794 protein-coding genes, 3 tRNA genes, 30 pseudogenes, 2 riboswitches and 1 other annotated feature (2 of these 830 cut by a window edge) are annotated in these 912514 nt (G+C 69.9%); of the genes and pseudogenes, 398 read left to right on the top strand and 429 right to left on the bottom strand.

What is annotated here, in order from left to right:
* The 6 genes from ACFQVD_RS10775 to ACFQVD_RS10750 all read left to right on the top strand — a co-directional run.
* Window positions 1-1690, top strand: partial view of a thiamine pyrophosphate-binding protein gene (locus tag ACFQVD_RS10775; RefSeq protein WP_343969152.1) — the 3' portion only. The gene continues 71 nt to the left of window position 1, outside the view; only the last 1690 of its 1761 coding nucleotides appear in the window; the start codon falls outside the window, past its left edge; its stop codon occupies window positions 1688-1690.
* 157 nt (window positions 1691-1847) lie between these two features.
* Window positions 1848-2042 carry a ferredoxin gene (locus tag ACFQVD_RS10770; RefSeq protein WP_343969150.1) on the top strand — a complete coding sequence of 65 codons (195 nt, stop codon included), beginning with the start codon at window positions 1848-1850 and terminating at the stop codon, window positions 2040-2042.
* Window positions 2039-3247 carry an NAD(P)/FAD-dependent oxidoreductase gene (locus ACFQVD_RS10765; RefSeq protein ID WP_343969148.1) on the top strand — a complete coding sequence of 403 codons (1209 nt, stop codon included), beginning with the start codon at window positions 2039-2041 and terminating at the stop codon, window positions 3245-3247. The genes ACFQVD_RS10770 and ACFQVD_RS10765 overlap by 4 nt, the downstream gene beginning before the upstream one ends.
* Window positions 3248-3586: 339 nt before the next feature.
* On the top strand, window positions 3587-4903 hold the full coding sequence (locus tag ACFQVD_RS10760) for an aromatic ring-hydroxylating oxygenase subunit alpha (RefSeq protein WP_343969146.1): 1317 nt from the start codon (window positions 3587-3589) through the stop codon (window positions 4901-4903).
* A 5-nt stretch (window positions 4904-4908) separates the two neighbouring features.
* A complete protein-coding gene (locus tag ACFQVD_RS10755) occupies window positions 4909-5385 on the top strand; it encodes an aromatic-ring-hydroxylating dioxygenase subunit beta (RefSeq protein WP_343969225.1) in 477 nt (158 codons plus the stop codon).
* Between the two features lie 35 nt (window positions 5386-5420).
* The gene (locus ACFQVD_RS10750) at window positions 5421-5684 is read left to right on the top strand and encodes a hypothetical protein (protein ID WP_343969144.1); all 264 of its coding nucleotides are present in this window, start codon (window positions 5421-5423) and stop codon (window positions 5682-5684) included.
* 1708 nt (window positions 5685-7392) lie between these two features.
* On the opposite strand, the gene ACFQVD_RS10745 is transcribed toward ACFQVD_RS10750, so the two are convergent.
* Both ACFQVD_RS10745 and ACFQVD_RS10740 read right to left on the bottom strand, forming a co-directional pair.
* Window positions 7393-10665 (bottom strand): non-ribosomal peptide synthetase, encoded by a 3273-nt coding sequence (locus ACFQVD_RS10745; RefSeq protein WP_386270973.1) that lies wholly within the window; start codon window positions 10663-10665, stop codon window positions 7393-7395.
* A complete protein-coding gene (locus tag ACFQVD_RS10740; protein ID WP_343982955.1) occupies window positions 10662-13196 on the bottom strand; it encodes a S9 family peptidase in 2535 nt (844 codons plus the stop codon). The genes ACFQVD_RS10745 and ACFQVD_RS10740 overlap by 4 nt, the downstream gene beginning before the upstream one ends.
* Window positions 13197-13372: 176 nt before the next feature.
* On the opposite strand from ACFQVD_RS10740, the gene ACFQVD_RS10735 reads away from it, so the two are divergent.
* Both ACFQVD_RS10735 and ACFQVD_RS10730 read left to right on the top strand, forming a co-directional pair.
* Complete coding sequence (locus tag ACFQVD_RS10735; protein ID WP_343982957.1) at window positions 13373-14584, top strand: cytochrome P450; 1212 nt, start codon at window positions 13373-13375, stop codon at window positions 14582-14584.
* Window positions 14585-14595: 11 nt separating this feature from the next.
* Entirely contained in the window at window positions 14596-15753 is a 1158-nt protein-coding gene (locus tag ACFQVD_RS10730; protein WP_343982960.1) for a winged helix DNA-binding domain-containing protein, read from the top strand.
* Window positions 15754-15810: 57 nt separating this feature from the next.
* On the opposite strand, the gene ACFQVD_RS10725 is transcribed toward ACFQVD_RS10730, so the two are convergent.
* The 4 genes from ACFQVD_RS10725 to ACFQVD_RS10710 all read right to left on the bottom strand — a co-directional run bounded on the left by ACFQVD_RS10725 (window position 15811) and on the right by ACFQVD_RS10710 (window position 19022).
* A complete protein-coding gene (locus tag ACFQVD_RS10725; RefSeq protein ID WP_343982963.1) occupies window positions 15811-16572 on the bottom strand; it encodes a thioesterase II family protein in 762 nt (253 codons plus the stop codon).
* A complete protein-coding gene (locus tag ACFQVD_RS10720; RefSeq protein ID WP_343982965.1) occupies window positions 16566-17609 on the bottom strand; it encodes a hypothetical protein in 1044 nt (347 codons plus the stop codon). Before ACFQVD_RS10720 ends, ACFQVD_RS10725 begins: the two co-directional genes overlap by 7 nt.
* Complete coding sequence (gene pyrF / locus ACFQVD_RS10715; RefSeq protein ID WP_364213296.1) at window positions 17603-18430, bottom strand: orotidine-5'-phosphate decarboxylase; 828 nt, start codon at window positions 18428-18430, stop codon at window positions 17603-17605. Before pyrF ends, ACFQVD_RS10720 begins: the two co-directional genes overlap by 7 nt.
* A 235-nt stretch (window positions 18431-18665) precedes the next feature.
* A complete protein-coding gene (locus ACFQVD_RS10710; protein WP_343982854.1) occupies window positions 18666-19022 on the bottom strand; it encodes a hypothetical protein in 357 nt (118 codons plus the stop codon).
* Window positions 19023-19388: 366 nt separating this feature from the next.
* On the opposite strand from ACFQVD_RS10710, the gene ACFQVD_RS10705 reads away from it, so the two are divergent.
* Complete coding sequence (locus ACFQVD_RS10705) at window positions 19389-20369, top strand: DUF6183 family protein (protein ID WP_343982857.1); 981 nt, start codon at window positions 19389-19391, stop codon at window positions 20367-20369.
* On the opposite strand, the gene ACFQVD_RS10700 is transcribed toward ACFQVD_RS10705, so the two are convergent.
* Window positions 20366-20881, bottom strand: a complete 516-nt coding sequence (locus tag ACFQVD_RS10700; protein WP_343982860.1) for an Lrp/AsnC family transcriptional regulator — start codon at window positions 20879-20881, stop codon at window positions 20366-20368. The two genes, ACFQVD_RS10705 and ACFQVD_RS10700, sit on opposite strands and share 4 nt — an antisense overlap.
* A gap of 93 nt (window positions 20882-20974) precedes the next feature.
* On the opposite strand from ACFQVD_RS10700, the gene ACFQVD_RS10695 reads away from it, so the two are divergent.
* The 3 genes from ACFQVD_RS10695 (at window position 20975) to ACFQVD_RS10685 (ending at window position 23345) form a co-directional block, all read left to right on the top strand.
* Window positions 20975-21844, top strand: a complete 870-nt coding sequence (locus ACFQVD_RS10695; protein WP_343982862.1) for an LLM class flavin-dependent oxidoreductase — start codon at window positions 20975-20977, stop codon at window positions 21842-21844.
* Window positions 21841-22266, top strand: coding sequence for a nucleoside deaminase (locus tag ACFQVD_RS10690; RefSeq protein ID WP_343982865.1), 426 nt, complete (start codon window positions 21841-21843; stop codon window positions 22264-22266). Before ACFQVD_RS10695 ends, ACFQVD_RS10690 begins: the two co-directional genes overlap by 4 nt.
* Window positions 22267-22406: 140 nt before the next feature.
* Window positions 22407-23345, top strand: a complete 939-nt coding sequence (locus ACFQVD_RS10685; RefSeq protein ID WP_343982868.1) for an NADP-dependent oxidoreductase — start codon at window positions 22407-22409, stop codon at window positions 23343-23345.
* A gap of 300 nt (window positions 23346-23645) precedes the next feature.
* Here the strand turns inward: ACFQVD_RS10685 and ACFQVD_RS10680 are convergent, their stop codons facing one another.
* Both ACFQVD_RS10680 and ACFQVD_RS10675 read right to left on the bottom strand, forming a co-directional pair.
* Window positions 23646-23975, bottom strand: coding sequence for an IS200/IS605 family accessory protein TnpB-related protein (locus tag ACFQVD_RS10680; protein WP_386274304.1), 330 nt, complete (start codon window positions 23973-23975; stop codon window positions 23646-23648).
* 25 nt (window positions 23976-24000) lie between these two features.
* Window positions 24001-24696, bottom strand: a complete 696-nt coding sequence (locus tag ACFQVD_RS10675; protein ID WP_386270964.1) for a hypothetical protein — start codon at window positions 24694-24696, stop codon at window positions 24001-24003.
* A gap of 604 nt (window positions 24697-25300) precedes the next feature.
* Here ACFQVD_RS10675 and ACFQVD_RS10670 point away from each other — a divergent pair.
* Window positions 25301-26305: an SDR family oxidoreductase gene (locus ACFQVD_RS10670; RefSeq protein ID WP_343966122.1), complete on the top strand. Its 1005-nt coding sequence runs from the start codon at window positions 25301-25303 to the stop codon at window positions 26303-26305.
* A 3-nt stretch (window positions 26306-26308) separates the two neighbouring features.
* On the opposite strand, the gene ACFQVD_RS10665 is transcribed toward ACFQVD_RS10670, so the two are convergent.
* Window positions 26309-28045, bottom strand: a complete 1737-nt coding sequence (locus tag ACFQVD_RS10665) for a glycoside hydrolase family 15 protein (protein ID WP_343966125.1) — start codon at window positions 28043-28045, stop codon at window positions 26309-26311.
* A 119-nt stretch (window positions 28046-28164) separates the two neighbouring features.
* On the opposite strand from ACFQVD_RS10665, the gene ACFQVD_RS10660 reads away from it, so the two are divergent.
* The 3 genes from ACFQVD_RS10660 to ACFQVD_RS10650 all read left to right on the top strand — a co-directional run bounded on the left by ACFQVD_RS10660 (window position 28165) and on the right by ACFQVD_RS10650 (window position 34055).
* Window positions 28165-29967, top strand: coding sequence for a thiamine pyrophosphate-requiring protein (locus ACFQVD_RS10660; RefSeq protein ID WP_343966127.1), 1803 nt, complete (start codon window positions 28165-28167; stop codon window positions 29965-29967).
* Window positions 29964-31067, top strand: a complete 1104-nt coding sequence (locus tag ACFQVD_RS10655; protein ID WP_343966129.1) for an enolase C-terminal domain-like protein — start codon at window positions 29964-29966, stop codon at window positions 31065-31067. Before ACFQVD_RS10660 ends, ACFQVD_RS10655 begins: the two co-directional genes overlap by 4 nt.
* Window positions 31068-31178: 111 nt before the next feature.
* Window positions 31179-34055, top strand: coding sequence for an FAD-binding and (Fe-S)-binding domain-containing protein (locus ACFQVD_RS10650; RefSeq protein WP_343966131.1), 2877 nt, complete (start codon window positions 31179-31181; stop codon window positions 34053-34055).
* A 215-nt stretch (window positions 34056-34270) separates the two neighbouring features.
* On the opposite strand, the gene ACFQVD_RS10645 is transcribed toward ACFQVD_RS10650, so the two are convergent.
* A complete protein-coding gene (locus tag ACFQVD_RS10645; RefSeq protein WP_364155859.1) occupies window positions 34271-35095 on the bottom strand; it encodes a putative protein N(5)-glutamine methyltransferase in 825 nt (274 codons plus the stop codon).
* A gap of 369 nt (window positions 35096-35464) precedes the next feature.
* Between ACFQVD_RS10645 and ACFQVD_RS10640 the strand changes: the two genes are divergently transcribed.
* Window positions 35465-36352, top strand: coding sequence for a hypothetical protein (locus tag ACFQVD_RS10640; RefSeq protein WP_343966135.1), 888 nt, complete (start codon window positions 35465-35467; stop codon window positions 36350-36352).
* 83 nt (window positions 36353-36435) lie between these two features.
* Here ACFQVD_RS10640 and ACFQVD_RS10635 read toward each other — a convergent pair whose 3' ends face one another.
* Complete coding sequence (locus ACFQVD_RS10635) at window positions 36436-37869, bottom strand: N-acetylmuramoyl-L-alanine amidase (protein WP_343966137.1); 1434 nt, start codon at window positions 37867-37869, stop codon at window positions 36436-36438.
* A 78-nt stretch (window positions 37870-37947) separates the two neighbouring features.
* Window positions 37948-38904 (bottom strand): M23 family metallopeptidase, encoded by a 957-nt coding sequence (locus ACFQVD_RS10630; protein WP_343966140.1) that lies wholly within the window; start codon window positions 38902-38904, stop codon window positions 37948-37950.
* 208 nt (window positions 38905-39112) lie between these two features.
* Between ACFQVD_RS10630 and ACFQVD_RS10625 the strand changes: the two genes are divergently transcribed.
* Both ACFQVD_RS10625 and ACFQVD_RS10620 read left to right on the top strand, forming a co-directional pair.
* Entirely contained in the window at window positions 39113-42010 is a 2898-nt protein-coding gene (locus ACFQVD_RS10625) for an AfsR/SARP family transcriptional regulator (RefSeq protein WP_386270960.1), read from the top strand.
* A 424-nt stretch (window positions 42011-42434) separates the two neighbouring features.
* On the top strand, window positions 42435-42734 hold the full coding sequence (locus ACFQVD_RS10620) for a transposase (RefSeq protein WP_343966146.1): 300 nt from the start codon (window positions 42435-42437) through the stop codon (window positions 42732-42734).
* 336 nt (window positions 42735-43070) lie between these two features.
* Here ACFQVD_RS10620 and ACFQVD_RS10615 read toward each other — a convergent pair whose 3' ends face one another.
* From ACFQVD_RS10615 to ACFQVD_RS10600, 4 genes and pseudogenes are all read right to left on the bottom strand, one after another.
* Complete coding sequence (locus ACFQVD_RS10615) at window positions 43071-43670, bottom strand: hypothetical protein (RefSeq protein WP_343966148.1); 600 nt, start codon at window positions 43668-43670, stop codon at window positions 43071-43073.
* 92 nt (window positions 43671-43762) lie between these two features.
* Complete coding sequence (locus tag ACFQVD_RS10610; RefSeq protein ID WP_343966150.1) at window positions 43763-50614, bottom strand: DNRLRE domain-containing protein; 6852 nt, start codon at window positions 50612-50614, stop codon at window positions 43763-43765.
* A gap of 488 nt (window positions 50615-51102) precedes the next feature.
* A pseudogene (locus tag ACFQVD_RS10605) lies at window positions 51103-52675 on the bottom strand (IS1182 family transposase).
* A gap of 64 nt (window positions 52676-52739) precedes the next feature.
* Window positions 52740-53654 carry a DMT family transporter gene (locus tag ACFQVD_RS10600; RefSeq protein ID WP_343966152.1) on the bottom strand — a complete coding sequence of 305 codons (915 nt, stop codon included), beginning with the start codon at window positions 53652-53654 and terminating at the stop codon, window positions 52740-52742.
* A 247-nt stretch (window positions 53655-53901) separates the two neighbouring features.
* On the opposite strand from ACFQVD_RS10600, the gene ACFQVD_RS10595 reads away from it, so the two are divergent.
* From ACFQVD_RS10595 to crcB, 3 genes are read left to right on the top strand one after another with little or no spacing between them, the layout of a single operon-like run.
* Window positions 53902-54372, top strand: coding sequence for a FluC/FEX family fluoride channel (locus ACFQVD_RS10595; protein WP_343966154.1), 471 nt, complete (start codon window positions 53902-53904; stop codon window positions 54370-54372).
* Complete coding sequence (locus ACFQVD_RS10590) at window positions 54369-54710, top strand: DUF190 domain-containing protein (protein ID WP_343966156.1); 342 nt, start codon at window positions 54369-54371, stop codon at window positions 54708-54710. The genes ACFQVD_RS10595 and ACFQVD_RS10590 overlap by 4 nt, the downstream gene beginning before the upstream one ends.
* Window positions 54707-55081, top strand: coding sequence for a fluoride efflux transporter CrcB (crcB, locus tag ACFQVD_RS10585; protein ID WP_343966159.1), 375 nt, complete (start codon window positions 54707-54709; stop codon window positions 55079-55081). The genes ACFQVD_RS10590 and crcB overlap by 4 nt, the downstream gene beginning before the upstream one ends.
* 75 nt (window positions 55082-55156) lie before the next feature.
* On the opposite strand, the gene ACFQVD_RS10580 is transcribed toward crcB, so the two are convergent.
* The gene (locus tag ACFQVD_RS10580; protein ID WP_343966161.1) at window positions 55157-55753 is read right to left on the bottom strand and encodes a TetR/AcrR family transcriptional regulator; all 597 of its coding nucleotides are present in this window, start codon (window positions 55751-55753) and stop codon (window positions 55157-55159) included.
* A 147-nt stretch (window positions 55754-55900) separates the two neighbouring features.
* Here ACFQVD_RS10580 and ACFQVD_RS10575 point away from each other — a divergent pair, with 147 nt between their 5' ends.
* Window positions 55901-57400, top strand: a complete 1500-nt coding sequence (locus ACFQVD_RS10575; RefSeq protein WP_364155965.1) for an MDR family MFS transporter — start codon at window positions 55901-55903, stop codon at window positions 57398-57400.
* A gap of 89 nt (window positions 57401-57489) precedes the next feature.
* Here ACFQVD_RS10575 and ACFQVD_RS10570 read toward each other — a convergent pair whose 3' ends face one another.
* Together ACFQVD_RS10570 and ACFQVD_RS10565 are read right to left on the bottom strand one after the other, a co-directional pair.
* Entirely contained in the window at window positions 57490-58467 is a 978-nt protein-coding gene (locus ACFQVD_RS10570; RefSeq protein WP_343966163.1) for a sporulation protein, read from the bottom strand.
* A gap of 150 nt (window positions 58468-58617) precedes the next feature.
* A complete protein-coding gene (locus tag ACFQVD_RS10565) occupies window positions 58618-59289 on the bottom strand; it encodes a pyridoxamine 5'-phosphate oxidase family protein (protein ID WP_343966165.1) in 672 nt (223 codons plus the stop codon).
* A 405-nt stretch (window positions 59290-59694) separates the two neighbouring features.
* Between ACFQVD_RS10565 and ACFQVD_RS10560 the strand changes: the two genes are divergently transcribed.
* Together ACFQVD_RS10560 and ACFQVD_RS10555 are read left to right on the top strand one after the other, a co-directional pair.
* The gene (locus ACFQVD_RS10560) at window positions 59695-60201 is read left to right on the top strand and encodes a CBS domain-containing protein (protein ID WP_343966167.1); all 507 of its coding nucleotides are present in this window, start codon (window positions 59695-59697) and stop codon (window positions 60199-60201) included.
* 3 nt (window positions 60202-60204) lie between these two features.
* Window positions 60205-61206, top strand: coding sequence for an Acg family FMN-binding oxidoreductase (locus ACFQVD_RS10555; protein ID WP_343966170.1), 1002 nt, complete (start codon window positions 60205-60207; stop codon window positions 61204-61206).
* A gap of 49 nt (window positions 61207-61255) precedes the next feature.
* On the opposite strand, the gene ACFQVD_RS10550 is transcribed toward ACFQVD_RS10555, so the two are convergent.
* Together ACFQVD_RS10550 and ACFQVD_RS10545 are read right to left on the bottom strand one after the other, a co-directional pair.
* Entirely contained in the window at window positions 61256-61906 is a 651-nt protein-coding gene (locus ACFQVD_RS10550; RefSeq protein WP_030914300.1) for a response regulator, read from the bottom strand.
* The gene (locus ACFQVD_RS10545) at window positions 61903-62904 is read right to left on the bottom strand and encodes a HAMP domain-containing sensor histidine kinase (protein WP_343966175.1); all 1002 of its coding nucleotides are present in this window, start codon (window positions 62902-62904) and stop codon (window positions 61903-61905) included. The genes ACFQVD_RS10550 and ACFQVD_RS10545 overlap by 4 nt, the downstream gene beginning before the upstream one ends.
* A 171-nt stretch (window positions 62905-63075) precedes the next feature.
* Here ACFQVD_RS10545 and ACFQVD_RS10540 point away from each other — a divergent pair, with 171 nt between their 5' ends.
* The 4 genes from ACFQVD_RS10540 to ACFQVD_RS10525 are packed head-to-tail and all read left to right on the top strand — an operon-like array spanning window position 63076 to window position 65510.
* Window positions 63076-63420 carry a hypothetical protein gene (locus tag ACFQVD_RS10540; RefSeq protein ID WP_343966177.1) on the top strand — a complete coding sequence of 115 codons (345 nt, stop codon included), beginning with the start codon at window positions 63076-63078 and terminating at the stop codon, window positions 63418-63420.
* A gap of 34 nt (window positions 63421-63454) precedes the next feature.
* Window positions 63455-63721 carry a hypothetical protein gene (locus tag ACFQVD_RS10535; RefSeq protein WP_343966179.1) on the top strand — a complete coding sequence of 89 codons (267 nt, stop codon included), beginning with the start codon at window positions 63455-63457 and terminating at the stop codon, window positions 63719-63721.
* Window positions 63722-63765: 44 nt separating this feature from the next.
* Window positions 63766-64227: a CBS domain-containing protein gene (locus tag ACFQVD_RS10530; protein ID WP_030914291.1), complete on the top strand. Its 462-nt coding sequence runs from the start codon at window positions 63766-63768 to the stop codon at window positions 64225-64227.
* A complete protein-coding gene (locus ACFQVD_RS10525; RefSeq protein ID WP_343966182.1) occupies window positions 64224-65510 on the top strand; it encodes an ArsB/NhaD family transporter in 1287 nt (428 codons plus the stop codon). Before ACFQVD_RS10530 ends, ACFQVD_RS10525 begins: the two co-directional genes overlap by 4 nt.
* A 152-nt stretch (window positions 65511-65662) precedes the next feature.
* Here ACFQVD_RS10525 and ACFQVD_RS10520 read toward each other — a convergent pair whose 3' ends face one another.
* Window positions 65663-68923 (bottom strand): BTAD domain-containing putative transcriptional regulator, encoded by a 3261-nt coding sequence (locus tag ACFQVD_RS10520; protein ID WP_386270950.1) that lies wholly within the window; start codon window positions 68921-68923, stop codon window positions 65663-65665.
* 149 nt (window positions 68924-69072) lie between these two features.
* Here ACFQVD_RS10520 and ACFQVD_RS10515 point away from each other — a divergent pair, with 149 nt between their 5' ends.
* Together ACFQVD_RS10515 and ACFQVD_RS10510 are read left to right on the top strand one after the other, a co-directional pair.
* Window positions 69073-69669, top strand: a complete 597-nt coding sequence (locus tag ACFQVD_RS10515) for an NADPH-dependent FMN reductase (protein ID WP_343966188.1) — start codon at window positions 69073-69075, stop codon at window positions 69667-69669.
* 104 nt (window positions 69670-69773) lie between these two features.
* Complete coding sequence (locus ACFQVD_RS10510; RefSeq protein ID WP_343966190.1) at window positions 69774-70322, top strand: dihydrofolate reductase family protein; 549 nt, start codon at window positions 69774-69776, stop codon at window positions 70320-70322.
* Window positions 70323-70512: 190 nt separating this feature from the next.
* On the opposite strand, the gene ACFQVD_RS10505 is transcribed toward ACFQVD_RS10510, so the two are convergent.
* A complete protein-coding gene (locus ACFQVD_RS10505; RefSeq protein WP_343966192.1) occupies window positions 70513-71388 on the bottom strand; it encodes a universal stress protein in 876 nt (291 codons plus the stop codon).
* A 139-nt stretch (window positions 71389-71527) separates the two neighbouring features.
* Here ACFQVD_RS10505 and ACFQVD_RS10500 point away from each other — a divergent pair, with 139 nt between their 5' ends.
* On the top strand, window positions 71528-73228 hold the full coding sequence (locus tag ACFQVD_RS10500) for a sensor histidine kinase (protein WP_343966194.1): 1701 nt from the start codon (window positions 71528-71530) through the stop codon (window positions 73226-73228).
* A gap of 12 nt (window positions 73229-73240) precedes the next feature.
* On the opposite strand, the gene ACFQVD_RS10495 is transcribed toward ACFQVD_RS10500, so the two are convergent.
* Both ACFQVD_RS10495 and ACFQVD_RS10490 read right to left on the bottom strand, forming a co-directional pair.
* Window positions 73241-73882, bottom strand: a complete 642-nt coding sequence (locus ACFQVD_RS10495) for a response regulator transcription factor (RefSeq protein ID WP_343966196.1) — start codon at window positions 73880-73882, stop codon at window positions 73241-73243.
* A gap of 108 nt (window positions 73883-73990) precedes the next feature.
* Window positions 73991-76093, bottom strand: coding sequence for a glycoside hydrolase family 65 protein (locus ACFQVD_RS10490; protein WP_343966198.1), 2103 nt, complete (start codon window positions 76091-76093; stop codon window positions 73991-73993).
* A gap of 295 nt (window positions 76094-76388) precedes the next feature.
* On the opposite strand from ACFQVD_RS10490, the gene ACFQVD_RS10485 reads away from it, so the two are divergent.
* The 6 genes from ACFQVD_RS10485 to ACFQVD_RS10460 all read left to right on the top strand — a co-directional run bounded on the left by ACFQVD_RS10485 (window position 76389) and on the right by ACFQVD_RS10460 (window position 82848).
* A complete protein-coding gene (locus ACFQVD_RS10485) occupies window positions 76389-77276 on the top strand; it encodes a universal stress protein (protein WP_343966200.1) in 888 nt (295 codons plus the stop codon).
* 76 nt (window positions 77277-77352) lie between these two features.
* Window positions 77353-78219: a universal stress protein gene (locus tag ACFQVD_RS10480; RefSeq protein ID WP_343966202.1), complete on the top strand. Its 867-nt coding sequence runs from the start codon at window positions 77353-77355 to the stop codon at window positions 78217-78219.
* Between the two features lie 59 nt (window positions 78220-78278).
* The gene (locus ACFQVD_RS10475) at window positions 78279-79316 is read left to right on the top strand and encodes a zinc-dependent alcohol dehydrogenase family protein (protein WP_343966204.1); all 1038 of its coding nucleotides are present in this window, start codon (window positions 78279-78281) and stop codon (window positions 79314-79316) included.
* A 183-nt stretch (window positions 79317-79499) separates the two neighbouring features.
* Window positions 79500-80351 carry a universal stress protein gene (locus ACFQVD_RS10470; RefSeq protein ID WP_343966206.1) on the top strand — a complete coding sequence of 284 codons (852 nt, stop codon included), beginning with the start codon at window positions 79500-79502 and terminating at the stop codon, window positions 80349-80351.
* A 172-nt stretch (window positions 80352-80523) separates the two neighbouring features.
* Window positions 80524-81078, top strand: a complete 555-nt coding sequence (locus tag ACFQVD_RS10465; RefSeq protein WP_343966208.1) for a hypothetical protein — start codon at window positions 80524-80526, stop codon at window positions 81076-81078.
* A gap of 69 nt (window positions 81079-81147) precedes the next feature.
* Window positions 81148-82848: a sensor histidine kinase gene (locus ACFQVD_RS10460; RefSeq protein ID WP_343966210.1), complete on the top strand. Its 1701-nt coding sequence runs from the start codon at window positions 81148-81150 to the stop codon at window positions 82846-82848.
* Here ACFQVD_RS10460 and ACFQVD_RS10455 read toward each other — a convergent pair.
* A complete protein-coding gene (locus tag ACFQVD_RS10455; RefSeq protein ID WP_343966213.1) occupies window positions 82845-83285 on the bottom strand; it encodes a pyridoxamine 5'-phosphate oxidase family protein in 441 nt (146 codons plus the stop codon). The two genes, ACFQVD_RS10460 and ACFQVD_RS10455, sit on opposite strands and share 4 nt — an antisense overlap.
* 187 nt (window positions 83286-83472) lie before the next feature.
* On the opposite strand from ACFQVD_RS10455, the gene ACFQVD_RS10450 reads away from it, so the two are divergent.
* From ACFQVD_RS10450 to ACFQVD_RS10425, 6 genes are all read left to right on the top strand, one after another.
* The gene (locus ACFQVD_RS10450) at window positions 83473-83862 is read left to right on the top strand and encodes a hypothetical protein (RefSeq protein ID WP_343966216.1); all 390 of its coding nucleotides are present in this window, start codon (window positions 83473-83475) and stop codon (window positions 83860-83862) included.
* Between the two features lie 320 nt (window positions 83863-84182).
* Window positions 84183-85502 carry a phosphoribosyltransferase gene (locus tag ACFQVD_RS10445; protein WP_343966218.1) on the top strand — a complete coding sequence of 440 codons (1320 nt, stop codon included), beginning with the start codon at window positions 84183-84185 and terminating at the stop codon, window positions 85500-85502.
* A gap of 60 nt (window positions 85503-85562) precedes the next feature.
* Window positions 85563-85832 carry a metal-sensitive transcriptional regulator gene (locus ACFQVD_RS10440; RefSeq protein WP_030914234.1) on the top strand — a complete coding sequence of 90 codons (270 nt, stop codon included), beginning with the start codon at window positions 85563-85565 and terminating at the stop codon, window positions 85830-85832.
* A gap of 332 nt (window positions 85833-86164) precedes the next feature.
* A complete protein-coding gene (locus ACFQVD_RS10435; RefSeq protein ID WP_364155888.1) occupies window positions 86165-87559 on the top strand; it encodes an MBL fold metallo-hydrolase in 1395 nt (464 codons plus the stop codon).
* Window positions 87556-88164: a rhodanese-like domain-containing protein gene (locus tag ACFQVD_RS10430; protein ID WP_343970208.1), complete on the top strand. Its 609-nt coding sequence runs from the start codon at window positions 87556-87558 to the stop codon at window positions 88162-88164. Before ACFQVD_RS10435 ends, ACFQVD_RS10430 begins: the two co-directional genes overlap by 4 nt.
* Window positions 88161-88949 carry a sulfite exporter TauE/SafE family protein gene (locus ACFQVD_RS10425; protein WP_364155890.1) on the top strand — a complete coding sequence of 263 codons (789 nt, stop codon included), beginning with the start codon at window positions 88161-88163 and terminating at the stop codon, window positions 88947-88949. Before ACFQVD_RS10430 ends, ACFQVD_RS10425 begins: the two co-directional genes overlap by 4 nt.
* 47 nt (window positions 88950-88996) lie before the next feature.
* Here ACFQVD_RS10425 and ACFQVD_RS10420 read toward each other — a convergent pair whose 3' ends face one another.
* The 5 genes from ACFQVD_RS10420 to ACFQVD_RS10400 are packed head-to-tail and all read right to left on the bottom strand — an operon-like array spanning window position 88997 to window position 93462.
* Window positions 88997-89485, bottom strand: coding sequence for a hydrogenase maturation protease (locus tag ACFQVD_RS10420; protein ID WP_343980855.1), 489 nt, complete (start codon window positions 89483-89485; stop codon window positions 88997-88999).
* Window positions 89486-89509: 24 nt separating this feature from the next.
* Complete coding sequence (locus ACFQVD_RS10415) at window positions 89510-90796, bottom strand: Ni/Fe hydrogenase subunit alpha (RefSeq protein WP_343980851.1); 1287 nt, start codon at window positions 90794-90796, stop codon at window positions 89510-89512.
* Entirely contained in the window at window positions 90786-91583 is a 798-nt protein-coding gene (locus tag ACFQVD_RS10410) for an NADH-quinone oxidoreductase subunit B family protein (RefSeq protein WP_343980849.1), read from the bottom strand. The genes ACFQVD_RS10415 and ACFQVD_RS10410 overlap by 11 nt, the downstream gene beginning before the upstream one ends.
* Window positions 91583-92401 carry an FAD/NAD(P)-binding protein gene (locus ACFQVD_RS10405; protein WP_343980846.1) on the bottom strand — a complete coding sequence of 273 codons (819 nt, stop codon included), beginning with the start codon at window positions 92399-92401 and terminating at the stop codon, window positions 91583-91585. The genes ACFQVD_RS10410 and ACFQVD_RS10405 overlap by 1 nt, the downstream gene beginning before the upstream one ends.
* On the bottom strand, window positions 92389-93462 hold the full coding sequence (locus tag ACFQVD_RS10400; protein WP_343980843.1) for a 4Fe-4S dicluster domain-containing protein: 1074 nt from the start codon (window positions 93460-93462) through the stop codon (window positions 92389-92391). Before ACFQVD_RS10400 ends, ACFQVD_RS10405 begins: the two co-directional genes overlap by 13 nt.
* 281 nt (window positions 93463-93743) lie before the next feature.
* Between ACFQVD_RS10400 and ACFQVD_RS10395 the strand changes: the two genes are divergently transcribed.
* The 4 genes from ACFQVD_RS10395 to ACFQVD_RS10380 all read left to right on the top strand — a co-directional run bounded on the left by ACFQVD_RS10395 (window position 93744) and on the right by ACFQVD_RS10380 (window position 99490).
* The gene (locus ACFQVD_RS10395; protein ID WP_343980840.1) at window positions 93744-94598 is read left to right on the top strand and encodes a universal stress protein; all 855 of its coding nucleotides are present in this window, start codon (window positions 93744-93746) and stop codon (window positions 94596-94598) included.
* 63 nt (window positions 94599-94661) lie between these two features.
* Window positions 94662-96947, top strand: coding sequence for a heavy metal translocating P-type ATPase (locus ACFQVD_RS10390; RefSeq protein WP_343980838.1), 2286 nt, complete (start codon window positions 94662-94664; stop codon window positions 96945-96947).
* 173 nt (window positions 96948-97120) lie between these two features.
* A complete protein-coding gene (locus tag ACFQVD_RS10385; protein ID WP_343980835.1) occupies window positions 97121-97453 on the top strand; it encodes a YciI family protein in 333 nt (110 codons plus the stop codon).
* A gap of 33 nt (window positions 97454-97486) precedes the next feature.
* Window positions 97487-99490, top strand: a complete 2004-nt coding sequence (locus ACFQVD_RS10380) for an RNA polymerase sigma factor (RefSeq protein WP_343980832.1) — start codon at window positions 97487-97489, stop codon at window positions 99488-99490.
* A 34-nt stretch (window positions 99491-99524) separates the two neighbouring features.
* Here ACFQVD_RS10380 and ACFQVD_RS10375 read toward each other — a convergent pair whose 3' ends face one another.
* From ACFQVD_RS10375 to ACFQVD_RS10365, 3 genes and pseudogenes are all read right to left on the bottom strand, one after another.
* Entirely contained in the window at window positions 99525-100106 is a 582-nt protein-coding gene (locus ACFQVD_RS10375; RefSeq protein WP_343980829.1) for an MFS transporter, read from the bottom strand.
* Between the two features lie 142 nt (window positions 100107-100248).
* Window positions 100249-100347, bottom strand: a pseudogene (locus ACFQVD_RS10370) (hemerythrin domain-containing protein); the annotation flags it as partial.
* Window positions 100348-100422: 75 nt separating this feature from the next.
* On the bottom strand, window positions 100423-101574 hold the full coding sequence (locus ACFQVD_RS10365; protein ID WP_343980826.1) for an RNA-guided endonuclease InsQ/TnpB family protein: 1152 nt from the start codon (window positions 101572-101574) through the stop codon (window positions 100423-100425).
* Window positions 101575-101608: 34 nt separating this feature from the next.
* Between ACFQVD_RS10365 and tnpA (ACFQVD_RS10360) the strand changes: the two genes are divergently transcribed.
* Complete coding sequence (gene tnpA, locus ACFQVD_RS10360; protein ID WP_343980823.1) at window positions 101609-102025, top strand: IS200/IS605 family transposase; 417 nt, start codon at window positions 101609-101611, stop codon at window positions 102023-102025.
* A gap of 304 nt (window positions 102026-102329) precedes the next feature.
* Here tnpA (ACFQVD_RS10360) and ACFQVD_RS10355 read toward each other — a convergent pair whose 3' ends face one another.
* Entirely contained in the window at window positions 102330-102710 is a 381-nt protein-coding gene (locus tag ACFQVD_RS10355; protein WP_343980820.1) for a winged helix-turn-helix transcriptional regulator, read from the bottom strand.
* 239 nt (window positions 102711-102949) lie between these two features.
* Between ACFQVD_RS10355 and ACFQVD_RS10350 the strand changes: the two genes are divergently transcribed.
* The 6 genes from ACFQVD_RS10350 (at window position 102950) to ACFQVD_RS10325 (ending at window position 111025) form a co-directional block, all read left to right on the top strand.
* Window positions 102950-103456: a hypothetical protein gene (locus ACFQVD_RS10350; protein WP_343980817.1), complete on the top strand. Its 507-nt coding sequence runs from the start codon at window positions 102950-102952 to the stop codon at window positions 103454-103456.
* Entirely contained in the window at window positions 103456-104856 is a 1401-nt protein-coding gene (locus tag ACFQVD_RS10345; protein ID WP_343980814.1) for a hypothetical protein, read from the top strand. Before ACFQVD_RS10350 ends, ACFQVD_RS10345 begins: the two co-directional genes overlap by 1 nt.
* Window positions 104853-106208: a vWA domain-containing protein gene (locus ACFQVD_RS10340; RefSeq protein WP_343980812.1), complete on the top strand. Its 1356-nt coding sequence runs from the start codon at window positions 104853-104855 to the stop codon at window positions 106206-106208. Before ACFQVD_RS10345 ends, ACFQVD_RS10340 begins: the two co-directional genes overlap by 4 nt.
* Before the next feature lie 12 nt (window positions 106209-106220).
* Window positions 106221-107336 (top strand): ATP-binding protein, encoded by a 1116-nt coding sequence (locus ACFQVD_RS10335; protein ID WP_343980809.1) that lies wholly within the window; start codon window positions 106221-106223, stop codon window positions 107334-107336.
* A gap of 82 nt (window positions 107337-107418) precedes the next feature.
* Window positions 107419-110181, top strand: a complete 2763-nt coding sequence (locus ACFQVD_RS10330; RefSeq protein ID WP_364155904.1) for a DUF5682 family protein — start codon at window positions 107419-107421, stop codon at window positions 110179-110181.
* Between the two features lie 310 nt (window positions 110182-110491).
* Window positions 110492-111025: a hypothetical protein gene (locus ACFQVD_RS10325; RefSeq protein WP_364155968.1), complete on the top strand. Its 534-nt coding sequence runs from the start codon at window positions 110492-110494 to the stop codon at window positions 111023-111025.
* A 92-nt stretch (window positions 111026-111117) separates the two neighbouring features.
* On the opposite strand, the gene ACFQVD_RS10320 is transcribed toward ACFQVD_RS10325, so the two are convergent.
* On the bottom strand, window positions 111118-113175 hold the full coding sequence (locus ACFQVD_RS10320) for a glycosyl hydrolase family 28-related protein (RefSeq protein WP_364155906.1): 2058 nt from the start codon (window positions 113173-113175) through the stop codon (window positions 111118-111120).
* 318 nt (window positions 113176-113493) lie between these two features.
* Complete coding sequence (gene icmF, locus ACFQVD_RS10315) at window positions 113494-116745, bottom strand: fused isobutyryl-CoA mutase/GTPase IcmF (protein WP_364155908.1); 3252 nt, start codon at window positions 116743-116745, stop codon at window positions 113494-113496.
* Between the two features lie 94 nt (window positions 116746-116839).
* Between icmF and ACFQVD_RS10310 the strand changes: the two genes are divergently transcribed.
* Window positions 116840-117385: a MarR family transcriptional regulator gene (locus ACFQVD_RS10310; RefSeq protein ID WP_364155910.1), complete on the top strand. Its 546-nt coding sequence runs from the start codon at window positions 116840-116842 to the stop codon at window positions 117383-117385.
* 70 nt (window positions 117386-117455) lie between these two features.
* Here the strand turns inward: ACFQVD_RS10310 and ACFQVD_RS10305 are convergent, their stop codons facing one another.
* The gene (locus ACFQVD_RS10305) at window positions 117456-117821 is read right to left on the bottom strand and encodes a YybH family protein (protein ID WP_364155912.1); all 366 of its coding nucleotides are present in this window, start codon (window positions 117819-117821) and stop codon (window positions 117456-117458) included.
* 194 nt (window positions 117822-118015) lie between these two features.
* On the opposite strand from ACFQVD_RS10305, the gene ACFQVD_RS10300 reads away from it, so the two are divergent.
* Together ACFQVD_RS10300 and ACFQVD_RS10295 are read left to right on the top strand one after the other, a co-directional pair.
* Window positions 118016-118906: an NAD(P)-dependent oxidoreductase gene (locus ACFQVD_RS10300; RefSeq protein ID WP_364155914.1), complete on the top strand. Its 891-nt coding sequence runs from the start codon at window positions 118016-118018 to the stop codon at window positions 118904-118906.
* Complete coding sequence (locus tag ACFQVD_RS10295) at window positions 118903-119646, top strand: SDR family NAD(P)-dependent oxidoreductase (protein ID WP_364155916.1); 744 nt, start codon at window positions 118903-118905, stop codon at window positions 119644-119646. The genes ACFQVD_RS10300 and ACFQVD_RS10295 overlap by 4 nt, the downstream gene beginning before the upstream one ends.
* Here the strand turns inward: ACFQVD_RS10295 and ACFQVD_RS10290 are convergent.
* From ACFQVD_RS10290 to tnpA (ACFQVD_RS10280), 3 genes and pseudogenes are all read right to left on the bottom strand, one after another.
* Window positions 119630-120499, bottom strand: a complete 870-nt coding sequence (locus ACFQVD_RS10290; RefSeq protein ID WP_364155918.1) for an AraC family transcriptional regulator — start codon at window positions 120497-120499, stop codon at window positions 119630-119632. The genes ACFQVD_RS10295 and ACFQVD_RS10290 overlap by 17 nt on opposite strands.
* Window positions 120500-120641: 142 nt before the next feature.
* Window positions 120642-121268 carry a nuclease-related domain-containing protein gene (locus tag ACFQVD_RS10285; protein ID WP_386270930.1) on the bottom strand — a complete coding sequence of 209 codons (627 nt, stop codon included), beginning with the start codon at window positions 121266-121268 and terminating at the stop codon, window positions 120642-120644.
* Window positions 121269-121684: 416 nt separating this feature from the next.
* Window positions 121685-122088 (bottom strand): annotated as a pseudogene (tnpA, locus tag ACFQVD_RS10280) (IS200/IS605 family transposase); the annotation flags it as partial.
* 39 nt (window positions 122089-122127) lie between these two features.
* Between tnpA (ACFQVD_RS10280) and ACFQVD_RS10275 the strand changes: the two are divergent.
* The 5 genes from ACFQVD_RS10275 (at window position 122128) to ACFQVD_RS10255 (ending at window position 127376) form a co-directional block, all read left to right on the top strand.
* Window positions 122128-123291: an RNA-guided endonuclease InsQ/TnpB family protein gene (locus tag ACFQVD_RS10275; RefSeq protein WP_386270928.1), complete on the top strand. Its 1164-nt coding sequence runs from the start codon at window positions 122128-122130 to the stop codon at window positions 123289-123291.
* A gap of 723 nt (window positions 123292-124014) precedes the next feature.
* A complete protein-coding gene (locus ACFQVD_RS10270; protein ID WP_343969548.1) occupies window positions 124015-124866 on the top strand; it encodes a WD40 repeat domain-containing protein in 852 nt (283 codons plus the stop codon).
* Window positions 124853-126211 carry a WD40 repeat domain-containing protein gene (locus ACFQVD_RS10265; protein WP_343969551.1) on the top strand — a complete coding sequence of 453 codons (1359 nt, stop codon included), beginning with the start codon at window positions 124853-124855 and terminating at the stop codon, window positions 126209-126211. The genes ACFQVD_RS10270 and ACFQVD_RS10265 overlap by 14 nt, the downstream gene beginning before the upstream one ends.
* Window positions 126212-126267: 56 nt before the next feature.
* Window positions 126268-126630, top strand: coding sequence for an antibiotic biosynthesis monooxygenase family protein (locus ACFQVD_RS10260; RefSeq protein ID WP_386270926.1), 363 nt, complete (start codon window positions 126268-126270; stop codon window positions 126628-126630).
* A gap of 86 nt (window positions 126631-126716) precedes the next feature.
* Window positions 126717-127376, top strand: a complete 660-nt coding sequence (locus tag ACFQVD_RS10255) for a DsbA family oxidoreductase (RefSeq protein WP_343969558.1) — start codon at window positions 126717-126719, stop codon at window positions 127374-127376.
* Between the two features lie 131 nt (window positions 127377-127507).
* Here the strand turns inward: ACFQVD_RS10255 and ACFQVD_RS10250 are convergent.
* The 4 genes and pseudogenes from ACFQVD_RS10250 to ACFQVD_RS10235 form a co-directional block, all read right to left on the bottom strand.
* Window positions 127508-128005: pseudogene (locus ACFQVD_RS10250) on the bottom strand (IS5 family transposase); the annotation flags it as partial.
* A gap of 217 nt (window positions 128006-128222) precedes the next feature.
* A complete protein-coding gene (locus ACFQVD_RS10245; RefSeq protein ID WP_343969561.1) occupies window positions 128223-129836 on the bottom strand; it encodes a long-chain-fatty-acid--CoA ligase in 1614 nt (537 codons plus the stop codon).
* 451 nt (window positions 129837-130287) lie between these two features.
* Complete coding sequence (locus ACFQVD_RS10240) at window positions 130288-132105, bottom strand: hydroxysqualene dehydroxylase (RefSeq protein WP_343969564.1); 1818 nt, start codon at window positions 132103-132105, stop codon at window positions 130288-130290.
* Window positions 132106-132212: 107 nt separating this feature from the next.
* On the bottom strand, window positions 132213-132812 hold the full coding sequence (locus ACFQVD_RS10235; RefSeq protein WP_343969567.1) for a TetR/AcrR family transcriptional regulator: 600 nt from the start codon (window positions 132810-132812) through the stop codon (window positions 132213-132215).
* 136 nt (window positions 132813-132948) lie between these two features.
* Here ACFQVD_RS10235 and ACFQVD_RS10230 point away from each other — a divergent pair, with 136 nt between their 5' ends.
* Entirely contained in the window at window positions 132949-134265 is a 1317-nt protein-coding gene (locus ACFQVD_RS10230; RefSeq protein WP_343969570.1) for an NAD(P)/FAD-dependent oxidoreductase, read from the top strand.
* Window positions 134266-134560: 295 nt separating this feature from the next.
* On the opposite strand, the gene ACFQVD_RS10225 is transcribed toward ACFQVD_RS10230, so the two are convergent.
* A complete protein-coding gene (locus ACFQVD_RS10225) occupies window positions 134561-137941 on the bottom strand; it encodes a BTAD domain-containing putative transcriptional regulator (RefSeq protein WP_386270922.1) in 3381 nt (1126 codons plus the stop codon).
* 157 nt (window positions 137942-138098) lie between these two features.
* Between ACFQVD_RS10225 and ACFQVD_RS10220 the strand changes: the two genes are divergently transcribed.
* A complete protein-coding gene (locus tag ACFQVD_RS10220; RefSeq protein WP_343969576.1) occupies window positions 138099-138977 on the top strand; it encodes an alpha/beta fold hydrolase in 879 nt (292 codons plus the stop codon).
* A gap of 138 nt (window positions 138978-139115) precedes the next feature.
* On the opposite strand, the gene ACFQVD_RS10215 is transcribed toward ACFQVD_RS10220, so the two are convergent.
* Window positions 139116-139580: a (R)-mandelonitrile lyase gene (locus ACFQVD_RS10215; RefSeq protein WP_343969579.1), complete on the bottom strand. Its 465-nt coding sequence runs from the start codon at window positions 139578-139580 to the stop codon at window positions 139116-139118.
* A 441-nt stretch (window positions 139581-140021) separates the two neighbouring features.
* Here ACFQVD_RS10215 and ACFQVD_RS10210 point away from each other — a divergent pair, with 441 nt between their 5' ends.
* Both ACFQVD_RS10210 and ACFQVD_RS10205 read left to right on the top strand, forming a co-directional pair.
* Window positions 140022-140891, top strand: coding sequence for a bile acid:sodium symporter family protein (locus tag ACFQVD_RS10210; RefSeq protein ID WP_343969582.1), 870 nt, complete (start codon window positions 140022-140024; stop codon window positions 140889-140891).
* Complete coding sequence (locus tag ACFQVD_RS10205; protein ID WP_343969585.1) at window positions 140888-141010, top strand: hypothetical protein; 123 nt, start codon at window positions 140888-140890, stop codon at window positions 141008-141010. Before ACFQVD_RS10210 ends, ACFQVD_RS10205 begins: the two co-directional genes overlap by 4 nt.
* 4 nt (window positions 141011-141014) lie before the next feature.
* On the opposite strand, the gene ACFQVD_RS10200 is transcribed toward ACFQVD_RS10205, so the two are convergent.
* On the bottom strand, window positions 141015-141827 hold the full coding sequence (locus ACFQVD_RS10200) for an aminoglycoside 3'-phosphotransferase (RefSeq protein WP_343969588.1): 813 nt from the start codon (window positions 141825-141827) through the stop codon (window positions 141015-141017).
* Between the two features lie 208 nt (window positions 141828-142035).
* Here ACFQVD_RS10200 and ACFQVD_RS10195 point away from each other — a divergent pair, with 208 nt between their 5' ends.
* Window positions 142036-142239: a hypothetical protein gene (locus ACFQVD_RS10195; protein WP_343969591.1), complete on the top strand. Its 204-nt coding sequence runs from the start codon at window positions 142036-142038 to the stop codon at window positions 142237-142239.
* A gap of 11 nt (window positions 142240-142250) precedes the next feature.
* On the opposite strand, the gene ACFQVD_RS10190 is transcribed toward ACFQVD_RS10195, so the two are convergent.
* The 3 genes from ACFQVD_RS10190 to ACFQVD_RS10180 form a co-directional block, all read right to left on the bottom strand.
* Window positions 142251-142454 carry a DUF2795 domain-containing protein gene (locus ACFQVD_RS10190; protein WP_343969594.1) on the bottom strand — a complete coding sequence of 68 codons (204 nt, stop codon included), beginning with the start codon at window positions 142452-142454 and terminating at the stop codon, window positions 142251-142253.
* A gap of 297 nt (window positions 142455-142751) precedes the next feature.
* Window positions 142752-143528 (bottom strand): TIGR03943 family putative permease subunit, encoded by a 777-nt coding sequence (locus tag ACFQVD_RS10185; protein WP_343969597.1) that lies wholly within the window; start codon window positions 143526-143528, stop codon window positions 142752-142754.
* Window positions 143529-143595: 67 nt separating this feature from the next.
* Window positions 143596-144627 (bottom strand): permease, encoded by a 1032-nt coding sequence (locus ACFQVD_RS10180; RefSeq protein ID WP_343969600.1) that lies wholly within the window; start codon window positions 144625-144627, stop codon window positions 143596-143598.
* A 169-nt stretch (window positions 144628-144796) separates the two neighbouring features.
* Here ACFQVD_RS10180 and ACFQVD_RS10175 point away from each other — a divergent pair, with 169 nt between their 5' ends.
* The gene (locus ACFQVD_RS10175; RefSeq protein ID WP_343969603.1) at window positions 144797-145228 is read left to right on the top strand and encodes a nuclear transport factor 2 family protein; all 432 of its coding nucleotides are present in this window, start codon (window positions 144797-144799) and stop codon (window positions 145226-145228) included.
* Here the strand turns inward: ACFQVD_RS10175 and ACFQVD_RS10170 are convergent.
* A complete protein-coding gene (locus ACFQVD_RS10170; RefSeq protein WP_343969607.1) occupies window positions 145225-145422 on the bottom strand; it encodes a hypothetical protein in 198 nt (65 codons plus the stop codon). The two genes, ACFQVD_RS10175 and ACFQVD_RS10170, sit on opposite strands and share 4 nt — an antisense overlap.
* A 274-nt stretch (window positions 145423-145696) precedes the next feature.
* Between ACFQVD_RS10170 and ACFQVD_RS10165 the strand changes: the two genes are divergently transcribed.
* Window positions 145697-146257, top strand: a complete 561-nt coding sequence (locus ACFQVD_RS10165; protein WP_343969610.1) for an isochorismatase family protein — start codon at window positions 145697-145699, stop codon at window positions 146255-146257.
* 212 nt (window positions 146258-146469) lie between these two features.
* On the opposite strand, the gene ACFQVD_RS10160 is transcribed toward ACFQVD_RS10165, so the two are convergent.
* The 4 genes from ACFQVD_RS10160 to ACFQVD_RS10145 all read right to left on the bottom strand — a co-directional run bounded on the left by ACFQVD_RS10160 (window position 146470) and on the right by ACFQVD_RS10145 (window position 149163).
* Window positions 146470-146874 carry a DUF3147 family protein gene (locus tag ACFQVD_RS10160; protein WP_343969613.1) on the bottom strand — a complete coding sequence of 135 codons (405 nt, stop codon included), beginning with the start codon at window positions 146872-146874 and terminating at the stop codon, window positions 146470-146472.
* Window positions 146871-147212 (bottom strand): DUF3147 family protein, encoded by a 342-nt coding sequence (locus ACFQVD_RS10155; protein WP_343969616.1) that lies wholly within the window; start codon window positions 147210-147212, stop codon window positions 146871-146873. The genes ACFQVD_RS10160 and ACFQVD_RS10155 overlap by 4 nt, the downstream gene beginning before the upstream one ends.
* Window positions 147213-147339: 127 nt before the next feature.
* Window positions 147340-148128: an inositol monophosphatase family protein gene (locus ACFQVD_RS10150; RefSeq protein ID WP_343969619.1), complete on the bottom strand. Its 789-nt coding sequence runs from the start codon at window positions 148126-148128 to the stop codon at window positions 147340-147342.
* Window positions 148129-148242: 114 nt separating this feature from the next.
* A complete protein-coding gene (locus tag ACFQVD_RS10145) occupies window positions 148243-149163 on the bottom strand; it encodes a LysR family transcriptional regulator (RefSeq protein WP_343969622.1) in 921 nt (306 codons plus the stop codon).
* 91 nt (window positions 149164-149254) lie between these two features.
* Between ACFQVD_RS10145 and ACFQVD_RS10140 the strand changes: the two genes are divergently transcribed.
* Entirely contained in the window at window positions 149255-150370 is a 1116-nt protein-coding gene (locus ACFQVD_RS10140) for a diaminopropionate ammonia-lyase (protein WP_343969625.1), read from the top strand.
* Window positions 150371-150743: 373 nt separating this feature from the next.
* On the opposite strand, the gene ACFQVD_RS10135 is transcribed toward ACFQVD_RS10140, so the two are convergent.
* Window positions 150744-151394 carry a TetR/AcrR family transcriptional regulator gene (locus tag ACFQVD_RS10135; protein WP_343969628.1) on the bottom strand — a complete coding sequence of 217 codons (651 nt, stop codon included), beginning with the start codon at window positions 151392-151394 and terminating at the stop codon, window positions 150744-150746.
* A gap of 170 nt (window positions 151395-151564) precedes the next feature.
* Here ACFQVD_RS10135 and ACFQVD_RS10130 point away from each other — a divergent pair, with 170 nt between their 5' ends.
* The 6 genes from ACFQVD_RS10130 to ACFQVD_RS10105 all read left to right on the top strand — a co-directional run bounded on the left by ACFQVD_RS10130 (window position 151565) and on the right by ACFQVD_RS10105 (window position 156734).
* Window positions 151565-152305 carry an acetoacetate decarboxylase family protein gene (locus tag ACFQVD_RS10130; RefSeq protein WP_343969631.1) on the top strand — a complete coding sequence of 247 codons (741 nt, stop codon included), beginning with the start codon at window positions 151565-151567 and terminating at the stop codon, window positions 152303-152305.
* Between the two features lie 31 nt (window positions 152306-152336).
* Window positions 152337-153221 (top strand): ABC transporter substrate-binding protein, encoded by an 885-nt coding sequence (locus tag ACFQVD_RS10125; RefSeq protein WP_343969634.1) that lies wholly within the window; start codon window positions 152337-152339, stop codon window positions 153219-153221.
* Window positions 153218-154291 (top strand): amino acid ABC transporter permease, encoded by a 1074-nt coding sequence (locus tag ACFQVD_RS10120; RefSeq protein ID WP_343969637.1) that lies wholly within the window; start codon window positions 153218-153220, stop codon window positions 154289-154291. Before ACFQVD_RS10125 ends, ACFQVD_RS10120 begins: the two co-directional genes overlap by 4 nt.
* Entirely contained in the window at window positions 154288-155034 is a 747-nt protein-coding gene (locus ACFQVD_RS10115; protein WP_343969640.1) for an amino acid ABC transporter ATP-binding protein, read from the top strand. Before ACFQVD_RS10120 ends, ACFQVD_RS10115 begins: the two co-directional genes overlap by 4 nt.
* 270 nt (window positions 155035-155304) lie before the next feature.
* Window positions 155305-155898, top strand: coding sequence for a TetR/AcrR family transcriptional regulator (locus tag ACFQVD_RS10110; protein WP_343969644.1), 594 nt, complete (start codon window positions 155305-155307; stop codon window positions 155896-155898).
* Window positions 155895-156734 carry an alpha/beta fold hydrolase gene (locus ACFQVD_RS10105; protein WP_364155957.1) on the top strand — a complete coding sequence of 280 codons (840 nt, stop codon included), beginning with the start codon at window positions 155895-155897 and terminating at the stop codon, window positions 156732-156734. The genes ACFQVD_RS10110 and ACFQVD_RS10105 overlap by 4 nt, the downstream gene beginning before the upstream one ends.
* Before the next feature lie 252 nt (window positions 156735-156986).
* On the opposite strand, the gene ACFQVD_RS10100 is transcribed toward ACFQVD_RS10105, so the two are convergent.
* From ACFQVD_RS10100 to ACFQVD_RS10085, 4 genes are all read right to left on the bottom strand, one after another.
* Complete coding sequence (locus tag ACFQVD_RS10100; RefSeq protein WP_343969650.1) at window positions 156987-158426, bottom strand: aldehyde dehydrogenase; 1440 nt, start codon at window positions 158424-158426, stop codon at window positions 156987-156989.
* On the bottom strand, window positions 158419-158625 hold the full coding sequence (locus ACFQVD_RS10095) for a tautomerase family protein (protein ID WP_343969653.1): 207 nt from the start codon (window positions 158623-158625) through the stop codon (window positions 158419-158421). The genes ACFQVD_RS10100 and ACFQVD_RS10095 overlap by 8 nt, the downstream gene beginning before the upstream one ends.
* 177 nt (window positions 158626-158802) lie before the next feature.
* Window positions 158803-159693, bottom strand: coding sequence for a VOC family protein (locus ACFQVD_RS10090; RefSeq protein ID WP_343969656.1), 891 nt, complete (start codon window positions 159691-159693; stop codon window positions 158803-158805).
* Window positions 159690-160334: a class II aldolase/adducin family protein gene (locus tag ACFQVD_RS10085; protein ID WP_343969659.1), complete on the bottom strand. Its 645-nt coding sequence runs from the start codon at window positions 160332-160334 to the stop codon at window positions 159690-159692. The genes ACFQVD_RS10090 and ACFQVD_RS10085 overlap by 4 nt, the downstream gene beginning before the upstream one ends.
* A 102-nt stretch (window positions 160335-160436) precedes the next feature.
* On the opposite strand from ACFQVD_RS10085, the gene ACFQVD_RS10080 reads away from it, so the two are divergent.
* Window positions 160437-161015, top strand: a complete 579-nt coding sequence (locus ACFQVD_RS10080) for a PadR family transcriptional regulator (RefSeq protein WP_343969661.1) — start codon at window positions 160437-160439, stop codon at window positions 161013-161015.
* A 91-nt stretch (window positions 161016-161106) separates the two neighbouring features.
* Here the strand turns inward: ACFQVD_RS10080 and ACFQVD_RS10075 are convergent, their stop codons facing one another.
* A complete protein-coding gene (locus ACFQVD_RS10075) occupies window positions 161107-161910 on the bottom strand; it encodes an HAD family hydrolase (RefSeq protein WP_343969664.1) in 804 nt (267 codons plus the stop codon).
* A gap of 659 nt (window positions 161911-162569) precedes the next feature.
* A complete protein-coding gene (locus ACFQVD_RS10070) occupies window positions 162570-163205 on the bottom strand; it encodes an RNA-guided endonuclease InsQ/TnpB family protein (protein ID WP_386270913.1) in 636 nt (211 codons plus the stop codon).
* A 9-nt stretch (window positions 163206-163214) separates the two neighbouring features.
* On the opposite strand from ACFQVD_RS10070, the gene ACFQVD_RS10065 reads away from it, so the two are divergent.
* Complete coding sequence (locus ACFQVD_RS10065; protein ID WP_343979348.1) at window positions 163215-164135, top strand: FAD-dependent monooxygenase; 921 nt, start codon at window positions 163215-163217, stop codon at window positions 164133-164135.
* 101 nt (window positions 164136-164236) lie between these two features.
* Here the strand turns inward: ACFQVD_RS10065 and ACFQVD_RS10060 are convergent, their stop codons facing one another.
* From ACFQVD_RS10060 to ACFQVD_RS10050, 3 genes are all read right to left on the bottom strand, one after another.
* Window positions 164237-164389, bottom strand: a complete 153-nt coding sequence (locus tag ACFQVD_RS10060; protein ID WP_343979351.1) for a hypothetical protein — start codon at window positions 164387-164389, stop codon at window positions 164237-164239.
* Window positions 164390-164427: 38 nt separating this feature from the next.
* Complete coding sequence (locus tag ACFQVD_RS10055; protein ID WP_343979354.1) at window positions 164428-165000, bottom strand: TetR/AcrR family transcriptional regulator; 573 nt, start codon at window positions 164998-165000, stop codon at window positions 164428-164430.
* Window positions 165001-165142: 142 nt separating this feature from the next.
* Window positions 165143-165721, bottom strand: coding sequence for a helix-turn-helix domain-containing protein (locus tag ACFQVD_RS10050; protein ID WP_343979357.1), 579 nt, complete (start codon window positions 165719-165721; stop codon window positions 165143-165145).
* Between the two features lie 274 nt (window positions 165722-165995).
* Here ACFQVD_RS10050 and ACFQVD_RS10045 point away from each other — a divergent pair, with 274 nt between their 5' ends.
* The 4 genes from ACFQVD_RS10045 (at window position 165996) to ACFQVD_RS10030 (ending at window position 169002) form a co-directional block, all read left to right on the top strand.
* The gene (locus ACFQVD_RS10045) at window positions 165996-166643 is read left to right on the top strand and encodes an FMN-binding negative transcriptional regulator (protein ID WP_343979360.1); all 648 of its coding nucleotides are present in this window, start codon (window positions 165996-165998) and stop codon (window positions 166641-166643) included.
* A 97-nt stretch (window positions 166644-166740) separates the two neighbouring features.
* Window positions 166741-167091 carry a DUF1731 domain-containing protein gene (locus ACFQVD_RS10040; RefSeq protein WP_343979363.1) on the top strand — a complete coding sequence of 117 codons (351 nt, stop codon included), beginning with the start codon at window positions 166741-166743 and terminating at the stop codon, window positions 167089-167091.
* Window positions 167092-167280: 189 nt separating this feature from the next.
* Window positions 167281-167700: a YciI family protein gene (locus ACFQVD_RS10035; RefSeq protein WP_343979366.1), complete on the top strand. Its 420-nt coding sequence runs from the start codon at window positions 167281-167283 to the stop codon at window positions 167698-167700.
* A 15-nt stretch (window positions 167701-167715) separates the two neighbouring features.
* Complete coding sequence (locus ACFQVD_RS10030) at window positions 167716-169002, top strand: RNA polymerase sigma factor (RefSeq protein ID WP_343979370.1); 1287 nt, start codon at window positions 167716-167718, stop codon at window positions 169000-169002.
* 135 nt (window positions 169003-169137) lie between these two features.
* Here the strand turns inward: ACFQVD_RS10030 and ACFQVD_RS10025 are convergent, their stop codons facing one another.
* Complete coding sequence (locus tag ACFQVD_RS10025; protein ID WP_343979374.1) at window positions 169138-169509, bottom strand: VOC family protein; 372 nt, start codon at window positions 169507-169509, stop codon at window positions 169138-169140.
* Window positions 169510-169593: 84 nt separating this feature from the next.
* Between ACFQVD_RS10025 and ACFQVD_RS10020 the strand changes: the two genes are divergently transcribed.
* Window positions 169594-170055, top strand: a complete 462-nt coding sequence (locus ACFQVD_RS10020) for a MarR family winged helix-turn-helix transcriptional regulator (protein WP_343979377.1) — start codon at window positions 169594-169596, stop codon at window positions 170053-170055.
* Between the two features lie 122 nt (window positions 170056-170177).
* On the opposite strand, the gene ACFQVD_RS10015 is transcribed toward ACFQVD_RS10020, so the two are convergent.
* A complete protein-coding gene (locus tag ACFQVD_RS10015; protein WP_343979380.1) occupies window positions 170178-170606 on the bottom strand; it encodes a DUF6010 family protein in 429 nt (142 codons plus the stop codon).
* A gap of 459 nt (window positions 170607-171065) precedes the next feature.
* Here ACFQVD_RS10015 and ACFQVD_RS10010 point away from each other — a divergent pair, with 459 nt between their 5' ends.
* The gene (locus tag ACFQVD_RS10010; protein ID WP_343979383.1) at window positions 171066-172016 is read left to right on the top strand and encodes a GlxA family transcriptional regulator; all 951 of its coding nucleotides are present in this window, start codon (window positions 171066-171068) and stop codon (window positions 172014-172016) included.
* Window positions 172017-172562: 546 nt separating this feature from the next.
* Window positions 172563-173768, top strand: a complete 1206-nt coding sequence (locus tag ACFQVD_RS10005; protein ID WP_343979386.1) for a Cmx/CmrA family chloramphenicol efflux MFS transporter — start codon at window positions 172563-172565, stop codon at window positions 173766-173768.
* A gap of 226 nt (window positions 173769-173994) precedes the next feature.
* Here the strand turns inward: ACFQVD_RS10005 and ACFQVD_RS10000 are convergent, their stop codons facing one another.
* Entirely contained in the window at window positions 173995-179460 is a 5466-nt protein-coding gene (locus ACFQVD_RS10000; RefSeq protein WP_386270906.1) for an ATP-binding protein, read from the bottom strand.
* 569 nt (window positions 179461-180029) lie between these two features.
* Here ACFQVD_RS10000 and ACFQVD_RS09995 point away from each other — a divergent pair.
* The gene (locus tag ACFQVD_RS09995; protein ID WP_343974493.1) at window positions 180030-181217 is read left to right on the top strand and encodes a PucR family transcriptional regulator; all 1188 of its coding nucleotides are present in this window, start codon (window positions 180030-180032) and stop codon (window positions 181215-181217) included.
* Here the strand turns inward: ACFQVD_RS09995 and ACFQVD_RS09990 are convergent.
* Window positions 181204-182049, bottom strand: a complete 846-nt coding sequence (locus tag ACFQVD_RS09990; protein WP_343974490.1) for an SGNH/GDSL hydrolase family protein — start codon at window positions 182047-182049, stop codon at window positions 181204-181206. The genes ACFQVD_RS09995 and ACFQVD_RS09990 overlap by 14 nt on opposite strands.
* A gap of 91 nt (window positions 182050-182140) precedes the next feature.
* Window positions 182141-183259 (bottom strand): alkaline phosphatase PhoX, encoded by a 1119-nt coding sequence (locus tag ACFQVD_RS09985; RefSeq protein WP_343974487.1) that lies wholly within the window; start codon window positions 183257-183259, stop codon window positions 182141-182143.
* Window positions 183260-183540: 281 nt separating this feature from the next.
* Between ACFQVD_RS09985 and ACFQVD_RS09980 the strand changes: the two genes are divergently transcribed.
* Window positions 183541-184830 carry an MFS transporter gene (locus tag ACFQVD_RS09980; RefSeq protein WP_343974484.1) on the top strand — a complete coding sequence of 430 codons (1290 nt, stop codon included), beginning with the start codon at window positions 183541-183543 and terminating at the stop codon, window positions 184828-184830.
* Window positions 184827-186575, top strand: coding sequence for a glycoside hydrolase family 2 protein (locus ACFQVD_RS09975; RefSeq protein ID WP_343974481.1), 1749 nt, complete (start codon window positions 184827-184829; stop codon window positions 186573-186575). Before ACFQVD_RS09980 ends, ACFQVD_RS09975 begins: the two co-directional genes overlap by 4 nt.
* A 102-nt stretch (window positions 186576-186677) precedes the next feature.
* Here ACFQVD_RS09975 and ACFQVD_RS09970 read toward each other — a convergent pair whose 3' ends face one another.
* The 3 genes from ACFQVD_RS09970 to ACFQVD_RS09960 form a co-directional block, all read right to left on the bottom strand.
* On the bottom strand, window positions 186678-187661 hold the full coding sequence (locus tag ACFQVD_RS09970; RefSeq protein ID WP_343974478.1) for a DUF2804 domain-containing protein: 984 nt from the start codon (window positions 187659-187661) through the stop codon (window positions 186678-186680).
* 260 nt (window positions 187662-187921) lie between these two features.
* Complete coding sequence (locus ACFQVD_RS09965) at window positions 187922-189097, bottom strand: GDSL-type esterase/lipase family protein (protein ID WP_343974475.1); 1176 nt, start codon at window positions 189095-189097, stop codon at window positions 187922-187924.
* Between the two features lie 70 nt (window positions 189098-189167).
* The gene (locus tag ACFQVD_RS09960; protein ID WP_364158803.1) at window positions 189168-189602 is read right to left on the bottom strand and encodes a TetR-like C-terminal domain-containing protein; all 435 of its coding nucleotides are present in this window, start codon (window positions 189600-189602) and stop codon (window positions 189168-189170) included.
* A gap of 141 nt (window positions 189603-189743) precedes the next feature.
* On the opposite strand from ACFQVD_RS09960, the pseudogene ACFQVD_RS09955 reads away from it, so the two are divergent.
* Window positions 189744-190427 (top strand): annotated as a pseudogene (locus tag ACFQVD_RS09955) (RNA-guided endonuclease InsQ/TnpB family protein); the annotation flags it as partial.
* 59 nt (window positions 190428-190486) lie between these two features.
* On the opposite strand, the pseudogene ACFQVD_RS09950 reads toward ACFQVD_RS09955, so the two are convergent.
* Window positions 190487-190627 (bottom strand): annotated as a pseudogene (locus ACFQVD_RS09950) (TetR family transcriptional regulator); the annotation flags it as partial.
* A gap of 139 nt (window positions 190628-190766) precedes the next feature.
* Between ACFQVD_RS09950 and ACFQVD_RS09945 the strand changes: the two are divergent.
* A complete protein-coding gene (locus tag ACFQVD_RS09945) occupies window positions 190767-190928 on the top strand; it encodes a hypothetical protein (protein ID WP_343981486.1) in 162 nt (53 codons plus the stop codon).
* A 282-nt stretch (window positions 190929-191210) separates the two neighbouring features.
* Here ACFQVD_RS09945 and ACFQVD_RS09940 read toward each other — a convergent pair whose 3' ends face one another.
* Window positions 191211-192320, bottom strand: a complete 1110-nt coding sequence (locus tag ACFQVD_RS09940) for a tetratricopeptide repeat protein (RefSeq protein ID WP_343981489.1) — start codon at window positions 192318-192320, stop codon at window positions 191211-191213.
* Between the two features lie 685 nt (window positions 192321-193005).
* Here ACFQVD_RS09940 and ACFQVD_RS09935 point away from each other — a divergent pair.
* Window positions 193006-193188, top strand: coding sequence for a hypothetical protein (locus ACFQVD_RS09935; protein WP_343981492.1), 183 nt, complete (start codon window positions 193006-193008; stop codon window positions 193186-193188).
* A gap of 66 nt (window positions 193189-193254) precedes the next feature.
* Here the strand turns inward: ACFQVD_RS09935 and ACFQVD_RS09930 are convergent, their stop codons facing one another.
* Window positions 193255-193851, bottom strand: coding sequence for a TetR/AcrR family transcriptional regulator (locus ACFQVD_RS09930; RefSeq protein ID WP_343981495.1), 597 nt, complete (start codon window positions 193849-193851; stop codon window positions 193255-193257).
* Between the two features lie 103 nt (window positions 193852-193954).
* On the opposite strand from ACFQVD_RS09930, the gene ACFQVD_RS09925 reads away from it, so the two are divergent.
* The 3 genes from ACFQVD_RS09925 (at window position 193955) to ACFQVD_RS09915 (ending at window position 195999) form a co-directional block, all read left to right on the top strand.
* On the top strand, window positions 193955-194881 hold the full coding sequence (locus tag ACFQVD_RS09925; RefSeq protein WP_386270898.1) for an NmrA/HSCARG family protein: 927 nt from the start codon (window positions 193955-193957) through the stop codon (window positions 194879-194881).
* Between the two features lie 361 nt (window positions 194882-195242).
* A complete protein-coding gene (locus ACFQVD_RS09920) occupies window positions 195243-195584 on the top strand; it encodes a VOC family protein (protein WP_343981500.1) in 342 nt (113 codons plus the stop codon).
* 142 nt (window positions 195585-195726) lie between these two features.
* Window positions 195727-195999 (top strand): hypothetical protein, encoded by a 273-nt coding sequence (locus tag ACFQVD_RS09915; RefSeq protein WP_343981503.1) that lies wholly within the window; start codon window positions 195727-195729, stop codon window positions 195997-195999.
* A gap of 35 nt (window positions 196000-196034) precedes the next feature.
* On the opposite strand, the gene ACFQVD_RS09910 is transcribed toward ACFQVD_RS09915, so the two are convergent.
* The 3 genes from ACFQVD_RS09910 to ACFQVD_RS09900 form a co-directional block, all read right to left on the bottom strand.
* Window positions 196035-198425 carry an excinuclease ABC subunit UvrA gene (locus tag ACFQVD_RS09910; RefSeq protein WP_343981506.1) on the bottom strand — a complete coding sequence of 797 codons (2391 nt, stop codon included), beginning with the start codon at window positions 198423-198425 and terminating at the stop codon, window positions 196035-196037.
* Window positions 198426-198784: 359 nt separating this feature from the next.
* A complete protein-coding gene (locus ACFQVD_RS09905) occupies window positions 198785-199195 on the bottom strand; it encodes a VOC family protein (RefSeq protein ID WP_343981509.1) in 411 nt (136 codons plus the stop codon).
* A gap of 5 nt (window positions 199196-199200) precedes the next feature.
* The gene (locus tag ACFQVD_RS09900; RefSeq protein WP_343981511.1) at window positions 199201-199650 is read right to left on the bottom strand and encodes a helix-turn-helix transcriptional regulator; all 450 of its coding nucleotides are present in this window, start codon (window positions 199648-199650) and stop codon (window positions 199201-199203) included.
* 282 nt (window positions 199651-199932) lie between these two features.
* Between ACFQVD_RS09900 and ACFQVD_RS09895 the strand changes: the two genes are divergently transcribed.
* Both ACFQVD_RS09895 and ACFQVD_RS09890 read left to right on the top strand, forming a co-directional pair.
* A complete protein-coding gene (locus ACFQVD_RS09895) occupies window positions 199933-200613 on the top strand; it encodes a TioE family transcriptional regulator (RefSeq protein ID WP_343981514.1) in 681 nt (226 codons plus the stop codon).
* A gap of 48 nt (window positions 200614-200661) precedes the next feature.
* Window positions 200662-200880, top strand: a complete 219-nt coding sequence (locus tag ACFQVD_RS09890; protein WP_343981517.1) for a hypothetical protein — start codon at window positions 200662-200664, stop codon at window positions 200878-200880.
* A gap of 333 nt (window positions 200881-201213) precedes the next feature.
* On the opposite strand, the gene ACFQVD_RS09885 is transcribed toward ACFQVD_RS09890, so the two are convergent.
* Window positions 201214-201816, bottom strand: a complete 603-nt coding sequence (locus ACFQVD_RS09885) for a CGNR zinc finger domain-containing protein (RefSeq protein ID WP_343981519.1) — start codon at window positions 201814-201816, stop codon at window positions 201214-201216.
* A gap of 68 nt (window positions 201817-201884) precedes the next feature.
* Between ACFQVD_RS09885 and ACFQVD_RS09880 the strand changes: the two genes are divergently transcribed.
* Window positions 201885-202274, top strand: coding sequence for a RidA family protein (locus ACFQVD_RS09880; RefSeq protein ID WP_343981521.1), 390 nt, complete (start codon window positions 201885-201887; stop codon window positions 202272-202274).
* Between the two features lie 215 nt (window positions 202275-202489).
* On the opposite strand, the gene ACFQVD_RS09875 is transcribed toward ACFQVD_RS09880, so the two are convergent.
* Window positions 202490-203383, bottom strand: a complete 894-nt coding sequence (locus ACFQVD_RS09875) for an MBL fold metallo-hydrolase (RefSeq protein ID WP_343981524.1) — start codon at window positions 203381-203383, stop codon at window positions 202490-202492.
* Between the two features lie 22 nt (window positions 203384-203405).
* On the opposite strand from ACFQVD_RS09875, the gene ACFQVD_RS09870 reads away from it, so the two are divergent.
* The 3 genes from ACFQVD_RS09870 (at window position 203406) to ACFQVD_RS09860 (ending at window position 205685) form a co-directional block, all read left to right on the top strand.
* Window positions 203406-203951, top strand: coding sequence for a LysR family substrate-binding domain-containing protein (locus ACFQVD_RS09870; RefSeq protein ID WP_343981528.1), 546 nt, complete (start codon window positions 203406-203408; stop codon window positions 203949-203951).
* A gap of 252 nt (window positions 203952-204203) precedes the next feature.
* A complete protein-coding gene (locus ACFQVD_RS09865) occupies window positions 204204-205142 on the top strand; it encodes an EamA family transporter (protein WP_343981531.1) in 939 nt (312 codons plus the stop codon).
* Window positions 205143-205202: 60 nt separating this feature from the next.
* Window positions 205203-205685: an ArsI/CadI family heavy metal resistance metalloenzyme gene (locus ACFQVD_RS09860; protein WP_343981534.1), complete on the top strand. Its 483-nt coding sequence runs from the start codon at window positions 205203-205205 to the stop codon at window positions 205683-205685.
* A 244-nt stretch (window positions 205686-205929) separates the two neighbouring features.
* Here the strand turns inward: ACFQVD_RS09860 and ACFQVD_RS09855 are convergent, their stop codons facing one another.
* Window positions 205930-206115 carry a hypothetical protein gene (locus ACFQVD_RS09855; RefSeq protein WP_343981537.1) on the bottom strand — a complete coding sequence of 62 codons (186 nt, stop codon included), beginning with the start codon at window positions 206113-206115 and terminating at the stop codon, window positions 205930-205932.
* 23 nt (window positions 206116-206138) lie between these two features.
* On the opposite strand from ACFQVD_RS09855, the gene ACFQVD_RS09850 reads away from it, so the two are divergent.
* Together ACFQVD_RS09850 and ACFQVD_RS09845 are read left to right on the top strand one after the other, a co-directional pair.
* Window positions 206139-206390 (top strand): hypothetical protein, encoded by a 252-nt coding sequence (locus ACFQVD_RS09850; RefSeq protein ID WP_343981540.1) that lies wholly within the window; start codon window positions 206139-206141, stop codon window positions 206388-206390.
* A 163-nt stretch (window positions 206391-206553) separates the two neighbouring features.
* A pseudogene (locus ACFQVD_RS09845) lies at window positions 206554-207501 on the top strand (helix-turn-helix transcriptional regulator); the annotation flags it as partial.
* Between the two features lie 159 nt (window positions 207502-207660).
* On the opposite strand, the gene ACFQVD_RS09840 reads toward ACFQVD_RS09845, so the two are convergent.
* Window positions 207661-208137: a DUF6194 family protein gene (locus ACFQVD_RS09840; protein WP_343981543.1), complete on the bottom strand. Its 477-nt coding sequence runs from the start codon at window positions 208135-208137 to the stop codon at window positions 207661-207663.
* 87 nt (window positions 208138-208224) lie between these two features.
* On the opposite strand from ACFQVD_RS09840, the gene ACFQVD_RS09835 reads away from it, so the two are divergent.
* Both ACFQVD_RS09835 and ACFQVD_RS09830 read left to right on the top strand, forming a co-directional pair.
* Complete coding sequence (locus tag ACFQVD_RS09835) at window positions 208225-208932, top strand: MerR family transcriptional regulator (protein ID WP_343981545.1); 708 nt, start codon at window positions 208225-208227, stop codon at window positions 208930-208932.
* 79 nt (window positions 208933-209011) lie between these two features.
* The gene (locus ACFQVD_RS09830; RefSeq protein WP_386270890.1) at window positions 209012-209932 is read left to right on the top strand and encodes an aminoglycoside phosphotransferase family protein; all 921 of its coding nucleotides are present in this window, start codon (window positions 209012-209014) and stop codon (window positions 209930-209932) included.
* A 66-nt stretch (window positions 209933-209998) separates the two neighbouring features.
* Here the strand turns inward: ACFQVD_RS09830 and ACFQVD_RS09825 are convergent, their stop codons facing one another.
* Window positions 209999-210793, bottom strand: coding sequence for an MOSC domain-containing protein (locus tag ACFQVD_RS09825; RefSeq protein WP_343974022.1), 795 nt, complete (start codon window positions 210791-210793; stop codon window positions 209999-210001).
* 574 nt (window positions 210794-211367) lie between these two features.
* On the opposite strand from ACFQVD_RS09825, the gene ACFQVD_RS09820 reads away from it, so the two are divergent.
* Window positions 211368-212138, top strand: coding sequence for a hypothetical protein (locus ACFQVD_RS09820; RefSeq protein WP_343974019.1), 771 nt, complete (start codon window positions 211368-211370; stop codon window positions 212136-212138).
* Here ACFQVD_RS09820 and ACFQVD_RS09815 read toward each other — a convergent pair.
* Window positions 212127-212885, bottom strand: coding sequence for a hypothetical protein (locus ACFQVD_RS09815; RefSeq protein WP_343974016.1), 759 nt, complete (start codon window positions 212883-212885; stop codon window positions 212127-212129). The genes ACFQVD_RS09820 and ACFQVD_RS09815 overlap by 12 nt on opposite strands.
* 489 nt (window positions 212886-213374) lie before the next feature.
* On the opposite strand from ACFQVD_RS09815, the gene rox (ACFQVD_RS09810) reads away from it, so the two are divergent.
* Window positions 213375-214802 carry a rifampin monooxygenase gene (gene rox / locus ACFQVD_RS09810; RefSeq protein ID WP_343974013.1) on the top strand — a complete coding sequence of 476 codons (1428 nt, stop codon included), beginning with the start codon at window positions 213375-213377 and terminating at the stop codon, window positions 214800-214802.
* 232 nt (window positions 214803-215034) lie between these two features.
* On the opposite strand, the gene ACFQVD_RS09805 is transcribed toward rox (ACFQVD_RS09810), so the two are convergent.
* The 8 genes from ACFQVD_RS09805 to ACFQVD_RS09770 form a co-directional block, all read right to left on the bottom strand.
* Window positions 215035-215187 (bottom strand): hypothetical protein, encoded by a 153-nt coding sequence (locus ACFQVD_RS09805; protein WP_343974028.1) that lies wholly within the window; start codon window positions 215185-215187, stop codon window positions 215035-215037.
* A gap of 883 nt (window positions 215188-216070) precedes the next feature.
* Window positions 216071-216466, bottom strand: coding sequence for a hypothetical protein (locus tag ACFQVD_RS09800; RefSeq protein ID WP_343974010.1), 396 nt, complete (start codon window positions 216464-216466; stop codon window positions 216071-216073).
* 212 nt (window positions 216467-216678) lie between these two features.
* On the bottom strand, window positions 216679-217113 hold the full coding sequence (locus ACFQVD_RS09795; RefSeq protein ID WP_343974007.1) for a nuclear transport factor 2 family protein: 435 nt from the start codon (window positions 217111-217113) through the stop codon (window positions 216679-216681).
* Window positions 217114-217356: 243 nt separating this feature from the next.
* Entirely contained in the window at window positions 217357-217875 is a 519-nt protein-coding gene (locus ACFQVD_RS09790) for a hypothetical protein (RefSeq protein ID WP_343974004.1), read from the bottom strand.
* A gap of 127 nt (window positions 217876-218002) precedes the next feature.
* Window positions 218003-218194 carry a DUF6069 family protein gene (locus ACFQVD_RS09785; RefSeq protein ID WP_343974001.1) on the bottom strand — a complete coding sequence of 64 codons (192 nt, stop codon included), beginning with the start codon at window positions 218192-218194 and terminating at the stop codon, window positions 218003-218005.
* 42 nt (window positions 218195-218236) lie between these two features.
* On the bottom strand, window positions 218237-218701 hold the full coding sequence (locus ACFQVD_RS09780) for a nitroreductase/quinone reductase family protein (protein ID WP_343973998.1): 465 nt from the start codon (window positions 218699-218701) through the stop codon (window positions 218237-218239).
* Window positions 218702-218772: 71 nt separating this feature from the next.
* Window positions 218773-219408, bottom strand: a complete 636-nt coding sequence (locus tag ACFQVD_RS09775; RefSeq protein ID WP_343973995.1) for an NADPH-dependent FMN reductase — start codon at window positions 219406-219408, stop codon at window positions 218773-218775.
* Window positions 219409-219509: 101 nt separating this feature from the next.
* Window positions 219510-219947 carry a PPOX class F420-dependent oxidoreductase gene (locus ACFQVD_RS09770; protein ID WP_343973992.1) on the bottom strand — a complete coding sequence of 146 codons (438 nt, stop codon included), beginning with the start codon at window positions 219945-219947 and terminating at the stop codon, window positions 219510-219512.
* Window positions 219948-220038: 91 nt separating this feature from the next.
* Between ACFQVD_RS09770 and ACFQVD_RS09765 the strand changes: the two genes are divergently transcribed.
* Both ACFQVD_RS09765 and ACFQVD_RS09760 read left to right on the top strand, forming a co-directional pair.
* Window positions 220039-220560, top strand: coding sequence for a MarR family winged helix-turn-helix transcriptional regulator (locus ACFQVD_RS09765; RefSeq protein ID WP_343973989.1), 522 nt, complete (start codon window positions 220039-220041; stop codon window positions 220558-220560).
* Window positions 220561-220852: 292 nt separating this feature from the next.
* Window positions 220853-222493 carry a family 43 glycosylhydrolase gene (locus ACFQVD_RS09760; RefSeq protein WP_343973986.1) on the top strand — a complete coding sequence of 547 codons (1641 nt, stop codon included), beginning with the start codon at window positions 220853-220855 and terminating at the stop codon, window positions 222491-222493.
* A 134-nt stretch (window positions 222494-222627) separates the two neighbouring features.
* Here ACFQVD_RS09760 and ACFQVD_RS09755 read toward each other — a convergent pair whose 3' ends face one another.
* Both ACFQVD_RS09755 and ACFQVD_RS09750 read right to left on the bottom strand, forming a co-directional pair.
* A complete protein-coding gene (locus ACFQVD_RS09755) occupies window positions 222628-222801 on the bottom strand; it encodes a hypothetical protein (RefSeq protein ID WP_343973983.1) in 174 nt (57 codons plus the stop codon).
* Between the two features lie 409 nt (window positions 222802-223210).
* Window positions 223211-223576, bottom strand: coding sequence for a MerR family transcriptional regulator (locus tag ACFQVD_RS09750; RefSeq protein ID WP_343973980.1), 366 nt, complete (start codon window positions 223574-223576; stop codon window positions 223211-223213).
* Between the two features lie 92 nt (window positions 223577-223668).
* Between ACFQVD_RS09750 and ACFQVD_RS09745 the strand changes: the two genes are divergently transcribed.
* A complete protein-coding gene (locus ACFQVD_RS09745) occupies window positions 223669-224112 on the top strand; it encodes a hypothetical protein (protein ID WP_343973977.1) in 444 nt (147 codons plus the stop codon).
* Window positions 224113-224244: 132 nt separating this feature from the next.
* Here the strand turns inward: ACFQVD_RS09745 and ACFQVD_RS09740 are convergent, their stop codons facing one another.
* Entirely contained in the window at window positions 224245-225249 is a 1005-nt protein-coding gene (locus ACFQVD_RS09740) for a HEAT repeat domain-containing protein (RefSeq protein ID WP_343973974.1), read from the bottom strand.
* A gap of 6 nt (window positions 225250-225255) precedes the next feature.
* Window positions 225256-225924 (bottom strand): HEAT repeat domain-containing protein, encoded by a 669-nt coding sequence (locus ACFQVD_RS09735; protein ID WP_343973971.1) that lies wholly within the window; start codon window positions 225922-225924, stop codon window positions 225256-225258.
* Window positions 225925-226548: 624 nt separating this feature from the next.
* Here ACFQVD_RS09735 and ACFQVD_RS09730 point away from each other — a divergent pair.
* The gene (locus ACFQVD_RS09730) at window positions 226549-227049 is read left to right on the top strand and encodes a GNAT family N-acetyltransferase (RefSeq protein WP_343973968.1); all 501 of its coding nucleotides are present in this window, start codon (window positions 226549-226551) and stop codon (window positions 227047-227049) included.
* Here ACFQVD_RS09730 and ACFQVD_RS09725 read toward each other — a convergent pair.
* Both ACFQVD_RS09725 and ACFQVD_RS09720 read right to left on the bottom strand, forming a co-directional pair.
* A complete protein-coding gene (locus ACFQVD_RS09725; RefSeq protein WP_343973965.1) occupies window positions 227036-227227 on the bottom strand; it encodes a hypothetical protein in 192 nt (63 codons plus the stop codon). The genes ACFQVD_RS09730 and ACFQVD_RS09725 overlap by 14 nt on opposite strands.
* 46 nt (window positions 227228-227273) lie before the next feature.
* Window positions 227274-228431: an erythromycin esterase family protein gene (locus ACFQVD_RS09720; protein WP_343973962.1), complete on the bottom strand. Its 1158-nt coding sequence runs from the start codon at window positions 228429-228431 to the stop codon at window positions 227274-227276.
* Window positions 228432-228521: 90 nt separating this feature from the next.
* Here ACFQVD_RS09720 and ACFQVD_RS09715 point away from each other — a divergent pair, with 90 nt between their 5' ends.
* Window positions 228522-228647: a hypothetical protein gene (locus tag ACFQVD_RS09715; RefSeq protein WP_343973960.1), complete on the top strand. Its 126-nt coding sequence runs from the start codon at window positions 228522-228524 to the stop codon at window positions 228645-228647.
* A 163-nt stretch (window positions 228648-228810) separates the two neighbouring features.
* Here the strand turns inward: ACFQVD_RS09715 and ACFQVD_RS09710 are convergent, their stop codons facing one another.
* The 4 genes from ACFQVD_RS09710 to ACFQVD_RS09695 all read right to left on the bottom strand — a co-directional run bounded on the left by ACFQVD_RS09710 (window position 228811) and on the right by ACFQVD_RS09695 (window position 232465).
* Complete coding sequence (locus ACFQVD_RS09710) at window positions 228811-229590, bottom strand: ABC transporter permease (protein WP_343973958.1); 780 nt, start codon at window positions 229588-229590, stop codon at window positions 228811-228813.
* Window positions 229583-230503, bottom strand: a complete 921-nt coding sequence (locus tag ACFQVD_RS09705; protein WP_343973955.1) for an ABC transporter ATP-binding protein — start codon at window positions 230501-230503, stop codon at window positions 229583-229585. Before ACFQVD_RS09705 ends, ACFQVD_RS09710 begins: the two co-directional genes overlap by 8 nt.
* A 354-nt stretch (window positions 230504-230857) precedes the next feature.
* The gene (locus ACFQVD_RS09700) at window positions 230858-232003 is read right to left on the bottom strand and encodes an FAD-dependent oxidoreductase (protein WP_343973952.1); all 1146 of its coding nucleotides are present in this window, start codon (window positions 232001-232003) and stop codon (window positions 230858-230860) included.
* A gap of 18 nt (window positions 232004-232021) precedes the next feature.
* Window positions 232022-232465, bottom strand: coding sequence for a hypothetical protein (locus tag ACFQVD_RS09695; RefSeq protein WP_343973949.1), 444 nt, complete (start codon window positions 232463-232465; stop codon window positions 232022-232024).
* 297 nt (window positions 232466-232762) lie between these two features.
* Between ACFQVD_RS09695 and ACFQVD_RS09690 the strand changes: the two genes are divergently transcribed.
* Window positions 232763-233221, top strand: coding sequence for a GbsR/MarR family transcriptional regulator (locus ACFQVD_RS09690; protein WP_343973946.1), 459 nt, complete (start codon window positions 232763-232765; stop codon window positions 233219-233221).
* 86 nt (window positions 233222-233307) lie between these two features.
* Here ACFQVD_RS09690 and ACFQVD_RS09685 read toward each other — a convergent pair whose 3' ends face one another.
* The gene (locus ACFQVD_RS09685) at window positions 233308-233691 is read right to left on the bottom strand and encodes a VOC family protein (protein WP_343973941.1); all 384 of its coding nucleotides are present in this window, start codon (window positions 233689-233691) and stop codon (window positions 233308-233310) included.
* Between the two features lie 484 nt (window positions 233692-234175).
* Here ACFQVD_RS09685 and ACFQVD_RS09680 point away from each other — a divergent pair, with 484 nt between their 5' ends.
* From ACFQVD_RS09680 to ACFQVD_RS09665, 4 genes and pseudogenes are all read left to right on the top strand, one after another.
* On the top strand, window positions 234176-235519 hold the full coding sequence (locus ACFQVD_RS09680; protein ID WP_343974025.1) for a sensor histidine kinase: 1344 nt from the start codon (window positions 234176-234178) through the stop codon (window positions 235517-235519).
* 65 nt (window positions 235520-235584) lie between these two features.
* Window positions 235585-235887, top strand: a pseudogene (locus ACFQVD_RS09675) (hypothetical protein); the annotation flags it as partial.
* Window positions 235888-236210: 323 nt separating this feature from the next.
* Complete coding sequence (locus tag ACFQVD_RS09670; protein WP_343974031.1) at window positions 236211-236537, top strand: hypothetical protein; 327 nt, start codon at window positions 236211-236213, stop codon at window positions 236535-236537.
* Window positions 236534-236683, top strand: coding sequence for a hypothetical protein (locus ACFQVD_RS09665; protein WP_343973938.1), 150 nt, complete (start codon window positions 236534-236536; stop codon window positions 236681-236683). The genes ACFQVD_RS09670 and ACFQVD_RS09665 overlap by 4 nt, the downstream gene beginning before the upstream one ends.
* Before the next feature lie 197 nt (window positions 236684-236880).
* Here the strand turns inward: ACFQVD_RS09665 and ACFQVD_RS09660 are convergent, their stop codons facing one another.
* Window positions 236881-237651, bottom strand: a complete 771-nt coding sequence (locus ACFQVD_RS09660) for a hypothetical protein (RefSeq protein ID WP_343973935.1) — start codon at window positions 237649-237651, stop codon at window positions 236881-236883.
* A gap of 153 nt (window positions 237652-237804) precedes the next feature.
* Here ACFQVD_RS09660 and ACFQVD_RS09655 point away from each other — a divergent pair, with 153 nt between their 5' ends.
* The gene (locus ACFQVD_RS09655) at window positions 237805-237945 is read left to right on the top strand and encodes a hypothetical protein (protein WP_343973932.1); all 141 of its coding nucleotides are present in this window, start codon (window positions 237805-237807) and stop codon (window positions 237943-237945) included.
* A gap of 16 nt (window positions 237946-237961) precedes the next feature.
* Here ACFQVD_RS09655 and ACFQVD_RS09650 read toward each other — a convergent pair whose 3' ends face one another.
* The gene (locus tag ACFQVD_RS09650; protein WP_343973929.1) at window positions 237962-238564 is read right to left on the bottom strand and encodes a TetR/AcrR family transcriptional regulator; all 603 of its coding nucleotides are present in this window, start codon (window positions 238562-238564) and stop codon (window positions 237962-237964) included.
* A gap of 249 nt (window positions 238565-238813) precedes the next feature.
* Window positions 238814-240568 carry an NmrA family NAD(P)-binding protein gene (locus ACFQVD_RS09645; protein ID WP_343973926.1) on the bottom strand — a complete coding sequence of 585 codons (1755 nt, stop codon included), beginning with the start codon at window positions 240566-240568 and terminating at the stop codon, window positions 238814-238816.
* A gap of 130 nt (window positions 240569-240698) precedes the next feature.
* On the opposite strand from ACFQVD_RS09645, the gene ACFQVD_RS09640 reads away from it, so the two are divergent.
* A complete protein-coding gene (locus ACFQVD_RS09640) occupies window positions 240699-241685 on the top strand; it encodes an AraC family transcriptional regulator (RefSeq protein ID WP_343973923.1) in 987 nt (328 codons plus the stop codon).
* 276 nt (window positions 241686-241961) lie between these two features.
* Here ACFQVD_RS09640 and ACFQVD_RS09635 read toward each other — a convergent pair whose 3' ends face one another.
* The 9 genes from ACFQVD_RS09635 to ACFQVD_RS09595 all read right to left on the bottom strand — a co-directional run bounded on the left by ACFQVD_RS09635 (window position 241962) and on the right by ACFQVD_RS09595 (window position 247982).
* Window positions 241962-243170: a cytochrome P450 gene (locus ACFQVD_RS09635; RefSeq protein ID WP_386270870.1), complete on the bottom strand. Its 1209-nt coding sequence runs from the start codon at window positions 243168-243170 to the stop codon at window positions 241962-241964.
* Window positions 243171-243205: 35 nt separating this feature from the next.
* The gene (locus ACFQVD_RS09630) at window positions 243206-243967 is read right to left on the bottom strand and encodes an ABC transporter permease (RefSeq protein ID WP_343982560.1); all 762 of its coding nucleotides are present in this window, start codon (window positions 243965-243967) and stop codon (window positions 243206-243208) included.
* A gap of 9 nt (window positions 243968-243976) precedes the next feature.
* Window positions 243977-244741, bottom strand: coding sequence for an ABC transporter ATP-binding protein (locus ACFQVD_RS09625; protein WP_343982563.1), 765 nt, complete (start codon window positions 244739-244741; stop codon window positions 243977-243979).
* The gene (locus ACFQVD_RS09620) at window positions 244741-245154 is read right to left on the bottom strand and encodes a DUF1048 domain-containing protein (RefSeq protein WP_343982567.1); all 414 of its coding nucleotides are present in this window, start codon (window positions 245152-245154) and stop codon (window positions 244741-244743) included. The genes ACFQVD_RS09625 and ACFQVD_RS09620 overlap by 1 nt, the downstream gene beginning before the upstream one ends.
* The gene (locus ACFQVD_RS09615; protein ID WP_343982571.1) at window positions 245151-245486 is read right to left on the bottom strand and encodes a PadR family transcriptional regulator; all 336 of its coding nucleotides are present in this window, start codon (window positions 245484-245486) and stop codon (window positions 245151-245153) included. Before ACFQVD_RS09615 ends, ACFQVD_RS09620 begins: the two co-directional genes overlap by 4 nt.
* A 436-nt stretch (window positions 245487-245922) precedes the next feature.
* A complete protein-coding gene (locus ACFQVD_RS09610; protein ID WP_343982574.1) occupies window positions 245923-246249 on the bottom strand; it encodes a DUF1048 domain-containing protein in 327 nt (108 codons plus the stop codon).
* Window position 246250: 1 nt separating this feature from the next.
* Window positions 246251-246607 (bottom strand): DUF1048 domain-containing protein, encoded by a 357-nt coding sequence (locus ACFQVD_RS09605; protein ID WP_343982577.1) that lies wholly within the window; start codon window positions 246605-246607, stop codon window positions 246251-246253.
* Complete coding sequence (locus ACFQVD_RS09600) at window positions 246604-246930, bottom strand: PadR family transcriptional regulator (RefSeq protein ID WP_155350237.1); 327 nt, start codon at window positions 246928-246930, stop codon at window positions 246604-246606. Before ACFQVD_RS09600 ends, ACFQVD_RS09605 begins: the two co-directional genes overlap by 4 nt.
* A 446-nt stretch (window positions 246931-247376) precedes the next feature.
* The gene (locus tag ACFQVD_RS09595) at window positions 247377-247982 is read right to left on the bottom strand and encodes a TetR/AcrR family transcriptional regulator (protein ID WP_343982588.1); all 606 of its coding nucleotides are present in this window, start codon (window positions 247980-247982) and stop codon (window positions 247377-247379) included.
* Between the two features lie 218 nt (window positions 247983-248200).
* Here ACFQVD_RS09595 and groL point away from each other — a divergent pair, with 218 nt between their 5' ends.
* Together groL and ACFQVD_RS09585 are read left to right on the top strand one after the other, a co-directional pair.
* Window positions 248201-249826 carry a chaperonin GroEL gene (gene groL, locus ACFQVD_RS09590; protein WP_343982591.1) on the top strand — a complete coding sequence of 542 codons (1626 nt, stop codon included), beginning with the start codon at window positions 248201-248203 and terminating at the stop codon, window positions 249824-249826.
* 53 nt (window positions 249827-249879) lie between these two features.
* Window positions 249880-250929, top strand: coding sequence for a hypothetical protein (locus tag ACFQVD_RS09585; protein ID WP_343982593.1), 1050 nt, complete (start codon window positions 249880-249882; stop codon window positions 250927-250929).
* A 371-nt stretch (window positions 250930-251300) separates the two neighbouring features.
* On the opposite strand, the pseudogene ACFQVD_RS09580 reads toward ACFQVD_RS09585, so the two are convergent.
* Window positions 251301-251912, bottom strand: a pseudogene (locus tag ACFQVD_RS09580) (GbsR/MarR family transcriptional regulator); the annotation flags it as partial.
* Here ACFQVD_RS09580 and ACFQVD_RS09575 point away from each other — a divergent pair.
* Window positions 251908-252150: pseudogene (locus ACFQVD_RS09575) on the top strand (hypothetical protein); the annotation flags it as partial. The pseudogenes ACFQVD_RS09580 and ACFQVD_RS09575 overlap by 5 nt on opposite strands.
* 412 nt (window positions 252151-252562) lie before the next feature.
* Here the strand turns inward: ACFQVD_RS09575 and ACFQVD_RS09570 are convergent.
* From ACFQVD_RS09570 to ACFQVD_RS09555, 4 genes are all read right to left on the bottom strand, one after another.
* Window positions 252563-253516 (bottom strand): NAD(P)-dependent alcohol dehydrogenase, encoded by a 954-nt coding sequence (locus ACFQVD_RS09570; RefSeq protein ID WP_386270864.1) that lies wholly within the window; start codon window positions 253514-253516, stop codon window positions 252563-252565.
* Window positions 253513-253746 (bottom strand): helix-turn-helix transcriptional regulator, encoded by a 234-nt coding sequence (locus ACFQVD_RS09565; protein ID WP_012890616.1) that lies wholly within the window; start codon window positions 253744-253746, stop codon window positions 253513-253515. Before ACFQVD_RS09565 ends, ACFQVD_RS09570 begins: the two co-directional genes overlap by 4 nt.
* Window positions 253740-254171 carry a hypothetical protein gene (locus tag ACFQVD_RS09560; RefSeq protein ID WP_343982602.1) on the bottom strand — a complete coding sequence of 144 codons (432 nt, stop codon included), beginning with the start codon at window positions 254169-254171 and terminating at the stop codon, window positions 253740-253742. Before ACFQVD_RS09560 ends, ACFQVD_RS09565 begins: the two co-directional genes overlap by 7 nt.
* A 222-nt stretch (window positions 254172-254393) precedes the next feature.
* Window positions 254394-255416 (bottom strand): GbsR/MarR family transcriptional regulator, encoded by a 1023-nt coding sequence (locus ACFQVD_RS09555; protein WP_343982605.1) that lies wholly within the window; start codon window positions 255414-255416, stop codon window positions 254394-254396.
* 152 nt (window positions 255417-255568) lie between these two features.
* Here ACFQVD_RS09555 and ACFQVD_RS09550 point away from each other — a divergent pair, with 152 nt between their 5' ends.
* Window positions 255569-257215 (top strand): serine hydrolase domain-containing protein, encoded by a 1647-nt coding sequence (locus ACFQVD_RS09550; RefSeq protein WP_343982608.1) that lies wholly within the window; start codon window positions 255569-255571, stop codon window positions 257213-257215.
* Window positions 257216-257350: 135 nt separating this feature from the next.
* Here the strand turns inward: ACFQVD_RS09550 and ACFQVD_RS09545 are convergent, their stop codons facing one another.
* Window positions 257351-258022, bottom strand: coding sequence for a shikimate kinase (locus ACFQVD_RS09545; protein WP_343982612.1), 672 nt, complete (start codon window positions 258020-258022; stop codon window positions 257351-257353).
* A gap of 137 nt (window positions 258023-258159) precedes the next feature.
* Window positions 258160-259155 carry a zinc-binding dehydrogenase gene (locus ACFQVD_RS09540; protein ID WP_343982617.1) on the bottom strand — a complete coding sequence of 332 codons (996 nt, stop codon included), beginning with the start codon at window positions 259153-259155 and terminating at the stop codon, window positions 258160-258162.
* Between the two features lie 127 nt (window positions 259156-259282).
* On the opposite strand from ACFQVD_RS09540, the gene ACFQVD_RS09535 reads away from it, so the two are divergent.
* From ACFQVD_RS09535 to ACFQVD_RS09515, 5 genes are all read left to right on the top strand, one after another.
* On the top strand, window positions 259283-262021 hold the full coding sequence (locus ACFQVD_RS09535) for a helix-turn-helix transcriptional regulator (RefSeq protein WP_386270862.1): 2739 nt from the start codon (window positions 259283-259285) through the stop codon (window positions 262019-262021).
* Window positions 262022-262024: 3 nt separating this feature from the next.
* On the top strand, window positions 262025-262903 hold the full coding sequence (locus ACFQVD_RS09530) for an alpha/beta fold hydrolase (protein WP_343964152.1): 879 nt from the start codon (window positions 262025-262027) through the stop codon (window positions 262901-262903).
* Window positions 262904-262949: 46 nt separating this feature from the next.
* Complete coding sequence (locus tag ACFQVD_RS09525) at window positions 262950-263705, top strand: ABC transporter ATP-binding protein (RefSeq protein ID WP_343964153.1); 756 nt, start codon at window positions 262950-262952, stop codon at window positions 263703-263705.
* A complete protein-coding gene (locus ACFQVD_RS09520; RefSeq protein WP_343964155.1) occupies window positions 263702-265330 on the top strand; it encodes a hypothetical protein in 1629 nt (542 codons plus the stop codon). The genes ACFQVD_RS09525 and ACFQVD_RS09520 overlap by 4 nt, the downstream gene beginning before the upstream one ends.
* Window positions 265331-265649: 319 nt before the next feature.
* Entirely contained in the window at window positions 265650-266198 is a 549-nt protein-coding gene (locus ACFQVD_RS09515; protein ID WP_343964157.1) for a GNAT family N-acetyltransferase, read from the top strand.
* A gap of 118 nt (window positions 266199-266316) precedes the next feature.
* Here ACFQVD_RS09515 and ACFQVD_RS09510 read toward each other — a convergent pair whose 3' ends face one another.
* From ACFQVD_RS09510 to ACFQVD_RS09485, 6 genes are all read right to left on the bottom strand, one after another.
* Window positions 266317-267072: a GntR family transcriptional regulator gene (locus tag ACFQVD_RS09510; RefSeq protein ID WP_343964159.1), complete on the bottom strand. Its 756-nt coding sequence runs from the start codon at window positions 267070-267072 to the stop codon at window positions 266317-266319.
* Window positions 267069-267884 (bottom strand): tryptophan synthase subunit alpha, encoded by an 816-nt coding sequence (gene trpA / locus ACFQVD_RS09505; RefSeq protein WP_386270858.1) that lies wholly within the window; start codon window positions 267882-267884, stop codon window positions 267069-267071. The genes ACFQVD_RS09510 and trpA overlap by 4 nt, the downstream gene beginning before the upstream one ends.
* Window positions 267881-269038 (bottom strand): tryptophan synthase subunit beta, encoded by a 1158-nt coding sequence (gene trpB / locus ACFQVD_RS09500; RefSeq protein WP_343964259.1) that lies wholly within the window; start codon window positions 269036-269038, stop codon window positions 267881-267883. Before trpB ends, trpA begins: the two co-directional genes overlap by 4 nt.
* A 65-nt stretch (window positions 269039-269103) precedes the next feature.
* On the bottom strand, window positions 269104-269385 hold the full coding sequence (locus tag ACFQVD_RS09495) for a hypothetical protein (protein ID WP_343964164.1): 282 nt from the start codon (window positions 269383-269385) through the stop codon (window positions 269104-269106).
* Between the two features lie 253 nt (window positions 269386-269638).
* Window positions 269639-270346 (bottom strand): phytanoyl-CoA dioxygenase family protein, encoded by a 708-nt coding sequence (locus ACFQVD_RS09490; RefSeq protein ID WP_343964166.1) that lies wholly within the window; start codon window positions 270344-270346, stop codon window positions 269639-269641.
* 43 nt (window positions 270347-270389) lie between these two features.
* Entirely contained in the window at window positions 270390-270554 is a 165-nt protein-coding gene (locus ACFQVD_RS09485) for a hypothetical protein (RefSeq protein ID WP_343964168.1), read from the bottom strand.
* A gap of 477 nt (window positions 270555-271031) precedes the next feature.
* On the opposite strand from ACFQVD_RS09485, the gene rph reads away from it, so the two are divergent.
* Entirely contained in the window at window positions 271032-273779 is a 2748-nt protein-coding gene (gene rph, locus ACFQVD_RS09480) for a rifamycin-inactivating phosphotransferase (RefSeq protein ID WP_343964170.1), read from the top strand.
* Between the two features lie 217 nt (window positions 273780-273996).
* Here rph and ACFQVD_RS09475 read toward each other — a convergent pair whose 3' ends face one another.
* Entirely contained in the window at window positions 273997-274410 is a 414-nt protein-coding gene (locus ACFQVD_RS09475; protein ID WP_343964173.1) for a MarR family winged helix-turn-helix transcriptional regulator, read from the bottom strand.
* A 277-nt stretch (window positions 274411-274687) separates the two neighbouring features.
* Here ACFQVD_RS09475 and ACFQVD_RS09470 point away from each other — a divergent pair, with 277 nt between their 5' ends.
* The 3 genes from ACFQVD_RS09470 (at window position 274688) to ACFQVD_RS09460 (ending at window position 277640) form a co-directional block, all read left to right on the top strand.
* Window positions 274688-275614: a quinone oxidoreductase family protein gene (locus tag ACFQVD_RS09470; protein ID WP_343964175.1), complete on the top strand. Its 927-nt coding sequence runs from the start codon at window positions 274688-274690 to the stop codon at window positions 275612-275614.
* Between the two features lie 23 nt (window positions 275615-275637).
* Window positions 275638-276858 (top strand): FAD-dependent monooxygenase, encoded by a 1221-nt coding sequence (locus ACFQVD_RS09465; RefSeq protein WP_343964177.1) that lies wholly within the window; start codon window positions 275638-275640, stop codon window positions 276856-276858.
* A 428-nt stretch (window positions 276859-277286) separates the two neighbouring features.
* Complete coding sequence (locus ACFQVD_RS09460) at window positions 277287-277640, top strand: beta/gamma crystallin domain-containing protein (RefSeq protein ID WP_343964179.1); 354 nt, start codon at window positions 277287-277289, stop codon at window positions 277638-277640.
* Between the two features lie 153 nt (window positions 277641-277793).
* On the opposite strand, the gene ACFQVD_RS09455 is transcribed toward ACFQVD_RS09460, so the two are convergent.
* Window positions 277794-278276, bottom strand: coding sequence for a GbsR/MarR family transcriptional regulator (locus ACFQVD_RS09455; protein WP_343964181.1), 483 nt, complete (start codon window positions 278274-278276; stop codon window positions 277794-277796).
* A gap of 86 nt (window positions 278277-278362) precedes the next feature.
* Here ACFQVD_RS09455 and ACFQVD_RS09450 point away from each other — a divergent pair, with 86 nt between their 5' ends.
* Both ACFQVD_RS09450 and ACFQVD_RS09445 read left to right on the top strand, forming a co-directional pair.
* On the top strand, window positions 278363-279175 hold the full coding sequence (locus ACFQVD_RS09450) for a class I SAM-dependent methyltransferase (RefSeq protein WP_343964183.1): 813 nt from the start codon (window positions 278363-278365) through the stop codon (window positions 279173-279175).
* A gap of 115 nt (window positions 279176-279290) precedes the next feature.
* Complete coding sequence (locus tag ACFQVD_RS09445; RefSeq protein ID WP_343964185.1) at window positions 279291-279659, top strand: hypothetical protein; 369 nt, start codon at window positions 279291-279293, stop codon at window positions 279657-279659.
* Between the two features lie 22 nt (window positions 279660-279681).
* Here the strand turns inward: ACFQVD_RS09445 and ACFQVD_RS09440 are convergent, their stop codons facing one another.
* The gene (locus ACFQVD_RS09440; protein ID WP_343964187.1) at window positions 279682-280221 is read right to left on the bottom strand and encodes a DUF4396 domain-containing protein; all 540 of its coding nucleotides are present in this window, start codon (window positions 280219-280221) and stop codon (window positions 279682-279684) included.
* A 219-nt stretch (window positions 280222-280440) separates the two neighbouring features.
* On the opposite strand from ACFQVD_RS09440, the gene ACFQVD_RS09435 reads away from it, so the two are divergent.
* The 4 genes from ACFQVD_RS09435 to ACFQVD_RS09420 all read left to right on the top strand — a co-directional run bounded on the left by ACFQVD_RS09435 (window position 280441) and on the right by ACFQVD_RS09420 (window position 282981).
* A complete protein-coding gene (locus tag ACFQVD_RS09435) occupies window positions 280441-280809 on the top strand; it encodes a BlaI/MecI/CopY family transcriptional regulator (protein ID WP_343964189.1) in 369 nt (122 codons plus the stop codon).
* Window positions 280806-281756 (top strand): M56 family metallopeptidase, encoded by a 951-nt coding sequence (locus ACFQVD_RS09430; protein WP_343964191.1) that lies wholly within the window; start codon window positions 280806-280808, stop codon window positions 281754-281756. The genes ACFQVD_RS09435 and ACFQVD_RS09430 overlap by 4 nt, the downstream gene beginning before the upstream one ends.
* A 132-nt stretch (window positions 281757-281888) precedes the next feature.
* Window positions 281889-282212: a WD40/YVTN/BNR-like repeat-containing protein gene (locus ACFQVD_RS09425; protein WP_386270850.1), complete on the top strand. Its 324-nt coding sequence runs from the start codon at window positions 281889-281891 to the stop codon at window positions 282210-282212.
* A gap of 115 nt (window positions 282213-282327) precedes the next feature.
* Complete coding sequence (locus ACFQVD_RS09420; protein ID WP_343964195.1) at window positions 282328-282981, top strand: class I SAM-dependent methyltransferase; 654 nt, start codon at window positions 282328-282330, stop codon at window positions 282979-282981.
* A gap of 168 nt (window positions 282982-283149) precedes the next feature.
* On the opposite strand, the gene ACFQVD_RS09415 is transcribed toward ACFQVD_RS09420, so the two are convergent.
* Window positions 283150-283779 carry a DUF305 domain-containing protein gene (locus tag ACFQVD_RS09415; RefSeq protein ID WP_343964197.1) on the bottom strand — a complete coding sequence of 210 codons (630 nt, stop codon included), beginning with the start codon at window positions 283777-283779 and terminating at the stop codon, window positions 283150-283152.
* An 885-nt stretch (window positions 283780-284664) separates the two neighbouring features.
* Window positions 284665-284865 carry a hypothetical protein gene (locus tag ACFQVD_RS09410; RefSeq protein ID WP_343964199.1) on the bottom strand — a complete coding sequence of 67 codons (201 nt, stop codon included), beginning with the start codon at window positions 284863-284865 and terminating at the stop codon, window positions 284665-284667.
* On the opposite strand from ACFQVD_RS09410, the gene ACFQVD_RS09405 reads away from it, so the two are divergent.
* From ACFQVD_RS09405 to ACFQVD_RS09390, 4 genes are all read left to right on the top strand, one after another.
* Window positions 284779-284970: a hypothetical protein gene (locus tag ACFQVD_RS09405; RefSeq protein WP_386274299.1), complete on the top strand. Its 192-nt coding sequence runs from the start codon at window positions 284779-284781 to the stop codon at window positions 284968-284970. The two genes, ACFQVD_RS09410 and ACFQVD_RS09405, sit on opposite strands and share 87 nt — an antisense overlap.
* A gap of 342 nt (window positions 284971-285312) precedes the next feature.
* Complete coding sequence (locus ACFQVD_RS09400) at window positions 285313-285744, top strand: heavy-metal-associated domain-containing protein (RefSeq protein WP_343964201.1); 432 nt, start codon at window positions 285313-285315, stop codon at window positions 285742-285744.
* Window positions 285741-285908, top strand: coding sequence for a P-type ATPase (locus ACFQVD_RS09395; protein ID WP_343964203.1), 168 nt, complete (start codon window positions 285741-285743; stop codon window positions 285906-285908). Before ACFQVD_RS09400 ends, ACFQVD_RS09395 begins: the two co-directional genes overlap by 4 nt.
* A gap of 3 nt (window positions 285909-285911) precedes the next feature.
* Window positions 285912-286274 (top strand): hypothetical protein, encoded by a 363-nt coding sequence (locus tag ACFQVD_RS09390; protein ID WP_343964205.1) that lies wholly within the window; start codon window positions 285912-285914, stop codon window positions 286272-286274.
* Window positions 286275-286305: 31 nt separating this feature from the next.
* On the opposite strand, the gene ACFQVD_RS09385 is transcribed toward ACFQVD_RS09390, so the two are convergent.
* Both ACFQVD_RS09385 and ACFQVD_RS09380 read right to left on the bottom strand, forming a co-directional pair.
* On the bottom strand, window positions 286306-286542 hold the full coding sequence (locus ACFQVD_RS09385) for a hypothetical protein (protein WP_343964207.1): 237 nt from the start codon (window positions 286540-286542) through the stop codon (window positions 286306-286308).
* 15 nt (window positions 286543-286557) lie between these two features.
* Entirely contained in the window at window positions 286558-286857 is a 300-nt protein-coding gene (locus ACFQVD_RS09380; protein ID WP_343964209.1) for an SHOCT domain-containing protein, read from the bottom strand.
* A gap of 366 nt (window positions 286858-287223) precedes the next feature.
* On the opposite strand from ACFQVD_RS09380, the gene ACFQVD_RS09375 reads away from it, so the two are divergent.
* On the top strand, window positions 287224-288135 hold the full coding sequence (locus tag ACFQVD_RS09375; protein WP_343964211.1) for a hypothetical protein: 912 nt from the start codon (window positions 287224-287226) through the stop codon (window positions 288133-288135).
* Window positions 288136-288235: 100 nt separating this feature from the next.
* On the opposite strand, the gene ACFQVD_RS09370 is transcribed toward ACFQVD_RS09375, so the two are convergent.
* Together ACFQVD_RS09370 and ACFQVD_RS09365 are read right to left on the bottom strand one after the other, a co-directional pair.
* Window positions 288236-288466: a hypothetical protein gene (locus tag ACFQVD_RS09370; RefSeq protein ID WP_343964213.1), complete on the bottom strand. Its 231-nt coding sequence runs from the start codon at window positions 288464-288466 to the stop codon at window positions 288236-288238.
* 270 nt (window positions 288467-288736) lie between these two features.
* A complete protein-coding gene (locus ACFQVD_RS09365) occupies window positions 288737-289852 on the bottom strand; it encodes a cation diffusion facilitator family transporter (protein ID WP_343964214.1) in 1116 nt (371 codons plus the stop codon).
* An 81-nt stretch (window positions 289853-289933) separates the two neighbouring features.
* On the opposite strand from ACFQVD_RS09365, the gene ACFQVD_RS09360 reads away from it, so the two are divergent.
* Entirely contained in the window at window positions 289934-290290 is a 357-nt protein-coding gene (locus tag ACFQVD_RS09360) for an ArsR/SmtB family transcription factor (protein ID WP_343964216.1), read from the top strand.
* On the opposite strand, the gene ACFQVD_RS09355 is transcribed toward ACFQVD_RS09360, so the two are convergent.
* From ACFQVD_RS09355 to ACFQVD_RS09330, 6 genes are all read right to left on the bottom strand, one after another.
* Window positions 290244-290672 carry a hypothetical protein gene (locus ACFQVD_RS09355; RefSeq protein WP_343964218.1) on the bottom strand — a complete coding sequence of 143 codons (429 nt, stop codon included), beginning with the start codon at window positions 290670-290672 and terminating at the stop codon, window positions 290244-290246. The two genes, ACFQVD_RS09360 and ACFQVD_RS09355, sit on opposite strands and share 47 nt — an antisense overlap.
* Window positions 290673-290759: 87 nt before the next feature.
* Window positions 290760-290972, bottom strand: coding sequence for a heavy-metal-associated domain-containing protein (locus ACFQVD_RS09350; protein ID WP_343964220.1), 213 nt, complete (start codon window positions 290970-290972; stop codon window positions 290760-290762).
* A gap of 34 nt (window positions 290973-291006) precedes the next feature.
* Window positions 291007-291288, bottom strand: a complete 282-nt coding sequence (locus tag ACFQVD_RS09345; protein WP_343964222.1) for a metal-sensitive transcriptional regulator — start codon at window positions 291286-291288, stop codon at window positions 291007-291009.
* A gap of 129 nt (window positions 291289-291417) precedes the next feature.
* Window positions 291418-292848 carry an MFS transporter gene (locus ACFQVD_RS09340; RefSeq protein WP_343964224.1) on the bottom strand — a complete coding sequence of 477 codons (1431 nt, stop codon included), beginning with the start codon at window positions 292846-292848 and terminating at the stop codon, window positions 291418-291420.
* Window positions 292849-292992: 144 nt separating this feature from the next.
* A complete protein-coding gene (locus ACFQVD_RS09335; protein WP_343964226.1) occupies window positions 292993-293274 on the bottom strand; it encodes a heavy-metal-associated domain-containing protein in 282 nt (93 codons plus the stop codon).
* Between the two features lie 515 nt (window positions 293275-293789).
* The gene (locus ACFQVD_RS09330) at window positions 293790-294398 is read right to left on the bottom strand and encodes a TetR/AcrR family transcriptional regulator (RefSeq protein ID WP_343964228.1); all 609 of its coding nucleotides are present in this window, start codon (window positions 294396-294398) and stop codon (window positions 293790-293792) included.
* An 88-nt stretch (window positions 294399-294486) separates the two neighbouring features.
* Between ACFQVD_RS09330 and ACFQVD_RS09325 the strand changes: the two genes are divergently transcribed.
* Complete coding sequence (locus ACFQVD_RS09325) at window positions 294487-295884, top strand: MFS transporter (protein WP_386270845.1); 1398 nt, start codon at window positions 294487-294489, stop codon at window positions 295882-295884.
* 197 nt (window positions 295885-296081) lie between these two features.
* On the opposite strand, the gene ACFQVD_RS09320 is transcribed toward ACFQVD_RS09325, so the two are convergent.
* The gene (locus ACFQVD_RS09320) at window positions 296082-297365 is read right to left on the bottom strand and encodes an alpha/beta hydrolase family protein (RefSeq protein ID WP_343964230.1); all 1284 of its coding nucleotides are present in this window, start codon (window positions 297363-297365) and stop codon (window positions 296082-296084) included.
* A 160-nt stretch (window positions 297366-297525) separates the two neighbouring features.
* Here ACFQVD_RS09320 and ACFQVD_RS09315 point away from each other — a divergent pair, with 160 nt between their 5' ends.
* The 3 genes from ACFQVD_RS09315 to ACFQVD_RS09305 all read left to right on the top strand — a co-directional run bounded on the left by ACFQVD_RS09315 (window position 297526) and on the right by ACFQVD_RS09305 (window position 299835).
* Window positions 297526-298731: a sensor histidine kinase gene (locus ACFQVD_RS09315; protein WP_364157317.1), complete on the top strand. Its 1206-nt coding sequence runs from the start codon at window positions 297526-297528 to the stop codon at window positions 298729-298731.
* Window positions 298728-299396, top strand: coding sequence for a response regulator transcription factor (locus ACFQVD_RS09310; protein ID WP_343964234.1), 669 nt, complete (start codon window positions 298728-298730; stop codon window positions 299394-299396). The genes ACFQVD_RS09315 and ACFQVD_RS09310 overlap by 4 nt, the downstream gene beginning before the upstream one ends.
* 181 nt (window positions 299397-299577) lie before the next feature.
* Window positions 299578-299835, top strand: a complete 258-nt coding sequence (locus ACFQVD_RS09305; RefSeq protein WP_343964236.1) for a M55 family metallopeptidase — start codon at window positions 299578-299580, stop codon at window positions 299833-299835.
* 172 nt (window positions 299836-300007) lie between these two features.
* Here the strand turns inward: ACFQVD_RS09305 and rox (ACFQVD_RS09300) are convergent, their stop codons facing one another.
* The 4 genes from rox (ACFQVD_RS09300) to ACFQVD_RS09285 all read right to left on the bottom strand — a co-directional run bounded on the left by rox (ACFQVD_RS09300) (window position 300008) and on the right by ACFQVD_RS09285 (window position 304444).
* Window positions 300008-301432 carry a rifampin monooxygenase gene (gene rox, locus ACFQVD_RS09300; protein ID WP_343964263.1) on the bottom strand — a complete coding sequence of 475 codons (1425 nt, stop codon included), beginning with the start codon at window positions 301430-301432 and terminating at the stop codon, window positions 300008-300010.
* A 617-nt stretch (window positions 301433-302049) separates the two neighbouring features.
* On the bottom strand, window positions 302050-303114 hold the full coding sequence (locus ACFQVD_RS09295) for a hypothetical protein (RefSeq protein ID WP_343964238.1): 1065 nt from the start codon (window positions 303112-303114) through the stop codon (window positions 302050-302052).
* Window positions 303115-303259: 145 nt separating this feature from the next.
* Window positions 303260-303382, bottom strand: coding sequence for a hypothetical protein (locus ACFQVD_RS09290; protein ID WP_343964240.1), 123 nt, complete (start codon window positions 303380-303382; stop codon window positions 303260-303262).
* 111 nt (window positions 303383-303493) lie between these two features.
* On the bottom strand, window positions 303494-304444 hold the full coding sequence (locus tag ACFQVD_RS09285) for an NADP-dependent oxidoreductase (RefSeq protein ID WP_343964241.1): 951 nt from the start codon (window positions 304442-304444) through the stop codon (window positions 303494-303496).
* A gap of 49 nt (window positions 304445-304493) precedes the next feature.
* On the opposite strand from ACFQVD_RS09285, the gene ACFQVD_RS09280 reads away from it, so the two are divergent.
* Window positions 304494-305108, top strand: coding sequence for a TetR/AcrR family transcriptional regulator (locus ACFQVD_RS09280; RefSeq protein WP_343964242.1), 615 nt, complete (start codon window positions 304494-304496; stop codon window positions 305106-305108).
* Window positions 305109-305166: 58 nt separating this feature from the next.
* On the opposite strand, the gene ACFQVD_RS09275 is transcribed toward ACFQVD_RS09280, so the two are convergent.
* Window positions 305167-305670, bottom strand: a complete 504-nt coding sequence (locus tag ACFQVD_RS09275; protein ID WP_343964243.1) for a winged helix-turn-helix transcriptional regulator — start codon at window positions 305668-305670, stop codon at window positions 305167-305169.
* Window positions 305671-305766: 96 nt separating this feature from the next.
* On the opposite strand from ACFQVD_RS09275, the gene ACFQVD_RS09270 reads away from it, so the two are divergent.
* Window positions 305767-306342 carry a dihydrofolate reductase family protein gene (locus ACFQVD_RS09270; protein ID WP_343964245.1) on the top strand — a complete coding sequence of 192 codons (576 nt, stop codon included), beginning with the start codon at window positions 305767-305769 and terminating at the stop codon, window positions 306340-306342.
* Window positions 306336-306722, top strand: coding sequence for an MBL fold metallo-hydrolase (locus ACFQVD_RS09265; protein ID WP_386270841.1), 387 nt, complete (start codon window positions 306336-306338; stop codon window positions 306720-306722). Before ACFQVD_RS09270 ends, ACFQVD_RS09265 begins: the two co-directional genes overlap by 7 nt.
* Before the next feature lie 32 nt (window positions 306723-306754).
* On the opposite strand, the gene ACFQVD_RS09260 is transcribed toward ACFQVD_RS09265, so the two are convergent.
* A complete protein-coding gene (locus tag ACFQVD_RS09260) occupies window positions 306755-307117 on the bottom strand; it encodes a hypothetical protein (protein ID WP_343964247.1) in 363 nt (120 codons plus the stop codon).
* Between the two features lie 266 nt (window positions 307118-307383).
* Between ACFQVD_RS09260 and ACFQVD_RS09255 the strand changes: the two genes are divergently transcribed.
* Window positions 307384-308460 carry a WD40 repeat domain-containing protein gene (locus tag ACFQVD_RS09255; RefSeq protein WP_343964249.1) on the top strand — a complete coding sequence of 359 codons (1077 nt, stop codon included), beginning with the start codon at window positions 307384-307386 and terminating at the stop codon, window positions 308458-308460.
* A 139-nt stretch (window positions 308461-308599) separates the two neighbouring features.
* Here ACFQVD_RS09255 and ACFQVD_RS09250 read toward each other — a convergent pair whose 3' ends face one another.
* Complete coding sequence (locus ACFQVD_RS09250) at window positions 308600-308746, bottom strand: hypothetical protein (protein ID WP_343964251.1); 147 nt, start codon at window positions 308744-308746, stop codon at window positions 308600-308602.
* A gap of 261 nt (window positions 308747-309007) precedes the next feature.
* Between ACFQVD_RS09250 and ACFQVD_RS09245 the strand changes: the two genes are divergently transcribed.
* The 4 genes from ACFQVD_RS09245 to ACFQVD_RS09230 all read left to right on the top strand — a co-directional run bounded on the left by ACFQVD_RS09245 (window position 309008) and on the right by ACFQVD_RS09230 (window position 319479).
* Complete coding sequence (locus ACFQVD_RS09245) at window positions 309008-310213, top strand: DUF3103 family protein (RefSeq protein WP_343964253.1); 1206 nt, start codon at window positions 309008-309010, stop codon at window positions 310211-310213.
* Window positions 310214-311125: 912 nt separating this feature from the next.
* Window positions 311126-314275 carry a hypothetical protein gene (locus ACFQVD_RS09240; RefSeq protein WP_386270838.1) on the top strand — a complete coding sequence of 1050 codons (3150 nt, stop codon included), beginning with the start codon at window positions 311126-311128 and terminating at the stop codon, window positions 314273-314275.
* A gap of 220 nt (window positions 314276-314495) precedes the next feature.
* The gene (locus tag ACFQVD_RS09235) at window positions 314496-317543 is read left to right on the top strand and encodes a hypothetical protein (RefSeq protein ID WP_386368458.1); all 3048 of its coding nucleotides are present in this window, start codon (window positions 314496-314498) and stop codon (window positions 317541-317543) included.
* 130 nt (window positions 317544-317673) lie between these two features.
* On the top strand, window positions 317674-319479 hold the full coding sequence (locus tag ACFQVD_RS09230; RefSeq protein WP_343970975.1) for a hypothetical protein: 1806 nt from the start codon (window positions 317674-317676) through the stop codon (window positions 319477-319479).
* A 1019-nt stretch (window positions 319480-320498) separates the two neighbouring features.
* Here the strand turns inward: ACFQVD_RS09230 and ACFQVD_RS09225 are convergent.
* Entirely contained in the window at window positions 320499-321233 is a 735-nt protein-coding gene (locus ACFQVD_RS09225; protein ID WP_343970978.1) for a TetR/AcrR family transcriptional regulator, read from the bottom strand.
* 97 nt (window positions 321234-321330) lie between these two features.
* Between ACFQVD_RS09225 and ACFQVD_RS09220 the strand changes: the two genes are divergently transcribed.
* From ACFQVD_RS09220 to ACFQVD_RS09210, 3 genes are all read left to right on the top strand, one after another.
* Window positions 321331-322023, top strand: coding sequence for a GNAT family N-acetyltransferase (locus ACFQVD_RS09220; protein WP_343970981.1), 693 nt, complete (start codon window positions 321331-321333; stop codon window positions 322021-322023).
* Between the two features lie 295 nt (window positions 322024-322318).
* Window positions 322319-323194, top strand: coding sequence for a DUF4158 domain-containing protein (locus tag ACFQVD_RS09215; RefSeq protein WP_343970984.1), 876 nt, complete (start codon window positions 322319-322321; stop codon window positions 323192-323194).
* A 148-nt stretch (window positions 323195-323342) separates the two neighbouring features.
* Window positions 323343-324098 carry a recombinase family protein gene (locus tag ACFQVD_RS09210; protein WP_343970987.1) on the top strand — a complete coding sequence of 252 codons (756 nt, stop codon included), beginning with the start codon at window positions 323343-323345 and terminating at the stop codon, window positions 324096-324098.
* Here ACFQVD_RS09210 and ACFQVD_RS09205 read toward each other — a convergent pair.
* Window positions 324095-324733: a TetR/AcrR family transcriptional regulator gene (locus ACFQVD_RS09205; RefSeq protein ID WP_343970990.1), complete on the bottom strand. Its 639-nt coding sequence runs from the start codon at window positions 324731-324733 to the stop codon at window positions 324095-324097. The two genes, ACFQVD_RS09210 and ACFQVD_RS09205, sit on opposite strands and share 4 nt — an antisense overlap.
* Before the next feature lie 61 nt (window positions 324734-324794).
* Here ACFQVD_RS09205 and ACFQVD_RS09200 point away from each other — a divergent pair, with 61 nt between their 5' ends.
* From ACFQVD_RS09200 to ACFQVD_RS09190, 3 genes are all read left to right on the top strand, one after another.
* Window positions 324795-325463, top strand: coding sequence for a class I SAM-dependent methyltransferase (locus ACFQVD_RS09200; RefSeq protein WP_343970993.1), 669 nt, complete (start codon window positions 324795-324797; stop codon window positions 325461-325463).
* Between the two features lie 316 nt (window positions 325464-325779).
* Window positions 325780-325962, top strand: a complete 183-nt coding sequence (locus tag ACFQVD_RS09195; protein WP_343970995.1) for a hypothetical protein — start codon at window positions 325780-325782, stop codon at window positions 325960-325962.
* Entirely contained in the window at window positions 325959-326330 is a 372-nt protein-coding gene (locus ACFQVD_RS09190) for a DoxX family protein (RefSeq protein WP_343970997.1), read from the top strand. Before ACFQVD_RS09195 ends, ACFQVD_RS09190 begins: the two co-directional genes overlap by 4 nt.
* A gap of 51 nt (window positions 326331-326381) precedes the next feature.
* Here ACFQVD_RS09190 and ACFQVD_RS09185 read toward each other — a convergent pair whose 3' ends face one another.
* Entirely contained in the window at window positions 326382-326972 is a 591-nt protein-coding gene (locus ACFQVD_RS09185) for a TetR/AcrR family transcriptional regulator (protein ID WP_343970999.1), read from the bottom strand.
* Window positions 326973-327050: 78 nt separating this feature from the next.
* On the opposite strand from ACFQVD_RS09185, the gene ACFQVD_RS09180 reads away from it, so the two are divergent.
* From ACFQVD_RS09180 to ACFQVD_RS09170, 3 genes are all read left to right on the top strand, one after another.
* On the top strand, window positions 327051-328058 hold the full coding sequence (locus ACFQVD_RS09180) for a hypothetical protein (RefSeq protein WP_343971001.1): 1008 nt from the start codon (window positions 327051-327053) through the stop codon (window positions 328056-328058).
* Window positions 328059-328412: 354 nt separating this feature from the next.
* A complete protein-coding gene (locus tag ACFQVD_RS09175; protein ID WP_343971004.1) occupies window positions 328413-329939 on the top strand; it encodes an MFS transporter in 1527 nt (508 codons plus the stop codon).
* Between the two features lie 41 nt (window positions 329940-329980).
* Window positions 329981-330550, top strand: a complete 570-nt coding sequence (locus ACFQVD_RS09170; protein ID WP_343971007.1) for a TetR/AcrR family transcriptional regulator — start codon at window positions 329981-329983, stop codon at window positions 330548-330550.
* A gap of 255 nt (window positions 330551-330805) precedes the next feature.
* Here the strand turns inward: ACFQVD_RS09170 and ACFQVD_RS09165 are convergent, their stop codons facing one another.
* Genes ACFQVD_RS09165 through ACFQVD_RS09155 form a run of 3 tightly spaced genes read right to left on the bottom strand, consistent with a single transcriptional unit; the run spans window position 330806 to window position 331965 of the window.
* Window positions 330806-331189 carry a VOC family protein gene (locus ACFQVD_RS09165; RefSeq protein WP_343971010.1) on the bottom strand — a complete coding sequence of 128 codons (384 nt, stop codon included), beginning with the start codon at window positions 331187-331189 and terminating at the stop codon, window positions 330806-330808.
* Complete coding sequence (locus ACFQVD_RS09160) at window positions 331176-331544, bottom strand: ArsR/SmtB family transcription factor (RefSeq protein WP_343971013.1); 369 nt, start codon at window positions 331542-331544, stop codon at window positions 331176-331178. Before ACFQVD_RS09160 ends, ACFQVD_RS09165 begins: the two co-directional genes overlap by 14 nt.
* The gene (locus ACFQVD_RS09155; protein ID WP_343971015.1) at window positions 331531-331965 is read right to left on the bottom strand and encodes an SRPBCC domain-containing protein; all 435 of its coding nucleotides are present in this window, start codon (window positions 331963-331965) and stop codon (window positions 331531-331533) included. The genes ACFQVD_RS09160 and ACFQVD_RS09155 overlap by 14 nt, the downstream gene beginning before the upstream one ends.
* A gap of 442 nt (window positions 331966-332407) precedes the next feature.
* Here ACFQVD_RS09155 and ACFQVD_RS09150 point away from each other — a divergent pair, with 442 nt between their 5' ends.
* From ACFQVD_RS09150 to ACFQVD_RS09120, 7 genes and pseudogenes are all read left to right on the top strand, one after another.
* A complete protein-coding gene (locus ACFQVD_RS09150) occupies window positions 332408-332953 on the top strand; it encodes a YciI family protein (RefSeq protein ID WP_343971019.1) in 546 nt (181 codons plus the stop codon).
* 1008 nt (window positions 332954-333961) lie between these two features.
* Window positions 333962-335314, top strand: a complete 1353-nt coding sequence (locus tag ACFQVD_RS09145) for a hypothetical protein (RefSeq protein ID WP_343971026.1) — start codon at window positions 333962-333964, stop codon at window positions 335312-335314.
* Between the two features lie 283 nt (window positions 335315-335597).
* Window positions 335598-335720, top strand: a pseudogene (locus ACFQVD_RS09140) (SDR family oxidoreductase); the annotation flags it as partial.
* 226 nt (window positions 335721-335946) lie between these two features.
* A complete protein-coding gene (locus ACFQVD_RS09135) occupies window positions 335947-336831 on the top strand; it encodes a DUF2268 domain-containing protein (protein ID WP_343971029.1) in 885 nt (294 codons plus the stop codon).
* Window positions 336832-336841: 10 nt separating this feature from the next.
* Window positions 336842-337600: a MerR family transcriptional regulator gene (locus tag ACFQVD_RS09130; RefSeq protein WP_343971032.1), complete on the top strand. Its 759-nt coding sequence runs from the start codon at window positions 336842-336844 to the stop codon at window positions 337598-337600.
* 173 nt (window positions 337601-337773) lie between these two features.
* A complete protein-coding gene (locus ACFQVD_RS09125; RefSeq protein WP_343971035.1) occupies window positions 337774-338508 on the top strand; it encodes a hypothetical protein in 735 nt (244 codons plus the stop codon).
* A gap of 96 nt (window positions 338509-338604) precedes the next feature.
* Window positions 338605-339612, top strand: coding sequence for an RNA polymerase subunit sigma-70 (locus ACFQVD_RS09120; protein WP_343971038.1), 1008 nt, complete (start codon window positions 338605-338607; stop codon window positions 339610-339612).
* A gap of 307 nt (window positions 339613-339919) precedes the next feature.
* Here ACFQVD_RS09120 and ACFQVD_RS09115 read toward each other — a convergent pair whose 3' ends face one another.
* The 4 genes from ACFQVD_RS09115 to ACFQVD_RS09100 form a co-directional block, all read right to left on the bottom strand.
* Entirely contained in the window at window positions 339920-340483 is a 564-nt protein-coding gene (locus tag ACFQVD_RS09115) for a dihydrofolate reductase family protein (RefSeq protein ID WP_343971370.1), read from the bottom strand.
* A 567-nt stretch (window positions 340484-341050) separates the two neighbouring features.
* Window positions 341051-341875, bottom strand: a complete 825-nt coding sequence (locus ACFQVD_RS09110) for an alpha/beta fold hydrolase (protein WP_343971041.1) — start codon at window positions 341873-341875, stop codon at window positions 341051-341053.
* Between the two features lie 54 nt (window positions 341876-341929).
* Complete coding sequence (locus ACFQVD_RS09105; protein ID WP_343971044.1) at window positions 341930-342265, bottom strand: winged helix-turn-helix transcriptional regulator; 336 nt, start codon at window positions 342263-342265, stop codon at window positions 341930-341932.
* 338 nt (window positions 342266-342603) lie between these two features.
* The gene (locus ACFQVD_RS09100; protein WP_343971047.1) at window positions 342604-343029 is read right to left on the bottom strand and encodes an SbtR family transcriptional regulator; all 426 of its coding nucleotides are present in this window, start codon (window positions 343027-343029) and stop codon (window positions 342604-342606) included.
* A 153-nt stretch (window positions 343030-343182) separates the two neighbouring features.
* Here ACFQVD_RS09100 and ACFQVD_RS09095 point away from each other — a divergent pair, with 153 nt between their 5' ends.
* Window positions 343183-344202, top strand: a complete 1020-nt coding sequence (locus ACFQVD_RS09095; RefSeq protein WP_386270829.1) for an NmrA family NAD(P)-binding protein — start codon at window positions 343183-343185, stop codon at window positions 344200-344202.
* A gap of 229 nt (window positions 344203-344431) precedes the next feature.
* On the opposite strand, the gene ACFQVD_RS09090 is transcribed toward ACFQVD_RS09095, so the two are convergent.
* From ACFQVD_RS09090 to ACFQVD_RS09075, 4 genes are all read right to left on the bottom strand, one after another.
* Entirely contained in the window at window positions 344432-345013 is a 582-nt protein-coding gene (locus tag ACFQVD_RS09090) for a dihydrofolate reductase family protein (RefSeq protein WP_343971053.1), read from the bottom strand.
* 65 nt (window positions 345014-345078) lie between these two features.
* Window positions 345079-345918, bottom strand: a complete 840-nt coding sequence (locus ACFQVD_RS09085; RefSeq protein WP_343971056.1) for a helix-turn-helix domain-containing protein — start codon at window positions 345916-345918, stop codon at window positions 345079-345081.
* Window positions 345919-346233: 315 nt separating this feature from the next.
* On the bottom strand, window positions 346234-346374 hold the full coding sequence (locus tag ACFQVD_RS09080) for a hypothetical protein (RefSeq protein ID WP_343971059.1): 141 nt from the start codon (window positions 346372-346374) through the stop codon (window positions 346234-346236).
* A gap of 113 nt (window positions 346375-346487) precedes the next feature.
* Window positions 346488-347066 carry an aldo/keto reductase gene (locus ACFQVD_RS09075; RefSeq protein WP_386270828.1) on the bottom strand — a complete coding sequence of 193 codons (579 nt, stop codon included), beginning with the start codon at window positions 347064-347066 and terminating at the stop codon, window positions 346488-346490.
* Between the two features lie 28 nt (window positions 347067-347094).
* Between ACFQVD_RS09075 and ACFQVD_RS09070 the strand changes: the two genes are divergently transcribed.
* The 8 genes and pseudogenes from ACFQVD_RS09070 (at window position 347095) to ACFQVD_RS09035 (ending at window position 354234) form a co-directional block, all read left to right on the top strand.
* Window positions 347095-347289 carry a hypothetical protein gene (locus ACFQVD_RS09070; protein ID WP_343971387.1) on the top strand — a complete coding sequence of 65 codons (195 nt, stop codon included), beginning with the start codon at window positions 347095-347097 and terminating at the stop codon, window positions 347287-347289.
* Between the two features lie 266 nt (window positions 347290-347555).
* Window positions 347556-348464, top strand: a complete 909-nt coding sequence (locus ACFQVD_RS09065) for a helix-turn-helix domain-containing protein (protein ID WP_343971062.1) — start codon at window positions 347556-347558, stop codon at window positions 348462-348464.
* A gap of 55 nt (window positions 348465-348519) precedes the next feature.
* Window positions 348520-349161 (top strand): FMN-dependent NADH-azoreductase, encoded by a 642-nt coding sequence (locus ACFQVD_RS09060; protein WP_343971065.1) that lies wholly within the window; start codon window positions 348520-348522, stop codon window positions 349159-349161.
* A 264-nt stretch (window positions 349162-349425) separates the two neighbouring features.
* Window positions 349426-350259, top strand: a complete 834-nt coding sequence (locus tag ACFQVD_RS09055; RefSeq protein ID WP_343971068.1) for a recombinase family protein — start codon at window positions 349426-349428, stop codon at window positions 350257-350259.
* 313 nt (window positions 350260-350572) lie between these two features.
* Window positions 350573-351034: a hypothetical protein gene (locus tag ACFQVD_RS09050; protein ID WP_343971071.1), complete on the top strand. Its 462-nt coding sequence runs from the start codon at window positions 350573-350575 to the stop codon at window positions 351032-351034.
* 101 nt (window positions 351035-351135) lie between these two features.
* Window positions 351136-351309, top strand: a pseudogene (locus ACFQVD_RS09045) (type I-E CRISPR-associated endoribonuclease Cas2); the annotation flags it as partial.
* A gap of 720 nt (window positions 351310-352029) precedes the next feature.
* Window positions 352030-353763 carry a S8 family peptidase gene (locus tag ACFQVD_RS09040; protein WP_343971074.1) on the top strand — a complete coding sequence of 578 codons (1734 nt, stop codon included), beginning with the start codon at window positions 352030-352032 and terminating at the stop codon, window positions 353761-353763.
* 123 nt (window positions 353764-353886) lie between these two features.
* Complete coding sequence (locus ACFQVD_RS09035; protein WP_343971077.1) at window positions 353887-354234, top strand: hypothetical protein; 348 nt, start codon at window positions 353887-353889, stop codon at window positions 354232-354234.
* Here ACFQVD_RS09035 and ACFQVD_RS09030 read toward each other — a convergent pair.
* A pseudogene (locus tag ACFQVD_RS09030) lies at window positions 354157-354504 on the bottom strand (ATP-binding cassette domain-containing protein); the annotation flags it as partial. The gene ACFQVD_RS09035 and the pseudogene ACFQVD_RS09030 sit on opposite strands and share 78 nt — an antisense overlap.
* A gap of 88 nt (window positions 354505-354592) precedes the next feature.
* Window positions 354593-354793, bottom strand: coding sequence for a hypothetical protein (locus ACFQVD_RS09025; RefSeq protein ID WP_343971080.1), 201 nt, complete (start codon window positions 354791-354793; stop codon window positions 354593-354595).
* On the opposite strand from ACFQVD_RS09025, the gene ACFQVD_RS09020 reads away from it, so the two are divergent.
* Together ACFQVD_RS09020 and ACFQVD_RS09015 are read left to right on the top strand one after the other, a co-directional pair.
* Window positions 354765-355163: an AHH domain-containing protein gene (locus tag ACFQVD_RS09020; protein WP_386274297.1), complete on the top strand. Its 399-nt coding sequence runs from the start codon at window positions 354765-354767 to the stop codon at window positions 355161-355163. The genes ACFQVD_RS09025 and ACFQVD_RS09020 overlap by 29 nt on opposite strands.
* Window positions 355164-355336: 173 nt before the next feature.
* Window positions 355337-355798, top strand: coding sequence for a hypothetical protein (locus tag ACFQVD_RS09015; protein ID WP_343971083.1), 462 nt, complete (start codon window positions 355337-355339; stop codon window positions 355796-355798).
* 588 nt (window positions 355799-356386) lie between these two features.
* Here the strand turns inward: ACFQVD_RS09015 and ACFQVD_RS09010 are convergent.
* A complete protein-coding gene (locus ACFQVD_RS09010; RefSeq protein WP_386274295.1) occupies window positions 356387-356596 on the bottom strand; it encodes a tyrosine-type recombinase/integrase in 210 nt (69 codons plus the stop codon).
* Window positions 356597-356782: 186 nt separating this feature from the next.
* The gene (locus ACFQVD_RS09005; protein ID WP_343971086.1) at window positions 356783-357709 is read right to left on the bottom strand and encodes a tyrosine-type recombinase/integrase; all 927 of its coding nucleotides are present in this window, start codon (window positions 357707-357709) and stop codon (window positions 356783-356785) included.
* A gap of 231 nt (window positions 357710-357940) precedes the next feature.
* Here ACFQVD_RS09005 and ACFQVD_RS09000 point away from each other — a divergent pair, with 231 nt between their 5' ends.
* Window positions 357941-358993 (top strand): STAS domain-containing protein, encoded by a 1053-nt coding sequence (locus tag ACFQVD_RS09000; protein ID WP_386270825.1) that lies wholly within the window; start codon window positions 357941-357943, stop codon window positions 358991-358993.
* 5 nt (window positions 358994-358998) lie between these two features.
* On the top strand, window positions 358999-360027 hold the full coding sequence (locus tag ACFQVD_RS08995) for an acyl-CoA desaturase (protein ID WP_343971092.1): 1029 nt from the start codon (window positions 358999-359001) through the stop codon (window positions 360025-360027).
* A 143-nt stretch (window positions 360028-360170) separates the two neighbouring features.
* On the opposite strand, the pseudogene ACFQVD_RS08990 reads toward ACFQVD_RS08995, so the two are convergent.
* The 4 genes and pseudogenes from ACFQVD_RS08990 to ACFQVD_RS08975 form a co-directional block, all read right to left on the bottom strand.
* A pseudogene (locus ACFQVD_RS08990) lies at window positions 360171-360530 on the bottom strand (Tn3 family transposase); the annotation flags it as partial.
* A 388-nt stretch (window positions 360531-360918) separates the two neighbouring features.
* A complete protein-coding gene (locus ACFQVD_RS08985) occupies window positions 360919-362268 on the bottom strand; it encodes a hypothetical protein (RefSeq protein ID WP_343971095.1) in 1350 nt (449 codons plus the stop codon).
* A gap of 39 nt (window positions 362269-362307) precedes the next feature.
* Window positions 362308-363207, bottom strand: coding sequence for a hypothetical protein (locus ACFQVD_RS08980; RefSeq protein ID WP_343971098.1), 900 nt, complete (start codon window positions 363205-363207; stop codon window positions 362308-362310).
* A 32-nt stretch (window positions 363208-363239) separates the two neighbouring features.
* Entirely contained in the window at window positions 363240-363743 is a 504-nt protein-coding gene (locus ACFQVD_RS08975) for a hypothetical protein (RefSeq protein ID WP_343971100.1), read from the bottom strand.
* A gap of 306 nt (window positions 363744-364049) precedes the next feature.
* A riboswitch (cobalamin riboswitch) is annotated at window positions 364050-364248 on the top strand.
* A 30-nt stretch (window positions 364249-364278) separates the two neighbouring features.
* Between ACFQVD_RS08975 and bluB the strand changes: the two genes are divergently transcribed.
* Entirely contained in the window at window positions 364279-364923 is a 645-nt protein-coding gene (bluB, locus tag ACFQVD_RS08970; protein WP_343971103.1) for a 5,6-dimethylbenzimidazole synthase, read from the top strand.
* A gap of 373 nt (window positions 364924-365296) precedes the next feature.
* Here bluB and ACFQVD_RS08965 read toward each other — a convergent pair whose 3' ends face one another.
* Window positions 365297-365443, bottom strand: a complete 147-nt coding sequence (locus ACFQVD_RS08965; protein WP_343971106.1) for a hypothetical protein — start codon at window positions 365441-365443, stop codon at window positions 365297-365299.
* Between the two features lie 384 nt (window positions 365444-365827).
* On the opposite strand from ACFQVD_RS08965, the gene ACFQVD_RS08960 reads away from it, so the two are divergent.
* A complete protein-coding gene (locus ACFQVD_RS08960) occupies window positions 365828-367138 on the top strand; it encodes a hypothetical protein (RefSeq protein WP_343971109.1) in 1311 nt (436 codons plus the stop codon).
* 94 nt (window positions 367139-367232) lie between these two features.
* Here the strand turns inward: ACFQVD_RS08960 and ACFQVD_RS08955 are convergent, their stop codons facing one another.
* Entirely contained in the window at window positions 367233-368498 is a 1266-nt protein-coding gene (locus ACFQVD_RS08955) for a hypothetical protein (RefSeq protein WP_343971112.1), read from the bottom strand.
* A 91-nt stretch (window positions 368499-368589) separates the two neighbouring features.
* On the opposite strand from ACFQVD_RS08955, the gene ACFQVD_RS08950 reads away from it, so the two are divergent.
* Complete coding sequence (locus ACFQVD_RS08950; RefSeq protein WP_343971115.1) at window positions 368590-368994, top strand: DUF4158 domain-containing protein; 405 nt, start codon at window positions 368590-368592, stop codon at window positions 368992-368994.
* A 1237-nt stretch (window positions 368995-370231) separates the two neighbouring features.
* Here the strand turns inward: ACFQVD_RS08950 and ACFQVD_RS08945 are convergent.
* The 3 genes from ACFQVD_RS08945 to ACFQVD_RS08935 all read right to left on the bottom strand — a co-directional run bounded on the left by ACFQVD_RS08945 (window position 370232) and on the right by ACFQVD_RS08935 (window position 371813).
* A complete protein-coding gene (locus ACFQVD_RS08945) occupies window positions 370232-370465 on the bottom strand; it encodes a transposase (RefSeq protein ID WP_386270821.1) in 234 nt (77 codons plus the stop codon).
* 103 nt (window positions 370466-370568) lie between these two features.
* A complete protein-coding gene (locus ACFQVD_RS08940; RefSeq protein ID WP_343971118.1) occupies window positions 370569-370994 on the bottom strand; it encodes a hypothetical protein in 426 nt (141 codons plus the stop codon).
* Between the two features lie 216 nt (window positions 370995-371210).
* Entirely contained in the window at window positions 371211-371813 is a 603-nt protein-coding gene (locus tag ACFQVD_RS08935) for a TetR/AcrR family transcriptional regulator (RefSeq protein ID WP_343971121.1), read from the bottom strand.
* An 82-nt stretch (window positions 371814-371895) separates the two neighbouring features.
* On the opposite strand from ACFQVD_RS08935, the gene ACFQVD_RS08930 reads away from it, so the two are divergent.
* Complete coding sequence (locus tag ACFQVD_RS08930; RefSeq protein ID WP_343971124.1) at window positions 371896-372894, top strand: SDR family NAD(P)-dependent oxidoreductase; 999 nt, start codon at window positions 371896-371898, stop codon at window positions 372892-372894.
* A 156-nt stretch (window positions 372895-373050) separates the two neighbouring features.
* Here the strand turns inward: ACFQVD_RS08930 and ACFQVD_RS08925 are convergent, their stop codons facing one another.
* Both ACFQVD_RS08925 and ACFQVD_RS08920 read right to left on the bottom strand, forming a co-directional pair.
* Window positions 373051-373452 carry a hypothetical protein gene (locus tag ACFQVD_RS08925; RefSeq protein WP_343971127.1) on the bottom strand — a complete coding sequence of 134 codons (402 nt, stop codon included), beginning with the start codon at window positions 373450-373452 and terminating at the stop codon, window positions 373051-373053.
* Window positions 373400-375213: pseudogene (locus ACFQVD_RS08920) on the bottom strand (Tn3 family transposase). The gene ACFQVD_RS08925 and the pseudogene ACFQVD_RS08920 overlap by 53 nt, the downstream one beginning before the upstream one ends.
* A gap of 240 nt (window positions 375214-375453) precedes the next feature.
* Between ACFQVD_RS08920 and ACFQVD_RS08915 the strand changes: the two are divergent.
* Both ACFQVD_RS08915 and ACFQVD_RS08910 read left to right on the top strand, forming a co-directional pair.
* Complete coding sequence (locus tag ACFQVD_RS08915) at window positions 375454-375993, top strand: DUF4158 domain-containing protein (protein WP_343971130.1); 540 nt, start codon at window positions 375454-375456, stop codon at window positions 375991-375993.
* Window positions 375918-378443 (top strand): Tn3 family transposase, encoded by a 2526-nt coding sequence (locus ACFQVD_RS08910; protein WP_343971134.1) that lies wholly within the window; start codon window positions 375918-375920, stop codon window positions 378441-378443. Before ACFQVD_RS08915 ends, ACFQVD_RS08910 begins: the two co-directional genes overlap by 76 nt.
* 60 nt (window positions 378444-378503) lie before the next feature.
* Here the strand turns inward: ACFQVD_RS08910 and ACFQVD_RS08905 are convergent, their stop codons facing one another.
* From ACFQVD_RS08905 to ACFQVD_RS08890, 4 genes are all read right to left on the bottom strand, one after another.
* Window positions 378504-379286, bottom strand: a complete 783-nt coding sequence (locus ACFQVD_RS08905; protein ID WP_343971137.1) for a class I SAM-dependent methyltransferase — start codon at window positions 379284-379286, stop codon at window positions 378504-378506.
* A gap of 154 nt (window positions 379287-379440) precedes the next feature.
* Window positions 379441-379572: a hypothetical protein gene (locus ACFQVD_RS08900; protein ID WP_343971140.1), complete on the bottom strand. Its 132-nt coding sequence runs from the start codon at window positions 379570-379572 to the stop codon at window positions 379441-379443.
* A gap of 59 nt (window positions 379573-379631) precedes the next feature.
* Window positions 379632-380276 carry a TetR/AcrR family transcriptional regulator gene (locus ACFQVD_RS08895; protein WP_343971143.1) on the bottom strand — a complete coding sequence of 215 codons (645 nt, stop codon included), beginning with the start codon at window positions 380274-380276 and terminating at the stop codon, window positions 379632-379634.
* Between the two features lie 85 nt (window positions 380277-380361).
* The gene (locus tag ACFQVD_RS08890) at window positions 380362-380940 is read right to left on the bottom strand and encodes a TetR/AcrR family transcriptional regulator (RefSeq protein WP_343971146.1); all 579 of its coding nucleotides are present in this window, start codon (window positions 380938-380940) and stop codon (window positions 380362-380364) included.
* A 172-nt stretch (window positions 380941-381112) separates the two neighbouring features.
* On the opposite strand from ACFQVD_RS08890, the gene ACFQVD_RS08885 reads away from it, so the two are divergent.
* The 7 genes from ACFQVD_RS08885 (at window position 381113) to ACFQVD_RS08855 (ending at window position 387392) form a co-directional block, all read left to right on the top strand.
* Window positions 381113-381757, top strand: a complete 645-nt coding sequence (locus tag ACFQVD_RS08885; protein WP_343971379.1) for a CatB-related O-acetyltransferase — start codon at window positions 381113-381115, stop codon at window positions 381755-381757.
* 43 nt (window positions 381758-381800) lie between these two features.
* Window positions 381801-383093: an erythromycin esterase family protein gene (locus ACFQVD_RS08880; protein ID WP_343971149.1), complete on the top strand. Its 1293-nt coding sequence runs from the start codon at window positions 381801-381803 to the stop codon at window positions 383091-383093.
* Entirely contained in the window at window positions 383090-384646 is a 1557-nt protein-coding gene (locus ACFQVD_RS08875) for an FAD-dependent monooxygenase (RefSeq protein ID WP_343971152.1), read from the top strand. The genes ACFQVD_RS08880 and ACFQVD_RS08875 overlap by 4 nt, the downstream gene beginning before the upstream one ends.
* Window positions 384636-385037, top strand: coding sequence for a VOC family protein (locus tag ACFQVD_RS08870; RefSeq protein ID WP_343971156.1), 402 nt, complete (start codon window positions 384636-384638; stop codon window positions 385035-385037). Before ACFQVD_RS08875 ends, ACFQVD_RS08870 begins: the two co-directional genes overlap by 11 nt.
* 396 nt (window positions 385038-385433) lie before the next feature.
* A complete protein-coding gene (locus ACFQVD_RS08865) occupies window positions 385434-386375 on the top strand; it encodes a tyrosine-type recombinase/integrase (RefSeq protein ID WP_343971159.1) in 942 nt (313 codons plus the stop codon).
* A gap of 93 nt (window positions 386376-386468) precedes the next feature.
* Window positions 386469-386765, top strand: coding sequence for a hypothetical protein (locus tag ACFQVD_RS08860; protein WP_343971162.1), 297 nt, complete (start codon window positions 386469-386471; stop codon window positions 386763-386765).
* Window positions 386766-387170: 405 nt separating this feature from the next.
* The gene (locus ACFQVD_RS08855; RefSeq protein WP_343971165.1) at window positions 387171-387392 is read left to right on the top strand and encodes a hypothetical protein; all 222 of its coding nucleotides are present in this window, start codon (window positions 387171-387173) and stop codon (window positions 387390-387392) included.
* Between the two features lie 28 nt (window positions 387393-387420).
* Here the strand turns inward: ACFQVD_RS08855 and ACFQVD_RS08850 are convergent, their stop codons facing one another.
* From ACFQVD_RS08850 to ACFQVD_RS08840, 3 genes are all read right to left on the bottom strand, one after another.
* The gene (locus tag ACFQVD_RS08850) at window positions 387421-387609 is read right to left on the bottom strand and encodes a hypothetical protein (RefSeq protein ID WP_343971168.1); all 189 of its coding nucleotides are present in this window, start codon (window positions 387607-387609) and stop codon (window positions 387421-387423) included.
* 101 nt (window positions 387610-387710) lie between these two features.
* A complete protein-coding gene (locus ACFQVD_RS08845; RefSeq protein ID WP_343971171.1) occupies window positions 387711-388556 on the bottom strand; it encodes a hypothetical protein in 846 nt (281 codons plus the stop codon).
* Window positions 388557-389165: 609 nt separating this feature from the next.
* A complete protein-coding gene (locus ACFQVD_RS08840; protein WP_343971174.1) occupies window positions 389166-390113 on the bottom strand; it encodes a helix-turn-helix transcriptional regulator in 948 nt (315 codons plus the stop codon).
* Between the two features lie 62 nt (window positions 390114-390175).
* Here ACFQVD_RS08840 and ACFQVD_RS08835 point away from each other — a divergent pair, with 62 nt between their 5' ends.
* Window positions 390176-391117: an alpha/beta fold hydrolase gene (locus tag ACFQVD_RS08835; protein ID WP_343971177.1), complete on the top strand. Its 942-nt coding sequence runs from the start codon at window positions 390176-390178 to the stop codon at window positions 391115-391117.
* A gap of 119 nt (window positions 391118-391236) precedes the next feature.
* Here the strand turns inward: ACFQVD_RS08835 and ACFQVD_RS08830 are convergent.
* The 4 genes and pseudogenes from ACFQVD_RS08830 to ACFQVD_RS08815 form a co-directional block, all read right to left on the bottom strand.
* A pseudogene (locus ACFQVD_RS08830) lies at window positions 391237-391668 on the bottom strand (recombinase family protein); the annotation flags it as partial.
* Between the two features lie 87 nt (window positions 391669-391755).
* Window positions 391756-392390: pseudogene (locus ACFQVD_RS08825) on the bottom strand (DUF4158 domain-containing protein).
* 166 nt (window positions 392391-392556) lie between these two features.
* Window positions 392557-392826, bottom strand: coding sequence for a hypothetical protein (locus ACFQVD_RS08820; RefSeq protein ID WP_343971186.1), 270 nt, complete (start codon window positions 392824-392826; stop codon window positions 392557-392559).
* Window positions 392827-392969: 143 nt separating this feature from the next.
* Entirely contained in the window at window positions 392970-393458 is a 489-nt protein-coding gene (locus ACFQVD_RS08815; RefSeq protein WP_343971189.1) for a hypothetical protein, read from the bottom strand.
* A 224-nt stretch (window positions 393459-393682) separates the two neighbouring features.
* Between ACFQVD_RS08815 and ACFQVD_RS08810 the strand changes: the two genes are divergently transcribed.
* Entirely contained in the window at window positions 393683-394582 is a 900-nt protein-coding gene (locus tag ACFQVD_RS08810; RefSeq protein WP_343971192.1) for a hypothetical protein, read from the top strand.
* A gap of 92 nt (window positions 394583-394674) precedes the next feature.
* Here the strand turns inward: ACFQVD_RS08810 and ACFQVD_RS08805 are convergent, their stop codons facing one another.
* The 4 genes and pseudogenes from ACFQVD_RS08805 to ACFQVD_RS08790 all read right to left on the bottom strand — a co-directional run.
* Complete coding sequence (locus ACFQVD_RS08805; protein WP_189143089.1) at window positions 394675-395037, bottom strand: nuclear transport factor 2 family protein; 363 nt, start codon at window positions 395035-395037, stop codon at window positions 394675-394677.
* A gap of 1228 nt (window positions 395038-396265) precedes the next feature.
* Entirely contained in the window at window positions 396266-396850 is a 585-nt protein-coding gene (locus ACFQVD_RS08800) for a DUF6461 domain-containing protein (protein ID WP_343971201.1), read from the bottom strand.
* Window positions 396851-396896: 46 nt separating this feature from the next.
* Window positions 396897-397654: pseudogene (locus ACFQVD_RS08795) on the bottom strand (transposase family protein).
* A 169-nt stretch (window positions 397655-397823) separates the two neighbouring features.
* Window positions 397824-398704: pseudogene (locus tag ACFQVD_RS08790) on the bottom strand (IS3 family transposase); the annotation flags it as partial.
* Window positions 398705-398764: 60 nt separating this feature from the next.
* On the opposite strand from ACFQVD_RS08790, the gene ACFQVD_RS08785 reads away from it, so the two are divergent.
* Window positions 398765-400468 (top strand): ISAzo13 family transposase, encoded by a 1704-nt coding sequence (locus tag ACFQVD_RS08785; protein WP_386270813.1) that lies wholly within the window; start codon window positions 398765-398767, stop codon window positions 400466-400468.
* Here the strand turns inward: ACFQVD_RS08785 and ACFQVD_RS08780 are convergent.
* A pseudogene (locus ACFQVD_RS08780) lies at window positions 400448-400809 on the bottom strand (transposase); the annotation flags it as partial. The gene ACFQVD_RS08785 and the pseudogene ACFQVD_RS08780 overlap by 21 nt on opposite strands.
* Before the next feature lie 270 nt (window positions 400810-401079).
* Here ACFQVD_RS08780 and ACFQVD_RS08775 point away from each other — a divergent pair.
* From ACFQVD_RS08775 to ACFQVD_RS08740, 8 genes are all read left to right on the top strand, one after another.
* Entirely contained in the window at window positions 401080-401610 is a 531-nt protein-coding gene (locus ACFQVD_RS08775; RefSeq protein WP_343971204.1) for a hypothetical protein, read from the top strand.
* Window positions 401611-401739: 129 nt separating this feature from the next.
* On the top strand, window positions 401740-404820 hold the full coding sequence (locus ACFQVD_RS08770; protein ID WP_343971207.1) for a Tn3 family transposase: 3081 nt from the start codon (window positions 401740-401742) through the stop codon (window positions 404818-404820).
* A 527-nt stretch (window positions 404821-405347) separates the two neighbouring features.
* Window positions 405348-406424, top strand: coding sequence for a TerC family protein (locus ACFQVD_RS08765; protein WP_343971210.1), 1077 nt, complete (start codon window positions 405348-405350; stop codon window positions 406422-406424).
* Between the two features lie 61 nt (window positions 406425-406485).
* Window positions 406486-407112 carry a hypothetical protein gene (locus tag ACFQVD_RS08760; RefSeq protein WP_343971213.1) on the top strand — a complete coding sequence of 209 codons (627 nt, stop codon included), beginning with the start codon at window positions 406486-406488 and terminating at the stop codon, window positions 407110-407112.
* Window positions 407109-408218 carry a baeRF3 domain-containing protein gene (locus tag ACFQVD_RS08755; RefSeq protein ID WP_343971216.1) on the top strand — a complete coding sequence of 370 codons (1110 nt, stop codon included), beginning with the start codon at window positions 407109-407111 and terminating at the stop codon, window positions 408216-408218. Before ACFQVD_RS08760 ends, ACFQVD_RS08755 begins: the two co-directional genes overlap by 4 nt.
* Window positions 408219-408320: 102 nt before the next feature.
* Window positions 408321-408671, top strand: a complete 351-nt coding sequence (locus tag ACFQVD_RS08750; RefSeq protein ID WP_343971219.1) for a helix-turn-helix transcriptional regulator — start codon at window positions 408321-408323, stop codon at window positions 408669-408671.
* Window positions 408672-409048: 377 nt separating this feature from the next.
* Window positions 409049-410002, top strand: a complete 954-nt coding sequence (locus ACFQVD_RS08745) for a tyrosine-type recombinase/integrase (RefSeq protein WP_343971222.1) — start codon at window positions 409049-409051, stop codon at window positions 410000-410002.
* Between the two features lie 369 nt (window positions 410003-410371).
* Window positions 410372-411139, top strand: coding sequence for a class I SAM-dependent methyltransferase (locus tag ACFQVD_RS08740; RefSeq protein WP_343971225.1), 768 nt, complete (start codon window positions 410372-410374; stop codon window positions 411137-411139).
* A 166-nt stretch (window positions 411140-411305) separates the two neighbouring features.
* Here the strand turns inward: ACFQVD_RS08740 and ACFQVD_RS08735 are convergent, their stop codons facing one another.
* The gene (locus tag ACFQVD_RS08735) at window positions 411306-412487 is read right to left on the bottom strand and encodes a site-specific integrase (RefSeq protein ID WP_343971228.1); all 1182 of its coding nucleotides are present in this window, start codon (window positions 412485-412487) and stop codon (window positions 411306-411308) included.
* A gap of 170 nt (window positions 412488-412657) precedes the next feature.
* Between ACFQVD_RS08735 and ACFQVD_RS08730 the strand changes: the two genes are divergently transcribed.
* Together ACFQVD_RS08730 and ACFQVD_RS08725 are read left to right on the top strand one after the other, a co-directional pair.
* Window positions 412658-413824 (top strand): hypothetical protein, encoded by a 1167-nt coding sequence (locus ACFQVD_RS08730; protein WP_343971231.1) that lies wholly within the window; start codon window positions 412658-412660, stop codon window positions 413822-413824.
* Window positions 413825-414601: 777 nt separating this feature from the next.
* Complete coding sequence (locus ACFQVD_RS08725) at window positions 414602-415768, top strand: hypothetical protein (RefSeq protein ID WP_343971234.1); 1167 nt, start codon at window positions 414602-414604, stop codon at window positions 415766-415768.
* A gap of 403 nt (window positions 415769-416171) precedes the next feature.
* Here the strand turns inward: ACFQVD_RS08725 and ACFQVD_RS08720 are convergent, their stop codons facing one another.
* The 3 genes from ACFQVD_RS08720 to ACFQVD_RS08710 are packed head-to-tail and all read right to left on the bottom strand — an operon-like array spanning window position 416172 to window position 418035.
* A complete protein-coding gene (locus ACFQVD_RS08720; RefSeq protein ID WP_386270806.1) occupies window positions 416172-416342 on the bottom strand; it encodes a response regulator transcription factor in 171 nt (56 codons plus the stop codon).
* 29 nt (window positions 416343-416371) lie between these two features.
* Entirely contained in the window at window positions 416372-416812 is a 441-nt protein-coding gene (locus ACFQVD_RS08715) for a response regulator (protein WP_386270804.1), read from the bottom strand.
* Window positions 416809-418035 carry a sensor histidine kinase gene (locus ACFQVD_RS08710; RefSeq protein ID WP_343971239.1) on the bottom strand — a complete coding sequence of 409 codons (1227 nt, stop codon included), beginning with the start codon at window positions 418033-418035 and terminating at the stop codon, window positions 416809-416811. Before ACFQVD_RS08710 ends, ACFQVD_RS08715 begins: the two co-directional genes overlap by 4 nt.
* Window positions 418036-418337: 302 nt before the next feature.
* On the opposite strand from ACFQVD_RS08710, the gene ACFQVD_RS08705 reads away from it, so the two are divergent.
* The 6 genes from ACFQVD_RS08705 (at window position 418338) to ACFQVD_RS08680 (ending at window position 428418) form a co-directional block, all read left to right on the top strand.
* The gene (locus tag ACFQVD_RS08705) at window positions 418338-421841 is read left to right on the top strand and encodes a LamG-like jellyroll fold domain-containing protein (RefSeq protein WP_343971242.1); all 3504 of its coding nucleotides are present in this window, start codon (window positions 418338-418340) and stop codon (window positions 421839-421841) included.
* A gap of 43 nt (window positions 421842-421884) precedes the next feature.
* Window positions 421885-424998, top strand: coding sequence for a hypothetical protein (locus ACFQVD_RS08700; protein ID WP_343971245.1), 3114 nt, complete (start codon window positions 421885-421887; stop codon window positions 424996-424998).
* Window positions 424953-426974: an RHS repeat domain-containing protein gene (locus tag ACFQVD_RS08695; protein WP_343971248.1), complete on the top strand. Its 2022-nt coding sequence runs from the start codon at window positions 424953-424955 to the stop codon at window positions 426972-426974. Before ACFQVD_RS08700 ends, ACFQVD_RS08695 begins: the two co-directional genes overlap by 46 nt.
* Window positions 426971-427414 (top strand): hypothetical protein, encoded by a 444-nt coding sequence (locus ACFQVD_RS08690; protein WP_343971251.1) that lies wholly within the window; start codon window positions 426971-426973, stop codon window positions 427412-427414. The genes ACFQVD_RS08695 and ACFQVD_RS08690 overlap by 4 nt, the downstream gene beginning before the upstream one ends.
* Window positions 427415-427460: 46 nt before the next feature.
* On the top strand, window positions 427461-427961 hold the full coding sequence (locus ACFQVD_RS08685) for a hypothetical protein (protein WP_343971254.1): 501 nt from the start codon (window positions 427461-427463) through the stop codon (window positions 427959-427961).
* Between the two features lie 112 nt (window positions 427962-428073).
* The gene (locus ACFQVD_RS08680) at window positions 428074-428418 is read left to right on the top strand and encodes a transposase (protein ID WP_343971259.1); all 345 of its coding nucleotides are present in this window, start codon (window positions 428074-428076) and stop codon (window positions 428416-428418) included.
* Window positions 428376-428489, top strand: a sequence feature (AL1L pseudoknot). (Overlaps the previous gene by 43 nt.)
* Window positions 428490-428752: 263 nt before the next feature.
* On the opposite strand, the gene ACFQVD_RS08675 is transcribed toward ACFQVD_RS08680, so the two are convergent.
* Together ACFQVD_RS08675 and ACFQVD_RS08670 are read right to left on the bottom strand one after the other, a co-directional pair.
* Window positions 428753-429379: a LysE family translocator gene (locus tag ACFQVD_RS08675; protein WP_343971262.1), complete on the bottom strand. Its 627-nt coding sequence runs from the start codon at window positions 429377-429379 to the stop codon at window positions 428753-428755.
* Window positions 429380-429735: 356 nt separating this feature from the next.
* Window positions 429736-429882 carry a hypothetical protein gene (locus tag ACFQVD_RS08670; RefSeq protein WP_343971265.1) on the bottom strand — a complete coding sequence of 49 codons (147 nt, stop codon included), beginning with the start codon at window positions 429880-429882 and terminating at the stop codon, window positions 429736-429738.
* A 290-nt stretch (window positions 429883-430172) separates the two neighbouring features.
* Here ACFQVD_RS08670 and ACFQVD_RS08665 point away from each other — a divergent pair.
* The 3 genes and pseudogenes from ACFQVD_RS08665 to ACFQVD_RS08655 all read left to right on the top strand — a co-directional run.
* Window positions 430173-430721, top strand: a pseudogene (locus ACFQVD_RS08665) (class I SAM-dependent methyltransferase); the annotation flags it as partial.
* A 274-nt stretch (window positions 430722-430995) separates the two neighbouring features.
* The gene (locus ACFQVD_RS08660; RefSeq protein WP_343971268.1) at window positions 430996-431571 is read left to right on the top strand and encodes a PadR family transcriptional regulator; all 576 of its coding nucleotides are present in this window, start codon (window positions 430996-430998) and stop codon (window positions 431569-431571) included.
* On the top strand, window positions 431568-432413 hold the full coding sequence (locus tag ACFQVD_RS08655) for an SGNH/GDSL hydrolase family protein (RefSeq protein ID WP_343971271.1): 846 nt from the start codon (window positions 431568-431570) through the stop codon (window positions 432411-432413). The genes ACFQVD_RS08660 and ACFQVD_RS08655 overlap by 4 nt, the downstream gene beginning before the upstream one ends.
* Before the next feature lie 12 nt (window positions 432414-432425).
* Here ACFQVD_RS08655 and ACFQVD_RS08650 read toward each other — a convergent pair.
* Window positions 432426-432572 (bottom strand): annotated as a pseudogene (locus ACFQVD_RS08650) (beta-ketoacyl-ACP synthase); the annotation flags it as partial.
* 69 nt (window positions 432573-432641) lie between these two features.
* On the bottom strand, window positions 432642-432848 hold the full coding sequence (locus ACFQVD_RS08645; RefSeq protein ID WP_343971273.1) for a hypothetical protein: 207 nt from the start codon (window positions 432846-432848) through the stop codon (window positions 432642-432644).
* Window positions 432849-433135: 287 nt separating this feature from the next.
* Here ACFQVD_RS08645 and ACFQVD_RS08640 point away from each other — a divergent pair, with 287 nt between their 5' ends.
* The 3 genes from ACFQVD_RS08640 to ACFQVD_RS08630 are packed head-to-tail and all read left to right on the top strand — an operon-like array spanning window position 433136 to window position 436723.
* Window positions 433136-435451 (top strand): xanthine dehydrogenase family protein molybdopterin-binding subunit, encoded by a 2316-nt coding sequence (locus ACFQVD_RS08640; RefSeq protein ID WP_343971385.1) that lies wholly within the window; start codon window positions 433136-433138, stop codon window positions 435449-435451.
* Window positions 435441-435908 (top strand): (2Fe-2S)-binding protein, encoded by a 468-nt coding sequence (locus tag ACFQVD_RS08635; RefSeq protein WP_343971277.1) that lies wholly within the window; start codon window positions 435441-435443, stop codon window positions 435906-435908. Before ACFQVD_RS08640 ends, ACFQVD_RS08635 begins: the two co-directional genes overlap by 11 nt.
* Complete coding sequence (locus ACFQVD_RS08630; protein ID WP_364152210.1) at window positions 435905-436723, top strand: FAD binding domain-containing protein; 819 nt, start codon at window positions 435905-435907, stop codon at window positions 436721-436723. Before ACFQVD_RS08635 ends, ACFQVD_RS08630 begins: the two co-directional genes overlap by 4 nt.
* 463 nt (window positions 436724-437186) lie before the next feature.
* On the opposite strand, the gene ACFQVD_RS08625 is transcribed toward ACFQVD_RS08630, so the two are convergent.
* Entirely contained in the window at window positions 437187-438086 is a 900-nt protein-coding gene (locus tag ACFQVD_RS08625; protein ID WP_343971282.1) for a LysR family transcriptional regulator, read from the bottom strand.
* Between the two features lie 71 nt (window positions 438087-438157).
* Between ACFQVD_RS08625 and ACFQVD_RS08620 the strand changes: the two genes are divergently transcribed.
* Entirely contained in the window at window positions 438158-439030 is an 873-nt protein-coding gene (locus tag ACFQVD_RS08620) for a dihydrodipicolinate synthase family protein (protein WP_343971285.1), read from the top strand.
* A 109-nt stretch (window positions 439031-439139) separates the two neighbouring features.
* Here ACFQVD_RS08620 and ACFQVD_RS08615 read toward each other — a convergent pair whose 3' ends face one another.
* The 5 genes from ACFQVD_RS08615 to ACFQVD_RS08595 all read right to left on the bottom strand — a co-directional run bounded on the left by ACFQVD_RS08615 (window position 439140) and on the right by ACFQVD_RS08595 (window position 442455).
* Window positions 439140-439367, bottom strand: coding sequence for a hypothetical protein (locus ACFQVD_RS08615; RefSeq protein WP_343971288.1), 228 nt, complete (start codon window positions 439365-439367; stop codon window positions 439140-439142).
* A gap of 151 nt (window positions 439368-439518) precedes the next feature.
* Window positions 439519-440310: an isocitrate lyase/PEP mutase family protein gene (locus ACFQVD_RS08610; RefSeq protein ID WP_343971291.1), complete on the bottom strand. Its 792-nt coding sequence runs from the start codon at window positions 440308-440310 to the stop codon at window positions 439519-439521.
* The gene (locus ACFQVD_RS08605; protein WP_343971294.1) at window positions 440307-441110 is read right to left on the bottom strand and encodes a cytochrome P450; all 804 of its coding nucleotides are present in this window, start codon (window positions 441108-441110) and stop codon (window positions 440307-440309) included. The genes ACFQVD_RS08610 and ACFQVD_RS08605 overlap by 4 nt, the downstream gene beginning before the upstream one ends.
* A 149-nt stretch (window positions 441111-441259) precedes the next feature.
* Entirely contained in the window at window positions 441260-441460 is a 201-nt protein-coding gene (locus ACFQVD_RS08600) for a hypothetical protein (RefSeq protein WP_343971297.1), read from the bottom strand.
* A gap of 206 nt (window positions 441461-441666) precedes the next feature.
* Window positions 441667-442455, bottom strand: a complete 789-nt coding sequence (locus ACFQVD_RS08595) for a helix-turn-helix domain-containing protein (protein ID WP_343971300.1) — start codon at window positions 442453-442455, stop codon at window positions 441667-441669.
* A 70-nt stretch (window positions 442456-442525) separates the two neighbouring features.
* On the opposite strand from ACFQVD_RS08595, the gene ACFQVD_RS08590 reads away from it, so the two are divergent.
* Window positions 442526-442942: a nuclear transport factor 2 family protein gene (locus ACFQVD_RS08590; RefSeq protein ID WP_343971303.1), complete on the top strand. Its 417-nt coding sequence runs from the start codon at window positions 442526-442528 to the stop codon at window positions 442940-442942.
* 95 nt (window positions 442943-443037) lie between these two features.
* On the opposite strand, the gene ACFQVD_RS08585 is transcribed toward ACFQVD_RS08590, so the two are convergent.
* From ACFQVD_RS08585 to ACFQVD_RS08565, 5 genes and pseudogenes are all read right to left on the bottom strand, one after another.
* Entirely contained in the window at window positions 443038-443298 is a 261-nt protein-coding gene (locus ACFQVD_RS08585; protein WP_386274292.1) for a tyrosine-type recombinase/integrase, read from the bottom strand.
* A gap of 57 nt (window positions 443299-443355) precedes the next feature.
* Window positions 443356-444318 (bottom strand): ABC transporter permease, encoded by a 963-nt coding sequence (locus ACFQVD_RS08580; RefSeq protein ID WP_343971306.1) that lies wholly within the window; start codon window positions 444316-444318, stop codon window positions 443356-443358.
* Window positions 444315-445160, bottom strand: a complete 846-nt coding sequence (locus ACFQVD_RS08575) for an ABC transporter ATP-binding protein (RefSeq protein WP_343971309.1) — start codon at window positions 445158-445160, stop codon at window positions 444315-444317. Before ACFQVD_RS08575 ends, ACFQVD_RS08580 begins: the two co-directional genes overlap by 4 nt.
* Window positions 445157-445549, bottom strand: a complete 393-nt coding sequence (locus ACFQVD_RS08570) for a GntR family transcriptional regulator (RefSeq protein WP_343971312.1) — start codon at window positions 445547-445549, stop codon at window positions 445157-445159. The genes ACFQVD_RS08575 and ACFQVD_RS08570 overlap by 4 nt, the downstream gene beginning before the upstream one ends.
* A 6-nt stretch (window positions 445550-445555) precedes the next feature.
* Window positions 445556-445849 (bottom strand): annotated as a pseudogene (locus ACFQVD_RS08565) (Tn3 family transposase); the annotation flags it as partial.
* A 48-nt stretch (window positions 445850-445897) separates the two neighbouring features.
* Between ACFQVD_RS08565 and ACFQVD_RS08560 the strand changes: the two are divergent.
* Window positions 445898-446791: a LysR family transcriptional regulator gene (locus ACFQVD_RS08560; protein ID WP_343971315.1), complete on the top strand. Its 894-nt coding sequence runs from the start codon at window positions 445898-445900 to the stop codon at window positions 446789-446791.
* 167 nt (window positions 446792-446958) lie between these two features.
* Here the strand turns inward: ACFQVD_RS08560 and ACFQVD_RS08555 are convergent, their stop codons facing one another.
* Entirely contained in the window at window positions 446959-447681 is a 723-nt protein-coding gene (locus ACFQVD_RS08555) for a CTP synthase C-terminal region-related (seleno)protein (protein ID WP_343971317.1), read from the bottom strand.
* Window positions 447682-447758: 77 nt separating this feature from the next.
* On the opposite strand from ACFQVD_RS08555, the gene ACFQVD_RS08550 reads away from it, so the two are divergent.
* A complete protein-coding gene (locus ACFQVD_RS08550; protein ID WP_364152240.1) occupies window positions 447759-448664 on the top strand; it encodes a LysR family transcriptional regulator in 906 nt (301 codons plus the stop codon).
* On the opposite strand, the gene ACFQVD_RS08545 is transcribed toward ACFQVD_RS08550, so the two are convergent.
* From ACFQVD_RS08545 to ACFQVD_RS08535, 3 genes are all read right to left on the bottom strand, one after another.
* Window positions 448607-449968 carry a serine hydrolase domain-containing protein gene (locus ACFQVD_RS08545; protein WP_386270793.1) on the bottom strand — a complete coding sequence of 454 codons (1362 nt, stop codon included), beginning with the start codon at window positions 449966-449968 and terminating at the stop codon, window positions 448607-448609. The two genes, ACFQVD_RS08550 and ACFQVD_RS08545, sit on opposite strands and share 58 nt — an antisense overlap.
* Before the next feature lie 151 nt (window positions 449969-450119).
* Entirely contained in the window at window positions 450120-450974 is an 855-nt protein-coding gene (locus ACFQVD_RS08540) for an alpha/beta fold hydrolase (protein ID WP_364152246.1), read from the bottom strand.
* Between the two features lie 193 nt (window positions 450975-451167).
* Window positions 451168-451770: a hypothetical protein gene (locus tag ACFQVD_RS08535; RefSeq protein WP_343971326.1), complete on the bottom strand. Its 603-nt coding sequence runs from the start codon at window positions 451768-451770 to the stop codon at window positions 451168-451170.
* Between the two features lie 413 nt (window positions 451771-452183).
* On the opposite strand from ACFQVD_RS08535, the gene ACFQVD_RS08530 reads away from it, so the two are divergent.
* The 3 genes from ACFQVD_RS08530 (at window position 452184) to acsA (ending at window position 457156) form a co-directional block, all read left to right on the top strand.
* A complete protein-coding gene (locus tag ACFQVD_RS08530; protein ID WP_364152250.1) occupies window positions 452184-452771 on the top strand; it encodes an Rv1733c family protein in 588 nt (195 codons plus the stop codon).
* 371 nt (window positions 452772-453142) lie between these two features.
* The gene (gene ftsH / locus ACFQVD_RS08525; RefSeq protein WP_343971335.1) at window positions 453143-455065 is read left to right on the top strand and encodes an ATP-dependent zinc metalloprotease FtsH; all 1923 of its coding nucleotides are present in this window, start codon (window positions 453143-453145) and stop codon (window positions 455063-455065) included.
* A 270-nt stretch (window positions 455066-455335) separates the two neighbouring features.
* Complete coding sequence (gene acsA, locus ACFQVD_RS08520) at window positions 455336-457156, top strand: acetate--CoA ligase (RefSeq protein WP_343971339.1); 1821 nt, start codon at window positions 455336-455338, stop codon at window positions 457154-457156.
* A 23-nt stretch (window positions 457157-457179) separates the two neighbouring features.
* On the opposite strand, the gene ACFQVD_RS08515 is transcribed toward acsA, so the two are convergent.
* From ACFQVD_RS08515 to ACFQVD_RS08495, 5 genes are all read right to left on the bottom strand, one after another.
* On the bottom strand, window positions 457180-457431 hold the full coding sequence (locus ACFQVD_RS08515; protein ID WP_343971342.1) for a hypothetical protein: 252 nt from the start codon (window positions 457429-457431) through the stop codon (window positions 457180-457182).
* Window positions 457428-458825: a dihydrolipoamide acetyltransferase family protein gene (locus ACFQVD_RS08510; RefSeq protein WP_386270789.1), complete on the bottom strand. Its 1398-nt coding sequence runs from the start codon at window positions 458823-458825 to the stop codon at window positions 457428-457430. The genes ACFQVD_RS08515 and ACFQVD_RS08510 overlap by 4 nt, the downstream gene beginning before the upstream one ends.
* Window positions 458822-459796, bottom strand: a complete 975-nt coding sequence (locus tag ACFQVD_RS08505; protein WP_343971352.1) for an alpha-ketoacid dehydrogenase subunit beta — start codon at window positions 459794-459796, stop codon at window positions 458822-458824. The genes ACFQVD_RS08510 and ACFQVD_RS08505 overlap by 4 nt, the downstream gene beginning before the upstream one ends.
* Entirely contained in the window at window positions 459793-460815 is a 1023-nt protein-coding gene (gene pdhA / locus ACFQVD_RS08500; protein WP_343971355.1) for a pyruvate dehydrogenase (acetyl-transferring) E1 component subunit alpha, read from the bottom strand. Before pdhA ends, ACFQVD_RS08505 begins: the two co-directional genes overlap by 4 nt.
* A gap of 429 nt (window positions 460816-461244) precedes the next feature.
* The gene (locus tag ACFQVD_RS08495; RefSeq protein WP_343971358.1) at window positions 461245-461982 is read right to left on the bottom strand and encodes a sulfite exporter TauE/SafE family protein; all 738 of its coding nucleotides are present in this window, start codon (window positions 461980-461982) and stop codon (window positions 461245-461247) included.
* Between the two features lie 472 nt (window positions 461983-462454).
* Here ACFQVD_RS08495 and ACFQVD_RS08490 point away from each other — a divergent pair, with 472 nt between their 5' ends.
* Entirely contained in the window at window positions 462455-464692 is a 2238-nt protein-coding gene (locus ACFQVD_RS08490) for a rhamnogalacturonan lyase family protein (protein ID WP_343971361.1), read from the top strand.
* 464 nt (window positions 464693-465156) lie between these two features.
* Here the strand turns inward: ACFQVD_RS08490 and ACFQVD_RS08485 are convergent, their stop codons facing one another.
* Complete coding sequence (locus tag ACFQVD_RS08485) at window positions 465157-466035, bottom strand: DUF4394 domain-containing protein (RefSeq protein ID WP_386270786.1); 879 nt, start codon at window positions 466033-466035, stop codon at window positions 465157-465159.
* Between the two features lie 302 nt (window positions 466036-466337).
* Here ACFQVD_RS08485 and recD2 point away from each other — a divergent pair, with 302 nt between their 5' ends.
* Complete coding sequence (gene recD2, locus ACFQVD_RS08480; protein ID WP_343971367.1) at window positions 466338-468554, top strand: SF1B family DNA helicase RecD2; 2217 nt, start codon at window positions 466338-466340, stop codon at window positions 468552-468554.
* Here recD2 and ACFQVD_RS08475 read toward each other — a convergent pair.
* Window positions 468551-469264: an ArsR/SmtB family transcription factor gene (locus tag ACFQVD_RS08475; RefSeq protein WP_364152703.1), complete on the bottom strand. Its 714-nt coding sequence runs from the start codon at window positions 469262-469264 to the stop codon at window positions 468551-468553. The genes recD2 and ACFQVD_RS08475 overlap by 4 nt on opposite strands.
* Window positions 469265-469481: 217 nt before the next feature.
* Between ACFQVD_RS08475 and ACFQVD_RS08470 the strand changes: the two genes are divergently transcribed.
* Window positions 469482-470669: a L,D-transpeptidase gene (locus ACFQVD_RS08470; protein WP_343981474.1), complete on the top strand. Its 1188-nt coding sequence runs from the start codon at window positions 469482-469484 to the stop codon at window positions 470667-470669.
* A 142-nt stretch (window positions 470670-470811) separates the two neighbouring features.
* On the opposite strand, the gene ACFQVD_RS08465 is transcribed toward ACFQVD_RS08470, so the two are convergent.
* Window positions 470812-471774, bottom strand: a complete 963-nt coding sequence (locus ACFQVD_RS08465) for a radical SAM protein (protein ID WP_343981471.1) — start codon at window positions 471772-471774, stop codon at window positions 470812-470814.
* A 373-nt stretch (window positions 471775-472147) separates the two neighbouring features.
* On the opposite strand from ACFQVD_RS08465, the gene ACFQVD_RS08460 reads away from it, so the two are divergent.
* The 8 genes from ACFQVD_RS08460 (at window position 472148) to ACFQVD_RS08425 (ending at window position 478413) form a co-directional block, all read left to right on the top strand.
* Entirely contained in the window at window positions 472148-472474 is a 327-nt protein-coding gene (locus tag ACFQVD_RS08460; RefSeq protein WP_343981468.1) for a DMT family transporter, read from the top strand.
* Window positions 472475-472531: 57 nt separating this feature from the next.
* Window positions 472532-473092, top strand: coding sequence for a GNAT family N-acetyltransferase (locus ACFQVD_RS08455; RefSeq protein ID WP_343981465.1), 561 nt, complete (start codon window positions 472532-472534; stop codon window positions 473090-473092).
* 53 nt (window positions 473093-473145) lie between these two features.
* The gene (locus ACFQVD_RS08450) at window positions 473146-473523 is read left to right on the top strand and encodes a DUF952 domain-containing protein (protein WP_343981463.1); all 378 of its coding nucleotides are present in this window, start codon (window positions 473146-473148) and stop codon (window positions 473521-473523) included.
* A 19-nt stretch (window positions 473524-473542) separates the two neighbouring features.
* A complete protein-coding gene (locus ACFQVD_RS08445) occupies window positions 473543-474091 on the top strand; it encodes an NUDIX hydrolase (protein WP_343981460.1) in 549 nt (182 codons plus the stop codon).
* A gap of 141 nt (window positions 474092-474232) precedes the next feature.
* Complete coding sequence (locus ACFQVD_RS08440) at window positions 474233-474502, top strand: hypothetical protein (RefSeq protein ID WP_343981457.1); 270 nt, start codon at window positions 474233-474235, stop codon at window positions 474500-474502.
* A 180-nt stretch (window positions 474503-474682) separates the two neighbouring features.
* Window positions 474683-475669 carry a LacI family DNA-binding transcriptional regulator gene (locus ACFQVD_RS08435; RefSeq protein ID WP_343981454.1) on the top strand — a complete coding sequence of 329 codons (987 nt, stop codon included), beginning with the start codon at window positions 474683-474685 and terminating at the stop codon, window positions 475667-475669.
* Window positions 475670-476022: 353 nt separating this feature from the next.
* Window positions 476023-476487 carry a phosphatase domain-containing protein gene (locus ACFQVD_RS08430; RefSeq protein WP_343981451.1) on the top strand — a complete coding sequence of 155 codons (465 nt, stop codon included), beginning with the start codon at window positions 476023-476025 and terminating at the stop codon, window positions 476485-476487.
* 321 nt (window positions 476488-476808) lie between these two features.
* On the top strand, window positions 476809-478413 hold the full coding sequence (locus ACFQVD_RS08425; RefSeq protein WP_343981448.1) for an ISL3 family transposase: 1605 nt from the start codon (window positions 476809-476811) through the stop codon (window positions 478411-478413).
* A 198-nt stretch (window positions 478414-478611) separates the two neighbouring features.
* On the opposite strand, the gene ACFQVD_RS08420 is transcribed toward ACFQVD_RS08425, so the two are convergent.
* Window positions 478612-479469 carry an NAD(P)H-binding protein gene (locus tag ACFQVD_RS08420; RefSeq protein ID WP_343981445.1) on the bottom strand — a complete coding sequence of 286 codons (858 nt, stop codon included), beginning with the start codon at window positions 479467-479469 and terminating at the stop codon, window positions 478612-478614.
* Window positions 479470-480026: 557 nt separating this feature from the next.
* The gene (locus ACFQVD_RS08415) at window positions 480027-480764 is read right to left on the bottom strand and encodes a hypothetical protein (protein ID WP_343981441.1); all 738 of its coding nucleotides are present in this window, start codon (window positions 480762-480764) and stop codon (window positions 480027-480029) included.
* On the opposite strand from ACFQVD_RS08415, the gene ACFQVD_RS08410 reads away from it, so the two are divergent.
* On the top strand, window positions 480677-481189 hold the full coding sequence (locus ACFQVD_RS08410) for a transposase (protein WP_364152716.1): 513 nt from the start codon (window positions 480677-480679) through the stop codon (window positions 481187-481189). The two genes, ACFQVD_RS08415 and ACFQVD_RS08410, sit on opposite strands and share 88 nt — an antisense overlap.
* Here ACFQVD_RS08410 and tnpA (ACFQVD_RS08405) read toward each other — a convergent pair.
* Window positions 481158-481537 (bottom strand): annotated as a pseudogene (gene tnpA / locus ACFQVD_RS08405) (IS200/IS605 family transposase); the annotation flags it as partial. The gene ACFQVD_RS08410 and the pseudogene tnpA (ACFQVD_RS08405) sit on opposite strands and share 32 nt — an antisense overlap.
* Window positions 481538-481576: 39 nt before the next feature.
* Between tnpA (ACFQVD_RS08405) and ACFQVD_RS08400 the strand changes: the two are divergent.
* The 4 genes from ACFQVD_RS08400 (at window position 481577) to ACFQVD_RS08385 (ending at window position 483985) form a co-directional block, all read left to right on the top strand.
* Window positions 481577-482740, top strand: coding sequence for an RNA-guided endonuclease InsQ/TnpB family protein (locus ACFQVD_RS08400; RefSeq protein WP_386270775.1), 1164 nt, complete (start codon window positions 481577-481579; stop codon window positions 482738-482740).
* Window positions 482704-483195 carry a transposase gene (locus ACFQVD_RS08395; RefSeq protein WP_386274291.1) on the top strand — a complete coding sequence of 164 codons (492 nt, stop codon included), beginning with the start codon at window positions 482704-482706 and terminating at the stop codon, window positions 483193-483195. The genes ACFQVD_RS08400 and ACFQVD_RS08395 overlap by 37 nt, the downstream gene beginning before the upstream one ends.
* Window positions 483196-483291: 96 nt before the next feature.
* Window positions 483292-483762, top strand: coding sequence for a hypothetical protein (locus ACFQVD_RS08390; RefSeq protein WP_343976892.1), 471 nt, complete (start codon window positions 483292-483294; stop codon window positions 483760-483762).
* Window positions 483763-483772: 10 nt separating this feature from the next.
* Complete coding sequence (locus ACFQVD_RS08385) at window positions 483773-483985, top strand: hypothetical protein (protein ID WP_343976889.1); 213 nt, start codon at window positions 483773-483775, stop codon at window positions 483983-483985.
* A 241-nt stretch (window positions 483986-484226) separates the two neighbouring features.
* Here ACFQVD_RS08385 and ACFQVD_RS08380 read toward each other — a convergent pair whose 3' ends face one another.
* Both ACFQVD_RS08380 and ACFQVD_RS08375 read right to left on the bottom strand, forming a co-directional pair.
* On the bottom strand, window positions 484227-484796 hold the full coding sequence (locus tag ACFQVD_RS08380) for a dihydrofolate reductase family protein (protein WP_343976886.1): 570 nt from the start codon (window positions 484794-484796) through the stop codon (window positions 484227-484229).
* A gap of 269 nt (window positions 484797-485065) precedes the next feature.
* The gene (locus ACFQVD_RS08375) at window positions 485066-485299 is read right to left on the bottom strand and encodes a hypothetical protein (protein WP_386270772.1); all 234 of its coding nucleotides are present in this window, start codon (window positions 485297-485299) and stop codon (window positions 485066-485068) included.
* 375 nt (window positions 485300-485674) lie between these two features.
* Here ACFQVD_RS08375 and ACFQVD_RS08370 point away from each other — a divergent pair, with 375 nt between their 5' ends.
* Window positions 485675-485872, top strand: coding sequence for a hypothetical protein (locus ACFQVD_RS08370; protein WP_343976881.1), 198 nt, complete (start codon window positions 485675-485677; stop codon window positions 485870-485872).
* Between the two features lie 195 nt (window positions 485873-486067).
* Here ACFQVD_RS08370 and ACFQVD_RS08365 read toward each other — a convergent pair whose 3' ends face one another.
* The 3 genes from ACFQVD_RS08365 to ACFQVD_RS08355 form a co-directional block, all read right to left on the bottom strand.
* On the bottom strand, window positions 486068-487255 hold the full coding sequence (locus ACFQVD_RS08365; protein WP_449343694.1) for an IS30 family transposase: 1188 nt from the start codon (window positions 487253-487255) through the stop codon (window positions 486068-486070).
* Window positions 487256-487488: 233 nt separating this feature from the next.
* Window positions 487489-488517 (bottom strand): hypothetical protein, encoded by a 1029-nt coding sequence (locus tag ACFQVD_RS08360; RefSeq protein ID WP_343966326.1) that lies wholly within the window; start codon window positions 488515-488517, stop codon window positions 487489-487491.
* A gap of 37 nt (window positions 488518-488554) precedes the next feature.
* Window positions 488555-489493: a phosphotransferase gene (locus tag ACFQVD_RS08355; RefSeq protein WP_343966324.1), complete on the bottom strand. Its 939-nt coding sequence runs from the start codon at window positions 489491-489493 to the stop codon at window positions 488555-488557.
* Window positions 489494-489551: 58 nt separating this feature from the next.
* On the opposite strand from ACFQVD_RS08355, the gene ACFQVD_RS08350 reads away from it, so the two are divergent.
* Window positions 489552-490244 (top strand): histidine phosphatase family protein, encoded by a 693-nt coding sequence (locus tag ACFQVD_RS08350; RefSeq protein ID WP_343966322.1) that lies wholly within the window; start codon window positions 489552-489554, stop codon window positions 490242-490244.
* Between the two features lie 19 nt (window positions 490245-490263).
* Complete coding sequence (locus ACFQVD_RS08345) at window positions 490264-491433, top strand: hypothetical protein (RefSeq protein WP_343966320.1); 1170 nt, start codon at window positions 490264-490266, stop codon at window positions 491431-491433.
* A 356-nt stretch (window positions 491434-491789) separates the two neighbouring features.
* Here ACFQVD_RS08345 and ACFQVD_RS08340 read toward each other — a convergent pair whose 3' ends face one another.
* Entirely contained in the window at window positions 491790-492872 is a 1083-nt protein-coding gene (locus ACFQVD_RS08340; protein ID WP_386270769.1) for a hypothetical protein, read from the bottom strand.
* Window positions 492873-493304: 432 nt separating this feature from the next.
* On the opposite strand from ACFQVD_RS08340, the gene ACFQVD_RS08335 reads away from it, so the two are divergent.
* From ACFQVD_RS08335 to ACFQVD_RS08325, 3 genes are all read left to right on the top strand, one after another.
* Window positions 493305-493559, top strand: coding sequence for a hypothetical protein (locus ACFQVD_RS08335; RefSeq protein ID WP_343966316.1), 255 nt, complete (start codon window positions 493305-493307; stop codon window positions 493557-493559).
* Window positions 493560-493564: 5 nt separating this feature from the next.
* Complete coding sequence (locus ACFQVD_RS08330) at window positions 493565-493747, top strand: hypothetical protein (RefSeq protein ID WP_343966314.1); 183 nt, start codon at window positions 493565-493567, stop codon at window positions 493745-493747.
* 233 nt (window positions 493748-493980) lie between these two features.
* The gene (locus ACFQVD_RS08325) at window positions 493981-494337 is read left to right on the top strand and encodes a hypothetical protein (RefSeq protein WP_343966312.1); all 357 of its coding nucleotides are present in this window, start codon (window positions 493981-493983) and stop codon (window positions 494335-494337) included.
* A gap of 121 nt (window positions 494338-494458) precedes the next feature.
* Here ACFQVD_RS08325 and ACFQVD_RS08320 read toward each other — a convergent pair whose 3' ends face one another.
* On the bottom strand, window positions 494459-494860 hold the full coding sequence (locus tag ACFQVD_RS08320; protein ID WP_343966310.1) for a hypothetical protein: 402 nt from the start codon (window positions 494858-494860) through the stop codon (window positions 494459-494461).
* A 46-nt stretch (window positions 494861-494906) separates the two neighbouring features.
* On the opposite strand from ACFQVD_RS08320, the gene ACFQVD_RS08315 reads away from it, so the two are divergent.
* Window positions 494907-495926, top strand: a complete 1020-nt coding sequence (locus tag ACFQVD_RS08315; protein ID WP_343966308.1) for a nucleotide kinase domain-containing protein — start codon at window positions 494907-494909, stop codon at window positions 495924-495926.
* Between the two features lie 39 nt (window positions 495927-495965).
* On the opposite strand, the gene ACFQVD_RS08310 is transcribed toward ACFQVD_RS08315, so the two are convergent.
* From ACFQVD_RS08310 to ACFQVD_RS08295, 4 genes are read right to left on the bottom strand one after another with little or no spacing between them, the layout of a single operon-like run.
* Window positions 495966-496763: a hypothetical protein gene (locus ACFQVD_RS08310; RefSeq protein ID WP_343966306.1), complete on the bottom strand. Its 798-nt coding sequence runs from the start codon at window positions 496761-496763 to the stop codon at window positions 495966-495968.
* Between the two features lie 58 nt (window positions 496764-496821).
* Entirely contained in the window at window positions 496822-497697 is an 876-nt protein-coding gene (locus tag ACFQVD_RS08305) for an ImmA/IrrE family metallo-endopeptidase (RefSeq protein WP_343966304.1), read from the bottom strand.
* A 29-nt stretch (window positions 497698-497726) separates the two neighbouring features.
* Window positions 497727-498152 (bottom strand): helix-turn-helix domain-containing protein, encoded by a 426-nt coding sequence (locus ACFQVD_RS08300; protein ID WP_343966302.1) that lies wholly within the window; start codon window positions 498150-498152, stop codon window positions 497727-497729.
* Entirely contained in the window at window positions 498149-498337 is a 189-nt protein-coding gene (locus ACFQVD_RS08295) for a hypothetical protein (protein ID WP_343966300.1), read from the bottom strand. The genes ACFQVD_RS08300 and ACFQVD_RS08295 overlap by 4 nt, the downstream gene beginning before the upstream one ends.
* A 154-nt stretch (window positions 498338-498491) precedes the next feature.
* Here ACFQVD_RS08295 and ACFQVD_RS08290 point away from each other — a divergent pair, with 154 nt between their 5' ends.
* On the top strand, window positions 498492-499403 hold the full coding sequence (locus ACFQVD_RS08290) for a nucleoside triphosphate pyrophosphohydrolase family protein (protein ID WP_343966298.1): 912 nt from the start codon (window positions 498492-498494) through the stop codon (window positions 499401-499403).
* Window positions 499404-499559: 156 nt separating this feature from the next.
* Here the strand turns inward: ACFQVD_RS08290 and ACFQVD_RS08285 are convergent, their stop codons facing one another.
* Window positions 499560-500642, bottom strand: a complete 1083-nt coding sequence (locus ACFQVD_RS08285) for a tyrosine-type recombinase/integrase (protein ID WP_386270764.1) — start codon at window positions 500640-500642, stop codon at window positions 499560-499562.
* Window positions 500643-501134: 492 nt separating this feature from the next.
* Here ACFQVD_RS08285 and ACFQVD_RS08280 point away from each other — a divergent pair, with 492 nt between their 5' ends.
* Complete coding sequence (locus ACFQVD_RS08280; RefSeq protein WP_343966291.1) at window positions 501135-509039, top strand: LamG-like jellyroll fold domain-containing protein; 7905 nt, start codon at window positions 501135-501137, stop codon at window positions 509037-509039.
* Window positions 509040-509734: 695 nt separating this feature from the next.
* Window positions 509735-510070 (top strand): hypothetical protein, encoded by a 336-nt coding sequence (locus ACFQVD_RS08275; protein WP_343966289.1) that lies wholly within the window; start codon window positions 509735-509737, stop codon window positions 510068-510070.
* A gap of 1014 nt (window positions 510071-511084) precedes the next feature.
* Here the strand turns inward: ACFQVD_RS08275 and ACFQVD_RS08270 are convergent.
* The 3 genes from ACFQVD_RS08270 to ACFQVD_RS08260 form a co-directional block, all read right to left on the bottom strand.
* Window positions 511085-511237: a hypothetical protein gene (locus ACFQVD_RS08270; RefSeq protein WP_343966287.1), complete on the bottom strand. Its 153-nt coding sequence runs from the start codon at window positions 511235-511237 to the stop codon at window positions 511085-511087.
* 590 nt (window positions 511238-511827) lie between these two features.
* Window positions 511828-515265, bottom strand: a complete 3438-nt coding sequence (gene mobF / locus ACFQVD_RS08265; protein WP_343966285.1) for a MobF family relaxase — start codon at window positions 515263-515265, stop codon at window positions 511828-511830.
* A gap of 21 nt (window positions 515266-515286) precedes the next feature.
* The gene (locus ACFQVD_RS08260) at window positions 515287-515799 is read right to left on the bottom strand and encodes a hypothetical protein (protein ID WP_343966283.1); all 513 of its coding nucleotides are present in this window, start codon (window positions 515797-515799) and stop codon (window positions 515287-515289) included.
* Between the two features lie 353 nt (window positions 515800-516152).
* Here ACFQVD_RS08260 and ACFQVD_RS08255 point away from each other — a divergent pair, with 353 nt between their 5' ends.
* Window positions 516153-516920, top strand: coding sequence for a putative dsRNA-binding protein (locus ACFQVD_RS08255; RefSeq protein WP_343966281.1), 768 nt, complete (start codon window positions 516153-516155; stop codon window positions 516918-516920).
* A 189-nt stretch (window positions 516921-517109) separates the two neighbouring features.
* Window positions 517110-517256: a hypothetical protein gene (locus ACFQVD_RS08250; protein ID WP_343966279.1), complete on the top strand. Its 147-nt coding sequence runs from the start codon at window positions 517110-517112 to the stop codon at window positions 517254-517256.
* Here ACFQVD_RS08250 and ACFQVD_RS08245 read toward each other — a convergent pair.
* Window positions 517234-518412 (bottom strand): hypothetical protein, encoded by a 1179-nt coding sequence (locus ACFQVD_RS08245; protein WP_343966277.1) that lies wholly within the window; start codon window positions 518410-518412, stop codon window positions 517234-517236. The genes ACFQVD_RS08250 and ACFQVD_RS08245 overlap by 23 nt on opposite strands.
* 308 nt (window positions 518413-518720) lie before the next feature.
* Here ACFQVD_RS08245 and ACFQVD_RS08240 point away from each other — a divergent pair, with 308 nt between their 5' ends.
* Entirely contained in the window at window positions 518721-519371 is a 651-nt protein-coding gene (locus ACFQVD_RS08240) for a hypothetical protein (protein ID WP_343966275.1), read from the top strand.
* Between the two features lie 1323 nt (window positions 519372-520694).
* Here the strand turns inward: ACFQVD_RS08240 and ACFQVD_RS08235 are convergent.
* Window positions 520695-521063, bottom strand: coding sequence for a recombinase family protein (locus ACFQVD_RS08235; RefSeq protein ID WP_343966273.1), 369 nt, complete (start codon window positions 521061-521063; stop codon window positions 520695-520697).
* A gap of 21 nt (window positions 521064-521084) precedes the next feature.
* Here ACFQVD_RS08235 and ACFQVD_RS08230 point away from each other — a divergent pair, with 21 nt between their 5' ends.
* The 3 genes and pseudogenes from ACFQVD_RS08230 to ACFQVD_RS08220 form a co-directional block, all read left to right on the top strand.
* On the top strand, window positions 521085-521381 hold the full coding sequence (locus ACFQVD_RS08230) for a transposase (protein ID WP_343966271.1): 297 nt from the start codon (window positions 521085-521087) through the stop codon (window positions 521379-521381).
* Window positions 521378-521623: a transposase gene (locus ACFQVD_RS08225; protein ID WP_386270758.1), complete on the top strand. Its 246-nt coding sequence runs from the start codon at window positions 521378-521380 to the stop codon at window positions 521621-521623. The genes ACFQVD_RS08230 and ACFQVD_RS08225 overlap by 4 nt, the downstream gene beginning before the upstream one ends.
* A pseudogene (locus ACFQVD_RS08220) lies at window positions 521505-522272 on the top strand (IS3 family transposase); the annotation flags it as partial. The gene ACFQVD_RS08225 and the pseudogene ACFQVD_RS08220, both read left to right, overlap by 119 nt.
* Window positions 522273-522815: 543 nt before the next feature.
* Here ACFQVD_RS08220 and ACFQVD_RS08215 read toward each other — a convergent pair.
* Window positions 522816-524165, bottom strand: coding sequence for an ATP-binding protein (locus ACFQVD_RS08215; protein WP_343966267.1), 1350 nt, complete (start codon window positions 524163-524165; stop codon window positions 522816-522818).
* The gene (locus ACFQVD_RS08210; protein ID WP_343966265.1) at window positions 524069-525547 is read right to left on the bottom strand and encodes a hypothetical protein; all 1479 of its coding nucleotides are present in this window, start codon (window positions 525545-525547) and stop codon (window positions 524069-524071) included. Before ACFQVD_RS08210 ends, ACFQVD_RS08215 begins: the two co-directional genes overlap by 97 nt.
* Here ACFQVD_RS08210 and ACFQVD_RS08205 point away from each other — a divergent pair.
* A complete protein-coding gene (locus ACFQVD_RS08205) occupies window positions 525534-527021 on the top strand; it encodes a BREX system ATP-binding domain-containing protein (RefSeq protein WP_343966263.1) in 1488 nt (495 codons plus the stop codon). The two genes, ACFQVD_RS08210 and ACFQVD_RS08205, sit on opposite strands and share 14 nt — an antisense overlap.
* Window positions 527022-527948: 927 nt before the next feature.
* Here ACFQVD_RS08205 and ACFQVD_RS08200 read toward each other — a convergent pair.
* Both ACFQVD_RS08200 and ACFQVD_RS08195 read right to left on the bottom strand, forming a co-directional pair.
* The gene (locus tag ACFQVD_RS08200) at window positions 527949-528611 is read right to left on the bottom strand and encodes a CBS domain-containing protein (RefSeq protein WP_343966261.1); all 663 of its coding nucleotides are present in this window, start codon (window positions 528609-528611) and stop codon (window positions 527949-527951) included.
* A gap of 36 nt (window positions 528612-528647) precedes the next feature.
* Entirely contained in the window at window positions 528648-529499 is an 852-nt protein-coding gene (locus ACFQVD_RS08195; protein ID WP_343966259.1) for a universal stress protein, read from the bottom strand.
* Between the two features lie 204 nt (window positions 529500-529703).
* On the opposite strand from ACFQVD_RS08195, the gene ACFQVD_RS08190 reads away from it, so the two are divergent.
* The 4 genes from ACFQVD_RS08190 to ACFQVD_RS08175 all read left to right on the top strand — a co-directional run bounded on the left by ACFQVD_RS08190 (window position 529704) and on the right by ACFQVD_RS08175 (window position 532610).
* Entirely contained in the window at window positions 529704-530261 is a 558-nt protein-coding gene (locus ACFQVD_RS08190; protein ID WP_343966257.1) for an HIT family protein, read from the top strand.
* Window positions 530262-530527: 266 nt separating this feature from the next.
* Entirely contained in the window at window positions 530528-530782 is a 255-nt protein-coding gene (locus ACFQVD_RS08185) for a hypothetical protein (protein WP_343966255.1), read from the top strand.
* Entirely contained in the window at window positions 530779-531201 is a 423-nt protein-coding gene (locus ACFQVD_RS08180) for a hypothetical protein (RefSeq protein WP_343966252.1), read from the top strand. The genes ACFQVD_RS08185 and ACFQVD_RS08180 overlap by 4 nt, the downstream gene beginning before the upstream one ends.
* 443 nt (window positions 531202-531644) lie before the next feature.
* A complete protein-coding gene (locus ACFQVD_RS08175) occupies window positions 531645-532610 on the top strand; it encodes a tyrosine-type recombinase/integrase (protein ID WP_343966328.1) in 966 nt (321 codons plus the stop codon).
* A gap of 14 nt (window positions 532611-532624) precedes the next feature.
* Here ACFQVD_RS08175 and ACFQVD_RS08170 read toward each other — a convergent pair whose 3' ends face one another.
* Window positions 532625-532879 (bottom strand): helix-turn-helix domain-containing protein, encoded by a 255-nt coding sequence (locus ACFQVD_RS08170; RefSeq protein WP_343966250.1) that lies wholly within the window; start codon window positions 532877-532879, stop codon window positions 532625-532627.
* Between the two features lie 67 nt (window positions 532880-532946).
* On the opposite strand from ACFQVD_RS08170, the gene map reads away from it, so the two are divergent.
* Window positions 532947-533714 carry a type I methionyl aminopeptidase gene (map, locus tag ACFQVD_RS08165; RefSeq protein WP_343966247.1) on the top strand — a complete coding sequence of 256 codons (768 nt, stop codon included), beginning with the start codon at window positions 532947-532949 and terminating at the stop codon, window positions 533712-533714.
* Window positions 533715-533814: 100 nt separating this feature from the next.
* Here the strand turns inward: map and ACFQVD_RS08160 are convergent, their stop codons facing one another.
* On the bottom strand, window positions 533815-535725 hold the full coding sequence (locus tag ACFQVD_RS08160) for an ABC transporter ATP-binding protein (protein WP_343966245.1): 1911 nt from the start codon (window positions 535723-535725) through the stop codon (window positions 533815-533817).
* 263 nt (window positions 535726-535988) lie between these two features.
* On the opposite strand from ACFQVD_RS08160, the gene ACFQVD_RS08155 reads away from it, so the two are divergent.
* The gene (locus tag ACFQVD_RS08155) at window positions 535989-536300 is read left to right on the top strand and encodes a DUF3817 domain-containing protein (RefSeq protein ID WP_343966243.1); all 312 of its coding nucleotides are present in this window, start codon (window positions 535989-535991) and stop codon (window positions 536298-536300) included.
* A gap of 43 nt (window positions 536301-536343) precedes the next feature.
* On the opposite strand, the gene ACFQVD_RS08150 is transcribed toward ACFQVD_RS08155, so the two are convergent.
* The 4 genes from ACFQVD_RS08150 to ACFQVD_RS08135 form a co-directional block, all read right to left on the bottom strand.
* Window positions 536344-537321 (bottom strand): DUF4037 domain-containing protein, encoded by a 978-nt coding sequence (locus ACFQVD_RS08150; RefSeq protein ID WP_343966241.1) that lies wholly within the window; start codon window positions 537319-537321, stop codon window positions 536344-536346.
* A gap of 125 nt (window positions 537322-537446) precedes the next feature.
* Window positions 537447-538193: a GNAT family N-acetyltransferase gene (locus ACFQVD_RS08145; protein ID WP_343966239.1), complete on the bottom strand. Its 747-nt coding sequence runs from the start codon at window positions 538191-538193 to the stop codon at window positions 537447-537449.
* A gap of 14 nt (window positions 538194-538207) precedes the next feature.
* A complete protein-coding gene (gene purB, locus ACFQVD_RS08140; RefSeq protein ID WP_343966237.1) occupies window positions 538208-539638 on the bottom strand; it encodes an adenylosuccinate lyase in 1431 nt (476 codons plus the stop codon).
* 161 nt (window positions 539639-539799) lie between these two features.
* The gene (locus ACFQVD_RS08135; protein WP_343966235.1) at window positions 539800-543042 is read right to left on the bottom strand and encodes an efflux RND transporter permease subunit; all 3243 of its coding nucleotides are present in this window, start codon (window positions 543040-543042) and stop codon (window positions 539800-539802) included.
* 116 nt (window positions 543043-543158) lie between these two features.
* Here ACFQVD_RS08135 and ACFQVD_RS08130 point away from each other — a divergent pair, with 116 nt between their 5' ends.
* Both ACFQVD_RS08130 and ACFQVD_RS08125 read left to right on the top strand, forming a co-directional pair.
* A complete protein-coding gene (locus ACFQVD_RS08130) occupies window positions 543159-543641 on the top strand; it encodes a MarR family winged helix-turn-helix transcriptional regulator (RefSeq protein ID WP_343966233.1) in 483 nt (160 codons plus the stop codon).
* 11 nt (window positions 543642-543652) lie between these two features.
* Window positions 543653-544426 (top strand): SDR family NAD(P)-dependent oxidoreductase, encoded by a 774-nt coding sequence (locus ACFQVD_RS08125; RefSeq protein WP_343966230.1) that lies wholly within the window; start codon window positions 543653-543655, stop codon window positions 544424-544426.
* Between the two features lie 58 nt (window positions 544427-544484).
* Here the strand turns inward: ACFQVD_RS08125 and ACFQVD_RS08120 are convergent, their stop codons facing one another.
* Window positions 544485-544637: a hypothetical protein gene (locus tag ACFQVD_RS08120; protein WP_343966228.1), complete on the bottom strand. Its 153-nt coding sequence runs from the start codon at window positions 544635-544637 to the stop codon at window positions 544485-544487.
* 148 nt (window positions 544638-544785) lie between these two features.
* Here ACFQVD_RS08120 and ACFQVD_RS08115 point away from each other — a divergent pair, with 148 nt between their 5' ends.
* Both ACFQVD_RS08115 and ACFQVD_RS08110 read left to right on the top strand, forming a co-directional pair.
* Complete coding sequence (locus ACFQVD_RS08115) at window positions 544786-545946, top strand: MFS transporter (protein WP_343966226.1); 1161 nt, start codon at window positions 544786-544788, stop codon at window positions 545944-545946.
* A 354-nt stretch (window positions 545947-546300) separates the two neighbouring features.
* A complete protein-coding gene (locus tag ACFQVD_RS08110) occupies window positions 546301-547170 on the top strand; it encodes an SDR family oxidoreductase (protein ID WP_364152779.1) in 870 nt (289 codons plus the stop codon).
* 1468 nt (window positions 547171-548638) lie between these two features.
* Here ACFQVD_RS08110 and ACFQVD_RS08105 read toward each other — a convergent pair.
* The 4 genes from ACFQVD_RS08105 to ACFQVD_RS08090 form a co-directional block, all read right to left on the bottom strand.
* Window positions 548639-548974 (bottom strand): DUF3703 domain-containing protein, encoded by a 336-nt coding sequence (locus tag ACFQVD_RS08105; RefSeq protein WP_343973436.1) that lies wholly within the window; start codon window positions 548972-548974, stop codon window positions 548639-548641.
* Window positions 548967-549719 (bottom strand): cation transporter, encoded by a 753-nt coding sequence (locus ACFQVD_RS08100; RefSeq protein WP_343973433.1) that lies wholly within the window; start codon window positions 549717-549719, stop codon window positions 548967-548969. The genes ACFQVD_RS08105 and ACFQVD_RS08100 overlap by 8 nt, the downstream gene beginning before the upstream one ends.
* Complete coding sequence (locus tag ACFQVD_RS08095) at window positions 549716-550192, bottom strand: ArsR/SmtB family transcription factor (RefSeq protein WP_343973430.1); 477 nt, start codon at window positions 550190-550192, stop codon at window positions 549716-549718. Before ACFQVD_RS08095 ends, ACFQVD_RS08100 begins: the two co-directional genes overlap by 4 nt.
* Window positions 550193-550288: 96 nt before the next feature.
* Window positions 550289-551224 carry a LysR family transcriptional regulator gene (locus tag ACFQVD_RS08090; RefSeq protein ID WP_343973427.1) on the bottom strand — a complete coding sequence of 312 codons (936 nt, stop codon included), beginning with the start codon at window positions 551222-551224 and terminating at the stop codon, window positions 550289-550291.
* A 117-nt stretch (window positions 551225-551341) separates the two neighbouring features.
* Here ACFQVD_RS08090 and ACFQVD_RS08085 point away from each other — a divergent pair, with 117 nt between their 5' ends.
* Window positions 551342-552610, top strand: a complete 1269-nt coding sequence (locus ACFQVD_RS08085) for an MFS transporter (RefSeq protein WP_343973424.1) — start codon at window positions 551342-551344, stop codon at window positions 552608-552610.
* 172 nt (window positions 552611-552782) lie between these two features.
* On the opposite strand, the gene ACFQVD_RS08080 is transcribed toward ACFQVD_RS08085, so the two are convergent.
* Window positions 552783-553826: a saccharopine dehydrogenase family protein gene (locus tag ACFQVD_RS08080; protein ID WP_343973421.1), complete on the bottom strand. Its 1044-nt coding sequence runs from the start codon at window positions 553824-553826 to the stop codon at window positions 552783-552785.
* 101 nt (window positions 553827-553927) lie between these two features.
* Between ACFQVD_RS08080 and ACFQVD_RS08075 the strand changes: the two genes are divergently transcribed.
* A complete protein-coding gene (locus ACFQVD_RS08075; RefSeq protein ID WP_343973418.1) occupies window positions 553928-554875 on the top strand; it encodes a helix-turn-helix domain-containing protein in 948 nt (315 codons plus the stop codon).
* A 19-nt stretch (window positions 554876-554894) separates the two neighbouring features.
* Here the strand turns inward: ACFQVD_RS08075 and ACFQVD_RS08070 are convergent, their stop codons facing one another.
* Together ACFQVD_RS08070 and ACFQVD_RS08065 are read right to left on the bottom strand one after the other, a co-directional pair.
* Entirely contained in the window at window positions 554895-555056 is a 162-nt protein-coding gene (locus ACFQVD_RS08070; RefSeq protein ID WP_343973415.1) for a hypothetical protein, read from the bottom strand.
* 219 nt (window positions 555057-555275) lie between these two features.
* Window positions 555276-556259 carry a helix-turn-helix transcriptional regulator gene (locus tag ACFQVD_RS08065; RefSeq protein ID WP_343973412.1) on the bottom strand — a complete coding sequence of 328 codons (984 nt, stop codon included), beginning with the start codon at window positions 556257-556259 and terminating at the stop codon, window positions 555276-555278.
* Window positions 556260-556316: 57 nt separating this feature from the next.
* Between ACFQVD_RS08065 and ACFQVD_RS08060 the strand changes: the two genes are divergently transcribed.
* Complete coding sequence (locus ACFQVD_RS08060) at window positions 556317-557075, top strand: DeoR/GlpR family DNA-binding transcription regulator (protein WP_343973409.1); 759 nt, start codon at window positions 556317-556319, stop codon at window positions 557073-557075.
* A 77-nt stretch (window positions 557076-557152) separates the two neighbouring features.
* Entirely contained in the window at window positions 557153-558322 is a 1170-nt protein-coding gene (locus ACFQVD_RS08055) for an MFS transporter (RefSeq protein WP_343973406.1), read from the top strand.
* A gap of 110 nt (window positions 558323-558432) precedes the next feature.
* Here ACFQVD_RS08055 and ACFQVD_RS08050 read toward each other — a convergent pair whose 3' ends face one another.
* From ACFQVD_RS08050 to ACFQVD_RS08035, 4 genes are all read right to left on the bottom strand, one after another.
* The gene (locus ACFQVD_RS08050; protein ID WP_343973402.1) at window positions 558433-560031 is read right to left on the bottom strand and encodes a glycoside hydrolase family 13 protein; all 1599 of its coding nucleotides are present in this window, start codon (window positions 560029-560031) and stop codon (window positions 558433-558435) included.
* A 39-nt stretch (window positions 560032-560070) separates the two neighbouring features.
* A complete protein-coding gene (locus ACFQVD_RS08045) occupies window positions 560071-561051 on the bottom strand; it encodes a carbohydrate ABC transporter permease (RefSeq protein WP_343973399.1) in 981 nt (326 codons plus the stop codon).
* Window positions 561052-561066: 15 nt separating this feature from the next.
* On the bottom strand, window positions 561067-561984 hold the full coding sequence (locus ACFQVD_RS08040; protein ID WP_343973396.1) for a carbohydrate ABC transporter permease: 918 nt from the start codon (window positions 561982-561984) through the stop codon (window positions 561067-561069).
* Between the two features lie 72 nt (window positions 561985-562056).
* Complete coding sequence (locus ACFQVD_RS08035) at window positions 562057-563430, bottom strand: ABC transporter substrate-binding protein (RefSeq protein WP_343973393.1); 1374 nt, start codon at window positions 563428-563430, stop codon at window positions 562057-562059.
* A 429-nt stretch (window positions 563431-563859) separates the two neighbouring features.
* Between ACFQVD_RS08035 and ACFQVD_RS08030 the strand changes: the two genes are divergently transcribed.
* A complete protein-coding gene (locus ACFQVD_RS08030) occupies window positions 563860-565233 on the top strand; it encodes an FAD-dependent oxidoreductase (protein ID WP_343973389.1) in 1374 nt (457 codons plus the stop codon).
* Window positions 565234-565347: 114 nt separating this feature from the next.
* Window positions 565348-565635 (top strand): Fe-S cluster assembly protein HesB, encoded by a 288-nt coding sequence (locus ACFQVD_RS08025; protein ID WP_343973386.1) that lies wholly within the window; start codon window positions 565348-565350, stop codon window positions 565633-565635.
* Between the two features lie 85 nt (window positions 565636-565720).
* Here ACFQVD_RS08025 and ACFQVD_RS08020 read toward each other — a convergent pair whose 3' ends face one another.
* Window positions 565721-568036, bottom strand: a complete 2316-nt coding sequence (locus ACFQVD_RS08020) for a phosphoketolase family protein (RefSeq protein ID WP_343973383.1) — start codon at window positions 568034-568036, stop codon at window positions 565721-565723.
* Between the two features lie 249 nt (window positions 568037-568285).
* On the opposite strand from ACFQVD_RS08020, the gene ACFQVD_RS08015 reads away from it, so the two are divergent.
* Both ACFQVD_RS08015 and ACFQVD_RS08010 read left to right on the top strand, forming a co-directional pair.
* Window positions 568286-569131, top strand: a complete 846-nt coding sequence (locus tag ACFQVD_RS08015; RefSeq protein ID WP_343973379.1) for a fumarylacetoacetate hydrolase family protein — start codon at window positions 568286-568288, stop codon at window positions 569129-569131.
* 85 nt (window positions 569132-569216) lie between these two features.
* Complete coding sequence (locus ACFQVD_RS08010; RefSeq protein WP_343973376.1) at window positions 569217-570404, top strand: FAD-dependent monooxygenase; 1188 nt, start codon at window positions 569217-569219, stop codon at window positions 570402-570404.
* A gap of 90 nt (window positions 570405-570494) precedes the next feature.
* Here ACFQVD_RS08010 and ACFQVD_RS08005 read toward each other — a convergent pair whose 3' ends face one another.
* Genes ACFQVD_RS08005 through ACFQVD_RS07995 form a run of 3 tightly spaced genes read right to left on the bottom strand, consistent with a single transcriptional unit; the run spans window position 570495 to window position 572781 of the window.
* On the bottom strand, window positions 570495-572246 hold the full coding sequence (locus ACFQVD_RS08005) for a SulP family inorganic anion transporter (protein ID WP_343973373.1): 1752 nt from the start codon (window positions 572244-572246) through the stop codon (window positions 570495-570497).
* Window positions 572243-572578 (bottom strand): ArsR/SmtB family transcription factor, encoded by a 336-nt coding sequence (locus ACFQVD_RS08000; RefSeq protein ID WP_343973370.1) that lies wholly within the window; start codon window positions 572576-572578, stop codon window positions 572243-572245. Before ACFQVD_RS08000 ends, ACFQVD_RS08005 begins: the two co-directional genes overlap by 4 nt.
* A gap of 2 nt (window positions 572579-572580) precedes the next feature.
* Window positions 572581-572781, bottom strand: coding sequence for a hypothetical protein (locus ACFQVD_RS07995; protein ID WP_343973367.1), 201 nt, complete (start codon window positions 572779-572781; stop codon window positions 572581-572583).
* A 292-nt stretch (window positions 572782-573073) separates the two neighbouring features.
* Between ACFQVD_RS07995 and ACFQVD_RS07990 the strand changes: the two genes are divergently transcribed.
* Entirely contained in the window at window positions 573074-573241 is a 168-nt protein-coding gene (locus ACFQVD_RS07990; protein ID WP_084195352.1) for a DUF3073 domain-containing protein, read from the top strand.
* 363 nt (window positions 573242-573604) lie between these two features.
* Window positions 573605-574630 carry an agmatinase gene (gene speB, locus ACFQVD_RS07985; protein WP_343973359.1) on the top strand — a complete coding sequence of 342 codons (1026 nt, stop codon included), beginning with the start codon at window positions 573605-573607 and terminating at the stop codon, window positions 574628-574630.
* Window positions 574631-574635: 5 nt separating this feature from the next.
* On the opposite strand, the gene ACFQVD_RS07980 is transcribed toward speB, so the two are convergent.
* On the bottom strand, window positions 574636-575085 hold the full coding sequence (locus ACFQVD_RS07980) for a hypothetical protein (RefSeq protein WP_030911451.1): 450 nt from the start codon (window positions 575083-575085) through the stop codon (window positions 574636-574638).
* 385 nt (window positions 575086-575470) lie between these two features.
* Here ACFQVD_RS07980 and ACFQVD_RS07975 point away from each other — a divergent pair, with 385 nt between their 5' ends.
* From ACFQVD_RS07975 to ACFQVD_RS07965, 3 genes are all read left to right on the top strand, one after another.
* The gene (locus tag ACFQVD_RS07975) at window positions 575471-576406 is read left to right on the top strand and encodes a CHAP domain-containing protein (protein WP_343973351.1); all 936 of its coding nucleotides are present in this window, start codon (window positions 575471-575473) and stop codon (window positions 576404-576406) included.
* A 90-nt stretch (window positions 576407-576496) separates the two neighbouring features.
* Window positions 576497-577438 carry a siderophore-interacting protein gene (locus ACFQVD_RS07970; RefSeq protein WP_364152833.1) on the top strand — a complete coding sequence of 314 codons (942 nt, stop codon included), beginning with the start codon at window positions 576497-576499 and terminating at the stop codon, window positions 577436-577438.
* A 146-nt stretch (window positions 577439-577584) separates the two neighbouring features.
* Window positions 577585-579423 carry a glycoside hydrolase family 15 protein gene (locus tag ACFQVD_RS07965; protein WP_343973345.1) on the top strand — a complete coding sequence of 613 codons (1839 nt, stop codon included), beginning with the start codon at window positions 577585-577587 and terminating at the stop codon, window positions 579421-579423.
* Between the two features lie 66 nt (window positions 579424-579489).
* Here ACFQVD_RS07965 and cbiE read toward each other — a convergent pair whose 3' ends face one another.
* Both cbiE and ACFQVD_RS07955 read right to left on the bottom strand, forming a co-directional pair.
* Window positions 579490-580719: a precorrin-6y C5,15-methyltransferase (decarboxylating) subunit CbiE gene (cbiE, locus tag ACFQVD_RS07960; protein ID WP_343973342.1), complete on the bottom strand. Its 1230-nt coding sequence runs from the start codon at window positions 580717-580719 to the stop codon at window positions 579490-579492.
* Window positions 580720-580864: 145 nt separating this feature from the next.
* Window positions 580865-581263, bottom strand: coding sequence for a TIGR03618 family F420-dependent PPOX class oxidoreductase (locus ACFQVD_RS07955; RefSeq protein ID WP_343973339.1), 399 nt, complete (start codon window positions 581261-581263; stop codon window positions 580865-580867).
* 385 nt (window positions 581264-581648) lie between these two features.
* Here ACFQVD_RS07955 and ACFQVD_RS07950 point away from each other — a divergent pair, with 385 nt between their 5' ends.
* Entirely contained in the window at window positions 581649-582914 is a 1266-nt protein-coding gene (locus tag ACFQVD_RS07950) for an RNA-guided endonuclease InsQ/TnpB family protein (protein ID WP_343973337.1), read from the top strand.
* Window positions 582915-583183: 269 nt separating this feature from the next.
* Complete coding sequence (locus ACFQVD_RS07945) at window positions 583184-583657, top strand: low molecular weight protein-tyrosine-phosphatase (protein WP_343973334.1); 474 nt, start codon at window positions 583184-583186, stop codon at window positions 583655-583657.
* A gap of 91 nt (window positions 583658-583748) precedes the next feature.
* Here ACFQVD_RS07945 and ACFQVD_RS07940 read toward each other — a convergent pair whose 3' ends face one another.
* Window positions 583749-584585, bottom strand: a complete 837-nt coding sequence (locus tag ACFQVD_RS07940; protein ID WP_343973331.1) for an ABC transporter permease — start codon at window positions 584583-584585, stop codon at window positions 583749-583751.
* Window positions 584582-585487, bottom strand: a complete 906-nt coding sequence (locus ACFQVD_RS07935) for an ATP-binding cassette domain-containing protein (protein WP_343973328.1) — start codon at window positions 585485-585487, stop codon at window positions 584582-584584. The genes ACFQVD_RS07940 and ACFQVD_RS07935 overlap by 4 nt, the downstream gene beginning before the upstream one ends.
* A gap of 168 nt (window positions 585488-585655) precedes the next feature.
* Here ACFQVD_RS07935 and ACFQVD_RS07930 point away from each other — a divergent pair, with 168 nt between their 5' ends.
* Both ACFQVD_RS07930 and ACFQVD_RS07925 read left to right on the top strand, forming a co-directional pair.
* Entirely contained in the window at window positions 585656-586801 is a 1146-nt protein-coding gene (locus ACFQVD_RS07930) for a sensor histidine kinase (protein ID WP_386270734.1), read from the top strand.
* Window positions 586798-587469, top strand: a complete 672-nt coding sequence (locus ACFQVD_RS07925) for a response regulator transcription factor (RefSeq protein ID WP_343973319.1) — start codon at window positions 586798-586800, stop codon at window positions 587467-587469. Before ACFQVD_RS07930 ends, ACFQVD_RS07925 begins: the two co-directional genes overlap by 4 nt.
* A gap of 170 nt (window positions 587470-587639) precedes the next feature.
* Here the strand turns inward: ACFQVD_RS07925 and ACFQVD_RS07920 are convergent, their stop codons facing one another.
* Together ACFQVD_RS07920 and ACFQVD_RS07915 are read right to left on the bottom strand one after the other, a co-directional pair.
* Window positions 587640-588596 (bottom strand): FAD binding domain-containing protein, encoded by a 957-nt coding sequence (locus tag ACFQVD_RS07920; protein ID WP_386368443.1) that lies wholly within the window; start codon window positions 588594-588596, stop codon window positions 587640-587642.
* A 223-nt stretch (window positions 588597-588819) separates the two neighbouring features.
* A complete protein-coding gene (locus tag ACFQVD_RS07915; protein ID WP_364152850.1) occupies window positions 588820-591333 on the bottom strand; it encodes a molybdopterin-dependent oxidoreductase in 2514 nt (837 codons plus the stop codon).
* 93 nt (window positions 591334-591426) lie between these two features.
* Between ACFQVD_RS07915 and ACFQVD_RS07910 the strand changes: the two genes are divergently transcribed.
* Window positions 591427-591969 (top strand): TetR/AcrR family transcriptional regulator, encoded by a 543-nt coding sequence (locus ACFQVD_RS07910; protein ID WP_343977206.1) that lies wholly within the window; start codon window positions 591427-591429, stop codon window positions 591967-591969.
* Window positions 591970-591979: 10 nt separating this feature from the next.
* Here ACFQVD_RS07910 and ACFQVD_RS07905 read toward each other — a convergent pair whose 3' ends face one another.
* Together ACFQVD_RS07905 and ACFQVD_RS07900 are read right to left on the bottom strand one after the other, a co-directional pair.
* Window positions 591980-592897, bottom strand: a complete 918-nt coding sequence (locus tag ACFQVD_RS07905; RefSeq protein WP_343977209.1) for a helix-turn-helix domain-containing protein — start codon at window positions 592895-592897, stop codon at window positions 591980-591982.
* A gap of 130 nt (window positions 592898-593027) precedes the next feature.
* Window positions 593028-593264, bottom strand: a complete 237-nt coding sequence (locus ACFQVD_RS07900; RefSeq protein ID WP_343977212.1) for a DUF397 domain-containing protein — start codon at window positions 593262-593264, stop codon at window positions 593028-593030.
* Between the two features lie 229 nt (window positions 593265-593493).
* Here ACFQVD_RS07900 and ACFQVD_RS07895 point away from each other — a divergent pair, with 229 nt between their 5' ends.
* The 3 genes from ACFQVD_RS07895 (at window position 593494) to ACFQVD_RS07885 (ending at window position 595907) form a co-directional block, all read left to right on the top strand.
* Window positions 593494-593997 carry an ATP-binding protein gene (locus ACFQVD_RS07895; RefSeq protein ID WP_343977215.1) on the top strand — a complete coding sequence of 168 codons (504 nt, stop codon included), beginning with the start codon at window positions 593494-593496 and terminating at the stop codon, window positions 593995-593997.
* Window positions 593998-594163: 166 nt separating this feature from the next.
* Window positions 594164-594979 (top strand): SAM-dependent methyltransferase, encoded by an 816-nt coding sequence (locus ACFQVD_RS07890; RefSeq protein WP_343977218.1) that lies wholly within the window; start codon window positions 594164-594166, stop codon window positions 594977-594979.
* A gap of 109 nt (window positions 594980-595088) precedes the next feature.
* On the top strand, window positions 595089-595907 hold the full coding sequence (locus ACFQVD_RS07885; RefSeq protein ID WP_343977220.1) for an SAM-dependent methyltransferase: 819 nt from the start codon (window positions 595089-595091) through the stop codon (window positions 595905-595907).
* Window positions 595908-596020: 113 nt separating this feature from the next.
* On the opposite strand, the gene ACFQVD_RS07880 is transcribed toward ACFQVD_RS07885, so the two are convergent.
* Together ACFQVD_RS07880 and ACFQVD_RS07875 are read right to left on the bottom strand one after the other, a co-directional pair.
* Window positions 596021-597661: a RecQ family ATP-dependent DNA helicase gene (locus tag ACFQVD_RS07880; RefSeq protein ID WP_343977223.1), complete on the bottom strand. Its 1641-nt coding sequence runs from the start codon at window positions 597659-597661 to the stop codon at window positions 596021-596023.
* A gap of 285 nt (window positions 597662-597946) precedes the next feature.
* The gene (locus ACFQVD_RS07875) at window positions 597947-598603 is read right to left on the bottom strand and encodes a fasciclin domain-containing protein (RefSeq protein ID WP_343977226.1); all 657 of its coding nucleotides are present in this window, start codon (window positions 598601-598603) and stop codon (window positions 597947-597949) included.
* A gap of 210 nt (window positions 598604-598813) precedes the next feature.
* On the opposite strand from ACFQVD_RS07875, the gene ACFQVD_RS07870 reads away from it, so the two are divergent.
* On the top strand, window positions 598814-599275 hold the full coding sequence (locus ACFQVD_RS07870) for a PPOX class F420-dependent oxidoreductase (RefSeq protein ID WP_343977229.1): 462 nt from the start codon (window positions 598814-598816) through the stop codon (window positions 599273-599275).
* 77 nt (window positions 599276-599352) lie between these two features.
* Here the strand turns inward: ACFQVD_RS07870 and ACFQVD_RS07865 are convergent, their stop codons facing one another.
* The gene (locus ACFQVD_RS07865) at window positions 599353-599988 is read right to left on the bottom strand and encodes a hypothetical protein (protein WP_343977232.1); all 636 of its coding nucleotides are present in this window, start codon (window positions 599986-599988) and stop codon (window positions 599353-599355) included.
* 17 nt (window positions 599989-600005) lie between these two features.
* On the opposite strand from ACFQVD_RS07865, the gene ACFQVD_RS07860 reads away from it, so the two are divergent.
* Window positions 600006-600197: a hypothetical protein gene (locus ACFQVD_RS07860; RefSeq protein WP_343977234.1), complete on the top strand. Its 192-nt coding sequence runs from the start codon at window positions 600006-600008 to the stop codon at window positions 600195-600197.
* Between the two features lie 25 nt (window positions 600198-600222).
* On the opposite strand, the gene ACFQVD_RS07855 is transcribed toward ACFQVD_RS07860, so the two are convergent.
* Genes ACFQVD_RS07855 through ACFQVD_RS07845 form a run of 3 tightly spaced genes read right to left on the bottom strand, consistent with a single transcriptional unit; the run spans window position 600223 to window position 602989 of the window.
* Window positions 600223-601326, bottom strand: a complete 1104-nt coding sequence (locus ACFQVD_RS07855) for a Gfo/Idh/MocA family protein (RefSeq protein ID WP_343977237.1) — start codon at window positions 601324-601326, stop codon at window positions 600223-600225.
* Complete coding sequence (locus ACFQVD_RS07850; RefSeq protein ID WP_343977240.1) at window positions 601323-602072, bottom strand: sugar phosphate isomerase/epimerase family protein; 750 nt, start codon at window positions 602070-602072, stop codon at window positions 601323-601325. The genes ACFQVD_RS07855 and ACFQVD_RS07850 overlap by 4 nt, the downstream gene beginning before the upstream one ends.
* Window positions 602069-602989, bottom strand: coding sequence for an ROK family protein (locus ACFQVD_RS07845; RefSeq protein WP_343977243.1), 921 nt, complete (start codon window positions 602987-602989; stop codon window positions 602069-602071). The genes ACFQVD_RS07850 and ACFQVD_RS07845 overlap by 4 nt, the downstream gene beginning before the upstream one ends.
* Before the next feature lie 282 nt (window positions 602990-603271).
* On the opposite strand from ACFQVD_RS07845, the gene pgm reads away from it, so the two are divergent.
* Window positions 603272-604912: a phosphoglucomutase (alpha-D-glucose-1,6-bisphosphate-dependent) gene (gene pgm, locus ACFQVD_RS07840; RefSeq protein WP_343977247.1), complete on the top strand. Its 1641-nt coding sequence runs from the start codon at window positions 603272-603274 to the stop codon at window positions 604910-604912.
* A 116-nt stretch (window positions 604913-605028) separates the two neighbouring features.
* Here the strand turns inward: pgm and ACFQVD_RS07835 are convergent, their stop codons facing one another.
* Together ACFQVD_RS07835 and ACFQVD_RS07830 are read right to left on the bottom strand one after the other, a co-directional pair.
* Window positions 605029-605574 carry a hypothetical protein gene (locus tag ACFQVD_RS07835; RefSeq protein ID WP_343977250.1) on the bottom strand — a complete coding sequence of 182 codons (546 nt, stop codon included), beginning with the start codon at window positions 605572-605574 and terminating at the stop codon, window positions 605029-605031.
* Between the two features lie 325 nt (window positions 605575-605899).
* The gene (locus ACFQVD_RS07830; protein WP_343977253.1) at window positions 605900-606580 is read right to left on the bottom strand and encodes a DsbA family protein; all 681 of its coding nucleotides are present in this window, start codon (window positions 606578-606580) and stop codon (window positions 605900-605902) included.
* Window positions 606581-606947: 367 nt separating this feature from the next.
* Between ACFQVD_RS07830 and ACFQVD_RS07825 the strand changes: the two genes are divergently transcribed.
* Both ACFQVD_RS07825 and ACFQVD_RS07820 read left to right on the top strand, forming a co-directional pair.
* Entirely contained in the window at window positions 606948-608450 is a 1503-nt protein-coding gene (locus ACFQVD_RS07825) for a glycoside hydrolase family 3 protein (RefSeq protein ID WP_343977256.1), read from the top strand.
* A 253-nt stretch (window positions 608451-608703) separates the two neighbouring features.
* Window positions 608704-609597, top strand: a complete 894-nt coding sequence (locus tag ACFQVD_RS07820; protein ID WP_343977259.1) for a MurR/RpiR family transcriptional regulator — start codon at window positions 608704-608706, stop codon at window positions 609595-609597.
* 77 nt (window positions 609598-609674) lie between these two features.
* Here the strand turns inward: ACFQVD_RS07820 and ACFQVD_RS07815 are convergent, their stop codons facing one another.
* From ACFQVD_RS07815 to ACFQVD_RS07780, 8 genes are all read right to left on the bottom strand, one after another.
* A complete protein-coding gene (locus tag ACFQVD_RS07815) occupies window positions 609675-610772 on the bottom strand; it encodes a serine hydrolase domain-containing protein (RefSeq protein WP_343977262.1) in 1098 nt (365 codons plus the stop codon).
* The gene (gene murQ / locus ACFQVD_RS07810; protein ID WP_364152875.1) at window positions 610765-611685 is read right to left on the bottom strand and encodes an N-acetylmuramic acid 6-phosphate etherase; all 921 of its coding nucleotides are present in this window, start codon (window positions 611683-611685) and stop codon (window positions 610765-610767) included. The genes ACFQVD_RS07815 and murQ overlap by 8 nt, the downstream gene beginning before the upstream one ends.
* A gap of 95 nt (window positions 611686-611780) precedes the next feature.
* Window positions 611781-612686, bottom strand: coding sequence for a GNAT family N-acetyltransferase (locus ACFQVD_RS07805; RefSeq protein ID WP_386270725.1), 906 nt, complete (start codon window positions 612684-612686; stop codon window positions 611781-611783).
* Window positions 612683-613693, bottom strand: a complete 1011-nt coding sequence (locus ACFQVD_RS07800; RefSeq protein ID WP_343967070.1) for an ABC transporter ATP-binding protein — start codon at window positions 613691-613693, stop codon at window positions 612683-612685. Before ACFQVD_RS07800 ends, ACFQVD_RS07805 begins: the two co-directional genes overlap by 4 nt.
* Window positions 613690-614823, bottom strand: a complete 1134-nt coding sequence (locus ACFQVD_RS07795; RefSeq protein WP_343967068.1) for an ABC transporter ATP-binding protein — start codon at window positions 614821-614823, stop codon at window positions 613690-613692. The genes ACFQVD_RS07800 and ACFQVD_RS07795 overlap by 4 nt, the downstream gene beginning before the upstream one ends.
* A gap of 3 nt (window positions 614824-614826) precedes the next feature.
* Entirely contained in the window at window positions 614827-615729 is a 903-nt protein-coding gene (locus ACFQVD_RS07790; RefSeq protein ID WP_343967065.1) for an ABC transporter permease, read from the bottom strand.
* Window positions 615730-615793: 64 nt separating this feature from the next.
* Window positions 615794-616801, bottom strand: a complete 1008-nt coding sequence (locus ACFQVD_RS07785; RefSeq protein WP_343967063.1) for an ABC transporter permease — start codon at window positions 616799-616801, stop codon at window positions 615794-615796.
* Window positions 616802-616807: 6 nt separating this feature from the next.
* Window positions 616808-618625 (bottom strand): ABC transporter substrate-binding protein, encoded by a 1818-nt coding sequence (locus tag ACFQVD_RS07780; protein WP_343967061.1) that lies wholly within the window; start codon window positions 618623-618625, stop codon window positions 616808-616810.
* Window positions 618626-619019: 394 nt separating this feature from the next.
* On the opposite strand from ACFQVD_RS07780, the gene ACFQVD_RS07775 reads away from it, so the two are divergent.
* Window positions 619020-620099 carry a cellulose binding domain-containing protein gene (locus ACFQVD_RS07775; protein WP_343967059.1) on the top strand — a complete coding sequence of 360 codons (1080 nt, stop codon included), beginning with the start codon at window positions 619020-619022 and terminating at the stop codon, window positions 620097-620099.
* Window positions 620100-620319: 220 nt separating this feature from the next.
* On the opposite strand, the gene ACFQVD_RS07770 is transcribed toward ACFQVD_RS07775, so the two are convergent.
* On the bottom strand, window positions 620320-620871 hold the full coding sequence (locus ACFQVD_RS07770; RefSeq protein WP_343965401.1) for a ferritin-like domain-containing protein: 552 nt from the start codon (window positions 620869-620871) through the stop codon (window positions 620320-620322).
* Between the two features lie 324 nt (window positions 620872-621195).
* Between ACFQVD_RS07770 and ACFQVD_RS07765 the strand changes: the two genes are divergently transcribed.
* Window positions 621196-622209 (top strand): LacI family DNA-binding transcriptional regulator, encoded by a 1014-nt coding sequence (locus ACFQVD_RS07765; protein ID WP_343965403.1) that lies wholly within the window; start codon window positions 621196-621198, stop codon window positions 622207-622209.
* 278 nt (window positions 622210-622487) lie between these two features.
* Complete coding sequence (locus ACFQVD_RS07760; protein WP_343965406.1) at window positions 622488-623186, top strand: neutral zinc metallopeptidase; 699 nt, start codon at window positions 622488-622490, stop codon at window positions 623184-623186.
* A gap of 190 nt (window positions 623187-623376) precedes the next feature.
* Here ACFQVD_RS07760 and ACFQVD_RS07755 read toward each other — a convergent pair whose 3' ends face one another.
* The 4 genes from ACFQVD_RS07755 to ACFQVD_RS07740 all read right to left on the bottom strand — a co-directional run bounded on the left by ACFQVD_RS07755 (window position 623377) and on the right by ACFQVD_RS07740 (window position 629040).
* Complete coding sequence (locus ACFQVD_RS07755; protein WP_343965408.1) at window positions 623377-624780, bottom strand: hypothetical protein; 1404 nt, start codon at window positions 624778-624780, stop codon at window positions 623377-623379.
* 207 nt (window positions 624781-624987) lie between these two features.
* Window positions 624988-625128, bottom strand: a complete 141-nt coding sequence (locus ACFQVD_RS07750; protein ID WP_343965410.1) for a hypothetical protein — start codon at window positions 625126-625128, stop codon at window positions 624988-624990.
* 167 nt (window positions 625129-625295) lie between these two features.
* Window positions 625296-628055: a helix-turn-helix transcriptional regulator gene (locus ACFQVD_RS07745; protein ID WP_386270720.1), complete on the bottom strand. Its 2760-nt coding sequence runs from the start codon at window positions 628053-628055 to the stop codon at window positions 625296-625298.
* Window positions 628056-628722: 667 nt separating this feature from the next.
* Entirely contained in the window at window positions 628723-629040 is a 318-nt protein-coding gene (locus ACFQVD_RS07740) for an L-rhamnose mutarotase (RefSeq protein WP_343965421.1), read from the bottom strand.
* Between the two features lie 565 nt (window positions 629041-629605).
* Between ACFQVD_RS07740 and ACFQVD_RS07735 the strand changes: the two genes are divergently transcribed.
* The 3 genes from ACFQVD_RS07735 to ACFQVD_RS07725 all read left to right on the top strand — a co-directional run bounded on the left by ACFQVD_RS07735 (window position 629606) and on the right by ACFQVD_RS07725 (window position 633990).
* Window positions 629606-631096, top strand: a complete 1491-nt coding sequence (locus tag ACFQVD_RS07735) for a rhamnulokinase (RefSeq protein WP_343965419.1) — start codon at window positions 629606-629608, stop codon at window positions 631094-631096.
* 222 nt (window positions 631097-631318) lie between these two features.
* Window positions 631319-632554, top strand: coding sequence for a CoA transferase (locus ACFQVD_RS07730; protein WP_386274286.1), 1236 nt, complete (start codon window positions 631319-631321; stop codon window positions 632552-632554).
* Window positions 632551-633990 carry an amidohydrolase family protein gene (locus ACFQVD_RS07725; protein ID WP_386270718.1) on the top strand — a complete coding sequence of 480 codons (1440 nt, stop codon included), beginning with the start codon at window positions 632551-632553 and terminating at the stop codon, window positions 633988-633990. Before ACFQVD_RS07730 ends, ACFQVD_RS07725 begins: the two co-directional genes overlap by 4 nt.
* A 100-nt stretch (window positions 633991-634090) precedes the next feature.
* Here the strand turns inward: ACFQVD_RS07725 and ACFQVD_RS07720 are convergent, their stop codons facing one another.
* The 5 genes from ACFQVD_RS07720 to ACFQVD_RS07700 are packed head-to-tail and all read right to left on the bottom strand — an operon-like array spanning window position 634091 to window position 639906.
* Window positions 634091-634933 (bottom strand): carbohydrate ABC transporter permease, encoded by an 843-nt coding sequence (locus ACFQVD_RS07720; RefSeq protein ID WP_343967246.1) that lies wholly within the window; start codon window positions 634931-634933, stop codon window positions 634091-634093.
* On the bottom strand, window positions 634923-635876 hold the full coding sequence (locus ACFQVD_RS07715; RefSeq protein WP_343967244.1) for a carbohydrate ABC transporter permease: 954 nt from the start codon (window positions 635874-635876) through the stop codon (window positions 634923-634925). Before ACFQVD_RS07715 ends, ACFQVD_RS07720 begins: the two co-directional genes overlap by 11 nt.
* A 28-nt stretch (window positions 635877-635904) precedes the next feature.
* Window positions 635905-637188: an ABC transporter substrate-binding protein gene (locus ACFQVD_RS07710; RefSeq protein WP_343967242.1), complete on the bottom strand. Its 1284-nt coding sequence runs from the start codon at window positions 637186-637188 to the stop codon at window positions 635905-635907.
* Between the two features lie 50 nt (window positions 637189-637238).
* Window positions 637239-638846, bottom strand: coding sequence for an FAD-dependent oxidoreductase (locus ACFQVD_RS07705; protein ID WP_343967240.1), 1608 nt, complete (start codon window positions 638844-638846; stop codon window positions 637239-637241).
* Window positions 638839-639906 carry a LacI family DNA-binding transcriptional regulator gene (locus ACFQVD_RS07700; protein WP_343967238.1) on the bottom strand — a complete coding sequence of 356 codons (1068 nt, stop codon included), beginning with the start codon at window positions 639904-639906 and terminating at the stop codon, window positions 638839-638841. Before ACFQVD_RS07700 ends, ACFQVD_RS07705 begins: the two co-directional genes overlap by 8 nt.
* A gap of 232 nt (window positions 639907-640138) precedes the next feature.
* On the opposite strand from ACFQVD_RS07700, the gene ACFQVD_RS07695 reads away from it, so the two are divergent.
* Window positions 640139-641158 carry a hypothetical protein gene (locus ACFQVD_RS07695; RefSeq protein ID WP_343967236.1) on the top strand — a complete coding sequence of 340 codons (1020 nt, stop codon included), beginning with the start codon at window positions 640139-640141 and terminating at the stop codon, window positions 641156-641158.
* 115 nt (window positions 641159-641273) lie between these two features.
* The gene (locus ACFQVD_RS07690; RefSeq protein WP_343967234.1) at window positions 641274-641768 is read left to right on the top strand and encodes an NUDIX domain-containing protein; all 495 of its coding nucleotides are present in this window, start codon (window positions 641274-641276) and stop codon (window positions 641766-641768) included.
* Between the two features lie 41 nt (window positions 641769-641809).
* On the opposite strand, the gene ACFQVD_RS07685 is transcribed toward ACFQVD_RS07690, so the two are convergent.
* The 6 genes and pseudogenes from ACFQVD_RS07685 to ACFQVD_RS07660 form a co-directional block, all read right to left on the bottom strand.
* Window positions 641810-642877, bottom strand: a complete 1068-nt coding sequence (locus ACFQVD_RS07685; protein ID WP_343967232.1) for an ABC transporter ATP-binding protein — start codon at window positions 642875-642877, stop codon at window positions 641810-641812.
* Entirely contained in the window at window positions 642874-644385 is a 1512-nt protein-coding gene (locus tag ACFQVD_RS07680; RefSeq protein WP_343967230.1) for an ABC transporter permease, read from the bottom strand. Before ACFQVD_RS07680 ends, ACFQVD_RS07685 begins: the two co-directional genes overlap by 4 nt.
* A gap of 128 nt (window positions 644386-644513) precedes the next feature.
* Complete coding sequence (locus tag ACFQVD_RS07675) at window positions 644514-645563, bottom strand: iron ABC transporter substrate-binding protein (protein ID WP_343967227.1); 1050 nt, start codon at window positions 645561-645563, stop codon at window positions 644514-644516.
* Between the two features lie 342 nt (window positions 645564-645905).
* Window positions 645906-646805 carry a M56 family metallopeptidase gene (locus tag ACFQVD_RS07670; protein ID WP_343967225.1) on the bottom strand — a complete coding sequence of 300 codons (900 nt, stop codon included), beginning with the start codon at window positions 646803-646805 and terminating at the stop codon, window positions 645906-645908.
* Complete coding sequence (locus tag ACFQVD_RS07665; protein ID WP_343967222.1) at window positions 646805-647185, bottom strand: BlaI/MecI/CopY family transcriptional regulator; 381 nt, start codon at window positions 647183-647185, stop codon at window positions 646805-646807. The genes ACFQVD_RS07670 and ACFQVD_RS07665 overlap by 1 nt, the downstream gene beginning before the upstream one ends.
* Before the next feature lie 243 nt (window positions 647186-647428).
* Window positions 647429-648259 (bottom strand): annotated as a pseudogene (locus ACFQVD_RS07660) (PhzF family phenazine biosynthesis protein).
* A 449-nt stretch (window positions 648260-648708) separates the two neighbouring features.
* On the opposite strand from ACFQVD_RS07660, the gene ACFQVD_RS07655 reads away from it, so the two are divergent.
* The gene (locus ACFQVD_RS07655; RefSeq protein ID WP_386368439.1) at window positions 648709-649779 is read left to right on the top strand and encodes an alpha/beta hydrolase; all 1071 of its coding nucleotides are present in this window, start codon (window positions 648709-648711) and stop codon (window positions 649777-649779) included.
* Window positions 649780-649797: 18 nt separating this feature from the next.
* Here ACFQVD_RS07655 and ligA read toward each other — a convergent pair whose 3' ends face one another.
* The 6 genes from ligA to ACFQVD_RS07625 all read right to left on the bottom strand — a co-directional run bounded on the left by ligA (window position 649798) and on the right by ACFQVD_RS07625 (window position 659142).
* On the bottom strand, window positions 649798-651870 hold the full coding sequence (gene ligA, locus ACFQVD_RS07650) for an NAD-dependent DNA ligase LigA (RefSeq protein WP_343967218.1): 2073 nt from the start codon (window positions 651868-651870) through the stop codon (window positions 649798-649800).
* Window positions 651871-652274: 404 nt separating this feature from the next.
* Complete coding sequence (locus ACFQVD_RS07645) at window positions 652275-652679, bottom strand: RidA family protein (RefSeq protein WP_343967216.1); 405 nt, start codon at window positions 652677-652679, stop codon at window positions 652275-652277.
* Window positions 652680-652779: 100 nt separating this feature from the next.
* Complete coding sequence (locus tag ACFQVD_RS07640; RefSeq protein WP_343967213.1) at window positions 652780-654669, bottom strand: FG-GAP repeat domain-containing protein; 1890 nt, start codon at window positions 654667-654669, stop codon at window positions 652780-652782.
* The gene (locus ACFQVD_RS07635; RefSeq protein ID WP_343967211.1) at window positions 654669-657155 is read right to left on the bottom strand and encodes a hypothetical protein; all 2487 of its coding nucleotides are present in this window, start codon (window positions 657153-657155) and stop codon (window positions 654669-654671) included. The genes ACFQVD_RS07640 and ACFQVD_RS07635 overlap by 1 nt, the downstream gene beginning before the upstream one ends.
* Window positions 657156-657548: 393 nt before the next feature.
* A complete protein-coding gene (locus tag ACFQVD_RS07630; protein WP_343967209.1) occupies window positions 657549-658496 on the bottom strand; it encodes a sugar kinase in 948 nt (315 codons plus the stop codon).
* The gene (locus tag ACFQVD_RS07625) at window positions 658489-659142 is read right to left on the bottom strand and encodes a bifunctional 4-hydroxy-2-oxoglutarate aldolase/2-dehydro-3-deoxy-phosphogluconate aldolase (RefSeq protein ID WP_343967207.1); all 654 of its coding nucleotides are present in this window, start codon (window positions 659140-659142) and stop codon (window positions 658489-658491) included. Before ACFQVD_RS07625 ends, ACFQVD_RS07630 begins: the two co-directional genes overlap by 8 nt.
* Window positions 659143-659272: 130 nt before the next feature.
* Here ACFQVD_RS07625 and ACFQVD_RS07620 point away from each other — a divergent pair, with 130 nt between their 5' ends.
* The 12 genes from ACFQVD_RS07620 to ACFQVD_RS44850 all read left to right on the top strand — a co-directional run bounded on the left by ACFQVD_RS07620 (window position 659273) and on the right by ACFQVD_RS44850 (window position 669806).
* Window positions 659273-660094, top strand: a complete 822-nt coding sequence (locus ACFQVD_RS07620; protein WP_343967205.1) for an IclR family transcriptional regulator — start codon at window positions 659273-659275, stop codon at window positions 660092-660094.
* Between the two features lie 47 nt (window positions 660095-660141).
* Window positions 660142-660876 (top strand): creatininase family protein, encoded by a 735-nt coding sequence (locus ACFQVD_RS07615; RefSeq protein WP_343967202.1) that lies wholly within the window; start codon window positions 660142-660144, stop codon window positions 660874-660876.
* On the top strand, window positions 660873-661631 hold the full coding sequence (locus ACFQVD_RS07610; protein WP_343967199.1) for an amidohydrolase family protein: 759 nt from the start codon (window positions 660873-660875) through the stop codon (window positions 661629-661631). The genes ACFQVD_RS07615 and ACFQVD_RS07610 overlap by 4 nt, the downstream gene beginning before the upstream one ends.
* On the top strand, window positions 661628-662734 hold the full coding sequence (locus ACFQVD_RS07605; protein ID WP_386270712.1) for a mandelate racemase/muconate lactonizing enzyme family protein: 1107 nt from the start codon (window positions 661628-661630) through the stop codon (window positions 662732-662734). The genes ACFQVD_RS07610 and ACFQVD_RS07605 overlap by 4 nt, the downstream gene beginning before the upstream one ends.
* On the top strand, window positions 662731-663618 hold the full coding sequence (locus ACFQVD_RS07600; protein ID WP_343967195.1) for an amidohydrolase family protein: 888 nt from the start codon (window positions 662731-662733) through the stop codon (window positions 663616-663618). The genes ACFQVD_RS07605 and ACFQVD_RS07600 overlap by 4 nt, the downstream gene beginning before the upstream one ends.
* A complete protein-coding gene (locus ACFQVD_RS07595; RefSeq protein ID WP_343967193.1) occupies window positions 663608-664351 on the top strand; it encodes an amidohydrolase family protein in 744 nt (247 codons plus the stop codon). Before ACFQVD_RS07600 ends, ACFQVD_RS07595 begins: the two co-directional genes overlap by 11 nt.
* 118 nt (window positions 664352-664469) lie before the next feature.
* Window positions 664470-665459: a dihydrodipicolinate synthase family protein gene (locus tag ACFQVD_RS07590; RefSeq protein WP_343967191.1), complete on the top strand. Its 990-nt coding sequence runs from the start codon at window positions 664470-664472 to the stop codon at window positions 665457-665459.
* A gap of 66 nt (window positions 665460-665525) precedes the next feature.
* Entirely contained in the window at window positions 665526-666884 is a 1359-nt protein-coding gene (locus tag ACFQVD_RS07585; RefSeq protein ID WP_343967189.1) for an ABC transporter substrate-binding protein, read from the top strand.
* A gap of 77 nt (window positions 666885-666961) precedes the next feature.
* Window positions 666962-667840, top strand: coding sequence for a carbohydrate ABC transporter permease (locus ACFQVD_RS07580; protein ID WP_343967187.1), 879 nt, complete (start codon window positions 666962-666964; stop codon window positions 667838-667840).
* Window positions 667824-668768 (top strand): carbohydrate ABC transporter permease, encoded by a 945-nt coding sequence (locus ACFQVD_RS07575; protein ID WP_343967185.1) that lies wholly within the window; start codon window positions 667824-667826, stop codon window positions 668766-668768. The genes ACFQVD_RS07580 and ACFQVD_RS07575 overlap by 17 nt, the downstream gene beginning before the upstream one ends.
* 24 nt (window positions 668769-668792) lie before the next feature.
* A complete protein-coding gene (locus ACFQVD_RS07570) occupies window positions 668793-669596 on the top strand; it encodes an SDR family NAD(P)-dependent oxidoreductase (RefSeq protein ID WP_343967183.1) in 804 nt (267 codons plus the stop codon).
* Between the two features lie 15 nt (window positions 669597-669611).
* Entirely contained in the window at window positions 669612-669806 is a 195-nt protein-coding gene (locus tag ACFQVD_RS44850; RefSeq protein ID WP_425580386.1) for a BP74-related protein, read from the top strand.
* Between the two features lie 94 nt (window positions 669807-669900).
* Here the strand turns inward: ACFQVD_RS44850 and ACFQVD_RS07565 are convergent, their stop codons facing one another.
* The 5 genes from ACFQVD_RS07565 to betA form a co-directional block, all read right to left on the bottom strand.
* Window positions 669901-672327 (bottom strand): GcvT family protein, encoded by a 2427-nt coding sequence (locus ACFQVD_RS07565; protein WP_343967181.1) that lies wholly within the window; start codon window positions 672325-672327, stop codon window positions 669901-669903.
* Window positions 672328-672519: 192 nt separating this feature from the next.
* Window positions 672520-673518 carry an ABC transporter substrate-binding protein gene (locus ACFQVD_RS07560; protein ID WP_343967179.1) on the bottom strand — a complete coding sequence of 333 codons (999 nt, stop codon included), beginning with the start codon at window positions 673516-673518 and terminating at the stop codon, window positions 672520-672522.
* A 61-nt stretch (window positions 673519-673579) separates the two neighbouring features.
* Window positions 673580-675577, bottom strand: a complete 1998-nt coding sequence (locus ACFQVD_RS07555; RefSeq protein ID WP_343967177.1) for an ABC transporter permease — start codon at window positions 675575-675577, stop codon at window positions 673580-673582.
* Window positions 675574-676818 (bottom strand): quaternary amine ABC transporter ATP-binding protein, encoded by a 1245-nt coding sequence (locus ACFQVD_RS07550; protein WP_386270708.1) that lies wholly within the window; start codon window positions 676816-676818, stop codon window positions 675574-675576. Before ACFQVD_RS07550 ends, ACFQVD_RS07555 begins: the two co-directional genes overlap by 4 nt.
* A gap of 255 nt (window positions 676819-677073) precedes the next feature.
* A complete protein-coding gene (betA, locus tag ACFQVD_RS07545; protein WP_343967175.1) occupies window positions 677074-678714 on the bottom strand; it encodes a choline dehydrogenase in 1641 nt (546 codons plus the stop codon).
* 132 nt (window positions 678715-678846) lie between these two features.
* On the opposite strand from betA, the gene ACFQVD_RS07540 reads away from it, so the two are divergent.
* The gene (locus ACFQVD_RS07540) at window positions 678847-679632 is read left to right on the top strand and encodes an IclR family transcriptional regulator (RefSeq protein WP_343967173.1); all 786 of its coding nucleotides are present in this window, start codon (window positions 678847-678849) and stop codon (window positions 679630-679632) included.
* Between the two features lie 10 nt (window positions 679633-679642).
* On the opposite strand, the gene ACFQVD_RS07535 is transcribed toward ACFQVD_RS07540, so the two are convergent.
* The 3 genes from ACFQVD_RS07535 to ACFQVD_RS07525 form a co-directional block, all read right to left on the bottom strand.
* Window positions 679643-681931, bottom strand: coding sequence for an FdhF/YdeP family oxidoreductase (locus tag ACFQVD_RS07535; RefSeq protein ID WP_343967170.1), 2289 nt, complete (start codon window positions 681929-681931; stop codon window positions 679643-679645).
* A 71-nt stretch (window positions 681932-682002) separates the two neighbouring features.
* Window positions 682003-683154, bottom strand: a complete 1152-nt coding sequence (locus ACFQVD_RS07530) for an aromatic ring-hydroxylating oxygenase subunit alpha (protein WP_386270705.1) — start codon at window positions 683152-683154, stop codon at window positions 682003-682005.
* Window positions 683155-683200: 46 nt separating this feature from the next.
* A complete protein-coding gene (locus ACFQVD_RS07525; RefSeq protein ID WP_343967167.1) occupies window positions 683201-683548 on the bottom strand; it encodes a bifunctional 3-phenylpropionate/cinnamic acid dioxygenase ferredoxin subunit in 348 nt (115 codons plus the stop codon).
* Between the two features lie 226 nt (window positions 683549-683774).
* On the opposite strand from ACFQVD_RS07525, the gene ACFQVD_RS07520 reads away from it, so the two are divergent.
* From ACFQVD_RS07520 to ACFQVD_RS07510, 3 genes are all read left to right on the top strand, one after another.
* Entirely contained in the window at window positions 683775-684995 is a 1221-nt protein-coding gene (locus ACFQVD_RS07520; RefSeq protein WP_343967165.1) for a helix-turn-helix domain-containing protein, read from the top strand.
* A gap of 208 nt (window positions 684996-685203) precedes the next feature.
* Complete coding sequence (locus ACFQVD_RS07515; RefSeq protein WP_343967162.1) at window positions 685204-685431, top strand: hypothetical protein; 228 nt, start codon at window positions 685204-685206, stop codon at window positions 685429-685431.
* A 44-nt stretch (window positions 685432-685475) separates the two neighbouring features.
* Window positions 685476-685718, top strand: coding sequence for a hypothetical protein (locus ACFQVD_RS07510; protein ID WP_364152956.1), 243 nt, complete (start codon window positions 685476-685478; stop codon window positions 685716-685718).
* Window positions 685719-685900: 182 nt separating this feature from the next.
* On the opposite strand, the gene ACFQVD_RS07505 is transcribed toward ACFQVD_RS07510, so the two are convergent.
* From ACFQVD_RS07505 to ACFQVD_RS44845, 6 genes and pseudogenes are all read right to left on the bottom strand, one after another.
* On the bottom strand, window positions 685901-686356 hold the full coding sequence (locus tag ACFQVD_RS07505; RefSeq protein WP_343967158.1) for a hypothetical protein: 456 nt from the start codon (window positions 686354-686356) through the stop codon (window positions 685901-685903).
* A gap of 8 nt (window positions 686357-686364) precedes the next feature.
* On the bottom strand, window positions 686365-687417 hold the full coding sequence (locus ACFQVD_RS07500; RefSeq protein ID WP_343967156.1) for a hypothetical protein: 1053 nt from the start codon (window positions 687415-687417) through the stop codon (window positions 686365-686367).
* Between the two features lie 61 nt (window positions 687418-687478).
* Window positions 687479-689440: a hypothetical protein gene (locus ACFQVD_RS07495; RefSeq protein WP_343967154.1), complete on the bottom strand. Its 1962-nt coding sequence runs from the start codon at window positions 689438-689440 to the stop codon at window positions 687479-687481.
* Window positions 689437-690171, bottom strand: a complete 735-nt coding sequence (locus tag ACFQVD_RS07490; RefSeq protein WP_343967152.1) for a toll/interleukin-1 receptor domain-containing protein — start codon at window positions 690169-690171, stop codon at window positions 689437-689439. The genes ACFQVD_RS07495 and ACFQVD_RS07490 overlap by 4 nt, the downstream gene beginning before the upstream one ends.
* A gap of 21 nt (window positions 690172-690192) precedes the next feature.
* On the bottom strand, window positions 690193-691482 hold the full coding sequence (locus tag ACFQVD_RS07485; RefSeq protein ID WP_343967150.1) for a helix-turn-helix domain-containing protein: 1290 nt from the start codon (window positions 691480-691482) through the stop codon (window positions 690193-690195).
* 424 nt (window positions 691483-691906) lie between these two features.
* Window positions 691907-692002: pseudogene (locus ACFQVD_RS44845) on the bottom strand (transposase); the annotation flags it as partial.
* On the opposite strand from ACFQVD_RS44845, the gene ACFQVD_RS07475 reads away from it, so the two are divergent.
* Genes ACFQVD_RS07475 through ACFQVD_RS07465 form a run of 3 tightly spaced genes read left to right on the top strand, consistent with a single transcriptional unit; the run spans window position 691993 to window position 696870 of the window.
* Entirely contained in the window at window positions 691993-692304 is a 312-nt protein-coding gene (locus tag ACFQVD_RS07475; RefSeq protein ID WP_343967148.1) for a hypothetical protein, read from the top strand. The pseudogene ACFQVD_RS44845 and the gene ACFQVD_RS07475 sit on opposite strands and share 10 nt — an antisense overlap.
* 11 nt (window positions 692305-692315) lie before the next feature.
* Window positions 692316-692717, top strand: a complete 402-nt coding sequence (locus tag ACFQVD_RS07470) for an effector-associated constant component EACC1 (RefSeq protein ID WP_343967146.1) — start codon at window positions 692316-692318, stop codon at window positions 692715-692717.
* Window positions 692698-696870: a WD40 repeat domain-containing protein gene (locus tag ACFQVD_RS07465; protein ID WP_343967144.1), complete on the top strand. Its 4173-nt coding sequence runs from the start codon at window positions 692698-692700 to the stop codon at window positions 696868-696870. The genes ACFQVD_RS07470 and ACFQVD_RS07465 overlap by 20 nt, the downstream gene beginning before the upstream one ends.
* A gap of 92 nt (window positions 696871-696962) precedes the next feature.
* Here the strand turns inward: ACFQVD_RS07465 and ACFQVD_RS07460 are convergent, their stop codons facing one another.
* From ACFQVD_RS07460 to ACFQVD_RS07445, 4 genes are all read right to left on the bottom strand, one after another.
* On the bottom strand, window positions 696963-697394 hold the full coding sequence (locus ACFQVD_RS07460) for a hypothetical protein (protein ID WP_343967142.1): 432 nt from the start codon (window positions 697392-697394) through the stop codon (window positions 696963-696965).
* 15 nt (window positions 697395-697409) lie between these two features.
* The gene (locus tag ACFQVD_RS07455; protein WP_343967140.1) at window positions 697410-697541 is read right to left on the bottom strand and encodes a hypothetical protein; all 132 of its coding nucleotides are present in this window, start codon (window positions 697539-697541) and stop codon (window positions 697410-697412) included.
* 310 nt (window positions 697542-697851) lie between these two features.
* The gene (locus ACFQVD_RS07450) at window positions 697852-698595 is read right to left on the bottom strand and encodes a sulfite exporter TauE/SafE family protein (protein WP_343967138.1); all 744 of its coding nucleotides are present in this window, start codon (window positions 698593-698595) and stop codon (window positions 697852-697854) included.
* Between the two features lie 170 nt (window positions 698596-698765).
* On the bottom strand, window positions 698766-699563 hold the full coding sequence (locus tag ACFQVD_RS07445; RefSeq protein ID WP_343967136.1) for a MerR family transcriptional regulator: 798 nt from the start codon (window positions 699561-699563) through the stop codon (window positions 698766-698768).
* Window positions 699564-699698: 135 nt separating this feature from the next.
* Between ACFQVD_RS07445 and ACFQVD_RS07440 the strand changes: the two genes are divergently transcribed.
* Genes ACFQVD_RS07440 through ACFQVD_RS07430 form a run of 3 tightly spaced genes read left to right on the top strand, consistent with a single transcriptional unit; the run spans window position 699699 to window position 703250 of the window.
* Window positions 699699-700508 (top strand): carotenoid biosynthesis protein, encoded by an 810-nt coding sequence (locus ACFQVD_RS07440; protein WP_343967134.1) that lies wholly within the window; start codon window positions 699699-699701, stop codon window positions 700506-700508.
* Entirely contained in the window at window positions 700496-701977 is a 1482-nt protein-coding gene (locus ACFQVD_RS07435; protein WP_343967132.1) for a phytoene desaturase family protein, read from the top strand. The genes ACFQVD_RS07440 and ACFQVD_RS07435 overlap by 13 nt, the downstream gene beginning before the upstream one ends.
* A 31-nt stretch (window positions 701978-702008) precedes the next feature.
* The gene (locus ACFQVD_RS07430; protein WP_386270699.1) at window positions 702009-703250 is read left to right on the top strand and encodes a glycosyltransferase; all 1242 of its coding nucleotides are present in this window, start codon (window positions 702009-702011) and stop codon (window positions 703248-703250) included.
* On the opposite strand, the gene ACFQVD_RS07425 is transcribed toward ACFQVD_RS07430, so the two are convergent.
* Complete coding sequence (locus ACFQVD_RS07425) at window positions 703192-703788, bottom strand: glycerol-3-phosphate acyltransferase (RefSeq protein ID WP_343967127.1); 597 nt, start codon at window positions 703786-703788, stop codon at window positions 703192-703194. The genes ACFQVD_RS07430 and ACFQVD_RS07425 overlap by 59 nt on opposite strands.
* On the opposite strand from ACFQVD_RS07425, the gene ACFQVD_RS07420 reads away from it, so the two are divergent.
* Window positions 703763-704473 (top strand): spheroidene monooxygenase, encoded by a 711-nt coding sequence (locus tag ACFQVD_RS07420; protein ID WP_343967125.1) that lies wholly within the window; start codon window positions 703763-703765, stop codon window positions 704471-704473. The two genes, ACFQVD_RS07425 and ACFQVD_RS07420, sit on opposite strands and share 26 nt — an antisense overlap.
* Window positions 704474-704539: 66 nt before the next feature.
* Here ACFQVD_RS07420 and plsX read toward each other — a convergent pair whose 3' ends face one another.
* The 10 genes from plsX to ACFQVD_RS07370 all read right to left on the bottom strand — a co-directional run bounded on the left by plsX (window position 704540) and on the right by ACFQVD_RS07370 (window position 715384).
* Window positions 704540-705511: a phosphate acyltransferase PlsX gene (gene plsX / locus ACFQVD_RS07415; RefSeq protein ID WP_386270697.1), complete on the bottom strand. Its 972-nt coding sequence runs from the start codon at window positions 705509-705511 to the stop codon at window positions 704540-704542.
* A 55-nt stretch (window positions 705512-705566) separates the two neighbouring features.
* A complete protein-coding gene (locus ACFQVD_RS07410) occupies window positions 705567-706466 on the bottom strand; it encodes a phytoene/squalene synthase family protein (protein WP_343967121.1) in 900 nt (299 codons plus the stop codon).
* The gene (crtI, locus tag ACFQVD_RS07405) at window positions 706463-707923 is read right to left on the bottom strand and encodes a phytoene desaturase family protein (protein WP_343967119.1); all 1461 of its coding nucleotides are present in this window, start codon (window positions 707921-707923) and stop codon (window positions 706463-706465) included. Before crtI ends, ACFQVD_RS07410 begins: the two co-directional genes overlap by 4 nt.
* Window positions 707924-708168: 245 nt before the next feature.
* Window positions 708169-709767 (bottom strand): AMP-binding protein, encoded by a 1599-nt coding sequence (locus ACFQVD_RS07400; protein WP_343967117.1) that lies wholly within the window; start codon window positions 709765-709767, stop codon window positions 708169-708171.
* A gap of 41 nt (window positions 709768-709808) precedes the next feature.
* A complete protein-coding gene (locus ACFQVD_RS07395; RefSeq protein ID WP_343967115.1) occupies window positions 709809-709997 on the bottom strand; it encodes a hypothetical protein in 189 nt (62 codons plus the stop codon).
* Window positions 709994-711304 carry a M28 family metallopeptidase gene (locus tag ACFQVD_RS07390; RefSeq protein WP_364152993.1) on the bottom strand — a complete coding sequence of 437 codons (1311 nt, stop codon included), beginning with the start codon at window positions 711302-711304 and terminating at the stop codon, window positions 709994-709996. Before ACFQVD_RS07390 ends, ACFQVD_RS07395 begins: the two co-directional genes overlap by 4 nt.
* On the bottom strand, window positions 711301-712098 hold the full coding sequence (locus ACFQVD_RS07385; RefSeq protein ID WP_343967111.1) for a carbohydrate ABC transporter permease: 798 nt from the start codon (window positions 712096-712098) through the stop codon (window positions 711301-711303). The genes ACFQVD_RS07390 and ACFQVD_RS07385 overlap by 4 nt, the downstream gene beginning before the upstream one ends.
* On the bottom strand, window positions 712095-713030 hold the full coding sequence (locus ACFQVD_RS07380) for a carbohydrate ABC transporter permease (RefSeq protein WP_343967109.1): 936 nt from the start codon (window positions 713028-713030) through the stop codon (window positions 712095-712097). The genes ACFQVD_RS07385 and ACFQVD_RS07380 overlap by 4 nt, the downstream gene beginning before the upstream one ends.
* Before the next feature lie 82 nt (window positions 713031-713112).
* A complete protein-coding gene (locus ACFQVD_RS07375) occupies window positions 713113-714402 on the bottom strand; it encodes an ABC transporter substrate-binding protein (protein WP_343967107.1) in 1290 nt (429 codons plus the stop codon).
* 106 nt (window positions 714403-714508) lie between these two features.
* The gene (locus ACFQVD_RS07370) at window positions 714509-715384 is read right to left on the bottom strand and encodes an alpha/beta hydrolase family protein (RefSeq protein WP_343967250.1); all 876 of its coding nucleotides are present in this window, start codon (window positions 715382-715384) and stop codon (window positions 714509-714511) included.
* A gap of 66 nt (window positions 715385-715450) precedes the next feature.
* Here ACFQVD_RS07370 and ACFQVD_RS07365 point away from each other — a divergent pair, with 66 nt between their 5' ends.
* Complete coding sequence (locus ACFQVD_RS07365) at window positions 715451-716131, top strand: TetR/AcrR family transcriptional regulator (RefSeq protein ID WP_343967105.1); 681 nt, start codon at window positions 715451-715453, stop codon at window positions 716129-716131.
* Window positions 716132-716174: 43 nt separating this feature from the next.
* On the opposite strand, the gene ACFQVD_RS07360 is transcribed toward ACFQVD_RS07365, so the two are convergent.
* The 3 genes from ACFQVD_RS07360 to ACFQVD_RS07350 all read right to left on the bottom strand — a co-directional run bounded on the left by ACFQVD_RS07360 (window position 716175) and on the right by ACFQVD_RS07350 (window position 720930).
* Window positions 716175-718178, bottom strand: a complete 2004-nt coding sequence (locus ACFQVD_RS07360; RefSeq protein ID WP_343967103.1) for a hypothetical protein — start codon at window positions 718176-718178, stop codon at window positions 716175-716177.
* Window positions 718175-719764 carry a hypothetical protein gene (locus tag ACFQVD_RS07355; protein ID WP_343967101.1) on the bottom strand — a complete coding sequence of 530 codons (1590 nt, stop codon included), beginning with the start codon at window positions 719762-719764 and terminating at the stop codon, window positions 718175-718177. The genes ACFQVD_RS07360 and ACFQVD_RS07355 overlap by 4 nt, the downstream gene beginning before the upstream one ends.
* Before the next feature lie 125 nt (window positions 719765-719889).
* On the bottom strand, window positions 719890-720930 hold the full coding sequence (locus ACFQVD_RS07350) for a LacI family DNA-binding transcriptional regulator (RefSeq protein ID WP_343967099.1): 1041 nt from the start codon (window positions 720928-720930) through the stop codon (window positions 719890-719892).
* Between the two features lie 352 nt (window positions 720931-721282).
* On the opposite strand from ACFQVD_RS07350, the gene ACFQVD_RS07345 reads away from it, so the two are divergent.
* Genes ACFQVD_RS07345 through ACFQVD_RS07325 form a run of 5 tightly spaced genes read left to right on the top strand, consistent with a single transcriptional unit; the run spans window position 721283 to window position 727974 of the window.
* Window positions 721283-722581 (top strand): ABC transporter substrate-binding protein, encoded by a 1299-nt coding sequence (locus ACFQVD_RS07345; protein WP_343967097.1) that lies wholly within the window; start codon window positions 721283-721285, stop codon window positions 722579-722581.
* Window positions 722575-723528 (top strand): carbohydrate ABC transporter permease, encoded by a 954-nt coding sequence (locus tag ACFQVD_RS07340; protein WP_343967095.1) that lies wholly within the window; start codon window positions 722575-722577, stop codon window positions 723526-723528. Before ACFQVD_RS07345 ends, ACFQVD_RS07340 begins: the two co-directional genes overlap by 7 nt.
* Entirely contained in the window at window positions 723525-724340 is an 816-nt protein-coding gene (locus tag ACFQVD_RS07335) for a carbohydrate ABC transporter permease (RefSeq protein WP_343967093.1), read from the top strand. Before ACFQVD_RS07340 ends, ACFQVD_RS07335 begins: the two co-directional genes overlap by 4 nt.
* Window positions 724337-725335, top strand: a complete 999-nt coding sequence (locus tag ACFQVD_RS07330) for a serine hydrolase domain-containing protein (RefSeq protein ID WP_343967091.1) — start codon at window positions 724337-724339, stop codon at window positions 725333-725335. Before ACFQVD_RS07335 ends, ACFQVD_RS07330 begins: the two co-directional genes overlap by 4 nt.
* Before the next feature lie 23 nt (window positions 725336-725358).
* A complete protein-coding gene (locus ACFQVD_RS07325) occupies window positions 725359-727974 on the top strand; it encodes a family 78 glycoside hydrolase catalytic domain (RefSeq protein WP_386368434.1) in 2616 nt (871 codons plus the stop codon).
* 70 nt (window positions 727975-728044) lie between these two features.
* Here the strand turns inward: ACFQVD_RS07325 and ACFQVD_RS07320 are convergent, their stop codons facing one another.
* From ACFQVD_RS07320 to ACFQVD_RS07310, 3 genes are all read right to left on the bottom strand, one after another.
* The gene (locus ACFQVD_RS07320) at window positions 728045-729769 is read right to left on the bottom strand and encodes a S8 family serine peptidase (protein WP_343976900.1); all 1725 of its coding nucleotides are present in this window, start codon (window positions 729767-729769) and stop codon (window positions 728045-728047) included.
* Between the two features lie 343 nt (window positions 729770-730112).
* Window positions 730113-730433, bottom strand: a complete 321-nt coding sequence (locus ACFQVD_RS07315; RefSeq protein ID WP_343976907.1) for a protealysin inhibitor emfourin — start codon at window positions 730431-730433, stop codon at window positions 730113-730115.
* Between the two features lie 10 nt (window positions 730434-730443).
* A complete protein-coding gene (locus tag ACFQVD_RS07310) occupies window positions 730444-731550 on the bottom strand; it encodes a M4 family metallopeptidase (RefSeq protein WP_343976910.1) in 1107 nt (368 codons plus the stop codon).
* A 434-nt stretch (window positions 731551-731984) separates the two neighbouring features.
* On the opposite strand from ACFQVD_RS07310, the gene ACFQVD_RS07305 reads away from it, so the two are divergent.
* The 6 genes from ACFQVD_RS07305 to ACFQVD_RS07280 all read left to right on the top strand — a co-directional run bounded on the left by ACFQVD_RS07305 (window position 731985) and on the right by ACFQVD_RS07280 (window position 738555).
* Window positions 731985-734279 (top strand): catalase, encoded by a 2295-nt coding sequence (locus ACFQVD_RS07305; protein ID WP_343976913.1) that lies wholly within the window; start codon window positions 731985-731987, stop codon window positions 734277-734279.
* A 191-nt stretch (window positions 734280-734470) separates the two neighbouring features.
* Entirely contained in the window at window positions 734471-735055 is a 585-nt protein-coding gene (locus tag ACFQVD_RS07300; RefSeq protein WP_343976916.1) for a hemerythrin domain-containing protein, read from the top strand.
* A gap of 316 nt (window positions 735056-735371) precedes the next feature.
* Window positions 735372-735761, top strand: coding sequence for a hypothetical protein (locus tag ACFQVD_RS07295; protein ID WP_343976919.1), 390 nt, complete (start codon window positions 735372-735374; stop codon window positions 735759-735761).
* A gap of 96 nt (window positions 735762-735857) precedes the next feature.
* Entirely contained in the window at window positions 735858-736532 is a 675-nt protein-coding gene (locus ACFQVD_RS07290; RefSeq protein WP_343976922.1) for a DUF6766 family protein, read from the top strand.
* 524 nt (window positions 736533-737056) lie between these two features.
* Window positions 737057-737896: a metallophosphoesterase family protein gene (locus ACFQVD_RS07285; protein ID WP_343976925.1), complete on the top strand. Its 840-nt coding sequence runs from the start codon at window positions 737057-737059 to the stop codon at window positions 737894-737896.
* Complete coding sequence (locus ACFQVD_RS07280; RefSeq protein WP_364153033.1) at window positions 737893-738555, top strand: 4'-phosphopantetheinyl transferase family protein; 663 nt, start codon at window positions 737893-737895, stop codon at window positions 738553-738555. The genes ACFQVD_RS07285 and ACFQVD_RS07280 overlap by 4 nt, the downstream gene beginning before the upstream one ends.
* A gap of 215 nt (window positions 738556-738770) precedes the next feature.
* Here the strand turns inward: ACFQVD_RS07280 and ACFQVD_RS07275 are convergent, their stop codons facing one another.
* Entirely contained in the window at window positions 738771-739442 is a 672-nt protein-coding gene (locus ACFQVD_RS07275; RefSeq protein ID WP_343976930.1) for a TetR/AcrR family transcriptional regulator, read from the bottom strand.
* A gap of 174 nt (window positions 739443-739616) precedes the next feature.
* On the opposite strand from ACFQVD_RS07275, the gene ACFQVD_RS07270 reads away from it, so the two are divergent.
* Entirely contained in the window at window positions 739617-742097 is a 2481-nt protein-coding gene (locus ACFQVD_RS07270) for an MMPL family transporter (RefSeq protein WP_343976933.1), read from the top strand.
* A 73-nt stretch (window positions 742098-742170) separates the two neighbouring features.
* Here the strand turns inward: ACFQVD_RS07270 and ACFQVD_RS07265 are convergent, their stop codons facing one another.
* Window positions 742171-742830 carry a response regulator transcription factor gene (locus tag ACFQVD_RS07265; RefSeq protein ID WP_343976936.1) on the bottom strand — a complete coding sequence of 220 codons (660 nt, stop codon included), beginning with the start codon at window positions 742828-742830 and terminating at the stop codon, window positions 742171-742173.
* Between the two features lie 4 nt (window positions 742831-742834).
* Window positions 742835-743569, bottom strand: coding sequence for a helix-turn-helix domain-containing protein (locus ACFQVD_RS07260; RefSeq protein WP_343976939.1), 735 nt, complete (start codon window positions 743567-743569; stop codon window positions 742835-742837).
* Window positions 743570-743695: 126 nt separating this feature from the next.
* On the opposite strand from ACFQVD_RS07260, the gene ACFQVD_RS07255 reads away from it, so the two are divergent.
* The 6 genes from ACFQVD_RS07255 (at window position 743696) to ACFQVD_RS07230 (ending at window position 751076) form a co-directional block, all read left to right on the top strand.
* Window positions 743696-745195, top strand: coding sequence for an argininosuccinate lyase (locus ACFQVD_RS07255; RefSeq protein ID WP_343976942.1), 1500 nt, complete (start codon window positions 743696-743698; stop codon window positions 745193-745195).
* A complete protein-coding gene (locus ACFQVD_RS07250) occupies window positions 745192-746097 on the top strand; it encodes a GHMP family kinase ATP-binding protein (RefSeq protein ID WP_343976945.1) in 906 nt (301 codons plus the stop codon). Before ACFQVD_RS07255 ends, ACFQVD_RS07250 begins: the two co-directional genes overlap by 4 nt.
* Entirely contained in the window at window positions 746094-747125 is a 1032-nt protein-coding gene (locus ACFQVD_RS07245) for a PLP-dependent cysteine synthase family protein (RefSeq protein ID WP_343976948.1), read from the top strand. Before ACFQVD_RS07250 ends, ACFQVD_RS07245 begins: the two co-directional genes overlap by 4 nt.
* Entirely contained in the window at window positions 747122-748429 is a 1308-nt protein-coding gene (locus ACFQVD_RS07240) for an ATP-grasp domain-containing protein (protein ID WP_343976951.1), read from the top strand. Before ACFQVD_RS07245 ends, ACFQVD_RS07240 begins: the two co-directional genes overlap by 4 nt.
* A gap of 116 nt (window positions 748430-748545) precedes the next feature.
* Window positions 748546-749646, top strand: a complete 1101-nt coding sequence (locus ACFQVD_RS07235; protein WP_343976954.1) for a GntG family PLP-dependent aldolase — start codon at window positions 748546-748548, stop codon at window positions 749644-749646.
* Window positions 749647-749669: 23 nt separating this feature from the next.
* Complete coding sequence (locus tag ACFQVD_RS07230; protein ID WP_386270686.1) at window positions 749670-751076, top strand: MFS transporter; 1407 nt, start codon at window positions 749670-749672, stop codon at window positions 751074-751076.
* 112 nt (window positions 751077-751188) lie between these two features.
* Here the strand turns inward: ACFQVD_RS07230 and ACFQVD_RS07225 are convergent, their stop codons facing one another.
* Entirely contained in the window at window positions 751189-752319 is a 1131-nt protein-coding gene (locus ACFQVD_RS07225) for a ricin-type beta-trefoil lectin domain protein (protein WP_343976960.1), read from the bottom strand.
* Between the two features lie 879 nt (window positions 752320-753198).
* On the opposite strand from ACFQVD_RS07225, the gene ACFQVD_RS07220 reads away from it, so the two are divergent.
* Window positions 753199-754542 (top strand): extracellular catalytic domain type 1 short-chain-length polyhydroxyalkanoate depolymerase, encoded by a 1344-nt coding sequence (locus ACFQVD_RS07220; protein ID WP_343976963.1) that lies wholly within the window; start codon window positions 753199-753201, stop codon window positions 754540-754542.
* Window positions 754543-754566: 24 nt separating this feature from the next.
* Here the strand turns inward: ACFQVD_RS07220 and ACFQVD_RS07215 are convergent, their stop codons facing one another.
* Window positions 754567-754719 carry a hypothetical protein gene (locus ACFQVD_RS07215; RefSeq protein ID WP_343976966.1) on the bottom strand — a complete coding sequence of 51 codons (153 nt, stop codon included), beginning with the start codon at window positions 754717-754719 and terminating at the stop codon, window positions 754567-754569.
* A gap of 171 nt (window positions 754720-754890) precedes the next feature.
* Between ACFQVD_RS07215 and ACFQVD_RS07210 the strand changes: the two genes are divergently transcribed.
* Entirely contained in the window at window positions 754891-757671 is a 2781-nt protein-coding gene (locus tag ACFQVD_RS07210) for a glycosyl hydrolase family 95 catalytic domain-containing protein (RefSeq protein WP_343976969.1), read from the top strand.
* A 354-nt stretch (window positions 757672-758025) separates the two neighbouring features.
* Here the strand turns inward: ACFQVD_RS07210 and ACFQVD_RS07205 are convergent, their stop codons facing one another.
* Window positions 758026-758424, bottom strand: a complete 399-nt coding sequence (locus ACFQVD_RS07205) for a DUF6223 family protein (protein WP_364153057.1) — start codon at window positions 758422-758424, stop codon at window positions 758026-758028.
* Window positions 758425-758620: 196 nt separating this feature from the next.
* On the opposite strand from ACFQVD_RS07205, the gene ACFQVD_RS07200 reads away from it, so the two are divergent.
* Both ACFQVD_RS07200 and ACFQVD_RS07195 read left to right on the top strand, forming a co-directional pair.
* Window positions 758621-759748 carry a sensor histidine kinase gene (locus tag ACFQVD_RS07200; protein WP_386270684.1) on the top strand — a complete coding sequence of 376 codons (1128 nt, stop codon included), beginning with the start codon at window positions 758621-758623 and terminating at the stop codon, window positions 759746-759748.
* Window positions 759745-760407 (top strand): response regulator transcription factor, encoded by a 663-nt coding sequence (locus ACFQVD_RS07195; RefSeq protein WP_343976976.1) that lies wholly within the window; start codon window positions 759745-759747, stop codon window positions 760405-760407. Before ACFQVD_RS07200 ends, ACFQVD_RS07195 begins: the two co-directional genes overlap by 4 nt.
* 162 nt (window positions 760408-760569) lie before the next feature.
* Here ACFQVD_RS07195 and ACFQVD_RS07190 read toward each other — a convergent pair whose 3' ends face one another.
* Together ACFQVD_RS07190 and ACFQVD_RS07185 are read right to left on the bottom strand one after the other, a co-directional pair.
* On the bottom strand, window positions 760570-762603 hold the full coding sequence (locus ACFQVD_RS07190) for an NACHT domain-containing protein (RefSeq protein WP_343976979.1): 2034 nt from the start codon (window positions 762601-762603) through the stop codon (window positions 760570-760572).
* Window positions 762604-762861: 258 nt separating this feature from the next.
* Window positions 762862-763017, bottom strand: a pseudogene (locus ACFQVD_RS07185) (transposase family protein); the annotation flags it as partial.
* 611 nt (window positions 763018-763628) lie between these two features.
* Between ACFQVD_RS07185 and ACFQVD_RS07180 the strand changes: the two are divergent.
* From ACFQVD_RS07180 to ACFQVD_RS07170, 3 genes are all read left to right on the top strand, one after another.
* Window positions 763629-763745 (top strand): ALQxL family class IV lanthipeptide, encoded by a 117-nt coding sequence (locus ACFQVD_RS07180; protein WP_343976982.1) that lies wholly within the window; start codon window positions 763629-763631, stop codon window positions 763743-763745.
* Between the two features lie 344 nt (window positions 763746-764089).
* Window positions 764090-764782, top strand: a complete 693-nt coding sequence (locus tag ACFQVD_RS07175) for a nucleotidyltransferase domain-containing protein (protein ID WP_343976985.1) — start codon at window positions 764090-764092, stop codon at window positions 764780-764782.
* A gap of 257 nt (window positions 764783-765039) precedes the next feature.
* Complete coding sequence (locus ACFQVD_RS07170) at window positions 765040-765402, top strand: hypothetical protein (RefSeq protein WP_343976988.1); 363 nt, start codon at window positions 765040-765042, stop codon at window positions 765400-765402.
* On the opposite strand, the pseudogene ACFQVD_RS07165 reads toward ACFQVD_RS07170, so the two are convergent.
* The 4 genes and pseudogenes from ACFQVD_RS07165 to ACFQVD_RS07150 form a co-directional block, all read right to left on the bottom strand.
* A pseudogene (locus ACFQVD_RS07165) lies at window positions 765402-765599 on the bottom strand (IS5/IS1182 family transposase); the annotation flags it as partial. The gene ACFQVD_RS07170 and the pseudogene ACFQVD_RS07165 sit on opposite strands and share 1 nt — an antisense overlap.
* Before the next feature lie 50 nt (window positions 765600-765649).
* Complete coding sequence (locus ACFQVD_RS07160) at window positions 765650-767302, bottom strand: ABC-F family ATP-binding cassette domain-containing protein (RefSeq protein ID WP_343977064.1); 1653 nt, start codon at window positions 767300-767302, stop codon at window positions 765650-765652.
* A gap of 323 nt (window positions 767303-767625) precedes the next feature.
* The gene (locus ACFQVD_RS07155; protein ID WP_386274283.1) at window positions 767626-768090 is read right to left on the bottom strand and encodes an alpha/beta fold hydrolase; all 465 of its coding nucleotides are present in this window, start codon (window positions 768088-768090) and stop codon (window positions 767626-767628) included.
* A 485-nt stretch (window positions 768091-768575) separates the two neighbouring features.
* Window positions 768576-769337 carry an alpha/beta fold hydrolase gene (locus ACFQVD_RS07150; protein WP_343976994.1) on the bottom strand — a complete coding sequence of 254 codons (762 nt, stop codon included), beginning with the start codon at window positions 769335-769337 and terminating at the stop codon, window positions 768576-768578.
* Between the two features lie 1044 nt (window positions 769338-770381).
* On the opposite strand from ACFQVD_RS07150, the gene ACFQVD_RS07145 reads away from it, so the two are divergent.
* The 3 genes from ACFQVD_RS07145 to ACFQVD_RS07135 all read left to right on the top strand — a co-directional run bounded on the left by ACFQVD_RS07145 (window position 770382) and on the right by ACFQVD_RS07135 (window position 771753).
* Window positions 770382-770894, top strand: a complete 513-nt coding sequence (locus ACFQVD_RS07145; protein ID WP_343977067.1) for a GNAT family N-acetyltransferase — start codon at window positions 770382-770384, stop codon at window positions 770892-770894.
* 233 nt (window positions 770895-771127) lie between these two features.
* The gene (locus ACFQVD_RS07140) at window positions 771128-771316 is read left to right on the top strand and encodes a hypothetical protein (protein WP_343976997.1); all 189 of its coding nucleotides are present in this window, start codon (window positions 771128-771130) and stop codon (window positions 771314-771316) included.
* 50 nt (window positions 771317-771366) lie between these two features.
* Window positions 771367-771753 carry a tellurite resistance TerB family protein gene (locus ACFQVD_RS07135; RefSeq protein ID WP_343977000.1) on the top strand — a complete coding sequence of 129 codons (387 nt, stop codon included), beginning with the start codon at window positions 771367-771369 and terminating at the stop codon, window positions 771751-771753.
* Here ACFQVD_RS07135 and ACFQVD_RS07130 read toward each other — a convergent pair.
* The gene (locus ACFQVD_RS07130) at window positions 771743-777661 is read right to left on the bottom strand and encodes a PKD domain-containing protein (RefSeq protein WP_343977003.1); all 5919 of its coding nucleotides are present in this window, start codon (window positions 777659-777661) and stop codon (window positions 771743-771745) included. The two genes, ACFQVD_RS07135 and ACFQVD_RS07130, sit on opposite strands and share 11 nt — an antisense overlap.
* 1018 nt (window positions 777662-778679) lie before the next feature.
* On the opposite strand from ACFQVD_RS07130, the gene ACFQVD_RS07125 reads away from it, so the two are divergent.
* Entirely contained in the window at window positions 778680-778862 is a 183-nt protein-coding gene (locus ACFQVD_RS07125) for a hypothetical protein (RefSeq protein WP_343977006.1), read from the top strand.
* Window positions 778863-778923: 61 nt separating this feature from the next.
* Here the strand turns inward: ACFQVD_RS07125 and ACFQVD_RS07120 are convergent, their stop codons facing one another.
* Entirely contained in the window at window positions 778924-785412 is a 6489-nt protein-coding gene (locus tag ACFQVD_RS07120) for an alpha/beta fold hydrolase (protein WP_386274281.1), read from the bottom strand.
* A gap of 540 nt (window positions 785413-785952) precedes the next feature.
* Between ACFQVD_RS07120 and ACFQVD_RS07115 the strand changes: the two genes are divergently transcribed.
* Together ACFQVD_RS07115 and ACFQVD_RS07110 are read left to right on the top strand one after the other, a co-directional pair.
* The gene (locus tag ACFQVD_RS07115; RefSeq protein ID WP_343977012.1) at window positions 785953-786225 is read left to right on the top strand and encodes a hypothetical protein; all 273 of its coding nucleotides are present in this window, start codon (window positions 785953-785955) and stop codon (window positions 786223-786225) included.
* A 13-nt stretch (window positions 786226-786238) separates the two neighbouring features.
* Window positions 786239-786460, top strand: coding sequence for a hypothetical protein (locus ACFQVD_RS07110; protein ID WP_343977015.1), 222 nt, complete (start codon window positions 786239-786241; stop codon window positions 786458-786460).
* Between the two features lie 19 nt (window positions 786461-786479).
* On the opposite strand, the gene ACFQVD_RS07105 is transcribed toward ACFQVD_RS07110, so the two are convergent.
* From ACFQVD_RS07105 to ACFQVD_RS07065, 9 genes are all read right to left on the bottom strand, one after another.
* Entirely contained in the window at window positions 786480-787751 is a 1272-nt protein-coding gene (locus ACFQVD_RS07105; protein ID WP_343977018.1) for a sensor histidine kinase, read from the bottom strand.
* Entirely contained in the window at window positions 787748-788437 is a 690-nt protein-coding gene (locus ACFQVD_RS07100; protein ID WP_343977021.1) for a response regulator transcription factor, read from the bottom strand. Before ACFQVD_RS07100 ends, ACFQVD_RS07105 begins: the two co-directional genes overlap by 4 nt.
* Window positions 788438-788585: 148 nt before the next feature.
* Window positions 788586-789914 carry a cation:proton antiporter gene (locus tag ACFQVD_RS07095; protein WP_343977024.1) on the bottom strand — a complete coding sequence of 443 codons (1329 nt, stop codon included), beginning with the start codon at window positions 789912-789914 and terminating at the stop codon, window positions 788586-788588.
* Window positions 789915-789942: 28 nt separating this feature from the next.
* The gene (locus ACFQVD_RS07090; protein WP_343977027.1) at window positions 789943-791397 is read right to left on the bottom strand and encodes a cytochrome P450; all 1455 of its coding nucleotides are present in this window, start codon (window positions 791395-791397) and stop codon (window positions 789943-789945) included.
* Window positions 791388-792515, bottom strand: a complete 1128-nt coding sequence (locus ACFQVD_RS07085) for an alpha-hydroxy acid oxidase (protein WP_343977030.1) — start codon at window positions 792513-792515, stop codon at window positions 791388-791390. Before ACFQVD_RS07085 ends, ACFQVD_RS07090 begins: the two co-directional genes overlap by 10 nt.
* Complete coding sequence (locus ACFQVD_RS07080; protein ID WP_343977033.1) at window positions 792512-794080, bottom strand: NAD(P)-binding domain-containing protein; 1569 nt, start codon at window positions 794078-794080, stop codon at window positions 792512-792514. The genes ACFQVD_RS07085 and ACFQVD_RS07080 overlap by 4 nt, the downstream gene beginning before the upstream one ends.
* A gap of 71 nt (window positions 794081-794151) precedes the next feature.
* Window positions 794152-795720 (bottom strand): class I adenylate-forming enzyme family protein, encoded by a 1569-nt coding sequence (locus ACFQVD_RS07075; RefSeq protein ID WP_343977036.1) that lies wholly within the window; start codon window positions 795718-795720, stop codon window positions 794152-794154.
* Between the two features lie 318 nt (window positions 795721-796038).
* Window positions 796039-797259: an MFS transporter gene (locus ACFQVD_RS07070; RefSeq protein ID WP_343977039.1), complete on the bottom strand. Its 1221-nt coding sequence runs from the start codon at window positions 797257-797259 to the stop codon at window positions 796039-796041.
* A 95-nt stretch (window positions 797260-797354) separates the two neighbouring features.
* Window positions 797355-797780 (bottom strand): carboxymuconolactone decarboxylase family protein, encoded by a 426-nt coding sequence (locus tag ACFQVD_RS07065; RefSeq protein ID WP_364156706.1) that lies wholly within the window; start codon window positions 797778-797780, stop codon window positions 797355-797357.
* A gap of 133 nt (window positions 797781-797913) precedes the next feature.
* On the opposite strand from ACFQVD_RS07065, the gene pdxR reads away from it, so the two are divergent.
* The 3 genes from pdxR (at window position 797914) to ACFQVD_RS07050 (ending at window position 801097) form a co-directional block, all read left to right on the top strand.
* Window positions 797914-799314, top strand: a complete 1401-nt coding sequence (gene pdxR, locus ACFQVD_RS07060; protein WP_343977045.1) for a MocR-like pyridoxine biosynthesis transcription factor PdxR — start codon at window positions 797914-797916, stop codon at window positions 799312-799314.
* A 152-nt stretch (window positions 799315-799466) separates the two neighbouring features.
* A complete protein-coding gene (locus tag ACFQVD_RS07055) occupies window positions 799467-799895 on the top strand; it encodes a hypothetical protein (protein ID WP_343977048.1) in 429 nt (142 codons plus the stop codon).
* Window positions 799896-800230: 335 nt separating this feature from the next.
* Window positions 800231-801097 (top strand): serine hydrolase, encoded by an 867-nt coding sequence (locus tag ACFQVD_RS07050; RefSeq protein ID WP_343977070.1) that lies wholly within the window; start codon window positions 800231-800233, stop codon window positions 801095-801097.
* A 467-nt stretch (window positions 801098-801564) separates the two neighbouring features.
* On the opposite strand, the gene ACFQVD_RS07045 is transcribed toward ACFQVD_RS07050, so the two are convergent.
* Window positions 801565-801978 carry a type II toxin-antitoxin system VapC family toxin gene (locus ACFQVD_RS07045; protein ID WP_343977054.1) on the bottom strand — a complete coding sequence of 138 codons (414 nt, stop codon included), beginning with the start codon at window positions 801976-801978 and terminating at the stop codon, window positions 801565-801567.
* Window positions 801975-802199: a FitA-like ribbon-helix-helix domain-containing protein gene (locus ACFQVD_RS07040; protein WP_343977057.1), complete on the bottom strand. Its 225-nt coding sequence runs from the start codon at window positions 802197-802199 to the stop codon at window positions 801975-801977. Before ACFQVD_RS07040 ends, ACFQVD_RS07045 begins: the two co-directional genes overlap by 4 nt.
* Before the next feature lie 607 nt (window positions 802200-802806).
* Here ACFQVD_RS07040 and istA point away from each other — a divergent pair.
* The 4 genes from istA (at window position 802807) to ACFQVD_RS07020 (ending at window position 813243) form a co-directional block, all read left to right on the top strand.
* Entirely contained in the window at window positions 802807-804336 is a 1530-nt protein-coding gene (gene istA, locus ACFQVD_RS07035; protein ID WP_386274280.1) for an IS21 family transposase, read from the top strand.
* Window positions 804333-805112 (top strand): IS21-like element helper ATPase IstB, encoded by a 780-nt coding sequence (istB, locus tag ACFQVD_RS07030; protein WP_364159275.1) that lies wholly within the window; start codon window positions 804333-804335, stop codon window positions 805110-805112. The genes istA and istB overlap by 4 nt, the downstream gene beginning before the upstream one ends.
* Window positions 805113-805540: 428 nt before the next feature.
* Window positions 805541-812437, top strand: a complete 6897-nt coding sequence (locus ACFQVD_RS07025) for a DNRLRE domain-containing protein (protein WP_386270673.1) — start codon at window positions 805541-805543, stop codon at window positions 812435-812437.
* A 260-nt stretch (window positions 812438-812697) separates the two neighbouring features.
* Window positions 812698-813243 carry a hypothetical protein gene (locus ACFQVD_RS07020; RefSeq protein WP_343973480.1) on the top strand — a complete coding sequence of 182 codons (546 nt, stop codon included), beginning with the start codon at window positions 812698-812700 and terminating at the stop codon, window positions 813241-813243.
* Between the two features lie 296 nt (window positions 813244-813539).
* On the opposite strand, the gene ACFQVD_RS07015 is transcribed toward ACFQVD_RS07020, so the two are convergent.
* Window positions 813540-813680 (bottom strand): hypothetical protein, encoded by a 141-nt coding sequence (locus ACFQVD_RS07015; protein ID WP_343973483.1) that lies wholly within the window; start codon window positions 813678-813680, stop codon window positions 813540-813542.
* Between the two features lie 216 nt (window positions 813681-813896).
* Window positions 813897-815273: a helix-turn-helix transcriptional regulator gene (locus ACFQVD_RS07010; protein ID WP_343973486.1), complete on the bottom strand. Its 1377-nt coding sequence runs from the start codon at window positions 815271-815273 to the stop codon at window positions 813897-813899.
* A gap of 516 nt (window positions 815274-815789) precedes the next feature.
* Between ACFQVD_RS07010 and ACFQVD_RS07005 the strand changes: the two genes are divergently transcribed.
* The gene (locus ACFQVD_RS07005; protein WP_343973489.1) at window positions 815790-816338 is read left to right on the top strand and encodes an ATP-binding protein; all 549 of its coding nucleotides are present in this window, start codon (window positions 815790-815792) and stop codon (window positions 816336-816338) included.
* A gap of 57 nt (window positions 816339-816395) precedes the next feature.
* Here the strand turns inward: ACFQVD_RS07005 and metH are convergent, their stop codons facing one another.
* From metH to ACFQVD_RS06960, 9 genes are all read right to left on the bottom strand, one after another.
* Window positions 816396-820109 carry a methionine synthase gene (gene metH / locus ACFQVD_RS07000; protein ID WP_343973492.1) on the bottom strand — a complete coding sequence of 1238 codons (3714 nt, stop codon included), beginning with the start codon at window positions 820107-820109 and terminating at the stop codon, window positions 816396-816398.
* Between the two features lie 14 nt (window positions 820110-820123).
* A riboswitch (S-adenosyl-L-homocysteine riboswitch) is annotated at window positions 820124-820199 on the bottom strand.
* A 59-nt stretch (window positions 820200-820258) separates the two neighbouring features.
* Window positions 820259-824491, bottom strand: a complete 4233-nt coding sequence (locus ACFQVD_RS06995; protein ID WP_386270669.1) for a non-ribosomal peptide synthetase — start codon at window positions 824489-824491, stop codon at window positions 820259-820261.
* Entirely contained in the window at window positions 824472-824771 is a 300-nt protein-coding gene (locus ACFQVD_RS06990; RefSeq protein ID WP_343973501.1) for a phosphopantetheine-binding protein, read from the bottom strand. The genes ACFQVD_RS06995 and ACFQVD_RS06990 overlap by 20 nt, the downstream gene beginning before the upstream one ends.
* Entirely contained in the window at window positions 824768-825196 is a 429-nt protein-coding gene (gene panD, locus ACFQVD_RS06985) for an aspartate 1-decarboxylase (protein WP_343973513.1), read from the bottom strand. The genes ACFQVD_RS06990 and panD overlap by 4 nt, the downstream gene beginning before the upstream one ends.
* A gap of 13 nt (window positions 825197-825209) precedes the next feature.
* Window positions 825210-828335: an amino acid adenylation domain-containing protein gene (locus ACFQVD_RS06980; RefSeq protein ID WP_343973504.1), complete on the bottom strand. Its 3126-nt coding sequence runs from the start codon at window positions 828333-828335 to the stop codon at window positions 825210-825212.
* Between the two features lie 8 nt (window positions 828336-828343).
* Complete coding sequence (locus tag ACFQVD_RS06975; RefSeq protein WP_386270667.1) at window positions 828344-829783, bottom strand: amino acid adenylation domain-containing protein; 1440 nt, start codon at window positions 829781-829783, stop codon at window positions 828344-828346.
* Window positions 829780-832578: a beta-ketoacyl synthase N-terminal-like domain-containing protein gene (locus tag ACFQVD_RS06970; protein ID WP_386270665.1), complete on the bottom strand. Its 2799-nt coding sequence runs from the start codon at window positions 832576-832578 to the stop codon at window positions 829780-829782. The genes ACFQVD_RS06975 and ACFQVD_RS06970 overlap by 4 nt, the downstream gene beginning before the upstream one ends.
* Entirely contained in the window at window positions 832575-834272 is a 1698-nt protein-coding gene (locus ACFQVD_RS06965) for a fatty acyl-AMP ligase (protein WP_343982781.1), read from the bottom strand. Before ACFQVD_RS06965 ends, ACFQVD_RS06970 begins: the two co-directional genes overlap by 4 nt.
* Window positions 834269-838579: an SDR family NAD(P)-dependent oxidoreductase gene (locus tag ACFQVD_RS06960; protein WP_386270663.1), complete on the bottom strand. Its 4311-nt coding sequence runs from the start codon at window positions 838577-838579 to the stop codon at window positions 834269-834271. Before ACFQVD_RS06960 ends, ACFQVD_RS06965 begins: the two co-directional genes overlap by 4 nt.
* 143 nt (window positions 838580-838722) lie before the next feature.
* On the opposite strand from ACFQVD_RS06960, the gene ACFQVD_RS06955 reads away from it, so the two are divergent.
* The 6 genes from ACFQVD_RS06955 (at window position 838723) to ACFQVD_RS06930 (ending at window position 846786) form a co-directional block, all read left to right on the top strand.
* Complete coding sequence (locus ACFQVD_RS06955; protein WP_343981561.1) at window positions 838723-840219, top strand: amino acid adenylation domain-containing protein; 1497 nt, start codon at window positions 838723-838725, stop codon at window positions 840217-840219.
* Entirely contained in the window at window positions 840216-841556 is a 1341-nt protein-coding gene (gene ccrA, locus ACFQVD_RS06950; protein ID WP_343981564.1) for a crotonyl-CoA carboxylase/reductase, read from the top strand. The genes ACFQVD_RS06955 and ccrA overlap by 4 nt, the downstream gene beginning before the upstream one ends.
* A gap of 9 nt (window positions 841557-841565) precedes the next feature.
* Window positions 841566-842174, top strand: coding sequence for an LOG family protein (locus ACFQVD_RS06945; RefSeq protein WP_343981567.1), 609 nt, complete (start codon window positions 841566-841568; stop codon window positions 842172-842174).
* Window positions 842175-842193: 19 nt separating this feature from the next.
* Window positions 842194-845253 carry a condensation domain-containing protein gene (locus ACFQVD_RS06940; protein WP_386270660.1) on the top strand — a complete coding sequence of 1020 codons (3060 nt, stop codon included), beginning with the start codon at window positions 842194-842196 and terminating at the stop codon, window positions 845251-845253.
* Window positions 845254-845341: 88 nt separating this feature from the next.
* Window positions 845342-845518: an MbtH family protein gene (locus ACFQVD_RS06935; RefSeq protein ID WP_343974500.1), complete on the top strand. Its 177-nt coding sequence runs from the start codon at window positions 845342-845344 to the stop codon at window positions 845516-845518.
* Entirely contained in the window at window positions 845515-846786 is a 1272-nt protein-coding gene (locus tag ACFQVD_RS06930; protein WP_343974503.1) for a Zn-dependent hydrolase, read from the top strand. The genes ACFQVD_RS06935 and ACFQVD_RS06930 overlap by 4 nt, the downstream gene beginning before the upstream one ends.
* A gap of 190 nt (window positions 846787-846976) precedes the next feature.
* Here the strand turns inward: ACFQVD_RS06930 and ACFQVD_RS06925 are convergent, their stop codons facing one another.
* From ACFQVD_RS06925 to ACFQVD_RS06915, 3 genes are all read right to left on the bottom strand, one after another.
* Window positions 846977-850150: an AfsR/SARP family transcriptional regulator gene (locus ACFQVD_RS06925; protein ID WP_343974506.1), complete on the bottom strand. Its 3174-nt coding sequence runs from the start codon at window positions 850148-850150 to the stop codon at window positions 846977-846979.
* A gap of 512 nt (window positions 850151-850662) precedes the next feature.
* Entirely contained in the window at window positions 850663-851106 is a 444-nt protein-coding gene (locus ACFQVD_RS06920) for a hypothetical protein (protein ID WP_343974509.1), read from the bottom strand.
* A 212-nt stretch (window positions 851107-851318) separates the two neighbouring features.
* Window positions 851319-851954 (bottom strand): hypothetical protein, encoded by a 636-nt coding sequence (locus ACFQVD_RS06915; RefSeq protein ID WP_343974512.1) that lies wholly within the window; start codon window positions 851952-851954, stop codon window positions 851319-851321.
* A gap of 7 nt (window positions 851955-851961) precedes the next feature.
* Here ACFQVD_RS06915 and ACFQVD_RS06910 point away from each other — a divergent pair, with 7 nt between their 5' ends.
* Window positions 851962-852342, top strand: a complete 381-nt coding sequence (locus tag ACFQVD_RS06910; protein WP_343974516.1) for a hypothetical protein — start codon at window positions 851962-851964, stop codon at window positions 852340-852342.
* A 254-nt stretch (window positions 852343-852596) separates the two neighbouring features.
* On the opposite strand, the gene ACFQVD_RS06905 is transcribed toward ACFQVD_RS06910, so the two are convergent.
* A complete protein-coding gene (locus tag ACFQVD_RS06905; protein WP_343974519.1) occupies window positions 852597-853190 on the bottom strand; it encodes a TetR/AcrR family transcriptional regulator in 594 nt (197 codons plus the stop codon).
* 137 nt (window positions 853191-853327) lie between these two features.
* On the opposite strand from ACFQVD_RS06905, the gene ACFQVD_RS06900 reads away from it, so the two are divergent.
* Window positions 853328-854590: a metal-dependent hydrolase family protein gene (locus ACFQVD_RS06900; protein ID WP_343974522.1), complete on the top strand. Its 1263-nt coding sequence runs from the start codon at window positions 853328-853330 to the stop codon at window positions 854588-854590.
* A gap of 242 nt (window positions 854591-854832) precedes the next feature.
* On the opposite strand, the gene ACFQVD_RS06895 is transcribed toward ACFQVD_RS06900, so the two are convergent.
* The 5 genes from ACFQVD_RS06895 to ACFQVD_RS06875 form a co-directional block, all read right to left on the bottom strand.
* Window positions 854833-855441 (bottom strand): nucleotidyltransferase domain-containing protein, encoded by a 609-nt coding sequence (locus ACFQVD_RS06895; RefSeq protein ID WP_343974525.1) that lies wholly within the window; start codon window positions 855439-855441, stop codon window positions 854833-854835.
* Between the two features lie 38 nt (window positions 855442-855479).
* Complete coding sequence (locus ACFQVD_RS06890; RefSeq protein ID WP_343974528.1) at window positions 855480-857690, bottom strand: S9 family peptidase; 2211 nt, start codon at window positions 857688-857690, stop codon at window positions 855480-855482.
* The gene (locus ACFQVD_RS06885) at window positions 857690-859477 is read right to left on the bottom strand and encodes an N-acetylglutaminylglutamine amidotransferase (RefSeq protein ID WP_343974531.1); all 1788 of its coding nucleotides are present in this window, start codon (window positions 859475-859477) and stop codon (window positions 857690-857692) included. Before ACFQVD_RS06885 ends, ACFQVD_RS06890 begins: the two co-directional genes overlap by 1 nt.
* A gap of 54 nt (window positions 859478-859531) precedes the next feature.
* Window positions 859532-862069 (bottom strand): carboxylate--amine ligase/circularly permuted type 2 ATP-grasp protein, encoded by a 2538-nt coding sequence (locus tag ACFQVD_RS06880; RefSeq protein ID WP_343974533.1) that lies wholly within the window; start codon window positions 862067-862069, stop codon window positions 859532-859534.
* A 211-nt stretch (window positions 862070-862280) separates the two neighbouring features.
* The gene (locus tag ACFQVD_RS06875) at window positions 862281-862673 is read right to left on the bottom strand and encodes a hypothetical protein (RefSeq protein WP_343974536.1); all 393 of its coding nucleotides are present in this window, start codon (window positions 862671-862673) and stop codon (window positions 862281-862283) included.
* Between the two features lie 191 nt (window positions 862674-862864).
* Here ACFQVD_RS06875 and ACFQVD_RS06870 point away from each other — a divergent pair, with 191 nt between their 5' ends.
* Window positions 862865-863515 (top strand): class I SAM-dependent methyltransferase, encoded by a 651-nt coding sequence (locus ACFQVD_RS06870; protein WP_343974539.1) that lies wholly within the window; start codon window positions 862865-862867, stop codon window positions 863513-863515.
* Between the two features lie 57 nt (window positions 863516-863572).
* On the opposite strand, the gene ACFQVD_RS06865 is transcribed toward ACFQVD_RS06870, so the two are convergent.
* The 10 genes from ACFQVD_RS06865 to ACFQVD_RS06820 are packed head-to-tail and all read right to left on the bottom strand — an operon-like array spanning window position 863573 to window position 874698.
* Window positions 863573-865213: an ABC transporter ATP-binding protein gene (locus tag ACFQVD_RS06865; protein ID WP_343974542.1), complete on the bottom strand. Its 1641-nt coding sequence runs from the start codon at window positions 865211-865213 to the stop codon at window positions 863573-863575.
* Window positions 865210-865998 carry an ABC transporter permease gene (locus ACFQVD_RS06860; protein WP_343974545.1) on the bottom strand — a complete coding sequence of 263 codons (789 nt, stop codon included), beginning with the start codon at window positions 865996-865998 and terminating at the stop codon, window positions 865210-865212. Before ACFQVD_RS06860 ends, ACFQVD_RS06865 begins: the two co-directional genes overlap by 4 nt.
* Complete coding sequence (locus ACFQVD_RS06855) at window positions 865995-867002, bottom strand: ABC transporter permease (RefSeq protein ID WP_343974548.1); 1008 nt, start codon at window positions 867000-867002, stop codon at window positions 865995-865997. Before ACFQVD_RS06855 ends, ACFQVD_RS06860 begins: the two co-directional genes overlap by 4 nt.
* Window positions 866999-868540 (bottom strand): ABC transporter substrate-binding protein, encoded by a 1542-nt coding sequence (locus tag ACFQVD_RS06850; protein ID WP_343974551.1) that lies wholly within the window; start codon window positions 868538-868540, stop codon window positions 866999-867001. The genes ACFQVD_RS06855 and ACFQVD_RS06850 overlap by 4 nt, the downstream gene beginning before the upstream one ends.
* Complete coding sequence (locus tag ACFQVD_RS06845) at window positions 868528-869391, bottom strand: class I SAM-dependent methyltransferase (RefSeq protein ID WP_343974554.1); 864 nt, start codon at window positions 869389-869391, stop codon at window positions 868528-868530. The genes ACFQVD_RS06850 and ACFQVD_RS06845 overlap by 13 nt, the downstream gene beginning before the upstream one ends.
* Before the next feature lie 25 nt (window positions 869392-869416).
* Window positions 869417-870583 (bottom strand): MFS transporter, encoded by a 1167-nt coding sequence (locus tag ACFQVD_RS06840; protein ID WP_343974557.1) that lies wholly within the window; start codon window positions 870581-870583, stop codon window positions 869417-869419.
* The gene (locus ACFQVD_RS06835) at window positions 870580-871587 is read right to left on the bottom strand and encodes an enolase C-terminal domain-like protein (protein WP_364156578.1); all 1008 of its coding nucleotides are present in this window, start codon (window positions 871585-871587) and stop codon (window positions 870580-870582) included. The genes ACFQVD_RS06840 and ACFQVD_RS06835 overlap by 4 nt, the downstream gene beginning before the upstream one ends.
* Window positions 871584-872639 carry a PLP-dependent cysteine synthase family protein gene (locus tag ACFQVD_RS06830; RefSeq protein WP_364156575.1) on the bottom strand — a complete coding sequence of 352 codons (1056 nt, stop codon included), beginning with the start codon at window positions 872637-872639 and terminating at the stop codon, window positions 871584-871586. The genes ACFQVD_RS06835 and ACFQVD_RS06830 overlap by 4 nt, the downstream gene beginning before the upstream one ends.
* Window positions 872636-873451: a Rossmann-like domain-containing protein gene (locus tag ACFQVD_RS06825; RefSeq protein WP_343974566.1), complete on the bottom strand. Its 816-nt coding sequence runs from the start codon at window positions 873449-873451 to the stop codon at window positions 872636-872638. Before ACFQVD_RS06825 ends, ACFQVD_RS06830 begins: the two co-directional genes overlap by 4 nt.
* A complete protein-coding gene (locus ACFQVD_RS06820) occupies window positions 873448-874698 on the bottom strand; it encodes an ATP-grasp domain-containing protein (RefSeq protein WP_343974570.1) in 1251 nt (416 codons plus the stop codon). Before ACFQVD_RS06820 ends, ACFQVD_RS06825 begins: the two co-directional genes overlap by 4 nt.
* Window positions 874699-874855: 157 nt before the next feature.
* Here ACFQVD_RS06820 and ACFQVD_RS06815 point away from each other — a divergent pair, with 157 nt between their 5' ends.
* A complete protein-coding gene (locus tag ACFQVD_RS06815) occupies window positions 874856-875815 on the top strand; it encodes an endonuclease/exonuclease/phosphatase family protein (RefSeq protein WP_343974573.1) in 960 nt (319 codons plus the stop codon).
* 32 nt (window positions 875816-875847) lie between these two features.
* Here the strand turns inward: ACFQVD_RS06815 and ACFQVD_RS06810 are convergent, their stop codons facing one another.
* Complete coding sequence (locus tag ACFQVD_RS06810; RefSeq protein ID WP_343974576.1) at window positions 875848-877062, bottom strand: MFS transporter; 1215 nt, start codon at window positions 877060-877062, stop codon at window positions 875848-875850.
* Between the two features lie 239 nt (window positions 877063-877301).
* Here ACFQVD_RS06810 and ACFQVD_RS06805 point away from each other — a divergent pair.
* The 3 genes and pseudogenes from ACFQVD_RS06805 to ACFQVD_RS06795 all read left to right on the top strand — a co-directional run.
* A pseudogene (locus ACFQVD_RS06805) lies at window positions 877302-877562 on the top strand (class I SAM-dependent methyltransferase); the annotation flags it as partial.
* A gap of 332 nt (window positions 877563-877894) precedes the next feature.
* The gene (locus ACFQVD_RS06800; RefSeq protein ID WP_343974579.1) at window positions 877895-879607 is read left to right on the top strand and encodes an ABC transporter ATP-binding protein; all 1713 of its coding nucleotides are present in this window, start codon (window positions 877895-877897) and stop codon (window positions 879605-879607) included.
* Entirely contained in the window at window positions 879604-881499 is a 1896-nt protein-coding gene (locus ACFQVD_RS06795) for an ABC transporter ATP-binding protein (RefSeq protein ID WP_364156565.1), read from the top strand. The genes ACFQVD_RS06800 and ACFQVD_RS06795 overlap by 4 nt, the downstream gene beginning before the upstream one ends.
* Before the next feature lie 49 nt (window positions 881500-881548).
* Here ACFQVD_RS06795 and ACFQVD_RS06790 read toward each other — a convergent pair whose 3' ends face one another.
* Window positions 881549-882445 (bottom strand): helix-turn-helix domain-containing protein, encoded by an 897-nt coding sequence (locus ACFQVD_RS06790; RefSeq protein WP_343962559.1) that lies wholly within the window; start codon window positions 882443-882445, stop codon window positions 881549-881551.
* A gap of 346 nt (window positions 882446-882791) precedes the next feature.
* On the opposite strand from ACFQVD_RS06790, the gene ACFQVD_RS06785 reads away from it, so the two are divergent.
* The 3 genes from ACFQVD_RS06785 (at window position 882792) to ACFQVD_RS06775 (ending at window position 887253) form a co-directional block, all read left to right on the top strand.
* The gene (locus ACFQVD_RS06785) at window positions 882792-884090 is read left to right on the top strand and encodes a M23 family metallopeptidase (protein WP_386368423.1); all 1299 of its coding nucleotides are present in this window, start codon (window positions 882792-882794) and stop codon (window positions 884088-884090) included.
* A gap of 247 nt (window positions 884091-884337) precedes the next feature.
* Window positions 884338-885750 (top strand): hypothetical protein, encoded by a 1413-nt coding sequence (locus tag ACFQVD_RS06780; protein ID WP_386368420.1) that lies wholly within the window; start codon window positions 884338-884340, stop codon window positions 885748-885750.
* A gap of 459 nt (window positions 885751-886209) precedes the next feature.
* On the top strand, window positions 886210-887253 hold the full coding sequence (locus tag ACFQVD_RS06775) for a hypothetical protein (protein WP_343973758.1): 1044 nt from the start codon (window positions 886210-886212) through the stop codon (window positions 887251-887253).
* A 355-nt stretch (window positions 887254-887608) separates the two neighbouring features.
* Here ACFQVD_RS06775 and ACFQVD_RS06770 read toward each other — a convergent pair whose 3' ends face one another.
* The 5 genes from ACFQVD_RS06770 to ACFQVD_RS06750 all read right to left on the bottom strand — a co-directional run bounded on the left by ACFQVD_RS06770 (window position 887609) and on the right by ACFQVD_RS06750 (window position 891915).
* On the bottom strand, window positions 887609-888721 hold the full coding sequence (locus tag ACFQVD_RS06770) for an RNA-guided endonuclease InsQ/TnpB family protein (protein ID WP_386270628.1): 1113 nt from the start codon (window positions 888719-888721) through the stop codon (window positions 887609-887611).
* A gap of 87 nt (window positions 888722-888808) precedes the next feature.
* Complete coding sequence (locus tag ACFQVD_RS06765) at window positions 888809-889108, bottom strand: hypothetical protein (protein WP_386270626.1); 300 nt, start codon at window positions 889106-889108, stop codon at window positions 888809-888811.
* Window positions 889109-889217: 109 nt separating this feature from the next.
* Window positions 889218-890180 (bottom strand): NADPH:quinone oxidoreductase family protein, encoded by a 963-nt coding sequence (locus ACFQVD_RS06760; protein WP_343973456.1) that lies wholly within the window; start codon window positions 890178-890180, stop codon window positions 889218-889220.
* A gap of 225 nt (window positions 890181-890405) precedes the next feature.
* Entirely contained in the window at window positions 890406-891338 is a 933-nt protein-coding gene (locus ACFQVD_RS06755) for a sulfite exporter TauE/SafE family protein (protein WP_343973453.1), read from the bottom strand.
* Window positions 891339-891486: 148 nt separating this feature from the next.
* Window positions 891487-891915, bottom strand: coding sequence for an RrF2 family transcriptional regulator (locus tag ACFQVD_RS06750; RefSeq protein ID WP_343973450.1), 429 nt, complete (start codon window positions 891913-891915; stop codon window positions 891487-891489).
* A gap of 178 nt (window positions 891916-892093) precedes the next feature.
* Here ACFQVD_RS06750 and ACFQVD_RS06745 point away from each other — a divergent pair, with 178 nt between their 5' ends.
* Both ACFQVD_RS06745 and ACFQVD_RS06740 read left to right on the top strand, forming a co-directional pair.
* Window positions 892094-892540 carry a YkvA family protein gene (locus tag ACFQVD_RS06745; protein WP_343973447.1) on the top strand — a complete coding sequence of 149 codons (447 nt, stop codon included), beginning with the start codon at window positions 892094-892096 and terminating at the stop codon, window positions 892538-892540.
* Window positions 892541-892791: 251 nt separating this feature from the next.
* Window positions 892792-894138, top strand: a complete 1347-nt coding sequence (locus ACFQVD_RS06740; RefSeq protein WP_343973445.1) for a cation:proton antiporter — start codon at window positions 892792-892794, stop codon at window positions 894136-894138.
* 76 nt (window positions 894139-894214) lie between these two features.
* Here the strand turns inward: ACFQVD_RS06740 and ACFQVD_RS06735 are convergent, their stop codons facing one another.
* From ACFQVD_RS06735 to kdpF, 5 genes are read right to left on the bottom strand one after another with little or no spacing between them, the layout of a single operon-like run.
* Window positions 894215-896779 (bottom strand): DUF4118 domain-containing protein, encoded by a 2565-nt coding sequence (locus ACFQVD_RS06735; protein WP_386270623.1) that lies wholly within the window; start codon window positions 896777-896779, stop codon window positions 894215-894217.
* A 49-nt stretch (window positions 896780-896828) separates the two neighbouring features.
* The gene (locus ACFQVD_RS06730) at window positions 896829-897677 is read right to left on the bottom strand and encodes a potassium-transporting ATPase subunit C (RefSeq protein WP_386270621.1); all 849 of its coding nucleotides are present in this window, start codon (window positions 897675-897677) and stop codon (window positions 896829-896831) included.
* Between the two features lie 9 nt (window positions 897678-897686).
* Window positions 897687-899819: a potassium-transporting ATPase subunit KdpB gene (gene kdpB, locus ACFQVD_RS06725; protein ID WP_364154575.1), complete on the bottom strand. Its 2133-nt coding sequence runs from the start codon at window positions 899817-899819 to the stop codon at window positions 897687-897689.
* Window positions 899819-901480, bottom strand: a complete 1662-nt coding sequence (gene kdpA, locus ACFQVD_RS06720) for a potassium-transporting ATPase subunit KdpA (RefSeq protein ID WP_343974045.1) — start codon at window positions 901478-901480, stop codon at window positions 899819-899821. The genes kdpB and kdpA overlap by 1 nt, the downstream gene beginning before the upstream one ends.
* Complete coding sequence (gene kdpF / locus ACFQVD_RS06715; protein WP_037972605.1) at window positions 901480-901569, bottom strand: K(+)-transporting ATPase subunit F; 90 nt, start codon at window positions 901567-901569, stop codon at window positions 901480-901482. The genes kdpA and kdpF overlap by 1 nt, the downstream gene beginning before the upstream one ends.
* A 330-nt stretch (window positions 901570-901899) precedes the next feature.
* Between kdpF and ACFQVD_RS06710 the strand changes: the two genes are divergently transcribed.
* The gene (locus tag ACFQVD_RS06710; RefSeq protein ID WP_343974038.1) at window positions 901900-902403 is read left to right on the top strand and encodes an NUDIX hydrolase; all 504 of its coding nucleotides are present in this window, start codon (window positions 901900-901902) and stop codon (window positions 902401-902403) included.
* 31 nt (window positions 902404-902434) lie between these two features.
* Here ACFQVD_RS06710 and ACFQVD_RS06705 read toward each other — a convergent pair.
* The 3 genes from ACFQVD_RS06705 to ACFQVD_RS06695 all read right to left on the bottom strand — a co-directional run bounded on the left by ACFQVD_RS06705 (window position 902435) and on the right by ACFQVD_RS06695 (window position 902853).
* A tRNA-Leu gene (locus ACFQVD_RS06705) sits at window positions 902435-902507 on the bottom strand.
* Between the two features lie 81 nt (window positions 902508-902588).
* A tRNA-Pro gene (locus ACFQVD_RS06700) sits at window positions 902589-902661 on the bottom strand.
* A 120-nt stretch (window positions 902662-902781) separates the two neighbouring features.
* Window positions 902782-902853: transfer RNA gene (locus ACFQVD_RS06695), tRNA-Gly, on the bottom strand.
* A gap of 561 nt (window positions 902854-903414) precedes the next feature.
* On the opposite strand from ACFQVD_RS06695, the gene ACFQVD_RS06690 reads away from it, so the two are divergent.
* A complete protein-coding gene (locus ACFQVD_RS06690; protein ID WP_386270618.1) occupies window positions 903415-904386 on the top strand; it encodes an alpha/beta hydrolase in 972 nt (323 codons plus the stop codon).
* A gap of 105 nt (window positions 904387-904491) precedes the next feature.
* Here ACFQVD_RS06690 and ACFQVD_RS06685 read toward each other — a convergent pair whose 3' ends face one another.
* Entirely contained in the window at window positions 904492-905481 is a 990-nt protein-coding gene (locus ACFQVD_RS06685; RefSeq protein WP_364154564.1) for a radical SAM protein, read from the bottom strand.
* Window positions 905482-905749: 268 nt separating this feature from the next.
* Here ACFQVD_RS06685 and ACFQVD_RS06680 point away from each other — a divergent pair, with 268 nt between their 5' ends.
* The 7 genes in view from ACFQVD_RS06680 to ACFQVD_RS06650 are tightly spaced (at most 17 nt apart) and all read left to right on the top strand, a layout consistent with a single transcriptional unit that may run on beyond the window.
* Window positions 905750-905977 (top strand): hypothetical protein, encoded by a 228-nt coding sequence (locus ACFQVD_RS06680; protein ID WP_343982362.1) that lies wholly within the window; start codon window positions 905750-905752, stop codon window positions 905975-905977.
* A 17-nt stretch (window positions 905978-905994) separates the two neighbouring features.
* Window positions 905995-907074 carry a radical SAM protein gene (locus tag ACFQVD_RS06675; protein WP_343982365.1) on the top strand — a complete coding sequence of 360 codons (1080 nt, stop codon included), beginning with the start codon at window positions 905995-905997 and terminating at the stop codon, window positions 907072-907074.
* Window positions 907071-907856 (top strand): sugar phosphate nucleotidyltransferase, encoded by a 786-nt coding sequence (locus ACFQVD_RS06670; RefSeq protein ID WP_343982369.1) that lies wholly within the window; start codon window positions 907071-907073, stop codon window positions 907854-907856. Before ACFQVD_RS06675 ends, ACFQVD_RS06670 begins: the two co-directional genes overlap by 4 nt.
* Window positions 907853-909103: a DUF6365 family protein gene (locus ACFQVD_RS06665; protein WP_343982372.1), complete on the top strand. Its 1251-nt coding sequence runs from the start codon at window positions 907853-907855 to the stop codon at window positions 909101-909103. Before ACFQVD_RS06670 ends, ACFQVD_RS06665 begins: the two co-directional genes overlap by 4 nt.
* 7 nt (window positions 909104-909110) lie before the next feature.
* Complete coding sequence (locus ACFQVD_RS06660) at window positions 909111-910022, top strand: radical SAM protein (RefSeq protein ID WP_343982375.1); 912 nt, start codon at window positions 909111-909113, stop codon at window positions 910020-910022.
* Between the two features lie 5 nt (window positions 910023-910027).
* Entirely contained in the window at window positions 910028-911281 is a 1254-nt protein-coding gene (locus tag ACFQVD_RS06655) for a polysaccharide pyruvyl transferase family protein (protein WP_343982377.1), read from the top strand.
* Window positions 911278-912514, top strand: the 5' portion of a protein-coding gene (locus ACFQVD_RS06650; RefSeq protein WP_386270614.1) for a B12-binding domain-containing radical SAM protein. 593 nt of this gene lie beyond the right edge of the window; 1237 of the gene's 1830 nt are visible here — the first part of the coding sequence; the start codon lies at window positions 911278-911280; its stop codon lies beyond the right edge, outside the window. The genes ACFQVD_RS06655 and ACFQVD_RS06650 overlap by 4 nt, the downstream gene beginning before the upstream one ends.

Here is a 912514-nt window from a genome sequence, read left to right as displayed (position 1 = left end):
GGAACTGCTCAGCCGTCTCGATCTGCCCTACATCGCCATGGTCCCCGGATCCAGCTACCGGGGACTGCACGACAGCCTGGTGAACTACCTCGGCAACACCGGGCCGCAGATGATCGTGTGCCTGCACGAGGAGCACTCCGTCGCCATCGCGCAGGGGTACGCCAAGGTGACCGGCCGGCCGATGCTCGTCGGGCTCCACAGCAACGTGGGCCTGATGCACGCCGCGATGGCGATCTACAACGCCTACTGCGACCGCGCCCCCATGGTCCTGATCGGCGCGACCGGCCCGCTGGACGCCGCGAAGCGCCGGCCGTGGATCGACTGGGTTCACACGTCCGCCGACCAGGCGGCGATCGTCCGCCACTACGTGAAGTGGGACGATCAGCCAGGCTCTGTGCAGGCGGCGCTGGAGTCGGTGATGCGCGGGTACCGCCTCACCCGGGCCGAGCCGTCCGCCCCGGTCTACATCTGCCTCGACTCCGAGATCCAGGAGTGCGAGGTCGACGACTCTGTCGGGATCCCGGAGCCCGAGCGGTATCCGGCACCCACGGACCCCGCGCCGGACGCGGGCACGGTCGGTGAGATCCTCGCGATGCTCGCCTCGGCCGAGCGGCCGCTGATCCTCCTGGGACGAGCCGGCCGCACCGAGGAGGAATGGGACCGGCGGGTGGCTCTGGTCGAGGCGCTGGGCGCCTGCTGCCTGACCGACATGCGCATGCCGGCCGCCTTCCCCACCGAGCATCCACGCCACCCCGCCAAACCCGGCGCGGGCCGGCTGAGCAGGTCCGGTGCCGAGCTGGTGCGCCAGAGCGACCTGATCATCAGCCTGAACTGGACGGAGCTCTCGGGCACTCTCACCGCGGCGTTCGGGGACGGCCCGCGGCCTACGGTGGTCCACTGCAAGAACCTGGGAGCCCTGCTCAACGGGTGGACCAAGGACCACTTCGCGCTGGTCTCCTCGGACCTGGAGGTCACGGCCGGCGCGGACCAGATGGTCTCGGCCCTGCTCGCCCGGGTGGACGGGAACCCGCCGGTCGAGCGGCCCGGCTGGCCCCCGGCGCTTCCGGCGACGCGGCCGGTCGGCCGCCCGGAGGTCGAGGGCGACCCCATTCTGATGTCCGACCTCGCCGCGGCGATCCGCGAGGCCGCCGGTGACAGGAGGATCAGCTACACCACGCTCCCGCTGGGATGGTCCGGGGAGGACGCGCTGTTCTCCGAACCGCTGGACTATCTCGGCCGTGACGGCGGTGGCGGTGTCGGCTCCGGGCCCGGTATCGCCGTCGGGGCCGCGCTGGCCCTGGACGGGACGGGCCGCGTGCCGGTCGCCGTGCTGGGAGACGGCGACTACCTGATGGGCGGCTCGGCACTCTGGACCGCCGCCCACTACCGGCTGCCGCTGCTGGTGATCGTCGCGAACAACCGGTCGTACTTCAACGACGAGGGACACCAGCAGCAGGTCGCGGAGCGACGCTCGCGTCCGGCCGAGAACCGGACCGTGGGCCAGCACCTGCGCGATCCCGACCCGGACCCGGCGACGATCGCCCGTGGTCACGGGCTGTCGGCGTACGGTCCGGTCCTGGACCCGAGTGAGCTGCAACAGGTGCTCGCCAAGGCGTTCGACGAGGTCGGCGCGGGCGGCACGGTCGTCGTGGACGTCCGGGTCAATCCGTACGGCTACGGGCGGGCTTGATGGTGTCCCGGCGGCACGGCGAGTGGCGACCGGCTGCCTCGCCGTGCCGCCGGCGGTGTCGTTCCGGAGGGACGTGGACGTCATGGAGGGGCAAGTGCTCCGGGTGGCCCTGGTCAGGGCCGTCACGGTCACGACCACCTAATATCAGGGAGTTCTCGTGAAGCTGTACATCGAGTTCGAGAAGTGCTGCGGGTTCGGCGAGTGCGTCGCTCTCGCACCCGATCTGTTCCGCATGGGTGATGACAACCGTGCCCATCTGATCGGTGACGGGACGGTGAACCAGGCCGACGAGGAGCGTGCGCGCACCGCGGCCTTCGCCTGCCCGGCGGAGGCCATCGGGGTCGACGGATGACCGACCGCAGTGACGTTCTGATCATCGGCGGCTCGATCGCCGGTGTGAGAACCGCGGAAGGGCTGCGCCGGCTCTCGTTCGAGGGCGGCATCACCATCCTCGAAGCGGGCCCGGATCTCCCGTACGACCGTCCCGCGCTGTCGAAGCAGATCCTCACGGGCGGTGGGAGCGCCGAGTCGGTCATGTTGCGCTCGCAGGCGGACCTGGACAAGGCCCGGATCGAACTGCGGCGGGGCTGCCGCGGTGTCGGTCTCGACGTCGGGGCACGTACGGTGCGGCTGGCGGACGGCACGGCGATCGAGTACTCCGATCTGGTCATCGCCACGGGCTCCGTGCCCCGGAGACTGCCCGCGGCGCCGGCGCGTCCCGGTGTCCACTACCTGCGTACGCTGCAAGATGCCCTGGACCTTCGCGACGTCGTCGACGCGCCGGCCCGGGTCGTGGTGGTGGGAGCCGGGTTCATCGGTTCGGAGGTGGCCGCGGCGGCGGCCGTGAGGTCGGCGAGCGTCACCGTCGTCGAACCGTACGCGTTCCCGCTCAGCCGGGTTCTCGGCGACCTCGTCGGCAAGCGGCTCGCGCGGCTGCACGAGAGCAGGGGAGTCCAGCTCGTCCTGGGCCGCTCGGTGAGCGACGTCGGTGACGACGGCGCGGGTGGCCGGCGCGTCGTCCTCGACGACGGCACGACGTTGGACTGTGACGTGGTGGTCGTCGGCATCGGTGCGACTCCCGACACGGACTGGCTGGCCGAATCGGGACTCGACGTGGCCGACGGCGTCGTCTGCGACGAGTTCTGCCGCGCGAGCGCACCGCACGTCTTCGCGGCCGGCGACGTCGCACGCTGGCCGAACCCGCTGTACGACGAGCCGATGCGCATCGAGCACTGGACGAACGCCGTCGAGCAGGCGGGGGTCGTGGCGTGGAACATCGCGCGTCCGGACAGTCCACGCGCTTATTCGCCGGTCCCGTACGTGTGGTCGGATCAGTACGGCAGCCGGCTGCAGATCGTCGGCCGGCCGAGGGCTGAAGACGAGGTTCGGATCGTCCTCGACGGCCCGGCCGGTGACAGCCTGGTCGCGTTGTACGTCCGCGACGGGGGACTCGCCGGCGCCTTCGCGCTGAACGCGCCGTCGCAGCTGCTCGCGCTGCGTCGCGCACTGGCCGCGCGGACTCCGCTGGACGAGATCATGGCGACCTTCGAGGATTGAGCATTGTATGTACACTGAAGAGTGGATACACTTACTTCTCGTACAGGATGAGCGTGCGGGCCGCCATGCGGGACCGCAAGCCCGCTCGTTTCGTACGAGAACGCTGATGAGTCCGTCGCGTCCATGACCGGACACGCTACTGCCCCGTCCACTCCCGCGTCGCCGCAGGTCCCCTCGCCGGTCGGCGGTCCGGGCCCCTGGCGACGGAAGAGCGGGGCGCGGTAGCGGCCGAGGCGCCGCCGCAACCAACGAGGTCCGGAACCGGAAGGTGTCCCGACGTGAGGTACGCGGCATTCCCGAGGACAGGGTCTGGATGTGGGAGAGAAAGGTTGTGGGGCTGTGGCTCATTTCGCTGAACTGATCCAGCCGGACCGCGTGCACTCCGCGGTCTTCACGAGCGAAGACATATACAAGGCCGAACTCGAGAACATCTTCTATCGCTACTGGGTGTTCGTGGCGCACGAGTCGGAGATTCCGCAGCCGGGCGACTACTGCACGAAGTGGATCGGCGAGAAGCAGCTCATCGTCTCACGTGGCGCCGACGGTGAGATCGGCGTCTTCTTCAACCGCTGCCGGCACCGCGGTGCCGCCGTGTGCATGGAGGAGTACGGCAACGCCTCCTTCTTCCGCTGCCCCTATCACGGCTGGACGTACAACTCCTCAGGAGACCTGGTCGGCGTTCCGTACCCGTCCCGGTACGGCGACGACTTCGACAAGAGCACGCTCGGTCTCGGCCGGGTCCCCCGCGTCGGGTCCGCCTCGGGGTTCATCTTCGCCTCGATGGCGGAGGAAGGCCCCACGCTGGCCGAGCACCTGGGCAAAGCCGCCGGTTACCTGGAGGACTTCGTCAGGGCGTCGCCTCAGGGCACCGTGAGCCTGTCGGCGGGAACGTCCAAGTCGATGTTCTGGGGCAACTGGAAGTTCGTGGGCATGGACGGCTACCACACCAACTTCACCCACAAGACGGTCCTCGATCTGCGTCAGCGCAAGCAGGGCGCCTCCTACAAACGGGGCGCCGGCAACTCCGACAAGTCGTCGAACGAGAGCTGGGACCTGGGCAACGGTCACTGTCGGCTGGACCTGACCGGGAAGGACAAGGTCGTCGTCGGGGCCGCGTCGAACACGTCGATCGCCGCCGGTATCCCCGACACCGCCGACGGCCGTGAGTACATGAGCCTGATGACCGAGGCGTACGGAGACGACGCGCCCGAGGTGATCCGCCGCTCCCGCGACGTGCACATCCACGTCTGGCCGAACCTGCAGCTGATCGGCTCCCAGGTGCGCGTCGTCCGCCCGCTCGCCGCGGGACGCACCGAGGTGATGAGCTATCCGGCGATGTTGGACGGTGTTCCGGATTCCGTCAACACGGAGAGGATCCGCTCCTTCGAGTGGTTCAGCGGCGTTGCCAGCTTCGGCACGCCCGATGACACCGAGATCTTCGAGCGCAACCAGATCGGGCTTCAGGCCGACCACATCCCGTGGCTGGTCCTCGCGCGCGGGCTGACGGTCGAACCTCAGGAGGACGGCTCACTGGTCGGCAACGTCACCGACGAGGTGCCGCAGCGCGCCCAGATGGGGGCGTGGCTGCGCGCCATGAGCGACGGTCCCGCGGAAGCGGCCGACGTGGTCGCGCACACCGAAGGAGAGGCACGGTGACCGACATGACCCTGCTCGGTGAGGTGACCGAGTTCCTGTTCCTCGAGGCCGAGCTGGCGGACGCGAACGCGTATGACGAGTGGCTCGCGCTCTGGGACGACCAGTGCACCTACTGGGTGCCGTGCAACCTTGACGACTACGACCCGGCGAAGCACGTCTCGATCATCTACGACGATCGTGCCCGTCTGGAGGAACGCTGCTTTCGGCTGACGACCGGAGGGGCTCACTCGCAGGAGCCCCGCTCGAAGGTGTCCCGGGTGGTCGGGAACATCCGCGTCGTGAACCCGAACGGCGAGGACGGGACCGTCGAGGTCACGGCCCGGACGATCATGGTCGAGCTGCGGCTGGGCCGCAAGTCGCTCTACGCCGCTCGCTGCCACTACACGCTGTGGCGCTCGTCGTCGGGTTTCAAGCTGCGCCGGAAGAAAGTGATGTTGCTGGACGCCGACGAACGGCTGGGCAACATGACGTTCCTGATCTGATCGACGGTGAACGAGACACCGGACGGAGGTATGCCGTGACCGACCTCAATGGCTCGAAGCGGGGCGGCGGCCGGGCCGAGCCGCTCGCCGGTTTCGTCGACGGAGTAGTGGTCGGCAACGAGTTCGCCTCCATCGAGATATCGGTCGACACCTCAGGACGGGTACCCAGAGCAGTCCTGAAAGACATCACGTCAGGCCAGGCCCGCTACATCGATCCGCTCGTGCTCCAGGCGCTGGTCTACATGCCCGACGACGTGATGCAGTCCCTGGCGGATCCGAACCTGATCGTGTCCGACTAGCTTTCGCGCCGGCGGCCAAGGGCGGCTCCGGGCGACCGGCATGACCTCGCCGGTCGCCCGGAGCATCATGGCCCGCCGGTTCCGCGGTGAAGAGCAGCAGGTCATCGGTCCCGCGCAGCTGTCTCGAACCGGCGATTCCGGTCATCTCCCGGAACCTGGAGGTGGTGGTCGCCGGGTGGCGTGGTCGAACTCCAGCCGGTCACGCGGCGGGCCGGTTGTACCAAATGCTCACCGAGCGTCGACGTCCCGTATCAGAATGACATGACGCCAGGTGGTGGCCGACTTCTGCGAGGCTGGCATGGACAACGTAATGCGGCTGGTCGATGCCGCGGCACTCGATCCGCGGATCACCCCCGAGCAGTTGACCGCCCGCTATGGCCAGAACGACCACGTCTTCAGTCTGCTGGCCGTCGCGGAGGCGATCCTCAACCGGGTTCCCGCCGGCGTCACCCGGTGGCTGTCGGCCCCCGGCGCGCGGACGATGTGGGAGGAGGTCCTCACCGTCCAGGAGGGCAACCACCAGCTTTCGTGGTGGAGCAAGATGATCACTTTGGGTATCGAGCACCCCGACACCCTGCGTGCGGACCGGCGGCTGGCCAGGATCCGCCAGCGTCGCCGAGAGGCACAGTTCGTCGTGACCGCATCGATGGACCGGTCGGTGGACGGCCGGGTGCGGGACACCGCGCTGCGGCGGCTCAGGGACGCCCATCCCCAGGAGACCGATTCGATACTCGGCGAGCTGCGTCGCCTGAGTGGCGTCGCCGGTGACGAATGCCCCACCCCCGAGGCCGAACGGCTTCTGCGTCTGAGCGATGAGCCGTTTCGCAACCTGGTCGCCCAGGATGTCCGAGGACGCGCGGACGTCGACGAGCTGAGGCATCCCGCTGTGCTGGCCCGCTGGTATGACGCCCTGGTCGAGCTGGGCTCTCAGACCTTCGAGCAGATCGGCCTCGAAACCGGGGAGCGCCACGTCCGGGCCTGGTTCGCCGTTCCCGACCGGTACCTGATCGATACCCGGCACGACGCGTCCGTCGAGGACTGGGCCCCCAAGCTCACCTTCCTCACCCACCTGCGCACTCGCCTGATGGAACGCGGCAGGCTTCGCCGCGCACACGACCTACGGCTGTTCCGGCAGGTGCACGGCCCCCTGGAGCAGAGGCTCAGGACGGTCTACCCCGATGAGTACGCCCGCTACCGGCAAGAAGAGCCCCCACATGCCGCCGCGCCGCAGACGGGCGAACCTCGTCCGCCTCATCCCGCCGCGTTCTCCGGGTACGCGGAGGTGTTGCACGAGCACACGTGGGATGTGAAATGGATCTACGACGGGCACCGGGTGTGGTTGGACGCCTGGCACGGTGACGACTGGCGCAGGGGCGGCCGCATCGTCGTCACCGCCGCACGGAGCAGAAACGCCGGTAAGTCGTCATGGAGCAAGCCCAACTTCGTGTTCCACAACCGCCGCTCCCGCCGCTACACCCTCCTGTCGAGCGCCGAGGCCCTGGTAACGCTCGCCGCGGAAAACCCGGCGGTCACCCCGGCCCGATACCTCAAGGCCGTGGTACCGCAGGTACGCGAGCATCTTGAGGCGCTCATACCCCCGGACGGCTTCCGATGGCGGCACCCGTACCCGCCCCCGTGCGGCTCGGCTCCGGACAGGCCGCGGGAGCTTCACGAGCCGCCTCGGCCGCGCGGGCTTCCGGGAGGGGAGCTAACCGGGTTCGCGCAGCGCCGAGGCCAAGCCCGCGGCCGTGGGGTGCTCCCACAGCAGGCGGGCCGCCACCGGCCTGCGCAGGCCGCCACGGAGGCGGTCCAGCAGCGTCACCGCGAGCCGTGAGTCGCCGCCCGTCTCGAAGAAGGTGTCGTGCGGGCCGACCCGGCGGTCGTCCAGCACCCGCCGGAAGGCCTCCAGCACCTCCAGTTCCAGCCGGTCACGCGGCTCGTCCGGGTGTTTCCCGGCGCGGGCGGCCGAGGAGGCCAGCCGGCGACGGTCGATCTTGCCAGCGCTCGTCAGCGGCAGTTCGTCCAGCACGTGCACGGTCCCCGGCACCATGTAGCCGGGCAGCCGCCCGGCCGCCCATGCCCTGGCGTCCTTCGCCGTCACCGGCCCGGAGGCGGCGGTGCGGGCGGACGCGGGCACGGGGACGGACACGGGGACGGACAGGTAGGCCACCAGCTGGTCGTCCTCCAGTGTCACCGCCGCGTCGTCCACACCGGGGCAGGCGCGCAGCGTCTGCTCGATCTCGCCGAGCTCGATCCGGTAGCCGCGGTGCTTGACCTGGTGGTCCACCCGGCCGATGAAGTCGAGGCGGCCGTCGGGGCGCTGCCGCACCAGGTCGCCGGTCCGGTAGAGCCGTCCTCCAGGCGCCGGAGGCCGGCCCGGTGCGGGGGGAAACGGCCCGGCGAGAGGCATGAAGCGTTCGGCGGTCAGCGCGGGTCGCCGGTGGTAGCCGCGGGCCACGCCCACGCCGCCGACGTGCAGCTCGCCGGGCACGCCCCGTGGCGCCGTCCGGCCCGCGGCGTCCAGCACCAGCGCGTACGCCCCCGCCATGGGCAGCCCGATCGGGGGTACGCCCTCGCCGGGCGAGCAGTCGGCCAGGGTCGCGATGACGGTCGCCTCGGTCGGCCCGTAGGCGTTGACCATGCGCCGGCCGGTGCCCCAGCGCTCGACCAGTTCGGGGGGGCACGCCTCGCCACCGGTCACCAGCACCCGAAGGTCCGGCAGCGGGTCGTCGCCGGGCAGCGTCGCGATCACCGAGGGGGGCAGCAGCACGGCGTTCACCTCGCGCCCGGACAGGCACCTGCTCAGTGCCCGGCCCACGAGGATGTTCCCGGCCTCCGGTACGCACAGGGTGCCGCCGGAGGTCAGCGTGGTGAACACCTCCCAGACCCAGGCGTCGAAGGTCGGCGGCGCGAACTGCAGCAGCCGCGTGCCGGGACCGATGCCCAGCTCGGAGGCGAGGGCCGTGACCAGGTTGCACGCGCCGGCGTGCTCAAGCAGCACCCCCTTGGGCAGGCCGGTCGAGCCCGAGGTGTAGATCATGTAGGCGAGGTCGCGCGGCCCGGCGGGACCGACCGGGGCGGTCGGCCCCGCTCGGCCGGCCGGGTCGCTCCGGTCGAGGTCGAGGCGGCGCCCCCCGCTCGGCGGCAGTTCGCGGAGGATCTCCCCGGTGCTCACCAGGACGGCCGCGGCCGCGTCGGACAGCAGGTACTCCAGCCTGGCGGCAGGCTGGGCCGGGTCGAGTGCCAGGAACGCGCCGCCCGCGTACAGCACCCCGGCCACGACCGTGACCAGGCGGGCCGAGCGGGGCAGGCAGATCGCGGTCACCGTGCCCGGGCCCACCCCCTCGGCGGCCAGCCGGCCGGCCAGTTCCCGGGCGCGCTCGTCCAGCTCGCGGTAGGTGAGCCGCCCGTCGTCGCCGTCCACCGCCGTCGCGCCGGGGGTGCGCCCGGCCTGCGCGGCGATCAGTACGGCCAGGGTGGAGTCCGGGGCCACGGCCACCGGTGGGCCGGTAAGAGGGCCGGAGCACTCGTCCAGCGGCAGGTCGAGCACCGGCCGGGCGGGGAAGCGGGACATCTCACCGAGCAACCGGACCAGGCGGGCGGCCATCAACTGGATCGTGGCGTGGTCGAAGACGTCGACGGCGTAGGTGAGGGTCGCCCGCAGCCGCTCGTCGCCGCCTTCGGGAAGGGCCACCCCGCCGTTCCCGGCGAGGGGAGCGCGCGGCCGGTCGCCGCTCTCCCCGCCCTCGCGGCCCCTGGCCGGCGCCTCCGTGGTGAGGCGCAGGTCCAGGTCGCGGGCCGTCCACGGGGTGACGGCGTCCGGGGCGCCGAGCGGTTCCAGGCGCAGGCCCGCCGCCTGGCGCGTGACGGGAGGGGGCACGACGCCGTACGTCACGTCGAACAGCGCCCCCCGGCTGGGGGTGCGGGGCGGGGCGACGGCGGCGGCCACGTCCTGCAGCGGCAGCCGATGCCGCCAGGCGTCGCCGACGGCTCGCTCCAGGCGGGCGGAGAGGGCGGCGGGGCCGGGGTCGCCGGACAGGTCCACGCGCACCGGGAGGAGGTCATCCAGCGGCCCCACTGTCCCGGAGAATTCGTTCGGCTCCCCGCCGAGCGGCCCCGAGACGCGGCCGGGGGAGTGCACGCCGATCGTGAAGCGCTCCTGGCCCGAGCAGCGCGACAGCAGCGCGGTGAACGCGGTGAGCACAGCGAGCGGAGGGTCGCCCAGCCCGGCCGGTACGGCCACCTCGAAGTGGTGTGCCCCGCCCGCGCCGGAACGGTGCCCGGGGCGGGGGCGGTCGGTGGCCACCTCCAGCGGTGGCACCTCCCGCAGTGCCGCACGCCAGAACTCGGGCCTGGCGTGCGGCGCCGCGGGAACACCGCCGGCTGACCCTGCCGGTTGATCGGCCCCGGAAGCCAGGGGCCGCGTGGGCGCGGCGCGCGAAGAGAGGTCAGAGGATGTCGCGGGCGGGCGGGGGAAGTCGCCCGCGACCGGTGCGCGGGGCGGATCGGGCAAGTGCGGGGAGTCCCCTTCGGCTCGCGCCCGGTACAGCTCGGCCAGGTCGGCGGCCAGTACGGCGGCCGAGCCCTCGTCGGTGACGCACGGGTGCGCGCGCAGCACCAGCACGTGCTCCGCCGGGCCGAGCGCCAGCAGTGAGACGCGGGCCAGTGGCCCGGTCACCAGGTCGAACGGCCGGGACTCCAGCTCGGCCAGCGTCGCGCCGAGCTTCTCGGGCTCGACCGGCACCGCCCGCGGGACGGGCAGGACCCCGGCCGAGACCACCGGGCGCGGCCCGTCGCCCCGGGCGGGCAGGGACCAGCGCAGCACCTCGTGCCGCGCGGCCAGGTCGCCGAGCGCCGCGCCCAGTGCCGCCTCGTCGAGGGGGCCGGTCAGCCGTAGCCGCAGGGAGATCCCGCCGGGCGCGGCATCGCCGAGCAGGTGTTCCAGCCAGGCCCGCTCCTGGACGGGCGAGAAGAGCCTCACCGCTCGCTCCCGGGCAGGTTCAGCCGGAGCCAGTCCAGCTCCTGTTCGATCATGCTCTGGAAGTTCGCGGGCGAGACCATCGAGTACGGCATGTGCGCCTCGCCCCAGTAGCTGACCAGCCGCACCTTCTTGGCCTGCCTGGCCAGCGCCGTGTACATCTCCTCGGAGCCGGTGTGGGTCAGATAGTCACGTTCGCCGTGCAGCATGAGCACCGGAGTCTTGATCTTGCCCGCGTGCAGCAGCGGGCTGTTGCGCACGTACCGCCGTGGGTCCTCCCACGGGGGCTTGCCCAGCCCGAACTCGAAGGCCGGGTCCTCGATGTAGGCCGGCGCGAACCATTCCTGCGCGCGCGGCGTGTAGCGGAAGCGGGCGTCGAACACGCCGTAGCTGCTGATCACGTCGGAGAAGCCGGAGATCGCGATCGCCGCCTCGAACCGGTCGGTCTGGGTGACGAGGCTGTGCACGTTGTAGGAGCCGAAGGAGTGCCCCATCACCGCCAGCCGCTTGGCGTCGGCCACCCCCGCGTCGATCGCGGCGTCCACCGCGTTCATGATCGGTTTGGTCGGCCAGGTCATCGGCTCGGCCGCCGCCTTGCCCTCGGGGCGGGGGATCGACGGGACGAGCACGGCGTAACCATTGGCGGCCAGGAACTGCAGGGTCAGGTAGCTCGGGTTGTTGACCTGGAACTCCGGCACGTCCTCCAGGGTCGAGACGATCCGGGTGCCGTACACGTTGACCACGAGCGGGTGACGTTGCCCGTCGCGGTGGCCCGGTGGCAGCAGCAGCGCGCCGGTCAGCTTCTCCCCGTTCGCGCCCTTGTAGGTGACGAGCCTGCGCTGCGGGGGGAGCACCTGGGCGAGGTGGCCGTTCAGCGAGATGCGCTGGGTGTGGCGGCCGGCGTGCGTGGTCCACAGCGCGGTGCCCTGGTCGCCACCCGCGCCGAAGACCGCGGTGCGGTCGGCGGGGGAGTACCCGGCGACGCCCGCTTCGGGGTGCGGCGCCGGGAGCGGGGTCAGCACCGGCGTGGCGCCGGGCGCCAGCTCGTACAGGCCGCCCTTGGTGTCACGCACCAGCACCAGGGGGAAGTCGCGGTCGAGCCGGGGGTTGGCCGGTTCGGCACCGCCCCGGTCGGTGGGGCGTACGCCGTTGCGCCTGACCCCGTCGTCCAGCGGCCAGGCCAGCTCCGCCAGCGGGGCGGCGCCGGTGGCCTTAAGGTCGCGGGCCTGCCCGGTACGCGGGTCGATCAGCCAGGCGCGCCCGTCGGCCACGCCCAGCACGCCACCGCTCACCGGCACCAGCTCCAGCGGGGGGACCTTGAACCGCGAGGTCAGGTCGCGCGGCTTGGCGGCGGGATCGGCCGGGTCGAACGCCCACCAGTCCTGGCGGGCCGCCGGATCGGCGGCCTCGGCGACCTGCGTGCCGCGCACCAGCGGGGTACCCGCGCCCCAGAGCAGGCCGGTGGCCACCAGCCGGTCGGCGGCCAGCGGTGCGGCCTTCCCGCCGGCGGCGGGCACCAGGTAGGCGGTGAACGGGTCGGGCGTCTTCGGCGTGGCCTTGCCGACGACCAGCAGGTTGGCGCCGTCGGCGGCCCAGCGGGGCTGCACGGTGATCGAGGGACTCGGCACCTCGGTCACCACGCGTGGCTGCCCGCCGGAGGCGAAGGCGATCGCCAGCCGGGTACGCCGTTCCAGGACGCGCTTGAGCTGCCCGGCGCGTGCGGGGGTGGGGCCGAGGTCGTCCACCCGGGCGATGTGCCGCCCGGTCGGGTCGGCGACCAGGTTGCCCGCCGTGTAGGTGCGGGCCGGTCCGGCTGAGGTGATCTTGCCGGTGACGGCGTCGATGACGGCGATCTCCTCGTCCAGCGCGTCCGCACCGTCGGCGGTGGAGCTGTCGAGCACGGAGGCGGTGTTCTCCTTGCCGCGCTCGACCTTGGCCCACTCCTTCGGGGCGGCACGCTGAGCCTCCAGCCACTGCCCGTACTCCAGCGACCAGCGGCCGGGGTTCACCATCGGCGCGATCACCCGCCGGGAGTCCAGCCACTGGATCAGGTAGCCGGAGGCGTTCGTCATCGTCTGCACCCCGCGCGGGGTCAGCTTGCGGATCTCGCCGCTCTCCCGGTCCCACACGTGCAGGAAGACGTCGTCGCCGCCCCGGGTGGAGGCGAAGGCCAGCATGCGCCCGTCGGGCGACCAGACCGGGTTGTAGTGACCGGTGCCGTCCTTCGCCCCGTGCGTCACGTCACGGGCCGGTCCCGCGCCGTCCGCTATCCAGATGTCGGCGCGCTCGTTTCCATCGACAAATGATGCGCCATATCTGCTCGACTCGCTCGGGCCGCGTTTCACGACCGCCGCCACTGATTTACCGTCGGGGGACGGGACGACCTGACCGAGTTTCTTCGTGGTCAGGAAGTCCCGCATCGTGAACGGCCCGGGGGCCCGCACCGCGACAGGCCGCTCCACCGGTGGGGAAGCGCCTCCGACCAGGGCGGTGGCCGTGAGCAATGACAGGACGAGCTTGACACGTAGCACCATGGGAGGACGATAACCACGTCATCGGAAACGCGGAAAAACGCCCGGGTGGCCCTCCGGCGGGCGGTTTATAATCCCGCCTTCGCCTTAATCGGAACAACCCGAAGCTTAAATCAGTGCCATCCCGCCGGCGAGATGACGGCTGCCGGGAGTTTCTCCGAGGAATGGGAGGTTCGTAAATGACCGATGTCGATCTGGCCGACGCCGATCTGCACGTCGGAGACAGACCCCACGAGGTCTTCCGCCACCTGCGCGACCATGACCCGCTGTACTGGAACTCCGAGGGCAGGGAGCCTGGCTTCTGGTCGGTCACCCGCTACGAGGACTGCGTGAAGGTGCAGAAGGACCCCCGGACCTTCAGTTCCAACCAGACCAACACCCTTGGCCCGCACCGCAACACCGGTGACCAGGGATCCGGAAAGATGATCAACACGACCGATCCGCCCCGCCACACCGAGCTGCGCAAACTGGTCAACAAGTGCTTCACACCCCGGGCCATCGCCGCCCTGGAGCCGTACCTGCGCTCGGTCGTCAGGGACGTGTTCGCCGACGCGCTGGAGCGGGGCGAGTGCGACTTCGCCGAGGTCGTGGCGGCCCTGCCGGTCGCGGGCATCTCCGCACTGCTGGACGTGCCGCGCCAGGACTGGGACCTGATGCTCAACCTCACCTCCACCGCGTTCGGCTCGCACGACAGCGAGTACCAGCTGACCTCCGACGTGCGCGCCAACGCCGCCCAGGCGCACGGCCGGCTCCTGCTCTACTGCCAGGGCCTGGTGGAGCGGCGGCGCGCCTCGCCCGGCGACGACATCGTCAGCCTGCTGGCCCACTCCCAGGACGCGGGGGTGCTCAGCGAGGAGGAGTGCCTGCTCTTCTTCGACGTGCTGATGCTCGGCGGCAACGAGACCACCCGGCACGCCGCCGTCGGAGGGCTGCTGGCCCTCATGGAGCACCCCGACCAGTGGGAGCGGCTGCGCAAGGAACCCGAGCTGGTGCCGGGCGCGGTCGGCGAGCTGCTGCGCTGGACCTCGCCCAGCCGCCACGTGCTGCGCCGCGCCGCCCGCGAGACCGAGCTGTACGGCAAGACCATCCATCCGGGCCAGGACGTCGTCATCTGGCACACCTCCGCCAACCGTGACGAGCGGGTGTTCGACGCGCCGGAGGTGTTCGACGTCGGACGACCCCGCAGCTCACGCAACGGGCACGTCGCGTTCGGCTCCGGGCCGCACTTCTGCCTGGGCGCCGCCCTCGCGGAGCTGGAGCTCACCGTCTTCCTGGACGAGCTCGCGACCTCGGTGTCGGCGGCCGAACTGCTCGGACCGCCCGACTACCTGCGCTCCCCGGTCATCAACGGCGTCAAGCACGTCCAGGTTCGGCTCCATCCGATGGGGTAGAGGCATCCACCATGAATTCGCTCACCTGGGATCAGGTCCACGCGCGGCGGCTGGCCCGCCACCATCTCGTGAAACCCGTCTCCGGCGACCTGCGGAAACCCGTGCGTGACGTGTGCGGGGTGCAGGCACAGGTCGCCGCCGCGGCCGAGCTGGCCATCGGGTCACGGGTGAGGGACGCCACCCGCGAGCAGGTCCGCGCGGAGCTCTACGACGACAAACGCCTCGTCAAGACGTACAGCCTGCGCGGCACCCTGCACGTGCACGCCGCCGACGAGCTGGCCTTGTGGCTGGCGGCGATGCGCTGGAAGCCCTACTGGCGCGCCAAGGGCAGCTGGCACGCCCACCACGGGCTGACCGCGAAACAGGGCGAGTCGTTCGTCGACGCGGTCCGCGAGGCACTGGACGGCGAGTGCCTGACCCGCGAGGAGCTGGCCGGGGAGGTGTCGGGCCGGGTCGGCGCCTGGGCCAAGGACAAGCTCGCCTCCAACTGGGGCGAGCTGCTGCGTCCGGTGGCCTACCTCGGCGTGCTCTGCTTCGGGCCGGTACGGGGCGCCAAGGTCACCTACGTCAGGCCCGACCGGTGGGCGGGGCTGAAGGTCGAGCTCGGCGAACAGCCCGACCCCGAGGAGTCGGCGATGGAGATCATCCGCCGCTACCTGCGTGCGTACGGTCCCGCCACCCACCAGGACCTGGCCCGCTGGTTCGCGCTCAGGCCGCCCGAGGCACGCGAGGCGCTGGAGTCGCTCGGCGACGAGATCGTCGGAGTCGAGGTCGAGGGCCGCAGGGCGTACGTCCTCGCCGCCGACGAGAGCCGCTGGCCGTCACAGGCGAGCTGCCTGCGGCTGCTGCCGCAGTACGAGGCGTACATCCTGGGCAGCGGCCCCAAGGAGGTCGTCGTACCCAAGGACACCGCCGGACGGGTCTTCGAGCACGGCCGGGGCAGGTACGAGGGCGCGGTCGCCCACCAGGTCATGCTCGTCGACGGGGTCGTGTCCGGCATGTGGGAGCGCAGGGAGAAGGGCGGCAAGGTCGAGATCAAGGTCGAGTCGTTCGTCGAACTCGATTCCGGCCGGAGCGAGGAACTGGAGCGGGAGGCCGAGCGCGTCGGCCGCTTCTACGGTGCCGAGGCCACCCTGTCCATGGGCAGGCTCACCGCCAGGAAACGCTGAGTCCTCCGCGAGTTCCGCCGCCCAGGCCCCGGGCGGCGGCTCGGTCGTGGCCTTCGCTCATCGGCAGGTGCCGAGGTCCTCCCGGATCGCACGCAGCACCGCCCGGCGCTGAGTGTGGACGAAGAAGTGCCCGCCAGGCAGCAGCCGGAGCCGGAACGCCGACTCCGTCTGCGCGCTCCACGCGCCCAGACCGGCGGCCGTCGTCGTCGGGTCCCCGATCCCGCCGAACACCGAGATCGGGCAGGCCAGCGGCGGCTCGTCCTGGTGGACGTAGGACTCGGCCACGTTCAGGTCGGCGCGGAGCACCGGCATGACGAGGCTCATCAGCTCCGCGTTGCCGATCACCTCCGGCGGGATGCCGTCCAGCCGGTGCAGCACTCGCATCAGGTCCTCGTCGCAGAGTCGCCCGAGCCGCGGCATGCCGTCGCGGATCTGGGGGGCGTTCCAGCCGGAGACGAACAGCCGCCCCGGGCCCGGCAGCCCGCGCGAGCGCAGCCGCCGCGCCGTGGTGAACGACACCAGCGCGCCCATACTGTGCCCGAACAGCGCGAACGGCAGCGGGGCCAGGCGCGACAGTTCGTCGATCACCGGATCGACGATCATCGACAGCCGGTGCGGCGGCTTCTCCCCGATGCGGGTCTCCCGGCCGGGGGAACGCACCGCCCACAGTTCCACGTCGTCGGCCGGCAGGCCGGCCCAGCCGCGGAACGTCGTGGCGCCGCCTCCCGCGTTGGGCACGCAGACCAGCCGCGCGCGAGGCCGTTCCGGCCGCCGCAGCGGTACCAGCCAGCTCGCGGTGCTCAGGCGAGCGGTCAACACGAGACCTCCAGGGATCGTGCGGAGTCCCGGACCCGCTCGCAGGTGGCGACCAGGTCCGCCAGGGATTCGGGGGGGAACATGTGAGCCGCGTCGCCGGGGCGATACAGCCGCTCGGGCTTCGTACACGACTCGATGAGCAGCCCGTCCGCACCGTACGCCGAGGCCGCCAGCGCGGCCGGGGCCACCAGCGAGGCGGAGCGGGTGCTGTGGCTGGGGTCGAAGATCACGGGCAGCTCGGTACGGGCGCGCAGCGCGGTGATCGCCCCGAAGCCGGGCTGCTGCGGCGTTCCGGTGGCACCCGCGCAGAGCACCACGGCACTGTTACCCCGGGTGAAGACGAACTCAGCGGCCCGCAGCCAGTCGTCCAGGCTCGCCCGTGGCCCCCGCATCAGCAGCACAGGGCGTCGCTGAGCACCCAGCTCGGCCAGGAGCGGCCGGTTGTCCAGTTGCCGGCCGTCCACCTGCAGGCAGTCGGCCACCTCGGCGACGGCCGCCACCTCGCGCGGGTCACAGACCTCGGTGATCACCGGGATGGCCGCCGCACGCCGGATCTCCGCCAGCGCCTCCAGGCCCCGCAGGCCCCTGCCGGGAAAGTGATAGGGACTGCTGCGCGTCTTGGACAGCCCGGCCCGCAGCGCGTGCGCCCCCTGTGCTCTGACCGTCAGGGCCGTCTCGACCGCGTCCTCGGTCGATTCCAGCGCGCACGGTCCCGCCGCCCACCACAGCCTCGGCCCTCCGACCACCCCGACCTGCCGAGGCGCCTCCGGCGGGCCGGACAGCGGTGGGCCGATCGTCACCTCGCGCGGGGCCACGCCGCTGTCGCGCCGTACCAGCCAGTGGCCGTCGGGGGTGGGGCGGCGGGCCAGCACGGCGGGTGAGGCGGGTACGTGGGCGAGGGATTCGTCGCCGCTCACCACGACGAACACCCTTCCGGCCAGGCGCACCGGCCAGGCGGTGACGTCCTCGTGCGCCCCGGCCCGCGCCGCCACCTCCTCGGCGGCCTCGGCGGAGGTGCCGGGCCGCAGTTCGATCAGCATGCCGGGACCCCCGCGCCGATCTCCTTCCGCCAGGTCGCGATGCTCGCCTCCAGCGCGGCGACGTCAGGACCGTGCCGCAGCACCCCGGTGGTGACCGGCAGCACGGCCCGCCCCGGCGCGCCGGCGGCGACGGCGACGAGGTCGCGGGTGTCGCGGCCGGCCCGGCCCAGGCCGGGCAGTTCCACGACCGCGGACGGCATCCGGGCCACCAGGTCGCGGGCCTCCCCGGGGGCGGCTCCGACCACGGCCGCCGCCGCCACGCCGTGCTCGTCGTTCCACTCCCGCACCTCGTCGGCGGTGCGCTGGGCGACGGTGCGCGAGCCGGTCATGGCGCACTGCACCCCGCCGGCCGCGTGGTTGGAGGTGCGTACGAGCACCATGACCAGCGTTCCGCTGTCCCAGGCCCGGCGCAGCAGCGGGCCGAGGGAGCCGAAGCCCATGAACGGGGTCGCCGTCACCGCGTCCCCGCGCAGCACGCTGCCGGGCCCCAGGTAGAGGTCGGCGTAGGAGTCCATCGTGTCGTCGGCGTCGCACACCTTCGCGTCCAGCACCGCCAGCGAGCCCCGCTCGTGCACGCCGTCGACGACGTCACGCAGCAGGGCGGTGCCCGCGGTGCCGAACCGGGTGAAGAACGGCGCCTGGATCCGGTAGACGGCCACCTGCTCGCCCGCGGCCTCCAGCACCGTCGCGCACATTCGCCGGGCGCCCCCCACGTCGTCGGGCATTCGCCATGCCTCCAGCCACTTGGGGGAGGGGGCGAGTCCCAGGCAGAGGGCGGATCGGGTCTGCAGCAGGTCGGTCCATATCGGTACAGCAGCCATGGGGCCATTGCACACAACCGAGCCCGCTTCCGCACGGCGTCCACTCGCCGTTGAGGTTCCGGCGAGTAGAATCCCCGTTCCTCACCGCGGGCGCGGTGAGGAACGGGGATTCGCCGTTTCTTGATCTACATCGTAAAGGGGTCGGCTCGGTGAAAATCCGCCGCCGACCGGGCTTCCGGACTGAAGACCCTCCCCGAAGAGCGAAGACGGATTCGGACGCGCCGCTGTCCGTCGCTCAGCGGTTGGTCCACAGGTGCCAGAACCAGTCGCCCTCGGAGCAGGTGTAGTGCTCCCAGTGGCCTCGGTCGATTCCCCCCTGGCCGGCTGCCACGCAGTTGGAGTGGCTTGAGAACCAGTCGCGGTACACGTCGTCGCCGGCGGGTAGCCGGCCGGCCGTGCCGGCCTGCGCGGCGCCCGTGCGCGCCCCGGCCCCGTGGGCGGTGGCCGAAGCCGCGAAGGCGGGGGTGCCCGTCGCCAGCAGGGCCATGCCGATGATCGCGCCGACCGCCGGCAGCGCGCGGACGCGGAATGCCCTTGTGGAGCGGCTCTGCTCGCCCAGGGGGCCGGAGACGCCGCGACGACCTGTGTTCATCTTCACTCCTCGTGTTCGGTGTGAGATGCCGATCACCTCACGCCTGCTGTCCGCGAAGACCGTGACGCGGAGACCGTGACGTGGGGCCCGTGACGTGGGGCCCGCGCTCCGGGGCGAGCTCGGATCGCCGCTCTTCCGGAGGATTCCGCCGAGGTCGCCTTGCTCAACTCCGCCGTCACCGGCATGATCGTCGATCGTCCGGATCCCCTTGTCGGCCGTCTCCTGTTTCCGTGACGGCGGGCATACGGAACGCCGCCGTTTCGGTCACCGCTTGATTACGTAGTGTAATGGCAGCCGATTGGCAAAGGACGGGTTTTCGACACGAGGAGGAACGAGCATGCGGGCGAGGCCGCCGGAGGAGCCTTCGTGATCTCGCACGGGCTCGTTGACGGGCCACATGGGCCGATCCTGGCGCGCGTTCCCGGAGATGCCGGGTCGCTGGCCGAGCTGGTACGCGGTCACTACGTCGGTGAGCGGCGGCTTCGGGAGGTCCGCGACCTGGCCGCGCTGCTGGCCGAGTCCCGGCGGGTCCACCACCTGTTGCCGCTGTTCGGGTGTGTGCCCGCCGAGCCGGACACCTGGGCGGAACTGATCGCCTGCCTGGCGCAGGAGCTGGTGGTGCGCGGGGTCAACCTGACCCGGGTGCCGGCGGCGGTGCGGTGCGCCGCCGCCCTGCGCGAGCTGGGGCATCCTCTCGCGGGACTGCCCCTGAGGCTCGGCAGGGGGGAGCGCCGGATGCGCGCGCCCTGGTTCGAGTCGGGCTGGGTTCCCCGGCGCGAGCACTACATTCCCGAGCACCCGGAGGTCGCGCGGATCTTCCTGGACGGTCGCGCGCCCGCAGGGGTTCCCGGTGGGGAGCCCGCGACGGTGAGCACCCGGCAGGAGGAGCGGCTCATCACCACGGCGGTGGAGCACTGGAATTCATCAGGATGGGCGAAGATCTTCGAACTTCCCGGGGCCGTCGGCCCTGAGGAGCTGGTGCCGCTGGGGGTGAACGCCTTCCTGCCGGGGGCCTTCGGAGCGGAGACCGCGTTGCACGGGGGGCGGGGCAGCCTGGGCGCGGTGCTGGGCGAGCTGTTCACCTCCGCCTACTGCGACGCCTCTTACTCCTCCGGGCTCCGCGGCGGGTACGGCAGGCTGGCGGCGTGGCGGTCGGTCGCCGGTCTGGTGCGCGCCCCCGCCGACGCGTCCGTCCACCGGGTCAACGAGCTCGCAGCCCGGTGGCGGTGGCTGCTGTTCAGGATCACCAGGCGCACGCCGTACTGGACGGACCAGGAGCTCGCGGTCGGCGCGCTCAGCCCGCGCGGGAAGGTGCTGAGCCTGCTGGTCTCCTACGACACCGACTAGCCGGTCTGCTGAGACGTTCCCGGGTCGGGACCGGCGGGACCCCGTGTGGGGCAGGGGTCCCGGGGGCCCTGGGGGCCGCGGTAGGGCAGGGTCTGGCTGTAGACGAGGTTGGTGGTGGTGCTGCCGAACCGGGCCAGTTCGTCAACGAGCTGTTCGAGGTGGGCCATGGAGGTCGCGGCCATCTTCAGCACGTAGCAGTCGTCGCCGGTGGTCCGCAGGCACTCCAGGATCTCGGGGCGCTCGTCGAGCAGCCGGTGCAGGGGCCGGTGCTGGTGCCGGCTGCCCGGATACTTCAGGCGTACCACGGCGAGCACGGCGAAGCCGACCTTCGCCAGGTCGACATGGGCGTGGTAGCCGGTGATGACGCCCGCCGCCTCCAGGCGCCTGATCCGCTCGGTGGTGGCGGAGGCGCTGAGGTTCACCCGCCGTCCCAGCTCGGTCAGCGGGATGCGGCCGTCTCGCTGGACCTCGACCAGGATCGACCAGTCGGTGGCGTCGAGACTCTCGGTCATCCGGCAAAGGTACCGGCATATTCACGGCATATCTAATATTACGCCGGGAAAACTCTCTTCCATTGGAAAACAGCAGCTGGATAGCCTGAACCAGTGCAAATAGGCGTTAATGTCCCGAATTTTGGGCCGGGCACCGACCCCGGCGTGCTGCGCGACTGGGCGCAGACGGTGGAGGGCCTGGGTTTCGACCTGCTCATGGTCTCCGACCACATCGCGATAACACCCGACGTCGCCGAACAGTACCCGGCGCCGTTCTACGAACCCTTCACCACCCTCGCCTGGCTGGCCGGCATCACCGGCAGGGTCAGGCTCGGGACCACGGTGCTCATCGTGCCCTACCGGCACCCGCTGCTCGTCGCCCGGATGGCCGCCAACCTCAACCGGCTCAGCGGGGGACGGCTCGTCCTCGGCGTGGGCGTCGGCTGGGCGCGGCAGGAGTTCGACGCGCTCGGAGTCCCGTTCCAGCGGCGTGGGGCGCTGACCGACGAGCACCTCCGGGTGATCCGCGCCGCCTGGAACGATGACAAGGACTACCGCGCCGGGCGGATACCGATCTGGGTCGGCGGCAACAGCGACGCCGGCCTGCGCCGGGCGGTACACCTCGGCGAGGCGTGGCATCCACTGCGGGTCACCCTGCCCTGGCTGCGCGAGGCGCTGGGGCGGTTGAGGACCATCGCCGAGGAGTCCCGGCGGCCGGTGCCCGCCCTGGCCCCCCGGATCGCCCTGCGGCTCACCGAGGCACCGATCACCGACCCCGGGCGGCTCGCCGGGGAGGGCACGATCGACCAGGTGCTCGACGACCTCGAACAGCTGCGCCTCCTGGGCTCCGACACCGTCGTGCTCGATCCGTTCAACGGCGACCCGGACGAGACGCTCCGTCCGCGGGCGGCGTGGCAGGCGCTCGCCACCGTGGCCGCCCACTGGTATCCGGGTACGCGTCACTCAGAGAGAAGGCAACCATGACGCGCGACGACGAACACCTGCTGCGCAGGGCCATCGAGCTTGCCGCCGCGGCGCGGGCGGCCGGTGACCCGCCGTTCGGGTCACTGCTGGCGGGCCCGGACGGCACCGTGCTCGCCGAGGACCGCAACACGGTTCTCAGCGACGCCGACATCACCGCCCACCCCGAGCTCAAGCTGGCCAGGTGGGCGGCCCGCGAGCTCGACCCCGCCGCCGCGGCCACCACGACCATGTACACGAGCTGCCAGCCCTGCCCCATGTGCACGGGCGCGATCGAACGATCCGGCCTCGGCCGAGTGGTGTTCGCGCTCTCCACCGAACAGCTCGCGAGTCTCAAGCCGGAGGCGTCCGGCACCGGCGCCCGCCAGGAGGGCCCCGCCCTGTTCGACGAGGCGCGCGTCCCGGTCGAGGGCTACTACCGCTGATCCGGTCCGATGGTTTCCACGGCCGTCCCAGTCCCGAGGGCGGTATCGGCTCATCACCGGAAGGCTCCCCTCTGCGGGGGAGGAGACTCCCCGTCTCCATCCCCCGCCCGAAGGCGGGGGTTTCCACGTTGGAGGATTTGATGAAGGCGGTCGTTTACCGGCGCTACGGAGGGCCGGAGGTCCTGGAGATGGGGGAGGTCCCCGAGCCGAAACTCGGCCCGGAGTCCGTTCTCATCGACGTCAGGACGGTGTCGGTCAACCCGGTCGACTGGCAGATAGCCGCCGGGCGTCTGGACAGCCGTTTCGACGTGCATTTTCCCGTCGTCCCCGGCTGGGACGTCGCAGGAGTGATCGCGAAGGTCGGCCCGACGGTCACCGGCTTCGCGGTGGGGGACGAGGTGGTCGGGTACGTGCGCGAGGATTCCATCGGAAGGGGGACCTACGCCGAGCGGGTGGCCGCGCCGGTGCGCACCATCGCCCGCAAGCCGGCCAATCTGAGCTGGGAGCAGGCGGCGGCCGTCCCCATCGCCGGCCTCACCGCCTACCAGTCGCTCGTCCACGCGCTGCGGGTGGGGGCCGGTGACACCGTGCTGGTGCAGGCCGCGGCGGGCGGTGTCGGGTCGTTCGCCGTACAGATCGCCGCCGCCCTGGGAGCACGTGTCATCGGCACCGCCTCGGCCCGTAACCACGACTACCTGCGGGGCCTCGGCGCCGAGCCGGTCACCTACGGCCCCGGGCTCGGCGAGCGGGTCCGGATGCTCGCGCCGGCCGGTGTCAGCGCGATCGTGGACATGTACGGCGGCGAGACGCTGGTCTCCTCCCTCGGCCTGCTGCGCGAGGACGCGCGGGGGCGGGTCGTCTCGCTGACCAACGACGGCGTGCTGGAGCACGGCGGCGTCTTCGTGTTCGCCAGGCCGAGCACGGCGGACCTCGACGAGCTGCGACAGATGATCGAGAACGGTCTGGTCGTCCCGGAGATCGCGACGGTGCTGGATCTGTCGGAGGCCGCCGAGGCCTTCCGGTTGAGCCAGAGCGGGCACGTGCGAGGCAAGATCGTTCTTCGGGTGTCGGTGGGCTGAGACAGGCCCGGCCGGGTGGCGTCCGCATGGGGCCGCCCGGCCTTCACCGACGGCGAGCGCTCCAGCAGCCGCGGCGAGGCCGGTGACGACCTGCGCTCGAATCTCGTCCGCGTCCAGGCGGACAACGGGGCCAGGCCCGCCCGGCCGTTGAGGAGACATCCAGGTGACAGGCGTCGGTGACCGTGGCGATCCGCTGCGGTACGCGTTCTGTGTCAGCTTCTCGGTCCTGAAGGGACCGAGCTTGCAGCTCCTCGCCGTGCATGGGGTGCACGGTTCAGGCCGCGTCGTCGGCAGCGTGACTCACTGCCCTGCGACCGATGTTGATCGCAGCGTTGTGGTCGGCGGGGCCGGCGAACCCGCAGCCGAGGCTTTGAAGTCGTCCCGGCTGGGACGGTTGCGCTTGTCGCAGTGCCCGCACCGATGACAGGTGCGGGAGGTGTTACGGGGATCGACCAGACGCACGGGCACCCCGGCGATGGCCGCCTTGTAGGTCACGAACGTGCGCAGCTGGTGGAACGCCCACGAGTGCAGGTCGGCACGCCGAGCCTTGTGAACCGTTACCCGCTCGCGGATGCCTTCGAGGTCTTCGAGGGCGATCCCGGTCCGGGTGTCTTTGGCTTTGCCGACCAGATGCTTGGAGATGACGTGGTTGGTGTTACGGGCGAACCGGGACTCCTTGCGGCGACGCGCCTTGAGAAGCCGCTTGGCGGACTTGGTGCCCTTGGCCTGCAGGCGTTGCCCGCAGGCGGGCGTTGCGCCGCCGTACGGCGCGTACGCCCTTGCCGGTGTGGGTTTCGCCGGTGGAGTCGGTGGCCAGGTTCACGATGCCGAGATCCACGCCCAGCCACTCGTCCGGCTCGTCACCCCGCGGTGCTTCGGGCACGTCGATGACGACGGCGAGGAAGAACATGCCGTCGCGGTAGAGGAGATCGGCCTGTCCCCGTATGGTGGCTCCGCTGGTCGTCGACCAGCGGCCCCGGTAGACGACGGGGACGATGATGCGGCCGGTGAGGGTGAGGACGCTGACCGCCTCGCGGCCTTTCCAGGACAGGATGCGCTGGTCGTAGGCGACCGCGCCCAGTTCGCGGAACACCGGCTTGATGTTCTTGTCCCGCCTGTAGGCCTCGCATGCCTTGGCGATCGACCGGATGGCCATCTGCGCCGACAGAGCGAACCCGGCCCGCAGGTCGGCGTACACCAGCTTCTGCACGGCGATCTTGCCGGCGGTGTGGTGCTCGAACGCCACCTCGGCGGCCCGGTTGGCGGCGGCGTTGCATGCCCGCATCGTCGCCGCCAGCGCCTCGCGCTGCTCAGCGCTCGGGGCGAGTTTCAGCATCTCCGTCACCAGCACGCAATGAGCATGCCATTCACTGGTTCTTCCGTTCCGTGTTTCCGCTACACGACTCAGAAAGAAGCCGATCGACATGACCGACCGGTCAGGGCGCACTCGGGCCTTGACGGCCCTCCCGCTCCCGATTCCTCCCCGGCCCGAAGGCCAGGGCATCCTCGGGAGATTCAGGTGAAGAGTCGGAATCGGGTCAAGGCACCGGCTGTGTTCGGCATGCCCACCTGGTGGGGCGGTTGGAATCTTCCCCAGGGGTAGGGGACGGGTATGGGGCGACCGCTGAACATCCAGTTGATCGTTTCCTGTTTCGGGTTCATCGTTTTCCTGGTTTTCGCACTCGGGGCCGGAATCGCGCAGTCGTGGCTCTTGTTTCTCGTGGGCCTCGTGTTGACCGCCGTCGCCGCGGGCTTCGTACTGATCACGGGAGAACGGTGGAAGCCCAGCCGGGGGAACGACTCGGCCCGTTCTCGGTACCGGTCCCGGCGTCGCTGAGCTCACCCCCGACACGCCCGGTGAGGCCGGGGCGCGCGTTCGGGTCCGTCGCGGCAGCGCGCGGGCGGGATGTGTGGCCGTGGGTCCTGTGTTCAAACGTCGGTGGGAGGTTCTGGCGATGGCCGGACGGGTGGTGGTGGTCACGGGAGCCAGCGGGGGGATCGGCCGTGCGACCGCGCGGGCCTTCGGTGCCCAGGGGGCGAAAGTGGCCCTGCTGGCACGGGGGGAGGTCGGGCTGCGAGGGGCGGCCGAGGATGTGACGGCGGCCGGCGGCCAGGCGCTCGCGCTCCCGACGGACATGGCCGACTACGACGCGGTCCGGGAGGCGGGGCGGCGTGCCGAAAGGGAGCTCGGCCCGATCGACGTATGGGTGAACGTGGCGTTCAGCTCGGTGTTCGCCGAGTTCGTCGACATCGAGCCGGAGGAGTTCAAACGGGTCACGGAGGTGACCTACCTGGGATTCGTCCACGGCACGAGGGTGGCGCTGGATCTGATGCTGCCGCGTGACCGCGGCGTGATCGTGCAGACCGGATCGGCGCTGGCCAAACGTGGCATTCCTCTGCAGTCAGCCTATTGCGGGGCGAAACATGCCATCCAGGGGTTCCATGAATCGCTGCGCACTGAGCTGTTGCACCACGGCAGCGGGGTGCGGGTCACGATCGTGCACATGCCCGCGGTGAACACGCCGCAGTTCGGCTGGGTTCTGTCCCGCCTGCCGAAACAGGCGCAGCCGGTCCCGCCCATCTACCAGCCGGAGGTCGCGGCCCGGGCGCTGCTGTACGCCGCCGATCATCCGAAGCGCCGGGAGTACTGGGTCGGTGGCAGCACCGTCGCCACCCTGCTGGCCAACAAGGTCGTTCCCGGGCTGTTGGACCACTACCTGGCGAGGACGGGTTTCGAGTCCCAGCAGACGGATCAGCGTCGTGACCCCGACCAGCCCGCCAACCTGTGGCGGCCCGCCGACGGTGAGGACGGCCGGGACTACGGCGCGCACGGGGTCTTCGACGAGCGCTCCCATCCGCGCAGCTACCAGCTGTGGGCGGCGGAGCATCGCGCGGTGCTGGCGGCGGGAGCCCTGCTGGGGCTGGCCGGTCTGCGCCTGCTGTGCCGGATGCGCCGCTGAGCGTCAGTGGGCCAGCCGGGTCGCGCTTTCCAGCAGCATGGCGTGGACGAAAGCCTGCGGCAGGTTGGCGCGGAGCTGGCGCTGGGTCACGTCGTACTCCTCGGTGAACAGGCCGGTGGTGCCGCAGCCGGACCGGATCCGTTCGAAGCAGCCGAGTGCCCGGGCGGCGTTTCCCTGCTGGTGCTCGGCCAGGGCGAGCAGGAAACCGCAGAGGGTGAACGCCCCCTCGGCCTCACCGAGGGGGCCTTCGTCGATCCGGTAGCGGTAGACGAACCCCTCCTGGACGAGCGTGTCGCGGACCGCCGCCAGCGTCGCGACGGTGCGCGGATCGTCGCCGGGCAGCGCGCCGCGCAACGGCGGAAGGAGGAGGGACGCGTCGACGCGGTCGTCGCCGGGGGAGCGCCGCCAGCGGCCCTCGGCGTTCAGGCTGGACCTGGTCGTGGCGGCCAGGATCGTCTCGGCGAGGGAGAGCCATCCGGCCGTCTCGGCGGTGTTCGCGACGAGGGCGGAAAAGGCCCGCAGGCCGGCCACGCAGATCAGCCGGGAGTGCGTCCACCGCCGGTCGTCGATCTCCCAGATGCCGGCCTCCGGTTCCTGCCAGTGCTTGGCGATCGCCGCCACGGCGACGCGCGCCGCGCGGACGGCCTCGGGAGGCAGCCGATCCGCCCGCTGGGCGGCGGCGAACAGCAGCAACGCCTCGCCGAAGACGTCGAGCTGGAACTGGCCGGTGACGCGGTTGCCGATGATCATGTTCCCCCCGGGATAACCGGGCAGCGGCGCCGGTGCCTCCGACGGCACCGGGTGACCGGTCACCGTGTAGGCGGGCCTCAGATGCTCGCGGGCGGCGAGGATCCGCTCGGCGACGAAGGCCACCGAGGCGTCGAGCAGTTCGAGCCGGCCGCCGTGGGCCGCCACCGCCTGGCCGGCATAGCATTGATCACGAATCCAGGCATACCGGTAGTCATAGTTGCGGTGCCCGCCGCTCCGCTCCGGCAGCGACGTCGTCACCGCCGCGACCATCCCGCCGGTACGGCTGGTCAGGCCGGTCAGCACCGCGTACGCGAGCTGGGCGTCCCGTGGCGCGATCGTGTCGTCGCAGGCCGGTACGCTCGCCCGCCAGCCGTTCTCGGTCGCGGCCCACAGGGCGTCCGCGGCCAGCGGGTCGGTACGATCTTCGGCCGACAGTTCGAGAACGAGATCGTGTACCTGGCCGGCTCCGAGGTCCAGGCACATGGTCAGGCCCCCGTCCACCGGTTCCGCGCGGGCGGCACCCGCCCAGCGGATGCGGACCTCGCCGCTGCGTCCGGTCCACAGCTGTCCCGAACGGCGCAGCGCGGTCATCGTATGGCGGCCGAAACCGGCTCTGATGTCCAGAGCGACACGGATCCGTGCGAGACCGCTGATCACCTCGATTCTGCGGAGCAGAATCGCCCGGTCGCCGTCGGCCGGACGGCTCAGCGCCTCCCGGCACTCCACCACCCCGTCGCCGGTCACCCAGCGGCTCCGCCAGATCAGGCTGCGCCTCTCGTAGTACCCTCCCCACACCCGCCACTCGTCCTCGGGCCGGACCCAGTAGCCTCCCGCGCCGCCGACCAGCGCGCTGAAGACGGCCGGTGAGTCCCACGAGGGGAAGCACATCCACGCGTAGCCCCCGTCCGGATCGACGAGCGCGGCGCGCTCGCCGTCGGCGATCAGTGCGTATTCGCGCAGCGAGTGGATGCCGCCTTTGAACACTGTCATCACTTCTATTTGCCCCCGGTTCGTCAAACGCAACGGTAGAACGGCTGGTCGGCGGGTAAGCGAGGTCAAGGGGGACGTCCTGGGGGAGGGCTGTCGCCTGATCTTTGGGGGGACGACCGATGGCGTCGATGACCGTTGCCGACTATCTGCTGGAACGTCTGCGTGAGTGGGGGGTCGAGAGGGTCTTCGGCTATCCGGGCGACGGCATCAACGGCCTGCTCGCCGCCTGGGGGCGGGCCGGTGACCGGCCGAGGTTCGTCCAGGCGCGGCACGAGGAGATGAGCGCGTTCGAGGCGGTCGGTTACGCCAAGTTCGCCGGACGCCTCGGCGTCTGCGCGGCGACCTCGGGACCGGGCGCCGTCCACCTGCTCAACGGGCTCTACGACGCCAAGCTCGACCACGTCCCGGTGGTGGCGATCGTCGGCCAGACCAACCGCAGCGCGATGGGCGGCTCCTACCAGCAGGAGGTCGACCTGCTGTCGCTGTACAAGGACGTGGCGGGCGACTACGTGCAGATGGTCACCGTGCCCGAGCAACTGCCGAATGTGCTGGACCGGGCGATCCGGGTGGCGCTGGCCGAGCGGGCGCCGACCGCGGTCATCCTGCCCGCCGACGTGCAGGAGCTGGAGTACTCCGCGCCGGGCCACGCGTTCAAGATGGTGCCCTCCAGCCTGGGCGTCGACTGGCCGGCGATCTCTCCCGACGGCACCGCGCTCCGCTACGCCGCGGACCTGCTGAACGCCGGTGAGAGGGTCGCGATCCTGGCCGGTTCGGGCGCCAGAAGGGCACGTGAGGAACTGCAGCGGGTCGCCGAACTGCTGGGGGCGGGCGTGGCCAAGGCGCTGCTGGGCAAGGACGTGCTGTCGGACGAACTGCCGTACGTGACCGGCTCGATCGGGTTGCTGGGCACCCGGCCGAGCTACGAGATGATGAACCGCTGCGACACGTTGCTCACCGTCGGCTCCAGCTTTCCCTACACCCAGTTCATGCCGGGCCTCGACCAGGCGCGGGCCGTGCAGATCGACATCGATCCCAAGCAGATCGGCATGCGCTACCCCTACGAGGTGAACCTGGTCGGAGACGCCGCGATCACCCTGCGGGCCCTCATCCCGCTGCTGGTGCCCAAGGAGGACCGCTCCTGGCGCGAGCGCATCGAGTCCGATGTGGAGCGGTGGTGGGAGACCGTGCGGATGGAGGCGATGGTCGAGGCCAAGCCGATCAACCCGATGCGCCTGTTCCACGAGCTGTCCGCGCGGTTGCCCGACGACGCGATCGTCACCGCCGACTCCGGTTCGGCCGCCAACTGGTACGCCCGTAACCTGCGCTTCCGCGGCGAGATACGCGGCTCGCTGTCGGGCACGCTGGCCACCATGGGGCCGGGCGTGCCGTACGGGATCGGCGCCAAGTTCGGCTGTCCGGACCGTCCGGTGATCGTGTTCGCCGGTGACGGCGCGATGCAGATGAACGGCCTGGCCGAGCTCATCACCGTCAAGCGCTACTGGCGGGAGTGGTCCGATCCGCGGCTGATCGTCGCGGTGCTGCACAACAACGATCTCAACCAGGTGACCTGGGAGATGCGTGCCATGCAGGGCGCGCCCAAGTTCCCGCAGTCGCAGACCCTGCCCGACGTGGACTACGCCGGCTTCGCCGCCTCTCTCGGCCTGGGCGCCGTCACCGTCGAGCGGCCCGAGGAGATCGGGCCGGCCTGGGAGCAGGCGTTGGGTGCCGACCGGCCCGTGCTGCTGGACGTGCACGTCGATCCGGACGTGCCGCCGATCCCGCCGCACGCGAGTTTCGAGCAGATGAAGGACGCCGCCGAGGCGCTGCTGCGGGGCGACGAGAACCGCTGGGGGGTCATCAAGGAGGGGATCAAGACCAAGGCCCAGGAGTTCCTCCCGCACCGTGACGGCGGCGGCAGGTGATCGACCCGCCGATCGAGTCGGCCGAGGCGAGCGTCTACACCGTCCCGACCGACTCACCCGAGGCCGACGGGACGCTGGCGTGGGATTCGACCACGATGGTGCTGGCGCGGGTGCGGGCGGATGGAGTCACCGGCCTCGGCTGGACGTACGGGCCCGCCGCCTGCGCCGCCGTCATCGGCGACCGGCTCGCCCCGGTGCTGCTCGGCCGTGCCGCTCTGGACGTCGCCGGAGCGTGGCGGGCGATGGTCCGCGCCGTCCGTAACGACGGCAGGCCGGGAGTGGCCGGATACGCGATCTCCGCCGTGGACGTGGCGCTGTGGGATCTGAAGGCCCGTCTGCTCAAGTTGCCGTTGTACCGGCTGATCGGCGCGGTGCACGAGGAGGTTCCGGTCTACGGCAGCGGCGGTTTCACCACCTATGACGACCGGCGGCTGACCAGGCAGCTCGTCCACTGGACGCAGGAGCGGCGGATTCCCAGGGTGAAGATCAAGATCGGTGAGTCGTGGGGCGCCGACCCCGGCCGGGATCTGGACCGGATGCGCCTGGCCAGAAAGGTCGTCGGCGACGAGGTCGGGCTGTTCGTCGACGCCAACGGTGCCTACAGCGTCAAGCAGGCGGTCCGGGTGATGGGAGAGGCGGCCGACCTGGACGTGCGCTGGTTGGAGGAGCCGGTCTCCTCAGACGATCTCCACGGGTTGCGTGCGGTCCGTGACGCGGTCCTGCCCGAGGTCGCGGCCGGAGAATACGGGTGCGACCTTACTTATTTCCGGCGGATGTGCCAGGCGGGGGCGGTCGACTGCCTGCAGGCCGACGTGTCCCGCTGCGGGGGCGTCAGCGAATGGCTCCGCGTCGCCGCCGTCGCGGCCTCGCACGGCCTGCAGATCTCCGGTCACTGCGCGCCGCACCTGCACGCGCACGCCGCCGCGGCCACCCTCAACCTGCGCCACCTGGAATGGTTCCACGACCATGTGCGCATCGAGTCGATGTTCTTCGACGGCGTGCTGGATCCGAGTGGCGGCAGCGTCCGGCCCAGCCCCGAGGCGCCCGGCCTCGGCCTCACCCTGCGCCGCGCCGACGCCGAGCCGTACCGGGTCGGCTGATAGTGCCCGGCCTTCGGCAAGGTCTGATTCATGCCGGAACGTTGCCACTCCTTTGGCGATATGTCGGGTATGTGAGTAAACGTGCCACTTTATCGTGATCTTAGTGCGCGGGTGGACGGAGAGGTGCGGTGCGACGAGGGGACGTTGGCCGCCTACGCCCACGACTCCTCGAACTACCGGCAGACGCCGTCCGTGGTCGTGCTGCCCCGCACCGTCGACGCCGCGGTCTGGGCGGTACGCGTCTGCCACGAGTACGGGGTGCCGGTGCACTCCCGCGGCGGCGGTACCAGCCTGGCCGGGCAGTGCTGCAACGAGGGTGTGGTGATCGACTGGTCGAAGTACTGCACGCGGTTGCTGTCGGTGGACGGCGAGCGAGCGCTGGTCGAACCGGGCGCCTGCCTGGACGACCTCAACGCCCGGCTCGCGGACCGTCGGCTGATGGTCGGCCCGAAGCCTGCCACGCACGACACCTGCACGATCGGCGGGATGATCGGCAACAACTCGTGCGGGGCCTCGGCGCAGGCGTACGGGAAGATGGTCGACTCGGTGATCCGCCTGGAGGTGCTCACCTACGACGGCCTGCGCATGTGGGTCGGTGAGACCTCCGACGAGGAGTACGCGCGGATCCTCGGGCAGGGCGGCCGGAGGGCGGAGATCTACCGCGCGATGCGGGAACTGCGCGATGAGCACCTCGCGCTGATCCGCACCCGTTACCCGGACATCCCGCGTCGCGTCTCGGGCTACAACCTGGACTCGCTGCTGCCCGAGAAGGGTTTCAACGTGGCCCAGGCGCTGGTGGGCAGCGAGTCGACGCTGGTCACGGTGCTGCGGGCGGAGATCAGGCTGTTCGAGGTGCCGCCGTTCCAGTCGCTGGTGGTGCTGGGCTACCCGGACCTCGCCACGGCCGGCGACATGGTGCCGGAGATCGTGACGCACCGGCCACTGGCCCTGGAGGGGCTCGACCACGAGTTGATGGACCTGGCCAGGGTGGAGCGGGTCGCCGGCGAGAACGTGCTGAACAGGCTCCCCGAGGGGTCGGGCTGGCTGATGGTGCGGTTCGGCGGTGCCACCCGGCAGGAGGCCGACGACCGGGCCCGGAGACTGGCCGAGAGCGCCGGGCGCGCGCACACCGCCTACTTCGACGATCCGGCCGACGAGGAGCGGATGTGGCGGATCCGTGAGGCGGGGCTGGGGGTGACCGCCTACCCGCCGGACAACCCGGACACCCACGAAGGGTGGGAGGACGCGGCGGTCCCGCCGGACCGGCTCGGCGACTACCTGCGCGACTTCCAGGAACTTCTGCGCAGGTTCGACTACCACAACTGTTCTCTTTACGGGCATTTCGGGCAGGGATGTGTGCACACCCGCACGCCGTTCGATCTGGACGATCCCGAGGGGGTGGCGAAGTACCGCCGGTTCGTGGAGGAGGCCGCGCACCTCGTCGCCTCCTACGGGGGGTCGCTGTCCGGCGAACACGGCGACGGGCAGTCCCGCGGAGAGCTGCTGCCGATCATGTTCGGCCACGAGATCGTCCAGCTGTTCGCCGACTTCAAGCGGATCTGGGATCCCACCTGGCGAATGAACCCCGGCAAGATCGTCAAACCGTACCGGCTGGACGAGAACCTCGACCACCTCGACTATCACCCGAAGGAGCCGAGGACGCACTTCGACTACCCGGCGGATCACCACCGGTTCACCCACGCCGCCGCCCGCTGCGTCGGCATCGGCAAATGCCGTTCCAGCTCCGGCGGGGTGATGTGCCCCAGCTACCGGGTCACCCGGGAGGAGAAGCACAGCACCCGCGGCCGGGCCCGCATCCTGATGGAGATGATGCGCGGCGAGACCATCACCGGCGGCTGGCGTTCCGAGGAGGTGCACGAGGCGCTCGACCTGTGCCTGGCCTGCAAGGGATGCCGGGGGGAATGCCCGGTCCACGTGGACATGGCCACCTACAAGGCCGAGTTCCTCTCCCATCACTACCGTCGGCGGCCGCGGCCGGCCGCGCACTACTCGATGGGCTGGCTGCCGCTGTGGGCGAGGCTCGCCTCGGTGGCGCCCGGGGCGGTCAACGCGCTCACCCACGCGCCCGGCCTGGGCCGGATCGTCAAGCTGGCCGGTGGCGTGGATCGGCGCCGCGAGCTGCCGAGGTTCGCCGCCCAGCGCTTCACCGACTGGTTCAGGGACCGGCCCATGGCCGAGGGGGACCAGGTCGTGCTGTGGCCGGACACCTTCACCGACAACTTCAACCCCGGCGCGGCCAAGGCGGCGGTGCACCTGCTGGAGGCGTACGGATACCGGGTCGAGGTGCCGCCGGTGCCGTTGTGCTGCGGGCTCACCTGGATCTCCACCGGCCAGCTCGCCATGGCCGAGCGCGTCCTGCGCCGGACGGTGGCGGCGCTGGCCCCCCGGCTGCGGCGGGGGGTGCCGGTCGTCACGCTGGAGCCCAGCTGCGCCGCCGTCCTGCGCTCCGACGCGCCCGAACTGCTCTCCGGCGACCCCGACGTGAAACTGCTGGGCGAACAGACCAGGTCGCTGGCGGAGATGCTGGTGGACCGGGTGCCGACCGCTCCGCCACCGGGCACGGGGATCCACGCGATCGCCCAGCCGCACTGTCACCAACATGCCATCTGGGGCTTCGACGCCGACACCAGGCTGCTGGAACGCGTCGGGGTCGAGGTCGAGGTACTGGATGTCGGCTGTTGCGGCCTCGCCGGCAACTTCGGCTTCGAACGCGGGCACCACGAGATATCGACCCGGATAGCCGAACTGGGCCTGTGGCCCGCCGTACGCGACGCCGGCCGGGACACCAGGATCCTCGCCGACGGCTTCTCCTGCCGCACCCAGATCGAGTCCGGCACCCGCGCACAGCCGGTCCACCTCGCCGAACTCCTCGCCGAGGTACTGCTGCGACCCCGCGGGCCCGGCACCCGGGAAAAGCCCGGCCGACCGCAGCCGGGGAAGGTCCGCTCGCCCACGGCGCACCGATGAGTTGCTGGAGCGCCTCGGCCTGACCCAGGTGTCCGGAGCGACGAGCCTTCGGCTACGCGTCCTCGGCTGACCCTTCTGGCCAGGTCTGGCCGGGTCTGGCCGGGCCGTGGAGGTCCGGCGGGCCCACGCTCAGGCAGAGCGCGGGTCAGGGCCGTCCGGGCCCCCGGGTGAGGGGGGCCGGTACCCGAACGGCACGGGTACCGGCCCCGTCCGGCTCAGCGGCGCGGGGACCGGCAGGTGGGCCTGGTTCCGATGACGACTGTGGCGTCCAGCTCCGCGGAACCGGCGATCCTCGGGATCAGCCCGTTGCGGGCGAAGGCCTCGGCGGTTCGCGGCGCCTGGCGCTCGCTCGTCTCGACCAGCAGGTGGCCGTCCGGCGCCAGCCACAGCGGCGCCGCGGCGGCCAGGCGCCGTACGACGTCCAGGCCGTCCTCGCCGCCGTCGAGTGCCACCCGGGGCTCGTGGATACGGGCCTCCGGGGGCAGCAGCCCGATCGCCTCGGTGGGTACGTAGGGCGCGCTGGCGACCAGGAGGTCGACGCGCCCCCGCAGTGTGCCGGGCAGCGGCGCGTAGAGGTCGCCTCCGTACACCTGACCGCCGGTGGCGGCGACGTTGCGGCGGGCGCACCGCACCGCGGCGGGGTCGATGTCGACGGCGTGCAACTCGACCCGCTCCAGCGCGGCGGTCAGCGCGGCGCCCACCGCGCCCGAGCCGCAGCACAGGTCGACGACGACCTGCGTCCGGGCGGGGGCCTGCCGGTCTTGGACGGCGACGGCCTGGTGGATGAGGAACTCGGTGCGCCGCCGGGGTACGAAGACTCCGGGGTCCACGGCTATCCGCAGGCCACAGAACTCCGCCCAGCCGAGAACGTGTTCGAGAGGCAGACCGGCGACCCGGCGGTCCACCATGGCGGTGAGGTCGGACGGGGTCCGTGCCGTGGAGACGAGCAGGTGCGCCTCGTCCTCGGCGAACACGCAGCCGGCGGCCCGGAGCCTGGTGACGATGACGGACTGGGGGTAGGGGGACAGCGGAGAGGACACGAGAGCCTTTCGGGATGCCGAAGGGTGCTCTCCCGGTCACCTATGCCCGGTGAACCGCACGGTCGTGAGATGAGAGCACCCGACCTGACACAGCGGTAATGGGTCTCACCTCCTCGATGGGTCCATTGCTGGAGACGGCAACATTATCCGAGCCGGAGAGCGGCGCAAACACATTATGTTGAGCCGGAACAGCGGGTGAGCGGATCCCGCCGCCCGCGTGTCGCCCCGATGACCGATTCCTGCAAGACGCCGGCCCGGCGGCCGGAGCAGGATGAACGCCTGATCGGCCGCCCATGGCTGGAACCGGGGGCGGGCCCGCACAGGCCCGGTCTCCCGCTTCACCGCCATTCACATACCGGGAGAAACTGGATGAACGTCGATCTTGCCGCGGCGGACGCCTTCATGGCCACGCACGCGCGTGTCCTGGACCGCCGCCGTTTCGAGGTGCTGAGGGACCGGCAGGGCCCCGCCGCCGTGCTGGCCGCCCTGGACGGCTATCGCAACCCCGACGGCGGCTACGGCTGGGGTCTGGAGCCTGACCTGCGCTCCGGCGAGAGCCAGCCCGGGGCCGCGGCGCACGCCTTCGAGGTGTTCGAGGACATCGCCCCCGCCACCACGCCGCGGGCCGTGGCGCTGTGCGACTGGCTGGAGTCGGTGTCCCTGCCCGACGGAGGCCTGCCGTTCGTGTTGCCGCTGACCGGCACCGCCGGTTGCGCCCCCTGGTGGCGGGACGCCGACCCCTCGGTGTCGTCGTTGCAGATCACCGCGGTGTCCGCCGCCGTCGCGCATCGCGTCGCCGTCCATGATCCCGCCGTGGCCGCCCATTCCTGGCTGGCACGGGCCACCAGATACTGCCTGACCGAGATCGAGACGATCGAGACGGCGCCCTCCGCGTACGTGCTGGCCTTCGCGGTGCGGTTCCTGGACGTCGTGCACGGCCGCCTGCCCGAGGCGGCCGATCTCCTGCGTCGCCTCGGCGAGCACCTTCCCGCCGACGGCCGGCTGCACGTCGAGGGCGGTACCGAGGAGGAGACGCTGTATCCGCTCGACTTCGCCCCCTACCCCGGGGGGCCGGCGCGGGAGTTGTTCGCCCCCGAGGTGATCTCCGCCGACCTCGACCGCCTGGCCGGTCTGCAACAGGACGACGGCGGCTGGGCCGTCGACTACGCCAGGATCTCGCCCGCGGGTTCCCTCGACTGGCGAGGCCACATCACGGTCCGTGCCATCGACATCCTGCGTCGGAACGCCAGGATCTGACCTGGCGATCGCGAGCCGCGAAACCGGGACCGGAAGCGGAACCGGCTCAGGCCGGCACGGTCCCGCTTCTCCCGTCACGTCCGCTAGCCGCAGTGTTCGAAGGGGCTGTCGTAGCCGGTGGAGCCGGCCTTGCCGCCCCACTTGACGCACTTTCCGGCCCCGGAGGCGCGTATCGGGCCGGCGTAGTAGGCGAAGTCGCTCGAGTCGGTGACGCGGGTGGCGCCCTGCACCTCCAGGTAGGCGCTGGTGGCGCTCGCGGTGCCGATGGAAGTGCTCTTGATCGTGGTCACGCAGTTGTAGCCGGTGGAGTTGTTGTAGAGCAGGTAGACGGTGCCCGCCGAACCCAGCGCCGCGGAGTCGATCACGTTGTAGCCGGAACCGCATACCGACTGCGGGGTGTGCGGGTTGCCGCCGCCGGTGTCGCCGGTGACGAACTGCATGTACCTGGTCCAGTTCCAGTTGGGTCCCGGGTCGGTGTGGTCGGCTCCCGGCACCTCGACGTGCCCGACGATGTGGGTGCGGTCCTTGGGGATGCCGTACCGGTCGGCGATGGAGCGGGTCAGCGCGGCCGAGGCACGGTACATCGCGTCGGTGAACCAGGAGGCGTTGTCGACGTAACCCTCGTGCTCGATGCCCACGGAGCGGCTGTTGTGGTTTCCGGCGTGCCAGGCCCTGTCCTTCTCGCGGACCATCTGGGTGATGTCGCCGTCGGAGGAACGCACGACATAGTGCGCGGAGACCTGGGCGGCGGGGTTCTGGAACCAGGAGATGGTGCCGGCGTAGGAGCCCTGGGTCACGTGGACGACGATGCGGTCGATCGCGTTGCTGGCGGGCCGGTTGGAGACGGCGTAGTTGGACGAGCTGGCGGCCGCCCAGTGGGCACCCGGATAGTCCACGGCCGCGGCGGCGAAGGTCCTGTCCAGGTCCGGTGCCTTGGCGTACGCGCCCCGCTCGGGTCGCACCACCTGCGGCCGGACGGTCACGGTACCGTTCGGCGTGGCGGCCCTGACACCCGAGGCGAGCAACTCGTAGACGGTGTCGGCGTACAGCCGGGCCACCTCGGAGGAGGAGGCGTTGCCGTACCTGGCCACCGCCGGGTACCACTTCCCGGCGTCCTTGCGGGCGGCGGCGTCCAGTCCGAGCTCGTTGGCGTAGGCGCGCAGCACCGCGGCGCCGCCCGCGATGTTGGCCGCGTCGTCGCTCTTCAGTGCCGAGACCGGCTGTCCGGTCAGCTTGGCGGCCTGCTCCAGGGAGTGGACCGTCGGGTTGCTGACGAGGTGCATCATCCCGTAGCCGCCACTGGCGCTCGGCTCACCTCCGTGCCCGTCGAGACGGGTCTCGGCGTAGCCGAGCGTGACCAGCAGGTCGCGGGGCACCTCGTAGGTCGCGGCCGCGCGGGTGAAGGCGTCGGCCAGGGGGTCGGGGGGAGCCGCGCTCGCGGGCGGGCCGGCCAGGAGCACCAGGGGGACGAGCGAGCCGGCCAGCAGCGCGGCCGAACGGCGGAGTCGGGCCTTCACGGATTCTCCTCAAGCAGGTGGGGGACGTCGAAGGGGCCGTCTCCGCCCGGTGGGGACGGAGACGGCCCCTTCGGTGGATCAGCTACCGCAGTGTTCGAAGGGGCTGTCGTAGCCGGTGGAGCCGGCCTTGCCGCCCCACTTGACGCACTTTCCGGCCCCGGAGGCGCGTATCGGGCCGGCGTAGTAGGCGAAGTCGCCCGAGTCGGTGACGCGGGTGGCGCCCTGCACCTCCAGGTAGGCGCTGGTGGCGCTCGCGGTGCCGATGGAAGTGCTCTTGAGCGTGGTCACGCAGTTGTAGCCGGTGGAGTTGTTGTAGAGCAGGTAGACGGTGCCCGCCGAACCCAGCGCCGCGGAGTCGATCACGTCGTAGCCGGAACCGCACACCTCCTGCGGGGTGTACGGGTTGGTGGAGCCGCCGCAGTTCCTGGAGGTCACGGTCTGGGCGGGGTAGCCGAATGTGGACCCGTTGAAGACGGCCTTCTGGATGTTGGACGGGTAGCCGGTGCCCAGGCGGACCTCGTAGTGCAGGTGGGCGGAGATGTTGTTGCCGGGCTTGCTGGTCTTGCCGACCGTGCCGATCTTCTGGCCCTGGGAGACCGAGGCGCCCGCGCTCACCGAGCGCGAGTTCAGGTGCGCGTAGTAGGTGGACCAGCCGCCGCCGTGGTCGATCTTGACCAGGTTCCCGAAGCCGTTGGTCGATCCCTGGTGGGCGGAGATGGAGACCGTGCCCGCCGCCGCGGCGACCACGGTGTCGCCCAGGTCGGCGTCGGCGGAGCTGCCCCGGTTGAAGTCGATCTCCCAGGACTGGTGCGCGCTGCTGGCGCTGGAGTTGCCCGTCCAGGCCTGTCCGCAGGGGAAGGGCAGCTGGAAGTTGGTCGCCAGGATGCTCATCTCGTCGCTCGGCGCGGGGTCCGCCGCGCTGTCGGCCGGGCCCGGGTCCCCCGGTGCCGTCGCACCGGCGGCCGGTGTCGTGACGCCGCCGGCGAGACCGAGTAGCAGGGCGAACCCCACCGTGAGTACCCCGTTGAGTCTCATGCGGATCCTTTCCCGCAGGCCCGGCGGGCAGCGCCCTGACCGATGCCGTGCACTGTCTGTTAGTTCTCTCCGAAAGGCTCTTGCCGGGGTCCAGAGTCCGGATTGGTGATACAAAAATCATCCAAAATCGATATAAAGACCTATCCGACTCGTACGACACAGTCCGATGAATGGTTGCAGCGCCTCCACAAGAGGAGTAAATGCGGTCATGGTGGTCGATAAACCCACGTTCAACGTGCTCGGTAACCTCGACGTCCGGAGTTCGGGACGGTCTCTGCGCATCGCCGGTACGAAACCCAGAGTCCTGCTGGCGTCGCTGCTGCTCAACGCGGACCGCGTGGTCGGTGCGGACCTCCTCGTCGAGGTGTTGTGGCCCCGGCAGCGGCCACGGTCCGCCCAGGCGAACCTCCGCACCTACGTGAGCTCGCTCCGGGGCGTACTGGCGGCGGCGGGCGCGCGGATCCAGGCCCGCCCGTCCGGATACGTGATCGAGCTGGCACCCGAGCAGCTCGACATGCTGCTTTTTGATGACCTGCTCGCCAAGGCGCGCGCGGCGGGCCGTACCGACGAGGCCTTCGACCGGCTCCGCCGGGCGCTCGCGCTGTGGCGCGGGACACCGCTCGCCGACCTGCCGGGCAGCCCGCTCTGGGACGGGCGCCTGCAGTCACTGGCGGAGGCACGGCTCGGAGCCGCCGAGGAACTGGTCGCTCTGAAACTGGAGCGAGGCGACCACGCGGGCGCGATCGGCGAGCTGCGCGGGCTGCTGAAGGAGCACCCCTTCCGCGAGGATCTCTGGCGGCAGCTGATGATCGCCCTGCAGCGGAGCGGCAGGCAGGCCGAGGCCCTGCACACCTACACCATGGTCAGGCGGCAACTGGTCACCGAGCTCGGCGTCGAACCCGGCGCGGATCTGCGCCGGGCGCACTCGGCCATCCTGGCGGGGGAGTCCCTGCCCGCCGTGGCCGTGCCGGACCATCCCGCGGCTCGCACCGCTCCCCGGCAGCTCCCCCCTGACGTGCCGGACTTCACCGGCAGGGCCGAGAGCGCCGCCGTCCTCACGCGGGCGCTGACCTTCACCGAGCGCCCGCCGGCCGGACCGCCCTCGATCGTCGTGGTCACGGGGGCGCCGGGCGTGGGCAAGTCGGCGCTGGCCGTGCACTGTGCGCATGCCGTACGGGCCGGATATCCGGCAGGGCAGCTCTACCTCGATCTCCGTGGGACCGCCCCGGTGCCCGCGGACCCCGGTGAGCTGCTGGCCGAGGCGCTGCGGGCGCTGGGGGCCGACACGGCGGACCTGCCGGACACCGAACGCGAACGTGCCGCGCTCTACCGGTCCCTGCTGGCCGAACGTCCGATGCTCGTCCTCCTCGACGACGCCGCGGACGCCGCCCAGGTACGGCCGCTGCTGCCGGGCAGCGGCTGCGCGGTGCTGGTGACAAGCCGGCGGCGGATCACCGAACTGCCCGGGGCGCTCCGGCTTGAACTGGACGTGCTGTCGCCGCGGGAGGCAGAGGACCTGCTGGCCGCGATCGTCGGTCCCGAGCGGCTGGAACAGGAGAGGGAGGCCGCCTCGGCGATCCTGGCGGCCTGCTGCCACCTGCCGCTGGCCGTCAGGATCGCCGGGGCACGGCTGGCGGGCCGGCTCGGCTGGTCGCTCGGCGTGCTGCGGCAGCGGCTGGAGGTCGAGTCGAACCGGCTCAGCGAGCTGCGCGCCGGGGATCTGGGGGTGCGGGTCAGCCTGGACCGTAGCTACCGGCTGCTGCCCGAGGACGCGGCACGTGCCTTCCGGGTGCTCGGCCTCCTGGGCCCGCAGTCCGTGCCCGGCTGGGTGGTCGACGCCGCACTGGGCCGGCACCGGGCCGACGAGGTGACGGACGTCCTGGTCGACGCCAACCTGCTCCAGCTGGTCGGGACCGACCCGATCGGCCAGCCGCGCTACCGGCTGCACGACCTGGTCCGCTGCAACGCGAAGGAGAAGGCCGGTGGCGCCTCGGACCGGCACGCGCTCATCAGGGTGCTCGGCGGGTGGACGGCCACCACCGAGAGCGCGACCGCCCGGCTGCCGACCACGCTGTTCAGCCTGACCTCGGCCTCGGCCCCCCGCTGGCAGCTGGCCGAGGACACCCTCGGCCGCCTGACCGCCGACCCGCTGTCCTGGTTCGACGCCGAGCACGACGCACTGGTGGGAGCGGTACGCCTCGCCGCCGACGCCGGGCCGGCCGGATCGGCGTGGGGACTCGCCGCGGCACTCGTGCCCTACTTCGACCTGCGCTGCCACTTCGACGAGTGGCGCTCCACCCACCGGATCGCCCTGGAGGCCGCGCGTCTGGCCAAGGACCGCCTCGGCGAGGCGGCCATGCTCCGGGGCCTGGCCCAGGTGAGTCTCTACCAGGACCGCTACGCCGAGGCGACGGAGATGTTCCGGCGATCCCTCAGGATCTTCCACGAGCTGGGGGACAGACGGGGGGAGGCGACCTCGATCTGCGGGCTGGGGGCGGTCAACCAGTTCTGCGGCGAGAATCTCCGGGCGTTCGGATACTTCCGGCAGGCTCTGGCCCTGTTCCTCGCCATGGGAGACCAGAGCGGCGAGGCCTACGCGCGGCAGGCCATCGGACGGGCCTGCCTGGCCTTGGGCGACCTGCGGCAGGCCTCGAACTGGCTGGACGCGGCGCTGCGGCTGGCCAGGGAGATCGGCGACTCCCATCGCGAGGGCTGCGTGTCCATGCAGTTCGGGCGGCTGCACGATCTGGGGGCGGACCCCGGCCAGGCGATGCGCTTCCAGGGGCGCGCGCTGGACATCTTCGAAGGCCTGGGCGACCTGCACTGCGGGGCCTACGCCATGCAGGGGCTGGGCGGCCTGCAGGTGGTCCGCGGTGACCGGTCGCACGCCTCCGACCAGCTGGAGCGCTCTTTGCTGATCTTCCAGCGGCTCGGAGACCGGAGCGGGGAGGCCGCCACGGTCCAGACACTCGGCGAGCTGCACCGCTCGGCGGGCCGCACCCGCCTGGCGCGTAACTACCTGCACCACGCCCTCGTGCTCCGTCGCGAACTGCGAGGAGGTGCCGACCTCGCCGTGGGCGCCGGTGCTCGGGACGTACCGAACTAGTGCTCCGTTCCTCATTGGAGGTAGCGAACGCCCTGTGGGGAAGCCGGGATCGTCGGCCCTGCCCCTGATGCCAGGACCGGGGTGGATCTGTACTTCCGGTGAGGAACGTCGCACTAGCTGGCTCGCCTGTATGACCCGTTCTTCGCGGAAACCGGATGCGAAAATCCGCCCCACGGCGGAATTCATCACGTTTCAGTAGGTCAGGTCACGCCCTCAGGGCAAACTCGGCATCATCGAGAGGTTAGACACCTGGAACGAGCTCCTCGATGATGCCGGGTTCATCACGTCTTCGCAGGTCAAATGCTTCTTTCGCGGCGAACTCGACACCATGGCCGGGTTTACCGCAGAGGCGGCTACCTGCGCCCACGCATGTAAGACCTTCCGAAACTCGACATTGTGGGGGATCAAATCCCGGCTCGAGCGAATGCGAGCCGACCCCGTCCTGGCCAACCTGCCCCTGCACCACTTCGCCCGCAACCAGATCTGGTGCGAGCTCGTCGCCCTGGCCTGCGAACCGCTCACCTGGATGCAGATGCCCGCCCTGCCCGGTACTGCCGCCCGCAGCTACGAGCCCAAATGCCTGCGCCTGCGGCTGTTCGCCGTGGCCGGACGACTGGTCCGCGGTGGCCGACGCGTGCGCCTGCGCTTGGCCGCCCGATGGCCCTGGGCCCGCGACACCCTCACCGCCCTGACCCGCCTGCAAGCCCTGCCCGCCCCACCCTGACCAGCAATCAACCGACCCTACGACCAGGAAAGGACACCCACGGGCCCGTGGAACCCGCCCACCCGACGCGACAGCCGGGCCGGCGCGCTGACCACCACCCGTAATCAACCCTCAGCCGACCCGCTCAGCCGACCAATCCTTGATCACGAAAGATCGAGGCTGAGTGCACGGATGGAGACTTCGGCAAGGCGCAGAGCTCACCGCCTGATCAGCTCGGTCGCTCAGAAGGAGCGCACCCGAAGGACTTGCTTGTACCGGCGGGGCCTGCCGGTACCGCCTCCAGGGGAGCGAAGTGTCGTTTGACGTTCTGGAAAAACTCATACGCGTTCATTGACGTCATGCTCCATGTGGAACGTGGTACAGGGTTCGTGTTGATGCGAACCAAGCCCGGTCGACGAACCGGCCGGTGATCCGTCCTACCATGCACATATAGCGGTCAAAGGCTTCAGCGTCGCTGATTTCATCGCTGAGTTCCAGTCCGCTCGCGTGCGCCTCGAACTCAGGGACCTCCATCCATCCCCCAGGGGAGGAAGGAGGGAATACCTCTCCGATGTATTCGCTGTCATATGTGTACAGCACTTTGCCGGGATCGGCCTCTTCCACATAATAGGCTTCGAGTACGCGTTGTCCGTCTGCGCTCAGCGCCTCTACCAGCTGTGGCGGCACCGTTCCGCCGCTGATGGTGAGGATGGCGGACCAGCCGGCTGAGTGCTCTCCCACCCAGACGATCAGTTTTTCCGGGCTGGTTTCGTATGATTGCATGGCTGTTTGAAAGTCGCACAATGTGCCGTTCTGGGGATCGACACCCAGCCGTCGGGTGATCTCGTTGCTGTCTTCTGTGTTCACCCATTGGCAGCTGAACCACGATTCTAGACCATGTTCGGTCAGTAGGTCCCACTGGCTTTCCTCGGGAAGGGCGCGATAGGAATTCTGCATTGTTCACCTCTTGTTGGTTGGCTTGCGAAAAGTGGGGGTGTGGGTCATGTACGATCCACACCCCCACTTTGATACGCCGAGGGGGATGACGGCTACGGCACGATGCTCACCCAGAAGGCGTGATGGGTGGCGACATGATATTTGTCATAGAACGCCTTCAGTGCGTTGCCATGCCGTTCATTATGTCCGCCGTTAACGGCCCTGATGGAGTAGTGGCCAGTCCCTCTTCCGTTGCCAGCTGCCCCCTGGTAGGTCGAGGCGAAGGGGTACTCGTCGCATTCCAATCTGGTGTCCCGCGTCCTGCCGCCGGACCAGGGCATCCCTTCGTTGTTCTCCGCCTTTGGATATTGGTCTCTGAAGTAGTATTTGCAGTAATTGGTTATGGGTGTTTTACTCCAGTGCATTGGGGTGCCTGTTCCGACATCCATGTACATTTCAAGGTTGGAGAAGAAATTCCTGTTGAAGCTGGTGGTGCCTGCCGGGCGCTTGTGCAGCGGCGGACTGGAGGCGACGTTCCAGTTTCCGGGGATTGTCTTGGGTTGCTCGCTTCCGGTCCAGTACTTCGAGGGCGGGTACTCCGGCTTTGACCAGTCGTGTCCTGGGCGAAGCGGGGGGGATGTGAGCCCGTTTATGCTCGGGTCCAGGGCAGCTTTGATGTGCCTGGTGACTTCGGCGAATTCAGGGTTCTTGCTTTCTGACATTTCGAAGACCCGGTGTGCCCTGTCGTTGACACATCCGCCGGTGTGATTGATCACCTTATCCCGATCGCACCGGTAGTAGGGGGCCGCCAGGGTGCTGAGGTCCCCCGGCAGCCGTGCATAGCCATGTCGGGCTACGCCGAGCCGCTTCCCCGCCGTTCCTACTATTTCGTAGCTCCACAGAGGAAGATCTGAACGATTGTTATGAAAACGAGTGAGCGTGGGCTTGATCGTACATATCGCGTTACTTCCTCCTGCGATGGGATTGCTTTCCAGCAGGAACATGGCACTACTGGTTTCTTCCCATTGTTTGATTGTCTTCGTGGTACTTCCGGTGACGGACCGGCAAGGCGTCAAATTAGCCGATTCGGTCTGCGCTTCGAATGTCAGCTGGAGCCCTTGGATTTCTGTCGAGGTCCTCTCGTCCAGAGGGTATCTTTTTCCGTTCCAATACAGAGCGAAGTCGGTCAGCCGCACGAAGAGCTTCATGTTCTGCGGCTTCAGGCCGCTGCCTTCTGCGTTGGCCACCTCCGTGCCCGCCTTGTTCCCCACGTAGCTGTTGAGCACCCAGGTGGCACGGAACTGGAAGAATATTTCACTGGGGTGGTCCAGAGTATCTTCCTCGGCCATCTCCAGAATGGAGGCCAGTATGCCGGCCCTGCCGCCGCTCTTGCTCGTGCCGACTTTATTGCTGGCCTTGACCCACCGCTTTCCGTCCGGGCCGTCGCCATCCTCGGTCGCTTCGTACGTTCCCATGCTGACCCAGGTTGTCCAGCAGGAAGAGAACGGGCGTTCTTGGATGCGGGCATAGTCAATGGTCGGATGCTTGGGGGTCTGGAGACAGTCCTCCAAATTCAGGTGGTCGTAATCGAATTGTGCAGCGCTGTTCGCGGTGGGAGCGGCGGCCTGCACGGGCCGGCTCGGAGAGTTCACGTTCTGGGCGGTCTGCCCGTTCGTCCTCGCGATGAGAGCGGCTACGTCATTGGCAGCCAGGGGCCGCTGGTAGACCTGGACATCGTCAAGGCCGCCCTTCACCTTGCTGCCCAGGCTCATGGCGGTGTCCGCGTTCCACGTCGCGAAGCCGACGGGGTCGGTCTTGATGAGGGTTCCGTTGAGGTACAGCGAGGCGGTCTTGGCCGCGGCGTCGTATGCGCCGGCCAGGTGGAACCACTCGTCGACCGGCGGCTCAACCTCGGACAGGACGCCCTCGACCGTCGCGTCGGCGGCGTCGGCGCTGGTGAAGGTGAACACCAACCCGTGGTCGGGGGTGTTGCCGAGGCGGAAGGGCGCCTGGTGGGTGCCCTTCTGCTCAAGGACGGTGTAGTCGCCGTCCTTGTCGCTCCAGCGCAGCCAGGCGGCGGCGGTGAAGCTCTGGTCGGTGCGGATCACCGGCCCGGAGGTCTGCGCCAGGGGCTCCTCGCCCGGCTGGGTGACGTCGACGGTGACCTGCCGCCAGTCCGACCAGGCCGAGGCCGCGTCGCCAGCGACCGCGCGCAGTCGCCAGCGGATCTTCCATCCGTCGGTCAGCTTGTCCGCCGGTACGGCGATGCTCGCCTGGGTGCCGGAGGCGACACCGTCCACGGTGCCGGTCCAGATCTGGCCGGTGCCCTGCCCCTGCGGTGCGGCCGGGTCGTGCTCGATTTCGGCTTCTGCGCGCAGCGCTTGGCCGGTCGGGTGGGTGAGGGTGGCCTGCAGTGTGGGGGTGAGCGTGGTGGTCACCGTCACGCCGTCCACCACCTTGGACGGGGTGATGGTCAGGTCGGTGGCGGTGGGCTTGGGCAGGCTGACGGTGAAGGACTGCCAGTCCGACCAGGCGGAGGTGGCGGTGGCCGAGACCGTGCGGGCCCGCCAGCGCACCTTCCACCCGTCGGCCAGCTTGTCCGCCGGGACCGTGATGGTCGCCTGGGTGCCCGCCGGGACGTTGTCGGCGCTACCGGCCCAGATCTGGCCGCTGCCCTGACCGCTGGGCGCGGCCGGGTCGTGCTCGATCTCGGCCTCCGCGCGCAGCGGTTTGCCGGCCGGGTCGCTCACCTGGGCCAGCAGCGCCGGAGTGCGAGTGGGGGTGACGGTGACGCCGTCCACCTGCTCGGACGGGCTGACCTGCAGCGCCCCGACGGCCGGTTCGGAGACCGCATCCGGCACGTCGATCGTCAGATTCTGCCAGTCCGACCACGGCGAGCTCACCGTGTTGAGGGCCCGGACGCGCCAGCGCACCTTCCACCCGTCGGTCAGCTTCCCGTCGGAGACGGTGGCCGACGCTTGCGTGCCGGAGGCGACGTTGTCCACGGCGCCGGCCCAGATCTGGCCGGTGCCCTGCCCGGTGGCGGCGGGATCGTGTTCGAGTTCGAACTCCGCCCGCACCGGTTGCGCGGCTGGGTCGGTGACCGTGGCACGCAGGGCGGGGGTCAGGCTGGTGGCCGTGGTGATGCCGTCGACCATCTGGGAGGGGGTGACCTGGAAGGCGCCGACCGTCGGGTTGGGCACGTCGACCGTGGCCGTCTGCCAGGCCGACCACGGCGAGGTGGTTGAGGCGGCGGCGTTGGCCGCGCGGGCCCGCCAGCGGATCTTCCAGCCGTCGGTCAGCGTGCCCACGGGGATGTTGATTGTGGCCTGGCCGCCGGAGGTGACCGTCTGCGAGGCTCCGGTCCAGATCTGGCCGCTGCCCTGCCCGGTGGCGGCCGGGTCGTGTTCGACCTCGAACTGGCCGGTGAGGTTGCCGCTCGCGGTGTCGGCGACGGTGGCGGCGAGCTGCGGGGTGAGCGAGGTCGTCACCGTGGTGCCGTTCACGGTCTGCGCCGGTGTGATGGCCGGGGCGGAGACGGTCGGTTGCGATGCCGGTCCGCTGGTGGTGATGGTCAGCTTAGGCGGCAGGTTGAAGTCGGTGTCTTCGGAGGAGGTGAACACCCGGTAGTTGTTGATGTTCGTCTCGCCGGGCGACTTGAGCACCAGGCCGTAGTCGGCGGCGCCGGCGGCCCAGTCCTGGGCGATGCCGGTGACGTTCCAGTCCATGCTGTCCGGGTAGGTGGCGCAGTCGGAGGTGACGCCCTTGAAGTTGGTGGAGGCGTCCTCGGTGGAGTGGGCGGGCTTGTTGGCCCAGTACAGGTTGTCCGGGTCCCAGGCGCCGGTCAGGCGGGCGACCTGGATGCCGTTGGCGAGCGCGGCGCCGCAGTTGTGGGCGTCGATGGTGTTCATCGACAGCGTGGCGGCGGTCACCGTGCTGCCCTGCAGACCCGTGGTGTCGAACCGCAGATGCACCCGGGCCTTGAACCCGTCCGTCATGGTGCCGGCGGTGAGGTACTGATTGTCAGGGAACGCAGGTGAATCGACCGTGTCGTACGTGCTGACCTCGATGTCGGCGCCGAGCGGCAGCGTGACCGCCGCGGCCACACGCACCGGGTAAGTTGTGCCGGCATCCGCCAGGAACGTCTGGTCCGGCTTGACCACCAGCTCGGTGCGGCCGTTCTTGGTGACCAGGTCCGTCCCGGCCTGGCCGCGCTTGGCCGACGCAGGCCGGCCCTTGCCGCTGCCGTCCGACACGATCGGCCGGGTCCCCGCGGCGACCAGCTTCTTGTCCTTGCCCTTCAGCAGCAGCCGGCCGCCCTTGCCCTCGGTCAGGGTCAGACCGTCGTCCTCGACGCCGATCCGCAGTTCCAGCGGTTTGGACGGCCGCTGGCGCAGCACCACCTCATGCCGGAACCCGGCCGGCAACGCCGTCACCACCAGGTCGGCGCCCACGCCCGCGGCGTCGGTGTAGGTGGCCACACTGCCCTTGACGGTCGGCTTGGGCAGCGGTGTCGGCCAGCGCAGCGCGTACGACTTCCCGTCGGCGGACATCTTCACGAACGGATCCGTGCCACCGGCGGAGAGCTCCACCAGCGCTCCCTCGGCGAGGGTCTTGGGCCGCAGCTTGCCGCCCTGCTCGACCAAAGTGGTGTCGATCGGCACCCAGCCGCCGCCCTGCCTGGTCCGCACCGGACCGGCCGTGACCTCGGTCTTGTAAGTCCTCCCGTCGGGCTGGGCGTAGGTGATGCTGGTCGCGGTCGTCTCGTCGGCGACCTCGACGGTCTTACCCTGCGTGGCCGCCGCCTGGGAGGCGGCGATCCGCGCCTGCGACGGCACGTTGGAGACCGCGTTCCCGCTCTTGCCGGCGATCCACGTCGCTGTGTCGTTCAGCGTCGCATCGTGGCGCTTTCCCGAAGAGTCCGCAGCCGTGCGGCCGTCTCCTTCATCGAAGGTCCAGTGGCCCGCCGACTGGATAAGTGTGGTAAAAGACCACGAATACGGGCTGATGGGGATTTCCCACGAGTTGCTGGCTTCTGATACCTCAGCGGTGTACGTTGTGCCCGGCTTCAATGCCTGTGCAGGGGTGAAGGTCAGCACCGTGCGGGTGTCGTCATAGACCGACGTCCCCACGACCTGTGTGCCGCTGGCGTCCTTGACTGTCACGCTGTCATCGGCGACTGCCTCAGAGAACGTCACCTTGATTGACGCGTCCAGCGGTACATCCTTGGCGCCGTCAGCAGGTTCAACACCTGTCACTACTGGGATGATGCCTTCGGTGTCGTCCCCGGGGTCAACCTCTATGGGGGGGAGGTCGTCCGTCCCCACCACGTTGGCTTGGCCGTCACGTTGCCCAGCGATTTTGTCGGCCAGTTGCTCAGTGACGTTGACCGGCTCAGGCTCCTCAGGCACATAGCCCGACATGGCGAGAGCTTCCTCATACTCAGGCATAGTCGTCAACTGTGTGTCGGTGAACATGAAGACGTCGTCCAACAGTGGCGGCGATGGAAGTTCGACGTCCACAGTCAGGATGGGCGGGTGGAGTTCGAACTTGCAGTCTTCCAGTGGCGTGGTCCTGCAGCCACCGGCGTCCTCGGAGGCGTAGCGCCGCCAGTTTCGCAACTCGGATTCGTTACCTGTGGTGAGCTGGATGCCGTAGTTGGTGGCACCGTCGATCCATGCCTGGGCAATACCGTTGAGTGAGTGGGTCAGGTTCCAGGCGTAGTTGCAGTCTTCGCTGTAGGCGCCGTACTCGGTGTCCGCGCCCGCACTGGTAACAGACGGCTGGCTGTTCCAGTACAGCAGCATGTCATCCCAGGCGGAGGTGATCCGCCGCGCTGTGATGCCGGAACCGACCGACGTACCGCAGGTGTTGGACAGGTGGTTCCACAGGTGCAGGTCGGCGTTTTGCACCGTGCTGCCCGCGAACTCGGCGGGGATGTTGGGGAACTTGAGGTAACCGCGCCAGCGCTTGGCGATGTTGCTGGCGTAGGACTTGCCGACCACGATCTCGGAATCGGCGAAGGTGTCCCAGCTGTCTGTGAGGTCGACATCATTGATGTAGGCGTCCATGCCACCGCCGGTGTGGCCTTCGTACCAGTCAGAGGCCGCGGCGGTCATCGTCACCGGGTAGGTCGTCGCCGCATCGGCCAGGAACGCGGCGTCCGGCGTGAAGACCAGGGTCTTGCCGTCTTCGGCGAGGGTGACGGCGGCCTTGCCGGTTTTGCCCGCATCGAGCGGGGCGCCTGTGTCGGCGGCCTTGGCGTCCCGCAGCAGTGTCGGTCGCACCTCGGTCAGTGTCTTGCCGTCCTTGCCCATGATGGTGGGCCGGCCTGCGGCGTTCTTTCCGAAGGACATGCCCTTGGGCAGGTCGAACGGGACACGGAAGGAGACCGGGCCGGTGGGCCGTTCGGCGATGGTGATCTGCTGCTGGAACCCAGTCGCGTTCGCGGTCACCACCAGGTCGCGGCCCTTGCCGTAGGCGGACCGGTAGGTGGCGGTGTTGCCCTTCAGCGTGGGCTTGGGCAGTTTGCCGCCAGGGGCTTCGATCTCGGTGGTGTCCTGAGCGGTCTTGCTCTTCAGCAGGACGGTGTCCGCGCCCGCCGACAGGGTCAGGTCGCCCTTGATGGCCTTGGGTTTGATGACGCCGTCTTGCTGCACCAGTGTGGTGTCGATCGGGGTGAAGCCCTCACCGTTGGCCTTCTTGACGCGCACGGGCTCGGTGGACAGCTCCACGCGCACGGTCTTGCCGTCGGGGTTGGCGTACACCGTGGTGGTCTCGGTGTTGCGTTCCGGGATCTCCACCCGCTTGCCGGACCTGGCCGCCTTGCTCTTGGCGGCATCGAGGACCTTGTCCCCTGAGCTGGTGCCGGAGGGCTGCGGGCTTCTGGTTTCCGCTGGTGACTGTGTGGGTGGCGGGGTGGGCTCCTGCGCCCAGGAGGGTACGGCGGCGAGGCTGATCACCATAGTTGTGGCGATGCCGATGGCTGCGGCGCGGCCGAGGAAGCCTCGGCGTCGCGTGTGTGCGGCTGTGAGGGATAAGCCTCGCTGCCCCGCGTCTGGTGTCACTGACTGTTGCTCTTTCTGTAGGCATGCCAAGGAGCCCGCACCAAGGTGTACAGGCTGCCAAAGCTGGCATTTTGGGCAGGAAGTTATCAGTAAAGATCACTTAAAGAAAGAGTAAAGTAGCGGCATGACAGGCCGCTCGGTCGCAACGTCGACCTCGTCCTGAGCTGGGTTCTTGCACCTAGTGCTCCGTTCCTCATTGGAGGTAGCGAACGCCCTGTGGGGAAGCCGGGATCGTCGGCCCTGCCCCTGATGCCAGGACCGGGGTGGATCTGTACTTCCGGTGAGGAACGTCGCCTAGAAGCCCACTGAAGATCTTGCTGTGATGCCCCCCAGGGGGTCTGTGATGTCCCCGGTGGGGGCGACAGCATGACCGTGGCGTGGCGTTCCTATACCGGTGTGATGGCCAGTGTCCACCTATCGCCGGTCCGGGCAAGTCCGAGGTTGATGAGCGTGCGGAGATTGACGGCGGCGACCCGGGTATGGAGCCAGGCGTTGTTCTTGATGGTGCCGATATAGCGCAATCGTCGGCTGCCGCGGGCCACGATCCAGGCGACCGCGCGCTCGACCGGGGGCCGCCACCGGCGGTAGTCGGCTTGCCAGGCCGGGTCGGTGGCGGCCTGACGGCGGGCGGCAACGAGGAGGTCGTGGTGAGGGGTGATCTGCACGACTCGCCCCTTCTTGGCGGTGGTGCAGCGCTCACGCAGTGGGCAGCCCGCGCATGCCTCACCGAAGACAGCCCGCTTCTTGATGGTGTCACCGCCCAAAGTGGCGCGTTGACCGGCGGGGCAGACGACCACGCCGGAGGCGGTGTCGATGACGAAGTCATCGAGGGTGAATCCGCCGGGGACGGCCGGCCGTGGCGGCGCCGGTTTGATCACCAGCCGGTGCCCGGCCTGCTGGAGTTCCCGCCGGCAAGGACCGGTGGAGTAGGCCGCATCGGCAAGGACGTCGACGGGCCGGTCTTCTCCGGCGAGCAGGTCCACAGCCACCACCGCCTTGTGATGGGCGGCACCGGCGCCGGGCCACAGGGCGACCGCGGTCAGCAGGCCGGTCTCCGGTTCAACGACCAGGTGGGCCTTGTAGCCGTCCTGGTGGTGGGTGCGGGTCTTGTGCACGTGCCAGGACTCGGGGTCGACCGTGGAGATCATCCGGTCGGGCACGGTGCGCCGGGCGATACGCCATCGTCCGTCCCGGCCGTCGGAGTCGTCGGCGGGTTCGACGTCTTGGCCCGCGACCAGGGCCAAGATGCCGACCGCGTTCGCGCCCTGCTCGCCCAAGGGCTGCTCGGGCAGGCCTGCCAGTAATCGGATCGCGTCCCCCACCAGCGCGTCCACCAGCACCACGCGTGCCTGCTCATCGTTCCAGGCGATCGCCGGCTTGCCCGGATCGGTGTAGTCATGGGCGGTGCAGCACGAAGCGGCGACCTCGCCCGCGCCGGGGACGTCACGGATCACCCCGCGGATCGCGGCGATCAGCTGCGTGACGGTGTCCTGGGTGGCCACCGCGTCATCCAGCACGGTCGAATCCAGCGCCCTGCGGTGTCGTCCTTTCAGCGCCCCGGTCGCCGTCACGACCGCACGCACCGCATCAAAGATCCGGTTGGGGGCGGTTGCGGGCCAGCCGCCGCCGGAAGTAGGTCAGCAGCGACGGATCGAAGGCGGTGTCATACAGTCCCAGGCCACAGGCGGCTTTCCACCGCAGGTCACAGCGCAGTTCCTGGACGGTGTCGAAGTCCGACAGCCCGTGCAGGGTCTGCAACACCATCGCGGCGGCCAGCACCTGCGGCGGCATGCTCGGGCGTCCGTTTCGGGACGGATACATGTCCGCGAACATCGCTCCGGGAAACAACGCCTCGCGATGCGAGGCCAGGAATGCGAACACGCTTCCTGCCGGGATCAGCTCCCGGCAGGTCGCCCAAACATCCGGTCCGATCGGTTCTCCGGCCCACTCACCCTGCATGACCAAGAAGTCTGGCGTGACCTCTCCCAGGACGGAGCAAGAACGCGAGATCTTCAGTGGGCTTCTAGGAGGACGCCTGCACGGCGGTCTTCTCCGCAGCCGGGGAGGTGCCGCGGGCCGAACTCGCCAGGATGCCCCAGAGGGCGCCGGCCAGCACCACCGTGCCCCCCGCGAGCTGCTGCCAGGTCAGGGTCCCGCCCAGCAGCAGCCAGGTGGCGAGCACCGTCACGACGGGCTCCAGCATGCTGAGAATCGACGCGCGTACCGGGCCGAGCGTCGTGGCCCCGACGAAGAACAGGGCGATCGCGAGCACCGTCGACACCAGCGCCACCGCCGTCACCCAGACCCACCCCGCCGGCGCGAAGCCGAGGTCCAGCCCGCCCGATGCCAGCCCGAGCAGCGCGAACGAGCCGGTGGCGAACATCGACAGGTAGGCCGTGGTGACCGAGGGGGACAGCGAGGCGGAGACCCGGCTGCCCACGATGATGTACAGGGCGTAGGCCACGGCGGCCCCGGTCGCCGCGAGCAGGCCGGGAACGTCGAGGCCGGTGTCCAGGCGGCCCACCACCAGGGTCAGCCCGGCCAGTGACACCAGGATCGGCCCGGCGACGGTCCAGCTCATGCGAGTGCGCTCCACCACCGCCGACAGCACGGACACGAGCGCCGGATACAGGTACAGCAGCAGTACGGCGAGAGCCGGCGAGATGCGCTGGACCGCGGTGAAGTACAGCAGCGACTGGGCCGCGTACATGCCGCCGCCCAGCAGCGCGAGGGTCGCCCACTGCCGTCCGGTCAGCCGCCCGAGCCTGCCGCGCACTCCCAGCCATCCCAGGAACAGCGCCGACGCGATCGCGAACCGCAGCATGAGTAGCGTCGTCACCGACATCCCCGTGCGGTACGCGAAGGAGGCGAAGACGGGCATGAGCCCGAACGCCGCCGCCGAGATCAGGATCGCCGCGACCCCGCGCCGCATCACCATCACCACCTCCGGCGATCATTGTGACCTATGGGACCTCATCCCTGTCATCGGGTACCTTCGGCGGCCGAAGGTCCTGCCGCGCGGTGTCCTGAGCGGCGGTGACGGTGATCGGGACGTGATCGCGCTAGGCTGAGCAGGGCCGAGGATCCATGCCGGCCGCGGCACGGCATCCCGCCGCCAACGGTCCTTGTTCGTGACAGGTCGTGTCCGCGGTCATGCCGGGCGTACACCACGCGCAGGGAGAGGCATGCGCTCGAAACAGACGAGGTTCGAGACAGTGACCGAGCCCGTCGATCCCCCCGAGCGGCGTCGCTCGCACCACGGTGTCCTGGCGGTGATCGCCGTCGGTGGCGCGATCGGCGCGGGCGCCCGCTACGGCGCCGCCCTGCTGTGGCCGACCGCGGCCGGCTCCTTCCCGTGGACCACGTTCTGCGTCAATGTGGCGGGCTGCCTGCTGATCGGGGTCCTGCTGGTGGCGCTGACCGAGGTGTGGACGGCGCCGGTCTGGGTGCGGCCGTTCCTCGCCACCGGAGTGCTGGGCGGGTTCACCACCTTCTCCACCTACTGCCTGGACATCGAGCGCCTGGTCACCGGCGGCAGAACCGGCCTGGCACTCGGTTACCTGGCGGCGACGCTCCTGGCGGCCCTGGCCGCGGTGGTCGCCGGCGCGTGGGCCACCCGGCGGCTTCTGGTACCGGCGGCGAGGAGGGCGCGATGATCCCGCCTGGACGGGCGCTGCGGTTGACGATCTTCGTTGACGACACCGACACCTGGCACCACCGCCCCCTGTACAGCGAGATCGTGCACCGCGCCCATGCCGCCGGGCTGGCCGGGGCATCGGTCTTCCACGGAGTGGAGGGTTTCGGAGCCGGCTCGGTCGTGCACACCACCCGGTTGCTGTCGATGACCGACGACCTGCCGGTGACCATCGTGATCATCGATACCGAGGAGCGGATCCGCGGCTTCCTGCCCCGGCTGGACGACCTGCTCACCGAGAGCCTGGCCGTTCTGGACGAGGTCGAGGTCGTTCGCCCCCGCGGCGGGCGGGCGAGGTGAACTGGCTGCTGGTGCTGCTCGGCGGCGCGGTCGGCGCGCCGATGCGCTACCTGACCGACCGGGCCGTGCAGGCACGCCACGACACGGTCTTCCCCTGGGGCACCTTCGCGGTCAACGTGGCCGGCTCGCTGATCCTGGGCGTCCTGGCCGGGGCCGCGCTGTCCGGGGCGGTGGGCCCCGGCATATGGTCGCTGCTGGGCACCGGCTTCTGCGGGGCGCTGACCACGTACTCGACGTTCTCCTACGAGACGCTGAGGCTGGCCGAGACCGGCGCGGTGCTCTTCGCCGTGGCCAACATCGCTGCCTCGATCGTCGCCGGCCTGGCAGCGGTGTTCGCCGGTCTCACCCTCGCCCAGACGATCTTCGGGTGAGCCGCCCGCGCGAAGGGCCGGGGAACCTCGTACGGCCGGCCCCGCCCACGGCCGGGTCTTCGGGAGCGGTGCGTCTCACTCCCGGTCGAAAGGCCGGGCCATCTCGTCCAGGACGTCGTCCATGATCTCGCACAGCAGCCGGGTCTCCTGCTCTTCGGTCCACATGTGCGTGGCGATGCGCAGCGCGACCAGGAAGGCGGCCGCCGTCACCCGGGCTCGGGTACCGGTCGCAGAGTCGCCGCCGCGCTCCGCGATGACCTGGGCGAGCTCGCGTTCGAGGTTGGCGTGGTTGGCCAACTGCCTGGCCAGGAGCGAGGGGTGCCTCTTGGCGAGTCTGGCGCGGACCACCCACTCCCTTTCCGGGCCGTCCCCTTCGCAGTAGCGATCGTGTACCGCTCCGCGCAGTGCCCGCCAGGCCGATTCCTCGGCGGGGCGGGTGCGGACCCGCTCGAGCAGCAGGCGGATGCGCTGCTCGTCGCCGTAGAGGAGGGCGTCCTCCTTGCCGGCGAAGTAGTTGGAGAAGGTTCGCCGTGAGATGTTGGCGGCGTCGGCGATGGCCTCGACGGTGACGTGGTCCAGGCCGTGCTCCACAGTCAGCCGTAGCGCGGCCTCGTGAACCGCCTGCCGCGTCTCGGCCTTCTTGCGCTCGCGCAACCCCATTGTGATCTGCATGACACGGACAGCCTAACGCCTGACACCGTACGTGCCCAGTGGGCAAAGTTTCTCAGTGGGCATGTATGGTGTCATGGCCCGTTCCAGTTACCCGTACATGGAGGTTGTGTGAGCACCCAAGCGGTCACGCCGCAAAGCACGGAGCCGATGACCCATCGGCAGATTCTCGAAGCGCTCAGCGGCCTGCTTCTGGTGCTGTTCGTGGCGATGATCAGCGGCACGATCGTGTCGGTGGCGCTGCCGCAGATCATCGGCGCGCTCGACGGGACCCAGTCCCAGTACACCTGGGTGATCACCGCGTCACTGCTCGCCGCGACCGCCTCCACCCCGATCTGGGGCCGGCTGGCAGACCTGTTCAGCAAGAAGCTGCTCCTTCAGATCTCCATCGTCATCTTCATGCTCAGCTCGCTGGCCTGCGGGTTCGCGCAGAACGCCGGCCAGCTCATCGCCTTCCGCGCCATCCAGGGCCTGGGCATGGGCGCCCTGCAGGTCCTGGTCCAGGTCATCATCGCCGCGATGATCAGCCCCAAGGAGCGAGGGCGCTACAACGGCTACCTGGGCGGGGTGATGGCCGTGGCCACCGTGGGCGGCCCGCTCCTCGGCGGCCTGATCGCCGACACCTCGTGGCTGGGCTGGCGCTGGTGCTTCTTCATCGCCGTGCCGTTCACGGCGATCGCCTTCGTCCTGCTGCACAAGACGCTCAAGGTGGTCTCGGTCCGCCGCCCGAATGTCAAGATCGACTACGCGGGCGCCACACTGATCGCCGCGGGCGTCAGCGTCCTGCTCATCTGGATCACCTTCGTCGGCAACTCCTTCGACTGGATCTCCTGGCAGACCGCGGTCATGGCCGGCGGCGGGATTCTGATCCTGGCCGTCGCCACCTGGGTGGAGTCACGGGTCGGCGAGCCGGTCGTGCCGATACACATCGTCCGCAGGCGCACCCCCGCCCTGGCCATCGTGGCCAGCCTCGCGGTGGGCATGGCGATGTTCGGCGGAGCGGTCTTCCTGGGGCAGTACTTCCAGATCGGTCGTGGCTACAGCCCCACCCAGGCCGGGCTGCTGACCATCCCGATGATGTTCGGCGTACTGCTCTCCTCCACGGTCTCCGGGCGGCTCGTGTCCCAGAGCGGCAAGGTCAAGCCGTACATCGTGACGGGTTCCGTGGTGCTCACCCTCGGATTCCTCGGCCTGTCCCTCATCGACCACGAGACCCCGCTGGCGCTCATCTCGGCCGCGATGCTGCTGGTCGGCATCGGCGTCGGCATGTCCATGCAGAACCTGGTGCTGGTCATCCAGAACGTCGTCCCGCTGAGGGAACTGGGTGCCGCCAGCGGCGCCATCACCTTCTTCCGCTCGCTGGGCGGCACCATCGGAGTCTCGGTACTGGGCGCGGTGCTGGCCAGCCGGGTGGCCACCGGTATCGCCGAGGGTTTCGCGAAGGCGGGCATCCGGCCGTCCGGCTCCGGAGGCAGCACCCTCAACCTTGAGGCGCTGCCCGAAGCCGCGAGGACCGTCGTGCGCGCGGCGTACGGCGACGCCACCGGGCACATCTTCCTGATCTCCGCCGCGATCGCCGCGGTGGGCGTCGTCGCGGTGCTCTTCCTCAAGCCGGTCAAGCTGCGCGACACCGTGGACCTGGCGAACTGAGCGGGTGACGACGGCCCGCCCCGCGAGGTCGCGGGGCGGGCCGTCACCGTCCTGTCCCGCCGGGGCTCACCGGGCGGGACCCGGCACGGTCACTCCTCCTCTTCCTCGTCCTCGAAGATCTCCTCGACCAACTCGGCGGCCACGTAGCCGCCGACCAGGCCGGCCGCGCCGGCGGCCACCACCGCCCCCATACCCGGACCACCGTGCCCCCCGTGGTGCCCCCCGTAGTGACCCCCGGGGTGACCGCCCTGGTGGGCGTACGGGTCGTGACCGCCGTAGTGGCCGCCGCCGTGGGAGTACTGGGACAGCGCGGCCAGCCAGCCGTTGATCTCCGAGGCCCAGTCGCGGTGCGGCGCCTCCTGGTGGCTGGTCTGCCAGCGGCCGAAGGCGTCACCGCCGGAACCGTGGCCGCCGGCCCGCTTGTCGGCCTCCAGGACGATGTCCAGCCCGCCGGGGTTGGCGATGAAGGTCAGCTCGACCTCGTTGATCTGCCCGGAGTAGGCGGGCGGCGGGTAGAACTCGATCTCCTGGTAGAACGGCAGCTGCTGGCTCACCCCGTAGATGTGGCCATGCTCCAGGTCGGCGCTCTTGAAGTGGAAGCCAAGCTGGGAGAATGCCCGCAGGAAGGCCTCCTGGGAGGCCAGCGGCTCGATCTCGACCGGATCCATGTCGCCCTTGTCGACCGCCGCGGCGATCGCCAGCTCGGTGCGCACCCCCATGCCCATGCCGTGCAGGTGCTGCCCGGCGATCTCGGTGATCGGTGCCTCCCAGGGGACGGGAAACTGGAAGGGAACGGTCTTGTCCTCTCCGCTGCGCAGCCGGAACGGTCCAGAGACCTGCGTACGGTGAAGTTCCATCAGGCCGATCTGCTCACCCTCGCCGTGCTCAGATTCCACCCGGGTGACCAGGCCAAGCGCGATGTACTCGATGTCGGCGTCGAAGTCCCCGCCCTTGATCCTTACCTCGCCGCGCAGCAGCCCGCCGGGTTGCACGCGCGGAGTGGACAGGACGGTGTCCACCGACGGGGCCCCGACACCGAAGGCTCCCAGCATCCGTTTGAAGATCACGGTTTCCTCTCCTGTTTGTTCGTCGAACATGACCGAAGAGCAAACGATCACCAGGCGGCCTGGGTTCCCGGGCCGCCTGTCAGCCGGCGCCGGTGGAACGGAGGTACCGCCCGCCGCCGACCCGGCGGCGGGCGAACGTCCCGCCGGCTGTCACGGAGCGTGCCGGATGCGCCGTCCGGTGATCTCACTGGGGACGATCCTGAGGTAGAGCTCGCGGTCGCCGCCCGCCCAGGGCTCGACTCCCGAGGCGGCGGCCTCGGCCTGCTCGTCGGCGGAGACATGGTGGGCGCCACCTCGGATGAGCACGCTCCATCCTTCGCGGGCGGTCTCGTCGATCCGGTCGATCTCGAATGAGATCTTGAACTCGACCCCCCGAACGCCGGTGCGCAGGTTGCTGTCGAGGGGACCGCCGACCGCGGTGCGGACGATCACCGAGTTGTCGTGCAGTACGTAGTTGACCGGCAGGATCGTCAGTCCCGCGGGCTCCTCGAAGGCGACCCTGCCGACACCGCCGGGGGCGATCAGCCGCAGGCACTCGTCGGGCTGCAGTTTCTCCAGGTGGGCATGGGGGGCGGGGCGGCCGTGCCCGGAGGGCAGGTTCATCGTCGCGCCGAGAAGGTCCTCGATGCCGGTGTCCAGGGCGTTGGCCAGTTTGCGCACGGTGTCGGTGGTGGGGGAGGCGGCGGTCTCCTCCAGGTAGCCGAGATATCCGGGGTCGATGCCGGCCCGGTCGGCCAGTTGCTCGCGGCTCAGGCGCAGCTCCTCACGTCGCCTGGCCAGCCGGCGGCCCAGGTCGCCCGGGGTTGCCATATGTTCGGTCATCAAAATCTCCCACTAGAACAGAACGAGCAAAGATCTGGCGTCGTCAAGCCGACCGTGCAGGGGCTTCGCGGGTTTTCCGGCCACCGCCCCTCCCCTCTTCCGAGAGGAAAACAGTACCCGGCAGGGCGGCGGGCCGCCTCAGGGCGAATCGCCCCCGCGGAGGATGTTCCCCTCAGCCGGTATTCCACCACGGGCAGGGTACGAAGATGGGGCCGGAAGTCCCCGGCGAGCGGGCCTTTCGGCCACTGCGGAGAATATGGGGAACCGGTCTGATGGAGGGGAGAGGGTGGAGGAGGAGCAGATGACAGTGCGGATGGTGGCGGGCACGGAAGGCTCACCTTCCTCGTGGGCCGCCGGCGACGCCGTGCCGGGTTCGACGACACGTCATGCCCGGGGTGAGGCGTGATGGACGTGCAGAGCCTCAGGGTGGCGCGGGTGATGAGCCGGACGCTGGTCGTCGTCGAACCCGACGAGTCCCCGCTCATGGCCTGGGAGATCATGCGTCGCGCGGGTGTCCATCACCTGCCGGTCGTCGACCGTAACGGCTGCCTGCGCGGTGTCCTCACCCAGGAGGATCTCGCCGCCCGCTGGTCAGGCGGCCCGGTCGAGCAGTCGCACGCTCAGGTCCACTCGTTGCTGGCCGAGCACCGCTGCCCGCACACCACCCTCGACGCGCGCCTGGCCGACGCGGCGGCGGCCATGATCGGCGCCGGTGTCGACGCGATTCCTGTTCTGGGAGAGTCCAGCAGGCTGGTGGGCATGGTGACCGTCACCGACGTGTTGCGGGCCGTGGCAGGCCTGATCACCGAGGAGGAGGAGCCGCCGGAGCTGATGACGGGGATGTTCCGGCTGGTCCCCGTCCTGCCCAGGTCTCGCGGGGCTGACGATCCCTTTACCCGTGACGGAGGCTGAGTCATGGTCGCTCGTACCAACGAGGAGATCACCTCGGCGATCCACACGGCGGTACAGGCCGCCGTGTGGGCACCATCGGTGCACAACACCCAACCGTGGTCCTTCACCGTCGACGGTGAGGAGATCGCCCTGCGGGCCGACAGCGAGCGGAAACTACGGCTCGGCGATCCCGAGGGCCGGGAAATGCTGATCAGCTGCGGTGCCGCCCTGATGAACGTACGGCTCGCGCTGCGGGTGCTCGGCTGTGAACCGCAGGTGCGCGTGCTGCCCGACCCCGACCGTCCCGCCCTGCTGGCGACGGTACGGATGGGGGCGACCGTCGCCCCGGACGAGCACACCCGGCTGCTGCACGCCGAGATCGAACGCCGCCGCACCCACCGCGCCGGATTCGCCGAGGTGCCCGTGGCGGACCGTCTCATCGAGGCGTTCGCCTGCCAGGCGAACGCCGAGAGGGCGCGGTTGACGCCGGTCAGGTCCGAGGCCGCCGTCCGAGTGCTCGCCGCGCTCACCTGCGCCGCCGAGGACGTGCAGTCCCAGGACCGGCTGTTCACCCTGGAGATGATCCGCTGGGCCCAGCCGCCGGGAAGCCCCCGCAAGGACGGGGTTCCGGCGCGGGCCTACCCGCGCGAGCCCAGACGGACCCACCCGCACTTCGCCCAGCGCGACTACGCCCACGGCCACCCCTGGGGCGACGACGCCGACCAGTTCCACTCCACCTTCACCGGAACCGTGGCGGTGCTGACCACGCCGGGGGACTCCCGTGAGGACTGGATCGCGGCGGGCCAGGCGTTGCAGCGGGTCCTGCTTCACGCCTCCGCCTACGACGTCAGCGCGGCCTTCCACACCCAGGCGCTGGAGATGTTCCACCTGCGGGAGTTCCTGCGGCAGGAACTGCTGTCGGGCGAGCACCCTCAGATGATCATGCGCCTGGGCTTCACCTCCGACGAGAGCGAGGGCGTCCGGCGGCCGGTCACCGACGTACTGGAAGAAGACGGGCCGGGCTGATCCGAGGGCCGCGAGGGAGCCGCGGGGACGGCCAGGTCCACCGATGCCCTCACGGCTCGATCAGGCCCGCGCGGATGGCGTACCTGGTGAGGTCGAGCCGGTCGCGCATGCCGAGTTTCTGCAGGATGTTGGCTCGATGCCGATCGACCGTCTTCGCGCTGATGAACAGGGTCTCGGCGATCTGCTTGGCCGAGTTGCCCTCGGCGATCAGCTTGACGATCTCCTCTTCGCGTGGGGTCAGGATGCTCTCCGGAATCGCCTCCCCCAGCCTGTCGCGCTGCAGGTAGTGCCGGATCAGGGCGGTGACGGCGCCCGGATACAGGAACGGCTCGCCTCGCATCGCCGCCCTGCACGCCTCCAGCAGGTCGCGGTCGGCCACCGACTTCAGCACGTACCCCGAGGCCCCCGCCTTGAGCGCCTCGAAGAAGTACTGCTCGTTGTCGTACATCGACAGGATCAGCAGCCGGATGCCGGGCGCGCGCCGTGAGATCTCGCGGGCCGCCTGCAGGCCGGTCATTCGCGGCATCGCGATGTCGAGGATCGCCAGGTCGATCGCCTCAGGTACGGCCGCCTCCACCGCCTCGGCGCCGTTGGCCGCCTCGGCCACCACGGTGAGGTCGGGTTCGGCGTCCAGAATCAGCCGCAGCCCGCGGCGGACCAGGGCATGGTCGTCGGCCAGCAGGATCCTGGTGGGGTTCATCGGCTTCCTTGTTCGTTCTCGGCCGGCACGGTGAGCCGGACGTCGGTGCCGCCGCCCTGAGGAGAGGTCACGGTCAGGCGGGCGCCGATGAGCATGGCGCGCTCGCGCATCCCGCGGATCCCCGCCCCGTCCTGGCGCACGCCACCGCGGCCGTTGTCGGCGATGCGCAACTCCAGGCCGCCGGGCCCCGCGGTCAGGGACAGCTCGACCCGGGAGGCGCAGGCGTGCCTGGCCGCGTTGGTCAGGCCCTCCTGGGCGATGCGGTAGATGACCAGTTCGACGTCCTCGCTCAGCGAGGGCAGCTCCGGATCGACCCTGCGGGTCACCGGAACGCCGCTGCTCTGGGAGAAGTCGCTGCTCAGCGCGTTGAGGGCGCTCTGCAGGCCGAGATCCTCCAGTACGCCGGGGCGCAGGCGGCGGGCGACCTGCCCCACCTCGTCCAGGCTCGCGCGGACGCTCTCCTGCACCCCGCGCAGTTCCTCGCGTAGCTCGTCGGGTGCACGGTCGGCGGCGTGCTTGAGGCTCAGCAGGACCACGGTGAGGCTCTGGCCGATCTCGTCGTGCAGCTCGCGGGCGATGCGCCGTCGCTCGCCCTCCTGTGCGGCCAGGGCGTGGGCGCTGCTGGCGCTGTGCTCGGCCTCCAGCCGGTCCAGCATCGCGTTGAACGTGTCGATCAGGTGGGTCAGGTCGCCGTTGCCGTCGCTGGGCAGCCGGTCCAGCGGGTGCAGCAGGTTCACCCGCTGCATCAGGGTCGTGAGCGCCTCGAGCGGGGCCAGGCTGGTGCGCAGAAGCAGCGCGTTGGCGGCCAGTATCAGCGCCAGGCCGACCGTCAGCACCGGGATCTCGGTCAGCAGCACCGGTGAGGACACGGTGGCGGGGGAGAGGGCGAGCACCAGCGTGCCGACCGTGAAGACCAGTCCGTTGATCACGAACAGGCGTTTGAACAGGATGCGCGCCGGGCTGCGTGCTCCTGCCACCTTTTGGGTGCGCTCGTTCATCTCATCAGCCTCCCGGCCGCCGGACGGCTTGTCCATGGGGGGCGTCTCCCATCTTCTCGTGCCGTTTCTGCACGTTCCACCCCTGATCAGATGGGTGCTGGCCCTGATGGTGACAGAGCCGTGGCGGCGATGGGATGGAGGGGCGGCGGACACCAACAGGCAGGAGAGGCGATGAGTACCAACGATGTCGGCATCCTCTGGTTGGAAGCCGTCACCCGTGACGGTGTCACGATAACCGTCAACGCGGTCGCCCGGGCGCTGGTCACCGATCCCGCGGCGTGCGCCTCCTATCCGGGTTCGCCGGGCGCCGCCATGCTGGCCGCGGCCGAGGCCGAGATCCGCCGGTACGTCGGGGAGCGCGATCTGTCGCGGCTGTCCCGGCGTGTCGATCTCGCCGGCGACGCCTATGGCGGGACCTGCCACTGGGGCGTCGAGGTGACGCTCGTGGCACTCACCCGTGTCGAGATGCGACTCCAGGAGGACCTGATCCGCTGGGCGGAACGACTCGCCTCGTGACCGCGGCTTCGAGTGGAAGGGAGTGACCACCGATATGAACATCACACGTACGACCGTGCCCGGTGAAGGGGTCCTGTTCCACTTCGCCACCCGAGACGGCCAGAACCTGGCGGTCATGGTGGACAGGAACGGATCCCGGCGGATCTTGGTATACGGCGGGGGCGATGAGCCCTCGCAGGCCATCCAACTGGCGCAGGACGAGGCCGATCAGATCGCCCAGGTTCTGCACAGCCGGTCAGTGGACGACAGGCTGGCCATTCTCGAACAGCGGATGGCCGAGATAGCAGGAGGGACACCGTGAGCACGCCGCCCGCGGTGCGCCATCTCACCCGACAGGAAGGTGCCATGCAAGCGCGCGACATCGCGGTGAGCCTTCCGACGGTCACCACGAGTGACTCCGTCGCGAAGGCCGTACGGGTCATGGTGATCGGCCGCCTGCCCGGGCTCATCATCGTGGACGACCGCTCGCGGCCCAAGCTGGTGCTTCCGGGCACCCAGGTGCTGAGGCTGGCCGTGCCCGGCTCCTACCAGGAGGATCCCGCGCTGGCCAGGACCATCGACGAGGCCTACGCGGACCAGTTCTGGCAGGACCTGGGCAATCGCACGGTCGGTGACTGCCTGCCGCGCGAGCACGCCAGGCCGGTGACCGTCCCGGTGGACGCGAACCTGCTCGAGGTGGCCGCGCTGATGGCCAGGATACGCAGCCCGATCGTGGCAGTGGTGGAACGTGACGGCTCGCTGGCCGGGGCGATCACCCTGGAGCGGCTGCTCACCAGCCTGGCCGTCTTCGGCCTCGGTGAGTCTTGAGCGCGCTGCTCGCCCTTGGGATCTTCCTCGTCGCGTTCTTCTTCATCGCCACCGAAAAGGCGAACAAGGTCAAAGTGGTCCTTGTCGCCGCGGGCGCGATGGCGGTTCTGGGGCTGATACCGGGCTCCGAGGTGTTCTTCTCCGAGCACGAGGGCATCGACTGGAACGTCATCTTCCTGCTACTCGGAATGATGATCATCGTAGGGATCATCAAACAGACAGGGATCTTCGACTACCTGGCCATCTGGGCGGCGAAACGTTCCAAAGGCGATCCCTACCGGCTCATGGTCATGCTGATGGTGATCACCGCCATCGCCTCGCCCTTCCTCGACAACGTCACCACGATCATGCTGGTGGCGCCGGTCACGGTGGTCGTGTGCGACCGGCTGCGGATTCCGGCCCAGCCGTACCTGATCGCGGAGGTGCTGGCCTCCAACATCGGCGGTGCGGCGACCCTCATCGGAGATCCGCCCAACATCATCATCGGCAGCAGGGCGGGGCTGACGTTCAACGACTTCCTGGTGCACATGGCGCCCATCGTGGTCGTCATCTTCGTCGCCTTCGTGCTGCTGACCAAGGTGCTGTTCAGAGGGTCCTTCCAGTACAACCCCGAGCACGTCGCCGCGGTGATGGCACTGCAGGAGCGGCGGGCGATCACCGATCCCAAGCTGCTCGTGCGCTGCCTGGCGGTGCTCGCCGCGGTGGTGGTGGGGTTCGGGCTGCACGCGGTGCTGCACATCGAGCCGTCCATCGTGGCGCTCGTGGGAGCGGGCGTGATGCTCCTGCTGTCGCGGGTCTCGGTCTCCGAGGTGCTGGCGGAAGTCGAGTGGCCGACGCTGGTGTTCTTCATGGGACTGTTCGTGATGGTCGCGGGTCTGGTCGAGACCGGCGTGATCGCGACGGTGGGCACATGGGCGATCGAGGCGGTCGGCGACGACTACTTCCTCGCGGCGACGTCGTTGCTGTTCGGTTCCAGCGTGCTGGGAGCGTTCTTCGACAACATCCCGTATGTCGCGACGATGGCACCGATCGTCGAGGGGATCGTGGCGCAGGCTCCCGACGCGGCGACCGGACAGGCGCTGTGGTGGGCGTTCGCACTGGGGGCCGACTTCGGTGGCAACGGCACGGCGGTGGCGGCCAGCGCGAACGTGGTGGCGATCGGCATCGCGGCGCGGACGGGCCACCCGATCAGTTTCTGGCAGTTCACCAAGTATGGAATCGTGGTGACGGTGCTGAGCACGCTCATGGCCTGGGCGTACGTCTGGCTCCGCTACTTCATGTGATCGCGACGGCCCGCCGCGGGTTCCACCACCCGCGGCGGGCCGGGGATTTCGCGGATGAGACTCCGGCGACTCGGGGGCGTCGTCCACGTCTCCGAGTCGTCGCTTCGCATGGTGAATCTGTGAAAATCGTTCACATCCGAGGCCGGGCCCCGTTACGGGTTCGGTCGCGCCACGGCCGGCGGGGGCAGCAGGGAGCGTATCTCCTGAGCGGTGAGAGTGCCGCCGCGTTCGAAGCCGGCGGTGAAGCGGTCCGCGCCCAGCGCCTCACGCACCCGCGTGGTGATCCGGTCGATGTCGCCGCGTTCGGTGGGAGGCGGCGGGGAGTTCGAGGCACGGGCCGCAGCCCCCGCACCCAGGAGCAGGGCGGCGGCGTCGTGGTCTCCGGCGAGGGTCAGTGCCCCGGCCAGGCCCTCCAGGGTGCCGGGCATCTCCCGGGAGCTCTCGAACCTGGCCGCGAGGTCGATGGACCTCAGATGCGAGGCGAGGGCCGCGGCGGCGTCGCCACGCTGCTCGGCGACGAATCCCAGCTCGCTCATGATCATGGGTAGGTACGGGGGCGGAGTCTCCTCCGCGCTCTGCTCGGGGGCGCCGTTCAGCAGGTCGCGCAGGTGGGTCTCGGCGAGATCGAGAAGGTCCTCCCTGCGGGCCGCGAAGGCGAGTCCCATCGTGGCGAAGATCTGCGCGGTCCGGTGCCCCTGCTCGGCCGCCAGCCGTAGCGCCCGTTCGCAGGTCTCCCTGGCCTGGGTGTAGTCGCCGCGTTGCAGGGCGGTCCAGCCGAGCCAGGCCAGCCGCCCGGCGACCTCGGGCCAGAGGCCGAGTTCCTCCGCCATGTGCAGGCCGTCCCGGTGCAGCCGGTCGGCCCGCTGGAGATCACCGGTCATCTCGGCCAGAGCGCCGAGCCAGCCGGTGGCCTCCAGCCTGCCCCAGCGGTCGCCGAGCTCGCCGAACAGCTCCGCGCTCCGTTCGCCGTCGCGTCCGAGCGCGGCCGGGTCACCTCGTACGTGCGCGAGCTTGGCCCGGGTGGCGAGGGCCGCGGCCGTCCCCCACCGGTCGCCGGTCGCCCGGAAGGCCGGCAGCGCTCGGTCCAGCAGGTCCTCCGCGGCCGACAGGTCGCCCAGGTCGATGCCGGTGTGGGCCAGAAACCACTCGGCCCTGGCGCGCCCGGCGGGATCGTTCGCGTCCTCGTACATCGACAGGACCGCGCGGCGGCGATCCTCCCGGTCCGCGACGTCGCCGTGGAGGAAACCGATCCCGGTCTCCCAGGCCAGCGCGCCGGCGCGGAGCGCGGAGGCCCGGGGGGCGGGCGTCTCCTCGGTGAGGGCCAGTGCGGCGGCCAGGGACCGCCGGGCCTCGGTCAGCCGTCCACGCAGCAACCAGTACCAGGCCATCGCGTTGACCAGGCGTAGCGCGCCGGCCGCGTCCTTCTCGCCGAGGGCGGTGTCGAGCGCGGTGCGGATGTTGGCGGTCTCCGCGTCCAGGCGGTGCAGCCAGTGTTGCTGCCGGTGTCCGTACAGGTACGGCGCGGCCTGTTCGGCGAGGTCGGTGTAGTGGTGCCGGTGGCGTTGCCGCAGGCGTTCGAGCTTGCCTGTCCGGCGGAGATGTTCCGCGCAGTAGGCGGCGACCGATTCCAGGAGACGGTAGCGGGGGCCGTCGGCGGCGTGGACGACGGTGACCAGGGAGCGGTCGACCAGGCGTGCCAGGAGGTTGGGGACGTCGGCGGAGGCGAGGTCCTCGGCGGCGCAGACGTTCTCCGCGGCGTGCAGGGTGCAGCCGCCGGTGTGAACGGCCAGGCGCTGGAGGGTGAGACGTTCCGGAGGGGTGAGGAGCTGCCAGCTCCAGTCGATCATGGCGTGCAGGGTCTGCTGGCGGGGTGGGGCGCCGCGGTGCCCGCCCGCCAGGAGGCGGAAGCGGTCGTCGAGGCGGTCGACGAGGTTGTGGACTCCCAGGGCACGGACCCTGGTGGCGGCCAGTTCCAGAGCCAGCGGGATGCCGTCCAGACGGTGGCAGAGCGTCGCGACCGCCGGGGCGGTGTCGGCGTCAAGGACGAAGTCTCTGCCGGCGGCGGATGCCCGGGCGACGAACAGCTGCACGGAACCGGTCTTTCGCAGTGCCTGCAGGTCGGTGTCGGCGAGGCGGGGGGTGTCCAGGGGTGGGACGTTCCAGATCATCTCGCCGGTCAGCGCGAGCGGTTCCTGGCTGGTGGCGAGGACGCACAGCGTGGGGATGGCGCCAAGCAGGTGCCGGACGAGTTCGGCGACCGGTTCGACGAGGTGCTCGCAGTTGTCGAGTACGAGGAGCAGCCGCCGGGAGCGCAGGGCGCCGGTGAGCCGGTCCCGAGGGGATGTCGGCTCCGACGGGGTGAGGGGAGATCGGACGTCCAGCACCGTCATGATCGTTTCAGCGAGCCGGGACACCGCGTCCGACATCCCGGACGGGTCCAACGAGGCGAGCTCGACCAGCCACACGCCGTCGGGAAAGGGGACGGTCAGGTTTCCGGCGACTTTGACGGCGAGGCGGGTCTTGCCCACTCCGCCGGGCCCCGTGAGGGTCACCAGCCGGTTGGTACCCAGCAGGGCACGGATCTCGGTGGCCGCGCGGTCCCTGCCGATCAGGGGGGTGAGAGGGGTGGGCAGGTTGGTGGCCGGGCCGGCCGCGACAGGGGGCGCCGGCGGGTCGAGGGCGGGGTCCTGGGTGAGGATGGCCCGATGCAGGGCGCCGAGGTCGGCGCCGGGGGTGAGACCGAGTTCGTCGGCGAGCCGGTCGCGGAGTTCCTCGTAGCTGCGGAGCGCCTCTGTCTGCCGTCCGGAGCGGTAGAGGGCGCGCATGTGGGCGGCGCGCAGCCGTTCTCGCAGGGGATGCCGGGTGAGCAGGTCGCCCAGTTCGTCGGCGAGCCGGGCGTGCTCGCCGAGGGTGAGGCGGGTCTCCGCGTGGTCTTCGTGGGCGGTGAGCAACTCCTCGTGCAGGCGCGCGACGGTGGGGCCGGTGAAGGGTTCGTCGGCGAAGTCGGCCAGGGCGGGGCCGCGCCACAGGGCGAGCGCGTCGGTGAGCAGCGCCGCCCTGGTCCGCGGGTCGCCGGTCCTTCCCGCCTCGGTGACCAGCGACCGGAAGCCTTCGGCGTCGGTGTCGGCCTTCAGCAGATATCCGGCCGGGTGGTGTGCGACCAGCTCCCGGCCACCGGGTTCGGCGTCCTCCAGCGCGCGCCGTAGCTGCGAGACCCTGACCTGCAGGGCGCCTGCGGGATTGGCCGGCGGCTCCTCGCCCCACAGGTCGTCGATCAGCCGGTCGGCGGGCACCGGGCGTCCCTCGTGCAGGAGCAGGTCGGCCAGCAGGGCGCGGACCTTCACTCCGGGGACCGTGACGGGCCGGCCGTCCGTCGTCCACACGGCCAGCGGCCCCAGTATCCCAAAACGCATGATCGACACGATAGTCCGGCATAGAGGGACGGCTGCCGGGTTTATGTCGATCACAACGGCCGACGGTAAGCCCGCGAGAAGGAGACCGTAAGTCCCTCCCGGCAGGGTGGAGCACATCGAGCCGGACACGGGAGCGAAGGAGGCCGGAGATGGCGGAGACGCACGAGGGTGACCGGTTGAGGGTGGCGGTCATCGTCGGCAGCACCCGTCGCGGCCGGTTCGGCCCCACGGTGGCGGCCTGGTTCGTGGCACGGGCGCGCAGGCGGGCCGATCTGGAGATCGACCTGATCGATCTGGCCGAGGTCGCCCTGCCCGGCACGCTCACGGACGAGGACGAGGCGCCGCCCGCCCCGGTGGCGGCGCTGGCGCCGCGCCTGGCCGACGCCGACGCTTTCGTGGTGGTGACTCCCGAGTACAACCGGAGCTTTCCCGCTCCGCTCAAGAGCGCCATCGACTGGTTCTACCCGGAGTGGCGGGCCAAGCCCGTCGCGTTCGTCTCCTACGGCAACGACTCCGGCGGTCTGCTGGCCGCCGCGCAGCTGCGTGAGGTGTTCACCGAGCTGCACGCGGTGGCCATCCGCGACGGTGTCGCGCTGCCCCGCTACTGGGAGCAGTTCGCCGCCGACGGCAACTGGCCCAGGGCCGGCGCGCCGTGCGACACCGCGGTCAAGACCACTCTGGACCAGCTGATCTGGTGGGCCCACGCACTACGCGAGGCCCGCGCCAAACGCCCCTACACCATTTGAACCAGGCGGCACACAGCCGTCGGAGATCCCTCGCGCCGCGGAAGGCCGCGGGGCGTTTCGAATCAACAGCGCGTTCGCCGAACGCCGGAACCACGGAGAGACCAATGGGTAAGATCATCGCTTCGACCTACGCGACGCTCGACGGCTTCATCGACAACCCCCACCTGTGGTCCATGCAGTACGCGAACGCGGGGAGCGGCGAGTACGCCCTCGGCCTGGTCTTCGCCGCCGAGGCCCTCCTGCTCGGACGGGCCACCTACGACGGCATGGCGCAGGCCTGGCCGTCGATGAGCGGCAACCCCTACGCCGACCGGGTGAACAGCATTCCCAAGTACGTGGTCTCCTCGACCCTGGAGAAGGCCGGGTGGAACAACTCGACGATCATCCACGGAGACGACCTCGTCACCGAGGTGGCCAAGCTGAAGGAGCAGTTCGGCGGGAACATCCTGATCTGGGGCTGTGGCCGGCTCACCGACACGCTCATGGAGCACGGTCTCCTCGACGAGTACCGGATCTGGCTCTGCCCGGTCGTCCGTGGCCAGGGGGAGCGCCTGTTCCGTGAGGGCACCGAGGCCACCCTGGAGCTCACGGACACCGCGACGTTCGACTCGGGAGTCGTCATCCTCACCTACCGGCCGGTTAACGACGGCTGAGCGACACCCGGCCAGGGGAGACGGCCCTGCTCTCCTGGCCGGGTGGCCTGAGGTTCCAGGTGGCCGTTCCACCCGACTCCGTCGGGTGGAACGGCCATATTTATTAATCTACAATGTAAAGCCGCTGGCTGGGATTTAATGACTAAAAGCAGGAAAAAGCTTCATAAAACCAGCAGGCTGAAGCGAGAGCTCAAGCCCGGCGCGTGGGCGGGGGCGCCTGCTGGACGACGGCCACGGGCGCGTGGGCATGGGGGAGCAGGGCGTGCACCGTCGATCCGAGAATCCTCGCCGGCCCGGGGGCGCCCACGACGACCAGTTCGGCGGAGGCCGAGGCGTCGATGAGCGCCCTGGCCGGATGTTCGTGTACCACCTGTTCGACGACGGGCACGTCGGGGAACCTCTCCCGCCAGCCGCCGATGGACTCGGCCAGCAGGCGTGCCTCCTCCTGGCCGACGCCTTCGAGGTCGAAGACGAGCGGCTGCATGTCGCCGGGGGCCCGGACGGCCGGATGGGTCCAGGCGTGCACCATCCGCAGGGGGAGGCCGTGCAGCGTGGCCTCGTGGAAGGCGAACTCCAGGGTGCCTTCCTGGCCGGGGCGTCCGGTGACGCCGACGGCGATCTCGGTGCCGTGCTCGGTGCGGGGTTCGCCCACGACCACCACCGGGCGGGGGGAACGATCGGCGAGAGCGCGGCTGACCGAGCCCAGCAGCAGCCCGGCGAATCCGCCGCGGCCCCGGCTGCCGACGACGATCATCTGTGCGGTCCCGGCCGCGGCGATGATCGCCTCCGCGGTGGCACCGTCGGCGATCTCGGTGTCGACCGTCACGGTGGGGGCGGCGGCGCGGGCCTGTTCGGAGGCGTGGCGCAGCAGCCTCCGGGCGGTGGACTCCGCCGCCGGTCCCCAGTGGGCGGGCTGCGGGACGAGGGGGACGTCGTAGGCCCAGCGGAGGGTGACGTGTACGAGGCGCAGGGGCGCGTTCCTCAGGGCGGCCTCTCGTGCCGCCCAGGTCACGGCCTGGAGTGAGGAGTCCGAGCCGTCGACGCCGACGATGATGGGTTCTGCCATGAGCACCACCTTGGGACGGAAGCCGGATCGCGCGCGTATGAGGCTATGTACCCACGGTGTAACCACGTCTCCGCTGGTCCGGCGCTTTTTGATCTTGAAGTGAGCGCATCTTCCGTGCCGGGGTGCGAGACTTCGCAGTATGGGGGAGTTCGAACCCGGCGCCTTGGTACCGCACATGCGGCTGGACGAGCTGCTGTCGGAGCTGAGGGTGCGTCTGGAGGCGGTGCTCGCCACCCGCGACCGGGTGCACGCACTGCTGGACGCGGTCGTCTCGGTGGGCGGTGAGCTTGATCTGGAGACCGTGCTGCGCCGGATCGTGGAGACCGCGATCTCCCTTGTCGACGCCACCTACGGCGCCCTGGGGCTGATCGGTGAGGAGAACACACTCGTTCGGTTCGTCCCGGTGGGGCTGAGCGAGGAGGAGATCGCGGGCATCGAGCACTGGCCGCACGGCCTTGGCCTGATCGGCCTGCTGATCAGGCAACCGCAGTCGCTGCGGCTGGCCCGCATCTGTGATCATCCGGAGTCGCACGGCTTTCCGCACGGACATCCGCCGATGGGGTCGTTTCTGGGGGTGCCGATCCGGGTGCGTGAGGAGGTTTTCGGAAATCTTTACCTCACGGAGAAGCGTGGGGGAGGAGAGTTCGACGACGAGGACGAGGCGATCGTGACCGCGCTGGCCACCGCCGCCGGTGTCGCGATCGAGAACGCCCGGCTGTATGAGGAGAGCCGGCGGCGGGAGATGTGGCTGCAGGCCTCGGCGGAGGTCACCACCAGCCTGCTGTCGGGGGCGGAGCCGGGAGAGGTGCTCACGTTGATCGCCCGGCGAGCGCGGCGGATGGCCGGTGCCGATCTCGTCACGGTCCTGTTGCCCGAGGAGGGCGGGCAGGTTCTGCGCGCGGTTGTCGCCGATGGGCCGGGTGGGGAGCAGGCGGCCCATGCGGAGACCCCTGTCGCCGACTCTCTCGCCGGTCTGGCCTTCACCAGTGGTGAGCCGCTCATGGTCACCGATTCGGCCGAGGCGGGGATTCTGACCGTGATCGCCGGCCGTGTCTCGCCGGGTACGGTGGCCGCGGTGCCGATCGGCGCGGCCGGAGGGGTGCGGGGTGTGCTGCTGCTGGGCAAGCATCCGGGATGTGTCCCGTTCAGCCAGGCGGAGTTGCGCACCCTGCACTCCTTCGCCGGGCAGGCCGCGGTCGCCCTGGAGCTGGCGGAGAGGCGGGTGGACGCCGAGCGGCTGAGCCTGCTGGAGGATCGGGACCGGATCGCCAAGGATCTGCACGACGTGGTGATTCAACGGCTGTTCGCCGTCGCCATGACGCTGATGGGCACCGCGCGGTTCGTGGAGCGCTCCGAGGCCTCCGAGCGGTTGCGCAACGCGATCGACGAGTTGGACGGGACCATCCGGCAGATCCGCTCGACGATCTTCGCCCTGCAGGCCCCCCTTCAGGAAGGCGGTCGCGGCCTGCGCGCGCAGATCGTGGAACTGGTCGAGGACGCGCGGGCCCATCTGGGGTTCATGCCGGGCCTGATGATGGAGGGTCCGCTGGACAGTGGCGTGCCGGAGCGGGTCGCGGAGCACCTGCTGGCCGCTCTGCGGGAGGCTCTGTCCAACATCGTGCGGCATGCCAGGGCCTCCAGGGCCGAGGTGACCGTTGAGATCGAAGGCGATCGGCTCGTTCTCACCGTGGTGGACGACGGGGCCGGGGTGCCAGGGGGGTGCAGGCGCAGTGGGCTGCGTAATCTCAAGGAGCGGGCCGAACGGCTTGGCGGCTCCTTCTCGGTCGAGTCCTCTCCGGAGGCGGGGACCCGCCTGATCTGGAGCGCGTCCCTCACCTAGCCGGAGGTCCGCTTATTCGGGGTGGTTGGTCTTCAGCCGTGTCACCAGGGCGGCGGCCTGGGTGCGGCGTTGCATGTTCAGTTTGGACAGCAGGTTGGAGACGTAGTTCTTGACCGTTTTCTCGGCGAGGTACATTCGCTCGCCGATCTGCCGGTTGGTCAGGCCTTCGCCGATCAGTTCAAGGATGTGGCGTTCCTGGTCGGAAAGAGCGGCCAGCGGGTCTTTCTTGACGGCCTGTTCGCGTAGCCGCGCCAGCATGGCGGAGGTCGTCTGCGGATCCAGCATCGATTCGCCGCCCGCCACCGTGCGTACGGCGCCGACCAGGTCCGAGCCGTGGATCTGTTTGAGCACGTAGCCGGAGGCGCCCGCCATCACGGCGTTGAACAGGGCTTCGTCGTCGGCGAAGGAGGTCAGCATCAGGCAGGCCAGTCCCGGCATCTTGGAGCGGACCTCACGGCACACGTCCACCCCGTTGCCGTCGGGCAGGCGCACGTCCAGAACCGCGACGTCCGGTTGCAGCGCTGGAATGCGGGCTATCGCCGACTCGGCGGTCCCCGCTTCGCCGATCACCTCGATGTCGCCTTCGGACTCCAGCAGTGCGGCCACGCCGCGCCGTACCACTTCGTGATCGTCGACCAGGAACACGCGAATCATGTCCTGAGATTATCCTTCCCGGAGTGCCGGTGGTAAGGACGAGGATCCCCGCCATCGTGCGGTGAGCGCGGATGTCTTCGGTGCTGAGCCGGCGGCGAGGGCGGATGATCAGGTTTTCGCCTCGAACAGGCCGGCCACCCCGGCCATCGCTCCCAGGTGGATTCCCTCGGAGGTGGTTCCCGCCTGGAGATCTCGCACGTCGTTGTTCAGCGCCTCGACCAGGAAGGGGTGCGAGGCGCCGGGGCGCAGGCGGGCCAGCACTCCGGCGTGGACGACGGCGCTCAGCGTCGAGCCGTGGCAGGTGCGGGCCAGGTAGTAGTCCACGGTGTCCTTGGCCATCGTGGCGTTCCACTCGTAGCCAAGGCCGGTCAGGATCTCGTCGAGCCCTTCCTCGCCGAGCAGGTGGAAGAGCATGAGCACGTCGGCCTGTTTGGAGGCCTTGTACCGGTTCGGCGTGTCGCCTTCGGCTTCGAGGATGCGGTCCAGCCGCCGGATGTCTCCGTACTTCTTCCGGTAGGCGGCCCAGTCCAGCTCCTCCAGGCCCGCGTATCCCTCGAACTGGCTGATCACCCCTTCGTGGAAGTCCACCCGCATCCGCCGGGTCATGGCGGTGAACAGTTCGATCTCCTGTTCGCCGACCCCCTCGGCGCCGACCAGGCCGATCATGTCCAGGACCCGGCGCATCAACCAGGCGGTCATGACGTTGGTGTAGGCGTTGTTGTCCAGTCCGGGCTCGGCGTGGTCGGGGTAGCCGTCGTGATACTCGTCCGGGCCCATCACGCCGCGGATCGCGTAGCGCCCCTTCTCGCAGGTCGCGAGTGAGGCGAAGAAGCGGGCCACCTCCAGCAGCAGTTCGCCGCCGAAACCGGCCAGGAAGGCGGTGTCCTTCGTCGCCTGGTAGTGCTGCCACACGTTGAAGGCGACGGCCAGGCCGACGTGGCGCTGCAGGTGTGAGCGGTCGGGGAGCCAGCGGCCGGAACGGGGGTTGAAGTGCAGGCGCGGTGTCTCCTCCCGGCCGTCGCTGCCGCTCTGCCAGGGAAACATCGCTCCGGCGTATCCGGCCGCGCGGGCGGCCCAGCGTGCCTCGGGCAGGCGGCGCCACCGGTACCTGAGCAGTGCCCGGGTGATTTCGGGCAGGCGCGGGGCGAGAAAGGGGATGACGAACAGGTCGTCCCAGAACACGTGGCCCCGGTAGGCCTCGCCGTGCAGGCCCCGGGCGGGTAGGCCGGTGTCGAGTTCCGCGATGTGCGGGGAGGCCGTCTGCAGCAGGTGGAAGACGTACAGGTTGAGGATCTGCTGCACCTCGGTGTCCTGGGCGGTGACGTGCGCCCGCCGCCACAGCCGGTCCCAGGCCCGGATGTGCCGCTTGAGGAGGGTGGCGAAGCCGCCCGCGCGCACGACGGCGCTTCTCGCGGCGGCCTCGCTCTCGGAGATCGCCCTGTCGCGGGAGGTGTAGAGGGCCACGATCTTCTCCACGGTGACCTCGTCACCGGCTTTCACCTCGACGGTGCGGTCATCGCCGACCCAGCCCTCCTCGACGTCGGCGCGGCAGCGCCCGCCGGCCAGTGTGGTGCGGGCGGCGAGTGCGATCTCCACGCGGGAGGTGGCGGTGCGGGTCAGCAGTTCGATCACGCCGTGGGCGGCGTGCCCGCAGATCGGAACGAGATGCCGGCCCTCCAGCTCGCGGTAGCGGGCGACTCCGGCGTTGGTGACGCGCCCGTCCAGTGCCGAGCGGATCTCCAGCGCTCCGTCCCAGTTCTCCGGAACGATCGTCATCGTGAGGGCGGCCAGGTGTGGGTCGTCCATCGAGACCAGGCGGTGCTGTTCCACTCGGGTGACCCGGCCCTGAGGGTCGCGTATCCGCAGGAACCGGGTGAGAGTTCCCTGGCGCATGTCGAGCGTGTGGCGGTAGGTCAGGATCTCGGCGGTGCCGGGAGCGAACCAGTCGCCGCCTTCGGCGCGAAAGGTGAGGAACAGCCAGTTCGGCACGTTGACCAGGTCCTCGTTCTCCACCGGGTGTCCCGCCACCTGGGAGACGAGCCGGTCGTAGCAGCCGGCGACGTAGGTGCCGGGATAGTGCACCCCGTCGGCCTGTGACTCCGGCGCGGCGCCCCGGGTGGCGAAGTAGCCGTTGCCGAGCGTCGTCAGCGCCTCTCGCACCCCCTCCCGGGCGGGGTCGAAGCCGTCATAGGTGAGGAGCCAGGGGTTCACGTCTTCTCCCGTGAAGTTGTGGTTGTGCCAGATCGGTGACGAGGCCGACGCCGGTGATGGGAGCGGAGTCGAAGCGGCCTGCCCTGACTGCCGGGAGAGTCATGAGTATCCCCTTCCGTCTGCACGGTACGGCACTGTTCACGGCGGTTTTAGGGCTGATCGGCCCTATGGCGCAGGGACCTTCGTCGGAAGGTCTGGCATTGCATGCGAAAGGGGACAAAGGTCCCCACGTCCGGGGACGATCGTCCCTGGGAGAACCGCAGGTGCCGCGATCCGATGGGCAGCGGGGGAAGTGATGACCGAATCGATCGCTGTCGGAACGGATGGCTCGGCCGCCGCCACCGCGGCCCTGGAGTGGGCGGTCGACGACGCCGTCCGCCGGGGGGTGTCCCTGCGGATCGTGCACGCCATGGACCGCTGGCCGCACGATCTTGTCGAGTTTCCCGCGCCGGCCCGGCCCGGCCGGCTGGCGTGCTTCGGCGAGCAGGTGCTCACCGAAGCGGCCAAGGCGGCGACGGAGCGGAGGCCGGATGTCCGGGTGACCACCGAGCTGATCGAGGGGACGCCGTCCGACGTTCTGTGCGGGCAGGCGGAAACGGCGATCGAACTGGTGGTCGGCAACCGTGGCCTGGGCGGTTTCGCCGGATCGTTGCTCGGCTCGGTTCCCGTCCGGCTGGCGGGCCACGTACGTGGTGCGGTGGTGGTCGTCAGGCAGGGACGTGCCGAGGCGTACGGCGAGGTGGTCGTGGGTGTCGACGGTTCCGCCGAGTGCGAACCCGCCCTCGGGTTCGCCTTCGAGCAGGCCGCCTTGCGCGGATGCGGGCTGCGCGCGGTCTACGCCTGGCAGATGCCCCACGCGTTCTCGCCGGAGGCGGCCGAAGACACCGAAGAGATCCGGTACGCACAGCGCCGGATGGCCGAGGAGCGGCTCGCCGGCTGGCAGGAGCGGTTTCCCGCGGTCGAGGTCGTCTCGGAGGTGACGCGTGCGCGCCCGGTGCCGACACTGCTGGCCGCCTCGGCACGGGCGGACCTGCTCGTGGTGGGTTCTCGCGGCCTCGGTGCCGTCGGCTCGGTCCTTCTGGGATCGGTCAGCCGCGAGGTTCTCCACCATGCTCGCGGCCCCGTCGCGGTCGTCAGATCGACCAGGTCCACTGGCCGGGGGCCGCGCGCCTCATCCGGGTGACCGGAGGCCACGGGGGTAGGAGACCTGCACCGGCTTTCTGCCGCGGGGGCGGCCGGAGGTTCGAAGGGGGAACAACATGATCCTGGTGGGAGTCGACGGCTCACAGGCCGCGCTTGAGGCGGTGAGCTGGGCCGTGCGGGAGGCCGGGCTACGCGACACCGAGCTGCGCGTCGTGCACGTCATGGTGGCCTGGCCGTTGGAGATGACCGAGGACGCTCCGTACGCCGATGTCGGCCGGTGGATGCGCGACGGGGCCACGTCCATGCTGACGGACGCGCTGAACCGGGCCCGCGAGGAGGACAGCCGGGTCGGGGTGGAGTCGTCGCTGCTGCCGGGCGACCCCAGGGGCGTCCTGATCAAGGCCGCGCAGGACGCCGACCTCCTGGTGGTCGGCAGCCACGGCCGGGACGGTTTCTCCGGCATGCTGCTGGGGTCGGTCGCGCTGGGCGTGGCCGGGCATACCGCCTGCCCGGTCGCCGTCATACGGAGGACGCCCGCGCGGCCAGGCGGTGAGGTGGTCGTCGGAGTCGACGGCTCCGTGGCGGGCGCGTCCGCCATCGAGTTCGCCTTCGCCGAGGCGTCCCTGCGCGGTGCCGGCCTGCGGGCGGTGCACGCCTGGAACCAGCCCGTCGTCGGCGGAAGGCCGTTCGCCCCGACGTCCGCCGAGGAGGCGGCCGAGGGGGAACGGCGGCTGCTGGCCGAGGCGCTGGCCGGCTGGGGAGAGCGCTATCCGGATGTCAAGGTCACCGAGCAGATGGAGCAAGGGCATCCGGTGGATGTGCTGAAGAACGCCTCGGCACAGGCCGATCTGCTGGTCGTGGGATCACGTGGTCGCGGGGACCTCGCGGGACTGCTGCTGGGCTCGGTCAGCCACTCGCTGCTGCAGCACGCCGTCTGCCCGCTGGTCGTGACACCCGCCGTCATGACACCCCGGCACACCTGACCGGACGGCCGGAGAGGGCCACATCCGCCTGACGGCGGCGAGAGGCGAAGGGGTGGATCATGAAAGCGCTGGTCTATCAGGGCCCCGGCAGGAGATCGTGGCAGGAGGTCCCCGAGCCGGGCGTCCAGACGCCCACGGACGCGGTGGTCCGCGTCGACGCGGTGACGATCTGCGGCACCGACCTGCACATCCTCAAAGGGGACGTGCCGGCCGTCGAGCCGGGCCGGATCCTGGGCCACGAGGCGGTCGGCACGGTCACCGAGGTCGGCGCCGGGGCCGCGCTGAAGCCAGGCGACCGCGTCCTGGTCTCGTGCGTCTCAGCGTGCGGGCGGTGCCGCTACTGCCGTACGGGCTCCTACGGGCAGTGCCTGGGCGGCGGCGGCTGGATCCTCGGCCACCACATCGACGGGACGCAGGCCGAGTTCGTACGCGTTCCCTTCGCCGACACCTCGACCCATTTCGTGCCCGAGGGGATCGGCGACGAGGCCGTGCTCATGCTGGCCGACATCCTGCCCACCTCCTACGAGGTCGGTGTGCTGAACGGCAGGGTCGCCCCCGGCGACACCGTGGTCGTCGTGGGCGCGGGCCCGATCGGCCTGGCCGCGATCACCACCGCCCGCCTCTACAGCCCCAGCCGCGTCATCGCCGTCGACCTGGCCGAGGCCAGGCTGGAGGCGGCCACCCGCTTCGGGGCGGATGTGGTGATCGGCGCGGACGGTGATCCCGCCGGGAAGGTCGCCGAGCTGACCGGCGGCCTGGGCGCCGACGTCGCCATCGAGGCCGTCGGCGTGCCGGAGACCTTCGAGCTCTGCGCCCGCCTGGTCAGGCCGGGCGGCCACGTCGCCAACGTCGGCGTGCACGGCAGGCCCGTCACCCTGCACCTTGAGGAGTTGTGGGCACGCGACCTCACCTTCACCACCGGCCTGGTCGACACCTACTCCACGCCGACGCTGCTGAGCATGCTCGGGGCGGGCCTGCTGGACGGCGGCAGGTTCGTCACCCACCACTTCGCGCTGCACGACATGGAGAAGGCCTACGAGGTGTTCTCCCACCCCCAGGAGACCGGGGCGCTCAAGGTGGTGCTCACCCGCGGCTGACCCGGTCGGCGGACGTCGCCGGCGCCGGGAGACGGGGTTTCCCGCAGCCTCTCCTCGACGCCGCGGCGCTGTCCGGTTTCGCCGCGGGGTGACGAAAGGCCCTGCCGCCACGCGGGCCGAAAGGGACTTCCGGCCCTGGGATCGGCAGGTTTGGCAAAGGTCTTATGGGAATAAGGAGGATCGATGTCTAACCTGATCATTGTTGGAGCCGACGGCTCCGGTAACGCGACCGCCGCCGTCGAGTGGGCGGCTGACGACGCCGCCCGGACGGGCCTGCCACTGCGCATCGTCACCGCCGTGCAGCGCTGGCCGAACGACATCCCCAAGTTCCCCGCCCCCGAGTGGGAGGACGCGGTGACCGAGTCCTCCCGGAAGGTGCTGGCCGCCGCGGAGGAGACGGCCCGCTCCCGGCAACCCGGCATCGAGGTGACCACCAAGCTGATCGATGGATCGCCGGCGCTGGTCCTGCGCGAGCAGGGAAAGGACGCCACGGAGCTCGTCGTGGGGACCAGGGGACTCGGCGGGTTCGCCGGAGCCGTGATCGGCTCGGTCAGCGTCCACGTCGCCGGCCACGTGCACTGCCCGGTCGTCGTCGTCCGTCCGGGCCGGACCGGGACACACGGCGAGATCACGGTCGGCCTCGACGACTCCGAGGCCTGCGAGCCCGCCCTCGCCTACGCCTTCGAGCAGGCCAGGCTGCGCGGCAGCACCCTGCGCGCCCTCTACGCCTGGCAGGTGCCGGTGCACATCTACGCCCCGGAGATCGTCTATGACATGGACGAGTTCCGCGCCGCCCACGACAAGCTCGTGACGGACCGGCTCACCGGGTGGCGGGAGAGGTACCCCGAGGTGAAGGTGATCGAGGACGTGCGCCGCGCCCACGCGGTCGAGGCCCTCAGTGACGCCTCCGATACCTGCGACCTGCTCGTCGTCGGCTCCCACGGCCGCGGTGCCCTCGGCTCGCTGTTCCTGGGTTCGGTCAGCCGCGGTGTCCTGCACCACGCCCGCTGCTCCGTCGCCGTCGTCAGGTCCTAGCAGGGGGTCGGCGGGGTCCTGGCAGGGTTCGCGGGGTGAGAGGCCGAAGGTCCCATGAACACGATGACCTTCGCAGTCCGGGAGCGAGCCGTACGGCACTGCGTGGCGACCCTGAAAAACGATGTGATGAAGACACAACAGAGACCGCGAAAAACTACCGAAAGGGGCCGTCATGGCCACCAGGCACGGTCGGGACGTTCCCTCCAAGCAGTCCGCCACGAACGTCACCCCTTCGGCGGCGACGCGTCCGGTCGACTACGTCTGGGCGATCGCGCGCATCTCGATCGGATGGATCTTCCTGTGGGCGTTCCTCGACAAGACCTTCGGCTGGGGATTCGCCACCCCCGCCGACCGCGCCTGGATCGCCGGGGGCAGTCCAACGACCGGGTTCCTCAAGGGCACCGGTGAGAACGCCCTCGGCGGCCTCTTCTCCAGCCTGGCCGGGCAGGTCTGGGTCGACTGGCTGTTCATGCTCGGCCTGCTCGGGGTCGGCGTCGCCCTCATCCTGGGGGCCGGCATGCGGATCGCCGCCGTCGCCGGGAGCCTGATGCTGATCCTGATGTGGGCCGCCGAGCTGCCCCTGGCCACCAACCCGTTCATGGACGACCACATCGTCTACATCGTCGTGCTCGCCGGACTGGCGATGGCGGGCGCCGGTGACACCCTCGGCATCGGCAGGTGGTGGAGCAGCACCTCCCTGGTGCGGAACTACCCCTTCCTGCGCTGACCGGGCCCCAAGACGCCCACCCCATGATCGGGGTGGGCGTTTTGCCGTCTTGGTGCGAGACTCCCGAACATGGCAGACACCGACTCCCATCCCCTGCTTCCGAACATGCGGCTGGACGAACTGCTGTCGGAGCTACAGCTCCGGCTCGAAGCGGTACTCGCCACCCGCGACCGCGTACACGCCCTGCTCGAGGCGGTCGTGGCGGTCGGCAGCGACCTCGACCTGGAGACGGTGCTGCGCCGCATCGTCGAGACCGCGACCAGGCTGGTGGACGCCAGTTTCGGCGCGATGGGCGTGGTCGGCCAGGAGAACACGCTGGTGCAGTTCATCCCGGTCGGGCTCAGCGAGGAGGAGATCGCCAGGATCGAGCACTGGCCGCACGGCCTCGGCCTGCTCGGTTTGCTGATCAAGGAGCCGCGACCGCTGCGCCTGACGCGCATCTCCGACCATCCCGAGTCCTACGGCTTTCCTCCGGGCCATCCCCCCATGGGCTCCTTCCTCGGGGTGCCGGTCCGGGTGCGCGACGAGGTGTTCGGCAACCTCTACCTCACCGAGAAGCGCGGTGGCGGCGAGTTCGACGAGGAGGACCAGGCGATCGTCGTCGCGCTGGCCACCGCGGCCGGCGTGGCGATCGAGAACGCCCGCCTGTTCGAGGAGACCCGCCGCAGGGAGACGTGGCTGGCCGCGTCCTCGGAGATCACCACCAGTCTGCTGTCCGGCGCGGACCCCCAGGAGGTCCTCACCCTGATGGCCAGGCGCGCCCGTCAGATGACCGGCGCGGACGTCGTGGCGATCCTGCTGCCGGAGGCGGGCGGGCAGCTGCTGCGGGTGGCGATCGCCGACGGCGAGAACGCCGGGCAACTGGAGCAGGTGGAGATCCAGGTCGCCGGCTCCCTGGCGGGACGGTCCTTCGCCGACGGCGAGCCCCTCATGGTCAACGATCCGGACGAGGCCGGCGAACTGCGGAACGTGTTCTCCGATCATCTGCCGATGGGCCCGGTGGGGGCCGTCCCGCTGGGTGCGGCAGGTGTCGCGCGCGGTGTGCTGTCACTCGGCAAGCGCTCGGGCCGCACCCCGTTCGTCCAGTCGGAGCTGCGTACCCTGCACGCCTTCGCCGCCCAGGCGGCGGTGGCCCTGGAACTGGCCGAGAGCCGCAAGGACGCCGAACGGCTGGGCCTGCTCGAAGACCGCGACCGCATCGCCAAGGACCTGCACGACGTGGTCATCCAGCGGCTGTTCGCCGTCGCCATGACACTGATGAGCACGGTCCGGCTGGTCGAGAGACCGGAGGCCTCCGGCCGCCTGAAGGGCGCCATCGACGAGCTCGACGAGACCATCCGCCAGATCCGCTCCACCATCTTCGCCCTTCAGACACCCGGCGGGGACGGTGCCCCCAGCCTGCGCGCCGGCATCGTCGAGATGCTGGAAGGCGCCCGTGGTCACCTGGGCTTCATGCCCGGCCTGCGGATGGACGGGCAGCTCGACAACCGCGTGTCGCCCGAGGTCGCCGACCACCTGCTGGCGGTGCTGCGCGAGGCCCTGTCCAACGCGGTACGGCACGCCAGGGCCGGGAGGATCGACGTCTCCGTCGAGGCGCTGGACGACCGGCTCACCCTCGTCGTGCGGGACGACGGCGTCGGGCTGGCCGGCGACGGCAGGCGCAGCGGCCTGCGCAATCTGCAGGAGCGGGCGACCCGGCTCGGCGGTTTCTTCGAGATCGTCTCGCCGGAGACGGGGGGCACCAGCCTGACCTGGAGCGTGCCGCTCTAGTCGCGCGCCGCGGCGCCCTGGTCCACGGGTCTAGGGGAAATCCGGCGGCCGGTGAGGTGGCCCGTCTGCACCAGGATGTAGTGGTCCCGGCTTGCCGGTGCCCAGGTGGTCAGGGGCAGCCGGGCCAGGCGCTCGATCTCCCGCGACTCGTACACGGCTCGCGCGGGCCCCACCGCGGTGACCGACCAGCCGGTTCGCGCCGACGGATCGAAGTCGTCGGCCTCGAAGGCGACGATCGCGTCACGGGCCGCCGCGGCGAGCTTGGAACCGATGGTGGTGCGGATCACCACCGTCTCGTCGTCGAGGACGAAGTTGACCGGCTGCACGGCCGGAAGGGCACGGTCGGTGAACACGATCCGTCCGATCGAGACCGAGCCCAGGAGTTCGAGGCACTCCGGCCGGGAAAGCACTTCAAGGCCTGCCGAGTCGAGCTTCATGCCTCTCAGGCTGCCTGTCGGCGTACCGGGGACGTTAGGGGCTAAAGTCCCGTCATTGGCGGTGTTCGGCCTTCGGAGGGCCCGTGGTACGTGTTCAACGCCGTTACCGCCTCGGTGCCCCCGTCTCCGGGTTCCCGCTGACGCCCCGCTTTGTGGGCGGGCCGCTCCCCATGTGATGATCGTGGCCATGGCGGACATCGAGTACGTCGAGTACGCCGGGGTTCTTGACGGTGACGACCACATGACCATGGCGCGTGTCCTGGAGGTCTGGGCGGGTGGCCCGGTCCGCGTCGCGCTCCACTTCTTCGGCTGGGAAATCGACTACGACAGCGAGAGCATCTCGCTCTACGCCCAGCCCGGGGTCCACCTCCCCTCCGGAAACGACCGTGATCAGGAGCCCTACTATCTGCTGTCCGGTTCCCTCACCACAGCGACGGTCGCCGAGGCGGAGGGCCGTCTGAGGGCTCTGATCGCCGCCTTTGGCAAGGTGGGCATCGGCTGCCGCCAGCTCGAGTACCAGATCGTGGATGAGAACGGCCGGGTGCTCGAAGAGCGCGAGGGCGCCGTCTTGTCCTGAGCCTCCCCGGTGAGTCGCCGGGGAAGCGGTGTTCCGACAGCCGTCGGGAAGCGGGCCGGTGCTCGTGAAATGGGTCCGCCCGGCCGGTTGTTCTCCTATATGAGGCTGCGAGCCGGGATCTTCGGCCCTGCCCGCCGGGACATGCCGGCGGCTGACGGTGGGGCCGAGGGGCGAGATTCCCGCCGCCGGCCGCGAGGGGGCCGCGGTGGCCGATGAGCGGCCGGTCGCCCGGCGGAGCCGGGCGCCGTTTCCGGTCGCGGCGTGATCTCGAGGTCCCGCCGGCAAGCGGAGGTGTGCGGGGCGTCGGAAGGGGGGACGCGGTGTTCGCCGATCGTCAGGATGCGGGCCTGCGGCTGGCCGAGCGGTTACGCGGGTCTGTCGGTGCCGATGAGGAAGTGGTCGTTCTGGGGCTGCCCAGGGGCGGCGTGCCGGTGGCGTTCGAGGTGGCCCAGGCCCTTGACGCGCCATTGGACGTGATCGTGGTCCGCAAGCTCGGGGTGCCGTTCCAGCCGGAACTCGGGTTCGGCGCCGTGGGGGAGGGCGGGGTCCGCGTCATCAACCACGACATCGTGCTGCTCACGGAGCTCACCTATGCGGAGACGGCCGAGGTGGAGGAGTATGAGCGGGCCGAGGTCCTGCGCCGTGCGCGCCAACTGCGCGGCGACCGCGCTCCGGTGGACCTGACGGGCCGTACGGCGATCGTGGTGGACGACGGGGTCGCCACCGGGGGGACGGCGCGTGTCGCCTGCCAGGTCGCCCGGGCGCGGGGTGCCTCACGGGTGGTGCTGGCGGTGCCGGTGGGGTCACCGGAGACGATCGCGAGCCTGCGCGAGGTCGCCGACGAGGTGGTCTGCCTGCGGACACCGGAACGCCTGCTGGCGGTCGGCGTCTGGTACGTCAATTTTTCCCAGACCACCGATGAGCAGGTGGCCGAGCTGCTCCGAAGGGCCGCGCCAGCGGCAGGGGAACGCGGCGGGAACGCGGCCTCCGATCCGCCGGGCCGCGACGAGGAGGTCCTGGTGGACGCCGGGCAGGTCGAGTTGCCGGGCCAGCTCGTCGTCCCGCCCGGCGCCGGGGGAGTGGTGGTGTTCGTGCACGGCAGCGGCAGCAGCCGGCACAGCCCGCGTAACCGGTACGTGGCCGGCGTGCTCAACGGCGCCGGTCTGGGGACGCTCCTGTTCGACCTGCTCACCCTGGATGAGGGGGCCGACAGAGGCAACGTGTTCGACATCGGGCTGCTGGCAGAAAGGCTCGTCCGGGTGACCGGCTGGCTGGGCGATCAACCCTGGGCGGCGGGCCTCCCCGTCGGCTACTTCGGGGCGAGCACCGGAGCGGCGGCCGCGCTGTGGGCGGCGGCGGAGCCGGGCTCCGAGGTCACCGCCGTCGTCTCCAGGGGCGGGCGGCCCGATCTGGCCGGGCCGCGGCTGCCCGAGGTGCGGGCGGCGACCCTGCTGATCGTGGGAGGTGCCGACGGGGTGGTGCTCGACCTCAACCGGGCCGCGCAGGAACGGCTGCGCTGCGAGAGCCTGCTCCAGGTCGTCCCCGGCGCCACCCACCTGTTCGAAGAGCCGGGGGCACTCGAAAACGTCGCCGCCCTCGCCCGCGACTGGTTCACCGGTCACCTCGGACCGCCGGCGTGAGGTCTCTCACACCGCACCCATGTACCCCCCGGGGTATATTGGGAGCGGAGGTGGGGCGGGATGGAGATGGACGCGACGGTCCTGTCGGACGCGCTGACACGACTCAAGCGGGCCCAGGGGCAGTTGGGCGGAGTGATCGCGATGATCGAGAACGGGGACGACTGCGAGCGGGTGCTGACCCAGCTGGCGGCGGTCTCCAAGGCGCTGGACCGAGCCGGATTCAAGATCATATCGACGGGCATGCAGCAGTGCCAGATGGCGCGTGAGCGCGGCGAGCAGCCGCCGATCAGCCAGGAGCGGCTGGAGAAACTGTTCCTGGCCCTGTCGTGACACCGGCGTCGTGACACCGGCGTCGTGACACCGGCATCGTGACACCGGCGTCGTGACACCGGCGTCGTGACACCGGCGTCGTGACACCATCGCCCCGCCCGTCGCGCGGCGGGCGGGGCGATGGGAGGCGTGGCGCCTTTCTGTCCCAAAGATACCCCCCGGGGTATATTCGCACCGAAGTGGCCTGAACGCCTCCGTGACGGAGCCTCGGGCGGGGCGCCGCGGCGACGCCGGACACCCATCCGGCGAGAGTTCGCCGACCGGCGTGAAAACCGGGCCTGGCCGGTCCTCACCTGCCGGCTAAGACAACAACGACGAAGTGAGAGGCGACGATGACGACGATCGAGACAGTGGTGGTGGAGACCTCCTCGCTGGGGGACCGCAGCTACCTGGCCCACGACGGGCGGGTGGCGCTGGTGGTCGACCCGCAACGGGACATCGACCGGATCCTGGCCCTGGCCGGTCGGCTGGGCGTGCGCGTCACCCACGTGGCCGAGACCCACCTGCACAACGACTACGTCTCCGGCGGGCTGGCCCTGGCCAGACTGACGGGCGCGGCCTACCTGGTGGCGGCGGCCGACGAGGTCGCCTTCGACCGGGTGCCTGTGAGCGACGGCGACGAGATGGCGCTGTCACCGTCGATGCGCCTTTCCGCGGTGGCCACCCCCGGGCACACCTTCCACCACCTGTCCTACGTGCTCGGCGGTCCCGGCGGGCCGATGGGAGTGTTCACCGGCGGGTCGCTGCTGTTCGGCACCACCGGCCGCACCGACCTGCTCGGCGCCCGGCACGCCCACGCCCTGGCCCGGCACCAGCACGCCTCGGTGCGACGGCTGGCCGACCTGCTGCCCGACGGTACGCAGGTCTGGCCCACCCACGGATTCGGCAGCTTCTGCTCGGCCACCCAGACCGACGCCGCATCCTCGACGATGGGACACGAGCGCGGCGCCAACCCGGCGCTGCGGCTGGAGGCCGACGACTTCGTCACCCAGACCCTCGCCGGGCTGGACGCCTACCCCGCCTACTACGCCCACATGGGCGCCAGGAACACCGCCGGCGCGGACCTGGTCGATCTGACCCCGGCGAGGCGGGCCGACGCCGCCGGGCTGCGCGCGCGTATCGACGCCGGTGAGTGGGTGGTGGACCTGCGCTCGCGCAAGGCGTTCACCCGGCGGCACCTGGCCGGAACGCTGAGCTTCGGCCTGGACGGCCCGATGTCGACCTGGCTGGGCTGGATGGCCCCCTGGGGGGCGCCCATCACGCTGCTGGGCGAATCAGCGGAGCAGGTGGCCGCCGCCCAGCGCGAGCTGGCGCGCATCGGCATCGACCGTCCGGCCGCCGCCGCGACCGGTACCCCCGAGCAGTGGGCCGACGGCGACGGCGCCAGGCTGGGTGAGCTGACCGTCGCCACGTTCGCCGAACTGGCCGCCGTGCGCGACGGCCGTGACGTGCGCGATCTGCCCGCCCCCGACGTCGTGCTGGATGTGCGGCTGCGCAACGAATGGCGCGCCGGGCACATCGACGGCGCGACGCACCTCCCGCTGCCCGAACTACCGCACCGCCTGGCCGAGATCCCGGACGGGACGGTGTGGGTGCACTGCGGCTCCGGCTACCGGGCCGCCGCCGCGAGCAGCCTGCTGACCCGCGCCGGCCGCCGGGTCGTACACATCGATGACGACTACGCCCAAGCGGCCGAAAGCGGCCTGACCATCGAGGAGACCTCATGACCATTCACCCCGACAGGCCCGCCACGCTGGATGTGGCCGCCCTGCGCAACCTGATGGACTCCGGACCCGCGCCCCGGCTGATCGACGTGCGCACCCCCGGTGAGTTCGAGACCGCCCACATCCCCGGCTCGGTCAACGTGCCACTGGATCTGCTGCGCGAGCACCGTGCACGGCTGCGCGCCCACCTGGAGGGCCCCCGGTGGGAGCAGGTGGTGCTCGTCTGCCGCTCCGGGCAACGCGCCGCGCAGGCCGCGGCGGCCCTGTCCGGAGCTGGACAGGCGGCCCCGCGCCTCCTGGAAGGGGGCATCCTCGCCTGGCAGGGGACCGGCGCGCCGCTCCGTACCGGCCGGGCCCGCTGGGAGCTGGAACGCCAGGTGCGTCTGGTGGCCGGATCCCTGGTGCTGACCTCGATCCTGGCCAGCACGCTGTTCCCCCCGGCCAAATGGCTCGCCGCCGCGATCGGCGGCGGGCTGACCTTCGCCGCGCTCTCCAACACCTGCGCGATGGGCATGCTGCTGGCCAAACTCCCCTACAACCGAGGTCCCCGCCGGCCCAGCCTGGAGGCGGTGCTGGGCCGGTTGGCGCAACGGGAGGCGACCTCTTGACGGCGGCGCTCGGCCTGGGCGCGATGATCGGCGTCCTGCTCGGGTTGCTGGGGGGCGGCGGGTCGATCCTGGCGCTGCCCGCCCTGGTGTACGGGGCGGGCCTGCCGCCGGCCTCGGCGGTGCCGGCCTCGCTGCTGGTGGTGGGCGTCTCCTCGGCCACCGCCGTGCTGCCTCGCATCCGGGCCGGACAGGTGCGCTGGCGCATCGCCGCGGTGTTCGGCGGCGCCGGGGCCCTGGCCGCGTTCGGAGGCGCCGCGATCAACCGGATGCTGCCCCCGCAGGCGATCCTGATCGGGTTCGCCGCGCTCATGGCGGTGGCCGGCCGGCGGATGCTGGCCGGCGACGCCCCGGCCGGCGGGGCCTGCGCACTGCCCGGCGGCGGGGTGAACTGGCGCAGCTGCCTGCCCAGGTCCGTCGCCGCCGGCGCGGCCGTGGGCGCGCTGACCGGCCTGTTCGGCGTCGGCGGCGGGTTCCTCATCATCCCGGCCCTGGTGCTGGCGCTGGGGTTGCCGATGACGGCCGCGGTCGGCACCTCGCTGCTCATCGTGGTGGTCAACTCGGCGGCCGGGTTCGTCGCCCACGCCGATGGCGCCGGCCTGGACTACACGGTCATCGGGGCCTTCACGACGGCCGCGGTGGCCGGATCGCTGGCCGCCGCCCGCCTGGGCCGCCACCTGGACGCCGAGCGCCTGCGCCGCTGGTTCGCCTACCTCGTCCTCGTCGTGGCCGCCCTCGTCCTGGCCCGGGGAGTGCTCGACCTCGTGGCGCCGGTCGGCTGGGCGTGACTCCTCTCGGCCGTCGCGTCGCCGGGGAATTCCCCGGTTCTCCGGCGCTACCGCGCCCGCTCCGGGCCGACAAGGCCGGCCACGGTCTCGGCGAGCTTCCCGATGGCCTGTCTCACCGCCGGGGTGACCGGGGCCCCGAGCCCGAAATCGGCGCCCTCGACGGTGTAGAGCGCGAGCTCGCGGGGCAGGCGGCGGAGAGTCCGGCCGAGCGCGACGGCGTCGGCGACGCCCAGGGCATGGGAACTGCCGTGCCCGAGGGCGGGAGGCGTCCGGTGGGCATCCCGAGAGGAGGCGGCCGGGCCGAGGACGGTGCTCCGGCGCACCGTACCCGGGGGCGCGCCGGAGAGCACCGTGTCGATCACGATCGCCAGGCCCGCACCCGTCCACGCCTCGATCAGCTCGGCCGGATCACCTCCGTTCTCGACCACGGGAATCTCGGGCGGAAGCACGCCGCGCAACAGCCGGGCCACCTCCAGCCCGGCGGCGTCGTCGCCCCGCAACTCGTTGCCGATTCCGATGACGATCTGCTCGTGCATGAATCCCCCTGTCGGAAACCGGCCTCAGCGGTCCAGCCGCAGGTCCAGGAAATGGGCCGAGCAGGAGATGCACGGGTCGTGGTTGCGTACCGTCCGCTCGCACAGCGCCGCCAGCTCCACCTGCGGCAGGTCGAGGCGGGGCTCGACGAGGTGGCGCAGGTCCATCTCGATGCGGGCCTGGTTCTGCGAGGTCGGTGGCACGATGTCGGCCTCGGCGATCAGCCCCGCGTCGTCGATCCGGTAGCGGTGGTAGAGCGTGCCGCGCGGGGCCTCGGAGACGCCGTGGCCGACTCCGGGACGGGGGTCGACCGGAACCGAGGGCGCGTCCGGCTCGGTGTAGTTCTCGATGATCCGCAACGCCTCGTCGCAGGCGTGCAGGATCTCCACGGCCCGGACCACGATGCTGCGGAACGGGTTGCGGCAGACGGGGCCGAGTCCGGCGTCCGAGGCCGCCGACCGGGCCAGCGGTGACAGCAGGTGCGCGTTCAGGGCGTAGCGCGCCAGAGCCCCCACCAGATAGCCGGTGGATCCGTCGAGCCGGGCGTGCAGGGCGGTGGAGCACGGCACCTGCTCCTCCACGACGTGGGCGGGCCAGTCGGACGCGGCGAAGGCGGTGCCGTCGCTGACCGAGATCGAGCCGGACAGGATGGCGTACTCGGCGGGATGGCTCAGCGCGAGAAACCGGTAGTCGTGCTCCACGTCGGGGAAGTCGAACCCGGCCACCCACTCCACCGTCGCCAGCGCCTGGTCGCGGGCGTGGCGCAGCCGTTCGGCGACCGGTGCGAGCTCGGTGCGGGCGGGCACCCGGTAGAAGCCGCCCACCCGCACGTTGACCGGGTGGATCGCCCGCCCGCCGAGGGCCGCCACCAGCTCGTTGCCCGCCTTCTTCAGCGCCAGTCCCCGTTCCAGGACGGGACGGTGGTCGGCCGCCATGGCCACGCCGCTGTCGTAGCCCAGGAAGTCGGGGGCGTGCAGCAGGTGGATGTGCAGGGCGTGCGACTCGATCCACTCGCCGTAGTACAGCAGCAGCCGCAGGTCCCGGAGCGGCCCGGTCACCTCCGCCCCGCAGGCGGACTCGATCGCCTGGCAGGCGCTCATCTGGTAGGCCACCGGGCAGATCCCGCAGATACGGGCGGTGATGTCGGGCGGCTCGGTGTGGGCCCTGCCACGCAGCAGCGCCTCGAAGAAGCGCGGCGGCTCGTAGATGTTCAGTTCCACGTCGGTGACGCGGCCGTCGCGGGCGCGCACCAGCAGGGATCCCTCGCCCTCCACGCGGGTCAGGGCACCGATCCTGATCGACCTATGCGTCATCTCCGGCCTCCTCGGACGCCTGGCGGAAGGGTTCCTCGGTGGCGTTGAACGTCCGGTAGACGCGCACCAGTTCGGGGGTGCTCATGCCGAGCTCGCGTAGTTGCGCGTTGAGCGCCCGGGTGTTGGGGCTCTCCATCGGGCCGAAGCAGCCGTAGCAGCCCCGGTTGAACGCCGGGCAGAGCGCTCCGCAGCCGGCCTGGGTGACCGGGCCCAGGCAGGGGGTGCCGTGGGCCACCATGACGCAGACGTTGCCCCGGGCCTTGCATTCCACGCAGACGCTGTGGGCCGGTACACAGGGGCGCCGTCCGGCCAGGAAGGCCGAGACGACCTCCAGCAGCTGCCGGCCGTCGATGGGGCACCCGCGCAGCTCGAAGTCCACCGGTACGTGGGCGGAGATCGGAGTGGAACGCTCCAGTGTGGCGATGTAGTCGGGACGGGCGTAGACGATCGAGGCGAACTCGCGTACGTCGGCGAAGTCGCGTAGCGCCTGGATGCCGCCCGCGGTCGCGCAGGCGCCGATCGTCACCAGGCGCTTCGACACGCGGCGCACGTGCCGGATCCGCCGCAGGTCGGCCGGAGTGGTGATCGACCCCTCGACCAGTGACAGGTCGTAGGGGCCGCGCCCGGTCGCGCTGGAGGCCTCCAGGAAGTAGGCGATGTCCACCTCGGCGGCGATCGACAGCAGCTCGTCCTCGCAGTCCAGCACGGTGAGCTGGCAACCGTCGCAGGAGGCGAACTTCCACACCGCCAGCCGTGGACGCCGGCGCGTGGCCGCGGGGCCGGCCATCACAGTTCCTCCACGGCCAGCAGCCCGGCCGCCCGCTCGTAGCTCAGCACCGGGCCGTCGAGGCAGGTCAGCAGCGGGCCGAGCTGGCAGTGGCCGCAGCGGCCGACGCCGCACTTCATGTTGCGCTCCACCGACAGGGCCACCCGCCGCGCCGGGACGCCCCGCCGTACCAGCCTGGCCGCGGTCGCCCGCATCATGGCCTCCGGGCCGCAGACGAAGGCGAAGGTGCGGCGGGGATCGAAGACGATCTGGTCGATCAGCCGGGTGACCAGCCCCACCGGCCCCTTCCAGGCGCGGTCGGGGTGATCCACGGTCACCTGGACGTCGATGCCGCAGGCCTCGCGCCAGCGGGCCAGCTCGGCGGGGTAGATCAGGGTCGCCGGCGTGTGGGTGCCGACGATCACGCTGATCCGGCCGTACCGGGAGCCGTGGGCGACCAGCTCGCGGACGACCGGCCGCAGCGCGGCCAGCCCGAGGCCGCCCGCGGCGACGACCACGTCCAGTCCCGCCGCGGCCGGCACGTCCCAGGCCGTGCCGTACGGCCCGCGAACGCCCACGACATCGCCGGGTCTGGTCCGGCACAGTGCCCCGCTGACCGCGCCCACCGCGCGGATCGTCTGCAGGTACCCGCCCGCGCGGGCCCGGCCGCTGATCGAGACCGGGATCTCCCCGACACCGGGGGCGTAGATCATCGTGAACTGGCCCGGCAGGAACGGCGGGCAGGGGCCCTCCAGCGGCCCGAGGGTCAAGGTCACCGTGTCGGCCCGGTCCGGGCGGCGCGAGCGCACCCGGTAGGGCGCCGGCGTCATAGGATGCATCCGAGCTCCTCGGTGACGTCGATGCCGGTCGGGCACCAGGTGATGCACCTGCCGCAGCCCACGCAGCCGGACATGCCGAACTGGTCGAACCAGGTGGAGAACTTGTGCGTCAGCCACTGCCGGTAGCGGGCGGATCCCGAACCGCGTACGGGAGAGCCGGCGACCTCGGAGAAGTCCAGCGTGAAGCAGGAGTCCCACACCTCCGTCCGCTCCGCCTCCCCGCCGCTGAAGTCGGTGGCGTCCTCAACCGTGGTGCAGAAGCAGGTGGGGCAGACCATCGTGCAGTTGGTGCAGGCCAGGCAGCGGGAGGCGACCTCGGTCCAGCGCGGCGAGTCGTGCGCCGCGGCCAGGCGCTCCTGGATGTTGTCGGTGTCCACCTGGCGGCCCATCCGGGTGGCGGCGACGCGGGAGACCTCCTCGGCGGCCGTGACGTCGTCGTCGCCGGCGGGCCGGTGCGGGAGCGGCGCGACGACCTCCGCGCCCCGCTCGCTTCCCGTCTCGACCAGGAACCGGTGCGGGGCGCTCAGTTCGGTGAGCGCCAGATCGAACCCGGCGGTGGCCTTCGGTCCTGTGCCCATGGAGACGCAGAAGCAGGTGCCCCCGGGCACCGCGCAGTTCACCGCGATGAGGAACAGCGCCTCGCGCCGCTCGCGGTAGGCCGGATCGGGATGCCTGCCGCCGAGGAACACCCGATCCTGTACGGCGATCGCGGCCAGGTCGCAGGCGCGCACCCCCAGCAGCGCGATGCGGGGCGCTTGGCTCCGGGTCTCCTCCACCTCCGCCTCGCGCATCCGGAACAGCGCTTGGCGGGGCGGCTGGGTGTAACGCTTGGCGGAGTCGGGACTGGCGGCGAAACCGAACACCAGTTCGTCATCACGCTCGGTCAGCCGGTAGTGCCCAGGCTGTTGATCGTCGCCCCGCCCCGCAGGCAGTTGCGCGGAATGGGAGAGTTCGGCGAACCGGATGGCGCCGTCCCGGACCGTCGGCCCGACGACGGTGAAACCTTCGGATCGCAGTCCAGCGACGAGTGGTTCCAGCGATTCCATCACAACGGCGTTCACGGGCCGTCCCCCTTCTGCCCCTGATTCCTTGGCAACACGCTGACGGTACGGAAATCCATACCTTGGGGGGATCGTCATACGATGAGGACGCCGGTCCGGAAAGATCTTTCGATCTTGCCGGCCGGGCCGGGGAGACTGCACGGTCTGCTATGACCGACAATACCCATTCCGCGGGCAACGGCCCGCGACAGGGGGCGGAAGTCCCTGGTGAAAGGGGCATTGGTCCGCTACGGCGAACGCCGCCACGCGGTCGGATGGAGGGGGAGTCCGAGGGGGGCGACATGACGGCGCAGGTGGTGGTGGGTACGGACGGCTCGGCCCACGGGGAGGGCGCGGTCGCCTGGGCCGCCGATGACGCGGTACGGCGCGGGTGCGCGCTGCGGATCGTGTACGTGTGCGAACCGTGGACCTACGACATCCCGCTGCAGACCCCGCCCGGCTTCCGGGATTCCGTGGCCGAGCACTGCCGGGGGGTGCTGGAGAGCGCGGTCGCCGTGGTGCGTGGGCGCACACCCCACCTGGAGGTGGAGAGCGTGCTGCGGGAGGGCCGGGTGACGGAGATCCTTCGGCGCGAGGCCGAGGGCGCCGAGCAGATCGTGGTGGGCAGCCGAGGGCTGGGTGGGTTCACCGGGCTGCTGCTCGGGTCGGTCTCCCTGTCCCTGGCCGGGCACGTGGCCGCGCCGATCGTCATCGTCAGGGGGGCGTGGGAGCCGGCCCGCGGCCAGGTCGTCGTCGGTTTCGACGGCTCTGCCCACTCGACGGCGGCACTGGGGTACGCCTTCGCCGAGGCCGTCCGGCGCGGCGCCCGGCTACGGGCGATCCACGCCTGGCAGGTGCCCGTCATGGGGCCCGGTGCCATCGCGTACGCGCCGCTGGTCGAGGACATCTTCGCCGGTGCGCGGAGCATCGCCGCCGGCGCGCTCACGCCCTGGCGGGAGAGGTACCCGCTGGTCGAGGTGGAGCAGACAGTGGTGTGCCGGCACCCGGCCGCCGCCATCTGCGAAGCCTCGGCCGCCGCGGACCTCGTCGTCGTCGGCACGCGGGGAATGGGCAGATTCGGCTCGGCCCTGCTGGGGTCGATCAGTCACGGCGTGCTGCACCACGCGCACTGCCCGGTGGCGGTGGTCGGATCGTGATCGTCGCCCTGCCAGGCGGCCGAAGGTCCTGATCCCGGCACGGCTCGTCAGGAGGCTGGGAAAATGGGACGTTTGATGGCCGTCGCCCTTCTGGTGGGCACAGTGGCCGGACTGCTGGCCGGTCTCGCGCTCCGCCTGACCGGCGCGGAGGCGGCCGCCGACATCGTGTGGGCCTTGGTCACCGGCGTGTCACTGGTGCCCGCGACGGGATGGGTGGTGTCGGCGCTGCGGAACGGCCGGATGGGCGTGGACGCCATCGCCGTCCTCGCCCTGGCCGGAGCGCTCGCCGTGGGGGAGTACCTCGCCGGTGCCCTGATCGGCGTGATGCTCGCCACCGGGCGGGCACTGGAGGAGCACGCCCTGCGCCGGGCCCGCCACGACCTGACCGCCCTGTACGAACGGGCACCGCACTCGGCCCGGCGCTACCAGAACGGGGTGCCGGACCTGGTACCGGTCGAGCAGGTTCGCCCGGGAGACCTGCTGCTGGTCCCCAGCGGGGAGATGGTCCCCGTCGACGGCGCGGTGGCGGGCGATCTCGCGCTGCTGGACGAGTCGGCGCTGACGGGGGAGTCGGTACCGGTGGAGTACGCCTCGGGGGAGGGGGTGCGCAGCGGTGTGGTGAACGCCGGTGCCGCCTTCGACCTGCGGGCCACCCGGACCGCGGCCGACAGCGCCTACGCGGGAGTGGTGCGGCTGGCGCGGCAGACGGAGACCGACAGCGCCCCCGTCGTGCGGCTCGCCGACCGGTTCGCCTCCTGGTTCCTGCCGGTCACCCTGCTGCTGGCGGCGACCGCCTGGCTGCTGTCCGGCCAGCCGGTACGGGCCGTCGCGGTACTGGTCGTCGCCACCCCCTGCCCGCTGCTGCTCGCCGCACCCGCGGCCATCGCCTCCGGGCTGTCCCGCACGGCACGGCACGGCGTGGTGGTCAAGGGTGGTGGAGCACTGGAGCGGCTGGGCCAGGCACGCACGCTCATCCTGGACAAGACCGGGACGCTGACCGCCGGCCGGCCCCGGGTGATCGACGTCGTGGCCGCGCCCGGTGTCCGTACCGACGACGTGCTGCGCCTGGCCGCCGCGGTGGATCAGATGTCGTCGCACGTGCTCGCCGCCGCGATCGTCGACGCGGCCCGCGCGCGCGGTGCCGAGCTGCCGCAACCGGCCGAGATCCAGGAGAGGCCGGGCACCGGCACCACGGGGGTGGTGGACGGGCACCTGATAGAGGTCGGCAAGGCGACGACCTCCTCGCCTTCGGAATGGGAGCGGATCCAGCGGGCGCGGGCCGCGCTGGACGGGGCCATGACCGTCTGGGTGACGCTGGACGGCCGGGCGGCAGGGGTGATCCTGCTTCGCGACGCCATCCGGGCCGACGCCGCGCGGACGCTGCGGCGGCTGCGCGCCGCGGGCATCGAGCGGGTGGTCATGCTCACCGGAGACCGGGCCGAGGTCGCCGAGAGCGTGGGCGTGGTACTCGGCATCGACCGGGTGCTCGCCGAGCAGACCCCCGCGGCCAAGGTCGAGGCGGTACGGCGGGAGGCGGCCGACGCGGTGACCGTGATGGTGGGCGACGGGATCAACGACGCCCCGGCCCTGGCGGCGGCCGACGTCGGAGTGGCGATGGGGGCCCGGGGGTCCGCCGCCTCCACCCAGGCCGCGGACGTGGTGCTCACCACCGACCGCCTGGACCGGCTCGCCGACGCGATGGACGTCGCCCGCCGCTCCCGGCACATCGCCGTGCAGAGCGCGGCCACCGGGATGGCGCTGTCACTGCTGGCCATGGTGGCCGCCGCGGCCGGCGCCCTGCCACCCGCGGCCGGCGCCCTGCTGCAGGAGGGCATCGACATCGCGGTGATCCTCAACGCGCTACGGGCGCTGCGCCCCACCCGGGGAACCCGGCCGGTGATGGACTCCGCCACCGAATCCCTGCTGCGCCGCTTCGAGCTGGAGCACTCCTCGCTGCGGCCGACCCTGGAGCTGATCCGGGAGACGGCCGACGAGCTGGGCAGGACCCCGCCCACGGCGTTACTCGACCGGCTGCGAGAGGTCCAGGCGTTCCTCACCGAGCGGCTGCTGCCTCACGAACGGGCCGAGGAGCAGCGGCTGTATCCGGCCATGGGGCAGGTGCTGGGCGGCCCGGAGGTCGTGATGACCATGAGCAGGGCGCATGCCGAGATCGAACGCCTGGTACGACGCCTGGGAAGTCACCTGGCCCTCATCGAGGCCGGCGGGCCGCGCCCGGAGCAGCTCGACGACCTGCGCGCCTGCCTCTACGGCCTGTACGCCGTCCTGATCCTCCATTTCGACCAGGAGGAGGAGGCCTACTTCTCCCTGGCCGCCGGTTCGCCGGCGTGACCCGGCTCGGTGCCGGGACGAAACCCGGCGGAGGCGTGGGCGGTGTGCATTCCCTGTCACATCCGGTCGCCGCCCTGGTCGGACGAGGCGTGTCGATTTTCGCCGGCCCCGATCGACGCGTAGCTGGAAACCGGCGAGGATCGGTTCTCTGATCACCCGAAGGAGATATGAAGATGCGATTCCTGATGACCACCAAGGGCGGCGACGCGGCACCCCCGAGCGAGGCGGTTCACGCGGAGATGGCCGCGTTCGTCGAGGAGATGACCCGGGCGGGGGTGCTGCTGGCGACCGGCGGCCTGGACCCGGTCGGCCTCCACATCTCGGCCTCCGGTGGCGAGATGACCGTCACCGACGGGCCGTTCACCGAGACGAAGGAGGCCATCGTCAGCTTCGCGCTCATCGAGGCGCGCTCGCAGCAGGAGGCCATCGAGCTCTCCCGGCGCTTCTGGAAGATCATCGGAGAGGGTGAGGGCACCATCCAGCAGGTCTTCGGCCCACAGGACTGATCGGGCGCTTGCGTGCCCGGCCCGGCGGGTGCTGTGATCGAGCCCGTGATGTCCCGGGACGCCCATCGGGCGGTCGACGAGGTCTGGAAGATGGAGTCGGCGAGGATCATCGCCGGACTCGTCCGGATGCTGGGCGACGTGGGGCTGGCCGAGGAGCTCGCGCAGGACGCGCTCCTCGCCGCCCTCGAACGGTGGCCCGACTCAGGCGTTCCGGATAATCCGGGTGCCTGGCTCATGGCCGTTTCGAAACGTCGCGCCATCGACCACCTGCGGCGCGGCGAGCGGCTCGAGCGCGGGCACGAGCAGCTCGCCCACGAGCTCGCCACCAGGCCGGACGGCACCGAGGCCGAGACCGACGCGGCACTCGACGACGAGGTGGGCGATGACGTCCTGCGCCTGATGTTCGTCTCCTGCCACCCGGCGTTGTCCGCCGAGTCCCGGGTGGCGTTGACGTTGCGGCTGCTCGGTGGCCTGCGCACCGACGAGATCGCGAGGGCCTTTCTCGTCTCCGAGCCGACCGTCGCGCAGCGCGTCGTCCGGGCCAAACGCACCCTCGCCGAACTCGGGGTCCCCTTCGAGGTCCCCACGGGGCCGGACCGGGCCGCGCGCCTGTCGTCGGTCCTCGAGGTCATCTACCTGGTGTTCAACGAGGGGTACGCGGCGAGCGCGGGCGACGGCTGGATGCGCCAGGACCTCTGCCAGGAGGCGCTGCGCCTGGGCCGCCTGCTGGCCGGGCTCGCGCCCGGCGAGGCCGAGGTACACGGACTGATCGCGTTGATGGAGCTCCAGGCATCCCGGCTGGCCGCCAGGACGGGGCCGTCGGGGGAGCCCGTCGCGCTGCACGAGCAGAACCGCGGACGCTGGGACCAGCTCCTCATCCGCCGGGGCTTCGCGGCACTGCTGCGTGCCAGGCAATCCGGCGGACCTCTCGGCCCGTACGTGCTGCAGGCCGCCATCGCGGTCTGTCACGCGCGGGCCCGTACGGCGGAGGAGACCGACTGGGCGCAGATCGCCGCCCTCTACGAAACCCTCGTCAGGGTGCTGCCCACCCCGGTCGTGCAGCTCAACCGGGCGGTCGCGCTGGCCATGGCCTACGGTCCCGAGGCGGGGCTGGCGCTCGTCGACACCCTGGCGGCCGAGCCGGCGCTCAAGGGCTACCATCGGGTGCCCAGCGTGCGCGGCGACCTGCTGGTCAGGCTCGGTCGCCACGAGGAGGCCCGGCGGGAGTTCGAACGGGCCGCGGCGCTCACTCTCAACGTGCCCGAACGCACGATCCTGCTGGAACGCGCCCAGACCTGCGCGGACGCCGCCAGGCCGGAGAGCGCGGTCACCCTGGCCGAGGCCGCGAGTGCCTTCCTGGCCCGCGCCGACCTGGACGCCGCGACCGTCCGCTCCTACCGCCAGACCATGAGCCGGCTCCGCCGCGATCTCGGCGACGACATCCCGCTGCGGGGCGTGACCGCCGGACAGGTCGCCGAGGTCTTCGCCGCCGCCTGGGAGAGCGCCGCCGCCGCGACGTGGAACAGGCACCGAGGTGCCGTCCGCTCCTTCTCCTGCTGGACCGCGGACCGGGGCCGGCTGGGCGAGGACCTGGCCGCCGGGATCGGTCGCCGGCCCGAACCCCGGTCGCGCACCCGTCCCATGGAGCCGCCGCGCGTCGAGGCGCTGTGGAAGCGGCAGGATCTCGCCCCGCGCGAGCGCGCCCTGTGGCTGATGCTCCACGAGAGCGCGGCCGGGATCGGCTCGGTGCTCGCGCTCAACGTCGAGGACCTCGACCTGGCGGGGATGCGCGGCAGGGCGCCGGGGTCCCGCTGGATTCACTGGCGGTCGGGCACCGCCGAGCTCATTCCCCAGCTCGTCGCGGGCCGTCGTCGCGGCCCGCTGTTCCTGTCCGAGCGCAGGCCCGGCCCCGGCCGCCGGCCCGCCCCCGGCGACCTGTGCCCCGAGACCGGCCGCCGCAGGCTCTCCTACGAACGGGCCGAATATCTGTTCAAGCGGGCCACCGGCCACACCCTCCATCAACTGCGGAGCAGATGAACCGTCTCCGCGCGTTTCGGCGCCGTGCGCCCGATCAGGGATGCCGCTGCTCCAGTGAGGTGATCGTGAAGGCGGCGGCCAGCAGAGCGACCAGGTAGAGCGCGCCGCCCGCCAGCAGGGCGGTGGTGTAGCCGTCGGTCAGGGAGACCGGGAGCGCGGGGTTCTCGGTGGCCGCGGCGGCGACGGCGGCCAGGACGGCGAGGCCGAGAGCTCCGCCGATCTGCTGGCTGGTGTTGACCAGCGCGGAGGCGATGCCGGTGTCGCGGGGGGCGACGCCCTGGACACCGACGATCGTCGCGGTGACCAGGCACAGTCCCAGCCCGATGCCCGCGACGAACTGGGCGGGCAGCAGTACCGCGAAGTAGCCGGTGGCCGGGGTGAGGGCGGCGAACCAGACCATGCCCGCGATGGCCAGGGCCAGGCCGGTGACGATGACCGTCCGCTCAGGCAGCCGGGCCAGGAGCCTGGGGCCGAGGCCGCCCGCCCCGAGTCCGATGCCGAGCGCGAAGGGCAGGTAGGCGAGTCCGGTCCGCATGGGGCCGTACCCCTTCACTCCCTGCATGTAGAGGGTGAGAAAGAAGAAGGTGGCGAACATGCCCGCGCCGATGAGGAACATGACGAGGTTGGCGCCGACCCTGCCCCGATCCCGCAGGATCCCGGGCGGGAGCATCCAGGCCGCCGAGAATCTCCCCGCCGTGGTCGCGGTCGGCCAGCGCCGCGTCCACGCCCGCCAGCAGGGGGTCGATGGCGGCGTGCTCGGCCTCCATCGCCTCCAGCAGGGCGAGACCGTCCGGCCGACCGGCCAGCTCGTGCCGCATGACGGGCCAGAGCGCGACGTCCTCGGAGGTGTGGTGCACCCGTAGGAAGGTCGTCAGCTTCTCGGCCCTGAAGGGCCGAGCTTGCAGCTCCTCGCCGTCGATGGGTTCGACGGTTCAGGCCGCGTCGTCGGCAGCGTGACTCACTGCCCAGCTCGCAACGCCGCGTGCGGCGATGTTGCGGGCCGCGTTGACGTCGGCGTGCTCAGCGAAGCCGCACGACGTGCAGGCGAAGGTGGCCTGATCAGGCCGGTTCTTCTTGTCGATGTGGCCGCACGTCGAACACCCTTGGGAGGTATAGCGCGGGTCCACATGGACCACCGGCACCCCGGCCCGGGTCGCCTTGTAGGCGATGAAGGCGCCGAGCTGGGCGAAGGCCCAGGAGTGCAGCGTGACCCGCTGGGGCTTGCGGAGCCGTACCCTTTCGCGAAGGCCGCCCAGGTCTTCCAGGGCGATGCCGCGAGAGGTGCGTTGGGCCTCGGTCACGATCTGCTTGGAGATGCGGTGGTTGGTGTCGGCGGCGAAGCGTGCTTCCCGGCCGGAGAGGTTACGCAGGAGCCGCTTGGCGGATTTGGTGCCCTTGGCCTGGAGGCGCTTGCGCAGGCGGCGGTTGCGATGGCGGACCTGGTTCAGGTGCTTGCCTGCGTGGACGGTGCCGTCGTCGGTGGTGGCGATGTTGGCGATACCGAGGTCGACGCCGAGGAAGCCGTTCGGCTCGATCGGTTCGGGCTCGGGAATGTCGCAGGTGGCGTACAGGTACCACTGGCCGCCCCGGTAGACGAGGTCGCTCTCGCCCTGACGGTGCTCGGTGAGCGTCTTCAACTGCTCGGGGGAGCATGCGAAGGGGATGCGGCCGAAGCGCCCGCGCACGGTCCAGATCGAGACGGTGCGGGCGTCCATCTGCCAGGACAGGCATCGGTCGTCGAACGGCTGGGCGGCGTCCTTGCGGAACCGGATCGGCTTCGACTCGGCGGTCATTCGTCGCTTCGATCCCTCGCTGCCGTAGTTCCCGGCCTTCAGGTTCGCCTTCAGCGTCGCGTAGGCCCCGGCGGTCTTGCGGGCTGCGTGGATCGCGGGCTGAGCCGACAGGCCCATCTCCTTCAGCTCCCCGTACACGAGGCGCTGCAACGAGGTCTTGCCTTTTGTCCCGGTGTCGAACGCGCGGCGGGAGGCGTGGTTCGCGGCCTGGTTGCAGGCACGAAGCGTCTCCCGGAGGGCCGGCTCGGTGGCCTCGTCCGGGAGCAGCTTCACCTGCACCACGATCTTCACACCCGCATCGTAACGTCTTGTCCATGTCACCACGATGGGAATCAGATCCCCTGGTCAGGCGCGGCCAGAGCGTCGATGCAACCTTCATGTGCATCTCATCTTCGTCACGAAGTATCGGTGGGATGTCCTCGACGACGCCGTGCTCACCCGTTGCGAGGACGTCATGCGGGGCGTGTGCGCCCAGCTCGGCGCAGAGCTGCGGGAGTTCAACGGAGAGGACGACCACGTCCACCTACTCGTGCACTACCCGCTCAAGCTCCCGATCACGACCTTGGTCAACCGGCTCAAGGGCGTCTCCGCGCGCTACCTGCGCAAGGAGTTCACCGGCCGAATCGACCGGCACATCATGCACGGCCACCTGTGGTCACCCTCGTACTTCGCCGGATCCTGCGGCGGCGCACCGCTTCAGATCATCCGCGAGTACATCGAGAACCAGAAGCGGCCGCAATGACCGGTGGCGCTGCGCGCCACCGGGACCAAGGGTGCGATTCCTCCCGGCCCTGAAGGACCGGGATTCCTCGCAAAGATTCTTGTTGAACAGTTCCCAGCCGGCGGCCGTGCGCAGCACCCGTCGGGGGTCGTCGTCGGTCCGGGCCGTGATCCGGGCGATGCGCTCCAGTTCGGCAAGGACCGGGCCCCGGGAGGCGGAGGAGGACGACGCGAGGCGGATCCGGTTGCTCGTCACCGACCGGCCGCTGACCTCCCCGCCCGTTCGCCGCCGCCGGCACCCCGTGTCGAGGGCACCGGCGTCGTCATCAATGGGTCATACGGTTCGGCGTGGCTGCCTCGCGGGCCTCCAGCAGTTCGTCCCAGTGTTCCACCGACCACGCGCAGGCCGCGTTCATCGGTTCGAGCATGCTGCGTCCGAGAGGGGTCAACTCGTACTCGACCCGCTGGACGGAGCCGGCGTGGGCGGTGCGGAGAATCAGCCCGTCGCGTTCGAGCGACCTCAGCGACTGGGTGAGCACCTTCGCGGTGACCCGGCGCAGCGGGACGCGCAGCTCGGAGAACCTGCGCGGTCCCCGCTCAAGGCAGCGGATGATCATCCCCGCCCATTTGTCACCGAAACGGACGGGGGACAGGTCTGACGGGCACAACTCGTCGAACATGTCCGCGCGCAGTGGTGGCTCTGTCACGGCGCCCAGGGTATCCGGTGACCGGCTGCCCGTTGAGGGGGCCTGACGGCGGCTCCAACGCCTTCGTGGCCCAGCGCTCCACAACCTCCCCGAGATCGACGGCCGGCCCGGACCCGGTGTCGGCCGCTGCCGGCGACAGGGGGCCGATGACCGTCGCCGCGTCGCGGCCCCCGGAGATCCCCTCGGGTGTGGTTCCTTCGCGGGATTTCTGTCGGAGCGGTGAGATAGGTTCCCGGTTCATGATCGACTGTTTACCGGCCGGCACGGCCGCGTGGGAGCAGTGCGGCAGGGTGCCGGTGGTGCCGCCGGTCCGGCCCCGCAAGCTGGCGAAGGTTCCCTTCGTCGAGCTGGCGGACGGTCGGCTGCAGGGTGTCGTGTCGAGCGGCTCGGATATCAGCCGCGTCTACGTCTCCTCCGTCACCGCGGCCACCCACACCCACAGCTGCAGTACCAACAACAACCGTCCGTGCGGCGGCCTGTCCGGTTCCTACCCGTGCAAGCACCTGCGGGCCCTGACCGCCGAGGCCGTACTGCAGTACGGCCTCGACCGGGTGGCCCGTTACCTGCGGGCCGAGGTCTCCGAGGGGGCCGACCTGATCGACTGCCTGCGCGGCGGCCTCGGCCCCGCCCCCGCGGCCATGGTGTTCAGCCGTTTCCTGCGCCACCTGGCCTACCTGGAGCTGCCCGACACCACCGTGCCGATCCCCGAGCTTCACTGGTTTCCGGCCACGAGGGTGGTGCGCTGATGCTCGCCGCACAGCTGACCCGGCTGCGGGACGGCGAGTCGGCCGGCCTCGGGGAGGCGCTGGAGCTGGTGACCGGCTTCGACGAGGCCCTGGTGCACGGGCTGGCCCGGCTCTCCGAGCAGCACGCCGCGGCGCTGACCGCCCTGGCAGGCGCCTTCGCGCTCACCCCGATCGGCGAGGGGGCGGCGGAGGCAGTGGCCAAGGTCGTCTCCGGCTCGATCGCCGAGGAGCAGCTGACGATGCTGGCAGGCGGCCGGACCGCGCTGCTGGGCGCCGTGCACGACGCTCTGCTGGCCGAGCTGGACGAGGCGCTGGGGCGCGAACGCGCCCCGTGGCAGGCAGCGCCGATGCCCGAGGCGGACGGTGCGGGCAACCTGCTCGGCGCCGCCAGGTCCTGGCTGTGCGAGCTGGCCATCACCGGCTGGCGCGGCGTCGACCACGACCTCGTCTCGGCCTCGGACCAGACCATCGAGGCGCTGCTGGCCGTGCCGGAGCAGCGCAGGCAGGCGGTGCTGCTCGACGGCCTGGCGGCCGAGCTGCGCGCCTGCTGCCCGATCGGCACGATGGAGCGTCTGCCCGTACGGCGCTGGGCCGATCTGTGGACCCGGGCCCTGCTGCTGGCCAGGTCGGGCGGCCAGGTTGGCGAGCGTGTCGTGGCCGAGCACCTGTCGGGGCGGCTGCTGATCCTCGGCGTCGACGTGCACGAGCACGCCACCGCCGTACAGATGCAGGTGCACGGCGTGCTGGAACCCGCCGGCGGCGGCCGGGCCCGGCTGGTGCGCACCAGCGTGGCCGCCGCCAAGGTGGACACCATCGTCGGTCCCGCCGTCTGGAAGCTGCCGAACCGCCATCCCCGGCTGCTGGGCGCGCTTGCCGAACGGCGCAGCCTGGAGATCACCGATGTGCCCGTGCTGGCCGGCGGTGACCTGCTGTGGGATGACGATCGGGCGCGGGCCGGTGCGCCGGTCGACGCCTTCGCGGTGGCCAGGGTCTCCCTCGCCGGGGCGCTCGCGCCGGCCGCGCCACCCCTGGACCGCCACCCGGTGCTCATCGCCGAGCCGGTGCTGGTGACGGACTACAAGGTCACCCGTGACGGCTCGTTCGACCTGGGCGGCGCCGTGCTCGCCGTCGACACCGACGGGCTGCCCGCCTGCGGCCCGCTCACACCGAAACTGGTGGCCGGATCCTCGGAGTGCATCGGGCTGATGCGCTGGGACGGCGGCCGCTGGCTGCTGCAGCCGCTCGCGGTGCGGGCCAAGGTCAAGAGCGAGACGATCGAGGCGCACACCGGTGACTGGGCGCTGGGGCCCACCGACCCCAAGGTGGTCAAGGCCGAGGCCAGGGCGGGGGACGCGGTCGCCGTGCTGCGTGAACGAGCCGGACGGTTGCTGAGACGATGAGCCGGAACAGCGAGAACAGCACGGCGAGCGCCGAGCAGAACCGGCGTCAGGTGCTCTACTGGCGGCTGCTCGCCCGCCTCTTCGACAACGACGAGCAGCCCGCGCTGGAGAGCGCCAGCATGGCCGTCGTCGACGATCTCGGACTGCCCGCGGCGTTGCTCGACCCCTCGGTGTCCGTCGACACCCTGGTGCAGCGTTTTCCCGAGCTGGCCGCGGAGTTCCGGGACCTGCTCACGCCGGGGGAGCAACCGGGTGAGCGGGAGGCCGGCCAGGAGGTGCGCAGGGCGGCTTTGGTGTCGAAGCTGCTGCTCAACGTCTTCGCCACCGGGGCGGGTGAGGTCACCGCGACCCGGCTCGCGGCCTGGCAGCAGGACGCCGGCTGGTTCAAGCAGGCCCTGGGCTGTGAGGGCGGCCGCCAGGCCGGCGGTACGAGCGATGGCGCGGGTGGCGGCGCGGGTGACCGTGAGCCGGCCTCGGTGTTGGCGGGTCTGGAGGCCGACCTGGTCAGCCGCATGCGGTTGCGCGAGGTTCTGGCCGATCCGGTGCTGGCCAGGCGGCTCACGCCGAGCATGTCGCTCATCGAGCAGCTGCTGCGTGACAAGGCCAACCTGTCGGGGGTGGCGCTGGCCAACGCCAAGGCGCTGATCCGCAGGTTCGTCGACGAGGTCGCCGAGGTGCTGCGCACGCAGGTCGAGAAGACCAGTGTGGGCGCCATCGACCGCTCGGTGCCGCCCAAGCGGGTCTTTCGCAACCTCGACGTCGAGCGCACGATCTGGAAGAACCTCGTCAACTGGAACCCCGAGGACCAGCGGCTCTACGTCGACCGGCTCTACTACCGGCGCACCGCCAGGCGCACCACGCCGGCCCGGATGATCGTGGTCGTCGACCAGTCGGGGTCGATGGTCGACGCGATGGTCAACTGCACCATCCTGGCGTCGATCTTCGCGGGGCTGCCCAAGGTGGACGTGCACCTGATCGCCTACGACACCCGTGCGCTCGACCTCACCCCGTGGGTGAACGACCCGTTCGAGGTGCTGCTCCGGACCCGGCTGGGGGGTGGCACCGACGGCACGGCCGCCCTGACCCTGGCCCAGCCGAAGGTCTCCGACCCGCGCAACACCGTGGTCGTGTGGATCTCCGACTTCTACGAATGGAACTGCGACGCCGTCTACGCCGGCCTGGAATCCCTGCACCGCTCAGGCGTCCGGGTCATCCCGGTGGGTTCGGTGAGCAGCGGCGGCCAGCAGAGCGTCAATCCGTGGTTCCGCCAGCGGCTCAAGGACCTGGGCACGCCGGTGATCTCCGGTCACATCCGCAAACTCGTGTTCGAGCTGAAGAACTTTCTCACCTAGGAGCCCCTACCGATGACCAATGAGATGTTGCGCGCGCCCGCCGAGGTGAAGTACGCCGAGGAACTGGACTGGCTGGAGTCGGTCGACGACGGCCCCAAGCCGTTCTCCTGGCGGCTCAGCCCCCGCATGGTGCGACTGTTCGTGCTCGGCTCCGAGCGCTCCGACGGGCTGGAGCGGGAGATCTCGCAGAAGTGGTTCGGCGAGCGGAGTTTCGTCGAGCGCAGCATCGTGACGCTGGCCTCCGACCGGGGACTGCTGCTCATCGGCGACCCCGGCACAGGCAAGAGCTGGCTGGCCGAGTTGCTCGCCGCCGCCATCTGCCGCAACTCCACCCTGGGTGTCCAGGGCACGGCGGGCACCACCGAGGACCACATCAAGTACTCCTGGAACGTCTCCATGGTGATCGCCAAGGGGCAGTCCCGCGCGTCGATGATCCCCTCGCCGATCATGACGGCGATGGAGCGGGGCGTGATCGGCCGTTTCGAGGAGCTGACCCGCTCGACCAGCGACGTGCAGGACGCCCTGATCTCGATCCTGTCGGAGAAGTACATCTCCATCCCCGAGCTCGACACCGACAACATCGTGTTCGCCAAGCCCGGGTTCTCCGTCATCGCCACGGCCAACAGCCGTGACCGGGGCGTGAACGACCTGTCCTCGGCGCTGAAGCGGCGGTTCAACTTCGTCAGGATCCCGGTCGTGACGAGCAAGGCCAGCGAGGCGGAGATCGTCCGCTTCCGCACCACCGAGCTGCTGCGCCGCCATCGCATCGAGCTGGACCTGCCGCCCACACTGCTGGACATCCTGCTGCAGAGCTTCGCCGACCTGCGCGCCGCGGCGGCCTCGGCCACCAGCGAGGACGAGAAGCTGGAGTCGGCGCTGTCGACCGCCGAGCAGATCGGTGTGCTGGAGGACGCCATCCTGCACAGCGACTTCTTCGGTGATCGGACCCTGCGCGCCCAGACGCTGGGCGGCGCCCTGGTGGGCTCGCTGGCCAGGCGCGCCCCCGAGGACCTGGCCATCCTGAACAAGTACTGGCACGGGGTCGTCGAGCCGCGCAGCAAGAAGGAGGGCGGGGAGTGGACGGGCTTCCTCGAAGGCGGCCGCCAGGCGATCTCCACGCTGTCATGACCTCCTTCCCGCGACCCTTGGCAGCACGCCGGGTTTCCCGCCCAGAGCCAGAGCTCGGGGTCTCCATGCCCGAGGAGATGTGATGAGCACCTTCGCCGCCCTGCGCGAGCAGCTTCTGGACGCCGCCACCGCCTTTGCGGGCGGCCCGGACGCGCTGTCTGAGATCCTGGCGGGTCTGGTCGACGACGTCGACCGGGCGCTGCACGAGGAGCTGGAGATATTCCCGGTGTGTCACCACTCACCGGCCTCCGCGCTGGCCATGACGCGGCGGCTGCGCGACCGGCAGCCCAAGGTCGTCTATCTGGAGTTGTGTGAGGACCTGCGGCCGTTGCTGGAGGAACTGCGCAACTGCCGGCTGCCGGTGGCGCTGCAGGCGTTCGCCACCGAGCCGGAGGGCTTTCCGCCCGGCTCCGGCCCGCTGAGCGTTGTGGCGCCGCTGACCGAGGCCTCGGCGGAGTACCAGGCCATCGCCTACGCGCTGGACACCCCGGGTGTCGAGCTGGTGCTGGTCGACCGCTCGGCCGACCACGTCTTCCAGTGGCTGCCCCGGGAGGAGGCCGAGCCGGTCGCCGCCGAACGCGACGGCGACCTGCACGGCGACGCCGTGGGTGTCGAGGTGGGCGACCTGAGGCCGCGTTTCGCCGAGCTGGAGGAGCACCTGCTGCGCCACGGCAAGGTCCGCCACTGGTCGGAGTGGTGGGACCAGTACGTCGAGCAGCCGCTGGCCGGTGCGGACTACGACACCTACCGGCAGGCCATGGCGCTGATCGGCAGCCTGTTCCGGCGGCTGGGGCCCGGTGGTGAGCGGCTGGCCGGTGACGAGGAACGCGAGCGCCACATGTGGACCCGGATCCGCGAGCACCTGGCCGTCTCCGGCGCCGACCCGGCGACCTGCCTGTACGTGTGCGGTGCCTTCCACGCCGTCAGCACGGTGCCCGAGTTCGGCCTGGCGGCCGACGCGCCGGCGTACACCATCACCCCTCCTACGGCCACGCGCTGGCTGTACGGGTTGATCCCCTCCAGCCACTCGGCGATCGAGGCCCAGTTCGGCCTGGCCCAGGGGTCGGTGTCGATCGCCGCGGCGACCTGGGCCAAGGCGGCGACGCGCGGCGGCCTCACGCCGTACCGGCTGCGGGGGCAGCGGGGCACCCGCTCGCGGACCGTGTCCCCCGTACGGGCCGCGGTGCCGGCCCCCGCGGAGCAGGTCACCGACCGGCTGTCGGGGTTCCTGGCCACCCCGCCCGCTCTGGACGACCTGGACGAGGCCGAGCTGCGCGGCTGGTGTGTCGACATCGTGCGGCTGGCCCGGCGTAACGGCTACCTGGCCAGCACCGCCGACGCCATCGCGGTGTTCGAGACCTCGATCCTGCTCGCCGGGCTGCGTAACCGGGCCAGGCCGACGCCGTACGACTTCCAGGACGCGGCTGTCACGTGCATCGAGAAGGACGTGGTGCCGGGCCGCCGTGACATCCGCCGCCTGTGCGAGATCCTCCTGGGAGGCGACCGGATCGGCGAGGTCGGCTACGAGGCGCTCCCGCCGCTGGCACGCGACGTGTACGACCGGCTGGAACCGCTCGGGCTGGACCCCGGCAGGCGCACCCAGCAGCGGGCGCTGCTGGACCTGCGAGCCGATCCCGGACTGGTGCCGTGCTCGGACCTGCTGTGGATACTGCGCCAGCTGCTGCCCGAGGGCGCGGTCCGGCCCATCATGGGGGCGCGCCGCCTGGGAGAGCGGCCGATCCAGGAGAGCTGGGACCTGGCGATCGGCCGCCACCAGCGGTCGATCGTCGAACTGGGCTACGAGGGCGTCACCGTCGAGCAGGTGCTGGAACAGCGCCTGCGCCGCAAGGTACGGGAGCCGCAGGCCGGCGCGGGAGTCGCTCTGGCGGCGGTGGAGGACGCCATCCTCTACCTGGGCGGCCGCCGCTTCGCCGACGAGCTCGGCAACCGTGCGGTGGAGTTGCTGGCGGCCGAGCGCACCGTGGACGACGCCCCCGAGGTACTGCGCCGGATCCGCCGGCTGCTGGCGTACTACCGGGCCACCCAGCCGGACCTGCCGGCCTGGTGCGAGGCGTTCGTCACGGCCGGCTACGCGCACTACTGCACGCTGCTGCCGACCGCCTTCGTGGACGAGGACACCGGAGTCCGCCAGGTCGGTGCCATGCTCGGCTTCCTGTTCTCCATGGAGAGTCTCGCGCTGTCGCTGGGCTGTGACCGGGCCCAGCTGGAGCTGGCGGTGCGGCAGGCGCATCCGCAGGAGCCGGCCAAGACGGCGCTGCTGTGGGCGGCCCAGACCCAGCTGGGCCTGCTTTCGCAGGCCCGGCTGCGCGCCCGGTGTGACGAGCTGCTGGCCAACCCGCTCGTCATCCCCTCCTTCCCGCTCTACCTGAGCGGGTTCGTCCAGGCGCTCGAACCCGTTCCCGCCCTCGCGCCGTTCGTGGTCGAGGTGCTGTCCAAGGCCTTCGCGCGACTGCCCGACGAGGTTCTGCTGCCATGGCTGCCGACGCTGATCACGACGCTGCGCCGGCACGTGCCGGAGCTGGTCCCGGTGCTCGTGCGCGAGGCGGGCAGGACCTTCCCCGCCTCCCTGGCCGAGCTCGACCGGTGGGTCGCGCCGTGGGAGCGGCCGGCGGTGCCGGCCGGGCCGGCGTCCGCGCCGAGCGGGCCGGTGGCCGGGCTGCTGGCCGGGCACCCGCGGGCGTGCGACGCCGTGGCGGCGCTGCTCGGCTGCGCGGGGGAGTGGCCGACGACGACCGCGAGCGTCGCGGCGGCCCCGGCGGTGGGCGGGCTGCTCACCCGGCATCCGGCGACGACCGGCGCGGTCGCGGCGCTGCTCACCGGCTGAGGGCGGGCGAAGGCGCTCGTCAGCGTGTCGCGAGGGCGAGGGCGGGGCGTTCCCGCGTCCATGCGGTGAGGGCCGGATGGCGCTCGTGGAACTCCGCCGTCCCCGGTGTCCGTGCCTTGGCGTCTCCGGGGTCCGGAGGGTCGAAAGTCCCATGGGAACGGGACCTCCGGGACCTCGGCGCGAGTCGTACGGCACTGCGTCCGGGCTCCGAAAAACGATGTGATGAGGGTGCGAAAGAAACCGAGAGACACCACAGGAAAGGGGAGCCGTCATGGCCACCACTCACGGACGAGTTCACACCGGGCCGGTCATGAACGCCGCCCCCGTCACTCCCGCCGCCGTCATCCCCGCCGCCGCGAGGCGCCCGGTCGACTACGTGTGGGCGGTCGCCCGCATCGCCCTGGGGTGGGTGTTCCTGTGGGCGTTCCTGGACAAGACCTTCGGCTGGGGGTTCGCCACCCCCGCCGAGCGGGCGTGGGTGGCCGGGGGCAGCCCGACCACCGGGTTCCTCAAGGGCACCGGGGAGAACGCGCTCGGCGGTCTGTTCACCGGTCTGGCCGGGCAGGGCTGGGTGGACTGGCTGTTCATGCTCGGCCTGCTCGGCGTCGGCGCGGCCCTCATCGCGGGGGCGGGTCTGCGGATCGCCGCCGCCGCCGGCGGGCTGATGATGGTTCTGATGTGGGCGGCCGAACTGCCGCTGACCACCAACCCCTTCATGGACGAGCACCTCGTCTACGCCCTCGTGCTGGCCGGCCTGGCGATGGCCCAGGCCGGTGACACCCTTGGGCTCGGCAGGTGGTGGGGCGCCACCCCGCTGGTCCGGGACCACCCCGTCCTGCGGTAACCGTCCATCACGGCGAACAGCCCGCCCCCGGAAGACCCGGGGGCGGGCTTTCCCGTTTCACGGCCTGCTCGGTCCTGACCCCCGCCGGTTGCTCACCAGGGGGACGGGGCCGGAGGCGCGACGACCGGCGGACGGTCGTCGCAGGTGATGGTGTTCGGCAGTTCCCACGGTGCGAGCCAGGGACCGGTGGTGCCGCCCCCGTCGTTGCCGCCGAGGTCCGTCAGCGAGAACTCCGAGCCGGTGGACGGGAAGTTGAACGCCCCGCAGTTGTTGACGCCGACCGCGCCGACGTTGCGGGCGTCCACGTTCTCGAAGGACGCCGATCCCTTCACCCGGGCGCTGACCACGGAGGTACCGGTGCCGTCGACCCTGATGTCCTTGAAGTGGACGTTGGTGATCGAGTACAGGTCCTTCACCGGCCAGTCGCTGACCAGCATGATCGCGTTGTAGGTGTTGTCGAGGAAGTGGTTGCCGACCACCTGGATGTCGGCGGCGATGTTCTTCTCCAGCGCGTAGAACCAGATGGCTCCCAGGCCGATGTTCCAGTTCAGCTCGTACGTGCCGGCCCGGACCGTGGTGTTGTCCCTGACCCACAGGTGTCCGGCGAAGGCCTCGGCGCCGAAGCGGGAGCCGACCTGGATGGCGCTGCCCTCCCGGATCGGGTCGGCGACGAGGTTGTTCGAGACGGTGTTGTCGGTGCCGCCGTAGACGGCGATGCCGTTCGCGAGGACGGGCGTCTGCACGGTGTTGTGGTCGAAGGTGTTGCCGGCGTTGGAGGTCTTCTCCGACCACATCGCCAGGCCGTCGTCCCCGGAGTTGCGGATGAAGTTGTTCGACACGACCGAGTTCGTGACGCCGGTGTGGAAGTTGAGACCGTCGGCGATCTGGTCGACGACGACGTTGTTGGTGATCTTCAGGTTGGTCATCGGCCCGTCGAACCACAGGCCCACCTTGGTGTGGCGGATGTGCAGGCCGCTGATGGTCGAGTTGCTCATCGCCCCGCCGACGCCGTTCACCTGGTCGGTGTCGATGCGTTCGCGGACGTCGCCTTCGATCGCGAAGCCGGACAGGTGGACGTCGTCGCTGCCACCGGCCGAGGCGTCCTTGCCGTAGAAGCCGACGCCGGTGTGCACCGAGCCGTCGGGGGCGGGCGCGGGCAGTGTGACCTCGCGCCCCTTGATGATCGTGTACCAGTTGCCCGCGCCCTCGATCGTCACGTCGTCGACGATGATGTGGCGGTTCACCTGGTAGGTGCCCGGCGGGATGTAGACCTTGAGTCGCTTGCCCTTGGCGAAGGCGATCGCCCTGTCGAACGCGTCGGCGGAGTCGCGCCGCCCGAGCGGGTCGGCGCCGAAGGCCAGCACGTTCGCCGCGACGAGCCTGACGTGCGGAGCGCCGACGAGGTGCGAGTCGAGCAGGTCGATGACCGTCCAGGCGGCGTTGCTCCCGGCGGGAACCGTGAGCCGTACCCTGTCACCGGCGCGGTAGGTCCTGCCGAGCAGGAGGCGCTGCTCGTCGTAGAAGTGGCTCGGGCGGAACGGCTTGGTGATCGCCGGAGTGGGCGTGGTGGCGGCGGGCACGCAGGCGCACTCGGTGATCCACCAGTCGGGGTGGAGCAGGTCGGCGTTCGGGTCGTTGGAGAACGGATACTGGTTGTACAGCCACGCGTACTGCGAGGTGAGGGTCATGGACTTCCTGGCCCCGCCGTTCACCGTGACGTTGAGCGGCGCGGTGATGCCGCCGCCGTTGGGGGCGTCCGGGATGCTGTAGCGCACGGTGATCGCGTTGGCCGCGCCCGGCAGGGTGAACTCGACGTGCTGCCCGGGCGTCAGCTTGACCGCCCTGCGGCCCGACGCCTCCGACGGCAGCGTGTACGCGGTGCGGTCCGGGCCGATGACCGTGCCGTTCGTCGCGGCGTTCTCCGCCTCCTGCTCGGCGAAGTCGACGCTCGCGCCCCGGCCCGCGACGAGTGACGGGTCGAGGCCGGCGCGAGTCACCGCGGGCGTCGAGGCTCCGTTCGCGTTCCTGTCGGCGAGGGACGTGCCGCCGAGCGCGACGCTGAGACCGAGGGTGGCCGCCATCACCGCCGCGACCCTTCGAGGTGGCCTGCCGGACCACCTCGCCGCGACTCCTGTGCCGATCCGTGACATGGCGTGCTCGTTTCTCTCGGGGGGTGAACACCCCAGGGCGTCCGAGGAGAGCGACCTTCCTGAGGTGAGGCGACATTAGGACCCCTGAACCCCGCCCGGCAAGACTCGTGCGAAATAGTTTCGTAATCTTGTTCTCTAGCTGCATCTGTCAATCAAGTTCTTGCGGACACGGTAATGGGTCGTTGTGGAGTTCCCGCAGCGCGCGATCGGCCACCAGGCGGGGCCACCGGCCCGTCCGGCCATTCGAGAAAGGCCGAACGGGAGGCGGGTCAGGTGTCCGGGGACACCTGACCCGCCTCCCGTCCGGGCCGCGACCTCTCAGACGTTGCGCCGGTACTGGCCGCCCACCTCGAAGAGCGCGTCGGTGATCTGCTGCAGGCTGCAGACGCGGGCGGTGTCCATCAGCACGGCGAACATGTTCTCGCCGTCGTGGGCGGCCTCCTTGAGCGCGGCCAGTGCGGCGTGCGCCTGCTCGCGGTGGCGTTCCTGGAAGGCGCCGACCCGCTCCAGCTGGGAGCGCTTCTCGCCCTCGGTGGCGCGGGCGAGTTCCATCGGCCCGGCGTCGCGGGCGTCGGCGTCGGGATTGCGGAAGGTGTTGACGCCGATGATCGGCAGGCTGCCGTCGTGTTTACGCTGCTCGTAGCGCATCGACTCGTCCTGGATGCGGCCACGCTGATAGCCGGTCTCCATCGCGCCGAGCACGCCGCCGCGCTCGCTGATCCGGTCGAACTCCTCCAGCACGGCCTCCTCGACCAGGTCGGTGAGCTGGTCGATGATGTACGAGCCCTGCAACGGGTTCTCGTTCATCGCCAGGCCCCACTCGCGGTTGATGATGAGCTGGATGGCCAGGGCGCGGCGTACCGACTCGGAGGTGGGGGTGGTGACGGCCTCGTCGTAGGCGTTGGTGTGCAGGCTGTTGCAGTTGTCGTAGATCGCGATGAGGGCCTGCAACGTGGTGCGGATGTCGTTGAAATCCATCTCCTGGGCGTGCAGCGACCGGCCGGAGGTCTGGATGTGGTACTTGAGTTTCTGTGATCGCTCGTTCGCGCCGTAGCGTTCCCGCATCGCGACCGCCCAGATCCGCCGCGCGACCCGGCCGAGCACGCTGTACTCGGGATCCATGCCGTTGGAGAAGAAGAAAGACAGGTTGGGCGCGAAGTCGTCGATGTCCATGCCCCGGGCCAGATAGGACTCCACGTAGGTGAAACCGTTGGTCAGCGTGAAGGCGAGCTGGCTGATGGGGTTGGCCCCGGCCTCGGCGATGTGGTAGCCGGAGATCGACACCGAGTAGAAGTTACGCACCCCGTTGTGGATGAACCACTCCTGGATGTCGCCCATCATCCGGAGCGAGAACTCGGTGGAGAAGATGCAGGTGTTCTGGCCCTGGTCCTCCTTGAGGATGTCGGCCTGCACGGTGCCGCGCACGGTGGCCAGTGTCCGGGCGCGCAGCTCCGCGGCCTCCTCGGGCGAGGGCTCGCGCCCGTGCGTGTCGCGGTGGCGATCGAGCGCCTGGTCGATGGCGGTATTGAGGAAGAAGGCCAGGATCGTGGGGGCGGGGCCGTTGATGGTCATGGACACCGACGTGGCCGGTGCGGACAGGTCGAACCCGTCGTAGAGCGCCTTCATGTCGTCCAGGGTCGCGATCGACACGCCGGAGGTGCCGACCTTGCCGTAGACGTCGGGGCTCTGGCCGGGGTCGCGGCCGTACAGGGTGACCGAGTCGAACGCGGTGGACAGCCGGGTGGCCTCGCTGTCGGCCGACAGCAGCTTGAAGCGCCGGTTGGTGCGGAAGGCGTCCCCCTCGCCGGCGAACATCCGGGCCGGGTCCTCGCCCTCGCGCTTGAACGGGAAGACCCCGGCCGTGAACGGGAAACGGCCCGGCAGGTTCTCGCTCCGCAGGAAGCGCAGCAGTTCCCCGTGGTCGGTGTAGCGCGGCAGCGCCACCCGTGGAATCGTGCTGCCCGAGAGCGACTCGCGGGTGAGCCTGGTGCGCGACTCCCGGTCGCGGACCCGCACCACCTGCTCCTGGCCCGAGTACGCCTCGACGACCGCCGGCCAGCCGTCGATGAGCTCGGCGTTCGCCGGTGCGAGGTCGGCCCTGGCCGCCTCGGCCAGTTCGGCGACGGCCGCGGCGGGCGGTCCGGTGAGCTCGGCCGCCACCTCGGTCAGCCGCTGCAGGCGCCGGGCGGCCTGGATCTGCCGGGCGGTCTCGGCGTGGTAACCGCGCACGGTCTCGGCGATCTCGGCGAGGTAGCGGATCCTGCCCGGCGGGACGATCTGGGCCGCGCCGGTGGACGCGCGGCCGCTCACCTCGGGCAGGACACCGGGCTGGAGCGGCAGGCCGCTTTGGGCCAGCAGACCGCTCAGGTGCTGGTACAGGGCGGTGACACCGTCGTCGTTGAAGGTGGCCGCGCTGGTACCGAACACCGGCATGTCCTCGGGCCGGGCGCCGAAAGCCTCCCGGTTGCGGATCAGCTGCCGGGACACGTCGCGCAGTGCGTCGGCCGCGCCACGCCGTTCGAACTTGTTGATCGCCACCACGTCGGCGAAGTCCAGCATGTCGATCTTCTCAAGCTGGGAGGCCGCACCGAACTCGGGCGTCATCACATACAGTGCGACGTCGACGAGGGGGACGATCGCGGCGTCGCCCTGGCCGATGCCCGGAGTCTCCAGGATCACCAGGTCGTATCCGGCGGCCTTGCACGCCTCGATCACCGCTTCGATGTTCTCCGGCAGCTCGCGGGCGCCCCGGGTGGCCAGGGACCGGAAGAAGACACGGTCGCCGTCCAGGGTGTTCATCCGGATCCGGTCGCCCAGCAGCGCGCCGCCGCCACGGCGCCGGGTCGGATCCACCGCCAGCACGGCCACCCGGAGCTTGTCCTGCTGGTCGGTGCGGAACCGGCGTACCAGCTCGTCGGTGAGGGAGGACTTGCCGGACCCGCCGGTGCCGGTGATACCGAGCACCGGCACCCGGCGACCGGCGGCCGCGTCCGCCAGCACCCGCCGGTCGGCCTCCGGCAGTGTCCCGCCCTGCAGGCAGGTGATCACGCGTGCCAGCGCCGTCCGCTCACCCGCCAGCACGCTTTCGACCGGTACCGGCCGCGCGGCGAGATCGACGTCCGACTCACGGATGAGCCGATTGATCATTCCCGGCAGGCCGAACCGCTGGCCGTCCTCGGGGGAGAAGATCCGCACCCCCGACTCGGCCAGCCGGGCGATCTCCTCCGGCACGATGACGCCACCGCCGCCGCCGAAGATCTGGACGTGTCCCAGCCCTGCCTGCCCGAGCGCCGAGGCGAGATATTCGAAGTACTCGATGTGCCCACCCTGGTAGGAGCTGACCGCCACCCCCTGGGCGTCCTCCTCCATGACCGCGTCGACCACTTCCCGCACCGAGCGGTTGTGGCCCAGGTGGATCACTTCGGCTCCCTGCGCCTGCAGGATCCGCCGCATGATGTTGATCGCCGCGTCATGCCCGTCGAACAGCGCGGCGGCGGTGACGAAACGCACCGGGTGGGCGGGGACGTGCAGCGAGCCGTTGACGCGGGAGTGGTCGTCGGAGCGTGGCACCGGACTCTCCTGGAGGGTAATAAATCCTTGGACATCAAATATTTTGGCATTAAAGTACATAGGTGATCGGGATTCGGTCAAGTAGCGTGAGCCGGTGCCTAGTTCACCCTTTTTCGACTCCATCGCCGAAGCCCACCGGCAGTGGAACGCTCGCTGGCCGGAACATGCCGACCACATGGCCACCGTCACCTCCGTCATGCGGGTGCAGCAACTGCTGCTGAGCCGGATCGAGGAGACCCTCAAGCCGTACGGCCTGACCTTCGCCGCCTACGAGGCGCTGCAACTGCTGGCATTCGCGCGAGGGGCGCTGCCGATGGGAAAGATGGGGGAGCGGCTGATGGTGCACCCCGCCTCCGTGACCAACGTCGTCACCCGCCTGGAGCAGCGCGGGCTCGTGGAACGGCGTGTCTCCCCCGACGACCGGCGCGTGGTCCTGGCCAGGATCACCTCCGCCGGGCAGACCCTGGCGTGGCAGGCGACCGAGGCACTCAACGAGAGCTCGTTCGGCCTGGCCGATCTCACCCGCGCCCAGGCCGTCGAGACCACCGACCACCTCCGTGACGTCCGCGCCGCCCTGGGCGACGTCCATCGGCCGGACCAGGCCGGAACGAGCCCGCGCGACCTCCCCGTGCACCCGTAGCCAGGGGGCGTCCAGCGGGCCACCCTGGAGCGCGCGATGCCGACGCGCCCCTGGGGAGCTCGACCTCCCCTCAGCGGGTGGGGGGAACGAACTCGGGCTGGTCGAGCAGGCGCAGCCAGCTGCCGTCGGGCTGGCGCCGGACGACCTGCGCACGGGCGCCGCTCCCGTCCTTCGGTGGAGTCGAGGTGAGGGCGATGTCGCCGCTGATCAGGGTCGGCAGCGGTTGTTCCTGCTCGAAGCGGGGACGGCCGGCCAGCACCTTCTCCCACAGCGCGCGGATCGCCTCCCGGCCCACCGTCCGGCCGCCGGGCGGATAGGCCATCACCGCGCCCTCCTCGTAGAGCGCGGCGACTCCGGCCGCGTCACCGGCGTTGGACCGTTCGACGAACAGGCGGGTGATGTCTTCGGGCCGCATGGCCTTCTCGTACTCCGGCATGGATTCCTCCCGGTGGTGGACCTCGGTGCCCACTAGCGTGGCCGCCCGGCGATCAGAAGTCCAACAGATGAATCTGCTGGTAGCTAGAAGTTTCAGATATGAATCCGGACTCCGGCGGCACAATCGTTCAAGACTGTCGGCGGCGCCTTGGCCTAGAACATTGCTCGCAGTGGATACGGCCGGAGGTGGGATGGATGGAGATCGGTTTCATCGGTCTTGGGCTCATGGGAGAGCCCATGGCCCTCAACCTGGTTCGCGCGGGGACGCCCCTCGTCGTCTGGAGTCGTACCGCAGGCAGGAGCGAGACGCTGCGGGCGGCCGGCGCGAAGGTGGTGACGAGTCCCGCCGAGGTGTTCCAGCGGGTGCGCGTCGTGTTCCTCATGCTGGCCGACGGCGCCGCGATCGACTCCGTGCTGGGGCGCGGGACAGCCCGGTTCGAGGCGAACGTCGCGCGGCGCGTCATCGTTCACATGGGGACGACCTCACCCGACCACTCCTCGGGACTGGAGGCCGACATCCTCGCCGCCGGGGGCGGTTATGTCGAGGCCCCGGTCTCAGGATCGCGTGATCCCGCCAAGGCCGGGCGGCTCGTGGCGATGCTGGCAGGCCGGCTCGCGGCCATCGAGGAGGTTCGCCCGCTGTTCCGGCCGATGTGCCACGAGACGGTGGTGTGCGGGCCGGTTCCCTCCGCGTTGCTGATGAAGCTGTCGGTCAACCTGTTTTTGATCACCATGGTGACCGGCCTGGCGGAGGCCGTGCATTTCGCCGACCGCCACGGCCTCGACCTGCGCCTGCTCCTGGACGTGCTCGATTCCGGCCCGATGGCCAGCGGTGTCTCGCGGGTGAAGGCGCTCAAGCTGGTCGAGCGCGACTTCGGCGCTCAGGCGTCGGTCGCCGACGTGCTGATGAACAACCGGCTCATCGCCGAGGCGGCGCGGAAGGCCGGCCTGGCCTCGCCGCTGCTGGACGTCTGCCACGCCTTGTTCGGCGAGACGCTCGCGCTGGGGCATCATCACTCGGACATGGTGACCGTCGTCCGCGCGATCGAGGCCAGGACCGGATCGACCCAGGGAGCACAGGAATGACCACACACCCGATCGTGATCGTCACCGGCGGGACGCGGGGAATCGGCAGGAGCATCGTCGAACGGCTGCGCGCGGACGGGTTCGGTGTCGTCTTCACGCATTCGAACTCCGACGACGACGCCCGGACGCTGGAAGCCGCCCTCGACGGCGCCGACGTCCCCGTCCGTGGTCTTCGTGTCGACGTCACCGAGGAGGACGCTCCCCAGCGGCTGTTCCACCTCGCCGGGTCCTTCGGCGAGGTGGCGGGCCTGGTGAACAACGCCGGGGTCACCGGCAGGATCGGCCCCTTCACCGGCCTGACCGACGCCGACCTGCGGCGCGTCGTCGACGTGAACCTCGTGGCGCCCGTCCGGCTGTGCCGCGAGGCCGCGCGGCACTGGGCGGGGCGGGCGCCGGGGGCGGCGATCGTCAACGTCTCCTCGGTCGCCGCCCGTACCGGATCGCCACACGAGTACGTCGCGTACGCCGCGACCAAGGCGGCGCTCGAGACGCTGACGATCGGTCTGGCCAAGGAGCTCGCCCCGGACGGCATCCGGGTCAACGCCGTTTCGCCGGGAACGGTCGACACCACCATCCACGCTCGCGCGGGGGAGCCGGGACGAGCCCGGCGCGTCGCGGGGCGCATCCCCTGGGGACGACCGGGCAGGCCGGAGGAGATCGCCGAGGCGGTCTCGTGGCTGATGTCGGGCAAGGCGTCCTACGTCACCGGTGCCGTCCTCAACGTCACGGGTGGGCTGTGACACCGGCGAGCGCGGCGACCCACCTCGCCGGCGTGAGGCCGTAGGCCCGTTTGAACATCCGCGTCATGTGGCTCTGATCGGCGAATCCCGCCCCCAGTGCGGCGTCGCACAACGGCATGCCGCCCGCCAGCATCCGGCGTGACCGGTCCAGTTGCCGCATGGTGCGGAAACGGGTCGGGCTGGTGCCGAACGCGGCCCGGAACTGACGCGCGATCGTCCAGCGGTCCAGGCCCGAGACGTCCTCGAACTCCTCAACCGTGTGCCTGACCGCCGGATCGTCGGCGATGAGGTCCCGCACGCGCGACAGCGGCTCCAAAGCGAGCGGTGCCCGCTTCCTCAACGGAGCGGAAGAATGCCTCTCCAGCATCTCCGCGACCAGGAGCGCGACCTCGAGACGTTCGAGGTCGCCCAACGGTTCGTCGATGTCCGCCAGTGACGCGAGAAGGGACGGATGCACGTCGCGATGCCCGACGACAGGATCGGCGACGAAGGGGAGCGGTCTTCCGCCCAGCGCCTCCTGGACGAGGAAAGGGTCGATGTAGATGATCCGGTAGCCGAATCCCTCGTCGGTACCCGCCGCGCCGTCATGGGTTTCGTCGGGGTGCAGGATGTGCCACTCTCCGGGCAGGCAGTGCCGCAGCTCACCGCGGTAGCGGAAGGTCTGCACACCCCGCAGTGTCATCCCGATCGCGTACGTGTCGTGGCGGTGTGGTGAGAACGCCTCACCGACCAGCGACGCCTCGAGCCGCTCGATCCCCTCGGTGCCGGAGCCGAACCGCAGCCGATGCCCGGGCAGGTTCCCGCCTGCCGGCAGGCGCCGGCACAGGGCTCGGAGATTCGGTTTCCGTTGCATCTCCACGAAGCTACCCGCCCCGTAGGGCACGTCGCGGCCCGCGCGGCTTTTCGGCGGGGTCGAAGAAGCGATCCCAGGGGTTGTGCGGTGTCGGTCGGGGCATTGGGCGCTCTGCCTTCGGGGTAGCGGTCGGCCAGTGGCGTTACTCGACGTAGGGCGGGAACAGCTTCTCGGCCGCCGCGCTCAGTTCGGTGACCTCGGCCACGCTGAGCACCGCGTTTTGCCGAGAGATCCAGCCCGGCACCTGGGAGGCCCGCAGGAGTGGCACCCCTGAGACCCGCATGACGCGCAGCAGCGGTACCGCGGGCCCGTGGATCGCCACCACCGGTGCGACCTTCACCGGTCGTTTGAGCGCTCTGCTCAGCGTCTCCGAGACCCTGCCCGCCTCGTAGATCACTGAGCCCACCACCTTGTCGCCCGAGGTCCGCCCGACGCGCACGTACCCGCGGCGGCCCCGCCGGGTGATGCGCTTGCGCTTGTCCCAGTTCTTCGTGTCTACGACGAACAGGCCCCCAGGCCCGATCACCAGGTGATCCACATTCGCCTTCCCGTAGGGCAAGGTCCGATCGTGCAACACCGTGTAGCCGTGCCTGCTCAAAGGACGCAGCATGCGAGCCGTCCGTCGCTCACCCGCGGCACCTTTGCGCCAGGTTCTCACCGCCTCGTGCTTTCGCCACCGGGTGAGCGCGTCGATCCCAGCGACGAGCGCCGTGGCGATCAGGCCCGCCCACCAGCCCCACAGCCACGTCACCACGGCGAAGACCGCCACGGCGAGCGCAGCCTGTTGGATCAGGCGCCGAGTGCGTCCCTCAGCCCAGGCCGCACGGTACTGCGCGTGAGCCGAGGCGCCGGCTCCGGTCGGTCGGGCAGGACGAGGTGAAAGCGGGGACGAGGGAGTGGCCATCGTGCGACCTCCGGGCGTGGGGGAGCGGAGCCTGGCGCGAGGGAACCCCCTCACGGTACGCAGTACCGCCGGCAAACACACCCCTGATGTCGACCTGCCCGACGACGAGGATGATGAGCCGCTCGATCGCGGGCCGGGCTGCGGCTTTTGGGCCGGTTCCGGCCCGCACCATTCCAGGGAGGCCGAATCGGTTCAGCGTTATCTAGCGAGGAACCCCGGGTGTTCACGCCCGGGAGGAATCGCTTCCCGGTCCTGGGGTTGTGAACGTCCGGTCGTTGGTCCGGGCGCTCCTGGTTTTCGATGTACTTTTTGATAAGGCTCAAAAGGGCGCCGCCGCGGGAGGCGGCGACGTAGGACGGAGACCGCAAGCGGCCGCCCCGCAGATACCTGTGGACAGCGGGATACTCCTTGCGCAGCAGGCGGGCCGAGACACCCTTGAGGGAATCGACCAGGGCCGCAAGGACGACCTTGGGCGGGCAGCCGACGAGCAGGCGGACATGGTCGTACTCGCCGTTGAACTCAACAAGCCGCACACCTCGATCATGATTTCTTCGCAGCGGCGCGGCGGCGCAGCGGCGCGGCGGCGCGGCGGTTCGCCGGTGAAGACCCCGCACCGATGCCCGGGTGTGAAGACCGAATGCGCGTGCAGCGTGCGGACAACGGTTCGGCCCCGGCCCCGGCGCAGGTCGGATTCCTATCACGGTGACATGGGCCAAAGGATAGTTTGGGCGTTGTGAAGCTGGTGGTGCAGGTGAGACTCCTGCCGACGCCCGAGCAGGCGGCGGCGCTGGAGGCGACCCTGCGCGCGGTCAACGCCGCGGCCACCTGGGTGGCAGCGCTCGCCCACCAGCGGCGGGTGTTTCGCAACTACGACCTGCGCCGGCACGCCTACGGGCAGATCAAGGACGACTACCGGCTGGCGGCTCAGGCCGCGCAGCATGTCATCAAGAAGGTCGCCGACGCCTACGCCACGCTGCACGCCAATATCCGCAACGGCAACGTGGGCAGGCCCGGTTCCGCGCGGCGCGAGCGGGCCCTGGCCACGCCGATCGTCTTTCGCCCCGGTGCGGCCCACCCGTTCGACGACCGCTGCCTGTCCTGGCAGATGGAGGCGCGCACAGTGAGCATCTGGACCACGCGCGGGCGGATGAAGAACGTGGCGTTCACCGCCTCTGCCGATCAGCTCACGACGTTGGCCGCCTACCGCAAGGGCGAATCGGACCTGCTGTATCGCGACGGTAGGTGGTTCCTCATCGCCACCTGCGACCTGCCGGACGTGCCGGTGCGCACCCCGAACGGGTTCACCGGGGTGGATCTGGGAATCGTCAACATCGCGACCACAAGTGGCGGGGTTCGCCACAGCGGCAAAACCCTGAACGCGGTCCGCCACCGCCACCGCGAGCTGCGCCGCCGCCTGCAGGCCAAGCAGACCAAGTCCGCCAAACGGCTGTTGAAGCGGCGTCGCCGGGCCGAGGCCCGGTTCGCCGCGAACACCAACCACATCATCGCCAAGCAGATCGTGACCGAGGCTGCACGCACCGGGCAAGGCATCGCCCTGGAAGACCTCCAGGGCATCCGTGACCGGGTACGGCTCCGCAAGCCCCAGCGGGTCACGCTGCACTCATGGAGCTTCCACCAGCTGGGGGGCTTCATCGCCTACAAGGCCGCCCGCCAGGGCGTCGCCGTTGTCCACGTCGATCCGGCCTACACCTCGCAGGCCTGCTCGTCCTGCGGGCATGTGGACAAGAGGAACCGGCCCGGCCAGGCGACCTTCTCCTGCACGTCGTGCGGCTTCGCTGAGCACGCCGACGTCAACGCGGCCCGCAACATCGCCTCGCGCGGGGTGGCGGGCTGGGCAGTGAGTCACGCTGCCGACGACGCGGCCTGAACCGTCGAACCCATCGACGGCGAGGAGCTGCACGCTCGGTCGTCTACGGCCGAGAAGCTGACGCCGGTTATTGCTTGTCGCGGTGGTGGTCGAGCAGGTGGGTGAGCAAGCCCACGGCAGCGGCGGCGCCGTTGGGCCACCGGGCCGGAGCGGGCGCGGGTCCGCGAACTGGAGCGGTAGAACGCCGAGCTGCGCGAGAAACTGGCGTCCTTGAAAAAGCGGCCGCCTTCTTCGCGGCCGAGAATCGATGACGCTCGCCGAGTTCGAGCTGACCGATGCGGAGAAGGCCCACCACGCGATTAATGCGTATCTCCCTTATGGGCCGGTGGTCGGGGCCCAAGCCGGGGAGGCGGCGCATCAGACGTCGATGGAAGGGCGGCCACGGCACTTCATCGCCCGGATATCCGAACCGTCCATGCCGGCACAAACTTGTAAGGCGCCGAACAGAGCGGGTGCCCCGGCCGGAAGGCCGGGGCACCCGCTTGCGTCGGGCTCTGCATTGGCCGAGCCTGCGCCCAGGTGGCCCTGGTGAGTGTGCGTAGGTTCGAAACCCTCCTCAGGGCCGCCCGCTCAGGTGGCTCTCGCTGATCAGGTTTGCTCAAGCGACGATCGAGATGACCGTGGCAGTCGCACCGACGACTTGGAGCGCCGCGTCAAGCACCGCGGAGAGGTTGAGCTTGACGCTGTTGTTGCAGCTCCATCTGTAGGTCGGGGACGTGCGCCATGCCTGGACGATTTCTGGAATCCGGCCGGCCACTACCCGCAGACCTGGGGGACCGGCAGGCGTGGGACGCCGCCTACCACGACCTGCCGCTGCGGATGGCCGGAGCCGCAGCATCCTCCTGGCCGACCTGTTCCCCCCCGCCGGCCTCGCCGGATCACGGCATCGCGCGCAAGGTCCTGGACCGCTTCGTCCGTGCCCGCCTGGTTTCTGTCGACGAGGACAGAGCCGAGATCACCCACGAAGCCCTGACCCATGCCTGGCCACAGCTGCGTACCTGGATCCAGACCGACCGCGCGACTCTCCTGGTTCGGCGGCAACTCGACGACGACGCGCGCGAATGGCTGCGGCACGGCCGTGATCCGGCGTTCCTCTACCGGGGCACCCGGCTCGCCGGGCTGACGGAGGCGTCGCCGCGCTGGGAGTACGCCTCCACGTTTGGCGCAGAGTTGACGGAGGTACCCCTGCTGGCCGCCACCGCCTGGAGCGTCGCCCCCACCCCCGAGGCCCGGCGTGCCCTGATCACGACCACGCCGGCCCCTGCTCGGGCCGTCTTCAGCGGGCACACCGGGCGCGTCAACGCAGTCGCCATCAGTCCCAAGGGGGGAATCGTGGCAGGAGGTGGCGACGACGGCACGGTCCGGCTGTGGGACATGGCCACAGGCCGTGCGGTCGGCAGACCGATGACCAGCCCGGAGGAACTCGTCAATGACCTCGCCTTCACCCGCGACGGCAGCCTGCTCGTCGTGGCGAGCGAGGTCATGACAGAAGATTTCAGCGGGCGCCGACGGCGCGATTCGCCTGTGGGACGTCGCAGACGGTTTCAACCTCAGCCCGCTTATGGTCTCCAGTAGCGGCAACGTCGCGGCGTGGCGGATCGCCTTCACCCCCGACGGCACCACTTTGATCAGTGTGGACAGCGACGAAACCATACGGTTCTGGGACCTCGCCACCAGCAAGCAAATCGGCGAGCCCATCACCAGAGCCGGGCTGTCGCTGGCGCTTACCCCCGACGGCACGACGCTGGTCACCGTGGGCGAAGGCAATGTGATCGTCCTGTACGACACCCGCGCCCGCCGCCAGGTGAGCGTGCCGTTCATCGGCCACATCGGCCCCGCCCTCGACCTCGCCGTCTCCGCCGACGGCCGCACCCTGGCCAGTGCGGGTGAAGAGGGCACCGTGCGCATCTGGGATCTTGCCACTGGGCGCCAGGTCGGTCGGCCGCTCACTCAGAAGGGCGGTGAGACGATCCACGCGATGGACCTGGCCTCCGACGGACGCACCGTCGCGACCTCCAGCGTCACCGGCGGCCGCCTCTGGGATGTGACCGCGCGGCGGCGGTTCGGCGACCTCATCGCCAAAGCGGAGTTGGGCTACAGCGGCCCCGTAGTGTTCGGCCCCGACGGAAAGACCCTGGCAATCGGCGAGACCGACGGAACCATCCAGCTGTGGGACGTGCCCACCCAACGGCGAAATGGCCTGCCGCTGCTCGGCCACACTGAGAGCCCCGAATTCTCCACGGCTTTGGTGCTCGCCCTGGACTTCAGCTCCGACGGCGGCCTGCTTGCCAGCTCCGGTATCGATGGCACCCTGCGGTTCTGGGACGTTCGCCGCCACCGCCAGATCGGCGCCGCGCTCGTGGACGCAGCAGGTGTGTCCGTGGCGTTCAGCCCGGATGGGCGTCTCCTGGCGGTCGGCATGGCCGACGGGACGGTCCGGTTGTGGGACACCGCAAGCCGTCAGCGGATCGCCGTGCTGCATGCTCACCGCGCCAATGTGGCGGACTTGGCCTTCAGCGCGGAAGGCACGTTGCTGGCCACCGCAGGCGCTGATCGGACGATCCGGCTGTGGGACATGGAGACCCGCCGTCAGGTCGGCCAGCCGCTCGTCGGCCATGCCGGCATCGTGCGGAGCCTCGCCTTCGCTCCGGAGGGTGACCTGGTCGCCGGCGCGGGCCAGGACGCCACCATTCGGCTGTGGGACGTGGCCACCCAGGCGGCATTCGGCCGGGTTGCGGTGAAGTCCCGCCGGATTCATCGGTGGCGCGGCCGGGGCGGCAGCCCTCGTCGATCTGTGCCTGGCGGACCCGGGTGCGCAGTGTCTCGGCGATGCCGATGCCGGAATTGCCGCGTCCCGGAAGTAGGGCAGGGGCGGTTACGCCTCCGTGCCAGGGGTGTGCTTGACCTCAACCGTGGTTGAGATTGCACGATGGGCGGCCGGGGCCCGCCCACAGCAGACCTTGAGGAGTGTGTTCCTTGAGCACGGATTCCGGTTTCTATTCGATCATTGACTACACCGTCGATGGCTTTGACACGCAGCGTGAGCTTGTGGAGGCCTTCGCGGAGATCCAGGAGCGGTGGGTGCGTTTCTACCCCGGGTACCGCTCGGCCCGTTTCCACGTGAGCACCGACGGCACCCGCGTGTACAACATCGTGCACTGGGCGAGCGAGGCGGACTACCGCCACTTCGTGGAGACTTCCGACACCGATGGCCGGACGGCCGCCATCGGCAAGGCGCTGGAGAGCCTTTCCGGCAAGGCCGAACCACGCATGACCGGAGTGCCTACCTACACCGTCGTTCGGGAAGTCGGTCCCGGGCCCCAGCGCCGGGATGCCTGATCGCCCGAACCGCTGGCGGCGCCGCCCATGCCGCCGGCTGAGACCAACCACCTTCGATCAACCACGATCACTGTGCAGGACGTTTCATGAAGCTTGAGATATACGCCGATGTGCTGTGTCCCTGGTGCTACATCGGTAAAAGACGCCTGACCACCGCATTGGCCGCGCATACCGGCCGCGACCGCGTTGAGATGATCTGGCGCAGCTACGAGCTCGCGCCGGAGGAAGGCCGGATTCCCGGCCCGACCGCCGCCGAGGCCATGGCCGGCTGGTGGGGCGAGCAGGCGCCCGCCCGCGTTGCACGGATCCGGTCGCTGGGTGCAGCGGAAGGCCTAGAGCTGAACCTGCACCTGGCCCGTCCGGTGAACACCTTCGACGCGCACCGGCTGAGCAAGCTGGCCGCCGACCGCGGCCGGGCCGACCAGATGATGGAGCTGCTGCTGCACGCGTACCACACCGAGGGTCTCAACGTGGCCGATGCGCAGGTCCTGCAGCGCCTAGGCGGTGAGGCCGGGCTGGACGGCGATGAGGTGCGCGCCGTCCTGGCCGGTGACGAGTACGCCGGACAGGTGCGCGCCGACCGGCGCCGCGCGGCCGAGCACGGCGTCACCGGCGTTCCGAGCCTGGTGATCGACGGCCGCCCGCCGGTCTCGGGAGTCCAGCCCGTCGCCGAACTGCAGCGGCTGCTGGAACACGATCCGACCGGCTCACACACCGCCCCGGCCACACTTGACCGGCCCGGGTGACGGGTGCTCCGGTCACGCCCTTTGCCCACGAGCTCTTTCTGGAAGGAATCGCATCTGCGATGGACATCGGTATCGGGTTGCCCGGTCATGCTCGGTGGACCGACGGCACAACTTTGTGGAGTGGGCACGCCGCGTAGATGAAGGCCCGCGAGGTGGCTTTCGGGGGTCTTGTCGGAGCGGAAGGCCAGAGCGCGCCACTCTTTGATCCGGTTGATGCACCGTTCGGCCGTGTTGCGCTGCTTGTAGAGCTCTGCATCATGGCTGAGCGGGCGGCCGCCACGGGAGCCGCGGTTCTTGTGGTTGGCCGCCTGGTCGGTCTTTTCGGGGATGACGGCCTTGATGTGGCGCCTGCGCAGATAGAGGCGGTTGCCGCGGGAGGAGTAGGCCTTGTCGGCGGCCACCGCGGCCGGGCGGGTGCGTGGGCGACCGACGGGCAGCCGGACCTTGATCCGGGCCAGGACGGCGCGGAGCCGTGGGCTGTCGCCGGCTTGGCCCGGGGTCAGGACGAAGGACAGCGGACGGCATCGCCGGTCGGCCGACAGGTGGACCTTGCTGGTCAGCCCGCCCCGAGAGCGGCCCAGCCCGGCCACCGTCGGCCGTATTCGGCGCCGCCGTCGTAACCGCCGGCGTCCGTCCCCGTCCCGGACTGCCGGTACGAAACCGTCACATCACCGCATTGAACCGCTGCCGCAGGTCCGGGATCGGACCGCGCTCACCCAAGGGCAGATGAGGATCGATCAAGGACCATTCCTCGTCAGTGAGATCCCCACGCGCCATAGCGATGGCCTACCAGGACCGCAAACCACCGCGCAGGCGAATCCCGCTGATCTCAACCCCGTACGGGCCCTAATCCGGCGGGGTGGTTCCGACGGCCTGGCGGAGCACCGGCTTGAGCACCTTTCCCGAGGCGTTGCGGGGCAGTGCCTCCATGACCTGCAGGCGTGTCGGCTTCTTGTAGGACGCCAGCCGGCTCTGGCACCACTCGGTCAGCTCGTCCAGGGTGGGCGGGGCGAGCGGGTCGGCCGGGACCACCACGGCGACCGGGGTCTCCCCCCAGCGCGGGTGCGGCGCGCCGACGATCGCGACGTCGGCCACCGCCGGATGCCCGGCCAGCACGTTCTCGACCTCGGCGCAGTAGATGTTCTCACCACCCGAGATGATCATGTCTTTCTTGCGGTCGACGACGTAGACGAAGCCCTCCTCGTCGGCGCGGACCAGGTCTCCGGAGTGGAACCAGCCTCCGGCGAACGCCTCGGCGGTGGCCTCGGGATTGTTCCAGTACCCCGACATCAGGGTGGGACCGCGGTACACGATCTCGCCGACCTCGCCGGGCGCGACGTCGCGCATCTCCTCGTCCACCACGCGGACGCTCACCGCCGGGACGGGACGGCCGACCGAGCCGATCTTCCGCAGCGCGTCCTCGCCCTCGAGGGCGCAGGTGACCGGTGACATCTCGGTCTGACCGAAGACCGCGACGTTGGGGACTCCGGGGAAGGTGTCGGCCATGGCCTGCAGCAGGGTGACGCTCGCCGGCGCGGCCCCCCAGGACATGGCGCGCAGGCGGGTGGCGAGGGCGGGCGCCCCCGGATGGGCGATGACCTGCTGCCACTGCGCCGGGACCAGGAACAGGTGGGTGACCCGTTCGCTCTCCACGGTCCGCAGCAGGTCGTCGGGATCGAACTGCTTGCTCGGCACGATGACGGTGGTGCCGCCGGTCGCGATGGACGGCGCGATCGTGCCGAGCGCGGCGATGTGGAACATCGGCGAGGCGCACAGGTTCACGTCGTCGTCGAGATGCAGCCGCCAGTACCGGATCAGCGTGCCGGACTGCCCGGCCAGGTTCAGGTGCGACAGCACGGCGCCCTTCGGGTGCCCTGTCGTCCCGGAGGTGTACATGATCAGCGCGGGCCAGCGCTCGTCGATGTCGGCGGCGGGCGGTTCCGCGGTGGACGCGCCGGCCAGATCGGCGTAGTTCAGGGTTTCCGGCCCGGCCTGGGCCGGGTCCGCGCCGACGACCACACACGTCGCCGGGGACGAGAGCGTGCCGCGCACCGCCGCCACGGCCGGGGCGAGAGCCTGGTCGGCGATCAGCGCGACGGAGCCGCTGTCCTTCAGGATGAAGGTGATCTCGTCGGCGGTGAGCCGGAAGTTCAGCGGGACAGCGAGCGCGCCCAGCAGGTTGATCGCGAGCACCGCCTCCACGTACTCCGGCCGGTTGGTCATCAGGATCGCCACCCGATCGCCCCGTCCCACGCCCTCGGTGGCCAGACCCGTCGCCAGCGCCAGCACCCGCCGGTGGAGTTCCGCCCAGGTGGTGGAGACTCCCTCGAAGCGCAATGCGACCCGGTCGGGGATGTGCCGGGCGTGGCGGGCGACCTGATCCAGCCAGTTGAGGCCGCCGCCGGGCAGCGTCACGGGCGTATGCGGGAAGCGGGAGTCGGTGTTCCGGGTGGAAGACAAGATTCCTCCGTCAGTGACGAACAGGGCGGTCCGGTCTTCGCGCCGGCCCGCCGAGGAGATGGCGGGCGAACCGTTACCGGACCTGCGGGGAAAGGGGGAGATCGGGACTGGCCGCCCAATCTGCTATTGGATGATTGTTCTGTCAAGACGCACTTACCGGGCTCCCTCCGATGCGCGACGGAGATCGACATCGGCTCCAACGCCACCGTCGCGACCGGCGGAAACGCCTTCCGGCAGGGAGCCGTTCCGTCGGTCGGCGATGGGTCGGTAGCCCGCCGAGGCGCAGGCGCAGGCGCGGTGGGCGCTGGGGCCGGCGACCCGCGCGGTCGACAGGTGGGCGCCGCCTCGGCGAGCGTGAATTCGTCCTGTCCCGCGCGGTGCGCACCGTGGGCGTCAGGAGGGAGCCGGCTCCTGGAGCCGGACCGGGCGGCCGGGCTCCGAGGGCCGCTGATCAGTGCCCTGGCCAGTACGGGGAGAACAGGTCGAACTTGTTGGGCAGGCCCAGCGCGTAGCGGGTGTCGTCGAGGGCGTAGAGCGCGTTGAACTCGGGGGGCAGGTAGAGCTCGTACAGCGTCGCCTTGGCCGCCGACGATCCGGCGGCGTCCAGAATGGCGTTCGCCGCCATTCGTCCCGCCTCGTTGGCCCCCTCCATGGTGGCGAGGTTGATGCTGTTACGGACGAAGTCCGCGGCGAGGTAGAAGTTGGGGATATTGGTCGTGGCCTTGGGGCGGTTACTCCAGGAACTGGGGGTGTTGATGAGCAACGGCTCGTCGTTGGCCACGGTGGACGTGGCCTCGCCGGTGATCGCCGGGTCGACGAACCAGGAGTGCACGAGCGAGTCGGGCAGCAGCGCCGCGCCGCCTGGCAGGGCGGCGCGCACCTGCGCGAGGACCTCCTGCACGATCTGCGGCCGGGTGCACTGCTTGGCGGTCTTCCCGAACAGGATGCCCGGGGTGTTCCAGTCCGACAGGTCGAGGGAGAGGCAGTCGGTGACCGTGCCGTCTCCGTACGTCCCGGCGAAGTCGTTCTTCCAGAACTGGGCCTGGCTGATCGAGGTGAGCGCCCACGGGCTGCCCGCGTAGATGAGGTGCCCCAGTGCGATCGGGCGGGGCTCCCTCAGATAGATCATCACGCCGTTCATCCAGTCCGTCTCGAGGTTCGAGAGCCGGGCCAGTGAGGAGTCGGCGGTCTTCATCGAGGTCGTCAGCAGGGGCTGCAGCCTCTCGACGGGCAGGGCCGCCACATAGTGGTCGGCGGTGACGGTCCCGGCGGCCCCGGTGGGGTCGGTCACCTGCGCGCCGGTGATGCGGCCACCGCTGTGGGTGAACCCGGTGGCGGTCCAGCCGACCTTGAACTCGACGCCGAGCCCGGTGAGATGGCTGATCCAGGGGTCGATCCACACCTCGTTCGACGGGCCGTTGAGCACCCGGTCGGGCGGGCCGTACGGGCCGAGGCCGATCGCGCTGAAGGCGAGCGCCTCGAACATCAGACCCATGGTGCGGGTGTTGGCCTTGTCCGGCTGGGCGGCCACCAGGGAGGCGGTGAACATCTTCACCAGCAGTTCCCGGTAGTCCTCCGACATCGCGCTCGACTTGATGAAGTCGGAGAACGCCATGTTCTCCCACTGGCCCAGGCGCCGTCGGGGGCCGCTGGTGGCGAACGCGATGATCTTGGAGACGAAGAACTCGATCTGCAGCAGCGGGACCGTTCTGACGGCGCTGAGGGCGGTCATCAGGTAGTCCCTGAGCGAATCCGGGGTGAGCACTCCGCCGAGGCTGCCGGGCACCGGGATGCGGAGCTGCTGGCCCTTGTAGGCGATCACCTCCAGTTGTGCGTTGACGAGGCTGTCCCTGGTGTTGCCGTTGCCGAACGGGATGCGGCTCATCGTGTCGGGGAGATTCTGGTAGAAGCCGGGGAAGAAGCGGAAGCCGTGCTCACCGGGCAGATTCCGGCGCCCGCCCGCGGCGGTCCCCGGCACCGGAATGCTCCGGGATTTGCCGCCGAGGGACTTGCGCTCATAGACGGTGACCTGGAAACCACGCTCGGCCAACTCCTGGGCGGCGCTCAGTCCGCCCATCCCGGCGCCGAAGATCGCTACCCGCTTGCCCGTGACCGACGCGGTCAGCAAGGAGGGGGCGGCCGCCCTGGCTCCCGGCGCACCCACCAGTGGCCCGACCGTCGCGGCGGCCGCGGCGGCCATCGCGCCCGTGACGAACCGACGCCGGCCGAGTGTGCCTCGACTGCCGTCTCGGCTTTCTTGCTCTTCCATCGATCCTCCAAGCTAACCGACACCTCTGTTGGTTCAGCTAGGCGGAACAATGAACGCACGGCTAACGTCTGTCAAGACTGAAATGTGCGCAAAGCGAAACAGGGGCGCTAGCGAGGATCGGGCTCGGTCACCTGGGACAGCCCGTTCCACAGGACGCGCATGGCCGCGTTGACCAGTTCCTCGCGTGGCACCGACGGATGCCGCGCCCACCACTGGGCCAGGCCGTCCGTGCTGGAGAGCAGCAACTCGACCACCGCCTGGGCGATCTCGGTCTCCGCGTCGAATCCGAGACGGCTCAGGTCACGCGCGAGCATCACGGCGACCGCCCGCGTCCGGGTCTCCCTGATGCCCCAGCGGACCGCCTTGATCTCGGGGTCGTTCTCGTCGGTGTGGTCGAACAGCAGGCGGCGGGCCATGGGGCGGTGCTCGGCGAAGCTGAAGTACGCGTCCAGAGTGGCGCGCAGTCGCTGGCCGGGGGATCCCGATCCGGTGATGCGGGCACCGATGTGCTCCACCAGCAGCGCGTTCTGCTCCTGCAGAACCGTGATCAGCAACACCCGCTTGGACGGGAAGTGGTCGTACAGGACCGAGCGGGTCACCCCTGCCGCCGTCGCGATCTCCTCCATCGCGGTGGCGTGGTAGCCCCGGGCCGCGAAGACGGTCAGGGCCGCCTCGGTGATGTGCGCGCGCCGAACTGATCCCCGCATGCGCTTTTTCGGTTCCTCGGTCTCCACGTCCCGCAGACTACCTCCGGCGGGGCGTTGACTCGTCGGTCAGTGCTGACTTACTGTTCCCATAACCGACATCTTCGTCGGTTATGACGGACTGTCTGCGGGAGGTCCGATGAGCGAACACGCCGATGTCGTCATCGCCGGAGCGCGCTGCGCGGGATCCGCGGCCGCGACGGCACTGGCCAGGCAGGGGCGCCGGGTGATCGCGGTGGATCCGGCGCGCTTCCCCAGCACGACCGTCTCCACTCACCTGCTCTTCGCCGGCGGCGTCGCCGAGTTGGCCCGAGTCGGTGCCCTGGAACGCGTCGAGAAGGCCGGCGCCCCCCGGCTCTCCCGTGCGCACGTCGGCGGCCCGGGCCTCGACGCGGGGGGCGGCTACACCCCCGTCGACGGGATCGACTACGGGATGTGCGTCCGGCGCGCCGCCCTGGACACGGCCCTCGTCGAGACGGCCCGCGAGAGCGGAGCGGAGATCCGGGAGGGGCACCGCGTCATCGACCTGCTCTGGGAGAGGGACCGGGCCGTCGGTGTACGGGTCCGTGACCCCAAGGGCCAGGAGTACGAGATCCGCGCCCACCTGGTCGTCGGCGCGGACGGCCGCCGCTCGACCGTCGCGCGCCTGGTCGGCGCCGAACACCCGCGCATCACCCACGCCAACGGCAGGGCCTGCTACTACGCCTACTACGAGGACCCTCGCGACGAGTGGCGCTCCACCGCCGCGATGTGGCTGACCGGCTACGAGCTGGGCAACGCCTTCCCGTGCGACGGGGGACTGGCGATGGTGCTGCTGATGCCGCCGGTGGAGCGGGTCGCCGACTTCCGGGGCAACCTGGAGGCGGAGTTCGACCGGACCGTCGGGTTGGTGCCGGGGCTGGCCGCGCGCCTGGAGGGCTGCACCCGGACTACGAAGATCGTCAGCTCCGCGGAGCACCCGTCCTACTTCCGCCGCTCGTCAGGGCCGGGCTGGGTCCTGGTCGGAGACGCGGGGCACTTCAAGGACCCGGTCACGGCGCAGGGCATCCGTGACGCCGTACGATTCGGGCGGCTCCTGGGCGAGACCGCCGCTGTCCTGGACGACCAGGTCGCGCTCGACCGGGCGACGCGGGCCTGGGAGCGGAAGCGGGACGAGCAGTGCGTGCACACCTACCACTGGACGAACCTGCTCGGGCGGGGTGACGGTCTGGCGCACGTGCAGTTCGAACTGCTGCGGGCGCTGATCGGGGGGCCGAGAGGAGTGCGCGGCCTGTTGGAGGTGTACTCCCGGATACGGGATCCGCGGGAGACCCTGGCCGTGAACGGCCTGGCCCGCGCGGCCGTGCGCGCGCTCCGGCACAACCCCGCCGAGCGTACGGCGGTGCTGGCAGGAGTGGGCAGCGCGGTGCGCGAACTGGCCCAGAACCGGGGAGAGGCGAAACGGCTGCTGGCCTGAGGGACATCGGCGCGCACGGGGACGGCGCTCCGGGCGCGTTCGTGACGGCCTCGCGGGCCGGTTCCCCACCGGAACCGGCCGAGCACTCACAGCGGTGCCCGGAACTCGAAGAGCGGGAGACGACGTGCGATCGCGCTACGTCGGGTACAGGGCGCCGAGTGCGAACTCATGGCGGATCCTCCGCGTGAAGGGTGCTCGCCCGATCGCCGACCGGCCCGCTGCCCTTGGACGCACCTGGCGGCCGCCTGTCAACAGCGAGGATCGCGCATATGCGCCGGGCCGAACCCGGCCGCTGTCACAGACGCCGCTCTCTCCGGAGACCGGTCGCCGGAGAGGTGTCCGGTCGTTCGCTGTCAAGGCGGTCGAGTGCGTCGCGGGCGGCGGTCGTCCAGAGCGTCGCGGCGGCCTTGTCCGCGATCGCCAGCGCCTGCCGGTAATGGTCCGCGGCCTCGTCGCGGCGCCCGAGAACGACGGCGAGATCGCCGAGGTGAAGCGCCACCGGGCCGAGGGTGAGCAGGCCGCTGCCCGCTCCGGCCAGTTCCCCCGAGGCGGGGCGTAGCCGGGCGTAGGCACGCTCCATCGCCGATCGGTCGCCGACACCGATGGCCGCCCGGGCGGCGAGGCAGGTGCGGACTTCGTAGAGCAGGTCGCGGGGTGAGTCGGGGAGGGCCCTGGCGGCCACTTCGGCTTCGTCGCGGCGGCCCGCGTCGAGCAGGATCAGGGGGCGGGCCCAAGGCGCGTACGGGCCCCAGCCCGCCTCCTCGTCCGCCTCCGGCCGCTCGCCCCGCTGGATGCGCAGGCACAGCAGGGCCAGAGGGAGAACGCCCTGTTCCATCCCCGGCATGCCGCTGCCGGCGAGTGCGGTGCTCGCGGCGCGGTAGGCGGCCTCCGCCTCGGCCAGGGGGCCGGTGACGGCCAGCCGCAGAGCGGCGTACCACTGGGTGAACACGCCCGCGAGGGGAATGTCGTGCTGTTCGGCGAGACGGTCCGCGGCCGCGGCGTGCGCGTCGGCCGTGACGAAGTCGGCGAGCGCGGAGTGGGCCTGGATGAGGATGAGGTGTCCGAGCACCTCGAAGGTCACCAGGTGGTGCCGGGTGGCCAGATCAACCAGTTCATCGCCGATCCGGGCACGACGCGGGGCCATGCCGGCCTGCTGGAAGGCCTGCATGAAGCGGCCGTTGAGGGCGAGGGCGAGCAGGGCCGGGTCTCCCAGCCGGCGGGCGATCGCCTCCGCCTCCCGCGCCGCCCGGCGTCCGCGGTCGGTGGGGACGCCGCGAAGTTCCAGGGCGAGGACGCTCAGCAGACGGCTGCGCTGTGCCGCCTGGCCCTCGGGCAGGGCGGTCAGAGTGCGTTCGATCACATGGACGATCTGCCGGGCGAGGTCCTCGTCGTCGTTGCGGGTCCAGATCGCGGGCACGTCGAAGGCGCTGATCACCTCGGCGGTCAGCTGCGGGTCGCCGAGTTCCTCGGCTGTGGCGATCGCCTCCGCGCGGTACTGCCTGGCGCTTTCCAGGGAGCCGGTCACGGCCAGTGCCCGCACCATGCCCATGACCGCCTCCAGCCGGCTGCGCACGTCGCCCTCCGCCGCCCGGTCGTGGGCGGCGAGGGCCTGCCGCCACAGCCGTGCCGCCTCGTGCGGGGCGAATCCCCGCTCGGCCTGCAGCGCCGCCGCGCGAGCGTAGCGGGCGGCTCGGGCGGCCGTGGACCGGCTCTCGGCGTGGCCGAAGTGGTGGGCGAGCGAGGTGATGTCACCCGGGTTCAGCTGTTCGATCGTCTCGGCGACGGCGGCGTGCCAGCGCGCCCGACGTGGCCCGGAGACGTCGTCGTAGAGCGTGTCGCGCACCAGGGCGTGGGCGAACCGCAGCCGGCCCGGTTCCCGCTCGGTCAGAAAGCCCGCGAGCAGCGCGGACTCCAGGGCGTCGACCACCAGGTCCTCGTCCGCCGCGAGGGCGACCAGCACGTCCACGTCGACGTCCCGGCCGATCACGGCCGCCTGCCGCAGCACCGTTTGTGCCGGTCGCGGCAGCCGCGCCAGGCGGTGGCGGATGACGTCCCGCACGCCCGCGGGAACGGCGTCGAGCGCCGCGGGTCCCTCGGCGTTGACCAGCCGCGCGAGCTCGCGGACGAAGAACGGGTTGCCGCCGCTGCGCCGGTGGATCACCTGCGCGGTCCGTGCGTCCAGGTCCCGCTGGACGACGGTACGGACGAGCTCGCCCGTGGCCGTCTCGGACAGGCCGCCCACGTACACCCGGGCCGGTTCCACGCGGGCGAACCCGGCGAGCGCGTCGGTCAGGGCGGGGGAGATCTCGGTGGCCCGGTAGGTCCCGACGAGCAGTGCCGGCCCGGCGGCGGATTCCGTCACCAGCGTGGTCAGCAGGTCCAGAGTCTCCGCCGCCGCCCGGTGCAGGTCGTCGAAGACCATCATCACCGGTGCTCGCCGCGCTGCCCCGGCCAGGTAGGAGGCGACCGCGTGGTGCATGCGAAACCGGGCCGCGGACGGTGTGGTCGCCGTGCCGTCCGGCACAGGGACCAAGGCGGGGGCGGGCCCGGCCCCGGCGGCGGCCAGGCCCTCGACGATCTGTGTCCACGGCCAGGTGCCGGGCACCCCGTCATGCTCGGGGCTGCGGCCCCACGCCGTGGTCCAGCCCCGCGCCGTCAGCGTGCCCGTGAGCGCCTCGGCGAGCGCGGTCTTTCCCGCGCCGGCGTCGCCGGAGACCAGGGCCAGGACGGGCCTGCCCCGCCGCACGGCGGTCGCGGCGGCCTCTTCCAGGCGACCCAGCTCCCGCGCGCGCCCGACGAACGGCCGCCCGGCAGGATCAGCGGGCGCCGGGTACGTCACCGCCGCCTCCCGCGGTGACGGCATGACGCCGCCGCCGGTCTTGGCCGGGGCGGTGAGGTGGGGGGCCTGGGCGAGGATGTCGGCCTCCAGCCCTCGCAGCCCGGGGCCGGGATCCACGCCCAGTTCCCCGACCAGCACCTCCCGGGCCCGGCGCAGGACGGCCAGGGCATCGCCCTGCCGGCCCGACCGGTACAGCGACAGCGCCAGCAGCTTCCAGGCGTCCTCGCGCAGCGGATGGCCCGCGGCGTGGGCCTCCAGGTCAGGCACCGCCTCGGCGGCCAGCCCCAGCTCCAGCAGCGCCTCCGCGCGCCGCTCCACGGCCAGCAGCCGCAGGCCGTCCAGGCGGGCGATCTCTCCGCGTGCCCACGCCTCCTCCGCGAACTCCGCGTACGCCGGGCCCTGCCACAGGGCCAGCGCCTCCTCCAGGCCGACCAGCGCCTCCCCGGCCCGCCCCGCCGCCAGCAGCGAGCCGGCCTCACCCGCCGCCGCCTCGAACCGCCAGGCGTCCACCGACCGCCGCTCCGCCCGTAGCGTGTAGCCGGGGGAGGCCGTCACCAGCAGCCGGGCGGGCTGCCGGGGAGGACGGTCCGGTTCCAGCGCGCGGCGCAGCGCGGAGACGAACGTCTGGATCACCCCGACCGCCCCGCCCGGGGGCCGGTCCCACAGATCGTCGACCAGGCGGTCGACCGGGACGACCTCGCCCCTGGCGATCAGCAGCCGCGCCAGTACCGCCCGGTGCCGGGGACCTTTCAACGGAAGCGGGCCGTGCTCGTCCGAAGCCTCCAGCGGGCCCAGCACACCGAAGGTCACCGCTCGTGCCGTCGCCTCGCTGGTCATGTCACCCGATGTTATCCGGCCGTCTCGGCCGGGCCCTTGTCGGCAGCGCCGCTCAGCCGCCGCTCAGCCGCCGCTGACCGGCTGCTGAGCGCCGGCGGGCAGGCTGGACGCAGCCGCCCGACAAGAACAGACGGGCCTAGCGGAAAGGGTCCTCGCCGTGGAACCCAGGATCACCGGATTCGACTACCAGCGCGTCACCGTCACCGAAGGCGTGTCGCTCAACGTCGCCGCAGGCGGCTCCGGCAGCCCCGTCGTGCTGTTGCACGGCTTCCCCCAGACCCACCTGATGTGGCGGCACGTCGCCGCCGACCTGGCCTCCGATCACACCGTCATCTGCCCCGACCTGCGCGGCTACGGTGACAGCGACAAGCCGGCCGACACCGATGGGCACACCTATTCCAAGCGCACCATGGCCGCCGACGTCGTCGCCCTCGCGCGCGCCTTCGGCCACGAGCGTTTCGCCCTGGCGGGCCACGACCGGGGTGCCCTGGTCGCCATCCGCGCCGGGCTGGACCACCCCGATGCGATCACTCATCTCGCCTCGCTCGACGTCCTGCCGACGCTGGACATGTGGGACGTGATGCACGGCACCTCAGCCGCCGTCGGCTTTCATCTCTACCTGATGGCCCAGCCGCCCAGCCTGCCCGAACAGATGATCAGCGCCAGCGCGGACGCCTTCTTCGGCTACTTCCTGGACATCTGGACCCGGAATCCGGAGGCGATTCCCGCCGACATCCGCGCCGCCTACCTGAAGGCCTCCCGCGAAGCCGTCCCCTCCATCGTCGCCGACTACCGGGCGTCGGCCGCCGTCGACGTCGAGCACGACCAGGCAGACCGCCGGGCCGGGAACCGGCTGCGCATGCCGGTGGCCGTCCTGCAGCAGGACTGGGGCGCGGCCCTCGGCTTCGACGCCGCCGCCCTGTGGGAGGCGTGGGCGCCCCACCAGGAACACGCCACCGTCTCCTGTGGCCACTTCATGGCCGAAGAGGCCCCCGCCGATGTCGTCAAGGCGCTGCGCGACCTTCTGGCCAGGTAGACCCGCCCCCGTCGTGGCGGCGGCGGTGGATCGGCCTGTCTCCTTCGTGGTGGGGAGTGGGAGGACCGTCGCAGGTGATCGACAGCCTCCGTACCGGCCTGGAGCGGAACGGGGCCGGGAGCAGTACCAGGGCGGTGATCAGCGGGCTGAGCGGGGGGCGGTGCCCGTCCCGCCGGTGGTCGGTCGGTGGCGGGTGCCGGCGCGCGGGCCGAGGTAGTCGGTGTCGCTCACGTGCTCCAGCCAGGTGGTCTCCGGACCTCCGCCCGGGCCGGGGCTCTCCCACAACGCCAGATGGATCATGAACTGGTCCGGGGCGGCGCCGTGCCAGTGCTCCTCGCGCGGCGGCGTGTGGACGATGTCGCCGGGATGGGCCTCGATCAGCACGCCCCCGCGCGACTGGATCAGCGCGACGCCCTCGACGATGTACAGGGTCTGGCCCAGGGAGTGGGAATGCCAGGCGGTCCGGCCGCCGGGCGCGAACCTGACCATGTTCGCGCGCGCCCGCGACGGCTCCTGGCCCGCGTAGATGACGTCCCACCAGACATCCCCGGTGAACCACTCGGCCGGCGCCTTACTGGTCGGCGGCTGCTTCACGATCTCCATGGTCGCTCTCCTCCCGCACTGGACGGCCGCTTCGGCGAACCCTCACGACGTGCCCGCCTGCTGCCACGCGGCCATGTGACCTCCGTGTGGCCGAGCCCCGGGCAGGGCTCAAGCGGCACCCACAACGAGGGCTGCCCCCTGGGCCGTGATTCAGCGACGCCTTTGCCGAGCTTTCGCGATTCCAAAACGAACCGGGGGAGGGCGCCCACTCCTTGCGCTGCCGATGAAAGCACCGGTCACGTGTGTCGATCACCACATTCGCCTCGAACTCGGGGCCGTGGTCGCCGACCTGCCGTATGGGACCGCGGCGGTGTACGGCAGGTGACGATCTGTGTCGATGGGTTGCTCACCGCCATGACCGTGACGATGATCGTGTGGGTGGTACCTCAGCTACGGCACCACGCCGCCCCAGCGACAGATCGCTGATAAGGAGCATCCCCCATGGCTCTTGCCGGAACCCTCCTGCCCATCGCGTTGGCGATCATCATGTTCGGCCTCGGGCTGAGCCTGACGATCTCCGATTTCCGCCGTGTCGTCGTCTACCCCAAGGCCACCGTCGTGGCGCTCGGCTGCCAGATCCTGGTGCTGCCCGCGATCTGCTTCGGCCTGGTGGTCCTCTTCGACCTGCCGTCGGCGCTCGCCGTCGGCATGATGTTGCTGGCCGCCTCGCCCGGCGGCACGACGGCCAACCTCTACAGCCATCTGTTCGGCGGTGACGTCGCGCTCAACGTGACGCTGACCGCGATCAACTCGGTACTGGCGGTCGTGACGCTGCCCCTGGTGACCAACCTGTCGCTGTCCTACTTCGAGGTCGGCTCGGGCACGCTCGGCCTGCAGTTCGACAAGAGCCTGCAGGTGATGGCGATCGTGCTGGTTCCGGTCGCCGTCGGCATGGCGGTCCGCGCCAGGGCACGGAGCTTCGCCGAACGGATGAACACGCCCGTGAAGATCGCCTCAGCGGTCATCCTGGCGCTGGTGATCGCCGGTGCCCTGCTTCAGGAGCTCGACAACCTCAGCGGCTACATCCAGTCGGTGGGCCTGATCACGCTGGTGTTCAGCGTGATCAGCCTGATCGTCGGCTACTGGGCGCCGCGCCTGGCCGGAGTGGAGCGCGGCCAGGCCGTCGCCTCCTGCATGGAGATCGGGATCCACAACGCCACGCTGTCGATCGCGGTGGCGCTCTCCCTGCTGAACAGCTCCCAGATGGCCGTCCCGGCCGCGACCTATGGCGTGCTGATGTTCTTCACCGCGGCAGCGGCAGGGTTCCTGCTCAGATCTCGCACGACAGAGCCGATGCCTTCGGACCGGTGATCGCCCTGCCCGCCCGTGCCTCGATCGACGAGGCGTACGTGTGGGATCCGGAAAGTCGCGGTGGCACGCGCCCGTTCCCGGTGCGTGCCACCGCGAGCATGGACGCCGATCAGGTGTGACCGGTCACGCCATGTCCCACAGCAGGCGGTAGTAGGCGATGCGTTCCGGGTCTGGGACGATCCCGTACGCGTCGTATACGACCCCGTCGTACCCCGGGCCGTAGTTCCATTCCGTGCTCCACGCGGCGACCGCGAGGTCCGCCCACCGGTCGGCCACCCCGAGTGAGTCCAGGTCGACGTGCGCGGCGAACATGCCGTCGTCGTGCAGCAGGGTGTTGGGGACGCACGCGTCCCCGTGGCAGACGACGAGGCGGTCGATCGCAGGCGGATCGCCGATTCGTGCCCGGGCTTCGGCGAGGCCCAGGTGCCGGTGCTCGGGGAACCAGCCGGCCGGTCCCTCGCCGTCGGCGATGCGCTCGTCGGCGCGGGCGAGCCGCCGATCGACGGACCAGTCGAACGGGCACTGCTCCACGGGCAGGGCGTCGTGGAGCAGGCGCAGCCCTCGGCCGATCGCGGCCGCCGCGGTCGGCGGGTCGGCGATCCAGCGGGGGTCCACCGCGGAGCGGCCAGGGAGTGCCGCCGTGACCAGCCACGTGCCGTCGGCGTCCGTACCGTGTTCGACGACCCGCGGGACGGTCGCCCATCGCCGCGCCCAGGTCAGGCGTTCCGCCTCGCCGGGGAGATCGATCTCCGGAGTGCCGGCGGCGACCCACTTGACGTACCTGACGTCCTCATGCCCGCCTTCGAGGCGGAAGGTCAGGCCGCCGAGTTCGTTGCGCCACACCGGGGTGACGGTGTCGCCGTCGGCGAGCGCCGTGACGACGGCGGGGACGGTCACCGGACCGACTGGGATCTCGGAGATGACGGGGCGGCTCATGGAGACAGGATCTCCCAAGGGGGCGTCGCCGACGACAGGCGGGTCAGGGAACGGCAAAGCGACACGCCGCCGCGGACCCGGGCCCATCCCGGGGAGAACGGGAAGACGACACCGCAGGCCGCGCGGAAGCTGAGGCGGCAGGGCTTCGGTGCGGCGGTTGGGCTGAGTACCTGGCGTGACCACGAGCTCCGGGCGGAGGAGCGTCCTGATGGTGACGATGGACGGCCGGCAGGGCGCGGACCGGGTGAATCTGATCAATCCGCGCCGTGTGCTGCCGGTGCACTACGACGATCACGGCGTCTTCAGCTCTCCGCTCGCCGACTTCCGCGACCACGTCGAACGCAGCGGTCAGGGGAGCCGGGGCACCTACTTGGCCAGGGGCGAAAGCTGCGAGTTGTCCGAACGGCCGTGAGCGTGGTGCGCTCAGTCGTGCTGCTCTTCGGCGAGGCCGAGCGCCTGGGCGACGCCTTCCATGTTCTGGTAGGTGCGATCGGGCAGCGACCGGATGGCGGAGAGCACCTCGTCGGGCGCCGACTGGGATCTCGCCCGCTTCAGCAACGTCTCGCGGTCGGCCGGAAAAACATGTGTGCCGCTGATCCACCTGGCCAGGTCGCTTCGGCTGTCCACCTCTTGGGCGCTCAACCCTTCGGGTGATCCTGGCTGGTGTGCGTGATTGACGCCCAGACTTTGCCCGCTATCGTCTCTGTCTCGTTCCATCTGCTGTTCCTTTCGTGCGTCGTGGCAGGGGCATACCCGCCTTGCACTGGGCAAACATCAGGGGAAACCGACTCGAAGATCTTCGCTGTCAGGGGCGGGAAGGCCGGGTGAGCGGGGTCGGGCCCAAAACCCCGCCGCGATCGGCACCTTGGACAGGTGTCCCCTGCCCGCCGCGTTATCGCCCGGGGCCGAGGAGACCTGGCCGGCCTACTCGTACGGCTCGTCGGGGGTCTCGATTCTTGTGAGGCTCTTGCCGGTGAGCTGGGGGTGGACGACTCCGGCGGGCATCTTCTTGAACGTCTGGGGGATCCAGGTGCCCGTGACCTCGATCCACGTGTCGGCGGGCGGTGCCTGCAATCCCCTGACGGTGACCTTCAGCGGGAACGCGTCCGCGGCGCAGCAGGCGAGCTGCATGCGGGTGACGTACCACTGTCCCTTTTTCTTCGCGGGGACGACGAAACCGGTCAGTCTGACCTCACGCCCGGTGAGGGACTTCTTGTCGTCGTCCCAGGCTCGGCCGATGAACTCACCGATCGGCATGTCCACCGGGCCGTCGCCGGCCAGCGGGGGGAAGGCGCTCAGGGGCTGGTCGCGGGGCGGCGGGGTGTCATCCCGGGAGGCGGCGAACGAGCCCAGCGCGGGGGGTGCGATCAGGAAGATCGCGAACACCGGCAGGCACAGCAGCCACGCGACCCGGGGCCCGCCGTGCGGGTGCCCGTGCGTGTTTTCGCCGGGCCGGTCGTGCTCGTCCGAGTGGTGCGGTGCGAGAGGGCGCCCATCGGTCCTGCCCTCCGTGCCCTTCTTCGCCCCCGCGGCCTGGAGCAGCCCGATGACGCCGAGGACCACCAGTACCGTACCGGCGCCGATGAGAAACGGCCGGAAGCCGGGTTTGACGTAGTTGAGATAGGTCGTGGAGAACGCCGAGATCTGTAGCACCGCGCAACCCAGCAGGGTCAGGACGAGGTTCTGGGTGACACGGTTCATAAGGATTCGCGAGTTCCTTTCGCCAGGCCGAGCCTGGGCCGGCGGTCTTTCGAAGACCGTGAGGACATCACAGCAGCAACCATCCGAAAAGCGTGCTGACCAGGACGGCGAGCGCGAAGGTCAGCGGGACGAACCTGGCTGTGAAAGCGCCACCGAACGTGCCGGCCTGCAGCGCGATCAGTTTCAGGTCGACCATCGGCCCGACCACCAGGAAGGCCAGCTTCGCGGTGGGGGAGAACGCGGTCATCGAGGCCGCCACGAACGCGTCGGCCTCCGAGCAGATCGACAGCAACACCGCCAGCAGCGCCATGACCAGAATGGCCAGCCACGGCACCTCGGCGACCGCGGCCAGCCACTCGCGGGGAACGGCGACGTTCAGCGTGGCCGCGGCCAGCCCGCCGACGATGAGGAACCCGCCCGCGTGCAGCAGGTCGTGTCGCATCGCCTCGCCGAACCGCGTCCATCCCGGGCCCTCGCCGTGCGGGCGGGAGGGAACGCGCAGCCACTGGCTGCGGCCGAATCTCAGCCAGAGCCAGCCGACCAGCACCGCCACGGTCAGCGACGCCCCGAACCTGGCCAGCACCATCAGCGGCTGCCCGGGAAAGGCGACGGCGGTCGCGACCAGCACGATCGGGTTGATCGCGGGAGAGGCGAGCAGGAATGCCAGTGCGGCGGCCGGGGTCACCCCCCGGGCCATCAATCCCGAGGCGACCGGGACCGAGGCGCACTCGCACCCCGGCAACACCGCTCCCGCCGCCCCCGCGACCGGCACCGCGATGGCCGGATTCCTCGGCAGCGCCCTGGTCCAGAACGACGCCGGGACGAACGCCGTGATCGCCGCCGACAGCGCCACCCCGAAGACCAGGAACGGCAGCGCCTGCACGCAGATCGCCACGAAGATCGTGGCCCACGTCTGCAGCGCGGGCGCGGTCAGGTGCGGTGCCAACGTGAACCGGCCCACCGCCAGCAACACGATGACGAGCATGAACCCCCATGGCAGAGCGCTTCTCGCGGAGCGAGAACGCCCCCAGGAGTCAGGTGGGACCGGGCTGTCGTCGTCGGTCCACTCCCTCGGCGGACCGGTTCGGAGCTCAGACATGCGCCCTATCGTGTCAGGTCATCACATTGTTCCTGACAAGATCTTGATCTTTGAGCACGGCGGGGCGCGGAGCCGTCGGGCTGCCTTCTTTCCGCCTCTGTCCACGGAACTCACGTCTGTGGTAGTAAAGAAAGTGACTAATCATATTCATGACTATCTGGGAGAAGCCATGGCCACCGCGGACCGCTTCCGCGCCGCTGTCGACAGCCGCGATCTCACCGCTCTGGACGACCTGTTCACCGAGGACGTCCGGCTCTACAGCCCGGTGAAGTTCAGTCCCTTCGAGGGCAGGCCGATGGTGCTGGGGCTTTTCGGGGTCCTCATGCGTACCTTCGAGGACTTCCGCTACATCGGGCACTTCGACGGCACCGCCGAGACCTGCGCCGACGGTACCGAGGCCCCGTCGGTGGTCCTGCTCTTCCGGGCCACCGTGAACGGCAAGCAGATTCACGGCATCGACCTGTTGCATCTCGACCACGAGGAGCGGATCAAGGAGTTCACCGTGATGGTCCGCCCGCAGTCCGCGGTGCACACCCTGGGCGAGGTGGTCCTCGCCGGTCTGGTCGCCGACGGCCTCGTCCCGGCCCCGGCCGATCACTAGCCCGGCGAGCTGGAGCCGGCCGACGCGCGGGCCGCACCTCGTACCACCTGTTCCATCGCCCAGGCCGTGTTCGAGGCGGTCAGGTGTCGGCGGTCGAGCAGGGTGGCGAGGATCGTGGGCCACGAGGGGTGACGGAGCCGGGGGCGCGGGACGGGCCGGCGGGCGGCAGGGACGCGGTCATGGGTGGTCCTCATCTGTGAGGGCTGCCGCGATGAGACCGCTGTTGTCCCGACATGACGACGGCCGCCTCATCGAGGCGGCCGGTGGGTTCGTGCAGGAGCAGGGGCCGCCTAACAGGCGGGCCGCCAACTGCTCAAGCGCGTGATCATGCCGGAGATCGTAACAGACGGACGCACGCGGTTGGAGAGGTCTTCTCCCCGCCGGAGCGCTCCGAGGTTCGTCCCGCCGTTGTCGGTGGGCCGGTCTACCGTGGGCGGGCACAGGAACCCAGCGTGAGTAAGGGAGACCATGACCACCCTCGTGAACCGGCCGAACACCGCGCTCCTCGTCGTCGACGTACAGAACGGTGTCGTCGTGGGAGCTCACGAACGCGACGCGGTCGTCGCGAACATCGGCAGCCTTGTCGAGAAGGCGCGGCGGGAAGGGGTTCCCGTCGTCTGGATCCAGCACTCCGACGAGCAGCTTGCGAGAGGGAGCGACGACTGGCGGATCGTTCCCGAGCTGACTCCGGGCGATGCCGAGCCGCTTGTCGAGAAGAATTACGGCGACTCCTTCGAAGACACCGCTCTTGAGGCCGTGCTGTCGGGCCTCGGGGTCGGGCGACTCGTCGTCGTCGGCGCACAGACCGACTGGTGCATCCGCTCGACGCTCCACGGCGCGTTCGCCAGGGGCTACGACACGGCCCTTGTCGGCGACGCCCACACGACGGAGGATCAGACGGCATGGGGGGCGCCGCCGCCGGACCGGGTCATCGCGCACACGAACCTGTACTGGACCCACCAGGCGGCGCCGGGACGGACGGCCGGAACGGTCGAGACCAAGGATGTCGACTTCGGCGGCACCTCCTGAGGCCTGTGCGTCGCGGACCGGGTCCGTCCGCGAGCCGAGCGGTCAGGAGCCGGGCGACATCGCCGGGCCGATGCGATCGGCGGGGACGGGGAGGAGGCCGGGGCCTGCCGGCCGGCGCGTAACCGCCCGACACGGCGCCGGCCACTGCGGCGGAGGGCATCCGGCAGGCCGCGGATGGTGATCCGTTCCTGGTCATCTCGGCCCGGGGGGTGTCACCGGCTCCGGCGGACACCCCAGATGAGCAGGTACAGAACAGCGGCGACGATCGCCCACGCCACGAGCGCGATCCCCATCGCCACGAGCGTGGGGATCCGGGTGGCGAGCGCCCAGACGCACAGGGCGAAAGCGATCATGCCGACCGCGCCGAGCACCGCGCCACGGGCATCGTTGGAGGCCGGAATCCGGCTGTGCTCCTCGTCCTGGATCAGGGTGAGGGTGGCGGCCAGAACCGCTGGAAAGGCGAGGAAGACCCCGCCCGTGACCGGTCCCCAGTGGTTTCCCACCAGGCCGGCGGCCACGGAGACGGCCGCCCCGAAGGCGAAGCGCAGCGCCATCCCCGGCAGCGTGACCCTGCGCAGCTTGGAAGGCTGGATCCGCATTCTGCGTGGGGCGCTCATGCGATCAGCAGCCGGCCTGCCGTCGCGACGGCCGCCCATACCGCGATCGCGGCCGCCGAGCCGGCGAGGGCTCCCAGACGCCGAACCAGAGGCACCGCCGAGGCGCAGTACGCCACCAGCGCCACCGATCCGACGATCATTCCCAGCGCGGAGTCCGCGACCTGCCGGCTGCCCATGAACAGCAGGGTCACGGTCATTCCCGCCAGGGCGACGGCCGGCCCCGCGGCGAAGATGCCGGCGAACCGCTTCGGGCTCACCATCTCGCCGATCAGGGCGAAGGCCATGACGAGCAGGCCACCGGACAGCCCGCGCAGGGCGATCGTCCACACCTGGCTCATACGTGCTCGCCCCTCTCACACCGGAGTCGTTGACGGAACGGCTTCTCACGTCATCACGCTGCCCTATGGTCGTGGCCGCTGACCAGGACCGACACCCCTCGGGTGTACCTGGTGGCAGCTGATGGGACTACTGGTTGCGGATGAGGTCCAGCAGCGCCGTGTGGGTCTCCTGGTCGGCCGCCACGATGAGCCCGCCCGTGCCGGTATGCGGCGGCCGGCCGTCGAGGCCGGTCAGCACACAGCCGGCGGCACGGCACAACGCGATCCCGGCGGCGAAGTGCACGCTGTCATGGAGCCGGCCGTCGGTGACGTAGGCGGCTCGCCGGCCGGCGGCCACCCAGGCCACCGCCAGGGTGGTGGAGACGACGCGCGGGCGGAACCGCTCGGCGAATCCCGGATCGGCGAGCAGGGCGGCGGCACGGAAGGCGGGTGAGTTCGGGAACGGCGGGTCGAGGTTGACGTCCACCAGCCGCGAATCCGGCGACGGCTTGAGCGGCTCGTCCACACCGCCGCGGCGGATGTGGGCGCGGACGCCGTCGGTCCAGAACACTTCGTCGGTGAACGGGTCGGCCGAGGCCGCCACCGTGATGTCCGAGCCCAGGCGCAGGGCGACGTTCACCGCCACCAGCATGGTGCGCGCGGCGTAGTTCAGCGTGCCGCACAGTGGGTCGACCAGCCACATGCGCTCCGCCCCCGCCGGGCCCGTAGACCCGCTCTCCTCGCCGGTCACGGCATCACCGGGCCGGGCGGCGCGAATGACGTCAAGGACGGCCTGCTCCGCCGCCACGTCGGCGGTCGTGGCGAAGTCACCGCCGGATTTCTCCAGGCGCGTCAGTGGTGCGCCGAACATGGCGCGCACGACGGCTGCTCCCGCCTGCGCCGCCGTACAGGACAGCTCAACGTCAGTGATCGGCATGATCCGCAGGGTACGCGAGCCGGGAGGCGGTGACGAAGGAGCGTGTCGGGCCGTTATCCGGACGATCCCGAACTCGAAGGGCGGTCTTGATGACGCGATCGCGTACCGTCCCCGTCAGGTGTCGATCGAGGCCGTCGCCGCTGCGGCGGCTTGCCGGAGTGCGTGGCGGCATGCCCTGATGGCGGGGTGCCGGCTGCGACCTCGGCGTACCGCGGTGAAGATGCGGCGTGTGCGCTGGCCACGGGGAAGTTGCCGCAGTGTGACGGTCGGGGACTGTCCGATCCATACGAGGTCGGGAAGCAGGGCGACGGCGTGGCCTTGTTCGACGAGGCGAAGGTGGATCAGGAGGTCGGTGGTCTCGAACCGTACATCGGGCTCGAAACCGGCGTTCCGGCACAGGGTCATGGCCCAGTGGCGGGCGGTCGTACCCTCGGGTTCCATGGCCCAGGGACGGTCGGCGAGTGAGCGCAGCGACGCCGTGGGACCGTCCGCGTCGTCGGCCGGTTCGGGCAGCGCGAGGCGGAGGGAGTCGTCGAGCAGGTCTTCCTGCTCCAGTTCGGCGGGCCGGGGGTTGGGGTTGCCCGGGTATTCCTCGGCGATGACCAGGTCGAAGTCGCGGGCCTGAAGCGCGGGCAGGGCCGTTTCCGGTGGCATCTGTGTGACATGGGGCCGAAGGCCGGGGTGGAGATCGCGCAGGATGCTCAGTGCGCCGGGTATCAGGGCGAGGGTGGCGGTCTGGAACGAGGCGATGCGCAGGGTCCCGGTCAGATCGGTCAGTGAGGCGGCGATGTCCGCCTCGGCGCGCTCCAGGCGTTTCAGCACCGCTTCGGTATGCGCGACGAGGATCTCTGCCTGCTCGGTCAGCCGCACGCGTCGCCCGATCGGCTCCAGTAGCCGGACGCCGACCTCCGCCTCCAGTTGGGAGAGCTGCTGGGAGACAGAGGAGGGGCTGTAGGAGAGGGCGGCGGCGACGGCTGCGAGGGTGCCGCGGTGCTTGAGTTCGCGCAGCAGACGTAGTCGGTGCAGGTCGAACATCGGCGAGCCTTCGATCGGTCGGATTCTCCGACGAATATAGGTCGGAAACATCCGCTGGACCGATTGGAGGGTGTGTCGCACGCTGGCTGCGATGTCTGAGACCGCTTCTTCCGTCCGTACGCCGCCGTGGTTCGCGCGGCCCGCCGCCAGGTTCTGGACCTGTGCGCCCGCCCCCGCTGAGGTGCGGGACTTCCATGCCTCCCTGTTCGAGTACGCCCCTACCTCGCTGGTCGAACTTCCCCGGCTTGCCGCCGAACTGGGGGTCGGGCGGGTCTTCGTCAAGGATGAGTCGTCTCGTCTGGGGCTGCCCGCCTTCAAGGTGCTGGGCGCGTCCTGGGCGGTGCACCGTGCCCTTGCCGAGCGGGCGCGGCACGGTGGGGCGGGTCCGGTCACGTTGGTGACCGCAACCGACGGCAACCATGGCCGCGCTGTGGCTCGTATGGCACGTCTGCTCGGCCAGCGCGCCCGCGTCTTCATCCCGGGAGGCGTTCATCCGAAGGCTGTGGCGGCCATCGCCGCCGAGCAGGCCGAGGTCGTTCAGGTCGCGGGCTCGTATGACGAGGCGGTGCGCCGGGCGGCCGGGGCGGCCGGGGCGCCGGATACGGTTCTGGTCCAGGACACCGCCTGGCCGGGCTATGAGCAGATCCCCGGCTGGATCGTCGAGGGCTATTCCACCCTCTGTGCCGAAATCGACGAGCAGCTGACGGTGGCCGGAGCGGGGATGCCCGATCTTGTCGCCATCCCGGTGGGCGTGGGCTCGCTGGCCCAGGCCGTCGTCACCCACTACCGCAGTCGTCCGGCGGGGCCGCCTCCGGCGTTGTTGTCGGTGGAACCCATGGCCGCCCCCTGTGTCATCGAGAGCCTCCTACGTGGCGAACCGGTCAGCGTCACCACAGGTGAGACCATCATGGCCGGGCTGAACTGCGGCACACCCTCCGCTATCGCCTGGCCTCACCTGCGTGGCGGGCTGGATGCCGCCGTGGCCATCGCCGATGCCGACAGTGCCCGCGCGGCCGGTGACCTCGCCGCCCTCGGTGTCTCCTGTGGCCCCTGCGGTGCGGCCTCGCTCGCCGGCGTCCGCGCCGTGCTCACCGGCGACGGCGCCGGCGAGCGCCGCACCACGCTGGGTCTTGGCCCGGTCTCGACGGTGGTGTTGCTGTGCACCGAGGGCAGCGCGGCCAATCCGCATGCCTCTGCGGGGGGCTGAACTCATCTGTGCGGCGATGCTGTACGACATCGCCATCGAACGCCGCGTCCGCGATGACTTGTCGAGGCGGTGGCGTCAGGAAGCGGCGCGGCGCCGGGTGTGACCTGCGGTGACCACGCAGGCGGCCTACGTGACACCGGCGACGGACACCTGCGGAAGCCATGTGTCCGGCAATCCCTTGGACCCCGGCTCCCAGAGGGCATGTGGGTGTAGCGGGTGAGGTTGTAGGTGCGCTCGGCCCAGCTCCGTGGCGGCCGGCTCAGGTCGGCGGGGAACAGGGCGAGGGCCGTGCGGACGTCCACTATCCGGGTTCATATCCCCGCAGGCCAGGGTCGCTTTCCAGGCGCATGCGCAGCCGCTGCACGTCCCGGGGTCATTCTCGGGGGCGGTCGGGACCGCCGAGGAAGGTGCGGCAGTAGCTGCGCATGGCGATCTTGACTTCGATGATCATCTCGGCGCGGGCGGGTTCGGTCTCGTCCTCGACCAGGCGCAGGAGCTGGTCGCCGATGCTGTTGGTGATGCGGGCGCCCATGGGGGTCAGGCGCAGCGCCCCGCCCGAGGCGCTTTCCAGCAGGTCGGTGATGGTGCGGTAGATGTAGTCATTGACCTCGCGGCCGGCCTCCTTGGCCACGGCCGTCAGCCGGTTGTTCAGCCACAGCTCGCGCACGGACGGGCGGCCGTAGAAGTCGGCGTAGGTGTCGACGACGGCGTCCACCACCGACTCCCAGTCGGGGTAGGAGCGGCCCGCCAGGGCGTCGACCAGCTCTCCCGCGCTCTGGAAGTAGCGCAGCCCGAGGGCTTCCAGGACTGCTTCGCCACCCTCGAAGTAGTGGTAGAAGGCCCCGACTGTGACGCCCGCGCGCTCGACGATCGGCCACGGGGTGGCCACGAGTGCCTCGTAGCCCATCTCGCCGAGCAGTTCGTCCGCGGCGTCCAGGATGGCGCGGACCTTGGCCTTGCTGCGCTCCTGGGCCGGAGCGCGGCGCATCGCCGACGCCAGGTCGATCAGCGGGCTGTGGGTCACGTCATGTCCTCCGGGGTCCGGACCACTTTAGCGGCCGAGATGGCGGCCCAGGCGCGTCGCGATCTTCCGGTCTGGTCACCTGCGAAGACGACCCTTGACGGCCGGAACTCTCATGCCCCAGACTATCCAAAATCAAAATAGAGTCCATTTCGATTTAGGAGGCGCCACCCGTGCCCGCACCCACCGCGATCTCCATCCCCGACTGGTCGACGCCGCTGTATCATCCGGCCCCCCACCACTTCCGGGACTGCACCCGCGTGATGCTGCTCTGCGGCGTGGAGGAGGGCGTCACGCGGCGCCTGTTGCCCGAGCCGCTGGAGCCCGTCGGCGACTTCGTCGTCGTGAGCTGGCTGCTCATCGGCGACGTGGACGGCTACAAGGGCTCCCACAACGTCGCGTTCAACGTGCCGTGCCGCTTCGAGGAGCACGTCGGCAAGTTCTGCTCGCTCGAGTACATCGACATCGACATGGGCCTGGCCGCCGGGCGCGAGATGTGGCCGTGGCCCAAGAAGGGCGGCGAGTTCACCTGGGAGCAGACCCCCGGAGGCCTCACCCTCGAATGCCGCCGCCACGGCGACGTCCTCGTCCGCTCGGAGATCACCGTGACGGGCGAGCCAGCCGGCGCCTGGCCCGCCGAGCTGAACGTCCCGGACATGGGCCAGTGCAACCTCCAGGTGCGGCTCCTGGCGCAGGACCACGCCTCCGAGCCGGAGATCGCGCAGGTCATCCGGGTCGACTACCCCAACAGCGTTCTGCATGGCAGCCTCCGCGCCGAAGGTACCCTCACGCTTACGGACGGACCCCGTGACCCCTTCGGCCCGCTCGGTGACATCCGCGTCCTCGCCGCCCGCCTGGACACCCAGGAGTTCGACTTCGACCTCGGCCAGGTCGTCGGCTCCCGGCGGATCTGACCCTTTCCCCCTCAGCCACAGGAGAAGAACCATGTCGGTCATCACCTCCCGGGCCGCGGGCCTGCTCGGCGTCACGGCCCTGGGCCTCGGACTGCTCACCGCCTGCGGCGGCTCGGATTCCAGTACGGCCGCCGACGGCGCGCCGTCCTACGGTGAGTGCAAGGTCAGCGGCGCCTACGGCTCCCACAAGCTGACGACCGTCGACTCCGGCGTCCTCACCATCCAGGCAGCCCTGCCCGCCCCGGGCGACTACAACGGCGATACCCCGCAGGACGTCAAGAGCGGCTACTCCTACTGCCTGGCCGCCGAGATCGCCCACCGGGCCGGCATCCCGCGCCTGGAACTGAAGAACGTCTCGTTCGACGCCTTGGTCAGCGGCCGGACCAAGGACTACGACCTTACGATCTACCAGCTCTACAAGACGCCCGAGCGCGAGAAGGTCGCCGACTTCACCGACCCGTACCTCAACGTCAAGAGCGGCGTGCTCGTACGGTCAGACAGCACCCTGGACGCAACGACGATCAAGGATGCCAAAATCGGCATCCTGCTCGGCTCCGTCCAGGACAGGTTCGTCAACGAGCAGCTCAAGCCCGCCCAACAGGCGAAGCAGTACCAGTCGATCAACGACATGATCACTGCCCTGCGGGCCCGCCAGATCGACGCCGTCATCCTCGACACCACCCTGGTCATGCTCAACGCCCAGCAGATCGGCGACGCGGTCAAGGTGATCGGCCAGTACCCGATCGGCGGCGACGCGGCGATCATGCTGCCCAAGGGCTCGGCGAACACCGCCGGGGTCAGCGCGATCGTGGGCGAGATGAAGGCCGACGGCACCCTGGACCGGGTCTTCAAGGAGCAGTTCGAGTCCTTCCTCGGCGGCGACCCCGACGACCTGCCCGAGTGGTCGGTGTCGTGACGGCCGTCGAAGCGCCGGCCGGCGCCAGGAAGCCCGTGCCACCGCCGCGCTCCCGGCCGCTGAACATCGCGGCCTGGGGCGGCGCCGCGCTGACGGTCGCGGTCACGGCCGCGGTGGTGACCAGCGCCGTCCGCCACCTCGCCGCCGGATCCGTGATCGTCCTGGCGGTCGCCGCGGTGGCGGCCGTCCTCATGGGGATTCCCGCCTGGAAGGGGCTGCGCGGTTCCGCCGCGTCCGCCCGGGCGCTCTCAAGCGGGAAGATCACCGACGCGCGCCGGGACGCCGCCGCCTCCCGTGAGTCGTCCTGGACGGCGCTGGGCGTCGCCGGGTTCTGCCTGTGCGTCACGGCGCTGGTCTTCTTCCTCACCGTCAGCGACGGGGTCGTCCGTGAGACGTTCCTGCGCTGGGACCTGATGAGGACGAGCTTCGCCGAGACGGCCAAGGCCCTCTGGTACAACGTGCTCATCGCCCTCGTCGCCGAGGCGCTGGTGCTGGTGATCGGCCTGTTGCTGGCGCTCGCCCGGCTTGCGCCGGGCCGGGGCGGGCGCCCGCTGCGGCTGCTGGCCATCGCCTACATCGACCTGTTTCGCGGCCTGCCCGCCATCGTGGTGATCTACCTCGTCGGCTTCGGCATCCCGCTGGCCGGGATTCCGGTGATCAGCGACGCTCCCCCCGTCGTCTACGCGATCGTGGCGCTGACCCTCACCTACAGCGCCTACAACGCCGAGCTGTACCGCTCGGCGATCGAGTCGATCCACCCCAGCCAGGAGTCGGCGGCGCTGTCGCTCGGCCTGTCCCGCGCGCACACGCTGCGGTACGTGATCCTGCCGCAGGCCGTCCGGCGGATCGTCCCGCCGCTGCTCGGCGCGTTCGTCGCGCTGCAGAAGGACACCGCGCTGGTGAACGTCGTCGGCATCATCGACGCGTTCGCCCAGGCCAAGATCTACTCCGCCAACTACTACAACCTGTCCTCGGTCACCATCGTCTGCCTGCTGTTCGTGGTCATCACCATCCCGCAGACCCGGTTCGTGGACTACCTGCTGGCCCGCGGCGGAAGGAAGGCCTCATGAGCCCGCTCATCGAGCTGCGCGGCGTCACCAAGTCCTACGGCGACCACACGGTACTGCGCGGTGTCGACCTGGACGTCGCCGCGCACGAGGTGATCAGCCTGATCGGGGCGTCCGGGTGCGGCAAGTCCACGCTGCTGCGGTGCGTCAACGGCCTGGAGACCATCGACAGCGGCGAGATCGCCGTGGACGGCGACGTGGTGTCCGGGCCCGGCGTCGACCTGGTCCGCCTCCGGCGGCAGGTCGGCATGGTCTTCCAGTCCTACAACCTCTTCCCGCACATGACCGTCCTGCAGAACGCCGTCCTCGCGCCGGTGAAGACGGGGCTGTGCTCCAAGGAGGAGGCCGAGGACCGGGCCATGGCCATGCTGGGCAGGGTCGGGCTGGCCGACAGGGCCGGCTCCTATCCCGACCAGATGTCCGGCGGCCAGCAGCAGCGTGCGGCGATCGCCCGCACGATGCTGATGAGCCCCCGCATCCTGCTGCTGGACGAGATCACCTCCGCGCTCGACCCGGAGCTGGTCATCGAGGTCCTCAACATCGTCCGGGACCTCGCCGAGAGCGGGATGACCATGCTGCTCACCACCCACGAGATGGGGTTCGCCCGCGAGATCTCGGACCGGATCTGCTTCCTGCACGGCGGCGGCATCCTGGAGCAGGGCCCGCCGGCCCAGATCTTCGACGCCCCCGCCCGACAGCGCACCCGCGACTTCCTGCGCAAGGTGTCCCTGGCAGGACGCCTGTAACGGACACGGCCCCGCAGTACTGCGGGGCGCTGTGCGCCGCGCCGTAGGCAAGAAGAAGGACGTCCTGGATGCCGAGCGGGGCGGACAGTCCTTCCACCTTGTCGTGTAACACCGCGTCACCGCAGGCCGGGGGCGGGTTCGTTGGATTCCGCCGCACTGCTACCGGGACCCTGTCGAGTTCCGCTGCCCCGTTTTACCGTCTTCGGGCCCAAGGATTATCCTAGGAGCCCTAGTTTATTCCTAGTAATCCTAAGGGAAGGGCGGTGTGGCATGGCGCGGGCCGGGTTGACGGCGGACCGGGTGACGCTGGTGGGCGCCGAGCTGGCGGACGAGGTCGGGCTCGACCATGTGACCATGTCGGCGGTGGCGCGGCGGCTGGGGGTGAAGGATGCGAGCCTGTATGTGCACGTACGCGGCTTGGAGGACCTGCGCGGGCGGATCGCGCTGCTGGCGGCGGACGAGAAGACCATCGGCATCGCGGAGGCCACCGCCGGACGAGCCGGCAAGGACGCGCTGGTGGCGTTCGCGAACGCATGGCGGGCGTACGCCCATGAACATCCGGGCCGGTACACCGCGACGCAGATCCCGACGCAGATCGATCCCGAGCTCGCGGCCCGGGCACCCGGGCCGCGACGTGCGGTCGAGCTGACCTACAGCATGTTGCGCGCCTACGCGCTGGCCGAGCCCGACTTGACCGACGCGGTCCGGCTGGTGCGCAGCGCACTGCACGGCTTCGTCAGCCTCGAGGCCGCCGGTGGTTTCGCGCACGCGCGTCCGGCGGAGGCCTCCTGGGTCCGCTGCCTCGACGCCCTGCACGCCCTCCTGGAGCGCTGGCCCACACCCCGTGAAGGAGACCCCTCATGACCGAACCGACTCTCGGCCGCCTGCGCGTGGACGGCGCCACCCTGCACTACGAGGTGCGCGGGAGAGGCCCCCTCCTGCTGCTGATCCCCGGCGGCACGGGCGGCGCGGCCTCCTTTGACGGCGTCGCCGATGACCTGGCCGCCGATTACACGGTCGCCTCCTATGATCCGCGCGGCCTGTCCCGCAGTCCGTTGGACGCCCCGGAAGCCGCTCAGCGGGTCGCACAGCACGCTGACGACGGGTTCCGGCTGCTGGAGCTGCTGTCGCCGGGCAAGCCTGCCCTCGTGGCCGGCTGTAGTTCGGGGGCGATCGTCGCGCTGCACCTGCTCACCAGCCATCCCGAGCGGATCGAACGCGTCGTGGCGCACGAGCCGCCGCTGGTGGGGGTGCTGCCGGACGCGGCCGAGCACCACGCGCTGCTCGCCCGTGTCCAAGACACGCTCCGCCGGGACGGGCTGATGCCCGCGGCGGCCGAGTTCGCAGCCGGCCTCAGGCGGCCCGGTGCCGATCCCGTCGACGCCCGGGCGGTCACCGAGCTGCCGCCGCAGGCGGCGGCGCGAGCCGAGCGGACGATGGCGGACATGTCATACTTCCTCGGGCGTATCGTGCCGAGCTTCATGGCCTATGTCCCGGACATGGATCGCCTGGCGGCCCTGTCGGACCGGCTCGTACTCGCGGGCGGAGCGGACTCGCGCGGTGAACTGCCCTACCGTCCCGCCGCCTTCCTGGCCGAGCGGTACGGCACGGAGCTCGTCCACTTCCCCGGCGGGCACACGGGCCTCAGCACGCACCCCGCCGAGTTCGGTGAGCTGCTCCGCAAGGTGCTGGACACCTAGAAAGCCGATCATCGGATCCTGGGCCCGCTACGTGAGCGGCAGGCCCGGACTGCTCGGGCGACCCCCGTCACAGGGCGAACAGGACGCCTGAGGCGGCGGTCTCCGACCGGTCCCGGGGCGCGCCTGCGTGCCCTTTCGCGTGGATGTGCCTTTGCGTGGAAGGGCACGCTTTCGGCCGCCTTCGAACACGACGCCTTGGCCCTGCCGGGCGCGACCGTCTCCCGTCCGGGCAGCGCCGACGCCGGCCGCGGATCAGTCGATCTGCATGACGACGGCCTTCGGCTCGGTGAAGAACTCCCGGCTGAAGGTGCCGCCCTCGCGCCCGACCCCTGAGTCGCCCGCTCCGCCGAACGGGGCGCGCAGGTCGCGGACGAAGAAGCAGTTCACCCAGACGGTCCCGGCCCGCAGACGGGCGGAGACGCGGTGCGCCCGGGACAGGTTCTCGGTGAACAGCATCGCGTTGAGCCCGTAGCGCGTGTCGTTCATCAGCGCCACGACCTCGTCCTCGGTGTCGAACGGCGTCACCGTGACGACCGGGCCGAAGATCTCCTCGCGCTGGTGGCGGCCGGTGGCGGGCATGCCGGTGATCACCGTGGGGCGGACGAACCAGCCGTCGCCGAGGCCGCCGGAGCGGACGGAGCCGCCCTCCTCGGCGACGGTCTCGACGTAGCCGCGTACCTTCCGGTAGTGGGTCTTCGAGGCCAGCGGGCCGAGTTGGGTGGAGTCCAGCTTGGGGTCGCCCAGGCGCATCGCCTCGGCCGCGGCGGTGAAGCGGGCGATGAACTCGTCGAACACCGGACGCTGGACGTACAGACGCGACCCCGCCAGGCACACCTGCCCGGCGTTGGTGAAGATCGCCTTGATGGACCAGCTCACCGCGTTGTCGAGGTCGGCGTCGGCGAAGACCGCGTTGCCGCCCTTGCCGCCGAGCTCCAGGCTGACCGGCACGAGGTGCCCCGCCGCCGCGGCCGAGATGACCCGGCCGGTCGCGGACTCGCCGGTGAAGGTGATCCGGTCGATCCCAGGGTGCTCGGTGAGCGCCTGCCCGGCGGAGTCCGGGCCGTAGCCGTGGACGACGTTGAGCACCCCGGGCGGCAGGCCCGCCTCCAGCGCGAGCCTGGCGAGGATGGTGGCGGAGGCGGGGGTGTCCTCGGCGGGTTTGAGCACGACCGTGTTGCCCCAGGCCAGCGCGGGCGCGATCTTCCAGGTCTCCAGCATCAGCGGGAAGTTCCACGGGGCGACGGCGGCGGCGACACCGACGGGCTCGTAGCGAGTGTAGGCGTGGTGGCCGGAGTCCATCGGCAGCGTCTCGGCCGTGGTCAGCCGGGCGTGGTCGGCGAAGAAGCGGAAGTTGTCGGCGGCACGGGGCACATCGTTGCCGCGGCTCTGGGTGATCGGCTTGCCCATGTCGCGAGTGTCGGCCAGGCCGAGCTCGTCGGCGTGTTCGAGGATGAGGTCGGCGAGGCGATGCAGCAGCCTGCCACGCTCGGCGCGGCCCATGCGCGGCCACGGTCCCTTGTCGAATGCCCGCCGCGCCGCCGCCACGGCCCGCTCCACCTCGGCCGCGCCGCCGAGCGCGACCTCTGCCCACGGCTCGCGGGTGTAGGGGTCGACGCTGGTGAACGTCTCGCCGCCGGAGGACTTCACCTCGGCGCCGTCGATCACGTGTCCGAAGAATTCCAAGTCAGTCACCTTTGTTGATCTCGTCGCGTTCGGCGAGCGTCTGGTCTCCGGCCGCCCAGTGGGTGCGCGGCACCTCGCGTACGATCACCCGGATGCTCTGGGCGGGGGCGCCGAGCGAGCGCTCGACGGCGGCGTGCACCTCGTGGATGAGCGCCCGGATCGCGCCGGGTTCGCGGCCCTCGGTCAAGGTCACCTCGACCAGCGGCATGTCACACCCCCGCCACGGAGTCGAGGTCGCTGAAGCGTACGGTCACCGACGAGCCGCGCCGGCGCGGCATAGCGTCGGTCGTCCCGCTCGTCAGCACGATCTGTACTCCGTTCATCATGCGATCGATCACCTTCCTGTGGCTGCCGTTTCGGCCGGGTGAGGCGCGGGGGAGCGGGCTCAGCCCTGGCCGAGCGGGCGGCGGATCTGGGGTTGGGTGTGGACGCGGCGCGTGGGGCCCTGCCACATGTCGATCGAGCCCGGCTCGGCCGGGTCGAAGTAGCGGGGCCGCCAGGCGTCCTCGTCGGTGATGAGCCGCACGCCCCAGGAATACTCGTACGTGATCCCCTCCGGCCCCTTGAAGTAGACGAAAACCGCCGTCGACTGCGGATGGCGGCCGGGGCCCATCTCGATCTCGACCCCGTTGGCCTCCAGGAAGTGATAGTTGCGCATCAACGCGTCGAGCGAGTCGATCTGGAAGTTGATGTGGCACAGTCCCGGCTGGCTGCCCTGGAACACGGCCAGTTTGTGGTGGACCTGGTCGATGCGCATGAGACAGGCCCAGTCGCCGATCCAGTCCGACACCCGGGCGTTGAACAGGCCGGACCAGAAGCGGTACGCCTCGCGCACGTCCGGGGCGTCCAGGCACAGGTGCCCGAACTCGGTGATGCCGGCCTCGCGTCCGTAGCGGACCGGTGCGGTCAGCGTCACCTGGTCGATCACCAGGTCGATGCGGTTGCCGAACGGGTCGTCGAACGACAGGAAGTCCCGGACCCGGCGCGAGTGGGCCTCCTTGGCGTCGCCCCGTACGACGGTGACGCCGGCCTTCTCCAACTCGGTCTCGGCGGCGGCGAGCGCGTCCTCGTCCCGGACGGTGAACCCGGAGCTGATGACTCCGGACTCCCCTTCGACCAGGGCGAGACAGTGGTGGCGCTGGTCGGCGCGTAGGTAGGCGACGCCGCCCTCCTGGGCGGTGAGCTCCAGGCCGACGATGTCCACGGCGAACCGCAGGGCGGTGTCCAGGTCGGCGGCGCCGGACCGGACGTAGGCGATGTCCTCGAGCTCGATCATGACAACTCCCGGAGATAGGACCAGATGCGGTTGGACAATTCGGATCGCACGGCCCGCCACGACTTCTGCTCGGCGGGCGTGAGGGGGGTGGGGGCGCCGGAGGCGGCGGCGGTGGCGTTCATGCGGGCGGAGGCCTCCAGCACCCACATGAGGGCGACGGCCTGGCCGGCGCTTTCGCCGACGGTCACGGCGCCGTTGCCCCGCATGATCACGGCAGGCGCCGCGCCCAGACGCTCGGCCAGCGCCCGCCCGCGCGCGCGGTCGCGTACCAGCGTCGCGTCGTCGAACACGGGCACCTCGGGCCCGAGGAACGCCCCTTGCCCGTGCAGCGGCAGAATCGGCACCCCCGCCGAGGCCAGAGCCGTGGCAGTGGGCGGCTGTGCCCGGCAGATCGCCCGCACGCCGGGTCGCGCCCGGGCGATCTCCAAATGGATCCACGCCTCGCGCGGCGTGCCGTCGGGCAGGTCGGTGGCATCCAGCGGGACCTCGGCGTGCTGTGTGTCAGGCCCGAGCGTCCCGAGCGGCACCGGAGGGGTCATCAGCAGCCGGTCGTCCCCGATTCGCAGTGACACGTGCCCGAACGCGGTGACCAGCCCAGCCGCTGCCAGCGCCCGTCCGGCGTCCGCCAGCTCTGTGTTCACACCAGTACCTCTCTGCCCGTGCGCATCTACAAAAACAGGCAGGACAATACAGGTATATTTGTACATGTTCTAGGGCAAGTGGGACGCCCCTATGCTGGGGGCATGTCGCTTCAGCACGCACTGCTCGGCGTCCTGGAGGCGCGCCCGATGAACGGGTACGAACTGACCCGCTTCTTCGATGCCGCCCCGCGCTGGGTGTGGTCCGCGCCGCAGAGCCAGATCTATCCGACGCTCCGCCAGATGGAGCAGGCCGGGCTCATCGAAGGTCAGAAGGAGATCCGTGGCACGCGGCTGAAGCGGACGGTGTACTCGATCACCGAGCACGGGCTCGAGGAGCTGAGGACCTGGCTGGGCACCGGCCACACCCCGGCCCCGGTACGCGACTCGTTCTCCCTGCAGGCACTCTTCTTCGACATGATCGACGCGGATCGGGCCGCGTCCGTGCTCAAGGCGTACATCGCCGAGCAGGAGCAGCTGATCACCGAGTGGCGCGCGCACCGGGAAGCGTTGCTGGCCAAGGACACCGACCTGCTCAAGGAGCGGCTGAAGAACCGCCCGCCGGCCGAGCACGACCGCATCGCCGGGTTGAAGGCGAACGTCTTCGCGGGCCAGGTCGCCGTCGCCCAGGCCCGCGTCGACTGGGCCCGCGAAAGCCTCCGCCTCCTCGCGGAAGGCGTCTGACCGAAGAGATCACCCGCACGTACGTCCGTGCCTTCTTCGACCTGCACCTGCGTACCGGACACCAATCTCTGCCGGACAAACCGTCGCCACGCTACCTGGAGGTCGAACCCTGCGCCCCGGACGGAAAAACCCGCTGGTAACAGAGCGCCGCCAGGTCCTCCACCACCAGGTGCGCGCCGGCCGCGAGCAGCCGCGCCCGATTGCCGGTCCGGTCCACGCCGACGACCAGGCCGAAACCGCCACGCGCACCGGCCCGCACGCCCGCCTCCGCGTCCTCTACGATCACCGAGCGCGCGGGATCGACCCGAAGCCGACGCGCCGCCTCCAGGAACATGGCCGGGTCGGGCTTGCCGGCCAGCGAGAGCCGTACGGCGTCGCTGCCGTCGACCCGGGCGTCGAACAGATCACTGACGTTCGCCGCCGCGAGCACCGCCTCGCTGTTGCGGCTGGAGGTGACCAACGCGGTCAGCAGGCCGTCGGCGCGTAGCCGCCGTAGCAGCGCCACCGTGCCGGGAAAGACGGTGACTCCGCCTTCGGCCAGTCGCTCGGCGAACAGTTCCTGCTTGCGAGCCGCCAACCCGTGCACGGTGCGCGGTCCGGGCGGATCTCCGGGATTCCCGTCGGGCAGTGCGACCCCGCGCGCGGCCAGGAACGACCGCACGCCGTCCTCCCGGGGGCGGCCGTCAACATAGCGGCGATAGTCCTCTTCGACGTCGAATCCGGGAACCGGCGACTCGGTCAGGTCCGGTAGCACCTCGTCGAACAGCGCCTTCCAGGCCGCGGCATGAACGGCCGCGGTGTCGGTGACCACGCCGTCCATATCGAAGATCACCGCCTTGTAGGCCGGAGGCCCGCAGCCTGCCCCGTCCTGACCCGTCAGGTGTTCGACGTTCATGACCTTCTCCGTTCTGCGTGCGGCCGTGACCTGTGTCGACTCCGTGGTCCGGCCAGAGGGCCGCCCGGGGGCTCGGCGACCACGTCACGATCGGGACGGAGAACAGGTGATCAAGACTGAGTCTCATCCTCCCCCCGGCGGCTCGTTCGGCTCCTCACCCTCACGCTGGTCGCACGCACCCGGCGGACATAGGGCCGCTCGGCACATGGGACAGGGACCAACGTCTCCGAAACCTTGGCCCGCCCGGACCGGAACGACTGCCGAGTAAGCCCGGAGCCGGCGGGTGATGGAGGGGCGGCTACGGGGCGGCTTCGGTGTCGGCCGGTTTGATCAGCCCGCGGAAGTGGTGAGAGGGGGAGGCGCTGTGGCGGGCCGCCTCCAGCTCCCGGGCCGAGGTCCGCTGTTGCGGCGGCTTCGTCGTGTTCGCGGAGCATGTGCAGGACGGTGGCAGGGGAAGGGGGCCGGCCCTTCTTCGTGCCCTTGGTGATGACGAGCCGGGTGGCGATGTCGCGCAGGCTACGGTGTTCGCCCTGGACAGGTCCGGCCGCGAGCCGCGTCTCATGGCTCCTCGCTATGAGCGTGCTGGCGTCAGCTTCTCGGCCGTAAACGACCGAGCTTGCAGCTCCTCGCCGTCGATGGCTTCGACGGTCCGGTCCGCGTCAGGCAGCGTGACTCACTGCCCAGCCCGTCTCACCGCGTGCGGCGATGTTGCGGGCTGCGTTGACGTCCGCGTGCTCAGCGAAGCCGCACGACGTACACGAGAAAGAGGCTTGATCGAGCCGGTTCTTGCGGTCCACCTGCCCACACGACGAGCACTGCTGGGAGGTGAAAGCCGGATCGACGTAGATGAGGGCGACCCCGGCCCGGGCCGCCTTGTAGCCGAGGAAGCCACCCAGCTGGTGGAAGCTCCAGGAATGCAGCGTGACCCGCTGGGGCTTGCGGAGCCGTACCCGATCCCGGATGCCCTGGAGGTCTTCCAGGGCGATGCCGCGTCCGGTGCGTTGCGCCTCGGTCACGATGCTTTTGGAGATGCGGTGGTTGACGTCCCGGGCGAACCGGGACTCTTTACGACGGCGGGCCTTCAGCAGGCGTTTGGCGGACTTGGTCTGTTTGGCCTGCAGGCGGCGGCGCAGTTCCCGGTTGCGGTGCCGGACCGCGTTCAGGTGCTTGCCCGAGTGCCGCTTGCCGTCGCCGGTGGTGGCGATGTTGGCGATACCGAGGTCGACGCCGAGAAAGGCGTCGGGTTCGGTGACGTCGACATCGGGGACGTCACAGGTGGCGATCAGCAGCCACATGCCGTCGCGGTGGATCAGGTCGGATTCGCCCTTGCGGTAGGCGGCCAGCGCGCGGGCCTGCTCGGCGTCGGCTCCTCACCCGGCGCCCCGAGCGTCTCCCTCTACACCATCGAGGACGAGACCACCGAGTACGACGACGACGTCCCGATGACCCTGACCGAACTCCAGGACAGCATCCGCCGCGTGCTCGGCGCGCATCTGCCCCTGGCAGGATCGACACGGCTGTCGCGCTTCACCTTCAAGGCCCGCCAGGCCGAGCGCTACCGCGACGGGCGCATCCTGCTGGCCGGCGACGCGGCGCACCTGTTCCCCGCCACCGGCGTGGCGCTCAACGCCGGCCTGCTGGACGCGGTCAACCTGGCCTGGAAGCTGGCCGCCGACCTGCACGGCCGGGCGCCGGCCGGCCTGCTGGACACCTACCACGCCGAACGCCACCTCGCCGGCGCCCGTACCATGCTGCACACCCGAGCCCAGGTGGCGCTGCGGCGCGGGCACGACGCGGCCGCCGAAGCGCTCCGCGAAGTGTTCTCCGAACTGCTCGCCGACGAGCAGCCGTTGCGCCGCATGGGAGCCATGGTCGCCGGCGCCGACATCCGCTACCCGATGCCCGGCACGAACCCCCTGGCCGGCACCTTCGCGCCCGACCTCACCCTGCACACCGACCAGGGAATCACCGGCGTCGCCGAACTCCTGCACCCTGCCCGGCCCATCCTCCTCGACCTCGCCGACCGCCCCGACCTTCGCAAGGCCGCCCGCGCCTGGGGGCAGCGCGTCGACGTCCACACCGCCAAGACCGGCCGGCGATCGGCCGATGTCCTGCTGATCCGCCCGGACGCCCACATCGCCTGGGCCGCACCCATCGACGAACCCGCCGACACCGCCGCGCCGGCGCTGCGCGAAGCGCTCTCCAGCTGGTTCGGCACACCCTGACGTGGACCAGGGGCCGGCCGGGCGCGGCGCGGGCGGCCTGATGGCGCCCGGCGAGGTGGATCGGGGCCACCTGCCCAGCGGTCAGGGCGGAGGGTGTCTCATCAGGGAGGAGCATGGTGGCGCAGGGGCCGGTAGCCGCTGGCGTCGTCGGTGTCGATCTCCACGGAGATGGCCCTGAGGAAGTTGACGGTTTCGCTGCTGGCCGGGCTGATGTGGGCCAGCGCCTGTAGGGGTTTGCCCCGAAGGGGGGACACCGGCTGTGAGACGCGGGAGGACAATTGTGATCAGCGGATCAGCGCGAGAAGCGGCCGAGCAGCAACGCCAGCCGCCGCTCGTGGCCCTCGTGCCGGAGCCTGCCGCCCCGCGTGAGCGTCATCAGTCCGTGCAGGCCGCCCCAGAGGGTCTCGGTGAGCAGACCCAGGTCGTCCTCCCCGGCCAGTGGCCGTACGGCCTCGCGTAGCTCGCCGAAGGCCGCATGCGGGGCGGCCGGTGCTTCGGGGCCGGCGGGCGGCAGGTCGACGGCATGGGTGAACATCGCGTCGTACAACGCGGGTCGCTGCTCGGCGAACGCGGCGTACGCGGCGCCGACGTCGGCGAGGGCCTGGCGAGGGTCGGCCGCCGACGTACGGGCCGCGCGCAGCTCGGCGGCCAGGTCGGCGAAGCCTTCGACCGCGACCGCCGCCATGATGGCGTCCTTGCCCTTGAAGTGGCTGTAGAGCACCGGCTGGCTGTACTCGACCCGTTCGGCGAGGCGACGGGTCGTCACCGCCTCCCAGCCCTCGGCCTCGACCAGCTCCCGGGCCGCTGCGATGATCAACCGCTCCCGCTCCGCCCGCTCCCGCTCCCGGCGCGTTTGAATCGACATGAGACGAACCTAGCATCACTAGAAGCCCTATCAACGCTATGCTAGCGTCGATCGTGTTCCTAGCTCTGACATTAGCCGGAGAAGATCGTGCTTGCGCCCTCGCCGGTGTAGATCGACACCTATTTCCTCGTGGACAGGACGGTCAGGTGGGGCCGGGCGGCAGGTGCACGGTCATGATCAGGTCGCAGGGACCGGTGCCGGCGCCGCGGTAGGTGTGCGGGCAGTCGCCGTTGAAGATGGCGCTCTGCCCGGCGGTGACGGTGTGCTCGGTGCCATCGACGACGAGAGTCATCTGGCCGGTGGTGACGCTGACGGTCTCCATGACCCCGGCCTGGTGGGGCCGGCTCGGGGAGTCCTCTCCGGGGTGCAGGCGCCACCGCCACACCTCCACCGGCGCCGCACCGGCGGTGACCAGCATGAGGCGGGCCTGACCGCCGTGTTCGCCGGTCCACAGCGGCTCGATCTCCTCGGCGCTGGCGATGCGGACGGTACGGCCTTCGGGCGGGCCCTGCATAAGGGTGGGCACCGAGATGCCGAGCGTGTCGGCAAGGCGAACGAGGGTGGCCAGGTTGGGGTTGCCCTGGGCCTTTTCCAGCGCGGCGAGTGCGCCCTTGGAGATCTGGGCGCGGCGGCTGAGCTCTTCCAGTGACAAGCCCGCGCGGAGCCGGGCGGTCCGGACGTTGTGGGCGACGGTCCGCAGGGCGGTGTCGTTCTCGGCCATCTGGATAGCTCCCTTCACTCGGTCGTTTAAATGTACTATATGGTCGTTTTATTGGCATACTTCGGTCGTTCTGATGTACCTTGTAGTCATTCCATTGAACAACATCGGGGTGTCGTGATCGCTTTGCTGCTGGCGCTGGGCAGTTCCCTGGCCTACGGATGCGCCGACTTCCTCGGCGGCCTGGGCGCCGCCGCCGTCGCGGTCGGCCTGCTGGCCCTCACCTGACCGTCCGACACCGCCTTCATCACATCGATCACTCAGAAGGAGTTCCCTCATGTTCATCCAGCCCTGGGACGCGAGCCTGGACGAGGCCGAGTGGCAGACCTGGATCGCCGATGGCCACGACTTCGGTCAGCTCGCAGTCAACGGCCTGCCCGGCCAGCCGCCCGTCGTCGTCCCCACCCATTTCGTCTGCGACGGCAGTGATCTGCTGGTCCATCTCGCCCGCCCGAATCCGGTCTGGAAGGCGATCGAGCACAACCCGGATGTGACCTTCACCGTCATCGGCGACTACGCCTTCGTTCCCGGTACCTGGCGCGCCGCCGCTGATGTTCCGCCCCGGGACGGGGTCCCGACCAGCTATTACGCGGCCGTCCAGTTCACCTGCCGCGCGCACGTCATCGACGACCCCCAGGCCAAGGCCGATCTGCTGACCCGGCAGCTCGCCCACTTCCAGCCCAGCGGCGACCACGCCGAGGTCGCCGTGGACCGCCCGCCGTACGGGCGCATGCTGTCCGGCATCCGCGGGCTACGCCTGGAGGCCACCGCCGTCCAGGCCAAGTTCAAATACGACGACCACAAGAGCGTCCAGCACCGCACCGTGGTCGCCGAACGCCTCACCACCCGCCGCCAAGGCCTGGACCTGCCGACCGCCGCCCAGCAGCGACGTCGCCTGGACCGCATCGGCACCTGGACACCCTGACACAGGCCCGCGCCGAGGATCCGCGCCATGGTGATGAGTCCCGAGCCGGCGGCGTCTTCGACGTCCTGCTGCGGCTGTCGCGGGTAGGGTGCAGTGCGTGTCCTGGATCCACGACCGTGATTTTGTCCGCGCCGTCGAGTTCCCGGCCGACCGGGAGGACCTCACCGGGCCGGTGAACCTCGCCGCTCCCGCGCCCCTACCACAGCACATGTTCATGCGCGTGCTGCGCTCCATGTGGGGTGTTCCGGTGGGCCTGCCCGCAACGAAGTGGATGGCCGAGCTCGGCGCGTTCGCGCTGCGCTCGGACACCGAACTCCTGTTGAAAAGCCGTCGGGTCGTCCCCGGCCGCCTGCTCGAGGCGGGCTTCGCCTTCGACCACGCCCAGTGGCCGGAGACCGCCGGCGACCTCGTGCGGCGCGTGCGTGACGGACCTGGCCTCACCGGGTGAGCGTTCGGCTCCTGCCGGCCGCCAACGGTCTCGCCTTTTCGTATTTCACGGCCCGCACAGACAAGCCCGCCCTCCGCCATTTCGAGTGTCGGAAGAAGATCGGCGGTTGTGTCGATTCACGGCATTCCCGTTCGACCTAGGGATGAGAGGATCCGCGAGAGGGTCCCGAACACCCAGGGAGACAGCACGATGAAGTACATGCTGATCATGCGCGCCACCGACGAGGCCTTCGCGGGGATGGCGGACATCGACTTCGGCAAGATGCTCGAGACCGTCGGCAGGTACAACGACGAGATGATCCGGGCCGGTGTGCTGGTCGCCGCGGAGGGACTCGACGACGCCGCCGAGGGGGTGGTCGTCGACTACTCCGCCGAGCCGCCCGTGGTGACCGACGGCCCGTACGGCGAGACCAAGGAGTTGTTCGGCGGGTTCTACATCCTCAACGTGGCGTCGAAGGAGGAGGCCGTCGAGTGGGCCAGGCGGTCGCCGATGACCGGCCCGGGTTTCAAGACCGAGATCCGTCGGGTCACCACGATCGACGAGTTCCCGCAGGACAACGAGTGGGTCCAGAAGGAACGGGCGTGGCGCGAGGCCACCGGCCAGCTCTGAGCGGATCGGCGGGAGATGGCCGACCCCACCGGCCGTGAGGCCGTTGCCGCCGTCTGGCGGATCGAGTCCGCACGGATCGTCGGCGCGCTCGCGCGCTACACCGGAGACTTCGCGTTGGCCGAGGACCTCGCCCAGGAGGCGCTGGCCGAGGCACTCGTGACCTGGCCACGCGACGGCGTGCCCCGCAACCCCGCGGGGTGGTTGCTCACCGTCGGCCGGCGCCGCGCGATCGACGCGTTCCGCCGGCGCTCCGCCCTTGACGAGAGGTACGCCGCCCTCGCCCGCGACCTGGGCGAGGGGGATGTGCTCTCGGGGGGCGCACCCGCCGATCCGGCCCGGGACGCCGAGGGCGTGCTGTGGGATCCGGACCAGATCGATGACGACGTGCTCGCGTTGATGTTCATCTCCTGCCACCCCGTGCTGTCGCGGGAGGCGAGGGTGGCGCTCACCCTGCGGGTGGTCGGCGGTCTGACCAGTGACGAGATCGCCAAGGTGTTTCTCGTTCCGGCCGCCACCGTGCAGGCCCGCATCACTCGGGCGAAGAAGACCCTCGGGGCGGCCCGGGTGCCGTTCGAGCTGCCGTCGGCCGAGGAGCGGGCCGAGCGGCTCGGCTCGGTGCTCAGTGTGGTCTACCTGATCTTCACGGAAGGGTCTTCGGCCAGCTCCGGTGACAGTCTGATCCGACTCGACCTCGCGAGCGAGGCACAGCGCCTCGCGCGGGTGCTGAGCCGCCTGGTGCCGGACGAGCCCGAGGCGCACGGTCTGCTGGCGCTGCTCGAGCTGACCGCGGCGCGCTTCCCCTCCCGCACCGGACCGGACGGCGAGCCGGTGCTGCTGGAGCGCCAGGACCGCCGCCGCTGGGACCGCGCCGCGATCCGCCGGGGACGAGCCGCCCTGGCTCGCGCGGCGCGGGTCGGCCGGGGTCTGGGCGCCTACGGCCTGCAGGCGGCGATCGCCGAATGTCATGCCCTCGCCCCGTCTGTCGAAGCGACGGACTGGGAGCGCATCGTGCTCATCTACGAGGCGCTCGGCCGGCTCGCGCCGTCACCGGTGGTCGACCTCAACCGGGCGGTGGCGGTCTCCATGGCCCGGGGACCGGCCGCGGCGCTGCCGATCGTGGACGAGCTGGTGGCCGCCGGAGCGCTGTCGAACTCGCACCTGCTGCCGAGCGTTCGCGGGGAACTGCTCACCCGCCTGGACCGCGCCGACGAGGCGCGCACCGAACTGGAGCTCGCCGTACGATTGTGCGGCAACGAGCGCGAGCGGGCGGTGCTGGAACATAAACTCGCCGACCTCGGCTGACCGGCCCGGAGGAACACCCGAGACGCGTTTTCCCCTGTCGGCTCTGGATACGACTCTCGCGGGGGGAGCCCTCAGGGAGGCGCACACTCGCCGAGAGCGAGAAAGAGCCGGAGGGGATGATGGCGGCGGTCATGGTCAGCCTCCGTGCGCAGTGAGGGTGTAGCCCTCGGGGCCGGTGAAAGTGAACATGCGGCCGAAGGGGCCGTCCTTGGGCGGAGTGATGATGGGCACCCCGGCAGCGGCGAGCCGGTCGTGCAACTCCTGGGCGTCCGTGGTGCGGAACCACAGGGCCACCCCGAGACCGGGCCGCGCGACGTCATCGAGATCCATGCCCGGCAGCGGCTCGCGGACGGCGAACGGGATCGGTGCGGTGGCGAACACCACCGCACCGGGAGGCGAGGCCGATGCCCGCCGCAGTCCGAGATGCTTTTCGCAGAAGGCGGCCGCTGCCTCGACATCGCGTACCTGCAGTGCGATGAAGTCAGGGCCGTCGACGGTGGCGGTCATGGGTCCTCCCGGAATTCCTTTATGTCAGGACTTTGACATAAAGGGAATGTACTCGCGGCGGCCCGCCTATGTCAAAATGCTGACATGGAAGACCGGAAGACCGTAGACCCGCCCCATCCCGCTCGGGACGTCACCGAGCACGTGGGATACCGCCTCAAACGCACCGCTGCGGCGCTGCGCGGCGCCATGGACAAAGCGCTGCGCGAGCACGGCCTGACGGTGCCGCAGTACGCATGCCTCGAACTACTCGACCAGCAGCCCGGCCTGTCCAACGCCGAGCTCGCCCGCGGCGCATTCGTCACGCGGCAATCCATGAACGTCGTCCTTCGCGGTCTTCAGGACGCAGACCTGATCTTCCGGCCTGCCAGCGCCGACCACGGCCGCGCCCTTCCCGCACACCTCACCGCAGAGGGCCGCAGTCGTCTCGACGCGGCCCGGTCCGCCGTCTACGCCATCGAACGGCACATGGTCGACGCGGTCCCGCAGCGGCGCCTGGCCGCCCTCCTCACCGACCTCGACCGCATGGCGGAAGCCCTTGGCGGTTGACCCGCCGAGCCACCGCGGCCGGCCGCGCGCTCGGGCGCCCGGCTGACCTTGTCCGCCCGGCTCGGAGTCCTCGGCGAGTTGATCTTGGCCGGTGTTTCGACTGAACCTGGAGCTGAGCCGATTCACTCTTCGGCAGGGCCGATCGGCATCGCGGGCTCGCGGGACAGGCGGGCACGTGCCCAGTCCAAGATCGATGGCCCGCCCGCGAAGCACCACAGCGCCACAACCGGGTCGCAGATGGCGCAGCCGAAGGAGGAATGCTCGGCGAAGGGGAGGATGGGGCTTCCCTTGAGGTGGTGCACGACGTCCCAGGCGGTGTGGAGCAGCCAGCCGATGCCGATCCAGGTCCAGCTGTTGAGCCCCCGGTAGGCGACATAGGTCATGACGACCGGCAGGACGAACTCCCAGTACCCGAGCCCGCCCCCGCTGAGGTAGGCGGCGCCCGCACCTCCGACCAGCACGGCGTTGACCTGGCGTCGGTGCGGCTCGGGAATCAGGGACATGAGGGAAACGCAGATCAGCCCGATGACGATCGGCATGACGATGGACATGGAGTGTGACGATCCGTTCTGAGGTAGGGGTGCTTCGGTTGACGCGGACCTGCCCGGTCCGCTCCGCCGCCCTGTCGAGGCGCAGCAGGACCGGCGGTCCGCCGATCTCCGGCAGCCGGGCCAGGGCGGCGGCCATGATGGTGCGCCGCGGGTCGCGGGCGGCGCCTTCGGCCCTCGCCGGTTCGGCGATCACGGTATGCCCGCGGCGTGCGGCACCTCATCAGGGTGCGATGGTGTCCAAAAATCACGCAGGACGACCTGCGCATGCATCGGCGCTGCTCCTTCTTCGCTTGCCCGGATCTCGCAGCGCAAGGCTAGAGCGGCCGTCCTCGGCGTCCCAGGGGCTGAACCGACAATCTCCAACGGGTTCCCGCCATCCGGCCCTGGCTGCGAAGACGGCCGCGTCAGGCGCTTCACCTGCCTGTTTGTGGTCGGCGAATTCTCGCCTACCGTGTCCTCATGCACACGGTGGCGGTCCTGGCTCTGGACCATGTGGTGGCGGCCGACATGGCGACGCCGATCGAGGTGTTCGGGCGTGCCCGGCTGGCGGACGGGCGCCGGCCGTACCGGGTCCTGGTCTGTGCCGCGACGCCGCAGGTGGCCGGCGACGCCTTCACGCTCATCGCCCCGCACGGCCTGGAGGCGCTGCGGGAGGCGGACACGATCGTCGTACCGGGATGTTCCGAGCAGGCCACCCCACCGGCCCGGGAGGTGCTCGACGCCCTGCGCGCGGCCGCGGCCGCCGGCACCCGGATCGCCTCCATCTGCGTGGGGGCGTTCACCCTTGCCGCGACCGGGCTGCTGGACGGACTGAGCGCGACCACGCACTGGGTGGCGGCTCGTCGGCTGGCCCGGATGTTCCCGCAGGTGGATGTGCAGCCGGATGTTCTGTACGTTGACAACGGCCAGATTCTGACCTCGGCCGGGGCCGCCGCCGGCCTGGACCTGTGCCTGCACATCATCCGGCGGGATTTCGGCTCGGCGGTCGCCGCGGACTCGGCCCGGCTGTCGGTGACGCCGTTGGAACGGGAGGGCGGGCAGGCGCAGTTCGTCCCGCACGCCCAGCCGCCGGTACCCCAGGGGTCGCTGCTGGAGCCGGTGCTGTCGTGGATCGAGCACAACCTCGCCCAGGAGGTGACGCTGGCGGAGATGGCCACGCGCAGCGGGATGAGCGAGAGGACTTTCAGCCGCCGCTTCCGCGAGCAGACGGGCACCACCCCGCTGCAGTGGCTGCTGCGAGCACGCGTACGGCGCGCGCAGTTCCTGCTGGAGACCACCGGCCACGGTGTCGAACGCATCGCCGCGCAGGCCGGTTTCGGTTCGGCCACCGCGTTCCGGGAGCGGTTCAAGCGCGTCGTCGGCGTCACGCCGCAGTCCTACCGCTCCTCTTTCCGGACGAACGCCTCCTGAGAATCCGCCTCTGAGCCATGAACGGGCTTTCGGGGCCGGACCGGCCGAGTTCGTGACGAGCGTGCCCGCCGTGTACTCGACGCGCGACTCCTGCCGCCCACACCCCGGCAAGACACCGGCGCCCGGCCCGCCGACTCCGGGCGATGGAACACCATCCCCGCCCGGCGGCCGTCGGCACCCGACACGAGGCCTCAAGAGTTCCACGGTTCTTCGCTATCATGTGGCCATGTCCGGTCCCGAGGCGTCAAGACGTTAGCCACCGGTTCTTCGGTGGCTTCCTGTGGTGTCACGCGGCAGCGCCATCGCTGAGGCCGCGTGTTCTTTCGTCACCCTCGCCGCCGGATCACCGTCGTACGGACTGATTCTTCCCGGTAGTTCCGTCACCTTCGTCGTACCGCTGGTGACGCCAGGCCGGGTCTCCTTCACGCGGTAGGCCCCCGTGTGCCCCAGATGAACGCACGCTTCGTGCGGCCGATTCGGGAGTGCCGCGGTGGTGTCCCGTGTCCTTCGTGATCCCTTTCGACGTGGCTGTGGAGTTCTCTGCTCATGCCCTTTGCCATTTACATCCTCGGACTGGCGGTATTCGCCCAGGGAACGTCCGAGTTCATGTTGTCCGGGCTGGTTCCGGACATCGCCGATGAACTGAATGTGTCCGTCTCGGCCGCCGGCGCGCTGACGTCGGCCTTCGCCGCAGGAATGATCGTCGGCGCTCCGCTGATGGCGGTCCTCAGTCTGCGCTGGCCGCGTCGGCGGGCGCTGCTCGTCTTCCTGGTCGCGTTCATGCTCGTGCATGTCGTCGGCGCGGTCACCACCACCTTCTCCGTGCTCCTGGTGACCCGGGTCCTCGGGGCGCTGGCCAACGCCGGTTTCCTGGCTGTGGGGCTCGCGGCGGCGACCGCTATGGTCGCGCCGAACGCCAAGGGGCGGGCGACCTCCATCCTGCTGGGGGGTATCACGCTCGCGTGCGTCGCCGGTGTGCCCGCCGGTGCCGTGCTCGGCCAGGCGTTCGGCTGGCGTGCGGCGTTCTGGGCCGTCGCCCTGATCTCCCTGCCGGCCGTCTTCGCCGTGCTGCGCTCGGTGCCCGACACGGTTCAGGCGACCGGCGACCTGGACGAGGCCCGTCCCCGTGCTCGGCGCGAACTGCGGGCGCTGCGCGGCCCACGACTACTGGTCGTGCTGCTGCTGGCCGCGCTGGTGAACGCCGCGACCTTCTGCACCTTCACCTATCTGACCCCGCTGGTCGTCAACGTCAGCGGATTCTCCGAGCGCTGGGTGCCGGCGGTGCTGGCGCTGTTCGGTCTCGGATCGTTCGCCGGTGTGACCATCGGCGGTCGCCTGTCGGACACGCGGCCGATGCGGGTCCTGATTCCGGGTGGGATCGCCCTGCTCGCCGGGTGGGCGCTCTTCACCGCCGTGGCCGGCAGTCCGACCGCCGTCTTCCTGCTCGTCTTCGTCCAGGGGGCCCTCTCGTTCGCCGTCGGTTCGACCTTGATCGCCCAGGTGCTGTACGCGGCGACGCAGGCACCCTCGCTCGGCGGCTCCTTCGCGACCGCGGCCCTCAACGTGGGTGCGGCCGTCGGACCCGCCGTCGGCGGCCTCACCATCGCCGCCGGACTCGGCTACCGCTCGCCGCTGTGGGTCAGTGCCCTGCTGGTGGCGGCGGCGCTCGTCGCAGCGGGCCTCGCCCAGGTGACACGGCGCCTGCGGGGCACACCGGGTGAGGAGACGTCGGCGTCCCGCACCACGGTGTGACCGCACCACCCGGCGCGCGTCCTCGGCGGTGACGCCGGCGATGGTGGCGAGTGCGTCGGCGGGACAGGGACCCGCGCCGTGTCGGTCGATCACGGCGCGGGTCGCTTGGAAGACGTCGAGGTCGTGGGTCTACAGCCGTCCGCCGTTCGCGAGGCGCAGAACGCGTCCGCACCGGTGCGGGCCGGCTTGAGAAGCCACGGTGAGGTCCTCGACCAGGTGCCTCCTGTCAACGCAGGCGGGACTCGATGGCCTCGATGATCCGTGGGCGCAGTTCCGCGGCGCGGATGACGGCGTCGACGGAGCCCACCTCGACCGCGCGCCGGATGTCGTGCACGCGGTCGAACTCCGTGGCGACCTCGCCGAGCTTCTCCGCACGGACCGACGAGCGGAGCTCGTCGAGCTCCGCGGTCAACGCGGCGCGGTCGGCGCCGGAGGCGGCCGTGACGCGGGTCTCCAGGTCCCGTACGCGCGGGTCGGCCGCGGTGCGGGCGTTGACGTCGCCGGAGAACACCACCGCGGCGGCGGGGGCACCGCCGAGCACCGAGGCGAACGAGCCTTCCAGCGCGAGCACGGTCATGTTCGGGTTCAGCGCCTTCGAGAACACCACGAACGCGCCGCCGTGGTACCGCGAGATCACGCAGAACACGATGGGCCCGCGGAAGTTCACGATCGCGCGGCCGATCTCGGCGCCGTACTCCAGCTGCAGCTTCCGCATCGACTCCGGCGAGCCGTCGAAGCCCGACAGGTTGGCCAGCACCACCAGCGGCCGGTTGCCGCTGGCCGCGTTGATCGCCCGCGCGGCCTTCTTCGACGACTGGGGGAACAGCGTGCCCGCGGTGTAGGTGTCCGGGCCGTCGGTGGGCGGGAAGCCGCGCCGCGGTACCGCCCGTGACTCGATGCCGAGCAGGCAGACCGGCATGCCGCCCAGATGCACGTCCTGCACCGCTGCGGTCTCCGCGTCGGCCATGCCCGCCCAGCGTTCCAGCACCGGGTGGTCCTGGTCGGAGAGCGCCCGCATCACGGTCCGGATGTCGAACGGCTTCTTGCGGTCCGGGTTGGCCTCGGCGGAGAAGATCTCGCCGACGGTGGTGAAGTCGCTGTCGACCAGGACATGCGGGAAGTCGGAGATGTCACGGTCGACGGGGTCGGTCGTCTTGGCCCGCCGCGGCGTCTCCTCGCCGGGTGCGACGTACGTGTGGTCGTAGTGCGACATCAGCACGTCCCGCGCGGCGGCCAGGTTCGGCGCCCAGTAGTGCGCCTGCCCGTTCGGGCCCATCACCCGGTCGTAGCCGCCGATGCCGAAGTTGTCCTCGGCCGACACGCCACCGGAGAAGTCGAGCGACTGCTTGCCGGTGAGCACCATCGCCGAGTCCGGCGTCATCACCAGGATGCCCTTGGTGTGCATGAGCATCGTGGCCTCGGCGTTCCAGTACGGCTGCGCGCCGACGTTGATGCCCGCGACCACGATGTTGATCTCGCCGCCGTCCTGGGTGAACTCGACGATCCGCTTGAGCGCCGCGGCCACCCAGTCCATGTTCTCCGTGCCCGACTCCATGGAGATCCGGGCACCGGAGGACAGCGCGTACCACTCCAGCGGCACCCGCATCCGCTCGGCCAGGTCCAGCGCGGCGACCACGCGGCGGCACTCCGGCTCCGACAGCGCGCCGAGCGACTTGGTCGGGTCGCCGAGCAGCACGACCCTGGTGAGGCCCTGCGGATGCCGCCGGGTCGGCGTGGTGACCACGCCCGCGACGATCGCCGCGGTGTTACGCCCCTTCGGCCGGTCGACCGGCACCAGCGCCTGGTCGTCGTCGAGGTCGTGTTCGACGAAGTCGCCGAGCAGGCCGGTCAGCTCGTACGGGTACACCGTGTTGCGGCTGCTCGCGCGCAGCACCTTCTGCCGGTAGTCGTCGAGCGGCTCGACCAGCTCGTCCGACGGCTCGCCGACGGTCAGTTCGGTGCCGCCGGTGGCGTCGAAGGAGATGCGCACGGCGATCTTGGTCAGCTCGCCGGTCTTCCGGTCGCGCTGCCGCGCGATGAACAGGATCTCCTCCAGCCCGGCGCCCGCGGTCGTCGGCAGCACGCGTCCGGCGATCATCTCCAGCTCCGCGCGGGTGATGTCGCTCGGCGGCCAGATGTAGAGCACGATCCGGTTGGTGTTGAAGCGTTTCTTCGACGGTCGCCGGGACTGCGCGCGGCGGATCGAGTCGAGGCAGGTGGCGACGGTGTCCTCGGCCGTCGGCAGTGCGACCAGCCTGCCGTCGTGCTCGCGCAGCTCGGTCAGGTCACGCACCTGGGCGAACGCGACGAGGCGGTCGTCCGACGGGTTCTCCCGCGCCACGCACTGGAAGAGGTAGACCTCCTCGTCCGACGACGACAGCCGGGTGAGGTCGAACTTGCTCAGCCGCTCCAGCTGCATCCGCTGCGCGATGTACGGATGCAGGCCACGGATCAGCCGCTCCTCGGCCATCCCGGTGGTCGACGGGCGGAACGTGAAGTGGTGGTGCATCACCGCGCCGCCGCTGCCCGCGACGGTGGTGGTGAGCCTGCGGACCTGGTCCGGCAGCGGGTGCGCGCTGACGACCTCGTGCAGCGCGGCGGCCATCGCGTCGGAGTCCTCCGGCTGGTTCTCCCAGGCGAGATAGATGTCGGCGTCGATGGCGTTCTCGTCGCCCGCCAGCTCGGCGAGCCCGCGCAGCGCGCCGCCCAGCGCTTCGAAGCTCACCGCGGAGGAGACCACGCACGAGCCCGCGCGCTCGGCGACCACGAACGTGCAACCCGCGACCTCGCCGGTGCGGACGCCGGTGAGACCCTTGTTGCCGTAGTACCGCCGGGTCAGTACCTCCAGCATGATCGCGTTGTCCAGGTCGTCGCGGACAAGCCGCTGGCCGAGCAGCCGCACCAGCGGCTCGGTGCTGCGCACCATCTCGGCGATGCGCGTCGCGCGGTCCGGCGCGTCCGGGTACGCGTCCAGGTGGCGCAGGTGCTTGCGGACGTTCGCATAGACACGGGCGCGGTTGCGGCGCAGCAGCGGCTGGGCGAACCAGGCGAACACCACGCCGCGCGCGAGGTCGGAGACCACCGGGAAGCGGACCTGTGTCGCGGCGACCAGCCGCTCCAGCGCGAGACCGGCGGGCTCGCGCAGCGTCTCGTCCGGCGGCGGCTCCCGCAGCCACGCGCGCAGCAGCGTCGCGACGACCGTGGCGTCGGCTGACACGCGCTGCTGGGCGAGGAAGATCCGGAACACCGCGGCTTCGAGCTCGGGGGAGCGCTCCAGCTCGGTGACACCGTAATGCCCGAGCGCCTTGGCGAGCTTGGCCTGGAACGCCTCCGGCAGCCTGGCCCGCTCGACGTCGAGGCTCTGCAGGTAGGTGTGGAAGTACTCGCGGGCGCTGTACACGTGGCCGTCACCGCCGCCGTCCTCGCCCGCCGGCCGGTTACGGCTCAGCTCGGCGAGGTCGGCGAACACGTCGATGAGTTCGAGCTCCTCGGCCAGTGGCCGGTGGCCGTCCTCGATGGCCGCCCGGCGCGCGGCGAGGTAGTCGTCGAGCACCCGGCGTTCGTCGTGCGGGTCGACGTCGAAGCCCAGCAGCAGGCTGCGCAGGTCCTCCTGGCCGCGTGTGGTGCGCTCCCGCACCGGGATCCTCCCGGGTGTGGCGGGCAGGTCCAGCTCGACGGAGCCGGTGGCCGAGGTGTTCTCGGCTTCGGCGTCGTCGTCGGCGAGCGGCTCCAGCCACAGTAGCGGTGCACCGGTCTCCACCTGGCTGCCCACGGACACGACGCATTCCTTCAGGCGCGCCTTGAACGGCGCCCGCAGCACCGTCTCCATCTTCATGCTCTCCAGCACCAGCACCGGTGCGCCCGCCTCGACCTCGGCGCCGACCTTCAGCGGCGTGGCGACGACCAGCGCGGGCGCGGGCGAGCGGACGACGCCGCCCTCGTCGCGGCTGACCCGGTGCGTCACGCCGTCCACCTCGACCAGGTGGATCGGCCCGTGCGTGTCGGTGAGCAGGCGGTACCGGGTGCCGTTGACGACGATCCGCCCGGTGTGCCGGTCGAAGCGGTCGAGTTCGACGTCGGCGGTGCGGACGTCGCCACCCGCTTCGACACCGACGCGGAACCGATGCGCGCCGACCCGCGCGACACGCACGCGGTAGCCGACGCCACGAAGTTTGAGGTCCAGTGGCCGGCCGCTCTCGTGCTGCACCTGCGGGCGTCCGCCGAACGCCGTCGACAGCAGCCGCTGCCGTTCGACGCGCTCCTCCTCCTCGTACGCCTCGATGGCGGCGGCCGCCAGCGCGACGGCGGAGTGCCGGTGCGAGACGAGCCTGCCCTCGCCGCGGACGCGGTCGATCCAGCCGGTGTCCGCACTGGCGTCGATCACCTCGGGCTGGTCGAGCAGGTCGAGCACGAAGCTCTTGTTCGTCGCGCCGCCCTCGATGATCACCGTGGTCTGCGCCATCGCCCGGCGCAGCCGGCCGAGCGCCTCGTCGCGGTCGCGGCCGTAGGCGATGATCTTCGCGATCATCGAGTCGAAGTCGGCGGGGATGGTGTCGCCCTCGCTGACGCCGGTGTCCACGCGGATGCCCGGCCCGGCGGGCAGGTCCAGCCGTGCGATGCGGCCCGGTGCGGGCGCGAAGTCGCGGTCGGGGTCTTCGGCGTTGAGCCGGGCCTCGACGGCGTGCCCGCGCTCCACCGGCGGCTCGCCTTCGAGCCTGCCGCCGGATGCCACCCGCAGTTGCGCCCTGACCAGGTCGAACCCGGTGGTGGACTCGGTGATCGGGTGCTCGACCTGCAGACGGGTGTTGACCTCGAGGAACGCGAACATCTTGTCGCCGGGGTGGTAGAGGAACTCGACGGTCGCCGCGCCGCGGTAGCCGACCGCGACGGCCAGCCTTTCGGCCGACGCCTTGAGCTCGGCCGTCTGCGCGGGGCTGAGCACCGGCGACGCAGACTCCTCGATGACCTTCTGGTTGCGCCGCTGCACCGAGCAGTCGCGGACGCCGAGCGCCCACGCGGTGCCCTCGCCGTCAGCGATCACCTGGACCTCGACGTGCCGGGCACCGGTGACCAGGCGCTCCAGGAACACGATGCCGCTGCCGAACGCCCGCGCGGCCTCCTGGCTGGTGCGCTCGTAGGCGTCGGCGAGCTCGGCCTCGTTCGTGATCACGCGGATGCCGCGCCCGCCGCCGCCCGCGGTCGCCTTCAGCATCAGCGGGTAGCCGATCTCGGCCGCCGCCGCCAGGGCGGCGTCCAGGCTCTCGACCGCGCCGCGGCTCCACGGTGCGACCGGCACGCCGACCTCCTCGGCGATCAGCTTCGCGCCGATCTTGTCGCCGAGCTTGCGCATGGCCTCCGCGCTCGGTCCGACGAAGGTGACTCCGATCCTCTCGCACAGCTCCGCGAACGCCGGGTCCTCTGCGACGAAGCCCCAGCCCACCCACGCGGCGTCGGCCCCGGTCTCCACCAACGCGCGCTCCAGCACCTTCAGGTCGAGGTACGGGCGCGCGGACGCGGGACCGAGGTCGTAGGACAGGTCCGCTTCGCGGACGAAGGTGGCCGTGCGGTCGACGTCGGTGTGCAGGGCGACGGTCTCGACCCGTGTCCCGCTCTCCGCGGCGATGTCCCGTACGGCATGGATGAGCCGCATGGCGGCCTCACCACGATTGACGATGGCGACACGACTGAACACCCGACCGAGCCCTCCTGTAGATCAACGATGTGCGCGCCGTGACACGGCGGCCCCCAGCAGTGTTCACCCTTCCGTCTACCAACTGGCAGCGCCATGTCGCAGACAACGCACACTACGCGGCTCCAGTTGTGGAAAACGACCAAAAGCCGTCGGCCGCCCACGCCTGACCAAGGCGTGCGCGAACGGAGTAACGGCATGCTTTGCCGAATTTCGACTGTGACGCGAAGCGGGCTCGATGCGGATGCCAGTGCATGCCGGCTGAGCAGCGAGTCATTCTTCCACCCCCGGCTCGGATCTGTCTTCTCCCGGCTCACCCGCCCGGCGCCGGCGAGGCCGATGGCCCCCGCCTGCTCGGTCTGCTGCTCCAGTTACTCCTCGGAGAACATCTTCTCTGAAACGCAGCGCCTCACCGCCCATTCCCGCATGGGTGACGAACGCGTCGGCCTGTTCCGGAACCGTCGGCCGAGGTGCCCAGGAGTGCACCTCGACGTCGGCCGGGATGTCGCCGAGTACTTCCCACTTCGGAGCAATGATGAGATATCACAACCTGGTGTGAGACAGTGTCAGACGTGCTCATCCTGGCTGGATGTCCCGTGCACGAGCTGCTGGAACGCCAGGCGACCAGCCTGGCCAGGCAGCTTGTGCGTGTCTTCGTGGAAGAGATCCCCATCTACCGGAGGCTGCCCAGGGAGGAGCTCGACGGCGACATCACCAGGATCACCGAGCACAACCTGCGGATGATCTGCGAGATGTTCCGCCACAGGCGCCCGCCCGCCTCCGCCGAACTGGCCCCGCTACGTGCCTCCGCCGCGCGCCGCGCCCAGGAACGGGTACCGCTCGAGGCTCTGCTGGCCGCCTACCACCTGGGCACCCGCTGGATCTGGGACCGCCTGATCGCCACCGCCACGCCGGCCGACTTCGCCGCGGTGATCGACCTGAACCGCCTCGTCCTCATCTACACCGAGGCGGTGACCTCCGCGGTGTGCGCCGCCTACCTGCAGGAGCGAGAGGGCATGCTCTGCCGGGAGCAGCACGCCATGCACGCCGCGGCCTCCGCGTTGCTCGGCGGCGATCACACGGCCCTGGCCGCGATACGGCTGGCACCCGGCTACCTGGTCATGGCGATCACGGTGGGGGAACACCCCGATGAGAAGCAGGACGAGCCCGGTAGATCGATCGCCGGGCGGCGCAAGCTGGCCAGGATCAGGGCCGCCGTGCAGTGTCACGCCACCGAGCAGGTTCTGTCCGTGCTCGATGCGACGGGCGGGCTCGTGCTGCTCCCGTACGGCGACGAGGTGCCGATGGTGACCGAGGTCGTCGAGGCGATGTCCAGGGCGGCGGGGGTGCCGATCTGGGCGGCGGCCGAGCAGGCGACGCCCGCCGAGGTCCCGGCCGCCGCGGGAGTGGCCGAGGAGGTGCTGGAGGTGGCGCGGATCTTCGGGCACCCGCCGGGCGCCTACCGGCTGACCGACGTACTGCTGGAGTACCAGCTCACCCGGCCGAGCCGGGCCACCTCCAGGCTCGCGGGCCTGCTCGACCCGCTGCTGAACAACCCCGACCTGCTGCGGACGCTCAAGGTCTATCTGGAGACCGGGCTCGACCGCCGCCGCACGGCCGAGCTGTTGCACGTTCACCCGAACACCGTCGACTACCGGTTGCGGCGGGCGGTGAGCCTGACCGGGCTCGACCCGGCCAAGCCGGCGCAGCTCCAGCAGATCGGAGCCGCGCTGGCGGCCAGGAGGCTCACGCCCCGTTGACGGCGGCGATCACCGCGTCCGCGAAGCCGCGCATGCCACGCGCGTTGGGGTGGAAAGGCGCGGCCGGCGAGGCGGGGACGTAGGGCTCGATCCACCGCGTTCCCGCCGAGGTGCACGGGTCGTGGCCCTTGCTCGGTGTCTGCAGGTCGATGAAGGCGACACCCGCTGCCGCCGCCTGCTCCGCCACCGCCTGGTTGAAGTACTGCAGGGTGGCGCGGATGTAGTTGGCGTCCTGCTTGATGATCGGCACCCGGGGGTAGCAGCCGTTGGGCGGGGCGTAGGTCCCGTAGCCCACCACGAAGATCCTGGCCTGCGGTGAGCGGGCCCGGATGTCGGAGACCAAAGCGGTCAGCTTCGGCCGCAGTGCGTCGGTCTTGACCCGCCAGGTGTCCTGCCCGTTCTCGATGTAGTCGTCGTTGCAGGCGTCGCCGACGGGCGGCGGCAGCAGGTTCAGGCAGTCCTCGATGAACCCGGTCAGGCCCACGTCGTTGGCGCCGATCTGCACGGTGACCAGCGTGGTGTCCTGGCTGAGCGCGTTCAGCTGCGGCGGCACCGAGCCGAGGTCGGTGCCCTGCGCGGTGTACATGTCCTTGGTCTTGGCACCCGAGCAGGTGACGTCGCGGAACGTGGCGGCCCCGATGGCCTGCGCGGTGAGGTGGGCGTAGTTACGGTCGGAGCGCCAGCACCCGAGGTCGGGTATCACCTGGTTGGGTACCAACGGCCCTGAGGCGGCCGAGTCCCCCAGGGCCACGTACACCTCACCGGCCGAGGCGCGGGCGGCGGGGGTGACGGCGACCACCAGGACGATCGCGGCGATCACTGATCGGATCATGCTGAACTCCTTTCGAAGGGCATCGGCTCTGTCGTGCGAGATCTGAGCGGGAACCCGGCTGCCGCCACGGTGAGGAACATGGTTTTGAGGATCAGCGACGGAAGGGGCCGGTGATCTCGTAGGTGATGCCGCCCGTTCCCGCCCGTTCGCCGCTGGTGCCGCGTTGGGAGGAGAAGTACAGGCGGGTGCCGTCGGGGGAGAAGGCGGGGCCGGTGATCTCGGATTCGCCCTGGCCGTCGAGCCGTACGATCGGCGCGACCACCCGGTCCGTGGTGATGATGTTGATCTCCATGTTGCCGCCGTCCTCGGCGACGTAGAGGTCACCGCCCCGGGTGCCGGTGATGTTGTCGATGCCGGTGAGCGTGCCGGTGCTGTCATAGATCGCGGTTATCGTCTGGCGGCCGGTGTCGTAGGCCCACACCGTGCGGTCGCCCTTGGCGGTGAAGTAGCAGACGCCGTCCGCGTAGTGGCAGCCCTCGCCGCCGTCGAAGTGCCTGGCGGCGCCCACCTGATGCCTGGTCTGCCTCTGCAGGACGCCGGGTGTCGGATCGGGTACCGGCCGCCAGAGGTCGTCGGTGCAGAAGACCTCGAGACGGCCGCTGGACAGCTCGCCCCAGACGTTGGGAACGAAGCGGTAGAAACAGCCGTCGTCCTCGTCCTCGGTCAGATAGACGACCCGGTGATCGGGGTCGCAGGCGGCGGCCTCGTGTTTGAACCTGCCCATCGCCGGGCGCTGCTGGGCACCGCGCACGCCGTAAGGATCGGTCTCGTAGACCCTGCCGCGGAAGATCTCCTCACAGGACAGCCAGGTGTTCCACGGCGTGCCCCCGCCCGCGCAGTTGAGGTTGGTGCCCGACAGGATCCGGTAGGCCCGCTCGATCGAACCGTCGGCCCTGAACTTGATCGCCGAAGCGCCTCCGACCAGCGGAACCTCCGAGTTGGACACGTAGATCCAGCCGGTGCCGTCGGCGAAGCAGGCGCCGCCGTCCGGGGCCGGATGCCAGAGGGTGCCGCCGACGAGGTGGCCCGACCTGGCCACCACCCTGCTGCCGAACCCGGCCGGCAGCGCGACGCCGTTGCCGTCGGGCTCGCCGAGCGGACCGTACGGGCTCTCGCCCGCGACCACCGAGGAGGCGAGCGCGGCGTTCTGCCACAGGGTGCCGGACAGGGCGACGGCCGAGAGGGACACGATGAAGGTGCGACGCTGCATGGGGGACTCCGGTGATCGCCTACAGGTCTCCCACAAACCATGGGCTGGCAGCGCTCTTCTGGGAATTGGAGGGGGCGGTAAACCTGAACGGTCAAACCTTGTGACACGTCACAGTCAGCCGGGCGCGTGGATCGGGCTCCTGGCCCGGTCGCCGCCGGTGCGCGGCCCTGCCACGCTCTTCGCCGGCTTTCCCGTGCGGCAAGGCGGGATTGCGTTTTCGCGGCATCAATGGACGCGGAATCTGTCCCAAATAGCGACAAAACCCCCTGTAGTCTCTCGCCGTGACCACAGAGATCACCGCCAGGCTGGGCGGACGTTCGTGGGCGGCTCTGATCGTGCTCGGCTTCGCCGGGCAGGTGGCATGGACCGTCGAGAACATGTACCTGAACGTGTTCCTCTACGACACCGTGAGCGACGATCCCGGCGCCATCGCCACCATGGTCGCCGCCAGCGCGGTGACCGCGACGGTGGCCACCCTGCTGGTCGGCGCGCTCTCCGACCGGGTGGGGCGCCGCCGCTCCTTCATCGCCGCCGGATACGTGCTGTGGGGGTTGGCCACGGCGGCCTTCGGCTTCGTCACCGTCGACGCGGTCGCGGCCGTCGCCCCGGCGGCCGGGGCCGTCGCGGCCACGGTGGCCGCGGTCATCGCGCTGGACTGCGTGATGTCGTTCCTCGGCGCCGGGGCGAACGACGCGGCCTTCCAGGCGTGGGTGACCGACGTGACCCGCCCGGCGAACCGGGGCCGGGTGGAGTCGGTGCTGGCGATCATGCCGCTGGTGTCGATGCTTGCCGTCTTCGGCGGGTTCGACTCGCTGACCCGCGCGGGGGAGTGGCGGCTGTTCTTCGTGCTCATCGGGGCGATCATCGTCGTGGTCGGAGCCGTCTCCTGGGTGCTCGTGCGCGACCGCCCGGACCCGGTGCGCCAGGAGGGCGCCTACCTGGCCTCACTCGTACACGGGCTGCGGCCGAGTACGATACGGGCCAACCCCGTCCTCTACCTGGCCCTGGCCGCGTGGACGATCTGGGGGGTCTCCACCCAGGTCTTCCTGCCCTACCTGATCATCTACCTGCAGCGATACCTGAACATCGAGGGGTACGCGATCGTCCTGGCCGTGGTGCTGACCGGCTCCTCGGTGATCAGCGTCGCCTGCGGGCCGCTCATCGACCGGGTGGGCAAGGTACGCTTCCTGCCGCCCGCCATCGCCGTGTACGGCACGGGCCTGCTGCTGATGTCCGTCGCGGCCGGGATGATCCCGGTGATCGCCGCCGGGCTCGTCATGATGTCCGGGTTCATGCTGGTGCTCGCGCCCATCGCGGCGATCGTCCGCGACCACTCGCCGCCGGACCGCGCCGGTCACGTCCAGGGACTGCGGATGGTCTTCGCGATTCTCATCCCCATGATCGTCGGCCCCTTCCTGGGCGCCGCCGTGATCGAGGGGGCCGACGTCTACTACGAGGAGCTCGGGGTGCTCAAACAAGTCCCCTCACCGGCCATCTTCCTGGCCGCCACGGCCGTGGTGGCGTTCATGGCCGTACCGGTGCTGGCGCTGCGCCGCAGGGGGACCGCATGACCCTGCTGACCCGCTGGGGCGCGGCCCTCGACCCCGAGGCCGTGCTGCCGGAGTACCCCAGGCCGCAGCTCGTCCGCGACAGCTACCTCAACCTCAACGGCCGCTGGCGGTACGCCGTCTCCCCGGCCGAACCCGAGGCCCGCGACGACTACGACGGCTACGACGGCGACATCGTCGTACCGTTCTCCCCCGAGGCTCCGCTGTCCGGCGTCGGGCGGCAGCTCCTGCCCGGGCAGACGCTGTGGTACCGGCGCGCGCTCATCCTGCCCGACCACTTCGCCGTCCCGGGCGGGCGGGTGCTGCTGCACTTCGGCGCGGTCGACCAGACCTGCCGGGTGCTGCTCAACGGGGTCGAGGTGGGCGCGCACACCGGCGGCTACCTGCCGTTCGCCTGCGACATCACCGACGCCCTGCGCGAGGGCCCCAACACGCTGGTCGTGGCCGTGCGGGACGACTCCGACACCGGGCACCACTCGCGCGGCAAGCAGAAGCTGCGCCGGGGCGGCATCTGGTACACCGCCCAGTCGGGCATCTGGCAGACCGTGTGGGCCGAGTGCGTGCCCGCCGTACACGTGGAGCGGCTCACGCTCGTCCCGCACCTGGACGCCTCGTGCGTCGAGGTGACGGTGCACGCCGCCTCAGGACGGGCCGCCGTCGAGATCCTCGCCGACGGCGAGGTGGTCGCGTCCGCCGAGGCGGACGCGGGCGTGCCGGTGCGGATCCCGATCCCGGACGTCCGCCCGTGGAGTCCCGAGGACCCGTACCTGTACGACGTGTCGGTGCGTCTCGGGGCCGACAGCGTACGCGGCTACGTCGGCGTGCGCTCCTTCGGTGTCGGGTGCGACGCGGACGGTGTGCCCAGGCTGCTGCTCAACGGACGACCCTACTTCCACGCCGGAGTCCTGGACCAGGGCTACTGGCCCGACGGCCTGTACACGCCGCCCTCCGACGAGGCCATGGTCTGCGACATCGAGACCATGAAGCGGCTCGGTTTCAACATGCTGCGCAAGCACATCAAGATCGAACCGATGCGCTGGTACCACCACTGCGACCGGCTCGGCATGCTCGTCTGGCAGGACATGGTGAACGGCGGCGGCCACTATCACCCGCTGGTGATCACCGCGCCGGTGCTGACACCGCTGCGCCTCGACGACCGTCGCCACCGGTGGTTCGGGCGCGGCGACGCCGAGGGCCGCGAGCGGTTCGCAGCCGAGTTGCGGGAGACCGTCGAGCTGCTGCGCAACGTGGTGAGCCTGGCCGTGTGGGTGCCGTTCAACGAGGGCTGGGGCCAGTTCGACGCGGCGGGCGCAGCCAGGGAGCTCGCCGAGCTCGACCCCACCCGGACGGTCGACCACGCGAGCGGGTGGCACGACCAGGGCGCGGGCGACCTGCGGAGCCTGCACGTGTACTTCCGCCGTTTCCGCCCGCCGGCCGGGCGCGACGGGCGGGCGCTGGTGCTGTCGGAGTACGGCGGTTACTCGCTACGCGTCGAGGGCCACACCTTCAACGACCGCGAGTTCGGCTACCGCAGATGCGGTACGGCGGCGCAGCTCGGCGGGGCGTTCGCCCGGCTGCACTACCGGCAGATCGTGCCCGCCGTGCCACGCGGCCTGAGCGCGACCGTCTACACCCAGCTCTCCGACGTCGAGGACGAGCTGAACGGCCTGCTCACCTACGACCGCGAGGTGCTCAAACTCCCCGCCGAACTGGTGCGGACCGTCAACGGGAGGCTCCGGCTGGGCTGAACCCCGCCGGAACCGGACGGCCGCCCCGGCCGGTCCCATCGGGCGGAAGCCCCCGCCGGGCCCGTCCCCTCGCCGGCGCCGGGCGGGCGGCATGGCCGGTCCTCACCAGCGCTGGCGGGCCTCCTCGGCCCAGCCGACCAGGCCGTCGAGGTCGACCCATTCGCCCTCGTCGGTCCTGGCGCGACCGGAGAAGTGGCCGAAGCACTGATGGGTCTCGCTGCCCACCACCCCCAGCTCGGTGCGTGAGATCTTCTCGTGGAACGGGTGGAAGACCACCTCCACCCCGGGACCGGTCATTTGCCAGGGCCGCATCCAGTCGCGCCGGTCGTACACCCAGGCCAGCTCATCGCCGATCTTGTGCATCCGCCCGCCGACGAACAGCGCGTTCTCCGTCGAGCGGGTGCCGTCGGTCCACTTGCCGCCGAGCTGGATCGCCCGCCCCGGCGCGCTGCCCGCCGCCCAGTTCCAGGTGATCGAGTACGGCCAGCGGCCCCGTCCGTGGTCGAGCACCGCGAAGGAGGTCGCCTCGTCGAGGACGTGCCGGCTCTCCCCGACGGTCAGCGTGCCGCGCACCGGCCTGCCGACGTCCTTGACCGTGTACTGGAACCTCCGGGCGCTCCACGGGACGACCACGCCGAGCGACTCGTGCCCCTCCGGCAGCGGCACCTCCACGTCGAGCAGCACCCCGGGCACGGCGGCCCGCAGCGAGGTGGCCTCGGGGCGCTGGTCGATGTCGATGCGCAGGCCCGGACCCCGTACCGACACCCGGCCCGCGCCGCTGCGGTCCGGCAGCACCGCGCCGCGCGCCAGCGGCACGACCACGTCCTTGGTGATCTCCACACCGGTCGCGCGGTCGAGCACGTAGACGCCGTGCACACCCGCGTAGTCGAGCGACGAGGCCACCAGTCCGACGATGTGGCCGGGGGTGACGACGCCCCAGTACTCCCAGCGTTTGGTCCTGCCCCAGCCGCGCAGGTTCGCGCGGTGCAGCGGGCGCCTGCTCCAGCCGACCGCGTCGGGGTTGAGGCGCCCGTCGGGCAGGCACAGATCGACGGGGGCGGTGATCTCCCGCTCGTGGGTCGGCATAGCCAGAGGGTAGTGGCGCACGACCGGGGTTCCCACCCCGGGTGGGCGTACGCCGCTCCGGAACGGGAGCGCGAGGCACCCGGGCACCACCGGGGGCGGCGTTGCCGCCCCCGGCGGACCGTGATCACGCGTTCCTCGGCGTCTCGCACCTCCCGCGCCCAGGCCCTGACGGAACGGATCTCTCAGAACAGCCGGGGGAGTGGCCACCATGGCGCTCACGGCGCGGCAGGGCGACGCGGCTCCGTAGTGATCACCTCTGGTCAGCCGGTCCTGGTGGCGAACGGGCCGCCGGTGCCGAACACGAGCCGCGCGAAGTTCTCGCCGATGCGACGGTGCCCCGCGGGGTCAGGGTGGACCTCGTCGGGCAGCGGCAGTTCGGCGTAGTCCGTCTCGCCGTAAAGGTCGCGGCCGTCGAGGTAGTGCAGGTTCGGGTCGTCAGCCGCCCGCTGTTCGACGATCCGGGCGAGTTCGTCGCGGATGACGTTGAGCGTCAGGCGTCCGGCGACGCGTTCGGCCGGGTCGCCCGTGGCCTTGAACCGCAAACTCCCGCCGTCGAAGTCGGGCGCGAGGGGGCCGGGGGTGTCCTCCTGGACCGGGCACAGGATGGAGGACACGACCAGCAGCGGTGTGGTCGGATGCCCCTCGCGGATGGTGTCGAGGAAACCGTGGGCCGCCGGGGTGAAGGCGCGCAGGCGCATCACGTCGGTGTTGACGACATTGATGCCGATCTTGACGCTGATCAGGTCCGCGGGGGTGTCCCGCATCGCGCGGGCGGTGAACGGGTCGAGCAGCGCGCTGCCGCCGAATCCCAGGTTGACCAGCTCCACTCCGCCCTGGGCGGCGGCCAGGGCCGGCCAGATGGCGGTCGGGCGGGTGGCGTTCGAGCCGTGGCTGATGGAACTGCCGTGGTGCAGCCACACCCTGCGCCCGCTGTTCGGTGCCGACTCGACCGGGGCGTCGGTGCGCAGGGCGATCAGCTCGGTGATCTCCGTATGAGGGAGCCAGATCTCGACGTCCTTGTCACGGGCGGGCAGATCGGTGAACCGGGCGGTGCCGTGAGGCCCTTCACGCAGTTCGACGGACTGGGTGGTCATGTCGATCGTGCGGACCTTGCCGCCGGTCACCGTGGCCTGGGCGGCGAGACGGCCGTCGACCAGCAGGTCGTATACGCCGTCCGCCGGGGCAGGGAGACCTCGGTAGGCCCTCTTGGTGGGCAGTGTGTCCAGTTCGATGACGGTGGCCCGGGTGCGAAAGGCCAGTCGTACGCCGGACGACTGTGCCTCGGCCACGGCCAGTTGGTCGTCAGGGATCTGCCGACGAGCCCGAGCGGGCAGCCGGTGCGGCAACAGGCCGTGCGCCGTGCGTTCCACGTCGAGGACGCCGCGCAGCATGTCCGCGGTGACGGGTGTGATGATCCAGTCGTGCTCGGTGTTCATTACCCCAGCCTGTTGATCAAGATTTCCGGATTGTTCGGATGCGCCAATGTGCGCTGCGGCCCTCTGATGGTCAGGGCGCGGTCCGGTTCCGCAGCAGAGCGTCGAGGGAATCAACGATCCAGGCCCAGGACTCCTGCGGATCGACCGCGGTATGGCTGAAGCCTCCGCCCATCTCCAGGCTGACGTAACCGTGGAAGACGCTGCCCAGCATCCGGACCGCGTGCGTCTGGTCCGGCTCCGTCAGGTCGTAGCCGCGCAGGATCGCCCGCGTCATCTGTGCGTGTCTGACGCCGGCGCCGGCGGCCGCCGTCTTGGGGTCGAGCCTGAGCCGGGCGGCGGTGTAGCGGCCGGGGTGCTCCCGGGCGTAGTCGCGGTAGACGTTCGCGAAGGCGGCCAGGGCGTCCTTGCCGGCGCGCCCGGCCAGGGCGGCGGCGACCCGGTCGGCGAGTTCCTCCAGGGCGAACAGGGCGATCCTGGTCTTGAGGTCCTGGGAGTTCTTCAGCATTATCTAGCGAGGAACCCCGGGCGTTCATGCCCGGGAGGAATCGCTTCCGGGTCCTGGGGTTGTGAACGTCCGGTCGTTGGTCCGAGCGTTTCTGGTTTTCGATGTGTCCCTTGATGATGCTCAAGGGGGCGCCGCCGCAGGAGGCGGCGAAGATCGGACCTGTTGTATCGCGACGGTATGTGGTTCCTCATCGCCACCTGCGATATTCCCGACCGGCCGGTCGCCGCCCCGGACGGATTCCTGGGAGTGGATCTGGGGATCGCCAACATCGCGACCACAAGTGGCGGGGTTCGCCACAGCGGCAAAACCCTGAACGCGGTCCGCCACCGCCACCGCGAGCTGCGCCGCCGCCTGCAGGCCAAGCAGACCACATCCGCCAAACGGCTGCTGAAGCGGCGTCGCCGGGCCGAGGCCCGGTTCGCCGCGAACACCAACCACATCATCGCCAAACGCATCGTGACCGAGGCTGCACGCACCGGGCAAGGCATCGCCCTGGAAGACCTCCAGGGCATCCGTGACCGGGTACGGCTCCGCAAGCCCCAGCGGGTCACGTTGCATTCGTGGAGCTTCCACCAGCTCGGCCGGTTCATCGCCTACAAGGCCGCCCGCCAGGGCGTCGCCGTGGTGTACGTCGATCCGGCCTACACCTCGCAGGCCTGCTCGTCCTGCGGGCACGTGGACAAGAGGAACCGGCCCGATCAGGCGACCTTCTCCTGCACGTCGTGCGGCTTCGCTGAGCACGCCGACGTCAACGCGGCCCGCAACATCGCCTCACGCGGAGTGGCGGGCTGGGCAGTGAGTCACGCTGCCGACGACGCGGCCTGAACCGTCGAACCCATCGACGGCGAGGAGCTGCACGCTCGGTCGTCTACGGCCGAGAAGCTGACGTGCGAGTACAGACTCGCGACCTTGACGTCGAACCGCCGGGCGAGCGCCGAGACGGTCACCTGGTCGAAGCCGACCTTGTCGGCCAGTTCCGCCCCCGCCCGGGTCAGGCGCTCCGCGGTCAGTCCTGCGCGAACCATGGCCTTCCTCCCTTTTAGCGACATATATTAGGCATTTGCCTAATAGTTTTAGGCAAATCAGCCCGTCATTTAGGAGGCCGCCGACTGGCAAGGGGGCCGCACCTGGATCGGGCGGGCCGTCCGCTCCGCGGAGCCGATAGTGATCACCATCGCTCAGAGGGAGGCGTCGAGTGGACTGGTCGGCGAGGCCGAGGAGTGCGACTTCGCGCTCACCGACCTGGTGGTGCCGGTGCCCGAACCGCAGGAACGCGGTAACGGGCCGGGGGGATCACGCCCTACCGGGCGGTACCGGTCGCGGTGAGCGCGCGCGGTGGCCGGTGGAAGCGCGGTTCGAAGAATCACGGCAATTAAGGAATTCACCTGAAGTGACAAGGTGATCACTGATAGACACTTTGCTGGAGGTCGGTCGCCGCGGCAGAACCGCCCCCATCCGAGGGGAAGGGGCAAGATCCTGATCATCGGCCTAGGCCGCTTCGAGCCTGCCTGTGTCCTCACGATGGGCCTCGACGTCGCTCTCACCGTCTCACCGTGTCGCTTGCCGGTGGCCGGGGTGATGGGCGGTACCGGTGGCCTTCAGGCCGCCTCAGGTGAACTCCGCGGGAGGGTCACCGGCCGGCGAGGGCGGCTCCGTGGCGGGTTCTTGTTCTTCGATCAGGCCGATGGGCAGCGCGCCCTCGGCGTTCCACGGGGGCTGGGTGAGCTGTTCGGAGGCGCCGTCGAACTCTGCGGCGGCCTCGGGGTGGCCGTTGTCGGCCGCGCGGCTGAACAGACTCGCGGCCGCCCAGTCTTCGTCCTTGGCCCGGTGGATCCCCGCGAGGCGATAGGCGGCCTCGGCGTGGCCGTGGTCGCTGGCCAGCCGGTAGAGGAACATCGCGAGGCTGAGCTTGTTCGGATCCGAGCACTGGTAGCGGTGGCCGTAGTGGTAGGCGAGTTCGGCGGCCACCTGCAGGCGATCGGGGTCGTCGAACAGGCCCGGCGCGGCGGGGTGACCGGCGTCGCCGGCTTGGCGCAGCCACTGGCGTGCCTCTTGGGGCCAGCCTTTCAGCAGTGCGATGACGGCCAGGCGCATGCAGTCGTCTCCGTTGCCGGCCTCGCTGCGGTTCAGCAGGCGGGTACCGGTCCTGCCGTAGATCCGCAACAACCGCTGCCGGGCCGCCGGGAGCGGCGCGAACACGATCTTGGTGCTCGACCGGTGCGGTGCTCTGCCGCTCGTTGGCCGCGCGGGGGGCGTAGGTGTGGACCGCGCCTGCTCGGCCTCGGGCCGTTGTGTGGGTGAGGGCGAGGCCGCGAACACGGTGGGGGCCGGTCCCGCCGGCGGCGTGGTGAGGGCGGGCGTGGCAGGTTCGGTGGGCACGGCCGGCGGATCGGGCCGGGCATCGTGAGCGGCCCGCCAGCTTTGATACCAGGTCTGGGTGTCGCCCATGGCCTGCACGTCCAGGCCGGTCTGCTTGGCGGCCGTCGTGCAGGCGGCCACGAAGGACGCCACCCACGCCCAGGCCGGGGCGCGTTTGCGTTTGCCGGTCAAGATGTCGTGGGTGGTGCTTGGTGCCAGCCCCCTGCCCTCGTTGTTCTCTGGAATGCGCATCGACAGCGTGTGCAGCCGAGACAGCGGCGGGGAGCCAGCCAGGCCGCGCAGCTCGTTGAGCTGATCGACGAAGGCGCATAGCGCCGCAACACGATGTTGTTCAGCCATCGCCCTTAGCCGGAAATGAGTGATCCGTGATCTACAAGTAGTAGCGGGAGTCATATTGGCACTAACCGACGGTCAAGCTGAGGGAGATCGCACATTCCGCTTCGTCCGGGATTAACCAGACGTTGACCTGCGATTACGCAATCCGGATGAGTCCGGATGAGTCCGGATAGGGTCGGCTCACATCGGAGTGATCCGGGTGGCTCCGGATGAAACCGGATGAAATCGGATAGATCCGGGCCGCCCTGAAGGACACCGAAAATCCTGCCCGCCAGGTCGGGGCAAAGGGATGTCGGCGTCGAGAACGTAAATATTTCTCACCTTGCAAAAGGGTATTTATCCGGTCTCTTCCGGACATGTTTGAATCGGTAGCGGCCAAGACGGCGGCACCTTCATCGTTGATCACACCTCAGTGCCGACGATGAAGGAGGAAGCCCATGGCGCACGCCCCGGCCGCTTCGCCTGTCTTTCTCCGCGTCACCGGCACCCGGCCGGGCTCCCCACCTCCACCGTGGGTTCACGACGACGACCAGCTGCTGACCTTGCTGGTGACCGCGTGGGCCTTGACCACCGGACGTATTCCGCCCCACTGCCCGAGCGATGAGCTCACCGAGACCGAGCTCATCGCGTTCTGGGCCGATGACCAGACCGCCGGGTCCCCGGCGACGCCACCTCAGGAGCGACCCCGATGTTCTCCGTACCCGTACTTCTCACCTTGACCGCCACCACGCTGGTGACGACCATCGCCTGCGCGCTCACCCTGGCCGCCGGCGCCGCCTGGCCCACCGCCCTGCTCAGTGGGGGCGCCGCCGGCGCCGCCACCATGAGCCTGCTCGTCCGCCTGCTCGACAACCAGCGCGACAGGAAATGAGCGGCCACCTCGAACCGGGCTGCTGACGTGCCGCCGGGCGGCGCGGACTGCGGCCACTCCGCAAACTCAGCAGTCGTCAGGTTCTCCCCTCCGCTCACCCCCGAGGGGGCTGACTCCCACCACGGTCAGGCCGAGTAGCCGGTCTGCCTCGGCGGCGGGGTCGGGGTGGTGTTCCGTGGCCAGGGCGATGCCGGTGACCAGGGTGAGCAGGTCGGCGATGGTCACGCCCGGTGTCAGCGCGCCGTCGTCTGCGGCGCGGCGCACCAGTGGCTCGCCCGCCTCGGTGAGCTGCGCCGAACAGCAGTTCTCGTGCGCCACGTCGGGGCCGGCCGCTCGGTCGCGGGTCAGTGCGACGGCCAGCCCCCGGATGGTCGCGGCGTCCGCGATGACGGCGCTCAGCCACTCCAGCAGCGCCGCCCGGGTGTCGGCCCTGCCGGTCAGGTCGCGGGCGTGGGCGCACAGGCTCTCGACCCGTTCGCGGAAGACCGCCTTCAGCAGTGCGTGGCGGCTGGGAAAGTGCCGGCGCACGGTGGCGGATCCGACTCCCGCGGTACGGGCGATCTGCTCCATGGACGCGTCGGCGCCGTGCGCGGCGATCGCCTCCTCGGCCACGGCGAGCAGGCGTACGTAGTTGCGCTGGGCGTCCGCACGCTGGGCGGGCATGGCGTCACCTCACATTTGCTAAGTGGCGGGGTCCGCCGTATCTTACCGAAGTATAAACGGCGGGGTCCGCCGTTTAATGAACGCCTACCTCAGGAGAGGCCTCATGTCCACCGATCCCGCACCCGTCCTGGTCACCGGCGCCACCGGACAGCAGGGGGGCGCCACCGCCCGCGCCCTGCTCGCGACCGGCGTCCCCGTCCGCGCGCTGGTCCGCGATCCCACGACCGACCGAGCCAGGGCGGTCGAAGCCCTCGGCGCCGAACTGGTCACCGGCGACCTTCGGGACCGCGACTCCCTGATCAGGGCCGCGACGGGAGTCCGGGCCGTCTTCTCGGTGCAGATGCCCGTGATCAAGGGAGCCGTCATCGACTTCGACGGCGAGCTGACCCAGGCCGTCAACCTGATCGACGGCGCGCTGGCCGCCGGCGTGCCGCAGTTCGTGCACACGTCCGTCTCCGGCGCAGGGCAGCACACCGAGACTCCTGGCTGGGCCGAAGGCCGCTGGGCGCCCCTGGAGCCCTACTACACCACCAAGGCCGAGATCCAGGACCGGGTCCGCAAGGCGGGCTTCAGGCACTGGACGCTCATCAAGCCGGGCTGCTTCATGGAGAACTTTCTCCCGTCCATGGCCTACCTGATTCCCCGCGGCGTCGAGGGCGGCCTGGCGACCGTGCTGAAGCCCGGCACCCGGCTCTCCCTCATCGCGGTCGACGACATCGGCAAGGCGGCCGCCGCGGCCGTCGCCGCACCGCAGCGGTTCGACGGCGTCGAGCTGGAGCTGGCCGGCGACCACCTGACGATGACGGAGATCGCCGAGGTCCTCTCCCGGGCGCTGGGCACCGAACTGACCGCGCCCGACATGACCGAGGAGGAGGCGATCGCCGCAGGAATGCCGGTGTGGGCGGGCATCTCCCACGAACACATGAACGTGGCCGGGCAACCCGCCCGCCCGGAGTACGCGCGGGCCCTCGGCATCCCGCTCACGTCCTTCGAGGAATGGGCACACGAACACCTACGGGCCACAGCCTGACACTGCCTGGGGACACTCGCCCTGTTCGCTCCTCACCCGAGCCGATGCCCTGGCGCGCCCGGGCCGCGCAAAGGGCACCTGTCCCGGCCGGGATGTTGACGACCGCCGACACCGGCCGGCTCCTCGGCGGGGCCCGGCCTGTCATGGGGGTGTCGGGCTGTCGGTGACGAAGCCGTCACCCAGGTGCACGCGACCGTGTTGAACCTGGTGACAGCTCTTCCCCGCCGGTGCTACCCCCGACCGCCGGCGGCTCCACCCCGATCCGGCGGCCCATGTCAGCCGAGCCGGGCGTATGCGACGATGCGGGCACAGCTGAAGCTGCACGGCCACGGGAACCAGACGAAGTCCATATGATCGCGGCATGGCCCTCGACTTGTTCGCCGGAATTCCGGTCACCGAGTACGCGGCAGCCCTGAAGTGGTACGAACGGCTGCTTGGCTCCCCGCCCACGTTCGTCCCGAACGACACGGAGGCCGTATGGGAGCTCGCAGAACATCGGTTCGTGTTCATCGAGCAGCGGCCCGAGCGTGCCGGCTACGCCATGCACACGATTTTCGTCGACGACCTCGACGCGTTCGTCGCGCAGATCGCCGAGCGGGGACTCGCCCCCGCCGAACGGGAGACCTACTCCAACGGCGTGCGCAAGACCACCTACCGCGATCCCGACGGGAACGAGATCGGGTTCGGCGGCGCTCCCGGGTGATCGGCCCGGACTGGTGTGACATCCGGTCATCGCTGCGTGAGCCGGGATGACGCGGTTCAGCCGGCGCGATCTCGTAATGGGGGGCGACACAACGGGATCAGCCGCTCGTGATCATTCCTGTGTGGCGAGGGCAAGATCATGAGTGGCTGCCGAGCCCGTCGTGGAGGTCCGGCGGGTGCGGTGGCGCGGACGGCGTCGACAACGGCATCGGCACCGTGTACCTGGCCTACATCCGCGCCGGTGCAGGCCACGCGCTGATCGCCTCGGGGACTGGATCCCCGAGGCGATCGGCACGGGCCTGCCGCTGGAGCCGACCTTCCGCACCAAGAGCGGGTCGGCCGTCGATTCGCTGTCCGACGCCTACGCCGATGGCGCGTGCACCACGCTGCGCACCTTCCTGGAGACGCGCGGGTGAGAGAACTCGTCTCACGGTGTCCGCGAGGGTCTCGGTCAGGTGCTGATGTAGGCCGCGAGGTGCTCGCCGGTGAGGGTGGAGCGGGCGGCGACGAGGTCGGCGGGTGTGCCCTCGAAGACGATCCGGCCGCCGTCGTGGCCGGCGCCGGGACCGAGATCGATGATCCAGTCGGCGTGCGCCATGACCGCCTGGTGGTGCTCGATGACGATGACCGACTTGCCGGAGTCGACGAGCCGGTCGAGCAGGCCGAGCAACTGCTCGACGTCGGCGAGGTGCAGGCCGGTGGTCGGCTCGTCGAGGACGTAGAGGCCGCCCTTGTCGGCCATGTGGGTGGCCAGCTTGAGCCGCTGCCGCTCGCCGCCGGACAGCGTGGTGAGCGGCTGGCCGAGGCTGAGGTAGCCGAGCCCGACGTCGGCGAGCCGGTCGAGGATGGCGTGCGCGGCCGGCGTGCGCGCCTGGCCGGCGCCGAAGAACTCCCCGGCCTCGGTCACCGACATCGCGAGCACCTCGCTGATGTCGCGGCCACCGAGATGGTGGTCCAGCACCGATGCCTGGAACCGCTTGCCCTCGCACTCCTCGCAGGTGGTGGCGACGCCGGCCATCATCGCCAGGTCGGTGTAGATGACGCCGGCGCCGTTGCAGTTGGGGCAGGCACCCTCGGAGTTGGCGCTGAACAATGCGGGCTTCACACCGTTGGCTTTCGCGAACGCCTTGCGGATCGGGTCGAGCAGTCCGGTGTAGGTCGCCGGGCTGCTTCGCCGCGAGCCGCGGATCGCACCCTGATCGACCGAGATGACACCCGCACCGGCGGGGATCGATCCGTGGATCAGCGAGCTTTTGCCGGAGCCGGCGACACCGGTGACGACGCAAAGGACGCCGAGCGGGATGTCGACGTCGACGTCGCGCAGGTTGTGACGGGTGGCACCGCGGATCTCCAGAGTGCCGGTGGAGGTGCGCACCGTCTTTTTGAGGGCGGCCCGGTCCTCGAGATGGCGGCCGGTGAGGGTGGCTCCGGTTCGAAGCCCCTCGACGGTGCCCTCGAAGCAGACGGTGCCGCCCGCCGTACCGGCGCCGGGGCCGAGGTCGACGACGTGGTCGGCGATCGCGATCGTCTCCGGCTTGTGCTCCACGACGAGCACCGTGTTGCCCTTGTCCCGCAGCCGCAGCAGCAGGCCGTTCATCCGCTGGATGTCATGGGGATGCAGGCCGATGGTGGGCTCGTCGAAGACGTAGGTGACGTCGGTGAGCGAGGAGCCGAGGTGGCGAATCATCTTGACGCGCTGTGCCTCGCCACCCGACAGCGTGCCCGACGGCCGCTCCAGCGACAGGTAGCCCAGCCCGATCTCCACGAACGAGTCGAGGGACTGCCGCAGCGCGGTGAGCAGCGGCGCCACCGACGGCTCGCCGAGGTCGCGAACCCATTCGGCAAGGTCGCTGATCTGCATCGCGCAGGCGTCGGCGATGCTGATCCCCTTGATCTTGGAGGATCGGGCCGCCTCGCTGAGCCGGGTACCGCCGCACTCGGGACAGGAGGTGAACGTCACCGCCCGCTCCACGAAGGCCCGGACGTGCGACTGCAGCGCCTCCTTCTCCTTGGACAGCATCGACTTCTGGATCTTCGGGACCAGGCCCTCGTACGTCAGGTTGATGCCATCGACCTTGATCTTGGTCGGCTCCTTGTAGAGCAGGTCGTGGAGCTCGGCCTTGGTGTACTTGCGGATCGGCTTGTCGGGGTCGAAGAAGCCGCAGCCGCTGAAGATCCGGCCGTACCAGCCGTCCATGCTGTAGCCGGGGATCGTGAGCGCACCCTCGCTGAGCGACTTGGAGTCGTCGTAGAGCTGGGACAGGTCGATGTCGGTGACCCGGCCCATGCCCTCGCAGCGCGGGCACATGCCGCCGGTGATGCTGAAGTCGCGCCGCTCCTTCATGTTCTTCCCGCCGCGCTCGAACGAGACCGCACCCGTTCCGCTGATGGAGGCGACGTTGAAGGAGAATGCCTGGGGCGAGCCGATATGCGGCCGGCCGAGTCGGCTGAAGAGGATGCGCAGCATCGCGTTGGCGTCGGTGACGGTGCCGACCGTGGAGCGGGGGTTGGCCCCCATCCGCTCCTGGTCGACGAGGATCGCGGTCGTCAGCCCTTCAAGGACGTCGACCTCGGGCCGCGCCAGCGTCGGCATGAAGCCCTGCACGAAGGCGCTGTAGGTCTCGTTGATCAGACGCTGTGACTCCGCGGCGATCGTGCCGAACACCAGCGAGCTCTTGCCCGAGCCGGAGACGCCGGTGAACACCGTCAGCCGACGCTTCGGGATCTCGACGCTGACATCCTTGAGATTGTTCACACGCGCGCCGTGCACACGGATCAGATCGTGGCTGTCGGCAGCGGGTAGCGCAGGCGACTGCGGGTCCGTCATGGGGGCCGTGCTCATCGTGTCTCCATCTGTTAGGCGAGGTCGCCTTCGCGGTCTTCGTCGGTGTGGCCTGGCTTGATCTAACCAGTTTCAAGTAGTACGTCTGGTTTTTCCTTCAGTGGGGCGGTCACGGCAGCAGTCCACCGCGTCAGCCGGGGACGCGACTCGTTCCCCCCGGACATCGATTGCTCGGTGGCGCGACGACGTTGGGCAGGGGAGCGGGGGCGGCACTCATCGGTCGTGAAGCGGTTCGGGGACGCTGCCGTCAGGGGCGGCGGCGGTGGCTCCAGGTGGTCGCCAGGTGGTCGCCGTCGGCGTCGTGCGCGGGCTCCCGCACGGTGCCGTCTGTGCGATCACGGCTGCGATCGCCGGACGGTTCAGCGAACCTCCTGGATGCGGACCAGGTTGCCCGCGGGGTCGCGGAAGGCGCAGTCGCGGACGCCGTACGGCTGCTCGGTCGGCTCCTGGACGACCTCGGCGTCGCCGGCCTGCAGCTTCTCGAAGGTGCCGTCGAGGTCGGGGGTGGCCAGCAGGATCCAGCCGTAGGTGCCCTTGGCCATCATCTCGGCGATGGTGCGGCGCTCGTCGTCGGTGACGCCGGGGTCGGCGGCCGGCGGGGCCAGGAGGATGGACGTGCCGGGCTGCCCGGCGGGGCCGACCGTGATCCAGCGCATCTTGCCCTGTCCGACGTCGTTGCGTACCTCGAAGCCGAGGGTGTCGCGGTAGAAGGCCAGGGAGGCGTCCGGGTCGTCGTGCGGGAGGAAGCTCGTGTGAATGGTGATGTCCATGGCAGTCACGCTAGGTGCGGCTCGGGGGCCGGCGCTTCTCGATTCCTGATCGGTCTGGTCACCTGCTTCGCCACGCAGGACGGCATTCCCGCGGTCGCCTCCGCCGCCTGGCGCCGGTAGACGCTGGGCGGCGCACCGACCAGTTCGGTGAAGCGGGTGCTGAAGGTGCCCAGCGACGAGCAGCCGACCGCGAAGCAGACCTCGGTGACGCTGAGGTCGCCGCGGCGCAGCAGCGCCATCGCGCGCTCGATACGACGCGTCATCAGGTAGCCGTAGGGCGACTCGCCGTAGGCGCGCCGGAACTCGCGGCTGAGGTGCCCGGCCGACATGTGCACGCCGCGGGCCAGCGCCTCGACGTCCAGCGGCTGCGCGTACTCCCGGTCGATCCGGTCGCGGACACGGCGCAGCCGCGCGAGGTCGCGCAGGTGTTGCGCCGTGGCGGGTCTGCTGGTCACATGCGAATCGTACGTCGCGCGGGAGTCGCCCAGCGCCGCTGGTGTCCCACCCCACTCCGTGGACGGCAACCGTAAGCCGCGGTCGCGGCAGGTGATCTTCGGCAGTCCAAGGCTGCGCCGGTTCATGGCGAGGAGCAAGCAGACGCGCCTGGGCAACGAGGACCTGGCCACCGCCTGACCTGCCACCCAAGGCTGTCACACCTTCAACGGTATCATTGCGCCATAGGTGTAAACTTTGGCGTTATTTCCCGCTGTTGACGAGAGCCTACCTTCAAAATACGGTTGCGACCCATCGATCTGGCGCGCGAGCACGGCCTGTCCACGCAGGCGGTGCGCAACTACGAGGAGGCGGGGATCCTGCCGCCGGCCGAGCGCTCGCCGCACGGCTACCGCGTCTACGCTCCGCGCCACGCGGCGGCGTTGCGGACGTTCCTGGTGCTGATACCCGCGCACGGCCACGCGGCCGCGGGGGCCATCATGCGGGCCGTGAACGGCGGCGCGGCCGAGGAGGCGCTGCGGCTGATCGACGAGAGCCACGCGCAACTGGCCGGCGACCGGTGCACGCTGGAGGCCGTGGAACGGGCACTGGGCGACCTGGCACCGCCGCGTGATCTGGAGCCGGGTGTGACGTTCATCGGGCCGCTGGCGCGCAGGCTCGGTATCCGGCCGGCGACGTTGCGCAAATGGGAGCGGGCCGGGCTGATCGTGCCCCGGCGCGACCCGCGCACCGGCTACCGCGTCTACACCTCCGCCGACGTGCGTGACGTGCTGCTGGCACACCAGTTGCGGCGGGGCGGGCACGGGCTGGAGCAGATCGCGCGGGTGCTGGAGCAGGTGCGGGCGGCGGGCGGAGCGGAACCGCTGCAGGCGACGCTGCGGGAGTGGCGCGACCGGCTGACGGCGCGGGGCTTGGCGATGCTGGCGGGCGCGGGCGCGCTCGACACCTATCTGGGGACGTCGTAGCACCTGACGGCGAGTTCACAGGTGGTCGCACGAACGTTTCCTTTGTGGGTGACCGGCCTCGACCCGGTGCCGGGCGGCCGCGGAAGTTCGGACCTCGGGCACGCCGGCGCGGGCGCACGGCTCGCCGTCGCCGACGCCGTCAGGTCCGCGCTCGTGCGGCATCGGGACCACCGCTTCGACGATGGCGGCGCGGGTGCGGGCAGGGGCGATCGTCAAGCCTTCGGCAACCGGCGCGCAAGGGATGGCACCGATCGGTTCGACCTTTGAGGCCTTCGATGACAGATCCGCTTGCCGCCGACCCGCCTCGCCGCCGGCATGTCCTCCAGCATGCCGATCGTCGTCTACTTCGCCGGCACCGGCCTGGGCATCGCATTCAGCGGCGCGACCATCCCGGCGCCGGGAGATCGCCGGCAGCTCGCCTGGGCCGGATCAAGACGGACGCCTGACGGGAACCGATGGCCGCGGCTCACCCCTGGACGGAAGTCCCACAGCAACGTCCAGGCGCGACCACCTGGTCTTCACGCTTCACGTCTTCACGGCGCCGGCCGGGTCCGGTGGGCGGTCTGGGATAACGCTGGGTTCGCCGTGCCTGAGGCCGCGTCACGGGTCCGTGGCCCGCCGGGCGCGGAGAGCCCGGAGCTTGTGGCGGTTGCCGCAGCGCTCCATCGCGCACCAGCGCCGGGCGCCGGGGCGGGAGGTGTCGACGAACACCAGCGGGCAGTTGTCGCTCGCGCACTCGCGGATGCGTTCGGCGAGCGGCCCGGACAGCAGTTCGATCATCTCCCGCGCCAGCGTCGACAGTGCCTGCGTTGCCCGCACCGGCGGCGCCCACCCCGCGGTCGTGCCGTCGGCGGCGAGCGCGGGGATCAGCGGCGCCGCGGCCGCGGCCCGGTTGATGGTGGCGACGGTTCCGGTGGGGAGGGGGTGACGCGCCGCCTGGGCGTGTGCCGCGTCCCAGATCGCCTGGCGGAGGGTCTTGGCCGCGGTCAGCTCGCGGGCCGTCACGGGGACCGTCATGACCGCGGCCAGTGGCGGCTGGGCCAGCCATTCACCGAGGTCGGCAGGCTCGTGCAGGGTCTCGAAAACCGCGTATCGGCCCTCACCGCCGGTGTGGGCGAAGTCCAGGCAGACGGCGCCGGCATCGAACCGGAACGACCCGCCCTTGGGGTCGTGCAGCACCCGTCCGGTTGCGTTCGCTCGCATGACACTACTATAACTGGTGTCGAACGAAACCAGTATGACCGGTGTTATCGTCAAGAGGAGAGCGACACATGGGTGTACGGCACATCAACCCCGAAGGACTCCATCGCAGCCCGGCCTTCAGCCAGGCCGTCGTGGTCGAACAGCCGACGAAGACGATCTACGTCGGCGGGCAGAACGGCGTCGGCGCCGACGGCAAGGTCGTCGGTCCCACGGTCGGGGAGCAGTCCAGGCAGGCGTTCCGCAACCTCACGACCATCCTGGAGAGCGAGGGGGCGAGCCTGGCGAACATCGTGCACTGGCGCATCGCCGTGGTGGACGGGCACACGTTCGACGAGGGGGTGGCCGCCTTCCAGGAGGTGTGGAACCGGGCCGACCCGCCGCCGGCCATCACGGTCCACGTCGTGGCCGGCCTGGGCCCCGGCTTCCTCGTCGAGATCGACGCCGTCGCCGTCGTGTGACCCCCTTCGACGCCGCTGTCGGCCTCGCCGTACCGCCGCCTCTCCCGCCTGCGGAAGGGACACAGCAGGTCGATGATGACGGCGCCGCCGTGCTCGCGGCCTGCGACGCCTCCTCAACGAACACCGGCCCCGCGTGTTCGGCCGAGATGGCGGGCAGGTCCGCCTCCGGGACGCCGAAGATCTCGCGCAGGCGGAGATGCCGCGCTACCGGCGCGTCACGCGTGCTCCGCGCAGAAGCAGCCAACGCCCTTTTCGATCCACTCCTGGCCGACCCACTCCGGGTGCCGCTCGATCATCAGCGCCTTGACCTCCGCGACGATTGTCTCCTGGGTCATAGCCGAGTCGCGCCGCACCCAGGTCTCGTCGCGCAGCAGCTCGAGATAGTCACGGACATCGACCAGCAACTGCGGGCCGGAGATGTCGCCGTGGCCGGGCACCACCACCTTCGGGCCGGTCGCGACCAGGCCGCGCATCACCTCGATCCAGCGCAACCCCGAGACGTCGGTGTCGTACGGCGGGAACCACGGGAAGATCGAGAACTGTCCGGCGTCGACCAGGTCACCGGTGAACAGCACACCCGCGTCAGGGACGGTCACCACCTGGTCGCCCTTGCTGTGGGCGCGTCCCGTGGCACGCAGCCGCACGACCCGGCCGCCCAGGTCGAGCTCGTACGCGCCGTCGTAGACCGCGTCCGGCGTGACCGGCTCGACGTCTTCCAGCTGCCGCGCGATCGGCGCGCCGAGGCCGCGGAACATCTCGAGGTAGCCCGGCCCCTTGCCGGCCAGGTCCGCTGCCTGCGCGCCGTTGACGAGGTACGTCGCCTCGCCCGCGAAGGCTTGCGCGCCGAACGCGTGCTCAGGGTGGAAGTGCGTCGTGGTCAGGTAGAGCTTGCGGCCCTTGGCGTACTCGGTTGCGAAGGCGAGCACCTTCTCGCCGTTGCGCGGTCCCATGCCGGTCTCGACGACCAGCACAGAGTGGTCGCCGCCGATGACGCCGATGTTGGGCACGAGCTCCGCCCCGCGGTTCGGGATCACCACCAGGTCGCGGGCGAGTTCCCGGACCTGGGAGATCTCGACGATCGGCTCGTGGGTGAGGGGTTCGGAAGACATGCTCCGACCCTGCCGCCGGCGCGTGCCCGGCGTCCAACACCGATTCCGCAATCCCGATATCCGCGAGGCGGACTTCACCGACCCCACCACGGGACTGCGCAACGGCCTGGCCGATGTGGCGCTCACCCGACTGCCCTTTGACGACATCGGCATCAGCACGCGCGTGCTGCGTTCCGACCCGGTCGGGGTCGTCCTGCGCGCGGACGACCCGCTGGCCGGCCGCGACACCCTGTGCCTGGCCGACCTCGCCGGCCGTCCCTGGTTCCAGTTGCCAGAGGGCACGGACCCGGTCTGGCGCGCCTACTGGAACGGGGCGACGCCCGTCGGCGAGCGGCCTGCCGGCCCGGTGGTGCGCACCGTCAACGAATGCACGCAGGCCGTCCTCTGGAACGGCATGGTCGGCATCGCGCCGCTCACCCATGCCCTGCCCGACGAGCTGACCTGGGCGCCCCTGACCGACATGCCCCCGAGCCTTCTTGTTGTCGCCTGGGCGACCGAGCATGAGAGTCCCCTGATCCGCTCATTCGCCCACATCGCCGTTAACGCGTACCGGTCGGCGCAAACGTAGCCGAGTCCGTGCGACCGGCGCCGCTGCAAACCCGTTTCCGCTGCTGTAGGGCACCGACAGGCCGCCGATGTTCCTCCTCGACGGTGCGGACCGGAAGCCGATCGTCCGTCGCCGTACGGAACGGCCAGGTCCCCGCACCGCCGTCGTCCGCCGTCAGCGATCATGCGAAGATCTTTATCCTGTTGCGCCTGGGGCGCCGAACATGTCAGCGTCAAGCCCGCTGGACGGTAGTTACGACACAGGTGGTGTGAAATGAGGCATGCGGGGCTCGCGCTCGCGTTCGTGTCCTCGTGGTGTTTCGCGTTCTCGGGGCCGATGGCCAAATACCTCATCACCGCCGGGCTGACGCCGATCGAGGCGGTGTGGACGCGGATGGCGGGGGCGGGGCTGTTACTGGTGGCCGCGCTGGCCGTGACCAGGCCGCGGGCGTTGCGGATACCCCGCTCCAGGTTGCCGTTCTTCGGGCTGTACGCGGTCATGGCGGTGGCCGGGGTGCAGTTGCTCTACTTTGTTGCGATCACCCGGTTGCCGGTGGGGATCGCGTTGCTGCTGGTGTGCATGGCGCCGGTGATGGTGGTGGCGTGGGTGCGGCTCGTACGAAAGGCACGGCTCGCGCGGGCCGCGTACGTCGGGGCGGTCGTCGCGGTCGTGGGCCTCGGGGTCGTCGTCGAGGTCTGGCAGGAGGTACGGCTGGACGTGCCGGGCCTGCTGCTGGGGTTGCTGGCCGGAGCATGCTCTGCCGGATATTTCCTGATGAACGATAGCTTTGGCGACGACGTGGACCCGCTTGGACTCATCGCCTGGGGGATGACGGGGGCGGCCGTGGTGCTGACCCCGTTCGCCCGGCCCTGGAACATCCTGTGGGACGCCTTCATGGTCTCCGCGACGCCCGCCGCGGGTGGCGGCCGGATGTTGCCGGTGCTGGTGGCGTACCTGTGGATGGTGCTGGTGGCGACCGTGGTCGCGTACATCCTGGGGGTGCACGCCGTGCGGCGGCTCTCGGCCGCGGTGGGCGCCACCGTGGCGTCGCTGGAGGTCATCGGCGGCGCGATCGTGGCCTGGGCGCTGGTCGGCGAGACGCTCGGTGCGTTCCAGATCGTGGGCGGGCTGATCGTGTTGTCCGGCGCCCTGCTCGCCCAGACCGCCACCGGCTCCGCCCTCGCCGTTTCAGAACCGGGCACCGGTCCTTGAAACGGCCGGATCCTTCGGCGGTTCGCGGGTAGACGCCGTGCGGCGAGAAGGAGGACTCGCATGTCCCGTGTTCAGCTCGCCTTTCGCGTCTCCGACCTGGAAGGCTCGATCGCCTTCTACTCCAAACTGTTCGGTACCGAACCCGCCAAACGTCGCCCCGGCTACGCCAACTTCGCCATCGCCGAGCCCCCGCTGAAGCCGGTGCTCCTGGAAGGCGAGGCCGGCCACGACACCCGCCTGGACCACCTCGGCGTCGAAGTGACCGACACCGACCAGGTCACCGCGGCCACCCGGCGGCTGAAGGACGCCGGGCTGGCCACCTTCGAGGAGAACGACACCTCCTGCTGTTACGCCCTGCAGGACAAGGTGTGGGTGACCGGTCCCGGCGCCGAGCCATGGGAGGTGTACGTGGTCAAGGCCGACGCCGACGTCCTGGGCAAGTCCGCCGCCCAGGGCCCGGCGACGCCCTGCGCCTGTGGCCCGGACGGGGACCAGGCCCCCGGCCGGCCGGTCGGCACCGCGGCGAACACCGGCTGCTGCTGACGACCTGAGGAAGATCATCCCGGGTTGGCCCGCAGCGGGCCTTGGCCGTACCGCCCGTGGTCGAGGGGCGGTACGGCCAAGACCCGCCCGGCCGGAAGGTGTGATGCGGGGGCCGATCCGGCAGTAGCCCTGCCCCCGCACGAAGGCGATCAGGATCGCCACGACCGGAACGGGCCACAACGGCAGACCAAAGGGATCCCTCGGTATGGCCCCTGGTTCCGTTCGATGTCAGGCGAACCTGAGGTCAGCGAACCAGCCGGAAGAACGCGCGGACATCGGTGACCAGCAGGTCCGGTGCCTCCATCGCGGCGAAGTGGCCGCCCCGGTCGAACTCCGACCAGTGCACGATGTCGTGTTCGCGCTCGGCGATCCGCCGGACCCCGGCGTCGCCGGGGAAGACGGCGACGCCGTGAACTTCTCCACGATCCACGCCAGCTGCGCCGCGGGCGAGTCGTGCAGTCCGAACGCGAGGGTCTGCGGCCGGGTCGCCTGGATTATCGCGTAGCCGGCCCGGTCCTGGTCCTGGTACTGGCCGAGGCGGGCGAGTTCCGCCCGGGTCAGCCCCTCGAACTCGGCCGGGTCGCCGGTCGGGAACCCGAGCGCGCCGTTGACGTGTACGCCGACGACGTTCTGGGGCGCGATGCGGCCGAGCGTCGGCGAGATGACCGAGCCGCTGTCGCCGCCCTGCGCGCCGTACCGAGGTAGCCGAGCCGGTCCATCGGTTCCGTCCACGCCCGCGCGACCCGCTGCAGGTCCCAGCCGGTCTCGGTGGTCGGACCGGAGAAACCGAACCCGGGAATCGACGGGGCGACGAGGTGGAACGCGTCGGACCGGTCGCCGCCGTGCGCCGCCGGGTCGGTGAGCGGTCCGAGACTGGTCCGGCGCGGAGCTCGCGGAGCGACTCGGCATCACGACGCGGACCGTACGGCGGGATGTGGACCGGCTGCGGGAACTGGGCTATCCCGTGCACGCCACGGCCGGCACGCCGGGTTACCGGCTGGGCGCCGGGTCCGACCTGCCCCCGTCGCTGCTCGATGACGACGAGGCGGTCGCGGTCGCGGTGGGGCTGAGGACGGCCGCCGGGGAAACGGTCGCCGGGATCGAGGAGACATCCGTGCGGGCGCTCGCGAAGCTCGAACGAGTGCTGCCCGCACGGCTGCGGCATCGCGTTCACGCGCTGCAGTCGATGACCGTGCCCATGCCGGGGGCCGCGGCGCCGGTGGACCCCGAGGTGCTGACCGCCATCGCCGCGGCCTGCCGGGACCACGAGGGACTGCGGTTCGACTACCGGTCGCACGAGGGGCAGGAGAGCCGCCGTTCAGCCGAGCCCCATCGGCTCGTGCATTCGGGGCGCCGGTGGTATCTCGTGGGCTGGGACATCGACAAGGAGGACTGGCGGACCTACCGGGTCGACCGGCTGCGCCTGAGGACGCCGAACGGGCCCCGCTTCGTCCCTCGGGATCCGCCTGACGAGGACCTCGCCGCCTACATGTCCCGGGTGATCTCCAGTGCCCCGTACCGCTACCAGGCGCGCCTCACCATGCACGCCCCGGCGGAGGTCGTGACCGGGCACATGCCGCCGACGGTGGGGGCGGTGGAGCCCGTCGACGCGGAGACCTGTGTCCTCCTGTGCGGTGCGAACAACCTCGACGAGATCGTCGTGTGGGTCGCCCTGATGGACATCGGGTTCGAGGTCCATGAACCACCGGAGCTGATCGGGCGGATCGGCGTCATGGCCGACCGTCTCCGGGCGGCATCGGGAACCACGGGTAAGGGCTTCGGCGATGCGGACGACTCCGGCCACCCGCTCGGCTGAGAGGTCGGCGGGCGGCCCCGGAACCGTTGCCGCCGGCTGACAAGAAGCCGGGGAGGCCGCCGGCTTCGAGATGCGCAACGACGTCGGAACCGGCAGGACGCGCTGGATTCGGGTGGGGACCGCCACCTGAAACTCCATGATCTCCAGGGCCACCTCACGTCAGCGCGCCGTGGATCCAGCGCGTCGCTCATGGCGCGAGCGTGCGAGGTGATGGGCCGTACGCAGCAGCTCACGGGTTGCCGCTCCAGTGCGCGAGCCCGGGTTCACCACCGCCAGCCAGCCGACGGTGCCGTAGACGGGGTGCGCGATCACGGTGTCGACAGCGCCGGGGTCGACCTCGGTGGTGGCTGATTCGCGTGGTGCGTGACCGGTCCACCGGATGAACGCCTCTTTACCGGCGGAGATGTTCACGCGGAAGGTGTCCGGTCGGTCCAGGCGCGATGCCTCGTCGCCGGGGTAGTTCTTGGTCACGACCGTCGCGAAGGGCTGGGTCGTTGCCGGGATGACACCATCAGGCGCGTAGTAGAAGAACGTGTCGCCCCAGCTGATCTCCGGCGAGCCGTCGCCGGGTGCCGGCCTGAGGGTCAAGACGCCGTCGAGGCCGTCGATGAAGCCAATGATCTCGTCTATGGTCATGTGCTCTAGCGTGGCATTAAAGTGCTTATGGAGACTTTGGGGCTGAGGATGAGGGGCTTCAGGGTGTCAGGTCTCAAATCGCGGGACATGCGTACCGTCGACGTCGCTCGGCGTGCCGGGTACTCCGTTCAACAGGTGCGCAATCTCGAACGCGACGGTGTGCTGCCGCCGGCGACGCGCACGGCCGCGGGCTACCGGATCTATGGAGAGATACATCTACAGTCCGCGTTGGCCTACCGGGCCCTCGCGGCGGGCGCGGGCCCGATCGAGGCCAAGAAGATCGTTCGAGCCGTCCACCGGTTCCCTGCCTCGCAGGTGCTCGCCCTTCTCGACGCGGCGCACGCCCGGCTCCACGCAGAGCGCACAGAACTGAAACAGGCCAGGGAGGCCGCCCGGACGATCTCCAGCGAGCCGATCGAAGACGTGCGCGCATCGGACTCGATGGGCGTCTCCGAACTCGCCGCCGCCCTCGGCGTGCGTCCTTCGACGCTGCGGCACTGGGATGCCGAGGATCTTGTCGTCCCCGACCGCGATCCCGCGCGAGGAACGCGACGATACACACCCGACCAAGTGCGAGACGCACGGATCGTTCACCAACTGCGCAGGGCCGGTTACCGCATCGCACCCCTTCGTGCCCTCATGCCGGAGCTACGGCGCGCCCGCCGGCTGGAGGACGTCGCCTCGGTGCTGGCCGCCAGAGACGCCGGTCTCGCGGCTCGCTCCAGAGCCCTCCTCGACGGTGCCGCCGCCCTCAGTGCTGTGCTCTCGCCTGCCACCTCCCCGAGCGGCAGCTGACAGCCTGGGATCCGCTGTCCTGAGAGCCGTGCACCGGTGAGGAAACGGGCGGGCCGCCATCCGGCTACTGTTGCTCCGCATGACTCACACCGAGATCGAGATCAGCGCGGAGCTGGTCCGGGATCTGCTGCGCGACCAGCACCCCGACCTGGCCGATCGCCCTGTGCGGCTCGGCGCGCGTGGCTGGGACAACCAGCTCTGGCGGCTCGGCGACGACCTCGCCGTCCGGTTGCCCTGGGCGACGCGGTCCGCGGACGCGCTGCTGCGCAAGGAGCACACCTGGCTGCCCGTCCTCGCCCCGCGCCTTCCTCTGCCGGTTCCCGTCCCGCGGCGCCTCGGCGAGCCCTCCACTCTGTTTCCACGACCTTGGATCGTCACCACCTGGGTGCCGGGCGAGCCTGCCGACCGGGCCCCCGTCACGCGCGGCGCGGAGGCGGCCGACGTCCTGGCCGCTTTCCTGGCGGCTCTGCACCAACCCGCCCCCGATGAGGCGCCCGCGGGCCGCTTTGGCCGCGGAGGGTCGCTGGCCGACCGCTCTGAGGGGTTTACCGAACAGCTCGCCTCGGCCACCGAACTGGGGCTCGTCCCCGACCCGGACGCCGTCCGCGCGGTCTGGGACGACGCCGCCGCCGCGCCCGGCTGGGCAGGCCCGGCGCTGTGGCTCCACGGCGACCTGCATCCGGCCAACATCCTCACCGCGGACGGCACGATCTGTGGCGTGATCGACTTCGGCGACCTCTGCGCCGGCGATCCGGCCTGCGACCTCGCCGCCGCGTGGACCCTGCTGCCGGACGGCGCCGCCGACCTCTTCCACGCCGCCTGCCAGCCGGCCCCGGACGCCGCGACCCTGCGCCGCGCCCGCGGATGGGCGGTGGGGCAGGCCCTCGCCGGCATCCTCATCGGAGAGGCCGGCGTCCGCGGCCGCCCAGGCGGCAAGGCTACGTGGGGCCCACCCGCCCACGCCGCACTGCGACGCCTCATCGCAACGGCCCACCGCTGATCGTCTCGGATTCGGAGGCGGGGCCGGGCTCGCGGTGCTGAAGGCGGCCCTGAATCGCCTGACCGGCTAGCCTGGCCGGACTTCGTCGCCGACCCTCAGCTCGCCGAGGTTCCTGGGCACCAGGCGGATACCGAACCAGGTCTCTCCGTCCCAGCGGCGGTGTTTGGCCAGGGTTCTCAGGGGTTCCTTGCCGCGGTCCTGAGTGACCGGGTCCCAGATGGTGGCGGCGCAGCGGTCGCACAACCCCGAGACGCGGAAATCGACCTCGCCGATGCGGACCGACGTCCAGGTGTCCTCCGCGAAGGGTTCCGCGCCGTCGATGATGGCGTTGGGCCGGAGGCGGGCGACGTCGAGGGGGGCCGGGGGGTGCTCCTGGCGTTCCATGGCACCTTCGGCGATCCAGTCGTCCAGGCGCTGGAGCGAACTCCTGGAGACGAGCATGAGGGGCCCGTCCCAGAGGCCGCCCTGTTTCTCGGTGATGGTCCGGCGTCCGGGGTCGTCCAGCCAGATGAGGCGAGCGGGCATGCCGAGCAGGCGGGTGAACCATTCGTGGGCGTCGGCGTGGGCGAGCACGGCTCGGTCGAGGTTGGAGCAACCTAGCGAGATCGTGTCGCCGGTGGCCGGGGGGACCTTGAGTTCGCCCATGGCCTTCGCCGACAGGTGAAGACCGCCTTCGGGGGTCTCGGCGGCCGAAACTGAGAGAAGCCGGGGGTGTTCGCCTACCCAGATCAGTTCTCCCAGCGGGTCCACCACGGCCCAGCGGCGGTCGCCTTCCAGACCCCAGGGGAGTACTTGGGCGGATGGGCGGGAGATGCCTCTGGTGGATTTGATGGGGTAGGTGCGGATCTCCGCTAGTTCCATTGGGCAAGGATAGGAGGAAGCGCTCTCCTGGGGTATGGGAGCGTGTCCACGGGGCGTCCGGGGCGGGGCACCGGGCCCCTCTGGGATGTGGGTTTCGCATGCTCTTCGATGAGGCGGCGGGGTCCGTTCGTCGGAAGCCCCGTAGCGGCTTCTGGCGAAACTTTCATCGCGGGTGCCGTCGGAGGACGCGGCCTGGCACCTCCTCTTCGGGCGGGCCCGGCGGCATCGCCCAGAAGACCTCGCAGGCCGAGTCCGGCAAGTGGGTGACCTGCTCGCGACTCTGCCCGGAGTGCGGCCACCCGGTCCGGTCGAAAGGGGTGACGGTGTGTCGGGACCGCCGTCGCGAAGCCCGGCAGGAGGCGGCCAAGCGGGACTGCCCGCGCTGTGGCCGCCCCGGGCCGCAGCGGCCGCTCGATCGCCAGGAACTCCCCAACGGTCCGTCCCCGGCCGCCGATCCGGCGGGCCTCGTCCGCGGTCGACTCTCGCGAACAAGACCGGACCTTGGCGTCGGGCTTGGAAGTATGTACGGTTCGCCGGTGAGGCGCGGCGAATGCTCCGATGCCGGGACGTGGTGATGACGAAGATCCCGGGCGCGCGTGAAGAGTTGGATCGGGCGGCTCGGTGGCTGCGCGGCCAGGTCCGGTCGGTCGTCGTGGAGCTGACCGGAGACCAGGACCTGGAGGTGGCGCTACCGGAGGCGCCGGCTATCACCTATTGGGAGGAACCGCTGCGGTTCTCCTATTCCGTGCACGTCCAGCACGCCATGAACGGTGAGCCGGGTGTCGATCCGGTGCAGGGCGCCAGGTTTCTGCTCGTGTCCGCCGGTTGGGACGTCACCGTGCTGAGGGACGTTCCCGAAGTGCCGACCAACATCGAGGCCAGGACCGGTGAGTTCCGCATGTCGCTGCTCATCTCCCAAGCGCGTGACTCCCTCACCGTCACCGGCCGCACCCCGGTGATGGCACTGTACGAACCTCGCGGGCTTCACCTCGTGAGCCCGGAATGCGCACGGTGCCGGCGGAAGCTGACGGCTCTGCAGGTTCTGCGTCGCCGCAGCCTCTGGGGCGGCCAGGAGCCACAGCCCAGGCGCGAACTGTGGTGGGAGTGCTCCGGGTGCGGCTGGCTGGGCTACCAGCACCATGAGGGCGAGCGGTTGCACGCGATGCGGCGCCTGAAGGGCCGCGAGGGGAACTGTTTCTTCTGCGGCGAAGATCAGAGCAATGTCGCCGGTGAGATCTGGGAGCAAGACGGCGAGCTGCGGGACTGGGTGGTGTGCCTGGACTGCGGAACCGGCAACGCCCGCCGTGTCGGGCGCGCCCCCGACGATGGCAGATCACCGGGCTGACGAAGCGGAGCGGTCCGGTTCGGGCGCTGTTCTTACGACGGGCTTGGACGCAACGTCTTCAGACGTCTCCTGCGGAGCCGCGCAGACTTGGAGCTGCTCACTACTGGAAGGTCTGGCTGCGCTCGATGAGGTCGAGCAACGCCTCGTTGATCTGTCGTAGGACGATGATGGTCTTCTCGGCGGCCGCGGCGATGGCCTGCTCGCCGGGGCGACGGGGGGTTCGAGCAACTGGGCCACGGTGTCTGCGAGGACCTCGGCAGGGTCGTCGACGCCTAGGGATGCGGTGGCCGGGTCGGACATGGCGGCGCCGAACCCGGTGAGTACGGCGTGCACGGCGTAGGTCAGGTCGGGCAGGGGACGATCGTGGCGGATCAGGCCGTGGCGGTGACAGATCGGCAGGCCCGTCTCGCACAGGGCGCTGGGCGTGGTGCGGGCGAACAGTTCGCGGTCGCCGACCTGCTGGGTGAGCAGTCGCAGCAGGCCGGCGTCGCCGCTCTGCACGCGGCGAGCCAGGGGCAGCCGCAGTCCGGTGCGGATCAGCAGCGGGGCCAGATGGCGCGGCAGCACGACGGCGGGATCGGCGGTGATGCGGGCGACGATCTCATTCAGGAAGGTCAGCAGTTCACGGGCGAGCAGCCCGAGGATGAGGTCTTCCTTGGCGGGCCAGTACAGGTAGGTCGAAGCGGCCACGGCCGGTGCCGGCGGCGATGGCTTCGGGGCCGGGGTGACGTAGCTCGAGACGGTCACCTGGACGGTGAGGACGACCGGCCCGTCGCGCGCGCCGGACCTCGCCGCCACGGGCGACGGCCGGGGGAGACGACGATCAGGTGCTCCTCGACGGAGGCGTCGGGGTCGTCCTCGTCCCAGCCGGCGGTGGTATCGCCGTACGCGGCGCGTCACCGCTTCGGGAGGAGCCTGTCCGTCCACAGCCGGGCGACAAAAGGCAAAGGCAAGGAGGTCATCCACTCCTTGCCACTCTCAACGTATAGCGCACCGGGGGGCTTGCGGCAAGACCCGGGTCGTGCCGCAGAATCGTCGGCCGAGGCCAGAACCTGCGGAAATCAGGGATTCGCGGAATACGTGTTCTTTTGTCGACGTGTGGGTTTCGCGGGACGTCGAACCGCCGGTGGGAGTCGCGGTGCGGTTACGGAAACTCGGCGCGAGGACACGGGTGTGCGAGTCACCGGACCGCATGGAGCGGCCGGCCGAAATGCGACCTTGTCGAATGGGGGGTTCATGATTGACGTGATCGTTGCCGGCGGCGGACCGACCGGCATGATGCTGGCCGGCGAGCTGCGGCTGCATGGCGTGCACACGCTCGTGCTGGAGAAGGAGGCGGAGCCGGCCAGGTATGTCCGCGCGCTCGGCCTGCACGTGCGCAGCATCGAGGTGATGGACCAGCGCGGACTGCTGGAGCGGTTCCTCGTGCACGGCAAGAAGTACCCGGTCGGCGGTTTCTTCGCCGGCATCGACAAGCCCTCGCCCGACCGGCTGGACACCACGCATCCCTACGTCCTCGGCATTCCGCAGACCACCACCGATCGCCTGCTGGCCGAGCACGCCACCGAGGTCGGCGCGGAGATCCGGCGCGGGTGCGAGCTGGTCGGGCTCGACCAGGACGAACACGGGGTGACCGTCGAGCTGGCCGATGGCACGCGGCTGCGCTCGCGCTACCTCGTCGGCTGCGACGGCGGCCGCAGCACGGTGCGCAAGCTGCTCGGCGTCGGCTTCCCCGGCGAGCCCAGCAGGGTCGAGACGCTGCTGGGCGAGATGAAGGTGACCGAGGATCCGGCGACGGTCGCCGCCATCGTCGCACAGGTCCGCAGGACCCAACTGAGGTTCGGCGCCGGGCCCCTCGGGGACGGGGTGTACCGCGTCGTCGTGCCTGCCGAGGGGGTGGCCGAGGACCGCACGGTTCCGCCGACCTTGGAGGAGTTCAAACAGCGGCTGCGGGCCTTCGCCGGCACCGACTTCGGCGTGCACTCACCGCGCTGGCTCTCCCGTTTCGGCGACGCCACCCGGTTGGCCGAGCGCTACCGGGTCGGCCGGGTGCTGCTGGCCGGCGACGCGGCGCACATCCACCCGCCGACCGGCGGGCAGGGGCTCAACCTCGGTATCCAGGACGCGTTCAACCTCGGCTGGAAACTGGCCGCCGAGGTCGGAGGCTGGGCGCCGGAGGGGCTGCTGGACAGTTATCACACCGAACGGCACCCGGTGGCCGCCGACGTACTGAACAACACCCGCGCGCAGATGGAGCTGCTCTCTTTTGAGCCGGGCCCCCGGTCAGTGCGCCGGCTGCTGTCGGAACTGATGGACTTCGAGGAGGTGAACCGGTACCTGATCGAGAAGATCATCGCGATCGGGGTCCGCTACGACTTCGGCGAGGGGCATGAACTGCTCGGCCGGCGGATGCGGGACATGGAGCTGAAACGGGGACGCCTCTACGAGCGGATGCACGGCGGCCGCGGGCTGCTGCTCGACCAGACCGGCCGGCTCTCGGTGGCGGGTTGGGCGGATCGGGTCGACCACGTCGTCGACGTCAGCGAGGAACTGAACGTGCCCGCGGTGCTGCTGCGGCCGGACGGCCACGTGGCGTGGGTCGGTGAAGACCAGCAAGGGCTGCTCGGCCGGCTGCCCAAGTGGTTCGGCGCTGCCGTCAGCTGAGCGCGCGGTTGTGGCTCGAAAGGGCGGGGGCCTGTCTCCGGCCGCGTTCGGCGCGGTCGGTGCCGTACCCCGTCGGCTCGAAACCCTCGCGAAGTACGACGACCCTAGCGAGATCAGTCTTGTCGGGATTCCCGATCCGCAGGTAAGGACGTTCCGAACCCACCAGGCCATGCTGGAGATCGGAGTTGACCGGTCGATGCCGGTCAACTCCGGTTGCTTGACGTCGCGTACCTCACCCACGCACCGTGGTGGTCCTCAGCTGCGGATCGGCGGCGATCTCGGCTCCGGTGAAGCGCCCGGTGACCCACTGGCCGCGCGAGAACAGGACCGTCTGGTCGGTGTGGTGGGCCGAGGTGGGATCGGCGGAGAGGGAGTAGGTGAGGATGGTGCGGGAACGGGGCCGTCAGGGCCGAGCTCGACGGCCATCATGAAGCTGGAGCCGGTGTCCACCTCCGGGTAGTGCCCGTCGGTGCCGAGCGGGCCGCTCATACGCACCCTGTCGAAACAGCCCTCGCCCTCGGTACAGCCGGGAAGCGGGATCGAGGAGTAGCGCTGCGCCTGGCCCGGGGTGAGCGTCAGGGGGATGCGGTTGGCCTGGAAGAAGTGCACGGCATCGGCCAGGGCTTGCCGCGCCGCCGGACTGTCGTGCTTGAGCCCCCGAGGGGTGGTCAGTGGATGCGCGGGGTCGAACGGCACCCGCCAGGGGCTGAATTCGGGGTCTCCCGGCTTGCTTGGCGTAGATCGGCAGCACATCCACGCCCGGGGAGCCGCGCAGGCGGGCGAGCAGGTCCGCCTGTGTCTGCTGGGGTAGGCCCGTGACGCCGGGCCGGGCGAACTGGGCGCGCAGCACGTGGTTCAGCGCGCCGCCGGCCACGGCCTGCTGACCGGAGAGCACGGCGGGCACGAGGCCCGCTATCGCCGTGCCGATGAACACCGCCAGCACGAGCCCGCTTACCGCGCGGAAGGCGGCTCTGGGGTCCGCGGCCATCCGCTGCGCGGCCGGCAGTGTCGCCGCGCTCCGGGTCAGCCGGGCTGCCAGGCGCGCGGCCCGCATCGTCAGCCAGGGCCCGGCCAGGACCAGCCCGACCATGATCAGGGCGAGCTCCGCGCCGGACAGCAGGGCGTCGGGCTCCTTGCCGTTTCGGTACACCGGGCCCGCGAACAACCCCAGCCCGGCCAGCAGCGGGGATCACCCGCCACCCCCGCGGCGGGGGCGACGCGGCCTTCCTGGCCGCGCCGAGCGGTGAGATCCGCACTCGGCGCAGCGATTACAGCGCGACGCACGCCGCGACGACCGGCACGCAGACGAGCACGGCCGCGTACCGCCAGGAGTGCGGGACGATCAGCTCGGGGAAGAAGCGGGAATCGGTGATCCGCACCCCGGCGAGCGCGGGCCGTACCGCCTGGAAGAGCGCGAGGCCGGCCAGCGCGCTGCTCGGCGCGCTGGCCAGCTCGTCGGGCCCGGACAGCGCGGCCTGGCCGATCAACCCGGCGCGAGTGCCGGGGAAGCGGTCGGAGAGTTGCTCGCGCGGCGCCGAGTCCAGCAGCCTGGCCAGTGCGGGCGAGGCGTAGTACCGGCCCCGGGCATCGCTGAACTGCGCCACGCCACGGACGAGGAGATCCAACGTGCCAGAGCCGATGTGCTGGAACAGGTCGCCAGTCACGGCGACGACCTTCAATACGGCGGACGACACCAGGGGTCCTCACGAACCGCGCTGGCGAAGGCCCTCGCGATCCTCGATGTCGGCGTACGCCTCTGCACACAGAGGCGTACGCCGACAGGCGGCAGCCGTCGCGCGCACCTCGTGCGATGGGTGTTGGCCGGGGGCAGCCAATGGCGAAGTACTCGCCGCAGCTGACTGCGCCGTTCAGCGATTCAGGGACGAGCCGCCGGGCCGGGCTCTTCTTGGCCGGTGGAAGCACGGCGCGGGTCGCCGGCCTGCAGGAGCTTGCCGAGGTCGAAGGTGACCCGGACGCGGGTGATGCGGCCACCTTCGATCTGCAGCCAGCTGGCTACGGGGAAAGGTTCCCCGGCGCCGCGGGGGTGCAGATCGAACCAGGTCATGACGTCGTCGCCGTCGACCCACCGCTTGTGGAAGACGAGCTCGCTGGTGATGGCGAAGATGCGGGCCAGCGAGGCCTGGTACTGCGCGGCGCCGTCTATCTGCCCCAGGGGCCCGTTGACGCGAACGTCGGGGGCGAGCACATCGGCCAGCTGGGAGGGCTGGTTGGCTTGCCAGGCGCCGAAGTAGGCGTCGGCGACGGCTGTGACCGCGTTGCCGGTGCCGTGGGTGCTGTGGGTGTCGTTCATGGTGTGCTGGTCCTTGCCCTGAGGTGCCGGATGGGTGCTCAGCGGGCCCGTGGGGTGGAGTGGTCTCGGGGCCGGTGAAGTCGCCGGCCAACGCCGCGGCGACCTGGCGCGGGTCGCGCAGGTGCAGCGTCTGGTTGTGCACCGTCCTGCCTGCCGGTGAGGCCAGGGCGCCGACGTAGTCGCCGACCTGTTCTCCGGTGAGAGGTGAGCCCGGGCGGGTGCCGTGAGGGCCGATGAAGGCCATCATGACCACGTCGTTGACCCGGGGTGTGCCGGCGGTCTCCACCGCGAAGGCCTGCATGAGCTTGTTTTGCGCGACCGAGACCACCGCCATCGGCCCGATCCCGGGCTGAGGCGGTCCGATGAACCCCACGGGGCCGTTGATGCTGGTGTAGGAGCCGCCGGGGGCAGTGGCAGGAAGGTCTGCGCGGCCAGGTAGTGCGGGAACAGGCTGTTTTCGATGACGGCCTTGAAGTCGTCGAATCCGGCTTGGAGCATCGAGGGTGTCTGGTGCCAGCCGGCGGGTGCCGCCGCGACGGCACCCGCCGCAGACCCGATGTCGCCGATCAAGGCGCCGACGTGACTGGCCTTGTCCGGGCCGAGCCGGGCGAGGAGACGGTCGATCTTGTCCTGGGAGCGGGAGAGAACCGGCACCCGGGCGTCGGCGCGGACGAAGGCGTCGACCAGGAAGGCGCCGACGTTGCCGGTGCCTCCTATGACGACAGCGTCCTGGCCGGCCAGTTCCGCTCCGGTGAGGGTCATGTGCGGGCCTTTCTCACAGAGCCGTGCCGGTCAGACCTCGACCAGCTGGGCGGTAGGAAGTGGTGCGCGGGCTTGGCTCCACGCGATGAGCGGTTGAGCTGGGCGAGCATGGTGGTGACCGCAGGGGTCAGCGGTGGTCGGGGCCAGTGCGCATGCTGGTGACCCAGGCGGCGCCGACGACCAGGTGCATGGCGGCCAGTGCAAGGCTGGTGAGGGTGTCGCTGGAGACCGTGAACGGCGTCGCGGCTGAGACCAGCGCCAGAGCGAGCCCGCCCCAGGAGGCCCACGTGCGCACGGCGGGGCGTCGACGGGCCAGCACGAGGACGATCCTCGAAGTTCGGGTGTTTGGGCTCGGCGTGGGTCAGGCCGGGCGGCGGGTCAGTCGGATGATGGGCAGTTCCCGGTCGGTCTTGTCCTGATAGCCGGCGAATCTGGCCGATGCCTTCGCGATCTGAGCCCACGCGGTGTCGCGGCCGGGGCCGTGCAACTGGGTGGCGGTGACCGAGACGGTGGCGCCGTCGACGTCGATCTCGACCTGGTCGGGGTAAGCGGCGATGTTGTGGTACCAGGCGGGATTGCCGGCGGCGCCGGCGGCCGAGGCCACGATCAGCCAGGAGCCGTCAGGGCCGGGAAACCAGGCGACAGGGGTGCTGCGCCTGATCCCGGTCTTGGCGCCGATGGTGGTCAGGACCAGGGCGCTCATGCCCATGACCTGGCCGCCCTTGGTGCGGATCCGCTTCATCGCCCAGGTGTTCACCCAGGTGAAGAACCGGTTGGCCTTGGGCTGGCGGGCGCCGCGGGTGCCGCGGCGGGTGGTGAAGCTCATCGTTGCTCCCGTTCATGATCGGAGGTGGAAAGCCGCCCCGTGGCGGGGCGGCCGGGCGACGAAAGCGCGGGTCAGTTCTGGGCTGCGGCGGCGCGGGCGCGGAACATGCCGGGGACGAGCTCGCCGTCGGCGCGGGCCTTGTCCAGGGCGGAGGCCCACCAGGCGAGGTCGTCGAACATGACCTGCAGGCTGATGCCGGTCATCGGGTTCTTCGGCGCGCCGTGTGCGTCGAAGGCGTCGCCGACGAACGGCAGCACGGTGGCGTTGCGCAGCGGGACGGCTTCGGCCTCGACCATCATCTGGGCCAGGTGCTCGATGGCGCGGATGCCGCCGCCGATGCCGTTGCTGTAGCCGACGACCGCGACGGGCTTGTTGCGGAACCCGAACGACAGCCAGATCGAGTCGATCGCGTTCTTCAGCGCGCCCGGCACGCTGTGGTTGTATTCCGGCGTGATGAACAGGAACGCGTCGTGCTCCTTGACCTTCTTGTTCCACGCCCGCACGAGCGGCTCGGAATAGGTCGGGTCGTTGATGTCGCCGACGGTCCCGAAGTGCTCGGTGAAGATCGGCAGCGGCCAGTCGCGCAGGTCGGCGACCTCGACCTCGAATCCCTCGTGCGCGGCGGCGTGCTCGAGGACCCAGGGCACCACCTGGTCGGCGGCCCGTCCCGGACGGGTGCTGCCCACGATCACCAGCAGTTTCGACATGATTGTTCTCTCCTTTGACAGGCGTGTGCGGGGATATGCCGCGCACAGCGGCGGTGCGGGTGCGGACCCCGTGCGGGCGGGCCGCTCCCAGGTGGGGCCGGTCAGTCCTGTGGCGGGCCGTCCGCCGGACCGGTGGTGTGGACGGTGCGGCGGACACTCACCTCGCGGTCGTGGCTGAACGGCAGGCCGTCCAGGTTGTAGGGCCACGACACCCGCGGCATGATCCGCATGACCGGGGCGGGTCCGCGGGGCCCCTGCCGCTGCACGATCTGGGCGTCGCCGTAGACGCGCAGGTAGCGGGGCGTCCACGGCTGGACGGACGGCAGGTCGTCGATCACGATCGCGATTTTGGCGTTGCCGGCCGCCACGTTGCGGAACTTGCGGGTGCGGGCCGGGTTGAACCCGCCCACCAGCAGATGGGTCCCGTCGAACTCGAATCCCACCGGCGCCACGTCCGGCTGGCCGTCCGCGCCGACGGTGGCGATCCGCGCCAGCCGCTGGGACCTCAGATACGCGATCTCTTGCTCGCTGAACGACATGTGATCCTCCTTTGCCCGCCCTCACCGGCCATTTGGTTAATGCAGTGTACTGTACATGGCATTAACTATATGCATGGTGTACATTATTCCTGTGGACACGACAGCGCAAACAGTCACCGAAACGGCCATCCCCTCAGGTCACCCCTGTACCGCTGCCGGCCCCGCCAGCGAGCCGATGGACGTCGCCACCGCGCTGATCCAGCTCACCGGCCTGGTCCAGGGGATCTACGCACGGGTCTCCGAACGCCACGACCTGACCCCTGTCCAGGCCAAGCTCCTGTGCGTCCTGCTGGAAGGGCCCCGCGGCATGGCCGACCTCGCCCAGATCTTCGGCGTTGAACGCGCCGCCCTCACCGGTCTCATGGACCGCGCCGAGAAACGAGGCCTGGCCCGCCGCGACCCCGTCCCCGGCGACCGCCGCGCCTTGCAGGCCACCCTCACCGACACCGGCCGCGAGGCCGCCGCCGCCTTCCACGCCGAGATCACCGGGCAACTCGCCCAGCTCACCGCCGACCTCGACCTCGCCGACGGCGAACACCTGCGCGCCACGATGACCGGGATCATCCAGCAGCACCGCGCGGCATTCGGCGCGGGCCCGGCCGACTGCCGCTGAACTCCTCTGGTGCGCCTTCCCGATCGGTGGGCGCGGGTGGTCAGGACGACCACGTGACGGGCGGCCCACGCCGCAAGCCGGTGAAACCGGCACGGCATCCGGCGAGAAACGGCGGTAGGGCGCTTCACTCGCCGAAGCCGCTGGTGGGCCGCGGTCGAGCCGGGCTTCGCCCGCGACCCGGGGGACCCGGTGGAGACGATCCCGCGGCGCACCGTCCATCGATCGCGGAACCCGCAAAGATCATCCGTGCCACGGCCTGGCAGACCTGCGGGCCGCCGACAGAAAGGACCGCATGACACAACCGCCGGCACCGGCCATACACAACCCGGTACTGCCGGGATCGCACCCCGACCCGTCGGCCGTGGTCGTCGACGGCTGGGTCTACGTGGCGACCTCGACCTTCGAGTGGAGTCCGGGCGTCCGCATCCACCGCTCCCGCGACCTCGTGCGCTGGGACCCGCTCGGCGGCGCGCTCGGCGCGGACCGGCTGCTGCGACTGGAGGGCACACCGGACTCCGGCGGCGTCTGGGCTCCCAGCCTGACCTGGGCGGACGGCCTGTTCCACCTCGTCTACAGCAACGTGTCCACCTACGCGGGCGGCTTCACCGACTGCCCCAACCTGCTGACCACCGCGGCCGACCCCATCGGTCCCTGGTCGGACCCCGCCCCCCTGCATTCGCGCGGGTTCGACCCGTCGCTCTTCCATGACGGGCCTGACAGCTGGCTGCTCAACCTCGTCCACGACTGGCGCCCCGGCCATGGCGGCAGCGCCGGCCTGGAAGTCGTCCGCTACGACCGCACCGCCCGCCGCCTGACCGGCGACCCGGTCCGCATCCAGCTCCCGCCCAGGGCAGGCTGGATCGAGGGACCGAACCTGTTGCGCCGCGGCCCTTGGTACTATCTGACCACCGCCGACGGTGGCACCGGATGGGAACACCGGGTCACCGTCGCCCGCTCCCGCCGCCTGACCGGCCCGTACGTCACCGACCCCGCCGGGCCGCTGCTCACCTCGCTCCACGACCCCGACCTTCCACTCCAGAAAGCCGGGCACGGCAGCCTGTTCACCATGCCGGACGGCCGCACCTGGATCGCCTACCTCGCCGCCCGCCCCACGGGTCGGCGCGGCCCGTGCATCCTCGGCCGCGAGACCGCCATCGCCCCGGTGGAATGGACCGACGACGGCTGGCCCCGCGTTCCCGGCGGGCGTCCGGCCATCACCGTGCCCGTCGGACACGACCAGGTCCGCCCCACAACGAAGGACACCACCCTCACCCCCGCCTGGCCGCCCGCCGAGGACGACGACTTCGACGCCCCGAACCTCGGCCCGCAGTGGTCCACTTTGCGGCGCCACGCCGCCCCCGACTGGCTCTCGCTGACCGAACGCCCCTCCCACCTGCGCATCCGGGGCGGCCGCTCACCCCAGAGCCTCATCGGCCCCAGCCTCGTCGCCCGCCGCGTCCCCGCCCCGCGGTCCACCTTCGAAGCCGACATCGAGTTCCGCCCCCTCGGCTTCCAGCACCTGGCCGGCGTGACCCTCTACTACAACACCCGCAACTGGCACTTCCTCCACATCACCGCAGACGACACCGGGCAGGCCGTGCTCCACCGCGCCACCTGCGACCGCGGCGTCACCACCGTCGATGAGGACGGCGGCCTGCCCCTGCCTGATAGCGACACCGCCCCGATCAGCCTCGCCCTGGATCTCCAAGGCCCGCTGCTGCGCACCCGCGTCCGGCTGGAGGGCACCTGGCAGGAGTTCGGACAGCCCTTGGACGCCACCGTGGTCTCCGACGAGCACGCCGAAGACATCGACGCAGGCGGCCTGCGCACCCTGGGCTTTACCGGAGCCTTCTTCGGCCTATGGGTCTGGGACCTGACCGGCAGCGCCCTGCCCGCGGATTTCCACCGCGCCCGAACCCTCGTCACGGTATGACAGCGGCACCCACTCCGCCGAGGGTGAACACCTGCACGCCACGACGGCCGAGATCAGCCAGCCGCACCATGCGGCCCCCTTGCCAGCACGGTGGTAGCCCTCAACCTCGGTAGCGGGAGCGGCTGTGAGCGATCTCAACACCGGTCTTGCGCCGCGCCGAGATCGCCGCCTGGTGCGTCGAGGACCTCTAGCCGACCACCGTTTCGGTCCTCGCCATCACCCTCGCCGACGGAGCCAGCGAGGCTCACCGGTGAGCCGTGCTGCGGTTCGGCCTCGCGCAGATTGCGCAGTTGCAGGGCGGTCGCCATTTCCAGTCGCGTCACCTCCAGGAGCGCTCGCTGGAGTGCCCAGCCGAGTCGTTGAGTTTTCAGAGTTTCGCGAGGGGTCTACGCGCGGGCGCGCGAGGCCTGTGGACTCCGGCGGGGAGGCCACCTGACGGCTGGGGACACGTTTGGGAGCGGAGAACCGACTCGAGCTTGAGAACTACTCATTTCTGAGAACAAGATCAACGCGAATTGGGCCTCACGATATGATCCTTACCACGCGCTACGCGGCGCCAAAATCCGGTCCGATCCTCCCCGGAGGCCGGCCTGAGCCTCGACGGTGGAGTCGTCGTGCACCGACGGCGGGGTGTGCATGCCGATCCCGGAATGGACGCACCGGGCGATGACGCAGGTGCGACGGGTGGAGCCGGACCCGCTGGACTCTGCCGGGTGCTCAGTCGGCCTGGTCGGCCGCCCGCAATGGGCATCCGGTGCCGACGCGCGCGGTGAGCTCGGCCCGCAGGGCGGCGAGTTCGGCCATGCGCGCGTCAACGACCTGGATCTTCTCCTCGAACAACGCGGACAACGCTTTCGCGGCGTCCGGCGCGTCGTGCAGTTCCTCGCCATGCCGTGCGATCTCCGCCAGTGAGAATCCGAGCGTCTGCGCCGTGCGGACGTAGTGCAGCCAGGCCACCGCCTCGGGAGGAAAGTCGCGGTAACCATTGGCCAGCCGTCGACCTGTGACAAGGCCGACCTTCTCGTAGAACCGGATGGTGTCCCTGGTCATACCCGCCTGCGCGGCCAGTTCTCCGATGCGCATGATCCTCCGTCGGATTCCGGGGCTTGACCTTGGAGCGTACTCCACCCTTTACCGTGAGGCGTCGTTGCCGTGAGAACAGCAGGAGGCTCATCGTGATCCCTGGTTTCGCCCCTTCCCGCCCCGCCTATCTTCGCGCCGTACGCGCCAGCGCCTGGTACGACCTCGTGGTCACGGCGGGATTCGCCACGCCGTGGACGTACGCGCTGCTGCACGGTGCGCTGTCGTCGTTGAGTGGCGCGTTCGGCCTGGGCACCCTGCCGGCACTCGACCCGATGCAGACCCTGTACGCGAATCTGATGGGCTCGGTCGTCGTCGTCTGGGCCCTCCTGCGCATCGTCAGGCCAATACCGGTGCACGGACTGTTCGACGGCGCCGCGCGCACGCTGTTCGCGGCATGGCAGGCATACGCACTGGCCCAAGGCGCCACGCGGCTGCTATGGCTGTTCCTCATCGTCGAGGTCGCGTTCGGCGTCGTCCAGCTTGTGCCGTGGTGGCGCAGCCGACGTCCTCAGCCACTCCCCGCCGGCCTGTCCTGATCGCCCACAGAGGTCGGCCCTGCCGTTGACCGCCCGCGCCGCCGGCGGCATCATCGCCGCGATCGCTCAGACGGCCGATCTCGACGCCCTCACCAGCGCGCACGTCCTGCGCCACACCCCAGGAAAGACCCGTCATCGTACGTCGCGTATCCCGAGAATGTATGTCGCGGTAAGCGCAACGGCACGGTCCTCGTCATGTGACAGATCTACGAGGGCCCGTGACGCCGTGGTTCCCGGGATATCCGCGAGCGCCTGTGTCAGCCGTCGGCGTGCAGACGATTCAACGCTGCCGGGGGCGAGACGATCAACGAGCCTGGTAGCGATCTGATCAGCCAACGCGGGACGAATCGCCAGCGCGCTCAGGGCGTCGGCCGCATCGACGTCATTCGTCCCCTCGACGACGATGTCGATGAGCGTCGGGATCGCGTCGACCACTGCACGCGCTCCGAGTGCCAGAGCCGCATACCTGCGGACCACGATGTCGGGGTTCGCGAGGGCGTCCTTCAGCAGTGTGGTCGCCTCACCGTTCGGAATCTCGGCGATGGACTGGACGGCACGTTTGCGTACCTCGGCTACCGGTGAGCCGAGACCCTCCGCCAGCAGCGCCAGGCCCTTACCGCCCGATTGCGCCAAAGCCCAGCGAAGGGCTCCGGCGACGTTCGGGTCCGTTTCGCTCAGCGCTGCCTCGACCAGTGCTTCCACCGGCACCGGAACCTCTTCGACCGAGGACAGGGCCGCGCGCTGGCGCTTACCGGCGCTCTTTGAGCGCAACGCCTGCAGGAGTGCGACGACCTGGAGAACGTCCTCCCAGCCGGCGGGTTCTACGGCGTCGATCCGACGCAGTCGCGTGAGCAACTCCGTCTCAGCCGCAATGCGCTCTCGCGTCTGGCGGATGAGGTCGTCGACGAGCTCCGAAGGTGTGAAGTCGGGATCATCGAGCGCGCGCCTGACGTCACGCAGCGACAACCCCAAGGACCGCAGGCTCTCGATATGGAAGATCCGCCGAACGTCCTCGCTGGAGTACTCCCGATAGCCGGCGCCGCTACGACCCGTTGGCCGCACCAGGCCAAGCGAGTCGTAATGCCTGAGCATGCGGGCGCTGACCCCGGACCGTCGTGCCACATCACCGATCAACACTGCCTGTCACTCCTCCTTGCCGGTGCTACCGAGGGCTACGGCGCGCTTGGCCTCCTCGATCGCGAACTCGAATCCGGCATCCGGGTCGCGCAACAGCCGTTCCGTGGCGATCGCATGCGCGCGTACGCGCGGGTCGGGGTCCGTCATCGCGGCGCGCAGCGTGGGCACGATCACCTCACCGAGCGCGACCAGCGCCCGGCTGAGGCTCAGCCGCGTCTCACGTTCGCCGCGCCCGAGCTGTCTCGACAACGTCGCGGCCAGCTCTGGCTCCTCGCCTTCGGGCACGAGCACGACCGCTGCCCGCCAAGCGCTCCGCGCCACCTCATCGTCGGCGTCGGACAGAAGCGCCTGTGTGATCGCCGGCCAGGCTTGCGGATCCCCGATCTTGGACAGCGTGTGCAGCGCCTGGCTTCGTGCCTGCGCACGCTCCGAGTGGAGTTCCCTGAGAAGCTCTGGAACCGTCATGGATGCTGAGTGGCGGGTGAGTGCCCACGTCAGCATATCGCGCACATAGAATTCGGGTTCGATCGCGCATCGCTCGATGAGCTTGTCGATGAATCGCGGGTCAGGGGCCGTGCCGACCGCCATCGCCGCCCGCAGCCGCACTGACGAGCGGCTGTCCTCCAGCCCCTGGAAAGCTCGAATCGTATCCGTGTCCTGTCTCTGCGCGGTCATCGGGACCACCTCCTTGGCAACAGTGAAGACCTTGTCACCGTGTCAAGGTCAAGCGGGGGCGCGCCGCGAGATCATCAGGCCCCCGGGCACTCGCGCGCCAGGTTGAACAGCAGCGTGGGCGAGTGGTGCTCCATACCGATGAGGTCACCGACCGGGGGAGTGGCGCACGCCATCGGATCCAGGACGGCTTGCCCGGTCGAGGGGATCTTCAGCAGATCGTGTGCTCGGCCGCGGTCCGGATGTCCTTGCGCAACACGTCGGTACAGGATCAGCTGCTGGATATCCGGGAGATCTGGTCATCTCATCGTTATGGCCGCGATCTCGTATAAATCTACATTGTAAAGGCGTTCGCTCGGCTTGAAGATCATTTACAGCGGACTGAAGACACATCACCTGCAAACACAAGGCAGGTTGGGGGACACCTGACCTCTGGCGATCAGATCATCGGTGCGGTCCGCGGGAGCCTCTGCGGTGTCAGGCCGATCCGCTGAGGGCTGGATGCCGACAACCGATGGTGTCGTGTGCTGTTCGTGCGGGACGGCTCGCGACCTTGTGGGCCACCGGCTGGCGTACGGGTGGGGCAACTGCTGGTCAACGTCGCGCAAGTGCTGCAAAGGTGTTTGTGTGACCACTTTTCAGGTAACCGTGCGGCCTGTGAGTGCCGCGGACCGTCCCACTGTCGAGCGGCTCTGGCTCATGTTCCGTCACGACATGGCGGAATTCCAGGGCGGGCTCCCCAGCCCCGATGCCACCTATCACAGCGACCGGCTCCGCGCGGTGTTCGAGGACGAGGACTGGGCGACCTACCTGTTCGCCGGCGGGGATCGGCCTGTCGGGTTCTCCTTTGTGCGCGCGCTATCCGGCCCGGCGCGAGTGCTGAACAGCTTCTTCGTGGTACGCGGTGCACGCCGGTCCGGGATCGGGATGAGAGTCGTTCGGGAGGTGATCTACCGGCACCCCGGCCCCTGGAGGATCGCCTTCCAGGACTCGAACATGGCGGCCGGCGCATTTTGGCGGCGCGTCGCCACCGAGATCGCCGGTGACGCGTGGACGGAGGAACGCGCGCCTGACTCGGACCGGCCCGACGTTCCCCCGGATGTGTGGATTTCTTTCACCGCCGTCTGACGGGGATCAGGCGGGAGTGCGCCTCGCTCTGAAGCGCGATTTCCCCCGATGGGAGGCCGAAGACACCTGCTAAGCGTTGCGCGAGTGCTGTGTAGGCGGTGGAGCGGTCGATCTTGAGCGTGCGGGCGGCCTCGGTGGCCGAGACGCCGTCGTCGACCAAGCGGCGCAGCGTGGTCACCGCCGCCGAGGTCGAGACGGGTTGCCGATCGGCGTCCTGCTGTGTGTCAACCCAGTTTGACGGTCTGCTTGAGGAAGACGATGCCGTCGATCATGTTGAGCTGGGCCGGGTCCAGCGGGAAGTAGGCGAAATCGTGGGAGATGCGTGGGGCGGGCTTCGTGGTGGCCTCGGCCAGGCGGCGGGCGTCGATGAGGGAGTGGTTCCACGGGAGTGTGGACAGCAGGCCCTCGACGGTGTCCGGGGGTGGGGCGTGCTCGCCCACCGTGCCGAGGGCCGAGGCCAGGAAGGCGTACCGGTCGCCCAGGTGTGCTTCGGTGATCGCGCCCGCGCTCCACCACTCCAACTGCTGGTCGCCGAGTGGCATGAAGCTTTTGTTCCGCTGCAGGTGGAGGTTGTGGGCGAAGACCAGGGCCGGACCGTGCTCGGCGACGGCGTGCAGGTTGGCGGCCATCATCGCGTCCCGCAGACCCGACAGTCTGGCTATCCGGGCCGGGGAGGTGTCGGCCATCCAGTGGTGGTAGCGGAGCAGGCCGACGGCGGTGCGTCCGTACAGTGCCGCTCTTTCTCTGTCCTCCGCGCTCAGCCGCGGCGCCTGCGTGTCGAGCAGAGCCACCAGGTCGTCGGCGAGCAGTCGCAGCCGCTGGGCGTCGGCGGACTGGCCGATCGACTGGGAGGGGTCCATGACCGTGGCCTCGTTCGTCCACCGGTCGTCTGGGCCGAGTAGCGTGTCGAGGGTTTCCATCGTGCACGGGAGCGGGCCGTCGAGGAGGCGGTGCAGGCCGGTGAGCGCCTGGCGCGGGCTTGCGGCCCAATACTCCAGCGGGCCGTCGAAGCCGTGGAATCGGAGCTTTTCGTCATGCGCCTCGTTGTACGCGCGCATCCAGCGCACGAGCTCGCGGTTGGCCGGGAACGCGCCGAAGCTGTGGCTGAAGCCGCGTTCCATGACGTCGTCGAGTGTGCCCGCGCCCGTTGTGATGTAGTCGTCCACCACGAGTCCCATGAGGCAGTCGCTTTCGATGGCGAACGACCGGTAGCCCTCATGCTCGACCAGGTGCTGGAAGATCTCGTTGCGCAACTCGCCCAGCGCCTCCACGAAGTGCCTGGCCTCGCCCAGGCCGAGCAGCAGGGGCTTGGCGGGCAGTGACCGGAGGAACGCCGAGACGCTCGCGCCGTTCAGCGGACGGGCTGTGTCCTTGATATCCATACCTTTAACGGTATCGTTGAACATTCGGTGTAAACTTTTTAAGGGAAATGCCTGCTCTTGTCGCGATAGCCTTCAATCGGTGATGTATCCATGAGGCCAGTGGACCCGGTGCGCGAGCATGGCCTGTCCACCCAGGCGAGCGGGATCGCCACTCCGAACGGGGCGATGTCGGCGGCTTTCATCCGGGTCGCTGCCGGGGCGGGGCAGAGCTGCTGACCTTCCCGACCTTGCAGGGTCCTGCCCCTGGCCCCCGGCCAACGCCACCAGGGCGGTTCGCCGAAAGGGGCGTCTTCACAGGTGGCGAGTTGGTCGTCTCGGGTGAGGCGCAGACTGCCCTGGACGTCGGCACCAGATGGCTGGCAGCAGCATCGGCTCGGGGTCAGCGGTCGTGGTCGGCGTTGCGCCACCACGCGAGAGTTGCTGCCATGCCGGCTGCGCCGGTGGTCAGGACGAGCAGGACGCTGATCGGTCCTGGCGGGTCGTGGCCGGGGCCGGCGATGCCTGCGTACAGGCCGGGTATCGAGTAGGGGAACCAGGCGCCGAAGCCGAGCGCGGCGATGATCTGGGCGGTGAAGGCCAGCACGAACAGCACGCCGACCGCGGCCAGGTAGCCGCGGCCGATGCTGGCGGCCAGCGCCAGCGGCGTGGTGAGGGCGGCCGAAAGCGCGGCGGCGACCAGAATCTTCACGGCCCCGGCCGCGGTCGCCTGCGCCGACCAGCCGGGTAGTGCCAGCAGCGCGCCGAGCAGCAGGCCAAGTATGGTCGTGCCAGTGGCGAGCAGCAGGGCCCAGCCGGCGGAGAGGGTGAACTTGGCGGCCACGATGGTGGTGCGGGACGTCGGCAATGCGAGCAGGTCTTTGGCGGTACGGTCGCTGAACTCGCGGCCGAACAGCCAGATGGCGATCATGCTGTAGACGAGCAGGCCACCGACGGCGACCGCTTGAGCCAGCAGGGCCAGGTAGCCGGGCCAGTCGGCGCTTGCGCCGGACAACTGTGCCTTGTCGCCGAGCAGTCCCATCGCGCGGGCGCGGGCGGGGTCGGCCAGGATGAACATGAACAGGCCGCAGACGAGGGTGACGATGGTGAAGGCGAACGCGGTGAGCCAGGGCAGGCGGCTGCGTCGTGCCTTGAGCAGTTCGCTCCGCAGCGCTTCACGCATGGTCGGCTCCGACGATGCGCAGGAAGTAGGCTTCCAGGTCTTCTTCCACCAGGTGGAGTTCGGTGGGTGGCACGCCGGCCTCGACCAGGATGGTGGCCACCTCCTCGGGCCGGGTCAGGGCGCGTTCGTCGCTCAGTTGCAGGCCGGGGTCGGGGTGGTAGCCGTGATCGCGCAGTACCCGGTCGGCTGTCGTGTCGTCGCGGGTGGAAACGTTCACGTGGCGGCGCCGGTGTCGGTCCAGGCTGGTGGCGTCGTGTTCGGCCAGCAGTCGGCCCTGGTGCAGGATGGCGATGCGGCCGTTCAGACGGGCGACTTCGGCTAGCAGGTGGCTGGAGATCAGCACGGTGGTGCCGTGCTCGCGGGCCAGGCCGGTCAGCAGAGTACGGATCTCCACCACGCCGGCGGGATCCAGGCCGTTGACGGGCTCGTCGAGGATGAGCAGGTCGGGGCGGTGGATGAGGGCTTTGGCCAGGGCCAGGCGCTGCAGGTTGCCCATCGACAGGGTGCGGGCGCGCCGCCCGGCGTAGGGGGCCAGGGCCAGCCGTTCGACGATGTCTTCCACGTGCCGGCCGGGGTGTTTCAGCCGGCGCAGGCGGGCGTACAGTTGGAGGTTTTCGCGCACTGTCAGCTCGGGGTAGGCGGCCGGGGCCTCGACCAGGTAGCCGGTGCGGGACCAGGCCGAACGCTGTCCGGCCGAGACGGCCGCGCCGAGCACCCGTGCCGATCCGGCGGTGGGGGCGATCATGCCGAGCAGCATGCGGATCAGCGTGGTCTTGCCGGCGCCGTTGAGTCCGAGCAGGGCGTAGATCTGGCCCGCTTCCACACTCAGGCCGACGTCGTCGACGGCCAGGGCGCCGGTGTAGTGCTTGGTCAGGCCGGTCACCTCGATGACCGGGGCCCCTGCGTTGCCCATCAGGTGCTCCTTCATTGCTGGGTGATGAGCATGAACAGTGCCCAGATGGGCAGCGCGTCCTGCAGGAGGATGTCGTGCCGGGCCGGCCGGGGATACGCCTGGATGGCGTATGGCATGGTCTTGGTCGGTGTGACGGGTGGTGGAGGCTCGCGGTCCGGCGCCGGCGGCGATGCCGCAGCCGAGCAGGGTTGTGGTCGGGCGCATCGGGAGCAAGCCTCCTAGCTCCGCGACCGGAAGATCGCGGGCCGACCAGGCTTCCCGGCTCACCGACGTTCGCGCCCCGGCTGGGGCGCGCTCCTACGACGCCTGGAATGTAACACCTGGCCGCCCGCTCGGCTAGGTGTCACACGACGTTCAGCCCTTGATGAAGCGGCGGGTCATATACCAGCGCACAGGCGGCAGGGAGGCCAGCCGCAGCGGTAGCAGGCTCAGCCACAGCAGTGCGGGGTTGGCGGGGGCGTAGACGCCTTTGACCCGGCGGCCGAGCTTCTGTTTGCGTTCGGCTTCGGGACGGATGGCGGCCTCCCACGCGGTCAGTGCTGCGGGGATGTCGCCGGGGTGGGCGGCCAGTTCGGTGCCGAGCCGGTCGGCGCCGCCGACGGCCAGCGCGGAGCCGTACCCGGCGAACAGGGTGACGCACCAGGCGGCATCGCCGAGCAGTAGCACGCGGCCGCTGCTCCAACGCGATGCCACGACCTGGCTGATGGTGTCGAAGTAGACCGAATCGGCCCGCGCCAGCCCGGCTAGGGCTTCGGGGATGACCCAGCCGAGGTCACCGTAGACGCGTTCCAGCTGGGTGGTGACGTCCTCGTCTGGGCGGGCGTGGTCGGCGCGGTAGCCGAAGAAGGCGACGTTGCGGCCGTCGCCGACGCTGATGATCGCTGCGGTGCGGCCGCGCGATGACAGGGTGCCGGTCGCGCCGGGCGCGATGGCTGCGGGCCGCCGGTCAAGCATGAAGACGGCGACCTTGTGCTCCAGGTCGAGCAGGAAGTCCTCCTCTGGGCCGAACAGCAGGGCGCGGGTGGCCGAGTGCAGGCCGTCGGCGCCGATCAGCAGGTCGGCCTCCTCGATGGTGTCGTCGCTCAGGGTGACGCGGACGGCGTGGTCGTCCTGGTCGATGGCGGTGAGGGTGGCGCCGAAGCGGATCTCGGTGTGGCCCTCGACCTTGTCGTACAGTGCGGTTTCGAGGTCGCCGCGCAGGATGGTGATCGAGCGGGGTCCGGTGGTGGCGGCGATGGTGGTGCGGTCGAGGGCGAAGCGGCGGGAGCCATCGCTCTTGTGGTAGACGAGCTCTTGAGTGTCGAAGGCACTGGCTCGCAGGTCGGGCAGGAGGCCCATGCGTTCGGCGGCGTCGTAGCCGATGCCGCCGAAGGTGACCGCGTAGCCGCCGCCGCGGCGTTCTGGCGCGCGTTCGACGATGAGGGTGTCCCAGCCGATCTGGTGCAGGCGCAGGGCGGTGGCCAGGCCGGCGATGCCGGCTCCGATGATGATGGCGCGCATGGTGAGGTGGTGCTTCCTTTAGTGGGAGAGCTGGTCGAGCAGCCGCTGTTCTGCGGCGGCATCCAGCCAGGTGTCGGGGGAGGGTGCGTCGGCGCGGGGCGCCGGGTCGCCTTCGGCCTGGAGCCAGGCCCAGGTGTCGGCGAGGGTCTCGCGCAGCGGGCGCGTGGTGAGCCCTTCGGCCAGGGCGGCGCCGACGTCGGCGTCGTGCATGCCGCGTGGCGCGCTGCCGTCGGGCAGCCGCAGCCCGAACTCCATGCCGAGCGGCAGACCGTGCCGCAGCAGCAGTTCCGGCGGCGCCCACACCAGTTCGGTGTCGAAGCCGGTGACCTGCAGTGCCGTGGTGAGCAGGTCGCCGAGGGTGATCGCGCCGGGTGGGCCGGTCACGGTGAAGGCATCGCCCAGGCCGCGGTCGGCGGCTTTAAGCATCCAGGCGGCCAGGTCGCGGACGTCGAGGTACTGCAACGGCGCCTCGGCGGCCGCGTGGCCGGCGGCCGCGCACCATCGGCGGCCGGGATCTCCACGTTCCGCCGGACGCGCACCCGGTGACGCAGGGCGGGGCGCACGCCGTACAACCGGCTGAGCAGGGTCATGGCCGGTCACCTTTCTGTCGACGCTGATGAGAGGTCACATCGCCGACCAGGCTTCCCGGCACACCATCGAACCTCTCGCGAGGCCGATACGAGGAATATACCGACTTTTCAGAAATTTCTGAAGTGTCGAGGTGTTCGGTATCCTTATTCTCCTTAAGGAGGCGAGCGCGTGAATGACCGGTATGAGCGGTGGCAGGCGGCGGAACGACTGGCCCTGACGCTGATTGAGGGCGGATTGCAGCGCATGGCCGCGCGCACCCTGGCAGTCTTCCTGTTCAGCGACCAGGACAGTGTCACCGCCGGCGAGATCGCCAACCGGCTGGAGGCCAGCGCAGGCTCGGTCTCGGGCGCGATCAAATCCCTGGCGACGGTCGGACTGATCGAACGCCTGCCATCGCCCGGTAGCCGGCGCGAGCACTACCGGCTCCGCGACGACGCCTGGTCCACCTTGTTCACCAGCCAGAACACCGTCATTCAGGCCATGCTCCAGGCCGCGGTCGCCGGGATCGCCGCCACTGACGAGGGCGATCCCGCCCGTCAGCGCCTGGCACAGATGCACGCCTTCTACGAGTTCCTGCTCGGCGAGCTCCCTGCTCTGCTGCACCGCTGGCACCAGCAGGCCCGCTGACCCAGCCCAAGACCCAAGAAGCGGTAGCCGAGCTCAGCCCGCGGTCTCGATGTAGAGCACGCCGGTGAGCGGGACGAGGGCAATCGTCACAGGGGCTTGAGCCGGGCGCGCAGAAGGCAGAACTCGTTGCCCTCGGGGTCGGCCAGGACGTGCCAGCTTTCGGTGCCGGTCTGGCCGATGTCGACGGGCCTGGCGCCGAGAGCGAGCAGTCGTTCCAGCTCGGCATCCTGGTCGCGGTCGGTGGCGTTGACATCGATGTGCAGCCGAAGCCTTCCCGTCCGGGGGGTATCGGTCGGGCTGAAGACGAGAGTGGGCTGTGGGCCGCCGAAACCGGCGTCGGGCGGACCGATCTCGATGCTTCCGTCGGCCTCCCGCTCGAGTTCGACGTAGCCGAGGACGTCGCTCCAGAATGCGGCCAGCCGGTCGGGGTCCGCGGCGTCGATGACCAGTTCGCTGATTCGGCATGCCATGGCCGTCACTATACGTAGATCAGGGTGATCAACGGGAAGGCCGGGTTCTCCCGAAGCTGCGCCGAGTCGCAAGGGCGTCCCAGGGCCTCAGGTGTCAGGCAGTGGTTTCGTTGTGGTGTGGTCAAGCGGTGGTCTCCTCGTAGAGGGTGCCGGTTTTGAGGCACCCGTGCAGATGCCGACGAGCCGGTTGGCGACCTGGCGCAGTGCTGCACCGCCACCGCCGAGCCCACGACAATCGAGCGACTCCGGGTGTCGGGCTCCCGGCCGGTCACCGCCCGTCCGGTCAGCGCGGTGGCGACAGCGGCCGCCGCTTGCCTCTTTCACCATGACATGGGCATTCCGCGCGTTCCAGCTGACGTTTACGCGGCTTTGGTCGTGAGTCTTCCCAGGAGCGGTAAGGAGTCGTTATGGGGGGTGCGTCTGGTCGTGAGGGGAGGCTCAAGTGAGCGCGTGGCATCGGTGTTCCATCAGGATCCGCTTGACCGTGGTGGCAGGCGCCGTCATGGCGCTGATCTGTACCGTTGTCGCGGTGCTCGCCCTGTTGGAGGTACGGGACGCCGCCGTCGAGGACCGGACGAAATGGCTCACCACCCACGCCGTGGAGATGGCCAAGAAGATACGCCACAGCGGTGTATCCCCCAACCTGCTGTCGGACGGGCACAATGAGGCGGTTCAGGTGTTCGACCCGGCCGGCACGCCGGTCGCCGCCACCCCGGGCTTCGGGGCGCGTGAGCCGCCGATAACCAACCTTCGCCCCGATGTCGACTCCTACACGATCGCGCGGTTGTGTGATCTGCGTGCGTTCCCCGGCCAGTGCAAGATCGTGATCTCCTACCCTGTGCACAAGGCCGACGGCGTCTGGTCGCTCAACATGGCCGTCGCCGATGTTCCCTGGTACGTGGGCCCCCGGCTGCTGATCCCGCTCGCCGCCGGCTGGCTCCTGCTGGTCGGGGCGACCACGGCGGGCACCTACCGGACCGTGGGCAAGACCCTGGAGCCGGTGCGTGCGATCAGCGGCAAACTCGCCCAGATCACTGCGAGTGACCTCGGCCACCGGGTGCCGGTACCGAAGTACCAAGGCGAGCTGCGCGACCTCGCCGAGATCGCGAACAAGACCCTGGACCGGGCACAGTCGGCGGTCGAGCAGCAGTTGCGGTTCGCCTCGGACGCCTCCCACGATCTGCGCAGCCCGCTGGCCGCGATGCGCCTGCAGATCGACGAGGCGCTCGCCTACCCGCGGGAGACCGACTGGCCGCGAACGGCGAACGCGCTGCTGGACAGTATGGAACGGCTTCAGGACCTGGTCGCCGACCTGTTGCAGATCGCCCGGCTGGATGCGGGCATCAGCGGCCGACACGATCCCATCGACCTGACCGGCCTGGTGGCGGCCGAGCTGGACCGGCGCCCCCGCCGGGTCACGGTGATCCGCCACCTCACCCCCGGCGTGGTGATCAAGGGGGAGCGGATCGGCCTGGCCCGGCTGCTGAACAACCTGCTGGACAACGCCGAACGCCACGCCGACTCCACCATCACCATCAGCCTCACTCTGAAGGCGGGTACGGCGGCGCTGGAGGTGTGCGACGACGGCGAGGGCATCGCCCCCGACCAGCAGGAGGTCATCTTCCAGCGGTTCGCCCGCCTGGAGGCCTCCCGCAGCAGGGACGCCGGCGGTACCGGGCTCGGCCTGCCGATCGCCCGGCAGATCGCCGAAACCCACGGCGGCACCCTCACCATCGAAGACAGCCCCCGCGGCGCGCGGTTCGTGCTGCGCCTGCCCGGTCATGCCGCATCCCCCGCGGATCAGGCGCATCTGCCGACGGAGGTGTGACCTCGGGAACCGGCGACTGGCAACGCGCCCGGAAAAAAAGGGGGGGGGTATGCCGGAAGCCTGCCATGCTGTGGCAAGCAGCCGATTTACTGCGGTGGGCACAAAGCCAGATCGAGTTCACGACCTCGACGAAAGGACTGCCGGGCGGTCGAAGTGCGCGCGTACCCCAGGCGGACGTGTCCGACCGGTTCGGCGCCGACGTTCGCGGGCCGGGGCGATTCGGTCCACACCGACCCTGGTTAGCGCATCGGTCGCCTGGCCGGCCAGCTCGACCCGCACGACCGGCAGGCGCTCGCCGCGTCGCTGCCTACGAGCACTACCAGGTGAGCGTCGCCGGTATTCCAGTGCACTTCATGCACAAGCCCGGCCGTGGCCCTCGCCCGATTCCGTTGATCCTCACCCACGGCTGGCCGTGGACGTTCTGGCACTGGTCGAAGGTGATCGATCCGCTCGCCGACCCAGCCGCGTTCGTCGGTGACCTCGCCGACGCGTTCGACGTCATCGTGCCGTCCCGGCCCGGCTTCGGTTTCCCCGGCCCGCTCACCGGCTTTTCGGACGTCAACTTCTGGAAGGTCTCCGACCTCTGGCACACCCTGATGACCGAGACCCTGGGTATGAGAAGTATGCCGCCGGGGGCTGCGACATCGGCGGGATCGTCTCCAGTCAGCTCGGCCACAAATACGCCGACGAGTTGTACGGCATCCACATCGGCTCCGGGCTGCCGCTCGACTTCTTCACCGGCCCCCGGGCCTGGGACTTCGCCCGGAATCGGCCCCTCACCGACGATCAGCCCGCCGACGTCCGCGCCCGGATCGTCGAGCTGGACCACCGCTCGGCGGCCCACCTCGCCGTGCACATGCTCGACGGCGCCCCCCTGGCCCACGGGCTGAGCGACTCACCCGCCGGACTGCTCGCCTGGCTGCTGGAGCGCTGGAACGCCTGGAGAGACAACGGCGGCGACGTCGAGTCCGTCTTCACCAAGGACGACCTGCTCACCCACGCACGATCTACTGGGTGAACAACTCCATCGCCACATCCATGCGTTACTACGCCAACGCCAACCGCTACCCCTGGGCCCTCGCCCACGACCGCACCCCGGTCGTGCAGGCCCCGGTCGGCCTCACCTTCGTCCTGCGCCGCACCTTTCACGGCCGCAGGCCCTGAACGACCCGGCTCGTCTTGCGACGGGGCAGGCGAACGGTGCCTGGCGGGGGCGTGCGCGTCGGCCGACAAGCCCGTAGCGCCCGCCACGCCGTCCGCCTGAGCCGGCCTCCCTGCGGAACCCCGCTCGCCACCCTCCCGGGAGCCCCTGTCATGCTCATCGTCACGGCTGTTCCGTTGGGCGGGCCGGCCCTCGACTCTCAGGACGCGCGCGGCCCTGCCACGAGCTCGCCGGCCTGGACGACCGCGAACTCGACCTGGCCCTGGCCCTCCTCCCAGTTGGCGATCAGTGTGCAGCCCTCGTCGGCGAGCAGGTCGCCGCCCGACCGCTCGGTTCGCAGGTACATCAGCCCCTCCTCGCCTTCGGTGCAGAAGAAACTCAGGTGGGCGAACAGCTCGGGCGGCGTGAGGTCGGCCAGCGCCTCCTGCCAATCCTCGGCCGCCTCCGCCTCGAGGGGAAGGAGGCTTTCGGGGCCCGTGCCGAGCGCGGTGGCGACCCGCATCGCGTCGAAGAGCGTGCCGTCCGAGACCAGCCGCGGGTGGCAGACGGTCCAGGTGCCGCGCAGATCGGATGCGGCGAGGGCGTACCGTGCCAGCAGGGGAGCCAGGTCGCAGCCCAGGACGAGCCGGCCCGCGAAGCACGCCGCCACGAGATCCGCCTCGAACTCCGGCGGCAGCCCGGCCTTGTCGAACTCGAAGATCGACCGGCTCGCGTCGAACTCCAGCAGCGGCTCCTCCAGGTCGAAGATCGGGCAGTCCCAGACGACCGGCTCGGCGCCGCGGAGGGCGGCCGGGTTCACCCAGGCGGTGTCCTGCGCAAAGCCGAGCTCGTTGATGAGGTTGCCGCCGAAGAACGTCGCATAGACGGCGTCGGCGTCGAAACTCGCCAGCGGACGGCCGAGCAGGATCTCAAAGGCGCCGGTCAGCTGTTCTAGCCACGGGCCCGAAATGTTCGCAGAAGCGGATCTCATGCCGGGACCGTATAGGCCAGGCCCGTCATTCCGGAGCGGGTTCGTCAAGTGGGCCGGGGCGTCGGCCGCTGAGATGGAGCGCACCGCTGAACTTCTTTGAGTTGGCGCGTAATGATGGGGCCGCTCCACACATGAGAGGCATGCCGGTATTTCGTGCTGACTAAGGAACCGCTCATCGTCCTGCGTCGCCTGGAAGCCGCCTGCCACGCCGGCTACGGCTTCCGCGCCATCACCGGGCTGTACGCCGGCACCGGCCCGGACCAGCCCTTCGTGCTTGAACTCCCGAGGGGTTGATGTCTGCCGTTCGTCGCTACGCGGGTTCCGGACGCATGGCTTTGAGGAAGACCTCGACGAGGGTGTCGGCGTATTCCGGGGTGAGCGGGCCGGAGCGGAGCAGCCATCGCTGGTAGAGGGGCGCGTACAGCAGCTCCAGCGCCAGGTCGAGGTCGGCGTCCGCGGCGAGTTGCCCGGCCCGCTGCGCGCTACGCAGCCGCGCCTTTTTCGCCTCGTTCACCGGATCGGCCAGCTTCTCGCGATACTGGGCGGCCAGGCCGGGATCGTTGATCATCTCGATGTTGAGCGCGCGGATCGGCGCCTCGGACGCAGGGTCGGCGAACTCGGCCGCCGTCGCCCGCATCACCATCTTGAGGTCGGCCTCCAGGTCGCCGGTGTCGGGCAACGCGATGCCCTGCTCCGGGCCTGCCTCGCTGAGCGCGAGGAAGGCGTCGAAGATCACTGCGCCCTTGGAGGGCCACCAGCGGTAGATGGTCTGTTTCCCGACGCCGGCCCGGGCCGCGATGGCCTCGATGGTCAGCTTGGCGTATCCCACCTCGGAGACCAGGTCGCGGGCGGCGGTGAGGATGGCCTGCCGGGAACGCTCGTTGCGGCGGGCGGGATTGGGCTGCTTGGCCATGTCCCGGAGCATGCCACACTAACAAGACGATACGTTCCGTCTCGATATCGCACTTCGACGAGACGTACCGTCTTGTACGGCATCACCTCATCCAGATGCGGCAGGTCGAAACCTTTGAGGTTCGCCAGCCCGAACTCGGTGTGCCGGCGCTTGGTGGCGATGTCGTGTACCCGGCGGGCCACGGCCTCCCCGTCGTGCCCTGGCCGCGTGCTCCCGACGCCGCGGCACCCGGGGCCGGGATACCTGCGTTCACGGCAAGATGGTGATCTTGCCATGGGTCCGGCCCGCCTCGCTCCTGCGGTGGACCAGCGTGAGGTTGGACAGCGGGTGGGATTCGGCGACGTCGACGACGAGCACGCCGGCGTCGAGGAGTTCGACGATCTCGCTCAGTTGCTTGGTGTCGTTGCGGGCGACCATGTGCAGGGCGGTGACATCGGCGTCGGCGGGGAGTTCGACGGGGGTGGTGACGGAGGCGATGACGCCGCCCGGCCGCAGGAGGGAGACCAGGATCACCGCGGCCTCGGGGGAGACCGGAGCGAGGTTGACGACGGCATCAACCGGGCCGTCCAGCGCATCTGCGAGAGCGGTGGTCGTGTAGTCGATGATCTGGTCGGCACCGTACCTGCGGACCGCCGCGGCGCTGCGGCCGCTGGCCGTGGCGGCCACTGTCGCACCGGCGTGCCTGGCGAGCTGGACGGCGAACATTCCCACACCGCCACCGGCGCCGTTGATGAGCACGCGCCGGCCCGCGGTGATGTGGGCGTGCTCGAACAGCGCCTGCCAGGCGGTGAGCGCGGCGACGGGGATCGCGGCCGCGTCGGTGAGGGGGACGGTGGCAGGCGCCTTGGCCAGCACGTCGGCCGGGGCGGCGACGTACTCGGCCGCGGCGCCGCCCGCGTCGAGACGGCCGATGACCCGGTCGCCCACGGCCAAGCCCTCCACGTCGTCGCCGACCTCGGCGATCGTGCCGGAGACGTCCCAGCCGAGGACGCAGGGCAGGTCCACCGGCAGCACGGCTCGTAGTACCCCGGACCGCAGCGCCGTTTCCGAAGGATTGAACGAGGTGGCAGCGACCCGGATCAGGACCTCGCCCGGCCCGGCGGCGGGTCGCGGTACTTCTTCGTATCGGATGACGGAGGCATCGCCGTACTCATGGATGCGGGCGGCCTTCATGGTGTCGCGAAACTCGCCCGCGTGGTCGGTCACCCAGGTACGGAACGTGCGGGCCGGGGCTCCGGTGACCTCTGCCACCGTGGTCGTGGCCGCTCTTGGTGCGGTCACCATCTCGGCCTGGGCCTGGAGGATGCCGTTCACGGCCGCGGGAGGCCAGCCCTGGGTGAGCATCTGCTGCCGCGCGACCTGCGGCGAGGTCTCCTCCCAGTGCACCGGGCGGCCGATCACCTCCCCGATGATGCTCGCCTGTTCGGCCTGGGTCAGTATCTCGGGCCCGGTCAGCTCGTAGATCGCGCCGTTGTGCCCGTCGTCGACGAGTGTGCGCACCGCGACCGCCGCGAGGTCCCGCTCGTGCAGCGGGGGCATGGCGGCCGTGCCGTAAGGCCCGCGCGCGACTGCCTCGGCGCGGATCTGCCCGGCCCACCGCAGGGCGTTGGCCGCGAAGGCGTGCGGCCGAAGGAACGTCCATTCCAGCCCGGACCGCTCGACCAGCTGCTCGATCTGTTGTTCGTAGCCGCGTACGGCCGCCGAAGACAGGTAGACGACGCGGCGGGCATGCGTGGCGACCACGTCCAGAACCGCGGGCATGCTTTCGGCCGTAGCGAACGGCCAGAGGAGAAACACGGCCTCGACCCCGTCCAGGGGCGCGTGCAAGGTGTCCGGATCGGCCAGGTCGCCACGCACGACCTCGACGCCGTCCGGTAGGCAGGCCGCTTCAAGATCGCGGGCCAGCGCGCGAACCCCGGCCCCCGCCTCCAGCAATTGCGCGACGACCTGCCGGCCGACCGTGCCGGTCGCCCCGGTCACCAGAATCCTGCGTTGTCCCGGCATGAAAGACTCCCAACGGTTGATCACTTCGTGTGCACTTAACCGTATGGGGATGAGAAGAGACATCCAATGTGTGAAAATCTAATATTTATATGTATACGTCTTCTTAGCGCCGTCGAGATAGACTCTCCCTATGGATGTGCTCAGCGATGTGATCGCCGCGATGCGCGCCGGGGAACCTCGCTCGGCGCGCGTCCAGTGGTACGCCCCCTGGGGGCAGCGGTTCCCCACGGTGCGCGGCTCCGCCGGCTTTCAGGTGGTCCTGCAGGGATCGTGCCGGCTGATCCCCCCGGACGGCGGCGCCCCCATCGCGCTGAACGTCGGCGATGTGGTGTTCCTGCCCCACGGAAGCGGTTACGCGCTGGCCGACAGCCCTGGCACCCCGTTGACCGAACCCGTCTGCGACCCACTGAACGACCCTCGATTCGAAGACCGCTATGCCTCCGCGATCGTGGGGAAGACCGGGCAGGACGGCTCGCAGGCGGTCACCGTGACCCTCTGCGGTGGATACCGGCTCGACCCCAGCCGAGCCCATCCGCTCCTGGCCGATCTGCCCGAGATCGTTCACCTGCCCGCCCGCCTCGGGCACCGCCCCGAGCTGCGCGCCGCGGTCGACCTACTCGGCGGCGAACTCGACAACCCCCGCCTCGGCGCCGACACCGTCGTGCCCGCCCTGCTCGACATGCTGCTGCTCTACATCCTGCGCGCCTGGTTCGACGAACAGTCCGAACGCGGCGCGACCGCCGGTTGGGCGGCGGCACTGGGCGATCCGGCGATCAGCGCCGCACTGCACGCCCTGCACCGTGACCCCGCACTCCCCTGGACGGTTGAGACACTCGGCACCCGGGCGGGACTGTCCAGGGCGGCTTTCTCCCGGCGCTTCACCACCCTGATCGGCCAGCCGCCCCTCACCTATCTGACCTGGTGGCGTATGACCACCGCAGCCCGGCTTCTCCGCGAGTCCGACGCCCCGCTCGGCGAGGTGGCCCCCCGGATCGGCTACACCTCGGAGTTCGCCTTCGCCACCGCCTTCAAACGGGAGTACGGCATCGCACCCGGCAAGTACCGACGACAGAGCCGAGCGGAAACCCAGGGCGGTGAACTCGACGTAATGGCCTAGCGCCGGTTTTCGCTCTGTTCTTCCTCAACCCCCGTAGCCTGCACGGATGTCCGAAGTGCTTGCGCTGTCGGCGTAAGGGACCAAAGGCGGTTCGGCGGACCTCGAGGTCCGGGCATATTTCCGGCATTGCCTGGACCGTATCCCGGTGTGCTGCCGCCGAGCGGGCTCTGCACCTTTCAGCAGCGCGCGTGTGATGCGTAGGCGGTGAAGCGTCCGGCTTTGCGGCTTCGGTCGGGTGCCAGGCGAATAGCCACAGCGGTGCGGCCGGATCAGTGGTTACACGTCCCAGGTGACCGGGAGGCTCTTCACCCCGTAGATGTCCGCGGTCTCCGGGCGCAGGGCGACCTCCTCGGCCGGTACGGCCAGGCGCAGCGTGGGGAAGCGGTCGAGCAGCGCGGGGAGCGCGACCCGCATCTCGACGCGGGCCAGTTGCTGGCCCAGGCACTGGTGGATGCCGTGGCCGAAGGCCAGATGTCCGCCGTCCTGCCTGTGCAGGTCGAGCACGTGGGGGTCGGCGAAGCGCTCGGGGTCGCGGTTGGCGGTGTTGTACGACAGGATGACCATCGAGCCGGCCCTGATGGTCTGGCCGCCCAGCTCGACGTCCTCCAGCGCGACCCGGTGGAACTGCTTGGCGACGCTCAGATACCGCAGCAGTTCCTCCACCGCGCGGTCGGTGAGCGTGGGGTCGGCGCGCAGCGCGGCCAACTGCTCCGGGTTCCGCAGCAGCGCGAAGGTGCCCAGCGCGAGCATGTTGGCGGTGGTGTCGAACCCGGCTGAGAGCAGGATCAGGGCCATGCCCTTCAGCTCCTCGTCGGTCAGGTCGCTGTCGAGCAGGTCGCTGAGCACGTCGTCGGTGGGGTTGGCGCGCTTGGCGGCCACCAGTTCGGCGAGGTAGTCCTGGGTCGCGGTGTAGGCCGCGAACATTTCCTCGTCGCCGGCCTCCCCGCCGAGGAACGTGTCGATGTTCTCCTGGAAGCGGCCCCGCTCCTCGTAGGGCACGCCCAGCAGCTCACAGATGATGACGGAGGGGATGGGCTTGGCGAACGCGGTCACCAGGTCGGCCGTCGGGCCGGCCTGCTCCATGGCGTCCAGGTGCTCGGCGGTGATCTGCTCGACGCGTTCGGTGAGCTGCCGCATCCGCCGTACGGTGAACCTGCCCACCAGGGGTTTGCGGTAGCGGCTGTGCTGTGGCTCGTCCATCAGCAGGAACTCGCCGGGCGGTGCCGGGGGCACCTCGATGTCGCCGTAGTCGACCAGCGGGTGGTGGCGCATGAGCTCCCTGCGCGAGCTGAATCGAGGGTCGGCCAGGATCGACCGCACCAGGTCGTAGCCGGTGACCAGCCGGCCCTGGTGACCGTCGGGGAAGGTGTAGCGGCTGATCGGGCCGTGCTCGCGGGCGTCGAGCAGTTCCTTGGGCGGGTCGAAGGGGCAGCCGGGCGGGCGCGCCGTCGGCATCGCCGTGAAGGTGTGGACAAAATCGTTCATGACCTTTCCTTTCGATGTGCAGGCACGCGGCCGGCCTAGGAGATCTTGCGGCGGTAGGTCCTCATGGCGAAGACGTACGCGACGGCGAGGATGCCGGCACACCAGGCGAGGGCGACCCAGATGTCGGTGCCGACCGGCTGCCCGGTGAACAGGGCGCGGATGGCGTTGACGATGGAGGTCACCGGCTGGTGCTCGGCGAAGGCGCGCACCGGGCCGGGCATGGTGTCGGTGGGCACGAACGCCGAGCTGAGGAAGGGCAGGAAGATGAGCGGGTAGGAGAACGCGCTCGCACCTTCCATGGTCTTGGCGGACAGACCGGGGATGACGGCGATCCAGGTCAACGCCAGGGTGAACAGGATCAGGATGCCCGCCACCGACAGCCACGCCGGCACTCCCGCCCCCGAGCGGAAGCCCATGAGCAGGGCCACGAGCATCACGACCACGAGCGAGATCAGATTGGCGACCAGCGAGGTCAGCACGTGCGCCCACAGCACCGACGACCGCGCGGTCGGCATCGACTGGAAGCGCTCGAAGATGCCGCCCTTCATGTCCATGAACAGCCGGTACGCGGTGTAGGCGATGCCCGAGGCGACCGTGATGAGCAGGATGCCGGGCAGCATGTAGTTCACATACGAGTCCGACCCCGTTCTGATCGCGCCGCCGAACACGTAGACGAACATCAGCATCATGGCGATCGGCATGATCGCGGTCGTGATGATGGTGTCCGGGCTGCGCGTGATGTGGCGCAGGGACCGTCCCAGCAGGACGGCGGTGTCGCCGAAGAAATGCTTGCTCATCGTGGTTCCTTATGCCTTCGTGCCGACGAGGGTGAGGAAGACGTCCTCGAGCGTCGGCTGCTTCTCGACGTATTCGACCCTGGCGGGCGGGAGCAGTTGCTTGAGCTCGGCCAGGGTGCCGTCGACGATGATCCGGCCCTCGTGGAGGATCGCGATCCGGTCGGCGAGTTGTTCGGCCTCGTCCAGGTACTGCGTGGTGAGCAGCACCGTCGTGCCCCGGTCGGCGAGTTCCCTGACGGCCTGCCACACCTCGATGCGGGCCTGGGGGTCCAGGCCGGTCGTCGGCTCGTCGAGGAAGATGACCGGCGGATCGCCGATCAGGCTCATTGCGATATCGAGGCGGCGGCGCATGCCTCCCGAGTACGTCGCCGCCTTCCGCCCGCCCGCGTCGGTCAGTGAGAACCGCTCCAGCAGGTCGTCGGCGATCTCGCCTGGGTTCTTGAGGTGCCGCAGCCGAGCGACCAGTACGAGGTTCTCCCGCCCGCTGAGGATCTCGTCCACGGCGGCGAACTGCCCGGTGAGGCTGATCGACTCGCGCACGTTCGCGGCCTGCGTGGCGACGTCGAAGCCGTTGACGCGGGCGGTGCCCGCGTCGGCCTTGAGCAGCGTGGACAGGATCTTCACGGCGGTGGTCTTGCCCGCTCCGTTGGAACCGAGCAGGGCGAAGATGCTGCCCCGCGCCACCTCGAAGTTCACACCGCGCAGCACGCGCAGCTCCTTGTACGACTTCTCCAGGCCGAGCACCTGGATCGCCGGGGCTTGCTGGGGTGTCATCACTCTGTCCTGTCTCGTGGTGGGGTGGTGTCGCCGGCGGCACGGGCGATGGCGCTGGTGAAGCGGTTGCGTTCGCGGGCCCGGTACTGGCCGAGGGGGTAGTTGGCCATGAACGTCTCGACGAACTCGATGGGGTCGTCGCCGAAGAGGTCGCGGATCGGGGTGGCGTCGGCCGCGCTCTGCTCGAACAGGTCGGCGAGGTCCTCGTACATCGCCATCGCGCCGACGCCGTCGGCCGGCCCGAAGTGCATCAGGTAGCGCTCCAAGGCTTCGACCGCGATGCGGTAGTTCTCGGGCAGCCGCTTGATGCGTGCCTTGTACTGCCGGTAGCGCTTCTTCTCCTCCAGCGATCCGGTGACGATCTCCAGGTACTGCAGGTAGCGGCTCTTCGACTCGTTCGATCCTGTGGTCATGTCTGCTTGCCTCCCTTGCGGAGCTGTTCGAGCCGGTCGGCCAGGAAGCTCCAGGTTCGCCAGAACTCTTCGAGGTACTCCCGCCCCTGGTCGTTGAGGGAGTACACCTTGCGCGGCGGCCCCTTCTCCGACGGGACCTTCTCCACGTCGACCAGGCCGCGCTGCTCGATCCTGACCAGCAGCGCGTAGATGGTGCCCTCGGCGATGTCGGAGAAGCCCTGATCCCGCAGCTGTGCCGTGATCTCGTAGCCGTACGCGGGGCGGCCGGACAGGATCGCCAGGACGATGCCCTCCAGCGTTCCCTTGAGCATCTCCGTCACGAGCTTGCCCATGGGACGCCTCCTTTCAGCTACTTGGTGTTGCTGACTACCAGTACAAAGTAACGCTGACTACCTGTACTTAGCAACACCGAATAGCTGAGGTACGAAGCGAAAGCTTGAGCGTGTGGGTGAGGGGGGCCTGATCGCTGTTCGTGAGCGAGTCCGTCACCCCTTAGGCGAAGACGGGCTCCGTCGGCTCACTGGAGAGTCTGAGCGAGATCCTCGGCCACGCGATCGACGACGGATCCCGCTTCGTCGATGCGGAGCAGGTCGACGCGGCCGCAGCGGGCGGTGGTCTTGTTGAGCCGTCTGTCGTCGGCGGCCTCGACCGGATCGCATCGATCACCGGCTTGAGGAGATCCGGCGGCGACGCACGCGGAGCCGTCTTCTTCCTCGGCTGCTGCCAGGTCGACTCCAACGCCCTGTGCACGGTCGGAGTCGACGGGGGTTACTTCTCGGCCGTGCCGGGTTTCCTGCTGATGGACTCCTGATGGATGTCCGCGTAGGTGCGCGAGTCCTTGATCAGGTCGTCGCAGAAGGTGGCGACATCGTCGCCGATGAGTTCTAGGACTCCCTTGCCGGCCGCGACGCCCTCCTCGAAGAAATCGAGGATCCCTGAGAGCAGGGGCCCGTCAAGCAAGTCGACCGGTCCAACCTTGAAGACGTACCTCTGAATCTCCTTGTAGACGATCTGATAGTCCGGTGGGAGCGCCTTGACTCGCGTCATGTGCGCCCGCCACTGCCTCTTGCCCTCGATGATGTCCTGGATGCCCACGTCAGCCTCCTAACCGGCCCAATTTCTTTGCGACGTTCCTGTTCAACTGCTCGCGCCACCGGTCACGATGGCTCCGGGCCCCTTCTCCGCCGGCCAGCGCCGCGCAGAAGCCCTCGATGTCGTCACCCAGCACCTCGTGAATGCTCTGCCCATCGGAGGCCGTCTCTTCGAGCAGCCCCAGAGCATTGTCGAGAATCGGCATCAGGTTTCGACCTGTGAAGTCCGAGTAGGGAGAAAGATGACCCTTGATCTCTTCCCATGCCGCCCGGTAGTCGGCCGGCAATGCCTCGGCCCGGGCTTCGAATGCCTTCCATTCCCTGGTGAGATCGCTGCCTGTCATGCTCTCCCAGAAGTTCATCTCCCGCCCTCCTTGAGCTTGTCGATCCGTGATGTGATGTACTCCCATTTAGCCCAGAACGTTGCGAGTTCTTCGCGCCCCGCGTCGTTGAGCGCATAGAACTTGCGCGGGGGGCCCAGCCCGGACGGTCGTTTCGTCGCCTGGACGAGCCCGTTCTTCTCCAGCCGCAGCAGGATGGTGTAAACCGTCCCCTCGACGACGTCGGCGAAGCCGAGTTCGTTCAGCCGGCGCGTGATGGCGTACCCGTAGGTCTCCTCGCTGCCGATGATTTCAAGCACGCAGCCCTCAAGGGTGCCCTTCAGCATCTCCGTCAGGTCGTCCATCGTGGTCCTCTTCGATCTCCTGGTACTTTGTACTACCGAGTACCACTACACGGTATCACGGAGTAGTGAACCAATGTCCGGCGAGCGCAGACCGCGGAAGCGATTCGAATCACCGGCCCGCGACCGGATGCTCGACATCGCCATCTGGCCCGGCGGCGTCGGCTCCTTCGTGGACGTCGTGGTCTGGCCGGCCGACCCCAAGCACTTTTCTCCCGCACTTGGTCACCGGTCATCACCGGCTCCACCGTGGCGCCGTCGAGGCCATCGGCGGCCGCCCCGGCCGCGCCTCCACCGAGACCGCACGGCTGCACGTGCTGCTCGATGACAAGATCGCAGACGCCGAAATCCGCGATGCCCGCCGGCGCCGAGATCGGACAGTCCGGCGGTCCTGGATCAATGAGCCACAAGATCAACGCTGCCTGGGGCTTACGACACGTTTCTTACCGCTACTCCTCTTTGGATGACTCGGCGGGAAAGATACAGGTCAGGGCGCGGCGCAGGGTGGTGGCGAAGGATTCGGGGTTGCCGGGTTCGAGCCAGTGCCGCCCCGCCACGCGGATGGCGCCGGTGATCGCGGCGGCCGTGACGGCGGGGAACAGGTCGCGCTGGGGGTCGGTGCCGGTGCGGGCCGCGATCGCCTCGGCGAGCGGGCCCTCCGCCATGCTGAACGCCTTCAGCGCCTCGCCTTCCAACTCGGGCGTTGACATGATCATGCGCAGGCCGGCCTTGTCGGGTTCGGGGTCGGTGTAGAGCTCGATCACGGCCGCGATGACGGCCTGATCGAGTGGTTCGCCGGCGGGCCGGGAGCGCAGCGCCTGCCCCGCGCGCCTGGACTGGTCGGCCTGGAAGGCGCAGATCGCCTCCGCCCTGCTGGAGAAGTAGTTGTTGTAGGTGCGAGGTGAGACGCCCGCGGCCGTGGCGATGTCGTGGACACGCACCAGGGCCAGCCCGCTGGGGCCCTGCTCGATGGCCAGGCGCAGTGCGGCGTGGCTGATCGCCTCTCGGGTGGCCTGGCTGTTGCGTGCCCGGAGGTTCATGGCGTCGTCGTTCATGGGTCAACTCTATCCAACGCTGCGCGCCACGCACTATATGCGTGACGCGCAAGTTGTGGATAGAGTGCGACGGAGCACCTGGCACGCACGCCTGGAGAGTGCCGACCACAAGGTGTGTGCCGGGGCGGCGAGGTCCGTCGGCGGGTTGGCCGCCCGCCGCCAGACCGTCCGTCGCGGGCGCCGTCCCGGACAGCCCCCTACCAAGAGCAGGAGCAGGAATGACTTCGAAGATGATCGCGTTCGACGAGGACGCCCGACGCGCTCTCGAGCGCGGCATGAACCAGCTCGCCGACGCCGTCAAGGTGACCCTGGGTCCCAAGGGCCGCAACGTCGTGCTGGAGAAGAAGTGGGGAGCTCCCACGATCACCAACGACGGCGTGTCCATCGCCAAGGAGATCGAGCTCCAGGACCCGTGGGAGAAGATCGGCGCCGAGCTGGTCAAGGAGGTCGCCAAGAGGACCGACGACGTCGCCGGTGACGGCACCACCACCGCCACCGTGCTCGCCCAGGCACTGGTACGCGAGGGCCTGCGCAACGTCGCCGCCGGCGCCAACCCGATGTCCCTGAAGAAGGGCATCGAGGCCGCCGTCGAGCAGGTCAGCGAGGAGCTCTCCAAGCTCGCCAAGGAAGTGGAGACCAAGGAGCAGATCGCCTCCACCGCCTCCATCTCCGCCGCCGACCCTGAGATCGGCGCGCTCATCGCCGAGGCGATGGACAAGGTCGGCAAGGAAGGCGTCATCACCGTCGAGGAGAGCAACACCTTCGGCCTGGAGCTCGAGCTCACCGAGGGCATGCGCTTCGACAAGGGCTACATCGCCCCGCTCTTCATCACCGACTCCGACCGGCTCGAAGCGGTCCTGGACGATCCATACGTCCTGATCGTGAGCGGCAAGGTCTCCGCCAACAGGGACGTGGTGCCCCTGCTCGACAAGGTCGTGCAGTCCGGCAGGCCACTGCTGGTCATCGCCGAGGACGTCGAGGGCGAGGCCCTGGCCACCTTGATCGTCAACAAGATGAAGGCAGTCTTCCGGTCGGTGGCGGTCAAGGCTCCGGGCTTCGGTGACCGCCGCAGGGCCATGCTGGGCGACATCGCCATCCTGACCGGTGGTCAGGTCATCGCCGAGGAGGTCGGTCTCAAGCTGGAGAACACCACTCTCGACCTGCTGGGCCGGGCCCGCAAGGTTGTGGTGACCAAGGACGAGACCACGATCGTCGACGGCGCGGGTGACGCCGAGGCCATCTCCGGCCGGGTCGGCGAGATCCGCGCCGAGATCGAGCGTACCGACTCCGACTACGACCGCGAGAAGCTCCAGGAGCGCCTGGCCAAGCTCGCCGGTGGCGTGGCCGTCATCAAGACGGGCGCGGCGACCGAGGTCGAGCTCAAGGAACGCAAGCACCGCATCGAGGACGCCGTTCGCAACGCGAAGGCGGCCGTCGAGGAGGGCGTCGTCCCCGGCGGTGGCGTGGCCCTGCTGCAGGCCGGCGCCAAATCCTTCGACAAGCTCGAACTCGTCGGCGACGAGGCCACCGGCGCCGCCATCGTGCGCAAGGCTCTGGAGGAACCGCTCAAGCAGATCGCGGTCAACGCCGGCCTCGAGGGCGGCGTCGTGGTGGAGCGGGTCCGCAACCTGCCCCCGGGGGAGGGCCTCAACGCGGCCACGGGTGAGTACGTCAATCTGTTCGAGGCGGGCATCATCGACCCGGCCAAGGTGACGCGCTCGGCGCTGCGGAACGCCGCCTCCATCGCGGCGCTCTTCCTCACCACCGAGGCCGTCATCGCCGAGAAGCCGGAGAGGACCCCGGCCGCCCCCGCCGGCATGCCCGGCGGGGACATGGACTTCTAGCCCGTCTCTTTCTCGTATCTCCTCACCCGCACGAACACACACGGAGGCTCCTGATGCGTGCCTACGGTGTCACCTACGACACCGGCTTCCTATCTGCCGGAACCACCACCCACGAGCCCTTCGACCCTGACGCGGTACGCCGCGAGATGCAGATCATCCGTGATGAGCTGCACTGCGACGCGGTCCGCATCACCGGAGGAGACCCGGACCGTCTTGAGACCGCCGCACGCCATGCCGCCCGCGCGGGCTTGGAGGTCTGGTATTCGCCGTTCACCAACGGCCTCACCCAAGAGGAGCTGATGACGTTCATCGTCGACGGTGCCGAACGGGCCGAACGCCTACGCCAGGAGGAAACTCCCGTCGTATTCCTCACCGGCTCCGAGATCAGCCTGTTCACCAGTGGATTTCTGCCCGGTGACAGCCTGAAGGAGCGGCTTGGTCTGATGGCCGAGCCCGCGCGGCTGCGCGCCGCACTCCCCGAAGTGCCCGCCCGGGTCAACACCTTCCTCACCCGAGCCGCCGCGGCGGTGCGCGAACGGTTCGGCGGTCCGATCAGCTACGCCTCCCTGCCCTTCGAAGGCGTGGACTGGGCTCCGTTCGACATCGTCGCCACCGACGCCGGATATCGCGACGCGACCACCGCGCACGGTTTCCGTGAGGGCCTGCGTGCGCAGACCTCGCAGAGCAAGCCGTTCGCCGTCACCGAGTTCGGCTGCACCACCCACCGCGGAGCCGCCGAACTGGGCGCACGCGGCGACTCCATCGTCGAATGGGACGAACACGCCCGCCCTCGCCTGATCACAACCGTCATGCGGGACGAAGAAGAACAAGCCGAATACGTGCGCGAACTCCTCGACATCTACGACGAGGAGGGCACGGACACGGTGTTCGTCAACACGTTCGCCCGCCGTGACCTGCCGACGGCCTCCGAGCCCGGACGGGACTTCGACACCGCCAGCTTCGGCATCGTCAAGATCCTGGAGCACGGCCGCACAGGGACGACCTATCCGGGGCTGCCGTGGGAACCCAAAGCCGCCTTCCACACCCTGGCCGAATACGGACGCGCCAGGACGGCCGAGACCGAAAAGAGGACCATGACGTGAACGTGGCATTCCTACTGGGGGCAGCTTTGTCGATTCCTGGGAAGTGAATCCTCGGCGCGCGATGCCACAGACCCGCTCGCGGGAGATCATGTGGCAAGGCCACATTCCACAACCGCACCGTCTGGTAGGTGCCTGAGGCCAGACGTGAGCCGTCCTGGCTGAGGGCCACCGAGTTCACCGGACCGTCGTGCCCGGTCAAACAGCACGTGCGGGCCGGCTGAGCAGGTCGGCCATGCTCGCTCGCGCATCGTCGATCGGGGAGACGGCCCACGCCGCCGCGGCAAGCCGCGCTGAGGTCACCGGATCGCCGGGGAGAGATTGGCTGTAGACGGCTGTCTGGCGGGAATGGCTGTGACCATCGAGACGGCCGTCTATCCGCGATCCGGACCTGGCTTGACGGTGCCGCCCGAGGTCGCTTCGGGCTTGGTATGGAGGACCTCGCGAGCCTGCTCCGCGGCGCGGGTGAGGCTCTCGCCGACGAAGTCGAGGAAGCGAGCGATATTTTCGAGGCGGGTGGCGGCCGGGGTGTCAGGACCGAGGATGCCGACGCCCTGCCGTGCGGTCTCGACGAGCTGGGCGTTGGATCGGGCGCTGGCGATCATCGCCTGGTACCAGAGTTCGTCGTCGACGACGTAGCGCTCGCGGCGGCGTTCGTCGCGTTCCCGGCGCACGAGGTCCTGGCTCTCCAGGAACGCGATCGCCTTGGAAATGGACGCCGGGCTTACCTGGAGGCGCTGGACGAGTTCGGCCGTGGTGAGGCTGCCGGCGTCGGTGGTGTAGAGGCAGCCCAGCACCCGGGACATCATCTTGGGCAGGCCCGATTGCATGAGGACGGTGGTGAACGTCTCTTCGTACTCGCGCACGGCCTCGGCGTCGCGTCCGTAGGGCTGAGAGGGCGCCCCCTGCCCCGGGGGCGCGGCCTGCCTGCGCCGGTGGGTGCGGCGTTCGGTGGCGCGGTGGGCCAGGTCGGCGCGGTAGGCGGAGATCAGCACCGGCAAGGGCGACATCCGCATCGCCGAGGCCGTGCGCGGCACGGTCGTGCTGCGCACCGAGGCCGGCGAGGTGTCGGTCGGCGCCGCCACCGGAGTCTCGGCCTCCCTGGACGCCGGCACCTCCTACGGCCGGATCCGCAACGCGCTCAAGAACACCGAAGGCGCCGCCGCCCAGCTCGACATCCACGCGACCACCGCCTATGGCGACATCGTCGCCCGCAGCCTCTGATCGTGACCCGCAGCGCTATTCGTCGTCCTCGCCCCGGGGCCTTGGCCGTGGACAGGTGCGCGGCACAGGAGACCGGATCGGCCCGTGAGCGGCCCCGGGTCGGTGACCTGGGGCGATGCGATCCGGGAGACCGGACAGAAGTTCACGCGCTGTCCGGTCTCGCCCGAGACTCGCTCGCAGCGGTCGGCCGGCAGATGGCGGAGGCGGCGGGCGGCGGCGAGGGGTACGGTCCCAGGAAGACGGAGATGACGGTCGTCGAGAAGACGCTGTCGGCCCAGTCGTACATCTACCAACCGGTGCGTTTCCGGCGCCCTCGCCACCAACCATCGGCCGTCACCTCGGGGCTGCCGGCCGTCATCGGATGCACCTCCGCCAAGACTCGCCGCAGGATATTGATCCCGGCGCTCCGAGGTCAATCAACCGTGATGACGAGCTTTCCGGGCGCGTTGCCCGCCGCCAGGTCACCCACCGCGATGGAGGCCTCCGCCAGGGAGTACGTGCGCCCGACGGCCGGTCGCACGGCCCCGGCCTCGATGAGGTCGCGCAGCGCGTCCAGGTCGGCGGTGCGGGTCAGCGCGATCGGTGCGTCCAGGCGCTGGCGCGTGAACGGGGTGATCAGCCGGGCGGCCAGCGGCCGGCCGAGCCCGCCGAACCACCGGCCGCCGCCCTCGCCGCCGACGATGACGAGCCGGCCGCGCTCGGTGAGCAGCCCGCGCAGCAGGGCCAGCGGCCGGATGCCCGCGATGTCGATGATCAGATCGTACGTCCCGGTGAGCGGCTCGCGCGTGTAGTCGATGACGGCCTGGGCGCCCAGCGACCGGACGAGGTCGGCCTTGGCTGTGCTGCACACGGCGGTGACGTGGGCGCCGCCGGCGACCGCGAGTTGCGTCGCGAAGCTGCCCACCCCGCCGCCGGCGCCGATGACCAGCACCTTCTCACCGGCGGTGACCTGGCCGACGGTCCGCAACGCGGTCACTCCTGAGGCGGGTACGGCCGCCGCTTCGGTGAAGCTCAGGTTGGCGGGCTTGCGGGCGAGCTTGCCCGGGCGGGCGAGCGCGAACTGCGCGTACGCGCCGGTCGCCGCGCCGTACACCTCGTCGCCGGGGCGAAACGCGGTCACGTTGGCGCCGACGGACTCCACGACGCCGGCCACGTCCATGCCCGGCACGCGGTTGCGGGGCCGGCGCAGGCCGAAGCCGAGGCGGCCGATGAGCGGCAGCCCGGTCATGACGTGCCACACGCCGTAGTCGACGCCGGCCGCGTGCACCCGGATCAGCACATCGCCGGCGCCGGGCGTCGGGATCGGAACCTCGCCGAGGCTCAGCACATGCGGCGGGCCGTACTCGTCCTGGACGATCGCCCTCATGAGGGGTCTCCTTCGGTGTCGGGATACTGGAAGACGTCGTCGAGTCCGACCCGGAACACCCGGGCGATACGGAACGCCATCTCCAGCGAGGGGGAGTAGCGACCCTGTTCGATCGCGATGATGGTCTGGCGGGTGACGCCGACCCGGTCGGCCAGCTCGGCCTGGGTCATCTCGTCGTGCGCGAACCGCAGGGCCCGGATCGCGTTGGTGACCCGCGTCGGTTTCACCACGTCTGGAAGCCGCCCTTGCGGTACGCCATGATCTTGGCAACCGAGCTGAGCACCGCGGACAGCACGAACGCCAGGTAGACGGCGTTGGCGATCCAGAAGTGGCGCAGCTCGGCGATGGCCATGACCAGTGCGGCGAGCGCGCCGATGACGACGATCGACTGCCCGATGCGCTCACCGACCTGGTTGATCTCACGGTCGCGCTCGTCGGTGCGGTCGGCGCCGTGGCCACCCGCGATGGCCATCGCGATGTTGGCCACGATCGCGGCGACGATGGCGCCGCCGATGGTCCACAGCAGGGTTCCCGCGTAGGCGACGTCGGCGAACGGGCCGTCGCCGGCCCGGCCCAGGACCGTCGCCACGTAGATCGTGTACGCGCCGAGGGAGACCAGGATCATCACCCAGGCGCGCTTTTCCTCGAAGGCCATGCCCGCTCCTCATGTAAAACAAAGCTGACATCAATCAATGTAAAACACCCCGGACATCGTGTCAAAATTTATTTACATGCACGGCCGGCGACGCCATGGCGTCCGGCACGGTGCTGCTCCAAGCAGAGCGGGCCGGGTCTGGTCGTCATGGCCAAGCGCCCCGCCTGAGGAGCGGGCGCCGGAATGCGGGGCGCGTTCTTGGGCAGGTCTTTGCTGCCGACGTCAGCCCTGTCCGGACCCCGGCGGGTGTGGAAGTCGTCCAGCGCGGTGAGAGCAGGGGTGACGTAGGCACAGCCGCGCCTGGCCCAGCGCTTCACGTTGCGCGGAGCTCAGACGGTCCGGCCTCGGGGCGATGGCGTACGTGCCGCACCCGAGCCGCTCCACGGTGAGCGGGTCGGAGAGGGTCGGGCGACGCCTGATCACCTCCAGGGCGTCGGCGGCCCGCTGAACGGGCCAGTCCAGTGCCGTGGCGAGGTCGTCTGCGTTGAGCGGCCGGGCGGCGTGCACGAGCGCGGCGATCACCGTCAGCGCGTCGGCCACGGCGGTGTGGGTGAGGTCGCTGTCGTCCATGTGGTCGCTGATGCGGGCGAAGAACCGGCCCATCTCGCGAAGCCGGGTCCCGGCGGGAGTGTCGGAGCCGAAGATGTGCGTTCCGCGCCGCGCGGCCGCCGCGACCTCGGTGTGCGCCCCGCTGTCGGCTCTCCAGGCGCGGAACCAGACGTCCTCGCTGATCATGTACCGCTCGCGGCGCCCGCCTGGATCCTGACCGCGTCCCACCAGCTCGATCGATTCGAGGTAGCCGATGGCCTTGGACACCGAGGCCGGGCTGACCTGTAACCGGCGTACGAGGTCGGCGGATGTCAGGCTCCCGGAGTCGGAGGTGAGCAGGCAGACGAACACCCGGGAGGGCATCTGGGGCAGTCCGGTCCCGGCTAGCAGGGCGGCGAACTCTTCCGTGAAGCGGCGTGCCACCTCGCTCTGCCGCTCGTCGGGCTCGGTGGCCTTGACCGCCCTGCGCCGGCGGGCGCGCCGATCGGAGGCCTGCTGGGCGCGGTCCGCCAGATAGCCTGCCGGCCCCCCGCTGCGCGCGACTTCGCGGGTGACCGTGGACGTGGACCTGCCGAGCCGCCGGCCCATCTCGGCGTACCCCAGCCCGTCGGCCAGCCAGGTCGCGATCCTCCGGCGATCCTCATGGGTCAGCCTGCCTCCGGGCATCGGCCACGCCTCCTCTTCAGGTGCGTTCACCAACAATACATTGCAATGGACGAGTGGCGTGAATTGCATTTACCGACAATGCTGTTGCAACGATTCGCCGCTACCTGGCTATTTTCGTTTACTTTTAGTTGACGGCATGCGAAACGCAACGTAGCTTTTCCTTGCCTGGAAAGGACACGTCCATGTTGGATATAGCGCGAACACAGGCGCGGGTCTCCGAACTCCTCGCCGAATACCGGATTCCGAGCGCCGCGATCGGGTTCTTCCATGACGGGGAGATCATCGACTTCGCCGTCGGCGTCAAGAACGCGGCGACGCGCGAGCCCGCGACGGCCGACACCGTTTACCAGTGCGGTTCCATGACCAAGACCTGGACCGCCCTCGCCTTCATGCAACTCGTCGACGAGGGAAAAGTCGACCTGGACGAGCCGGTGCGGACCTATCTTCCCGGTTTCCGGGTCGCCGACCCCGAGGTCAGTGCCAACGTCACGCCCCGCCATCTCCTGAACCACACGAACGGCATCGAGGAGGCCTACGGCGATCCCGGCCAAGGCGACGATGTGTACGAGCGCATGGTCACGAATATTGCCGGCGCGCCTCAAGTGCACCCCTTGGGCCGCACCCACGGTTACAGCGCGGCCCTGGGTTATGCCATTCTCGCCCGCGTCATGGAGGTGATCGATGGCAAACGGTGGGACGACATCATGCGAGATCGCCTCTTCGATCCGCTGGGACTGACCAGTACGAGCACCTGGCACGCCCAGGTGGACCCGCACCGCGCCGCGACGGGGCATCTGGTCCGCTCCCTCGACGAGGGCCCCGTCGTCTCACCACTGACCCATTTGCCACGGTCTTTCGGCCCCGGCGGCAACATCAGTTCGACGGCGCGGGAGGTGCTCACAATGGCGCACGTCCTCCTCGACGGCGGCAAGGCGCCGAACGGCACCAGAATCGTCTCGGCCGAGGCCGTTCGCGAGATGACGGAATCACGCGTTCCCGTGCCCGATCCGTATTTGTTCGGGCCGGAGTGGGCCCTCGGTCTCATCGTGTGCGATTGGCACGGCGAGACCGTCTACGCGCACGACGGCAGCACCGTCGGCCAGAGCGCGCGCCTGCGAATCCTGCCGGACTCGGGCCTTGCCCTCGTGCTGCTGGCCAACGCCGGGCCGCGGGACGGCTTCTACCGGAAGGTGTTCAACGAAATCCTCCTCGACCTCCGCGCGCCCACGATCCCGGAACTGCCGGAACCCGACCTGACCCTGCCCCTCGACCCGTCAAGGTACGAAGGCGTCTACGAGCGGCCAGGCTCCCGATACACGGTGTCGGCCAAGGATGGAGAACTCCACCTCACCTTCACTGTGAATCCCATGGAGGCACGACTCTCCGGTAAGCCGGAACGCATCACGTACGAGCTGCTTCCGATCAGCGAGACGCATTTCCTGATGCCTTCGGCAAGCCCGCTCGAAGACCCCCAGACCATCGCCGTCTACGACTTCCAACACGGGGTCGCGCAATACCTCCACACCAATTGCCGAGTAAATCCGAGAGTAGATGAGGAGAACACAGGAATGCACGTCATGGCGGTTTCCACGATTTCCGACAACGGCGGATTCTGGGACGCGATGAAGGCGGCGTACGGGCAGCTGCCGAAGGGCGCCAAGTGGACCCTGGCGGTGGCCGGTACCGACGGGACCAAAGCGGTGAACGTCATCGTCCACGACTCGGTCGACAGCGTCAAAACCTTCTTCGAGGAGCACGCCGGCCCCTTCGCCGCAACGGAGTACTTCGAAGCCGACGCGGCCAACGCGGTCGGCCTCCCGAAGAAGTAGCCGCTCCTCGCGCGGCCGTTCACCCAAGCCGCGACGGCGGCGCACCATTCGGATCCATGCGACCGTTGTGCCGCTTCTTCCGATTCCCGGGGATGCCCGAGGGGCTACGGCCGCTGAATCCCACGTCGTGACCGCCTACTCCGCAAGACCGAACACCGCGGAGACTCGCCGTTCGAGATCTTCCTCGGTGTCCCCGAAAGCCACTCTGAGCCCGTGGAGGCCCAGATGCCGGGTCTGCTCGCTGAGCCGGTCGGTGAACAGTGCGTCGCGCTGGAGCAGGTTCTGCAGCGCCTGCCGTGGGTCACCGGTCCTGGTGAGGAATCCCCATGCCGTTCCGCCACGGCTGTCGAACACCGCCTGGCGGAACCGGGGAGTCGGCAGCAGCCACACGGCATGGCCCACTTCGGTGAGCAGGGGTCGGACGAGGCCGGGCAGCAGCCGGAACCCCTCGGCGACCACCGGCCGGTCGGCGGGGAGGGCGAGAAGGTCTTCGACGATCAGTTTGAATCCTTCGCCGTGGAACCAGTGGAAGGTATCGAGCATCTCGCGCGGACTTCTGGTCACCCAGCGTTCGTCCATGTCCATGGCGGCGAACCTGCCCAGGTTGGGAGCTTGTTCCACGGGCACGCGGCGGGCGTGGTCGGGCATGACCGCGTCGGTATCGTACAGACGCATTCCATATCGATCGGCGAGACGTCGGGCGATGGTGGATTTTCCGGACCCGCTGCCGCCGCCGATCCAGTAGACGTGGCGCAACCGTTCCCTCCAACCGCTGGGGGAAGCTCCTTCGTGCAGTGCAGAGTGCATTCGTTGGCTCCTGTCGAGTTCCTGCCCGGCGGGCGTCGAGGACGAACACCCGGTGCACGACCGAGCCGGACCCGCCGTTCAGCGCACTGCTGTGACCAGCGGGAGGAACCGAAGGGGGCCGGCCCTGAACGGCCGGGTCACGGCTGGAGGAGGACCTTGATCGCGCGGCGTTCGTCCATGGCCCGATACCCCTCGGCCGTCTCATCCAGCGGCAGGGACAGGTCGAAGACCTTGCCGGGGTCGATCTCGCGGTTGCAGATCAGCTCGATCAGCTGCGGCAGGTACTGGCGCACCGGCGCGGGGCCGCCGTGCAGGTGCACGAGGGACATGAACAGCTCGTCGCCGGGCAGCGCGACGTTGTGGGCGACGCCGACGAAGCCGACGTGGCCGCCGGGGCGGGTGGAGCGGATGGCCTGCATCATCGACTCCTGAGTGCCGACCGCCTCGACGACCGAGTGGGCGCCGAACCCGCCGGTCATGTCCTTGATCGCCGTGACGCCTTCGTCGCCGCGCTCGATGACGACGTCGGTGGCGCCGAACTGACGGGCGAGCTGTTGCCGTGGTTCATGGCGGCTCATCGCGATGATCCGTTCGGCGCCGAGCTGCCTGGCGGCCAGCACGGCGCATAGGCCGACGGCGCCGTCACCGACGACGACGACGGTCTTGCCCGGCCCCGCCGCGGCGGCAACAGCGCCGAACCAGCCGGTGCCGAGCACGTCGGAGGCGGCCAGCAGGCTGGGCACCAAGTCCGCGTCCGGCATGGCGGGGGTGGCGACCAGGGTGCCGTCGGCGAGGGGAACCCGCGCCAGCTGGGCCTGGGTTCCGAGGGTGCCCATGAGCACACGGTGGACGCAGGCGCTCTGGTAGCCCGCCCGGCAGATCTCGCAGGTGTTGTCGGAGGCCCAGAACGAGCCGACCACGAACTGCCCCGGCCTGATGGTCGTGACCTGGCTGCCGACTTCTTCCACGATGCCGACGTACTCATGCCCCATCGGGATCGGCCCGTCGAGCTTCTCCACACCCCGGTAGGGCCACAGGTCGGATCCGCAGATACAGGTCGCCGTCAGGCGGATGATCCCGCCGATCGTCTGTGTCCAGGAAACCGGCTCCATCCGGCGCAGGTTCGGATGCATGTCGGCGAACAGCAGGCGCACGCCGCCCACGGCCACCGGCCGGCTCCGCATCAGCTCTGGGAGCGGCAGTCGAACACAGCTTGCTGATAACCCTGAGACGGGACGGCGTGGAGGCCTCCTACAGTGGGTGCTTGTGCTTTACGGCAGATCTGCGGAAATCAGCGCACTCGACGAGGTGATCACGCGGGCTTGCGACGGCTTCGGCGGCGCGGTGGTGCTACGGGGCGAGGCAGGCGCGGGCAAGACCGCCTTGCTCGACGCGGCGGCCGCGCGTGGTGGTGCGATGCGGGTGTTGCGGACCACCGGCGTCGAGTCCGAGTCCGACCTCGCGTTCGCGGCGCTGCACCAGGTGCTGTGGCCGGTGGCCGGCCTGCTCGACACGCTGCCCGAGCCGCAGCGCGACGCCGTGCGGGCGGCCCTGGGGCTTGCCGCGGGCAGTGCCGGCGATCGGTTCCTGGTGGGGGCCGGTGTGCTCTCGCTGCTGGCCGAGGCGGCCGCGCTGGACGGGCTGATCTGCGTGGTCGACGACTTCCAGTGGGTCGACCGGGCCTCGGCCGATGCGCTGCTGTTCGCCGCCAGGCGGTTGGGGACGGAACGGATCGCGATGCTGCTCGCCGTTCGCGGAGGCGCGCCCGTCAAGGGCGTGCCGCTGACGGTGGACGTGCGCGGCCTGCCCGAGTCCGCCGCGGCCGAACTGCTGGAGTCCCGCCACGGTACGCTGCCCGCCCCGGTGAAACGGGAGCTCACCACACTGACCGGCGCGAACCCGCTCGCCCTGGGGGAGATCGCAGCCCGTCTGACGCCCGCGCAGCTCGCCGGGCGCGACCCGCTGCCCGACCCGCTGCCCGGCGGAGCCCGGCTCTTCGGCGACCGGGTGACCGGGTTGTCGGCCCCTGCCCGGCTGGCCGCCCTGGTCGCCGCCGTCGAGGCCGACCTCGGCCTGGTCTTGCGCGCCACCGACCGGCTGTTCGCCGAGCAACCGGTACGACCCGGCGCGAACACGGCCCGATCGGCCTCAACCGGGCCCGGGATGGAGGCCGGGGCGGGGCGGGTGGCGTTGGCCGAGCTGGAGGACACCGGGCTGGCCGAGGTGTCGGGCACGAGCGTGCGCTTCCGTCATCCGCTCATCCGATCCGCGATCCACGAGGCGGCCGCCCCCGCCGACATCCGCCGCGCGCACGCCGTCCTGGCGGAGCTGACGGCGGGAGACCGTCGCGCCTGGCACCTGGCCGGAGCCGCCCTGGGCCAGGTCGAGCAGGTCGCCGTTGCACTGGTGGCCGCCGCGGAGCGGGCGCGCGACCGCGGCGGATACGGCGACGCGGCCAGCGCCCTGGCCAGGGCCGCCGAGTTGACCCCCGAGCCGCGCGCCCGTGCCGTCCGTCTGAAGGACGCCGCCGTCGCGGCCTGGCTCGGCGGCCGCCCGGGACAGGCGGAGTCGCTGCTGGCCGAGGCGCGCGAGCGGGCCGACGGGGACGCCACCCTCGCCATGGAGATCGCCCGGCTCCGGGGCCGGTTCGAACTGAACTCGGGCAACGCCGCCGAGGCCGTACGGATCCTGGCGGCGGGCGGCAGCTTGGAAATGCTGGCCGATGCCGTGGAGGCGGCCTCGTACGTCGGTGACACGGCGGCCATCGCCGAGCTCGGCCGGCGGGCGGTCGCGCACCCCGAGGGGTTCTTGCGGGACACGGTGGCCGGGATCGGCCTGACACTGGACGGCGACGCCGCCGGACCGGGCCTGCTGCGGCGGGCGCTGGCGCGGGTCGATGAGCTGGAGGACGCGACGGGGTACCTGTGGGCGACGGCCGCGGCCAGCGCTCTGGGAGAGTCGGATCTGGCCACCGAGATGGCAGAGCGGGCCGGGCGGGTGGCCAGGGTCTCGGGGATGACCGGGCAGCTGCCCGTCGTACTGGAGTTCGTGGCGACCGCCGAGCGCATCGCCGGTCGGCTGGCGCGCAGCCAGGCCGTCTCCGAGGAGGGCCTGGCGCTGGCGCGGGAAGCAGGGTACGAGAACACGGTGGCCGCGCACCTGGCCAATCTGGCGGTGCTGGCGGCGCTGCGCGGCGAGGAGGAGTCCTGCGAGCGGCAGGCCCGCGAGGCGCTGGCCATCGCCATCCCGCACCGGGTGGGATTGCGCGCGGGGATGGCCGCGTACGCGCTGGCGCTGCTCGACCTGTGTCTGGGCCGCTACGTGGCGGCACGCGACCGTTTCACGGCCATCGCCGCGGCGGGATCGGGCGCCGGGCATCCGACCGTGGTGTGGCGGACCGGGCCCGACCGCGTCGAGGCCGCCGTGGGCGCGGGCGACGAGGCGGGCGCGCGGGCGGCGCTGGTCGCGTACGAGCGGGGGGCCGCGCATGCCGCGACGCCCGAGTCGCGCGCGCTGCTGGCCCGCTGCCGGGGCCTGGCCGACTCCTCCGAGGACGCCTTCGGCGAGGCGCTGCGGCTGCACACCAACCCTTTCGAGGCGGCCAGGACGGCCCTGCTGCTGGGGGAGCGCCTGCGCCGCGCGCAGCGGCCGGGCGAGGCGCGGGCGCACCTGCGGATGGCGTGGGAGACGTTCGAGCGGGCGGGCGCACGGCCGTGGGCGCGGCGTGCGCAGGACGAGTTGCGGGCGGCGGGGGAGAGCGGGCAGGCCCCGCCCACGGCCGTGCTGGACACGCTGACCCCGCAGGAGCTGCGCATCGCGGGCCTGGTCGCCGACGGGTTGTCGAGCAAGCAGATCGCTGCCCAGCTCTTCCTGAGCCCGCGCACGGTCGAGTACCACCTGTACAAGATCTATCCGAAGCTGGGTATCAGCTCCCGTACGGATCTGGCGCGACTAGTAGTTCTACAGAAGGCGCCCGTAGCCGAAGACGACATGCTCTGAGACATGCAGAACATAGACATCTGGAGTGAAGAGTTCGGCGCCGAGACGGACGCGCCGATCCTGCTGATCATGGGGTCGATGTCGCAGGGCATCCTGTGGCCGGACGAGTTCATCGGCCGCCTGACCGCCGGAGGCCGCCGGGTGATCCGGTACGACCACCGTGACACCGGCATGTCCGGCACCGTCGACTTCGCTACCGGGCCGTACACGTGGGACGACATCAAGAGCGACGTCTACCGCGTGCTGGACGCCCACGGCCTGGAGAGCGCGCACCTGGTCGGCCACTCGGCGGGCGGGCTGCTCGGTCAGCTCATCGCCGTGGAGCGGCCGGAGCGGGTGCGCTCGCTGACCGTTGTCGCCTCCTCGCCGCTCGGCGGCGGCGAGGGCCAGGTGCTCATGCGGGCCCTGACGGGGCAGCCGCAGCCCGAAGGCGGTCTGCCGGAGCCGGCGCCGGAGTTCGTGGCCTTCTACCGCGCGCTGATGGCCGCCCCGCCACCGCAGGACCGGCGTGCGCTGATCGATGGCATGATCGCCGAGCAGCGGGTGCTGCACGGCACCGGGCTGCCGTTCGACGAGGACGCGGCACGCCGGCTGCAGGAGCGGATCTACGATCGGGCCCGCGACCTGTCGGCGGTGGCCAACCACCGGCTGGCCGCAGCGGCCGACCCCGACTTCGAGCCGGTGGGCGTGCTGCACCGGGTGCAGGCGCCCACGCTGGTCATCGAGGGCAGCCACGAGCCGGTCAAACCGGGTCACGGCGCGGTCATCGCCGAGCAGATCCCGGGGGCGCGGCTGATGATCGTGGCGGGCATGGGGCACACGCTGCCGCCGGAGACACACGAGGAGCTGGGCGGCGCCATCCTCGCGCACACAGCCGAGTGACGCGCGTTCCTGCCAATATCTCCTCTTCAAGCGTTCAGGAAAACCTGTGCTCGATCCCTCCGTCCCTGCCATCGAGGTGGCGGACCTCACCCAGCGCTTCGGTACCGTGCTCGCCGTCGACCGGCTCAGCCTGAGCATCCCGCCGGGGATGTTCTACGGCATCGTGGGTCCCAACGGCGCCGGTAAGACCACCACCCTGACGGCCGTGTGCGGGCTGCGGCAGCCGACCTCGGGCACGGTCAGGATCGCCGGGCACGACCTGCGGACCGAGCGGGAGGCCGCGCTCGCCCAGCTCGGCGTCATGATGGACGGACTGTCCCTGCCCGAGCGGCTGACCGCCACCGAGGTCCTGCGCTACAGCGCCGGGCTGCGCGGCCTGGACGACGGCTGGCGGGCCCGCGCGCGTGATCTGCTGGAGATCCTGGGGCTGGACGCGGTCCCGCGCACGCTGATCGTGGAGTACTCCACGGGAATGCGCAAGAAGATCGGTCTGGCACTGGCGCTGCTGCACCTGCCTCGGGTGCTGGTGCTGGACGAGCCGTTCGAGGCGATCGACCCGGTCTCGGCCCGCTCCATCGAGCAGGTGCTGAAGCAGTACGTCGACGTCGGCGGCACGGTCGTTTTGTCGAGTCACATCATGGACTTCGTCGAGCGCAACTGTCGCCGGGTGGCGGTGGTGGCCGGTGGCCGGATGCTGGTCGAGGGAGCGGTGGAGGAGGTGGCCGCGGGCGCGACGCTGAACGAGCGGTTCGTCGAGCTGGTGGGCGCCGACCCGGTGCGTCCGCTGGAGTGGCTGGCATGACGGGCACCCTGTTCGCGCTCAAGCTGCGACTGTTCCGCAACGGCCCGCACAACGAGCGCGCCTTCAGCCTTGCCGCCGGGCTGGTTCTGGCCGCCCTGGTGATCGTGGCGGCCTCCTTGGCCTCCCGCGGCCTCGTCGGTGAAGGCTGGATCGCGGTAGCGCTCACGGTGTGGGGCGGCATGTGGCTGTTCGGTCCGCTGGCCCAGCCCCGCCACGACCCGTCCGTCATCTCACGCGAATGGCTGCGCGGCTACCCGGTGCGGCCGTGGCGGCTGGCACGGGCCCTGTCGTGGACCGAACTGCTGGGCGTTGGCCCGCTGATCACGCTGGCGTGCCTGCTGTCGTTGGTGGTGCTGGCGGCACCGGGCGGTCCGGTGGCGACGGCGATCGCCGTCGTGGCCGTGATGGCCCAGCTTTACCTGCTGGTCTGGGCTGGTAGGACGGTGGCGGCGCTGGCGGCCCGGCTGCTGCAGACCCCGGCCGGGACGACACTGGCCGCCGCACAGACCGCGATCATGCTCGCGTTGTCGTTCGCCGGATGGGTGCCGGTCGCGGCCTGGCTGCTGCCGCGTCTGGGGGAGGGGGACACCAGCCTGGTCACCCCCACCCTCGGATGGCTTCCCGCGCCGATGATCGACGTGCTCGCCGCCCTGCCCACCGGCTGGGGGTACGGCGCGACGGTCGCCGCCCGCGACGGCGCCGGTGCGATCCTGCTGCCGCTTGCGGCCCTGTTGAGCATGGGTGCTTTGCTGCAGCTGAGCTGGATCGCGCTGACGGCCCGCGCCCTGCGCCGGCCGCCCCGCCAGGCGAGGCCGCGGCGGCCGGCGGTACCAGGGCGGCAGATGTCTGTGCCGTTCGCGACGCCGCAGGTGTCCGCGGTCATCGGGCGCGAGCTGGCCACCTGGCTGCGTGACCCGGCACGCGGCGTGGAACTGCGCAGTGCCTGGCTGACACCGCTACTGACGGCGCTCATCATCGCCCTCAGCGGCTGGAGCTGGGCATTGCCCCTGATGGGTCCCGCCGCGGCGGTGTTCGGCGCGATGGTCGCGATCAACACCTACGCCCTGGACGGCACGGCCCTGTGGCTGCTGCTCACCACACCTGGCGCCCTCAAGGCCGATGTGCGCGGGCGGATGGCGGCGTGGGCGCTGCTGTTCGGTGTGCCGTCCATCGCGCTGGCGGCCGCGCTGCAGGCCGCGACCGGCTCACCCCTGGGAGCTGCCGCCGTGGGCGGCGCCATCGCCGCGGCGGCGGCAGGCTGCGCTCTGGCGCCGCTGCTCGCGCTCGTGATGCCGGCCGTGGGTGTCGATGCCCGCGAGCGCGTCTACCCGGGCCAGCAGGCGGGCGATGCGACCGGCGGGCAGATGACGATCTTCCCGGCGACCTTGCTGACCGCCGTCCTGCCGGGCGTTGTCGGCGCGGTCACCGGAGGCCCGTGGTGGGTGACCGTGCTGGCGGCCGTGTCGCAGGCCGCCGCCTTCCTGTCCATAACCCCCGCGCTCACCCTGCGCCTGCTCCAGCGGCGCGGTGCCGCCCTCCTCGATGCGATGGCCGCACGCGACGCCGCCGTCCTCCGCTCGTCCGCCCACAAGGCAGAACGCCGGAGCCCTCCGATTGATAACTGATCGCATCCTGGGCACACATCATCCCCGTCCAAGGATTCCAAACACCGCCGGTTCTGGTTCGGGTGCGTCGGTGCCCGGTGGGCCCGAATGGCGTATCAGTTTGAGTATGCTTCGGGATGGGTGTGCCCACCTTGCATGGTCGTGCCCGTTGAGTTCTTAAGTGATGAGCGGGTGTCCGCGTACGGCCGGCCCGCCATCGCGAGTCGAGCTGGAGCGGTACTTCTTCCTGCGGCATCCCTCATGCCTTGAGGAGCCGTGGCTTTGTCCGTGAGTTGTGAGAGCGTGTGCCGCTCGGCGGGCGTGCGATAGGTTGCCCGCCATGACCGAGCTTGGGCCCGTCACCTGGCCACCTGCCCCGATCAGGACCGAGCGGCTCGTGCTGCGTGAGTCCGAGGCCCGGGACCGCGCGGCGTTCATCGAGCTGTTCGCCTCGCCAGAGGTGGGCACCCACCTTGGTGGCCCTCGACCGCGTGACGAGCTCGAACACGCGGTGCCCGAGGTGCCCGGGCGGCGCCCTGGTTTTTTCGTGGTCGATCTCGGCGGAGCGATGATCGGCATGATCACGCTCGATCGGCGCGATGCAGAGCGTCCGGGACACGTCCGGCCGGATGCCGGGGAGGCCGAGCTCGGCTACATGTTCCTGCCGGAGGCGTGGGGATGCGGGTACGCCGCCGAGGCGTGCGCGGCGGCACTCGGCTGGTTCGCCGACGCACTTCCCGGCGAGCCGGTGGCGCTCTGCACCCAGACCGCCAACGACCGCTCGATGCGCCTCGCGGCGAAGCTGGGGTTCACCGAGGTGGAGCGGTTCGAGGAGTACGGCGCCGAGCAATGGTTCGGCGTGTGGTCCTCGGTCACGCCGTCCGGTTGAGCTCGTACTCCGAAGGGCAGGTGCTGCCAAGATTGGGAGCGAGTTGCCCAGGAACGCGACGGGCAGGGTCCACAAGAAGCTGCTCGTCGCCACGGTGGGACAGACCGCACACAGGTTCTCAGCTGGTGGCGCCCCAGGTGAGAGAGAGGCCGGTGGCGGCGCGTTCGGTGCGGATCTCCATCATGCTGCCGAGGATGGTGGCATGGTCGGACACCACAGGCGTGGCGTCGAGCGTGTAGGTGATCCGGGTGCTGACGAGCACCGGGCTGCCCTGCGGCTCGTGGAGGTGGCGGGCGGCGGCGGAGTCGAGCAAACCGGGCCGGACCACCTCGGACGCCCGGGCGACCGTCACTCCCGCGTCGGCGAGGGCCGTGTAGAGGGAGACGGCGGTGAAGTCGCGGTCGCGGACCTGGTCGGCCATCGGCCGGCGGACCCAGGACACCTGGTGTACGGCGGGACGTCCCGCGAACTCGCGGACCCGCTCCAGCCGCAGGGCGGTGTCGCCGGGACGCAGCCGCAGCTCCGCGACGATCCGGGCGGGGACCCGGCGCACCGCCCGCCCGGCCACCGCGGTGCGCACATCGTGGCCCTGTTTACGCAGGTCGTCGACCAGGCTGCGGAGCGAGTCGAGTTGGTACGCCAGGTGGGGCGGGGCGACGAACGTACCCCTGCCGGGCTGCTGCACGATCAGCCTCTCGTCGCTGAGCTCCCGCAACGCCTGGCGCAGCGTCATGAGGGTCACCCCGTAGGAGGCGCTCAACTCCCGTTGCGGCGGCAGGGCCTCACCGGGGGCGTAGTGCCCCGACCGGATCTTCGCGGCGAGGTCGGCGGCGATGGCGCGGTATCTCGCCTCGTGCCCGGCGTCGGGGGTCATCGTGGTCGGTCACACTCCTGGTCGAGGGCTTGCCGCAGGGTCATGAGGAAGGCCCGCAGGTCGTCCGGCCCAGCCCCGTCGAGTACCCGCCGCATGACTGCGGCGCCGACCACCACGCCGTCGGCGTGCCGGCGGGCTTCGCGTGCCTGGTCCGGGGTGGAAATGCCAAATCCTAGCAAGACCGGCCGGTCGGTGGCGCGCCTGATCCGCTCGGTGAGCTCCGTCGCCGAAGCGGCGAGGGCGGTCCGCTCACCGGTGGTGCCCATCACCGACACCGCGTAGACGAATCCGCGGCTGTGGTGTGCGATCTCCGCCAGCCGCGGCTGCGGCGTGGACGGCGACGCCAGCAGGGCCGGCTCGATCCCGGCGGCGGCGGCCACGGCCGTCAGCTCGTCCGCCTCGTGCACCGGCAGGTCGGGCACGATCAGGCCGCCGACGCCGGCCCGGCGCAGCGCGGCACAGAACGTCTCGGGGCCGTCGTGCAGCACCAGGTTGTAGTAGGTGCTGACGACCAGCGGCACGCCCAGGTCCGGCATGCCGGACAGGTCGGCGAGGATCCGGCGGGTGCTCGCCCCCCGGGCCAGTGCCGTGTCACTGGCCTGCTGGATGGTGACACCGTCCAGCGTGGGGTCGGAGAAGGGCAGGCCGACCTCGATCGCGTCCGCCCCGGCGGCGGCGAAGGCCCGCAGGTAGTCCGTCCAGTCGGGCGTGATCCCCCCGGTGACGTACGGCATGAGCAGGCCGCGGCCGGTGTCCCGGCGGGCACGCAGGTGGCCTTCGACCGCGCCCGCGGCCAGGGTGGGGCTCGTCACAGCAGCTCCTTCAGGGTTGAGACGTCCTTGTCGCCCCGGCCGGACAACGTCATCAGCACCGTCGATCCTGCGGGCAGTTCGCCACCGCCCGCCGCGCGGATCACCCAGGCGAGGGCGTGCGCCGATTCGAGCGCCGGGACGATGCCTTCGGCACGCGCCAGCCGTACCGCCGCGCCGACCGCCTCGTCGTCGGTCACCGTGACGTAGCGAGCCCGGCCCAGGTCGCGCAGGTGGGCGTGCTCCGGGCCGACTCCCGGGTAGTCGAGTCCGGCGGCGATGGAGTGCGCCTGGGCGATCTGCCCGTCGTCGTCCTGCAGGAACAGCGAGCGGCAGCCGTGCAGGACGCCGAGCCGGCCGCGGGCCGCCCCGGCGCCGCCCTCCGCCTCGACACCGACCAGGCGCGCCGGGGTGTCGGCGAATCCGGCGAACGTACCGGCCGCGTTGGAGCCGCCGCCGACGCACGCGACCACGTAGTCCGGAACGCTGGTCCGCAACTCGGCGGCGCACTGCCCGCGGGCCTCGTCGCCGATGATCCGCTGGAACTCCCTGACCATCCACGGGTACGGATCCGGCCCGATGACCGAGCCGATGCAGTAATGGGAGTCGCCCGTCGCGCCCACCCAGTGCCGCATGGCCTCGCTGGTCGCGTCCTTGAGGGTACGGCTGCCCGTGGTCACCGGGACCACCTCGGCGCCCAGCATGCGCATCCGGAAGACGTTCAGCGCCTGCCGCTCGATGTCGCGCTCGCCCATGAACACCGTGGCCTCCAGCCCGAGCAGCGCGGCGGCGGTCGCGGTGGCCACCCCGTGCTGGCCCGCTCCGGTCTCGGCGATCAGCCTGCGCCGTCCCATCCGGGTGGCCAGCAGGGCCTGGCCCAACACATTGTTGATCTTGTGGGATCCGGTGTGGGTGAGATCCTCGCGCTTGAGGTACAGCTGCACGCCCAGCGCCTCCGACAGCCGGCGGGCCGGTGTGAGCGGGGTCGGCCGCCCGGCGTGCACGGCGAGCAGCCGTGCCAGGGCGCCGCGGAATCCCGGATCCGCCCAGGCTTCCCGGAACGCCTCGTCCACCTCGCGGCACGCCTCCACCAGGGACTCCGGCGCGTACCGTCCGCCGTACTCGCCGAATCGGCCCCGCGCTCGGGGCTCGCTCATCGTCCCGTCCAGCGGGACCGGCTCACGCCACGGCAACACGTCTCGCACGCCATGCTCCAATCGTTCTATAACTCTTGGAAGAGTTCTATAACAGGAAGTGTGGCACGGGCGGCGCGGACGCGCCACCACCGGTACTCGGCGCGGCAGCCAGGAGGGCCTTCGGCCGCGAATCGCAGCACGAGCGTGCGGATCGGTTCCTTCGGCGGGCCACGAATGCCGAGATCCGGTGGGGCGCCGTGCGGGGTTCCTCGGGAAAGCGGTTCGCGGAGCGGACAGGCCGGATCGGCATCGAAGGCGGCGATCTCGGTGTCGGTCAGGGGTGCGCCCACGCCGTCGCGGGTGCGCATGCGGCCGCGCCACGCCTGGTGCGTGTACGGATGGACGCGCGGAACAGCGGCCCGGCGGTGTAGCCGGCCGATCTCCTCGTCGTGGCGGGCGGCGACCGTACAGCTCGCACCCCGCGCGTGATCATTACCGGATAACGAAGGTCATCGCGTAACCGGTCAGGCAAGGGCTCCGGCGGTCCGCGTGAGTCTCGGAATTGCCTGCGCGCACCTTGAGGTCAGTCGCGGGGGGCGTGTGCTTCGTCGTGCGAGTCGATCAGGAGTACACCGCCGCCAGGGCGGGAGGCCCACCCGGCCCGAGTGGTTCGGCCAGGAGGATCGGTGTCTGCGCCATGAAGCGGGGGCGTCCGGTCAGGTTGCGTTGAGCGGCGTGGACGAGGAAGGGGTGGCAGATGTAGGCGTCCCCCGGCTCGCCTGTCGCGTAGGCCAGTGGCCTGTCAGAAGTGCCGGCGTCGACGAGCGGTCCGGCGGTGAACGGGTCCATGGGTTCCTCGGAGAGGATCCGCGGTAGGTCGTGATGTGATCCGATCCGGATTCTGGTGGGTGCGTCGTCCGGGCCGACGTCGGACAGCAGCGTCAGGAGCAGGAGTGTGTGAGGCCTGGTCGATACCGCCCACCGGCCGTCCTGCAGGGGGACGCTGGCGTCGATGTGCCAGCCGTCATCGTTGGACGCTTCGGCGTGGGGGAAGCGGACGGGGATGTTGCCGAGCGTGAACTTCGGCGACCAGCCCCCGGGCCCCGCGACGGCATCCAGCGCCCGAGCGAGGACCTCGCTGGTGGCGATCTGTCCGAACGGGCCCTCACGCGTCAGGTCCGCCGTCCACACCACCGGCTGGGTCCACGTCGAAGGATCATCGGGCAGTGGCTCGATCCGCTCCCACAATCTCGCACACGCCTTTTCCGCGACCTCGCGCGGAACCACCGCAGGCACCTTGACGTATCCGTCACGTATAAAAGATTCCACCGCAGAAAGCTACGACAACACCGCTCTCATTTCATCCCGTTTTCTAGCGTGCACCGGTTATCCATCTGCTCGTCCGAGCGGCCGGGGCCGGGTTGCTGGAGGTCTGCAGCACCGACGCCCGTGACGCGGTGAGCGTGTCCAGGAGTCGCCGGGTGAGCAGGAACGGCGCGAGATGATTGACCTGGAACGTCTTCTCGAAGCCGTCCACGGTCTTAGCAGGAAGAGGCGCTCTTCGCAGCAACGTGGTGATCGCCGCTGCCCCGGGGTGCGTCGAGGCGGCTCTGACCGCGTGGACCGCGAACGCTCAGCCGCAAACGCTCGCAAGGATCCTGGACCGCGCCATGCAGGCCCCTTCCGGCCTGGAGTGAGGGCGAGGACGCGTGTGAGAGACGTCCGTAAATCCATGCGGGCCGTCCCGGCTCACCGGACTCGAGCGCACTGACCGAGTGGACACATACAGAAGCAGTCGCACCGTAACCCGAGTAGGGCCTGGGGGAGTACATACGGTGACTCTTTGAATGCAGGGCTGAGACAATTCGCGACAGTTGGATATGCGGTCTCACCAGTAAAGTGCGAATTGGCGACCCTGTTGCCGGCCACGCGGAGACCGGGCCGGGGTAGCCGACGTCGGCGGCCAGGAGGCTGCTGCTGTCGCCGGGCGTGAACGGCGGCCCGGGATGCCGGTGTGGGCGAGGTCGGGCCGGGCTGCGCGCGCCACTCCCCGCCACTTTCACTTTATATCAGATTCGTGCGTCTCATGAGTCGCCAGAAAGTGCTTCATACTTGCCCGTTGCGAACCGACCCGACGAACGACGGAGCAACGGAATTGGGTTACGTGCTGGGTTTCGAGGAGATCGACTCGACGAATATCGCAGACGTCGGCGGAAAGGGAGTGCACCTGGGCGAGCTCTCGCGAATCAATGGCATCCGCGTACCGGACGGCTTCTGCGTCACGACAGACGCCTTCCAGCGGGTCGTGGCCGAGGCGCCGTCGATCGACGCTCAGCTTGACCGGCTGTCGCGCGTGAAACCGGACGACCGTGCGGTGATCCGCACCCTGAGCGCCGACATCCGCCGCGTCGTCGAAGGCGTCGCGGTTCCCGACGATCTTGTGGCAGCGATCAGCGAATCGCTCGCCCGACTCGGGGAGCAGGCCTCCTACGCGGTGCGTTCCAGCGCGACGGCCGAGGACCTGCCGACCGCGTCCTTCGCCGGCCAGCAGGACTCGTACCTGAACATCGTGGGCCTACCGGCGATCCTTCAGCACGTCCGAAGGTGCTGGGCCTCGCTGTTCACCGAGCGGGCAGTGACCTACCGGCGCCGTAACGGCTTTGACCACCGCAAGGTGCGGATGGCCGTGGTCGTACAGCAGATGGTGTTCCCGGACGCGGCCGGGATCCTCTTCACCGCGGACCCCGTGACCTCGAACCGGAAGATCGCCACTGTGGAAGCCGGTTGGGGGCTCGGCGAGGCGCTTGTCTCCGGTCTGGTCGCCGGGGACGTCTACACGGTGCGCGACGATCAGGTCGTCAGCACGGCGGTCGCCACCAAGCCGCGGTTCGTCCAGGCGTCGCCGGGAGGCGGTACCCAGGACGCACCGATCGAACCGTGGCGGCAGACGCAGCCGACTCTGACGGATGCGCAGGTCGTGAACCTGGTGCGGCTGGGCCGGCGCATCGAAGCGCACTTCGGCAGGCCCCAGGACATCGAATGGTGCCTGGTCGGCGATGACTTCCACATCGTCCAGAGCCGGCCGATCACCACCCTGTTCCCCATCCCGAGGACCGACGACCAGGAGAACCATGTCTACGTCTCCGTCGGTCACCAGCAGATGATGACCGACGCGATGAAGCCGCTGGGACTCTCCCTGTGGCAGCTGACGACCCCACGGCCGATGCACGAGGCGGGCGGCCGGTTGTTCGTCGACGTAGCCCCCGTCCTGGCGACGCCCGCGGGTCGCGCGAACCTCCTCGGGACCCTGGGGAAGTCCGACCCGCTGATTCGGGACGCGCTACAGACCGTCCTCGACCGCGGCGACTTCATCCGCTCACTTCCGGACGAAGATTCCATCGCCGCGCCCGCCGGTGACCCACCCGCCCCGATCGAGACCGATCCGGCCGTTGTCACCCAGCTGATCCGACACAGTCAGGCGTCCGTCGCCACCCTGCGGAGCGAGATCCAGGCTCTGTCCGGACCGGTGCTGCTCGACTTCATCCTGGCCGACATCGCAGAGCTGAAGCGCATCCTGTTCGATCCGCAGGGCATCCAGGTGATCATGGCGGCGATGGAGGCGACCTGGTGGCTCAATGACCGCCTCGAGGCGTGGCTGGGCGAGAAGAACGCGGCCGACGCGCTCACGCAATCCGTCCCCCACAACGTCACGTCGGAGATGGGGCTGGCGCTCCTCGACGTCGCGGACACAATCCGACCGCACGCGGACGTCGTGACGTTCCTGCACCGCGTCGTGGACGAAGGCCGGGAGGGCGACGGCTTCCTGAACGAGCTGGCCGGGCTGGCTGGCGGACGGGAAGCACGTGACGCCATCCGGGGCTACCTCGACGAGTACGGCATGCGCTGCGCGGGCGAGATCGACATCACCAGAACGCGCTGGAGCGAGCATCCCGCCACGCTCGTGCCCACCATCCTCGGCAACATCAAGAACTTCGAGCCGGGTGCCGGCAAACGACACTTCGAGCAAGGACGCCTGGAGTCACGACGGAAAGAACAGGAACTTCTGACGCGATTGCGCGCCCTGCCCCACGGGGAGCAGAAGGCCGAGGAGACCAAGCGGATGATCGACCGCGTCCGCACCTTCGCCGGATACCGGGAGTACCCCAAGTACGGCATGGTCAGCCGCTACTTCGTCTACAAGCAGGCGTTGCTGCGGGAAGCCGATCGCCTCGTCCGTTCCGGCGTCCTGCGCGAGAAAGAGGACATCTTCTTCCTCCGGTTCTCGGAGCTGCAAGAAGTCGTGCGCACCGACGGCGTGGACGCCGAACTCATTCTGGAAAGGCGGGAGGCGTTCCGATCGTACGAGGCGCTCACACCGCCCCGGATCCTCACATCGGACGGCGAGGCCATCACCGGCCAGTACCGGCGTGAGGACGCCCCGCCCGGCGCGCTGGCCGGCCTCCCGGTATCGGCCGGGATCGTCGAGGGCCGTGCCCGTGTCGTCATGGACATGGCGCAGGCAGACCTGGAGGCGGGCGACATCCTGGTCACCACCTATACCGACCCCAGCTGGACCCCCCTGTTCGTCACCGTCGCCGGACTGGTGACGGAGGTGGGCGGCCTTATGACGCATGGGGCGGTGATCGCGCGGGAGTACGGCTTGCCGGCCGTTGTGGGGGTGGAGCAGGCCACCCGGCTGATCCGGGACGGGCAGCGGATCCGCATTCACGGAACCGATGGGTACGTCCAGATCCTCCCCTGAACCGTCGCCTCGGACCCGGGACTCCAGCACTCGAGGTGGGCCATCTTCGGCACCACCGCGCTCTACGGGAGCGGCAATTCGCGACAGTTGAACAGGCGACCTCACCAGCATGAATCCCGGTCATGGTCGGTTGGGGACCTCCCGGGTCGTCCGGAACCGTCGAGGCGACCCGGGAGACGGGTACGTGATGGAGCCCGTCCATCCGGCCGTGTGTTCGCTACGGGCGGATCAAGACGAGTTCGAGCAGCTTGACGAGCTGATCGAGCTGTTCCGGGTTCAGGCGGCCGGTCATGGGTGCCAGGGCGCGCCGGACTTCGTCCTCCACTCGCTTGGCCAGTTCGAGCCCGGCTGGGGTCATGTACACATCGACGACCCGGCCGTCATCGGGGTTCTTGTCGCGTGTCAGCAACCCCCGGCGCTGAGCGCGGTCGACGAGGCCGGACATCGTGGACTTGTCCAGGCCGAGATAGGCGGCCAGTTCGGTGATGCGGGCGCGGCGGTCGCGGAGGATGCCGAGCACCCGTAGTTGGGTGAGCGACAGGTCGTGCTCGCCGCCGATGCGGGTCAGCACGCCTGCCACCTCGAAGGTGGTCCGGACGAGGGCGTCCATGACATCGTCGGTGGCGGTCATGCCGCCATGCTAGTCCGCATGGTTGGCAATACCAACCATGCCGAAGCCGGCCCGAGCGGAGGCGAACGGCCCCCCGGTTTCACGCCGCCACGGATCGCGCCACGGCAACCCCGCCACGGCTGCGCTGCTCGTCGCGCACGGCCCCATGCGCTCCCGGGCGCGATGGTGAAACCACACAACGTGATGCGGCATTGATCGAATCGCATCCGTTGACATGGTTTGTATTACCAACCACTATGGAGGTGGTTGGTAATGCAAACCATCTTGGGAGGTCACCATGCACGCTGCCGTCATCCCGGCAGTCGATGCCCCGCCGGTCTATCGCGACCACCCCGACCCCGCGGAACGCCACGGCGACGAGATGGTCGTTGAGGTCCTCGCGGCCGGCCTGCACCATCTGACCAGGGCAAAGGCGAACGGCTCGCACTACTCCAGCAACGGCGTGTACCCGCTCGTCCCCGGCGTCGACGGCGTGGTGCGCGACAAGGAGGGCAACGTCCGCTACGTGGCCCTGGACGACACAGCTCTGGGGACGTTCGCTGACCGCACCCTCGTCGATCCTCGCCGCAGCGTGATCCTGCCCGAAGGCATCGACCCCGTGCGGATCGCCGCCGCGATGAACCCGGCCATGTCGTCCTGGGTCGCGCTGCGCCGACGCGTCGACTTCCACGCCGGCCAGCGCGTCCTCGTCCTCGGCGCCACCGGCAGCGCCGGACGGATGGCGGTCCAGATCGCCAAACTGTTCGGCGCCGCCCAGGTCATCGCCGCCGGCCGCGACACCACCCGCCTGAGGGCGCTGACCGCGCTCGGTGCCGACGAGACGATCACCTTCGACCAGATCGGCCGCGCAGCCGACGTCGACGTGGTCATCGACTACGTGTGGGGTGAATCCGCCGCCGAAGCCATGATTCCGATGCTCACCGCCCGCGCCGACCGCGCCGCCCCGCTGACCTGGATCCAGATCGGATCCATCGCCGGCCGGACCGCGCCGATCCCCTCCGCGGCACTGCGCTCCGCCCGCCTGCAGATCGTCGGCAGCGGCATCGGCTCGGTCTCCGCCCGGGACTTCCTCGCCGAGCTGCCGGAGCTGGCCTCAGTGGTGGCCGCGGGCGCGATCGACGTACGGGCTCGCACCGTACCCCTCGCCCAGGTCGCACAGGCGTGGACCGCCGAGACCGACGACCGCATCGTTTTCGTCCCCTAGCCGTCACATCCGAGGAGGAAGCCATGACTTCGTTGAGCAGCAGTAGGAGACGGGCCCTGGTCGTGGGTCTCGGCGTCAGCGGCATCGCCACGGCGATCGGCCTTCGGCGCATCGGCTGGGAACCGGTGATCGTGGAGAGAGCGCCGGGCCGTCGATCGGGTGGTTACTTCGTCGTGTTGTTCGGCGCCGGCCAGGCCGCGGCGCGGCGACTCGGCATTCTCGACGCCATCCCCGACCGATCGTCGCCCAGCGGCATCACCTACACCGTGGATCGCGCCGGTGTCCGCAAACCTGGCATGGGGTTCGGGGATCTGCCGGTCTCGCCTCGCATGATGCTGCGTGGTGACGTGGAACGTGCCGCCTTCGCCGCGCTCCCGCACGACATGGAGATCCGCTACGCGACGACCCCCACCCGCATCGAGCAGGATGCCTCCGGTGTCGAGGTGACGCTCGAACACGACGGTGGATCCGTGACCGAGCGATTCGACCTCGTCGTGGGCGCCGACGGGTTGCGGTCCGCGGTCCGGCGTCTCGTCTTCGGCCCGCACGACAGATATCTGCATCGGCTCGGCTACATGATCGCGGCGACGATACTGCCGGGCCCGGTCGGCGGGCTCTCCCCACACGAGGGGGCGAGTCTCCTCGAGCCCGGCCGGGCCATGTGGGTCTTTCCGTTCGCCGACCACCCGCCCACCGTGCTCTTCTCGTACCGCACCGACGACGTCGACGCCGAGTTCACCGGTCGGCCCGCCGAACAGGTCCGCGCCGCGTACGGACCTCAGCCCACAGGCCGGCTGCTCGGCGAGGCGCTTGACGCGCTCGACGCCGCCGACGATTTCTTGTTCGACTCAGTGGAGCAACCCCGCATGGACGCCTGGTCGCACGGCCGGGTTGTGCTGGTCGGCGACTCCGCGTGGTGCCCCGGCCTGTACTCCGCCATGGGGATCTCCGCCGGGCTCGCCGGAGCCGACCTGCTCGGCAGCATGCTGCACCGTCACCCCGGTGACATCCGCGGCGCTCTGCGCGCCTGGGAGGCGCAGCTCCGCCCGCACATGACCTACTACCAGGCCAACGGCGTCGAACAACGGTATTTTGTCACCCCCGGCAGCCGGCGGCAGATCGCCCTCCGGCCGGTCCTGGCGCGCAGCCTCCGGTTCCCGGTGATCGGCAATGCCTTGCGCTCCCTGCGAAGCAGCAGCAAGTCCATCCGAGAACGGGAGCTGGACATCGCCCACGCCGGCTGACAAGAGCCCGGCCCGCATGTACGCACTCGAACGGCGACGCTCATTTGGGGAGGGGGAGCAGGCCGGTGACGCCGGGGTCACAAGGTGTGGGTGGCAGTCGCCAGGGCGGCGTGCTCTGTACGGAGAACATCCGGGTCCCGGGGCTATGGCGACGTTGGTGGGCTCAGGCAACCGTGGGGTCACTCCTTACCTGATGGCTGGGACATCTTCGGGAGCGGAGGGCTCGTTCGGAGCGTTGGCCGGGCAAAGAGTGGTATTACTATGAGTTACCAAGCGATCCGGTTGCGTCACGGAAAGGTGTGGTCGCGAGGGCCCACTCCGGTGCGCAGTCGGCCGTCTGCCAGTCCGGCGAAGCGCCGTTCCGTCGGGATGTGACGTCACCAACAGGGCCGAGGCCGTGCGCGCCGGTCTCCACAGGAGGAGAATCTGTGATCTCGAAGAGCAAGAAGAACGCCCGTTCCATGGCCGTGGCGCTCGTCGCAGCCGCCGCCTTCACCGTCACCCTCCCGGGTGGCACCGCCTTCGCCATCGACCACGTCCAATGCGTTGGCGGCGAGAACTTCCTGAAGATCTGGTCGCACCTCGACGGCCGCCAGAGCGTCGACTGCTACGCCAATGCCGGAAGGACCGACTTCGGCGGATGGTGGGTCGACCGGATCTCCACGGGCAACAACGACTTGATCTACTACGACGCCAACGGCGACTCGGTGAAGATCGAGCGCTGGCACGACATCACCTTCCCGAACCGTCCTCCGAAGGTCGTCGCCATCCAGATCGTGTGACACGCTGACATCTGGCTGCCGCCGGAATCGCCGCCGGTCACGCCCCGCAGGCGTGACCGGCGGCGGGCCTTTCAAGATTGTGGTCGGCGGTCCCGCGACCGAGCCGCGACTGCCGGAGCCCGGCAGTCGACTCGGCAGGATCCCGATGACCGTTCAGCCCGCCTCGCGTTCGGCCGCCTGGAGCCGCCGCCACTTCGCCATCGACTGCTTGATCTCCTCGCGCATGAACGCGAAGAACTGACGGGTCTCGTCCAGCCGTCGCCCGGCGGGGGAGTCGAGCCCCAGGAGCGCGGTGCCCTCGTCGGCACCGGCCTGCACCCGGACCAGCACCGGGTCGGACTGGCTGAAGTAGTGGCTCCAGGTGTGCTCGTGGATCCGGCAGAAGTCGTGCCGGGTACCGGGTTCGCGGCCACGTTCGACCAGTCGCACCTGCACCAGGTATTTGACCGCCCCCGAGATCGCCGACGCACCGACGTCCAGTCGCTCGGCGAGCTCGGCGGCCGACAGCTTGCCGGAGTCGGTGACCAGCAGCGCGGCATAAACACGCGAGGCCATCCGGGGCATGCCGGATTCGACCATGATTTGCGCGAATCGTTCACGGAAATCTGCGATGGCGCCCTCGTCCGCTCGCGTCACCGCAGCTCCTTTCCTTATCGTGGCCCGCACAGTTAGATTATTCAAATATTTCACGAAATTCGTGAAATCAGAGTAACGTCGCTGTTGTGGAGACCGAGCTCGTCGGGGTGCAGAAGACCCTCAGCCCCGTCCTCAAGGCCAAAGCTCTGGACAACCGGCTGCCGGACCCGATCCTCGGCGATGAGTACGCCGAGCAGGTGATGCGCCGCCTTGACCCCGGCTACGACAAGCGCAGATTCGGCTCCAGCCAGCTGGGCCTCGCGGCGGTGGTCCGCGCCAGAGCCCACGACGACTGGGCCCGGAGCTTCCTGGCCGATCACCTCGACGCGGTGGTCCTGCATCTGGGCTGCGGCCTCGACGCCCGGGTGTACCGGATCGACCCGTCAGCCACCGTCGACTGGTACGACCTGGACTATCCCGCCGTCATCGAACTGCGGCAACGATTCCTGCCGCCACGCGAGCACTACACCCTGATCGGCTCCAGCGTCACCGACCCTGCCTGGCTGGAACGCATCCCTCGCGGCCGGCCGGTGCTGATGATCGCCGAGGGGCTGGTGCCCTACCTGACCGAGCCGGACGTCCGGCGGCTGCTGACCAACGTCGTCGGCGCCTTCCCGGCCGGCCAAATCCAGATCGACACGGTACCGGTCTGGGCGTGGCGCACCTCGAGATGGGATCCCACGCTGCGCAGGTATGGCGCCCGGTTCCACTGCGGCTTCGACAACCCGGCCGCGCTCGCTGAGTGGCACCCGGGGCTCGAGTACGTCGACGAGGCGCCGATGTACGACTCACCGATACTGATGGCCAAGGCACCCGCGAACATCCGCCGCGTATATCGCCTCATGAACCTGCTGCCGGGCATGAAACAGTCCACCCGCATCGTGCGCTTCCGGTTCTGAGTTCAGGCCGGCGAAACCCGATCAACATCTCCCCGGTACCACAGAAAGCCTGTACGACCAGGGGGTCCCCAGCCGCTGTCGGTCCTCTGGTGGCTGACGGAGAACCTGTCGGGCGTTGACCGGCTCATCGACGGGTGCCGCAGGTGAGGCGCCCAAGGGCGTCACGCCACCGATGCAGGCCTGGTGGTTCGGGCGTCTGGACGGTGATGTGGGACTCGAGGGACGGCGCGTGCCGCGCCACCGGGTGTGGCGCCCCTTCGATCGCATCTATGCGACCTATGTCCGCCGCACCGCCGTCGGCTCCATCGGGCCTGGCGCACAGATCGCCAATCTTGCACACCTCGCCCGCAAACGGCGCTACAAGGTGCAGGTGGTGCCGCTGGGCCCCCGCCTCTCCCGTCCTGCGCTACATCCGCGATCTGCTCGCCGCTACGGTCGAGCGTCACAGGAACCTTTCGATGCGCTCACCGCGACCAGCGGATGAGGGCTTAGCACGTCGGCGCCCGTCAGTGGTGGTAGGCATGGACGACGGCGTGTCCCCTGCCCCGGCCGATGACCCACTTGTTGATGGGCGTGGTGACCAGGAAGGCCACCAGGAGGGCGAAGGCGAGGGTTCCCCAGAACAGGCCGGAGGTCAGCCCAGCGTCCATGGCGCCGGGAACCGCGACCATGACGGCGTTGTCGACGATCTCCATGACGAGAATGGACAGGGTGTCGGCCGCCAGCGCCAGCCGCAGGGCCTTGCGCCAGTTGACGCCTGCCTTGCGCAACCCGACCAGGGTGAGCGCGTAGCCGAAGAAGAAGGCCAGCACAATGGCCAAGATGATGGTGGGCACATTCGGCCATTCCAGAGCCGTGCCGATCGCCATGCCGAGCACCTCACCGATGGCGCACCCGGTGAGGCAGTGCAGGGTCGCCGACGAGGCCACCCGCCAGGTGGCCTTCCGTGCGTGGCCGCCGTGCCCGTGGTGGTCATGCCCGTGGTGGTCATGCCCGTGGGGCTCCTCGTGTCCAGCGCGATTCTTGGAGTCCATCGATTCCGCCATCCCAGCCTCCCGGCTCGCGCATCTTTTCCTAGCTCTGGCCACCATATACGGGTAAGGGGTATACGGACAACGCTTCTCGCGTCAGGAGGCTGCGGGTATCGGGCCCGCCACGATCGTGAACCCGGCGATCGGCGGGCCGGTGGCGGAAGCGACGCATGCCAGGCATCTACGACGGCCAGTAGCATTGAATGATTCGCCGCCAGATGGGAGTCTCACCTGATGCGTGGTCTGGGAGACCTGGAGTCCACGGTCATGGAGCGCCTGTGGTCGTATCACCGGCCGGCGTCGGTCAGGGACGTGCTCGAAGATCTCCGTCGTGAGCGGGACATCGCCTACACGACCGTCATGACGGTGATGGACAAGCTGCACAAGAAAGGCCTGCTCCGCAGGAAGCCGGTCGGCCGGGCGTATGTCTACGAGACGGTGGCCAGCAAGGAGGCCTACACCGCCGAGCTGATGCGTAGCAGTCTCGCCTCCAGCGGAAACCAGGCGGCCACGCTGGTGCACTTCCTGGAGCGGCTGACCCCCGAGGAGGCGACCGCACTGGAGGCCGCCCTGAAGGTGTATCCGCCCGGGGGGCGCACATGATGGCCGCGGCCGTCCTGGCCCTGTACGCGATGGTCGCGGTGGTCGCGCTGCCCCGCCTGCTGGGCCGGGGCGAATGGGCTGATCGCGCACCTCGTCTGGCGATCTGCGTCTGGCTGGCCGGCTGCGCCTCCGTGGCCGCCTCCGCGATCTTCTCCGCCCTCGCCGTCGCGATCCCAGGCAATGTGGTCGGCCACGGCCTGGCCGAGTTCTTCCAGGCGTGCGCGGACATGCTCTCCGACGGCGCGTCCCTTGCCGCCCCTGACGCTCGCGTCGCCTTGCTCGGTGCCGGGCTGGTCGCGGCCAGGATCGCCTACTGCGGGGCGGCCATTCTGCTCAGGGCGCGACGGGAACGGCGACGGCACGCCGAGATGCTGAACCTCCTCGGCCGCCACGACGGCGCGCTGGACGCGGTCGTGCTCGATCACGACGAGGCCGCCGCCTACTGCCTGCCCGGCCGCGACGGCAGGGCGGTCATCACGACCGCGGCCCTGCGGTCCCTGGCTCCCGAGCAGGTCGCCGCTGTCCTCGCTCACGAGCAGGCGCACCTGCGCGGGCGCCATCATCTCGTCCTGGCCGCCGCCGAGGCCTTCTGCCGAGCCTTCCCCCATCTGCCGCTGTTCGCCCGGGCCCGGAGCGAGATCGCACGGCTGATCGAGCTCCTCGCCGACGACGTCGCGGCTCGCCGCCACCCGCGTATTCACATCGCCGCCGCGCTGGTCCGGCTCGCCACGGGACGGACACCCGCGTTCGCGCTGGGCGCGGGTGGCGAGACCGCCCTCACCCGTGTCCGACGCATGCTCAGCCCGGCGGCACCGCTCGAACTCCGGGAACGCGTCGCGGGCCTGGCCGTAGTCGCCCTCCTTCTCATCGGCCCCGCAGCCGTGGCCGTAATTCCCGGGGTGAGCTCGTTTCTGGCCCACCATTGCCACAACATCTCGCTGTTCTAGCCACGAAACACCTACGACTACGACAGCCAGACGGGTCGGATACGGCGCAGCGGTGATCAAGGTAAGAGCTGGGTGCCGGGGACGAGAGCAAGGGTGATCGACCTGGCCGCTCACCCGCATAAACCGGATCGTGTGTACGCGACCACACCGGACGGACTCCAGATCAGCGATGACAGTGGCGTGAACTTCACCGCGCTCGCCGATTCCCCGCTCATGTCCCACGTGGACTCTGTCGGCAAAGACGATCTCGTCGGAGCCGGGGCTGACGGCCAGGTGTACACCAGCAGGGACGCCGGTGAAACCTGGCAGGCGGTGGGCCGGCTGCCAGGCCCAGCCGCCGCCTTCGCGGCTGTCGACCGGCGGCGTCTTCTCGCGGCCACGCAGGACGGAACCGTCGTGGAGTCGACAGACGCAGGACATCGGTTCTCGGTGCCCTACCGTCCCGCCTCGCACTGAGCCCCCCTTCACAGACCATGGCTCGATCGCTCCGGTTCGAGTGGCGGGCCGGCAGAGCCGCCGGTGCGTCGGCGGGTGATGATGGGAACGGGGGGAGACGATGACGAGGACAGGTGTGAACCATCCGATCTTCGCGCGGTTCTATGCCCGTATCAGCCAGGTGATGGAACGCGCAGGTCTGGCCGAGCGTCGGGAGGCGCTGCTGGCCGGACTCTCGGGAAAAGTGATCGAGGTGGGCGCCGGCAACGGGTTGACCTTCGCCCACTATCCGCCGGCCGTTGCCCGGGTGCTCGCGGTCGAACCGGAGCCGCGTCTGCGCCGGTTGGCACGGGTCAATGCCGGCAAGGCCCTCATACCGGTCGACGTTGTCGACGGTCTCGCCGACCGGTTGCCGGGCGAGGACGCGAGCTTCGACGCCGCGGTGATGTCCCTGGTGCTGTGCTCGGTTCCCGACCAGGCTTCGGCGTTGCGGGAGGTGTACCGGGTGCTTAAACCCGGAGGACAGCTGCGTTTCCTCGAACACGTCCTGGCCGACTCATCTGGCATGATCCGCATTCAGCGTCTGCTGGACGCCACGATATGGCCCCGCCTGTTCGGCGGCTGCCACACCGGCCGCGACACCGCGGCGGCGATTGAGCGGGCAGGATTCACCCTTGAGCGGCTGGAACGGTTTCTGCTTCCCGAGATCCGCACGCCGTTGTCATACCTCATCCTCGGGACGGCTCGCCGATGCGGGGGCCAGGACGCGTCCTGGCCCCCGCATCGGTAGCGGCCGCGGCGCGGCGCACCCATAATGCGATCCGGAACAAAGCGGTGGCGCGAACAAGGGAGTTCTTTTGACCGCCACTTGTGGTGAAGGCGGCGAATGAACCACGACACCCAACGCTGAAAGTCAGCGGGGGAGATCTCCTCTGGACACTGTAGGCCGCTCCATGGCCTAGAGCCGGTCGAGAAGCTCCTGCATCTGCTCGATCTCCGCCTGCTGGGCGGTCTCGATGCTCCTGGCGAGTTCCTTGACCTTGGGCTCGGCCCCGTCGGCCTGCTCGGTCCTGGCCATCGTGATCGCCCCCTGGTGATGGGCGATCATCAGCTCGACGAACATCCGGTCGAACTGCGCGCCCTTCGCCGCCTGGAGTTTGACCATGTCCTTCTCGGTCATCATGCCGGGCATGACATGTTCACCGTGGCCCCCCTCTGAGGTGGAAGCCTTCCAAGTGGACAACCAGTCGGTCATGGTCGCGATCTCCGGCCCCTGCGCGGCTTTGATCGTCGCCGCCAGTTCCTTCACCTCCGCATCGGAGGCGCGCGTCTCGGCCAGCTCGGCCATCTCCAGGGCCTGCTCGTGATGCGGGACCATCATCTGCGCGAAGGTGACGTCGACGTTGTTGAAGGAGGTCTGCGACTTCTGGCTTGCGGTAGGGACGGCAGCGGGAGCGCTGCTGGTCATGCCGGTGTGGCCGGTCGGCGCATCGTCACCGCCTCCACAGGCGGTGAGCAGCGTGAAAGCGCCGGCTCCCGCCGTGGCGGTCAGTGCGAGTCTGCGAAGGGCGGATCGGTTGGCGAACATCTCTGTGATCTCTTTCCGGTCGGTCGTATCTGCGTGCCGCTCGTCTGCGGGCGGATCCGTGGTGCCGTCCGCGCAGGTGATCGGCCTATACGCGTAGAACCGAGAGACGCGCCAGGCGTAGGGCCGTCCTTCGCGGGGGTGGGCGGGTGAGGAGTGGCCTCGGTGAGGCACCGGCCGCTCGGGCCTGTGAGGTCCGCCACGTCCGCATGGATGCCATACCGATGAGGAGAAGAAACGAGGTGAGCACGGCCAGGCAGACCGAGCCCGGATCAGGGGTAAGGGGAGTGTCTCCAAGCTTTGAGATCAGTTGCTCGGCCTGGGGCATCGGGGCGGGGCGGAACATGGGGCGCGCTTCTCGCACTCCATGATCGGCGGTAGCGGAATGCCCGAAGGCGGCAGGCGTGTTGCCGTGCACCCGTTGGTGGTTCAGATGACCCAACGTGTGCATCCCGGCGACGCCCAAAACCAGAGCGATCAGCAGAAGCCTGCACGACACCCACGACGCGGGCCGGCCGGTTGGGTCGCCCATCGTCCTCCCTCGCAGCCGCGGCCCAGTCTTTCCGATTATTCTACGATCTAGGATAGTAGAATAATTCGACATAGATGCGCGGCAGGAACTTTCGAAGGGGCGAACGGCGACGAGGAGTCTGAATCGAGATCACCTCTCATCGCCGGGGCGAGTGAGCGGAGCGCTCTCCCCATCACACCACCTTGCCGGGCATCCCGCTGGAAAATCGGGTGACGGAGGCGCCCGCTCGACTGGAAGGGCAGCGATGATCGCTTCGGGGCTTCATGATCAAGCGGCTTGGTGGATCGATCTCACCGCCGGGTGTGGGACCATGATCCTCGCGCTTGCCAACTATGTGCCGTAGTGGATGATCTCTTTCAGGTGCAGACCTGCATCGCTGGACCGACGATGCGCGAACTGTCGAAGTTGTCGGTGACACGCTGGAAGAGGCGTTCCTGCAGGACAGGATCGGCCACTACATGACAGCGGTGATGATGGCCCAGCAACTGCCCGTATACGAAAAGGCGGAGCACGAGGAGGTTGCGGGGTTCGCCCGCACGGTGCGCAGTGATCAGCATGCCGAGATGTTCCGGATGCGGCACTGGCCGGCAGCCTGGTTCGGCGAGCGGAACATGCCTCGCATGCCCACAGGTGCCTGCCTCTCCCCGACGGGTAGCGGGTAGGTCCGATACCGGCGTCCGGCCTCGCCGTACGCGCCGCCATGTACCCCGGGCAACGCCGGCGCACCCTCGTGGGAAGCCGAACCGAGACTCCGGCAGTGGAACTTGTGGGCCATTCCCTCCGATTGGAGATCTCTCGGATCTGGGCATGGTCTCCTCAAGGAGAACGACATGATGTGCGGCACGGAAACGCCGCCGTGAGCGGAGCCTGGGGTGGGCCTGTTCCTCGTCGAGCCCGTATGCCGGCGGCGCCGGTCAGCAGGGGGTCGCGTTTGGCGGAGAAATTCACGATTGGCGATAGGAGGGTTTCGACCTCGGCGCCCTCCGGCATGAAGGAGAAAGGCCATGACAGATCACACGGACGCCCGGCACGGCGTCGGCAAGGAGCGCAGTACTGCGGTCCTCGACGTCAGCGGACTGCGGTGGGCCTCGGAGCAGAACATCGTCGCGGCCTGCCTCGGCCGCCGCCCGGGAGTGCTGGAGGTGGAGGTCAACCCGGTGGCCCAGACAGCGACCGCGGTGTTCGACCCAGCCCGCACCTGTCTGGCCGAGCTGCGCACCTGGGTGATCGAATGCGGGTATCACCGCGCCGGTCAGTCGGTGCCCTCTCACATCTGCGATCCGATGACCGAGCCGGACCCCCGCCCACCGGCCACAAAGGTCACCCTCCCGCCTCCCACGGCACCACCATGCTGCCGAAACAGCACACACCCGGTCGCGGCACCCATGTGGACGGCACAGCGCGAGCCGGGACCGCCGGGCACGAAGCCCACGTGATCCCGGCCGAGCGCGTGGATCACGGTGGGGCTGACGGCACCCTGCGGGTACGCGTCACCCGGGTCGGCGCGGACACCGCCCTGGCCCAGATCGTCAAGTTGGTGCAGCAGGCCCAGAACTCCAAGGCCCCCAGACAGCGGCTGGCCGACCGGGCGGCCTTCTGACCGGTGCTGGTCGACGGCGGGATCGGCGAGGACGAGCTGCTGCGGCTGGTGTCCGCGGTGGAGCGCGAGTCCGAGCACCCGCTGGCCCAGGCGATCGCCGCTCACGCCGACGCACGTGGCCTGGGCCGGGTACGGGCCGGGCGGTTCGAGAACTTTCCCGGACACGGTGCCGTAGCCGACGTGGCCGGACACCGGGTGGCGGTCGGCAACCGGCGGCTGCTGGAACACGAGGGCGTCGATTTCGGTAAGCTCGGTGCTCGCCGAGACGAGGTGGCCGCCGGGGGACGCACCGCGGTCATGGTCGCGGTCAACGCCCTGGCCCTCAAACGACTGCGCCTGCCGCGTACCTTCCCGGCCGAAGGGTGAGCGTCGGCGTGCTCACGCGCGGGCCCGGCGCTTACCGCCCGGGCCGGTGAGAGTGAGGCGGGTTCCCCTGTCCGGTGTGCCGATCCCCATCGCCGCGATCACCGCGCGTATCCCCCATCAACAACATCATCAGCGGGCAGGCGGCGACGATGGCCAGCAGGATGAGGATGCGGCCGGGCATGCCAAATGCCAACGCGCCGACCCAGGCGGCGACGAAAACGAGCGCGTACAGGCCATAGACCCGCTTGGTGTTCTTGACGATGTTCATCGGCGGGCCTCCTGCTCAGGAGGGCGGCAACGACGTGGTGCGCGGCCCGGGGTCGGTGTTCGGCGCGGTGGAGGTGCGCAACGTGCTCAGGCGCCGCCGGTAGTCCTCCTCGTCGATCTCGCCGCGGGCGAACCGTTCGGCGAGCACCTGCTCAGGGGAGGGCCCGGCAGGTGGGCGCGGGTAGTCCTGGGAGCGGCCCAGGGCACGGACGACCGCGACGACAACGATGATGGTCACACCCCAGAACACGATCATGCCGACGGACATCGCGAACCAGCCCCATCCGCTCAGGTTGTGGCCATACCAGGGCATCATCGTTTTTTCACCCCCGCATCGGCGACGCGGCGGGCACGGCTTTGGTCGTGCTGCCGATCCCGATCCCTTTTTCGGTGTCACTGTCATGCTCTCACCGTCCGGGTCATGCACGCGGGGGCCGAAAGTCCTGGCTGCGGCGCTGTTGGTCCCCTGTCCTCAGCGCTCTGAGTGGTCGCAGGCCGGTCCACCGGCCCGCGTGGGGCGTTACAGCAGGTCAGGGACAGCGGGAGCCTGCACCGGGAACGTGATCTTCAAGCAGGTCCGGAGGCCCGCTGCAGCGGGCTGCGGTGCGACCTGAAGATCTCCGCGCCTTTGGTGGCGCCTGACCTGCGGTGACGCGATGCTGCTGGTGAGGAGGTGGTCTCGGTGCCGATTCTCCCGCGTGTGCTCTTCACGCGGCGTACCATCGCCACAGCCTGCGTCACGGGGAGCCTGGCGCTGGGGTCGGCCGCCTACGGCTCCCACACCCCCGGCCCTCCCGCACTCGGTACGCCCACGTCGGCCTCAGCGTCGATGCCGTCCGGCGGCAACCCCTCCGCTACACCCATGCCCGGCATGCCCCCACGGAACGGCCTGTCCGCCCAGCAGGACGGCTACACCCTGACCTCGCCCAACGCCACCCTCCCGGCCGGTAAGGCGGCCACCTACCGGTTCACCATCACCGGCCCCGGCGGCACACCGGTCACCGCCTTCGCCCTCAACCAGACCAAGCGGTTGCACTTCTACGTCATCAGCTCGGACCTGACCGGCTTCCAGCACCTCCACCCCAGCATGACCGGCGACGGCACCTGGACCGCGCACCTGGCCCCCCTCCAGCCCGGCCACTGGCGGCTGTTCACCCAGTTCACCCCGGACACCGGGCCGGGCAAGGGCCGAGATTTCGTGCTCAGCCGCACCCTCACCGTCCCTGGCACCGCCGCCACCGCCGCCTTGCCGCCGCCCTCGGCCTCCACCATGGTCGACGGCTACACCCTGACCCTGCGCGGCAACCTGAAGGCCGGCATGATGAGCCCGCTGACCGTGACGATCCGCAAGGACGGCAAGCCGGTCACCGACCTGCAGCCCTATCTGGACACCTACGCCCACCTGACCGCCTTTCACCAGGGCGATCAGGCGTTCGCCCACCTTCACCCGCAGACCAAGGTCACCGACGGGCACGGCGGCCCCACCCTGGACTTCATGATCGGCTTGCCCGCATCCGGCAACTGGCGGTTGTTCCTGCAGTTCCAGACCGCCGGCACCCTGCGCACCGCCGCCGTCACCCTGCACGTCCGCTGAAGGGGACGGTAAGAGATCAGGGAACACGGCCGAACAAGCCCTGCGGCCGACGGCGGGTCCGGCAGACACAGGCCGGTGGCGCCGCGCTGGGTGCGGCGGTTCACGGCAGCAGGACCGTGCCCATGCCCAGCGGCGCGCAGATCCCCAGGATGCGCAGCATCGGCCACTTCAGCACGAACGTCATCACCAGCGCGGCCAGCGTGATCGCCAGGGCGATCGGGCTGAGCGTGCCCGGCTCGGGCAGCCGGGCACGGAACGGGCCCCACACCCAGGTGAAGGTGTGGGCGAACAGGGTGTGCTCGGCGAAGTAGAGCGCGAGGTTGGCGATCACACCGACGACGGCGGCGCTGACGCACGCCGCCGAAGACGGCGCAACACCTCCACGCTGCTCGCCTGCTCCAGGCACACCTCGGTCGCTTCGCCGGCCCGCTGCGCCCGCATCTCGCCCGAGGCGCCGGCCCGCTGGCAGGAGGGCCGGGACCCGGCCGCCCGCCGCCGAGGCCGATCCAGGGGAGACGGGCGGGCGGCGCCTGTGACCTGAGCTGATGCTGATCGACCGGTGACCCCGGCTGGCACAAGCACCGGGAGATAAACCGCCACGTTAGGCGTGCGCGGCCAGGATCGCATGGTGGTCGGTGCCCTCCGGCCCGCCGGGATCGGTGTGCACGGTGGCCGCCCGCAGCCGGGGCAGCTCATGGATGAGGCGATGCTCAGCCTCGACCGCCACCGCGTGCGCCTGCACCAGCGACAGCTCGTGGCCGACCACGATGTCGACCTCCGCGCGCAGCGCGTGCCCGATCCAGCGCAGCCGGATCGAGCCGATGCGCTCCACGCCCGCGACTCGGGCGACGATCTGCTCGGCCCGTTCGATCAGAGAGGGGTCGACCGCGTCCATCAGCCGGTGGTAGATCTCCCGTGCGGCGTCGCGCAGCACGAAGCAGATCGCCACCGTGATCAGCAGGCCCACGATCGGGTCGGCGAGCGGCCAGCCGAGCGCGGCGCCGCCCGCGCCAAGAAGGACGGCCAGGGAGGTGAAACCGTCGGTACGGGCGTGCAGGCCATCGGCCACCAGCGCGGCCGAGCCGATCTGGCGGCCGACCTTGATCCGGTAGCGGGCGACCCACTCGTTACCGAGGAAACCGACCACACCCGCGGTGGCCACCCAGCCGAGCGCCTGGACGTTCTCGGGGGCGATCAGACGCCTGACGGCCGCATACCCGGCCAGGCCCGCGGAGGTGGCGATCAGGGCCACGATGACGACCCCGGCCAGGTCCTCGGCGCGGCCGTAGCCGTAGGTGAAACGCCGGGTGGCCGCCCGGCGCCCCACCGAGAACGCGATCGCCAGCGGCACCGCGGTCAGGGCGTCGGCGAAGTTGTGCAACGTGTCGCCCAGAAGGGCGACCGAGTCGGAGAACGCCACGATCACCGTCTGGAACACAGCGGTCATCATGAGTACGGCAAAAGAGATGGCCAGCACGCGCATGCCGCGGCTGCTGGACTCCAGCGCCGCATCGGTCTTGTCGGCGCTGTCATGACTGTGCGAGGTGAAGGCGTGCCCGGCGAGGGCCAGCAGTGCGCGGACCCCGCCGTGCCCGCTCGCCTCCCCATGCCCGTGGTCATGCCCATGGGGGTGGCCGTGGTCTGCGTGTTCGTTCGGGTCGCCGCCCGGTAGGCGGTCAGGGCGGTGCGGCTTGTGAGGGGTGTTCGGATCGCTCATGACAGCTCCAGCTTGTGCGCGTCGGGGGACATTGAGGTGGGCCGGTTGGACGGCAGGCCGCCTACCCCTCATTATGTGCATATGAGCGCACGCATGCACCTATCAGGTGCGCACGACTCGCAAGAGCGCGACCAGGGCGAACGTCTGACGGTGGCCGCCAACATCCTGTCCCTGCTGGCCGACCGCACCCGCCTGGCTCTGCTGCAGAAGCTCTCCGAAGGAGAGGCGGACGTGACGACGCTCACCGCGACCTGCGACCTCGCCCGCCCGGCCGTCAGTCAGCACCTGGCCCGCCTGCGGTTGGCCGACCTGGTCACCACCCGAAAAGAAGGCCGACGTGTGATCTACGCCCTGCGCCACGGGCACCTGCGGCGCCTGGTCGACGAAGCGCTCAATGCCGCCGACCACCAACTCGGCCATCTCCCACCACACGATTGAACTCGCTGCGACCGGCTGCGCAACGCATGGCCCACCGCACCCGCGACCGGCAACCACTGTTGCCGGTCCTGTCCCAGCACGTCAACGACAAGTGGCAGAGGGTGAGCTTGCTGGACGCGCCGGGAGTCAGGGCCCCGTCCAGGGTGACGGTGTAACCGTCGACCGTGGAGGTACGGCTCGTCGCGGGCAGCGCCTTGGGTTCATGGGCGCCGGGGGCCTGCAGGTCGGCGCCCAGGGTCAGTCCGCTGCCGCCCTCGGGGGCGAAGTCGGCGAACGCCCGGTACGCGCCCGCTTGCGGCAGGGTCAGCTTCACCGACCATACGCTGTCACCGGTCAGTTCGGGGTGCAGGTGCTGGAAGCTGCCCAGATCGCGGGAGGCCACGATGAAGTACCGCGTTGCCGACCCCCAGAGCTCCGCCGAAGATCACGGCGAGTCCGAGGGCGTAGGTGCCCAGCCTGGCCGGCGTGTTCACGACGGGGTCACCACTTCGTATCCGGCCTCCTGGACCGCGGCGGTGATCTGCGCCGCGTCGATCGGGCTCTCGCTCCGCACGGTCACCAGGCCGGTGGCCAGGTCGACGTCGACGCCGGTGACGCCGGGGACCTCGCCGACCTCCTCCCTGACGGAGGAGACGCAGTGGCCGCAGGTCATGCCCGTGACGGTGTAGGTGGTGGTGGTCATGGCGATCGCTCCTTCTGGTCGCTGGTTTCGTTGATCAGGAACGGACGAGGCGGGCGATGGCGTCGGTGGCCTCCTTGACCTTCGCCTCGGCCTCGGCGCCGCCCTTGGCGGTCGCGTCGGCCACACAGTGCGCCAGGTGCTCTTCCAACAGGGACAGCGCGAAGGACTGCAGAGCCCGGTTGGCCGCCGACACCTGGGTGAGGATGTCGATGCAGTACTTGTCCTCCTCGACCATCCGCTGCAGGCCGCGGGCCTGGCCCTCGATGCGGCGCAGCCGCCGCAAATGGTCCTGCTTGTTGTGGGTGTAGCCGTGCATGTCCCCGCCCTTCGTCGTCGCCTTCCATAACACAATACCCCCGTACCGTATTCCGGAGGCCTTCTGGATCATCGGGCGGAATTCGCTGCGACGTTCCGGGGACGCGTCCGCGACGCGTCCCCGGATCCGTTACACACCGGCCGGCTGGGGCTCCTCCGGCCGTGTTCGCGCCGCCTGGTTCGGCGTGCGCATGAGCAGCAGAGTCAGTACGGCACCGGTGGCGGCCACGGCTCCGGCTCCGATGAAGGCGGCCTGGAAACCGCCGGTGAGCGCGGGCAGGTTTTCCAGCTCCGCGGCACCCCGAGAGGTGGCGATCGCGGTCATCGCGGCCAGGCCGAGCGCGGAGCCGACCTGGTAGGTGGTGTTGACGATCCCGGAGGCCAGACCGCTCTCCTCGGGGCGCACCCCGGACATGGCCGACATCATGGCCGGGATGTAGGCCAGGGACATGCCGACCGCGGCGATCAGCGAGGCGGGCAGCACGTCGACGGCGAACGTCCCGCCTGGCCTGGCGAGCGACAAACCCGCCAGGCCCGCGGCCAGGACGAGCAGGCCGGCGACGATCAGTGGCTTGGCGCCGAAGCGGCCCAGCAGCCTCGCGGTGACGCCGATCATGAAGATCATGATGGCGACGGTCATCGGCAGCAGCGCCGCACCGCTGGGGAAGGCGCCGTAACCGAGTACCTGCTGTAGGTAGAGGTTGAGGAAGTACCACATCGGGATCCAGGCCGCGCCCAGCAGCGCCATCGCGAGGTTGGAGGTGGCCAGGCCGGGCGTCCTCCACACGCCGAGCGGCATGAGAGGGGCGCGGACCGTGCGCTGGATCACCAGGAACAGTGCCAGCAGCGCGGCCGCTCCGGCAAGTTCCAGCAGCGTGGTGGCCGAGCCCCAGCCCTGTCCGGGGGCCCGGACGATGGCGTAGACCGCCAGGGCGATACCCGCGGTGACCGCGATGGCGCCCAGTACGTCGACCGAACCGCGCCTGCCCGAAACGGCGGGCAGCAGGGCGGGGACGGCCGCGAGGGTGGCCAGGCCGATCGGGACGTAGACGATGAACACCCAGGGCCAGCTGAGGTATTCGGTGATGACGCCGCCCAGGAACACCCCGGCGGTACCGCCCGCCGGTGCCGCCGCGCCGTACAGGGCCATGGCCTTGCCCAGTTCGCGGGGATCGTGGCCGAAGAGCGTCATGAGCAGGGTCATCGAGGCGGGCGCGATGAGTGCGCCGCCGACGCCCTGGACGCCGCGGCCGAGGATCTCGACCCAGGCGTCGGCCGCCAGCGCGGCGACGACGGAGCCGGCGATCAGGATGATCCAGCCGGTGGTGAAGACCTTGCGGGCGCCGAACAGGTCCGACAGCCGGCCGCCGAGCAGCAGCAGGCCGCCGAAGGCGATGACGTAGGCGTTGAACACCCACTGCAGGTTGCCGGAGGAGAAGCCGAGGTCGCGCTGCATGTCGGGCAGGGCGACGCCGATGATGGAGGTGTCCATGATGACCATGAACTGCGCGGCGGCGAGCACGATGAGTGCCTGCCACCTGCGGGGGTTGACGGCGTTCATGCCGCACTCCTGATTTCTCGCATCCACGCCGTGGTGGCAGGATGCGTCATGGGGGTTGGGTGTGATGTCGAAGTCGGACCGGCCCCGAGGGTGGGCGTGCATGCCAGTGCACGCCCACCGTCTGTTCTCTCGGGCGAAGTCGCCCTAGGAGGCGCTGACCGGCGAGGCGTCGGCCAGTGCGTAGCCCGCCCGGCCCACGGCCGTGCGGATCTCCTCGTCGGAGAAGCCCGTCCCGCTGACGGTGACGGCACCGGTGGCCAGGTCGACCTGGACGTCACTCACGCCGTCGACCTTGCCGATCTCGGCGGAGACCGAGGAGACGCAGTGCCCGCAGGTCATCCCGCTGACCTGATAGACGCTCCCGACTCCGGTCTCCATCTGCGCGGGGGTGCCGTCCGCGGGGCCGCACGCACATGCCGTGCACATAAGGTTCTCCTCTCGCATGTACCCCATTGGGGTATCTCGGCTTGCGACTTTAACATACCCCCCAGGGGTTAAGCTGCCAATGGGAGACCAGGGTGTTGGTACGACTCCTGTCACCAGGCATACGTGACTGTGTTAGCCCAGGTCGGTGAAGGCTGATACGCCCTGTTCGCTGATGGTGGGGAGTTCGCCGACCGTTCGAGGTCGACGCAGGCGGGGGTGTCGTCCAGGTGGGAGAGGCTCGGGAACTCGGCGACGACGACGGCGACGCCGTGGTGCAGGAGGCCGGCCTCGAGGGTGTGCCGCAGAGTGGGGGGTGGTCGGCGCGAGAGCATTGTCGCCGTTGAGGATGTCGGCGACGGCGGCGGTGAGTTCGTCGGTGAAATGGGCCTGCGCGGCCGAAGCGATGCGGCCAGGCGAGGTTGCTGGACGGCGAGACGGGTGCGGGCGGCGAAGGACTGTCCTGCGACGCGGCAACGACAGAACACCTGGGCGAGAAAGGGCTCTATGGGATGGCGCTACTTCGGTGATGGGTGAAGGTCGGGCGGTAAGGCGACCAGGATCGACTGTGCCGTCGCGATGACGACGCGGGCGGCACCGCCTGCTTCCATGCGCCCGGCGCGACTCTCCTCCGCGGCGCCTTTCAGGATGTAGTGCAGGACATTGATCAGCCAGGAGATCGGCAGATCGGTGCGGAACACGCCGTCGTCTTGGCCGCGGCGGATGAGCTCCTCGACACGCCGCGCGGGGGCGGCGTGCAGCTCGCGAACGCGCCCGGCGGGAAGGGCTTTCTGGGCGGCGTTCAACAACGCCATGGACTCGGCCATGAGGGACCAACTGGAGCCGAGCAACCGGGCCAGGGCCTCTCGTGCGTCCCCGGTGAGATCGACGGACGACAGTTCCTCCTCACCGGCGCGCAGTGCGTCGACCAGTGCGGCTTCGACGAGTTCCGCCCGGGTGCGGAAGTGGCCGTACAGCGTCATCCGGCCCACTCCGGCGGCCTTGGCGATGTCGTCGACGCTCGCGTCCGGATCACTGCTCAGGCTCTTGCGTGCTGCGGAGACGATGCGGGCGATGCTGCGTTCGGCGTCCGCGCGCCGGCGCGGACCGACAGAGACGGTAGGCATGCCACCACCCTAACTCGTACAGAGATATACGTGTTACTCTCACGGCTCGAAGTCGTACACAACCATACGAGTTAGCTGGAGGCTCCCGGTGACGCGACATGAGATCCACGAAGCATCTCCGCCGAACAGGCCGGCTCATCCGTCGCGATGGCGCATCCTGGCCTTCCTCGGGGTGGCCCAACTGATGTTGATCCTCGACGTCACCGTCGTGGCCATCGCGCTCCCGCACATCGAGACCGACCTGGGTCTGAGCCGCGAGGCGCTGACATGGACGGTCAGCGCGTACACGTTGACGTTCGGCGGCCTGATGCTGCTGGGCGGGCGACTCGCCGACCTGATCGGGGCCGGGAGGGTGGTCCTCGCCGGCCTGCTGATCTTCACGGCGGCGTCGTTGGTGACCGGGTTCGCCGACTCCGCCGGCATGTTGCTGGGCGGCCGCATCGCGCAAGGACTCGGTGCGGCGCTGCTGTCTCCGTCGGCCCTGTCACTGCTGGTGACCCTGTTCGAGGGTGACGAGCGAAACAAGGCGCTCGGTATCTGGTCCGCGCTCGGCGGTGGGGGAGCGGCCCTTGGCGTGCTGCTGGGAGGACTGCTCACCGCCGGGCCGGGCTGGCCATGGGTCTTCTATGTCAATGTGCCCATCGGGCTGGTGATTCTTGCCGCTCTTGCCCGGATGCTGCCGCACCACAGCGTGGCCGAGCCCAGACCCCGGCTCGATGTGCTCGGTGCGCTGCTGGTCACTGCCTCGTCCGGCGCCTTGATCTACGCGATCACCGGTGCCGGCGACCACGGGTGGCTCACCGCCACGACCGGATGGCTCCTGCTGTCGGCAGCGCTGGGCTACCTGGCGTTCGTGGCCAGGCAGAAGAGCGCCAGGTCGCCCCTGATGGACGTCGCGCTGCTGGCTCGGCGCCCGGTGGCCACCGGCACGTTCCTCATCGTGATGGCAACGGCGCTGATGATCGCGGTGTTCTTCCTCGGCACGTTCTACTTCCAGCACGCCCAAGGCTTCGGTGCCCTGCAGACCGGCCTGCTGTTCCTCCCGGTCGCGGTGGCGACGATGCTCGGGGCCGACCTCACCGGCCGGGCCATCGCCCGGGCCGGAGCGCGCCGGCTCGCCGTAGCCGGGCTGCTCGCCGCCGCGATCGGCATGGCCGTGCCCGCCCTGTCTACGCACCCCGCGACCGTGGTGGTGGGCACGGCGCTCGCGGCCGCCGGGACCGGCGCACTGTTCGTCGTCGCCTCAGCGACCGCTCTGGGCCAGGTGGCCCCGCACGAATCCGGCATCGCCTCCGGCATCGTCAGCACATTCCACGAGTTCGGCGCCTCCATCGGAGCCGCCGCCATCTCCAGCGTCGCGGCGGCCAGCCTGATCGGGGACACGCTCTCGGGGTTCACCAACGGATACATCCTCGCCGCGGTCGCCGCAGGCATCGCGGCCCTCGTGGCCGCCGTCTTGACACCCGGCCGAGCCAACACAGGGTGAGGAGACGCCCGCCAGGGCTCGGCCCGCCACCCCACGCGTCGGCCGCACACGCTCGGTCATCGGGCAACACCGGGACCCCGGGCCCTTACAGCCCGGACGTCGGCAGCTCCGTCAGGTCCAGTGAGTTCCCCCGCACCACCGTCCGGGATGCCTGACCGGGGGACCGGCCGCGTGAGCGGGGGCCGGGCCCCGTGGGGTCAGGGGATGAGGGAGACCTCGGGGAAGCGAGTGTCGGGGCCCTCGAACAGGCGGGTCGGCTTGTCCCGCAGGTGCAGGTCGAAGAAGGCCCCGACATAGGCGCGCTGGGCCGCCACCGAACGGCCGGGGTCGATCGTGCCCACGTAGTCCGCGAGCGGCACCTTGGGGAGCTTGGCCGCGATCTGCGGCAGCAGCGGCTGCAGGTCGGTGAACGAGCCGTGGGCCGCGCCCTTGAATCGCAGCTCCCGCTTCCATCCGGTCGAGGCCCGCCAGAACGACTTCCAGCTCGGCTCGCTGTCACGCGTGTGGGTCTCGGCCGCCAACTGCAGGAAGGGCCTGGTCGCACCGCGTGTGGATACCGAGCCGACATAGGCGCCGTCGAGGTTGACGCCCGCGTCCACGCGGGCGTCCTCGCGAGTCAGCTGCGCGGCGACCGATCCGCCCAGCGACTGTCCCAGCGCCCCCACCCGCGAGGCGTCGGGCGCGCCGAGCATCCCGGTGGGCAGCTTGCCGCCGATCGGGCGGCCGTGTGCCAGGGCGGTGACCTGGTCCAGGACGTAGCGCATATCCGCCAGGCGCGCCGCCGCGTGCTCGGTCAGCAGTTTGGCGATGACCTTCGGCGTCAGCTTCGCGGGCAGCGGCAGGGCGCGCACCAGGCGTCGGCCGGGAAACTCCACCTGGTCGGCCTCGTAGGTGTGGTCGACGGTGACGACCAGGTAGCCGCGCGAGGCCAGGTCCTCGACCAGGGTGGTGCCCAGCGTGCGCGGCCCGCCGTCCCCCGAACCGAACAGCACCACCGGCAGCTTGCCCGCACGCGGCTCGACCGGCGCGCCCACGCGGGCATGGGTGCGTGTGGCGGCCCAGGCGACGGCACCCTTGGCGATGCCCAGGGGCTGCGCCGAGTGCCGATCCCAGTCGGCGGCGGCCAGCGGCGCCATGTGCGGTGCGAGCGGCCCGCCGCCCGCCGCCGGGTACCACAGGCTGATCATCAGCTCCCGATACGGCTTGGCTGCCACCAGAGGATCGGGCCGCGAGCGGTCGACCAGCCGCATGGCCACGGTCCCGACCGGATAGGGGCCGCCGGGCGCGAGCAGACTCACCCCGATCAGGCTCCCGGCGTCGGCGCGGGCCGCGGGCAGGGAGACCGCCAGCACCAGCACGGCCAGCCCCGCGATCTTGCCCGCGGCTTTCGAGACGGCGGACACCGGGCTGTTGGAAACAGCGGACGAGCCGGTGGCCTTGGCACCCATAGCCAGATCCGTATTTTTCGTGACAAAGGGCATGCGAAGACTCCTCAAACGGAAAAGGATGTCCGACGAGGCTGGCAGCCCGGCACACCCGCGGGCCAGCGGCGGAGGTCGTGCGCGTGCATGCGACTTTCGGATGACGGTCATCCCCGGGGAGGAGCGGGAGCGAACCCGCAGGACACCTAGGGTGAAGTGCATGAAACCAGCAGGCCATCCGGCGGCCCGCCTCACCGCGCTGAGCCGATGGTCGACCGTGCCCGCCGACGCGCTGCCTGCCGCCGCGCTGTTCCTGGCCACTCTCGGACCCGGCCAGGTGCTGGCGGGTTCCCCGTGGCTGCTCGCGCTGCAGACGGCGCTGGTGGCGCCGCTGGCCTGGAGACGGCGCGCTCCGATGACGGTCCTGGGCGTGATCGGCCTCGCCGCCGCCGTCCAGTGGGCGCTGGACGTGCAGCTTCCCGCCGACGCCGCCCTCCTGGTGGCCCTGTACACGGTCGCCGCGCGCCGCCCGTGGCGTCACACCCTGGTGGCGGCGCTCGTGCTGCAGGCCGGGGTGCTGCTGGCCGCCGCCCGCTGGGCACCGCCCGGCCAGTTCCCCTTCACGGCGGCCGCGCTGAGCGCGATGGCGGCCGCCGCCCTCATGACCGGCCTGTGGATGCGGGTGCGGCGGGCGTACGTGACCTCCTTGGAACGCGACCGTGAGCAGCGGGCACGGTTGGCAGTCGCCGAGGAACGCGCGCGGATGACCCGCGACATGCACGACATCGTCACTCACAACCTGTCGGTCATGGTGGCGCTGGCCGACAGCGCCGCCTACGTCCGCCACAGCGCGCCGGACCGGGCCGCGGCGGCGATGGAGCAGATCGCCGCGACGGGGCGCCAAGCCCTGCAGGACATGCGTCGCTCCCTGGGCACCGGCCGCGCCGCCTCGGGCGAGGATCGCTTCGGGGAGATACTTCAGCCTGCGCCCGGGATCGCCGAGATCGGTCCGCTGGCCGAGCGGATGCGCGAGGCCGGGCTGGCGACGTGTGTTCGGGTGGCCGGTGACAGCGAGGCGGTTCCCGTCGCCGTCCAGCTGACGATCTACCGGCTGGTTCAGGAGGCGCTGACGAACACGCTGCGGCACGCGCCCGGGGCCCGGGCCGATGTGCGGGTCGAAGTGTCGCCGCGCCGCGCCGAGGTGGAGGTCACCGATGTTCGCGACCCGGTTGTGCTGGGCGCCCCTGGGTTCCTCGACGCCGAGACCCGGGTGTCCGGGCCCCGCTCTGGGCTCCGGGGCGACGGGCGCGGGATCGCGGGCATGCGGGAACGGGTGGCCGCCTACGGCGGGACCCTGGATGCCGGACCGGTGACGGGCGGCGGATGGCGGGTGCTGGCCGTGCTGGACCTGGGAGCGCCACGATGATCCGGCTGCTGATCGCCGACGACGAGTCGCTGCTGCGGATGGCCTTCCGCATGGTCTTCGAGGCCGAGCCGGACATGGAGGTGGCCGGGGAGGCGGATGACGGTGAGCAGGCGGCCCGGCTGGCGCGGCACCTGCGTCCGGACGTGGTGTTGATGGACGTGCGCATGCCCGGCCTGGACGGCATCGAGGCCACCCGCAGGATCGCGCGCGACAGCCCACGCTCGCGCGTGCTCATCCTGACCACCTTCGATCTGGACGAGTACGCCTTCGCCGGGCTGAAGGCCGGAGCGGCCGGGTTCCTGCCGAAGAACACCCGGCCACAGGAGCTGCTGAGCGCGATCCGCAACGTCGCGGCGGGAGAGGCGGCGCTGTCGCCACGCGTCACCCGCCGCGTGCTGGAGAGGTTCGCGCCGCAGATGACGCAGGGGCCCGCCGAACGGGACGAACGGCTGGCGCAGCTGACCGCGCGCGAGCACGAGGTGCTGGTGCAGGTGGCGCGCGGGCTGTCCAATGCCGAGGTCGCCACGGGGTTGCATCTGGCCGAGGCGACGGTCAAGACGCATCTGAGCCGCGTGCTGGTCAAGCTCGGGCTGCGTGATCGCGCCCAGGTGGTGGTCTTCGCCTACGAGAGCGGCCTCATCCGCCCCGCCACCCCCGACCTTTGACCGCGCCATGCCGCCAACCTGGACCGATGAGGTTCCGCGGTGGATGCCGTCTCAATACCGTACGAGGCAATCAGCCGGCGGAGGAGACAGCAGTGAACGACATCGAACCGCAGACCGCGAACGGCAAGGTGCTCTGGCACTTCACCATGTCCCTGGACGGGTTCGTGGCCGGACGAGCTGAGTGTGCGGTACCGGCCGGTCAGGCCGTGACCGCGAGCGTCACCACGGCGAGATCGGAATCAACACCCTGCTGGCCGACTCCTACGGCGTGCCCGTCGTGCTGGCCGGCGGAGATGCCGCGGCCTGCGAGGAGTTCAGCGTGCTGGTGCCCCGCGGCGTCACCAGAACCGGCCGCACGGTGGCGTTCAACGCCGAGAACATGGCGGCCGCCTACAGCATGCTCCAACTCCTGGCCGTGCTGACCCATCTCAGCCCCTGAGCGGTCACATCAGGCCCACGTCCGCAGCCACCGGTCGTCCCCCACCTTCGGAAGGTGAGGGCCGACCCTGGCGCCAGAGCACCGTGGCTGATGCTGCCTCCAGCCTTCCGATGGTCAGTCGCTACTGGCCATTCCGATCCTCCTCACGGGCCTTTTCGGTTGCCAGGCGAAATCAGCTGGGGGGCTTGCCGAACCAGCGGGAGAGGTGGTCGTCCAGGTCCTGCTGATCGTCGCCGATCCAGGCGACGTGGCCGTCGGGGCGTAGCAGGACGCTCGGAACATCCAGTACCGCAGTGGGATCCGCGAGGTAATCGACCCGGTCTGACCAGCCGCCGACGGTCAGGAGTTCGGTGCGGTCCAGCAGTAGGCCGCGACCGCGACGCAGCAGATCGTAGAGGCGGCCCTGTTTCACGTCGATGTCGCGCAGGCGGCGGCCGAGCAGGTCGGGGCCTTCGCCGAAGTCGTAGCGGATGCCGATCGCGGTGATCTTCTCGATCAGATGGCGGTTCACCTCGTCGAAGTCCATCAGTTCGGTGAGCAGCCTGCGCACGGCCCGCGGGCCCGGTTCGGTGGACAGCAGTTCCGTCTGGGCGCGGGTGTTGTCCAGCACGTCCTCGGCGACCGGATGACGTTCGGCCTGGTAGGTGTCCAGCAGTGTTTCCGGCGCCCAGCCGCGGATCTGTGCGGCCAGTTTCCAGCCGAGGTTGAATGCGTCCTGAACGCCCAGGTTCAGGCCCTGCCCGCCAATGGGTGGATGGATGTGTGCCGCATCGCCGGCCAGCAGCACCCGCCCGACCCGATAACGTTCGGCCAGCCGGGTGGCATCCCCGAAGCGGGACATCCAGCGCGGGGAGTGCACGCCGAAATCGGTTCCGGCGATGGTGCGCAGCTGTTGTTTGAAATCCTCGAGGGTGGGCGGTTCCGCGCGGTCGCCGACTCCCGCGGCGGGGACTACGACGCTGTAGACCCCTTCGCCGAAGGGCCGGAGCCAGAATGGCTGACGGGTCTCGCGGATTTCGGTCACCTTGGCGGCGATCTCCTCCTGCGGCACGCCCACTTCCATCTCGCCCATCAGCGTCTCGGTCCGTGAGGGCTCGCCGGGGAAGCCGACACCGAGCAGTTTGCGCACCGTACTGCGCCCGCCGTCACAGCCGACGAGGTAGCGCGAACGCAGCTGTTGCCCGTCGGCCAGCTCGACGGTCACACCTTCGTCGTCCTGCTCGAAACCGGCGACCGCACAACCGCGCCGGACCTGCGCACCCAGTTCGATCGCATGTTCTTCGAGCAGACGTTCTATGACCGGCTGCGGGATGCCCAGCAGATAGGCGTACGCGGAATCCAGGCCCTTGGGCGCGGGTTTGGGGATGGCGGCGAAGAAACCGCCGGCCGGACGCTGTCTTCCGTACTGGAGAATGCGATCCAGCAGTCCGCGCATCGCCATCAGCTCAAGACTGCGAATATGCAGACCGACTATGCGGACGAACGACTTGGGCTCGGTTTCCTTCTCCAGAACGAGTACCCGCACATCGTGCAGTCGCAGTTCGGCGGCCAGCATCGCACCGGTCGGCCCGCACCCGGCAATGATCACATCGAAGATGAGGGGCGCGCGATCGGTGCCGGAGGCCGGCGACCAGAGAACTGCGGGGACGTCGCCCACCGTGGAGCCACGCTCGACCGTGTCGTTCGACGGTGGCTCGGCGGTGACCTGCTGAGAGTGCATAGGTGTTGCCTTTCGGGAGTGCCTGGTTGGCGAGGCGCTCCCGGCGACACCTACGTCAATCGCCGGCCGTGACGGAAAGGGGGAGCACCCACATCGATACAGCGTTCATGGGTCTCACCTCCTCGGGCGGTGTCACGGTCAACGGCAAGCTACAAGCCCGAGCGTCATCCCGTCCAACCCTTTTCCGGCCATGTGATCACGACTCCAAACGGGCCCGTGCGGTTGCAGAGCGAATCCGGCATGGCGGCCCGGCCGGTTCCGGTTACGGTCGACGATCTGATCTTGGCCGCCCTTGGATGATCAAGGCTGGACACCACGCGGCCGATGCCGTTCAGGCAGCAACGACCCCGACGAGCAGAAACACTGATCGAACTCAACACCCTGCCGGCCAACCTGGTCATCTTCCACAACGCCCTGGAGCCTGATGGCACACCGCCGGTGTCCGGACTACTGGGGGAAGCTCAGAATCTGACCTGTGCTGTCGGTCGGCTCCGCTATTTCCGGCGGAAGGTGACGATCGACTCGGAATCGCCGTTGGCCACGTTGACCATCAGCCACAGCTGGGAAGTGCCGGGGATCCGCTCGATCAGTGCGTGGTGCCCCTCCCCGCCCGGCGGGGGCATCTCTTTCGTCCAGCTCCGGCCGTCCCAGTGCAGGACCGAGACCCCACCGGGTGCGTCGTGGTCCTTGCCCGCGAACCAGACGTCGTCAGGCCCGAACGCGGTCACGCTCTGCAGTGCGCCCTTCCACGGCGGGACGGTGGGCCGCTCCCAGGATCGGCCGTTCCAGTGCAGCACCAGGGGCCGCTCGCCGATGCTGCCCACCGCCCAGACGTCGTCGGGGCTGATCTGCAAGATCGCAGTGAGGAAGCCCTCGGGCAGCACGGTCTCCTCGTACCTGCCGTTGTGCCCGTGCCAGATCACGGGCTGCTCTTCATCCCGATTCCCGGTGACCCAGGTGTGGCCGGCGCCGCTGTCCACCGCGGCCAGCCTGGTCTCCTCGCCGCCGAGCACCTTTTCGGTGACGAAGGCGGTGCCGTTCCAGGTCAGTACCGCAGTGTCCGAGATCACGACCACCCGGCGGCCGTCCACGGCCACGTCCTGCCCGTACCCAGGGAACCGGTACCGCCGCCAGGCGTGCCCGTCCCAGTGCTGGGCCAGGGACTCGTCGAAGCCCCCGCCCAGCATCCACGCGTTGCGCGGCCCGTCGGAGTCGATGCTCACCAGGCCGCCCCGAGCATCCTCGACGGGCACCGCGCGCCACCGTGACCCGTCCCAGGTGCGCAGCGACGTTTCCACGCCGTCCTCCCAGCCGGTGTACCCGATCGCCCACGCCAGTTCGGGACCGGCAGCGGTCACGTCGCGCAGGCCACGCTCCCACGTGTCGTCGTCCGGCAGGCCGGGGACTCGGACCCACCTCTCGGTAGGCGTGGCCGATGCCGAAGGAGCCGACACGGTGGGCGTGCTCGACGGTGCGGGGACCGGCGCGACGAGCGGGGGCTGCGCAGCACAGCCCAACGTGATCAAGCAGGTGGCCAGTGCCGTCATCCGCGACCTCATAGTGGCAAATCGTACGGCTTTCCCCTGCGGTTACTGAGTTTGAAAGTTGGGCGTCACTACGGTGGTTCGGACAGGACGAGGCCGGTCCCGGCGATGAATTCAGGCTGGTATCACATGGGCTTGAGCCGGTTCTTGATCAGACTGGTCAGGTCGATAGGTCGGCGACCAGGTCCTGAAGCCGTTCCACACAGTCCAGCAGCGCGTTCGCCGTTCGTGGCCAGTCGGTCTCCCGCGGGTAGGCGAGCGCCTCGTCGATCTGCAGGCGCATCGCGGCCGGCAGGCCGCGCAGATCGTGGGAGGCGTCCCGAGGCGAATGCCGGTTTCCGAAGCCGGGTGCACGAATGGCCGAAGTGATCTGCGCACCCCATGTCGCGTGTGGTCAGTTCACCAGCACGATCTTCCCGCGGGCGTGACGGCTCTCGCTCAGCTCGTGTGCGGCGGTGGCCTCGGTGAGCGGGAACGCCGCCGCGACCGGCACCCGTAGCCGGCCCTGCCCGGCGAGCTCGACCGCGATGCCGAGGCCGTGCACCGCCAGCGGATCGGCGGCTCCAACGGCCGCCGCCGTGTCACCGGCCGGCACGCCGTGCGACAGGTGCACGCCGAGGGCCGCTGCGGTGAGGTCGGGAGCGATCGTCACCACGCGCGCCGGGTTCCCGGTGATGGCGATCAGATCGGGCAGCGCCCCTCCTGCGCAGTCGAACACCGCGTCCACCCCGCCCGGTGCCAGCGCACGGACCCGTTCGACCAGGCCCGCCCCGTACGTCGTCGGCTTGGAGCCCAGCGAGCGCAGGAAGTCGTGGTTGTGCTCCCCGGCCGTGCCGATGACGGTGGCGCCGCGGGCGACCGCGAACTGCACGGCGACCGTGCCCACCCCGCCGGCCGCGCCCTGCACCAGCACGGTGTGCCCGGCGCCGACCGCGAGCCGGTCGAGCACCCGGGTGGCCGTCTCGACGCTGCCTGCGGCACCACCGGCCTCCTCCCAGCTCCACGCGGCCGGTTTCGGCGCCCAGGCGACCAGGACCGTGTGATCGGCGTTGGCGCCGCGCGCGGTCGTCGCGGTCATGCCGAACACCTCGTCGCCGACCCCGACACCCGTGACGTCGTCGCCGACCTCGTCCACCACGCCGGCGGCGTCGAACCCGGTCCGGTACGGGAACGTCACGGGCACCACGTCACGCATCCTCCCTGAGCGGATGGACGTCTCTCCTGTCGACAATCCGGACGCCCGCACGGCGATGCGGATCGTCCCCGGCCCGGCATGCGGCTCCTCGACCTCGGCGACATGCATCACGCCGGCCGGGCCGTACTCCGAAAACTGAACAGCTCTCATGCGCCACACCGTAACGGAACACCCCGTCCGTTTGACTAAAGTGAGAGCGGTGACGGCCGAAGTGAGTCAGAAGCTGCGTTCGGACGCCCGCGACAACCGCGCGCGCATCCTCGCGGTCGCCCGCGCGACCTTTGCCGCCGAGGGCCTCGATGTGCCGATCCGGGAGATCGCCCGGCGCGCGCAAGTTGGCGCGGCCACCGTCTACCGGCACTTCCCAACCAAGGAAGCGCTGCTCAGTGAGGTCTTCGCCGAGCCGATGGCCATGTGTTCGGCGGTCGTCGAGGAAGGGCTGGCGCAGGCCGACCCGTGGCGTGGGTTCTGCCTGGCGTTCGAGAAGCTCATGGAGGTGCACGCCCTCGACCGGGGTCTGTCCGGCGCGTTCACCTCGCAGCTGCCGTACTTCACCGCGGACCGCGACCGTACGATCCGGCTGCTGTTCCAACTCATCCGGCGCGCGAAGGAGGCGGGCGGCCTGCGGGCGGACTTCGTCTTGGAGGACTTCATCCTGGCGATGATGGCGAACGAGGGCATCCGCGCCGAGTCACCCGAGCAGCGAGCGGCGGCATCGCGCCGTTTCGCGGCCCTGATGATCCAGTCTTTCCGTGCCGACCCCGTCCGCGCGCCGCTTCCGCCGGCGGTCCGGCTGCTGCCGGCCGTTCGGTAGTGCCTCGGGGCTTGAGCGGCAACCGAACGGCCAGTCACGTTAAGGGCCCGGCGGACGCCTAGTCGGCGTGTTCTTGCTCGGTGGCGGCCGCCGCGGCGTAGGCGGCGTCGAGCCGCTCGAGCGGGCCTGGGCCGTCGTGCGGCTTCGGCGGGGCGTCGAGGTGGCGGACGCGAAGCTCGTCCATGAGCTCCTCGATGAACGCCGGACCCTCGTCGCGCATGAGCTGCTGCCGGCTCCGGAGCTCGTCGCTGCCTGGGCGCCAGTCGAGGCCCCAGTTGCCGAGGGCATAGATGATCGGAAGAGTCTGGATGCCGGTTTCAGTGAGGCTGTAGCGAGCGCGCTGCCCCCGCGCGGCGGTGCCGCGGGTGAGGATCCCTGCCTCGACGAGCCGCACGAGGCGGTCGGCGAGGATGTTCGAGGCGATGCCCTCGATCGACCCGGTGAGCAACGCCCGAAAGTAGCGGCGGTCGCCGAAGATGACGTCGCGGAGCACGAGCAACGACCAGCGATCTCCGAGCACTTCGACGGCGGCGTTGATCGGACACCCGGACCGTGGTTCCACGATTCCTCCTTGACAGGTATTTCCTCCTCAATATAGTAGTTGCAAAATGCAATCACTATAGCGGAAGAGGAGATGATGGGCCACTGCGTATATTGGATGAACGTGTCCCTCGACCTGCGGATCGAGCAAGTTCCGGGGGACAACGGCGCGGGCGAGTGGCTGCGCATCGGCGAGGAACTGCATCGCGAGTTCAATACCCGGGCGCAGGCGCTCGCCCTGATGGTCCAGGGCCGGGTCATGTACGAGACGATGGAGGAGTACTGGCCACGTGCGCGCGAGGACGCGTCGCTGCCGGATGTCATGCGTGAGTACGGCGAGATCTGGACCGCCAAGCCCAAGGTGCTCGTCTCCCGCACCCGCCACAGCGCCGATCACAACACCCGGATCATCGGCGGAGACGACGCGATCGAGCAGCTCGCCACGCTCCGGGCCGAGACCGACGGCACCATCGGGGTGGGCGGCGCGGCAATCGCGACGCAGCTCCTCCGGGCCGGGCTCCTTGACGAGCTGCTGCTCTTCACCCATCCCGCCGTTCTCGGCTTCGGCAGGCCGCTGTTCGACGACTACGACCTGCCGATCGATCTCGACCTGCTGGAGCAGCGATCGTTCGAGCAGGGCGTCACGATGCATCGCTACGCCATCCGGGATGCAAGGGAGGCGAGCTCGTGCTGAGGCAGGTCGCGAAGGGTGTGCTGGTCCACGAGAGCGAGTTCGTGCAGAGCAACGCCGTTGTCGTGCAGGGCCGGGCCGGTGTGTTGCTCATCGACCCCGGGGTGACCGGCTCCGAGATCGACTGCCTCGCGAACGACCTTCGCGAGTTGGGTCAGCCCGTTGTGGCAGGGTTTTCTACGCACCCGGATTGGGATCACCTGCTCTGGCACCGACCCACGGGTCGGCCCATCGGCCAAGCCTGGCTGGGAGTGGGTGAGCGACGTGCACGAAGGGCAACTCCAGCGCCTCGCCCAAAGAAGCGAGCGCGACGGGGCGCCCCGCTAGCGATCGGTGTGCGACACAGCCGGTACGTGCGGGTCGCCGGTCGGGATCCGGGGTAGCGGCACGACGTTCTCCAGGGTGGTCGAGCCGGTCAGCGGGGGTTGCCCTGTGCGGCGGCGAGCTGGGTGTCTACGAGGGTCTTGTGGACGACGCAGACGGAGACCTTCACTCCGGCGGCGATGGTGCGGATGGATTCGCCGCGCTTGCGGCGGGCCAGGATCGCGGCGCGTTTGTCGTCGTAGACAACGGGACGGCGGCCGCCGACCCGGCCCCGTGCGCGGGCGGCGTCCAGACCGTTCTTGGTCTTGCGAATGATGTCGCGGCGCCGGAACGAACGCTTACGATCGCGCCCGGCGCCCTGGACGGCGCGGCGCTCTTCGGCGGCCTTGGCCTTGCAGGTCTTGCCATCGGGCCAGATGCGATCCGGCGGCCCGCAGTACTGCCGGGGCCGCACGGCGCCGGTGTAGGCGATGCGCGGCGCTCGCAGGTCGAGTAGCCGCAGGCCCGGCCCGGCTGCTCCGCCGGGTCCGTGGTGGTAGGCATTCCCGCAAGTGACCGGTTGGTGCGGCCGGGTTTCCGGGACGCACATCGGGGTCTGGGCGGTAATGCCGGGCCCGCCCGGCGTGGTCGCGCTCCGGCGAGCTGCTCGGCCTGGGCAGGCAGAAGGTGATGCAGAGGCATACAAGTCAATCTCAAGCATGATCTTCTACAACTAGGGGTGTGAACACGACCCATCCGCGGCAGCGCCGATCACTATCTCGCCGCACCCTGCTCTTGGGCGGACTCGGCGCCCTGGCCGCCATCGGCGTACCGACCACGGTCGCCTGCACCCGCACCATCGAGCCCCCTCCGAGTGCCATCCCCACCGGCGCCCCCGAACTCCCACCGACCGCCATCCTCACCGGCTACATCGGCGCCGTCTACTCGATGGCCTTCAGCCCGGACGGTAAAACCCTCGCCGCCGGCGGCCACGACGACACAGTGCGGTTGTGGAACGTGACCGGCCGTAAAACCATTGCCACCCTCCCCAGCCACACCGGCATCGTCTACTCGGTGGTCTTCAGCCCGGACGGCAAAACCCTCGCCACCGGCGGCAGTCTCGACGGCACGGTGAGGCTGTGGGATGTGACCGGCCGCAAACCCGTTGCCACCGCAGCCCTCACCAGCAGCCCCGTCTACTCGATGGCCTTCAGCCCGGACGGCAAGATCCTCGCCACTGGCGGCAGCGACACGGTGCAGTTATGGGACGTGGACGGCCGCAAAACCATTGCCACCCTCGACAGCCACACCAGCGACTGGTTCCACTCGATGGCCTTCAGTCCGGACGGCACAACCCTCGCCACCGCCGGCAGCATCAACGGCGAGGTGCGGCTGTGGGACGTGGACGGCCGCAAAACCGTTGTCACCGCCACTCTCAGCGGCCACACCGGCTATGTCCGCTCGGTGGCCTTCAGTCCGGACGGCAAATTCCTCGCCACCGGCAGCGACGACGGCTGGGCACTCGTGTGGGACGTGGCCAGCCGCGAAACCGCCACCGCTCTCAGCGGCCACACCGGCGCCGTCTCCTCGGTGGCCTTCAGCCCGGACGGCAAAACCCTCGCCGCCGGCGGCCTCGGCGACACGGTGCGGCTGTGGGACTTGGCCAGCCGCGAACCCACCACCCTCACCAGCAACACCGAGAACGTCTACGAGGTGGTCTTCAGCCCGGACGGTAAAACCCTCGCGGTCGGGAGCGAAGACGGCACAATACGGCTGTGGAGCACTACTCGCCCCGTCACTGAGGCTACCCACTCCTAACGGCTTCGACCTTTCGGGAACCATGGCTTTCCCGTCGTGCCCTCTCGGGAGCCGCGCGCAGCCCGGCCGCGGCCCGCTGGAATACGCCCTCTTCGCAGCAGCGCCGATCACTATCTCGCCGCACCCTCGTGGTGATCGTTTAGCTGGCGGTGCGGCGGTTGGTGGGAAGCGAGGTGACGTTCTCGACGGTTTTGGCCATGCGGATCCGGCGCCAGGCCGTGGTCCACTGGGCGAGATCGTCTTCGCTGCCTCCGCAGTCGATGATGAAGCCCTCCACGACCTTCATGTGGGGGAGGCGACGCGGGGCCGTGCCGGCCTTGGCCATCGCGATCCGATCCCATGACCGGCCGCACGAGGGCGTCCACACACCCAGGTTCGGGAACGAACGTTAAACCCATTATGGGATTGACCATAAGGGTTCATAAGAAGACGTAATTATTTGATAAGGCGCGCCGGTCATCCTCTGCCTTATACAACCGCTGGGTTCCCACAAGGATCCGGAGGTAGTGCTCTGTCGGTCTTCTTCTCGCATTGACCAGGAGATTTTGTGAAGAAGGTAGTTGGGCTGGCGGCATTCGCCCTGGCCACCACCCTGATGGGTACTGTAGCACCAACGATGGCCGCGGCCGACCCGCTGCCCCCCGGCCAGTCGGCCAAGCTCAAGGCCGCAGAGTCGGCCGCCACCATGGACGGGTTCAAGCGGATGCTCGCCGAGCAGATCGCCCGCAGGCTCGACAACGGTGAGTTCAAGGCGGTGCTCAACCGCGAGCTGGCGGGTGACGGCCAGGCCGACCTGGCCGCGTTGTTCGCCTCCGTGCCAGGCGCGCAGGACCTGACCGACTACACCCGCCAGGCTGACAGCAAGATCCTGCAGCTGAAGGGTCTCCAGACCGAAGGCGAGGGGGAGTCGCTGCTGGAGGTCTCGGCCGACCCCGCCACGGTCAAGCGGGTCGCCGCGGGCGAGAAGCCACTGGTCATGTTCACCCCGTCCAAGGACGAGAAGTTCGTCCGCACCGTCACCGCCTACGACTCGGCCGGTCGCACTCACGAACTCGATGCCCGCCGGGCTCCCAAACAGGCGGTGCTCGTCGTGGGCCTGAACGAGCGCAAGACCGCCGAGCTGGGCCAGCAGGTCATCCGCAAGGCTCTCACCGAGGCCGGCGTCACCGGAGTCGACCGTAAGGCCGCTGAGGCCCAGCAGCCTACGGCACAGGCCGCTGAGGCCCAGCAGCCTACGGCGCAGGCCGCGGGAACGCCCCGCTGGGCAGCCCAGATCTACCGCATCACCAACTACAACGACCACGAGCCCTGGTACAAGGGCGGACCGGAGATCTACGCCTGGACCATGGGCGCCGGGACCGACGGTAAGGCTCGGGTCGACAGCATCGAGATGCCCTACATCACCGACGAGGGCACGACCTACAGCAACGTGAACCAGGTCCTGATCGAGTGGTCCAACTTCAGCTGGACCGCCGTCGATGTCGTCTTCATGGAGCGCGACGACAACGCCGACCTGTCCGGCCTGGCCAAGGCCATCGTCGAAGGCGTGCTCGTCGCCACCGGAAACGGCCAGTACGTCGCGATCGCCGACAAGGTCATCAGCGCGCTGCCCAGCGACTGGGTCACCGACAGCGACGACTGGGTCGACTCCTGCTACAGCGTCCAGGCCGGCCGCGCCGGACAGATCAAGTCCATGCCCTGTGCCGCCCGCCCGGTCGGCATGGAGGTACGCCTGATCTCCAACTGGATCTGACGAGTCCGGCTTCGGCCCGACACGTTGACCGCCGCGGCCCCGGTGACACACCGGGGCCGCGGCCTGTGCCCGGGCTGAACCTGACCTGTTTCGAGGGTGGCTTCTTCACCGGCCGGCGCCGCTCTCCCGTTCCTGCCGGACCTCGGCTGACCGGCCCAAAAGAAGCCAGGGTGGTCTGCCCCTCCACAAGACCCTGCGTCAATTCCAGGTCCTGCCGCCCGTCCGGGCAGGTCAACGGCCAACCCGGAACCGATAAGCACAACGATGAACTAAAGATGAACTAAAGGGGGACCTCCAAGTTCCCATAAGTCCCTCGCAAGCGATTTGAGTGACACTTCGATCATTCGATCAGGCTTGCATTCAGGAAGTGTCATGAGACACGTACGGCCTCCTGCCGACATCTGCAGTCGGCCGAGCAGCGTGGCAGCGACTACTGCCGGTGGGAACGTCGCGGGCACCTCCTCTCCCGGATGTGGATGGACTCACGCGCTGCTGACGGAGAAGCCACACCAGATGGGCGTGAATCGAATACGACATGGGATGACATCGGCCCTCCGCCACGCCGGTGACGACACGCGCCGGCCGACGATGCCGAGTCCGTCACCTCCGCGTGCCGGGCACGGAGCATCTGCTCTGGAAACCCATATGACGACCTCGTAGCGGCAACTCGCCTCCCCAGCAGTCTCCGTGCCGGACAACGAAGGAACCTGGGCCGGCCGCCGACCAGGTATGTCACCACGCACGGCTTCGCGGAAGGCCGTAGCCCCGAGCTCTCGCGGCGCGACCTCGGACAGATGGCCTCCCCATCGCCGAGTTCACTCAGGCCGGACTTCCACGGCCGACATCTATGCGAGAGGACCCTCAGTGAGGTCGAGATGGAGAAAAATTGACCGCCCACGACGTCGGGGACGGGTGTCCCGGCTGAGCCGGCTGGTCGCGACGGTGATGACCGTCGTGCTCACCACGAGCCTGACACATGCAACATTCGCCCCCCCGGTGTACGCCGATCCGTCGCCGGCGCAACAGGAGGCTTTGAACACCAGGCTGCACGCGACGGCCACGCACCTCAAGAGCCCGAAGCCGTACAGGGACAGCCTGCTCAGCGAGTATCTGGGGACACTCGTGCTCACCTCGCCGGGGCTGACCGAGGAGCAGTATCTCAGCCGGCTTCAGGCCGCCTCGGAACAGATCGACCAGAAACTCGGCTCGGAGGCCGACGCGAAGGACAGCGTGGACCTCATGTCCAGGATCGCCAGGGTGGGCGCGCAGGTTCCGGGAATGGAGGGAGTCGCCGCCACCGTCAAGAACGCGCTGCGCGATCTGGTCATCTCACCGATCTCGCGGTACGACAGCTGGTCGGACGCGCTCGCCGCGCAGCGGTACACCGTCCAGGAGACCTCCATTCTCCTGGACGAGGTGAGCCTCGCCGGCGCGGGCCGGATCCGGAAGGTGGCGCTGGACCTGGGCGTGGATCACCCCGCGGTACGGGTCTGGAACTCCCAGGTCGGTGTCCGATCCGGTATCACCGCCGGTGCGACGACCGCGGATTTCCTGGCGGACGCCGAGCTCAACGAGGTGGTCGGGCTCAGCGAGATTCTCAAGTACTCCCCGGGCGACCCCAGATGGCAGCAGGAGGTCGACAAGAGGCTGGCCGTCCTGCTGGCGGCGAACAACGAGATCATCAAGGACGCGGTCGAGGCGATCGACGAGTTGCAGAGCACGTACGACGGCGCGTTCCTCTGGAGCACCTCCGCTCCCGCGGAACCGCCCTGCGCGCCCGGAGTCGCCATCCGCACGGACGCCCTGGCCGACTGCAAGTCCGCCTTCGAACGGGCGAAGGAGGGGGCCGATCAACGCAGAGAGTACATCAAGCACGCCGAGCAGGGACTCAAAGGGCTCGTCAGCGTCGTGGACTTCGCCGACAAGGAGAGCGGCAGGAGGGTGAAGTACCTCGGTGAGGCGGCCATCAAGGTCGCGAGCGCCATCAACGACTACCTCCCGAAGATCGCCGCGAAGGGATTGCAGGACGCCATCTTCTCCCTGGGATCGGTGGTGCTCACCGGGAACATCCTCGGCGCGATCGGAGCCCTGCTCCCGCTCTTCCAGGCCGGTCAGCCGAGCATAGAGATGCGGATCCTGACCGAGCTCGGCAAGCTCCGCCAGGAGGTGGTCACACTCCAGACCGTCATGTACAAGCAGTTCGACGCCGTGAACAAGAACCTCAACCTCATCTACACCGAGATGCTGGGCAAGTTCGACGAGGTCCTGAAACTGCAGCAGGTGTCGGTCGCCCAGCTCACCCAGATCCAGGGACAGCTCCACACCATCGAGCGGAAGGTGGACTCCTGGTCGAGTGAGATCATCAGGTCCCTGCAGAACGGCGCCCTGCAGGAGGCCCGCACGGCGCTCAACCGGCATCTGAGGCGGTCAAGCGGTAAGCCCGTCGCGTCGTTCGCCGAATACGACGTGGCTGAGAATTGGGTTTATTTCGCTGGGACGTCGCAGGCGCGGGAGGCTCCGTTCGTGCCCAGCAGGGGCAGTTATCCCACTCATGAGAACGATCCGGTGGCCGCGCTGGATCTGTATGAGGAGACCGGTGGCGCGATCGGGTTCTTGACCTGGTACGGCAACCGTAAGTACGGGTGGCCGGCCGGTGTGCCGGCCGGTGTGGCGGAGATCCCCAATGCCGCGGTCTGGTTGTCGATGGCCACCGGCTACCGTCAGCTCGCCGCGGAGAACCCCGTCTACGCCGCCCAGATGAATCCCCAGCGCACCGCCGATCTCGTCGCCGCGGGCCGGGACATCGACGACGCCGTCGACGCGCTCAGCACACCCGCCCCGACTCCCAACCCCGACGGGTCCCACACCAACAAGCTCTACACCGGGCTCGTCGAGGACTACAAGAACGCCGCCACCGACTTCAACGCGGCCCTGCTGCCGTTGCAGAAACAGGCCGTCGACAACAAGGACTACAAGCTCTTCGGCACCGCCGACCAGGCCATCGCCACCCAGCCCGCGCCTCCCGACATCGTGCCGTTCTGCACCGGCGGCTCCGGGCAGGGCCCGATCATCAACCTCGAACGGCCCGCCAACGTCACCTACAGCGGCAACGCCATTCCCATGGCCCGATACGCCTTCCCCGAAGGCTCCCGGCCCACTCTCGGCTACTGCCACCAGTTCGCCCTCACCGAGGACTCCATCACCTCGACCCTGTCGGTCACCATGCACCTGCGCATCACCTGGCCCAGCGCTCCCGGCCAGCCTGCGAATCCGCCTCAGACGCTGCGTACCTGGACCAAGACCTGGGAGGTGCCCACCGTCTGCCGCAAGCCCGATTCCAGCCCCGAACCCCCGTCGGTCTGCAATCCCAGCCAGTACTACCTTGATCGCTGGGTCAGCGGCGGCTATCGGCAGTCCTTCGCCGAGACCGCCACGCTCACCGAGTATCCCGAGCCCCAGCAGGCCGTCCGCACCCAGGTCACCCGGTTCCTGACCGAACGCCAGAAGGGCTACTACGACGCCGTCGTCACCGAGTTGACCACCCCGGGCAAGCCTCTCTTCCAGGCCAACGCCGAGCTGTCCACCGCCTTGCGTCTGCTGCAGGCCTACACCGCGGCCGGTTTCCCCACCGCTCTCGACGACGACGAGCTTTTGCAGGTCCTGTTGCACGGCGCCGAACGCCTTCCCGCCGACACCCCCGGTGAGACCACCATCACCACCATCTTCCGCACGGCGCAAAACACCTACAGCTCCTGCGCCGCCACCCCTGACGCGGCCTGCGCCGCCACTCTCAATCCCTTCGCCGGCCAGCAGCACGCCTGGCTGACCAACTGTCTGACCTGGTACAAGAACCAGCTGCCTGTTGCCCGGTGGAGCCAGGACCCGCTGGCCAACACCATCGCGGCCTTCGCCTACCACACCGCCGACACCCTGCGCCTGCGCTACGACCACCACTCCAAGAACCTCAAACAAAAGACCTACACCGAAACCCTCGCCCCCGTCACCACCGCCCACAAACTCCTCGAAACCTACGACACCGTGATTCACACCCCCACTCCATGACCGGCTGACAGCACAGACAACACCAGGCACGTGGTCCGGGGAACGAGGGGCGGAGTCATCGGCGCTCGTTCTCCCGGCCCGCGGCATAGGCGGATCCGCCATCGGCGGATCCGAAGGAGGACGATCGGTGAGATCGAGCAGAACCCGTGGCGGGTCGGTGGTAGCCCGTCTGGCCAGGGCGATAAGAGGGGGTCTTCCCCTTGTGCTGACAGCGTCGCTGTTGCACGGAACACTCGCGGCGCCCGCGCACGCCGAGCTGTCCCTTGACGGCCAGCAGCGGATCGACACCGTCTTGCACGCGGCCACGATGCGTCTACGCAGTCCGCAGCTTTTCAAGGACGTCGTACTCAGCCTGCTCCATGTGGCTGAGGTCACCCGCAACCCAGCCGCGAGCGAGGAGCACTACACCCAGGTCATCAAAGCGTCCGAGACCGGAATCGGCGCGAAGCTGGATCGCGCCTATCCCGGAGCCGGCCATGAGGCCGACGCCCTCGTCCGGATCGGCGCCTTGGCGGAGTCCGACCCGGTGTATCGCGAGATCGGTGTGGTGCTGAACGGACTGGTGAACGAACTACCCGCCTCCCCGCAGCGATACGACGACTGGCGGCAGTCCCTCTCCAGCCAGAGGTCCGCCGACGCCGAGGCGGCCGTCGTTCTGCGGGGGCTGAACGAGAAGGCGGCGGCGACGATCCGGGAGTTGAGCGCGCAGCGGGGGGCCGATCACCCCGCCGTCAGGGCGTGGAACGCCGAGATCGGTGCCGACTCCGGCATCACCGCGAGCGCCACGACCGACGAGCTGCTGCAGAGCTCGCCCCTGAAAGACGCCGTCGACCTTCAAGCAATCATGAAATTCCCGCCGAGCGACCCGAAGCATAAAGAAGAAATCGTCAAGCAGATGAACCAGTTGCTGGCCAAGAGCAACGAGAACGTCAAGCAGACGGTGAAGGACATCGAGGTTCTGCACAACGGAAGCGACGGCGCCTTCCTCTGGGTCACCTACGCGCCTCCCACCCCACCCAGTGCCTACGACCTGGCGGCGGAACGCGCCAAGACGCGGCAGGAGAGCATCAACGCGGCAGGGGAGGGGCTCAGGCTTCTGACCTCGATCCTTGGGCTGACCAATCCCAAGGAAGCGCAGAAGATGGCCGCCGTCTGTGACGGGGTCATCAAGGTCGCCACCGCCGTCAACGAATACCTTCCCAAGATCGCCGGCAAGGGCTGGCGGGAGGCGGTCTTCTCGGCCGGGACGGCGGACCTCGCCAAGACCGTCATCACCACGGTCGTCGCCCTGCTCCCGCTCTTCCAGGCCGGTCAGCCCAGTCCCGAGGAGATGATCCTCAAGCAGGTCGGCGAGCTCCGTCAGCAGGTGGCAGGCCTGCACAACGCGATGAACGAGCAGTTCACCCGGGTGAACAAGAATCTCAACGTCATCTACACCGAGATGCTGGGCAAGTTCGACGAGGTCCTGAAACTGCAGCAGGTGTCGGTCGCCCAGCTCACCCAGATCCAGGGACAGCTCCACGGCATCGAGCAGAAGGTGGACACCTGGTCGAGCGAGATCATCAAGTCCCTGCAGAACGATCACCTCAAGAATGTCCGGGCGGCGCTGAGCCAGCATCTCCGGTATCGCGAGACCCATCAGCAGCCGATCCCGACCGTCGGAGAGTTCGACAGCACGATGAACCTGGTTCATTTCGCTGGGACGTCGCAGGCGCGGGAGGCTCCGTTCGTGCCCAGCAGGGGCAGTTATCCCACTCATGAGAACGATCCGGTGGCCGCGCTGGATCTGTATGAGGAGACCGGTGGCGCGATCGGGTTCTTGACCTGGTACGGCAACCGTAAGTACGGGTGGCCGGCCGGTGTGCCGGCCGGTGTGGCGGAGATCCCCAATGCCGCGGTCTGGTTGTCGATGGCCACCGGCTACCGTCAGCTCGCCGCGGAGAACCCCGTCTACGCCGCCCAGATGAATCCCCAGCGCACCGCCGATCTCGTCGCCGCGGGCCGGGACATCGACGACGCCGTCGACGCGCTCAGCACACCCGCCCCGACTCCCAACCCCGACGGGTCCCACACCAACAAGCTCTACACCGGGCTCGTCGAGGACTACAAGAACGCCGCCACCGACTTCAACGCGGCCCTGCTGCCGTTGCAGAAACAGGCCGTCGACAACAAGGACTACAAGCTCTTCGGCACCGCCGACCAGGCCATCGCCACCCAGCCCGCGCCTCCCGACATCGTGCCGTTCTGCACCGGCGGCTCCGGGCAGGGCCCGATCATCAACCTCGAACGGCCCGCCAACGTCACCTACAGCGGCAACGCCATTCCCATGGCCCGATACGCCTTCCCCGAAGGCTCCCGGCCCACTCTCGGCTACTGCCACCAGTTCGCCCTCACCGAGGACTCCATCACCTCGACCCTGTCGGTCACCATGCACCTGCGCATCACCTGGCCCAGCGCTCCCGGCCAGCCTGCGAATCCGCCTCAGACGCTGCGTACCTGGACCAAGACCTGGGAGGTGCCCACCGTCTGCCGCAAGCCCGATTCCAGCCCCGAACCCCCGTCGGTCTGCAATCCCAGCCAGTACTACCTTGATCGCTGGGTCAGCGGCGGCTATCGGCAGTCCTTCGCCGAGACCGCCACGCTCACCGAGTATCCCGAGCCCCAGCAGGCCGTCCGCACCCAGGTCACCCGGTTCCTGACCGAACGCCAGAAGGGCTACTACGACGCCGTCGTCACCGAGTTGACCACCCCGGGCAAGCCTCTCTTCCAGGCCAACGCCGAGCTGTCCACCGCCTTGCGTCTGCTGCAGGCCTACACCGCGGCCGGTTTCCCCACCGCTCTCGACGACGACGAGCTTTTGCAGGTCCTGTTGCACGGCGCCGAACGCCTTCCCGCCGACACCCCCGGTGAGACCACCATCACCACCATCTTCCGCACGGCGCAAAACACCTACAGCTCCTGCGCCGCCACCCCTGACGCGGCCTGCGCCGCCACTCTCAATCCCTTCGCCGGCCAGCAGCACGCCTGGCTGACCAACTGTCTGACCTGGTACAAGAACCAGCTGCCTGTTGCCCGGTGGAGCCAGGACCCGCTGGCCAACACCATCGCGGCCTTCGCCTACCACACCGCCGACACCCTGCGCCTGCGCTACGACCACCACTCCAAGAACCTCAAACAAAAGACCTACACCGAAACCCTCGCCCCCGTCACCACCGCCCACAAACTCCTCGAAACCTACGACACCATGACCCGTCCCTCCGCCCGATGAAAGAGACCGGACGGAGCCCCTGGATGGAACCCGTCCACATGACAACCCGGATGCGCGGTCCGTGGCCTTCATCCGCCCCACCGACGTCTGTTCCCCATCTCATCCCGTCCAGGGAGTCAGAGGAATGACCATGCGAAGAGGAACCAATGCCCTGCGAGCGGCGAGCGTGCTGTGTGCGCTCCTGCTCCTCCCGACGGCGCCACCGGCGCAGGCCGCCGGAGGCACACTCGCCAACGCGCCGGTGCTGACCGTATCCGCGGGGAACCCCGCGGATACGGTCAAGGAGCCGGAGCCGGGGACAAAGAAAAAGGAGAAGTCGAAGGAAAAGGAGAAGTTCACGCCCTACACGCCGAGCGAGCTCGACCGCGCCCAACTCCCCGACCTGTCGGGCACGCGGAAGGTCGAACCACCGAAGACGCGGCGGCTGGACCGGACTCCCGACGGCTTCCTCAAGCTCCCGCAGCAGCCCAACGCGGCACCCACCACTGACCCGGGAACCAACACGGTGGTGGGAAAACTCGAGGAGGCGATCCTGGAGGCGGGAGGACGGGTCCGCGTCAAGGGATGGGCCGCGAACAGCGCCTACCCCTCCAAGACCGTCCAAGTGATCGGCGGCACATCGGGACAGGCGCAGGTCACAAGCTGGGCCAACACCCCGAGGCCGGGCACCCCCTACGGTGACGCGCACGGGTTCAACTTCGACGTCCAGATCCCACCGACCAGAGGGCTGCACCAGGTTTGCGTATCGGCGTTCTACACCACCACCAAGGTCACCGACCTCGGATGCCTTGAGTTCGACTCCCGGGCGTTCGGCGCCATCGAGTACCGGATTCCTCTCGCGGTCGTCGAATCGGGCGCGTACTCCGTGATCGGCGGCTGGATGATCGATCCTTATACCGCCTCCTACGCGACATTCAGTGGATTCCGCGACAAGAAAGAGTTTTTCCGCGGCTACAGCGCCGCCCTGCCGCGCCCCGACATCGCCCAGGCTTTCCCCACGTTCGGCCCCAACCATGGCTGGGAAGTGTGGATCAAGCATGACGGGCTCGAAGGCACCCCCAGCGAGCTCTGTGTGAACGCCGACTCTGGGGGAGTGGGGAAACAGCTTGGCTGCATGACCCAGAACTCCCGGCACGATCCGTTCGGGGCGCTGGACGAAGTGCGCTGGCAGGGCGAGAACATCCTGGTCAAGGGCTGGGCGATCGACCCCGACACCCGCTCGCCGGTAGACGTCTCGATCTTCGCGGACGGCAAGCTGGTCAAGACGGCCTCAGCCTTCCAGCTCCGTACCGACATCCGTGATGCCCATCCGGAGTATGGCGACTCCCACGGGTTCGAGACGACGATTCCCGCCGCCTTCGATGACCAGAAGATCACCGTCAAGCCGACGAACATCGGCCGTGCCGGTCCTCTCGGAGGCAATGTGGAGTGGAAGATGAACTACGACGGCTCCTCTGGGCCGTGCCGCTGTATCGGGGAGAACTTCGAGTCGGGCTCGTACGACAAGACCGCCTACTCCACATGGGGCGTCGACCATTCCATGTGGATCACCTCGGACAAGTCGCAGGTGGTGTCGGGAACCTACTCGGCCTACGGTCAGAGCCTGCCCAACGGGGAGTGGACGGAGTTCCTGATCTCGAACAGGGCCAAGATGAAGCTGAAGCGCTCGACGACCTACACGGTGACCTACCGGTACCGGATTCTCGGGCCTGCGAACCCCAAGGTCGAGCACTACTTCCTGGCGCGGACCACCAGCGGGGGATATGGCAACGACTGGTGGGGCGGGATTTTGACCGACTCCACCGGCTCCGGGGTGAAGAGCAGATCGGTGACGTTCACCACCGGTGCGTTCGACGACTACTACCTCATCTGGGGCATCCACAACAGCGGTGCCATGACGGTCGACAACATTGTGATCAACGGTCCGGTGGGCTGACGATCCACACCGTCTCAGCGGCATCGGACCACCGGCCGGCCGGACCGTAGCCACTGGGCAGTGATCTCCGCGGGGCACGCGCCCGCGGAGATCACTGCCATGTGCTTCGTGCCCGCTCGGCAAACGATGATCGAGTTCCACTCCACGGTCCCCGTCCGGGAGTGCGGAGCAGGACTTGGCGCGAGTCGGTCGGGCGGGCTGACCCGCGACTGACGGCCCCGCGGCGAGGCCGGGTAGGCGGCGAGCGCCTGAAGCGGCCCTGACAGGGTATTCGAGAGCTGATCGTGGAGCTGTCTCGCGACCGGGCAGGGATGATCGGCGGCGGTCATCGACAACCGGAGCGCCGATCGTGCGCATCGGCGATCCGTGTGGCGTCGGCGAAGCACGAGCCCGGCGGACCGGGCTGGATGTGCGCGGACCGGTCAGCCGGGGTGAACAGGAGGCCGTGTGTGAGCAGCAGGTCGGCCAGGCCGGCATATGGTCAGTCGTCACGTCGGCCGCGGTGCGTTCCGGCCCACAGGGCCGCGTGGGCGGCGACACGGGCCAGGAGCTGCTGAGGTGCTCCAGGGATTCCGGGCAGGCCGGTGCTCTGGTCGCCCGAGTGATCAGTCGACACGACGGAAGGCCGCGCGGTAGTCCCTCGGGCGTCGCCCGGTGTGCTTGGCGAAGAGGGCGGCGCGTGTGTGGCCATCGTCAAGAGATCGGGTACGCCGAACACCTCGGACGCGAAGCAGCCTGGATAGGCCAGGACACCAACCCGCAGTACGCTCACGCTCGCCTCGACAAGGCCGCCATCGTGCCCCGGCAGCCGAAGAAGACCGCCGCGAAGGCGTGACCCCTCACCCTGGCGTTCGACCTGCCCTGAACAGCCACAACAGCGCATCGGAACGGTGGACGGCGATATCTCGGCCCGCTCCGGCTCGCTAACGTCGTTGGCCGTTCGGTTGTTGTCAAGGGCCTGGAAATCCCCCGATGCCAGGTGATATTCGCGCTCCTCCTCACCCAGCGGCCGGGGCCGGCTACCGGGCTGGGCGGGCGATCAGCGCCTCTATGCCGTCCAGCAGGAGGTCGAGGCCGAACCGGAAGTCGGCGTCCTCCGTCCAGCCGGTGGAGTCCCTGAGCAGGCCGGAGCGCATCATGGCCGACAGTGCCGGGTACGTCGCGGGGTCCAGGACCTCAGTGAGTATCTCGCCGTACTCGGTGGCTCCCTTGGCTCTGGCCGCGAGCTCCTTGCCACCGGCGCCGAGCGAGTGCGTGAGTGTGGCGTCGGTGAGGGCGTAGCCGGTCAGCACCGTGGCGGCGTTGAACTTCTGGCCGTCGTCCAGCCCGGTACCGGACAGCGCGTCCAGGGCCCGGTCAAGCCAGAGCAGTCGCCGCGGGCCCATGGGCGGGGTGCTCTGGCGCAGGTCCAGCAGCCAGGGCCGGGACAGCAGGAGGTCGCGGGTGAGCCGGGTCCACATGGCGAGGTAGGCGCGCCAGGACAGGTTCCCGCGTTCGGGCGGTGGGGGCACGGCGCTGTCCGCCATGACGGTCAGCAGTTCGTCCTTGCTGCCGACGTACCGGTAGAGCGCCATCGGAGCGACGCCGACCTGGGCGGCGACGTTGCTCATGGAGACGGCGGCCAGCCCCTCGGTGTCGGCGATCTCGATGGCGGCCATCGTGATCGTGGCCAGGTCCAGGCGCGGCCTCGGGCCTCTGCGCGTGGTGGGTTCGCGGCCCCACATCCGCGCCACGACGGGTGGCAGCTCTGCCATCGAACATCCTCTCGTGCGGTCGGAATCTGTGTACGTCATATAGCCTAGTAATTGTGTATGTTGTACAGAGTAGGCTATACATAATGAGGGGGGCGTCATGGAGATCCGTACGTTCGCACCGAGCGACCGCGCCGAGCTGCGCGAGCTGTTCGAGCGCGTGGGCGAGGGCGCCCCCACGGCGTCGCTGTGGGGGCACGTGGACTCGGAGGCGGCCGTCTACCTGGACCCCTACATGGAGCTGGAGCCGGACTCGCTCTTCGTCGCCGTCGCCGGGGGCGCCCTGGTGGGCTACCTGACGGGATGCCTCGACAGTGCGAGGTTCCCCGGGGAGGGCGAGCGCATGGAGAAGGCGATGAGGACCTACCGGCTGGTCTTCCGACCCAGGCCCGCGGCCTTCTTCGCGCGCAGCTTGGCCGATCTGGCGTGGGCCGCGGTCCGCAGGGAGCCCGGCGTCGGCGAGTTCGCCGACGCCAGGTGGCCCGCGCACCTGCACATCAACGTGGCACCCGAGGCGCGAGGGACCGGCGCCGCCGACGGGCTGATGAGCCGGTGGCTTGACCGGCTCAGGGAGGCCGGATCTCCCGGCTGTCACCTGCAGACCCTGGTCGAGAACACCCGGGCGGTGCGGTTCTTTGAGCGCATGGGCTTCGCCGAGCACGGCCCGGCACCACTGGTGCCCGGCCTCCGGCACGACGGCCGGCGGGTCCACCAGCGGACGATGATCTGGAGCGCCGGCCGCGCTGCTGAGGAGGCCGAGGCCGGAGCGCGGACGTCCGCCAAGCGTCAATGATCCCGGGCCGCACCGCCACCTGGGTGCAGGCGCGATGGTGCCTCAGAGTTATTAATCTACAACGTAAAGGCGCTCAGTCAGTTTCAAGATCATTTATAAACGGACTAAAGACTCATAACCCACAAAGAGGGTCGGCCCACATAGGGGGACCGCCGGGATACGAGTGAAAGGGGCAATGAGCTCCCGAAGCTGCTGGTCGGGGTGGCTGTACGACGAGGTTCTTGGACGGCGGGATGATCAGCTTGGTGTAGCAAAACCCGCGCAGTATCGGACCGCGCGTGCTGGATAGGCTCCGATGCGTTACATCGGTCTTCTGCTCGGGGTCTGGGTTGTGACGGCGATCGATCGCACCGCGTATCCGCGGTTCAAGAGGGTGGTTCCCGCGCGGGAGCTGGCTGAGGCGTTCACGCCGACGGTCGCCGAGGTCGCGTGGGCACGGGAGAAGACGCAGAGCGATCAGCATTTGCTGGCCCTGGTGGTGTGGCTGAAGTCGTATCAACGGCTGGGGCATTTCCCGAAGCTGGACGAGGTCCCCGCGGCGGTGGTCGAGCATGTGCGCGGTCTGCTGGATCTGTCTGGCGAGGTGACGGCCGAGCATGATGCCGACCGGACCGCGAAGTGGCATCGCGGGCTGGTCCGGTCATTCATGGGCGTGAATTACGACTCGGGCAAGGCCCGTGCGATCGCCGAGGAGGCGATCCGCCGGGCGGTCACAACGAAGGACAACCCGGCCGATCTGATCAACGTGGCGCTGGAGGAGCTGGTGCGGACGCGGCGCGAGTTGCCAGGGTTCTCCACGCTGGACCGGATGGTCGCGGCGATCCGGACGGAGACGAACATCGCGCTGTACGCGATGGTCGCGGCACGGATCGACCTGGCCGCCAAGGCCCGGCTGACGCGGTTGTTGTGGCTGGACCCGACATCGGGACGCAGCGAGTTCGACCGGCTGAAGACACCGGCGAAGGCGGCAACGCTGGGCATGTTCAAGCTGCGCCTGGCCCACCTGCAGGCGCTCGACGAGCTCGGCGCGACCGAGCAGTGGCTCAACGGCATCCCAGCCACGAAGATCGCACATTTCGCCGGTGAAGCCCGGGTGACCGACGTGGGCGACATGCGGGACATGGCCCGGGACTCGGGTCGGTGTCACCGGAGGCAAAGTAGCTCTGTGTAATGGTGGTGACGGTTCGTGTTCTCATAAATGACCAGTTGTGACAGTTCTGCGAACACCCCGATCTGAGCCGAAGACCCGCAGGTCGCGATTCGCACAACACCTCTCACAACTACCCTTGGTTTTGACAGTGTTCTGCGAGATTGACGGCATGCAACTCGGACCCGACGACGCCGCGGCCGCGGTCGAACGCCACCCTTGCCCGCAATGCGACGTCCCCGCCGACAGCGCCTGCCGCACCCGCGCCGGGAAGACCGCCGCGAAGTACCACACCGCACGGTTCATCCTCGTGCCCTCGCTACGGGACGAACTCACCGCGCCCGTCCCCGCCTACCGCGGACCGGGCAAGAAGTGGACACAGGGCCCCGATGTCGCCCCGGCGAAGCCGGAAACGAACGGGACGCCGATCCGGATCGGCTACGCCCGCTGCTCCACCGCCACCCAGGAACTGCAAAGCCAGCTCGACGCCCTCGCGGCCGCGCACTGCACACGGGTGTTCTCCGAGAAGATCAGCACCCGCATCAAGATCCGCCCCGAACTGGAGAAAGCACTCACCCTCGCCCACGAGATCAAGACCGCCGCCCCGGACCAGCCGGTCGTCCTCACCGTGCACGAGATGAAACGCCTCGCCCGCAACGCCGCCGAGCTGATGACCCTCTCCTCCCTGCTACAAGGCGGCGGGGTGCAACTGGAGCTGCTCACCGGACCCCTGACCGGGATCTACGACCCGCACGGCGTGGGCTCCATGCTCTTCGCCGTACTCGCCGTCACCGCCCAGCTCGACCGCGACTACATCCGCGAGAAAACCCTCGAAGGCCAGCAAGCCGCCGCCACACGCGGCAACCACGGCGGCCGACCCACGGAGACCCGAACTCGGCCGATCCGTACCGGACGTCCGTCCGCTTAGCCGGGGTCGGCGCAGAGTTGGGAGGTTAAGGCAGTGCGGGCCCACTCTTCCCACGTGTCCGGCGACCAGTCGCGGTCGCGTACGAAGATCAGGTAGAGCTGCGGGCTGAGCAGGCCGAACAGCAGGTCCGCCGCCATCTCGATGGAGAGGCCGGGACGGGCGTCGGGCTTGCGGGCCAGGGCTTCGGCCGCTGCGTACTGCACGGTGTAACGCGGGTCGGGGCCGTCCGGCCACTGTGCGGCGATCTCGGGGTCGGTGGCCGCGGCAGCCGCGATCAGCGGCATGATCGGGGCGACCCGGCCCAGGATCTCGCGGGTGCCGTGGACGTGCGCGCGTAATTGTCCGGCTGCGGTGGGCTCGGCGCATGCGGCGCGAAACCACTCACGATCCATGGTGGCGACCGGCTCGGTATCCCCGGCGATGGATGTGTCGACGACGCCCTTGAACAGCGTGCGCTTGTTGCGGAAGACGAAATAGACCGTTTGGACGGCCACGCCTGCCCGGTCCGCGACCTCCTGCAGGTTCGTCGCCCCGTAGCCCTGCGCGACGAACAGTTCGCGAGCCGCCTCGACGATCTTTTCGCGGGTGCGGCGTGAGCGCTCGGCTCGCTTGTCCGGCCGCTTGACTTTGTCCATATTGCGAGTATATCTCTAGAGCATGTCACTAGAGTTCAACTCTAGATTCTTGGAGGAGACGATGGACCAGACCAACGCCACCCAGAAGCCGGAACCGGACCTGGCCTCAACGCGGCGAGACCCGGAGGAGGAGTCCGTCCACCGTGCACTGGAGGGTTACTACCGCACCGGCAAGCCACCGTGGGACACCGGCGTGACGCCGCCCGAGCTGGTCGCCCTGGTAGAGGGGCACGGCGCGCTGCCGCCCGGCCGCGCCCTCGAACTCGGCTGCGGCACGGGGACCAACGCCACCTACCTCGCACGGCACGGCTGGGAGGTGGCGGCCGTCGACCTGATCGACCGCGCCGTCGACCAGGCCAGGGAGAAGGCTGCGGAGGCGGGAGTGGCGGTACGGCTGCTGCACGGAGACGCCACCCGCCTCGACGAGCTGGACGTGCCGGGCCCCTTCGACCTGTTCTTCGACCTGAGCTGCTACTGCGGGGTCCCGCTGCACCGCCGCGACGCCTACGCCGCCGGGCTCACCCACCGCGCCGCTCCCGGAGCACGGTTGCTGATGTTCGGGTACGGTCCCGAGCCGCTCGGTAATCCGATCCCCGAGGTCACGTCGTGGGCGGCGGGCGTCACAGCCGACGAGCTCCGCGCCAGGTTCCCCGGCTGGGAACTACTCGACGTCACACCGGGCACCAACTCGGTGCCGACCTTCTGGTTCACGCTGCGCCGCGACGCCTAGCAATCTCCGGTCCGGTTTTCTGTAGATTTGTGGCAATTTTCACGCCGCCCGAGCAAGTCGAGCTTGGGCGGCGTAGTGGTCGAAGTGCTGGGTGATGGCTCTGAGCGCCGCTCGTAGTCCAGGTGGCGTTTGAGGCTGATCGGTCGCGGTGAGTGCCGCCGACTCGCCGGCAGGTCCGTGTGCGGCAGTTGCGGCCGGGGTTCCGGCGGCTGAACCCCGATTCACCTGAACGGCGAATCCGTGCTGTTCAACCGGCTCGAACACTCTTGCCAAACACCGCGGTGCCCTCAGGCGCCACTAGAACGTGGAGATCACCATGACAACCGACACCGTGACCCTGCGACCAGTCGGCCGGGTGGTGGGCGGTCGCAGCGAGATGGTCGAAGACGACTGGCACGACGTTCGAGCCGTGATCCGGCTGGACGGTGAGACCTTCACCCAGGCCGAGCACCCCAGGCCGAGCACCTCTGCATCGTCCAATGGAGAGCTACTGATATGAACGTATTCCTGTGGATACTGCAGGCCATCCTGGCCGCCGCTTTCGGCTTGGTCGGGGTGATGAAGTCCATCCGGCCCAAGGAGAAGCTGCGCCCCGCGATGCCTTGGGTGGAGGACTTCACCGCCACCCAGGTTCGCCTGATCGGCGTGGTCGAACTTCTCGGTACCGTCGGCCTGATCCTGCCCGCCGTCACCGACATCGCCCCAACCCTCACTCCGCTGGCCGCTACCGGCCTGGCCATCACTATGCTCGGTGCAGCCGCCACCCACGCCCGCCGCAAGGAGTCGTCGGGCGTCGCCGTCAACGTGGCCTTGCTCGTGCTGTCCGTTGTCATCGCCTGGGGCCGCTTCGGCCTTTACGCCTTCTGACCTCTGCCGAGTGAGAGGCCCAGCACAACCGCACAACGGGCCGCGACAGCGTCAGTCCTGAGCTCCGGCGTCGATGCTGTCGACGGTCAGGTCCGTCAGCGCCGCGATGGCCGCGGCGACGGTGGCACGCCCCCGGTTCAGCTCTGCGGCGATCGCCTCGGCCGCGCCCAGCACGCCGACGCAGCGGAGCCGGAGGGCTTCCTGCGTGAGCCCGGAGTACGGCCGCAGGGCGGTGGCCATCAGGTCCGTGTAGCCGTCGAGCAGCTCGCGCTCGATCGCCTCCATCTCCTGGCTCCCCTTGAGCGCGGCCGAGATGGCGGTCCACTCCGGCATGTCGGTGGCGCAGGCGAAGTAGGCGGCGCTCAGGACGCGGGCGATCTCGCGGGGGAGGGCCGGGGCGTCACGCAGGGCCTCCTTCGAGGCGGCCCGGTGCCGTTCGTCGAGCCGCCGGTAGAGCGCGATCAGCAGGCCGGGGCGGGTGCCGAAGTGGTCGTAGACGACTGGCCTGCTCACTCCGGCGGCCTCCGCCAGGCTGAGCAGCGTGAGGCTGTCGGTGCCGTGGGCGCGCACGATCGCCATGGCGGTGTCGAGCAGCTGCTCCCGCCTGGCCGGCTTGGACAGGCGGGTCGATCCCGTGGTCATCGTCCTCCCTTGCGTCGTCTCCCAGCTTAAGCTACAAAGTGTAAGTTACAGAATGTAGGTTAGTGAGAGGACATCACCGTGGAGCACTCCGTACTGATCATGGGGGGATCCGGCCAGGCGGGCGCGGGGACCGCAACCCTCCTGCGCCGGTGGTACCCGGAGCTGCCGCTGACGATCGCGGGTCGCGATCTCGGTCGCGCCCGGCGGGTCGCCGACGAGCTCGGCGGCGCGACAGCCGCGACCATCGATCTGCGGCGAGGCGACCTCGGCCTCCAGGAGACCGACGGCTACTCGGCGGTCGTGGCAACGGTGTGGGACAGCCACCTGAACGGACTGCGTTACGCGCAGGACCGCGGCCTGCCGTATGTCAGCATCTCCAGCGGCCTGGTCGACATCGGACCCGAGGTTGTCGCCGCCGGCCTGCGAGCCGGTGCGACGCCGATCCTGCTGGCCAGCCACTGGTACGCGGGGCTCGTCGTCCTCGCGGTGCTCGGCCTCGCCAGGGAGTTCGACCGGCTCGACACCATCGAGGTCAGCGGCGTGCTGGATGAACAGGACGGCGGCGGGCCCGCGGCCATGGTGGACATGGAACGCCTGCTGGCCGCCACCTCGGCGGGGCACGTCCGCCGCGACGGCGTCTTCGGCTGGGTCGGCGGCCCCGACGCGCAGGTGGAGGTCACCAGCGTCGACGGCGCCGTGCTGCCCGGCCAGATCGTCCCCATCCTCGACGTGCCGAGCCTGGCCCTCGCGACGGGCGCGCCCAACGTCCGCTTCGCGTTCGCGATCGGCGAATCGGCGGGCAGGCGGCGCGGCGGGCCCGCGTCCACGGAGGTCAAGATCGACCTCGAAGGCGTGGACCGCGCGGGCGCGCCACTCAGGACGAGCCGCCACCTCCTCCACCCGGAGGGGCAGCGTCCCCTGACGGCGCTCGGCGTCGCCCTCGGCGTCGAGCGACTGCTCGGCCTGCGCGGCGCCCCTGTGCCGCCCGGCCTCCACACCCCCGAGGCGTTGATCGACCCCGGCTATGCGGCCGAGCGGATGGCGGAGATCGGCACCATCTTCACCGGCGCGCACGGCGATCGCTGACTCCGGCGATCGAGGATCGCGGGCGGCGCGCCCGTGACATCCGTCACGACCAACGCCGGCCGCCGGGGCCAGAGCGTCGTCATCCGGGGTTGAGGAACGGCGGTACAGCCGTTGGCGCTGAGCACGATCTTGGTGTGCTTCGTTGCCTATTCGCTCGGCGGTGTTGGGGTTGGCGATCGTGGCCAGGAACGCCGCAGTCGCGGTGGCTCCGGTGCCAGGCCGCAGGCGGAGCCTCCTCGAAGGATGCACGTCCTGGACCCGACCGGCGCCACCCGCTTCACGCCTGATCTCATTATGTTGAACGATAGTACTAGTTGTACTATCGTTCAACATAATGAGAGTGAAGGGGGCGTGATGACGCAGCAACAGTTCACGCGGGCAGGGGCGCGCCAGTGGGCGGGCCTGGGCCTGCTGGCCATGCCGACCGGGCTGCTGGGACTGGACGTGACCGTCCTGTACCTGGTGGTGCCGAGCATGGCGGCCGATCTGTCCCCGTCAGCCACCCAACTGCTATGGATCATGGATGCCTACGGATTCCTCGTCGCCGGGTTCCTCATCACCATGGGCACGCTGGGCGACCGGATCGGGCGGCGCCGGTTGCTGAAGATCGGGATGATCGCCTTCGCGGCGGCCTCGGTGTTCGCCGCGTTCGCCCCCACGGCCGAGCTGTTGATCCTCGCGCGAGCCCTGCTGGGGGTGGCCGGGGCGACGCTCATGCCCTCCACGCTGTCGCTGATCTCGAACATGTTCCCCGACGCGCGTCAGCGCGCGGTCGCGATCGGGGTCTGGGCCACGATGTTCGCGCTCGGGATGGCCGCCGGGCCGATCGTGGGCGGATCGCTGGTGGACTCTTTCTGGTGGGGAGCACCGTTCCTGACGGCGGTGCCCATCGCCCTCGTCGTCCTGGCCGGGGCGCGCGCCCTGCTCCCCGAGTACGCGGCCCCGTCCACCGGCCGACTGGACCTGATCAGCGTGGGCCTGTCCCTGGCGGCGATCCTTCCGGTCATCTACGCCGTCAAGCGCATCGCCTCCGACGGTCCCGGCGGCCCAACCCTCGCCTGTGCCATGGCGGGCGTTCTGGCCGGAATCGTGTTCGTACGCCGCCAACGCCGCCTCCCCGACCCACTGCTGGACGTGACGCTGTTCGGCAACCGGGCCTTCACCGTGGCCTTGAGTGTGCTGCTCATCGGCCTGGTCGGAGTCGGGGGCTCGATGTACCTGGTCACGCAGTACCTCCAGCTCGTCGAAGGGCTCACGCCCTTCGACGCGGGGCTCTGGATGGGACCACCGGCGCTGGCGATGTTCGCCGCCGCCATCGGTGCTCCCCTGGTCGCCCGGCGCTTCCGCCCCGGCTCGGTCATGGGCGCCGCCCTCGGGGCGTCCCTCGCCGGCTACGCGCTGCTCGCCACCGCGGGACTCGACGACGAGGTCGCTGTGGCGGTCGGCTTCGCGTTCGTCTATCTCGGGCTGGGCGCCCTCGCCGCCCTGGGCACCGACATGGTGGTGGGCGCAGTGCCGGCAGCGCGATCCGGGTCGGCGGCGTCGATCTCCGAGACGGTCCAGGAACTGGGCATCGCCGTCGGCGTCGCCCTGCTCGGCAGTCTCACCACCGCCGTCTACCGCACCCAGGTGACAGTGCCTGAAGGCCTGTCATCGGAGACCTTCGGTCCCCTCACCGACAGCCTGAACGCGACCATGGCGATCGCCGGGAGCCTTCCGTCCGGGACCGTCAAGGCGGCCCAGCAGGCCTTCACCGGCGGACTCAACATCGCTTCCCTGGTCGCGGGGGTCGCCATCGCCGCTGCCACGGTGCTGTGCCTCGGGATGCTGCGTCACGTGCCCACACTCGGGGAGGCGCAGAACCGCGACACCGGCGTTTGAACGATGGTCCGACTATCCTGGAGGTCGGGCCGAGGAGCAGCATGGACGACACCACCGACGACAGCGAGCACGTCGACGGACGCCGCGCGCGTGGCGAGAAACGACGCGCGGAGATCATCGAGGCCACCCTTGCCGTGGTCACTCGCGACGGCGCGGCAGGCGTCACCCATCGCACGGTCGCCAAACAGGCCGGCACCACGACGTCCCTGAGCACCTACTACTTCGCGACCCTCGACGACCTGCTCGTCGCCGCCCTCACGAGTGTCGCCGACGCCTACACCGCCCGCATCCGCGACATCATCGACACCCCCGGCGACAAGCTCACCGGCCTGGCCCACCTCATCGCCGAGTCCGCCGGTCCCGGACGTGAACGCGCCCTGGCCGAACGCGAGCTGGCAACCCTGGCCGCCCGCCGCCCCGCACTGCGACCCGTGGCACGACGCTGGCGGGAGAACATCGCCGAACTCGCCACCACGCTGACCGACGACCCTGCGGCCATCGCCGCCCTCGTCGCGGCCTCCGACGGACTGTGCACCGCGATCCTCCTCGACAACGCCCCCGCCGACCCTGATCACATCCAAGCCGTCCTGCAGCGAGCCGTCCGCAACTGAGCCGATGGGGACCGTACGGCCCTCGGCCCGGAAACGGCCTGTCGCAAACGAAGCTGTCACCAGGTACACGCGCTGGTGTTGGCCCTGGTCAGCCGGTAAGCCGTCGCGGCGTGAAGGTCGTCCACTGTGCTGCGATAGGAAACCTTGGGCTTGTGTCATCGAAGCTTGAGCGACTCGTGAAACCGGGCGTTCGGCTCCGCGATACCGCGAGGGTGGCCGCTCACCTCGCTGGGATGCCTCATCGCGACATCGGGATCAGGCGGACTCCGCGAGCAGATGCACGACACCGGCCGGGTTCTTGATCCAGTGGGTTCTGGAATCGAGACTCTCCAGGGGCTCGACCTCGTCACACGGGTGGATACCGCTGTCGGCCAGTTTGGCCGCTGCCGCGTCCAGGTCGTCGGTGTGCAGCTGCAGCCACAGGTCGGGCTGGCTGTAGTTGTCGACACAGTCGAGCCACAGCGTATTGGGTCCGAACCGCACCGAATGAGTTCTCGAGACGGTCGGAGCGTAGGAGACGTCGTCTTCTTTGACGTCGAAACCCAGGGTGTCGCGGTAGAAGGCCACGGTGGCCTCGTACTGCGCCTTGGGGATCTTCATGGCGATGTTCAGGCCGGCGGTGAATTCAGGCTTGTTCATCGTTGCTTGACTCCTTCGTGTCGGTGACGTCCAGTGCGCGTTCCAGCGCGGCCAGCCGGTCATCCCACCGGTTGGCGAGCTTGGCCAGCCACACCTGGGCTGTGCGGATGGCGGCTGGTTCCAGCCGGTAGGGATGGCGGCGGCCGGCCGGTTCGCCGACGCTGATCAGGCCCGCTTCGGCGAGCTGGCCGAGGTGCTTGGCGATCGCCTGGCGGCTGATCGGCAACCGTCGCGCCAGATCCGTGACGGTTGCGGGCCCGGCGCGGCCGAGCTCCTCCAGCAGCGCCCGCCGCGTCGGATCGGTGAGCGCCGCGAACACCGCGACGGCCTGCCCTTCTGCATCAGGCGGCCGCATCGAGGTAGGTCTCCAGGTCGACGAGCTCGGCGTCCCATCCCTGACTGTTGGCCTTGTGGGCAGAGTGGGCCACGTCGGCGGCGGCCTGGGCGAACCCGCTCTCCACCAGGCGCAGCCGGGTACCGCCCGGCACCGGCTCCAGGGTGAGGTCCACAAGCGTCCGGGGTGCGTCATCCTCCGGCAGGCCCTCGATCGCCCACCTGAACACGAAACGGTGTGGTGGGTCGACCACCACGATCGTGGCGACGGATTCCTCGTCCAGGTCGTCCCAACGGAAGAACGCGCGCCCACCGGGCCGCAGATCAATCTCCGCCACCGAGCCGAACCACCGCGAGAGCCCTTCCGCGGTGGTCAGCGCGGCCCACACCCGCTCGATGGGGTGCCGCAGCACCACCACACGTTCGATCGCGTCCGAACCCATGCCACCCTCTTTCGCAACCTGTAGGTTGCCATTAATGGCAACCTACAGGTTGCGATCGCCGCCCACAAGCCACAGGGGAGCAGGGTGCCCTTCGCCATCCCGGAAGCAGGCTGATGGCGGGCTTCTGCTGCAGAAGGGCTTCACGCCACGCGGAGGATGACCTTACCGGTGGTGCGGCGGGTGGTCAGGGCGGTTGCGGCCTGGTCGAGAGGGTACTCGGCGCCCACCATGGGGTGGACGCGTCCCGAGGCGGTCAGGGCGAGTAGGTCATGGAGCGGCGCGGCGGCACGGCTGTCGGGGAGGCGCAGGTGGGCGCCCAGCCAGTAGCCGCCGACGGTGATGCTGCCGCCCTGTCCGTCGCCGCCTTCACCATGGCCTGGCTGATCAGCGAAACCCCGCTGCGCACCGGCCTCTGCCGCAACCCGTGATAGATAGGCTCGACATGGAATTCTTCTGTTACCACCGTGACCGGCCCGGCTCCGCAGCGCTGCGCGAGAAGCTCGCCGAGGAGCACTGGTCCTACATGGACCGCTACGATGCGCAGCTGATCGCCCGCGGCCCCACCCTCGACGGCGACACGGCCTCCGGCAGTGTGCACATCGTCGACCTGCCGGACCCCGCCGCCGCGCGGACGTTCGCCTTCGGCGAGCCCAACTACCAGGCCGGCGTGTACCGGGACGTGCTGCTGCGCCGCTGGCGCAACCACCTGGGCCGCACCATGTGGGACTTCCCCGGTAGCCGCGAAGGCGGCAACCGCTATCTGGTTCTCGGCCTCGGCACGGGCCAGGCCGCCGACCTCATTCCACCGCCCGACCGGCGGGACGACTTGATCGCCTACGGGTCGCTACTGTCCGACGACGGCGCCACCTGGCTGGGCACGGCAGCCTTGATCCGAGCGAGGGATCGGGACACGGCCCGCACCGTCCTGGCCCCGGACCGCTATGCCGATATCGAAGTCCACGACTGGGAGTTCGGCGGACGACGATGATCAACGGCGCGGGAGTGATGTAGACGGTGCGGATCAACCACAAGCCATGGCCGGAGCACCCATGACAACAGGGGCGCTCCGGCTTCGGTCGCGGCAGGCTACGGCTGGACTACCGGCGCCATAACTCGCCGCGTATCAGCCCCGGCAGGCGCGGCCGCCAGAGACCCATCTCTCGGTGACGGCGCCGGCAGCGTCGGTGATGGTGAGCTTGGCCCCCCACAACGACCCGGGTATGCAGCTGCCGCCCCCCTGTGTGTAGCGAGCCACCGGGTCCGAGATTCTGGTGCTGATGCTCATGCTGTTGGGGCCGTCGCTCCACTTGGCGGTGGCCGGGTCCGTGCCGCCCTGCCACCACGCCTCACAGAAGACCGTGAAGGTACTGCCGCCGGCGCTGCAGTAGGCGAAGGCAACGGTCGGGGCTGAGGCGGGAGCGGCTGCCGCCGGAGCGGAGCGGTACACCGCGGCGGACAAAACCGACAAGGACCGCCGGGACGAGACGATCGCCGTCCCGCGCGGCAGCCACCCGCTGACCGACCCCGTCGCCGTCTGGACCGACTGGATCGCCGTACTCGCCGAGGCGGGGGAGACCCCCGGACGACTGCTGCGCCGCGTCGACCGGCACGGCGACCTCGGCCCCCGGCTGGGCGCCGACGCCGTCAACGTCATCGTCCGTGACCTCGCCGTCCGCACCCTTGTGACCTGCACCGGTCCGCGTGTTACCCGTTGCCGCCAACTGGAGGGAGGACCTCGGCGCCGAACGCGAGAGCCGGAGCGAGCCCCCTGCGCACAGACAAGCCGTTGCGTCTAGAAACCGCTGCCGACGCCGGACCCGGACGGCGGAGGCCCAGTGGCCTGCGACCACGCATCCAACCGGCCCGAGACGGTCCGTTGTGCCTGTGGCCGCTTGCGGCCACCCGAACGCTCTTGCCAGCAGTGGGGCACGGCCGGATACTCAAGGCCGCTGACGAGCTTCGCGGCGGATCCTCCTACGGAATGGGACGTGATCGCATGCCCGATGAAAGCACCAGCCAGGACCAAGCCGGAGCCGAGGCAGACGCCCTCGCCGCTTGGCAGGCCATCCCGTACTCCGTCTCCCACGAGGAGGCGCAGCAGATCTCCCGGGAGTATCTGGACAAAGCCCGCAAGGAATTCGAGGAGCAGACCAGTCGGCTCCCCCAAGCCGACCAAGACAGGGCTCGCCAGATCGAGGCGCAGCTGAGCGCCAACGGTATGCAGGTGTACGCCAACGCGAGATGGTGGGGCTTTGAGATCGTCCTCAACGCCGCCGCCGCCGAAGCCGCCGCCGAGATCTCGGAGCTGGTAGGGGAGATCGTAGCCAGGGCCGTCCGTCCCAGGGTGCTCGGCCGGTTGATCGAGCTCTCCTTCCAGATCCGTTCTCTTATCATCCAGGCCATCGGCAGGCACCACGGTTGTCGGCTGGTGTCGCCCTGGTTCGCCCCGGGGATGCTCCTCCCCATCTCCCTGGCCCCCAGGCAGGACACCTCGCTGTGGTGGACGACCATGAACACCTCCCACAACTGGAGCGAGAACGAGAGATTTCCCGGCCACCTGTCCAGGTCCAATCCGGCGCTGGCGGAGTTCCGCAGCCGGCTGTACGCCGTGCACCGCGGGGACCGGGACGAATCGCTCTGGTGGACCGCCTACGACCCCGGCAGCAATGAGGGCTGGAGCGACAATGTCGCCTTCCCCGCCCATCGCAGCGCCGACGGCCCTGCCCTGGCCGTTTACAACAACTTCCTGTACTGCGTGCACCGCGGCGGCGGCAACGACAGGGGCCTGTGGTGGACCCGCTTCGACGGCAACCGCTGGAGCCCCGATACCCGCATGAACGGCGCGTCCAGCCGAGGCCCGGCCCTGGCGACCTTCAACGGCATGCTGTACTGCGCTTACCGGGACGCCAACAGCGATCAGATGTGGTGGACCCGCTTCAACGGCACCAGCTGGAGCAACGACCAGCCGTTCGGCAGCCACTTCACGGCTTCCAACCCCGCTCTGGCCGTCTACGCCGGCGTGCTGTATTGCGTGTTCCGCGGCGGCGGCTCTGACCACTTCCTGTGGTGGACCAGTTTCGACGGCACGCGCTGGAGCACCGCCCGCCGGCTGCCCGCCCACCGGAGTGCGGAGGGCCCTGCCCTGGCCGTCTTCAACAACAGGCTGTACTGCGTGCACCGCGGCTCCGGCGACCAGAGCCTGTGGTGGACCAGCTTCAACTCAGCCGGCTGGAGCCCCGACACCCGGCTGCCCGGCCACCTGAGCGCTCAAGGCCCCGCCATCGTCTCCTACCGGGAACCCTACGGCACCGAAGACCAGCTCTTCTGCGTCCACCGCGGTCACGGGTAAGCCGCCACTGCCGCCCGCTGGGAGTGGCTGACCGGCATCACCGATGAGGAACTGCGCCGCCAGCTCGATGACGACGAGTTCTGACCACGACCGGCGTCGACCGGAGTACCGTCACAGCGCGTCAAGGCAGGCCAGCAGCGCGGCCGCGGCCGCCTTACGCGCTCGGCGCGCTGGCAGACGCGGCAGAAGAACGACCGCTCGACTTCCTGGTAGCCGACCCGGGTGACCGCAGTTGTCTGCGGAGCAGGCTGCACTGGCTCAGGAGCTGTACGACGCCCGGGTCAAGACGATGGGCAGGTGCGGAGAGCCGGACGACATCGCCGACGCGGTGGTGTACCTGGCCTCCCACCAGGCCCGCTGGGCCACCGGGCAAGTCCTGCAGGTCGCCGGCGGCCACGCACTCTGACCATGCTCATGACGGCGTGAGCGACAGCGAGTGGATGCTGTTCACCGCGGACCGCAAGACCGAGGAGCTGCGCACGCTGGACAGCGGCTGACCAAGTTGCGTGAGTCCATCACAGCGGCGAACCGCCGGTCGCGACGGGCCCGGGTGACGGCATGCCCGGCTGTATCTCGACGAAGAGCGCCGCTGGTTTGACCTTGACGCTGCGTCAACTTCTAGCATCGCGGCCATGTCGATCACTGTTCTTGACACCTACTCCGCCATGCGGCGGATTCTGCTGGCCCCGGTCGCGGACCGCGTTGGCCTGCTGCACTCGATGCTGGAGCCCAACAAGGGTATGTACCGCTACAACCCCGGCGAGGTCGACCTGGTTGCCGTACACCTCGCAACGTCCGGGTTCCCCATCGACCGTGACGAGGAGCGTTGCCTCGACGCGCTCGAAACCCTGGCTGCGGCCGGGGCCTGGGAGCGGATGAAACGCGCGCTCGACGACGCTCTCGCCGTACTGCTGGAGGCCACGCCGGGACTGGAGGCCCCGGACATCACCGTGCTGTTCGTCCTCGGCGATCCAGGTGACGAACACTTCATGGGTCCCTGCAAAGGATTGACCGGGTTCGGCGGCATCTCGGGCCACATCGCCATCACGTTCTGGCCCTTCCCCGAGAACGTGGAGCGGCTGGAGGCCACCGCCGTACACGAACTGCACCACAACCTGCGGTGGAGCCCGGGCGGGGTTGTGTGGGACCCGATGACCGTCACGGTCGGCGAGCACATCGTCGGCGAGGGCCTGGCCGACGCCTTCGCCCGTCAGCTCTACGGCGACGAGCTCGGCCCCGCCCGCATCGGCGTGCCGCACCTGCACGACGACGAGGTCTTCGCCAAGGTGCTCACCGGGCTCGACGTGACAGGCATGCAGAACTTCACCGCCTGGGTGCACGGCGACCCCGGCGCGGAGCACCTCGGCGTCGCCCCGGTGGGACTGCCGATGGGCGCTGGGTACGCCGCGGGCAACCGGCTGGTCGACACCTACCTGGCGGCTACCGGGCAGACCGCGGCGCAGGCCCTGCACGCCGACGCCTCGGAGATCATCGCAACCACGCTGCGCCACGGGTAACACTGGAACGATGGAGTGGACGATCCAGGAACTCGCGGCGAGGGCCGGCATCACCAGCCGGACCCTGCGGCACTACGACCGCGTCGGGCTCCTGGTCCCGTCCCGGGTCGGCGCGAACGGGTACCGCTACTACAACCCCACCGCGGTCGCCCGGCTACAGCGGATCCTGCTCATGCGCCGGCTCGGCATGGGCTTGCCGGCCATCGCCGAGGTCCTGGCCGAGGAGGTGGACGCGCTCGACGGGCTCCGCGCCCACATCGCCGCGTTGGAAGAGGAACGGGACCGCATCGAACGGCAGGTCCGGTCTGTGCGTCACACGCTTGAGGCTCTGCAGGCGGGGGTGGAACCGCGGATGGATGTCATGTTGGCGGGGTTCAACGACCTCTACAAGGACGAGGTGATCTCACGTTGGGGCGAGCGCGCGTTCCAAGTGAGCAACGACTGGTGGCATGGCAAGAGCCTTGACCAGCAGCGGGCCTGGAAGCAGGACACCGACGACCTCGTCGCCGCATGGGTCGCCGCAGTGAAGGCCGGGGATTCGCCGACATCGGAACACGCTCAGTCGCTGGCTGCCCGGCACGTCCAGTGGCTGAGTCAGATCCCGGGCACCCCCACCGCCGAGGGCGACCGGGAGCGCTCGATCGAGATGGTGAACGGCATTGGGGACATGTTCGTCGACGACCCCCGCTTCGCCGCCATGTACGACGACGAGGCGGGGGCGATGTTCGTCCGCGACGCGCTGCACACGTACGCGCGTACCCGGATGTAGCTCGTGTGGTTCGCAGAAATGACTATTTCTGCGACGCGCACACCGTCACCGCCGTCACGCAGAGCTACTTTGCCCCTGGTGACGCCGACCCGAGTGGGGAGCCAAGGAGGCGCCGGTGACGGTGACATGTGGAATCGACCAAGGAATGCCTCTTCGCTGCGTATCCTCGCGTAGTGAAGATCATCCGCAGTGTGGTCGGTGCTCTCGCGCTTGGTGCGGGATTCGGTGCACTCACCTCCCTCGTCAAGGATGCGTCCCTGGGCGGGGTGTGGGTCATGAGGATCGCCGAAGTAGCGAGGCTGCTGCTGGACGTCGGCTGGTCCTGGGCCGCACTGGCGGTGGCGGCGGGATGGCTGGCAGGTACACGTACCCGGGGGGTGGCCGCCGGTGTTCTGGCATTGACCGCGGCTACGACGGTGTATTACTGCACGGAGTCCACCCTGAGAGGTCTGCCGTTGGCCTGGCAGGTGGGGTGGATGCTCCCCTGGCTGCTCGCGAGCCTGCTCTTCGGGCCGCCTCTGGGCGCTGTTGGCGCGACCATCAAGAACCATGGAGTGATCGGCCTGCTTGCCAGATTGACGGTGCCGGTCGGCGCGATCGTCGAGATGACCTTTATGCCACCCGAAATCTTCCTGATCGGGCGTCCGACGGAGACCTCGGTTCGGGTGATCGTCTGTGCAGCCGCCGCGATGGGCGTTGCTGTCGTCCTCATCCGTTTCCTCATCGTGAAGCAAAGCCCCCGCCGAGAGCCGAAGATGACGCATAGGGCTTGCCGCCGACCGGCCGGGATCGGCCGCTGCATTGGGCGATCGGCCAGACCGGCCATATCCCGCCCGATCTTTTCCCCAGCACTACGGGGACCCCACCTCGACATCGAGGGTGTGCCCGACCCGACCCATCCGGCCTGACGAACGGCCCGGTGTCAGCGGCTTCACCGCTCAGAAATCCTCCGCCACATCGTCAGTTCTGGTAGCCCCTCGCCACCTACGGAAGGATTGACGACCATGACCGACGCCAGACTGCTAAGCGACGACGAGGCCGCGTTCATCGCGGCGGCCCGCTCAAATGACGCAGCACAGTTCGCGATCATCACGGAGCGCTACCGGCGTGAGCTGCAGGTGCACTGCTACCGGATGCTCGCGAACTACGAGGACGCCCAGGACATGACGCAGGAGACGTTCCTGCGGGCGTGGAACAAGCAGGAGTCGTTCAAGGGCCACGCTGCGCTGCGGACCTGGCTGTATCGGATCGCGACGAACGCCTGCCTCGACTTCCTGGAGAAGCGCAACGCCCGCACACCAGTGCCTGCCGAGCTGCCGGGCACGGACTCGGAAGTGCACTACCTGCAGCCCTACCCCGACCGGATGCTCCCGGAGGACCCGCAGGAATCGGTGGTGGCGCGGGAGACGATCGAGCTGGCGTTCATCGTCGCCGTCCAGCACCTGCCACCGCGGCAGCGTGCGGTGCTCATCCTGCGCGACGTCCTCGGCTGGCCGGCGTCGAAGGCCGCCGACGCCCTCGAGCTGACCGTCGCATCGGTGACCAGCGCACTGCAGCGGGCGCGCGTGACGATGCGCGAGCGGCTGCCCGACCGCCGCCTCGACTGGCGGAGCCCCGCCACGCACGAGCTGTCGGATGACGAGCGCGGCGTGGTGAAGTCGTATATGGACGCCCATGAGCGTAACGACCTGGACGGGTTGATGGCCCTGCTGCGCGATGACCTGCGCTTCGCGATGCTGCCCGAGCCGGGCACCTTGATCGTCACGGCCAAGGACGCGGTGGACGGCTGGGTCTCCGGTGGGCTCTTCCAACGCGGCCACGACGACTGGCGCTGCATCGCCGCGACGGTCAACCGCATGCCTGCCGCCGCGCTGTACCTCCGCACCCCCGACGACCCGGAATACCGTTTGTTCACCATCGCGGTCCTGCACATCGTCGAGGGGAAGGTCGCCGAGCTCACCGGATTCGACGCCACCGACAAACCATGGCTGGGCCTGCCCCCGACGCTGTGATCAGAAAAAGGCCCATCGTCGACGAGTCCAGCGCACGGGCCGCCGTCACCGAAGTCACCGCCGAATGAGCACCCCGACCAGCTGAACACCAACGCGGCAACGCGAACACCACCGCCCCGCCGGCGTTGCCGGCGGGGCATCTTCATGCCCGAAGATCATCGTTACGATCAACGACGCCGTCGCCCTCATCTCCACTGCTCACTTGGAACGCGAGGAAGGGCCCGGGGAGGGGTCCCCTCATCGCCGAGGGTCACGGTGAGCACGCCAGGAAGGACCTGGCCTTACGAGCCGAGCATTTGGCCCGTGCTCATCGCCTCGTCTCGTATCGGGTCAGTACCACGCCGCCGGGAAACGTCCGCGTCTCGACCAGGTTCAGGTTCACCCAGCTGTCCAGCGCGGTGAAGAACGGCGTGCCGCCGCCCAGCAAGGCCGGTGCGGTGACCAGCACGTACTCGTCGATCAGCCCGGCCCGCATGGCCGTTGCGGCAAGTGTGGCGCCGCTGATGTCCATGGGGCCGCCGTCTTCGGCCTTGAGCCGGGTGATCTCGGCGACCGCGTCGCCGGTGACCAGGCGGGTGTTCCAGTCGACCTTGTCGATCGTCGAGGAGAACACCACCTTCGGCATGTCCCGCCAGCGGCGGGCGTACTCGATCTCCGCCGGTGTGGCGCCGGGCTGCTGGTCGGCGGTCGGCCAGTGGGAGCTCATCGTCTCCCACAGCTTGCGCCCGTACAGCGCCAGGCCGGTCGCCCCCACCCGGTCGGACCACCACTGGAACAGCTCGTCGCTCGGTACGCTCCAGCCGAGGTCGTCGCCGGGCGCGGCGATGTAGCCGTCCAGGGTCACGTTCATGCCGAAGATCAGTTTCCGCATCGTGCCAGCCTCTCGTGAGTCGATCTCACACGTACAGACGGGCACGGCGCGGAAACCTAATCGGTGCGCGATCTGCGTCCGCAGGTAGTCCTCGCGTTCCGGACTCGGCACGGCGTACTCGGCGGGCTCGAGCACCACGAAGGCGGGCTGAAGGAAGCGGGCATCCAGATCAACCCGGCCGCGGTCGCGCCGGTGGCGGCGGGGTCGTCGGTCGGGGTGGGTTCGGGGGAGCGTGTTGAACGAGCTGACACAGCAGGGCCGCATCGAGACGGTTGCTTGGACAGTGGAGTCGACCGGCCCGTCGCACGCGCCAGCCTTCACCGCGACCGCCGCCACCCGACTGCTCACCATGAACACGCCGGTGCACGGCCAGGGGAGCGGGGCCAGTAAACTGCGGGCCGCGCTCAAACGGGCCGGGCGAGTTCGCCACGTCGACCAGGATGTCGAACGACTTCACGCGATCTTCCGTGCCGAGCACATGCGTCTACCTGATCTGATGGGTCACCAGCTCACCGCGCTGCCCGGCCAGGTCGAGGAGAACCCAGAATATTGCATTGGGACGGCGCGCTATCCATACCTTCGAATGTGCTCGGTCATCAGCTGCGCGGTGGGCTCCGGCGCCTCCTCGGAAATCCAGTGGCCGATCCCCTCTAATGCCACGAATTGGTAGGGACCGGTCACCCATTTCGCCGTCAGCTCAGCGGTGTGGCGGCGCACCACCGGGTCGCCGTCACTCCACAGCAACAGGCTCGGCACCTCCACGGCGCCGATCGCCACGTCCGCGGGGTCTTTGGCAGCGAACCAGCTCAACGCCGCTCTCAGCGCTTCGGGACGGCTCAGCCGCCCCAGGTACTCGCGAGCATGGTCCGCAGGGACCGCCGATCCCAGTGAGCCCCGGATCCACGCGAGGTTGTCACGCAGCATCGCCTCCGCGCCTTCGGGCGCGAAGGTGCGATGGTAGCCGGGCACCGGTTGCGCGCCTTCCCGCACTGCGTCGGCGAAGGCACGCGGGTGCGGTGTGGAGAACGAGGTGAGCGTGACCACCCGCTTGGGGTTGGCGAAAGCGGTGCACCACGCGACGGAGCCGCCCCAGTCGTGCCCGACCAGATGGAAACGATCAGCACCCAGCGCATCCGCCACGTCCAGCACGTCCTGTACAAGGTGCGGCATACGATACGCCGTCACCGCCGCCGGGCGCGCGCCGGGGGAGTACCCGCGCTGGTCGAAGGCCACGGCGCGGAATCCCGCCTCGGCGAGCGCTACGACGTGTGCAGCCCATTGCCGGGAGCTTTCCGGGAAACCGTGGAGGAGGATGACCAGATCACCGTCCGGTGGGCCGTCCACCAGCGCATCGAAGCTCAGCAAGCCTGCATTGATCTTGGACTCCGGCACAGGACTCTCCTTGTGATGAGGAAGTTGGTGGGGAGGGATCGTCCTCGGCACCGGCTACTCGCCGGAGGTGGGAGGCGCGTTCTGCTCCCCCCACTGCCGCAGCGCCGCGATCACCGGACGCAGCGCTTCGCCCTGCGGGGTCAGGACGTACTCGTGATGGGCTTTGCCGTCGGCGGCTGGCACGATCATCAGAATGTGTGAGTCGACGAGCGTGCGCAGGCGTGTCGTGAGGATGTTCTTCGCCACGCCGAGTGTCCGATGGAACTCGCTGAAGCGGCGGTCTCCGTCGAGCGCGGCCCGGACGATCAGGAGTGACCACCAGTCGCCGATCACGTCCAGCGCCCTGGCGACGGGGCAGGCGTTGCTGTCCAGTCGTGTTCGCCGCACCATGTCGCACCCCTTCGTCAACTGGTTGCATGATGCTACCGCAGAGTCGGCCCGTCGGCGAGAGGCGGACCGTGATCGCGGCATTGCTCGCGAGACGACCCGTACCCGGTGCAGGCGTCGGCGTCGTCTGCGAGCACGGCCACCGGACGCCTCGCGCCGTGGCGTCCGGCCGCATGATGAAGGCATCTCGCCGCTCTTTCTGATCATCCGCCAGTTGGTGAACAGCGGATCGCGACCGCGGGCACCGGCTGAGTGCTTCAGAGCGGCACGCCGATATCGACAAGCTCGTCGACCGGCGTGCTCGTCAACGGCCTGTCTGGAGACGCTGCCGGCGGGCTGCGTCAGCTGTGATGCGTGTCCTTCGCCGCTTCTTGCGCGGGGTTAATTCCCGTGAGGGCGAGGCTGAGCAGCCGGTCGGCCTGAGCCGTACCGTCAGGTTCTTGTTCCGCGACCAGGGAGATGGCGTTGACGAGTTGGAGCAGATCCGTGATCGAGACATCGGACCGCACGGCGTTCGCGTGGCGGGCGCGGGCCAGTAGGTCTGCTCCGGCGTTGGTGATCATTGTGTGGCAGGAGACACCCGGCGTGGAAGCGCTGTCCTGGGGGCCGTGCATCAGGGAGGCGGCCAGACCTCGGTTCGACACGGCGTGTCGGGTGACGGCTCTCAGCCATGCCGTCAGCGCGTGGCCGGGATCGGGGTCGGTGGCCAGGTCGGCTGCGGTGGTGCGTAGAGCCTCGACTCTGTCGCGGAAGACGGCTTCAAGCAACTGGTGCCGTGAGGGAGGGCCTCCCCGTTTAGGTGGACAGCTCCGTGCACCCCGATGAACCGGAGATATGTCATGAAAACCATCGTTGGCATAGGAGCAACCGGCCTCCAGGGACGTGCTGTGACGGCGCACCTGCTCGCCGACGGCTGGTGAGTGCGAGCGGTGACACGTGATCCCGATGCCGCCGGGGCCCGCGCGCTGGCACAGACAGGCGCCGAAATCGTCCGCGCCGAGATGGACGACGTCGCCTCGCTCCGCGCCGCGACCGAAGGCGCGAACGGCCTGTTCAGCGTTCAGCCCACCGTGGGCTCTCCGGGGACCCCGGAAGGTTTCTCCGCCGAGGACGAGGTCCGCTGGGGCCACAATGTCGCTGACGCCGCACACGCCTCCGGCGTGGAGCACCTTGTCTACGCGTCCCTTTCCGGCGCCGGCCGCCACGACACCGAAAAGCTGCCGCAGAACGTGGTGAGCAAGTGGCGGATCGAACAGCGCATCAAACGGCTGGGCCTGCCCGCGACATTCCTGCGCCTGGTCTCGTTCATGGAGAACTACACCGGCGCATACCACCTGAGCGACGGTGCCGTGTCCACCGCATTCACCGCCGACGTGCCGCAACAGATCATGGCCGTCGATGACGTCGGCGCGTTCACCGCACTGGCCTTCGCTCAGCCGGGCGAGTGGATCGGGCGCGCGGTGGACCTGGCCGGAGACGAACTGACTCCGGTCCAGATCGCTGCGGCCATCTCTGAGGCGATAGGCCGGCCGTTGCCGTACGTTCAGATCCCCATCGAGGCGATCGCCGCGGCGGGTGAGGAACAGCGCCGGGGTGTCGGCGCCGGGCCGGGAGGCGCGTTCAGTGCGCCACTCGGCGATGGAAGTCCGCGCGGTGCCGTCCAGGAGCGGGATCTCGCGGGAGATCTCGCCCTTGAGCGGGTCCCCGTCGAGGCCGCTGGTCTCCAGCCAGGCGAGGAAGGTCCGGACCCGGAAGTCGTAGGCGCGGCGGGTGTCGCCGTCCAGCGGGGCCCGCTTCAGCGCTGCGGCGTAGGCGGCGTGGGTGGTGGTGAACGCCTCGGGTACCGCTTGGTGCCGCCGCCCCACGCCGCCCTCCCATCAGAGCTTCTGATATCGAGAGATATCAGAAGCTCTGATGGGAGGGCGGCGTCGGCGCGTTGATCCGGTCCAAAGTCCCGAGGCCACGCTCAGGCCAAGTCCGTTCGGGGGTCGGCCAAGATACGACGGAAACCGGCAACCAGTGATCTTGAGTTGAACTTGCCGCAGGTGAGGTGCTGGGGCGGATCGGCGTCGGCTGCCCGACCGGGGACAGCGATGCGCAAACGCAGCCGGAGGCCCGATCTTGTGTCACCGTTCGCGGTGGACTTCTTCGCGTACCCGCTCAAATCGGTCAACGGCGCATCCGATAGCGCAGGTGAAGCACCCGGTTGCCCTGAATCACCACCTCAGGATCCTCCAACAGGTGCTGCGCGTGGACCGACCCGAAGTAGCGCTTGCCGGACCCGAACACGACGGGTACGACGTCCATGCGCACCTCGTCGATCAGGCCCGCGGCAAGCACCTGGCCACCGACGTCGCCAGCGGCGACCTCGACCATGCGGTCACCCGCAAGCTCCTGCGCCTTGGCCATGGCTGCCTCGACGCCGTCGACGAAGTGAAACGGCGCCTCGGGGTCCCAGCCCTCGGGCATCGGCCGGTGCGACACCACGACCACGTGGTCGATGCCGCCCGGCGGCTTGCCGCCCCAGCCGTCCGTCATGTCGAAGACGTGGCGGCCGACGATCGTGACTCCGATCTGGTCCCAGTACGTCCGGGTGTAGTCGTAGGACGTCTGCGACACCTTCAGCTCGCCGCTCTCGTCCAACGGGACGTCACCGCTGGACAACCAGTCGAACAGCGGTCCGGGCTGGTCATTCTCGTCCGCGACGAAGCCGTCCACCGACACCGAGCTGTACATGACCACCTTGCCCACGGGGCTCTCCTCTGCTTTGGGGTGCCCCAAATTAGCGTGTCGTGAGCTGTCGCTCTTGTAAGAAATCAATCGGCCGGCAGCGGCCAGCCGTCCAGCGCGTGGCCGGGATGTTCGCGTAGGAACCGCCGCCGGACTTCGACGTACCGGGTCGGCGTGAGCCCGGTGAACGCCCGGAACTCGTGGCCGAAGTGGGCCTGGTCGAAGTAGCCTGCGCCACCGGCGAGGTCGCCCCAGTCGATCGGTCCGGCGGGGTTGATCGCGAACACGGTGGCGGCGAAGCGGTAGGTGCGGGCCAGCCGCTTCGGCGTGACGCCGATGAGCTCCTTGAACCGCTGTACCAGATGAGTGCCGCTGACACCGGCTGCCACGCTCAGGTCGCCGATCGCCACCGCCCCGCTGGTCGCCGCGATGACGCTGCTCGTATGGCGGACCAGCCCCAGGCCGGCGGTCTCGCACAGCCGTCGCATTAGCTCCTCCTCGAGCAGCGTCAGCATCTCGTACGGCCCGGCCGCCGTAGCCAGCCGGTCTCGCAGCTCAGCAATGGCGGGCCGGCCCCAAACCTGCTCCACCGTCACCGGCCGGTCACACAGCTCGACCGCGGGCATCGGCAGGAACGGCGCCAGCCCCCACGGCTTGAAGTGCACGCCGACGGACCGGGTCTCCGGCGGATAGCCGAACTCGAAGGCGCGGGTGGGCATGGTGACCACGCAGCCGTCGGCGTACTCGGCCGTCTCGATGTCGGTGCCGGCGCGGATGCGGAACGGCGCCCCGAGGTTGACGATGAGCAACGCCGACGGCCCCGGCGGCAGCGTCAGCCGGGCGTACGGCGGCGCACCCTCCAGGTAGTAAAGGTCGTCGATCAGCCTGTCCAGCGGCGGTCGCGGCACTCTGGACACGTACTCCACGCCCACAGTATCGCCGACGCCCCGCCGGCATCGAGCGCAGGGATGGTCCAGCCGTGCTGTCGCCGGAACGGGCGAGCGTCCGGCGTTACCCAGTCGGCAGGTCGGTGAGGTCCAGGCGCCGGTCGGTGCGCAGCTGGATCTCACCGATCTACCGACAGCATGATCTCGGTGCTGTACCCGCGCGGCCTCCACCTAGGAACAGGTGTTGCCGACCTCGAGGTCGCGGCGGCCGCCGTTGTAGTAGTTCTCGCCGGGCCGGGAGAAGTAGGCCGGCAGCACCGTGCGGCCCGCCGTGGTGGGCGGCACGCTCGCCGACTATGAGGCCGGACCCGTCACCGACCCGGATGCGGGCCGGGTTCCATCGCCGCAGCCGGTCGCGGTGATCACTGTGCCTCCCAGCAGCAGCGCGCCGCGCAGGACCTGGCGGCGATCGAGGGGCCGGGGGGAGCCGTCCATGGCAGTCTCCCTCTCAGCCGGTACGGCGGTTGCCGAGCCAGGTGACCATGGCCGGGTCGCGGTGGTCGAAGTGCCGTTGTTCAGCGTGATGGTCTCCACGTCGTACTCCTTCATCAAGATCGGCAGGCCGCTACGCGGCCGCCTGGAATGTGGGTTGCCGTGGGTCTGGTCAGCGCTCCAGGATGGCCAGCCCGGCCTCGGTGTGGGTCCCCGGCCGCCGACAGCCGGTCGAGCTGCTGCGCGGTGAGCTGCAGGTCGGCGGCGGCGATGTTCTCCTCGACCCGGGCCACGCGCTTGGTGCCGGGGGTGGGGACGATGTCGTCGCCCTGGGCCAGCAGCCACGCCAGCGCGACCTGCGCCCCGCTCGCCCCCGCCTGCTCGGCGACGGCCTGGATTTCATCGGCGATCCGCAGGTTGGCCTGCAGGTTGGCGCCGGTGAAGCGCGGGTTGCCGTGCCGGAAGTCCTTCTCGGCGAAACCTTCGGATGAGCGGATCTTCCCCGTCAGGAAGCCGCGGCCCAGCGGCGCGAACGGCACCAGGCCGATCCCCAGCTCGCGCAGCACCGGAAGCACCCGCTCCTCCACCCCGCGCGTCCACAGCGAGTACTCCGACTGCACCGCGGCGACGGAGTGGACGGCGTGGGCGCGGCGGATGGTGTCCGGCCCGGCCTCCGACAGCCTGAACGCACCCACCTTCCCCTCCGCGACGAGTTCGCCGACGGTGGTCGACGCCGCTGTGAAAGCCCTGCAGGCGGACGGAAACCTGTTGATCGGCCCGGAGATCCGGGCCCGGCTGTACCCGTTGATCTGGGAGCACATCAACTTCCACGGCAGTTACCCGTTCACCCGGCCGGAGGCGCCGGGGAACCTGCGGCCGCTGCGCGATGCGACGGCCGAAGGCAACGAACAGGACTGACCACGATGGGGATCCTGAGGCCGGACGCAACGAGGGCCCCGCACGGTGCGCGGGGCCCTGGCTCGTAGCTGGGTTGCGGCTTTGTCACGCGGTGGCGGGCTGGAGGAGCTCGATCTCGATGGCCAGCACACCGAGCGCTTCCTTCTCCGGGCCGTAGCTGCGGCGGATGTTGTACTTGGCCCGCGCCCCGTCAACGGCTGCTCCACGGCGAGAATCTCCGACAAATCGCTTGAGGTTCCACCAGGTGGAAGGTGCAGATTCAAGCCATGAACGACGTGACGGGTCTCTACACGATCGGGCAGCTGGCCCAGCGTACGGGGCTGCAGGCGCGCACGATCCGCTTCTGGTCCGATAGCGGCGTCGTCCCTCCGGTCCAGAGGTCGGAGGGCGGGTACCGGCTCTATGACGCGGAGGCGGTCGCGCGGCTGGACCTGGTCCGGACACTTCGCGATCTCGGGCTCGGTCTTGACGCCATCCAGCAGGTGCTGGAGAAGCGCACCACACTGAGCGAAGTGGCGGACCTGCACCTCAAAGCGCTCGACGCCGAGATCCGCACCCTGCGGATACGCCGGTCCGTCCTGCGCATTCTCGCCAACCGTGACAGCTCTACCAAGGAGATCGCATTGATCAACGCGCTAGCCCGGCTCTCGGCACGGGAACGCCAGCAGATCATCGACGACTTCGTCGACCGCGTGTTCGCCGACGTCGTCGATGAGGACGCCAGGCTCGTCGCGGGATGGATGCGTGACCTCCCGTCCGATCTCCCGGAAGACCCGACCTCCGAGCAGATCAACGCGTGGGTGGAGCTGGCCGAGCTGGCGGGCGAGGAGAGCTTCCAGCAGACGGTCCGGCGGATGGTTCTCAGCGGCGAGGAGAACAACCGCCTGGAGTACGGCCTCAACCTCCGGCCCCTGGTCCTGGAGCACGCAGGCGCCGCTCTGTCGCGCGGGATCGCGCCGGAGTCGGCCGGGGCGAGCCTGATCCTGAAACGGATCATCCCCGACGACCTTCCCGCAGAGGAGACCGCCGCCCTGATCATGTGGCTGGACATGGTCGCCGAGCCCCGAGTCGAGCGGTACTGGCAGCTCCTGAGCCTCCTCAAGGGCCAGAAGCCATCCCCACCGGCGGTCCCGGCCTTCGAATGGCTGCTGGCCGCACTGCGCGCACACCGCTGATCCGTCCCCCGCACCTTCCGACCCCGTATCCTTCCGCACCCATAAGGGGACAGCCATGCCGACCTTGCTCCACATCGACTGCAGCATGCGCCAGGACGGCTCGGTGACCAGGGAGATCACCGGGATCTTCGCCGAGGAATGGCGCCAGGCCAACCCCGATCACACGTATGTGTACCGGGATCTCGGCGCTTCGCCGATCCCCCACGTCGACGAGGCTTCGGTGGTCGCCGGCCTGCTGCTCCAGGAGGGGCTGAACGAGGACCGGCGCCGTGCCTGGTCCGTCTCCGAGCCGCTGATCAAGGAGCTCCGCGCGGCCGACACCATCGTGCTCGGTGTGCCCATGTACAACTACTCGATCCCGTCGGTGCTGAAAGCGTGGTTCGATCGGGTCACGGTCAAGGAACACATGATTCAAGAGCCGATGAGCGAGGGCCTGCTGACCGGGAAGCGGACGATCGTGGTGACCGCCCGGGGTGGCGCGTACGGCCCGGGCACCCCTCGCGAGCGCTACGACTTTCAGATGCCCTACCTGCGAGCCCTGCTGGAGCAGATCGGCCTGGACCGCAACCTTGAGTTCGTGCATGTCGAGATGACGCTCGCGCATTCTGTCCCCGCGCTGGAGCAGTTCAAGCCGATTGCCGACACCTCCCGTGAGGAGGCCGTCAAAAACGTGCGCAAGCTGGTCCTGGTCGGCTGAGGACGCGTTCTCCGGGATCCGACGAGGGCTGCGGCCTGGTCCAGGGCCAGTCACGTACGTCGCCTCCTGGACCGTGTTCTCTGAAGCTGCTGGCCTGCGAAGACGGCCGGTAGCGGAATTTCCGGTCGGGTACCTTGAGATTTGTTTCATAAACGGAGACACATGAAACACGGCTCGCGCCTTGCCCCGTCCGGGGGATTCTATGTTTCATAGGTCGATGCAAACGGCTTGATTCATGAAACGCACCCATGAAACAGTTGGGCGGTGCCCGACGGCTTCCAGCGAGTGGAATCCCGCGACTGCCCGATGTCTTCCTGCGCCGTCCCGGCCGGCTCGCCATGCCGCACCGCCAAGGGCAAGGTCGCCATCCAGTACCACACCGCCCGGTTCCGGCTCGTGCCCTCGCTGGCCAAAGCGCTGAACGTCCCCACCCCGGCCGTGCGCAAGCCCGGGACAGCCTGGACCGAACTGCCCCGCCCCGCAGCGGGCGTCGAGCCGACCGGGCACGTACGGATCGGGTACGCCCGTGCCTCCACCCTGCGCCAGTCCCTGGACACCCAGCTCGACTCCCTCACCAAGGCCAGCGTCACCCGGATCTTCTCCGAGAAGATCTCCACCCGCGCAACGAGGCGGCCCGAACTCGAACGGGCCGTCGCCCTGGCCCGGGAGCTGCGGGCCTCCGGCGTCGCGGTCACCCTCGTGGTCCACGAGCACAAGCGGCTCGGCCGGGGCATCGACCTGGCCACCCTCGCCGAAGAACTGCGGGCGGCCGACGTCGGCCTGGAGTTCCTCACCGGGGAACTGCAAGGCTCACACGACCCCTCCGGCGTCGTGTTCATCGTGCTGGCGGCCCTGTCCGGGATGGAACGCGAATACATCCGCGACCGCACCTTGGAAGGCCACGAGTCCGCCCGCGCCCGCGGCAAGGCCATCGGCGGCGTCGGCGTCACCGACGACCACATGCTCTCCATGGCCCTCCGCCTGCGCGACATCGCCGCGCGGCTCGTCATCACCAGCGGCGCGAAGAAGGGCCGGCCCCCCTCGCCGGCAACCGTCATGCGCATGCTCCGCGACCACGACCAGCAGAGCGCGACCTGACCGGCCAGGCCCCACCCGCAGCCCCATCGGAACAGCTGAACGTAGCGAGGGACTACCGCGGTCATCATGTCCACGTCGCTCACCGGCCGCCAAACAGGCTCGCCCCTGCGTCCCTACCGCCACCATCACCACGCGCCATGCCGCAGATCATCCCAGACCACCACCCGCTCGCCCTCCCACCTTCACCAGACGGAGACCCGAAATGCCAGCTGAAACGAGTCAGGCAGGGACAAGATCGGCATGCCTGCCCAGATCGCCAGCAAATGCGATAAATAACTGATCAACAGGTGCCCCACCTCAGATAAGGAGCCACGTGGCCGAAGGCAGCACCACGCCAGCCGAAGAGAACACCGGCCCCGTGTCACCCCTGTCACCCACCCGGCCTGACGGCTGGCCCGACTGGCTCGGACGCCGCCCCATCCCCATCACCGAACGCGACCGGCTCCGTCAGAGCATCGACGCCGACCGACTGTCCCGCGAGACCGCGCGCGCCCAGACCGACCAGCAACTCGCGCCGCACTTCTCCTACATCGTCATCGAAGGCCTCAACCCCGGCCAGCACCCCCGCAAACACACCCGGCTCCGCGCCCGGATCACCATCGCCCTCCGCCTTGCCGCCGGAGAAGACCACCGCACCCACTACGAGGCCACCAGCCACCGGATCACCCTCGGCATCGCCGGACCCGACGCCCGCGAACGCACCCGCGCTCTACGCCAAGAAATCCAACGCATCGGGCGCGGCCACCGCTGGACCATCACCGAGGACATCCACTAACCAAGCTCCTGGAGCGATGCTCAGCGCACCCGTGCTGACCTGTGGAAAATCCCTAGCGTTGTTCCCTGAGGAAATAGTCCCAGTACCCCAACCCCAGCAAACGGATCAGAGACCGAATCTGGGAGCTGCTCGCCTCCCGCGTCGGCGACGGCCAAGCCGTCCTCGTCGAACCCGCTGCCAACGAACAGGGCTGGGCCATACGGACAGCGGGCAAGGACCGCTGGTACCCCGTCGACTTCGACGGACTGATTCTTTCTGCCCGTCTTCGCCGATAAAGTGACCGGTCAGCAAGTGTCGGCCCCGCGCCTGCGGGGATGGTCCCGTATCGGCACTGACCGCGCGAGGGGAGTCGGGCGGGCCGCCGCCGTCACCCCTTGGGGGCGCGGTGGTGGCCGGTGCCGCGGGGCGGCGGGTGGCGGGTCCTCGGCCGGGCCTGCCCGGGACCGCGTGCGGAAAACGGCAGCGAGGGCCACTCATGAGTGAGCCGGATTCTGTCATATCGATATCCGGATTCATTCCTTCCGGGAATTACGGTAATGACCATATGAATTGCTCGGCACTTGTTCGGCGTGGGGCTCCATGGAGGGCTTCAGGGATTGTTTCCGGCGGTTCGTGCTGATTTTGTGAACCGTGGGATCGCGGTGCGCGGTGGTCGTGGACGGCCCGTCCGGTACGAGGCCGACCCTCCGGCCGGGGAAACCCCCGTCGCGCCGTCCTGGCGCCCGGCGGACGTCCGCGCCTGCCGCGCGGCGGAAGGGGGTGACCTCCTGGGTGGCCGCCGTCCGGCCGGGTTCCGCGCCGATCGAAGATCGTTCCGCTGTCGGGGCGCGCCCCTCTCGCCCTCGGGGGCCGGTGTCGCGAACCACTACATTCGACATCCCGAGAAAGTAGTCAATGGCATGTTCTTACGCTTCTCCGCGACCTTCTTTATGTACGGAGTGGTGCCGTCGGTGTGGTGATATTGGCGAGGGATTTTTTGACGCATGGAGGTATGTGTGAAACGCGCTGTCGTCATTGCCGTCGCCGCTGTCGCCGCGGCGACACTGGCGGCTCCGGCACAGGCCCGGCAGGTGGGTGCGGAACCCAGCCGGGAAACCGAATACGTGGTCCTCTACAAGGAGGATGTCAACGCCGCCGACGCCAGAAGTGCCATCCAGGCCGCGGGCGGGAGGATTCTCAAGGAGAACGGCGCCGTCGGTCTCGCCACCGTCGCCACGACCAACACCGGCTTCACGAGTCAGTTGGGGGGCAACGCCCTGATCGAGGGCGTCGCCCGCAACCGGTCAGTCGGCGGCGTACCCAAGAACGCCCCGGTGAGCGACGCGGCGGTGCGCGAGGCCCTCGCGGCCAAGGCGTTGGAGAAGCCGGGCAAGGAGGAGTACGGCACCCCCTTCACCAAGCCGGGCAAGCCGGCCCCCGAGGCCGAGCCGCTGTCGGAACTCCAGTGGGACATGAAGCAGATCAACGCCACCGTCGACGGCTCGTACAAGCACGAGCAGGGCGACCCCGGCGTGCTGGTCGGCATCCTCGACACCGGCGTGGACGGCTCCCACCCCGACATCGCGCCGAACTTCAACCGCGAGTTGAGCCGCAACTTCACCGTGGACATCCCGGTCGACGCCAACGGCGACGAGGTCGACGGCCCCTGCGAGGAGGAGCCGGACCGTTCCTGCAACGACCCGGCGGACGTGGACGAGGACGGTCACGGCACGCACGTGGCGTCATCGCTGGCCTCGCCGATCAACGGGCTGGGCATCGCGGGTGTGGCGCCCAAGGTCTCGATCGTGAACCTGCGGGTCGGCTCGGACGTTGGCTACTTCTTCCTCCAGCCGAGCGTGGACGCGCTGACCTACGCGGGTGACGTCGGTATCGACGTGGCCAACATGAGCTACTACATCGACCCGTGGCTGTCCAACTGCGTCAACAACCCGGCCGACTCTCCCGCCGACCGCCTGGAGCAGACCACGATCATCAAGGCCATGCAGCGGGCGCTCGACTACGCGCACGCCAGGGGCGTGACCCTGGTCACGGCCGTCGGCAACCAGTTCAGCGACCTCAGCAGGGAGTACGCCGACACCTCAAGCCCCAACTTCGTCCGGGTGCCGGGCGAGCTGCCCTACTCGCGTACGATCTCGCCGGACTGCTCCATCATGCCGATCGAGGGCAACCACGTGATCACGGTCTCCGCGACCGGTATCAGCGAGCGCAAGTCCTACGGCTCCAACTACGGCAACGGCTCCGTCGACCTGGCCGCCCCCGGCGGGGACAGCTACGACACGCCCACCAACACCAGCGACGTCACCAGGACGACGCTGTCGGCCTACCCCCGGTCGCTCGCCGAGGCGCGGGGTGAGCTGAACCCCGACGGCACGCCCAACGTCGCCCGCGTCGTCCGTGACTGCAAGAACGGCGTCTGCGCCTACTACCAGTACCTCCAGGGCACCTCGATGGCCTCGCCGCGCGCCGCGGGAGTGGCGGCGCTGATCGTCAGCAAGTTCGGCCACCGCGACCGGACGCACGGCGGCAAGACGCTCAACCCCGCCGTCGTGGAGACGTTGCTCAAGGCGTCCGCCACCAGGAAGGACTGCCCCACCCCCGCCGCCTACACCTACACGCGGCACCTGTCGAACGGCAACACGGTCGTCACGACGCACGTGTGCGAGGGAAACAGGCTCCGTAACGGCTTCTACGGCTACGGCATCGTGGACGCCCTGCGGGCAGTCCGCTGACCTGACCAGGGCCGCCCGTCCGGGCACCTGACCGATCAGGCGTCCGGACGCCCACCGGCCGGGCGCCCGGCCCCTGTTCGGGCGTGCGGGTCGGGGGAGGCGGGGGCGATGAGCCGGTAGCGCATGCCCGCTCCCTCGGGGACGGTGGTCGGCCTGCGAGACCAGTTCCATGACGCTTCCCCGGAACACCAGGCGTCCCTTGGCCAGTACCGCGAGGTAGCGGCAGGTCTGGGCCACGTCCTCGACGATGTGCGTGCTGAGCAGGACCGTGCGCTCGCCCGCGAGCTGGGAGAGCAGGGTGCGGAACCGGATCCGCTCCTCGGGGTCCCGGCCGCTGGTCGGTTCGTGCACGATCAGCAGCCGGGGGTCGGTGAGCAGTGCCTGGGCGATGCCGGCCCGGCGCAGCATGCTGCCGGAGAAGCCCTTGAGCCTGCGGTCGGCGTCCTTGGTGAACGCGACCACCTCGAGTAGCTCGCCGATCCGGCGTCGCCGCGCGGTGCGCGAGTCGACTCCCTTGAGAAGGGCGATGTAGTCCAGGAACTGCCGCGCGGTCACGTCGGGGTAGACCCCGAGGTCTTAGGGGAGGTAGCCGAGCGTCCGCTGCACGGCCAGACACCCGTCGGCGGTGGTGATGTCGTGCCCGCCGACGCGGACCGTCCCAGAGATGGGTTTGAGCAGCCCTGCCAGGACGCGCATGAGCGTGGTCTTGCCCGCCCCGTTGGAGCCGAGCAGCCCGTACATGCCGGTCGGCACGTCGAGGTCGAGCCTGCCGAGGGCGTGCACGCCGCCCCGGTAGGTCTTGGTCAGGCGGGAGATCTCGATGCGCATGTCAGGACTCCGTCCGGGGGGCGTGGAGACGGGCGAAGGAGAGTAGGGAGGCCGCGAGCACGATCATCACGACGATCCATAGGAGGGCGGTGGCCTCGGTGGCTATGGGTCGCAGGAAGTCCAGCGCGGCGCCGCCGGGCCAGGGGCCGTAGGTGTAGTAGTCGGGGCCCACGATCAGGTGCGGTTCTGGCGGTGCCGGCACCCGCGTTCAGATCACCGCGATCAAGAAGTGGACCGCCATCCAACGCGTCCACAACCTCACCATCGACGACATCCACACCTACCATGTCCTCGCAGGCAGCCAAGCAATTCTTTTTCACAATACCGAGCCGGGATGCGCGGATAAACTACGGCGGAGCCTCATTAATCCGGTTTTCCCGAAGCCGGGCACACCTCACAGTCCACACCATATTGTGGCTGGAAACTCACCGAAGACTGCCCCTGCGAGGACCGTGCTAGATAAGTTCGGTATCGGTGTGAATGATGCCGAGAATGGTGTGTGGCTACCGCGCAGCAGCGGATCACCCAACCTGATTGGCGCTTCTGTGCATTCGATTACTGTGATTATGTGAATAATCTCATGAGTGGGGCGCGAACCAGGGGAGAGGCTCTGGATGTAATAGACCACTTCAGGAGGCAGCTACAGGGTGGCTACCGGCCTTAGGGGGAAAGTCCGCCCGCCGGTGCGAGGACTCCGCGGGCAAACACTATCCTGGGGCGCAGGTATCGGGCACGGAAGGTACTCATGTCCAACAAGCAGCAGGTAGAAGCGGCTTTGGACCTTGCCAGAGGGCTCCTCGGCGAGCCACCTTTGTTCACCTCTCAGGTCTCGGATTTGACGGGACTGGTCCGTCGTTACTCGGCGATCGAGTTCGATATACCCGAATTGCCAGATGCAGACGGGCACCTCTTTCAATACGGAAAGGTGAGCTGGTTTTCCGAGCCAACCTTTGTGCTCAGCCTGGTTCGCCAGCTCGAAGTCATCGACTCGTCTGGAGAGCACGAGTACTACGTTCAGCTACAGTTCGAATTCAGGTACTCATTGGATAACGAACTCGAGTCTGCCGGAAGTCACACCGAATGGCGGTTCCCAGAGGACAGAACATCCCTCGATGCATGGCTGGAGTCCGTGAACCGAGCTCCAATTATGAATATCCTTGCTCAAAAGACACCGCGAGAGTTCGAAATCTGGCAAGACCAGGCTTAAGGATTGAAGGGTAGTACCCCTGAAGCCCCGCCGAGTTTATTTCGGCGGGGCTTCAGGGCTGTTTGACGGCTACAGAGACCCTGATCGTTTTCTGACGGCTACGTTTCGGACGCCGCGAGAAATCCATGATCATATGTCGTGTCGGCGCGAGGGCGGCACTCTGAGAGAGCTGCTGGCGGACGAATAGCCAGAGGCTGTCCCTGGCGGTGCGGCCTGGAAGGCGCCGCTCAGTGCTTCGGCTGTCCGTGATCCAGGTATCCGGGCAGGACTCGGACAGTCGTCGACCGGGCGAGTCCGTCCGGCGCCGAACAGCAGGTTGATGTTCGGCGCCGCCGGGCGAGGAAGCGTTGAGCTTCGCGACCCGGTCGAGGTGCCGGCTGACCACGTGCAGGGCGGCGGCCAGAGCGAGCGCCGCGGGTGGGCTCTGCTGTGCGGGGCAACCGTGGGACAAGACGACCATCCCCTCCTCGGCCAAAACCGCGTTCCCGTTCTCCAGCAGGATCGGGGTTGAGGAACCTGGGAACAGCCATTGGCGCTGAGATTGATCTTGGTTGTGTGTAGTGACGTGTGGAGCAGTGAGCGTGCAGGTCAGCGGCGGTCGCGGCGTCGGCGGGCGGCGCGGATCTCGGTGTCTGCGACGTCGTCGGCGAGGAGGGTGTACAGCTGGGTGGTTTCGGTGGAGACGCCGGCGTTGATGAGTTCGGTGGCGTGGGCGTGCCGTAGCTGGTGGATCTCGATGTCGACTCCGGCCGCCTCGCAGTAGCCCTGCCACCGGTGGTGGGCGGCGTCGTAGGACAGCGGTCCGCCGGTCCCGTTGATGCTGGCGCGGAAGACGGGGCCGAACCGGTAGCCCGGGGGTGAGGAACCGACGGACAGCGGTTATCGCTGAGAATGATCATGGTGAGTAGTCGTCTCGGTGTTTCGGGGTCGTGAGGCGATCTCATGCGGATGGAGCGCCAGGGCGAGCGTTGCGGAGCGGACTGTTTAATGGTCGGTGATGAGAGCGTCCAAGGCGGCGGCCTTGTCGGCTTCGGTGGGCAGGGCGTAGCGGCGGGTGGTGTCCAACGAGCCGTGCCCTAGCAGTTCGGCGACCAGGATGGGGTCCTTGCCGTCGCGGATGAGCTGGGTGGCGAAGGTGTGGCGCAGGACCTGCGGGCCGAAGGGCTCGGTGGGGTCGTCATTGAGGCCTACGGCGTCGCCGAAGCCGGTAATGATGCCGCGGGCGGACCGATCGCTCAGGCGGCCGCCGTGGTGGTTGAGGAACAGCGCGGCGTGGGTGTCGGCCCCTTTCCAATCGGCGCGAGATGCCAGCCAGTCGGCGATGGCCTGGCGCAGGTCGGGATGGACGGGCAGCAGGCGGATCTTGCCGCCGTCGCGGCCTTTGCCACGGATGCGCAGCTCACCCTTGCGGGCTGACAGGCGCACGTCGGCCAGGTCGAGACCAACGACTTCGGAGATGCGCAGGCCGGCCAAGTAGGGCAGCAGGGCGATGGCCTTGTCGCGCGAGGTCGCGGTGAGCTGGACGTGGCGGATGTAGCGGCGGGCGCGGCGGGCGTCCAGGGCGCGGGGAGCGGTGCGGCCGGCGTCGCGCTCGCGGCGGGCCTGGGGCTTGCCGAGACCGCGGCGGGCGTAGAAGTCGTCGATGGCCGACAGGTAGGTGTCGATGGTGTTGGGAGCGCGGCGGCCGTTTTTCAGGTGGCGGCGGAAGTCACGTACCGCGCCGGTGGCCGCTACCGGGTCGGTGAGCGGGTCGCCGTCCAGGGCGCTGGCCTCGTGCTGGTCGGCCAGCCAGGCCAGGTAGCCGCGCAGCCGGGAGGCGTACTTGGTCTTGGTGGAGTCGGCCAGCGGGGAGCGCTCGAGCGCGGTGGCGTAGTCGGTGAGGATCGCCGCGTACGGGCCGGACAGCGGCACGGCCCGCGACCGGCTTGTGTTTCCGGAAGCTTCTCCGGCCGGTTCTGTGATCTCTGAGGGCGCGTTTCCGGAAGTCACCCGCACAGTTTACTTCCGGAATTGCCGAATTCCGGAAGTCATACCGTACACTGAGGGTACCGAGGTCTTTTCGAGCGTTGGCATTCAGGTCTGCGTCGCCCCCGGCGAACCACCACCGGCCCCTTCGCAGGGGCCTGGACAGGTCAGGCGACCATGACGCCGACACTTCTTTCTCAACCCGCACCACTCAGCCCTGTTTCATCAGCGATGCCTCGGGCCGATTCCGCGCTGCGACTCAGTCTTCACCCGGTGCTGGACCGGCGAGCCGTGGTGGACGGGGCCTGGTGGCCCTACTCCCGCGACGCGGCCGCTGAACTACCCGGCCTCATCGCCACCGTGGACCGGCGGCTGGGCCGAGTCACGCTCCGCATCGGCCTGCATGGCGATGCGTGGCAGAGCATCCCGCGCCGGGTCCCGGCACGGGGGCGGCAGGTCCGCATCGGCTGGTTCCGCCACACCGACCCGCGTCTGATCACTCTCATCTTCGCAGCCGGCGAGCCGGTCGTCCTGCTGGTCATCCCGCCGGACACCGCCGCCGCTCCTGCTGAGGCCACACTCAAGCTCACCGCCCAAGACCTCACCACCCAGGACAGCGCCGGTTTGAGCGCCGACGACGCTCAAACCGGCGCACGCTTGCCGCCCGACCCCGTTCCGCCTCCGCGCGGGACGGCCGCCGACGACACGGCCCGCTGGGAGAACGAGAGCGGGCTGGTCACCGGCCAGAAGGTGTCCTCCTCGCCAGACAGCCGCCAGCGCCAGCGTGCCCCGCGTGCCCTCTGCCGGCCAGATCGATCACTTTCAGGACTCGCCCGTCCTGGCGGCAGGCCGATCTCCGGTCGGCAGGCATCTCATCCCGTTCCAGCTTCCCCGAAGGAGACTTCCATAACCGTCATCGACACCGCGCCACTCGGCGTAGCCGACCGATCAAGGCCGACCGTCATTCACCTGTCCGGCGAGATCGACATCTTCACCAGCGCGGCGCTTCGCCGGCAACTGATGAGCACGCTGCACTCCAGCACGAGCCTGCTCATCCTGGACCTGTCGCAGGTGTCGTTCTGCGACGCCGGCGGCTTGGCCGTCCTGGTCGGCATCCAGCACCGCGCCCGGCTGATGGGCATCACCCTCGCGCTGAGTGCGCCCCGCCCGTTCATGTCCCGGCTGCTGCACATCACCGGCCTGGACCGCGGCCTGCCAATGGTGGCGTGACCCGGATGCACACCCAAGCTCCGCAGGCCATCGGACAGCAATACGACGGACGGTCACCCTTCCCGCCCGCCCAGCAGCGCCTCAGTGTCCATGCCGGGCAGGCGGCGCTGACGGCCACGATCGTCATCGCGCCGTTCATCGCACTGGCGTGCGGCATCTGGCTGGCCTGGGGAAGCGGGATCAGCCTCACCGACCTGCTGCTGGCCACCGTCTTCTACATCGCGACCGGGCTGGGGGTGACGGTCGGCTTCCACCGGCTACTGGCCCACGGCTCCTTCACCGCCCGCCCCTGGCTGCGCGCCGTTCTGGCCGTGGCCGCGTCGATGAGCTTTCAGGGCAACCTCATCGGCTGGCTGGCCGCCCACCGACGACACCACACCTTCAGTGACCGGCCCGGTGACCCGCACTCCCCCTACCGCTACGGCGCCCATCCCGGCGGGCGGTTGCGAGGCCTGGCCCACGCCCACCTGGGCTGGCTGTTTTCCAGCGAACCCACCTCGGCCGCACGGTATGCCCCCGACCCGCTGCGCAACGATCCGGCCATGCTGCGGATCTCCCGCGCCTACCCCGCCTTGTGCGCCGCCTCCCTGCTCCTGCCGTTCGCAGCGGGCTGGGCGATCAGCGGCACCCTCTACGGCGGGCTGACCGCGTTCATCTGGGCCGGCCTGGTCCGCATCGCCCTGCTGCAGCACGTGACCTGGAGCGTCAACTCCCTGTGCCACGTGATCGGTGAGCGGCCGTACACAACCCGCCGCCACGACCGCTCCACCGACCTGTGGCCGCTGGCTTTGCTGTCCTTCGGGGAAAGCTGGCACAACGGCCACCACAGTCAGCCCGACTGCGCCCGGCACGGCCGCGCCGCCGACCAGATCGACCCCTCCGCCGCGCTGATTCGCTTGTTCGAACGCCTGGGCTGGGCCACCAACGTGCACTGGCAGGCCCCCGATTTCCTCCAGCACCATCGCGCGGTGGCCGGCAAACACACCCTGCACACCAGCGCCCGCCGCCCCGGCGGAGCCGGTGACCGCGCGTAACCGGCTGTCGTGTATTGACGTGCGCTGATCGGCAGAGGTCACGGTCGGCAGACACCCACGGGTGCCGGATCCTTCGATGCTAGGACATGGACGGCACATGCACTCCTTCGGATGTGAAGGAGAGGACCGCCGAGGAAGGCGGCTCACACCCCGTCCTCGTCCACCACGACGGCCTCGGGCAGCGCTGCCTCGCCGAGCGGCCGAAGGTCCCCGGCGGGTGCGGAGGAGGCGATAGCGTAGCGGCCCAGGCAGTTGAGATGGGCATGGCCGAGCGGGGACAGCCGGGCCACGTCGGCGTCCTTGACCGGCACGCCTTGAGCGCGCAGCTGGTCGATGATCGCGCTCAGGTAGCGGGAGTTCCACAACACCACGGCGTTGAGCACGAGCCCGAGGGCGGCCAGCTGGTCTTCCTGGCCTTCCCGGTAGGCCTGCCGGATCTTCCCGGCGTTGCCGTGGCAGATCTTGCGGGCCAGCCGGTGCCGGGACTCCTGGACCGACAACTGCTTGGGGGGCAGACCAAGTAAGTCGGAAAAGGGCAATGGCGGTCGGCGCACAGGACAGAACATGGACTCTGTCCGGTCACCTAACGGCATCACCCCAGGTCAAACCCGGAGCTGAGGCCATCGCCAAGGTCACCGAAGTGCTGGCGCCCCGCCCCCGCACCCACTGATCAACTGAGTGGCGGCTCGCCGGAGCTATAGGAGTCCCGGGCCGTCAACGCTTCCACATTGGTTCCCTTGCCGATTCGGTCTCGTGGCCCGTTCGGCAGCAGACCGCCGAAATCCGCCCTCGCCGAGCGGCAGGACAGACCGCGTGGCACCGGCTGTTGCCTCTTTCCGGCTTACGCCCCCTTAACGGGACTTTTCGTTCGGATGCTCGTCATGCCCCGTCTCAGTGGGCGCGTTCGAAACCCGCGGGGGCATCGGCGCCGACTGGAGTGGTGGCGGTGGGGCGGTTGGACTGGCAGCGCTGCTTCTCGGAGCCGGTCATCGGACCGGTGCGCTGGTAGAGGCGGTCGGACAGCTCGGTGGCGGGGTAGTCCAGGACGGTGTACAGGCGCCACTCGGTGTGGGGGTCGGCGGGAGCCGGGCTGGTGGTGAACCAGCCCTCGGTACGGCGGCGTCCGGCTTGGGTTTCCACCCATGAGGCCTCGGCGGGCTGGGCGACTTCGGTGACGTTGTGGGTGATGGAGGTGGACCAGCTGGGAGCCGTTCCAGCCCCGGCGGCGAACTGTTGGGCCATGGAGCTGGCCGCGCCCGCGCTGCCCGGTAGTCCGGCCTTGGTGGGCAGGTCTCCGTAGGAGCGCCCCGCGACGGTGACGGGACGGGTGCGGGTCAGGGCGTTGCGGGTGCAGTTGATGTAGGTGTCGCCGTTGGCCTTCGCAGGCTCGTAGTAGGTGTAGGAGTAGGCCTCCTGCGGGGTGAAGGAGCAGGTGCCGGGCGCGCTCGCGCAGTGGTTGACGGCGTCGGCGACCGGCCTGCGGTCGTTGCCGTAGAAGGCCTGGGAGGCCGGCAGCGCGCTCTTCGGGATGGTCTTGTCCACCGGTGGCGGGATCTGGGCCGCCCGCACATTGGCGATCAGGGGGCCGCAGTCGCCTCTGGCGTTGTCGGTGGCGGGTACTTGGGAGGTGAAGGTGAGCAGCGGCTCGTGCTCGCTGGCGGTGAAGGTGTAGGTCTGGCCGGTGCGCCAGACACCGGTGCCCAGGACGTTGGGTTTCTTGTCCGGGTCCGGGGCGGTGGTCCGGGCGCCGGCCTGGCCGCCGTCGCCCTCGACGGTGTAGGCCTGGCCCTGGGTAAGGGCCGCCGGGGTGCAGGCGGCGGCCACACCGGGGCTGTCGTCGAAGGTGACGGTGACCTGGGCGCCCGCGCGCACACCGCGCAGCCGCTGCTTGAAGGAGTGGGTGGTGGCGTTCGGCAGGCGAAGCATGACGGCCGTCTTGCCGTCGGGGTGGCCTGAGACGGTGCCTGCGTAGCGGGCGACGCCGTAGGATGTGCCGGCTCCATTGGTCGAGCCGACAGACCAGCCCTGGACAGCTGCCCAGTTCGGGCCGGTGCCGGTGAAGGCGGGCAGGGCGAAGTCGCCGTTGATGACGGTGACTGGCTTGGTATCGGGCCCTGTGGTCTGCGCGGATGCTGCGGCAGGGGCGAGCTGGGTGGCGTGTGCGGGCTGTGCCGCCAGGCCCAGGCCCAACAACAGTGCGCCGGCGACGGCGGCCCTGACGGGAGTGTGTGGTGACGTCATGATGATCTCCACGAAAAAAGGGGTGCTCAGGCGGGGCGGTCAGGAACGCCCGGCGGCGAGCACGGTGCATTGCCTCAGCCGCGCGCCTTGCGGCAGCGCGGGAAGGATCGTTGAGCGATCAGCCCTGCGGAATCCGCGATTGACGGTGTCTTCCACGGCGGTCTTGCTCGCGGGCCGCAACCGGTCGCAGGTGTCGCCCGGCACGGTGAAGGTGTCGGCGACGAAGGTGCTGGTGTTCACGGTCGAGGGGCCGTCGACCGTGACGTTGCGCACCTGCAGGCCGCCGATGGTGATCTTTCCCGCGACCCGCTGCATGGCGGAGCTGGCCCCAAAAACCAGGGCGTCGCCCGAGCGGACGGTGGTGGTGTACTGGGTCGCCTCGGTGTTCTCGGTGGTCCAGCTGCGCTGGTAGTGGAGCTTGAAGGCGCCCTCGAAGGCGCCCTTGGCGCCGAGCGAGCCCGCCAGCTTTCCGCTGCCGTTCGCCCCTCCTTTGGCACTGAACGCCGCGTATGGCCCTTGCTGGGTGTTGGGTGTGGTGAAGGTCCCGCTACCTTCTCCCGACACCCCTGCGGAGACCTCGCCGGAGGCGTTGACCTGCCCCTCGACCGAGATGTTGCCGGTTATCTCACCACCGAGGTTATCTGTGCTGCCGGTACGCAAGGTGACCTGGCGTTCCACGGTGATCGGGTCCTTGGTGCAGTTGATGACCGCGTTGCCCAGGGACTTCACGGCACTGTAGTACTCACCGGAAGCCTGTGAGTCGATACGGAAGCGGCAGGCGCCGGGATTTTCCGCGCACCGCCTGACCGCCTCGTCCACTGATGGCAGCGGCTTGTCGCCGTCGAAGGCCCGGGCGACAGGAACGTCGGGCACACCGGGTGCGGGGGTGGCCAAGGCGGTCGCCGGAACGAGCGCGACCAGGACGGCGGTGAAAACCATCGGTGTCCAACGAAGAGGAGAGTTCACGGCGGTCATGGGTTCATCAGCTCGCAGACACCGGTCAGCTGGGAGAAGTCAGGGGAGTTGCGCAGTGCGGCAGGCAGGCCCGCGGCGAACTCGTCACACGCTTCGGCGATGGCGGATGCGGCGTTGTCTGAGGGTGCGGGCCGGAAGTTGGCCAGCGCCTGCCGGGTGTCGTCGAGGTCCTTGCGCTGCTGGCCGCCGTCGCCGATGAGGTTCTCCATGCACTGCTTGGAGGTCGGAGGGCATTCCTCCACCTTCTTCTTGGCCTCGGCGATGTCCTCCTTGGCCTTGGCCGTGTCCTTCTTGGTCTCTTCTCGGTCGGCGTCGACGCCGCCGCGTTCCTCCTGGGCGCCGCACGGTTTCGGCTGCCCGTTGGGGCAGGTTTCCTCCTTGGGAGGATCCGCCTGAAGCACGGGGGAGGTGACGGCCATGGCCGCGGGGACAGGGGCGCAGGCGATTGCCAATGCCGAGGTGAGCATGACGAAGAAGCCAGATATGCGGATGTGGTGCATGTTCCTCTTCCTGCGGACAAACGAATCAGGGTGCGCGCATCAACGAGACGCATGCAAAAAGTAGCGATCCGAATACGCAAAGCAAGATTGCCACGCCTGGCGTGTCCCTGATCAGAGGCGTCGCCGCTTTCCAGTCCGCCAGCACTCGGCGAAGTGTCACACAGATCCTGAGCACGATCTGTCGCGCAGATCATGAGACCTGACAACGATCTCTTGGAGCGAGTTGCCGAATTGTTCTTATAGGGGTCAAGGACCCGGCCCGGCCCGGCCACAATCGCAAGCGGTGAGGTGATCAACTATCGTACTCTCGGCGAACTGTTGCGAGGTGCCTTGCGGTCGCGAGGAGAATCGGGAAGCCGGTGTGATTCCGGCACGGGCCCGCCGCGGTGACCGGGAAGCCGCCGTCCACGTGCGAAGCACAGCCACTGGCTCGTAAGGGCTGGGAAGGCGGGCGGTCAGGCGTTGATCCGGGAGTCCGAAGACCGGCCTCGCGCCCATCGCCCCGCCAGGGGCACGACGCAGCGGGAGCCTGCCCATGAACAGCCAGCTTTACGATGTCATTCACCGCCGCCGCGACGTGCGAGGCCAGTTCACCGGCGGACCCGTGCCGGACGAGGTGCTGCACCGCGTGCTGTCGGCGGCTCACGCCGCCCCCAGCGTCGGGCTGTCCCAGCCGTGGGACTTCGTCGTGGTGCGCGACGCCGAGATCCGCAGCGCCTTCCACGACCACGTCCAGCACGAGCGGGCGACCTTCGCCGCCACCCTCGATGACGAGGCCGCCCGGCGGTTCGCCCAGATCAAGATCGACGGGGTGCGCGAGTCGACGCTGTCCGTCGTGGTCACCTATGACCAGGACAGGGGCGGTCCCGCGGTGCTCGGCCGCCACGCCATCGCCGACGCCGGCCTGTACTCGGTGTGCCTGGCCATCCAGAACCTGTGGCTGGCCGCGACCGCCGAACGGCTCGGCATCGGCTGGGTGTCGTTCTACCGTGAGCCTTTTGTGCGGGACCTGCTCGGTATCCCCGTTCAGATCCGTCCGGTCGCGTGGCTGTGTCTCGGTCCCGTCACCCACCTCGAAGAGGCCCCTGATCTGGAACGGCACGGATGGCGGCGACGGCGCCCGCTGGCCGCCGCCATCCATCACGACCAATGGGGGACGAGCGGCCTCGGCCACCGTTAACTCACCCAACCTGACGCCACCATCTACAAGGGGTTCCGGTAGTAATTGCTGTGAATCCAACGATGTCGCCGCTGATCTGCGGAGACTCCTTGGCAACATGATCATGTGGATGGCGGGTCAAGCTCTATCTACGCAGGCAGACCCATATCCGTTGTATTTTCCGCGATTACTACGGGGACCCCCATAGGGGTCAAGGGGCGGCCCCACGGCCGCGCGGCCCGCCGCGCGGCCGGGACCGGCCTGGAGGCCGGTCCCGGCCGCCGCCGCCACGCGCGCTCGGTCCCGCTCACCGGGGCCGCCCAACCCAGCAACGTCAGAGCGACAGCATTCCGCGGTAGTGCCAGATCCAGGGATCGGCGTCCTGGAGCGGCTCCTACACCGCCCGACGCTCCTCACCGGGGACGACCATGTACGCCCCGGTCTCCAACGCCCCGGTCTCCAACGCCTCGTCCGCCAGCACCATCGGCCCGGGTACCGTCGCCCCGCCCAAAGGACCACCCGGCAAGGTCACCTCTCGCATGGCCCCGCCCCTGACTCGCGGACCCCGGCCATGTCCCCGACTTCGAGGGATCGTGGCGAGGCCGTGACGATCGCCCGTCGGGGTTGCGACCGTAGATGGCGTGCTTCTCCCGAACACGGCCCCAGCCCCAAAGTAGGTCTATGTGCGCGGGTCATCGGGCTTCTAAGAAGATCGTTTTCTCGGAAGCGACCCCAAGCGGAAATGACCACTGCTTCGGAGAACACACATAACGCAAGGGTGAAAGCCCAGCTCGGCACTTCCGAAAACAGAGCCGTGCCGCTACTTGGCGGCCGGGGACACGTTCGGGAGGAGCGGGCCAGGTCGGAAAGAGCTCCTTGATCGCTTTCCGGTGAACTTGGCCGGGTGTACGGCATCATGTCCGTTGTGGATCTTTCCAGGCGTCCTGGGCTGCGCATCGCGGCTGCGGCCGCCACTTTGTTGTTCACCCTGGGTGGCTTCGACCAGTTGAAGATGCCTGCGCTGCCGATGCCCGCGGACGCGGCGGCCTCGGCCGAGGAGATCGCCGAGCGACTGCGGGACCGTCTGGACGACGAGGTCTTCGAGAGCTTCTTGCCGGACCTCACCTTCGCCCCCTTCGCGATGAGCCTGGACACGCCCCTCCTGCACTGGTGCTGGCCGGAGCAGAAGCAGGGCATCGAGGCGCGGCTGCCGCCTGAGGGCGTGCCCGCCTACACCGGCGAGCTGCACGCTCCGGAGGTGGCCGATCCGCTGGAGGTACGGTTCTGGATCACTTCACCCGATCAGGCGAGCCGCTTGGTCGCGGCGACCCGGCGCGGCGCCGAGGAGTGTGGCCGCCGCCCTCGGGAGGGCGATGCGATCAGTGACGTGGCCGATTTCGATCGCTGGGGGTGGCACGGGGTGCGGGTCCTGGTCACCACGGAGAGCTGGACGGAGTACGGCGACTCGGGCGCCAGGGTGACGATCGTGGCCGCACGCGGCGCGCTGCTGGCCGAGGTGTCGTGGGCCTGGGCGTTCGAGGCAGGCGGCAGGCCGGGCCAGAGCCCGCTGCTCCAGGGCACCGAGGCGGCGGCGTCCGTGCTGGCCGCCGTGGGCGGCGCCCCCTCCGCGCCCGCCCCGGCCGGCGTCACCTCGCGGGCCACCTCGACCATGATGGCCGCGGCCCTGCCTCCGCCGTCCGTCTACGGCAAGGACATGAGGCCGTGGCCCGACCCTGTTGGTCTCTTGCATGATCTGGTCTGCCCGTCGGGTTTCGACGAGAACGTGCACGGCGGTGCTCCGGCCATCACGCGCCGTCTGATCGGCGAGGTCTCCATCCGTGAGGACGTGCTGTTCCTGGCCGACGAGCAGAGCGCCGAACAGGCACGCATCCGGCCGATCCTCCGGGCCCGTTGGGGCGTCTCGACTGGCAAGGGGGTGAAGCCCTGCGACTCCGACGACGCGCTGTCCTACAGCATCGACCGCCGCCTCGAGCCCTTCACCAGGGGTTCTTGGACAGGAGAGATCGAGGCTTTCGCCGTGCGGCGCCCTGGCTCGCAGCGCCGTCCTGCCCGTCACGACTCCGTGGCGCACATCGCCGTGGCCGTGCGCCACGGCTCCACCATGGTCTATCTCCGCTGGCAGGGACCGGCAGGGGCCGCCCCGGCCGCTGCCCTGCGCAGGGGCCGCGCCGCCCTCACCGATACCCTCGACCTCCTGCCTAGGGCTGGGAACTGAATACGTGAGAAAGGGGCCATGACCCGATCTTGGTAGTGCTTCCCCGCAGGTCGACGCCGGTTTCTGGTCAGGTAATGCTGCGCGGGTGAGAAGCTCAGGGACTGATGGCCAGGACCTGCAGTTTCGTGTTCGCGGCCTCATGAACCTCAGGTGTCAGGGGATCGGCAGTCAACTCCCGCAGACGCAAGCGGACTGCGGCCGTATCTGGCGCTGCCTCACACGCGCGCTGCTGAACCGTTGGCTCGCAATCGTCAAGTCCCTCGACCATGACGGCTTCGGCTTCATGCGGCGTACATCCCCGAAGCCCGTCCAGGAACGCTTCCCGGGCAAGTGAATGAACCGTGCCTTCCCACGCGGCCATGAGCTCGCTCGCGGCTTCATGGATCCCCAACCGGCCCAGGCCTCGTGCTGGAACCTCGGCAGCGCACCATTCCCCAGCGACGACTGTGCGGTGCAACGCGGCCAGCAACACCGGCGCATCGCCCCGGTCACCGACCTCTGCCAAGACACGCTCCCCGAACGCGACGAGTGTGTCGTCGCCGCTGCCGATCCACGTGCGGGCGCGTGGCAGCGCGTCTGGCCCAAGGTGGTGGAGCGCCTGTGGGATACCCGGCAGCCACCCGGCCGCGTTGCGTAGGCCGGGGTCTTCGGCGAAGTCGAAGACGATGCGATCGCCGCGCCTACCCAGTTCCTCCAGCGCCCGCCGCCGCTCGGAGCCGCCGGCAGCGACAAGCCCGATCAGGTCTTCGTTGTCGATGGCGACGATTTCGGGTCGTGTGTCGCGCCTGGCCGGTCCGGGTGAACGGGAGGCCTTGAGCTCGTCGATGATTCGCCGGACCCGTGGCCGGGACTGCGCGAACGTCGTCCACGGCTCCGTGTCGCACCAGATCGCCTGTGCAAGCTGGGCATCGTCGCGGTTGGCGATGATGTCGTCAGCGAGCCCGTCCCAGATGGCGGGAAGCTTCATCGCCCCGCTGTCGCCGATCGCCTCCAGTGCCGTGGACCAATGCGGCCCGTCGATCGCGTACCCGCGCAGCACGGCCGCCGCGTCGAGTCGACCGACCATCGGAAGCAGGGCAAGGACCTGCAAGGCAAGCTCAACCGGTTCGGCGTCCTCGCCGTCGTACGTGAGCAGGTGCTGTTGGATCGGTGCCAGTGGCAGGTCGAGCCGAGCGATGAGACCGGCGAGGTAGCTGTCGCGTTGATCAACTTGTCGGTCCCAGCGCGTGTCCGTAATCACGCACTCATACACCGCGTCGACGGCGCCGGGAGCGGTCGACGTGCGATGCACTGCGGCACCGCGTCCCCGTTGGAGCTGACCGCGAAACGAGGCCGGACTGTCATATTCGATCATCGACATGCAGTATCCCCGTGGTGGAGGCGCTGAGCGAGCGAATAGCGGCCATGGCTATGATGCCCGGGGTCCTGTCGGTCGTATCTTCGAGGTGCGTGTGACGTCGATCGATCGCACCGCCTACCCGACGTTCAAGCGGATGGCGTCGCGTGATCTGGCCGACGCGTTCACCCCGTCGGACGACGAGATCGAGTGGGCGCGGGACAAGTCCTCGACCGACGCGCATCTGCTGGCCCTGATGATGTGGCTCAAGAGCTACCGACGCCTGGGCTACTTCCCAAAGCTGGAGGACGTGCCGGACGCCGTTGTCGAACACGTCCGCGACGCGCTGAACCTCCCGGCCAGCGTCGCTGCCGAAGTGGATGCCGTGCGCACGGCGAAGCGTCAGCGCGATCTGGTTCGCAAGCGGCTGGGGGTGAAGACAACTCCGCACAGGCGCGGGGCATCGCCGAGGAGGCGATCGAGCAGGCCGCCCAGACTAAGGACAACCCGGCTGACCTGATCAACGTGGCGTTGGACGTGTTGGTGAAGAAGGGCTGTGAGCTTCCCGGCTACACCACGCTGGACCTGTCGACGAAGACCATCCGGGCCCGGGTCAACCGGGGCTTCTTCGACGCCGCGGCGGGCCGGATCGATCCGGCCCGGCGTTCGGGACTGCACGCTTTGATGATGGTGGATCCGGCGACCAGGCGCAGCGGCTTCGACAAGCTGAAGGATCCGCCGAAGGCGGCGAGCCTGACGAAGTTCAAGCAGCGCCTGGAGCACACGCAGTGGCTGGACTCCTTCGGCCCCACCGAGAGGTGGCTGGACGGGATCCCGCCGGGGAAGGTCGGGCATTTCGCCGGGGAGGCCAGGACCACTACGGTCGAGGACTTCGTCAGGATCGGCGAGGCCAAGCGCCTGACCCTGCTGGCCAGCCTGATCCACGTGCTGCGTGCGGCGGCGCGGGACGAGGTCACCGACATGTTCTGTAAGCGGTTGGCGATCATCCATCGCAAGGGCAAGGACCGGCTGGAGGAGCTGCGCGAGCAGCACCGCGCCGAGTCCGAGCGGCTGCTGGAGGTCTTCGGCGAGGTCCTTGCGGCCGCCAAAGACGCGGCCGCCCCGACCGGGCCGCCGCCGGAGCCGGACCCAGAATCCGCCGACCCCGATACGGAAGACGCACGGGCCGAGGACGGCGAGGAGGTCGCCGACGACGCAGAGGATGACAAGTCGGCTGTCGTTGATGATGGCCTCGGTGAGGAAGGTGCGTCGCCCAACGTCAGCGGCGCGGACGAGCTCGCGGCACGAACCGGTCGGCTGGTGCTCAAGGCGCTGGAGTCCGCCGGCGGCTTGGAGCACCTGGCGGCCGCGCACCAGGCGGTGGCCGCCTACCACGGCAACAACTACCTGCCGCTGCTGGAGCAGTACTACAAGTCCCACCGTGCGGCCCTGTTCACCCTTGTCGACTCCGTCTCGTTCGAGGCGACCAGCGAGGACCGTTCGGTGCTGGACGCACTGGAGTTCGTGCGCGCCCGCCGCGGGGACTGGATCGAGGAGACCGTCGTCCTGGGCCGCGGCAAGGACAAGACCGAGGTGTCCATCGACATCACGACGTTCGCCTCGGACATGTGGCGCAAAACCCTGCGGGACAAGCGTCGGCCCGGGATGCTCGCCCGCCGGCACCTGGAGGTCTGCGTGTTCTCCTACCTGGCCGCCGAGCTGCGCAGCGGCGACATCGCCGTGGCCGGCTCCGACTCCTACGCCAACCTGCACGCCCAGATGATGACCTGGGAGGAGTGCCGGGACGAGGTCGCGGACTTCTGCGCCCAGGCCGGCATCCCCACCAGCTCCTGCGGCAGGTGCTCCCAAGCGATGCCGGTATGCAGCACGAACAAGATGCCCTGCAAGGCCAGCCGGTCATCCAACCGCTTGCGCCCTGGATGGCGGAAACGCCGCTGACGCTGGGGCAACAGCGGCTCATCACCGCCCACAGCTCGTCACTGACCTCCCACGGCTTCGGCTTGGCCACCCGTGCTCCTCTCTCGGCTACAGCGAGAGATCAAAGCACAACAAAGATCATTCTGTTAGGACCTCTCACCCGCGGGCGGGGCGGCGGCGCGGGTGGTAGGAGTAGGCCAGGGCGAGCAATATCGGGCCCCACAGCGCCGTTGGGGTGATGGACACCATCGCCAGCGCCTGCCACCAGCCATTCTCGTACGCCATGCTGCCGGAGACGCCGACCCAGGAGAGCACCATCCAGACCGAGACCGCAGTCAAGAGCAGCCCACCGGCCACGGCAGGGACGACCGCTGCCATGGGCGGCACACGTCTGCCGCCGATGACCGGGATCCAGCTCGGGACCACCTCGCCCCAGCCGCGCACCAGACTGATGCTGAGCAGCGCCGCCAACTCGGTGAGCACGCTGAGCCCGAAGACATAGGGGATGCTGATCCACAACGGTGACACAGGCGCGTCGTTGAGCTGGCCCATGTCGAAGTGAAAGGCAACCTCCACAGGCACGTGGGGAGCAGCAGCCAGGGAAGCGCGTAGGCGGTACGGAGCGCCCAGCGTGGGGCAGGTTGTGCGGTGTCGCTGGTGGCCGGGGCCGCATGCAAGAGTTTGATCGCCATACCTGTACCCTCTACTGGCCTCGAGGACGATTGATCACCTGTGAGGGTGAATCGCCTCCCCCGCACGAGCTAGTTACGGCTTCGGCACATGGCCGGATGGACGAGGTCAGGTGACGGATTGCGCCACCAAAGCCATGGCCTGCCGCATGGCGTTCCGTACCTCGCTGGGTCCGTCGCCGCGCTGCAGCGCGGTCAATGCGGATGCGCTGATCGCGCCCACCATCGCGCCGACCAAGGCGGAGGCGGTGATCGTGTCAAGTCTGTCGGGGAATGCCCGCTGCAGAGCCTGGGCCAGTTCGGCCTGCGCAGTGAGGTATCGCTGAAGCAGCCGGGCCTGTAGCGCCGGCACCGAGGCCGCCAGCCGTGCCCGCAGTGCCGCGAGCCCGCTGGGGAGGTCGCTGTCCCAGGTATCGGCGATCATCTGATCCATCGCCCGCACCAGCACCTCGGACAGCCGTTCCCCGGCGCGGCGCTCGGCGATCGCCTGCAGCGCCAGATCGACGCGCACGTCGGCATTGGCTAGAAGCACATCCTCCCTGGTCTGGAAGTGGAGGAAGAAGGTGCGGGGGGACACCTCCGCGGCGTCGGCGATCTCGGCCACCGTCACGTGGTCGTAGCCCTTGTCCTCGAACAGGCGCACCGCCGCCTCGATAAGTGCCTGCCGGGTGCGCTGCTTCTTGCGCTCTCGCAGTCCGTGCTTCTCCACCACACAGGGCAGTCTATTACATCTTCTGAATTAATGCATACTATGAATCACTACATAGACTGCAGTCATTGAAAGGAGATCATTCATGGGAAGTCTGGACGGACGAGTCGTCCTCATCACCGGAGCAGGGCGCGGCATCGGGCGGGAAGAGGCGCTGTTCTTCGCCGCCGAAGGCGCCATGGTCGTTGTCAACGACCCAGGCGTCGCCATCGACGGCACGGGCGGCGACGCCGGCGTAGCCGCGAAGGTCGTCGAAGAGATCACTGCCCGCGGCGGACAGGCCGCGGCCAACACCGACAGCGTCACCGACTGGGACGGCGCCCGCCGCATGGTGGAGACGGCTCTGGAGTCCTTCGGCGACCTGCACGTCGTGGTCAACAACGCGACCATCGAACGGAACATGGGCCTGACCGACCTGTCGGCGGAGGACTTCGACGACGTCGTGGCCGTCAAGCTGAAGGGCACCTTCGCGGTAACGCACTGGGCGGCCCGCCACTGGCGCGACCGGTATCAGGCAGGGGTCCACGCCGACCGCGCCGTGGTCAACACCTCCTCCGGCTCCGGGCTGCTCAACCCGTTGCCCGCGCAGGTCTCTTATGCGGCAGGCAACGCCGGGGTCGCGGCGCTGACCACCGTGGCCGCCCTCGAACTCGGCCGGTACGGCGTGCGGGTCAACTGCATCTCGCCCTCGATGGCCCGGACCCGCCTCACTCTCGCCGTTCCAGGCATGAGCGAGGAACCGCTGGCGGGTCGGTTCGACCCACTGCACCCGGCCGCCTGCGCACCTATTGCCGCCTACCTGGCCGGCGCAGCCTGCCCGCTCACCGGCCAGGTGCTGTCGGTACGGGGCGGAACGGTCACGGTCAATCATGGCTGGTCCCTCGGCGGCCACATCCACAAAGACGGGCTGTGGAGCGTGGAGGAACTGGCCGAGAAGGTGAAGGAGCTGCCGATGGACGACCCGTTCGACAAGCTCGCCCAGGCCCTGACCGGCGCACTCGGCACCATCGGACGCGACCAACTCCAGGAGATGATCAACGCCCTGCTTGACCAGGGAGTCCACTCCGACGCGGCCTCCGCATGACGCGATGAACCACGTCCCGGACCGCGTGCTCAGTCACGCGGTCCGGGGACGGATGGGGGTCTGTTTCATAGGTGACCGCCTGTGAGATGCATCCATTCTCTGCGATCTCGCGATCTAGGCAATCCGATCACCGCAGGTCGGAGGCACCTTTCTCCATTAACGATCCTCAGGATGAAATTCCGGCTGAACAGGCGAGGCTCGTTGTGCTTCCCCGTACCCGGCAGCGACGTCCTCAGCTTTGATACCAGAGGCGATCATCGCGGCGGCCGCCGCGCGCTGCTGGGCGGTCATCTTAGGCGGTCGCCCGGTGGGCAGGTCGCGGGCTTCCTTGGCCGCCCTGGCGCTGGCCGCCCGTTCCAGCATGTGGATCCGCTCCATCTGCTGGACGGCGGCGTCGATGTCGCGGGCCCCGGCGCCGCGCCGCAGAGTGGCGAGGTCGCGTTCGAGGTCGCCGTGGCTGCGCCGGATCAGCGGCCAGACGGCCGCCGACGGCGCCGCGGCGAGCTCACCCGGTGGCGACAGGCAGGTCGCGGAAGGGGCGCAACCCGGAGCCGACATCAGCGCGAGTGAAGGCGTAGCGGCCCAGGAAGTTGATGTGCTCGTACTGGATCGGCGACAGTCGGGCGCACATCTCGTCGGTGACCGGGAAGCCTTGGGCGCGTAGTTGCTGGACGGAGGCATCCAGATAGAGGCTGTTCCACCAGATGACCGCGTTCAGCGCCAGACCGAGGCTGCCAAGCCGGTCTTCCAGCCCTCGCGGTAGCGCTGGCGCAGCTGCCCGCGGTTGCCGAAGGCGATCTTGCGGGCGAGCCGGTGCCGGGCCTCCTGCACGTTCAACTGCGCGCCGATCATCCTGCGGTAGCCCTCATCGTGCAGGAACTGCAGCAGGTGCAGGGTCTTGAAGATGCGGCCGTAGTGCACGAACGCCTCTCCCAGGCCGGTGGGGCGGCCGTCGGCCGACAGCATGCGGATCAGGTCGTAGGCGCGCACGGTGCCCATCGTGAGCGAGCCGGCCACGCGGAGCATGTCGCCCCAGTGGGCGCGGATCCGGTCGAGGCGGACGACGTGGCGAGACATGTGTTCCAGCGGCCCATACGTGGCGCGGGTGTTGGTCCGCCACAGCCGCATGTCAGCCAGGTCGGCGATACGCGGGGAGAACTGGTAGCCGCAGATCGCGAACAGGCCGAAGACCAGGTCGGAGTAGCTGGAGGTGTCGGTGATGATCGTCTCGGGGCGGGGGCCGCCGTCGAGGTTGTGGATGGCGTCCAGGATGAACAGCGAGTCGCGCAGGGTGCCCGGCACAACCAGGCCACCGATCCCCATCACTTGGTCATTGACCACGTTCAGCCAGGTCGCGCCGCGCTGCCGGCCGAAACAGACGGGGTTGTGCCCGGCGTGCAGGCTGGCCACCGGGACCACGAAGCGCAGCCCGTCGGCCGAGGCGATGTGCCCGCTGACCCAATGCTGGACGATGCCGATGCCGGCCTGGGCGCCGATCAACCGGGCGTTGGCCGCCGCGATCGTCTCCGCGCGCAGGTAGCCCTGGTCGATCTGCTGTAGCCGGGCCCGCGTCAGGGCGGGCACGTTCGGCTTTTCGATCGGGACCAGGCCGACGTTGCACGCCTCGGCCACGATGAAGGCGGCCAGCACCCGGCCCGAGGCCTTGGTCGGTGCCGTCCGCAACCGCTCCAGCTCTGAGCGGCGCTGGCCGTCCGGCACCGCCAGCAGCCCCACCAGCGCGGCGAGTGTCTCGGCCGGCAACCGGCCTGACAGCAGCGCGTGCAGCCGCTCGTTCTCCGCCCGCCGCACCTCGCCCACCAGCCGCACCAGCACGGTCATGCCCGGAAGCAGAATGCGCTCCTTGAGCATGTGCACCCGGGCCCGGTCGAACAGCGCCCGAGACCCCTCCGCCGAGGCCCAGACCCGCGCCGCCACGTACTGGCGCACCTCGCTCTCGCACGAGCCGAAGTCGCGATAGTCCAGTAACTCCCGGATCTCCCAGGCATGCTCGTACACCGTCTGCTGCCGGTGCCCATAGTCGGCCAAGTGCGCCGGATCCAGGCCGAGCTGCTCGGCGACGAACGCCACCGCCTCCGGCGGAACGGCCAGAGGGTCGTCGGTCAGGAACACCCCCAGCATGCGCACCGTGCCCCACTGCACGGCCCAGCCGAGCTTCATGGCCGGACGCCGTTTGGACGCCAGCGCATCCCATGCACTGCGATCCAGCCGGAAGAACTGCTCCAGCTCTGCGGTGGAGGGCTCCTCGGGGAAGCGGCCATAGCGGGCGATCTGCTCATCAGAGAGAAATTCGAACGGCATGGCCCAGGAACGTAAGCCCCGCAACCTGGCCAAACAGGCGCTGTCACCGAACCGGTACGAAGATCAACTCTCTAGGCCCCCCACTCGGGTCCGCGCGACCAGCCCCAAAGTAGCTCTCTGTAATGTCTCAGAAGCAGCACGTAGTGGTCACGGATGGGCGGTACTGGACCGTAGCGACATCTGTGCAGAGCAGGGTGCTTTGCGCATCTATAGCGATCGGGGGAGAAAGGGTCCCTGCCGATGCGCAGAGAGTGGGAGCTGGAGGACCTCATCGAGTGCTGGACACTGGATGAGGCCGAGGTCGAGTTACTGGCGAACAAGAGCGGTGCCACCCGTCTCGGGTTCGCGCTGATGCTGAAGTTCTTCGAGCTGGAGGGCCGATTTCCGCGCCGGGAGGACGTGCCGAAGGCCGCGGTCAACTACATGGCCGGCCAAGTGAAGGTGGATGCGGCTCTCTTCGCCGAGTACCGCTGGTCGGGCAGCACGATCGAATATCACCGGGCGCAGATCCGCCGCTTTCACGGCTTTCGGCAGCCGACGGTCGCCGACGAGGACAAGCTGATCTTCTGGCTGGCCGACGAGATCTGCCCAGTGGAGACGTCGCGGGAGCGGCTGCGTGCCGCGCTGCTGGCCCGCTGCCGGGAGGAGCGGACGAGCCGCCCACGCCCAAGCAGATCGAACGGCTGGCCAGCGCGGCCGAGGCGATGTTCGAGCGGGAGTTCACCACCACCACGGCGCAGCGGCTGTCTGTCTCGGCTGTCGTCGCGCTGGAGGATCTGATCGCGGTCCCCGACCCTGCCCCGGAGGGCGAGGCCGGGCCGACCGAAGTGCGCAGCTTCCTGCAGGAGCTGAAGGAGGACCCGGGACCGCTGCAGTTGGAGACGCTGCTGACGGAGATCGTCAAGCTGCAGCGGGTCAAGGCCATCGGGTTACCGGAGGACCTGTTCGAGGGGACCTCAGAAAAGGTCGTGGAGGCGTGGCGGGCACGGGCGATGCGCATGTACCCGTCCGACTTCGCCGCCGCGCCGGAGCCGATCCGGCTGACCTTGCTGACGGCGCTGTGCTGGGTGCGCAAGGCGGAGATGATCGACGGCCTGGTGGAGCTGCTGATCCAGCTCGTGCACAAGATCAGCGTGCGGGCCGAGAAGAAGGTCGAACACGAGCTGAGCAGTGAGTTCCGGCGGGTGCAGGGCAAGCACGGCATCTTGGCCCGGCTCGCCCAGGCGGCCCTGGACCTGCCCGAGGAACTCGTCCGCAAGGCGATCTACCCGGTGGTGGGCACGGCCACGCTGGCCGACATCATCGCCGAGGCCAAGGCGAATGAGAAGGAGCTCCGTACCCGGGTGCGGACCAAGCTGCGCGGCTCCTACTCACGCCACTACCGTCGCGGCCTGCCCAAGCTGCTGCGCGCGCTGGACTTCCACTGCAACAACACCGCCTTCCAGCCAGTGATGGACGCGCTGAAGCTGGTGGACCGCTACGCCGACTCCGAGGCCGTCTTCTACGACGCCACCGAGACGGTGCCGATCGAGCACGTGGTGCCCGAGGACTGGCGGGAGGCGGTGGCCGATGAACGCGGCCGAATCGAGCGCATCCCGTACGAGCTGTGCGTGCTGGTGGCGCTGCGCAAGGCGATCCGCCGGCGGGAGATCTGGGTCGAGGGCGGCAAGATCTGGCGCAACCCTGAGGCGGACCTGCCGGCCGACTTCGACGACAACCGGGACGTGCACTACGAGGCCTTGAAGAAGCCCCGTGACCCGGCGGCGTTCATCGCCGATCTGCAGCGCCGCCACACCGCCGCGCTCGATCGGCTGGAGGCGGCGATGCGCAAGGGCACCACCGGCGGCGTGAAGATCACGCGGAAGAAGGGCGAGCCGTGGATCAGCGTCCCGCCGCTGGGCAAGCAGGAGGAGCCGACGGGTCTGAAGGCGCTGAAGGCGGAGATCTCCCGCCGGTGGGGCGTGATCGACCTGCTGGACGTGCTCAAGGAAGTGGCCCACGTCACCGACTACACCGACGCTTTCACCTCGGTGGCCTCGCGTACCGTCATCGATGAGGCGGTCCTGCAAAGACGGCTGTTGCTCTGCCTGTACGGGCTGGGCACGAACGTCGGGATCAAGCGGGTGGCCGACGGCGTGGCCGCGGCCGCGCTGCCGCCCGGACAGCTCGACAACGAGGCGACGCTGCGGCGCACCCGCCGGTTGTTCATCAACCGCGACAACCTGCGCGAGGCGATCCGCCTCATCGTCAACGCCACCCTGAAGGCGCGCGACACGGTGCTGTGGGGCGAGGGCACCTCGTGCGCGTCCGACTCGCGCAAGTTCGGATCCTGGTCGGCGAATTTCATGACCGAATGGCATGAGCGCTACCACGGGCCGGGGATCATGGTCTACTGGCACGTCGAACGGCGGTCGGTGTGCATCTACAGCCAGGTGACGTCCACGACCGCCTCCGAGGTGGCCTCGATGATCGAGGGCCTGCTGCGGCACCTGACCGATGCGGAGATCGATCGCCAGTACACCGATACCCACGGCGCCTCGATCGTTGGGTTCGCCTTCTCCGAAGTGCTGGGCTTCAAGCTGCTGCCGCGGCTGAAGAACATCGGGTCGGCGCGGCTGTACCGGCCGGGGACCGGCGAGGACGAGGCGTGGCCGCGCCTGGAGGCGGTGCTGTCGAACAAGACCATCGATTGGGATGTGATCGCCCGCCACTACGACCAGATGATCAAGTACGCGACCGCGCTGCGGTTGCGCACTGCCGAGTCGCACCAGATGCTGCGCCGCTTCACCCGCGGCGGCCCCAAGCATCCCACCTACCAGGCGATCGAAGAGCTCGGCCGCGTCATCAGGACAATCTTCATCTGCGACTACCTTGCGGACGAGGAACTGAGGCGGGAGATCAACGAGGGCCTGAACCTGGTGGAGAACTTCAATTCCGCCAGCAAGGACCTGTTCTACGGCAAGGCCGGCGACCTGACCGGCGACGACCGGGAGAACGTCGAGGTCTCCGCGCTGGCGCTGCACCTCATCGCCGCGGCCATCACCTACCTGAACACGCATCTGATCCAGATCGTGCTGCGGGATCCGGCCTGGCGAAAACGGCTGAGCCCAGCCGACCGGCGCGGGCTGACGGCTCTGTTCTGGTCCCACCTGAACCTGTACGGGCGCTTCGAGCTCGATATGAGCCGCCACCTGGAGCTGGACGGCGTGCCGCTGGGTCCGCCACTGTGACCAGCAGATGACGGACCCAGATGTTGGGTTCGGCATAGACGGCGTGGTCTTGGGCCAGACTCAGCGCCGCCTCCGCCTGGCAATCAGCATCTCGGTCATCAGTTGTTGCTCCCACTGACCCGTCGGATTGTCGGCGAGCAGCGCTTTACTCAGCGCCTCAACGAAGGCGTTCAGCCGATCGCCGAGTACGGCGGGTGAGCTGTAAGAGTAGGAGAGCTGTAGCCCGACTAGCCCCTCGACGTCCCACGCCAGCGGCCTCGTGAACGTACGGGATTCCAGGTCGCTGAACGGCGATGCGGCGAGGACGTCGTGGTGATGTTCGTCCGTGGCGTGAAAACAGTTGGCCGCTGCATCTATCTCGAGGTCGAAGTCAGCACATACACGCCGCTCGACCGACTGCCACGGCTGCGCGCACGGCTGCCATGGCCCTGCCGACAACCTTGCTGGTCCGATCAGAGCCACAGCGCCGCCAGACGGCAGTAGCTCATCCAGTTCCGCCAGCACCACTCTGCGGTCCATCCAATGAAATGATCTGCCCATAACCACGTGGTCGAACGGCGGCAACGCGTGCAGCGTGGTCGAGTCGCCCTGAATCCATATGATGTTGATGATGTCGGCGGCCAGTCGCCGCCCCTCGACCAGCATCTCTTCTGCCGGATCCACGGCGAGCACCGTCTTCACCTGACTGGCGAGTGGGATCGCGATCGTTCCCGGACCGCAGCCCAGATCCAGCACCCGGGTGTCCGCGCCGAGCGCTCTGGCCAGGTGCTCGACTGCCGCTTCCCCATACATCGGGCGGTATCGCGCGTAATACGGTGCAGCGCTGCCGAACAAGTCCGCCACACAAGGACTTTAGACGAGCGCAGCCGAAGCTCTGCAAGCCCGGGGACACAACAAACGCCCGGCTCGCGTGAGGTCAGAATGCCTTTCTGCTGACGGTCAGTCGTGCGTCGTCGCGGGTCAGCCCGTGGCTGAGGCCAGTCCTGCGGCGGCTTCGTCATGTTCGCGGAGCATGTGCAGGACGGTCGCGGCCGAGGGGTGACAGCCCCTCTTTCGCGCCGCTGGTGATGACGAGCCGGGCGGCGATGTCGCGCAGACTGAGGTCCTGGTCGCGCAGATGCAGGGCCATGGACAGCATGTTCTCGTCGGTGACGGACCTGTTCTGGTAGGGGCATATCGGGCAGGCGCCTAAGAGGGGTCGTTTGCGGGTGTGGGGCAGGTGAAGGCGCCCGCCTTGGCGGCGAGGGCCGTGGCCTTGGCCGCCTGGCCCGGCAGGTCCGGGTCGGGCGGTGTGCCCAGCAGCATCACCTCGTGGTAGAGCGGTGCGGTGGCGGTGACGAGCAGTCGCCGCGCGTCGGTGGCCGGCGGCAGTTCGCCGCGTCGTATGGCGCGCGCGACGATGACCTCGCAGCGGGCGTAGCGGTCCGCCCACAGCCGCCGCAGGCCGCGCGCGGCCTCCTCGGAGCGGAAGGAGGCGGCGAGCAGGGCCGCGGCGATCGACGGCTGGACGGTCAGTGCCACCAGGTTCTCCCGGTTGAGCGCCGCGAGGTCGCCCTCCAGGGAGCCGGTGTCCTCGGGCTGCCAGTCGTCGTCCGCGGTGGCCGCGAAGAGGTCGGCGAGCAGGCCGCCGACGTCCCGCCAGCGCCGGTACACGGTCGCGCGGTGCACGCCCGCGCGGGCCGCGACGGCGTCCAGGGTGAGCGCGTCGTAGCCGCGTTCGGCCAGTTCGGCGCCGACCGCGTCGAGTACCTGAGCGCGGGTGCGCTCGGTACGGCCGCCCGGGCGGCGGCGGGGCTCCGCCCGGACCTCGGGTTGCTCGGTGGACTGCGTCATGGCACTATCTTAATGTATAGAATGTCGCATTAATCCAAACTGGAACCGGAACGTACATCATCAACAACATCGGACGTCATATGCGTCAGCGGGGGCCCATCCCGGCGAAGAGAGCGTCGAGGATCTGGTCGACATACGCATGGGTCAGTGGCTCCTGAGTGATCAGGAGCTGGAAGTACAGCGGGCCGGACAGGATCGCCATCGCCAGGTCGAGGTCGAAGTCGGGCGACAGCTGTCCCTGCTCGCGGGCCGTCCGCAGGCGGGCGACGGTCTTGTCGGCCTGTGGGGCGATGAAGCGCTCGTTGAGCGCGGCGGCGATCTGGGGATCGTGCTGCGCCTCGCCGATCAGGGCTCTGAACAAGGGGCCGAAGGGTGGCTCGGCCAGCAGATCGACGGCCGAGTGGATCTGGGCACGCAGGTCGGCCATGATGTCGCCGGTGTCGGGGTAGTCCAGGCCGGGCTCGTTCGGCGACAACAGGGAGTCGAGCAGTAGGGCCGCCTTGGATGCCCATCGGCGGTAGATGGTCTGCTTGCTGGCGCCCGCTCGGGCGGCGACCGCCTCGATGCTCAGTTTGGCGTAGCCGATCTCCTGGCCGAGTTCCAGCGTGGTCCGCATGATGGCCTCGGTCCGGTCGGCGCCGCGGCGGTGGGGCGTGTCGGTCATGCCGACACTCTATCCGTACGGAACGTTCCGTACTTGACAGCAGGCGGCCGCCTTGGGCATCATCCTATCGGTACGGAACGTTCCGTACGGATAAGAACGACCAGGTCACCCACCGTCCTCACGGTTCTTCACCTCACCATCGCCACCCTCACGGAAAGAAGATTCTTGCGTGATGCATGTTCCCGCCGACCCGACCGTGGTGCATCCCATGCCCGGGCAGCCCCGCTTGGTGCTGCTCAAGCCGCTGGTCACCTCGCCGCTGATCGAGGTCGGCGAGTTCTCCTACTACGACGACCCCGATGATCCGACCGCCTTCGAGACCCGTAACGTGCTCTACCACTACGGGCCGGAGAAGCTGATCATCGGCAGGTTCTGCGCGCTGGGCGAGGGGGTGCGGTTCATCATGAACGGCGCCAACCACCGCATGGACGGCCCCTCGACCTTCCCTTTCCCGATCATGGGCGGATCCTGGGCCGAGCACTTCGACCTCATCACCGGCCTGCCCGGGCGAGGCGACACCGTGGTTGGTAACGACGTGTGGTTCGGCTACCGGGCCATGGTGATGCCCGGCGTCCGCATCGGCCACGGCGCGATCATCGCCTCCGGCGCCGTCGTCGTGGACGACGTGCCCGACTACGGCATCGCCGGCGGCAACCCGGCCAAGCTCATTCGCCGCCGCCACAGCGACGCCGACGTCGATCGGCTGCTGGCCGTGGCCTGGTGGGACTGGCCGCTCCAGCTCATCACCGAGCACGTCCGCACCATCATGTCGGGCAGCATCTGCGACCTGGAGCAGGTCGCGGCCGCGCACGCCTGAGCCCCCTCCGCTGACCGTCCAGCACCAGAATCGAGCCATCAGCATGCCCGCTTCTCCCCACCCCGACCCGTTCGCCGGCTGGCTGGCCCGCCACGCCGCCCCGCTCACCCACCTTGACCCCGAGGCGCCGCTCGACGATCTGGAGCCGCTACGCGACCTCATCGGCGACGCGCGCGTCGTCGCGATCGGCGAGCACTCCCACTTCATCGACGAGTTCATCCGCCTGCGCCGGCGCCTGCTGCGCTTCCTGGTCGAACGCTGCGGCTTCACCGTCCTGGCCTTCGAGTACGGCTTCAGCGAAGGCTTCCCCCTCGACGCCTGGGCCCAGGGCCAGGGCACGGACGACGACCTGACGGCCCACCTCGCCGAGGCGGTCCCCGTGGGCGTCGGCGACCCGCTGCGCTGGATCCGCCGGCACAACGCCAAGGCCCCGCGGCCGGTGCGGTTCGCCGGCATCGACATCCCGGCGGCCGGTGGATCCCTGCTCCCCGCCCTGACCCCGGTCGCCGACTACCTGCGCCAGATCGACCCCGAAGCCCTCCCGGCCGTCCAGACGGCGACGCGGATCGCCGAATCGTTCGCCGGAACCTCCGCCGCCTCGGCCGCGCCCGCGTGGGCCCGCCTGCCCGCCGCCGACCAGGACGCCCTCACCGCCGCCCTGACCCGCCTGCTCATCCGCTTCCGCGCCGTCGCGCCGCTGTACGTCTCCCGCGGCGACCGGCACGCCTACGACATCGCCCTGCGCCGCCTCGAAGGCGCCTGCCAGGCCGACTACGGCTTCCGCGCCATGGCCGGCCTGTTCGCTGGAACCGGGCTGACCGCCGACACCTCGGCCCGCGACGTCTACATGGCTGGGTCGCTCCTGTGGCACCTGGAGCGCTGCGAGCCCGGCACCCGGATCGTGCTGGCCGCCCACAACGCCCACATCCAGAAGGCACCCATCTCCTTCAACGGGCAGCTCACCGGCTTCCCCATGGGGCAGCACCTGCACAACGCGCTCGGCGACGCCTACTTCGCCCTCGGCCTGACCAGCACCGGCGGCCACACCGGAGAAATGATCCGCGACGAGCAAGCGCGCTTCGGTTTCCGCATCGAGGACACCGCGCTACAGCCGCCGGAGCCGGGCAGCGTCGAAGCCGCCTTCGCCGGAGCCGGCCTCGGGCTCAGCATCGCCGGCCTTCGCCCGGCCCGCACACAGCTCGCCGCCACCGGCCCCGACCGCATCCGGCTGCAGAGCACCTTCCTGCACACCCCCGTCCTGGACGCCTTCGACGGCATCCTGCACACCCCGGCCTCCACCGTGGCCCGCACCCTCGAAGAAGGAAAAGCCCCGTGACCGACACCGATGTGATCATCGTAGGAGCCGGTCCCACCGGCCTCATGCTGGCCGCCGAGCTGCGCCTGGCCGGCGTACGGCCGCTGGTGCTGGAGCGCAAGCCGCACCGCCGCGACGTCCCCAAGGCCGGCGGCCTCGGCGGGCAGATCCTGCAACTACTGCGCTTCCGCGGCCTGCTGGAACGCTTCGAAGCGGCCTGCACCGGCCCCGTCCCGCCGCCCCGCTTCCCGTTCGGCGGCGTGCACCTGGACCTCACCCAGCTGACCGACCCGCCGCTGCACGCCCTGCCGCTCCCGCAACAACAACTGGAGCAACTGCTCGACGACCGCGCCGGCGAACTCGACGCCGAGATCCGCCGCGGGCACGAGGTGACCGGGATCAGCCAGGACGACGCCGGGGTGCGGGTGGACGTGCTGTGCCCGGACGGACCGTACCAGCTGAGCGCCCGCTACCTCGTAGGGTGCGACGGCGCGCGCAGTCGGGTGCGTGACCTGGCCGGCATCGGCTTCCCCGGCATCACCTACCCGGAGGTCAACCGGCTGGCCCAGGTCACCCTGCCCGACACGGTGACCGTGCTCGGCAACGGCGACCTCGACGTCCCCGGCTTCGGCACCATCCGCGCCGGGTTCACCCGCACCGACCACGGCCTACTCGGCATCGGCTCCTCGCCCGGCGCCACGAGCGTCTCCCTCTACACCATCGAGGACGAGAGCACCGAGTACGACGACGACGTCCCGATGACCCTGACCGAACTGCAGGACAGCATCCACCGCGTGCTCGGCGCGCACCTGCCCCTGGCCGGATCGACCCGGCTGTCGCGCTTCACCTTCAAGGCCCACCAGGCCGAGCACTACCGCAAGGGCCGCATCCTGCTGGCCGGCGACGCCGCCCACCTGTTCCCCGCCACCGGCGTGGCGCTCAACGCCGGCCTGCTCGACGCGGTCAACCTGGCCTGGAAACTGGCCGCCGACCTGCACGGCCAGGCGCCCGCCGGTCTGCTGGACACCTACCACACCGAACGCCATCTTGCCGGCGTCCGCACCATGCTGCACACCCGCGCCCAAGTGGCCCTGCGACGCGGGCACGACGCGGCCGCCGAAGCGTTGCGTGAGATGTTCCAGGAGTTGGTCACCGACGAGCAGCCCTTGCGCCGCATGGGAGCCATGGTCGCCGGCACCGACATCCGCTACCCGATGCCCGGCACCAACCCCCACCCCCTGACCGGCACCTTCGCGCCCGACCTCACCCTGCACACCGACCAGGGCGTGACCAGCGTCGCCGAACTCCTGCACCCCGCCCGGCCCATCCTCCTCGACCTCGCCAGCCGCCCCGACCTCCGCGAGATCGCCCAGGACTGGCGAGACCGCGTGGACATCCGCACCGCCAAGACCGACGAGCGACCCGCCGACGCCCTGCTGATCCGCCCGGACGCCCACATCGCCTGGGCCGCACCCATCGACGAACCCGACGGCACCGCCACGCCCTCGCTGCGTGAGGCGCTCTCCGCATGGTTCGGAACGCCTTCAAACATCGGAGAGAGACATGACAAGTAGACTCACCGAGTTGATCATCGACTGCCACGATCCGGAGCGACTCGCGGCCTTCTGGTGCGAGGTCCTGGACTTCACCGTGATCGACCGCAACGAAGGCAAGGTCGAGATCGGCTCCTGGAAGCCGACCGTCGAGCAGGTGCTGGCCCACCAGATGCCCCCCACCCTGCTGTTCATCCAGGTGCCCGAGGGCAAGACCGTGAAAAACCGGCTCCACCTCGACGTCAGCCCGATCGACGCCGGCACCGACGACGAGGTGACCAGACTGCTCGGCTTCGGCGCCGTCAAGACAAATGTGGCCCAAGGCCCAGACCGAAGCTGGGTGGTCATGGCCGACCCCGAGGGCAACGAGTTCTGCGTCCTGCGCACCCTGGCGGTGACGGACCACAGTTAGCTTCCCTGTTCCTGCCGCATCTTCGTCGGGTGGGTCGGTGTACAGGCCTCGGCTCGTACGACAGTCTCGCCGCCCACTCCGACCCGGTCACCATCGAGGTTGACGGCCATAGATTTTCAACGCTGCCCCGCTTGACCTCCAAGCAGGACAAAACCGGGAACCTTCTGGCAACAGCGGAACGGAGAGGAAACCTACGCAGGCGCGCTGATGATCGTCGCGGCGACCCCACGGTTCGCCAACCACCTCATGTACGTGATAATCGCCTATTATCACGTACATGAGCGATCACGGCGATGCGGCGACCAGGAGAACCCCTCGCCGGGATGGTGCGCGACTCCGGCACGTTATCCGGTACATCACCCACGCCGGCTCAGCGAGCATCGCCCGGCGGCCGGCATGAGCACGGCACCGAAAGTCTCCGCTCTGCGCGGCGGGCACGTCACGCTCGCTGCGGCCGCTGACGCATTCCTCGCCACGGCGCGCACGGCCAACCCCAACACCCACCGCGCCTACGCCTCGGCCATCGACCGCACCATCGCACTGCTCGGCCGTGACCGTCCGCTCGCCGAGATCGCCGACATCGAGATCGGCACCGCGCTCGCCGAACTGTGGGGTGCAAGCGCGCCGGCGACCTGGAACCGCAACCGCGCCGCCATCACCTCCTGGCTCGCCTGGTGCCAGACCAAGAAGCACTGGGCCGCCCCATCGGCCCCGGCCGAGGCCGAACGCCGCAAGGAGAGCGCCGACGAGACCCGCGCCGTGGCCAAGACCACGATCCACCGGCTGCTGTCGCGCCGCGACATCCCGCTGCGGGAGCGGGCGCTGTGGCGGATGCTGTACGAGACCGCGGCCCGGGCCGCCGAGATCTTGGCGCTGAACGTCGAGGACCTCGACCTGGAGCACCGCCGCGCTCCCGTCCGGTCCAAGGGCGGCGCCGTGGAGTGGGTGTACTGGGAGACGGGCACCGCCCATCTGCTGCCCCGCCTGCTCCGCCTCCCCGACGGCAGCGCACGCACCCGCGGGCCGATGTTCCTATCCGAACGGCGCCCAGTCCCGGCCCGTCGCCCGGCCGCCGCCGACATCTGCCCGCACACCGGCCGCGCCCGGCTCGGCTACGACCGCGCCCGCGTCCTGCTCGACAAACACGCCGGACTCGACCTGCACCAGCTGCGCCACAGCGCCGCCACCCACCTCGGCGAGGCCGAGATCCCGCTCCAGCTCATCATGGGCAAGACCCGGCACAAGAACCCCCGCACCGCCATGCGCTACGTCAAACCCGGACCTGAGGCCATCGCCAAGGTCACCGAGGTCCTGGCGCCCCGCCGCCGTACCCACTGATCAGGCTCAACGCGCCCGCGTGTACTTGGTGACAGCTTCCTTAACGACAAGCCAACTGAAGGTGGGGGCATTTTTGGGGCGTACGGTTGATGTATGGCGAAGTCTCGCCGGTGTCGGCAGTGCTGGCGGCCGTTGCGCGCCACGGCCAGGGCCGACGCGCGCTACTGCGGCGTGGCGTGCCGGGCGAAGGCCCGCCGAGGCCGCCTGTATTGGAAGAAGGCCGTCGCGGTGGGGATCGCCGCAGCGCGTGGCCTGCAGGACGAGATCGGGCGGCACTGCCCGGTCTGTGGCGCATGGTTCGTCCCCGGCGTGGACGTCCGCCGTGACACTGTCTATGACCGGCCGCGATGCCGTACGGCGGCCTGGCGCGCCCGCCAGCGCGCTGCCTGAAGCGGCAAAGCCGCTACGCGAAGCCGTCACCAGCACTACCCGTGTGACAGATACACGCACGCCTGCATGCATCTGACCTGGGAAATCGCAGAGAACGAAGATGCCCGGGAACACACCGACTGGTGCAGCTCTGCTGCGATCGGCGGGGCCTGCCCGATCGGAACTCCACCACTTCCAACGGAAAGGACAGCCTGGGCACTCTTCCGAACACGACTGGCCAGCCGCTAACAGAATGTAACGACGATTACAGAGAGCTACTTTGGGGCTGGTCGCGCGGACCCGAGTGGAGGGCCCTCTACCGCTAATTTCTGCACTCAGCCTCCTCGAAGGCCGGTGACGGCGAAGACGACGGCGACAAGGTCATCGGGACCGTCGAGCGGAACGGATCCGGACGAGCGTCATCCGGTGAGCATGCTGAACGAGCAGACCCAGCGGGGTCGTATCGAGGCGGTCGCCTGGACGGTGAACTCGATCGGCCCCTCGCACGCGCCGGACTTCACCGCGGCCGCCGCCACCCACCTGCTCGCCACCGGCACGCCGGTCCGCGGCCAGGGGAGCGGGGCCAGTAAAGCGGCCGCCCGGGCGGCGGCTGCGGCCGCGCTACTGGCCCGCCTCGACGCGATGTGACGGTGCCGGCCGCGGGCGCGGGTCGTGGTCAGAACTCGTCGTTGTCGAGCTGGCGGCGTAGCTCCTCGCGTTCGGCGCCGGTGATGCCGGTCAGCCACTCCCAGCGGGTGACCCGGCGTACCTTTCCTCGGGCCAGGTCGTGGGCCAGCACGATGCGGGAGGCTCGCCCCATCTCCTGCTCAGTGACGACGTAGGGGTTGGTCGCCTCCCACGCCACCTCGGCCCAGGAGGCGTGCTCAGCGATGTCGACGGCCGTACGGTAGGCCGAGCGCCGTACTCAGGGTGCCGGTAGGAACGCTGTTGTATGCCCGTATTGAGTCAGTCTGCGGGGGCGGTTTCGACATGGTGGTGGTGATAGGGGTACAGGTCCCTGCCGTGATCGATAACGGTGCTGCAGCGGTGCCGGACGATCTCGATCATCGACGCCGGGTCGAGATCCTCCTCCAGCCTGTGGTCCTCCGGCCTCAGAGCCGCCTCCACGTTGTAGTGCAACCGGCCGTCGACCAGGTAGTCGCGGCGAAAGTCGGTCGCCCACTGCGAGTTGCTCCCCCAGTCGTGCGAGAGGTCGCAGTACGGCCGTGACCGGCGCCGGTAGGTCCAGTACAGGGTGGAGCGGTCGGCGACCCCCGCGACCAGATGTCTCGCCCCGGCGGTGACGACGACTCCGGCCCGCATCAGCAGCATGGACCCGATCAGGTATCCGGGCCAGCGCTCCTCGACGATCGAGGGCGGCTCGTCGAGGTCGTCGGCCTGCCGCACCTCGACGATCTCGTGGAAGAACGGGTGAAACCCCCGTCGGGTGATCCGGGTCGCGCCCAGCGCATCGCAGAAGACGGGATAGACCTCGGTTGCGGGGAAAAGCGCGTCCGGGATCGGCCGGGCATCGTCAGGGGAGGTCTCCTGGTAGTTCATGATGAGCAGATCGAGGATGCGGCTCACGGCATACAGCCGCTGCAGCGGGCTGTACCCCTTTGGGGGCGGCTTGCCCAGAGCGATCAGGTGACTTTCGGGCCGACCCGCCTCCCGCACCTCCGCCACGTGTGCCGGGTGCTTCCGCAGCCACCGCAACAGCTCGTCGACCAGCCACCTCCCCCCACCTTCGTGGGTGTAGACGGTCTCAAACAGAGAACGCCAGTGGTGATCCGAGTAGAGATCATCGTTCATGCGCCCCAGGCTCTCGTGCGGGACGTTTGTCGGCATCCACCGGCAGGGGGACAAGGCCCTCCACTCGGGTCGGCGCCACCAGAGGTGTTGGTAAGAACCGTGACACCGGCCGCCAAATAGTTGATCTTGAGTGACGGCGGGACGGTGGCGGTCGGGAGTCTGCCGGGTCACCGCGCCCAGGGCACCGCCGCGGGGCGCCAGGTCGGTGGTGGCCTCGACGACGGCCACCGGGATGCTCCGGCCGCCTGGCGGACCGGCCCGCAGGACCCACGCGGCGGGACCGGCCCCACCCTGGCGCCCGCCTTAGTGCCCATCGCGGTGGACTGGCCGGACCCGGCGCTTGTATCAGCTCATGCAACTGACTGTCCGGAATCTGCTGGGCACCTCAGCTCTCGAAACTCCGTCTTGTCCGCTTCAAGAAGCGTGAAGATCTCCGCTGGTGCACGGTCCGAGAAGTGCGACAGCTGCAGGTCGCGTCGGCGTACCTGCGCTTCGCTGAACCGTAGGCATCGCAGGAAGATGACGGAAAGGCGATCGGCAGTACCTTCCCGCGATCGAATCATGCTCGTCGAGCATGCTCAGCACGTGGGCTGAGCGCCCGTGCCGGCGTCAGCTGTATCGCTCGACGAGCGCGTTGCCGATCGAGGCCAGGTGGTCTCGCACACCCGGGGGGCCGGTCACTTCGAGCCATTCGACCAGCCCGGCGAGTTCGCCGGCGAGGGTGTAGTCGTCGTGGCCGCGGATCACGACGTCGATGCGTCCGTCGGTCGTGGTGCCTCCGACTTCGAGTCGGTCGCCGAACCCGATCCGGAGAATGCCTATGGCGTGGGGCGCGCAGACGGCCTGGACCTCCAGAGGTGTTCGTTTGCGGTCGATCTCGTCGGCGATCTCGCGCCAGCTCTCGGCGAGGTCGAAGTCCTCGGGCCGGCGCACGGGATCGCCGGTCGGGTCGGCGGATGTCACGCGGTCGATCCGGAAGGTCCGTCGGCCGGTCTCGGTGTGGGAGACGAGATACCACGCCGGGCCTTTGGCGACGATGCCCAGCGGGTGGACGGTCCTCTCGGTTTCGGCGCCTTTGCTATCGACATAGCCGAGCCGCACCTGGACGCCGCGGATCACCGCGTCCTGGAGGTCGTCGAGGAAGCGAGGCGGTCGGTGCTCGACCCGGCTCGACCCCCATCGTCGCGGGTCCATGACCAAGGATGATGCTGCTGCTTCGGCTTGGGCGCGGAAGGGTTCCGGCAGGGCTTGGACGAGTTTGCGCAGGGCTGCTTTCACGGCCGGGGTCGCGGCCGAGGCCGGGCCGGCGACCAGGAACAGGGCGCGGGCCTCACCCGCGGTCAACCCGGACAGGTCGGTACGGGCGCCGCCCACCAGGCGCCAGCCGCCGCCCCGTCCTTGCGTGGAGTACACAGGCACCCCGGCCATGGCCAGGGCGTCGAGGTCGCGGCGGGCGGTGCGCTCGGAGACCTCCAGCTCCCGGGCGACCTCTGCCGCTGTCACCTGCTCGCGCCGTTGCAGCATGAGGAGGACGGCCACCAGCCGGTCGGTTCGCACGCCCACAAAGCTCCCACACAAACCGGTCATGAGATGACCGGTTTCGGCGCCAGGATGGCGCCATGACCTCAACCGATTTCCCCAAGCCCACCCTCATTCCGGTCAACGGTGTGGAACTCGAAGTCTTCGAAGCGGGCCGAGAGAACGCGGGAAGGCCCATCGTGCTCTGCCACGGCTGGCCGGACCACGCCTTCACCTGGCGCCAGCAGATGCCCGCCCTCGCCGCGGCCGGCTACCACGTCATCGCCCCGAACCAGCGCGGCTACGGCAACTCCTCCAGCCCGGCCGAGGTGACGGACTACGACATCGAACACCTGTCGGGTGACCTCGTCGCGCTCCTGGACCACTACGGATACCAAGACGCCACCTTCATCGGCCACGACTGGGGCGCGTTCGTCGTCTGGGGCCTGACCCTGCTGCACCCCACCCGTGTGAACAAGGTGATCAACCTGAGCTTGCCCTACCAGGAGCGCGGGGAAAAGCCGTGGATCGAGTTCATGGAAGACATGCTCGGCGGCGACTTCTACTTCGTCCACTTCAACCGGCAGCCGGGCGTCGCCGACGCCGTATTCGAAGACAACACCGCCCAGTTCCTCCGCAACCTGTACCGGAAGAACCAGCCGCCGCCGGAGCCTCAGCCGGGCATGGCACTGATCAACCTCGCCAGAGCGCAGACACCCCTCGGCGAACCCATCATGAGCGACAGCGAACTGGCCGTCCTCGTCTCCGCCTTCGAAACATCCGGATTCACCGGCGGCATCAACTGGTACAGGAACCTCGACCGCAACTGGCGCCTCCTGGCGGACGTGGACTCGATCATCCACCAGCCCGCCCTCATGATCTACGGCGACCGGGACCCGGTCGCGAGGCCGGAAAACCTGGCAGAGTTCGTGCCCAACGTGGAAGTGGTCTGCCTGGACTGCGGCCACTGGATCCAGCAGGAAAAACCCGAAGAAACAAACCAGGCCATTCTCAAATGGCTGGACAAGCGGAATGACGCCTAACGTCTCGTGATCCCAGCCTGCGAAAACGCCTGGCCACTGAGGGTTTTGGGCTCACTACCGGCAAGGCAGCTACCACCAGCCGCCAGCTGTGACTGATCCGCAGGTCAGGGCGATGGTGCTCAGGTCTCCGGGTTGTGGATGGTGGAGCGGCCAACGCTGTATTCGGTGGCGAGGTCGGCGAGGGAGACCTCACCTTCGGCGTAGCGGCGGCGGATGGAGCGGCGGGCGGATGCGGGGAGTTTGGGCTGTTTGCCCTTGAGCTTGCCGTTTTTCTTCGCCAGTGCCATGCCTTCGCGGGTGCGCTGGTGCCCGATGTTCGCCTCGAACTCGGCGACCATGGCGAGGGTCTGAAGGAACAGTCGGCCGAACGGGCCGCTTCAGTCGTGGATGGTCATGCCGACACCGAACAGGACGCCCCGGCCAGACAGGCCCGTCAGGGTGTCGTTGGCCTCGGCCATGTTGCGGGCGAACCGGTCGAACTTCGTCACGGTGAACACGCTGCTGTCCCAGACGGCAGCGAGGGCCTGGTCGAGGCCGTTCCGGTTACGGTGGGTGGCGGTAAGCCCTGCCCCATCGGCTCGCTAACGCCACTGGCCGCAGGGTTGCTGCTCAAGGCCCGCGACCGCAACACCAAGTAGTTACTCAGCGCTACACGCCACCTGGCGGTAGCTATACGAGAACAGGGCCCCCTCCGGAACCTCCAACAGCCCGAACAACGCTCGCGGCAACCCCGAATCCGCGCGAGACGCCTGCCGGGCCACCGTCGCGAACAGCCGATCGTCTGCCTGATCCCGGATGCCGGAGACCAGCCGCTCCAGCATCCTCACACCCGGCAGCAGCACCCGGTGTCGCCGCAACCACGCCGCCGACTGATCGAACAACGCCGTCGGCCCCTCCGCGTGCGTCCACGCCCGACCATGCAGGAACGTCAAGAACTTCTTCGCCAGGACCCGGCCCTCCCACGTCTCCCGCTCCTCGAAGCCATGGAAGCCATAGGCGTCCCGGATCATCCAGGCGTGCTCATACGCCGTCTTCGGCCGCACCCCGTACCGCTTCACCTGCGACGGATCCACGATCCCCAACTGCACAGCCAGGTAGTCCACCACAGGCCAAGGCACCGCCAGGGGGTCCTCCAAGACAGCCCCTTGTACCGGACCGTCCCGATCTGGATCGCCACGCCCAGACGATGCGCATCTTGCCGCGACTGAGCAATCACGTTCCGATCGAACGCATCCAGGAAGAAGAACTTCTCCAGATCCGCCAGGGACGGCAACTCCTCGAACTCCGAGTACGCCTTGACCTGATCGTCAGACAAAATCCCACCGGCATGACCCAAGACCGTAAGCCCGCCGCGTATCCCCAGGTAACGGGCGCAAATATGCCAGAAGTCCAGGCCCTAACCAGGAACGATCAACCCCACATCCCCACCAAGATCAATCTCAGCGCCAACGGCTGTTCCCAGGTTCCTCAACCCCGAGGATGCCCGGGGTGCCGTCCAGGTCCTCCAGCGGTGGCAACGGGGCGAGCAGCTGGTCGACCAGCTGCTCGCCGTGCTGGGCGCGCTCGGCCAGCGCTTCGGCGCGGGCCTGGGCGACCGCGGTCGCAGTCCGGGCTTCGTCGCGCTCGCCCTGGGCTTGGCGCACGGCCTGGTCTTGGTCGGCGAGTTCGGCGCGCAGCCCGGCGAGCTGGCCCGACAGCTCGGTGCGCACCTGGCCGGTCTCGGCGCGGGCCGCCTCAGCGTCCTGGTGTGCCTTCTGCCGGTCGGTCTCGGCGCGCTCGGCTCGGCTACCTGCGGTTTGCAGGTCGGCATGTGCCTGATCGAGAGCGGTGGTGCGCTCGGCCAGCGCGGTTTTCAGTGTGGCGATCTGCCGGTCGTGGTCGTCGGCTGCGGCCTTGGCCTGGAGGCGTTCGGCGTCCAGGACGCCTTGCGGGGGGCGGACTCGGTGGCGTCCTGCTGGGCGTGGGCACGTTCGGTTTCGTGCTCGCCGGCCGCGCGCCAGGCCTTGCGTTCGGACTCCTCGGCGCGCTGCTGCGCCTCGGTGGCTTTCTCTGCGGTCTTCTCGCTGGCGGCGATCGCGGCCTCGGCCCTGTCTTGGGCGACGGCGGCGCGCCGGCCGGCGGCGATGATGCGTTCGGTGGCGCGCTGTTCGGCGGCCACGGCGGCGGTGCGGGCCTCTTCGGCGGCGTCGATCTGGGTGAGCGCGCCAGTGGTCGCGGCGCTCAGCGCCTCGGTGAAGGCGGCCAGCTGGGTGCTCCACTGCTCGCCCGCGCTCAGCAGGTCGCCGCTCAGCGCGCCGATGCGGCGTAGCGCTTCAGTGACCGCCGGTGAGCGGCGATACACTGCGGCGGACTACGCGCTCAGCGGCCAGGCCCGGGCCCGCATCGCCGACGGCGTACCCGCCAACACCCGCCGCGCATATGAACGCCAATGGGCCGCTTTCTCCACCTGGTGCACCGAGCACGGCCGGGTCGAGTTGCCCGCCACCGGACACGCTGGCCCAATACGTCGAAACGCTGTGCGCGGCCGATTGGGCTCCGGCCAGCATCGAGCAGGCCATCGCCTGCGTGCGCACCATGCACCGCCTGGCCGGCCACCCCAACCGGCCCGCCACCGACGCCACCCGCCTGGCCCTGCGCGCCTACAAACGCGCCCGCGCCGAGGCCGGAACCCGTGGCCGGCGCGAAGCTCCACCGGTGGGCATCGACACGCTGCGTGCCATGGTCAGCGCCTGCGACCTGAACACTCGTATCGGCCTGCGCGACCGGCTCCCGCTGGTCCTCGGTTTGGCTCTGATGGGCCGCCGCTCCGAGCTCGTCGCCCTGACCTGCGACGACGTCCGCGAGGTCCCCGATGGGCTGAAGGTCACCGTCCGCACCTCCAAAACCGACAAGGACAGCCGGGACGAGACGATCGCCATCCCGCGCGGCAGCCACCCGCTGACCGACCCCGTCGCCGTCTGGACCGACTGGATCGCCGTACTCGCCGAGGCGGGGGAGACCCCCGGACGACTGCTGCGCCGCGTCGACCGGCACGGCGACCTCGGCCCCCGGCTGGGCGCCGACGCCGTCAACGTCATCGTCCGTGACCTCGCCGTCCGCACCGCCGTCTCCGGTGCGGACACTTTCACCGCGCACAGCCTGCGCGCCGGCGGTGCCACCGTCGCCTTACGCCGCGGGCGTCCCCGTCTCCGTCATCGCCAAGCACGGCCGCTGGGCCCCCCGCCTCCCCGGTCGTGTTGCGCTACATCCGCGCCATCGACCGCTGGCGCGACAACGCCATGCGAGGCGTCGGCCTGTAGTCCACCTGTAGGGTCTCAACGATCTTGGCACCGATCTGGCACATGTGCCAGATCGGTGAGACAGCCTTTCTGTGAGAGGGTGTCTCTGATCCCTCTGGCTTTGATCCTTTCGTGCATGGACCGGAGCTGGGATACCAAGATCCAGTCCTTGGTCTTGCCGGGATAGCTTGGCTTCCAGCGTCGGCCCGCCCCCGGGGGCGGTCGAACCTCGCCGGCGACCAGCCGGCTGGCCGGTCGTCGGACAACGTGTCGGCTATGTCAATCGGTCGTGCTGGCGTGCACGGCGATGATTCGCCAGCCGTGCGTCTCGCCGTATAGCCAAGTACGGGTGTAGCGCATCCTGGCCGCGAACGGCGCACCGGAGACGGTTCCTTCGACGGTGCCGAGAAACCACGTCACCCCGGTGCGCCCATCGGCGAGCACGGTCAACTCCTCCTCGGCCACCCTCGTCACCACCTGTGCCCGAGTGCGGTGCAGCTCCAGGTCGTCCGCCTTGGTCGCAACGTTCGCACCGAAGGTAAAGATCAGCCGATCATCCAGCAGCCGATCCAGCGCCTCGACATCTCCAGCGAGCTGCGCGGCCTGGAGTCGGCGCTCGGCGTCCCGCAAGTCCTCCATCATGAGGTCCACCCTCCCAGCCAGCGCCGTATCCGCGCCAGGACGTTCACGCTCGGCTGATCTTTGCAGTCCGATCCAGGGACTCCGATCGTCGGTGAGTGGGTGTCGGGTTTAGAAGGCTTCCCGACAGGCCGTTGAAGTGGTGCGCGGCCCGGAAAATCAGACCGTCGCGAGTTCGCCGCAGGCTGCGGAACCACGAGCGAGCACATCCGCTACATCCTCGACGAGCACCCCGTCTGACCATCAGTCCCCGCAGGTGAGGAAACCGCCATGATCGTGAGACAAGCGGCTCACCACATCAGTGAGACAGTGCGGAAACCCGCAGGTCACGCAAGATCAAGATGTCACGAAGACTGAGACCCTACAACGCAAAACCGGACGACACCCCTGGCCTTCATCGGCCAGACCAGCCAAAACATGCTTGTGACCTGCACCGGTCCGCGTGTTACCCGTTGCCGCCAGCTGGAGAGAGGATCTCGTCGCCGAACGCGAGAGCTGAAGCGAAAGCCGACCCCTGCGCATCGCGGGGACTTCTCTGAGCGTCCCTGAGACGCTCACGCCTTTCCGCCGCGGCGGCCGTCGACGCAGGAGAATGCCTCTCCCGACACCGTGCCCACCCCCAGCCCAAGGGGGTCGGGTATCGAATCTGACTAGGTGAAGAGACGGACATCCGAGCCGACGGACCATCCGTCGCCGGCAGAGGCGTCACTGACATTCTGATGACGATTTCCATTGACAGCAGATGACGAACCCCCAGGTCAGAGCATCTTTCTCCTCGTCAAGCCGTCCCGAAAACATCACGTGACGTCAGTGCCGTCCGACCTGTCCTGCGCCGTTATGTCAGTGCAGAAGCTCTGTGCTGACATAACGGCGAATCCCGCCACCGTCGCCTAGGCCGTCATCGCTGAGCCAAGCCGCGCCCAGGTCATGGCCCTGCGCTAGGCCGACGGCCGCCAGCGTGACAACGCATCCTGCGCAACGCCGACCTGTACCCCGCAGACGCCTCCTTCTGCATGCTGCGGCCTCAGAGAAGATCATCAGCAGCCGAAAAGTGCCCTGACCTGCGCACTTGAAAACTGCCATGAAACTGTCAGTGAAGTTTTTTCATCCTGGCTGCTTGGTATAGCGGGTCCGTGCGGAACGGTGTCCCAAGTGAATCTTGCGGGAGCTTGCAGCGGCGTGATCCACCGGCTGCGACTGGCCCGAGGGGGTCACAGACGATGGATCCTGCTCACCTCGGTTCGGGGATGACTCCGCACAGGTAGGTGGACGCCTCCAGCAGCTCCGGTGTCAGCGTGATGCCGGTGAGATGCTCGGCCAGGAGGAACGCCGGCCCGTCGCTGGGGTAGAGGCATCTGTAGTCGGCGTCGATCCGCTGCATGGTCTCCACGACCTCGTCCGGTACCTCTTCCAAGTAACCTTCATCAGCGATGAAGCTGAACCGGATCTCTCCATCCTCGCTCCAGTAGAAGTACTCGACGCCTTCGACGTCGCGGAAGTGGGAGACGAGGCGGGTTCCCGCCGACAACGAAGTGATGATTTCTTCATCGGTGCCGAGCCCGCCGTTGGGCTCAACGATGAACACCCAGTCGCCTACGGCCGTGGCGCCGAGAAACGCGGTGTCGTAGCTGTTCCTGTGGCGAGTCTCGATCAGCTCCTCAAGCGTCATGGGCGTGAAATCCTCCGGCCGGCCACCGAGCCGGACCACCAGTTGCTCGGGTGTCAGGCCGCGGACGTAGGTGAAGCAGTAGGCCTCCGCCAGCTCGGGGAAGCGCTCGTAGGAGAACCAGGCATAGTCACCAGGGGTCGCGATCATTTCGTCATGCTCGCAGCGCCGACCGACACAATGAACCTTTTCATCCTCAGGCGGGCTGTGCGACGCGGTGGTTTTGAAGGACGGCGATGGCCTTGCACAGGTGGCCGGCCTTGCCAGGGCTGCAGCGTAGCTTACGGAGGATCTTCCAGCTCTTCAGCTGGGCGTTGGCGCGTTCGCCGGGTCCGCGGAGCTTGGCGTGGGAGCGGTTGGCCTGTTTCTGCGACGCGGGCTTGTCCTTGCCCTTGTACGGCGTGGCGACCGGGCCCTCAGCTCCCTGATACGCCTTGTCTGCCAGGGTGATGATTCCAGCCTGCTCCAGCGCACGCAGGATGCCCCAGATGCGGGCGGCGCCAGATCACGTGCCTTGCCCGGCAGGGCTCCAGAGGTCCACAGGATCGTCCCGTCCGGCGAGGCGATGACCTGCACGTTCATTCCATGTACGCGGTGCTTGCCGGAGAAGTACGGTCGGTCCTGATCCGGTCAGTGCGGATCAGCGTGCCGTCCAGTACCAGGTAGTGCAACCCGTTCCGCTGGGCCTTGCGCAACGCCTGGCCGAGCTTGGGCGAGCGCGCCGACAGCAACGCCACCGTCTCCTCCACGTACCGCCACGCGGTCGCTGTCGACACCCCGAACCCTGCGCCGAGTTCGACCCTTGCGCAGGTAGACCAGCACCAGCAGAGCCTGTTGTTCGGGGTTGAGCCGCCGCCAGGCCGACCCGATCGCCTTGTGGTGCCGGCGGATCAGGCCGGCGACGTAGTTCAGCGTTGAACGCGACACGTCGACAGCAGCACGATAGAACAGCATGCGAAGCCCTTGGTTGCAACGGACATGATTGCGGCGATCAACCCGTCTAACAGGGGTTTCTCTAAGTCGTCAGGCGAATACCGGCCTTGCGGTCATGCTGTGACCAGCAGTTCGCCACCAGGGGATGAAAAAGGTTCAGGGGCCCGCCCCGAAGTGTGGACACCGGTTGTTATGCGGCGAGCAGCACCTTATCGGGGGTCTGCTGCTCGTAGTCGATCGGGCTGAGGTAGCCGAGGGTGGAATGCCTCCTGCGGGTGTTGTATCTGGTGATCCACGTGAAGACGGCCAGGCGGGCCTCGCGCGCTGAGGGCCAGCGCTTGGCGCCCTGCAGCGTCTCGCGTTTCAAAGTGGCGTTGAATGCCTCTGCCGCGGCGTTGTCGGCGCTGGTGCCGATGGCTCCCATGGATCGGCGCACGCCGAGCTCGGTGCAGACCTCGGCGAACTCGGCGGAGGTGTACTGGGTCCCGTGATCGGCATGGAAGATCGCGCCGTGCAGGCTGCCCCGCGTCGCGGCGGCCGCGCGCAGCGCGTCGGTCACCAGCTCGGTGCGCATGTGATCGGCGATCGACCAGCCTGCCAAGCGGCGTGTATGCAGGTCCAGCACGGTCGCCAAGTACAAGAACCCGCCCTCGCCGACGGGCAGACATAGCGCCGATTGGGTGCGGGCGCGGCGAAGTCCCGCTTGATCAGGTCTGGCACCTTCTGATGGGACGGCTCGGGCACGGTGGTGCGCACCTTCTTGCGCAGGTGCAGCCCGACGATACCGAAGCGACGCATGAGGCGTGCGACACGCTTGTGGTTGACGTTGCGGCCTTTACCGCGCAGTTCGGCGGTGACGCGCGGGCTGCCGTAGGTGCCGTCGAACTCCTGGTGAATCTGCTTGATCTCCTGCGCGAGCGCGGCATCGGCCGCGGCGCGTGCCGCCCGGGCGGGCGCGGCCTTGAGCCATCGGTAAAAGCCGGAGCGCGATAGTCCCAGCACCCGGCACAGCCGCTTCACGCCGAAGGCGCCCGCGTGGTCGGCAACGAACTGGAAGCGGTTCAGGACCTGTAAGACAATTACTGCTGGTTTCGGTGCGACTTCAGTGAGTGGTGTGCTAACTGGCTTTCCATGGCGATGTCGGAGACGGGCTTGGCGGTCCTGGATGTGAAGTTCGCGGCTGTGCTTCCGCATCTGGACGAGCGGCAGCGCCGTTTGTATCTGGCTGCTGAGGCGGATGCGCTCGGGCATGGCGGGATCGCGGTGGTGGCCAGGCTGGCAGAAGTATCGGAGTCGACCATCACGCGGGGACGTCTCGAGCTCGCGGGCGGTGCGCCGGTGTTGAGACGGGTGCGCCGTCCTGGTGGTGGACGTAAGTCGGCTGCTGAGCGGGATCCTGGTCTGGTTCCGGCGCTCGAGGCGTTGATCGAGCCGCGGGAGGTCGGTGATCCGGTTTCTCCGCTGCGCTGGACCACTGCCTCACTGCGGGACCTGGCCGGAGAGTTGACCGAGGCGGGCCATTCGATCAGCGCCCCGGCGGTAGGCGATCTGCTGCGCTCGATGGGATTCAGTCTCCAGGGCATGGCCAAGAAGCGTGCCGGCAGCCAGGTTCCTGACCGCGATGCCCAGTTCCAGCACATCAACACCAAGGTCGAGCAGTTTCTGGCTGAGGGCTTGCCGGTGGTGAGCGTGGAGGCCAAGAAGAAGGAGCCGATCGGTGACTTCGCCCGGGCCGGCCGCACCTACCGGCCGAAGGGGAACCCGATCACGGCCCCAGATCACGACTTCACCTTCGCTGATACCCCGGTCGCGATCCCCTATGGCGTCTATGACCTGGGCCAAGACGTCGGCTGGGTGAATGTGGGCACCGACCGCAACACCGCGGCGTTCGCGGTGGAGTCGATCCGCCGCTGGTGGAACCAGCAAGGCCGAGATGGCTACCCGGACGCGACTCGGCTTTTGATCACCGCCGATTCCGGAGGGGCGAACTCTGCTGACTCCCACCTGTTCAAGAACGACCTGGCCGACTTCGCCGACGAATGCGGGCTGGCCGTCACCGTGCTGCACTTTCCGCCCGGGACATCGAAGTGGAACAAGGTCGAGCACCGCTTGTTCTCCCGCATCACCCACAGCCTGCGCGGACGGCCCCTGACCAGCTATGAGGTGCTGCTGCAGAGCATCTCGGCAACCCGCACCAGTACCGGCCTGACCGTCAGCGCCGTCCTGGACGAGGGCGACTACCCCACCGGCCGCACCCTCACCAAGGAGCAGCGCCAGGTACTCCTGCAGCGCGTTCAGCGTGACGACTTCCACGGCGAGTGGAACTACACGATCGCGCCCTACGATCCCAGCACGGCGCCACCAGCCGAGCCGCAACAGGCGAAGGCGCCCCCGATCCCGGCTGAGGGCACTTACCTGCTCACCCACCCCGCTCTGACCGGCATGTCCCGCGACCAGTTCGACCGGCTCGTGACCGAACTCGAGCCCTGGCGCCAGACCCTGGCCGAGGCCGAACGTGAGAAACGCAAGGGCATCAACCGGCGCGGATACAACCCCGGGTTCGGGTTCCTCGACCACCAGCACCGCGTCCTGGCCGCGGTGCTAAGCCACCGCAACACCGTCACGCTCACCCTGGCCGCCCGGCTACTCGGCCGAGACTGCAACACCCTCAGCTACCACGCCCACCGGACCAGGCCCCTGCTGGGCTTCGCCTCCCCCGACCTGGCCGCAATCCTCGCCCAGCCCCGCCGCCGGACCCGCCCGCCCCGCTCGATCGAGGCCCTCCAAAACGAGATCACCGCCTACGAAACCAACATCAACTCGGGCAGTAGTTAATTGACGGGTCCTCACCAGTTCGTCTCGCCCGCGAAATACTTGGCCGCCCGGCGCAGGATGTCGCGCTCTGTCTCCAGCTCCCGGATCCGGACCTTGAGCTGCTTGTTCTCCTCTCCCAGCACGTCGTCGGACGATAACGGACCACTCGCCGCTCTCTTGGCCGGGCCCTTTTTCTTCGCCCCGGCGATGCCGGCCGCACGAGCCTCCTTCACCCATAGGCGCAGGGTCTCGCGGTTGATGCCCAGGTCCCGGGCCACCGACGCGTACGTCCGCGCCGGGTCAGACAGGTACAACGCGACGGCGTCCGCCTTGAACTCCGGCGGATACGACTTCATCGCCACGTGGAACTTCCTTGTCTCCGGATCTTCATCATCCGGCACTCAAGGTGTCCACACATCGGGGTGAGGGCCCCACCCTCCGCGGCTGCCGTCGGGGCGGTCGCCGGTCGAGCCTGGCCTTGGCCCATCGACGTCAGCCGCTACAACCGCCGGGCCGAGCTGACCGCGTAAGAGTTACAAGCACTGCGGGAACTGGACTGGCAGGTCCGACGGCGCCGTGGCTACGATCCTGACCTGCCGCAGTGGCGCGTTATCGGCAGGCTCCTACGGCCGTTGGACGACGCCCGGTCGGTCATGGGCTGGTGCCCGGACACCCCGGCGCACCGCCGGGCGGTCACCGACGCGATCGGCCTGGTCCTGCGCCGGTGCCTGGATGAGGAGACCTCCTTTTGGGCCTGGTCGGCCGAGACCTGGTTCGAGCTGATCGCGCCCGGTCACATCGAGTTCGAGGCCGCCTGGCCTGGCTGGATCGACGGGACGATCCGTCCCTACGTGGCAGCGTTCGCCTATCTCCTCGGTGACTTCACCGACTTCCACCGGATCGGCAACTTCAACCGCCGTTCCCTGGCCTGGAGGATCTTCGGCAAGAACGTCGTCGAGGACTCCGTCGACCAGGTCGCAGGCACCTTGCAGGGGTGGGGCTACCATCCCACCGCAGGAGCGGTCGGCCAGTTCCGCACGGTCTTGATCCAGGCGATGCTGGTCAATCGGAGTCCGCTCCTGCAGGACATGACCAGTGAAGCCCTGGAGCGGATCCGCGAAGACCCGGGCCTTGAGCGACAACGGAACGGCCAGTGGCGTTAGCGAGCGGACTCGGGCGGAGTTGCCGCCATCCACCGTTCCAATGTCGGTGAACGGCGGACCGACAGGGATCTTGTAACGGTTTGATCACTGTGCGTTGGTTACCGGTGGGTCGGTCCTATTTTGCGGCGTATGCCGGTGGAGTTCTTGACTGATGTTGAAGCGGCGAGCTACGGCCGGTACGCCGGACCGCCATCGCGGACGGATCTGGATCGAGTGTTTCTCCTCGATGAGGACGACCTGGCGCTGATCGGGCTCCGCCGGGGCGAGCACATGAAACTCGGCTTCGCCCTCCAGCTGGTGACGATCCGGTGGCTCGGGACGTTTTTAGAAGATCCCCTCGATGTGCCGGTCGAGGTGCTGGACTTCGTGGCCGAACAGCTCGGCATCGCTGATCCGTCGCAGGTGAAGAGGTACACCGAGCGGATCAAGACGCGGTTCGATCATCAGTGGGAGATCCGCCGGGTGCGGGGGTGGAAGGAGTTCGCCAAGGTCGAGGCGGAGTTCGGTGAATGGGTGGCGGCCCGTTCCTGGACGTCGGGAGACGGGCCGAAGGCGATTTTCACCGATGGGGTGGGGTGGCTGCGCGAGCGCAAGGTGCTGCTGCCCGGGGTGACGACGTTGGTGCGGCTGGTGGCGAGGGTCCGTGACGACACGACGCACCGGTTGTGGGGCGTGCTGGAGGGCTTGCTGTCGACGGGCCAGCGGTATGTGCTGGATCAGCTGCTGGAGGTGGCGCCAGGGTCGCGGGTCTCTGACCTGGAACGTTGGCGTAAGGGGCCGCCGCCGCGTGGTAGCGGGCCGACGCTCATCAAGGCGCTCGAACAGGTCGCGGAGATCACCGGGCTGGGCCTGGCCGCGCTGGGCGAGGAGGGGCAGGTGCCGCCGCGCCGGTTGGGTGAGCTGGCCAAGTACGGGATGAGTGCGGACGCCTCGCTGATCCGCCGCCACGGCGATGGCCGCCGGCTGGCGACGCTGCTGGCCACGGTCCGGCTTTTGGAGGCCAAGTCGGTCGATGACACGCTGGAGCTGCTGGATCTGCTGATGGCCACCGAGCTGCTGAACAAGGCGCACACGGCGGCCGACAAGGACAAGGTCCGCAAGCATCCGAAGCTCGCCAGGGCCTCGGCCCGGCTCGCGGTGGCGGTGGAGGCGTTGTTCGAGGCCGAGGGGTGGGGCGGCCCGGATGAGGAGCCGCGGGTGTCGGAGGTGTGGGAGGCGATCGAGGCGGTCATCTCCCGCGCGGAGTTGCGGGCCGCGTTGGTGCTGGTCAATGAGAACGTGCCGCCGGCCGATGCCGTCGATCCCGACGACTGGCGCTCTGAGCTGGTCGGCCGGTACACCACGGTGTCGGGGTTCCTCAAGCTTTTGCCCGTGGTGATCGCGTTCGGTGCGAACGCCGAGGGAGCCCCGATCCTGGCGGCGATGCGCAGGCTGCCGGAGGTGCTGGCCTACCGCAGTCGCCTGGCGGCGCCGCTGATCCCGGCCAAGGTGATCGAACCCGCGGTGGTGAACGGTCCCTGGAAGCGCCTGGTGTTCGGCCACCCCGCGCACCAGGGGGGCGCGGTGAACCGGCACGCCTACACCTTCTGCGTGCTGGAGCAGTTCTATCGTCATCTCAAGCGCCGTGAGATCTACGCCGAGGCCTCCACCAAGTGGCGTAACCCCCAGGCCCAGCTCTTGGAAGGCGAGAAGTGGCAGACGATCCGGGGTGAGGTGCTGACCACGCTCGGCCTGCCGGAGGACCCGGACGCCTTGCTGGCCGAACACGCCCGCACCCTGGACTTTGCTTACACCGAGGTCGGCGGGCGCCTGGCGACCAACACCGAGGTCCGCATCGATGAGGTCGGGAAGATCCATCTGACCGGGGTGAAGGCGGTGGAGGAGCCGCCGTCGCTGGTCGACCTGCGCAACCGCACGACGGCGATGCTGCCGCGCGTCGACCTACCCGAGGTGATCTTGGAGGTGATGTCATGGGAACCGTCGCTGGCACAGGCGTTCACCGCCGCCTCCGGCGGCCGGTCTCGGCTGAGCGATCTGCCGACCTCGATCGCCGCTTGCTTGGCCGCGCACTCGATGAACGTGGGGTATCGGCCGATCGCCAAGAAAGGCGTGCCCGCCCTGGAGCGCTCACGGTTGTCGAACGTGTTCCAGAACTGTTTTCGGCCCGAGACCCTGAGCGTGGCGAACGTGCCGCTGGTCGCCCGCCAGGGCGGGCTGAGTCTGGCCCAGGCGTGGGGCGGCGGCTTGGTCGCCGCGGTCGACGGGATGCGGTTCGTCGTCCCGGTCCCGGCCGCGTTCGCCCGCCCCAACCGCAAGTTCTTCGGTTCCAAACGCGGTATGACCTGGTTGAATGCCATGAACGATCGTGGAATGGGGCGGGGTGCGAAGGTCGTGTCGGGAACGGTTCGCGACTCCCTGCACATGGTCGACGTCATCTTCGGGCTGGACGGCGGGGAACTGCCCGAGATCGTCGTTTCCGACACCGGATCGTACAGCGACCTGGTCTTCGGGCTGTTGGAACTGCTGGGGATCTCCTACCGGCCGGCGCTGGCGGACCTGCCCGATCAGAAGGGCTGGCGGATCAGTTCCAAAGCCGACTACGGCCCGCTCAACACTCTGGCCCGGGGAAGGATCGACCTGCGGAAAGTCCGCCGGAACTGGGAGGACATCCTGCGGGTGGTCGCCTCGATCTACACCGGCACCGTGCGCGCCTACGACGTGGTCACCATGCTCCAGCGCGACGGGCACCCCACCGCGCTCGGCGAGGCGATCGCCGCCTACGGCCGGATCTTCAAGAGTCTTCACATTCTCGCCTACATCGACGTGGATGAGACCTACCGCCGCGACATCAAGCACGTTCGCAACCTGCAGGAAGGCCGCCACGCTCTGGCCCGCAAGATCTGCCACGGCAAGAAGGGCGAGCTGTACCACCGCTATGAGCGCGGTCTGGAAAACCAACTCGGCGTTCTCGGGCTTGTCCTCAATTGCGTCGTGTTGTGGACCACGGTCTACCTGGATGCCGCGGTTCGCCAACTGCGCGCGCAGGGCTATCCGGTCCAGGAGGAGGACATGGCCCGGCTGTCGCCGTTCGTCAACCGGCACCTGGGCGTGCACGGCGCCTACAGCTTCGTGCTGCCCGATCTGGCGCCCGGCGCGATCCGCGAGCTGCGCGACCCTGATGCTCCCGATGACGATGAAGACGAGGTCTGAAACCCCGGCGAGCCCCGTGGGCTTAGCCGGGGGCATGGGTGACGATTGATCGGTTGCCTGGGGTCCAGGCCGGCGTCACGGCGCCGAAGTGATCAATTCACCAGCCGGGCTTGGGTCCAGGCGAGCGCGGCCCGCGCAGCGTGCGCCTGGTAGGGGTGCCGGTAAGAACGCTGTCATGAGCCCCAAACGGGTGGTGCAGGTGCGGCTGGCGCCCAGCCTGATCTATGCCTCTGAGATGGCGGACTGGGGTGTGACCAGTCTCGGTCGGCCCGCTGTCGAGCAACTGCGCCTCGAATTAGATATACCTGACCCTTGACACACGAAATACGTGTCGTGAATACTGGAGCGTAGTTCGAGGGGGAGTACCCGACTAGTCACCGCACCGCCGTCAGTACGGGCCCGGCCCATCCAGGCCCCGGTGGTGCAGCCGCCCGGCTTCTGTCCGTGGGTGGCCCGGGGAGACCGTCGACCACGAAGAGTGCCGCCGCGCGACGCGCGAGGCGGCCTGGTCGAGGAGGTCTTCTCCGTTGTCTGTTGCCTGGTGGGCCTGGGCCGCGGTGCTGCTTGCGGTGGCCGTGATGCTCGCGATCGATCTGTTCCTGCACCGCGACAACCACGTCGTCGGCTTTCGTGAGGCGGCCATCTGGTCGGGCGTGTGGATCGCCGCCGGCCTGGCCTTCGGCGCCATCTTGTGGGCGTGGCAGGGCGGGCAGGTAGCCGGTACCTACTTCGCCGGCTACCTGATCGAAAAGGCGTTGTCGGTCGACAACGTGTTTGTCTTCGCGCTGATCTTCACCACCTTCGCAGTCCCCGCCGCACTCCAGCACAAGGTGCTGTTCTGGGGCGTCATCGGCGCGCTGGCCTTCCGGCTGGTGTTCATCTTCGTCGGCGCCGAACTGCTGGAGACGTTCTTCTGGACGGCGTACCTGTTCGGCGCGTTCCTCATCTACACCGGCTACAAGATGGCCTTCCGGCACGACCAGCAACCCCCGCCGGACCGCAACCCGGTGGTACGGCTGGTGCGCCGCGTCGTACCGACCGACCCCCGTTACCACGGCGCCCGCTTCTTCGCCCGCATCGATGGCAAGCGGGTGGCCACCCTGCTGTTCGTGGTGCTCATCGCCATCGAGGCGACCGACCTGATCTTCGCCATCGACTCGGTCGCCGCGATCCTGGCGATCACCACCAGCACCTTCATCGTCTGGACCGCCAACGCCTTTGCCATCCTCGGGCTGCGCAGCCTGTACTTCTGCCTGGCCGGGCTGCTGCGCCGGTTCGTGCACCTGCACTACGGCCTGGCCCTGCTGCTGGCCTTCGCCGGCATCAAGCTGATCGCCTCGGAGACCCCGATCGGGAAACTGCCCATCCCGGTCACGCTCGGGGTCATCGTCGTCACCATCGGCGTCTCCATCGTCTGGAGCCTGCTGGCCACCCGCGCCACCGCCGGAAACGCCACCGCCGGAAACGGCGGCGAAACCGAGGTTGAAGGCGGCGGCGCTGCCGCCACACACCCGCCTGCAGCCTCCGGCACGCACGCGCCGCAAGCCGATGCGGACAGTGCAGCGGCCGCCGACCGCGCCACCGTCGTCAACGACCCGTCCTGAACGCCGGCCCACGAAACACCCCCGGACCGAGCGCCCCGGGGGCAGGAAGGAACGCACCACGATGCGCCATCCACCCGCCATCACCCAGCCGACCACCCAGCGGACCGCCCAGCCCGCCGGCCCCAGTGCCCCTGCCAGCGTGTACTGCCATCAGGTCACCGGCCGCCTCCCGGGCACCGGACCGGTCCTGGCCGTTCTCACCGGCGGCCCCGCCGACCTGGCCGTGGCCCACACCGCCGCCACCTGGGCGACAGGCACCCGCAGCCTGGTCATCGCGGCCACCGTGGTCACCGGCACCGGCTTCAGCCTCAACCCGCTACTGCACCAGGTCCGGGCACGCCGCCAGGACGCCGACAGCCTGGCTGTCATCGACCGCCTCACCCCGATCCTGACCGCGGCCGGGGTGGCCTGGCTACGCGCCATCGTGGCCGTGCCCACCCGCGCCGGCCCGGCCCCGGCGATGACCCCGGCCCTGCCGCTGGCCGCGATCCGACGCCTGGTCGACCGCTTCGCCGCCGTCGCCGTCGTCACCGCCACGCCGCTGCACGACCCGGCCGGCCGCCTGGCACCACTCCCCCCGCAGGCGGCCAACGCGGCGATCACAGCAGCGGGCACAGCGGCGCTCGGTACGCACGTGCCGCAACCCTCAGCCACCACCGACAGCCCAGACCACGAGGAAGAGGCATGACCATGACCACCACCACCGGCATCGGCATGATCCCCGCCCCAGCCCAGATCACCGCCCTGCAACAGGTCCGCGAGTACCCCGCGGTGTCGCTGCTGCTGAGCACCAACCCCGCGGCCGAGCTCACCCGCGCCGACGCGCTGCGCATGGAAGGGCTGGCCGCCGAGGCGGTGCAGCGGCTGCGCAGCGAGCTGCAGCCCGCCGTGGCCGACCCGGTGATCGGCCGCCTACACCGGCTGATCGACCAGGCCCGGCACGGCCCCACCGGCCTTGGCCTGGCCGTGTACGCCAGCGCCGGCACCGGGGCGCTGATCCGGCTGCCGATCGGCGTACGCGACCGCACCGTCGTCGACCCGACCTTCGCCACCCGCGATCTGATCCGCGCACTGCACCGCACCCCACGCCACCTGGTGCTGACCCTCAACACCGGGCACGCCCGGCTGCTGGAGGCCGCCGCCGACACCCTGCTACCCGCCCTCACCTCGGCCTTCCCGATGTCAGCCGACCCCCGCGCCGCCAGCCGTAGCCGCGGCCGCGCCGACCGGCCCACCCGCGAAACTCTCACCTCGGACTTCTACCGCCAGGTCGACGCCGCCCTCGGCGTCTACCTGCGGCTGCACCCAGCGCCGCTGGTGCTCGTCGGCGACGAACGCGCCGCCGCCGCCTTCAAGCGGCTGTCGGTCAACTGCCAGCGACTGGCAGGCACCGTCACCGGCAACCTCACCGCCACCCCGACCGCCAAGCTGACTACCCGCATCCGCACGGTGCTGGACGGCTACCTGCACCGCCGCCAAGACGAGGCGCTGGCCCTGCTGCAGCAGCGCACAGCGGCCGGCCGCGTCACCTCCGGCATGCCGGCCGCCTGGCAGGCCGCCCGCACCCGCAGGCCGGAGATGCTCGTGGTGGACGACTCGCTGTACTATCCCGCCCGGCTGTCCGACGACGGCGACACCCTCACCCCGGCCACCGACATCGACCACCCCGACGTCATCGACGACGCCGTCGACGAACTCATCGAACTCGTCTTGGCCCGTGGCGGCTGGATCGCCTTCACCACCCCCGGCGTCCTGGTCGACCATCAAGGCGTCGCCCTGGTCACCCGCCGCTGACGCGACGCTGACTCGCCCCACCGATGCCCTGCATTGGCACGGCCCATCGGGGGTGTCCATGTCGTGTTTCCCATTTCGCGATAGAAGGAGCATGCTTTTACGATGACCACTGTGGTATCCGACTGGACATTCCTGACCAACCACGCCCACGTCCTGGTGTGCATCGCCCGCGACCCCGGCATCCGCGTCCGCGAGATCGCCGTCGACGTCGGCATCACCGAACGCGCCGCGCAACGCATCGTGGCCGACCTGGTCGCCGCCGGATACCTCACCGCCACCCGCGAAGGGCGGCGCAACCGCTACCAGCTCAACCCGTCCCTGCCCCTGCGCCACCCCTTGGAACGCGACCACCAGATCGGGGAGATCCTCACGGTCTTCCGCGTCGCCGACGCGCCCGCGCCCAGCGCCAGGCCCGAACCGCTGGACCTACCTACGGCCGATACACGCCGGTAGGCCGCCGAGCAGGCCGGCCAGGGGTGCCGGACCAAGGAGCACGCAGTGGCGCGCAGCGGCATCGGAGGCGGTGGCCCTCGTCCACCCGCAGCACACAGGCGAGGGCCCGCCCCACGAATCGCGGCCGCCAGCCTCCTCCGGCCTGGTGACCGCCCCACCACCCTGATAACACATAACGTGACGGCGCAATCGCTGCACGCGATTTGACGGGGAGTCGAGCGCCTCGTCGATCGGGCAGCGGACCTCGGCGCTGTGACATAGAATTTGCATTACCTGTCACACTGACCTCGCGAGCCGAACAGACGCCCAGCTCGCCGGAGACCGAGCCAGCCCCGACTCGGCAACGTTATGTGTCACATCAGCGCAGGAGGCCTCTCGTGACGGTTGTGCCGTTGCCCGCCCCGCCCGCCGAGACCCTCGGCGGCGAGAGCGTCGCGGCCGCCATTGACCGCTACCTCGACTCCGTCCAGACCGCCACGACCCGAGCCAGCTACGCCGAGACCCTCGCCCGGCTCACCGCACTCGCCGGGGATCGACCCGCCGGCGCGCTCGCGCCCGACGACTACGCCGCGGTGATGGAGCGGTGGGCCGGCGCCGCGGCCGCGACCTGGAACCGGCACCTGTCCGCGCTCACCTCCTTCACGACCTGGGCCGGACGTCAGGAGATCCTCACCACCAATCCCGCTCGCCGCCTGGAGCGCCGCAAGAGCGCCCGGCGCGGCGACCGCTCGATCCCGCGCGCCCGCCTGGACAAGCTGTTCACCGACGACCGGCACCGCCTGCGCGAGCGAGTGCTGTGGCGGATGCTGTATGAGACCGCCGCCCGCGCCGAAGAACTCCTGTCCCTCAACATCGAGGACCTGGACCTGGAGTTCCGGCGCGGCCGTGTCCGCTCCAAGGGCGGCGCGATCGAGTACGTCCACTGGGCCACCGGCATCGCCCGTCTCCTGCCCCGACTGCTGCGCGGCCGCACCCGCGGCCCGGTCTTCCTCGCCGACCGACGCGCCCCCACCTCCGGGCCACGCACCCCGGCAGCCGCCGACATCTGCCCCAAGACCGGACGCGGCCGATTGTCCTACCCGCGCGCCGAGCACCTCTTCAAGATGGCGACCGCCGCCCTCGATCCGCACAAGAACGGCTGGACGCTCCACCAACTACGACACAGCGCACTCCAGCATCTGGCCGCCGACGGCCGCACCGCTCCCGAGCTCCAAGCCAAATCCCGCCATCAGCACCTCGCCAGCCTCGGCCGTTACGTCCACCTCGGCGAACAGACCTCCGCCCAGGTCACCGCCGACACCGACCCCGCCGCACGCCGCAAACTCCGCTGACCCGCATCGGAACGGTGGATGGCGGCAACTCCACCCGAGTCCACTCGCTAACGCCACTGGCCGTTCCGTTGTCGCTCAAGGCCCGGTGCTCGCGGTCTCCACGATCACCTCCCGGCAGCCGGCGGCAGCGAGCGCGTCCAGCTGCATCTGATGATCTTGCGCACGTCCGGAGACGCGGGCGTACCCGAGCCGGACGGTGTTGGTGTAGGCCGCGGGCGTCTGCGGTACGGGCTACATCATGGAACCGTCCCGAAACACAATGTTCAGGCCAGGGTTTCAGGACGGCTTTCGGGACACCCTGACCTGGACCTCTCGACCGCGATCGCGACCGTCCCGTATTCGAGCGTTTTCGGGACTACCATGCTCGGCATGTCTGGTCGCGCGCTGAGCTTCGGAGCGATGGCGGAAGCCTACGAACGGTTCCGGCCGGGGTATCCCGTGGAGCTCTTCGACATGGTGATGGCCTACGCTGCCCGGCCGGTCAGGACCGCCCTGGAGATCGGCGCTGGGACAGGCAAGGCCACCCGCCTGTTCGCTGAACGAGGGATCGCTGTAACGGCGACCGAGCCCGATGAGGCCATGCTCACCGAGCTGCGCAGACACGTGCCGGCGAACGTCAGGACCGTGCAAGCCGCGTTCGAGGACCTGCGGCCGGGAAAGAGGTACGGCTTGGTCTACGCGGCTGCGGCGTTGCACTGGACGAACCCGGAGGGTCGGTGGTCACGGGCGGCTTCGCTGGTCGAGCCAGGCGGCGTGTTCGCCTCATTCGGCGGCCCGATCGAACTGGCCGACCCGGCTGTGGAACAGGCGGTCTGCACGGTGCGATCACCGTTCCTGGCAAGTGATGGCGTTCCCTCTCCGGACGGGACGCCTCCGGAGGCGGAGATGCAGTGGCCAGGCACGGAGCTTCAACGGTCCGAGTGGTTCACCGATGTCCAGCAGGCCGTGATCGAACGCCGCTTGACGCTGACTGCTCACGACTACATCGGTCATCTCTCGACCGTCTCAGCTTATCTCGTCTTGCCAGACGCGGAGCGCGAGCAGGTGTTCAGCCAGATCATCAAGGTTCTGCCGGAAACGGTCGAGATCATCGCCGACATCACCGTTCATTTCGCGCGTCAGCACGACGAGCCTTAACGGTCTGGCCACGCGCCTAATCTCCTGACCCGGCGCCTGGTCTCGTTCTACTTTGCGGCTCGCCGTAGCTTTAGGAGTTCTCACACGGACGCAGGAGGACTCTTGGCGGAATGAGCTCAATACGAAACAGTGAAGTCCTCCTCCTGATCGAAGCGGTTGCGGGACGCTACAGGCCGGCTTTGCCCATGGGGTTGTCCTTCCAGCGGTCGACGGCGCGGACGTAGCCGTGCACGGTGGGGGAGGTGGGCTTCCAGCGGCCCTGTTCGGCGATCTTGCCGGTGGGCACGTTCGCATCGGCCAGGGTGGTGGCGCCGCCGGCGCGCAGGCCATGTGCGCTGTAGCGTTCGGCGTCGGCCAGGCCGGCGCGCAGGGCGGCGTCCTTGACGATGGTGTTCAGTGTGACGCCCGATAGACGCAGGCCGCCGCGGCCGGCCCAGCCGGGGGTGCCGCCGATGCGGCCGAAGCGGTCGATGGGCCGCAGCAGCGCCCCGGTGGTGATGCCGCACTCGTGCAGCATGGCCAGCCAGGCCTGCACCGAGCGGACCGGGCAGGTGGCAAGGTGTGAGCCGTAGGGGACCGCGACGGTCTGCCCGGCGGCGTCCTGGTCGGTCTTGCTCATCGGGATGAACACCTCCAGTCCCTGGCGCGGGAAGGTGAGGTGTTCGCAGTCGATGGCGGCGAGCTCGCTGCGCCGGCCCATCAGGGCGAAGCCGAGCACCAGCGTGGCCCGGTCCCGGATCCCGGTGAGGGTGTCGTCGGGGGTGTGTTCGATGAGGCTGCGCAGGATGTCGATGGTGATCGGCGGGGCCTTGCGCATCGTGTTGCCCGGCTTGGTGCTCCAGTCGCGGCGGTAGGCGCGCAGCGCGTCGCGGGCGGCGGTGGTGTGCGGTCTGGGCAGGCCCGCCTTGCCGTGCGCGGACGATACGCAGGCCAGTGCCTGGTCGATGCTGGCCGGGGCCAGGCCGCGCCCGGCCAGCTCGGCGACGAAACTGGCCAGGGTGGCGCTGGTAGCCGGCAGCGGGGTGCGGCCGGTGGCGGTGCACCAGGACAGGTAGCCGGCCCAGATGCGGGCGTAGGCGCGGGTGGTGTTGGCCGCCGGGGCCGCCGCGATCAGCCGTGCCGCCTCCTCGGTCACCTGCTCGTCCGCTGAACGACGGTCGCCGGCGACCGGCACCCCGTCCAAAACGACAGCATCATCCATACGTGCCGCACTGTTGGTCGGAGCGCGCCGGGCGAGCACGAACCCGGACAGGCTCGGCTCATCGGGGGAGGCATCCACCCCAGCACCGTCATTGCCGTCAAGGCCCGGCGTCATGCCGTCATCGTCGTCTGTGCGCTCCAGGTTCATGCGGCCATCCCTTACTGATTCATAGGATCATCGGTTCTATTTTGACGCTTAAGGCTTGCGATAAGCAAAGTTATCGCAAGCCTGCTCGAGATGCGCTGATCTTCAAAATTTCGTTTCGTGACGCACGGAAACATGATCGTTCGCGAACGGTACGATGATATTCTTTGCCAGTGAGCGAAGATCCTTCCCGCGCGTTCGCGCCCTTTGCGGCCCTTGAGAAGGGCCCCGATGATCCCGATACGGGGCGGATGTGTGCCCGCTCGGGATGCGTCAACCGGCTCGAACCCACCGGCCGCCGCAGTGGCCGCCCGGCCCTGTACTGCGGGGACGCCTGCCGCGCCGCCGCGCACCGCGCCCGCACCGCCACCCACACCCCGGTGGTCGCCGAGGCGCTACGCCGGACCGGTGCGCTGAGCGGCGACCTGCTCAGCGCGGGCGAGCAGTGGAGCGCCCAGCTGACCGCCTTCACCGAGGCGCTGAGCGCCGCGACCGCCGGTGCGCTCACCCAGATCGACGCCGCCGAACAGGCCGCCGAAGAGGCCCGCGCCGCCGCTGCGGCCGCCGAACAGCGCACCACCGACGCCCAGCACAAGGCCCAGGCCGCGATCACCGCAGGTGAGAAGGCCATCCAGCAGGCCGTCGCGGCACAGCAACGCGCCGAGGACTCCGAACGCGCGGCCTGGCGTGCGGCCGGCGAGCACGAATCCGAACGTGCCCGCGCCCAGCAGGCCGCCACCGCAGCCGTCGAACGCGCTGCGGCCGCTGAGCGCGCCACCCGGCGCATCACCTCCGAACGCGACGCCCTGCAAGGCGTCCTGGACGCCGAACGCCGCCAGGCCAAGGCCGCGGCCGACGACCACGACCGGCAGATCGCCACCCTGCAAACCACGCTGGCCGACCGCACCGTCGATCTCGATCAGGCCCGCATCGACCTGAAAGCCGCAGGTAGCCGTACCGAGCGTGCCGAGACCGACCGGCAGAAGGCACACCAGGACGCTGAGGTGGCCCGCGCCGAGACCGGCCGAGTCCGCGAGGAACTCACCGCGCACATCACCCGGCTGAAGGAGAAGCTCGCCACCGAACGCGAGGATCTGCGGCAAACCCGAGTTCACCGCGATGAAGCACGAACCGCGACCGCAGTGGCCGACGCCCGCCTGGAGGCCTTGCAGCAGGCGCTGGAGCGAGCCGAACACCGCGCCCAGGCCGCCGAGCAGCGCGAAGAGGTCGCCCAGCAGACAATCAGCCGTCTCCTCGCCCTTCAACCAGTCCCGGAGACCGCGTCGACTGAGGGCTCGGGCGGCACCGCGCCTCGTGAGGACTTCCCTGAGCGCCCCTGAGACGCGCATGCCCATGCGCCGCAGCGGTCAGCGACGCCGGAAAACGCCTCTCTCAACGCCATCTCCCGCCCCCGTTCAGGGTGCAGGCATCGAACCGGCCGGGCGAAGAGACTGAGCGCTGAACCCAGAGCAGACGATCGTGGAGAGGGACCGTTGTCGCCAACACGGTCGGCTACTGGCGCGACAGCGCCATACGCAAAGTCGATCTTTGATCCGTCCCCGAAACGAGAGGAAACCACCGAAGGCGTGCTACTGACATCTCGATGACAACAGCACTGACATCCCATGGCAAAACCACAGGTCAGGCTGCTGATGAGGGCTGTCGGTACGTGGCGAGGTGACACGACTCGTCAGTCGGGCGTGGCCGAAAAGCAGCGCCGGAGCACACCAAAGCCCCCTCAGCAGGCCGCATGGGACGCTGCTCATGGAGGGGAGAACGCGGTGTGCACACAGCTGCAGGCTCACGTCAAAGCGATGGGCTTGCCGGAGAACAGGGTTCTAGCTGGGAAAACTACCTTCGTCCCGGGATCTTCGCCGGGCGGATCAGGCGAGGCTTAGTGATCTTGCTGACACGAAGTGGCAAATCCACTGACATCAACTGGCATTACGCCAGGACAACTTCATGGCAGTTTGCAGCACACCCCGCGAAGAGATGACATCCAACCTTAACTTGCGGGAATTTACATTCCCGGTAGTTACCTTCACGCGGAGGAGACGCAACGGATCTCATTTATTGATTTTGAATTTCTGGAAAATCAAAGATGCTACGCTGAGAGCATGCGAGAGTCGGGCGCGGTGACGCCGTGTAAACACTGCGGGACACCGATCGAACAGAAGCCCGGGCGGGGGCGGCCAAGGGCGTACTGCGCCCAGGGGGACTGCCAGGCGGTGGCCAAGCGCGAACGCGAGATGCGGCGGGCGACGCCGGGGCTCGAGGGAGCGCTGGCCAGAGCCGAAGAGTTCTACGAGCGCATGGAGAAGGGAATGATCGCGGCGATAGCGCCGCTGGCGCAGGTGCTGTCCGAAGAGCTGAGCCCCGCGGGAGTGGAGGCCAAGGTGAGCGCGGTACAGGCCGAGGCGCACACCCGGGTGGCGATCGCGCGCACCGAGCGGGAGCAGGCCTTCGAACAGGTACGGCTGGCACGCGAGGCCTCCGAGCACGCCCGGCGCGAGCGGGATGCGATGACGCTTCAGGTGGAGGAGGCCAATGCCGAACGTGACATCGCGCTGGCCGACGCCGAGACCGCCAGGGAGCAGGCACTGGCCGCCCTGCACGAGGCGGCCAGCACCGAACGCCGGGCCAGGCAGGCAGAACAGGAGGCCACCCGCAGGGCACAGCGGGCCGAGGCGGCCAGGGACGCGGCGCTACGGGAGATGGCCGAGCGGGTGGAGGCCGCCGAGAACGAGGCCCGCCGGGCCGGAGCGCAGGCCGTACAGGATCGACAGCTTGCCGAGCAGGCGCACGCGGAGCGAGAACGGGCACTGGAGGAGAGCAGGATCGCCCAGGACGCCAGGGGCGTCGCCGAACGTGCCGTCGCCGCGGCCTCGGCGCGGGCCGAGGCCGCGGAGGCCGAGCGGGACCGAGCACTGGCACGTGCCGACGCCGCGGCGACGGCACGTGCCCAGGCTCTGGCCGAAGCAGCCGAGGCACGGACGCGGGTGGAACGGGCGGAAAACCAGGCGGCCGAACTGGAGAAGCGGACGGTACGCCGGCTGGCCAAGGCCGAGGAACGCGCCGCCGAGAAAATCGCCGAGGCACAGGATCGCGCGGCGGCGAAAACCACCGAGGCGCTCGCCGAGCGAGACGACACGCGCATGCGACTGGCCATGGAGCAGATGCGCCTGTCAGATCTACGTGAGCAACTGGAGACTCTGCGCGCCGAGACCGTCCTGCTCAGGGAACGCGCGATCACCGCGGAGTTGCGAGCACGGGATGGAGGATGAGGGCCAGACGCCTGAGACGTGATCGTCCGGACTCCTGTATCGGGGTGCCGGTAGGGAACGTGTCATGAGCCCCAGTGCCCCACGAAGCGCTGATTTGTCCGTGCGGAGATGAAAGACCACCGCTGCTCTGCCGTCGTGGTGGCAGAGCAGATTCTGCCGGCCAGGCACCTGGAAAAGGACATCCACAAGCGGCTGTTCGGCCCCAACGGGTCCCGGCTGCCGATCGTGATGGACGGAGGAACTGGTCAACCCGGCGCGAACACCCGCGATCACGCGGTACCGCTACCGGGGCGGCACGATCCCCACCCCCTGGACGAACGCCTGATGAACAACCCACGGCAAGAACTGTGCAGAGCCCGGTAAGTGGCAACACCGGTATCGCGCTCCAGGCCGGCTCAACCGCTCAGTTCTCCCCGCCGGGAGTGACGAGGCCGCTCTCGTAGGCCAGCGCCACCGCCTGGGCCCGGCTGCCGAGGTTGAGTTTGGCCATGGCCCGGTTGAGATGGGTTTTGACGGTGGCCTCGCTGACATTCAGGCGGGTGGCGATCTCGAGGTTGGGCAGGGCGTGGCCCACCAGCTTGAGGACTTCGGCCTCGCGGGCGGTCAGGACATCCAGCGCTGATGCGGTCCTGCGGCCGGTGGGGTCCGGCCGATGGGTGTAGGCCTGGACCTGTCGCCGGAGGCGATGGTGTGGATGGCGGCGATGAGCCGTTCGGGCGGGGTGTCCTTCAGCAGGAATCCCGAAGCGCCCGCGCGTAGCGCGTCGTAGACGTACTCGTCGAGGTCGAAAGTGGTCAGGATGACCACGCGGGGCGGCTGGTCACGGTGGGCGGACAGGATGCGTTCGGTTGCCGTGACGCCGTTCATGCCAGGCATCCTGACGTCCATGAGGATCACATCGGGCCGCTTGGCGACCGCCTGGGCGATGGCTTCCTGGCCGCTCGCGGCCTCGCCCACGACGTCGAGGCCGGGGGCGGCGCGGATCAGCGCGGCCAGGCCGGCACGGATGAGGACCTGGTCGTCGACGACGAGTACGTTGATCATCGGTTCGGTTCGCCGGGTGGGGTGAGGGGCAGGGTGACCACGACCTCGAATCCTCCTGACGGCTGCGAACCGGCCTTGGCTGTTCCCTTGTAGAGCTTGACGCGTTCCCTCATGCCGATCAAGCCGTGGCCGTCTCCCTGAGGGTCGGGCGGGGCTGCGCGTCCGTCGTCGCTGACGCGCAGCTCCAGGTCGGCGCCATAGTGAAGTGAGACTTGCGCCGTTGCGGGGCCGGCGTGTTTGAGCACATTGGTCAGGCATTCCTGAAGGATCCGGTAAGCGCACAGGTCGATTCCGGGCGGCAGGGGGCGTACGGCACCGGTGATCGACGTCTCCACCGGGACGCCGGCGGAGCGTACCCGCTCCACGAGGTGGTGGAGCCGGTCCAGGCCGGGTGCCGGATCATAGCTGCCATCGCCGTCGTCGGTGTCGTCGGTGTCGTCGGTGTCGATCCGCAGGACCGCCAGGAGCCGCCGCATCTCTGCCATGACCTCGCTGCCGGTGTCGGCGATGGTGGCGAGCGCCCCGCGTGCGGTGGCCGGGTCGGAGCCGAAGACGTAGCGGGCGAGTCCGGCCTGGATCACGATGACCGACATGTGGTGGGCGACCACGTCGTGCAGTTCGCGGGCGATGCGCACGCGCTCCTCGGTGACGGCGCGCCGCGCCTTGTCCTCCTGGTCGCGCCGTAGTTGCTCGGTGAGCCGGGCGAGTTGTTTGTTGCGCTCGCGCAGCACCCAGGTCCGGTTGCCGAACAGCCACACGACGGCCACGAACAGGCTGACCTGGACGACGTTCGGCCAGGCGAAGTCGTCCGGTCCGAGGAACGCCGCGTGCCACCAGGCGGCCGCCACGGCGAGCGCGCAGGGAACGGAAACGGCCGGGAGCCGCCGGCTGGCGACGGTGTAGAGGGCCAGCAGTTGCGCCGCCTCATTCAGCCGGACGTCGTAGCCGAGTAGGTGGAAGACGATCCCGGTGACGCAGGCGATGGCGAGCACGGTGAGCGGGGCACGCCGCCGCCAGGCCAGGACGAGGTTGGCCACCAGCGTCAGCCCCATGCCTGCGGCGTCCCAGGGGCGCTGCGCGTGACCGGGCGCCGTCGCGTCCTCTGACAGCAGGAGGCCGAACAGAACGGAGACGCCGGCGACCATCACGCCGAGGATCAGGTCGGCGGCGAAGGGGTTCATCGCGGCAATCCGCCGGAGCGACGACAGCATCTTCGCGCGCATCCGCGCATGCTAACCGCCGGGGGAGGTGTCCCTCATCGCCTGAGCGGCCGGTCCGCCGCTGCAACCGCGGCGGTAGGGCGGGGAGCCTGCTACAGCGGAGGTTTACCTCTCCGGCGCGGTCGTACCGCGGATGGCGCAGCAATCTTTATCCGGGAGTTTGACGCCGTGATGACCGCTTTTTTCTATAAATGGTGCCGGTTCAAGTCGCCGGCACATAAGTACGGGACGTGGTCGGTCCTGCGCTGCGGTGGAACCGATGAGTAGCCCGCGCAAGCACACCTAGCCGCATTCCTGGAGGCTCGATGCGCCGCCGCACCTCCCGCAGCATCCTCAGCCGTGTCCGCGCCGCGGTCGTGTCGCTGGCAGTCGCACTGGTCGTGTCGCTGCCGGCCTGCTGTTTGGCCGCCGTCGCCGTCCCGTCCGGTGGACCCTCGGCGCAGGCGGCGACGGGAGATCCTCCCGCGCGCAGTGAGCACGAGGCCCTGCAGCAGGCGCGCGGCAGCAAGCAGCGCGTCGAGGTGCTGCCGCTACGCACGGAGACCCGCCAGGTGTTCGCCAACCCCGATGGCTCGTTCACCTCGGAGACCGCGGCGCTGCCCGAGCGCGTACGGCGCGGCGACGGCTGGGCCGCCGTCGATTCGACCCTGGTCTTCGCCCCGGACGGAAGCGTGCGCACCGTGGCGACCCCGCTGGAGCTGACCTTCTCCGGTGGCGGGACCGCTCCGCTGGCCGCCATCGGCGAGGGCGGGCGTTCGGTCGCGATGACGTGGCCGGTAAGCCTGCCCAAGCCGGTGCTCGAAGGGGACACCGCGACCTACGGCGAGGTGCTGCCGGGCGTGGATTTGAAGGTGACCGCTTCGGTACTCGGCTTCTCCGAGGTGCTCGTGGTCAAGAGCCGGGAGGCCGCCGCCAACCCGGCGCTGGGCAAGCTCACCTTCGGCATGCGCGCGAACGGGTTGTCGGTGCGCGAGACTGCCGCCGGCGGCCTGAGCGCCGTCACCGAGTCTGGAACGGAGCTGTTCCACGCGCCGGCGCCGCGGATGTGGGACTCCTCAGGCGCGATGGCGGCTCCCGCCGCGCTGGAGGCCGGGCCGTCCCGCGAGGGCAGGCAGGCCGTGATGGGCGTGGACGTGGCCCGGGACCGCATCGCGATCATTCCGGACAAGAACCTGCTGACCTCCGCCGGCACGACGTACCCGGTCTACATCGACCCGCAGTGGTCGGGCTCGAAGCTGGCCTGGACGTACGTCGACAGGGCGTACCCGAACCAGGAGTACTGGAACTCCAGCCACATGCCGGAAGCCGGCAACTACGGTAGCGGCCTCAAGCGGTCGTTCTTCCGGATGGACTCCGACAACGTCAACGGCAAGCACATCCTCAAGGCCACCTTCCGCATCACCCAGGTCAAGTCCTGGGGCTGCACCTCCAGCCCGCAGGCCGTGCAGCTCTGGCTCACCGGCGGCATCTCCACCTCCACCAACTGGAACCATCAGCCGTCCTGGAGCGACCATCAGGACAGCGTCGCCTCCGACGCCGGTTACAGCTCCTCCTGCCCGGACAAGGGCATCGAGTTCAACGTCACCCGTGCGATCGTCAAGGCCGCCAAGAGCGGCTGGTCGAACACGACGTTCGGGCTGAGGGACTCCAACGACACCAGCAGCGGCGTGTGGGGGTGGAAGGGCTTCAGCAGCGCGCCGAAGCTCGTCATCGACTACAACACCCCGCCGGCGGCCCCCTCGGGGATCGGCACCTACCCGGCCACGCCCTGCGTCACCGGCGCCGCCCGCCCGGCGGTCAACGCCGGTGACACTGCCAACCCGCTCCAGCTCAAGGCCAAGATCTACGACCCGGACAAGGCCAACGACGGCGTACGGGCCGAGTTCGTCCTGCACCACTACAACACCGTCACCGGGGTGTGGGACGACGTCACCTCGACCATGCCCGGTGGCGGCAAGACCGCCTACAAGTACACCACCTCGGCCACCGACCATTCGGTCAAGCTGGCCGGACTGGTCACCGGCCACAGTTACGCCTACAAGGTCAAGGCCTACGACGGCACCGACTCCAGCGCCTGGAGCAAGTGGTGTGAGTTCACCGTGGACACCGTCGATCCGACCCCCCTGCCGAAGGTCAGCTCCCTGGACTACCTGCCGGACACCCCCGACGCCTGGCAGGGCAGCGTGGGCTGGGCCGGCGGCTTCACGCTGGCCCCCGGCGACGGCGAGAGCGACGTGGCGGCCTTTCGCTGGGCGCTCGACGACCCGGCGCTGGCCACCGCCGCCACCCAGATCGCGATCCCGGCAGGGCAGAGCTCCGTCAACGTGCGGCTCGCGCCCCGCCACGACTGGCTGAACGCCCTGTACGTCTACCCGGTGGACCGGGCGGGCAATGTCGGCAAGACCCCGGCCGTCTACAGCTTCTACGTCAACGCCGGGTTCGGACCCGAGGGGCACTGGCGGCTGGACGAGACGGCGGGCACCGCGGCGGCCGACTCCGGGGCGACGACACACCCCGCGACGCTGGCCGGCGGCGCCACCTGGGTCGGCGGCCGGGTCGCCGGCGCGCTGCGCCTGAACGGCACCACCGGCTACGCCAGCACCGACGGCCCGGTGGTGCACACCGACCGCAGCATGAGCGTCTCGGCCTGGGTGCTGCTGAACGACAAGACCAAGAACTCCACCGTGGTCAGCCAGAACGCCGTCCGAGGCTCGGGATTCCAGCTCTACTACTCCTCCGGCTACAGGCGGTGGATCTTCAGCAAGTTCGACGCCGATGTCGACGACAAGACCATCGTGCGGGCGATCGGCGACGCCGAACCGGTGACCGGCATCTGGACCCACCTGACGGGCGTGTGGGATGCCCCGGAGCGGCAGCTTCGCCTGTACGTCGACGGCATCCTGCAGGCCACGACGGGCGCCTTCCCGTACAAGCCCTGGGACGCGACCGGTCCGCTGCAACTCGGCCGGGTGCAGTCGCGCGGCACCTATATCGAGAACTTCGCCGGTGACATCGACGAGGTGAGGATCTGGAAGCGGGAGTTGTCGGACTATCCGCGCACGGTCAACGATCCCGCGCTGGGCAACGAGATCGCCGCCATGGCCAAGCAGCCGCCCATCCAGCGCGGCTGGTGGAAGTTCGAAGAGGGCACGGGCTCCACGGCGGTCAACTCCACCGACAGCCGCTGGCCCGCGGCTCTCGGCGGAGCCGCCACCTGGTCCGGTGACGGCTTCGACGGCGGCGGGGTGCTCAGCCTCAACGGTGCCACCGGCTACGCGGTCACCCCGTCGGCGCCGCTCCGCACCGACCACAGCTACGCGGTGACGGCGTGGGTGCGTCTGTCGGGCGACGACACCTGCGTGCTGCCCGGCCGCGCGATGACCGTCCTGGCCCAGGACGGAGCCACCTACAGCTCCTTCTACCTCGGCTACCGGCTCATCGCCGAGAACGGTGCCGCGGTGCCGCACTGGTCGTTCTCGACGAGTCCTAACGCCGCCGACGGGACCTTGACGCACGCCATCTCGGCCGAGCCCATCGACTGCTCGGCGTTCAACACCTGGACGCACCTGGCAGGCGTGTATGACGAGCAGGCCAAGCAGATCCGTCTTTATGTCAACGGCCAGCTCAACGACCAGCGTTCCGTGACCGGTGGATGGGCGGCAGGCGCACTGCAGATCGGCCGCGCCAAATACAAAAGCGCCGCTGTGGACTATTTCAGCGGTGACATCGACGACGTCCGCGCCTATACCGGCACCCTGACCGACCGTCAGGTCATCAACATCGCGGTGAACCTCCCCATCGACGGCTAGACCTCCGGGTCACCGACGCCCCCTACCCCCTCGGAGGAAAGCCGTGCTCGGTTCACGTCGAGGCTGGACCCGAATCGCCGGAGTCCTGGCCGTCGTGCTGCCCGCCACTCTCATCGGCCCGAACTCCGCCGCCCAGGCGGCCGACGACCCCCCGGCGTGGCACAAGGCCCAGGAACAGCATCCGGTTCCCGGTCACGCCGTCAAGGCACGAGGGCCCTTGACGGACCCGGGAGTTGCCTTCGACCTCAAGGACGCACCCGCCGTGACCTGGCCCCGGCCGAGTACGGCGATGGTGGGTCTCCCGGCGGCGGGCACACCGCCGGCCGCCACCGGACAGGCCGCGCCGTCCGCCACCCCCGGGGGCGACGCCGCCGGAACACGGGCAGGAGACTTGCCGGTCTGGCTGGCGCCCGCCACCCCCGCCGCCAAGGACAAGGACTCGGCGCGCATCGCTGCGGTACCGACTCCTCCCGCTGTCCAGGTGCGAGCGCTGGACGCGCGCACCGCCGACAGGTCCCGCATCACCGGGCTCGGCATCCAGCTCACCCCGCAGACCCCGCCCGCCGGTACGGCCCGCATGACGGTCGAGGTCGACTATTCGGGTTTCCGGTACGCCTACGGCGGCGACTGGGCCTCGCGCCTGCGCCTGGTCCAGTTGCCCGCGTGCGCGGCCACCACCCCCGACCTGCCCCAATGCCAGACCCGAGAACCGCTGCCCACCCGCAACAACGTCACGACCGGCCGCCTGTCCGCCGACGTCGGGTTCACCACCGCGACCACGATGACGCTGGCGGCCGAGGCGGCCCCGTCCGGCGCGGCAGGCTCGTACGAGGCGACGTCGCTGTCGCCCTCGGCGACCTGGAGCGCGAGCGCCCAGAGCGGCGCCTTCTCCTGGTCCTATCCGCTGCGCCTGCCGCCGCCCCCCGGCGGCCCGGCCCCCAACGTCGGGTTCGTCTACTCCTCCGGGAGCATCGACGGCCGGACGGTCGCGACCAACAATCAGGCGTCCTGGATCGGTGAGGGCTTCGACTACTGGCCTGGATTCGTCGAGCGCAGATACAAGGCCTGCTCCGACGACGGTGTGACGCCCAAACGCAACGACCAGTGCTGGGGCAACCACAACGCCACCCTGTCCATCAACGGCCAGGCCACCGAGCTGATCCTGGACGACGCCACCGGCACCTGGCAGCCGAAGAACGACGACGGCTCCAAGGTCGAGAGGCTCACGGGGGCCGACAACGGCGACAACGACGGCGAGTACTGGCGCGTCACCACCGCCGACGGCACGCAGTACCACTTCGGCCGCAACCGCCTACCGGGCTGGGCCGGCGGCAAGGCGGAGACGGACTCGGCCTGGACGGTCCCGGTGTTCGGTGACGACGACGGCGAGCCCTGCCACCAGAACTCCTTCTCCGACTCCTGGTGCCGGCAGGCGTGGCGGTGGAACCTCGACTACGTCGTCGACCCGCACGGCACCGTCAGCACCTTCTGGTACGGCAAGGAGAGCAACTACTACCGCCGCGACGTCACCCTCCTGACCGACGGTGTCCCCAACGGCGCCCCCACCTCCTACGACCGCGGCGGCTACCTCAAGCGCATCGACTACGGCCAGCGTTCCAACGCCGTCTTCTCCTCCTCGGCCCCGGCCCGCGTGGTCTTCGACGCCAAGGAGCGCTGCGTCCCGACCTCGTCCTTCGACTGCGCGGCCGACAAGTTCACCAAGGCCAACGCCAAGTACTGGCCGGACGTCCCCTATGACCAGAACTGCGACTCCGGCGACAAATGCCTCGACCGCTACTCGCCCACCTTCTGGACCCGCAAGCGGCTGGCCGCCGTCACCACGCAGGTGCTGTCCGGCGGCACGTACAAGGACGTCGACACCTGGACGCTGGACCAGCAGCTGCGCGCCCCCGGCGACGGCACGGCGGCGGCGCTGTGGCTGGCCGGGATCCGGCACACCGGCAAGGTCGGCGGCACGGCGTCGCTGCCGCCGGTGAGGTTCGCCGGCGTGCAGCGGCCCAACCGCGTCGACGCCCTGGAAGGACGGCCGCCGCTGACCAAGTGGCGCGTCTCGGCGATCGACAACGAGACCGGCGGCGCCCTGTCCATCACCTACTCCGGCGAGGACTGCACCGCCGGCAGCACCCCCGGCCTGGACTCCAACACCCGCCGCTGCTACCCGCAGTACTGGGCGCCGGAGGGCGCCACCTCGCCCAAGCTCGACTGGTTCCACAAGTACGTCGTCACCCAGGTCCAGCAGATCGACCGCACCGGCGGCGCCCCCGACGTGCTGGAGACCTACGACTACCTCGGTGGCGGCGCCTGGCACCATGACGACGATGACGGGCTGACCAAGGAGAAGTACAAGACCTGGTCGCAGTGGCGCGGCTACGGCAGGGTCCGGGTGCTGCGCGGCGCCCCGGGGGAGCAACGCTCCAAGGCCGAGTTCACCTACTTCCGCGGTATGGACGGTGACGAGCTGTCCGGCGGCGGCACCCGCGACGTCAAGGTCACCGACTCTACGGGTACGGCCGTGGACGACGCCGATCCGCTGCAGGGCCGCGTCCGCGAGGAGATCCGCTACGACGGCCCCTCCGGAGCCGCCCTGGCCGGCGTGATCAGCACCTACTGGACCAGGCAGACCGCCAAGCGAGTCCGCTCCTGGGCGACCACCACGGCACACATGGTCCGCCCCGACAAGGAACGCAACCGCACCGCGCTGACCTCCGGCGGCTGGCGGTACACCATGACCGACACCGACTACAACGCCGACGGCCTGCCCACCCAGGTCAACGACCTCGGCGACGAGGCCACCGCCGACGACGACCAGTGTGTCCGCACGACCTACGCCCGCGACGCCACCCGGTGGATGCTCTCCTACACCATCCGGGTGGAGACGGTCGCCAAGGCGTGCACCGCCACCCCCGACCGGCCCGCCGACGTGCTCTCCGACGTGCGCGAGTACTACGACGGCAAGGCGTTCGGCGCGGCGCCGTCCACGGGCGACGTCACCAGGACCGAGAAGATCGGCTCCTGGAACAGCGGCCCGCAGTACGTCACCATCTCCTCCGCCACCTTCGACGCCTATGGCCGGCCACCGTCACCGACACCGTGGGCACCACCTGGACCTACCACTACGACCTGCGCGGCCGCCTGATCCAGACCGACGATCCCGACAAGGGCACCTCGAAGCTCGCCTACGACGACAGGACCGACCTGCTCACCACCGTCACCGACGCGCGCGGCTTCAGCCTGTTCGTCAGCTACGACGCCCTGGACCGCAAGACCGCCGAGTACGCCGGCACCTCCGCCTCGGGCACCAAGCTCGCCGAGTGGACGTACGACAAACTCGCGGACGGCACCAACGTCAAGGGGCAGCCGACCGGCTCCACCCGCTACGTCAAGAACACCGCCACCGGCGCGATGGACGCCTACGCCACGACCGTGACCGGTTTCGACAACGCCTACCGGCCGACCGGCGCCCAGCTCGTCGTCCCGGCCGCCGAAGGCTCGCTGGCCGGGACGTACAGGACCACCACCGACTACAACCCCGACGGCACCGTGCACCGCACGGTCCTGCCCGCCGCCGGCGGCCTGCTCGGCGAGACCCTGCTGTACGACTACGACGAGCTCGGCAACCCGATCACGATGCGGGGCCTGACCAACTACGTCACCTCGACGACCTACTCCAAGCTCGGACAGGTCCTCGACCTGACGATGAGCACCGGCCTGAAGCGGGTCAAACAGACCAACTTCTACGAGGAGGGCACCAACCGGCTCACCCGCTCGGTGTTCGAGCGGGAAACGGCACCGATCTCCGTCGCCGACACCAACTACGCCTACGATCCTTCGGGCAACATCACCAAGATCGCCGATACGCCCTCCGGCCAGACGCCCGACGTGCAGTGCTTCCGCCAGGACTACCTGCGGCGCCTGACCGACGCCTGGACGACGACCACCGGCGACTGCGCCACCGCTCCTTCCCAGAACATCGTCGGCGGACCCGCGCCGTACTGGCAGTCCTTCGCCTACGACAACACCGGCAACCGCACCAAGGAGATCGACCACCAGGCGACCGGCGACATCACCAAGACCTACGCCTACGCCGGCCCCGGCAAGCCGCAACCGCACACGCTGACCTCCGTCGCCTACACCGGAGGCGCGCGTGACGGCCAGGTCCACGCCTACGCCTACGACCAGGCCGGCAACACCACCCGGCGCGGCCCCGGCCGCCTCCTGGAATGGGACGTCGAGGGCCACCTGGCCAGATCGACCGACCCCTCCGGCGTCAGCACCTACCTCTATGACGCCGACGGCGACCGGCTCATCCGCCGCGACCCCACCTCCACCACCCTCTATGTGGCAGGCATGGAGCTCCGGCTCGACGCCAAGACCGGCGCCAAGACCGCCACCCGCTACTACAGTTTCGCCGACCAGATCGTCGCCGCCCGCACCGGCAACGGCGTGACCTGGCTCGGTGACGACCACCAGGGCACCGTCACCATGGCCGTCGACGACACCGCCCCCCAGACGGCCACCCGCCGCCGGTTCACCCCGTTCGGGCAGCAGCGCGGCGCCGCGTCGGCCTCCTGGCCCGGCCAGAAGGGCTTCGTCGGCGGCGTCATCGACGAGTCCACCGCCCTGACCCACCTCGGCGCCCGCGAATACGACCCGGAAACCGGCCGTTTCATCTCCGTAGACCCCCTCTTCGACACCTCGGACCCGCAGGCTGGAACGGCTATGCGTACGCCGACAACAACCCCGTCACCAACGCGGACGCCGATGGCACCATGTGCTACAGGACTCCGGATGGGGTCGACTGCTTCAATGGCGACGGCGGGGACCGCCGCCCCAACAAAAACGGTCACGGATACACGGTCTATCCCCGCCACGGAAAGCCGGTGCGCTCCGGAGACAGCACCGGGTCACGGACGTTGTGCGATGTGTTCCCGACCTTGTGCATGCTCCCGCCGCCGGTCAAGTACCGGCCGAAGCCCAAGCACGAGACCAAGCTCCCCGTCATCCTCCAGCAACTGGGGCTGGGCCTCAATCCGGCGGGCAACCACGGCCTCACCGGAGCCTCTGGCTACGTCGCCATATGGCAGTCGATATTCAAAAGGCTCGGGATCGTGATCGTCGACAACGGGCACGTCAAGTACCTGCAAAAGCTCAACAAGTACTCGAAGAGGCCACCCACGAGAGGGAACGACAGAAAGCTCGCCAAGGCCGGCCGGAAGGCCGAGAGCGCCGAGAAGTGGGGCGGGCGGGCCGCCAAGGCCGGACGCTTCCTCGGCAAGGTCGGCGGAGCTCTGACCTTCGCCGACGGTTTCCGTAGCCAATGGGTCGACGACTCAGGTGACCATGGCCTGTCCACCTGGGAAAGGATCGCGCGTGGTTCCATTCGCGGAGGTGGGGCGGTTCTCGGCGGGTATATCGGCGGCTCGATCGGAGAAGGAGTCGGATTCGAGTTCGGAGGCCCGGTCGGCGCGGTCGGAGGCTCGGCCGTCGGTCAGTATGCGGGAGCCACACTCGGTGGATACCTTGCGGGCGCTGCACTCAGGAAGTGGTGGTGATCGACATGCCGGCGCCGCTCCGTAACGTGGGGGTCATGGAGACGCGATGAGTCGAGCCGCGCTACTCCCTGACGCCGAGGGGATCGGCTTCCTGGTCGTCATCGTCCTGCTGGTCGGCCTGTCTCTCGCGCAGTTCGCGGGTCAGGCGTTCATCGTGAAGAGATGGCCGACCCGTACCTCCCTGGATTCCTTCTTCGCCAGGCGCCGCCGCAGGCTCGTCGACGCCTACCTCGGCGGATCGGGTCAGGCCGCTGACGGGACCGCGCTCTTCGTCCAGCTTCCCGGCGCGGCCGCGACCGGGCTGTGGGGGCTCAGCGCCATCGTCGTCCAGATCGACGGCAGCGGGAACGATCGTCTTCTGCCGCTGGCGCTCGGGCTGTTCGTCTCGGGACTCGTGCCGGGAATCATCGTGATCTGGCGGCGCGGGGTCGGCCCCCCGGAGAGGATCAAGCCCGTGTGGCTCATCGAGGAGGAACGAGAACGGGAGGCCGCCGGAGAGATCATGCGTTATGGGCGCGGCTGGGTCCGGATCCGTACGACGCGATAGCGGCCGAGCGGGCAGCAAGGAGAGCCGCCTTGTCGGGAACAGATCAGCCGACTCTGAACCGCGCCGGGATTGCTGGAGTACATCACTTCATCGGTTGGAAAGGATGAAGCCCATGTCAGGTCGATCTGGTTCGTCGCACCCCGCCCAGCGTCGGTATCCGCCGGAGTCGAAAGAACGGGCGGTTCGGATGGTGCGGGAGTCCACCGAGCAGTCCGGGGAGTCGTTCGGTGTCATCACCCGCGTTGCCCGGCAGTTGGGCATCGGGTCGGAATCGCTGCGCAACTGGGTCAGGCAGGCCGAGATCGACGGCGGTCAGCGGCCCGGGACCAGCACCGATGAGGCCAAGCGGATCGCCGAGCTGGAGCATGAGGTCCGTGAGCTGCGCCGCGCCAACGAGATCCTCAAGGCGGCGTCGGCTTTTTTCGCGAGGGAACTCGACCCTCGACCGCCCAGATGAACGCCTTCATCGACGCTCACCGCGCCCAGTGGGGTGTCGAGCCGATCTGCCAGGTTCTGCAGGCCGCGCCCTCGACGTACTACGCAGCCCGCACCCGGTCGCCGTCTGCGCGAGCGCTGCGCGCCACCGGGACCAAGGATGCGATTCCTCCCGGCCCTGAAGGACCGGGATTCCTCGCAAAGATTCTTGTTGAATGCCGGAGGCCGGCGCGGGCAAGGGCGTCTCACCCGCGTCCCTCCGGGCCGCGCGGTACTACTCGCATCCAGGCGTCGACGCGCCGCCGATACCTGCCATCCGGCCAGCTGGACCCGCCTATGATCTGCTACGCAAACCGTCAGGCCTTTTCGCCCGCGAGCCAGGCCGCCAGTCCCAGGTAGACGACCCCGCTGCCGACGTCCATCCGGCGTCGGGCCCGCGCCGATCGCCGGACGCGATCGGCCAGCGCTGAGCTGAGCATCGCGTACGTGCCGTCGCTGGCCATGCCCAACACCACCCAGACCAGCCCGAACACCAGCATCTGCGTGGCGACCGGCCCGGCCTCCGGGTTGGTGAAGCCCGGCAGGAACGCCAGGAAGAAGATGGCCGTCTTCGGGTTGAGCACGTTGACCACGAACCCTTCCCAGAACATGCGCCGCCCCGTCTGCCGCGGCATCTCCGCGATCTCCTCGCCGCCCTCCCGGCGTACGAGTTTGCGGACCCCGAGCCAGACGAGATAGGCGATGCCGGCGTACTTGACCACGGTGAACGCCGTCGCGGAAGCCGCCAGCAGCGCGCTGATGCCGAGCGTGGCGGCGGCCACGTGCACCAGCGAGCCCGCGTGCACGCCGAGCGCGGAGATCAGCCCGGCTGCCCGGCCTTGCGCGACGCTGCGGCTGACGATGAACACCACAGCGGGTCCCGGCACCAGCAGGATGGCGAGTGTGGCAGCGCAGAAGAGGGCGAGTGTCGCAAGATCAGGCATGGTCTCATCGTAAAGAGGTCGTCAAAGGCTTTCCCGCAGGGCCGGCAGCATCACCCGTACCCGTTAGGCAGGGCGATACCGAGTACAGCGACAACGCCCGTGATGAGACGGCCCTTGGCGGCAACCAGTCGGTGTCGATGGCCACGACCATCGACACGAAGGCGACAACCCGCATCAGGATCCCCTGACCACAGGCGCATCCGGTGATCGACCGGCGAGTGCCGAAGGGCACCTCCGCCGGCCGCAGGGGGTGCCGAACGGCATCTGGTCCACCGGCCGGCCGACCGGGAGGCTTGACGCATGAAATCCTTTGCTTCTGGCCGGTACGGCTACGCGGCCGCGCTGTGGGCGCTGCTCTACGGTGTGCTCGGCGCCGGATGGGCGCTGGGGATGCCCGGCTTCCCCTGGGGCGCCGAGGACCCCGACCCCGACGGGCAACTGTCGATCCTGGCCTGGACGACCCCGAGCTTCGGCTGGTGGATCGCCGTCTTCTCGGTGATCATCGCGGTGACGGCGCTGACGCTGAACCGCAGGAGCAGCAGTGGCCGGGATCACCTACATCAGGTCGAAGATCGCCGACCGATTTTCCTGGGCCGATTGGGGAGCCTGGCTGCCGGAATGCTTCTGGCAGATCTAGGGCGCCGTCCTGGCCATCGCCACCGTCTGCTACTACAGGCGCCGGAAGCCGGACGAGCAGCAGGCGGGGGCCGCCCACCTGGTCCTTGCCGGCGACAGCGCCGGGCGCTGAACCTCACGCGAACCGGTACGGGGTCTCTCACAGGCCCGCTGCTCAGGCGGGAGCATGCTCGACATCGCCACCGGAACCGGTGTGATCGCGCTTGCCGCACTGGAGAGATATCCGGACTCGACCGTCCACGCCGTCGATTTCTCGGAGCGAATGCCGGCGGAGGCGGCGAGGAAACCGGGGGCCTCCGCCATCACATGGCAGTATGCGGACGCCAACGAACTGCCTTTCGGCGACGACTCCTTCGACGCCGTCACGCACGGCTATCTCCTGCGGAACGTGGAGAGTGTCGAGCGCGTGCTCGAAGAGCAGTACCGCGTGCTCAAACCCGGAGGCCGGGTCGTCATCCTGGAGACCTGCCCGCCGCGCGGGCTGCTCCGTTATCCGGTGGAACTGGGAATCCGGATCGTGATTCCCCTTCTCGGCCGGCTGGTCGCACGCGATCGGCAGTCGTACGCGTACCTGCAGGAATCCACGCTCGGCTTCATGACTCCGCAGGAGGTCTCCGCGATTCTCCGCCGAGTCGGCTTCAGCTCCATAGCGTGGCGGAAGAGGTTCTTCGGCACCCACATGATCATATCGGCCGAAAAACGGTAAGCCTTTCGTGCACCCAGCAGAACGGGTGGAGATCTGCGGAGTATCGGGAAGGGACATCCCTGCTCATGGGATTCCCCGACCCGCCGGTGGCGACCGGGCCTCGGCCGCCGGCCGGCCGCCCGGGTCCCGGGCCTGACTCCGCCGGGCACCGCTGTCATGGTCGTCCTGCTGGGCGCGGGCCCGGCCCTGCGCTGTGTGGCAGCCCTCTGGCGCCGAGGTGCCCATCGATTTATAGTCATATCCATGACTACCCATATCCGTGAGTATTGAGCCGATGGCCCTCAGACATGCGGTGCTGGCGGCGCTGCTCGACGGCGAATACAGCGGATACCAGCTCACCAAGATCTTCGACATCGGCGTCTCCAACTTCTGGTACGCCGCCCCGCAGCAGCTCTACGCCGAGCTGACCAAGCTGGAGAACGGCGGCCTGATCACGGGCCGGGAGGTGGTCCAGCGGGGTCGCCCCAACAAGCGCGTGTTCAAGGTGACCGAGGCCGGGCTCGGCGAGCTGGCCGCCTTCGCCGCCACCCCGGCCAAGCCCCTGCTCATCCGCGACGACCTGGCCGTCAAGGTGCACGCCGTCGACCTGCTCGACCCCGCACCGGTGATCGAGCAGCTGCACGACCGGGCCCGGGAGGCCGCCGCCAAGCTGGAGGTCTTCGAGCAGCTCCTGCTGCGCCTGCGCGGCGAGCTGGACGAGGAGACATTCCTGCGTCAGGGCGAGCACGTCGGCCCCTACCTGTCCTGCCTGGCGGGATGCAGGCTGGAGCGCGAGACCCGTGCCTGGTGCCTGGAGACGGCGCGGACGCTCGGCGAGCGCATGGCCCGCGCCGCAAGGGAGACCTCATGACCGTCTACACGCGTTACGTCGCGCTCGGCGACAGCCAGACCGAGGGCCTCGGCGACGGCGACGACGTCAACGGCCACCGCGGCTGGGCCGACCGCCTCGCCGAGCACCTGGCCCGCGCCAACCCCGACCTCCTGTACGCCAACCTCGCGGTTCGTGGCCGGCTCGCGGGCCAGATCCGCTCGGAGCAACTGGCCCCCGCGCTGACGCTGCGCCCCGACCTGGCCACCGTCATGGCGGGCATGAACGACCTCATCCGCCCCGGCTGCGAGCCCGCCGCTGTGGCGGAGGTGCTGGAAGAGATGTACGCCGCCCTGACCGAATCGGGCGCACACGTGGTTACCGTGACCTTTCCGGATATTGGGAAGATCGCCCCGATGGCTCGGCCGCTCCGGCCCAAGGTGCTCGACCTCAACGCCCGCATCCGCGCCGCCGCGGCCCGCCACGGGGTCACGGTGGTGGACACGTTCGCGATGGAGTTCGTCACCGACGCGCGCATGTGGGGCACGGACCGGCTGCACGCGAGCCCGGCGGGCCACGCCCGCATCGCCGCCGCCATGGCCCACTCCCTCGGCCTGCCCGGCAGCGACGACACGTGGATGCTGCCCTTCCCGCCCTTGCCCCCGGCGGCGGCGTGGCGGGTGGCGGCGGCCGAACTGCGCTGGTTCGCCACGTTCGCGGGCCCGTGGATCGGCCGCCGCCTCCGCGGCCGCTCCTCGGGCGACGGCCGCACGGCCAAGCGTCCGGAGCTCACGCCGCAGGCCGGGCCGGCCACGAGCCCCGGCGCGCCGGGGCCCTCGGCCGGTCCGGGGGGCGAGGAGCATCCGTGTCGGATCGTGCGCTGAGGCTTCATCGTTTCCGAGCGCCCGCCGGATGGCGACTGCTTCGCCTACGTCGCCCACGACGGTGGACGTCACGTGGCAGTTGACACGGTCAATGTCCGCAGGCTGGAGTCCCGCGGCCGAGACGGCCTTGAGGATCGCCCGGACCTGGCCGGCGCCTGACGGATCGGCGCTATGACGTCGGCATCGGCTCGATCGGTGCGGGCGTCCGCGTGCAGGCCTGGTCCGCGATCAGGGCTCGGCTCTGCCGGTCGCCCATGCCCAGGCCGCAATGGCGACGCGGTTTCTGCTGCCGGTCTTGCGCGGGATGGCCGCGATATGGTTTTTCACGGTACCCGGGGCGAGGACCGCACCCGCCCCCCGGAACGCGCACACGCCCAGCCCTTCCAGCGGCGAGGCCGGCGTGAAGAAGCGCAGCAGCCAGGTGGCCGCGGCCATACCCGCCGCGGGCGCGGCCAGCACCGCCCGCCGAGCCCGTGCCGTTCGGCACCCTCCGCGGCGGCCGAGGGTGCCGACTCGACAAGTACGCCGGACTCGACCTGCACCAGCTGCGCCACAGCGCCGCCACCCACCTGGGCGGCGCCGAGGTGCCGGTGTCCACCCGTTATCAGATCGACCGCTTGAGATCACGCCGGGGTCTTGCCGTGGCAGCCGCGCACCGGACAAGATAAGTCGCTATACGTCTAACGACGCGCGCCTGGCACCAATGGAGGTGGCCTGTGACGATGGTCGGCTCGGCACTACCGCGCAAGGAGGACGCCGCGCTGCTGACCGGACGCGGCACGTTCGTGGACGACATCCATCGTCCCGGACTGCTCCACATGGTCTACGTGCACAGCACCGAGGCCCACGCGCTCATCACCGGCATCGACGCGGAGGCCGCCCGGGCACTGCCCGGCGTGCTCGGCGTGTGGACCGCGCGGGACTTCGCCGGACTTCCGCCCAGACCCTCGGTCCCCGGACTGGAACGCGGCTACCTGGCCGGCGAGAAGGTCCACTACGTCGGCGAGCCGGTGGCCGTGGTGGTCGCGGCCGACCGGTACACCGCCGCGGACGCGGCGCGCGCCGTGCGGGTGGAGTACGAGCCGCTGGCGGTGATGGCCACGGTGACGGACGCGCTCGCGCCGGACGCCGTGCCCATCTACGCGCCGCTGCCCGGCAACCTGGCCCTGGAACAGCAGGTGACATCGGACGAGGTGGCGGACGACGTGGCGGCCGGCCTGGCCGCCGCCTCGCACCGCCTGCGCGCCCGCCTGGTCAACCAGCGCTGCGCCGGCGCGCCGATGGAACCGTACGGGGTACTCGCGGACTGGACCGGGGCCGGGCCCACCGTGTGGGCCACGGTGCAGGCGCCGCACCGGGTACGGGCGGAGATCGCCGAGCGGTTCGGGCTCGCCAGACACCTGGTCCGCGTGGTCGCGCCCGACGTCGGCGGCGCCTTCGGGGTGAAGTCCTCGTTCATGCCCGAGCTGTTCCTCGTCCCCGAGCTGTCGCGCAGGCTCTGCCGGCCGGTCAAGTTCGTCGAGACCCGCAGCGAGCACATGGTGCACACCTACCACGGCCGCGACCAGCAGCAGGACATCGAGGTGGGCTTCGACGGCGAGGGCCGGATCCTGGCCCTGGACGTGACGCTCACCGTCAACATCGGCGGCGTGCCGGACCCGGTGGGCATCGGGCTTGCCACGCTCACCTCGTACATGCTCGGCGGCTGCTACCGGATACCGAAGATCGCGGCCCGCTATCGGAGCGTCGTTACGAATACCACGCCTACCGCCTCCTACCGGGGAGCGGGACGGCCCGAGGCGAGCTTCCTGATCGAGCGTGTCATCGACCTCGTCGCCCGTGAGCTCGGCAGGGACCCCGCCGATGTCAGGAAGGCGAACCTGATCCAGCCGGGCGAGATGCCGTACCAGACCCCGTTCGAGGGGATCGTGTACGACGAGGCCGACTACCCGGCCGCGCTCGACCTGCTGCTGGATGAGCTGGACTACGCCGGGCTGCGCGAGGAGCAGGCGCGGCGGCTCGCGGACACCCGCGCGCCCCTGCTCGGCGTCGGGCTGTCGACGTTCGTGGAGATGGGCGGCTTCGGGCCCACCCCGCTGTTCGAGCAGTTCGGCTACCTCGGCGGCTGGGAGTCGGCCAACGTCCGGATGCAGCCGGACGGCTCGGTGATCGTCCTGGTCGGCACCGCTCCGCACGGGCAGGGTCACCAGACCGCGCTGTCCCAGATCGCCGCCGACCAGCTGGGCGTGCCCTTCGAGGCCATCAGCGTGCTGTACGGCGACACCGCGGTCGTACAGGAGGGCACCGGCACCATGGGCAGCCGCGGGATGCCGGTCGCGGGCAACGCCGTGCGACAGGCCGCGGTGGAGGTGGCCGACCAGGCCAGGCGCATCGCGGCGCACATGCTGGAGGTCGACGCGGACGACCTGGTGCGCACCGGAGACGGCTACCAGGTCAAGGGCATGCCCGACGCGACGGTGTCCCTGGCCGAGGTGGCCGAACGCGCCTTCAAGCCACACCTGCTGCCCGAGGGCGCCGCGCTCGGCCTGGAGAACACCTCGTACTTCGAGCCGAAGAACCTCAGCTACCCCAGCGGCGCGCACGGCTGCGTGGTGGAGATCGACCGGGACACCGGGCAGGTGCGGATCCTGCGCTATGTCTGCGTGGACGACTGCGGCACCGTCATCAACCCGATGACGGCACGCGGGCAGATCCACGGCGGGGTGGCTCAGGGCATCGCGCAGGCGCTGTACGAGAAGGTCGCCTTCGACGCCGACGGCCGACCGCTCGCCGCCTCCCTGGAGGACTACATGGTGCCGGGGGCGCTCGACCTGCCCCCGTACGAGACCCACCACATCGAGACGAAGTCCAGCTTCAACCCGCTCGGCGCCAAGGGGCTCGGCGAGGCGGGCGCGACGGCCGCGCCGCAGGCCGTGGTGAACGCCGTGGTGGACGCGCTCGCCCACCTCGGCGTGCGCGACGTGGAGATGCCCTGCACGCCGGAACGAGTCTGGAAGGTCATGCACGATGCGAGTTGAGATCACTGTCAACGGGCAGCCGCACACCCGGGAGGTCGAGCCGCGGCTGCTGCTCGTCCACTTCCTGCGCGACGTGCTTTCGCTGACCGGCACGCACGTCGGCTGCGACACCTCCAGCTGCGGCGCCTGCACGGTCCTGCTCGACGGCATGGCGGTGAAGTCCTGTACCGTCCTGACCGCGCAGGCCGACGGCTGCGCGGTCACCACGATCGAGGGCCTGGCCGGGCAGGACGGGCTGTCGCCCGTACAGGAGGGCTTCCGGCAGTGTCACGGCCTGCAGTGCGGGTTCTGCACGCCCGGCATGGTCATGGCCGCCACCGCGCTGCTCACCGAGCGGCCCGACCCTTCGGAGCAGGAGATCCGCAACGGGCTGAAGGGCAACATGTGCCGGTGCACCGGCTACCAGATGATCGTCGAGTCGGTCCAGTGGGCGGCAGCGAACGGAGGCGCGCGATGATCCCGGCGGCCTTCTCCTACGTGCGCGCGGGCTCCGTCCAGGAGGCGCTCGACGAGCTCTCCCGGCACGGTGGCGCCGCCAGGCTGCTGGCGGGCGGCCACTCGCTGCTACCGGCGATGAAGCTGCGGCGGGCCGAGCCGGGCGTCCTGATCGACATCGGCAGGCTCGGCGAACTGGCGTACGTCAGGGCGGACGGCGACCGGATCGCGGTCGGCGCGCTCACCCGCCATCGGACGCTGGAACGCGACCCGCTGGTGGCTGAGCACGTGCCGCTGCTGGCCGCCGCCGCGGCCCGGATCGGTGATCAGCAGGTGCGCAACAGGGGCACGATCGGCGGCTCGCTGGCGAACGCGGACCCGGCCGCCGACCTGGCCGCCGCGGTGCTCGCCCTGGACGGCGTGCTGGTGGCCCGCGGCCCGGCGGGGGAGCGGGAGATCCCGGCGCGGGAGTTCTTCACCGGCCGCTGCCGGAGCGCGCTGGCCGCGGGCGAGATGCTCACCGAGATCCGGCTGCCGGCCGCCACGGGCCGGTCGTACGCGTTCGAGAAGTTCAGCCGCCGCGCCCTGGACTGGGCCGTGGTCGGGGTCGCCGCCCAGGCGCGGCCCGGCGGCGTGGCGGTCGCGCTGATCGGCATGGGGCCGACGCCGGTGCGGGCGACAGCGGTGGAGGAGGCGCTGGCGGCGGGCACGCCCTCCGCTGAGGCGGCGCGACTCGCGGCGCGGGGCTGCGAACCGCCGGACAACGCGGCCGCGAGCGCGTCCTACCGCGTCCACCTCGCCGAAGTCCTGGTCGGCCGCGCCCTGGCGGCGCTGTGAGTGCGTGGTGGCCGAGCCGGTCCGTCACCTCATCGAACCTGCCCTGCGCCAGGTGCGGGTGCACCAACGCCCGGACCGTGAAAGAACCATCACCCACCGAATTCTTGATCTTGTCGGGTGCGATGAGGTGAGTGCGGAGACGGCCTTGGGAGTCGATTGTCTTGCACCGGGGAAGCGAGTGGGCCGCGATGAAGGCGGTGGCGGCGAAACCGGACCGGCAAGACGCGGCAGGGACGACGTTACGAGACAGCCTTTGGGGTCGGGGCTCGGCCCGGCGGCTGAGAGCGCACGTCAATGGCTGAGGTCGAGTTCCAGCGTGCGGCAGGTCGGCGTGACCGGCCCCAGCGACCGCGTCGGCGCGAACGGCTGCCCAGGCTCTCCGGCGCACGGATGTTCCTCGTCCCGGATGGCCGGCTTCTCTTTGAGATCAGGTCGGCTGACAGCCAGGACGGACCCGGTGTGTTCAGCGGCCGAGGAAGGCGCCGGTGGAGGCGCGGATCGCGGATACGAACGCGGCTATGGCCGGGTGGGTGGCGGCGCCTTGCCGGTAGGCGATGTGGGTCCGTCTGCGGATGGACAGCGGGATGAGGCGGACACCGGCCGGGGGCTGCGCGGCGGCCAGCTGCGGTACCAGCGAGACGCCTTGCTCGGCCGCGACCAGTGCGAGCACGGCGGCGAAGTCGTCGGCGTGGTGACGCGCCCGGGGTGTGAAGCCCGCGCTGCGGCAGACGTGCAGCGTAACGGTGTGGCAGAGGGTGCCGGGGCTGGCCATGATCCAGGCGGCGTCTCGCACGTCTCGTAGCGGGCCGGTCTCCTCGGCCGCGGGTGCGGTGCCGGGCACCGCGAGGAACACCGTTTCGTCCAGCAGCGGAACCGTGTCCAAAACGGGATCCGGCTCGATCGGCACGACGTCGTAGTCGTGCAGCAGCCCGACGTCGAGCCGCCGCTCGCGCAGGGCGTCCGGCACCGTGACCGGGTCCAGCTCGGTCACCGTCAGCTCGAGCTCGGGGTGCCGGCGCCCCAGTGCGACCAACGCCGCCGGGAGGAGGGTACGGACCGCGGTGGGGAAGGCGCCGATGCGCAGTGGGCCGGACAGGCCGGTGGCCAGCGCGGCCAGCGCGGCCGTCGTCTGTTCCAGAGCGGTGAGGACCACCTCGGCGTGCTGTACGAGAATCCGGCCGGCCGTGGTGAAGGTGACACGCCGGCCGGTGCGTTCCAGCAGTGCCACGCCCGCTTCTCGTTCCAATGCGGACAGCTGCTGGGAGACCGCCGAGGGTGTGTAGGTGTGCGCTTGCGCGACGGCGGCGATCGTGCCGAGGCGGGAAAGGTCGCACAGCAGGCGTAGGCGGCGCACATCGAGCATCAGCACAGCTTACGGTTTCGTTCAGGGATGTGAACTGGACCTTACTGATTGGCCTGCCGGATGCTGAGACCATGACGCTTACCGGTGTGTACGTACCGCTGATCACCCCGTTCGACGCCACCGGTGCCGTGGCCCTCACCGCACTGGAAGCCCTGGCGCACGAGGTGCTGGACGCCGGCGCGTCGGGTGTCGTGGCACTGGGCACCACCGCGGAACCGGCATCGTTGACCGCCGCGGAACAGCGTGGCGTCGTCGATGTGATCGCCCGGGTGTGCCGTGAGCGTTCGGCGCCGCTTGTGGTCGGCGCCGGCACGGTGGAGGCGGTGCAGGCATTGCGCGGGCGCTCAGAGGTGGTCGCCGCGCTCAGTGTGGTGCCGCCGTTCCTGCGGCCCGGCGAGGCGGGGATCATCGCGCACTTCGCGGCTCTGGCCCTGGCCGGCCCCGTCCCGCTCGTCGTCTACCACGTCCCCTACCGGACCGGGCAGCACCTGTCCGCCGACACCGTCCGGCGGCTGGCCGATCTCGCCGGTGTGGCCGGCATCAAGTACGCCGTCGGCGGGATCGACGCCGATGCCATCGAGCTGCTGGCGGACCCGCCGGCCGGCTTCGCGGTGCTGGGCGGCGACGACGCCTTCATCTCGCCTCTGCTGGCCTTGGGCGCGCACGGCGGCATTCTGGCCTCGGCGCACTTGGCCACGGCACGATTCGTCGAACTGGTCGACGCATGGCACACCGGCGCCACCTTCCGGGCCAGAACGCTCGGTCACCGCCTCGCCGCCATGTCGAGCGCGATGTTCGCCGAACCCAACCCCACCGTCATCAAGGCCGTCCTGCACGCACAGGGGCGCATCCCGACCGCCGCGGTACGGCTGCCGCTCCTGCCGGCCGGCCCCGGCAGCGTGCGGGCGGCGTTACGGCACATTGACGCCGACGCACGGGGCTGACGACCGCGCGGATTCGCGCCGGGCACGTGGTGCGTGAGCCGTGAGGTCACCCGGACCCACATGGACCCACACGGACCCGCACGGGCTCGGCCGGATCCGAGGTCGCCTCTCAGGACGCCGGTCGTCCGAGGTAGGTGTGGGTGCGGGTGTAGGCGGTGAAGCCCATGGACTCGTAGAGCCGTTTGGGAACGGGGTAGCCGGCGTCTCCGCGGGAGTAGACGATGGCGCGCCGGCCGCCGGCGTCGGAGAAGGCGCGCATCACCGCGGTGCAGACAGCGCGGGCCAGGCTCTGCATGGCGCGTAGCGCCGTGGGATCGGTGTACTCACGGCGTCGCATGGCCGCCATGCTGCCCGCTCCGCCCTCGATCGGGCAACGGGATTACCCGGCGCCCGGCGGTCTGCCGCACTGCCGGGCGCGTGGCCGGCGAGCGGTGCGGCAACGCCGTCGGGCGCCGGCTCACGCCCCCTGGAACGGAGTTCCTGCACCGCTACCGGCCGGATGCCGGCCGGTAGCGGTGCAGTGCCTCGACCTGCTCGTAGGACGGGACGCCGGCGGTGACCGGTTCGCCATCCGCCACGCCCAGCGCCGTGGTGACGGCCGCGTGCAGTGCCGCCCGGAACAGCAGTGACCCGTAGCTGATCCGGGCCACGCCCAGATCGGCCAGCCGCCGCACCGGCACGCCGGGCCGGACGAGCACGTTCAACGGCACCCCGGCTCCCGCCACCAGCGCCTCGATGTCGTGCTCGGTGCTCGCCCCCGGCACGAACACCCCGTCGGCGCCCGCCTCGGCGTAGGCGCGGGCCCTGGCCAGCGCCAGGGCCCGCGCATCCGGCAGGCCCAGCCAGAACGCGTCGGTCCGGGCGTTGAGGAACACCCGGGGAACCCGTCGCTTGACGGCGGCGATCAGTTTCGCCTGCGCCGAGGCATCCGCCAGGCCGGTGCCGCGCCCGTCTTCGAGATTGATCCCCGCCACCCCCAGCCCGGCCAGTCGCGCCACCAGGTCGGCCACCTGGCCGGGCGTCCTGCCGAACCCCGCCTCGATGTCCACGGTCACCGGGATCCCCAGCCCCGTGATCGTCCGTGCCAGTGCCAGCGTCTCCTGCCGCGTCGCCCGCCCGGCGTCCGGTTTGCCCGCGGCGGCGGCCACTCCCAGGCTTGTCGTCCCGATCGCGGCGAACCCCGCCCGTGCCAGCGCCGCCGCGGAGGCGTGGTCCCAGGCGCAGGGCAGCAGCAACGGCTCATCCGCGTGGTGCAGCGCCCTGAACCGCTCGAACGTCATCGGGCCACCGCCTCGACCGTTCCGGCCGCCAGCGCCAGCGCCACCCGCCTGCCGGGGCAGGCCCGTGGCCCCGCGCCGAACGTCAGGTGCGACAGGGCCCGCGGGTCCCGGTTGGCCGCCGCGATGTCGAGCACCACGGCCCTCCCGTCGCCGGGCGCCCTGCGCCGCAGCGTCCGGACCGGAGGATCGCGGCGCAACGTCTCGTCGAGCAGTTCCTCCACCGTCTGCTCCACCGTCTGCTCCACCGGCCGGGACGCCGCTGCCCTGGCCAGCGCGCCGCGGACCAGTCCGGCCGTGGGGCCGCATGCCTGGGCGAGCAGTCCCGCCAGCACGGCCAGCCGCTCAGGAGCCGGGTCGCCCAGGAGTCGCGCCAGCCGCGCCAGTCCTTCATCGGCGGCCTCGGTGCCCACCTCTTCGGGTCCCGGCAGGTAGGCCGGGGCGAGCGCCGTGACGGCCTCCACCGCCGACGGCCCGTCCTGGACCGGCACTCCCAGCGCGACGGCCAGCACCAGCACCGGGATCAGTTCCGGGGGACAGGGCGGCGGGCCGGTCTCCTGTGAGGCGAGCCGGACCGCCTCGGCGCGTAGCGCGTCGGGGTCCAGCCCGGCCAGCACCGCCTCGCCGGCGGCCCGGCGCCCGGCGTGTGTGGATCCCTCGGCGAAGCGGCCGACCGCACCGCGCAACCATGCCACGCTCAGCGCGAACGGCGGCCGCGGTACGGGGTCGACGGTGAACCGGGGATCGGCCAGCACGGCCCGTACCTGGGCGTGGCCGCTCACCACCAGCGGGTCAGATGTCATGACCGGCAGGCTAGAGGCCGGACGCTTCGGCGCCCACCGAAGCGTTCACGTGGCCCGACGGCGGTTGCGGGACTTCGGCTCCTTGCGGGGCGGCCACCTCGGCTATGACCGTGCCCGCGTCCTGCTCGACAAGTACGCCGGTCTCGATCTCAGCAGCTGCGCCACAGCGTCGCCACCTCGTCGGTATAGACGGGCGGGACGGGCATGTGCCGGCGGAAGGACCGGCCGGCCGCCACCAGCTTCATCAGCACGTCCTCGCGCAGCGTGCCGGCGACACGGCGCCGCAGCGCACGAGGAAGCAGGGTGGCCATACCGCCGACGATGACCCACCGGGGGAACCACCCGGTCATAGGCAGCGAAGTACTTGTCACGGGTGGAGTCGCTGGTGAAGGCGGACGGCCGGTAGGGGGTGCGCATGGTGAACTTCATCCCCTTTGAATGGATACATTGGTGTCCCGCTTCGCGGCAATCCCGAAATCCAGTGAACCCGTTTCCTGACCAGCGGTGATTTTCGCGGCTGGTCAGGTCCGAGAACTCCTCGCCGCCGTCTTCTTGGTCAGAGGGCAGGTGGCCGCCTGCCGGCGTCAGGTGAGGCGAAGTAGGCGGCGCTCTCGGCGTCCGTCGGGTAGTACGACTCGATCGCGACCTCGTCCAGGGTGATGTCCATCGGAGTGCCGAACGTGGTGGTCGTCGAGAACAGCCGCAGTTCCCGCCCGCCGAAGCGGAAGATCATCGGGATGGCGACCTCGGACTCGACCGGTTGACTCGTGTCCCCCGAGTGGGGGGCCAGGAGTTCCTCGTAGAGTTCGGTGAGCTCGGGGTCGGGAGCCGTGGCGAGCTGCCGTGTGATCCGGACACGCAGCAGCGCACGCACCTGCGCCAGGTTGACGATGTGCGGAGCGAGCCCGCGCGGATCCAACCCCAGCCGCACCATGTTGATCGGCGGGGCCAGCAGGTCGGGGGCGACGCCGGCGAGGAACGGGTCGATGGCGCGATTGCTCATCACGATGTTCCACCGGCGATCGATGGCCAGTGCCGGATACGGCTCATGCGCGCGCAGCACCCGTTCGATCGCGCCCCAGGCCGCCGACAGCGCCTCCTGATCGAGCGGCCGCTCGGCATAGCGGGGCGCGAAGCCGGCAGCCAGCAGCAGCCGGTTGCGCTCACGCAACGGCACGCCGAGCTGCTCGGCCAGCCGCAGGATCATCACGGCGCTCGGGCGGGACTTGCCGGTCTCCACCAGGCTGACGTGACGAGCCGACACATCGGCGGCGATTGCGAGATCCAGCTGGCTGAGCCGACGGCGATGCCGCCACTGCCGCAGCAGTTCCCCCACCGTGTACATGGACGACGATGCTACTCATCGGGAAGCCGGACGCCATGAAATGGGATTTCATCGACAACCATCCCGGACGGTGGAAACACTGCTGCCCGTGACTACGCAGAACATGACCCACGACAACAAGAACATCGTCCAGCAAGCGCTGACGGCGCTGGTCGCGACCGGCGACGTCAACGCGCTCGCGCCCTTGCTGAGTGAAGACTTCCTCCACCACCGGCCGGACACGACCTCCCAGACGAAGCCGGAATGGCTGGCCGCCGTGGGCGCCGCGCTCGCCCCACTCACCGGCATGCAGGTCGAGATCCAGCACGTGCTGGCCGACGGCGAACATGTCGTGATGCACTCACGGCGCCGACTGCCCGATGCCGGGCCGGAGATCACGGTCATCGATATCTGGCGGCTCAACGACGGTCTGATCGCCGAAGCATGGGAAATCATCGAGCCGGTGTCCCAGGCGGCCGCCAACCTGACCTGGTGGGAGATTCGCTGATCGCCGACTCGGCCGCGAACCGGGCGCCGCGGCCGTGAACACCGGGGCATCGGGGGCGGCCCGATGCCCCGCAGGCCGGTCCGGCAACCAGATGGTCACCGCCGCCACGCCGACCGGCCGCCGCCAAGCTTCGCAGACCCGTGGACGCTGCACCAGCTGATCCTGTGGCTCACCCCGTTCACTCGGTCACGGCGCCGCCGGGCGGCACGAATCTCGGCGTCGGCGACCTTGTCGTCCAGCGGCGCGTACAGCTGGGTGGTTTCGGTGCCGGCGTGGCCGAGGCGGCGGCGGACGGCCTCGATCGATACCCCGGCGTTGATCAGCTCGGTGGCATGCGCGTGACGCAGCCGGTGGATATCGAGATCGCCCCTGGCTGCGGCGCAGTAGCGCTGCCGGCTGACAGAACTGGCCTGTTAGCCGGGGCGGCGGAGGGTGCGGCGCACGGCCAGGCCGCCGAGGGCCGCCGAGGCGAGCGTCAGGATTCCCGCCTCGGTCCATTGGAAGCGCCAGAACCTGGACGGCGGATGATGGTACACCGCGTACCGGTAGCCTTTGCCGAACATGCACGCCTGCCACACCCTGGCGTTCTTGTCGCTCTGTCCCACGTCCACCCGGCGCGGGCAGCCGCTGTCCGACGGCTCGGCGATCTCTCTTCCCGACGGTTCCACCCAGGCGGTGCTCACCAACCGGGCGTCGTGGTCGTCCAGCACCACGGTGCCGGACAACTCTGTACGTGCCGGCTCGGCGTAGTGGTCGCTCAGCTGGAACAGCGTGAACATCGTCACCGTCACCCCGGCCACGACCAGTGCCATCGCGGGCAGCGTCCGCCGGAACAGGGTGCCGGCCGCGGTGCCGAGCGCGAACGCGTACAGCCACCACGCCGCCGGCTCCACCCCGACCATGTTGAACACGCCGATGTTGCCGAATGTGGAGTCGACCCCCTCCCTGAACACCGGCCGCCAAAGGCTCACCATGAGCGACAGCAGCAGCCCGCCCGCCACGACCGCGCCGCCCAGGGCGGACAGTTTGACCGCCAGCCACCGCCACACGGGTACGGCCTGGGTCCAGGCCAGGCGGTGGGTACCGCGCTCGTACTCGCGGCCGAGCAGCGGCGCGCCCCAGAACGCCCCGATCAACGCCGGCGCCACCAGCGGCATCCAACCGAACACCGAGTAGACCGCGTCGTAGCGCTGCCCGAGCGCCACCACCAGGTCGCCGCACGCCAGGGCGGGCCCGGGGCAACCGGGCGGGGCGTGCTCGGCCACGTACCAGCTCGCCTCCACGGCCGAGCCCAGCAGCAGCACCCCCAGCAGCGCCAGGAAGCCCGCCGTTACGAGGATCTGCGCCCGGTGCTGGCGCCACGTCACCCAGATCACGCGCCCGCCCCCGTCAGTTTCGGCAGTGCCGCCGACTCGGGGTTGCGCAGGTAGCCCATGACGAACTCCTCCAGCCCGGGGCGCCGCGCCTGCCAGCGGGGGTCGAGCGGGGGCACGCCCCTGACCAGCATGCTGACCTGCCTGCCGGTACGGCTCGCGCTCACCACCTGCGTTCCCGCCATCGACGCATCGTCCGGCCCGGTGAGCACGAGATGCCCGTCGAGCAGTTCCTCGGTGTCACCACTGACCTGTAGCCGGCCCCCGTTCAGCACGACCAGCCAGTCGCACGTCTCCTCCAGGTCGGAGACGACGTGTGAGGACAGCAGTACGGTCAGCTCCCGCCCGGCCACCTCCGCCATGATCGAGCGCATCACGTCGTGGCGGGCGAGGGGGTCGAGGTTTGCCAGCGGTTCGTCCAGCACGAGCAGGTCGGGCCGGCTGGCCAGTGCCAGTGTGACCGCCACCTGTGCCTGCTGCCCGCCCGACAGCCTGCTCACCTTCCGCTCCAGCGGGATGCCCAGCCCGGCGAGCCGGTCAGCGGCGGCCTCGTCGTCCCAGTGGGTGTTCATGCGGCGGCCGAAAGTGAGCATCTCGGCGACGGTGAAGTTTTCGTACAGCGGCTTGTCCTGTGCCACAAACGCCGCCTGGCCGGCCACGCGGATGCTTCCCAGCGCGGGCCGCAGCAGGCCGACGGCCGCGTGCATGAGTGTGGTCTTGCCCGCGCCGTTGGGGCCGACGAGCGCCGCCACGCGCCCCGTTGGCACGGACAGCGAGCAGTCGCGCAACACCCACGTGTGGCGATAACGGACCCCGAGCCCGGTCGCCTCCAGCGCGGAACTCATGCCACGCCCTCCTTCGCGGCGTCGGCCAGGACCACGGTGAACAGCGCTCGCAGGTCCTCCTGATCGAGCCCGGCCGCGCGGGCCTCGCGCACCCACGCCTCCAGATCGCGCCGCAGCCGCGTGTGCTCGGCGAGTGTCGCGCCCGCGATGCCCTGCCGGACGAACGTCCCCATCCCCGGCCGCCCCTCGACCAGCCCTTCGCGCTCCAACTCCCGGTACGCCTTGAGCACGGTGTTGGGGTTGATGGCCAGGCTCTCGACCACCTCGCGGGCGGTCGGCAACTGATCGCCGGGTCGCAGCGTGCCGAGCCGGAGCGCCTGTTTGACCTGGTGAACGAGCTGCAGGTACGTCGAAACCCCCGAGCCGCGATCCAGGTTGAACTCGATCAACCAATATCACCCTTTCACTAATTGATTAGTGAAAGGGTGTTGTATTCGGCCGCCCGATGTCAACCCGCGGTCGTCGGCTTCGTCCAACGGCAGGGCGTGCGGCCTACGAGCCGGCCGTCCGGCCGGCGTGGAGGAGGAGGCGGAGCAGCCGCCCAGGACGTCGAGGTGGGCATGGCCGAGCGGGAATAGCCGGACGGCGCCCTCGTCCTTGACCGGGACACCTTGGGCGCGCAGCTGGTCGACCGCAGCCGGCAGGTATTTCGAGTTCCACAGCGCGACAGCGTTGACGACGGGACCAAGAGCCGCTAGTTGATCTTATGGATATTCCGGTAGCTAGAATTTTCGGATATGGAACTGAGGCAGCTCGAATACTTCGTCGCGGTCGCCGAGGAGCGGAACTTCACCCGGGCGGCCGAGCGGGTGCACATCAGCCAGTCCGGTGTCAGCGCCCAGATCCGCCAGCTGGAACGTGAACTCGGCGCCGAGCTCTTTGACCGGTCGGCGCGCACCGCCACCCTCACCGTCGCGGGAAAGGCCGCGCTCGAACACGCCCGCGCCGCGCTCGCCGCCGCCGGAGCCCTCGGCCAGGCGGTGGGCGAGGTGACCGACCTGATCCGGGGCCGGCTCACCGTCGGCATGGTCATCGGCTGCACCCTCACCCCGCTGTTCGACGCCTTGGCCGCGTTCCACCGGGCGCATCCCGGCGTGGAGATCTCCCTGCTGGAGGACAACTCCGACCGGCTCGTCGAGGAGGTGCGCGCCGGTGCCGTCGACCTGGCTCTCACCGGGACCGCGACCGCCGCCCCGGAGGGGGTGAACGCGTTGACGATCATCAGCGAGCGGCTCGTCGCGGCGGTCCCCGCCGGGCATCCCCTGACCGGGCGGCGTCGGGTCACCCTGCGCGACCTGGGCGCTCACCCGCTCGTGTGCATGCCGCCGGGCACCGGCCTGCGCACGGTGTTCGACCAGGCCTGCGCCGCGCAGGGCCTCCAACCGGTGATCGCACTGCAGGCCAGCGCCGCCGACGCCATCGCCGACCTCGCCACCCGCGGGCTCGCCGTCGCCATCCTCAGCGAGTCGATGGCCGCGCACTACCGTGACCGGCTCACCGCCCTGCTCATCGACGACGTCGAAGCACCCGCCCTGCTCACCCTGGTCTGGAGGAGCACGCACAACCCCGCCGTGCGCGAGCTGCTCGCCCACAGCAGGCGGGCGTTCACGCAGGGGCCTACCGTGACGTGAACGCTCGCGATCCGCCCTCGTTCTCGCCGTGGCGCTCCCGAAATCCTCGGCGTCCCCAAAGCCTCGCGAACCGCGGGCGTCCACGGCACCCTCTGGTGGACGCAGGCGTTCGCCCGACGCGGCGCCGCAACCCGGTCCACCGGAGACGGTGTGCTCACGGCCGCCGGTCATGCCCCTCGAACAGGCCCGCCCCGCGCGGCCGCCGTGGCCCGGCCGACGGACGCCGAGGCGAAGGCGCCGATGACCGGGTGCGGACGGCGTCCGTCGCCGGCCAGTTCCGGCTGGAAGAGGGTGGCAAGGAAGAACGGGTGCTCCGGCAACTCCAGGACCCGCACCAGCCCCGCCTCGTCGTGGCCGGTGAAGCGCAGCCCACCCGCCTCCAGGGCGGGCACGTAGCCGGCGTTGGGGCCGAAGCCGCAGTAGTACCTCTCCACGGTCCTTTCGGCGCCGATGACCCTCTCGGCCAGCGACCCGGGCTCCAGCCGGACGGCGTTCTCATGGCCCGCCAGCGAACACGCCAGCGGCAGCAGCAGGAGGTTCTCGGCGTCCGGATCGTTCTCGGCGTGGGCGACGGGCATGTCCAGCACATTGCGCGCGTACTCCAGCAGGGCGTGCTGGAAACCTCCGCAGGTGCCCAGGAACGGGATGCCGTGCTCGCGGGCGGTGCGGGCGGCGTTCAGTGCGCCGGCCTCGCTGCGATACGGGCTGCCGGGCAGCATCCAGATGCCGTCGAACCCCTCAAGGCCGACGGTGTCGGTCGTGGGGATCCAGTAGGCGTCCAGGTTCAGCCCGTCGCGCTCGCGCAGCGCCTCCAGCAGCGTGGGAATGCGGGTGTGAGACTGGACGGCCGGTGACCTGTCGCCTACCAGGGCGATCCTCGCGGTGCTCATGCCCCGATCCTGGCCCGGCCACCGGGGTAAGCGCCAACGATGATCACTGCTGGGCCGATAAGCGATACTGATGCTTCGTGGACCCGCATCTGTTGCGCACGTTCGTGCTCGTCGCCGACCGGCGTTCCTTCTCCGCCGCCGCCGCCGAGCTCGGCTACACCCAGTCGGCGGTCTCCCAGCAGATCGCCGCACTGGAGGCCGACCTGGGACTGGTGTTGCTGAGCCGCCGTCCGGTAGTGCCCACTTTGGCGGGGGAGCGTCTGCTGGAACACGCCGGACCGCTGCTGCTGCGCCACCGGGCCGCCCGCGCCGACGTGCTGCGTGCCGCCGCGGGCCCGGCCGGGCGGCTGAGCGTGGTGGCCTCCCCGCTGGCCTGCGTCCCGGCGATCGCCCGGGGCCTGTCTTCGGCCGCATCGGACGGGCTGGAGGTGCGGCTGCGCACCGTCGCCCGTGAGCGTGTCGCCGACGAGGTCGCCTCGGGCTCGGCCGGCCTCGGCCTCGTCGACGGGATCACCGCGCCCGGCGATCCGTTGCGGCTGCCGGACGCAGGGCCGCTGTCAGGTTTCGGGGTCGCCGAGGAAGAGCTGGTGGTGGTGTTGCCCGCCGGCCACCCGCTCTCACACCGCGACGGCCTGGCGCTGAGCGACCTGACCGACGCGCTGTGGTTGCGGGCGCCGGTCGCCGTACCGGTGGAGCGGCTGCGCGAGCTGGCCGGCGGGGGCGGGTTTCGCGCCGCGCTGCGCTACGACGGCGAGGACCTGCACACGGCGGTGAATCTGGCCGCCGCGGGCAACGGCCTGGTCCTGCTGCCCGCCTCGGCGACGGCCGGAGTGGCGCGGGGGGTGCCACTGATCGCGCCGCGGGTGGTGCACCGGGTGGAGGTCGTGTACGCCGGGCCCGCGGGCCCGGCCGCCGCGCTCGCCGCTCAGCTGCGCCAGCCGCCCTCGTCCACCCCGCCGGGCACCTTCGCCCGCGGATCGTAGGGGGTACGGGTGAAGACGAAGGTGTTGAGATCCAGGTGGCTGGGTGAGCCGTCGGGCCCGCGGACCACGCGCAGGGTCTCACCCGCGTAGTAGCCCTCCAGTCCCAGCCAGGTCCCGTCGGCCTGGGCGGCGAACCGGGAGGCCCGGCCGGCGCCGCCGACCGTGTTGAGGCAGACCCCGCCTTCGGGCAGCAGCCGCAGCACGTAGGCGCTGGGCCCCCAGTACCAGGGGCCGGTCAGCTCCAGCAGGCCCGCGTCGTCGGCGACGGGCACCCACTCCTCGGGCAGGCGCGGCTCGTGCTGGTCGAGGATCGCCAGCAGGTCGGTCAGCAGGCCGCGGCTGACACCCGAGGTGGAGTTGGCCGTGAACAGCACGCCGACCCTGTCGGAGGGGTCGGCCCACACCGTGGCCAAGAAGCCCGGCATGGAACCGGTGTGACCGGCCAGGCGGCGGCCGTTCGCGCGGGCCAGTTGCAGCCCCAGACCGTACCCGCCGGTCCAGGCGTCGCCGTCGTCGACGGTCGCGGGTTCGCGCATCTCGGCCACGGTGGCCGGGGCGAGCACGTCTCCGGTGTCGCCGGCCACGAACGCCGCCCACCGGGCGAGGTCGGCGGGGGTGGACCACAGCTGCCCGGCGGGAGCCATGGCGAGCGCGTCGTGCTCGGGCTCGGGCAGCAGTACGTCCGCCCAGGGGTGCACGGCGTAGCCGTGCGCGTGCGGCGCGCGCGGCCGGGTCGTGGTGTCGCGCATGCCCAGCGGCCGCAGGATCTCCTCCTGCACGGCTCGCGCCCAGCTCACGCCACGATGGCGGGCCACCAACTCGCCCAGCAGGGCGAAGCCCACGTTGGAGTAGTGGTAGCGGCGCCCGGGACGGTGCTTGGCGGTGTCGGGCCCGAGCGCGGCGACCAGTTCCTCGGCCGACATGCCCGGGGTCCGCTCCCACCACTGGCCCGGCGACTCGGCACTGAGCCCGGAGGTGTGCGACAGCAACTGGGCGACGGTCACCTCGCCGACGCCGATCCCAAGACCGGGGACGTGCTTGGAGACCGGGTCGAGCAGATCCACCCTTCCCTCGTCGCGCAGGCGCATGACCACGACCGCGACCAGGCTCTTGGTGATCGAGCCGATGCGGTACTGGGTGAGGGGGGTGGGGGCGGCCCCCTCCACCCGGCCTCGCGCGCCGAACCAGGCGAGCTCCCCGTCGCGCACCACCGCGGCGGTCAGCGAGGGCAGGCGCCCCTGGGACTGCTCCACCGCGACCCTGCGCAGCAGCGCGCGAGCCGTACTCTCCAGAACCGGCGACATGAGATGGCCCCTCCCCGACACGACAAAAAGTGCCCCCAGGTTAGTGCCGCCCGGGCCTGGAGGGCATCGCCTGCGGCTTCGCCTGAGTGATCGCCGTGTACGGCTCGCGGTGGTATGCGGGAGATGTCGGTCCGCGGGAGACGAAGGCCTCTCAGGCCCCGGCCAGGAAGTCGCCGATCCGGCCGGCGACGGCGGGGTAGTCCTCGGCGAACCAGATGAAGTGGCTGGCGGCCCTGCTCTCGACGAGTTCGGCCCTGGACAGGCGGGCCATCAGCGATTCGGCGTGGGCGTAGGGCATGGCGCCGTCGTTGCGGCTGGCGATGACCAGGGCCGGTTGGGTCACCTCACCGGTCACGTCGAGGCAGGGGCGCAGGTCGTTGAGGAAGCCGCTGCCCGAGCGCATCCGGGAGAAGAGCGTGACCAGCCTCTCCCGGTCTGCGGGGGTGAGGGCGGCGGCGACCCGGCGAGCCGGTTGCGTGGCCAGGTCGGCCAGCATCATCCGCAGCCCGAGAGCGGGGGCCAGGCGCATCAGCGCGTGCACGGCCCCCCAGGTCACCTTCTCGGTGGCGGGGGAGAAGACGATGTTCGCGGCCAGGCGCGTGCGGCGATCCGGATACGGCAGGAAGCTCAGGGCGCTTTCCAAGATGAGCCGCCGCACCAGGCCGGGGTGCCGGGCGGCCATCGTCACCGCGGTCGGCCCGCCGGCCGACACCCCGACGACCGCGGCCACCCGCCCGATGCCCAGGTGATCGCACAGGTCGGCGACGGCGTCGGCGAAGGCCACCGGGGTCGTGCCCGTCCGCAGCGGAGTGCGGCCGTAGCCGGGCCGGGAAGGCACGAGCAGGCTGTAGCCCAGGTCGAGGAACACCTCCTCCCCGAGTGGGAGATCGGCGCGCATGTGCCCCCCGTGGAACACGATCACGGTGTCCTCTCCCTGCCGCTCCAACCGGTACTCCACCGGGCCCGCGCTCAGTGCGGCCACCGCTGTGCGTTCCTGTGATCCCATGAACTCAACGCCTCTTCGACAAGCTCGGTTGTTTTCCCGCCGGGATACACGCTGCCCGTCTCGCCCGGCGTCTTGGAAGTACGTGGAGCAGACGGATCAGGGGTCGTGCTGCGCCGGCCCCTGATCCTCTTCGGCGAGCGGGTCGCCCGCTGTGGCCGCGCCCGGTGCGGTCGCCTTCGTGGCCGGGCGGCTCTCAGCCGGGCACCACCGCCCGGGCCGGGAGGGCGAACCTGGCGCTTCTGGATTCGGCCGGGGTGCGCACATCCAGCACGTCCCGGCCGACGGCGACCGATGTGATCGCCAGCGGGAGCGCCACCAGCGTGAAGTGCACCCGGGCGTCCAGACCGGCGGCGAGCACGCCGACGCCGGAGCCGGCCAGTGCCCCCAGGCTCCACAGGCCGTGCAGCCCGGACATGACGGACCGGCCGGCCTTCTGTTCGATCAGCACCCCTTGGGCGTTCATCGCGATGTCGGCCAGGGCGGTGGCGACGCCATACAGGAACATGACGGCCCCGAACCAGACCAGGTCGGTGATGAGCGCGGGGATCACAAGCGACGCGCACCACATGACGTTGAGCACGGCTGTCGTCGGGCCGGAGCGGAAGCGCCGGTTGACGGCTGAGGAGAACCGCATTCCGGCCAGTGAGCCGACCGAGGCGAGCAGCAGCCCGAACCCGAGCCCGACCAGGTCTGCCCCAAGGCGGCCGGAGATCCAGGGGAGGCGGGTGGCGAACGTCCCGACGACCACGCCGTGGATGACGAAAAGAACAGAAACAGCGAAGCGGGCACGTGTCACGTGTGCCATCAAACAGGAGGACGGCACGACTAGAACAGTTCAAGCGACCCTCACCGACGGCGGGTTCACCGTGCTCCAGGACGCCGCGCCGCGGCACGTCGTCGAGGTCCGGCGACTGGTCTTCGACCCGCTGACCAAGGCCCAGCAACGCCAGCTCGGCGCGATCGCCACCCGCCTCCTGCGCGTCATCGCCCCCGGCCGTGAGCCCCAAACCCTCCTGAACCCCGCGTCCCGGACTCCCCGGACTCCTCGAAGGCCAGGACGAGCCAGGCGGAGGCTGCGACCGGCTGCCCGAAGGCGCCCGCCCCCGCCGGAAAAGGGACCTTCGGCTCTGACCGCGGCCCCCCAAGGACCCTGGTACACCGGGCGGGCATGACGCACGGTGGGGGCAACACCACGGGGGAGGTGGCCCGATGAGTTCCTTCGGCTACCGGATCCGGTGCCGTCTGCGCCTGCATCGGTTCGACGGCAACCCTCTGCGCAGGCGCTCGGACCGGATCGAGACAGTCGCCCTGCTGGTGAGCCTGCTGCTTTTCGTCGCCGGGCTGTGGCCGGCGGCCGGGCTCGGCCGGCAGGCCTACCAGGACGGCCTGCGGGCCGAGCTCACCGCCCCCTACCGGCGGGCGGTCGCCGCCGAGGTCGTGGACAGCGCCCGCCCGGTGGAGCCCGGCTTCGGCGGGCAGGCGCGCACGGTGCGCTGGAGGCCGGCGAACGGGCCCCCGCGCACCGGCCAGGTCGTGCTCCCCGCGGCGCTACCGGCCGGCTCGCGCATTGAGATCTGGTTGAACGCCGAAGGCAGGCTCACCGATCCGCCGCAGAGCCGGGTGGAGACGGTCACGGTCGCCGCGCTCACCGCGATCGCAGTGATGGTGGGTGTCTCGACGGTCTCGCTGGTCTTCCTGACCGGCCTGCGGGTGCTGCTGAACCGCCACCGTGACGCCGAATGGGAAAGGGCGTGGTCCCTCGCCGACCAGCGATGGCACCGGCCGAAGCAGGGCTGACCTCTGCCGTCGTTCCCCCGGGGAGGCGCGCATCGCGGTCATTTCGACAAGACATGAGACACGACGGGAGGGCCGGATCCACGCGCCTGCACCGCTTGGACCGCCGGCTGTGTCGCGGGGGCCGGCCCAACCGCCTGGCGCGGGCGATCAACGGGGCCTGGGTCACCGTGTTCGCAACCGGGATCCTGCAGCCGGACCGGATGGTGACCCTGCGGGTGCTGGGCCGGCGTGGCGGCGCCGGTCACCGACCCGGACGCCAGGGAGGGAAGGACCTGTCTCACCTGGACTTCAGGGCTTTCGGCCCTACCGTGACCCGGCTACATGACGAACACTGCGGGGGAGGCGGCGGAACCGCCGAGGAGGCCAGGTTGATGATCACACGGATTCGGCTGCGCTTCCGGCATGCGACGGGTAAGGCGAAGTCAGGACCTCCGAACGAGCCGACGCCGACGCCTCCGCCGTCCGCCGGTTGGCGACGCTGGCTGTTGCCGATCGGCATGGCGTTGATCGTGCTGTGGCTGCTGGTGCCTCTCGTGTTCACCGGGCCGGCGGCCGCTTCGTACTCCTACACCGACTTCGTGACCAAGGTGAGCACCGGACAGGTGAAGGCGGTGACAATCGACGATCAAGGTGCGGTGTCCGGCAGCCTGAACAACGGCACGAAGTTCACCACTCAGATCCCCACGGCACTCGACGTCGGCCAGCTGGAACCCCGGCTTCGAGCTGAGCACGTCCAGATCACCGCGACCCGGGCGGACAACTCGCTGTCGTCGATCCTGGCGGGCTTCCTGCCGCTGGCGCTGTTCATCGGCCTGATCATGTGGATGGGACGGCAGGCACAGCAGTCCCTGGCCGGCGGTCTCGGAGGCTTCGGCCGATCACGAGCGAAGATCATCGAGGCGCAGCGGCCGACGACCCGGTTCGGCGACGTCGCCGGCTATGACGGCGTCAAGCAGGAGATCGGCGAGGTGGTGGACTTCCTGCGCGCGCCCGACCGATACGCGGCGGCGGGGGCGAAACCACCCCGAGGGGTGATCATGGTCGGCCCGCCGGGAACCGGCAAGACACTCCTCGCCCGGGCGGTGGCCGGTGAGGCGTCCGTGCCGTTCCTGTCGGTCACCGGCTCGGGATTCGTGGAGATGTTCGTCGGCGTGGGTGCTTCCCGGGTCCGCGACCTCTTCGACGAGGCACGCAGGCGTGCCCCCTCGATCATTTTCATCGACGAGATCGACGCCATCGGCGGTCGCCGCGGCAGGACGACCATCGGCGGTAACGACGAGCGAGAACAGACGCTCAACCAGTTGCTGGCGGAGATGGACGGCTTTGATCAAAGCAGCGGGATCGTCGTGATGGCCGCGACCAACCGGCCCGAGACCCTTGACCCAGCCCTGCTGCGCCCCGGCCGTTTCGACCGGCAGGTCACGGTCCCTCTGCCCAACCAGGCCGAACGCGCGGCGATCCTGGCCGTGCACGCCTCCGGCAAGCATCTGGCCCCGGACACCGATCTGAGCGTGATCGCCCGCGCCACCCCGGGATTCTCCGGCGCCGACCTGGCCAACCTCGTCAACGAAGCCGCGATCAACGCGGTCAGGGCGGGCCGCACGACCATCGACGCCCAAGATCTCGACTCGGCACGTGACCGGGTGCTGCTCGGCCGGCGGGAGACCTCCAACGCCCTGCTCCCGCAGGAACGGCGCGCGGTGGCCGTGCACGAGTCCGGGCACGCCCTGCTCGCCGCGTTGTGCGAGAACGCCGATCCGGTCGCGAAGGTGACCATCCTGCCCGCCGGCCTGACCCTCGGCGTCACCGAGCAACTGCCCGAGGCCGAGCGGCACCTCTACAGCGAGAGCTACCTGGCCGACCTGCTCGCGGTGCGGCTCGGCGGCCGGGCCGCGGAACTGGTCGTCTTCGGGGAGGGTTCCACCGGCGCCGCCAACGACCTCGCGGCCGCCACCCAGATCGCCACCCGCATGGTGCGCGACTTCGGCCTGTCACCCGCGCTCGGTCCGGTCGGCTACTCCTGCGCCGCTCCTCAGTATCTCGGCGAGGACGTCGAAGACCTCCGGCACAGGTCGTACTCCGAACGGACCCAGCAGATCATCGACGAAGAGGTCACCCGGTTGCTCAGCGGGGCGGAGAAACGCGCCGTCGACCTGCTGCGCGCCCACCGTGGCGCCCTCGACCGGCTCGCCGTGATCCTGGTCGAACGCGAGACCGTCGACGGCGACGTCGTCGGCGACGTGCTGCGAGAGGAACAGCGGGCGGTCGCCTCCCTGAAGGCCGGCGCCGGTTGAACCGCGAGCTTCTTCGCCACTCGCGCCCTCGCAAGGTGCCCGGCCGAAAGGGAGGGCCATGCCCTCGGTGCCGGCCCTGACGACAGCCAAAGTGATCATGGTGATCGCCCGCATGGGCTGTCCTGCTTCCGCCCTGCTTCCACGCTGATCAGGGGTCTTGTACATGGATAGGGCAGAAGGCCCCGACCGGGTGGGACTTCCGTACCTGCCGCCCCTGCCGGGCCGGTCACATGCTGGAACGACATCCTCACCGCCGTCGAGGAGGCTGCGATGACGTGGGATCCGATCCCCAAAAGCCGGCAGCAGGCCGACGGGGCCAACCTGACGGACTACGAGCGTGAACGCCGTGAGTTCTCCTGGCGGGCGGCCCGGCGATCGCTGCGTGGCCTGCCCGGCGGCCGGGGCCTGAACATCGCCTACGAGGCCGTGGACCGCCATCTGGACACTCCCCGATGCGACCAGGTGGCGCTGCGGTGCGTCGGCAGGGACGGCACGGTGACCGAGTTGACCTACCGGGACATGCACCTTGCCACCAACCGCTTCGCGGGCGTGCTGCGCGGGCTGGGGGTGGGCAGAGGCGAACGAGTGTTCACGCTGCTCGGCCGCGTGCCCGACCTCTACATCGCCGTCCTCGGCACGCTGAAGAATCTCAGCGTGCTGTCGCCGCTTTTCTCCGCCTTCGGCCCCGAGCCGATCCGCGAGCGGCTGCGCCTCGGCGACGGGCGGGTGCTGGTGACCACTCCGGAGCTCTACACGCGGAAGATCGCCGCGATCCGCGAGTCCCTGCCCGGCCTGAAGCATGTCCTGCTCACCGGGCGCGGCCCCGCGCCTGAGGGCACCTTGTCGCTGGGCGAGCTGATGGCCGGGGCACCCGCCGGGTTCGAGATCGCACCCACCGATCCCGAGGACATGGCGCTCCTGCACTTCACCAGCGGGACCACCGGCAGGCCGAAGGGGGTGGTGCACGTGCACGAGGCCGTGCTCGCCCACCGCGTCACCGCGGCCTACGCGCTCGACCTGCGGCCTTCGGACGTCTTCTGGTGCACCGCCGACCCCGGTTGGGTCACCGGCATGTCGTACGGCGTCATCGCGCCCCTCAGCCTCGGCCTCACCCTCGTGACCGACGCGGGCGAGTTCGACGCGCGACGCTGGTACCGCGTTCTGCAGGACCAGCGGGTGAACGTCTGGTACACCTCACCGACGGCGCTGCGCATGCTCATGCGCCACGGCGGCGCCCCCGCCGGCGAGTACGACCTGTCCGAGCTGCGGTTCGTCGCCAGTGTGGGAGAGCCGCTCAATCCCGAGGTGGCCGTCTGGGGCCTGCACACGCTCGGCCTGCCGGTCCATGACAACTGGTGGCAGACGGAAACGGGCGCCATCATGATCGGCAACTTCGCCGCGACGGACATCAAGCCGGGCTCCATGGGACGCCCGCTGCCCGGAATAGCGGCGGCGGTACTGGAGCGCGGCGAGGACGGCCGCGCCCGCGTCGTCGACGGGCATGTACGGGTGATCGAGGAGCCCGGGGTCGAGGGGGAACTCGCCCTGCGCCCCGGCTGGCCCTCGATGTTCCGCGGCTACCTGAACGAGCCGGAACGGTATGCCAACGCGTTCGCCGGAGGCTGGTACCTGTCCGGCGACATCGCGCGTGAAGACGAGGACGGGTATTTCTGGTTCGTCGCCCGCGCCGACGACGTCATCAAGTCCGCCGGCCACCTCATCGGGCCGTTCGAGGTCGAGAGCGTGCTGATGGAGCACCCCGCCGTCGCCGAAGCCGGGGTGATCGGCAAGCCCGACCCGATGGCCGGTGAACTGGTGAAGGCCTTCGTCACGCTCAACCCCGGGTTCGAACCCGGCGACGGGCTCCGGCTGGAACTGATCGCCTTCGGCCGCCGCCGGCTGGGCGCGGTGGCCCCCAAGGAGATCACCTTTGACCAGAGTCTTCCCCACACCCGCAGCGGCAAGGTGATGCGCCGCCTGCTGAGGGCCCGTGAACTCGGCCTGCCCGAAGGCGACACCTCCACTGTCGAACACCCCGTCCCCATGGTTCCGGGCCGCCTGAAGCCTCTCGCGTCGCCCGAGCCGCCGTGAACGCGGCAAGGACGCATCCGGGCTCAGCCCGTTTCCGCGTGGGCGGCCAGGAAACCCGCCCCGCCCGCCACGGTGGTGAACGCGGGGTAGTCGTCCTCCTCGATACGCAGACCGCTGGTGGCGCTCAGCGTCTCCACGTAGCTGAGGAAGTCCAGCGAGTCCATCTCCAGGACCTCGCGGACGTCGGCGTCGGTGGCCAGCGCCGCCAGGTCGGCATCCGGCACCACCCGCAGCAGAGCGTCTTCGATGATTTCCTGTGCCTGTCGCGGGGTCATAGCGCCTCCGGGTGGCTGAGCAGCCGGTCCACCGCGGTGAGGAAACGGGCGCCGATATAGCCGTCGGTGGCCCGGTGGTCGGCGGCGAGGGTGACAGTGACCAGGGGGCGGACGCCGAGCAGCCCGCCGACGGCCCAGGGACGCTCCAGGATCTTGCCGAAGCCGACGAGGGCCACCTGCGGCGGGTAGATGACGCCGTGAACCGTTTCGACTCCCTGGTCGCCCAGGTTGGTGACGGTGATGGTCGCCTCGGTCATCTCGGCGCCACGCAGCCGCCCGGTGCGGGCCCGGCAGACCAGGTCCTTCAACGCGGCCATCAGGTCTGCGAGATCACGGCCGGCGGCGTCGTGAAGGGCGGGCGCGATCAGGCCGCCGCCCTTGAGGGAGATCGCCACCCCCAGGTGCACCGCCTCACCGGGGGCGAAGGCGTCGTCGAGCCAGAAGCCGTTCAGTTCCGGGACCTCCCCGGCGGCGCGGGCGGCCGCCGCCAGGAGCAGGGCTACGGGAAGCAGGCGCCGAGCCACCGGCAGGTCCCGGTTACGCTCGCGCAGCCACGCGAGCGCGGCTCCCACGTCCACGGTCGTGCTCAGGTGGTAGTGCGGGATCTCCCGGTTGGATCTGGTCATCGCCCTCGCGATCGCCTGACGCATCGCGTCTCGCCGAGGCTCCAGGCCAGGTCCCCGCACGGGCTGCGCGCCCGCGAGGAGCGCCGTCCGCTCGGATGCGGCTCGCGCCGTCCCCTCTGCCGACCCCGGCCGGGCGCCGCGTGCGGCCACGGTGCGCACGTCGCCGGCGCGAATCGCCCCGGTGCGGCCTGTAGCGGGGACGCCGGCCAGATCCACGCCGAGTTCCAGGGCAAGCCTGCGGGCCAGTGGCGATGCCCTCACCCGGTCGGGGGCGCCGGTGCGTTCGACATCCGCGCGGGTCACCCGGCCCCCTGGCCCCGTCCCGTGCACGACCGCCTCCTCCACCCCCCGTTGCTCGGCCAGATGCCGCACGAGCGGTGAGGTGATGGGCGACGGAGCACGCGGCTCACCCGATTCCGGCTCACCGGCGGACGGCGCGGTCCTTCGCCGTGCTCGCTCCTGCCCGAGGGCGGCGGCGGCCGCCGGCCGGCGGCCGGGCGGACGGCGCTTGGCGGTGGCCGAGGCGGCGGTGATGACGGCCAGAGGTGTCCCGACGGGGACCCGTTCGCCGATCCCGGCCACCAGGCTCTCCACCGTGCCGGTGTGGAACGACTCGACCTCGATCAGAGCCTTGTCGGTGTCGATCACGGCGACGGTGTCGCCCCTGCGGATCCGGTCCCCGGGTTTGACCAGCCATTCGGCGACGGTGCCCGACTCCATGTCGGCACCGAGCGAGGGCATCACGAACTCCCAGCGCTCCTCCGTCATGAGGTGACCACCTCCCGCACGGTCGTGACGATCGCGGCCACCTGGGGGATGGCCGCCTCCTCCAGGTGGCGGGCGTAGGGGATCGGGACTTCCGCACTGCACAGCCGTCCGATCGGCGCGTCCAGGGTGTAGAAGGCCTGCTCGACGATACGGATGCCGATCTCGGCCGACAGGCTGCCCGAACGCCAGCCCTCGTCGACGATGACGGCCCGGTGCGTCCGGCCGACCGACTCCATGATCACGGTGTCGTCGAGAGGGCGCAGGACCCGCAGATCGATCACGTCCGCCTCGATGCCCTCGGCGGCGAGCGCGTCGGCGGCCGACAGCGTCTTGGCGACGGTGCCGCCGTAGGCGATCAGTGTGACGTCCCCGCCGGACCGCCGCAGCGCGGCGCGGGTGATGTCCACCGGCCCGGGACGCACCACCCCCGACATGGCGTACAGCCCACCGTGCTCGAAGATCAGGACAGGGTCGGGGTCCTCCAGCGCGGGCCAGAGCATGCCGCGGGCGTCCTCCAAGGTGGCGGGAGCGAGGATCCTCAGCCCTGGGATGTGGGCGTACCAGCCTTCCAGGCTGTGCGAATGCTGGGCGGCGAGCTGCCGCCCAGCGCCGGTGGTCATCCGGATCACCAGCGGGACGTTGAACTGGCCGCCGGACATGTGCAGCAGCGTCGCGGCGTTGTTCAGGATCTGATCCAGGGCCAGCAGACTGAAGTTGACCGTCATGATCTCCACGATCGGCCGCATTCCGCCCAGTGCCGCCCCGATACCGGCACCAACGAACGCCGACTCCGACAGCGGGGTGTCACGGATGCGCTCGGGACCGAACTCCTCCAGCAGTCCCAGGCTCACCGCGAAGCAGCCGCCGTAGGCGCCGATGTCCTCGCCCATGAGGAACACGCGCTCGTCACGGCACATCGCCTCGCGGATCGCCTCCCGCACGGCCTCGCGATACGTCGTGGTCTGGCTCACCAGGCCACCCCCACCGGCCTCACAGTCGTGCCACCGGCGGGCGGCCTGTCGCTGTAGAGGAAACGGGTGAGGTCCTCCACCGGCTCGACGGGCGCCTGCTCGGCGAAGGCGATCGCCTGGTCGATCTCCGCGGACACCTCCTTCTCCAGCACGGCGAGATCGTCATCGACGATCTCCCGCGCGGCCCTCATCCGCGCGACGAGGGCGTCGATCGGATCTCGCTTCTTCCACCGCTCGATCTCGGCCTTGTCCCGGTAGCGGTCAGGGTCGTACATCGAGTGCGCGCGGAAGCGGTAGGTGCGCAGTTCGAGGAAGTGCGGCCCGGCCCCGGCGCGGATCGACTCCACGGCCCTGGAGGCGGCGTCGGCGACCGCGTGGACGTCCATCCCGTCCACCGGCCAGGCCACGACGTCGTAGCCCGCCGCCCGGAGCGCCAGATCGGTCTCGGCATGGGATCTCGCCAGTGCGGTGCCCATCGCGTACAGGTTGTTCTCGCAGGCGAACAACACCGGCAGCCGCCAGAGCGCGGAGAGGTTGAGACACTCGTGAAACTCGCCCTCGGCCACCGCGCCGTCACCGAAGAAGCACGCCGTCACCCGGTTCCTGCCGCGGAGCCTGTCGGCCAGGGCGAGCCCGACAGCCAGGGGAAGGCCGCCGCCGACGATCGCGTTGCCGCCGTAGAAACGGCGGGCGGCGTCGAAGATGTGCATGGAACCACCCCGGCCCCGGCTGCATCCCGCGGCCTTGCCGTACATCTCGGCCATGATCGCCGTGGCCGGCACCCCGCGGGCGAGTGCGTGCCCGTGCTCGCGGTAGGTGGAGACGACCGCGTCATCCGGGGTGAGCACGTGACAGACCCCGGCGGCCACCGCCTCCTCCCCGATGTAAAGGTGCATGAATCCGCGGATCTTCTCTCCGCTGTACAGCTCGACGCAGCGCTCCTCGAACCGGCGGATGCGCAACATCTGGTGCAGCAACTCCCGGTGCGGTGTGGTCCGCGTCCTGTGTTTCACTGCCATGGGTCTGCCCTCGCTTGCGCGTGCCCGTCTTGTCCACTGTCGACGACGTGTGACGTGGTCGGGCAGAGACGAAGGTCCCACGCCTGTGTGACGGTCTCCTCTATGCCGGCGGGCCTTGTCCCGTGAACGTGAAGGCATGCCGGTCACGGATCGGAGACAACCGGGCCTGATGTCCTGTGACGTGCGTTCTGTCGGCCTCGCGTCATTTCGGGCGGATCCCGCCTCCTGGGACGTGGACTCGGTCTGGACGCTCTTTCCCCTGCCTGGTGTCGGCGAGGGCGGCGTTGACCTCCAGGACGCCCTTGTCGTAGAAGGCCCTGACCTCCGACGCCGGCAGGTGTCTGAGGTTTCGTACGCGATGATCTACCCCGCGTTCACCTTGGAGCGGGCGCCGCGCCACCGGGGGAGCGGCGCCGCGCGGGGAGGACGTCAGAGCAGCAGGCGCACCGCGGCGAGCAGGGTGAGCCCCAGCGTGATGCGCTCGAAGAGCGTCCGGTCGATCCGGCCGATCACGGCACGCCCGGCCGCGGCCCCGGCCAGCACCGCGGGCGTGCCCAGCGCGGCGAACAGGAGGGTGGCCGGGGTGATCAGGCCGAGCGCGACGCTGAACGGCACCTTGAAGGCGTTGATCGTCAGGAAGAACCACGCGCTGGTTCCCAGGAAGCCCAGCATCGGCAGGCCCGCCGCCAGGAGATAGACGGCCATGATGGGCCCCGCGGCGTTGGCCGTCATGGTGGCGAAGCCGGCCAGGATGCCCGCCAGTGCCGCCACGGGGCGGTGGTGGGCCAGGGAGTCCTCCTGCGCCCGGCGCCGGTTCCACAGGTGAACGACGACGATCACCACCAGGATCACGCCGATCAGCCGTCTCATCTGCGCGTCGTCGACCCAGCGCACCACGAACGCGCCGGCCACCACACCCAGGGCGACCCACGGAAAGAGCCTGATCAGCCTGGGCCAGTCGGCATGGCGGCGGTAGGAGAACACCGCGACCATGTCGCCGACGAGCAGTAGCGGCAGCAGCGTGCCCGTGGACTGCCTGGTCGGCAGCACGAGCGCGAACAGGGCGATCGCCACCGTCCCCGCTCCGGAGACGCCGGTCTTGGAGAAGCCCACGAGGAACAGGGCGGCCGACAGCACCACCCACTGGACGGCGTCAAGGGAGAGCATCGGCCTCGCCGGAAACAGGGCACGAAAGGGGCGTACCTGATGTAAAGGGTCGGAGGCGACGGTACATGACGCGTCAGCGGACAGCGTCTTCGGCCCGCACCTCGCCGGAATGCCCGATACCGGCTGTCCCGAGAAGACCCCCGCAGCGCTGAGAGACCTACCGGCCACCGGCCCCGTGCGCCCACCTCGCACGAAGCCCATGAGCACTCGTGGTGAATTCCCGCGGGCGTCCCAGGCTCCACCGGCGAGAGCAGGTGAAAGTTTCACCCCCGCACCGGGCGCACGAGCACCGGATCGCCTCTCGCCGGCGCCTGGTAACCGCAGGTGAAAAGGGAGGCGGCGGGCACCGGAACCTCTTTGGGCACCGAGGCCACCCCACCCCCCGATGGCTCCGGAAGGGGATTTTCGGTATGTGATGAAAGTTCTGAAAGCGCTTTCCGAACTCGTGTCCGCTCAACCACAAGGGGAGAGCATGTCCCGATCATCACCGCCGTCCCCGCGCCGCCTGCGCGTGATCTGCTCGGCGGCCGCGCTCGCACTCGCCGCGAGCCTGGCACCGGTCCTGGTCGCCCAGGCCGCGGCGGCCGGCTGCCGCGTCGACTACTCGGTGTCCACCCAGTGGTCGGGAGGCTTCACCGGCAACGTGGCGCTCACCAACCTCGGTGACCCCGTCAACGGCTGGACCCTGAACTGGAGCTTCACCGCCGGACAGCAGGTGAGCCAGGCATGGAACTCCACCGTCACCCAAAGCGGCACCCAGGTCAGCGCCACCGACGCCGGCTACAACGCCGCGATCGCCACCGGCGCAGGCGTCTCCTTTGGTTTCAACGCCTCCTGGAACAACTCAGCGAACCCGGCGCCGACGGTGTTCACACTCAACGGCGTCGCCTGTACCGGCTCGACCGGCCCGACCTCGACCCCAACACCCACTCCGACGGTGACCCCCACTTCCTCCGCCGGCGCCCGGCAGGTCGAGGACCTCGACCGCGGGCTGATCAGCGCCCGCTCCGGCAGCGGCAACTTCGTCGCCTGGCGCCTGCTGGGCACCGACCCGGCGGACGTGGCCTTCAACCTCTACCGGGGCTCGACCAAGGTGAACGCCTCACCCATCACCGCCTCCACCAACTACTTCGACTTCGGCGCCGCGGCCGACGCCTCCTACACCGTGCGAACGGTGACCGGCGGCACCGAGCAGGCCGCCTCCGAATCCTCCCTGCGCTTTTCCGGCGGCAACTACCTCGACGTGGCGATCCAGCCCCCTGCCGGGGGGAGCACACCCGACGGCGTCGCCTACACCTACACCGCCAACGACGCCGGCGTGGGCGACCTCGACGGCGACGGCCGCTACGAGGTGATCCTCAAGTGGGAGCCCACCAACGCCAAGGACAACTCCCAGTCCGGCTACACCGGCAACGTCTACCTCGACGCCTACCGGCTGGGAGGCGGACGGATGTGGCGCATCAACCTCGGGCGCAACATCCGCGCGGGCGCGCACTACACGCAGTTCCAGGTCTACGACTACGACGGTGACGGCAGGGCCGAGGTCGCGATGAAGACCGCCGACGGCACGGTGGACGGCATCGGCACCGTGATCGGCAACTCCTCCGCCGACCACCGCAACTCCTCCGGCTACATCCTGTCCGGCCCCGAGTACCTGACCATGTTCAACGGGCAGAACGGCGCGGCACTGTCCACGGTCAACTACGACCCGCCCCGCGGCACGGTCTCGGCCTGGGGTGACTCCTACGGCAACCGCGTCGACCGGTTCCTGGCCGGGACCGCCTACCTGGACGGCACCCGGCCCAGCCTGATCATGGCCCGCGGCTACTACACCCGTACCGTCGTGGCGGCCTGGGACTTTCGTAACGGCTCCCTGACCCAGCGCTGGAAGTTCGACTCCAACAGCGCGGGATCGGCCTACACCGGGCAGGGCAACCATCAGCTCTCGGTCGCCGACGTCGACGCCGACGGCAAGGATGAGATCGTCTACGGGGCGATGACCCTCAACGACAACGGCACGGTCCTGTGGAACACCGGCTTCGGCCACGGGGACGCGTTGCACGTCGGCGACCTCAACCCGGCAAGGAGCGGCCTGGAGGTGTTCAAGGTCGACGAGGATGCCTCCAAGCCCAGCTCCTGGATGGCCGATGCCCGCACCGGGCAGATCCTGTGGCAGACCGGCGCAAGCGGCGACAACGGCCGGGGCGTGTCGGGCGACATCTGGTCCGGCAGCGCCGGAGCCGAGTCCTGGTCGGCCTCCGGCGGGGACGGCGTCTTCAACACCTCCGGCCAGATCGTGGGCCGCAAACCCTCCTCGACGAACTTCCTGGCCTGGTGGGACGCCGACCCGGTACGGGAGCTGCTGGACGCCACCAGGATCGACAAGTACGGCACGAGCGGTGAGACCCGCCTGCTGACCGCCGCCGGGGTGCACTCCAACAACGGCACCAAGGCCACCCCGGCACTCTCGGGTGACCTGCTGGGCGACTGGCGCGAGGAGGTCATCTGGGCCACCTCCGACAACACCGCGCTGCGGATCCACACCACCACCGCCGTCACCGACCGGCGGATCCACACCCTGATGCACGACACCCAGTACCGCACCGCGATCGCCTGGCAGAACACCGCCTACAACCAGCCGCCGCACCCGAGCTTCTTCATCGGCTCGGGCATGTCGACCCCGCCCAGGCCCAACGTCTACGTGCGCTGAGGGGAGGGCTCGAAAGGCGGGGAAAGCGCGGGCGACCCGGCCACGACCCGGTGCCCGCCTGCGCGGCCGCCCAAGGCGGGCCTCCGGCAGGTGCCGCACCTGCCGGAGGCCCGCGCGAACCTCATGGCGCCGGTGGCGAACGTAGCGGTCCGTGTGCCGCTGCCGGCGCCCTGCCCCCCTTTGCGCGGGACCCGCCCACGCCGCGCCGGCGCGACCGCGACCAGCCCACCGGGTGGAGCGGTGTTCGCCTCACCCGCCGCCTGGGGCCGCGCAGCCGTCGTCAGAGGGCCGGGACGTCCCTGCCCACCTGGCCGGTGACGCCGGGGCTGACGTTAGCGCTGATGACACGGCTCGGGCGGATACGGATGACCTCTTCGCTATGCGCCGAACTCACTCCTCGGGCGTGCGCCGGGCCGCCGGATTCCAACGGCCCGCACAGGTCATCTCGAACGCGCGGCCGCTCCTCAGCCACGGTCGAGCCGGATGGCGATGTCGAGGACCTGGCGGTTGGCGGGAAAGGCGCCGTAGTTGTAGTTGACGGCGCCGGTGAGCAGGTTGATGCCGTAGAACCCGTAGCGGCCGGCGACCTTCAGCGCGGCGAAGGCGCTGTTGGAGACGGTGACCCCCTCGCGCAGCGAGCTGTAGACGTCGAAACCCGCCGCGCCGCTCGCGGCCACCCGCAGGCTGCCGGTCTGCACCAGGGTGCCCGCCCCCGCAGGCGACTGCAGGTTCACCTGGCCGGTGGCGGTGTTCACGCCGAAAAGCGTCGTGGCGGTGTCCGGGCTGAGGTCGTTGTTGGTGTATCCGGCACCCGACACACCGGTGGCGACCGTTCCCACCACGGCGGGCGGCACGGGCGGCAGGGTCAGCGTACGGTCGGCCACGGTCTGCCCGGCGGCCGGGCCGCCCGTGGGGTCGTCGAGGTTGTGCCGCAGGTTCTGCCCGGTGTCGCTGATCACCCGCAGCCGGTTGGCCGCGGGACTGAAGTCGACGCCGAAGTGGTAGCCCCTCAGCGCCACGGTCAGCTGGGAGACCTTGACCGCCCTGGCCGGGCCGCTGAGCGTGTAGACGCCGCCGCGGTCCCCGACGCCGTACAGCCTGCCGTTCTGCACGCGGTAGTCGATGCCCACCAGCCGGGTGTCGCCGTCGAGCCCGCGGATCCTGCCCAGATCACGCGTGCGGCCGGGGGAGCGGATCGCAAAACCCACCAGACGCTGGTCGCCGGTCAGCCCGATGACCTCGATGCCGGGCCGCGCGGCGGCCGGCGCCGCGGCGCCGGCCGCCGCCACCGTGCCCGCCACCGTGCCCAGCACCGTCATCAGGGCGGTCAGTCTCCTTCGCATGTGCCTCTCCTTCGCAGCCGGGTACCGTACGCCCCGGACTTCGGCGGCAAAGCCGTTACGGATCGGAGAGACTCCATCACACACGGTGCCCCTTTGGCCCGCGAAGAGGGCAGGAGAGACCGGCGTGTCCCCGGCTCGCCCCGCCCGCCCGCGCACCGGACCCGGCGAAACCGGCGAAACCTCACATCCCGCGGCCCCGCGCCGCAGGGCGGACGGAGTGGAGCGGGGAGCACGGGCAGGGGCGGCCCTCACCGGGTGAGCCCGGCTTGGAGCCGAAGGCAGGCTGCGGCACAATACCCGCCATGAACACCCCTCCGGCGCCCCCCACTCCCGGCAGCGTGCTGGAGGCCGTGCTCGAACGCATCACCTACGCCAACGAGGAGAGCGGCTACACCATCGCCAGGGTGGCCACAGACCGCTCCGGCGACCTGCTGACCGTGGTCGGGCCGCTGCTGGGAGCCCAGCCCGGCGAGTCACTGCGGCTGACCGGGCGCTGGACCTCCCACCCCAAGTACGGCAAGCAGTTCGAGGTGTGGTCGTATGCCACCGTGCTGCCCGCCACCGTGCAGGGCATCCGCCGCTACCTGGGCTCCGGGCTGATCAAGGGCATCGGGCCGAGGATGGCCGACCGGATCGTCGAGCACTTCGGCGTCGAGACCCTGGAGGTCATCGAGACCACCCCCGAGCGGCTCGTCGAGGTCCCCGGCCTCGGCCCCAAGCGGACCAAGATGATCGGCGTCGCCTGGGAGGAACAGAAGATCATCAAAGAGGTGATGATCTTCCTGCAGGGGGTCGGAGTGTCCACCTCGATCGCGGTCCGCATCTTCAAGCAGTACGGCGACAACTCCATCACCGTCGTCAAAAGCGAGCCCTACCGGCTGGCCGACGACGTGTGGGGCATCGGTTTCAAGACCGCCGACACCATCGCCCAGGCCGTGGGCATCCCTCACGACAGCCCCGAACGCGTCAAGGCGGGCCTGCGCTACACCCTTTCCCAGGCCGCCGACGACGGCCACTGCTACCTTCCGGCGCCCAACCTCGTCGCCGACGCGGTGAAGATCCTGGAGGTCGCCGCCGAGCTGACCACGCGCTGCCTGCAGGAACTCATCGCCGAAGAAGGCGTGGTCGCCGAGGACATCCCGGTCGGCGACGGCACCGTCCCCGCCGTCTACCTGGTGCCCTTCCACCGCGCCGAACTGTCCCTGGCAGGCGCCCTGCGCACCCTGCTGGCCTGCGAACACGACCGGCTGGGGGTCTTCGGCTCCGTCGACTGGGACCTCGCGCTCAAATGGCTGCGCACCCAGACCGGCGCCGACCTGGCCGAGGAACAGGCCCACTCGGTGCGGCTGGCGCTGACGCAGAAGGTCGCGGTGCTGACCGGAGGCCCGGGCTGCGGCAAGAGTTTCACCGTGCGTTCCATCGTCACCCTGGCCCGGGCCAAGAAGGCCAAGGTGATCCTGGCCGCCCCCACCGGCAGGGCGGCCAAGCGCCTGGCGGAGCTGACCGGTCATGAGGCCACCACCGTGCACCGGCTGCTGCAGCTACGCCCCGGCGGGGACGCCACCTTCGATCGCGACAACCCTCTGGACGCCGACCTGGTCGTGATCGACGAGGCCTCGATGCTGGACCTGCTGCTGGCCAACAAGCTGGTCAAGGCCATCGCCCCGGGCACGCACCTGCTTTTCGTGGGCGACGTCGACCAGCTGCCCTCGGTCGGCGCCGGCGAGGTGCTGCGCGATCTGCTGGCCGCCGAGGAGGAGATCCCCCGGGTACGGCTGACCCACATCTTCCGCCAGGCCCAGGAGTCGGGGGTCGTCGTCAACGCCCACCGGGTCAACACCGGCCTGCACCCGGCCCTGGAGGGCATGAGCGACTTCTTCCTGTTCCCGTGCGAGGAACCCGAGGAGATCGCGGCGCTGACCGTGGACGTGGTCGCCAACCGCATCCCGCGCAGGTTCGGCCTCAACCCGCGCCGCGACGTGCAGGTGCTGGCCCCGATGCACCGGGGCGCGGCCGGGGCGGGCAACCTCAACCACGCGCTGCAGGAGGCGCTGACCCCCTCGCGCGAGGGCATGCCCGAGCGCCGCTACGGCGGGCGGGTCTTCCGGGTCGGCGACAAGGTCACCCAGCTGCGCAACAACTACGAAAAGGGCGCCGCCGGGGTGTTCAACGGCACCGTGGGCCTGGTCGTCGACATCAAACCCGACGAGCACAAGCTGACCGTGCTGACCGACGAGGAGGAGAACGTCGAGTACGCCTTCGACGAGCTGGACGAGCTGGCCCACGCCTACGCGGTGTCGATCCACCGCTCCCAGGGCAGCGAGTACCCGGCGGTGGTGATCCCGCTGGCCACCAGCGCGTGGATGATGCTCCAGCGCAACCTGATCTACACCGCGATCACCCGGGCCAAGAAGCTCGTCGTCATCGTCGGCTCCCGCCGCGCGCTGGCCCAGGCGGTGCGCACCCGCGGCGCCGGACGCCGCCACACCAGCCTCACCCACCGCCTGCGCCGATCCTAGAGGGCGGTCTCCGCCAGGCCGGTGACGCCCAGCAGGCGGGCCAGGGCCTCCCGCCCCGCGGCGGTGACGGCCAGGGCGCGTCCCGAGCCGATCCGGCCGACCCAGCCACGCTCCAGCGCGGTCGCGCACAACAGGGCCCCGGCGGTGCCGGCCAGGTGGTGGCGGCGCTCGGTCCAGTCCAGGCAGGGCCGGGCCAGCGGGCGGCGCCCGCCGACCGGCAAACAGACCCCCAGCTCGGTGGCGAACCATGACAGCCCGGCGTCACTGACCGCGAAACCGGTGTCCTGGCGCAGCAGACGGCGCGCGAGAAGCGCGTCGGTGATCGTCACCCCGAGCCGCCCGGCCAGGTGGTCGTAGCAGGTGCGCCCGGCCGCCAGTGCCCGGGTGGCGCTCGCGGCACGCAGCGTGGCCGGCCGCGCACCCGCCTCGGTGCCGGCGTGGGCGGCCAGGTCCTCGACGAGCTGGGCCACGTCCGGCCCGGCCAGGCGCACGTACCGGTGGCGTCCCTGCCGCTCCTCGGCCAGCAGCCCGCCGCCGACGAGCCGCGACAGGTGCTCGCTGGCGGTCGAGGCCGCCACGCCGGCGTGGGCGGCCAGCTCTCCGGCGCTCCAGGCGCGCCCGTCCAGCAGCGCCAGGCAGAACCTGGCGCGCGTGTCGTCGGCGAGCAGGGCGGCCAGCGCGGCGAGCGGAACCGGGGGACCGAAAGTCATATGCCCATCATCGGCCCGGGAGGCTTCGGCGTCGGCCGAAGCCTCCCCCTTCACCGATCAGGGCCCGCCGTGCCGCCCGCCCCTGACTCCTGGTCAGGATTTTTCCTACTTTAGGAAGAGACCGAAACGTTACCAAACCGGTCGCAACCATGTTCAGTCACCATGCATCTCCTATTAGTGTTTTAAGGGCAGTTTGCTGTAGTGGGGGAGAGAAATTGTGCTGACCGTGGAACGCCACAGGACGCCACTGGCCGCTCTGGCCCTGGCGACCGCGGCGGTGCTGGCCACCGCCTGCTCTACCGGGGCGGACACGAAGGCCCCCGTGGCCGGGCCGGGCACCGAGGCGCCCAGTACCCCGGCCGCGCCGGAGATAAAGATCAGCCCCGCCCAGGGCAGCAAGACCGTGCGCCCGAACAGGAAGGTCGTCGTCAGCGCCTCCAGCGGCGCACTGGAGGAGGTCACCGTCAAAACCGGCGGCCAGGTGCTGGAGGGCGACTTCGACGCCGAACGCACCAAGTGGACCTCCACCACCCCCATGATCCCCGCCAGCGACTACACCGTCTCGGCACGCGCGGTGGACGGCACGACCGCCAGCAGTTCCTTCCGGACGCTCAAGCCCGAGCACGAACTCGAGGTCGCGGACGTGACCCCGGCGATCAAGGGGGAGAAGGTCGGCGTGGGCGCACCGATCATCGTCACCTTCAACCAGCAGATCGCCAACAAGGCCGGAGTGGAGAAGGCCCTGAAGGTCACCTCGGAGAAACCCTCCCAGGGAGCCTGGCGCTGGATCAACGACACGACCGTGATCTACCGCACCGCGAAATTCTGGCAGCCTCACCAGAAGGTCACCTTCACCGCCCGCCTCAAGGGCGTCCAGGGCGGCAAGGACATGTACGGCGTCAAGGACATGACCAAGGTCATCCACATCGGCGCGGCCCAGATCGCCACGATCGACACCCGCAAGCACAAGATGATCGTCAAGCGTGACGGCAAGGTCGTGCAGACCATGCTGATCAGCGCGGGCAACGCCAGCACCCGCGAGTACACCACCACCAGCGGCATCCACCTGGCGATGGGCAAGGCCAACCCCGAACGCATGATCTCCCCCGGCCGCAAGAAGGGCGATCCCGGCTACTACGACCTGATGATCAACCACGCGGTCCGCTTCTCCAACAGCGGCGAGTACGTGCACGCGCTGAACAACGTCTGGGCCCAGGGGCGCCAGAACGTCAGCCACGGCTGCATCAACTCCCGCCCCGACCAGGCCAAGTGGTACTACGACCAGGTCCAGCGCGGCGACGTGATCACCATCACCGGCACCGACCGCAAGATGGAGTGGAACAACGGCTGGGGCTTCTGGCAGATGCCGTACACGCAGTGGAAGAAGGGCAGCGCCCTGGCCTGACCCCGCGACCGACTGCGCGGCCAACCCCCGCACCGGCGCCACCGCGTCCCCCGGACACGGACGGTGGCGCCGGCGGCCGACGACCCGCTCTGGGAGAACGACGTACTCTTCGAGCGCGTCGTCGAAGCCCGCACCGCGAAGACTAGAGCAAGGTGAGCTGGGCCCGGCGGGGCAGCGCCAGCGGCAGGGGCTGCTCGGGCCGCACCCGGCCCATGCCGTAGCGGGCGGCCAGCTGCAGGACCTGATCGGTGACGCGACGCACGTAGCCGGCCTCGGCATCGGCCCCCTTGGCGTACAGCTCACCGTAGCGAGGTACCAGCGCCGGATGGTGCTCACCCAGCCAGGCCAGATACCACTCACGAGCCCCCGCGGGCAGGCGCAGCACGTGCGGGACCAGGCTGACGGCCCCGGCGTCGGCGACCCGGCGCACGGTGGCCGCGAGCTGGTCGGGGGAGTCGGTCAGCAACGGCAGGATCGGCGCCATCGCCACCCCGCACGCCACCCCCCGCCCGTTCAGCTCGGCCACCAGCTCCAGGCGCTTTTGCGCACTGTGGGCACCGGGCTCCACACTGCGGCGGATCCGGTCGTCGACGAAGGCGACCGAGACGACCACCCCCGCCCCCGGAGTGGCGGCCAGCAGGTCGGCGTCGCGCAGGATCAACCGGCTCTTGGTGTGCACGGTGAACGGCGCCCCGGCCTCGCGCAACACGGTGACCAGGCCGGGCATCAACCGGTAGATGTCCTCGGCCCCCTGGTAGCAGTCACCGCCCACCCCCACCGTGACATGCTCGCCGTCCCAGCGCGAGGCCAGCTCCGCACGCAACCGCCGCACGATGTCGGTCCGCACCACGATCCGCGAATCGAAGTCACCACCGACGTCCAGCCCCAGATAGCGATGCCCCCGGCGCACCGAGCAGTAGCGGCATGCCTGGGCACACCCCCGGTACGGGCTAAGGCCCCACCCCTCGGGCGTGCGCTCCAGCGCGGTGCGCGCCCGCACCTCGTAGCAGGTCAGCGCCCCGTGCACCCTGACCAGCGCGGAGCGCTCGATCCGCGGCCTGGCATCGGGCGGCACGTCGAGCAGGGAAGGCGCGTCCCATCGCATACGGCTCAGTGGAACACGCTTTCGACACCACCCGCAAGTGAACCCCGACACGGCATCGCCGCGCTCAGCGACTTCCCTCACCACATACCGGCCGACGACGCTCGGCCCGTCTCACTGAGATCGTAGGCCCATGAGCCGCCCAGCCGGCTCCGAGCTGTTGACCGCGCCAGGCCTTACCGGTGACCAGCGGGCTGTCGTCGATCGAGGTCCGTACGTGCCCGGGGCCGCCGCTCGGGCCGCTCACGACCAGGCCGCCCCTCACGCGAGAAGACCCTGTGGCGGCTGCCGCACGAGACCGCCGGACGACCGGCACGGCCCCGGAACACCGGGCCGGATGAAATGATACGTTCGTGCCGATTTTGGGGGAGTGGTCATGGCGTGGTTGATCCTGGCTGGGGCGATCATCGCCGAGATCGCGGCGACCACCGCCCTCAAACTGAGCGACGGCTTCGCCCACAAAGGCTGGGCCGCCCTGGTCGTCGCCGGCTACGCCGCCGCCTTCATCCTGCTGGCCCAGGCACTGAAACTGCAACTGGAGGTCGGCACCGCCTACGCGGTCTGGGCCGGAGCCGGCACCGCGGCCATCGCCGCGATCGGCGTACTGTTCCTCGGCGAGACGATCAGCCTCGCCAAGATCGCGGGCATCGCCCTGATCATCGGCGGAGTCGTGGTACTCAACCTGGCCGGCAGCCCCCACTGACCCCCCGCCGCGAATAACGCCTCGCCCGCCACCGAACACCTGACCTACCCTGACCCGGTGCTGAAACCCACCTACCCCATCCGGACCGGCCGCCTGGCCCTGCGCCCCTACACCCCGGCCGACCTCGACGCCCTGCACGCCATCCAGTCACTGCCGCAGGTGACCCGCTACCTGTACTGGGAACCACGCAGCCGGGAGCAGACCCACGAGGCACTGCAAACCAAGATCACCCAAACGGAGCTGCTCGAGGAAGGCCAGATCCTGACACTGGCGGTGGAACTGGCCGCCACCGGCGAGCTGATCGGCGACGGCATGCTGATCTGGCACAGCCTCACCCACCGCAGCGGGGAGATCGGCTACGTCCTGCACCCCGCCCACCACGGCAAGGGGTACGCCACCGAGACGGGCCTGGCCCTGCTGGAGCTGGGATTCGACGGCCTCGACCTGCACCGGATCATCGGACGCCTGGACGCCCGCAACACGGCCTCGGCCCGCGTACTGGAGAAACTGGGCATGCGCCGCGAGGCACACCTGATCGACAACGAGATGGTCAAGGGCGAATGGACCAGCGAACTCGACTACGCGATCCTGCAGCGGGAGTGGCGCGCCCGGCAGTGACGCCCCCCGCCTCCGGTTGAAGAACACCCCGCCCGCAGGGCACCATGTCTGCGATGACCATCTTGCACCTGGCCCTGGCCGCCGACTGGGACGCCGCCCTGCGAGCGGGGGAGTACCGCATCTCCACCCTCGGCCGCACCCTGGACGAAGAGGGCTTCATCCACGCCTGCGCGAGCCACGAACAGCTACGCGGCGTGGTGGAGCGCTTCTACCGCGACGTCACCACCCCCCTGGTACTGCTCAGCGTCGACCCCCGCGGACTGGACGTGCGCATGGAGGTGCCCGCCGACTCACCCGAGGCCTTCCCGCACATCTACGGGCCGATACCGGTCACCGCGGTGACCTCCGTCGCGCCCTTCGCCCCACCCGGCCCCGGCCCGCACCGTCCGCACGACGCCAACCAGGCCGACGCACCTCGAACGGAGCCATGACAGCAGTAAGCTGCGCGCCATGACCGACGTACCCGGACCGACGATCCGCACTCTCGACTCGACGGTCGTCTACACCAACCCCTGGATGAGCGTGCGCGAGGACCGCATCGAACGCCCCGACGGCTCCCACGGCATCTACGGCGTGGTGGACCAGATCGACTTCGCCCTCGTCCTGCCTATGGAGAACGACGGCTTCCACCTCGTGGAGGAGTACCGCTACCCGGTACGGCGGCGCACCTGGAACTTCCCCCAGGGCGGGGTCAAGGACAGCCCCTCGCCCCTGGTCACGGCACACACCGAGCTGACCCAGGAGACCGGTCTGCGAGCCGCCTCGATGACCCATCTGGGCCGCCTGGACAACGCCCACGGCACGACGGGTCAGCACTTCGACATCTTCCTGGCCACCGACCTGACCGCGGGCGCCCCCGACCGTGAGCACACCGAGCAGGACATGCGCCAGGAATGGGTCTCACGGACCGAACTGGAGCGGATGATCCTGCGCGGCGCGATCACCGACAGCGGCTCGATCGCGGCCTACACCATGTTCCTGCTGCGCGGGGCGGCCTGAGAGAGCGGCCAGAGCCGGGCCGCACCGTCGCCGACCGGCCGCAAGACGCCCGACCACCATGGAGACGCCGCACCGAAGAACCACCGCGATCCGGTCGTTTCCAGCACGCACACGATGACCTTGGGACGATACGCTTGACTCATGTCGAACCCGATCGTCATCCTCCTTCTGACGGCGGTCGTCGTGGCGGTGGTCATCGCCCTGATCGTCCTCACGGTGCGGGCGGCACAGCACCCCAGAAACACCCTGGTCGGGGGTGGGATCAGCCCCGAACTCGTGGAACAGGCCCTGGAGTTGAAAGCCACCGGCCAGATCGACCAGGCCGTCTTCCTGGTCCGGGGCGAGACCGGCATGAGCCACCGCGCCGCCGCCCGTTTCGTCAGGAAGCTCACGCCGCCCCCTCCGCACTGACCTTTCCGTCTTCCCGCCGCAAAAAGGGAGCGCTCCCACGGAAAACACCTCCCACACAGGCCCGCCCCCGAACTGTTAACGCAAACACTCAGATACGCTTGGAGTAACTTCGACAAGGCGGACAGGGTGACCCAGCAGGTATCCGGACAAACGTTCTCCGAACGGCCCAGAGCCGCCGTCATGGAAGACGTCGCCGCGCGCGCAGGCGTCTCGGCCATGACCGTCTCCCGCGTTCTCAACACCCCGGAAAAAGTACGCCCCGACACCCGCGCCCGCGTCCTGGACGCGGTACGCGAACTCGGCTACCGCCCCAACTTCGCCGCCCGCTCGCTGGTCACCGGCCGCTCGGGCGCCCTGGGGGTCGTCAGCTTCGACACCACCCTCTACGGCCCGGCCTCCACCCTGCACGGCATCGAACAGGCCGCCCGCACCCACGACTACCTCGTCACCATCGTCAACGTCACCACCCTCAACCGCCGCTCCATCGCCGAGGCCGTCAACCGGCTGCGCTTCCAGTCCGTCGACGGCGTCGTCATCGTCGCCCCCCACGAATCGGCCGCCGACGGACTACACCACCTGCCACCCGACCTGCCCGCCGTCGTGGTCGGCGCCCGCGAAAGCCTCCCCGTCCCCGTCGCCGCCGTCGACCAGGCGGCCGGAGCCGTACGAGCGACCAGACACCTGCTCAGCCTCGGCCACAACACCGTCTGGCACCTGTCAGGCCCCGAAGACTGGATCGACGCCAGCGCCCGCGTCGAAGGCTGGCGCTCGGTCCTGACCGCCGAAGGCCGCCAGATCCCCGACCCCCTGCGCGGAGACTGGAGCGCACGCTCCGGCTTCGACCTGGGCAGGCAACTGGCCCGCGACCCCGAGGTCACGGCCATCTTCGCCGCCAACGACCACATGGCCACCGGCGTACTGCGAGCCCTGCGCGAAGCCGGCCGCCGAGTCCCTCAGGACGTCAGCGTGGTCGGCTTCGACGACGTCCCCGAGGCCCCCTACCTGTGGCCACCACTGAGCACCGTACGACAGAACTTCACCGAGGTCGGCCGCCTGGCCTTCCGGCTGCTCCTGGAACGTATCGACGGCCGCACCGTCACCCCGCACCGCATGATCGAACCCGAACTCGTCGTCCGCGAGAGCACCGGTACCCGCCCACCCGGCTGACCTCCGGGCAAGAGGCCCCCTCAGACCTTCCCGAATTCACCAGGGGTTAGACATCGCCGAGCGCCCCCGACGACGACCACGGGCCGGCGACGAAGCGCACGATCCGATCGCGTCCGGGCAGACGAGAACGACAGGAGGCCCAGTAGCCCCGTCGAAGAATCCAACGGATACAAGCTCCAAGACCAGTACACGAAAGGACCGGCCGGCGTCACAGCCCTCGCCCCGCCTTACGATGACGACAGGCAGACCACGTGCGCCCGCCGATTCAACAGGCGTCGATATCGAGGACCTCGCCGTGAAACCACCCTTGATCTCGGGGGAGAAGCAAAGCGGCGATAAGCAACAATCGCCACATGACAGCACCACTCACCGGCGCGACCCGCCTCCCCGACGGCACCTGGATCCGCGGCCGCGGACTTCGCAACCCCACCCCCGTCGGCCCGGCCCCCGACACAGCGCTCTACCTCGGCTCCACACGCCTTCGCCGCCGCCACCAGAACACCCTGAACTGGCCCCACGAATGGATCCGCTGGCCGGACTTCCTGCTACCGACGGACCAGCACGCGGCCGCCCGCTCCATCACCCACCTGCACGAACAGGCACGAACAGGCCTCGGCGCCGAAGTCGCCTGCGGCGGGGGAGTAGGCCGCACCGGCACCGTCATGGCCTGCCTGGCCACCCTCACCGGCCTGCCCCCTCAAGAGGCCATCGCCTGGACACGCGAGCACTACCACCGCCGGGCGATCGAAACCCCCTGGCAACGCCGCTGGGTGACCTGGTTCTCCAGACATACCGACTCAAGGCCGCCCACACAGTGACGGAACATGACGAGCAGCGGGCTCCACAGAGCGGCTTGCCGTGACTTCTCGTTCGAGCGCGACGGCCTGAAGCGACTACTCACCTAACTTCGATCCGGCACTGAAGCGGATACCGAGGTTCTTCGCACACCAGGGCATTCGTCAACGGCCAGGTGCGTGTGGCTCAGGCGCAAAGTGTGTGAAGCGGTCACGGATCGCGACAGAGGGCTATGTCCGGGACTGATCGCGATCGAGTAACGGTACGCGCATGAATGCGGCCGCTCGGTGATGATCGGGTTCGACCAAGAACGTGATCGTCAACAAGCGGCCGCGGAGTTCATTGTGCAGCATGCCGAACCCCCGGCAGGCGAAGCCTGCCTGCAGGTCTTCTTCCCCCACCTGACCGAGCTGGTCGTGGAAGAGCTCGTCGATCGCAGCGGCTATGTGCTGATCCAGGCACGGACCGGCGGAGCGCCCGCCCTCTGTCCAGGATGCCGGGCGCCGTCGACCCGGCTGCACGGACATTACCGGCGACTGCTGCAGGACCTGCCGACCGGCGGCCGCCAGATCCTCATCAACCTGACCGTACGCCGCTTAAAGTGCGGCAACCCGACCTGCCAGGTACGAACCTTTGCCGAGCCGATCAGCAGCCTGGCCAGGCGACATGCCCGCAACACCTCCCTGCTGCGGCGCATGCTGGAGCGGTTCGCGCTCGCGCTGGCCGGGCGGGCCGCCACCCGATTGCTGGGCCTGCTCGGCGTCACGGTGTCGAGGGACACACTGATCCGGCTGATCCGCGCCCTGCCCGATCCCGAGATCGGCCAGGTCACGGTGCTGGGGGTCGACGACTGGGCGAAACGGCGCGGGCACTCCTACGCCACCTTGCTGGTCAACGTGGAGACCGGCCGCCCTATCGACGTCCTGGACGACCGCCAGGCCGACACCTTCGCCGCCTGGCTGCGCGAGCATCCCGGCATCGAGGTGATCTGCCGGGACCGGGCCGGCGCCTACGCCGAGGGCTCCAGAACCGGGGCACCGGACGCGATCGAAGTGGCTGATCGCTGGCATCTGTGGAACAACTTATGCAAAGCAGCCGAGGCCGCCGTCCGAACGCACCGCAGTGACCTGACAGAGCCCGAGCCCGCGCCGGGGCCCGCCGCGCCAGCGGTGATCGAGCCCAAGGCTCGGCCCGAGTCACACACGGCGGCCCGAACCCGGGAACGTCACGCCATCGTCCGTGAACTCGCCGAACGCGGCATGACGATCTCGGCGATCTCCCAGCGGCTGGGTCTGGACCGCAAGACCGTCCGCAAGTTCGCGAGCGCCGCCACCGCCGAGCACCTCATCAACGGACCGCGCTCCCGGACCCGTTCCTTCGAGGAATTCGTCCCCTATCTGCGGCAACGCGTCACCGAAGACGAGATCATCAATGCCGCTCAACTGTATGCCGAACTCCGCGAGCGCGGCTATCGCGGCAGCCGCCGCACCGTCCGCCGCTACTTAGAGCCTCTGCGAACCGCGGTCACCGCCCCCGATCTCCCACCGCCACCTCCCACGGTCCGTGAGACCACCCGCTGGATCACCAGCCACCCCGACCACCTCACCAACGATGAGAACACCCGGCTCAAAGCCGTCCTGGCTCGCAGCCCGCATCTGAGCGCCCTGGCCAGGCACGTCACTACGTTCGCCCAGATGATGAGCGAACGTAGTGGACAGACGGATCTCAAAGCCTGGTTGGCCGCCGTTGACGCCGACGACATCCCCCAGCTGCACTCCTTTGCCCGGGGCATCGAGCGTGACCTGGACGCCGTCACCAACGGCCTGTCCCTGCCCTACTCTTCTGGCACGGTCGAGGGCAACGTGACCAGGGTGAAGGCCCTCAAACGCAGCCGATATGGCCGCGCCAACCTCGACCTCTTACGAAAGATCATCCTCTGTAGTCACTGACGGAATCACAGTCGGTCACGACGTCACACACTTTGCGCCTGAGCCCTCCGTGGTTCTGGCGCACTCACTGCTCACTGGGGAGCGACAGCGCGCCGTGACGAAGGCGCCGGATCACGGGCGGCGCTGGCGGGCGTCGCCGACAGAAGGGGCGGTGCGGCGGGCCGAGACCCCCGCCGCCCCGCCTCGTGCCGTCGGCCGTCAGGCGGCCGGGTCCAGCTCAGCGGCGTGGTCGGCCGCCCACTGCGCGAGCGTCCGGCCCTTCCTTCCGGTCACCTGCTCGAACGCGGGCGAGACCGCCGGGGGCTCCTCCGCGTACTCGGCCTGGTAGCCCAGTATGAACTCGGCGACCTCCATCGGAAGTCCGCCCTCGATGTAGGCCCGGCGAGCCTGCCCGTACGTCAGCCCCTCGAACGCGATCGCACGGCCGAGCCCGGCGCCGATCGCCTCCGCCTGCTGCCGGTGGGTGAGCGCCTGTGGCCCGGTCAGGTCGTACGCCCGGCCCGCGTGACCGTGCTCGAGCAGGGCGATCGCCGCGACGTCGGCGATGTCGGCCTCGTGGATCGGCACGCCGATGCCGTCGGGGTAGGCGTTGCGGACCAGGTTCTCGGTCCGGATGGACTCGCCCCAGACGTCGAGCTTGTTGACGGCGAACTCGCCGGGCCGTACGTGGGTCCAGGCCGCCCCGGACTTCTCGACGATCTGTTCCACCGCGTGCAGCGTCTCGTAGAAGCCGGCTCGCCGGCTCGTGACGCCAGAGCTGGTCAGGGACACGATCCGGGCGGCCCCGGCCGCCACGGTGCGGCTGACGAATGCTTGCGCCAGGTCGGTCGCGTGCTCTGGATCGAAGAGGCCCGCGATGAGGAACACGCCCTGTACCCCGTCGAACGACAGCTCGCCCGGACGGTTCAGGTCGCCCTTGACGACGTCGACGCCGTCGGGCAGCCCGGCGGCCTCCGGGTTGCGGGTGAGCGCCCGCACGGGTCGTCCGGCCGCGACGAGCCGATCGACCACGTGTCTGCCCACGGTGCCGGTCGCTCCGGTCACGAGGATGGTCATGGAGAACCTCTCTCTGTGGAAACGAACGATGGGTGCGGGCCCGCTGCCGAGGACAGTAGGACAGGTCCGGCCAGTCTCGCACATGGAACGTTCCCACCTGGGCGTTTGCGGCAGTTCGATCAGAGGCTCAAACGTTGAGAGACACCACCTCGTCGTCGGAGCTCTGCACGGCACACCCCCAACCAGCCAAGGAATGGCGCACGTCCGGGCCGTACCGGCCGGTGCGCATTCGGGTGTACGCCGACAGCTGGGGGGCTCTGAGCCCCGACGAGGGCGGGGACTGCGTCCCCGCCCTCACGCATTCAGGCGAAGAGGGAGGCAAGGCAACACCGAAGGTCGCTGCACTGTTGCTGAATCTCATCGACATTTCTTCGCCCGTTGAGCCGCTGGCGTTGCTCAAACCCGTGAACGTTTGTTGCTGCTTCTGACCGACGCAACCATGGACGCCCACGCCGAGTTGCTCGGGGCGGGCATCCGCCACAGGCGGCTGTCACCCGAGCAGGTTTGACCTGCGTGCCCAGTGTTTACGGCGGCGGGGTGCCGTGCGGTGTGGGTGTTCAGGAGGGCGCCGAGCGTGGGCGCAGGTCCACGATGTCCAGGCCAGGCGGGCCCACGGCGCCGGTTCCGGAGATGACGATCTCGAAGTAGCCTTTCGCTTCGAGGCCGCCTGGGCCGCTGCTGCCATCTCCGTTGTTCTGGGTGAAGAACGTGCTGCTGCCGACCGGCTTCTGGGGAAAGTAGGTGAGGAGAACGCCCTGCCCGGCCCAGGAGTCGTGGGAGGGGCCGTTCCACCATTCGTAGGCGGTTGCGGCGTGCGAGAAGGTGCTCAGTAAGAAGGCTGTGGGGGATTCGTCGCTGTAGTTGTCCTGCCCTTGGAACCAGCAGTGCGATCGCGGATCGATCTCTTTTGCATCCGACGTGTTTGCATCCGGCGCGTAGGACTCGCACCTGATGTCGATGTAGACGATCTGGCGTTCGTGCGAACGGACGAAAGCTTCGAAGGCGGCCGCACCGGTCTGCGTGGTCGCGTCGGCTCTCAGCCTTGGGATATCAGTGACGGTGTACCGGTAGACGCCATACCCGGCAGCCGCGGGGAGCAAGACCACCGCGAGCGCCACGAGGGCGCGGCCTGTGCGCCAGCGTCTGGCGAGCCTGCCGGCGTCCTTGAGATCGTCGGCGAAGACGATCGCGGCGGGGTCCCGGGCGCTTGCGAGATCGCCCTGGTTCTCCCGGGGCGCCACCAGGCGCCAGCCCCTACGGTGGGCGGCCTCGAACTTGTCCTCGATGTCGCCCACGTGGGTCAGCCGGCCGTTCTCGTCGATCGCCCTGGCGTGTGATCCCGTCCGACTTCCCACCGTGGGCCACGATTTACGGGCACTTCGCGCGCTGGGCGCGGCAGGGGGTGGTCAGCCAGATCCGGGACCAGCTGCGCCGCGCGATCCGGCTGTGCAAGGGCCGCTGTCCTAGTGCGGTCACCCTCATCGTCGACTCGCAGTCGGTGAAGGGATCGGAAACGGTCAGCAAGGCCACTCGCGGCTTTGACCCGGCAAAACGCATCAATGGGAGGAAGCGACATCTTGTGGTCGATCCGGATGGGCTTCAGCGTTATCTAGCGAGGAACCCCGGGTGTTCACGCCCGGGAGGAATCGCTTCCCGGTCCTGGGGTTGTGAACGTCCGGTCGTTGGTCCGGGCGCTCCTGGTTTTCGATGTATTTCTTGACAAGGCGCAAAAGGGCGCCGCCGCAGGAGGCGGCGACGTAGGACGGAGACCGCAAGCGGCCGCCCCGCAGATACCTGCGGACAGCGGGATACTCCTTGCGCAGCAGGCGGGCCGAGACGCCCTTGAGGGAATCGACCAGGGCCGCAAGGACGACCTTGGGCGGGCAGCCGACGAGCAGGCGGACATGGTCGCGCTCCCCGTTGAACTCAACAAGCCGCACACCTCGATCATGATTTCTTCGCAGCGGCGCGGCGGTGCGCCGGTGAAGACCCCGCACCGATGCCCGGGTGTGAAGACCGAATGCGCGTGCAGCGTGCGGACAACGGTTCGGCCCCGGCCCCGGCGCAGGTCGGATTCCTATCACGGTGACATGGGCCAAAGGATAGTTTGGGCGTTGTGAAGCTGGTGGTGCAGGTGAGACTCCTGCCGACGCCCGAGCAGGCGGCGGCGCTGGAGGCGACCCTGCGCGCGGTCAACGCCGCGGCCACCTGGGTGGCAGCGCTCGCCCACCAGCGGCGGGTGTTTCGCAACTACGACCTGCGCCGGCACGCCTACGGGCAGATCAAGGACGACTACCGGCTGGCGGCTCAGGCCGCGCAGCATGTCGTCAAGAAGGTCGCCGACGCCTACGCCACGCTGCACGCCAATATCCGCAACGGCAACGTGGGCAGGCCCGGTTCCGCGCGGCGCGAGCGGGCCCTGGCCACGCCGATCGTCTTTCGCCCCGGTGCGGCCCACCCGTTCGACGACCGCTGCCTGTCCTGGCAGATGGAGGCGCGCACAGTGAGCATCTGGACCACGCGCGGGCGGATGAAGAACGTGGCGTTCACCGCCTCTGCCGATCAGCTCACGACGTTGGCCGCCTACCGCAAGGGCGAATCGGACCTGCTGTATCGCGACGGTAGGTGGTTCCTCATCGCCACCTGCGACCTGCCGGACGTGCCGGTGCGCACCCCGAACGGGTTCACCGGGGTGGATCTGGGAATCGTCAACATCGCGACCACAAGTGGCGGGGTTCGCCACAGCGGCAAAACCCTGAACGCGGTCCGCCACCGCCACCGCGAGCTGCGCCGCCGCCTGCAGGCCAAGCAGACCAAGTCCGCCAAACGGCTGTTGAAGCGGCGTCGCCGGGCCGAGGCCCGGTTCGCCGCGAACACCAACCACATCATCGCCAAGCAGATCGTGACCGAGGCTGCACGCACCGGGCAAGGCATCGCCCTGGAAGACCTCCAGGGCATCCGTGACCGGGTACGGCTCCGCAAGCCCCAGCGGGTCACGCTGCACTCATGGAGCTTCCACCAGCTGGGGGGCTTCATCGCCTACAAGGCCGCCCGCCAGGGCGTCGCCGTTGTCCACGTCGATCCGGCCTACACCTCGCAGGCCTGCTCGTCCTGCGGGCATGTGGACAAGAGGAACCGGCCCGGCCAGGCGACCTTCTCCTGCACGTCGTGCGGCTTCGCTGAGCACGCCGACGTCAACGCGGCCCGCAACATCGCCTCGCGCGGGGTGGCGGGCTGGGCAGTGAGTCACGCTGCCGACGACGCGGCCTGAACCGTCGAACCCATCGACGGCGAGGAGCTGCACGCTCGGTCGTTTACGGCCGAGAAGCTGACGTGATGGTGATAGTCACCCCGGCCGACACCCCCGACCGGGACTGCGCCCGCGAGCTGCTGTTCCGGCTGCGCCTGACCCATCCCGAGATCACCCTGGTCTGGGCCGACTCCGCCTACGCGGGATCGCTGATCGAGTGGGCGCGCACCTTCTTGGACCTCACCGTCAAGGTGGTTTCCCGGCCGCGCGGCGCCCAGGGCTTTGTCGTGCTGGCCAAACGCTGGGTGGTGGAGCGCAGCCTGTCGTGGGTGCTGCGCGCCCGCCGCAATATCCGCGACCATGAACGGCTGCCGCAGCACAGCGAAATCATGATCACCTGGTCGGCGATCATCCAGATGACGCGCCGCCTCACCCGCAGCTCCCGCGCCAGGACCTCCTGGGGAAGGGTTTCGTGACCGCGCCGGTGCGGGCTAACCTGTCTCACAACCCAGCAAACGAGACAGCCTGATCCGCAGCCATGCGACCACGAAACCCCTTTGGTGAGCGTCCTCATGGGATCTCGAACCGAGCAGTGCCTGAACTGCGAGGCGCCGCTGCCCCCTCCAGCGGACCGCCGCGGAGGATGGCCCCGCAAGTACTGCTCCGACGCCTGCCGGTGGGCTTTCGGCCGCACGCGCGCCAGACGCTGGCGCCCCCTTACCCAGCGCCACCAACGCCAGGACGACACCCGCAAGCAGCGCCGTCACATCCGCGACCAGGCCGAACGCCTCGCACAGGCAGCCGGGAAGCTTGCCCTGGACCTGCACGCCGAAGACCTCGCCCCGCCCACTCAGCAGACCGGCTGGAAGCCTGGGCCCATCGCCGGCTACACCGCCGCCGCCCTGCCCCTGCTCGCCCAGGCCCGCGCCGTCCTGGCCGCCGCCGCCGTCGCCGCCGACCGAGCGACCGGCGCCACCTGGGACGAGATCGCTGCCGTTCTGGATGTCAGCCCCGACACCGCCGCCCGCCGCTACCAAGCCTGACCGCACCCCCGTGAACGCAACCGACGACAGCTGCGGCACCTGGACGTTCATCACCCACCACGCCCACGTGCTGATCGCGATCGCTCGCGCTCCAGAGGCACGGATCCGCGACATCGCTGTCACGCTGGGCATCACTGGCTATGTACGTGAGTTGCGGAGGCGTTTGTTGCTGGGGCAGGGAAGGCGGCTTCGTGTGGTGAGGGGTGATGTCGCCGAGTTTTGACGGCAGTGGGGTTCTTGCGGTGGGAGAGTCGGTGCGCTTCTCCCGTTTGGGGGCCCCATGCGCATATCGGCGACCAAGGTCGAGCTGTATACGGCGATTCGCAACGTTTGCCCTGTCCGCTACCGGCACCTCGGGGCGATGTCCCCCGTCGATATGTCCGCGCGTTCGGGGGCACGGCCAACGCGACTCCGAGCCGTCGTTCCGTCGCGAGGGAGCGGCCAACGTGCCAGGATAAATCACGTCAAGCCGTAACTCGCGTGGGCCGGTATCGCAGGGCGACCGCCCCCGACCGGAACTCACGGCGGTCCACGGGCTCGAGCTGGATGCGCTCGCGCAGACCGGCGAGCAACGTCGGCCCGTGTCCGGCAAGGACCGGCTGCACAAGGAACTCGTACTCGTCGATCAGTCCCAGATCTGCCAACGCCAGGGGGAGCGTCACGCCACCCACCCACAGGCCCTCGCCTGACTCCTGCTTGAGCCGCTGAACCGCTTGCCCGAAGTCGCCTCGCACCAGCTCGGCATTCCAATCGACCGCGCTCAGCGTGCTCGACACGACGTACTTCTTCGCCCGGTCGATGGTCTCGGCGAACGGGATCTGCCACTCATCCATCCAGTCAGGCCACGTGTCCGTGGCCGGCTTCCGCCACGCCGACTCCATCATCTCGTAGGTCACCCGGCCGAATAGCAGGGCATCGGCTCGCTCCATCTCAGCGGTCCAGTAACGCATCGACTCCTCGTCCGGGAGGAGCCCTGCCTCGTGATGGCAGCAGCCGTCGAGCGTGACGTTGATCGAGTATCGAAGTGGTCTCATCTCGTTGCTCTCCCTTGATGCGCGCAGCGCGTTTTCACCGGACGTCTACTTAGACGACTGTCGGCGCCATTTCTCATCGGCGCCCGATCCCACCTGCTCAACACCGTCGTGATGCGAACCAGACCGCAGACCGAGCGCGCGACCGATTCGGGCGCTCGGGGCGTTCAGGTTCGCAACGGGTCTCGAAGCGCCCTGCGAGACCTACTGCCCCTCCACGACATCCTCGCCAAACAGCCACCGCCCGGCCACCCAGACAGCCCGGAGTGACGTCAAAACTCACCGACATTGATCAAGGAATCGGCCCCCAACCGCCTCCCGAAGAACCCAACACAGCCAGCATCATCGAAGGCAGGGTTCAGGCCATCGTGACCGACCTGCAGCAGGCGGGCTTTCTCACACGTGAGCGCGTTGGTCGGCGCAACCGCTATGAACTTCATCTCGACCAGCACTTTCACGAGGCTGGGCTGCCCGTCGGTCTGCTGATCGCCATCTTCACCAGGCACGACTTGGGACCGCACTCGGACCGGCCGTCCTCAGCCGAATAGCCGCGTCGGAGTCACCAGGTGGCACATCGCTCGCATGATCAACAGCGACGGCGAGGTTCAGCAACACCCTCTGAGCGGCTTACGCGAAGACGCGCTCGACGATGGCGGAAACCCAAGGGGTGACATCCCGACGAGATCACCGCCGCGACGCGCACTCCCCTGGCGGGCCGGACGGTCGTGACACCCCTTGGGGTTAGGTTCGTCCGGGTGGGATGGCGCCCTTTTTCCCTTCTGACCTGCTGAAACAGGGGAGACTGACACTAACGCGGCAGATCTCCATGATGTAGGCCAGCGCGGGGTCACCAGGCCTCGCCCAACGCCTTGGGGGATCACATGCCTCTCATCAGTGTTCGAGCCGCTGTTGTCTTTGGCGCCGCGTTCGTCTTGGCGGTCACCGCCGCGGCGCTCGTGGTGGCGGACGGCAGTTCCTGGCCGAAGGCGCTGGGTGTTGCTGGGGCCACCTTCGGCATTGTGCTCGCCGCCGCCAACAACGTCATCGCATCGCCGGATGACCAGCAGCACCCGCGCTGACGCCGCCTGCTGGCCTAGAAGGGCAGGCCACGCCAACGGAGTCGGGGTCGGGGTCGGCTACGCGAAGACGTGCTCGGCGCCGGCGGCCTGCTCGGTGGCACCAGCGCGCTTGTCGACGTCGTTCGAACCGTGACCCCTTATCGGCGCCTGGGTTCTAGGGTGAATTCGAGTGATCATCGCAACGGTGACGGATAGTCATAGTGCCAGAGCTTGATCAAAAATGTCGGCTGGAGTGCGCCAGCCGAGCGTCTTGCGGGGGCGAGTGTTGAGACGCTCTTCAACGGCGCGTAGGTCGGCCGCGGTATGGACGGACAGGTCGGTGCGTTTGGGGAAGTACTGGCGAAGCAGCCCGTTGGTGTTCTCATTGGTGCCGCGCTGCCATGGGCTGCCCGGCTGGGCGAAGAACACGCCTTCGTTCAGGTAAGCGGCTATCTGGTCATGGTGGGCCATCTCTGCTCCTTGGTCCCAGGTCAGTGTCAGCCGCACTGACGGCGGCATGTCGAGCAGTACGGCGATGAGGCCATCGCGAACGGCCTGCGCGTCATGGCGGATCGGAAGCGCGACCAGGCGCACGTAGCGGCTCTTGCGGTCGACGAGCGTGGCGATGGCGGACTGGTTCAACCGCCCGGTGATCAGGTCGCCCTCCCAGTCCCCGACACGCTGGCGTTGCTCGACCACGCTCGGACGGCCTCCAATGAGCAGCGCGGGCGCGATAAAGCGAGGGCTGCGTCGGTTAGATCGGCGGCGGCGTTTGCGGAGAGGCCGCCCGGTGCGCAGCCGACGCGTGAGTTTCCGGCTCAATCCGCCCTTTCCCCCCTGGTAGAGCGCCCGGTAGATCGTCTCGTGGCAGATGTGCCAGCTCGGCCGGTCGGGCCGGCTCCGGCGCAGGTACGCGGCGATCTGCTCGGGGCTCCACTCCAGTTCCAGCTTGGCCTGAACCTCCGCTCGCAGATCCCCATCTGCCAGCAGGCGACCTTGGCGTGGGCGCCGGGCTCGTTGCCGCGCCCGCACATGAGCCAGGTCGCCGTCATAGACGCCCCGGTCGTGTTGAAGTGTGTTGCGGCGCAGCTCTCGGCTGATGGTCGAGGGAGATCGCCCGAGCCGTTCGGCTATCACGCGTACTCCCAGGCCCTGCGCCCGCAAGGTGGCGATTCGCTGTCGCTCCAGCAGCGACAGGAACCGACTCGATCGGGCGGTCTCAGCCAGCCGCGCCGGAGGGAGCCCTCCGTTCTCCGCCCGCCATCGGTACCCGGTCTTGCGTCCGATGCCTACAGCACGACATGCATCGACCGTCCCCACGCCTGACAGCACCAGCCGCCAGTACTCCGACTCGACATCCAACCTGCGCTTGGGTCCTCGCCTCGCCATCAACACGCCCCTAATGATCAGGTGTGTTGCGACAAGCACTAGAACCCAGGCGTCCGCCACGGGGTCACCATTCGCGCGTCGTCAACACGCGCTGTGGCGGTGGTCGCCGGGGAGGTGTGGCCCATGAGTGCCTGGGCCTGGGTGGGGTCGGCACCGCCCAGGTCCAGGCGGTGGCGTAGGTGTGGCGCAGCCGGTGCGGGCGGCCCGCTCCACCCGGTCCTGCTCGGTCGCGGACAGGGCGGCGGCGCCTACCCGGTGAGGGTGGCCAGGTAGGACTCGGTCACGCTCCATGGGGTGAGTTCGATGCCGAAGCCGCTGCGGTGGGCGTCTTGGGTGTCGTCTTGGGTGTGGACGAGTTTGCCCGACAGGTGCACGATGTCGCCGGTTCGGAACGCGCCGGTGTAGGCGCCCAGGTAGGACCGCATGTGGGTGATCTTGCGGGCGAAGGAGTCGGGCTCGTCCACGGTGGACGACAGGATCGTCTTGACCTTGATCCCGTACAGGGCCGGGGTGACCAGTCCTTCGCGGTGGTCGGTGATCTTCGCCAGCAGGGCCATGTGGCCGATCTCCTTGGCCGTGGTGCGGGCGAAGGTCTGATCGCAGTCACAGCGAATCGGCTCGCAGTTAATGTGCGCGCCGGTACCGGCGGTGAGGCCTTGGAACTTGCGCCGTTCCTGCTTGATGAGGGTGTCGAAGGCGCTGCCGGCCATGTACTTGGCCCGGCGCAGATACAGCTGCATGAGGGTGTCGCCGGCGTAGGGCCGAATCAGGTCGCCGACGCCGAACAGCTCCCGGGCGGCGGCGTAGCCGTCGGGGCCGTAGCAGACCAGGTCGATGTCGGAGCGGTCGTTGAAGCAGCCGACCAGGAAGGAGCCGGTGATACCGAACAGCTCGCGAGCCCCTAGGGAGACGATCCGGTCGATGATGGCCAGCAGGTCCGCGCCCGCGCGAGCGTTCCGCACCAGGTGGGGGTTGGCGTGGATGGTGCTCAGCGCGGTCCGGCAGGAGTGGTGCAGGGCCACCTGCCCTCGGGGCAGGCCGGTGATGACGCAGCCCAGCACGTCGGAGTAGACGTAGCATTCGGGCCGCTCGGCCAGGATGCCGAAGGATTTCGACACCACGCTGTTTTGCCGGTAGGTGCGGCCCAGCAGTTGCCGGTCTCCGTGGGGGTCGGGGTGGTACTTGACGTAGCCGAGGTAGTGGCTGGCCGGGTGGACGTCGCCGATGACTTTGAACACCACTCCGTGCTGGTCCATGAGGTAGTCGCGGTCACGCACCAGCGGCAGCGGGCCACCGAGCGGGTTCTCCAGCGGGTTATCGAGGTGTGGTGGCGGCGCCGGCAGTGAACTCGGCCAGGGTGGGGAAGGCGGCGGTGTCGATCGTGGTGCAGTCCTCATAGTGCTCCAGTCCCATCTGGAAAAGGGCGCGGCGGTAGTGCCATTTGAGGTGCTTGTCACGGCGCTGCGGGTCGGCTGGCCGCATCAGGGCCAGGAAGAACAGGCATTTGACCAGCAGGAAGTCGGGCAGGTAACCGCTCAGCGGCCGGCCGTACGCCTCCAGGGCGGCCTCCTCCAGGGCGAGCAGGTAGCGCGCTCGTTGCGCCGGGCTGATGCGGTATCCCTTGCCGCCGCCTTTGAAGGCGACGATGTCGAGCATCGGGTAGACGTCGTATCCCAGCGGGGCCGGGCCGTGGTGCTGCCAGTCGATCACCCCGGCGGGGAAGGCGTTGGGCAGCCCGTAGTCCAGGTGGCTGTGGCACATCGGCACGCCGCTCAACCGCTCGGCGGCGCGATCGAGCGCCGCGCGGGTGCGGGGGGTGTCCAGGTCGGGGTTCTCAGCGAAGACGTTGTCGGTGAATCCGGCCTGCCTGATCCACGCCCGTACCTGCTGCGGGCCGCCTGGCAGCGGGGTACGCGCCTGGGCCGCCAGCAGCCGGCCCGAGATGGCGGCCGCGGCGTCGATGACGGCCTCGGCGACCTGGCCGTGGGCATCGGCCCCGGCCAGGGCCGCATCGTGCAAGGAGGTCTCACCGAGGCTGCGTTCGGTGAAGAAGTACCGGCCCGCCTCAACACCGTCGGCGCCGTCGTCGACGATCTGCGGCACGGGGTAGCCGAGACCCGCGGCCCGGCGCTGGAAGGCCGCTTCGGCCTGCACGCTCTGGTCGCCGGTGCGTTTGTAGAACAAGCCGCCGGCTGATCGCCATACCTCGCCGTCGGCGGCGGTGCGGTGTTTGATGAATTCCCAGTCGCCCACGGTCTTTTCCTTTCATACCCGGGTCGGTCGCCGGGGGATGGGGCGTAGCTTTGGATCCATGATATTGGCTGTGGTGCGGCATGCTGAGTCAATTGAGAACGCCGATAAATACAATGGCTTTTACCGTGATCGGCGCCCGTACGGCGGGCAGGTAGCCCATGACCTCTCGCGCACCGTGGTCGGGCTGACCCCGCGAGGTTTTCGCCAGGCGGTGTGGCTGGGTGGCGTCCTGGCCGAGACGGTGGGCGCCGGGGCGCGCGTCTACACCTCCACCTACCGGCGGGCGATCGACACCGCGCAGTTGGCTTTCCCCGACCTGTCCGGCGGCTGGCCGCGCCGCACAGCGTTGCTGGATGAGCAGCACTACGGGGAGGCGACCTACATGACCAAGCAGGAGTTGTTCGCCACCTACCCCGACGGGGCCGAGGATCGGCGGCTGCGCAAACACCTGTGGATTCCGCCCGGCGGAGGTGAGTCCCTGGCCGGTGGCGTCTGGCAGCGGGCGCTGGGCTTTCTCGCGCTGCTGCGCACCGACACCGCCCCGGACTCGGGATCTGGGGCGAGGGCGGTGGTGGTGGCCATCACCCATCACACGATGATCCTGGCGTTGCGCGCCCTGCTGGAGGCGCGCCCTGTTGAAGAGGTCGTCACCGAATCCCGTGAGACCAAAATCCCTAATGCCGCGATTATCCGTTATGAGATGCGCGGTGACGCGATCATAAAGCCGATCATTATCGCGCCGTCGATCTAGAAAAAAGGAGCGGAGGGCAATGGTGTCGCGGCATCTGTTCTTCTTCAACGGCCCGGTACAGAACCAGGAATTCACGTTCGCGGAAAAGCCGGGGAAAGCGGTCGGCATCCGCATCGCCGCGGCGCTGAACCAGCTGCTGGGCCACTCACCGGTGCCGCACCTGTGGAACACCGTCACCTTGAGCGGAGACCTGCGCCACCGGCACACCACGACCTGGCCCCGGCGGCCGCGGGCCGACGTCGAAGCCGACGCGATCGCCGCCAAGTACGCCCCCGGCACCTGGCCGCCGGGCGGTATCGTCACCGACGCCGACCGCCCGGTCGCCGACCTGGCGCGGGAGATGATCGCTGAGGCGTTGTCGGCCGGGACGCTGACCATCAGCCGCGAACGCGTCCGGGTGTGCGCCGGCTGCGGGCACATGACCGGCACCGCAGACCATGCCTGCCGGGCCTGCGGAAACGCGGCCACCCGCGCCCACGTCGCCGAGCACCTGGTCGCCGAGCGCGACCCGGCCCGGCCCGTCGTCGCCGGCGAGGACATCCACGCCTTTCGGCGGCGCGCCCCGCTGCAACTGCGCAACGCCGCAGGTAACGTGCCGGCGCGGCTGATCCTGTCGCGCACCCGTGCCTACGGCATCGACCTGGAGGCGGTGGGCCTGCCGGGCCTGGTGCTGGACCCCCGGGCCGGTCTGCACGTGGCGGTCCTGGCCGCCGCCCGCCGGCTCCAGGCCGACGTGGCGGTGATGACCACCACCGCCAACGCCGCCCTCAACGTCGCCGCGCACGGCCAGCCCTTCCGCACCCACCACGGTCTGCGGCTGCGCTACGTCCTGCACGGACACGTGCCCTACAGCGCCGCCAGCGTCTTGTCGCAGGTGTATGAGCGCCACCAGGCTGATGCCGCCACCCAGACGACGTTCGAGACGTGGTTCCTGCCGCTGTATGCGCTCAAGGAGAAGAACGGCGTGCGCACCGAGCAGCTGCCCGCGCTGTTCAAGCACTTCAGCCGCGCCCGCCGGGCCCGGCCCCCACACCCCGACCCGCAGCTCATCGACAACCTTCACCGCTCGATCACCGAAGGCGACGCCGATTGGGTGATGCGGCAATCTGTCCTGGCCCACGCCATGACCAGCACCGACATTCCGCAACCGGATGACGAAGTGGAGCTGACCGGTGCGCCAACCCCGTGAACCCGCAGGCCGTGTGCCCAGATGCTCTCGATCCCCAGACGCGATCCCAGTCGACTCCAAATAGGTCGGATCAGGCAGCGGTGGTTCGGCTGTCGGCTCGGATGGTTGCGGAGGTGGCGCATCCAGTGAACCTGGCACCGCGTCGCGGCGCTCCCGGAAAGCATCGTGGGGAATTACAAAAATCAACCATTCACCTGAAGTGATGGGGCAATCACTGGTAGACACGTTGTTGTAGTTCGAATCCCGAAAACGGCCGAACTCACCGAGAGGGAGGGAACAGGAGCGTGGTCGTCGGCACGCGCCAGCTTGGACCTGACCATCCTCATTCCCCTAGCCGGGTCATTGCGGTGCCGGGCTCAGGTGAGTTCCAAAGGAGGGTCGCCGGCCGGTGCGGGCGGCTCCGCAGTGGGCCCGTCGACCTCGTCGATCAGGAACAGCCGCAGCACCGTATCCGGATCACGGGGGAGCTGAGTGAACGCATCGTCGGTGACCAGCTCAACGGTCACCGGCAAAGGGCCGTCGGCAATTGCTGGGCCGAGCAGGCTATCTGCCGGCCGCTCTTCCTTCTTGGCCTGGTGGATTACCGCCAGGCGGTAGGCGGCCTCGGCGTGACCGTGTCTGGCGGCCAGCTGGTAGAAGAACATCGCGACACTGAGCTTGCTGGGAAAGCACTGGTAGTGGCGGCCGTAGCCGCAGGCGAGCTCAGCGGCGACCTGCAGGCGATGGGGGTGGTTGAACAGGCCCGCCGCATTGGTCTGCCCGGCGTCGCTGGCCCGGCGCAGCCAGTGGAGCGCCTCCGGGGGCCAGCCCCTCAGCAGCGCGATGACCGCCAGGCGCATGCAGTCCTCACTGTTGTCGTCCTGGCTGTGCTCCAGCAGGCGAAGACCGGTCCTGCCGTAGATCTGCAGCAGCCGCTGCCGCTCCTCGGGCAGCGGTGTGAAGACGGCCGGGGTGGCTGGAGGACTGGGTGGCCGGGCACGTCGGCCCGCGCCGGGAACATCAGCGCGGGCCGACGCCCCCGGCGCGGGGGCGGGCCGCTGTGCGGGGTGGGGTACGGCCTCGGGTGAGGCTGCCTGGGCTGTGATCGGCCGCAGGGTGGGCGCGGGGGGATCGGGCCGGGCATCGCGGGCCACGCGCCATCGCTGACACCACACCTCGATGTCCCCCATGCTGCGCACATCCAGGCCGGTCCGGTCGGCGGCCATCGTGCACGCGGCCACGAAGCACGACACCCACGCCCATGGCGGCACGCGTTTGCGTTTGCCGGACAGGATGTCGTGCGTGGTGCTGGGGGCCAGGATCCGATCCTGGCTGTCTTCGGAGATGAGCTTCGAGATCGCGCATAGGTGAGACAGCGCCGGGGAGCCGGCCCGGTCGCGTAGCTCGTTGAGCTGGTCGACGAAGGCGCGCAGCGCCGCATCACGATGTTGTTCAACCATCGCCCTCAGCCGAAATGAGTGATCCGTGATCTACAGGTAGTAGCCGGAGTCATATTGGCATTAACGGGTGGTCAAGCTGGGGGAGATCGCATTTTCCGCCTCATCCGGGATTAACAGGTAGTTGACCTGCGCTAACGAACTCCGGACGAGTCCGGATGAGACCGGATGACCTCGAAGGGATCCGGATCAGAGCGGATCGCTGCGGAGGTAACCGGAGCAGGTCGCATGTGAACGGGCGCCGACCTTCGAAAAGCCGACCACGTCAGTGGCCAGCTCCGCCGCGCTGCGGAGCGCCCGGGGAAGCGGGAACGGTTTTCGCCCGCATGAAGCCGTTTACTCCGGTGTTGTCCGGAGGTGTTTGAACCGGTGGCGGCCAGGCCAGCGGCGCCTCCATTGTTGATCTCACCCCCGCCGGCGACGAAGGAGACGCCCATGCCGCATGCCCCCGCTGTCCCGCGTGCCCTGGCCTCTCCGCTGCGTGTCACCGGCACCCGGCCGGGCCACCCGCCCTCACCGTGGGCTCACGACGACGACCAGTTGCTGACCCTGCTGGTGACGGTCTGGGCCCTGATCACCGGACGTACGCCGCCCAACCGCCCCAGCGATGAGCTCACCGACACCGAACTCATCACGTTCTGGGCCGATGCCCAGACCGCCGGATCCCCGGCGACGCCATCTCAGGAGTGACCCCGATGTTTTCCGTGCCCGTACTTCTCACCTTGACCACCACCACGCTGGTGACGACCATCACCTGCGCGCTCACCCTGGCCACCGGCGCCACCTGGCCCACCGCCCTGCTCAGTGGCGGAGCCGCCAGCGCCGCCACCATGGGCTTGCTCACCCAACTACTCGACCACCACCGCGACAAGCAATAACCAACCGACCTGAACCGATCCGGCCTCCCTGGGATGGTGCGGGCCGGGACCGGCCCAAAAGCCGTAGCCCAGCCCGCGACCATCCGGCGAGGCACCAGCGCCAGATGGTCACTCGACGCCTTGATCCCTGAAAGACAATTCGGTAACTGCGCGCGGTGCCGTGATGTGCTCGACAAAAACCACACGGTGTGAGACACCGATGAAGACGTCGACGTCGAGGATAGGCATGGCCCATGCTCTGGACGCTGGTGAACATCCTGTTCAACCGAGATCTGGCGGGCGACCCGGAACACGTGCGGTGCGCTCGCTGCGGGTACACCGCCGACCAGTTCGAGGCGCCGATGCGGACCAGGGCCTACTTCACTGTGTCGCGGGAACAACCTCCGGATGGCTACCGGATGCCACCGGAGTGGACGTGCCCGTCCTGCGGCCGGGCAGGTCCGCTGGAGGCCGGAGAGTTGCTGAGCAACGACACTGTTGTGCACTGCCGCCGTACGTTCCTGTGCCGGTACTCCTGGACGGTGCCGAGCATGGCGACCGCCGTGACCTGCCCGCGCTGTTACACGCGCCAGTCCGGCCCTGCCAGATGACGCCTCCGTTGGCAGCGGCCTATTTGGGAACGAACCGGTTGAGGCACCGCGCCCCGGCGTCGGCCTGTAGAAGCCGCAACGGGGAGCCTGATCAGCGCTTGGCCACCGCGCTCACCTGTCATCAGGACGCTGCCGCCGGGCTGGTGCCGGACGGATGTGCTGGCTCATTGGAATCACCGACGTCGTCGGCGTCTCCCGCGCTTTGGGCGCTGCCTTGCGGCTTCGGGCGGTGTGCGTTCCGGCGCGGGCCTGGGTGGCGGACCTCTGGCCAGTCCTCGGCGGCACTGGAACCTGGGGTGTCGTCCAGGGCGTCGGCGCTCATGCTGCGATATGCCTGTATCAGGGCGGCGACGTGCTCGGGGGAGACCTCGGCGTTGACCACTAGGGCAGCGAGCAGTTGGGAGCGGCTCACGTTCTCGTGGGCGGCGAGTCCGGCGGCAACGAGCCGCTCAAGGCGATCGTCGACGGCTTGGGGCCAGGTAACCAGGGTGTTGCGGCGTCGAGCGCGCCACAGCAGTTTCATTGCCGCTCCCGCTGACCATGATCTATATTCAATATATATTGCGTGCATGGTGAGCATGCTGCAAGCCCCGTCCCGGCCTCAGGCGCAAGACGGTGAGCCGCCGACTGTGGTGAGGATCGCCGGGCGGACGCTGCGGCCTACGCCGGTGTTCGACACCTATTGGCGTTTCGCCGCGGCCAGGCAGCAGGTGTACCTGGCGCGGCTAGGGGAGGCGCCGCCGCCCGCATGCCAGGATCCGGTGCTGGCCCAGCACCGCTTCACGAACTGCTTTCGCGCCGCGGACCGGGTCAGCCAGTACCTGATCGGCCAGGTCTCCTACCGCGGGGACCAAGAGTGGCGCGAGGTGTTCTTCCGCACCATGCTGTTCAAGGTCTTCAACAAGATCCAAACATGGCAGCTCCTGGAGAAGCACCTGGGTGAGGTGACCTGGAGCGGATATGACTTTCAGGTCCTGGACGGCGTGCTGTCGAAGGCGTTCGCGGCGGGGGAGCGGCTGTACTCCGCGGCCTACATCACCCCTCCGCCGGCACTGGGGGAGCAGCGCAAGCACAGCAACCACCTGCGGCTCATCGCGTTGATGATGGACCAGGAGGCACCGGAGCGGGTGCAGCAGTCCGCGTCGATGCACGAGGCGTATGAGGTCCTGCTGAGCTTCCCAGCGATCGGCCCGTTCCTGGCCTACCAGTACCTGATCGACCTGAACTACGCAGCGCAGATGTCCTTCTCAGAGATGGACTTCGTCGTTCCGGGCCCAGGAGCCCGCGATGGGATCCGCAAATGCTTCGGCCCCGCGGCCGGCGGCCTGGAAGCCGAGGTGATCCACTACATGGCGGACACCCAGCAAGAGCACTTCGGCCGCCTTGGGCTCTCGTTCACGGGGCTGCGGGGCCGTCCCTTGCAGCTGATCGACTGCCAAAATCTGTTCTGCGAGGTCGACAAGTACGCACGAGTGGTGCACCCGGAGGTCGCCGGTATCAGCGGGCGCAGCCGCATCAAGCAGCTGTACCGGGCCGATGCCGCCCACTTGAGCGCGTGGTTCCCGCCCAAGTGGGGGGTCAACGCTTAAGCGCTCCAGCCGGTGAGAGCCCGGTGGCCGGCGCGCTGATCAGGTCGACAGCTGCATCTGGGTCTGAATCACCGGGCGGATGGCGGTGACATGCTCCTCGATCTGGGCGTGACCAGCGATCACCGTCAAGCTGCCCGGACGTACTTCCGCCTGCTGGGCCAGGTAGGCCAGCAGGCGCCCCAGGCCCAGGTAGTTGCCATAAGCGCGGTCCACCATGTAGTGGCTGCGATACAGGGCTACCGCGTGCAGGGTGCGCTCGCGATCCAGCTGGAACGAGCAATGGCTCAAGCACGGGAAGCTGCGGTATTTGTTGTCGGTGCCGGCGACGTGGACCGATGTCGACCAGGTGCCCTCCTCCGGTTCTGTGTCGTGGGGGTGGGCGACGTCCATCTCGTAGGCGGCGCTCATCGGCCCCTTGGTGGAGGTCTGTAGGCGAATGCGGGCGATCAGGGTGGTCAGCTGGTCGACCGGGCCTTTCTTGCCGGGGTAGGCGACGATGCGGCCGAAGTAGGTTCCGCTCCTGTTGTGCTGGTCGATGCGCATGAGCCGCTCGTACATCTGTTGGTAGCGGTGCACCAGTTCCTCGGGGGAGGAGCAGGTGGCTGCCAGTCCGGTGGGGAAGAGGGTGTTGGCGACCGTTTCAATGGGCGCATATTTGTACTTGTCGCGGACCCGGTCGAACTGGGCCCGCATCTGCGGGTCCTCGGCGGCGGCGTCAGCGATGCGGACCACGGTGTGAAAACCTTTCCGTCCCGGATTGGTCTTCACATCCAGGGCCCGGCAGGCGGCGGCCCAGGCCAGGGAGGTGTTCTTCTCGGCGACGCTGAAGGTGTGCATCAGTGCTCCTGAGATCGTGACGGCTGGCGCGGCATGGCAAGAGCTGGAGCTGGCGCGGTCAGGTCGGCCAAAGCTCCAGGACGCCGACGCGCGGCGACTGCCGCGCGATGGTGACCTCGAGCAGATCGGCAGCGCCCGGCATGCGAACCGTTACCGTGGCCGTGCTGGTGAGGGCGTCGGTGACCTCCGCGACAGTTGCGGGGGCATCCTCGTCCCAAAACAGCTGCCCTTCCGGGTTGTCGGTGGGGACCAGGCAGTCGGGTAGCGCATCGAAGTGAGCGCCGGGGGTGCGCAGCACGACCAGGTCGCCCACGTCCACCCGCACTGTCGCCCGGTGGACGGTCGTGTCGATCACATGGACATGTGCCTTGCTGGGAACCAGGCCACCGGCCAACGTCGTCTTGATCACGGCGGGTTTGGTCTTCAGCCAGGCGGCCTTTTGTGCTCGCGTCAGGAGCCGCAGTCGGTGCAGGTGGTTCACGGTTCCGGTGTAGGAGGTGCCCAGCCAGCGGGCTATTTGGTAGGCGTGTTCGGGCACCCGGGGGCGCTCGACACCGATCCGCCGAAGCGCCGAGCCCACCGCGGGCGGGGGCATGAGGAACCATGCCGCGAAGGCTTCCGCGGTCTTCTCCTCATCCGGCCAACTGCCATCTCCCCAACCGACGGTGCGGTCCAGTTCCTTGTCGAGGGCGGTGCCGTGCCCTAGACGGTGGTGGCCTAATTCATGTGCCGCTGTATGCCTTTGGGTGATGATGTCCAACTGTGCGTTCAGGAGTACCCCAGGCCCACGATCATGCGGGGAGAAGTACATCCCGAACAGGCGTGGCATGGGCCGCGCCATCCCGTCCAGCCCGGCTTCTCGTAGCGCACCGTGCACGTCAACGTAGTCATCGCGGTCGACCTCCAGGTCGCGGTGGGCCTGCACGGCCGCCATCGCGGCGACCGTGTGGGCGACATCCCAGTTCACTCAGCCGGCCTGGACGGCGTCACGTGTTCGCCGTCCTGCTCTGTGTTCGGCGCCTCATCTTGCGCGCGCCGGTACTTCAAGAACTCGGCGAAGCTGAGGACCTCGTCCCAGTCTCCATCGGTCAGGCCGACCAGGGCGCGCGGCATCCCGGCCAGGGCGTGCTCACCCGGATCGGCGTCTTCTTCCTTGGCCAGGAAGTAAGACACCGGCCGGGTGTAGAGGCGGGCGAGCTTCTTGAGCTCCAGGCTGTCGACGCGTCGGGCGCCGCGTTCGATGTCACTGACCGCGGAGCGTGGGATGCCGGTCATGTCGCACACGTATTGCTGTGACATGCCCAGGTAGTCGCGGGTGCGGCGCAGTCGTTCGGCGAGCAGGTCCAGCTCGGGGTCGCGATTACGCGCGTCGGCCGAAGCAGGGGTCATGAGTGGCGCCTTTCCTTGATCACCTTCAAGACGGTGGCGGCGAAGGTGTACACAGACCGCGTGGAGCGGGCGGTTTCTTCATTAGTGGGAACGGTGATGCCGTAGCGTGCCTCGACCTGGGTCAAGATCTCAACGACCAGGATCGAGTTGACCGGCAACTCCTGGCCACTCTGTTCCAGTTCCATGCGCAGCTCGCCGGGGTCGCGGTCTTGTCGCTGCGCCAGAAGTTCCAGGACGAGGGTGACGATGTCCTCCAGGGACGGCTCAAGCGTTTTCAGGAGTCTCTCCCGTTCGTCGGATTCTCCGGCATCACTGTTCTACTATACGACAACGTCGGTGATGCCGACGATCGTGCCGGATTTTCCAACAGGAGGCGTGATGCACTTCAACCGTTACCAGCAGGCGGCGATCAAGACCCTTCAGCCCGCCGCCCCCGACGCTGACCCCGTGACAGTCCCCCTGCTCGGCCTGACCGGCGAGGTCGGGTCCCTGGCCACCGCCTACAAAAAGCACCTGCGCGATGGGCCAGGCATGGCCTCCGGTAAGCACCTCTTACGCGAGGAACTCGGCGACGTCCTGTGGTACGTCGCGGCCCTCGCGCACCGCTTCGACCTCGACCTGGAAGACGTCGCCGCCGCGAGCCTCGTAAAGATCAACGACTGGTGGCTTACCACCCCCACGGCTGACCGCATCTTCTTCGACGCCACCTTCCCCCAGGCCGAACAACTCCCGCGACAAGCCACTCTCACGTTCACCCTGCAGCAGCGCGATCGCGACGGCCGCAGCGTCGCGGTACTGACCCACGACGGCAGGCCGTGCGGAGACCCCCTCACCGACTCCTCCCACATCGACGACGACTACCGCTTTCACGATGTCTTCCACCTGGCCCACGCAGCCGTCCTGGGCTGGTCCCCCGTCACGCGCTTCCTGCTGGGCTGTAAACGCAAGAGCGACCCCAGAATCGACGAAGCCGAAGACGGCGGCCGCGCTATCGCCATCGAAGAAGGCATCTCCGCGCTCGTGTTCGCCTACGCCGCCCGCCACGGCTACTTCGAGAACGTGCACCACATCGACCACGAGTTCCTCAAGACCATCGCCACCATGACCTCCCACCTCGAAGTGAGCATCCTGCGCGCCGCCGACTGGGAACAGGCAATCATGACCGGATACGCCGCTTGGCGACAGCTTCGCGCGAACGGACGAGGGACCCTCCACCTCGACCTAAACCAGCAGACACTAACCGTCGAGTAGCTTGCCCAAGACAAAGCTAGGCAGCCTCCACCGCGACACAGCCGGGCGGTCATCAGGCCGATAGCCTCATTCAACAAGTCGGAAGCCATCGCGCACGGCCCCGATGATCGGCAGCACCATCAGCAGGCCACCGCGACCGCTTACATCGGTCTTTGGTTAGTAGTCGAGGGCGCGGTCGACCAGCTCGGCGACCTCGGTGGCAGAGGCGCGAAAATAGCGGGCGGTGGTCTCGATGGAGGCGTGGCCGAGCAAGGCTTGGATCTGAGCATGGTCGGCGCCGGCCTCGCGCAGCCGGGTGGCGTAGGTGTGGCGCAACCGGTGCGGCCTCAGCCCGGGCAGGCCGGCGTCCTTGCCGACGGCGCGCACGACGTCGGTGACGCCGTCGACCGACAACCTCCCGCGCTGGCCGGCCCACATCCCATCCCCGACCGCGTCCGCCAGCGCGGGCCGCATCGCCAGCAGTTCGGTCCGGGCGAGCAGCCAGGCGGTGAGGCGTTCGCGGGCCGGGACCGGGAGGGGGACGGTGCGGACCTCGTCGCCTTTGCCGTGCAGGCGGGCGGTGCCGCTGCGCGCGGTGATCGGCACATCGCCGACGCACAGGCGCTGGCATTCCTCGGCGCGGGCGCCGGCGCCGAGCAGGAGGGCGATGAGGGCAGCGTCGCGGGGGCCGCGCCGGTCGGCGGCGCGGCGTACCGCGTTCTCCTGCGCCCGCGACAACGCGTCGGGGGCGCCGGGCTTGGGGACCCGGGCGCGTTTGACCGCCAGGCGCAGCGCGGGCCCGTGTTCATACAGCAACGTCACCGCCGCCAAGGCCTGGTTCACCGTCGCCGGCGACGCACCCGCGGCCAGCAGGTGGCGGCGCCAGGCGGTGACCGCGGCTTCGGCGCCGACCAGGTCGACGAACGCGTCCGCGTGCTCGGCCGCGTGCGCGAGCAGCCAGTCGCGGTAGGCGAATGCTTGGCGCCGGTAGGCGGTCACCGTGTTGGCGGCCAGTGCGCACCGGTCGAGATGCGTGCCGAACGCGGCCAGTGTCACCTCCGCGGCGGCGGTCACCGATCCCGGGTCAAGGCCGGGCCGGATCGCTACCACATTGCCCCCGCCGCCGCTCCGGTGGTCAATGTGGTTGTCGACCCGACCGCCGATCGGGTCGCCCATCCGGTCGTCAACCGAGTTGTCAATCTGGTTGCCGGTTTCGGTCCCACCACTCCTGTTGATCTTGCCGTTGACGCTCGCGGTCATCCTCCGGACCCTCCTCCTTCTTATCCGGGGAGTTTTTCCGGCGTTAGCTCCGGGCCCGGCTGGATGTTATCCGGGGAGATCATATCGGAGCTCCCCGGATAATGTCACTTATCCGGGGAGTATGTGGAGAGTCGACGCATCCCCTTCTGCGTCAGATCACAGACCTCACAATTCATCACCCACAGTGATTTATCGCGTACGCATACGGCAAGCTCTCGAATGAAACCTAACCAACATGTTCTTTATTTGTTCCTTATGTAGATCTTGCGAGGTTGGATGATCTATGGGTAATTTCTGATCGTTTACTCATATCTGTTGCACTCCGAACCGTTGACCCCGGCCGTGTCCGGATTTTTGACGGGCTGGGGTAACGCGAGCGCGTTCGGGCCTCGCGCTGACTTGTTCGGAGGGTGACGGCGTATGCGCCGGAATGTGTCATGGTCGCACTCAGCCCGCTGGGCCCGTTTGGCGTTACTCGCCGTCGTTCCGGGATTGCTGCAGATTCCCGCATTGCCCGCCCTCGCGGCCGCTGACTCGGTGGCCTCGGCCTTGGTGGCGCCTTTGGTGACGCCCCGGCAGTTGACCGGGTCGGCAGCTGGTTTTCCGCCCTTGGTCGGCAGCCAGGCGACCACGGAGATGTCGGCGGCGGTGGTTGACGGGGCATGGCGCTCAGACATCGAACCTCCCGAAAACGCGGTTCCCATCGAGGAACGGTTTGTCGATCAGCGGGAGGCGGACACGCAAACCGGGCCGTTGTCGAAGACGCCGGCCGCGCCGGCGCAACAGCGGGCCGCGTTGCTGGCGGATGAGCCGTTGCTGCTGAACGCTTTCCCGCGCAGCGGAATGTTGATGGATTCGCTGACGCCCACGTTGCGGGCCCAAGGGCGCAGCCCGCTGGGCGGGACATTGCGGTATGCGTTCAGGATCTGCGACAAGGAGACGATGACCGGGACGGGGTGTACCTCCTCAGGCACTCTGGCGGCCGGGGTGAGCACCTGGAAGGTTCCGGCGGCGAAACTGGCGTGGGCCAAGCAGTACTGGTGGACCGTGACCATCACCGACACCACCAACTCCCTGACCACCGTCTCGCCGGTGCACACGTTCGTCACCGGGGTGCGCCAGCCGGTGGTCACCTCCCAGTTGTCCACCTCCGGAGGCGGCGGTCAGGAGTTTCACCAGCAGAGCGGTAACTACATCACCGCCGCGACCGATTTATCGATTCCGACCGTGGGGCCGCCGCTGTCGGTGACGCGCTCCTACAACAGCATGGACCCGCGTACCGATGGCATCTTTGGGGCGGGCTGGTCGACCCGCTGGGACATGAAGGTCGTCAAGGAGATACGGGGCGCGGTCGTCTCGGCGCTGGTGACCTACCCTGACGGTCGGCAGGTGCGGTTCATGGGCACCGGGGCGGGGGTGTTCCAGCCGCCGCCGGGTATGCACGCCACTCTGGCTGAGGAGAGCGGCGATACCTGGCGGCTGATGGACAAATCGGCCACCACCTACGCCTTCGACGCCCAGGGCCGGTTGACCCAGATCACCGATTCACGGGGCCGCGGCCAGGCGCTGGCCTACGGCACGGGTGGGAAGCTGGCCACGGTGACCGCCACCGGGGGCCGGTCGCTGACCTTCACCTGGACCGGTGATCACGTCACCTCCGTCTCCAGCGACCCGGTGGACGGTGCGCCGCTGACGTGGACCTACCACTATGACACCGGCCGGTTGACCGGGGTGTGCGCGCCGGTGGCCGCCCCCAACTGCACCCATTACACCTACGGCGCCGGGTCGCAGTACCGCAGCCGGGTGCTGGATTCCGACCCGTACGCCTACTGGCGGCTGGGCGAGGCCTCCGGGACGGTGGCCACCGACCAGGGCGCGGGCGCGGCCGATGCCACCTACCAGTCGGTGGCCTATGCCAAGCCCGGTGCGCCGGCCGGCAGCACCGACACCGCGGTGGAGTTCACCACCGGATCGGCGGTGAAACTGCCCGCGCACACGGTGCCGCACCTGGGCGATCAGATCTCGGTGGAGATGTGGTTCAAAACCGCCCAGTCCGGGGTGCTGATGGCCGCCGGCACCCAGGAAACGTCCGGGATTCCGTGGGGGCCGATGCTGTATGTCGGCACCGACGGCAAACTGCGCGGCTCGCTGGCCGCGGTCGCCGCGCCGATCACCTCGGCCGGTGTGGTCAACGACAACGCCTGGCACCACGTCGTACTGACCGTCTCGGGCCAGAATCAGACACTGTTCCTGGACGGGGTACAGGTCGGCACGCTGACCGCGGCGGTGAACACCTGGCGCAACAGCGCCACGATCGGCAACGGGGTGGCCGACCCGGCCACTTCCCCGGCGGTGCCTTCACCGCGGGCGGCGTTCGCGTTCAAGGGCCTTATTGACGAGGTCGCCCTGTATGACAAGCCGCTGACCGCGGCCGAGGTCGCCGCCCACCACGCCGCCAAGGCCGAGGCGGCGCACAAGCTCACCGGCATCGCGCTGCCTTCGGGCCGGGTGTGGGCGGCCAACAGCTACGACGCGGCCACCGACCGCCTCAAAACCCACGTCGACCGTAACGGCGGCACCTGGCAGATCGGCGCGCAGACCTACGACCCGCAAAGCGGCGCCGCCCGCGTCACCGTCATCGACCCGCGCAACGAGGAGCTGAAGTACCTCTACGACGCCTGGCGCGGCTACCGCATCATCGGCGCCACCGACCAATTGGGGCACACTTCGTGGTACGAGTACAACCTGTCCGGGGCCCTGGCAAAACTGATTGACCGTAACAACATCGTCAACGACGTCTACTTCGACGAGCGCGACAACCTCATCGCCCGCAAGTACTGCCGCGCCCCGGGCGAATGCGCGATCGAACGCTGGACCTACCACCTCAACGCCGGTAACGCCTTCGATCCGCGTAACGACCAGATGACCGTATACCGTGATGGGCGTTCGGCTTCTGAGACCGACACCACCTACGCCACCATCACCGAGTACACCACCCACGGCGAAGTGGCAAAGGCGACCACGCCGGCCACCTCGGACTTTCCCACGGGCCGGTCGGTGATCTCCACCTACACCGACGGCACCGAGCCCGCGATCGGCGGCGGCACCACCCCTGCCGGACTGCTGAAGTCGGCCAAGGACCCCAAGGGCAACGAAACGACCTACCGCTACACCGCCTCCGGTGACCTGGCCGAGCAGACCAGCCCATCAGGGCTGAAAACCACGTTCACCTACGACGCGGTCGGCCGGATGACCTCTAGCACCCAGATCTCTCAGGCTCAACCCGGCGGGGTCAGCACGGCGTTCACCTACAACGGCCTGGGCCGACTGCTCACCCGCACCGAGCCCGGGGTGAGAAACGAGGTCACCGACGTCACCCACACCGCCAGGACCACGGTGACCTATGACGTCGACGGCAATCCGCTCACCACCACCGTGACCGACCTGACCGGCGGCGACGCGGCGCGCACCACCACCTACACCTACGACTCTCTGGGGCGGGTAGCGACCGTCACCGGCCCCGAGGGCGGAGTGACCGCCTCGACATGGGACGTCACAGGCGCTCAGACATCGATGACCAACCCGGCGGGCACGGTTATCACGTTCGCCTATACCAAGCGCGGAGAACCGGTCTCCAAGACGTTGAAGAACTGGACCGGCAGCCCGGTCAGCCCGCAGCCCGCCCAGGATGTGGTGCTGAGCTCCTCCTCCTACGACCCTGGCGGCCGACTGGCCGGTCAGATCGACGCGATGGGCCGCAAACGCGCCTACACCTACTGGACGGACAACCGCCTGGCCAAGACCATCGGCGACGATGCGCGGCTCAACGGCTCCGCTACTCCGGTCGATGTTGTGTTGCAGTCCAGCGAGTACGACCCGGCCGGTAACCTCACCCAGCAGATCACCGGCGGCGGCAAAACCACTGTCGACTACGTCTACGACGCCGCCAGCCGCGTCACCTCCACCACGCTGGACCCGGCCGTCCTCAAGCGCAAGACCGCCTTTGAATACGACGCGGCGGGCAACGTCACCAAGAAGACCTTCACCGCCGCGGGTACCACCCGCACCGAGTCCACCTCTTATGCCTACAACGCGTTGAGCCTGGTGACCCGCCAGACGGTGGAGAACGGCACCGACGATCTGGTCTCCACCATCGTCTACGACGACCGCGGCCTGCCGACCGCGACCGTCGACCCGCGCGGCAACGCCTCCGGCGCCACGCCCGCCGATTTCACCGCCACCATGCGCTACGACCTCACCGGCCAGCTGGTGGAGACCACATCACCACAGGTGAGCATCGAAAAGAACGGAGCCACCTCCACCGGCCAGCCCACAGTCAGGTACGGCTACAACAGCGCCGGACTGCAGACCCACATCGTCGATGCCGAAGGACGCACCACCACCTCCACCTTCGACAAGGCCGGGCGCCTGACCTCAACCACCGCCCCGTCCTACACTCCACCAGGCGGCAGCGCGATCACCCCTGCGGTCAGCTTCGGCTACGACGCGGCCGGGCGGCAGATCACGGTCACCGACCCGCGTAACCATGTCACCTCCACCATCTACGACGCGCTGGGCCGCCCGGTCAAGGTCACCGACCCCGGCCCTTCGGGGCCGGGCGGCGTCTGGGTGTCGGAGTACAACCTGCTCGGTGAGCAGCTCGCAATGATCGATCCCACCGGGGCGCGCGCCGAGGCTACCTACGACGATCTGGGCCGCACAATCACCAGCACGCAGATCGAGCGCACCCCCACTACCACGGCGCACACCACCGCCCTGACCTACGACACCGCGGGCAACCTCACCAAGAGCGTCGCGCCGGGCAACAAGACCACCACCTACACGGTCAACGCCGCCGGACAGGTCGCCGAGGTGAAAGACCCGCTCAACCACACCTCCACCCTCGCCTACGACCTGCTGGGCCGCCAGACGAAGGTGACCGACGCCCTGGGCAACGCCACCGAGGCCACCTACGACCTGGCCGGCCGCATGACCGCGGCCAAGGACCTGACCAGCACCGGAAGCATCGTGCGCACGGTCGGCTTCGGCTACGACCCGGCCGGCAACCTCACCAGCACCACCTCCGGCGAAGGGCACGCCACCCAGCGCACCTTCGACGCCGCAGGTCGGCTGACCTCGCTGATAGAGCCGGTCTCCGCTACGGCGTCGATCACCTCGACGTTCGGCTACGACGCCACCGGAGCGCGTACCCGCACCACCGACGGCCGTGGCAACGCGACCTGGACCACTTACAACAGTCTCGGCTTGGTCGAGTCGGTCATCGAACCATCCACCACCGCCCACCCGAACGCGGCTGATCGGACCTGGAGCAGCGTCTACGACGCCTCCGGCAACGCAGTGGCCACCCTGCAGCCGGGCGGGGTACGTATCGACCGGACCTTCGACCACCTGGACCGGATGGTTGAGGAGACCGGCACCGGGGCATCGGTGACCACCTCCGGGCGCACCGTCACCTACGACGCCGCGGGCCGCATCACCGCGATCGGTGACTACACCCTGGAATACAACGACCGCAGCCTGCTGACCAAGGTCTCCAAGGCCACCAACCAGGTCGCCGCCTACACCTACGACGCCGTAGGCAACCCCACCCAGCGCGTCGACCCGGCCGGGACGGCGAACTACACCTGGGATGACGCCGACCGGCTCAAGAGCGCGAGCGACCCGGTGACCGGCCGCACCTGGACCTACGGCTACGACAACGCCGACCGCCTCACCAGCAAGACCTCCACCAGCCCTGTCAACACCCAGAGCTACGTCTACGACGCCGTCGATCGCCCCACCTCCCAGACGCTGAAGAACAGCTCCGGCACCGAACTGTCGAAGATCGTCTACGGGTGGGACAAGGACGACAACCTCACCACCAAGACCACCACCGGCACCGCCGGAGCCGGGGTCAACACCTACGGCTACGACCGCGCCGGACGCCTGACCTCATGGACCGCGCCCGGCGGCGCCGTCACCGCCTATGAATGGGACGCCTCCGGCAACCGCACCAAGGCCGGAAGTGAGACCTTCGTCTACGACCAGCGCAACCGGCTGACCTCCGGCGCCGGAGTCGACTACACCTACACCCCGCGCGGCACCACCGCCACCGAAACCACCGGCGGAACCACCCGAAACCTGGTCTTCGACGCCTTCGACCGGCTCGTCTCCGACGGAGAGGCCACCTACGGCTACGACGCCCTGGACCGGATGACTTCCCGCACCGCGGGCAGCAGCCAGCAGCGCTTCACCTACTCCGGGCTGAGCAACGACCTCGTCACCGTCGCCGACGGCGCCAACACCACCTTGGCCAAATACGGTCGTGACCCCTTTGGCGGGCTGCTCAGCCTGCAGGAGGGCGCAGGCCCCGCGCTCGCCACGATGAACGACCTGCGCGGTGACGTGGTGGGGACCTTCTCCGGCACCGCCTTGGTCGACTCGGTCGCCTACGACCCCTTCGGGCAGGTCACCCACCGCTCCGGCACCCAGCGCAGCCTCGGCTACCAGGGCGAGTACACCGATCCCGATACCGGCAAGGTCAACATGCTCGCCCGCTGGTACCAGCCCGGCACCGGCACCTTCGCCTCCCGCGACACCGCCACCCTCCCCCCCGACCCGTCGGTCCAGGCCAACCGCTACACCTACGCCAACGCCAACCCCCTTACCAACACCGACCCCACCGGACACAACTCCATCCAGATCAACAACGCGAGCTCTATCACCGGCACAACCGGTAGCTCCAACTGGCAGTCCTACGACATGAGCAACTACTGGGACCCCCGCCCCTCCTCAAGCTGGGACTTCAACCCGATAAAAGTTGTTCCGGGAAAGCCGTACAACGCGTGGCCCGATCAGCCGTGTGCCTGCGTGTTCACTGGAACCAGTTATGAAGAGCGGATGTGGTGGGAAGAGCGCTTCGGAGTCTTCGCGTTGTTCCCGCAATTAACGGACGAAGAAGCCAAGAAATGGGGACTCCTCCCCAATGGCAGGCCAATGCCCAAGGACATCGAAGACTCCTTCTGGAGCGCGGATCCGGCTGCGCAAAGGGACTTCCTGATTCTCTACAACGTAGAGCAGATGTATAGCTCGGACTGGAGCGACGAAGACATAGCCGGCCTTTGGATGGCGTTGAACCCTCCACCGATGATGCTGGCAGCGTCAAGTACTCCCATGTCCGGCGCTGGCGATTCGTGGGGAAAATGCAACGCACAGCTCTCAAAGAGTAAATGTGACGCTTGGCGCGAGGCCGCAAGGCAAGTCGTCCTATTGAATGAATTCAATAAAGGATGCACCCAGACCAAGGGCTTCATAGGCGTAGAAAGCTGTACGACTCTGGCAGGCGTCCTCGGAGTCGACGTAAGTAAATTGAAGGTGACTACAGGGGTAGCATTCCTGGATGCAGTGGCCGAATTCGTAACACCTATAATGGGCCCCGTTAACGAGGTTCTTTATTTCTTTCTCGGAGACGCAACCGACTGCTACAACGGCGATATAGCAGCATGCGCACTTTTCGCCGCCAACTTTGTAGCCCCTCCTGTCGGGGCGGTCGCTAAGGTCGCTAAAGTCGGGAAAGCCTTCGGAAAGATCGGAGATGCTATTAGCGGTGTGGCCAAGGCATGCAGTAGTTTCCTCCCCGGCACTAAGGTGCTCATGGCCGACGGCTCCCTCAAGCCGATCGAAGAAGTAAGCGTTGGGGATAGAGTTCTGGCTGCCGATCCCGAAACTGGCGAGACGGAGGCCAGACACGTTATCGCCTTGATTACGAGCAAGGGCGTCAAGGATCTGGTTCAGGTCACCGTTGACACCGACGGGGCCAAGGGCGATCAGACCGGTGCGGTCATAGCCACCGACAACCACCCGTTCTGGGTGCCCGAACTGCGAGAATGGCGAGCAGCTGGGGAACTCCGACAGGGACAGTGGCTACGTACAGGTACAGGATCTTACATCCAAGTCACCAATATCACTCGATGGACGGTTGCTGATCAACGTGTCCACAACCTGACGGTGGACGGCCTGCATACCTATCATGTAGCCGTTGGAACCTCCGACGTCCTCGTTCACAACGCTCCTCCCTGCATTAGAGTTTCTGTTGCCTTCCAAGACTGGGCTACAAAGGGTGCCCACATCCACATCGGGAAGAATGAGGTGAGAGTCTTCCCCGACGGGAAAGGGGGAGTTGGTGTGGAAGGCATCAGGTTGCGAAGCGGATCGCCCAGCAATGCAGAACTCCAGCAAGCTCTCGATGCAATTAAATCCAACCCCCAACTGCGCGCAAATCTAATTCATAATGCGAGGGACGTAATGGCCCGCATGAATAGTGGAGAGTTGGGCATGAACAAGAACCGCGCGTCGGAGATGCACTTCCTTATCAAGGCATTGGAGAAGATGAAGTGAAGGATCTGGATTTCTATGCGAAAGCGGCAACTTCCGGCGTGGTATTCGGGGTTCAACTGAGCTCAACACCAGCCGAAGTAGAGGAACGATTTGGAGCAGACTTTCTTGATGATCGCCAGCGAGGTGTGTTTCGTCGCGATTACGGGCTCTTGGAGTTCACATTCTTTCGAGACCCCGACTGGACATGTGGAGCTATCAGCATTCAAGTACATCGGCTTCTAGAGGGTGCTAGTGACTCTGTTCCTTCAGTGCTAATCCAGGAGTTTGGAGAGTTCTCTCCTTGCGTTAAGCTCTCTAGTCTTAAAAGGGAAGTAGGCACGCTTGGATTTTACTTATCTGAAGCACCTGACCAAACCTCGCCTGATTTTACTCGATTCCTTGTGTCTCAATCTGGCGTGGAAGTCGTAACGACTAGGGGCTTGACGACCGACGGGAAACTTAGCTCTGAAGTTGGCGATGTCTGGTCTATTCTAGTCCCTGGGAACTTCCCGCCCAAAAAAACGTAGCCATCGATTTACCTGATCGACCTGATGGCGATCCGGCCGACACCAATGCCCTGGGGGCAGGAGAGCTCGTCGACCTCCCGCAGTAGCATCGCGCGGGCTATGCGAAGCGCCGAATTTTACAACGCAGATCGGAAAGCTACTTCGTAAGCTGCTGCCATGCCGCGGCCCCTCTCAGAGCCGCATCCTGGAGTGAGTCACGAGGAGGAACACCTCGTCACGCTCATGTGGGAGCTCAACTGCGCGGACGGAGAAGCAGGCTTATGCGAAGATCCGGAGTGTGATCCGGATGTTGACGGCGAGTGGATGGCCGCCTGCAGCCTCTGCGAATTCCTCGTCATGGCACCTAGTGATCAGTACACCGGACACCGGACACCGGGCTGTGGGCCCTCGCCGCGTGACACGAGCAAGATCCAGAAGTTGTCCGTGGCATGGATCGATTTCCCTGACCTGCGGCATTGTTCGCCCTTCTCGCCGTCTTCGTCGATCCGGGGCCTGATCCGCAGGCAGTTCGGCCTGAAGCACTGAAGCGGCCTTCCCGCTGACCCTCGACCGGGGAGGCAATCTTTCGCGTGGTCGTCGTAGTGGCCCTTGAAGGCTGTCGGCGATTGCGGCGGTCAAGGCCACGGGTCGAGCGCAGCGAAGGCCGTGGCCTTGAGGGCCGCGGAGCCGGCGGCCATACTTCAGGCCGCGACAGCCACACCCCTGCCCCAGGGAGTGGACGCGACCGACAGCCACCGTCTGGCTCAGCGCACCGACCCAACTGGGGGCAGACAAGATAAGCACCAAAGAGGCACGGTGCAGGTCAGAGGCCCTGTGAGCGTGTGAAGAACAACCTGCATGGGCTGGCCAAGGGCATCGGCGGCAGACAACCCGTTTGTGAGAGTCGACGTGTGGGGTGTCGAACCGCGGCACGGTGTCGGGGGTTGAGCAGCAACCGAACCGTCAGTGGCGTTAGCGAGTCCTCGAAGCGCGCGTTACCGCCACTGACGGTTCGGATGCGGGTCGCCGCTGGTGGGTTGGGTGTCGGCAATAGACGATTTCCCGACAGGCACTCAACCAGCGCCGCGAACCTTCCGGAAAATCGGACATTGACGGACGAAATATGACGCCGGACGGCCGGTTTGGGGCCGGAATTGACGACAGTATTTTCCGAACGGTTCGCTACCGCCACTGACGGTTCGGTTGCTGCTCAACCCCCGAGGCCGATGGTCAGATCGCAGATCCATGGTGAAGGCACCTACCGCTGTCTGCGATCAGTGAGACCTTCTTCAGCAAAGCACTGTGGCAGGCGGACATGATGCACATGGTGGCCCGTGATGTTCAGCCCCCAGGCGACGGCCACGGTGCGCTCTTGATGGTGCTGACGGCGAAAGGCCAGCATCAGCGGCCAGCCGGGCGGTTATCTCCTCAGCCGTCTTGGCCACCTGCGGTAAGAGCGTCAGCGGCCACCAGCCCACTCCGTTAAGCGCTAGAGCCCAGGTAGATCGGTTTCTTTAGGTCTAAAGGAACCGATCTACCTGGGGCGGCTTCTCGCAGTGGTTAGAGGCGCCCAAGGAACGGCAGGTTCGCCGCATCGACACCGGACACGATGAGGATGATCACCAGGATCGTGATCGCCCCGTTGCGGAGATGCACTCCCCAGCTCTCGGGGATCGCGAGGGACGCGACACACTGCTGCGGGTTGACGTTCATGTTGCTCTCCTAGCCTTTGATGGACATGGTTCACGCCCACCGGACTTGGATTGCACCGTGTACGCCCGCTAGATACTCTGCTGGAGGAAACGAAGCAGGTACTTAGCGCTTGGACTCGGTGACGGTCCGGTGGTGCCTCTTGAGGGGCTCGAAACCGCTGAAGACGGTCTCGGGCCCCTCCTATCGTCTGCCTGCTTTTGGCCAGCGATCACTCGCATGCCAAAGCAAACAAACACAACATGTGGGTATCGCGCGCCGCGCGAGTACCAGATGTTGTGGTCCTCACGGTAGGAGGGTCGGAGTATGAACGCAAGTTGAAACGACCTTGCCACACGAAGTCGCTGATCAGGCCATATAACTCGGCGTGTCGCCTTGACACGTTATCGCCGGGGCAACCTTTAGCGTCACCCTGGCCGATTCGGGAAAAGCCGGAAGTTCAATACGAAATCGCCACTTTTTGGCTCGTCCCCCTCGGAGCCTGCGGGCCGATGGCGCAGTCGACTGTCCAGTCCGTCGACCGAGCGCAGCGAGGGAGCGGACTTGACCGGCGGCAAGCATCGGCCATCCTGAAAAGCGAGGGGCGAGACCCCTCAAAGGCCGTGTCCCCGGCGGCGACTGCTGGGCGAGCTCCGTGGAGAACTCGGCGGCCGGTAGGCAGGGCCCGGCTTCACCGGACGCTGCTGCGCCTGATCCTGCTCGACCTGCTCGCGGCGGGCCTTGGCCAGCACGGGCGCGGCCGGATCACGACGGGCCTGCTCCTGGCCGTGTTGTAGCGCCGGGGCGAGCTGGTCGCGGTAGGCGCACTCGGCCATCAGCGCAGTCAGGATCCCGCTGGCGTGACGATGCTGATTGGTCAAGTCGGAACCACGCCCGGCGAAGGACAAGCGGGCGGCCTGGACGCGTCGCCGGTCGGCGAAGCCAGGCATGGCCTGTTCCACGCGGGCGGCGATCTCCCTCTTGGCCGTGATGGTGAACGAGGTCGAGCCGGTCAGAATCCGCAGCCGCTGTTGCAGGTCGGTCGCGTTTGCGCAGGAGGGGGAGATGCTCAGCGCGGTGCGGAGCGCGACCTGCTCGGCCCGGCCGCCGACCTCGACGCCGCGAGCGGCGTACTCCAGCTGTTGTCTCGCCTGCAGCAGCTGCTCCTGGAGGCGGGAGCGTTCGCGGCTGGGCAGCCAGCCGCGCATCCCGCGCTGCGCCTCCACCAGCCGCGCCTCCAGCCAGGTCACCTGACGCTGGGCTGCGCGCCGCGCGTCGTGGGCATTGTGGTGGCGCTGCCCGGCGTGCTCCAGGTCGCGTAGTGCCAGGGTGAGGCGGTCGCGCTCGTCGACAAGCTCGCCGCGCACCTGGATGCGGATAGCGGCCACCTGCTCGGCCTGGACCCGCTCGCGCCGTTCCTCGGCGGCGACCTGCTCGGCCAGACCGGCCACCTTCGCACTCATGCTGGCGATGCGGACCTGCAGATCCTCGTCACTGAGCAGGCCATGCGGGCGGTCGAGGCGAGTGACCTCGTTCAGCGCCACACGGGCGGCCACCACCCGGGCCGCCTCGGCTTCGATGGCCTCCAGTTCGCGGGCCCGCACCGCGGCGATCGGCTCGGGCTCGGGAGTGAGGAGCCGATCAGCGCGATCACCCTGCAGGGTCGCGGCGTAGGCGTCCAGAGCGCGGTGCAGTTCCTCAGCCGGGTTGCGCGGCTCGCCGTGCTGGGCGCGGTCTGCGTCGGACTCCAGCACGTTGCGCGGCAGGTACAGGTGGACGCTGATGCGGTCGCGGCTCATCGCCGCGTACAGGGTGTGCGGGTCCAGTCCCATGCCGTAGATGAGGGTGTGCTGGCTGGTCAGGCCTTGGGCGGCGGCCACCGTCATCGCGGTCCCATGGCTCAGGCCGCCGGCGGCGATGTAGGCCGGACTCACTCGTTCGACGACCAGGGCCGGGCCATCGGCGCCGAGTCGGCGCCACTGCACGCTGACCGAGCGGTCGGGGTGGATCTCGGTGATGATGCCGCGGTAGCCGTTGAGGACGTCCGCGCGCCGCCCCCGGCTGCGGCGGGAGCGGTAGTCGTTGGCCCGCACCCGGACGTGGTCGCCGACCGCGAGCGCCACGGTGCGCCCGCCCGGCAGCCGATACAGCACCTCCGGGCCCGACAGCTCCCCGTTCTCGCGGCGGATCGCGCGGGCGGCAGCGTTGAGACGTTCTGCTTCAGCGTTCGTTCCGGCCAGCACCAGTACGGCGGCGAGCTCGTCGTGCACGTCGTCGCGATAGCCGGTGCGCAAGGTGGCCCAGTCGGCCAGCAGCGCGCCCAGGGTGTCGGTCGCATCGCGTCCGGCGTGTACCCCGCCGCCGCGACTCCAGGTGAGCAACGCCTCGGCCCGGTCCCCGCCACGCCACTGCACCAGCGCTTGGCGTTCGATCGGGTCGCGCTGGCGCCGGTTCTCCTCCAAGACCAGGCCGCCCGTTTGTCGGTGGATCGCGGCGAAGGTACCGCCGACGCCGATCGCGCGCAGCTGCAACGGATCCCCGATCGCCACCACCTTCGTGCCGGTGCGCCGCGCTTCGCCCAGCAGGGCAGCCAGGTCGCGGTCGTCGACCATCGCGGCCTCGTCGATGACCAGGACGTCGACGCCGTCCAGACCGCTCCCCTCCGGGTCGGTGATGTGGTGGATCCAGGTGGCGATGGTGTGCGCGCCGATGCCGGATTCAGCGGTCAGGTTCGCGGCCGCCACGGCGGCGGTCGCGGCGCCGGCCACCACCAGGCCGCGACTCTCCCACCCCGCACGGGCGGCGGCCATCAGCATGGTTTTGCCCGCCCCAGGGACCCCGATCAGCGCCTCGACGCCGTGCCCGTCGGCCAGCAGGCGGTGCAGGGCGGCGCGCTGGGCGGTGGAGAAGGTGAGGTCGTAGGCGACCTCGAAGGCCTCCCGCGACAGCGCGACCGCCGCGGTGTCCAGGACGGCGGCGCCTTCGTCGTAGCGCTGACGGGTGAGGCGCAGCACCTGCCGTTCGGCCCGCAGGATGTCGGTGGAGGTGTAGCGGGCGGAGTTGACCAAGTGCTGCGCTCCGACATCGGGCAGGCGCACGGCCGGCTCGCAGGCCAGCACCGCATCCGTCAGCGCCTCGGCATCGGCGCGGTCGGCGATGCCATCGGGGCAGGCATCGGCCACCGCGGCGAACACATCGGCGCGGGTGACGACCTTGGTATGGGAGGTCAGGCCGCCATCGGCGCGCCAGATCCACGCGGCGATCTGTTGTGCGCTGGGACGCTGGGGAAGGCCTTCGCCCGGGTGCAGACATCCCACCATCACCGCGGCGGCGTCGACGCCGTCGGCGGCGCATTGGGCATGCCAGTTCGCCGACAGATCCCCGGCCGCGACAGCATCGTGCTTGGGCTGGCGGCTGGTCGCGCTGGCCACCCGGCGGGCGTGCTGGTGAGCCTCCTCATAGGCGATGCCGCGCTCGGCCAGCAACGCCTTCACCTGAGTGTCGCGCTTGGAGAACCTGCCGCGCAGCCTCTCATCGACGCCGACGATTTCCCACGCCCCGGTGTGCGCGTCACGCTCCCAGCGCACCCCGAATGTCTCGGTCAGCCGCCGTCGCAGGCGCGCTTTGAGGAACGCATCAGCAGCGTGTGCGTGGCGAAACAGGTCCCGGCCGCCGGCGGCCACCGCCGACCACCTCCTATCCACACCGCGCACCATATTGGCGATCAACACGTGAGCGTGCAGATGGGGATCCGGCGCCTGACCGTCGACCGGGCGCGCGGTTTGGTGCCACATGACCCAGCCCAGCAGGCCGCTGGAGGCGATGCGCTCGGCGAGCTCGTCATCGCCCTGGTGACCACGTTGGCCGTAGGCGACCCACTCCTGCACCGCGGCAATGGTCTCGACGACACTGTCGGCGAACACCGTCTCGACCGCCACACCGACCTCGGGGCCCGACAGAGCGTGCAGCAGGCTGACACTTTTGCTGACGTCCAAGGTGAGGTCGTATCCGCGGTTGCCGACGCGCACCCGCACCTCGCGCCAGCGCCGCACCTCGGCCAGCTGCTCGGCGTCTTAGATGGCGGCGAGATCCAGGCCGGCCGCCTTCGCGAGTTTACGCGCGTCCTCGTACGCCAGCACATACGCCTCGCCCTTGCGCTGCACGCCGCGCTCCAGCCGGGCCGCGCGTTTGGCCATCTTGGCGTTGTCGACCAGCAACGCCCCCACATTGCGCAGTCCGTGGTCGTGCGCGCTCTTCTCCAACGCCTGCAGCAATGGCACGCCGGCGAGCATGGCGCGCGGATCGACGGCCTTCTTCGCCGCAACGAGGATCTCACCGCTTCGCGGGTCGACGCCGTCCATGATGGCTCGTGCGGCCTCGTGGTCTGCGGGCCTCAGCGTGCTGCCCGGGACGATGCCGACGTCGCGCAGGCCCTCGCCGATCCACATCAAGCCGCGCTCATCGGCCAGCCGGTAGGCCAGCTGCGCGTCGCCCCGGTGCTCGACGGAGGGCTCGGCGGAGGCCTCGATGTGAGGCTTGGATCGGCATCCGGCGCCCTCTTGCAGGCGGTAGTCGACCTGCGTCATGGAGGGCCCAGCACGGTCACCCACGCCACCGTCGCCTACCCCCTCACATCCGCCAAGCTCAGCGCCGGGTGTCGGGCCGAAGGCCTCCGTATCGGGAGATACCTGCGTCCAAGATCTTTTTCTGTGATCTTTGTTTTGTAGTGATGAGTCTGACAAATGGTTCATATGGTGTCTATGGGTTGTACTGCTGTGATGTCATTTGATTGATCGTTTAGTGATGAATTTATGATCTTGGCGATTCATTGTTGTCATGGTTGTTGTCATGGTGGGCGTCGGGGGTGGCCGCTTCGGCCGTGCTGCTCGTCGCCTCTCCTGCCCTCGGCCGTGCGGCCGCTCTGGCAGGCTGGGCTGCCGTGAGCACCGACGAGCAGCATCCGGTTCCGGCGTCACGGCGCTGGGGCGGCCTGGCCGCCACCTGGGCCGGCTACCAGGAAGTCGAGCGGTCGTTCTTCTGCCGCGTCTGCCAGCGCGCCGAGCGCGGCCTGTGGGTGCCGGCGGGCTGGTATTTACTCGAGCGCGCGCCCGGTGGTAAAGGCCGTCACATCCGGCTGGGCCTGTATTGCAGCGTCGCCTGCCTGGTACGCGCGGGGGAGATGCTGGAGGCCGGCGCCGCCGAGCACGCGGCCCGGATGGATCTGCCCACCGAGGAAGACCGGCGCCGCGAACGCGCCCGCATCATCGAGATCGCCCAGACGTTGCTCTCAGGCGGGCTGACGATCCGCCAGGCCGCCGAGAACCTGAAGGTGGAGACCTTCACCCTGAAGACGTGGCTGAAGGAAGCCGGCATCCAGATCAGCCCGGCCCCGTCCCTGTCCGCGCCGGTGACGGCGAAGACGAAGACGACGGCGACAGGGGCATCGGGACCGTCGAGCGGAACGGATCCGGGCGAGCGTCATCCAGTGAGTGTGCTGAACGAGCAGACCCAGCGGGGTCGTATCGAGGCGGTCACCTGGACGGTGAACTCGACCGGCCCCTCGCATGCGCCGGACTTCACCGCGGCCGCCGCCACTCGCCTGCTCGCCACCGGCACGCCGGTCCGTGGCCAGGGGAGCGGAGCGAGTAAGGCGGCTGCCCGGGCGGCGGCCGCGGCCGCACTACTGGCCCGCCTCGACGCACTGTGACGGTGCCGGCAGCGGGCGCGGGTCGTGGTCAGAACTCATCGTCGTCGAGCTGGCGGCGTAGCTGCTCGCGTTCGGCTCGGACTGGGTTTTGGCGGTAGGGGTTGAGGGCCGCGTTCGGTGCGGGCGTTCATCTAACGGTCGGAGAACGTCGTCCCCGGCCGCCTGTACGAGATCCGCGACGTCGATCGCGTGACCTTTCTCCGCCGGGGGAGTGAGCGGCCAGGAGCTGCTCGACGCCCCCAGGCTCAGCTGGACGGCTACCTTGAGGAGGATCCGGCGTGTTCGAACATCGCGATGGTCGACGTGGCCGTGCTCATCCAGCGCCACTCGGTGTAGACCCGCCGTCACGAGCGAACTCCAGAACCTCGTCGCGCAGACCCTCCAGGACCTCGAAGTTGTGCCGCATGACGTCGAGGTCGTAGGTGTGGCTCACCTTCAGCCGGGCGATCCGATCCAGCACCTCCCCGTCTGTCAGCTGGGACAGCCAGGCCGTGATCTGACGGACGCTCGGGGAGCCGTCCACCTGACCGATCGTGTCGACGAGATCGACCCGGGCCGACGCCGCGCCCAAGCGTTGCTTGTGGCGCTCTGCGGCCGAAGTCGTCGACCCCGCCGACATCGCCCGACGCTCGTCCTCGTGCCCGACGGCGATTTCGTAGCGCGTCGGGAGCGCCGGCTCGGGTGGCTCCATGCTGCCCGTCACGAGGCGCGGCACCGCCCGGGTGCGGACCCAGTGGGAGATCTCGTCGAGCTCCTGCATCAGCACCGGCCACCGATCCGTGCCCGGCCGGTTGATCCCGACCGTCGGGAACAATGTCGTGGGGACCTGGGTGCCCATCGGGGTCTGGGCGATGACGTCGCCGACGCGCAGCGGCTCCTCGGGGCGCGGCGGGAGGTCACGGATCGAGCGAGGCCTCTGGTCTTCCTGGTACATGGCGGCTATGCGGACAGCCGTGATCGCCGGCGTCCTGTGCTTCGCATGGTTCGTGTGGAGGACCAGCCGGGCCAGAGGGTGCATATGAGGATCGCTCCGACGCTGGAAGGGCTGCAGGCCGTCGATCCGCCGCACGAGCTCGCTGCCAGCCCGCAATGACGGCGGGCCCTGCTTCGCGCGCCTCTTCTTCCACTCCTCGAACTTCTCGTAGGTGTCCGACGCGGGCATCTCGACGAGCCTGGCCGCCTTCTCGTCCAGCGGTGAGCCGTTCAGGAACTCGACCTCGGCGAACAGTGCGTGCTCGAGGGCAGCCCGCAGCGCCACCAGCGCGTCGGCCACGAGCAGTGGGATCTTGCGGGGGATTGGAGCCACGCGTTCGACGACGGACTGACTGAACGGGCCCGCTGGCACCTCCGCCAGGCCGAAGACACCGTCGGGCTGGGTCTGGTAGTCGAAGAGCAGGTTGGCGACTTGCCCGATCAGCTCGTCCGAGTGCGACAGCGTCGCGGCGACGCCGAGGTGGCGATCAGGGAGCCAGTGGTGCATCACGTCCTTCACGACGGGATTTTATGCGGCTGCGCGGCGCGCGCTCCTCCGCTCCTCGATCTTCCGGAGCCCATGGGCGGAGGACCCCGATTGACCGGAGTAGGGGTGCCGTTAAGGAACGTGTCACCAGCCGCCAACGAGAGAGAAGGTACAGGTCAGCGGCCTGCATCGGGGAGTTGCGGTGAGGTCGATGAGCCGAAGCCTCTAGGCGCCTTCGGCATCGCCGAGCGCAGTATGGCAACGCGAACCCAGCGAGCCAGAGCAGCGTCTATACCGCCGTGACGATCATCGCCGGTGATCGGTGAACTGAGGAGGCCAAGATGAACTATGTCGAGGACAGGGGAGAGGACGGGCACCCGCTGTGCTCTCGGTGCGACGCGAGCAGGATGGTCCCGATCATGTACGGATACCCGACCTTCAACGAAGAGCTGGAACAGGCTCTGCAGGCCGGGCTGTTCGTTCTCGGCGGCTGCACTCTTCGCCCGGAAAGGTGGGCGTGCCTGACGTGCCGCACCAGATACCGCGAGCTGCCGGAGCCGTGCTGGCGGTGGGGGGAAATCATCCAGGGGGTTCCCATGGAGATCGGCATCCTGCGCGACGGCGAGCCCGCACGCGCGGCGGTGACCGTCCGCAGGCATAAGCCGTGGACGCTGGCCTTCCAGATTGACGAGATCGGTGTCCTCGACTACTTCGACCAGCCACAGATCATCGCTCAGGGCGACGACTTGTTCGGGGCCCTTCAACAGCTGTGTCGGGCGGCGGCCCGGCTGAAGGTCCGCCTGCTGGTGAACGGGGCCCGCCGGGACGCCTATCGCTGCCAGGTCGACGGCCCGGACACCGAGCACCTCGTGTCCTTCCGCCAACCGGGCAGACCCGCCTCGCTCGCCGACACCGGCGCGATCTTCGATCCGGCTGACGCCTCGCTCATCGGCACCCCGGACGAGCAGGACCGTATCCACGCCGGCCGATGACGAGGCAGGGCGGAGCCTCTCCTCGGCTCCGAGAGCTGGCTCGCCGCCGCGCGAGCCGGTGATCCTCCCAGCTCAGTCCCCGCTCACGGAACGAGGAATGTCGGTGCTGCCCGAAATGATGAATCTATGAATGACGCACCCCCCTTCAACCGCTTTGAGGACCAGGCCGTCTACGCCGCCGCCGTACAGCTGGCCTGGCTTTGTAGGTGAGATCCGGAGCCACATGTTCGCGAGCGGAGAGCCATCTCGGCTGGAGCGTGGTCTCGTGTCGATGAGATTGGGAGCCACCTCGCCGAGGGTGTTCGGCGGCACCAGACCTGCGCCTCTCCTCGTTGACTCGTTGCCGCGGCCGGAGCGGAGCGGCAGGTCTCCGGCTCGCCGGTCATGGTCCATCGGGTCACGTCGAGCACGTCGGCCTCGACCACGTCCGCCGACCGCTGGCGGGCAGTAGTGGCCGGCTCCCAATCTCGCCGACATTTCTGAGCGAGGAAGATCGCCAAGTGGCCCTCGAAGTCGTCGACATCTGGCTCTCGAAGCCAGTGACGTAGCCACTGGCCGTTGACGCCGCAGCTACCTACTACGGCGCCGGCACCTCAGCGCTCGACGACGACGCCTATGACCGGCCGGTGCGTGGCATTGAGGCATACAAGGCTGAGCATCCCGGCGACATGCTGCCGGACTCGCCCACCGGTGGTGGAGCGAGCAAGGACAACCGGGGCGCGAGGGGTTCGGGCTGACCGTCACCGCCGACGGCCGCCAGCAGGTGTGGCTGGGCGAGCCGTCGGCGCCCGTGCCGCAGGCCGTGGCCGTGCGCTGAACCTCTGCGCTGATCACCGGGACGGTGTCGAGTGGGGGGCAGACCAAGTAAGCCGGAAAGGGCTAATAGGGCTGGTCGGGCGGTAGAGGCGGAAGTCGAGATTTCGGCTGTGGATAGCCGTGCCCGGCGTGGGGCCGGATTGGTTCCCGCAGCGGTTTCACTGCGCTGACCTGGTCAGACACCGTCTCGGGAACCGGACAGAGCTGATGTTCTGTCCTGTGTGCCGACCGCTATTGCCCTTTTCCGGCTTACTTGGTCTGCCCCCACAGGAGGGTGTTCATACCCGGGAGGAATGGGAAGCGGGCAAGACCAGCGTCGGACATGTGTCGGTCAGTGCAGACCGCCGAGATGCGGGCGGCCCGCGAGTACCTCGTTGCCGCGATCGGCAACGTCGACATCCTGCTCGGCGTCCTCCTCCCGAACGTGTCCCCAGCCGCCAACTGGCCTTCGGGGAGGATCGGTGCGGATTTTGGCGGTAGGGATGCGAGGAGGGGCCTTTCAGCAGCTCAGAGCATCCCGTGTTGCCCGTCATACCCTGCGGAATCCGATCGATGGTGGGTCTGGTTTCCGGAGCACCGCAGGTAGTGAGCTCTACCGCTAATTTCCGTACCGATCCTCCCCGAAGGCCTGGAGGCGCCCATGCCGAACAGGACGTCGCGGCCGGACAGGTCGCCGAGGATCTGGCAGGCTTCTTCGACGTTGCGGGCGAACCGGTCGAATTTGGTGACGGTGAACACGCTGCCGGGCCAGACGGCTGCGAGGGCCTGGTCGAGTCCGTTGCGGTTTCGGCGGGTGGTGCCGGAGAAGCCGTGGTCGATGTAGATCCGGTCGGCGTGGACGCCGAGCGTGGGCTTCCCCTCGTAACGTAGAGACATCGCCTTAAGGGGGAAACGGCGATGACAGAGACACGACGGAAGTTCGATCAGGACTTCAAGGACGGTGCGGTGCGGATCGTCGAGGAGACGGGCAGGCCGATCGTGCGGGTGGCCCGGGAGATGGGTGTCAATGCGGGCACTCTGGCCAACTGGGTGAACATGGCCCGGCAGCGGCACCGGGCCGGTGACGATGGCCTGGGTGAGGACGAGCGTGCCGAGCTGATCCGGCTGCGCCGGGAGGTCGCTGAGCTGGTGATGGAGCGTGATGTGCTCAAACGCTCGGTGGCCCTCTGGGTCAAGGACGCGATGGGCCGGTGAGCCTGGCCGCTTTCATCGCCGCTCAGAGGGCCGAGCACGGTGTTTCGCACGCGGTCGCGTGCCGGGCGCTGGGGGTGTCGCAGGCCTGGTTCTACAAGTGGCGCGCGCGGGGGCTGTCGGCGCGCGGGGCGCCGGCAACGATTGGACGCCGCGGTCGCGGCGATCTTCCGCCAGAGGGACGGCAGGGACGGCTCCCCGCGCATCACCGTGCGGCTGCGCCAGGCCGGATGGCGGGTGAGTGAGAACACCGTGGCCGCCTCGATGCGACGGCAGGCCTTGGCGGCCCGCCCGAAGCGGAGGCGTAGGAACACCACCCGGCCGGGCAGGGGACGCCGGCACGCGCCTGACCGGCTGGGGCGGAACTTCACCGCGATGGCGCCGGACATGCACTGGTGCGCGGACGGCACCGAGATTCCCACCGGTGAGGGCAAGCTGTATCTGGCTGCGGTCTCGGACCTGTTTTCTCGCCGGATACTGGGTTATGCGATGAGCACCCATCATGACGCGGCGCTGGCTGTCGCGTCGCTGCAGATGGCCGTGGCCGGCCGTGGTGGCGTGGTCGGCGGCGTCGTCTTGCACTCCGATCAGGGCAGTGAGTACACCGCCGGGCACTTCCGGGCGGCGTGTGAGCGGATGGGCGTGGTGCAGTCGATGGGCCGGGTCGGCTCCGCGCTGGACAATGCCGCCGCCGAATCGCTGTTTTCCAGCCTGGAATTTGAGCTGTTTCGCATCCTGGGCCCGTTCGACACTCGTGAGCAGGCCCGCCGCATGGTCGCGGTCTGGGTCGATGACTTCAACACGATGCGGCTGCACTCGGCCAACGGGATGTGCTGCCCGGTGGAGTACGAGCAACAGCGGGCCGCTACGCGGACCAAGAGGGAGGCGGCATGAGCCGCCACGACTTTCCAGCGAGCACCGCATCTGGCTGGGGGGCGTCGCGCAGCGTCCGGGGCCGCCTATTCCGGCCTCAAGGGTCGCCGGCGCGATCGCTGCGCGACGGCCTTCGGCCGCCCTTGCCCCCGGAGACCTCTGCGGCCCTGGGGGGCAGGAGCGCGGGCAGGCCGGGGCCTGCCCCGGCGAGGGCGCGCGGCGCACTGGCAAGATCCTAAAAACGCAAGATCACCACAGGGGATTGCCAACTGTCGAGCTTTCCATAATGGCGTGAAACTGATCGCCCCATCACCGCTTCCCCGCGACAAAACCGCCGGTTGCCGCACAATTCCGCGAGCTGGTCACGACTGCCAACTTGGGTTCTAAAAAAAGGCGGCGACATCGGTGTCACGTGGTCGAGGGTTCGGCTGCGTGACGCCAACGGAGCAGGTGGTGCCGGGGCTTATCGCTGGGCGTCTTGGAGAACTCCTTAACGAAGTAGATCGGCGGGGGTAGACGTGCGCGGCGAGATGGGTATCGAACAGATCCGATTTGCTTCTTCCTTCAGCGTCGAGCGCGGCTGCAGGTCTCGCACTCCACCGGAGGTCTGCCTCTGCCCGAATAAGTCAAGGGCTGTCGGCAGACGCGGCAGAGGCGTTCGGCGCCCTGGGCAGGTGAGGCGTCACTGCGGCCGGGAGTGAAGACCGGCAGGGAATGGACATGCAGCCGACCGGCGGGAAGCTCTTGCCGGGCGAGGTCGATCAGATGGGGATGATGGGTGAACACGATCATCTGGAAGCGGTCGGCCATCTCGTTCAAAATCGCCAGGGCCGCGCGGGTGCGGTGGTCGTCGAAGGTGATGAAGATGTCGTCGACGGTGAAGGGGAGTGTGCGGTCCTCTTCGGCGTAGCGCTCCAGGGAGGCCAGACGCAGGGCGAGGTAGAGCTGATCGGTGGTGCCTTCGCTGAGCTGGTTGACGCTCAGCAGTTCTGATGCTCGGCGGGCCAGCACCAGGGGAGCGTCGTGTTCGTGGTCGAGTTCCAGGCCGGAGAACCGCCCCAAGGTCAGGCGGGTGAATAGGTCGCTTGCCCGCAGCAGGATCGGATCCTGCTGCGCTTGTAGGTAGTCCTCCATGCATCGCGCGACGATGGTGCGGGCGACCTGCAGGCGCAGGTATTCCTCGCTCTCCTCTATCAAGGCCGCCACAGAGATCTCCGCTTCGGCCGCTGCCCGGGCGGCCGCGGGCGATCCGTCAAGCTGTGCCAGCTCGGTTTTCTTGCTGCCGGTGAGCTCGGCTTGGTTGGTTCGTTGCCTGTCGAGGTCGGTGATGCGGTCGGTGAGTTCGGCCAGCTGGGCTTCGAGCCGGCTGCCGTCGGCGTTGGCGGCCTCGCTGATGAGGGCATCGAGCTTGTCGCCTCTGGCGGGGATCGCCTGGATCACCTCTTCGAGGCTGGCGCTGAGAAGGGTATGGCGTTGCCGTCGCCGCACGGCCTCGGCAAGGGCGCTTGGGTCGTCCACCTTCGATGCTCGTGCCAGGGCAGCCAGCTCGGCCGCCAGTCGCTGGCTGGTTTGATGGAAACCCGCGACAGCGCTGAGAAGTTCGTCGTGCGTGCTGCGCAGGATGGCGTGTTGTTCGAAACGCGAGCGGTTGGCCTTGGCCTCGTCGTAGAGGGCGGCGACGAGCTGATCACGCTCGGGGGGGTTGTCGGGGAAGCGGCGGCCACACGCGGCGGCGGTCGTCTGCAGCAGGGTGTGGAAACGCTCGATCACAGCGGTGGCATGTTGCGACTCCTGTTCGCTGGTGAGAGCCTCAGTCATCAAGGCCGCGACCCTGTGGAGCCGTTCCAGGTCGGCCAGTGCGTCAGCGGTGTCGTGGTCGGCGGGCAGATCGACGCGGGTAAGCCAGGTGTCCATGCGGCCTGCCAGTCGGCCAGGTCATGCTCCTGCTCGGCGATCTGAGTCTCGACGGCGGCGAGTTCGGCCTGCGCCGAGGCCAGACGTTCCTGCATCGTGTTGCGCTCCCCGGCGGCCTTTTCCTGCAGGCTCAGCCGGGCTGCGGCGATCTCGCGGAGCTCGGGCAGTTCGACCAGGGCGTTGTGCGTGCCCAGCAAGGTCGAGCCGTGCGGTTCACGCAGCCCTTCCCGTAGCCGCTCGATGTGCTGGTGAGCCTGCCCAGTGAAGGAGGCGAGCCTAGCTTGCACCATGCTCAGTTCGCTGAGGGCTTCTCGGAGTCTTCTGACGTCGTCGAGGGTGATCAGGGCCGCGGCAGGCAGGGGGAGGGGACCGGGGAAGTCCTGCCACAGGCCGATCCATTCGGTTTCCAGTTTCTCGGCGTGCCGCTGAAGATCGGCTCGCTCTTCGTCCAATTCGCTCAGCTCGCGCTCATCGCTACCGATCTGGAGTTCCATTCGGTAGCGCTCGGCGATCCGGTGGGCGTCTTTGCGCATCTGGTCGGCAAGCCGGTCGGCGTGCACGATCGCCTGCTCGAAGTCCGCGAAACGGTCCAATTGACCGACGTTGATCTCCTGCCAGAGGGCGTCGCGCAGGGATCGAACACCGAGGAGGTCGTCCTCGCTGGGCGGTGGATCGTTGTTCAGTAGGGTCGCCAGGTTCAGCCGGTTGGCCGCCAGCTGCTTGGTGACGCTTTTGGTGCGTTTGGTCAGATCGCCGCGTTCATGCTTGAGGTCGCTCAGGGCAGCGATGTGTGCCTCGACCTGGGCGCGGGAGGGTACGGTGACGGCTGTCACCTCTTGTACGGTCAGCGGTTGCAGCCGCAGGTCATGCAGGATGTGCTCGGCGCTGCTTCGGATGCGTTGTGCGTCTTCGTCGATGCCGGCTATCTGGCCGAGCAGGTCGTGGGGGATGGCGTCGAGGATGGCCCGAAGCGGCCCGATGTCTTCGGCCACGGGAAGTTCGCTGAGCAGTTTGTCGGCGTCTTCGAGAGCGCGGCGTCGCTGCTCAAGCGCTTTGCGGCTCTGTTTCAGTGCGGCGTCTGCCTTGGTGCGTTCTTCCTGGAGTTCCGCGGCGCGGCTGCGCAGAGAAGCAGGCACGGTGTAGCGGGTGGTCTCGGTGAGCTGGGCGCCGGGGTAGACCTGCTGGAGCAAGGCTTGGGCTTCGGTACGTAGTTTGGTCGCCATACCGGCGAATTTGGCCAGCCGTTGGACGGCTTCCGCCGCAGCTTTACGATCTTGGAAGAGGTTTTCGATCGCGTCTTCGGCGCCGAGAAGGTCGTCGTCGACGATCAGCTCATCCAGCAAGACCGAGGCGCGCTCCGCGCTCGGGATGCGCACCATCATCGATGACTCCACCTTCCATGATCACCTGAAGCTGATGAGCCGATTCGTCCGGCTGGCCGGCTACGACGGCCTCCTGGTCTGCCTGGACGAGATGGTCAACCTCTACAAATTGGGCTCCACCCAGGCACGCAACGCCAACTACGAGCAGATCCTGCGCATCCTCAACGACACCCTCCAAGGCAGCGCCGCCCACCTCGGCTTCGTCTTCGGTGGCACCCCGGAATTCCTCGCCGACAACCGCCGCGGCCTCTACAGCTATGCCGCCCTGCAGTCACGGCTGGCCGAGAACACCTTCGCCTCCGGCGGCCTGGTCGACCGACCCCGCGGAATCCTGCTGATCACCCCAGAATCCCTGGAGGCACTGTTCGTCCTGCGCGGCTGGAAGATGGGCGACCTCACCGCCGCGCTGCGCTACATCGTCATCGACGAGCTGCACTCCTTCATCGGAACCGAGCGCGGCGCTCAACTGCAGTCGCTCATGCACCGACTGGACCTGGCCGCGCGCCGCCACGTTCCTCGCATCGGCCTGTCGGCGCCCCTCGGGGACATGAGCCAAGCCGCCGACTTCCTGCGCCCGGGAGCGGGGGAGCGGGTCACCTCGATTGGCCTCCCCGACGCCGCAGACCTGGCGAGCCTGATCCCCGACAAGAGGATCGACAAGTACGACGACGTCATCGGCGAGAGCCTGCTGACCCGCTCTTATGCCGCCCGCAAACTCGACGTCCCCGGCACCGAACAGGCGATCACCACCCTCGCCGACCAGACCGCTCCCGTACAGGCCGCGCAGACCAAACCTCCTGTCGTCGCAGCCGCGGCGTCGCGTCGGTACCGGCTGGGATCCCTTCCCTACGCCGTCGTCGACGTCGAGACCACCTCAACCGACGCCCGCAAGGCCCGCATCGTCGAGATCGCGATCATCCGCCTGCACCCTGACGGCAGTGACGACCGCCTCTACTCCACGATCGTGGACTCCGGAACGGGCCCCGGTCCCACGCACATCCACGGTCTTACCATCGGGGATCTGGTAGGAGCCCCGCGTTTCGCGGAGATCGTCGGCGACATCGCGGCCATGCTCGACGGCGCGGTGATCGTCGCCCACAACGCCCGCCACGACACCGAAGTACTCAGCGCCGAGTTCGCCCGCCTCGGAGCCGCACCTGACGACCTGCTGTCCCTGTGCACCCTGGCCCTGTCACGCCGCTTCGGCCCTCCACTGACCTCCCACCGACTCACCGACTGCGCCGCTGCCGAGGGAATCGACTCCGGCCTGGCACACAGCGCCGAAAGCGACGCACGTACCTGCGCCCACTTGCTGCGCCTGTACCTCGAGCGCGCGAAAGCTCAAGACCTGCGCTGGTTCCATCAGATCGGCACCGTCGGTAATCTTCCCATTACGCCATGGGTCTCATCGCCACCTACCGGCCGCAGTCACCGCCGTCCGATGCTGGATATCACGCCCGCGCCCCATTGGTGAGATCACCGACCGGGGGAGTGGTCCACCATCGGATCCAGAGTGACGTGCCGGTCGCGAGGATCTTCAGTAGCGCTGACCTGCCCATATTCATCCGTCAAAGCGAATATTTTGCCCTGACGGCCCAAGGGAGAGGTCACCTGGGCACTGATTTCGTGGACGCCAGCCACTGTCATTGAACGGCCAACGAAAGACACCCGACAGAGCAGTTCAAATCAGACAAATCGCTTGACCGGGCAGATCGCTCAAGATGACCATGCAAGATGACCATGATCGCAGAGCAGGTTGGCCGAGACGTGTGACCCGATCACATCCACGAAGCAGCTTTTACCGAACAGGCCGCCCGTGACAGGACAGTCCTGCGTGGCACGCACCAGCGGGACCTCTCTACCTCTTGATCATTTTGGACGATACGACAGCTTGTGGATCTTGTTCGACGAAACGCTCAAGCATGGCGATCATGCATAGAAGGAGTCTCCGGGCGCCATGACGCCCCCGGAAGGAATCACACCGTTCTCCGTCTTCTCGTAACGGGAAGCATCCGGCGGACAAACCTGCACGACATACCAAACGGGCCCTACCAGCACAAAATACCTTTAACCATACAGAAGCTTGATTCTGTATGGTATAAAACATGACTGTTTCAATGTCTGCCCAACCGGCGGCGGCCGGCTCCCGCCGCAGGATCAGGTTCTGATCCTGCGGCCGTTCCGGCGCCTGACGCGGTCCGGATCACCTCCTGCCGCTGAGCGCTCTCGAGCCGAGTGATCTCCACACTCAAGGCGAGAAACATTGTCCGTAATGTTCCTTATCGGCCTTGTCGATCGACCTGCTGCGGCGACAAGAACCGCTGGTGAAGTTGCTCGATGAACGCCCTGCGGACGGCGAGGTGACCGCCCTCCACGCCCCGTCCCCTTCCATGGCGGCGGTCTACAGCAGCGGCGGGAGGATGAGCAGGTCGTCGCTTCCGTGCTCGAGTCGTGAGGTGACGTCGATGACGCCTTCGAGCCGGTGGATCGCCTGGATGAGCCGGACGGCCTGTGAGCGGTGTTCGACCTTGCCTTCGAGTGTCACCACGCCGTTCTCGACGCCGATCGTCACGTCGGTTCCGGTCAGGTCGCGGGCGACGGCTTCGGCCTCGGCCCGTAGTTCGGCCTCGGGGCGGTCGAAGACGCGCAGCAGGTCCGACCGGTGCAGGATGCCGGCGATGCGGCCGGTCACCGGGTCGATCACCGGGAGTTGTTCGATCTTCTTGTCGTGCATGAGCCGCGCCGCGTCCCGGGCGGGCATGCCCGGGGTGACGGTGATGGCGGGTGAGGTCATCAGGTTCTTCGCCATGACCGCTGCGGCCTTCTCGTGTTCGCGGCGGCGGGCGGCGCTCTCGAAGATCGAGGTGCTGTGGCGCGTCGTGTCGCTCTCCTTGAGCAGCAGGTCGTCCTGGGACACCACCCCGATCGGACGGCGGTCCAGGTCGATGACCGTCACCGCGCCCACGGCGTAGCGCCGCATCACGTCCACGATGTCGGCGAAGCCCGCGTCCTGTCGCACGGCGATGGCGGTGCGCCCCATCACGTCACTCACTTTGATCGGCATCTTCTTCCTCCGTTCCCGTGATTGCTTTGGGTGTTCCTATGAGCGGACGACCGCCACGGCGCAGTGCGCGTGGTGCAGGACGCCCCGGCTGACCGAGCCCAGCAGCAGCGAGCTGAGGGCGCCGCGACCATGGGAGCCGACGACGATCAGGTCGCTGCCGGTGGAGGCCTTGGTGAGCGCTTCGACAGGGTGCGCGCACCGGATGTCCTCGATGAGGCTCACCTCGGGGTACTTCTGCTGCCAGGTGGCGAGCCTGTCGGCCACGACGGCGTACTGGGCGATGCGGATCTCGTCCATGTCGTAGGTGATCTCGGGGGCGTAGGCGTGCACGGGCAGCTGCCAGGCGTAGATCGCGCGCAGTGTGCAGCCGCGCAGCTTCGCCTGTTCGAAGGCGTAGGCGAGGGCGGGGTCGCAGGCGTCGGAGCCGTCGACGCCGACCGTGATCTCGCCATGTGCCGGTGCCTGAGCGGGGCGGACCACGACGACCGGGCAGTGCGTGTGCCCGGCGACGTGCATGCTGACGGAACCGATGACGGCTCCGGCGAAGCCACCGAGGCCTCGGTGGCCGATGACGATCTCCGTAGCCTGCTGTCCCTGGTCACGCAGGACCACTGGGGGCAGGCCCTCGACCGGAGCGGTGCTCACCTCGATGGCGGGTTGCCGGGTGCGCGCCGTCGCCTCGGCCTCGTCCAGTATCTTGCGGGCGTCCCTGGTCATCAGGTCCTCTCCGTTGGGGGCGACGAACCTGGAGAGGTCGTTCGGCCAGCGGTGCACGGCGGTGACGATGCGCAGCGGCAGGCCCGTACGAGCGGCGTCGTCGGCGGCCCATTCGACGGCGGCGGTCGCGCCGGTGGAGCCGTCGGTTCCGGCGATGATCAGAGCAGACATGATTGTTCTCCCTTCCTTTCCCATCAGACCTCGCCGGAAGGCCGGGCCCCAGGGCCACAGGTCCTGATCCCGCCGCGGGAGGACAGGGTCTTTCGCCCTTCGCCGTGATCATGTCCTGCGGGGGTGGGGCGATCACCGGCCCGAGAGCCATGGCGTGCTCTTCGGTGCTGCGCAGATCGCCTGTCCTGGCCTACGGTGGCGATCATGAGTCTGCGTTCCTCTGGTGAGGGCTTGCCCGTCCCGACTCCAGAAGTCGAGCGGAAGGAGACGTTCGATCTCGCCGGTTATGTTCAGCGGGTCAAGGGCGGCCCTTGCTTCGTCTGCGCCATTGTGGCGGGCGCCCCCGGTTATGACTTCGAACAGATCATCTTCGAGGACGAGCAGCACGTCGCCTTCCTGGACCGCTACCCCACGATGCCCGGCAAGGTCCTGGTGGCTCCCAAAGCCCATGTCGAGCATGTGGTCCGTGACCTCAAGGAGGAGGCGTATCTCCAGTTGATGCGGACGGTTCGCCGGGTCGCTCTGGTCGTCGAGGCGGTTGTTCCCTCCGAGCGGACCTATCTGCTTTCGCTGGGCAGTCAGCAGGGCAACATCCATCTTCACTGGCACATCGCCCCGCTGCCGCCCGGAACTCCTTATGCGAAGCAGCAGCATCATGCCCTGATGACCGAGAACGGTGTGATTCCCTGGTCCGCGCAGCAGGCCTTTGATCTCGCCGAACGTCTTCGTGCGGCCTTGGCCGAGGCGGGCGCGGATGGGTGACCTTCATCAGGTGCCGGTGTACTCCCCGGCGGGCGCAAGCGTTTGCGTGGATGGCGGTCTTCGGCTGGTGCGGGTTTCCGGAGTCCCTGAAGGCGGACGCCCGTGACGGACCTCGATCAGAGGCTCGCGTGGTCGTGCCTGGGTTTCGCTTCCGGCGCGCGGTGTCACCATCCTGCTGGCTTGTACGGTTTTTCCCCCTTTTTTTGCCTGGAGGAGATGGCGGTTCGCACCTGACACCAAAGGTATGCACTCTATAGAGTGAACGTATGCATATTAAGGATAAGCGGACCAGCTTCTCTCACACCAAGGAGCAGGCGGCCCAGCTCAAGGAGGCCGCCGACGAGTACGGCGTCACCGTATCGGCCTATATCGGCGAAGCCGTCACCGAGAAACTCCAGCGTGACCGCCGCATGGCCGCCTGGCGGCAACTCGTCGGCCACGACCTCGACGACTCCCCCGGCGACGTCCTCGCCCGTGTCCGCGCCATGTTCGACCGGATCGAGGAGAGCCACCGTCCGTGAGGTTCTTCGACACCGGTCTCGTTCTGGACCACTCGGCCCTCAACGACTGGCTGAGCAAGGACATCGAGATCGAAGTGATCATCGGCGAGGCCATCCGTCGCGGGTACCCGATCGTCGTGTCCGCCGTAGCGGCCGCCGAGGCCTCCCGTCAGGCGCTCACCGTTCCAGCTCGCGAGCGTCTGCACGGCCTTCTCTACTTGATCGCCCAGCATGTCGACGGGCTCGACGCCGACGGTGCCCTCATCATCGGCGGCCTGGCGGCCGAGCGCGAGGTCGTCTCCCTTGCCGCCGCCCACACCGCCCACTCGGCCTCCACGCGGGTCGCCGAGATCGGCAATGTCACCGACTGGCGCATCATCGCCCGTGACGCGGAGCCCTATCGGCGGTTGTGCCCGCGCATCCCGGTCAGCTGGCCGTAGCGGGCGTGGGAAGGCGGTGAGAGGCTCCGCTCCCCCGATCTCCGCTCCGGGCTCTCGGCGAAAGGCCGCGTGGGCGCTGCCCTGCTCGGTCTTCTGTGAGGGGCGGCCCGGGTGCGGGCGTTCGTTTACCGTGGGGATGGACATGATCGGTGATCTGGCGGGCAGGGCGGGCGCGGCGGTGTTCTTCCGCGTCGCCGTTTCGTGGCCTCGTCCTTACCGGTGCCGGTGCGAGGCGAGTGGCCGTTTCAGGGCGGCCTGGGCGCGAAAGGGGTGTTGTCGGGGTCATGCGGCCGGCTGATCTGAACCGTCTCAGTGTGGGTGAGTGCGCCGACCGTTATGTGGAGCTGGTGCGGGCCAGGACTCTGACCGGTGCGTTGTCGATGTCGACGGCGGAGGTGTACGCGCGTGATGTGACCACTTTTGTGCAGTTGGTTGGCGAGGAGGTGGTTTTGGATGATCTGACGGGTGAGGAGGTGGACGCCGTTCTGCTGGCCTTCGCGCGCAAGCCGGACGGGCGGCGGCGCTCGCAGCCGGAGGCGGCCTCGGGGGCGTTGCAGTCGGCCTCCTCGCAGGCGCGGTTTCGGCGGTCGGTGTCGGCGCTGTTCAAGCACGCGGTGCTGGTCGGGTGGGTGCAGGTCAATCCGATGGCGACGGCGACGGTCACGGCCAGGGAGCGCGGGGGGCTGCGGCCGGAGCGGCGGGCGCTGACCCGTGAGCAGGCGCAGGGGCTCATCGGTGCGGCGCGTGACCTGGGCGGCGGGCCGCAGGGTGTGGCGGCGAAGGAGACGGCCGGCTCGGGGCGCAGGCGTCGTCGTGACCAGAACACCGAGCTGCGCGACGGGCTGATCGTGCTGATGCTGTCGACGATGGGGCCGCGGGTGTCGGAGCTGGTGCGGGCCAATGTGGAGGACTTCTACACCAACGACGGGGTGCGTTACTGGCGGATCTTCGGTAAGGGCGGCCGGACGCGGGACGTGCCGCTGCCCGGTGATGTGGCGCTGGCGCTGGAGGCCTATCTGGCACGGGGGCGGATCGCCTCCCCCGACAAGGCGTTGCTGCTGTCGTGGCGGGGCCGGCGTCTGGCGCGCGGGGACGTGCAGGCGGTGATCGACCGGGTGCAGCGGGGGGTGGATCCCGATCGGCGTCGTTCGGTGACGCCGCACGGGTTACGGCACACCACGGCCACTCATCTGCTGGCCGACGCGGTGGACATGGACGCGGTGCGGCGGGTTCTGGGACACAGTGATCTGGCGACGCTGGGGCGTTACCGCGATGAGCTGCCCGGGGAGCTGGAGGTGGCGATGCGTTCGCATCCGTTGCTGCGCGGCCCGGCCGGCCGCGGCGCGAGTGCGTCGGGATCGGTCTCCGCCGAGGGGGTGGGGAGGTCCGGGCCCGCGGCGCCGGCGTAGCCGGTCGGGCGGGGTCAGGCGGCGCGTTCGCCGGCGCACATCTCGGCCAGGACGTCCAGGGAGACATTGAGGACGGCGGCGAGTGCGGCGATGGTGAAGAAGGCCGGGGTGGGGATGCGGCCTGTCTCGATCTTGCGGAGGGTTTCGGCGGACAGGCCCGCGGCGGCGGCGACTTCGGTCATGCTGCGGGTGCCGCGTGCCTGGCGCAGGAGCGTGCCCAGGCGGTGGCCTCGTTCGCGGTCAAGTTCGGTCAGCGGGGATCGCACCATGCGCATGATCCTAGCAAGCGTGATAATAATACCGCTACAAGTGTTGGGGCGATCAGGGATGTGACGCATGGTGGAGATCAAGACCGTGGCCGAGCTGGACGCGATGCGCGAGGCCGGCCGGGTGGTGGCGCTGGCGCTGGAGGCGGTGCGCGAGCACGCGCGGGTGGGTGTCGGCCTGCTGGAGCTGGACGAGGTGGCCGCGGCCGTCATCTCCGGTGCGGGCGCCAAGTCGGCGTTCCTGGGCTACAAGCCCGGTTTCGCGCCGACTCCGTTTCCCGCGGTGATCTGCGCCTCGGTCAACAACGTGATCGTGCACGGCATCCCCGACGGCTATCGGCTGCGCCCCGGTGACCTGCTGAGCGTCGACTGCGGCGTCTATCTGGACGGGTGGGCCGGGGATGCGGCGATCAGCTTCACCGTCGGTCCGCCCCGTCCCGGTGACCTGGAGTTGATCGCGGTGACCGGTGCCGCGTTGGGGGCCGCGATCGCCGCGTGCGTGCCGGGCGGGCGCCTGGGGGACATCGGCCACGCGGTGCACGCGGCGGGGCGGGCGGCCGGGTACGGCATCCCCGAGGACTTCGGCGGTCACGGCATCGGCCGGGCCATGCACGAGGACCCGCACGTGCCCAACCGGGGACGTGCCGGACGGGGCCTGGTGCTGCGGCCCGGCCTGGTGCTCGCGATCGAGCCGATGTTCGTCGCCGGGGGCGGCGACGGCTACCTGACCGCCCCCGACGGCTGGGCGCTGTCCAGCGTCGACGGCAGCCGGGCCGCGCACGTGGAGCACACGGTGGCCGTCACCACCGACGGGCCGCGCGTGCTGACCCTGCCCTGAGGGCGCGGGCGTACGGCGTCGCTGTCTGATCGATGTCGGTTTGCCCCTGCCCTGCCCTGCCCTGCCCGGTGCGGTGCGGTGCGGTGCGGTGCGGGCGACGCTAGCGGGCGGGTACGGCGGAGAACTCCCCGAGGCCGTCTTCCAGGTCTTCGCGCTGGTCGAACTGGGTGCGATACAGCTGCGCGTAGCGGCCGCCGGCGGCCAGCAGCTCGGTGTGCGTGCCGCGCTCGGCGACGCGCCCGTCCTCGATGACCAGGATCAGGTCCGCGGCGCGGACCGTCGACAGCCGGTGGGCGATGACCAGCGCGGTCCGTCCGGCCAGTGCCTCGGCCAGGGCTTCTTGCACCGCGACCTCGGAGGTGGAGTCCAGGTGCGCGGTGGCCTCGTCCAGCACCACCAGCTGCGGCCGGGCCAGCAGCAGCCTGGCGATGGTCAGCCGCTGGCGCTCCCCGCCGGACAGGCGGTAGCCGCGTTCGCCGACCACGGTGTCCAGGCCCTCGGGCAGCGCCGCGACCAGTTCGGCCAGCCGGGCGCGCCGCAGTACCTCCCACAGTTCCCCGGGCTCGGCGTCCGGCCGGGCCAGCAGCAGGTTGGCCCGGATCGAGTCGTGAAACAGGTGCCCGTCCTGGGTCACCATGCCCAGTGTCCGGCGGATCGAGGCCGCCGACAGCTCGCGTACGTCCACTCCCGACAGCCGTACCGCGCCGCTGTCGACGTCGTACAGGCGGGCCAGCAGCTGCGCGATCGTCGACTTGCCGGCTCCGGAGGAGCCCACCAGCGCGACCAGCTGCCCGGCCTCGGCGCGGAAGGACACCGCGTGCAGCACCTCCTCGCCGCCGCGCGCGTCCAGGGCGGCGACCTCCTCCAGGGAGGCCAGCGACACCTTCTCGGCCGAGGGGTAGGCGAAGGTGACCTGGTCGAACTCCACGCTCACCGGTCCGTCGGGCACCGCCTTGGCGTTCGGCCTGTCGGTGATGAGGGGGCGCAGGTCGAGGATCTCAAAGACCCGCTCGAAGCTGACCAGGGCGCTCATCACCTCCACCCGGGCGCCGGCCAGTGCCGTCAGCGGCGCGTACAGGCGGGTCAGCAGCAGTGCCAGCGCCACCACCGCGCCCGGCTCCAGTTGCCGGTTCAGCGCGTAGAAGCCACCCAGGCCGTACACCAGGGCCAATGCCAGCGCCGAGACCAGGGTGAGGGCGGTGACGAACACCGAGCGCACCATCGCGGTGCGTACCCCGATGTCGCGTACCCGTCGTGCCCGTGCCAGGAACTCGGCCGACTCCCTGTCGGGGCGGCCGAACAGTTTGACCAAGGTGGCGCCGGGCGCGGAGAAGCGCTCGGTCATCTGCGTGCTCATCGCCGCGTTGTGGTCGGCGGCCTCGCGTTCCAGCTGGGCCAGCCGGGCGCCGACGCGCCGGGCCGGCAGCACGAACACCGGCAGCAGCACCAGTGCCAGCGCGGTCAGCCGCCAGGAGATGCCGATCATCACCGCCAGGGTCAGGGTGAGGGTGACCAGGTTGCCCACGACCCCCGACAGGGTGTCACTGAAGGCGCGCTGGGCGCCGATGACGTCGCTGTTGAGCCGGCTGACCAGTGCGCCGGTGCGGGTGCGGGTGAAGAAGGCGACCGGCATGCGCTGGACGTGGTCGAAGACGGCGCCGCGTAGCCGCAGGATCAGTCCCTCGCCGATGTTCGCCGACATCCATCTGGTCACCAGGCCCAGCGCCGCCTCGGCCAGCGCGATCACCGCGATCAGCCCGGCGAGCCCTGCCACGGCGCCCGTCGCGGCGCCGCTGACGATCGCGTCGATCACCTGCCCGGCCAGCACCGGGGTGGCCACCGTCAGCACCGCCGAGACGACGCTCAGCGGCAGGAACCAGGCCAGCAGGGTGCGGTGCGGGCGGGCGAAGGCGGCGATGCGCCGCAGCGTGGCGGCCGAGAACGGCCGCCGGTCGCGCTGGGCGTTCATCGCGCCGTACAGCGAATGCCAGGCGGCCATTTCCATGCTCATCACACATCACCGTGCTTTCCGGGTTCCTGGTCTCCCGCGCTCTTGGGGTGAGAACAGCGGCGCGGTCACGGCACGACCCTAAAAGCTGAACTTAAGTTGAGGTCAAGAGGCGTTGTCTTCCGGGCTCTTTCGGCGCCCCTGTGCTTCCCCGGCGCTCCCCCGGCGCGCCGACCGGCCCTGCACCCCCCTAGGCTGAAGAGCATTGTCCGATCCGCACGGATATCCCAGTTTTGATTCCCCTCTTGGGAGAGGTGTACTTCGTCGTGCCGACTCTGCCGCTCACCCTGCGTCTGTTCCGTTACGTGGCCTTCGCCGAGGCGTGTTCGTGGACGGGACTGCTCATCGGCATGTACTTCAAGCACGTGGCCGCCACCGGCGACCTCGGGGTGAAGATCTTCGGGCCGGTGCACGGCGCCCTGTTCGCGCTCTACCTGGTCGCGCTGCTGCTCGCCGCCCGCCAGGCCCGCTGGAGCCTGGGCACACTCGTCACCGGCCTGGTGTGCGCGGTGCCGCCGCTGGCCACGCTGTGGTTCGAGCGGCGGATGTTCTCCCGCCGCGAACCGGCCACCGTCTGATCTGCGCTGCCTGATCTGCGCTGCCTGATCTGCGCTGCCTGGCCTACAGGTCCAAGATGGCGCGGGTGGCCGCCCGGCAGCGCCGCGGATCGGCCAGCAGGTCGGCGCAGTCGCCGAACTGGTCGACCGACCCCACCGGAGGCAGCGCCCGCACCCGGGCGTCGGTGATGGCGCCGCCGAGGGCGTCGGCGAACCGGCCGGCGTCGATGACCTGGAAGGGCCGCCGATGGTAGGACCGCAGGCTCCCCTCCAGCGCCGGACCCACCCCCATCCGGTTGTACAGAGCCGCCACCCGCCGGTAGACCATCCCCAGGTGCTCCTCGCGCTCCCGCCACCCGCCGGCCGCCACCGCCGCCGACAGCGCCTCCGCGAGCTCGGCCGTACCCGACAGGCGCGCAAAGGCACTGCCCAGCCATTTGGCGTACGGCGGGTAGCGGCGGCGCAGCAGCAGCACCAGGCGCATCAGATCGCGGGCCAGGCCGGCGGTGACCAGCGCCGAGCCCAGATCGTCGCCGACCTCCCCGCACCGCCCGGGGAAGGCCTCCTGCTGAGCCAGGCGCCGCCACTGCCCGGCCAGCACGTAGCGTTCCAGATCCGGCGGGTACCAGCGCAGCACGGCACGGGCGCGTTCCAGGACATCCAGGCCGTCGTGGAAGACCTCCCCGCAGGTGACCTCCGCCAGCCTCTGCCAGGGGGTCGACAGCCAGTCCAGCATGCTCACCCCCCGCAGCGGGTCGAAACCGAGCCGCCCGGTGAACCAGGACGCCGCGTCACCGACGTGCACACCGTGCCCACCGGGCCCACCGGCACCGGTCACGGCGGTGGGGTAGCCGCGAAAAACCTCCGGCAGGCCGCCGTCGACGGCGCGCCGGACCTGCTCGATCCGGTGCTCCTCGACGAAGAGGACCACCCGAGGACCCCAGTCATGGTCGGTGGAGCGTTCGGTGTCGAACGCCAGCACCTCAGAACCGGCGCCGACCAGCGCGGCACTGTGCGGCACCTCGGCCACGATCGGCCGCACGACCTGGGTGTAGAAAGTACGAGAAAGCTCCAGACCAGGTATGAAACCAGACATCATTTCGTCCACTCTGCCTGCCACGACCTCGCCCCGCACCAGGTTTTCCGGCCCCCGCCCGAGGGCCGGGCTCAGGCACCGCCCAAAGCCGCGGCGGCCAGCGGGCGAAGGCGCAGGCCCAGCCGCCCGTACAGGGCGAGAGCGGTGTGGTTGGCGGTGTCGACCATCAGCGCGGCACGGCCGCGCGAGGTAAGCAGGTCACCCAGCGCCAAGCGGCACACCGCCTCGCCGTACCCCGCGCCGCGGCGGCACGCGGCGGTGGCGACCCCGGCGACGAAACCCACCTGCGGGCAGGACCAGGCGTCGGCGGCCACCGCGACCAGGACACCGTCCTGGTCGCGCACACCCGCCCAGCGGCGTACGCCGGCCACCCCGGGCGCCGCCCACGAGGAGGGCGCCGCGGCCGCGAGCAGGGCGCTCACCTCCCCCTCCTCCTCCGGGCCCAGCCACCGCGCCCGCCCCGGCCCCGCGTTGAGGACGGGGCTGAGCCGGCGGGTGTCCATCCACTCGAAGGTGCCCAGCAGACGCAGCCCCGGTGAGCGGGCGACCACCTGCTCCACCAGTGCCCGGCTGCCCACCACCCGGTAGGAGGGGCCAAGGCGCCCCAGCGCCCACTGCGCCAGCGCGGCCACCTGCTCAGGCTCGCCGCACACCGTCAGGCGGTCGCGGCGGTTGAGATCGGGACAGGCCACCGCGACCGCCTCCCCCAGCGCCCAGGCCCGCACGCCCCGCACCATCCCCTGGGCACCCCACAGCACGAGCGGGTCACCGGCGCAGGCCTCGGCCACCTCGGCCACCTCGCGCAGTACCCTCGGCACCCCCGGCGCGCTGCTCAGAGGATCGCCCCAGGCCGGTAGGCGGCCGCCTGCGGATAGCGGGCCACGACCTCCTGCACCCGGGCCACGACCGCCGCCACCTGGGAGGTGGCCGCACCGGTGAAGGAGATCGGCTCGCCCAGCAGGCCCTCCAGCGCCGCCCCATCCAGTGGGAAACGCTCGTCGGCCGCCAGGCGGGCGAGCAGCTCGTTGCCGCCGGCGCCCTCGCGCATGGCCAGCGCCGAGGCCACCGCGTGCTCCTTGATCAGCTCATGGGCGCTCTCACGGCCCAGCCCCGCCCGCACCGCGGCCATCAACATCTTCGTGGTGGACAGGAACGGCAGGTAACGCTCCAGCTCGGCGGCGATCACCGCGGGGAAGGCGCCGAACTCCCCCAACACCGTCAACATGGTCTCCACCAGCCCGTCGAACGCGAAGAACGCGTCCGGCAGCGCCACCCGACGCACCACCGAACACGACACATCACCCTCGTTCCACTGGTCGCCCGCCAGTTCCCCGGCCATCGACGCATACCCGCGCAGGATCACCGTCAGCCCGTTGACCCGCTCACACGAGCGGGTGTTCATCTTGTGCGGCATCGCCGAGGAACCGACCTGCCCCTGGGCGAACCCCTCGGTGACCAGCTCGTGCCCGGCCATCAGCCGGATCGTCTTGGCCAGCGAGGAGGGCGCCGCGGCCAGCTGCACCAGCGCGGTGAGCACCTCGTAGTCCAGCGAGCGCGGATACACCTGCCCCACACTGGTCAGCCGGTGGGCGAACCCCAGGTGCGCGGCCACCTCGTCCTCCAGCGCGACCGCCTTGGCCGCGTCCCCGCCCAGCAGGTCCAGCATGTCCTGGGCGGTGCCGACCGGTCCCTTGACACCGCGCAACGGGTAACGGCCGATCAGCTCCTCCAGCCGGGCGAACGCCACCAGCAGTTCGTCGGCGGCCGAGGCGAAACGCTTGCCCAGCGTCGTGGACTGCGCGGCCACGTTGTGCGAGCGCCCGGTCATCACCAGCTGTGAGTGCTCGGCCGCCAGCCCCGCCAGCCCCGCCAGCAGCGCCACGCACCGGTCCCGCACCAGCACCAGGCTGTCGCGGATCTGCAACTGCTCGACGTTCTCGGTCAAATCCCGCGACGTCATGCCCTTGTGCACCTGCTCGTGCCCGGCCAGCGCGTTGAACTCCTCGATGCGGGCCTTGACGTCATGGCGGGTGACGCGCTCGCGGGCGGCGATCGACTCCAGGTCGACGTGCTCGACGACCTTCTCGTAGTCGGCCACCGCCTCGGGCGGGACATCCACCCCCAGCCGGGCCTGCGCGGCCAGCACGGCCAGCCACAGGCGCCGCTCGGCCACCACCTTGTACTCGGCAGACCACAGGCGGGCCAGTTGCGGTGAGGCGTAGCGGGTGGCAAGGACATTGGGGATACGCGGCTTGGCAGTCACGTTGCGTCAGTATATTCCGCCCGCCCCGCCCACCCCGCCCAGGGGTTCGCAGCCGGACGGGCCGGGAACGCGAAAAAGCCGGTCGTCGCGCGGTGCGCACCGCGCGACGACCGGCTCACAGGGTTTGCCCGGAACCTACTCCCCAGGACCTGCTCCAGGGTTCACTGCCTGCTCGGCGCCAGCTCGTCCTTGTCGTAGACCTTCAGCTCCGGCCGCGAGTTCCCTTCCCTGGGGGTACGCCGCAGCCGCTCCTTGAGCCGCTCCACCATCACATACAGGGTCGGCACCAGCACCAGCGTCAGCAGCGTCGACGACAGCAGCCCGCCGATCACCACGATCGCCAGCGGCTGGGAGATGAACCCACCCGAACCGGTCAGCCCCAATGCCATCGGAATCAACGCGAAGATCGTCGCCACCGCGGTCATCAGGATCGGCCGCAGCCGCCGCCGACCCCCCTCGACCACCGCCTCCACGATGCCCATGCCCTGCTCGCGGTACTGGTTGATCAGGTCGATCAGCACGATGGCGTTGGTCACCACGATACCGATCAGCATCAGCATGCCGATCAGGGCCGGCACGCCCAGCGGCGTGCCCGTGGCCAGCAGCAGCCCGATCGCACCGGTCGCCGCGAACGGCACCGACACCAGCAGGATCAACGGCTGCACGAAACTCCGGAACGTCGCCACCATGATCATGAAAACGATCGCGATCGCCGCGAGCATCGCCAGCCCCAGCTGCCCGAACGCCTCGGCCTGGTCGGCGCTGACCCCGCCCACGGTGAAGCTCGCCCCCGCGGGCATCGCCAGCTTGTCCAGCCTCGCGGTCAGCTCGGTGCTCACCGCGCCCAGGTCACTGCCAACAGCCGTGCCCGACACCGTCGCGCTGCGCGCACCGTCGATCCGGGTCACCTGCGTGGGACCGTCGACCTTGGAGACCTCGGCCACCTGCGACAGCCTGACCATGCCCGCCGCCGTCGGCAGCGTCAGCGCGCGCACCGCCTTGAGGTCCTCGGGAACCTCACCGGCCCGCAGCACCACCGCACCGGCACGCCCGTCCAGCGTCAGCTCGCCCAGCGACATCCCGCGGAACCGCTGCGCGACCAACTGCCCGATCTGCGTCTCGGTCAGTCCCCTGGCCGCGGCCTTCTGGCGGTCGACCCGCACCTCGATGCGCTGCGCACCGGCCTCCAGGTTCGAGCTCACGTCCCGCAGCTCGCCCAGGTCCGCCATCGCCGCACGCACCGTCTCGGTCGCGGTGCGCAGCGTCGTCACATCCGGCGCCTGCACGATCACCTGCAACTGATCGGTCGAACCGCCGCCGGGGGCACCCTGAGCGCCGCCCACGGTGATCTCCCCGACGTCGGAGAGCCCCTTCAGCCGCTCACGCAGCGTGTCCTGCAACGCCTCGGCGTCGGCACCCTCCTCGATCGTCAGCGAGTAGGAGGCCCGGTCGCCGCCGCCACCGCCGGTCAGCCCCTGGAGCCCACCGCCGGCACCCACGTTCACCTGATAGCCGTCCACCGCCTTCAGCGACCTCAGAACCTCCTCGACCTTCTTGGCCGCGGCGTCCGTCGTCGCCAGATCCGTACCCGCGGGCATCCGCTGGCTGATCGAGACCGTGTCCTGCCCCGAGGAGTCGATGAAGTTGGTCTCCAGCCGGCCGGCCAGCCCCATCGTCGCGGCGAACACCACCACCCCCACCAGCAGCGTCACCAGCCGCCGCCGGGTGGCGAAACGCAGCACCGGCAGGTAGGCCCGCTGCAACGGGCTGCGCAGCTCCTTGGCCTCGGCCTCCTCGCGCACCGCCCGCGCCTGCTCGGGCGAGAGCACCGGCGTCTTCAGGAACCAGTAGGCCAGCACCGGCACCACGGTCAGCGACACCAGCAGCGACGCCAGCAGCGCCACGCTCACCGTGATCGCGAACGGTGCGAACAGCTGCCCCACCATGCCGCCCACCACCGCGATCGGCACGAACACCGCGACGGTCGTCAAAGTCGAGGCCGTCACCGCGCCGCTGACCTCACGTACCCCCTCCAGCACCGCCTTGCGCTTGGCCTCGCCGTAGCCGAGATGACGCTTGATGTTCTCAAGCACCACGATCGAGTCGTCGACCACCCGGCCCACCGCGATCGTCAGCGCGCCCAGCGTCAGCATGTTCAGCGAGTAGTCACCCACCCACAGTGCGATCAGCGCGATGATCACCGACAGCGGGATGGAGGCCGCCGTCACCAGTGTCGAGCGCACCGACAGCAAAAAGACCAAGATGACCAGCACCGCGAACGCCAGCCCCAGCAACCCCTCGGTCGTCAGGTCGTGGATCGACCGCTCCACGTAAGGCGCCTGGTCGAAGACCACCGTCACCTGCGAGGAGTCACCGATCGCCCGCACGAAGCCCGGGATCTTCTCGCGCACCGCGTGCGAGATCGCCACCGCGTTGCCGTCCGGCTTCATCGTCACCACCACGCCCAGGCTCGGCTGCCCGTTGGTGCGCGTCAGCGAGGTGCCCTCGGCCAGCGACCGCTCCACCGTGGCCACCTCGCCCAGCCGCACCGGCTGGGGGGCCGGCGCCGGACGCTGGGCCTGAGCCTGCCGGCCCTGCGTGCCCTGCTGGGCACCTCCCGGCCGCGCCTGCGCCGGTGCCTGCGCGGGAACCTGCGCCGGCACCGCGGGGGTCAGGTAGAGGTCCTTCAGCTCCTGCAGAGTCGAGACCCGCGCGCCGACCTGCACCGTCAGCGACGCCTTGTCCTCGGTCAGGCTGCCCGCGGGAATCGGCTGCCCGTTGGCGCGCAGCAGGTCGGCCACCGCCGTGGGCGCCAGACCCAGCAGCGCCAGCTTCCCAAGGTCCGGAGTGATCGTCACCACCTCGTCGCGGGTGCCCGTCACCGCCGCCTCGCGCACTCCCTCGATGCCCTGCAGCTCCGGCACCACCAGCCGCTGCAGCCGCTCGGCCATGACCCGCTGGTCGCCGCCGTCGCCCACCGCCAGCTGCACCACCGGAATGTCGTCGGTCCCGCCCGTCAGCACCTGCGGGTCGACCTCCGCCGGCAGCTGCGTTTTGATCCGCGACAGCGCCTGCTGCATCTTCGAGACCGCGGCGTCGATGTCGGTGCCGTACTCGAACGCCACCTGGATCTGCGCCATCCCCTCCCGAGACGTCGAGGTCACCTCCGTGACGCCCTCCAGCCCCTGGAAACTGTTCTCGATCGGCTCGGTGACCTGCTCCTCGACGATCTCGGGAGAGGCGCCCAGGTAGGGGGCCACCACGAACGCCCCCGGGAAGGAGAGCGAGGGCAGCAGTTGTTGCTTCAACGACGGGATCGCGAAGACACCGAACGCGCTGAGCACCAGCGCGATCAGTATGACGAGGCTACGGTTGGCGAGGCTCAACCTGGCCAAGGAGGTCATGGGGGCGGGACTCCTCAATGGATGTCACAACAAGATTCGCCCCAGACTAACACTTCGCCTTATGCGAATATTTAAGGAAGCTTACCGTTCCTGATAACCTTCTCAGGAAGCGAGAGGTGAGCGTGAACGACAACCGCGAACGACTGATCGACCAGATCGGTGCCATCCAGCGCGACCTGGGACGACTGTTCGCCCAGCACCGCCCCTCCTCGCCCCTCTTCGACTCCAACCTGACCATGCGCCAGCTCAAGGTCGTCATCTTCCTGTCCTGCCAGGACTCCGCCTCCGGCCAGGACCTCGCCGGCCACCTCGGCGTCGGCCTCGGCACCGTCACCGGCATCGTCGACCGCCTCGTCGCCCACGGCCTCGTCGACCGCCGCGAGGACCCCCACGACCGCCGGGTACGGCGCGTCGGACTCACCCCCGCCGGCCTGGCCCTGACCGAACAGATCGCCGACGCCGGCTTCGCCGACTTCCGCCGCATCCTGTATCACCTCGACACCGCCACCCTGCGCGACCTGTCCAACGTCATGGAGAAGATCCAACAGGCCGCCTCCACCCTGCACGACCACCCCGCACACGAAAAGGTAGGACGATAGGTTTCATTGCTGTGACCACACCCATCAACGACCTCTTCCGCCTCACCGGCCGCACCGCCCTCGTCACCGGCGGCAGCTCCGGCATCGGACGCACCATCGCCCACACCCTCGGCCACGCCGGCGCGGCCGTCGTCATCGTCGCCCGCCGCACCGAACAACTCACCCGCACCCTCGACGAACTCCACGACCAGGCCATCAACGCCGCCGCCATCAGCGCAGACCTCGCCGACCCCGCCGACATCACCCGCATCCGCGACCAGGCCCCCACCCTCTTCGGCGACATCGACATCCTGGTCAACAACGCCGGCAACAACATCCGCCACCCCATGGCAGAGCTCACCGACGACGACTACCACCAGACCATGGCCGTCAACATCACCGCCCCCTACCTCCTCGGCCAGCACTTCGGCCCACGAATGGCCCAGCGCGGCTGGGGACGCATCATCAACCTCGGCTCCCAGCAATCCCACAAAGCCTTCGGCGACAGCGGCGCCTACGGCATCTCCAAAGCCGCCATCACCGGCCTCACCCGCTCCCAGGCCGAAGCCTGGTCCCCCCACGGCGTCTGCGCCAACACCATCATCCCCGGCTTCGTCCTCACCCCCCTCACCGAACCCGCCCAGGCCATCCCCGGCCGCGTCGAAGCACTCGCCGCCCGCTCCATGATCGGCCGCAACGCCACCCCCGCCGACTTCGCCGGCCTCACCCTCCTCCTCGCCTCCGACGCCGGCGCCTACATCACCGGCCAGGCCATCTGCGTCGACGGCGGCTTCTCCGTCCACTGAGCCACCCACCGAGCCACCACCGGCCACGCCATAGCGACCCCTGCCATGCCCCAAGCCATCAAAACCGCCCCCAGGCCGAGGTCGCACGGCCCGGCACCGAGGAGACCGGCGCGCCGCCCCTGCCGCAGCAGAGGATGGAACACCAGGCCACGTCGCCGACCGGGACGACCCCGCCCGTGCTACCGCCCGCCGTGACCAGGACGGCGCTCACGGACCTCCCCGCACCCCCAGGCCTAGCACTAACACCCACGAGCAGAATCCCAACCCCAACCCGGCAAAACCCACATACACCATCAGCCCGCACATCACCCACCATGATTGAATAACGCCCCGGATCCCAAACACACCCGGGGACGCTCATGACCACCACACACCGGCACCCCACCAACGCCCGACGAGCCGTCTCCTACTTCTTCATCCTCCTCGGCACCGTCTCCGGAGCCTGGGCCGCCCGCATCCCCGCCATCAAACACACCCTCGACCTCAGCGACGGCCAGCTCAGCTACGGACTCCTCGCCATCGCCATCGGACTCATCACCGGCATGCGCTTCGCCGGACACCTCACCGACCGCCTCGGCAGCGCCCGCCTCATCACCCCCGCCGCCATCGCCACCTCACTGACCGTCATCCCCCCCGGCTACGCCACCACCCTCCCCGCCCTCATCGCCACCCTCTTCCTCTTCGGCCTCGTCAACGCCTCCCTCGACGTCTCCATGAACGCCCACGGCGTCGAAGTCGAACGCGCCTACGGCCGCCCCATCATGTCCTCCTTCCACGGCATGTTCAGCATCGGCGGACTCATCGGCGCAGGCATCGGCGGACTCTTCGCCTGGCTCGACCTCAGCGCCGCCGCCACCCTCACCGCCGTCGGCATCCCCCTCGCCCTCGCCTCCCTGTACGCCCGGCGCCACCTCCTCCCCACCACCCCACCCCCGGCCACCCACACCACCACCCCACGCCGCGCCCCATGGACCAACTGGATCATCCTCATGGGAATCGTGGCCTTCGCCGGACTCGTCGGAGAGGGCGCCGCCAACGACTGGACCGCCGTCTACCTCTTCCAGAACCTCGGCGCCCCCCAAGCCGTCGCCGCCGCCGGATTCGCCGTCTTCTCAACCGCCATGACCATCGGCCGCTTCGCGGGAGACCACCTCGCCCAACGGTTCGGCCCGGTGCACCTGGTCCGCTACTCCGGGCTCGTCGCCGCCCTCGGCCTCGGCACCGCCCTGCTCGTCGGCCAGACCCTCGTCGCCTTCGTGGGATTCGCCCTGTTCGGTCTGGGCCTGGCCACCATCGTCCCCCAGGTCTTCTCCGCGGCGGGAAACCACGACCCGGCCCGTGCCGGGCAGGCCATCGCCCAAGTGGCCACCGTCGGTTACGCCGGGCTCGTCGCCGGCCCCGCCATCATCGGCGGCGCCGCCGAACTCATCGGCCTGCCCGCCGCTCTGGGGATTCCCGTCCTGCTCGCGGCGTTCATGGCGGCCTCCGCCGGAGCACTACGTCACCCGCAACCGTCATGATCGGTGAACAGGACGCCCCTTGTCTCCTGGAGAGAGTCTTTAGTCCACTTGTAAATGATCTTGATACGAAGCGGATGCCTTTACAATGTAGATTTATAAGAGAGGCCCGAGTCCGTACGACCACCGGTGCCGGTACACCTTCGCCCGCCGGCGCTCCACCGGAAGCCGCGAGACCGACCCCGTGGCCATCCCGCCCCGGCTGTGGCGGTGGGACCTTCCCCGACGTGCGTGAAGGCCCCGCCCCTACCTGCCCGCAGGCCTGGCTGGACGCCCCCCAGCCGATACGCGACTGCTCGTGCTCGACATCGGACAACACCCCCGGCGTCATCCGCACCAGGAGGGAAAGACCCGCCCATGACCGACCAGCCCACCCGCTCCGGCGGCGCGACGATCGCGGTCACCGGCGCCACCGGCCGTCTCGGCGGGCGTGTGGCCCGCCGTCTGGCCGCCGCCGGCATCCCGCAGCTGCTGCTGGTGCGCGACCCCGCCCGCGCCCCGCACCTGCCCGGCGCCGCCGTCGCCCGCGCCGGCTACAGCGACCGCGAGGCCGCAGCGGCCGCCCTGCGCGGCGTCGAGACGGTGCTGATGGTCTCGGCCTCGGAAAGCCCCGACCGTCTGGAGCAGCACCGCGCCTTCGTCGACGCCACCGCCGAGGCCGGCGTCGCCCACCTGGTGTACATCTCCTTCTACGGCGCCGCACCGCAGGCCACGTTCACCCTGGCCCGCGACCACTGGGCCACCGAGCAGCACATCCGCGCCACCGGCCTGGCCTTCACCTTCCTGCGTGACAACCTGTACGCCGACTTCATGCCCGCCCTGGTCGGCGACGACGGCGTCATCCGCGGCCCCGCCGCCCTGGGCCGAACCGCGGTCGTGGCCCAGGACGACATCGCCGACGCCGCGGTCGCCGTCCTCACCGACCCGGCCGGGCACACCGGGGCCACCTACGACCTGACCGGCCCACATGCTCTCACCATGGAGGAGATCGCCGCCGTCCTGTCGCAGGCCACTGGCCGCACCATCACCTACCGGCCGGAGACGGTGGAGGAGGCATACCGCTCCCGCGCCGCCTACGGCGCCCCCGCCTGGCAGCTCGACGCGTGGATCTCCACCTACACCGCCGTCGCCGCCGGCGAACTCGACGGCCTCGGCGACGCCGTCCCCCGCCTGACCGGCCATCCGGCCACCCCCCTGGCCGACGTCATCGGCGGGCGGAGCGGGTAACCCGAAAAAGGGACGGACACGTCAAACGACAAGTTCGCAGCTCGGTGCAGTTTCGGGAGTACCGGCCGAACCAGCGGGACGTCGGCGAGGAACACAGAGAGTTGACACTGGGTTATCGCAACCTCACAGTGAAGCCGGCAGACGCTCCCGCCGCGAGGGGATCCCATGAGCGCATCGCACGATGCTGACCGCCGTCTCCAGGCCCTGGAGCTGCTTCGGCGGGAAGGGGTCCACTCCCCCGACGACCTGGCGGGGCTACTGCTGGCCGAGGCCGACCGCACGTGAGCCTCTGAGGAGGACATCCTCTACCGCCGGGCCAGCGGCAAGCCGGTCGGGCTCGCCCAGCCCGCCTCCCCCGCGTTGCCTTGGCGGGCCGGGCGTACGCGGCACCGGCCCACCCAGCTGCCGATACTGCTGGACGACAAACACGAGATCGCACCCGGCGAGGTGGCCGCACTGGACGGCCTCGCGCTGGATTACGTATGGGACGACGCAGCCGCCGAACGCCAGGTCCTTCGCGCCTTCTCCGTAACCCAGGAAGCGCTGGACTACATGCGCGCCCAGCCCGTGCGGACCGCGTCCCCCGGCACCGGCACCCACTCCGCTATCCCGCCACCTACGGTTTGCCACCTGGATCCAAGCTGCACGTGCAGCCCTTCCAGAGCATCGCCGATCTGGGAGCCAAGGGGTTCAACGATCGCATCTCGGCTGTGAACCACCACTACTTCGCGTTCTAATGGTCGTTGGTGAGGATCGGCCGATCCTTGGGATCGGTCGCCGGGGTCGGCGACGCCCGCGACGTCGGTGCCCCCAGCACGTGAGGAGGCGACATCCGCAGGTGGGCGCTGTTCGACGATGTCCGACCATCGATCTCAGGGAGCCGCACCAGGCGGGCGGGCGGCCGTAGCGGGGCGGAGAGATCGGCCGCATCGCCGGACCGCCGTACCGTGAAGAAGTGACCACCGTGCCTTCTCATCAGAGGTCCGCGGCTCTGGCGCCGTTCGTGGCGGGCTGCCCTCGTCCACGATGTCGATCACGATCCCGGAGGCGGACTCATTGGAGATCGCATGGCTCGGGCGGCCCGGCTCGCGGGAACGATTCCGGGCCGTCGTCGCCGGGCTTCACCTGAAGGCAGCCGAGCTGAGGCAGGAAGGCGGCACGCGCGGCGTGTGGCGGTCAGCCTGGCGGCAGTGGCTGCGGCGTCGGGATTCGCCGACCAGGCGCACCTCACCCGGGAATGGCGGGCCATCGCCGGGTGCACGCCGACCGAGTGGTTACGCGCCGAAGGCCTGACCGCGCGGGGCCCATCAGCCCACGACAGCCGCCAGGCCATGAGGGTGCGTCCAGATGAAGCGGCCGGTACCGTCGCCCCGAACGGGGCGGCTTTGACAGGGCGGCGGGAGTGCTCGCCCACCGGCGACCACCAGAGACCTCGAGTCTGCCCGAACAGCCGACCCGACGGCTCCCATCAGGCGGCCTTGAGCACGGTGGCCAGGTCGTCGGGGATGGGCATGGGCCGGGTGAGGCCGGCGCGGGCGCGGCCGGTGTTGCCCTCGGGGTAGCGGCCCAGCGCCGAGCCGGGCGCCGCGACGATGATGCGCACAACCTGGCCCAGGGCCTCGCGGCGGTCGCGCTGGGCCACGGCGAGGGCGAACATCGCGAGGTGGTTGGCGGTGTGCGGCCACGGCCAGGGCTGGGAAAGGATGTGGGCGCGCTCCAGGTGCCGCCAGCGGGTCCGCGCCTGCGTGGCGGCGCGGGCGGCGCGCATCTCGGCCTGGTAGGCGACGCGCACGTGTTCAGGCATCCGGCCGATCATCATGCCTCCTGACCATCGTGTCGATGCTGACGGTGGCGGGGGCGTCGGCCTGGCAGCAGCCGTCGGCGCGGTCCTTCCCGCTCGCCGTGGCGCTCTGGCCCGCCTCACCGGTGGGGGCGCAGCAGGCGTCCCCGCGCCAGGCTTCGCGGCCTTCCTTGACCGCGACGGCGGCGATGACCAGGGCGGCGATCGGGTCGGCCCAGGACCAGCCGAACAGGCTGTTGAGCGCCAGGCCCACCAGCAGCACGCCGGACAGGTAGGTGCACAGCAGCGTCTGCTTGGAGTCGGCCACCGCCGAGGCGGAGCCCAGCTCGCGGCCCGCGCGACGCTGTGCGTACGACAGGAACGGCATGATGACCAGGCTCAGGGCGGCCAAGGTCAGGCCAGGGGTGGAGTGCTCGGCCTCGCCGGCGCCGAGCAGGGCGCGGACGGCGTCGAAGGTGACGTAGGCGGCCAGGGCGAAGAACGAGATCGCGATGACGCGCAGCGCGGTCTTCTCGCGGCCTTCGTGGTCGGCGGCGGAGAACTGCCAGGCCACCGCCGCGGCGGAGGCGACCTCGACGATCGAGTCGAGGCCGAACCCGATCAGCGCCGCGGAGGAGGCGGCGGTGCCGGCGGTGATGGCCACGGCCGCTTCGACCACGTTGTAGGTGATGGTGGCGGCGACCAGCAGCCGGATGCGGCGCTGCAGTAAGACCCGCCGCTCCGGGGCGGGCAGGTTCAGCGTGGTCATGACACGCCCTCTGCTTCGATCGCGCCTGCCTGCTCGGCGAGGCGTCCGAGATCGTGGTCGATCTCGGCCCGCAGAGCGCCGTGCGCGTCGGCCGGGCCCTGCCGGGTGCCGGACCGGGTGCCGTGGACGGGGCACAGCATCACGGCGTGGCCGGTGACGGCCAGCAGGTGCTCGGCCGAGGCCAGCAGGTCCATCAGCTCGGGCCGGGCCAGGGAGTAGAAGGACTGGCGGCCTTCGGCGCGATAGTCGACCAGGTCGCAGTCGCGCAGGCAGGCCAGGTGTTTGGACACCGTTGACTGGGCCAGCCCCAGCTCTGCGGTGAGGTCCACCACCCGGGCCTCACCGCGGGCGAGCCGTTGCACGATGCGCAGCCGGCTCTCGTCGGCCAGGGAGTGGAACAGCGCTGCCGCCGGGGAGACACCGGTCGCGATGTCGGCACTGACACACCGGCCACCATCAGAATCAATCGCCATATGACGATGATATCCCGATTTGCTTATGTATTGGGGAGAGGGTGCGCTACGCTCGGCGTTGACATCACGTCACGACGGTCGCAGACGTGGCGGCGCTCAACGCCGAATCGCCCAGCCCGGCGCCCAGGTCCCGGCGGCGTCGTGACCGGCGGCCGCGGCGGCGAGGTGGGCGCGCAGGGTGGCCAGCGCCGGGTGGAGGTTGTCGCGACGCCACAGGAGCGAGTGCGGGTAGACGGGCGTCGGGTCGGTCACCGGGATGCGGCGCAGGCCGTGGTCGGCGGGCCAGACCAGGCGGGTCTGCTCGCTCATGAAGGTGGCCAGGGCCGGGGTGTCGGCGATGGTGTCGAGGAGCGCGTCGGAGCCGAAGTTGGGGCCGGTCGCCTCGATGGTGAGGCCGAACTCGGCGACGAGATCGGCGTAGTAGGCGGCCCACTCGGTGCCGGGGACGATGCCGGGCATCCAGATCCGGTGCCCGGCGAGCTGGGCGACGGTCACCGACCGGGCGCCGGCCAGCGCGTGGGCGGGGCCGATGAGGAGCTGGAGCGGCTCGTCGAGCACCCAGGCGGACTCGACGTCCTCGGGAAGGGGCCGGCCGGGCACGACGACGGCGCGGAAGGAGGCGTCGATCGCACCGGACCGAACGGCGGCGACGGCCGTCTCGATGTCGAACAGCATCACCACGTCGAGCTCGATCTCGGGGTGCGCGCGGTGGAAGCCGCGCATCAGGCCCGACGCCGCGCTGCGCGAGGCGATCACGTCGACGCGCAGCGGACGGCTGCCGGGGAGCACGGACGCGACCGCCCGCTCGGCGACGCGCAGCAGCTCGCGCGCGTGGGGCAGGAAGGCCTGCCCGTCGATGGTGAGCCGGGCCCCGCGCGCAGCGCGAGTGAACAGCCGCACGGCGAGGTCCCTCTCCAGCCCGGCGATGCGCTTGGAGACGGCCTGCTGGGTGATCGACAGGTCTGCGGCGGCGTGCTGGAACTGGCCGGTGTCCACGACGGCGACGAACGTGCGCACAGCATCGAGATCCACACTGGCCGACCTTAGTGCACAACTCGTGGTTGTGTGACTTCGGTCGGCTGGTTGTTTGACCCGCCTGCTGGCTGCGCGTTTTGATCTCTCGAATCAACGGGTGGTTGTTTCCTAGAGATGGCGGGGTACGGGGTGGGAAGGTCGCTGGGGCGGCGGTTCAGGTGGTTCTGGGCCGCCTATGCGGTCAGCACGTTCGGCACGAGGTTCGCCTTCGACGCGTTCGCCCTGATCGCGATTCTCGCTCTGGACGCAGGGCCCACCGAGGTGTCGGTACTGGCCGCCGCGGGGCTCGCGGTCGGGGCTGTGGTCGCGGTGCCGCTCGGGCCGTGGGTGGAGTTCCGGCGCAAGCGGCCGGTGATGATCGCGATGGACCTGATCCGGTTCGCGGCGCTGTCGAGCGTTCCCGCCGCCTACGTGCTCGGCCGGCTGAGCCTCGCTCAGCTCCTGGTCGTCGCGGTCGTTGTCGGCGCGGCCGACATCGCCTTCACCGCCGCGAGCGGAGCATGCCTGAAGGCGCTCGTCCGGTCCGAGGACCTGCTCGTCGCGAACGGGCGGCTCGAGGCCACGACCTGGACCGCCACCGCGCTCGGGCCGCCGCTCGGTACCGCCGCGCTCGGGCTGGTGGGCCCGGTGACGAGCGTGGCGGCCAACGCGGTCGGCTTCCTCCTCTCGGCCGCGGGGATCCGCGCCATCGGCGGGCGGGAGCCACGTCCCGCGCGAACCGCCGCACCGCCCCGGCCTGGAGCCGGCGACCTGCTGGAGGGGTGGCGGTACATCCTCGCCAGCCCGGCGCTGCGCCCGTTGTTCTTCAACACCGTCCTGGTCAACGGCCTGATCATGGCAGTCTCACCGTTGCTCGCCGCCCTCATGCTCGGCGACCTCGGGTTCGCCCCCTGGCAGTACGGCCTCGCCTTCGGAGCACCCTGCGTCGGCGGTCTCATCGGCTCGCGACTGGCCCGCCCGCTCCTGGCGCGGTTCGGGCAGCACAAGGTCATGCTCACCGCCGGGACGCTGCGCGCGTGCTGGCCGCTCGGATTGGCCTTCATCGGCCCCGGCCCCGCCGGACTTCTCCTCGTCATCGCCGTCGAACTCGGGCTGATCACCTGCATGGGCGTGTTCAACCCGGTATTCGCCACCTACCGGCTCGAACAGCTTCCGTCGGACCGGATCGCCCGCACACTGTCCGCCTGGTCGATCACCGGTAAGGCCACCATCGCGGCCATGACCGGACTGTGGGGCCTGCTGGCCGGCCTCACCGGCCCCCGCACCGCGATCGCGATCGCCGGTCTCCTGCTTCTGGCGACCTCGCTCCTCCTGCCTCGGCACGACCGCACATCCCAACTCAAGAACGCCGGCCAGGCGCCAGAGGCTCCCAGCCCGAAGTAGCGGGGCGGTGCGTGCCGACCTGCTGTGATCCAGCGCGCGGCGACGGGCGAGCGGATCGTTTTCGGCGGTGACGCGGGCGGCGGCAAGGAGTGCAGGGACGATGGAGCACGACGGGCCGAAGCCGCCGTTCCGCCGCACCGAGCACGGTCCGGATCCCGGCGTGGGTCGCCGGTCAGCCGCGTGCGTCGAGCGGGACGTGCAGCGAGAGGTGCGAGGACAGGGCGCGGAGGAAGTCCGGGGCGTCGAAGACCGCGCCCGCGGAGGCGACGCCGGTGATCCTGGTCCGGCCGGTGCGGATGCGGTCGACGGCCTCCACCGCGAGCGGCGCGCTGATGGCGTAGATGTCCTGACCGGCGGCGGCCAGGCGGCGTTCCGTGCCGCCGGAACGGACCAGGACGTCGACGAGGAAGGTCTGCGCGGAGCGGCCGCGCTCGTCGACGGCGGCCGGTGCCGAGGCGCCGGGAGCGGACAGGTCCGCGGCCGCCTCGGCGGTCATGTAGGTACGCACCTCCGGGACGGCCAGGTGGCTGGGAACGGTGACGACGTCGGCCATGGTGAACTCTCCGATGACGCTCCGGGGGCCGAGCGGAGCCGGGAAGGGCCACTCCAGGATCGGCAGAGCGTCGTCGTGGTACTCCAGCCGTCCGCCGGTGTAGCGGACACGGCGGCCACCCCGTCGCCGCCCCGAGACCACGCCCGAGGCGAGCGTCCCGGCGGTGGGATGCCAACTGCTCAGGCCGTAGGCGATGTGCGCCTCGTCGGCCGCCGTCCAGTCGCCCATCGCGGTGGTGACCAACAGGTCGCCGAGGCCGCCGTAGAAGGCCATCGCCGGGACCACCACGGTGCCCGCGGCGCGGGCGCGCTCCGCGAAGTGCGCGAACGTGTCAAGGTTCGCCTCGATCTCGGCCGCCACGTCGACATACGGGATGCCGGCGCGCAGCGCCGCCTCGACCAGCGGGGCGACGGTCGCGGCGAAGGGCCCGGCGCAGTTGATCACAGCGATCGCGCCGTTCAGCGCGCGATCGAGCGAGGCCGGATCGTCGACCGACGCCTGCCGCGCCTCGAGCCCCGGTTGGGCCTGCGCCAGCGCCAGCAGCTTGTCCTGGTCGCGGCCGAGGAGCAGCGGAACGTATCCGCGCTCGCGCAACTCCGCGACCACGAACCGCCCGGTATGCCCGTAAGCGCCGAACACCGCCACGTTTCGATCCGATTCCATGCCTGCTCCCGCGTGCTCGAAGTGATCCACTGCGGAAATCCTGTCCTCGTCGGCCCATCGGGGCCAGTGTCTGAAATGACATGACCCGTACAATTCCCGACATGAGTTCTGTCTCGCGTTCCGTCGCGGTCGCCGCTAGCGACGGGATGCTGCACTTCGAGCTGGCCCTGGCCTACGAGGTCTTCGGCTCCGCCCCGGCCACGCTGCCAGGCCCCTGGTACGACGTCAGGGTGTGCGGCACGCACGCCGTCCGGGTCGGCCGGTTCCTGCTGGAGCCGGACTGCGGCCTCGACCGGCTGGCGCACGCCGACACCGTGATCGTCCCCGCCTTGGCGGACGTCGACGAGGACCCGCCGGCCGACCTGGTCGAGGCGGTGCGCGCGGCCCACGAGTCGGGCGCGCGGGTGGTCTCCCTGTGCACGGGCGTGTTCGTGCTCGCCGCCGCCGGCCTGCTGGACGGGCTACGCGCGACCACGCACTGGGCCCACACCGAGGAACTGGCCGCGCGCCATCCCCGGGTGAAGGTCGATCCGGACGTGCTCTACGTCGACAACGGCAGCGTGCTCACGTCCGCGGGCAAGGCCGCGGCGATGGACCTGTGCCTGCATCTGGTCCGCCGCGACCACGGCTCGGCGATCGCCAACGTGGTCGCCCGCCGCCTGGTCGTGCCGCCTCACCGGGCCGGTGGCCAGGCCCAGTTCGTCACCACACCGGTGCCCGCCCAGGACGGCCATCCCCTGACCGAGCTGCTCCCCTGGGTGATGCGGCGGCTGGACCAGCCGCTCACCGTGGAGGACCTGGCCCGCCAGGCGAACATGAGCTCGCGCCACCTGACCCGCCACTTCCGCTCGGCGACCGGTACCACCCCGCTGCAGTGGCTGCTGACGCAGCGGATCCGCCGCGCGCAGGAACTGCTGGAGAGCACGGACGACAGCGTCGACGCCATCGCCTCGGCCGCGGGCATGGGCACGGCGACGACACTGCGCCGCCACTTCCACCGCACGATCGGCGTACCACCGGACACCTACCGTCGCACGTTCCGGGCATGAGGCCGCGGCCCTTTCCCGGTCAGCCGCTGAGGGTGATCGGGCCGGTGGCCACCGAGGGAGGACTCATCGCGACATCTGTGATCGCGTTCAGTCCCTGGACGACCGCGCTCGTCTGGTTCGCGGGCACGTAGGTGACACGGCTGTGCGGGGAGGTGAGGATGGCGTGCTCGCGGACCGGCATGCCCCCCGTTGGTCTTGGGAGCGGCCCAGGTCACCGGGTAGCGGCTCCTGCAACGCGGGCATCAGGATCGGCGACGGCGTCGTCGTCGACGGCCGGCTCGAGCTCACCCCTCGCGGAGTCATCACCAGCCCATGCCCCCGACCCGGGAGACATTCCCTGACCGCGCCCGGGGCCGCCGGGGTCTCGGCCGCCGGCCGGAACCGAGGTGTGGACGCGAGGTCAGCCGGGACCCGGACCGTACAGCACGGCCAGGTCGGCGACGGTGGCGGCCATCCGCTCGCGCAGCTCGGGCGGCTCCAGCACCTCGATGTCCGCGCCCAGGCGCAGCAGCAGCCAGTGGGCGTGCCTGACAGACTCGGTCGGCAGGCGCAGCACCACCCAGCCGCGTTCGTCGGGCGGGCCCGCGGCGGCGAGCGCGGCGTCGGCGACCTCGGCGCCCACCGTGTACCGCAGCATCTTCTCGGTGCCGGGCGCCATCCGCACCAGTGCCTCACCGGTGTACATCCGCTCGCGGAAGTCGGCCGTATAGCGCTGCCAGAACCTGGGCAGGTCGAAGTCGGCGGGGCGCTCGAAACGCCCCGCCAGGAGTTCGGCGCTCACGATCCGCGCCACCTTGTAGGTACGCGGCCCTCCCTCACCGGCGACGGCCACCATGTACCACGACCCGCCCTTGAGGACCAGGCCGTACGGGTGTGCCAGGCGCTCGACGTCGCGAGGTCCCCAGCGGCGATAGGTCATGCGCAGCGGGCGCTGCTCCCACACCGCCTCGGCGACCTCCCCCAGGAAAGGGGTCGCGTCGGCGTCGCGATACCAGCCGGGCACGTCCAGGTGGAAGCGCTCGCGCATCCTGGCGGCATGGAAGCGCGGCTCGGGGGGCAGCGCGGCGAGCATCTTCAGCTCGGCGTTCGCCGCCACCTCGGCCAGTCCCAGTTCGGCGGCGGGGCCGGGCAGCGCCGCCAGGAACAGTGAGGAGGCCTCCTCGGCGGTCAGGCCGTTGAGGCGGGTGCGGTAGCCGTCCAGCAGGCGGTATCCACCGGCGGGCCCGCGGTCGGCGTAGACCGGCACCCCTGCCGACGACAGCGCCTCGACATCGCGGTAGACCGTGCGGACGGAGACCTCCAGCTCCCTGGCCAGCTCGGTGGCCGTCAACTGCCCCCGCGTCTGCAGGAGCAGCAGGAGGGAGAGCAGACGACTCGCGCGCATGGCGGCCATTGTTCCGCACATTTGCCAATCTCACACACACCATGTTCAAATGAACACGTGGAAGGTAACAATCGCATTCGCGCGATCATGTCGGCGCTACGCGCCAGCGACGCCGTCTCCGTCGCGGAGCTAGCGGTCGAACACGCCGTCTCGGAGATGACCATCCGCCGCGACCTCGACGAGCTCGCCCAGCAGGGCGTGGTCAGGCGGGTCCGCGGCGGCGCGGTGAGTCTGCTGCTACGCGGGGAGGAACCGCCCTTCGTGGTCCGCGAACGCGAGGCGGTGGAGGCCAAGCGGCGGATCGCGAGCGAGGTCGCGGCCCTGCTCGCCGACGGCGAGGCCGTGCTGCTCGACAGCGGCACCACTTCCCTGGAGATCGCCCGCGCCATCCGTGACCGCCGCCTGACGGTCCTGCCGCTCTGCCTGCAGGTGACCGCCGAGCTCAGCACCGCCCCCCGGATCCGCCTGGTGCTGCCCGGCGGGGAGGTCCGCCCCGGTGAGCTGAGCCTCACCGGCCCGCTGACCGAGAACGCCATCCGCTCCCTGCGCTTCGACACCGCGGTCATCGGTTGCTGCGGCCTGTCCGCCGAACACGGCCTCACCGCCCACGACCTGTCCGACGTCGCCGTCAAGCAGGCCGCGATCGCCTCCGCCCGGCGCGTGGTCGCGGCCACCGACTCCGGCAAGTTCACCCGCACCGCGTTCGGCGCGGTCTGCCCGCTGGACCGTCTCGACATGGTCGTCACCGACACCGCGCTCCCCCCCGCCGAGCACGACGCCATGATCGCGGCAGGCGTCGCCGTCCGCGCCGTCTGACCCGCCCGGCCGGAGCCCCTGCCGCACGGCCCGAACCGCCCGACCTGATCCGCACCACTTGACTGGAGCCCTCCCCCATGCGCGTCACCCCCCTCGACCGGACCGCGCTGCTGCGCGGCCGGGTGGCCGTCTACCTGCTCTTCCTGCTCTCAGGCATGGCCATCGGCACCTGGACGGCACGCATCCCATCGATCAAGCAGGGACTGGGACTGAGCGAGGGCGAACTCAGCGTCGCGCTGCTCGGCATCGCCGCCGGGGCGATCGCCGGCATGCAGGTGGTCGGCCACCTGGTCGACCGCTACGGCAGCGTCAAGGTGATGCTGCCGATGGCCTTCGCCCAGAGCGTGGTGCTGGTCCTGCCCGCCCATATGCCGAACCTGGCCGGCCTCGCCATCGCGCTGTTCGTCTTCGGCGCGGCGCACGGCACCCTGGACGTCGCGATGAACGCGAACGCCGTCGAGGTCGAGCAGGCCACGGGCCGGCCGATCATGTCGTCCTTCCACGCGGTGTTCAGCATCGGCGGGTTTCTCGGCGCCACCACCGGAGGACTGCTCGCCCAGGCTTCGTTCAGCCCGGGAGCCACGTTCGCCGCGGTCGCCGCGGTGATCGCCGCGCTCGCGCTCTGGGCGGCCCGCTGGGCGCTCCCCCTGACCGCACAGGCCGTCCCCTCGGGAACGGAGCCGGCGTCCGGCAGAGGTGAAGGGGTGATGCTGCTGGGTGTCCTGGCCTTCTGCTGCATGATCGGAGAAGGCGCCGCGGCCGACTGGAGTTCCGTCTACCTGAACGAGAGCCTCGGCAGCTCCGACGGGTTCGCCGCGGCCGCCTACGCCGCCTTCTCGGTCATGATGACCGCCGGCCGGTTCGCCGGCGACAGGCTGGCCGCCTGGCTGGGACCGGTGAACCTGGTACGCGCATGCGGTGCGCTGGCCGCCTCCGGACTCGGCCTGGCTCTGCTGGCCGACCATCAGGTCGCCGCGGTGATCGGTTTCGGCTGCTTCGGGGCGGGCCTGTCCTGCATCGTTCCCCAGGTCTTCTCCGCGGCCGGCCGGCGCGACCCGGCTCGCGCCGGACAGGCGCTGGCCCGGGTGTCGAGCCTGGGCTACGCGGGATTCCTCACCGGACCCGTGCTGATTGGGGGTGCCGCCGAGCTGATGGGCCTGCCTCTTGCGTTGGCGATCCCCGCCCTGCTGGCCTTTCTTGTCGCTTTGGCCGCGGGAGCGCTCAGAGCCACGCCCTTTACAAAGTAGATCAAAATAGCGGGCGGGTCCCGCGCCAGGCCACCGGGACACGGCGTCGCCGACCGGCCGAGCGAGATACGGCCGGTCGGCGACGCCGTGTCCCGGGCCTTCGAAGGGGATCAGGCCTGGCGGAGCCAGACGGCGGTGTCGGAGGGGAGCCTGTCCCCCTCCAGCGGGCCGCTGGCCAGCAGGACCGACTCGTGCTCCGGCAGGGAGACCGACTCCGCGCCGAGGTTGACCACGCAGATCAGGCCCGACTCCCGGCGGAAGGCCAACACCCCCTCCCCCGCCTCCAGCCAGGCCAGCGTGCCGTCACCGAGCAGCTCACGACGGAGACGCAGCCCGGTGCGGTAGAGGGTGAACATGGACGCCGGGTCGGCGGCCTGCACCTCGGCCGTCAGCGCCTTCCACTCCGGCGGCTGCGGCAGCCACGGCTGCCCCGCACCGAACCCGAACGGCGGTTCGTCACCCGACCAGGGCAGCGGCACCCGGCAGCCGTCACGGCCGGGATCGGTGTGGCCGGAACGGGCCCAGATCGGGTCCTGGCGCCGCTCATCCGGCAGGTCCTCCACCTCCGGCAGCCCCAGTTCCTCACCCTGGTAGACGTAGAGCCCGCCGGGAAGCGCCATCGCCAGCAGCGCGGCCGCGCGGGCCCGTCGCTCGCCCAGCACCGGATCCGACGGCATGCCGTGCTTGCGGTCGGCGTGGTCGAAGGAGGTGTCGGCCCTGCCGTACTTGGTCACCGGGCGGGTCACGTCGTGGTTGGACAACACCCAGGTGGGGGGCGCGCCCAGCGGGATGTGCGTGGCCAGGGTCTCCTCGATCGACCGGCGCAGCGCGGCGGCGTCCCAGGCGCACGCCAGGAAGTCGAAGTTGAACGCGGTGTGCATCTCGTCGGGGCGCAGGTAGAGCGCGAAGCGCTCCTGGTCGGGCAGCCACACCTCGCCGATCAGGATCCGATCGTCGTACTCCTCGGCCACCCGGCGCCAGCCCCGGTAGATGTCGTGCACGCCGTCGAGGTCGGTGTACGCCTCCTCCCCTCCCTCGCTGTCCATCTCCTTGACCAGCAGGGCGGCCGAGTCGATCCGGATGCCGTCCACCCCCCGGTCGAACCAGAAGCGCAGCACGTCGTGGAACTCCTCGACGACCTCGGGGTTGGCCCAGTTGAAGTCGGGCTGCTCGGGGGCGAACAGGTGCAGGTACCACTGACCGTCGGCGACCCGGGTCCACGCGGGACCGCCGAAGATCGACTGCCAGTCGTTGGGCGGCAGCTCACCACTCGCCCCCCGGCCCTCGCGAAACAGGAAGCGTTCGCGCTCGGGCGACCCGGGCCCGGCCTCCAGTGCCCGCACGAACCACTTCTGCTGGTCGGAGCCGTGGTTGGGGACGATGTCGGTGATCGTTTTGATACCCAGGGCGTGCGCCTCGGCGATGAACTCCTCCGCCTCGGCGAGCGTGCCGAACGATGGCTCGATGTCCCGGTAGTCGGCCACGTCGTACCCGCCGTCGGCCATCGGCGAGGGGTACCAGGGATTGAGCCAGATCGCACCGATGCCCAGGTCGGAGAGGTATGGCAGGCGGGTGCGAAGCCCCGCGAGGTCGCCGACCCCGTCGCCGTTGCCGTCGGCGAAGCTCCGGAGGTAGACCTGGTAGATCGCGGCTCCCCGCCACCATGCTTCGGGGTCCGGGGTCGCTCCCGGGAAGGTGCTGCCGGACATGCTGGAACAACTCCTTGCGGTTGAAAGTGGGTAACGAGGTCAGCCCTTGAGACTGCCGGCCGTGAGGCCGGCCATGATGCTGCGTTGGAAGATGAAGAAGACCACCATGGTCGGGATACTCGCGATCACCAATGAGGCGATCAGCACGTTCTGCGGCATCTGCGCCGAGAGCGAGGCGATGCCCACACTGATCGTCATCTTGTCCCCGTCCGGCAGCACGAGCAGCGGCCAGACGAAATCCTTCCAGACGTTGACCACCGAGAGAATGGACACCACTCCGAGGATCGGCCGGGAGACGGGCAGCACGATCGACCACAGGATGCGGGCCGGAGAGGCGCCGTCGATCTGGGCGGCCTCCAGCAACTCCCGGGGTATCGAGTCGAAGAACCGCTTGAGCAGGAAGATGAAGAACCCGTTGGCCGCCGCGGGCAACCAGATCACCCACGGGGTGTTCAGCAGGTCCCAGCCGAAGATCGGCATGTCCTTGACCGTCAGGTAGGCGGGCAGCAGGATGACCATCGGCGGGATCATGAGCGTGGCCAGCATCAGCGCCAGGACCACGTTGCCCAGCACCGGCCGCAGCTTGGACAGCGCGTAGGCGGCCGAGACGTCGATGGCCAGCGTGAACAGCCAGGCGCCGCCGGCGTAGACGACGGTGTTGGTGAGGAAGAGTCCCAGGTCGAGCTGGTCCCACGCCTCGGCGTACACCCCGAAGTCGAAGGAGCCGGGAAAGAAACTCGGCGGGATCTGTGCCAGTTCCTCGGGGGTCTTCAGCGCGCCGGTGACCATCCAGTAGAGCGGGAACACGAACACGGCGGTGAAGATTGCCACCACCAGGGTCAGCGTGATCCGGTAGACCAGCCGCCCGCGCGGGGTGTTGAGCGTGTGCGGGGAGACCAGGCTGCGAAACTCCCTGGGCGCCTCCCTGGCCGCACGCGTCCGCCCGGCCTTCTTCCCCGAGCCCCGCTCCGGCGGCCGGGCGGGGGCGGGGCGAGGTGGGTGGACTGTGAGGTTCGACATCGGCTCGGCTCCTCCCTAGCTCTGGTTGTCCCGCGACAGGCGCAGGTAGAAGGCGGAGAACACCATCAGCACGACCATGAGCATCAGCCCGAGCGCGCCTCCGGCGCCGAAGTCGCCGAAGTTGAAGGCGTACTGGTACATGAGGTAGGCGACGGTGAGCGTCGCGTTCTCCGGGCCGCCGCCGGTGAGCAGGTACGGCTCGATGAAGACCTGCATGGTCGCCACGATCTGCAGCAGCAGCATCACCAGCAGGATCAGCCTGGTCTGCGGGATCGTGACGTGCCAGACCCTCTTGAAGAGCCCGGCACCGTCCAGTTCGGCGGCCTCGTACAGCTCACTCGGGATGCTCTGCAGCGCGGCGAGGTAGATCAGCGTGCCGGTTCCCAGGTTCATCCAGGTGGAGACGATCACGAGGGAGATCAGCGCGGTGTCCGTGGAGTCCAGCCAGCTCAGGGCCGGCAGGCGCGCCAGCTCCAGGATCTGGTTGAACAGTCCGGCGCCCGGGTCGTAGAACCACTTGAACAGCAGCACCCCGACGGCCGGCGGCAGCATCACCGGAAGGTAGACGATGAACCTCAGGTAGGCCCGTGCGTGTCGCAGCTCGTTGAGGACGATCGCCGCCACGAAGGGGATGACGTAGCCGAACACGAGTGCCAGGCCGGTGAAGGCGAGGGTGTTGAGCCACGCGTCGGCGAACGCCGAGTCCTCCGTCACGGTGCGGAAGTTCTCCAGGCCGACCCAGGTGGGCTCGTCGACGAAGTTCGTCTGCTGGAAGCTGAGCAGAACCTCCCGCACCATGGGGTACCAGGAGAAGAAGGCGAAGCAGATCAGCGCCGCGCAGAGGAACCCGTAGGCGGTCAGGTTGCGTTGCAGCCCACGCCGGAACGCCCCCGGTCCCCGCCGCCGTGCACCTTTCACGGTCATTGTGGTCATCGGTCGACTCCCGATTTCGACATGAATGCCGGGGTGCCGGCCGACGGACCGGCACCCCGGGAGGGCAGAAGATCAGCTCGACTTCGCCAGCACCTTGTTGGCCTTGGCCTCGGCGTCGGCCAGGAGCTTGTCGATGTCGGCGTCCTGCCTGGTCAGCACCGCCGACATGGGGACATCGAGGATCGCGTAGAGCTCCTGGGACTTCGGCGGCTCCAGCTTGTTCTGGATGGTCGCCGACCCCTCCACGAAGGGGGTGAAGTTCTCCACCGGCACCGTGGCGTTCGCCTTGCGCAGCTCGGTGATCTCCTTGCCCGGCGCGGCGTCGCCGTACAGGTCGGGGATCGGCAGGCCGACCGGGCGGCCCTGCTGCTTGCTGCGCGCGTAGTTGAACTGGCCCTGGCCCGGGGTCAGCTCATGGAACTCCAGCCACAGCATGGCGGCCTTGATCTTCTCGGGCGTGGCCTTGGGGTTGATCATGTAGCCGTCGCCGCCGTTGAGCGAGGCCCTGGCCTCGGGCAGGGCGGTGACCCCGTAGTCCTCGAACTTGCCCTTGAAGTCGTTGTTGACCGTCTGGACGACATCCGGGGCGCCGATCATCATGCCGAGTTTGCCGCCGCCCATCATCCGCATCAGGTCCTCCCACTGGAGGAGCTGCTTGGCGCCCATGCTGTCGTCGGTCCAGCGCATGGTCTTGAGGTTCTCCAGGACGGCCTTGCCCTCCGGGCTGTTGAACGCCGCGGTCTTGCCGTCGGGGGTGACCATCTCGCCGCCCCGCCCGTAGAGGGAGGCGGCGAAGTGCCAGCCGCCGGTGTTGCCGGCGCTGTACTCACCGAATCCGACATATCCGGCACCAAGTCCGGAGATCTTCTTCGCGGCCTCTCGCACCTCGGCCCAGGTCCTGGGCGGTGCGGCGGGGTCGAGACCCGCCTGGGTGAACAGCTTGCGGTTGTAGACCAGGCCCATGGAGTAGTTGTTCCTGGGAAGGCCGTAGATCTTGTCGCCTTCCTTGAAGATGCTCATGACGTCGGGCCGCAGGTCGCCCAGCCTGGTGACGCCGCCGACGTACGGGCTGATGTCGGCCGCCTGGCCCGCGGCGATGATCTTCTTGACATCGGTGTAGTAAACGTAGAAGACGTCCTCCATCGTGCCGCCGGCCAGCTTCGCCTGGAAGGTGTCCGGGTTGATGCAGGGGAAGGCGTCCTTGCTGTCGATCGTGATGTTCGGATGCAGTTTCTGGAACGCGGCGACGTCCTCGTCCCAGGCGGTTCGCTCCAGCGGGTTGCTCTTCGGCGGCTGGCAGCCGACGGAGATCGTGACCGGAGCATCGGCCCCAGCGGCGCTCGGACTGGTTTCGGCGGCCTTGGATCCGCTGTCGTCGCTGCCACAACCGGTGGCGGTGAGCGCGATGGCTGCGGCGAGCAGCATCGAGAGCTTGGGGGATTTCATCCGAGGCACTCCTTGGCGGGTCGGTTGCGAGAAACATATAGATACGTGCAGGAAGTAGCAAGACTCCGTCAGTTCAGATGCAAAAAAGTGACAGTGATTGGTCAGCCATCTTGCCGTAACACCTCGCCGCGAACCAAAACCCAACCTGACCTGCGGATATGTCGAGACGGCACAGAATGACGTCATCCAGCTGCAAGAAGATGCTTGATGACGTCGTTTTCTTGTCAGAACTTTCAGAAAGCGGTTGCCTGAAGCCGCACCGCACGGGGAGTTCGGGGGAAGAGCCCAGGCCGCGGGGAGCGGTGCCCGCTCCCCGCGGGGACACGCGTGGACACTCGAAGAAGCGCGCGGGCACGACGTGGCGAGATGGCCGTTTGAGCACATCACACAGTGGAAGCCGTAGCATCGACGGTCCACGAGGGGGAGACGATGACGGAGCGACTGGTGGTGATCGGCGGCGACGCCGCGGGAATGAGTGCCGCCTCCCAGGCCAGGGACCGGCGCGGGCCCGATGACCTGCGGATCGTCGCCCTCGAGAAGGGCGCGCACGCCTCCTACTCGGCCTGCGGGATCCCCTACCTGGTGGGCGGTGAGGTCACCGACGTCGAGTCCCTGGTCAGCCGGCGCCCGGAGGTGTTCCGCGACACGCTGGACATAGATCTGCGGCTGCGCACCGAGGCCGTCGAGATCGACCTCGACCGGCGCGCGGTGGCCGTACGCGACGAGGAGGGCGACCTCGGCTGGGAGCCGTTCGACCAGCTCGTCATCGCCACCGGCGCCGTGCCCGGCCGCCCCGACCTGCCCGGGGCCGGCGCCGGGGGCATCCACGGCGTGCAGACCCTGGACGACGGCATCGCGCTGCTGCGGGCCCTGGAGAGGGGGCCGCGCGAGGCGGTGGTGGTCGGCGGCGGCTACATCGGCCTGGAGATGGCCGAGGCGCTGGTGCGGCGCGGCCTGAAGGTCTCGCTGGTCGACGCCGCCGGCCAGCCGATGAGCACGCTCGACCCGGACATGGGCGCCCTGATCGCCGACGCACTGCGCGACCTGGGCATACGGGTGCACCTCGGCGAGCGCGTCGAGGGATTCGAGGAGTCAGGCGGGCACGTCACCGCGGTCCGCACCGAGAACCTGACCCTGCCGGCGGACCTGGTCGTCCTGGGACTCGGCACCCGGCCCAACAGCGCGCTGGCCGAGGCGGCCGGCATCGAGGTCGGCGAGACCTCGGGAATCAGGACCGACCGGCGGATGCGGACCCCGACGGAGGGCGTCTGGGCCGCCGGCGACTGCGTCGAGACCTTCCACCTGGTCTCCCGGCAGCCCGTCGCGATCGCGCTCGGCACCCACGCCAACAAGCAGGGACGTGTCGCGGGCATCAACATCGGCGGCGGCCACGCCTCCTTCCCGGGGGTCGTCGGCACCGCGGTGTCCAAGATCTGCGAGTACGAGGTGGCGCGGACCGGCCTGACGACCGCGGAGGCGGCACGGGCCGGGTTCGAGCCGGTCGGTGAGATCATGGAGTCCACCACGCGCGCCGGCTACTATCCCGGCGCCCGCCGGATGAAGATCAAAATGATCGCCGACCGGGGGACGGGCCGGCTGCTGGGTGCCCAGATCGTCGGCCAGGAGGGCGCGGCCAAGCGCATCGACGCCCTGGCCATCGCCGTCTGGCACGAGATGACCGTGGAGGAGATCACCGGCCTCGACCTGTCGTACGCTCCCCCGTTCGCCCCCGTGTGGGACCCCGTCCTGATCGCCGCGCGCAAGGCGGCCGAACACCTCGAGCGGCTCGGCCGGAGGGGCTGATCCGCCGGGACGGCCCGGACAGCGCGGCCACAAGAAAAACCAGGTGGATGGTTGGGCCGGATGAGAGCGGGCAAGGGCGAGGAATCCAAGTCCCGATACCGACAAGGAGTAGCAATGCTCACATTGACGGACACCGCAGCCCAGGTAATCCGGGATCTCAGCTCGCAGGTGACGGACTCCCCCGAGACCGGGGTCCGCATCTCGTCCCAGAGCGACGGCACCGGATCGCTCATGCTCTCGATCGCCGAACACCCCGAGTCCGCCGACAGGGTGGTGGAGTCGGCGGGGGCACGGATCTTCCTCGACCCGCAGGTCGTGGACATGCTGGACGACAAGTCCCTGGACGCCGACGTCGACGAGGGCGGCGGCGTCGCGTTTCTCGTCACCGAACAGCCTCACTGACCATCCACCGTAGATCCGGCACGCGTGCCCCGGCCCCCAGGGGGACCGGGGCACGTCCGTGTTCCCGGCGCGGGCGGGGCCGGGGTCAGTACGGCCAGGTCCAGTCCCGGATCTCGGCGGGATCCTCTCCGTACTCGCGGGTGTGGGCGCGAGCCCTCAGCCGGCGGTCCATCATGTGCTGACGCAGATGCGCCGACCGCTCCGCCAGTCCGGGAACCCGGTCGATGACATCCATGACCAGGTGGAAACGGTCGATGTCGTTGAGCATGGCCATGTCGAACGGGGTGGTGGTGGTCCCCTCCTCCTTGTAGCCGCGCACATGGAGGTTGTCATGGCCGTGGCGCCGGTAGGTCAGCCGGTGGATCAGCCACGGATAGCCGTGGAAGTTGAAGATGATCGGCTTGTCGGCGGTGAAGAGCGTGTCGAACTCCGCGTCCGACATACCGTGCGGATGCTCACTCGGCGGCTGCAACCGCATCAGGTCCACCACGTTGACCACCCGCACCCTCAGCTCGGGCAGGCACTCGCGCAGCAGGGCCGCCGCCGCCAGCGTCTCCAGCGTGGGCACGTCCCCCGCGCACGCCAGCACCACGTCCGGCTCGGTGCCGGCATCGCTGCTGGCCCACTCCAGGATGCCCAGGCCCCGGGTGCAGTGCGCGATCGCCTCGTCCATCGGCAGCAGGTCCAGCACCGGCTGCTTACCCGCCACGATCACGTTGACGTAGTCACGCGAGCGCAGGCAGTGATCCGCCGTCGACAGCAGCGTGTTGGCGTCCGGCGGCAGGTAGACCCGCACCACCTCGGCCTTCTTGTTCACCACCACATCCAGGAAACCCGGATCCTGATGGCTGAAACCATTGTGGTCCTGACGCCACACGTGCGACGACAGCAGGTAGTTCAACGACGCGATCGGCCGCCGCCAGTGGATCTTCCGGCAGGCCTCCAGCCATTTGGCGTGCTGGTTGAACATCGCATCGACGATATGGATGAACGCCTCGTAGCAGTTGAAAAGCCCATGACGGCCGGTCAGCAGGTACCCCTCCAGCCACCCCTGGCACAGGTGCTCGCTGAGCACCTCCATCACCCGCCCACCCCTGGCGAGGTTCTCGTCGGTGGGCAGGGTCTCGGCGTCCCAGGCCCGGTCGGTGACCTCGAAGACCGCCGACAGCCGGTTGGACGCCGTCTCGTCGGGGCCCATCAACCGGAAGTTGTCGGGGTTGACGGCGATCACGTCACGCAGGAACATTCCCAGCACCCGGGTGGGCTCCGTCGACACCCGGGCGGGAGCCTTCACCTCGACCGCGTAGTCGCGGAAGTCGGGCAGCACCAGCGGCCGCAGTAGCTCACCGCCGTTGGCGTGCGGGTTGGCGCTCATCCGCAGCGGCCCCTCGGGGACCGTCTCCAGGACCTCCGCCACCGGGTGGCCCCTGCCGTCGAACAACTCCTCCGGCCGGTAGGAGCGCATCCACTCCTCCAGCATCGCCAGGTGCTCGGGACTGTCGCGCACTCTGGTCAACGGCACCTGATGCGCCCGCCAGGTCCCCTCCACCGGCAGGCCGTCGACCTCACGCGGCCCCGTCCACCCCTTCGGCGTCCGCAGGACGATCATCGGCAGGCGGTCGGCCCGTCCCTGCCGGTAGTCGGCGATCTGGTCGAACACCCGATCCAGGGTCTCGGCCATCAGCGCGTGCATGACCTCGGGGTCCTCGCCGGAGACGAAGTGCGGACGGTAGCCGTACCCCTCCATCAGCTTGACCAGTTCCTCCTCGGGGATCCGGGCCAGCACGGTCGGGTTAGCGATCTTGTAACCGTTCAGATGCAGGATCGGCAGCACCGCCCCGTCGCAGGCGGGGTCGAGGAACTTGTTGGAGTGCCAACTACCCGCCAGCGGCCCGGTCTCGGCCTCGCCGTCGCCGATGACGCAGGCCACCACCAGGTCCGGGTTGTCGAACGCGGCTCCGTAGGCATGGGCCAGGGCATAGCCCAGCTCACCGCCCTCGTGGATCGACCCCGGTGTCTCGGGCGCGACGTGGCTGGGTATGCCGCCGGGAAAGGAGAACTGCCGGAACAGCCGCTGCATCCCCCGAGCATCCTGCCCCACGTCCGGATATTTCTCGGTATAAGAGCCTTCCAGCCAGGCATGCGCCACCGCCGCGGGACCGCCGTGACCGGGACCGGCGACGTAGATCATGTCCTGGTCGCGTTCGGTGATGATCCGGTTGAGGTGGGCGAAGCAGAAGTTCAGCCCCGGCGTGGTCCCCCAGTGCCCCAGCAGCCTGGGCTTGATGTGCTCGGGTCGCAACGGCTCGGTCAGCAGCGGGTTGGCCAGCAGGTAGATCTGACCGACCGACAGGTAGTTGGCCGCGCGCCAGTAGGCGTCGACGTGCGCGAGTGCGTCCATACATCGACAGTTCCTCCATGGAGGCGTTCCAATCTCGACCTGGCGGACGTGTTCGCCCCGTGTGCCGGGCACGAGCGCCCCCGCACCGGGCCGGAGCCGAGATCTCCACACCACCGTGATCATCTGTGTCCTCTGTCCCATTACCGTATTGAGGTGGAATGTACGAAGATCTCCGTGGCGAGCCGATGGCGCCGTGGCGGTGTTCGAGGATGCGATGGTTCCCCTCGCCGGGAACGTCGGGAGTGAACGATGAGATTTGTCGGGTTCCGGGATGGTCGTCAGGTCCGGGTGGGAGTGCTGACCGGCACCGACCGGGTGGCGCCGCTGGCCGAGGTGAGCGAGTTCTACGAGGACCTGCCCGGCTGGACCGCCAGGGCGCGCGAGCTCACCACCGGCGAGCCCGCGGGTGAGCTCGCGTTGGGCGAACTGAGCCTGGCTCCGGCGGTGACCGGTTCCGCACGGGTGCTGTGCGTCGGGTTGAACTACCGCGAACACGCCGCGGAAGGCGGTTTCTCCACCCCGGAGACACCGACGATCTTCGGACGGTGGACGACGTCGCTCGCGGTCGACGGGACACCCGTGCCGGTGCCGCCGGACGAGGCGGGCCTGGACTGGGAGGTCGAACTGGTCGCGGTGGTCGGTACGGCCATGCGGTGCGTGGACGCGGAGACCGCGCTCGCCGGGGTGTTCGGCTACGCGGTCTTCAACGACCTGAGCGCCCGGCGGGCACAGCGGCTGACCGCGCAGTGGACGCTCGGCAAGAACTCCGACCACAGCGGGCCGATCGGGCCCGTCGTGACCGCCGACGAGGTGGGCGACCCGGCCGGCGGCCTCCGGCTGGTGACCCGGGTCAACGGCGAGGTCGTCCAGGACGGCAACACAAAGGACATGATCTTCCCGGTCGGGCAGGTGCTGGCGCACCTGAGCCGGACGATGACGCTGCTGCCCGGGGACCTGGTGGCGACCGGCACCCCCTCGGGAGTGGGACACGCACGCACCCCGGCGTGGTTCCTGCGACCCGGTGACGTGGTCGAGGTGGAGATCGACCGGCTGGGCTCGGTGCGCAACCCGATCGTGGCCTGGCCGGAGAGCTGAAACGACGTCGCGGGCGTGTCGGCCGGTGCGCTTCCAGATCGCGGTGCGCCGGAACGAGACGCCGTTCGAGGAGAGGAACCCCTGAGTGAGAATCGCCATCATCGGCGGAGGCCTCGGCGGGCTGGCCGCCGCCCTGCTGCTGCGGCAGGCGGGTGTCGAGGCGGTCGTGTACGAGCAGACCGCCGAGCTGCGTGAGGTCGGCGCCGGGATCGTGGTGGGCCCCAACATGGTCCGTCCCCTGGCGCGGGCCGGGCTCGGCGAGCGGCTGGCGTCCTTCGCCGTGCCGCTGGAGGCCGCCTGGGAGTTCCGGCGCTGGCAGGACGGCCGGGTACTGTTCTCCCAGCCGATGGGCGAGGAGTGCCGCCGGCTGTACGGCGCCGACTGCTATGTCGCGCACCGGGCCGACCTGCTCCAGATGCTGCTGGAGGCACTGCCCTCGGACGCGGTCAGGGCCGATCGGAGGCTGGAGACCCTGCGCCAGGACGGCCCCGAGGTCGAGCTGGTCCTCACCGACAGCCGGGGCGAGAAGACGACGGTGACCGCCGACGGGGTGATCGGCGCAGACGGCATCCACTCGGTGGTGCGGCCCGCGGTCGTCGAGGAGGAGCCGCCGCGTTTCTCCGGGCTGTGCGCCTACCGGTGCCTGGTCGAGGCCGAGCACGCGCCGGAGCTGGCGCTACGCCGGGTGCAGACGCTCTGGCTGGGCCCGGGCCGTCACTTCGTCCACTACCCCATCAGGGACAGAAAGCTGATCAACATCGTCGCGATCGTGCCCGCCGGTGAGTGGCGTGTCGAGTCGTGGACCGCCGAGGGACGGATCGAGGACCTGGCACGCGAGTTCGAGACCTGGGACCCGCGGCTGAGGCAGCTGGTCGCCTCGGCCACCGAGACCAGGCGCTGGGCCCTGTACGACCGCAGTCCCCTGGAGCGCTGGACGTCCGGGCGGGTGGCCCTGCTGGGGGACGCCGCCCACTCGATGCTGCCCTTCTTCGGCCAGGGAGCCGCCCAGGCGGTCGAGGACGCGGTGGTCCTCGCGAGCTGCCTGCGCGCCGCCACCCGCGAGACGGTGGCGCAGGCGCTGGTCCGCTACGAGGAGATCCGCCGGCCCCGGGCCTCGCAGGTGCAGCTGATGAGCCGCGGCCGCGAGGTGCAGAACCACCTGCCCGACGGGCCCGCCCAGCTGGAGCGCGACGCGGCCTTCGCCGGCGGCGATCCGCTCCGGCAGAACGCCTGGCTCTACGGCCACGACCCAGAGACGATCATGGCTGGCTGAGGCGGCCGGTTCGCACGCTCCGGTACGCCCCAGGCCCGGCGTCGGAGCCTCCGTCGGGCGGCCGGGGCGCTCAGCGGCGCGCCCGGCCGTTCACGGTCCGGCCGCGACCTCGTCCCGGGGCTCGGTGGACGTCACGGTGGACGTCACGGTGGACGCCCTCGACGGCGGCTGCCTCTCGGCGGCGGTGAGCAGGTCGCGGGCGTGCATGATGGCGGCGGGGGTGTCGGGAAAGATCAGGCCGTCGTGCCGCAGATGGTCGGCCACACCGAGCGCGGCCAGTACCTGATCGTGACCGGGCCGGATGCCGGACAGCAGCACGGCGACGCCGCGGTGTTCCAGATCGGTGATCACCTCTCCCAGCACCCGCGCCCCGGTCGCGTCGAGAGTGGAGACCCGGGACATGCGCAGGATCACCACGCGCGTGTCGGCGACCTCCGACAGCTCCAGCAGGAAACGATGGGCGGCGGCGAACACCAGCGGCCCGTCGAACCGGTAGGCGACGATGTGCTCCCGCAGCAGCCGGTACTCCTCCTCGCTGTGGTCACCGCTCTCCAACGGCACCCGCTGCACCTGCGCGTTCCTGACGATGGCGCGCAGCGCCAGGACGATCGCCGTACCGATGCCGACGGCGACCGCGGTCACCAGGTCCACGGCGACCGTGACGACGAAGGTGAGCAGCATGACGAGCCCGTCACCACGTGTCGCGCGGGCGATGGCGCGCAGCGAGCCGACCTCGACCATCCGCACCGTCGTGGCCAGCAGCACACCGGCCAGCGCCGCCAGCGGGATGTGCCCGACGACTCCGGAGGCCGCGAGCACGATCACCGCCAGCACCACCGCGTGGGTGAGCGCGGCCAGGCGGGAGCGGGCGCCCGAGCGGACGTTGACCGCGGTGCGGGCGATGGCGGCGGTGGCCGGGATGCCGCCGAACAGCGGCACGGCCAGGTTGGCGATGCCCTGGCCGAAGAGCTCGCGGTCGGGGTGGTGTCTCTCGTTGACGCTCATCCCGTCGGCCACGGAGGCGCACAGCAGGCTTTCCAGGGCCGCCAGCGCGGCGACGGCCAGCGCCGAGGGAAGCAGCGCGGCTATCGCGCCGGTGTCGAGGAAGCCCAGCGAGGGGGCGGGCAGACCTGTGGGAAGCGCTCCGACCTGGGCGACATCAAGGCCGGCGAAGACGGTGACCACCGTCGCCAGCGCCACACCGATCAGCGAGAAGGGCAGGCCGGGCCGCAGACGGGTGCCGACCAGCATGAGGGCGGCCACCGCCATGGCCATCACCACGGGCACCGGGTCGGGGGCGGCGGCGAAACGGGCGACGGCCTCGGCGGCCACCCGCCAGACCTGCTCCCCGTCCACTCCCGAGACCCCGAGGGCGGCGGGCACCTGCTGTAGCGCGATCACCACGGCGATCCCGGCGGTGAACCCCTCGATGACCGAGGTGGGGATGAACTGAACGTAGCGGCCGACCCTGGCCACCGCGAGCCCGACCAGCACCACCCCGGCCAGCAGTCCGACCATCAGCACACCGGGTGCGCCGAACTGGTGCACGATCGGCAACAGCACCACGGTCATCGCGCCGGTCGGCCCGGAGACCTGCAGGTTGCTTCCGCCGAAAACCGCCGCGAGCGCCCCGGCGACGATCGCGGTGACCAGGCCTGCCTGGGCCCCCATCCCCGAGCTGACCCCGAAGGCCAGCGCGAGGGGCAGCGCCACGACCGCCACGGTCAGCCCGGCCAGCAGATCCCGCCGCGGATCGCGACGTGCGGGTGTCCAGTCGGCGCGAGTGGGCAGCAGGTCCGACAGGCGGGCCCACCATCGTCCGGCGGCGGTGGACGCGCTCACCCGCGAGCCTCGGCGCGCAGTTCGGCGAGCAGCTCACCCTGCTCGGCGAGCAACTCGGTCAGGATGGATCGCGCCGCGAACATCAGGGTGGCCACATCCGGGGTGGAGAGCACGTACACGACGGTGGCGCCCTCCCGGGTGGCGGTCACGAGCCCGGCACGGCGCAGCACCGCCAGCTGCTGGGAGAGGTTGGACGCCTCGACGTCGATGGCGCTCAGCAGATCCCGCACCGGCAGGGGGCCGTCCTGCAGCAGCTCCAGCACCCGGACACGGACCGGATGGCCGAGGGTGCGAAAGAGCTCGGCCTTGGCCTGGTGCAGTGGCACCGGCATGATCACGCGGCCCCGGCGACTGGCCCGCCACCGGGGGGTCGTACATCGACGCCGTGCCGGGCGGCGATGCGCAGCAGGTTCTCCAGGCGACCGGTCAGGACCTCGACCGCGTAATCGTCGGAGTCCCGGCGCATGAGCTCCAACTCGTCGTCGACATCGGCTATGCGCGCCCTTAACTCCGCCGCGAACTCGCTCTCGCTCACGCCCCCCACCTCCCGTGGATCAGGTCATCCCCCGGCGCCCGGTTTACCGGCACACCCTTCCTGATGATGTGCCAAATTGCATAATTCTTCAAATCGTAATGACGTTGGCTATGATGGCGGGAGCCGTTTTCCACAGGTCCCCGGCCGGTCGGGCCCGATCAATGACGGATCGACCGCCAAGCGGGATACTTGGTGCGGCTACCGCGGGCTGACCTGCGGCGTCAGAGCGCGCCAGCCGGCGATGCGACAGTGACGAGAGGCCGAGCACGGCCTGCGTGAGGGAGTACAGCCAATGGGACGGGGCCGAGCCAAGGCGAAGCAGACAAAGGTTGCTCGCGAGCTGAAGTACAGCAGCCACAGCATGGATCTTGACCGGTTGCGTAAGGAGTTGGGCGCCGGTGACGATACCGCGCCGGAGAGCGAGGCCGACGACCCTGTCGGCGAGCCGACAGGCAGGTAGGGCTGGTTGCGCGGGACTTCGCGGATCGAGGGAACGGCCCGTGTCCCCGAGTACGACGGCGAATCCCGCGCAACATCCTGCAACATCATTGAGGCGACCTGGCAGAGCTGCTTACCGTCACGGTTGTGCGATACCGCCGCAACGGCGGGTCACACCCCCCGCACGGCGCGTCGACGGAGAGCTCTGGCGGGTTCCACCTCATCAAGACGGTGACCGGCTGCCCTTCCCCCCGGACGCCGGGATCCGCCAGTTCACACGCCGTGGCCCCGGGAAGAATCGCCGGCTCCCGCGAGGTCACGCCTCGCCGAGGCGGAAAGTCTCCCTGGGCCACGGCCACCACCCATCGCGTGCGCCGGAGAGTCCTTGACGAACCGCTACGGGGCCCAGTTCGGGCCCGACATCACCTTCCTCGGCGTCGGCCGGTGCTCACTGGACGACCCCGCCAGCTATGCGGGCGCCGACATCGTGATCGTGGGGGCGCCGTTCGACGGCGGTACCTCGCACCGGCCGGGAGCGCGCTTCGGGCCGCAGGCGATCCGGATGACCGACTACCTGCCGCACGACGGAGCGCGTCCCAGCCTGGCGCTGCGCACCGACGGGCTGCGCGACCTGCGCGTCCTGGACGCCGGTGACGTCGAGATGCCGCCCGGCGACATTCTGGCCTCGCTGTCCGCGCTGGAGGCCGCCGTCGAGAAGGTGGCCCGAGCCGGAGCCATCCCGGTGGTCCTGGGCGGTGACCACTCGATCGCCTTCCCCGACGCCAAGGGCGTGGCCAACGTCCTGGGGCACGGCCGGATCTCGATGATCCACTTCGATGCCCACGCCGACACCGGCGACATCGAGTTCGGCTCGCTGTGGGGGCACGGGCAGCCGATGCGCAGGCTCATCGAGTCGGGGGCGCTGCGCGGCGACCGGTTCCTGCAGATCGGCCTGCGCGGCTACTGGCCGCCGCCGGAGACGCTGGACTGGATGGCGGAGCGCTCGATGCGCTCGTACGAGATGACCGAGATCGTGCACCGCGGCCTGACGGAGTGCCTCACCGAGGCCTTCGCCATCGCGACCGACGAGTGCGACGGTGTCTTCCTGTCCGTCGACATCGACGTGTGCGACCCGGGTCACGCGCCGGGCACCGGAACGCCCGAGCCCGGCGGCATCACCGCGCGCCAGCTCCTCGACTCCGTGCGGCGCATCTGCCTGGAGCTACCGGTCGTCGGAGTCGACGTGGTGGAGGTCAGCCCGCCCTACGACCACGCGGACATCACCGCAGCGCTGGCCAACCGCGTGGTTCTCGAGGCGTTGAGCGCCATCGCCCGGCGGCGGCGCGACGCCCGGGACGGTACGGCGTGGAACCCGCTGCTTCCGCTGCTCGCCGACCGCCCGGACCGCTGAGAGGTCTACCTGGTTCTCGGGCGGTTGCCCCACCTGGGCTTGCGGAACAGGTCGCGCCGCTCCAGCAGGTAGACGAGCTTGGCGGCCGCGAGCCTGACGGCCTCCTCGTGCCGGTGACGCTTCTGCGGTACGGCGGCGCTCCAGCGCTCAAGCAGCAGGGCGATCTCCTCGGCGAGTTCGCCGATCACCCGGTAGCGGGTGCTGAAGGCGTAGAGGTCCCCGTGCACCGCGTTCACCAGGTCCTCCTCGACCCGGTGGGCGAGCGGCCTGACCCGGCTGAGGATCCCGGCCTCCATCGCCGGGGTGACCGGCGCCCGGCGGGCGTCGCCCTCGGGCACCATGATGAGGGCCCGGATCCGTGCGACGGCCAGGGCACGCTCGGCCTGTGGGGTCGCGGAGTGCTCGGCGAGGTCCAGGAGGCGGCGGAGGGTCTCCTGTGTCTTGTCGTCGAACATGGAAACCCAATCCGCCTTCGCGTCCGATGTTCTCGCCGGACCGGGAGACCGGGTCTCGGCGTCGGCATCCGCGCATGCCGCGCATGTGCGATCACATGCTATTCGACCCGATGGGCACGGGCGGCTCCCGGTGTGCTCCCTGCTTCCCCCGAAGGTGGCCGCGGCCTCTCGCTCGCGGTGTCCGCTCCCGGCCGCCGGAAGATCCTAAGGGGTGCATGGCAGGGTTTCCCACCTTTTGTCGAATCCGGTATCCGACAGCCCCTCAAGCCTGCTTTTTCCGTTAATAGCCTCACTTCTCGGTTTTTCTGCGAATACAGTCCAGCTCTATCGGACGGCGCCCCCTTCGCGGAAGGGCGGAGGAGAGTGGACGGGGTGGCTCACGGCCATGGATCCGATCGGTGACGATCTGCTCAGAATCATCAGACCGGAGATCGGGTACCGGGAGGGGCCCGGCCGGCACAGCAAGTTCGGCGAGTGGTACGCGGCCAACGTGGTCCAGGACCCGCAGTACGAGACGGCCCCGTGGTGCGCGATGTTCGTCGCCTGGGCCGCGGAACGGGCGGGCGTACAGCAGTACGTCGGGCAGTTCGCCTGGACCCCGTCACAGGCCCGCTGGTTCGAGACGAACGGCGCCTGGTCGCGGACGCCCGAGCCGGGCGCCCTGGTCTTCTTCGACTGGTCGGGCGGCAAGGACATCAAGGGGATCGACCACGTCGGTGTCGTCGAGAGCGTCGAGGGTGGAACGATCCACACCATCGAGGGGAACGTCGACCGGGTCTGGTTGAAGCGCAAGACCCGCGACCAGAGCAAGGTCGTGGGCTACGGCCTGCCGCGCAAGGTCAAGGAGCAGCTGGCGAAAAAGGACGACACCGCACCGCAGCAGAGCGGCCGGATCGAGGTCCGCCCGGCACTCGCCCCGGCCTCCACCACCCTGACCGACGCCTCGGGCACGCTCCCCGTCTCCATGGAGACGGCCGTGGTCGCGGGGCTGCTGACCTTCGTCCTCGGCACGTCGTTCGTCCTGTCCCGGCTGCGTCCCCGCGTCTCGGCGGGACGGCACCGCAGGAGGAACGGGCGGGCGGAACGGCGGACCGGTGGAGGGTCCCGGGGCGGGGCCTCGCTCTTTCCGGCCGGGGCGTCCGAACAGGATCGGGCCGGCGGCCCGAAGACGCTCCGGGTGAGCAGACCGGACTGGGCGCACGAGCCGTACCGCGCGGATCGCCCGCGGTCCGTCACCGGTCTTGCCCCCGAGACCCCCGCCCCCAAGACCCGAGCCCTCGAGACTCCGGCCCCCGAGGCGGAGGCGCGCCGGGCCGCGTGACCTCCCGGCCGGCGAGCACGGACCCGCGGTTGATTAATAAGGTTAGGCAAAGCTAAGTTACTGGGAACGGCACTTCCCAGTAAAGGCGGCATGATGACAGCGGGCGGCGAGCAGACCCTGGAGCGGGCAGCGGGGGTTCCGGTCTACCGGGGCCACCACGTGGAGGTTCTGCGGACGGCACGGCTCAGCCCGAGCTTCGTCCGGGTCACCTTTGGCGGCGAGGACCTGGCGGGCTTCGCCGACAAGGGCTTCGACCAGCGGATCAAGGTGATCCTCCCGCTGCCGGACGGCAGCCTCACCCCCCTGGGCGACGGGGACGACTGGTACCAGCGGTGGCGTGCGCTCCCGCAGGAACTGCGCAACCCGATCCGCACCTACACCGTCCGCGCCGTCCGGCCGGAGCGGCGCGAACTCGACGTCGACTTCGTCCTGCACGGCGAGACCGGCCCCGCGTCCCGGTGGGCGACCCGCGCGACCCCCGGAGACCGGGTCGTGGTGGTCGGCCCCAACGCCGCCTACCCCGGCCCCACCGGCGGCCAGGAGTGGGCGCCGCCCGCCGGGGCGACGCACCTGCTGCTGGCCGGGGACGAGACGGCCGTGCCCGCCATCACCACGATCGCCGAGTCGCTCTCCGGTTCCGTGCCCGCCACGGTGCTGCTGGAGGTCCCCGAGGCCGCCGACGCGCTCACCCTCGACGTCCGCCCGGGTGTGCGGGTCACCTGGCTGCCCCGCGACGGGGCCCGCCACGGCGACCTGCTCGTTCCCGCCGTCCGCGACGCCCTGGGCGCACTCGCCGTACCGGCGGGCACCGCCCCCGATGCCGCCGCCCCGCTGGAGGACGTCGACGTCGACGCGGAGATCCTTTGGGAGGTCCCGGACTCCTCCACGACCGGCGGCCTGTACGCCTGGCTGGCGGGCGAGGCGGGAATGGTCAAGCTGCTCCGCCGCCACCTGGTACGCGAGGCGGGGATCGACCGCTCCTCGGTGGCCTTCATGGGCTACTGGCGGCTGGGACGCGCGGAGAGCGCCTGACCCCGGCGGCAGAGGCCCCGCGGGGCCTTTGCCGTTCCCTGCCCGAAAACCTGCCGACTCCTTGACCCGGGACGGAGCCGACCGGGCGTCCGGGCCGCGTAGCTTGAGGGCATGGGACGCCCGGCTCGCGGCCTGGGAGGGCCGACATGACAGCAGCACGGCCCGACTTTCACGACCCGGCGGGAACCACCGGATACCTGCCCATCGCCGACCACGGACTGATCGGCGATCTGCGCACCGTGGCGCTGGTGGACACCGGCGGCACGATCGACTGGTACTGCTGCCCGCGCTTCGACGCGCCCAGCGTGTTCGGCTCGATACTGGACACCACCCGGGGCGGATCGTTCGAGCTGGGCACCGATGTGCCCGCGAGGACCAGGCAGTTCTACTTCCCGGACACCAACGTGCTGATCACCCGGTTCTCCGCGACCGACGGTGTGGGCGAGATCCAGGACTTCATGCCGGTCGTCGACGACCCCGGCGAGTGCGACCGGCACCGGCTGATCCGGCGGGTGAGATGCGTACGGGGATCCCTGCCGTTCCGGGCACGGGTGGCTCCCAGGTTCGACTACGGCAGGCAGTCCCACGCCCTGAGCATGCGGGACGGCCGAGCGATCTTCGAATCACCGTCGCTCCGCCTGACCCTCTCCTCCACTGCGACCCTGGAGGCGGACGGTCAGGACATACGCTCGGAGTTCAAGCTCAACGAGGGAGAGTGCGCGGTGTTCGCCCTCGACAGGCTCAGCGACGACCTGGCCCCGCGCCCGTGCCCGATCGAGGAGGCCGAGAAGCAGTTCACCGCCACCGTCGCGTTCTGGCGCCGCTGGCTGTCGGCGTCGCGCTACCGCGGCCGGTGGCGGGAGATGGTGCACCGCTCCGCGCTCACGCTGAAGCTCCTCACCTACGCGCCCACCGGCGGGATCGTGGCCGCCGCGACGACCAGCCTGCCCGAGCGGATCGGCGGGGAGCGCAACTGGGACTACCGGTACGTCTGGATCCGCGACTCGGCGTTCTGCGTGTACGCGCTGCTCAGGCTGGGCTTCGGCGAGGAGGCCGAGGCGTTCATGAACTTCCTGTCCAAGCACGTCAGCCACGACTGCGGCGGCCCCTCCGGGCCATTGCAGATCATGTACGGCATCGACGGGCGCACCGACCTGCCCGAGGTCGAGCTGGCCCACCTGGAGGGTTACCGGGGCTCGGCCCCGGTGCGCGTCGGAAACGCCGCCGTGGACCAGCTCCAGCTGGACATCTACGGCGCTCTCCTCGACTCGGTCTACCTCTACGACAAGTGGCACCGGCCGATCTCCAGTGACCTCTGGGAGGAGGTCCACCTCCTGGTGGACTGGGTCTGCGACAACTGGGACCGGCCGGACGAGGGCGTGTGGGAGACCCGGGGCGGGCGCAAGGACTTCGTCTACTCGCGGCTGATGTGCTGGGTGGCGATCGAACGGGCCATGCGGATGGCCGCCCACCGCGGCCTGCCCGCCGCCACCCAGCGCTGGCAGCTGGCCCGCGACGCGATCTACCGGCAGATCATGCGGCGCGGCTGGTCGGAGCAGCTGCGGGCGTTCATCCAGCACTTCGACGACGACGTCCTCGACGCCTCGGTGCTGATGATGCCGCTGACCAAGTTCATCTCCCCCGCCGACCCCAAGTGGCTGTCCACCCTCGACACGCTCGGCGCGAACCTGGTCTCGGACTCGCTGGTCTACCGCTACGACCCCTCGGTCAGCCCGGACGGGCTACACGGGCAGGACGGCACGTTCTCGATCTGCTCGTTCTGGTACGTCGAGTCGCTCACCCGCGCCGGGCGCCTGGACGAGGCACGGCTGGCGTTCGAGAAGATGCTCACCTACGCCAACCACCTCGGCCTGTACGCCGAGGAGATCGGGCAGACCGGCGAGCAGCTCGGCAACTTCCCGCAGGCCTTCACCCACCTCTCGCTGATCAGCGCCGCGTTCAACCTCGACCAGGCCCTGGGCTGACCCCCGGCCACGGCGGGCGGGCGCCGAGAGCCGGACCACCGAGAAGCCTCGGGCCAGCCGGGCCGCTCAGCGGGTGCCCTCCCGGACCGGCGGCTTGACCACGGTCCAGACCGTGACGGGCGCCATGGGCCGCCAGCCGGTGAAGCCACCGGCCGGGGCGGTCCTGCTGATCGCCAGCCGGACCAGGTCTCCCCCGAGTTCCCCCTGCCAGGAGGCCAGAACCGCCTCCGCCTCGACGGTCACCGCGCCGGCCACCAGCCTGCCGCCCGGTCGCAGCGCCTCCCAGCAGCCCTCCACCACCCCGGGAACGGTCACCCCACCGCCGATGAAGACGGCTCCCGGAGCCTTCAGCCCGGCGAGCACGGCAGGGGCGGCACCGGTCACCACGTCGAGACCGGGAACTCCCAGCGCCGCGGCGTTACGGGCGATCACGGCCGCCCGCGAGGGGTCTGACTCCACCGCGACGGCCCGGTTCTCCGGATGGGCACGCATCCACTCGACACCGATGCCGCCCGCCCCCGCACCGATGTCCCACAGCAGCTCGCCCGGGGTGGGGGCCAGCCTGGACAGGACGACCGCGCGTACCTCGCTCCCGGTGAGCCGGCCGTCGTGCTCGAACACCTCGTCCGGCAGGCCGGGCAGCCGGGGCAGCGGAACGGTCCCGGCATCGGCACGGCACTCCACCGCGACGACGTTGAGAGCGTGGGCCACCGGCAGGGACCACTGACCGGCCGCACCGGAGACCACCCGCTCCTCGGCGCCGCCCAGCCTTTCCAGGACCGTCATCGCGCTCGCGCCGTAACCTCGGGCTGTGAGCAACCCGGCGACCCCGGCCGGAGTGCGGCCGTCGGCGCTGAGGACCAGGACCCGGCGACCGTCCTGGACGGCGGGGTGCAGCACCTCGACGGGACGCGCCACGAGGCTGACCACCTCGACCCGGTCGACCGCCCAGCCGAGCCTGGCACAGGCCAGGGAGACCGACGAGGGGTGCGGCAGGATTCGGACCCGGTCGGCACCGAGCAGCCGTACCAGGGTCGCGCCGATGCCGTGGAACATGGGATCGCCACTGGCCAGCACGCACACCCGACGGCCCCGATGGGGCGCGATCAGCCGGGGCAGGGCGGGCAGCAGTGGGGAGGGCCAGACGACGCGCTCGGCACCGGGCTCGGGGAGAAGCCCCAGCTGCCGTGCGCTCCCCATCAGGACCTCGGCGGCGTGCAGCTCGCGCCGCGCCTCCTGGGAGAGCCCGGCCCAGCCGTCGGCTCCGATGCCGACGACGGTGACGAGGTCAGACATCACCCACCCCTTCCCGATGCCGTTCTACCGCTCCACCGGGCGACATGCTAGCCCGGTGCCGGGTCCGGCCGCGGATCACGGCCGGACCCGGCACCGGTCAGCCGTGCACCGGTGCGGCGGATGGGCGCGGGCACGCCGCGGCCACTCAGCTCCCCGGGCTGAAGATGACGTCGTCGGGTGTGATCCGCACCGTGACGCGCTGCTCACCCGGCTTACGGAAGGGATAGGACTCCACGCCGAGATACTTGTTCGCCAGGCCGTCGATGACCTCGTCCGCGCCCTCCAGCTCCAGCCGGGCCTTCCCCGAGACGCTGACCAGGTGATAGTCGTTCTTGGGATCCAGGACGCTCACCGACACGCGCGGGTCCTCGCGCAGGTGGCGCTCCTTGGCCCGGCCCACGGCCGTGTTGAAGACGACATCGTCTCCGTCGACGTCAACCCACACGACCGTGCTGTGCAGCGAACCATCCGGCCTGACGGTGGTCACCCAGGCATGAATCGGCTGCTTCAGCAGATTCTTGGCGTCTTCACTCAGTTTTCCCACGGGAACCTCCACCTCATGAACGATGTCTACCGAACTGTAGGCCAGTGCTCCGGCGTTCACGCCGGGGGTGAGGGCCCATGCGGGAGTGCCCGCCAGGGCTTGAGCGTGCCCTGGCCTTGCGTGCCCATGAGCAGGCCGGCCCACACGGGTCGTTTCCGCTGTTCGGTGTCCTGCTCAAGGACCGCAAGCGGTACGCCGCCCATACTTGCGGCGGAGGAGGAACCGGACCACAAATGCCCGCCCCACAGGCGCCGGCGGACGTGAGCACTGTATTCCTTAGCGCAGCATCCGCGCCCAGAGGCCCTGCGGATGACATGACGTCCGGCGCCTACCTCGGGGTTTGAATTCCACCGCAGTGACCTGAACCAAACGATACGATCACGGCGTGGAGCCGGTGAAGCGGACTCGGGCGCACGTGGCGCGACTCGACCTCAACGCGGAGCAGGTGGTGGTGCTGGACGCTCAGGCGCACACCGCTCGCGCGCTGTGGAACCTGCTGCATGAGTACTTCACCTTCCGCCAGGGCCGGTTCGCGACGGTGAAGGACTGCGACGCGGCGATCCGCACAGCCCGCCGCGAGATCGACTGGATGGGCCAACTGCCCGCCCAGGCGGCGCAGGCGGTGCTGAGAACGTATCGGCAGGCGTGGGCGAATTTCTTCAACCCCGACCATCCCGCCAGGCGGCCCACGTTCAAGGGCCGACTGCGGACCCGGTTGGCCGTGGACGTCCCTCAAGCCCGCGATCTGCAGATCAAGCGGGTCAACCGGCGGTGGGGGGCGATCAATCTGCCCAAGGTCGGGCGGGTGCGGTTTCGGTGGACCAAGGACCTGCCCGGCATCGCCAAAGGCGGCCCTGCTGGGCGGATCACCGGGGCGCGGTTGGTCAAGGATGCCCACGGCTGGCAGGTCGTGTTCCGCACCGAGGCCCTAGCCGAACCCGCCGCCGCCCACCAGGGCCCGCGGGTCGGCGTCGACCGGGGCATCACCGTCGCCCTGGCCCTGTCGGACGGCACCATGCGTGAGCACGCACCCTGGCTCACCCCGGGGGAGAAGGAACACCTGCGCCGGTTGGAGAAGACGTCGGCTCGTCGGCGTGTGGCCCGGCCGAAGAAGACCCGCCCCTCGGGGCGGGAGCAGCGCACCTATGACCAGATCGCCCGGCTGCGCGCGAGAGCCAAGCGCCGAGCCGTGGACTGGCAGCACCGGACCACCACCGAACTCGCCGCCACCTTCGCTGTGATCAAGGTGGAGAACCTGTCCATCGCGAACATGGTCCGCTCGGCCAAGGGCACGATCGAGGCCCCGGGCAGGAACGTCGCCCAAAAGGCGGGGCTGAACCGGTCGATCAGCGGTGAGGCGTGGGGCCGAACCGTCACCCTGCTCGAATACAAGAGCGCCGACCGGGGTGGACAGGTCGTCAAGGTTCCCGCCCCGGGCACCTCACAGACGTGCCACCGATGTGGTCACCGTGATGCGGCCGGCCGCGACAAAACCGTGTTCGCCTGTACCAACCCCGCGTGCGGTTGGGTCGGCCACGCCGACACCAACGCCGCGATCAATATCAAGAACGCCGTCGGAACGCCGGTGTCAGGACGTGGAGACCTCGGGGTTACCCGGTCTGCGAAGCGTCAACCCCCGCGCGCCGCCTGACCGCGACGCGACGGGAGAGTCTCCGGCCCCCGGGCCGGGGAGGAGTTCAAAGGGCAGTCGAACATCGATCATGCGTGATCGATTCCACCTCCTCGGAGAAAACCGCCGGTGGTTCGCGGAACCGGGCACGCGTGGGCGAGACCGAAAGGGTGACGGTCATCGCGGATTCACGGGCGGATCCGGCGCGGAATCCACGTCGGCGACGATCCTTTCACGGCAGGACCGCGCACCCGGTCGCCACCCCCTCGGCAGACGGCATCCTGGTAGACATGAGTTATCGCATATGCGTGGTGTGCATGGGAAACATCTGCCGGTCACCGATGGCCGAGGTCGTGCTGAGAAAGACCCTCGACGAGCACGGCCTCGGAGGTCGCGTCACGGTCGACAGCGCGGGCACCGGCGACTGGCACCAGGGGAATCCGATGGACGCACGGGCCGCCGAGGTGCTCGCCGACCACGGTTACGACGGCTCGCGGCACCGAGCCCGGCAGTTCCTGCGTGACTGGTACGGCCAGGTCGACCTGGTGCTGGCCATGGACACCCACAACCTGAGCGCCCTGCGCCGCCTTGCCCCCGAGGGCGCGGACGTGCGTCTGTTCCGCTCCTTCGACCCCGTGGCCCCGGAGGGCTCCGAGGTGCCCGATCCCTACTACGGCGGGCGCGCGGGTTTCGCCGAGGTACTGGAGATGGTCGAAGCCGCGAGCAGGGGACTGGTCGGGCATCTGTCGATCACTCTCAGATGAGACCTCCCGGGTACTGCTGTTCGATCTTGTCGGGAAGTCGCCGGAGCCATCGCCTTTACAAAGTAAGCCACAGACTCGGCATCCGGGGAGATCACACGTCCCTGCGGGTGAGTGCGACGGCGGCCGCGGCGAGCGCGACGACGACGTACAGGGACATCACCGCCAGCGCCGCGGGCGGTGACAGCCCGATCCCGGCGGTCGCGTCGCCCAGGCCGACCGCCAGCGGCGGCTCGCCCACGGCCTGGACGGTCAGGTCCTCCAGCAGCACCGAACCGATCCTGGCGTTCCACGGGTCGGGCAGCAGGAGCACGAACCTCGGGAGCACGTACAGGTACACGACGACGGCGGTGATCGCCCCTGCGGTGGAGCGCAGCACGGCGCCCGCGCCGAGCCCGACCATGGCGAGCACCAGCACCGACAGTCCCCCGGCGAAAATCTTCGGAAACTCCTGCGCCAGTGGCGTGCCGAAGCCCGGGATCGGGCGGGCACCGATGATCAACCGGCTGGCGAAGAAGGCGATGAAACCGCTCGCCTGCCCCACCGTGAACGCGACGGCGGCCACGACCGCGGCCCTGGCCGCCAGCACGACTCCCCGCCGCGGCAGCACCGTGAAGCTGGTGCGGGCCATGCCGGTGGCGTACTCGGAGGTGAACGAGAGAACGCCGAGCACGGCCATGCAGATCTGCACCGGCATCAGGATGATCTGCTCGGGGCGCGCCGCGCGCAGGGTGAGCCGCCCCTCGGGCGGCAACCCGTCCCAGAGGCTGCCCACGTACAGGGTGAACACGGCCGAGAGCACGACGAAGAACGCGACGGCCGCCAGGACGTACCAGGTGGAGCGGACCGTGCGGAGCTTCAGCCACTCCGCGGCCGGCACGTCGACGGCCGTCGGGCCCCCCGATCCCTCGCGCCGCGACAGGCCGGTCATCGCCCGCCCGCCCGGTACTCGACGCTGTCAGCGGTCAGCTCCATGTACGCCTCCTCCAGGGAGGCGCTGCGCGGGGTGACCTCGTGCAGGGCGAGGCCGCCCCCCGCGGCCAGGTCACCGATCGCCGCGACGGCCAGCCCCCTGACGACCAGTCCCCCGTCCGGCTCCGTCTCGACCCTCGCCCCGGCGGCCTCCAGTACTCCGGTGAGCTCGGCGGCCCGGGGGGAGCGCACCAGCACGCCCCGGTCATGGCGGGCGGCCAGCTCTCCGACCGTGGTCTCGGTGACCAGCCTGCCGCGCCCGATGATCACGAGGCGGTCGGCGGTGAGCTCCATCTCGCTCATCAGGTGGCTGGAGAGCAACACGGTGCGTCCCTCTGCGGCCAGCGAGCGCATCAGATGGCGGATCCATCGCACGCCTTCCGGGTCGAGCCCGTTGACCGGCTCGTCGAACATCAGCACCCCCGGGTCGCCGAGCAGCGCCGCCGCCGTTCCCAGCCGCTGGCGCATGCCGAGCGAGAAGCCACCGACCCGCCTGCGGGCGACTCCGGCCAGGCCCACCTGTTCCAGGACGTCCGTCACCCTGGAGAGCCCGATCCGGTTGCCGCGCGCCAGGCAGCGCAGGTGGTCGAGCGCGCTGCGGCCGCCGTGCACCGCGTTCGCGTCGAGCAGCGCGCCGACCTCGCGCATCGGGTGGCGCATCGTGGCGTAGCGGCGCCCGTTGACCAGCCCCTGCCCCGAGGTGGGTGCGTCCAGGCCGAGCAGGACGCGCATGGTGGTCGACTTGCCCGCGCCGTTGGGGCCGAGGAAACCGGTGACCAGACCCGGTTTCACCTGGAACGACAGCTCGTCCAGCACGGTTTTCTCACCGTAGCGTTTGGTCAGCCGCATGATTTCGATCATGTCGTCGAGGCTCTCGCGGAGCGGGCCGCGCCCGCGTCGGCCCATGGCGGGCAATTCGCGGTCGGCCCCGGGTCCGACGGCAGCGGCCACGGCCCGGAAAGGTGGGCCCCAGGGATGACGTCCCCGAGGTGGAGGCGGCGACACGACCCCTGCGGATACCGTTCCAGCGTGGACGACTCACTCTTCCTGCGCCGCTGGAGTCATGACCGGCTCGTCCGCCTCGATGTCGTGGCTGCCGCCGGATACGCGGTCGCGCTCCTGCTGTTCGCGGCCGAAGTCCCGGATCCGGCGGTGCCCGCCTGGGCGGAGTACCTGCTCCTGGCCGGGATGACCCTGCCGCTAGCGGTGCGGCGGCTGTGGCCGCTCACCGTCTTCTGCGCCGTCCTCGCGACGTCACTGGCATCCGTCCTTCTCGGCCTGGTGCACGACAGGTTCGCGGCGGCGGCTTTCGCGATCTACATGGTGGCACTCACCCGGCATCGGCCGCGCGGGGAGCCCACCCTCGCCATCGGCGTCTGCAGCGCGGTGGCCGTCCTGTTGCTGTCGGTGGCGGGCGTCCCCGGCCCGTCGCCGGACATCCCCGGGGTGCTGCTGGGAGGGGTGGCCTTCATCGGCGGCGCCTGGATCGCCGGCCGCGTCGTGCGCGAGCGCCGGGCGCACGCGATGCGGTCGGCCGAGCAACTCGCCGACCGGGCGGTCACAGAGGAGCGGCTGCGGATCGCCCGCGAGCTGCACGACGTGGTGGCGCACAGCATGAGCCTGATCGCCGTCAAGGCGGGCATCGCCAACCATGTCGCCGCGGCGCGGCCCGAGGAGGCCGCGGACGCGCTGCGCGTCATCGAGGCCACGAGCCGGAGCGCGCTGACCGAGATGCGCCGGCTGCTGGGCGTGCTCCGCTCCGATCTCGACGCGGGGCCCGGCCTCGCCCCCTCCCCCGGCCTCACGGATCTCGCCGCGCTGGCCGGGCAGGCGGCGATGGCCGGGGTCCACGTCGAGCTGGACGTCCGGGCGACCGGCCTGCCGGAGGGAGTGGAGCTGTCGGTCTACCGGATCGTCCAGGAGGCGCTGACCAACGTCGTCAGGCACGCCGCCCCCGCCCGTTGTCGGGTCTCGGTCGAGGCGTCGGCGGGCGAGGTCAGGGTCGAGGTCGCCGACGACGGGCCCGGCGAGCGGATGCTGCCCGGCGGCCGGGGACACGGGTTGGTCGGGATGCGCGAGCGGGTGGCCGTGTACGGCGGCAGCCTCACGGCCGGGCGCCGTCCTGAGGGCGGGTTCGGGATCTCGGCGCGCATGCCGTACGGGGAGGCACCGTGATCCGGGTGCTCGTCGCGGACGACCAGGCGCTGCTGCGCGGAAGTTTCCGGCTGCTGGTGGACACCGCTCCCGACCTGGTGACGGTCGGCGAGGCCGGGACGGGTGCCGAGGCGGTGGAGCTGGCGCGCGGTGAGTCGCCGGACGTGGTGCTCATGGACGTGCGGATGCCGGATATGGACGGCATCGAGGCGACCCGGCGTATCTGCGGCCCCACGGGCGTCCCGGGGGTGCGCGTGCTCATCCTCACCACGTTCGACCTGGACGAGTACGTCCACGCGGCACTACGGGCAGGTGCCAGCGGCTTCCTGCTGAAGGACACCCCGCCGGGCGATCTGCTGGCCGCGATCCGGGTGGTCGCCTCCGGCGAGGCGCTGCTCGCCCCGACGGTGACGCGCCGGCTCATCGCCGAGTTCTCCCGGCTCCCGGAACCGGCGCGCCCGGTGGCCCGCGAGCTCGAGGGGATCACCGGGCGGGAGCGCGACGTTCTGGCGCTCATCGCCCGGGGGTTGTCCAACGCCGAGATCGCCGAGCACCTGACCCTGAGCCTGGCGACCGTGAAGACGCACGTGGGCCGGCTGCTCGGCAAGCTCGGCGCGCGCGACCGGGCCCAGCTCGTCATCGTCGCCTACGAGACGGGGCTGGTCACGGCCGCGCGGCCGCCCCGCTGAGGCGTGTCCCGCGGGTCCTCGCCGTGGCGGGGATCCGCCGGCTGGGCGCCCGGCAAGGCGGAGGAGGAGCTCATGGCGGAGACGCCGCGAAGTGCCATCCGAGCGACCTCGGCAGGCGGAGGGATCCGTGGAAAACACCGTGTGGCCCCTCGCCATGGCGGGCGAGCCGGTCAGCGGTGTCCGGCGGTTCCGGTGGCGCGCTCCAGAACCTCCAGGACGATCCCGGAGAGCAGGGCGAGCTTGTGGGGGTTGCGAGCCGCCGGGGTACACCGGGCGGTGGCCAGCCCGGCCGCCCGGTCGAGAGGTTCCCCGGCCAGGAGCGCCTCCTCGACCTCGGGCAGGCGCACCGGGACGCGGGCGACGCCGCCCGCGGCCACCCTGGCGAAGGTGATCCCGCCTCTGTCCATGGCCAGCCGTGCCACCGCCTCCACCAGCGGCCACTCGGCCTCGGACCTGCCGATCGCCCGGTGGTAGGCGGCCCGCTCGCCCGGCACGGGCGGCGGCAGGACGACGGACAGCAGGATCTCCCCCGGCCCCAGCAGGTGGTCGCGGGTGGGGTCGGAGCCGTCCCCGTACAGGTCGCCGACCGGGAACGGGGCCGCACTGCGGACGTCATCGTGGGCACCGCCGTGCACCTCGGCCAGGGCGTCGCAGGCGAGCAGCGCCACCGCCAGCGACGACGGGTGCGGGGCTATGCACGGCCCGGTGTCGACGATCGCGGCGTTCGGGGCGAGCCCGGCGCGGGCCGGGCAGTGGTCGCCGCCGTTCTGGTGGCAGGAGAAGGACGGGCCGCGGAAGTACGCGCAGCGGTTGCGCTGCAGCAGGTTGCCCCCGACCGTGGCCGCCTCCCGGATCTGGGGCGTGGCCAGGCCCGCCGCCGTCAGCGTCAGGCAGGGGTGGGCGGCACCGAGGCGCGCGTCGCGGGCGACCCGCGCGACCGTGGTGAGCGCGCCGATCCGGACCGAGCCGTCCGGCTGCCAGGTGACGTCGGACAGGTCGGGCAGGCCGCGCAGGTCCACGTGTGGCCCGGCCGCGCGGCGGCCCATCAGGTCGGTGCCTCCGGCGCGGAACTCGCCCCCGCGCCGCACGGCGTCGCCGAGGTCGTCGAGGTCGGTGAGCGCGGTCATCGAACGCCTTCCGGTGCGCGGCCCCGGAACCGCCGTCCCGGGGAGAAGGTCGGCGGGACGGCTCCCTCGGGGAGCAGGCGGTACGGCCCTGTCGTGCGGGCGTCGGGGGCCTGCTCCGGGGAACGGGCCGGCCGGCGGCCGGCGACCGCGCGGATTTCAGGGTCCGGCTCCGGGGAGCGGGGAGCCGCCCCGGGGAGTCCGGGGGGCGGCTTCGGGGCGGAGGTCAACGGGAGATCCCTTCGAGGAGCCGGTCGGGGCGGATGGGCAGGTCGTGGGGGCGCCAGCCGGTGGCGTTGTGCACGGCGTTGCCCAGCGAGGCGGCCACGCCGACCGTGGAGACCTCGCCGACCCCGACACCGTGGCCGTTGACGTGCTCCCAGCCGTCGCGGTGGAAGTGCACGGTGATCTCGGGGGTGTCACCGATGCCGGGAATGCGGTAGTCGTCGAGGTTGGCGGTCAGCACGGTTCCGGTCACCGGGTCGACCAGGCGTTCCTCGTACAGCGCGTAGCCGATGCCCTGCACGACGCCGCCCTCGCACTGGCTGCGCGCCAGCCGCTCGGCGTAGATGTGGCCCACCGCGATCCCCGCCCACACCCGCAGCGGCCTGACGGCTCCCAGGCGGGTGTCGACCTCGACCTCGGTGACGTGGACGGCGCCGCTGAACCCCCGGCCGAGGGCCATACCGGCCACCGCGACCGGGGTCAGGTAGCCGCGCCGGTCGCGGCGGCGCCTGCCGACGACCCTGGCCCCGTCGCTCAGGCCCAGCTCCCGCAGGCGCCGCGCGGCGTCGCGTACGGCCGGGGCGACCGAGGCCGTGGTGCGGCTGCCGATGGAGGGCGGTCCGTGCACGGTGCCCGTCCTGCCGATCTCGACGCGGACGCGCTCGGCGGGCAGCGCGAGTTCCTCCCGCAGGACGCCGGCGATGACGCTGCGGATGCCGGTCCCGATGTCCTGGGTCGAGGTGGCGGCCACGACCACGTCGCCCTCGACGCGCAGCTCCACCTCGGTGGCGGGGTCGAGCATGTAGAGCCAGTTGGCGGCGGCCACCCCGACGCCCCTGCGGAAGCGGCCCGTCTGGGAGCCGGTCCGTGGCCGGTCGGCCCACAGCGGCAGGGCCAGTGCCCGGTCGTAGAGGGCGTGCCGTTTGCGGTTGCCGTCCCAGCGGCGGCGCAGTGCGATCGGGTCTTCGCCGCGACGGTGGGCGGCCTCGTCCACCGCCTGCTCCAGTGCCCAGAGCAGGGGTGGTGCCCCGGGTCCGCGGAACGGGGTGCCCGGCGGCTCGTTGGTGACCACGTCGTAGTCGCGGAGCCGCCGGGGCGCGGTGCCGTACATGAGGCGGGCCATCCCGGCGACCATCGATCCGATGGCCACGCCGCCGCGCCCGTGGACGTCCACGGTGAGGGCGGCGAGGTCGCCCCGGTCGTCGGTGAGCAGTTCGAGCGTGGTGCGGGTGCCGGGGCGGTTGCCCGCGTCGCTGAGCTCCTCGGCGCGGCTGAACACCACGCGCACCGGCGCTCCGCAGGCCCGCGCGAGTTCGACGGCCGCGACCGTCTCGACGGTGACGCCGGACTTGGCCCCGAAACCACCGCCGACGTGGTCGGCGACGACATGGACCCGGTCGGCGGGCAGCTTCCACCGCTTGGCGGCCTGTTCGGTGGCCAGTCCGATGGTCTGGGTGGACAGGTGCAGGTGAAGGTCGCCCTCGCCGTCCCAGCGGGCCACGCAGGCGTGCGGTTCCAGCGGGGTGTGGACCTGCACGGCGGTGGTGAACGTGCCGCTCACCAGGCGGGGGTCGGCGTCGCGCCGCGCGGTCTCGATCCGTTTGACGGCGGTGCGACCGCGCCAGCTCGCCCTGGTGAAGGGGCCGCGCACGTTGCCGTGCCAGTCGCCGGGCAGCTCCAGCCCCTCGCTGGAACTGGGGGCGCGCTTCCTGTCGGACTCGTCGTAGACGGGCGGGGCATCGGGCGTGTCGTCGAGCGCGGCGGGCATCGGGACGTAGCCGATCTCCGCGGCCTCCGCGATCGCCAGGGCCTCCCGGCGGGTGGCAGCGGCGACGGCGGCGACGGGCTGGCCCGCGTAGCGGACGGTGCGGTCGGGCGGCAGCAGGTCGATGACGTGTGCGGTGCCGGCGGTCACCGAGGTGACGCGGGCGTGTGCCCTGGTGGAGCGGATGACCACGCCTTCCAGCTGGCCGTCCAGGTGTACGTCGGTGGTGTAGCGGGCTCGGCCGGTGACCTTGTCCATCGCCTCCAGGCGGGCGGGTGTTCCCGCGGCGTCGTCGTGTTCTCCCCGGCAGGCGGCGGCGATCGCCGCGTGAATCCCCTCGTAGGCTCCGCACCTGCACAGGTGGCCCGCCATGGCGGCGGCGATCCGCTCGCGCGGCGGAGCGACATCGCCGTGCTCGGCGCGCCAGGCGTCGACGAAGGCCGCGGCCTCCACCACGAACCCCGGCGTGCAGTAGCCGCACTGCAGGCCGTCGTGGACCGCGAACGCCCGCTGGACGGGGTGGTCGAGGCCCTCCGCGGTGACGACCTCGCGTTCCTCCAGGACGGCGGCGGGCAGCAGGCAGCTCGCCTGGGGCGTGCCGCCCACCATGACCGTGCAGGCGCCGCAGACCCCGGTGCGGCAGGCGGCTTTGGCGCCGGTGAGGCCGAGCCCGTCGCGCAGCACGTCCACGGCGGCGTCGTCGGAGCCTGCGTCCACCGTGGCGGGGACACCGTTCACCGTGATCTTCATAGCTCTCCAGTTGACGTCGTCAACATCATGTTGACAGTGTCAACCAGCTACGTTGACATTGTCAACACGGGCTGCCGGGAAAGGTGCGGGCGCATGATGGACGACACCAGGACCCGCCTGGTCGAGAGCGCGCTGCGGCTGCTGCGCGAGGAGGGGCTCGACGCCGTGACGCTGCGCGCCGTCGGCGACCTGGCCGGCCTGTCCCGTACGGCCCCCTACCGGCACTTCACCGACAAGACCGCGCTGCTGGCCGCGCTCGCCGTCCGGGTCATCGCCGACCTCAGCGCGCACGTCGCCGCGGCGATCGCGCAGGAGGCCGACCGGCGCGACCGGCTGCGGGCCTTCTACCTGAGCTACGTCGAGTACGCCACGGCGCACCGTGAGGAGTACCGGCTGGTGTTCGCCTCGGAGTTCCTCGCGGGTCACCATCCGGAACTGGAGGAGGCGATCGACCAGGTGACGACGGCGCTCGGCATGGCGGGTGCCGGGGAGGGACCGGTGCCCAAGGCCCGGCTGATGGCCCTGCTTTCGACGGCCCACGGCCTCGCGGAACTCGCGGTGACAGGGCAGTTCGCGCACAAGGGAATCGGGTACGGGGACATCGTCGACGTCCTCGTGTCCACCCACGGGGACTGACGACCCCGGCTCACCGCTTCCCGCTGAGCTCCTCGCGGATTCCCAGCAGGATCTCGCGGGTGCGGGTGACCGGCTCGGCCTCGATGCACAGGCGTTCCATGACCTCCAGGTAGCTGTCGACGTCGTCGCGCTTCTCCAGGTAGACGGCGCTGGTGAGCTGCTCCAGGTAGACCACGTCGGGCAGGTCGGGCTGGGCGAATCGCAGGATGCTGAAGGGCCCTCCGGCCGCGGCGTGCCCACCCACGCTGAAGGGCACGATCTGGACCGTCACATTGGGCAGTTCGAGCGCCGTCAGGATGTGGTCGATCTGCTCGCACATCACCTGGACCCCGCCGAGCGGGCGGCGCAGCACGGCCTCGTCCAGCACCGCCCACAGGTGGGGCGGCGCGGAGCCGCGCAGCAGCCGCTGGCGCGCCATGCGCAGCCGCACCCGGCGGTCCAGTTCCTCCCGGGAGGCCGAGGGAAAGCCCAGTTGGACGACGGCTCTCGCATACCCCTCGCTCTGCAGCAGTCCCGGTACGAACTGGACCTCGTAGTTGCGGATGCCGGTGGCCGACTCCTCCAGCCCCACGTACGTCTCGAACCAGTTGGGCAGCACGTCGTTGTAGTTGTGCCACCAGCCGGTGAGGTTGGCCTTCTCGACGAGGGACAGCAGCGGCTCCCGCTCGTCCTCGCTGGTCACGCCGTACAGGGTGAGCAGGTCCGCGACGTCCCTGATCCGGAAGCTGACCCTGCCGAGCTCCATGCGGCTGACCTTCGAGTGCGAGGCCCGGATGGCGTTCCCCGCCTCCTCCAGGGTGATGCCCCGGTGCTCGCGCAGCCGGCGGAGCTGCGCTCCCAGGACGATCCGCAGCACCGTGGAACTGCCCCTCGGCACAGCCATGGGAGTCGGAACGACCGGCTGATCGTCGGCGTGAGGTGTGATCATCTACAGTCCTTTGGGCACGGAGTGCGAGCCTGTTCCAACTTTCCTGCGGCGATCGCGACCCTTCACGCTACTCCGCCCGCCAAGCCCAGACCATAGAGAATTTTATTCTTCAACCACCCCCTGCCGACGGTCAGGCGATCAGGTCGTCGAACTCCCCGCCCTTCACCCCGCGCACGAAGGCGTCGGCCTCGCGGCGCGTGTAGATCAGCGCGGGCCCTTCGGGATCGCGGGAGTTGCGCATCGCGACCCTGCCGTCGGGGAGCTCCGCGAGTTCCACGCAGTTGCCGCTGGGGTTGCTGAAGTGACTCTTGCGCCAGACGATGCCGCCCATCAGGGCTGCCGGCATGCCGTTGTACAGCTGGTTCATCCTCGCCTCTCACCGATTAGGGAGGGAAACAACACCACGAGCATAGAGCTTTTTGTGCAGATGCACGTGCATTTGTACTTGCCTATGCACATTACGGCGTGCAAGATGACTAGACGGATCGCCCTTGCCACACGATCTCCCACCCCCAAGGTCGTCGATGACTGGTTACCAGAGACATGAAGCCACACCCATCCGAGCTGAGATCGGAGGGTGGGAACGGTGGTTGTCGATGCTCGACCACCTACTGCCCCCGAGCGGCCTGCCTCCCTGGACCGGCGGCGAGAGCCATGTCAACCGGCTGCAGATGGCCGTACGCAGCTTTCGCCACGATCCGTGCGCCGCACGGACCGCCCGTGAGTTCACCGCCGGCGCCCTGAGGGCATGGGAGCTGGAGCAACTGATCGACGACACCGGTGTCGTGGTCTCCGAACTCGTGACCAACGCCGTACGTCACGGCACGCGGGGCGTCCAGCACTCCCGGGCCTGCCCCGAGGTCAAGGTGATCCTCTGCCACACCGAACGCTCGATGCTGTGCGCGGTCACCGACCCCAGCGACCAGGAGCCCTGCCTGCGCGAACCCGACTACGAGGCGGAGAGCGGCCGGGGGCTACAGGTGGTCGACGGCGTCAGCGAGATGTGGGGCTGGGCCCCCCTGGAGACCCGCGGCAAGGCGGTGTGGGCGGCCTTCGCCCTCCCCGGGAGAGGGGGGCGCCACCTGGAGGCCTGCCACTGAGCGCGACGCGGCCCGTCACCGGCGAAACGGCGCCCACCCGGAGCGCAGGCAGCCGAGCATCAGGAAGATACGTCCCTAGAAAGGGGTATTGATCGGAAATACATCATCTCGTGGCCTGAGGGCCGATAATGTCCGCTGAAAGCCGCACCGCCGGACGGAGGACATCATGGCGTCGCCGCAACCTGAGCGCCTCAGGTTCGACCCCACGATCCCGAACGCGGGCCGGATAGCCGACTACTTCCTGGGTGGCAAGGACAACTTCGCCGCCGACCGCGACGCCGCGCGGGTGGCACTCGAACTGGCCCCCGAACTTCCCGCCATGTCGATGGAGGGACGCAGGTTCCTCGGCCGCGTAGTGCGGTTTCTCGCCGAGACCGGCATACGCCAGTTCATCGACATCGGCTGCGGACTGCCGACCCAGGGCAGTGTGCACCAGATCCTGCACGGCATCGCTCCCGACGCGCGGGTCGTCTACGTCGACAACGACCCGATGGTCGTCGTGCACGCCCGGGCTCTCTTGAAGGAGGACAGCCGGGCCACGGTCATCGAGGCCGACGCCCGCGACCCGGAAGGTCTGCTGGCCCATCCCGGCCTCACCGACGTGGTCGACCTCGACCGGCCCGTGGCGATCCTCCTCTTCTCGTTCCTGACCGACTTCCCGGACGACGCCGAGGCCGCGCGGATCACCGCCACCCTAAGGAAGGCCATGGTCCCGGGCAGCTACATGGCCATCTCCCACGCCGTCTCGGACCTGTGTCCCGAGAGGACCGCGAAGCTCGCCGACCTCTTTCAGGACCGTGGGTCGATCACCGGCCCCCGCCGTGCGAACCTGCGGACCATAGCCGAGGTCGAGCCTTTCCTCGATGGGCTGGAACCTGTCGAGCCGGGCCTCGTCTACATTCCCCAGTGGCGGCCGGAGGGCGCGGTGCCCCACCGGCCGGACTCCGTCTGGGTCGTCGGCGGAATAGGCCGTAAGGAATAGACTGCCCCGAAAAAACAGCTTGGCCCCTCGATCGTTACCCACGCCCTGGCAGTCGGGTGTCACCGGACCCTGCCGGGGAGGACGTCAGAGGCAGCAGAGGAGAGAACAGATGAGCGACGCCGACCGGCGACCGGCGGCCGGCCTGAACACGAGCGTGCCCAACGTCGCCAGGATGAACGACTACTTCCTGGGGGGCAAGGACAACTTCGCCGCCGACCGTAAGGCCGCCGAGGAAGTGCTCGCCATCGCGCCGGAGATCAGGACCATGGCCCAGGAGGCTCAGGCCTTCCTGCGCCGGGTGACGAGTTATCTCATCGAGCAGGGCATGACCCAGTTCGTCGTCCTCGGTTCCGGGCTGCCCACCCGCAACAACGTCCACCAGGTGGCCCAGGCGATCGCGCCGGACACCCGTGTGGTCTACGTCGCCACCGACCCGGTCGTGCTCTCCCACGCCCGCGCCATGCTGGCCACCAACCCCCACACCACCATCGTCGAGGGTGACGTGCTGCACCCCCGCGAGTTGCTCAACGATCCCGAGCTGCGGCGTCTGATCGACCTGGACCTGCCGGTGGCCGTCCTGATCCTGTCGGCCCTGCAGTTCATCCCCGACGAGGACGACCCACACAAGAACGTGGCGATCCTGCGCGACGCGGTGCCCACGGGCAGCCACTTCGCCATCGGCCACGTCGTCTTCGACACGCGCCCGGAGGCGGCGGGTCCGCTGGTCGACATCTACCGGAAGGTCCTCAGCCGCCATGAGGACGCCTCCCGGCGCAGTGACCAGGTGCTGCGCTTCTTCGACGGGCTGGAGCTGGTCGAGCCCGGCCTGGTCTACGTCCGCCACTGGCGCCCCGACAACCCGCTGGCGACGCAGGGCCGGGAGAAGACCTGGACGATGGGCGGGGTGGCCCGCAAGACCGAGGACTGACCCACCACCGGCCCGCCGGGCCGCACCGTCCGGCCGTTCTCGGCCATCGGTCTTCGTGACCCGCACGGAACCGGCCCTCGCGCGGCCGGGCGATCGGAGCGCCCGGCGAGAGGTCAGCCCGTGGCCAGGAGGTCCTCGCGCTCGACGGCCTCCAGGGAGAGCGTCTTGTAGCCGACCTCGTCGAACAGCACGGTGATCCGGTCGCTCTCCCTGCTCATCACCACCCCCGCGCCCCAGGCGCTGTGCCGCACCCTGGCGTGCATCTCGAACGGACCTCCCGCCTCGGCCTCGGGCTCTTCGGCGACACCCGCCCTGCAGGTGTCGCAGGCCTCGCAGGTGCGTTCGCGCGGCTCGCCGAAGTACTCCAGCAGGAACCGGCGGCGGCAGCCCGTGGTCTCCGCGTACGCGCGCATCATGTCGATCCGCGAGTCGTCGATGCGGCGGCGGGTGTCGTCCAGCTCGACGGCGCGCGCCGTGGCCGCCTCGGGCGCGGGCCCGCCGGGTGCCGGGCGCAGGTCGCCCTCCCCGGTGACCTCGATCGCGTTCGCCCGCTCCAGCAGGTTGACCGCCCGGGTGAGCCGGGTGGCGCCGATGTCGAGAAGGTCGCGCAGCTCGCCGGCGGGTACGGTGCCGCCGTGCTCGTGGACCAGCGTCGCGACCCGCAGCAGGAGTTCCTCGTCGGCCCGTCCCCCCGCGAAGAACCTGCGCAGCCCCAGATCCTCCGGGCGGTAGAACAGCACCGCGGCGGCGGGCTCGCCGTCCCGCCCGGCGCGGCCGATCTCCTGGTAGTAGGAGTCCGGCGACTCCGGCGGGGAGGCGTGCAGTACGAACCGCACGTCCGGCTTGTCGATGCCCATACCGAACGCGGAGGTCGCCACGACGACGTCCAGCTCGTCGTCACGGAACATCTCGTGGATCCTGTGGCGCTCGGCCGCCTTCATCCCCGCGTGGTACGCCTCGGCCCTGCGACCGGCCTCGCGCAGCGCGGAGGCGTACTCCTCAGCGGCGCGGCGGGTGGCGACATAGACCAGCCCGAGCCCTGAGCGGGACGCGGCGTCCTCCACCAGCGCCCGCCTCAGGTCCTCCTGGGCGACGAAACGGCGCACCTCCAGGTCGATGTTGGGCCGGTCGAAGCCTCGCACGATCTGCCGGACGTTCCTCAGGCCGAGGACCGCGACGATCTCCTCGCGCACCGCCGGGGAGGCCGTGGCGGTCAACGCCACCACCGGAGGGTGGCCGAGCCGCTCGATGACCTGTCCCAGCCGCAGGTAGTCGGGCCGGAAGTCGTGGCCCCAGGCCGACACGCAGTGCGCCTCGTCGACGGCGATCAGCGAGGGACGCGCGGCGCGCAGCCGCTCGACCGTCTCCGGTTTGGCGAGCTGCTCGGGTGAGAGGAACACGAACTCGGTGGTGCCCGCGCGTACCGCCTCCAGCGACGCCTCGCCGCCGGACTGGGTGGAGTTGACCGCGACCGCCCCTCCCGCGTCGGCCTCGGCCAGCCCGGCGACCTGGTCGCGCTGGAGGGCGATCAGCGGTGAGACGACCACGGTGGGGCCGTCGAGCAGCAGCGCGGGCACCTGGTAGACGGCTGATTTGCCGCTGCCGGTGGGCATGACCACGAGGGCGTCGCCGCCGTCCAGCAGGTGACGCATGGCGTCAAGCTGTCCCGGCCGCAGGTCTCGCCAGCCGAAGACCTTGCGGGCCACCGTCCGCAGCCTTCGCGCCCTAGGCCCGAACCTGTCCTTGATGCCCATGACCTCCGCCTTCCCACCGTGTGACCGCCAGTTACCCGCGGATCGGGGTGCTAGTCACACGAGGTGGGCATGACCGAAAGGCGGACACGGGTGGGTCGCGCACGGGACGGGCACGCAGTGAGCGCCGGGCGGGTACGAGGCGGGAAGCGGTGAGACGAGGGACGGGCTCAGGTGAAGTCGAGGAATGGAGTGGGCGGGTGAGGGGCGCCCTCACGGACGCCCCCTCCGTCGGCCGGATCACGGCGTGGCCTGGTGGGTCGGTCGTGGCCCTTACCACCACTGGGCTCACTTGGGCTTGAGCACCCCGTCGATGAGGTAGACGACGGCGTTGGAGGTCTGGATGTCGCCGCAGACCACCTTGGCGTCGTTGACCGTGTACTCCTCACCGGAACCCTTGACCTTCAGCGTGCCCCCCTCCATCGTGGTCAGCTCGCCCTCCGCGAGGTCCTGTGGAGTCTTCTTCCCCTCGACGACGTGGTAGCCCAGGAGCTTGGTCAGCTTCTCCTTGTCGCCCAGGAGCTTGTCGAGCTTCTCCTTCGGGATCTTGTCGAACGCGGCGTTGGTGGGCGCGAACACCGTGATGTCCTTGGCGGAGTTGAGCTTCTCGGCCAGACTGGCCTGCTCGATCGCCTTGGACAGCGTGGACAGGTCGGGGCTGGAGGCGATGGCGGTGGCGACCGGCTGCGTCGCCATCTCGCTGGGACTTCCCGCCCCGCTGGTGGGCAGGGAGGCGCAGCCGGGACCGAACGGCTCGGTCATCATGGCCGAAGGCTCGGGCGATCCGCTCTCACCGGGCATCATGGATTCCGTGGGCGCGGCGGTCTCCTCGGGAGCCGGTGTGGGAGAGGTGATGCGCGCCGGAGCGGCGACCGCCTGCGCGGCGGGGACGGCGGACAGGGCGAGCACGGTCAGGGCCGATGCCAGAAGAGACTTCTGCTTCACGGTTATCTCCTTGCTTGGGCGGATGAGCCACCGGGGTCCGTCGGCCGGTTCCCGAGCCACTCATGTGCTGTATTGGAGATCAATTCCCTGAGATTTGGTGCTAAATGCCCCATTAGAAGACTCTTGACCACATATCTCCCGAGAAAGAGGGCCATTTTCCACCCGGCAGAGCGTTAATTCAGGCGCGCCCTATCCCCGTACAGTGGGGGGATGAGCCCAAAGATCGCGACCAACGAGGTCGTCTCACACGACCGGCTTCTGGATTTCCTCCGTGATCGCCACCACGCGCTGGTCATCACGACACGGCGCGACGGCAGGCCACAGGCGTCCCCGGTGACCTGCGGCGTCGATGCCGAGGGCCGCATCGTGGTGTCCACCTATCCCGAGCGCGCCAAGGCCTCGAACGCCCGCCGCGACCCCCGGGTGAGCATCGTGGTCCTGTCGGACGACTTCGACGGCCCCTGGGTGCAGGTGGACTGCGCGGCCGAGGTCCTCGACCTGCCCGACGCCCTCGAACCGCTGGTCGACTACTACCGGTCGATCTCCGGCGAGCACCCCGACTGGGAGGAGTACCGCGCGGCCATGACCCGGCAGGGCAAGTCGCTGCTGCGTCTCACCCCCGAGCGCTGGGGCCCGATCGCCACGGGAGGCTTCCCCGCCCGGCTGGCCTGAGCATCACTCCAGGCGGCAGGACGGCACCGGCCGTCCTGCCGCGGCCGGAGACCTGAGCGGCCTCCGGCCACGGGCCCCTACCCCAGCTTCACGGTGATCTCTCCGCCGAGCCGGAAACCGCCGGTCAGCTCGAGGTCGTCACCACTCCAGAACCGGCCCGGGTCGTACCAGTTCGGCCTGCGGCCGCCGGGCAGGAGCCCCATGGCCTCGTAGGTGACCGCGACGACCTCGGCGCAGTAGGCGCTCTCCAGAGCACTCTCCCCGGTGCCCCGCTTGAAGATCCTGGGCACCCGCCCCTTCGCCCAGCGACCGGCGAGCCTGGCCGTCGACGGGAACGGCGTGCCGTCCAGCCGGGCGACGGTGCGCAGAACGGCGTCCTCCATCTCGTGGGTGACCTGTGGCTCCAGCTGCCTCAGCCAGCCGCGCTGACCGTATCTGGTGGCCCAGACCGTGACCGCCTCCTGCAGGTCGTGCAGCTGCACGCCGCGCTGGTTGGTCCCCGACCACAGGTCGGGCAGGGACCGGCCCAACTCGGCGTGCCACATCATGGGAGGCATGTCCTCGATGACCACCGACATTCCCACATGGTTCACCGGGCTGTTCGTCACGGTCTGGATGGCTCGATCGGGCACCGTTCGGCCGCGGAACAGCCACACGTCGCCGGTGCGGGTCAGGTTCACTGCCTCGTCGAGGCTGATGCTCTTACCGGACATTCCGCTAGCGTAGGCACATGCGATGGTGGAAGGTACTCGGTCTGGCAGGTGTCGCAGGTGTCGCGGCCACGGGAGTGGTGATCGTGCGAGCCGAGCGCCGACGGCAGGCCTACACCCCGGACGAGATCCGCACCCGCCTGCGCGCCCGCCTGGCGGAGTCCTCAGAGGGCGGCCCCGAGGCCGTCGCCTCCGCCGACCGGAACCCCTGACCGTTCGGGCGCGGACGTCCGGGGATCAGCCGAAACGGATCTCGGCCGGATCCCACCCCTCAGGCAGCGGTGCGGGCACCGGGCAGGTACTGGCGATCTTCACGAACTCGGCCCGCTCCGCGGACTCCGCGACGGCGATCATCGTGTCGAGGACGTGCAGGCCCAGCTCACCGGTGGCGCGGTGCGCCCTTCCCTCCCGGATGGCCTGGGCCATGTCGAGCACGCCCAGACCGCGACCGGCCTCGGTGCCCGTCGTGGGAGCCGGCACCCATTCCTCGTCACCGGTCCGGCGCAGCCGCACCTCGCCGCCGAACGTGTTGGGATCGGGTACCCGCATGGTCGCCTCGGTGCCGGTGATCTCGATGAACCCGGCGCGGCGGAGCGGCGAGTCGAAGCTGAAGATCATCGTGGCCGCCTGGCCCGCGGCGAACTCCAGCAGCGCGGTCGTGTGGGTGGGAACCACCGCGGGAAAACGCGTGCCCGCCCTGGGCCCTGAGCCGATGACCCGCTCGTCCCTGGCCCTGCGGCCGACGGCGGCCACCCGTTCCGCCGGGCCGAACAGGGTCACCAGTGCCGTCAGGTAGTAGGGGCCCATGTCGAACAGCGGCCCGGCCCCCGGCTGGAAGAAGAACTCAGGGCTGGGATGCCACGACTCGGGGCCCGGACTCTGGAACAGGGTCAGGGCGGTGAGCGGCGTGCCGATGGCCCCCTCGGCCACGAGCCGGGCCGCGGTCTGCAACCCCGCGCCCAGAAAGGTGTCGGGGGCGCTGCCCAGGAGCACCCCCGCCGACGCGGCGGCCTCGACAAGTTCCGCCCCGGACTCCCTGTCCACCGTGAACGGCTTCTCGTTGTAGACGTGCCTCCCGGCCAGAACGGCGGCGAGCGCCACCTCGGCGTGCGCGGACGGGACCGTGAGGTTGATCACCAGCTCCACGTCGGGGTGTGAGATCGCCTCCTCCGGTGCGGCCGCCGTCGGCACGCCGTAGCGCGCCGCGACCTCTTCGGCACGTGCCCGGTCGAGGTCGGCGCACGCCACCACCCGCACGCCGGGGAAGGAGGCGAGGTTGCCCAGGTACTGGTGGCTGATGTTCCCGCAGCCGACGATCGCCACTCCGAGCGGTCCGGTCATGAGCTCACCCGCCCGGCGGCGACAAGGCCGGTCAGGTAGGCGTGGCTGTCGGCCAGCGCCTGGAGCATGTCGGTGGCACAGTGGTCGAGCTCCACGATCCGCACCGCGTCCGGAGCGGTGTTCAGCGCGTCCACGATGGGCACCTCGCCCGAGCCGACCGCGGTCATCGGGCCCTGGAGGGTGGCGGGCCCGTCCTTGACGTGCAGGTGGCTCACCCGCTCGCCCAGCCGGGCCAGCAGCCCCGAGGGGTCGACCCCGCCGGTCGCCGCCCAGTAGAGATCGACCTCCAGCAGCACCGAGGGGTCCAGCAGGTCGGCCAGCACCTCCAGCGCGGGACGGCCCTCCACCCGCTGCTCCAGTTCCCACCAGTGGTTGTGGTAGCCGAGCCGCAGGCCGTGGTCCGCCGCCTCCCTGGCCACCTCGCCGATGGTCCTGGCCGCCCGCTCCAGCTCCTGTCTGCCGGCGAACCACTCGGCGGGGGCGGCGGGCACGATGACGGTCGGGGCGCCGATGGCCACGGCGGCGGCCAGCGCCGTCGCGCGCCGCTCGTCCAGCAGCGGGGCGTGCACGCTGCACACCGCGAGCCCGGTCTCCTCCAGCTCCTCGCGGAGCCCATCCGGGTCGAGGTGCGCGTCGTACGGTTCGACCGCGCCGTACCCCATCTCGGCGATGCGGCGCAGCACGGCGCGGCGGTCGACGGCCGCCTGTTCGCGCACGGAGTACAACTGGACGGCTATCGGGCTCATCGGCTCTCCTTGAGGACCAGTGCCGCGGCGCCGTACAGGCCGGCGTCGCGTTCCAGACGGGTGCGCTCGACGTTCAGGCGGTGCAGGAAGCCGAGGCCCGCCTGCTTGGTGACCGCCTGGCGCAGCGGGGTGAGCAGGGTCTCGCCCGCCCCGGAGACGCCGCCCCCGATGACGACGTCGTCGATGTCGAAGAGCGCCGCCGTGGTGAGGATCGCCACGGCCAGCGCGTCGGCGGCCCGCTGGAAGGCCAGCTGGGCCACGGGGACTCCGCGGGCGGCGTCGGCCGAGAGCGTACGGGCGTCCGTCGGGGTACCGGGCTCGCCCCAGCCGTTCGCCAGCGCCCAGCGGACCATACTGGGGCCGCTGGCGATCGTCTCCAGGCAGCCGGTCGCCCCGCATGGGCAGAGCTCACCGCCCCGGTCCACGGAGATGTGCCCGATGTGCCCGGCGTTTCCTGTCGGTCCCAGGTACGGCACCCCGCCCAGAACCAGCCCGCCGCCCACACCGGTGGAGACCACGATGCCCAGCAGTGCCCGGGAGCGCGAGCCGTGTCCGCCCCGCCACCACTCCCCCAGCGCCATGCACTGCGCGTCTCCGGCGAGTGTGACGGGAAGGCCGGGAAGGAGCCCGCGCACCGTGCCGACCAGCGGGAAGTCACGCCAGGAGGGGATGTTCACCGGGCTGACCGTGCCGGCGACGGCGTCAAGGGGGCCCGCGGAGCCGATGCCGACCCCGCTCAGGCCATCTGTGCCGGTACCGTCGCCGACGCCCGCGCCGACGTCGCGGACCAACGAGGCCAGCGTCGCGGCGGGGTCGCTGCCGACCGGCAGTTCCACCCTGCGGACCATGGTGCCGTCCGGCCTGACCAGCGCGGCGGCGAACTTGGTGCCGCCGATGTCGATCGCGAGGGCGGTCACCGGCCGGCCCCTCGGGCGCGCCGGCGCGCGGGGGGACGACCGGTGGCCACCGGGAGCGCCACGTGGCTGTGCAAGGGGATCCTCCGGTGATCAATAGAACCAAAGAGTACGTTCCCCCAGCGACCGGGCAAACAGGCTGAAGGTACGACGCCACTGACAACGTTGTCAACGATGCGTGGGCAGCACCTGGCACCGGTCCGGCACATCGGCCGGACAGCTTGCGGAAACTGTCCGATTCAGGGGTAGATACGGTTAGCTCAGGAGTGACGTGAGGAGACTGTGTTGACGCACGAACGCGCGGGTCAGCCCGCCGAGCCGTCCGATCTGGTCGATGTGGCACGCCTGGTGACGTCCTACTACGCGCTGCACCCCGACCCCGGCGAGGTCGGCCAGCGGGTGGCGTTCGGGACGTCGGGACACCGGGGCTCCTCGCTGAACGTCGCGTTCAACGAGGACCACATCCTCGCGACCAGCCAGGCCATCGTGGAGTACCGGGCCGCCCAGGGCGTCGACGGCCCGCTGTTCCTCGGTGCCGACAGCCACGCGCTGTCGGAACCGGCCCGGGTCTCCGCCTTGGAGGTCTTCGCGGCCAACGGGGTGACGGTCATGATCGACAGCCGGGACGGCTACACCCCGACACCGGCGGTCTCCCACGCGATCCTGACCCACAACCGGAAACGCGCCGCGGGCCGCGCCGACGGTGTGGTGGTGACCCCCTCGCACAACCCGCCCGGCGACGGCGGCTTCAAGTACAACCCGCCGCACGGCGGCCCGGCGGACACCGACGCCACCACGTGGATCCAGGACCGGGCCAACGCGTTGATCGCCGGAGGGATGAAAGAGGTCAGGCGGCTTCCGTACGTCAGGGCGCTGGCCACCGACACGACCGGCCGCTACGACTTCCTCGGTCACTACGTGGACGACCTGCCCTCGGTGCTCGACCTTGACGCCGTACGGGAGGCGGGGGTGCGCATCGGCGCCGACCCGCTGGGCGGGGCGAGCGTCGCCTACTGGGGGGAGATCGCCGAACGGCACCGGCTGGACCTGACGGTGATCAACCCGCAGACCGATCCGACGTGGCGGTTCATGACGCTGGACTGGGACGGCAAGATCCGGATGGACTGCTCGTCACCGTACGCGATGGCCTCGCTCATCGCCGGTCGCGACGCCTTCGACGTCTCCACCGGCAACGACGCCGACGCCGACCGGCACGGCATCGTCACCCCCGACGCCGGTCTGATGAACCCCAACCACTACCTCGCCGTGGCCATCTCCTATCTCTACTCCCACCGGCCCGGCTGGCCCGCGGACGCGGGAGTCGGCAAGACGCTGGTGAGCAGCCGGATGATCGACCTGGTGGCCGCCGCGGAGGGCAGGCGACTGGTGGAGGTCCCCGTCGGGTTCAAGTGGTTCGTCCCGGGCCTGCTGGACGGCTCGCTGGGCTTCGGCGGCGAGGAGAGCGCCGGAGCCTCGTTCCTGCGGCGCGACGGCGAGGTGTGGACCACCGACAAGGACGGTCTGATCCTGGCGTTGCTCGCCTCGGAGATCATCGCGACCACCGGCCGTTCACCGAGCGAGCACTACACCGACCTGGTGGCCAGGTTCGGCGACCCCGCCTACGCCCGCGTCGACGCCCCCGCGACCCGGCAGGAGAAGGCGGTGCTCGCCAGACTCTCGGCCGAGCAGGTCACCGCCGACACCCTCGCCGGGGAGGCGATCACGCAGGTGCTCACCTCCGCCCCCGGCAACGGCGCCGCCATCGGCGGGCTCAAGGTCTCCACCGAGAGCGCCTGGTTCGCCGCCCGTCCCTCGGGCACCGAGGACGTTTACAAGATCTACGCCGAATCCTTCAAGGGAACCGAGCACCTGGCACAGGTCCAGCGGGAGGCACGCGACCTGGTCTCGGCGTCCCTGAGCAAATGATGACGAGGTGAACACGTGCCGGGCGGCCGAGTCGCGGGTGCGTCCCGTGAACCCGTCGCAGACCGTCGGCCGCCCGGCCGTGTCGCTCCTTCGCCTGGTCCTCCTGGTGATCCTTCCTAGGGTCTTCGCCCGCGGGGACCTCGGTCGCGCGGCCCCGCCCCCAGCCGCCGGCAGCGCAGCGCCACCCAGCACCCGGCCCCGACGCCGATCAGCGCGGCCAGCGCGTACACCACCTTGATGGCCGCGTCCGAGACGTAGCCGTTGCCGGCGACGAGGACGGCCATGAGCAGCGCCGCCAGCAACCCCACACCCGCGCCTCCCACGATGCCGAGCAGCCCCGCTCCCAGCGCGCGCGGCAGGCGGCCCCTGCGACGGGGCACCGGCACCATGACGGTCATGATCCGGCCCACGACGAGGGCGGGGTCGTCGTCGATCCCGCCGGCGACGAGTTGGACGGTCACCCCGCCCCGCTCGGGTTCGCTCAGGCAGATCCACTGGCGGTCGTCAAGGAAGACGGTGGCCCCGCCCGCGCCGGGAACGATCAGCCACAGGAACGGCGTGCCCTCGGGAAACGCCCTGACGCCGTGGCGGGCCGTCGGGGCGTGCAGGTCGAGCGCGGCGCCAAGGGCTCGCAGCGCCACCTCCTGACCGGATTTACCCACGGTGGCCTCCCTCCCCATCCCTTCGTAGCGCACGCCTGCCGCCTGCTCCAAGGATCCCGGCGGGGAGCGTTCAGGTGGAGCTCACACGGGGGACCTGCCACGGGGACGGGCCCCGGAGGGGGAACCGTCCACGGCGGAGAGACCGGCGAGGCCGTGCCCGCCACGAACCTCGGCGGCGCGGCAGCGGCGAACCTCACGCTCCATCACATTCGGGGCCTGCCCGCAGGCAGGGGCAACGAACGCGATGAGGTATGTCGTTCACGAAAGAACAGGCCATTTCTCCACAAAGAGCGGCGAGGGCGCGAGGGAAAGGCCCCCTCCCGCGCTAGGGGGCCTCCGGGAAGGTTCGGGGATCCGCCCGGTCCGTGACCCGTTTGAGCTCGAAGAACGCCTCCTCGGTGGCGAGCACCCTGAACGCGTCCCAGAGCCGCCCGGCCCGCTCACCGACCGGGATCTCACTGATGACGGGGCCGAACTGCCCGGCGTGCCCGTTCACCGAGATGGTCGGGACGCCGATCAGCGACTGGTTCTGCTTCCCGGCCGGCACCAGGGCGTGCGAGGCGTGGATCGCGTCGTCCCAACCGGGGTCGGTTCTCGCGGCGAGAAGCCCGGCGGGCAACCCGGCGTCGGCCAGCGCGGCGGCGATCACCGGCGCCAGACCCTCCATCGCGGCCCGCCAGTCGGTGAGGCCGCCCTCGCGGGACCGCTGGAACAGGCCGCCCGCGCCGTGGTAGCGGGTGCCGAGCGCGGTGTAGAGGTCGCCGACGGCGACGTTCCCCGCCGCCTCGCGCGCCGCGGCGAACACCCGGATGGTGCCCCGGCCGAGTTCGACGATCTCGCGGTACTCCTCCGACATCTCCTGTCCCTCGTTGAGCACCGCCAGGCTCATCTCCCGCCAGTTGACCGTGATGGGACGCACCTTGCCCACCTCCACGATCCAGCGGGAGGTGATCCACGCCCAGGGGCAGCCGGGATCGAACCAGAAGTCGACCAGATCCTCGCTCACGGCGATCCTCTTTCCTCGGAAGTCCTCACCTCAGGATGGGACCTCAACCGCGATGGAGGTCAATAGCGAGCCGGAGATCACCGGAGCGCGTGGAGAAGGTGGCCGCGTCAACGAACCCTGCCGTGTGCCACCCTTCATCCGCGGCGGCGTCACGAACGGCTGATCGGATCTGGGGGTACCGCACACCGGCGAGGCATGCCCGACGGCCGCGGAGCCGGCGGCGCGGGCCTCGATCGAGAGAATGACAAAAAGCTACTTTAAAAGCAGTCACTACGAAGAAAAGCGCCATCAATGGGTACCCTGCTCTGGGACGCCTCCCGCCGCCGACCTGTCCGAAGACGCCTCCCTCGACCGAGAAGGTGACCGCATGCCCCACCGCAGCCCCGATCTGGCCCGGCTGGCCATGACCGTCCTCCAGCCGGGCTTCGACGGCATCGAGCCTCCCGGCTGGCTGCGCCGCGCGCTCGGCGAGGAGGGCCTCGGCGGGACGGTGCTGTTCGCCAGGAACCTCACCGGCCCCGCCCACACGGCCGAACTCGTCGCCCGGCTGCGCGCGGAGAATCCCGCCGTGGTGGTCGCGGTGGACGAGGAGGGCGGGTCGGTCACCCGCCTGCAGGCCGCGAGGGGCAGTTCGTGGCCGGGTAACCGGGCACTGGGTGTGGGCGACGACGTCGAACGGACCCGGCTGGTCGCCCGGGAGATCGGCCGTCTCCTCGCCGCGGCCGACATCACCCTCGACTACGCCCCGGTGGCCGACGTCAACGCCAACCCCGCCAACCCGGTGATCGGCGTCCGCTCCTTCGGCCCGGACCCGGAGCTGGTCTCCAGGCACACCGTGGCCTGGATCCTGGGACTTCAGGACGCCGGGGTCGCCGCCTGCGCCAAGCACTTCCCCGGTCACGGCGACACCCACACCGACTCCCACCATGCCCTGCCGACCGTGCACGCCTCCCTGGAGCTTCTGGCCGAGCGCGACCTGCCGCCCTTCCGCGCCGCGGTGGCAGCCGGAGTACGGGCCGTCATGTGCGGCCACCTGCTGGTCCCCGCCCTCGATCCGGACAACCCCGCGACGCTGAGCCAGCGGATCATGACCGGGCTGCTCCGCGAGGAGATGGGCTTCGACGGCATGATCGTCACCGACGCCATCGAGATGCGCGCCGTCGCAGCCCTCCACCCGCCGGGGGAGATCGCGGTCCGCGCCCTGCTGGCAGGGGCCGACGCGATCTGCGCGGGCATCTCCTCCCCCGGTGGCGAGAGCGTCCACGAGTTGCGCGACGCCATCGTGGACGCCGTGCGGGAGGGCAGGCTCCCCGAGGAGCGGCTGGCCGAAGCGGCCTCGCGCGTGCTGGCCCTGTCCCGCTGGTACGCCGCGAGCGGCGCCGCGCGGGCACGGGACGGGGACGGCCCGGGAGACGAGGAACTCGGCCTGAGGACGGCCCTCGCCGCCATGCGCGTGGTCGGCACCCCACCGCCGCTCTCCGGACCACTGCTGGTCGTCGACATAGCGCCCCGGCTGAGCCAGGCGGTCGAGCCGGGTACGCCCACCGGCCTCATCGGCGCCTTCAGCGAGCTGATGCCGGACACCACCGGGTACGTCGTCACCGCGGACAGGCCCGAGCTGCCCGAACTGTCCGGCCCCGGCGGCGGGGGGCGCCCGCTGGTCCTGGTGGTACACGACGCCTGGCGTCACCCCTGGGTCAGGGACCTGCTGGCACGGGCCGTCACGCTGCGCCCCGACGCCATCGTGGTCGAGACCGGAGTGCCCGGCGAGCCCACCGGAGCCGTGTACGTGACCACCAACGGCATCTCCCGAGCCTCGGCCCGCGCCGTCGCCCACTGGCTGACCACTGACCCGGAAGGCGCTCGTTGACCTCCTCCCCGCGACCGAGTCCAGGAGATCCCATCCCTCATCGGCGGCCGTCCGCCCTGCCTGAGCCGGCCGGGTCCCATCTCTCCCCCACCGGCGTCCCGCCTCTCCGCCGGCCCGACGGCGAGAGCACCACGCGGCGTGCTTCGGTAGCTTGGTTATCGCCGGCGCCGAACACCCCACAGAACCATGCGGCACCGCGCCACCTTTCCTCCCCAGAACCAGAGCTCGGGGTCTCCAGGCCCAAGGAGATTTGATGAACGTCCTCGACGGCCCCACCCCCGTGAACCTGGTGGCCACGGTGAGGGCCGTCCTGCCCTCGCTCACCCCCGCGGCCCAGGCCATCGCCCGCCTCATACTCGACGATCCCGGCATGGTGGCCCGCAGCACCATCACCGAGTTCAGCGCGGTCTCCGGGACGAGCGAGGCCACGATCGTGCGCACCGCCAGGGCCCTGGGCTTCGCCGGATACTCCCAGCTGCGCTTCGCGCTGGCCGCCGCGGTGGCCAGGGACCAGCCAGAACGGCTGGTCCCCGGCGACCTCGGCCCCGACGACCCGCTGACCGACGTGATCGCGAAGGTGGCCAGGGCCGAGGCGGAGGCGCTGGCCGACACCGCGGCGCAGCTCAACCCCGACCGGCTGGGCGCGGTGGTGGAGGCACTGATCGCAGCACGCAAGATCGACGTCTACGGAGTGGGCGCCTCCGGGCTCGTGGCGGCCGACATGGCGCAGAAACTGATGCGGATCGGCCTGCCCGCCCACGCCTTCACCGACGCGCACCTGGCGCTGACCAGCGCGGCACTGGTACGGGCGGACGACGTGGCGGTGGTGGTGAGCTGCACCGGCGAGACCCCCGACGTGCTCGCACCGCTGCGCGTCGCGCAGCGGGCGGGTGCGACCACGGTGGCCATCACCAACAACCCGCGTTCCTCCCTGGCCGAGCTCACCGACCACGTCCTGGTCTCGGCCGGCCGGGAGACGGTCTTCCGTCCGGGGGCGCTGGCCAGCCGGATCAGCCAGCTCCTGATCGTCGACTGCATCTTCGTCGGCATCGCGCAGCGCACCTTCGAGACCTCGGACGCCGCGCTGCGGGCCACCAGGGACGCCATCGACGGGTTCAGAGCCGACCACCGCCGCCGGAGCAGGTAGCGCGCCGGGCCGGAGAGCCCGAACACGGTCGTGCCGGCCGCCGTCGTCTTCGCCGCGATCGCGGACGCGACGCGGGTTCAGGACAGGCGCAGGGCCTCGGCGGCGACGGCGTGGCGCAGGTCGCGGATGCCCGCGCGGCCGCGCGACGGATGGACGTTGTTGGTCAGCAGGACGACGGCGAGGGCGCGCCCGGGGTCGACGACGAGCGAGGTTCCGGTGAAGCCGGAGTGGCCGTAGGCGTCGGTGAGCGGGCCGACGATCGCGGGATCGCCGATGCGCACGCCCAGGCCGTGACGGAAGTCCGCACCCTGGACGCCGTGGTCGCGGGTGATCTCGGCGACCGTGGCGGGGCGCAGGACCGGCACGCCTCCGGTGCGCAGCGTCTCGGCGAAACGCAGGAGATCACCGGCGGTGGAGAAGATCCCGGCGTGTCCGGCGACTCCGCCCAGGCCGTGTGCGGTCTCGTCGTGGACCTCGCCGCGCACGCATCCCGGCCCCGGGCGTTCCGGCTTGTGCTCGGTGGCGACGGTCCTGGGCAGCAGGGCCGCGACCGGACGGTAGCCGGTGTCGGACAGGCCCAGCGGACCGGTGACCCGGGCGCGGGTGAGCTCGTCCAGGGGCGCCCGCCCGGCGATCTCCGCCACCCGGCCCGCCGTGATCAGCCCGACGTCGGAGTAGAGGTAGCGCCCGCCCGCGGGCCCGATCGGCGGTGTCGAGAGGATCCGCTCCATACGCCTGGCGTGGACCTCGGGGCCGTCGCCGGGAATCTCCTCGTGGGCCCTGCGGCTCGGCGGCAGACCCGCCGTGTGGGTGAGCAGATGCCGCAGGGTGGCCTCGGGGGCGCCGCGGTAACAGGCGGGCAGCCAGGCGGCGACGGGCTCGTCCAGGCCGAGGCGGCCCTCCTCGACCAGCGACAGGATGACGGCGGTCGTGAAGAGCTTGGTGACCGAGGCGAGATCGAAGATCGAGTCGTGCCTGGCGGGCGGCCGGTCGGCGGCGAGATCCTCAGAGGCCGACGAGTAGCGTACGGTCTCCCCCACGGCCGCGGCGGCCACTGTGACGCCGCCGACGGCGATCGCGGCCACCGCCGCCGAGCAGACGCGCGGCACCGCCGCCTCCAGAATCCCGGCCAGCCCGTCCCCCTCGTCGGGAGGGTCCGCCGAGGGCTCAGGCACCCCGGATCCGCCCCGCCGCCTCCAGCGCCGCCTCCAACTGGTCGCCGTGCCGCTCCAGCAGGACCCGTGCGCCGTCGGCGTCAAGGCCGTGCTCGATCATCAGCACCGCGACCTTCACGTGCCACTCGGCCGCCTCCAGCGCGGAGCGGGAGACCGGCAGGGCGGCCCCGGTGATGTCGCTGACCATCCGGGCCGCGCGGTCGGCCAGTTTGGAGTTCATCGCCGACACTTCGATCATGGTGTTGCCGTAGGTACGGCCCAGCCTGACCATCGCGATCGTGGAGATCATGTTGAGGACCAGCTTCTGCGCGGTCCCCGCCTTGAGCCTGGTGGAACCGGTCACCACCTCCGGGCCGACGACCACCTCGATGGGGTGCAGCGCGGCCGCCGACAGCGGGGTCGCCACGTTGCACGACAGCCCCACGGTCAGCGCGCCGCGGCGGCTCGCCTCGGCGAGCGCACCGAGCACGTAGGGCGCGCGGCCGCTGGCGGAGATGCCCACCACCGAGTCGAGCGCGCCCACCCCCTTCTCGGCGATGGCGGCCGCTCCCCCCTGCCGGTCGTCCTCGGCGCCCTCGACGGAACGGGTCAGCGCGGGAGGGCCGCCCGCGATGACCCCCTGCACGAGTTCGGGATCGGTGCCGAAGGTCGGCGGGCACTCGGAGGCGTCCAGCACGGCCAGCCGGCCCGACGTCCCCGCGCCCACGTAGAACAGGCGGCCGCCGGCCTTCATCCGGGCGACGAGCGCGTCGATCGCGGCCGTGATCTCCGGGATCGACGCGGCCACCGCCGCGGGCACCGTGCTGTCCGCGGCGTTCATCAACCGGGCCACCTGCTCGGTCGAGAGCAGGTCGATCCGGTTGTAGCGGGGATCGCTCTGTTCGGTGGAAAGCGTGGAGAGCGAATCACTCATGGCGTCCAATGTCATTGGAGTTCCTGTCTCGCTGCCGTCAAATAAATGATCTTCTGACAATGAAGGCGTTGTAGGCGTACGCCGGGCCGGGGCCGTCACCGCAGACCACGGCGGTAAAGCCAGAAGACCCGCTCGGCGTGCGCGCCGACCGCCCGGGCGTAGAAGTGCAGTGGCCCCACCCAGCCGATCTGGGCACTCGACATGCCCGCGGCCCGCTGTTCGGCCAGGCAGCGGCGCAGGAGCACCCGGCCGACGCCCAGGCCCCGCGCGGCCGGCGTGGTGCCCATCGGACCGAACCAGGTGGGCCTGGCCCCCCACGCCGCGAAGCCGAGGAGCTTCCCCTCCCTGACGGCGTAGTGGCAGCCGACGGCCTGCTCCGCCTCCCACGCCCAGTTGCCGTTCCACTGCTCCCCGACGAAGGCCGACACCGCGGCGCGGTCCCCGGGAGCGGCGGCGTGCACGGTGACCCCCAGGCCCGCCAGCCGCGCGAGGTCGGCGTCGACGGACAGGTCGCGGGCGAGGTCGACGGTCATGTTCCAGGCGACGTTGTAGCGCTCGTAGCCGAGGCTCTCGGCCAGGCAGGCCGCCTCGGTGTAGCGCACGTCGATTCCGGGCCAGGCGTAGGCGGGCGGGTTGCCCGCGAGGCGGACCTCGGTCGCCCCCTGGCCGCGCAGCCAGTCCTCGGCCGCGGCGACCAGCGCCCGGCCGAACCCCGCCCCCCGGACCTCGGGACGCACGGCGAGCAGGTCGACGTGGCCCGCGTACGGGTCGCGCGCCGACATGGAGACGAACGCCACACCGTCGAGGCCGCGCGTCACCAGCGCCGTCCAGCGCCGGCGCTCGGGCGGCTCGGCGAGCCGGGCGACCAGGCTCGCCGCCTCCCCGGCGTCCAGGGTGAGCGCGGACTCGGCGATCCCGGCGAGCGCCGCCGCGTCGGCCGCGGCGGCCTCGCGGATCCCGGACGCCTCGTGCGTCCCGTGACCGTTCCCCAGCGGGTTCACGACCGGCCGACCGGCATGGCGACGACGTCGCGGGCGGTGGGGTGGAAGCAGGCGTGCTCCTGGGGCGTGCCCCCGCCGTGACCGAGCACCGGCTGTTCGGACTCGCAACGACCGGTGCTGAACGGGCAGCGCCGGGCGAACAGGCAGCCCGCGTCCTGGCGGCTCTCGTCGAGCGCCCCTGCCGGCGTCACCCGCTGCTCACCCGGCCGTTCCAGGCCGTGCAGCACCGGGATGGCCGACAGCAGCGACTGGGTGTACGGGTGCACGGGGTCGGAGATGATCGTCTCGACATGGCCGCGCTCGACGACCTGCCCCCGGTAGATGACGTACAGCTCGCCGTCGTCGCCGATGTAGCGGGCGGTCGCCACGTCGTGGGTGATGAAGAGCACGCTCACCCCGAGGTTCTCGCGCAGGTCCTTGAGCAGGGCGAGGATGCCGAGCCGCAACGACACGTCGATCATGGAGACGGCCTCGTCGGCGACGAGCATCTCGGGGTCGACGGTGAGTGCCCGGGCGATGACGACCCGCTGGCGCATGCCACCGGACAGCTGGTGGGGGTAGCGGGGAAGCACGTAGCCCGGGTCGAGACCGACCAGTTCCAGCAGTTCCCCGGCACGCCCGTCCGCCCATGACCGAGAACGGCCGGTCTGCCCCGCCCGCAGCGACAGCGGCGCGTCCAGCGTCTGGTGCACGGTACGGGTCGGATTGAGCGCCGAGTACGGGTCCTGGTGGATGAGCTGGATGCGGCGGAAGTACGGCTCACGCTGCCGCGGGCGCAGCGACGACATGGGCGTGCCGTCGATGACGATCTCTCCGGAGTCGTGCCCCTCCAGCCCGGCGATGATCCGTCCGAGCGTCGTCTTGCCGCAGCCGGACTCTCCGATGAACGACGCCGCCCCGCCCTTCGGGATGGCGAAGTCGACGCCGCGCAGCGCCTTCACCTCCCGTCCGGCGAGCACGCTTCCTCGTTGCTTGAAGGTCTTCGTGATGTGCTGCCCCGTGATCACGCCTTCTCCTCCCTGGTCTCCGCGTCGCGGGCGGCGACGGCGTGGCAGGCCACGATCCACTCGCCGTACGGGACGGTGGGCGGCTCCTCGGTCTCACAGACGTCCATGCGCAGGTCGCAGCGCTCCCTGAAGACGCATCCCCGTGAGGGAACGGTCCCAAGCGTCGGCGGGCGGCCGGGCAGCGCCCTGGCCTCCCCGAGGTCGCCGACCAGGCGGGGGATGGCCCGGATCAGACCCTGGGTGTAGGGGTGGCGAGGCGCGCCGAGCACCTCGGTGGTCGGCCCCTGCTCCACCACCCGCCCGCCGTACATGATGGCCAGCCGGTCCGCGACCTCGGCCACCACGCCGAGGTCGTGGGTGATGATGAACGTGGTGAGCCCGCGTTCCTCGTGGACCTCCCTGACGATCCGCAGGATGGTGGCCTGAGTGATCATGTCGAGTGCGGTGGTGGGCTCGTCCAGCACGACGAGGTGGGCGTTGAGGACCAGCGCGAACATGATGCCGACTCGCTGGCGCATCCCTCCCGACAGCTCGTGCTGATGGGAGTCGAGCACGCGCGCGCCGTCCATGCCCATCCGGCCGAGCAGGTCCTTGGCGTCCCTGACCAGCCCGCGCAGGTCCCGGATCTCGTGCGAGCGCCCCAGGTCGAGCAGTTGCTTGCCGACGGTCTTGAGCGGGTTGAGGGAGTTCTGGGCGGCCTGGAAGACGTATCCGATGTGCCGGCCCCTCGCCCTGCGCAGGTCCTCGCCCCGCAACCGGGTGACGTCGCCGAGACCGTCGATCTCCACGCTGCCCGACCTGATCCTGCCGGGTGGCTGGACCGCGTTGAGCAGTGACAGCGCCAGGGTGGACTTGCCCGACCCGGACTCGCCGACCACCCCGGTGATCGTCCCGGGCGGTAGGTCCAGGTCGATTCCCGACACGGCGGGCAACTCTCCCGCGGCCGTCCGGTAGACGACGGACAGGTCCCTGACCCGCACTCCCGGCGGCCCGCTCCTGTCCGCGTCACGGGTGCCCTCGGCGGCGCCGCGGTTCCGGGCGGCCTCGACGCTCCGGTCGCTCCGGACGCCCACGGCCGCGGACAGCCGCTCGCCCAGTGTCATGGACACCTTCTCAGCAGGTACGAACATCGGTCACTCCTCCCGCAGCCGGGGGTTGAAGATCTCGTCCATGGCGTCGACGACGAGGACGATGCCCAGGGTGAGCAGCAGGATCGCCAGCAGCGGCGCCAGCATGTACGGCAGCGCGGCGGTCGTCGTCAGCGCGCCGCCGCCGAACACCGCGAGGTTGAGCATGACCCCCCAGTTGTTGGCGTCGAACGGCAGGACTCCCAGGAAGAACAGGCCCACCTGCGCGTACACCGCGCCGGTCACCGCGATGAGCGTGTTCATCGCGATGAAGGGGGCCATGCTGGGCAGCAGTTCCCTGCCGATGATGTGCCTGGTGGACAGGCCGAGTCCCCTGGCCGCCTCGACGAAGCCGCGCTCGCGCAGCGAGAGGGTCTGCGCCCGTACGGCACGCGCCACCCCTCCCCAGCCGAGGAGCCCGAGCACCAGGCCCATCTCGATCGCGCTGGTGAACTTCCAGACCGTCGACAGGACCAGCAGCAGCGGGAGCGCGGGGATGGTCAGCTTCATGTCGGTGATCCGCATGAGCACGGCGTCCCAGCGTCCGCGCCTGAACCCGGCGAACAGCCCGACGGCGGTGCCCAGGGCGACCGTGATGACCGCGGTGACCAGGGCGGTCAGCAGGACGTACCGGGCCCCGGTGATCACCAGGGCGAGCACGTCCGTTCCCTCGAAGTCGGTGCCGAAGGGGTGCGCCCAGCTTGGCGCGGCGTAGAGCGCGTTGTCGTCGCGCGGCAGCCGCTCGGGGTAGAGCATCGGCCCGAAGACGCCCATGAACGTGAACACGCCCAGGATGACCACACCCGCCATCCTGCTGGGCTTGCGCCGCAGGACCCGCCAGACGCCGCGCCGGAAGTTGCGTCGCAGCGTCGCGCGGGCGTCGCCCCCGGCGATGACCGGCGCGGTCATGCGATCTCCCCTACCGGCCGCCCGCCGTGGACGCGGCGCCTGTCGGCTGCTGTGATTCGCCCGTTCATGAAGCCTCCTGTCCGGAACGGACCCGTGGGTCGATCGCGGTGTAGAGCATGTCGGCCACGATGTTGGCGATGACGATCGCCACGGTGATCAGCAGGAAGGCCCCGCCCATCAACGTGTAGTCGCGGTCGGTGATGCTGTTGAGCAGCAGCAGACCCAGCCCGGGATAGGTGAAGATCCGCTCGATGAAGATCGCGCCACCGAACAGCAGGCCCAGTGAGAGGGCCAGGATGGTGAAGAGCGGCAGGATCGCGTTGCGCGCCACGTAGCGGAAGATGAGGCCGCGTTTCAAACCGCGCAGCTCCGCGGCCATGATGAAGTCGTCGCCCAGCACGGTGACCACGCTGGACTTCATCGCCAGGATCCAGCCTCCGTAGCCGGCCAGCGCGTAGGTCAGGATCGGCATCGTGGCGTACTGGATCAGTGAGCCGATGTAGGCGGCGTTGAGACCCGGCTCCAGTGTGACGTCGGCCGTGCCTCCGGTGGGGAAGATAGGCAGCAGGGTCGTGAAGACCGCGCTCAGCAGCAGCGCGAGAACGTACTGCGGCAGGCCGTGCAGGAGCGAACCGGAGACCGCCAGGACGTCCCCCAGCCTGCTGGAACGCTTGATCGCCGCGTAGACGCCCATGATGATGCCGACCGCGAAGCTGAGCAGGGTGCCGACGAGGACCGGCAGGATCGTCCAGGTGGCCGCGGCGGCGAGCAGCGTGGTGACCTCCGCGCCGGGGACGCTCAGCGACTGGCCGAGGTCGAGGTGGAGCAGTCCCCTCATGTAGCCGGCGTACTGCTCCCACAGGCTGCCCTTCGGCATGAAGCCGTACAGCGCGGCGGTGGCGCGCTCGGCCTGGTCGGGCGACATGCCCTGCTCGACCAGCTTCTCGTAGCGGGCCCGCATGGGGTCGCCGGGGATGCTTCTGATGATCACGAAGCTGATCGTGGTGACCACCAGGATCATGGCGAACCCCCGGGCGAGATGGCCCGCGAGGCGGCGTGCGATGACCGTCATATGTCGCTACTTCCTCTTGACCATGCCGAGTTGGAGCCAGACGCCCGAGGTGAGGCGCAGCGCGTCGCTGTCGTCACCGGGGAATCCGCTGAAGCGCGTGGTGTTCACCACCTGCGTGTTGACGTAGTCCCACAGCTGGATCACCGGAAGATCCTGGTTGGCGGCCCTGGCGAGAGTTGAGACGATCTTCTTCTGCTCCGCCTCGGGTGCGGAGTTCAGCTTGACCGTCAGCTCTCCGGGGTTGATCCTGCCCTCGCCCGCGAGCTGGACGGTCTCGGCACCGCCCATCCAGTTGCCCTTGGTGCCGGGGGCGACGTGCGTGAGTTTGCCGCCGAAGAGCTGCCAGCCGTTCTGGGCTCCGTACAGGCGCTGGTAGATGTTGTACGGGGCGGGTCCGAGCGCCACCAGCCAGAACCCGAGGTCGTACTTGCCCGCCGCCATCTCCTCCAGGTAGAGCGGGTAGTCGGCGGTGGTGACGACCTCGGCGTCGATGCCGGCGTCGTTGAGCTGGCTGGTGACGGCCTTCGCACCGGCCAGCCAGTCGGAGAAGGACGCGGGCACGTTGATGGTCATCTTCCACGGGCCGCCGTCCGGCATCGTCCACCTGCCGCCCTTCTTCTTCATGCCCGCGGCCCGCAGCTCCCGCTCGGCCCTGGCGGGGTCGGTCCGGTACGGCTCCAGTGCGGCGAGGCCGTCACCCAGCCACGCCTTCGCGGCCTCCTGGTGCAGGCCCGAGGTGGTGACCGAGGCGGTGCCGCCCTCGGGGGAGGCGACCTTGGTGACCTGCTCGCGGTCGATCAGGTAGGCCAGCGCCCGGCGGACGTGCACGTTGTCGTAGGGCTTCCTGGACTGGTTGAACGCCAGTGCCTCGCTGACCGGTGAGTAACCCCTGACCACGGCGTTGCCCGGGGTCTGGGTGATGCGCCTCATCACCCCGGCCGGGACCGCGGTGAACGGCGCGCTGTCCAGCCTGCCGGCGACCAGGTAGTTCCAGACCTGCTCGTTGCCCGTGTAGTTGAGGATGCGCACCTGATCGGCGGCGACGTTGGCCGCGTTGTGGAAGTACCTGTTCTTGACCAGCAACGCCTCACCCGGATTGACACGCTTCAGGACGAACGGGCCCGCGGAGACGTCCTGGGCCGGGGCGAAGGCGATGACCTTCTCCGCGAGGCTGGTGATCCCGGCCCGTGCCGCCTCGGCCCCGGGGGCGTCGCTCTGCGCGACCTTCAGCCTCTCCCAGAAGTCGGCGGGCAGCACGCCGCCCCAGATGTGCTTGGGGACGATGACGGTCTCCATGACGCCGCGGACGAAGGCGGAACTCGGGTTCTCCGCCGTCTGAGTGATCTTGATCGTCTTGTCGTCCACGATCTTGATGTCGGAGGCCGTGCCGGCCGCGGAGGGGTCGAGGGCATATGCGGTGCCGCCCTGGGTGTAGGCCAGGCCGATGGAGAACTTCACGTCCTCCGCGGTGATCGGCCTGCCGTCGGACCACTTTCCGTCCGGGTGGAGCCTGATGGTGATCGAGGATCGGTCCGGGGCGATCTGCCAGCTCTTCGCGACCCCCGGGTAGAACCGGTCCGGGTCCGTCAGGTGGTTCTTGGTCCACCCGAGCCACTCGGCGTTGTAGCCGCGGAAGGTGTTGCCCTTGGGGTTGTACGGGTTGATCGGCGCGTTCGCGTCGATGCCCGGCTTGAGCGTGTCGATCGTGGTGAAGACGGCGCTCCCCACGGAGGCGGAGCTGTCGGCGCCGCCCGCGCCGCCGCCGCAGGCCGCGGTGACGGCGGCGAGGCCGAGAGAGACCGCTGCCGCTACTAGTCGTTTCATGAACGCTCCGTGGGGTGTTCTCCGAGGTCAGGGCATCTGTGGGGAGGTATCAGGCGTTGTCCGGACCTTACGTTCACCTTGACGGTTGCGTCAATAAACTCCACTTTTGTGGAACATTTTGTAGCTTTCCTTCATTCCCCGTTTACCCTTCCGCGGCGCCGCCCTCGCGAGCCGGACGATCGCTCCTCGGCCGGGAACGCCCGCTCCCCCGGCTGAGGAGCGGAAACACCGGAGGGCCGGACGCCGGGGCGGCAGGACACCCGTGGCGGGCGGCTGAAAGTTACACCCTCGCCGGGGATCACGCCGCAGGTCAGGGCACTCCCGGCGGGCGGCCGGCTTCCCGCTCCCGCCCTGGGCCGCCTAGCATCGGGCCCCATCGAGGCGGGAGCGGAAAATGCGACGAAAGACGCACGGAAGCGGCACGATCCTGGCGGTTCTGACGGCCGCGATGACCGCGGTCGCGGCCCTGGGACTCCTCCTGGCCGCCACGGCGATGCCCGCGCAGGCGGCGGCCACCAGGATCATGGCACTCGGAGACTCCATCACCGGTTCCCCCGGATGCTGGCGGGCCCTCCTGTGGAACCGGCTCGTGAACGCCGGTCACACCAACATCGACTTCGTCGGCACCCTGCCCCCGCAGGGCTGCGGCGTCGCACACGACGGGGACAACGAGGGGCACGGCGGGGCGCTGGTCACCAACGTCGCCGACCAGAACCAGCTCCCCGGCTGGCTCTCGGCGACCACACCCGACATCGTGCTGATGCACTTCGGCACCAACGACGCCTGGAGCAACCGTGCGACCGCCACCATCCTGGCCGCGTACGGCAAGCTGGTGGACCAGATGCGGGCGAGCAATCCCAGCATGAAGATCCTCGTCGCCCAGATCATCCCGATGAACCCGAGCACGTGCGGTGAGTGCGCGCAGCGGGTCTCCGCGCTCAACGCGGCGATTCCCGGCTGGGCGGCGGGCAAGACCACCGCTCAGTCACCGATCGTCGTGGTCGACCAGTGGACGGGCTTCAGCACCGCGGCCGACACCTACGACGGCGTGCACCCCAACGCCTCAGGGGACCAGAAGATGTCCGACCGGTGGTTCCCCGCTCTGGCCGCCCTGCTCGGCTCGGGACCGTCCCCGACGATCACTCCCACCCCGACGCCGACCGTCACGCCCCCGCCGGGCGGCTGCACCGCCACCTACCAGACCACCAACCAGTGGCCGGGCGGCTTCCAGGGCGAGGTGACCGTCAAGAACACCGGCGCGGCGGCCGTCACCGGCTGGAGCGCGCGGTGGACGTTCGGCGGACAGCAGATCAGCCAGTCATGGAACGCGACGGTGACCCAGTCCGGCACCGCGGTCTCGGCGCGGAACGCCGCCTGGAACGGCTCCCTGAACCCCGGCGCGACGGCGACCTTCGGCTTCATCGCCTCGGGGACGGGCTCCCCGGCCCCCTCGGTGTCCTGCACGACCGGCTGACCGGTCCGATCGCCGTACGGCCGGGTTCCGACGCGCACACCCGGCCGTACGGCTTCCCGCGCACCCGGGACCGGCTCCGCGGCGCCGCACGCCTGTGCGGCGCCGCGGGCGCGTACGGCGGGACGCGGGCGCGCCGCGGAGCGCCACGCGCGGGCCGGCCCCCCGGCGGCACCCGTCGCGGAACCGGCTCGCGCGGCGGCCGGACCTGTTGAACCGCCGCTCAGTCCCGGCCGCCCAGCGCGCCGGGAAGCCGCTCCAGCAGGCTCTTCAGGTCGTCGGCGTGCTCCTCCTCCTGGGCCAGCAGATCCTCGAAGATACGCCGGGTGGTCACGTCTCCGTCGCCGAGCCAGTTGACGATCTCGGTGTAGGAGGCGATCGCGATCCGCTCGGCGACCAGGTCCTCCCTGACCATCTCGATCAGGTCGAGGCTGTCGTCGTACTCGGCGTGTGAGCGCGCGGTCAGCGTCTCGGGGTTGAAATCCGGCTCGCCGCCGAGCTGGACGATGCGCCGGGCGAGCCTGTCCGCGTGTTCCTGCTCCTCCGCGGCGTGCTCCAGGAACTCCGCCGCCACCACCCCCGCGTGGATGCCCGAGGCGGTGTAGTAGTGCCGCTTGTAACGGAGCACGCAGACCAGCTCGGTCGCCAGGGCCTCGTTGCACACCTGGATCACCCGGGGCAGGTCGGCACCGTAGGCGGCCGTTATCGGACCCTTGTCGATCTCCTGACGCGCCCGCGCCCGGATCTCCTTGATATCAGTGAGGAATTCAGCCATGCGCCTGCCCCTACCCGGAATCGGCCTCTTTTGACATCCTTCTTCGCGGGTAACGCTCGACGGTTCGAGCGTCGCCGCCCCAGGTGGCGGAGGGGCCGACGGGGGTGGCGGACGCCGATGGACCGTGCGGTCCGGCGCCTTCCGGGTCATGCCTGGACGCGGGGGCCGTGAATATTTCTGCCATTCACAAAAATTTTCCGCGCTCGAACCGGGTTCGGAATATCAAAGCGTGTGCGACGCGCCAGAAGAGGCTCGGCCGAAGGGCTACGAGCACGCCTCAGGCGTGGAGCGACACTCCGAAAGGTTTCGGATATGCTGCCGAGCATGTCAGGTAAGCCTCGGGTGACGATCGCCCGCATCGCCCAGGAGGCCGGGGTCTCCGCGCCCACGGTCTCCAAGGTGATCAACGGCAGGTCCGAGGTGTCGCCGGAGACCCGCAGGCGGGTCGAACGGCTCCTTCACAAGCACGGCTACGTCCGCCGCGCCACCGGCGCCGACGGCCCCGTCGGCCTGGTGGACCTGATCTTCGCCGAGCTGGAGAGCCCGTGGGCGATGGAGCTCATCCGCGGGGCCGAGAGCGCGGCCGCGGAAGCCGAGGCCAGCATCGTGATCTCCGTCCTGCACACCCACGCCGGTCCCGGCCGTGACTGGCTCGACCGGCTGGCGGCCCGCCGCACCGACGGCGTGATCATCATTGGCTCCCGGCTCTCGGCTCAGCAGTACGGCCAGCTCAACACCCGCTCGATCCCCTTCGTGGTGGTCGACCCCGAGGGCGAGCCGGCCCCCGGCGTGGCGTCGGTGGGCGCGACCAACTGGCAGGGTGGCCTGAACGCGACCCGGCACCTGCTGGAACTCGGCCACCGCCGGATCGGCATGATCGGCGGCCCGCCCGACGTGCTGTGCAGCCGCGCCCGCATAGACGGCTACCGTGCCGCGCTGGAGACCGCGGGCGTCGAGGTCGATCCCGCGCTGATCCTGCACGGCGACTTCCTCGTCGGCTCCGGTCACGACCACGGTCACGCCCTGCTCTCGCTGCCCGACCGCCCGACCGCCATCTTCGCCGGCAGCGATCTGCAGGCCTTCGGCGTCTTCGAGGCCGCCAGGCAGCGCGGACTGCGCGTCCCCGACGATCTGAGCGTCGTCGGCTTCGACGACCTGCCCCTTTCCAGGTCCGCCTGGCCACCGCTCACCACGGTCCGCCAGCCCCTGGAGGAGATGGCCTTCCTCGCCACCCGCATGGCACTGGGCATCTCCCGCGGCGAGGCTCCCGAGCCCCGCCGGGTCGAACTCTCCACCGACCTCGTCATCCGGGAGAGCTCCGCGCCTCCGGCGGGCTAGCGCGCGAGTCTCACCGGGCTTCACCGTCGGCCTGCCGTGGCCGCCTCCGGAGCACCGTCACGGAAGCACCGTCACGGAAGCGCCGTGCCACCGCTCCCGCTTCACGTCAATTACGACGCGCCTCTAATCCCGCCAACTCCTACGGCGAATTACCCCGATATTTCATGCGATCTCGCGATAATACTTCTCCCCTATTACCTTTTCTCATATGGTGACTCTGCCGGAAAAAGACCCCGAATAATACCGGTATGTGGCCACCAGTGACAGGGGAGAAGCCCATGGCCGCTTCACGATGGAGAATCACTCGTCTCGCACTCGTCCCGCTGCTCACCGGCGTTCTGATCGCGGGCCTCACCGGGACCACGACCGCCGCGGCGAGCGGGAACGCCCCGCTGAACGCCTCCGCCGCGAGGAACCTCGACGACATCAACCAGGACATTCGCAGCGCCCAGTACGTCGTCAATCGTTTCTGGGCGACGCACTGGTCCGAGTTCTTTTCCGGCTGGTATTCACCCCCGCGCGTTCTCGGCGGGTACGACGGTGCGCGGAGCAATGCGCCGAGATGCCAGGGGTCTCCTCTCCCCGATGACAACGCCCTGTACTGCTGGCCGCCCTACGACTTCATCGCGTGGGACGTCGACCTGATGCGAATGGGATACCGGCAGGGGGACGCCTGGGTCTACCTGATCATCGCGCACGAATGGGGCCATGCCGTCCAGGCTCGTATTCCACGGAGGCTGCTGTCCCGACGAGTCGAACTCCAGGCCGACTGCCTCGCCGGGGCGACCCTCTTCGGAGCCGCCGAGGACGGCATCCTGTTCTTCGAGACCGGCGACACCCAGGAGATCGCGGCGGCCCTGCGGCAGCACGCCGACGACACCCCCTGGACCGACGTGAGCGACCACGGCAGCGCCTCCCAGCGCCTTAGCGCCTTCAACCGGGGCGCGCGCCGGGGCGTGGGGGGATGCTTCACCTGACCAAAGGCTCTCCCGAGATCCCGGCCGTCCTCGCGAATCCGCCCGTTCGGACGCGCTCCCCGGCCCGCGCGGGGCCGGACCCGCGCGGGACGCCGACCCCGTCACGGGCCCGTGATCCCTCCGCGGCGGGTCCGTACCGGATCGAGACGGCCCCGCGCCGTGCACCACGGGTCCAGGGGCCTCTCCGCCGTCAGGCGGAGCTGTGTGCCGGGCCCCACCTCGCTTCGGCCGGGAATCCTCTGCCCTTGAGGCAGCGAAGGGGGTCGGCCCTCTTCCTGGAGAGCGACTCGGCGCCCCGCCGGTCGTCCGGCCGCACCTGCCAGATGGGATCACGCCGGATGACCGGCCGGTTCCGTTCCGGCTCCGCCTCCGAGATCGGCGTCCAGAGCGTGCGGACGCCATGCTCGTTGACGAGCCTCAGCAGGGTCCGGCACCCCGGGCAGCGGATCCTTCCGGTGCCGAGCTCCTCGCGCCGGGCGGTGAAGTAGCCGTAGTGGTCCACCCCTCGCTCGTCCCACGCCAGATCCATGTGCCGATCCCAGTCGACCTCCGCGACGGTTCCGCCCTTCGGAGCGCAGACCGGGCAGGGCACCCGCATCTCCTCCCAGAACCGCGGGCCGGCGAGTTCCGGATCGCGCCTGCCGACGTGCCTGACCGTTCCGGCGACGATCCTCCCTCCGTCCGCCGCTCGCCCGCGGATCTCCGGAGCGGTGGTGATCGGATCGGAGTTGTTGATGAGCCTGGCGAAGCGATCCGCGTGGACGTCACCCAGGCGGGGGACGCCCAGGACGGTACGGGCGGTCAGGTGCTCCAGTCGCCGGATGGCGCCCGAGGGCCGGGCGACGTACGCGGAGGTGATCATGGGAGGCGTGGAGCCGCGTGGCAGCAGCCACAACGTGGCCAGCAGTTCGCTCACCGCCCAGAACGACGTGAAGTAGTCGGCGGCGGGATGGACGATGACCCTGCCGGTCGCGATGATCTCGTACATCAGCCGTGCCACGCCCTCCCACATCTGCTGCCGCGTGACCACCTCGGCCGGGTAGGAGTACTCGCGGGGCGGCACCATCCGCACGGTGACCGCGTGGGCCTTCTCGAAGGTGGCACGCCACTCCTCCGCCTTCCGGCGCCCGCCGTCGTGGAAACTGAGAAAGTAGTCGGCCGGGTTGTCGAACATCCAGTAGTGCCCCGACGGGTGCGGCGACGGCGCCCGGTCCGCCCCCAGCGCGCGGCGCAGGTGCCGCTCCAGCCACTCGCCCAGCGCCGGGTTCTCCAGGGTCTCGCCGTGGACGGGAGCGTGGCTGGCGCGGGTCAGTACGTTGCGGGGCAACGGGCTGCGGCTGAGCACGATGCTGCCGGGGTCGAGCTTGGCGCGCGTGTCGAAGGCCGCGTAGACGTCCTCGGACCCCTCGACCGAGCAGTCCCACACGACGAAGGTCGACGTCCGCCGCGCCGCGAGTGCGACGGCCCCGCCGATGCCGGGAGGCACCACCACCAGACCGATCCCCAGCCTCGCGCAGATCGGCCGTATCCAGTCGTCCAGCAGGTCACGGCCGCTCTCGGTCGGCGGCACGAAGGCCGTCAGGGTGGCGTTCACCCGGCCGTCCCAACCGGCCCCGCCTGCCCGGCCGGTGCCGCCGGCACACCCTGCGGCCGGTGGTCCACGCGGCCCGTCGCCGGCCGGCGAACTCGCCGGCGTCGCCGGCCATCCCCCCCGAGGCTGTACCTGGAACCCATCTGATGCTCTCCCCTTGGCATGACGTTCTGTGAACGGCTCTCTCCGGCGGCGGAGGGTGCGCGGCGATCACCTGTCCAGATGGTTCTCCAGGAGGGTGACCAGCTCGATGACCCCGTGGAAGGGGAGAGGCGGCTCGGCCCCCTCGGCCTCGACGGTTCCGGCGATGTGACCGGTAGCGGTCCTCTGGACGTCTATGGTCAACCGCATTCCGGCCTCCCGTCGGCGGCGCCGCTCTCCTGGCGCTCTGGCAGGCGCTCACGGTAGTCGCGGGAGACGTGGAAGGCATCCGGGTGGCACCCCTACGGATCAACCGGCGGGCTTCGACGCGCCCTGCCTCTCCGTACGCCGGCCCGGGAAGTGGCGCCGCTCCCCGGTTACTCTCCGGGGTCGGACAGGACGGCGCGGAGCTCGATCCTGCTGGTGACGTTCAGCTTGGCGTAGACGCGGTTCAGCTGTGTCTCCACGGTGCTGATCGCCACCGAGCGCCGCTGCGCGATCTGACGGGTGGTCATGCCCTCGCGGACCATCGCCACGACCTCGCGTTCGGCCCCGGTGAGGCTGCCGAAGGCCGCGCTGGGACCGTCCACCGCCAGCCTGAGCTCCCCCGCCGTCTTCCGGGCGAGGTCGGCGTAGGCGACGGCACCGGTGTGCTCGAAGGTGGCCAGCGCCCGTCGCAGCAACCGCTCCGCCTCGGCGTGCCGGCCCCGGGCGTGCAGGGAGCGCGTCGTCACCAGGTCGATCCTGCCGGCCTCGATCGGCAGGCCCACCTCTCCGGCCAGGGCGAAGGCCTCCTCACAGTCCCGTACGGCACGCGCGTGGTCACCGCGGGCGGCGGCGATCTGGGCCCGCACCCTGGCGATGGACATCAGCGTTGAGCGGCGCCCGCTGGAGGCGGCCCGGTCGGCGAAGGCGCCCAGGGCGGCGTCCGCCTCGTCGAGCCGGCCGAGCAGGGAGAGCGCGTCGGCGCCGACCGGGCCGAACAGGTGGGTACCGGGCTCCAGCGAGTCGTAGTGGAGCTCGATGGTCTCGGCCGCGCTGAGCAGCCGCTGGGCGTCGCCCTGGGCCTGAGCGATCGCCGCCCGCGCGCCGGCCGCGTAGGCGAGGCTCACCCTGCTCTCGACGATCGGCGCCCACTCCGCGGCCTGGCGAGCGTGCTCGCGCGCCCGGCCCCACTCTCCCCTGGCCGCGCGGGGGTAACACGCCAGGGAGTGCAGGAGGGCGTAGTCCCAGACCCGCTCGTTCTCCTCGGCGTCGCCGACGGCGAGCCGAGTGAACCTGACGGCGTCGTCGAGCCTGCCCCGCCGGTATTCGACCTCGCCCAGGAAGCCGAGCGCCTGACCCACCCGCAGCGCCTCGCCGCGCGTGGCCCGCGCGACGCTGTCATGTAGGTCGCTGAAGGCTCCGTCGAGGTCGTCGGTCCACAGCCGGATCATGCCGCGGGCCACCAGACCGTCCAGCCCGGCCGCCGAACCTGGCAGGTCGGCGTCCGCCAGGGACCACAGCGCCTCCTCGGCCCGTCCGGCCAGGGTCCAGCCCAGGGATTGGGCGAACCAGGCGAACGCCCGCACCCACGGCTCGCGGCTGCCCGCCGCGACGGCCGCCGTGCCGTACTCGACCATCTCGGGGTAGGAGATCTCGACCACGCCGATGATCGCCAGCTGGGCCGCGATGCGCGCCCGCAGGTCCGCGGGCGCGTGCGGGCTCTCCGCCCCGCCGTGCCCGGCCGCGCCCAGTGCCTTGACCAGCAGCAGCCTGGCCTCCGCGACGCGTCCGGAGATCAGAGCCTGGTAACCGGCGACGTAGTCGCGCCAGGGGCCCGCCGGCGCGGCGAGGACCTCGCCCTCGTAGCGCCTGGCGACGGTGGCGTCACCGCAGACCAGCAGGGTCTCGGCGGCCATCAGTACGCGGGCGACCCGATCGGGCCCCGGCGGGGTCAGTTCCGCGGCGTGGCGGGCGTAGACGGCCGCCAGTGGCAGCCTGCCCCGGGACAGCTGGGCCTGGGCCTCGCCCTGGGCCAGCGCGGCGAGTTCACCGTCCGTACCGCCACCGGAGGCGGCGATCCCGTGCCAGAGTGCGCCCGGACCTCCCAGCAGGGCGGCGTCGCGGTGCAGGGCACGGCGGCGCTCGACGCCGGAGTCGTAGTAGATGCGGTCCCAGACCAGCAGTGTGGTGAAGGCGAACTCCTGCCCCGCCGTCCCCGGGATCTCCTTGAGCAATCCGGCACCGACGGCCTCCGTGAGAGGAACGGTGACGTCGGCGACGCCGGAGAGCGCACGCAGGTCGGCCAGGCGGAAGCGGCGGCCGAGCACGGCCGCCGCACCCGCGACCTCGCGGGTGCGGCGGGCACACGACGCCAGCCGCGCCACGACGGCCTGCGTCATACCGCGGGGGGCGGGCAGCGGGCCGTTGCCGAAGTTGATCGAGTGCATCTCCACCTGATCCAGCAGGAGGATCGAATGCTGCGCGTTGCCGTCGGTGTGCTCGTGCAGTCTCCTGGCGCCTGAGGGGGTGAGGCCGTCGTGGCCTGTCGCGACGGCGAGCCGTACGAGATCTTCGGCGGAGAGCCCCTCGACCTGGAGCAGGCGCCCCTGCGGCGAGTCGAAGATGCGCTCCCAGCCCTCGTGGAGTTCCAGGGGTGGCGCGTCCGGGGCCGCTCCCGGCGCGTACCCGGGAGCCTGGTGGAGGACCAGCAGCATGACCTGGGCGTTGCGCAGGCGCCGGGCCGCCAGGCGGAGCGCGGTCATCGACTGCCGGTCGCCGCAGTGCGCGTCGTCGACGACCACGATCAGAGCGTCCGCGGCGGCGAACTCCGCCGCGAGGGCCTGGCCGACGAAGGCGGCCTCGGCCTGGCCGGCCAGTGTCCGGGCGAGCGCCGGGGTCGGCAGCTGCTCGGCGATCTGTTCCAGCACTCCCCAGGGATGGGCGAGCGCGTCCTCGTCGCCGAAGGCTCGCACCGTCCGCACCCCGGGGACGGTCCGCAGGAAGCGCTCGACCAGCTCGGTCTTGCCGACTCCCGCCGTTCCCCGGACACCCACGATCCGTGCGTCGCGGCGTCTGGCCGCTCCCCACGCCTCCCCGAGGAAGTCGAGCTCCCGCTTCCGGCCGATGAACAGCGGAGAGGTTCTGCCGAGCAACGCAGCGCTCCCTTTTCACGTTTCACATGTTCTTGACGGTGATTATGAATCAGAGATCAACCCGTCGGCACTGATTTCACCTGAAGATTCTTCGCGGAGTGAATACGAATGAATTTCACATCGTCGGCGACGGGCGTGGATTCCGCCCAAGGTACGAACGCGAGGGCACGCCGGAAAGCGGGCCGCGATCGCGCCGACCAGCGGGGTCCGGCTCCGCAGGAGACCCGCTGCGCCCGGTGTCGCAGACTCCCACCTGCTCTTTTCCCGACCTCACCGGCTGATTTCCCGCGCGGGGAACGATCCACGCTCGGGAGGGGGAGCGATTCACGAATACGGTCGACCCTAAAACGACCGCCACCCTTGATTCCCACACACATGGTATGGATTTTCCGCGACCGGCGAGTCCCGCGCCCGGTGAGTTTACGATGACACGAGGTATCCAATGGCCCGCGTCATTACGCAGGGCACACCGCGGGTGATTCCCTCGCCACCGGTGGTCAGAGTCCCGCTCGCCGCCCGCCTCGGGTTCAGCGGCGCCTGGCCGGTGTCGCAGGTCGGTCGGCGGCGGCGCGGTAACGGGGTCGAACACCTCGAACCGCGTTCCCGGGTCGCCGTACGCCCCCGAGGGGGTCTCGATCACCCGCGCCCGTAGTGGGTCCCTCCCCGATCAGTCGAGGTGGAAGACCTCCTCGAGCGAGACCATGCCCTCGTCCGGGCGGCCGTCGAGGCTCTCGAAGAACGGCGCCATCTCGGCCTGCCATCGGGCGTTGACCTCTGTCGCGGCCATGGCCTCGCGGGCCGCCTCGAAGTCCTCGGTCTCCAGATAGCCGACCAGCAACCCGTCCTCGCGCAGGAAGAGCGAGTAGTTGTGCCAGCCGGTGGCGCTCAGGGCGTCGAGCATCTCCGGCCAGACGGCACGGTGGCGCTCGCGGTACTCCTGGAGGCGCTCCGGCCTCACCTTCAACAGGAAGCAGACCCGCCGCATGGGATCGCCCTTCTCGGATGTGGCCCGCGCCCGGACTCGCCGGGCACGGACCGTGCCGGTGGTGTCCGTCAGCACAGGCAGGCCTCTACTGAAAAACGATTTAACACATTGAAGCTGGACACTAGAACCAAGCTCCCGGGGGTGTCAATGGCACATGAACACGCTGTTTCCTTAGCGTTACCCGGCACGCGCCCCGGCCGGCCCCGCGTCTCCGAGGGCCCATCGCTCTCCACCGCCGCACATCCGGACCGCCATCTGTTGCCACGTTTTAAACATTTCGACACCTCGCGTGGCCTTCGCGACAGTGCCGGCCGCTCCGCGACCGCGGCTCGGCGGAGGCAGGTGATCGTGGCCCCCGGCGGGCGGACGCGTTCCGATGCCCGCGGCCGGTCACCGCCCGGATCACGCAGGCCCACCTTGGGCCGCCGGGCAGCAGGGGCACCGTCTGATCGGCTGTCCACCTCGCCGTCTGGTTCGGGGAGGAAGGCGACTCCATGAGCTGTTTCACCTGCCGTCTCTGACATATCACCCATATCAGGAAGGGCTTTCCGGCTACGCTTGGACCGTGCCCGTCTACGTGGCCGTGGATCTCGGAGCTGAGAGCGGCCGGGTGCTGACCGGCGAATTCGATGGTGAACGGCTCGCGGTGCGGGAGGTGCACCGCTTCGCCAACCGGCCGGTCCGCGTGCTCGACGGCCTGTACTGGGACGTGCTCGGGCTGCTCGCGCAGACGCGCGGAGGCATCGCGCTGGCCGCCGCCCGCGGTCGTGTCACCAGCGTGGGCGTGGACGCCTGGGGCGGCGACTTCGCCCTCCTCGACCGTGACGGGCGGCTGCTGGCCAACCCCCGCCACCACCTCGATCCCTACACCTCCGGGCTGGCGGGCCTCGTCTCCTGGCAGGACCACTACGAGCTGACCGGCATCCGCCCCGGGCCCGGCACCACGGCCTGCCAGCTGCTGGCGCACGCCGGATCGCCGCTTCTGGAGGCGGCCGACCACCTGGCGATGATGCCGGACCTGTTCACCCTCTGGCTGAGCGGCGAGATGGTCACCGAGCGGACGATCGCGAGCACCAGCCAGCTGCTGGACGTCAGGACCGGCCGCTGGGCGAGCAGTCTTGTCACCCGCCTGGGCCTGCCCCGTCACCTGTTCGCCCACCGGATCACCGAGCCGGGCACAATCGCGGGACCTTTGCGCGAGAAGGGCAGGGACGGCCCGGGTGGAGTCGTGGTCGTCGCGGTGGCAGGCCATGACTCCGCCTCCGCCGCGGCGGCGCTTCCCGTCTCGTCCGGCTCTGTCGGCTACGTCTCCTGCGGCACCCGCTCGCTGGCGGGACTGGAGCTCGACGCCCCGGTCACGAGCCGGGCGGCCAGGCTCGCGGGTTTCGGCAACGAGGGCGGCGTCATGGGGACCGTGCGATTCACCCGCACCCTCAACGGCCTGCTGCTGCTCCAGGAGTGCCGCAGATCCTGGGGCGTGCGCACCTCGTACGCGGACCTGGTCGCCGAGGCCGCCGCCGCGCCCGCCTTCGGGCCGCTGATCGACCCCGGCCACCCGTGGTTCCTTGAACCCGGCGACATGCCGGCGAGGATCGCGGCCTACTGCCACTCGACCGGGCAGGCGCCGCCCGCCGGCCGAGCGGAGACGGTGCGCTGCGTCCTGGAGAGTCTCGCGTGCTCCTACCGCTGGGCCCTGGAGCAGGCCGAGTTCCTCAGCGACCGGCGGGTGAAGGCCGTGCACCTCGTGGGGGCCGGGGCCTCCAGCGAGACGCTGTGCCGGCTCGTCGCCGACTTCGCCGGACGGCCCGTGCTGGCCGGTCCCGTGGAGGCGACCGCCGTGGGAAACCTGCTCATCCAGGCCATGGCCGACGGCCGCATCGGCTCCCTCACCGAACTGCGCGAGGTGGTCCGCCGCTCGTTCCGGCCCCGGCCGTTCCCACCCGGCCGCGAACGGGAGCCGTACGAGATCGCCTACTCCCGATACCGGCAGCTGACCGGGATAGACAGATTCCACGTCGATGCGGGACCCGGGCTGGGCACCGGCCGGGAGCGCTGACCCGTAGACGGCCGATCGGCTTCTCGACCCCGTCCGGCGAGCGGTAGCCTACGTGCCCCGACACCCCGCACCTCCGGCCGTGCCCGGCGGCGCCGTCTGGAAGGTTCCGTTCGTGAGAGCGTTCGTCGTGACCGGGCCTCGCCGCTTCCCCGTGTGGGACGTCGAGTGAATGTATTGTCGTTTTATGCCTGCCACAGCCCCCTTGTCCGATCAGTGGGTGTGATGATCCCCGACCCGTCGGCCGACTGGGCGCGCAGCGGCGTCGTCCCGCTGACCGGCCGCGAGAGCGGCCCTCCGCTGGTGCCACCGGGTCGTGCCGCCACCGTGGCGCGGGAGCTGGCCGACCGTTTCGCCGAGTTCACCGGGGTGCGGGTGGACGGTGCCCGGTTGCTGTCGGAGCGTGCCGCCTTCACCGGCCACCGGCGAGGTGGGGCCGTGTCTACCGGAGGCGCGTGCCGGCTGCTGCGCACCGCCGACGGCTGGGCGGCGGTCTCCTGTGCCCGCCCCGACGACCCGGCGTTACTGGGAGCGCTGGTCTGCGCGGACGTGGGCGACGACCCGTGGCCGGCGGTCACCGGCTGGCTGCGCGAACACACCGGTGCCGAGCTCGCCGAGCGGGCGGCGCTCCTCGGCGTCGCCGCAGGCCCGGTCCGGCACCGGGCCGTTCCGCCCGCCCCGCTCACCCCGCCCGCGCCCGCGACGCCCCGGCCGCCGGACGGTCTGCTCGTCGTGGACTTCAGCGCGCTGTGGGCGGGCCCGCTCTGCGCCCACCTGCTCGGCCTGGCCGGTGCCCGGGTCGTCAAGGTGGAGACCCCGTGGCGGCCGGACGGCGCCCGGGGCGGGAACGCCGCGTTCTACCGGCTGCTGCACGCCGGGCACCGTTCGGTCATGCTCGACCCCCGCACCCCCTCCGGACGGCACGCCATGGCCGCCCTGGTCGGCGCCGCCGACATCGTCATCGAGGCGTCCAGGCCCCGCGCGCTGGCCGGTTTCGGGCTCGACGCCGAGGCCGCGGTCGCCGCCGGCACCGTCTGGATCTCGATCACCGCGTACGGGCGCGGGAGCGACCGGGTCGGATTCGGTGACGACGTCGCCGCGGCGAGCGGACTGGTCGCCCATGACGCCGACGGGACCCCGCTGTTCTGCGGCGACGCGATCGCCGACCCGCTCACCGGCCTGGCCGCCGCCGTCCTCGCCGCGACGGCGCCGCCGGACGGCACGGGCGCGCTGTGGGACGTCTCCATGTCCGACGTGGTCGCCGCCACGCTGGATCCCGCCGCGGCGACGCCCCCGAGCCCGGTGGCCACCCGGTCGCGAAACGGCGGCTGGGTCGTCGACACCCCCTCCGGCCCGGTCGACGTCGCCGTCCCGCTGCGGCGGGCGGCGTCCGGAAGGGCGCCCGGGAGCGGGGAGCACACCGCCGAGGTGCTGCGCGAGCTGGGCGTCGTGTCCCGGTGACCGGTCTGCTGCTGCGCGACGCCGAGCTCGACGGGCACACCGGGATCGACGTCCGCGTCGAAGACGGCCACGTCGCCGAGGTGGGCGTCGCCCTTGGCCGCCGGCCTGGAGAGGCCTGGTACGACTGCCGGGGCGGCGCGCTGCTGCCTGGGCTCTGCGACCACCACCTGCACCTGCACGCGCTCGCCGCCTGGAGCACCTCGGTGCGCTGCGGCCCTCCCGAGGTGACCGGGCCCGCCGCGCTGGCCGCCGCACTGGCCGCGGCCGTCCCCGACGAGCACGGATGGATCCGTGGCGTCGGGTACGCGGAGACGGTCGCCGGCGACCTCGACGCCACCGTGCTGGACCGCCTCCGTCCCGACCGCCCGGTCCGCGTCCAGCATCGCAGCGGCGCGCTGTGGACCCTCAACACCGCGGCGATGGCCGTGACCGGCCTGGCCGGGGCCGACCACCCCGGCGTCGAGCGGGACGACCACGGCTTCCCCACCGGACGGCTCTGGCGCGCCGACGGCTGGCTGCGCTCCCGGCTGCCGTCCGCCGGACCGCCCGACCTCACCCCGGTGGGCGCCGCCCTCACCCGCTTCGGCATCACCGCCGTCACCGACGCAACCCCCGATCTCGACGCCGGCGCCGTCGCGGCGATCACCGAGGCCGTGCGTGGCGGGGCGCTGCCCCAGCGCGTCCATCTGCTCGGCGTCCCGCTGGACACCCCGGACGGGCCCGATGACCCCGCGGGGCCACCGGGCCCCTCCGTCGGGCCGTACAAGATCGTGGTCGCCGATTCCGGGCTGCCCGCACTCGACGAGCTCACCGGCCGGATCCGGGCCGCGCACGCCGCCGGGCGCGCGGTCGCCGTGCACTGCGTCACCCGCGAGGCGCTGGTCCTGCTGCTGGCCGCGCTGGACGACGCCGGATCCCTACCCGGTGACCGGGTCGAGCACGCCGCGCTCGTACCGGCCGAACTCGCCCCGGAGATGGCCCGCCTCGGCCTGCGCGTCGTCACCCAACCGGGCTTCCTCGCGCACCGGGGCGACGACTTCCTGCGGGACCTCCCCGCCCGGGACCACAGGGATCTGTACCGCTGTGCCACCTTCTTCCGGACGGGCGTACCCGTCGCACTGTCCAGCGACGCCCCCTACGGCCCACTCGATCCCTGGGCCGTCATCGGCGCGGCGACCCGGCGGCGCACCCCGTCCGGGCGGGTCGCCGGTCCGGGCGAGCGGCTCACCTTCTCCCAGGCCCTCGGCGCCTACCTCGCCCCGCCCGGAGAGCCGGGCGGTCCGGCCCGGCGCGTCCGTCGCGGCACACCCGCGGACCTCGTCGTCCTGCGCACCCGCCTCGCCGACGCGCCCGCCGACCCGGAACCCGTCCGGGCGGTGCTGGTGGGAGGACGTCTCGTCCGGGACGATCCCGGCACGGGTCCCGCCGGCCGGTAAGGACCGTGGATTCGCCATGCGACGCCCCGAGGATGCCCCGGCCCCCAGGCGGGGAAGGACACCGACCCTCACCGGCCGCCGATCCGCGGGCGCGTCGAGCTCAGCCCTTCAGGCCGGTGTGGGCCAGGCCCTCGATGAACTGCCGCTGCGCGAGGACGAACACCACCAGCACCGGTAGCGCGGTCATCGAGGCGGCGGCGAGCTGGACGTTCCACATCGGCCCGCCGTAGGCGTCGACGAACTGGGTCAGTGCCTGCGGGAGGGTGAACCTCTCCGGCGAGGAGAGGTACACGATGGGTTCGAGATAGAGGTTCCAGCTGTGCAGGAAGGTGAAGATCGCGACAGCGCCGAGCGCGGGACGGGCCAGCGGCAGCGCGACCCGGTAGAAGGTGCCGAACCTGCCGAGCCCGTCGACACGGGCGGCCTCCTCCAACTCGCCGGGCAGGCTGATGAAGAACTGTCTCATGATGAAGGTGGCCAGCACGCTGGGCGCGCCGAGGATCGGCACCAGGATCAGCGGCCAGTGGGTGTCGGTGAGCCCCAGCCCGTGGAACATCTGGAACAGCGGGACGATCGTGACCTCGCTCGGGATGAGCAGCCCGAGCAGCACGACGACGAAGAGGACGTTCTGGCCGGGGAAGCGGATGCGCGCGAAGGCGTACCCGGCCATCGCCGCCACCGCCATCGTCCCCACCGTGACGACCAGGGCGATGTAGAGACTGTTGAGATACTGGCCCGCGAAGGGCTGCAGCCGGAAGACCTGCCCGTAGGCCGAGACGTCCCAGTCCGCCGGAAGCAGCCTCGGCGGGAAGGCGAAGATCTCACTTACCGGTTTGAACGACGAGGTGACCATCCACCAGGTCGGGAAGACGAACGGCACGCACAGCAGGCACAGCAGGCCGTACAGGAGCGTCTTCAGCCGCGTCGGCGTCTCATGTCTCATTGACGACCCACTTCCTGCGCATCCGCCACTGCGCGACGGTGAGCAGTGCCACGATCGCGAACAGCAGGACCGACAGCGTCGCGCCGTATCCGAAGTGATGGAACTGGAATGCCTGCTGGTACAGGTAGTAGACGAGGACCGTCGTCGACATGCCGGGGCCGCCCTGGGTGAGCACCGCGATCTGCGCGAACACCTGCAGCGACCCCACCACGGTGATGATCGAGGTGAGCAGGATGGTCGGGCTGATCAGGGGGACGGTGATCCGCCTGAAACGGGTCCACGCCCCGGCGCCGTCCAGCGCGGCGGCCTCGTAGAGCTGGGCCGGCACGCCCTGAAGAGCGGCCAGGAAGAGCACCATGTTGAGTCCGACGTTCTTGAGGACCTGAACGAGGATCACCGCCGACATCGCCGTGCCCTCGCCGCGCAACCAGTTCGGGCCGTCGATCCCGGCGGCGCCGAGCAGGCCGTTCACACCGCCGTCGTCCTGCAGCAGGAACTGCCACACGATCGTCCAGGCGACCAGCGAGACCACCACGGGCGAGAAGAAGACCGTACGGAAGAACGTGGTCCCGCGTAGCCGCTGGTTGAGCAGGATCGCCAGGAGCAGTGCCAGGGCGAGATTGAAGACGACCAGGCCGACCGAGAACACCGCGGTGCCGGCCAGCACCTCGCGCAGGTTGGCGTCGGCGAGCAGCCGGTCGTAGTTCTCCGTGCCGACGAACTCGAAGGTGCCGGCCAGCACGTTCCACTCGTGCAGGCTGTACCAGAGCACGAGCCCGAGCGGCAGGAGCACGAACAGCACACTGCCCAGGAGTTGCGGGGTGATGAGCAGGTATCCGACCAGGTTGTCGCGGCGGCGCACGGTCCAGAAGGGCCGGCCGCTCCCCCTGCCCCCGGTGGCGTTCCCGCCGGTGACCGGCCGGATGTCAATCCGGCCGGTCACCGCGGATCTCGGGTGTGAGACGGCCACGTCACGTACCCAGCATCGGCTGGATCTTGGCGCACACCCCGCCCAGCACCGCCTTGACGTCGGCGCCGGGCCGCCAGAGCGGGTCGAGTGCGGCCCGCACGGTCTGCGCGAGCTCCGCCTGGCCGGTGTGGCTGGGCTTGACCACGCCCTTCTCGATGCCGCCGATCACGACCTGCTGGAGCTGCTCGGGCTTGAGCAGCGGGTTGCTCTTGGCCAGGGTGTCCGCGGTGAGCTGGGAGGCCCGGGGCGGCGGGAAGTAGGCGGCGAGCCTGGCGGAGTTGGCGGGGTTGGTGAAGAAGGCCAGGAAGTCGACGGCCGCCGCGGCGTTCGCGGACTTCTTGAAGACGCCCAGGCCCGCCTGGCCGATCACCGAGTACTCACCCTTGGGGCCCGCGGGCAGCGGGACGAGATCCCAGCCGAACTTCGCGTCCTGCAGAAGCGAGGCGCGGGAGATCTGGGTGATGGTCATCGCCGCGTCGCCCGCGAAGAAGTCCGCCGTGGTGCCCGGACCGGGGAACGCCTTGTCCGTGAAGACCGCCCGGTGCAGGAACGTCATCGCCTCGGCCATCTCGGGACTGTCGAACCCGCAGGTCCTGCCGTCCTCGCTCCAGGCCTGGGCGCCCCAGCCACCCCACACCGAGGCGAGGTTGTCCCAGCTCTTGTAGTCGAAGTCGCGGACGACCATGCCCGCCTTGCCGGTCTTCGAGACGACCGCGGCGTTCTGGGCCACCACCTTCTCCCAGGTCCACGTACCCTCCTCGATCATCTCAGCGGGGGTCTTCTGGCCCGCCTTCTTGAGCAGGTCGGTGTTGACGAACACCCCGAACGGCGAGGTGGAGAACGGGTAGGCGTACAGCCTGCCCTCGGCCTGCCAGAGCTTGACCGCCGAGGGGGTGAGGTCGTCGAAACCGTAGCCCTCGGCCTTGCGCAGCGTGTCGTCGAGCGGCGCCAGCGCGCCCGAGGAGACGAAGTCGGGCGCCGAATTCTCCAGGATCCAGGCCAGGTCGGGGGCGTTGCCGCCGGCGATCTGGGTGGTCAGGGTGGTGGTGTAGTTCTCGAAGGGGATGGGGTCGAACGTGATCTCGCCGACGTCGGGGTGGGTCTTCCGGTATTCGGCGGCGATCTCGTCGAACAGCTTCAGATGTGCCTCGTTCGAGGTCCAGATCGTCATGCGCAGCGGTTGCGGGCCCTTCGCCACGCGAGTGGCCTCGTTCGCCCCGCCGCACGCCGTCAGGGTGAGCAGCGCCGCCAGCGCGACGGCCGCGGGCTTTCCGAATGGTCTCATGGTCCGATCTCCTTGCTGGGAATCCCCCGACGGTCGTGGTGGGTGCGCGGTCAGTAACCGGTCACCTGCGGCCAGCGCAGCTCGACGCCGTCGCGGGCGAGCCGGTGCTGGAAGGCGGCGAGCAGGCCCTCGTCACCGCGTACGGCGTGCGGGGTGGTGGCGTTGTCCAGGCAGAAGGCGGCGAGGGCGCCGGCGGCCTCGCCGACGTTCCACTCCACCGGGTGCAACCGGTAGGCCCCGTTGGTGATGTGGGTGGTGCCGATGTTCTTGGACGCGGGCAGCAGATTGGTCATCCGCTGCGGGACGAGCGCGCCGAGGGGGATCTCGAACGGCGAGCTGGCCACGTCTATGTAGTTGTCGCCCCCGGTGGAGGGGTGCAGGTCGATTCGGTACATCCCTACGCCGACCGAGTCTGCGTAGTTCACCGCGCCCTTGTCCCCGCGCACCGCGAGCGACAGGTCCTGCTCGGCCACGGTGTACAGGGCACGGATGCGGCGCGACTCGCGGATGTAGGGCGCCTGTGCCAGGCCGTCGTCGCCACCGCCGGTGACGTCGCCCCGCAGGCGCAGGCCGGGGAAGCCGGTCCCCCCGTCGGGGCGCGGCGCCTCGGTCTGCAACCAGTACAGCACCGAGCGGGAGAGCTCGCGGGCCCCGGCCAGGTGCCTGTCGGCGTCCGGCACGTCGATGACCGGGCCCTCCAGGTAGTCGATCATCGGCCAGTTGACCAGGGTGATGTCACTGGCGTAGGCGCCGTCCGTGAAGTTGCGCCGCGCGGCGATCCTGCGGAAGGTCCACAGGTTCGCGTCGCCGGGGTTGAGCCGCTGGTCGGCCTCGACGAGCAGCGGGTCGTCGTCGGGGTTGGGGGTGAAGGAGCGTTCCACGATCTCCAGGGTCCTGGGGTGCGGACAGCGCCAGGACAGCAGCCGGTCACCCCAGAAGTCGGGCTGGTAGCCCCGCCAGAACTCATAGGATCCGGGCCTGTCGATGATGTGGTCGCCGTCGACATGGTCGATCGCGAAGCAGACCGAGACCGCCTGCATGTTCGTCGGCTGGGCCTCGGCGGGCGCGCTCGGCTCGCCGGTGTCGCCCTGCGACTCGAACCCCGTCACGTACTCGGTGCCGGTCAGCGGCAGCAGCTCGCCCGTCTCGGTGGCGTCCAACACGTACGGCGCGACGGCGGTGACCTCCCCGCCCCCATCCCGGTGCTCCAGACGGACCGCCCGCACCCGGTCGCCGTCGACCTCCGCGCCGACCGGCCGATACGGCTGCAGGACGCGCAGCCGCCCCGAACCCCGGTACGGCGCGAGCATGGCCTCGATCACCGCGACCGCGACGCGCGGCTCGTGACAGAGCCGGCTCACGTGTCCGGCTCCGGGGTTCAGCTCCCGCCAGGCCCGCGACCGCTCGGTCAGCGGATAGTGGTCGCGGTAGTAGCGGCGGATGCCCTCGCGCAGCGCCCGATAGGAGGCCGTCACACCGAACCTCTCCACCCAGGAGTGCTCGTCGGGCGGCACCGCCTGGCTGGTCAGCTGCCCGCCGAGCCAGTCGTACTCCTCGGTCAGGATCACTGTGCGCCCGGCTCGCAACAGCGCCAGGGCGGCGGCGACGCCGCCCAGCCCTCCGCCGACGACCACCGCGTCCGCCGATATCTCAACCACGTCGGGGCTCTCTCCCATCGTTCTTCGGCCAGCTTGGAATCGGTGCGAGCGTGGATCCCTCGACCAGCTCGCAGGCCAGCAGTTCCTGCGGTGTCTCCCCGCCGCTCTCCAGCAGCTCCGCCAGCAGCTCGACGGCCCTGCGCCCCATCTCGCGGCGCGGGATGCGGAACCCGGTGAGGTCGACGTCGACCTGGACGGGCCTGGTCGGGGCGCCCAGCGCGAGGATCGACAGGTCCCCGGGGATCGTCAGACCCCGCTCGCGCGCCGCGTGCGTGATCGCCACGGCGTCGGCGGGTTCCTCGACGAAGGCCGCGGTCACCCGGGCCGCCGACAGCTCCTCCAGCAGTTCCCCGGGGGTCCTGCCGGTGACCTGGACATGCACCCCGTCGGCTCCGACCGCGGCCACGGCCTCGCGGAAGCCGCGCATGCGGTCGGCGGGCGACTCGGCGCCCGCCCCCGCACCGACGTAGGCCAGTCGCCGATGGCCGAGTCCCGCCGCCCGGTCGACCAGGGCGCGCACCGCGGGCGGGTAGTCGGCGCCCACGTACGGCACCGGCGCACCGGCGTCGTCGCGGCGGCCGATGGAGACGAAGGGTATGCCCTCCGCCAGCAGCCGGGCCAGGTCGTCGCGGTCGACCGTGCGCCCGAGGAGGACGCAGCCGTCGGCCAGCCGCACCCGGCTGTCCTCGTTGAAGATCCGGCGCCGCTCCCCCGCGGCCCTGGCGCTGGTGAACAGCAGCAGGTCGCAGCCCATCTCCTCGGCGCACTCCTCGATGCCGAGCAGGAAGGGATGGTAGAAGTCGGCGCTCGCGGTCGGGAAGACCGCCTCATAGGTGAAGACGCCCAGGATGCGGTTGCGCCGCTCGGCGAGTCTCCGGGCGACCGGGTCGGCGACGTACCCGGTCTCCCTGATCACCCTCAGCACCCGCTCACGCGTCTCCGGGGCGATGCGCACCTCGGCGTCGGTCCTGTTGTTAAGGACCAGCGACACGGTGGTCTGGCTCACTCCCGCGATGCGGGCGATGTCCTGCTGGGTGAGTCGGCGACCGGGAGCAGTCACGATCCGTAGCTTCCCATCTGGTGATAATGCGCATTAGCGCGGTTGGGCCGTCATCTTGCAAGTGACCGCCCCCTCCTGTCAAGAGCACGGATCCGGGACCGTCCCTAGGAAATATCACCCGTGATAATTCGTATTAGCGCCTTGACGTGCGAACGCGCCTGGCAGAACCTTTGCGATCAGAGAGATTTGCTCACCGTCACTCACAGTGAAAGTTGTCGCGAAGGGATCGTTGATGACCGAACCTCTCCTGGACCGCCGCGGGCTGCTGCGCACGGCGGTCGGCGCCGGTGTGGCCGGCGGCCTCGGCCTCGCCCTGCCACAGGCGGCCACGGCGTCGATCGTGGACACGGCCGCGGCCGCCCTGGTGGGACCCGCCGGTTTCCCCACCTACCAGTACATCGGCACTCCGTTCGCCAAGGCGAGCCTGCGCTACAACCCGACCAACGAGCTGATCTTCCCCTGTATCCGGGGCATGTACGACAAGATCGCCAACCCGCTCGCCCGCTACTACCTCTACTACGCCCCGCACGACGCGCCCGGCGGCATCTGCCTGGCCTACGGCGACTCGCTCGGCGGCCGGTTCACCGAGTATCCGAGCAATCCGATCATCTCCAACAACTGGTCACCGCACTACTCGGTCAGCCACGTCTCCTCGCCGCACATCATCTGGAACCCTGACAACCGGCAGTTCTACCTGTACTTCCACGGCGAGAACACCACCACCCGGATGGCCTGGTCCACCGACGGCGTGCACTTCACCTACCACGGCAGGGTGCTGCACACCGGGGTCATCCCCGGAGCGACGGAGACGTCCTACGCGCGGGTCTTCGAGCACGCGGTCCCCGGACTCGGCAACAAGTACGTCATGATCTTCATGGGCGTCACCAACGGCACCCGAAAGATCTTCTGGGCCTGGTCGTCCACCGGCAAGAACTGGCAGTTCGACCCGACCCCACTGGTCTCGCCCGGACCAGACGGGCAGAGCGACCTCTCCGGGCCCACCCTCGTCAAGCGCAACGGCACGGCGTACGTCGTCTACCACGGCAACAGCGGGAACATGTTCGTCACCGAGGTGGGAAACTCGTTCGACCGGGAGGTCCACCTCGGCGTCTTCCACCGGCCGCTGGCCGGGGCTCCCGACAACGGCCGCAGCGCAGCGCCCTCCTTCGGCACCGACGGCGGCGTGCAGTACATGTTCTACGAGGCAGGCCAGCGAAGCCGGTCGACGATCGCCGTCGCCCGCGCCGTCTAGGGACACGCGTTCCCTGACGGCGCGATCCGGGAACGCGAGGTCCTGGGGCGCGAAAGCGACATCCCGTACCGGGTAGTGGGGGTCAGGATCTCGATCCTGGTCTAGTCTCACGATCGTGACGATCAGGAACTCGCACTGCTCCTTCTGCGGTGCGGCCTTCGCCCCCGGCCAGTCCTGGCCGCGCACCTGTGCCGGCTGCCGGAACACCTCCTACCTCAACCCGCTGCCGGTCGCGGTGATGGTGCTGCCGGTCGACGACGGCCTGCTGGTGATCCGCCGTGACGTCGAACCGCACCGGGGCGGGCTCGCCCTGCCCGGCGGCTTCGTCGACATGGGCGAGTCCTGGCAGCGGGCGGCCGTCCGGGAGCTCCGGGAGGAGACGGGAATCGTCGTCGACGCGGACGAGGTGCGCCTCCTCGACGTGCTCAGCGCCCCCGACGGCACCGTACTGATCTTCGCTCTGGGGCCGAGGACCCGCTCGGCCGACCTCCCGCCGGTCACGCCCACGGCCGAGACGACGGAGTGGCTGCTGATCGACGGGCCGAGGGAACTGGCGTTCCCACTGCACACCAGGATCGTGGCGAAGTACTTCGAACGAAACGATCACTAGTGGCACGGACTGGCGGAGCGACCTGTCCGGCGGGCGACCGGCTACTCGGCGGGCTCCGGGACGCGCCAGGCAAGGCCGGTGCCCTCCACCTGGACACCGACCCTGGTGCCGGTGGCCATCGGGTCGGCCGGAGCCGGTATTCGCGCGGTGACGTGCGTGCCGTCGGGCAGGCGCACGGTGACCAGCGCGTCGTGGCCGTGAAAGTCATCGCCGGTCACGGTCGCGATCACGGCCTGCGGGGCCGGTGGCGCGGTGATCCGGACCTGTTCGGGACGTACCAGCACGGTGAGCGCCCCGTGGCCGGAAGGGAGTCCGGCCACCGCGACCGGACCGAGCGCGGTGCTCAACACCGCCGGATCATCGCGGTGCCCGGGCTCGGCCTGTGCGGGCAGCAGGATCGCGTCACCGACGAAGGTGGCCACCCAGGCGTCGGCGGGCCGGCGATAGACACTCGTGGGTGAGCCGTGCTGGACGATCACGCCTTCGCGCATGACCGCGATCTGATCGGCCGTCGACAGCGCCTCGCCCTGGTCGTGAGTGACGAGGATCCCGGTCGCACGGTCCGCGCGCAGCGCGGACCGCACATCGTGCCGCAACTCCGCGCGCAGTCCGGCGTCGAGCGCGCTGAACGGCTCGTCCAGCAGGATGAGAGAAGGCCGCGGCGCCAGGGCACGGGCGACCGCCACCCGTTGTTGTTGTCCTCCGGACATCTGATGCGGCATCCGCTCGCCGTACCCGGCCAGGCCGACCAGGCTCAGTGCCTCGTCGATCCGGCCACGACGCCGCTCGGCCCGGCTCAGCCCGTATCCCACGTTGTCGCGTACCGACAGATGAGGAAAGAGCGCGCCCTCCTGCGGCACGATCACGATCTGGCGCCGCTGGGGCGGCGTGTGCGCGGTGGGGCCGGCGACCACTTGCCCGTCGACGACGATCTCGCCCGCGTCGATCCGCTCGAAGCCCGCAACGCAGCGCAGCAAGGTCGTCTTCCCGCAACCGGAGGGACCCAGCACAGCCGTCAGGGTGCCGCTCGGCACGGTAAGATCAACACCGTCGAGAGCGGCGACGGTTCCGTAGCGCCGGACGATCCCGCGTAGTTCCAACCGGCTCACCGCTGAACCTCCTTGCTGAGAATCCCGGTACGCGCGGCCAGCAGCCACGTGGGCACCGACGACAACACCACGAGCAACACCGCGTAAGGTGCCGCACCGGCGTAGGCGGCCACCGCCGTGTTCGTCCACAGCTCGGTGGCGAGGGTGTCGACGCCGGTCGGGCGTAGCAACAACGTCGCCGGCAGTTCTTTCATGCAGGTGAGGAAGACCAGCGCCGCACCGGCGCCGATGCCCGGCAGCGTGAGCGGCAGGGTCACCGTACCCAGCACCGCCAGCGGCCCGCGCCCCAGGGATCGGGCGACCTCTTCGAGTACGGGCGGCGCCTGGGCCGTCGCCGTGGCGACGGCGGTGACGGCCAGCGGAAGGAAGAGCGCGGCGTAGGCGAGCGCGAGCAGCCAGGTCGTCTGATAGAGCGGGTAGGCGACGTTGATCCCGAAGAACACCAGGGACAACCCGATCACCACCCCGGGCAGGGCGTGGCTGAGGTAGCCGAGCCGTTCCAGCATCGCGGACAGGCGACCGGGCACACGGGCACTCAACACCCCCAGCGGCAGCGCGAGCAACATGGTCAACGCCGTCCCCGCCAGGGAGAGCCACAGGGAGTTGCCCGCGGCCACCATCACCTCCGGCCAGGTTCCCGGGCGGGAGACACCCTCGGCCATCCGCCGGGCGAGGCTGAACGCGGTGACGCCGAGAGCCGAAACCGCGACGGCCAGCAGCGCGGCCACCGCGGGCCAGCGTGCCCGGCCCAGGCCGGCCCTGCCCGGCGGGCGGCGGGTGCCGTTCAACCGGGCGTAGCGAGCCCCGCGCCGCCGGGTCGCGCCTTCCCCCGCCAGGACGAGCACGGTCAGTGCCACGAGCACGGTTGACAGCACCAGCGCGCCGGTCCGGTCGAAGCCGAGGTCGAACGCCAGGAAGATGGCGCGGGTGAAGGTGTCGGCGCGCACGATCGAGACCGCCCCGAAGTCCGACAGCACGTATAGCGCCACCAAGAGCCCGCCGCCGGCGATCGCGGGGCGGATCTGGCGCAGCGTCACCTGTGTGAAGGTGCGCCAGCCGCCGTGGCCCAGCGATCGCGACACCTCCTCCTGAGCCGGGTCGGCACCGGCCAGGGCCGCGGCCACCGGCAGCAGGACATAGGGATAGGAGCACAGCGTCAGCACCAGGGCCGCCGCCCAGAAGCCCTCGAAACCATCCACCGTGGACACCCAGGCGAAACCGGCGATGTAGGTCGGCACCGCGAGAGGTAGAACGGCCAGGACGGCGAAGACCCGGCGGGCCGGCAGATCGGTGCGCACGAGCAGGAAGGCCGAGCCGACGCCGAGCACCAGGCAGCCGGCGGTCACCACGGCCGCCAGGGCGAGCGTGCCCGCGGCCAGCGCCGCGACCCGCCCGGTCAGCAGTTCCTCGGCGATCCGGACGCCGCCCGCCTCGGCGGTCCTGACCGCGAGATAGACCAGCGGGATCAGGGCGACCGCCACGGCCACCACGGACGACGTGAGCAGCACGGGCCGTGCCGGCCGCGGCGACCGGCCACGGCCCCGTGGCCGGCTCGCGCTTTCTGTCGTGGGGCTACTAGGGGGTGGCGGCGGAGACCCGCCGCGCCCCTTCTGCCTCGCGGAGAGCGATGACGTTCTCAGGGGACCAGTCCCGATTCCTTGATGAGCGCGATCGTCGCCTCAAGCTGGTCGAGGTCGTTCAGGTCGACCGCGGGAACCTTCAGGTCCTTCAGCGCGGGCACTCCTGCGGGCGATGCGGCTTCGGCGATGACGGGGTACTCGAAGGTCTCCTCGGCGAAGTACTTCTGCGCCTCGGCGCTGAGCAGGTAGGTGACGAAGGCCTGCACGTCAGGATTCTGAGCGGCCTTCTTCAGCACGCCGACGCCCGCCACGTTGACCAGGGCGCCGCTGTCGCCGTCGGGGAAGAAGTGCAGCTTGGCGGTGAGCGTGTCAGGCGTCGTCCCCTTCTCCTTGGCCAGCTCGCCCAGGTAGTAGTGGTTGATCAGGCCGACGGCGAGCTTGCCGGAGTCGACCTCCTCCAGGATCGGGCCATTGCCTTCACGGATCTGCGGGTCGTTGGCCTTGAGTCCGGCCAGCAACTCCTTGGCCTTGGCCTCTCCATGTTGCACGGTCACAGCGGTGACGAACGCCTGGAAGGACGCGTTGGTCGGGGCCACCCCGACCTTGCCCTTCCAGGCCGGATCGGTGAGGTCGAACACCGAGGTGGGCAGCCGGTCGGCGGGAACCAGGTCGGGGTTGTAGACCAGCACCCGCGAGCGGGCGGTGACACCGACCCATTCCCCGCTCTTGGCCCGATAGGTGGCCGGCACCTGGTCGAGCACGGAGGCCGGCAGCGGCGCGAACATGCCCTTCTTGGCCACGGCGCCGAGCGCGCCGGCGTCCTGGGCGAAGAAGGCGTCCGCCGGTGACTTCTCCCCCTCTTCGAGAAGCTGGGTGGCCATGGCCGCGGTGGCGGCGTAACGGGCCTCGACCGCGATGCCGCTCTGCGCGGTGAACTTGTCCAGCAGAGGCTTGACCAGCGACTCGCTGCGCCCGCTGTAGACGGTGATCTTCTTCTCGGCCGTCGGGTCGGCGGTATCCGTGGATTCACCGCACGCGGCCAGCCCAAGGACGAGAACACCGGTGGCGGCCAGTGCGAGCACGGTTTTGGGGAGAAAAGTCGGCACTGCGGTACTCCTTCGGTCCCGGAGAAGAGCCCCGGCTACAACTACATCGCTGTAGAAGTTAGCAGAGGCTAACCTAAGGGTCTTCTATGGGGGCCCGATGGTCACCGTAGGGCATCCGGCCTGCGACGCTGCGACGCCACGCGCGGGTTCCCCAGGTGTCCGCGGTCGCCTGGGGACCACCGGCCACGCACGTTCCTCGCGGCGAGGAGAGCGGGTGCCCCGGCCTTCACCAGGCCGCTCGCGTGCAACGGGCCGGTCGCCTCCGGCGGCGGAAGGACGAGCGGGTCATCGCCAAACCCGCCCTGGTGAAGTCGGCGGCGAGTATCGACGCCCGGCGTCACCTCACCGCGGACGCTCGGCGCTGAGGCCACCGGTGCAGGGGCCGCCGGGCTGCGTCAGGTCGACGATGGCCTCTCCGGTCCACACCACCGATCCCGCTGCCACCAGGACGGGAACCACGAGCAGGAAGGCGCCGCGCGGGCCGGGCAATGGTTTGAGCAGGGCGGCGATCCGGCGCGGGACGGGCCCGGGACCTCGCCGGGCCAGGAACGGCACCGCCCCGGACGGCGCCCCGTCATCGTGAGACAGCAGGGCCGCCATGGCGATCGCCCGGGCTGTCGCCCTGCGGTCACCGATCTGCTCGGCGGCCTGTTCGTCGGCCCAGCGCTCGATCAGGTATCCCACCAGGTGGCGGACCTGCCACAGGAACGGGTGGGCCGCGACCGCCAACCGGCTCGCCAACAGCCACCGGTGATGATGCCCGGTCAGGTGGGCGTGCTCGTGCGCCATGACCACCGCGTGGTTCTCTTCGTCGAGAGCGTTCAACATGCCCTGGGTCACCACGATCCGGCCCGGCCGCCCGGGGAGGGTGAAGGCGGCCGGCCGTTCCTCGGCCACCACCACGACGACGTCATCACCGGGAAGAGCCGCGGCCTGTTCACGGGCCGCGCACAGCGATCGCCGCTCCCGCCGGGCGCCGCCGGCGAGGGTGGCGACAGCGGTCACCAGGAAGGCGAGAGCGACCCAGTACGGCCATTCCAGCGGTTCACCCTGGACGAGAAGCAGGACGGCATGGATCGAGACAGCCATCACGCTCACCGAACTCGCGGCCGCGACCACGACGGCGGAGGATATGAAGGCCACCGTCGCCGCCGCCGGTTGTTGCCGGTCGACCAGCGCGGCCATCGAGACGACCAGTGCCGCGGGGGCGACGAGCGTCGACAGGACGAAATGGTCGATCATCAGGCTCCGTTCCCGTCTTCCCCCAGCAGCAGTCGCCGGACCAGCTCCTCGTCGCCGGTCGAGAGCCCGGAGATGAAATGCGTCAGGACGGGTGCGTGGTCGGCCTCGGCATCGAGCAGCCGACTCATCCGCCAGGCGACCAGCCCCGAGGGGTCGGCGGGCGTGGCATAGCGATAGGCCCGCCCGGACCGCTCGCGCGTCACGATGCCCTTGTCGTACAACCTGGTCAGGGTGGTCACCACGGCACTGTAGGAGAGTTCGCCACCCCCCTTGTCACCGAGCAGGCCGCGCACCTCCCCCGGAGACAGGGCGCCGGACGCCTCGTGTAGCACGGTGAGAATCTCCGCTTCCAGGACACCCGGGGATCGGCGAGGGCTCATCGGATGAGCCTAGCGACCCCGTTCACCGGCCGAAGAGCGGCCTCGACGGCACGCCGATCGCCCCGGACACCCCTGCCTCCACGGAAGCGCGGAGGCGCCTGGCCGACGAGCCGGCACTCGTCCCGAGTCCGAAACCCGCCGCGTGCCACGACGCGATCCCGCGCCGGGACGAATCACCGGCCCCGATGCCGGACCTCGGGATCGTGTCGACCCGTACGCCGGGCCGACACCGCCACGGACGCGCTACAGCTTGACCTCGCCCGTGACACAGGTGATCGTGCCGCCGCCGACCCAGATCGTCCCGTCGGCGTCCCGGGAGACGTGGGCACGCCCGGCACGCCCGAGGACCGTCCCCTGGCTCGCCACATACGGTGCCTCGGCGCGGCCGGTACGGAGCAGCCACTGCGCGAGCGAGGCGTTCAGGCTCCCGGTCACCGGGTCCTCGGCCGTGGCGCCGTCCTTGGGGAAGAACGCCCGCACCTCGAACGCCTCCGGCGACCCCTCGGGGTATGGGCCGACCACGCCCACGTCGAGATCCACGAGTCCTGGCCGCAGCGCGAGCACCTCGTCCGCGCTCGCCAGCAGGACGGCCACCCAGCCGGGTCCGTTGTCCGCCCACTCGGCGTCCAGGATCTCGGCACGGCCGATGCCCAGCATCCGCGCGACGCGCTCCACCACCGGCTCCTCGACCGGTCCCGAGCGGAGCAGCGGCGGCGCGGCGAAGGCCAGCCCTTATCCGGTCCGGCGCACCGGCACCAGCCCCGCCCCGCACTCCTGGACGATCACGTCGGCCCCGCTCGGCGTCCCGCCCGCCGCCAGCCAGGCGTGACAGGTGCCCAGCGTCGGGTGCCCGGCGAAGGGCAGTTCCGAACCCGGTGTGAAGATCCGCACCCGGTAGTCCGCGCCGGGCACGCTCGGCGGCAGCACGAAGGTGGTCTCCGACAGGTTCGTCCAGCGCGCGAACTCCAGCATCTCCTCGGTGGTCAGCCCTCTCGCGTCGAGCACGACGGCGACCGGATTACCCCGGTATGGAGTGGTGGTGAAGACGTCGACCTGCTGGAAGGGGCGCGGCATGCCGCCGAGTATGCCACCCCGGGCCTCGAGTCCACACCTTGACAACGTTCACGGCGGGGGCTTGTAATGATCCACGTCGCGTGTCGCCGGCCGGGAGGACGGCGGTGGCATGGAGGCGCCGGAACAAGGGATGATGTCGTGACCTCTCACTTCACAGGCTGCGCCTGACCGCATCGCGCCCGCGCGCCGTTCCCGCATCCGGTGGTGCTGAGCACCGCTTTCGCATGTGAGCTCCTCTCGAATCCGACGGTCCACTGCCCCGGGTACCCCTTCGAGGCTCCATGCCCGCGGCGGACCCGGCCCCGGGGCTCTCCCCGCCGAGGCCGACCGGCCCACAGCGGAGCCGGAAGCACACCTGGACCACGAAGAACGGCGACCGGTCCCGAATCCCAGCGCGATGACCACCCGGACCACCCGGACCAGCCGGTGCCGGCCGTTCCAGTGGCATCGTGCCGCTCGCCGAACGCGCCGGCCGGGCCGCAGGAAGCGGGTCGCCAGCACGCTGCCATCGGTGCCTTCACCCAGGGCCGACCGGCCGCACGCCATCCGGTGACCGCTCTCGTCACCGGGTCTGTCCCGTCAACGAGCTTCATCCCGTCATCCGCACAGCGGAAGGATCGCGTTTTGAACGTCACACACATCCCCACCACGCCCGACGACAGCGCCGCGGCTCTGGCGGAGCTCGGGGCCCTGCGGTCCCGTCCCCCGTCCTGCCCGCCGACGCCGACCTCACGCCCGTCCTGCCGCACACCGGCGGCATTTCCGGCGCCTGGGTCAGCGCGCCCCGCCACCCGGCGGGCCTGGTGGCGACCGAGACGGGGGTCACGGTCTACCTCCACGGAGGCGGATTCGAATACAAAAACCCCCACATGGAACAGGTCATGGCTTATCGCTTGTCCCGAGCGACCGGCCGCCCTGTCCTGGCGGTGGACTATCGTCTCGCCCCCGCCCACCCGTATCCCGCCGCACTCGACGACCTGGTGACCGCCTATCGAAGTCTGCTGGACCAGGACGTGCCCGCCTCACGGATCATCCTGGCGGGTGAGTCCGCCGGGGGCACGTTGCTGCTGTCGGCGCTGCTCGTGCTCAAGGAGGCGGGCGATCCTCTCCCCGCGGGGGCGGTGGCCGTTTCCCCGCAGACCGACCTCACCCTGTCCAGCCCGTCCATCGACGCGAACGACGGCCAGGACTTCGTCAACCGGGCCGTACTCGACCACGTCCGTACCCAGTACCTGGCCGGAGCACAGCCGGGCCGAGCGCCTCAGTCCCCCCTGCACGGCGAGCTCGACGGGCTGCCGCCGCTGCTGCTCGCGGTGGGCTCGAAAGAGGTGATGCTCGACGACGCGCGGCGCTTCGCCGAAGCCGCCTCCGCCGCCGGAGGAAACGTCTGTCTCGACATCTACGACGGCATGCCCCACGCCTTCCACGCCACCGTGCTGTCGGCCACCCCGCTCCCCGTCGCCACCACCCTGCTGCGCCGCGTCACGGAGTGGGTCGACCAACGGGACCGATCACAGTGATCGTCCCAGGACTCCGAGTCAGATGAACGGGCCGACGAGGCCGGCGAACTCCTCAGGGTCGACGATCCGCACGCCCAGGCTTTCGGCCTTGGTCCGCTTGGAGCCGGCCTTCTCCCCGGCCACCAGCAGGCTGGTCTTCTTCGAGACGCTGGAGGAGGATCTGCCTCCGGCCCGTTCGATCAGCTCGTTCATCTGGTTGCGGGTCAGCTCCTCCAGCGCCCCGCTCATCGCACCGGTGACCACGACGGACATCCCGGCCAGCGGCAGCCCGGACGTGCCGCCCGGCTCGGCACCGGGGTCGGCGGGTGGCGTCCAGCCCGGCTCGGTCATGGTGACCCCGGCCTTGACCAGCTTGTCGATGAGATCGGCGAGTTCGACCAGCTCGGCCACCACTACCGGTGACTTCTCCGGGCCGATGCCCTCCACCGCCTGGATCGCCTCGGCGTCGGCCGCGCGGACGGCGTCCATGCTGCCGAAGTGCCGGGCGATGCGGCGGCTCATGGACCGGCCGGTGCCGCGCACGCCCAGCGCGCAGAACACCCTGCTGAGCGGCTGCGCCTTGGCCCGCTCGATGGCGGCCAGCAGGTTGTCGGTGCTGGTGGCGCCCATCCGCTCCAGGCCCAGCACCTGCTCACGGGTCAGATAGAACAGGTCGGCGAAATCGGCGATCAGCCCGGCGTCCAGTAGCTGCTGGATGCGGTTCTCGGCCAGGCCCTCGATGTCGAGCTGGTCGCGACCGGCCGCATATCCGATGGAGGCGATCGCACGGCAGGCACGCCCGCGTACGCACCGCCACCGCTCCTGGGAGGCGTCGATCGCGTCGCCGCAGGACGGGCAGACCTGCGGGATCGCGATCGGCCGCTCGTCGCCGGTGCGCAGGTGCACGACCGGCGCCTCGACCCGGGGGATCACGTCTCCGGCCTTGTAGACGACCACGGAGTCGCCGAGCATCAGGCCGCGGCGGGTGATGTCGGCGACGTTGTGCAAGGTCGCGTAGGTGACGATGCTGCCGTCGAGCTCGACCGGCTCCAGCACGGCGCGCGGGGCGATGACGCCGGTGCGGCCGGTGTTCCACTCGACACCGATCAGCTTGGTGATCTTCTCGGTGGCGGGCAGCTTGTAGGCGATCGCCCACCGGGGCGCGCGCGAGCTGAAGCCGGCCTGTGCCTGGTCGGCGGCGAGATCGCACTTGATCACGATGCCGTCGATGCCGAAGGCCAGATCGGCCCGCTTGGCGGCGATCTGCTCGACCCGCTGCTGAACCTGTTCCAGGGTGGCGGCGACGATCCCGCCGACGTCGGTGACGGCGGGAGTCTGCACGCCCTGTCCGGCGACCCAGGCCATGACCTCGCTGTGCGGCAGCTCGCGCAGCCGCACGGCCGGCTCGGAGGCGTCGTCGGGGTGTGGCAGCGCGCCGTAGCCGAAGAACGTCAGCTCGCACACGTACGGCCGGTCCTGGGCGCGCAGTGTGCCGGCGGCGGCGCTGCGCGGGTTGGCGAACGTGGTGCCGTCGTGCGCCTGGCGCTTGACGCACGCCTGCTCGAACTGCGACGCGGTCATCATCACCTCACCGCGCAACTCCACCGTGACCGGCTCGGCCAGCCTGGCGGGCAGCCCCACGATGGTGCCGATCGCGTGACTCACGTCCTCACCCGCGACGCCGTCCCCCCGGGTGACCAGCTGCGCCAGCCGCCCGCCACGGTAACGCGCGGCGATCGCCAGCCCGTCGAGCTTCGGCTCCACGCTCCACGCCGTGACCGGCCGGCCCAGCCTGCGCTCCAGCGACGCGGCCCAGTCGGCCAGCTGCTCGGCGCCGAAGACGTTGTCCAGGCTCAGCATCGGCACCGTGTGCGGCACGTCGCCGACCACCGCACCACCGGCCACCTTGCCCGTCGGCGAGGTCGGCAGCACCTCGTCCGGATGCTCGTCCTCATAAGCCTGGATGCCCCGGACCAGCCGATCGTAGGCGTCGTCGTCCAGCGCGGACGTGCCGTCGCCGTAGTAGGCCGCGGCGGCGTCCAGAGCGAGCTGAACGGCTTCGGCGTAGGCGGTCTGATCGGCGAGAAGAGTGCCGGGGAGTGCGTCGGTCATGATCCCATCATCGCGTCCGGCACCGACAGTTTCGGCTTGTGGACCACGGCCCCGGGGCACCCCTCCCGGGTTCGGCCGTCGAAAAGGTGCCGCACCGGCGGTGTGGCCGCCGTGCTGCCGCTGTCTGTCGCGCACCGACGGAGTGAATGCGAGCCGGGCATGGCGAGCGGCGGGGCAGGCGGTCGCCACCACCGGTAGGCGGGGTAGCGCGGGGTCGCCCCACTGCGTCCGACGATCATGCCGACGAGCACCAGGACGACGGTCGCGGCGACACTTGAAGGTCAGCGAAAACGCTTGATCATTCGAGCGGTCGCGGACCTGGCCGGACAGAGCGTGTCCGCCTGGCCCTCCTCACCGCGCGCGCCGATGGCCCCGAGGCCGGCTCGGCGCGCGCGTCGTGAGGATCAGGACCGTCGGCGGCTGCCCTTGACCGCGACGACGTCGATCTCCACGAGGATTCCGCCGAGGCTGGATCCGGCGGTCGTGCGAGCCGGGCGCGGTTCGTCGAAGAACTCGCGGTAGGCCGTGTCGAAGCCGTCCCAGTCGTTGTCGATGTCGGCCAGGTGCGCGGTCACCTTGACGACGTCCTGCAGGTCCGAGCCCGCGGCCCGCAGCGCGGCCGCGACGTTGTGCAGCGTCTGGCGGGTCTGCTCGGCGACGTCGTCGCCGACGATCGTCCGGGTCACCGGGTCGACCGGCCCGAAGCCCGCGGTGTGGACGAGATCTCCGACGACGACCGCCTGGGAGTAGGCGCCTCGGGGGGGCGGAGCCTGGTCGGTGTGGATACCCACCTTCATATGATCTGTCATGCCTGATTCCTCTCGATGGCCGACGCCGACTCCGAAGGTCGACCGGGTGCCGTCGCCGGGTGACCGGCGGTTTTCCCGGCAAGGGGTGTGTCACGGGTCCCTAAAGCACCAGGGAGATCGCGCCCTGAAAGCCTGTCCCGCCCGATCTGGGGGCGCTGGACCAGGGGTTGCCCGAGGTGGCGCCGTTGTTGGCGTAGATCGACAGTCCGCCGGAGGCGTCGCCGACCACCAGGTCCGGCCCGGAGCTCCCGGTCACGTGGCCCAGGCCGAGCGACCGCGTTCCGGTCCAGTCGCCCGGAATCACGATCGGATCGGTTGACGCGCCGGTCGGGAAGACCCACAGGGACCCGTCGTTCTCCAGGTCGACGAGATCGGCGATGCCGTCGCGGTCCATGTCACCCAGGGCGAGCCGGGTGGCCGTCTGCCAGTTGCTGCCGACCCACGCGCGCGGCGTCCAGGGGAAGGCGGTGGTGGATCCGTTGCCGGGGTAGGCGTACATGTCGCCGGCACTGTCGCGTCCGACGAGGTCGGCGCGGCCGTCGCCGGTGACGTCCCCGGCCATCAGGTGGTTGAAGATGTTCCAGCCGGTTCCGCCGAAGTGGCGGGTGGTCCAGCGCAGGCCGGTCGTGGACCCGTTGTTGAGGTAGATCCACAGGGTGCCGTTGGACAGGCGTTTGTCGACCGCGAGCACGTCCTGAAGGTGGTCGCCGTTGACGTCGGCGAGGAGGATCTGCGAGGCGAAGCCCCAGTCGGTGCCGGCGGTGACCCGGTCGGGCCAGGGATTGCCGGTGGCAGCCTTGGTGTTCGGCAGAAGCCAGAGGTCACCACTGCGGGCGACATGGGCGACCAGGTCGGGCTTGCCGTCGCCGGTCACGTCCCCGGTCACGACGTCGAGTGCGTACTCGAAGCCGGTGCCCGCGGCGAAGCGGGTGGTCGGCGACCACATCGAGCCCGCCGTGGCGCTCTGCCAGGGGTGGATCCACAGGGCTCCGGAGGGGTCCCGTGAGATCACGTCCGGACGCCCGTCGCCGGTGACGTCGTCCATGGACAGCCGGTCGGCGCTGCTCCAGCCGCCGGTGCTCCCGTGCACGATCGAGGTCCAGAAGTTCGACGTGGTCGACCCGTTGTGCGGGTAGACCAGGAGGGCTCCGGTGGTGTCGCGTGCGACGACTTCGGGTTTGCCGTCGCCGGTGACGTCGTCGAGCATCATCATCTGGGCGAGGTTCCACCCGTTGCCCGACCAGATCGGAGACCGGGTCCATGGGTTGGAGGTGACCGAGCCGTTGTTCGGGTAGACGTAGAGGGTTCCGCTGCTTTCGACGGGGTTGCGCGCCAGCAGGTCGGGTTTGCCGTCACCGGTGACGTCGCCGACGAGGATCCGGTCGACGATGTTCCATCCGGTACCGGCGGCGAAACGGCTGGGCCACGGGTTCGCCGAGCCGGAGCCGTCGTTGGGGTAGACGTAAAGCGTGCCGTTGTTCACCGAAGGGTCGCGCACGACGACGTCGACGCGGTTGTCGCCGGTGACGTCGGCGATGATCAGGGTGTCGGCGAACTCCCACTGCGGCGGAGTCGCGGTGTAGGTCGTCTCCCACGGGTTGGAGGCGGTGGCCCCGTTGCCGGTGTAGACGCGCAGCGCTCCGGCGTCGGCGCCGGACAACTGGGCGACCAGGTCGGCCCGGCCGTCGCCGGTGACGTCGTTCGCCGTCGGCGCCGGGGGCGCGGCGGCGCGGGACGCACCCGCGCGGGCGGTCGGCTCGGGGGCCGTGGTGAGCACCTTGGCGCGGAGGCCGCTGACATCCCACTTCTTGGTCCTGACTCTGCCCGGCTTGCTGGGCTTACCGGATTTGCCGGAGTGATAGGACTCGGTGGGAACGGGGGCAGGCCGCTCGCGGTCGTCGCCGGGCGCCGCGTGCGCGGCCGGGGCGACGGTAAGGACCGCGAGGGCGAGGACCGCGGCGACTGCGGTCGCCCGAATCGACGTCGTCATCAGAGTTCAATCCTTCTTCCGGCGCGGTACCTGTTTCCGTTCACGACGATCCACTTCAGTCCCGGTAGCGGCGGTGTCTCGACGATCACGCGCCCCGGCTTGTGGTGCCAGTCACCGCTGAACTCCACCTTGAGCGTGTCGTGGCCGCTACGGTCGTCGTCGCGATCGCGGCCGCCCTCCAGTTTGAAGCGCAGCGTGACCGGCCCGAACTTGGTCGGGACCTTCTCGAAGCGGGTCTGCTTCTTGCCCGACAGCCACTCCAGCGGGCAGAGCCGCAGCAGTTGCAACTGGTTCGGGACAAGGCTGTCGTCGATGACCGCGTGAAGGAGCGACCAGGTGATGATGGGGTGGGAGAAGAGGTTGCCGTAGATCGCGTTGCGGTGCTCGCTGGAGATGTAGGTGTCCTGCGAGAGGCCGCCGGTGAGCAGGCCGTACAACCCCTCGATGAAAGGCGCCCGCTCCCCCAGCTGCCAGGTGTGGAACATGTTCCAGCTGTAGCAGGGCTCGGCCGAGGACTGCTCGTGGTCGAGGACGGCACGGTCCAGCGCGTTGTGGTGCACCGCGTCGAACAGCAGGGTGTTGGGGCCGACCCGGAAGAACTCGACGAACGACTTCATCATCGGGTCGGAGGCCGGCATCAGCCCGGCCCACACCGACATCAGGGCGCCGGTGTCGAGCATGGTGAAGGCGTCCCAGACACCCTCGCCCGCGAACTGCGGCCGGAAGACCGGCCACTGCCTGCCCTTGGCGTCGGTCCACTTCGCAGACCGGTCGGCGAGGTCACGAACGGCCTGGACGAACGTCGTACGGAAGGTGTTCGCGAACGTGGCGAACTCGGCTGCTCGGGGGTGCTTGATCCGCTGCAGGAATTCGACGGCGGAGGTGAGCCCCTTGTAGGTGAAGCACTGGCTGATGAAGCCCTGGGTCTCGACACCCTCGTCGGTGGAGTGACCGGGGGGCATCAGGCCCTGGACGCCGCCGTGGTTGGTGAGCCCGCAGGCCTGGACGATGTAGTCGCAGGCCTTGACGATGACATCGGTCCACTTGGCGATGAACGCCGGCCGGTTGGTCAGCAGCGCGTGAACCGACAGGATCTCCAGGATCGCGCCGTGGTCGCTGATCCAGTCGATGGCCTGCAGCGTCTTCGGGGTCGACAGGTATCCCGGGTAGGTTCCCCCGGCGAAGACCGAGCCGGGCGGCGTCCGCGTTCCCTGGGTGGCCGCGTAGATCTCGATGTGGTTCTCGACGACGTCGTGGTAGCCGAGCCGATCCATGAACATGTGGCTGACCATGGAGGTCGGCGTGCTCCACAGCACGTCGTAGGCGTACGAGCCGGACAGGAACGTGAACAACCCGGTGTCGGGGCTCTTCTCCGCGACCACTTGAGCGAGTTGCGGACCGCGGCGCACGACCTGGTTGATGTAGTTCTCCGGAGTGTCGACCACGGCGATGGACGCCGCGTTCTCCTTCCAGAACGCCTGGCACTTGGCGAGCGCCGCGTCGCGGCCGAGCGCGGCCTCGGCCTTGGCGTCGGCGAGCGGCGCGGGAATCATCGGGATCAGCACGTCGACGTAGGCCCCGACCGTCGCGGGCAGGCCGAGCCGCAGGTCGTACACGCCCTTGACCTTGTTCTCGGTCATGGCGATGGAGCCCTTGTCGGCGGTGGTCACCATGACCTTGACGTTGCCCTCGTTGTCGGTGATGGGCACCGTGATGGGCTTGCCGGTCGGGTTCCACACCCGTCCCATCGTCAGGCCGGCGAGGATCGGCGCCGTCCCTGGAAAGACGGTGAGCGGCACACCGTCCTCGTCCTGATACGGCCCCGCGGGCTTCATGTACGAGCCACTGAGCCAGAGCTGGAACACGAAGTCCTTGACCGCGTTGACCGGGTCGACGTGGGTGACCTCGAAACGGGTCCAGGAGTAGATCGGCTCGGTCGCCGTCTGGACGGTCTGCTCCCCCGGGACGTGCGCGAACACCGATTGCTTGATGACCAGGCCCTCCTGGCGGCGGTGTTCGGTCCACAGGACCGGGGCGTCGCTGTCCTCCTCCCAGCCCTGCTTGCCCTGGCCGAGGTCGTCGTCCCAGACCTCGTACTGGAAGGTCGGGAAGGGCCGGAAGCCGCCGCCGCGCATGGGCATGACGACGGTCGTCTGGAAGTTCTTCCCGTGCCAGGGCTGGGTGTTGGGCTTGGCCGCCAAGACCCAACTGGGGTCGCAGATGAGCGCGCCGTTGTAGACGACGTTGAACCGGAAGAGGTGGCCCTTCCAGCCGATGGGCGTCCACACGTTGCGCTGCGCCGGCCACCAGTGCTTGGAGCGCTCGACGTTCGGCTCAGGGTCGGTCGCGGCCAAGGGGGTCGGCACGAACGTGTCGGCGTGCGCGGCCGGCAGTCCGGTCAGGGGGGTCGTGGCGGCCAACGCGCCTCCGGCGACGACGGCTCCGCCGGTCATCTGGAGCATTCGGCGCCTGGATGGTTCAGTCACTTGGACAGCCTCCTCGAACGGCACTCGCACAGCATCGGTGCCGGACGTGATGACAGGGGGGAAGGATTTTCGATATTCCGAAGATATATTCGGAGTATCGATAATTGGAAACTGTGACACCGGTATCCGGGAAAGGCAAGGGGGTGCGTCACGGTAAGCAACAATCCACCCGCATGGGATTTGTCAGACGGACGGCATGAAACTCATGCTGAGCGGTGTCAGGATCCGGTGGCAGCGGGTGGCGGCAGGCGGATCGGCGGCGCCGCGCGGCTGCCCTCCCCCGGCGGGCTTGAGGCACGCCATGTCGCCGGAGTCCGAGCTCACCTATGACGTGGACCCGCCTGCCCGCGGCCACCGGACGCCACGGTGTGCGCTACGTCGTGTGACCTGCCCTCATCGGACCGCCGTGCCGTCCGGCAGGTCGAGCATGGACAGCTCGGCGCGGGTCGGCGCTCCCTCCCAGTCGCCGTGACCACCGACCGCGAAGGCTCCCGTGGTGATCGCCCGCGCCAACCGTCCGTCCAGCGGCAGGCCGTCCAGCAGCCCGGAGAGGTATCCGGCGACGAAGGCGTCCCCGGCGCCGATCACATCGACGGCGGTGACGGGCCTGGCCGGAAGGGTGAGCGTCTGGTCGGCGGTGAACACCGTGGCGCCGGCCGGCCCGCGCTTGACGACGACCTCGGCCACTCCCCCGGCGAGCAGCGTCCGTACCCTGCTCGCCTCGTCGTCACCGGCCGCGGCGAGGGGGAGCTCGTCGTCGGAGGCGATGACGATGTCGGCCTCGGCGGCCAGTTCGGTCAGCACCTGGCGGGCCAGGGTCTCGGACCAGAGCCGGTTGCGGTGGTTGACGTCCAGGCAGACTCTCGCGCCGGCGGCCCTGGCCAGGCGCACCGCGGCGCGCACGGCCCGCTCCGGGCCCTCTCCGAGGGCCGGGGTCACCCCGGTGATGTGCAGGATCCGCGGTGGGGCCGGGATCGCCTCGAACGCCTCCGCCACGTCGGAGACGGAGAGCCTCGCGCCGGCCGAGCCATGCCGGTGGTAGTCCACCCGCGTCAGCCCGGCGACGCGCTGTTCGAAGACCACGATGCCGGTCTGCGCCGGGTCGGTACGGATCGCGTCAATGCCGACCCCCTCGGCGCGCAGGGTGCGCCGTACGAGCTCCCCGAGTTGGTCGGGCCCGACGGCACCGACGAACACGACGTCGTGCCCCAGCCGGGTCAGGCCGATGGCGACGTTGGCCTCGGCGCCCGCGACGCTCATCCGGGCGGTTCCCCCGAGCCGGACCTGGCCGTCGGCCCGCAGGCAGGCCATGACCTCACCGAGTGTCAGGACGTCAGGCATCTCGCCGTACCAGCCCTTCGTGCCACGCCGCGGCGAAGGCGCCCGCGCGTTCGGTCATCGTCTCCCAACGGCGGTCCGCAACGAGGTCCGCCGAGACGAGCGCGCCGCCGACGCCGACGCCGACACACCCCATCCGGGCATAGGGGACGAGGTCTTCCACTCTCACCCCGCCGGTCGGCAGCAGGGGAACGTCGTCGAGCGGTTCGCGCACGGCCCGCAGGTAGTCGACGCCGCCGAGGGCGGAGACGGGGAAGACCTTGACCGCGGCGGCGCCGTGCCGCCGGGCCAGGTCGATCTCGGTCGGGGTGAGCGCACCGCACGCCACCGGTATGCCGGCGGCATGGGCGACGGCCAGCACGTCCGGCATGGTCGTGGGGGTGACCAGGAAGCGGGCACCCGCGGCGATCGCGGCGTCGGCGTCGCAGGCGGTACGCACGGTTCCGGCTCCGACGAGAATGTCGGGGTGGGTGTTCCAGCGGCGGATGGCGGCGAGGGCCCCGGGGGTGGGCAGGGTCACCTCCATGACCTCCACTCCGCCGTCCAGCAGGGCGGTCGCGATGGCGTCGTCGGGTTCGTCCTCACGCAGGCGGATGATGGCTACGACACCGGAAACGGCCGGCCCCGGGTTCGTGTGTTCGGCGCTCATGAATCCCATCTTTTCGATATCATGAAACTATTATCGGAATATCAGAATATCGAACCCCGTTCCGAGGGGCAGCCACCGACGCCGGTGCCGCGAAGCACGGGAACGACGAGCCGAAAGGTAGGACCGATCGATGTCTGATGGTGGCAGTGGGGCGGAGCGCCCGGCGTCTCCGGGTGTGGACCGCACGCTGACCGTCCTTGAGCAGCTGGTGACGGCCGACGAGGACCTCACACTGACGGCGCTGGCCAAGGTGACCCGCATCCCGCTGGCGACCTGCGCGAGCATCGTCTACACCCTGGAGCACCGCGGGTACGCCACCCGCCGGGTGGTCGGGCGCAGTCACTTCTGGCGTCCCACGCTGCGGCTCTACAGTCTGGCCAGCCAGCTGGTGCGCAAGGTCGACCTGTCGCAGATCGCGACCGCCGAGATGCGCGCGCTCGCCGAGGAGCTGGGGATGCCCGTCCACATCGGGGTCCTGGACGGCGCGTCGGTGGTCTACGTGGCCAAGGCCGCGACCCCGGGTTTCATCCAGTTCGACACCTATCCGGGCAAGGTCGCCCCCTTCGACCTGACCGCGCTGGGCCGGGCCATCGCGGCCCACCTGCCCGCCGACGAACTCGCCACCCTGCTGCCGCGACTGGCGGCCGGACAGGGACCGCGGGCCCGGGAGTCCAGCTCGAAGGCGTTCATGGAACTGCTGGAGAGGGTGCGCGCCGACGGCTACGCCATCGAGGAGGAAGAGGAGCAGGCCGAGATCTCCTGTCTGGCCGCGCCGTTCTTCGACGCCGAGGGCCGGATCACCGGGGCCGTCGGAGTGACCGGTTTCGCCCGGGACTTCGTCGGCGACCGGCGTGACGCCGCCGCGGCGGGCGTCGTCCATCTCGGCATCGTGATCTCCCGGCGGCTCGGATGTCGGAACGGGTCATTGCCATCCGAGCTCGTCGGCTCCTAAGATTCGATGTATCGGAAATAAATACGATATATCGAAGGATGTTTGATGTGTCGGTAGCTCTGCGATGGTCCGAAACGGATCGTGACCAGCTAAGGCGGCACCTGCCCGGAGCCGTCGTCGTCATCCCGGTCGGCGCGACCGAACAACATGGGCCGCACCTGCCGACCTCGACGGACGCCCTCATCGCCGCCGCGGTCGCCGACGGCGCGACGATGGCGGCGGCCGGCCGTAGCGACAGGCCGCTGATCGTCACCCCCGCGATCGCCTGGGGTGCCTCGGATCACCACCTGCCCTACGGCGGGACGCTCTCCCTGTCACCGGAGACGCTGCTGGCCGTGATCTGCGACCTGTTGCGCTCGATCGCGGCGCAGGGTGGGCGGCGGGTGGTCCTGCTCAACGGGCACGGCGGCAACGTCGGGGTCTGCCACGCCGCGGCCGCCGCGGGCTCGACCCGGTTCGACCTGTCCGTCGCACACCTGGACTACTGGCGGCTCGCCGACACCGAAGGCGAGCCGCCGGTGCCAGGACACGCCGGGGAGTTCGAGACCTCGATGATCCTGGCCCTCCGGCCCGACCTGGTCGGCCCGCGCGCCCCCCGGCCCCAGGTGCCCGAGGTCGTGACCGTCCGGGGGGTGGACCTGCACTCCGAGTCCGTGTGGCGCCGGATCGACGGCTTCACCGACCGGCCCGAACTGGCTCAGGCCGACGAGGGCGAACGGCGGTTGGAGGACCTCGTCGGCCGGGCGGCGGACCGCCTGGTCGAGCTGGCGGGCGTCCTGTGATCGACTTCCACACCCACACCCCCACCTGGCGCACCACCAGCTGGCTGGGCGGCGTCACGTTCGGCGCGGACGAGTTCGTCGCCTTCATGGACTCGGCCGGCATCGACCAGGCGGTGGTCCTCAGCCACGACGGCCTCTTCGACGCCACTCCCGAGACCAATGACGACCTCGCCGCGTTCGTCGGGCAGTACCCGTACCGGCTCGCCGGCTTCGGGACCGTGCACCCACGCCGCGCGGACGCCCCCGAAGAGGTCGACCGCATGCTCAACGGGCTCGGGCTGCGCGGTCTCAAGCTGCATCCGTGGCTACAGGGCTTCAGCATGCACGAGCCGGCGCTCGATCCGATCTGTGACGTCCTCGCCCAGAGCGGCGGCATCCTGCTCAGCCATGACGGGACACCGCCCTACTCCACCGGCGGTCAGATCGCGGCTCTGGCCCGGCGGCACCCCTCCCTGCCGGTCGTCCTGGGGCACGCCGGTCTGCACGACACCTGGCGGGAGTCGCTCGCCCTCACCATCGAGACCCCGAACCTCTACATCTGTATCTGCGGCACGCCGCCCTACGCGGCGCGCGAGATCCTCTCCCGGGCGCCCTCCCACAAGGTCCTGTTCGGCACCGACGCCGGGCTGTCGGACCGCAAGAGCCAGGACTACGCGGTGGCCCGGGTGGCCGAGATCGACGGGTGGGGAATCACCGACGCACAGCGCCGGGCGATGCTGGTCGACAACCCCCGCGCACTGCTGGCGGGGCGGTGAGACCGACCGTCGCCGCGGTCCACACCGCGGCGATCAGCCTCCAGGTACATCCGGACCTGGTCGTCACCGGCGCCAGAGGAACCCACGCCCGTTCGGACTTCCTACTGGTCCGCGTGGTGACCAGCACCGGCGTCGAAGGGTACGGCGAGGTCAGCGCGACACCGCTGTGGAGCGGCGAGGACGGCGTCAGCTCCGCTCATTTCATCCGCGAGATCCTGGCCCCCGCCCTGGTGGGCCGGCCGCTCGCACCGGTCGGCGGCCTGGAGCTCCTGATGGACCGGCTGCTCGCGGGCAATCCGTTCACCAAGGCGGGCGTGTCCATCGCGCTGTGGGACGCGTTCGCCCGGACTCTCGACGTCCCGCTCACCGTGGCGCTCGGCGGCCCGTACCGCGACGAGGTCCCGATCAAGCTCTCGCTGTCCGGCGACGCCGCGGCGCTGGACTCGGTCTTCCGGGCGGCGACCGGGGCCGGATTCCAGGCGTTCAAGGTCAAGGTCGGGCTCGGCGTCGCCGGTGACGTCGCCCGGGTGTCCCGTGCCCGGGAGCTCGCCGGTCCCGGGGCCTTCCTGGGGGCCGACGCCAACGGAGGGTGGACGCGCAGCCAGGCGGCCCGGGCGATCCCCGCGCTGGCCCAACAGGGCGTCTCGTTCGTCGAGCAACCGGTCGCACCGGCCGATCTGGACGGCATGCGGCAACTACGAAACCTCGGCCTGCCGGTGATCGCCGACGAGTCGGTCTTCGGCCTGGCCGACCTGGCCGCGCTCGTACGGGCCGAGGCCGCCGACTGCGTCAGCCTGTACGTGGGCAAGAGCGGCGGGCCCGGGCGCGCCGTGGAGATGGGGCGGCTCGCCTCGTCCTTCGGGGTCGACACGCTCCTGGGCTCCAACGGCGAGCTGGGCATCGGCGCCGCCGCACAGCTCCACGTCGCCTGCGCGTTGCCGGCGTTGTCACCGGAGTTCCCCTCCGACATCATCGGCGCGCACTACTACACCGAGGACATCCTCGCCGAGCCACTGGACAGCGACGGACGCCGCGTCAAGCTCGGAGACTCACCCGGACTGGGAGTCCGGCCACGAGCGGACCTGATGAGGAAATTCCAATGATCGTCGATGTTCACGCCCACACTCCAACCCATCGTGACGCGGTGCCGGCCGAGGAGGCGTGCGTCTTCACCTCCTGGCGCACCGACCGTCCCGTCGTCACCACGAACAGCTGGGCCGACTTCGACAGCGCCATGTCCGCGGCGGACATCGCGATCGTGTTCAACATCGCGGTGGCCGATCCGGCCGCCGCGACCGGCATACCGCACGCTCCGGAACGTACCAACGACGCGACCGCGGAGTTCGTGGCGAACGATCCCGCCCGCCGCATCGGGTTCATGTCCGTCGACCCCACGTCCGCCGACTGTCTGGAGGAGGCCGAGCGATGTCGTGAGATGGGACTGGTCGGCGTCAAGCTCGGCCCGAACTACCAGAACTTCGATCCACTCGGGGAGCCCGCGCTGGCGTTCTACGCCTACTGCGAGCAGAACGCGCTGCCCATCCTCTTTCATCAGGGGGCGTCACCGATCCGTGCGGCGCCGCTGCGCTACACCTACCCTCTGGTGACCGACGAGGTCGCGCTGCGCTTTCCCGAGCTGCGCATCGTCATGGCCCACATGGGCCATCCCTGGGGTAAGGAGACCGTGGCGACGATCCGCAAGCACCCCCATGTCTACGCCGACGTCTCCTCGATCTATCTGCGGCCGTGGGTCTGTTACGAGTCGCTGCTGGCCGCGGTCGAGTGGGGGTGCACGCACAAGCTCCTGCTCGGCTCGGACTACCCGATCGCCAACACCGGCGAGGCGATGGCGGGGCTGCGCGGCGTCAACAGGATCCTGGAGGGTACCGCGCTGCCACGCGTGCCGGCCGAACTCATCGAACAGATCATCCACGCCGACGCGCTCTCCGCCCTCGGCCTGACCGTGGGAGAACCCGTTGATCGTTGACGCGCATGTACGGCTGGGGCAGGGACGTGAGGCCGGCCTGGAGGTCGATCAGCTGATCGCGACGATGGACTCACTGGGCATCGACGTGGCCCTGGTGGCACCGGACGAACGCTGTATCGCCTACGACAACCGGGTCGGCAACGAGCGGGTGGCCGCGGCCGCGGAGGCCTCGAAGGGACGGCTGATCCCGTACGCGGTCGCCAATCCATGGCGTGGGCGAGCGGCCGTGGAGGAGCTGGAACGTGCCAGGGACGCCGGTGCCCGCGCTCTCAACGTGGACAGCGTGCTTCAGGGATTCGATCTTCTCGACGGACTCCTGGACCCGTTGCTGGACTTCGCGGCCGAGGCGAACTGGCTCGTCTACGTCCGCACCGGCACTCCCCCGAGCGCGCTGCCGCTGCCTCTGGCCAGCCTGGCCCGACGCCGGCCGGAGACGCCGTTCGTGATGGGCCGCAGCGGTGCCACCGATTTCTGGATCGACGCGGCGCCGGCGTTGCGCTACGCGCCGAACCTCTACGGCGACACCAGTTATGCGCCGTGGGACACCGTCCTGGCCGAGCTGGGCCGGGATCCGCAGATCGGCCCGTCGCGGCTGGTCTTCTCCACCGACGCCCCCTACGCGGTGCCGCGCTCCGAGCTGGGCCGGGTGCTGGACTGGCCGATCGACGGCGACGCGCGACGCGAGGTGCTCGGCGGCACCATCATGCGCCTTCTGGGCCCTTCGCTCGGCTGACATCCGCCTCCTCCTCCCATGACCCCTTGTCGTGGGAGGACTTGGGCGTCTATCGTTCCTATTTAAGAAAATATTTTCGGTATTTCGTACATCAAGCTTCATTGAGACAGGAGGGCGAATGAACGTCCAGACGAGTGCCTCACCCGTGGCGACTCCTCTCGACGGCGGTGGCCTCACTGACGCCTCGACCCTGGTCCGGGGGATCTCGCCCGTTCTCGCGGTTCCGTTCACCGACGCCGGAGATGTCGACTTCGAGGGATTCGGCCGGGTCGTCGACCACGTCCTCGGCACAGGTGTGACGAGCGTGATGTTTCCCGGGTTCGCCTCGGAGTACTACAAACTCACCGAGGACGAGCGCCGCGAGCTGACCGGAATCCTCCTGCGGCGGACTGCCCACCGGGAGGACCTCGCCGCGATCGTCGCGGTGCAGGACCACACCACCCGGATGGCCGTCACCCGGGCCCGCGAGGTCGTGGCCGCCGGGGCGGACCTGATCAACCTGCTGGCGCCGCACTTTCTCAGCCCCTCGCGCCGCTCCCAGATCGAGCATGTGACGGCGGTCCTGGCGGCGGTCGCCCCGACCCCGGTGGTACTGCAGTACGCCCCGAACGAGACGGGGAGCAGCCTGGACGCGGCCACCATCGCCGACCTGGTGCGCGCCCACCCGAACCTCCGGCTGGTCAAGGTGGAGTCCAACCCGCCCGGGCGGCTCATCGGCGAACTGGCCGCCCTCGACCCGCCGGTGACCTCGCTTGAGGGCTACGCCGGAGTGCAACTCCCAGACGCCTGGCGGCGTGGTGCGGTGGGCAGCCAGCCCGGATGCTCCTTCACCGAGATCTACGTCGAGATCTGGCGTCGGCTCACCTCGGGCGACGAGGCGGGGGGCGAGGACCTGCACCGGCGGCTGCTGCCGTACATCTCGTACTGGATGCTCGACACCGAGCTCATCATCGCCGCCGAGAAGCAGATCTCGTTCCGCCGGGGCCTCATCGACAGCGCCCACTGCCGCAGGCCCGCCCACGTGCTCGACGCCGAGGAGCTCCGCCGGATCGAGGTGTTCCTCCAGGAGTTCGCGGATCTACTACCCGATCTGTCCAGACGGGACTGATCAATGGGACGAAAGCCTAGAAATACGGACACAAAACCCGATATCACTAAGAATGGAGGTCCCGCGGTGAAAATTGCACACAAGTTGCTGGCTGGTTTGGTCGTCGTTCCCTGCCTGGCTCTGACCGCGTGCGGCGGAGGCGGTGGAGACGGCACGAACCAGGCCACCGCGAAGGCGCCCGACGCCAAGAGCTGGCAGCAGGACATCAAGGGCGGGCCGATCGAGGTCGGCGTGCTCCCCGCCGTCGGCACCCCCTCCCTGAAGTTCATGGAGGACATCGCCGCCGGGATCGAGAAGGACCACGCCGGCGCCGATCTGAAGCCGACCTTCGCCAACACCAAGGCGCGCCCGGCCCTGGAGCAGAGGTGGCGCGCGGGCGACGGGCTGGACGTCGACTACACGATGTTCGACGGCACCAACCCGGCGCTGCTGGAGTGGGCCGACAGCGGCGCCCTGCTCGATCTCAAGCCCTACCTGGACCAGGTCGACACGAGCACCGGCAAGCCCTGGCTGGACCAGTTCAGCCCGGCGGTCATGCAGTTCATGGAGCACCCGGCGACCAAGAAGATCTACGGCGTCCCCTCCGAGCTGTCCCTGCAGGTGTTGTTCTACAACGCGGGGCTCTTCAAAAAGCACAACATCACCCCGCCCGCCACCTGGGACGACCTGACCAAGGCCGCCGACGGGCTCAAGGCCGCAGGCGTGGACCCGATCGCGGTCACCGGCCTGTTCGAGCCCTATATGGGCATGTGGAGCGACAACATCTGGCTGCGCACCGTCGGCTATGACAAGGCCCACGACATCCTCACCGAGGGCAAGGGGAACATCACCGACGATCCGGGATTCCTCAAGGGACTGCAGATGCTCCAGGACCTACGTGACAGGAAGGGCTTCCTCAAGGGCTTCGAGGGCACCGACTTCACCGCCGCCCAGGCCCAGTTCTTCCAGGGCAAGGCCGGCATGATCCTCATGGGCAGCTGGCTCGTCAGCGAGATGGCCGACGTGATCCCCGAGGACTTCGAACTGGGCGTCCTGCAGTTCCCGACCGTGGCCGGCGGGACCGGCGACCAGGCGAGCATGCTCGCCGCCGCCCAGCTGATGTCGGTATCCGCGAAGAGCGAGAACATCCCGCTCTCACTGGAGTGGATCCGCCGGGTCACCAGCGTGGAGACCCAGACCCGCAGGGCCAACGAGATCGGCGAGGTCTCCGGGGTCAAGGGGGTGGCGAGCCCTCCCGGCCTGCCGGGCATCTCCGACGTCGTGGCCAAGGCCGACCGGCTCCAGGCGAGCTACTACGGCCTGATGGAGTCCAAGGCCAAGGACATCGTCTATCCCGAGATCGCCAAGCTGCTCTTCGGCAAGCAGGACGCCCAGCAGGCTCTCGACAACCTCGACAGGGGACTGCGCCGGGTCCACGGCAACTGAACCCCGTCAACCGAACCCGCCTTCCGGGCTCCGCTCCCGTGGCGGAGCCCGCGGCGGATGTGAACCCCGGAGGTCACATGCTCAAGGCGGCCCAGCGACGCATCATCATCCCCTTCCTGCTACCCGCGCTCGCGCTACTGGGGATCTTCTTCCTCTACCCGTTGATCAAAACGGTGGACCTGTCGCTGAACGAGTTCTCCCGCACGGGGACGATGCGATTCGTCGGGATCGACCAGTATCGCCTGCTGACAGGTGATCCCGCCTTCTTCAACTCGCTCAAGAACACGTTCCTGCTCACCCTCATCGGCAGTGGCATGCTGTTCCCGCCCGCCATGGCGATCGCCTGGGCCCTGTCGCAGCGAATCCACGGCGAACGCTTCTTCAGGTTCGTGGTGTTCGCCCCGGTGGTCCTGTCGGTCGCCGTCGTCTCGCTGATGTGGAAGTTCCTCTATCACCCCACCCTCGGCCTGATCAACCCCACCCTGGAGTCCATGGGACTGGGCGCCCTGGCCAAGATCTGGCTCGGCGACCCCTCCACCGCGCTGGCCGCCGTGACGTTCGTGTCCGTGTGGCACGGCATCGGCATCTGGATCGTCCTGCTGTGTGCCGGCTTCGAACGGCTGCCCACCGACGTCCTGCAGGCCGCGCGCATCGACGGGGCGGGCGAGTGGCGGGTGTTCTGGAGCATCATGCTGCCGATGATGCTCGACCTCATGCGCATGCTCGCCATCTTGTGGGTGGTTCAGAGCCTGCAGACGTTCGCCTTCGTCTACATCATGACCGGAGGCGGTCCCTTCGGCTCGACCGACACCGTCGGCACCCTGATGTACCGCGTCGCCTTCGACCAGGCCGACTTCGGCTATGCCGCGGCCATCGGCGTCGTACTCGTGGTGGTCATGCTGACGGTGGCCAAGCTCCTCAACAAGGTGATGAAGCGCGATGACCTCCAGTACTGACCTGACCGAGCGCCCCACCCCGGCCGGCCCCGCGGTCACGCCCCACCCGCCCGTCCCCGCCCCAAGGCGCAGGGGTGGCCCATCCCGGCCTCGCGCCCCTTTCCGTCCACACCACCTCTTCTTCTACCTGCTGCTCGGCGGGGTCGCGCTGTCCTCGATCAGTGCCTACGCCTGGGTCTTCAACGTGTCGATGAAGACCAACCGCGAGTTCGTCTCCTCACCCCCCTGGCAGATCGCCGACGCCTGGCGCTGGGACAACTACGTCAACGCCTGGAACCAGGCCAACATCGGCCTGTTCTTCGGCAACAGCGTGGTCGTCAGCGTCGCCTCCACCGCGATCGGCGTCGTGCTGGCCGTGTTCGCCGCCTATCCCCTGGCCCGGATCACCTTCAGGTTCAGCGGCGTGGTGCTCAGCACGTTCCTGCTCGGGCTGATGATCCCATGGATGGTCACCTTCGCGCCGCTCTACCTGATCATGCAGGATCTCGGCCTCCTCGACAGCCGGCTCGGGCTCGTTCTCGTCTACGCCACCTACAACCTGCCGTTCAACGTCTTCGTCCTGGTCGGCTTCATGAAGACCCTGCCGTACGACCTGGAGGAGGCAGCGGCGATGGACGGGGCCGGCCCGGCCCGCACGTTCATCTCGGTGATCCTCCCCCTCATGGGGCCCGGACTGGCGTCGGTCGCCATCATCAGCTTCCTGCAGAACTGGAACGAGTTCTTCTACGCCTTGCTGCTGATCCACTCGCCGGAGAAGATGCCCCTGCCGCTCGGGCTGTTCCAGCTGGGCCAGGCCGCCGACTACGGCACCAACTGGGCCACGCTGTTCGCCGGGATGATGATCACGGTCACCCCCGTACTGTTGGGATTCGCCGTACTGCAGAAGCAGATCACCAAGGGGCTGACGGCCGGCGCGCTCAAGGGCTGAGCCACAGCGGAGAAAGGGAGATCCATGTCATCTGGTCCTCGGGACGCGACGTCACCGCGCCGCGCGCTGATCACCGGCGCCGGCGGGGGGATCGGGGCGGCGATCGCACGGGTCCTGCATACCGGCGGCGCCACGGTGATCGTCACCGACGTCGACCTGGACGCGGCGCGCGCGACCGCGGCCACCATCGAGGGCGCCGAGGCGGTCCACCTCGACGTGCGCTCGGAGAAGTCCGTCCGCTCGGCGATCGGCTCGATCACCTCGCGCCACGGCCCGCTGGACGTCCTGGTCAACAACGCCGCCGTCTGCAGCAACCTCGAGTTCGAGTCCGTGCCCGAACCGGTCTGGTCGGTCGACGTGGACGTCGTCCTCGGCGGGGCGATCCGCCTGTGCCAGGCGGTCCTGCCCGGCATGCGCGAGGCCCGGCGGGGAGCCGTGGTCAACGTGGCCTCGGTCAACGGCCACCGCTACTTCGGCAACGACACCTACAGCGCGGCCAAGGCCGGGCTGCTCAACCTCACCCGCGGCCTGGCCGCCCAGTACGGACCGTACGGCGTGCGCGTCAACTCGGTGTCGCCAGGCACCATCGCCACCCCGATCTGGGAGGAGCGGCTCGCGACCGATCCGCACGCTCTGGACAAGGCCGCCTCGTGGTACCCGATGGGACGGGTCGGCACCGTGGACGACGTCGCCGAGGCCGTCGCGTTCCTGGCGGGCGACCGCGCATCGTGGATCAACGGGATCGACCTGCCCGTGGACGGTGGTCTCCTGGCCGGAAGCCGCGCAATGGCCGTGGACATCGGCGCGGCCGTCGTCGACGCCGGTTGACCCCGCTTTCCGCACCTGCCGCGTCACTGCGGGTGGAGCTACCACTTCGACCCGGCCACGCTGGGCTTCTTCGACGTGGCCATCGAGGTGTGCGACGCCACGATGACATACGTCGAGGACCACCTCGACGAGGCGGGCGGCGCGTTCCTGCCCGGAAATCTCTGGTGTCCCTGGAGCTCGAAGCCGGTGAGGGAGGTCCCCGCGCCGTAACGGTGTCCGCACCGCCGGGGGTGATCACCACTCCGGGGAGAGGCGCGAGGGCCACGCCCACGACGGACAGTGGCCCGCCTCCTCGCGTACCGGCCTAACCGCGCAGCCGCTCCATCGCCGGGTCGTAGAGCGGCTCCTCGGCGACGACGGCACTCACCCGCCGGTCGAAGTAGCCGATGTGCAGCTCTCGCCCCGGCACGGACAGCTCGGCGGGCAGCCAGGCGTAGGCGATGCCCCTGCCTATCGTGTAGCCGTATCCGGCGCTGGTGACGTATCCGGCGCAGGACCCGCCGTCGTACACCGGCTCCTTGCCCATGACGACGGCGGCGGGATCGTCGACGGTGAGGCAGGTCAGCCTGCGCCGGGTCGCCGCGCCACGCTCGGCCAGGGCCGCGCGGCCGATGAAGTCGCCCCTGCCGGCCTTGCGCACGGCGAAGCCGAGGCCGGCCTCGTAGGGATCGTGCTCGTAGGTCATGTCGGTGCCGAAGGAGCGATAGCCCTTCTCCAGCCGCAGGCTGTTGAAGGCGCCCCGGCCTCCGGCGATGATCCCGTGGGCCTGGCCGGCCTCCCAGAGGGTGTCCCACAGCTTGGCGCCCATGTCGGCGGTCGTGTAGAGCTCCCAGCCCAGCTCCCCGATGTAGGAGAGCCGCAGCGCGGTGACGGGCACGGTGCCGACGTGGGCGCGCGCACCGCGGAAGTAGCGGAAGCCGCCGGGGCCGAAACCGGGACCGGCCAGCGGGGCCACGACGTCACGGGCCCGCGGACCCCAGACGCCGACGCAGCAGGTGCCCGGCGTGACGTCGGTGACGGTGACCGATCCGTCGGCGGGCAGGTGACGGTGGAGCCAGTCGAGGTCGAGGTTGCCGTTGGCGCCGACCTGGAACAGGTCGCGGCCCAGTCTGGCCACGGTGATGTCGCTGCGGATACCGCCGTCGTGGTCGAGCAGCAGGCAGTAGGTGACGGAGCCGACGGACTTGTCGACGTCGCCGGTGGAGATCCGCTGGAGGAAGGCGGCGGCTCCCCGGCCCGCGACCTCGATCCGCTTGAGCGCACTCATGTCGTAGAGCGCGACGGCCTCGCGCGAGGCCTGAGCCTCGGCACCGACGATCGGTGACCAGTAACGGGCGGCCCAGTCGTTCGGCCGGGGGATGTCGCGGCCTTCGAGCAGTGGCGCGTTGGCCTCGTACCACTGGGGGCGCTCCCAGCCGGCGGCCTCCAGGAAGTACGCGCCCAGCTCGCGCTGGCGGGCGTGGAAGGGGCTGGTGCGCAGCGGGCGCAGGTTCTCGGCCGGCTGGAGCGGGTGGATGATGTCGTAGACCTCGACGAAGTTCTGACAGTCACGGGTGCGCACGTACTCGGGGGCCAGCTGGTGGGCCTCGAACCGGTTGACGTCGCACTCGTGCAGGTCGAAGGAGGAGCAGTGGCCGTCGGCCAGCCATTCGGCCATGGCCCGGCCCACCCCCGCCGAGTGGGTGACCCACACGGCCTCGGCCACCCAGAAGCCCCGCACGTCGCGCGACCGGCCGAGCAGCGGCATGTTGTCGGTGGTGAAGGAGAACAGGCCGTTGACGCCCTCTTCGAGCACCGCCTGCTCGGTGGCGGGCAGCAGCGCCCGTGTCTCGGCCCAGGCGGGGGCGAAGTCGTCGCCGGTGAACGGCAGCACCGAGGGCATGACCTCGGCGTCGGAGACCGGGAGGATCTCCTCCGGGGTGATCGGCATCGGGCGGTGGCCGTAGTAGCCGATGCCGAGCCGCTCGAACCGCTCCCGGTAGTACAGGTCGGCGTCCTGGTGACGCAGGATCGGCCGGACGGCCTCCGCGCTCTGCCCGCTGAGCGCGGGGACGGGGCCGGTCCAGGCGAGCTGGTGGGCCAGGGGGGTCAGCGGCAGCGCCATGCCGACCATGCCCGCGATCCTGGGGCCCCAGATACCCGCGCAGCAGACCACGAGGTCGGCGGAGATCTCGCCCCGGTCGGTGACGACGGCCACCACCCGGTCGTCCTCGACCCGGATGTCCAGCACCTCGTGCCGGTCCAGCACGCGTACGCCCCGCTCCTGTGCTCGCTCCAGCTGGACCTCGACGGCGCGCACGGCTCCGGCCAGGCCGTCGGTCGGGACGAACAGCCCGCCGAGGACCCTGGCCTTGTCGAGCAGGGAGTGGTGTTCCACGCACTCCTCGGGGGTGAGCAGGCGCGCCTCGAGCCCCCAGGCGGTGGCCCAGCCGTGACGGCGGTGCAGTTCGGCGAGCCTCTCGGGCGTGGTGGCCACCTCCAGGCCGCCCACCTGGAGGAAGCAGTCGAGCGCGACGAGCTTTTCGACCGTGTAGCGGGCCAGCTCGGTCATGGTCTTGGACGGGTTGGTCTGGAACACCAGCCCTGGCGCGTGGGAGGACGATCCGCCGGTGGCGGGCACGGCACCCTGGTCGACGACCGTGATGTCGTCCCAGCCCTTCGCCGAGAGTTCGTCGGCCAGGGCCGCCCCGACGACACCGGCTCCGATGATGACAACGCGTTGGCCCGCCATACACACCTCCGTCGTTGCACATTCCGGAACGCGGTGCGCTTCCCGCAACAGATTCTCCCTTTGCGGGTGGCACTGTCAAGAACGTCGGAGCACGCCGCGGACGCTGTCGCCGTCCGCGCCGCGCCCGATCCGCACCGCTCCGTATGACGCCGCGCCCGAGGTGTGTCACAGTCCGCCGGGACCGTCGCCCGCTCAGCCGGTGGGGAGCCAGGCCTTCACCTTGTCGGGGTTGTCGCCGACCCACTTCTCCGCGGCCTCCTCGGCCGTCATCTTGTCCTCGGAGATGTACTTGGCCACCAGGTTCTGGTCCTCGTTCGTCCAGGAGAAGTTCTTGACCAGCTCGTACGCCGGGCTGCCGGAGTCGGCGAACTTCCTGCTCACGATCTTGTCGAGGTCGTAGAGCGGGTAGTCGCAGGCCACCTTCTCGGCATCGGCGTCGCAGCCCTCGGTGTACTCGGGCAGGTTCACCTTGACGAGCTTGACCTCCGCCAGGAACCACTGCGGCTCGTAGAAGTAGCCGAGCAGCGCCTTCTTCTCCTTCTCCGCCTTCCTGAACTCGGTGATCAGCGCCGCCTCGCTGCCCGCGTAGACGACCTTGTAGTCCAGTTTCAGGTTCTTCACCAGGGCCGCGTCGTTGGTCACGAAGGACGGGTCGCCGTCGAGCAACTGCCCCTTGTCGCCCGACTCCGAGGTCTTGAACAGCTCGGCGTACTTGTTGAGGTTCTTCCAGTCGGTGATGTCGGGGTACTTCTCGGCCATCCACGGCGGCACGTACCAGCCGATGACTCCCTTGTTACCCGTCGAACCCGCCGCGACGGCGACCTTCTGTTCCTCGATGTACTTCTTCTTCAGGTCGTCGTGCGCCCAGTTCTCCACGATGGCGTCGACCTGGCCGGTGGCGAACCCCTGCCAGGCGACCTCCTCCTTGAGGTCCTTCTTCGTGACCGCGCAGCCGAGCTCCTTCTCGGCCACCTGGGCGATGACCGCCGCGGTCGCCTCGTACCCGACCCACGGGTTGATGGCGATGTTGACCGCGCCGCAGGGCTTCTTGCCGTCCGCGCCCGAGGTGGCGGACGCGGCTGTGCCGTCGCCGCTCTCGCCGACCTTCGCCCCGCCGCACGCGGAGACGAGGAGGCCGGCGGCGAGCAGGAACGCCAACGTCCGTGGCCGCCCGGTCCTGGAAACTGTCACCAAAGTCCTCCTGTACATGAGGCCGCCGACGGCGGCCGTCCGGGATTTCCGTCTGTCCTGCTCAGCGGGCGCCGTGTGCCTCGGCGTCCGCCCGCCGCGCCGCCGTCCTGGTGATGCGCTCCAGCATGATCCCGAGTACGACGATCGCCACGCCCGCCGCGAGCCCCTTGCCCCGCAACTGCAGCTGGGAGAAGCCCGCCACCACGTCGTAGCCGAGCGCGCCCGCGCCGACCAGACCGCCGACGACGACCATGGCCAGCACGTAGATGAGTCCCTGACCGGCCGCGAGGGTCACCGCGCTGCGCGCCATCGGCAGCTGCACCTTGGTGATGAGCTGCCAGGTGTTCGAGCCCGCGGCCGTGGCGGCCTCCACCGCGCTCGGGGAGACGCCGCGGATGCCGTCCGCGACGAGCTTGATCGCGACCGGCGCGGCGTAGACGACCGCGGCGGTGATCGCGGTGACCCGGGTCGCGCCGAACAGACCGAGGATCGGCACCAGGTAGACGAACGGCGGCATGGTCTGCCCGGCGTCCAGGGCGGGCCGCACCAGCTGGTCGACACGGTCGCTGCGCCCCATCCAGACGCCGAACGCCACGCCGAGGACCATCACCAGGACCGTGGCCACCAGCGTCGAGGCCAGCGTCACCATGCTGTCCTGCCACAGGCCGAGCACCACGAGCAGGGCGAGGCAGGCCGCGGTGACGAGAACGACCCTGACGTTCGCCAGGACGGCGGCGAACGCGAGCACCACCGCGGCGATCAGCCACCACGGCGAGCCGGTGAGCAGGGCCTCGAACGGGTTGAGCAGACCGTAGGAGACGGCGTTCTTGAACACACCGGTGTAGGCCGCCAGGTTGTCCTGCACCCACAGGGTCGCCGCGTCGACGCCCCGGCGGACGTACGGCCCCAGGTTCGCCTCGCTCGGGAACTCCGCGGCCCACACGTAGGTGTGGGAGAGGTAGACCAGCACGCCGGTGCCCGCCAGGACGGCGCCGATCCCGGCACGGCGGCGGCCGGGCCTGCGCGGACGGCCGGCCCGGTACCGGGTCTCGACACGCCTGCCGGCGGCGGAGGTGACCCGGTCGAGGACGATGGCCATGATGACGATGGCCAGGCCCGCGTTGAAGGCGCTGCCGACGTCGAGGGTCTCCAGCGCCTTGATGACCGTCTTGCCCAGTCCCGGGGCGTCGATCAGCGCGGCGATGGTGACCATGCAGAGCGCGGCCATGATGGTCTGGTTGACGCCGACGATGATGGTCCGCTTGGCCAGCGGGAGCCGTACCTTGCCCAGCAGCTGCCAGGCGGTCGAGCCCAGCGAGGTGCCGGCCTCCAGGGTCGCGGGGCGCACCTCGCGGATGCCGTGCGCGGTGATGCGGATCGCGGGCGGTGCGGCGTAGACGACCGTCGCCACGGTGGCGCTTGCCGGGCCGATGAGGAAGAACAGGGTGAGCGGCGCGAGGTAGACGAACGTCGGCATCGTCTGCATGAAGTCGAGCACCGGGGTGACCAGACGGTTGAACCGGTCGTTCACCCCGGCCCAGACGCCGAGCGGGATGCCGATCAGCAGCGAGATCACGACCGCGGCCAGGGTGAGAGCGAGAGTGTCCATGCTCTCCTCCCACAGACCCAGCAGGCCGAAGGAGGCGAAACCGGCCGCGGTCAGCACCGCGACCCTGAGGTTGCCCCAGAGCAGCGCGGCCGCCGTGGCGACGGTGACCACGCCCAGCCAGCCGATGACCGGCAGCGGCCGCCCGAAGGACGGCCTGCTGATCAGCGCCTGGACGAACGTGACGGCCTCGTCGAGGAAGAGCCGGACGTAGTTGACGAAGTACAGGAAGAACGGGTTGTCGTTCCTGCTGTTGTCGATGACCTCGCTCGCCTCGTTGATCCGCAGGTGCAGCGGCGTCAGCTCCGCGCCACCGAGCTGGAAGGTGTCACGGCCCTGAACGAACACCCAGACGAGCACCCACGCCGCGACGACGGCGGTCAGCAGGTAGCGGCGGGGCCAGGTGGGCAGGCGCCGCAGGCCACCGGTCGTGGTGGCCGGGGTGGCCGTCACCCCTGATCCCCTGCCCTGGCCGACTCGGCGGACTCGCCCGTGCCCTTCTCCGGGATCTCCGCCTGTGTCTCCGCCGGGAGCGGCTCGCTGGACTCGCCGGAAGTCCTCCCGGTGAGTTCCCCGGGGGCCTTCTCCTCCGGGGGTTCGGCGCGCGTCACGGAGACCTCCGCAGGGGACGGCTCGGCGAGGACGCCGAGGAGTTCCTCGGCGGTGACGACGCCCAGCGGCCCGCCGCCGTCGACCACCCTGACCGGGCTCGTCGCACGCAGCACCGTGTGCACGGCGTCGCGTACCACGACGTCCGGCCCGATCTCCGGCCCGTCCAGCGGCTCGTCGGAGCGGGGCGGACGCATGATCCAGCGAGTGGTGAGCACGTGCGAGCGGGGCACGTCCCTGACGAACTCGCGCACGTAGCCGTCCACCGGTGCCCCGACGACCTCCTCAGGTGTGCCCAGTTGGACGAGCTCGCCGTCGCGCATGATCAGGATGCGGTCGCCGAGCTTGAGGGCCTCGCTCAGGTCGTGTGTGATGAAGATCATCGTCTTGCCCACTTCGCGGTGCAGCCGGATGACCTCGTTCTGCATGTCCCGCCTGATCAGCGGGTCGAGCGCGGAGAACGGCTCGTCGAAGAAGAGCACGTCGGGATCCACCGCGAGCGCCCTGGCCAGTCCGACGCGCTGCTGCATGCCGCCGGAGAGCTGGTCGGGGTAGGAGTCCTCGGAGCCGGAGAGCCCGACGAGCTCGACCATCTGCCTGGCCCGCTCGTAGCGGGCCTCCTTGCGCGTCCCGCGGATCTCCAGCCCGTAGGCCACGTTGTCCAGGACCCGCCGGTGCGGCAGCAGCCCGAAGTTCTGGAACACCATCGCGAAGCGGTGGCGGCGCAGCTCGCGCAGCCGCCGGCCGTCGGCCTTGCGGATGTCCTCGCCGTCGAACAGCACCTCTCCCGCCGTCGGCTCGACGAGCCGGGTCAGGCAGCGTACGAGGGTGGACTTGCCCGAGCCGGACAGGCCCATGACGACGAAGACCTCCTGGGGCCGCACGGTGAAGGAGACGTCGCGGATCGCGGTCACGCAGCCCGTCCTGGCCCTCAGCTCACTTCGCGAGAGCTCCGCCAGCGGAGTTCCGACGACCCGGTCGGCACGCGGGCCGAAGACCTTCCAGAGACCGCGCACGTCGAGGACGGCCCGCTGATTCTCCGCGACGAGATCTCTCCGGTCGCCGTCGAGGTGGAGATCTGACACGAAGGGGCATCCTTCCGGTCATCGCGTAGCTCGTTGCTCGTTGCGTATGGCGCATCGGACCGCTCAGCGAGAAACAGAATCGACCCTCTTATTCACGCAGTCAAGGCTCTACCGGCTTTGTTACCGTGCCAGCACAATCGCGGAAATCTCACCCCCGCCATTATCCGAATGGTGAACCGGCTTTTTTCAGCGAGAATTCGACATCCGGCACGTAAGCGGACCGCATGGCCGGATGGCTGGTCAACGCACCCGTGATCAGTGGGCCAAGCCGTCGCGATGGCGGTAGAAGTCGACGTGTTCGGCGGCGAGCGGGGTGTTGCCCAGGATCAGGTCCGCCGCCTTCTCCGCCACCATCATGACCGGCGCGTAGATGTTGCCGTTGGTCACGTACGGCATCACCGAGGCGTCCACCACGCGCAGCCCCTCAAGGCCGTGTACCCGCATGGTGAGCGGGTCCACCACGGACATGTCGTCGACACCCATCCGTGCGGTGCACGAGGGGTGCAGCGCGGTCTCACCGTCCCTGGCCACCCAGTCGAGGATCTCCTCGTCGGTCTCGACCCCGGGCCCCGGCGACAGCTCCCCCGCGTTGAACTCGTCCATGGCCGGCTGGTTGAGGATGTCGCGGGCGGCCCGGACCGCCTCCACCCACTCGCGCCGGTCCTGCGCGGTGGACAGGTAGTTGAAACGGAGCGCCGGGTGGACCCGGGGGTCGGTGCTCCTGATCTTCACCGAACCTCGGGAGTCCGAGTACATCGGCCCGATGTGCACCTGGTAGCCGTGCCCGCCCGCCGGAGCCGAGCCGTCGTAGCGGACCGCGATGGGCAGGAAGTGGAACATCAGGTTGGGGTAGTCGACGTCGTCGTTGCCCCGGATGAAGCCACCCGCCTCGAAGTGGTTGGTCGCACCGGGGCCGCTGCGCGCGAACAACCAGCGCGCGCCGATCCACGGCCGGTTGCGCCACTTCATCGCGGGCTGCATCGAGACCGGCCGCCTGCAGCCGTACTGGATGTAGACCTCCAGGTGGTCCTGGAGGTTCTCGCCGACGCCCGGCAGGTCGCACACGACGTCGACGCCGAGGGCGCCCAGCTCGGCGGCGTCGCCCACCCCGGAGAGCTGGAGCAGCTGCGGGGAGTTGATCGCGCCGCCGCAGAGGATGACCTCGCCCGCGCGAACCTTTCGGCCGTCGTACTCGACGCCGACGGCCCGCTTCTTCTCGAAGAGGATCCTGGTGACGTGCGCCCGCGTCCTGACCTCCAGGTTGGGGCGGTTGGCGACCGGGTGCAGGTAGGCGCGGGCAGCGGACAGCCGGCGTCCCCTGCTGATGTTGCGGTCGAAGCGGGCGAAGCCCTCCTGGCGGTAGCCGTTGACGTCGTCGGTCAGCGGATGTCCGGCCTGCTGCACCGCCTCGAAGAACGCCCCGAACAGCGGGTTGCGCACCGGCCCGCGCTCCAGCACGAGGGGCCCGCCCCGCCCGCGCATCGGGTCGGCGGGGTCGGCGGCCAGGCAGTTCTCCATGCGCTTGAAATACGGCAGGCAGTGGGCGAAGTCCCAGGTCTCCATGCCGGGGTCGGCGCCCCAGCGCTGGTAGTCCAGCGGGTTGCCCCGCTGGAAGATCATGCCGTTGATGCTGCTCGATCCGCCCAGTACCTTGCCCCGGGCGTGGTAGATGCGGCGGCCGTGCATGTGCGGCTCGGGCTCGGAGGTGTACTTCCAGTCGTAGAAACGGTTCCCGATGGGGAAGGGCAGCGCGGCCGGCATGTGGATGAAGACGTCCCACGGGTAGTCCGGGCGGCCCGCCTCCAGCACCAGTACCCGGTTGGCGGGGTCGGCGGAGAGCCGGTTGCCGAGGGCGCTCCCGGCCGAGCCACCTCCAACGATGACAAAGTCGTACATGTCCGCCTCGCCTCCCTCAAGCAGGAACAGTGTCCGAAATTGGAGCTAATAGCGCAATAGGGTGCACCATTCGCAACGGATGTCGTCGTCCCCGATGACGTTCGTTCCCTTTCCAGCGCCTACAGTTGCGCCATGGGCAACGATCGCACCGACAGCGGCGGTGGAGTCCAGTCCGTCGACCGGGCCATCACCATCCTGGAGATCCTCGCCGAACGCCGCGAGGCCGGGGTGAGCGAGATAGCCCAGGAGATATCGGTGCACAAGTCGACGGCGTTCCGGCTGCTGGGCGCGCTGGAGGCGCGCGGCCTGGTCGAACAGGCCGAGGACCGGGGAAAATACCGCCTCAGCTTCGGCCTCGTCCGCCTCGCGGGCGGGGTGGCCTCCCGGCTCGACCTGACCCAGCAGAGCCGCCCGGTCTGCCACCGTCTCGCCGAGGAGCTCGGCGAGACGGTGAACCTGGCGGTGCTGCGCTCCCACTACGCGGTCAACCTGGACCAGGTACGCGGCCCTTCCGCCGTCACCACGCACAACTGGGTCGGCCAGCTCACCCCGCTGCACGCCACCTCCAGCGGGAAGGTCCTGCTGGCCCACCTCGACGAGGCGCACCGGGCCCGGCTGCTCTCCGCGAGCGGCCTGGAACGCTACACCCCGAACACGATCACCTCCGTCGCCGCCCTGGAGGAGCAACTGGGAGAGGCCCGCGAGCGGGGTTACGCCGTCACCGTCGAGGAGTACGAGATCGGCCTGAACGCCGTCGCCGCGCCCGTCCGCTCCTACGACGGTGAGATCGTCGCCGCGGTCAGCGCGTCAGGCCCCGCGTACCGCCTCGGCGAGGACCGGCTGCACGAGCTGGCACCGCTCGTGATCGCCGGCGCCCGCGACATCAGCCACCGCCTGGGGTACGCCGGACGAGCCTGACCACGGATATTCAGCCGTCGGCGGGCTCCCGCCGGACGAGTCTGACCACCACGCTCTTGGAGGTGGGGGTGTTGGAGGTCTCCGCCACCGAGTCGAGCGGGACGAGCACGTTGGTCTCCGGGAAGTACGCGGCGCAGCAGCCGCGCGCGGTCGGGTAGGCGACCGCGCGGAAGGCCTCCGCCCTGCGCTCCCCGTCGGGCCACTCGCTGACCAGGTCCACCATGTCCCCGTCGGCCAGTTCCCGCTCGGCCAGGTCGTCGGCGTGCACGAAGACCACCCGGCGGCCGTTGCGCACGCCCCGGTAGCGGTCGTCCATGCCGTAGATCGTGGTGTTGTACTGGTCGTGGCTGCGGACCGTCTGCAGCAGCAGCCGCCCCGGCGGCACCCGCAGCACCTCCAGCTCGTTGACCGTGAAGTTGGCCTTGCCCGTCGCGGTCGGGAAGCGTCGCTCGTCGCGGGGCGCGTTGGGCAGCGCGAAGCCGCCGGGAGCGCGGATCTTGGTGTTGAAGTCGTCGAATCCGGGCACCACCCGGGAGACCCGGTCGCGGATCGCGTCGTAGTCGGCCGCGAACTCCTGCCAGGGCACGTGCGGATCGTCACCGAACAGCTCCACGGCCAGCCGGCAGACGATCTCCACCTCGGAGAGCAGATCGTCGGAGGCGGGCCGCAGTCTGCCCCGCGAGGCGTGCACCATGCCCATGGAGTCCTCGACCGTGACGAAACGGTCGCCGTCGCGTTCGGTCCGTCCCAGCGTGGGCAGGATGAGCGCCTCGCGCCCGCAGACGGCGTGCGAGCGGTTCAGCTTGGTGGAGACCTGCACCGTCAGCCTGGCCCGGCGCATCGCCTCCTCGGTCGCCGCCGTGTCGGGGGTGGCCGACACGAAGTTGCCGCCCATCGCGATGAAGACCTTCGCCCGCTCGGAGCGGAGCGCCCTGATCGCCTCCACGGTGTCGAAGCCGTGCTCGCGGGGCGGCTCGAAGCCGAACTCGTCGCGCAGCGCGTCCAGGAACCGGGCCGGTGGCTTCTCGTAGATGCCCATCGTGCGGTCACCCTGGACGTTGGAGTGGCCCCTGACCGGGCAGACCCCGGCGCCCGCGCGGCCCACGTTGCCGCGCAGCAACAGGAAGTTGACGACCTCCCTGATGGTGGCGACGGAGTTCCTGTGCTGGGTGAGCCCCATCGCCCAGCACACGATCACCGACTTCGCGCCCAGCACCTCCCGTACGGCCTCCTCGACGGCCGGGCGGTCCAGCCCGGTCGCCTCCTCGACCTCCGCCCAGTCCAGGGAGCGCAGATCCTCGGCCCATTCGTCGAAGCCGTGGGTGTGCGCCTCGACGAAGTCGCGGTCGATCACGGTGCCGGGGGCGGCCTCCTCGGCCTCCAGCAGCAGCAGCGACATCGCCTTGAAGAGCGCGAGGTCGCCGTTGAGCCGGATCTGCAGGAACCTGTCGGACAGCGTCGTACCCTTGCCCACCAGCCCGGAGGCCCGCTGCGGGTTCTTGAAGCGGAGCAGCCCGGCCTCGGGCAGCGGGTTGACCGCGACGATCCGGGCACCTTCGCGCTTGGCTCGTTCCAACGCCGAGAGCATGCGCGGGTGGTTGGTGCCGGGATTCTGACCGACCACGAAGATCAGGTCGGCCCGGTGGAGATCCTCCAGCGAGACCGTGCCCTTGCCGATACCGAGGGTCTCGGTGAGCGCCGAGCCGCTGGACTCGTGGCACATGTTGGAGCAGTCCGGCAGGTTGTTGGTGCCGAACCTGCGCACCAGGAGCTGGTAGGCGAACGCGGCCTCGTTCGAGGTGCGCCCCGAGGTGTAGAAGAGCGCCTCGTCCGGGCTGTCCAGCGCGCGCAGCTCCCGCGCGATCAGGGAGAAGGCGTCGTCCCAGCTCACCGGGACGTAGTGGTCGGAGCCGGCGGGCTTGTGCATCGGCTCGGTGAGCCGCCCCTGCTGGCCCAGCCAGTACTCGGTGTGCCCGGCCAGGTCGTCGACGGTGTGCCGGGCGAAGAAGTCACGGGTGACCCTGCGGACGGTGGCCTCCTCGGCCACCGCCTTCGCGCCGTTCTCGCAGAACTCGAACGGGCTGCGGTGCTCCCCCTCGGGCCAGGCGCAACCGGGGCAGTCGAAGCCTTCCTTCTGGTTGACCCCGGCCAGGGTGAGGAGGGTGCGGCCGACGCCCATCTGGGCATTGGCGGTCAGCAACGACCGGGTCACTCCCGGTATACCGGCCGCCCACTCCTTGGGGGACCCGATCTCGATGCCGTCCTCGTTGACGTCGTCGCGCGGAGCCTTCCTGGCCATCCTCGCGCCTCCTTCCTTGCCCTCCCCCCCTGAAACGGCGGGTTGCGCACACTATAGGCGCTCCCCTTCCATCAGTCCGGCCCGGTACCCAGCCTGTCGATCAGCCAGTCGTGGAAGCCCCCGATGTGGTGCTCGCTGGGCACCAGGACCCCACCCCGGGCGTACGCGCGGGAGTTCATCGCCGGCTGGCACCTCTCACAGGCCGCGAAGTCCTGCTCGTTGACCCGGTGGAAGAGCTCGACGGACGGACCGAGATCGGTGCCCGCCTCCACGACGTCCCTGAGGAAGAGCCAGTCGCACTCCACGATCGTCCGGTCGGCCGCCAGCGGGAACATCCGGTGCCAGATCACGTGGTCGGGCACCAGGTTGACGAAGACCTGCGGTTTGATGGTGATCGCGTAGTAGCGGCGGTCCTGCTCCTCGCCGACCCCCGGGATACGGTCCACTCCCGCCGAGCCGTCGACGGTGAACCCCCGGATCTCCTCGCCGAACTCCGCTCCGTGCCCGACGAAGGACTGCGCCGCGTAGCCGTCGGCGAACTCCGGCAGCACCTCGGTGAGCTCGGGATGGATGGTGGCGCAGTGGTAGCACTCCATGAAGTTCTCGACGATGAGCTTCCAGTTGGCCCGCACGTCGTAGACGATCCTGCGGCCCACCGCCAGGTTGGCGATGTCGTAGCTCTCGATGGCCCGCTCGTCGCCCAGCCGGGCCGTCGCCTCACCGATCACATCCGCCTCGAACGACGGCGGCTCGTCGGCCAGGCAGACCCACACGTACCCACTCCACTCGCGCACGGCCACGTTGACCAGCCCGTACTCGACCCGGTCGAGGTCGGGCATCCTCGTCAGGTTCGGCGCGGCGATCAGCCTGCCCTCAAGATCGTAGGTCCAGGCGTGGTACGGGCACTGGAAGGCCCGCCTGACCTCGCCGGACTCCTCGGTACGTATCCGGGCGCCACGGTGGCGGCACACGTTGAGGAAGGCCCGGATCGAGTCGTCCCTGGCCCGGGTGACCAGGACGCTCTCCCGGCCCACCTGGACGGTCCGGAAAGCCCCCGGCTTTCCCAGATCGGAGGCCCGGACCACGCAGAACCACATCGACTCGAAGATGCGGGCCTGCTCCAGGGCGAAGACGTTCTCGTCGGTGTAGTGGCCGCCGGGCAGGGTGGCGATCACGCTGGGCGGCAGGCTTCTCGCGGTCACGATCGCTCCCTGGTCTGCCATGTCGACGGGTTGGGGCGGCCGTTGCCGGGGAGGGCGCGCGTCGGCGTCATGCGGTACTCGCGCGCACGCCGGGCGGCAGGTTCGGCGGCTCCTCGGAGGGCACCACGTAGACGGTGTCGTCGGAGACCACCACCCGGTGGGTGCGCAGCGGCAGCTTGGCAGGGGGGCTGCTCGGACGTCCCGTCCGCAGGTCGAAGCTGGAGGCGTGCAGGGGGCACTCGATCTCACACCCCTCCAGCCACCCGTCGGAGAGCGAGGCGTCCTGGTGGGTGCAGGTGTCGTCCACGGCGTAGATCTCGCCGTCCTCGGTGTGGAAGACAGCGATGGGCGGGTCGACGTCGAGCCGATGGGCCTCACCCGGAGGAAGGGCCGCGAGGGGGCAGACAGGGATCATCGCAACAAACCCCGGTTTCGTAAAGCAGAACAAGCAGCGCTATACGCAACAGCGTGACCTCCGGAAATCCCACTGTCAAGGGTCTTCCCCATGGTCACGCGAAGGCCGAGTGGCGCACCCGCCATCGCCGCTCAACCGATCCGCACGACGTTCCCCTGACACACCAAAGGCTCCGCACGTAGCCTGAGGTTGTAAGGACCGTTACAGATACGTGTGGGGCCTGCTCATGCGCGACGGCAGTACGAATGGCCCAGCCGCCGAAGAAGCTGTCGGGCGGCGGATCGCCCAGGCTCGCAAGCTGCGCGGTCTGACGCAGCAGCAACTCGCTGACCGAGTGCCCTGTTCCAAGAGCCTGATCGCCCAGGTCGAACGGGGGCACAAACCGGCCACGCAGGCCCTTATCACCGCTGTGGCGCGGACCCTGCGGATCGAGCTCGGTGAGCTGACCGGCCAGCCGTACCGTGACCCCGGCACGCGAGAGGACCGGATCCACGAGTGCGTCCCGCAGCTCCGACGAGCACTTCTGTCCTGGGACCTGCCCGACGAGGACGTCCCACCGCCGCCGACAGAGCAGCTCCGCGCGGACGTGCGGCGCGCGTCCGCACTGGGCAGGCAGGCCCGGTACATCCAGCTCGGGGAGATGCTTCCGGGCCTGCTGGAAGAGCTGACGCGAGCCGTTCACGCCAGCGAGGGAGCCCGACGTGACGAACTTTTCGGGCTGCTCTCCGAGGCGTACACCGGGGTGACGGCGATCGCCTACACGCTGGGCTACTTCGACCTGCGGGGCCTCGCCATGGATCGCGTGGCATGGGCGGCCCAGGCGTCACAGGACCCGCTGCGGGTCGCCCGCACGCAGTGGCAGCGTTCGACGCTGTTCCTGGCGACGGCCACCTACGACAAGGGGCTGATCCTCCTGGATCGGATACGGCGCGAGGTCGGCGAGGACCTCGGCCGGCTGACCGCCGCCGAACTGAGCGTGTACGGCGCGGCCCATCTCCGATCCGCGATCTTCGCTGCCCGTGCGGCTGACCGGCAGACCGCGTTCGACCACATCGAACACGCCCGCGAGGCCGCCCGCGTACTGGGCCAGGACGCGAACCACTACGGCCTGGAATTCGGCCCCTCCAACGTGATCATGCACGAGGTCGCAGCCGCAGTGGAGATGTACGACGGCGGCGAAGCAATCCGCCGCGCTCAGCACACAGCACTCTCTCCAGCGGTCGCACCTGTCCGGCTCGGCCACCACTACATCGACCTGGCGCGCGGCTGGCTCTACCACGGCAACCGCCAGAAGGCCCTGGAGACACTGCTCGCCGCCCGTCGGGCCGCCCCTCAACAGACCCGCAACCATCCGATGGTCCGCGAAACCGTCCGGATGCTCGTCAACCTCGAACGACGACGTCCCCGAAGCCTCAGCGGCTTCGCGAGCTGGCTCGGCCTACCGTAGCGAATTCGAGTTTCACGAACCTGTGATACTTCGCCGTCCCCCGCGACGGCCACGCTGTCCGCATGCACCACGCAGCGATGACCCCGTCTTCTTACCGGCCGCCCGGCCCGTACGACGCCCCCCTCCACACCCTCCTCACCTCACAAAACGGGCCTGTTCAACCATGCGAGCGACCGGACGGGCCCTTGATCGGATGGAGGTCCAATCAATGACCGATGCTGAATCCACCACCATTCCCGGTTGGCGGCTGATCCTCAGTGACGCCGGACGGCTGTGGGCCAGCCGGGAGAGGCCCTTCTGCGCCCTGGCGTTTCACGCCGAAGCCGAACGGACGGTCGGCGCCGACAGCCTTGAGGCCCTGCGCGCCGAGACCGACCGACAGGAGGCCATCGCACGACAGGCGCGGCAGCGGGCCGCCGGGCAGGTGATCTCGTGATCCGGCGACGCCTTGCCCGCCCTCGCGGTCGTCACCGCGACGGCGTGCCCCCCGGTTCGGTCCCGCACTACACCTGGGACCACGAAGCCCGCACCGAGGCCGCGATACTGCAGATCACCTGGCCTGGCTGGGCCGTGCTGTACGGCACCGGCAGCCGTCTCTTCCACGCCATCGCCACCTGGCCCACCCCCGAACCGCTGCTGCTCTGCGACCGCACCGTCGAGGGCCTCAAGGCGCAGATGCGCGAGGCGGAGATGACCGCGCTCACCGGAATTGACCACCCCTGAGCAGGCATGACGGCCTCTCCCTTCCCCGATTCAGGCCGCCATGCCGTTGACGACGTACCGTACGGGCGCGAAGAGGTGCCCGTACGGTACGTGAGACGGTCGGGCGTGCTCATCTGGTCGCCCACGTCATCCAGCCAGGAGTGCCCGCACCTCGGAGTTGGTCAGGGCGGTCAAGGTCCGCATCACTCCATGCCAAGGCCGCTCTGGGCCTCGTCCTCAGACTCACCAGCATGATCGTCCGGTCGGACTGGGTGAAAGGTGGATCCGGATATCCGGCCGGCCTGGATCACCAGACCGGACTGCACTTTTCCGCTGATGCTGTTGTACACGGTGCCCACGGGTGAGGTCGGAAGACTCCGCAGTTCCTCGATCAGGCCGGGGTCCGATCGCATCAGGTAGAGCAACCGGGATCGCCACTCGATCTCGATCTCGGCTGCTTTCTCGTCATCGCCGTGTGCGAGGGCGGCCATCAGTGTGGCCCGGGAAACCTCAAGGTCCCGCAGCAGGTCTTCCGAGTCCCCGGTACGACTGAATGCGCGCGCGAACCTTTCCTTCACCTGAGTCCAGGTATCCGAGACCATCAGTGCGATCAGCGTCGTGGCCCCAGAAGCCGCCAGCGCCGCCAGTTCGGCTTCCATGAGCGTGCTCAATCCTGTCCGGTCTCTTCGGGGACATCGTTCGGCCAGTCGGTCGGCGGATCCGGTAGGGGGCCGAAGGGAGAAGCCTCCGTGTCGAACCGGAGCATGATCTCATCAGCCACCTCCGGTCGGCCGTGCTTGCCGACCAGCGTGGCCACCTCGTGAGCGAAAAGTGTGCTCTGCGAGTCTTCCTCCTTGAAATCCAGTTTATGGAGGAAGGCGGTGAAGCAGTCGACCGCGGAGGCTCCGTTCCCGAAGGGGAGGCGGGATGCCTCGGGCAGGTCATCGGAGTCCGTGTCCGACTGGAGATGCCGGAAGCCCTCGGGTAGTTCCTTGTTGTTGGCCGCGAAGGACAGCCGGGTGAGAAGGCCGATGTCGTTCACCGCCTTTTCCACATGCTCGTCGTTTCTTGCCAGCCACCAGACCACGGCACTACCGGTGTCCTTGAGCACGTCCTCCCCCAGGTACTCGCGCTTGTTCTGTTCGTACTTCCGCTCGTGTTCCCAGACGGCTTCCTTCTTGCGTATCCTGGCGAGCTTCTCCAGTCTTTCCTGGTCATGGGCGGGAAGGGTGACCTCAACCGACTCGGCCATCGCCTGCACGCATCGGGTGTCATCGGCCTGCATTGTGCCCAGGATGCCCCCCAGTTCGTGTTGAACGAGCGAGGCCCGGCCCGGTTCTCGCTGCCTGGTGATCTCCTCTGCTCGTTTCAGTATCGCGTTGACCGCCAGGGCGGCCGCGTTGACCTTGTCCTCATCCGTCGTGAAGGCGAGCGGCGACCAGAGCACCGTCGCGGAGAACAGGAAGTCGTAGTCCTCCTCCTTGCTCGGTAGCGAAACTCGCTCCACTTTCTGTTCCCGGTGCTTCACAGGTGGCGGTGAAGGCGCGTAGCGGGGCGAGGGCTCCGGCGGAATATTCGATCGGCGCTGCCTGAAGGCTCTGATCAGAAGGAACGCCACGGCTATGAGCGCCAAGGCAAGGACCGGTCCCCATATCTGCCAGGGAGCGAAAAGGACGAGGCCGACCAGCAGGACCCCACCGATGGCGGCAAAGTAGATCACGACCGTGTCACGGCCCGTACTCATGGTGCCCTCCCCTGTTCCGTACTGGTGACGTGGTTGCTCATGCGATCCGGATGCCCTGGACGGCGCAGATTTTCCGCAGGACGATGTCGCGAAAGACGGTGTGACGCTCCTGATCGTCCGCTGCGGGCCGAGGCATATTGCGGACGGCGGCGTATAGAAGGCCCAGGATGTTGCCTCGCCCCTCACTGCTCTCGACGAGGATGTCGAGCAGCACCTCACGATTGCGCTCGTCGCCAAGAGCCACGTACAGCCACTGCCGTAGCGGTGCCCTCCACATCTCCTGAGTGCACCGCGTGAAAACGCGCCGCCAACCTTCGGCCAGCATGCCTCTCACGTCGGCGTCGGCGATGAATGGGTGGTTACGGCTTCCCCGATCGGTGAGTGCCGCCGGATCGGCGAACTCCAGGAAGAGGCCGGGGTCGACCTCCCATCTCCAGCCATCGGGAGAAAGAACAATGAGCCGGACAAGCATCTGCCGACGGAGCCGCGAATCACCGTTGACCAGTTGAACCAGTGCCTCACGGGCGATCGTGTTGCGCTCCTCCCTCCGCGCTCGATGATGAAGGCGGACCATGGCCTCGTCTGGGTGGTGGACAGCTATGACCTGGGCGCACATCACGGTGATCACCCGGGCGAGCCCCTCGGGTAGGTCTCTGTTGTGCGACCAGGAGTAGATCTGCTGACGGAAGAACCGGCCGTGCTTCTCTGCTGTGAGTCCACACCGCAGTGCGAGACCGGCAGCCCACAGCCGACGTTTGGTCGTGGATCCCCTGCTCCAGCGAAGCACCGAGCCCACCAATACTTGTCGGTACTCGTGGCGCAGGCACTGCTCGGCGAATCGGGTGACCAGCCTGCCGCAGTCTTCCTGCCCTAGGTCCGCGGAGTCGACGACCTTCTCCACCCACGTCTGAATGCCATCCCGTAGTTCCGGTATCTGGTTCCAGAAGTAGGCACGTACTCCCGAGTCGTATCCGAGTTTCCTGAACCGCACATGACGGTTGCCATTGATTTCAACGTCAATCTTCTGAAATTGCTCAACGAGATCGGGGCGTTCCAGCAGGGGGCACTCGTCCTCGGGATGTCCCAACGTGTTCAGCAGTGCTGTGGCTGCGCGATACACGTGATCCACATGGGCACCGTGCAGCATGGCCGCAGCCAGGAGCAGAGCACGTTGGGGACCCTCGGCCAATGTCGCTACGTCCTTGGCGACCTCCTGCTCCCTACCGGTCAGCGCCTCGTGCGCGATGGCGTACCAGTTGGCAAGGTCGCCCTCGGTGTTCGCCCATGCCTCAGCGACGAGTCCAGCGAATATGGCGATCTCTTGGATCGGCGGGTCGGCATCCAGATAGCCGGTCAGGAGCGGGGTCGTTGGACTGGTCACCGCACCCGGAACGGCCATCAACCGCAGATGGCGACGTAACACCTCCTCAGCCGGTGGGCGGTCGATCTTCGCGAGGTATGGGCCGAATTCTGGACGAAGCCTCTCACCTCTGTTACCCGGTAACACGACCACCAGATAGGCGCCGTGTTCGGCAACGGCGTTACGCACGGCGGACAGCTCGTTCTGAACGTCCCGCCAGATCTGCTCTTCAACGCCTGACAGGTCCAGCCACACACGATCGTCGTCACCAATGTGATCCGGATCCAGGCGGTGCTTGCCGTCACTCTCCTCCCACGACAGCTCACGAAACCGCTCATCGCCGGAGAACAGCTCATACAGGAGCGTCTTGGCAGCGGCAACCCTGCCGCTACCGGGTGCACCATCAAGGAGAACGATCCTGTACGTCTCCAGAAGCTCACGCGCACGGCCAAACCCCGAAGGGTAAACGAAACGCTGCCAGATTCTCTCCAGGTCATCGACAGCGTTCGCCCGAGGACTCCGTGTCGTTACGCCGGCCAGCACTGCGTTCTGGTAGTAATTTCCGATGTTAAGAGGAGCATTGCTCGTCTGAACAGGTCCGTTGACACCAGATATCTGAGTAAAAGAAAAATTGGTCAACGGTCGTCGTCCTCATCTCTGCGAGAGCCGCCGAAGTCGTGCCGGATTCCGCCCTGGTTATCGCCCGCGATATACGTCGCGCCGGGTCCCGAAGCATGCGGAGAATTATTGTTCAGGTCTCCGTTTCCGCTGTGAACCGGCCCCTGGTTGCCCTTGATGACGGTGCCCGCGTCACCGGTGAAATTACCGGTCTGCACGACGGTGCCGTGAGCTTCGTTCACCGAGTTGCTCACACTGTCGGCATCCTGCGGCTCACGAGTGGCCCGATCCACCTCCTTGAGTGACGGTAGTTTCCTGGCGAGTTGGTCGCCGATGCGCTTGAGCCCTGCCTCTTTCTCGTGCAGGTCCAGCCGGACCGACTGAACGTCGGCGAGCCTGACCAGTTCCTGAGGCAGGTCCGCGACGTTAAGGCGCTCGACCTTGCGACCGTCGAGAACAGGTATCACCTCTATGCCGCACTTGAATGCCTCCAGGATCTCCTTCCGCACCCAGTCGTCCTCGTCGTGTAGCCGGGAGTGTTGTGACCAGCCCTCACCGATCACTGCCAGCACGACACTGCTGCGACGTACCGCGCTGAGAAGTCTGTCCGGATAGGTCTCTCCGGGAGGGATGGACGCGCTGGCAAGAAAGGTCCGTTCACCCTCGAAACGCTTCGAGAGGTGCTCATGGAGCAAGGCCGCGATCTTCTCGCCGTCCCCGGTGCGATAGTTGATGAAGACCTCGTGTGCCATTGTGTTCCCCTTTCTCGGGGTTTACGGGATGACAGAGCGCAGGGTGTGGCTGAGTTCGGGGGTCAGCTCGCGCACCGCCGCATTTTTCGGATGACGACCCAGCGTCCGCGCCAAAGCCCGCATGTCCTCGGCGATGGTGGCCGAGCTCACCGTGACGGCGCTGCCGAGCAGTTGGCCCGTGAGGTGACAGGCATGGTCGATTTCGCCCGCCATGGCGTGCGCGAGTGCGCGTCGTACGCCATAGCGAACCAAGGTCCGCAGCGCCTGTGGCGGCACCTGAGCCATCTGCTTGCCGATGAGCTCGGCGGCTTCCCCTGGCCGACCCAGGTCGTACAGGCACCAGCCGGTGATCATCTCCACCGGGTCGGACAGGTTGGTGGTGCCGATGACGGGTGTGTCCGAGTCCAGAGCGCTGCTCGCAAGCAGCGCACGAGCCCGGTCAAGGCTGAACATGCAGGCGTTGTAATCGCCGGCGAGAGCGTGCCCCTGCGCCTCCCGCTGCGCCGCCAAGCCGCGAATTCGCGGTGGGAGCCCTCCTCCCTGCGCCTGCCTGGCCAGTTCGATCGTCTGCTCGGCGTCGTTTCGGTACAGCGTGACCAGCGCACGACGGACCAGCCCGTACGCGGCCAGATGATGATCGCCCCCCGAGGCCGCAAGGTCGACCGCTCGCTCTGTCCACCACAGGGCCGCCTGATCGTTCCCGGTCTCCTGCATCATCCAGCCGACGTACTCGGCGTACCGCGAGGCGAGGCGCAGCAGCCCCTGCCGGGTGCGCGGTCCCGCGTGTGCCGACAGCTCTTGCAGCGTGTGAGTCTGCGCGATCAGTGCGGGAAGCAGCAGGCCGGGGCCGGCCACCTGACCAAGCTGGCGATACTGGTCGAACAAGGACCGAGACATGCCGAGCAGCGTCGCGTCCTCGGTATGGGAACTGGTCCTCGGACTGCCGATGCTCATACCCGCCATCGACGTGGCGCCCGCCACCATCACCTGCCGCCGACTCACCGGCTGGAACCAGCTCTGCCCATCTCCGGACAAGTGCATCAGCCATACCTCCTCGTCTCCGCGGCTCGTCTTGGTGGCCCCTGTCGCCGCAGGCCGTGTGTCGACCAGGGCGGCGAGCACACCTCCGGCGTCGAGCGCGGTATCGCAGAGGCGCGCCAGCTCACGGCTGGGCGCTTTCAGACCTCTTTCGACCTTGCTCAACTGACCTTTGCTGTAATGCACCAGCCTGGACAGATCGGTGAGCGTGAGGCCGGCGGCGAGACGCCGCCTCCGTAGTTCTCTGCCGAAGGGGATCGGCTGCTGGACCACATGGGCCTCCCTTGCTGTCCGTTCGAACAGCTGAGAGCCATCGCTGACAAGCGTGCGGTAACCGGCGTCGAACGGACAAGAGCAGTTCTGGTGTTTCCCGTTTCCACCCTCGCAGAAAATAAGAAAAGATCACTCTTTTCGAGACCAAAAGCTCCAAATCCCCCTTTTGGGGTGCCCAAAACTGTTATCCGGTCAGGATTTCCAAAGCCCTATTAAGGACATTGGATACTCAATGGGAATCGAAAGCCTTTTGATGACTAGAGGTTTGATATATCGAAATTATGGGGTACTGGGAAGACGTCGTATTGACCGTCCAAGGTGACTGCTGCGCAAGGCGTGTGGTCGGTCACGTCCATGCATGTGGTGTACGAGCACCGGAGGGGCGCCAATGAGCACCTCTGTCTGCCCTCGGTGTGCTTTTCAGCACGTGCGGCACCGCACCCGAATACTGCCGGGTCACTCCCGGTGAAGCGGTACCGTCCTTGGGGAACCCGGCGTCGTCGATCACCCATGCCGCCGGTCCGGCTCGGCCACCACTACATCGACCTGGCGCGCGGCTGGCTCTACCATGGCAACCGCCAAAAGGCCCTGGAGACCCTGCTCGCCGCCCGCCGGGCCGCTACTCTCTGCGACCGGCCCATCGACGGCCTGAGAATTCAGGTGCGCGAGGTCGAGACGGCCGCGCTCCTCCGCCTCGGCCGGTATCGGCCGCTTCCGAGCGGGCACGGCGGCCACGCCTTCCCCAGGCCGAGCCGCCGTGCCGCGGACGACATAGCCCCCAGATTCCCGGACCGCATGGCGCCCGATATGGCGGATCCCTAGCATGAGGCAGCATGGAGATCATCGCCTCGGCAGACGACGTGGAGGAACTTCACTCACTACGGGGGTGGCTCGACGAGGACCCGGGGTTGGCACGATCCGTACGGACGGTGCACGGGGAAGCGCCGTCCGGGACGCTGAGCGGTGGCCTGCCGGTCCTGCTGCAGCTGGCGTTGGCCCCCGGTATGGCGGCAGGCGTGGCGATGGTGATCACCACCTGGATCCGCAACCGCAAGCGGTCGGTGACGGTGTCCCTGAAGCGGGCCAACGGCGAGGAGTTCACACTCACCGCCGAGACCGTGCGGGGGATGGACGCCGCACGCCTGGAACAACTCGTCGGCGAACTGGCGGGGTGGATGGGGAGCCAGGACGCCACGCCCGCCGTCACTCAGGCGGATGACAGCGCCCCGCGTTGACCTCGCCCGCGCCCAGGTCCTGCTGATCGGCACCGGCACGCACCTGGCCGGTTCGGAGCTGCGTGACGAGCCGGCCGTGGAACGGACCCTGCGCGATCTGAGCGAGGTGCTGGTCAAGCGGTGCGGGGTGCGCGGCGATGCGCTGACCCTGTGCCTGGACCCGCCCTCGGTGGGAGCGTTCGGCGAGGCGCTACAGCAGGTGACGGAGCGCGCGAGCCCCGGGGACGCCCTGCTGATCTGCTACACCGGGCACGGCATCCTCGGGCAGAGCGGCGAGCTCTTCCTTGGGACGCAGGAGAGCGGAGCGGGAGGCAGGACCGAGCACACCGCCTGGCCGTACGCCTATCTGCGCAGCTACGTCCGTGACAGCGCGGCCATGACGAAGATCGTGATTCTGGACTGCTGCTTCTCCGGGCGCGCGGTGGGGGCGCTGTCGTCCGGCGGGAGCGACATCGCGGCGCTGGCGGAGATTCACCGCTCCTATGTGCTGACCGCGTCGGGCGCCTCGCAGTTCGCCCTGGCCCCCGAGGGCGAACCCCACACCGCCTTTCTCGGCACGCTGATCGATCTGCTGGAGCGGGGTGACTCCCAGGGCGAACGGGAGATCACCATCGAGTCCGCGACCGAGCACGCCCGCAGGGCGCTCGGCCGCAGGGGTTTCCCGCTCCCCACCCTGACCAGGCAGGGGCTCGGCGGCGGTGTCGTCCTGGCGGCCAACCGCGCGTGGCGGCCGACCACCACCGTGCCCGGACCCGCGTCCCCGCCGAGCGACACGGACCGCTGCCCCTATCCCGGTCTCGCCGCCTTCACCGACGCCGAGTTCTTCCACGGCCGCGAGCGGCTGACCGGCGAGGTGGTCAGGGAGCTGGCGCGATGCCATGAGGAGCGCTCGCCGCTGCTGGTGATGGGCGTGTCAGGGTCGGGCAAGTCCTCGCTTCTGCGCGCGGGCGTGCTCCCCGCGCTCGGCAGGGGCCACCTGGGAATCACGGGTTCGGCGACCTGGACGCACCAGATGATCACGCCGACCGCCCATCCGCCTCTCGTCACGGCCGGTCCCGGCACGGTGCTGGTCGTCGACCAGTTCGAGGAGCTGTTCACCCAGTGTGCGGACGCGCGAGAGCGAGCGCGCTTCGTCGGCGCGTTACAGGCCGCGTGGAGCGGCGGCGCGCTCACCGTGCTGGTGGTCCGCTCCGATCACTTCGGGGCGCTCGCCGACTTTCCCGAACTGCGGCGAGCCATCGGCCGCACCACGACCGTGGTCGGCGCGATGAGCGCCGAGGAGGTGCGTGAGGCCATCGAACGCCCCGCCGCCGCGGTGGACCTCGCGCTGGAGCCGGGACTGACCGATCTGCTCCTCGCCGACCTTGACGAGCGCGTCGCCCCCGAGCAGGCCTACGAGGCGGGACGGCTGCCGCTGCTCGCGCACGCCCTCCGCACGATCTGGCGGCTCAGAGAACCCGGCCTGCTGACCGTCGCCGGGTATCACGCCAGCGGCGGCATCAGGCGGGCGCTGGCCGACAGCGCGGACCGGGTGCTGGCCTCGCTGGACGCTCCCGGCGCGGCCATGGCGCGGCACGTACTGCTGCGGCTGGTGAACGTGGGCGAGAGCGACGACACCCGCGCTCGTACGCCGATCACCGACCTGGTCGAGCACGCCCCCGACCCGCGGGCCGCCCAGACCGCGCTGCTAGCGCTCTCCGCCGACGACACCAGGCTGGTCACCTTGGACAGGACCGACGCGCAACTCACCCACGAGGCGCTGGTGCGGGCCTGGCCGACACTGCGTGGCTGGATCGACGAGGACCGCGACGATCTGCGGGTACGGCAACGTCTCGAAGCCGAGGCCAGGACCTGGGATGACGGCGGCCGCAGGAGCGCCGACCTGGCGACCGGCACGTCGCTGGCGCTCGCGCGGGACTGGCGCTCCGACCCGGTACGGCTGCGCGAGCTGGACGGCCAGGCTCAGCACTTCGTCCGAGCCTCGATATTCCGCTCGACCATGCGCCGCCTGCTGGTGGGCGGGCTGGTGGTCCTGCTGCTCCTCCTGCTGGGCATCACGGGGTACTTCTGGCGGCGCGCCGAGGACGGGCAGCGGCTGGCCGTCGTGAAGCAGCTGGTCGCGGAGGCCTCGACGACCCGGGCGACCTCCCCGCGGTCCGCCCTGCTGCGGAACCTCGCGGCCGACGCCCTCTCGCCGAAGGACGATCCCGCCGCCGTGGAGGCCAGAACCGCGCTGACCGCCGCCGTACTGGACGGTGGCCTGCCGGACGCCCAGTCGCCGCCCGGCGGGGTACGGGACCTGACGGTGAGCGCCGACGGCGCCAGGCTGGCGACGGCGGGAGGGGACACCATCACCCTGTGGGATTTCCGCGACCCGGTCCGCCTGCACTTCCTCGCGATGCTCAAGGGACACGGGGCGGCGGTGACCTCGGTCGCTTTCAGCCCCGACGGCCGGACGCTGGCCAGCGCGGGCGAGGACGGGCAGATCATTCTGTGGTCCGGTCAGCGGCGGATGGGCACGGTGAAGGGCAAGGGCCCGCTCGCCTTCGGCGACGGTGTGGTCGCGGGCCAGGACGAGAAGGGCAGAGCGACCCTGTGGGATGTCCGTGACCGCGCCAGGCCCGCTGTCCTGTCGGCCCTCGAAGGGGACGGGGTACGGGCGGCGGCTTTCGCTCCCGACGGCAGAACTCTGGCGATCAGCGGGGTCAACGGCACGATCACGCTGTGGGACGCCGCGACCTGGCGCGCACTGTCGGTGCTGCGCACCGACGATGACGACCTCCGCTTCGACAGCCTCGACTTCGACGCCGACGGATCCACCCTGATCGCGGGGGCCAACGCGGCAGTGGTCGTACCGTACGGCGGGGTGGTGGCGTGGGACGTCTCCAAGCCGAGGGAGCCCGCGTTCGCGGGCGAGTTCATCAAGGACATCCCCCGGATGACCGCCGTCGCCGTCAACCCGGGGGGCACCAGGGTCATCGCGGGCACCTCGGACGGGACGAGCTTCGTGCTGGACGGTCAGGCCAACAGGCTGGACACACTGCCGATGCCGATGACGGACGCGGCCTTCTCATCCGACGGGCGGACCCTGGTCTACGGGGAACGGAACGGCCGGCTGAGGGTGCTGGTCCTGACGGGGGATCTGGTTCCCCGTTCGATCGCGTCCCTGCCCATGACAGACGACATGGCCGTGTCGGGAGACGGCTCGGTGCTCGCCGGCCTGTCAACGGGGTCGGACCGTATCACGCTGTGGGACGGGATGGGCAAACAGCTGACGGCTCTTCCCACCCCGGGACCCAGCGGTGACACGCTGGCGTTCAGCTCCGACGGCGGTCTGCTCGTGGCGGACGCGGCCGAGGACGACGTCGTGTTCTGGGATCTCCGCCACCTCGCCAAACCGGTACGCCACGAACTGGCGGATGCGGGACGGGTGGTGGCCCTCCATCCCAGGCGCCCGGTGCTGGCCGCGGTGAAATCGGAGAAGGTGACCTTGTGGGACTTGAGTGATCCTGCCGCACCGGTCAGAGGCGCCTCGGTGACAGGCGCCGGAGACATGGGCATCGCCGCCTTCAGCCGCGACGGCAGGTGGCTGGCCGTCGCGGTTGAAGGCGGTGTTCTGCTCTGGGACACGGAGAACGCCCCCTTCACCCGGCAGACAGACCGGGTCACCGCCCTGGCCTGGGGGTCGGGCGACATGCTGGCCGTCGGTCTGGTGGGCAGGACGGTCGAGCTGTGGAAGCCAAGAGCCAAGGTCACGTCCTTCGTCAGCCCCAGGAACGTCGATCGGCTGACGTTCCATCCGCGAGGCGATCTGCTGGTCGTCGGGACAGACGACCTGAGCGAAGACCGGTACGGCCCCGCCGTCGTCGACGAGGAACTCTGGGGCAGGAACGAGTCCGTCACGTTCTGGCTGATCCGTGGCTCCGCCGCGCCGTATCGGGTGCGTACGGTGAGCGGGCCGTTCTCTTCTCCGTACCTGTTCACGCTCGACGGCCGCACGCTGTTCAGCAAGGGGGCCCGGTGGGACGCCTCCGCCCTGAATGACGCGCTGGCCGATCCCGTGAAGCGGGCGTGCACGCTCACCGGCGGTTTCACCGAAGCGGACTGGGCCGAACTCGTGCCCAGCCTTCCCTACCGGCGCCTCTGCCCCTGAGCGTGAGCCCGCCCGAGAGGGAGTCCGTCGGGAGAAGAGAGAACGCGCGGAGCGTTTTCAATCCTCCGCCCCGTACGGCCCGGCGACCTCGCTCATTCCGCCCCCTCGCCCTCGGGGTCGCCGGCGAGTATGCGCGCGGCCGCCACATCGTTCTCGTCCCAGCCCCAGTGACCGTCGCGTTCCCCGGCCTGTTCGTCGATCCATCGGTTGTGGGCCTCCCATGCCGCCTGCTTACTGGTTCCCAGCGCGGCACCGATCTGCGACCACGAAGCGCCCGCTCGGCGGGCGGAGCGCACGGAGAGCTGGCGCCCGTAGCCCGCCTTCCGTGCGATCACCTCGCCCAGCGCGAGAAGCTCCAGCGCCTCGCCCCGGGTCAGGGGCTCGGTGTCGGGGTCGGGCTGCGCGAGCTCGGAGTCGTCCTCATCGGCCGGTGCGGCCAGGGCGTCACGGGTGCGTAGCGCGTCGTAGCGCGCGGCCGCGGCCAGCAGCGTGAACCGGCGTTCCAGCTCGTCAGGAGTAGACATGGGTCCAGTATTTCGTCAGGCCACCTTGACGTCAAGGTAGCCTGACATATCGGGCTTTCCCGCTCTGATCAGCTCCGGCGAGACCGCGGTCGGCGTCGGCCGGACGCTTCCAGCGGCATCGTGGCCGCCCACGGTGTTCTCGATCACTGAGCTTTCCTCATCATGCGTTTCCACAGCTCAGCAGAGCGACCCTGAAGCCCGCTCGTACCCGGGACCGTTCGGCGCCTCACGACGCATCGGAACACTCCCTGACCGGAATGAAAAAGGCTCCATGACACCCGCACTCCCCGCTGTGACACGGCTGCTCGTCGGCGACGCGGCCGGTGGAAATGAACGTGCTCTTCACAATGCCCGATCTTCCCGGTACGCGCCGGTTCCGAGCGGCACCGCGTCTTTCGACGGTGACCGGCTTCCAGGGCGGCTCCCGGACTCTGGACGCTCGTACGGCAGAGACGGCTCACGTATAGACGTCGACGCCGAGTTTGAGCGCGACGAGCAGGCCGCAGGTGGCGGTGCCGAGGCGGAGGGCGCGGCCGGGCAGGCGGCGGGCGATAACCGGGCCGAGCCGGCCGCCCAGCAGGAAGCCCAGGGCGAGGGGCACCGCCGCCGACCACTGCACCGGCCCGAAGAGGGCGAAGCCGATCGCCGCCACCCCGTTGGCCAGGGCGGAGACGACGTTCTTCAGAGCGTTGATCTTGACGGGTGGCTGGTCGAGCACGGCCGAGAGCACCGCGAACATGAGAACCCCGCCGGCGGCCCCGAAATAGCCGATGTAGATCGCGACGGCGAACATGGCGGCGCGCGCCTTCCACCCGTCCTCGCCGCCGTACCCCGTCATCGTGTTCGGCGGGCGGAGCAGCAGCAGCGAGGCGAAGGCGACCAGCCAGGGCGCGATCGCCTCGAACGTGGTGGACGGGGTCACCAGCAGCAGTCCGGCCCCCGCCGCCCCGCCGAGCAGGGTCATCGTGCCGAGTCGCAGGACCCTCGGCCCCTGTCCGGCCAGCTCCGGCCGCGAGCCGAACGCCGCCCCCACCCCGTTGAAGGTCAGCGCGACCGTGTTCGTCACGTTCGCGGTCACCGGCGGCAGGCCGAACGCCAGCAGCACCGGATAGGAGATGATCGAGGCCAGGCTCACCACCGTGCCGACCACCCCGGCCAGCATCCCGGCTCCGAACAGACCCAGCACCTCAGCGACGTCCACGGAGGGACAGCCAACCACACCGCACCGTCCCGACTCCAAACGCCTCCTCCCCGCGCATCGCCGCGTGATCGCCTCCATGCTGCCGGCATGGCGGAGGAGCACTTCAAGGACGGAACCCTGTCAGGCAGGGGCGACCACTCGGGCGGTCGGCGAAGTGGGCCGTGGACGTTCTACTTCCGGAACGGCCGGTCGTCTCGTCCAGCCTGCCGAGCCCTTTCCAGGTAGTCGACCAGGTCACGCATCCGGGCCGCGGGCCACGGCAGGCTCCGGCCGATCTCCTCGCTGTTTTCCCGCCACATCCCCCGCGCCGCGGCTCTGGTCTGCTCCCCGTCTCGCCCGTTGGCATGGAACCGGTTCGCCAGGGCGTCCCAGCGGCCGACCAGGACCCGCACTCTCGGGTCGTCGACGGAGGTGTCGTCCTGTACGTGCCGTAAAAGCTCCTCGACGAGCCCGGCCCATTCGGTTTTGGCCGCCTCGACGGCTTCCTGGCCGAGTTCGGCCCTGCGCCGGGCCAGTTGCTCTCGCTGTTCCGTCGTGAACGAGGTCTCGAACACAGAGATCATCTCCAAGGTCATCATGAACTGGCCCGAATCGGGCATCGACCCGCTGCCGATCTGCTCCAGCAGCCCGCCGAGTCGGTGCGTCAGCCGCTGGATCCGTGCGGCGTGTGCTTCCAGTTCGCGTAGCTGAGCCGTCAGTAGGTCACGCATCGCCGCCAGATCGTCCGTGGAGTTCGCGAGTACGCCCGCTATCTCCTCCAGCGACAACCCGAGCGCCCGCAGTGCCCGCACCCGGTACAGCCGCCGCACATCGCGCCTGGTGTAGCGGCGGTGTCCCGATGCGGTGCGTTCGCTCGCGCTCAGCAGGCCGATCTCGTCGTAGTGGTACAGCGTGCGCACGGTCACCCCGCTCGCCTGCGCCACCTCGCCGATGCTCCACCTACGTCCGGCGTCGTCTTTCCCGATCACGCCCGCAACGGTAGGACCTCTCGCCACGGCAGGTTCAATCCCCTGCGCCTTTGGAAGTCGCGGGCCCCCGGTTTTCAAAGGGAACCTGACCTCGTCCAGCCGATCGAATGACCGTTCATCGGGCACAGCCACCAGGTGAACAGCAGACGGGAGGAGCCCGGCGCGTTGCGGGTGTGGCCACCGCCGGTGGGTCCCGTGGCGACGCGCGCGTCGAGGACGATGGGCGCGCTGGGCGCGGTGTCGCTGGCCGCGATGGTGGTGGCACAGGTCGCCTCGGGGCTGCAGCCTCGGCCGATCGCGCTGACCGGTGTGGTCGTCCTGCTGCTGGTGACGAGCGCGCTGGCCTTCGCCTCGGTGACCCACTCCCCCGCCGGGGCCGTCGCGGCGTTCACCGCCGTGGTCGCGATCGGGTACGCCGCGGAGTGGGTCGGGACCAGGACGGGGCTGCCGTTCGGCGACTACCACTACACCGGCGTCCTCCAGCCGGTGCTCGGCGGGGTACCGGTGATCGTGGCGCTGGCCTGGGGTGGCATGGGACTGGCGGCCCACGCGGTGGCCGCCGCGATCGCACCCGGCAGCCGGGCCGCACGGGTCGTGCTGGGAGCGCTCGCGCTCACCGCCTGGGACGTGTTCCTGGACCCGCAGATGACCCGGCTGGGCCTGTGGATCTGGCAGGCCCCCGGCCCCTACCGGGGCGTCCCCCTCGGTAACTTCGCCGGCTGGCTCGTCGTCTCGCTGCTGGTCATGGTCCTGATCGAACGCCTGGTGCCCGAGCCCGCGGCGTGGAGCGCCGGACTGGTGTCGATATACACGGCGATGGCGGTCATGGAGACCGTCGGTTTCGCGGCGGTCTTCGACCCGCCGGATCCGCTGGTCGCCGTCGCGGGAGGGACGTGCATGGGCCTGTTCGTCCTGCTCACCTGGGGACGCGGATGCCGGAGGTGACGGTGATCGGGGGCGGCGTCGGGGGCATGGTCTGCGCCCTGCTGCTGGCCCGGGAGGGGCACCGGGTGCGCCTGTACGAGCGGCTCCCCCGCCTCGGCGGCAAGCTCGCCGAGCACACCAGGGACGGCTTCACCTTCTCCCTCGGCCCCTCCCTGCTGACCCTGCCCGGCCTCTTCGCCGATCTCGGGCTGGAGCTCGACCTCGTCGAGCTCGACGAGCTGTGCCGCTACCTCTTCGCCGACGGCTCGACGCTGGCGGCGTACCGTGACCCGGCCAGGATGGCCGCCGAGGTCGACCGGCTCGCTCCCGGCGAGGGCCGAAACTGGCTGGCCTTCCACGACTGGGCACGGGGCTGCTTCGAGGCGTCGCGCCGTACCTTCTTCACCGGACCGCTCATCCGCCCACCCACCGAGGCCCGCCTGCCGGACCTGCTGGCGGTCGCCCCCGGCAGGACCCTGCACGGCCTGGCCCGCCGTTTCTTCACCGATCCGCGGCTGTGGCAGTACGTCGACCGCTACGCGACGTACGCGGGTTCCAGCCCGTACCTGGCCCCGGCCGCGCTGGGGTGCATCCCGGCGATCGAGCACGGCGAGGGCGGCTGGTACGTCCCCGGAGGGCTGCCCCGCATCGCCGACGCCCTTGCCCTGATGCTGGAGAAGGCCGGGGTGGAGATCGTCCTGGGCGCCGAGGTGGCGCGGGTGCTCGCCGACGGCGAACGGGTCAGGGGGGTGCGGCTCGCCTCCGGAGAGCGCGAGCGCGCCGACATCGTGGTCGCCAACACCGACGCGGCCGCGCTGTACGGGCGGCTGCTTCCCGACCGGCGGCGGCTGCGGCGCATCGCCGAACTCGGCACCTCCTCCTCGGTGTTCCTGCTGCTGGCCGGGGTGGACGGCAGGACCGAGGGGCTGGCGCACCACTCGATCGTCTTCTCCGCCGACTACGCGCGGGAGTTCTCCGACATCTTCCGGCGGCGCAGGCCACCCGAGGATCCCACCGTCTACATCGGCTGCTCGGCCGTGGACGATCCGTCACAGGCTCCGCGGGGCGCGGAGAACCAGGTGATGCTGGTCAACGTCCCGGCCCGCGACCCCGACCGGTGGCCGATGTCACCCGAGGCGTACCGGGACCTGGTGCTGGAGCGGCTGGCACGCCGGGGACACGACCTGTCCGGGCGGCTGCGCTTCGTCGACCTGTTCACCCCCGCCGACCTGCGCGACCGCTACGGCGCGTGGGGCGGCTCGATCTACGGCGCCGCCTGCTCGGGCCGGTTCGCGCCGCTGCGCCGCCCCGGCAACCGGGGGCCTCGGCGCGGTCTGTACCTGGTGGGTGGCTCGGCGCATCCCGGCGGCGGGCTGCCGCTGGTCACGATGGGCGCCCGCATCGTCGCCTCGCTCGTCGAGCAGGACTTCCCCACCGGTTCCCTCCGCCTGACCACCACCGGAGGCCACGGACCCGAAACCGCCCGGTGAACCATCCGCCCGAGACTGTGGAGGTGTCGCGATGAGAGCGCTGACCGTGCTGCAGGCCGCCGCCGCGCTGGCGGTGGCGGTGCGCCTGGCCCGGGGACGGCACCGCCTGCCCGCGTTGAACCCCGTGTCGGCCGACGCGCCGGCCCACGCGCCGACCTCGACGAGGACGGCGCCGCCGCGCGTCTCGGTGGTGATCCCCGCCCGCGACGAGGAGGCCCGCCTCGGCCCCTGTCTGTCGGCGGTGCTCGCCGATCCGGCCGTCGCGGAGGTCGTCGTCGTCGACGACGAGTCACACGACGGCACGGCGGACCTGGCCGCCCGGCTCGGCGCGAAGGTCCTCATCGGAGCGCCGCTTCCCGAGGGCTGGGTGGGCAAGCAGTGGGCCCTGAAGCAGGGGGTCGAGGCGGCGGTGGGCGAGGTCGTGGTGACCCTGGACGCGGACGCCCGGCCCGCGCCGGGACTGATCGGCGCGCTCGCGACGGTGCTGGACGGCTACGACCTGGTGAGCGTGGGCCCCAGGTACATGTGCGAGGGGACAGCCGAGCAGGCGCTGCACGCCTCGTTCCTGGCGACGCTGGTCTACCGCTTCGGCCCGATCGGGCCGCCCACTCCCCCGGCTCCGCACCGTGCGGTGGCCAACGGCCAGTGCATGGCCTTCCGCCGTACGGCGATGCTGAACGTCGACGGGTTCGCGCGGGTCCGCGGGCACCTGGCCGACGACGTGGCGCTGGCCAGGACGCTGGCGGCCCGGGGCTGGGCGGTGGGATTCCTGGAGGCCGGGAACCTGCTGGAGGTCGACATGCACGATTCGGCCGCCGGGGTGTGGCGGGATTGGGGGCGGTCGCTGTCGCTGCGCGACGTCACAGGGCCCGGCTGGCAGGCCGCCGACCTGGCCGTGGTCTGGCTGGCCACCGCGCTGCCCGTGCTGCGGCTGGCGAGCGGCAGGACCACCCGGCTCGACCTGGGCCTGCTGGCCGTACGGCTGCTGCTGGCCGGCGCGCTGCGCGGCAGCTACACGCGGCCGGGTCCCGGTGTGCTGCTCTCCCCGCTGCTGGACCCGCTGGCGGCGCTGCGGCTGACGCAGACCACGTTGCGCCCGGCACGCGGCTGGCGGGGCCGGGTCTACCCGGCTGCCACGACGGGCGTCCGCCTCGGCCGGGTCACGACGGGCGGACGATCGGCCCGAGCGACGGCGGACGGGCGAACGGGCCGGGTCACGACGGGCGGGAGGCCCATGCCGCCTGGCCGAACCGCAGCCCGACGAGGCACATGAGCAGGCCGGTCCCGATCACGTGCGTGACCGGCGCGAAGAACAGCTGGAACAGCGGGATGCCGAAGACACCGACCCGCGCCCCGATCGCGAAGGACCGGGTCACCACGGCGGCCGTGACCAGGGTGGCGACACCGAGCAGGAAACCGGGTGGGCAGATGACGGCGAAGCCTCCGGCGAGGGCCAGGATCGACCGTCCGCCCCTGAAGGCGGCGAAGAGCGGCCAGGCGTGCCCGACCATGGCGGCGGCCACCGCCAGGTACACGGCCGGCACGCTGTCGCCACGCACCCCGCCGGGCCAGGCGGGGGGCGTGCCACAGGCCACCAGGGCGAGCAGTCCGGCGAGGGTGCCCTTGAGCGTGTCACCCGCGAAGACCGGCACGGCGGCCCGCCAGCCGATCCGCTCCCTGACGTTCCAGAAGCCGGGATTGCGGTCACCGACCTCGCGGGGGTCGAACCCGTGCGCGCGGGCCACCAGCACGGCGACCGGCACGGACCCGAGAAGGTAGCCGCCGATGACCGAGACGAGCAACGGGCCCATCGTTTCCTTCCATCTCACGAGATACCCGGATCTGGGTGCCATGCGGCACATGGCGTTCGACCGGCCGGTGCTGGGGCGCACGCCGGGGCTGGTGTTCTGGCGGCTGCTCGGCTCCGGCCGCGGGGCGTCGACGAGCGCGGGGGCGGACCTGCGCCGCTGGGCACTGCTGGCGGTGTGGCGCGAGGAGCGTGCCCTGGACGGCTTCCTGAGCGACTCCCCGGTGGCGGCGCGCTGGCGACGCGAGGCACGGGAGTCCTGGCAGGTGCGGCTGGCTCCGCTGACCTCGCGCGGCAGGTGGAACGGGGTGGACCCGTTCGGCCCCCTCCTGCGGAACACCCGGGAACGCGACCCCTGCGGCCCGGTCGCCGTGCTGACCCGCGCGTCGATCCGGCCCCGTCGCCTGGTGGCGTTCTACCGCTCGGTCCCCGGCGTGGACCGCCTCCTGGCCGAGCAGGACGGCTGCCTGGCCTCGGTCGGCGTCGGCGAGTGGCCGCTGGCCCGCCAGGGCACGTTCTCGCTCTGGCGTGACGCCGCCGCGGTACGGGACTTCGCCCACCGGGGCCGGGCGCACCGGCAGGTGATCGGCAGGACGCGCGCGCAGGGCTGGTACTCCGAGGAGCTGTTCGCCCGTTTCTCCCCCTACGCGAGCGAGGGCACCTGGGACGGCGCCGACCCGCTGGCCTGACCTCGGCGCCGGGCCCACACCGGTTCGGCTCCGTCGCCCCGCCGCGACGAGACTCCGCCGCGCCGCTCAACGGGCGGCCTCCGGGGTGAGCCGGTCCGCGAACCGGGTGACGACCCCGCCCTCGGCGAGATCGTGCGCCACCGCGCAGGCGCGCGCGATCGTCGCCGCCCGCGAGGAACCGTGTGCGACGACGACGGTGCCGATCAGACCGAGCAGCGCCGCCCCGCCGTGGGCCTCCGGGGCGTAGCGGCGGGCCACCGCCCGTAACTCCTCGGCTCCGGCGGCCCCGGAATGCGCCACCAGGGTCAGCGCGGCCCGCACCGAACCCTCGACGTTCTTGAGCACCACGTTCCCGGTGAAACCGTCGGTGACGATCACGTCGACGGTGCCCGCGAGCACGTCGTGTCCCTCCACGTTGCCGCAGAAGCGCAACGGCAGCCCGGCGAGCAGCTCACCGGCCCTGCGGGTCAGCCGGTTGCCCTTGCCGGGTTCCGAGCCGATCGACAACAGGCCCACCGACGGATCGGCGACCTCCAGCACGAGCTGGGCGTAGGAGGCGCCGAGCAGCGCGAACTGGGCGATCATCTCCGGGATGGGGTCGGAGGTCGCCCCGACGTCGATCAGCACGGTCGCGCCGCCGGTGACCGAGGGCAGCGCGATGGCCAGGGCGGGCCGCAGGACGCCCGGGGCGCGCCCGATGCCGTGGATGGCGCACGAGACGACCGCGCCCGTGGAACCGGCCGACACGAACGCCGACGCCTCCTTCCGCCGTACGAGGTCGCAGCCGACCGTCAGGCTGGTCGTGGTGGAGAAGACCGCTCCCGCGCCCCGCTCGGTCATCGGGACGACGTCCTCGGCGTGCACCACGCCGATCTCGCCGACGGCGCCGTGGCGGGTGAGCTCGGCGCGGACGGCGCCGGAGTGGCCCACGAGCACCACGGGGATTCCGAGCTCGCGCCGGGCCACGACCGCCCCGGCGACCGTCTCGCCCGGTCCGTGGTCTCCGCCCATCGCGTCGACGGCCACAGGCTCCGACATCACACCCTCCCGACGACAGCATTGGACGACCTCGTGCCGGCCCCGCCCGGCCGGTTCACGGCACCTCGGCGATCAGCCGGCGTTCGGCGCGGCCGGCCGCGGACGCCGCGAGCAGGTGCCGCGCGAAGATCGCCAGTCTCCTCCGCCCGGGTACGGCCGCCCTGCCGCCGAGGACGTCGTGGCCCGCGGCCTCGATCCGGTCGAGGATGCCGCCGTACAGCTGGAAGGCCGCGCGGATGCACGGCCGGGAGGAGGGGGTCAGCATGCCGATCCCCTCGCCGGCCCGCGCGTAGTGACCCCTGGCCCGCCGGATCTGGAAGGCCAGCAGCTCGCGCAGGGCCGGGGTGGGAGCACCGCGCCCCAGGTCGGCCACCTCCACCCCGAACCTGTCCAGGTCCTCCAGCGGGAGGTAGACCCGGCCGCGTTCCAGGTCCTCGGCCACGTCGCGCAGGAAGTTGGTCAGCTGGAAGGCCAGCCCCAGCTGGCGGGCCGGCTCACAGGCCTTGTCCCGCATGCCCGGCAGCGGTTCGAGGACGGGCAGCATCATCGTGCCGATCACCGCGGCCGAGCCCTCCATGTAGGCGAGCAGGTCGTCGTAGGTTTCGTAGCGGGCCACGGTCAGGTCGGCCCGCATCGAGCGCAGGAACGCCGCCACGTCGCCGTGATCGATGCCGAAGGAGCGCATGGTCTGCGTGAACGCGGGGAGCACCGGGTCGTCGGTGGTGCCACCCTCCAGCGTGACGGCCAGTCGCGCGGCCAGGCCGTCGAGTGCCCTTGCCCTGTCGCCGGTCATCGTGAAGGAGTCCACGATCTCGTCGGCGTAGCGGGCGAAGCCGTACAGGGCGTGCACGTGCGGCCGTTTCCAGGCGGGCAGCAGCAGGGTGGCCAGGTAGTAGGAGCGACCGTGACGGGCGTTGAGCCTGCGGCAGAGTTCGTAACTCGCGGTCAGGGTCATCGGGAGGTCTCCAGTACGCGTTCCGCGGCGAGCCTGCCGGAGATCAGCACCGGGGGCACCCCCACCCCCGGCGCGGTGTACATACCGGCGAAGTGCAGTCCCGGGACACGCCGGGACACTCCCGCCGGCCGGAACCAGGCGGTCTGGGTGAAACGGTGGTCCAGAGCGAACGGGGTACCGGCCGAGTGGCCGAGCCGCGCCCAGGCGGGCGGGTCGAGGGTGAGCCTCGGCGCGCGGGACAGGTCGCCGTAGCCGAGGTCGGCGAGCCTCGCCAGCAGCCGGCCCTCCAACTCCGGGGTGAGCCGGTCCCAGTCGGCGCCGCCGCGCAGGTTGGCGGTCGGCTCCAGCACGGTGAGGGTGGCGTGGCCGGTCGGAGCGGCGTCGGTGTCGGACTCCGGATAGGTGACCAGCAGGTTCGGATCGGGCTGTGGCCGTCCGGCCCGCAGCGCGGCGAAGGTGGCGTCCCATTCCCTGCCGAAGTGCAGGGTGTGGTGCGCCTGCCCGGTGAGCCTCCGGTCCAGGCCGAGGTGCAGGACCAGGCAGGAGGGCGAGTAGCGGGGACGGCGGAGCCGCCAGTCACCCGCCTCCTCGGGGAGCAGCCCGGTATGGGCCCGGGGCAGGTCGCAGGCGACCACGACGTTCTCCGCCGCCAGGCGCTCCCCGGTGTCGAGCCGTACCCCGCGGACACCCGAGGACCCGGTCTCGACCCTGATGGCGCGCACCCCGTACCTGATCCGCGCGCCCGCCCTCTCGGCCAGCGCGGCCAGGGCCCACGGGATGGCCCGCATGCCGCCGTGTCGTGGGAAGAAGACGCCGCCGACGGTGTCCATGTGGGCGATGACCGCGTAGATCCCCAGCGCCCTGCGCGGCGGCAGGCCCACGTACAGGGCTTGGAAGGTGTGCGCCTTGACCAGCCGGTGGTCGGTGAGGTGGCTTCTGACCAGGGAGTCCAGGCTGCGGAAGCCGCCCAGGGCCGCCAGGCGGGCCAGGACGCGCGGCCGGGCGAGGTCGCGCAGCCGCGTCATGTCGCGGTCTATGAACGCGGGCCACTCGGCGTCGAAGAGTTCGCCGAGCCGGATACGGAAGCGCCGGTACCTGTCGGCCTCCGCGGTTCCGCACAGCGCGCGCACCTGCTCGACCATGGCGTCCTCGCCCGCCACCACGTCCAGGTGGGAGCCGTCGTGGTAACGCAGCCGGTAGTACGGGTCCAGCCGCCGCAGCGGGAGCAGGCTCTCCATGTCCTGCCCGGCCGCGGTGAAGACGTCGGCGAGGACCTCGGGCATGGTCAGCACGGAGGGGCCGGTGTCGAAACGGTACTCGCCGACGGCGGCCGTACCGCAGCAGCCGCCGGGTGCCTGGCCGGCTTCCACGATCGTGACGTCCCGCCCCGCGGCGGCCAACCGGACCGCGGCGGCCAGGCCGCCGAGACCCGCGCCGATCACCACGACATGGCGCACGCGCTCCTCCTCGTCACCAGGTCCGCGGGGTCCGCGCGCAGGCGTTCGGATGCGTTCGTCCGGCGGCGGGCGCACGGCCCATGATCAATGGTGTCGGACGACCCATCCCCGGGCCGGGCTGCGGATAAATCAACCCGTCGCGCAAGAAGGCGTAAAGACGGCGTCGGCTCTCCCACCCTTTCGGGACCGGGGAGCCGAGGCGCGGTGAGCTGCCGCCGGTCGTCCCGCGGGAGCGCGGACGAAGGTCAGAGGTCGAGCAGCCGCATCGCCTGCTCGCGCATCTCGACCTTGCGGATCTTGCCCGTCACCGTCATGGGGAACCCGTCGACCAGATGAACGTAGCGGGGCACCTTGTAGTGGGCGAGCCGCCCGGCGCAGAAGTCCCTGACCGCCTCGGCCGTCAGCGGGACGGCCCCCGGCCGCATGACGATCCAGGCCATCAGCTCCTCTCCGTACTTGGGGTCGGGGACGCCGATCACCTGGACGTCGTCGATGTCCGGATGACCGTGCAGGAACTCCTCCAGCTCGCGGGGATAGACGTTCTCACCACCCCGGATCACCATGTCCTTGATGCGTCCGACCACGTTGACGTAGCCGTCGTCGTCCATGGTGGCCAGGTCGCCGGTGTGCATCCAGCGGGCTGCGTCGATCGCCTCGGCGGTCCTGGCGGGCTCGTCCCAGTAGCCGAGCATCACCGAGTAGCCGCGGGTGCACAGCTCGCCGGGCTCACCGCGCGGGACGGTCAGGCCGCTCTCCGGGTGGACGATCTTGACTTCGATGTGCGGCATCGCCCGGCCGACCGTCTCGGTGCGGCGGGCCAGGTCGTCGTCGGCCCTCGTCATCGTGGACACCGGCGAGGTCTCCGTCATCCCGTAGCAGATCGCCACCTCGCGCATGTTCATCTCGGTGACCACCCGCTTCATGATCTCCACCGGGCAGGGCGAGCCCGCCATGATCCCGGTACGCAGGCTCGACAGGTCGTACTCGGCGCGGCCGAGCTCGCCGAGCTCGGCGATGAACATGGTCGGCACCCCGTACAGGGAGGTGCAGCGCTCCCGCTCCACGGCCCGCAGGGTGGCGGCGGGGTCGAAGCCCGGCGCGGGGATGACGACGCAGGCCCCGTGGGAGGTCGCCCCGAGGTTGCCCATGACCATTCCGAAGCAGTGGTAGAAGGGCACCGGCAGGCAGACCCTGTCGGTCTCGTCGTAGCCGACCAGCTCACCGACGAAGTAGCCGTTGTTGAGGATGTTGTGGTGCGACAGGGTCGCGCCCTTGGGGAAGCCGGTGGTACCCGAGGTGTACTGGATGTTGATCGGGTCGTCGAAGGTCAGCGAGGCCATGCGCTCGCGCAGGCTCTCGGGACCGACGCCCGTGGCCCCGGCCAGCAGGCGGTGCCAGCTCTCCTCGCCGATGTAGGCGACATCGGCGAACCCGATCCCGGCGACCATCGCGCGGTAGTCGCTCGTCTTGTGGCTCACCGCGCTGATCAGCAGCCGCATGCCGGACTGGCGGACGACGTAGTCGAGTTCGTGCCCGCGGTAGGCGGGGTTGACGTTGACCAGAATCGCGCCGACCTTCGCGGTGGCGTACTGGACGATCACCCATTCGGCGCAGTTGGGCGACCAGATCCCGACCCGGTCCCCCTTGGCGACGCCCCGGGCGATCAGGGCTCTGGCCAGCCGGTCGACGTCGGCGTTCAGCTCGGCGTAGGTCCAGCGGCGCTCGCCCGGCAGGTCGACCAGGGCCTCCCGGTCACCGAAGCGGGCCACGATCCGCTCGAAGTTCTCCCCGATGGTCTCGCCGAGGAGGGGGGCGCCCGAGACGGCGCATGAGTAGGACAGCATGTGGGAAACCTCCGGTCGCTGAGTAACAAGGTGCACGCCGCTCACGGCTCCCGCAAGAGGTGCCGCCGCGGTCGCAGCGGATCGTCGGCGACCTCCGACTCGGTATCGAAGATCATTACTTGCCTGCGGGAGCGGTCGAGCCGGGCCATCCCCGCGCGCAGCGCGTCCAGCGGTGCGGGGGGCACCAGGTCGCCGTCCACGACGGGCTGGATCGGTACCGCCCCGCTCATCTGAAGCTCCATCCCTCGGTGCCCTCGACGATGCGGATCGCCGCGCGGGTCAGCGGCACCAGGCTCGCCTCGTCGACCTTGTCGAGGGTGTCGGCGGAATCGAACAGGTACATGGGGGCCGCGAGGAAGTGCACCAGCGGCACCCCCTCCGGGTGGAAGAACGCACCATCGGTCGGCGGCATCGGCGAGAACACGTCGGGCGGCAGCACGAACGACCTGCGCAGGTCCTCGGCGACCAGCGCCCGCTCGACGAGCCGCTCCAGCTCGGGGCGCCGGGTGGTGAACCACCAGCGCGGTTCGGGGGCACCGGTGGGCACCAGCGTCCCGCCCTCCGCGCGGCACTCGCGGGCCGCGTGCTCCAGGTGGACCTGGAGCACGACCCGGTCCAGCAGAGCACGGTTCTCCTCGATGAACGCCCGGGTGCCCGCCGCGTGCGCCATGTGCCCGGCGGTCAGCAGGAAGAGCAGGTTGTGCGGCCTGTCCTCCTCCGGCACCCGCGACCAGTGCCTGGCGGCGGCCAGCACCAGCGCGACGCCGGAGGCGTCCTCCACCGCGGAGGCCCAGGGGGCGTCGTGGTGCGAGGCGACGATCACCCAGCCGTCGCCCCGCCCGGGCAGGGTGGCGATCACGTTGTGCGAGGTCGCGGTCGCGGTCTCCGACTCCACGGACAGCGTGCCGGCGCAGGGCCCCTCGTCCATCAGCGCCAGCACCCGCCGCGAGTCGGCCGCCGACAACCAGACCGCGGGTACGGACCGGTGCACCGCGTCGTAGGGCACGTAGTAGTCGCGTGTCTCCCACGGGACGCCGGTCAGCGCCCCGACGTACCCGGCCGCCCCCGAGGTGACCGCCCCGTCGAGGTCCTCCAGGTAGCCGGGCGCGAACGGCAGCGTCTGCACCAGGCCGTCGAAGTCGCCGTCGGGGTCGTGCACGGCGGTGGCGATCTCCCGTACCAGGGCCTGGGGCAGCTCGGCGAAGGTGTGCTCGCGCACCGCGATGCGACCGGGGGCCGCCGACCGGGTGAGCGGCGCGGTCACCGTCGCCTTCGGGGTGGTGTACGGCAGGGCGAACGCCTCCACCTCGACGGCGCGGGACGGATCGGCGTCCAGGTGGGCGCGGAGCGTGGCGGTGACAGGGTGCCAGGTGGGCACCTCGACCGGCGCGAGGCGCACGTCGAGCCCGAAGCCCGCCAGCAGCCCGGCCGCCCACCTCTCCGTCCACGCGTCGGCGGGGTATCCGGGACGCCGGATCCCGCTGGCCGTGATCGTCTCGATCCACGCCATGATCTCTGCGGTGTCCGGGACCGTCACTTGACCCCTCCGAAGGTGAGCCCCGCCACGTAGTAGCGCTGCAGCCCGGCCAGCAGCAGGAACGGCGGCACGGCGGTGGCCAGGGCGGCGGCGGTCATGAGGTGGTAGTTGAAACCGTGCTCGCTCTGGAAGTTGGCCAGTCCCACGGGCAGCGACCACAGTGCGGGGTCGTTGGCGACGATGAGCGGCCAGAGCAGGTTGTCCCACTGGGCGAGGAAGTGGATGAGGAAGAGCGTCACCAGTGCCGGCCGCAGCAGCGGGAGCGCCACCCGGAGGAAGATGCGCAGCTCGCCCGCCCCGTCGACGCGCGCCGCGAAGATCAGCTCTTTGGGGACGCCGAGGGCGAACTGGCGGACCAGGAAGACGCCGAAGGCACTGATCATGCCGGGGACGATCACTCCCTGGAAGGTGTTCACCCAGCCCAGCTCCTTGACGATCAGGAACACCGGAATGATCATGACCATCGGGGCGAGCGCGAGCGTGCCGACCACGAGCGCGAACAGCACGCGCCTGCCGGGAAAGGACAGCTGGGCCAGGGCGTAGCCCGCGGCCGAGGAGAAGAGCACGTCCATCGCCCCGCTGCCGACGCAGTAGATCACGCTGTTGCGGAAGTAGACGGGGAAACCCTCGCCCGCGAACAACTCGGCGAGGTTCTCCGGCAGGTGGAAGCCGTTGAAGACCAGCCCGCCGAGATCGGTGTCGTCGGGAGCGGAGGCGACCACGAGCATCACGTAGATCGGCAGCAGCATCGCGCCCACGGCGCTCAGCAGCCAGACGGTCCGAAGCACCCTCATTCGTCCCCACCCCGCAGGAAGCCGAACTGGACGATCGAGACGACCAGCATCGCGACCAGCAGCATCATGGCCAGCGCGGAGGCGTAGCCCATGTGCTCGTAGGGGAAGGCGTTGGCCCAGATGTAGTAGGGCAGTACCTGGGTGGCGTCGGCCGGACCGCCGCCGGTGAGCAGGAAGGCGGGCACGAAGGCCTGCATCGATCCGGCGACGGAGATGACCAGCACGAACAGCAGGGTCCTGCGGAGCAGCGGGACGGTGATCCTGCGGAACGTGGTGACGGGCCCGGCACCGTCGATCGCCGCGGCCTCGTAGACCTCCCGGGGCAGCGCCTGCAACCCGGCCGTCAGGATGATGACGAACAACCCCAGGCTCTTCCAGACGACCATGACGACCAGCGCCCAGATCGCCAGATCCGAGCTGGTCAGCCACGACTGCGGCTCGATGCCGACGGCGCCGAGCAGCGTGTTCGCCAGACCCCGGTCGGAGTAGATGATGACCCACACCATCGACGTCGCGGCCAGCGGCATCACCGCGGGCACCAGGACCAGCGAGCGGAGCACGCGGTTGAGGCGGCCGGGCCCGCTGAGCGGCACCGCGACGAGCAGCGCGAGCAGGATGGTCGGCAGGACCGTGAAGACCGTGTAGACGACGGTGATCCACGCCGAGTTCCAGACCCCGGGGTCCTGGAGCATCCGCGCGTAGTTGTCCAGCCCGATCCAGCTTGGGGCGCCGGCCATCTCGTAGTCGGTGAAGCTGAGGTACACGGCACCGCAGAACGGCACGAGCCAGAAGACGACGAAGAAGACGGCCACCGGGATCGTCAGCACGATCCCGGCTCCCGCCTCCCGGCGCGACCTGCCGCGCCCGTCCTTCCCCGGCCTCGGCGAGGGTGCGGGCACGGCCGCCTCGGCGGTCTTTGCGGCCAGGGTCATCGGGTGCTCACCACGTCACTTCGGCCCGTGTGCCGCCGGCCCGGACGGCCGGCCGGACGGTCCGGGCGCTCGGTGTCCACGTTCACAGCGCGAGCCGTACGGTGGCGTCGAAGTCCTTGGCCGCCTGGGCGGGCGTGGAGCGGCCGTGGGCCACGGCGTCGCAGGCGCTGGAGGCCGCCTTGGCCAGCTCCAGCGCGGCGGGGACGGCCGGGCCGAAGTCGGCGTCGGGGATGCCGGAGGCCGCGATCCCCATCAGTTCGGAGGTGCCGCGCGGTCCGGCGTCCCGCCAGCCGGTGGCCGGGATGACGATCCCGTTCTCCAGGTTGGCCGTGACCGACTCCCGCCCCTGGAGGTAGTTGATCAGGTGCCAGGCGGTGAAGCCGTTCTTCGACGCGGCGGCGACGCCCCAGCCCCACGTGTAGGCGGGCACGACGGCCCTGCCGCCCGCCCAGCGGGGCATGGGCGCCACGCCGTAGTCCTTGCCCGGCTTGAGGGTGTCCTCGCCGAGCCGCTCCAGCGCGGGACCGAGGAAGGTCCCGCTGACGACCATGGCGGCCTCACCCGAGTAGAACAGCCCGAGCGCGCCGAGCGGGTTGGAGAGCCGGGGATTGCCGATCCCGGCGAAGTACTCCAGGGCCCGGATGCCGTGCTCGGTGTCGAGGGAGGCACGGGTGCCGTCGGCGCTGACCAGCTCGCCGCCGCCGCCCTTGATGAGCGCGGTCAGCGTCATCAGCGCCCACTGCGGGTCGCCGTAGAGCCACTGCAGGCCCACCCGCCTGCCGTCGGCCGAGGTGAGTCTCCTGCTGTGGTCGGCGACCTCCTCCCAGGTCGTGGGAGGTTTGTCCGGGTCGAGACCGGCCTCCTCGAAGCGGTCCCTGCGGTAGTACAGCATGGCGGGGTTGAGGTCGATCGGCACGCCGTACGCCTGGCCGCGGTAACTCAGCGGGGCGACCGTCCCCGGCTCGTACCGTCCCAGGACGGCCGCCACGTCCGGCGCGCCGAACGCCCGGGGGTCGATGGGCGCCAGCCGTTTCTTCCCCGCGTGGGAGGGGAAGCTCCAGTTCCCGATCTTGAAGACGTCGGGTGGGGTGCCGCCGCCGAAGGCGGTCAGCAACTTGGCGTCCAGCTGGGCGACAGGCAGGTAGAGGAGCTTGACGTCCACACCGAACTCGTCGATGTAGCGGTGCACCAGCTTCTCGAACTGCGGGCCCGTCTCCTGCGAGCCGTGCAGCCAGACGCTGACCTCGCCATGCGGCCTGCCGTCCTGGACCTGCCGCTCGGGCCGGTCGTCGCCGCAGGCCGCCAGCACACTGGGCGCGGCCAGGGAGAGCGCGCCGGCCGCGAGCAGCCGGCGCCGTGTCAGATCCGCCATGGCGGTTCTCCTGGGGGGTGATCCCGCACGGCGGGCACCGCGCGGGATGAGGTGGTCACGGGGGTGCTTGGCGGCCTCGCACCGGCGGGCCGCGTCGGCGTGGTGGTCACGGGAGGTTCTTGGCGGCCTGGTTCTGCCAGGCGGTGTTGGCGGTGAACTCGGGGGCGCTCCCGGCGAAGGCGCCTCGGGCGTAGGCGTCGTCCTGGAGGCGGTACATCAGCCAGGCCGTCAGGTAGCCGAGGAAGCCGCCGCCGGTGCCCTGGATGTCGTTGTGACCCGCGCCCTTCAGCAGCGCCATGGCCGCCGCCCCGGGCACCTGGTCGTAGTAGCCCCGCAGCGCCGAGGCCGGTGAGATCAGCCAGTCGTTGCTCCCGCTCAGGAACAGGACGGGGCAGGCCAGCTGGGAGACCTGAAACCGGTCGCCGGCCCCCACCCAGAGCTGCGCGGGCAACGCGATCGGCACGGCCGTGGTGACGAGCCCCGCGGAGAGGTTGGCCGCGTTGACCGTGCCACCCGCGCCCTGGGAGTGCCCGGCGGCGCCGACCCTGGTCGCGTCGAGCCTCTGATGGAACGGGCTCGCGGGGTCGGCGTTCCTCGCCACCAGGTACTGCGCGGCGGCGAGCATCTCGGTGCCCGTCCCGGTGGTCGTGTCGGTGGAGGCGATCACGGCGAAGCCCCAGGAGGCGAGCTGGTCGAGCACGCCGGGGTAGAGGGCGGGGGTGGCGTGGGAGCCGTTCCCCCAGGTGACGATCGGGTGCCGGAAGCCACCGGCGCCGAGGTCTGCCGGATGGTGCAGCCGGTAGGTTCCCGAGGCGTCGCCCGCGTCGGAGGCGGTGACCGCCCAGGGGCCCCGGACCGCGTAGTGCGACTCGATCGTGCCGGCCGCCACCGCCTGGGTGGTCCGCGACACGAGGCCCGCCGACAGCAGCCCGACCGCCGCCACGCGCAGCATCCGCCGCCGGGACATGCCCTTGTCTTCCATGGTCACCTCACCGATTCTTTGGAGACGTGAACGTCTCCTAACAGAGGGAAGTACGATCTGTGATTGATGTCAAGACAGGATCGGAAGAAAATTCCGGAGGGTGAGCCCCTCCCCCGCGGCCGTCACGGGCTGCCCCCAGAAGTGGTCCGCACCTCGCAGCGCGACCGCCTGATCCAGGCGATGCTGCTGCTGGTCGCGGCCCGGGGGTACGCCGCCACGACCGTGCCCGATGTGATCGCCGCCGCGCGGGTCTCGCGCAACGCCTTCTACGCCAACTTCCACGACAAGGAGGACTGCTTCCTCGCCCTGTGCGAACGGGACCTGCCCGGCGTGGTCGAGACGATCCTGTCCGCGGCCGAGGGCACCGGCCACGACTGGGTCGCCGCCGTCCGCCGGGGCCTGCACGCCTACCTGCGGTGGTGGCAGGACCGTCCCGAGTACGCCCGCGCCTACTTCGTCGAACTCCCCGCGGCGGGCCGGCGGGCGATGGAACAGCGCGACCGCGCCTACCTGCCCTTCCTGGAGATGCTGCGCGCCCTCGCCGCGCGGGCCAGGGCGGAGACCCCCTCCCTGGGGCCGGTCAGGGAGAGGGTGCCCTCCCTGATCGTCTTCGGCGTCACCGAGTTCATCGCCGCCGAGGTGCGCGCGGGGAACGCGCAGCGCCTGTCCGCACTGGAGGAGGACGTGCTGCACTACACGGTCACACTGCTCGCCGACCACGCGACGGCCGACCGGGCACTCGGCTGACCTCCGGCCCCCGCGCCGCGAGGGCGCGGGGGCCGCGTCCGGGTCAGGGCATCGCCCGCACCCCCTCCACCTGGACGTTCCAGCCCTCGGGGAAGCCGGGCGCGCACCTGCCGGGGCCGCCGTCCCAGCCCGCCGCCATCAGCGCGACGGCCGCCAGCAGGCCACCGTTGCCCGGCAGGTAGAGCGGCAGGATCCCGGGCCACTGCCGGTTGTGGCCCGAGACCAGATGCGCGTTCTTGGGCGTGTCCATCAACAACGCGTCGACCGCCTTGCCCGGCTCGCCCAGCCTGGCCGCGCACATGGCGAGCATCGGGTAGTCCCAGCCCCAGGTACTCGGCAGATCCCAGGTCTCCAGCACGTCGTCGAGGGTGGCCCGCATGGTCTCCGGATTGATCAGCGGCGTCGCCGGAACGAGGCCCAGGGCCCCGGTCATCGAGGGATGGTCCGTCCTGAGCGTGTACGGCTCCACCGCGACGGCCGCGTAGACGCCGTCCCTGACGCACGGCGCGGCCAGCCCGTCCCGTACCCTCTCCCACTCCGGGTCCCGGGCGAGACCGAGGCGCTCACGCCACCGCTGCGCGGTCTCCAGCCCCCACCACCAGTAGGCCAGCTCGAACGTGGGATTCCTGACCGTCGTCCTGATCTCCGCGTACGACTCCTGTGCCGGGATCAGCGGCGGCCCCAGCACATGGCGGCCGTCCTGCTCGACGGGAAAGGACGCCATGAACTCCGCGGTCTCGAAGACCAGGTCCCGGTAGTCGTGCAGCGCCTCCGGCCGGACCCGGTAGAGCAGTTCGGCGAAGTAGATCGGGTGCGGCTGCTGCCAGATCAGGAACGGCCCGATCGTGCTGGGGCTCTCCCTGCCCTCGGGGCCGACCTGCTTGGGCCAGCGGGCCCCGCGATACCCCTGCCCAGCGGCCGTGGCCCGTGCCGCGGGAAGGATGCTCCGGTACCACGGCAGGCTGCGCTCCAGCAGTTCCGGCCTTCCCCACAGCGGGAAGTGCGCCGCGTGCCACCAGTGCATCTCCAGGTGGAACTTGCCGCTCCAGGAGTTGCAGACCAGGCCGGTCTCCTGCGGCGGCAGCGAGCCCGCGCAGTTGACCGCGGTCAGGTACTGCGAGAGGATCACGCGCCGTTCCAGCTCGGGCGCGCGTGGATCCGAGCTGCCCTCGAAGCTCACCGCGCCGCCATCGGTCCAGAAGCGGGCCCAGTGCCGGGCGGCGGCCGCGCGGACCTCCGCGAATCCGGGAAGGCCGGGCCCCGCGGGGTCGAGCCCGAAGGCCACGACGAACTCGGTGGCGCCCTCCAGCCGGTAGCGGTGCTCGGCGATGGGCGTGAGCCGGGCCGGCCCCTGCCAGGCGAGGGCGACGTGGTGGCGGTCGCCGTCCAGTACCCGGGTGAAGTCGCAGCGCGAGGCGCCGACGACGTGGCCGGTGACGTGCCGCTCCGGGCCGTCCCAGTCGGCGGCCACGTTCCAGGCCGCGCAGGCGTACGGGAAGGCGATCGTCACCGCCGCCCCGCCGGTGACGCGCACCGCCAGCAGGTCGCGCCCGGGGTGGCAGACCGTCTCCACCTCGTACGGCACGCCGTCGAGTGTGAACGCGCTGTGCAGCAGCCCGCTCCACAGGTCGAGCCGCTGGTGGACGCCGACGAGGTCGGTGATCTCCACGTTCTCGCCGAGGTCGAGCCCGATCCTGCCCAGGTCGAGCCGCTGGGGATTGCCGTGCAGCCACGTACCGGCCTCGAACTCCGGCGCCACCGGACCGCCGAAGGTCATCCGGTGCCGGTCGGGATAGCGGGCCCGGCCGTAGCCGGTCATCGTGTCCTCCAGGACGAAGCCCCGGGGGTTGGGCATCGTGTGCCAGCCCCACTGCGACTGGGTGCCCAGCGGCATGCTCGCGGCGTGGAAGGCGGGGAAGGTCTGCAACCCGGTGACATCGGCGGTGAAGGCGAACTCGCCGTTGCCGACGGTCAGCGGGGACTCCGCGTCCGGTTCGGTCAGCACCACGGCGTGCCGCCCTACCAGGGACTCGCGGTCGATGCTCACGAGCACCCCGGCGTGCCCGAGGCACGCTGGGCGCGCATGAACGTGACGTCGCCCGCGACGTCCGCCTGTGACATGGTGCCGAGGTCGAGCACGACGTCGGTGAAGGCCAGCGACGCCCGGCGCATCGCCGCCACATCGATCGCCTCGGCCCCGAAACGCGGTGAGAAGAGCGTCTTGGGGGCCGCGATCGGCGCGATGGTCGGCAGCAGGTGCTGGTTGTACGGCGTGCCCTCGCCCCCGAAGCCGCAGTGGTGCGGCACGGTGCCCAGGTCGGCCGCCGACAGCCCCTTCAGCACGGCCGTGCGCCGCACGTCCCAGTACTGGACATGGCCCTTGACCAGCTCGCGCAGGGGCGTGCTCTCACTGACCGGGACCCAGAGCAGCTCGGTGAGCGAGGGATCGGCCACGAGCTCCAGCCCGGGCAGTCCTCCGGCGCGGGTGACCGCGTCGTAGCGCCGGGCGCCCAGGTGTTCCAGGACGACGACCGAGGAGACCTTGCCCTGGTCGTACTCGGCGTCCAGCATGGCCGCCAGTTGCCCCGCGCCTCCCTCACGGACGCCGGGTCCGGTGAGGTGCTGGTAGAGGTGGCCGGTGACGAAGGCGAACTGGACCGTACGCGGACGGCAGCTCACCGGCAGCGACGCCAGGTAGCGGGCCATCTCCACCATCGTGAGCGGGCCGTTGTCCCACACCGGGCTCATGCCGTCCGTGTGGCTCTCCACGACGATCTTCTGTTCGCTCACCCCGGGCAGGGTGGCGAGGACGGTGCGGGTCGTCTTCGGCGTCCACGCCGCGTCGACGGTCAGCACGGCCTCGACCGGCTGCCCGGCGGCGAGCGCCTGCTTGATCCGCTCACCCTGGTCGACGCCGAGATAGGCGCCGGGAACCTGGTAGGGCAGCCCCTCGTAGGGCGCGTACATCCCCTCGATCTGGGCGTGCGGCAGGCGGCTCACCTCCAGCACCCCCGCCGCGCCCGCCGCGGCGGCGGCTTTGAGGTCGGCGTCGGCCCCGGCGGGAGCCTCCATGGAGTCGGAGCCGAGCAGGTTGATCGTGAGGCCGGGGTCGTACATGTGGTAGCCCAGCAGGGGCGGATAGAAGAGCAGGTTGGGCACCGTCGACCAGGGCAGATCCCTGACGACGATCTTCCCCGCGGCGTTCGACGCGGTGATGGCGGTGCCCGCGGGCAGGTAGGTGAGCGGGGCGGTCACCCCGCCCGGCCCGGTGGAGGAGGAGAAGGGCACCGGCGCGGCGACCGCCACATCCTGGCCGTCGACGGTCAGCCCGGTGGCGAGGTCGTCCCAGCGGTCGATCTCGTAGGGCAGCGAGGAGAGCTGGACGCCGGGGACCGCGCCGATCTCGTCCTCCAGCCAGTCGATGTAGTCGTCGTGGGCGGCCGAACCGGTCGGCCGGGGACCGAAGTCCTCCTGCCGCTCGGCGAGTTCGAGCAGGCGGGCCTCTCCGGCGAAGCTCGCCGGGTCCACTCTCACCGGGCAGGTCGTCGCCTGGGCGGCGAGCGCGGCTCCCGGCAGGGAGACGGGGAAGGTGAGGGCGAGAAGCATCGGTCCGATGAGGATGAGACGTTTCACGGGGGGTCCTTCGCGTCGGAACACGGTGACATGGCGGTCCCTCGCGGGGACCGCTCAACGGGATGCTCGTGCCGGGGCGGGGTGCTTCGGGAGATCTCGGTCAACGGCGGGTCGACGCCGTCCGGTCACTCCCGTCCGGCCGGTGGGCCGGTGGTGCCGCGGACGACGAGGGTGGGTGAGACGGAGGACAGGACGGACCGCCCGCGGCCCTCGATGCGCTCGACGAGCAGGCGCGCCGCAGTGGCCCCGATGACGTGTCCGTCCTGGTCGACGCTGGTCAGGGAGATGGGATTGAGGGAGGCGATGCCGATGTTGTCGTATCCGGCGACCGACAGGTCACCGGGGACCGACAACCCGGCCTCGTAGGCCGCGCGCAGCACCCCGAGGGCCGCGACGTCCGCGCCGGCGAAGATCGCGGTGGGCCTGGCCGGCCGGGCGAGCAGCTGCCGCGCCCCCTCGTAGCCGCCCTCCTCGGTGAAGGAGGTGGCCACCACGTCGACCCCCTCCGCCAGGCCCCTGGCGCGCATGGCCTGGCGGTAGCCCTCGGCGCGGACGGCCTGCGGGGAGTCGGCACCGGAGGCGCGGCCCCGGTCGAGATGGGTGATGTGGGCGATCCGCCGGTGGCCGAGATCGGCCAGGTGGTCGACCACCAGGCGGGCACCGACGACGTCGTCGTCGACCACGGAGTCGTACTCGGCGGCACTTCCGTGACGGCCGATCACCACGATCGGCGTCGTGGTGGCGATGGCGGCGAGTTCCGTACTCGACATGACCGGAGATATCAGGATGATTCCATCCATGCTCCGGTCGATCATCGCGTCGGTCATCCTCGCCTGGCTCCTGGGCTCGTCCCCGCCCGGACCGAGCAGCACCTGGTACTCGGTGCCGACCAGCTGGCCGGTGACGCCCTCGATGATGTCGGGGAAGAACGGGTTCCTGGTGTCGGACAGCATCACACCGAGGGTGTAGGTACGGCCCCGCATGGCCCTGGCCGCGGCGTGCGGCCGGTAGCCGAGCTCGTCCATGGCCTCACGGACCTTGGCCCGCATGCCGGGACTGACCCCGTAGGCCCCGCGCAGCACCTTGGACACGGCGGCCGTGGAAACGCCGGCCCGGCCTGCCACATCGGCGATGGTCACCCGGCGCGGTGCTGATCCTGTGGTCACACGAGTCCTTCGGTAGGCGAAAGGCGGGAACGGCGCCGCGGCGAGCCTCGGGGAAAAGCGGGGCAAATCGCCGGATGGGCGCGGCGCTCGAGTGTAGAACGAAATACATTCTGGCAACGCAGAGGTGACGGTACCCGGTCGAGGCCATCCCCGCCAGACCCGAGTTTTACCACTTATTAACGAGTTGGTCACCTGGAACGTGGCCCTTGACGCCGCAAACGCCTCTGGTCTAACAATGGAGAACGTTCTACGAAACATGACGGAAACCCGCATGTCTTGTGGCCCGGAGGCGTGCAGGCGTCCGCCCGGAGGCCGGCTATCACCAACCCCGTGACGAACAGGAATAACGAGCATGAGGGTATCGAAACGACTGCTGGGAGCCGCGGCCTGTGCCGCCCTCACCCTCACCGCGGCGGGCTGTGGCGGCGCCGCCGAACCAGGCGGAACCGACGGCGGGAAGGTCACGCTGACGCTCTGGCACAACACCGCCGACCCCGCCCCGCTGGTGGAGATGTACAAGCGGTTCGAGCGGGAGTCGGGCCACACGATCGAGCTGGTCCCGATCCCCTCCGACGGGTTCGAGGACAGCACCCAGACCAAGTGGGCCACCGGCGAGCGGCCGGACATCCTCGAATACCACGCCACGGTGAGCAACCTGCTCGCCCTGAACCCGTCGGAGAACCTCAGGGACCTGTCCGGCGAGGCGTACGTCGCCAGGTCCGGCGACCTCTACAGCAGCGCGGGCGCCACGGGAGGGAAGGTCTACGCGGCCATCACCGGCTTCCCCCAGGTCTTCGGCCTCTACTACAACAAGAAGGTCCTCGCCGACGCGGGCGTCAAGCCCCCGGGAACGTTCGACGAGCTCTCGGCGGCCTGCCGCGCGCTCTCGGCCAAGGGCGTGACGCCCGTGTTCGAGTCGGGCGGGTCCATCTGGCCGGTGCAGATCCTGCCGCTGCTGTACGTCAGCGCCAGCAACGAGGCCAACGCCTACGGCAAGGCCATCGCGGGCCACACCGCCACGCTGGCCGACCCCGGCTCACCGTTCGTGGCGGGGCTGAGCGCCTACAGGAAGCTGCAGGACGACGGCTGCTTCAACAGGGACATCACCACCGCCACGTTCGAGAACTCGATGAAGGCCCTGGTGACCGGCAAGGCCGCCATGGTCGCCCAGCACTCCGACATGCTGCCGGCCATGCTCGCCGCCGCGGGCGGCGACCAGCGGAAGGTGGACGACACCGTCGGGTTCACCGGCCTGTCGAGCACCAAGGCCGTGGTGACGTACGCGCCGGGGCCGATCGGCACCTTCTACCTACCCAAGACGGGCGACGCCGGGCGGGAGAAGGCCGCGCTGGACTTCGTCCGGTTCATGACCGGCCCCGCCTACGCCGACTACGTGAAGTCCGCGAAGACCTTCCCCGTGCTCCAGGGCGTGGACGGTCCGCAGGACGTCTCCCCCGTGCTCCAGGACGTCAAGAAGGCATACGACAACGGCGCCGTCATCGCCTTCAACTCCGACATCCCCGGCATGGCGGGGCTGGCGCCACTGATGTCGGAGCTGATCGCCGGGCAGAAGGATCCGCAGAAGGCCGCCACCCAGCTGCAGGGCCAGGTCGAGCAGGCGGCCAAGGCCGCCGGGCTGCCCGGATGGTGACCTCGCTACCCCCGCGCGAGCACCCCCCGGGCAGCGAGGCCACCGGGGCCGCACCGGCCGCACCGCACCCCGCGAGCGGGGGCGGCGGCGAGACCGGGGACCCCGGCCGGCGGGGCTGGCTGCCCTGGGCGCTGCCCGCCGTGCTGCTGGTGGCGTTGTTCTTCGTGCTGCCGTTCGTGCTCAACGCCCGCTTCGCCTTCTCCGCCTGGACGGGATTCCGCTCGGAGATCACCTGGAACGGCCTGGACAACTTCCGCACACTCGTCGAGCAGGACCTCCTGACGAACGCCGTCACGGTGACCGTGCTCTACGCGATCCTGTGCATGGCCATCCAGAACACCGTCAGCCTGAGCCTCGCACTCGCCCTGCAGCGGACGGACCGGGTCAACACCGTGTTCAGGTCGGTGTTCTTCCTGCCGACCCTCGTCTCGCCGCTGGCCGCCGGTTACATCTGGCGGGGCATCCTCGATCCGGCGGGCCCGGTCAACTCCTTTCTCGGCGTCGACTGGGCCTGGCTGGGCGAGCCCGCGACCGCGCTGCTCACGGTCGCGTTCGTGGACGCCTGGAAGTGGAGCGGGCTGATCACCCTCGTCTACATCGCGGGCCTGAACTCGGTGCCCAGGGAGCTCATCGAGTCGGCCAGGGTCGACGGCGCGGGCCCCTGGACCCGCTTCGCCCGGGTGCGGTTCCCGCTGCTGGCCCCCGCGATCACCTTCAACGTCGCGGTCACCCTGGTCGGCGCGCTCAGCGCCTACGACGTGATCGCCGCCACCACCGGTGGCGGCCCCGGCGACCACACCAGGGCACTGAACGTCGTCATGCGCCAGCAGTGGGGCCAGGGGTTCTTCGGCTCCGCCAGCGCGCTCAGCCTCACGGTGACGCTGCTCGTGATCGCGACGGCGGTACCCCTCGTCTGGTGGCTGCGCCGCCGGGAGGTCACGGGATGAGAGTCGTCAAGTACACGCTGCTGTCGCTGTTCGCGATCCCCTGGGTGGTCGTGCCGTTCTGGCTGGTCGTGGTGAACTCCTTCAAGCCCGCCGGCGAGGCGGCCGAGCTCGGCCTCGGCCTGCCCCGGCGGTGGGCGATCGTCGAGAACTACACGACCGTCGTCGACACCGGCGACTACCTGGGCGGACTCGCCAACAGCCTCATGATCGCGGTACCCGTCGTGCTGGCCGTGCTGCTGCTCGGCGCGGCGGCGGCGTGGGCCTACGGCCGAGGCGACTCGCGGTGGCTGCGCGCGACCTACTTCGTGCTCAGCCTGTCGATCCTCATCCCGCCGTCGATCATCCCGACCGTCCACGTGCTGCGCGGGCTCGGCCTGGACGGCACCCCGTTCGGCTACGCGCTGGTCCTGATCGGCACCCGGCTGGGCATCGTGGTCTTCCTGGCCACCGGGTTCGTCCGGGCCTTCCCGCCCGACCTGGAGGACGCCGCCGCCATCGACGGGGCGTCCCGGCCGCAGATCTTCGCGCGCATCCTGCTGCCGCTGCTGCGCCCGGTGCTCTTCGTCGGGAGCGTCATCCTGGTCATCAACGTCTGGAACGACTTCTTCTTCGGGCTGTTCCTCCTCAAGGGGCAGGGCAACGCGACCCTGCCCCTCACCCTCTTCCAGTTCGCCTCCGGCACGCTGCAGACCCTGCAGTGGAACCTCGTCTTCGCCCACGTCCTGCTGACCACGCTGCCGCTGGTGGCGGTGTACGTGTTCGCGCAGAAGCACGTCCTCGCCGGACTCACAGAAGGAGCACTCAAAGGATGACCGACCAACCGTTCGCGCTCGCCGTCGAGTGGGTGAGGCGCATGGTCCGCGAGGGGAGACTCCCGTGCGCGGTGCTCGGGGCGGCCACCTCGCAGGGCACGGTGCTGCTGGAGTCCTTCGGAGAGCACGACGGACGCGCGACCCGCGCCGACGACCACTTCGCGCTGTTCTCGGTGACCAAGCCGCTGGTCGGCCTGCTGGCCATGCGCCAGGTGGAGCGGGGACTGCTCTCGCTGCGCCGCCCGCTCCGTGACGCGGTGCCCGGCTTCGGCGGGCTGCGCTCCGACGAGGTCACGCTCTGGCACCTGCTGACCCACACCAGCGGCATCGCCGAGCAGACGCTCACCCCGGACGACCTGGTGGAACATCTGATCGCCGCCCCCGCGCTGTTCGAGGCGGGCACGCTCAGCCAGTACTGCAACATCGGCTTCGCCGGCATCGCCGAGATGATCAGGGATGTCACCGGCAGGGATCTGGCCGACGTGATCGACACCGACCTGAACGCGCTGGTGCCCGGCGGCGGGCAGATCACCTTCGACCCGGCCTGCGACCCTGCCGAGGTCAGGGCCGTCGAACTGCTCGGCGTCGACTACGACAGGTTCGTCCGGCTCCGGCATCCGGCCGGGGGCCTGTTCTCCCGTGCCGAGGACCTGCTCGCGCTGGGCGGCGCCCTGCTCCGCGGCGACCGGGCGCCGGTCCACCCGATCACCCTGGCCGCCATGACGGAACCCCAGACCACGGGCCTGGTCAAGCTGCAGCCCGACCCGGTCAACGCCGGCCAGGACTGGGGGCTGACCTGGAACCTGCGCCACTCCGCGCCCGGCCTGCTGGAGCGGCGGCTCTACGGGCACGGCGGCGCCTCCGGGTGCCAGTGGTGGATGTATCCCGACCACGACGCCTGCTTCGTACTGCTGATCAACGTGATGGCGCCCAGCCTGCACGGGGTCGACATCGACGGACTGCACAACGCCTTCACGACGGGTCTCGGCGCATGATCCGCGTCCCGGGAACCCCCGGCATGGCACGGGCCGTCTCGGGCGGCCAGGTGCCGGTCGGTTCCTCCCCGCCCGCCGAGGCGGTCGCCTGCCACACCTGCGGGCTCGTCGACCCGGTCGGCGTCGACGACCCCTCCCCGCGCCTGTCCTGGGCGGCCAGGCTGCTCCGTTCCGAGCGGCTGACGGTGTCCACCGGCGGGCGCGAGGTGTGGGCACGGGACCTCCCGCCGGGTACCGGCTGGGCCGATGTGCCCCAAGAGGCGCTGGAGCCGCTCACCCCGTACACCTGGTCGGTCGCCGGGCACCTCGGCGGCACCTTCGTGACCGGGCTGCGCGCGGGCGGTGCCTGGAACGCCCCCTGGGTCGAGGACGGCGGGAACGAGAGCGGCGAGGGCGCCGTCCGCCTCGGCGGGACGTTCGGCTGGGAGCCTCGGCCGGGGCGGGTCTGGCTGGCGACCACCGCGCTGGGCGTCTACCGGGCGGTGCTGAACGGCGAGCGGCTCGGTGACGAGGAACTCGCCCCCGGCTGGACCGACTACGGCCGCCGGGTCCGCTACCGGCTGGCCGACGTCACCGCGCTGCTGCGTACCGGGGAGAACCTGCTGGAGGTCTGGCTCGCCCCCGGCTGGTACGCCGGCCACGTCGCGGCGGGCGGGCCGCGCCGATACGGCGACCGTCCCGCCGCCAGCGCGCGGCTGCTCCTGCGCGATTCGGAGGGCGTCCATCCGCTCGCGGCCACCGGCCCCGGCTGGACGGCCGAAGACCTGGGCATACCCCGCGCCGACCTGGTGATGGGCGAGACCGTCCGCTGCGAACCCCCGCCCGGCCGGGAACGGGCCGTGGCACTGCTGGAGCCGCCACCCGGCCTGCTGGTGGAGGCCGATCCCGCTCCCCCTGTGCGGGAGATCGGCACCCTGGCCGCGGTGTCGGTCACCGAACCCGTCCCCGGCGTTCAGGTGCTCGACTTCGGCCGCAACGTCGTGGGACGGCTCCGGCTGCGGATCGACACGCCGTACCCGGTCCATCTGGTGGTCCGTCACGGCGAGGAGCTCAGCGCGACCGGCCGCCTCTACGACGCCAACCTGCGCACGGCCGAGCAGCGCGACGAGTTCCTCCTCCCCGCCGGGCGGCACGTCGCGGAGCCCGCGTTCACCTTCCACGGGTTCCGCTACGTCGAGATCACCGGATGGCCCGGCGGCATGTCCGCCGGCGACGCCGAGGCGGTGCTCCTGTCCTCGGCGCTGCCCGTCACCGGCACCCTGACCGTCTCCGATCCCGCCGTCAGGCAACTGGTCTCCAACATCGTCGCCTCCGCCGAGGGCAACCTGCTCAGCGTGCCCATGGACTGCCCGCAGCGTGACGAGCGGGCCGGCTGGACCGCCGACATCTCGGTGTTCGCCTCGACGCTGAGCTTCCTCCGGCACACCCAGGCGTTCCTCTCCGGCTGGGTGACGACGCTGATCGACGGCCAGCGGCGGGACGGGGCCGTCCCGCACGTGGCTCCGGTACTGCCCGAGTACGGGTTCGACTCGCCGGTCTGGTCCGACGCGATCGTGGAGGTGCCCTGGCTGCTGTGGCGGCGCTACGGCGACGACCGTACCCTGCGCCGGGCGTACGGGCCGATGCGGCGCTGGGCCGACTACTGCCTGGCACAGTGCGACGACGGGGTCCGCCCCGGCCGGGCGCTGGGCGACTGGCTGGCCCCTGGAACCGTGGAGACGTCCAAGAGCCTGATCGCCACCGCCGCCCTCGCGCGGAGCCTGCGCCTGATCGCCGACGTCGCCGGCGTGCTCGGCGAGCCGCACGCCAGGGAGTACGGCGAGGCCTCGACCATGGTCTCGGGCGCCTTCCAGCGGGCCTTCCTCACCGAGCACCGGCTGCGCACCGAGACCCAGACGGGGTACGCCCTCGCCCTGGCCTGGGACCTCGTCCCGCCCGAGAACCGTGCCCGGACCGCGGCGGCGCTCGCGGAGCTGGTCAGGGCGGACGGCCACCGGCTCATGACCGGTTTCGTCGGCACGCCGCTGCTGCTGCCGACGCTCTCGGAGACCGGCCACCACGACGTCGCCTGCCGGGTCTTCAACCAGGAGGGGCACCCTTCCTGGCGCTACCAGCTGCGGGCGGGCGCGACCAGCATGTGGGAGCGGTGGGACGCCTGGCACCACCGGCGGGGCATGCACACCCCGACGATGAACTCCTTCAACCACTACGCCTACGGCTGCGTCGGCGACTGGCTCTTCCGCCACGTCGCCGGTGTCGGCGACGACCCGCGCGGGGTGAACGGCGGGTTCACCGAGCCGCTGCTGCGCCCGGGACCCGTCCCGCTGCTGCGGCAGGCGCACGCCAGGTACGACAGCCCCGCGGGCACCGTCGAGTCGGGATGGCGCGCCGGCCCTGACGGCCTGCAGTTCGTCTTCCGGGTCCCGCCCGGCGTGACCGCCCGCGCGGTGCTCCCCGTCCACGGCACCTGGGACGGCATGACCGTCAACGGCACCTTCCTGATGGGGCTGGCCGAGCGGCTCCCCACCAGGCGGCTGGCCGACGGCTCGTGCTCACTGGACCTGCCGCCGGGCCGCTGGTCGATCACGGCCCCGGCCGCCGCCGCGGATCCGCTGCTCTCCGCCTGGGACGAGTTGTGACGGCCTCCCCTTCCGTACGCCGAGAGCGCTCCGGCCGCCGCCGTGGCGGCGGCCGGACAGCCGGCCCGGGTCAGCGCACCGCCCGCAGAGCGTCGACGATCCCGTAGCCGTAGAAGCCGTTACCCGGACCGCCGCCCTCGCACGTGTGCGTCGTGGTCGCCGTGCCGCCGCCCGGCAGGTGCCTGGTGTAGGTGTGGGTGGCCGGGACCGGGCAGGCCGTCCTGGTCGCGGTGCCCTTGAGGACCATCTCCACCACGGCGGGGTGGAGTGTCTTGCCGCCGTGCACCCGGTCGGGCCGGCCGAACCTGGCGACGATCAGCGCGGCCACTCCTGCGGCGCGCGGCGAGGCCATCGAGGTGCCCTGAAGGTACTGGTAGTAGGCGCAGACCTGGCCCCGGCAGCTGCGGACCACGCTGGTCACGTTGGGCGTGCCGTCGGGGTTGAGCTGACCGCGTTCCTCGGCCAGCGCCTTGGGGTAGGCCGCCAGCGTCGCCCTGGTGACGTCGCGGGTGCCGTCCCCGGTGTCGTAGACGTCGCCGCCCGGGGCCGCCACGTCGACGTGACCGTCGCCGTAGTCGGAGTAGTACGACTTGCGCCTGCTGACGCCGGTCGAGGATACCGAGATCACGTGCCTGCCCTCGCTGGGCATGGAGACGCAGCTCGGGGGGATCGTGCGCGGGCGGGGCAGCTCGCCGGGGACGCCGGCGAAGTCGGGGCTGGAGCCGTCGGCGAGCTCCCTGGCGTAGTCGGTGGCGCCGTTGCCCGCCGCGGACACCAGGGTCACACCCCTGTTGTAGGCGTAGGTGAGCGCCCGTTGGGCGGCCTTGATGATCGTGGCCTGCTCCAGCCTCTCGGCCGGGGAGTCCGCCGGGTTGTCGACGCAGTTGAACAGCCACGGGTCGATGTAGTAGCTCATGTTGACCACGTCGACGCCGATGTCGGCGGCGTAGGTCAGCGCGTCGACGCTGGGCTGCAGGAAGAAGTAGCCGGAGTCCTGCCCGGCCCGCAGGTTCACGATCGAGACCTTGGGCGCCACGCCCGACATGCCGAGCCCGTTGACGGGCGAGGCGATCGACGACGCCACGTGCGTGCCGTGGTCGTTCTCGTCGACGTCCGCCGGGTCGTTACAGGAATGGTCCGGTTCGGCCTGGCAGGGGCCGTCGGCCTTGTTGCCGTCGGCGTCGACGGGGATGTCGACGGTGAAGTTGCGGCTCAGCTCGCGGTTGAAGTTCGGCGCGATGTCGGGGTGGGACCCGTCCACGCCGGTGTCGATGACACCGACCAGCACGCCCGGGTCACCCTGTTGATGACGGTAGGAGCCCCGCACCGTCGCGTGGATCTGCTTCATGTCCCACTGGAGCTCCGACAGCGGCTCCCCGCTGGGGGCGGCCCCGCCGAAGGTGGAGGCGGCGGGGGCGCCGTCACCGGCCTTCTCCACCGCCCTGGCCTGGACCGTCGCGCGGCCCGCGACTCCCCCGGCGGCCGTGGGCACGCTGCCGATGGACCGGTTGTGGGCGATGTCGTCGATCGAGTCGGCGTCGCGCACCGCCTCGGCGAAGCGGGCGTTCCTCGTCGTGACGGTGGCGACGCCGACCGCGGCGTTCTCCTTGAGGATGCTCCCGCCCGCCGCCCTGATGGCCTGCTGGGCGTCGGCGGGACGCGCGCCCTCGGTGTACAGGACGACGTACTCGACCTCCGCGCCCGGTTCGGCGGTCACCTGCCGGGCCCGCGCCGAGGGCATCGGCGCGGCTGCCGCGAGGGCGGTGACGGCCACGGCGACGATGACCCGTTTCACGCTTACCTCCAACATGGTCAAAAGCCCCCTCGCAACCCTGATTTCCCCCGCACCGGCAATCCGGGCATATAGCTGTTTGCCACCAGGATGTAATCTATCCAGCAAAAACTAGAAATCCTGCTGGCCCTGTGACCTGCACACATTGGCGAATTATGCCATCACCGAATCCGCACATGAGGATTCCCGCTCCAAAACCAACGAGGGCACGGAATTTCGCACTGCGAAATCCTCCCCAAAAGGGGACGAGGCGTCACCGGTACCGAAATTCGGCGCGGGATCCGCGACGAAGACCCTCACGAGCGCGGGGAGGAACATCGACAACCCGCGCATTCTGCGAGCGGGGTCAGCCGGGCGGGCCGATCCGCTCCTGCCTGCCGGGCAGCGAGGTCACGTACGAGATGAGCGCGCGGAGCGGGCCGGAGAGGTCACCCTCGCCGACGCGCACCGTGTGCGCCCGGCCGCCGTCCTCGACGGTCAGCTCGTAGTCGAAGCGGTCGGGCTGCCCGGCGGAGGCGCCGGAGCGTTCCGGCGCATCGGACAGCCCGGCCCGCTCCACCCTGGAGCGCAGCTCGGCGACCTCCTGCGACGCCAGCGCCGCGGAGTCGACCGTGGTGACCGTGACCAGACCGGCGATGCCGCCACCCCGGACGATCGACACCTTCATGAGCACGATCCTAAACCGGCCCCGCCTGGAGAACCCCGACCTGTTGCCAGGCGGCGCGTACCTTGCGCTGCTCGTCGCCGTCCGCGCCGAACAGTTCCCCGGCCACCTGCACCGTCGCCGCCGCGGCCTGCCGGAAGTCGGAGCGCGGCCGGAGTCGCTCGGTGAGGGCGACGTACCAGATCCGGCCGGCGCGCTCCCAGGCGTTGCCGCCGATGGCGGTGGCGGCGAGGTAGAAGGCGTGGTTGGGGATGCCGGAGTTGAGGTGGACGCCTCCGTGGTCGTTGGAGGGGTTGCCGTCGTCGGGCAGGTCCAGGTAGTCGCGCATGTGCGCGGGCTGGCGGTCGCGGCCACCCGTGGGGGTCGACCAGGCGGTCCCCGGCGCCTTCAGCGACCGCAGGGCCGTCCCGCGCAGGGCGCTGCCCAGGATGCCCTCGCCGATCAGCCAGTCGGCCTGCTCCGCGCTCTGCCCGAGGCCGTACTGCTTGACGAGGGACCCGAAGACGTCGGAGAACGACTCGTTGAGCGCCCCGGACTGCTTGCTGTAGACCAGGTGCGCGGTGAACTGGGTGATGCCGTGGGTCAGCTCGTGGGCGACGATGTCGACGGCCTTGGTGAGAGACCCCTTGTTGAAGATCTGCCCGCTGCCGTCACCGTAGATCATCTGGAAGCCGATCCAGGCGGCGTTGTCGTAGTCGTTCCCGTAGTGGACCGAGGAGACGATCTCCAGTCCCCGCCCGTCGATGCTGTCGCGCCCGAAGACGGTCCGGTAGAAGTCGTAGGTGGCCCCCGCCCCGTCGTACGCCTCGTCGACCGCCGCGTCACCGAACGGCGGATCGCCCTCCCCTCGCCGTTTCCTGCCGGGAAGGTCGAAGTCACCGCCGTTCTCCGCGTCGTAGACGGTGCGCACCATGCCGGGGGCCGGCGCCACGTCGGCGATGGTGAGGGTGAGCCGGCTCAGCGCGCCGGTGACCGAGGCGCGCTGCGCCCGGGAGTTCTCCGAGGTGGCCAGGGTACGGAGCGCGGCCTCCCGCTCCTCGGGGGTGCCCTGCTCGGCGACCGCCTCGAGCAGGTCGGGGGGCGCGATGCAGCACGCGGGCATGCTGTCGAAGGTAGTCATACGCCAAGAATCGTCGCTGTCTTCGGCAACCGCATGAGTATCGCGGTACTCATGCGGAATGCCCGGTTCCGAAGGTCTGGTCCGGTGTGCACGGCGAATTTGAAGCACTCCCCACGGACGAATCCGGGGGATTCCAGCCGTCCCAAACATGCGGCTCTGCGCATGGGCGCGACGCTGTTCGCGCGTCGTCGACCGATCAGGAAATGCGCCTGCCGACACCGACGCTTCGCTGAAAAAGTGCTGAGGCGATGGTCAGGAAACGGACGCTCTGGGCGATCCGTGGCTTCAAACGCCAAACCAGGGGTACGGCGTACTGCTATCGCCGGGCGCCGGTGGCCGGAACCCGTGCCACCGACGCGTCGGCTTCGTCATGTCCGAAATCAGTTCTCGAAGACGGTGGAGAGCCACTGCTGCCACGTCTCAAGGGGGGAATAATGGAAAAGTCTCGTCCAGCAAAGGGAACGGTTGACAAGATCGTCGACAAGGTGGTCGATGCCGTGTCCGACGGCGGGCCGTCCAACGAGATCCCCGGCAGGCCCGGCAGGGAACCTGCCCCGCTGGAGGAGCCGACCGAACCCCGGGCACCGCTCCCGCCCAAGCCCGACCAGGCCGGCCCGGAGGTCTTCACCGCCACGGGCCGGCTCACCGACGTGCCACCGACCGCATGGGCCCAGGGCGGCGAGTACCTGACGACGGCCCAGGGACTGCGGCTGACCGACACCGATCACTCGCTCAAGGCCGGTCCGCGGGGGCCGGTGCTGCTGCAGGACCACCACCTGCGCGAGAAGATCATGCATTTCGACCACGAGCGCATCCCCGAGCGCGTCGTACACGCCCGCGGGGCCGCCGCGCACGGCGTCTTTCGCGCGTACGGCACGGCCACGACGGTGACCAGGGCGGCGTTCCTCGCCAAGGACGTCGAGACGCCGGTCTTCGTGCGTTTCTCGACGGTGCTGGGGTCACGGGGATCGGCCGACACGGTACGTGACACGCGTGGTTTCGCGACGAAGTTCTACACCGGTGAGGGTGTCTTCGACCTGGTGGGCAACAACATCCCGGTCTTCTTCATCCAGGACGCGATCAAGTTCCCCGACGTCATCCACGCCGGCAAGCCGCATCCGGACCGGGAGATCCCCCAGGCCCAGAGCGCGCACGACACGTTCTGGGACTTCGTCTCCCTGCACACCGAGGCCACCCACCACACGCTGTGGAACATGTCCGACCGCGGCATCGCCCGCTCTTTCCGGATGATGGAGGGCTTCGGCGTTCACACCTTCCGGCTGGTGGACGCCAAGGGCGCGACGACGCTGGTGAAGTTCCACTGGAAGCCCAAGGCAGGTGTGCACTCGCTGACGTGGGAGGAGGCACAACTGATCAACGGGATGGACCCCGACTTCCATCGGCGCGACCTCGCCGACGCGATCGAGGCCGGCGCCTACCCGCAGTGGGAACTGGGCATCCAGACCTTCCCCGACACCCCCGAGCAGACCTTCCAGGGCATCGACCTGCTGGATCCGACGAAGATCGTGCCTGAGGAACTGGCGCCGGTCCAGCCGATCGGCCTGCTCACCCTCAACGCCAACCCGGTCAACTTCTTCGCCGAGACCGAGCAGGTCGCCTTCCACCCGGGACACCTGGTGCCGGGCATCGACATCACCGACGACCCGTTGCTGGCCGGGCGTCTGTTCTCCTACCTGGACACCCAGATCACCCGTCTGGGCGGCCCCAACTTCGCGCAGATCCCGATCAACCGTCCCCACGCCCCGATCAACGACATGCTGCGTGACGGCTTCCACCAAGACGCGGTGCACTCGGGGGTGGCGCCCTACAAGCCCAACTCGCTGGACGGCGGCTGCCCCTTCTTCGCCGGGCAGTCCGAGGGCGGCTACCGGGAGACGCCCGTGCGGGTGCCCGCGGCGGAGAAGGTCCGCGAGGCTCCGGCGTCCTACGCCGACCACTTCAGCCAGCCGCGCCTGTTCTGGCTGAGCCTGACCCCGGTGGAGCGCGAGCATGTCATCGCCGCCTACACCTTCGAACTCGGCAAGGTCTACGAGCAGGCGATCAAGGAACGCGCCCTGAGGACGCTCGCCGAGATCGACTCGTACCTGTGCGAGCAGGTGGCCCAGGGTCTGGGACTGCCGGCCCCGAAGCCGGTGAACTCGCTGCCGTCCGTCGAGCCCAGCCCCGCGCTCTCCCAGCTCGGGCGGACCTGGCCGACCACCGGCCGGATCATCGGCATCGTCGCCGACGACGGCAGCGACCTGGAGACGGTCCGTACCCTCCGCCAGGCGATCCTGGACGGCGGCATGGTGCCGCTGGTCATCGCCCCGGCGGGCGGCATGCTCGGAGCCGACGGCGGTGACCCCGTCACCGTGCAGCGCACGTTCGCCACGGCCAGGTCCGTCGAGTTCGACGCCCTGCTGCTGGCCGGCACGCCCGCGCCGGGCAAGGACGCCTACGGCGCCCGGGACGCCAAGGCCGGCAACGGCGTCACCGGAACGCCCACCGACCCGAGGGTGCTGCTGATGCTCGCCGAGGCGTTCCGCCACGCCAAGCCGCTCGGTGGCTGGGCGGACGCCGAACAGGCGCTCACCGCCGCGGGGATCGACACCGCGGCGCCCGGCGTGCTCGTCGCGGAGAGCGGCGACGCGGCGCTGGAGGAGATCGTCCGGCTACTGGGACGGCACCGGGTCTGGGACCGCTTCCCCCCCGCGGTCGGCATCGCCTGACCCACGCTGAACTGCGTCAGATCGGCGGGGAGGACGCAGGCCGCGACCGGGTGGCCCGGCCGATGCGCGGCCGGGCCCCCGGGATCTTTCCGCTTCATCCGTGCAGGTTGCGAAGTTGGTAAGGCTCCGGGCAAGCGCGCGTGGTCCCGATCACCGAGGGTAGGCATCGGCCTACCTGAAGGGAGAGTGGCATGGCCAAGCACGACACGATGCCCGAGACGATGAGCGAGAACGACGTCGTCGATTTGCTGCTGGCTCAGCACGCGCGGATCCAGAAGCTTTTCGACGAGGTGGAGCGAGCCTCCGGTGAACAGCTGGCGGAGTCCTTCACCCACCTGGTCCGGCTGCTGGCCGTCCACGAGACCGCCGAGGAGGAGATCGTTCATCCCTACGCCCGCCTTAGACTCGACGGCGGGGACGCGGTCGTGGACGACCGCCTGCAGGAGGAGAACCGGGCCAAGCAACTGCTCATGAAGATGGATCGGGCCGGCGTCGAAGCCACCGACTTCATGGAGAACCTGGCCGCGCTCCGGGCCATGGTGACCGCACACGCCCACAACGAGGAACGCCACGAGTTCACACAGCTGCGCGCCCACACCAGCCAGATCGAGCGACGCGGCCTGGCGGTCGGTGTCAAGGCGGCCGAGGCCCTGGCTCCCACCCATCCCCACCCGGGTACGGAAGGTGCTGTCAAGAACGTGCTCGTCGGCACTCCGATCGCGATGATGGACCGGGCCCGCGACGTGATCCGCCAGGCCATGGGCAAGCAACCCTGAGCCAGGACCACGATCTCCAGCTGTGGAGGGAGTCCATACCCTCGTCTCGTCTCGCAGTGCGGCGCTCCGGGCGGGACCATCACCGCCACCTCCTCCACCCGCGTCTCCGCCCTGGCCGACGCCCATGAGGCGTTCGTCGCCGATCCCGAACAGGCGGTACGGGCCGGCCGGGCGGCCCGCGTCTCCGCCCTGACCCGCTACGGTCTCGGCCGCTTCCCGGCGGACCGGGACCCCCTGATCGCCGGGATCAGCGGATGCGCCCGGAGCGTTTCGCGGAGAACGCGATAGTCCCGATCACGCGGGGTAGACGGGGCAGATGAAGGTTCGGAGCACGATGACGGTCGTGCCGACACTGGTGGCATGCCTGACCGGCTGCGCGGCGACGGCCACCGCGCCCGCCGAGCAGGCCGCCCGGCATTTCTACCTCGCAGTGGAGAGCGGTCAGGGGCAGCGGGCGTGCTCACTGCTGACACCGGAGGCGGCGGAGAGCCTGAGCACCGGCGGCCAGACCTGCGCCACGACCGTCCTCGGCCTCGACCTGCCCGGCGGCCGGGCGCGCGACGCCCAGATCTGGGGTGACGAGGCTCAGGTCCGGCTCACCGGGGACACGGTCTTCCTGCACCACTTCCCCCAGGGGTGGCTGGTACGCGGTGCGGGCTGCCGTCCCCGCGGCGAACGGCCCTACAGGTGCGAAGTGGAGTCCTGAGGTGCGCGCCATGTTCGTCACGACCGTCGCCGTCATCACGGTCGGCCTGATCTGTTTCCTCGTCATCGGCCTGCTGCACCGCTAGGGGGAAGGCGCATGAGACGTTTCGTCAGGGACAACTCGCTGAGTCTGTTCTTCCTGATCGCATTCCTGCTGGCGCTGGCCGGGCAGTCCGTCGCGGGCAACGCGGACGCCAACGCCCGGCGGCTCAGCGAGGGGAGCGCGCCGATCTCCTGGCCGGCCTACGTCACCTCCTCCGACTTCGCCGTAGACGTCGCCGAGAACTGGCAGTCCGAGTACCTGCAGTTCCTGCTGTTCATCCTCGTCACGGTCTGGCTGGTGCAACGAGGCTCGCCGGAGTCGAAGAAGCCCGGCGAGGAGGGCCGGGAAGGCGACGCCGAGCAGAGGATCGGACGACACGCCCTGCCCGGCAGTCCCGGCTGGGCCAAGGCGACCGGACTGCGGCAGACGCTGTACGGCAACTCCCTCGGCCTGCTGATGGGGGTGATCTTCATACTGTCCTGGCTGGGCCAGTCCGTCGCGGGCAACGCCGCCTACAACGAGCGGCAACTCGCCCAGTTGCAGGATCCGGTGAGCTGGGCGGGCTACGTGGTCTCAGCCGACTTCTGGAACCGCAGTCTGCAGAACTGGCAGTCGGAGTTGCTCGCCGTGCTGTCGATGGTCGTGTTCTCGGTCTATCTGCGCCAGCGCGGATCACCTGAGTCGAAACCCGTCGGCGCCTCGCACGACACGACCGGCACGGGGGGCTGAAAGCCCGCCCCAGCGCATGTCACCGCCCGCCGCTCCGGCTCCGGAACGGACCTGTCGCGCGAATCCCTGTCCTCGCCCACCCCGGCGACGGCGACATCGCCGGGGCGGCGGCCAGAAAGATCCGGTTCAGGCAGCTCGGAGCCGTCGCCGGGTTCAGCGTCTTCACTCCCGTTGACGGTTGATGATGAGACCCGTGCCGCCTTACCCGTCCCTTCGTAGGACGAAAGACATCAAATAATGACATTCAATAATAAAAAGGAAAAGATTACCGGTAAACGGCATGGTCCGTCGTGGTAGGGCGGAGTGCGCGTCCGGGGGCGATCGTGAGAAGGTTCCCTTGCTCGGCGATCACAGATTCGTGACCGCGCCCGGGGAACGGGCGGGACGGAGGCGGCGGTGTTTGTGAACGGGGAAACGCGGGAGTCGCTCCCAGGGCCGGTGCGCGGCCGGTGCGCGGCGGTCACCGGTCCGTTTTCGACAGGCCCGGTGCCGGGATGCGCCGGTCCGCGAAGGACGGGCCAGGCATGACATCACTGCTGGCCATCAGCGACCTGCACATCGGTTACCAGGAGAACCGGCGCATCGTCGAGGAATTGCGGCCCACCTCCGACTCTGACTGGCTGCTGGTCGCCGGGGACGTCTCGGAGAAGGTCTCCGACGTCGCGTGGGCCCTGGGACTGCTCGCCGACCGGTTCGAGAAGGTGGTCTGGGCGCCCGGCAACCACGAGCTGTGGACCCATCCCAGCGACCCCGTCCAGCTGCGTGGCGAGGAGCGCTACCGGCACCTGGTCGAGGTGTGCCGGAACCTGGGGGTGGCCACGCCCGAGGACCCGTACCCGATCTGGAACGGCCCCGACGGCCCGATCGCCGTCGCCCCGCTGTTCGTGCTGTACGACTACACCTTCCGGATGCCCGGCTTGGCGACGAAGGAGGAGGCGCTGGCCCGCGCGTACGACAAGGGCGTGGTCTGCACCGACGAGATGCTGCTCCACCCCGACCCGTACCCGACCAGGGACGCGTGGTGCGAGGCCAGGATCGCCGAGACCGAGCGGCGCCTTTCCGCCAGGCCGCCCGGCGTGCCGACGGTGCTGGTCAACCACTATCCACTGGTGCGCGAGCCCACCCTGATCCTGCGCCACCCGGAGTTCGCGATCTGGTGCGGCACCGAGCGCACCGCCGACTGGCACCTGCGCTTCGACGCCGCCACCGTCGTCTACGGTCACCTGCACATCCCCCGGACCACCTGGCACGACGGGGTCCGCTTCGAGGAGGTCTCGTTGGGCTATCCACGCGAATGGCGTCCCCGCTCCGCCAAGCCCGGCCAGCTGCGGCGCATCCTGCCCGGCCGGCAGCCCGTCGCATGATCGAGAAGATCCTGCCGCCGTGGGTGGCGAGCGCGGAGTCCTTCGACGATCCGCCGGGGGTGACGCTGTTCCCCGAGGAGGAGGCGGTCATCGCCCGTGCGGTGGACAAGCGGCGGCGCGAGTTCGCCACCGCGCGCCACTGCGCCCGCCAGGCCCTGGCCCACCTCGGGCTGCCGCCGACGCCGATCCTGCCCGGCGAGCGCGGTGCCCCCGGCTGGCCCGGCGGGGTGGTGGGCGCCATCACCCACTGCGCCGGGTACCGCGCCGCGGCCGTCTCCCGTGACGCGCTGACCGTCGGCATCGACGCCGAGCCGCACGAGCCGCTGCCAGACGGCGTCCTGGACGCGGTCTCCCTGGAGGCCGAACGGGCGGCGATCGCGCGGCTCGACGGCGGCGTGCACTGGGACCGGCTGCTGTTCAGCGCCAAGGAGAGCGTCTACAAGGCGTGGTTCCCGCTGGCCAGGCGCTGGCTCGGCTTCGAGGAGGCCCACCTTGTCTTCGACCCGTCCGGTACGTTCACCGCCCGCCTGCTCGTCCCCGGCCCCTCGGTGGCGGGCAGGGAACTGACCGGCTTCACCGGCCGCTGGCTGGTGGCCGACGGCCTGGTGGTGACCTCCATCGCCGTACCGGAAAGGCCACGCCCTGACCATGCCGCATGATCCGACGGTCCCGCCCTCCAGCCTGGAGAACACCGCGTTGTACTTCGCGATGCGACACCGCAACGAGGCCGTGGATCGCCTGGAAAGCACCGGTCGGCAGAGGCCGATCGTCGCCGGAGAGCGGCTTGCGGAAGTCCGGGCGGAGGTGGGCCTGCCCGGCTCGCGTCCATCGGCCCGTCGAGGGCGACCGAGCGCTGCCGTGAGTTGAACGCCCTTCAGAGGGGCGCGCCGGCCCAGCGCCGACAGATCGTCAGCGTCTGCTGCTCGGCGGGCCTCTCCACCAGCGGCGTCCTGCCCGGCGAAGCGCGCAGCCCGTCGAGCATGACCTGCAGATAGCGGCGGTACAGACTCGGGTGGACCTGGACGGAATGCTGCGCCAGGTCGGTCACCAGCCACAGGATCATCGTCACGTCGTCGCCGACGACACCGTCACGCAGATCTCCCTCGGCCCGCGCCCGGTCGAGCAGGTGCTTCATCACCTCGGCGACGAGCTCGACGGTGGGCCTGCCAAGCCGCCATCCACCACCGCCCAGCGCGACGTCCCGCAGCCCGAGGTTGTCCACCAGGAGCCCGGTGATGCTCTCCAGGAGAAGTTCGAGGCCGTCCCAGGCCCGCTCGGCCTGACCCGCTCGCTGCGCGACCTCCGCCAGCTCGCCCAGCGGCTCCGCCAGCGCCGCGTGCATGAGCTCCTCCTTGTCGGCGAAGCGCCTGTACACGGTGCCGACGCCGACGCCGGCGTGGTGGGCGACCTCGTTGAAGCCGACGGCTAGGCCACGCTCGGCGAAGAGTTCCCGGGCGGCGCGCACTATGCGGTCCCGGTTGCGCTCCGCGTCCCGGCGCAGGGCCCCACGCGACGCCGGCTCATGGGCGGCAACGGGTCGCGGCATCACGCCTCAAGCGTACCCCTAAGCGGATAGGTGGGATCAACATCACAGCCCATGCCCCCGATGAACCGGATGATCGCTATCCGCTTCTCGCTAGACTCCGGAATCGGATATGTCTTATCCGCTTAATCGATCCCCATCTCAGCCCCCCTATCACAACCAGAAGGCGAGTCCACGATGGCCGAACTGCTCTACCGACTGGGCCGGTTCACCGCCCGGCGGGCCTGGTGGGTGATCACGGCCTGGGTCGCCGTGCTCGCCCTGGCAGTCGGAGCCTTCCTGGCCTTCGGCGGGACCATGAGCTCGACGATGACCATCCCCGGCACGCCCACGGCGCAGGTGACCGACCGGCTCAAGACCGAACTGCCCGTGGCCAGCGGCGGCACCGGGCAGGTCGTCATCCACTCCAGGAACGGTGCGGAACTCACGGACGCGCAGCGCGAGGGCATCAGCGCCGCGCTGCGCAAGGTCGCCGACCTCGACGGCGTCGACCAGGTCGCCGACCCGTTCACCTCCGCCGAGGCGCGCGCGGACCAGGCGAAGAAGATCACGAACGGCCTGGCTCAGGTCGAGGACGGTCGCGACCGGCTCGCCAAGGGCCAGAAGCAACTCGACCAGGCCCGTTCACAAACCGAGGCGGCCATCGAGCAGGCCGGCTCCAACCCGCGACTCAAGGCGACCCTCGCCCAGCTCGACGCGCAGCAGGCCGAGCTCGACAGGCAGAGCACCACCCTGGAGAAGTCCGAAAAGCAGTTGCTCGTCGGACGCGACCTGCTGACCATGGCGGAGGACATCCGTACGGTCTCCTCCGACGGCTCGACCGCGACCGCGACCGTCGTCTTCGACCTGCCGCAGCAGGAGATCACCCCGGAGACCAAGGAAGCCGTCACCGAGACCATCGACACGGCTCTCCCCGAGAGCGTCACCGCCGACTACTCCGCCGAGATCGCGCAGGGCGAGATCCAGCTGGGCGGCGTCGGCGAGGCGGTCGGCCTGGTCGTCGCGGCGATCGTGCTCATCATCATGACCGGCACCCTCGTGGCCGCCGGGCTGCCGATCCTCAACGCGCTCTTCGGCGTGGGCGTGGCCGTCGCGGGAGCCATGGCCCTGTCCGGCACCATCGAGATGACGTCGGTGACGCCCATCCTGGGCGCCATGCTCGGCCTGGCCGTCGGCATCGACTACTCGCTGTTCATCCTGCACCGCCACCGCCGCCAGTTGAAGGCGGGCATGGCCGTAGAGGAGTCCATCGGGCTGGCCAACGGCACCAGCGGCAACGCGGTGGTCTTCGCGGGCAGCACCGTGCTCATCGCACTGCTGGCCCTCAACGTCACGGGCATCCCGTTCCTCGCGCTGATGGGAACCGTCGGCGCCGTCGCCATCGCCGTCGCGGTGCTGCTCACCGTGACCATGACCCCGGCACTGCTCGGCCTGCTCGGGCACCGGCTGCTCCCGCGGCGTGACAGGAACTCCGCCGCGAAAGCCGCAGGGAACGCCGCGACCCCGGCGGCGCCCAAGCAGGTGCGGCCGACGACCACCGGCCGTGCCGTACTGCGCATCGTGATCGGCGTCGGCGCGCTGGCCCTCATCGCGCTGCCCGCCGCCTCGATGCGCCTCGGCCTGCCCACCGGCGCGTCCGAGGCCGCCGACTCCACGCAGTACCGCGCCTACAGCGCCATCACCGAGAGGTTCGGTGCCGGCGCCAACGGGCCCCTGATCGTCGTCGCCGACCTCGGCCACGGCGTGACCGGGGACGGCCTCGCGCCGGCGCAGGCCGGCCTCGGCAAGCAGCTCATGGACGTCGACGGTGTGACCGCGGTCGCCCCCATCGGCGCCAACGACAAGGGCACCGTCCTCGTCTTCCAGGTCGTCCCGACCGGCGGACCGACCTCGGAGTCCACCGAGGGCCTCGTCCACGACCTGCGCGGTCGTACCCTTGACCTCGACTCCGACGACGTCTCCCTGTCCGTCGCGGGCAGCGCCAGCGCCAACATCGACATCTCCGAGAAGCTCGCCGACGCCCTGCCGACCTACCTCGTGCTCGTCGTCGGCCTGTCGCTGCTCATCCTGATCGTCGTGTTCCGCTCGATCCTGGTGCCTCTCATCGCCACGGGCGGCTTCGTCCTGTCGCTGTTCGCGGCGCTCGGCGGCGTCACGGCCGTTTATCAGTGGGGCTGGCTCGGCAGCGTCTTCGGCGTCACCGATCCCGCGCCGATTCTCAACTTCCTGCCGACCCTGCTGGTGGGCATCCTGTTCGGGCTGGCCATGGACTACCAGCTCTTCCTCACCTCAGGGATGCGTGAGGCCTACGCGCACGGTGCTCCCGCCCGGCAGGCGGTTACCGAGGGCGTGCGTGCGGGCAGGGCTGTGGTCACCGCCGCCGCGGTCATCATGATCTCGGTCTTCGGCGGGTTCATGTTCTCCCACATGACGATGATCCGGCCGGTCGGATTCGCCCTGGCCTTCGGCGTGCTCGTCGACGCCTTCGTCGTGCGCATGCTGATCATTCCGGCGGTCATGCACCTGGCGGGTGACAAGGCGTGGTGGCTTCCGCGGTGGCTCGACCGCGTCCTGCCTGACGTGGACGTCGAGGGCGCCAAACTGGAGCGCCACCACCAGGCTGCGCCGGTACGGATCCCTGAGACCGCTGTGCGCTGACGGCAGCCGCCCGACCGCGCGGTCGGGCCATCCGCCCCGTGCCCGCCGCCCCGTGCCCGGCGCGGCGGGCGGGTCACACGACTCCTGCCTTGTGCGCGAAGACGGCCATCTGCAGGCGGTCGCGGAGGTTGAGCTTGCACAGCAGGTTGGAGACGTGGAACTTGACGGTCGCCTGGCTCACGTACAGCCTGCTCGCGATCTCGGTGTTGTTCAGCCCGTCGGCGACCAGGACCAGCACCTCGTGCTCGCGCTCGGTGAGCGACTTGACGGCCTCGGGCGGGCGGTAGGGCAGCCCGTTCTCGAACCGTCGCAGGAAGCTGCTGGCGACCTGCGGCGCGAAGAACGCCTCACCCCGGGCGATCGCCCTGATCGCCCCCACCAGCTCGTCCTGGTCGCTGGAGCGCAGCAGGAAGCCACGGGCTCCGGCGCGTACCGCGTCGAACATGGTCTCCGGCTGCTCGGTCAGGATGACGCTTCGCACCGGACCGGCCAGCGAGTCGGCGCGGAGCCGCTCGGTGACCTGGATGCCGTCGAGTCCGGTGAGCCGCTCGTCGACGAGTGCCACGTCGGGCCGCAGGCCGCGGGCCTTGGAGACCGCCTCGAATCCGTCGCCGGCGTCCCCCACGACGCGCAGCCCCGGTTCGGCCGCGAGGATCGAGCACAGCGCCGTACGCAGCAGCCTCTCCGAATAGCAGATCAGAACCCGGATATCCGTGGTCGAGCTGTTCGTCACCGTCTCACCTCAGACGCGCGAGGGTGAGGTGCCTGGACGGGGCGAGCCCCACGAGCGGTTCCCTGCCGGTGACGACGACGGCGGTGAAGCCGAGCGTCAGCAGCGGCGGCAGGCGGTCGGCGTCCCGCGCGCCGTCGGCGTCGTCGACCAGCAGCAGGCACCGCCCGCCCGAGGCCGGGGAGGTCATGCGATCGATGCGCGCCAGCCGCACGGCGGCGCGCAGCCCGCCGGGGTCGCGCCGGTCCCGGCCGAGGTCGAGGAAGAGCACGTCCAGCGCCATCCGCTGGCGCAGCACGTGGGCGCACTGGACGGCGAGGGTCGTCTTGCCGACTCCGGCCGGGCCCGTGACGGTCACCAGCGCGGGTTCCCCGCCACCTGAGGCGACCGACACCACCTCCTCGACCTCCCGCAGCAGCGGGAGCCGGCTCAGCGCGACGGTGCCGCTCACCGAGGGCAGGCCCCACTCCGGAGGCGGTGCCACGGCGGGGGCGCCGAGCGAGCGGGGCGGCGCCGCCTCGAAGGTCACCCGGTCCTCACCGGTCAGTTCAAGGGCGGCTGCCAGGCGGCGCACCGAGGTACGGTGCGGGTAGCGGGTGCGGCCCCGCTCAAGGTCGCGCAGCGTGCGCACGCTCAGGCGGGCGCGTTCGGCCAGCTCCTCCTGGGTCAGCCGCGCCTTGTCGCGATGGGTGCGCAGTAGCTGAGCGAATCCCAGGCTGTCGGACAACAGTGCAGACCTCACGTGAATCCTCCCGGTGACGACCAGATGCCGTCAACGTAGGAAATGCCGACTATCGTCGGATATCGCCCCGATATCGCCGGTCATTCCTCCTGGTCACCCCCCATACGCGCTGGCAGCGTGAGATGCATGCTTCCGACAGGACGGATACGACGGGGCCCGGCGCCGCTACTGGACGACGCGGTCCTGACCCAGCGGTTCGACTGGGAGACGCGCACCCTGCTGCGGCACTACCGCTGGATCGAGCTGACCCACACCGGTGAGTACGCCCGCATGGGACTGCTCGACCGGGACGCGGCCGAGCGGATCCGCCGGGCGGTACTGGACCTGACGCCCGAGCAGGTCGGCGCCGAGCGTGCGGCGGCCATGTCGGATCCGCTGTTCGCCCTGGAGCGGTGCGTCCAGGCGCACGTACCCGAGCGCGCGCACGCCTGGCACGTCGACCGCAGCCGCAACGACATCCAGGCGTGCGCCCAGCTCATGCTCGGCAGGGAACGTCTGCTGGAGACCGTGGCCGCGGTGAGCCGGCTGGCCCGCGCCGCACTGGAGACCGCGGCCGGGCACACCGAGTCGGTCATGCCGGGGTACACCCAGCACCAGACCGCGCAGACCATGACCTTCGGCTTCTACCTGGCCGCGCTCGCCGAGGCGGTTACCGGTGCCGCCGAGTCACTGCAGGCGCTGTTCGACGCGGTCAACCTCTGCCCGCTGGGCGCCGGGGCGATGGCCGGTCTGGAGCTGCCGTGGGACCGGGGGCGAATCGCGGTCGCACTGGGTTTCGACGGCCCGCAGCCGCACGCGCTGACCTCGGTCGCCTCCCGCGCCTGGGTGCTGCGCACGGCCGGGGAGCTGTCGGTGCTCGGCACCACGCTGAGCCGCTTCCTGACCGACCTGATCTGGTGGAGCGGGTCGAGCTGCCGCTTCATCGACCTGCCGGACGAGCTCGCCGGCATCTCCTCGGCGATGCCGCACAAGCGCAACTTCCCGATCCTGGAACGGGTCCGCGGGATGAGCGGCCACCTGGTCGGGCTCTCGTACGACCTCATGATCGGCCAGCGCAACACCGGCTACACCAACCTCGTGGAGGTCTCCAAGGAGAGCACCCGCTTCCTGGAGGACCTCTTCGCGACCTGCCACACGATGCTGGCGCTGTTCGAACGGGTGGTCACGGACGTGCGGTTCCACCCGGAGCGGGCCCGCCGGGTGGTGCGGGACGAGCTGATGGCCGCCTCGACCGTCGCCAACCACCTCACCCTGGAGCACCGCGTGCCGGCCAGGGACGCGCAGGTGCTCGTCGGTGCGTGGATCTCGGCCGCCCTGGAGCGGCTCGGCCCCTCAGGCACCCTCACCCCCGACCTGCTCTCGGCGGCGGACCTGGCCGCCGCGGGCGAACGACTCGGCTTCACCCTGGCCCTCACCGAGGACGAGGTACGCGAGCTGCTGGATCCGGAGGCGGGCGTGTGGCGCAGGCAGACCGCCGGCTCGACCCGCCCCGAGCAGGTCCTTCTCCTCCTGGAGCAGGTCGGCGACCGGCTGGCCGCCGTCGACCAGGGAGCCGCAGAGCGGTCCCGATGGCTGCGAGACGCCTGGGAGCACACCACCGGCACGAAGGCGGGCGAGCTGACATGACCATCCAGATGCCGATCCGGGAGAGCGACGGCCGCAGCGGAGGGGTCGGCCGGGGACGCGCCCCCGGCACCTTCGGCGAACTGCTGCAGGGGATCCTGGGATCCGGTACGGACTTCCTGGTGACCTTCCCCGTCGACCTGTACGTGGAGGCCGCCTTCGAACCCGACCCCCAGCTGGACCAGGTGATCGTCTCACCGCCGCACAAGAACAAGGCACGGCGCCTCGCCACCGGGATCATGTCCCACTACGGGGTGCACACCGGCGGCTGGCTGATGCTCAACAGCGCGCTCCCCGAGGGCAAGGGCATGGCCAGCTCCACCGCCGACCTGGTCGCCACCGCGCGCGCGGTGGACTCGGCCTTCCGCCTCAAGCTCCCCAACCGGCTGCTGAAACAGATGATGGCCGAGATCGAGCCGTCCGACGGGGTCATGCATCCGGGAATCACCGCGTTCTTCCACCGGCAGGTGCGGTTGCACCGGCGGATGGGCACGCTCCCCCAGCTGACCATCGCCGGAATCGACGACGGGGAGAGCGTCGACACCGTCGCCTTCAACCGGTCGAGAAAGCCGATCCCCGCTCACTGGGCGGTGCGCTACGGCGAGCTGCTCGACCAGCTCACCCGCGCCGTACGTGACCACGACCTGACCGCCGTGGGCCAGGTCGCCACCGCCAGCGCACGGCTGTTCCAGACCTTCAACCCCAAACCCCACCTGGCGGCGGTGGAGGAGATCTGCCACGACGTCGGCGGGCTCGGCACGGTCGTCGGTCACAGCGGTACCTGCCTGGGCATCCTGCTGGCCCGGCACGATCCCGAGCACGGTCCCCGGCTGGCCCGCGCCCTCACGGAACTGGAGCGGCTGGGGCGGCCCCTCATCGTCTGTAGGAGCACAAGCCGGACATGACACTCAGAACTGATGCCATCGACGCCATCGGCCGTACTCCGCTGATGCGCCTGCGCGCGACCGGCGGGGCGACCGTCCACGCGAAGCTGGAGCTGGCCAACCCGTACGGAATGAAGGACCGCGTCGCCCGGCAGGCGATCCTGACCGCCAGGGCCGAGGGGGTGCTGGCCGACGGCGGCCTGATCGTGGAGAGCTCCTCGGGCACCCTGGCCATGGGGGTCGCGCTGGTCGGCACGTACCTCGGCCACCAGGTGCACATCGTCACCGACCCACGGATCGACCCGATCACCATGGCCAAACTGGAGGCGCTGGGCGCCACCCTGGACATCGTGCCCGCCATGACCGGCAACGGCTGGCAGAGTGCCAGGCTGGAGCGGCTGCGAGCCGTGCTGGCCGCCAACCCCGGCGCGTTCTGGCCCAGGCAGTACGACAACCCGGCCAACCCCGCCGCCTACGACCGCCTCGCCGAGGAGGTGATCTCGGAGATCGGCCGGGTCGACGTGCTGGTGGGCGCGGTGGGCAGCGGCGGCTCGCTGTGCGGGACGGCGCGGGCGCTGCGCCGGACCAACCCCGCGCTGCGGGTGGTCGCCGTGGACGCCGTCGGCAGCGCCATCTTCGGCCAGCCCGACGTGCCGAAGCGGTTGCAGAGCGGACTGGGCAACAGCCTGGTCCCGGCCAACGTCGACTTCTCGGTCATCGACGAGGTCCACTGGCTGTCGGACCGGGAGGCCTTCGCCGCCACCCTGGAGCTCGCCTCGCACGAGAAGGTCTTCGCGGGCAACAGCTCCGGCTCCGCCTACCAGGTGGCGCGCTGGCTCGGCTCGCGGCTCGACCCGGACGTGTCGGTGGTGGTGATCTTCCCCGACCGGGGCGACCGGTACGTCAACACCATCTACAGCGCCGCCTACCGGGCTGCGCACGGCCTGACCGACCTTCGCCCGCCGCTCGCCCCCGAACCGATCCAGCTCACCGACACCGCCGTGAGCTGGTCCTACGCGACGCTCCACCCGGCCTGGGAGTACGCATGAACCCCGTCCTCGTCTTCGTCGAGTCCAACACCACCGGCTCCGGGATGCTGGCCTTCGCCAGGGCCGCCGCGCTGGGGTTCACCCCGGTACTGGCCACCGCCGACCCGTCCCGCTACACCGGGCTGGCGGCCACCGGAGTGCGGGTCGTCACCTGCGACACGGACTCTCCCGCCACCCTGGCGACAGAGCTGCGCCGCGCCCTGGGAAAGATCGCCGGGGTCACCACGACCAGTGAGTTCTACACCGTCGCGGTCGCCCGGCTGGCCGCCGACCTCGGGCTGCCCGGCAGCCCGCCGGAGGCCGTGGCCGCCTGCCGGGACAAGGGGCGGACCCGCCGGATCCTGGCCGCGGCCCGGCTGCCCTCCCCCGCCTTCGAACTGGTCGGCCCCCACGACGACATCGACGCCCGGGTCGTGGTCGCGCTGTCGCGGATCGCGCTGCCCTGCGTCGTCAAGCCCGTCGACGACACCGGCTCGCTGAGCGTGGTGCTCTGTCACACGCCCGGGGAGGTGGCGGCCCACTGCCGCCGGATCACCTCGGCCGCCGTCAACGTACGGGGCCAGGCCACCGCGAGGACCGCGCTGATCGAGGGCTATCTGGCAGGCCCCGAGTACAGCGTCGAGACGGTCGGCTCCGGCGGGTCGCACCGCTGTGTCGGCGTCACCGCCAAACGGGTGACGGCGCCGCCGCACTTCGTGGAGCGCGGGCACGTCTTCCCCGCGCCGCTTCCGGCGGACGAGACCCGAATCCTCGTCGAGACCGCGTTTCGCGCGCTGGCCGCCGTCGGTGTCACCCACGGTGCCGCCCACATCGAGATGAAACTCATCGACGGCCATGCGTACGTGGTGGAGATCAACGCCCGCCCCGCGGGGGGCATGATCCCCGAGGTCATCGCGCGGGCGGGTGGCTTCGACCTGCTCGACGCCCACCTGCGGGCCGCGGTCGGCCTGGACCAGTTGCCGCTGCCCGAGCGGTTCGCCCCGGCGGGGATCGCCTTCCTGCTGCCCCCCGACCACGCCGTGGCCGGGCGGGGGAGGACCGTCCTGCGGGAGGTGGCCGGGATGCGGGAGGCCGGTGCCGTGCCGGGTGTCGACACGGTGGCCGTCACCGCGCCGCGGGGTTCCGAGGTGCGGCCGGCCCGCAGCAGCTATGACCGGCTGGGCTATGTGATCGCGCACGCGCCCGGCCATCGCGAGCTGGACGAGACGCTGAAGACCGCGCTCGGCCACCTGCGGCCGGTGCTGTTCCACGAGTTTCCGCCGATCGAGATCCCCCGCCAGGAGTACCGGACCTCGTTCTCCTGAACGTCCGCCCCCGGTCGTCCCTGGCTGTCCCTGTCCGTCCTCGGCTTCCGGGCGTTCACCGGCTTTCCCGAGCGGCCCCTGCCTCCGTACCCGGAACTCCCCCGATTGGAAATCCCATGACGAGCGTGCTGGACACCCCCCACCTGGTCGCCGGAGAGAACGACGGCGGCGAGATCGAGCTACGCAGCGACACCTTCACGCTGCCCACCCCCGCGATGCTGGAGGCCGCCGCGAACGCGCCGCTGGGCGACGACGTCTACGGCGAGGACCCGACGGTGGCCAAGCTGGAACGGCTGGCGGCCAACCTGCTCGGCAAGGCCGCGGGCTGCCTGATGCCGAGCGGTACCATGGCCAACCTCGCCGCGCTGCTCGCGCACTGCCCGCGCGGCGGCAAGGCGATCGTCGGCCACGAGTCCGACCTGTACGTCTACGAGGCCGGGGGTGCCTCGATGTGCGGCGGCATCGTCTACGAGCCGCTCGCCAACCTGCCCGACGGGACGATCAGCCTGGAGGACATCGCCGAGGCGTGCACCGTCGACCGCACCGACCCGCAGATCGCCCCTCCGGCGCTGGTCAGCCTGGAGACGCCGCAGAACCGGTGCGGCGGCCTGCCGCTCCAGCTCGACTACCTCGCCGAGGTGGCCCAGCTGACCCGCTCGCACGGTGTGGCGCTGCATCTGGACGGGGCGCGCATCTTCAACGCCTCGGTCGCGCTGGGCATCACCCCCGCGGAGATCGCCTTCTACGCCGACACCGTGCAGATCTGCCTGTCCAAGGGCCTGTGCGCGCCGATCGGATCGGTGCTGGTGGGCGATCGGGCGATCATCGCCCAGGCCAGGCGGATGCGGAAGATGCTCGGCGGTGGCATGCGGCAGGCGGGCATGATCGCGGCCTGCGGCATCATCGCCCTCACCGAGATGACCGGCAGGCTGGCCGAGGACCACGAGAAGGCCGCCCGCCTCGCCCGCGGACTGGCACGGCTGCCCGGCGTACGGCTGAACCCCGGCCCGCCGATCACGAACATGGTGTTCTTCCGGGTCCGTGACGAGCGCTACACCACCCGGTCGTTCATCGCCGCCGCCCGGCGCAGAGGCGTCCGGGTGGAGGAGCTGGGGCACGGGCGGATCCGGGCGGTGACCCACGCGGGGGTCAGCACCGACGCCGTCGACCGGGCGATCGGGGTCTTCGCCGATCTGCTCGCCCCCACCGGCCGATGAGAACCAACCGGGGCGGGGAAACCATGCGAACGGACGGGAACAGCACGTCGGCACAGCGGGCGGCGGCCACCGCCGAGGACGAGCCGACGGAACGACGAGGAGCGACGGACCTCTCTGACCGGGACCGGCCCGCGGAACGACAGGCGACGAGCAGCACGGCGGACGAAGCGCCGAAACAGCGGGCCGGGGGAAACACGGGCCGTCCGGGGCTGGGGCGCCCGTTTCATCACCTGTGGGCGGCGTCCGGCCTGTCGAACCTGGCCGACGGCGTCCTGCTCGTCGGCGTCCCCCTGCTCGCGGTCTCCCTCACTCGCTCACCGGCGCAGGTGGCGCTGGTCAGCGCCGCGACGACGCTGCCCTGGCTGCTGCTGGCCCTGCACGCGGGCGCGATCGCCGACCGCCTGGACCGGCGCCGGATCATGGTCCTGGCGGGCTGGTCCCGCGCCGCCGTACTGGCCGCGACGGCCGTCGCCGCCTGGCTGGACCTGCTGAGCCTGCCGGTGCTGGTGGCGGCGGTGCTGCTGGCCGGCGCCGCCGAGGTGTTCGCCGACACCTCGGCCCAGTCGGCGCTGCCGATGACCGTGGCCGGCGACCGGCTGGGCGCGGCCAACGGGCGGCTCATCGCCACCCAGACCCTCGGCAACCACTTCCTCGGCGCCCCGCTCGCGGGCCTGCTGGTCGGCGTCGCCACCACCGCCGTGTTCGGCACGGCCGCCCTGCTGTACGCGGCCGGCGCGCTGCTGCTGCTCGGCATGCGCGGCCGGTTCCGCCCGGAGGCCGCCCCCGCCCAGGCGCTGCGCGCCGACATCGCCGACGGCATGCGCCACCTGTGGGGACACCGCGCTCTGCGTGCCCTGGCCGCCTACTCCGGCGTGCTCAACCTCGCCTACGGCGCCTACTTCGCGGTCTTCGTGCTCTGGGTGACCGGCGACGGCTCCCGGGTGGGTCTCACCCCCGCCCAGTACGGCCTGCTGGCGGCGACCCTGGCCGCCGGCGCGCTGGCCGGTTCGGTGCTCTCCGGCTCACTCACCCGCCTGACCGGCGAGAACGGCGCCCTGGTGGGCGTCACACTGCTCAACGCGCTGCTGCTGGTGGTGCCCCTTCTCCTGCCCTCTCCCCTGGCGGTCTTCCCCGCCGCGGCGGGCATCGGCGCGGCCAACGCCGTCACCAACGTCGTCTCCGTCTCGCTGCGCCAGCGGCTCATCCCCGAGGGGCTGCTCGGCCGGGTGAACGCCACCTGCCGCCTGATCGGCATGGGCGCCATGCCCCTGGGCGCCGCCACCGCCGGCCTGCTCGCCACCCTGGCCGGCCTGCCCGCCGTCTTCTGGTCCGCCTGCGTGCTCTCCCTGCTCGCGGCGGCTCTCATCCTGCGTGACGGGCAGGCCAGAGGCCCGGCACGAGGCCACCGCGGGGCCGAGAGCCACGAATGAGGCGGCGGTCCGACACCGTGGCCGGCGGCCGGGAGCCCCTGATCCAGAAGAGGCTTTTAACCAGGCTCTGGTCGCCCTCACGATGAACAGGCCCATGCGCCAGGGGTGCGGATCAGACGCGGGTCCAGCGCTGGTTGAGGGCGCCGCTGCAGGACCAGATCTGGAGTTTGACACCGTTGGCGGTGGAGTAGCTGGGTGCGTCCAGGCACTTGCCTGCGCCGAGCGCGGTGATGCTTCCGTCACTGTTGAAGCGCCACTTCTGGTTGCTTTGGCCGTTGCAGTCCCAGATCTGCACCTGGGTGCCGTCGGCGGTGCCCAGGTTGGACACGTCCAGGCACTTGTTACCGTACACTCGCAGCTCACCCGCGTCGGTCTGCGTCCAGCGCTGGTTGACCTGCCCGTTGCAGTCCCAGATCTGCACCGGGGTGCCGTTGGCCTGCGAGACGTTGGCGACGTCCAGGCATCTGCCAGAACCCGCGCCGCGGATCGCGCTCATCGGCGCGGACGAGGGCGTCGGGCTGGGGACGCCGGGCTGGCCGATGCTGCCGGAGACCGACTGGAGTGCCGCGTACCAGGCGGCGGCCATCTTGTCGTAGCCGCCGGCGGTGGGGTGGATGCCGTCGATCAGGTCGGACGTGGTCAGCTTGCTGTGCATGTCGACCAGATGGACGCGCTTGCCGCTGTTCACCTTGTTCTGCACGATGCCGGGGATGGCCGCGTTGAAGGTGCGGGCGGCGGCCTCCTGGCTCGCCGACGACAGCGGGATGATGGTGGCGACGAACACGTCCGCGTCCGGCACGGTCGCGGTTATGCGGTCGATCAGGGTGGACAACCGCTGGGGCGCGCCGGCCACGTTGTAGTTCTGCAGTATGTCGTTGGTGCCGATGTGCAGCAGCACCGTGCGCGGATTGTAGGTCCGCGCCCAGCCGGCGATGTTCGCGTCGATCTGGTCGATGCGCCAGCCGGGGTGCCCCTGGTGGTCGTGGTCACCCAGGGCGGCCGGCCCGTTGAACTGCGACCCGACGAAATCCACCGTGTACCGGCCGGAGGCCAGCCGCTGCCACAGGCCGATGCGGTATCCGCCCGGCACCTGGGTGCCCTCGGTGATCGAGTCGCCCAGCGGCATGACCCGCACGCCGCCGTTGGACTCCGCGCCGGCGACGCTCGTCCGCGTCACCGCGCCCAGCGCGACCATGGTCACAGCCAGGAACGCCGCGGTGAACCACCGTCTCCACCTACGCATGCTCAACCTCTTTCCGGAAGCTGAGAGCAGTTACTGCTGACAGCTCGTGTAGCGCTGACGGTCTGTAAACGAATGTCATGTGGCGGCGGAAGCGGCGGCTCGGGCACATCGCGGGTGCTCGCCGGTCACAGGGCTGCGAGGTCCGATGTATCAGGCTGATCTGAAGTTCTCGCCGTGCGGAGAATCCTCCTGTCAAGAGGTCGTCGACCGTGAGGGTGAATCGCGGATGTGGTGTCTGTCCGGGATTCACGGTCGCCGAGCATGTCTTTTCGAGGGGCAGAGAGATGTGAGCGTTAACATTTTCTGCCGGTTGCGGCTTCTTGCCGCGCCGAACGATTGTGGTGGTGGAGCGGAGCAAACACGAGGCGGGGAGAGGCTGTCAAGAGCCTGAAACACGACGAGGCGGGCAGGGGTGGGAGCCGGAGACGGCTCATCTGGTGTTTCACGGGTCGCCGCACCGAGCGTGCCGGGGCGATGTGATGAAAATTTCACGGCCGACATTTCATCCCGGATGGCGAAACCACGACTTTCAAGGACCCGGCAGACGTTGAAGCAGGCGTGCAACATGTGTATCAAGCGATGAGACAGAACCTTCCTGAATGAGCTTGACACATTTTGTAATAGTTTCCACACTGAGTCCCCGAGACGGCCCCTATGCCAAGTCGGTGGTGCGCGGCAGGGGCCGTCGACCACGACGCCCGAGTGGTGTGTGTTCCCGATGACGGGACGCGGCGTCGATCCCGCGAGGTGTCGTCCCCCGCGATCATCCGGATCTCCAGGTGGCTCGTGAGAACACGGACCGCTCCCCCACGCCGAATCCACCTGTTGACATCGGGAGCCTGCGTGCTTGGAGGCTTCCGGCAATCGAAAGGACACGACATGAGACGAAGGCTCAGGGCCATACTGGCGGTCGCCGCGTTACCCCTGATGATCGCGAGCCTGCTCCTGGCGGTCCGGCCCGCCGCGGCCGCGTCGCTGACCCAGGTGACCGGCTTCGGCAACAACCCGACGAACCTGAACATGTACATCTACGTGCCGGACAGGGTCGCGGCACGGCCGGCGATGCTGGTCATGGTCCACTACTGCACCGGCACGGCCGGCGGGGTCTTCAACGGCGTCGGGCGTGACTACGTGACCGCGGCGGACCGGTACGGGTACATCATCGTGGTTCCCGAGGCCACCCGCGAGGGGCGCTGCTTCGACGTCTCCACCCCCGCCGCGCTCAGACGCGACGGCGGCGGCGACTCCACCGGAATCATGTCCATGGCCGCGTGGGCCCGGCAGCGCTACAACGTCGACCCCGCCCGCATCGTGGTCAGCGGCTTCTCCTCCGGTGCGATGATGACCAACGTGCTCGCCGCACAGTACCCGGACGTGTTCACGGCCGCCGCGGCGTTCTCCGGCGTCCCCGCCGGGTGCTTCGCCACCGCCAACGGGTCGCTGTGGAACAGCCAGTGCTCCGGCGGGAACCTCATCAAGTCCGCGCAGCAGTGGGGTGACCAGGCACGGGCGATGTATCCCGGATACACCGGCCGCTATCCCCGGATGCAACTGTGGCACGGCGGCACCGACACCACACTCGCCTACCCCAACTTCGGCGAAGCGATCAAGCAGTGGACCAACCTGCACGGATTGGGCCAGACCGCGACGTTCACCGACAGCCCCCGATCGGGTGTGACCCGGACCCGGTACGGCGCCACCACGCCCCAGGCTCCCGTCGAGGCGTTCAGCTTCGCGGGCTACGGTCACTCCCTGCCGCTGGACGGCATGTTCCCCCACGCCATCACGTTCCTCGGCCTCGACGGCGGCGGGAACCCGTCCCCGTCCCCCACGCCTCCTGCCGGGAGCGCGATCAGGGGGGTCGGCTCGGGCAGGTGTCTCGACGTGAGCGGCGTCTCACAGGCCAACGGCGCCCAGGTGCAGCTCTGGGACTGCAACGGGCAGACCAACCAGCAGTGGACGCCGACCGGCACGGGTGAGCTGCGGGTGTACGGCAACAAGTGCCTGGACGTGTACCAGAGCCCGGCCGGCCTCACCAGTGTGGTGATCTGGGACTGCAACGGGCAGGCCAACCAGAAGTGGAGGTTCAACCCCGACGGCACCATCACCGCCCTCGGTATGAACAGATGCCTGGATGTACCCAACAACGCCACGGCCAACGGCACCAGACTCTCCACCTGGTCCTGCAACGGCGGCGCCAACCAACGCTGGACCCGAACCTGACCTCACCTGGAATGCCCGGTGAGGTCACGGGCGGAGCGGCTCGAGGTTCAGGGCTCCGGAGCGGAAGACCGCCACCTCCACCTGGGCACCGGGGAAGCCGGCCTCGCGTCCGGCCGGCACCAGGCCCGGCAGTCCGGCGGCCCGGGGCATCAGGCCGGCGTCCGGCCCCACTCGCACCCGGTCGCCGATCGCGTACCTGTAGGTCGGTGACCGGCAGACCGGCCCTGGCCGGCAGGCGGCGCACCGCCACACCCCCTACCGATTGGAACGACCATGTCCGAGCACCCCCTGACACGAAGGCGACTGATGCAGATCGGAACGGTCGGAGCCGGCGCTCTGCTGTTACCGATGCAATGGACGGCGGCCGCCCGAGCCGCCTCGGCGCCGCCCGCGGCGGTGCTCGCCGCCAACGACCTCGCGCTCTGGTACGACGAGAGCGCCGGCACCGACTGGCTCCGCGCGCTTCCGATCGGCAACGGCCGCCTGGGCGCCATGGTGTTCGGCAACATCGACGTCGAGCGTCTGCAGCTCAACGAGGACACCATCTGGGCCGGTGGCCCTTACGACCAGAGCAACACGAGAGGCGCTGCGGCGCTGGGGCAGATCAGGCAGCTGGTCTTCCAGAACCAGTGGAGCCAGGCCCAGACCCTGATCGACCAGAACATGCTCGGAAGCCCCGCGGGCCAGCTGGCCTACCAGCTCGCCGGCAATCTGCGGCTCACCTTCGGCAGCGCGACCGGGGTCTCGGAGTACAACCGCTACCTGGACCTGACCACGGCCACCACCATGGTGTCGTACCTGCGGAACGGCGTACGGTACCAGCGCGAGACGTTCGCGAGCGCACCCGACCAGGTCATCGCCCTGCGCCTGACCGCCGACAGGCCCGGCTCGATCACGTTCTCCGCGACGTTCGACAGCCCTCAGCGCACGACGCGCACCAGCCCCGACAGCACGTCCGTGGCGCTCGACGGCGTCTCGGGCGACATGGAGGGCAAGACCGGCGCGGTCCGGTTCCTCGGGCTGGCCCGCGCCGTCGCCGAAGGCGGCACCGTCACCAGCAGCGGCGGCACCCTGCAGGTGACCGGGGCCAACAGCGTGACGGTGCTGATCTCCATCGGCACCGGCCACGTCAACTACCAGAACGTCGGCGGCGACTACCAGGGCATCGCACGGCGGCACCTCGACGCGGCCGTCCCCAGGACCTACAGCGATCTGCGCGGCCGGCACGTCGCCGACTACCAGCGGCTGTTCGCACGCACGACGCTCGACCTCGGCCGCACCTCGGCGGCCGACCAGCCGACCGACGTGCGGATCGCACAGCACGCGAACACCAACGACCCGCAGCTGTCGGCGTTGCTGTTCCAGTTCGGCCGATACCTGCTGATCTCCTCCTCGCGTCCGGGCACCCAGCCGGCCAACCTGCAGGGCATCTGGAACGACTCGCTGAGCCCGTCATGGGATTCCAAGTACACCGTCAACGCCAACCTGCCGATGAACTACTGGCCGGCCGACACGACGAACCTGTCGGAGTGCTACGAGCCGGTGTTCAAGATGATCAACGAGCTCGCGGTAAGCGGCGCCCGCACGGCCCGGGTGCAGTACAACGCCGGCGGCTGGGTGACCCACCACAACACCGACGGGTGGCGAGGCACGTCGGTGGTCGACGGCGCGTTCTGGGGCATGTGGCAGACCGGTGGCGCGTGGCTGGCCACCATGATCTGGGACCACTACGACTTCACCGGTGACGTCGACTTCCTACGGGAGTACTACCCGGCGATGAAGGGGGCCGCGCAGTTCTTCCTCGACACCCTCGTGGAGGAGCCGGCCCTCAGATATCTGGTGACCAACCCGTCGAACTCCCCGGAACTGTCCCACCACTCGGGCGCCAGTGTGTGCGCGGGCCCCACGATGGACAACCAGATCCTGCGTGACCTGTTCGACGGCTGCGCCAAGGCGAGCCAGGTGCTGGGCGTCGACGCCGACTTCCGCACGCGGGTCCTGGCGACCAGGGACCGGCTCCCGCCGATGAAGGTCGGCTCGCGCGGCAACATCCAGGAGTGGCTGTACGACTGGGTCGAGACCGAACCGTCCCACCGGCACATCTCCCACCTGTACGGCCTGCACCCCAGCAACCAGATCACCAAACGCGGCACCCCCGCCCTGTACACCGCCGCGCGGCGGACCCTCGAACTGCGCGGTGACGACGGGACCGGCTGGTCGCTCGCCTGGAAGATCAACTACTGGGCGCGGATGGAGGAGGGCGACCGGGCGCAGAACCTGATCCGCCTGCTGGTGACGCCGGCCCGGCTCGCGCCGAACATGTTCGACCTGCACCCGCCGTTCCAGATCGACGGCAACTTCGGCGCCACCTCCGGCATCGCCGAGATGCTGCTGCAGAGCCACAACGGCGAGCTGCACGTGCTGCCGGCGCTGCCCTCGGCCTGGCCGAGCGGGAAGGTGCGGGGACTTCGGGGGCGCGGCGGCTACACCGTGGACACGACGTGGAGCTCCGGCGTGGCCGGCGAGATCCTCATCAAGTTCGACCGCGCCGGCACGGTGAACGTGCGCAGCCAGGCGTTCAACGGAACCTACCAGGTGGTCGACACCGCGACCGGCGGCACCGTGACCGTCACCAGGCCCGAGGCCGGTGTCATCGGGCTGACCGGCCAAGCCGGCCGTACGTACCGCGTGACGGCGTCCGGCGGGCCACAGCCGACGGGCTACGTGCGGATCGCCAACGTCACCACCGGCCTGGTGCTGGACAGCGGCGGCAACGTCGCCTCCGGATCGAACCTCAAACAGTGGAACTACGACGGCAGCGCCAACCTGCAGTGGCGGCTCGTCGACCTGGGCGGCGGCTGGTACCGCGTCGTCAACCGCACCAACGGCATGGTCATCGACAGCTGGGGCAACACCGCCAACGGCGCCAACGCCAGGCAGGCGGCCTGGAACGGCGGCGACAACCAGCAGTGGCGCCTCAACAGCGTGGGCAACGGCCGCTACCAGATCATCAACCGCGGCACCAACACCGCCCTCGACGGCATGGGCAGCAGCACCGCCGGCTCCACCGTGTCCATGTGGGCGCCCAACGGCAACACCAATAACCACTGGACCGTCACGAGCGTGTGACGGCCGGCGACCTGTCGCCGGCCTGACCCGTACGCGCTTCGCCGTGACCGGCCACCGGTCGCGGCGAAGCCCATCCCGGTGTGCACGTCGTTGCCGGGGAGCCGACGATCCCATTGCTCACCTCGGCGAACCTGAAAAGGCAACGCTGATCACAGCGGAGCCCTGTCGTCCCGTGCGCACGATCGCGCTGTCGCGCCGCGACCACCACGGCGTCTTCGTGAAGGCGACGTCACGAACGTAGTGCTCGCGGTTTGCCACTCTTCAGTGTGGGCCGGTCCGGCCAGGTGGCCGGTAGGTCTGTGGCTGGAGGCAAGCGCGTACGGCACGCAGGAACGGGGCGGGGCGGACTTCGGGTCAGCCGGTGCGGCGGGAGCGGGCCAGCGCCAGCCCGCCGAGGGCCATGGCGATCAGCCCGACCGCCAGGGCCACGAAGCCCCCGACTATTCCGTAGCCGGTGCCGGGACCGCCGTCGGCGGCGGCCACGACCAGCCCGCCGCCGACCGCGCCGGCCAGCCCCGCCGCCAGGGCCACGATGGCTCCCCTCCGCCCGGTGCCGGTGCCGATACGACCGGCGGAGCGGGCCAGGGCCAACCCGCCGATGACCACGCCGGCCAGCCCCAGCAACGCGGCCACCAAGGACCAGAAACGCCCGGCGGTCAAGGTGTAAGCACTGGCGGGATCCGGCTGTGCGGCAAGCTCGACACCTTCGACCAGGGCGGCTTCGGCCACGGCGATCACGAATCGGACTGACATGCGGTGCTCCTTCTCTTCCTGCGAGTGGACATCGCCTGATCATGTCCGCCGGGCCCACCGCCGGTCGTCCGGCGGACGCAGGCAATTCGCACTACCGCGGACGCCGCAGCGGCCGCGAAGATACCGCGTGTGCGGTAGCCGGCCGATCATCCGTGCGCAGGAGTCGCCCACGCGGACATCCGGCTAGGGTGCGCGCATGAGTACAGGACGGGCCGGTGTCCGGGCCGGTGTCACAGACTGGGCGATCGCCGTCTGCGTGGCGGCGACGCTGCTGGTCACCGGGCTGTCCGGGCAGAACTCCGGCACGAACATCGACCTGTTCGGCTACGCGCTGCTGGCGGCCGGCGGCCTGGTGCTGGCAGCGCGCCGCCGGGCTCCGGTTCCCGTCCTGGCCGTCACCGGGCTGTGCGCGGTGGGTTACCAGGCGGCCGGTTTCGACGTGCCCGCCGTCGCCTACCTGTGCGCGGTTTACGCGGCCGTACGGGCGGGACACCGCACCGTCACGGTGGCGGTGAGCGTGATCATGCTGGCCGCTCTCCCCTTCGCGGCCCTGGCCTCGGGTCTGCACGACACGGGCGAGGCGCTCGCGCAGGCCCGAGACGCCCTCGAACTGGCCTGGCTGGTCGCGGCCGGTGCCGCGGGTGAGGCGCTACGGCAGGCCGAGCGGCGGGCGGAGGAAGCCGAGCACACCCGGGAGGAGACCGCGCGGCGCCGCGCCAACGAGGAGCGGCTGCGCATCGCACGGGAGTTGCACGATTCGCTCACCCACCAGATCTCGGTCATCAAGGTGCAGGCCGAAGTCGCCGTCCATGTGGCCCGCAAGCGTGGTGAACAGGTGCCGGAGGCCCTGCTGGTGATCCAGGAGGCCGGTCGTGAGGCGACCCGGGAGCTGCGCGCGACCCTGCAGGCGCTGCGCGACGACGACACGACCCCGCCGCGTGGGCTCGACCACGTCCCGGAACTGGTGGAACGGGCCCGCACCATCGGCCTGGACGCGACGCTGACGGTCGAAGGACAACGACACGACGTGCCGGCCGCGGTGAGCCGGACCGTCTACCGGATCGTTCAGGAATCGCTCACCAACATCGCCCGTCACGCCTCCGCCGCGACGGCGTCGGTCCGGATCGACTACCGTCCCGACGCCCTCGCGATACGCGTCGATGACGACGGCAAGGCCACGCCGGACACCGTCCCGGTGCCCGGCGTCGGACTGCTCGGGATGCGCGAACGAGTCACCGCCCTCGGCGGGCGCCTGCGGGCGGCACCGCGCGGTGAGGGAGGCTTCACCGTCCACGCCGAACTTCCCGTGGACCGAACGTCATGATCCGTGTCCTGCTGGTCGACGACCAGCCGCTCATCCGCAGCGGATTCCGCGCGCTCCTCGACCTCGAAGACGACATCGAGGTGGTGGCCGAGGCCGCCGACGGGAAGGAGGGCCTGGCCCTGGCCAAGGAACACCTGCCCGACATCGCGCTCGTCGACATCCAGATGCCGGTCGTCGACGGCATCGAGGCGACCCGGCGCATCGCCGCGGACCCGGCCCTGGCCGGGGTGCACGTCGTCATCCTGACCAACTACGGCCTGGACGAGTACGTCTTCAACGCGCTGCGCGCCGGTGCGGCCGGATTCCTCGTCAAGGACATCCAGCCGGAGGACTTCCTGCACGCCGTGCGCGTCGCCGCGCGCGGCGACGCGCTGCTCGCCCCGTCGATCACCCGCAAGCTCATCGACAGGTACATCACCCAGCCGCTCAACCCCGGCACCGACACGGGGCTGAAAGAACTGACCAACCGCGAACGCGAGACCGTCGCCCTGGTCGCGCAGGGCCTGTCCAACGACCAGATCGCCGACCGCATGGTGATCAGCCCGCTGACCGCGAAAACCCACGTCAACCGGGCCATGGTCAAGCTCCATGCCCGTGACCGCGCCCAGCTCGTGGTCCTCGCCTACGAATCCGGCCTGGTGACCCCGCGCAACTTCTGAGATCCACGGTCCGGGTGCGGGTCCGCCCGCCGATTAGTCGGCTTCTCACCCCTGAACCCTTTTCATCCTCGGGCGGGCTCGTAGTCCTTTAGGACGGCGATGGTCTTGCAGAGGTACCCGGCCTTATGTGGGCAGCCCGTCCGGTGATTGAAGGCGTACGGGTTATGTGGTGAGAGAGGGCACTGGGGTCTCGGTTGTGGTGGTGAGGTGATCGCGGAGGACGGCGTGACGGAACTGGTAGAACGGGCCGACCGCGCGCAGGACTCCGAGGCGGTGCATGTCGCCCAGGAACCGCATGAGCCGCAGGGGCAGGCGACCCGACAGGGCGGTGGGTAGCAGGCCGATCGTGGCCAGCAGCCAGGCCTGGCGGGTCTGCTGCACCACGCCGAGGGCGGCTCCGGTCAGCAGACCCCAGCCAAGGTCCCGCCAGAATTCCGTCTGCGATGGGCCGAGGTAGGAGGTGACGTAGTCGCCGGTCAACGCGATGACAGCCCCCACCAGCAGCCCGTTGACGAGCCGGAGCCCGAGCAAGAACCGATTGACCTTCCATGAGGTCAGTGGCGTGAGCGCGGCGGTGAAAGGCAGGAGCGTGTCCGTGGGCTCAGGTTTCCGTTTGGCGGAGGGCATCCGGTCGTTCATCACGATCACCATCCACATGACCAGCACGAGCACCAGCCCACTCGCTAGCGCCGCCTTGAAACCGACGGTCGTCGACAGACCAAGGACGACGAAGGTCGGCGGCCCCAGCAGGATGAGGAAAAGCCGGTGGCCGTGGTGGCTGATCGTGGCGGTGATCCGCCGGGCGACCGGGAGCTGGGTGAAGTCGAGAGCGTTCAGCGCCCTGCTCTGGCAGGCGAACCCGAACACCAGCCCCGCCGTCACGCCCAGAACGGGCCCGTCACCCAACCCGGCGGCCAAGCCGACGGGAAGGCCGTAAAGCAGCGCTGCGCAGAACTTCACCACCCACAGGCGGCCTCGCGTGGTCAGCTCCCACCAGGCCAGGTCCGGGGATCCTTCCCTGGACAGGGTGACCAGCCACCGCCGCACCCGCTCGGGGCGGGTGGTCCGCTGGTGGGCCTGGAGCAGCGCGGGGACGAGACCGTCCAGGAGATGCGTCTGCAGCGAGGCGGTGTCCGTATAGGTCGTGACCAGCGCCGTCGGATCCTGGGCTCGGTCGAGGTAGGTGGCCCTGAGCAGCCAGAGCCCCAGCGCCGTCGACGTCACAGCAGCGAGCGCGGGAGCACGCCCCGACTCCAGCATCTCCAGCACCGCCCCCCAGGCGGGCGAGGGACGCGGGCCGAGACAGCCGGACAGATACGCATGAGCGTCCCGAGCGGTCAACTCTCTGGGCACGATGACGGCCGCCGCCTTGAGCGCCCGGCGTGCCTCCTGCAACGCCCCGCCGTACTCCGTCGTCCGTGAGGTGACGATGACCTGGTCGCGGTCGGTGAGGGTCTTGCTCAGCGCGGCGATGACGCCCGCGCGGGCGGCCGGGGGCAGCTCGTCGAGCCCGTCGAGGATGGCCAGGACATGCCCGCCCGAAGCCAGCATCTCCGCCGTGTCCGGACCTCTCCTGGCGCGCATAGCCAGGTAGTCGGTGCGCAGGCGTTCGGCCACCCAGCCCGCCAGGCGGGGGTGGGTCTCGGTGTTCCAGTCCGCGACGGACAACAGCACCGGGACGGGCTCGTCGTTGGCGCGGTTCCTGGTCAGTTCGAGCAGCAGTTGTACGGCCAGCGTCGTCTTCCCGGTGCCGGGGCCGCCGGTGATGACCAGGCGGCGACGCCGTAGCCGACGGAACTCGCCCGCCAGGGCAGCGATCTGGTCCGACCGGCCGGTGAAGGAGAGCTCACCGTCGGTGATGAGGTGCGGATGGTCCATGAACCTGGTGCGGCGCGTCACCTGCCACGAGACCGGGATCGGTGGATCGCCGAGTGAACGCCTTGACAGCTCCTGGTGCCAGAAGGTGTCCACCAGGTCGGTCAACCGCTCCTTCGTCTCGGCGAGGGTACCCATGGGCTGAGGGGCATATTTCGCTTGCTGGCGGACCGCCCCCGCGGCGGCCAGCGTCAGGACCACGGTGCCAATGGTCCAGGGTTTGCTCCACTGGCCGTCGACCAGCACCTGGTTGACAGCGACGGCGACCACGGAAGGCCCCAGAATCGCGGCGAGGCTCCAGGCCCAGAAGCGGAACGTCATGCGGAGATTTTGATATTTCACCCCCAGACAACAGGGTGGAATTGTGCAAATCGTAATCAATCGACGAGGGGGCGGAGTTGACCTGTCCACTCTCACACCACCGGACATTCGATGATCGCCCTCTCGGCCGCCACATCAGCGGCCGTGGCGAAGTCCCCAGCGCCGTGGGATGTTCACGAGCAGAGCCGAGCAGTGGTGATACGAGGGCCGGGAAGATCGTTTCCCGGATCTTGCGTACCTGGAGCCTTTCCATCTTGATCACCGGCCGTCTCCCGCAGCCTGAAGGACGAGGATGACCTGCACGATCGCGGTGGCCCGATGTGGGCAGCAGCGCAGACGGTTCAGGATCCTCCAGGTCCTGAGGGTGGCCACGGCTCGTTCGCCGATGGCGCGGATGCGGGCGTGGGCGCGCGATGGCCGTGTGGAGGTCGTCGGCGAGGGTGGCGAGCAGGTCGACGGCTTCCCGGTCACATCTCCGGTGCACAGCCAGGGAAACGCGGGCCATGACCAGCTCGCCCCGAACGTGGCCTCAGCCTTTCAAGATCAGCATAAGCGACCGTTAAGAACGCTTAAGGCTTCTTAAGCGTCCGCGGATTATCGTCGGCACGAAAGGGCTCATCGGCGGTGAACCGGTGAAATGGAACCCCGGACTCCAGTGCCCGGGTGAGCATGGCCGTGACCGGCTGCCGCTTCGTGGCGAACGGCATCCGGCCTGCCGATAACAGCGTCCTCCGTCCCGGTCGTTTCGGTGATCGGCGAAAGTCAAGCCGAGAGTCGGGAACGCCTTGTCGTTCCTATCGAAAGTGGTTCATAAGTACCCGCCACGATGCTGTCCCGGTACGGCGAATTCGTCGTACCGGTACGGACCCGGAGCACGACCTTGGTCGAGGAACCCGCCCGCGCCGATGAAGCGGCATGGTAGGCACCACACCGAGTCCGACCACACAGACTCCGCCAGACGAGCCGGCGGTCACGGAGACCGCCGCAGTCTCGGTGGAGGTCCTCCCAACAAAAGGAGAAGAGCAGTGGAACTCGACATCAACTCTCTGGACATGCTCCCCAGCAAGATGGAAGCCGCTCTGTATCCCTGCAAAACCACCTGCGTTACTCTCGTCTCCCTGATCACGCTCACCCTCGACTGATGTTCACCGCAGGAGCGGCCGGATCGGACGCTCGCGGTAGGTGAGCGGTCGAAAGCGCGTCGCCTCGGCTGCGGAGGCATTCGTCGCGGGTAGGCGGCGGCCGGGGCGACACGCGATGAACGCCTGACCTTCGCCGTCCCGCACCGGCCCCGCCCCTCGACCGCCAGCGCGATCGCCCGCGACGCCTCCCCGGCCCGAGGCCGCGCCGGTCGTAACGGGGCTCCGGTCGGGAACCTGTTCGGCGAAGGTCCTCTTGGCGCAGGTGTCGTTACGGCAGGGGAACCGATGAACCTACTCCTGCGAAACATTCACACGTTCGTGGTGAATTAGCCAAAATCGGGGAGATGGATTCACATCGTAAGATCGCCGAACGTGTCGGAGCGGAGCTCGCCGAACGGGACGATGTGCTCGCCGTCCTGCTTGCCGGATCGGTGTGCCGTGGCGAGCATGTGGCCACCTCCGACATCGACCTGCTCGTCGTGACCACGGAGGACTCCGCACTGGAGGTGGGACCTCGACGGCTGGTCCAGGGCCTGTTGGTGGAGTGGATCGCGCGACCGGAGGCGGAATGGCTCACCCGTTTCGACCGGCCGAAGACCTCGTGGCTGTATTCGTTCCTCGAGGCGGAGGTCCTGATGGACACGGGGCCGGCCGCCCGCCTCGTACAGGCGGCCGCGAGGGTGCTGGAGACCTATCGCACGTCGGCACGGTTGCGTGAACTGCTCGTGACCACTCTCTGGCATGGTCAGGCGAAACTGGACCGCGCACAGGCGGCCGGAACACCCCGGGAGCTCGGGTTCTGGTCCGCGATCTGCGTGGAGACGGTACTGGACGGCCTGTACGCCGTACACGATGTTCCATTGCCCGCCGGTGCGCGCCGGCTGGCCTACCTGCATCGGGTTCCGTTGACCGAGGGCGAGAACGCACTCGTCGAAACGATGCTCACCGGCGATACCGCCGGCCGCTTCGAAGCGGCCCGGCACCTGACGGCGCGACTGCGCACAGAGCTCGGCCCAGCCGACCACGAACGCGCCTGACGGCCGCCCTCCCCGGAAGACGAGATTCCCGGCTGCCCCGGTTCCCTGACCGGGAGAACGGCGACGACGTCAGCGGGAGACCCCCGAGAAGGCCAGGGCCTTAGGGCACGTATCGAGTCGTGATCAATCTGCGGGATTCGTCCTCACGGCGGGGCCTGGGCTGTTAGATCGTCTTGTGTGACGCGTGTGCGACGATGGCTCCAGGCACCACCTTCGACCATCGCACTGGCGTGGAGACATCCCGGGAAGGAGGGGCAGTGGCGCGAGTACTGGTGATCGGTCTTGATCCCGCCAAGATCCAGGGCTGGGACCCGGAGCCGGTTCAGGCGGCGATAGCACGCGGTCAGGCCCGTTTCGACGATCAGGGCATCGAGTCCGACTATTGCCTGGTGGCACTCGATGAGAACCCCGAAGGAGCGATCGTTGAGGCGTTGACCCGCAAGGACTACGCCTGTGTGGTGATCGGGGGCGGTATCCGCACGCACGAGCCGTTGCTCGAATTCTTCGAGAAGGTGGTCAACCTGGTCCGGCAGCACGCGCCCGACGCCGCCATCGCCTTCGACAGCAGCCCCGAGGATTGCGCCGACGCCGCTGTGCGGTGGCTGCGTCAGGGCGTGTAACCGCCCCCAGGGCCCCTCTTCTTCCGGTTGGCGGCCTGGTCCCTCTTTTCCGGGATCACTGCCTTGATGCCGCGTCTGCACAGGTGGGTGCGGTTGCCACGGGACGAGTAGGCCTTATCCTCGGCGACCGCGTCCGGCCGGGTGCGGGGACGACCGACAGGCCCGCGGACCCGAACCTTCCCCAGCACGGGGATGAACGTCGCCCTCGGCCTGAACGCCTACGCCGCGCGTGCGCTGTCGGTTGCGGCTATGCCGGCACCTCGCTTCCCGCACCGGCGGCGAGGGTGAGCCGAGGCCACTCTTCGACGTCTTTGAGAAGTTGACGATCGTGACTGGACAACACGAGGGCAGCCTGAGTGCTGTGCAGTGCCTCCGTGAGTTCATCGACGAGCGAGATCGACAGATGGTTCGTCGGCTCGTCCAGCAGGAGCAAGTGCGGCCGGGACGCGATCGCCAGGGCGAGGTCCAGCCGTCGCCGCTGTCCCATCGACAGTTCCCCGATGCGCTTGTTCGCTTCGCGTGGGCGCAGGAGCCCGAGCGAGGACAGCCCGACCGTTTGTTCCGACGGGATCTGGCCGGTGGAGACGAGCATGGCCACGTGTGTCGTGTAGACGTCACTGGCGCGGCGTTGGAGCGGAAGCGCGGATTCCTGGTGGAGAAGCACTATACGTGCGCTCCGAGCCCGGTGGACACGCCCACTTGAGGGTTGCAGCTCACCTGCCATGACAGCGAGCAGCGTGGACTTGCCCGCGCCGTTCGGTCCTGTGACGACAAGGCGCGACCTGCCTTGCAGGGTGACCGATGTCGGCGAGGAGAGCCGCCCGGCCACTGTCACGTCCTCGGCCGTGAGCAGAGTGGTTCCCGATCGGGTACGAAGCTCCGGGAAACGCAGCGGTTGCGGCGGCGCGGGCATCGTCACAGCATGAGCTTCGAGCGCCGCCCGCCGGCGGTGAACGCTCCGCACGAGTCCCGGTGCGCGGCTTGCCCGCTGGTGCTTGCCGGTTCCCTTGTCGGGTCGCCATCCGGTGACCAACCGGTTCTGCGCCGCGCTGAGGTCGTCCTCCAGCCGGGCTCTCTCCGACTGCTGACGCTCGAAGTCCTGTTCCCAGCGCTCACGCTCGGCACGGCGACCTTCCCGGTAACCGTCGTATCCGCCACCGTAGACGCGGGGGCGGTCGTCAGGGGTCGGATCGAGGTCGACGATGGTCTGCGCCACGTCGCCGAGCAACGCCCGATCGTGACTGACGAGAACGATTCCACCGGTACGGGCACGAAGCTGCTGGGTCAGAAACTCGAGGCCGTTGCGGTCCAGGTGGTTGGTGGGCTCATCGAGCAGCAGGAAATCGGCGTCACCACCGAGCAGGCAGGCCAGGCGAACCCGATACCTCTGACCTACGGAGAGCTCCGACAGGCGTCGCGCCCAGTCGGATTCCGCGGCCAAAGCGTCGAGAGCGACGCGGACGCGGCGTTCCGCGTCCCAGGCACCAAGGGCCTCCGCGCGTTCCAGCGCGGCGGCGTATCGCTCATCCGCGGTCTCATCGCCATTTGCCAGGGCGATGCTCGCCGCGTCCAGTTCGCCGAGCGCGGCGAGGGAGTCCGCCACGGCATCGGCGACCACCTCTCCGACCGTACGCTCGTCAGCCGTTGACATCTCCTGCTCGGCGAGTCCGAGCGTCCCGACGCGAGAGACGGAGCCCTCGTCCGGCGTCAGTCTGCCCGCGAGGAGATAGAGGAGCGTCGACTTACCTCGTCCGTTCTCACCCACGATCGCGATTCGAGATGTGGGGGTCACGGTGAGATCTGCTCTGTGGAGAACCGGGGTCGCGCCCAAGGCGATCGAAGCCTCTGAGAGCACGATCTGTGCGCGCGAACGCGCAGGTACGACTGTTGGGGTATGCATTTGATTCCTCCGAGGAGGCGCGCTCACGTCTCGCCCTGTGAGGGCGCGAGGCACGCGATGTGACGGCGACCGTGAGTGGTCATGACGATATGACCGCCGCTAACTCGGAATGTCTCAACGAGCGCGGCAGGCCCGGTCGGCCGTCACAGGAAGTACAAATGCATGCCACCAACCTACCGCACGACGCCGCGGCCTCGGCTCCGCTACTCGCACCCCAGCAGGCGAAGTCGGCGACATCCAGAGCTGCCGGGGCTGCGATACTCGGAGATCCGCTCCGGGGGAGGAACACCAGGTAACGGTTGTCCGCCTCCTGACCGCCATCCTCAGCCATTCCGGGGCTGACGTGACCTTCGATTAGCGGCTCGCGAATCTCCTGTGGCCAGTCGGCCATCTCCCGGGCGAACAGGCCGCGGTAGAACCGGACGATCTCGTCGGGCAACTCCTCGGGCAACGCCTCGTCGGGGTCCCATGCCTGGTACAGCTCGTTCAGCTTCTGGGGCATGTAGGAGTCGTAGTCCTCGTGTTCGGGCTCCACCAGGACCAGGCCCGCCACCTCGTCGGGGAAACGGCCGCGCATAGTGGCGTGCGTAGAGGCCGCCGAGAGAATGACCGACCAGCAGGTAGGGAGCGGACACGCCGGCGACCGGCAGCAGCTCGCGCAGCTCGTCGGTGACCTGGGTGGAGGTGCGCGGCAGCTCGGCCCGGTCACTCCACCCCGTCCCGGCCCGGTCGTAGAGCACACTCGTGGTGAGTTCGGCGGCTCGCCGTTGAACGACGAAGCCGTCCATGCCGGACGAGCCGGCCCCGGGCAGGAACACCACCGCCGGACTCCCTTTACCCGACCGGTGAAGGAACAGTTTCCGGTCCCCGACCTGGTAGTGCCGTTTCACCGGGGGCGTCACCTCGGCCGCTTGACGTTGCATCGCTGACTCCCTCACTGACGGAGGAACCGGAGCGTCCCCGTGAACCGGGTCTCACATCCGCAGGCTGAGCGCCTTGCCCACCGGATCGAGAGTCAAGGTGACTCCGTGCGTATCGAAGGTGGCGTACGAGTTTCCCCAGCCGGATGGCATGGTTCCGCCTGTTCCACCACTCCAGCGGAGGCCCCGCGGTCGTCCGGTCCTGCCCGTGGCCGGTACGTCGGATCGGAACACGTCCATGCCCGGCACCTCGACGATCCACGGATCGGCGCCCCGGCCCTGTTTGTGGCCGGGCGGGATGAGGTGACATCCCGGCAACCGTGGAGAAAGCCGACGCCGTTCCACGACGTGGCTCACTCTCCGGCACGGGACACAGGCATCCACCGTGGTCCGCGTCGTCCGGCGAGGAAATCGCCGACGAGCCGCGTGCACAGTTCCGGGTGTTCGAACAGCAGCAGGTGACTCGATCCGGGGACGATCGCGAGGTATCCGTCGGGGAGAGCCCGATACAGCTCCAGGGTGTGCTCGAGCGTCACGATGTCGTCGTCCGCGGCGATCACGAGCGTGGGGCACTTCACCTGTGCCAGGGCCTCGGAAGTGAGTGGCGCACCGTCATCGACGGATGCTGCGATCTTGCCTGCGACGACGGGGAAGTGGGCCTCGCCATCGGGCGAGACCTCGCCATATGCCTCGATCAGCTGGGGCGGCCACTCTCCGCCGGCATCGGGTCGCACGATCAGGCCGGCCGGGTCGAACGCGCAGCTGATCAGCACGAGCTGCGACACGAGGTCGGGGCGCCGGGTCGCGACCCACAGGGCGACGGCGGCGCCCGCGCTGTATCCGACAAGAGAGGACGGGCCGCCGACCACCCGCTCAGCGAACGCGATCATGTCCGCCGCCATGTTGTCGATGGTGATGGGACCGGCGACATCCGCCGTGTGCCCGTGACCCCGGCGTTCGGGCAGCAACAGCCGCGAGTGCGAGGAGAGTGTGTCAAGGTTCCCTGCGAAGTCGCGAGAGTCACTGAAGTTGCCGTGCATCAGGACGACAGGCTCCCCAGCGCCCTTCTCGTCGTACCAGAGGTCGACCTCGCCAAGGCGTATGTAGTTGCTCATGCCAAGGTATACGAGGCGGCCTCCCGAAACTCATCGGGCAGACCGAACATCTCGAGCATCCGCGACGGCTGTTCGAGGAGCGACGCCATCCACAACCTCGACGGCGACCCCGTCCCGAGACGATCATCACCGGCTACGCCGACCTGGTGTTCGGGCTGTTCGCGATCTGCGGGTACCGGTTCTCCCCGCGCGTCGCCGGCCTGGCCGAACACCAGGTCGGAGGTGTCGGCGGATAAGAGCGGGGACGGCAGCGGTACAACCGGCCCTGCCGGGGTGCTAGGCTGCCGTTCGTTCGGTATTGGATCTTCGTGGGAGGGAGGTGAGGTTTGATGACCGCGGTGAAGACCGCTGCCATGCGCAGCGCCCGGACCAACCTCACGTCCCGGGCCCCGGTCTGACCCACTTCTTCCCCCGGCCTTGAGCCATCCGGCTCACCGGGCAGGGTGATGTCCGCGTCTCGTCGGGGCCCCTTCTCCGCAAGGGTCTCTCACGTTGCCACACACATACACCGATCCATCCGGCCTGTCCCGGTACGGGTGGACCGGCGCACTCGACCAAACCTTCACCGAACATCACGAAGCGGGCCTCTCGATGACGGGCCTGCCCTTCGCGGACGGGAGCCTCGACCTGATCTGGGCCGAAGGATCCGCGTACATCATCGGCTTCGACACCGCGCCGCGCTCCTGGCGGCGGCTGCTCGCCCCGGGTGGCCGGCTGGTCGTCACCGAATGTGAATGGAGTACCGACTCCCCATCCGCCGAAGCCCGCGCGTTCTGGGACCAGGTGTATCCGCTGCGCACCCAAGAGCGCAACATCGCCGCGGGCTACTCCGTCACCGCGCTGCATCCACTCCCCGACCGCGACTGGTTCGAGGAGTACTACACGCCGCTGTCGCAACGCGCCCACACGGCCGACCTGGCCGTACCCGGGATGCGCGAAGCGGTCGCGGCCACCCTGCACGAGATCACCATGCGCCGCGAGCACGGCGCGGACTACCAGTACACCGGCTACGTCCTGCACCCGCAGAAGGGAACGAACCCGACCATGCGCTCTTCCTGGACCACCCGCCCCGAGAACGCCGGCGACGTCGCCGCCATCCGCGACATCAACCTCGCCGCCTTCCCCACCCCACACGAGGCCGACCTCGTCGAGGCCCTGCGTGCCGACCCGCAGGCGTGGATCACCGGCCTGTCCTGGCTGGCCGAGGCCCCTGGCGGCGACCTCACCGGATACGCGCTGCTCACCCGCTGCCACGTCGGCGACTCACCCGCCCTCGCCCTGGGCCCGTGCGCCGTCAGGCCCGAACATCAGCGGCAAGGCGCCGGTTCCGCCGCCATCCACGCCGCTTTGCACGCCGCCCGCCAGCAGGGCGAGAACCTGGTGGTCGTGCTCGGCCACGCCGAGTACTACCCGCGCTTCGGCTTCACCCCGGCCTCCGGGTACGGCATCCGCCCGCCCTTCGACGTCGAGGACAAGTACATGATGGCGCTCGCCCTCGCCCCTGAACGGCCGGTCCCGAGCGGCGTCATCCGCTACCCGGCGGCGTTCGGCGTCTGATCTCCCGTTCTTCGAACGCGGCGAACGGCCCCCAGCGCGGTTGGGGGCCGTTCGATCGTCGCGATGGCCGACGGCGTGGTGCGAGACGTGGGACCGGCCTACCTCGGACGCGGTCACGAGCTCCCGTGGCGAGCAGCGAGCACGTCACCCTCGTCCCTCCCGACCTCCGCCACCGGTCATCGAGATGAACCGCATCCCGTCGGCCGGGCCGTCAGCGACCTGCGGCAGTGGAAATGGATCCTGACCTCGGTGACTTCCTCGCGAGCACCCTGGTGATGTTCCAAAGGACCAGTCCTCACCTCATCGGTGATGACGAGGTCAGCACGGTGGTCGAGGGGTTTGAGGCCTCTCGTGAGGACCACGCCGTCCGCGCCGTGGCCACCTACCCGCAAGTTCTGATGATGGCGACCAAGGAGAGTTGATCGTTGTGACCACCGATGCCACGGGTGATCTGTGACAAAAGGCCCTCACGGTGCACGCGATGATGCTGGCGTGCTATGTCGACGGCACCATGCACCCCGGCGAGATTGCCACTGTCGAGGCGTATGCGAAGACACTTCCCGAGTTCCACGGCGGGGACTTCAAGCTCTACTGTCAAGAGGCCAAGCTCATCGCGGAGGGCGTCGCGGGCGACATGAACGCGGCGGTGGAGTTGTTGTGCGAGATCGGTGACGATCACACGCGTATCAGGACCTACCTTGCCATGGTCGAGCTCGTCTACTCCTCCGGGGAGGTGGTGGGCGCCGAGGAGCACCTTCTCGATTCCGTACGGGTGGCCGGCGGGTCAGCCGGGTGTCCGCGGGCCTCAGCCGGGATGACCGAGGCCCGCGAACGTGTGATGGGTCAGGTCAGCCGCTGACGCGGATGACGCCGCTCACCGGTGAGGGCGAGGCGCTGTTGTCGTAGATGAGTTCTCCGTTCTTCTTCCAGACCCTGACCAGCAGCCGGTCGGTGCCATCGGCCGGCTTGCCGGAATCGACCGCGGTGATCTCGTAGGTGACCTCGACGCTCTTGTTGACCTTCCCGGTACCGCGCAGGATCGCGGTGCCGCCGGAGGCTGCGAGCACCGTGTGGGAGCCACCTCGCAGATCGAACCCCGGGGCGTCGTAGCGCAGCTCACCTGCGGGAGTGGTGTCCTTGCCGCGGTAGCGGGCGGTGGCCTCCAAGGTCGCCTTGCCCTCCTTGGCGCACTCGCCGCCGAGCGTGCACGCCCCGGCGGGCGAGAGCATCTGCCCGGCCCCGACCAGCGAGCCGGCCGGGTCGTAGACCAGCACGTACGCCGTCTGCCCATCGATGGCATCGGTGCCGGTCGCGCCCTTGTCGTCGGTGACCGTGACCGAGATCGGGTATCGCCCGGCCTTGGTGAACACGTGCGACCCGGTGACCGTGCCCGTGTTCTTGCCCGTGTTCTTGGCTGTGTTCTTGGCTGTGTTCTTGGCGGGGCCGGTGCTTTCGGCCACGGCCGCGGGCACCGGCGTGCCGCCGATGGTCCACACGGCGGTGTGGACGTCGGCGCCACCGGGGTCGGTGAACGAGGCGTTCAGCCTGACCTCGGTGCCCACCGCCACGGCCGTGACCGGCTGTGTGAGGGACACCTCGGGTGCGGCGTTGGTGATATGGACGGTGAGCCGGGCGGTGCCCGTGGCGCCCTTGTCGTCGGTGACCGCGAGCACGACCGTGTGGTCACCGGCCGAGGCATACACGTGCTGGAGCTTCAACTGCCCCGCGGTCAAAGGCAGCGGCCGCGGCCCGGCCCCGTCCCCGTAGTCGGCGCTGTAGGTCCAGGAGGTGGAGTCGGGATCGACGAACGAGCCCATCCCCACCCAGCCGCTGCCCGCCTCGACGGTGTCGAAATGCGTCTCCAACGTCACGACCGGGGCCTGGTTGGGGGTGTCGGCGGTCACCACGGTGGCGGTGAAGGTGGCGGTGGCCTCCAGACCACCGTCGTCCTTGACCGTCACCGTGACCGGATACGTCCCCGCAGTGGCCCACTGGTGCTCCAGCGTGATCTGCCTGGCCGTGTCAGGGGTGACCGGCCGGGGGCCGGCCCCGTCGCCGTAGTCCACGCTCGCGCTCCAGGAGGTGGAATCAGGGTCGGTGAAGGTCACGACGCGCCGCAGCCTCTCCCCTGCGGTCAGCTCGACGTCGCCTCCGACGTCCAGCACCGGGGCGGTGTTCGGCGCCGCCTCCTCGATGAGGTACGGCACGCCGGCCGTCCCGAGGGCGCCGCCGCTGTCGGTGACCATCACCAGCGCGGTGCCGGTGCGCGGGGCGGTGAAGGTGCGGGTCACCTCGATGGTGCCGCCACCGGGCCGCTGGGTCACCTCGGCCTCCACCGGGGGCCCGTCTCCCCAGGCCACTTTCGCGGTGTGGGTGTCACCGGCGTCGCCGTCGGTGAAGGGGATCTTCAGGGTGAACGGCTTGCCCACCGTGCCCCGCACCGGCGCGGCCGGCACCTGGAGCACCGGTGTGCCGCCGGCTTTGGCGCCCTGACCCGTCAACGACACGGTGAACGCCGCCTCGGCGCCCTCAGCGGTGGTGAACGTCAGCGCACCGCCGGCCGGACCCTCACCAGTCGGAGCGAACCTCACCTGGACCGTGCACACCTTCCCCACGGCGAGTTCGACGGGGCAGTCGTTGGCCTGGGTGAACGCCCCACTGACCGCGATCACCCTCAACGGGATCGGCGCGTTGAGCCGGTTGGTCAACGTCACCGTACTCGCGTAGCTGACCTGACCGACCTGCACCGGCTCCGGCCAGACGATCCCGGTGGTACTCAACAACGGACGAACCGTGGAGGTGACCTCCACCCCATTATTTTCGATCTTGGGGTCGGACACGGCCAGACTGTCCGCCATCGCGTGGGTCTTGAACTCGGTGCCGTCGGCGGTGCCGGCCGGAATGGTCGCACTCACCTCGACGGTGGCGCTCCAGCCCTTCTCCAAGACCTTGACCGTGTTACGGAACCCGCCCTTGATCGGCGCGCACTTGCCCCGCCAGGTATCACAGGCCGCGCCGGTGACGCCCGGAAGGGTGAACACGTCCAGCCGCACATCGGTGGCCGCGTCGTCGCCCTTGTTGGTCACCGTGGCCGTCCAGGTCACCGTCGAACCCGGCCCCGGCTCACTCGCCGACACCTCTGTGGTGACCGCCAGATCAGCCCGCGCCGTGGTCGGGCTCAGCAGGAACGACCGGGGAGAGGTGACGAAGTCGGAGGAACCGTCCGCGGAGGACCTGTCGCGAATGAATCCCTGCGCCACGATCTGGCCCGAGGAATTCACATCGTGCAACCAGTTCAGGCCCATACACGGCAGCCTGGTGTCGGCCGGCTCCTTCGGGCACAGCGGCCGGGGCAGCAGGTCCGCCAGCGGGTACTTCTTGTCCTCCAGCCATATCACCGGCTCGTAGATCTCCTTGACGGGGGTGGAGGCGTCCGGGTCGAGCGCGAGACCGACCACGAGCCCATGCTCGTTGACCGCACTCGCCTTACCCACACCAAGATCGACCGGCTTGCCGTCCCTCCACACGTACGCGTTGGAGGAGCCATGGATGGGGCACTTCAGCTCACCGACCGCCACACCCGCGGTGTTGACCGCATACACACCACCGCTCTTGTTCGGACAATCCGCAGGTATCGCGAGCTTGGTGGTCACCCCGTCCTGATAGACCGCCGGGCTCCAGGAAGTGGGCGTGCCGTCCACTCCCCGGTCGGTCACATAAGCGCCGGCCACAGCTCCCTGGGCGTTGATCCGCGTCCCCACATCGCCCGCGATTCCGCCGAACGTGCTTCCATACTTGTGAAACGGCGGGGTGGCCGGCAACCCGACCACGGTCCCCCGATCCCACATCACGTATCTGCCGTCAACGGCGCCGAACACCTGACCGTTGTCGTTCACATCGAATGCGAAGCCGCCCGTGCCGGACTTCTGCAGATCGGTGACCGAGCCATCCCGGCCGAACAGCACAGGGCGCTGCACGTTCCCGGACTCCGCCGAGGTGATCGCGTAACCCGAGACATCTCCGGCCTCGTTGATCCCCGTGGCATCCGCGTCGCAGTCTTCATGGGGACCTGTAGAGCTTTCGGTGCACGGCAAACCACCCAGGTCGGCGGACTCACCCGCCTGCCAGCGCACCGCACGATGCCTACCGTTGTCCTGCACCACCGTGGCCGCGACCTGACCACGATCGTTCACCGCAACCGCGTGGATTCTCCCCGCGTCCTCGCCACCGGTGCCATCCAGCTCGGTCACCGTGTAGGAACCGAACCGCGCCACCACCGTGTGCGGACCGTCCATCACCAACGTCAGCTTCCCAGCCGGCCGCTCCTGACCATCCACCGTCCACCCGATCGGGACACGCCCCGCCTCAGGAGCCGCGGTCAGCGTCACCGCTGACCCCACACGATAGACATCCTGCGCCGGCGACGCCGACACCGAACCACCCGGCTGCGCCGACAACGTCAGCTCGAACTCCCGCGTATCAGGCCTCTTGACCTCGACCGCATCAAGCGCGGCCCGCACCCCCTTGGCGGTGTCGGCCTTCACCACGACCGAATACACCCCATCGGCCAACGGCTCAGAGGTGGCACCGTACACACCGTCGCCGGCCGCGCCGTCACCACTGCCGCCATCATCGGTCAACGCCACCTCATGGCGCGTGCCGTCGGTCCCGAGCAGGATCGCCCGCACCGGCACCCCGGTCACCGGTTCACTGCCATCGGTGACGGTGCCCGTCACCACCACCCGGCCATCGTCGGCCGGCTGCTCGGCCGTGGTCGCCACCGTCACCGCGTTTCCGGCCACCCAGGCGACCAGGTCGGCCTTGACGGCCTCGGCCGCCGAGTTGGTGATCTCCAGCTTCCACGCCCCGGCCTGTGGCTTGGCCACACTCAACCCCTGGATCGGCTGCTTGGCCTCATCACCGCCCGCCGCATACTGCGCGGCCGGCTTCCCGGCCGGATCCCGCAACACCAATCCGACGGTCGACGGCAACGCCCCGGTCACCCCGAACGCCGTGCCCTGCGGAACCTCCACCGGCACACTCACCGTCTGCCCCGGCTCCAGCATGCTCGACAACGCGGCGAACGCCGAAGCACCACCGGTTGCGGCGCCGCCGTCACCATCGGCCGGGCTTGCCTCCCCGGAGGTCACGGCAACGTCCTCCCGACCGGACGCCGGGGCGACACCCTTGCCGGGCGCGAACTGCGCACCATCGGGGTTGTCGGCGCCGGCCAGCACCGAGGCCAGCCGCGGCTGGACATAAGACAGGAAATCCGCCGCCGAATGGGTCATCGCGTCGTGATGCGTACGGGTGAAAGGGGTGTCGGTGTACACGTACCGCGCGCTCGACTTCGGAACCATTCCGTCCCCGGCTACGCCGCCTGCCGGGTCGAGGCAGGAGACGCCGTGCCCCACACCGACAAGGCTGGATACCTTCACACCCTTGAGGTTGGTGATGTTCTTGTTGAAGACACCGTCCATGTAGGCCACGGTGCTGTGCTTGGTGGCCGGCATGGCGGGGGGAGAGCCGCCCATCCCGATCGTCCCGGCCAAGAGCATGTCCGCACAGGGAGTTCCCCTGTTCGGGGTGCCCATCTGCAGCATCCGGCTCACCGCCGGCTTGCTTGGCATCTCGGCTTGGATGTAGTGCCGGGCGATCACACCGCCCGAGTCGTGGGCGACGATATCGACCTGGAACGCACCGTCCACTTCGCGCACCTCGTCGATGTAGTCCCCCAACTCCTTGGCGTTCCGCTCGATGGTGAAAGTGGGCTTGGACGGATCCTTCGGATCACCGGTGTTGAGCGTATCGACGGGGTATCCACTCAGCAGCGGGTGCGCTGACGCCAAAACAGACGTGTAGCCATTCCACGCCGTTTCCCTGTTGCTCCTGTAACCGTGCACCAGCACCACGGGCTTCGGCTGAATGGTTATCGGTGCGGCCAGGGTGGCGTCTACGTAGTTTTGGGTGTGGCTGACACGGAGTTCTGCGGACAAGGCTCGTTCCGACCGCCCTTTCCCCTCGTGCCAGGCGAAACCAGTTGTGTCCCAGACCACTCGCTTGGTGACGGTCTCGTGGGGGGCGAAGGTGAGGTCGCCCCCGCAGCTGGACACCCAGTCTTCAGACACCTTCTCTCGCAGCGCGCAGTCCACCCGCGCGGGGTAGTTGCTCGGGTTGGTGATGGTGACGGTGACGCGGACCTCGTTGCCATCGACCGTGCCGCTCTCCGGCACCGGTACCCACGCCTCAGAGGGGTACAGCCGCGTCTCAAGCGTCATCGATTCGATCTTGGGCGAGGCGATTTTCAGATCGAGTACAAAGACGTGGAACAGTCGGCTGACATTGTTCAGCATGAGGCCGGCGATCTCGCCGCGCTCGTTGATGCCGGTAGCCTGGGTCAAGGTGAAGGAGGTGTTCTCCGGAAGCATGGTGTTCAGGTCGATCCCCTGACCGTTCGCATACAGCGCGGCCCGCTGGTGAGCGGATGCGTCGGAGGGGGCTTTGTGCCACATCCAGCCCGCCCCGAGGCCGGCTTCGTTGATCGCCAGCACCTGGCCGCCGAGCGGGGTGTCCATCCGCAAGGGCTGGCCGTCCTCCTCCCAGATCAGGGGGACGTAGCCCACGCCGTCAAGATCCTTCCCATAACCGGCCACCTGGCCGCTGTCGTTGATGTCGTAGGCGTGGGTGTCGCCCGTGTACCGAAGAAGATCTCGTTTCAGGTTGACGGGCTCATCGGCTCTGGTCCGGAACGCGGTGGGTCTGGTCACCTTCGGATCAGGGTCTGCGTCGATGACACCGACCACCCGACCGTAAATGTTCAGCGAACTGGCCATGGTCGCGACGGACACGCCGGCTGGAGCAAGCTTCAGCGTCTCAGCGGCGAGGGGTTCGTATACCCAGTCCCCTCCCAGGATCTGCCCTACGTTGTTGATGGCCACCGCGGCGCCCGGGAGATTCGGCTTGGTCACCACGTCGCCGTGGACGGCAAAGGGCTTTCCTGAACCATAACCGCCGACCACGTCGCCGCGATCGTTGACGTCTACCGCGTAGCTGTGGCCATTCTCCCCAAGCCCCAGGCTCTCGTGGAACCTTTTGGCGGGTCGCCCAGGGGCGAGCAGCACGGCTCTACGGTTCGAGTTAAGGGTGTCCGCGATCTGGGCCGCGACCTGGCCGTGTTTGTTGATCCCTCCGGCGTAGCGAAACGAGTCGAGGCCCATATTGGTGCTACCGAGATCGGTAAGCGTGGGCGCGGCTGCCGCTGCAACGCCTGCCTGTCGCTCCGGCTGTGCCGCCGCCATCGTCGGTGTCGGCGCGAACAGGGAGCCGACCACCACGGCGAGCAGGGAAAATGCTACCCGCCGCACAAAGGCGCGGCTGCGTAACAAGTTCAATGAAGATCTTCTCCTGAATGGGGTCCATGCATCCGCACGGGATGGAAATGTCTGGTGATGCCGGAGTCGGGGTCTCCTGAGTGCGGGCCCATGGATCTGCGGGCCGGGCATGCGCGCCATCTCCGGGTCGGGTGTGGGTGCCGTCATCTCCTGCGAAGTGACTCGCTCCTGCCCGTGTGCGGTGCCAGCGCGCATGTCATGCATTAACACGACGTAGGCACCCTCCGTCAGGTGTTAACCCCCGAACGTGAGATCGATCACGAGATGATGATCGGTCGCGCTTGTAGGTCGCTTGGCCTGCGATTGCAGCGAACTTGTCGAAGGCCGGTCGTGCGGTGTGTGCCAACGCGAGGCAGACGCCGACGCGAGTGCGTTCCCGCGCGGGACCGCCCGCATGTTCGCCCTGCCCGGCGGCTACGCGGTGGCCAAGGACCCTCTCATGACGGCACCCACGCCCATCGCCGCCGCAGGCGCCGATTCACCACACGTACGACAGATCCCGCCCGTTCGGGGAACGGGCGGGATCTGCGCCCCGTTTCCGTGCCTGCTCAAGCGGCTGCCGGTGACCGGCGGGTGAGCCGGGTGTCCGCGGGCCGCGACCAGGGTGACTGCGGCCCGCGGACGTGTGATGGGTCAGGTCAGCCGCTGACGCGGATGACGCCGGTCACCGGTACCGGTGAGGCACTGGTGTCGTAGATCAGTTCTCCGTTCTTCTTTGTCCAGACCCGGACCGCCAGCCGGTCGGTGCCGTCGGCCGCCTGGCCGGAATCGATCGTGGTGATCTCGTAGTTGACCTCGATGGTCTTGTTGACCTTCCCGGTGCCACGCAGGATCGCGGTGCCGCCGGCGGCGGCCAGCACCGCGGGGGAGGTATCACGCAGGTCGAACCCGGGGGCGGTGTAACGCAGTTCCCCGGTGGGGGTGGTGTCCTTGCCGTGGTAGCCGGCGGTGACGTCCAGGGTCGCCTTGCCCCGCGGGGCGCACTTGGTGTTCAGCGTGCACGCCCCGGCGGGGGTGGTGCTCTGTCCGGCGCCGACCAGTGTGTCGGCCGGGTCGTAGACCAGTACGTAGGCCTGCTTGCCACCGCCGCCGGTGGTGGCGGTGGTGGTGGCGTGGTGGTTGTCGGTGACGGTCACCGCGATCGGGTACAGCCCGGCCTCGGTGAAGGTGTGCCACCCGGTGACGGTGCCCTTGCCGCGGTGTCCGGTCACCGCTCCGGGCACCGGCTTGCCGCCGATGCTCCAGGTGGCGGTGTGAGTGTCGGTGCTGCCCGCATCGGTGAAGGTGGCGCTGAGCGCCACCGCCTTGCCCACCGGCACGACCTTGGCCACCGCCGGCGCGGTCAGGGTCACCTCGGGGGCGGCGTTGGTGACATGGACGGTGAGCCGGGCGGTGCCCGTGGCGCCCTTGTCGTCGGTGATCGCGAGCACGACGGTGTGGTCACCGGCCGAGGCATACACGTGCTGGAGCTTCAACTGCCCCGCGGTCAGGGACAGCGGTTGTGGGCCGGCCCCGTCCCCGTAGTCGGCGGTGTAGGTCCAGGAGGTGGAGTCGGGGTCGGTGAAGGAACCGATGCCGACCCAGCCGGTTCCGGTCTCGATGGTGTCGAAATGCGTCTCCAGTGTCACGACCGGGGCCTGGTTGGGGGTGTCGGCGGATACCACGGTGGCGGTGAAGGTGGCGGTGGCCTCCAGACCACCGTCGTCCTTGACCGTCACGGTGACCGGATACGTCCCCGCAGTGGCCCACTGGTGCTCCAGCGTGATCTGCCTGGCCGTGTCAGGGGTGACCGGCCGAGGGCCGGCCCCGTCGCCGTAGTCCACGCTCGCGGTCCAGGAGGTGGAATCGGGGTCGGTGAAGGTCACGACGCGCCGCAGCCTCTCCCCGACGCTCAGCTCGACGTCGCCTCCGGCGTCCAGCACCGGAGCGGTGTTCGCCGCCGCCTCCTCGATGACATACGGCACGGCGGCCGTCCCGAGGGCGCCGCCGCTGTCGTAGACCATCACCAGCGCGGTGCCGGTGCGCGGGGCGGTGAACGTGCGGGTCACTTCGAGGGTGCCGCCACCGGGCCGCTGGGTCACCTCGGCCTCCACCGGGGGCCCGTCTCCCCAGGCCACTTTCGCGGTGTGGGTGTCACCGGCGTCGCCGTCGGTGAAGGGGATCTTCAGGGTGAACGGCTTGCCCACCGTGCCCCGCACCGGCGCGGCCGGCACCTGCACGACCGGTGTGCCGCCGGCTTTGGCGCCCTGACCCGTCAACGGCACGGTGAACGCCGGCTCGGCGCCGTCGGCGGTGGTGAACGTCAGCGCACCGCCGGCCGGGCCTTCCACGGTGGGAGCGAATCTGACCTGGACCGTGCACACCTTCCCCACGGCGAGTTCGACGGGGCAGTCGTTGGCCTGGGTGAACGTCCCACTGACCGCGATCACTCTCAACGGGATCGGCGCGTTGAGCCGGTTGGTCAACGTCACCGTACTCGCGTAGCTGACCTGACCGACCTGCACCGGCTCCGGCCAGACGATCCCGGTGGTACTCAACAGCGGACGAACCGTCGCGGTGGCCGAGGCGGTGTTGTTGGCCGGTTTGGGATCGGTCACCGCCACGCTGTAGCCGTGCGCCGAGGCCTTCAGCTCGGTGCCGCCGGCGGTGCCGGCCGGCACGGTCGCACTCACCTCCACCGTGGCGCTCCAGCCCGGCTCCAACACCTTGACCGTGTTGCGGAACCCGCCCTTGATCGGCGCGCACTGGCCCCGCCAGGTGTCACAGGTCGCCCCGGTGACGCTCTGAGGGATGAACACGTCCAGCCGCACATCGGTGGCCGCGTCGTCGCCCTTGTTGGTCACCGTGGCCGTCCAGGTCACCGTCGAACCCGGCCCCGGCTCACTCGCCGACACCTCTGTGGTGACCGCCAGATCAGCCCGCGCCGTGGTCGGGCTCAGCAGCAGCGCCCGGTCCTGCTGGATGAAGCCGTCGCGGTCCGGCGCGCGGTCACGCAGGAAACCCTTCACCAGGATCTGGCCCGAGATGTTGACGTCCAGCACGTGCCCTATACCCACGCACGGCTGGGTCGTCTTCGCGAAGTCCTCCGGGCACCACGGCCGAGACAGCGCATCGGCCAGTGGGTGTTTGGTGCCGTCCACCCACATCACCGGCGGCTTATACACGTTGAGATATGATCCCGGCTCGGAACCGACGATCAGCTCGTTGTCGTTGACCGCGGTCGCCTCACCCGCCCCCAGATCGGTCGGCTTGCCGTCCTTCCACACATAGGCGCGCTTGGTCGTTGTGTTCTCGTAGCGGCCGCACCGCAGAGTGCCGACCACCAGGCCGGTGTTGTTGAGGTCGGAGGTTTGGCCGGCCGTTCGGGCGCAGCCCTCGACCGTGCCCGCCAGTTTGGTGAGCACCCCATCGGCGTAGACCGCCGGACCCGTGTCCCGGGGAAGACCGTTGCCGTCCCGGCCGCCCAGCTCGTAGCCGCCCGTGACCGCGCCGTGATTGTTGATCCGCGAGTACCGGAACTGGTTCCACTCGTTGTGGTAGCCGCTCCAACCCGGGTCGTAGTCGGCGGGCATCGCAACCGCGGCCCCCCGATCCCACATCACGTACCTGGGCCCAGCCATCTCCCCGAGCACCTGACCGTTGTCGTTCACCGCAAAAGCGTTGCCCCACAGGTTCGCCGAGCTGTTGCCCGCGTGCAGATCGGTGACCGAACCGTCGTTGCGCCAGATGACGGCGTGCTGGGAGTTGCCGCCGTTCACCGACGCCACAGCAGAGCCGGCCACCTCCCCGGCCTCGTTGATGCCGTATGCGCCGGTCTCGCACTTGGTCTCGCCGTCGGTGCAGGCCAGGCCGCCCAGCTCGGTGATGGTCCCGTCCTGCCAGCGCACCGCGTGCGCCTTGCCGTCCTGGCCGGTCACCGTGGCCGCGACCTGACCGCGATCGTTCAGCGTGTGCACCACGGTTTTCGAGGCGTCCCCGCCGGGCAGCGCGCCGATCTCGGTCACCGTGTAGGTGCCGAACCGCGCCTCCACCGTGTGCGCCTCGTTCATGGTCAGCGTCAGCGGACCCGGGCCTCGCTCCTTGCCGTCGACCGTCCAGCCGATCGGGACACGCCCGGCCTCCGGCGTCGCGATCACCTTCACCGTGCTGCCGGCCCGGTAGACCTCCCGCGCCGGCGATGCCGCCACCGAACCCCCCGGCCCGGCCGACAACGTCAACGCGAACTCACGGGTGTCGATTTGCTCGACCGTGATGTCGGCACCCGTGACCCGCATGCCCTGAGCGGTATCGGCCGTGACCGTGACGATGTAGAAGCCATCGGCCAGCGCCTCGCTGGTGGCGCCGTACACACCGTCACCGGCCTCGCCGGCGCCATCGTCGTTCAGGGTCAGCTCGCGCGCAACGCCGTCGTCACCGGTCACGGTGGCCCGCACCTGCGCCCCGGTAACCGGCCGACCGGCATCGGTCACCGTGGCCGACACCGTCACCCTGCCATCCGCCGACGACTGCTCGGACTTGGCCGTCACGGTCAGCGGGTTGCCCGCGACCCACGCGCTCGCAAGAGCCTCGACCGGCCCGGACCCGGCGTTGGTGATCTCCAGCTTCCACACCCCCGTCTGCGGGTTGTCCACACGCAGTCCCTGGAACGGCTCCTTGGCTGCGTCACTGCCCGGGGCGTAGGAAGCGGCCACAGCACCCGACGGGTCACGCAGCAGCATCCCCACCGTCGACGGCAGCGCCGTCACGGCGCCGAACGCCGCACCCTGCGGCACCTCCACCGGCACGGTCACCGTCGCGCCCGCACCCACCGTCGCCGAAGGAAACGCGAACACCGAATCAGTCACAGCCTCAGCCTCGGCCGCGGTCTCGGCGCTCACACCGGACTTACCCGGCCCACTCGCTTCACCGGCCGGCTGCTTTTCCGGCGCCGATTCAGGCGCGACCGGTGAGGGCCCCTCGTACTCGGGGCTGGTGGAAGAGTCAGCCGAAAGTCGCGGCGCGATGTAGTTGCGGTAATCCGAAGTCTTCTCGGTCATCGCGGTGTGTTCGCTTTTGGTGAGCACAATGTCCCGCAAGTTCCAGCCACTATCGGTTTTCCAGCGGGCACTAAGGGTTTCAACGACTCCGTCACTGCTGTCTTCGAAGTAGTGAACCGGAGCCGGGGAGAGGGAGCACACCAGTTTTCGGCCCACACCGACCAGGTTGGAGATCCGCACACCCCTGAAGTTGCCATGTGAATAGCCGTCCTTTTCTAACATGCGGTTCAACCCCCCCACGAAGGCGCTGGTGTTCTCACGCAACGCCGGCGCCCACCAATTAAGGGCCGTTGAGGCCCTGGCCGCCAAGTCCGCGCATTTAGATCCCGTGTTGGGAGTGCCCATCTGCAGAACGCGATGCACCACGGGCTTGCGGTCCAGCCCGATCGGCATAAAGTGAGACATATAGTATTTGACTATGTTTCCGCCCATGGAATGGGCGACCACCACGACCTTGTCGAAGCCCTTTTCTTCACGCAGGCCCTGAACAAAATGGTGCAGCGCGGAGGAGTTCTCCAGCATGGGTTTGGTTGGCTTTGTCCGGTCATCCGGATCGCCAGTGTTCATGGTGTTGACCCGGTATACCTCCTGCAGCGGGTTTTCGCCCTTCGCGATCGCTTCGAACGCGTCCCATCGATCCGCTGTGCTTCTGAAGCCGTGAACCAGAACCAGAGGCATCGGCTTGACCGTGACCGGCCGCTTCAATTCTTTGTCCACAGTGGCGATATATGTGTTGCCGCTGAAGAGCCGGGCGCTCAAGGAGCGATTCGAGCGCGGCCTGTGATCAAGCCAGGAGTAGCCCTTGGTATCCCAGATAAATGACCGCTCGACCGTCTCGCCGGGTTGGATGGTCAGATTGAACGTCCCACCCGGCAGGGGTTTACCGGTCCCTTCCTCGATCACCTGTAGCGTCCTACGCTGAGGCAGGTCACCGGGGTTGCTGGCCTGGAGGTTGACGCGGATCCTGTTGCCCTCGTATACCCCTCCCTCCGGCACCGGGACCCATGCCGTGGAAGGGGGAAGCTGCGTCAACAAGTCGATCGAGCGGATCTCGGGTTCGGCGAAACCCAGGTCGAGCAGGAAGGCGTGATCGTTCTCGTCGGCGGGGTAGCGGCCGATAACGGCGATCTGGCCGTGGTCGTTGATGCCGGTGGCACGGCTGAGGTTCACGTCCCAGCCCTCCGCCCGCACCAGGGTGCTCAGGTTGATTGCCTCACCCGGCAAATACATAGCGGCTTGTGGCGCGTCATTAGCGTCATACATCACTCCCACGCCGATGCCGGAGTTGTTGATCGCAGCCACCTTGCCGTACACCCTCTCCCCGGAAGGGGTGGTGCCCTGTTCCTGGGGTGTGCCACTCCTATCCCAGATGATGGGGATATCATTGGTGTTCCCCGGGTTGTCCACGTAGCCGGCGACCTGGCCATGGTCATTGACGTCGGTGGCCTGGGTTTTGGCAGTGCCGAACGTCAGACGGTCTCGGCTCATGACGAGGGGCTCGCCGGGCTTGGTCCGGAAGGCGGAAAAACCGATGAGCGGACCAGGGTCTATGTCGGCGAAACCGACGACCGTACCGTCATTGGCCAGCGCGGTAGGCTCCAAGTACTGACCCTTGAACGCTTGGAGCTTCAATACAGAACCGTCGGGATCGTGTACCCCGCCAGGGCCCGCGATTTGACCGCTGTCGTTGATAGCCGTTGCCGGAAAGTTTAGGCGAGTCGCTTTGCCATCTTTGACGAGGAAGCTGCTCGTGTCGTCAGTACCGACAAGCACGGCGCCGTGGTTGTTGATGTCCCTGGGATCGCTCACGTGGAAGTCGCCGCCGAGGCTCGCGTGAAGATCCGTGACGGATTCACGAGCAAACAGCACAGCTTTGGGATTTTTCCCGCTGGGGGAAGCAGGGTTCGGGAGCGTCCCAATGACCTGCCCCCTGTTGTTCAACTTGCGAAGTAGGCCCGAGGAGCTCTGAAGGTCGACCAGGTGGATGAGCTCGACTTCGGGCTCCGCGGCCGCTGGTTTCGCGTCCGGAGACGGTGCCGAGCCGGACGCGGCCAGCGCGGGCAAGGGCATGGCGAGGGAGCCGGCCACCACGGTGGCCAAGCCGGTCACCACGGCGATCAGAGGAGGTGCGATCAGCGGAGCGCAGGCACGACTGAATAACCAGTGCAAGGGAGTGACTCCATGACTATGGCCGTGCCCTCCGGGCACGGCCAGGGAATTTCCGCCGCCGATCGTGCCCGGTCGCACTTGTAGGTCACTCGGCCCGCCCTTGCAGCGAGCATGTAGCAGACCCCGCAGCGCCGCCGTGGTCAATCGAGAGTGCTCGGAGCGCAAGCGGAGCAACCAGGAAACCGCGGATACCAGATTCAGGGCCGGATGGCGCAGCATCGGCCTGCCCAGCCGGCTCGTGACCCTGCCGCGCAGGCATCGCGAGGAACGGGAAGCGGACCGGGCGAACGCCCGGCAGCTTTGGGAAGACGGGGGATGGGTGTTCGCGACCGCGACGGGCGAGCCGCTCAATCCGAACACCGACTACCACCAATGGAAAGTTCTACTCGCGGCGGCAGGGCTCGGAGACGCCCGGCTGCACGACGCCCGGCATGAGGAAGGAGACACGGGTCGGCGCCTTGTATGGCCAGCGGTGTCCTGCCCGCCGCAGACAAATACATCTGTTCTTTCCAGCGCTGGTTACTCGGCCACCTGGCCGGCATTACCAACCCTGAGCACGTCAAGACGATCCGCCTGTTTGCGACCTGGCGGGTCCTTCCCGCCCTTCGGGACCGCGCCGAATGGAGCAACATAACGCCGAGCATTCGCCGCAACGCGGCCGATCAGATCAAGTACGCGACGACATTCCTCACCTGGCTCGACCGGTGCGGTCAACGTAGACGATCGCGTCCATGATGGTGCGCAGGTCGTGTTCGGGTGGGCGGCCGCGACACGGGCACACGGTGGCTTTCCAGCTCCGGCGTCCGTACAGCCACCGGCCGGCGACGGCGCACCGCCCGCGTCGATCGTCGTCGCGACGCTCTACCACCGTGACCGGCCGTTCGACGACGCGTTCGCGGACTTCTTCGACCGCTCCGTTCGGCCGGTGATGACCGAGGCCGGCGAGCACCCGGCGGTGGTTGCTCTGTGACGGCGGCCACCCGGGCTCCTCACATCGCCTCCGCGCGACGTGCCCCGGCCCTCAGCCCCACCCTCTTGTCAGCTGGTATGAGGTCCGCGGGGAGCCGGACGGTGAACACCGCCCCGGCTCCCGGGCGACCGTCCGCGGTGACGGTCCCGCCGTGGCCGTCCACCACCTCGCGGACGAGGGCGAGACCGAGACCCAGCCCCCCGCTGCGGGACCCGCCGACGAACCGGGTGAAGAAACGTTCGGCGTCGCGCGGGTCGAGGCCCACGCCGTCGTCGCGGACGTCGAGCCGGACCGTCTCCGGGCCGCTGTAGAGGACCACCCAGATGTGGCCGCCCACACGGGTGTGGGTGAGCGCGTTGTCGAGGAGCGCGGAGATCACCCTGCGCAGCGCGGACTCCGCCCCGCGCACGACATGGCCGTCCGGCCCTTGACGCCATACCTCGATCGTCACGCCGTGCGCCGCGGCACGGGGCGCCTCGGCCAGGACGAGCTCCTCGGCCAGCGCGGCGAGGTCGACCGGGCCGAACGGCCGGCGAAGCTGCCCGGCCTGGGCCGACAGCAGCAGATCCTCGACCACGTCGCCCAGTTGCCGGGTGCCGTTCACCAGCTGGTCGACCTCGGCCGCGGCGCGAAGCGGGTCGGTCTCCCGCCGTAACCGCCGGGCGACGATCTGGGCGCGGATGTGCAGGCGGGTCAGCGGGGTGCGCAGCTCGTGGCTGACGTCCGCGGCGAACCGGCGCCGGCGGGCCAGGGCCTCACCCAGCGGCGCGATCGCCCCTCGGGCGACGACCTGGCCGATCATCAGCGCGGCCAGCAGGCCGGTGATCTCCGCGACGGCGAGCGTGCGCAACAGCCGGTGCCGTTCCGCGGCCTGGTAGCGAAGGTTCATCGCCGCCTGGACCGCCACGTCACCACGCCGCTGGGTGCGTACGAGATAGGACTGCCCGGCGATCTCGACCTGGGTGACCTGGGGTTCGCGTCCGGCCGCGACCTGGCGCAGCGCGGCACGCACCGGCAGCACCGCCGGTGCCCCAGGAGAGCTCAGTACGGTGCCGCCCCGCAGTTCGAACAGCCAGACGCAGGGCGGGGGCCGCGACAGGAGCACGCGCTGGGCCGCGACGGCCAGATCACGCCGCGCGGAGACATCCTGGTCACTCACGATGACGCAGTACACCAGCCCTCCGACGAGCACGAGCATCACGGAGATCGCACCCGCCACCTGCGCGGTGATCCGGCGGCGAGCACGGGCCAGCAGGTATCGCTCCGGCTCGTGGGGCGGACGCCTCCTCACAGCCCGCCCAGGCGGTATCCCACACCTCGCACGGTGCGTACGACGTCCGCCCCCAGCTTGTTGCGCAGGTAGTAGACATAGGTGTCCACGATCGACTCCGTCTGGGCGCCGTCGAAGACACGCTGGCGCAGCGAGGCGCGCGTGTGCACCTGTCGCGGACGGGTCGCCAACGCGCGCAGCAGCCGGCACTCCTGCCTCGACAGCGTCACCTGTTCGCCGGTCGGCAGTCCCACGATGTGGGACTCGGGATCCAGCCAGCCCGCGCCGAGCGGCAGCAGCCCGGCGTGGTCGAGGTTCCTGCGGTGCAGCGCCCGCACTCTCGCCAGCAACTCCTCGATCTCGAATGGTTTGACCAGATAGTCCTCGGCGCCCGCGTCGAGCCCGGTGACCCGGTCGGCGACCGTGCCGAAGGCGCTCAGCACGAGCACCGGCACGGTGACGGCCCGCCGGCGCAGCCGGGTCAGCAACTCGATGCCGTCGACCGCCGGGAGGCCCCGGTCGACGATCATCACATCGTACGAGCGGCTCAGGCCCAGGTGCAGGCCGCGCTGTCCCTCCAAGGCCAGGTCGACCGTGTATCCCTGCTCGGTGAACAATCCGACCAGCATGTACCCGAGCTCGCGGTCGTCCTCGACGAGGAGCAGCCGACGAGCGGGCGGGCTGGATATCGCCGATGTCGCAGCCACCAAGCAACCGTGACATTCCTCCCAGCGAATTTCCAGCGTTTCCACAATAATTGAAAATTACATAGTTATGCCCAAAAGTAGTCGGGCGATCACAAGACGATATTCATCCTGCATTCACGGCGTGCGACGTATCCACGGTGTTCGGGCGTCACGAGGAAAGAGATCTCTCGAGCCGTTCCTCCGAGGAGCGCGCGGGCCCGGATCCGTGCGCGCGCTCGTGGCGCTCCGGCAGCGCCAGTTTGTACGGCGGCAGGGCCCCCGCGGTGGTGATGACGGCCACCAGCACGAGGATGGCGAAGAGCTCCTGCGTGATCATGCCCTGCGCCAGGCCGATGTTGATGAAGATGAGGATCATCAACCCTCGCGCGTTCATGAGCGCCCCCACCGCGCAGGACTCGCGCCAGCCGAATCCCAGGGCCCTCATCGACAACGAGCAGCCGAGGTACTTCCCGCAGAAACCCGCGGCGAGGATCGCGGCGAACGCCAGCAGCATGGGGCCGCCGGTGATGCCGTCGAGATGGGTGTTCAGCCCGGAGAAGGCGAAGAAGATCGGTAGCAGCAGCGTCGAGACGACGTCCATCATGCGCTCGTGCAGCGCCCGGCGGAACGCCGGGTCGCGGGGCATCGCCAGCCCGGCGACAAAACCGCCGAAGACCGCGTAGACCCCGATCCAGTCGGTGAGCCAGCCCGCGGTGAGCGGGACGAGGACGACGACGTACATGGCGCCGGGGCCGATCCGCCCGGTCCGCGCGACGCTCTCGCCCAGGGGCCGCAGCAGCGGCGCGACCACCTTCAGCATGACCACCGCGAACAGCGCCGCCAGGACGATGGTGCGCACCGCGTCGCCGGGACCCGCGTTGAGGCGGATCGCCGACAGCACGGCGAGGAGGCACCAGGCGAGGGCGTCGTCGATGGAGGCCGCCACCAGGGTCAGCCTTCCGAGGGGGGAGTTCTCCAGCCCACGCTCGTACAGGATCCTGGCCAGCATGGGGAACGCGGTCAGCGACAGCGCTCCCCCGAGGAACAGGGCGAACTCCCACCGGCTGACGTCGGGACGCGAGAGCATGTCCCACAGGAGCAGGCCGACGCAGAAGCCGAGGGTGAGGGCGGGGACGATGCCGGCGACCGCCAGGGTCGCCGCCCGGCGGCCCTGGCCGGGCGCCTCCGCGCCGTGCCCCAGTCCCGCCCCCACCAGGAACATGTACAGCGTCAGCCCGATGGTGCTCAACACGTACAGGACCGGCCTGACGTCGGCGGGAAACACGGCTGCCTGGGCCTCGGGGAACAACGCGCCGAACAGCGTCGGGCCGAGCAGGACGCCGGCGACCATCTCGCCGAGGACGCGCGGTTGCATCATCATGAGCGCCAGCCGGCCGCATACCGCCGCGGCCAGCAGGACGACGACCAGGGCGGGCAGGACCTTGAGGATCAGTTCGAGGTTCGGGTCACCGGCGGTGACCTGTGCCAGTACCGGCATGCTGTCTCTCCGCTCGTGGTTCGGGTGATCATCTGCTCTCCGTGGCGGCCAGGCGGTCGGCTTCCGTGAAGTGGCGCTCACACAGCCGCTGGCGGCGCGCGTCCCAGACCATGTAGGTGCCGAGGACGAGTTGCACGAGGCTGCGCCAGACGTCCTCCCAGCGGTCGCGGAACCGCATGAACACCAGCGTCGCCCGATGGGCCGCCCTCCTGGGGGCGCCCCGCGGCACGAGCAGGCACGGTCCCCGGTTGGGCATCGACCGGGTGTGGGAGGCGGAGGTGTCGAGGGTGTAGGCGCGCACGACCTCCCGCGCCGCGACCCGCATGGTGATCGGCGCCAGCCGCCAGGCGGGGCAGGGACGGTTGGCGGCGACGCCGAACGGGATGTGGTTGAGCTCCCGGACCGCGGGCCGGTCCTGGCGGGTACGGCCTGAGTCCTCCGGCTTCGGCGGGACCTGGTGTGAACGGTCCAGATGCGAGTAGTTCGCGTGCGAGCGGTCCGCGGCGAACCGGCCGGGATCGAACCGGCCGGGATCGGAGAAACCCTCGCGGTGGAAGGCTGGGTAGTCGAAGCACAGCACCGAGCCGGCCGGGATCGTCGTGCGCTCGTCGAGGGAGATGTCGCCGGTGGTGACCCGGTGGGCGATGCCGAAGAGCGGGTAGAGCCGCAGCGTCTCGGAGATGACGCGGTCGAGGTGGCGGTCGTCGCCCGTGAGCACCCCTGCCTGGGCGTCCGGGTGCTGGGCGAGGACCATCAGCAGGTGGGCCATGGCCTCCGACATCTGGACGACCGCGGTGTTGAAGAAGGTCCCCTGCAGATAGAGGACCTGCTCCCTGGCCGACAACCCCGCGGGGAGCCGGTCTCGCACCCGGGGCAGCAGGCCGGCGAGATACCGGGTCAGCCGGTCGCGCCGGTCCATGTGCCGCAGCCCGCAGCACTTGAGCGCGGTGACGACGTCGTCCGCGTTGCCCACGATCAGGTCACGCGCCGCCGGCGGGCACGGCTCACCGAAGACGAGCTCGTAGTAGAACTCCGCCCAGACCGGCATCATCAGGTCGCGCAGCCGGACCAGGCCACCCGCGTCCCGCAGCGTCCGGGCGACGCAGCGGCGGGTGAGCTCCTCGGCCTCCACCCGCGGCACGGACAGGAAGCCTCGGGTGGCACGGGCGACCGCGTCGTACCGCTCCCCCGCCTCAAGGTGTTCCTGGTGTATCTCCGCGCCGGGCGACAGCCAGTACCAGAACAGGTCCGACAGCGCGGCCCCCCTGCTCCGGCCGTCGGCCGCCGGGTGGGAGTAGATCTCCCTGAACCTCTCGACGCCGACCAGGTCTCCGGGAACGGTGATCCCCTCCTCCCCGTTGATGCGGGCGAAGACCCGCGTCCGCAACGCCACGATCCTGGCCGGGAGCCATCGGGGCAGGCTCAGCACGGCGGCGACGGCGACCGCGACCGCCACCCCCCTGACCGGCGCGGTCACCGACATGACCGTCGCACCATGCCCGGATCGAGGTCGTGGACCGACGCGCAGCCGCACAGGGTGAGCGCCTGCTCGACCTCCGAGCGAAGCAGGTCGAGCACGCGGGTCACGCCGCGCTCGCCGTCCGCGGCCAGACCCCAGATCACCGGGCGGCCGACCGCGACCGCGCCGGCGCCCAGCGCCATCGCCTTCAGCACGTCGGTACCGCGCCGGACGCCTCCGTCCATCAGCACGGGGACGGCCCCGCCGACAGCGGCCACGATCTCCGGCAGCAGGTCGACGGCGGCCGGGACCGTGTCGAGCTGGCGGCCGCCGTGGTTGGACACCAGCAGCCCCGAGACACCGTGGCCGAGCGCGAGACGCGCGTCGGCGGGATGCGCGACACCCTTGAGGATGATCGGGAGCGTCGTCATCTCCCTGAGCAGGTCGATGTGCTCCCAGGAGATCTCCGGCGACATGACGATCGGCCGTACCCGCCCGCCGTCGCGCAGGTTCTCGCAGGCCATCCCCTCGGGCAGGTCCCAGAAGCCGTGGCGCCGCTCCCGGTCCCGCAGGCCACGGGCCGGTGAGTCCACCGTGACGACCAGCGCCCGGCACCCGGCCGCCTCGGCGCGCCGCACGAGCGTCTCGGTGAAGGCCATGTCCGGCTGGACGTAGAGCTGGAACCACAGGGTGGCCTCGGGCGCCGCCGCGGCCACCTCCCCGACGGCGACGGTGGAGGCCATGCTCACGATCATGACCGTCCCTGCGGCGGCCGCCGCCCGCGCGGTGGCCCGCTCGCCCTCGGGGTCGGCGAGCCGGTGGAACGCGGTCGGCGCCACCAGCACGGGCATCGCCGCCCGGCCGCCGGGCAGGGTGACGTCGGTCCGGGGTCTCCCGGCTCCGCGCAGCACCCGCGGCACCAAGGAGAGCCTCCCGAACGCGGCCTCGTTGGCCCGTACGGTGACCTCGTCCCCGGCCCCGCCCGCGAAGTAGTCGTAGTGCTCCGGGGCGAGGCGCGCGCGGGCCGCGGCCTCGAACTCACGCGGGGTCCACGGGACTGCCGGGGCCGGGATCACCCGTGTGCCCGTGTCCGTCACGTGCGGGGACTCGCCCGCCATCCGCGTCGTTCCCACGCCTGTCACGCCGGTACCGAGGCGGTCTGGCGGGCGAAGAACGCCCGGAGCGGTTCGAGGTGAATCTCCCGGGAGGTCCAGTCGTTCTCCAGGTTCTCGGTGACGTGGTGTACGGCCGACGGCGCGCCGGCCCGGTGGTGCCGCACCACCGGGTGCAGATAGTGGCCCTCGGCGGCGCGCTCGGCGTCGTTCTGCCGGATCCGGCCCACCTCGACGTCGAACGGATCGACCTTGTCGTGCTCGGGCCCGTACTCCAATGTGATCGTGAAGTGGCCGCCGTCGCCGATCGGCGGTCCCTCCAGGTCGACCGGCAGCTCCTCCAGATAACGCGCCCCGCCGTGACCGTCGAGGACGACGACGTCGCCCAGCAGCCCGAACTGCTGCCACAGCGCCGAACTGCGGTTGACCCGCTCGAGCACCGCCGCCGCGAGCGCCTCCGGATCGGCCGGAAGCTCGCGGCCGGGCCACCCGGCATCGTGGTACCTGCTCTCCAGGATGCGGTGCAGTGCCCGGGTGCCGTACCGGAAGCCGTGGATGAACCCGCTGGTGCCGCGTTTGAAGTCGCGGGACTGCGTCAGGGTCCCCGCGAAGTAGAGGTCGGGCACGTTGACCGACTCGTAGGCGGGGGTGAGCGCGGGGAACCTGTCGTTGATCACCAGGTCCGGACGGCACTCGTCGGAGAAGATCGAGGCGTCGATCCGGAAGCCGGTGCAGACCACGACCCTGTCGTAGGGGATGTCCTTGGTGACCTCGTCGGCGCGGACGAAGCTCACCGTCACCAGGTACGAGCCGTCGGCCTGGCGCTCGATCCGCTTGACGTCGCCGTCCAGCAGCGCGTTCTGGGACTTGAGCTGGTAGGTGTCGAGGAAGTTGTTGTTGACCGCGCGCAGGTTCCCGACGAAGTGGGTACGCCACGCCATCCGGACGGACTTCGGCCCGGCGACGTGGATCACCGCGGCCGTCTCGACCAGGCTGTCGGCCGTCTCGAACGCCGAGTTGCCCTTGCCGATGACGAGCACCCGCTGGTTCACGTATTCGGACGGGTCGGTGGAGACGGTGCCGTAGGGTTCGGCCGTCTCGATGCCCGGTATCGGCGGCACGTTGGGCCGGCTGACCCCGGTCGCCACGACCAGCCGCCTGGCCTCGTGGGTCCGGCCGCGCTCGTCACTCACCAGGAAGTGGCCGCCGCCGGAGGCACGGGCGACCTGGCAGACCCGGGCGTCGTAGGCGACGCTCAGGTCGCAGGCCGCGGCGAAGTCGGCGAGATAGCGGACCATGTCGTCGGCGTCGGGAAAGTAGCGGTCGCTGTAGCGGGTGAACAGCAGGCCGGGATCGTCCGACAGCAGCGAGTTCCAGTCCATCCGGAGGTTGAGCTCCGGGTCGTCCGACCCGGTGTACCTCTTGTTGATCGAGATGAGCCGGCGGTGGCGCGGGAAGGTCCGGAAGAACGTGCCCGGCGCGGGGCCCGCCTCCAGGATCAGGTAGCTCCGCCCCGCCTTGCCGAGAAGGTATCCCAGCTGCAGCCCCGCGGGGCCGGCACCGATCACCACGTAGTCCAGGGCATTGTCCGGCACGTACAACCTCCGTCACAGCGATCCGGTCGAACGGACGCCATCAGTGTTGGCGGGCGATTCTCAGAGAACGATCAGAGAACCCGCCGGCCGGGCAGGTCCAGCAGCGCACGCTTGTCGGGCTTGCCGCTCGCGGCGATCGGGACGGAGGACACGATCGTGATCGTCCGGGGGACGCTGTTCTCGCCGAGTTCGGCGCGCACCAGCGCGGCCAGCGCGTCGCGATCCGGGACCCTGCCCTCGGCCGGCACGACGAACGCGTGGACGGCCTCTCCGGTCAGCTCGTCCGGGGCCCCGGCCACGTACGCCTCGCCGACGTCGGGATGGCCGCTCAGCACCCGCTCGATGGGCCCCGCGTACACCACCATCGCGTTGACCATGATCACGTCGCGGGTGCGGCCGACAAGGTGCAGGAAACCCTTCTCGTCCAGGTGTCCGAGGTCCCGGGTGCGCAGCCAACCGTCCCGCAGGGTGTCACGAGTCTCCTCCGGATCCCCCCAGTAACCCGACATCAGGTACGGGCTGCGCAAGTGGATCTCACCGGTGCCTCCCGCGGTCACCTCGCGGTTCCCCTCGTCGCGCACGCTGAGCTCGACGCCCGAGCACAGCCGGCCGACCGAGGACAGGGCATAGTCCGGGAACGCGGCGATGTCCCCGGAAGTGAGCACCGAGATCAAGCCCCCCTCGGTCTGCCCGTACCCCTGGTAGACCACGGGCCCGAGCCGGTCCACCGCCTCGGCCAGACGCCCCGGGCCGATCGGCGATCCGGAGACCATCAGCGCGCGCAGGCAGCCGACGTCGACCGGCTCGTCCCGAAGCAGGTCGAGCATCTGGCACAGCCGGGGCACGGTCACGATGGAGCCGGTGATCCGGTGACGTTCGATCGCGTACGGGAACAGGGGCCGCCCGTCGTCCTCGGGGATCACCGCGGTGCCGCCGCCCAGCAGGCAGAGTCCCAGGAAGTCCAGGACCACCATGCTGGCCAGGGTGCCGAACAGCAGGTAGCGCCCGAAGGCCGTGGCGAGCTCGTCGGTGACCGGGGACCACACGCGGGGCTGCCAAGACCAGTGCTCACCGAGCGCGCGATAGGTGATCGCGCAGCCTTTGGGGCGGCCGGTACTGCCGCTGGTGAAGCTCAGTGCGGCCACATCGTCCGGACGGGCGGCGCAGGCGAGCGGCCGCCCCTCGTCGGCGCCGGCGAGCAGGTCGATCGCCGCGAGGGGGGAGCGGCCGGGCACCTCGGGGCACGGCCCGAGCGACAGCAGCGTGACGGGTCCGGCGGCCCCGAGCAGTTCCGGCGTCACGGTGGACCGGTCGACGAGGAGCGCGTCGACTCCCATCCCGAGCACATGGGCGAGCTGGGCCGGCGGGTAGCCGGGCCGGACGCCCATCACCCGGCAGCCCAGCGCGTGGGCGGCCATGTGGGCGGCGAACGCCTCGGGGGTGACGTCCGTGCGGATGGCGACGGCCCTGCCGGGGCCCAGCCCGGCATCGAGCATCGCCCCCGCCAGTCGTCGGATGATCTCCAGTAGCTCACCTCGCGAGACGATCCTGTCCCCCTGCTCGAAGGCCGGGCCGCCGGGTGAGCTCCGCAGCGCTTCGAGAAGGGGGTGCGGGAACGGCGGCTCGGCGGGAACGTTCACGGTCGGCTCCTCTGGTCTCACGCGGGTCACCGCGGCGTCTCCGCGATTCCGAATCTCTTCTGGTGCCTGTTCCGGTCTCTTCCGAGGCGTTTCAGGGAGCCTCGCGGGTTCCTGCGGTGGCTTTTGGACTCGCCTGTAGCGGCCATGCCGCCGGATGACCGGCATGGCGCTCACCACGAAACTAGACAGCGCAGATCAGAGAATCATCAGAGATCCCGCCCGGCCGGCCGCCGGTCGTCGTGCTGCCGTCCGGCAGGCGCCGGGTGTGGGAGATCGGCCTGCCCCTGCTCGCCGGGGATCTCGTGGTAGACGCGGCGCTCACCCGGGCAGATCTGGGCGAGGAACCCTGTGGCGAGGCATGGCACCGACGATCGGGAGCACCAGAATGGCCAGCACGCCACCGATCCACAGCACACTCACCGTTGAGGCGGTGTCGACCGCCAGGCCGCCGACGAGGGCGCCCAGGGCGATGGACAGGTTGAACATCGACACGTACAGGGAGGACGCGGCCTCGGTGGCCGTCGGCGCGGCGTTCAGGATCCAGGTCTGGAAGGTGACCGGGACGGCGCCGTAGCCCAGACCCCAGACGATGAGTATCGCGGCCACCGAGAAGGTGTTGTGGTCGGTCACCGCGAGGGCGGCCATGGCCGCGGTGAGGAGTACGGAGATGCCGCACACGGTCTGCCGGAGACGCTTGGTGATCAGGGCGCCGGCGATGAAGTTGCCGCAGATGCCGGCGATGCCGAAGACCAGCAGCAGCACACTGATCATGCCGTCCGCCACACCGTCGTGCTGGAGGATGGGCCGGACGAAGGTGTAGGCGGTGAAGTGCCCGGTGATGACCAGGAAGGTCATGGCGATGCCGACGCGTACCGCGCTGTGCGTCCGGAACACCCGTGGCAGGGCCCCGAAGGTCATCGTGCGCTCCGGTGCCACCTTCGGCATCACGACGACCATGCAGACCAGCGAGATCAGACCGAGCACACCCACGACCGCGAACGCGGTTCGCCAGCCGCCGAGGTCGCCGACCAGAGTGCCCGCGGGCACACCCAGCACGGAGGCGGTCTCGACGCCGCCGAAGACGACGGCGGTGGCCCGCACGACGTGGTGCTTCGGGACCAGACGCAGGGCGATGGCGCCGGCCAGGGACCAGAAGCCGCCGACGCTGATGCCGATCAGAAAGCGGGCCAGCAGGACGACGGCGAAACTCGTGGCGAAGGCGGAGGCGAGGTTGGCCGCGCCCATCATCCCGATCAGCACGGCCAGCACCAGCCGGCGGTCGATCCTGGCGGTGGCCACGGTGACCAATGGTGCCGCGACGGCGGCGACCAGCCCAGGCACGGTGACCATGAGCGCGGTGGTGCCCTCGGAGACGTCCAGCGCGGTGCCGATCGGGGTGAGGAGTCCGACGGGCAGCAGTTCGGAGGTCATCAGGGCGAAGATTCCCAGCGTCACGGCGAGGATCGCGAGCCAGCCCCGGACCGGTGAGGGGCTCGTGTCCCGGGCCACGTCCGGTGGCGGGAAGTCGACGGATGTCATGCTGTCGGCCTTTCCTGGAAGTCGTGCGAAGGGCGGTGGCCGCGGGGACGCGGGCCACCGCCCGGGGGTGGAGGAGAACGAGGGCGCAGGCGTGGCTACTCGGTTCCGGGGGTCTTGCGCGTGGTCACGTTCATGCGGTTCCAGGCGTTGACCGTGAAGATCATCGCGATGAGCTGGGCGAGTTCTTCGTCGTCGAAGTACCGCGTGGCCTCGTCGTACACCGCGTCGGCGACCCCCTGGGGAAGCAGGGTCATCGCCTCGGTCAGGGCGAGGGCCGCGCGCTCCTTGGCGGTGTAGAGGCTGGACTCCTGCCAGGCGCTCAGCTGGTAGATGCGCGCCTCGCTCTCACCCGTCCGGCGGGCGTCACCGGTGTGATAGTCGATGCAGTACGCACACCGGTTGATCTGGGAGGCGCGGATCTGCACCAGCTCGATCAGGACCGGGTCCAGTCCCTCGCGGGCCACAGCGTCCAGGGCCAGCACGGCCTTGAAAATCTTGGGAGCGACAAGCGACAAGTTCATGCGTGCGGGAATGGCAACGTTCGTCATGCTCATGACCCTAAGGACACGATCGACCCAAGATATGGTGCATTCTCGTGGACATTCTGTGGGCCAATTTCGGGCACGACGGCCAAGGCCGGCGCAGGGTGAGGCGATGAGCGGCCTCCGTCCGGAAAGCGGCGGCGACCTGCACCTGGATCTCACCGGTGGCGGCGGCGCGCGCGTGCGGTTGATGCGGGCCCTGCGCGAGGCGATCCACTCGGGACGGCTGGCACCCGGTACCCGGCTTCCGCCCTATCGCACCCTCGCCCTCGACCTGGGAATCGCCCGCAACACCGTCGCCGCCGCGTATTCGGAGCTCGTCGAGGAAGGCTGGCTCACGTCTCGTCAAGGTTCCGGCACGCACGTCGCACACCGCGCCGCGCCTCTGGAACCCGGCCGTCGGCGCTCACCCGCGCGTCCGTCCCGCCAACGGGTCATCTACGACCTGATGCCCAGTTCCCCTGACGCCGCCGCCTTCCCGCGCTCGCCCTGGAGCGCCTCGGCCCGGCGCGCGCTGGCCACCGCTCCCAACGACGCCTTCGGCGTCGGCGACCCCCGTGGCCGGCCGGAGTTACGCCAGGCGCTGGTGGAGTACCTGGCTCGTACCAGAGGCGTGCGCACCAAGGCGGAGCACATCGTGATCTGCTCGGGTTTCGCGCACGGGCTGCGGCTGGTGTGTCACGTGCTGCGCGGTCTCGTCGCTGTCGAGTCCTACGGACTCGACTTCCACCGCTCCATCATCACCGAGGCGGGCCTGAAGACCGTGCCGCTCACCGTGGACACCCACGGCGCACGAATCAAGGAACTTCCGGCCACGGGCGCGCAGGCCGTCCTGCTGACACCCGCGCATCAGTACCCCACTGGAGGCGCACTGCACCCACAGCGCCGGGCCGCGGTGATCGACTGGGCACGCGCCACAGGCGGTCTGCTGCTTGAGGACGACTACGACGGCGAGTTCCGCTACGACCGCGAACCGGTCGGCGCCGTGCAGGGTCTCGATCCGGACCATGTCGTCTATTTCGGATCGACGAGCAAGAGTCTGTCCCCCGCGCTCCGGCTCGGCTGGATGGCACTGCCCGGCCGGCTGGTGGACGACATCGTCGCCGCCAAGGGCCCGCGCGAACTCTGGTCGGGCGTCATGGACCAGCTCACCCTCGCCGACTTCGTCACCGGCGGCGCCTACGACCGCCAGTTGCGCCGCATGCGCAGGATCTACCAGCGCCGCCGTGACCTGCTCACGGCCACGCTCGCCGAACGCGCCCCGCACGTCAGCGTCAACGGCATCGCCGCGGGCCTGCACGCCGTGCTCGAGCTTCCCCCGGACACCGAGCAAGCCACCCTCCGCGCCGCACGCCGCCTCGGCCTCGCCCTGGACGGCTTGGGCTCGTATCTGCACCCCGACAGCATGATGCCGCCACGCGACGGCCTGGTCCTCGGATACGGCACGCCACCCGAGCACGCGATCACAGCCGCCCTGGAAGCCCTCTGCCTCGCCTTACCCGGACCGCCGTAGAAAACCCCCGCCACCGCGCCGACCTGGGAGTACGTCGCCGTGGCCGCTGCCCCAGGTAGGCGACGTTGCCAGTGATGATGACGCGGTGCACGTTGGGCAGGTCGTGGAACCGTAGCGAGACGTTCTCTCGGTGCCGGCGACCTCGCGGAGGCATGAAGCGCACCATCTCCGTTCTCGTCGCCACCGGCGTCCTCGGTGCCACACTCACCGGCATCAGTCCCGCCTCCGCAGCCACCTCCGCAATCGACTGCTCTACCGGCGAGTACACCCGGGTCCTGAACAGCTACGTCCCCACCAACATCGAGAGGCCCGGGGTGGACGGTCGTAGCTACAACATCGGCGGGCCGTCGGCGTACACGTACGAGGTCTGCCTCGATATCCCGGACACCTCGACATTCACGATCGAGGTACGGATCTGCTCCAACGGGTCACAGAGCGTGTTCGTGGACGATCGGCCCGGGGACAAGGTCTTCCGCTACTCGCTCGCTCCCAACAGCTTCTGGCAGGTCTACGGCACGTTGACCGGGCCCGGCAGCACCTACCTCTACTACACCTGGCACGAGAAGCAGACCTTGGCCTGACGTGGAACGGGCAGGCCTCCTCGCTCGGCGAGGTGGCCGGCCCTGCCCCCTCAAGCGGCCCTCTCCAAGCGGTTCAGAAGGACGAGGCCGCATACCGCCGTGCCGCGCTGGAGCTCGCGAGTCGCATCTTCATGACACGCCGACCTGGTGCAACCCACCATGCTCTGCCAGAATGATCATGTGGTCGGTAAGTCGATTCAAAAGCTATTTGCAGATGCCGGTTGCGATGGATGGCTACTGAGAATGAAAGCTCGGCGTGACGCGCGATCATGCCGCTGACCTGCAGTGATAGATACCCTTCGGGTAACGTCCACCTTTGATCGTCAGTATGCGTCCTGGACATAGACGGCACCGCGGAAGTGCACGTCGGCGGCGATGACCTGGTGGTGGCTGCCTCGGTCTTCAAGGTCGCCATAGCCGTGGAAGTCTTCCGACAGGCCGACGCGGGCCATTTTGATCTACAAGACCGAGTCCGTATCAGGCCCAACGCGCGAACAGCAGGCCCGACAGGCTTTTCCACCTTCGCCGACGAAGTCGACACTTCCATACGCGACCTGACCAGGATGATGCTGGCCGTGAGCGATAACGCGGCCACCGACATCCTCATCGATCGTGTCGGCCTGGACCGCGTTCGAGCGACCCTGACCGAATTGGGGCTGAAGGTAACCGCGATTCCCTTCTCCCTACAGGGCATGCTCGACTCGATAGGCCAGGACGCGAGATTTACCGACTGGGCAGATCTGACTCACGCAACGGCCACAGCACGCTCGGCCGATGAATCCCAGGAACTTCAGGAACGGCTCTGGTCCTCCCGGGCCATGCAACCCGAACATGCGATCCGCACGACCGCCAGGGAAATGGCCCGATTTCTACGCCTGATCTGGCGCGACGAGGCCGGGCCCGCTGAGGCGTGCGCCCAGGTCCGCCAACTGATGGCTCAGCAGGTGACCAAGAATCGTCTGGCGATGGGCTTTCATCGTGATGTCCGCGTCGCGGCCAAGAGCGGAAGCCTGTTCGGAGTGATCCGCAACGAGATCGGAGTTCTGGAGACGACAGACGGGCACCGCTACGCGGCCGCAGTCTTCACCCGAGCACACCGGCCCTGGATCAATGAGAACGAGATCAACACGGTTATCGGCACCGCCGCCGCCCTCGCTATCGACCAGATCAACAGAAAGGCTCCGGGCTCTGAGGCCCTATAAAACCAATCTGTCGCCTGGACGACGATATCCGAGGACCATAACTGGAAATCCTTCACCCCGCACGGAATCACCACCCCATCGACGTACGACACCGGAGCGATACTGAACCTGAAGGCTCGACGTTACCTGTGATCACGTCTCTGGCCTGGGATGACAGGAGCTCTCCGGGTAACGCCTACCTTTGATCGTCAGTAGTCCGGAACACCGCGACACCAAAACAAGTCGTCGAAACCCCGGGCTGGGCCAGCGGAACAACAGGACAGGAAAGCAGCACTGCCAGACCTACCCGGTCATCACCCTCACCACCGCCACCCCCGGCATGGAAACCTTCGCCACCGAATGGGCCCCGACCGCATAGTGCGACAAGCATGTCCTCTGGGGGCGCGGAAGTGGCGCCGGGAACTCCCCGGCGGAATCGGGAGCCCGGCGTTCGCGCTTTCTCCGGTTATGCCTCCGGTGTTTCGTGGTTACGGCAGCGGGGGTGGGTAGCGGTGGATCTCCGCTCGGTGTCCCGTCGCACCGGCGAACTTGGCGTCATCGGTCAGCAGCGGCATTCCCAGCAGTTCGGCGAGGGCCACGTACATGCCGTCGTAGGCGGTGAGATTGTTGCGCAGTTCCAGCACCCGCGACTGCAGAGGCAGCATCGGATGCCGGACGATCCGCAGCTGGGCGTAGCGCTCCAGCATGATCCGGCCCCGCGCCTCGGAAATCCGCACCTCCGGCTTACTGGTGATCACATGCCCGCGCACCACCGAGGCGATCTCCACGTCGATCAACGCCGGGGCGTGCACCTTGCGCGCCAACCGCCGACGAAGAAGATCGTCACCCTTCACGTTGGCCAGCAGGCGGAAAACGATCGAGGCGTCCACGACCAGACTCACCGGTGGCCCTCGCGCAGGGTCTCGCGGACGAAATCGGGGTCGTACGGCACCGGCTCATCGGCGGCGATCTTGGCCATCACCTCGTCCAACGCCGGGGTGGCCGCCTCCTCGTTCAGCAGGTCACGCAGGTAGGCCGTCAGTGATTTCCCCTCGCGCTCGGCTCGCGCCTTCAGCGTCCGCTCGGTCGCTTCGGGGACATCTCGAATCTGAATGGTTCCCATCCTTCCACGCTAGCATGCAGCTTGCATGCAAATCCGCTGCCAGTTGCCGTTACGGTGTTGCCTCGATCCATGAGACGTCTCTCCAGCCCGCCTCTGGCGCCTTAGGCGGATCCATCTGGTGGCTTGGCGGGCGGTCCGGGGTGCTGCCGGGCCGAATCCGCTCCGGGCGGGCAGCCCTTCCCACTCCCCTACGACATCGGACCCGGCCTGATCGTCAGGCGGCGAGTTCGTGGTTCAGACAGTCGCGGAAACGAAGTGAACCACCAGGCGAGACCTGCCCACCGAACGACCACCCTCTTCAACCGCGCCCGCACGGCCTCGAGTTCTTGAGGGGTCATCTTCCCTCACCCCCAAAGCAGGTGACATACCGTCTCCTACCCGAGTGAGAGCGGTCACGTGGAACTCTTGATCGGCGGACAGAAAAGTCGCGGCTGACGGACACCGGTTCCTGGTGGGCGGCCACCAAAAGTCTTGGTCAATGGCCAGGCCGATCTCCTGATCTTGTCCGTGTGTCACAGCTTGGGTTCCCCTCCGCGGGGGCTTGGGTTGCGGGTTGTCGAGACCTTGCACCCCAGACCCGCGGAGGGGGCCCGTGACGAAGTCTGGCATGGAGCTGATGGAGATTTACGAGGCTTACGACCTGACCGGGTGCGCCTGGTCGGCGGCGCAACTGGCGGGGTGTGACCCCAAGACGGTGCGCCGGTATATCGCGATCCGCGCGGCGGGCGGCAACCCGCACCAGCCGGCGCCGCGACCTAAGGCGATCGACGCGTTCCTGGCGAAGATCGAGGAGAAGGTCGACCGGTCGAAAGGGAAGATCCGCGCGGACGTGGTGCACAAAGACCTGGTCGCGATGGGATTCGCCGGGTCCGAGCGGACCACGCGGCGGGCGGTCGCCGAGATCAAGGCGGCCTGGAAGGCCGGACGGCGGCGCGTCTACCGGCCCTGGGTGCCTGAGCCGGGGATGTGGCTGCAGTGGGACTGGGGCGAGGGCCCGCGGATCGGTGAGCGCCGCACGCAGCTGTTTTGTGCCTGGCTGGCCTGGTCGCGGTTTCGGGTGGTGATCCCCGCCTGGGATCAGACGCTGGCCACGTTGACGTCGTGCCTGGACGCGGCGCTGCGGCGGCTGGGCGGGGCGCCGACGTATCTGCTGACCGACAACCCCAAGACGGTCACGATCGAGCACATCGCCCGCATCGCGGTGCGCCACCCGCAGATCGTCGAGCTGGGGCGGCATTACGGGTGCGTGGTGACTACCTGCGAGCCGTTCGATCCCGAGTCCAAGGGCGGGGTGGAGGCAACGGTGAAGATCGCCAAGGCGGACCTGGTGCCCACCCACGCCAACCTCCGCGCCGCCTATGGGAGTTTCACCGAGTTGGAGACCGCGTGTGCTGCCTGGAGTGAGCACATCAACGGCCGCCGCCATCGCGAGACACACCGGCCGCCGATCGAGATGCTGGCCGAGGAACGCGCTCGCCTGCACGTGCTGCCCGCCGATCCCTACGTGCTCGCGCTCGGCGCCGAGCGCCTGGTCTGCGACGACCGGACCGTCCGCTGGGGCGATGTGCGCTACTCGGTGCCGCCCGGCCACGAGGGACAGACGGTCTGGTGCCGCGTCCACGGCGACGAGTTGGTCATCGTCGGCCGCTCCGGCACCGATGAGCAGCACGGTCAGCACGGTCTGAGGGAACTGTGGCGGCATCGGCTGTCGGTTCCGGGCCGGCCGCGGATCGTCGATGCCCACTATCCCGAGCACGAGGGCGGCAACGGCCCCAAAGCGCCCCGGCCTCGCCCGCGGACCAAGGCCGAAGAAGCGTTCCTGGCGATCGGGCCGGGTGCGCAGGCGTGGCTGATCGAGGCCGCCGCCACCGGAGTGGTGCGGATCCGCACCAAAATGGCCCGCGCGGTCGAGCTGGCCAGTCTGCTGGGCGCGGCCCGGGTGGATGAGGCGCTCGGCCTGGCCGCGATCAACGGCCGGTTCGCCGAAGCCGATCTGGCCTCCATCTGCGACCACCTCGCGTTGCATGAGCACGCCGGTGAAAACACCCGTGTCGACGAGGCTCACTCGGTCCAGCCCGGCACCGCTTCCTGGGCTGCCTTCAGTAACACCAACAGCGTCAAAGGAGATCACTCGTGAGTGTCACCCTTCCTGCGGCCCCACCGGTCCCGGCCGAGTTGGAGGCCCTGTTTCGCCGGATGCGTTTTCCTTACGCCCGCAAAGCGGCGCCCGAGGTGCTGGCGACCGCCCGCGCGCAACGCTGGGACCCAGCCGAAGTCGTGCGCGTCCTGCTCAATGAGGAGGTCGTCGGCCGCGACCAGGCGACCCGCCGCAACCGGCGCAAGAGCGCGGGCTTTCCCTCCGGCAAGACCTTTTCCTCCTGGCGGCGCGAGGGCTCCACGATCAACGAGGCCACCCAGAACGCGCTGATGACGCTGGAATGGGTCAGCCGCGCGGAGAACCTGGTGATCGCCGGACCGTCCGGCACCGGCAAGTCCCACTTCGCTGAGGCACTGTCGCATCTGGCGATCGAAAAAGACCTGCGGGTGGCCTGGTTCACTCTGGAGTCTCTCAGTGCCACGGTCGGCCGGGCCAAGATCGACGGATCGGTCTCGCGCGCCATCGGCCGCATCTGCCGCAGCGACGTCATCGTTATCGATGATATCGGGTTGCTGCCGGTCGGCCACGAGACCTCCGAGGCGTTCTACCGCGTTATCGATGCCGCCTACGAGCGCCGCTCGGTCGTGGTCACCAGCAACATCCACCCGTCGGGTTTCGACACCATCATGCCCAAGACGCTCGCCACCGCGACCGTCGACCGGCTGATGCACCACGCCCACCTGGTGGAGACCAGCGGCGACTCCCATCGCCTGGCCGAGGCTCTGTCCGGGCGTGGAGTGATCCCGCTGACCTGACCGCCCACCCGGAGATCGACCTGGCCACCCACCGGGATTCCCAGTGGCCACGCCAGGAATTTTGATGGCCATCAGCCAGGAGAAATCTGGCCGCTCAACTGGAGAACGGCGTGTCCGCTAGCACCCGAGATAACCAAGTCCTACTAGACGGCTGCTATGAGCATGTGCCGCTCGTGCCCCGTCGCACCTCGACAGCGCTCATGGACGACACACCGACCTCAGGTCAGTGACCACACCGCAAACCCCCTGCCGGCTCCACAGATCCGGTGGTGACGGAATCCCCCTTTCCCGTCACTGAAAAGGATCTTTACATGAGATCGCAACACGTGTGATGATCACTCCGTTTTGCCATATATGTTCGAAAGGGTCGAGTGAATCCATCACGAACAGCGTCCGGCTCATCCAGCCGGACGCGCCGCCGCGCTGCCTTGATCGCGGCCCTGACCATGCCGCTCTCACTGATGAGCGCACCCGCGATCGCCCAGGGCCCCACGCCACCCCCCACCACCTCTCCCACCCCCGAGACGCCGCCGAGTGCCCCCGCCACGCCCACGAGTAAGGCGCTGGCGCAGGCCAAGAAGGACAACCGGCGCATCGAGATCGAGTCACTGCGCTCGGAGACCGCCACCTACTACGCCAACCCCGACGGCAAGACCTTGCGGCTGGAGCAGTACCTGGAGCCCATCCGGGTCAAGAACGCCGGCGGCGACGGCTTCACCCCGATCGACACCACCCTCGTCAAGGCAGACGGAGTCATCAAGCCCAGGACGGCCAAAGGCGGCCTGACGCTGTCCTCCGGCGGCGACACCGAAGCGATCAAGAGCAAGAGCGGCGACATGGCCGCCCGGATCGACGCTCCGCGGACGTTGCCCAAGCCCACGCTCAACGGCAGCACCGCCACCTACTCCTCCGCGTACGGCAAGGGCGTCGACCTGGTCGTCACCGCCACCCCGACCGGGTTCCGCCAGCAGATCGTCATCCGCCAACGCCCCGCCGGACCGGTGACCTTCCGCGTCCCGGTGGATCTGCCCAAGGGCATCGCCTTCGGCAAGAACGCCAAGGGGCAGCCGGCGCTGAAGAGCGAGGACGGCAAGCGCAGCCTCGACATCCGGCCCGCGGCGCTGCTGGACGCGGCCGCAGCCGACGCGAACGCCGACCTCGGCGCCGTCCGGGTCGGCAGGGCGCAGGTGAGCCTGGACGGCTCGGCGCTGGTCTACAGTCCCGACCCGGCCTTCCTCGCCGACCCGGCGACGACCTACCCGGTGACCATGGCCGCCGTCGACGACGACTGGTACGAGTGCACCCTCGGCACACCTTGTCCCCCCGGCGATCCCATGGACACGTACATCAATGACGTGGACCTCACCGACAGCTGGGACATGCACTACCGCGACCAGATGTGGGTCGGCAAGTCCTACTCCAGTAACATCGCCAAGCGCTGGCGCGCCTACATCCAGTTCCCGCTCCCCCAGGCAGGCGACCCGTTCTGGGGCTCGGTGATCCAGAACGCCGACCTGGAGCTGTGGAACTACCTGTCCAACGACTGCGGCGAGTTCGTCGGATCCGGAATCACCGCTCGGCGGGTCACGTCCGACTGGGACCATCTGACCCTGCAGTGGAACAGCCAGCCGTCGGTCACCAGCGCGGGCGCGGACAACGAGCCCGGGGCCTACAGTCCCGACTGCTCCGGTTCGATGAACTACGAGCACGATCTCATCCACTCGGTCGACACCATCGTCCAGGCCTGGGCAGACGGAGAAACGAACTACGGATTCCAGCTCACCGCAGGTGACGAATCCGAATTGCGAAACTGGCGCCGCTACCGCAGCCGGGAACAGACCAGTGGCTATCCCGCCCACGGCCCCAGACTCAAGGTCGACTTCGAACCGCCGACACCCCCCTGGCAGGACACGGTCGTCATCACCTCACGTGAGCCGCTCACCTCGTTTCCTGAATACGAGGAAGCCCTCACCAGGTCGGTTCATGTGCCGGAAACGATCGAATCGATTGCATCGCTGGCGATGAGCGAGGAGGACGTGGCCGCCAACGGACAGTATCGGGACGGTGAGGGGTCCTTCATTGGAACCGACAAGATCTCTCCCAGCGTGCCGTATCCCGGCGATGGCGACGACACCGACGATTCAGACGGCGAGGACACGGCATCGCCACGGGTGCGGACGACAGAGCCGGCCAGCGAGGCCGCCGACGTCCCCCTGGACTCCCAGATCCGGGTGACGTTCACCGAGGAGGTCGACGGACCGACCATCTCGGTGAAGAGCGCGCAAGGTGCCGACGTTCAGGGCACCACCGCGCTCGACAGCACCGGAGAGACCGCCACCTTCACCCCTGCGCAGCCGCTCCGCCCCGGCACGAAGTACACCGTTGAGGTCTCGGAAGCGACCGACGCGTGGGAAAACGTGATGATGTTTCCCTACACGTGGTCCTTCCGAACAGTCGACCAGGCGGCCGCTCACTGGACGTTCGATGAGGGGAACGGCCGTACGGCTGCCGACTCGTCAGGCAATGATCATCATGCGAGTTTGAACGATACGGCGGCGTGGATTGCCGGGAAGAACGGGGACGCGGTCTCCAACGTGCCGTCGCAGGCGCGGATCGCCACCTCCCGGTCGGCGGCCAAGCAGGGCAAGGCCGTCGAGGTCGCCGACGAGACGACCGCGACCAGCATCACCTACGCCCAGCCCGACGGGAAGACGTTCCAGACCGAGGTCACGGCCGGTCCGGTGCGGACCAGGCAGGGCAGCGTGTGGGCGCCGATCGACACCTCGCTGGCCGAGCAGGGCGGGACGCTCAAACCCAAGGCGATCGACGCCGAGGTCGACGTGGAGGTCTCCACCGGCGGCACGGGCGCGTTCGTGAGGATGACCGCCGACGGGCGGCGGTACGCGCTGACCTGGCCGGCCACGCTCCCGAAGCCGACGGTCAAGGGCAACGTGGCCACCTACACCGACGCGGCCGGCAAGGGCGCCGACCTGGTGGTCACCGTGCTGCCGACCGGGTTCCGGCACGATGTGGTGCTGCGTGAGCGGCCCGCCAAACCGCTGGAGATCCGCATCGGCGTGCAGACCGAGGGCCTGACCTTGTCCGAGGGCAAGGGCGGGCGGCTGCTGCTGACCGGCGGCAAGGACAAGAGGCTGGTGGCATCCGCGCCGCAGCCGGTGATGTGGGACGCCGGTGCCAAGAGCCGTCTGACCAAGGGCCGCCTGCCCAAGGCTCGGTCCGCGAAGATCGCCACCGACGTGGTGACCACGGGCGGCCGCACCGAGCTGGTGCTCAAGCCCGACCACGCGTTCCTGTCCGACCCGGCCACCGTGTATCCGGTGCGGGTGGATCCGACCACCACGCTGCCGTTCAACCACGACGTGGAGGTCTCTACCAACGTCGACTTGCCGACCGACCCGACCGCTGCGTTCATGATGGCCGGCACCCAGATCGGCAACCAGAAGTTCCGGGTGCATCTGCGTTTCGACACTGCCGCGCTGACCGGTGCCACGGTGAGCGACGCCAAGTTGTCGCTGAACAACATCGACGCACCCGCCTGCGGCGCCGCGGTCGGCGCGGGTATTCAGGTGCGCCGCCTGACCGGCGCCTGGGATGAGAACAACCTGTCCTGGACCAACAAGCCGGCCTCCACCACCGAGGACGCCCAGATCAACAGGGCGGGAATCAACGAGAGCTGCGCCACCTGGCCCGGCTCTATGGACTGGAACGTCACCGGCATCGCCCAGGACTGGGCCGTCGGCGCAGCCAACCACGGCCTGGTGTTGCAGTCGCCGACCGAGACCAACGTCAACAACTACCGGGCGTTCACCTCCTCCGAGGACACCGACTTCAACAACCCGCCGAAGCTGACCGTCACTACCACCGGCCCGGCCTCGGCCCCGGCCGTCAGCAACCTGACCATCACCCCGGCCCAGGCCGCGGGCGGGGTCACCACGGTCACCTCGCTCACCCCGCAACTGGCCGCGACCGTTTCCGACACCATCGGCGGCACCCTGACCGGCGAGTTCGAGATCGAGCACGACCCGGCCGCCACCGAGCAGGGCACCGGCCAAATCTGGACCGGATCCTCGGCCCCGGTCGCCTCCGGCAACCAGGCCACAGCGGCTGTCCCGGCCGGGAAACTGACCGACGGATGGAAGATCCGCTGGCGCGCCCGCGCCGCCAACACCACCGCCACCACCGTCTCGGCGTGGTCGGCCTGGCAGACGGCGACCGTGGACGTACCCAACCCAGCGGTCGGCGCCTTCCAGGTCACCCCCTCACAACAGGTGAACGGCATCACCGTCACCACCAGCCTGACCCCGACCCTGCACACCATGGTCACCGACCCGGCCGCCCAACCGCTGCGCGCCGAGGTCGAAGTCGAACACGACCCCACCGCCGCAGGGCAGGGCAGCGGGCAGATCTGGGCAGGGAGCCTCGACAACGTCGCCTCCGGCAGCCAGGCCAGCTTCGCGGTTTCGGCCGGGAAGCTGACCGATGGGTGGAAGGTGCGCTGGCGGGTTCGGGCGGTGAACACCGCCACCACGGTTGGCTCACCGTGGTCGGACTGGCAGGCCCTGACCATCGATGTGCCGGACCCGGCCTCCGAACCGGCCGTAGGCGCGCTGCAGGTCACCCCGTCCCAACAGGTGGACGGCACCACCGTCACTCCCACCCTCACCCCCAGCCTGCTGGCCCAGGTGAGCGACCCGGCCAGTCGGCCACTGCGGGCCGAGGCCGAGATCGAGCACGACCCGGCCGCACCGGATGGGCAGGGCACCGGCCAGATCTGGGCAGGGAGCGCCGCCAACGTCCCGGCCGGTACCCAGGCGACCATCGCCGTCCCGGCGGACAAGCTGGCCGATGGGTGGAAGGTGCGCTGGCGGGCCCGCGCGGTCTCGGCCACCGCCGCCTCCGCCTGGTCGGACTGGCAGTCCTTCACCGTCGACCTGCCCAAGCCCACCGCCACCGGCCTGACCGTCACCCCGTCGAAGGTGGTGGACGGCGTGACGGTGACCACCACGCTCACCCCCACGCTGCAGGCCACCCTCACCCACCCCACCGGCCAAGCACTACGCGCCGAAGCCGAAATCGAGCACGACCTGGCCGCACCACCAGGGCAGGGCACCGGCCAAATCTGGACCGGCGGCGTCGACGACATCGTCTCCGGCACCCAGGCCGGCATCGCCGTTCCGGCGGCCAAGCTGAGCGACGGCTGGTTGGTGCGCTGGCGCGCTCGCGCGGTCGCCGGGCAGGTCTCCTCAGCCTGGTCGGACTGGCAGCAGGTCACCGTCGACGTCACCCAGCCCGGCGAGGAACCTCTGGCGCAGACCGCCGGATCGGTGATCCGCACCGATGAGAGCTTTACCGCCGCCGCGTGGCTGCGCTGGAGCGACAAGGACGGCGACTACACCGTCGTCGAACAGAAGGGCACCCACCAAGCGCCCTTCCGCCTGGGCAACACCCCCGACCACGGACTGGTGTTCACCCTCACCAGCGCCGACACCGCCGACGCCGCCGTCCAGGGCGTGCAGTCCGACGTCGAACCACCGGTCAACGAATGGTTCCACCTCGCCGGCGTCTACGACGCCGAAACCGACACCGCGACGCTGTACCTCAACGGTGTCCAAATCGGCACCGCCCCGGTCGGCTTCCCCGCCTGGAACGCCGCCACCGCCATGACACTGGGTACCAGCGTTCTCGGTGACCTCGACGAAACACGGGTCTACCAGCGGCCCTTGAGCGCCGCTGATGTCGCGGGCATGGTCGCTTCGGCCACGGCTCCGGCAACGCTTGCGGCTGCGCCCACGGTTCAGAAGGAAGCCGGGCCGATCCCGGCCGCAGCTCAAGCCGGAGGATTCGATTACCAGCACCCCAAACTGGAGGACTGCACGGTCAGCGGCAGCGAAACTGGCTATGCCGAATATGACGCCCGCATCCAGGAGCGGCCCTACTCCTCTTGCTGGTCTGCCTACCTCTACATCCAGCATTACGTGGAAGAAGAAGACGACGACGGCGTCAAGCGGAAGAAGAAGGCGTTTAAGACGGGCCCGGTTTGGTTTGCTCTGGCACAGAGCGTGGCAGATGCCGCGATCGCGGTCCAGAACGATGACACTCTCCGATTCCGCGCTACTTGGGTGGCTCACAGCTATCTGGGTAACGAAAACGGGACCGGAGTTGTGGACGGCGGAACAACCGGCGTCAAACCGCACGACATCAAGGTGTTCACCCGCCTCGACGAATTTGCCATCGTCGACAATGGCGGGCGCGTCAAGGTTCCCGGAAATAAGCTGAGGGGCCTTTTTATGGACATGCTCGTCGATGCCGACGCGAAGGACGAGGGCGACTGTGACACCGGTGACCCAGGGGGAATCCGGGATATTTCGGGGTGGGTCGCCAATTCGGACGAGAATTTTCTGATCCAAGCAGAAGGCTCTCCCACGCATAATACAATATGCTCGTTCATTCCCCAGATCAGCCTGCACGCCAATGGCCCTGGCAACTTCATGAACATGCCACTGTACAGTCAAAAAGTATTTGATGGGAGTGGCAAGCTTATCGGCGTACTCCGTAAAGGCAGCGAGCCGGGCGAGAATAAACGCTGGGTGCCGAACTTCCGGTGTGACTGGAGGATTTTTGGCGACAACAATCCGGACGTTCCGGATCGCAAGTATGCCTGTGTCAACACGCGAGCCAAGCAAGTATTCGTCATGTCCAAGAGCAGGGATACAGATTGGCCGGAGGTCACCAGGCACATCGAAGCCGCGCTGAAGATCGACAATAAGGGAACCTTCCCTCCGCTCAGACCGGGCCATGATTGGACGAAGCCGTCATACCCGCCCACGCGCGACATCTTGGGCACCGAGCAGAACAAGGTAATGCCCGGAAACTGGGGCGCTCCCGGAGGAAATAACCCAGCAGGCGCGCCACTGACAAGAGGCATAACGGCGGTCACTAATACCGAGAACCGGCTGCATTTCCAGCAGATCGATCTGTATATGGACCAGGGAACATCCAAAGCGAACGCATGGCTGCTCGCTAACGTCTATAAACCCTATAGCATAAACACATGCAAGTACTACGAGCGTGATAAGTATCCAAACCCGGGAGATCCCCTGGTGTTGCCTTACAGAAGGGATCTGAGCTGTGACGAATTCCCATTCGCTAGCTCAATGGAGGGCGCCAAAAGGGCTAAGGGAAACTACTCTCTGCGCGTAGTGAACACTTTGCAGAACGGCCTGCACGGGACCCAGATCTGGAAGTTCTATGCGGACTTCCGTGTGGGAGATGGCAACAAGTTCTGGGTGCTCATCGAGGATTAAGCTAGAGAGCGTTTTAAAAGTGCTACTCATCGTGGGCGCAGATCCAGATGAATGCATCGCAAGGCATAAGAGAAGCTCGTAGCGGAGCTACGGGCGATGACAGTGCGGCGAGGCGCTGTCTGGATTCGCGCGCAGCAGAGCATGGGCTTTTGAACACTCCTAGGCGCTAACCGTTGCGATCGGCGGGGTGGGGATCGTATAATCCGATTCCCGCCCCGCTCGCCTCTCGAAAACGAGCTGAACTGAATGGAGCTATCTACGTGAAAACTTTCCCTACCGAAGGACAGAAAGATCTTATAGTTGAGTATGGCCTCTATAATTCGTTCTTTGCGACATGGGTAAGCATCGAAGACGTCAATGCCGTGGCCATGCACCTCGAGGTCGCACCAGAAGCAAAAAAGATATGCGATTTCCAGGCCGCCGTGCGCTCATGTGAACCCAGCCCCGGGACGCAATGGTTCTGGATAACCCGACATGCGCCTGGTTGGTCCCATATTCTCACCCTGAGCGGGGCAAGTCCGAGCTCAGATACCCTTAGCCTCAATCGCCAGCGTGTTTTCGAGCTTGCGTATATCGGGGGAATCGAGGAACTCTATCCTCTGGCCTACACCTGCGACGGTAAATCCGATGCTGAATTCTTCGACGTTCTCGAATACGCCCCATATTGGGAGGATTTCAATTCTTCTCACCGTATCTCGGTAGATGAAGAGTTCGAGCAGGAGCTGATCATTATGGGTAGAATCACTGGGCGATTCTACGACCGGGAGTTTTTCTCCTCACAAGGGCTGCTGTGTAGGATTTCCTAACACTCCGAGATGTTGCCGCATTTTCTTTGAGCGTATTCTAAAATGGTCTTTCATGTGAGAAGGCGGCCTCTGAGCTTGCAGTGTCAAGCCTCGCTCAGCTCGCGGGGCGCGGGAACCAAACTCGACCCATTCCAGCTCGGTGAACAGACCTCTACCCAGATCGTCACAGGGCGGCGAGTCCGCCTCCGGAGCGCAGCAGATGTTCGGCCAGGTGCTGCGGGCTGATGTATCTGCCCTCGGAGACCAGCAGCCGCTCGGCCAAAACGGCCCGCTCGATCTGTCCGGCCAGCGCCGCCTCATACGCATAAGGGTCTTGGCCGGGCAGAGTGGTGCACCGCCTGCAGCACCAGGGCGTTGTCCTGGACGGTCCGCGACAGCTTGAACACCTCCACCGCCAGACCGGCCCGCGTGGCGAGGCCGGTCAGATGGGTGCGCATCGTGCGCGGAGGTGGGGCCGTTGCCCCAATGCAGCACCCACTACTCGCCCTCTCCGTCAGACTCTCGTGAGATATAGGACATGTAAGTCCACTTGATACAAAGTAGTGCGAGACGGGACGATCAGGCAACGAGTTCGCGGTTCAGACAGTCGCGGAAACGGAGGTGAACCAACCGGTGAGACCCGCTCACCGGTTGCAGCTCCGTCCCGCAGGTGCTCAGGCGGCGAGTTCGTGGTTGAGGTGGTCGCGGAACTCACGGACCATCATGCTGCCCTTGTACGGCTCAAGCCGACCGGCGAACTGCCGGATCAGGTCGGTCGAGCGGGCGGAGGTCAACGCCTTCGTCGCCGGGATCGCGGCTCGGGCGGCGGCGAGGGCCTGCTCCAGCTCGCCCATCTCCAGGTATGCCTCCGCCGTGTGCAGCCTGTTGCGCTGGGCGGATCGAGGGAAACGGTTACCGAACTCCGCCACGGCCGCTTCCGCGCAGTCCGCAGCCCGCCTATGCTCGCCGAGCATGCTCCAGCAGCGGCCTATCTGTGCTTTGAACTCCGCCTCGTCGTACCTGGCGATCCACGCCGGGTCGCTGTCGGTGGTTCCCTGGGCGTACGCGCGTTCGGCATCGACGAGCAGCCGCTCAACCTGCTTGGCACCATGCCTGTCATGAGTCTCGGCCGCCTTGCCCTGCTGGGCCGTAGCCCATGCCTCCCTGGCCAGCATCAACGCCATGACGCGCGGAGACGCCTGTGCGCGGCGCGCGGTGTCGGTCCCGGCTCTGGCCAGCCATACCGCCAAGGTGGCCTGGTCCAGATGAAGCGCCTGCAAGGTCATCGTCGTCAACACCCAGGCGCCGGTCAACGGGTCGTTTCCCGTCTTCGCCAGCCGTAGCGCCTGGCCGAAGTGCTGCTGAGCCTGACCGTGCTGGTTCAGATCGAAGGCCGTCCAGCCCGCCAGCCAGGTCAGACCGGCCGCTGCCGACATCAACCCTGCCCCTACCCGGTCGTCGTAGCGGCCCCGCAGCAGAGGTGTCACCGTGCTGTCGAGATACCGCACCACCGTCGGGCGGACCAGCCCGGCCCCGAACTGGTCGTCCAAACTGCTGAACACCTTGCGGGCCTCGTTGATCTGGTCGATGTCAGCCTGACCCACCGTGTGCCTGTTCCCTCGCTGCGCGATCGCCTGGGGAGGGCTTCCGTAGTTCCAGGCCGTCAGCCACCCCGCCAGCACCGAGGGCACGAACGGCAACGCCGCCAGCACATGACGCCGGGACTCGTCCATCTCATACCTCCACAGCAGCGCGGCTGACTTCACGCTAGCCGCCGTCGATGTGTCGCCGTACTCCGCGACCGGCCACGAAGATGTCTCCCCGAGGGCCCACCCTTCTATCCACTGCTCGACCTCGGCGGACTCCGCCTCGAACACCGCCGCGATCTTCCTGCGGCTGTGCGGCCGGATCCCCTGCTCGCTCCGCTCCCACCTCCCCCACGTCCCCACGGCCACCCCGACCGCGTCCGCCGCCTCCTCCTGCGTCATCCCCCGCTCCAGCCGCGCCCTCAGCAGATCCGGACGCCCCTTCCCGCCGCCTGCCTTCCCCACGATCACTCTCCTTTGGTAGTCGAATCGCCACTCATTGTGATGCCCGCAGGCCTTCGGCCACCATTCCCCCAGCCAAACGACAGATTTTCGCCCACCAACGCTCGATACGACCGGCTGACACCCAGCTACGTTCGCCGTTGGCCGGGTCTCATCGGACAGTGATCAATGATCAGGTGTCGACCTTCACCCTCTCCCCATGCTGGCGTTTCCTGCTGGGCACAGCCCCACAGCGAACGGAGCACGCCCATGCCACCAGCCGGCGACATCCCCCCAGGTGCCCCACACCACTCCGCCGAAAGCCCAGCCCTCCCACCCGGAACCACCACCCCACCGACCTACAGCACTGGAACAACGATCCGGGACACCACGACACCGGGCCTGGGTGTTCACCCCCCAAGCGGAGCCCCCGGCACGACGGGACAGGAAAGTAGCGCGGCCGGGCCACACAGCGGTGCGGCGGGGCGAGACAGCAGCACGGCCAGGTTGGAAAGCGGCACAACGGGACGAGGAGACAGCATGGCCGAGCTGGACAGCGGGACGACGATGGGACGAGACAGTGGTGCGGCGGGGCGGAGCGATGTCCGCGCGCTGGTCAAGGTCCTGCGACCCGGATCCGCCTCACGACGGGCCCGCGCCATCCTCCGCGACGTACTCCAGCACGCGGGACTGCCCGGCGACGACATCGACACCGCCGAACTCATCGTCGCCGAACTCGCCGCCAACGCAGAGAAACACGCCTGTCCCCCGTACGAACTGCGCGTCTTCAGCCTGGACGGCGTCCCCACGTGGTGCGAGGTCGTCGACGGCGACCCCGACACCCACGAGATCCGCCTCATCTTCAACCTGCTGTACTCGGTGACGGAGATCGGCCTGCCACTACTCGCCGAGAACGGCCGTGGCCTGCTGCTGGCCCACCGGCTCTCGTACGGCAACTGCCGGACCTATCCCGTCACCACCCTGGCAGGCACCCCCGGCAAGGCCGTCGCCTTCGTCCTGCCCACCTGCTCGGGCGACCGCCTGATCCTCTCGTCCCTCCCCGACCTCTGCCGCCGGTCAACGGGTTGAACCACCTTCCCGTCGGCCGGGTCGTCAGCGGCCCACGGCACCGGCCGACGGTTCGGATCACTCGGGGTCGTAGGCCAGGTTGGGCCGCAGCCAGCGTTCGACCTCCGAGAGGTCGAGGCCGCGCCGCAGGGCGTAGTCCTCGACCTGGTCCCTGCCGAGGCGCCCCACGGTGAAGTACCGTGACGACGGGTGGGCGAAGATCAGCCCGCTGACGCTGGCCGCGGGTGTCATCGCGAAGGACTCGGTCAGCCCCATGCCCAGCCGGTCGGCGCCGAGCAGGTCGAACAGGTCCCGCTTCTGGCTGTGGTCCGGGCTCGCGGGGTAGCCGAGCGCGGGACGGATGCCGCGGAAGCGCTCGGCGTGCAGGTCCTCGAGGCGGGGATCGGCGTCCGGCTCGAACCAGGCCCGCCGCGCCTCCAGGTGGATGTACTCGGCGAACGCCTCGGCCAGCCGGTCGGCGAGGGCCTTCACCATGATCGAACGGTAGTCGTCGTTCTGGGCCTCGTAGCGGGCCGCGAGTTCCTCGGCGCCGTGGATCGCCACGGCGAACCCGCCGAGGTGGTCTCCGGCCGGGGCGATGTAGTCCGCCAGGCACCGGTTGGGCCGGCCGTCGGGCTTGGCCGTCTGCTGGCGCAGCATCGGCAGGCGGAGGCTACGCGTACCCGCCGCGCCACCGTCGAGCGCGCCGGGGAGCGCGGTGTCGATGACGGCGTCGATCACGATGTCGTCGCCCTCGGAGTGGGCCGGCCAGTAGCCGTAGGCGCCCTTGGCCTGGAGGCTTCCCTCGGCGATGATCTGGTCCAGCATGGTGTTCGCGTCGTCGAAGAGCTCGCGGGCCACCGGCTGGTCGAGGATCGCCGGGTACTTGCCCCTCAGCTCCCAGGCCAGGAAGAGGAACTGCCAGTCGATCATCTCCCGGAGGGCGGTCAGGTCCGGCTCCACGACGCGGACGCCGGTGAAGTCGGGGACGGGCAGATCGTCGAACGGGACCCGTTCGGGGTTCGCCCGGGCCTGGTCGACGGTCAGCAGGGGGGTGCGCTGCTTGCCCGCGTACTGTTCGCGCAGGCGCTCCTGGTCGGCGCGGTTGCTCGCGTCCAGTTCCTCGGCCCGCTCGGCGTCCAGCAGGTCGGAGACCACGCCGACGACGCGGGAGGCGTCGAGCACGTGGACCGTGCTGTGGTCGTAGGCGGGGGCGATGCGGACCGCGGTGTGCTGGCGCGAGGTCGTGGCGCCGCCGACCAGCAGGGGCAGCTTCAGCCCGCGGCGTCGCATCTCCTCGGCGACGGTGACCATCTCGTCCAGCGACGGGGTGATGAGGCCGGAGAGTCCGACGACGTCGGCCTTCTCGGCGACCGCGGTGTCCAGGATGACCGAGGCGGGGACCATCACCCCGAGGTCGACGACCTCGTAGTTGTTGCAGCCCAGGACGACGCCGACGATGTTCTTGCCGATGTCGTGCACGTCGCCCTTGACGGTGGCGAGCACCACCTTGCCCTGGCCCCGGCCGGTGTCGAGACGTCCCTCCAGCCGCGCCTGCTCCTTCTCCGCCTCCATGTAGGGCTCAAGGTAGGCGACCGAGCGCTTCATCACCCGCGCGCTCTTGACCACCTGCGGCAGGAACATCTTCCCGGCGCCGAACAGGTCGCCCACGATCTTCATTCCGTCCATGAGCGGCCCCTCGATCACCTCCAGGGGGCGCTCCCGCTGCTGCCTCGCCTCCTCGGTGTCGGCGTCGATGAAGTCGACGATGCCGTGCACCAGGGCGTACGACAGGCGCTCCTCCACCGGGGCCTCGCGCCAGGACAGGTCCACGACGCGGCGGGTGCCGGACCCGCTCACCGTCTCGGCGAAGGCGACGAGCCGGTCGGTGGCGTCCTCGCGCCGGTCGAAGATCACGTCCTCGACGAGTTCGAGCAGGTCGGCGGGGATGTCCTGGTAGACCGCGAGCTGTCCGGCGTTGACGATGCCCATGTCGAGGCCGGCGCGCACGGCGTGGAAGAGGAACGCCGAGTGCATCGCCTCGCGGACGACGTCGTTGCCTCGGAAGGAGAACGACAGGTTGGAGATGCCGCCGCTGGTCCGCGCCCCCGGGCAGCGCTGCTTGATCAGCGGCAGCGCCTCGATGAACGCCTTCGCGTATCCGTTGTGCTCGCTGATGCCGGTGGCGACGGCGAGCACGTTGGGGTCGAACACGATGTCCTCGGCGGCGAACCCGGCCTTCTCCGTCAGCAGGTCGTAGGCGCGGGCGCAGATCGACACCTTGCGCTCCACGGTGTCGGCCTGTCCCTGCTCGTCGAAGGCCATGACCACCACACCGGCCCCGTAGCCCCGGATGATCCGCGCCTGCTCCAGGAACGCCTCCTCGCCCTCCTTGAGGCTGATCGAGTTGACGACGCCCTTGCCCTGCACGCACTTGAGCCCGGCCTCCAGCACGCTCCACCGCGAGCTGTCGATCATGACCGGGATGCGGGCGACCTCCGGCTCGGTCGCGATCAGGTTCAGGAAGGTGGTCATCGCCCGCTCGCTGTCGAGCAGGTCGGCGTCCATGTTGACGTCGAGCAGGTTGGCCCCGCCGCGCACCTGTTCCAGGGCGACGTCGACGGCGCCCTGGTGGTCGTCCGCCTCGATCAGGCGCCGGAAACGCGCCGAGCCGGTGACGTTGGTGCGCTCCCCGATCATGACGAATCCGGTGTCCGAGCCGATCTCGAAGGGCTCCAGGCCGCTGAACCGGGTGCGGGCCGCCGGCGCCGGGATCTGGCGAGGCGGGAGGCCGGACACGACGGCCGCGATCCGCTCGATGTGCCCCGGCGAGGTCCCACAGCACCCGCCGACGACGTTGACCATGCCCGCCCTGGCGAACTCGTCGAGCAGCGCCGCCGTCTCCTCCGGGGTCTCGTCGTAGCCGCCGAACGCGTTGGGCAGGCCGGCATTGGGATGGCAGGCCACGTAGGTGTCCGCCAGGCGCGACAGCTCGGCGACGTGCGGGCGCGCCTCCTTGGCGCCCAGCGCGCAGTTCACCCCGACCACGAGCGGTTCGGCGTGCCGGATCGCGCTCCAGAACGCCTCGACGGTCTGCCCCGACAGCGTGCGCCCGCTCAGGTCGACGATCGTCACCGAGATCCACAGCGGCAGGTGCGGGGCGACCTCGCGCGCGGCGGCGATCGCGGCCTTCGCGTTGAGCGTGTCGAAGATCGTCTCGATCAGCAGCAGGTCGACCCCGCCGTCGGCCAGCGCCTGGATCTGCTCGGCGTAGGCGGCGCGGACCTCGTCGAACGTCACCGCCCGGTAGGCCGGGTCCTCGACGCGCGGGGAGAGTGAGAGGGTGACGTTCAGCGGGCCGATCGAGCCGGCCACGAAGCGCCCGCCCGCCTCGTCGGCGGCCTGACGTGCCAGCTGGGCGCCCCGCAGGTTCATCTCCCGCACCCACGGCTCCAGCCCGTAGTCGGCCTGGCCGACGCTGGTCGCGGTGAAGGTGTTCGTGGTGGTGATGTCCGCGCCCGCCGCGAGGTACCGCCGGTGGATGTCCAGGATGACGTCGGGACGCGTCAGGTTCAGCAGGTCCGGGTCGCCGGTCAGGTCACGCGGGTGCTCTGCGAACCGCTCGTCGCGATAGTCGGCCGGGGTGAGCGAGGCTCCCTGCAGCATCGTGCCCCAGGCCCCGTCGAGCACCGCGATCCGCCGCTCCAGCAGCTCCCGCAGTGCCCGTACCCGGTCGTCCGCTCCCGGCGCGCCGTGCCCGTGCTCGTCGCTGTGCCTCGAAGAATCGTTCATCGGACCACCTCCCGTTGTGGGAGGCGCCCTTGGTAGAAGATCGCGGTCGAGCGTGGCGGGCCTGAGCCCGTTGCAGCGCCTCTCGACCTGAAGATCGAGCGTACCCAAAAACGAATGAGGACGCCAAGGCCTATCCGCCGCCGGCGCCCTCAGCCGGCGAGGAAACGGCTGATCAGGTCGACGTGCGGGGCGCGGAGAAGTTCGTGGTGCTCTCCGGGGATCTCGTGGACGGTCAGGTCGGAGACGGTCTGGCGCCACCCGGCCTCCTGGACGGCCCGCAGCCTGGGCGGGTGCAGCTCGCTGGTCAGGAGGGTGACGCGCCCGTGGAACCAGCCGGCCCGGTAGCCGGCCAGGCCGCGCAGGCTGTCGCGCCAGAGCCGCAGCAGCTCCGGCCCGTACGCCTCGTGGTAGGCGGCCACCTGGGAGGGCGTCATGCCGAGCCCGGCGAAGAAGCCCACCTTGGAGTCGAGCAGGGCCTGCCGGGCCTCGGCAGCGCCCAGCGGGGCCAGCCGGTCGATCAGCGCCTCCAGTTCGGCCAGCTCGCCCAGCAGGTCGGTCACGAACACCTCGGGCAGCACCGAGTCGATCAGCACCACCCGGTCGACCTGGTGGCCGAGTTCCTGTAGCCGCCTGGCCGTCTCGAAGGCCAGCACACCGCCCGCCGACCAGCCGGCGAGCGTGTACGGACGCGCCAGGTCCAGACCCGAACCGGCCAGCTCCCGGGCGTACCTGGCGGCCATGTCCGGCAGCGAACCGGCCTTCACCCCCGACTCCAGCGCCTGCAGCGCGTAGACCGGCCGGTACGCGGCGAGCCTGGCCGCCAGTCCCGCGTAGCAGCGCGCGGAGCCGCCGAGCGGATGGAAGCAGTACAGCGGGGCTCCGGCGGGTGCGGAGACGGCCAGCGGGGTGATCACGGGGAGCGAGGCGGCCGGAGCAGCGTCACTTCCCGGCTCGGCGCCGTGGCCGGGCTCCCGGGCGGGACCGGAGCCGTTCTCCTTGCCGTGACCGGGACCGGAGGGGGCGGAGGCGGGGCCGTGCGCGGAACCACGGTCCGCGCCGTGCCCCGAAGACCCGCCGGAGGCGTGCCCGAAGCCACGGTCGGCGCCGGGGACGGCCGCGGACACCAGGGCGGCGAGGCCGCTGACCGTGGCGTCGGCCAGGAACCTGCGGAGCTTGACCTTCACGCCCAGCCGCTGCTCCACACTCGCCATCAGCCGTACCGCGCCCAGGGAGTCGATCCCCCTGGCGAACAGGTCCTCGTCCGCGCCGACGTCGTCGGAGCCGATCCCGAGCAGTCCGGCGATCAGGTCGGCGATCTGCCCCTCGACGGCGGTGCGCGCCCGGCGCGGGGCGGGCTCCTGCCCCGTGTCCCACGCGGTGTTCACCTCCGGCAGCGCGGATCGGTCCACCTTGCCGTTGCGGTTGAGTGGGATCGCGGGCAGCGGCACGAAGACCGAGGGCACCATGTACTCGGGCAGGCTCCTGGCGAGACCCGCGCGCATCTCGGCCGCCGTCGCGGTGCCGACGACGTAGGCGACGAGCCTTCGCCCTCCTCCGGAGCCGGGCCGTGGTTCGGGAACGGGTACGGTTCCAGGTCCGGGCCGGGGCCCGGGGACGGGCGCGGTTCCGGATCCTGGCCTGGGTTCGGGTACCGGGGCGGTTCCGGGTTCGGTTCGGGGGTCGGGTACGGGGGAGGCGACGACGACCGACTGGTCGACGCCCGGCAGTTCGTCCAGGGCGGCCTCGACCTCTCCCAGCTCGACACGGAATCCCCTTATCTTCACCTGGTCGTCGAGCCTGCCGAGGAACTCGAACTCCCCGTCGGCGCGGAGCCTGCCCAGGTCCCCGGTGCGGTAGAGCCGCGAGCCCGGCGGGCCGAAGGGGTCGGGCAGGAAGCGTTCGGCGGTCAGCGCGGGCCTGCCGTGGTAGCCGCGCACCACGCACTCGCCGCCGATGTAGAGCTCGCCAGGCACCCCCATCGGGAGCGGGCGCATGGCGTCGTCCAGCACGTACATGGCGGTGCCGGGAATGGGTCTGCCGATCGGGACCAGCTCGCCGCCGATCGGGCCGGTCACGGTGTGCACGCAGTTGGCGACGGACGCCTCGGTCGGGCCGTACTCGTTGAGCAGCACCGGCGCCGGGTCCAGTGCCTGCCAGAACGCCAGCGCCCGGCTGGGGAAGGCGTCGGCGCCCACCACCAGGACCCCGGCCAGACCCGCGGCCTGCTCGGCGGAGAGCTGCCCGGCCAGCACCTCCAGGTGTCCGGGGGTGAGCTTGACGAACCCGTACGGCCGGGCCGACAGCGCGGCGCCCAGCTCGTCCAGGGCGGTGTCCTCGGCGGCGACGTGCAGGCTCTGGCCCACCACCAGCGGGGTGTAGATGTTTGGCACGACCATGTCGTAGGCGACCGAGGAGAACAGCGGGGCCCCGCCCACCCCGCCGACGGCGTAGGCCGACACGCACCAGTGCAGGAAGTTCACCAGGCCCCGGTGACCGACCATGACGCCCTTGGGCCGCCCGGTCGAGCCCGAGGTGTAGATGAGATAGGCCAGGTTGCCGGGCGCGGCGGCCGGGTCCGGGTCGGCGGAGGGATACCCGGCGGTCTCCGCTTCCAGGGCGGCCGCGTCGTCCAGCACCAGCCGGGCGCCGGAGTCGGCCATCATGTACTCCAGCCGGGCGGCGGGTAGACCGGGGTCGAGCGGCAGGTAGGCGGCCCCGGCCTTCCAGACGCCGAGGAAGGCGGCGACCAGCCAGTCGGAGCGCCGCAGGCGGACGGCGACGACGCTCTCCGGGCCCATGCCCCTGCCGCGCAGCCAGTGCGCGATCCGGTTGGCCCTGGCGTTCAGTTCCCGGTAGCTCAGCCGGATCTCACCGAAGGTCAGCGCGACGGCCTGCGGGGTGCGCCGGGCCTGCCGCTCGAACAGCTCGTGCGCGCAGACGTCCGGCGAGCCCGGCGGTTCCGGTCCCCGGCAGGCCGCGAGCAGCGCCTCGCGCTGGGCGGGCGGGAGGATCTCCAGCGTGCCGAGCGGCGCGTCGGGTGCGGCGGCGATCTGGGCGAGCAGGTGGACGAAGGAGTCGGCGAGCCGCCGGGCGGTGCCGGTCTCGAACAGGTCGGCGCGGTAGGTCAGGTGGCCCAGCAGGTGGTCGTCTTCCGGCATCAGGGACAGGGCGAGGTCGTACTTGGCGGCGGTGTCGGGGAACTCGAACGGCTGCACGGCCAGGTCGCCGAGCCTGGTGGCCCCCGGCAGGCCGGCGTGCAGCTCGTACAGGACGCGGAACAGCGGGGCGCGGCCCTGGGCGAGCATCGGGTACGGCAGGTGCTGGTGGGTGAGGGTGTTCAGGCAGTAGGCACGGACCCGGCGCAGCAGTTCGGTGAAGCTCGGATCTGCCGACAGGTCGGCGCGCATCACCACGGTGTTGAAGAAGGCGCCGACGAGGTGCTCGGAGTGCGGCACGGCGCGGTTGGCGACGGTGCTGCCGATGGCGACGTCGTCCTGGCCGCAGTGGCGCGACAGCAGCGCGGCGAACGCGGCGAGCCCGGCCATGTACGGGGTGGCCCGGCAGCGCCGGGCGACGGCGCCGAGCGCGGCGGCGGTGGCGGCCGGCACGGTAAAGGTCACCACCTCCCCTGCCGCCGAGGTCTCCCCGGAGGTCTCCGCGGCGGGGGCGCGGTCGGTGGGCAGGTCGAGCGCGGGCAGGCCGGCCAGGGCGCCGCGCCAGTGCGCCAGGGCGGGTGCCAGATCCACGGCCCGCTCGGCCGCCACCACCTCGTCGTACCCGGCGGGCAGCGGGGGCAGCGGGTCGGGCAGACCGGCGAGGCGGGCCCGGTAGAGGGCGTCGAGCTCGCCGAAGAAGACGCCCATGGACCACTCGTCAAAGGCGATGTGGTGCACGGTGAGCACCAGGACGTGGTCGGCGGCGGCCAGCCGGGCGAGCCGGGCCCGCAGCACCGGCCCGGCGGCCAGGTCGAACGGCCGCCGGGCCTCGGCGACGGCCGTCCCGCGAACCTCCTCCTCCGAGGCCACCGGGTGTACCGGCAGCTCGACCGACGCCGGTGGCAGCACCGAGGCCACCGGCCGCCCTTCGACGTTCGGGTAGACGGTGCGCAGCGCCTGGTGGCGGGCGACGAGGTCGCCGAGCGCCCCGGCGAGTGCCGGGACGTCCAGCGGGCCGCGCAGCCGCAGCGCCAGGCAGACGTTGTACTCCGTCCCGGCGGGGTCCAGCTGGTGGCCGAGCCACATTCGTTCCTGGGCGTACGAGAGCCCTCCCCCGAACGGCCGGGACGTCCCGGGGAGCGTGGACTCGGGCGTCGGCGTCCCGGCGGGGGACGCCCCGGACGAGGACGGCCCGGGTGGGGACGTCTCAGGCGCTACGACCGGCACCTTCCACCTCCAGCGGTGAGTGCGGTGAGTGCGGTGACGCTCCGTCCTCCAGCAGGCCGAGGACGACCTGCGCCAGCTCGCCCACCGTCGGGTGGGTGAACACCTCGGCGACCGGCACCTCGACGCCGTGCCGCGCCCGGATCCTGGCGACGAGCTGGATGGCGACCAGCGAGTGGCCTCCGGCCTCGAAGAAGTCGTCGTCGGAACCGACGGCGTCCAGGCCGAGCAGCAGCGCCCAGTCGTCGGCCAGCGCCTGGTGGACGGGGGTGTGCGTGTTCATCGTGGCCTCCTGGCCGCACCCGCGGGTGCGAACTGGTCTTCGGCCCCCGGCACCGGGCGGGCGGGGTCGTGGTCGATGTGGACGATCCGGTTGGACCCGTCCACGTGGACGACCCGGGGCCGGTAACCTCGCAACTCCGCCCCCGAGTACTGGCCGTAGGAGATCAGGATCACCATGTCCCCCGGGGCGACCAGGTGCGCGGCGGCTCCGTTGATGCCGATCACCCCACTGCCGCGCTCCCCCGTGATGACGTACGTCTCCAGGCGGGCGCCGTTGGTGATGTCGACGATCGCCACCTGCTCGCCGTCCAACAGGTCGGCGGCCTCCATCAGCTCCTCGTCGATCGTCACCGAGCCGACGTAGTGCAGGTCGGCGTGGGTGACCGTCGCTCGGTGGATCTTGGATTTGAACATCGTGCGCAGCATCTCGGACTTCCGTTCACGCATGGGGGACCGGTGACAGTGCCGAGAGCGGCGCGTGCGGGTCACGCACAGCCGCTCCCAGCAGATGCAGCCATGCATCCACCAGGCTCTCGACGGTGGATCCGTCGAACAGACCGGTGTTGTAGGCGACCTCGCCGATGATCGAGTCCGGGGTCTCCGCGACCGAGCAGACGAGGTCGGCGACCGTGGTGCGGGTCGCCAGGTCGATGGGGGTCACCGTCAGCTGTGGCAGGCGCACGCCCTCGGCGCCGGTGAGCGCGCTGAGCGGGACGCCGTTGAAGATGACGTCGAAGAAGGGGGAACGTCCGGGGGCGCGCGGCGGGCGCAGCGCCTGGACCAGACGCTCCAGCGGGACGTCCTGGTGGGCGTAGGCGCCGTGGACCACCTCACGGACGCGGCCGAGCAGTTCGGCGAAGGTCGGGTCGCCGCCGCAGGGGGTGCGCAGCACCAGCGTGTTGACGAAGAAACCGATCATCTGCTCGGTCTCCGGGCGGGTACGGCCGGGTACCGGGGAGCCCACCGCGACGTCGGCGCCGCCGGACGCCTGGAAGAGCGTGGCCTGGAAGGCTCCGAGCAGGGCGGCGAAGAGCGTCGTGCCCGCCTCGCGGCCGAGCCGGCGCAGCTCCTCGGTGACCCGTTCTTCGATCATGAAGGAGACCCTGGCGCCCGCGTAGGTCTGCACGGGCGGGCGCGGCCGGTCGATGGGCAGCTCGGCCGGGGTGATCCCGGCCAGCTGGGCACGCCAGTAGTCGAGCTGCTCGCCCCCCGCGGCGTGCGCACGCTGCCAGGTGGCGTAGTCCACGTACTGCGCGGCCGGCTCGGGGAGCACGGCGGGCCGCCCGGCCAGCGCGGCCTCGTACAGGGTGGCCAGTTCCTGCCAGAGCACCTGCTCGGAGGCGGCGTCGTAGGCGACGTGGTGGACGACCAGGGAGAACACGTGCTCGTAGTCGTCCAACCTGGTCAGCCTGGCCCGCACCGGCGCGGCGGCGGCGAGGTCGAAGGGGGTCTCCCAGTCGGCCTGCAGGGCGTCGGAGGCGGCGCTCTCGCGGGCGATACGGGTCTCGCCGGGCGCGACGCCGAACCTCAGCCGGGGTCCGCGGGCGTCGATGCGCACCTCGGGGATGCCTTCGGGGCTCTCCACGTACCGGGTCCGCAGGATCTCGTGCCGGGCGATGAGTTCGTCGAACGCCTGGCGGAACGCCGCCACGTCGAGGTGGCCGCGCAGGCGGCAGGCGGTCGGCACGTTGTACGCGGTCGAGCCGGGCGCCAGCCGGTGCAGGAACCAGAGGCGTTCCTGGCCGTAGGAGAGCGGCAGTGTGCCCTCTCGGGACACCCTCGGCAGCGGCGGGAGCTGCTCGGCGCGGGTCTCGGCCACCTCCTCGGCGAGCTCCTCCAGCGACTCGGCGGAGAAGAGCAGGTAGAGCGGGAAGTCGATGCGCAGGTCGTCCTGGATGCGGAACATGACCTGGGTGGCGAGCAGGGAGTTGCCGCCCAGCTCGAAGAAGTTGTCGTCCAGGCAGACCGTGTCCAGGTCCAGGACGTCGGCCCAGATGGTGGCCAGCGCCTGCTGCACGGCGGTGACCGGGGGCCTGCCCCCGGCCCGCTCGGCGGGCGCGGCGATCTCCGGCAGTGCGGCCCGGTCCACCTTCCCGCTGCTGGTCAGCGGCATCCGGTCGACCACCGCGAGCTGCGCGGGGATGAGGTAGGGCGGGAGCCGGTCGACCAGGTAGGCCCGCAGCTCCGCCGGGTCGGGGGCGGCACCGGAGGCCACCACGTAGCCGAGCAGGCGCTCCCCGGTCACCGTGACGGCGGAGCGCTCGACCCCGGGGTGGGCGTCCAGGGTGGCCTCGATCTCGCCCAGCTCGACCCGTACCCCGCGGATCTTGACCTGGTGGTCGGTGCGGCCGAGGAAGTCCAGGGCGCCGTCGGGGCGGCGGCGCCCCAGGTCGCCGGTGCGGTACAGCCGCGAGCCCGGCGGGCCGTACGGGTCGGGGACGAAGCGCTCGGCGGTCAGCGCGGGCCTGCGGTGGTAGCCGCGCGCCAGGCCGATCCCGCCGATGAACAGCTCGCCCGCCTCGCCGTCGGGTACCAGATCTCCCGCCTCGTCCAGCACGTGCACGGTGTTGCCGGTGAAGGGCGTGCCGATGGAGACGACCGGGCCCGCGTGCGGGTCGTGCGGGTCGTAGGTGTACAGGGTGGAGTCGATCGACACCTCGGTGGCGCCCCACTGGTTGTGCAGCCCGCAGCCGTACACGCCGATCTGCTCGTGGAAGGCGAGCGCCAGGGGTGCGGTCAGCGCCTCTCCACTGGAGATCACGTGGCGCAGGTGCGGCAGCGGCGGCAGCCCGGCCCGGCGGTGCGCCGCCAGGAACAGCGCGAGCATGCTGGGCACGAACTGCACGACGGCGGCACCGAAGCGCATGGTGGCCTCCAGCAGCGCCACCGGGTCGCGGTGCTCGCCCGGCGGCAGGATCGCCACCACCCCGCCGATCGACAGCGGCCAGAACACCTCCACCGCCGAGTCGTCGAAGCTGAGCGTGGTCTTGTGCAGTACGGCCTCGCCCGGTTCGAGGCGGTGCTCGGCCTGCATCCACCGCATCCGGTTGACCCAGCCCCCGTGCGTGCTGGCGACCCCCTTGGGGGTGCCCGTCGAGCCGGAGGTGTAGTAGAGGGAGACCAGGTTCTCCTGGCGTACCCCGGAGCCGACCGGGGTCGTCGGGTGGCGGTCGATCAGCGCGCTGTCGCGGTCGAGCAGCACGACGCGGGTCAGGTCGCCGGGCAGCAGGTGGGCGAGTGCCTGCTCGCCCACCGACACCGGCGCCGCGCCCTCGGTGACCATGAGCCGCCCCCGGGCGGGCGGCGCGTCGGGGTCGATCGGCAGGTAGGCCCCGCCCGCCTTGAGGATGCCGCACAGCGCGATGACCAGGTCCAGCCCCCGGTGCACGCACACCGCCACGGGGGTGTCGGCGACCACTCCCAGCTCGCGCAGGTGGTGGGCGAGCTGGTTGGCGCGCCGGTCCAGCTCGCGGTAGGTCAGGGTGTGGCCGTCGGCATCGATGACGGCCACGGCGCGCGGGGTCCGCTCCACCTGGGCTTCGACCAGCTCGTGCAATCCGGCCACGACTTCTCCTAACGGTTCGCCGACGCCAGCAGGGCGACGCGGTCGATCTTCTTGGTGGGGGTCAGCGGGAAGGCGCCGCGCACCTCGATCCTGGACGGGATCATGTAGGCGGGCAGGTGGGCGGCCAGGTGCTTGCGCAACGCCCGGGGGGTGACGTCTCCCTGGGCGAACAGCAGCAGGCCCTCGTCCACGACGTGCGCGGCGGCCAGCTCGACCAGCGGGTGCTCCTGGGCCACGCACTCGATCTCACCCAGCTCGATCCGGTAGCCGCGCAGCTGGACCTGCCGGTCACGACGCCCGGTGAACCAGAGCCGGCCGTCGGGGCGCAGCCGGCCCAGGTCGCCGGTCCGGTAGAGCCTGCCGTGCTCGGGATGGTCGACGAACCGTTCCGCGGTCAGCTCGGGGGCACCGCCGTAGCCGAGGGCCACGCCGGGCCCGCCGACATGGATCTCGCCCTGCTCGCCGTCCGGTACCCGCTCGCCGGCGTCGTCGAGCAGGACGATGCGGTAGCCGGCCAGCGGCCTGCCCACCGGCAGCGGGTCCGGCTCTCCGGCGGTGACGAGCCCGGCGGTGCACCACACGGTGACCTCGGTGGGGCCGTAGAAGTTCCAGACGCGTCCGGCGCGCCCGGCCAGCTCGGCGGCCAGCCGGGCGGTCAGCACCTCGCCGCCGCAGACGGCCTGCAGCTCCGCACGCCCCGGCGTCAGGTACGGCAGCAGGAAGTGCCAGGCGGTGGGGGTGGCGTGCACGACGGTGACGCGGTGCCTCTCCAACCAGCCCACCAGCCGTTCCGGGGCGGCCTGCAGCGTCTCGGAGGTCACCAGGGTCGCACCGCCGTGACTGAGCGGGACGAACATCTCCAGCAGCGCGATGTCGAAGGAGAAGGTCTGGTTGGCGGCGTACCGGTCGGCGGGGCCGGGGTCGAGCAGTTCGGCGACGGCGCGCACGCAGTTGTGCAGCGAGGCGTGCGAGACCAGCACCGCCTTGGGCCGCCCGGTGGAGCCGGAGGTGAACATCACGTACGCGCACCGTTCCGGCTCGGCGTCGCCGGTCCGCAACTCGGCCGTGTCCTCGGCGTCCTCGGCGTCCTCGGCGTCCTCGGTGTCCTCGGCGCCCTCGGTGTGCGGTACGGAGTCGAGGAGCAGGCTCATGCCCGCCTGGCGCTGCTGGAAGCGCAGCCGCTCGGGCGGCAGGGCCGGATCCAGTGGCAGGAAGACCGCGCCGGCCTGCCAGATGCCCAGGATCACCGCCACGTAGTCGGCCGAGCGGGGCAGCGCGACACCGACCACGTCACCGGGGCGCGTTCCTCTCTCCCGCAGCACGTCGGCCACCGCGTTGGCACGGGCGGCCAGCTGCCCGTAGCTGAGTTCGGAGGCCGGGTCGAGGGCGGCGACCGCGCCGGGCGCGCGTCTCACCTGCCGGGCCACCTCGTGCAGGACGGTGTTCACGCGACCATCTCCTGAGGAACGGTGCCGATGTGACCAGGCGCGGGCGGCGTGGACCATTCGCGGGACCAGGGCAGCAGGGGGATGGAGGCCACGGCCCCCGGCGGGTTGAGCGCGGCCCAGTCGAGGTCGTGGCCGAGCTCGTAGAGGCGGATCAGCACGCCGGGCAGGTCGCCGGCGTCGGCGCAGCGCACCGCGCGGGCCTGCCTGCCCCCCTGGGCGCCGCGCAGCCGGGGACCGAGTTCGGCGGCACCGATCTCCACGAAGGTGCGCACCCCGCGGTCCAGCGCGACGGCGAGCGCGTCGCCGAGCAGGCTCGGGGCGGCCAGGTGCCGCGCCCAGTGCCGGGCGCCCTGCGCGCGGCCGTCGACCGGCCCGCCGGTGAGCGTCGACAGCGCCACCGTCTCGCCGGCGTTGACGGGCAGCCCCTCCAGGGCGGCCTCCAGCTCGGCGGCCAGTGGTGCGGCCAGCCCGCTGTGGTCGGCGGTGGCGGGTCCCAGGTCGCCGCAGAGCACGTCTCCCGCGGTGAGGGTGGCGGCCAGGGTGGCCAGCGCGGCCCGGGGGCCGACGATGACGCAGGTCTGCGCGTCCTCCACGGTGGCCACCGCGAGCGCGGGACCGATCCGCGCGCACAGCGCCTCCGCCAGCCTGCGCGCCAGCCGCACCCGCAGGGCGTGCACCGGCGCCGGCCCGGCCAGCAGCCTGGCGCGGTGCCCGGCGACGGTGTCCGAGGCGGTGGGCGACAGCACGCCGCGGTAGCGGGCGGCGGCGACCTCCCCCGCGCCGTGGCCGATCACCAGGTCGGGACGGACGCCCGCCCGGCGCAGCTCGGCGGCGAGGTCGGCGTGCGCGGCGGCCGTCCCGGCGCCCGGCTCGTCGGCGAAGACCAGGGCCAGGCCGCCGGGTGCCGCGCCGCCGGGTGTCGCGGCGGTCAGGTCGGTCAGTGCCCTGTCGAGCTCCCGGCTCAGCTCGGCGGCGTCGGCGCCGGTCACCCCGACCCGGTAGGCGTGGTGGTCGCGCCGTTCCCCTGCGGTGTGGCAGGCCGCCACCAGGTCCAGCTCCGGATCGTCCAGCGCGGCCCGCCAGCGCACGACCAGCTCCCGCAGCCCGGCGTGCGTGTGCGCCGACAGCGGCAGGTAGCGGCGGGGGTGCGAAACCGCCGCCGGTGGATACGACCGCGTCTTCGCGAACGGTCCCCCCTCGCGGTCCTCCCGGCTCCGCCGGGCGGTGACGCCTGCGGGTGTGACGGGCGTGCGCCGCTCGGGTGGCGCCTGGAGGATCAGATGGGCGTTGGTGCCGCCGAAGCCGAAGGAGCTGACGCCGGCCAGGCGGCCGGTCCAGGACTCCAGGCTCCGCTGCACCCGCAGGCCGCCGCCGGACCAGTCGAAGTCCTCGGCGAGGTCGGTGGCGTGCAGGCTGGCCGGCAGTGCGCCGTGGAAGAGCGCGAGCGCCGCCTTGGCCAGGCCGGCCGCGCCGGCCGCCGCCTCCAGGTGCCCCAGGTTGCTCTTGACCGAGCCGACCCGCAGCGCGGCACGGCGCGGCGCCGTGCCCAGCACCTCCGACAGGGCGCGCAGCTCCATCAGGTCGCCCAGCCGGGTGCCCGAGCCGTGCGCCTCGACGTAGCCGACGTCACCGGGGTCGACTCCCGCGGCGCGGCACGCCGCGCGCAGCAGCCGTACCTGCGCGGGGGCGCTCGGCGACATCAGGCCGTTGGTGCGCCCGTCGCTGTTGACCGCGCCGCCGAGGATGAGGGCGTAGATCCGGTCTCCGGCGGCGAGCGCGTCGCCCAGGCGCCGGAGCGTCACCATGACGGCCCCCTCGGAGCGGCCCATGCCGTCGGCCCCGGCGCCGAAGGACTTGCACCGGCCGTCGGGGGCCAGCACGCCCGCCGTGCGGAAGCACAGGCCGATGTCCGGCGAGAGGATGGCGTTGACCCCGCCGGCGAGGGCGGTGTCGCACTGGCCCGTCCGCAGTGCGGTCACCGCCTGGTGGACGGCGACCAGCGACGACGAGCAGGCGGTGTCGACGGCCATCGAGGGGCCGTGCAGGTCGAAGACGTAGGAGATGCGGTTGGCGGCCACGCTGTGCGCCACGCCGGTCGGGGTGTAGAGGCCGGGTTCGGTCTCGGCGAGCCCCGGGCTGAAGCTGTGGACCAGGAAGTCCCCGCTGCTGATGCCCGCGAACACGCCCGTCTGGCTCCCGGCCAGATCGGCGAGGCGGAGCCCGGCGTCCTGCAGGGACTCGTGCGCGACCTCCAGCAGCAGCCGCTGCTGCGGGTCCATCGCCTCCGCCTCGCGGGCGTTGACCGTGAAGAACGCCGGGTCGAAGCCCTCCACGTCCGGCAGGAACCCGCCCTCGCCCACCCCCGGCTCGCGCCAGCCCGGGTGGCGCGCGGCCCGCTCGCCCGGCACCGTGCCGACCGCGTCGACGCCGTCCGCCAGCAGCCGCCAGAGCCGTTCGGGGCCGTCGGCTCCCGGCAGGCGGCAGCCGATGCCGACGATCGCCACCGGTTCGACGACCTCATGCCCACCCGGGGCGCGGGAGGTGTCGTGCCCGGGGGTCCCGCGGTCCGGCCGTCCCACGGCTCCCGCCAGGTGTTCGGCCAGGGCGCGCGGGGTGGGGTGGTCGTAGAAGACCGTGTTCGGCAGCGGGATGCCCAGCCGGGCCTCCAGTTCGGCGGCGAGGGCGACCGCGTCGGCCGAGCCGATGCCGTAGTCGATGAACAACCGGTCGGCGTCGACGTCGGCCAGGCCGGCGCGTTCGGCGACCAGGGAGGTCAGCAGGTCCAGGACGCTCATCGCCCGGCCGCCACCGGGTCGGCGTCCGCGAGGGCGGGCGAGGTCCATCCGGCCAGCACGGTGAAGCGGCCTTCCGCCAGCATGGCGCGGCACTCGCGGCGCCGGATCTTGCCGCTGGTGGTCTTGGGGACGCTGCGCGGCTCGACCAGGAACACCCCGTCGAGCAGCACGTCGTGCTCCCTGGCCACCGCAAGGCGGATCTCGGTGATCAGCTCGTCGAGGTCCCCCGCGGTCGAGGCGGTGACCTCGGCGACCACCACCGCGGCCTCGGCCTGCGGCACGTCGCCGGTGGGCTCGGTGGCGAAGGCGGCGCCGCAGCCGCCCCGCACGGCGGGGCTGACCCGCTCGACGGTGTACTCGACGTCCTGGGGATAGTGGTTGACCCCGTTGATCACGATCAGGTCCTTGTGCCGGCCGACGATCACCACGTCGTCGCCGTCCAGCACCCCGAGGTCCCCGGTGCGCAGGAAGTTCTCCTCGCGTCCGGGCAGCCGGGCGTGGAAGGTCTCGGCGGTGGCGTCGGGGCGCTGCCAGTAGCCGGCCGCCACCGAGGGCCCCGACACCCACACCTCGCCGACCTCGCCCGCCTCACATGCCAGTCCGGTGACGGGGTCGGCGATCTCGACGACCATCTCGTCCAGCGGGGTGCCGCAGCGTACGTAGTGGCGCTCCCCCACCCGCACGCCGGGGTCGGCGGCCGACAGCGGCCCGGCGGAGACGACCAGGGTGGCCTCGGCCATGCCGTACGCGGCGTACAGGCTCGCGGCGTCGAGCCCGGCGGGAGCGAACCGCTCGGCGAAGCGCCGCAGGGTGTCTCGTCTGAGCGGCTCGGCGCCGTTGAGCGCCACTCGCCAGCGGCTCAGGTCCAGGGTGGCGAGCTCGGCGTCGGTGACCTTGCGGACGCACAACTCGTAGGCGAAGTTGGGCGCGTAGGAAAGCTGCCCGCCGTGGTCGGAGATGGCTCGCAGCCAGGCGAACGGCTGCGCGGCGAACGCCTGCGGTGACATCTTCACCACGTGCGCGCCCCACAGCAGCGGCGACAGCAGCGATCCGATGATCCCCATGTCGTGGTAGAGCGGCAGCCAGGAGACCGTGGTCGTCTCGTGGCCGGCCCCGACGGCGGCGGCCACCACGCGGGCGTTGTGCGTCAGGCCACCGTGGGTGACCATGACGCCCTTGGGGTTGCCGGTGGAGCCCGAGGTGTACTGCAGGAACGCCAGGTCTTCCGGGGTGGGAAGCGCCCAGTGGTCGGCGGCGTCGCCGCGGAGCAGGTCGGCGAAGTGCAGCCAGCCGCGGAAGCCGGGCAGGGTGGCCGGCGCGTCCGCGCCGGGGAGCGGTTCGGGGGCGATCGCGTAGGCGGCGCCGGAGTCGCGGGCGATGGAGGCGATCTTCGACCAGGCGGACCTGAAGTGCGCGAGGGAGGGCAGGTAGACGGGCACGGGCAGGGCCCCGGCCAGCATGCAGCCGTAGAAGACGGGCGCGTACTCGGCGGAGGAGGGGCAGACCAGGAGCACCCGCTCGCCGTACGCGCCGGCCTCGGTGAGGCGGGTGGCGACCTGGCGGGCGCGCAGGGCCAGCTCGGCGAAGGTCCACCGGGTGCTCTCGCCCCTGCCCAGGAAGGTCAGCGCCGGGCGCTCGCCGTGCTCGTCGGCGGTGCTCAACAGCGACGCAAGCACCGAATCATGAAAAGTCATGCCACACCTCCGATGTGGTCGTTGAGAAGCTCGTCCAGCAGGGCGTCCACCTGGGCGTCGGACAGGGCGTCCAGCCGCGCCGCCATCGGGTCACGGGTGTCGGTCTCGCCGGCCGGCCGCTCGTCCAGATGGGCGCTCACCCGCCCGGCCAGCTCGGTGACGGTGGGACCGTCGAGGAAGGCCGGGGCCGGCAGCCGCACCCCGAGCCGGGCCTCCAGGAGGTTGCGCAGTTCGACGGCCATCAGCGAGTCCAGTCCCAGCCGGGTCAGCGACGCCTTCGGGTCGATCGCGGCCGGTGAGGTGCGCAGCACCCCCGCCACCCACTCGACGAGCGCCCGCTCCAGCTCCTGGGGGGTCGTGATGCTCAGCCGGCCGGTCCCGGTGTGCCCGGCCGCCAGCCCGGCGAAGATCGACCAGTGCTCGTGTCCGGGGTTGTTCGCGAACCAGGTGGGCGCGTCCAGCGGGACGACCGCCACCTGGGCCGGCTGCTCGGCGAGCAGTTCGGCGAGGATCCGCAGGCCCGACGCGGTGTCGATGGAACCCATGCCCCGGTCGGCCAGCCTGCCCGCCCGGTCCGGGCGGGCGGCGAGCCCGGTCTGTGACCAGACGCCCCAGTCGACGCTGGTGGCGGGCAGGCCCCGGCTCCTCCGCCAGTGCGCGAACCCGTCCAGGAAGGCGTTGGCCGCCGCGTAGCCGGCCTGGCCGCCGGAGCCGAGCAGCCCGGCCGCCGAGGAGAACAGCACGAACAGTTCCACCGGGTCGCCGCAGGTCAGCCGGTGCAGGTTGCGGGTGCCGGCCACCTTGGGGCGCAGCACCTCGGCCACCTCGTCGAGGTCGACGGCGGCGACGGTGCGGTCGCGCAGCACCCCGGCGGCGTGCAGGACGCCGCGGATGGGCGGCGCCTGGGCGCGGAGCCCGTCGAGCGCCTTCTCCAGCGCGTCCGCGTCGGCGACGTCGGCGGCCAGCACCACGACCCGCACGCCCTCCTCGCGGAGTGCGGCGATCCGCTCCCGTGCGGCCTGTCCGGGCTCGTTCCTGCCCAGCAGGGCGAGATGCCTGGCTCCCTGCCGTACCAGCCCCTCGGCCGCGGCCAGGCCGAGACCGCTCAGACCACCGGTGACCAGGTAGGTGCCGTCGGCGCGCAGCCGGGGCCGGTCGAAGGTGAGCACCACCTTGCCGATGTGCCTGGCCGAGGCCATGTGCCGGAACGCAGCCTCGGCCTCCGCCGCCGGGAAGGCCGTCACCGGCAGCGGGCCGAGATCGCCCGCCGCGACCGCGTCCACCACCTCGCGCAGCATCGCGCCGGCCAGCGCCGGGCGCCGTCCGGCCAGTGAGAACGCCTCCACCGCGTGAAAGGACAGGCTCTTGGCGAAGGGGGCGAGCGGCAGCGGCCGGTTCTCCGCGATGTCGCGCTTGCCGAGTTCGACGAACCGGCCGAAGGGCGCCAGGATCCGCAGCCCCTCGTCGACGGCCGGTCCGGCCAGGCAGTTGACCACCATGTCGACCCCGGCGCCGCCGGTGACCTCCAGGACCTGGTCGGCGAAGTCCAGCGAGCGCGAGTCGAAGACGTGCCGGACGCCCTGTCGCCTGAGCCAGGCCCGCTTGCCGGGCGAGCCCGCGGTGGCGAGGACCTCCGCGCCCGCCCGCCTGGCCAGCCGCACCGCCGCCTGGCCGACCCCCCCGGCCGCGGCGTGGATCAGTACCCGCTCCCCCGCCTCCAGCCGGGCCAGCCGCTCCATGCCGTAGAGCACGGTGACGTACGCCGCGGGGAGCGTCGCCGCCGCGGTGAAGTCCAGATCGCCGGGGATGGGCACGGCCAGCCGGGCGTCCACGGTGACATGCGAGGCCATCGCGCCGATCTCGGCGACCAGGGCCACCACCCGGCTGCCCACGGCCAGGCCCGTGACGCCGTCGCCGACGCCGGTCACCTCGCCCGCGCACTCCAGGCCGTAGCCGAGTGGCTCCGGCTGCTCGCCCAGCATGCCGATCCCGCGCAGCACGTCGTTGAAGTTGAGCCCGGCGGCGTGTACCCGGATCCGTACCTCTCCCGCGCCCGGTTCCCGGGGAGCGTCCTCGGCCAGGCAGAGGGTGGCCAGGTCCTGCCGAGCGCGCTGGACGAGCCGGTGCGGGCCGCGCGGCCCGGCCGGTCGCGGGGTGAGGCGCGGCGCGAACGGCCTGCCGCCTCGCAACGCGACCTCGTTCTCACCCGCGAGCCTCCAGGCGGGGCGCCCGGCACCGGCATCGGCGCCGAGGTCGGCCGGGGTCCAGGACGGTCCCGGCTCGGCGTCCAGGTCGATCAGGGTGCAGCGCAGCTCGGGGTGTTCGTGCCTGATCGTGCGCGCCATCCCCCACACGGCGGCGGCGTCGGGGTCCACCGGGTCGCCCGGCTCGACCGGCTGGGCGTTCCTGGTCACCACCCACAGCCGGTCCGGCTCCGGCCGGGCGATCAGTTCCCGGGTCAGTTCCAGCAGCGACCGCAGTGCCTCCTCGGCGGGCCGTCCCGATTCGACCCGGTGGACCACGCCGCCGAACGGCTCGTCCACGCCCGTCTGCACCGGCACCCAGCGCGTGCTGTAGGTCCAGCCGCCGGCCCCGGCGCCGCGCGCGATCCGGTGCAGCCGCACCCCGCGCAGCGCCAGTACCACCCGGCCGTCCTCGTCGCAGGCGTCGATGTCGAGCGTCACCTCCGCCCCGTCACCCGGGTCGTCGCCGGTGCCCGTCGCGGACACGACCCTGGCGTGCGCCCAGCGGGCCGCACCGACCTCGCCGAGCGCCGACACCCGGGCCACCGCCCGGGGCAGGTAGAGGTCGTCGCCTTCGGCGAGGGCGGGCGCCGCCGCCTGCAGGCAGGCGTCCAGCAGCGCCACGTCGAGGCGGTACGGCCAGGGACCGGAGGCGGGTTCGTCGTCGCGGGCCCGCGAGAGGGGGGAGGCGGCGCGCAGGCGGGCGAGGGACTCTCCGGGGGCGGTGAAGACCTCCTCGATCCGCTGGAAGGCCGGACCGTACCGCATCCCCCTGGCGGTGAAGCCCGAATACAGCTCCTCGGCTCCGATCCGGGTGGCGCACCTGGACCTGAGCGGCGACAGCTCCAGGTGCGCCACGGCCTGCGGGGTCGCGCGGGAGGCCGAGGCGTGGGTCCGCCCCTCGACGGTGAGGTCGATCGCGTCGCCGTCGAGCCGGGTGGCCAGGCGGCGTGGCGTGTCCAGGAGCAGCGGGGCGTGGAACTCCACCCCGGCCAGCGCACCGTAGTGCTCCAGGGCGGCCGCCAGGTATCCGGCGCCGGGGAAGACCGGCCGGCCCTCGACCCGGTGGTCACCCAGGGGGCCGTCCGCGGTGAGCTTCACCTCGCGCAGGCGGGCGAGCGAGCCCGCGAAGACGGCGCCGTCCTCCTTGTGCACGGACGCCAGCAGCCGGGCGTCGACGTCGCGCAGCCCGGACAGCAGGGTGGGGTGCGGGCTGAGCTCGACGAACGTGTCGTAGCCCGCGTCCAGGAGTTGCCGGATCACCGGCCAGAACAGGACGGGCTCGCGCAGGTTGCGGCACCAGTAGTCGGCGTCGAGCACCGCGCCGGGGCGGCCGGTGACGGTCGACCAGAGCGGGATCCCCGCGCGGTTCGGCACCAGTGCGGCCAGTTCCTCGCGCAGCTCCGGCAGCAGGGGGTCGACATGGTGGCTGTGACCGGCGACGTCGGCGCCGACCAGGCGGCAGAAGACGTCCTCCCAGCGGAGCTGCTCGACGAGCGCGTGGACCGCGTCGTGGTCGCCCGCCACCACCGTCGAGCCGGGCGCGTTGGCCGCGGCCAGGCAGATCCGGCCGGCACCGGCGGCACCGGGGAACTCGGGTGCGGCCCCGCGGTGGCCGTTCCGCTCGGCGACCAGGGCGGCGGTCTCCTCCCAGCCGAGGCCGACCAGCGCCATGGCGCCCGTCCCGCTGAGCCTGCGGTAGAGCCGGCTGCGGACGCCGACGGCCCTGGCCGCCTCCGCCAGGGTCAGGGCGCCCGCCACGTGGGCGGCGGCGATCTCGCCCAGGCTGTGCCCGACCACCGCGGCGGGTACGACGCCGTTGGCCGCCCAGAGCCTGGCCAGCCCGATCTGGAGGGCGAAGAGCGCGGGCTGGACCACGTCGATCCGGTCGGCGTCGGCCCTGCCCGCCAGCACGTCGGTGACCGATCGGTCCGTGTACGGTTCGAGCGCGAGCTCGCACTCCCGGATCGCCGCGGCGAAGACCGGTTCCTGCTCCAGCAGGGCACTTCCCATGCCACGCCACTGGGCACCCTGGCCGGGAAAGACGAAAACGACACCGTTCATGCCGAGAAGCATCGCCAGGCGCGGCTCCGGCGTCTTCCGTCGCGGGACGCGGACGGTACCTAGCCTCCCGGCCTGGTCGCCGGAAGAAGCCTAGCCCGCCGACGAATACCCATATGTCGTGCTATTGGAGATCGTCCTGATCTGTGGACGAAGAATTCGGCTCCCTGGCCTCGGCCTTCTACGAGCACGTGCGGCGGCGGCCAGACGCGCTCGCCGTCACCGACGAACACCGATCCGTGAGCTACGCGGAACTGGCGGGCGCCGCCTCCGAGATCCGCCGCTCGCTCGACGAGCTGGGGCTGGTCCCCGGCGACCGGGTCGGCATCTTCATGCGGCGCTCCTGGCGGGTCGTCGCCGCCATCGTGGCGGTGATAAGCCACGGCTGCACCTACGTCCCCCTGGACCCCGACTACCCCGCCGAGCGGGTGCGGTTCATGGCCGGCGACAGCGAACTGCGCGCCATCTGCGCCGACCCGGACGGGCCGTGGCCGTTCGCCGCGATGCCGAGGGTCGAGGTCACCGGGGCGACCGGAGACGTGCTGCCGCCCGTCGAACGTTCCGGTGAGATCCCCACCCACATCATCTACACCTCCGGCTCGACCGGGACCCCCAAGGGCGTCGCCACCCCCGAGGGCGCGGTGCTGGAACTGTTCCGCTCCGCCCGCGAGCGGTTCTCCTTCGGCCCCGGCGACGTGTGGAGCTGGTTTCACAGCCACTGCTTCGACTTCTCCATCTGGGAGATGTGGGGGGCGCTGCTGCACGGCGGGCGCGTGGTCGCCATCCCGGTCGCCGCCGGGCGCGACCCACGGCTGCTGCTGACCACACTGGACGCCGAGCGGGTGACCGTACTCTGCCAGGTGCCCAGCATGTTCAAGTACCTGGCCTGGGCCATGGAGCAGAGCCCCCGGCCGCTCGCGCTGCGCTACCTGATCTTCGGCGGCGAGGCCATCGACCGCGACACCATCCGCGCCTGGATGGACCTGACCGGCGGGCGCGAACAGATCGTCAACATCTACGGCCCCACCGAGACGACGGTCTTCTCCACCTGCACGGTCGTGGACCGCGCGACGGTGCAGGACACCTCGGGGCCCACGAACATCGGCCGGGCGCTGCGCCACGTCCGCACCGCCGTCGTCGGCGCGGACGGCCAGGCGGTGCCCACCGGCGCCGAGGGCGAGCTGTGGGTGGGCGGCACCGCCCTGGCCACCGGCTACGTCGGCCGCCCGGCGCTCAACGCCGAGAAGTTCCCCCTGGCCGACCTGGGCGACGGCCGGCGGCGCTGGTACCGCACCGGCGACCTGGTACGGCAACTTGAGTCGGGGTCCTTCGAGTATCTGGGCCGCATCGACTCACAGGTCAAGATCCGCGGCTTCCGCGTCGAGCTGGGCGAGATCGAGGCCGTGCTGCGGCGCACGCCCGGCGTGAGCGACGCGGCCGTGATCGTGCGGACCCCGCCCGGCGGCGAGCCGCTGATCGTCGCCTACCTGGTCGGCACCCCGCTCTCCCCCCGCGAACTGCGCGCCCTGTGCGGCGAGCGGCTGCCCGCGCACATGGTCCCCGCCCGGTTCCGCACCGTTCCCGTCCTCCCCCTGAACCCCAACGGCAAGCTCGACCGACTCGCCCTGGAGGCAGCGCGATGACCACCGCGATCCGAGACGCGATCCTGTCCGGCGAGAACGCCCCCGGCCACTTCGAGGCGCTGGCCGTACCGGAGTCCTACTGGGGCGTCACCGTGCACGCCGACGAGGTCGACATGTTCGCCGGGATGCGCAGCGAGGACAAGGACCCGCGCAAGTCGCTGCACGTCGAGGAGGTCGCCACCCCCGAGGTCGGTCCCGGCGAGGCACTGCTGGCGGTGATGGCCAGCTCGGTCAACTACAACACCGTCTGGTCGGCGATCTTCGAACCGGTGCCCACCTTCGGGTTCCTGCGCCGCTACGGCCGCCGCAGCGAGCTGGCCCGCCGCCACGACCTCCCCTACCACGTGCTCGGCTCGGACGTCAGCGGCGTGGTACTGCGGGTGGGCCCCGGCGTCACCAAATGGAAGCCCGGTGACCGCGTCGTCGCACACTGCCTGTCGGTGGAGCTGGAGGACCCCGAGGGGCACGACGACACCATGCTCGACCCGCAGCAGCGGATCTGGGGATTCGAGACCAACTTCGGTGGCCTGGCGGAGCTGGCGCTGGTCAAGGCCAACCAGTTGATGCCGATGCCCGCCCACCTGACCTGGGAGGAGGCCGCCTGCTCCGGGCTGGTCAACTCCACCGCCTACCGGCAGCTGGTCTCGCGCAACGGCGCGGCCATGAAGCAGGGCGACACCGTGCTGATCTGGGGCGCCTCCGGCGGGCTCGGCTCCTACGCCACCCAGTACGCGCTGAACGGCGGCGCCACCCCGGTCTGCGTCGTCTCCTCCCCCGAGAAGGCGGAGCTGGCCAGGAGGGCGGGCGCCTCCCTGATCATCGACCGGTCCGCGGAGGGGTTCTCCTTCTGGCTCGACGAGCACACCCCCGACGTCGCCGAATGGCGGCGCTTCGGCAGCCGCATCCGTGAGCTGACCGGCGGCGACGACCCCGACATCGTGTTCGAGCATCCCGGCAGGGAGACCTTCGGCGCGAGCGTCTACGTCTGCCGGCGCGGCGGGACGGTCGTGACCTGCGCCTCCACCACCGGGTTCATGCACTCCTTCGACAACCGGTACCTGTGGATGAGCCTCAAGCGCGTCGTCGGCACGCACTTCGCCAACTACCACGAGGCCTGGCAGGCCAACCGGCTCGTCGCCCAGGGGCGCGTCCACCCGACCCTGTCGCGTACCTACGCCCTGGAGCAGAGCGCCGAGGCCGTGCACGACGTCCGCCGCAACACCCACCAGGGCAAGATCGGCGTGCTCTGCCTCGCCCCCGCCGAGGGGCTCGGCGTGCGCGACCACGAACTCCGCGAACGGCACCTGCCGGCGATCACACGTTACCGGTCCTCCTAGGAGACAGCGATGACCTCGACGATCCTCCAACCCGGCGCGGGTGTGCGCGGGGGTGGCAAACCACTGGAGATCTGCGTCTTCTGCGGCGCGGGACGGAGCAACTCACAGGTCATCGTCGACATGGCCAGGGCGACCGGCAGGCTCATCGGGCAGCGGGGCCACCGCCTGATCTACGGCGGTGGCGGCTCCGGCCTGATGGGCGAGGTGGCGTGGGCCGCCTCGGAGACCGGTGCGACCATCCGGGGGATCATCCCCCGGTTCCTGTACGAGCGGGAGCGGGCGATCGCCGCGCCGGCACAGGAGACGCACCTGACCGACAGCCTGCACCGGCGCAAGGAGCACATGCTGCGTGGCGCGGACGCCTTCATCGCGCTGCCCGGAGGCTACGGGACACTGGACGAGATCCTTGAGGTGATCTCCGCCACCTACCTGGGCATGTCCGAGAAGCCGCTGGTCATCGTGAACGCCGAGGGCGTCTGGGACGGCTTCATCAGCCTGGTCGAGACCCTGCGGCGGTTCGAGCTGATCTCCCTGGCCGGGCAGCCGACGTTCCACTCCGTCGCCTCCCCCGAGGAGGCCGTCTCCCTCGTCGAGCGGCTGACCGTCCCGGCGACCTGACCCCCACTGGAGGACTTCGATGGAGACCCGAGCGCCGCTGTCCCAGGCCGACAAGCGCGCCCTGCTCGCCAAGCTGATGAAATCGGGCGCCGCACCCTTTCCGCTCTCCTACGGCCAGCAGTCCCTGTGGTTCATGGACCGGATGCGCAGGGAGGCCAGCGTCGCCTACAACATGCCGTTCGCCTGGACGGTGCACGGCGAGGCGGACCCTGAGGCGCTGCGCGGCGCGTTCGCCTGGCTGGTGGCGCGGCACCCGATCTTCCGCACCACCTACGGGCACGTCAAGGGCACGCCGGTGCAGCGGGTCGCCCCGGAGGGGGAGCTGGACTTCCGCGTCGTCGCCCTCGCGCCCGAGGAGGACCTCGCGGCCCTGCTCGGCGCCGAGGCGGCCCGCCCGTTCGACCTGGAGCGCGGCCCGGTGCTGCGGGTCGTGCTGGTACGGCGCCCGGCGGCGGCGCCGGTGCTGCTCTGGGTCACCCATCACATCGCGATCGACGGCTGGTCGCTGTTCACGCTGCTGGAGGAGCTGGGGCGGGCGTACACGGCGCTGCGTGGCGGCTCCGAACCCGCCTGCCCGCCACCCGCCGCGACCTACGCCGACTTCGTGGCCTGGCAGGCGGCGATGCTGGCCCGGCCGGAGGGCGCCCAGATGGCGGCCTACTGGACGCGTCTGCTGGCCGACCCGCCGCCGGTGCTCGCACTGCCCGCCGACCGGCCGCGCCCTGCCGACCAGACCTTCCGGGGCGCCTCGCACGCCTTCCGGCTGGGCGCCGAGCGGTCGGCGGCGGTCGGGGAGCTGGCCGCGAGCGGCGGGGCCACCCTGTACACGACGCTGCTGGCCGCCTTCCAGGTGCTGCTGGGCCGGGCCTGTGACCGGCGGGACTTCCTGCTCGGCACCTGGACCTCCGGGCGCAGCCGCCCGGAGTTCTCCGACGTCGCCGGCTACTTCGTCAACCCGGTCGTGCTCCGCGCCGACCTGTCGGGGAACCCCGGGTTCTCGCAGGTGCTCGACCGCACCCGGCGGGCGGTGCTCGACGCCCTGGACAACCAGGACTACCCGTTCCCGCTGCTGGTGGAACGGCTGGGCGCGCACCGCGACCCCAGCCGCTCCCCGCTGTTCGACGTGGCGTTCACGCTGCGCGCCTCGCACCGAGGGGAGATCGTCCGCAGCGAGTCCGCCGAGGCGGCGTCGCCGCTGGGCGCCCCCTCGGCGGGCGAGCGGGGCATGCTGCTGCGGTTGGGCGAGCTGGCCCTGTCGACGTACCCCCTCGACCAGCGGACCGTCCGCTTCGACGTGGAGCTGGAACTGGTCGCCGCGGACGGCGAGATCTCCGGCCTGCTGCGCTACAACACCGACCTGTTCGACGCGGACACGATCGCCTGGCTCGCCGAGGGCTACCTGCGGGTGCTGGACTTCGCGGCCGGCGACCCCGGCCGTCCGGTGACGGCCTTCCCGTGGGAGCCCCGTCCCGGCGCCGGGGCGGGAAGCGAGGAGCCGGCCACCGCGGCGGTGAGTCCCCCGCCTGTCCCGCACGGCCCGGCCCCGCACGCGGGCGCCCCGGCCGAGCTGCTGGACGTCGTCACCGCCGTCTGGAGCGAGGTGCTCGATCTGGAACCCGGCGAGATCGGCCCGGACGACGACTTCTTCGGCCTGGGCGGCCACTCGCTGGCCGCGGTCCAGGTGGCGATGCGGATCCAGGACCGGCTGGGCGTGCAGGTGTCGATCTCCGACGTCTTCCACCACCTGACGGCCGCCCAGCTGGCCGCCTGGCTGGCCGGTCCCGCCGGGGCCGGGCCCCGCCCGCTGCCCAGGACTCCCGGCGCCGGCTACCCGCTCTCCTACGCCCAGGAGAGCCTGTGGGTGCTGAACCAGCTGGCCCCGGCGAGCCTCGCCTACAGCGCGCCGCACGCGTTCCGGCTCCGTGGCCCCCTGGACGTCGAGGCGCTGGAGTGGGCGATCGGGCGGGTGGTCGCCCGGCACGAGTCGCTGCGCACCACGTTCACGATGACCAGGCAGGGGCCGGTGCAGCGGGTGGCCGACCCGGCTCTGGTGCCGCTGCCGGTGGTGGAGACGGCCGACGCCGCCGGGCTCATCCTGGACGAGTACCGCAGGCCGTTCGACCTCGCCACCGGCCCGCTGCTGCGGCCCGTGCTGTACCGGATCTCCCCCGCCGAGCACGTGCTGCTCGTCCTGGCGCACCACATCATCTTCGACGGCTGGTCGACCGCGATCTTCTGGCGGGAGCTGTGCGCCCTGTACCGCAGCAGGGTCGAGGGCTCGGCCGAACCGGCGCCGCCCGGCACCCATTACGTCGACTTCGCCGTCTGGGAACGCGAGTCGCTGACCGGTGAGCGGCTGTCCGGCCTGCTGGACTACTGGCGAGGGCGGCTGGCGGGCGCACCGCGCACCGCGCTCCGCACCGACCTGCCCCGCCCCAGACGGCCGCTGTTCCAGGGCGCCCAGCACGCCTTCGAACTGCCCGTCGACGTACGCGGGCTGTGCCGCGCCACCGACACCACACCGCACATGGTCTACCTGGCCGCCTTCAAGGTCTGGCTGGCCCGCCGCACCGGCGTGCAGGACGTGACGGTCGGCTCGGTGGTCTCCGGCCGCTCCAGGAGCGAGGTCGCCGACCTGATCGGGCACTTCGTCAACACGGTGGCGGTCCGCACCCCGCTGGCCGGGGCGCACACCTTCACCGAGGTCGTCGGCCGGGTCCGGCAGAGCCTGCTGGGCGCCTACGAGCACCAGGAACTGCCGCTGTCGAAGCTGACCGCGGAGCTGGGCAGGGACCGCAGGACCCCGTTCGACGTGCTGTTCACCCTGCACGACCGGCGCCTGCTGGAGTCGGCCGACGACCGGCTGCCCGGGGTGACGGCCGACCGGCTGGTCATGCCGCTGGGCACCTCGCAGTTCGATCTGGCCCTGGAGGTCACCGACCTGGGCGGCCACGCGCGAGCGGTCCTGGAGTACGACACGGCGCTGTTCCTTCCGGAGACGGTCGCCGCGATGGCCGGCGAGCTGGAGCGGTCGATCACCGCCCTGGTGTCCGGCCCCGGCCTTCCCCTTGCGAGATGACACGGCGTACCGCGCGGGCGGCGCGCACCTTTCGGACGCACGCCGTGCGGGACGACTCGACCACGATCGGTGACCTGGAGGTTCTGACGTGAGCACCTACGTAGTGGTGGTCAACCACGAGGAGCAGTACTCCATCTGGCCGCACGACCGGGCCCTGCCCGCCGGGTGGACCGCCACCGGAGTCCTCGGCGGCCGGGACGACTGCCTGGCGCACATCGAGCGGGTCTGGACGGACATGCGCCCCAGATCCCTGCGTACGCCATGACCGTCCTGCAGGGGACCCGGCCCCGTGTCAACGCCGGGCGTCTGGTGGAGCAGGTGGCCGGGCTCGGCGCCATCGGCGCGGTGCCCGGCGGCGGAGTGACACGGCTGGCGTTCACCCCCGGGGATGTGGAGGGCCGCGCCTACGTCGCGCGGCTCATGGAGGAGGCCGCCCTGGCCGTACGGATCGACGCGGCCGGCAACCTGATCGGCCACCGCCCCGGCGCCGTGCCGGGAGCGCCCGCGCTGGTCCTGGGCTCGCACATCGACACGGTGCCGGACGGCGGCGCCTACGACGGGGCCTACGGGGTGCTGGCCGGCGTCGAGGTGGCCAGGACCCTGCACGAGGAGGGCGTGCGGCTGAACCACCCGCTCGCGGTGGTGGCCTTCTGCGACGAGGAGGGCGCCCACGGGACGATGGGCATGCTGGGCTCGCACGGCTTCGCCGGGGTACTGCCGCCCGGCGCGGCACGCGTCCTGGACGATCGCGGCATCCCGGTCGCCGACCTGCTGGCCGCGGTCGGGGGTGACGCCGAGCGGCTGGCCGAGGCCGCCTGGTCACCCCGCGACATCGCCGCCTACCTGGAGCTGCACATCGAGCAGGGAGCGGTGCTGGAACGCCTGGGCGTACCGATCGGGGTGGTGGAGACGATCACCGGGCGGGTGAACGTCTCGGTCACGGTCGACGGCGTGGCCGGGCACGCGGGCACCACGCCCATGGAGCACCGGGCGGACGCGCTGGACGGCGCCGCCCGGCTGGTGCTGGCCGTGCGGGCCATCGCCGCCGACGAGCGGGTGGTGCTGCGCGCCACCACCGGGACATGCGCCGTCGAGCCCGGCATGTGGAACGTCGTCCCCGGCAGGGTCCGGCTGGGGGTGGAGTTCCGCGACACCTCGGCCGGGGCGCTGGAGGCGGCACTGGCGCGGCTGGCCGAGGCCGCCGCGGAAGTGGCCGGCGCGACCGGCACCCGCGTCACGGTCGTCCCCGGTGCGCGCACCTCTCCGGTCGACTGCGACGCGGACCTGCGGGAGCTCATCGCCCGCGCCTCGGCCGAGCAGGGCCTGCCCTACCACCGCCTGCCCAGCGGCGCCGGCCACGACGCCCAGATCGTGGCGCGGATCGCGCCCGTCGGGATGATATTCGTGCCGAGCAGAGACGGGGTGAGCCACGCCCCCGGGGAGTACACCGCCCCCGAACACCTGGCGTGGGGAGCGGACGTGCTGCTCACGGCGGTGCTGATGCGCGACGCGACCCCGGATATCAAGCGGTAGCCGATGTGATATCGACTCGATCGCGCCTCATTCTACGTTTGTCGCAGAACGGAAGAAGGAAAGAAAACACCACGAATGAATGAGGTTGAAAATGTCTCGGTGGATTACCTGGGTCGCGAAGGTCACCGCCACTGCCGCACTCCTCACCCTGCCTGTGGCCGTCGTTCAGGGTACGATCACCGCAGCCTCGTCAGTCGCTCACATCACTGGCGACAGCACATGGACCTGATGATTCAACGGAAATTCCCGATAAAGTAGCCAGTCGCGCCCTGATCAGCCGGTAATCCTCGGAATCGGTATCGGTACAACAATCCAGGGCGCGATTCAGCGCATCGGAGGCGGCGGCCTCGTCCCCTTTGAGGACGAACACCTCCCCCAGCGCGGACAGTGCCCTGAACTGCCACAGCCGGGTATCCAGCTCGGTGGATATCTCGAAGGTCTCGAGCAGATAGGCCACCGCCTCGTCGAACCGGCCGCGCCGGGCGTGCAACTGGCCGAAGGCCAGGTGGATCCGCGCCTCCACGAAGCGCTCACGCACCCCCTGGGCGATGGCCAGTGCCTCGTCGAGACTCTCCACGGCGGCCTCCAGCCGGTTCTGGCGGACCTGTATCTCCCCCAGCCCACACAGGATGTACGCCTGCCCGATGTCGTCCTGCCGCTCCCTGACCAGGGCGAGCGCGGCCCGGGAGGTCGCCTCCGCCTCCCCCAGCCGCTCCTGGCGCAGCAGTGTCTCCCCCAGCCTGTTGAGTATCTGCGCCTGCCCCCGCTCACTGCCCAGCTGCCGGAAGACCTCCAGGGCCTGTCTCAACAGGGGTTCGGCGAGCTCCACTCTCCCCTGGTCGACGTGGACCTGGGCGATGCCACCGAGCACGTGGGCCTCGGCGAAGCGGTCCCCGACCGCGACGAAGATCCTCTTCGCGGTGAGGAACCCGTCGAGCGCCGTGTCGAAACGGCCCGCGAGCCGGTCCAGCAGCGAGATGTTGCGCAGCGCCAGCGCCATCCCGTACGAGTCCTCAAGCCGTTCGAACAGCTCACGCGCCGCCCACAGGCACTCGCCCGCCCGCTCCGGCATCTGCTGGAAGAGGTGCATGCTTCCCGTCGAGCAGAGAACGGCCGCCTCACCGCGCAGATCGCCGGCCCGACGAGCGGCGGCGAGCGCCGTCTCATGGGTGGTGCGCCAGTCGTCGAAGTGGCTCCGGGCCTCGAACAGGGTGGTGGCGGTGACGGCGAGGTCCCAGCACAGCTCGGACGCGCCGATGTGGGCGGCCTGTGAGATGGCGGCGACCAGAGCGCCGCGTTCGGCGTCCAGCCAGTCGAGTGGCCGCTCCAGGAGCTCGTCCGCCTCGGCCGGCCGCCACCGGGGCACCGTGCCGTGCAGCTGGGTGAAGGCCCCGCCGTACTCTCGCTGGTGTGCCTCCTCGGCCAGTACGAGCCAGCAGCTCAGGGCGCGGGTGACGGCGGCGAGCCGGTCCTCGGGCGGCTCCTCCTCATCGGCCCGCTCCCTGGCGTACAGCCGCACCAGGTCGTGGAAGCGGTAGCGGATCTGGTCGGCGCCGTCGGGGCCGAGCACCTCGACGAGCTGGGCGTCCACCAGCTGGTCGATCAGGTCCTCGGCGTCGAGGCCGTCGATGTCGAGCAGCGCCGCGCCCGCCCAGGAGGCGAAGTCGGGCGCCTCGAGCAGCCCCAGCCTGCGGAACATCAGCGCCGCCTCGGGGTTCAGGTCGCGGTAGCTGAGGGCGAAACTGGCCCGTACGGTCAGCTGGCCGTAGCTCAGCTCGTCCAACCGGCGCCGCTCGTCGGCGAGACGCTTGGCCAGGCGGGCCGGGGTCCAGTACGAGCGGGTGGTGAGACGGGCGCCCACGATCCGCAGTGCCAGCGGCAGCCCGTCACACAGCTCGCCGAGCAGTGCGGCGGCCTTGGGGTCCTCGTCCATGACCACGGAGTCGGCGACCCCGGCGAGCAGCGCGGCGGAGTCCGCCGCGCCCAGCACCTCCAGATGGATCACGCTGGCGCCCTCCCTGGCGGCCAGGTCGCCCAGTGGGTCCCTGCTGGTCACGATCACACAGCAGGTGCCGGAGCCGGGCAGCAGCGGCCTGACCTGGTCGATGACCCGGGCGTTGTCCAGCAGCAGCAGCACCTGGCGCCTGCCGATTACGGTGCGCAGCAGGCCGGCGCGCTCGTCCAGGTCCTCGGGGATGCGCTCCCCGGCGATGCCGAAGGCCCGCAGGAAGCGGTCCATGACCGCGCCGGGGGTCAACGGCTGGGCGTTGAGGTCGTAGCCGCGCAGGTTCACGAAGAGCTGGCCGTCGGGGAACCGGGAGGCGACCCGGTGCGCCCAGTGCACGGCGAGTCCCGACTTGCCGACCCCGCCCACCCCGGTGATGAGCGCGATGGTGAGCAGCCCCTGGCCGATCCGTTTGTCCAGCAGCGCGTCCAACTCGGCGATCTCGGTGGTCCTGCCGACGAAGTAGGGCGCGTCCGCGGGCAGCTGCGCGGGCACCACCCCGTGCTCGACCGGGGCCGCCGCGACGGGCTCCGCGGGCACGGGCTCCGGTCCGGCGGCGGCCTCGGAGGCGGGCATGCTCACCCGGACGGGTGCCGGGGTCAGCTCGGGGGCGTCGCGCAGGATGGCGTCGTGCAGGGCCTGCAACTCGGTGCCCGGCTCGATGCCGAGCTCCTCGACGAGTTGCATCCGCCCGATCCGGTAGGTGTCGAGCGCCTCCGCCCGGCGCCCGCACCGGTATCTGGCCAGCATCAGCTGGGCGCGCAGCCGCTCGCGCAGGGGGTTGGCGTCGACGAAGACGGCGAGGTCGTCGATCAGCTCCCGGTGTCGGCCGAGGGCGAGCTCCAACTGGACGCGCTCCTCGGTCAGTGTCAGCTGACGGTCGTCCAGCCGTCGCGCCTCGGACTCGACGAACGCGCTCTCGATGCCCGCCAGGACCGGGCCGCGCCACAGACCGCACGCCTCGGCGAACAGCCGGGCGGCGCCGGAGAGGTCGCCGGCGCTCTCCGCGGCCCTCGCCTTGGTGGCGAGGCGCTCGGCGAGCAGGACGTCGACCTGGGAGGGGTCGGCCTGCAGGATGTATCCGGGCGAGGAGGTGCCGAGCAGATTCGCCGGGGCGCCCGCCTCCAGGAAGGCCCGGCGAAGCCCGGAGACACAGATGACCACCTGGCTGCGGGCGGTGGGCGGTGGGTGCTCACCCCATATCGCCCCGGCGAGCAGGTCAACGGGGGCGACCCGTCCCGCGCGCAGGATGAGGGTGGCGAGAATAATTCGCTGGCGTGACCCTCCGATCGAGACCCGTTGCTCACCTACCAGGACTTCAAGTGGACCGAGAACGCGAAACGACAGAGCAGTGTCCATGCGCCACCATCAGGGAGTGTCCGACTGCCCCTTGCGTAGGGTGAATTACCTATTCACGAAAAACACCATTTCAGCAGCATTTATCATGAGATGTCCAGTCTTATTTTGCGGGCGCGGCCCAACACGGCACCACTTGCGGGATTGTTGGAGATTACCGCGGCCGGACATCCGTATTCACACCGAACGACGCAGCCGGAACCACGAGGGGCCAGGCCCGGCGTGCGCGCACCGGCGAAACGGGAACCCCGGAAACGGGGACGCTCCGGCGCGAGCCGGAAGCCGCCTGTGAGCGCGCTCACAGGCAACGGAACCGGAAGAACGCGAAGAGACACGACAGAGCAGGGCGCCTCCCCGAAACCCCGCCCTCCGAAGCGAAGCGATCACCTGGCGGGGCGACCCTCCCGGCCCGAGGACAGCCGGCGGTTCGTCTCACCTTCCACCGGAGTCCCCCAGCCCGGTCACGGCTTGAGGGACTCCGATATGTGTCATCCGATCAGGCTCAGGCCGAACCCTCAGGCCAAGCCGGCCTGAAGGCACTTCTTGAGCGCGTCCCTGGAGCTCTGGTGCAGGGGCGCGACCTTCGAAAGCGCCGCGTCACGCGCCTGCAGATACTTGGCCCCGGCGGCGTTGTACGCCTCCAACGCCTTCTTGGCCGCGGGATCCGCCTCCGCCGCCCCCGCCCCGAGCGGTTGCGAGGGCGTCTTCTGCGAGAGCTTGCCCACGTCCGCGGCGGCGCCGACCTTCACCAAGGCCTCGTGGGCGGCCTTGACCTCCGGAACGGCATCGACGCCCGCGATGGCGTCCTCGGCGTCCAGCAGCGCGAGATGCTCCTGGGCACACGCGGTCGGCGCGGGAACGGTCGCGCCATCGGTGGCGGCGGTGGCGATACCGGCGGTGGCCAGGGTGGCGAGCAGGCCGACGACGGCGAACCCCGCCGCGGCGATGCGGATGTGCATGGGTACTCCCATTGGTGCTGAGGGTTGATCTGCACGTGACCTCATGCGCCATGATGACCATGAGTAATCGCCGGGACACCTCAAGTTCACCCCAAGGATCGTGAGCACCGCGCACTCCCACGACCCCAGCCGGGACATCGGCCACAATCCGCCGCCCCGCTCATCCCGATCACGGACCGGGCCGCCACCACCGGGGCGAGACGACGGGAGGATCAGGGCAGGCCGTTCCTGCTCTTGTAGTCGTTCCAGACCTGCACGCAGTAGGCGTAGCGCCAGTCACCGGAGGGCAGATGGCGGCAGGCGTAGGCGGCGCTGATACCGGCGGCACCCCCGCCTCCGGCGCTCGGATCCGGCGGCCCGCTCCTGGACGCCGAGGGCGAAGGCCTCCTGGCCTCCGGGGCACCCGTCCTGGCCGTACGGGGCTGCGACCTGGCCTTGCGCACCCCGGAGCGCGACCGCTCCGATGCGACACCTCCGGCGTTCCCTCGGCCGCCGGTGGCACTTCCGGTGGCACCGCCCGCCTCCCGTCCGACACCTTCGGTCACCGGCGTGGCGCTCCCGGCCTCGCCCGGCCCGGCGCCGGTCCACGTCGAACCTCGGCCCTCCCGGCTCTCGCCGCGCCGCTCCACCCGCTTGACCCACTCGTTCCCGGGCCTTCCGGCAGGGCCGAAAAGGGGCCGCTCCAGATCGTGGCGCGGCGTCTTCCGCCGCCCTGCCACCCTCTCCCTGCCCTCCAAGGTCTTCCGCTCTCCCGCGAAGCCCCCCGCCCCGGCCACCGGGGCTCGCGGTGACGTGAACACCGTGTCGTGATCCGCGACGAGACGCCCCGCGGGGGACGCGGGCACCATGCTCGCGATGGGCGTACCCGCCCACGGGGACCAGCCGGACGACCAGACACCGACCCCCGCGGCGACGAGGAACCCGGCGACCAGTGCCGGCCCCAGGAGCTGGTCGCGCGAGAGCCTCGACCACGGCCGCAGCCAGGGGCTGGGCGGCGGCGGCATGGAGAACGGCCTGCTGTCGAGGTATGTCCAGGAGCGGCGGGCCGACGGCCAGACGGTGTCGTCACCCGTCTCCTCGTCCTTCCTGTGCCGCGCGGCCCTGTGGGGTGCCGGTGGCCCATCGGGCTCGGGGAGGGTCGCGGGCCCGGCGGAGCGCGGCGAATCCGGCGGGCGGAGCCACGAGTCGCTGTACGGCATGCGCCCTCGCGGTCTGGCGTTGAGGCCGTGGCCGTGAGTCCGATCATGCTCACCGTACATCTCGCCTCCCGTATCGCGTCCGACCTCCCCCAGCCTGGCAAAAATCACACACTGTATGCGGCCCATGACAGTACGGTCTTACCGATCTGTTATCAGCAGCAGGCCGCAAAGATAAGGAAATGCGGCGAAAGACCGGCCTCGCCGGTAAAGGCGAGAGCCGCCCACGCCCTTTACAATGTAGATTCCTAAAATCTCCAGCGCCCCATCGGCCATCACGCCCCGAGCGGCGGCTCAGGGACCGGTCCAGCCTGTTTCCAGCAGGTCGAAGACGGCGTCGAGGGCACGCCGGGGGTCGGGCTCGCCGGCGGCGAGGTCGGGGACCTCCAGGACATAGCGGGCCAGCGCGCGGACGGTCATGTCGCCGGGATCGCGCCCCGACTCCGCCGCGATGATCTCGGCCAGGGCATCCTGACTGCGGTTCCAGAGTCTGCGCTGGTAGCCGCGGAGCGCGGGGGTGCTCATGACCAGTTCGGTACGGCGCCTGAGCTGCGGGGAGAGGGTGGCGGCGAAGGGGCCGCGGGCGGCCAGGAACTCACGCAGCGCCCGCAGGATGGGCTGCCCTTCGGGCCGGTCGCGGACCGCGGCGACGATGCCGTCACGGCGTTCGCTCCCGTCGTCGAAGATCAGGCTCTCCTTCCCGTCGGGGAAGTACGCGAAGACGGTGGCGATGGCGGTGTCGGCCTCTTCGGCGATCTGGGCGATCGTCACGCTGTCATAGCCGTGCCGCAGGAACAACCCGATCGCGGCGTCACTCAACGCCTGCCGGGTCTGGGCCTTTCTGCGCTCGCGGCGCCCCATGGTCTGCACGCCGCCCAGGCTACCCAACTCCAGAACGATACAAAATATGAACTGATTTCAAATTTAGAGTCATTCTGGATATAGTCGCGACAGCAGCCGGCGGACCACCAGAAGGTGATCAAATGACTGCATTCCGTGACGACTGATGCGAATAGGAGGACAGCATGGCTACAGCGATCGTCAACGCGCGTGTCTTCGACGGGGAACGGGTGCTGGGCGAGCCGACCGTCGTGATCGACGGAGGGATCATCAGCTCGGTCGGGGAACAGGCCCCCGCGGGGGCCGACACGGTCGACGCGCGCGGCGCCACGCTGCTACCGGGCCTGATCGACGCTCACGTGCACACCGGCGAGCAGGCACTGGCACTGGCGTTGCGGTTCGGGGTGACGACCGAGCTGGAGATGCAGGGCACCAACACCGGGAACAACCGGGCGCACATCACCGGCAACGACGCGATGGCCGACGTCCGCTCGTCGGGTATGGGCATCACCCCGCCCGGCGGGCACCCCAGCGAGCTGATCCCCAAGGATTTCGACCCCCGCGAGCACAGCGAGAACGCCGGAGGCCGGAAGCCCGGGGGCGAACCACCGGTGATGCCGTTCTCGACCACCCCCGAGGAGGCCGTCGCCTTCATCCCCCGGCTGGTCGCGGGCGGCTCGGACTACATCAAGTTCATGATCGACGATGGTTCCGTCGAAGGCCACCCCGGTCTGCCCATGCTCGACCAGGCCACGCTGAACGCCGGGGTCGCCGAGGCGCACCGGCACGGCATGCTGACCGTCGCGCACGCGCTCACCGTGGACGCGACCAGGATGGCGATCGAAGCGGGCATCGACGGCCTGGCACACCTGTTCATGGACCGGCCGCACACCGGCGAGATCATCGACCTCATCGCGCGGGCGGGGATGTTCGTCGTCCCCTGCGTGGTGCTGAACGCCTCCATGATGGGCATCACCGGCGCCGAGTTCGCCGCCGACCCGCGCGTGTCCTCCCGCCTGGACCAGGCGTGGCTGGAGACGTTGCGCTCCAGCTTCGACCGCTACCCCCAGGGCGACATCGACGACGTCCTGGCTTCGGTCAAGGCCCTGCACGACGCGGGAGTGGACATTCTCACCGGCACCGACGCGTCGATACCGGTGCCGTTCCTGGGCGGTCTCGCGCACGGAGCCAGCGTCCACCACGAACTGCGCTACCTCGTCCAGGCCGGTCTCACCCCCACCGAGGCGTTGCGCTCGGCCACCGCCACCACCGCGCGCCGGTTCGGTCTCGACGACCGCGGCCGCATCGCGCCGGGGCTCCGCGCCGACCTGCTCCTGGTCGACGGCGACCCCACCGTCACCATCGCCGACACCCTCAACACCCGCGCCGTCTGGCGCCGCGGCACCCGCCTGCCCACCCCACGACCGGCCCCCCACCCGGCCGGGTGAAGCTCCCGGGCCGTACGCTGCTTCCTGTCCTCTGAGGGAAACGATTCGGGAACGTCGAGGAGGGGCCGGCGGGCCTGCGGCGGGTGCCCGGAGCGGAGCTGGGTGTCACCCTTGAAGCAGGCCAGGCGAAGGGAGGAGAACCAGTCGAACCATTCCGCCGGGGTGCTCCCAGGATGTCCTCGGCGTGGTTTCCGAGCCCACATCGGTATCTACGACCTCCGCCTGACGGTCGGCTCTTTCGCTCAGCGGCGGAGGCGCGCCTGCCAGGGGTGGGTTCCGTGTTCGGTCGCCAGAGCCTCGTCCAGCCATGCCCTTCGCACGTCGTCAAGCCGGGGCAGGACCTCGTCGAAGTCGAGTTCGTCCTTGGGACGTGGCGACTTGGCCTTGTACAGGAGCTGGATCTCCGGTGCGATCCGTGAGAAACCGTCCTCGGCGACCGTGAACGACGCCAGCGGACGGCGAATCCTCGGATCTCGCCGGTACACCCAGTCCTGCCCGTCGGCCTCGTCGAGCATCAGTTGGATCCGCCACGGACCGTCGGGGTCCTCGCGGACCCAGACGTCATGGACGCCCGGCGGGAGGATCTCGCCCTGTGGCCAGTGGCGCAGCGTACCCGGCGGGTCGGCGGCCCAGCAGTCCCATCCCGCGAGCAACCGGCGCGCTGCGGCCTGGTCCCGGCGGAGGATCCCGACGTCGATGTCCGCGTGCTCGCGGTAGGCGCGGCCGACCTCCAGCTCGATCGCGTATCCTCCGCCGATCCACCAGGGCGTCTCCAGTCCGCCGAACAGCTCGACGACCTCGGCCAATGGAGCCGGCTCCCATGCTCCCCACGGTGTCTGCGTACGCGGCATGTCGTCATTGTCACCGAGCCTGCCCCTGTGGGAAAGCCTCATGCCGGGTCGGGGGCGGTCAGGTGCCAGCTGAGCCATTCGACGACGTTCTTGACGAAGGTCACCCGGTTGGCGAGCTGCCGGATCTCGTGCCCCTCGTCCTCGAACAGCAGCAGCTCGCAGGGTATGCCACGGGCCCGCGCCTCCCGCAGCACCTGCTCGGCCTCGTACACCGGGACGTTGGTGTCGCGGGCGCCGTGCACGACCAGCAACGGGGCGGCCAGCCGGTCGAAGGAGTGCAGGGGCGACAGCACCCGCAGCAGGTCACGGTCGGCGACCGGGTGGCCGTACTCGCTGACGGCCGCCGCGGCGATCCACGGCTCGGTCCGGTCGTAGAAGGTCTCGAAGTCGGCCATGCCGCAGACGTCGACCCCGGCGCGGAAGAGGTGGGGGTGGGTGACGAGGGCGGCCAGCGTCAGGTAGCCGCCGTAGGAGCGTCCCATGCAGGCGATCCTGGCCTCCTCGGCGACACCCGACCGCGCCAGTTCGACGGCGCAGTCGGCGACGTCGTCGATCGCGTCGAAGCGGAGCCCGTGGTTGTCGGCGTTGCGGAAGGCCCTGCCGAACCCGGACGAGCCGCGGACGTTCGCCGCGAGCACCCCGATACCGGCGGCCAGCAGGTTCTGGAACAGCGGGTTGAAGGTGGGCCGTTCCTGGCTCTCCGGACCGCCGTGCAGGTAGACGACGAAGGGCATCGGGCCCCGGGCTCCGGGGACCCGGTAGAGCCAGCCGGTCAGCTCCATGCCGTCGCGCGCCTGGAAGCGCATCAACTCCGCCTCGGCCGCCCCGGCGACCGGGGAGTCCCCCGCGATCCGCCGGTAGCCGCCGTTCTCCAGATCGCAGAGCACCACGTGGGAGGGGGCGCCGGGCCCCTCGACCGCCAGGACGGCCAGGCTGCCGTCCAGGGAGACCCTGATCGAGGAGACCACCTCGGCGGGCAGCGGCGGGAGCGGACGCACCGCACCGGTGTCCAGCTCGATCACCTCCAGTTCCGACCGTCCGCTGTCGTTCCACGCCAGGACGGCGCGGTGGCCGTTGGCACTCAGCGCGAACTGGTCGAGTTCGGCGTCCAGTCGCTCGGCCAGCACGACCTGCGTGCCGTCCTCACCCACCGCGAGTAGCGCGGCCCGGTCGCGGCCGACGTCGGACAGCAGGTAGGCGACCGTCCCGTCCGGAGAGAGGATGCCGTAGTCGGTGGAGCCGTTCAGCCCCGCCAGCAGCGGCTGTTCCCCGGGTCCTGGAAGATCGCCCGCGGCCTCGTCGGGCAGCCCCGAGGGCAGGCCGGGCGGGAAGTCCTCAAGATGGCCTTCGGGAAGGTCGGAGCGGAGCCCGGCCGGAGGGGCGGCGGACGGACCGGAGCACAGGCCGGGAGTGAGGTCCTCGGGAAGTCCCGCGACGAGGTCCCCGGTCTCCAGGGGGCCGGGGGCGAGATCTCCCGGAGCGGACAGAGCGGACGCGAGTGCCCCGGGACCCGCGGAGCCGTCGGGACCGGACATGCCCGAGGTGAGGTCGCCGGGATGGGCGGCGGGAAGGCCGGTGGGATCACCGGGGAAGGCGGGAAGGTCGGCCGCGTACATCCGGCGCACGCCGCGCGGGCCGCGCCGCAGCAGCATCCGGCGGTGGTCACGGCTGATCGCCGCCGGGTGCATCAGCGCGCCGCCCGCGACGACCTCCCGGCTGCCGGAGCTCGCGTCGATGAGCACCGCGTCCGTACGGCCGGACGCGGAGACCTCGGCGACGAGAAGGATCTCCCCCTGCCCGGTCCAGCGTACGAACGACGCCGATCCCCCCTCCGGCGCGGCCAGCGGGCGCAGGTCGCTCCCGTCGGGCCTGACCGTCCAGACCTGGGTGTGCTCCCCGCCGCCCGGCACGACGAGGACGGCCAGCCGCCGGGCGTCGGGAGACCAGCTCACGTCGGCGGCGGGCTCAGGACCGGTGTCGAGAGACCACGCCTCCGCCTCTCCCCCGGCCGGCCCCCCGGCCGACCCTCCGGCCGACCCTCCGGCCGACGACGTCTCGACGCCTCCTCCCTGGAGCAACGCCTCCAGATCGCCGCCCAGAAGCTGGACCCAGACGCGCGGAGAGCCGTCCCTGTCGGCGATGAACGCGACGGCGCTCAGGTCGGGCGCCAGCGCGGGCGCCCGGCAGTTCCAGGCGGTCAGGCCGGTGCCCGCCGAGGGGCGGGCACCGGCTCCCGGCATGTCGGCCATCAGACTCCCTGTGCCTGCAACCACAGCTCCAGGAGTCCGAGCTGCCACAGTGCGTTCGCTCCCAGGGTGGTGCGGTGCTCGTCCGGTGCCGCGAGCAGCTTGTCGACGTACGGCTGGTCGAACAGGCCGCGTGACCGCGCGGCCTGCCCGGTCAGCGCGTCCCTGACGAGTTCCAGGAACGGACCGTGGATGTGCCTGATGGCGGGGACCGGGAAGTAGCCCTTGGGCCGGTCGATGATCTCGGCGGGCAGCAGCCCGCGCGCGGCGTCCTTCAGGACGCCCTTGCCGCCGGAGGCGATCTTGAGGTCGGGAGGGCAGGCCGCCGCCAGCTCGACCAGCTCGTGGTCGAGGAACGGAGTCCTGGCCTCCAGCCCGAAGGCCATGGTCATGTTGTCCACCCGCTTCACCGGGTCGTCGACGAGCATGACCTCCGTGTCCAGGCGCAGCGCCGCGTCGAGCGCGGTGTCGGCACCGGGCGCCGCGAGGTGGCGCCGGACGAACTCGCCGCTGACGTCCCGCTCCGGCATGTACTCGGGCGACAGGATCCCGGCCAGCGTCCCGTGCGAGCGGTCGAAGAACTCCCCGGCGTACGTGACGGCCGCGTCCTCGCGCGACACGCCGGCCAGTGGCGGGTACCAGCTGTAGCCGGCGAACACCTCGTCGGCGCCCTGGCCGGACTGGACCACCTTGACGTGCCTGGAGACCTCCTGCGACAGCAGGTGGAAGGCGACGCAGTCGTGGCTGACCATCGGCTCGCTCATCGCCCGCACCGCGTGTTCCAGGGCGGGCAGCAGGCGGGTGTCGTCGACGGGGATGCGGTGGTGGTCGGTGCCGAACTCATCGGCGACCAGGTCGGAGTAGGCGAACTCGTCGCCCCGCTCCCCGCCCGCCGCGGAGAACCCGATGCTGAAGGTCGACAGGCCCGCCTGCCCCTCTTCGGCCAGCAGCGCGACGATCAGGCTGGAGTCCAGGCCGCCGGAGAGCAGCACGCCCACCGGCACGTCCGCGACCATGCGCCTGCGCACGGCCACGCGCAGCCGGTCGAGCACCGCCTCGCGCCACTCGGAGGGGGACGGTCCGGCGTGGTCGGGCAGGGCCGAGCGGGTGTAGGGCGGCTGCCAGTAGCGGCGGTCGGTGACGGTGCCGTCGGGCTCGACGGTGCGCACGGTGGCCGGGGGGAGTTTCCGCACACCGGTCAGGATGGTGCGCTCGACCGGCACCACCGAGTGGAAGGTCATGTAGTGGTGCAGTGCCACCCGGTCGATGCCGGTGTCCACTCCTGTTCCGGCGAGCAACGCGGGCAGTGTGGAGGCGAACCGGAGGCGATCGGCGTCCTGGGAGAGGTACAGGGGCTTCACCCCGAGGCGGTCACGGCCGAGGGTCAGCCGGCCGGTGTCCCGCTCGGCGACCGCGAAGGCGAACATGCCCTTGAAGTGGTCGACGCAGTCGATCCCCCAGCGGTGGAAGGCCTTCACCAGCACCTCGGTGTCGGAGGTGGAGAAGAAGCGGTAGCCCCGGCCCTCCAGCTCCTCGCGCAGCTCACGGTAGTTGTACAGGCACCCGTTGAAGACCGCGGTCAGGCCGAGGTCGCTGTCCGTCATCGGCTGGGCGCCCCGGTCCGACAGGTCGATGATCTTCAGGCGCCGATGGCCCAGCGCGACGGGTCCCAGCGACCACAGGCCCGACCCGTCGGGACCCCGATCGCTCATCACCTCGCTCATCCGGGCCACCGCGGCGACGTCCGCGGGACGGCCGTCGAACCGGATCTCACCGCTCAGACCGCACATCGGCACCTCCCGATGACCCGCTCGTCCCGCAGCCGGGCGGACTCGGCCCTGAGGTCACACATCGGCGTCCCCTCCCGGCAGCCAGGTGTCCTTGGAACCGCCGCCCTGGGAGGAGTTGACGATCAGGCTGCCGGCCGGTGCGACGCGGGTCAGCGCCGCCGGCGGCACCGTCGCCGTCTCCCCGAGGCAGACGAAGGCCCGCAGGTCGACCACGCGCGGGCTCAGCCGCTCCCCGTCAAAGGTCGGGTGCGTCGACAGCTGGACCGTCTCCTGGGCGACCCATCCCTGGGGCGCGGCGAGGATCTTCTCCCTGATCCTGCCGAGCTCCTCGGCGGACGCCTCGGGACCGACGACCACGCCCTGGCCGCCGAATCCGTCCACCGGCTTGACGACCAGCTCGGCCAACCGGTCGAGCACCTGCTCGCGGTCCGCGGCGTCGCGGCACAGGTAGGTGGTGACGTTGTCGATGAGCGGCTCCTCGCCCAGGTAGTACTCGATGAGGCGGGGCACGTACCGGTACAGGCACTTGTCGTCGGCGACGCCGTTGCCCGGCGCGTTGGCCAGGACGAGCGTGGAGCGTTCGACGGCGTCCATGATCTCCGGCCCCAGGGGGCCTTCGAGCAGCTCGTTCTCGTCGACCCGGCGGTAGAGCACGTCGATCCTGCGCCCCGCGGCCTCCAGATGACCGTTCCCGATCTCCAGGTCGGCCGGGACCACCAGGATCGCCCCCATCTCCTCGGCGAGCATCCGGTGTTCGTAGTAGGCGGAGTCGTCCGGTCCCGCCGAGACCACGGCGATGGCCGGCGAGTCGGCCGTGCCCGCCGCCGTGCCCGCCGCGAGCAGTGCCTCCCGCAGTGTCCGCAGGCTCTGCCGCGGATCGGCGATTCCCTCGCCGGGGACGAGTTCCGGCAACAGCTCGGCCATCAGGTGCCTGTTGGTCACCGCGTATCCGAGGCCGGAGGGCACCCGCAGGTTGTCCTCCAGCACCGCCCAGCGGCCGACGTGGTCGCGGACCAGATCCAGCCCGGCCACGGCGCAGCGCACGGTACCCGGCGGCACCCTCCGCCCGTGCTCGCGGTAACCGGGGGACTCGTCGACCACCCAGGCGGGGAGCACACCGTCCCCGATGATCTCGCGCTCACCGTACACGTCGCGCAGGAACGCCTCCAGCGCCCGCACCCGCTGCGGCAGCGCCCGCTGGATCTCGGCCCACTCGCCGGGCGGGACCAGCCTTGGGATCAGGTCGAACGGGAAGATCCGGCTCTCGCTGCCGCCCTCCACGTGGAAGGTCATGCCGTTGCGACGCTGGTAGTCGTCGCGGATCCGCTCCCTGCCGCGCAGGCCGCGGGCGCCCAGCCGGTCCAGGGCCCGCAGCACCGGCTGGTAGGACTCGCGCACCGTGCCCTCGATGATCGCCTCGTCGCCGGGGGCGTCGTAGCCGTCGAGGAGACTGGTGTGCATCCTCGGTGTCGGCCCGCCGAAGGCGGTCTCCCAGTCCTCGGACCGGGTCTCGGCGATGACGAGGTCGACCACGTCGGCCAGCCGGCCGTCGCGGGCGAACGCCTCGCGCTGGCGGGCCGAGGAGCTTCCCCGCGCCAGCGACTCCCGGACCAGGGACGCGACGAGCTCGAGGTCGCCGGACTCCTCCAGCTGTGGCCGCAGGCCGTCCACCATCCTCCAGATCACCTCGGCGGCCGGGCCCGGGGTGCCCTCGACCGGGTCGACGAGCTCGCCCTCCAGCCCTGAGCGCGCCGCCCGCCACGTCGCGGCGCGGACCATCTCCAGCCGGACCGAGCGCTCGGGGCCGTGCTGCACCGCGTCCAGCTCCCTGGCCACCAGCGCCCGGAACAGGCCGGCGATCAGCACGATGTCGCCCACCCGGGGGCAGGCGTCGCACACTCTCAGCTCGACGGTGGGCAGGTGGGCCGAGGGCCGGATGTCGAAATAGATCATGCCGGGGTCGGTGATCACACCGGAGCTCACCAGCTCCCGCACCACCTTGTCGTACTCGGCGGCCGACTCGAACCTGGCCACGGGCCCCGCGGTGGGCCAGCGCTGCCAGAGCAGCGGACGGTAGCTGGCGTACCCGGTGTCGGCTCCCAGCCAGTACGGCGAGCTGGAGCTCAGGGCGAGCAGCGGGGGCAGCCAGGGGGCCAGGCGGTGGGCGACGGCCACTGCCAGGTCACGGTCCTCGACCTCGGCGTGGAACTGCGTGCCGCAGATCAGCTGCTCGCGGGTGAGCAGCTGGTAGTCGGCGAGCATCTGCTCGTAGCGGGGGTCCGGGGAGATCTTCAGCGCCGCCAGGTCCACCAGCGGCACGCTCCCCGCCGCCACGATCCCGAGCCCGAGACCGTCCGCCGCCTGGATCACCGTGCGGCGCAGCGCGGTCAGGTCGTGCCCGAGGTCCTCCAGATGCACGAAGGGCCTGCTGTTGGCCTCCACCACCGAGCGCTGCAGCTCATGGGTGAACCGCTCCGCCGGTAACTGCTCCAGCAAGACACCGGCCCGTGGGACGAGGTGCCGGGTGTCGACATCGACGACGTGGAACTCCTCTTCGACGCCGACCGCGATCGGCCCCGCCAGACCCGCCATTTCATCACTCCTGAAGTACGCCGACTCACCGGAATTTTTTGTCCTTTGCCCGAAAAAAGCAGTTCCGCACTTCACGGGCCGTTCCGGAGAGAATCGGAACCATGAACTCACTCTCCGTGATCGGACGGGGCCCTCCCCCGCGACCCCGCCCGGTCGTCGGCGGTGAGTCGGAGACGCCTGGCGAACTTCCCTCGGCCAAGGCCGAGGAGTCTCACCGAATCTCGGGCGGATCCTTGGGCGACGGGCCGAAGGTGTCGGGAAAGGCACGGTCTCCGAGCGTCTCCGGATCATCCGGCGTGCCGGACGGATCGAGGAGGTGCCGCACGGGCGGCCTGTCGAGGAATGTGGAGACGGCCTCGACCACCCCCTCCCCCAGCGGGCGGAACGCGTCGACCACTGCCTGGGCGGGCGGGCCGAGGCGGCTGCCGACCTCCTGGAGAAGATCTTCCAGCACCTGCGGCAGTGGCGGCACCGGCAGGCCCAGCTGGGACTTGGAGTGAGCCTTCTCCGGCGGCGTCCAGCGCATCGAGTCGTCACTCATGGCGAGCCATTCGTCGACGGCCCCGTCGATGGAATCGAGCACGTGATCGGAATCGTCTGGCATGGCGGCTCCCCTCACCGACCGGGATCCGATAAGACGACGGTACCTCGCCACGCCATTACCGGGCAGAGGCGGGTCGGCGGCGGAAGCCTCGCGGACGGCTTCCGGGCCGTCCATCCCCGGTACCGCGGAAGTTCGATCATCAAAGCCCGCTAAACTGGCATAACCCCCTCAGCTGGGGGAATGAGCTGTCGGTGCTCTCTCAAACTCGTCCCGCCGGCGGGGACACGCTCACCTTCCTCCGTGCGATCATGCGTAACCCCCAGCAACTGGGCGCGATCGCACCCAGTTCGAAGGCCGTCGCCCGCCTGGCCGCGTCGGTGGTCCCGGCCACTCCCGGAGCCGTGGTCGTCGAACTCGGCGCCGGCGGCGGGGTGATCAGCGACGCGATCCGCGACCGGCTGCCACCCGGAGGGCGACAGCTCGCCGTGGAGGTCAACGAGGGCATGGTGAGCCATCTGCGACGCAGCAGACCCTGGCTTGAGGTGATCGCCGCCGACGCGGGGGACCTGGGCAAGCTGCTGAGGCAGGCCGGCCTGTCCCACGCCGACGCGATCGTCTCCTCCCTTCCCTGGACCCTGTTCGAGGAGGCGCGGCAGAGGCGCGTCCTGGAGGAGATCTCGGCCTCGCTCGTCCCCGGCGGCACCTTCAGCACCGTCACGACGCTGACCGTGCTGCCGCTACAGCGCTTCCGGCACTTCCGCGGCCTCATGGAGGGCACCTTCGCCACCGTCGGCACCCTGGGCCCGATCTGGCGCAACGTGCCGCCCGCCCTGGTGTACACCGGGGCCCGGGCAGGTGAGCGGCCGGTGGAAGACCTCCCCGGCGAGCCGGGCGCGGGCTGACCGCCGTCGCCCCCCGGAGTGACCCCGGCGGCGCGACGACCACCGGCCGGCGCAGGCTCATCCCTGGTCCCGCTGGAGGACCTGCGCGTCGAGCAGGTCACGGGTCAGCGGGTGCCGGGGGCGGCCCAGGACGCGTGCCGCGCTGCCCTCCTCCACGATCCTTCCCCGCGAGAGGACCGCGACCTGGTCCGCCAGCCGGGCGACGACACCCATGTCATGGCTGATCAGTATGAGGGTCAGACCGAACGCGCGGCGGAGCTCGCCGAGCAGGTCGAGAACGCCCGCCTGGGTGATCGTGTCCAGACCGGAGGTGATCTCGTCGCAGACGAGCACGTCGGGGGAGGCCAGCAGTCCGCGGGCGAGCGCCGCGCGCTGGAGTTCGCCGCCGGACAGCCCGGTGGGCCTGCGGGCCGCCGGAAGCGGGCCGAGCCCGACCCTGCCGAGCATCTCCAGGGCCGCGTCCGCCGCCTCGCCGCGCCCCATGCCGCGCAGCCGTACGGCGGTACGGCTCACCTGGTCGAGCACCGTCCGGTTCGGGTCGAAGGAGGCGTGCGCGTCCTGGAAGACGTACTGCACGCGGGCCAGGTCCGCACGGCGGCGCCGTGACGGTGACCGGGCCAGCGCCCGCCCGTCGAGCAGCACGGTTCCGCGTGTGGGCTCGTGCAGCCCCGCGACGCAGCGCGCGAAGGTGCTCTTCCCGCTTCCCGAACGCCCGACCAGTGCCACACACCGCCCGGCCGCCACCTCCAGCGACACGTCGTGAAGCACCGGCACCGAGCGGTGTCCCGCCGCCAGGTCCTTCACGGCGAGCCGGACCGGCCCAGGCGGGACCTCACAGGAGGCGGGACTCTCCGCTGTGACGGACGGGCTCCTCCAGCGGATCCCGTCCATCCGGCCGGCAGGCGGGCCCACCCTGGCGGGGGGCGAGGTCACCGGGGCTGGGGGCTGGCTCGCCGGGAGCCGGGCGGCGAGCAGACACCGGGTGTAGTCGTGCCGGGGCCGGGTGAGCACCTCCCCTGCCGGGCCGCTCTCCATCACCCGGCCTCCGCACAGCACGACGACGTGATCGGCGAGTGTGCGCACCAGCTCCAGGTCGTGGCTGAGCAGGACCACGGCGATGCCCCGCCCCACGAGGCCCTTCAGCTCGTCGACGACCTCCCGCCTGGTGACGGCGTCCTGACCGGTGGTGGGCTCGTCCGCCACGATCACCGACGGAGCCGTCAGGAGCGTCTGGGCCAGCACCAGGCGTTGCTGCTGGCCCCCGGAGAGCTGGTGGGGGTAGCGGCGCAGCAGGTCCTCCCCCCCGGGCAGTCCGGCACGGCGCAGCACGGACGAGATCCGCTCCGCCTCCCCCCTTCCGGATGCGCGCCGGTGTGAGAGCCCTCCCTGCCCGTACCTGGTCTCCGGCGGCGCGTGCCGCCGGGCGATCTCGCGCAGCACCGCGCCGACGCGGCGGACCGGGTTGAGCGCGGACGCGGGATGCTGCGGCAGGTAGCCCACCGTCCCGGCCACCTCGACCGTCCCGGACAGCACCACGCCGGGCGCGTGCTCACCGAGCAGCGCCCTGCCGATCGTCGTCTTGCCGCTGCCCGAGGCTCCGACCAGGGCGAGCACCCGTCCGGCGGCCAACCCGAAGGAGACGTCGTCGACCAGCCTGCCACCGCCGGCCTCGGCGCGCAGTCCCACGACGCGGATCACGCCGCCTCCCCTCGGCGTCCCCGCACCCCGTCGAAGAGCAGGTTGAGCCCGACGGACAGGCCGACCAGGAGCAGGGCGGGAACGACCACCGCCCAGGGCTGGAGGAACATGCCGGCGCGGTTGCGGTCCACCATCACCGCCCAGTCACCCGCGTCCGGGGGAACGCCGACGCCCAGGAAGCTCGCCGTCGCGACGAGATAGAGCGCGCCGACGGCGCGGACGCCCAGGTCGGCCAGGAGGGTGCGGAGCATCGACCGGCCCACGTACCCGATCGCCCGGCGCCACCAGCCCTCGCCCTGGAGCCACATCGCCTCCATGGCGGGCCTGGCGGCGATCTCCAGGGCCGCCGCGCGGGAGATCCTGGCCACCTCCGGCAGGCTGATCACGGCGACGATGACCGTCAGGGCCGGCGGTCCCGGCGGGGCGGCGGCGGCGAGCAGGATGAGCAGCAGCAGCGAGGGAATCGCCAGCAACAGGTCCAGGGGCCGCATCAGCAGCTCGTCGAGCCACCGGCGCCGGGTCGTCGCGGCCAGCACGCCAAGCGGCGTGCCGACGAGGAAGGCCAGGACGGTGGCGGCCAGGGCCACCAGCACGACCGTCCTGCCGCCGACGAGCACCTGCTGCCACACGTCGCGTCCGACGAAGTCCGTCCCCAGGAGGGATCCGGAGCCGAACGAGACGCCGCGGGGGCTCGGCTCGCCCGCGAACCAGGGGCCTGCGAGGGCGATCACCAGCGGCACGCCCAGCAGCGTCCCGCCCAGCGCCCACCTCGGCACAGGTCTCATGCCGTGCCTCCCGCGCGCGGGGCGAGACGGAACGCGACGACGTCGGCGAGGAGGTTCACGACCACGGTGGTGACCGCGAAGACCAGGGCGAGCCCCTGGATCACCGGGATGTCGCGCGCGGAGATCGCGCTCATCAGCGAGGTGCCGAGGCCGGGGATGACGAAGACGGCCTCGACGGTGATCACGCCGCCGAGCAGCCAGTCCGTGGTCCTGGCGAGCTGCTGCGCGGCCGGTGCCACCGCGTTGGGCAGGACGTGCGCCAACATCACCCGCCTGCCGGAGAGACCGAGCCTGCGAGCGTGACGGACGTACTCCGAGCCCAGGGCGTCGATCATCCCGGCCCTGACCAGTCTGCTGATCGAGCAGATCGGCCGGGCGAGCAGCGCCAGCAGCGGCAGCACCAGTACGGCCGGCTGCGCGAACAGGTTCGTGCCGACCCCCACCGCGGTGGGCGGAAACCAGCCGAGCCGCAGTGCGAACAGCGCGACCAGCACCACGGCGAGGGCGAACTCCGGCACCGAGTACAGGGCGACACCCGCCGCGGTCAGGATCCGGTCGGGCAACCGGCCCTCGCGGAGCGCGGCGACGACCCCGGCGGCCACGGCCAGCGGCACCAGGAGCAGCAGGGTGACGGCGGCGAGCTGAACGGTCGGCCCGGCGGCGTCGGCGAGGAACCCGGTGACCGGGCGCCCCGCCGTCAGCGATACCCCGAGGTCACCGTGGAGCAGGCCGAACAGCCAGTCGGCGTAGCGCGCGGGTGCGGGCCGGTCGAGCCCCAGTTCCTCGCGGATCCGCTCGATCCGCGCCGGGTCCGGCGCGTCACCGGCCAGCACCACGGCGGCGTCCCCCGGCAGCGCCTCGGTGAGGGCGAACACCAGCGCCGTGACCGCCACCACCTGCGCGAAGCCGAGCGCCAGGCGACGGGCGGCGTACCTGGGCAGGCTCGTCCGGTGTGCTCCGGCGGAGAGACGGGGTGCCGCGCGCGGGATCCGATTGCCCGTCAAGCCAGCCAGACCTTGTCGAAGCGGGCCCAGTCGAGGGTGTTGGCCGGAGCGTCGACGACGCCGCCCACTCCCGGTCTGGTCGCGACGAGCCAGTCGGCGAAGCCCCAGACGAGGTAGCCGCCCTCGGCGTGCTGCATGCGCTGCATCTCCGCGTAGACGTCGCGGCGGGCCCTCTCGTCGGCGAGCGAGACGGCCTTGGCGTAGAGCGCGTCGAACTCCGGGCGTCTCCACTTGGTGATGTTGGTGGTGGACGGGGTGAGCAGGCGCTGCGCGAAGTGGGACTCGATGGGCATCGCGCCGGAACGGAAGCAGCAAAGGCTGCCCCTGTCGAGGACGTCCTTCCAGTAGGTGTCCTTGTCACCCATGGCGACCTCGACATCGAACCCGGCCTGGCGCATCTGGTCGGCGAAGACGCTCGCGGACTCCACGAAACCGCCGGCCGCCGCGGAGGTGTCGAGCCGCACCTTGAGTCCCCTGGCACCGGCCTTGTCCACCAGCCACTTCGCCTTCTCCAGGTCGTGGGCGCGCTGGGGGATCTCCTCGGCGTAGTACTGGTAGCCCCTGCCGAACAGGTCGTTGCCGACCTGCCCGGCCCCGGCCAGCACGGTCTCCACCAGTTGCTCCCGGTCGGCCAGCAGGAACATGGCCTCGCGCAGGTTCCGGTCGTCGAAGGGTGGGCGGTCCAGTTTCATGGCGAAGGCCTGCATACCGCTGTTGGTGAGCCGCGTGACGGCCAGCCGGTCGTTGCCCCGGTAGGTCCGCGCGGTGGTCGCGGTGATGTCATGGGCGTAGTCGGCCTGCCCGCCGAGCAGGGCGTTGACGCGGGCCGGCTCCTCGTTGGCGATCAGGTACTGCAGTTCGTCGAGGTGGGGCGCGCCCTCCCAGTAGTCGGCGTTGCGCCGCAGCAGCAGAGAGCGGCCGGGTTCGAAGGAGCCGAAGCGGAACGGACCGGATCCGACCGGTCTGGTGAAGTCCTCGACGCCCTCGGGGACGACGAAGACACCGAAGGCCGCCAGGATGTTGGGGAACTCGGCGAACGGCCGCCTGAGCGCGAACTCGACGGCGCGCTCGCCGACGGCCCTGCTCGCAGCCAGGTCGATCACCGCCAGGGTGGTCTTGGCCCGGAAGGCGCGGGCGGGGTCGGCGATCCTCGCGTAGCTGTACAGGACGTCGTCGGCGCGGACGGGCCTGCCGTCATGGAAGGTCGCCTCGCGCAGGGTGACCCGCCACCTGGTGAGGTCCGCGGAGGGTTCCCAGCTCTCGGCGAGGCGGGGCAGGACGGACAGGTCGGGGCCGTAGTCGGCGAGCTTGTCGAACAGCGCCTTGGACCGGGAGGCCTCGACGAACAGGTTGGACAGGTGCGGGTCCAGGGTCTCCTGGGCCCCGCCCCCGGCGAACGCGGCGCGCAGCCGGCCCCCCTTCCGGGGCCCGCCCGTCGCGGCGGTCCCCGGCGCGGGGCCGGTGCCGCATCCGGCGAGCAGGGCGGCGGACAACCCGGCGGCGGTGCCGAGGAAACCGCGGCGGTTCAGGGAGTGCATCGGAAGGGGGTCCTTTCATCGGCCGAACGATCGGTCGGGTGATCTGCGGGACGGACCTCGGGACGGCCCGCCGGATCTCGCAGCCGGGCCACGAGGTGGAGCCGGTCGCCGGACAGCCCGGGCCACAGCGGCGCCCCGGGAGTCCAGGAGGGCCGGGTACGCGGCCCCGGCCCGTCGAACAGGGCCAGCACCTCGAATCCGGCGACGTCGAGGAAGTACTCCAGCTCCCGGGGAAAGAGCAGCCGCCAGGCCGAGCGCTGGTGCAGCGGCCCGGCACGTCCCGGCCACTCCCAGGTGCGGTGGCGACGGAGCAGCTGGGCGGCGTGGTCGATCCACAGGCGGGTGTGTGAGGTGTAGGCCACGCCCTTCCAGAGCACCGACGTGGTGACGGTGCCCTCCAGCAGCCCGGTGTCGCCGAGGAAGAAGGCGCCGTTGCGCATCTCGGCGACGAGCAGCCCGCCCGGCACCAGGTGCCCCCGGCAGCGGGACAGGAAGGCCGTCAGGTCGGCGTTCTCCTGGCAGTAGAGCAGCGCGCTGTCCAGGCAGGTGATCACGTCGAACCGGCGGCCGAGGTCGAACGACCTCATGTCGGCGTTGACGAACTCCACACCCGGGTGCCGGCCGCGCGCGTGGGCCAGCATCGGTTCGGAGAGGTCCAGGCCGGTGACGGTGTAGCCGTTGCGGGCCAGGTGACCGGCATCGCGGCCGGTGCCGCAGCCGATGTCGAGGAGCCGGCTCCCGCCGCCGAAGCGGCGTGCGACGTCGTCGGCGAAACGGGCGGCGAGGTGGTCGGGGTCGGGGAAGCGCAGCTCGTACAGCTCGGGATTGTCGGTCAGGAGGTTCACGGCCACACCGCCCCCTCCGATGCGGGGATGTTCATCCAGATACCGTCCTTTCCGGTACGCCGACCTGGCGGACCGCGAGCGCGGCGCCCAGACCGATCACCGCGCAGAGGGGCCAGGCGAGCCGGCCGGCCGTGTCGCCCGCCCAGCCGACGGCGACGTTGCCCACCGCGGCGACCAGGCCGGAGGCGAGGTAGAACATCCCGAAGTAGGTTCCGGTGACGCCCTCCCCGCCGAAGGCGGGGATCAGTTCGAGCACGAACGGCTGCGCGATCATCACGCCCATGGCCAGCCCGAGCGCGGCGAGCAGCACCGGGACCAGGCCGGGCAGCAGCGGAAGCAGGAAGGCCGCGCCCATCGTCGCCAGGCCGAGCGCGATGGCCGTGCCACGGCTGAGGCGGTCCTGCAGCCATCGGGTGACGCGCACCTGCAGCAGCAGGGTGGCGACGGTGGACACGAGGAAGAGCACCGCCACGGAGGCGGCGGAACCGGTGACCTCCGCCGCGCGCATCGGCAGAATGAGGTAGAGCTGGTTCTGCAGCGCGAACATCCCGCTCAGCGCCAGCGTGAAGGCGACGAACCGGCGGTTGGCCAGGCACTCCCGCCAGTCGGCGAGCACCGACCCCCCGGCGACCGGGACGCTCCGGGGCGGCAGCGTCAGCGCCTGCGCCACCGTCAGCCCGGCGAAGATCAGCGCGGCGACGACGGCCGCCACGCGGAAGTCGACCAGCAGCAGCGCGCCGCCCAGCAGCGGACCGAGCAGTGCCCCGGTGTTGGCGAACACGTTGAACAGGGAGAACGCCTCCGCGCGGCGGTCGCCCGCCTCGGTGGCCAGGTAGGAGCGTACGGCCGGGTTGAACAGCGCACCGGCCAGCCCCGACAGCACGGAGGCACCGAGCAGCACGGGCAGCGAGCCGTCGATCGCGAAGAGGCCGAAGCCCGCGGCGCGCAGGGCGCACCCCGCGATGATGACGGTCCGCGCGCCGAGCCTGTCGGAGGCGGTCCCGCCGATCAGGAACAGCCCCTGCTGGCTGAGGTTGCGCACGCCGAGCACCACTCCCACGACCGTGGCCGACAGCCCCAGGTCTCCGCCGAGATAGCCGGCGAGGTAGGGGACGAGCAGGTAGAACCCGGTGTTGACCCCCATCTGGTTGACCAGCAGGAGGCGCACCGACAGCGGAAAGGAACGGAACGCCCTCATGTCGCCGGCCTGACGCCGAGACCGGGGCGGCCGGAGAGCCGCAACACGCCGTCCTCGCCACCGAGGCCGGTCCAGGGGTCGCGGGCCAGCAGCAGGTGTCCGTCGAGGTCGACCCAGCGGGCCTGCCCGGCCAGGTGCGCGGCCGGGGCGATGCCGAGCGAGCTGGAGACCAGGCAGCCCAGCATGACGTCCATACCACCGCGCCGTGCCGCGGCGATGGCGCCGAGCGCGGCCAGCACGCCGCCGCACCTGGCCGGCTTGATGTTGACCCCCTGGACGGCTCCGGCCAGCCGCTCGACCTCGGCCGCTCCCCCGGCGTCCTCATCGGCGATCACCGGTATCGGGGACCTCGCGCCGATCCAGGCCAGCAGGTCGGGACGGCCGGGCGGGATGGGCTGCTCGACCGCGTCCAGGTAAGGCATCCGCTCCAGCAGCCCGACGGCCCGCTCGGCGCTCCAGGCGCCGTTCGGGTCGAGCAGCAGGCGCGCGCCGGGAGCGGCGGCCCTGACCGCGGCGACCCGCGCGACGTCGTCGTCCGGGTCGGGCGACCCGGCCTTGATCTTCAGCACGGTGAATCCGCGCGCGTGCAGGCGACGGGCGGTCTCGGCCGCCCGCTCCGTGCCGCAGATCCCGATCGTGTACGCCGTGGGCACCGGCTGCCAGGAGGGAGACCCGGCGAGCCGGTGGACGGGCAGCCCGTCGCGCCCGCCTATCAGGTCCAGCACGGCGGCGTCGAGACCGGCCAGCACTCCCGGCGGGCACGGCAGGCCCGGCAGCTCCGCGAGGAGCGTCTCCGGGTCCGGCCAGGTGCCCAGCCCGTCCAGCGCGGCCGTGACGCGCGGCACGTCCAGGCCCAGGTGGACGCTGGTCACGATCTCGCCGTACCCGGTCACCCCGTCGTGATGGAGCGCGACCCTGACGGTGTCGCGCGCGGACATCGTCGAGCGGGAGATCCGGAAGGGCTCGCGCAACCGCAACGGGACGATCTCCCAGTCGAGCCTCATACCGGGACCTCCATGGCGCGCAGCGGGTCGACGACCCGGCGGCAGCGCGCCCAGCCCGTCACCTCGACGGCACCCGGGTGGCTGATCTCCAGGGGGCGGGTCGCCGGCCGCCCGGCAAGCCTCCGGGCGCGGAGGTAGTCGTCATTGAAGATCGAGTCGAGGTAGCGGTGCGGCCCGTCGGGGAACACGGTCACCACGCGGGCGCCCGCCTCCACCCGCGCGGTCCAGGCCGCGACGAGCGCGACCGCCCCGGTGCTCCAGCCTCCGGTGACGAAGGTGTGCCTGGCGAGCCGGTGGCAGGCGTCGGCGGCCTCGGCGGGTCCGACCCAGTGCACCTCGTCGAACTCCTCGTAGGCGACGTTGCGCGGGTGGATGCTGCTGCCGAGACCGCGCATGAGGCGGGGACGCGCCGGCTGCCCGAAGATCGTCGAGCCGACCGTGTCGACACCGACGAGCCGTACCCACGGCCAGTGACGGCGAAGCTCGGAGATCACGCCCGCGCTGTGCCCGCCGGTGCCGACGCTGCACACGAGCACGTCGGCCGCGTCCAGCTGGCCGACCAGCTCGCGTGCCAGGGAGGCGTATCCGGCACGGTTGTCGGGGTTGTGATACTGGTCCGGCCAGTACGCCCCGGGCAGCCGGTCCACGACCCGCCCGAGCCGGTCCAGCCGGGCCCGCTGCCACCCTCCCACGGGGTGCGGCCGGTCGACCGTCTCCAGGCGTGCGCCGTACGCCCCCAGCAGGGCGCGCATGCTCGGTTCCAGCTCGGCGTCGACGACGAGCACCACCGGATGCCCGAGGGCCTGACCGGCGAAGGCCAGCCCGATGCCGAGGGTCCCGCTGGTGGACTCCACCACCGGCGCCCCCGGCCTGAGCTCGTTCCTGGCCCGTGCCCCGAGGAGCATGGACACCGCGGCCCTGGCCTTCATGCCACCGGCGCCGAGCCCTTCGAGCTTGGCCCAGAATCCGGGATGCGGGTGGGGCAGCGGGGTCCTGATCCGAGTGACGGGGGTGTTGCCCAGCAGGGCGAGCAGCTCCGGTGCGGAGGTCATCGCGCCTCCTCCGCCCGGTAGCGGTAGACGGTGGTCGGGCCGCCGTCCAGCCAGAAGAACGGGTACGGCTCCGCGGAGACGGCGGTGACCCCGGCGCCGACGAACCGCCGGAGCACGGCGCTGCCGGTCTGGGCGAAGAGCACCAGGGGTTTGCCGGTGCCGCGCGCGTGGCGCAGCAGCGGCTCGAAGGTTCCGTTGCCCAGCGTCATGCCCGAGGCCAGCACCGCGTCGCAACCGTCGAGGGCGGCCTCGGCGTCGGTCACGTGCGGTTCGCCCCACTCGGTCTCGCCACCTCGCAGGTCGCACGGCACGTAACGGATGCCGCGTTCCCGCAGACGCTGCAGGAGGGAGTTGACCACGCCGACCACCAGCACACGTCCTCCGGACCGTACCGGGAGGAGGTCCACGACCGCGGCCGCCCTGGCCAGGGACTTGTCCAGGGAGGAGCCCGCGGGCACGGTCACCGCGTCGGCGGGGTCGTGGGGTCGCTCGTGCATCAGATAGGCGTCCAGGGCGGCCGTGCGCACCGCGGCCAGCGGGTGCGACAGCAGCGTGGCCACGTCTCGGCCCACGCATTCGTACACCGCGTCGTCGGGTATCCCGCCCGGCTCCACCGCACAGGACCCCACCGCCCCGCCCAGCCGAAGACTGATCACGTGGTTGCGGTAGCCGCGGCCCCGGGTCGCGTGGCGGGCCCCCTGCCTGGTCACGAACCCGACACTGATCCGCTGCCGCGCGGGGTCGGAGCCCACCCGGCCCGCCAGCACTTCCGCCACCAGGGCGTCCAGGTCGCTCACGGTCGCCGGCTTCACGCGTACTCCACGGTCAGGGCGGCCACGAGACGTTCGGCCCGGGAGCGGGCGCCCAGGCCCGCGGTGTCGGCGACCATCACGTGCCCGAGGTAGCCGTTGTTGCTCGTCGGCTCGCTCGTCGGGAATCCCGGGGCCTTGACCTGCCATTCGACGACGTCGCCGGCCTCGGCGAGCCGCCCGGTGCCGTGGATCGCGGAGAGCGTCCCCGGCCGCCGGGAAAGCAGGAAGGCGATGGCCGCGCTGCGCACCCCGGTGTCGGCGGGGGCCGGCCGGGGCCGCTCTCCCAGCGCGAGCTGGGCATAGGCCATCGGTATGTCGACGCCCGTCACCCGCCGGACCAGCTCGGTGATCTGGTTTCCCGCGGGCCGGGGGTTGATCTCGACGACCCGGGGGCCGTCCGGGGTCAGTTTCAGCTCCGTGTGGGCCACGCCGTGGTCCAGACCGACCGCCGCCAAGGCCGAGAGTGCCGCCTCCCGCGCGGACCGCGCCGTGCCGGGGTCGAGCGCGGCGGGGAACATATGGCCGCTCTCCACGAACCATGGCTCGCCGGCGAGGCTCTTGTCGGTGATCCCGATGATGGAGGTCTCACCCTCGAAGGTGATCGACTCGACGCTGATCTCGGGCCCGGTCAGTACCTCCTCCAGCAGGACGACGGGCAGCCGCCGCTGCCGGCGCGCGTTGACGGGGAAGCCCTCCAGCGCCAGGTAGGCCTCGCGGAGCTGCTCACGGTCGTCCACCCTGCGCACGTACATCCCGGCGCACAGGTCGACCGGTTTGATCACCAGGGGGTAGCCGATCTCTCCGGCGCGCGCGGCCGTCTCCGGCCATCCGCTCGTGACGGCGAAGGCGGGCCCCGGCAGTCCGGCCTCTCTCAGCGCCTGCCTGGTGAGGTCCTTGCGGTAGGCCCGCTCCACCGCCTCCGGCCCGACCCCGGGCAGTCCCAGATGGGAGGCGAGGCGCGCGGCCGTCGCGAGGTAGTAGTCGCACGAGGAGATCACACCGTCGAAGCCGAAGACCTCGTGAAGCCGCTCGACGCGCCTCAGGAGCGCGGGGACGTCGTTGGTCTCGGCGGTGACCACGTTGTCGGCGGCGAGCAGGGGGTGCGCGCAGGCCCCGGACGGAACGCGCAGGTAGTGGTGCAGATCACGAGTGAGGAAGGTGAACCGGTGGCCCGCCTCCCGGATCGCCCGGGGAAGTAGGGAGCTCATCGCCCCCACCCAGCTCTCGACCATCAGCAGATGCCCCAAAACGCCTCCTTAGCCATAGGCCGGACAAAAGAGAATGATAATGACTTTCATTTTCTTTGCAACCCCATGGGGGGCGCCCACCGGCCTCTCGCATCTGCGCGAACAAAACCCCCGATCTCCACCGAATCTGCACGGAAGACCGTTACGCTCCGGGTTCATGATCAGATCGAGATGGGCGGGCCTGCTGATCTGGCCGATGGTGCTGCCGTTCGCGGTGTGGGCGGCGCTCAGGACCAGCGGCTGGACCCCGGTCTGGCAGTGGGTCCCCCTGGTGGCCTTCACCCCGTACGCGGCGGTGGCCTCGGTGATCCCTCTGCTCCTGGCCCTGGGACTGCGCCGCTGGGCGGCCGCGGCCCTCGCCCTGGTCACCGGCGCGGTGCTGGCGACGGCCGTGCTCCCCCGCCACTTCGCCGACGGCGACCAGCCCGCCTCGGACGGGCGGCTCCGGGTGCTCGCCGCGAACCTGGCCGTCGGCGCGGGAGACACCGACGCCCTGATGGATCTCGTGCGCTCCCTCGATCCGGACGTGCTGGCCCTCCAGGAGCTCACTCCCGCCGCGCGCGAGCGCCTGGAGGCGGCCGGCCTGCGCAGGCGCATGCCCCATGTGGTGGATCGCGCGGTCGGCGGGGTGCACGGCTCCGGCATCTACTCCAGGCATCCCATCACCGAGAAACCCCTGATCGCACTGGGCAGGTTCCGGCAGGCACGGGGGGTGATCAGGCATCCGAGCGGCCACGAGATCGAGGTCGTCTCGGTCCACCCCTGCGCGCCTAGGTACGACTACAAGGTCTGGTGCTGGGACCAGGGGCTGCGGGCGCTGCCCAGGGCGGGCGGGCAGCTGCGGGTACTGGCCGGCGACTTCAACGCCACCCTCGACCACGGGCTGGTACGCGACCTGCTCGGCAGCGGCTACCGCGACGCGGCCGACGTCACCGGGCACGGCCTGGTCCCCACCTGGCCGCAGCAGGGCTGGGAGCCCCTGCCCGGCGTGACGATCGACCATGTGCTCGCCGACTCGCGCATGGCGGTCAACAGCTTCGGTGTCCACCCCCTGCCGGACAGCGACCACCGCCCGGTCTTCGCCGAGCTCGGCCTGCCCCGGTTCACGGGCCACTGAGCCGGGCCGTGCCGCGATGGGCCCGGCCCGGCTCACCCGGGTTCACGGACCGCCGAGCGGGACCCGCCGAGGAACAGCACCAGGGCGAGAAGGGCGTACGGCACCGCGGCGGCCGTGAAGATCGTGGCGTGATCGGTCAGCGCCGAGGCCGCGGCGTAGCCGCCGTAGACGAGGATGGCGCCCACCTCGGTGCCCAGCCCGGCCAGCGAGGTCACGGTGGCGCGGGCCGGGCCGGTGATGCTCTCCTGCAGCCGCGCGTCGGCCAGCACCCCCGCCATCTGAAAGGCGCAGAAGGCCACCGCGACCGCGACGAACCCCGCCGCGACCCCGCTGACCGCACCCGCGCCGAGCGCCAGCGCTCCGAACGCGAGAAGGGCCGCGAACTCCCCGCCGGTGAAGCTCCGCCCGGTCACCGCGAGCACGCCGCCGACCGCGACCCCCGCGGAGACCAGGAGCACCACGAGTGGCACGGCCTGCGTGGCGACCCCGGCGCCGGCCGCGAGCAGCGGGACGTACTCCTCCAGCGATCCCCACAGTGCCGTCACCGCCGGCACCAGCAGCAGTGCCCGGCGCGTCGTCCGGTCGGCGCGCGCCTCCCGCAGCCCGGCACGCAGGGTCGCGGCGTAGCCCCCCCGCGAGGTCTTCCCCCGCCGCCCGGGTACGCGATGTTCGGGAAAGGTCAGCGCGACTGCCGCGGCGAGCAGGCAGGCCAGCACACTGCCGGCGCCGACCAGCCGGTAGCCGCCGAAGGCGAACACCGGGGCGGCGACTGCCATGGACGCCATGACGGCGCCCGTGCCGATCGCGCGGGCCCGGCCCATGATCGCGGCATAGCGGCCGGCGGCGCCCAGCCGGTCGAGCTCGGTGTAGACCAGTGCCTCCAGCGCACCCGACTGCAGCGCTCCCGAGGTGCCCCACAGGACGAAGCCCGCGGCGAACACCCAGTAGGAGGGGGCGGCGACCCACAGGCCGAAGCCGAAGGCGGCCACCAGCGGCGCTAGGGCGAGCAACCCGCGCCGCGAGACGGTGTCGGCCCACACTCCTGACGGGACCTCCATCACGACGGAGGTCAGTGACCAGATCACCAGGAGCGAGGAGATCTCAGCGGTCGACAGGCCCGTGTCGACGAAGAGCAACGTATAGAACGGATAGAGCAGGACGAACTCATCAAGAAAGGTGTAGGCGTAGAGCGTCGCGGCCAGGTGCTTCGCGCGCCCGCCGGGCACCCGAAGAGAAGAAGCGGTCATGGGGTCCTTCTCGCGGAGACTGTACGGACTCGGGATGCTCGGCATCTCCGGGGGTCCGCGGCAGCTCGCGCCGGACCGGCCTCTGGTTCAGGATCAATGTCGCCAGGTCATGCCGCCGACCCTACAGCCGTCTCGCCGGCCGCCGCCTCCCTTTTTCCCGCCGTCTCCCGTGGGGTACGGGCTCCCGCCCTCCCGGCTGAAAGCCGGAGGACCACCGTCCTCGCCCGGGATATCCGGCCGCCGAGACGGCACGGCTCGGGTTCGCGGTGACCGGGCTGGGCATGAGCCGCACGTTCGTCGAGATCGCGACCGAGAGGGCCCGCCGGACAGGCGTCCACGCCGACTTCCAACGGGGCGACGCGGCCGACCCTCCCTTCGACCCGGGCTCCTTCGAACTGGTCGTCTGCCAGACCGCCTTCAAGAACTTCGGGCGGCCCGTCGGCGCCCGTGACCGCCGCCGGCATCGTCGTGGCCCTTCTTCATCTCATCGGCCTTTCTGACCCGGCGGTTACAGGATGGGAGCCGTCACATCAATTGCCGACCCCGTACTCGGGCACGGAAACTGAATGGTCGCCCGCGCCGTGCGGGTGAGGGTGATCCGACGGGGCGTCCACCTGGAGCGGTGGTGCGGTAGAACGGTTGAGCGGGGATGTGCCTCCGGTTCGCCATGCCCTCGAACGGCGATCACCTGGTGTGAGCACCGTGAGGAGCGTGCCGCCTGTTGATGCCTCCTGATACTTCGGACACCGAAAACTCGGACACGGAAACAGAGTCCCCGACCCGACAGTCCCCACCCCTCCCCCGCCTCCGCGGGGCCCGCTCCCTGTGGCGGTTGAAGTCCTACCTACGCCCCTACGCCACCCGCCTGGTCGTCGTCTGGGTGCCGGCCTTCGCCGCGGTCGGGATCGGCATCACCATCCCGCTGATCGGCAAGGAGATCATCGACGGCCCCGTCGCCCGGGGTGACAGCGAGGCACTGCTCCCCCTCGCGCTGCTCGCCCTGGGCCTGGGCATGACCGAGGCGCTGCTCGTCTTCCTGCGGCGGTGGCTGCTGGCCGACGCGGTCCTGGGCCTGGAGACCGGCATCCGCGACGATTTCTACCGCCACCTGCAGCGGCTGCCGATGGGGTTTCACGCCTCCTGGCAGTCGGGCCAGCTGCTGTCCCGGGCGACGACCGACCTGTCGGCCATCCGGCGCTTTCTCGGTTTCGGCCTGCTCTTCCTCGTCCTGGTCACCGTCCAGATCGTGACGGTGACCGGGCTGCTGCTCCGCATGTACTGGCCGCTCGGGCTGCTGGTCGTCGTCTCCGCGGTGCCGATCGTGCTCACCTCGCTGCACTTCGAGCGCAGGTACATCCTCATCTCCCGCCGGGTCCAGGACGAGCAGGGAGACCTCGCCACCGTCGTCGAGGAGTCGGCGGCCGGCATCCGGACGATCAAGGCGTTCGGCCGCGGCCGGCACGTCTCGGGGATCTTCGAGGAGGGAGCGGTGAAGATCTACGAGACCTCGATGGAGAAGGTCCGCCTGTCGGCGAGGTTCTTCACCTTTCTTGAGGTGATCCCGAACATCACCCTCGCCCTCGTGCTGCTGCTCGGCGCCCTGGCGGTCGGCTCCGGCACCCTGACGCTGGGCACGCTGGTGGCCTTCGCCACCCTGATGCTGCAACTGGTCTGGCCCATCTCGGCGCTCGGCTTCATTCTGACCACGGGCCAGGAGGCGATGACCGCGGCGGACCGGGTGATGGAGGTGCTCGACACCGAACCGGAGATCGTCGGGGGCATCCGCGTGATCGAGCGGCCCCGCGGCCACCTGCGGTTCGAGGGCGCGGGGTTCCGCTTCCCCGGTGCCGCCGAGCCGGTGCTTCACGATGTCTGGCTGGAGGTGCGCCCGGGGGAGACGGTGGCGGTCGTGGGCGCGACGGGGTCGGGCAAGACCACTCTGACCTCCCTGGTGCCGCGCCTGTACGACGTGAGCACGGGCCGGATCACGATCGACGGCGTCGACGTCCGCGACCTGCCGCTGCCCGAGCTGCGCTCGCTGGTCGCCACCGCCTTCGAGGAGCCGACGCTGTTCTCGATGAGCGTCAGGGAGAACCTCACGCTGGGGCGGCACGACGCGGCCGAGGAGGAGATCGCGGCCGCGCTGCGGATCGCCCAGGCCGGATTCGCGTACGAGCTGCCCTGGGGCCTGGAGACCAGGATCGGCGAGCAGGGCATGTCCCTGTCCGGTGGCCAGCGTCAGCGGCTCGCACTGGCCAGGGCGGTTCTCAGCCGTCCCAGGATCCTCGTTCTGGACGACACCCTGTCGGCCCTGGACGTCGAGACCGAGGCCCTGGTCGAGCAGGCGCTGCGGCACGTGCTGCGCGAGGCGACCGGCATGGTCGTCGCCCACCGGGCCTCCACGGTGCTGCTCGCCGACCGGGTGGCCCTGCTGCTGGACGGCACGATCGCGCACGTCGGCCGGCACCACGAACTCATGGCGAGTGTGCCCGAATACCGCGCGCTGCTGTCCGCCGACCCCGACGCGGAGGAGGCGCGGCTGTGAACGGCACGACTCCCCCGGCGGAGACCTCCGCGAAGATCCCGGCAGAGACCGGGAACGGCTCCCGGGAGTGGCGCGGGGTCGCCGCCGAGAACCAGGACGAGTTGTCGGAACACGTGTCGTTCCTGCTGCGCAGCAGGTCCAGGCGGCTGCTGGGCGAGCTGCTGCGCCCGTACCGCAGGAAGATCGTCCTGCTCGTCGCGATCATCGTGACCTGCAACGTCGCCTCGCTCGCCATCCCCTACCTGGTCAAGGTGGGCATCGACGCGGGCATCCCGCCGATGGTCGCGGGCGCGGGGCCGGGAGCGCTGGTGACCGTCGTCTCGGCGATCCTGGCCGCGGCGGTCATCCAGCTGGTGACCCGGCAGATATTCCTCAGGATGGCCGGACGCATCGGCCAGAGCATCCTGCTGGAGCTGCGGCGACGGGTCTTCCGCCACTTCCAGAGGCTGTCGCTGTCGTTTCACGACGACTACACCTCGGGCCGGGTCGTCTCCCGGCTCACCTCCGACATCGACGCCATCTCCGAGATGCTCCAGTCGGGCTTCGACGATCTCGTCACCGCCGTGCTGACGCTGGTCGGCACGGCGGTCCTGCTGCTCGTCCTGGACGTCCACCTCGGCGTGGTCGCGCTGCTGCCGCTGCCGGTCCTGGCGCTGTTCACCAATTGGTTCCGGCGGCAGTCGAGCATCGTCTACCGCAGGACCCGGGAGGCCGTGGCCCTGGTGATCGTCCATTTCGTGGAGTCGATGGCCGGCATGCGCGCGGTCCAGGCCTTCCGCAGGGAGCCGCGCAACCAGGAGATCTTCGCCCAGCTGAACGCCGACTACCGGGACGCCAACCTGCGGAGCATGCACCTGGTCGCGATCTTCTCACCGGGGGTCAAGCTGATCGGGAACGTGACGGTCGCGGCGGTCCTGCTCTACGGCGGCATGCTGGCGATCCAGGGCGAGGTCACGGTGGGCGTGCTGGCGGCGTTCCTGCTCTACCTTCGCCAGTTCTACGAGCCGATGCAGGAGATCAGCCAGTTCTACAACACCTTCCAGTCTGCGGGGGCGGCGCTGGAGAAGCTCTCCGGCGTGTTGCAGGAGCGGCCCGTGGTGGCCGAGCCCGGCGACCCGGTGGTGCTGGAGCGCCCGCGCGGCAGGGTCGAGTTCCAGCATGTGGAGTTCTCCTACCTGGACGGCACCCCCGTGCTGCCCCGGCTGGACCTGCTGGTCCCCGCCGGGCAGACCGTGGCGCTGGTCGGCACCACCGGGGCGGGCAAGACCACGTTGGCCAAGCTGGTCGCCAGGTTCTACGACCCGGTGGCGGGGCGGGTGCTACTGGACGGCATCGACCTGCGCGACCTCGGTGAGGAGTCGCGGCACGCCGCGATCGTCCTGGTGACGCAGGAGAACTTCCTGTTCAGCGGCTCGGTGGCGGACAACATCAGGTTCGGCCGGCCGGGCGCGAGCATGGCCGACGTGATGGCCGCGGCCCGTTCGATCGGCGCCGACACGTTCGTCTCGGCGCTTCCCGAGGGGTACGACACCCAGGTCGGCAAGCACGGCGGCCGGCTGTCGGCCGGGCAGCGGCAGCTGGTGGCGTTCGCCAGGGCGTTCCTGGCCGATCCCGCGGTGCTGATCCTCGACGAGGCGACGTCCAGCCTGGACGTCGCCGGCGAGCGGCTGGTGCAGCGGGCGATGCGGACGATCCTGGCGGACCGGACCGCTCTGATCATTGCGCACCGCCTGTCGACCGTCGAGATCGCCGATCGGGTGCTGGTGATGGACGGCGGCAGGATCGTCGAGGACGGCCCACCGGGCGAGCTCGTCGGGCGGGCGGGCCGCTACGCCGGCCTGCACCGCGCCTGGCTCGACAGCATCTCCGACCGGCGCGACCTTCCCGGCTGACCGGAAACGGCGCTGTGATGGCCCAGGTGTGGGCCATCACAGCGCCGTTTCAAGGCACGAACTCGCATCCTGGCATGGCTGACACCGGGTGGACGGGGGCATCGACGTGCTCGGCCCCGACGAACCCCCACCCCGACCAGCTTTCCTTTCCCGGCTCCGAGCGGTCCCCTCGGGTGTAGTACCAGATGTTCCCGCCGTCGCTCTGGACCCGTCCGAAGGCCCAGCAGACGAACCAGCTCTTCGGGGTGTCCAGGATCGCTATCTTCTCGGTCGTGTCCACGCCGAGGTACAGCGGGGCCTCAGGCCGGTTGGCGCACACGAAATCCGTGCTCCACACGTGGCCGCCCTGCCGGGCGTCGACGTGCCTGACGCCCCGGCGGATGATGCAGGAGTGCGCGCCGACGGTCACCGAGGCGACCGACGCCTGCTCCGCGGCCTTCGCTCCCCCATCCCGGCCGCTCTCGAAGGGCCACACCAGGAGCGCGGTCAGGGACAGGACGGCAAGGACGGTCAGGACGACCTGTACGGGCCGCGTGCGGCTTCCGCCTCCACGGAGGATCGTCGGGCGCCCACCCGTACCGATCGCCGCCGGCGGGTCCTCCGGCTCCGCGGCGACCAGCAGGCTCCGCACCGCGTCGGGCTCCTCCCGCTCCGGCTCTCCCCGCTCCTGGTCCTGCCTGGCCACCCTGGACTCCGCCTCGGTCGCCTGGGCGCGTACCCATCGCCGATGCAGCTCGGCGAGCTCCTGCCGGTTCGCCCGGCACTCCTTGGCGAACTGTTCCAGGACGGTGAAGCGCGGTGGTACACCGTCTCCCGAGCAGTAGCGGTGAAGCGCGGACTTGCTGATACCGAGCCGCTTGGCGAGCGCGTCGTAGCTCCGGCCGGTTTTGGCCTTCAACTCGCGTAGATATGAGGCTAGATCCTCAACGGCGGACGGTTCCGACATCTTCGCTCCCCAAGCCCGGATCCCCCCGAGTTTGACGCCCGCAGGCTAACAGGAACGACCACTCGTTGTCCCGTACGCCACCTCCGTCCCACCCATGTCCCACGACGCCTGGGATTCCGCTGGTCAGCATGCCTCCATGTCCCATTCTCCCGTCCTGTCCCATATTCGTTGCCGCCGGGCGGCGGGCCGGTCACGGTGATGACCAGCAACCACGCCGAGATCGCCACCTCGGCTCGACCGGCTCCGGCCCCATGGGCCGGAGCCTGACTCGTCAGGGGGACACATAACTATGAATCCACTCGTTTCCACCGATCCGCGACGGCCCAGAACATCCCGCCTGTCCTGGATGAGGGTGGCGATGGTGGCCGCGCTGGTCGTGCTCACCGGCGGCACGGCGACCCCGCCGGCGCACGCCGCCGCGGCCCCGGCCTTTCAGACCCCCTTCCCCTGCGGGATGGCGGTCGACCTGACCACCGGCCCCACTCACGACCGCGCGCGGGGCAAACTCCTCGACATGTACCGCGCGCCCTGGAGCAACAGCCAGATCCAGTCGGGCACGCCGATCATGGCCGCGGCCGGGGGCGTGGTCACCGCGTCACATTTCGAGTCGGGCGCGGGTCACCTGATCAAGATCAACCATGGTGACAACTACTACACCTTCTATATGCATCTGAAGACGAAGAACGTCACGGTGGGCCAGCAGGTGACCGCCGGACAGCAGATCGGCGAACTGGGCAACAGCGGGACGAACTCCGGCGGCACGTTCCACCTGCACTACGAGGTGTTCCGCGACACCAACGGCGACGGCAGCGGCGCGGTCTCCGAGCTGATCTATCCGACTTTCAACGGGGTCGAGTACCACCTCAGCGAGGGCGGGAACCCGTACGTGACCACGGTCACGAGCCGCAACTGCGGTGCCACCCCCAATCTCGGGGTTCTGGACTTCTACCTGTCGGACAACCTGACCTCCGGCGCCCACACCCAGCCCGTCGTCTCCTACGGCAACAGCCCGATGATCCCGATCAGCGGCGACTGGGACGGCGACGGCAAGGACACCCCCAGCGCCTACGACCCCACCACCGGACGATTCCTCCTCAGCAACAACCCCGCAAACGGCGCCGCCCAACACATCGTCACCTACGGCAACCCCAACGCCGACCCCCTCGTCGGCGACTGGGACGGCGACGGCAAAGACAACATCGGCGTCCGCATGGGCTACACCTTCTGCCTGCGCACCAGCCCCATCACCACCCCCACCGAAACCACCCAGCTCATCGCCTACGGCGACGCCCCCATGCGCCCCCTGGTCGGCGACTGGGACGGCGACGGCAAGGACACCCCCAGCGCCTACGACCCCACCACCGGACGATTCCTCCTCAGCAACAACCCCGCAAACGGCGCCGCCCAACACATCGTCACCTACGGCAACCCCAACGCCGACCCCCTCGTCGGCGACTGGGACGGCGACGGCAAAGACAACATCGGCGTCCGCATGGGCAACGCCTTCTCCTTCCGCACCAGCCCCATCACCACCCCCACCGAAACCACCCAATCCATCTCCTACGGCGACGGCAGCCCCCACGACCTCCCCATCACCGGCGACTGGAACGGCGACGGCAAGGACACCCACGGCATCGTCCGCTGACCCCCCACCCGACCCCGGGTCCGTCCGGCAGGGCGAGATCCGGGGCGAGCCGTGAACGGCGGAACCACCATCCGCCCCCGTCCGGTCCGGCCCGCAGGTTCAGCGGGCCGGGCCGCGACGGCTCCGACACCCGCCACGCCCACCGCGGCCACGGTCCCACCCGACCCGTATGTCCGGCCGATCGCCGGAGCACGCACGTCCCTGCCGGTCAGCGGCCGGCCGGCGTGACCACCCCTCAGGAGAAACCATGAACACCGACCGTCCCCGTACGGGCGCGGCCCCCCGCATATCCACCGTCCGCTCCTTGACCGTGCTGGCGGCCATCGCCGGAAGCCTCCTCGCAGCCGGCACCGGCACGGCGGTGGCGCAGGATCCCACCCCCGCGCCCACCACCCGCGTTCCCGGACCTGCCGGTCCTCCGGTGCCCTCCGAGCTCGCGGCGGCGCTGGCGTACAACCCGTGTACGCCGGGCGGGGAGACCGCCGCGGACACCGCCGTCGCCAACCAGGTGCGCTCCCAGATGAACGGCCCGCGCCTGGGACGGAGCGTGAACGCCTACAACGTCTCGTGCGCCCGGATCATCACCACCACGGCCAAGAACCGGGGCCTGGACAAGAGAGCGGCGGTGATCGCGGTGACCACCGCGATCACCGAGAGTACGCTGCACAACTACACGGTGGCCGTCGATCACGACAGCCTGGGGTTGTTCCAGCAGCGCCCCTCGCAGGGCTGGGGCACTCCGGCCCAGTTGATCGACCCGGTGTACGCCACCAACGCGTTCCTCAATGCCATGATGCGCAAATTCCCCGGCAACGGGTGGATGAGCGGAGACATCGGTGCCATCTGCCAGGCCGTGCAGGTCTCGGCGGTCCCGGACGCCTACGCCAGGGAGGTGCACGACGCGCAACTGCTCGTGGACGCCCTGTGGCCGGGCTCGGCGAATCTCGGGGTTCTGGACTTCTACCTGTCGGACAACCTGACCTCCGGCGCCCACACCCAGCCCGTCGTCTCCTACGGCAACAGCCCGATGATCCCGATCAGCGGCGACTGGGACGGCGACGGCAAGGACACCCCCAGCGCCTACGACCCCACCACCGGACGATTCCTCCTCAGCAACAACCCCGCAAACGGCGCCGCCCAACACATCGTCACCTACGGCAACCCCAACGCCGACCCCCTCGTCGGCGACTGGGACGGCGACGGCAAAGACAACATCGGCGTCCGCATGGGCTACACCTTCTGCCTGCGCACCAGCCCCATCACCACCCCCACCGAAACCACCCAGCTCATCGCCTACGGCGACGCCCCCATGCGCCCCCTGGTCGGCGACTGGGACGGCGACGGCAAGGACACCCCCAGCGCCTACGACCCCACCACCGGACGATTCCTCCTCAGCAACAACCCCGCAAACGGCGCCGCCCAACACATCGTCACCTACGGCAACCCCAACGCCGACCCCCTCGTCGGCGACTGGGACGGCGACGGCAAAGACAACATCGGCGTCCGCATGGGCAACGCCTTCTCCTTCCGCACCAGCCCCATCACCACCCCCACCGAAACCACCCAATCCATCTCCTACGGCGACGGCAGCCCCCACGACCTCCCCATCACCGGCGACTGGAACGGCGACGGCAAGGACACCCACGGCATCGTCCGCTGACACCCGAGCCGACGCCGCGGTGGAACCTCGCATCGCCGGTGATCTCGGGCCGGGGACGCCACGTCCGGATTCGGTGATCAGGTCGAGGGGCGCGAGAAAGCGCTTGCGCAGTGGCTTGCCCAGGTTGCCACGCGGCAGGCCGAAGGTCGTGAAGCGGATCGGAGAGTAGACACCCGGCGCTCGACAGCGGCGTCCAGATGGCCGGCTCTGGGAAACCACCGGCCGACCGGCCGCCCAGCCGGTGAAAGGCTCGCGCGCGCCCAGACCGGGCGAGATCGACAGGAAGCCGGCCTGGGCCACCGTACCGCCGAGCGGCGGGCCGCGAACGGCCCGCCGCTCGGCGGCAGGCCGCCGTTCGAACAGTACGGCGGAGGGCAGCGGCACGGGGGCACGACCAGATCGCGGTGACGCCAGGCGGCGCCGGTACCGTGATCGGATCCCCCACCGCTGGAGGCCCCCATGAAGACAACCGCAAGACGGCCCGTCCTCGCCGACTCCGTCAGGATCACCGACGACGCCGTGGAGATCCTCGACCGCCGCGTCTATCCCTTCGAGCACCGCTGGGTGCGCTGCGCCACCAGCGAGGACGTCGCGGTGGCCATCGAGCGGATGGTCACCCAGAGCACCGGCCCCTCCTTCGCGGCGACCGCAGGGATGGTCCTGGCCGCCCGCGAGTCCCGTGACGAGCCGCCGGTCCTGGCGGCGGCCCGGCTGCGCGGGGCGGGCGACCGGCTGATCGCGACCCGGCCCACGAACAACCACATCCGCGACGCCGTCCACGCGGTCCTGGCCGCCACCGTGGACGGGCCGCTTCCCGAGGCGTCGGGAGCGGAACTGGTGGAGGCCGTGACCCAGGCCGCGACCGGGCACGACGCGGCCTACCGGGCGAGCAGCGCGGCCCTGGGCAGGCACGCGGCGACGCTGCTGGAGGACGGCGCCCGCGTCCTCACCCACTGCTGGGCCGACACCTATCTGATCGCGACGGTCGAGGCCGCGCAGCAGGCGGGCAAGCGACTGGAGTTCGTCTGCACCGAGACCCGGCCCTACCTGCAGGGAGCGCGGCTGACCGCGCCGACGCTGGTGGAGATGGGCTACCGGCCCACCCTGATCACCGACGGGATGGTCGCCTCGGTGCTGGCCGACGGGCTCGCCGACGTGGCGCTGACCGCGGCGGACCGGGTGACGATGGACGGCCATGTGGTGAACAAGGTCGGCACCCTGGGGGTGGCACTGGCCGCCCGCGCCTTCGACGTCCCGTACTACGTGGTGATCCCGGCGCCCGACCCCCGGGCGCCGGGAATCGGCGACGTCGTCATCGAACGGCGGGACGGCGACGAGGTCCTGCACGTGCTGGGGAGGCGTACCGCGGGCGAGGGCGTCACCGGCCACTACCCGGCCTTCGACGCCACTCCCCCGCACCTGGTGACCCGGATCGTGACCGAGCGCGGCGCCTTCAGGGCCGAACGCGTGTCGGAGCACTTCGAGGTACCGGGGAACGAATGAACAGGGCCCGCCTCGTCGTCGTGGACGGCACCTGCACGTCGCCGCCGTGACGCCTGTGCTTCCCCGACCGTCACAGATCGGCACCGTTCGGGCCGGGCCCGGCGATCCGGCCGGTGCGGGTCACCGTCCCTCGTCCAGGTCGAGGTGCGTCAGCCCCGCCTCCTGGGCCTCGATCAGGGCCGGCCATGCCCGAGCAGGCCGTTGAGCGCCGGAAACGCGGGGCCGCGTACGGCGGTTCGGTCTCGTCCTCGACGCCGGAGGCGTGCCGCAGGACCGGTTCACTGTCAGCTTCTCAGCCGTAAACGACCGAGCTTGCAGCTCCTCGCCGTCGATGGCTTCGACGGTCCGGTCCGCGTCAGGCAGCGTGACTCACTGCCCAGCCCGTCTCACCGCGTGCGGCGATGTTGCGGGCTGCGTTGACGTCCGCGTGCTCAGCGAAGCCGCACGACGTACACGAGAAAGAGGCTTGATCGAGCCGGTTCTTGCGGTCCACCTGCCCACACGACGAGCACTGCTGGGAGGTGAAAGCCGGATCGACGTAGATGAGGGCGACCCCGGCCCGGGCCGCCTTGTAGCCGAGGAGGCCACCCAGCTGGTGGAAGCTCCAGGAATGCAGCGTGACCCGCTGGGGCTTGCGAAGCCGTACCCGATCCCGGATGCCCTGGAGGTCTTCCAGGGCGATGCCGCGTCCGGTGCGTGCAGCCTCGGTCACGATGCTTTTGGAGATGCGGTGGTTGACGTCCCGGGCGAACCGGGACTCCTTACGACGGCGGGCCTTCAGCAGGCGTTTGGCGGACTTGGTCTGTTTGGCCTGCAGGCGGCGGCGCAGTTCCCGGTTGCGGTGCCGGACCGCGTTCAGGTGCCTGCCCGAGTGTCGTTCGCCGTCGCTGGTGGTGGCGATGTTGGCGATACCGAGGTCGACGCCGAGAAAGGCGTCGGGTTCGGTGACGTCGACATCGGGGACGTCACAGGTGGCGATCAGCAGCCACATGCCGTCGCGGTGGATCAGGTCGGATTCGCCCTTGCGGTAGGCGGCCAGCGCGCGGGCCTGGTCGTCGGAGCAGGCGAACCGGATGCCTTTCATCCGGCCGCCGGTGGTCCAGATGCTCACGGTGCGGGCCTCGACCTGCCAGGACAGGCACCGATCGTCGAACGGCTGGGCAGCGTCCGGGCGGAAGGCGATCGGCTTGGCCAGAGGCTTGCGAAGCTCCGCGCTCACCTGGGCTTTCACCGTCGTGTAGGCGTCGGAGACCTTCTTGATGACATGCTGGGCGGGCTGGGCCGACAGGCCCATGGCCTTCAGCTCGCCGTAGGAGTGCACCCGCAGGTCGTAGTTGCGGAACACCTTCCTCTCCCACGCGACGCGAGAGACGAGATTGGCGGCTTCGTTGCACAGACGCAGCGTGTCCGCCAGCGCCGCCTCCTGGGCGGGCGTGGGGAACAGTCGGACCTGCACAACGAATTTCACATTGTGAATTTTAGCGTTGATTCGCCGAACGCGCGGCACCGTATGCGATTCTCCTCGGGCCTGAAGGCCCGAGGTTCCTCGCAAGCACTACTGAAGGCTGCCCAGCAGGATGTGCGCCAGCAGCTCTCCGTCCAGGTCGGGACGTCGCGCGGCGATCAGCGCGCTGGTGTGGCCGTGCCAGAACCGGTAGACGGGGGGTCGCCTTCGCCCCGGTGCTCGTCGTGCTCCTTCCACTCCGGCCTGGGGGTCGAGGGGAGACTGCGCGCCAGACTGCACGCCCGGCTGTCGCTCGACGAGGCGGCCGAAGCGCACCGGGTCATGGAAAGCCGCTCCCAACTCGGCCGCGTCCTCCTCGTCCCCTGAGTCTCCTCGGTCATCGGCGCGCACCAGGCCCGGAGCCGCCGACGGGGCCGTTCGCCTACGGTCCGGAGACGGCCGGCCTTTTGGAGGTCTCGTCGTCCGATGACCGTCCGCTTCTCCCCCGAGGCTTCCGCGCTCAGGGGATGAGGGCGATCTTTCCGGTGACCCGGCGTCGCAGGAGGTCGTCCATGACCTGCGCGCCGGCCTCCAGCGGGGCGGTCGCAGGAATGGCCGGGGTGAGGAGGCCGGCGGCGACGAGGTCCAGGAGTTCGGTGAGCAGGGCGTGCTGACCTGCGGCGTCCGACATCGACCAGGCGCCCCAGTCGACTCCGACGACCGATCGGTTGCGCAGCAGCACCTGGTTGAGCGGCAGCGACGGGATGGCTCCCGAGGCGAACCCGATCACCAGATAACGGCCGCCCACCCGCAGCGACCGCAGGGCCGGATCCGCCAGGTCGCCGCCCACCGGGTCGTAGACCAGGTCGACCCCGCCGTTGGAGAACTCGCGGGCCGCATCCTTGAGGCTCTGGGCGCTCGTGTCGAGCACGGCGACGGCGCCCGCGGCGCGTGCGGCCCGCCGCTTGTCCTCACTCGACGCCCCGGCCAGGACCGTCGCGCCAAGCGCGGTCGCCACCCGCACCGCCGCCAGCCCCACTCCGCCGCCCGCGCCCAGGACCAGCACGGTCTCCCCCGCGCTCAGTCCGCCCCGGTCCCGCAACGCGAACATGGCCGTGCAGTGACTCTGGGCGAACGTCGCCGCCTGGGCCGCGTCCAGGGTGTCGGGGATGCGCACCACGCCGGCGGCCGGAACGACGACCTGTTCGGCGAAACCGCCCAGCCCGCACACCGCCACCACTCGCGTTCCGACCGTCGGCCAGGTCACGCCGGGGCCGACGGCACTGACCGTGCCGGCGACCTCACCGCCCGGTACGAACGGCGGCGGCAACTTGATCTGGTAGCGGCCGTGGACGAACAACCCGTCGACGTAGTTCACCCCGGCGGCCTCGACGGCGATGACGATCTGGCCGTCGGCGGGCCTCGGGACGTCCGTCTCGACGACCGCGACCGACCCCAATTCCTCACACATCAGAGCGCGCATCAGGTCACCCTACGGACACCGAAACGGTTCGGCCAGCGGATGCGGGCCCGTGCGCCGCCGGGCGGTCACCGTGCTGGGGCCGCGGTGGTCCAAGCCCTTCAACGCCGGGGTTTCGCCCGGCTCCCGGCACCGGCGGTGGCCGACCCGAACCCGGAACGCGGAAGGCCCCCTCACCATGGGAGGGGACCTTCGCACGGAAGCACGGCCGGATTCGCGCCGCCGGGCTCAGCTGGGGGAACCGGCGGTCTCCTGCTCCCCGGAGCGCTTGAACTCCGCCTCGGCCAGCTCGTTGTCGCGGTCACGGCGGTACTCACGGAGCGAGTAGGCGATGGCGGCGGCCCAGATGGCGGCGATGGTGATGTAGGCGACCGTCTGGACACCGCCGGAGGCGCCGACCCAGTCGCTGCGCAGCAGGGTCCGCACGTTGGTCAGGACGATGACACCACCGACGGCGGAACCCAGGATGCGCGGCGGGATGTGGCGGACCAGCCAGGCCGCGATGGGGGCCGCGATGACGCCGCCGAGCAGCAGGACGGCCACCCAGGAGAAGTCGATGTTCTCCGAGCCGATGCCGACGAAGAAACCGATGCTGGCGGCGATGGCGACCAGGAACTCACTGGCGTCGATGGAACCGATCACCTTGCGCGGCGCCAGGCGGCCGCTGGCCAGGATCGCCGGGGTGCCGACCGGACCCCAGCCGCCACCGCCGGTGGCGTCGATGAATCCGGCGACCAGGCCGAGGGGTGCGAGGAAGCGCTTGCGCAACGGCTTGCCCAGGTTGCCGCGCGGCAGGCCGAAGGCCGTGAAGCGGACCAGGACGTAGACACCCAGCGCGAGCAGGATGACCGACATGACCGGGGCGGCGACCTCGGTGGAGAGGCCGGACAGGAAGGTGGCTCCCGCGAACGCGCCGACGGCGCCGGGGAGACCGATCTTGGCGACGACCTTCCAGTCGATGTTGTCGAAGCGCCAGTGGGACACACCGGAGGCGAGGGTCGTGCCGATCTCGGCGAGGTGGATGGTGGCCGAGGCGGCGGCGGGGTTGGTGCCGATGGCCAGGAGCAGCGTCGTCGAGGTGACACCGTAGGCCATGCCGAGGCTGCCGTCGACGAGTTGCGCCGCGAAGCCGACCAGGCCTAAGAGGATGAGCGCACGCACGACGCCTCCTTCCCATTTTCCCTACTATGTTGATAGGAAACATGGTTATTGAACTTCACGGCGACGTCAAGTCACGTTTCGCGCAAGGTGTCTCAGGTCGTGGACATCTTCGTCTCACACGGGCCGTCAGTTCGGTCGACATCCGCTGTCAGGCTCCGCGTCGCCTGCCGTTCTCGGCCACCGGCGACAGGAGCGCGGCCAGACTGACGGTGTCGACGATGGCGTTTATCGAGGTCTCGATGTTCAGCCACACCGTGCGCAGTCGTACCGCCTCTCCGAAGTAGGCCACGTCCCCGGTCGGCAGACCCCGCACCGAGGTCAGCTCGCCGCCGACGGCACGCAGGACGTCTCCGACCGAGATGTCCACCGGCGGCCTGGTGAGCGTGAAGCCGCCCTCGTGGCCCCGCTGGGCGAAGACGAGGTCGGCACGGCGCAGGTCGGTCAGAATGCCGCGCAGGAAACTCGCCGGGATCCCCTGCGTCTGGGCCATCGTCTCCGACTTGACGGGGGCGGGATCGCTCAACGCGATGACCAGCATCGCCCTCAGGGCGTAGTCGCTCCGCGCCGTGACGTGCATCAGGCAGCCCCCCGACAGTGCGTCTCCAGATGGCCTCATGTGGGTCGGTGCCGATTAATCTACTATCTCTACAGGTTAACTGTGAATTATTCTCGGCTGTGGGACACTCCCTGCGCCCCCGAGGTGCCGCACTCCCCCGCCGGAAAAGCGGGGGCCACCCCACACGGAGGAGCCGACGGTGAACACCTGGGTCACCACCCTGCTCGGCGCGCTGACCGGGCTGGTCCTGCTGTGGCTGGCTCTCGTCGCCGCCCTCGCGGTCGCGCGCCCTCGCGGCAACGCGCTCGGCGAGGCGCTGCGGCTGCTCCCCGACCTGCTCCGGCTCATCCCCCGCCTGGCCCGGGACGGCTCCCTGCCGCGCGGCGTCCGCGTCAGGCTGTGGCTGCTCCTCGGCTATCTCGCCATGCCCTTCGACCTGGTCCCCGACTTCGTCCCGGTCCTCGGCTACGCCGACGACGCGATCGTCGTCGCCCTCGTCCTGCGCTCGGTGGTCAGGCACTCGGGCGAGGCGGCTCTCACCCGGCACTGGCCTGGCACCGCCGAGGGCCTGCGAGCCGTACGGCGGCTGGCCCGCATCCCCGCGGAACCGGATGCCGGGGACCCCGAGACGGGACACCGCCCCTGACCCGGTCCCGACCGCCTCAGAGGGCTCCGATCCGCCCAAGGCGGCCAAGCCACACCCCACCTTTACCGGAACCGGCAGGTGAAGCGTGATTAGTCAGGCGATACCTCGCACAAACCTGCGGCACAGGTACTGCCGCATATTTTGGGCAGCTCTTCAAGAGTTGATTGCCGATCTTTGATTTGCCAAGCTCTGCACTGTGTCGTCCTGACTGGGGAGAGGGGGCGGCACCTCGAAAATCGGAGGGGTCTGTCGTGCTCGTCACGCTCGCGGCACCAGTGGCGCCGATCGCCGCACATCAACTACTCGTCTTCTTACTGCAGGTGGGACTGCTCCTGCTGCTCGCCCTCACCTTCGGCCGCCTGGCCGGGCGACTCGGCATGCCCGCCGTCGTCGGTGAACTGTTCGTCGGGGTGGTCCTGGGACCCTCCTTCCTCGCCCATGTCGCACCCGGCCTGTCCACCTGGCTGTTCCCGCAGGACAGCGCCCAGTTCCACCTGCTCGACGCGGTCGGGCAGATCGGCGTGCTACTGCTCGTCGGCATCACCGGCATCCACATGGACATGGGGATGGTCCGGCGCAGGGGCGCGACGGCGGCCGGAGTCAGCATCGGCGGCTTGCTGGTGCCGCTCGCGTTCGGCATCGGCGCCGGATTCCTGCTCCCGGCCACACTCATCCCCACCGGAACCGAGCCGCTGGTCTTCGCGCTCTTCCTCGGCGTCGCGATGTGCGTCAGCGCCATCCCGGTCATCGCCAAGACCCTGATGGACATGGGGCTGCTCCACCGCAACATCGGGCAGCTCACGCTCACCGCGGGCATGATCGACGACGCGTTCGGCTGGTTCATGCTGTCGATCGTGTCGGCCATGGCCACCACCGGCCTGCGCGCGGGGAGCGTGCTGGTCTCGCTGGCCTGCCTGCTGGCGGTCGTGGTCTTCGCGCTCACCCTGGGCCGCCCCCTCGTGCGGCACTCGTTCCGGCTCACCTCCCGGGACGAGGACTCCGGCTCGTCCGTCGCGACCGCGGCCGTGCTGATCCTGCTCGCCTCGGCCGCCACGCACGCGATGGGCCTGGAGGCGGTCTTCGGCGCCTTCGTCTGCGGCATGCTGATCGGCACCGCGGGCGGCGTCGAACCGTCGCGGCTCGCCCCGCTGCGCACGGTGGTGCTCTCCGGCTTCGCACCGATCTTCTTCGCCACCGCCGGACTGCGCATGGACCTGACGTCCCTGGCCGACCCGATGGTGCTGCTCGCCGGGCTCGCCATCCTGGTCGTGGCGATCGTCGGCAAATTCCTCGGGGCCTACGCCGGAGCACGCGCCAGCAGGCTCAACCGATGGGAGGCCCTGGCCCTGGGCGCCGGACTCAACGCGCGGGGCGTCATCGAGGTGGTCGTGGCCATGGTGGGCCTACGGCTGGGCATCCTCAGCGTCGAGGTCTACACGATCGTGGTGCTGGTGGCGATCGTGACCTCCCTCATGGCACCGCCGATCCTGCGCTGGGCCATGGCCAGGGTGGAGCAGACCACCGAGGAGGAGTTGCGCAGGAACGAGCAGCTCGCCTGGTCGAACCAGCCCCAGACGAACGGCGCCGACCCGCTGTAGCGGTACGCCGACCCGGCCGCTGGCCGATCACCCCGACCTTGTCGGGGTGATCGGCCAGCGGCGGCCGGGAAGCGGGTCACGAGCCCTCCTCGGCGAGGGGCGCCCGCGGGCCCGGGAAGACGGGAAGTGTCAGGACCATGGTGAGACCGCCCCCGGGCGTCTCCTCAGGCAGCAGCGTGCCGCCCATCGCCTCGGCGAGCCCCCGGGAGAGCGCGAGGCCCAGGCCGACACCGGTGTGGTTGTCGCGGTCACCGAGCCGCTGGAAGGGCATGAAGATCCGGTCATAGGCCTCGGGCGGTATGCCCGTACCGCGGTCGACGACGCGGATCTCCACGTGGTCGCCGTGCCCGCTGGCCGTGACGAGGACCTTCATGTCCTCGGGGCTGTAGCGGACGGCGTTCGACATGAGGTTGACCAGGATGCGTTCCAGCAGCACCTGGTCGGCGACGATCTCGGGCAGCCCGGCGGAGACGTCACCCTCGATCCGCCGGGACGGCTCGCCGAGATCGTCGATGGCGCGCGGCACGATCTCCTCCAGCGCGGTCGCCTCCAGGGCCACCCCGAGCACCCCCGCCTGCAGCCGGCTCATGTCGAGCAGGTTGGCGACCAGGCGGTCCAGCTTGACCAGGGACTCGTCGGCGGTGGCCAGCAGCTCCGCCCTGTCCTCCGGGGACCAGTCGACGTCGGTGGCCCGCAGGCCCTCCACGGCCGCCCTGGCCGAGGCGAGCGGGGTGCGCAGATCATGGCTGACCGCGGCGAGCAACGCGGTGCGCATCCTGTCGGCCTCGGCCAGCGGCCTGGCCTGCTCCGCCTCCTCCTCCAGCCGGTCCTGCCGCAGGGCAACGGCCGCCTCGGCGGCGAAAGCCTCCAGCACCCGCCGGTCGGAGGCCTCCAGCAGCCTGCCCCGTACGGCGAGGACGAGCCGCTCGTCGATGACCACGTCGGTGTCCGCGGCGCCGGGCGAGGTGCAGGGCACGTCGACGCCGGCGGCGGCGACGATCCGCCACGCCTCGGGGTCGGCCTGGTCCTCGGGCACCGGCTCTCCGGTACGTTCCAGCAGGGTGACCGAGGACAGCCCGAAGGTCTCCCTCAGCCGGGCGAGCAGCGAGGCGAGCACGTGCTCGCCGCGGAGCACGTGTCCCGCCAGGGTGGAGAGGATCTCCGCGTCGGCACGGGCGCGGGCCGCCTCCCTGGTCCTGCGGGCGGCGAGGTCGACGACGGCGCTCACCATGACGGCCACCAGCACGTAGACGCTCAGCGCGAACAGATTCTCCGGGTCCGCGATGGTGAAGCCGGCGAGCGGCTCCGTGAAGAAGTAGTTGAGCAGCAGGAAGCCGAACACGGCCGCGGTGACGGCCGGCCACATGCCGCCCACCAGGGCGACCACGATCACCGTGAGCAGGAAGAGCAGTATGTCGCTCGGCAGGTTCACCCCGTCGCGGAGCAGGCGCAGTCCCAACGCCAGGACCGGCAGCCCGAGCATCGCGAGGACCCAGCCGGTCACCCGCCTGGGGCGGGTCAGCGCGGCCCGCGACGGGGCTCGGTCGCGCCCTTTCTTCATCTCCTCGTGGGTGACCATGTGAACGTCTATGGACCCCGACTGCGCGATCGTGGTCACCCCGACCCCCCGGGAGAGGATCTGGGCGAACCTGCCGCGCCGGGACGCCCCCAGCACCAGCTGGGTGGCGTTGACGCCGCGCGCGAAGTCGAGCAGGGCGCGCGGGATGTCGTCGCCGACGACCTGGTGGTAGGTGCCGCCCAGGTCCTCCACCAGCGTGCGCTGGCGGACCATGCTCGCCGGATCCACTCCGGCCAGCGCGTCGGCGCGCGTGACGTGCACGGCCAGCAGGTCGGCTCCCTTGCTCCTGGCCGCGACCCTGGCGGCCCGGCGCACCAGCGTGTCGCCTTCCGGGCCGCCGGTCAGCGCGACCACGACGCGCTCCCGTGCCTCCCAGGTGCCGGAGATGCCGTGCTCGGCGCGGTAGCGGTCGAGCTGCTCGTCGACCTTGCCCGCGACCCACAACAGGGCCAGCTCGCGCAGCGCGGTCAGGTTGCCGACCCGGAAATAGTTCGACAGCGCCGCGTCGACCTTCTCCGGCGCGTAGACGTTGCCGTGCGCCATCCGGCGGCGCAGCGCCTCCGGGGCCATGTCCACCAACTCCACCTGGTCGGCTCGGCGCACCACCTCGTCGGGCATCGTCTCGCGCTGAACCACCCCGGTGATCTCCTCGACCACGTCGTTGAGCGACTCCAGGTGCTGGATGTTGACCGTGGAGATGACGTCGATGCCCGCGTCGAGGATCTCCTCGACGTCCTGCCAGCGCTTGGTGTTGCGCGAGCCGGGCACGTTGGTGTGGGCCAGCTCGTCGATCAGCGCGACCTTGGGCCTCCTGGCGATGACGGCGTCCACGTCGAGTTCGGTGAACGTGCACCCGCGGTGGTCCATGCTCCTGCGCGGGACGATCTCCAGGCCCTCGAGCAGTTCCGCGGTACGGGGACGGTCGTAGGTCTCGACGAGGCCCACGACCACGTCGGTGCCTCTGGTGAGGCGGCGGTGGCCCTCGGAGAGCATCATGTAGGTCTTGCCGACCCCCGGGGCGGCTCCGAGGTAGACCCGCAGCCGCCCCCGTCTTACGTTCATCACATCTCCTTGAGTGTGGAGACCCCGGTCCCCGGCCCCGGGGCGGAGGTCAGCCTCCGTCGAGCGCCAGATTGAGTGCGAGGACGTTCACCGCCGGTTCGCCCATGAAGCCGAGGAAACGGCCCGTGGTGTTCTCCGCGATCAGCCGCCTGACCCTCTCCACTGGTACTCCGCGCTCCCTGGCCACGCGGGCCGCCTGGAGTTCGGCGTAGGGGACCGAGATGTCCGGGTCAAGGCCGGAGCCGCTGGCGGTGACCGCGTCGGCGGGCACGACCGCCCGGACCGTCGTACCGCGGACCGGAACGGTGCGGCCGGCCGCGTAGCTCTCGCCGGGTCTACCGCACTCGACCCTGACACCACGGTACTCGGCGACGAACGGGGGCGCGGGGCAGGCCTGGTTGACGCTGACGGCCCTGGTCGGGGTGCCGGCCGCCGGGAAGACCTTCAGCACGGCACCGACGCCGTCGGGTGTGCAGTACGGCCGGGCACCGCTGACGCCCTCCAGTTCCCCGACGGCCCTGGAGCGGGCGCAGACCTGGGTGAGCAGGCTCCGTCTGCCCTCGCCCCCGGCACCCGGAACGGGCAGGACGTCCACGACGTCCTCGGGTCCCAGGTTGCTCGCGGCGGTGGAGAGCATGTCGTAGCCGTCGCCGGCCATGGACGGCCGGCTCTGGAAGTACCTCCCGACGGGCCTGCCCGCCGCGTCCGTGAAGTTCTGGCCGACGAGCGCGCTGCCCACCTCCCGTCCGTCCTTCTCCACGAGGGAACCGTTGGCCCCGTCGTGGAAGGCGAGCTGAGCGATGCCGGTGACCACCAGCGGGTAGAGGGCACCGGTGAGCAGGGTCAGGACGAGCAGCGCGCGGAGCGCGGCGAGATACCTGTGCATCCAGATGGGCATGTGTTTCATTTACGACATTCCCGGAAGGAGGTGGATGAGAAGGTCTATCAGCTTGATGCCGATGAAGGGCGCGACGATGCCGCCCAGACCGTAGACGTAGAGGTTGCGGCTGAGCAGCTTCGACGCGCTGGAGGGGCGGTAGCGCACACCCCGCAGGGCGAGCGGGATCAGCGCGATGATCACCAGGGCGTTGAAGACGACCGCGGACAGGATCGCCGACTGCGGACCGGCCAGACGCATCACGTTCAGCGCGTCCAGGCCCGGGTAGACCGCCGCGAACATCGCGGGAATGATCGCGAAGTACTTGGCGATGTCGTTGGCGATCGAGAACGTCGTCAGCGCGCCGCGGGTGATGAGCAGCTGCTTGCCGATCTCGACGATCTCGATGAGCTTGGTCGGGTTGGAGTCGAGGTCGACCATGTTGCCGGCCTCCTTGGCGGCCGACGTGCCGGTGTTCATCGCCACCCCGACATCGGCCTGCGCGAGCGCGGGCGCGTCGTTGGTACCGTCACCGGTCATCGCGACCAGCCGGCCGCCCTCCTGCTCCGACCTGATCAGCGCGAGCTTGTCCTCCGGAGTCGCCTCGGCCAGGAAGTCGTCCACCCCCGCCTCGTCCGCGATCGCCCTGGCCGTCAGCGGATTGTCACCCGTGATCATGACCGTGCGGATGCCCATCCGGCGCATCTCGTCGAACCGCTCACGCATCCCCTGCTTGACCACGTCCTTGAGATGAACCACCCCCAACACCCGCGCCCGGCCGTCGGCGATCTCACCGACGACCAGCGGGGTGCCACCGGAGCCGGAGACGGCGTCGACGATGCCTCCGACCGCCTCGACGGGGTGGCCGCCCTGCTCGCGGACCCACTTCATCACGGCGGTGGCGGCGCCCTTGCGGACCTGGCGCCCTTCGAGGTCGACGCCGCTCATCCGGGTCTGCGCGGTGAACCCGATCCACCGGGCGCGGGCGAGCTCTCCCGGCAGGCGCTCTCGCAGGCCGTGCTGCTGCTTGGCGTAGACCACGATCGAGCGGCCCTCGGGGGTCTCGTCGGCCAGGCTGGCCAGCTGCGCGGCCTCCGCCAGCTCCTCCGCGGAGACTCCGGGGGCGGTCAGGAACGCCGACGCCTGCCGGTTGCCCAGGGTGATGGTGCCGGTCTTGTCCAGCAGCAGGGTGTTGACGTCCCCGGCGGCCTCGACCGCGCGGCCGCTCATCGCGAGCACGTTGCGCTGGACCAGGCGGTCCATGCCGGCGATGCCGATCGCCGACAGCAGCGCCCCGATGGTGGTCGGGATGAGGCAGACCAGCAGCGCGACCAGCACGACACCGGTGACACCGTCCTCGGTCAGGGCCGGTGAGTCCGGGACCCCGGGGTTCTGGGCCTTGGCGTAGATCGCCATCGGCTGCATGGTCGCGGTGGCGACCAGAAAGATGATCGTCAGGGCGGCCAGCAGGATGTTGAGGGCGATCTCGTTGGGCGTCTTCTGCCGTCCGGCGCCCTCGACCAGGGCGATCATCCGATCGATGAAGCTCTCGCCGGGCCGCTGGGTGATCTGGACGACGATCCGGTCGCTCAGCACCTTGGTGCCCCCGGTCACCGCCGACCTGTCACCGCCCGACTCGCGGATGACCGGGGCCGACTCACCGGTGATGGCCGACTCGTCCACCGAGGCGATGCCGTCGACCACGTCGCCGTCACCTGGAATGATCTCTCCGGCCTCCACCACGACGAAGTCTCCCCGCAGCAGCTCGGGAGCCCCGACGACGTCCCACTCGGCGGAGTCGCGGCCACGCAGCCGCCGCGCCGTGGTCTCGCGCTTGGCGGCGCGCAACGCGGCCGCCTGCGCCTTGCCGCGCCCCTCGGCGACGGCCTCGGCCAGGTTGGCGAAGAGCACGGTCAGCCAGAGCCACACCACGGCGGCCCAGGCGAAGAACGAGGGGTTCACCACCGCGAGCGCCGTGCTGAAGGCCGCGCCGATCTCGACGATCAGCATCACCGGGTTGCGCCAGAGCGTGGCCGGGTTGAGCTTCCTGAACGCCTCGGGCAGCGATGTGACCAGTCGCCCGGGATGGAGGAGGCCGCCGCCCACCCTGCCGTTTCCGGGGGTGGGGGTACGGCCCGGCAGCTGGAACGTCCGGATGAACATCACTGGATTCCCTCCGCGAGCGGGCCGAGTGCCAGGGCGGGCAGGAAGGTCAGCCCGACGAGGATCACCGTCACGCCGACGACCATGCCGACGAACTGCGGCCGGTAGGTGGGCAGGGTGCCCGCCGAGACGGGCACCGGCGCCTGCACGGCCAGGGAGCCGGCCAGCGCGAGCACGAAGATGATCGGCAGGAACCGGCCGAGGACCATGCACAGGCCGAGAGCCACGGTGTACCACGGCGTGTCGGCGGTGAGGCCGCCGAACGCGGAGCCGTTGTTGTTGGCCGCGCTGGTGAAGGCGTACAGCACCTCGGAGAAGCCGTGCGGGCCGCTGTTGAGCATGCCGGCCCGCCGCTCGGCCGAACCCATCGCCAGTGCCGTGCCGGTCAGCACCAGCACCGGCGTGACCAGGAAGTACATCGCGGCGAACTTGATCTCCCGGGAGCCGATCCGCTTGCCCAGGTATTCGGGGGTACGGCCGACCATGAGCCCGGCCACGAAGACCGTGATCACCGCGAGGACGAGGATGCCGTACAGACCCGCGCCGACGCCGCCGGGGGCGACCTCGCCCAGCATCATGCCGATCATCGTGATCATGCCGCCGAGCGCGGTGAACGAGTCGTGGGAGGAGTTCACCGCGCCGGTCGAGGTCAGGGTGGTGGCGGCGGCGAAGGCGGCGGAGCCCGGCACGCCGAAGCGCACCTCCTTGCCCTCCAGCGCGGCGCCCACCGCCTGCGGGACCGTGCCGCCGTGGGCGGTCTCCAGCCCGGTGAGCAGCGCGACGCCGGTCAGCGCCAGGATCCCCATGACCGCGACGATCGCGTAGCCCTGCCGCCTGTCGCCGACCATACGGCCGAAGGTGCGGGGCAGCGCGAAGGGGATCAGGAGGATCGCGAAGATCTCCACCCAGTTGGTCAGGCTCGTGGCGTTCTCGAAGGGGTGCGCCGAGTTCGTGTTGTAGAACCCGCCGCCGTTGGTGCCCAGCTCCTTGATGATCTCCTGGCCGGCCACCGGGCCGCCGGTGATCGCCTGGGCGCCGCCGGTCAGGGTGGTCACCTCGTGCGGGGAGGCGAAGTTCTGCACCAGTCCGCCCGCCAGCAGCACGACCGCGCCGACGAGGGCGATCGGCAGCAGGACGCGCAGGGTGCCGCGGACCAGGTCCACCCAGAAGTTGCCCAGTTCCTCGGTCTTCTGCCGGGCGAAGCCGCGGACCAGGGTGATCGCCACCGCCATGCCCACCGCGGCGGACACGAAGTTCTGCACCGCCAGGCCGGACATCTGCACCAGGTGGCCCATGGTGGACTCACCGGAGTAGGCCTGCCAGTCGGTGTTGGTGACAAAGCTGACCGCGGTGTTCCACGCGACGTGGCCGGTCACCGGCGGCCGGCCCAACGACAGGAACAGCCTGTCCTGCAGCCGCTGCAGCCCGTAGAGGAAAAGGACGGAGACCGCCGAGAACGCCAGCAGGCTGCGGGCGTAGAGCCCCCACCTCTGCTCGGCGTCCGGCCGCACGCCGGCGAACCGGTAGATCATCCGCTCGGGGGCGAGGTGCCCGGTGTCGTGGTAGACGCGGTACATGTAGTCGCCCAGCGGCCGGTGGACCACCGCGAGGGCGACGACGAGGGATCCGATGAACAGGATTCCGGCCGTGGTCGACGTCATCAGAAGCGCTCCGGGAAGAGCAGGGCCACGACCATGAAGACCACCAGGCCGACGACCACGACCAGACCGGCCGCGTTGACGGTACTCACAGCCGTTCCACCGCCTTGACGACCAGCCCGAGGAACGCGAAGACCGCGATCGTCAGGGCGACGAAGATGACGTCTGTCATCCCACTCCTCGCATCCAGGGTTTGTTCTCACCACCGCCCGACGGGCAGGGCACATGCAAGGAAAGCGCTGCTTTCCGCGCTTATTGCGCCTCTTGACGGTTTCCATACGCCCCGGCACCCAGGCTTGACGCCTCCCCCGGACGGGGCCCGGCATACCTTGACGACCGCTTGACGTCCGATCACCGGCTCCCGCCGGTGGCGGCTTCCGTACGAACGACACCGTGGGCGAGAGGCTTCTATGATCGGGAAGGTGGCTGCCCCGATCTCCCGCCCCAGCGCCCGTATCCTGCTGGTCGACGACGACGACCGCCTCCTGCTGTTCCGGTTCCAGGCTCCCGCGCACTGGCCCGCCGAGCACTTCTGGGCCACCCCGGGCGGAGGGGTGCACGAGGGGGAGAGCCTGGCCGCCGCCGCGGTCCGCGAACTGCGCGAGGAGACCGGGCTGGACGTCGCGGAGGAGCGGCTGGGGCCCGTCGTGGCCCGTACCTCCGGCCTCGCCGAGTTCGGCGACGTCCTGGTCGAGGCGACCGACTCGTTCTTCTTCCTGCGCGTCGCCGGCCACACCGTCGACGTCTCGGGGCAGGAGGAGCTGGAGCGCTCGCAGATCTCGGCGCACCGCTGGTGGCCGCACCGGGAGTTCCTGACCACCCGGGAACTGGTCTTCCCGGTCAACCTGTCGGCCCTGCTACCCGGCCTGCTGGCCGGAGACCTTCCCGCGGAACCCGTCCTGCTGCCCTGGCGGAGCGGCGGATAGCCGTCCCTGCCGTCTCCGGCGTCGTATCGCGTGCCGCCCCGGGGATTCGAACCCCGAACATCCGCGTCCTGAGCGCGGCGCCTCTGCCGTTGGGCCAGAGCGGCCTGGCGCGCCGTGCGGCGCGCCGGTGGTGCCGTGTTCGATGCCGCGCCGCCGTGCTGCGCCGCCGTGGTGACACGGTGTCGTCGGAACGGCAGGACTCGAACCTGCGGCCTTCCGGTCCCTGGCCGGATGCTCTTCCTGCTGAGCCACGTTCCGTCACGCGTCCGGGCCGGTTGGCGTGGGCCGTACCGGACGCGCTGCGGGCCTGCCGACCGGGCGGGGGTCGCCACTCCCCTCGCCGAGTCCCAGTCCCATGGCCCTCTTCTTTCAGGGCGGAGCCGCAGCGGGGACTCGAACCCCGTCCTGCCGGGTGGAAGCCGGCTGCCTTACCGGTTCGGCCTCTGCGGCGTGTCCCCCGGGAATCTCCCGGAGGTGAGTCCTTTCGCGCCCTCCGGAAGGGGAGCCCGAACGAATTCGCGTTCAACGTGCTGCACTGTGGAGTTGTCCATCTCGGAAACCGGCCGTCCGGTTATCGCTGCGAAAGAGGAAATGAAGAAGCCGCCTGCGACGGAGTCTCTGGCGGCCCGGCGGTTTCCCTTTCGGGGTTTATCCGCCTGACCATCCTGGAGCCTGACCAATGCTTTTGAACAGGGCGGACGCGGGGAGCCTCACCTGCCACACCGGCGACGCACCGTGGTTCACGGCCACTCCTTTCCCTGGGCCGGGGGCGAGTTCCCCTGCCTTTGTTCATTGAAGGGCAAAACCAGCCTCGGCGCCAATTATTTTTGTCGGGTTCGTTTCTGGTGACGGATTCCGCGATCGGTACGGAATTCACCTCTCCCTCCTCACCCGTGGATCCGGGCCGGCCGGGTGGGGCCGGCGGTGCCCTCGTCTCGGCCATGTCGCGGTTGTGAAGGGGGCGCGGGTTCACGCATGATCGACGGAAGGGACCGATCTCATGGGAGTGATATGGCATTTCATCCGAACCTTGATCCCGGACTGGCCGCCGCCCTCGAGGCGACCCCCCTGCCGGTCGCGGACCTCGGTGCCGTACGGCTGGAGGACCTGCCCGGCCTCCGTCTCCAACTGAGCGCGGCGCGCGCCGCGTTGGCTCCGCTCGCGCCGGACGAGCGGGTCACGATCGAGGACCGGACGGTGCCGGGCCCGGACGGCGATCCCGACATCCGGCTACGGATCTACCGTCCGGCCGGGCGGCGGGAAACCGTTCCCTGCCTGTACTGGATCCACGGCGGCGGGATGATCCTCGGCGACGTCGAGATGGAGGACGCGCGCCTCAACGACTACGTCGCCGAACTGGGATGCGTGATCGTCTCGGTCGACTACCGCCTGGCTCCCGAGCACCCTGACCCGGCGCCGGTCGAGGACTGCTACGCGGGCCTGGTGTGGACCGCCAAGAACGCCGCCGAACTGGGGGTGGACCCGGATCGCATCGCGGTGGGCGGGATCAGCGCCGGAGGTGGCCTGGCCGCGGGAACCGTACTGCTCGCCCGCGACCGGGGCGGCCCGGCCCTGGCGTTCCAGCTGCTGATCTGCCCGATGCTGGACGACCGCAACACCACCCCGTCCAGCCTGGAGTTCGCCGAGGCGATCGTGTGGAACCGGGCGGCGAACCTCCTGGGCTGGAAGGCCCTGCTGGGTGAGCGGGCAGGCGGCGACGACGTCTCCCCGTACGCGGCCCCGGCCAGGGCGGCCGACCTGTCGGGCCTGCCCCCGGCGTACGTCGACGTCGGTGAGCTGGAGGTCTTCAGGGACGAGTGCGTCGACTACGTCCTGCGACTGGTCCGGGCGGGTGTCTCCACCGAGTTCCATCTCTACCCGGGTGCCTTCCACGGCTTCGACGGGATGCTCCCGCAGGCGGAGATCAGCCGCCGTGCCTCCGCCGAGCGGGTGGTCGCGCTGCGCCGGGCCCTGTTCAGCTGACGGCGTTCGACTGACGGCGTTCGGCCGACGGCGTTCGGCCGACGGCGTTCGGCCGACGGCGTTCGGCCGACGGCGTTCGGAGCCCGCTCTCGGGGAGCGGCGGGCTCACCCCGGGGGGTCCGCCTCCCCGGGCGGCGAAAGGAGCGCCAGCGCGTGCAGGAGGGTGTCGCGCTCGCCCGCGGCGCGTCTCAGCATGTGGCGGCAGATCCCGCAGATGCCGGAGAACTCCCGCTCCGCGAGGTCGCGGTAGCGGGGCAGGGCGGTCAGCGCCTCCGTCCCCAGGGAGCCGAGGACCGCGAGGAACGGGTCGGCGGCGAGATCGGCCAGGGCCCGGCGCACGCCGTCGCGGTCGCGGGCGGCGCGGTGCAGGTCGGGCGGGCCTGCCCCCATGATGACGTTCTCGTCGCAGCAGGCCGAGATCCGCCCGTCGTAGCGGACCGTCGGGGTGTGCGCGATCGCGCACCGGCCCAGCCGCGCGCCGGGCACGCGACGTACCTCGGGGAACAGGCCGCGGGCGCGGCCGTACGGCAGGGGCGGGACCGGGTGGATCTCGGCGAGATCGCGCCAGCCCTCCCCCAGCGCGCCGGAGAGGAGGTCCCGGGCCGCCTCGATCTGGGCGGGATCGTCCAGTACCTGCGCCACCAGCCACGCCCCCTCGGCGGCGACGGCACGGGCGGCGGCGGCCACGGCGGCGCGCGGGCTCGGGTGGTGGGCGTCGACGCCCAGCACGACGCAGGCCGACAGGCGCAGCACGGACCGGATCCATCCGGGGGGATCGCCGCCCGCGCCCCAGTAGCCGCTGGTGTAGGGGACGAGTGCCTTGCCCGAGGCGTGGATCCGCCGGGCCGCGTGGGCGAGGGCGCGCCGCTCCACGAACGGCTCCCCGCCTGAGACACCGACGACCCGCAGTGCCTCGTCCGCGCAGAGCCCTTCGACGATCTCCGCGAAGAGGGCGTGGTCGGTGACGCGCGGGCCGTCCGGGCGGGAGTCGACCGAGCAGTGCGCGCAGCCGACCGGGCACCGGTCGGTGATGAGGAGCAGGGCCGACCTTCCGCGTTGCCGCCGCAGGGCGTCGAGCTCGGCGAACCTGAGCATGCCCCCGACGCTACGCCGCCTCGCGCCGCGGTGGCCGCCCCCGCCCGCGCCGCGCGCCGTTTACGCCACACCGGCGGGGATCTAGGCCACCGCGTCGGACGCGTAGGCCATCGCACGCGGCCGGACAGCCGGCCCGAGACGTGCCCTCCGCCTCCCGGCGGCCCCGGAATACGCCTGCCAGGCGGTGGTTCGGAGTCCGCCGGATTCATACCTTGATCGCGTGGGAAGCCCGACCGGCCCACGAAACCCCGTCCCATGGGAGGGACCAATGAGCGACTCGTCTCCACGCGTTCGCGATCTCGTGCAACGCGCCGCCTCCGACCCCGGGTTCGCCGAGCAGCTGCTCAGTGACCCCGAGTCGGTCGCCACCGAGTACAACCTCGGCGCCGACCACATCGACCAGATCAAGGAGCTGGCCGGCGCCGGCCTGCTCAAGCCCGCAGTCCAGGCGCACACGGTCCCCGTCAAGGAGCCCGGCGGCGGCGGCTACTACTAAACATCTCTGGGGGTGTCGTGCACTTCAACTCGATACTGGTCAGCGTCACCGAGATCTGCACGGTGGGCTGCCGGCACTGCGGCTTCACCGGCTCCACGCGGGACCGCCAGCCGACCGCGGACGAGATCGGGCGCTGGGTGGCACAGGCGTGCGACAGCGGCATCCCGGAGATCATCTTCACCGGCGGCGAGCCCTTCCAGCGATTCCGGATGCTCAGATCCGGGGTCGGGGCCGCCGCCGGCCACCCCGGCAGGCCGCGGATCTCGGTGTTCACCAGCAGCTTCTGGGGGCGCTCGGCCGCGACGGTGGACAAGATCCTCGGGCAGTTGCCCGGCCTCACCCGGCTCTTTCTGAGCACCGACGTCTACCACCAGGAACGCGTCCCCACCCAGCACGTGGTCAACGTGATCGAGGGGGCGATCGCCAGGGAGATCCCCGAGATCAGCCTCTGCATCACCATCGCCGAGGACCACGAGGAGGAGCGGATCCGCGGGCTGTACCGGCGCTTCGAGGATCGGGTGCGGGTGCATGTGGACCGGGTGATCCCCACCCCGTTCATCAAGACGGCGCACCAGGTGGGCCTGCCTCCCGACCCCGAGCACTTCTCGGCCTCGTGCTACCTGGAGACCCCGCTGATCAACCCGAACGGCGACCTGTCCGCCTGCCACATCGGCAAGGCCGGGGCCTACGTCACGCTCTCCGACCTGGCCTACTTCATGGGCAACCTGCACGAGAAGTCGTTCCAGGAGATCCTCGCCGACGCCGACCGCAACTACGAGTACCAGTTCCTGCGGGTGTACGGGCCGCAGGGCGTGGCACGCATGGTGGCCTCCTCCCCCGCGGTGCGCGGGCTGTTCAAGGGGGCGACCTTCACCAACGGCTGCGACCTCTGTTACAAGATGCTCCGCTCACTCGACGGGCGGGCCCGGTTGCGTGAGATCGCGGCCGACCCCTTCCAGCGCGAGCTGATCGACGCCATCCGGCTGGTCCGGTTCGGCGAGCGACCTCCCGAACCACGGCCCGCGCCCGGCGCTCCCCCACAGCTGAGCGGCGCTCCCCAACCGGTCGCTCCCCAACCAGTAAGGAGTGGCACTTGACGAGCACGGACTTCGTCGGACTCGTACCCGCCGCCGGCCGGGGCACCCGGATGGCCCCGCTGCGCTACCCCAAGGAACTGCTGCCCATCGTGTACGAGCAGGCCGAGGGAGGCGCCCGGCTGCGTCCCGTCGCCGAGTACGCGCTGGAGTCGCTGGCCGGTGCGGGGGTCGGCAGCGCGATCGTGGTGGTGGCCCCGTGGAAGCTGGAGGTGGTCGGCTACCTCGGCGACGGGCGCCACCTCGGCGTCGACATCGCCTACCTCCTCCAGGAGGAGGCGCGCGGCCTGGCCTGGGCACTCGACCTGGCCCGGGAATGGACCCGGGGGCGCGACGTCGTGTTCGTCATGCCCGACACGATCTTCACCCCGCCCGACGCGCTGACCCGGCTGCGCCGCGTCTACGAGGAGACGGGGGCCGACCTCGCGCTCGCGGTCTTCCCCACGCCGGACGCGCACCGCCTCGGCCCGGTCATCCTGCGCGGAGACCGGGTACACCGGGTGTTCGACAAGCCCGCCGACCCGCCGGTCATGAACACCTGGGGCGCGGCGATCTGGGGGGGCGCCTTCACGAGGCTCCTGCACGAGGGGCTGATCCAGGACACCCGGGAGAAGGCCCCCCGGAACGGCGAGCCGGTGCTCGGCCACTACTTCGACCTCGCGGTCCGCAGCGGCCTGCGGGTCCGCGCCGTCGAGTTCCCCGGCGGCACGTTCCAGGACGTCGGGACACCGCTCGCCGTCCGCCGGTCCATGGAGGGCCCCTCACTTCTGGCGGTGGGTCCGTGAGACTTCTCTTCTTCGCGATGAGCAGCGCCGGATACGGCGAGACGCTGATCGGCATGTCGCTGGCCCGCCAGCTCAGGGTGGCCGGAATCGAGAGCTTCTTCATCGTCGAGCCCACGTCGGAGAGGCTGCTGCGTGGCAGCGGTTTCCCGTACCTGGTGCTGAACAACTCGATGGGCTCCTTCGCCACGCTGCTGGTGGACGAGACGGTCCGCGACTTCCGCCCGGACGCGATCGTGCTGTCCGACTACTTCACCTACTGCGGCGTGTTCCCCAAGCGCTACGGCATCGACCCGTGGTTCATCGAACGGTACGGCCTGCCGATCATGCCGATCGACATCTGGGAGTGGGCCAACACCGAGTTCGCGGTGGACGTCTTCCAGGGCAAGTCGATGGGCGTCACCCGGCGGATCATGGACATGCCCACCCACCTGCGCCCGGTGCCGATCTGTCATCTGGACGAGGAGCCGGGAACGTACCCCTTCCGGCTCTGGGAGGGCAACGAGCGGGTCAGCCGCCGTACCCGCCACCACCTGCGCGAGACGTTCGGGATGGCGCCGGAGGACCGGATGGTGCTGCTCGCGGTGGCCGGATGGCAGCAGGACAGGTACGCCGACGAGAACGGCGACCGGATCGCCGACCAGGTTCCCGAACTGCTCGTGCACTACCTGCGGCAGCTGCCGCCCAGCGCCCGCTTCGTGCTGGTGGGCAGCGTGCCGCCGGTGCTGGCGGATCTGGCCGACCGCGCCCATGTCATTCCCGCCTGCTCGCCGCACCGGTTCAACGTGCTGCTGGGCTCGGTCGACCTGGTGCTGACGCTCAACCTGGGCGCCACCACCCTGGCCAGGGCCGTGCTGTCCGACATCCCCGGGCTGGTGCTGACCAACCGGTTCGACGTCCCGGAGAAACCGGACATCGACCGGGTCGAGGCGGAGCTGTCCGGCCTGTCGGAGGACGTCCGCTCCTGGCTGTCGCGGACCCTGCCCATGTATCCGTTCCGGATGTGGCCGCTGGGGTTCCACAGCTTCCTCGATCCCATCGTGGCGAAAAATCCCTATATATCGACCTTCGCTCACGCCGAGCTGCTCGACGAGCCCGCCGTGCTGTCCGCGCTGCACGGCGTGCTGTACGACCGAGGGGTCCAGGACGACCTGGCACGCGAGCGGGCCGCGTACCTGGAGACGCTGACCGATCATCCCGGCACCCCCGAGGTCTTCGCCTCGGCGGCGCGCCGCCTGGGCCTGGTGTGAGGTGGACATGAAACAGCTGAGCATGCACGTGACCGACCTGTGCAACGAGAAGTGCGGCTTCTGCGTCGTGGGGTCGCCGCTGGCGAAGTCCGACAGCGTGGAGTACGGCGACCTGATCCGCTTCCTCGCCGAGAACTCGGGGCAGGGGTACGCGTCGGTGAACCTGCACGGCGGGGAGCCGACGATCCATCCGCGCCTGTTCGAGCTGCTGCGTACGATCCGGCTGCTGGAGTACCCGCGGGTGGAGATCCAGACCAACGCGCGCCGCCTGAAGGACCCGGAGTTCACCCAGCGCCTCGCCGAGGCCGGGGTCGAGCTGTTCGTGGTCTCGCTGCACGGTTCCACCTCGGTGATCCAGGACTGCCTGACCCAGACGCCCGGCGGGTTCGACGAGACGATCGAGGGCATCCGCAACGCCAAGCGCTCGGGCGTCGCCGTGCGGACCAACACCGTCATCACCCGGCTCAACATGGGCCGGCTGATGGACATCTGCCGGCTCTGCGTCGAGCTGGGGGTCGACCACGTCAACATCTCCAACCTGCACCCGGTGGGCAGCGGCTTCTTCGCCCTCGACATGCAGGCGCCCACGGTCGCCGAGACCCGTGATCACCTGCTGCCGGTGATCGAGATGATGCTCGCCTCACCGGCGCGGCTGACCCTGGAGGGCTTCCCGCTCTGCGTGGTCACCCCGCACGAGGCACTGGCCATCGAGGACGGCACGCGCTCGATCCGGATGATGTACCAGGGCAACGTCCTGGACGACTACGACGCGTTCATGGACGAGCAGATGCGCTCGTACGGGCCGCCCTGCGACGGCTGCCCGCTGCGGACGCAGTGCGGCGGGGTCTACAACGAGTACGCCGAGCGCCGCGGCTGGGAAGAGTTCGGCCTGCGCCAGCCGTACCCCATCGGCGGGTGAGCGGGATGTCCCGGCGGATCGCGATCTGGGCGGGCAGCAGCCTGCCCAACGTCGGCGACCGGCTGCTGGCGGCGGTGACGGAGACCGAGCTCTCCCGCCGCCTGCCGGATGCCGTATTCGGGCACTTCTGCCCGTGGAGCACGGCGGCGGAGCCAGCGCCGCTCTGGGTGGACGGGGTGGGGAACTGGCCCGGCACGGGATCGTTCGACGCCGTCGTGATGGCGGGTGGCCTGTGGAGCGGCCCGCCGTTCCGGCACCCGATCATGCAGGTGTTCTGCCTGGGAGGCGACCCTCGGGCGTTCGACCCCGGCGTGTGGGTCGCCTGGCACGGCGTGGGCCTGCAGGACGACACCCCGGCGGCGGCGCGCGACGACTGGCGCGGCTACCTGAGGGCGGTCCGGGAGCGGATCGACCACCTGACCGTGCGCGGCGCGGCGGCCGCCCTGCGGATGGGCGAGGCGACCGGCGTGCCGGACACGACCCTCGTCCCCGATCCCGCCTTCGCACTGGAGCCGCTGTCCCGGCCACCGCGCCCGGGACGGCGCCGGCCGCTGATCGGCGTCGCCGTCGGCGCCCCGGGAGTGACCTCGCAACTGATCACCCACCTCGTCGGCCGCAACCTCGCCGGGCACGGCGCGGCGGACCTCGCGCTGTGCGTGCCACCCGAGCAGGTCATGGCCGAGGCGACGAGTCCCGGGGAGCGGGCCGCCGCGCTGGGGTTCGTGACGGAGCTGGGCCTGACGCTGATCGAGCTGGCGGGCTTCGCCGACATCGAGTTCATCACGGTGCCCAACATCTACGGGGACGAGGAGGTCGGCACCCGGTTCGCCCGCTCGGTGCCGGGCGCCCGCATCCGGGAGATCCCCCTTCGGAGAACCTCCACCGGGGCCGGGGAGCTCACCGAGGCCCTTTCCCACTGCGACCTCGTCCTCGTCTCCCGCTACCACAGCGCGATCCTCGCGCTGCGCGGCGCCACCCCGTTCGTGGCGGTCGACCCGTTCTGGAGCCGCCGCAACGGCACGAGCAAACTGCACGAGCTCACCGGCGAGCTGGGCATGGCGCACCGCTACTGGAACGCGCACACCGGCGAGAACCTCATCGAGATCGTGGAACGCGCGCTGGACGAGGAGCCGATCGAGGCCGTCGCCTACCGGGAGGCGCACGCGCGGGCGACGGCCGCCTTCGACGGGCTCGCCGAGGCACTGCGCTCCGCGCGGCCGAGAGTGACGCCGAAAGCGACAGCGGGGAGATCGTCATGACCCTGAAGGCCGTACTCGTCTACTCCAACGACGACGGGTTCTCGCTGGGGGTGGAGCTGATCCGGGCGGCCGTGGCCGACCGCCTCCCCCCGTCGCGGGTCGAGCACCGGGTCTGGTTCCACGAGGACGTGGGCAACCTGGCCGAGGACTACCTGGGGCACTACAACGCCTTCATGGCGCGGCTGTTCGACTACCGGCCGGACGTGATCTCCTTCTCCGCGTTCGTATGGAACCACGATGAGTTCACCCGGATGGGACGCATCGTCAAGCGGCACCTGCCGGACTGCCGCGTCGTGTGGGGCGGCGCCCAGGCCAACTCCCGGCGGATGGCCGCCCACCTGCTGCGCGAGTACCCGTGGCTGGACCTGGTGCTGCGCGGCGAGGCCGAGGATGCGTACCCTGACCTGCTGGAACACCTGGCGCGGGGTGGCGACCTGGGCGCGGTGGCGGGCCTCACCCGGCGCGTCGACGGCGAGCCCGTGCACAACGACGACCCGCCCGACGTCGACCTGGGCGCGCTGCCGCTGGTCTTCACCGCCGACAGGCTCCCCCTGGAGCCGATCCTGCGGCGCAGGCCCGGCGCGGTCCTGGCCTACGAGACGGGCCGGGGGTGCCGGCAGAAGTGCAGGTTCTGCCTCTACAGCGCGCCGAAACTCCGCGCGTTCCCGATGGAGCGGATCGAGCGCGAGCTGACCTACCTGCTGGCCGGAGGCATCCCCTACCTGCGGATGTGCGACGCCCACCTGGGCATCTCGCGGCACCGGGCCATGGGGATCTTCGAGATCGTCGCCGAGCACAACCGGGGGACGGTGGTGGACGTCTACCCGGATGTCAAACACGTCGACCTCGACTACGTACGGGCGATGAACCGCGCCGGGTGCCGCGTGATCACCCTGGGCATCCAGTCGTCCGACGCCGACACCCTGCAACTGGCGGCCCGCAGGTTCGACCGGCAGCGGTTCGCCCAGGCCGCCTCCCTCATCCGCCGCCACCACAACCACGCCCTGGCCGCGGACATCATCATCGGCATGCCGGGGGACAACGCGGACAAGGTCCGCGACAGCGTGCGCTTCGCCTACGCGAGCGGGGTGGAGAAGGTGCACTTCGCACCGCTGATGGCCTTCCCCGGGACCGACTTCTTCGAGTACGCCGAGCAGTACGGCATCGAGTTCTTCGACTTCCAGCCCCCGCTCGTCGTCAGCTCGCGCGGCTTCGGCACCGAGGACTACCGGC

It is taken from the genome of Streptosporangium amethystogenes subsp. fukuiense (assembly GCF_042665875.1).
Lineage (GTDB): Bacteria > Actinomycetota > Actinomycetes > Streptosporangiales > Streptosporangiaceae > Streptosporangium > Streptosporangium fukuiense.
This window is presented reverse-complemented; position numbering and strand designations above follow the sequence as displayed.

What these genes read in the sequence shown, in the direction of transcription:
- ACFQVD_RS06685 (WP_364154564.1), bottom strand. Translation starts at nt 905,481, where the DNA reads ATGCTCAGGTTCGCCGAGCTCGACGCCCTGCGGCGGCAACGCGGAAGG.
- ACFQVD_RS08055 (WP_343973406.1), top strand. Translation starts at nt 557,153, where the DNA reads ATGCGCGTCACCCCCCTCGACCGGACCGCGCTGCTGCGCGGCCGGGTG.
- ACFQVD_RS09220 (WP_343970981.1), top strand. Translation starts at nt 321,331, where the DNA reads ATGGAGATCCGTACGTTCGCACCGAGCGACCGCGCCGAGCTGCGCGAG.
- map (WP_343966247.1), top strand. Translation starts at nt 532,947, where the DNA reads ATGGTGGAGATCAAGACCGTGGCCGAGCTGGACGCGATGCGCGAGGCC.
- ACFQVD_RS09645 (WP_343973926.1), bottom strand. Translation starts at nt 240,568, where the DNA reads ATGCCGGGACAACGCAGGATTCTGGTGACCGGGGCGACCGGCACGGTC.
- ACFQVD_RS09685 (WP_343973941.1), bottom strand. Translation starts at nt 233,691, where the DNA reads ATGGCATGCCGAATCAGCGAACTGGTCATCGACGCCGCGGACCCCGAC.
- ACFQVD_RS06775 (WP_343973758.1), top strand. Translation starts at nt 886,210, where the DNA reads ATGAAGACAACCGCAAGACGGCCCGTCCTCGCCGACTCCGTCAGGATC.
- ACFQVD_RS09415 (WP_343964197.1), bottom strand. Translation starts at nt 283,779, where the DNA reads ATGTTCGCCAACCGATCCGCCCTTCGCAGACTCGCACTGACCGCCACG.
- ACFQVD_RS10720 (WP_343982965.1), bottom strand. Translation starts at nt 17,609, where the DNA reads ATGCTGATCGAACTGCGGCCCGGCACCTCCGCCGAGGCCGCCGAGGAG.
- ACFQVD_RS09080 (WP_343971059.1), bottom strand. Translation starts at nt 346,374, where the DNA reads ATGGACGGCTCCCCCCGGCCCCTCGATCGCCGCCAGGTCCTGCGCGGC.
- ACFQVD_RS10500 (WP_343966194.1), top strand. Translation starts at nt 71,528, where the DNA reads ATGGGGGAGTTCGAACCCGGCGCCTTGGTACCGCACATGCGGCTGGAC.
- ACFQVD_RS08110 (WP_364152779.1), top strand. Translation starts at nt 546,301, where the DNA reads ATGACCGACCAGCCCACCCGCTCCGGCGGCGCGACGATCGCGGTCACC.
- ACFQVD_RS07375 (WP_343967107.1), bottom strand. Translation starts at nt 714,402, where the DNA reads ATGGCGGATCTGACACGGCGCCGGCTGCTCGCGGCCGGCGCGCTCTCC.
- ACFQVD_RS09960 (WP_364158803.1), bottom strand. Translation starts at nt 189,602, where the DNA reads ATGCTGAAGAACTCCCAGGACCTCAAGACCAGGATCGCCCTGTTCGCC.
- ACFQVD_RS09620 (WP_343982567.1), bottom strand. Translation starts at nt 245,154, where the DNA reads ATGACCACAGGATCGAACGAGTCGAAGAGCCGCTACCTGCAGTACCTG.
- ACFQVD_RS07285 (WP_343976925.1), top strand. Translation starts at nt 737,057, where the DNA reads ATGACATCACTGCTGGCCATCAGCGACCTGCACATCGGTTACCAGGAG.
- ACFQVD_RS09860 (WP_343981534.1), top strand. Translation starts at nt 205,203, where the DNA reads ATGTCCCGTGTTCAGCTCGCCTTTCGCGTCTCCGACCTGGAAGGCTCG.
- ACFQVD_RS10200 (WP_343969588.1), bottom strand. Translation starts at nt 141,827, where the DNA reads ATGAGCCGCCCCGTCATCTCCGAGATCCCAGTCGGTCCGGTGACCGTC.
- ACFQVD_RS09630 (WP_343982560.1), bottom strand. Translation starts at nt 243,967, where the DNA reads ATGAGCAAGCATTTCTTCGGCGACACCGCCGTCCTGCTGGGACGGTCC.
- ACFQVD_RS10480 (WP_343966202.1), top strand. Translation starts at nt 77,353, where the DNA reads ATGATCCTGGTGGGAGTCGACGGCTCACAGGCCGCGCTTGAGGCGGTG.
- ACFQVD_RS06840 (WP_343974557.1), bottom strand. Translation starts at nt 870,583, where the DNA reads ATGAGGGCGTTCCGTTCCTTTCCGCTGTCGGTGCGCCTCCTGCTGGTC.
- ACFQVD_RS08325 (WP_343966312.1), top strand. Translation starts at nt 493,981, where the DNA reads ATGCTCTGGACGCTGGTGAACATCCTGTTCAACCGAGATCTGGCGGGC.
- ACFQVD_RS08925 (WP_343971127.1), bottom strand. Translation starts at nt 373,452, where the DNA reads ATGTCGGCTCCGGGTTGCGCCCCTTCCGCGACCTGCCTGTCGCCACCG.
- ACFQVD_RS09985 (WP_343974487.1), bottom strand. Translation starts at nt 183,259, where the DNA reads ATGCAGCGTCGCACCTTCATCGTGTCCCTCTCGGCCGTCGCCCTGTCC.
- ACFQVD_RS10390 (WP_343980838.1), top strand. Translation starts at nt 94,662, where the DNA reads ATGGGACGTTTGATGGCCGTCGCCCTTCTGGTGGGCACAGTGGCCGGA.
- ACFQVD_RS06920 (WP_343974509.1), bottom strand. Translation starts at nt 851,106, where the DNA reads ATGCACATCCGCATCGCCGCGGCGGGGTTCGCCGTCGTCGGCCTGCTC.
- ACFQVD_RS07695 (WP_343967236.1), top strand. Translation starts at nt 640,139, where the DNA reads ATGACCGAACCTCTCCTGGACCGCCGCGGGCTGCTGCGCACGGCGGTC.
- ACFQVD_RS07435 (WP_343967132.1), top strand. Translation starts at nt 700,496, where the DNA reads ATGCCGGAGGTGACGGTGATCGGGGGCGGCGTCGGGGGCATGGTCTGC.
- istA (WP_386274280.1), top strand. Translation starts at nt 802,807, where the DNA reads ATGGAGCTGATGGAGATTTACGAGGCTTACGACCTGACCGGGTGCGCC.
- ACFQVD_RS07990 (WP_084195352.1), top strand. Translation starts at nt 573,074, where the DNA reads ATGGGACGGGGCCGAGCCAAGGCGAAGCAGACAAAGGTTGCTCGCGAG.
- ACFQVD_RS10535 (WP_343966179.1), top strand. Translation starts at nt 63,455, where the DNA reads ATGAACATCACACGTACGACCGTGCCCGGTGAAGGGGTCCTGTTCCAC.
- ACFQVD_RS06655 (WP_343982377.1), top strand. Translation starts at nt 910,028, where the DNA reads ATGTCCCGGCGGATCGCGATCTGGGCGGGCAGCAGCCTGCCCAACGTC.
- ACFQVD_RS08450 (WP_343981463.1), top strand. Translation starts at nt 473,146, where the DNA reads ATGACCATCTTGCACCTGGCCCTGGCCGCCGACTGGGACGCCGCCCTG.
- ACFQVD_RS07590 (WP_343967191.1), top strand. Translation starts at nt 664,470, where the DNA reads ATGAACGTCCAGACGAGTGCCTCACCCGTGGCGACTCCTCTCGACGGC.
- ACFQVD_RS09195 (WP_343970995.1), top strand. Translation starts at nt 325,780, where the DNA reads ATGACAACCGACACCGTGACCCTGCGACCAGTCGGCCGGGTGGTGGGC.
- ACFQVD_RS06730 (WP_386270621.1), bottom strand. Translation starts at nt 897,677, where the DNA reads ATGCCCATCTGGATGCACAGGTATCTCGCCGCGCTCCGCGCGCTGCTC.
- trpB (WP_343964259.1), bottom strand. Translation starts at nt 269,038, where the DNA reads ATGAGCGAGCCCCGAGCGCGGGGCCGATTCGGCGAGTACGGCGGACGG.
- ACFQVD_RS07945 (WP_343973334.1), top strand. Translation starts at nt 583,184, where the DNA reads ATGAGTTATCGCATATGCGTGGTGTGCATGGGAAACATCTGCCGGTCA.
- ACFQVD_RS09760 (WP_343973986.1), top strand. Translation starts at nt 220,853, where the DNA reads ATGACACAACCGCCGGCACCGGCCATACACAACCCGGTACTGCCGGGA.
- ACFQVD_RS08270 (WP_343966287.1), bottom strand. Translation starts at nt 511,237, where the DNA reads ATGAACGTCAACCCGCAGCAGTGTGTCGCGTCCCTCGCGATCCCCGAG.
- ACFQVD_RS08020 (WP_343973383.1), bottom strand. Translation starts at nt 568,036, where the DNA reads ATGGACGCACTCGCGCACGTCGACGCCTACTGGCGCGCGGCCAACTAC.
- ACFQVD_RS09350 (WP_343964220.1), bottom strand. Translation starts at nt 290,972, where the DNA reads ATGACCACCACCACCTACACCGTCACGGGCATGACCTGCGGCCACTGC.
- ACFQVD_RS08185 (WP_343966255.1), top strand. Translation starts at nt 530,528, where the DNA reads ATGCATATTAAGGATAAGCGGACCAGCTTCTCTCACACCAAGGAGCAG.
- ACFQVD_RS07770 (WP_343965401.1), bottom strand. Translation starts at nt 620,871, where the DNA reads ATGGCTGAATTCCTCACTGATATCAAGGAGATCCGGGCGCGGGCGCGT.
- ACFQVD_RS06810 (WP_343974576.1), bottom strand. Translation starts at nt 877,062, where the DNA reads ATGACCGCTTCTTCTCTTCGGGTGCCCGGCGGGCGCGCGAAGCACCTG.
- ACFQVD_RS09720 (WP_343973962.1), bottom strand. Translation starts at nt 228,431, where the DNA reads ATGGATATCAAGGACACAGCCCGTCCGCTGAACGGCGCGAGCGTCTCG.
- ACFQVD_RS08240 (WP_343966275.1), top strand. Translation starts at nt 518,721, where the DNA reads ATGAACTATGTCGAGGACAGGGGAGAGGACGGGCACCCGCTGTGCTCT.
- ACFQVD_RS09320 (WP_343964230.1), bottom strand. Translation starts at nt 297,365, where the DNA reads ATGCCCTTTGTCACGAAAAATACGGATCTGGCTATGGGTGCCAAGGCC.
- ACFQVD_RS07300 (WP_343976916.1), top strand. Translation starts at nt 734,471, where the DNA reads ATGGCCAAGCACGACACGATGCCCGAGACGATGAGCGAGAACGACGTC.
- ACFQVD_RS08870 (WP_343971156.1), top strand. Translation starts at nt 384,636, where the DNA reads ATGACAAGTAGACTCACCGAGTTGATCATCGACTGCCACGATCCGGAG.
- ACFQVD_RS09615 (WP_343982571.1), bottom strand. Translation starts at nt 245,486, where the DNA reads ATGGGCAAGCTCGTGACGGAGATGCTCAAGGGAACGCTGGAGGGCATC.
- ACFQVD_RS07365 (WP_343967105.1), top strand. Translation starts at nt 715,451, where the DNA reads ATGTCAAGACAGGATCGGAAGAAAATTCCGGAGGGTGAGCCCCTCCCC.
- ACFQVD_RS10465 (WP_343966208.1), top strand. Translation starts at nt 80,524, where the DNA reads ATGGCCACCAGGCACGGTCGGGACGTTCCCTCCAAGCAGTCCGCCACG.
- ACFQVD_RS09545 (WP_343982612.1), bottom strand. Translation starts at nt 258,022, where the DNA reads ATGCACTCTGCACTGCACGAAGGAGCTTCCCCCAGCGGTTGGAGGGAA.
- ACFQVD_RS07920 (WP_386368443.1), bottom strand. Translation starts at nt 588,596, where the DNA reads ATGACCGCGCTCACCGACCTCGACGACCTCGGCGACGCCGTGCGGCGC.
- ACFQVD_RS07155 (WP_386274283.1), bottom strand. Translation starts at nt 768,090, where the DNA reads ATGGACGGCTTCGTCGTTCAACGGCGAGCCGCCGAACTCACCACGAGT.
- ACFQVD_RS08230 (WP_343966271.1), top strand. Translation starts at nt 521,085, where the DNA reads ATGACAGAGACACGACGGAAGTTCGATCAGGACTTCAAGGACGGTGCG.
- ACFQVD_RS08915 (WP_343971130.1), top strand. Translation starts at nt 375,454, where the DNA reads ATGCGCAGAGAGTGGGAGCTGGAGGACCTCATCGAGTGCTGGACACTG.
- ACFQVD_RS08710 (WP_343971239.1), bottom strand. Translation starts at nt 418,035, where the DNA reads ATGCGCGCGAAGATGCTGTCGTCGCTCCGGCGGATTGCCGCGATGAAC.
- ACFQVD_RS08805 (WP_189143089.1), bottom strand. Translation starts at nt 395,037, where the DNA reads ATGATGGAGGACTTGCGGGACGCCGAGCGCCGACTCCAGGCCGCGCAG.
- ACFQVD_RS10155 (WP_343969616.1), bottom strand. Translation starts at nt 147,212, where the DNA reads ATGAGCCAGGTGTGGACGATCGCCCTGCGCGGGCTGTCCGGTGGCCTG.
- ACFQVD_RS10255 (WP_343969558.1), top strand. Translation starts at nt 126,717, where the DNA reads ATGAAGCTTGAGATATACGCCGATGTGCTGTGTCCCTGGTGCTACATC.
- ACFQVD_RS07900 (WP_343977212.1), bottom strand. Translation starts at nt 593,264, where the DNA reads ATGAACCAGCTGTACAACGGCATGCCGGCAGCCCTGATGGGCGGCATC.
- ACFQVD_RS07195 (WP_343976976.1), top strand. Translation starts at nt 759,745, where the DNA reads ATGATCCGTGTCCTGCTGGTCGACGACCAGCCGCTCATCCGCAGCGGA.
- ACFQVD_RS07630 (WP_343967209.1), bottom strand. Translation starts at nt 658,496, where the DNA reads ATGCCTGACGTCCTGACACTCGGTGAGGTCATGGCCTGCCTGCGGGCC.
- ACFQVD_RS09430 (WP_343964191.1), top strand. Translation starts at nt 280,806, where the DNA reads ATGATGGCCGCGGCCGTCCTGGCCCTGTACGCGATGGTCGCGGTGGTC.
- ACFQVD_RS10735 (WP_343982957.1), top strand. Translation starts at nt 13,373, where the DNA reads ATGACCGATGTCGATCTGGCCGACGCCGATCTGCACGTCGGAGACAGA.
- murQ (WP_364152875.1), bottom strand. Translation starts at nt 611,685, where the DNA reads ATGAGTGATTCGCTCTCCACGCTTTCCACCGAACAGAGCGATCCCCGC.
- ACFQVD_RS08615 (WP_343971288.1), bottom strand. Translation starts at nt 439,367, where the DNA reads ATGCGACGCCGTGAGTACACCGATCCCACGGCGCTACGCGCCATGCAG.
- ACFQVD_RS09435 (WP_343964189.1), top strand. Translation starts at nt 280,441, where the DNA reads ATGCGTGGTCTGGGAGACCTGGAGTCCACGGTCATGGAGCGCCTGTGG.
- ACFQVD_RS10375 (WP_343980829.1), bottom strand. Translation starts at nt 100,106, where the DNA reads ATGTTCCTCATCGGCGCGGGCATGTTCGCCACCTTCTTCTTTCTCACC.
- ACFQVD_RS08440 (WP_343981457.1), top strand. Translation starts at nt 474,233, where the DNA reads ATGTCGAACCCGATCGTCATCCTCCTTCTGACGGCGGTCGTCGTGGCG.
- ACFQVD_RS09230 (WP_343970975.1), top strand. Translation starts at nt 317,674, where the DNA reads ATGCGAAGAGGAACCAATGCCCTGCGAGCGGCGAGCGTGCTGTGTGCG.
- ACFQVD_RS09925 (WP_386270898.1), top strand. Translation starts at nt 193,955, where the DNA reads ATGTCCACCGATCCCGCACCCGTCCTGGTCACCGGCGCCACCGGACAG.
- ACFQVD_RS07420 (WP_343967125.1), top strand. Translation starts at nt 703,763, where the DNA reads ATGACCGAGACGAGCAACGGGCCCATCGTTTCCTTCCATCTCACGAGA.
- ACFQVD_RS07065 (WP_364156706.1), bottom strand. Translation starts at nt 797,780, where the DNA reads ATGAACTTGTCGCTTGTCGCTCCCAAGATTTTCAAGGCCGTGCTGGCC.
- ACFQVD_RS09290 (WP_343964240.1), bottom strand. Translation starts at nt 303,382, where the DNA reads ATGCGCCTGCAGATCGACGAGGCGCTCGCCTACCCGCGGGAGACCGAC.
- ACFQVD_RS07290 (WP_343976922.1), top strand. Translation starts at nt 735,858, where the DNA reads ATGAGACGTTTCGTCAGGGACAACTCGCTGAGTCTGTTCTTCCTGATC.
- ACFQVD_RS08340 (WP_386270769.1), bottom strand. Translation starts at nt 492,872, where the DNA reads ATGGTTGAACAACATCGTGATGCGGCGCTGCGCGCCTTCGTCGACCAG.
- ACFQVD_RS07600 (WP_343967195.1), top strand. Translation starts at nt 662,731, where the DNA reads ATGATCGTCGATGTTCACGCCCACACTCCAACCCATCGTGACGCGGTG.
- ACFQVD_RS07115 (WP_343977012.1), top strand. Translation starts at nt 785,953, where the DNA reads ATGGCCAGCGGTGTCCTGCCCGCCGCAGACAAATACATCTGTTCTTTC.
- ACFQVD_RS07325 (WP_386368434.1), top strand. Translation starts at nt 725,359, where the DNA reads ATGGCACGGGCCGTCTCGGGCGGCCAGGTGCCGGTCGGTTCCTCCCCG.
- ACFQVD_RS10440 (WP_030914234.1), top strand. Translation starts at nt 85,563, where the DNA reads ATGGAGATGGACGCGACGGTCCTGTCGGACGCGCTGACACGACTCAAG.
- tnpA (WP_343980823.1), top strand. Translation starts at nt 101,609, where the DNA reads ATGGGAATCAGATCCCCTGGTCAGGCGCGGCCAGAGCGTCGATGCAAC.
- ACFQVD_RS06930 (WP_343974503.1), top strand. Translation starts at nt 845,515, where the DNA reads ATGACCGTCCTGCAGGGGACCCGGCCCCGTGTCAACGCCGGGCGTCTG.
- ACFQVD_RS09360 (WP_343964216.1), top strand. Translation starts at nt 289,934, where the DNA reads ATGAGCGCACGCATGCACCTATCAGGTGCGCACGACTCGCAAGAGCGC.
- ACFQVD_RS06900 (WP_343974522.1), top strand. Translation starts at nt 853,328, where the DNA reads ATGGCTACAGCGATCGTCAACGCGCGTGTCTTCGACGGGGAACGGGTG.
- ACFQVD_RS08865 (WP_343971159.1), top strand. Translation starts at nt 385,434, where the DNA reads ATGAGCACGGCACCGAAAGTCTCCGCTCTGCGCGGCGGGCACGTCACG.
- ACFQVD_RS10550 (WP_030914300.1), bottom strand. Translation starts at nt 61,906, where the DNA reads ATGAACCCCACCAGGATCCTGCTGGCCGACGACCATGCCCTGGTCCGC.
- ACFQVD_RS09560 (WP_343982602.1), bottom strand. Translation starts at nt 254,171, where the DNA reads ATGGCCTTCGAGGAAAAGCGCGCCTGGGTGATGATCCTGGTCTCCCTC.
- ACFQVD_RS08195 (WP_343966259.1), bottom strand. Translation starts at nt 529,499, where the DNA reads ATGTCTGCTCTGATCATCGCCGGAACCGACGGCTCCACCGGCGCGACC.
- ACFQVD_RS07520 (WP_343967165.1), top strand. Translation starts at nt 683,775, where the DNA reads ATGCGCGACGGCAGTACGAATGGCCCAGCCGCCGAAGAAGCTGTCGGG.
- ACFQVD_RS10010 (WP_343979383.1), top strand. Translation starts at nt 171,066, where the DNA reads ATGCACACGGTGGCGGTCCTGGCTCTGGACCATGTGGTGGCGGCCGAC.
- ACFQVD_RS07225 (WP_343976960.1), bottom strand. Translation starts at nt 752,319, where the DNA reads ATGCGTAGGTGGAGACGGTGGTTCACCGCGGCGTTCCTGGCTGTGACC.
- ACFQVD_RS07205 (WP_364153057.1), bottom strand. Translation starts at nt 758,424, where the DNA reads ATGTCAGTCCGATTCGTGATCGCCGTGGCCGAAGCCGCCCTGGTCGAA.
- ACFQVD_RS07665 (WP_343967222.1), bottom strand. Translation starts at nt 647,185, where the DNA reads ATGAGCCCTCGCCGATCCCCGGGTGTCCTGGAAGCGGAGATTCTCACC.
- ACFQVD_RS08995 (WP_343971092.1), top strand. Translation starts at nt 358,999, where the DNA reads ATGCACACCCAAGCTCCGCAGGCCATCGGACAGCAATACGACGGACGG.
- ACFQVD_RS06735 (WP_386270623.1), bottom strand. Translation starts at nt 896,779, where the DNA reads ATGAACGTAAGACGGGGGCGGCTGCGGGTCTACCTCGGAGCCGCCCCG.
- ACFQVD_RS09365 (WP_343964214.1), bottom strand. Translation starts at nt 289,852, where the DNA reads ATGAGCGATCCGAACACCCCTCACAAGCCGCACCGCCCTGACCGCCTA.
- ACFQVD_RS07940 (WP_343973331.1), bottom strand. Translation starts at nt 584,585, where the DNA reads ATGACCGGCCTGTCGCGGCGCGAGGGATCGGGGGGCCCGACGGCCGTC.
- ACFQVD_RS10300 (WP_364155914.1), top strand. Translation starts at nt 118,016, where the DNA reads ATGGAGATCGGTTTCATCGGTCTTGGGCTCATGGGAGAGCCCATGGCC.
- ACFQVD_RS06780 (WP_386368420.1), top strand. Translation starts at nt 884,338, where the DNA reads ATGAACACCGACCGTCCCCGTACGGGCGCGGCCCCCCGCATATCCACC.
- ACFQVD_RS09965 (WP_343974475.1), bottom strand. Translation starts at nt 189,097, where the DNA reads ATGAACACCGAGCACGACTGGATCATCACACCCGTCACCGCGGACATG.
- ACFQVD_RS09635 (WP_386270870.1), bottom strand. Translation starts at nt 243,170, where the DNA reads ATGAACGATTTTGTCCACACCTTCACGGCGATGCCGACGGCGCGCCCG.
- ACFQVD_RS10095 (WP_343969653.1), bottom strand. Translation starts at nt 158,625, where the DNA reads ATGCCGCTGGTCGAGGTGACCTTGACCGAGGGCCGCGAACCCGGCGCG.
- ACFQVD_RS08370 (WP_343976881.1), top strand. Translation starts at nt 485,675, where the DNA reads ATGCCTCTCATCAGTGTTCGAGCCGCTGTTGTCTTTGGCGCCGCGTTC.
- recD2 (WP_343971367.1), top strand. Translation starts at nt 466,338, where the DNA reads ATGAACACCCCTCCGGCGCCCCCCACTCCCGGCAGCGTGCTGGAGGCC.
- ACFQVD_RS07885 (WP_343977220.1), top strand. Translation starts at nt 595,089, where the DNA reads ATGAGCGACGCCGACCGGCGACCGGCGGCCGGCCTGAACACGAGCGTG.
- ACFQVD_RS08345 (WP_343966320.1), top strand. Translation starts at nt 490,264, where the DNA reads ATGGTGTCGCGGCATCTGTTCTTCTTCAACGGCCCGGTACAGAACCAG.
- ACFQVD_RS07860 (WP_343977234.1), top strand. Translation starts at nt 600,006, where the DNA reads ATGCGATGGTGGAAGGTACTCGGTCTGGCAGGTGTCGCAGGTGTCGCG.
- ACFQVD_RS10555 (WP_343966170.1), top strand. Translation starts at nt 60,205, where the DNA reads ATGGTCGCTCGTACCAACGAGGAGATCACCTCGGCGATCCACACGGCG.
- ACFQVD_RS10050 (WP_343979357.1), bottom strand. Translation starts at nt 165,721, where the DNA reads ATGGCCGAGAACGACACCGCCCTGCGGACCGTCGCCCACAACGTCCGG.
- groL (WP_343982591.1), top strand. Translation starts at nt 248,201, where the DNA reads ATGACTTCGAAGATGATCGCGTTCGACGAGGACGCCCGACGCGCTCTC.
- ACFQVD_RS08290 (WP_343966298.1), top strand. Translation starts at nt 498,492, where the DNA reads ATGCCGACGATCGTGCCGGATTTTCCAACAGGAGGCGTGATGCACTTC.
- ACFQVD_RS08595 (WP_343971300.1), bottom strand. Translation starts at nt 442,455, where the DNA reads ATGTACACGGTGGGGGAACTGCTGCGGCAGTGGCGGCATCGCCGTCGG.
- ACFQVD_RS07645 (WP_343967216.1), bottom strand. Translation starts at nt 652,679, where the DNA reads ATGACAGATCATATGAAGGTGGGTATCCACACCGACCAGGCTCCGCCC.
- ACFQVD_RS08085 (WP_343973424.1), top strand. Translation starts at nt 551,342, where the DNA reads ATGGCGGGGTACGGGGTGGGAAGGTCGCTGGGGCGGCGGTTCAGGTGG.
- ACFQVD_RS10685 (WP_343982868.1), top strand. Translation starts at nt 22,407, where the DNA reads ATGAAGGCGGTCGTTTACCGGCGCTACGGAGGGCCGGAGGTCCTGGAG.
- ACFQVD_RS07250 (WP_343976945.1), top strand. Translation starts at nt 745,192, where the DNA reads ATGACCATCCAGATGCCGATCCGGGAGAGCGACGGCCGCAGCGGAGGG.
- ACFQVD_RS10415 (WP_343980851.1), bottom strand. Translation starts at nt 90,796, where the DNA reads ATGACGCATAGGTCGATCAGGATCGGTGCCCTGACCCGCGTGGAGGGC.
- ACFQVD_RS10755 (WP_343969225.1), top strand. Translation starts at nt 4,909, where the DNA reads ATGACCCTGCTCGGTGAGGTGACCGAGTTCCTGTTCCTCGAGGCCGAG.
- ACFQVD_RS09175 (WP_343971004.1), top strand. Translation starts at nt 328,413, where the DNA reads ATGACGCAGCAACAGTTCACGCGGGCAGGGGCGCGCCAGTGGGCGGGC.
- ACFQVD_RS10055 (WP_343979354.1), bottom strand. Translation starts at nt 165,000, where the DNA reads ATGTCGATTCAAACGCGCCGGGAGCGGGAGCGGGCGGAGCGGGAGCGG.
- ACFQVD_RS09770 (WP_343973992.1), bottom strand. Translation starts at nt 219,947, where the DNA reads ATGTCGTTCAGCGAGCAAGAGATCGCGTATCTGAGGTCCCAGCGGCTG.
- ACFQVD_RS08845 (WP_343971171.1), bottom strand. Translation starts at nt 388,556, where the DNA reads ATGAACGATGATCTCTACTCGGATCACCACTGGCGTTCTCTGTTTGAG.
- ACFQVD_RS09880 (WP_343981521.1), top strand. Translation starts at nt 201,885, where the DNA reads ATGGGTGTACGGCACATCAACCCCGAAGGACTCCATCGCAGCCCGGCC.
- ACFQVD_RS07970 (WP_364152833.1), top strand. Translation starts at nt 576,497, where the DNA reads ATGATGACAGCGGGCGGCGAGCAGACCCTGGAGCGGGCAGCGGGGGTT.
- ACFQVD_RS10450 (WP_343966216.1), top strand. Translation starts at nt 83,473, where the DNA reads ATGGCGGACATCGAGTACGTCGAGTACGCCGGGGTTCTTGACGGTGAC.
- ACFQVD_RS06890 (WP_343974528.1), bottom strand. Translation starts at nt 857,690, where the DNA reads ATGGCCGACATGCCGGGAGCCGGTGCCCGCCCCTCGGCGGGCACCGGC.
- ACFQVD_RS10610 (WP_343966150.1), bottom strand. Translation starts at nt 50,614, where the DNA reads ATGGTGATCAGCCTCGCCGCCGTACCCTCCTGGGCGCAGGAGCCCACC.
- ACFQVD_RS10235 (WP_343969567.1), bottom strand. Translation starts at nt 132,812, where the DNA reads ATGCGGGGATCAGTTCGGCGCGCGCACATCACCGAGGCGGCCCTGACC.
- ACFQVD_RS10325 (WP_364155968.1), top strand. Translation starts at nt 110,492, where the DNA reads ATGAACGCCGCCCCCGTCACTCCCGCCGCCGTCATCCCCGCCGCCGCG.
- ACFQVD_RS07470 (WP_343967146.1), top strand. Translation starts at nt 692,316, where the DNA reads ATGGAGATCATCGCCTCGGCAGACGACGTGGAGGAACTTCACTCACTA.
- ACFQVD_RS10165 (WP_343969610.1), top strand. Translation starts at nt 145,697, where the DNA reads ATGACCACCCTCGTGAACCGGCCGAACACCGCGCTCCTCGTCGTCGAC.
- ACFQVD_RS07740 (WP_343965421.1), bottom strand. Translation starts at nt 629,040, where the DNA reads ATGCGGCGGGTCTGCTTCCTGTTGAAGGTGAGGCCGGAGCGCCTCCAG.
- ACFQVD_RS10410 (WP_343980849.1), bottom strand. Translation starts at nt 91,583, where the DNA reads ATGGCCGGCCCCGCGGCCACGCGCCGGCGTCCACGGCTGGCGGTGTGG.
- ACFQVD_RS07515 (WP_343967162.1), top strand. Translation starts at nt 685,204, where the DNA reads ATGACCGATGCTGAATCCACCACCATTCCCGGTTGGCGGCTGATCCTC.
- ACFQVD_RS07150 (WP_343976994.1), bottom strand. Translation starts at nt 769,337, where the DNA reads ATGAGCAACTACATACGCCTTGGCGAGGTCGACCTCTGGTACGACGAG.
- ACFQVD_RS07220 (WP_343976963.1), top strand. Translation starts at nt 753,199, where the DNA reads ATGAGACGAAGGCTCAGGGCCATACTGGCGGTCGCCGCGTTACCCCTG.
- ACFQVD_RS06860 (WP_343974545.1), bottom strand. Translation starts at nt 865,998, where the DNA reads ATGAGACCTGTGCCGAGGTGGGCGCTGGGCGGGACGCTGCTGGGCGTG.
- ACFQVD_RS08715 (WP_386270804.1), bottom strand. Translation starts at nt 416,812, where the DNA reads ATGATCAACGTACTCGTCGTCGACGACCAGGTCCTCATCCGTGCCGGC.
- ACFQVD_RS10025 (WP_343979374.1), bottom strand. Translation starts at nt 169,509, where the DNA reads ATGACCGCCACCGTCGACGGCCCTGACTTCATCGCACTGCAGGTACGC.
- ACFQVD_RS07540 (WP_343967173.1), top strand. Translation starts at nt 678,847, where the DNA reads ATGGGCAACGATCGCACCGACAGCGGCGGTGGAGTCCAGTCCGTCGAC.
- ACFQVD_RS10700 (WP_343982860.1), bottom strand. Translation starts at nt 20,881, where the DNA reads ATGACCGAGAGTCTCGACGCCACCGACTGGTCGATCCTGGTCGAGGTC.
- ACFQVD_RS08900 (WP_343971140.1), bottom strand. Translation starts at nt 379,572, where the DNA reads ATGGCCCTGCATCTGCGCGACCAGGACCTCAGTCTGCGCGACATCGCC.
- ACFQVD_RS10350 (WP_343980817.1), top strand. Translation starts at nt 102,950, where the DNA reads ATGATCGACTGTTTACCGGCCGGCACGGCCGCGTGGGAGCAGTGCGGC.
- ACFQVD_RS08460 (WP_343981468.1), top strand. Translation starts at nt 472,148, where the DNA reads ATGGCGTGGTTGATCCTGGCTGGGGCGATCATCGCCGAGATCGCGGCG.
- ACFQVD_RS09440 (WP_343964187.1), bottom strand. Translation starts at nt 280,221, where the DNA reads ATGGCGGAATCGATGGACTCCAAGAATCGCGCTGGACACGAGGAGCCC.
- ACFQVD_RS09705 (WP_343973955.1), bottom strand. Translation starts at nt 230,503, where the DNA reads ATGGGCAACGCAGGGGCCCCGGTCATCGAGGTGACCGGCCTGACCAAG.
- ACFQVD_RS08285 (WP_386270764.1), bottom strand. Translation starts at nt 500,642, where the DNA reads ATGACCGCGAGCGTCAACGGCAAGATCAACAGGAGTGGTGGGACCGAA.
- ACFQVD_RS07315 (WP_343976907.1), bottom strand. Translation starts at nt 730,433, where the DNA reads ATGAAGGTGTCGATCGTCCGGGGTGGCGGCATCGCCGGTCTGGTCACG.
- ligA (WP_343967218.1), bottom strand. Translation starts at nt 651,870, where the DNA reads ATGACCGACGCACTCCCCGGCACTCTTCTCGCCGATCAGACCGCCTAC.
- ACFQVD_RS09795 (WP_343974007.1), bottom strand. Translation starts at nt 217,113, where the DNA reads ATGAACGACACCCACAGCACCCACGGCACCGGCAACGCGGTCACAGCC.
- ACFQVD_RS10630 (WP_343966140.1), bottom strand. Translation starts at nt 38,904, where the DNA reads ATGAGACTCAACGGGGTACTCACGGTGGGGTTCGCCCTGCTACTCGGT.
- ACFQVD_RS09700 (WP_343973952.1), bottom strand. Translation starts at nt 232,003, where the DNA reads ATGCGCGCCATCATCATCGGAGCCGGCATCGCCGGCCTGGCCACCGCC.
- ACFQVD_RS08975 (WP_343971100.1), bottom strand. Translation starts at nt 363,743, where the DNA reads ATGCACCACATCCGCATATCTGGCTTCTTCGTCATGCTCACCTCGGCA.
- kdpA (WP_343974045.1), bottom strand. Translation starts at nt 901,480, where the DNA reads ATGACGTCGACCACGGCCGGAATCCTGTTCATCGGATCCCTCGTCGTC.
- ACFQVD_RS10690 (WP_343982865.1), top strand. Translation starts at nt 21,841, where the DNA reads ATGACGCGCGACGACGAACACCTGCTGCGCAGGGCCATCGAGCTTGCC.
- ACFQVD_RS08495 (WP_343971358.1), bottom strand. Translation starts at nt 461,982, where the DNA reads ATGCTCTCCCTTGACGCCGTCCAGTGGGTGGTGCTGTCGGCCGCCCTG.
- ACFQVD_RS07790 (WP_343967065.1), bottom strand. Translation starts at nt 615,729, where the DNA reads ATGACCGCGCCGGTCATCGCCGGGGGCGACGCCCGCGCGACGCTGCGA.
- ACFQVD_RS10140 (WP_343969625.1), top strand. Translation starts at nt 149,255, where the DNA reads ATGTCTGAGACCGCTTCTTCCGTCCGTACGCCGCCGTGGTTCGCGCGG.
- ACFQVD_RS06760 (WP_343973456.1), bottom strand. Translation starts at nt 890,180, where the DNA reads ATGCGCGCTCTGATGTGTGAGGAATTGGGGTCGGTCGCGGTCGTCGAG.
- ACFQVD_RS09970 (WP_343974478.1), bottom strand. Translation starts at nt 187,661, where the DNA reads ATGCCGACCCACGAGCGGGAGATCACCGCCCCCGTCGATCTGTGCCTG.
- ACFQVD_RS06690 (WP_386270618.1), top strand. Translation starts at nt 903,415, where the DNA reads ATGGCATTTCATCCGAACCTTGATCCCGGACTGGCCGCCGCCCTCGAG.
- ACFQVD_RS09065 (WP_343971062.1), top strand. Translation starts at nt 347,556, where the DNA reads ATGAACGACGTGACGGGTCTCTACACGATCGGGCAGCTGGCCCAGCGT.
- ACFQVD_RS06940 (WP_386270660.1), top strand. Translation starts at nt 842,194, where the DNA reads ATGGAGACCCGAGCGCCGCTGTCCCAGGCCGACAAGCGCGCCCTGCTC.
- ACFQVD_RS09520 (WP_343964155.1), top strand. Translation starts at nt 263,702, where the DNA reads ATGACGGGCACCCTGTTCGCGCTCAAGCTGCGACTGTTCCGCAACGGC.
- ACFQVD_RS08985 (WP_343971095.1), bottom strand. Translation starts at nt 362,268, where the DNA reads ATGACGTCACCACACACTCCCGTCAGGGCCGCCGTCGCCGGCGCACTG.
- ACFQVD_RS09820 (WP_343974019.1), top strand. Translation starts at nt 211,368, where the DNA reads ATGACGAAGATCCCGGGCGCGCGTGAAGAGTTGGATCGGGCGGCTCGG.
- ACFQVD_RS09340 (WP_343964224.1), bottom strand. Translation starts at nt 292,848, where the DNA reads ATGAACGCCGTCAACCCCCGCAGGTGGCAGGCACTCATCGTGCTCGCC.
- ACFQVD_RS07850 (WP_343977240.1), bottom strand. Translation starts at nt 602,072, where the DNA reads ATGAGCCCGATAGCCGTCCAGTTGTACTCCGTGCGCGAACAGGCGGCC.
- ACFQVD_RS09515 (WP_343964157.1), top strand. Translation starts at nt 265,650, where the DNA reads ATGACCGAGCTTGGGCCCGTCACCTGGCCACCTGCCCCGATCAGGACC.
- ACFQVD_RS09200 (WP_343970993.1), top strand. Translation starts at nt 324,795, where the DNA reads ATGGACCAGACCAACGCCACCCAGAAGCCGGAACCGGACCTGGCCTCA.
- ACFQVD_RS10335 (WP_343980809.1), top strand. Translation starts at nt 106,221, where the DNA reads ATGACCAATGAGATGTTGCGCGCGCCCGCCGAGGTGAAGTACGCCGAG.
- ACFQVD_RS07880 (WP_343977223.1), bottom strand. Translation starts at nt 597,661, where the DNA reads ATGGGCATCAAGGACAGGTTCGGGCCTAGGGCGCGAAGGCTGCGGACG.
- ACFQVD_RS08655 (WP_343971271.1), top strand. Translation starts at nt 431,568, where the DNA reads ATGACCGTCTACACGCGTTACGTCGCGCTCGGCGACAGCCAGACCGAG.
- ACFQVD_RS07245 (WP_343976948.1), top strand. Translation starts at nt 746,094, where the DNA reads ATGACACTCAGAACTGATGCCATCGACGCCATCGGCCGTACTCCGCTG.
- ACFQVD_RS10195 (WP_343969591.1), top strand. Translation starts at nt 142,036, where the DNA reads ATGGTGACGATGGACGGCCGGCAGGGCGCGGACCGGGTGAATCTGATC.
- ACFQVD_RS10345 (WP_343980814.1), top strand. Translation starts at nt 103,456, where the DNA reads ATGCTCGCCGCACAGCTGACCCGGCTGCGGGACGGCGAGTCGGCCGGC.
- ACFQVD_RS09155 (WP_343971015.1), bottom strand. Translation starts at nt 331,965, where the DNA reads ATGGGTTCGGACGCGATCGAACGTGTGGTGGTGCTGCGGCACCCCATC.
- ACFQVD_RS10340 (WP_343980812.1), top strand. Translation starts at nt 104,853, where the DNA reads ATGAGCCGGAACAGCGAGAACAGCACGGCGAGCGCCGAGCAGAACCGG.
- ACFQVD_RS08605 (WP_343971294.1), bottom strand. Translation starts at nt 441,110, where the DNA reads ATGACATCTGACCCGCTGGTGGTGAGCGGCCACGCCCAGGTACGGGCC.
- ACFQVD_RS07160 (WP_343977064.1), bottom strand. Translation starts at nt 767,302, where the DNA reads ATGCATACCCCAACAGTCGTACCTGCGCGTTCGCGCGCACAGATCGTG.
- ACFQVD_RS07200 (WP_386270684.1), top strand. Translation starts at nt 758,621, where the DNA reads ATGAGTACAGGACGGGCCGGTGTCCGGGCCGGTGTCACAGACTGGGCG.
- ACFQVD_RS08025 (WP_343973386.1), top strand. Translation starts at nt 565,348, where the DNA reads ATGCTCACATTGACGGACACCGCAGCCCAGGTAATCCGGGATCTCAGC.
- ACFQVD_RS08485 (WP_386270786.1), bottom strand. Translation starts at nt 466,035, where the DNA reads ATGCGAAGGAGACTGACCGCCCTGATGACGGTGCTGGGCACGGTGGCG.
- ACFQVD_RS10230 (WP_343969570.1), top strand. Translation starts at nt 132,949, where the DNA reads ATGAGCGAACACGCCGATGTCGTCATCGCCGGAGCGCGCTGCGCGGGA.
- ACFQVD_RS07140 (WP_343976997.1), top strand. Translation starts at nt 771,128, where the DNA reads ATGGATCCTGACCTCGGTGACTTCCTCGCGAGCACCCTGGTGATGTTC.
- ACFQVD_RS09135 (WP_343971029.1), top strand. Translation starts at nt 335,947, where the DNA reads ATGTCGATCACTGTTCTTGACACCTACTCCGCCATGCGGCGGATTCTG.
- ACFQVD_RS10530 (WP_030914291.1), top strand. Translation starts at nt 63,766, where the DNA reads ATGCAAGCGCGCGACATCGCGGTGAGCCTTCCGACGGTCACCACGAGT.
- ACFQVD_RS08075 (WP_343973418.1), top strand. Translation starts at nt 553,928, where the DNA reads ATGAGTTCTGTCTCGCGTTCCGTCGCGGTCGCCGCTAGCGACGGGATG.
- ACFQVD_RS10240 (WP_343969564.1), bottom strand. Translation starts at nt 132,105, where the DNA reads ATGGAAGAGCAAGAAAGCCGAGACGGCAGTCGAGGCACACTCGGCCGG.
- ACFQVD_RS09605 (WP_343982577.1), bottom strand. Translation starts at nt 246,607, where the DNA reads ATGAACTTCTGGGAGAGCATGACAGGCAGCGATCTCACCAGGGAATGG.
- ACFQVD_RS09250 (WP_343964251.1), bottom strand. Translation starts at nt 308,746, where the DNA reads ATGAAGGTCGTGGAGGGCTTCATCATCGACTGCGGAGGCAGCGAAGAC.
- ACFQVD_RS08295 (WP_343966300.1), bottom strand. Translation starts at nt 498,337, where the DNA reads ATGGAACTGGAACAGAGTGGCCAGGAGTTGCCGGTCAACTCGATCCTG.
- ACFQVD_RS09205 (WP_343970990.1), bottom strand. Translation starts at nt 324,733, where the DNA reads ATGGACAAAGTCAAGCGGCCGGACAAGCGAGCCGAGCGCTCACGCCGC.
- ACFQVD_RS08465 (WP_343981471.1), bottom strand. Translation starts at nt 471,774, where the DNA reads ATGCGATGGGACGCGCCTTCCCTGCTCGACGTGCCGCCCGATGCCAGG.
- ACFQVD_RS08205 (WP_343966263.1), top strand. Translation starts at nt 525,534, where the DNA reads ATGCGCACCATCATCGATGACTCCACCTTCCATGATCACCTGAAGCTG.
- ACFQVD_RS07095 (WP_343977024.1), bottom strand. Translation starts at nt 789,914, where the DNA reads ATGCCGGTACTGGCACAGGTCACCGCCGGTGACCCGAACCTCGAACTG.
- ACFQVD_RS09940 (WP_343981489.1), bottom strand. Translation starts at nt 192,320, where the DNA reads ATGGCTGAACAACATCGTGTTGCGGCGCTATGCGCCTTCGTCGATCAG.
- ACFQVD_RS10210 (WP_343969582.1), top strand. Translation starts at nt 140,022, where the DNA reads ATGGCTCTTGCCGGAACCCTCCTGCCCATCGCGTTGGCGATCATCATG.
- ACFQVD_RS10075 (WP_343969664.1), bottom strand. Translation starts at nt 161,910, where the DNA reads ATGAACGTCGAACACCTGACGGGTCAGGACGGGGCAGGCTGCGGGCCT.
- ACFQVD_RS10215 (WP_343969579.1), bottom strand. Translation starts at nt 139,580, where the DNA reads ATGGAGATCGTGAAGCAGCCGCCGACCAGTAAGGCGCCGGCCGAGTGG.
- ACFQVD_RS08000 (WP_343973370.1), bottom strand. Translation starts at nt 572,578, where the DNA reads ATGCCGGTGCCACTGCACCAGGCCAAGGCCGAGCTCTTTCGCACCCTC.
- ACFQVD_RS10080 (WP_343969661.1), top strand. Translation starts at nt 160,437, where the DNA reads ATGTCGCTTCAGCACGCACTGCTCGGCGTCCTGGAGGCGCGCCCGATG.
- ACFQVD_RS10090 (WP_343969656.1), bottom strand. Translation starts at nt 159,693, where the DNA reads ATGATCGAGCTCGAGGACATCGCCTACGTCCGGTCCGGCGCCGCCGAC.
- ACFQVD_RS09910 (WP_343981506.1), bottom strand. Translation starts at nt 198,425, where the DNA reads ATGAGCACGGCCCCCATGACGGACCCGCAGTCGCCTGCGCTACCCGCT.
- ACFQVD_RS09465 (WP_343964177.1), top strand. Translation starts at nt 275,638, where the DNA reads ATGACTTCGTTGAGCAGCAGTAGGAGACGGGCCCTGGTCGTGGGTCTC.
- ACFQVD_RS07465 (WP_343967144.1), top strand. Translation starts at nt 692,698, where the DNA reads ATGACAGCGCCCCGCGTTGACCTCGCCCGCGCCCAGGTCCTGCTGATC.
- ACFQVD_RS07210 (WP_343976969.1), top strand. Translation starts at nt 754,891, where the DNA reads ATGCAATGGACGGCGGCCGCCCGAGCCGCCTCGGCGCCGCCCGCGGCG.
- ACFQVD_RS07410 (WP_343967121.1), bottom strand. Translation starts at nt 706,466, where the DNA reads ATGACCCTGACCGCGAGTTACGAACTCTGCCGCAGGCTCAACGCCCGT.
- ACFQVD_RS10150 (WP_343969619.1), bottom strand. Translation starts at nt 148,128, where the DNA reads ATGCCGATCACTGACGTTGAGCTGTCCTGTACGGCGGCGCAGGCGGGA.
- ACFQVD_RS07570 (WP_343967183.1), top strand. Translation starts at nt 668,793, where the DNA reads ATGTCATCTGGTCCTCGGGACGCGACGTCACCGCGCCGCGCGCTGATC.
- ACFQVD_RS10560 (WP_343966167.1), top strand. Translation starts at nt 59,695, where the DNA reads ATGGACGTGCAGAGCCTCAGGGTGGCGCGGGTGATGAGCCGGACGCTG.
- ACFQVD_RS10660 (WP_343966127.1), top strand. Translation starts at nt 28,165, where the DNA reads ATGGCGTCGATGACCGTTGCCGACTATCTGCTGGAACGTCTGCGTGAG.
- ACFQVD_RS07040 (WP_343977057.1), bottom strand. Translation starts at nt 802,199, where the DNA reads ATGGGAACCATTCAGATTCGAGATGTCCCCGAAGCGACCGAGCGGACG.
- ACFQVD_RS08045 (WP_343973399.1), bottom strand. Translation starts at nt 561,051, where the DNA reads ATGTCGAACCTCACAGTCCACCCACCTCGCCCCGCCCCCGCCCGGCCG.
- ACFQVD_RS06965 (WP_343982781.1), bottom strand. Translation starts at nt 834,272, where the DNA reads ATGACTTTTCATGATTCGGTGCTTGCGTCGCTGTTGAGCACCGCCGAC.
- ACFQVD_RS09710 (WP_343973958.1), bottom strand. Translation starts at nt 229,590, where the DNA reads ATGCGTGAAGCGCTGCGGAGCGAACTGCTCAAGGCACGACGCAGCCGC.
- ACFQVD_RS07370 (WP_343967250.1), bottom strand. Translation starts at nt 715,384, where the DNA reads ATGGAAGACAAGGGCATGTCCCGGCGGCGGATGCTGCGCGTGGCGGCG.
- ACFQVD_RS10475 (WP_343966204.1), top strand. Translation starts at nt 78,279, where the DNA reads ATGAAAGCGCTGGTCTATCAGGGCCCCGGCAGGAGATCGTGGCAGGAG.
- ACFQVD_RS09345 (WP_343964222.1), bottom strand. Translation starts at nt 291,288, where the DNA reads ATGCACGGCTACACCCACAACAAGCAGGACCATTTGCGGCGGCTGCGC.
- ACFQVD_RS10290 (WP_364155918.1), bottom strand. Translation starts at nt 120,499, where the DNA reads ATGCAACGGAAACCGAATCTCCGAGCCCTGTGCCGGCGCCTGCCGGCA.
- ACFQVD_RS10385 (WP_343980835.1), top strand. Translation starts at nt 97,121, where the DNA reads ATGCGATTCCTGATGACCACCAAGGGCGGCGACGCGGCACCCCCGAGC.
- ACFQVD_RS10670 (WP_343966122.1), top strand. Translation starts at nt 25,301, where the DNA reads ATGGCCGGACGGGTGGTGGTGGTCACGGGAGCCAGCGGGGGGATCGGC.
- ACFQVD_RS09015 (WP_343971083.1), top strand. Translation starts at nt 355,337, where the DNA reads ATGTCCAACAAGCAGCAGGTAGAAGCGGCTTTGGACCTTGCCAGAGGG.
- ACFQVD_RS08300 (WP_343966302.1), bottom strand. Translation starts at nt 498,152, where the DNA reads ATGACCCCTGCTTCGGCCGACGCGCGTAATCGCGACCCCGAGCTGGAC.
- ACFQVD_RS08755 (WP_343971216.1), top strand. Translation starts at nt 407,109, where the DNA reads ATGACCATGACCACCACCACCGGCATCGGCATGATCCCCGCCCCAGCC.
- ACFQVD_RS10105 (WP_364155957.1), top strand. Translation starts at nt 155,895, where the DNA reads ATGACCGAACCGACTCTCGGCCGCCTGCGCGTGGACGGCGCCACCCTG.
- ACFQVD_RS07910 (WP_343977206.1), top strand. Translation starts at nt 591,427, where the DNA reads ATGATGGACGACACCAGGACCCGCCTGGTCGAGAGCGCGCTGCGGCTG.
- ACFQVD_RS09570 (WP_386270864.1), bottom strand. Translation starts at nt 253,516, where the DNA reads ATGAGGGCGATCGTCCAGGACGAGTACGGCCCGCCGCATGTGCTGAGC.
- ACFQVD_RS09170 (WP_343971007.1), top strand. Translation starts at nt 329,981, where the DNA reads ATGGACGACACCACCGACGACAGCGAGCACGTCGACGGACGCCGCGCG.
- ACFQVD_RS10520 (WP_386270950.1), bottom strand. Translation starts at nt 68,923, where the DNA reads ATGCGTTTTGGGATACTGGGGCCGCTGGCCGTGTGGACGACGGACGGC.
- ACFQVD_RS09385 (WP_343964207.1), bottom strand. Translation starts at nt 286,542, where the DNA reads ATGAACATCGTCAAGAACACCAAGCGGGTCTATGGCCTGTACGCGCTC.
- pdxR (WP_343977045.1), top strand. Translation starts at nt 797,914, where the DNA reads ATGAGCGGCCTCCGTCCGGAAAGCGGCGGCGACCTGCACCTGGATCTC.
- ACFQVD_RS10035 (WP_343979366.1), top strand. Translation starts at nt 167,281, where the DNA reads ATGAAGTACATGCTGATCATGCGCGCCACCGACGAGGCCTTCGCGGGG.
- ACFQVD_RS10115 (WP_343969640.1), top strand. Translation starts at nt 154,288, where the DNA reads ATGAGCCCGCTCATCGAGCTGCGCGGCGTCACCAAGTCCTACGGCGAC.
- ACFQVD_RS09905 (WP_343981509.1), bottom strand. Translation starts at nt 199,195, where the DNA reads ATGGACATCACCATTCACACGAGCTTCCTCCCGCACGACGACCCGGAC.
- ACFQVD_RS08770 (WP_343971207.1), top strand. Translation starts at nt 401,740, where the DNA reads ATGCCGGTGGAGTTCTTGACTGATGTTGAAGCGGCGAGCTACGGCCGG.
- ACFQVD_RS10005 (WP_343979386.1), top strand. Translation starts at nt 172,563, where the DNA reads ATGCCCTTTGCCATTTACATCCTCGGACTGGCGGTATTCGCCCAGGGA.
- ACFQVD_RS07345 (WP_343967097.1), top strand. Translation starts at nt 721,283, where the DNA reads ATGAGGGTATCGAAACGACTGCTGGGAGCCGCGGCCTGTGCCGCCCTC.
- ACFQVD_RS08890 (WP_343971146.1), bottom strand. Translation starts at nt 380,940, where the DNA reads ATGACCGACACGCCCCACCGCCGCGGCGCCGACCGGACCGAGGCCATC.
- ACFQVD_RS08555 (WP_343971317.1), bottom strand. Translation starts at nt 447,681, where the DNA reads ATGAGCACCGCGAGGATCGCCCTGGTAGGCGACAGGTCACCGGCCGTC.
- ACFQVD_RS07980 (WP_030911451.1), bottom strand. Translation starts at nt 575,085, where the DNA reads ATGTTCGACGACAAGACACAGGAGACCCTCCGCCGCCTCCTGGACCTC.
- ACFQVD_RS08760 (WP_343971213.1), top strand. Translation starts at nt 406,486, where the DNA reads ATGCGCCATCCACCCGCCATCACCCAGCCGACCACCCAGCGGACCGCC.
- ACFQVD_RS06895 (WP_343974525.1), bottom strand. Translation starts at nt 855,441, where the DNA reads ATGCCGCGTACGCAGACACCGTGGGGAGCATGGGAGCCGGCTCCATTG.
- ACFQVD_RS10505 (WP_343966192.1), bottom strand. Translation starts at nt 71,388, where the DNA reads ATGGCAGAACCCATCATCGTCGGCGTCGACGGCTCGGACTCCTCACTC.
- ACFQVD_RS07530 (WP_386270705.1), bottom strand. Translation starts at nt 683,154, where the DNA reads ATGGCAGACCAGGGAGCGATCGTGACCGCGAGAAGCCTGCCGCCCAGC.
- ACFQVD_RS06910 (WP_343974516.1), top strand. Translation starts at nt 851,962, where the DNA reads ATGGGCGTACCCGCCCACGGGGACCAGCCGGACGACCAGACACCGACC.
- ACFQVD_RS08050 (WP_343973402.1), bottom strand. Translation starts at nt 560,031, where the DNA reads ATGTCCGGCAGCACCTTCCCGGGAGCGACCCCGGACCCCGAAGCATGG.
- ACFQVD_RS09990 (WP_343974490.1), bottom strand. Translation starts at nt 182,049, where the DNA reads ATGATCCGATCAGTGATCGCCGCGATCGTCCTGGTGGTCGCCGTCACC.
- ACFQVD_RS10330 (WP_364155904.1), top strand. Translation starts at nt 107,419, where the DNA reads ATGAGCACCTTCGCCGCCCTGCGCGAGCAGCTTCTGGACGCCGCCACC.
- ACFQVD_RS07765 (WP_343965403.1), top strand. Translation starts at nt 621,196, where the DNA reads ATGTCAGGTAAGCCTCGGGTGACGATCGCCCGCATCGCCCAGGAGGCC.
- ACFQVD_RS08540 (WP_364152246.1), bottom strand. Translation starts at nt 450,974, where the DNA reads ATGGGATCACAGGAACGCACAGCGGTGGCCGCACTGAGCGCGGGCCCG.
- ACFQVD_RS08980 (WP_343971098.1), bottom strand. Translation starts at nt 363,207, where the DNA reads ATGGTTTTCACCGCCGTCCTGGTCGCGCTCGTTCCGGCGACCGCCTTG.
- ACFQVD_RS10455 (WP_343966213.1), bottom strand. Translation starts at nt 83,285, where the DNA reads ATGAAGCTCGACTCGGCAGGCCTTGAAGTGCTTTCCCGGCCGGAGTGC.
- ACFQVD_RS10460 (WP_343966210.1), top strand. Translation starts at nt 81,148, where the DNA reads ATGGCAGACACCGACTCCCATCCCCTGCTTCCGAACATGCGGCTGGAC.
- ACFQVD_RS09540 (WP_343982617.1), bottom strand. Translation starts at nt 259,155, where the DNA reads ATGCATCCGAACCTGCGCCGGATGGAGCCGGTTTCCTGGACACAGACG.
- ACFQVD_RS07430 (WP_386270699.1), top strand. Translation starts at nt 702,009, where the DNA reads ATGAGAGCGCTGACCGTGCTGCAGGCCGCCGCCGCGCTGGCGGTGGCG.
- ACFQVD_RS07825 (WP_343977256.1), top strand. Translation starts at nt 606,948, where the DNA reads ATGCCCCACCGCAGCCCCGATCTGGCCCGGCTGGCCATGACCGTCCTC.
- ACFQVD_RS09145 (WP_343971026.1), top strand. Translation starts at nt 333,962, where the DNA reads ATGCCCGATGAAAGCACCAGCCAGGACCAAGCCGGAGCCGAGGCAGAC.
- ACFQVD_RS08625 (WP_343971282.1), bottom strand. Translation starts at nt 438,086, where the DNA reads ATGCTCGATGTGCGCCGCCTACGCCTGCTGTGCGACCTTTCCCGCCTC.
- ACFQVD_RS08515 (WP_343971342.1), bottom strand. Translation starts at nt 457,431, where the DNA reads ATGACCCCGCGACAGGCACAGGAAATCATCGAAGACGCTCTGCTGCGG.
- ACFQVD_RS08380 (WP_343976886.1), bottom strand. Translation starts at nt 484,796, where the DNA reads ATGAGACCACTTCGATACTCGATCAACGTCACGCTCGACGGCTGCTGC.
- ACFQVD_RS08070 (WP_343973415.1), bottom strand. Translation starts at nt 555,056, where the DNA reads ATGCCGGTCCGCGAGCACGCCATCCTCACCTCCCCGCACAGCCGTGTC.
- ACFQVD_RS06815 (WP_343974573.1), top strand. Translation starts at nt 874,856, where the DNA reads ATGATCAGATCGAGATGGGCGGGCCTGCTGATCTGGCCGATGGTGCTG.
- ACFQVD_RS07330 (WP_343967091.1), top strand. Translation starts at nt 724,337, where the DNA reads ATGACCGACCAACCGTTCGCGCTCGCCGTCGAGTGGGTGAGGCGCATG.
- ACFQVD_RS09830 (WP_386270890.1), top strand. Translation starts at nt 209,012, where the DNA reads ATGACTCACACCGAGATCGAGATCAGCGCGGAGCTGGTCCGGGATCTG.
- ACFQVD_RS10110 (WP_343969644.1), top strand. Translation starts at nt 155,305, where the DNA reads ATGGCGCGGGCCGGGTTGACGGCGGACCGGGTGACGCTGGTGGGCGCC.
- ACFQVD_RS08835 (WP_343971177.1), top strand. Translation starts at nt 390,176, where the DNA reads ATGACCTCAACCGATTTCCCCAAGCCCACCCTCATTCCGGTCAACGGT.
- ACFQVD_RS10305 (WP_364155912.1), bottom strand. Translation starts at nt 117,821, where the DNA reads ATGCCGGAGTACGAGAAGGCCATGCGGCCCGAAGACATCACCCGCCTG.
- ACFQVD_RS09315 (WP_364157317.1), top strand. Translation starts at nt 297,526, where the DNA reads ATGAAACCAGCAGGCCATCCGGCGGCCCGCCTCACCGCGCTGAGCCGA.
- ACFQVD_RS10435 (WP_364155888.1), top strand. Translation starts at nt 86,165, where the DNA reads ATGACGACGATCGAGACAGTGGTGGTGGAGACCTCCTCGCTGGGGGAC.
- cbiE (WP_343973342.1), bottom strand. Translation starts at nt 580,719, where the DNA reads ATGTCTGACCTCGTCACCGTCGTCGGCATCGGAGCCGACGGCTGGGCC.
- ACFQVD_RS07240 (WP_343976951.1), top strand. Translation starts at nt 747,122, where the DNA reads ATGAACCCCGTCCTCGTCTTCGTCGAGTCCAACACCACCGGCTCCGGG.
- ACFQVD_RS08955 (WP_343971112.1), bottom strand. Translation starts at nt 368,498, where the DNA reads ATGTCGATGATCGAATATGACAGTCCGGCCTCGTTTCGCGGTCAGCTC.
- ACFQVD_RS09920 (WP_343981500.1), top strand. Translation starts at nt 195,243, where the DNA reads ATGGCCCTCGACTTGTTCGCCGGAATTCCGGTCACCGAGTACGCGGCA.
- ACFQVD_RS06875 (WP_343974536.1), bottom strand. Translation starts at nt 862,673, where the DNA reads ATGCCAGACGATTCCGATCACGTGCTCGATTCCATCGACGGGGCCGTC.
- ACFQVD_RS10595 (WP_343966154.1), top strand. Translation starts at nt 53,902, where the DNA reads ATGCGCTCGAAACAGACGAGGTTCGAGACAGTGACCGAGCCCGTCGAT.
- ACFQVD_RS06925 (WP_343974506.1), bottom strand. Translation starts at nt 850,150, where the DNA reads ATGGACACTGCTCTGTCGTTTCGCGTTCTCGGTCCACTTGAAGTCCTG.
- ACFQVD_RS07125 (WP_343977006.1), top strand. Translation starts at nt 778,680, where the DNA reads ATGTTCGCCCTGCCCGGCGGCTACGCGGTGGCCAAGGACCCTCTCATG.
- ACFQVD_RS10185 (WP_343969597.1), bottom strand. Translation starts at nt 143,528, where the DNA reads ATGAACCGTGTCACCCAGAACCTCGTCCTGACCCTGCTGGGTTGCGCG.
- ACFQVD_RS08200 (WP_343966261.1), bottom strand. Translation starts at nt 528,611, where the DNA reads ATGCCGATCAAAGTGAGTGACGTGATGGGGCGCACCGCCATCGCCGTG.
- ACFQVD_RS08095 (WP_343973430.1), bottom strand. Translation starts at nt 550,192, where the DNA reads ATGGCGATTGATTCTGATGGTGGCCGGTGTGTCAGTGCCGACATCGCG.
- ACFQVD_RS10740 (WP_343982955.1), bottom strand. Translation starts at nt 13,196, where the DNA reads ATGGTGCTACGTGTCAAGCTCGTCCTGTCATTGCTCACGGCCACCGCC.
- ACFQVD_RS08640 (WP_343971385.1), top strand. Translation starts at nt 433,136, where the DNA reads ATGGTCGGCTCGGCACTACCGCGCAAGGAGGACGCCGCGCTGCTGACC.
- ACFQVD_RS07090 (WP_343977027.1), bottom strand. Translation starts at nt 791,397, where the DNA reads ATGTCGGTGACCGCGCCGGTCAGGGGGGTGGCGGTCGCGGTCGCCGTC.
- ACFQVD_RS09755 (WP_343973983.1), bottom strand. Translation starts at nt 222,801, where the DNA reads ATGGCGACCGCCCTGCAACTGCGCAATCTGCGCGAGGCCGAACCGCAG.
- ACFQVD_RS10540 (WP_343966177.1), top strand. Translation starts at nt 63,076, where the DNA reads ATGAGTACCAACGATGTCGGCATCCTCTGGTTGGAAGCCGTCACCCGT.
- ACFQVD_RS08560 (WP_343971315.1), top strand. Translation starts at nt 445,898, where the DNA reads ATGGAACTGAGGCAGCTCGAATACTTCGTCGCGGTCGCCGAGGAGCGG.
- ACFQVD_RS06990 (WP_343973501.1), bottom strand. Translation starts at nt 824,771, where the DNA reads ATGAACACGCACACCCCCGTCCACCAGGCGCTGGCCGACGACTGGGCG.
- ACFQVD_RS07915 (WP_364152850.1), bottom strand. Translation starts at nt 591,333, where the DNA reads ATGAAGATCACGGTGAACGGTGTCCCCGCCACGGTGGACGCAGGCTCC.
- ACFQVD_RS06885 (WP_343974531.1), bottom strand. Translation starts at nt 859,477, where the DNA reads ATGTGCGGTCTGAGCGGTGAGATCCGGTTCGACGGCCGTCCCGCGGAC.
- ACFQVD_RS08670 (WP_343971265.1), bottom strand. Translation starts at nt 429,882, where the DNA reads ATGATCACCGAGAAGACGGCGATCCACCAGCCGAAGCTCGGGGTCGTC.
- ACFQVD_RS09865 (WP_343981531.1), top strand. Translation starts at nt 204,204, where the DNA reads ATGAGGCATGCGGGGCTCGCGCTCGCGTTCGTGTCCTCGTGGTGTTTC.
- ACFQVD_RS08930 (WP_343971124.1), top strand. Translation starts at nt 371,896, where the DNA reads ATGGGAAGTCTGGACGGACGAGTCGTCCTCATCACCGGAGCAGGGCGC.
- ACFQVD_RS07230 (WP_386270686.1), top strand. Translation starts at nt 749,670, where the DNA reads ATGCGAACGGACGGGAACAGCACGTCGGCACAGCGGGCGGCGGCCACC.
- ACFQVD_RS08335 (WP_343966316.1), top strand. Translation starts at nt 493,305, where the DNA reads ATGCCGCATGCCCCCGCTGTCCCGCGTGCCCTGGCCTCTCCGCTGCGT.
- ACFQVD_RS07890 (WP_343977218.1), top strand. Translation starts at nt 594,164, where the DNA reads ATGGCGTCGCCGCAACCTGAGCGCCTCAGGTTCGACCCCACGATCCCG.
- ACFQVD_RS07335 (WP_343967093.1), top strand. Translation starts at nt 723,525, where the DNA reads ATGAGAGTCGTCAAGTACACGCTGCTGTCGCTGTTCGCGATCCCCTGG.
- ACFQVD_RS08305 (WP_343966304.1), bottom strand. Translation starts at nt 497,697, where the DNA reads ATGGCGGCCGTGCAGGCCCACCGCGACCTGGAGGTCGACCGCGATGAC.
- ACFQVD_RS09510 (WP_343964159.1), bottom strand. Translation starts at nt 267,072, where the DNA reads ATGACCCCCGACGCCGGGCACGAGGCGAGATACCGCGCCATCGCCGCC.
- acsA (WP_343971339.1), top strand. Translation starts at nt 455,336, where the DNA reads ATGACGTGGGATCCGATCCCCAAAAGCCGGCAGCAGGCCGACGGGGCC.
- ACFQVD_RS07905 (WP_343977209.1), bottom strand. Translation starts at nt 592,897, where the DNA reads ATGATCACACCTCACGCCGACGATCAGCCGGTCGTTCCGACTCCCATG.
- ftsH (WP_343971335.1), top strand. Translation starts at nt 453,143, where the DNA reads ATGATCACACGGATTCGGCTGCGCTTCCGGCATGCGACGGGTAAGGCG.
- ACFQVD_RS07760 (WP_343965406.1), top strand. Translation starts at nt 622,488, where the DNA reads ATGGCCGCTTCACGATGGAGAATCACTCGTCTCGCACTCGTCCCGCTG.
- ACFQVD_RS07385 (WP_343967111.1), bottom strand. Translation starts at nt 712,098, where the DNA reads ATGAGGGTGCTTCGGACCGTCTGGCTGCTGAGCGCCGTGGGCGCGATG.
- ACFQVD_RS07475 (WP_343967148.1), top strand. Translation starts at nt 691,993, where the DNA reads ATGCCGCCGGTCCGGCTCGGCCACCACTACATCGACCTGGCGCGCGGC.
- ACFQVD_RS10625 (WP_386270960.1), top strand. Translation starts at nt 39,113, where the DNA reads ATGGTGGTCGATAAACCCACGTTCAACGTGCTCGGTAACCTCGACGTC.
- ACFQVD_RS09190 (WP_343970997.1), top strand. Translation starts at nt 325,959, where the DNA reads ATGAACGTATTCCTGTGGATACTGCAGGCCATCCTGGCCGCCGCTTTC.
- ACFQVD_RS08260 (WP_343966283.1), bottom strand. Translation starts at nt 515,799, where the DNA reads ATGACGCAGGTCGACTACCGCCTGCAAGAGGGCGCCGGATGCCGATCC.
- ACFQVD_RS07270 (WP_343976933.1), top strand. Translation starts at nt 739,617, where the DNA reads ATGGCCGAACTGCTCTACCGACTGGGCCGGTTCACCGCCCGGCGGGCC.
- ACFQVD_RS07305 (WP_343976913.1), top strand. Translation starts at nt 731,985, where the DNA reads ATGGAAAAGTCTCGTCCAGCAAAGGGAACGGTTGACAAGATCGTCGAC.
- ACFQVD_RS10270 (WP_343969548.1), top strand. Translation starts at nt 124,015, where the DNA reads ATGCCTGGACGATTTCTGGAATCCGGCCGGCCACTACCCGCAGACCTG.
- ACFQVD_RS08315 (WP_343966308.1), top strand. Translation starts at nt 494,907, where the DNA reads ATGGTGAGCATGCTGCAAGCCCCGTCCCGGCCTCAGGCGCAAGACGGT.
- ACFQVD_RS09835 (WP_343981545.1), top strand. Translation starts at nt 208,225, where the DNA reads ATGCGTACCGTCGACGTCGCTCGGCGTGCCGGGTACTCCGTTCAACAG.
- ACFQVD_RS08785 (WP_386270813.1), top strand. Translation starts at nt 398,765, where the DNA reads ATGGCGATGTCGGAGACGGGCTTGGCGGTCCTGGATGTGAAGTTCGCG.
- ACFQVD_RS06785 (WP_386368423.1), top strand. Translation starts at nt 882,792, where the DNA reads ATGAGGGTGGCGATGGTGGCCGCGCTGGTCGTGCTCACCGGCGGCACG.
- ACFQVD_RS08685 (WP_343971254.1), top strand. Translation starts at nt 427,461, where the DNA reads ATGAGTCGAGCCGCGCTACTCCCTGACGCCGAGGGGATCGGCTTCCTG.
- ACFQVD_RS09585 (WP_343982593.1), top strand. Translation starts at nt 249,880, where the DNA reads ATGCGTGCCTACGGTGTCACCTACGACACCGGCTTCCTATCTGCCGGA.
- ACFQVD_RS09160 (WP_343971013.1), bottom strand. Translation starts at nt 331,544, where the DNA reads ATGCGGCCGCCTGATGCAGAAGGGCAGGCCGTCGCGGTGTTCGCGGCG.
- ACFQVD_RS09935 (WP_343981492.1), top strand. Translation starts at nt 193,006, where the DNA reads ATGTTCTCCGTACCCGTACTTCTCACCTTGACCGCCACCACGCTGGTG.
- ACFQVD_RS10180 (WP_343969600.1), bottom strand. Translation starts at nt 144,627, where the DNA reads ATGTCTGAGCTCCGAACCGGTCCGCCGAGGGAGTGGACCGACGACGAC.
- ACFQVD_RS10765 (WP_343969148.1), top strand. Translation starts at nt 2,039, where the DNA reads ATGACCGACCGCAGTGACGTTCTGATCATCGGCGGCTCGATCGCCGGT.
- ACFQVD_RS09295 (WP_343964238.1), bottom strand. Translation starts at nt 303,114, where the DNA reads ATGAGGTCGCGGATGACGGCACTGGCCACCTGCTTGATCACGTTGGGC.
- ACFQVD_RS07620 (WP_343967205.1), top strand. Translation starts at nt 659,273, where the DNA reads ATGTCTGATGGTGGCAGTGGGGCGGAGCGCCCGGCGTCTCCGGGTGTG.
- ACFQVD_RS08675 (WP_343971262.1), bottom strand. Translation starts at nt 429,379, where the DNA reads ATGCCTGATCTTGCGACACTCGCCCTCTTCTGCGCTGCCACACTCGCC.
- ACFQVD_RS09215 (WP_343970984.1), top strand. Translation starts at nt 322,319, where the DNA reads ATGCGTTACATCGGTCTTCTGCTCGGGGTCTGGGTTGTGACGGCGATC.
- ACFQVD_RS07295 (WP_343976919.1), top strand. Translation starts at nt 735,372, where the DNA reads ATGAAGGTTCGGAGCACGATGACGGTCGTGCCGACACTGGTGGCATGC.
- ACFQVD_RS07730 (WP_386274286.1), top strand. Translation starts at nt 631,319, where the DNA reads ATGATCCCCGACCCGTCGGCCGACTGGGCGCGCAGCGGCGTCGTCCCG.
- ACFQVD_RS07235 (WP_343976954.1), top strand. Translation starts at nt 748,546, where the DNA reads ATGACGAGCGTGCTGGACACCCCCCACCTGGTCGCCGGAGAGAACGAC.
- ACFQVD_RS07015 (WP_343973483.1), bottom strand. Translation starts at nt 813,680, where the DNA reads ATGCGCACCCATCTGACCGGCCTCGCCACGCGGGCCGGTCTGGCGGTG.
- ACFQVD_RS08735 (WP_343971228.1), bottom strand. Translation starts at nt 412,487, where the DNA reads ATGAACCTGGAGCGCACAGACGACGATGACGGCATGACGCCGGGCCTT.
- ACFQVD_RS08705 (WP_343971242.1), top strand. Translation starts at nt 418,338, where the DNA reads ATGCGCCGCCGCACCTCCCGCAGCATCCTCAGCCGTGTCCGCGCCGCG.
- bluB (WP_343971103.1), top strand. Translation starts at nt 364,279, where the DNA reads ATGAACAGCCAGCTTTACGATGTCATTCACCGCCGCCGCGACGTGCGA.
- ACFQVD_RS10145 (WP_343969622.1), bottom strand. Translation starts at nt 149,163, where the DNA reads ATGTTCGACCTGCACCGACTACGTCTGCTGCGCGAACTCAAGCACCGC.
- ACFQVD_RS07670 (WP_343967225.1), bottom strand. Translation starts at nt 646,805, where the DNA reads ATGATCGACCATTTCGTCCTGTCGACGCTCGTCGCCCCCGCGGCACTG.
- ACFQVD_RS08645 (WP_343971273.1), bottom strand. Translation starts at nt 432,848, where the DNA reads ATGGCCGCGGCCACCTGGCTGCTGCGCTTCTTCACGCCGGCCTCGCCG.
- ACFQVD_RS10420 (WP_343980855.1), bottom strand. Translation starts at nt 89,485, where the DNA reads ATGCACGAGCAGATCGTCATCGGAATCGGCAACGAGTTGCGGGGCGAC.
- ACFQVD_RS08160 (WP_343966245.1), bottom strand. Translation starts at nt 535,725, where the DNA reads ATGAGCATGGAAATGGCCGCCTGGCATTCGCTGTACGGCGCGATGAAC.
- ACFQVD_RS10600 (WP_343966152.1), bottom strand. Translation starts at nt 53,654, where the DNA reads ATGGTGATGCGGCGCGGGGTCGCGGCGATCCTGATCTCGGCGGCGGCG.
- ACFQVD_RS08610 (WP_343971291.1), bottom strand. Translation starts at nt 440,310, where the DNA reads ATGACGTTCGAGCGGTTCAGGGCGCTGCACCACGCGGATGAGCCGTTG.
- metH (WP_343973492.1), bottom strand. Translation starts at nt 820,109, where the DNA reads ATGAACGATTCTTCGAGGCACAGCGACGAGCACGGGCACGGCGCGCCG.
- ACFQVD_RS07275 (WP_343976930.1), bottom strand. Translation starts at nt 739,442, where the DNA reads ATGCCGCGACCCGTTGCCGCCCATGAGCCGGCGTCGCGTGGGGCCCTG.
- ACFQVD_RS08860 (WP_343971162.1), top strand. Translation starts at nt 386,469, where the DNA reads ATGGCGAAGTCTCGCCGGTGTCGGCAGTGCTGGCGGCCGTTGCGCGCC.
- ACFQVD_RS10045 (WP_343979360.1), top strand. Translation starts at nt 165,996, where the DNA reads ATGTTCATCCAGCCCTGGGACGCGAGCCTGGACGAGGCCGAGTGGCAG.
- ACFQVD_RS09225 (WP_343970978.1), bottom strand. Translation starts at nt 321,233, where the DNA reads ATGGCAGAGCTGCCACCCGTCGTGGCGCGGATGTGGGGCCGCGAACCC.
- ACFQVD_RS08080 (WP_343973421.1), bottom strand. Translation starts at nt 553,826, where the DNA reads ATGGAATCGGATCGAAACGTGGCGGTGTTCGGCGCTTACGGGCATACC.
- ACFQVD_RS09330 (WP_343964228.1), bottom strand. Translation starts at nt 294,398, where the DNA reads ATGCCTACCGTCTCTGTCGGTCCGCGCCGGCGCGCGGACGCCGAACGC.
- ACFQVD_RS08430 (WP_343981451.1), top strand. Translation starts at nt 476,023, where the DNA reads ATGACAGCACCACTCACCGGCGCGACCCGCCTCCCCGACGGCACCTGG.
- ACFQVD_RS09650 (WP_343973929.1), bottom strand. Translation starts at nt 238,564, where the DNA reads ATGGCCAAGCAGCCCAATCCCGCCCGCCGCAACGAGCGTTCCCGGCAG.
- ACFQVD_RS10515 (WP_343966188.1), top strand. Translation starts at nt 69,073, where the DNA reads ATGGCGGAGACGCACGAGGGTGACCGGTTGAGGGTGGCGGTCATCGTC.
- ACFQVD_RS09060 (WP_343971065.1), top strand. Translation starts at nt 348,520, where the DNA reads ATGCCGACCTTGCTCCACATCGACTGCAGCATGCGCCAGGACGGCTCG.
- ACFQVD_RS08035 (WP_343973393.1), bottom strand. Translation starts at nt 563,430, where the DNA reads ATGAAATCCCCCAAGCTCTCGATGCTGCTCGCCGCAGCCATCGCGCTC.
- ACFQVD_RS10580 (WP_343966161.1), bottom strand. Translation starts at nt 55,753, where the DNA reads ATGCAGATCACAATGGGGTTGCGCGAGCGCAAGAAGGCCGAGACGCGG.
- ACFQVD_RS08635 (WP_343971277.1), top strand. Translation starts at nt 435,441, where the DNA reads ATGCGAGTTGAGATCACTGTCAACGGGCAGCCGCACACCCGGGAGGTC.
- ACFQVD_RS06750 (WP_343973450.1), bottom strand. Translation starts at nt 891,915, where the DNA reads ATGCACGTCACGGCGCGGAGCGACTACGCCCTGAGGGCGATGCTGGTC.
- ACFQVD_RS09735 (WP_343973971.1), bottom strand. Translation starts at nt 225,924, where the DNA reads ATGACCGCGCAGAGACAGGACACGGATACGATTCGAGCTTTCCAGGGG.
- ACFQVD_RS07395 (WP_343967115.1), bottom strand. Translation starts at nt 709,997, where the DNA reads ATGAGCGGGGCGGTACCGATCCAGCCCGTCGTGGACGGCGACCTGGTG.
- ACFQVD_RS08575 (WP_343971309.1), bottom strand. Translation starts at nt 445,160, where the DNA reads ATGAGTTCCGCGCTGGAGGCGACCGGGCTCGGGGTCCGTTATCGCCAC.
- ACFQVD_RS09400 (WP_343964201.1), top strand. Translation starts at nt 285,313, where the DNA reads ATGACAGATCACACGGACGCCCGGCACGGCGTCGGCAAGGAGCGCAGT.
- pyrF (WP_364213296.1), bottom strand. Translation starts at nt 18,430, where the DNA reads ATGGCTGCTGTACCGATATGGACCGACCTGCTGCAGACCCGATCCGCC.
- kdpB (WP_364154575.1), bottom strand. Translation starts at nt 899,819, where the DNA reads ATGTTCATCCGGACGTTCCAGCTGCCGGGCCGTACCCCCACCCCCGGA.
- ACFQVD_RS10565 (WP_343966165.1), bottom strand. Translation starts at nt 59,289, where the DNA reads ATGACCGAACATATGGCAACCCCGGGCGACCTGGGCCGCCGGCTGGCC.
- ACFQVD_RS07190 (WP_343976979.1), bottom strand. Translation starts at nt 762,603, where the DNA reads ATGACGTTCCGCTTCTGGGCCTGGAGCCTCGCCGCGATTCTGGGGCCT.
- ACFQVD_RS09790 (WP_343974004.1), bottom strand. Translation starts at nt 217,875, where the DNA reads ATGACCCTCACCGGAGCGGAACTGGCCGGCCAGGACGCTGTCGTCATA.
- panD (WP_343973513.1), bottom strand. Translation starts at nt 825,196, where the DNA reads ATGCTGCGCACGATGTTCAAATCCAAGATCCACCGAGCGACGGTCACC.
- ACFQVD_RS09875 (WP_343981524.1), bottom strand. Translation starts at nt 203,383, where the DNA reads ATGTCTTCCGAACCCCTCACCCACGAGCCGATCGTCGAGATCTCCCAG.
- ACFQVD_RS08630 (WP_364152210.1), top strand. Translation starts at nt 435,905, where the DNA reads ATGATCCCGGCGGCCTTCTCCTACGTGCGCGCGGGCTCCGTCCAGGAG.
- ACFQVD_RS10575 (WP_364155965.1), top strand. Translation starts at nt 55,901, where the DNA reads ATGACCCATCGGCAGATTCTCGAAGCGCTCAGCGGCCTGCTTCTGGTG.
- ACFQVD_RS07780 (WP_343967061.1), bottom strand. Translation starts at nt 618,625, where the DNA reads ATGAAACGACTAGTAGCGGCAGCGGTCTCTCTCGGCCTCGCCGCCGTC.
- ACFQVD_RS09495 (WP_343964164.1), bottom strand. Translation starts at nt 269,385, where the DNA reads ATGCGCACCCGCGACGGCGTGGGCGCACCCCTGACCGACACCGAGATC.
- ACFQVD_RS10015 (WP_343979380.1), bottom strand. Translation starts at nt 170,606, where the DNA reads ATGTCCATCGTCATGCCGATCGTCATCGGGCTGATCTGCGTTTCCCTC.
- ACFQVD_RS08965 (WP_343971106.1), bottom strand. Translation starts at nt 365,443, where the DNA reads ATGCGAGAGGTGACCTTGCCGGGTGGTCCTTTGGGCGGGGCGACGGTA.
- ACFQVD_RS09410 (WP_343964199.1), bottom strand. Translation starts at nt 284,865, where the DNA reads ATGCTGATCACTGCGCACCGTGCGGGCGAACCCCGCAACCTCCTCGTG.
- ACFQVD_RS07005 (WP_343973489.1), top strand. Translation starts at nt 815,790, where the DNA reads ATGGCCGAGCTGGACAGCGGGACGACGATGGGACGAGACAGTGGTGCG.
- ACFQVD_RS08330 (WP_343966314.1), top strand. Translation starts at nt 493,565, where the DNA reads ATGTTTTCCGTGCCCGTACTTCTCACCTTGACCACCACCACGCTGGTG.
- ACFQVD_RS10320 (WP_364155906.1), bottom strand. Translation starts at nt 113,175, where the DNA reads ATGTCACGGATCGGCACAGGAGTCGCGGCGAGGTGGTCCGGCAGGCCA.
- ACFQVD_RS08530 (WP_364152250.1), top strand. Translation starts at nt 452,184, where the DNA reads ATGAGTTCCTTCGGCTACCGGATCCGGTGCCGTCTGCGCCTGCATCGG.
- ACFQVD_RS08660 (WP_343971268.1), top strand. Translation starts at nt 430,996, where the DNA reads ATGGCCCTCAGACATGCGGTGCTGGCGGCGCTGCTCGACGGCGAATAC.
- ACFQVD_RS07490 (WP_343967152.1), bottom strand. Translation starts at nt 690,171, where the DNA reads ATGGCACACGAGGTCTTCATCAACTATCGCACCGGGGACGGCGAGAAG.
- ACFQVD_RS06945 (WP_343981567.1), top strand. Translation starts at nt 841,566, where the DNA reads ATGACCTCGACGATCCTCCAACCCGGCGCGGGTGTGCGCGGGGGTGGC.
- ACFQVD_RS10640 (WP_343966135.1), top strand. Translation starts at nt 35,465, where the DNA reads ATGAACGTCGATCTTGCCGCGGCGGACGCCTTCATGGCCACGCACGCG.
- ACFQVD_RS10225 (WP_386270922.1), bottom strand. Translation starts at nt 137,941, where the DNA reads ATGACCAGCGAGGCGACGGCACGAGCGGTGACCTTCGGTGTGCTGGGC.
- ACFQVD_RS08885 (WP_343971379.1), top strand. Translation starts at nt 381,113, where the DNA reads ATGCATGTTCCCGCCGACCCGACCGTGGTGCATCCCATGCCCGGGCAG.
- ACFQVD_RS09150 (WP_343971019.1), top strand. Translation starts at nt 332,408, where the DNA reads ATGGAATTCTTCTGTTACCACCGTGACCGGCCCGGCTCCGCAGCGCTG.
- ACFQVD_RS07795 (WP_343967068.1), bottom strand. Translation starts at nt 614,823, where the DNA reads ATGTTCGTACCTGCTGAGAAGGTGTCCATGACACTGGGCGAGCGGCTG.
- ACFQVD_RS06960 (WP_386270663.1), bottom strand. Translation starts at nt 838,579, where the DNA reads ATGAACGGTGTCGTTTTCGTCTTTCCCGGCCAGGGTGCCCAGTGGCGT.
- ACFQVD_RS07525 (WP_343967167.1), bottom strand. Translation starts at nt 683,548, where the DNA reads ATGATCCCTGTCTGCCCCCTCGCGGCCCTTCCTCCGGGTGAGGCCCAT.
- ACFQVD_RS10730 (WP_343982960.1), top strand. Translation starts at nt 14,596, where the DNA reads ATGAATTCGCTCACCTGGGATCAGGTCCACGCGCGGCGGCTGGCCCGC.
- ACFQVD_RS07975 (WP_343973351.1), top strand. Translation starts at nt 575,471, where the DNA reads ATGGATCCGATCGGTGACGATCTGCTCAGAATCATCAGACCGGAGATC.
- ACFQVD_RS10175 (WP_343969603.1), top strand. Translation starts at nt 144,797, where the DNA reads ATGGCCACCGCGGACCGCTTCCGCGCCGCTGTCGACAGCCGCGATCTC.
- ACFQVD_RS08390 (WP_343976892.1), top strand. Translation starts at nt 483,292, where the DNA reads ATGGGATCTCGAACCGAGCAGTGCCTGAACTGCGAGGCGCCGCTGCCC.
- ACFQVD_RS08750 (WP_343971219.1), top strand. Translation starts at nt 408,321, where the DNA reads ATGACCACTGTGGTATCCGACTGGACATTCCTGACCAACCACGCCCAC.
- ACFQVD_RS10615 (WP_343966148.1), bottom strand. Translation starts at nt 43,670, where the DNA reads ATGCAGAATTCCTATCGCGCCCTTCCCGAGGAAAGCCAGTGGGACCTA.
- ACFQVD_RS07775 (WP_343967059.1), top strand. Translation starts at nt 619,020, where the DNA reads ATGCGACGAAAGACGCACGGAAGCGGCACGATCCTGGCGGTTCTGACG.
- ACFQVD_RS10295 (WP_364155916.1), top strand. Translation starts at nt 118,903, where the DNA reads ATGACCACACACCCGATCGTGATCGTCACCGGCGGGACGCGGGGAATC.
- ACFQVD_RS10030 (WP_343979370.1), top strand. Translation starts at nt 167,716, where the DNA reads ATGGCCGACCCCACCGGCCGTGAGGCCGTTGCCGCCGTCTGGCGGATC.
- ACFQVD_RS07505 (WP_343967158.1), bottom strand. Translation starts at nt 686,356, where the DNA reads ATGGAAGCCGAACTGGCGGCGCTGGCGGCTTCTGGGGCCACGACGCTG.
- ACFQVD_RS08680 (WP_343971259.1), top strand. Translation starts at nt 428,074, where the DNA reads ATGTCAGGTCGATCTGGTTCGTCGCACCCCGCCCAGCGTCGGTATCCG.
- ACFQVD_RS08620 (WP_343971285.1), top strand. Translation starts at nt 438,158, where the DNA reads ATGACGCTTACCGGTGTGTACGTACCGCTGATCACCCCGTTCGACGCC.
- ACFQVD_RS09825 (WP_343974022.1), bottom strand. Translation starts at nt 210,793, where the DNA reads ATGGAACTAGCGGAGATCCGCACCTACCCCATCAAATCCACCAGAGGC.
- ACFQVD_RS08105 (WP_343973436.1), bottom strand. Translation starts at nt 548,974, where the DNA reads ATGCCTGAACACGTGCGCGTCGCCTACCAGGCCGAGATGCGCGCCGCC.
- ACFQVD_RS09035 (WP_343971077.1), top strand. Translation starts at nt 353,887, where the DNA reads ATGCCCGCTCCCTCGGGGACGGTGGTCGGCCTGCGAGACCAGTTCCAT.
- ACFQVD_RS10170 (WP_343969607.1), bottom strand. Translation starts at nt 145,422, where the DNA reads ATGAGGACCACCCATGACCGCGTCCCTGCCGCCCGCCGGCCCGTCCCG.
- ACFQVD_RS08420 (WP_343981445.1), bottom strand. Translation starts at nt 479,469, where the DNA reads ATGACCATCCTCGTGACCGGAGCGACCGGCACCGTGGGCAGACACGTG.
- ACFQVD_RS09000 (WP_386270825.1), top strand. Translation starts at nt 357,941, where the DNA reads ATGACGCCGACACTTCTTTCTCAACCCGCACCACTCAGCCCTGTTTCA.
- ACFQVD_RS08115 (WP_343966226.1), top strand. Translation starts at nt 544,786, where the DNA reads ATGACCACCACACACCGGCACCCCACCAACGCCCGACGAGCCGTCTCC.
- ACFQVD_RS09185 (WP_343970999.1), bottom strand. Translation starts at nt 326,972, where the DNA reads ATGACCACGGGATCGACCCGCCTGTCCAAGCCGGCCAGGCGGGAGCAG.
- ACFQVD_RS07870 (WP_343977229.1), top strand. Translation starts at nt 598,814, where the DNA reads ATGAGCCCAAAGATCGCGACCAACGAGGTCGTCTCACACGACCGGCTT.
- ACFQVD_RS10070 (WP_386270913.1), bottom strand. Translation starts at nt 163,205, where the DNA reads ATGTGGCTGCTGATCGCCACCTGTGACGTCCCCGATGTCGACGTCACC.
- ACFQVD_RS06835 (WP_364156578.1), bottom strand. Translation starts at nt 871,587, where the DNA reads ATGAGGCTCGACTGGGAGATCGTCCCGTTGCGGTTGCGCGAGCCCTTC.
- ACFQVD_RS09310 (WP_343964234.1), top strand. Translation starts at nt 298,728, where the DNA reads ATGATCCGGCTGCTGATCGCCGACGACGAGTCGCTGCTGCGGATGGCC.
- ACFQVD_RS07710 (WP_343967242.1), bottom strand. Translation starts at nt 637,188, where the DNA reads ATGAGACCATTCGGAAAGCCCGCGGCCGTCGCGCTGGCGGCGCTGCTC.
- ACFQVD_RS08490 (WP_343971361.1), top strand. Translation starts at nt 462,455, where the DNA reads ATGTCCCGATCATCACCGCCGTCCCCGCGCCGCCTGCGCGTGATCTGC.
- rox (WP_343974013.1), top strand. Translation starts at nt 213,375, where the DNA reads ATGATTGACGTGATCGTTGCCGGCGGCGGACCGACCGGCATGATGCTG.
- ACFQVD_RS06830 (WP_364156575.1), bottom strand. Translation starts at nt 872,639, where the DNA reads ATGACCTCCGCACCGGAGCTGCTCGCCCTGCTGGGCAACACCCCCGTC.
- ACFQVD_RS09105 (WP_343971044.1), bottom strand. Translation starts at nt 342,265, where the DNA reads ATGGTGCGGCGAACACGACTGGACAGCAACGCCTGCCCCGTCGCCAGG.
- ACFQVD_RS07640 (WP_343967213.1), bottom strand. Translation starts at nt 654,669, where the DNA reads ATGACGACGTCGATTCGGGCGACCGCAGTCGCCGCGGTCCTCGCCCTC.
- ACFQVD_RS09210 (WP_343970987.1), top strand. Translation starts at nt 323,343, where the DNA reads ATGCAACTCGGACCCGACGACGCCGCGGCCGCGGTCGAACGCCACCCT.
- ACFQVD_RS07460 (WP_343967142.1), bottom strand. Translation starts at nt 697,394, where the DNA reads ATGTCTACTCCTGACGAGCTGGAACGCCGGTTCACGCTGCTGGCCGCG.
- ACFQVD_RS07820 (WP_343977259.1), top strand. Translation starts at nt 608,704, where the DNA reads ATGAACGTCCTCGACGGCCCCACCCCCGTGAACCTGGTGGCCACGGTG.
- ACFQVD_RS08320 (WP_343966310.1), bottom strand. Translation starts at nt 494,860, where the DNA reads ATGAAACTGCTGTGGCGCGCTCGACGCCGCAACACCCTGGTTACCTGG.
- ACFQVD_RS09115 (WP_343971370.1), bottom strand. Translation starts at nt 340,483, where the DNA reads ATGCGGAAACTGATCTTCGGCATGAACGTGACCCTGGACGGCTACATC.
- ACFQVD_RS08100 (WP_343973433.1), bottom strand. Translation starts at nt 549,719, where the DNA reads ATGACCACGCTGAACCTGCCCGCCCCGGAGCGGCGGGTCTTACTGCAG.
- ACFQVD_RS10125 (WP_343969634.1), top strand. Translation starts at nt 152,337, where the DNA reads ATGTCGGTCATCACCTCCCGGGCCGCGGGCCTGCTCGGCGTCACGGCC.
- ACFQVD_RS08895 (WP_343971143.1), bottom strand. Translation starts at nt 380,276, where the DNA reads ATGACGCAGTCCACCGAGCAACCCGAGGTCCGGGCGGAGCCCCGCCGC.
- ACFQVD_RS08475 (WP_364152703.1), bottom strand. Translation starts at nt 469,264, where the DNA reads ATGACTTTCGGTCCCCCGGTTCCGCTCGCCGCGCTGGCCGCCCTGCTC.
- ACFQVD_RS09885 (WP_343981519.1), bottom strand. Translation starts at nt 201,816, where the DNA reads ATGCGAGCGAACGCAACCGGACGGGTGCTGCACGACCCCAAGGGCGGG.
- ACFQVD_RS09270 (WP_343964245.1), top strand. Translation starts at nt 305,767, where the DNA reads ATGAACGTGTCCCTCGACCTGCGGATCGAGCAAGTTCCGGGGGACAAC.
- ACFQVD_RS08880 (WP_343971149.1), top strand. Translation starts at nt 381,801, where the DNA reads ATGCCCGCTTCTCCCCACCCCGACCCGTTCGCCGGCTGGCTGGCCCGC.
- ACFQVD_RS07750 (WP_343965410.1), bottom strand. Translation starts at nt 625,128, where the DNA reads ATGCGGTTGACCATAGACGTCCAGAGGACCGCTACCGGTCACATCGCC.
- ACFQVD_RS07535 (WP_343967170.1), bottom strand. Translation starts at nt 681,931, where the DNA reads ATGGCCAGGAAGGCTCCGCGCGACGACGTCAACGAGGACGGCATCGAG.
- ACFQVD_RS07935 (WP_343973328.1), bottom strand. Translation starts at nt 585,487, where the DNA reads ATGATCGAAATCATGCGGCTGACCAAACGCTACGGTGAGAAAACCGTG.
- ACFQVD_RS08435 (WP_343981454.1), top strand. Translation starts at nt 474,683, where the DNA reads ATGGAAGACGTCGCCGCGCGCGCAGGCGTCTCGGCCATGACCGTCTCC.
- ACFQVD_RS09775 (WP_343973995.1), bottom strand. Translation starts at nt 219,408, where the DNA reads ATGTCGAAACTGCTGGTGATCGTGGGCAGCACCCGTCCGGGACGGGCC.
- ACFQVD_RS07255 (WP_343976942.1), top strand. Translation starts at nt 743,696, where the DNA reads ATGCTTCCGACAGGACGGATACGACGGGGCCCGGCGCCGCTACTGGAC.
- ACFQVD_RS07070 (WP_343977039.1), bottom strand. Translation starts at nt 797,259, where the DNA reads ATGACATCCGTCGACTTCCCGCCACCGGACGTGGCCCGGGACACGAGC.
- ACFQVD_RS09335 (WP_343964226.1), bottom strand. Translation starts at nt 293,274, where the DNA reads ATGTGCACGGCATGTGCGTGCGGCCCCGCGGACGGCACCCCCGCGCAG.
- ACFQVD_RS10485 (WP_343966200.1), top strand. Translation starts at nt 76,389, where the DNA reads ATGACCGAATCGATCGCTGTCGGAACGGATGGCTCGGCCGCCGCCACC.
- ACFQVD_RS08215 (WP_343966267.1), bottom strand. Translation starts at nt 524,165, where the DNA reads ATGGACACCTGGCTTACCCGCGTCGATCTGCCCGCCGACCACGACACC.
- ACFQVD_RS09470 (WP_343964175.1), top strand. Translation starts at nt 274,688, where the DNA reads ATGCACGCTGCCGTCATCCCGGCAGTCGATGCCCCGCCGGTCTATCGC.
- ACFQVD_RS08040 (WP_343973396.1), bottom strand. Translation starts at nt 561,984, where the DNA reads ATGACCACAATGACCGTGAAAGGTGCACGGCGGCGGGGACCGGGGGCG.
- ACFQVD_RS07720 (WP_343967246.1), bottom strand. Translation starts at nt 634,933, where the DNA reads ATGAGACATGAGACGCCGACGCGGCTGAAGACGCTCCTGTACGGCCTG.
- ACFQVD_RS10020 (WP_343979377.1), top strand. Translation starts at nt 169,594, where the DNA reads ATGGAAGACCGGAAGACCGTAGACCCGCCCCATCCCGCTCGGGACGTC.
- ACFQVD_RS08725 (WP_343971234.1), top strand. Translation starts at nt 414,602, where the DNA reads ATGCGAGAGTCGGGCGCGGTGACGCCGTGTAAACACTGCGGGACACCG.
- ACFQVD_RS10160 (WP_343969613.1), bottom strand. Translation starts at nt 146,874, where the DNA reads ATGAGCGCCCCACGCAGAATGCGGATCCAGCCTTCCAAGCTGCGCAGG.
- ACFQVD_RS08135 (WP_343966235.1), bottom strand. Translation starts at nt 543,042, where the DNA reads ATGACCTCCTTGGCCAGGTTGAGCCTCGCCAACCGTAGCCTCGTCATA.
- pdhA (WP_343971355.1), bottom strand. Translation starts at nt 460,815, where the DNA reads ATGGCAGTGAAACACAGGACGCGGACCACACCGCACCGGGAGTTGCTG.
- ACFQVD_RS08510 (WP_386270789.1), bottom strand. Translation starts at nt 458,825, where the DNA reads ATGACGGAGGAGCGCTGGGAGTTCGTGATGCCCTCGCTCGGTGCCGAC.
- ACFQVD_RS08210 (WP_343966265.1), bottom strand. Translation starts at nt 525,547, where the DNA reads ATGATGGTGCGCATCCCGAGCGCGGAGCGCGCCTCGGTCTTGCTGGAT.
- ACFQVD_RS09930 (WP_343981495.1), bottom strand. Translation starts at nt 193,851, where the DNA reads ATGCCCGCCCAGCGTGCGGACGCCCAGCGCAACTACGTACGCCTGCTC.
- ACFQVD_RS09750 (WP_343973980.1), bottom strand. Translation starts at nt 223,576, where the DNA reads ATGCGCATCGGAGAACTGGCCGCGCAGGCGGGTATGACCAGGGACACC.
- ACFQVD_RS09550 (WP_343982608.1), top strand. Translation starts at nt 255,569, where the DNA reads ATGTTGGATATAGCGCGAACACAGGCGCGGGTCTCCGAACTCCTCGCC.
- ACFQVD_RS09530 (WP_343964152.1), top strand. Translation starts at nt 262,025, where the DNA reads ATGCAGAACATAGACATCTGGAGTGAAGAGTTCGGCGCCGAGACGGAC.
- ACFQVD_RS07865 (WP_343977232.1), bottom strand. Translation starts at nt 599,988, where the DNA reads ATGTCCGGTAAGAGCATCAGCCTCGACGAGGCAGTGAACCTGACCCGC.
- ACFQVD_RS08015 (WP_343973379.1), top strand. Translation starts at nt 568,286, where the DNA reads ATGAGATTTGTCGGGTTCCGGGATGGTCGTCAGGTCCGGGTGGGAGTG.
- ACFQVD_RS10495 (WP_343966196.1), bottom strand. Translation starts at nt 73,882, where the DNA reads ATGATTCGCGTGTTCCTGGTCGACGATCACGAAGTGGTACGGCGCGGC.
- ACFQVD_RS10470 (WP_343966206.1), top strand. Translation starts at nt 79,500, where the DNA reads ATGTCTAACCTGATCATTGTTGGAGCCGACGGCTCCGGTAACGCGACC.
- plsX (WP_386270697.1), bottom strand. Translation starts at nt 705,511, where the DNA reads ATGTCGGAGCCTGTGGCCGTCGACGCGATGGGCGGAGACCACGGACCG.
- ACFQVD_RS07425 (WP_343967127.1), bottom strand. Translation starts at nt 703,788, where the DNA reads ATGGGCCCGTTGCTCGTCTCGGTCATCGGCGGCTACCTTCTCGGGTCC.
- ACFQVD_RS06915 (WP_343974512.1), bottom strand. Translation starts at nt 851,954, where the DNA reads ATGGTGCCCGCGTCCCCCGCGGGGCGTCTCGTCGCGGATCACGACACG.
- ACFQVD_RS07340 (WP_343967095.1), top strand. Translation starts at nt 722,575, where the DNA reads ATGGTGACCTCGCTACCCCCGCGCGAGCACCCCCCGGGCAGCGAGGCC.
- ACFQVD_RS07145 (WP_343977067.1), top strand. Translation starts at nt 770,382, where the DNA reads ATGCGCTCTTCCTGGACCACCCGCCCCGAGAACGCCGGCGACGTCGCC.
- ACFQVD_RS09715 (WP_343973960.1), top strand. Translation starts at nt 228,522, where the DNA reads ATGAGGCCAGTGGACCCGGTGCGCGAGCATGGCCTGTCCACCCAGGCG.
- ACFQVD_RS08235 (WP_343966273.1), bottom strand. Translation starts at nt 521,063, where the DNA reads ATGTCTCTACGTTACGAGGGGAAGCCCACGCTCGGCGTCCACGCCGAC.
- ACFQVD_RS07575 (WP_343967185.1), top strand. Translation starts at nt 667,824, where the DNA reads ATGACCTCCAGTACTGACCTGACCGAGCGCCCCACCCCGGCCGGCCCC.
- ACFQVD_RS09625 (WP_343982563.1), bottom strand. Translation starts at nt 244,741, where the DNA reads ATGACACCCCAGCAAGCCCCGGCGATCCAGGTGCTCGGCCTGGAGAAG.
- ACFQVD_RS06880 (WP_343974533.1), bottom strand. Translation starts at nt 862,069, where the DNA reads ATGGCGGGTCTGGCGGGGCCGATCGCGGTCGGCGTCGAAGAGGAGTTC.
- ACFQVD_RS10265 (WP_343969551.1), top strand. Translation starts at nt 124,853, where the DNA reads ATGGTCTCCAGTAGCGGCAACGTCGCGGCGTGGCGGATCGCCTTCACC.
- ACFQVD_RS08170 (WP_343966250.1), bottom strand. Translation starts at nt 532,879, where the DNA reads ATGGTGCGATCCCCGCTGACCGAACTTGACCGCGAACGAGGCCACCGC.
- ACFQVD_RS09120 (WP_343971038.1), top strand. Translation starts at nt 338,605, where the DNA reads ATGACCGACGCCAGACTGCTAAGCGACGACGAGGCCGCGTTCATCGCG.
- ACFQVD_RS07380 (WP_343967109.1), bottom strand. Translation starts at nt 713,030, where the DNA reads ATGACCCTGGCCGCAAAGACCGCCGAGGCGGCCGTGCCCGCACCCTCG.
- ACFQVD_RS09600 (WP_155350237.1), bottom strand. Translation starts at nt 246,930, where the DNA reads ATGGACGACCTGACGGAGATGCTGAAGGGCACCCTTGAGGGCTGCGTG.
- ACFQVD_RS08350 (WP_343966322.1), top strand. Translation starts at nt 489,552, where the DNA reads ATGATATTGGCTGTGGTGCGGCATGCTGAGTCAATTGAGAACGCCGAT.
- ACFQVD_RS10430 (WP_343970208.1), top strand. Translation starts at nt 87,556, where the DNA reads ATGACCATTCACCCCGACAGGCCCGCCACGCTGGATGTGGCCGCCCTG.
- ACFQVD_RS07580 (WP_343967187.1), top strand. Translation starts at nt 666,962, where the DNA reads ATGCTCAAGGCGGCCCAGCGACGCATCATCATCCCCTTCCTGCTACCC.
- ACFQVD_RS10545 (WP_343966175.1), bottom strand. Translation starts at nt 62,904, where the DNA reads ATGAACGAGCGCACCCAAAAGGTGGCAGGAGCACGCAGCCCGGCGCGC.
- ACFQVD_RS07400 (WP_343967117.1), bottom strand. Translation starts at nt 709,767, where the DNA reads ATGCTGTCCTACTCATGCGCCGTCTCGGGCGCCCCCCTCCTCGGCGAG.
- betA (WP_343967175.1), bottom strand. Translation starts at nt 678,714, where the DNA reads ATGTACGACTTTGTCATCGTTGGAGGTGGCTCGGCCGGGAGCGCCCTC.
- ACFQVD_RS06790 (WP_343962559.1), bottom strand. Translation starts at nt 882,445, where the DNA reads ATGTCGGAACCGTCCGCCGTTGAGGATCTAGCCTCATATCTACGCGAG.
- ACFQVD_RS09780 (WP_343973998.1), bottom strand. Translation starts at nt 218,701, where the DNA reads ATGAGCTTCACCACCCGCCGCGGCACCCGCGGCGCCCGCCAGCCCAAG.
- ACFQVD_RS09405 (WP_386274299.1), top strand. Translation starts at nt 284,779, where the DNA reads ATGATGGCCCAGCAACTGCCCGTATACGAAAAGGCGGAGCACGAGGAG.
- ACFQVD_RS08600 (WP_343971297.1), bottom strand. Translation starts at nt 441,460, where the DNA reads ATGACCGGGTGGTTCCCCCGGTGGGTCATCGTCGGCGGTATGGCCACC.
- ACFQVD_RS10710 (WP_343982854.1), bottom strand. Translation starts at nt 19,022, where the DNA reads ATGAACACAGGTCGTCGCGGCGTCTCCGGCCCCCTGGGCGAGCAGAGC.
- ACFQVD_RS08445 (WP_343981460.1), top strand. Translation starts at nt 473,543, where the DNA reads ATGACCGACGTACCCGGACCGACGATCCGCACTCTCGACTCGACGGTC.
- ACFQVD_RS10665 (WP_343966125.1), bottom strand. Translation starts at nt 28,045, where the DNA reads ATGACAGTGTTCAAAGGCGGCATCCACTCGCTGCGCGAATACGCACTG.
- ACFQVD_RS07055 (WP_343977048.1), top strand. Translation starts at nt 799,467, where the DNA reads ATGAAGCGCACCATCTCCGTTCTCGTCGCCACCGGCGTCCTCGGTGCC.
- ACFQVD_RS06680 (WP_343982362.1), top strand. Translation starts at nt 905,750, where the DNA reads ATGAGCGACTCGTCTCCACGCGTTCGCGATCTCGTGCAACGCGCCGCC.
- ACFQVD_RS10620 (WP_343966146.1), top strand. Translation starts at nt 42,435, where the DNA reads ATGCGAGCCGACCCCGTCCTGGCCAACCTGCCCCTGCACCACTTCGCC.
- ACFQVD_RS06660 (WP_343982375.1), top strand. Translation starts at nt 909,111, where the DNA reads ATGAAACAGCTGAGCATGCACGTGACCGACCTGTGCAACGAGAAGTGC.
- ACFQVD_RS09660 (WP_343973935.1), bottom strand. Translation starts at nt 237,651, where the DNA reads ATGAGATCCGCTTCTGCGAACATTTCGGGCCCGTGGCTAGAACAGCTG.
- ACFQVD_RS10590 (WP_343966156.1), top strand. Translation starts at nt 54,369, where the DNA reads ATGATCCCGCCTGGACGGGCGCTGCGGTTGACGATCTTCGTTGACGAC.
- ACFQVD_RS09840 (WP_343981543.1), bottom strand. Translation starts at nt 208,137, where the DNA reads ATGACCATAGACGAGATCATTGGCTTCATCGACGGCCTCGACGGCGTC.
- ACFQVD_RS08190 (WP_343966257.1), top strand. Translation starts at nt 529,704, where the DNA reads ATGAGTCTGCGTTCCTCTGGTGAGGGCTTGCCCGTCCCGACTCCAGAA.
- ACFQVD_RS07280 (WP_364153033.1), top strand. Translation starts at nt 737,893, where the DNA reads ATGATCGAGAAGATCCTGCCGCCGTGGGTGGCGAGCGCGGAGTCCTTC.
- ACFQVD_RS08740 (WP_343971225.1), top strand. Translation starts at nt 410,372, where the DNA reads ATGTCTGGTCGCGCGCTGAGCTTCGGAGCGATGGCGGAAGCCTACGAA.
- ACFQVD_RS07895 (WP_343977215.1), top strand. Translation starts at nt 593,494, where the DNA reads ATGCTCGACCACCTACTGCCCCCGAGCGGCCTGCCTCCCTGGACCGGC.
- ccrA (WP_343981564.1), top strand. Translation starts at nt 840,216, where the DNA reads ATGACCACCGCGATCCGAGACGCGATCCTGTCCGGCGAGAACGCCCCC.
- ACFQVD_RS09975 (WP_343974481.1), top strand. Translation starts at nt 184,827, where the DNA reads ATGACCCTGCTGACCCGCTGGGGCGCGGCCCTCGACCCCGAGGCCGTG.
- ACFQVD_RS09595 (WP_343982588.1), bottom strand. Translation starts at nt 247,982, where the DNA reads ATGAACGACGACGCCATGAACCTCCGGGCACGCAACAGCCAGGCCACC.
- ACFQVD_RS07855 (WP_343977237.1), bottom strand. Translation starts at nt 601,326, where the DNA reads ATGACCGGACCGCTCGGAGTGGCGATCGTCGGCTGCGGGAACATCAGC.
- ACFQVD_RS08910 (WP_343971134.1), top strand. Translation starts at nt 375,918, where the DNA reads ATGTTCGAGCGGGAGTTCACCACCACCACGGCGCAGCGGCTGTCTGTC.
- ACFQVD_RS08545 (WP_386270793.1), bottom strand. Translation starts at nt 449,968, where the DNA reads ATGTCGCCGGTTCTGGAGAGTACGGCTCGCGCGCTGCTGCGCAGGGTC.
- ACFQVD_RS09640 (WP_343973923.1), top strand. Translation starts at nt 240,699, where the DNA reads ATGGATGTGCTCAGCGATGTGATCGCCGCGATGCGCGCCGGGGAACCT.
- ACFQVD_RS06970 (WP_386270665.1), bottom strand. Translation starts at nt 832,578, where the DNA reads ATGAGCGTCCTGGACCTGCTGACCTCCCTGGTCGCCGAACGCGCCGGC.
- ACFQVD_RS09285 (WP_343964241.1), bottom strand. Translation starts at nt 304,444, where the DNA reads ATGAGAGCTGTTCAGTTTTCGGAGTACGGCCCGGCCGGCGTGATGCAT.
- ACFQVD_RS07625 (WP_343967207.1), bottom strand. Translation starts at nt 659,142, where the DNA reads ATGAGCGCCGAACACACGAACCCGGGGCCGGCCGTTTCCGGTGTCGTA.
- ACFQVD_RS08030 (WP_343973389.1), top strand. Translation starts at nt 563,860, where the DNA reads ATGACGGAGCGACTGGTGGTGATCGGCGGCGACGCCGCGGGAATGAGT.
- ACFQVD_RS07175 (WP_343976985.1), top strand. Translation starts at nt 764,090, where the DNA reads ATGGATTCACATCGTAAGATCGCCGAACGTGTCGGAGCGGAGCTCGCC.
- ACFQVD_RS08800 (WP_343971201.1), bottom strand. Translation starts at nt 396,850, where the DNA reads ATGATCGCGACCCCTGGTGACTATGCCTGGTTCTCCTACGAGCGCTTC.
- ACFQVD_RS08065 (WP_343973412.1), bottom strand. Translation starts at nt 556,259, where the DNA reads ATGCGCGCGAGTCGTCTGCTCTCCCTCCTGCTGCTCCTGCAGACGCGG.
- ACFQVD_RS10405 (WP_343980846.1), bottom strand. Translation starts at nt 92,401, where the DNA reads ATGCATCCTATGACGCCGGCGCCCTACCGGGTGCGCTCGCGCCGCCCG.
- ACFQVD_RS09475 (WP_343964173.1), bottom strand. Translation starts at nt 274,410, where the DNA reads ATGACCGCCACCGACGATGTCATGGACGCCCTCGTCCGGACCACCTTC.
- ACFQVD_RS09380 (WP_343964209.1), bottom strand. Translation starts at nt 286,857, where the DNA reads ATGATGCCCTGGTATGGCCACAACCTGAGCGGATGGGGCTGGTTCGCG.
- ACFQVD_RS07310 (WP_343976910.1), bottom strand. Translation starts at nt 731,550, where the DNA reads ATGACTACCTTCGACAGCATGCCCGCGTGCTGCATCGCGCCCCCCGAC.
- ACFQVD_RS08310 (WP_343966306.1), bottom strand. Translation starts at nt 496,763, where the DNA reads ATGCACACCTTCAGCGTCGCCGAGAAGAACACCTCCCTGGCCTGGGCC.
- ACFQVD_RS06850 (WP_343974551.1), bottom strand. Translation starts at nt 868,540, where the DNA reads ATGCACTCCCTGAACCGCCGCGGTTTCCTCGGCACCGCCGCCGGGTTG.
- ACFQVD_RS07965 (WP_343973345.1), top strand. Translation starts at nt 577,585, where the DNA reads ATGACAGCAGCACGGCCCGACTTTCACGACCCGGCGGGAACCACCGGA.
- ACFQVD_RS09130 (WP_343971032.1), top strand. Translation starts at nt 336,842, where the DNA reads ATGGAGTGGACGATCCAGGAACTCGCGGCGAGGGCCGGCATCACCAGC.
- ACFQVD_RS07565 (WP_343967181.1), bottom strand. Translation starts at nt 672,327, where the DNA reads ATGGCGGGCCAACGCGTTGTCATCATCGGAGCCGGTGTCGTCGGGGCG.
- ACFQVD_RS10395 (WP_343980840.1), top strand. Translation starts at nt 93,744, where the DNA reads ATGACGGCGCAGGTGGTGGTGGGTACGGACGGCTCGGCCCACGGGGAG.
- ACFQVD_RS10510 (WP_343966190.1), top strand. Translation starts at nt 69,774, where the DNA reads ATGGGTAAGATCATCGCTTCGACCTACGCGACGCTCGACGGCTTCATC.
- ACFQVD_RS09165 (WP_343971010.1), bottom strand. Translation starts at nt 331,189, where the DNA reads ATGAACAAGCCTGAATTCACCGCCGGCCTGAACATCGCCATGAAGATC.
- ACFQVD_RS07785 (WP_343967063.1), bottom strand. Translation starts at nt 616,801, where the DNA reads ATGACGGTCATCGCACGCCGCCTCGCGGGCCATCTCGCCCGGGGGTTC.